We start from the raw sequence: 918980 nt of genomic DNA on the forward strand, positions 1-918980 counted from the left end.
AAATCTCGATATCAACCTGGCACATCAAGCATGCCTGCAGGCCACGGCCCCGCAGGGCGCGACCCGCTCCCTCAGCCTGTGGACAACGCCTTGTTGGGCGCTCAAGGACGCTGTTAGCCTGCCCGTTTGCCGGTCCTGGTTGTTCTCGTCGGATTTCCCGTCAGACCAGCCGGGGGCGTTCGGCCTGGTAGGTCCGTTGGCGGGCGCCCGCCCGACACGCCGTCGGAGTCAGGGCACGAAATGTCCGGTTCAGATCAAGGCCCGAGCACTATACACAGGGTGTGGAAACCGGTGTGGACAGTGCATCGGCCGCCCGAGAGCGACGCTATCTACCAGGGGGAATGGTGACCGACGAGAGCGTTGATCTCGAAGGCATCTGGACTGCGGCCACGGAAAGCCTGGCCGACCAGGACCTGAGTCCCCAGCAGCGGGCCTGGCTGCGGCTCACGCGGCCGTTGGCGCTGGTCGAAGACACCGCGTTGCTGGCCGCACCGAACCAGTTCGCGAAGGATGCCTTCGAGAGTCGGCTACGCGGTGTGATCACCGACGCCATCTCGCGGCAGCTCGGGCGAACGGTGAACGTGGCCGTGACAGTGCGGGTGCCGGTCGAGTCCCAGACGATGGAACTCCACGTTCTCGACCTCCCGCCGGTCGACAACTACCGCCCCGACAGCTACCCGCCCGGTCGGTACGAGCCCGACCGGGGTGTGGAGTACGGCGGCGCGCGCGGAGAGCTCGAGTTCCCGACGCAGTCCGGCGGTAGCTACCGCCCGGAGTCGTTCCGCCCGTACGGCGAGAGCGCCCCGCCCTCGGTGCCGGTCTCGCCGGCGCCCACCACGTACGGCAGCGCGACCGAGCGCTACCGGCCGCGCCCCGACGACCACGACCGGCCCGACGCCCGCCGGCCGGATCCGTACCTGCCCGATCAACACGGGCGCAACGACCCACACGTCCGCAACGAGGAACTCGGCCACGCCGAAGAGATCGCGCCGCCCGACGCGTCGATCCCGGGCGCGGCCGACTCCGCCGATCCGCTGGCGCCGTCGGAGCGGGGCCGCGGCCGGCACGCCGCCGGCTCGTCGGAGGTCGAGGTTCCCCACCCGTCGGCACCGCCGGTCGGCACCGGAACCACCGGGAGCGCGAGCGTCGTGGGCACCGCCGGTATCCCCGGCTACGCGCCGCCGTCGTTCCCGGAGCAGCCGTCGTACCGCGCGCCCGGTCCCTACGGCGGAGCACGCCCGGGCGGCTTCGAGCCCTATGACGGTGGCAACTATCCGCAGAACTTCGACAACCGCGGCCGGCACCACACTCCGCCGTTCGGCACGGACGCACCGAACGGCGGCGAGTCGTCGACCAACCGCGGCATCCGGCGCGGGGAGACCCCACGGCCCACCGAGCCCGCCCGGCTGAACCCGAAGTACACGTTCGACACGTTCGTCATCGGCTCGTCGAACCGCTTCGCGCACGCCGCGGCGGTCGCGGTCGCCGAGGCGCCGGCCAAGGCGTACAACCCGCTGTTCGTCTACGGCGGCTCAGGGCTGGGCAAGACCCACCTGCTGCACGCGATCGGGCACTACGCGCAGTCGCTCGGCAACGCCCGCGCGGTGCGGTACGTCTCCACCGAGGAATTCACCAACGACTTCATCAACTCGCTGCGCGACGACAAGACCCAGGCGTTCCAGCGCCGTTACCGCGACGTCGACATCCTGCTCGTCGACGACATCCAGTTCTTGGAGAGCCGGGAGCGGACGCAGGAGGAGTTCTTCCACACCTTCAACACGCTCCACAACGCCAACAAGCAGATCGTCATCAGCTCCGACCGCTCGCCCAAGGAGCTGTCGACGCTCGAGGAGCGGCTGCGGACCCGGTTCACCTGGGGTCTGCTCACCGACATCCAGCCGCCTGACCTCGAAACCCGGATCGCGATCCTCCGGAAGAAGGCGGCGATGGAGCGTCTCGCCGCTCCGCCCGAGGTGCTGGAGTTCATCGCCAGCAAGATCCAGTCGAACATCCGTGAGCTCGAGGGCGCTCTGATCCGCGTCACCGCGTTCGCCAGCCTCAACCGGCAGCCGGTCGACCTCGGGCTGGCCGAGATCGTCCTGAAGGATCTGATCCCGGAGGGCGGCGGCCCGGAGATCACGGCGGCGACGATCATGGCGGCCACCGCCGAGTACTTCAGCGTCTCGATGGACGACCTGTGCGGCTCGTCGCGGTCCCGGGTGCTGGTGAACGCCCGCCAGGTCGCGATGTACCTCTGTCGCGAGCTCACCGACCTCTCACTGCCCCGCATCGGTCAGGCTTTCGGCGGCCGCGACCACACGACGGTCATGCACGCCGACCGCAAGATCCGCCAGATGATGGCCGAGCGCCGCTCGCTCTACAACCAGATCGCGGAGCTCACCAACCGCATCAAGCAGCGCGCTCAGCAGCAGTAGTTCCCGACCAGAAAAGCCCGCTCCGGCCGACGCCGGGGCGGGCTTCGTCGTTTCGTTGTCCACACGTTCTATGCACCCCTTGGTCCACATGGTGTGGACACAGTCATCAACAGGTGGGTACGAGTGATCTCGCTGGCTGGCACGCTCATCCCATCACCCATCCACCGCACTGCCCCCAGGACTGTCCACCGTTTCACCAGCACTCATGCACAGCCTGGGGATAACTCTGTGGAAAGGGCTTTGGATTGTGGGAAACCTGTGCGGATAGGTGTGGGTCCGCTGTGGGTAACGGGGGACAACTTTTTCTCCTCCACAACTGTCCTCGCTTCATCCCCAAAGTTCCCACCGGTCTTCCACACGTTCCTTTGCGGCGCACGCTGCGCAAACGTGAGTTTTCCACGGTTCCCACAACCCCTACTACTACGACTAGACAGTTATCTAGAGAGATCTCAAGTGCTCTTCGGTGCTGGGGACTGTGGGGAAAACGCTTCTGAGCCGAGTTGGCGGAGCTTCGAACGAACGCATCGAAGAAGAGGCGGTTCACAACGCCCGGCGCACCGTTTCGTCGCCCCCACGGGGTACGGTCGGCTCCCCAGCACGGCGACGGACGGCATCACATCGACGGTGCTGCCACCATCGACGTCGGAGGCACAAAGGCCCGCAGTGATGGAGGCAAGGAATGAAGTTCCGGGTCGAGCGCGAGGCGCTTGCCGACGCTGTCGCGTGGACGGCGAAGAGCCTGCCGGCACGGCCGCCGGTGCCGGTGCTGGCAGGAGTCCTGCTGGACACCGACAACGACCGTCTCACTGTTTCGGGCTTCGACTACGAGGTCTCCAGCCAGATGGGTGTCGACGTGCAGACCGACACCCCGGGCCGCGTCCTGGTCTCCGGGCGCCTGCTGGCCGAGATCACCCGGGCCTTGCCGAACCACCCGGTCGAGCTCGACGCGGACGAGGCTCGCGCTGAGATCGTCTGCGGCACCGCTCGCTTCACGCTCCCGACGATGCCGGTCGAGGATTACCCGACGCTCCCCGAGATGCCGACCGTCGCCGGCGCCGTCGACGCGAACGAGTTCGCCGGCGCGGTGGCCCAGGTCGTCGTCGCCGCGGGCAAGGACGACACGCTCCCGGTGCTGACCGGTGTGCGCCTCGAGCTCGAAGGCGACCGCCTGACGCTGTTGGCCACCGACCGCTACCGCCTGGCCGTGCGTGAGCTCACCTGGCGGCCCGGCGCGCCCGACGTGAGCCAGCACGCGCTCGTCCCGGCCCGCACGCTGTCCGACACGGCTCGCGCGATGTCGTCGGGCACCGAAGTGACGCTGGCGCTGAGCCAGGGCGCCACCGGTGAGGGTCTGATCGGGTTCTCCGGCGCCGGGCGGCGCACCACCACCCGTCTGCTCGACGGGCAGTTCCCACCGGTCCGCTCGCTCTTCCCCGACAGCCACGCCATCCAGGCCAAGGTGCCCACCGCGACGATGGTCGAGGTCGTCAAGCGCGTCTCGCTCGTCGCCGAGCGCAACACCCCGGTGCGCCTGGCTTTCACGAGCGGCATGCTGACGGTCGAGGCCGGCGGCACCGACGACGCCCGCGCGTCCGAGTCCACCGACGCGGTCTTCGACGGGGACGACATCGAGATCGCGTTCAACCCGCAGTTCCTGCTCGACGGCCTGAACGCGCTCGGCACCGAGGTCGCCGTGCTGTCCTGCACGACGCCGCTCAAGCCGGCCGTGCTCACCGGTGAGGAGGCCGACGCCGAGTCCAAGCCCGTCAACGAGAGTGCTTACCGGTACCTGCTGATGCCGGTCCGCGTATCGCAGTAGCCGAGCTTTCGCGGGCGGTTCCCCGGCCCGTCGCCAGATAGCCGGGGACCGGTTGACATCCGCGCGCCGGGCACGGGGAAGAATCGATCATGAAGCGTCTGGTGTGTGGAGATGGTCGTGCCGGGGCACGACCGTCAGGCTGGACGCCATGCGGCACTCAATTCGGCCGCGCCGGGTCGTTTCGTGGGGAAGACCGGGCCGGTACCGCTACGCGAGGAGCAGGGGAGCAGCAGGATGGAGATCGGCCTCATCGGGCTCGGCAAGATGGGCGGCAACATGCGCGAGCGCCTGCGCCGCGCCGGCCACACCGTCATCGGGTACGACCGCAACCACGAGATCGCCGACGTCGGCAGCCTCACCGAGCTCGTGGACGCGTTCACGAGCTCGCCGCGCGTCGTCTGGGTGATGGTCCCCGCGGGTGACCCGACCCGCGACACCGTCAAGGAGCTCGGCGAGCTGCTCTCCGACGGCGACGTCGTCGTCGACGGCGGCAACTCCCGCTTCACCGACGACAAGATCAACGCCGACCACCTCGCCGAGAAGGGCATCGGCTACGTCGACGCCGGCGTCTCCGGCGGTATCTGGGGTCTCAAGAACGGCTACGCGCTCATGGTCGGCGGCTCCCCGGAGAACGTCGCGAAGGTCCAGCCGTTCTTCGAAGCGCTCAAGCCGGAGGGTGACTACGGCTACGTGCACGCCGGCCCGGTCGGAGCCGGCCACTTCGCCAAGATGGTTCACAACGGCATCGAGTACGGCATGATGCAGGCCTACGCCGAGGGGTACGAGCTGCTGACCGCGGCCGCCGTCGTCGAAGACGTGCCGGGTGTGCTGAAGAGCTGGCAGGAGGGCACCGTCGTCCGGTCCTGGCTGCTCGACCTACTGGTCAACGCGCTCCAGGAAGACCCCAACCTCGACGACATCAAGGGCTACGTCAACGACTCCGGCGAGGGCCGGTGGACCATCGAGGAGGCGATCAACCACGCCGTCCCGGTGCCGGTGCTCGCCGCCTCGCTGTTCGCCCGGTTCAGCTCCCGGCAGGACGACTCGCCGGCGATGAAGGCCGTGGCCGCGCTGCGCAACCAGTTCGGTGGCCACGCCACCACGAAGGCCGGTCAGGCCGCGACCGCCGCGGACCTCGGCGGGCCGGGCGACACCATCGACTCCTGAGGTGAGATGAGCACGGATCGGGCCGGGACCCCCAACCGGCAGGGTGGCACGTACGTCCGCCACCTGTCACTCGTCGACTACCGCAGCTACACCGCGGTCGCCGTCGACCTGGATCCCGGCCCGAACGTGTTCGTCGGCCCCAACGGCCAAGGCAAGACCAACCTCGTCGAGGCGATCGGCTACGTCTCCACCCTGGGCAGTCACCGGGTGGCGACCGATGCGCCGCTGGTGCGCGCCGGGGCCACGCGCGCGGTGATCCGGGCCGCGGTCGTCCGCGACGCCCGTGAGCTGGTCGTCGAGCTGGAGATCGTGCCGGGCAAGGCCAACCGGGCCCGGCTCAACCGGTCGCCGGTGAGTCGGCCGCGTGACGTTCTCGGTGCCCTGCGCACGGTGCTGTTCGCTCCGGAAGACCTGGCGCTGGTCCGTGGGGACCCGTCCGAACGGCGTCGGTTCGTCGACGACCTCCTCGTCGCCCGGTCGCCGCGCTTCGCCGCGGTGCGCGCCGACTACGACCGGGTGCTCAAGCAACGCAATGCGCTCCTGCGGACGGCGGCGTCGGCGCGTCGTGCTTCACGTGGAACATCCGGGGGAGACCTCCGCACCCTGGAGGTGTGGGACGGCCACCTGGCCACGCACGGCGCCGAGTTGCTGGCCGGCCGGTTGGAGGTGCTCGGCGCGCTCGAGCCGTACGTCGCGAAGGCCTACGACGCGGTGAGCGCGGGCAAGGGACGCACGCGGCTGGCGTATCGCTCCTCCACCCATGGCGACGCGGTCTCCGACACCCCGGAGCCCGTGGCCGAGCGTCCGGAGTTCAACGTCGACGTGCCGACGCTCACGCAACACATCCTGTCGGCGCTCGCCGAGGCGCGGAGCCAGGAGATCGAACGGGGCATCACGCTCGTCGGCCCGCACCGCGACGACGTCGTGCTCTGGTTGGGGGAGTTGCCGGCGAAGGGCTACGCCAGCCACGGCGAAGGCTGGTCTTACGCGCTCGCCCTGCGGCTCGGCAGCTACGAACTGCTCAGCGCCGACGGCGGCGAGCCCGTGCTGATCCTCGACGACGTGTTCGCCGAACTGGATTCCCAGCGTCGTGAGCGCCTGGCCGCTCTCGTGGGGGATGCTTCACAGGTGCTGGTGACCGCGGCCGTCGCCGAGGACGTTCCGCCGGCGCTGCAGGGCGCACGCTTCGAGGTCGCGGCCGGGGAGGTCACTCGTGTCTGAGGAACCAGCGAAGAGCCCCGCCGAGCCGCCCCCCGGTACGGAGCCGGCTCCCGGTACGCAGCCGCCTCCGTACGCCGGTACGGGGCCGAGCGGTCCACAGCTAGCCCGGGCCGCCCTGGACGCCGCACGGGCCGCCGGTCGCACCTACACCACTCGTCCCGAGGCGCCCAAGCGGCAACCCGGTGACGGACAGAGCCCGAAACGTCGGCGCTGGAGCAGTGCCGGGCCCGATCCGCGTGATCCCCAGCCGCTGGGCCGGCTGGTCCGCCGGATGGTGGCCGAGCGCGGCTGGGACCGCCCCACCGCCGAGGCCAGGGTCATCGGCGACTGGGAGAGCCTCGTCGGCCCCGAGATCGCCGCGAAATCGAAACCGGTCGGTCTGCGCGACGGTGAGTTGACCCTGCAGGCGGAGTCGACGGCCTGGGCCACCCAGCTCCGGCTGCTCTCCGGCAAGCTGCTCGGTCTGCTCTCGGCCGAAGTCGGGCCGAACGTCGTCCGCAAGATCCGGGTGCACGGTCCGGCGGCGCCGAGCTGGAAACGCGGGCCGCTCTCGATCCGCGGCCGGGGACCACGCGACACCTACGGCTGATCCACGTTCGCGGGTCACGGAGCCCCTACGGCTGACGCCCCCGGCGGGGCGGAGCGTCGACGTGGAACCGGTCGACCTCTTCGCCGTACTCCTCGAGCGTGTGCGCCACCCAGCCGGCGCACCGCGCCACCGCCAGGATCGCCAGCCCGGCGTCGGCCGGCATGCCCGCGGTGAACGTCAGCGCGGCCACGCCGAAATCGATCGTGGGGGCCAGCGGACGCCCGCGCCCACCGGTGGCCAGGAACTGCTCGACGGCCTCCCAGCGCCCGCGGTGGGGTGGCTCGGCGGCCAGTACGTCGATCAGCGTGCGGCCCCGGGGATCACCGTCGGGGTAGAGCGGGTGACCGAAGCCGGGCAGCTGGTTGTTCTGGTCGAGCAGCCGCGCGACGACCGCCACGCTGCCGTCCCGCTCCGCCTCGGCCAGCGTGCGGTGCACCAGCGCGGCCGAGCCGCTCTCCACCGGCCCGTCCAGCGTGTAGAGCGCGGCGCCGACGGCGGCGTACGGGTGGGCCCTGGCCGAGGCCGCTACCCGGGCCGCCAGCGTCGACGCGGTGATCGCGTGGTCGGCGAGCAGGCCGAGCGCGGTGTTCAACGGCGCCACCGCGCCCGGCTCCGGAGGGAGTGAGCTCAGCGCGCCCCAGAGGCGCTGCGCGACCGAGCCGTTCCCGTCCGACCCGCCCTGCCGGGGTAGCCCGTCGACGAGCGCGCCGATCAAGGTGGCCGCGGTGATCGTCACGGCCTCCGGGCGGAGGTCGGCCCGCAGCGGATCGACCGCACCGATCGCCGCCACGATGGCCCGGATCCGATCGAGCAGCCGCACGGTGGGTGGCAGGCCGCGCGACGCGGAGCGGGCGGCGTCGACGAACTCCACCGGGCTCGTGAACGACAAGGGCCGGCTCCGGTCCTCCGACCAGAGCCACCCGGCGACCGCCTCGAACGGCTCGGTGCGGGCCATCTCGCAGGCATCCCGCCCGCGGTACCAGAGCCGCTGTTCCCGGACCTCGCTCACCGACGACCGGACGAGCGGACCGCCGCCGTTGCCGGCCGCCGGAGTGCGGGGCTGGTGGGCCATCTGGTCGAGCTCGGCCGGATCGAAGTAACTGGTCCGGCCGTCGGCCCCTCGCACCCGGGACAGCAGCCCGCGGCTCACATACGCGTATAGCGTGGCCGGCTTGACGCCGAGCCGACGGGCGGCTTCGACGGTGGACAGCAGGGTGACCTCTTCGGTCATCCTCCACCTCCCCGCTCAACCGGCCAGTGCACATTGATCAATGTATCGATGTGCTGTCCCAGCGGGCTGGCGGTATCCACAGGTGTCTTGTGGATATGTGGATCAATATCGATCACCCCAGCGTGCGGGCGATCTCCAAACCGAGCCGATGGCCCGACATCCACGCCGTTTCGACCCGCGGCGAGCCCCAGGCGTCGCCGCAGAGGCCGATGCGTGCCTCACCGAAGTGGTACGGCGTCGCCCGCGGCCGGAGCGGACGCGCGTCCGACCAGGGCTGCACGAACGTCCAGCGCGGCTCGTCGGTGATGTCGAGGATCGAGCGCACCGTGTCCACGACCGGGCCGATGGCCTGATCCGGGTCGTCGAGATGCTCGGACGCGAAATCGGCTGTGGTGTGGGCGACCAGGACCGGAGCCGAATCGGCACGCCGCCGGCCGTCGTCCGCGATCCATTCGACCGTTGGGTCGTCGTGCACGAAGACCCCGTCGACGTCCCAGCGCCGCTCGGCCCAGCCCGCCGCCACTGCGAGCCCTGGTGACCAGGGGGAGTCCGTGGCGGCGAGTTCCTCCACGCACTCGGGGTCGAGCAGCCGCCGGGCCTGTTGGTCCGGCAGCGCGAGCACGACGGCGTCGACCGGCCAGCCGTTGACGCGGGGGCCCGGTCCGACGCTCGTGACCCGGTCGTCGAGCGAGACGAGCAGGCCGGTCGCCAGGTCCTCGACGAGCGATCGCAGACCGCCGGAGCTGCCGTAACGGACCGGCCCGTCCTCGGTGCGCTCGGAGCCGAGCGTGTTGTGCACGGTGAACGCGCGGGCCCACGGGTGAGCCAGGCCGCGGCGCACCCAGTCGTCGACGACCGTGCGGAACGCGTCGTCGCGGCACGTCAGGTACGACGCTCCGAGGTCGACCGGCCGACCGTCGAGTACGCGGGTGGCCATCCGCCCGCCGACGGTGTCCGCGGCCTCGCGGACGACTACCCGATGTCCGGCTCCCGCGATCGCTCGCGCGCAGGCCAGCCCTGCGATGCCGGCTCCGATGATCTGCACGTCAGACGCCATGCCCCCATCGTCACAGTTCGGCGGTCGGCCGCATCTCGGCACCTACCGCATCAACAAACATCAATGTCATTCAATGTTGATCAACCTAAAAGTTATCCACAGCCCGCCTGTGGATATGTGGATCGACTGCAATCGATGTTGATCGACACGGATCGTTACTGCATCACGCACCTCAATCGGCACACCATTACCGACTGCTTCACCGACCAACTGAGCTCGCCGCCGGGCCGCTACAGTGATCCGCCATGGCGACTGCGGCAGCCGAAAAGCGGCGGCTTCTCGCTCGGCTGGGTGAGGTCGACCGCCAAGCAGCGAGCCTCGACAACCTGAGACAGCAGATCCGCGACGCCGTTGCCGAGGTCAGCGCGGAAATCGCCGGCTCGGCGACCGGGAGCGACCGGCGCATCCTCGATCTGCTCCAGATGAACCTCGAGGAGCTGGACCGTTCGATCCTGTTGATGCGCAATGCGGTCGAGGCCGGTCGCGAATTCGTCGCGCAGGTACCTGAGTGAGTGCGACGCTCGCGAAGATTCACGTGCGTCCGGTGCGAGAATGACCACGGAGAGCGCTCGAACCGGCACCGATGGTTCCTGGAGGCGGCCCGATGGCATCTGAGTTGGAACGGATAGCCGGTCGGCTCCGTTTCCTCTCCGACCAGGCCCAGCAGCACCGGCAACCGGTTCTGGACGCATCGCGGAAGTTGCGCGAGGCGGCCAGTACGGTGCACACCGCCCGGTTCGATCCGCCGGAGGACGGCCCGGCGATCACCGCGCCGCCGCACCTCGCCGCCCGGCTCAGCCAGGCCGCCGACCGCGCGGGCCGAACCGTGGCCCCGCTGAGCCAGACCGCGGACCTCCTCCGGGTGTTCGCGGCCCGACTCGCGTCCGGTGGAATGTCGTCGGCCGGCGGCGTTCCGCCCGATCGGCCGCCAGGGAATCCGGCCGGTGGACCGCCTCCCACCTCGGCGGACGTGCCTTCGTCGCCCGAGCGCGGCGACCGCGAAGGGACAGCGGCGATGCCGAACGGCGCGGATTCCGTCGCACCCTCGCGGTACGGTCGCTACCCGACGACCACGACGGCTCGACGCTCGCCGGGAAATCGGTCGTACGAAGCCCGTAGGCAGCCCCAGTAGGTACCCACGTGGATGGGGGCTCGGAAGCGTCAGCTCGCCCACAGGACGCGCCGCTGCGACTTCCTGTCGGAGGGGGCGGCTAGACTGGAGCGGTACCCGCGCGTGTCAGGCTCCGCCGCGCCGCGCTCGCCCGACGCCGCCGGACCGCCGGTGGAGAGAGCAGCCGAGGCCAGTCCGTGTCAGAAAAGAAGAAGTCCGGCTACGACGCCAGCTCCATCACTGTTCTCGAAGGCCTCGAAGCGGTCCGCAAGCGCCCCGGTATGTACATCGGTTCCACCGGTGAGCGCGGCCTCCACCACATGGTGTGGGAGGTCGTGGACAACGCGGTCGACGAGGCGCTTGCCGGTTACTGCGACACGGTCGAGGTCACGCTGCTCGACGACGGGGGCGTGCGGGTCGTCGACAACGGCCGTGGCATCCCGGTGGGCATGCACCCGGTCGAGAAGCGCCCGGCCGTCGAGGTCGTCCTCACCGTCCTGCACGCGGGCGGCAAGTTCGACGGCAAGTCCTACGCGGTCTCCGGCGGTCTGCATGGCGTCGGTGTCTCGGTCGTCAACGCGCTGTCGCACAAGCTCGAGGTCGAGATCAAGACCGAGGGCTTCGTCTGGTACCAGCCGTACGAGAACACACAGCCGGCTGCCAAGCTCGAGAAGCGCGGCTCCACCAGCGAGCACGGAACCGCGATCACGTTCTGGGCCGATCCGGCGATCTTCGAGACCACGGTCTACAACCTCGAGACGATCCGCCGCCGCATGCAGGAGATGGCGTTCCTCAACCGAGGGCTGACGCTGATCCTGCGCGACGAGCGTGACCCCGACGGCGACCGCGGCGACAAGCCCCGCGAGTACACGTACCAGTACAAGGGCGGTATCGCGGACTACGTCCGGTTCCTGAACGAGAAGAACACTCCGATCCACAAGAGCGTCATCGAGTTCGCCGGGGAGAGCCAGGGCCTCGCCGTCGAGGTCGCGATGCAGTGGAACGAGAGCTACCGGGAGTCGATCCACTCGTTCGCGAACACGATCAACACGCACGAGGGCGGCACCCACGACGAGGGGTTCCGCACGTCGCTGACGAGCATCGTCAACCGGTACGCCAAGGAGAAGAAGCTCCTGCGCGGGAGCGACGACAACCTCACCGGTGACGACATCCGCGAGGGCCTGGCCGCGATCATCAGCGTCAAGATCGCCGACCCCCAGTTCGAGGGCCAGACGAAGACGAAGCTCGGCAACACCGAGGTGAAGTCGTTCGTCCAGAAGATCTGCAACGAGTGGCTGAACGACTGGTTCGAGCGCAACCCCAGCGAGGCGCGCTCGATCATCCAGAAGGCCTCCGCGGCGTCCCGGGCCCGCATCGCCGCGCAGCAGGCCCGCAAGCTCGCCCGCCGCAAGAGCGCGCTCGACTCGAACGCGATGCCGGGCAAGCTGTCGGACTGCCAGTCGTCCGACCCGCGTGAGTGCGAGCTCTACATCGTCGAGGGCGACTCGGCCGGCGGCTCGGCCAAGCAGGGGCGCGACCCCAAGTTCCAGGCGATCCTGCCCATCCGCGGCAAGATCCTGAACGTGGAGAAGGCCCGGATCGACCGGGTGCTGAAGAACAACGAGGTCCAGTCGCTGATCACCGCGCTGGGCACCGGCATCCACGACGAGTTCGACATCGAGAAGCTCCGCTACCACAAGATCGTGCTGATGGCCGACGCCGACGTCGACGGCCAGCACATCCGGACGCTGCTGCTCACGCTGCTGTTCCGCTTCATGAAGCCGCTGGTGGAGCTCGGTCACGTCTACCTGGCCCAGCCGCCGCTCTACAAGGTGAAGTGGAACAAGAAGGGCGACGACGCTCAGTACGCGTTCTCCGACCGCGAGCGTGACGGGCTGATCAAGCTCCGCCAGGAGAAGAACCCGAAGGCCAAGCCGGACGACATCCAGCGGTTCAAGGGTCTGGGCGAGATGAACTACCCGGAGCTGTGGGAAACGACGATGAACCCGGCCACGCGGACGCTGCTCCAGGTGACCCTCGACGACGCCGCAACGGCCGACAACCTGTTCAGCGTCCTGATGGGTGAGGACGTCGAGGCCCGCCGGTCGTTCATCCAGCAGAACGCCAAGGACGTCCGTTTCCTGGACATCTAGTCCACACAGTTCACAGCCTTATCCACATCTTAAAAAGGCATATCGTACAAATCCCCGCTCTGTGGGAACGATATCCACACCGGAAGGCAGTTCGTGACCGAGACGACGACCCCGCCACCGCCCGGCGACCGCGTCGAGCCAGTCGGGCTCGAAGTGGAGATGCAGCGCAGCTACCTCGACTACGCGATGAGCGTCATCGTCGGGCGTGCGCTGCCGGATGTGCGGGACGGCCTCAAGCCCGTGCACCGCAAGGTCCTCTACGGCATGTACGACGGTGGTTACCGTCCGGAACGCGGCTACGTGAAGTGCTCCCGTGTCGTCGGCGACGTCATGGGGCAGTTCCACCCGCACGGTGACACCTCGATCTACGACACCCTCGTCCGGATGGCGCAGCCCTGGTCGCTGCGCCATCCGCTGATCGACGGCAACGGCAACTTCGGCTCGCCGGGCAACGACCCCGCGGCCGCCATGCGTTACACCGAGTGCCGCCTGGATCCGCTGGCCATGGAAATGGTCCGGGACATCGACGAAGACACCGTCGACATGGTCCCGAACTACGACGGCCGGGCCACCGAGCCGGCGATCCTGCCCGCCCGTTTCCCGAACCTGCTGGTCAACGGGTCGGCCGGTATCGCGGTCGGCATGGCGACGAACATCCCGCCGCACAACCTGCGCGAGGTCGCGGCCGGCGTCCAGTGGTGCCTGGACAACCCGGAAGCGCCCGAGGAAGAGACCATCGTCGCGATGGCGGCCCGGATCAAGGGCCCCGACTTCCCGACCGGCGCCCTGATCGTCGGGGCCGAGGGCATCGCCGACGCGTACCGCACCGGCCGCGGGCTGGTCCGGATGCGGTCGGTCGTCGAGGTCGAGGAAGACCGACGCGGCCGCCAGATGCTCGTCGTCACCGAGCTGCCGTACCAGGTCAACCCCGACAACCTGGCCGAGCGCATCGCCGAGCTGGTGAAGGAGGGCAAGCTCGCCGGCATCGCCGACATCCGCGACGAGTCCTCCGGCCGCACCGGTCAGCGCCTGGTGCTGGTGCTCAAGCGCGACGCCGTCGCCAAGGTCGTGCTGAACAACCTGTACAAGCACACCCAGCTGCAGGATTCGTTCGGCGTCAACATGCTGGCGATCGTCGACGGCGTGCCACGCACGCTCAACATCGCCCAGATGGTGCGGTACTACGTCGCCCACCAGGTCGAGGTCATCGTCCGGCGCACCCGCTACCGCCTCCGCAAGAAGGAGGAGCGGGCCCACATCCTGCGTGGCTACCTCAAGGCGCTCGACGCGCTCGACGAGGTCATCGCGCTGATCCGGGCCTCGGAGACGGTCGACCTCGCCCGTACCGGGTTGATGCAGCTGCTCGAGATCGACGAGCTGCAGGCCACCGCGATCCTCGACATGCAGCTGCGTCGGCTCGCCGCCCTGGAGCGGCAGAAGATCACCGACGAGTACAACCAGATCATGACCGACATCGCCGAGCTCGAGGCGATTCTGGCCAGCGACGAGCGTCAGCGCCAGATCATCGGCGAGGAGCTGGCCGCGATCGTCGAGAAGTACGGCGACGACCGGCGGACCACGATCCTGCCGTACGACGGCGACGTTTCGATGGAAGACCTGATCGCCGAGGAGCCGGTGGTCGTCACGATCACCCGCACCGGGTACGCCAAGCGCACCAAGGTCGACCTCTACCGCTCCCAGCGGCGGGGCGGCAAGGGCGTGCAGGGCGCCGCGCTCAAGCAGGACGACATCGTCGCGCACTTCTTCGTCTGCTCGACGCACGACTGGATCCTGTTCTTCACGAACAAGGGTCGCGTCTACCGGGTGAAGGCCTACGAACTGCCGGAGGCGAGCCGCACCGCCCGCGGCCAGCACGTGGCGAACCTGCTCGCGTTCCAGCCCGACGAGCAGATCGCCGAGGTCATCGAGATCCGGACGTACGAAGACGCGCCCCACCTCGTGCTCGCCACCCGCAACGGCCTGGTCAAGAAGACGAAGCTCACCGAGTTCGACTCGAACCGGCAGGGCGGCGTCATCGCGATCAACCTGCGCGAGGAAGACGAGCTGGTCGGCGCCGAGTTGATCAACGAGAACGACAACCTGCTGCTCATCAGCAAGCAGGCCCAGGCGATCTGCTTCAAGGCCGACGACGAGACCCTCCGGCCGATGGGCCGGGCGACGTCCGGCGTGATCGGCATGCGGTTCTCCGGTGAGGACGAGCTGCTGTCGATGCACGTCGCCCGTGAGGGCATGGACGTCCTCGTCGCGACCGAAGGCGGATTCGCCAAGCGGACGCCGATCGAGGAGTATCCGGTCCAAGGTCGTGGTGGTAAGGGGGTCGTCACTGCCAGGATCGTGACCAAGCGGGGACGACTCATCGCGGCGCTTGCGGTAACCACCGATGATGAGCTCTTCGCCATCACGTCCAACGGTGGCGTGATCCGGACGCCGGTGCGCCAAGTGCGGCGCACTCGTGACCGGAACACGATGGGAGTGAAGCTCATGGAGCTCCCGGCCGGGGTAACACTGGTGGCGATCGCGCGCAACGAGGACGAACCTGAAGGACAGGACGGCTGATGACTGACTCCGAGAACACGGACGGTCCGGGCGCTCAGAACTCGAGCAGCTCGGCCCGGGCGTCGGCCGCGGTGGGTAAAGCCACCGTGGGCAGAGCCACCGTGGGGGGCTCCGGCACGCCGTCCCGTGAAACCACCACACGGAGTGCGGGCACCGGGGCGTCGTCCGCCAAACCCGCGGCGGCTGCTCCCAAGCAGCCGCCGAAGCCGGGGGCCACGGATTCGTCGACGACCAAACCGGCCACCGCGGCGGGCGCCAAGCCCGCCGTGGGCGCCGGGGCGGCCGCGACGGCGAAGTCGGCCGCGCCCACCAAGCCTGCGGCCGCGAAGGCCACGCCGGCCGCCGCGACGCCGGCGGCCGGCTCGGCGTCAGCCGCCCCGAGCGCGGCGCCGACCTCCGGCGGGGCGTCGAACGGCGCCGGCCGCCCGGCGACCAAGAGCCAAGGCACCACGTACGGCAAACCGGTCACCCCGGCGCCGTCGGCCGGTGCGGGCACGCCTCCGACGTCCGGCGCCGGCAACGGTGCCGCCACACGTATCACGCCGGCGGCCAAGCCGCCGGCGAGCACCCCGCCGGCGGCCGCGGCCACGGCGGCCATGCCTTCGTTCGACAGCGGCCCGGCCCAGGCGAGCCGTCCGGGAGCGGCTTCGGTGAGCCCGCCGGCGGCACACGCGGTACCCGGCTCGGTCGGCGCGGCCGCGCCGGTGTCGGGCGGTGCCGCGGTCCAGCAGCCGGGCTCCGCGGCTCCGCCGCGGGTCCAGGTGGGCGACGCGGTCCGGTCCGCTCGTCAGACCGTCTCGGCGGCTGCCAGCCGGGGTCCGCGCCGGGCTCGGCTGCAGCTGAAGAAGGTCGACCCGTGGTCGGTCATGAAGTTCTCGTTCGCGGTGTCGCTCGTGCTGTTCATCGCGTCGATCGTCGCCACGTCGATTCTCTACATGGTCCTCGGCGCGCTCGGCGTGTGGGACAGCCTCAACGAGACGATCAGCACGGTCACCGCCGGCCAAGACGGTAGCCAGGGTGTCGACCTGGCGATCACCGCGAAGATGGTGATCGGTGGATCCGCGCTGCTCGGAGCGGTCAACATGGTGCTTTTCACCGCGCTGGCGACGCTCGGTGCGTTCATCTACAACGTATGTGCCGACCTGGTCGGCGGCGTCGAGCTGACGCTGGCCGAGCGCAACCAGTAACTCGGTTTGGGGCGGGGCGGACGGGTAGGGTAACGTTTCGTCTCGCGTCGGGGGCTATAGCTCAGTCGGTTAGAGCGCATCGCTGATAACGATGAGGTCGCTGGTTCGATTCCAGCTAGCCCCACCAGCGCCCGCACAGGTGGGGGCGGAGAAGGGAGCATTCTCCATGTGGAAGAAGGCGCTCGTACTCGCGACTGTCGCGGGTATCGCCGTTCTGGCAGCCAAGAAGTTCAAGGAAGCCAGTGACGAGCGAGAGCTCTGGCACGAAGCCACCACAGCGCCCGATCACCGCTGAACTACTCCGCCGCTGCGGCGTCCTGGTAGCGCCCACGGCGTAACGGGGACGTAGCTCAATTGGCAGAGCACCGCCTTTGCAAGGCGGGGGTTAGGGGTTCGATTCCCCTCGTCTCCACTCCGAACCGGACACCCACCGGGGTTGCGCGAACTAGCGCGGCTCCGGTTTTTGTCTTTTCCGGTCCGTATCGTGGTTCACTCGTTCCTTATCCCCGTAATAACGGAAAATGCCCATTTCCTGCATTGGGCAATGCGTTGTGGGTCGACCGGTTCATTACCGACCTGCACCAATGTCCGAACCTAATTACCTTGAGTAAGACTCCGCTCCGGAGAGTAGTCGGATACTCATCCCTTCGGTCGGAACAATCCACAGTCTCCTGATCGCTGGCTAGTTTCATCAGTTGCTTGGCTATGCTCCCTGTCGACTGGTTGCGATATACCTGCCGGCTGACGAAAACCACCGGTAGAGAGACGCTAATCAGGCGTTGGACCGGAAGTCGCCGGAAATCACCGGAGCCGCCCACTGAGGTGCGGCGGGATGCCGGGTGCTCGGCGCGCCGACCGTTCTGCGGTCAGCGTGGCGGGGTGCGCGGTAGCCCTACACTTCTGGCTGTTTCTCGCGCTATCCCCGGGCGGTGGCGCGACTGACGCTAGGGAGCGTGATGGCAGTAGGCCTAGAGGAGGCCCGGTCGGCAAAGCCGTCCGAACCACCCGGTCCGGCCTCCGCCCGCTTCACCTCGCTCCCGCCGAGGAAGCCGAAGGCGCCCGCCTGGGCCAAGGCCTGCATCGCGCTGGGTGCGGTGCTGATGGTGCTGGCCGCCGGCACGCTCACCGCGGCCTACGGCGTCACCTACCGCTACGAGAGCAAGCTCAAGCGCACCGACATCCTCGGTGATCTCTCGGAGAAGCAGTCCACGTACACCGAGGGCCCACTGAACTTCCTCATTCTCGGCTCCGACGACCGGGCGACCGACCCGAGCTTCGCCGCCACCGAGGGCCTGCGGTCGGACACGATCATGCTCGCCCACGTCGACAAGACGCTGAAGAAGACGTACATCGTGTCGATCCCGCGGGACAGCTACGTCGACATCCCGGCCTCCGACGACGGCAAGTGGCAGGGCGGCAAGGACAAGATCAACGCGGCCTACAACTTCGGCGGCCCGGCGCTCACCGCCAAGACGGTGCAGAACCTCACCGGCGTCACGCTCAACGGCGCGTTCATCCTCGACTTCAGCAGCGTCCGGAAGCTGGTTTCCATCGTCGGTGGCGTGACGGTCTGCATTCCGTTCTCGATGAGCTCGATCCACACGGAGCGGAAGTGGAAGAAGGGGTGCAACTTCCTCACCCCCGACGCCTCGCAGGACTTCATGCGGCAGCGCAAGACCGTTCCCGGCGGAGACTTCGGCCGCATGCAGAACCAGCAGCGCGTCATCCTGGCGGTCGCGAAGAAGATGACCTCCAAGGGCGTCGTCACCGACCCGAAGAAGCTCGACAAGCTGCTCTCCACGGTGGCCGAGTCGGTCACCGTCGACCAGAACCTGAACCTGCCCGACCTCGCGCTGGGTCTGAAGAACGTGCGGCCCGAGAACCTGCGGTGCACCACGCTGCCGTTCCTCACCGACGACTTGCAGACGCCCGCCGGTAGCTCGGTCGAGCTCGATCCGGTCAAGGGCGAGCAGCTGTACGCCGCGATGCGCGACGACACGATGGACGCCTACCTGGCGGCCAACCCGCCCGCCAACGCCGGTCAGGCCGGAGCCTGTTCCTAAGTTGAAGTTGTACGGTTCACACGTTTAACCCGGGGGTACAAGCCCTCCGCTGGGCCGCGCCGCCGCCCTAAATCAGGCCCCCTCGGCCCGACCCCAGCGGAAAGGGGTTGGGTCGTATGACGACCGATCTCGCAGCGACGCTAGACGTCAATGCGATCGATTACACGATCCTCGGCATCTATTTCGCGATCGTCATCGCAATCGGACTACTCGCCCGGCGAGCCGTGGCCACCAGTGAGGACTTCTTCCTCTCCGGGCGCGCGCTGCCCGCCTGGGTGACGGGGTTGGCGTTCGTCGCTGCGAACCTCGGGGCGCTCGAGATCCTCGGCATGGCGGCCAATGGTGCCGAGTACGGCATCGCCACCGTGCACTTCTACTGGATCGGCGCCGTACCGGCGATGATCTTCCTCGGCCTGGTACTCATGCCGTTCTACTACAGCACGCGCGTGCACAGCGTGCCGGAGTACCTGCGCCGCCGGTTCAACGCGCCGACGCACGCGTTCAACGCACTGTCGTTCGCGGTCGCCTCCGTGCTCACCGCCGGCGTCAACCTGTACGCGCTCGGCCTGATCATTCAGAGCCTGCTCGGCTGGCCACTCTGGCTGGCGATCTTCGTGTCCGCGGGCTTCGTGTTGATCTACATCACGCTCGGCGGTCTCTCCGGTGCGATCTACACCGAGGTGCTCCAGTTCTTCGTGATCCTCGCCGGGCTGATCCCGCTCGTCATCGTCGGCCTGTCGGCCGTCGGCGGATGGGACGGGTTGAAGGACAAGGTGAGCGAGAACACCGACCTGGGCGCGTCCGCGTTCAGTCAGTGGGGCGGCACGGGGGTCGGGGACGCCACGAACCCGCTCGGCGACTGGATCGGTATCGTCTTCGGCCTCGGTTTCGTGCTGAGCTTCGGTTACTGGACGACGAACTTCGCCGAGGTGCAGCGGGCGCTGAGCGCCAAGGACCTCTCGGCGGCGCAGCGCACGCCGCTCATCGGTGCGTTCCCGAAGATCTTCATCCCCGCGCTGACGATCATCCCGGGCCTGGTCGCCCTGGTGCTGATCCCACAGCTCGGTAAAGAGGGCGGCCCCACCTACAACGACGCCATCCCCGAACTGATGGCGAAGTTCCTGCCCAACGGTGTGCTGGGCATCGCGCTGACCGGTCTGCTGGCCGCGTTCATGGCCGGTATGGCAGCGAACGTCAGCTCGTTCAACACGGTCTTCACCTACGACCTGTGGCGGCCCTACGTCGTCAAGGACCGGCCCGACCGGTACTACCTGCAGGTGGGCCGCATCATCACGGTGATCGGCATCGTTATCGGCATCGGCACCGCGTTCATCGCCGCCGGCTACGAGAACATCATGAACTACGTCCAGGCGTTGTTCTCGTTCTTCAACGCGCCGCTGTTCGCGACGTTCATCGTCGGCGTGTTCTGGAAGCGGATGACGGCCTGGGCCGGTTTCTGGGGCCTCGTCTCCGGTACCGCCGCGGCGATCCTGGCTTACCTGAGCTTGAACAACAAGCTCGGCATCCCGGAGATCGTGTTCATCGAGTCGACCCAGAGCCGGAACTTCTGGGGCGCGATCGCCGCGTTCGTCGTCGACGTGGTGGTGACGGTGATCGTCACGATGCTCACCAAGCCCAAGCCGATCGACGAGGTCAAGGGCCTGGTGTGGGGCGTGCCCGACCCGGACAACCCGGACGCCGCCGACGCGCAGAACGTCCGCCGCTGGTGGGAGTCGCCGAAGGTGCTCGGGTTCACCGCGCTGGGCATCACCGCCGTACTGTCGATCGTCTTCCTCTGAGTCAGGAGAGGCCATGTCCGACACCGAGGAAAAGTCCGCGTCCCGGAACCTCTTCGACCTGCGCTGGCTGATCGCGGGCCTGTTCCTGCTCTACGGCGTCGTGCTGATCCTGTTGGGGATCTTCGACTCCGACGCCGAGGTCCAGAAGGCCGACGGGATCCGGATCAACCTGTGGACCGGCATCGGGATGTTCGTGCTCGGCGCCCTGTTCACGCTCTGGTCCTGGCTCCGACCGCTCCGCGCCGACCCGGCGCCGGAGTCGCTGGCGTCCAAGACCGACGAATGACACAGCGCCGGGGTGGCCGTTTCGGCCGCCCCGGCGCTGCACGTACTACGTCTTACCGCAACGTCGTACCGGCGTTGAACGCTTCGAGTGTCCACTCGTCGAACCGGCGCGCGGCTGCCGCGAAGCCGTTGCGGATCATGCCGATCGTGAGTCGGCTCGGGGCCAACAGGACGGGCATCTAGCTCTCCCCTACGGGGTCGTCAGTGTCTTGCCTTACGTCTTCCAGGCTACTGGATCGATACAGAAGCGCCATCGGTACCTGCCGTGCACCGAGTCACATCGGCCTATCCTTGGGCGTCGGCAACGGGCGGTGAATCCGCGAGCGGGAGGTGACGGAATGGTCAACAGTGAAATCCGGCCCACCGAGGTGCACTCCTCTGATCGGCAGCGATCGCGGCCGATGGCACGGGCGCTGGCCGCGCCGGTCCGGACCCTCGGCAAGGTGCTGCCTCGCCCCCTCCACGGGCCGACGACCGCCGCCGATCCGCACCCGTCACGCACACCCGGCTCCGCGATCGTCGATTGCGGCCTCTACATCGACGGGGTACGCAAGGCCGGCCGCATGGACTACGTGGCGGCCCTGGAGATGGCGAAGCGCAACGACAACGCGTTCGTCTGGCTCGGCCTGCACGACGTCACCGCGGACGAGTTCGCCGACATCGCCAAGACGTTCGGGCTCCACGAGCTGGCCGTCGAGGACACGATCGTCGCGTTCGCCCGGCCCAAGGTCGAGCGCTACGCCGACGTCACGTTCGTCGTCATCAAGACCGCACGGTACATCCGCAGCGGCGAGCTCACCGCCACCAGCGAGGTCGTCGAGACCGGCGACGTCATGCTCTTCCTCGGCGAGCGGTTCGCGATCACCGTGCGGCACGGTGACGCCTGCCGCCTGCGGGGGGTGCGCACGAACCTCGAGCAGCGGCCCGACCTCATCCGGCAGGGCCCTTGGGCGGTGTTCCACGCGGTGGTCGACCAGATCGTCGACCGCTACGTCGAGGTCGTCGACGCGATCGAGGACGACATCGACGAGATGGAAGCCAGCGTCTTCGACAGCTCGAACGTCGACATCCCCCGGATCTACCGGCTCAAGCGCGAGGTCGTGGAACTCAAGCGGGCCGTGCTGCCGCTGGCGCGGCCGTTGGAGAGCCTGGTGAGCGGCGCGGTGCTGAGCGTCCCGCAGGAGATCCGCCGCTACATCCGCGACGTCGCCGACCACCACAGCCGCGTGGTGGACCAGATCGCGAGCTTCGACGACCTGCTGAACTCCATCCTGCAGGCCAGCCTGGCGCAGGCGGGTATCCAGCAGAACAACGACATGCGCAAGATCTCGGCGTACGCGGCGATCGGCATCGTGCCGACGGCCGTCGCCGGGATCTACGGCATGAACTTCGATTACATGCCCGAACTGACCTGGCGCTTCGGCTATCCGCTGGTGCTGTTCATCATTTTTGTGATCTGTTTCGGGCTCTACCGGTTGTTCAAGAAATCCGAGTGGCTCTGACGGCGAGGGGCCCGCGACCGGTCGGGTCGCGGGCCCCTCGCCACTCGGCGAGCACTCAACTACGGGTGCTGTCGGCCGCGGACTTGGAGTCCGTCGCCGTGCCCGTCGCGGTGTCGGTAGCACCGGCCACCCGCTCGGCCACCTGGTCGGCCTTGGCCTTCACGGTGGTGCGTGTGTCGGGCTCGACGAGGTCGTACTCTTCCCACTCCGGCCGGCGGTTGCGCCGCGCGGCCAGGGCCACACCGGCGCCGACCGCGGTACCGGCCGCGAGCGCGCCCAGCATCCACGGCCACCGGCGCCGACGCTCACCACGAAGTGCCAGCGCGGTCTCACGAGCCCGCTTGGCGGCTTCCTTGCGCTGACCGCGAGTCTGCTTCTCGAACTTCTTCGCGGACTTCTTGACCTGCTTCTTGGACGTGGTCTGGGCCTCGACCGCCGCCGCGACCAGCGGCGCGAGCGCAACCAGGACCTGGTCGACCTTCGGCTTCACCGCGGTGACGGCCGTGTCACGAGCCGACTCCACCCGCGGACCAACGGTCTCCCGAGCGGTTCCGAGGGCGGACTCCAGCTTCGGCGCCACGGCTACCCGTGCGGCTTCCACCTTCGGGGCGACGGCCACTCGCGCGGCGTCGACCTTCGGCCCCAGCGCGTCACGCGCGCTGCCGACCGCCGGCTTGACCGCGTCCCGTGCCGCTCCGGCGGTCGCCACAGCGGCGTTTCGGAGGTGCTCTACCCCCGCCCCGACCTCTGCACCGATCTCCTTGGCCTTGGCCGACGCTTGGTCTAGCGTCGAGGCCTTCTTGCGACGGAACACCATCTTGCCCCCTCTGTGTGGGTCTCGATGTCCCTATCCTGCACGTCGGTCCAAGCTCGTACCAGCGTGGCAGGATGGGGCCTACACGATAGAGAGGAACTACCCCGTGGCCGACGATCTTTACGCCACTCTGAACACGAATTTCGGGCCGATCACCATTAAGTTGTTCCCGAACCACGCGCCGGAGACCGTGCGCAACTTCGTGGGCCTTGCTGAAGGCAGCAAGAACTGGACGCATCCGCGTACCGGTGAGAGTGGTCAGCGGAAGCTCTACGACGGCACGATCTTCCACCGTGTCATCGATGGATTCATGATCCAGGGCGGTGACCCGCTCGGCACCGGTACCGGCGGGCCGGGTTACCAGTTCAAGGACGAGTTCCACCCCGACCTCGTGTTCAACAAGCCCTACCTGCTCGCGATGGCGAACGCCGGGCCGGGCACGAACGGGTCGCAGTTCTTCATCACGGTCGCGCAGACCCCGCACCTCAACCGGAAGCACACGATCTTCGGTGAGGTCGTCGACGCCGAGAGCCAGAAGGTCGTCGACGCGATCGCACAGGCGCCGACCGGCCGGGGCGACCGCCCGGTGCAGGACGCCGTGATCGAGAGCGTCACGATCGAGCAGCGCTGATCTGACTCCAGGGGCGCGCCCGGGAACTTGTTTCCCGGGCGCGCCGTTCGGTCTGTCAAGGCAAGCAGAGGATGGGCAGTGACCGAGGAAAGCGCTCAGACCACCGCCACCCCGGTGTGTTACCGCCACCCGGACCGCAGCACGTACGTGACGTGCGTCCGGTGTGATCGCCCGATCTGCCCCGACTGCATGCAACCGGCCTCGGTCGGCTTCCAGTGCCCGGAGTGCATCCGGGAGGGACGCAAGACGACGATCCCCGCGCGGACCGTCTTCGGTGGGAGCCTCTCCGGTGAGCAGGGCACCGTCACCCGCTCGCTCATCGTCATCAACGTCGTCGCCTGGGTGCTCACGGTCGCGGCGGCGGTGCTCACCAGCGAGATCTCGATCCGCGAGCTTGGGCGTTTCGTCATCTTCGGCGGCGTCACCGGCGTCACCGAGTGGGGCGCGGCGATTCCCGCGTACGGCGGCGGCTTCATCCAGGTACAGGGCGGTATCGCCGCGGGCGAGTTCTGGCGCCTGCTGACCGCGGACTTCCTGCACTACGGGCTGATCCACCTGGCGTTCAATATGTACGCCCTGTGGATACTCGGGCGCGAGTGCGAACGCCTGCTCGGCCGGGCGCGCTTCCTGGCGCTCTACCTCTTCGCCGGCGTGGGCGGCTCGGTGGCCGTCTACCTGTTCTCGCCGCTCAACCAGGCCTCCGCCGGCGCGTCCGCGTCGATCTTCGGCCTGCTCGGCGCGATGTTCTTCTTCCTGCGCCGGCTCCGCGCGGATCCCCGCGGCCTGGTGTTCCTGATCATCCTGAACTTCAGCCTCGGGTTCGTGGTCGCCAACATCAGCATCTGGGGCCACATCGGCGGCTTCGTCGTCGGCGCCGCGGTGGGTGCGTTGATGGCCTACCTGCCTGCGGGGCCCAACCGGGCCCGGCTCCAGTGGATCGCCCTGGGCGGTGTGGCGGTGGCGCTCGTCGTTCTCATCGCCCTGCGCACGGCGTCGCTCGGAGTGTTGTTCTAGCGACCGGTGCGCAGAGTTGCGAGCTCCTCGGCCACCTCAGCAGGGTGCACGCCCAGCTCGTAGCGGCTCATGAAGTACAGGTCGTCGTCGACGTCGATCTCGAGCATCGTCGAGCGGCCCAGCAGCCGACGCCGCTCGTCCACCCGGATCCGCTCGACGACGGCCCACGGGTAGCGGCGACGGCCGGTGAGGCCGGCGGACACGGTCACGCCCTCGCCGTCGGCCTCCAGGCGCACGGGCACGAGGAGGTCGCGCAGCCCGGACACGCCGAGCCCACCCGCGACCAACAGACCGAGGATCGCCCCGACGAGATCACGGGTGATCGTGACCGTCGCGACGACGAGCACGGCGGCGGCCACGAACTTGACGGACGGTACGGCGACGGGGACGCGCCACTGTCGAAGAGTTTCGGAGTTATCCACAGGCCAGCGCGCCCGTCGCCCACAATCCGCCGAAGTTATCCACAATATCCACAGGCTTAAGGCCCATTCGGGGGCCGATCTGTGGATGACCGAGGATTCAGCGCCACTGGGTGAAGACACCCAAGCTGGCGACGAGCATGCCGAAACCGATGGCCAGGTTCCAGGCGGACAGCTCGGCGACCGGGTATTCGCCCTGGGTCATGTAGTAGGTCACCAGCCACGCGATCCCGGCGACGATGAGCGCGATCGCCACGCCCGGCACCCACCGCGGGCTGGGTTTCGCCCGCTTCGCGGTAGTGGCAGCGCTCGGCCGGACATCGCTCGGCGCTGTGTAGACCTTCTTCTTACGTACGCGTGACTTCGGCACGGGTTTCTCCTGATACGGGGTTCCCGGGTTAGCGTAGTCGTCCAAGGCTCTCGACGAGGAGGCGATGTGGCGGCGATCCGGCCTCGCCGGTCCGGCACGCGTTCTCCGCGTCACCGGGCGGGTCGGCCGAACGCGAGCCGATCCGGCAACGCGCTCGGCTGGCGAATCGCCCTTCCGTGCGTATTACTGCTGGCCGGAGTACTTTTCGCGGCGAGCGCCGAGACTTCGCAGGGCTCCGATCTCCGGGGCGGACGCCGCGATCAGCTCGCAGAGTTGATCCGACGCGGTAACACTGAGGTCGCAACATCTGAACGCCGAGCCGCTGAGTTGCGTCGTTCAGTTGATGAGGCAACTCGATCACGCACGCGCACCGACGCCCGCTTGAAAGGCCCGCAGCGGGAAGTCGACTCACTCACCGGGCCCGCAGGACTGGGAAAGGTTCGCGGACCGTCGCTCACGGTCAAGCTCGACGACGCACCGCGTCGGCCCGGCGGAGTATTGCCGGCCGGCGCCAACGCGGATGACGTGGTCGTGCACCAACAGGATGTGCAGGCGGTGGTGAACGCACTATGGGCGGGTGGCGCGGAAGCTATGACGATCATGGGGATCCGCGTGATCTCCACCAGCGCCGTGCGGTGCGTGGGCAACACCCTTCTCCTCCACGGGAGAACGTTCTCTCCGGCGTTCGTGATAACCGCGATTGGCAACGTCTCGTCGATGCGGGACGCCCTAGACACGTCGCCAGGGGTGTCGCTGTTCCGCCAAGCGGCGTCCGCGTGGAACCTGGGATACACAGTTGGAGACCCTCAGGTCGTGACGCTGCCGGCGTACGAAGGGCCAACGGGGTTGACGCACGCCACGAGCCAGAGTCGCTGATCCGCCGCTCGATCCGCACCTTCGGCGAGGTCCTCATCACCTTGGGCCTCGTCGTCCTGATGTTCGCCGCGTACGAGGTCTACGGCAAGGCGTACCAGGTCAACGCCGACCAGGACCGGCTCAACGCCCAGCTCGACCAGCAGTGGGCCGCCGGCCCGACGCCGGGCAACTCGGCCACGCCGGCCGAAGCCCTGCCGGGCCAGGCCGTCGCCCGTCTGTACATCCCCAAGCTCGACAAGAAGTGGGTGGTCGTCGAGGGCGTCGACCCCGACGACATCAAGCTGGCGCCGGGCCACTACCCCGACAGCCAGATGCCCAACGAGGTCGGCAACTTCGCCATCGCCGGCCACCGGATGCCGTCGATCTTCTGGGACCTGGACAAGCTGCAGAACGGCGACACGATCGTCCTCGAGACCCAGACCGACTGGTACGTGTACTCGGTCAAGAAGAACTTCATCACGCTGCCGACCCAGGTCTCGGTCGTCAGCTCCAACCCGGAGAACCCCGGGCAGAAAGCCACCGCCAAGATGCTGACGCTGACCACGTGCAACCCGAAGTGGGACAACTACGAGCGGCTGATCATCTGGGCCGAACAGACGAAGGCCCAGCCCCACAGCGCCGGCAAGCCCCCCGAGGTCCAGTAGACGTGTACGGATGGATTTGGGACCACCTGCCCGGCAACGCCGCGCTCAAGTCGCTCTGCGCGCTGATCCTGGTCGGCGTCGTGGGGTGGGCGCTCTGGTTCAAGGTGTTCCCCTGGGCCGAGCCACTGCTGCCGTTCGGGGACGTCACCGTGGACGGCACGGGTCAGACCGTCGACGAGAACAACCCGACGGCTCCGGCCGAAACAGGAGCGCCCACCACCGCGGGTGGATGACACAATCGTCGGGTGAGCCCACGCATCCTGGTCGTCGACAACTACGACTCGTTCGTCTACAACCTGGTGCAGTACCTGGGCCAGCTCGGGGCCGAATGCGTCGTTCGCCGTAACGACGCGGTGCGGCCGGCCGAGGTGCTCGACGGCGACGTCGACGGAGCGCCGGTCGACGGAGTGCTGCTCTCACCCGGGCCGGGTGCACCGGAGGAAGCAGGCGTCTGCATCGGCATGGTCGAGCAGCTCGCCGGCCGGGTTCCGCTGTTCGGCGTCTGCCTGGGCCATCAGGCGATCGGCGTCGCGTACGGGGCCACCGTGAACCGCGCACCCGAACTGCTGCACGGAAAGACCAGCGAGGTGCACCACGCCGACGCCGGGGTGCTGGCCGGGTTGCCCGACCCGTTCACCGCGACGCGCTACCACTCGCTGGCGGTCGTCGAGGACACGCTGCCGGCCGAGATCGAGATCACCGGCCGCACTCCGTCCGGCGTCGTGATGGCGATGCGCCACCGCGAGCTGGCGATCGAAGGCGTGCAGTTCCACCCGGAGTCGGTGCTCACCCAGGGCGGGCACCGGATGCTCGCCAACTGGCTCGGCACCTGCGGCGACGAGGGGGCGGTGGATCGGTCCACCGCGCTCGTCGAGCAGGTCGAACAGCGTCGACTGGCGGCGTACGCCTGAGAAGCCCGTAGAGACCGGAAAGGGCCCGACTGCGGTGGCAGTCGGGCCCTTTCCGGTCGGTCAGCGCGTGAGCGTGTTCGGCCCCACGCGGGGAGTCGAGCCGGCCGACGCGCTGGCGCCGGCGCTCTCGGTCGGCTCCGCCGAGTCACTCGGCTCGGGATCCTCGCTCGGCGACTCGTCCGGGTCGGGCGAGTCGGACGCCGTCGGGCCGGTCGACACGGTGAGCGTGACCGTCGTGCCGCGGTTCTGCTTGGTGTTCTGGTCCGGCGTCTGCGAGATCACGGTGCCGGCCGCCTTGTCGGACGCCGCCTCCGCCTTGCGCGCCTTGAGGCCCGCGTTCTCGAGGCGGCTCTTCGCGTCGTCGAAGGTCAGCCCCTTGACGTCCGGCACCAGCACGCGGTTGGCCTTCGAGATGCGGACCGTGACCGTGCCGTTCTCCGGCAGCTTCTGGCCGGGCGCGGGGTCCTGCCCGGTGACCCGGCCCTCGGGCAGGTCGCTGTCCTCGTCGTCCTCCGGTTTGAACTGGAGCTTCGCCTGCTCCAGACGCTGCTTGGCGCCGTCCTCGTCGAGGCCCTTCAGGTCCGGCACCGCGACCTCGCCGGGCCCGCCGCCGATCGAGATCTCGACCTTGTCGCCTTCCTTGGCCTTCTCGCCGGCGGCCGGGTTCTGCTCGGTCACCTTGCCCTTTTGCTCCGTGGTGCTCGGCACCGTGCGCACGGTGACGTTCAGGCCCTGAGCCTGGAGCTCCCTCGTCGCGGAGACCTGGTTCGCGCCGACGACGTCGGCGACCGTGACCTCCTTGCCGCCTCCGCCACCGAGCTTGCTGGCCGCGAACGCGACCACGGCGACCAACGCGACGACGGCGAGGATGCCCACCGCGATCGTGGCGCCCCGCCGCTTCTCGGCGCCGTTGCCGACCGCGGTGCCGACCGACGTCGAGTACCCGCCGCCGGGAGTCGGAACGACACGGGTGGCCGCGCCGCCGCCGAGCACCGCGGTGCGCTCGCCACCGGTGGGAACCGGCCCGGCCGCCACCGGGCGCCCGGCCGCGGCACGCAGCAGGTCGGCGCGCATCTCACCGGCGCTCTGGTAGCGCTGGGCCGGGTTCTTCGCCATCGACTTGAGCACGATCGAGTCGATCGTCGCGCTGATCTCCGGGTTCCGCTGGCTCGGCGGAATGGGGTCCTCACGGACGTGCTGGTAAGCCACCGAAACCGGGTTGTCACCGGTGAACGGGGGCTCCCCGACCATGAGCTCGTACAGCAGGCAACCGGTCGAGTAGACGTCCGACCGCGCGTCCACGGTCTCGCCGCGGGCCTGCTCCGGGGAGAGGTACTGGGCGGTGCCGATCACGGCCGACGTCGCGGTCATTTGCGACGACGCGCTGGTGATCGCCCTGGCGATGCCGAAGTCCATCACCTTGACCGCGCCCTGCGGCGTCAGCATCACGTTTCCGGGCTTGATGTCCCGGTGGATGATGCCGTGCCGGTGGCTGAAGTCCAGCGCGGCGCACACGTCCGCGACGATCTCCAGCGCACGCTGGGGCACCAGCCGCCCCTCGGCGGTCAGCACCTCCTTGAGCGTGAGGCCCTCGACGTACTCCATGACGATGTACGGCACCGCGACGCCGTCCCGGCTGGAGTGGTCTTCGCCGGTGTCGTAGACCGACACGATCGCCGGGTGGTTCAGCGCGGCCGCGTTCTGCGCCTCGCGACGGAACCGCGCCTGGAAACCAGGGTCACGAGCAAGATCGGACCGCAGGACTTTGATCGCCACGTCCCGGCCGAGCCGGTGGTCGCGCCCCATGTGAACTTCGGCCATTCCGCCGTAGCCCAGCACGTGGCCGATCTCGTACCTGCCGCCAAACAGGCGGGCCTCGGTCATCGCCTCGTCCTCGGTATCGCGGACCCACGCGGGTCCTCGGTGCGGATCATCGGTTCGCTCGCTGCTCGATGATCGACTTCATGATCGTCCCGGCAATCGCCGCCGAGGAGCTGCTGGACGTGCCGGCGTTCTCCAGTACCACCGCGACCGCGGCGACCGGTTGCCCGTCGACGATCGCATAGCCGATGAACCACGCGTGGTCCTGACGCTCGTCGCCGTCCTCGGCGGTACCGGTCTTGCCACCGACGTCGGCCCCGTCCACCTGGGCACGCTTACCGGTGCCGTTCTGGACGACCGCACGCATCATCTTCTGGACTTCGGCGGCGTTCGAATCGCTCAGCGGTGACGAGTACTCGCGCTCCCGGGTCGTCGAGAGCGTCGTGTAGTCGGCCGCCTCCACCTTCTTGACCAGGAACGGCGTCATCAGCTTGCCATTGTTGGCGACGGCCGCGGCGATCATCGCGCCCTGCAGGGGCGTCATCCGGACGTCACGCTGGCCGATGCTGGACTGGGCGACCGCGGGTGGGTCGGCGATCTCGCCGGTCTGGCTGGCCGCGACGTCGAGGGGAACCTCCAGGTTCGTGTCCCCGAAGCCGAACTCCTTGGCCTTCTCCTTGATGCCCTCGGCCTTGACCACCTCGACGCCGAGCTTGGAGAACACCGTGTTGCACGATTCCTGGAGCGCGAACTCGAGGCTGACCTGGACACCGTTCCCACACGTCTCGCCGTGGAAGTTCTCGATGAACTTCTCGGTCTGCGGAGCGGTGTACTGATTCGGTGCGTCGACCTGCGAGTCGGCTTTGTAGCCCCGGTCGACCAGGGCCGCCGACATGATCACCTTGAAGGTCGAGCCCGGCGGGTAGGTCTGGCGCAGCGCCCGGTCGAGCAGCGGCTTGTTGACGCTGTCGCCGTTGAGCTTCTTCCAGGCGTCCTTCTGCGGCTGGTCGGTGTGCGACGCGAAGGGGTTCGGGTCGTAGGCCGGGTTCGACACCAGCGACAGGATCTCGCCGGTCTTCGGGTCCAGCGCGATCGCCGCGCCCTTCTCGCCCTCCAGCGCGTCCGCGGTGGCCGCCTGGACCTCCTTGTCGAGCGTCAGGATGACGTTCGCGCCCTTGCTCTTCTTGCCGGTGATCATGTCGGTGATCCGGCGCACGAACAGCTTGTCGGACTCCCCGGAGAGGTCCTCGTTCTCCTTGGCCTCGAGTTCGCTGTTGCCGTAGATCATCGACTGGTAGCCGGTGACGTGCGCGTACAGCTCGCCCTGCGGGTACTTGCGCTGGTACTTGTACCGTCCGTCGGTCTCGACGGACTCGGCGATCGCCTGGTCCTCGACCATGATCAGCCCGCGCGGGCGCTCGTAGCTGGAGATCCGGACCCGCTCGTTCAGGTCGCTCGTGCGGTAGTCGTCGCCCTTGACCACCTGGACGTAGTTCAGGTTGACGAAGAGCAGTGCGAACAGCACGAAGACCGCGACCGCTACACGTCGGAGCGGAGCGTTCACAGCTTGACCACCTCAGTCGGGGCGTCCCGCAACTGGAGTGGCGGAGCTTTCACCTTGGCCGGCCGTCGACCGGCGTCCGAAATGCGGATGAGCAGGGCGATGATGAGCCAGTTGGCGACCAGCGACGATCCTCCGTACGCGAGGAACGGGGTCGTCAGACCGGTCAGCGGGATCAACTTCGTCACCCCGCCCACGATGACGAACGTCTGCAACGTGATCGAGAAGGCGAGCCCCCCGGCGAGCAACTTGCCGTACGAGTCACGCACGTCCAGACCGGCCCGGATGCCCCGCGACGCGATGAGCGCGTAGAGCATCAGCAGCGCGGTCAGGCCGAACAGCCCGATCTCCTCACCGATCGCCGCGAACACGAAGTCGGTGCTCGCGTAGAGGCTGAGCAGGTTGGGCGACCCGGCACCCGGCCCCGACCCGAACAGGCCACCGCTGCCGAGTGCGAGCAGCGACTGGACGATCTGGTAGCCGGTGTCGAACGGATCGTCGAACGGGTGGAGCCAGACGTTCACCCGCAGCTGCACCCGGCTGACGACCAGGAACGCCGAGTAGGCGCCGACCATGAACAGCAGCAGGCCGATGACCAGCCAGCGCCAGCTGTTCGTCGCGATGTAGAGCATCACCAGGAACAGGCCGAAGTACAGCAGCGACGACCCGAGGTCCTTCTCGAAGACCAGGATGCTGAGGCTGACCAGCCAGGCACCGATGATCGGCGCGTAGGCCCGGAACAGGAAGCCCGGGGTCGCCTTGAGCGTCTGGTACTTGCCGACGATCTGCAGGAAGTCGCGGTTGTCGACCAGGCTGCGCGCGAAGTACAGCAGCAGCGCGATCTTCGCGAACTCACCCGGCTGGATCTGGCCGAGGCCCGGGATGATGATCCAGAGCTTCGCGCCGTTGATCTCGCTCAGCGACGAGGGCAGCACCGCGGGAAGCATCACCAGTACGAGACCGGTGAACAGCGCGATGTAGCCGAACCGGGCCAGCGACCGGTGATCCCGGACGAGCCAGAGCAGCGCGACGAAACCCAGGATCGCCACCGTCGCCCAGATGTACTGCTTGAGGGCTTCGCTGCCCTCACCGCTCAGGACGCCGGCGGCCAGCCGCTCGTCGGGGGTGAGCCGGCCCAGGTCCAGGCGACGGATGAAGACGACACTGATCCCGTTGATCGTGGCCACGGCGGGCAGGATCAACGGATCGGCGTACGGGGCCAGGAACCGGATGGCCACGTGCGCGCCGAAGAACAGCAGAGCGAGCAGACCGGGCAGCGCGAGCGCGTTGCCGCTGATCTCACCCAGCACCGAGGCTTGGACCGCGACCGACATGCCGGTCACCACGACCAGCGAAACGATCAGCAGGAAGAGCTCGGTGTTGCGCTGGTTGTTGGCGAGCGGTCGGTCCGGCCGCCCGATCACACTGGTGAGGGCGGGGTCGGATCCGCCGGCGGGGCGGGGGGCGGCCGAAGCCGTCACCGGGCCACCCGACAATTCTCGCCGGGCTTGTCGCTCTCACCGGCCGGAAGGATCTCCCCGGCCGGCCGGGACGCGGTGGCAGCCGGAGCACTCGGGGACGCGGAGGCGGTGCTCGACGGCGTCGCGCTCGAGTTGGGGCTGGTGCTCTCGCTCGGAGTGGGCGAGGCCGAAGAAGTAGTCGACGGGGTCACCGACGGGGTCGGCGTCGGCGTGGCGTCGCCGTGGCACCAGGGGAGGACCTGACCCTGCCGGAGGTTGTCCACGATCGTGTAAGCGTCCTCACGGTTCTCGGCCGGAATCGTCTGCTCCACCGACTCGCGGGCGACCTGCTGGAGGTCGTCGACGCGCAGATCGGTGTCGGATTGCAGAGTGGAGAATTCCAGGCCGGCGAGCGAGCCGGACACGCCGCGGTAGATCGCAACGTGTCCGGCCTCGGTCGTTCCCACGTAGTACTGCTGCTGGGTGTAGTGCCAGGCCGCGTACCCGCCGGCGGCGAGTGCCGCCAGGGCGAGCACGGTCAGCAGCGCGGTGGTGCGGCGGCGGTGACGGCCGCCGCTCTCGACCGGCTCGTCTTCTTCCTCGACGCCGTAGTTGTTGTCGTCGAGGGTGGGACGGGGCGGAGTGGCCAGCGCCGCCCGGCCGGCCGCGGTGTCGGCGGTGGCCGACGTCGTGCGGTCGCGCGCCGCGGCGCCACCGACGACCGGCGCGTTGTCGGCCAGCCGGTCGTCGAGGATGTCGGCGACGATCACGGTGATGTTGTCCGGACCGCCGCCGCGCAGCGCCAGCTGGATCAGCCGGTTGGCGACCTGAGCCGGATCGTCGATCCGCATGGCGTCCTCGATCGTCTCCATCGAGACGACGCTGGACAGCCCGTCACTGCAGAGCAGGTACCGGTCGCCGGGCCGAGCTTCCCGGACCGAGAACTCCGGCTCGACCTCGCGCCCGTCGAGGGCCCGGGTGAGCAGGGAGCGCTGCGGATGGGTGTTGGCCTCGTCCGCGGTGATCCGGCCCTCGTCGACGAGCATCTGCACGTACGTGTCGTCGCGGGTGATCTGGTGCAGCTCGCTGTTGCGCAGCACGTAGGCCCGGGAGTCACCGACGTGCGCCAGTGCCAGCCGTGTCCCGCTGAACAGCAGCGCCGTCAGCGTGGTGCCCATGCCCTCCAGGGCCGGGTTGGCGTCCACCGCGTCGCGGAGCTGCTGGTTGGCGTGGCCGATCGCCCCTCGCAGCGCGTCGACCAGATCGTGCGCCGACACGTCCTCGTCGAGGGGTTCCAACGCTCGGACGACGATGTTCGAGGCCACCTCACCGGCGGCCATGCCGCCCATGCCGTCGGCCACCGCGAGCAGTCGCGGGCCGGCGTAGACCGAGTCTTCATTCCCTTCCCGGATGAGACCACGGTCGGACTTTGCCGCGTAGCGCAGCGTGAGGCTCATTCGCGATCCTCGCCGAGGAGGTGCCAAAGGTGCATGCTTCGCTCGCTTCGCTGGCTCATGAGCGCAACTCGATCGACGTGCGGCCGATTCGGATCGGCGCGCCCAGGGGGACGGGGGTCGGGGCCGAAATCTTGGTTGGGCCAAGATACGTGCCGTTGGTAGACCCCAGGTCTTCGATCAGCCACTCGCCCGCACGCGGCACCAGACGTGCATGCTGCGCTGACGCATAGTCGTCATTGAGCACCAACGTCGAGTCATCCGCGCGCCCGAGGGTGATCGGTGAATCACCGAGAGTGATTCGAGTCCCGGTCAACGCTCCTTCGGTGACGACGAGCGTGCGGGGCACGCCCGCACCGCCTCCGCCGCCACTACCGCCGCCTCCGCCGAAGAGACCGCGTTTCGCCCGCCCCGGCTTGCTCTGCTCCGCCGCCGGACGCCCGGCGGGTGCCAACGGCACACCGCGGGGCGTCGCGACCAGCCGGGGCTGGCGAGCCCCGGTCAGGTCACGCCGGATCACTCCGACGACGGCGAACACGAACACCCAGAGCAGCGCGAGAAAGCCGAACCGGGCGACCGCGAGTACGACTTCCGGCATCAGCCATCCAGCCGGAACGTGAGCGACGTGGTACCCAGCTGCACGACGTCGCCGTGCTGGAGGGCCGCCGCGTTGATCCGGTTCCCGTTGACCGTGGTGCCGTTGGTGGAGCTCAGGTCGGTGAGCACCACCCGGGAGCCGTCGAAATCGACCCGGGCGTGCTGCCGGGAGATGCCGACGTCGGCCAGGCGCACCTGCGCGCCCTCGCCGCGACCGATCACGGTCGAGCCGATCACGATCGTGAACTGCCGCCCGTCCGACGTGATCAGCCGAGCTTGCCTGGCTCCATAGCCACCCTGCGGTCCGGGCGGACCGCTCACCGGGTTGCCGTACCCCGGACCACTGACGGGGTTTCCGTACCCGGGCGGGCCGCTGACCGGCGGCAGCCCTCCACCCTGCGGGGGCATGTTGTACCCCTGCGGCGGCGGGTTCTGGTACGGGTTCGGGTTGTGCGCCGGCTCGACGCCACCGGTGTACACCTCGGCGGCGATCCGGAACATACCCGTGTCGAGGCCATCTCCACGCTCGATCTCGACGATGACGTCTCCGTACACCGTCCAGCCCTGCTCGCCGATGTACTCGGCTTGGGCCTGCGCGAGCTCCTGCGCCAGCGGGGCCGCGTACTGGGCCAGCCGGTCGTGGTCGCTCGGACTCAGATCGATGATGTAGCGGTTGGGAACCAGTGTGCGCCCACCGCCCAAGATGGACTTGTGCGCATCCGCCTCGCGCTGCATCGCGCTAGCGATCTCCACGGGATGCACAACTCCCTTGAAGACCTTGGCGAACGCCCCCTCGACGAGGTTCTCCAACCTCTTCTCGAAGCGCTGCAGAACGCCCACCGGTTCCTCCTGTCCTCGGTTCGGCATGATCGTATCGGCCGCCGCGAACCCCCGAGAGGGGAGCATCCGGCACGTGTTAGAGTTCCCAGGTCTTCGCCGGGCAAGTGGCGGAATGGCAGACGCGCACGGTTCAGGTCCGTGTGTCCGAAAGGACGTGGGGGTTCAACTCCCCCCTTGCCCACCAGAACTACCTCCGGCCTCGCCGGCCCGTACGGGCCGAGCGGGGCCGAATGCGTTTCGGTGGAGACCTGTTCCACGAGCGTCCGCGATCCGACACCAGTGATGCTTGTCCTGGTCACCGACCGGCCGCGGCCATGAGTAGCCGCAGCTACCCCGGTCGTGCCGACGGTTCTCATAGCATCCCCTCATCGGTTGACCTCGGAGCGCGGAACGCTACTACCAGCGCCGTTCGGTGTCGAAATCGTTGCGTTCGAATCGCCCCGGCGCATCCCCTTCCGGCCCGGAAAGCCGGTTGGGGATCTTCATGATCTGCGCCACATTCACGCCCGGAAGCTCTCCCGCAGTGCCGGCAGGAGCTCTTTCTCCGACCAATCCAGGAAGCCTTCCTGGTGCTCACCGCCGATCTGCACGAACGCCAGGTGGGTGAAGCCGGCCTCGACGTACGGGCGGGCCGCCTCCACCACCGCGGCCGGGTCCGAACCGCACGGAATCGATTCAGCGACGTCTTCCTCGCGGACGAACTGGGTCGCGCCCTCGAAACCGGCCGGGCCGGGCAGCTCGGCGTTGACCTTCCAGCCGTTGCCGAACCAGCGGAACTGCTCGTGCGCCCGGGTGACCGCAGCGCTCCGATCGGCGTCGAAGCAGATCGGGAGCTGCCCCACCTTGGGCGCGCCCTGCTTGCCGCTCTCCCGCTCGAACTGGTCGATCAGGTCGCCGACCGGCTCCACCGCGATGAGGAAGTCCGCGTTCTCGGCGGCCAGCCCGGCCGACTGCTTGCCCGAGACCGCGATCCCGATCGGCGGGGGCGAGTCCGGCACGTCCCAGAGCTTGGCCGAGTCGACCCGGAAGTGTTCGCCGACGTAGTTGACGTACTCGCCGGTGAAGAGGGCCGCGATGATGTCCACGGCCTCGCTGAGCATCTCGTGCCGGATGTTCGCCGGCGGCCAGCCCCGCCCGACGACGTGCTCGTTGAGGTTCTCCCCGGCGCCGAGGCCGAGCCAGAAGCGTCCGTCCGAGAGCAGGCCGGTCGTCGCGGCGTTTTGCGCGATCACCGCCGGGTGGTACCGGAGGGTGGGGCACGTGACGTATGTCATCAGCGGCACCCGTTCGGTGACCTGGCTGACCGCTCCCAGTACCGACCAGGCGTTCGGCGCGTGACCCTGCGCGTCCAGCCAGGGGTTGTAGTGGTCGCTGATGACCTCGAAGTCGAAGCCGGTCTCCTCGGCGCGCCGCGCGTGACTCACCAACGCGGTCGGACCGGCCTGTTCGCACATGAGCGTGTAACCGAAATTCACCATGGCGCGGCGTTACCCGCGCTCTGCCCCACTACGCCGACATGCGTCGGTATGGTCAGCGCCGATGTTGTTCACCGATGCCGAGCCGGTCTCGGACGACGCCCTGCTGGGCCTCGTCTACGAGGTGTGTCCCCGGTTCGTGCCCGGCACCGTCCTGCACCGCAGCGCGACGTCGTTCGTCGTCGCCGGCTCGGTCGACCTCAGCCCGGTGGTGGCGAAGGTGCTGGCCGGCGGCGCTCCGTTCTGGCGTGAGCACTTCCTGCGGGAGGTCGAGGCCTACCGGCTGTTCGAGAGCGTCCCGCCGCCGGTGCGCACACCGCAGCTGCTCGCCGCCGACGCCGAGCGCGGCGTGCTGCTCCTCGAGCGGGTGTTCGGGCGGCCCCTGGCGCGTGAGCGGCACCCCACGGTCCCGATCCCGCCGACCGAGCTCGCCGGTGCGCTCACCGAGTTACGCCAGCTGGCCAAGTGGCAGCCGCCGGTCGGGCAGTCCTGGATCGTGAACTACACGCCGCGGATCGACCGCGCGCGGCGTCAAGGCGTGTTCGACGACGTCGACCGCGCCGCCGTGGCCGAGCTGGCACGCCGCTCGGCCGGCCGGTGGGAGCTGGCCCACGGCGACCCGGTGCTCGACAACGTCCTGAGTACCCGGGACGGGTTCGTCTTCCTCGACTGGGCGACGGCCGGCCTCTACCTGGCCGGGTTCGACCTGGCTCAGCTCTGGGTGCTACTCGGGGAGCTGCACGGGCCGCGGCGGGCGATCGAGGACCTGGTCGACGACGGGGGACCGGCGGCCGTGGAGCCGTTTCTGGTGAACGTCGCGCTCCTGCTGGGCCGGGAGCGCCGTTCCTACCAGCACCGCACGGACGACGTGGGCGTCGCCCGCCGGGCCCGGCTGGCCGAGACCTGGAACGAGGTGCGGGCCCGCGTCCACCGAGCCGTGAAGTGACCGGTTGGTGACTCCCCGCTTGACCCCGGGCGCCCGGCCCGGATAGTTCTGCGTCACCCCCTCGAACGGAAGCCCTCATGATTCGACGTGCTGTGTTGCGCTGTGCCGTCGTCGCGACGCTGGCCGGCGCGAGCCTCGGCGTGCTGCTGCCGTCGACCGCGCAGGCGGCCGGGTGCTCGCCGCGGACCGGGCCCGCGCAGCGTCAGGTGGAGAACTACCTGGGCCTGCCCGTCGACGGGACGGCCAGTTACGCCGACTGCCTCGCCGTCCAGAAGTTCCAGCGACGGATGGACATCCGGCCGACCGCCGGATACGCCGGTCCGCTCACCTCGAGCGTCGTCAGCCGCCTGAGCAACGCCTCGCTCGGGTCCTGCGGGTACTCGTCCGGCCTCCGCGTCTGTGTCGACCTCACCCACCAGGTGATGTGGGTCACCCGGTCGGGCAAGCGGATCCACGGACCGGTGCCGATCCGCACCGGGCGCACCGGCCTCATCACGCCGACCGGCACGTACAAGATCCAGGACAAGAAGATCAGCACGATCTCCTCGTACTTCAAGGTGAAGCTCCCGTACTGGCAGCGGTTCTACCGGGACATGGGCTTCCACCAGACGACGACCTGGCTCTACGACCCGGGATCGCCGGGCTCGCACGGGTGCATCAACCTGCTCCCGGCCGACGCCACCGCGCTGTACTCGTACACCCGGCGCGGCACCCCGGTGAAGATCTTCGGCCGCAAGCCCGGGACCTAGGGCCCACCGGGGCGGATCAGGCCGCTCTCGTAGGCGAAGACGGTCGCCTGCACCCGGTCGCGCAGGCCGAGCTTGCCGAGGATCGCGTTCATGTGCGTCTTCACGGTGCTCGTCGTCACCACCAGGGCAGCGGCGATCTCGCCGTTCGACAGGCCTTTGGCGACCAGCCGGAGAACGTCGCGCTCGCGCCGGGTGAGCTGGCTGAGCCGCGCCCCCGACCCGGGCTGCCGCGGCGGTGCGGCGAACGCCGTCGCGAGCGTCGTCGTCGCGGCGGGGCTGCTCGGTACCGCGCCCTCGGCGGCCCGGAGGATCACCTCGAGGACGGTGGTGCGCCGGGCGTCGGCCCGGAGGAAGCCGATGGCCCCGGCGCGGAGCACGGCACGCAGCTCGGCGTCGGGAGGCCCGGCCGCCAGTGCGATCAACCGGCTCGGCCGCCCGGCGGCGTCGACCACCTCGCGGGCCATCAGCGCGGTCAGTTCGGGCCGGCCCGGGAACCGCCCGACCAGGACGACGTCGGGCTGGGTCCGGTCGAGCAGCGCCAGCCGATCCCGACCGGCGCCGTGACCGGCCACGTGATCGGTGCGGACGTCGAAGCTGGGTTCGGACTCGAGGAGACCCGCCGTCCGGTGCAGTCCCGGATCCCGATCGCCACCGACCACCGCGATCCGGGCTCGGTAGCGCTCCGCGGGCCGGGAACGTGGCATCACCGGCGCAGCGATTGGGTCACCCCCGTCTGGTCGTTTTCGCCGTCCGATGCGTACCACATTGGGAGGTGATCTGCGCGTACTTCCCGCCACTATCTGTTACTTATCCGTCGTGTCGCGTTACCAACCGAAGGTTCGGGCGTTGAGCTGTTCGTGTGGCGGGGAAACGGAACCGGACGTCGGGTGGCTGTGCTGAGTGCACTGGCCGTGCCCGCGTTCCTGCTCGGCGCCGCGATCGCCGAACCTCCGTCCGGTGCGCGCGATGCCGCTCGGGCCGAACGCGCGCCCGGCCACGCGGCGTTCGACGCCGGCACCTCCGCCTCGGCGGCGGTGTCCCCGGCCGGGGAGAGCAGGGCCCGGGACGCCACGGTGCCGGCCGCCACGCCGCCGCTACGGAGCGGCGGCGGCGCGGCGGCCGGGCTCACCGTGCGGATCGTCGTTCCGGCCGGGCCGTTCACGTCCGACGAGCTGGTGCGTTTCCGAGTGCGGTGGTCGGACGGGAGCGGTCGGTACGCCGGGTTGACCGAGAGCTGGGGCGACGGCACGGCCGCCAGCTCGGCGGAGGTCGTGAGCTGCACGGGCGGCCCGGGAGCGCACGCCGACGAACTCACCACCGCCCACCGGTTCCCGGCCGGCCGGTTCCGGGTCCGGGTCACGGTCACCACGGCCGACTGCCGCGGCCGCACCGAGGAGCGGACCGCCGAGGTGACGATCCAGGTCGACGCACCGTCGGACGAGCCGGAGAGCGGCCAGGAAACCAGCGCTCCGGCGCCCCCGACGCCCTCCTCCGAAGCCCCGTCGCCCAGCGCGGAAGCGTCCTCCGGCGTGCCGCTGCCCCTCCCCACGGTGGAGCCGCTCGTCAGCCCCTGAGCGTCGTGAACCCCTCGTCCGTACCGCCGAGGCCGACCGCACCGATTCGGACACGCCGTAGGGGTCCGCGCGCGATGAGTGGATGCGCGGAGGCAGACTGAACGTGTGCCCGAGCTTCCGGAGGTCGAGGCGCTCGCGGCCTACCTGCGCGAGCGCGCGGTCGGCCACGCCATCACACGGATCGACGTCGCCGCGATCGGGGTGCTCAAGACCTACGACCCGACGCCGCTCTCGCTGCACGGTGCGTTGATCACCGGAGCCACCCGGCACGGCAAGTTCCTCGACCTCGACGTCGGGGGAATCCACCTGGTGGCGCACCTCGCGCGGGCCGGGTGGCTGCACTACCGCGACAAGCTGCCGGCCGCTCCGCCGAAGCCCGGCCGCGGGCCGATCGCGCTGCGGGTGCACCTCGACGACGAATCCGGCTTCGACCTCACCGAGGCCGGCACCAAGAAGAGCCTGGCCGTGTACCTGGTCCGGGATCCGAACGAGGTCCCGGGCGTCGCGCGTCTCGGCCCCGACGCGCTGGCGGTCTCCGAGGCGGAGTTCACCGAGCGGGTCCGGAGCCACCGCGGCCAGATCAAGGGCGTGCTGACCGACCAGACCGTGATCGCCGGCGTCGGAAATGCATATTCCGACGAGATTCTGCACGTCGCGAAGCTTTCGCCGTTCGCGATCGCGAGTCGCTTGAATGACGAGGAGATCGCTCGGCTGTACGGTGCTCTCCGATCGGTCGAGAGCGACGCCGTCGAGCGCAGCATCGGCCAGGGTTCGGCAACGCTGAAGGCGGAGAAGCGCTCCGGGCTGCGCGTCCACGCGCGGACCGGTTTGCCGTGCCCGGTGTGTGGAGACCTCGTACGCGAGGTTTCGTTCGCGGACCGGTCGCTGCAGTACTGCCCGACCTGCCAGACAGGCGGCAAGCCGCTCGCCGACCGCAGAATGTCCAAGTTGATCCGGTGAAGTCCATGCAGTCAGTAATCAGTCCCACCAGTCACCGGTGTCCCTGGTTTCGCACTGGGGAAAGGAGCGCTACCGTGCTTCATCCGACGGGTGACCGAAGTGGGGAGTGGACCTTCGTGCGGTCGAGGCGACAGTCGTGACCCAGCGCGCTGAGCGGACTCCGTCACCTACTTCACAGCCAACTTCTACGAAGAACGGCCGCATGCCCGACCTCGCCGCTCCACCCGCACCTTCGGCCGTCGCCCCGCCGGCGACCATCGCACCAACTCCGGTCGAGACGCCGGAGGCGGTCGCGAACGCGCTGGCGCCGACTCTGGAGAGCAGCCTGGTACGCGAACCCGGCGGTGTGCAGCGCTCGCCCCGTACGCGGAGCGGCACCCGGCACCCGCGCTGGGCCCACCGGTACCGCCTGCTGCTGCTCCTGCTCGACTTCCTGAGCTGCTCGGCGGCGGGCTGGTTCGTCATCAACTCCTACGAACAGGCCGGCTCCGGCTTCTTCGACCGGGACGTGCTGAACTGGACCGCGCTGGTCATCCTGCCGGCGTCGTGGGTGCTGTCGCTGTGGGTGCACGGAGCGTACGAGAGCCGGTACCTCGGCCTCGGCCCCGATGAGTTCAAGCGCGTGTTCAAGGCGATCATCACGCTCACCGCGATCGTCTGTTTCCTCGCGTTCACGCAGAAGGCCGACCTTTCGCGTCTGTCGGTGGGCACCGTTCTGCCGCTCACCGCGGTGGTGACGCTGCTCGTGCGGTTCGGGACGCGCAAAGTGCTGCACGTCGTCCGCAAGCGCGGCCGGGCGTCGCAGCGCATCCTGCTGGTCGGCACGCTGGGCGAGGCGCTGTCGGTGTACCGGATCACCACCCGTAACCCGAACGCCGGTCTGGTGCCGGTCGGGATCTGCCTGACCGAGCCCACCGCCGAGGTGGCCTCGCTGCCGATCCCGGTGTTCAACGGCACGGTCGAGCCGATGGACCGGGTGAAGCAGGTCGGTGCCGACACGATCGCCGTCTGCGGTGCCCGCGGCGTCACCCCCGACGCTCTGCGCCGACTCGCGTGGCAGCTCGAAGGAAGTGGCATCGAGTTGGTCGTCGCGCCCGCGCTGACGAACATCGCCGGCCCCCGGGTACACATCCGCCCGGTCGAGGGCCTGCCGCTGCTGCACGTCGAAGAGCCCACGATCTCCGGTGTCGGCTGGCTGCTCAAGGGCCTGCTCGACCGGCTGGCCGCGTTCGTCGGCCTGCTGCTGATCTCGCCGATCCTGGGCGTGGCGGCGCTGGCGATCAAGATCTCCGACCCCGGCCCGGTCTTCTTCCGGCAGGCTCGGGCCGGTCGTGGCGGCGAGACGATCCGGGTCTGGAAGTTCCGGACGATGTACGTCGACGCCGAACAACGCCTGGCCGAGCTGCTCGGCAGCAACGAGACCGACGGACTGCTGTTCAAGATGGCGAACGACCCACGGATCACCCGGGTCGGCCACTTCCTGCGCAAGACGTCGATCGACGAGCTGCCGCAGCTGATCAACGTGCTCCTCGGCGAGATGTCGCTCGTCGGTCCGCGTCCCTTGCCGGTGAAGAACGAGGAGTTCAACGGAGACGTCCGGCGCCGGATGCTGGTGCGGCCGGGCATCACCGGGCTCTGGCAGGTGTCGGGGCGGTCGAACCTCTCCTGGGAGGACGCGGTCCGGCTCGACCTGTACTACGTCGACAACTGGTCGCTCGCGTTCGACTTCATGATTCTGTACAAGACGCTCTTCGCCGTCATGAAGCGGGATGGGGCGTACTGACCGGTTCGCTCGCGCGGCCGACGTCACACACTCCATCATGAGCGGATGAGCAGCGCCGCTCCCGTGTCCCCGACCGCGGGTGCCGTCGCCGCGGTCGTTCTGGTTGCGGTCCTGCTGGGCGTCGCACTGGTCCTGCGGTCGCGGAAGCGACGGGTCATCGCGACGCCCACCCAGCGGGCGACCTACCAGGTCCTGCACGTCGCGAGCCTGGCCGCGCCGCCGCTGCGGTCGGGCCTGACCGAGGCGACCGCCGGGAAAGCGATCCGCCCGCTGCACCAGCTGCTGGGCGGCGCCGCGGTCGGCCTGGTCGCACCCGACCGTGTGCTGGCCTGGGACGGTCCCGGCGAGCACCACGCTCCGGCCGTGCTGAAGGCGCTCGAGGGAACCGGGCGGGTCGTCGCGCTGCACGCCGACGACCTGCTCTGCGATCTGCTCGAATGCCCGGTCCGGGGCGCGGTCGTCGTGCCGCTGTCGACCGGGGAGGACATGGCCGGCGCGCTCGTCGCGATCGTCGACACCGACCCGGTTCCCGGCCTGGTCCGGGCCGCGGTCGAGACCGCCGACTGGGTGTCGGCCCAGCTAGCCTTCGCCGAGCTGGACGTGTCCCGCGAGCGGCTGGCCGAGGCGCAACTGCGTGCACTGCGAGCCCAGATCAGCCCGCACTTCATCTACAACGCGCTGTCGGCGATCTCCGCGCTGGTGCGCACCGACCCGGATCGGGCCCGCGAGCTGATCGAGGAGTTCGCCGAGTTCGTCCGCTACAGCGTCCGAGCGCACGGCGAGTACACGACGCTCGCGGAGGAGCTGCGCTCGATCGACCGCTACCTGCTGATCGAGCGGGCCCGCTTCGGCGAGCGGCTCCAGGTGCGTCTGCAGGTCGCGCCCGAGGTGCTGCCGGTCGTCGTCCCGTACCTGTGCCTGCAGCCGCTGGTGGAGAACGCCGTTCAGCACGGGTTGGCGGGCAAGGCCGGCACCGGGACGGTAAGCATCATCGCGTCGGACGCGGGGTCGGAATGCCTGATCAGCGTCGAGGACGACGGCGTCGGCATGGACCCCGACCAACTGAAACGCACCGACGACAACCGGAGCGCCCACGTCGGCCTGACTAATGTGGACGACCGGTTGCGCTCGGTGTTCGGGCCGGGCTGTGGTCTGGTCGTCGAGACCGCGCCGGGCGCAGGCACGAAGGTGAGCATGCGGGTACCGAAATTCCAGCCGGGAGTCCGAGTGGTGAGTGGGTGGGCATCGTGAAGGGACTCCGTGTCCTCGCGGTCGACGACGAGCCGCTCCAGCTCGACGAGCTCGCGTACCTGCTCCGCGGCGACCAGGGCGTCGCGGAGGTCGTGACGGCCGGCGACACCACCGAGGCGCTCCGCCACCTCCGCGACCGAGGCGTGGACGTCGTGTTCCTCGACATCCGGATGCCGGGCCTGGACGGCATGGAGCTGGCGCGGTTGCTCGGGCGCTTCGCGTCGCCGCCGGCCGTGGTATTCGTCACCGCTCACGACGATCGCGCGGTCGACGCCTTCGACCTCGGCGCCGCCGACTACCTGCTGAAGCCCGTGCGCGCCGATCGGCTGGCCGAAGCCATCCGACGCGCGGCGCGGGCACGCGTGGCCAGCGCCGGTCAGCAGCCCCAGCCCGAGCCGGTCGCCGACGACGTGATCCCGGTGGAGCTGGCCGGCACCACCCGGATGCTTCCCCGCTCCTCGGTGCGGTGGGTCGAGGCGCACGGCGACTACGCCCGACTGCACACCTCCGACGGGAACCACCTGGTGCGGGTGCCGCTCTCGCTGCTGGCCGAACGCTGGGCCGACGCCGGATTCGTCCGCATCCACCGCTCCTACCTGGTGGCGCTCCGGGTGATCGCCGAGTTGCGGCTGGGCTCGAGCGGGTACGTCGTGGTCGTGGACGGCCGGGAGTTACCGGTCAGCCGCCGCCACACGCGTGAACTGAAGGATCGGCTGGTGCGTGCCGCGAAGACGGGATGGCGCTGAGGTGGCGGAGGAGCCGAAGATTCCCCAGCGGGTCCGCGTCGTGCTCGGCGACATGCCCCAGGCGCGCCGCACACCGCCGGTGCGTGCGGAGCTCGACCAGCAGACCGACGTCGGTGAGGTGCTGGTACGCGGGCTGGTGCGGGCCCAGCTCGGCCTCGCGGTGCGGATGGCCGCGCTGGTCGCGCTCACGGTCGGGTCGCTGCCGCTGGTGTTCGCGCTCTTCCCGGGGCTCGCCGAGACGACCCTCTTCGGGGTCCGGCTGCCCTGGCTGCTGCTCGGCGTCGCCGCCTATCCGCTGTTCGTCGGGGCCGGGTGGATCTACACCCGGGGTGCCGAGCGCAACGAGCGCGACTTCGTCGAGCTGGTCGAGAGATCATGACCGGGTGCCCCGGCGGCGTCCGCCGCTCCGCAGCGGCGATCGCCTCATGAACCTCTCGGGCCTCGTGGCGGTCGTCGCCGTCACCCTGGCGACGATCGCGCTGGGGCTCTACGGCGTCCGCCTGGCCCGCACCACGAGCGACTTCCTGGTCGCCAGCCGCGCGGTGAGCCCGACCTGGAACGCCGCGGCGATCAGCGGCGAGTACCTGTCGGCGGCCAGCTTCCTCGGCATCGCCGGGCTGGTGATGAAGAACGGCGTCGACATGCTCTGGTACCCGGTGGGGTTCGCCGCCGGATACCTCGCGCTGCTGCTGTTCGTCGCCGCCCCGCTGCGCCGCTCCGGCGCCTACACGCTGCCCGACTTCGCCGAGACCCGGCTCTCCTCGCCCCGGCTGCGATCGCTGACGACCGCGTTCGTCGTCTTCATCGGCTGGTTCTACCTGGTGCCGCAACTGCAGGGCGCCGGGCTGACGCTCGGCACCGTGACCGGCGCGCCCTACTGGGTCGGCGCGGTCGGCGTGGCGATCGTGGTCACCGCGAACGTGGCCGGCGGCGGCATGCGCTCGATCACGTTCGTCCAGGCGTTCCAGTACTGGCTCAAGCTCACCGCGATCGTGTTCCCGGTCGCCGTTCTGCTCCTGGCCTGGCAGGCCGATGAACGCGCCGAACTCGCCCCGCCGACCGCACCGGTCTTCCGGGCCGAGACGAACGTGGACGTCCGTACGCCGGTGCGCGTCGAAGTGACCGATCCGGTGACGATCCGCGTCGACGGGCGGATCGACGGCAGCGACCGGACAGGCTCCGCAACGCTCGCGCCGGGCACGCACGAGATCGGCCCGGCCTCGGTCACGTTCCCGGCCGACTCCGCGGTGCCCCACCTCGTCGGCCTGGCCGCGCGGGACGGCACCGGCTGGCTCACCCCGTCGACCACCGGGGGAGCGGCGCTGTTCGGCGTCTACTCGCTGATCCTCGCGACGTTCCTGGGGACGATGGGGCTGCCCCACGTCCTCGTGCGCTTCTACACCAACCCCGACGGTGCGGCCGCCCGGCGCACGACGCTCGTCGTGCTGGGCCTGCTCGGCACGTTCTACCTGTTCCCCGCGCTGTACGGCGCGCTCGGCCGGATCTACACGCCGGAGCTGTTCATGACCGGCAACACCGACGCGGTCGTGCTCGTGCTCCCCGCGGCGATGCTCGACGGGTTCGCGTCGTCGCTCGTCGGCGGCCTGGTGGCGGCGGGCGCGTTCGCCGCGTTCCTGTCGACGGCGTCGGGGCTGCTCGTCTCGGTGGCCGGTGTGCTCGCCACCGACGTGCTCGGTGCACCCGAGGTCGGCCGGTCGGCCGGCTCGGTGGCCGGGTTCCGCTGGGCGGCGGTGGTGGCCGGAGCGGTGCCGACCGTGCTCGCGCTGCAGTTGCACGGCCTCGACGTGTCCCAGGTGGTGGGGTTGGCGTTCGCGGTGGCGGCGTCGAGCTTCTGCCCGCTGCTGGTCCTCGGCATCTGGTGGCGCGGGCTGACCGACGTCGGTGCGGCCGCCGGCCTGCTGGTCGGAGGCGGCGCCGCGGCCGTCGCGGTACTGCTGGCGGTGGCCGGTCCGACGCTCACCGGGTGGCCGGCCGCGCTGGTGGCCCAACCGGCGGCCTGGACGGTCCCCCTGGCGTTCGCGGTGATGGTTACGGTGTCCGTGGTGACGCGACGCAGAATTCCCGCGAACGTCGGCGCAATGATGCTTCGCCTACACGCACCAGAGTCTCTTCGTCACTGATAGTTGCGATTCGCCGATCGTTTCGAGGAATAGCCTCCTGTGCCCCAGAATGGTGATTCCGTTAGGGGCGCGACCCGAGAGGACGGGAACCATGCACCGTTTCCGCGATACCACCCAGGGTGGATCCGTGCGGCGCACCGGCCGTTCCCAGCTATCCGAAGGGATGCGCGCGCAACACGATCCGCTGACCGCGGGGCTGCCCTGGTACGGCTGGCTGTTCGATCGCATCCTCGTCCACACGCCTGACGTCGCGGCGGTGCTCGAGGTCGGCGCCGGGGCCGGGCTCCTCTGGACGTACAACTACGACCGCTTACCGATGGCCTGGTGGGTCTGGCTCACCGACACCAACCCGGACGTGGTCACCGAACTGCGCAACGCGGTCGACGGTGCGCCCCAGGTCACCGTCACCCACGGCGACCTCGCGGACCTGCCGCTCGGTGACTCGGCGTTCGACACGGTCGTCGCCAATCACCTGCTCGAACTTCTGGACGACCCGATGCCCGCGCTCGGCGAGTTCGGCCGGGTGCTCCGGCCGGGTGGGTCGATCGTGCTCGCCGCCGACGGGCCGACGCACCTGATCGAGCTCGACCGGCTGCTGGCCGGGCGGGTCGAGGGCTGGCGTCCGCTCGACGTGCCGCGGTTCCACCTCGGCAACGGCGCGCTCGTGCTGGCCGAGCGGTTCGCCGGGGTGCGTCAGGAGCGCTTCTCCGACGGTTTCCGCCTGCTCGACGCCGACACCGTGATGATGCTGCTGGCCGCCGTGTGCGGACGGCGGCTCTCGATCGAGCACGCCGCGGAGATCCGCGCCGAGGTCGCGGCCGTGATCGACCGCGACGGCCATTTCCACCTCACCACCGACACCGGGCTTTTCGTCGCCACCGCGCATTAGCGGGCGGCCCGCTTAGAACGACGCTGCCGAGCGGGCGGCAGGACTTGAGTATCAGCTATACGCGGCGTCCTGCCGCCCGATCGGCAGCGTCGCCCTCAGCGGGCTCCAGGTTCGAGCAAACGCGCCCTGGGGGGCGCTTTAGATGCCCGCTTCGCGGGCATCTTTTGGAGATGACACCGGTACGCTTCGCTGCCCGCACGCTGCTGGGCTACACGTTCGTCCGTGGGGGCTACGCCGCTCTGCGTGACCCCGGAGAATCCGCGGAAGCCGTTCGGCCGCTGGTCGAGCGGGTCGCCAACCAATTCCCCTCGGTGCCCAAGGACCCGACGACGGTGGTCCGCGCGACGGCCGCCGTCCAGATCCTGGCCGGTACCGCGCTCGCGTTCGGCCGCGCACCGCGCCTGTCGGCGCTCCTGCTCGCCGGTTCGCTGGTGCCGGCCGGCGGCATCCTGCCGCACAAGTCGGCCGACGCCTCGCCGGAGACCAAGGCCCGCCAGCGCGCCGAGTTCGAGAAGAACCTCGCCGTCCTCGGGGGCCTGGTGCTGGCCGCCGTCGACACGCAGGGCCGCCCGAGCATCTCCTGGCGGGCCCGGCGAGCGGCGAAGTCGGCGCGGAAGTCGACCGAATACGCCGCGAAGTCGGCCCGGAAGTCGACCGAGCACGCCGCGAAGTCGGCTCGGAAGTCGACCGAGCACGCCGCGAAGCTGGCTCGCGAGAAGCTCCCCGTTTGACCCGACCGCCGGGCGCTGTGATCCAGGCCACTGAGCGCAGCCGCGTGACCGCTCGTCGCAACTAGCGGCACACACAGCGTCCGGACCGGTCAAGCACCTCTAGCGTGCGGGCACCCCACTCTGATCACCGGGGAGGTGCCCGCATGTCTACCGATGTCCAGCCCACGGACGCCGACGCTCCTGACGAACGAGCTGCCCGCGCGCTCGCGATGCAGGCAAGTCCGGAGTTCGTCGAACTTCGTCGCACGATCCGCCGCTTCATCTTCCCGATGACCGTGGCCTTCTTGGTCTGGTATCTGCTCTACGTCCTGCTGTCCGCGTACGCGCGCGACTTCATGGCCAGCAAGGTCGTCGGCAACATCAACGTCGCGCTCGTCTTCGGCGTTCTGCAGTTCGTTTCGACGTTCCTCATCGCCTGGCTGTACTCGCGCTACGCGTCGCAGCGGTTCGACCCGCTCGCCGAGCAGATCAAGGCCGAGCTCGACGCCGAGTCGGCCGCGGACGTCCCGGCGGCTACCACCGCCCCGACGGCCGCGACCACCACGACGACCGCGACGACCACCACGACGGCGACGACCGCCGAGGCGGCTCCGGCCGCTACGACGGCTCCGACCACCAAGCCCGCCCCGACCGCCTCGGAAACCAAGGCGGACAAGGACGCTGAGCCCACCAAGCCCGCCGCGTCCGGGGAGGCAGCTGAATGACCGTCGACACGATCCTCGCCGCGGAGGCGAGCGGCACGAGCTCCGGCGCCCGGACGCTCACGATCGTCCTGTTCCTCTTGTTCGTCGCCGCGACGCTCGGCATCACGATCTGGGCCAGCCGGCAGACCCGCACCGCCACGGACTACTACGCCGGCGGACGCAGTTTCTCCGGTTTCCAGAACGGCCTGGCCATCGGCGGCGACTACATGTCCGCGGCGTCGTTCCTCGGCATCGCCGGCATCATCGCGCTGAACGGGTACGACGGCTTCCTGTACTCGATCGGCTTCCTCGTGGCCTGGCTGGTCGCGCTGCTGCTCGTCGCCGAGCCGCTGCGTAACTCCGGCCGCTTCACGATGGCCGACGTGCTCTCGTTCCGGATGCGGCAGCGGCCGGTCCGGACCGCGGCGTCGCTCTCCACGATCGTCGTCTCGATCTTCTACCTGCTCGCGCAGATGGTCGGCGCGGGCGCGCTGGTCGCGCTGCTGCTCGGCATCAAGGCCGGCGAGACGTTCCTCGGCATGACCGCCGACACGGCGAAGATCGTCACGATCGTGATGGTCGGCGCGCTGATGATCGTCTACGTCACGGTCGGTGGCATGAAGGGCACCACCTGGGTGCAGATCGTCAAGGCCGCGCTGCTCATGACCGGCGCCGCGCTGATGACCGTGCTGGTGCTGTGGAAGTTCAACTTCAACATCTCGACGATGTTGGGCGAAGCGGCCGAAGCCTCCGGCAAGGGATCCGCGTTCCTCGAGCCGGGTCTGCGCTACGGCGTCGAAACCGCCGGCGACGCGACCAAGACACTGATCAGCAAGCTCGACCTGATCAGCCTCGGTCTCGCGCTGGTGCTCGGCACCGCCGGCCTTCCGCACATCCTGATCCGCTTCTACACGGTGCCGACCGCACGCGCCGCCCGGACGTCGGTCAACTGGGCGATCACGCTGATCGGCATCTTCTACCTGATGACGCTCGCGCTCGGCTTCGGTGCCGCAGCGCTCGTCGGAGGTAAAGCGATCGCGGCCCAGGACGCGGCCGGCAATACCGCGGCACCACAGCTGGCCGAGGAACTGGGCCGGGAGTACGCCGGCGACGGTGGTGGCGCGATTCTCCTCGCGGTCATCGCCGCGGTGGCGTTCGCGACGATCCTCGCCGTGGTCGCCGGTCTGACCCTCGCGTCCAGCTCCTCGCTCGCGCACGACTTCTACGCGAACGTGATCAAGCGCGGGCAGGTCGACGAGCGTCAGGAAGTCAACGTCGCGAAGATCTCCGCGTTCGTGATCGGCGCGATCTCGATCGTCCTGGCGATCTTCGCGCAGCAACTCAACGTGGCGTTCCTCGTCGCGTTGGCGTTCGCGGTGGCGGCGTCGGCGAACCTGCCGGCGATCCTGCTCTCGCTGTTCTGGAAGCGGTTCAACACCACCGGTGCGACCGCGGGTATCTACGGCGGTCTGATCGCCGCTGTCGGCCTGGTGTTCTTCTCGCCGGTCGTGTCGGGCAAGGGCGTGAACCCGACCACCGGCAAGAGCCTGTCGCTGTTCCCCGCGGACGTCGACTTCCACTGGTTCCCGCTGGACAACCCCGGTCTGGTCTCTATTCCGATCGGGTTCGCCTGCGCGATCATCGGTACGTACCTGTCGAAGGAAAGCGACAAGGACAAGTGGGCTGAGCTCGAGGTCCGGTCGCTGACCGGCTCCGGCGCGGTCTAGCTCGATCGTCCCTGCCAGTGGCGGCGTCTCACCCCTCGTCCGGGAGGGTGGGACGCCGCCACGCTGGTTTTGTCGACGTCGTGCGGTCCGGGCGTCACGCCTCCGGGCACCCGGGCTGCGTTGGTTTGATCGAGGGCTGGGTACTCTGACCCAACCACAGCCGACACACCCGGGGCGGTCGCACGCAGATGGCACAGCGGTACGGAACCGGCGACCGAATCTTGTTGACGGGCGGCGCCGGGTTCGTCGGTTCCCATCTCAGCGACGCGCTGCTGGCGCGCGGAGCCGAAGTCGTCGTCGTCGACAACTTCCTGACCGGTAGCCGCGAGAACATCGCGCATCTGGTCGACGAGCCCCGATTCACGCTCGTCGAGGCCGACGTGATCGAGGGACTCCCGGTCACCGGCCGCTTCGACGCGGTGCTGCACTTCGCCTCACCGGCGTCCCCGACCGACTTCGAGAAGCTCGCGTTCGAGGTCATGAAGGTCAACTCGGCCGGCACGTTCCACTGTCTGGAGCTCGCCCGGGAACAGGGCGCCCGGCTCGTGCTCGCCTCGACGTCCGAGGCCTACGGCGACCCCGAGGTGCACCCGCAGCCGGAGACCTACCGGGGCAACGTCAACCCGATCGGCCCGCGTTCGGTCTACGACGAGGCCAAGCGGTTCGCCGAGGCCGCGGCGGCCGGCTACCGCCGCATCCACGACGTGGACACCGGAATCGTCCGGATCTTCAACACGTACGGGCCGCGGATGCGGCCGGACGACGGGCGGGCCATCCCGACGTTCGTCTCCCAGGCGCTGGCCGGAGCACCGATCACCGTGCACGGCACCGGTGGTCAGACGCGGTCGATCTGCTACGTCTCCGACCTGGTTGACGGCATCCTCGCGATGCTCGACTCGGCCGAGCCGGGGCCGGTCAACCTCGGCAGCGAACACGAGCTCACGATGCGCGAGCTGGCCGAGACGATCGTCGAGCTGACCGGATCGCGGTCCACGATCAGCTACCTCCCGCGGCCCACCGACGACCCGGAGCTGCGTCGCCCGGATCTCACCCGGGCCCGCCAGCTGCTCGACTTCGCTCCCGCGGTGAGCCCGGCCGACGGCTTGGCTCGCACGATCGAGTGGTTCGCGACTGTCGGCTCCCCGACGTCAGCACTCTGAACAGGGAAAATGCCCGGTAGGGGCGCAGTGGTACGTCAGCACGACAACAGTTCTCCTCGACGGCCGTCTATACGCTTGATTTCGCCCGGAACCGGCGACACAGCGAAAGACGACCCCCAAAGCGAGGAGCAACCCCCGTGGCGCGCACCGAACCCCCCGCGTCGAAACCACGCGTCACCCGAGGAACCGTTTACGGCGCTCCCGGAGCGAACCCCGCCCCCCGCAAGGCGAAACCGCGCTGGGGCCGCATAGCCCTCCTGATCGGTGGTCTGGCCGCCGTGATCGTCCTCGTCGTGGCCGGATGCGGCTACGCCTACGTCACCAACCTGGACGAGAAGCTGCACCGCACCGACGCGTTCTCCGGCCTCGACGACCGGCCGGGCAAGTCGGTCGCGGGAGCGCAGAACATCCTGTTCCTCGGCTCGGACTCCCGCGACGGCGCCGACTACGACCCGAAGGGCTCACCGAAGACCGGCGCCGCGGGCAAGAACGAGCGCAGCGACGCGATCATGGTTCTGCACATCCCGGCAGACCACAAGAAGGCGTACGTCATCTCGATCCCCCGGGACACCTACGTGTCGGTTCCCGAGCTGGACGGGCACGGCGGCGCTCGCGCCAAGATCAACGCGGCGTTCTCCTGGGGTGGAATCCCGCTCACCGTGAAGACCGTCGAGAACTTCACCGGCGTCAAGATCGACCACGTCGTGAAGATCGACTTCAACGGCTTCAAGGACATGACGAACGCGCTCGGCGGCGTCGACGTCACGGTCAACAAGACCGTCACCGACCCGCGAAGCAAGCGGACGTTCAAAGCCGGCGTGAACCACCTCGACGGCGACGCGGCCCTCGACTACGTCCGCCAGCGCTACGGCCTGCCCAACGGCGACTTCGACCGCGTCCAGCGTCAGCAGATCTTCCTGCGGGCGCTGATGCAGAAGGCCACCGACTCGGGCACGCTGAGCAACCCGGTGAAGCTGAAGAGCTTCCTGGACGCCTCGACCAAGTCGCTGACCGTCGACAACGACTTCTCGCTCAAGGACATGGCGTTGGAGTTCCGCGGCCTGCGCCCGGGTGACATCTCGTTCATCACCTCGCCGCACAAGGGCTCGCAGACCATCGACGGCCAGAGCGTCGTGGTCTCGGACAAGGAGAAGGCGATCGGGCTCTGGGGCGCGGTGGAGAAGGACACGGTGGCCGACTGGCTCGCCGCGAACCCGGCCAACAACGCGACAAAGGGTCGCTGAGCGTTCACCACGACGGCCCGTCGACAAGTCGTCGACGGGCCGTTGCTCGCTGTTACGGGCCTAGACGTACGGCAGCGAGAGTTGGTTCAACTAATCATCCGAACGCATCGACAATTCGGTCGTTCGCATCGCGCTGCCCCGCTAATCGCCGACTGTCTGGGCGAAAACTACCCGAGGGTAGTGCTGAGTCGTTACAGTACTGGCGTCCTGGCAGTCTCCTGACCGTCGCTTGAGAGGACGCACAGAGGCCACCGTGGGTAGGCACGCGAACGGCGATACGCCGACCGGAGTTCTCTTCGTCAAACCCGAAGACCCGAAGTTCCGTCGGGCCGCGGGTGGGCGCAAGACCGGCAAGATCCCAAGGATCAAGCCGCCATCCGCCGATACCGGTTTTCTGCCGGCCCAGTCGGCGCCGTCCGCACCCGGTGCGGCCACGGCCGTGATTCCGGCGCAACGGCGATCACCCGACCAGGCTCCGCCACCGCGGGTCGCGGTCGCGGTCTCGGTTCCGAGCCCGCGTATCCCTCCGCAGCGCGGCCCGGTCAGCGGCCCACCGGTGCAGCAGCCGCGTGGCCCCGTCAGTGGCCCGCCCGTGCAGCAGCGCCGCCCGGTTCCCCAGGTGCAGATGAACATGCGTCTGGCGCCACCGCCGATGCGGGCCCCGCTGCAGGAGCCGGAGGACGCGTCGCCGCGGTCGCTCCCCACGTGGACGAAGATCTGCGTGGTGCTCGGCGCGGTGCTGATCCTCGTCGGCTTCGGTGGGCTGGGCGCCGCCTACGCGGTCAACCAGAAGGCCGACCCCACGACTGCGGGCACCAGCGAGCTCATCCAGCGCTGAAGCTGACAGAATTCAGCCCATGGTGCAGCCGTCGATTCCCGCAGACGTTCCCGATGTCACGCCCGACTCGCTCGGAGATGACATCTACCTGCTCGATGTCCGTGAGCAGGACGAGTGGGACGCCGGCCACGCGCCGCACGCCCATCACATCCCGATGTACGAGATTCCGCAGCGGCTGGCCGAAGTGCCGACCGTCGGCGAGGTGGTCGTGGTCTGCCGGGTGGGTGGGCGTTCGGCTCAGGTAGCCGCGTACCTGGCCGCGCAGGGCTGGGAGAACGTCGCGAACCTCGACGGCGGGATGCTGTCGTGGGAGCGGTCCGGACGGGCCGTCGTCGCCGACACGGGATTGCCGCCGCGCGTACTTTAAGTTCACCAAAGTGTGACTCAGTGTTCCCGGGCGCACCCGACACCGGTCCCGGGGCTCCGCTATCTTTTCGGCCGTGCGATCCGACGGCCCACTCGTCGTGGCCCATCGAGGCTCTTCAGCCCAACTCGCCGAGCACACTTTGGCGGCCTACGAAAAGGCGCTCGTCGAAGGTGCGGACGGCCTGGAGTGTGATGTCCGGCTGACGCGGGACGGTCACCTGGTCTGCGTCCACGACCGCCGGCTCGAGCGGACGTCCAACGGACGCGGTGCGGTCAGCGACCGGTCGTTGCGGGACCTGGATTCGCTCGACTTCGGCGGGTGGAAAGTCGACCTGCCGGAGTCGGCCGACGCGCTGGTCACCACCGACCGGCCGTATCTAGACGACAAGGTCCGCGACGCCGAACGCCGGGTGCTGACGTTCGACCGGCTGCTCGAGTTGTTCGTCGACTCCGGCCGGCCGGTGCAGCTCTACGTCGAGACCAAGCACCCCACCCGCTGGGGCGGCCTGGTCGAGCAGCGCGTCGTGGCCAGCCTGCGCCGGTTCGGGCTGGTGCCGCAGCACCGCTCCCCGGACGCCGCCGACTCGACCGTCGTCGTCATGTCGTTCTCACCGATGGCGGTGCGCCGGCTGCGCGAGCTCGCGCCCACGCTCCCTGCGGTGATGCTGTTCGACGGTCTTCCCCGGCTCTACCGCGAAGGCACACTGCCCTTCGGTGCGACGATCGCCGGGCCGGGCCTGCATGTGCTGCGCTCCAAGCCCCGCTTCGCCGAGCGCATCCACGAAGCGGGCAACCAGCTGTACGTGTGGACCGTCGACGAGCCCGACGACATCAAGTTCGTCGCGGAGCTCGGCGCCGACATGATCGCCACGAACCGTCCGTCGGACCTGCTGAGCTACCTGGAGCGCTAGAGGCACGATGGAGCCGTGCAGCCATCGTTGGACGCCGCGGAAGCGTTCCGGTCCATCACCCGGATCCTCGACGACGTCTCCGGGCGGCCGGTCGAGCTGCCGGCGCTTCGACGCGTGCTGGACGCGCTCGTGGAGCTGGTCGGCGGAGTCGGCGCCGCGTTCCTGCTGAACGAGCCCGGCGCGCTGCGTGTCGTCGCGGCCGGCGAGAGCGTCAGCTGGATGTCGGGGCTGCGGTTACCGCTGTCCGGCTCGTCGTTCTCCCGCTTGTTCGGCGGCCCGCACCGGACGATCGAGTTCGGCCCCGGCGACGCGACCCCGCTCATCCGGGAAGACCTGCGCGAACATCACTGCGACTGGATCCTGATGACCCGGGTGGTCCGCCGGTTCGGACCGCTGGGCGCTCTCGCGGTCGGGCTCGAATCGCCGCGCGGCGGACAGTTGGAGACCGAACGAGCCGTCCTCGAGTGCCTCGCCGCCGGCATCGGCGCACTCGCGGCCATGCGTCCCGATCGGCTGCCCGAGCCGATCGGGACGGTCGCGGCCGCCGTGCCGGAAGGCCTCGCGGTGGTGGACGTCAGCGGGCTCGTTCAAGCGTGGAACCCGGCCGCCGAGGAGGTCACCGGCCGTTCCTCCCGGGAGATGCTCAACGAGTGCCTGCCGTTCCCGATCCCGGCGCCCGGCGAGGTCCGTCAGCACCGGCTGCCCAACGACCGGTGGATCGAGGCCCGCTGCGCCGCGCTCGACGCCGCCCGGCGCGTCGTCACGTTCTACGACGTCAGCGAGGCCCGGAGACAGGAAGAAGCGCAGAACCTCTTCCTCGCGACCGCGAGCCACGAGCTGCGGACACCGCTCACGATCGTCCGCGGGTACGCCGACACGTTGGTGAACCGATGGGACCAACTCGACGACGCCGGACGCCGCGGTGCCGCCGAAGTCATCGGAGCGCGGAGCAGGCAACTCGCGGAACTCGTCGACCGGCTGCTCAGCGGCGACCGGGCCGGCGGCACCCCGCAACCGTTCGACCTCCGCGCCGCGCTGGCGGTGGTACTCGAGTCCGCGCCGGAGAGCGAGGACGGCCATCGGCTCCACGTGCGGATCCCGGCGACGCTACCGACCGCCGTCGGTGAAGCGGACACGATCCCGACGATCGTCACCGAGCTGCTGACGAACGCGTACAAGTACTCGCCCGGCGGAGGTGACGTCGAGATCACCGCCGGCGCCGACGGGGCCTCGGTCTGGTTCCGGGTCGCCGACCGGGGGATCGGCGTCCCGGCCGAGCAGACCGAGTCGGTGTTCACACGGTTCTGGCAGGTGGACCGCGGTGACCAGCGGCGCTTCGGCGGCGTCGGGCTGGGGCTTTACATCATCCGCCGGCTGCTCGACCGGCAGGGCGGCTGGGTCTCGCTGCGCCCGCGCGACGACGGCGGCTCCGTGGTCGAAGTGCGGTTCCGCCGTGCGGGGCATCAGACTGTCGGACCCGCGTCGTAGGCTCCTGCGGACCGAAGTCAGCAGTGAGGAGCGGTTGTGGGTAAGCGGGGACGCGAAAGGCGCGAGAAGAGGGTCAGGGAAGTCTTCGTCGGACGTCCGTTCGAGGGCTTGGCCACCGAGGCGGAGTGGGTCGCGCTCCGAGAGCTGGTTCCGGCGGCCACCGCGCCACTGAAACTCGCCGACCACCCGGATCGACCGGTCGTGCTGACCACGGTGCTGCCGATGGCACTCCCGGCCCTGGTCAAGCCCGACGGCCGGATCTTCCTGTCGGTGCAGATGCCGGCTCGCTCGGGTGACCTGAGCCGCGACCTCGCGGCCGTGCTCGAAGACGCGCTGCGCGCGGAACCCGGCAACTACGTCGGTGTGGCCGGTCTTCCCGAGCCCGGTCCCCGTCTCCAGGACCTCCTGGCCGACGACGGGCAGCTCGACGTCACCGTGCACGAGACGTTCGACTACTGGCTCGACGAGCCCCGGCCGGACGACCCGGAAGTCGCCTCGAGCCTCGAGCAGGCGAACTCCTCGATCCTCCCGACGGTTCCGGTCACCACCGCGCCGGCCGCGTACTGGTGCCAGGTGACGGAGAAGGCCCACCTGCGTTGGGTGCTGCCCGAGGCCGAAGACACCGCACTCGACGCGCTCGCCCGGCTCCAGGCCGCCGGTGACCTGGCGCTCGGCTCCACCGGGCGTTACGTCGGGGCGTTCCGGGCGCACGGTCTGCTGGCCCCCGTCTGGGACCTGCCGCACGACCCGGAGCCCGCCGAGTACGAGCAGCCGCTGGCCGATCTGGCCAAGCGCTACGCCGACGCGGTGTCGGTCACCGATCCGCTGAGCGCGGCCGAGCGCCGCGCACGGGATGGCCTGCGCGGGCGGCAGCTCACCCTTCGCTAGTTCGGAGCGGGTCGCGGACGATCGGACAGGACATGCACCTGGGCCCACCGCGACCCGATCCGAGCTCGCTGCCCGGGATGCGGATCACCTCGATGCCCGCGTCCTCCAGTTGCGCGTTGGTCTCGACGTTCCGCTCGTAGGCCACCGCCAACCGGGGAGCGATGCACAGCGTGTTGTTGCCGTCGTCCCACTGTTCGCGCTCGGCGGTGACCGGGTCGAGGCCGGTCGGGATCACCCGCAGCCGTTCCAGCCCCATCGCTTCCGCCGCCGCGGCCAGGAACGGCACCGGGCCGCTCACCGCGGGTTCGCCGTCGGTGCCCGCCGTCAGCCTGTACGCCATGAGCGTGTCGGCGACGGCCGGGTACGCGACGACGGCGTCCAGGTCCACCATCGTGCAGACGGTGTCGAGGTGCATGGTCGCGCGCTGCTGAGCGATCGGAACCGCGAGCACGGTGTGGGTCGTGCTGGCCCGGCCGTCGGCGAACAGCCGGTTCGCGAGACGCTCGGCTCCGGCGGGCGTGGTGCGCTCGCCGACCCCGACGGCCACCACCCCCGGCGCCAACAGCAGGACGTCGCCACCTTCGAGCGGTTCGAGGTCGCGGCCGTACAGGGACGGCGAGCCGGCGAAGCGCGGATGCCAGCGGTAGATCGTGCCGGTGATCGTGCTCTCGCGGAGCCGAGCCGGCATGGCCATGCTCGTCACCGCGGAGGCGCCGCCGATCCAGACGCTCGAGTCACGGGTGAAGAGCGTGTTGGGCAGCGGTTCGACGACGAAGTCGTACTCGTTCATGAGCTGGTAGGTGAGCCCGGTGCCGTTGCGGAGTTCCTCGTGGGCGAGGCCGGAGATCACGGTCGCGGCGAGGCTCTCGGCGTCGAGTTCCTGGAGGTGCTCGGCTACCCGGCGCCGGAGCGTGTCGCCCCAGCGGCGGTCACCGAGCAGTGACTCGGAGATCTCCTTGCGCGCTCCGGGGTCGGTGAGCGCTTCGGCGAGCAGCTGATCGACGTAGAGCACCTCGACGTCGTGCGCGCGAAGTGCCTCGGCGAACGCGTCGTGCTCCTCCTGGGCCCTGGCCACCCAGGGGATGCCGTCGAACAGCAACGATCCGTTGTTGCGCGGGGTGAGTCGTCGGAGCTCCGGGCCTGGTCGGTGGAGCATGACCGTTCGGAGCCGGCCCACCTCACTGTCGACGTAGGGCCGTGGCCGGTCGGTGCGAAGTAGCTCGTGGTCTGACACGCCGGAAGGTTACCCAGCAGCTACCCGTTCCATCACGTGGGACGGCGAGGCGCTCTGACGAGGTGGATGTGGCCGATGTGGCGGGGGTGCTCCGCGGCCGACCGGCCCGTTTCGACGGTCGGCGCGCCTCTGACCAGTCGATTTGCAGATGCGGATGGGCTCTGCCTAAAGTTCTGCCTGTCGCCGCGAGCGGGTCGAAAGATTCACCGCAGCGACGCGGAACGGAAACCAGCGTATGCAGGTAGCCGGGCCGCCGGGCGGTTGCCGAACCGACACGGAAACTTCTTCGAGGGTCCGGGTTGACGAAGCGAGACCGACCGAGGTAAGTTAGAAGGGTTGCTGCGGGCGGAGCGGCGCGGACGAAAGTCCAGCGGACCGCGAATCCGACTAGATGCAGCCAACCACAAGTAGTAGCCCCGAGTGAAGCCCTAGCGGGCGGATCCGGTGCGCGTGTGTTGTTTGAGAACTCAACAGTGTGTTTGAAAGTTAGTGCCAAGTGTTTGACCTCGGCTCACCATTTTTGGTGGGTTCAAGGTTCCTTTGGTTGGACTGACTAGCCCCTGCCAACGTTGGGGTGATGTTGGTTCTGCTAGGTAAATGGATTCTCTAAGGGTATTGGCACCGTTGCCTTCGCCGGCTGGTGCTGATGAAAAACCTTGATGGAGAGTTTGATCCTGGCTCAGGACGAACGCTGGCGGCGTGCTTAACACATGCAAGTCGAGCGGAAAGGCCCTTCGGGGTACTCGAGCGGCGAACGGGTGAGTAACACGTGGGCAATCTGCCCCTCGCTCTGGGATAACTCCGGGAAACCGGGGCTAATACCGGATACGACCACTTTAGGCATCTTCGGTGGTGGAAAGTTTTTCGGCGAGGGATGAGCCCGCGGCCTATCAGCTTGTTGGTGGGGTAATGGCCTACCAAGGCAGTGACGGGTAGCCGGCCTGAGAGGGCGACCGGCCACACTGGGACTGAGACACGGCCCAGACTCCTACGGGAGGCAGCAGTGGGGAATATTGCGCAATGGGCGAAAGCCTGACGCAGCGACGCCGCGTGAGGGATGACGGCCTTCGGGTTGTAAACCTCTTTCAGCAGGGACGAAGCGCAAGTGACGGTACCTGCAGAAGAAGCACCGGCCAACTACGTGCCAGCAGCCGCGGTAATACGTAGGGTGCAAGCGTTGTCCGGAATTATTGGGCGTAAAGAGCTCGTAGGCGGCTTGTCACGTCGACTGTGAAAACCCGGGGCTCAACTCCGGGCCTGCAGTCGATACGGGCTGGCTTGAGTGCGGTAGGGGAGACTGGAATTCCTGGTGTAGCGGTGAAATGCGCAGATATCAGGAGGAACACCGGTGGCGAAGGCGGGTCTCTGGGCCGTAACTGACGCTGAGGAGCGAAAGCGTGGGGAGCGAACAGGATTAGATACCCTGGTAGTCCACGCCGTAAACGTTGGGCGCTAGGTGTGGGACCCTATCCACGGGTTCCGTGCCGCAGCTAACGCATTAAGCGCCCCGCCTGGGGAGTACGGCCGCAAGGCTAAAACTCAAAGGAATTGACGGGGGCCCGCACAAGCGGCGGAGCATGCGGCTTAATTCGATGCAACGCGAAGAACCTTACCAAGGCTTGACATACACCGAAAACTCGTAGAGATACGGGGTCCTTCGGGGCGGTGTACAGGTGGTGCATGGTTGTCGTCAGCTCGTGTCGTGAGATGTTGGGTTAAGTCCCGCAACGAGCGCAACCCTCGTTCCATGTTGCCAGCACTTCGGGTGGGGACTCATGGGAGACTGCCGGGGTCAACTCGGAGGAAGGTGGGGATGACGTCAAATCATCATGCCCCTTATGTCTTGGGCTGCACGCATGCTACAATGGCCGGTACAGAGGGCTGCGAAACCGTAAGGTCGAGCGAATCCCAAAAAGCCGGTCTCAGTTCGGATCGGGGTCTGCAACTCGACCCCGTGAAGTCGGAGTCGCTAGTAATCGCAGATCAGCAACGCTGCGGTGAATACGTTCCCGGGCCTTGTACACACCGCCCGTCACGTCACGAAAGTCGGTAACACCCGAAGCCCGTGGCCCAACTCTTCGGAGAGGGAGCGGTCGAAGGTGGGACTGGCGATTGGGACGAAGTCGTAACAAGGTAGCCGTACCGGAAGGTGCGGCTGGATCACCTCCTTTCTAAGGAGCACTTACACTCATCCGGGATTGCCCGGTGGGTGTCAGATGCCGTTGACCAGACAGGATGAGCGCTGATTGGCGTGAACGAGTTCTGGTGCGGTTGCTCGGGTGGATCACTAACTAGTTCGAGTGCATGGATGTAGAGGGTCGTTTAGTACAGCATCTTTGGGTGCAGGAACGGGGCCGGCTAGATCGATGGCTTGTAGAACACACTGTTGGGTCCTGAAATAACACACGCAGGGTGCTCTTTGCTGAGCGGCGTTGTGGGATTTCAGCCGGACCATTCCACACCACATCGACGGACACTGGGTTTTGGGTGTTTGGGCTGGTGGTGAGCGCGGGGTGGGTGCTGGTCGTTGTTTGAGAACTGCACAGTGGATGCGAGCATCTTATCTTTGTGGTCAAGTTGTTAAGGGCGCACGGTGGATGCCTTGGCACCAGGAGCCGATGAAGGACGTGGGAGACCGCGATAGTCCTCGAGGAGCTGTCAACCGAGCTGTGATTCGAGGGTGTCCGAATGGGGAAACCCGGCAGCAGTTATGTGCTGTCACCCGCACCTGAACACATAGGGTGTGTGGAGGGAACGTGGGGAAGTGAAACATCTCAGTACCCACAGGAAGAGAAAACAAGAGTGATTCCGTGAGTAGTGGCGAGCGAAAGCGGATGAGGCTAAACCAGTGACGTGTGATACCCGGCAGGGGTTGCGTCGTTGGGGTCGTGGGACGGCTATTCGTCAGTCTGCCGGCTGATGGGGAAGTAAGAAAATCATGTGGTTAGTCGAAGGTTCTGGGAAGGACCGGCGTAGAGGGTGAGACTCCCGTAGACGAAAACCTGTGATCTTCCTTTAGTTGTTCCCAAGTAGCACGGGGCCCGTGAAATCTCGTGTGAATCTGGCGGGACCACCCGCTAAGCCTAAATACTCCCTGGTGACCGATAGTGCACTAGTACCGTGAGGGAAAGGTGAAAAGTACCCCGGGAGGGGAGTGAAATAGTACCTGAAACCGTGTGCCTACAAGCCGTCGGAGCAGATCTTCGGAGATGTGACGGCGTGCCTTTTGAAGAATGAGCCTGCGAGTTAGTGGTACGTGGCGAGGTTAACCCGTGTGGGGTAGCCGTAGCGAAAGCGAGTCCGAATAGGGCGTGTGAGTCGCGTGCTCTAGACCCGAAGCGGAGTGATCTATCCATGGGCAGGGTGAAGCGCCGGTAAGACGGCGTGGAGGCCCGAACCCACCAGGGTTGAAAACCTGGGGGATGACCTGTGGATAGGGGTGAAAGGCCAATCAAACTCCGTGATAGCTGGTTCTCCCCGAAATGCATTTAGGTGCAGCGTTGCGTGTTTCTTGCCGGAGGTAGAGCACTGGATGGCCTAGGGGGCCCACAAGCTTACTGAAGTCAGCCAAACTCCGAATGCCGGTAAGTGAGAGCGTGGCAGTGAGACTGCGGGGGATAAGCTTCGTAGTCGAGAGGGAAACAGCCCAGATCTCCAGCTAAGGCCCCTAAGCGTGTGCTAAGTGGGAAAGGATGTGGAGTCGCAGAGACAACCAGGAGGTTGGCTTAGAAGCAGCCACCCTTTAAAGAGTGCGTAATAGCTCACTGGTCAAGTGATTCCGCGCCGACAATGTAGCGGGGCTCAAGTACACCGCCGAAGCTGAGGCATTGACACGTATAGTCTGGTTTGAATTCCTGCGGGACTCTTATTGGATGTGTTGATGGGTAGGGGAGCGTCGTACGACGGAGGAAGCTGCCGAGTGATCGAGTGGTGGACGTCGTGCGAGTGAGAATGCAGGCATGAGTAGCGAATGACGGGTGAGAAACCCGTCCGCCGAATGACCAAGGGTTCCTGGGCCAGGCTAATCCGCCCAGGGTGAGTCGGGACCTAAGGCGAGGCCGACAGGCGTAGTCGATGGACAACGGGTTGATATTCCCGTACCCGCGAAGGATCGCCCATGATGAACCTACTTTGTGCTAACCACCCAAGCCGGCCGATTCCTTCGGGAAGGAGCTGGGGAGGCTGGGATCCCGGGTGGTAGTAGTCAAGCGATGGGGTGACGCAGGAAGGTAGCTCATCCCGGTGAATGGTGGTGCCGGGCTAAGGGTGTAGGACGAGGCATTGGTAAATCCGTGCTTCATATAGTCTGAGACCTGATGGGGAGCCGTTGTGGCGAAGTGAGTGATCCTATGCTGCCGAGAAAAGCCTCTAGCGAGATCCGAGCGGCCCGTACCCTAAACCGACACAGGTGGTCAGGTAGAGAATACCAAGGCGATCGAGCGAACTGTGGTTAAGGAACTCGGCAAAATACCCCCGTAACTTCGGGAGAAGGGGGGCCGGAGACGTGATCCCACTTGCTGGGGGAGCGTTGTATGGCCGCAGAGACCAGGGGAAAGCGACTGTTTACTAAAAACACAGGTCCGTGCGAAGTCGTAAGACGATGTATACGGACTGACGCCTGCCCGGTGCTGGAACGTTAAGGGGACCGGTTAGTCCGTAAGGGCGAAGCTGAGAACTTAAGCGCCAGTAAACGGCGGTGGTAACTATAACCATCCTAAGGTAGCGAAATTCCTTGTCGGGTAAGTTCCGACCTGCACGAATGGCGTAACGACTTTCCTACTGTCTCAACCACAGGCTCGGCGAAATTGCACTACGAGTAAAGATGCTCGTTACGCGCGGCAGGACGGAAAGACCCCGGGACCTTTACTATAGCTTGGTATTGGTGTTCGATTCGGCTTGTGTAGGATAGGTGGGAGACTGTGAAGCGGGCACGCCAGTGTTCGTGGAGTCATCGTTGAAATACCACTCTGGTCGTATTGGATGTCTAACCCGGGCCCCTGATCGGGGTCGGGGACAGTGCCTGGTGGGTAGTTTAACTGGGGCGGTTGCCTCCTAAAATGTAACGGAGGCGCCCAAAGGTTCCCTCAGCCTGGTTGGCAATCAGGTGTTGAGTGCAAGTGCACAAGGGAGCTTGACTGTGAGACTGACAGGTCGAGCAGGAGCGAAAGCTGGGACTAGTGATCCGGCACTGGCTGGTGGAAGCGGTGTCGCTCAACGGATAAAAGGTACCCCGGGGATAACAGGCTGATCTTCCCCAAGAGTCCATATCGACGGGATGGTTTGGCACCTCGATGTCGGCTCGTCGCATCCTGGGGCTGGAGTAGGTCCCAAGGGTTGGGCTGTTCGCCCATTAAAGCGGTACGCGAGCTGGGTTTAGAACGTCGTGAGACAGTTCGGTCCCTATCCGCCGTGCGCGTTGGAGATTTGAGAAGGGCTGTCCCTAGTACGAGAGGACCGGGACGGACGAACCTCTGGTGTGCCAGTTGTTCCGCCAGGAGCATGGCTGGTTGGCTACGTTCGGAAGGGATAACCGCTGAAAGCATCTAAGCGGGAAGCCTGCTTCGAGATGAGGTCTCCCACCACCTTGAGTGGTTAAGGCCCCCGAGTAGACGATCGGGTTGATAGGCCGGATGTGGAAGCCTGGTAACAGGTGGAGCTGACCGGTACTAATAGGCCGAGGGCTTGCCCACAAAGTATGACGTTGAAAGTAAGTAGTCGCATCCACTGTGTGGTTCCCAGACCACGAACAGCATTGGTTTCTGTTCAGTAGGTCTGATCAGGTTCCGGTGGTTATAGCGAGGAGGAAACGCCCGGTCCCATTCCGAACCCGGAAGCTAAGCTCCTCAGCGCCGATGGTACTGCACTGGTGATGGTGTGGGAGAGTAGGACGCCGCCGGACTTTTCTTGACAGAAGGGCCGCTGCCTTAGGGCAGCGGCCCTTCTGCATGTCCGGGTACGGAAACCGCAGCGGTCATCCGTTCGAAGGAGTTAGTGATCGGCTCCAGTGCCGATCAGCACCCCACCCTTGAACTCGGTTCAAAGAATCACTGGCGCCGGCGGGCGAATCCTGCGGATTCCGCAATCGATCAAGAAGGTCGCTCGTGGGACAAAATCCTTTACCGCTGACTTCCTCTGTGACCACTGTGCCCCGTGTGGCGTCCGGATCCCAGCCCACGGGACATCCGTCCGGAGTGACGCGACTCTTTGTCACTATCCCTTACGCATCGTGTAATGGCGTCTACTCTGGTAGTAGGTGTTCGGAGCGCTGCGACTACGAATCCGTAGTTCGGGGTACTTCTGCCTCTAGATGGCGATCGTTGGGAGGGAGGGCACACGCCCACATGGCCCACATCGACATGTCCGTTGCCACCGCCGAGGTCGCCTCGGACGTCGTTCCGACGTTACGGCTCGTGGATGGCATCAGGCCTTTGGAGAATTGGCTGCACTCCGTCAGTGAGGCGGAGGAGCCCTGCCTGCTTCTCGACGGGGACGGCGTGGTCCTGGCCGCGTCGTCGAGCTGCCACGGTGCGCTCGGGCTGCCTTCGCACGAGGGCGCGCTGGTCGGCCGCGGGCTGCTCGAGGACATCGTCGAGCTGATCGACTTCAGCGCCTCTCGCATCCGGCTGCGCCCCGATGAGGTGGAGCGCATCCCGCCGCTCCTCGCGCTGTCCACCGGTGCCCTTGCCCGTGGACTCATGAGGCTGCGCTCCGGGTCGACCACCTGGACGCTCGACGCGATCTCCACGCCGATTCGCGTCGGTGGGGCGGTCCTGGGCTCCCTGACGTTCTTTCATCGCGTCTGACCCAGCCGGTTAGGCTCCGGGCATGTCAGTGGAGCTCACCCGATATGCCTACCTGGGGCCGGCCGGCACGTTCACCGAGCAGGCACTGCGGACGGTGCCCGAGACAGCCGGGGCCGAGCTGCTCCCGATGGTGACGGTCCCGGAGGCCCTGCAGGCCGTCCGGGACGCCCGTGCGGACGCCGCGCTCGTTCCGCTGGAGAACTCAGTGGAGGGCGCGGTGCCTCCCACGCTCGACGGGCTGGCCGGCGGTGAGCGGCTGATGATCAAGCGGGAGGTGCTCCTGCCGGTCACCTTCAACCTCTACGCGTCGGCTGGTGCTGACCTCACGACGGTGAAGACGGTCGCGTCGCACCCCCACGGGCTGGCTCAGTGCCAGGGGTGGCTGCGGCGGCACGTACCGCAGGCGGAGCTGATCACCGCACCGTCAACGTCTGACGCCGCCGAAGGTGTCGTCCGGGGTGACTGGGACGCGGCGGTGTGCGCTCCGGTCGCCGGCCAGCGCAACCAGCTCGAAGAGCTCGCGGTCGACGTCGGGGACAACGCGGCTGCGGTCACCCGCTTCATCCTCGTGACGCGCCCCATGCGGCCGCCCGCGCCCACCGGTGCCGACGTTACGTCGCTCGTCGCGTTCATCGCGCACGACCGCACCGGGGCGCTGTTGGAGGTGCTCACCGAGTTCGCGGTCCGCGGCATCAACCTCACCCGGATCGAGTCGCGTCCGACCAAGGAGCGGATCGGACGGTACTGCTTCTTCCTCGACTGCGACGGGCACATCGAGGACGCCAGGGTCGGTGAGGCGCTGATGGGGCTACGGCGGGTATGCGCGGACGTCCGCTTCCTCGGTTCGTATCCGCGGGCCGGCGCCGATCACGAGGGCGACGGGCGGGCCGAGCCCTCCGACGCCGACTCCGACGCGGCGGGCTGGCTCGCGCGGGTACGCGCCGGCGAGGCCTGACCCGCGGGTTTCCGCGCCGCTAACTGCGGAAACAAAGAGAACACGCCCGGCCGGGCGGGGCTGAGTCGCCCGGCCGGGCGTACCAAAGGTGACAGACTAGGCACGGCTCCCCTCGTACCCCAGCAGTTCCCTCTCTGGTGTGGTTAGGCTAACCTAACCGCATGACAACGTCCAGAGGGTGTGTCGACGCGGGGGTTCTGTCCGACCCGCGCGCGCTCCGTGACTGGATCACTCGCTACGGCGAGTACCACGGCAGTGTCCGATTCCCGGTGGCCTCGGCTCTCGCGTTCAAGGCGTACACCTGGGCGCTGATCGAAGCGGCGGTGGGCCGCTGGGTCACCGAGCGGCGCGTCGTCGACGTCTCGATGTCACGCGTCCGGATCCGTACGGAGGCGGCGGACGAACCGCAGCTGGAGTTCGTCGCGTTGCACCACACGGTGCTGCCGGACGACCCGATGGCCGGTCAGCCCGGCGTCGCGGTGGTGGCCACCGAAGACGAGTTGCTCGAGGTTCTGCGTCGCACGCTCGTCGACAACCACCTGGAACCGGCGGTCGAAGCGTTCCGGGCCTTGCGCGGCGGTGGACCGAGGCCGCTCTGGGGCACCGTGGCCCAGTCGATCGGGTACCCGGCGGCGACCGCCGATCCCACGTTCCTGCCGGACCGCGCCGCGACCGTTCAGCGGCTGCTGTCGATCCTTCCCGACGGGGTCGCCCAGCTCGTCGAGATCGCCGAGCTGGACGAGGGCCAGGGGTGGCGTCCGCTGCTGCTGCGACGGACCTGCTGTTACGCGTACACGTTGCCGGCCTACGGCCAGCCCTGTCTGACCTGCTGCCTGCTCGACGACGCCGGGCGCGACGCGGTCGCGGCCGAGGACCAGGTCTCCTGGCGCCGCTGCACCAGCTGCGGCTGACCGACGAGCTCGCCGGCCCCGTGCTGGGGGCCGGCGAGCAACTACTCAGCTGAAGAGGCTGCCGAGGCCGCCCTGCTGCTGCTGCTGACCGCCACCGCCGGCACCGAGGCCCGCGGGCTGCTCGGACGGCTGGACGACGACGAAGCCCTGGCCGGCGAAGCTCATCGTGAACGCCTCACCGGTGGTGCGGCCGATCAGCGTGCCGAGGCCGAGCTGGTCGGCGCGGTGGTAGCCGGTCTGCAGCGACGCCGACCAGCACACGGCGGCCTGCGGGTCGGCGTAGGTCGGCTGGTCGACCTTGAGGACCACCGGCGTGCCCTTGCACGTCACCGCGATCCGGCCCTGACCGGAGAAGACGGTGTTGAAGGCCCCCTGCGCCGAGAACATGCCGGCGCCCTGGACCATCTTGATGTCCCACTGCAGGGTCGGCTCGAACGCGAGCACGTTCGCACCGTTGATCGTCAGACCGTCGTGCGGGCCTTCGAGGTCGATCAGGTAGATGTCCGAGGCGTTGTCGGCGAGGAAGACGTCGCCCTGGCCGACGGCCTTCATCAGCGGCACACCCTCACCGGTGAGCTTCTGCTTCAGGAACTTGCCGAGGCCACCGGAGCCCTGGGCCTGGAACTGCACGTTCCCCTGGTACGCGACCATCGAGCCGACTCGGGCGAAGATCTCGCCGCGGAGCTCCACCTTGAGGAGCTTGGAATTCTGGAGGCGCAGGCCCGGCTGCGCCGACTCCTGCTCCATGTTCGAGGCGGCGAACAGTTCAGAGCGCATGAGATTTCCCTCCGCATGACAGTGACATCAGGGTAGGACCCGCAGGCCAACGACGTGCGTCACCCGGTCGGCAATTGGTCAGCCCCAGCCCAATTCGTGGAGCCGCTCATCCGGAATGCCGAAATGGTGGGCAATTTCGTGGACGACGGTGATTGCCACTTCCTCGACGACGTCCTGCTCGGTGGAACAGATAGCGAGCGTGGGGTTACGGAAAATCGTGATCCGGTCGGGGAGCACGCCGGCGTAATCCCAACCACGATCCGTCAGCGCGTGACCCTCGTAGAGCCCGAGCAGACCTCGCTCCGGGGCGTCGTCCTCGACCAGCACGACCACGTTGCTCATCCGCTTGAGCAGTTCCTCGGGGATCGCGTCCAGCGCGTCACCGACGAGCTCTTCGAAACGTTCGCGGCTCATCTCGACCACGTGACCAGCCTAGAGATTTTTCCGCGCTTCTCGGCGCGAGAGGGGCGAGAGCTCGCTCTCGTGGGCGCTCACGTACGCACGCACCCACTCGGGGTCGCACCAGGCGTACTGCCGCAGCGCCCAGCCGATCGCCTTGCGCAGGAAGAAGTCCTGGTCGGCGGCGTTCGCCGCGATGGCGTCGGTGAGCAGCTCGAGGTCGGTGTCCTGCTTGAAGCTCAGCTGGCAGATGATCGAAGTGCGCCGAAGCCACGGGTCCGGGTCGGTGCTCCACGTGCGGATCACCGGTGTCACACCCGCGCGGTCGGTGCGCAGGATCGGGCCGACGCGGCGGCTGGCGATCTCGTCGACGTAGTCCCACCAGGCGCCGCCGACGACGAGCTCGCGGTAGAGGTCCAGGGTCGTGGCGTCCTGGAACTGGCGATAGGCGCGGTGGCCGGTCAGGTCGATCGCGGCGTAGCGCTCCTCGCGATACGTGGCCTCGTGCCAGAGCGTGCGGACCGCCTTCTCCCAGCTCGCGCGGTCGGCCAGCGGGTGCTCGACGAACACGGGCTTGAGCGCCTCGGCCCGCACCGGCTTCGCGACGCCCAGGTAGGGCATCGTCGACTTCATGTAGGCCTGCATGCCCGGCGCCCGGTCCGGGTCGGCGGCCGCGGCCAGCGCGGCCCTGACCGCGGCTACCAGGTCGTTCACCAGCTCGTACGCAGCGGTCGGCCCTCGTCGTACCCGGCGCTGGACTGGATGCCGACGACAGCCTTCTCGTGCAGCTCCTCCAGCGAGCCGGCGCCTGCGTAGGTGCACGCCGACCGCAACCCGGCGACGATCTGGTCGATCACGTCCTCCACGCCCGGACGCTCGCGGTCGATGTACATCTTCCCGGAGCTGATGCCCTCCTCGAACAACGCCTTGCGGGCCCGGTCGAACGCGGACTCCGAGCGGGTGCGGTGGCGGACGGCCCGCGAGGACGCCATTCCGAACGACACCTTGTAGAGCCGACCGTCGCCGTCCTGCTGGAGGTCGGCGGCGCTCTCGTAGGTTCCGGCGAGCCAGGAGCCCACCATGACGTTCGCGGCGCCTGCGGCCAGCGCGAGCGCGATGTCGCGCGGGTGGCGCACGCCGCCGTCGGCCCAGACGTGCCTGCCGAGCGCCCTGGCCTCGGACGAGCACTCCAGCACCGCGCTGAATTGCGGCCGCCCGACCCCGGTCATCATCCGGGTCGTGCACATCGCGCCCGGGCCGACGCCGACCTTGACGATGTCGGCCCCGGCGTCGACGAGGTCGCGGACGCCTTCCCGGGTGACGACGTTGCCGGCCACGACCGGCACGTGCGGGTCGACCGAGCGGACGGCGCGGATCGCGGCGATCATCCGCTCCTGGTGGCCATGGGCGGTGTCGACGACCAGGACGTCGGTGCCGGCGTCGAGGAGGGCTTCGGCCTTGCCGGCGACGTCGCCGTTGATGCCGATCGCGGTGCCGATACGCAGCTTGCCGTTGGCGTCGAGCGCCGGGGTGTAGAGGGTGCTGCGCAGCGAACCGGTGCGGGTCAGGACGCCGAGCAGGGCACCGTCGGCGTCGACGACCGGTGCGAGCCGGCGCCGGGAGTCGTGCAGCGTCCCGTAGGCCTTGTCCATCGGGGTGCCCTCGGTGATCGTCAGCAGCTCGCTGCTCATCACCTCCTCGACCTGGGTGAACCGGTCGACGCCCGCGCAGTCGGCGGGGGTCACGACCCCGACCGGCCGGTTCCCGTCGAGCACGACCGCGGCCTCGTGGGCACGTTTGTGGATGAGCGCCAGCGCGTCCCCGACCGTGTCGTGCCGGGTGAGCGTCACCGGGGTCTCGTACACGACGTGACGCTGCTTGACCCACTCGATCACGCTCGTGACGACGTCGAGCGGGATGTCCTGCGGAATGATCGTCAGCCCGCCGCGCCGTGCCGTGGTCTCGGCCATCCGGCGCCCGGCGATCGCGGTCATGTTGGCCACGACCAGCGGAATCGTCGTTCCGACCCCGTCGACGGTGGCGAGGTCGACGTCGAGGCGGGATTTGACGTCGGAGCGCGCAGGCACCATGAAGACGTCGTTGTAGGTCAGGTCAGCTGTCGGCGTGGTCGGCCCGCCGGAGGCCTGAAGAAACTGCACGTTATTCCATGGTACGCGGGTCGCTCCCGGAGGACCTGTGATCCAACGCACGGGGTCGGGTCACCCTTCTGGAACGATCCCGAAATGCTCGGCACGCACGATTGGCGCATGACGCTCTGGCAGATCCGCACCGTTGTCGATGACGAGCCCGGCCGGCTCGCCGCTCTCGCCGGCAGCCTCGGCGAGCTGTCGGTGAACATCCTGTCGGTCCAGGTGCACCCGGTGGTCGCGGGCGCGGTCGACGACTTCGTGGCGGACGCCCCGGCCTCGCTCACCGCGGAAGATCTGGCCGCCGCGGTGGCGGCCGGCGGCGGGCGCCGAGCCGTGGTGCGCCCGGCCGACGTGCACGGTCTGGCCGACCCACCGACCCGGGCGCTGCAACTGGCGGCCCGGCTCGTGCGTGATCCGGAGAGCCTGCCGCTGGCGCTGTCCGAGCTGCTGGACGGCGGCGCGGTCGAGTGGTCCCCGGCCGGAGTGCCGGTCCCCGACGAAGGTGAGCTGCAGCTGCGCGATCCGCGCGGTGGTTCGCTCCGCGTCGTCCGGATGGATTCCCGACTGACTCCGTCGGAGGCCGCACGGGCGCACGCGCTCGCCGACCTGGCGACGGTGTTGGCGGCCGCCCCGGAAGGGGCCGTCACCTGGCGGCGGGCGTCCGCGGCCGACGTCGACGAGATCGCGGCGATGCACGACCGCTGCTCGGACGAGACGCGGTTCCGCCGCTACCACTCCGGCCTGACGCGTATCCCGCGCCGGCAGCTGGCCCGGCTGGTGAACCCGCGGCTCGGGGTCGCGCTGGTCGGCGAAGTGGACGGCGCGATCGTCGCGATGGGCAACCTGATGTGGTGCGGCGCCGCCGACGCCACGCCCGCCGAACTGGGCCTGCTCGTCGAGGACGCCTGGCAGTCGCGCGGCCTCGGCACCGCCGTCACCCGGCGACTGCTCGCCGCCGCCGTGGACGCGGAGTGCGACCGGATCCACGCGATGGTCCGTCCGGACAACGTCCCGATGCTGCGCTTGCTGGCCGGACTGGGCCTCCCGACCCACCGGCACTGGGAGGACGGCACCCTCACCGTCACCGTGGATCTGGCGGCAAAAATCGACGAGGGCGTCGCTAGTAGTCTGGGCCAGTGATCGATCTTCGCTTCCTGAGGGACAATCCGGACGCCGTTCGCGCCAGCCAGCGTGCTCGCGGGGAGTCCGAGTCCCTGGTGGACGAGCTGCTCGCCGCCGACGAGCGGCGCCGGGCCGCGGTGGCCAAAGCCGACGCGCTGCGTGGTGAGCAGAAGGCGGTCTCGAACAAGGTCAAGGCCGCGTCGAAGGACGAGCGCCCGGCGCTGGTCACGGCGGCCCGCGAACTCGCGGCCACGGTCAAGGCGGCCGAAGCAGAGCAGGCCGAGGCCGACGCCGTGCTGCGCGAGGCCCACCTCGCGGTACCGAACGTCGTCGAGGACGGTGCGCCGGCCGGCGGCGAGGACGACTACGTCGTCATCCGCGAGGTCGGTGCGATCCCGCAGCTGGAGAACCCGCTCGACCACCTCGCGATCGGCGAGAAGCTCGGCGCCATCGACATGGAGCGGGGCAGCAAGGTCGGCGGCTCGCGCTTCTTCTTCCTCACCGGGGTCGGCGCGCTGCTCGAGCTCGCGCTGCTCAACATGGCGGTCGCGCAGGCCGTCGAGTACGGCTTCACGCCGATGATCACGCCGACGCTCGTCAAACCCGAGATCATGGGCGGCACCGGCTTCCTCGGTGCGCACGCCGACGAGATCTACCGTCTGGAGGCCGACGACCTGTACCTGGTCGGCACCAGCGAGGTGGCCCTGGCCGGCTACCACTCGGACGAGATCATCGACCTGTCGAACGGGGCGAAGCGCTACGCGGGCTGGTCGACCTGTTACCGCCGGGAAGCCGGTTCGTACGGGAAGGACACCCGCGGGATCATCCGCGTCCACCAGTTCGACAAGGTCGAGATGTTCTCGTACACCACGCTCGACCAGGCGCACGACGAACATCTGCGCCTGCTCGCGTGGGAGGAGGAGATGTTGGCCAAGGTGGAGATCCCCTACCGCGTGATCGACGTCGCCGCCGGTGACCTCGGTTCGTCGGCCGCGCGGAAGTTCGACTGCGAGGCGTGGCTGCCCAGCCAGAACCGGTACCTCGAGCTCACGTCGACGTCGAACTGCACCGACTTCCAGTCGCGTCGGCTCAACATCCGTCACCGGGGCGCTTCGGGGCGTCCCGAGCCGGTCGCGACGCTGAACGGCACGCTGGCCACCACGCGGTGGATCGTCTCGATCCTGGAGAACCACCAGCAGGCCGACGGCTCGGTGAAGGTGCCGGCGGCGCTGCGTCCGTTCCTGGGTGGGCGGGACGTGCTCGCACCGTGAAACAACTCGATCCTGGTTGGCGTCCCAAGCTCGTCGCGCTCGATCTGGACGGCACGGTCGTGAACTACGGCCCGGCCCGCACCCAGCCGAGCCTCGCGGTGGCCGCGGCGGTCGGTCGGGTGATCGACGCCGGGGTTCCGGTCGTCGTCGCGACCGGCCGTGCCGTGCTCGACGCCCTCGACACGGCGGTGGCGCTCGGCATCCACGGCGTCGAGCTCGTCTGCACCAACGGCGCGGTGGTCTACGACGCCGAAACCGGCGAGACCACTCACCGGGTGACCGTCGACGCGTCCGCGGCCGCCGCCGCGCTGGCCGAACGCATCCCGGACGCCGTTTTCGCGGCCGAGCGGGACGCGAAGGGCTTCCTCACCACCGACGGTTTCCACCGGGAGTTCACGGTCGGCACCCAGGAGGTCGTCGACCTGGCCACGCTGGTGTCCGAGCCGGTGGTCCGCCTCGTCTGCGTGCGGCCCGGCTGGGACGTCGCTCAGATGGCTGCCGTCGCGCGGGAGGTGCTCGACCCGGCGCAGTACAGCTGGGACCTGGGCTTCAGCGCATGGCTCGACGTCCAGGCGGCGGGGGTCTCGAAGGCCACCGGCACCGCGATGGTCTGTGCCGACCTCGGCGTCGACCCGTCGGACGTGCTGGCGATCGGCGACGGCACCAACGACATCGAGCTGTTCAAATGGGCCGGCTGGGCGGTGGCCATGGGTCAGGCGATGGACGTCGTCAAGGACGTGGCCGACGAGATCACCGACCCGGTCGACCTGGACGGGTGCGCCACCGCACTCGGCCGGTGGTTTCCCTAAGCGTCGGTGTTCGTGTGGCCGATGGGGCATCAGTGCTCCCCGTTCTGGTAGCGACCGACCTGGACGGCACGCTGATCCGATCCGACGGAACGGTGTCCGAATACACCCACGGGGTGCTCCGCCGGGTGCGTGACGCCGGCGTCGAGGTCGTCGGCGTGACCGGCCGTGGCCCACGGCTGCGGACGCTGTCCGCGGCCGCCGTCGACGTGTCCCGCTACCTGGTGTGCGCGCAGGGCGGGTTCGTGCTCGACCTGGAGACCGGCGGTGTGCTGAAGGCGACGCGGATCGCCGGTGCGGTCGCGGCGCAGGCGGTCGCGATGATCGAGGAGCGTGTCGGCCCGGTGCTGGTCACCGTGGAGGCCGGTGAGGCCGACCACGCCCCGCTGCACGGCGACCCGACGTTCGAGTGGCCGTTCCCCGACCCGTGGGAGCCCGCCGACCGCGAGACGATGTTCGCCAGTGAGTTGCTCAAGGTATTCGTCGCCAAGCCGGGGCTGGACGTCGAGGAGTTCTTCGCGGTGGCGAGGGACGTGGTGCCGGCGACCGTCGGCGAGGTCACCTACGCCGGGCTGGGGTTCCTGGAGATCTGCCCGACCGGCGTGACCAAGGCGGCCGGGCTCGCGGTCGTCTGCGACACGCTCGGGGTGGCCGCGTCGGACGTGCTCGCGTTCGGTGACATGCCCAACGACGTCCCGATGCTGGGCTGGGCCGGGAAAGGCGTCGCGGTGGCGAACGCGCACCCGGAGCTCAAGGCCGTCGCCGAGGAGGTCACCGGCTCGAACGACGAGGACGGCGTGGCCCACTACCTCGAGGAACTACTTCCCCGCGAGAGCTAGCCAGAGCGGCGTCGTGACGACCGAGAGCGTGGTCGAGACGACGATCGCCGACGCCACCGGCCCCTGCAGCGTGCCGAACTTCTCCGCCATCAGGTACACGTTCGCGCCGGTCGCGATCGAGGCCATCAGCACCACCGCGAGCGTCTCGACCGCGGACAGCCCCAGCGCGACGGCGAGAAGCCAGACGGCCAGCGGATGCAGGACCAGCTTGACCACGGTGATCCCGAGGCTGATCTTCCAGCCGGTGCGCAGCCCGTAGCGCTGCAGCCCGATCCCGAGGACGACGAGCGCCAGCGGGGTCGCCGCCCGCCCGAGCGACTCGATCGGTTCGGCCACCAGGCTCGGCACCCGCAGACCGACCAGCCGCACGACGGTGCCGACGACGATCGCCAGCACGAGCGGCGTCACGGTGACGGTCACGGCGGTGCGGAGCAGGTTCCGCGCGGTGAGCTCGCCGCCGCGGGCCTGCTCGATCGAGGCCGTGGCCAGCGTCCACAGCACGGCCGCGTTGAAGATCAACACCATGGCGACGACGGGGAGCGCGGCCGGGCCCAGGAACGCCTGGGCGAGCGGGATACCGAGCAACACGTTGTTCGAGAAGACACCGCCGACCGCGAACAGCGAACCATCGATCCCGTCGAGGGTCGTGGCGAACCGGGCGACCAGGCGCGCCACCGCGAAGATCACGAAGCACCCGCCGAAGTACGCTCCGACGACCTTCCAGCTGGGCGTCGAACGGGACGGCGTGCTCGTGATCGAGAACAGCAGAGCCGGCAGCGAGACGTTGAACACGAACGTGCTCAGCGCACCGCCGGCCTCGCGGGCCCACGGAGCGAACGCGGCGAGGGCGTAGCCCAGAACGATGAGCAGGAAGATCGGCAACGACTGCGCGATCTGGGTTCCGAGCGACGACACCTCTAGAAGTTAGACATCACGTCGCCCAGAACCGACTCGATGCGACGAGGGTCATTCGACTCGTAGTAGCGGCCGCCGGTGGTCTTGGCGACCTGGTTGAGCACGTTCTTGCCGTCGCGGGTGAGCTCGTCGCCGAACGCCACCGGGTACACCCGCACGGTGGGCTCGGCCTTCAGGCCGGCCAGCAGCGCCTGCGGGCTGATGCTGCCGGGGTCCTGGTTGTCGCCGTCGGTGAGCAGCACGACGGCGTTGATGCCGTCGGCGTCGCTCTGCGCGCGCACCAGTTGCACGGCGTCCCGCGCGGTGTCGTAGAGGCCGGTGTCGTTCTTCGGCGTCAGGCTCTGCAGTGCGCGCTTGAGCGCGCCCTCGTTTTTCGAGCTGATCGGGACGAGCTGCCGATGGTCGACCGGGCCGTCGAGCTTGGTGGAGAACTCCCAGAGGCCGACGCGGTCGTTGGTGCCGAAGTAGTCGAGCGACGCCTCGGCGGCCTGTGTGGCCAGCTGCAGGCGCGTCGATTTCGTGCCGGCCACCTTCTCCTTCATCGAACCGGACGTGTCGAGCACGATCAGCACGTTCGCCGGCCGGTTCAGGTCGCGCCACGCGTTCAGCAGGGCCGCGACTGCCGCCGGCTGCGGCGAGGGGAACGTCGTCGCGGGTCGCTCGGCGATGAAACCGCCGGACTTCGCGACGACGTCCGGGTCGAGCTTGTCGTTGCTGTCCCGGAATCCGGCCGCGCGGAACGCGGCCTGCTGCTCGTCCTCCAGCAGGAACTTCTGGAAGTCGTCGGCGGCGGCCCGCTTGGCCGGCGTCACCCACGGCGCGTCGATCACCGAGTCGACGGTGACGTAAGGGTGGTCGGAGACCAGCGTGCCGTCGCTGGGCTGCATCGCGACCAACTTCTCGGCGGGGGCAGGCAGGTGGCTGCTGCCCGCGCTCATCGGTTCGCCCTGGTTGTAGGCCCAGACGGTCTGCTCCTCCACGGCGAGCGCCGACACCGACGACGTGCCGGACTGCTCGGCCTGCTGCCGGAGCGTCTCCAGGAACGTCAGCGTCGTGTCGCCGTAGCGGTCGGTCGAGCGTTCCAGCGTCCGCAGGAACAGCCGGACGCTGCTGCGCTGCAGGTCCTCCTCGACGTCACCGGTGCGGCCGGGAGCGGCGAGGTAGGCGGCGAGCGTCGCGTGCAGCCCGGAGGTGGAGACGAGCGGGTTCGTGCGGGCGAACAGGAACGGGGTTTCGGACTTGCTGACCCGCTTCCATTCGGCGTCGTTACCGGCGTAGCGGGCGATCTCCTGCCAGCTGGGGGACTTGGCCGGCCAGCCCATCGCCTTCGCGGTGGCTTCCGGTGCGGCGATCACCAGCGGGGACCGGGCCAGGCTCGGTGCTTTCGCCATCGCGCCGATCGCGCCGGCCTTCTGGCCCAGCAGGCCGACCCACACGCTGGAGGCCGGCGTCCAGACGTCGGGCCGGACGCCGTAGTCGGCGGTGGGCCAGCCCTTCGCGAGAGCCTCGACTGCCTCCCCCGACTTGGCGATCACGATCTGCACGCGGACGCAGGTGCCGTCGACGTCGTCGGGGTCGGCGTTGTAGCGCTCGGCGAGAGCGGTGACGACGCCGGCCTTCTCCGGGGAGGAGGCGACGACGAGCGGCAACTCGCCGCTGCACCCGGCGACGGCGTGGAACAGGCTACGGCCGGCGAAGGCACCGCCCGTGAGCAGGACGAGGACCACTCCGGCGGCGACCGGGAGTACCCAGCGGCGTCGCTTGCGGGGTTCCTCGTGGGGAGCGACCGGGACCGGTGGGTTCACGGGCGGGACGCCGCCGCCGGTGGCTCGGCGGGTGCCGCTGTAGGGGCCCGGGATCGGGACGGGGCTACCGGGCGCCGACGGCACGCGCGCGGTCGGCCCGGTCCGCTGGCCCGAGGTGGGCGGAGCCGGCGGCGGCCCGGCCACTCGCCAACCCGACGGCGGCCCGGAGACGGGAGGCCCGGAGACGGGAGGCCCGGAGACGGGAGGGCCGGAGACCGGAGGGCCGGAGCTCGGTGGGCCGGAGACCGGTGGGCTGCTGATGGGCATCCAGGCGGCCGGGGCATCGGTGGTGGGGTCGAAAGACGGGGGGCCGGAGACGGGGGTGATGGTGGTGGGCGGAGCCGAGCCAGTGGTCGTCGTGGTGGCGACCGCGTCGGAGAGGACACGGGCCAGCTCGGCCGCGGTGGGGCGGTGCGGCGGATCCGGGTCGAGGCACCGGTCGACCGTGGCCGACAGCGCGTGCGGCAGCGACGGCAGGTCGTAGGCGAGCGAGCGGTACCGCCCGGACTGGATCGCGGTGATCAGCGCGCCGAGCGTCTCCTGCTCGAACGGACGGTGCCCGGCCAGGCTCTCGTAGAGCATGACGCCGAACGACCACACGTCCGCGGCGGGACCGGCCGCCTGCCCCTCCAGGCACTCCGGCGCGGTGTACGCGAGCGTGCCGACGATGTCCCCGGGCCGCGTCAGGCCGGTGGACTCCGTCGACTTGGCGATGCCGAAGTCGGCGAGCTTCGCCTCCCCGTCGGCGTTGAGCAGCACGTTCGCCGGCTTGATGTCGCGGTGTGTGACGCCGACGGCGTGCGCGGCCGCGAGTGCCCTGGCGACTCCGGCCAGCGCACCGGCCACCTTCTCCGGCCGGGGGAGCGGCCCGCTGAGCGCGTCTTTCCAGCTCCCACCGGTGAGCAGCTCCATCACCAGGAACGGGGTGCCGGGCGCGGCGTCGATCGAGTCGTGCTCACTGATCCGGCCGACGTCGTAGACCGCGACGATGTTCGCGTGGTTGAGCCGGGCGGTGGTGCGGGCTTCGCGCTGGAAACGCTCCGGGGTCGTGAGCGTGTCGCCGGCGTCGATCAGAACTTTGACCGCGACCGGCCGATCGAGGTGGATGTCGTGGGCCGCCCATACCGCACCTGTCGCACCGCGCCCTAACACCTCACGGAGGACATATCGGTCCCCGAGGCGAGGTCCGGCGTCCCGCGATGTCACCCGACCCCCTCCTCCCGCTCTTGGCGACAGGATAGGACCCCGAGGGGAGCCCCCAGCGGACGTGTGATCGGGGGCTCTGTCGGACTTCGGTCAAATGCCGCTAACTGGATCCACCGAACTGCTCGGCGAGACGGGGTGGGAACCCACCGGTGGCGATCGGACCCCAGCGCTCGATCGTGATGCGCAGCAGGCTCTTGCCCTGCCGCTGCATCGCCGCGCGGTAGCCGTCCCAGTCGGGGTGCTCCCCGGAGATGCATCGGTAGTAGTCGACGAGCGGTTCGAGTGCTTCCGGCAGATCGAGCACTTCGATCGAGCCGTCCACCTGGACGTACGGCCCGTCCCAGTCGGACGACATCACGCAGATGCTCGCCCGGGTGTCCCGGCGTGCGTTGAAGGCCTTGGCCCGGTCGGGGTAGGTGGAGACGACGATCCGGTCTTCGGCGTCCACACCGCAGGTCACGGGGGAGAGCTGCGGCCGTCCGTCCTTGCGGGTGGTGGCGAGCATCCCGTGGTGACGTGGCCTCAGGAACTCCAGCAATGCGTCCCGGTCAACCGCGTCGGCGGTCGCGTAGTTAGGCACGCGGTCAGCCTAACCACCAATTCGTCGGACAAACGCGATCGTGACCGCAGATCTCGTGTAACGCTTGGTGCGTGTTCGTGCCCAAGCTGGTCGCTACCGATCTCGACGGAACCCTGCTGCGATCGGACCTGACCGTCTCGGAACGCACGCTCGCGACGTTCAGCCGGCTGGAGCGGTCCGGCATCACGCTCGTGTTCGTCACCGGCCGTCCGTGGCGCTGGATGGACCCCGTGCTCGCCCAGACCGGTCGCCGTGGCCGGGTCGTCTGCGCCAACGGGGCGGTGGTGCTCGACGGGGCGTCCGGCGAGGTCCTGCGCAACTGGACCATCCCGACCGGGACGCTGCGCGCGGTGACGACGTCGGTGCGGGAGACGTTCCCGGACGCGATCTACGCGGTCGAACGGGGGCCCCGGATGCTGCACGAGGCGGGCTACCCGGTGCGGCACGACCTCGGACGCACCGACGAGGACCAGGTCAGCTACGCGGAGTTGATCGCGGAGCCGGTCGAGAAGCTGCTGATCCGCGCGCCGAGCGTGGAGGCGGCCGAGCTCTGGACGCGGTGCACGCGGGTGTTCGACGACACGGTCACCGCAACGCACTCCGGTTTCCGCGGCCTGATCGAGGTGTCCGCGCCGGGCGTGACGAAGGCCACCGGCCTGGCCTGGGTGGCCCAGCACTACGGCGTCGACCCGGGCGGGGTGCTGGCGTTCGGAGACATGCCCAACGACATCCCGATGCTGAGCTGGGCCGGCCGGGGCGTCGTCGTCGCCGGCGCGCACCCGGAGGCGGCCGCGGTGGCCCACACGGTGACCACCGGCAACGACGCGGACGGGGTAGCCACCTACATCGACGCTCTCCTGGACGAGGCCGAGGCGACTACCCCGCGGTAGCTCAGAGGTACTGGCCGGTGCCGTGCGCGCCGGGGGTGCCGTCGTTCGCCACGATGCCGCCGAGGCCCGGGGGCAGCGCCGGGCGTCCGCGCATCTGCTCCAGCTGCATGCGCGCGGCCATCTGCTGGGCGACGAGCGCGGCCTGGATGCCGTGGAACAAGCCCTCCAGCCACCCCACCAGCTGGGCCTGCGCGATCCGCAGCTCCGGCTCGGAGGGCACCGCCTCGTCGGTGAACGGCAGCGACAGCCGCTCCAACTCTTCGCGGAGCTCCGGGGCGATCCCGTCCTCGAGTTCGGTGATGGATCGGGCGTGGATCTCCTTGAGCCTCGCCCGGCTCGCCTCGTCGAGCGGCGCCGCCCGCACCTCCTCGAGCAGCTGCTTGATCATGCTGCCGATGCGCATGACCTTGCCGGGCTGCTCGATCAGGCGCGAAGGGTCGTTGTCGCCGTCTTCCTTGCCGACCTCGATCGGCATCGCGCCGACCGGCGAGCCGTCCGGCCCCATCACCATGACGGTTTGACCGGGTGTGTCGGGAAGCTCGTTAGGGGACTGGTTGTCGGTCATACGACCATCCTCCCGCAATCTGGTTGTGCGCGCCGATGCCGGTGGCAGAGGGTGCAGGGTATGCCCGTTCAACGAACATCCGAACTAACAGTTCGGGCCGCGACCCTCGCCGATGCTCCCGCCGTCCGATCCCTGATCAACGAGGTCGACCTCGTTGACACCGGGGATGCCGGCTACTCCGTCGAGGAGGTCGAAGGCGACCTGCGGCGCGCGGCCGACCTCGCCCGCGACTCGTGGCTGGCGTTCGACGGTGACCGGCTGGTGGCCTACGCGGTGCTGTGGCCGGCGTCCACCGGCACGCGGCTGGACGTCGAGCACTACGTCCTGCGCGACGCCGTCCCGGCGGGCATCCAGTTGCTCGACCTGCTCACGGTGCGAGCGGCGCAGATCACCGCCGGGGCCGACCTGCACCTGGCGCTGACCCCCGACTCGGTGCTCGCCGTGCACGCGCTGCCCGCGCGGGGCTGGCGCAACGTCCGGCGCCACCACGTGCTGACCCGGCGGCTGACGCCGGGAGCCGGCGTGCCGCCCCAGCTGCCGGACGGTGTCCGGATCCGCACCGCGGAGTCGCCGGCCGACCAGGAGGTCGCCTACCGGCTCGTGCAGGAGACGTTCGCCGGGCACTTCGGCTTCGAGTCGACCGGGTACGCCGACTGGCGCAAGCGCATGGACGCCGATCACCGCGACTGGTCGCTGAGCTGGATCGCGTCCCGCGACGGGGTCGACGTCGGGGTGCTGGTCGGGCACAACGACCGGGAGGCGACCGGCTGGGTGCAGAACCTCGGCACGGTGGCCGCCGCGCGTGGCTCCGGGATCGCCACGCTGCTGCTGCGTACCGCGTTCAGCGAGTTCGCCCAGCGCGGCCGCCGTGCGATCGGTCTCGGCGTCGACACCGAGAACGTGAACAACGCGTTGCGCTTCTACACCGGCCTCGGATTCGAGCTGCAGTTCGCGGCCGACACCTGGCGCCTGGTGGTGAACTAGCGGACCAGGATCACCTTGCCGGTCGCGGAGCCCTCCTCGAGCGCGCGGTGCGCCTCGGCGGCGTCGGGGAGCGCGATCGCCCGGTCGACGATCGGCCGGATCTTGCCGTATCCGAGCAGCGGCCAGACGTGGGTCTTCACGTCCTCGACGATCTCGGCCTTCTCGCTGACCGGACGGGCACGCAGCGACGTCGCCGTGACCGAGGCGCGCTTGGCCAGCAGCGCACCGAGGTTGAGCTCGCCCTTGGCCCCGCCCTGCATGCCGATGACGACGAGCCGACCGCCGGTGGCCAGCGCGTCGATGTTGCGCGGGAGGTACTTCGCGCCCATGTTGTCGAGGATCACATCGACGCCGCGACCGTCGGTGGCCTCCTTGACCACCGCGACGAAGTCTTCGCTGCGGTAGTCGATCGCCCGTTCGGCGCCGAGGGCCAGGCAGACGTTGTGCTTCGCGGCGCTGGCGGTGGTGAAGACCCGGGCGCCGTAGGCGGACGCGAGTTGGATCGCCGCCGTGCCGATACCGCCTGCGCCTCCGTGCACCAGGAACGAGTCGCCGGGGGCGAGGCGCCCGACCGCGAAGACGTTCGACCAGACCGTGCAGTACACCTCGGGCAGGCTCGCGGCCTCGGCCAGCGTGACGCCCTCGGGCACCGGGAGCACCTGGCCGGCCGGCACCACGACCTGCTCGGCGTAGCCGCCGCCGGCCAGCAGCGCACAGACCTCGTCGCCGACGTTCCAGCCCTGCACGCCGGAGCCGACCGCGGCGATACGACCGGAGCACTCCAGGCCCGGGTACGCGGAAGCGCCCTTCGGCGGCGGGTACATTCCCTGGCGTTGTATCAGGTCAGCGCGGTTCACGGCGGACGCGACCACGTCGATGAGGACCTCGCCGTCGCCGGGTTCGAGGTCGGGAACCTCGGTCCAGCGCAGTACCTCGGGTCCACCCGGCTCCGTGATCGTGATCGCGTGCATGGCGTCACTCTAGAGACACGGGCCGGGGCCCCGCGCGGTCGCGCGAGGCCCCGGTTGTCGTAGGGGAAAAACTGGCACTAGCGATTAATGCTGACGGATCACCCTCCGAAAAAGGTTCCAGCCCGCCATCCGGACAGTTGCTACCGGACGGCCGCGGTGGAGCATCTGGTTGTGCGTGTCGGTCAGCGCCTGCACCTCGCGACGGTTGGTTCGCGTGACGCCGGGCCGTGCGCACTCTGGGCAGTGCAGCCGGTACATCGCGGTTCCTCTCATGCGACGGCCCGCCGTGGCGAGCTGGCTGTTCCCCGGTGCTGTGCCGGGACCACCTGTTCCCATGACTCAAGACGGTAAGCACCTCGCACCACTCAGACCAGCCGACCCGCTGTGAGAAACATGTGGCCTATCGGTGGTTGTGGTGAGCCCCGAACGGTCGGTTGGGATGCGGTGCCCGAGTCGGGAACAGCGGGACCAGGTATTCTGGTTACGTCCAAGCCACCTCGGAGCCCCACGAGCAGCTGATGGGTCCCGAGAACTTGGTTGATGTCCTATCGAGGTTTCGTCGTAAACCCGTGTCCCGGCGGTTCCAGCGTCCGGTGGTCAGTGGGTTCGACGTACCGATGAGTCCATCGGAGAGACCCCCGTTACCCCGACCGGGGTGGATGACCCCTGGCTGCTGTGTCGTCCATCCGGAAAGCCGTTCTGTGCCTTCGCTTGCTGTATCTGAAATGCCCGACTTCGCGTCTGAAGACGCGATCCTTGAAAAGCTCGAAGCTGACGTCGCCGAGGCTCCGGCCGACCAGACGCCGGCCGCCGTTCGGTTCGCCGAGCTCGGACTGCCCTCCGCGGTCGTGACCGCGCTCGAGCGGCAGGGCATGACCGACGCGTTCCCGATCCAGTCCGCCACGATCCCGGAGGTGCTGGCCGGACGTGACGTCCTCGGCCGCGGCTCCACCGGCTCCGGCAAGACGCTGGCGTTCGGCCTGCCGCTGATCGCCAAGCTCGCCGGTGCCCGGGTTCGTCCCGGTCGTCCGCTCGGGCTGGTGCTCGTCCCCACCCGGGAGCTCGCGCTCCAGGTGACCGACGCGCTGGCTCCGCTCGGGCGCACGGTCGGCGTCCGGGTTCGCCCGATCGTCGGCGGCGCGGCGATGTCGCGTCAGCTCGAAGACCTGCGCCGTGGCGTGCACGTCGTCGTGGCCACTCCCGGCCGCCTCGAGGACCACATCCGCCGTGGTAGCGCGGTGCTCGACGACGTCGAGATCACCGCGATCGACGAGGCCGACCAGATGGCCGACATGGGCTTCCTGCCCGTCGTCCGGGGCCTGCTGGACCAGGTCCGCCCGGACGGGCAGCGCCTGCTGTTCTCGGCGACGCTGGACAACGACGTCGACACGATCGTCCGGGAGTACCTGAAGGACCCCGTGACGCACTCGCTGGCGCCGTCCACGGCGTCGGTCGACACGATGGAGCACCACATGCTCCACGTCATCCACGCCGACAAGGTGCGGGTGGCCGCCGAACTGGTGAAGTCCACCGGCCGCACGATCATGTTCGTGAAGACCCAGGCCGGTGCCGACCGGCTCGCCGAGCAGCTCACCGAGCGCGGCATCTTCGCCGAGCCGCTCCACGGCGGCCGGACGCAGGGGCAGCGCAACCGGGTGCTGACGAACTTCAAGAACGGGCGCTCGCCGGTTCTGGTCGCCACCGACGTCGCGGCGCGCGGTGTGCACGTCGACGGCGTGGGCCTGGTCGTGCACTACGACCCGCCGACCGACCCCAAGTCGTACCTGCACCGGGCCGGACGCACGGCCCGCGCCGGTGCTTCCGGTGTGGTGGCGACGCTCGTCGCGCCGTACAGCCGCCGGTCGGCGCACCGGCTGGCCAAGCTGGCCGGCATCAACCCGACCCGGTCGACGATCGCGCCGGAGGCGCCGCTGCCGAGCGTCCTGACCGACGCCCTGCCGCCGGCTCCGCCGCCGCCGACCGCGGAGGAGCTCGCGGCCGCCGAGACCCGTCGTCGGCGGGACCGGGAGTTCGACGCCGACCGTGGTCGTGGCGGCTTCCGGCGTGGCCCGCGCAGCGGTTCGGGTGAGCGTGGCTACCGGGGCGGCCCGCGCCGCTCGGACGGTCCCCGCTGGTCCGACCGCAGTGAGCGCACCGACCGTGGTGAGCGCACCGACCGTGGTGACCGCCCGCAGCGTTCCGAGCGGGGCGGCTCGGACAACTACCGGGCCGGGCGTCCGCGCTGGACGCCCGAGCAGCGCTCGGCTCGCCACCGCGAGGACCGCAACCCGCGCTGACGCGCACTGAACGACGACACCGGCCGGATGCCCTCGGGTATCCGGCCGGTGCGTTTGAGCGGCGCTGCGTCACGCAACAATGCGGCATGGCTTCTCAGCGCCGACTGCTGCGCACAGACCGAATGCTCGACCGGGTCGTCGCCGGTCTGCTCGCGCTCGGAACGGCCGGTGGGCTCTTCGCCGCCTACCACTTCGTCGCCGAGGCCGTGCAGCACCACGAGGCGCTCCGTACCGGGCGCAGCTCGGTCGAGAACCTCGATCCCGGCACCGCGCTGCCGACCGTCTACGTGCTCGGCGGGTTCGTGCTCGGATTCGCGGTGCTGTTCGGCGTCGTCGCGGTCCTGATCGTGCGCGCCTCACCGCTCGGGTTCCCCGCCCTGCGCGGCGGTGTCACCGTGCTGCTCCCCGCCATGCTGCTGGCGTACCTGGCGACGTACACCCGCTACCAGCAGTGGCGTGAGGCCATGCCGCCCGGCACCCAGGACGGGCGCTACCGGGTCGTGATCGTCGGTGAGGTCATCGGGGGAGCGATCGGCGTCTTCGGCGTCGTCCTGGCCGTTCTGGTGCCGCTGGGTGCGGTCCTGGTGCGGTGGTTCCGGCCGGGGGAGGTGAGCGGCCCGGTCCCGGCGCCCGGATCGTCGGCCGGCGCGCTCAACGTGGCGCGCATCCTGGCGCTTGCGGGCACGGCTGTGGCGCTCCTCGTCCCGGTGGCCTGGGCTCGGCCGCTCGGCCGCGAGAACGAGCTGCCGACCGAGTGGTCGGTGATCGCGACGCTCAGCGGTTTCCTGGCGGTGCTCGCGCTCGTCGCCGCCGGGCTCCTGCTGCTGGCGCGGCCGGGGCGGCTGATGTTCCGCTGGCTCGCGCTCGGCGCCACGGCGGTGGTGGCCGCGATCGAATGGGTGGGGATCGTCTGGCAGGCGTTCTACGCCGACGTCGCGTTCGGCACCGAGCGGGTCGAGGGGGTCGCGGTCGCCTGGACGGCGGCGATCGTGTCCGGCGTGGTCAGCAGCGGCCTGCTGACGGCCGCCGTCGTCACGCTCGTGATCCCGCGACCCCCGGAGGCGGTCGAGCCCGCGGACGGTGTGACCGTCACGCGGCGCGGCGACGGTCCGGCCCCGGAGCGCATCGGTGAGGCGACCCCGGAGCCGGCCTGGCAGGCGTTCCCGGAGGCTCCCGAGCGCAAGGCCGCGGCCACCCCCAAGCGAAAGAAGAAGAAGCGGCGCTAGCTCACTCGTACGGCTGGGCCGGCGTCGGGATGCCGTTGACGGTCGTCGCCTTGAGCAGCGCGACCGCGTCGAACGGATCCTTGGCCGTGCTCGGTACCCACGTTCCGGTCACCTTGACCCATTCGTCCCGCACGGCCGGCACCGGCGAGTCGACGATCTCCACCTGGTAGGGCCGAGCGTCCGCCGCACAGCAGTTGACCTTCATCCGGGTCAGGTACCAGCTGCCGCCGCTGTGCGGGGTCATGAACCCGCTCAGCTCGATGGTGCGGCCGGTCAGCGTCCGGCCGTTGTCCCAGACGGCTCGCTGGGCGTAGTCGTGCACCTCGAGCGGGACCGGGTTCGAGCCCTTGAGCGCGGCGAACTCCACGGACTTCGGTGGCTTCGGCACGGTCGCCGCGCCCCGCTCGGCCGCGAACGACCCGAGCGCCGGTGGCGGCACCAGCACGAGGACGAAGACCGGCAGGATCCACAGCCAGCCCACCCCGTGGCCGTCCCCGACGTGGTCGTGAGCGTGCTCGTCGACGTCTGGCTCGTGCTCGTCGTCGGGCTGGGCTCCGGGGCCGTGGGTCCGGACGCGCGCGTCGGCCGCGCGTTCGCGGGAGCGCTCCAGCGCCCCGCGGCCGCGCCAGTCGCGCGCGAACCCCAGCACGCCGAACGCGATCAGCACCACGCCGGTGGCGACCAGCGGGAACTTCAGCAGGCTCTGGACGTAGTTCAGGTACTCGCCGGAGATGACGAGCTTGAGCAGCACCGCCCCGAGCAGGATGAAGACGACCGCCTGGACCTCGCGCCTCATCAGGCCACTCCGATCAACAAGCCGGTGACCACCGCGGCGCCCACCGCGACGACGAACGTGAGCGGGGCGAAGCGGGTCGCGAACGCCCGGCCGAACGTCCCGGTCTGCAGCGCGATCAGCTTGAGGTCGACGACCGGCCCGACGACCATGAACGCCAGCTGCGCCGACACCGGGAAACCGGTGAGGCTGGCCGCGACGAACGCGTCGGCCTCCGAGCAGATCGAGAGCACCACGGCGAGCGCCGCGAGGACCAGGATCGACAGCACCGGGATACCGGCGACCGTGCTGATCCAGTCGGGCGGGATGACGACGTTCATCGTCGCCGCCGCGGCCGCTCCGATCACCAGGAATCCGCCGGCCTCGAAGAAGTCGTGTGCGACCGCGAGGCGGAACCGCTCGAACGCGGGCGTGGTGTCGTCGGCCGACGGCAGCCGGCGGGCGGCGAAGCGGGTCAGCCATTCCGGTCGCCCGAAGCGCGCCCAGATCCAGCCGACGAGCACTGCGGTCGCCAGCGACGCGACGAAACGGCCGACCACCATGCCCGGTTGACCGGGGAAGGCGACCGCGGTCGACACCAGCACGATCGGGTTGATCGCCGGCGCCGAGAGCAGGAACGCGAGAGCCGCCGCCGGCACCACACCGCGCTCCATCAGGCGACCGGCCACCGGCACGGAAGCGCACTCGCATCCGGGCAGCAGCGCTCCAGCCGCGCCGGCCACCGGCACCGCGAAGGCTGCCCGTTTCGGCAGGATCGTGGAGAAGAAGCGGGCCGGAACGAACGCGGTGATCGCGCCGGAGAGCACGACGCCGAGCATCAGGAACGGCAGGGCCTGCACCACGATCGCGCAGAACACCGTCGTCCAGGTGGCGACGCCGCCCCGGCCGCCGATCAGCAACGCCAGGACCTGGCGGCCGATCAGCACCGCGACGATCGCCGCGATCAGCAGGCCGATCGTGCCGCTGTGCGAATCCGTGGCGTCGGCCCTGGTTCGGGTCGGGGTGGACGACGACATGAACCGAAATTATCCGAGTGGGGCCAGGATCGACAGTTTGTTGAACGCTAAACAAAACGAGCGTATCGTCGGTGTATGCCGATTCAGCGTCTGAACCACGCGGTGCTCTACGTGCGTGACGTCGCCCGCAGTGTGGCGTTCTACCGCGAGGCCCTCGGCTTCGACGTCATCGAAGGCGGCGACGCGTTCCCCGGGGCGGCGTTCCTGCGCGCCGGCGGCTCGACGAACGACCACGACCTCGGCCTCTTCCAGATCGGCGCCGAAGCGGGCCCGTCCCAGGCCGGTCGCACCACGGTGGGGCTCTACCACCTGGCGTGGGAGGTCGACACGCTCGCCGAGCTCCAGCGCGTCGAGGCGAAGCTGGTCGAGCTGGGCGCGCTGGTGGGAGCCAGCGACCACTCGACGACGAAGGCGCTGTACGCCAAGGACCCCGACGGCATCGAGTTCGAGGTGTCCTGGCTGGTGCCCGCGGCGCTGCTCACCGACGAGATCCGCGCCCGGCGCAACGAGATCCGCCGCCTGGACCTGGCGGCCGAGGCCGAGCGCTTCGGCGCCGACACCCACGGCGGCGTCGGCGTCTCGGTTCCGGCTCGGAGCTAACCCCGAGGTCGACCTCGCCCGCGGTCATCGGACGCGCTGGGGGCCACCGCCGCGCCGACCCTAGCCGGAGCCGTACCGCAGGGCGAGGGTGCGATGGTGGTCGGCGGCACGGCGGAGGTCGGTGGGGTCGAGCGCGAGGCCTTGGAGTGCTGCGGTCTCCAGGAGCTGCTCGGCCGTCTTGAGGTGCTTGGCGGCGGCGTACTCCCGGCACGGGAGGCAGGTGACGTGCTCGGGTTGCTGCGCGGTCATCGCGAACGCCACCCGCCGGCCGCACCCGGTCCTGACGTCACGCGGCCGGTCGGCGACCAGCCCGAACGTCGAGGACAGCAGGTTGCGGGTCTCGGTCTCGGTGCCGAGCTCGGCCGTGACGTGGATGTGTGGATCGCTCGCGTCCATGCCGGCATTCTTCCGGCCATCGGGGCAGTGATAAATGCCCAGTGCCGAGTCGTCCGAGTGACGAGGAGGGCGAAAGTGAGAGGATCAAGGTAAGGCCGGTCGTCGTCGTCCCCGGCGAGCTCCCGACCGGCTGGTACTTCAACGTCAGTGGAGGCGGGGATGGACGTGCTGGAAAAGGCGCGGGCTCGCCGTACGGCCGCCAGGGCTGCGGCCGAGCGAGCTGCCTTGGACTGGCAGGATGCCGTCGTCGAGAGCATTGATCAACTGGTCGACCAACTACGGCTCGCCGGTTCCGACCGGCTCGTGTGCTTCGAGGCCGCGGTGCGCCCCGCGCTCGACGGTGAAGCGTGGGAAGAGCGCGAAGATCTGGTGAAGGCGGCTTTCGCGTCCGACGCGGGAGTGCAGCGGTACACCCCGTCGGACGACGAGCGATGGGCCATCGCCGTGGATCTCTGGGACGACCTCCGGTCGGCCCTGTCCCGGATCCACGGCACCGACGTGCCGGCGAGCCTGGTCGTCGACCTGGATTCGCGGGTCGCGGTCGGGTACGAGCCGCTGCACTGCCCCGACGTGGGCATCGAGCCGGAACTGATCCTGCACCTGGTGCGGGCCGACTCGGACGAGCCGTTCGCCTCGCTGCTGCTCGAACTGCCCGATCCGGACTCGGCGATCGATCGGGTGAGCGAGCTGCTCGACCGTTACGGCTTGGAGCCGCCGACCCGGCCGGAACACGAGCCCGGTGAGTGCGACCTCGGCATGGGCGAGGAAGACGAGTAGTTAGCCAGGTCCGGCCGCTTCGCCGTAATCGTGTCACCGGAGGAGCGGCCGGTCAGGCGGCGCCCGATCCACGGCGCCAGGTGAGCCCGGGCCCACTGCAGGTCGGCTCGGCGGGCGGTGAGCCAGCGATCCGGCGTCGCCATCGGCAGGGACGCCATCCACTCGGCGTCACACTCCACGCCCAGTGAGCTGAGCACGTGGTGCGCGACCCGGCGGTGACCGGCCGGGTTGAGGTGCAGCCGGTCGATGCTCCACACCCGCCGGTCGCGGAACCCGTCGTCGGCGTTGAGGTCGGCCAGGTACGTGTCGTACTCCTTGGCCACGCGCCGGACCAGTTCGGTGCTGAAGTGGAGCCGCGGGCCCAGGTACCGGGTGGCGGCCGGGTAGTTGACCGTCACGTCCGGCGGTGTGAAGAGCACCACATCGGCGCCGCTGGAGGTGAGGCGGTCGACCGCACCCTCGAACACCTCGGTCATCCGCTGCGGGTCGAACCGTCGACGGATCGTGTCGTTGCCACCGGCGGAGAACGTGACCAGGCACGGCTTCATCGCGGCGGCCAGCGGAACCTGCGCGTCGACGACCGCGGGCAGCAACCGGCCCCGTACCGCCAGGTTGGCGTACCGAAAGTCGTCGGTCTCGGTCACCGCGGCCAGACAGCCGGCGACGAGATCGGCCCAACCGCGGTACGTGCCGTCGGTGTACGGGTCGTCCATGCCCTCGGTGAAGCTGTCACCGATCGCCACGTAGCTCGACCAAGGCCCGGGCACGACACAACCTCCGCGATAGCCGACAATCGCGCTCGACTATGCCACCGCCCGCAACGAGGTGTCAGCCGGGTATCCGTCAGCGTGATCAGCGCCGCAGGCCCCAATTGGTCGGCTGCGTTGGGCTACGTCCGGTATCACCGCTACGGTGACGGGTGGTGCCTGAGGTGACCGAGCCGACGCGAGCACCGGGTGACGATCGCGACGACCGCCCGGTGCGGATGATCGGCGGCCGTTACCGGGTCGAAGCGGTCGTCGGCACCGGCGCGATGGGCACGGTCTGGCGCGGTTACGACACCCGCTTACACCGGCCGGTGGCGGTGAAGGAGGTCAACCTCCCGAACACCGCGACCGACGACCAGCGGACGTTGATGACCCGGCGGGCGATGGCCGAAGCCCGGCACGCGGCCAAGGTGTCGCACCCCAACATCGTCGCGGTGCACGACGTCGTCGCCGAGCGGGGAATGCCGTGCCTGGTGATGCGGCTCGTCGAGGGCCGATCGCTGGGGGAGACCGTGCGCTCGACCGGACCGGTGAGCCCGGTGCAGACCGCGCAGATCGGTATCGCGCTCGTCGACGCGTTGGCCGCCGCGCACCGCGGTGGGGTCGTCCACCGGGACGTGAAACCGTCGAACGTGCTTCTCACCGACGACGGCGAAGTGCTTCTCACCGACTTCTCGATCGCCACCGACTCGATGCGCGGAACGATGTCGGCCGGCAGCGGAGCGCTCGGCTCGCCCGGCTACATCGCGCCCGAGCGGTTGAACGGTCAGACTACCGGCCGTGAAGCCGACCTCTTCGGTCTCGGCGCGACGCTGTTCTGCGCGGTGGAGGGCTTCGGGCCGTTCGACCGGCACGATCCGTTGGCCGCGCTGCTGGCCACGGCCACCACGCCGCATCCGGCGCCGAAGCGAGCCGGGGCGCTCGCGCCACTGCTCGACGCGTTGCTGGCGAAGGAACCGTCGGAGCGCCCCGGGCTGGCGCAGGTGCGTGAGGCGCTGAGCGCGGTCGCGCGGGGCGAGGAAGCGCCGACCACGGAGTTCGCCGCGGTGGCGCCGCCGTCGCGGGACGAGACCCCGACGGTGGTCGTCGCGAACACGTCGGGCGACGCTTCGGAGGCGCCGCGCCCGACGTCGGCCGACGGTGTGGACGGTGAGGGGCCACGCCCCGGGAAACCCATGCACGCGGCGCCACGCAGCGGGCGCCGGCGCAAGATGCTCATCGGCGCGCTCGCGGCGGCGGTCGGCGCGGCCGTCGTGGCGACAGCCGTGGTGCTGAGCGGCGGCGGTGACAACACCGAGGACGGGTCGATCCGGGCGGCCGAGTCGCTGGCCGCCCCGCCGCCGGGCGAGCTGGCCTCGGCTTTGCCGTCGGCTTCCGACTCGGCGTCGGCCTCCGCGTCGGCGTCCGTCTCGGCGTCCGCGTCCGCGACCCCCAGCGCTTCAAAAGCCGCATCGCCGACGCAGAGCGAGTCGCCCGATCCGGTCGGCCAGGTGACCGGGGCGGAGATGTCGGTTTCGCCGAAGAACTATTTCGGGTCGTGCGCGAACCCGGTCACCTTCACCGTCAATCTCACGGTCTCGGTCAGCGACGGGCCGACGGATATTCGCTACACGATTTCGCAGGCACCGGGCGACAGTGAGATCGCCGGAGGCGCCGGCTCGGTCCCCGACGCGGACGTCCCGGCCGAGTTCAGCGATCAGGTGGCGCTCGATTTCTCCCAGGGCAGCCGCACCTACGCGGTGCAGGTGGCAGTGGAGTTGCCCACTCGGTTCTCGCCGGTCCCCGCTCAAATCAGCGTTCTGTGCGTGGGATGAACGGCCGGTAGTCAGCGGTTCTTCAGGTCCGTGAACTAGGGTCTGCGTGCGGCGTGTCCGGTATCCGATCCGAGCGTCGGTTCGATGTGCACAGTGCGGCTACCGTCGTGCCGGGCGACAGATGGCGGAGGAATGTCTGAGCAGAGGACGGTCGACGGCCGATACCGCCTGGACAAGGCTGTCGGGTCCGGGGGCATGGGCGTGGTTTGGCGTGCCTTCGATCTGCGCCTCGGCCGCGTCGTCGCGGTCAAGGAAGTCCGCTTCCCCTCGGCGATGTCGGACGACGAACGCGATTCGCTGACCAAGCGCGCCATGCTCGAAGCCCAGAGCGCCGGGCGTCTCGATCACCCGAACATCGTTCCGGTGCACGACGTCATCCTCGAGGGCGAGCAGCCGTTCATCATCATGCGGTTCGTCGAGGGTCGTTCGCTCGACCAGACCGTGTCGGCCGACGGGCCGTTACCGGACCGGGTGGTCGCCCGGATCGGCGTCCAATTGCTCGACGCGCTGGGGGCCGCGCACGCCGCTGACGTCATTCACCGCGACGTGAAGCCCCACAACGTGCTGATCCAGACCGACGGCACCGCCCAGCTGACCGACTTCTCGATCGCGTCGGTGTTCGGCACCGAGACGCTGACGAAGACGGGCGCGTTGCTCGGCTCTCCCGGGTACATCGCGCCGGAGCGGCTGATGACCGGCTCGACGACGCCCGGCGGAGATCTGTTCGCGCTCGGCGCGACGCTGTTCTTCGCCGTCGAAGGGATCGGGCCGTTCGTCGCGAAAGAGACGATCGTCGGGTTGTTCGCGAGTGCGACGCAGCCGCATCCGCGGCCGAAGTTCGCCGGTCCGCGTCTGACCCGGGTCATCGACGGGCTGCTGGAGAAGAAGCCGGAGGAGCGGCTCGACCGGCCGGAGGCTCGGGCGTTGCTGCTTTCGATCGCGGAAACTCCGGAGGAGTCGGAGACGCGGTCCGGAGAGTTCGTTCCGCCGCCGCCCGGGCGGGTGGACACCGACGACCGGGTTGGGCGTGGAGCGGCGGCGGTACCGGGGTTGCCGCAGGGCGATCTGCCGTCCGACAACAGCACCGCGGTGTTCGCGGTGCGCGAGCGATCGCGGCCGTTAGCCTCGTCGGCGCCGAGTTCCGGGGCGCCGGTTTCCGGAGGCGTGGTTTACGGGCGTCCCATCTCGGGTGCGCCGATCTCCGGGGCGTCGTCGTCCGCGGGTGTGGTGTACGGCCGGCCGGTGTCGGGTGCGCCGGTCTCGGGTGCGCCGGTCTCGGGTGGGCCGGTTTCGGGTGGGCCGGTTTCCGGGGCGCCGTGGGCCGGGGTGCCGACCTCGGGGGTACCGGTCACCGGGGCACGTGAGCTGGGTTGGGGTCCAGGCTCGAATTCCGGGGGTTCCGGGCACGGGAACTCTGGGCACGGGAACTCCGGGCACGGGAACTCTGGGCACGGGAACTCTGGGCACGGGAACTCTGGGCACGGCGGGCCGCCGCCTACGTTCCGGCCGCCGGCCGTTCCGACCTCACCCCCGGCCGGGCAGCGCTGGAAGCGTCTCCTCGCCGTGGTCACGATCGTCGTACTGGGTCTGGGCGCCGGGATCATCGCGAACCTCATCGCCACCCAGGACCGCGGCTCGAAAGCCAACCGCGCCGGCATCAACATCGTGGACGCGCCGACGACCGGCAACGACACGACACCGACCACGCCGCCGTCGCCAGGCGCCGAGACGTCCGACGAGCCGGGCGCGCAGCCGGTACCGACCGGAACGCGCCCCCAGCCCACTCCGATCACGTCTAGCCCCGACCCGACCGACACGTCGGAGCCGCCGACGGACCCGAAGGTGCTCAGCGCCTCCCTGTCCGTGCAGCAGCCCACGAACCCGGTCGACTGCGCGAAACAGCTGACGATCGTCATCACGGTGAACGTCAAGACCGTCGGTGCGGCCGCCGTCGAGTGGGCGGTCAGCCGGGGAGGCACGACGGTCGCCTCCCAGACCCGGACCGTCACCGAGAAGGACACCGGCTTCTCGGTGTCACCGGAGGACGTGATGGGCAAGCCCGCGGCCGGAGCGCACTCCTACTCGCTGACGATCAAAGCGCCGACCGCGGTGAACGCCGGCCCGGAGATCATCGAGATCAAGTGCGCCCAGGCCGACCCCGGCGGCACCAACACGGCGACGCCGAATCCGTTCACCCGCTAGGCGGTCGCGGTCAGGTGGGCGTCGACGAGCGCCCGGATCTCGCGTTCGATGATCTCCGGAGCCTCGACCGGCGTCATGTGGCCGACGCCGTCGATCTCCACCAGCCGCGCCTGCGGCAGGTCCTCGGCGAGGCGACGGCCCAGCTTCGGCGGGGTCAGGAGGTCGAACTCGCCGGTCACGACCGTCGCCGGAACGTCCAGGTGCGGCACGGCGGTGCGCAGGTCGAGGTTGCCGAGCGTCGCGCCGAAGCCGCCCCGGACGGTCCGGGGTGTCTCCAGGATGATGTGCGCGCAGAACGCGACCTGGTCCTTCGGTGCCTGCGGCGCGAGCGCGATGTAGCGGATCAGCGGCATCGTCGCGGCGGTCGGACGGGTGCCGAGCGGCAGCGACGCCGCGAGCAGCGTCCGGCTGATCGGCGCGGTGAGCCGACGCAGACCGTCCGGCCCCGGCAGCAGCAGTGAACTGGTGACCAGATCGGTGACGCCGGTGTTGGCCAGCATCGCCGCCGCCACCTTCCGGTGCAGCAGCGCGCGGTGCTTCCCGGCTAACGCGACCAGGCTCATCGCGCCCATGCTGTGTCCGACGACGACGGCCCGCTGACCGTCCGGCACCGTGGCGTGCAGCACCGCGGCGAGGTCGTCGGCGAGCGCGTCGGTGGTGAACTGCCCCTTGCCGGGCACCGCGCTGCCGCCGTGACCGCGCAGGTTGTAGGCGACGACGTGCAGGTCGCGGGAGAGCGCCCGGATCTGGTTGGTGTAGAAGCCGATCGCGCAGGTCCAGCCGTGAGCGAGCACGACGGTGGGCGCGTCGGCCGGCCCGTATTCGGTGACGTGGATGGCCGTGCCGTCGGCCGAGCGCACGGTGCGATCGACGCGTGGCGGCACCGGGGCCATGGCGTCGAGCCGCGGGTCGGCGAGCGCGCTCGACTGACGTCGGACGTAGAAGGCAGCGACCGCGGCCGCCGCGGCACCGATGAGAATCGCCGTTCGCTTCGCTCGCATGGCGCGGATCCTACTTGTCAGTAGGGTCGCGGGTGGCCGGAATAGCAACGGTCCCCACCGGCGCGCGCCGGTGGGGACCGTTCTCCAGGGATTGGCTCAGGCGGCCTGGGTGCGTGCGACCCAGCTGTAGACCGAGAAGAGCTCGATCGGCGGAGGAGCATCGCCGCTGGACGGCTCGACGTAGAGGTAGTCGTCGGCGACGCGATAGGTCACGTCATCGAAGGAAGCATCCGACCCATCGGAGTAGTAAACGGTGAGATTCGAAGGGGCCATCGTCGAACACCTCGCTCCCAGTGCGGTAACGATCTCCGCCGGTAACTGCGCCGGTGCTAGATCAATCACCCTTTACGGACGAACTTCAAACACGAATCTTCATCTCATCTCACGTTCGGCCGACCGTATCGGTTCAGAGTCCAGTGTGGAGACGAGGGCAAGTTGGCGGAGGTGCCGTCAACCCCGCGGCGGCGCATGACAGACTTGCCGGTGGCTACCGCGCGCGGTGGCCCAGGAGGGCTCGCCTAGTGGCCGATGGCGGCAGTCTTGAAAACTGCTATGGGGCGGAAGCCTCATCGTGGGTTCGAATCCCACGCCCTCCGCTCTGAACGCTCATGCGGCGCCGAGGGCCTGCAGGATGAGCGTGGTCGCGATGCCCGGTGACGCCTTCATCAGAGCGTCCTTCGATCCGCCGGCCACGGCGGCGGCGACGCGTCGGAGGCGCCCGGGATGTGACCGGACGGTGGCGCGCAGCCGGTTCTCGTCGGTGACGAGGCCACCCGGGAGGACGAGCCCCTGCTCTTCGGCCCAGGCCAGGAAGTCGTTCAGCTCTCTGATCGCCACCGACTGGTGGCTTTCGATCTTCCCGATGTTCGTCGTGCCATTCTGGTTGTACTGGTCGCCGCCGACGCGGTTTTCCCCGAACGAGAACACGGAGTCGCCCATCACACAGCCCCGCCGATCCGGCCGATGTTCTGGGTCCCTGACTGGTTGTACTGATCTCCCAACGTGACATTGTTGACCTGCAGGATGCGTTCGACCTCCGGTGGATTCTCGATCGCTTCCACGATCTCTCCAGAGAGGTGCTCCATTTCATTGGAGTCGGGGGATACCAGCGCTGTAACGGGGTTTCCGGTTGTTTCGAGCACTAGGGCGTAGAGCGGCACCCAGGTCTTTTTGGTCCTCAGGTAGACGAAGATGGCCAGGCCGATGGCCAGCGGGACGCCGAGCCCGCAGATGGCCTCCGTCTGGGCTGCCCCGGAGATGATTCCCGCGACGACCAGCACACCGACCGCGGTCAGCACGGCCAGTGCGGAGTTGCCCTTCTCCGCGTCGAGCGGCTTCGGAAGGCGCACGGTCTGTACGCGGGCGAGATTCTGTAATTGGTATGTCTGATGGCCGATCCGCAAAGTGCGCTTGTTCAGAATTACCTGGACGGTGCCGAGTGGTGGCGTCACGTGAAGTCCCGTCTCATCTGCGGAAAAGTAATTCACCGGGCTGATAAGTCCACGATGGATTCCTATGATCCGCGCTGTCGCCAGGCCGTCCATCAACCGATCGGGTGAGTATTTCCGCATTAGTATCGACGAGATTCAAAGCCCACTAATCGGGGGTCGCAAACAAAAACATCTCGTTCTAGTGTGAGGTTTGCGAAAACCGCGGGACGTGGATGTTGATCACGCGGGTGTCGTCGCGGCGGATCTCATGGGGTACCACTAGACCTATGCGCTTCCAGAAATTTGGTCATGCCTGTGTGCTGGTCGAGGACGCGGACGCTCGGGTGCTCATCGATCCCGGGGCGTTCGCGCAGGGGTGGGAGGAGCTTCGGGACCTGACCGCGGTCCTGGTCACCCACCAGCACTTCGATCACCTCGACGTGGAGCGGCTGCCGGGCCTGCTGGCCGCCAATCCGGACGCCGTCGTCTACACCGATCAGGCCAGCGCCGGCATCCTCGCCGAGGACGGGATCCGGGCCGAGGGGGTCGCGGCCGGGGCGTCACTGCAGCTGAACGGGCTGAGCGTCGAGGCGATCGGCGTCGAGCACGCGGTCATCCACCCTGACATCCCGATCATTCCGAACGTCGGCTTCCTGCTCGGTGGTCGGTTCTTCCACCCGGGTGACGCGCTCACGGTGCCGGATCGGCCGATCGAGATCCTCGGTGCTCCGACGGCCGCGCCCTGGCTGAAGCTCTGGGAAGCGATCGACTACGTGCGGGCGGTCGCTCCGCGGATCGCGATCCCGATCCACGAGAAGGCGGCGGCGTTCCCGCAGATGTACTACCAGAACATGTCGAAGCTCTCGGCGGAGAGCACGGCCGTCGAGATCATCGACGACGGTGAGGTGCGGGAGTACTGATGGCCGAGCCGCTGCGGGTTGCTCTGCTCGGCTACGGCACCGCCGGCGCCTCCTTCCACGCGCCGCTGATCGCGGCGGTCGACGGTCTGACGTTGAGCGCCGTGGTCACGTCCCGACGCGATCAGGTGCTGCGTGATCATCCCGGTGCGCGGGTGCTGGCCGACGCGGAGGAGGTCTGGGCCGCCCGGACGTCGTACGACCTGGTGGTCGTCGCGACCCCGAACCACACCCACCTGCCGCTCGCGCGGGCCGCGATCGACGCGCGGCTGCCGGTCGTCGTCGACAAGCCGTTGGCGGGACGCGCCGCCGACGCGCGGGAACTGGTCAAGCGGGCCGAGAAGGCCCAGGTGCCGTTGACGGTCTTCCAGAACCGCCGGTGGGACGGTGACTTCCGCACGATGCGCCGGCTGCTGACGTCGGGGGCGGTCGGGCATCCGCTGCGCCTGGAGAGCCGGTTCGACCGGTGGCGGCCGGCCGTGGCCACCGACGCCTGGAAGGAGAGCGCCGCCAACGCCGGTGGCATCCTCCTCGACCTCGGCACGCACCTGGTCGACCAGGCGATCACACTGTTCGGGCCGGTCCGGTCGGTCTACGCCGAGATCGACGCCCGTCGGCCCGGGGCCGCGGTGGAGGACGACGTGTTCCTGGCGCTGACGCACGCGTCGGGGGTGCACAGCCATCTCTGGGCTTCGGCGTTGGCCGGGCAGCTCGGGCCGCGGTTCCGGCTGCTCGGGGACGCCGGCGCGTACGTCACCTGGGGCATGGATCCGCAGGAGTCGGCCCTGCGCGCGGGCCGGAAACCGGGCTCGCCGAACTTCGGCGAGCGGCCGGCCGACGAGTGGGGCAAGGTCGGGGCGGGGGACGCCGTCCGCCCGTACCGGACGCTGACCGGGGAGTGGACCCGCTTCTACGAGGGCGTCGTCACGGCGGTGACCACCGGGGCGCCGATGCCCGTCGACCCGCACGACGCGGTGCGTGTCCTGACGGTGCTCGACGCCGCCCGGCGCAGCGCGTCCGCGCGCACGGTTGTGGACATCTGAGTTATCCACACAATCCACAGCCTGTGGATAACGTTGTCCCCAGCTGTGGACAGAGCCTGTGCACAGCTGTGGATGGACGCCCTGGCGGGCCGACCTCAGCGGCAGGCCGCGGGCTGGATGGACTCCTGACACCGACCCGCGATGCTGTGGACACCACTCGTTAACCGACTTCCCGTCGGCGCGGTAATCCCCACACTGAGCACAAGTACGTGCACAGCTGCGGTAGGGATGAGGGATGACGTTCGACCCGGCTGACCCGATCGGTATCGACGACCTGCTGACCGACGACGAGAAGGCGATCCGGGACGCCGTGCGCACCCGCTGCGACGCCGTGATCGCACCGAACATCGCCGAATGGTTCGAATCCGGTCGCCTGCCGGTGCGCGAGATCGCCAAGGAGTTCGGCGAGCTGGGCGTGCTCGGCATGCACCTGACCGGATACGGATGCGCCGGCCTGTCCGCCGTCGACTACGGGCTGGCCTGCTTGGAGCTCGAGGCCGCGGACTCCGGTCTGCGGTCGCTGGTGTCGGTGCAGGGCTCGCTGGCGATGTACGCGATCTGGAAGTTCGGCCGCGAGGAGCACAAGGAACGCTGGCTGCCGGCGATGGCCTCCGGCGACGCGATCGGCTGCTTCGGTCTCACCGAGCCCGACCACGGGTCCGACCCGGCCGGAATGCGTACCCGGGCCCGCCGTGACGGCTCCGACTGGGTGCTCGACGGGCGCAAGATGTGGATCACCAACGGTTCGGTGGCCGATGTCGCGGTCGTCTGGGCCGGCACCGAGGAGGGCATCCGCGGGTTCGTCGTCCCCACCGATACGCCGGGGTTCGAGGCACCGGAGATCACCCGGAAACTCTCCCTGCGCGCGTCGGTGACCAGCGAACTGGTGCTGAACGGCGTTCGCCTGCCGTCCGCCGCGATGCTCGACGTCCAGGGCTTGAAGGGCCCGCTCAGCTGCCTGAACGAGGCCCGCTACGGCATCGTGTGGGGCTCGATGGGCGCCGGTCGATCGGCGTTCGAGGCCGCGCTCGAGTACGCCAAGACGCGGGAGCAGTTCGGCAAGCCGATCGGCGCGTTCCAGCTGACCCAGCAGAAGCTCGCCGACATGGCCGTGGAGCTCGCGAAGGGCCAGTTGCTCGCGCTGCACCTCGGTCGTCGCAAGGACGCCGGTTCGCTGCGACCCGAGCAGGTGAGCGTCGGCAAGCTCAACAACGTCCGGGAGGCGCTCGAGATCTGCCGGACGGCGCGGACGATCCTCGGCGCCAACGGCATCTCATTGGAATATCCGGTCATCCGGCACGCCGTGAACCTCGAGTCGGTGCTCACGTACGAGGGCACGGTGGAGATGCACACGCTGGTGCTCGGGCAGGCTCTCACCGGCCACGCCGCTTTCCGCGGGTAGAGCAGAAGGTCTAACGACTCACACTCCTGATCCGGCCGCCGATGTCAGGGATGTGTTGACGTGGTTCGACCGAGGCTTCCTGCAGAAGCTCCCACGAGGTCGCCCACCGGGTGATCCGAGTTGGTCTTCGCGGCACCGGGTGATCGTCCTGGTGCTGCTCGCCCATGTCGTCGTGCTGCCGTTCTACGGCCTCTACCGGGGCATCGACTTCGCCCGATGCCTGGTGATGGTGGCACCGCTGGCCCTGCTCGTGGCCGTGGCCGGTGCGGACCAGCTCGGGCAGCGGGTGCGGGCGTCCGCCGCGACGCTGGGCATCGTCGCCTCCTCGGCCGTCACCGTGTCGTTCTCCGGTGGTGAGATCGAGGCGCATTTCCACTTCTTCGTGATGCTGTTCTTCATCACGCTCTACCAGGACTGGCTGACGTTCCTCCTGGCCATCGGCTTCGTCGCGTTCGAACACGCGATCGTCGGCGTGCTCGCGCCCGGTGACGTGTACGGCCACTCCCCGGCGGTGCACGAGCCGGTGAAGTACGCGCTCATCCACGCCGGTTACGTCACGGCCGCGGCGGTCGGCGCCATCCTCAACTGGCGGCTGACCGACCGCGCTGACGCGGCCACCCGCGAGGTGACCGAGCAACTGGAGTACGACAACTGCCACGACCCGCTGACCGGTGCGCTGAACCGCCGGGAGTTCGAGACCCGGATCAGCGAGGTGCTCAACCGGATCGAGGAGCCGGACGCGACCGTCGTCTGCATCCTCGACCTGGACCGCTTCAAGATCGTCAACGACACCTGCGGGCACCCGGCCGGCGACCGCCTGCTGACCGAGGTCTGCTGGGTGCTGAGCGAGGTGCTCGCGCCGGAGGACACGCTGGCGCGCCTCGGCGGGGACGAGTTCGGCATCCTGATCCGGCGCCGCAGCGTCGAGGAAGCGGTCGGGATGGCCAAGGCCGCCTGTGCCGCGCTGGGTCGTCACCGGTTCAAGGCCGACGACCGGACGTTCGCGGCGAGCGCCAGCATCGGCGTCCTCCCGCTGTTCGGGCAGGTGCGTTACGTCGAAGAAGCGATGCAGATGGCCGACGCCGCGCTCTACACCGCGAAGGAGGCCGGCCGCGGCCGGGTGCACGTCCACCACCAGGGCGACGCCGAACTCAACCGACGGCAGAGCGACTCGATCTGGGCCGGCGCTCTGCTCGACGCGCTGCACGAGGATCGCCTCGAACTCGTCTACCAGCCGATCGTCCCCACGGTTCCGAACGACGAGGAGACCGGCCGGATCGGCGAGATCCTGGTCCGGCTCTGCGAGGCCCACGGGTCTCTCATCTCGCCCGGGCTGTTCTTCCCGGCCGCGGAGCGCTACGACCTGCTGCCAGCCCTCGACCGGTCGGTCGTCGCGAAGGCGATCAAGACGCTCGTCGCGCACTACCCGCCCGGGTCACCGACGAACGGGGATCTCTACACGATCAACCTCGCCGGACCATCGATCGGCGACGAGACGTTCCGGACGTTCGTCCAGGCGCAGCTGGCCGAGCACAAGCTCTCGCCGAGCCTGATCTGCTTCGAGATCACCGAGACGGTGGCGATCACGAACCTCGAGGCCGCGCGCCGGTTCATCACCGAGATGCGCGCGTCCGGGATCCGGTTCGCGCTCGACGACTTCGGCAGCGGCCTCTCGTCGTTCGCATACCTGAAGAACCTCCCGGTGGACTTCCTGAAGATCGACGGGAACTTCGTCAAGACGATCACGCACGACATGATCGACCGCACGATGGTCGCCGCGGTCAACCAGATCGGTCACGAGATGGGGCTGCGTACCGTCGCCGAGTTCGTCGAGGACGACGCCACGCTCGCGGTGTTGCGTGAGATCGGCGTCGACTACGGCCAGGGTTACGGGCTCGGGCGTCCGGGGCCGCTGGCGAGTTGGCTCGCCGACCGCCGCCCGGCCGGAAGCGCGACCGGGACGCCCGCCGTGGTGGCGTGAGCACCTCGGAATCGTTACAACAACTGAGGGTGGAATACTCCTCTGCACGCAAGAACGCACACGGGCGCAGGACGAAAGGGGTGTTCCGGGCATGGCCAGCCGAACGGAGAACGACCAGGCCGGCGAGTACCGGATCAACGACCTCGCGCGCGAGTCCGCCATCCCGGTGCGCAATATCCGCTTGTACCAAGAACGCCGGATTCTTCCGCCGCCGGTACGGCGCGGCCGGGTCGGTTGGTACAGCGAGGCGCACCTGGCCCGGCTCCGGCTGATCGCCCGGCTGCTCGACCGCGGGTACTCACTGGCCCACATCGGTGAGCTGATCTCCGCCTGGGAGCGCGGACGCGACCTGGCCGACGTGCTCGGCCTGGAGGCCGCGCTCACCAGCCCGTGGAGCGAGGAACCCCAGACCGTCATCTCGGCCGGCGACCTGCAGCGCATGTTCGGCAAGCAGGAGGAGCGCGGGACGCTCGACCGGGCGATCTCGTCGGGCATGCTGCGGCCGGAGGGCACCCGGTTCCGGGTGGCCAGCCCGCAGTTGCTCGACATCGCCGTGCAGCTGGTGCAGGCCGGTTATCCGCTTTCGGTGGTGCTGAAGCTCGCCGAGGACAGCATGCACGACATCGAGCGGGTGGCCGAGCGGTACGTGTCGCTGGTGAAGGCCACGATCACGCCGAGCCTGTCCCCGGGTGACTCGCACGGCACGGACGAGCCGGCCGAGATCGACGACCCGGCGGCCGCGGCGGCGCTGGTGCAGAGCCTGCGCCCGCTGGCCCGCAAGAGCGTCGACGCGATGCTCGCGATGGCGATGGAGAACGCGGTCAACCAGGTGCTCGGTGACGCGGTGAGTGCGCTCGCCAAGGAAACCCGCGAGAGCTGACTCTTCCACGCCGACTCCGCCGCTCGGGTTCGAGCGACGGAGTCGGCCACCTTGGGAAGAGGGCGCGATTCTGCCTACCGGGTAGCGACAGAATCGCGCCACCACGAGCGTGGCTCACCGCCGGGCCGGGATCGATACTTCGAGGGCTAAGGCCGAATCGATGGGAATCGAAGGTCAGCGCGGCGTGCGCAAGCCGCTGATCCACTCGTCGACCTCGCGGCGCGCGTAACCGCGGAGCGTCTGGTTGAACTGGGGCGGCTCGGCCGTGCGGGCCTGGTCGGGGTGCTGCTCGGCCCACTCGACCCAGCGGTCGACTTCGGCGATGCGGTAACCGCGGAGCGCGATCATGAAAGTCGGCATCCGGCGACCGTAGCGGCCGGCCGCTAGCGACCCGCGCTAGCGGACGCGGGCCGAGCGGGGCGGCGTGGCGGACGCGAACGAGGGGCCGTCGGTGGGGTCGGGGAGGGTGAACCAGGCGACCGTGCCTCCGGACGGGCTGGCGTCGAGGCCGATCTGCCCGCCGTGCGCGGTGATGATCCGCCGTGCGGTGGCCAGGCCGATGCCGGCTCCTTCGGCGCTGGAGTCGTGCGGATCGTGCACCCGGCTCAGCGGGCTGAACGCCTCCTCGCGGCGGTCGCGCGGTACGCCGATGCCGTTGTCGACGACCTCGATCCGCCAGGCGTGGTCCTGCCGGGCGCTGTGCACGGCGATCAGCGGAGTTCGCTCCGGGTGCCGGTACTTGGCCGCATTCGAGATCAGGTTCTGCAGCACGGCCCGGATCTGGGTGGCGTCGACCCGGACGGTCGGCAGCGGTCCGACGTCGAGCCGGGCACCGACCGCGGACAGCGCAGGCGCCAGGTCGTGCCGGACCTCCTCCACCAGGTGCCGCACCGCCACCGGCTCCCGGCGCAGCTCCCCGCCGAGCTTCGCGAAGCCGAGCAGGTCGGTGATCAGATCGCTCATCCGGTGGGTCGAGGAGAGCGCCCTGGCCACGTACTCCGACGACGGGGTGTCGTGCGGGACGTTGTACTGCAGCTCCTCCAGGAACCCGTTGATCGCGGTGAGCGGGTTGCGCAGGTCGTGGCTGACCTGGCCGGCGAACGCGTGCAGCGCCTCGTTCGAGCGGGTCAGCTCGGCGCGGACCTCGGCCAGCTCGGCGACGGCGTCCACCAGTTTTGTCGTCCGGCGCCGCAGCTCGAGTGCGTCGTCCACCTGGCGGGCGAGCAGGCCGAGACCACGGATCCGCCGGTCGTCGAGGCTGCGTGCTTCGTCGTCGAAGACGCAGAGCGTCCCGAGCACGAGCCCCTGCGGGTTGCGGAGGTGGGTGGCCGCGTAGAAGCGGAAGTTGGCCCGCTCGCCGGTGACGAACGGGCTGTCGGCGAAGCGCGGGTCGGCGCGGGTGTCGTTGACGACGACCTGGCCGGGCTCGTCGAGGACCAGGTTGCACATCGAGTCGGCGCGGTCGCAGACGCCGGGCGCGCGGCCGTACCCGGCCACCGAGTGCTGGATGGTCTCGCCCATGAGGTTGACGAGTGCGGTCGGCGTGCCGGAGATGTCGGCGGCCAGCTCGGCGAGGGCGGTCAGGTCGGGCGCCGGTGGATGGCCGACGACGTCGTACGGCGCGATGAGCGCATCGCGGTCGATCCGGCCCGCCAACCTACCGCCCCCCGATACTGAAATACCCCTAACCACCATTATAGGTGGTTAGGGGTATTTAGGGACTATTGCGGCGTCGCCCCGTTGGCCTGGTGGAGCTTCGCCAGCCGGTTCTCGAGGTTGAGGATCACGGCCGGGCGGGCGGCGTGCGCCCGCTCGTACGCCAGCAGCGTCAGGACGTCCTGGTCGGAGAGCGACCGGGTGCGCTGGCGGATCGCGGCGATCGTGAGCCCGTTCCAGTTCGGTACCGGCAGGCTGTCCGAAGCGGTGGCGGCCTTCGCCGCGTCCGGGGTCACCTCGGACAGCAGCGCGGCTGCCTCGGCGTGGGCGGCGGCCGGAGTCGGTGCCCCGGCCGGGGACGGCACGGTGGCGACGTGGGCCGGCCTCGGCGGGGTGGCCGGGGTCGGGGTGACCGGTTGCGCCGCGGGACGGCGTCCGGGCAGGAACGACCACAGCGTCTCGGCTGCGGACGGACTGATTTTGGCCAAGGTCTCGACGGCCGGGCGGCCGGCGTGGCCTACCAAGCGGAAAACCGGCCCAGCGGTGCGGCCGACCACCCATCCGGCGAGCCGGAACGACTGGGTGAGCAACTTCTCCGCCGGGTCCGCCACGCGACGGGCGACATCGGTCAGCACGAGATCTCCTCACGAAATGTCGGCGGAATGCGTTTCTGCAGTACCCCCGCGGGGTTGGGACAAACTCCATGGTGCTGCACCCGACGACCTCGGGCGTGGCAGGGTTTCGCCAGATCACAGAACGAGGAGGAGATCATGGCGCTCGAGCGTCCCCAGGCACCTGATCCGTACGCGTTGCTGCCCGAAGTTCCGTCGTTCACCGTGACGAGTACCGACGTCACCGCCGACACCCAGCTCGACCTGGCCCAGGTGGCCGGGGACGCCGGCGGTCGGGACGTCTCGCCCCAGCTGTCCTGGTCGGATTTCCCGGCCGGGACGAAGAGTTTCGTCGTGACGGCGTTCGACCCGGACGCCCCGACTCCCTCGGGGTTCTGGCACTGGCTCGCGGTGAACCTGCCGGGTACGACCACCGAACTGCCGACCGGCGCGGGCGCCGGTGACGACAGCCTCCCCGGTGGCGCGTTCCACGTCCGCAACGACTACGGGAACCGCAACTACGGCGGTGCCGCACCGCCGCCCGGTGACCAGGTGCACCGCTACTACTTCGTCGTGCACGCGGTCGACGTCGACGCGCTCGACGTCACGCCGGACGCCACCCCCGCCGTGGTGTCGTTCAACCTGGCCTTCCACACCGTGGCGCGGGCGCTGATCGTTCCCACCTACCAGCACTGAAATCTCGACGGGGGTCGGGCGCATCGCGCCCGGCCCCCTCGTGTGTTTGCTTACGGATGGGCTTAGGATCGTCCAGAGAGGACTGTTGTGACTCGACAGGCCTCCGCGCCGATCGCGGTGCGACTCCTGGGTGCAGCCGGAGCCCCGGGCCATACCATGATCGGCTCCTGGGTGTGACGCGTGTGCAATATTGAGGTGCCGTGCGTCCACTCTGGTTGTTTCCCGACGTCTTCCCCGACGAGGAGCGATGGTCCCTGAACAGCGCCGCCAGCAAATAGTGACCGCACTGGGAACGCGGGGCATGGTGCGGGCGGACGACCTGGCCAGTCAACTCGGCGTTTCGTTAGAAACCATCCGGCGCGATCTGAACGAGTTGGAACGCCGGGGCGAACTCACCCGGGTCTACGGTGGCGCCACCCGGGCGCCCAAGCAGTCGGAGAGCTGGGACCGGCGGTCCACCTCTCACGTCGCGGCGAAGCGAGCGATCGCTCGTTATGCCGTACGGCTGCTCCAGCCCAACCGCAACGTCTTCTTCGACGTGGGCACGACGGTCTACGAGGCCGCCAAGGCGCTTCCCGGCGACTGGGTGGGCACGATCCTGACCACGAACGGCCACGTGGCGCAGTCCCTCTCCGACCACCCGGGCGTGCGTGTGCAGCTGGCTCCCGGGAACGTCCGGGACGAGGAGCTGTCGGTCTCCGGGCCCGAGGCCGAGCGGATGTTCGAAAAAGGGTACGTGGACGTCGCGTTCGTCGGCGCCGACGGGATCCACCCCCAGGCCGGCCTGACCGGCTGCCACGAGGGCGAGGCGGTGGTCCGGCGGCTCGTGATCGCCCGGAGCTTCGAGAAGTACGTGTTGGCCGACTCCTCGAAGCTCGGCCGCGTCTCCGAGTTCCGGGTGAGCGAGCTGGCGTCGATCACCGCGGTCATCACGGACTCCGACGTGACCAAGGACGTGCTCGACGCCCTGGTCGCACGGGGGCTGCGGGTCCACGTGGCGCCGCCGGTGGCGGTGGATCAACCAGTCTGAAGCTTATTGCCCCATTTGGGTATGCTCGTCATATCTGAGTGGGGGTGACGTTGACGGGCCGGCATCGATCCGCGAGAACCGCGACTCGGGCCGGCGTGCGGCGCCCGGTCGGGTTCACCTCGGCCGGTCTGGCGCTCGGACTGGCGATCCCCTCCGGCGCGCTCGCGGCTCCGTCGGCCACGCCCGACGAGCCCGCGGTCATGCACCTCGTCCAACTCGTCGATGCACCGATCGCCGCCTATCCGGGCGGCCGGTCGGTGCCTGACGGGGTGCTGGACGGCACGCGTCCCCGACGTGGGCAGCGCCTCGGCGTCGACTCCGTTGCCGTTCGTCGTTACCGCGCCTACCTGGACCAACAGCTCCGTGCGGTGCTGAAGCAACTGCCCGGGGTGCGCACGGCCTACGCGTACCGGTGGACGTTCAACGGCTTCGCGGCCGCTCTCACACCCGACCAGGTGGCGGCCGCGCGGCGGCTCCCGGGGGTTCGGTCGGTCACCCGGGACAGCGTCCGCACGCTGGACGGGCTGGAACCGGCCGGAACCACCGAGTTCCTCGGGCTACCCGGACCGACCGGGGCGTGGGAGCGGCTCGACGGGCCCGCGCGGGCGGGCGCGGGCACGGTGATCGGCTTCGTGGACTCCGGTATCTGGTCCGCGCACCCGAGTTTCACGAACCCGCGGCCGGCCGCACCCCGCTATCGGGGCACCTGCGACGCCGGTCGGGTCGTCAAGGACTTCCGGTGCCGGGGCGCGCTCGTCGGAGCCCGGTGGTACCTCAACGGGCTGACGCCGGACGCCGGCGAGCCCCGGTCACCGGCCGACCACGACGGGCACGGCACCCACGCCGCCGCAGTGGCCGCCGGCGCCGCGGACGTCACTGCGAAGTTCGGGCCGCATGAGCTCGGAGCGGTGTCCGGCGTCGCACCGGCCGCCCGGATCGCGGCCTACAAGGCGTGCTGGCAGGTCGACGGAGAGCCGACGTGCGCGGAGTCCGACACCGTGGCGGCGATCGACCAGGCGGTCGCGGACGGCGTCGACGTGCTCAACGTGGCGGTCGACGGTGCGTCCGGAGGTTCGCCGGCCGACGACCCGCTCGCGTCGTCGCTCTACCGGGCCGCCCAGGCCGGCGTGTTCGTCGCCGCCTCGGCCGGGAACGACGGACCCAGCACCCGCACCGCGCACGGCAAGCCCTGGCTGACGAGCGTCGCGGCCGGCACGCACGACCGGGCTCCGGTCGCGGTGGTGCGGCTCGGGGACGGCACACGGCTGAACGGAGCGGGCCTCGGCGCCGGGGTCCCGGCCCGGCCGGTGGTGCCCGGCGGCCAGTGCCGGGAGGGTTCGCTCGACCCTGGGAAGATCCGCGGCCGGATCGTGGTGTGCCTCCGCGGCGGCAACGGGCGCGCCGACAAGAGCGCGGAGGTCGAGCGGGCCGGTGGCGCCGGAATGGTGCTCGCGAACGACGACGCCGACGAGCTCACCGCCGATCGGCACGCGGTGCCGACCGTGAACGTCGACGTGCGGGCCACCGCGAAGCTGCGCGACTACCTGCGTGACCCGCGGGCCAGCGCCGCATTCGAACCGGCCCGGATGCGCCCGAGCGGAGCCCCCCGCCCGGAGGTGGCGGAGTTCTCCTCGCGTGGCCCGGACGGCGACGCGCTCGCGCCCGACCTGATGGCGCCCGGCGTCGACGTCGTCGCGGCGGTGTCCCCGGCCCGCGACGGAGCGATGTTCGGGCTGCGGTCCGGTACGTCGGTGGCCACCGCGCAGGTCTCGGGCGCGGCCGCGCTGCTGCGTGGAGCGCACCCGCGCTGGTCGCCGGCGGCGGTGAAGTCCGCGTTGCTGACCAGCGCGACCGGCGGCGACAACCGGATCAGTACGTCCGGCGGCGAGACCGCAGGTCCGGCCGAGTACGGCGCCGGCGCGCTCGCGGTCGACCGGGCCCTCGACCCGGGCCTGCTCTTCGACTCCTCGGCCGCGGCGACCGCTCCGTACAGCGCGCAGAACACCGCGTCGGTCGTGCTCGGTTCGCTGGCCGGCGTGCGTACCGTCCGCCGGACCGTGACGAACGTCGGCTCCGGCACCGCCCGGTACGTCGCCCGGGTGGACGAGCCGCCCGGGGTGGACGTCGCCGTCTCCCCGGCCGAGCTGACGCTGGAGCCCGGCGCGACCGCCTCGTTCACGGTGACCGTGCACCGCGTCTCCGCCCCCTACGACCAGCTCGCGGCGGGCTCGATCACCTGGTCCGACGGCGTGCACCCGGTGCGGGTCCCGGTCGCCGTGACACCGGTCGTCGTGGCTGCTCCGTCGAGCGTCGAACTCGGCAACTCGCTGACCGTCGTGCCCGGCTTCACCGGGCGGTTGAGCGCACGCATCGCCGGCCCCGTGCCCGCCGTCGGGCACACCACCCGGTTGCGCGTGACGGGCGAGCGGGCCCGGTTCTCCTCGGCCGCGCCGAAGGCCTCCGACCGCGTCGCGCGCTTCACCGTCACGGTGCCGTCGGACACCGCGCTGGCGCGGTTCGCGACCGACGCCCTCGACTACCCGGTCGGCACGGACGTGGACGTCTTCGTCTACCGCGACGGCAAGCGGGTGGGCCGCAGCGGTGGCCCGGCCGCGGACGAACGGATCGACCTGCCGGCACCGGAAGCCGGGCGGTACGACGTCTACGTCCAGCTGGTGGACGCGCCCGGCACCGGAGCGCTACCGGTCCGCCTGGACTCCTACGTCATCGACGACGGCGAGCCGGCCGCCGAGCGGTCGGTGAACGCGGGGACGCCGCTGCGCCTGTCCGGCGTGCCGGCCGAGGGCCCCGGCCGCTGGCTCGGTCAGATCCGCTGGTCCGACGGCGGCACCGGAGAGGCGACGACGCTCGTCAGCGCCGTCGACCGGGTCTTCACCGACGCCCCCGCAGCTGACTGATCGCCGCGCAGAGTTCGGAGCGCGCGCTCAGCTCCGCGCTCACCGGCTCGAGCACCGCGTCCGTGGCCACCTGCTCCACCCGGGCGCGGATCCGCTTACGCGCTTTGGCCGCCTGACGCCGTGCGCCGAGCGCGCCCAGCCGGGCGCTCAGGAAACCGAGGACCAGACCGACGAGCACCCCGCCGAGCAGCATTCCGGTCGGCACGGGGATCCGCCACTCCCACACGTCGACGTCCGGCAACGGCGGTTCGGGCAGTCGGAACCAATCGAGCAGGAAGAGCCCGAGAAGCCACCCCACCCCCGCGACCGCGACCAGCGCCAGCACGTTCTGCAGCAGGCGCACCACACCCCACCAGCGCGGGCGGCGTCCGAGGCCGAGGTCGGCGCCGGCCACGGCCCGGTCGAGCAGGTCGGGGAGCTGGTCCCGGCGGCCGGTCGCGGCGCGGGTGAGCACGCTCGGCCACGGCTGGGGCAGGCCGGCCGTGGTCCGGTCGACGAGGTTGCGCAGCGCGGTGTCCACCCGGGCCTGCTGCACCGCGGAAGGACCCGGGAGCGCGGTGCGGACCAGTTCGTCCTCGGCTTCGCCGGGGGAGAGCCGCGCGCCGGGCAGCCCCAGTCGCGTCGCCGCGCTCGGGCGCACACGCGCCAGCCAGCGGGTCATCGGCCAGCCGGTCGCGGCTCTGGTGCGGCTGCGATGTGTCCGCGCGACCGCCAGCGCGACCGCGTCGGCGCCCGAGGCCTCGGTCAGCGCACCGACCACGGCCGCCCGGTCGGCCCGCTCCACCGCGGGTGTCGCCGACGGTCCGCACGTCGGGCCCAACTCGTCCGCGAGGGCACGCAGGTCGGCGTTCAACCGCCGTACCGACGCCTCGTGCGCGGCCACCGCGTCGGCCAGGCGGGTCCGCAGCGCCGGCAGCCCGTCGGACGTCCGTGCCGAGACCGGCAGCACCGGGACGCCTCCCAGGCCTTCCCGTTCGAGCAGGCCGCGCAGATCGGCCAGCACCTCGTCGCGCCGCGCCGGCGGTACCCGGTCGATCTGGTTGAACGCGACGACCGTGATGTCGGCGTGCGTCCGCAGCGGCTGGAGGTACCGGTCGTGCAGGGCGGAGTCCGCGTATTTCTGCGGGTCGACGACCCAGACGAGCAGGTCGACGAGCTTCACCAGGCGGTCCACCTCGAGCCGGTGGTCCACCTGCACCGAGTCGACGTCGGGCAGGTCGAGCAGCACGAGGCCGGAGAGCGCGTCGGCGCCCTCGTCACCCAGGTGGTGCCGACGCTTCACGCCCAGCCAGTCCAGCAGCGGCGCGGCGCCGTCGGGGTTCCACACCGCGGCCTGCGCCGTCGACGTGACCGGGCGGCGCAGCCCGGTGGCCGCGACGTCGACTCCGACGAGCGCGTTGAACAGCGACGACTTGCCGCTCCCGGTGGTGCCGGCGAGCGCGACGACGGTGTGCTCCGCGCCCAGCCGCAGCCGCTCGGCGGCCTTGCCCGACAACGCGCCCGCGGTCGCCAGCACCGCCGGATCGAGCCGGTCGGCGCCGAGCTCCACCACCCGGTCGAGTGCGCTCAGCCGACGGCTCAGCCCCGATTCGTCGGTAGCCCGTGCCAGCAGCGTCATCGCACCAGCCCCGGCTGCCGCAGGTACGAACGCAGCGCGGACTCGAACTCGGCCAGCGCGGAGCGCAGTGCCGTCACCTGGTCGGTGGCGGGTGCGACGGCGTCCACGAGCGCGTCGAACCGCTGCCGTTCGTCGGTGAGCAACTTCTCGACGGTGTCCAGCAGGTCGTCGCGGGCTCGGGCCGCGAGCGTGCGCACGGCGGCGTCGCCGAAGATCGCCTCCAGCACCTTCTGGCTGACCGCCGACGTCCCGCCCGCGACCACCACCTCGAGCCCTGACAGACCGGCGGTCTGGGCGAAGACCGCGAGCATCAGCACCAGCCCGGCGCCGTTGACACCGAACGACGTCAGCCGCGCGACGCTCCGCCGGTGGCCGCCCTCCTCGCGGACCAGGTCGAGCACGCGTTCCTGCCAGGCCCGGATCTCGTGCTCCAGCCGGGGGCCGAACTCGGCCGACGAGCGGTGCAAGCCGTCGGTGAGCAGCGCGCGCCCGGCCGGGCGGGACCGCCACAGTTCCGTGGTCTGCTCGGCGGCCTGGTCCGACGCGGCCCGCACCAGCGCGTGCAGGTTGCTCTCGACCGCGTGCCCGACCGCTTCGGCCGCGGGCGGCCGGCCGGTGAAGAACGACGTGACGCGGTCACGCAGCTGGCCGATCCGTGCCTCGAGGTTCCGCGTGAACTGGCCGGTGCCGACGAACTCCTGCCAGCGGGCCAGCACCTCGCCGCGGAGCACGGTGCCGCTGCGGACGCCGTCGTCGACGCCGGTGAGCGCGGTCCGGTACCGCTCGAGCGCGGTACCGCGCAGCTCGGCGGCGGCGCGGACCTGGTCGTCGAGGTGGTCGGCCAGGCCGGTGACACGATCGTGCAGGCTGGAGAGCGCCCCGGTGAGCGTCGTGCGGATCACCTGGTCCCGGGCTCCGGCGTCGGCGGCCAGCCCGTCGAGCCAGGTGCGCATCGGTGCGATCGCCTGGTCGGGGATGCGTTTCCCGGTCAGCTCGACCTCCGGGATCGCGAACAGCGCCGCCTCGCCGAGACGTTCCTCGGCCAGCATCGAGCGGAGGTGGTCGCTGATCTCGCCGATGCCCTCCGGCGGGACGCGGTTGAGCACGACCGCGAGTGCGATCGTGCGCTGGGCCGCGGTGTGCAGCAGGTCCCAGGGGACGGCGTCGGCGTAGCGCGCCGCAGTGGTGACGAAGATCCACAGGTCGGCGGCGGCGAGGAGCTGCCCGGCCAGGTCGCGGTTCTCGGCCACGACCGAGTCGATGTCGGGGGGATCCAGCAGCGCGAGCCCCGGTGGCACCGACGGGTGGGGCACCAGCCGGAGGGAGTTCACGGCCTCGGGGCCGGTCGTCCGGGACAGCCCCGGAAGGATCCGGTCGGTTTCGAACCAGCTGACGTCGTCCGGATTGCACACCAGGACCGGGGCGCGCGTGGTGGGCCGTAGCCAGCCCGCCTTCGTCACCTCCGCCCCGACCAGCGTGTTGACGAGCGTCGACTTGCCGGCGCCGGTGGACCCCCCGACCGCCACCAGCATCGGGGCGTCCAGCTGGCGCAACCTCGGTAGCAGGTAGTCGTCGACCTGACCGACGAACTCCGACCGCGACCGGCGCGCGGCCTCGGCGTCGGTCACCGCCAGATCGAGTCGGACCGCGGTCACCGACGTGCGCAGCGCTTCGAGCGCTTCAGCCAACCGCGGACCATCCATGTCCGAGGTAGTGACCGCTCCGCGACCGGCTCAACCACAGCGGGCTACGCTTGTCGACGCGGACGCCAGTCGTCCGTCGGGGAGCTCGGGCAGCCGGGCTGAGAGGGTGGCCACCGCGTCACCGACCCGTCGAACCTGCTCTGGGTAATGCCAGCGGAGGGAGAACCGGCGGCTCGCCGGACCACGCCCGAAGGCTCATTCCCGGTGCTCGAGTCCGGAGGTAACCGGATGCGTGCCCCTCGTTTACTGGCTGCTGTCCTGTTGACCGCCGCCGTCGCAGCCTGTTCGTCGTCGTCCGACAAGGCGGCCACCGACTCGAAGACGGTCACTCTCGTCACCCACGAGTCGTTCGCGGTCAGCGACGAAGTCCTGGCCGCGTTCCAGAAGCAGAGCGGCCTCACGGTCAAGATCCTGCGCAGCGGCGACGCCGGCGCGGTCGTCAACAAAGCCGTGCTCAGCAAGGGCAACCCGCAGGGCGACGTGCTGTTCGGCGTCGACAACACGTTCCTGTCGCGGGCCGTGGGCGCTGGCGTGTTCGCGCCCTACGAGCCGGCCGGTGTCGGCAACGTTCCCACCGCGCTGCAGCAGGGCACCGACGGGAAGGCGAGCGCCGTCGACTACGGCGACGTGTGCGTCAACTACGACAAGGCGTGGTTCACGAAGAAGGGCGTGCAGCCGCCGGCGAGCTACGCCGACCTGATCAAACCCGAGTACAAGAACCTGCTGGTCGTGGAGAACCCGGCGACGTCGTCGCCCGGGCTGGCGTTCGTGCTCGGCAGCATCGCGGTGCAGGGTGAGAGCGGCTGGAAGTCGTACTGGGAGAAGCTCAAGGCCAACGGGGCCCTGGTCGTCGACGGCTGGGAGGAGGCCTACCAGCAGCGCTTCACGGTCGGCTCGCAGGGCAAGGGCGACCGGCCGCTCGTCGTCTCGTACGCGTCCAGCCCGCCGGCCGAGGTCGTCTACGCGGAGAAGAAGCCGAAGGACGCGCCGTCCGGTGTGGTCACCGACACCTGCTTCCGTCAGGTCGAGTACGCGGGCCTGCTCGACGGTGCGGCCAACCCGACCGGTGGCAAGAAGCTGCTCGACTTCCTGCTGTCCCCGGCGTTCCAGAAGGACGTGCCGCTGCAGATGTTCGTGTGGCCTTCGGTGACCGGTACACCGCTGCCGGCCGAGTTCACCAAGTACGCGGCGCTCCCGACCAAGCCGCTGACGCTCCCCGCCGACCAGATCACGAAGAACCGTGAGCCGTGGATCGACGAGTGGACGCAGACGGTGCTCCGCTGAGAACCCGCCTCCTCGCCCTCGTCCCGCTGGCGTTCCTCGGGATCTTCTTCGTCTACCCGGTCGGAACGCTGGTGGCGATCGGCCTGGGGTTCGGGGACCCGATCCCCGGGGTGCCGCGCGGCAGCCTCGGCGACGTCCGCGGGGTGCTGTGGTTCACGGTCTGGCAGGCCGTGGCCTCGACCGTGCTGACGCTCGTCGTGGCCATGCCGGGCGCGGCCGTGCTGGCCCGGTTCCGGCTCCCGGGCAGCGCTCTGATCCGCGCGCTGGTGACGGTCCCGTTCGTGCTGCCGACGGTGGTGGTGGGGGCGGCCTTCCTCGCGTTGATCGGGCCGGACGGGTTGCTCGGCGTCGAACTGGACCGCACGGTCTGGGCGATCCTGGCCGCGCACGTGTTCTTCAACTACGCGGTCGTGGTGCGGATCGTCGGCAGCGTCTGGGCCCAGCTCGACCGGCGCTCGGTGGAGGCGGCCCGGGTGCTCGGCGCGTCCCGCCTCCGGGCGTTCGTGCGGGTGACGCTGCCGGCGCTACGACCCGCGATCGCCGCGGCGTCGACGGTGGTGTTCCTGTTCACGTTCACGTCGTTCGGGATCGTGCAGATCCTCGGCGGGCCGTCGTACGCGACGCTCGAAGTGGAGATCTACCGGCGCACGGTCTACCAGCTGGACCTGTCCGGCGCCGCGGTGCTGTCGATGGTGCAGTTCGTCGCCGTGGCCGTGCTGCTGGCCGTGGATGCCGTGCTGACCGGTCGGCAGCGGGCGGCGCGACTGGTGCCGGCGTCGCCCCGGTCACCGCGGGGCTTCGGCGAGTGGGCGTTCGTCGGCGTCAACCTCATCGTGCTGGTGGGGTTGCTGTTGACGCCGTTGGCGGTGCTGGTAGAGCGGTCGTTCGCGACGTCGGACGGGTACTCCCTGACGTACTGGCGGGCGTTGACCTCGTCGGACGCGTCGAGCGTTCTGCCCGCGCCGGCGCTGGAGACGGTCGGCACGTCGCTGCGGTACGCGGTGACCGCGACGCTGCTGGCCCTCGTGGTCGGTCTCTGTGCCGCGGTCGTGCTGACCCGCCCGGGCCGGCTGCGTGGTGCGTTCGGTCTGCTGCTGATGTTGCCGCTGGGCACGTCGGCCGTGACCGTCGGTTTCGGGTTCCTGGTCGCGCTCGACGAGCCGCCGCTCGACCTGCGTGACTCGGCTCTACTCGTGCCGTTCGCACAGGCGCTGGTGGCGGTGCCGTTCGTCGTCCGCGCCGTGCTGCCGGTGCTCCGGGCGATCGACGACCGGCTCCGGGAGGCCGCCGCGGTGCTCGGCACACCACCGGGGCGGGTGTGGTGGCGGGTGGATCTGCCGCTGGTGTGGCGGTCGCTGGCGGCGGCGGCCGGGTTCGCGTTCGCGATCTCGCTCGGGGAGTTCGGTGCGACCGTGTTCATCGCCCGCGCCGACAACCCGACGATTCCGGTCGCGATCGCCCAGCTGCTGGGGCGCCCGGGTGAGGTCAACGGTGGTCAGGCCATGGCGCTGGCCACGATTCTGATGGTGCTGTGCGCGGCCAGTCTGATCGCGCTCGACCGGCTGCGGCCGGCCGGAGCGGGGGGAGAGTTGTGAGTCTGTCGGTGTCCGGGGTGTCCGTCCGGTTCGGGGCTTTTCCGGCCTTGGTCGACGTCGAGCTGGAGGTCGCGGAGCACGAGGTGGTCGCCGTGCTCGGACCGAGCGGGAGCGGGAAGTCGACGCTGCTGCGGGTGATCGCGGGGCTGCAGGAACCGTCGGCCGGGCGGGTGGTGCTCGACGGCGTCGACGTGACCAGGGTGCCGCCGCACCGGCGGGGCGTCGGGCTGATGTTCCAGGACCACGCGTTGTTCACGCACAAGGACGTGGCCGGGAACATCCGCTTCGGCAACACGCGTGCGGACGTGGCGTCGCTGCTCTCCCTGGTGGGGCTGCCGGACGTGGGGCCCCGTGCGGTGGTCACGCTCTCGGGCGGCGAGCAGCAGCGGGTGGCGCTGGCCCGTGCGCTCGCCCCGTCGCCGAAACTGCTGATGCTCGACGAGCCGCTGGGACAGCTCGACCGGGAACTGCGCGAGCGCCTGGTCGTGGAGCTGCGGCGGCTGTTCGTGCGTCTCGGCACCACGGTTCTGGCGGTCACGCACGATCAGCGTGAGGCGTTCGCGCTGGCGGACCGCGTCGTCGTGATGGCCGGCGGCCGGATCGCCCAGGTGGGCACGCCCCGCGAGGTCTGGGAGCAGCCGGCCTCCGAGTTCGTCGCGCGGTTCCTCGGGTTCACGAACGTGGCTCCGGCGGTGGTTCGTGACGGGGTGGCGGACACGCCGTGGGGAACGGTCGCGGTAGCCGCCGCCGACGGCTCGCACCCCGTTCTCGTCCGGCCCGCCGGTGTGCTGCTCTCGACCGAGGCGGACGACGTCACCGGGGTGGTCGAGGTCGCTACTTTCGCAGGTGAGCGCGTCGACGTGCTGGTGAAGATCGGCGACGCGCCCTCGCTGGAGGCCCACTGTCCGGCGGCGACCGCGCCCGCGGTCGGCGAGACCGTGTCAGTCCGCCTCGACCCGGCTCAGACCGTCGTTCTTCCGCGCAATTCGTCCGAGTGACGGGTGCGCGTCAGTTCCGGCGACATAACCCGGCATCGTTTGTACCGTCCGTGGTCATGGGACCATTCGCTGAACAGCACGTGAACGACACCGAGGATGAGTTGCCATCCGATCACGCAAGCGGGCCGAGCACCGCTGAGCTGCTGGAGACCGGTGAGCCCGCGGAGGCGACGATCGTGGCGAGCGGCTCGCTCGGCATGCGGAGCCCGTACGGGGCCAGCTTGTACGAGTTCGTACTCAACGTGACCCGTTCCGACGCCGAGGCGTACGAGGTTCGGATCGGAAACCCGGTGCCGCCGGCCGCGGTGCCGCTGACGTTCCCCGGCGCGCAGGTGGCCGTCCGGGTGCTGCCGGCGAACCCCGGCGCGGTCGCGATCGACTGGGAAGCCACGCTGGCTGCGGTCCAGCGGCCCGCATGAACGTCGTCGTCTAGGTCCCATACGGCGGCCGCATCCAGCCCGGCGCGGTGCGCGCCGGGCCATCCGCGTGTTCAGCTCCGGACGAAGCCCGGGGCCCGGTGCAGGGCCAGGCGGGTCGGGGTGCGCTCGGGCGCCCTCTTCTGGACGAACGCTCGGCGGGCGGCGTCGAAGCCCTGCCGGTCGTCGAACATGTCCTGGGCCATCTCGCCGAGCTCACGCGCCTCGTAGGCGTCCAGCGGCTTCGCGCTGAGGTCCCGCTCGAGGACGTCGACCTTGTGCCGCAGCGTGCGCTCGCGCAGCGTCCGATCACGATAACGACGCGCGACGTCGTGCAGCCATCCGCCGAACGCGGCGAGGTCCCGCGGCCCGATCTCGTCGACGAGCCCGAGCTTCTTCGCCTGGGCCGTACCGACCGGCAGCTTCTCGCTGAGCAGCCGCTTCGCCGCGTCGGGGCCGACCCGCCTCGGCAGCGTGTAGGTGTGCAGCTCCGACCCGGTCAGCCCCATCTCGTAGAACGGGTTCAGCACGACCCCCTCGCGCGCCACGACCAGATCCGCACCGAGCGGCAACATCACCCCGCCGGCGCCCGCGTTGCCGCTGAACGCGGCGATCGTCACCTGCCCGCGACAGTTCACCAGCTCACGACAGACGTCGTTGATCGCGGTGATGTTCGCCCAGGCCTCGGCGGCCGGGTTCGCGGCGGCCTCGATGCGATTGAGATGGATGCCGTTGCAGAACGGACCGCTTCCCCCACGCAACACGATCGCGGTGGTGTCCTGCCGGGCCGCGTGACGCAGCGCGTGCAGGGCCTGGTTGCACGCCTCGGTGGAGAGCGCGCCGTTGTAGCAGTCCAGCACCACGTAGCCGACGTCGTCCCGGCGCACGTAATGGACCCGTCCGGGGCCGGGGTCGTTCGGCGACTTCGACGTGCTCGGAAGGTGCCCGTCGAGAACGACGGTGGCGGGCAACTTCACGCTGCGCTCGGCGTCGCCCAGGGCTTTCAGATGCCCCAGCCAGACGCTACCGGTGCCGGCCGCGACGAGGACCGCACCGTCGCGGGACGCGACGACCGAGCCGGGTGGGTCCGACCGGGACGGACCCACGTACGCGTCGAACGCCCAGACCGCGACGCCGGCGATCTCGGTGCGCACGCCCGGCGCACCGTCGGCGGCGCGGATCTTCCGGACGATGGCCTCGGCGGGGTCGCTCCACGAGAACGCGCGGTCGGTCTGGCGCATCGTCGGGCGCACGACGGTCTTGGCCAGTTGCTCCGGGGGCGTGGGGCGGAAGTCGGTGGTCGCGAGCTTGGTGAGGAGTTCGTCGACGCAGCTCATCGCCGCGTCGGCTACCGGGCCGTTGTACAGCGCGGACTTCGTGGGCGGGTCTTTGGGGAGGGGGAACGTCCGGCTGGCCCAGACCGGGCCGGCGTCCATCTCCTCGACGGCCTGGAGCGCGGTCACGCCCCACGCGCGCTTTCCCTCGGTGACTGCCCAGTCGAGGCTGGACGGGCCTCGATCACCCACCGGACCTGGGTGGATGATCACCGTGGTCCATTTTTGCCAGACTTCGGTGGGGACGCGTTCCTTGAGGAACGGGCAGAGGATCAGGTGCGGGTCGGCGCGCCGAGCCGCGTCGGCGATCGACTCCGCGTCGCGGGCGAATTCGACGGCCACGGTGTGACCGCGGTCCCGCAGTTCGCACCAGACGCGCTGCGTCAGCCCGTTGAACGAGGAGACGAGCAGCAGGATCCGTAACGACTGCGGGGATTGTTCTTCTCGGCGTGGCGGGCGACTGTTGCTTCTTCTACGGAAAGTAAGCAGAAGACTACGCATGCGGGCTAGTGTGCACTGTTGTCCGATGCCGTGGGGGGCGCTGCCCTGACCTGCGGCAACGCCCCCTTCGCACTAATTAACGCCGGTAGTTCAGGGCGCCAGCACCTCGTCGACGAAGCACCATTTCCAACTCTCGCCCGGCTCGGCCGACTGAACCACGGGGTGCTTCTCGTCGTGGAAGTGGCCGCTCGCGTGCTTGCCCGGCGACGAGTCGCAACAGCCGACATGTCCGCATTCTTGGCAAGTGCGCAGGTGGACCCAGCGCCCGCCAACCTTGAGACACTCTTCGCAGCCGTTCGCCCGGGGGGCGGTCTCTTTCGATTCGGCGATATGTGTGCAGATTGCCAATGTGCCTCCTTGATCGCGTCTCCATTGTTCCCGGTCGGCGTGCACGATGGTGGGCGTGCATTTCGAGACCACAGACCTGATGGCAGTGTTCGGGTTGATCATCGGTGCTGCGACCGTCGCCGGGGCGGCGCGCAAGCTCCGGATCTCACCCCCGATCCTGCTCGTGCTGGTGGGCCTGGCAGTGTCCTACCTGCCGGGCATCCCCGACTACACGCTGAACCCCGAGATCATCCTCGCGTTGTTCCTGCCGCCGCTGCTCTACTCGGCGGCGTGGCGGAGCTCGTCGCGCGGATTCCGGCTCAACAAGCGACCGATCCTGTTGATGTCGGTCGGGTACACGCTGTTCAGCACCGTGCTGGTGGCGCTCGTCGCGTACTGGCTCATCCCGTCGATGCCGCTCGCCGCGGCCTTCGCGCTGGGAGCGATCATCGCGCCGCCGGACGCCGTCGCGGCCACCGCGGTGGGACGCGAGCTCGGCATGCAGCGGCGGTACCTGCAGGTGCTGCAGGGCGAGAGCCTGGTGAACGACGCCACCGCGCTGACCGCGTACCGGGCGGCGGTAGCGGCCGCGGCCGGTGGCATCACGCTGCTCGAAGGCGGCGGCATCTTCGTGGCCGCGGCCGGCGGCGGCGTCGTACTCGGCGGGCTGTTCGGGTTCCTGCTGCGCGAGGTGCGGCGGCGGGTCACCTCGGCGGTGCTGGAGAACACGCTGAACCTGGTCGTGCCGTTCGCGGTCTACCTGGCGGCGGAGAGCGTCCACGCGTCCGGTGTGCTGGCCGTCGTCATCACCGGCCTGTACCTCGGCAACACCGCGACCGACACGTCCCCCCAGGCCCGGCTGCAGGCCGAGTCGAGCTGGGAGGTCATCGACTTCGTCCTGGAATCGATCGTGTTCGCGCTGATCGGTCTGCAGCTGCCCGCGGTCATCGCCGAGCTCGAAGGGCAGAACGTCGCGTCGGTGGCGTGGTGGTCGTTGGCCGTGCTCCTGGTGACGATCGCCGGACGGTTCATCTGGGTGTTCTCGTCGTCGTACCTGATTCGGTTCTTCTCTCCCGCCGTGCGGGCCCGGACACCCTCGCCGTACTGGCCGACGCCGACGGTTTCGTCGTGGGCGGGGATGCGTGGCGTCGTCTCGTTGGCGGCGGCGTTCGCGCTCGCTCACGACTTCCCGGCGCGAGGGCTGATCCTGTGGCTGACGTTCGTGGTCGTGTTCGGGACGCTGGTGATCCAAGGGCTGACGCTGCCCGGGTTGATCCGGCGGCTCGGGGTCGGTGGCACCGACGACATGAGCGACCGGCTCGCCGAGGCCAACGCGCAGCACCAGGCCGCGCGGGCGGCGACCGAGCGGTTGGACTCGCTTGTCTCTTCCGCGCCACATCCGCCGTCCGATCAGGTCGTCGGCTTGCTCCGCCACTACTCCGAATACCGGGCGAACAGTGCGTGGGAGCGGCTCGGTGGAGGGCTGTCGCACGGGGGCAAGGAGACGCCGGGGGCGGCATTCCGGCGGCTCCGGCAGGAGATGCTGCAGGCGCAGCGGGAGACGTTCATGCGCTTGCGGCAAGTGGGGGAGCTGGACGACGAAGTGATGCGCGAGATGGTGCGGGAGTTGGATCTCGAGGAGACGATGCTGGATCGGCACGGTGAGGATCCGGAGCCGAAGGGGCACAAGCCGCCGGTGACTTCCGGTGATTCTTCGGGGTCTTCCGGTGGTTCTTCGGGGTCTTCCGGTGATTCGGAGGCGCCGGCTGAGGGCGCTGGTGGTGGGGCGGCCGGGGATCGGCGTGGGGTGGCTGACCCGACGGCGTCGCCGGCTGCGGCGGCGGACGGGACCAACCCGGAGTGACCGCACCGAATCGGGGTCATTTCCGCGGAGATGACCCCGATTCGGGGGTGGTCACTCGGGAGCGGGCGGGAGCGCGAGCGGCTGGCGGTGCGCCGAGTAGTAGTTGACGGCGTCCTGAGCGAGCTTCTTCGTCGCCGACGAGTTCGCGATCGCCCCCAGCGGCACACCGGCGAACGGCACGAACTTCATCGCCATCTTCTTCGCCGCAGCGAGCCCGGCCATGCGCGCGAGCTGCCACGCCAACTCGGTGTAGGCCCGACCGGCCCCGGACCCGAAATTACGCACCCGCTCCGGCAGGTGCTGCGCCAACGCCGAAGGCTCCTGCTGCCGACGAGCCACCTCGACGGCGGTGCGAGCGGCGTCGAGCTTCGTCTGCAACCCGCGGATGACGAGCAGCTCCGCGGCCCGGTCCGGATGCGTCGGGTCGTACCCGAGCGCAGCGGCGATGTGCAGCACCATCCGAGCCTGGTTCCACGCCAGCACCCCGACGTCGAACACCGCGCCGACCGCCCCGGCCGCGCCGGCCGCGGCCCCGGAGTAGCGGCTCAGCCGCACGAACCGCGTGCGGATCACCGGTACCCACACGTGGTCGGGCACGTACGGGTGAGCGGCCCGGGTCCGAGCCATCCACAGCGCAGCCTCCGGCCCGAACTTGTCGACGGCCGCGAGCACGAGGTGTTCCGGGGCGTGGGAGGGGTCGTTCTTCATGCGGGCCAGGAGGTTGGGAGGGAGTGCGCTGGGGGTTTCGCCGGCCCCGGCGGAGGCTTCAGCAGCGTCGAGCGTCATGCCGGCCGGGACGGCCGCGATGTCGTCCGCCGAGGTGGGTCGGCCGGCCGGGTTGGTGGGGGCCGCGGATCCCGCAGCGGGTGGCGCTTCCGGAGGGAGTGGCGCCGCGGAGTCGGAGGGCGCTGCCGGCGCAGATGCCGCTGCCGGGGCGGGCGGTGTGGGGTTCACCATCAGAGCGGTCTCGGCCTCGGCGCCGGCACCCCAGGACGGAGCACTGGGGACGGCGCCCTCGTTCACCTTGCGCTCACCCCGCTCCGGCGCCTGAGCGGTACCCGGGGCAGGCTCTGTCGGGCTCGACTCGAACACCGGAGCCGTCGGCGCATGAGCCACCCGGACCCGCGTCGGTGTGGCGCCCGGAGACGCAACCTCGCTCGGCGACTCCGCTTCGGCGCCTTGCTCAGTCGTCGCCGCCACCGAGTCCATGGGCTCGGTGGCATCCGTCGCCGGAGCCTGCGGAGGGGTCGGAGCCTGCGGGGGAAGCGGCGGTGTCCGGTCGTCGACAGGCAGCACCCGCGTAGGTGCGGACGACCGAGGAACCGTAGGCACCTCGTCCACAGGCAGCATCTTCGTCGCATCGAGCGGCTGCGGCCCCTCGGACTCGGGCAGCACACGGGTGGCGTCGGGGGCAGCGGGCTCAGGGCGGCGCGGGGTGTCGTCCATAGCACTTACGAGCGTACGTACCCAGGTCGAGCCACCGCTCGCACTTCCCGCCGCGCGCACCCACGTACTGCTTTGCCCCGCGTGATCCGGTCCCTGTATTCTCTGACCTCGGTGGCCTGCCAGGCCCCCGGGGAGGCTTCGCCTAGTCCGGTCTATGGCGCCGCACTGCTAATGCGGTTTGGGGTTTACCCCCCATCGAGGGTTCAAATCCCTCAGCCTCCGCTCCCAACCAGCCCGTATGCGCTCCGGCGTATGCGGGCTGTTTCGCGTTCGGGGCGCATCCGCCCAGCTGCGATCGATGGACACCGTCACCGTGCCAGTTCGCGGAGCCCTTTGACAGCGGCTCCGTGCCGAGCTGATGAACGGCCCCTAGAGGAGCGCCTCGCTGAGGACAACGCTGGTTCGGCCAGGAGCAACGCCAGCGCGCAGAGTGTCAGCAAGGCGCCGAGCAAGGCCGTGCTGTGCACCCCGACAATCGGCAGAAGAACACCACCTAGCAGCGCTCCAGCGGTGATGCCGAGGTTGAACGCGGTCGACGTTCCCGCCGACGCCAACACCGACGCGCCCGGTGCCACCTGCAAGACCCGCACTCCGAGCGCGGCCGCCCAGCCCGTCAGCGCCAACCCGCCCAGCGCGACGGCGACGACGGCCACGCTCGTGGCGTCGCCCGAGAAGTAGTGCAGGGTGAGGGCTACCGCCTGCAGAACCACCATCGCCACCATCGTGGGCCAGACTCCGCGGTCGACGACCAGCCCCACGATCGCGACGCCGATCACGCCGGCGATGCCGCGGACGAAGAGCAACGGGCCGATCGTTTCCGGGGCGAAGCCGTTGACGTCGGTCAGGTACTCGGTGATGTACGTGAACGCGACGAACGAGCCGGTCACCACCAGGGCGGTGGAGCCCATGATCACCCAGAACCGGCCGGCGTCGGGTTCGGTGCCGCGGGCCGCGGAGGAAGCCGACGCCGGGGAGAGCGGGAGGAGGAGCGCCACCGAAACGAGCAACACCAGGCTGAGGACGCTCACCGCGAGGAACGCGATCGGCCAGCCGGCCTGCTGACCCAGCCACGCGCCGATCGGTACGCCCAGCACCGCGGCGAGCGAGCTACCGCCGGACAGGGCCGACACCGCGCGGCCGCGGAGACGTTCGGAGAACAGGGCGGCGGCGGTCGGCGTGACGATCGACCAGAACAGCGCCTGGCTCAGCGCCGTGAGCAGGCGGGCCCCGAGCAGCACCCAGTACGCCGTGGCCAGCGCGGACACCAGCGTCGTGACGACGAGCAGAGCGAGCAGCACGACGAGCACCCGTTTCGGGGGCCATCGCCGGGTCACCGCCGCGAGTGGAACGGACGTCGCGACCACCACGAACCCGTACGCGGTCACCAGCATCCCCACCGCTGACGGGGACACGTCGAGGTCGCGGGACATCAGTGGCATCAGCCCGATGGGCATGGACTCCACCGTCACGTACACGAAAGTCGAGAAGGACAGTGCGATCAGGGCGCTGATTGCCTTCGTCATGTATCCGGTGTAACACGTTTCAGTGGTAGCGTAAACACATGATTCGAATCGTGGGAGGGCACGTCGCGCTCGACCTCGTCAACACCGTCGAGCCGCGGGTGCCCGGTGCGACCGATTTCCGCGAGCACCTGAACACCCCGGCGGAGCTGCTCGCGTGGGGTGTGCGCGTCGGGTTGCTCGAGGAGCCGGAGGCGGAGCAGGTCCGCGTGGCCTGGGGCGCGTCGACGGCGGCCGGCTCGCAGGCACTACATGCTTCGGTCGAGGTACGGGAAGCGACGTACGACGTCTTACTCGCCGTGCTCGGTGTCCGGGCGGACGCCTCACCGCAGCTCGACGCGCTCGGAGTGCGGTGGTCGGCGGCGACCGCGCGGTCGGGGTTGGTGCTGCGACCGGGCGAGCCCGTGTACCTCGACGTCGGCACGAACCCGGCCACGCTGGTGCAGGACCGGCTCGTCACCGCGGCGGTGGAGCTCCTGCGCACGGTGGAACCCCGGCAGCTCCGCGCGTGCCCGCTCGATCAGGGCGGGTGCGGGTGGCTCTTCCTGGACCGCAGCAAGAACGGGTCGCGTCGCTGGTGCGCGATGGAGGACTGCGGCGTACGGGCGAAATCCCGGCGCTTGACGGCGCGTCGCCGAGCTACCACCTAAAGCGGTTTCACTCTTTGGCTCCGGTGAACGCGAGCGTGGCGCCGAGACCGATCATCATGACGCCGCCCGCCGCACCCAGGCGGCTGATGCGCTCCTTCGAGCGGGCGAACCACTGGCGGGCGGTCGCGGCGGCCACCGCCCACAGGGTGTCGTTGACGGTGCCGATCGCCACCACCATCAGCCCCAGCACGGCGATCTGCAGCGGCACGCTGCCGACGGCGTGGTCGGTGAACTGCGGCAGTACCGCGGCGAAGAGCACGATCGACTTCGGGTTGGTCACCCCGACCAGGAAGCCCTGCCGGATCAGCCGCCCGGTCGGCTGCGGTGCGGTCGGCTCCGCGGTGGTGACGTCGTTCCGGTGCCGGATGGCCTGGACGCCCAGGTAGACGAGATAGCCCGCACCGGCGAGCTTGAGCAGCTGGAACAGCAGCACGGACTCCGCGACGACCGCTCCGACGCCGAGCGACACGGCGGCGATCTGCGGCAGCATGCCCAACGTGTTTCCGAGCACACTCATCAGCCCTCCTCGCCGGCCCAGCGACAGCGAACGACCGACGACGAACAGGACGCTCGGACCGGGGATGACGATGATGATCAACGCGGTGACGGCGAAGGCGGCCAAGTGCGACATCGGGACCATCCGGCCACGGTAGGACAGGAGGGCGGTTCCTCTCTAGGGAGTTACGGCAGGGGGCTGTCAGCAGCACTCTCGAGCCTGCGCTATGCTTTCGACCCGTACGGCCAGCGCTCGTAGCTCAACGGATAGAGCACTTGACTACGGATCAAGAGGTTGGGGGTTCGAGTCCCTCCGAGCGCGCGTCTGGTTGAGACAAAAATGCAGGTCAGGGCCCGATTCCCCTCCACCGGGGAGTCGGGCTTTCTGTTGCGTGACCGTCGTTTGACCGTGGATCGGAACGCCCAGGCCGGCAGTGGGTGACACGGTCGGGGCGCCGCTTCGGTGCGTTTCTCGAGCTTGAGCGCGGCATCGGCTATCGCACCCTCGGCGAACGCCACCAGCGCTGCGGCGACCGCAGCTGCCTCGATGTCGGTTCCCGTCATTCCTCCTTGTCGGAGGTCGGTGCGTCGTCAGGACCGTCAGCTGTTCGAGCGCGCACCAGCCGCGTGCCGGTCGCAAGCAGCCACACGAGCCAGGCGGCGTAGCCGGGCATCCCCACGAAGAGGAGCGCTGAGCCGTCCGCGATCGCGAGGCTGGCCGCCCCGGCGATGAGCAGCAGACCTCCCCCGGCCACCGCGAGCAGACGCTGCCACGGCGGCGTCAGCCGGCTCGCATGCGCCGCCAGCGCAGCGCCGATGAAGGTGGTGCCGAGCGCCGGCAGCGCCAGCGCGAAGGCTGCTGCATGCAATTGCCAGGTGAGCTCGAACTCCGGGCTCGGCGCGGCGAGCTCGCCGGCGGACAGCACGACACCGTTCCACAGGACGGCGTAGACCGCAAAGACTGCCGAGAGGGTCGCGCCTGCGGCCACCGCGAGGCGCGACCAGTCTGTGCCCGCACGCCCGCGGCGCTCGACGAGCCCGTGGAGACCGGTCAGGAACCCGAGCAGCAGCGGCAAGTTCAGCGCCTCCAGGCCGACTGCGATCGCGACCGCGACCCGGTGCTCCGCGTGGAAGGCGAGCACCTCGTTGATCGGGTCCGCGTAGCTCGGCGCTCCGGCCCAGAGCACCACCGCGTTCTGGATCGCCACCGATGCTGCCAACGCGATCGCCGTCGCGCCCACGACCCGCTCTCGGAGCGCTCGGGTCGGGGTGGGCCCCGTCGTTGCCGCTGCCGCGCTCACGGGCACGGGCCGGGAGTCCAACGCGGCAGCGGGGTTGGGCGGTGACTCCATCTCTCACCCCTTCGTTGCGGTCGGATGATCGGTACAACACCACGCCATTCGTTGGCGCAGGAATGGTCGGAATTGGTTTCGGAGTCCTCTTTGGTGGTCCACTCCGATGATGTGGAGCAGATTGCTGGAGCGGCGGGATACGCCGCTACGAGCCGAGGTCGAGGGTGGTGGGCCGAAGGGTCGACACCTCCGGGTTCAACCTCGGTCGGATGCCGTGGGGCTCCGAGCTGGTAGGACGCAACTGGGTTCGCCACTGACCTAGAGCCGAGCACTCGTCTACTGTGGGCTGTACGGCGGATCGTGCCATCGGGGAATTCCCTGACCGAGGCCCTGAACCGGAGGCGCTTCGTCACTCGATCGAGTTTTCGCCGGCCGGCTCAGTGCTTCAACTGGAAGGTGCGCTCAGCATCAGCCCGGTCCAGCCCTCTCGGCTGGCGTTCTGGTCATCGGTGGTGGCGACGACTCGAAGAACTCCGTCACGCGCTCGGGCCACACCTGGCCGAGCGCTAGGTCGAGCCCGGACGCGACCGCCGGCCGTTTCTCCACGACATCGCCGACCGTCCCGCCGTAAGGCAGGCCGACGGTGGCGCGCCAGCCGGGGCCGCCGCGCGTGAGACGCGCCGTTCGAGGTCGACGTTGGCCCAGCGCGGTCCGAGCAAGTCGCCGCGCTGTGAGCCGGTGCCTGTGGCCGAGGCATCAGGCTGGCGCGCTCGCCCGGGGCGAATGCCGCGATGCGCCGGATCGGTCGCCCTGCCCCGGCGAGACGAACGCGGTCGCTGTCGGTCTGCGGCGGCGCGGTTGGGGAGGCGGCATGAGCGGGTCCGGAGCACCTGTGCCGGTCCGAGCTGATCACGCAGGGACCGCGTGAGGCTCGTCACGCGCGAGCGGTTCCAACCGGCGCGGTGCGATCACCGGTCCGGCGTGGTCCTGCTCATGGCGCGGTTACGCCTGTTCCGGCCATCCGCCCTACGGGTCCAGACGCCGGTGTGGTGGCCCTGGGCCGCCCGGAGGAGACCGTGGGCACGATCGCGGGGCATTCATCGTGGCCGGAGGATCAGGAACCAGCCGCGTTCGTGGGCGCGGTCCAGCTGGTGGCCCGGATCCACTCGGCCAGGTCCAGGGTGGCCGGCTCGATCGAGCGCACCACCGCGAGGTCCGAGGGGTGTTCCGCCGCCTCCGCGAACTGGCGGAACATCGCCTGGTCGAACTCGTTGGGGAGCACGCTCAACGGGAGGGCCTCGTACCGGGCCGGGAGCCCGGCGCGCGCGCCGAACGCCGCGGCGATCCGGGGGCCCGTCAGCTCGTCGCCGACGAGTTCGACGGCTCCACCGGGCGCCTCTGCGGTGCCGAGCAGGAGCGCGGCGGCGACCCGGCCGATGTCCCTGATCGAGATCATCTTCAGGGCGACGTCCTCCGGCAGCGGCAGCCTCAGCACGATCTCCCCGTGCTCCAGGCTCGGTGCCATCACGCTCGTGAAGTTCTCCATGAAGGCCGTCGGGCGAACCATCGTGGCCCTCAGGCCGGACTTCCTCAGGTACTCCTCGACCCAGTGCTTCGAGTCGTGGTGCGGCACACCCGTCTCCCGGTCCGCTCCGAAGACCGAGTTGAACACGACGTGCGGGACGCTCGCGTCGGCCGCCGCGTCGACGAGCGCGGTACCGATGCGGATCTCCACCTCGATCTCCTCGAGGCTGTTCGCCTCCGGGGTCATGAAGTAGAACCCTTCGACCGCCGTCAGTGCGGCGGCCAGTGACGCCGGGTCGTCCGCGCGGACGACCGCCAGCTCGACGCCGCGGGCGGCCAGCGCCTGAGCCCGATCGGACTGCGGGTCGCGGACCAAAGCCCGCACCCGCGCCTCGTGGTCCAGCAGCGCGTCGACCACCGCCCCGCCCTGATTCCCCGTCGCGCCGAAGACCGCGATCGTGACAGTGCTCATCGTTGCCACCCTTCACTAGTTCATGGCATGAACTAAATTAGTTCACGCCATGAACATCGTCAAGGTACGGGTGTATTACTGTGTGATGGGCTGATCCGAGGTGGTCGGAGAGAGATCCGAGGTGTCGACGACGGCGGTGGCCACGCGCTCGAAGTCGCGCTGGTCGTCGGGGTCGAGGTTCCTCGCGATTTCGGGCAGGCGCTTGGAGACCTCGGCGTAAATGGCCTCGCCGAGCACCTTCCCCGTGGGCGTCGCACTGAGCATGACGACCCGTCGGTCCTGCGCCGAACTTTCCCGGCCGACCAGTTCCCGCCGCGCGGTGCGATCGACCAGCTGGCTCAACGCGTTCTTGGTCATGCCCAGCGACGCGGCGAGGTAGGCCATCTGCCGCGGCTCGTTCCGGACCGCGCAGAGCAGCGTGGCCTGCGAGGGGGTCAGGTCGAACTCGGCGCAGATCTGCGCGTACTTGCGTTGGATCAGAACCGAGAGCCAGAAGAGCTTGTCGCCATACTCCACGCCAGCCTCCGCCGTCCGATGACGAACGATCAGCCTACTCGTCGCGGGTCGCCGACCACGCCGCTCACCTGACGGCATCGGCGATCCGCCGGGCAGCGTCGGCCGGCGTGAGGTGCGTGGTGTCGACGAACTCGGCCGCGCCGGGTAGCCACGTGCGGGCCGCGTGGGCGTAGGGCTCCAGGTGTTTGAGGCGGAACGGGGAGTTGGGGCCGAGAACCATGTCCCCGGCGATGCGCCGCCGGAGAGTCTCCTGGTCGGCGTGGAGGACAAAATGACGAACCGGGATCGAACCGCGCGCGAGGCCGTCGCTGATCTCGCGCCAGTGATGTCCATGAGGGTCGCGCCGACCTTCTCGGCGTCGAACACGCGGGAGCCGGGGATCAGCTGCTGCACGAGCGCGCCGGTAGTCGTCTTGCCGGCGCCGTGGGTGCCGTTGATCCATACGATCACGAGCGCCGATGCTAACGCCGAGCGCCTAGGTGAACCGGGCCACCAGGGTCGGGTCGCCGAAGACCGAGATCCTGGCGATGCCGTCCCGGCGGCAGTCCAGCACGACGACGCCGGCCGGCTCGCCGAATCGGTGGACGCGCGCGGCCGGCTGGCCGTTGGCGATCGTCGGTTCCATGCGCCATTCGCCCGGTCGGCCCACCCCTTCGACGAGCACCGGAAGGCACTCCCGGAGGCCGTTGAACCAGGCGCGGCCAGGCATGACCTCCAGGACGAGATCTTCGCGGAGCACCTCGGTGAGGCCGGCGACGTCGGCTGACCGGAACGCGTTGAGGTAGGCGTCCAGTTGGCGGCGGGCCTGCGGGCTGCGTGGCTCGACCACGTCGTCGCGCAGGGGCGCCGTCCGCGCCAGACGCGCTCGGGCCCGCTGCAGCGCGCTCTTCACCGCGCCGGGTGTCAGCCCGAGCATCTCCGCGACGTCGGGTGTAGGGAACGCGAGCACGTCGCGGAGGAGCAGCACGGCCCGTTGGCTCGGCGTCAGCGTCTGCAGGCCGGCGATGAGCGCCAGGCGCATGTCGTCGGAGGACGGCTGGATCCAGCCGGCCTCTGGTTCGTCCGCGTCGAGGCCGGACGGGAGCGCCCGGCGGCGGCGACCGTCCAGCGCGGACAGCGCGACGTTCGTGGCGATCCGGTGCAGCCAGGTGCGTGCCGACGCCCGGTGCTCGAACGCGGCCCAGCCGCGCCAGGCACGCAGGTAGGTCTCCTGGACGGCGTCCTCGGCCTCGTCCCAGGAACCCAGCATGCGGTAACAGTGCGCGGTGAGTTCCCGTCGGAACGCGCCGGTGGCTGCCTCAAAGTCGCTCACGGAGCCACTTTCCCGCCCGGGCGATCGCCTCGTCGGCGACCGGCGAACTGCCCACCGCCATCTGGAACGTGTGCAGCTGTCCGGGGAACTCGTCGAGCTCGACGTCAGGCGACGAACGCGCCAGGAGCCGAGCGTCGTCGAGCAGTGCTTCGTCGCCGCCGACCTGCACGTACGTGGGTGGGAGCCGGCTGACGTCGAGCGGCTCCGGGGAGGCGCCGGCCAGGTAGGCGGACGCCAGGCCGCGGCACAGTTCGCGGGTGAAGAACGGGTCGGTCGGGGTGTCGTAGCTGGCTCCCGTGATCGCCAGGTCGACCCACGGCGAGAACAGCACCATCGCGGTCGGAGCAGGGCCGCGCTGAGCCACCCCGAGCGCCAGCGTGGCCCCGCAGGAGTCGCCCACCAGGGCGACGCGGCGACCGGCCAACCGACGGTAGGCCTCGCTCACCTGGTCGAGCTGCGCCGGGTACACGTGATCCGGCACCAGCCCGTACTCCACCACCAGCGTCGAGATGCCGGCCGCGAGCGCGAGGTGGCCGAACATCCGGCGGTGGGTGGCGATCGAGCCGCTGACGAAGCCGCCCCCGTGGATGGCGAGCAGCACCCGGTCGTCGTCGGCGCCCGCGGGGCGTAGCCACAGTTCCTCGCGGAGCCCGGAAGGCTCGGTGGACAACGACTCCCACGGTCGGCTCACGTCGCCGGTCGCGCGTTCCTGCCAAAGCTGCCGGTTCACATCAGTCATGCCGGGATAGACCCGCGCGCGACCGCGAAAGGAATCGGGTCAGGCCATCAGACGATCGATGAGCCGGGCCGGCTCGTAGACGCGGCGGCCCTGCTTGTCGCGCGCACCGGTGCGTCGGTACGGCGTCTCGCCGGACGTCGTCTGAATGGGCAACAACTCCGGGGCCTCGTCCACCGGCAGGTCCACGACCCGCTCCCGGACGGGGCCTCCCCGGAGCACGACAGAAATCGGCATCTCCGAAACCCTCCACGAACCAAGGGGACGAGGAGAACGTACAGGTCCGTGAACGGTCTTAACGGAAGCGGGGTCCAAACCCGGAACTAACGTTCGGCGGCTATTTTGAGCTGCTCGAATTCGGCTGCCAGCCCGGCCAGGTCGTAGTGCGCGTTGAGGCCGCTCGGATTCGGCAGGACCCACACCCGGGTGGGGGCGAACAGCGGGTCGTCGGCCTGCGGACCGATGCGTGCGTCCTTGCGGCCGAACGCGGCCCGGTACGCGGTCACACCCACGACCGCCAGCCACCGCGGGCGCCACTTGTCGACGGTCGCGACGAGGCGTTCGCCGCCTGCCAGCAGCTCCTCGGGCGACAGCTCGTCGGCTCGGGCCGTCGCTCGGTTGACGAGGTTCGTCACGCCGAGGTCCAGTGCCAGCAGCGCGTCGGACTCGGAGGGATCCAGCTGCCGCGGGGTGAAGCCGGAGCGGTGCAGCGCCGGCCAGAACCGGTTGCCCGGACGGGCGAAGTGGTGCCCGCTCCAGCCCGACCAGAGGCTCGGGTTGATGCCGCAGAAGAGCACCCGCAGCCCGGGGCCGACGGTGTCCGCGATCGGCTGCCCGTAGGCGGCCTGCAGGTCGGCCTTGGTCGGTCGGCGGGGGCGGCCGCTGGCGGTTCCCGGCCCTTCCGGCCGGGAACCGCCTTCCGGCCGCGTGCCCGCGACCGATCGGGGCGTCGGCCGCCGATCGTCGTTCCGGCCGCCGGGGCGGGCGACGCTCACTTGTCGCGATAGTTCAAGTAGGCCGCGGCCATGTCCAGGTCGGCGTGGCCGGCTTCGACCGAGGCCTCGAACTGACCGGCGACGGCCCGCGCGACCGGCAGCTCGAGCCCGTTCTCCGCGGCGGCCTCGACGATCAGCCGGGTGTCCTTGGCCGCGCCCTCCACCGTGAACGACGGGGCGAAATCGCCGCCGAGCATCGCGCCCCCCTTGAGGTGGATGTACGGCATGTCGGTGCCGCCGCCCTCCACCGCGCGGAAGAACAGCGACGGGTCGAGCCCCAGCGCGCCCGCCAGCGACAACACCTCGGCGGTGGCTGCGGTCGCGGTCGTCACCCAGAGGTTCGCGACCAGCTTGAGCCGCGAACCCTGCCCGGCCGTGCCCACCCACAGCGTGCGGGAGCCGATCGCGTCGAACACCGGAGCGCACCGCTCGTGCGCGTCGTCGGGGCCGGACGCCAGGACGACCAACGTGCCGTCCTCGGCGGGCTTCCGGGTGCCGAGCACCGGTGCGTCCACGTAGACCAGGCCACGCTCGGCGGCCAGTTCAGCCAGCTGGGCGGCACCGTCGATGCCGACGGTCGCCGACTGGATCCAGACCGTCCCCGGCGCCGGCGCGGCCGCGGAGATCACCTCGACGACCGAGTCCAGGTCGAACTGCATCGTCACGACGACGTCGGCGCCGTCAGCAGCAGCGGCGGCGGTGTCGGCCACCACCGCGCCGACTTCGGCTAGTGGCTCCGCTCTCGCCCTGGTGCGATTCCAGACCCGTAGGGGCAGCCCCGCGGCAGCGATGTTCTTGGCCATTCCGGCGCCCATCGCTCCGGTGCCGAGCAACGCGACAGTCGTTTGTCCCATGCCTCGAATCTAGGCCCTGCTTCAGGGCGCAGTCCCTTGTCGAACGATGGTTCCGCGATCCGAGCACCGACGACAGGCCGTCACGGGCACCTTCAGGTGACTGAGTTTCGAAAAAGTGCGTTCTTCCGGATGCCGTGACGGGTCCTTACGGTCGCTGGGTATCCGACGAAGCCGAGCAAGGAGAGTCGAAGTGGCCGTCGCATTCGTCAACCCGCCCGGGATACCCGAGGTCCCGATCTATCACCAGGTGTCGGTGGCGAGCGGGTCGAAGCTCGTCCACGTCGCCGGCCAGGTGGCCTGGGACGCCGACGGGAAGAACGTCGGAGAGGGCGACCTCGCCGCGCAGGTCGAGCAGTGCTACCTCAACGTCGGCGCGGCCCTGGCCGGCGTGGGCGCGACCTTCGACGACGTCGTGAAGCTGACGATGCACGTCGTCGACTGGCAGCCGGACCAGATGCCGCGGGTACTCGACGGCATCGCCCGTGCGGCGGCGAAGCTGGGTATCACCCCGGCCGCTCCGGCGTCGCTGTTCGGCATCGTCGCGCTCGACGTGCCCGAGCACCTGGTCGAGGTGGAGGCCACCGCCGTACTCGACTAGACCGACGAGCGCTTCCGGGACCGCTCGATGTGGCTCAGGTACTGCTGGGTCCAGCCGCACATGCCGTCCACCACGGCGCGCAGTGCGTGTCCCGCCTCGGTCAGGTCGTAGTCGACCCGGGGCGGGACGGTGGGGTGCACGGTTCGCTCGAGCAGGCCGTTGCGCTCGAGCATCCGCAGGTTCTGGGTGAGCACCTTGTGGCTGATGCCGCCGATCGCGTCGCGGAGTTCGTTGAAGCGCATCGTCCGATGGCCGAGGAACTCGATGATCAGCAGCGCCCACTTGTTGGCGATGTCGGAGAAGATCTCGCGGGCGAGGGAGTCGGCGCGGGCCAGATCTGCCTCGGGTGGCAGAGCGCGGATCTCGTCACGGGTGCCCACCGCGTCACTCGGCCGACATCAGCGTGAACGCTCCGGTGGCGCACGCTCGGAGGACGGCTCGGGTGGCGTCGACGTCGAGCGGGCGGTCGGGGTCGGACACCATCAGCGAGACGGCGAACGTGCGCCCGTCCTGCGTCCGGGCCAGGAAGTTCTCGGTGACGACGCCCGGTTCGACGCCGCCCTTGCTCCAGCCCACCGGCCACCGACCGGCGTCCAGCGCGAGCGACGCCGTGCCCTGCTGGCCCAGGACCGCGCCGAGCACCGGCTGCTCGTCGGCCTGCGCGAGCAGCCCCGCGAATGCCCTGGTCACGTCGGCCGGCGAGGCGAACCATTCGACCGAGTCGGTGAAGCGCGGCTCGTCCGGCCACTCCGTCGGGCGCGGCAGGTGCGCGACGACGTCACGCAGGTACTCCAGGCGCGCCCGGGGGCCGTCGGTCGCCAGGTACTCCTCGCTGACCTGCGGATGCGTCTTGAGCTGCGTCGCCTCGCGGGTGGTGAGGAACGGCAGGTTCGCGCCGATCTGGGCGTGCTGGAAGCGCACGTGCTGCGCCTCCACCGCGCCGCGGCCGAGCCGGCCGACGAGGTGGTCGATCGCCGACGCGTCACCGGAGAAGATCGCGTCGTCGGCGTACCGGCGCAGCGAGTGCATCGTGCCGTCGGGCAGCCGGCCGGTCGGGGAGCGCAGATCGGTCTTCCAGGCGTCGCGCACCGCGAGCGGCTCGTCCCAGCGCATCCGGCCCTGCCCCACGGCGTGCGCGAGCGCACCGATGACGTAGAGCACGGCCGCGGCCCCGATCGGGCGCGCGACCGACGGCTCGACGCCGTGCACCGGCCGCACCCGGCCGTTGCGGTCGATCTCGGCCGCGAGCAGCGACGTGCGCGGAGCCAGCGCCGCGACCTGCTCGGAGAGCTCGGCCCAGGACCCGGGGACGGGCGTGCAGCGAAGTGAGTGGATGCGTCCGGCGGCGTCGGTGCGCAGGATCACGTGGTACCGGTCACCGAGGGCGTCGCGGACGACGGCGAACGCCCGCCTCTCGGCCTCGCGCGGCTGGGCCCGGAACGATTCGACGTGCAGGCCGGGCGGGAGCGGGAGCGACGACAGCGACGTGTGGGAGCGGAGCTCGGTGTCGGTGATCGGCACGCGGGCCGAGGCCTCGGCGAGCCATTCCAGCTGGCGACCGACCGGCGTGGAGGGCAGCAACGGCGAGGGACGGTACGCCGCAGCCTGGCTGTGGCTGTTCACGATCGGCAACGGACGTCCTCCTCTCTCCGATCGGCAAACCTCGCGGCGCTCCGATTTACTCCACGATCTCCCGTCTCACTCGTCCCGGCATCGGGGGTCACCCTGAGATCCGCCTCTTGGTAAAGAAACGCATCCAAACGGGTAAGCGGTTCCAGAGTCCCCTATGCGACTTAGAGAGGCCTGTGAAAAACGCAGTCGGCGGTATGCCCAACCCCCGCCTACGCTGGACAGTGCAATGAACAACGCCACGGCCGAACCGATCAACCTCGCTGACCTCCGGTCCCGCCTGCCCGAGCTGATGCTGCGCGACGAGCATCGGCTCCGTCGTCAACTCGATCGGACGCGGCCCGACAAACTCCCCGCCCTCGCCGCCCAGATCGCGACCGCTGAGGCGAAGATCACGACCCGCCGGGAGAGCGTCCCGGAGATCTCGTATCCGCCCGACCTCCCGGTCAGCCAGAAGCGGGACGACATCGCCGCCGCGATCCGCGACCACCAGGTCGTCATCGTGGCCGGCGAGACCGGCTCCGGGAAGACCACCCAGCTGCCGAAGATCTGTCTCGAGCTGGGCCGGGGCATCAAGGGCCTGATCGGGCACACCCAGCCCCGCCGGCTCGCCGCCCGCACCGTGGCCGAGCGCATCGCCGAGGAGCTGCACACCGAACTCGGCGACGCCGTCGGTTACACGGTCCGCTTCACCGACCAGGTCAGCGACGGCACCCTGGTCAAGCTGATGACCGACGGCATCCTGCTGGCCGAGATCCAGCGCGACCGCGACCTGCGCCGGTACGACACGATCATCATCGACGAGGCCCACGAGCGAAGCCTCAACATCGACTTCCTGCTCGGCTACCTCAAGCAGCTCCTGCCGCGGCGTCCGGATCTGAAGCTGATCATCACGTCGGCGACGATCGACCCGGAGCGCTTCTCGGCGCACTTCGGGGACGCGCCGATCGTCGAAGTGTCCGGCCGCACCTACCCGGTCGAGGTGCGGTACCGCCCGGTGATCGACCCGGACGACGAGAACGCCGACAAGGAACGGGACGTCACGACCGCGATCATCGACGCGGTCCACGAGCTGTCCGGCGAAGGCCCCGGCGACATCCTGGTGTTCCTCTCCGGCGAGCGGGAGATCCGCGACACCGCGGACGCGCTCACCAAGGAGAACCTGCGCAACACCGAGATCGCCCCGCTCTACGCCCGGCTCGCCGCCGCCGAGCAGCACCGCGTGTTCCAGCCGCACACCGGCCGCCGGATCGTGCTCGCCACGAACGTCGCCGAGACGTCGCTGACCGTCCCGGGCATCAAGTACGTGATCGACCCGGGCACCGCCCGGATCTCCCGCTACAGCCTGCGCACCAAGGTGCAGCGCCTGCCGATCGAACCGGTGTCCCAGGCCAGCGCCAACCAGCGCAAAGGTCGGTGCGGCCGGCTGAGCGACGGCATCTGCATCCGGCTCTACACCGAGGCCGACTTCGAGTCGCGCCCCGAGTTCACCGACCCGGAGATCCTGCGCACCAACCTCGCGTCGGTCATCCTGCAGATGGCGAACCTCGGGCTCGGCGACATCGCCGGGTTCCCGTTCGTCGAGCCCCCCGACAAGCGCAACATCACCGACGGCATCCAGCTCCTGTCGGAGCTCGGAGCGCTCCAGACCGCCAAAGCCCAGGTCGACGGTGTGCAGCTGACCGCCGTCGGCAAGCAGCTGGCGCAGATCCCGATCGACCCGCGGCTGGCTCGGATGGTGCTCGAAGCCGACAAGAACGGCGTCGTGCCCGAGGTTCTGGTCATCACCGCCGCGCTGTCGATCCAGGACCCCCGCGAACGCCCGACCGAGCACCAGCAGGCCGCCGACGAGAAGCACAAGCGGTTCGCCGATCAGCACTCGGACTTCTCGTCGTACCTGATGCTCTGGAACTACCTGCGCGAGCAGCAGCGGGAGCTGTCCGGCTCGGCGTTCCGGCGGATGTGCAAGGCGGAGTTCCTGCACTACCTGCGGGTGCGCGAGTGGCAGGACCTGCACGGGCAGCTGCGCCAGATCATCCGCGGGCTCGGCATCACCGTCGACCGCCAGGCCGACCCGGGCGGCGACGGCCAGAAGGTCGTGAGCTCGCTGCTGGCCGGCCTGCTCTCGCACATCGGCATGCGCGACGACCGCACGACGACGAAGGACCAGCCCAAGGGCCGGCGCCCACTCACCGAGTACTACGGCGCGCGCGGCGCGAAGTTCGCGATCTTCCCCGGGTCGACGCTGGCCAAGCGGCCACCGCGCTGGGTCGTCGCCGCCGAGCTGGTCGAGACCTCGCGGCTGTGGGGACGCATCACCGGCCGGATCGAGCCGGAGTGGGTGGAGCCGCTCGCCGGCCACCTCGCGATCCGTACCTACAGCGAACCCCACTGGGACGCCGAGCGCGGCGCCGTGCTGGCCACCGAGAAGGTCACGCTCTACGGGATCCCGCTGATCTCCGGGCGGACCGTCACCTACTCCAAGGTCGATCCGGCGCTGTGCCGTGACCTGTTCATCCAGCACGCGCTCGTGGAAGGGGAGTGGCGCACCCACCACAAGTTCTTCGGACGCAACCGCACCCTGCTGAAGTCCGCGGCCGAGCTGGAGAACCGGGCGCGGCGCCGTGACCTGGTCGTCGACGACCAGACGCTGTTCGACTTCTACGACGAGCGGATCCCGGCCGAGGTCGTCTCCGCGCGGCACTTCGACAGCTGGTGGAAGAAGGAGTCGCGGGAGAAGCCCGACCTCCTCGACTTCTCCGCGTCGATGCTCGTCAACCGGGCCGCGGGTGAGCTCGACATCGCGACCGCCTACCCCGACTTCTGGGACGCGGACGGCGCGCGGCTGAAGCTGACCTACCAGTTCCAGCCCGGCACCGCGGCCGACGGCGTCACCGTCCACATCCCGCTCGCCGTGCTCAACCAGATCACGCCGGACCAGTTCGGCTGGCAGGTGCCCGGGCTGCGTCAGGACCTGGTCACCGCGATGATCCGGTCGCTGCCCAAGGAGATCAGGCGCAACTTCGTGCCCGCGCCGGACGTGGCGAAGGCGGCGCTGGCGGGCATCTCGCCGGCCGACGGGCCGTTGCCGGTGGCACTCGCCGCCGAGTTGCGTCGGCTCACCGGTATCTCGCTCCCGGTCGACGCCTGGCAGGACGACCGGATCCCGGACCACCTCTCGATGACGTTCCGGGTCGAGGACGAGCGGGGGCGCCGGGCCGCCGAGGGCAAGGACCTGGTCACGCTCCAGCGTCAGCTCGCTCCGCAGGTCCGCGACGCGATCGCGACCGCGCTCACGGCCCCCGAGGAGCCGAGGCGGTCCCGCCGGGGTCGCGGCCGACGCGGTTCCGAAGGCGCGGCGCCGAACGCGGCCGGCCCCGACGGGCCGGGCGCTGGTGGTCACCGTGGCTCGACGTCGACATCCGACCAGGGAAGCGAGACGGCGGAAGCGCCGAACATCGAGCAGACCGGGCTGAAAGCCTGGACTTTCGACTCGTTGCCGGAGGTGGTCGAGCGGCGGCGGGGCGGGTTCCTGGTCAAGGCCTACCCGGCGTTGGTCGACGAGGGCGACAGCGTGGCCGTGCGGCTCCTGGGGAGCCCGGCCGAGCAGCAGCGCGCGATGGTGACCGGGACGCGGCGGCTGGTGCTGCTCACCGTGGCGTCGCCGAACAAGGTCGTCGTCTCGTCGCTGTCGAACAGCGCGAAGCTCGCGCTCGGGCGGAACCCGCACGGGAGCGTCGCCGCGCTGCTGGCGGACTGCGTCGCGGCCGCGGCGGACGAGTTGATCGCGGCGGCCGGCGGTCCGGTGCGTACCGCGGCCGGGTTCGCGGCGCTGCGTGACGCGGTCCGCGGTTCGCTCGTGGACACGACGCTCGACGTGCTGAAGACCGTGGAGAAGGTGCTGGCGGCCGCGCACGCGGTGTCGGCGCTGCTGCCGTCGGCGCCGGCGACCGCTCGCGCCGACGTTCAGGCCCAGCTGGACGCGCTTGTCTACCCGGGGTTCGTCGCGGCCACCGGTCGGCGGCGCCTGGTCAACGTGCTGCGTTACGTGCAGGCGATCCAGCGGCGTCTGGAGAACGTGCGCCGGGATCCGGCGCGGGACCGGGGTTGGCAGGATCGGATCGAGGCCGTCGGCGAGGTGTATGCGGACTGGCTTCGGCGTCTCCCGCCGGAGCGGCGCTCCGAGGACTCCGTGCGGGAGATCCGGTGGATGATCGAGGAACTGCGGGTGAGCCTGTTCGCGCAGTCGCTCGGTACCGCGTACGCGATCTCCGAGCAGCGGATCTACAAGGCGATGGACGCGGCAGGCGGCGGAGTGGTGGCGTGAGGCTTGCCTTGACGTCCGCGTGAAGCTTTAGCGTCGGTAACCGAGGAGGTCGGGCCATGCGGATCGGTGAGTTGGCCGAGCGGGTCGGAACGAGCACCCGTGCGCTTCGGCACTACGAGTCGCTCGGGCTGCTGTCCGCGCGGCGGACGTCGAACGGCTACCGAGAGTACGACGACTCCGACGTGCGCGTGGTGCGGGAGATCCGGACGCTCGTCGGGATCGGGTTCGCGCTCGAGGAGACCAGGCCGTTCGTCGAGTGCCTGCGCGCGGGGTACGAGTCCGGTGACTCGTGCCCGGCGTCGGTCGCCGTGTACCGGCGGAAGATCGCGGAGATCGACGACTGCGTGGCGAGCCTGGCCGCGGTGCGTGCGCGGTTGTCGTCGGCGATGTCGGGCGGCGGTTCGCTCGCCGACGCGCCGGAGCCGCTCTGCGCGTTCTCGCCGCTGGCGCGCTGACCTCCTCGTCAACCGAGGGAGGTTTTCTGGTGGATGCTGTGACCGATGAGACGTGGACTTCGGAGGTTCTGACCTCCGACGTGCCGGTACTCGTCGATTTCTGGGCCGACTGGTGCGGCCCGTGCCATCGTCTCCGTCCGACGCTGGAGGCGCTGGCGGAGGAGTGGGCCGGACGGGTGCGGGTGGTGTCGCTGGACATCGACGCGAACCCGAACGTGGCCCGTGACTACGGGATCCTCAGCGCACCGACGCTGACGTTGTTCCGGGGCGGGGAGCCGGTCCGGACCGTCGTCGGTGCTCAGCCGAAGTCGCGGCTGGTGGCGCAGCTGGAGCCGGCGCTCTGAGGGGCGGAGCCGCCGATGCCGGCGGCTCCGTTTCTTCGTGCCGGGCTACGGGCGGTCGAATTCGCCGAGCTTGACGCCGTGCAGGAACGCGGCCCAGCGGGCGACCGGGTAGGCCAGGACGGCACCTTCCGGGTTCTTCGAGTCCCGGACGCCGATGAGGTCGGGGGTCTCGGCGATCTCGACGCAGTTGATCGTGGCGCTGCGTCGGCTCTTGCGCCACGACGCCGTAACGAATGCGGTGCTGTCCATATGGTTGTCCCTTGAGACGGTGGTCGATGGTGGCTTGCGCGCCCTCGGGTCACACGGGCCTCTGGCCGCGCCCGGCGCGTCGTCGGCCGGGCACGGCGGTGCTTCACCTAGCGGGACCCGCGTTGTGGGCGGCCGGTCAGGAGTGCTCAGGTGGGCGGATCCGGTCGCGCACCGCAGCGATGAAATCCACTGAGTTCTTCGGCGAGAGAGCGATGGACCTGAGCTGGTCGAATATCCGCCGGAAGCGTTTGAGGTCCACGGACCCCTCCAAGTAGAAGTCCCCGTGGTGCCCCTCGACGAACACGATGCTCGATGCCGGGCTCTCCTCGATCTCCACGATGCCGAAGCTGCCCGGTAAGCCCGGGTGCGCGCCGGCCTCGAAGTCGAGTACCTGCAAGCTGATGTGCGGCCGTTCACAGGCCGCGAGCAGGGCGTCCAGTTGTTCCGCCATGACCTCGTGGCCGCCGACGAGGCGGCGGGTCGCTGCTTCGTCGAGGATGAACGACACGTACGGCGGATCAGGGCGATCGAGGATCCGCTGGCGGTTGATCCGCAGCTTCACTTGTTCGTCGATCTCCTGGGTCCGTCGCTCGCCTGCTCCCTCGATGAGCGCCCGGGCGTAGTCGGGCGTCTGGAGCAGGCCCGGTATCGCGGTCGGCTGGTAGTCGGAGATGGCGGTCGCCGCCGACTCCAGACCGATCAGGGTTCGATAGGTCGCCCCGATGTCGTAGCCCTGCCACCACGCACGCTCTTTGCTGGCCCGCGCGAGCGACATGAGTTGCTCTTGCTCGGCGGGCGAGACGTCGTAGAGGCGGCAGAGATCACGGACATCGCGGAGGACCGCGCCGCGTCGACCGGTTTCGATTCGACTGATCTTCGTCGGGGAGCACAGTAACTCCCTGGCGACCTCCTCGATCGTCTTGCCCGACTCGTGCCGGAGAGCCCGCAGCCGCGCGGCGAGTTCGCGCCGACGCAGCGTCGGAGCGTGTTCGCCTACCACGGCTGGACCATGACAACGAGTTGCCATTTCGGAGACCTCCGAAATGGCACTTGCCACGGCCAGGCGGGGACGTTACCAGCCGACTGAACACATTGGTCACAGGCGTTGCAATGAACGCTTCCGTGTCGGGAGAGAGATTGCCCCAAGTGGGATGGGATTCCCGTTCCGGCAGGTAGGAGGGGTCTTTCTGGAGATTTCTCGCTGGTGAGGCTATCGGGGCGGAAGTGGTTCGAGTGGGCTGTGGCGAGTGCGGTCTCTGTCGGCTCGACGACTGCCAATGGCACTTGCCCTCACGCTCCCGAGCGTGCCAGGATTTCACTAAACGTCATCAAGGGTAGCCAACGAGCGACCGGTACCGCTGGCCCGGGCATCGGGAGGGGACGGGCCCTTTCGTATCGCGAGCTTATTGGCTGCGTAAGTTTCGCTCGAAGTGAGCGGCCATTGCCGCACGTCGTTGTCCAGTGGGAACCCACCAGGTCACATTCCGAACCCCCGCGCTCACCGGCGCGCTCTTCGTCGCCGGACGGGTCCCGGCTTGGTGCTCTGCACAACCGGATACCACGGCATGGAGGGATGCCAGGATGAACACGGGGCCGAAAGGCTGGCATCAGGGTGGGGCGGACGAGGACTCGTTCGTACCGGCTGACTTATCCGAACTCGAGTGGCCGACGCGCACCGCGGTCGCGCGTCCGCTCCCCACTACCGTCCTCTGGCGGTGGCGGTACGAGACCGCGGTGCTCGGCGGTGCGCCGCTGCTCTGGTGGGGCAGTGTCCGATCCATCGGCGGGCTGGCCGGGCTGAGCGTCGTCACCGGCGTGGTGGCGGTGCTCGCGTCGATCCCGGCGCTGCGGCGCTGGCTCTCGGGGCTGCTCTGGACCGTCGTCACACCGCACCGGCTGCGCGTCGGCTGCGCCGAGGCCGGCGTGGTGTCGCCGCAGGGCAAGTTACCCGCAGTGCTGTTCACATTGCGCAAGCCCTACGGGGAGCGGGTGTACCTGTGGTGTCCGGCCGGGTTGGGTCCGGCGGACGTCGCCGCGGCCCGTCCGGCCATCGCCGCCGCGTGCTGGGCCGACGACGTCGTCTTCTACCAGACCAGCGGGCAGTACCCGCCGCTCGTCGCGGTCGACGTCGTCCGGTTACCCGGCACGGTGCTGGACACCGAGCCGAAGACCATTCCCGCGGTGTGGAAGCGGTTCGTCCGGCACGACGGGCGGTTCGAGGGCTTCCCGCCGCGCTGACCAGCCCGACAGCGAGGGCCCATCCCGGCAACGGCGCCGGGGTGGGCCCTTCGCGTTTCCGGGGCCGGTGATAACGTTCCGTGCAATTCTCTATTTGTAATTTGTGGCGTCGGGACAATTGTCCCGGGGGCTCGGGAATTGCTCCCGGGTGGGCGGGCATTTCTCCGAGCCGATTGCCGCAATTTCCCGAGCTCGGCATTGGGTACTAATCACCTTTGCTCGGTTACGGAAAGACAACGATCCCGGGCGGGGCTCGGAAAGCGACTTTGGTCACTCTCCGGGTGTTCCGGCCGCATGGGAGTTGTTGCTGAGCGAGCGCGCTGACCAGCGGAAGCATCGGTTCCGGAGGCTTAGGAGTTGACGGTGTGGCGACTGTCGTCGATCGCCTCAGCTTCTGTTAAGAATCGACCCGTCGGGCGTGCCTTCGAGTGACTTCTCGTCACACCAGTAACAGCAGTCACTAAGCATCTATTAACGGCGAAATGAGTCGCTACTACGAGGCGAATTGGTGCGGCGGTGCCATGATCGGTTCATTCACCGAAGCCGATTGATGCCGGGTGAGTCGTCGACTCCCGGAGCGGCCGGAAGGTGAATGACTGAGCAAGTTCGTAGGCGAAGGACAGGGGTGCTGGCATGGCACGGAAGATTCTCACCGACGAGGGCAGCCGCAGAGCGCTAGGGATCGTGCGGGTCGGATCCACCGTGCCACCGGCGTCAGTGCGGGCGGTCGCGGTGACCGGGGTGTCGGCGGCGGTCGGGGTGTCGGCGGCGGCCGGTGTCTCGACGGCGGCCGGTGCCTCGGGGGCGGCCGGTGCCTCGGGGGCGGCCGGTGTCTCGGGGGCGGCCGGTGGAGCCGGCTTTGTTCGGGTCGAGGCGCCGGACTGGGTGGTCTCGTGGACGCGGGTCGGGGTGTCCCGATGAGCGCGCGGCTCGAGCGCGCGGTCCTGGCCGCCGCGGCCCACGAGTACCTGCGTGTCGGGTGGCCGGTCGCGCCCGGCGCGTGGTGGTCCCCGCAGCTGCAGCGCTACCGCTGCGGACGCCCGCGTTGCCGGACGTCGAGCCCGCACGCGGTCGACCCCGGCGTCGGTCCGTCCGGTGACCGGTGCCGGGCCACGGTCGCCGAGTGCGTCGTCACCAGCCCGACCGAGGTCGACCGCTGGTGGACCGGCCACCCGTACGCGCTGCTGATGCCGACGAGCACGGGCCCCGGGGTCGTGGACGGCACCCAGGACGTCATCGACGTGATCGACGAGCGGTTGCGTGCCGACGGGTATCTGGCGCCGATCTCCAGCTCGAAGGTCGGGCAGGCGCAGCTCTTCTGCCAGCAGTTACGTCCCGGCCAGGAGCTGTGGCTGGCGGCCGCAGGCGCCGGCGTGCTGCTGCACGGGGAAGACTCGTGGGTCACGCTGCCGCCGTCGACGGTGCGGACGGGACAGGTGCGATGGCTCCGGTCCCCGCAGGAATGTGGGTGGAGGCTGCCGCCGGCGGCCGTGGTCTGCGCCGCACTCCGCGTCGCGTTGACCTTTCGATCCCGGCCTGTGATCACCGGACGGTCGGGATGACCGGGAACCACCGGCCGGACTCCGCGACGATGTCCCTCATCCGGGAGTCCCGGACGGCGCTCGCGGCACGGCCAGTGGATCTCGCGGCGGCGGTGTACCGGCACTTGCCGTCGTTCGCTCCGCGCACGAAGGAGTTGCTCGCGGCGGACGTCCGGCTGCACGGCGACCGCCTCGTGCGTGACCTGCTGCGAGCGGCGGAGGTGCTCGATTCGCTGGCGGCGCTCGAGGACGACCTGCGCCGGCTGGGTGCGGAGCACACGTCGCAGCTCGGGGTGCGGTCGGAGTTGGCGGAGCACCTCCCGTACCTGGGCCAAGCTCTGGTGCGGGCGGTGCGGGAACTCTTTCCGAACTCGGAGGGCGGGCCGTTCGGGTCGGCGTGGCTCGAGGTTTTCGAGTGGCTCGCGGACGAGATGATGCAGGGAGCTCGACCGGGGGTCGAGGAGCCTTCGCCGGCGTACTGGCGGTCTTACGTCGGTGAGGCGCGGGGTTCTGGGCTGGGTGAGGTGCGGGGTTCGGGGCCTGGTGAGGCCCGGGGTACCGGGCCTGGTGAGGCGGCGCGGGGTTCCGGGCCGGTTGAGGCGGAGGCTGGGTTTTGGCCGGGGGCGCTGGGTGAGCCCGGAGTAGTTCGTGGGTCGCACGGGGCCGAGGTTGATCCTCGGGCGGGGTCGGAGGACGAGCAGGCTTCCTCGCTTCGGCCGGGCGGGGTGGGGGAGACGGCGGGAGGTGTTGATCCCGCGCGAGATCTGACGATTTCGTTCGACCGCGCTGAGTTGTTGGAGCGGTTGGCTCGCCTCGAGGAGATCGACGCCTCCCGCCCTGTTTCTCCCGCTGCTTCTCCTGGTGTGTCTCCTGCTGTTTCTCCTGCGGCGGGCCCGGTTGCGGCGCCTGGACCCCACCCGGTGGGGCCGATGCCTCCGGTGATGCGGCCGGTTTCCCCGGCGGGACCTGGTCCGATCGGGTCGGTGCCGTCCGAGGTGCGGCCGGTTTCACCGGCTGGTCCGCGCGCGGCGGGGCCTCTGCCTTCGGCGGCAGGGCCTCTGCCTCCTGCGGTGGGGCCGGTGTCTTCTGCGGTGGGGCCGGTGTCTTCTGCGGTCCGGCCGGCTGGGTCGGGTGTAGCTGGGGCGGTGTCTCCGGCGGTGCGCCCGGCCGGGCCGGGCGTGGCTGGGCCGGTGTCTTCAGCGGTGCGGCGGGCTGGCCCGGGCGGGGCTGGATCTGCACCTTCTACGGCGCGGCCGGGTGAGCCTTCTGCGGCGCGGCCGGAAGAGACGCGGGCAGCTGGGGCTGTGCCCTCTGTGGCGCGGCCGGTTTCGCCGGCCGGGCCGGGCGTGGCTGGGCCGGGCGTGGTGGGGCCGGGCGTGGTGGGGCCGGGCGTGGTGGGGCCTGTGTTACCTGCGGCGCCGCCTGGTCGGTCCGAGGGAGCGGCTGTGCGGTCGGAGGGAGCGGCTGTGCGGTCGGAGGTGTCGGGTGCTCGGTCGTCTGCTGCGCGGCCGGAGTTGTCGGCGCGGCGGCCGGAGCCGTCTGGGAAGTCACCGGTGCGATCGGAGCCGGCTTCGGTTCGGCCGATTTCACCGGCGCCTCGGGGTGGAGGGCCGTTGCCGCGGCCGGTTTCTCCTGCCGCGGCTGGGCGGACCGAGCCTCCGGTGGGACGGCCGATCTCGCCGGCGGGGCCCAGCGGGCGGGCCGCGGTGGTGCGGCCGGTGTCTCCGGCGGGACCTGCTGGGCAGGCTCCGGTGCGGCCGGTGTCTCCGGCGGGGGCGCATGCGGCGGAAGTTAAAGCGACTGGAGCTCATACGACTGGAGCTCATACGACTGGAGTTCATTCAGCTGGGGCGCATGCGGAGGGAGCTCACGCCGCGGAGGAATCGCCGCGGCGGGGTGGGAGGCCTTGGCGGGCGCGGAACCCCTGGAGTTGGGGGTCGCGGGCGCGGAAAGCGGAGACCGAGCCGCAATCGGAACCCTGGCCACCGCCGCCGCGGATCGATCCGTCGATGTACGACTCACCGCCGGAGGTTGCTCCGCCATCGGGCCGGCAGCACCCCGAGTCGCCGAGTCCTGACCATCAGGCTCCCGGCCCGCAGGAGGCAGAGCTCCAGCGCCTGGAGCCCCAGCACTTGGACCCGCCGCATCCAGGGCCCCGGCACCCGGAGTCCCGGCACCCGGAGCCTCGGCAGTTGCAGCCCCAGCCTCCGGAGTTCCGGCGCCCTGAGCCGCAGCACTTGGAACCGCAGCACCTGGAACCGCAGCACGCGGAATCACAAGTGAGGGCTGTGGAGGTGGGAGGCACGGCCGTCGGGGAGTCGGCCGTGAGCCCGCCTCCACAGGACGAGAGCGTGGAGTCCGGTGCCGTTTCCCACCCGGGCGGAGCGTTGCGAGGAGTCGGCACCGGCTGGCCTCGTGCGTCCGCTCACCGACCGGTTCGACCTGTGCGGAGCGCGGAGTCGAACCCACCAGACCTGGGCGACGCCCCCGCCCAGGAATAGAGGCGGGGGCGTCCCGGAGTGACGCACCGGGATGCCCCCGCCTCCCGAGAAGACGTCGAGTTGGTCGCCGCCCCATCGCGGTGACCAACTCGACGCATCCGGTGGAGGCCCCGCCCCGGTCCCACGACACGGGGTCCTCCGAAGACTCGACCGAGAGCCCGGGTCGAACCCATGCCGAGCGCTCCGGCCCGGGCCGAACCCACGCCGAGCGCTCCGGCCCGGGTCGAACCCACGCCGAGCGCTCCGGCCCGGGTCGAACCCATGCCGAGCGCTCCGGCCCGGGTCGAACCCACGCCGAGTGCCTCCAGCCTCAGCAACCACACAAGTGGTTCCGAGTCCCGGGCGAACCTACGCCGAACCCGTCTAATTCGGGCTTAAGCACGCCGAACAAACCCAACGATCACGCGAAGATCGGTAGCGGCTTGAAGGAACGCTTGCGGAAGACCGAAGCCACCTCCGCCGCCGACAACCCGAACTGCTTCTGCGCGATCGTGCCGAACACGTCGAACATGTTGTTGAACTCGGGCACGTCGCCGTTGTCCAGCGAGCCCAGCCCTCCCCACTCGCCGATCACCGAACCGCTCAGCTTTTTCCCCGACAGGATCGTCACGACGTTCCCGTGGCCGTGGTCGGTCCCGGACCCGTTCTGGGCCACCCGGCGGCCGAACTCCGACGACAGCACCACGGTGACGTCCTTCCTGGCCTCACCGAGGTCGTCGAAGAACGCCCGCAGGGTCTGCGCGATCTGCGTGAACTGGTTGAACAGGTGACCACCGTTGGTGCCGGCGTTGCTGTGGGTGTCGAAGCCGCCCATGGACACCGCGGCGGTGCGCACGTTCGCACCGCCCTTGATGAGCTGCGCGAGCGTCTTGAAACCGTCGCCGAGGCCGCCGGGGTACTTGGCTCCGTTCGCGGGGGCGTAGGGCACCGAACTGAGCTTGGACGCCGTGGCCAGCGCCCCGACGGCCGCTTTCACCGAGTCGGCGGCCGGGTGGTCGAGGCCGGTGAACATGGTCTTGATCGCGTCCGCGGTCGGTTGCCGGAACTTCTCGTCCCCGTTGATCGCCAGCGCGCCGACGTTGCGCAGTGCCAGCGCCCCCTGCGTTCCGACGAGTGATCGGCGCAGCGTGCTCCCGACGCCGATCGACCGGAACGCGGTTCCTGTTCCGAGCTTCTCGGTGAGCACGTCCAGCCAGCCGCGACCCGCGGTCTCGCTCGGCAACCCACCGAGCTCGCACGCGTCCTGACATTGGAAATGGCTGCGCGACAGCCGGGGATCGGAGACGCCGTGGACGAAGCCGAGCTGCCCGGCGTCCAGATAGGTTTTGAGCGGTTCGAACGCGCGGTTGAGCGCGAAGCCGCGCGCCAGCGCGATCGAGGAGCCGGTCGGCAGCGCCAGCGATGGCCGGACCTTCGTGAGCACCGGGTCGTTGCCGGGAGCCACGAGGCTGAGCCCGTCGAGCCCGCCGAAGAGAAAGACGTGGATCAGCGTGCCGGTTCCGGTGGCGCCGAACGAGGCTCGCACGTTGAGGAACTGGCTGGTGAGCAGCGTCGTCGCGCCGAGGCCGGCGCCCAGGAGCACGGTGCGGCGGGTGACGCCGCGGCCGTCCTCGGCGGCCTCCTCGGCCTCGTTCAACCGGGTCCACTCGTCGCGAACGGCAGCGTTCTCGGCCTGCACGGCAGCTGCCTCCGCGCGCAGAAGAGCGTCGCCTGGCGTGGGGCCGAACTCGGATAAGCGCATGTCGGGCCTCACTTGAACGAGTGGTAGGGAGAAGCGAGGATCGCGCGGGCCAACTCGATCACGGGGACGTCCCCGTCGGCGCCACCGATCGACAGCACCGCGGCCCGGTCCTTCGCCGGGAGCTTCTGCCCGACCAGTCGGACGCTCAGCGCGTCCACGAACTCCCCGGCGGTTGCCGGCGCGTCGTCGAGCAGCTCGGCCGGCTTGACGAACGTGAAGCCCTTACGGCCACCGGCGACCAGCGCACGTGCCTCATTCCACTCCTCGATCATGGTTCCGGCCGAGGCCCACGCGCTGAACACGCGCGGGTAGCCGTTCGGCGACGGCTGGCCCATCGGGTACTGGCCGAGCTCGCGCATGCGGTTGTGGACGCTCGCCAGGCCGTCGCGCAGGTCGTCGCCCGGCCGCACGCCGAGCGCCCGGTGCGTCGCGACGACGTACTCCATCGGCCGACGCACCTTCGCCCCGACCGACCCCCAGAACTCCGACGACGAGAACAGCGTCATCAGCACCGGAACGATCGCCGACCGGTTGTCCAGGTAGGACTTCTTCAGCCGGGCGACGAGCGAGTCGGGCGGCGTGTCGGAGACGAAGTGCAGGCAGAGCTGGCGCGCGATGTGCTCGGCCGTCGACGGGTGCAGGGCCAGGTAGCTCAGGTACTCGTCGCCGGCTTCGAGCCCGCCCTCGGCGTCGTCGTTGGGATGGCTGAAGCCCATCACCGTGATGGCGCCGACGTGGTGCGCGTTCGGGTCGTAGAAGAACTCGTCGTCCTTGATCAGCCGGCCGGTCTGGAGCAGCGCGGCCTGCCGGACGTCGACCTCGGTGTAGCCGCCGTCGACGCCGACCGTGTACAGCTCCATGTTCTCGCGGCCGAGGTTCTCGTTGACCCGGTCTTTGCGTGACTGGTCCTGGTTGAGGTAGCGCAGCAGCGCGGGGTGCCGGTTGCCGGCCAGGAACATGTCCTTGTACGTGCCGAGCGCGTGCTTGCGGATGACGTCGGTGTCGAACGAGGCCCGCACCAGCTCCGAGCCGTCGAACGGGTTCGCGACGTGGAACAGGTCGTTCCAGAAGTCGACGATCACTTCGAACAGCTGACGCCGCGACCAGATCTGGCGGGCGATCGTGAGCCGCACGTTCTCCTGGTCGGCGAACGGGCGCTTGTCGCCGAGGCGCTCCTTGTCGGCGCGAAGTTGTTTGATCGTCCGGTCGTAGGTCGTGAAGACCCCTTCGGCGGTGCGCACGTCGTTCGACTCCGGGACCGAATCCGGCTGGAGTTGTCGGCTCAGCCACGCGTCGATGCCGGTCTCGCGCACCTCGGCGACCAGTTCCGGCGTCGCTCCGAACGTCGTGCGGCGGACGAGGTGCAGCACCGGGTCGGCGGTGAAGACGAGCGGCGAGCCGACCTTCGTGGCGGTCGCCGCCGCCGCCGGCCCCGAGTACAGCTTGGCCGGGACGCTCGGGCGGCGGCGAGGCTTCCCGGCGGCGGCGTAGGACTGGTCGCGGTCGCTGTACGTGCGGACGGTTCGCGCCTGGCGTCCGGCGGCGCGTCGGGAGTTCCCGCCGGTGGAGCGGTCCAGCGACTTCGTGGCCGTGTCACCACCGGTCGGGGCCGTGCCGCCGGCGGTCGAGCTCTGCGCGGGACCGGCGGAATCAGCGGCGTCGACAGGGCTGCCGCCGCCGGTCTTCGTCGACGGTTTCGGCGGTGTCTCGTCGTCTTTGCTGCAGGCCGCGACGGCGAGGCCGGCGGCGGCCAGCGCGCCGGTGACGAGTCCGCGGCGACCCCAGCGCCGCGACTCGGGTTCGAAGGTCGATCTACCAGGCCGCTCAGACATGCGGCAGGGCTCCTTTGATGCGTGGCGGTGAGCATCGATCCGCTGGATCGAGAAAATTCGTGGCGATTCACGCCGGAAGTTAGTAACGCTCGGAGCTGGTGCCAACGTTCTTGCGACGCTCTTAAGCCAGCAACGGAAGCTTTTAAAGTGACTGGTGAGTACTAATGGTCACTTTGTCGCGAAAGTAGACATCATCGTCATGTCTTCGTGTTCGAGGTTGTGGCAGTGCAGCAGGAACCGTCCGCGGTAGTCGGTGAAACGCACTGCTATCTCGACGGTCTCCGCCGGCCGTAGGTCGACTGTGTCCTTCCACCCGGCGTCGAAGTCGCCGGGGGAGCGGCCGTTTCGGGAGAGCACCTGGAACGGCGAGAGGTGGACGTGCACCGGGTGGTGCAGATCGGTGGAGAGCGTCCAGATCTCTACGTCGTCCAGGCGGGGAGCGGCGTCGACGCGGCTCGGATCGAAGGGTTTGCCGTTGATCACCCAGCCTTTGCGCTCCCCGCCGAGGCCGTCGGGGACGATGCCGCGGCTGAACGCGAAACGCCGCCTCGGGGCGTCCGCCGGTGGGGTGAGCCGCGGGATCTCCGCGAGCGCGGCCGGGATCGTCGAGTCGTCCCGGGCGCGTCGGGCGACCCGGAAACGCATGACCCGGCCGGCACCGGCGCGGCCGAGCGGGTTGCGCATCGTGATCAGTGCGCCCGGGCGGAAGCCGCTGAAGTCGACGATCACGTCGAAGCGTTCGGCCGGTGCGACCGTGAGGCTGCGGTGCTCGATCGGCGCCGCGAGCAGACCGGCGTCGGATCCGATCTGGACGAACGTGGCGCCCTGGTCGAGGGTGAGTTGGTAGCGGCGGGCGTTCGATGCGTTGAGCACGCGGAAGCGGTAGCGGACGGCGTCGACCTCGAGTTCGGGCCAGGGTGCGCCGTTGACCAGCACGACGTCGCCGAGGACTCCCTCGAGGAAGTCGTCGTGCGTGCCCGCCGCATGGTCGGCGGCGGGGTATTTCAGGGCGCCGTCGGCGTCGAAGGCCCGGTCGGTGATCATCAGCGGGACGTCCCGGTCGCCGTCGGGGAGCGGGAGCGCGGCTTCGACGTCGTCGCGGATCAGGTGGAAGCCGGCCAGGCCGCGGTAGACCTGCGGACCGGTGAAGTCCATCCGGTGGTCGTGGTACCAGAGCGTCGCGGCCGGTTGGGCGAGCGGATAGACGTAGTCGCGTCGGCCCCGGGTGACGTGGCCGGCCCGGTGATGGGTGTGGTGGTCGCCCCCGGCGCGGGGGAGCACGAGGTCGGTGGGCCAGCCGTCGTGGTCGGCCGGGGTGTGCCCACCGTGGAGGTGGACGACCGTCGGCACGTCCGTGTGGTTCAGGTGACGCACCACCGTGCGCCGGCCGCTGCGTGACTCGATCGTGGGGCCGGGGAAGACCCCGTCGTAGCCGAGGATCCGCGTGCGGACGCCGGGCAGGATCTCGACGTCGGCCGGGCGCTGGACGATCTCGTACCAGTCCGTGCTGGTGTCCCGGCGGGCCGGGCGTTTCACCGGAGGGATCGGGAGCGGGACCCGGAACGGGGCCGGGAGTGGCCGGTCGCTGCCGAGCGCCTCGCCGGTCGACCCCTCCGCGGCGCACCCGCCGAGTGCGATCGCGCCGGCCGCGGCTCCCGTCAGCCCCAGGAACCGCCGCCGCTTCACGGCTGCTCCAGACGGTCGAGCGCGTTCCGCGCGGACGTGCGGCGCCGTCGGCGGCGGGCGGCCCGGGGGAGCCAGACCCAGACCGTGAGCCAGACCGTGAGCACCACGATCGTGACGCCGAGCGGGAGGTGGATCGCGAGCACGCGGGCGTAACCCACGCCGATCTGGAAGCCCTCCGCGAGCCACAGCGTGGCGTACGCGAGCAGCGGCCAGCCGGCGCCACCGGCGATCCAGAACGCGAGCGCGGCGGCCCCGACGACCATTCCGGTCGCCGGCAGGATCGACCCGTTCAGGCTGTGTGCGCCGAGCGCGTCGTAGGACCCGTCCAGGTAGAGGCCGGCGAGGATCGGCTGAGCGAGCACGCACACCGCGTGCACGGTGAGGCTCAGCCGGAACAGCCAGAGCGTCGTTTTCATGATGACGACGCTATGAGTAGACAGCCTACCTATGGATCCGGTGCGAGCCCGGATGCCGACCCTGAGTCGCTCCCGGGGTTGCCCCGGATAAGTAGGGTGCCTACTTGTGAAAGACAGTGTGCGCGGCCATCTGGACGCCATGCTGCTGGCCGTCCTCGAGCCCGGACCGCTGCACGGCTACGCGGTGATCGAGGCGCTCCGGCAGCGTTCCGGCGGTCGCTTCGACCTGCCCACCGGCACCGTGTACCCGGCGCTCCGCGCACTCGAGCGGGCCGGCTACCTGTCCGGCAGCTGGAGCACGGTCGGTGGCCGCAAACGGCGCACCTACGCGCTCACCGGTTCCGGCCGCCACGCGCTGTCGGCCGAGCGCACGGACTGGCGTGACTTCAGCCGGGCCCTCAACGCGACGCTGGCGGGTGAAGCATGAGTGCGGTCGTCGACGATCTGCGAGCTCGCCTCCGCGGCCCGCACGGCGTCCGCAAGGAGCTGTTGCGGGAGGTGGAGGACGGCCTGCGTGACGCCGCCGAGGCCTACGAGCAAGCCGGCCTGCCACCGGCCGAAGCAGCCAGGAAGGCCGCGGACGAATTCGGCGACCCCGCCGAGCTGGCACCGCTCTACCAGGCCGAACTCGACGCCAGCCGGGGACGCCGCGCGGCGCTGCTGATCGCGCTGGCCTATCCGACGCTGACGTTGGCCTGGGACGCACTCTGGCGGTACACGAGCGTCGGCGACGGCGCGTCCCCGGACGGTGTGGCCACCGTGGCGGGAGCGCTCGACACCGGTAGTTACGGCGCGGCGATCGCCGCGGCGGTGGCGATTCCGCTGTACGGCCGCGCCTCGGCCACCACCGCGCGGCGGCTCACGGTCGGTATCGGGTTCCTGGGCTGGCTCTCGCTCCTGCTCATCCTGGCGACGTCGATCTGGATGGCCCAGGCGAGCGGCGACCACGCGGTGCGCGAGTTCGAGTCGAACGTGCCGAGCATGCTCGTCGTGGGGCTGACCGTGGCCGCGTCGCTGGCCATCGCGAGTACGGCGACGCTCGCGGTCAGCCGCTGGTGGGTACCGCGCGCTGCCCGTTGAGCACCGCGCTCGTCGACCGCTCCGGCACCAGCGGCACCTCGACCGCGGCCGCGTCGAGCAACCGGGCCGACCGGTGCTTCTCCACCGCGAACGGATCACCCTGGGTGAACGCCAGTACGGCCGGGTCCAGCGGGCGCAGCAACTCGACGTAGGCCTCCGGGTCCTTCACGTCGGGCCCGCCCTGGACGAGGAACACACCGTCGACCGGACGGAGCGCGGCGAGCATCTCGGCCCGCTCGACGTCGGTGTTGATCGGGCGACCCGGCCCCTTCCAGGCCGAAACCCGGTTGTCGGCCTCGACGCCGACCAGCAGCAGGCTGCCCATGGTGCGAGCAGCCTGGAGAAACCGCAGGTGGCCGACGTGGAGCACGTCGAAAGCGCCGGTGACGACGACCGGGCGGCCGGAGCCGGACGGGTGCGCGAACCAACGGAGATGGAGCCCCGCCCGTGGCAAGTCGGGCATCCGTTCCCATCCTTTCCCACGGCGCTGCTGTCGGTTCGATTCTGGTGCGTCGCCGCCTCCGCCGGGGCCGCTCCGGTATCGCTGTGATCGGAAACATTACCGGTTACGGCCTGTAACGATTCCGACGTCAGTGACCCATAACGTCGCGTTCATGGTCGAGTACGGAGAAGAACGTCTCGCACAAGTTGCCGCCGAGCGTCACCCGGAGGCCCACGCCGCGGAGCTACCGGAGTTCTGGGGTGCTCAGACCTGGCCCTGGGGCGCGGCCAGCGAGTCGACCCGCTCGATCAGCCCGTCGATACCGGTGGTCGCCAGCACCGACTGAGCGGCCCGGGACGGCGCCGAGATCGCGAAGGCTCCCGGGGACTCGCCGATCGTCCGCCAGAGCGTGACCAGGGCGCCGATACCGGACGAGTCCACGAACGTGATCTGCGACAGATCCACCACGACCCGCCGTGCACCGCCGGCGAATTCGCGCTGAGCGGCTCGGATCAGGGACGGGGAGGTCTCCATGTCGAGGTCGCCCTGCGGACGCAGCCAGGCCGTACCGTCTACGACCGAGACGTCCAGCCGCCAGATCTCGTCCTCGACCACTCCGCCCTCCCCACTGCTCGCCGCCGTAAGAATTGTTCCACCGCAGCGGCAGCCCAACCGTCGACAGGTCGGTCAACCGACAAGCGGGTGCGTTTCGTGCATCGGTCGTGCGTCGTCTCCACCACTATTCATGACGCAGCGTCCTGCCTCTTCGTCGTACCGGTCGGTACAGTCGAGGGTGCCCGCCTGCGCAGGGACTCCCACGGAAATGCGGTTGTGCTGATGTTCGAGCAGCCAGTGCGGTACGTGGCCCAGACCCCGCTGGGTCCGCTTGACGACTCCACACTCCTGGCCACGGCGCGTGAGCGCGCCGCCTATCTGGCCGACGCGAGCAAGCAACTCGCCGGGTCGCTCAACCCCGACCGGACGCTCCGCCGTGCACTGCACGTGACGGTCCCGGCCGTGGCCGACTGGGCCCAGATCCTGATGCCGACGCGCACCGGCGTGCGTTACACCGCCGTGCGTGCGGACGAGCCCGACCGATTCGTGAGCGAGGAAGGCGCTCGCCCCCCGCTGGGCGAGCTCTCCGGCCACGGACGCATTCTCACGACCGGCCGCTACGAGCTGATGCACGTGCTCGCGGACGGGCACGTTCCCGACATCGTCGCCGCGACCGTGCCCGTGGGCGAGCTGCGCAACGGCCTGCTCGGGCTGCGCCCGGCCGACCTGCTGGTGCTGCCGCTCACCGCCCGGGGCACGACGTTCGGCACGCTCACGCTGGCCCGCCGGGCCGGTCGCGGCTTCGAGAACGAGGACGTGGCGGTCGCGGTCGAGATCACCGGCCGGATCGCGATCGCGCTGGACACCGCCCGGGTCTACGCCGAGCAGGCCCACGTGGCTGAGGTGCTGGCGGCCAGCCTCCGGGCACCGGAGCTACCCGAGACGCCCGGACTGGCGATCGGTGCGCGGATGCGTGCCGCGATGCACGCCGCCGAGATCGGCGGGGACTTCTTCGACGTGTTCGGCGATCCGGGCGACTGGTCGGTGCTGCTGGGCGACGTCGCGGGCAAGGGTGCCGAGGCGGCGATCCTCACCGGTCAGGCGCGTCACACCGTGCGGGGTGCCGCGTTCTTCGACCGACGGCCCGCCGAACTGCTGCGTGTCCTCAACTCCGCGCTCTTCGCCGGGGCCGACCGTGCGCAACCGGCCACCCGATTCCTCACCGCGCTCAGCGCCCGGGTCACGACCAGGCCCGACGGAAGCGCGTCGGTGCGGATCGCGTCGGCCGGGCACCCGAGGCCGCTGGTCGTGCGCACCTCGGGCGTCGTCGAAGAAGTGCCGGTGAAGGGCCTGCTCTGCGGAGCGCTCCGGACGGCCGAGTACACCGAGGTCGAGCAGGAACTGGCCCCCGGCGACATGATGCTGCTGTTCACCGACGGTGTGCCGGATGCCGTCGGCTCCGACGGCCGGTTCGGGCTCGGCCGCCTCTCCCAGCTCGCCGCCGGCTACGCCGGGAGCGGGCCGCACGCGCTGGCCGAGGCCGTGGACATCGCGGTCGCGGAGTACAGCGGTGCCGGGCTCGCGCCCACCGACGACGTCGCCGTGTTGGCGTTCGGAGGAGTCCGGCAGTGACGTACGTCAGCGACGAGGCCAGGGAGAACTTCGCCAAGGCCCTCGACGCTGCCGACCGACGCCTGGCCGTCGAGCTGGTCAGTGAGCTGCTCAACGACGGGGTCGACCCGCTCGATCTGCTGCTCGACCTGATCACGCCGGCCCAGCAGATCGTCGGCGAACGCTGGCAGAGCGGCGAGTACACGGTTGCCCAGGAGCACGCGGCCACCGCGGTCAGCGAGGCCGCCGTGGGCACCGTCGGCGCCTGGATCCCGGAGGCGGAGCAGCCGGTCGGGTACGCGGTCGTCGCCTGCGCCGAGCGGGAGTGGCACGCGCTCGCCGCCCGGATCGTGACCGAGTCGCTGCGCCACCTCGGCTGGCGGACCACCTACCTCGGCGCCTCCACTCCGGCGCACCACCTCGCCGGGTACCTGCACCGCCTCGACCCGGACGTCGTCGCGGTGAGCTGCTCGATGCCGGCCGCGCTGCCGGCGGCTCGGCGCATCATCGAAGCCGCGTCCGAAGCCGGTATACCGACGCTGGCTGGTGGCCGGGCGTTCGGCCGCGGACCGTCCCGGGCGCTCGCGCTGGGCGCCAGCGGTTGGGCGGCGTCGCCGCGGGAAGCAGCGGGCGTGCTGACCGAGCTCCGCCCGATCGTGGAGCCGGTACCGGCGCTCGCCCACGCCGGCGCCGACGAGCAGGCCGAACTGCTGCTGCGTAACCGGGAACTCGCGGCCCGCGTGCTGAAGGAGTGGCTGGTCGCGCTCGAGGGAATCGGAGCGGACTGCCTGGCCGGCCTGGACGCCGAAGCGGACTACGCCGTCGACCACGCGTTGCACGCCCTCGCCGCCGCCCTCCTCACCGACGACGTGACCGTCCTGGTCGAGGGGCGCGAGTGGCTGACGACGCTCCTGGCCGCGCGTGGCTGTCACGCGGACGCTGTTCCGCAGCTCTGGACGGTGCTGTCCCGGGTCGCGGGGAGCCAGCTGCCGGTCGCCTCGAAGCTACTGGGCCAAGCGGGAGCCTAGCTCGGCCCGGTCAGCGGGCTCGGGCGGAACCGCGGCCGGAGGCCTGGTCGGCCGGGCGCGGGCGAGCGCAGTAGAGGGCGTGCGCCCGATGCCGCTCTCGTCGACCAGAGCGTTGCACCGCGAGCACGTGCTCCGCGGGCGCAGGCCGCGACTCCGGACGCTCAGGTCGGGGCCCTGGGATCCGGGAACAGTGGGAGCGCGGGGTCAGCACGCTCTGATCAACGAGAGCCAACTCGGGTAGTAACGGTCAATTGGGAATTGCGCGCCTCTTTATGGGATTTTCACCCGGCAGCGACGTGGCGTAGCGGAAGGTCGACGATCAGGGCGTCGTACACCGGTGCGTCCGGGAACGGCTGCAGGTGTCCGAGCAGCTGCCACCCCCAAGACAGGTACGCGGTTCGGGCCGGAGTGTTCCCCGGATCGACGAGAAGCGTGGCGCGGCGCTCCGGACGCTCGGCGAGCAGCGCGTCGTGAAGCGTCCTGGCGATCCCCCGACGTCGCCAGTCCTGCGTCACCATGATCTCGTTCAGCGCGAACGTTCGCGCGCCGTCCTCGTCGAGCTGCTCGGCGGGCACCGGCTCACGCAAGCCGTTCCACCACTGCGTGCGCGGCGGGAGCGGGCCGCCGTAGGCGTAGCCGATCAGCTCGCCGGCGACCCGGCCGGTCACCAGCTCGAAACCCGGGCGACCGGAGTGACCGGCGAACCGCTCGGCGAATCTCTCCTCGGAGTAGAACGGGTCGCTGAGCTGGTCGGCGTAGATCCGCGCGTACAACCCGAACAGCTCGTCTTGAATCGCTCGAGCCTCATCGGTATCGAGGGCGTGCAGATCCAGTGCGGATGGGATCATCGTCGGCCTTCCTGCTGGCCGGACGGTGAACCCCCGTCCGGACAAGCGGACGTGGAGTTACGACCTACTGTGTGAAAACCATCGCTTTCCGTGGTGGCCACGGAGAAGCTTCGACTTCGGCCGCCGTCATCGGCGGCCGACGTCACGCAACGACCGTCGAGTCGAACCTCGCCATGAAGGTGCGAGCGGCGGTGGAGGTGCTGACCTGAGCCAGCTGACGCCGGAACGCCCGGAGCTCGTTGAGGGTGCGGGTGCTCGTCACTTCGTTCACGACCATGCCCAACGCCTCCTCACCGATCTCGATGGCGCGCGTCACGTCCCTGCGAGCGAGCGTAGCGAAGGCCAGCCGAACGGTATACAGAGACTTGTTCCGAACCATGCCCTCGCGCTGCTTACCGCGGGCGAGTTCCAGGAACGACGCGGCCTTGTTGGCCCGACCGGTGTCGAGCTCGCACATACCCTCGTTGCCGGCCAACTCGACCTCGTCGAAGAACGCGATCCAGACCGGCTTCTCCTCGTCGTCGCTGCGCTGCTCGAAAGCGTCACGGGCGCGGACCATCGCACGCCGGGCGGCGGGACCGTCGTTGAGCTTCGCCCAGGCGCGGGCCTCACGCATGGCGAGCAGGGAGTCCATCGTCGGCGTCGAGATCTGCTCGGCGACCCGTTGCGCGGCCTGGGCCATGTGCAGACCCTCGCGCGGCCGGTCGAGCGCCACCGCCTGCATGCTCATGTTGGCCAGCGCGTGGACTTCGAGGTTCGCGTCGTTCGCCATCCGGGCCGCGGCCAGCGCTTCGGTGTAGCAGTAGCGGGCCTGGTCCTGACGTCCCGCGTCGAACGCGAGCCAGCCGGCGCAGATACCGAGTTCGCCGGTGGCGACCTGCAGACGCTGGCCGACCTTCTCGCTGTACTGCCCGCGGTTGAGGAGCTTGTTCGCGCGGCGCAGCTGGGCGGCGGCTTGATCACAGAGCGTGTCGCCGCCGTAGCGATAGTCGAGGTTGTACAGATGCTTCGGAGCATCTTCCAACTGCGCGGCGTGCGCTTCGCCGACGCGGCCGAAATCGTCGTTCGCGAGTGCTTCTTCGTCTTCGTCACCCGCGAGCGAGAACCCCACCAGCGCGGCCGCGCCGGTCAGTCCTTTCAGCACACTTCTACGTCGCATGTTGTCTCCTACTTCATGCCCTGCATGAGTAGGGACGGTAGTTGGCAATTCGGGCGCCGTTGATCCGTCGAGGTATGGAGCACCGATGGGGTCTACCAGGTGCGGCGGAATACGTAGGCCCTGCACGAAACGCAATACGGTATCGAGGCGGATCTCGCAGAGTCCGCGTTCGATTCGCGAGATGTGGGCCTGCGAAAAACCGACGAGCTCGGCGACCATGTGTTGGCGCCGGATCGGTGTACGTGCGCGATAGAGCTGCGAGACCTTGCCGAGGTCGTGATCGGCGAGCGCCGCGCGCATCTCCGGTTCGGCCCAGAAATCGAGCGGGAGCACGGGCGCGAGAAGCTCGACAGTGTGCGCGCTCCGCTGGCACGGGTCACACAGCGTGTTGGTGTTGTCGCGGCGAAGTCGCCCCCCGCAGTGGGCGCACACCCGGGGAGCGGGGTTGTGCTCGGACGACTCACGGGCCATCGACGTGCTCCTGCCCTGCGCAGTGGACACTTCTCAAACACCCGGATGAGGCTGATGATAGCTGCGCCGAAAATGTGCGCAAGGCCACAATGGTAGGGCTAGCCCCCTGATACTTCGGTGTGTGATTGCAGGTCGGAGCCTTTTCGGCCGGCTCCCAGGGAGCGTGGATCCGCCTGTCGGGCCATCTTCTCGGACCCTTGGGCTGATCAGCAGTAGCCCTCTGGTACCGCTGGGGCGGCTGGGGGCTCTTCGCACCGGGTGGTTGGCTCTCACCACATCAGAGTTGACGTATACCGGCCCGGTTTGCTCATACGCCCGGGTATCAGCGTCAGTCCGTGACGGTTTGTGTACTCGTCGTTGAACGTTCACTCTCGAATTGCAACTTGCAAACGCACCAGAGGGGTGGACCTGATGTCGAAGCTGGGCGCTACCGATGTCTAGGCCGGCTACGGGAGGACGCGGCTCGGGCCCCAGATCACTCCGGAACCGGGGGATCCTCTCGTGTGGACGGGATACCGATCTGACGCCCGAACGTGCATCCGGTGGATTGCCACCGGTGGGCGCGCTGCCGCGAGTGTCGGCTGGGCGCTCGCGACTTCGGTGCGCTCCGCAGTTCCGGTGCGCCCGGTGAGTCGGGGTCACCACACGAACGTCTGGGTGACGCTGCGGGACATCCGCGAACGGATCCGTACCGCTGACGACGTCGCGCTGCTCGCCCACGCTCCTCTCGACCTGTACGACCTGCTGCGAGCAGTGGAGTCGGTACTGGCTCTGCACGACGGCGGTCAGCTGCCCAGCGACCCGGACGGTCGCTTCTACTGCACCGGCTGTCCGGAGACCCCGGCCGGGCGAGTGCCGTGGCCCTGCACCACCCGGACCGTGCTCGAGCGAGCACTCACCGGCAGCGAAGAACGGGTCTGAACGACCCCCTCGAACGTCGCTCGGATCGTCCACACGCGCCCCCGGACGGTCCTGGCGACCGGCGGAGCCGGTCGGACGGCGTGGACATGGCAGGCTCGGTGTGTGAGCAGCACCGAATCGCTTCGATCCACGCCGCCGACCGGCGACGTTCCCGCTACCTTCTCTCCCGACCAGCGCACCGTCGACTGGGCCGACGGCGCCGTCGAGCTCATCGACCAGACCGCGTTGCCTGCCGTCGAGCGACTGCTCCGGCTGGAGACGGTCGAGGACGTCGTCGACGCGATCCAGCGCCTCGCGGTGCGTGGGGCGCCGGCGATCGGCGTCGCCGGTGGGCTCGGCGTCGCGCTGGCGGTACGTACGCTGCCCGAGCCGAGTGCCGCGATCCGGGCGCTGCGTGACGCCCGGCCGACCGCGGTGAACCTCGCGCGCGCCGTCGACCGGGTCGCCGCGGTGGTGCCGGACGGGGCCGACGCCGTGCTCGCCGAGGCGCTCGCGATCCGCGACGAGGAGATCGCCAGCAGCGACTCGATGGCTGCGTACGGCGTCGAGCTGATCTCCGAGCTCTGCGCCGCGCAACCGCGCCTGTTGACGCACTGCAACACCGGCGGGCTGGCGACGGTGACCGGCGGCACCGCGCTCGGGGTGGTGTTCGCCCTGCACCGGGCCGGTCTGCTGGGCGGGGTGGTGGCCAGCGAGACGCGCCCGCTGCTGCAGGGCGCACGGCTCACCACGTGGGAGCTCGGTCGGGCCGGGGTCCCGTTCCGGCTCGCGGTGGACGGCGCGGGCGCCTACCTGATGGCGCGGGGTGAGGTCGACGCGGTGATCATCGGCGCCGACCGGATCTGCGCCAACGGCGACGTCGTCAACAAGATCGGTTCGTACGCGCACGCGCTGGGCGCGGCCCGGGCCGGTATCCCGTTCGTCGTGGTCGCGCCGGAATCCACGGTGGACCCGGCCACCCGCACCGGTGCCGAGGTCGAGATCGAGGACCGCGGGGGCGCCGAGGTGTCGGGGTTCGGGGTGGCCGCGGCCAACCCGGCCTTCGACGTCACGCCCTTCGACCTGGTCACCGCAGTGGTCACCGACCGCAGGGTGGTACGGTTCGCCGCCGGCCAGACCTGGGACGACGTACCGCTAGGACCGCTGCGGAGTTTCTCGTGATCCAGCTTTTGACCCCGGACGGTGTGCGCCGGGACGACGACAATTTCCCCCTCGACGTCACCCACGACGAGTTGCGCGGCATGTACCGCGACATGGTGGTCACCCGCCGGGTGGACGCCGAGGCCACCGCGCTGCAGCGCCAGGGCGAGCTGGGGCTCTGGGCGCCGAGCCAGGGGCAGGAAGCCGCGCAGGTCGCGTCGGTCCGGGCGTTCGCCGCGTCCGACATGCTGTTCCCCTCGTACCGCGAGCACGGCGTCGCGCTGGCTCGCGGTGTGCGTCCGGCCGAACTGCTCTCGCTGTTTCGCGGTGCGTCGCACGGTGGCTGGAACATCACCGAGCGCCGCCTGAACACGTACACGATCGTGCTGGCGGCCCAGCTGCTGCACGCGGTCGGGTACGCGATGGGCGTCCAGCGTGACGACGCGCGCGAGGTGGTCGGCGTCTACTTCGGGGACGGCTCCACCAGCCAGGGCGACGCCAGCGAGGCGATGAACTGGGCTAGCGCGACCGATGCCCCGGTCGTGTTCTGCCTGCAGAACAACCAGTACGCGATCTCGGTTCCGGTCGGGAAGCAGTCGCCGGTACCGCTCTACCGCCGAGCCGAGGGGTTCGGGTTCCCCGGCGTCCGGGTCGACGGCAACGACGTCCTGGCCGTGCTGGCCGTGACCCGCTGGGCGGTCGATCGCGCACGGGCCGGGGAGGGGCCGAGCCTGATCGAGTCGTTCACGTACCGGATGGGGCCGCACACGACGTCCGACGACCCGCGCCGGTACCGCGAGCCGGGCGAGTTGGAGCACTGGCGTGCGCTCGACCCGATCGATCGGCTACGCCGTCACCTGGACGCCGAGCAGTTGGCCGACGAGTCGTTCTACACCTCGGTCGAGGAGGACGCGACGACGGTGGCCGCGGCGGTGCGAGAGGCGTGTCTGGGACTGGAGCCGACGGGGCCGTTCCCGGTTTTCACGGCCGGGTAGCGCGTGCGGTGTCGGTGCCGATGCCGGTGAGGCGTCCGCCGGCGCGGCCGAGCGCCAGCAGGGCGTCCCGGGTGAGCGGGAGCTCGGTCCGCACCCGGTGCGGTGGCCACTCCGCGCGGATCGCCCGCGGACCCTCCAGCCACTCGGTCAGTGCACCGATCGGGTCTTCTCCGGTGAGCAGGGCCCGCGCCTCCGCCAGCCGGGCCTGCATCGCGTCCACCTCGGTGGTCAGCGCGGCCGCGTTCCCGCCGCACATCGCCGCGGTGAGCGCGGCCCTGGTCGCCGCGACCCGGGTGGCGTCCCGGAACGACCCGGCGCCCAGCCCCAGTGCGGCCGCGCCGATCGGCTCCGCGGCCGCTCCCGCGGTCAGCGATGCGGCGACCAGGTGCGGCAGGTGACTGATCCGGGCCACCGCCGCGTCGTGCTCGGCCGACGTCAGCGGCGCGACCTGTCCGCCCACCGCGAGGACCCAGCGGGCGACGTCCAGCCAGTCGGGGAGCGCGGTCTCGTCGTCCAGGCACAGCGCCCAGGCGCAGCCGACGAGTAGCTCGGCGTCGGCGGCGTCGAACCCCGAAGCCTCCTTGCCGGCCATCGGGTGCCCGCCCACGAAGCGGGTGCCCTCGCCCACCAGGGCCCGAACCGGCTCCTTCACCGACGTGACGTCGGTGAGCAAACCCCGGTGACCGACGTCGCGCAACGCGCCGAGCACCGCGGGGACAGCCGGCAGCGGCACCGCCAGCACGACCAGATCCGCGCCGTCCACCGCGGTCGCCAGATCGGCGGCGACCGCGGCCGGGCCGAGCCGTTCCACCGCCGCAGCACGCGTCCCCGGGTCCGCGTCGTACCCCACCACGCGTGCCGCGACCTGCGCGCTCACCGAGCGCAGCAGCACCGAGCCACCGATCAACCCGAGGCCGAGCACGGCCACCTTGTCCATCGCCACGCCAGTAGCAAACCACGACACTTCCTCGGTTCCCCGCCCCGCCAACTTGCGGTGATCTGTCGTAATCAGCGAGGGTCAAGGCCGGAAAAGCCGGGAGGAATGGGATGAAGCGAACAAAGGGTCGGCGTAATGGACGGCCTCCCCGCTCCGATGAAGCTCCACCGCCTGAACCCACCGAGCCCGAGCCCCGGCTGCTGTGGGGTGTCGACGCCGACGCCGTCGGAACCCTCTGCAGCATGCGGCTGGAGATCTCCTCGGCCCTGCTGCGACGCTCGGCGGACCGGTTCACCGGTCACGACGCGGTCGCCGACACCGCGCTGGTGCACCGCCTGACGTCGATCACGCCGGAGGTCGGCCTCGAGCTACCGGCCGACCGGATCGGGAACGCCGCGGAGCTGGTCGCCCACGCCACCGACGCCGACGTCCGGATCGGCGCCGTGCTCCCCGACGTCTCCGCCCGGCCGGGACGCCCGTTCCCCCTGTGCCACCCGGACGCCGACCTCTCCGCGCGCGCCCTTGCGGCCCTGCACCGCGCGGCGGGCGTCGCACTGGACGTGCGGGCCCGGCGCCTGGTGATCCGGCTCCACGACACCGCGCCCTACCCCGGCCGGGCCGAAGCGCAGCGTCGCCTCGACCAGCTCGCCGACGTCGTCACCGGGCTGCGTCGGCAGCTTCCGCCCGACCTCGCGGTGGTCGTCGACTACGCGATCACCGACCCGCAGCCGGTGCGCCGGGGGCGGCCGGACTGGCAGACCGCGCTCACGCTCGCGACCGCCGCCGGGCCGGGCACCAAGGTGCTGCTCGACCCGGCTCCGCTCGTCGACGAGGACCCCGAGCTGAGCATCACCACGCTCCGGGCCGGTGACCGGCTGGCCGGTGTCCTGTTGGGACGGCTGGTGACGATCGACCGGCCGTTCGCGCTGTTCCTCGCGATGATCGACGCCGCCGAGGGCGGTGTGCTGGTGCGGGGACGACGCTGCCCGGTGCCGTTCGTCGTCGCGCTGCCGCCGGGCCGGGCGCCCGGGATCGAAGCCGCGCTGCGTGCCGTCGGTGCGGTGCAGGAGGCCGCCGCCAAGGCCATGCTGCTGGACCGTTCCGCCTGGCGGGCCGCCCGCGCGGCCGGCGACGCCCGAGCCGCCACCGACCTACTGCTCACCGCCTACGAAACCGACGCCACGCCGCTGCTGACCGCGGTACGGGCCGCGCTCGGCGTACCGGCGGACGCGATCGCCTCCTACCGCGAACTGTGCCGGGACACCCACCGGGCGGTGGAGCGGCAGCGATCGCTGCTGCGGGCCGCGCTGCGCCAGGCCGAGACGTCAGTCGGCCTTGTCGGGGCCGGGCGGATCGTTCCGGCCGGTGGCGGCGGCCGGGCCGGGCGCTGGGCCCTGCGGGGGGTCAGCTGAATCTTCTGGAGCATCCGGGACGGCGGTGAGCGCCGAGAGGACGTCGCCGGTGGTGGCGGCCTGATCGAGCAGGTCGACGTCGGCCGGCTCGGGCGGCACCAGGACCTTCGTGGCGTTCGTCGTGTCGTTCGGGACAACCGGAACGACCTCGGTTGGCACGACCTCGGTCGGCACGACGTCGGTCACGGCGTTGTGCAGCTCCACCACGACGTTGCCGCTGACCTGTACCTGCAGTACCGACGCGGCGGCCGGCTCGCCGGCGACGGCAGGCAGGTCGGTGCCCGGAGCCGACGGCGGGGCCGCGTTCAGCAGCGCCCGGATGAACTCGTCGACCTCGCTGCCGGCCAGCCGGAACGTCGCCCGGCACTCGCCTTGACGCCAGATGCTCAACACGACGGTGGCGGCGCCGCGGTGACCGCTGACGCGCAGGGACCTTCCCTCGCCACGGGGATCGAGAAAGACATCACCCCGGTGCGGTAGCGGTAACACCTCGCCCATGCCTACAGAATGCCTAACGTGTCCACTCTTGACCAGAGTGTGAGCGTCGTAGGCTCGTTCCATGACGAGCGCGCAGCAATCCTGGGATTCCTCGGGCGCGTGGGACCCGGCTCCGCAGCGGCAGCCACCCGGTTACGTACCGCAACCGGCGCCGCCGCCGGTGCCGCGTCGGCCGCGATTCCGCGAGAGCGGGCCGGTGCGCTGGTGGGGCGTGCTGATCGGCGTGTGCGTCTCGCTCGTCTACTACGTGCTGGTCGGGCTGGTCTCGTGGAGCACGACGTCGCTGATCGGCCTGTTCCTGGCCGCCGTACTGCTGGGCGGTTCGGCGGGCACGGTACTGATCACCCGCGGTGACCGGGGCATGGGGGTGGGCGTGGCTGCCGTCTCCGGCGCCGCGCTCAGCGTCGCGATCACGGTGCTGGCCTGGAACACGTTCAACCTGGACCAGGCCTTCATCTAGAAGGAGCCCGGGCCGGCCGCCCGGGCTCCTTCCGACGTCCTACGACTCGTGCTCGGTCTTGTCGGAGCCCCACAGGGTGTGGAACGAACCCTCGGCGTCGACACGGCGGTACGTGTGCGCACCGAAGTTGTCCCGGAGGCCCTGGATGAGCGCGGCCGGGAGGCGCCGGCGACGCAACCCGTCGAAGTAGGCCAGCGACGACGAGAACGCCGGCGTCGGGACCCCCGCCTTGGCCGAGTCCGACACCACCCGGCGCCAGCTGTCGACCCCGTCGGACACGGCCTTCACGAAGTACGGCGAGGCCAGGAGCGTCGGCAGCTCCTTGTTCTCGTCGAACGCCTCCCGGATGCGGTCCAGGAAGCGCGCCCGGATGATGCAGCCGCCCCGCCAGATCGACGCGATCGCGCCGCGGTCGACGTCCCAGCCGTACTCGTCGCTACCGGCCTTGATCTGGTCGAAGCCCTGGGCGTACGCGACGACCTTCGACGCGTAGAGCGCCTTCCGGACGTCCTCGATGAAGCCCTCGCGGTCGTCCGCGGCCCACGCGAGCTCGTTGGTGCTCGGGAACACGTCGCGGGCGGCTTCCCGCTGCTCGGCGTGGCCCGACAGCGACCGCGCGAACGTCGCTTCGGCGATGCCCGTGATCGGGACACCCAGATCGAGCGCGCTCTGCACGGTCCAGCGCCCGGTGCCCTTCTGCTCGGCCTGGTCGAGGACGACGTCGACGAACGGCCGGCCGGTGCGCCCGTCGACGTGGGCGAGCACGTCGGCGGTGATCTCGATCAGGAACGACTCGAGGCTGCCCTTGTTCCACTCGCGGAAGATCTCAGCGATCTGGCCGGGCGTGGCGTCCAGACCGGAACGCAGCAGGTCGTAGGCCTCCGCGATCAGCTGCATGTCGGCGTACTCGATGCCGTTGTGCACCATTTTGACGAAGTGCCCGGCGCCGTCCGGCCCGACGTGGATGCAGCACGGCACCCCCTCGACGTTCGCCGCGATCGACTCGAAGATCGGGCCGAGCTTCTCGTACGAGTGCTTCGAACCACCGGGCATGATGCTCGGGCCCTTGAGCGCGCCTTCCTCGCCACCGGAGACGCCGGTGCCGGAGAAGTGCAGGCCGTGCTTCTTCAGCGCGTCTTCGCGCCGACGGGTGTCGGCGTAGTGCGCGTTGCCGCAGTCGACGACGATGTCGCCTTCCTCCAGCAGCGGGATGAGCTCGTCGATCACGTCGTCGGTCGGCTGGCCGGCCTTGACCATGACGATGACCGCACGCGGTCGCTTCAGCGAGGAGACGAAGTCGGCCATCGACTCGCTGGCCACAAACGTGCCCTCGTAGCCGTGGTCGGAGACGAGGGCCCGGGTCTTCTCCGGGGATCGGTTGTGGATGGCGACGGTGTGACCGTGCCGGGCGAGGTTTCGGGCGAGGTTTCGACCCATTACCGCCAAGCCGGTTACGCCGATGTCTGCCGTTGCTGTCATGTGGTCACCTCGTGCTCGTCATTCACCGGTCTGTGGGCTCGGTGTGGACTACGTACACGGTCTACCTCGCGTTCAGGGACTTCGGCAGGGGCGAACCGCTAAATACGTCGGACGTAACCGGACGTTGTGCCCACGGTTCTTGCATGAACGCCAGAATTCTGGGCATGGTCGACCTCATGAGCGGCGGCCAGGACATCGAGCGACTCGACCCCGAGCGGCGACGTCGACGCATCCAGCTACTCGCCGAGCTCGCGGAGGCGCGGGCGTTGCGCAACCGGGTGGCCCCCCGGCGCGCTCGCCACGAGCGCCAGCGGGACTTCATCACCAATCGCCGCCGAATGGCGTGAGAATAGCCACCTGACCGGTTTTTGGGTCCGGGGATGGGCTGGCGTCCGGAGACGCCGGGACCGATGCTGTGGACGTGTCGTATTTTGCTGCTGCCTTGGCCCGTCCACGCCAGGGATGGGTCGCCACCGAGCTCGACCTGGACGAGATCGAAGTCGCGGACGACGCCGCGGATCTGCTGCGCGAGGTCGATCCGGACGCCCCGCTGGCGCTGATGTTCGTCGAGGCCGACGACGAGTTCCTGGTCGTCTTCCGGTTGGACAACGGCGACGAGATGCGCATCTTCGCGTCGGACGCGTCGTTCGCCGAGGAGTCACGGGTCGGAGCGGTGCTGCTCGAGGAACTCGACGAGATCGACGTGGCCTCCTCTGACGACTCCGACGAACCCGAACTGGTCGGCGTGCCGGTCGGGGAGGCGGACTTGCTGGCTGATCTCGGGGTGTCGGCTCGTGATCTGTTGGCGCTGTGCGCGCACGAGGGGATGCTGCCGTCGGACGTGATGCTGGCGATCTCGCGCAAGATCGGCGGCGCCGAGGCGCTGACGAATCTCCGCGGCGAGTGAGCATGTCTCCGGGCGCCTTCTCCCGACCGACGGGCGTAGCTGCGGGGTCGGTGGGTGTCGTTCCGGGACGTGACGTGGATGCCATGCGCGCGGCGCTTGTGGTCGCCGAGGGCGCGTCGGCGTCCGGGGACGTGCCGGTGGGTGCGGTGGTGCTCGACGAGTCGGGAGCGGAGCTCTCACGGGCCTGCAACGAGCGGGAGGCGTCGGGTGACCCCACTGCCCACGCCGAGGTGCTGGCTCTGCGGCGCGCGGCCGGAGCGCGCGGCACGTGGCGGCTCGCCGGCTGCACCCTCGTCGTGACGCTGGAGCCCTGCACGATGTGCGCCGGGGCGCTGGTGCTGTCGCGGGTCGACCGCGTCGTCTTCGGCGCCTGGGACCCCAAGGCCGGCGCGGCCGGCTCCCTGTGGGACGTCGTCCGCGACCGACGTCTGAACCATCGTCCCGAGGTGCTGGGCGGCGTGCTCGAGGACGAGTGCGCCGCGCTGCTCGACTCCTTCTTCGCCGCCCACCGCCAGCCCTGATCCAGCGGCCCGGGAGGCGATTCGGACCGCCGGGCCGGATCCGGTATCGTCTTCGGCGGTGGCGTGTCCGAGCGGCCGAAGGAGCACGCCTCGAAAGCGTGTGAGGGGGCAACTCCTCCGTGGGTTCAAATCCCACCGCCACCGCCAGCAAGTCCCGCCCGGCAGGTCCACAGAGACCTGACCGGGCGTTCGTCCGTTTGCGGTCGGGCGTGCCTGGGATGGCTGATCGGTCAGTGGCGTGTGGTCAAATCATAGAAGTGCCCCCAGAGGACGAGTACCGCCGTAACGGCGAGCACTACTGTCAAAATGACAAGTTTCACCGCGTCTGAGTAAGAATTGAAGATCGAGTACCGCGTTTCAAGAAGTAGAAGGCCATAGATCGGCGCTCCAGGAAGAACTCGGAGGGCGATAAATCGAGCGGTGGTCCTGAATGCGCCTTTACATCCGGCAGAGAATTCGGACCTGTTCCCGACGGGAACAGCTATGGCGAAAGTGATCGCGGAGGTAACGATCAGAGCAATACCCACTGCGATCAGTATGGTCCGAGCGCCGGCTGATGCCAGCTGAAGGAAGTCCGCAGCCAGGCTGACCGTGGACAGCGCGAATCCCGCGACCCCGATGCCGGTCGCAGCACGTCTCCTGCCGTCTCGAGGGCCGCTCGTCGAGCGATCACTCGTCATCGTGTCTTCCACGGTTCCCCCTAAGAATGCTTCCCTGTTCCTGATTCCGAGCTTATTTGAATTGCCGCCCCACCTAGCGGTGCGAGGAAGGAGTTCGGAGCGATCGGCGGGCGAACGAGAGCCCTCGTGCTGCCGGGGACGGCGACTCGTCTTCGAGCAGCAGGCCAGCCAGATACCCGGCCGCAAATGCATCGCCGGCGCCGGTCGGGGTGACTATCTCGGCCGGTGACAAGGGCTCGTGGTCGGTGAACTGAACCCGGCCGTCGCGGAACTCATGGATGCCCTCGGGGCTTTTCACGATGGTCACGCCTGCGTTCGGGCCCAGCGCCTCGAATTCGGTCATGTTCAAGAACAGGTAATCGGCCTGGTCGATCAGGTCGCGGACTCCACGCTCCGGTCGACCCTTCGGCCCGGAACACGAACCCGTGGTCGACGCCGAGCTCGTCGAGACGCGGCCAGCGCAACCACCGTGTTGAACGCCGATCCGCCGAGGACCGGATCCCCACCCAGCATCGGCGCGATGACCTCGGCCGACGTTCGTCCCTCCGCACCACGCGCCACCGGCAGTCCGGCCGACGGAGCGCGGACGACGTGGTCGAGGTTCAGCGCCCCGATTCCGATCACGTCCACGAACCCACCGTAGGTGGCACGTTTCGGGGAGAAACCCAGGCGACAGCGCCGAAAGGATCGGACTTGTCCGCGGCGCTGCCAGTCCTCGATGTCAACGGGGGAGGGCTGACGGCGCCGCGGACGTCTGACGTCTAGCCGGTAGGGGTATATGTCCCTTAGATGCCGGTTAAGGGGTGCCGATGGTGGAGCAGGTTTTCGCGCCGAAGTCTCAGTACCGGCAGATCGCCGACCTGCTCCGGGAGCGTATTGAAACCGGCTTCTACCTGCCCGACGATCCGCTCCCCAGCGAGCCGGAGCTGGCCTCCGAGCTGGGCGTCTCGCGCGTGACCGTCAACAAGGCGATCAGCCTGCTCCGTACGGCCGGCCTGGTTCGCGTCCGGCGCGGGTCCGGCACGTACGTCCGCAGCACCCCGCGGATCACCCGCGACGCCCGCTACCGCTACGCCAACCCGCGCGCCGCCGAGCTCGAGGGCCGGGCGCTCGGCCTCTCGCCCCGCGCCGAGTGCACCGAGGTGAGCAAGGTCGAAGCGTCCACCGAGGTCGCCGTCGCGCTCGGCATCGACGCGGGTGACCCGGTCGTGGTGCGCCACCGCCGGCTGTTCGCCGACGACGAGCCGACCCGGCTCGCCGACGCCTACCTGCCCTGGGACATCGCCGAGGACTCCGGGCTCCTCGAGCCCGACGGCGCCGAACTGCTCGAGTCCGACGTCGGGAGCGGCGCCGTCTACGCGTATCTGGCCGAGCGGGGGCACGGCCCGGCCCGGTTCGACGAGGACGTGACCGTGCGGGTGGCGTCCGACGCCGAGGCCCGCGCCCTGGACCTGGAGGACGGCCAGCCGGTCATTCACATCACGCACGTCGCCCGGGACGCCGACGATCGCCCGGTCGAGGTCGCGCTGCACGTCATGCCGGCGCATCTGTGGCGGCTGCACTACGACTGGTCCGCACTGCGGGACGACGAATACGGGGCCGAAAACGACGACTAATCCTGGTTATACGAACCGCGCAGAATAAACCCGGTAAACGGTCATCCGGGCGTTTATTGAATTACTGCCTGTGAAGAGGCTGTGGCTCCGCCAGGATCGGGGCGGTCAGCAGTCGACCCTCGCTGAGCACGGAGGCTTTTATGGGACGACGCTCAGCACTGGCTGTCGTCGGGATCGCCTTAGCCGGGCTGATCTCGCCGGCGCTGGTGTCACCGGCCGTCGCAGCGCCACTCACCGCGCCACAAGCGCAGGCACCCGCCCCGATCACCTGGACGGCGTGCGCCACCGAGACCTACCCGACGCTCCAGTGCGGCAAGGTCTCCGTCCCGCTCGATTACGACAACCCGAGCGGCCGCAAGATCACTCTCGCGGTTTCTCGCATACCGCACACTGCGGCCAAGTCGCAGGGTGCCTTGCTCGTCAACCCTGGTGGTCCTGGTGGTTCCGGGCTCTCGCTCGCCGGTTTCGTCGCCAAGAACCTGCCGAAGGACGTCGCGGCCCAGTACGACGTCATCGGGTTCGACCCGCGTGGGGTCGGTAAGAGCGAACCTGCTCTGAACTGCGCGGAAGGCTTCTTCAAGCCGGTCCGGCCCGACTCGGTGCCGAAGACCAAGGCCGACATGGAAGCCAACCTCAAGCGGGTGAAGAGCCTCGCCGCCAAGTGCGGGGCGAAGTACGGCAGCCTGCTGAAGTACATCGACACGCTCAGCGCCGTGAAGGACATGGACCAGATCCGTCTGGGCCTCGGCGCGAAGACGATCAACTACTTCGGGTACTCGTACGGCACGTACCTCGGTGCGGTCTACGCGAAGCTGTTCCCGAAGAACGTCCGCCGCATGGTGCTGGACAGCGTCGTCGACCCGACCGGCGTCTGGTACGAGGACAACCTGCAGCAGGACTACGCGTTCGACGCCCGGCACGAGGCGTTCGCCGCGTGGGTGGCCAAGCACGACGCGAACTACCACCTCGGTACGTCCGAGGACGTCGTGCTGGAGAAGTGGTACGCCACGCGGGCCGCGCTGAAGGCCAAGCCGGCCGGTGGGGTCGTCGGGCCGTCGGAGTTCGAGGACACCTACATCCCCGGTGGCTACTACAACGGCTACTGGCCCTTCCTGGCCGACGCGCTCGCGGCTTACGTCAACAACAAGGACGAGGCGGCGCTCGTCGACGTCTTCGAGGCGTTCGGCGCGGTCGACGCGAGCGGGGAGAACGGCTTCAGCATCTACGCCGCGGTGCAGTGCCGCGACGCGAAGTGGCCGAAGAACTGGTCGACGTGGGTCAACGACAACTGGGAGGTGTACAAGAAGGCACCGTTCATGGCGTGGAACAACGCCTGGTACAACGCTCCCTGCGCGTTCTGGCCGGTCAAGAGCCTGCACCCGATCGACGTCTCGAACTCGAAGGTCGAGTCGGTGCTGATCTTCCAGGCGACGGACGACGCGGCGACGCCGTACCCGGGTGCCGAGGTCGTGCGGCGCAAGATCAAGAACTCGCGGCTGGTCGTCGAGCAGGACGGCGGCAACCACGGCATCACGTTGAGCGGCAACGCCTGCCTCGACAAGTACCTGGCCGACTATCTGGCGACCGGGGCACGACCGGAGGGCTCGGGCATCGTCGACGCGACGTGCGCCGCGCTGCCCGACCCGGAGCCTCCGGCGGCGACGGCGCAGGCCGGTTCCACGGCCAAGGCGGCGTCCCGGGCGGGCCGCGGCACGCTGCATGAATATGTTGCTACTCGCCCGGTAGAGTAGAAGCTTCACTTTTCGGGCATTCTGAGCACGGGCGACAATGTAGTCGCCCGTGCTCAGGGGGTCCGCATGATCTCTCACATCAACTGTGTCGTCCTCTATGTCCGTGACCAGCAGCGGTCGCTCGAGTTCTACGTCGACACGCTGGGTTGGGAACTACGCACGGACGCATGGATGGCTGACGGCACTCGCTGGATCGACGTCGCGCCGCCGCACGCGCGCACCCGGGTCGCGCTCATCGCTCCGCCCGGCGGATACGTCTTCCCCGACACCGCGGCCGCGCCGTGCACCCTGACCACCGAAGACGCCCAAGCGACGTTCCACGACCTCAAGGGGCGGGGCGTCGAGGTCACCGAGCCGGTGGTGGAGGCGTGGGCGACCTACCTGACGGTCACCGACCCGGACGGCTACGTCTACGTGGTGGGCGAGAACCACGACTGAGGCGCAGCCGCCTCGATCGCGGTGCCGCCGGGCAGTTAACGGATCGCCCGCTTGTCCGGCAGCCGCAGGACGTGGTCGCGGATGTCGCCGCCGACGCCTGTCGACAATGTCTTGCCGGCGGCGTGCAGCTCCCGCACGGCGGCCCTGATCTGGGCCGTGTCGGCGGTGCCGAACAGCCCGTCGAGCACCTCGCGCGGCCGGTCGGAGATGCGGAACTCGCCGACCCGGCGCCGAGTGGCCAGCAGGTTCTTCTTGAGGCTCTCGACGACGGCGCGCTCCTCGTGCTGCTCCGCCCCGACCGCCAGCCGCTCGGCGCTCTGCAACCCTTCGACCACCAGCTGGGCTTTCGGGGACTTCGCCGCGCCGGCCTGACGTAACGTGCGGCGCCAGCCGCGACGAGCGCGCGCCACGGCGTCGGCGAACGCCCACGCGCCGTGCGGCTGCTTGGTGATCAGGATCAGCCAGAACACCGGTTCGTCGTTCGGGTTCACCCGGACGGCGGCCGGCCAGGCGCGCCCGGGCAGGGCCGCCTCGAGTCGACGCAGATAGCCGCGCACCGCCGCTCCGGGACCACCGGAGTGGAACTCGGTGCGCCACTCCGGCCCGAAAGCGCGATCGAGCTTGTCGAGCGCGGTCTGCGACCGCCCGTTCCCGACGAGGTTCGCGGCGGCGCGCTTGATCGCGTCCGCGCGGATGAACGCGATGACGTCGCTGCTCGGCCACCGCCCGGCGCGCGGGCCGGAGAGCAGCGCGGTGAGGTCGGCCAGCGGGAGCGTTCCGGAGGTCACGTCGAGGATCAGGAGCAGTGCGGCCTGCTCGGCCTCGGTGAGCAACTCGGGGAGTGCGCCGACGACGGTGCCGCGCCGGGCGTCGAGATCGGCCGCCAGCAACGGTTTCAGCGCGGCCGGACTTTCGTCGAAATGAATGAGCTTGGCTTCGGGGAGATCGCCGACGGCGAAGGCGCCCGCAGGAGCGGTGATCACGACCGGCGGCGCGGTGACGCGACCTTTTGTGGCGGTACGTAACCAAGAATTGAGATAAGTGCCGAAGAACTGCTGCAGCAACAACGCCGAGGACTGCCGCGAGGCCACGAGCACGTCACTACTTTCCCATGGTTCACGGGAGCTGTGCTGCTCGACTCAGCGGTATTGACGCTGGGACATCAAGGCTGCAATCTCTACCGAGCAACTAGGTCTTATCTATTCTGGGGAGATGCCGTGATTTCGCGCCGCCAACTGTTGGCAGGCTCCGCTTCGCTCGGGCTGCTGGGTGCGCTCGCGGCTTGCGGCGACGACGACTCGGAGGCCAGTGGCACCGACGGCGTCGCCAGCACGCTCCGGCTGGGCCACTTCCCGAACCTCACCCACGCGACCGCGCTCGTCGGGATCCAGAACGGCCTGTTCGCCAAGGCACTCGGCAGCCAGACCAAGCTCGAGACCAAGCAGTTCAACGCCGGTCCGGCCGCGATCGAGCAGATCTTCGCCGAGGGCCTCGACGCGACCTACATCGGTCCCAACCCGACGGTCAACGCGTTCGCGAAGAGCAAGGGCGAGGTGATCCGGGTCATCGCCGGCTCGGCGTCCGGCGGTGTCGCGTTCGTCGTCAAGAAGGGCATCACCGAGGCCAACCTCAAGGGCACGAAGATCGGCACGCCGCAGCTGGGCAACACCCAGGACGTCGCGTTGCGGTACTGGCTCAAGGAGAAGGGCCTCACCGCGACGAAGGACGGCGGCGGCGACGTCAAGATCCAGCCGCAGGAGAACGCCCAGATCCTGGAGAAGTTCACCGCCGGTCAGCTCGACGGAGCCTGGGTGCCGGAGCCGTGGGTGAGCCGCCTGGTCTCCGCGGGCGGCGAGGTCCTGATCGACGAACGCGACCTGTGGCCGGGCAAGCGGTTCGTCATCACGAACCTGATCGTGCGCACCGAGTACCTGAAGAAGTACCCGAAGACGGTCAAGGCACTGCTCCAGGCGCACGTCGACGCGAACGACTCGATCAAGAGCGACGCGGCCGGCGCGCAGAAGGCCGTGTCCGAGCAGATCGGCAAGCTGACCGGCAAGCCACTCAAGCTCGACCTCATCACCAAGGCGTGGCCGACGCTGGAGTTCCTCAACGACCCGATCGCCTCGTCGCTGATCACCGGCGCGAAGCACGCCGAGGAGATCGGCCTGCTCGACAAGGTCGACCTCGACGGCCTCTACGACCTGAAGCTGCTCAACGAGGTGCTCGCCTCCAAGGGGGAGACCGCGGTGAAACAGTCGTGACGGTCGCCGTCGATCTCCGTGGCGTCTCCAAGCGCTACCCGGGCGGAACGGTCGCGCTCGACGGCGTCGACCTGGCCGTGGAGCCGGGCGAGTTCGTCTGCCTGGTCGGTGCGTCGGGCTGCGGCAAGTCCACGCTGCTCAACCTGGTCGCCGGGCTCGACTCGGCGACCGCCGGTTCGATCGAGGTCGACGGTGGACGGGCCGCGTTCATGTTCCAGGAGCCGGCGCTGTTCCCCTGGCTCAAGGTCGGACAGAACGTGGAGGTGCCGCTCAAGCTGCGCGGCGTCGGGCGGGCCGAGCGCCGGGCCCGCGCGGCCGAGCTGCTGCAGACCGTGCGGCTCGGCGACGTCGTCGACAAACGTCCGCACGAGCTTTCCGGCGGGATGCGCCAGCGCGTGGCGCTGGCCCGCACCCTGGCGCACGACGCCAGGGTGCTGCTGATGGACGAGCCGTTCGCGGCGCTGGACGCGATGACGCGCGACGCACTGCACGACGAGCTCGAGCGGGTGTGGCTGGAACGCAACCTCACGGTGCTGTTCGTCACCCACAACGTGAGCGAGGCCGTGCGGCTCGGCGACCGGGTCATCCTGCTGGCCAGCCGGCCCGGGAGGGTGATCGAGGAGTTCGAGGTCGAAGCGCCCCGGCCGCGGCGACTGGATTCGCCCGACGTCGCCGCGCTGGCCGGACGGGTGACCGAGCGGTTGAAGGAAGAGGTGCGGCGTCATGTCCACTGACGTCTCGGTTTCCGACGAACTCGCCGGGCTCGACGCGCTGGAGGCGGTGCCGGAGCGCGGCGACCGTGGCCGGCGCCTCTGGCGGAGCACGTGGCCGAAGTTGCTGGCGATCGTCATCGGCATCGCGTCCTGGCAGATCGTCGTCGAGACCGGCTGGCGGCCACGCAGCATCCTGGCGCCGCCGACCGAGGTGTTCCCTTCGCTGTGGGACATGCTCACGACGGGCACGTTCTGGGGCCAGGTGGCCACCACGATGCAGCGTGCGATCCTCGGGTTCGCCGTCGCGGTCGCGATCGGCCTGGTCATCGGGTTCGCGGTGGCCCGGTTCGCGGTGCTGCGGGCGGCGTTCGGGTCGCTGATCACCGGTCTGCAGACGATGCCGTCGATCGCCTGGTTCCCGCTGGCGATCGTGCTGTTCCAGGGCGGGGACGCGGCGATCTTCTTCGTGATCGTGCTGGGCGCCGCGCCCTCGGTCGCGAACGGCGTGCTGGCCGGCGTCGACTACGTGCCGCCGTTGCTCGTGCGCGCCGGTCGCAACATGGGCGCGAGCGGGTTCGGTCTGTACCGGACCGTGATCGGCCCGGCGTCGTTCCCGGCGATCCTGGCCGGGCTCAAACAGGGCTGGGCGTTCTCCTGGCGGAGCCTGATGGCCGGTGAGCTGATCGTCCCGATCGGTGAGGCCGGCGGGCTCGGCACGTTGCTCACCGTCACCCGGGAGTTGTCCGAGTACGCCCAGATGTTGGGCGTCATGATCGTCATCCTGGTCATCGGCATCATCGCCGACGGCGTGTTCAGCTGGGCGAACAACGCGCTCCGGCGCCGCTGGGGACTGTCCTGACCAGCGGTTGTCGCTGGCCGTAGCGGGGATCATTCCGGAGTGTTCCGGCAAATCCCATGCATTCGGTCGGGGGTGAGTGGGACGCGCGGCCCGCGAACCGGCATGATGGTCACGTGCAGATATCGGCTCGGGCGGAGTACGCGGTACGCGCGATGTTGGCGCTGGCCGCGAACGATCCCACGACGTCAACTGCCCAGGCTCTCGCGGACGAACAGGGGCTACCGCGGAAGTTCCTCGAGGCAATCCTCTCCGACCTCCGTCGGGGCGGACTGGTGCGCAGCCAGCGCGGCGCAGAAGGTGGGTACCGGCTGGCGCGTCCGGCCGACTCCATCGCCATCGGCGAAGTGCTCCGAGTAGTCGACGGGCCGCTGGCCGGTGTTCGCGGTGAGCGCCCGGAAGCCGCGGTTTACGCGGGGGCGGCGCAGAACTTGCAGACCGTGTGGGTGGCGGTGCGGGCCGCGGTGAGGAACGTGCTGGACGAGGTGACGTTGGCTGACGTGTTGTCGGGCAATTTCCCGTCGCACGTGAGCGAGATGGTGGCGGCTCCGGGGGCGTGGGCGCCGCGCTGAGCCAGTGGTCCGGGTCGTTCGCGCTGGGTGGGTGCCGTCAGGCGCCGGCGTGGTCGGCGCCGGCGAGCGCGTAAGCGGACGCGGTCTCGATGGGGCGCGGGCGCTCGACCGAGCCCTGCTCTTCCCACTCGATCCGAGCGGCCAACTCCAGGTACCGGTCGACGTCGTAAGCGCTGTCGATCGAGTTGCCGTACATGGTGACCTCCGCCGTTGGGGGATGTTCGTCGTCTGCGTCACACTTAACGGCCGCGAAAGTGCTCAAACGGGTTCGCTGGGGTTGCGAACCGGTAGCAGCCGCTTCTGTCGCGACGCGAACACTCGCTGCGTGCCCCGCACGAACGACGCGCAAGCACGAACACCGCACTCTGGTGGCAGCCGACGGGCCGGGACCCCCACCCCGACCCGACGGTGCGTCAGGGGTGGCGCAGGGTCCGGCCTTGATGCCCGGGGCCGGACCCGGCGACCCCGGATCTCCAACGCTGCTCGACGGTGTTCGCGGGCGTCCGTAATCGTCCGGACCCGCAGCTCGATCGATCCTCCGGACGTTCCCGAACTGCCATACCCGCGCGTCCAGCGGCGGCGTCTCGTCACTACCTCTCAGTCGCGCACGAACGGCCGCTTCGCCAGGCGCTGCAGGTCGGAGAACAGCGGAATCGGCCTCGGCGCTTCGCCGAACCGCCAGAGGGCCAGCGACCGCCCGCCATCGACCGACGCCACCGCCGTGTCGTCGTCCCAGATCGGCGTCTGGTTCGGGATCTCGGTGTCCGTGCGCCGGACGTCGTCGAGGTCGGCGGCGATCGTGAACAGCGCCCCGCCGTCGCTCTCCGCGTCGAGGTCGAAGAAGTACCGGCCGCTCGGCGAGAGCGTTCCGTAGCCGCTGCCCCAGGCCAGTCCCAGGTCGCAGCGCCGCGACTCCACTGACAGGTCCTCCGGGCGCAACAGCGCGAGGCAGCCGGTCCGATCGTCCACCGAACCCTGGCGCACGATCCCGAGCAACCGGGTGCCGCCGAGCACCGGCCCGTGGACCTCGACGACGGTTGTGGTCCAGCGCGGCGTGAACGCGTCGTTCACGTAGTCCCACACCGCGAAGCGGGGTGCGACGTACTCCTGGTCGTCGCCGCCGCAACACGAGCCGTCCACCTTCATCACCAGATGGTTCCCGGCGAACGTCACCGGCCTCGCGCCGTACCTGGAGCGCGCTGTGTCGCGACTGACCAGCCGTCCGTCCCGGATCGTGCCCACCGTGACGCCGTCCCCGCCGGTCAGCGCGATCCGCGTGCCAGTGGTGTCGACGACGTAGGCGTCGACGTCGGTGGCGAGCGTCTTGACGGTGCCGGACGGGTCGATGAAGCTCAGCGTCCCGGTGCGGGACGCGCGGGCGCGCGGGAGGCTCACCCATCCGCCCTTGACCTCGGTGACCTCGGCGGACGTCGCCGTCAGGTTCAGCGGCACGGTGATGTCGCGGGTCATGGTGCGCAGGTGGCGGCCTTTGACCGCGGTGAGGTCGACGGGAGCGCCGTGGCCCGCCGCGGTCGACTGCGACGCCGCCGCGGTCGATTGCGCCGCGGTCGATTGCGCCGCGGTCGACGGCGACGCCGCTGCCGTCGACTGCGACGCGGCCGGCGGCAAGGGCCGCGCGTGGTCCGACGCCGACCGGCCCAGCAGCGCACCGGCCAGGATCACGGCGACGGCGGCGACGGCGGTCGCTCCGACGGCGCCCAGCTGGCGGCGACGACGCGCCGACTCTCCTCGCTGGACCAGGTCGTCGACCTCGAACGACGAGTGTCCGGCGTCCTCCGCTCGCGCCTGGAGCGTCCTGCGCATCAGGTCCTCCATCCGGTCGCTCACCGGTGTCCTCCTCGCGTCGGCTCCGGCAGGTCGAGGTGCATCCGCATCGCGGCGAGCGCGCGGGAGGCGTGGCTCTTGACCGAGCCCGCCGACATGCCCAGCGTCCGGGCGATCTGGGCCTCGCTCAGGTCCTCGTAGAACCGCAACACCAGCACCGCCCGCTGCTTGGCCGTCAACCGGCCGAGCAGCCGCCACATCGCGTCCCGTTCGGCGTGGTCGGCCGCCGGGTCGGCGTCGTGGCGCGCGTCCGGCACCTCGTCGCTGGGGCGCTCGCCCCGCCATCGCCTGCGCCACCACGACACCGCCGTGGTGGCCATCACCTGCCGGACGTAGGCGTCCACGGCGTTCTTGTCGCGGATGCGGTCCCAGGAGACGTACGTCTTGACCAGTGCGGTCTGCAGGAGGTCTTCGGCCTGCCCGCGGTCCCCGGTCAAGAGATAGGCGGTGCGCAGCAGCGCGGCTCTCCTACCCGAGACGTAGTCCCGGAACGCCACCTGAGCGTGCGCGTCCATCGAACTCCCTCCGCGAGTGCGTCCGTGTGGTGGACGCGTCGGGAAGCACTCCCGGTTGACGTGTTCGACGACGAGTTCAGCGTTCCAGCGGAACCGCGACCACACCCGGGATCACGGGGGTCTCCGCCTCGTCGAGCATCGCCGCGCGGCTGGGCGACGCCGAGGACGACCGCGCTCCCGTCGAGAGCCGCGGCGATGGATTCCGGGTCGCGGACGTCGGCGTCCTCACGCACGAGCAGCACGGGCGCGATCGCCGCACGCATCGCACCCGCTACGCGCGTGCGGCGTCCCGGCCCGGTCGAGCCTGGCCGGTGCCGACCAGCGCGGCCGCCGGGTCGGTCTTCGCGGAGACGCGCAGCGGTTCGCCGTTGAGGAACGCGCCGCCGGCGACCGCGGTGAACGTCTCGCCGACCATCGGCGCGGGCGGGAGGGCGAGCACGGGCCGACCGTCGCGGACGAGGCTGATCCTGATGTTCCACTCGGGTATGCCGCGCACCGCGTTGACGTCGCCGCCCACCGGATCGACGACCCACCAGTTCCCGTCGGCAAAGGTCCGGTGCCGTGTTCGTCGGTGTTCCAGCCGGAGCCGGGTAACGCGGCGGCCAAGGCCGGTCGGAGCACGTCGACGGCAGCGTGGTCGTCGGCGCGGACAGCGGCGGTCAGTGCGCTCAGGTCGGCCGCCGTGCCTGCCGCGAGAAGTGAAGTGGTCATGCCACCGAGTTCTCGTCTCCGATCCTAGGCTGAGCAAGTTGCCAAGCAGGTTGGATCAGCGCTCTGGGGCGCCTCCGAGGTGGCCGACGCAGGCTCCCACAACTAAATGAGACGGAGACCGGCTCCGAGTGAACGACGAAGGCCCGGTCCATCCGTGGACCGGGCCTACGTTTTGCCTGGTCAGCCAGGCTGGCGGAGGATACGAGATTCGAACTCGTGAGGGGTTGCCCCCAACACGCTTTCCAACTCCGCGCCTGGCCGTCCGCCGGGGTTCGTCGACGTTCGCGATCAGGCAGAACGTGGCGGACGAGTCGTCGACGGACGCCGCTGAACGACGGTGAATGAGACCAGAATTGAGACCACGGAGCGTACGGCTCAGCGCCGGCTGACACGAGGAGCCGCCACGCCTAGAGTGTGCGTAGAGGCGCCCGCCGCGCGGTTGGTGAGGGGAGGGGCAGTGAGCGCAGTACCCGGTCGTCCGCTGTCTTCCGATCGACCCGAGCCTGCACACCCGTTGAGAACGATCAGGGAGATCAGGACGTCCCTGCCGGAGAAGCAGCGCGAGCACTTCGACGCCGAGCTCGCCGACACCGATCTTGATGCTCTGCCGGACGTGCTGCGACGCTGGGCTGTCATGGGTAACGACGGATTCGTGGATTTCCTGCAATCCACGCCGTTCGAGGGCCTGGAGTTCGGCGAGCGTTCGTACGACGACGCCAACAGCCAGTGAACTACTTACTCGACACCAACGTCATTGCTGAGCTCACCACACGGCCCCGTCCATCTCCGGCGGTGGTGGCCTGGGCTCGTTCTGTTCCGGCTCCGAGCCTCTACGTGAGTGTCGTCACCCTTGCCGAGATCGAACTGGGTATTGCCGCCGTCCTCGACCTAGACCGTCGTGCCATTTTCGAGCGGGCGCTCGTCGGTATCAGGCACGAATACAAAGATCGGATTGCCGAGATCGGAGAGGCGGAGGCGCTTGCCTACCTCACGATCCACAAGCGGTTGAAGAGTGCCGGGACGCCTATCGACCCGCCGGACGCGCTCATCGCCGCGACGGCACTCGCCAGGGGCTGGACGCTGGTTTCTCGCAACGTCAAGCATCTCGCCCGGACGGGCGCACTCGTGATGAATCCCTGGGATCACGACATCACCGGCCGTGAGTGACGGCATCGGCGGGACCATTCCGACGACTCGAGTTCGCCGCATCGATCGCGGAATCGCCGAAGCGCGAGAGAAGTCGCCCGCCGTCTGAGACGGAAACCGAGACGGACCTTAGCTGCCGAGAACGACGAAGGCCCGGTCCATCCGTGGACCGGGCCTACGTTTTGCCTGGTCAGCCAGGCTGGCGGAGGATACGAGATTCGAACTCGTGAGGGGTTGCCCCCAACACGCTTTCCAACTCGGCGCGTGACCGTCCGCGCACGTTCGCGGGCGTCCGTGGTGCCGGTCAAGCAGGGCGCGCGGACGTCCCCGGACGGCGTTGAACGCTGACGAACGAGACCACAACTGAGACCACAGACGGCACGTGGATCCTGCACGCGGTGCGGTTGGTACACGTGTTCGGCGGGTCGGCTTGACCATGTAGTGATCGGCGTGCAAAATTGCGCCCGTGACCCAACACCGCTCACCGGCGCTCGTGTACTACTACCAGACCCACGCTGCTGACCTGGCCGTTGTCCACGGTCTCCTGTGGGAAGCCGTCCCTCAGGCTTACCGCACGTGCAGCGACTTCGGTTCTCCACAGGAGTTGGCAGGCGGCACTCTGGGAACCATGGTGAGGGAGTACGTTCACCTGGGTGCGAAGCGACTTCAGGAGCCGGGCTTGAAGACGCTGACTCTCAGTAGCGGGCGCAATAGGAGCGTTGTCTTGGGTGACAACCGCGGGGTCGCCGTTCGCGTTCGCAAGCAGCCGATCGACTGGAAGCGTCGGACGCTGGTCGCGCTGCCCATGCTGGGACAGGAGCTGTTGCTGCCGGACGAGGAGCAGCTCAGCCTCTTCGCCAACGAGACCCCCGCCGGCGGTCAGGGCATCACAGTGCTGTGGAAGCCCAACCCCCGAAAGGTCGAACTCAGCCGTGCCGTGCTGGCGCTCGTGCACGACATCGAGAATTCGAGCAAGACCCGGGTACTCGACTTTGTCGATTTGCCCGACCCGAAGGTCGACATGCTCGGCGGCGTACAAGTTCCATCTCAACCGGAGCCCGGAGACTATGAGGAATTCTTCGGGGACGCGTCTGGAATCATTGGGCCAGACTCCGCGTAATTCGGTCTGCACATCGCTGGCGGTGAAAAACCATAATGGAAAATAGAGTCTACGGCTTCCGGGTTCGCCAGGCCCGGACACTGCGAGGTCGCCCTAGTGGTGACCTCGCTAAAGCTGTTGGGTGGTCGCCTTCAAAGCTTTCTCGTGTAGAGGGCGGCGGCATCACTGACGTTAATGATGCGGACTTCGAGGTTCTTGTAAAAGAACTTCGCTACCCACCGCAGTTCTTTATCACAGACGGATTGAACCTCCGTGGTGAAGACCTTCTGTTCCGAGCGCCAAAGTCGACTCCTAAGCGAGAACGGCAGTTCCTTGCAGATTTCGCTGCGGTCACTGGTGACATGCTGACTTGGCTAGATCAGCATCACCGTCTACCTAACGTCACAATTCCTGCGGCGGATTTGTTCTCCGGACGTTCTGGCTCGATGAGAGATTATCGAGACATCGCTGAACTCGCCCGTAGGGCGCGAGAGGCATTGCGTATTGACCCTGGCGTGCCCGCTCCGTATCTGACATACGAACTTGAGCGCGCCGGGATAGCTGTCGTGGTGAGAGGGCGTCGTCCTTCCGACGACCCAGACGCTTGGGACACCGACGCCGCTTTCTCGGAGAAGCACCTCGGCTATTCGATCTGGGTCGGAGACCATCGGGATCGCCCCGCCATTGTTGCGAGGGCATTGGATTCGTGGGAGCGAACTCGATGGACGCTAGCCCATGAACTCGGCCACCTCGTTCTACACACAGATGCATCAGCGGAATTTGTAGAAGACGAGGCGTCGCTGTTCGCATCAGAGTTTCTCGCTCCTCTGGACGTTATTAGATTTGAGCTCCCGAAGGTTCTGACGCTGAGCGGACTCATCCCTATTAAACTCAAGTGGGGCATATCGCTGTACGCCCTACTCCGGCATTTGCTCCGTGCTGATCTTGTAAGCGAAGACCGATACAAGAGCATGACGGATCAACTGCACGTGCGAAAGAACCCTGACACGGGTCGGACCTGGAGACGGGATGAACCGGGTTGGGACGCTCGTGACCCGGAGAGGCCTGCACTCATCAGAACGTGGCTTGAGCGCTGCATAGGAACTTCCGATCCGAACGCCCTCCAACTGATGTCAGAGCGGTGGCCGGCTGACTTCTTTGAGGAGGTGCTCGCTACCCAGAGGGCGACTGCTCGGCGGGTGAGCCCGGTGCCGCTCAAGCAGCCAGCGCCTACTTCGGCTCCGGTGGTCAACCTAATGGACCGGCGTCGGCGTGCTTCGGGATAGGTGCTGTGAGCCTTGCCTGCCGGTATGGGCAAGGCTCACAGCGCCCATGCGCTCACAAGCAATCGGCTATCTCCTGCATGGACCATGTGACGGCGTCTGCGCCGGATTCGATTAGAGCCTCGAACTTTCCTGCACGGTTGGCGAACCCTACAGTGCGAACTCCGGCGGCTCGCCCGGCCTCGATGTCGCTGAGTGAGTCTCCGACAAATACGCAGTCTGCGGGGTTCGCACTAAATTCGTCGGCGGCGTCCAGGACAGCGTAAGGGTGTGGCTTCATCAGCTCTGGATGGCCTTTTCGGCGTCCAATGACTGCCCAGACGTATCCGTCAAGCGACGCTTGTTTCAGGAAGACGTTAATCGCATCCGAGGAATTATTGCTTACCACTGCTAGTGGTCGCGCTAGACGATCTGCTTTTCGTAGGATTTCCACAACCCCTGGCGTAGCTTGCGCCGTTCTAACGGCCTTAGTCTCTTCAATTATCAGTGTCGACTCGACAACTGATGCGATCGAAGGATCCGCAACTGTTGCGGACCACGAAAGCACGGCCAGCGGATCTCTCTCGGACTGTATGGCCTCCGGAATTGTGGCCCCGGATGCCTCAGCCATATCTCGCAGTTGAGCCGCTACCCGCCAAGCTGAGTAATTCTCGAATACCCCACAGATCGGCCCGTCAAAGTCGAGCAGTATCGGGCCGCTAGATCCGATCGCTTCTCGCAAGGTGTCAGTCACTGTTCGTACTCGTATGCGATCGTGCTCCACACGGAGTCGAACCACTGCCGGGATGCCGCCACGAATTGCGCACCGTCGGAAGTATCATCTTCGGTAATGACATAGTGAAACAGTGGTACATCTTTACCCATGAGGTCGAATATCTCTGTCGACTCGCCCTTTAGGCTAACTGCCCGCCGAATAACCGGGTAGAAGCCGTAGAAGACTTCATGCTGGTTAAGTACGTAGAGCTTGAATAGCGGCGCTGCCCGGTGCAGGCGAACGTCGGCGCTCGCCGATTTCACCAAACCCAATTCCTGTAGCTCGCTGACCTGATCGAGAATTCCGTCGGCGGCGCGGCGAGTGATGCGGGCCGCCCGTTCACGGACCCGGGGGTCGTCGGCGCCCTCTGCGCTAGCTGGCAGTGGTCCCGGTGCGGCCATGTCCGAGAGCAACACACGGACTGCGATGGACTCGGGGGCGTGTCGGCCGGCTCGGACCTTGTCGAGCGCTTCCGCCATCGCATCGCGCAGCGTCTCGCCCGAGAACCCCGCGAAGTCGATCGACACGTGCGGCTGTTCGAACGCTGCCTCGATGTGGGGGCGCAGCTCGACTGCGCGCTGTGTTTGGGCTCGCACGAACGCGCCGCTGCCTTGCCGGGTGACGATCAGATGATCCGCTCGCAGGAGGTCAAGCGCGCGCTTGACCGTCTCCCGCGCTACCTCGTAGCGGCTGGCTAGGTCTGGCTGCGAGGGCAGGCGCTCGCCGGGCTGGAGCTTGCCCGTAAGGATGGCCGCCCGCAGCTTGTTGGCGATCTGCTGCGATGCCTGTTTGGGGTCATCTGGGTCCAGATGGCCGAGAAAGTCATAGTCGCTGGGCACGCCGCCAGCCTACAGATGACTAGCCATGTAAGGAAGGTTGAGCAAACTGCTTGACTTGGCTAGCCATGCCGCCCTACCTTTCTCTTATCGGCAACCTGACTAGCCAAGCTGGTCTACCGCCGAAAAGGAGCGAGACCCGACGCTGGCACGCCGGGTCTCGCCAAGCGGGTCACAACTGCTTGGAAGGAGCGGACCCAATGGGCATCGTCCCACTTCGCAAGCTGTCCAACGAGGGCAGCGAACAGGAACCAGCGAGACCCAACTCGCCGCGATCGAGGCCGAATGGCCGTTGATCGAGGCGGAGATGGATGTGGTCGACGCGATGGCGCGGCACGCTCGCGCCGACGGTGAGCCGACCGAGCTGGACTGGCAGGCGCTGCGCAGCGCTGAGCGTCGGGTACTGACCGAGGCTCGGAAGCTGGCCAACGCCGCCCGCCAGCCGTTCACGCCGGAGGTGGCGTGATGGCGGACCAGAAGTGCACGACCTGCAACGGCCACGGATCCACGGCGCACAGCGCGGGCGGTTCGGGCTACACCTACAAGTGCTGCACCTCGTGCAACGGCACCGGGCGGAAGTCGTGAGCGCCGCGACACCGGGCGGGCTGGCCGTCGTGTTCGTCGCCCTCTACGCCGCGCACCAGGTCGCCGACCACTGGGTACAGACCCAGCACCAGGCCGACCACAAGGGCCGCCCCGGATGGGTCGGCCGAATCGCCTGCTTCCTGCACGTGGCGACCTACACCGCTACCGCGTTGGTGGCACTGCTCGCAGCTGCGTGGCGGACCGGACTGGAGCTCTCGCCGGCCGCAACGGTCGCCGGGCTACTGGTCTCTGCGGTCACGCACTACATCGCCGACCGGCGGACACCGCTGCGGATCATCGCCGACCGAATCGGCTCCGGCCCGTTCTACCGGCTCAACACGGCCGGGATGAACGGCGCCTACCTGCTCGATCAGTCCTGGCACATCGGCTGGCTGTTCGTCGCCGCCCTGGTCATCGGGGGCGCCGCGTGACCGCCACGATGGACAGCCAGCGGTTCCGGCTGGTCCATGACGATGAAGAGGGCGGCTGGACGGCCTACGACGGCGACGCGGTGATGTTCACCGTCCGGGAGCACTACGGCGCTGACGAGACGATCCGCCTGTTCGTGGACCGCGTCGAGGAGTGGTTCGAGCACGGCGACGACGTCGTGGTCCTGCTCGACGTCACCGAGTACGGCTACGACGCCCTGATCGTCCCGTGGTCGGTGGTGAACCCATGAGCCGCATCCGCGCTGAGTACATGGACCCGGCCGGCGTCCGCCACGGCGGTCTGCCGACGGCGCACTGGGGCGGGGCGGACCCGACGGTCTACGCGACCCGGCGGCAGCTGGCCAAGGACAGGTTACAGCCCAACCGGCAGCCGATCGCCGCTCAGATTCTGTGGTGGGGCATCACCGGTTACGGCGGCTACGGCACCCGGGTGGCCTACCTCTACCGCCGCGATCTGGCCGCGCCGAAGCGTCCGGCGACCCCGGCGCAGCTGGCCGCGCTGGAGAAGGCCAACCGTGCCCGGCGCACCTGCTCGACGTGCGAGCAGGTCAAGCCCTACGTGATCCCGCGCTCGCTCGGCGAGTGCATCGACTGCCACGACGCACCGTGGATCGAGCAGGAGGCCGCGTGATGTCCAAGTTTCCGACGATGGGTGCGGGCCGCGGTTGGGCATACGTCGCGCTGGTGCTCGGTGGTGGGGTGTCGATCGCTGCGAACGTGGCGCACTCGTTCATCCCGCCGGCCGCGCCGGAGGGCACGGCCGACCCGGTGGCGTGGGCGGCGCAGTGGTCGCCGGAGCCCGGTGCGGTGCTGCTCTCGGTGGTCTGGCCGGTGTTCCTGTTCATCGCTGTTGAGGTGCTGGCCAAGCCGTCTTGGCCGTCGGGCCGGTGGTGGCGGGTGCTGCGGTTTGGCGGGATGCTGCCGGTCGCCGCGGTGGCCGCGATCGTCTCGTACCGGCACCTGTCCGGGCTCCTGGAGCACTACGGCGAGGACACCGTCACCGTGGCGCTCGGCCCCCTCGCTGTTGACGGCTTGATGGCGATGGCGACCGGTGCCCTGATCGCTACCGCGCACCGTGCCGCGGTGGTCGTCGCCGAGGCCACGGCTGCGCCGGCCGACCCGGTGACCGTCCCTGAGATGCCCGCTCCGGCGCCGGCGATCGAGACCGGGCGGGCCGTGTCCGCCGCGCCGGCTGCAGTGGAGGCGACCCCGCCGCCGCGGCCGCGCACACCGCGCAAGCCCGACACGGCCACCGCGGTGGCTCGGCTGCGGGCGAAGAACCCCGAGATTACGCAGGCCGAGGCCGCGAAGCGGCTCGGTGTCACCGACCGGACGATCCGCCGGTACTGGAACCCCGCCCCCGTCGAGCCCGCTAGCGACCCGGCCGCCGCGCCGGTCGCCGCCTGAAAGGAGACCTGGACATGACGAGCACGACGGAGCAGTACGGCCCGGACCGCCCGGAGGACCGCTACCGGGTCGACGGGGGAGCGGCGGACGTGGTCGACCTGTCCGCGGCCCGGGTCCGCCTGGCCCCGGACACCCAGCCGGACACGGCCCCGGACATTCGCCCGGACACCGTCCCGGACATCGCCGACCCGGTGCTGGAGGGCGAGGTTCTGCCCCCGCTGCCGACTCCGGCCGACGAGGGTTGGCTGCCGATCATCCCGGTGTGGATGCAGTCGAAGACCGGTATCCGGAACATGGTGCGGCTGACGCTGCGTCGCTGGTGGTACCGGATTCGGTTCACCGCTGTCCGGCTGCCGTGGGCCACGGTCAAGTGGACGGGGCGGGCGGTGCGCGGTTCGTGGCGTATCTCCGGGCGGCTGCTGGCGTGGGCGCTGGACACCCGCGCGGACGCGATGGAGCAGGAACTGGCCACGGGTGCCCGGCAGGACGCGAAGGAGTTCATCCGGGTCCGGGAGGACCGCGCCCGGCGCATCCGCGCCCGGCTGGTCGTGCTCGGTCTGGCGACGCTGGTCGGTGCCGGTGGTGGTGCGTACCTGTGGTTCTTCACGCCGCGGCTGGTGCAGGTGCTGGTGGCCATGGTGCTGGTCACGATCCTGGCCCGGGTCGGCGCGAACCCGGACACGCCGCTGATCGGCCCGGCCATGGCCACGTCGTCGGGGTACCTGCAGCTGTCCGACGCGATCCTGATGCGGGCGCTGAACGCCGCCGGTCTGGGTGGCACGGTGGCCAAGGTCGATCGCAACGGTGAGACCACCGAGGAGGGCAACCGTCCGACGCTGGCTCAGCCGCTGCAGCGGGAGAACGCCGGGTACCTGGCGATGGTCGATCTGCCGTTCGGCAAGACCGTGGCCGATGCGACCAAGGGTCAGGCCGCGCTGGCGTCCGGTCTGGACGTCGATGAGGTGCAGGTGTTCGTGGAGAACGTCCGCGGCTCGGCCCGCCGGGTGTCGATCTACGTCGCCGATGAGGACCCGTTCATGCTGCCGCCGCGCCGGTCGCCGCTGGCCCGGCTGCCTCGGGTCTCGGTGTGGAACCCCAACCCGCTCGGTGCCGACGTCCGGGGCCGGGAGGTCTGCCCGTCGCTGATCTTCAACTCGTTCCTGATCGGCGCGATCCCGCGGTCGGGTAAGACCTACGCCGGCCGGGCGCTGGTGGCCCCGGGGTTCCTCGATCCGCACTGCGACGTGACGGTGCTGGACTTCAAGGGCGGCAAGGACTGGCAGGCCGCCGAACAGCTCGCTGTGACGTTCCGGCTCGGTGACGACGACGAGGACCTCGGGTACGCCATCGGCGCGCTGCAGAACCTCAAGGGTGAGGCGCAGAACCGGTTCAAGGCGTTCCGGGCGATGTCCGATGAGCAGAACCCGGAGGGCAAGCTCACGCCGGAGCTGGCCAAGGCCGGATACCGGCCGCACCTGATCGTGCTCGATGAGGTGCAGAACCTGCTCCGGGCGCCGGAGAAGGAGATCCGCGACGAGGCCCTGGCGCTGCTGGTTTGGCTGGCCAAGACCGCCCCGGCCGCGGGGTTCACGCTGGTCATGGCCACGCAGCGGCCGGCGACCGACGTCATCCCGTCCGACCTGCGGGACAACACCAGCGTTCGGCTCGCGCTGCGGACGAAGACGTGGCAGTCCTCCGACGCGATCCTCGGGTCCGGGATCAACGCCATCGGGTTCGGCACGCAGCGGTTCCTGGAGGAGCACAAGGGCGCCGCGATCCTCGGTGGCGTCTCCAACGGGCGGGGCGGTGACCTGCAGGTCATCCGCACCGACCTGCTCAAGAACAGCGACTTCACCCAGATCTGCCAGATCGGGGCGCAGCGCCGCGCCGACGCCGGCACGCTCCGCGGCCACGCTGTGGGGCAGGCCGAGGAGATCGTCGTCACCGTGACGATCCTGTCCGATGTGGTCGCGGTCTGGCCCGGCGTTGAACCCAAGGTGCAGGCCAAGACTCTGGTGGAGCGGCTGCAGGAGGCCTACCCGAGCAAGCACGCGCACCTCGATCAGACGTCGCTGACCAAGGCGCTCAAGGACCACGGGGTGCCGGTGGTGCAGGTCTACCGGGACGGCTCCAACCGCAACGGCTACGCCCTCGCCGCGGTCCGCAAGGCCCTCGCGAAGGCCGAAGGCCCGGACATCACCAACTCCTGACACCACCCAGATTCTCTACGGAGAGTTACCGGCCGGGGGCCTAGACCCTTAGAAGGCCCCCGGCCGAAACCTAGAACCCCTCCTAGGACTAGCCGCCCACAGTGACCTGCGGCCTAGGCCCTAGACCCTGCATGCCCTGAACAGCCAAAACACGCCTCTGGAGGCCCCGTGTCCACCGCGCTGGTTCTAGCCCTAGCCCTCATCATCCTCACTCTCGGTTACCTCGGACTGTGCCGGTTCTGGCCCTACACCCACTGCCGCCGCTGCGACGGAACCGGCAAACGGCACGCACTGATCGGCCGCGGCTACCGCCACTGCCCCCGCTGCGGCGGAACCGGCGAGCGGCTGCGCATCGGCCGGCACGTCCTTAACCACCTCACCGCGCTGCACCGCGCCAGCCGCTGACCAGAAGGGAGATGCCCGCCATGCGAACCACCACCGTCACCTACGGTCCGGCCAAGCACACCACCGAGATGAGCTACCAGGCACTGCCCGCCGCCGGTCTGGCCCTGACTCCGGGGCTGAGCCCCACGGGCACGTTCAACGGCTGCTGGACCGTCCGGCACATCGGCTCCGGTCTGGTCATCAACGACCCGACTGGGTTCGACGGTCACTTCTCGACCCTGGCCGGCGCCTACGCGTTCGCTCAGGCTCTGGTCGACTACTTCCCCGACGTCGACTTCACCGCCGACGCCGAGGACGTCCGCGACCACCTCCGGCACGATTCGTTCGCATTGACCAAGGCCCTGGACGCCTCGCTCACCAGCGACCACGACGACCTGCGCTTGTCGCTCTCGCACTTCGAGGACGACGAGTGATGGCCGCCGACCTGCCGGCCGCCCCGGTGTTCGCGCTGCACTGCCCGGTCTGCCAGTGGACCCGCACCGACCCGGCCGTGGAACAGGCCGCGCTGGACATCGCGGGAGCGCACGACGACGCCCACCACCACGGTCACCCGACCACGGTGCTGGTGCTGCTGCTCACCGACCCGGCCGTGCTCGACGCCGCGGCCGGTGGCCACCAGCGGGCCGCGGCACTGATCGGCCGGACGATCACCGCCGCGGCCACCGCGCCGCTCTCCCCGGTCGCTCGCCCGGGACGGCGCGCGGCATGAACCCCGCCGAGCTGCCCGCGTGGACACCGGGACCGGGGCGCTGTAGCGCCGGGTCCGGACCGTGCGGCGCGTCGGGCGCTCGGCTCTACCCGTCCGGCTGGCGCTGCCGCGAGTGCGCGCCGGTCTCCCACCGACTGCCCGCCGGGAGCACACCACTGCTCCCGGCGGTGAAGGAGCCCACCATGACCCGCACACCCACGCTGGCCGCGGCGCTGGAGTACGCCGCCCGCGGCTGGCCGGTGTTCTTCCTCGGACGCACCACCAAACGCCCCGTCGCCAACTGCCAGCCCTGCAAGGCCGCCGGCCACGATCACAACCCGGAGGCCTGCACCTGCCTGACCTGCCACGGCTTTTACGCCGCCAGCGCCGACCCGACCCGCGTCGAGCGCATGCACGACCGCGTGCCATGCGGACTGCTCGCCATCCGCGCCGGGCGCCCACCGGGCGCCGTCGCCGGGCTGGTCATCATCGACATCGACCCGGCACACGGTGGCGCTGTCGACACGGCCCTGATGCCGCCCACCTACTGCGTGCGCACCGGTTCGGGTGGCTGGCACCTCTACTACGCCCACCCCGGCCGCCCGGTCGGCTCCCGGCCGATGCCCGGACGGCCCGGCATCGACGTCAAGGCAGACGGCGGGTACGTCGTTGCGCCGCCCTCGCAGCACCCGACCACGGGCCAGCCGTACCGGCGAGTCGGCGACCGGGAGGTCCGCCCACTTCCTGCGCGGCTGCTCGCCACCTGCCAGCCACCCGAACCTGCGCACACGCCGAGCACCGACCGGCGCCCGGACCGCGGGGGCATCACGAACCCAGACGCCCTGCTTGCCTCCCACCTCGACGCCGTGGCACGCGCCCCGGAGGGCAAGCGCCGCACGACGCTCTACGGCGCCGCCCGCGGCGTGGCGCGCATGGTCCTGGCAGGTGCGCTCTCCGAGGCCGACGCGTGGTCGGAACTGAGCCGTGTCGGGCGGCTGGCTGGTCAAACTGAGCGGGACACCCGCGCTGCTATCGAGGGTGGATTCACCGCCGAGGGCGTAACTACGGGGCGGGTGGCGGCATGACCGCGTCCGGACCGAGGCTGACCGGTGCGCAGTTGCTCGACGCCATCCGCGAAGCTCTGACCCGCTACGTCGTGCTCCCGAGCACCGAGGCCACCGACGCCGTCGTCCTCTGGATCGCCGCCACCCACGCACAGCCGGCGTGGGCGCACGCGCCGCGGCTGGTCATCCGCGCGCCCGAGAAGCGCTGCGGAAAGTCGAGGCTGCTCGACGTCGTGGAAGCCACTGCCCACGATCCGCTGATCACGGTCAACGCGACCCCGGCCGCGGTCTACCGGTCGATCACGTCCGATCCGCCGACGCTGCTGGTGGATGAGGCCGACACGATCTTCGGACCGAAGGCCGACGGCAACGAGGATCTACGCGGGCTGCTCAACGCCGGGCACCAGCGCAACCGCCCGGCCGTCCGCTACGACGCCACCGCCGGGCGCGTCGAGCACATCCCCACGTTCGCCATGGCCGCTCTCGCTGGCATCGGGGCCATGCCCGACACGATCGAGGACCGGGCCGTCGTCGTCCGCATGCGCCGCCGCGGACCCGGTGAGGCCGTGGCGCCCTACCGGCACCGCCGCGACCGGCCGGCCTTCCGGCTGCTGGCCGCTCAATTGGACGAGTGGCTTCGGTCGCAGATGACCGAGCTGCAAGAGGCCGAGCCGCCGATGCCCGTCGAGGACCGGGCCGCGGACACGTGGGAACCGCTGGTCATCGTCGCCGACATGGCAGGCGGAGACTGGCCCGGCCGCGCCCGGCAAGCCGTCGTCGCGCTCACAGCCGAGGCCGACGAGAAGGCCGGAGTGTCCACCCGGATCCGGCTTCTCACCGACGTCCGCGCCGCGTTCACGCTGCTCGGCGACCCGCCGGCCGCCATGACCTCCGACCTGCTCCAAGCACTCAACAGCGATCCCGAGGCCCCGTGGGCGACGTTCGGCCCGACCGGGCTGACCGGCAAGCGGCTCGGTGACCTGCTCCGGGAGTTCGACATCAGCTCCGACACGATTCGGTTCCCGGTCGGGCAGGCCAAGGGCTACCGCCGCGCCCGGTTCATCGACGCGTGGAACCGCTACTGCCCACTGCCTGAGATGCCCCCCGCGGACGGTGCGGAGGACGCCGGGCCAGGGGTACCCGTACCAGCCGTACCACCCTCGTTTCCGCAGGTCATCCCTGGTACGGGTACCACCCCCGTTACGGATCGATCCGTAACGGGTGACCTACCCGTACCGCCCCTGAGCAGCGGAAACGACCTTGGTACGGCTGGTACGGGTACCCCCCGCGCCGCGGGCACTGGAGGTGCCGAATGACCGACCGGCGTCACGGCGCGACCGAGAACCGACCCGCTGAGCCGACCTCTGCGGTTCGCGCCCTACCCAGCACACCGGCCACCCCAGGAGAGGCCGCCTATGACGTTCTCAACGGGCTGTCAGACGGTCATCACGGCACTGGGTCAGCGGGCGCTCTGCCGACCCGACCCGGTGCAGGACAGGAGGTGACGACGATCGAGAGCGCTGCAGGAGCCGTACCCGCGGCACCGACCGACCCGGTGCTGACGGTGGAGGAGGCCGCCCGCTATTTGCGAATCGGCAGGACGTCGATGTACGCGCTGGTCTCGTCTGGCGAAGTCGAGTCGGTGACCATCGGCCGGCTCCGCCGGATCCCCCGCTCGGCACTGGACGACTACGTCACGCGGCTCCGCTCGGCGAGGAGGGCGGCATGACGACACCGAAGAAGGCCACCCGCCGGCCGAACGGCGCGTCGAGCATCTACGAAGGGTCAGACGGCTGGTGGCACGGACGCGTCACGGTCGGCATCCGTGACAACGGAAAGCCCGACCGGCGCCACGTCCGCGGGAAGACTCAGGCCGCGGTCATCCGCAAGGTCCGAGAGCTGGAAAAGGAGCGCGATAGCGGCAGGGTCCGGAAGATCGGCACGCCGTGGACCGTCGAGGCGTGGCTGACTCACTGGCTGGAGAACGTTGCTCGGCCGACCGTCCGGCAGTCGAGCTACAGCGCTTACGAAGTCGCGGTGCGGGTGCATCTCATCCCAGGAATCGGCGCGCACCGACTCGACCGCCTGACGTCCGAACACCTCGACTCGCTTTATACGCGGATGGTGGCTAAGGGCAGTAGCGCGGGAACGGCGCACCAGGCGCACCGGACCGTCCGCACTGCCCTTGGAGTCGCCGATCGGCGCGGCTACCTGCCGCGGGGGAATCCGGCGGCTAAGGGAATGGTCAAGCCGCCCCGGATCGAAGAAGAGGAGATCGAGCCGTACACCGTCGAAGAGGTGCGCCGGCTGCTAGCCGAGGCCGGGAAGCGACCCCGGAATAGCGCCCGCTGGGCAATGGCTCTGGCGCTCGGAATGCGACAAGGGGAAGTGCTCGGCTTGAAGTGGGCAGACGTCGATCTCGACGCAGGCACGCTCCGAGTGCGCCGCGGACGCCAGCGGCCGAAGTATGAGCATGGGTGCGGCGGCACCTGCGGTCGTAAGGCGGGCTACTGCAAGCAGCGCAAGAACGTCCGATCCGAGACGGCCGACACGAAGTCGCGTGCTGGTAAGCGGCCGATCGGACTACCCACCGAATTGGTGGCGCTGCTGCGCAAGCACAAAGAGGCTCAGGAGGCCGAACGGGCCAAGGCCGCTCAACTCTGGCAGGACGAAGGTTGGCTATTTGCCACCCCGACCGGGGGAGTACTCAGCACGAATACCGACTACCACGACTGGAAAGACCTGCTGAAAGGCGCTGGTATCCGGGACGGCCGGCTGCACGACGCCCGGCACACCGCGGCCACGGTGCTGCTCCTGCTCGGGGTTCCCGACCGGGCCGTCATGGGCCTGATGGGGTGGTCGAATTCGGCGATGGCCGCCCGCTACCAGCACCTCACGGCCAAGGTCCGGCATGACATCGCGAAGCAGGTCGGTGGCCTGATCTGGCAGGCCGAGGAGGAGACCGAGAAGGCCAACTGAGACCACAACTGAGACCACAGGCCCTGTAGGGACGACGAAGGCCCGGTACCCATCCGTGGGTCCGGGCCATCGTTTTGCCTGGTCAGCCAGGCTGGCGGAGGATACGAGATTCGAACTCGTGAGGGGTTGCCCCCAACACGCTTTCCAAGCGTGCGCCCTAGGCCTCTAGGCGAATCCTCCGCCGGACAGGTTACCGGACGCAGCGCCGGGTCTCGTACGCCGGTGTACCCGGCGCACAGCGCGCTCTTGCTTGGGCACGTCAGGATCGCTGTTGACAAGGCCCCCTGGCGCGATGACCCCCAGGTCTCCGTCCGTGCTCGCACGATGACACGATGACGCCGGTGGGCTGGGCAGCCCGGGTAGCGCCCGGCAGAGTCAGGAGGACTCGTGGCGAGGGGCCAGCGTAGGCGCAACGAAAAGGGCCGGTGGGTGCTGATCGGGGTGGCGGTCGTCGCCGTCATCGCGGCCGCAGCCACCGCGGTCGTCTTCTTGCGTGACGGCGACGACGGCAAGGACGGCACCGTCACCGCGAAGACCGAGCTGGGCACCGTCTACGCGCCTTACGTCTACGTCACGCTGGCCGATCGTCCCTCGCTCACCGAGATCGCGCAGAAGACCGGCGCGAACGGTCTGCACCTCGGGTTCGCGATCACCAAGGGCGACGAGTGCGACCTCACCTGGGACGGCACGACCGCGCTCGACACGTACAAGGACGAGATCAGCGCGGCGGCGGCGAAGGGCATCGAGGTGATCGTGTCCACCGGCGGGGCGAGCGGCGGTGACGTCACCCAGGCCTGTGGAGACGCGGAGACCACGCAGGAACAGCTGCAGAAGCTCGTCGACCTCGGGGTTCGTTACCTCGACTTCGACGTCGAAGGGGAGGAGCGGGTGGCCGATACCGAGGCCAACGAAGCCCGCGCCAAGGCGATCCTGGCCCTGCAGCAGAAGAACCCCGATCTGAAGGTGTCGTTCACGCTCGCCGCGGCGTCGCCGACCGACGCGACCACCGCCGCGGGTGCGGCCAACACCGCTCCGTGGGTCGCCGCCGTCGACGCCGGCGTGGCGATCGACCGCATCAACCTGATGACGATGAACTTCGGCGGCACCGTCGCACCGCAGGACATGGCTGCGGCGACCACCGCGGCCGCCACCGGCCTGCATTCGCAGATCGAGACCATCCAGGGCATCGACTCCGCGAACGCCTGGGGCATGGTCGGTATCACGCCGATGATCGGGGTGAACGACCTCAACACCGAGACGTTCTCGCTGGACAACGCCAAGACCGTCACCGACTTCGCGGTGAAGAACAGCGTCGGGATGCTCAGCTTCTGGTCGGCCGGGCGCGACACGCAATGCGGTGCCGACGTCACGAAGCAGCCGGTCGCGAACTGCAGCGGCGTCGAGCAGGACGAGTACGCGTTCGCGTCGATCTTCAAGGGCGTGCTCCAGTGAGGGGCCGTCCCGAGTAGCCGCCCGGCTACCGGTAGACTCCACCCCAGCCCCTCGTGCGGCGCGTAACCTGTGAACCTCCCCAGGGCCGGAAGGCAGCAAGGATAAGCGGGCTCTGGCGGGTGCACGAGGGGTCCTTCATTTGTCGGACCCGCGTGGGAGGCTTGCGGCGTGGCCAACCGCGCTCTCTACCGCAAGTACCGGCCTCGCACGTTTGCCGAGGTCATCGGTCAGGAACACGTCACCGCACCGCTCATCCAGGCGCTGAAGAACGGCAAGCTCAACCACGCCTACCTCTTCTCCGGCCCCCGCGGTTGCGGCAAGACGTCAAGTGCCCGGATTCTCGCCCGGTCGCTGAACTGCGTGAACGGTCCGACGCCGGATCCCTGCGGTGTCTGCGATTCCTGCCTCGCGCTGGCTCCCGACGGGCCGGGCTCGCTCGACGTCGTCGAGATCGACGCGGCCAGCCACGGCGGTGTGGACGACGCGCGTGATCTGCGCGAGCGCGCCTTCTTCGCGCCGGTCAACAGCCGGTTCAAGGTCTACGTGATCGACGAGGCGCACATGGTCTCGTCGCAGGGCTTCAACGCGCTGCTCAAGCTCGTCGAAGAGCCGCCCGATTTCGTTAAGTTCGTGTTCGCGACCACCGAACCCGACAAGGTGCTGCAGACCATCCGGTCGCGCACCCACCACTACCCGTTCCGGCTGATCCCGCCGAGCACGATGGTCGGTCTGCTCGACCGCATCTGCACCGACGAGAACGTGCAGATCGAGAAGAGCGTGCTGCCGCTCGTCGTCCGGGCCGGTGGCGGGTCCGCGCGTGACTCGCTGTCGATCCTCGACCAGCTGCTCGCCGGCGCCGGTACCGATGGCGTCACCTACCAGCACGCGGTCGCGCTGCTCGGGGTAACCGACTCGGGGCTGCTCGACGAGGCCACCGGCGCACTCGCCGCCGACGACGGTGCCGCGCTGTACGGCGTCGTCGACCGGGTGGTGGAGGCCGGGCACGACCCCCGGCGGTTCGCGTCCGATCTGCTCGAGCGGCTCCGTGATCTGGTGATCCTCGCGACCGTGCCCGACGCCGCCGCGAAGGGCCTCGTCGACGCACCTGCCGACGAGCTGGAGCGGATGTCGCTGGTGGCCAACCAGCTCGGGGTGGCCACCGCGTCCCGGATGGCCGACGTCGTGCACAACGGGCTGGTCGAGATGCGTGGCACCACGTCGCCGCGGCTGCTGCTCGAACTGGTCTGCGCGCGGATGATCCTGCCGGCCGCCGACGAGAGCCACGCCGCGCTGTTGCAGCGGCTCGAGCGCCTGGAGCGGCGGCTCGCGATCGGCGCCGAGGGTGGGTTCCCGCCGGCGTCGGTGGCCACGGTTCGAACGCCGGTGCCGACGTCGAGCGAGCCGGCGCCGGTCGCCGAGCCGCCGCGTCCCACGCCACCCCCGGTGACGCCGCCACGGCCCGCGGCCGAGGGCGGCTCGGCGCCGGTGGCGGTCGTGCCTACGCAGACACCGGCTCCGATCTCCCGGCCGGCCCCGGCAGCTTCGGCAGCCCCGGCGGCCCCGGCAGCTTCGGCAGCTTCGGCGACCCCAGCGGCTTCGTCGGGTCCGAGGGCTTCGTCGGGTCCGGGGGAGGCGGCTTCGGCTGGGTCGGGCTCTGTGGTGTCCACCAGTCCGGTGTCCCCGGCTCCGGCCGGTTCGGTGTCCGCTGGTTCTGATTCGGCGGGCCCGGTTCCTGACGCGGCTCCGGTGTCCGGTGGCTCAGCGACGGTTGGTGCGTCCTCTGGTGGCTCGGCGACTGCCGGTGCCGCCTCGGCCGGTGTTCCCGCCCTCGCGGGTAGCCCAGCGGGTGGTTCGGCGGCGGATGGTTCGGCGGCGAGCGCCCCGGCGGGGGGTGGCCCGGCATCGGGTGGCCCGGCGGCGGGTGGCTCGGCGGCGGGTGGCCCGGCGGCGGGTGGCGCGGCATCGGGTGGTTCGGCGGCGAGCGCCCCGGCGGTGAGTGGCCCGGCGGCCGGTGGTTCTGCGGGGTCGGCGGGGCAGCCGGTTGCGGCGTACGGGGCGGCTCCGCGCCCCGGGGTGGCCGGGCCTGCGGTCGCGGCTGCGGCGGCGGCCACCAGCGGGATGGACGCGGCTCAAGTGCGTCAGGTCTGGCCCCAGATCGTCGACCAGACCAAGCAGCACAGCCGCATGGTCTGGGCTCTCGTGCAGAACGCCACCCCGCGTGAGGTGCGGGGGGACGAACTCGTCGTCGCGGTGAAGCACCAGGGTGAGGTGCGGCGGCTGTCGGACGACAAGTGCACGTCGGTGCTGCAGAAGGTGTTGCTCGACGTGCTCGGCGTGCGGTGGCGGATCAAGGCCGAGGTCGACGGCGGCTCCGGTGGGGGTGGCGCTGGTCGGCGTGGGCCCGCTCCGCCGCCCGGGCCGGTTCCGATGCCCGCGATGCCGCCGATGCCGACCGCTGCTTCCGCGTCCGCGTCTGGCGGTAGCGACTGGCCGACGATCGCACCGGTCGGTGGACTGCCACCGGCCCCTGCCGCTGGTGCGCCGGCGAGCACCACCTCCGGCTACGGCGCCGGCGACCCCGCGTCCGGCGGTCACGGCGCGCCCGGCTCCGCCTCCGGCGGCTATGGCACGCCCGGCTCTGCCCCCGGCGGTTACGGCGCGCCCGGCTCTACCTCCGGCGGTTACGGCTCGCCCAGCTCCGCCCCTGGCGGCTACGGCGCGCCCGGCTCTCCCCCTGGTGGTTATGGCGCGCCTGGCTCCGCCCCTGGTGGTTACGGCTCGGGCGGCCACGACAACGTCACCCCCGGTGGTCACGGCACGGGCGCCCCTGTGCCCGGCGCCCCCGGGGTGGGCGGCACTGCGCCCGGCGGCTACGGCAGCCCAGCGGGCGGCCACACTGGACCGGCGGGCGGCAACCCCGGCCAGGCAGGTCACAGCGGCAACTCCGGCTACGCCGGCGGCCCCGGCAACTCCGGCGGCCCCGGCAACTCCGGCGGCCCCGGCAACTCCGGCGGCTCCGGTCACAGCGGCAACTCCGGCCCCGCCGGCTACAGCGGCCAAGCTGCCAACACCGGCTACGGCGGCAACGCAGGCCCGGGCAGCGGTCACAGCGGATCGGCGTCGAGTGGCTACGGGAACTCGGCCTCCGCCAGCAACCGGGCCAACCGCCGGGGCTCGGTCGGCGTCATGGACGACGACGTGCCGCTCCCACCCGAACCCAGCGACCCCATGTACGACGGGTTCGACCCCGGTGACGAGCCGCTCGACGACGAGGACGAGGCCGGCACCGCGAAGGCGGTCGACTCCGAGAAGGACGCGATCGCGCTGCTCGAACAGCACCTGGGTGCGCGTCAGATCGACTGAAGTACGGGGCCGCTGGCCCCAGCAAGTAGTCTGGAAAACGTCGTCGTCGCCGAAGAGGGAGTTCGTCGTGCAACCCGGTGGTCAGCTCGACATGCAGGCGATTCTCGCCCAGGCGCAGCAGATGCAGCAGCACATCATGGAAGCCCAGGCCCAGCTGGCTGAGGCCGAGTTCACCGGCGTCGCCGGGGGCGGCCTGGTCACCGCGACCGTGACGGGCACCGGTGAGCTCACCGGGCTGGCCATCCAGCCCGCCGCGGTCGACCCGGAGGACACCGAGACCCTCGCCGACCTGGTGGTCGCTGCGGTCCGGGCCGCCAACGCCGAGGCGCAGAAAGCCGCCGCCGATTCGATGGGGCCGTTGGCGGGCGGATTGCCCGGCCTGCCCGGCCTGGGGATGTAGAGGTACCCGTTGTACGAAGGGGCCGTTCAGGACCTCATCGACGAGCTGGGTCGGCTGCCCGGCGTCGGCCCGAAGAGCGCCCAGCGGATCGCGTTCCACATCCTCAACGCCGACCCGGTCGACGTGAAGCGGCTCGCCGAGGTGCTCAACCGCGTCAAAGTGGAAGTCCGGTTCTGCCGGATCTGCTTCAACATCGCCGAGTCCGACGAGTGTCGAGTGTGCCGTGACGCGAGGCGGGGCGACGACGTGATCTGTGTCGTCGAGGAGCCGAAGGACGTCGTCGCGGTCGAGCGCACCCGCGAGTTCCGCGGGAAGTACCACGTGCTCGGCGGCGCGATCAATCCGCTCGAAGGGGTCGGGCCCGATCAGCTGCGTATCCGGGAGTTGATGACGCGGCTGCAGTCGGGGCTGGTCAAGGAACTGATCCTGGCGACCGACCCGAACACCGAGGGTGAGGCGACGGCGACGTACCTCGCGCTGCTCGTCAAGCCGATGGGTTTGCGTGTGACCCGGCTCGCCAGCGGGCTGCCGGTCGGCGGCGACCTCGAATACGCTGATGAAGTCACGCTGGGACGAGCATTTTCCGGGCGCCGCTCGCTGGATATCTGACCAACGAGCCAACGAGTATCACGGGTATACCTCAGCGGCTCAGATTCCCACTCTCGACTCGGTATCTCTAGTGCGCCGATACCGGAGAGAGGTGGGAGGAATGAGTGTTGCCGTGGAGTTGCATCCGGAGCCGATCAGCGAAGAGGAGTATCTCGCGCGTCCGTACACGGGCCAGCGCGAGGAACTCATCGACGGGGTGCTCGTCGTGAGCCCCGGACCGAGCCGGCCGCACCAGCGAATCTCGTTCCGGCTGGCGACGATTCTTGACCAACGGGTCACCGCAGACTTGGAGGTACAGGAGGCAGTCAATGTTCGGCTCGCCTCTGGTCGCCTCATCGTCCCCGATCTTGCCGTCCTCACGAGTGTTGGCGCTGATGATGTCGTCGCGCCGGCCGCGGAGGTGGTGATGATGGCTGAGATCTTCTCGCCGTCGACCAAGCAGATCGATCGGCTCCTGAAGCCGGGGCTGGCGGCGGAGGCGCGGATCCCGTATTTCTGGCTCGTGGACCCGGACGGGCCTACCGTCACCGTCCATAATCTTGATAACGGGTCGTATCGAGAAGTGGCCTCAGCGAGCGGAGAAAAGCTACTCACGGTCACGGAACCGTTTCAGGTGGAGTTCCGACCTGCGGAGTTGCTCGCGTCACGCCGCGGATAAGTTCCGCTGTTGCCAATACGTGACATTACGAGGCAGGCACAACCATCCTCGATGCTCCTTTTCGGCGGTAGCGTCCCCGCACGTCAAAGGATGTTGAGGGAGGGTTACGTGTACCGAGTCCGACGGGCACTCGCCGCCGCAGTGAGCGTGGGCTTAGCGGTCTCGCTGGCGGCTTGTGCGGACAGCGAGCGAGGTGAAGGCGGGGAGGGCGACAACAACGCCACCCTGACCATCGCCGGCACCGGGAAGCCGAAAAACTTCGACCCGATCTTCAACGACGACGGAGAGAGCTTCCGGCCGGCTCGTCAGATCTACGACACGCTGATCCAGAACAAGGCGGGTTCCGCCGAGCTGGAGCCGGCGCTGGCGACGAAGTGGGACGTCAGCCCGGACGGCAAGCAGATCACGTTCACGCTCCGCGAGGGCGTGAAGTTCCAGGACGGCACGGACTTCAACGCCGAGGCCGCCTGCTTCAACCTGGACCGCTGGTTCAACATGAAGGGCGCTGCCGCCCAGAGCCAGATGATCTACTACCAGGACGTCTTCGGCGGTTTCGCCAAGAACGAGACCGACGCCGGTGGCGACCCGTACTACAAGGGCTGCCAGGCGACGAACCCGACGACCGCGGTCATGAGCCTGAACAAGTTCCGGGGCGCGCTCCCGGCGGCTCTCACGCTCACCGCGTTCTCGATCTCCAGCCCCACCGCGCTGAAGAAGTACGACGCGGACAAGGTCACGCAGTCCGGCGACAGCTTCACGTACGCGGCCTACGCGACCGAGCACCCCGTCGGCACCGGCCCGTACAAGTTCGAGTCCTACGACGCCTCGAACGGCACCACGACGCTGGTCCGCAACGAGGACTACTGGGGCGAGAAGGCCAAGACGGCCAAGCTCGTCATCCGCACGATCGAGCAGGAGTCCGCGCGTAAGCAGGAGCTCGAGTCGGGTGCGGTCGACATCATCGACTTCCCGGCCGCGCAGGACTGGAAGGCGCTCGAGGGCAAGGGCATGAAGGTCGAGGTCCGCCCGGCGTTCAACGTCCTCTACCTCGGTATGAACGAGAAGAACCCGAAGCTGAAGGACCTCCGGGTCCGGCAGGCCATCGCCTACGCGATCAACCGCGAGCAGCTGGTGAAGACCAAGCTGCCCGAGGGCGCCGAGGTGGCCAAGGAGTTCATGCCGAAGACGCTCACCGGGTACGCCGACGACGTCACCGAGTACAAGTACGACCCGGCCAAGGCCAAGCAGCTGCTCGCCGCCGCCGGCGCGACCAACCTGTCGCTGAAGTTCTACTACCCGACCGAGGTCACCCGGCCGTACATGCCGGACCCCAAGGCGATCTACACCTCGATCGCCGCGGACCTGACCGCTGCGGGCATCAAGGTCGAGCCGGTGGCCCGTCCGTGGAACGGCGGCTACAAGGACGACATCCAGCAGGCCGGTAAGCACGACCTGCACCTGCTCGGCTGGACCGGCGACTTCAACGACGCCTACAACTTCGTCGGCACGTTCTTCGGGCGGGAGAAGCCCGAGTTCGGCTTCACCGACAAGGCTGCTTTCGCCGCCATCGCGGCTGCGGACGGCGAGCCGGACGCCACGAAGCGCGAGGAGGCCTACAAGCAGGTCAACCGTGACCTGCTCGGCAAGTACCTGCCGGCGCTGCCCATCTCGCACTCGCCGCCGGCGATCGCGACGGCGGGCAACATCGACGGTCTCGTCGCCAGCCCGCTGACCGACGAGCGGTTCTACACGGTCTCGAAGAGCTGAGTTCCATCGTCCCCCGGGTCGGGTGTGGGCTGATCCAGCCCGACTCGGGGGACGCTCCCGTTTAAGGACCTAAATGCTTCGGTACGTCGTGCGCCGGTTGGTCGGCGTCATCCCGACGCTGTTCGTGCTGTCGTTCCTGCTCTATGTCTGGCTGCGTTCGCTGCCGGGCGGGCCGGCGACAGCACTTCTCGGCGATAAGGCCACCCCAGAGAAGATTGCTTCTCTGAATCACACACTGGGGTTGGATCAGCCCATCTGGGTTCAGTACGCCAAGTTCGTCGGGCGGGTGTTCACCGGTGACTTCGGGTCGTCGCTGGCTAGTTCGCGCCCGGTGGGCGCCGAACTTGCCGACGCGCTGCCGGCCACGATCGAGCTGAGCGTCGCCGCGCTGCTCTTCGCCGTCCTGCTGGGTATCCCGCTGGGGTACCTGTCGGCCAAGCTCCGTGGGGGCTTCTTCGACAACGCCACGGTGATCGCGACGCTGATCGGCGTCGCCGTGCCGGTGTTCTTCCTCGGTTACATGCTCAAGTCGTGGTTCGCGGTGGACCTGGGATGGTTGCCGCCGTCCGGGCGCGTCACCGCCGGCCTGGACCAGACAAAAATCACCGGCTTCCTCATCCTCGACGGGATCCTGACCCGCGAGTGGGACGTCGTCTGGGACTCGATCAAGCACCTGATCCTGCCGGCGATCACGCTGGGCACGATCCCGCTCGCGGTCATCGTCCGGATCACCCGCGCCTCCGTGCTGGACGTGCTGAACGAGGACTACGTCCGCACCGCCGAGGCGAAGGGCCTGCGCTCGCGCACGATCCGCAACCGGCACGTCCTGCGCAACGGCCTGCTGCCGGTGTCGACGACGATCGGTCTGCAGGCCGGTCTGCTGCTCGCGGGCGCGGTGCTCACCGAGAAGGTGTTCGTCTGGGGCGGCATCGGATCGTTGCTCGCCGAAGGCATCGAGAAACGCGACTATCCGAGATTGCAGGCGCTGATCCTCGTCGCCGCGTTGACGTACGTGCTGGTCAACTTGCTGGTGGACCTCTCCTACGCACTCATTGACCCACGGGTGCGTGTGCGATGACGAGCTTGCTCACCCGTAAGAAAGACCGCATCGACGATCTCGCCGAGCGCGGCGAGAGCCTCTCCCGGGACGCGTTCCGCCGGCTCTCCCGCAACCCGGTGGCGATTCTGGGCGCGGTCATCGTGCTCCTGTTCGTGCTGGTCGCGATCTTCGCGCCGCTGCTGGCGCCGAAGGACCCCTACGTCCGCTACCTGATCGACGAGGTGCGCCAGAACTCGCCGCTGCCCGCGCGCGACGGGTTCCCGCTCGGAGCCGACCAGAACGGCCGCGACGTGCTCAGCCGCCTGATCGTCGGCGCCCGCCAGTCACTGATCGTCGGTGTCGTGGCGACGCTCGTCGGCCTGATCGTCGGCATGCTGCTCGGTGGTGTCGCCGGTGCGGTCGGCGGCTGGGTCGACACGGTGCTGATGCGCTTCGTCGACATCCTGCTTTCGGTTCCGAGCCTGCTGCTGGCGATCTCGATCGCGGCGGTGTTCAAGAGCGCGAACCAGTGGACGGTCATCGCGGCCGTCTCGATCGTGTCGGTGCCGATCTTCGCGCGTCTGTTGCGTGGCGCCATGCTCGCGCAACGACATGCCGACCACGTGCTCGCCGCGAGAGCGCTCGGCGTCCAGGAGCGGTCGATCGTGTTGCGGCACATGCTGCCCAACTCGCTGTCGGCGGTGATCGTCCAGGCCACGTTGACGCTCGCCACCTCGATCATCGACGCCGCCGCGCTCTCGTTCCTCGGCCTCGGTGACGCCGACCCGAACCGCGCCGAGTGGGGCGCGATGCTGGGTGACGCCCAGACCTACTTCGACATCCAGCCGTCGTTGGCGATCTGGCCTGCGCTCTGCATCATCGTGGTAGCGCTCGGCTTCACCTTGTTCGGTGAGTCGCTCCGCGAGGCTCTCGATCCCAAGAACCGGCGGTAACTCCATGGCTCTCCTCGAGGTCAAGGACCTGACCGTCACGTTCGGACGCCGGGGCGAGAAGCCCGTGCGTGCCGTCGACGGTGTCAGTTTCAGCGTCGAACCGGGCCAGACCGTCGGTCTGGTCGGCGAGTCCGGCTGCGGCAAGTCGGTCACGTCGCTGGCGATCATGGGCCTGCTGCCCAAGCGCGGTGTCGAGGTCGGCGGTACGGCGCAGTTCGAAGACGTCGACCTGTTGAAGTTGTCGACGAACCAGATGCGCGACCGGCGTGGCCGGGACATCGGCATGGTGTTCCAGGACCCGTTGAGCTCGCTCAACCCGGTGCTGCCGATCGGCAAGCAGGTCACCGAGGTGCTCGAGCGGCACCGCAACATGCACAAGGGCGAGGCGAAGGCCGAGGCCACCGACCTGCTCACCGCGGTCGGCATCCCCGACCCGCAGCGGCGCCTCAAGGACTACCCGCACCACCTCTCCGGCGGCATGCGCCAGCGCGCGTTGATCGCGATCGCGCTCGCCTGTCGTCCGCGTCTGCTGATCGCGGACGAGCCGACCACGGCGTTGGACGTCACCGTGCAGGCCCAGATCCTGGCCCTGCTCGAGCGTCTGGTCGACGAGGTCGGCAGCGCGTTGATCCTGATCACCCACGACCTCGGGGTGGTCGCCGGTCTCTGTGACACGGTGAACGTGCTGTACGCAGGGAAGGTCGTCGAGAACACCGACCGGTACCGGCTGTTCGCGCAGCCCCGGCACCCCTACACCTCGGGCCTGCTCGGGTCGGTGCCGCGGCTGGACGCGCCACGCGGGCAGGCGCTCACCCCGATCCGCGGTTCGGTGGCCGACGCGCTGCCGTGGTCCGAGGGGTGCGCGTTCGCTCCGCGCTGCGACAACAAGATCGACACGTGCGTGTCGTCGACCCCCCAGCTGGAGCCGGACGCCGAGAGCCGCCGGCTGCTGCGCTGCTTCAACCCGGTCGAGAAGCCGGCCGTCGTCGAGGAGGTAACTCAGTGAGCGTCCTTCTAGACGTCAAAGACCTGCAGGTGTACTTCCCGATCAAGCGCGGGGCGCTCTTCGACCGCACGGTGGGGCACGTGCACGCGGTGGACGGTGTCTCGCTGTCGATCGAGCGCGGTGAGACCTACGGCCTGGTCGGCGAGTCCGGCTGCGGCAAGACGACGTTCGGCCGGGGTCTGCTCCGGCTGGTCGAGCCCACCGGCGGTTCCGCGCTGTTCGAGGGCGAAGACCTCCGCGAGCTGAAGGGCGAGGCGCTGCGGAAGGCGCGGCGTCGGATGCAGATGGTCTTCCAGGACCCGCTGTCGAGCCTGGACCCGCGGCAGAACGTCGAGTCGACGCTGTCCGAGGGGCTCAAGGCGCACGGCCTGTGGGGCAAGGACGGCCACAAGACCCTCAAGGAGATCCTGGACGCCGTCGGTCTTCCGGCCACCGCGCTCCGGCGCTACCCGCACGAGTTCTCCGGCGGTCAGCGTCAGCGCATCGGCATCGCGCGGGCCCTGGTGCTCAAGCCCGACCTGATCGTCGCCGACGAGCCGGTGTCGGCGCTCGACGTGTCGGTGCAGGCGCAGGTGCTCAACCTCCTGGAGGACCTCCAGGAGCGGTACGGGCTCACCTACCTGCTGATCGCGCACGACCTCGCGGTCGTGCGGCACACGTCCGACCGGGTCGGCGTGATGTACCTCGGCGGCCTGGTCGAGGAGGCCACGAGCACAGAGCTGTACGAGCAGCCGCTGCACCCCTACACCCGGACGCTGCTGTCCGCGGTGCCGGTGCCGGACCCGCTGGTGGAGGACAGCCGGCAGCAGATCCTGCTCTCCGGTGACCTGCCGTCGCCGGCGAATCCGCCGAGCGGCTGCCGGTTCCACACCCGCTGCCCGTGGCGTCAGGAGACGCGCTGCGACACCGAGCGCCCGGAGATGCGTGAGCTCGCGCCGGGGCACCGGGTGGCGTGCCACTGGGCGGAGGACATCCGCGACGAGAAGATCCAGCCGCACGAGGTGCGTCCGGAGCTCGTCGAGGCGTCCGAGGCGCTGGGTTCGGCGAGCGTCCAGACGGTGACGGCGGAGATCGCCGGCACCCTTCCGCCCGGCCACTGAATCGGCGGGGCGCCCGGCACCGGGCGCCCCGACCGTCAACGGGTGGTCACGGCCAGGTAGCCGTCTTCCAGGCCCGGGTCGACCGGCTGGGCCCCGGGGTCCGGGGCGCCGGCCGCCACGACCCGGTAGCGCATGCCGTTCTCGTGCGGCAACGCGGAGACGACAGTGCCCGCGGTCGGGGGCGGGCCGTCGGTGACGACCGACCAGACCCGTCCGTCGGCCCGGCGGACGAGTTCGTCGGTCGTGCCCCGGAAGATGAGCCGCCCCTTCGCGAGCACCGCCACCTCCCGGCAGGTCTGCGCGATGTCGTCCACGATGTGCGTGCTCAGCAGCACGGTGCGACGGCCGGCGAACTGGGACAGCAGCGTCCGGAAGCGGATCCGTTCCTCCGGGTCGAGTCCGGCGGTCGGCTCGTCCACGATCAGCAGCCGCGGGTCGGCGAGCAGCGCCTGCGCGATCCCGACGCGTTGGCGCATCCCCCCGGAGAAGCCACGCAGCCGACGGTCGGCGTGCGGGGTCAGCGCGACGACCTCGAGCAGCTCCCCGACGCGTCGCCGCCGCACCGCGCGGTCGTCCATGCCCTTGAGCAGCGCCACGTAGTCCAGGAACTGCCGTGCGGTCAGGTCGGGGTAGACGCCGAGATCCTGCGGCAGGTAGCCGAGCCCACGCTGCACTGCGGTGCGCCCGGCGCCGGTCGCGAGGTCGTGGCCGCCCACCGTCACCCGGCCGGACGACGGTCGCACGACCCCGGCCAGTATGCGCATCAACGTGGTTTTGCCGGCACCGTTGGCACCGAGCAGACCGAACATGCCCGTGGGCACGGTCAGGTCGAGGCCGTCGAGGGCGGCCACGCCGCCGCGGTACGTCTTGGTCAGGCCGGAGATTTCGATCCGCACGTCAGTTCCCTTCAACGGGCTCGGCGGACGCGTAGCGCGTGGCCGCCGGCGAGGACGGCGACTGCGAGCGCCAGCAGCACGCCGATGGACAGCACCGCGACCGCAGGCGTCGGGTCGGGCCGGAGAAAGTTCAACGTCGCGCCCGACACCGGGCCGGCCAGCGTGTCCTGCCCGTCGATGCCGCGGAAGTCCAGCAGGGCGGTGAGCGCGTAACCGCCGAGCGGGTGGACGAGCGTGCCCGAGAGCGTCGGCATCGTGTCCGGGGGCACGACGTTGCCCCAGAGCCAGTAGCCGACGAACAGCACCCGGAACAGCGGAGCAGGCACGACGAGCGGCCCGGCCAGCGCGAGAGCGGCCACGAACAGCAGCCCCGGCACGAACACCACCGCGAACGCGACGAGCGCCCACCCGATCGCGCCCGCGCCCCCGCTGTCGGCCGCGTAGGCGATCGCGAAGCCGAGGTACGCGACCAGGATCGGGACGGCGGTCGCGGCGCCGGCCCTCAGGTACTTCCCGAGCAGCCGGGCGCGTGGCTCGGCCGGTGTGGCGTCCAGTATCGACGCCACGCGCAGCCGGTCGTCGCGCACCAGACGGTCGGCGAGCAGGCAGCCGAACCCGATCGATAGCAGCCCGTGGAGCTGCACCGCCAGGCCGACCACGGCGGTCCGGGCCTCGGGTGGCCGCTCGGCCGGGTCGAACAGATCACGCAGGAGGCTGCCGCCGATCAACACGAACAACACCAGGGTCAGCGCGGGCACGATCCACACCGAGCGTTTCCGGACCTGCATGCGGAACTCGTAGCGCAGGCTCGCCGCGAACGCGCTTGTCATTCATCCTCCTCGCCGATGAGGCGTTCCGAGCGGCCCAGCACGACGAGCGCGAGCGTGATCAGTGCGGCCGAGGCGCCGAGCAGGGTCAGGCGGTTGGCGGCCCAGTCGTCCGGTGCCGAACCCCGGGTCGTCGCGAACAGGTAGAGGAGCCGGCCCGCCCGATGGTCCTGCGCCGCTCCGGCGAAGAACTGCTGGATCGCCCAGAGCGTGGTCACCAGCGCGCCGGCCGCTCCCGGGCTGCGGAACACCGCGCCGGCGGCGAAGCCCAGCGCGCTCAACCCGAGCGTGGGCGCCACCCAGGTGAGCTGCCCGACCAGTGCCCCGTGGTTGGCCGGCCACCGCGCCCACCAACCGGTCACGATCAGCGCGACCGCGGTCGGGACGGCGAACGCCGCCGACCAGCCCAGCGTCACGCCGAGGCGACGCAGCAGCGTGACCCGGTACGACGTGGGTGAGGTGAGCTGCAACTCCACCGCCGGATCCCGGCCGACGAGCGAGGCGCAGGCGACGCCGGCCGCGAGCGGGACCGCCATCTCCAGCGTGCCGAGCAGGATTCGTGCCGTCGTGGTGTCGCTCGGCATCGGGTTCGCCAGTGCGGCGACGATTCCGACGGCGACGGCGATCGGTGGCCCGAGAAGCGCGGACCAGCCGGCCCGGCGCACCTCGTACTGCCAGAGGGTCAGTGGTTTCACAGTGGGTGGGTAGCGCGGCGACCGCGGTGGGGTTCACCACGTCCGGCAAGGAGTACGGCGGCCGCCGCGAGTGCGGCGCTGAGCGTCAGCACGGGTGCGTTCGTCGACCAGGCGTGCACGATCGCCCTGGCCGGCCAGCCGTCCGCGGTGAGCAGGCTGGCGGCCAGCACCCGCACGGCCCAGAGCCCGACGGCCAGGCCGAGCGCGACGTCCGGTCCGAAGCGGACCGCGCCGAGCAGGCTCAACGCGGAGAGCAGCGCCATCGGGCCGAGCCAGGCGCCCACGAGCGCGTTCAGGTCGGCGGTTCCGGCCGCGCCGGAAACGCTCAGGACGGCCGAGGCCGCCAGCGCGAGAGCCAGGTCGTAGCCGAAGACGAGCGTGAGGCGGACGAGGAGCAGGAGCCGCTCGGACGTCGGGGTCGCGGCGACCAGCTCGGTGGCCGGGTCGTGGTCCGAGCGGTACGTGCCGCTGACGCCGGCGGCGGCGACGATCGGGGCGATCAACGCGAGCATCAGGTCGGCGATCCGGTCCGGGCCGGCCTGGAACAGCACGACGACGACGCCGAGCGCCATCACCAGGGCGGAGGCGACCGGAACGGCGAGCCGGATCAGCCGGGCCTCGGCCACCAGCAGCCCGGCGAGGTGTCGCAGTCGTCGGGTCGGCGGCAACCCCACCGGCTCCTCGAACGCACTTCGCGTCAACACCTCACGCACCAGCTGCCCCGCCTCCGGTGCGTCACCGAGCCCGCCCGGGGGTTCGGCCGCGGAGGTCGCGATCGCCTGCCAGCCGGCGAGATCGGCGCGGCAGCGGGCGCAGCCGCGCAGGTGCGCGTCGACACGGGCGTGGTCGGTCGCGGACAGCGAACCGGCGGCGTAGGCGGGGAGCAACTCGTTCATTCGGGCACCTCCTGGGCGGCGAGCGCCGCGGCGACGGCGGCCCGGGCGTGGAACAGCCGGCTCTTCACGGTGCCGACGGGGATCCCGAGCACGTCGGCGACGTCCGCGAGCGGCAGCCCGGCCACGAAGACGAGCGCGATGACGTCGCGGTGGTGTCCGGGCAGCCGGTCGATCGCCGCGGCCACCGGTGTGCCACCGGCCGCCGCGATCGCCAGCTCCTCGGGTCCGGTGCTCGCGTCCGGCCGATCGGTGGTCTCCGTCGGCGCGGGCCCGGCCCGCAGGCGGAGCCGGTTGTGCGCCTGACGTCGGGCGATGCCGAAGAGCCAGGTCGTCACCCTGGCGCGGCCCTCGAACGAGCCGGCCGACTGCCAGACCGCGAGCATCGTGTCCTGCAGGATCTCCTCGGCGACCATCCGGTCACCGGCGAGCCGGTGGAGGTACCCGAACAGCCCGCCGGAGTGCCGTTCGTAGAGCAGCCGCAGCGCGGTCGCGTCCCCGGCGGCGATCGACCGCAGTAACTCGGCGTCGCTACCCACCCCGCTCACCTCCTCCGCAAGGTTGGTAGCAGTCACCGGGCCGGTTGGTTCACCGGACGACGGGTGGGTACTCGCGAGTAATGAGCGATCTGGCCGACCTGCGTCGGGTGTTCGACGGGCGGTGGGCCGAGGTGCGCGACGAGGCCCGCAAGGCCTTGCGGCGGCCCGAGTTCGGGCTCGCCGGCGACCTCGGCCGCGACGCCCACCGTCAGCACGTCTGGGAGCTGCTCCAGCAGCTGGCCACCGTCGGCCACTCCCGGCTGGGCTTCCCGACCCGCTACGGCGGTCTGGGGGACACCGGCGGGTCGGTCGCGTCGTTCGAGATGCTCGGTTACGGCGACCTGAGCCTGATGGTGAAGTCCGGCGTGCAGTGGGGCCTGTTCGGCGGTGCGATCCAGGCGCTGGGCACCGAGCGGCACCACGAGCGGTACCTCCCGCCGATCATGAGCCTGGAGCTGCCCGGCTGCTTCGCGATGACCGAGACCGGCCACGGCTCGGACGTCCAGCACCTGCGCACGACCGCGACGTACGACCCGGCGGCAGGGGAATTCGTGGTCGAGACGCCGCACGAGGCCGCGCGCAAGGACTACATCGGCGGCGCGGCCCGCGACGCCCGGCTCGCTGTCGTGTTCGCCCAGCTCGTCACCACGGAGAACCACGGCGTCCACGCGTTCCTGGTGCCGATCCGCGACCAGGACGGCAACCCCTGCCCGGGCGTCCGGATCGGCGACTGCGGCGGCAAGGCCGGCCTCGACGGCGTCGACAACGGGCGGCTCTGGTTCGACCGGGTCCGGATTCCACGGGAGAACCTGCTCAACCGCTACGGCGACGTCGCTGAGGACGGCACGTACTCCAGCCCGATCGAGAACGCCGGTCGTCGGTTCTTCACGATGCTCGGCACGCTGGTGCGCGGCCGGGTGAGCGTCGCCGGAGGGGCCGGGAGCGCCACCCAGACCGCGCTGACGATCGCCGTCCGGTACGGCGAGGTACGACGGCAGTTCGACGCGCCCGGGCGGGACCGCGAGGTGGCGCTGCTCGACTACCTCGCGCACCAGCGTGCGTTGCTGCCCGCGCTCGCGAAGACGTACGCGCTGCGGTTCGCGCAGGAAAACCTCGTGCGCACCCTGCACGAACTCCAGCCCGCCGACGGCCTCGCGGACGGTGCCGCGCCGGACGGCGTCGCGCAACGGCAGTTGGAGGCCCGCGCGGCGGGCTTGAAAGCAGTGGCGACCTGGCACGCGTCCGCGACCATCCAGGCGTGCCGGGAGGCCTGCGGCGGAGCCGGGTACCTCACCGAGAACCGGCTGCCGCAGCTGCGTGCCGACACCGACGTGTTCACGACGTTCGAGGGCGACAACCGGGTGCTGTTGCAGCTGGTCGCCAAGGGCCTGCTGACCGGGTACCGCGACCAGCTCGGTGATCTGGACGCGCTGGGCATGGTGCGCTTCATCGCCGATCAGGTGTGGGACGCGGTGACCGAGCGGACGTCCGTGCTGCGCCGGTTCGGCGAGGGCGACCTGCGCGACCGGGAGTGGCACCTGGCCTTGTTCGAGGACCGCGAGAAGCACGTCCTGGAAGGGCTCGCGAAGCGGCTCCGGAAGGCCGGCGAACCGGACGCGGACGCGTTCGCGGTGTTCAACGACGCGCAGGACCACGTGCTGCGGCTCGCGCGCGTGCACGTGGAGCGGGTGCTCCTGGAGGCGTTCACCGAGGCGGTCGCCGAAGCGCCGGACGGGCTGCGCGACGTGCTGGGCCGGGTCTGCGCGCTGTTCGCGCTGTCTACGATCGAGGCCGACCTGGCCTGGTTCCTCGGGCACGGCCGGATGACGCCGAGCCGGGCCAAGCGCGTGACGAGCACGGTGAACGAACTCTGCCGCGAACTTCGTCCGCACGCGTTGTTCCTGGTCGACGGCTTCGGAATCCCGGAAGAGTGGCTGGACGCGCCGATCGCGCAGGGCGCGGAGGAACAGCGGCAGGACGCCATGCACTCCCACGACGAAACGCTCCGGGCGGGGTGAGAAGATCCCGATCGTGACCGAGCGGGGCGCGATCGCCGAAGTTTGCCAGCGGATGGTCGCCGACCGTCTGGTCGTCGGAACAGCCGGGAACGTCTCCTCCCGGGACGGAGAGATCGTGGCGGTGACGCCCACCGGCGTGCCGTACGCCTCGCTGTGCCCGGAAGACGTCGGACTGCACGCGCTGGACGGCACCCCGGTCGACGCGCGGCTGAAGCCGACGAGCGAGCTTCCCCTGCACCTCGCGATCTACGCGGCGCGCCCGGACGTCGGCGCGGTCGTGCACACGCACTCGACGGCGGCCACGGCCCTGTCGTGCCTGGTGACGCAGATCCCGGCCGTGCACTACTACGTCGGGCTGTTCGGCGGATCGCCCCGGGTGGCGCCCTACGTCGAGTACGGCACCGACGCGCTGGCCGCCGGTGCCGTCAACGCGTTGGAGGACCGCACCGCGTGCCTGCTGGGCAACCACGGCGCGGTGGCGGTCGGGAAGTCGCTCTCCGAGGCGTACGAGCGGGCGCTGTACCTGGAATGGGTTTGCGAGGTGGCGCTGCGGGTGTTGTCATCCGGGATGATTCCGCGCCTGCTGGACGGCGTGGAGATGGACGACGCCACCGCGCGGCTCGCAACCTATGGACAGCGATGACTCACATTCGGACGTACGTCGAAATGACGTCGGCGGCGGAGCTGCGGCCCGGACGGTTCGCGGAGGCCGTCGCGCTGCTGCCGATCACCGGGCAGACCGGCCTGATCCGCGACCTGGAGACTCGGGTCGGGGAGCCGCACGGCTGGGGAGCCGGAACCCGCTCCGAGGAGGCGTGGGCCGAGGAGTTCGCCAAGACCTACCTGCAGTGGTGGGCGATCACCCACCACGACGAGCCGGTCGGGCTCGTCGAGCTCGCCGATCGGGCGCCCGAGGTCGAGATCACGACGTTCGGGCTGCTGCCCGAGGCCGTGGGGCGCGGCATCGGCGGGCACGCGCTGACGCTCGCGGTGCGGCAGGCCTGGTTGCTGCGGCCCGGCGTCACCCGTGTGTGGCTGCACACGTCGACGCAGGACCACCCGAACGCGCTGCCCAACTACCAGGCACGCGGGTTCAAGGCCTACCGCACCGAGGAGCGTCCCTAAGCCCGGTAAGCGCGGTTGACGGCGCTCACCACGGCCTTCAGCGACGACGTCACGATGTTGGTGTCGACGCCGACGCCCCAGCGCACCTGGTCCTCACCGATCGCGCACTCGATGTACGCGGCGGCCTGGGCGCCACTGTCGGCGGACATCGTGTGCTCGGTGTAGTCCAGCAGCCGCACCGGGATGCCGGCCGCGTCCAGCGCGGTCACGAACGCGTTGATCGGGCCGTTGCCCGACGCCTCGACCGTCTTCTCCACGCCGTCCAGCACGATGTCGAACGAGACCTGGTCACCGACGTTGTGGTAGCCGCGCAGCGCCAGCCGGCCCCACGCGTTGTCGGGGTTCGGCAGGTACTCGTCGCGGAACACCGACCACATCGCCTCGGGGCTGACCTCGCCGCCCTCGTTGTCGGTGATCTTCTGCACGACCTGCGAGAACTCGATCTGCAGCCGGCGCGGCAGGTCGAACTGGTGCTCGGTCTTCATGACGTAGGCGACGCCGCCCTTGCCGGACTGCGAGTTGACCCGGATGACCGCCTCGTAGGTGCGGCCGATGTCCTTGGGGTCGATCGGCAGGTAGGGCACCGCCCAGCGGAAATCGTCGACGGGCGTGTTCGCCGCCGCCGCGTCCCGCTCCATCCACTCGAAGCCCTTCTTGATCGCGTCCTGGTGCGATCCGGAGAAGGCCGTGTAGACCAGGTCGCCACCCCACGGGTGCCGCTCGTGCACCGGCAGCTGGTTGCAGTACTCGACCGTGCGGCGTACCTCGTCGATGTCGCTGAAGTCGATCATCGGGTCGATGCCCTGGCTGAACAGGTTCATGCCCAGCGTCACCAGGTCGACGTTGCCGGTGCGCTCGCCGTTGCCGAACAGGCAGCCCTCGACGCGGTCGGCACCGGCCAGCACACCGAGCTCGGCGGCGCCGACGGCCGTGCCGCGGTCGTTGTGCGGGTGCAGCGACAGGATGATGTTCTCGCGGTGCGCCAGGTGCCGGTTCATCCACTCGATCGAGTCGGCGTAGACGTTCGGCGTCGCCATCTCGACGGTGGCGGGCAGGTTCAGGATCACCGGCCGGTCGTCGGACGGCTCCCAGATGTCGCTCACCGCGTTGCAGACCTCGGCGGCGTACTCCAGCTCGGTGCCGGTGTAGGACTCGGGGGAGTACTCGAAGCGGATGAACGTGTCGCCCATCGACTCGGCCAGCTTCTGGCACAGCCGGGCGCCGTTGGTGGCGATCGCGGTGATGCCCTCGCGGTCCAGGCCGAACACGACCCGCCGCTGCAGCGTCGACGTCGAGTTGTACAGGTGGACGATGGCTTGCTTGGCGCCGCGGACGGAGTCGAACGTCCGGTGGATCAGCTCTTCGCGTGACTGCGTCAACACCTGGATCGTGACGTCGTCCGGGATCAGGTCGTCCTCGATGATCTGCCGGATGAAGTCGAAGTCGGTCTGGCTGGCCGCCGGGAAACCGACCTCGATCTCCTTGTAGCCCATGGCGACGAGCAGCTCGAACATCTTGCGCTTGCGCGCGGGGCTCATCGGGTCGATCAGAGCCTGGTTGCCGTCACGCAGGTCGACCGCGCACCACAGCGGCGCCTCGGTGGCTTGCTTCGACGGCCAGGTGCGGTCGGCCAGATCGATCGGCGTGAACGGGGTGTAGCGGTGGATCGGCATCCCGCTGGGACGCTGAGGGTTGCGGATGAAGCTCATTGCCAGGTGCTCCTGAAGTCTTGGCGAGTGCAAGCCGGCAAGCACGCCAAGCGCCGCGACGAGGAAGCCGGCTCGTTAACTGGCCTCGCCGCGGCAGAGAAGGAGGAGTCCCACCATCCGCACGCCTTTCACCATAGCAGCACGAAAGGCCGCGGCTTTTCGCCGCGGCCTCTCGTGAAGGTGGATCAGCTGCCGACGCCGGCCGGAGCCGCGCCACGCAGACGTAAAACGTACTCGACGAGCGAGATGAGCAGCGCCTTCGTCGACTCGCGGCCACGGGCGTCGCAGTTGATGATCGGTACTTCCTGGCCGATCGTCAGCGCGTCACGCACGTCCTGCGTCGTGTATGGCTGAATGCCGTCGAAGCAGTTCAGACCGACGACGTACGGCAGCCCGCGCTGCTCGAAGAAGTCGACGGCGGCGAAGCAGTCGGCCAGGCGACGAGTGTCGACCAGCACGACCGCACCGATCGCGCCACGCACGAGCTCGTCCCACATGAACCAGAACCGTGTCTGCCCGGGGGTACCGAACAGATACAGGATCAGATCCTCGTCGAGCGTGATACGGCCGAAGTCCATCGCCACCGTGGTGGTGGACTTCCCCGGGATCTTCGAGGCGTCATCGACGTCGATCGCGGCGGCAGTCATCACCGCCTCGGTCGTGAGCGGACGGATCTCCGAAACCGACCCGACGAGCGTGGTCTTGCCCACGCCGAACCCGCCCGCGATGACGATCTTGGCCGAGGTGGCGCGGCTCGCCGTCACCCGCGGCGGGCGGCCGGGGCTAGAGCTTCCGAAGTCCACTGAGCACCCTTTCCAGCAGATACGTTCCGAGCTGGTCGTCGAGCCTGCCGGGCTCGTGCACATCCAGCATTCCGGCCTCGGCCATGTCGCCGACGATCACTCGGGCAACCCCGAGAGGTGTGCCAAGATACGCCGCGATTTCCGCCAGCGACTGCACTTGCTGGCAGAGCTCCACGATCCTCTGCCACTCGTGCCGGGCAGATCCGGCCTCGCGGTCACCACGTGCGGTGGCCGTGACCAGTGCCTCCATCGCGATGTCGACCCGGGATCTGGTTCGCCCCCCGGTCATCGCGTACGGGCGCACCAGCGGCCCGCTTTGATCGACGTACTCGGTACTCATCGCGCGACGTCTCCTGTCGTCCCTCAGCGCGGAAGGCTGGCGTGGAGTTCAGAGCGTAGGGCAGGCGTGAGCACCTGTCCCACTCGCTCCACGAGCAGTGCCATCTCGTACCCGACCTGACCGATGTCACACGCACGCGATGCGAGAACGGCCAGGGAAGATCCGTCGCTGATGGACATGACCAACAGGAAGCCGGTGTCCATCTCGACGACGGTCTGGCTGACGCTGCCGCCCTCGAAGCAGAGCGCCGCGCCATGGGTAAGGCTCACCAGGCCGGAGGCGATGGCTGCCAGCTGGTCGGCCCGGTCCCGAGGCAGGCCGTCGGAGACCGCCAACAGCAGTCCGTCGGCGGACACGGCCACGGCGTGGGCGATGCCGGGGACGCGGTTGGCGAAGTTCGCCACCAGCCAGTTGAGGTTCTGGGCATCGTGGCTCAGCGAGCTCACATCTCCTCCTGCGTTTCAGGTGAGCCGGCAAGGGTCGTACCGGTCGGGGACGGGCGCCCGGCCTGACGCCCTTGCTCAAGACCGCTGCGGTAGCTGGACAGAACGCCCCGCACCGCCTCGGGAGACCGGTGGGAAGTCGGGCGAGAAGCTTTCTTCGCCGCCGTTTCCACACGGCCCGGCACGAAGTGTGCCATCGGAACACGCTTCGGTAGACCCGTCTTGGTGGTACTGCTGGGAGCCGCTTCGGCGACTGCCTGCGCAGCGCGCCATCCGGCGTCCGCCGGAGACTCCCATGCGGCCGTGGCGGGCTGGCGTGCAGCACCGACGCTGACCGGCTCTTCCTGCCGTTCCATGCCACTGGGGGTGGCCGGCTCGTCCGCGTTGCTGCCGTTGGTCCCGTTGCTGCCGTTGCTCCCGTTCGGGCGCGGGCGGCTCCAGGCGGCGGTTGCGTTCTGGGCGAAGGGCACCTCGCCGCCGACCACCGGAGAGACCGGCGCTTCGGGGAGGCGAGTGGTTTCGGGTGCCTGCTTCTCTTCCGGCTCCTCCGGCGCGGTGCTCCGGGCGGCGCCGGGAGCCTCCGGCACCCGCGGCGGCGACCACGAGGAGCCGTTGTTGCTGCTGCCGTTGCGCGGCGCCGCGGTGGTGCGTGACCGGAACCACTCCGACTCGATCGCGTCGAAGATCGGGAGCGGCATCTCGATCGTCGGGTCCGAGTTCGGCGGGTCCGACGGGCCGGCGCGGAAGATCTTCTGCGCGCCGGTCGCGTTCGACCGGTCCGACGAGGCCTCGCGTCGCAGCGCGGCCATCGCGTCGGCGGCGGAACCGCCACCGGCCCGGCTCGGCGAGGTCGGTGCGGCCTCGGGAGCCTTCTGCGCCGGAGCCTGAGCGGCCTGGGCGGCCGGGGCCGGCGGCGCGGCCGGGCTGGTCGGCGCCAGCGGACCGGTCGGCGCGATCGGCCGGGTCTGCTGCTGCGGCACCTGCGCCTCGCGGCTCGCGAACGGGTCGCGGACCGGCAGCGGCGTCGGGCCGCCCGGCGTCGGGCCGGCGGGCTTCGGAGAAGGCGCCGGGAAGCCCGGCTGGGTGGTCGCGGCGTTCGGCGAGGACTGCTCGTCGGCGACCGGACGCGGGATCCCGCCCGTGCTCCAGGTGAGGTCGGGCTCGCGGGCCTCGTTCGGCGCGGTCTCCGGTCGGAGGTCGCCGAGGATGCTGTGCGTCCCGGTGGCCGCGGCGGCGGCCGGGTCACGGATGATCGGCACCGGCCGCGTGGGCTCCGACCAGCTGGGGTCGGGCTGCTCCTCGACCGCACCCGGAGCCGTGAACGGCGGCTGGGCCGGCGTCGGCGTGGTGGGTGCGAACGGGAAGCCCTGCGCTCCGCTGTCGTCACGCTCGTCGCGCCGGGGCAGCGGCTCCGGGGTCACCGGGCCGAACAGGTCCCGGGCGCTCGGCTGGCCGTGCGACGGCGGGCCGTACTGCTCGCGCTGGTTGTCCTGCTCCTCGGCGTCCTGCCGGACCCCGCCGAACGGCGGCGCGCTGCGCTGCGCCCACGGGTCGGACGCGTTCTGCTCCGCGGCCGGAGCGAACGGCTGCTCGGGCTGCTGGTGCTGAGGCTGCTGGTGCTGGCCCGGCTGGCCGAACGAGGGCTGGTTGCCGCCGAACGGCGTCGGGGGCAGCTGCGGGGCACCGCCGAACGGCGGCTGGCCGGGCGTCGGGGCGCCGAAGTTGCCGGTGGGCGCGTAGTGGGCGTTCGCGGCCGGCAGCGCGGGCTGCTCGCCGGTGCGGTCGACCCGCTCCGACGTGACTCGCTCGACCGGACGGTCGCCGTGCTCGTCGCTCTCCGCGGCCGGCAGCGGCGCCGGGACGACGGGCTGGTCGCCGTGGAGAACACCGGACGGAAGCGTGACGATCGCGAGGACACCGCCACCGGACGCGTCCCGCAGCATGACCTTGACGCCGTGGCGGGAGGCCAGGCGGCCGACCACGAACAGGCCCATCATGCGGGAGACCGCGATGTCGAAGACCGGCGGCTTGGCCAGGCGCTCGTTGAACTCCGCGAGCTGCTCGCGGCTCATTCCGATGCCCTGGTCCTCGATCTCGATGATCACGTGGTCACCGACCCGGCGGGAGTCGACGACGACGTCGGTACGCGGGGAGGAGAACGACGTCGCGTTCTCCAGGATCTCGGCGACCAGGTGGACGAGGTCGTTCACGGCCGCGGCCGAGATCTCCACCGAGTCGTCGATCGATCCGAGCTTGACCCGGGTGTACTGCTCCACCTCGGCGGTGGCGGCCCGGAGGACGTCGACGAGCGGTGCGGGGCGGGTCCACCGGCGACCGGCGTCGGCACCGGCGAGGACCAGGAGGTTCTCGTCGTTCCGCCGCATTCGGGTGGCGAGGTGGTCGAGCTTGAACAGCTCGGAGAGGCGGTCGGGGTCGCGCTCGCCCTGCTCCAGGCCGTCGATCAGGCGGATCAGGCGGTCGACCAGGAGCTGCGAGCGGCGGGAGAGGTTGACGAACATCGTCGAAACGCTCTGCCGCAGCTGCGCCTGCTCGGACGCGACCCGGACGGCCTCGAGGTGGACCGCGTTGAACGCCTGGGCCACCTGGCCGATCTCGTCGCCGGAACGGATGTCCAGCGTGCGGGCCCTGGTCTCGGCGCTCGCCTGGGCGGCGGTCTGCTGGTCGGCGTCCTGCAGCCTGCGGACGACCTCGGGCAGCGACTGGTAGGCCACCTCGAGGGCCGAGGACCGCAGCCGGACCAGCGGGCGGACCATCGAACGGGCGACGGCCAGCGAGACCAGCAGAGCGATGACCAGGGCGGCGAGCGCCACCGTGATGACGATGATCGTCTTGCGGATCGCGTCGTCGCGGAAGTTGGCGGCGGCCTGGACGGCGTCGGCGCTCAGCTTCTCTTCGACGTTACGGAGCACCGAGTCGATCTGGGTGCTGTCGGCGACCCACTGCGTCTGCGTCGTATTGATCTCGGCGCCGATCGACGTCTTACGGATTCGGGAGGCCGCCGATCGGTACGGGCCTTCCTGGCTGACCGTGTCGTTACGGGCACCGCGCTGGGTCGGCGTCGCGGTCTCGCCGAACTCCGTGTTGAACGTCTCCTGCTCGGTGGCCGCCTGCGTGACTTCCTTGAACGACTCGTTCGTGAACTTCTTGTCCTGGTCGACGAGGACGTCGAGGACGAGCACCTGTTCCCGGCCGATCGACTCCTTGTACCGGGAGAAGACCGACACGGCGGCGAGCTGGTCGGAGAGGTCACGGTCGTCGGCGGCACCGGCGAGCCGGTCACCGATCTTCAGGAGGTCGCCGATCAGCGTCTCGTACTTCTGCGCGGCGAGGTTGACCGTCACGCCGCCGTTGCGGGCCTGGTTGAGCAGGTTGTTGCGCCCGTTGACCAGCGTGGTCGAGCCGCGGGTGACGCTCTGCAGTTCGCTCTGGATCGGCGCTTTCGTGTCGGCGTCGAGACGACCGGCCTCGGCCAGGAACTGGCGGAGGGTGGCGTCGGTCGTCGTGCCGGCCTCGATGAAGCGGCGAAGCGGCGGGTGCGTCTTCCCCTCGCCGGGGTTCGCGACGTAATAGGCGGCCGCGGACCGCTCCAGCTGGAGATCGTTGACGAGCGTCGAAGCCTGGCTGCCGAGGCGCGCGAGCTGCTGCACCTGCTGTGCCGATTGGGCCTCGTCCGTAACGATGTACGTCAGGATGCCGGCGAATAAGAACATCGCCATCAACGGGACCAAGGTGATGAGAACGACCTTGACCCGGATGGGAGCGTTACCGAGGAAGCGCTGACTGCGGGTCAGAGGCCGGTTGACCGGCTGCTCGGGGCCCGAGTTACTCCGGTCCTCGGAGGGCGTTCCGGCGTTCGGGACCCGCCTGACCGGCCCCTCTGAGGTGGCGGCCGGACGTAAGCCCTTGAGGGACGTGGGCACGACTCCTCCGTCTACTGTCGCTACTGGCGAAACGCGCCCCCGCGGCCGGTGAGTAATTCTCACCCACCGGCGGTGTTCGCTGTGGCATTGCACCACGATCCAGACGAGGTGGAAAGCGCGACGGTTCGCAGTGGGGCCAGATGTCCCGCAATGACCTGATACCGGGTGAGAATCTCGTCTACCCGGCGTTGCGGAATCCTCCGAACGTGGGAGGTGGCGCGCATGTGGTCACACCAGTCACAGGCATTCGTGACATTCCGTGATGTCTTGACGGAAGGCGACCTGACGATGGCGCGACGTGACGAGTCTCCCACGAGTGGTCAATCGGATACCACCCGGGGTGCCTGGCCGCAAAAACGGGCTGCGACCGCCGGTACCCTGGGCACGGAACTCTGCCTGGTGGGTGCGTCCTGCCGGGCCGTACGGAAGGAGCGACGTGGGACTCGTCGTACAGAAGTACGGCGGCTCCTCGGTCGCCGACGCTGAGCGGATCAAGCGGGTAGCGGAGCGCATCGTCGCTACCCGGAAAGCCGGCAGCGACGTCGTGGTCGTGGTCTCCGCGATGGGTGACACCACTGACGAGTTGCTCGACCTGGCCGGCCAGGTCGCCCCGGTTCCCCCGGGGCGCGAGCTCGACATGCTGCTGACGGCGGGTGAGCGCATCTCGATGGCGCTGCTCGCGATGGCGATCCACTCGCTCGGGTACGAGGCCCGTTCGTTCACCGGCTCACAAGCCGGTGTGCTCACCACCGCGCGGCACGGCGCCGCGCGCATCATCGACGTGACGCCCGGACGGATCCAGGGCGCGGTCGACGAGGGCGCGATCGCCATCGTCGCCGGGTTCCAGGGCGTCGCCCAGGACACCAAGGACATCACGACGTTGGGCCGCGGTGGTTCCGACACCACGGCGGTCGCGCTCGCCGCGGCGCTGAAAGCCGACGTCTGCGAGATCTACACGGACGTGGACGGCGTCTACACCGCGGATCCGCGGATCGTGAAGAACGCCAAGAAGCTCGAGACCGTCGTGTACGAGGAGATGCTGGAGCTCGCCGCCTGCGGCGCGAAGATCCTGCACCTCCGGTCGGTGGAGTACGCCAGGCGTTACGACATCCCGATTCACGTCCGCTCGTCGTATTCGAACAAGCCCGGCACGATCGTGGCCGGGTCGATGGAGGACCCTTCCGTGGAGCAGGCGATCATCTCCGGCGTCGCGCACGACCGGAGCGAAGCGAAGATCACCGTCGTGGGCGTACCCGACCAGCCCGGTATCGCCGCGTCGATCCTGCGCACGGTGGCCGACGCCGAGATCAACATCGACATGGTGGTGCAGAACATCTCGGCCGCCGCGACCGCGCGCACCGACATCTCGTTCACGCTGCCGAAGGCCGACGGCCCGGCGGCGATGGCCGCGCTGCAGAAGGTGCAGCCCACGATCGGCTTCGACCGGCTCATCTTCGACGAGCACATCGGCAAGGTCTCGGTCGTCGGCGCCGGCATGCGGTCGCACCCCGGCGTCATCGCCTCCTTCTGTGAGGCGCTGGCCAAGGTCGGCGTCAACATCGAGATCATCTCGACGTCGGAGATCCGCATCTCCGCGGTCTGCCGTGACACGGACCTGGACGCCGCGGTGCGCGCCGTGCACGAGGCGTTCGAGCTCGGCACCGACGAGGAAGCCACTGTCTATGCGGGGAGCGGACGATGAGCCGGAAGCCCACCCTCGCCGTCGTCGGAGCCACCGGTGCGGTCGGCACCGTGATGCTGTCGATCCTGTCCGAGCGCGCCGACGTCTGGGGAGAGATCCGGCTCGTCGCCTCGAAGCGGTCGGCCGGCAAGCGCCTCGTCGTCCGGGGTGAAGAGGTAGAAGTACGCCTGCTCGAGCCGTCGGTGTTCGACGGCGTCGACGTGGCGATGTTCGACGTTCCGGACGAGGTGTCCGCGCAGTGGGCGCCGATCGCGGTTTCGCGCGGCGCGGTGGCGGTCGACAACTCCGGCGCGTTCCGGATGGACCCCGACGTGCCGCTCGTCGTGCCCGAGGTCAACGGGGCCGCGGCGGCCAACCGGCCGAAGGGCATCATCGCCAACCCCAACTGCACCACGCTGACGATGATGGACGCGCTCGGCGCGCTGCACGCGAAGTGGCAGCTCACCGAGCTGGTCGTGGCGTCGTACCAGGCGGCGTCCGGGGCCGGGCAGCCCGGCGTCGACCGGCTTCACGACGAGCTCGGCGTGGTCGGCGGCCGGCGTGACCTCGGCGTTCGCGCCGGTGACGTGCGTGCGGCGCTGGCCGAGAAGCTCGGTGACCAGGCGTCCCCGTTCCCGGCCCCGCTGGCGCTCAACGTCGTTCCGTGGGCCGGGTCGCTCAAGGACGGCGGCTGGAGCAGCGAGGAGCTCAAGGTCCGCAACGAGTCGCGGAAGATCCTCGACATCCCTGACCTGCGCGTCTCGGCGACCTGCGTGCGGGTTCCGGTCGTGACGACCCACTCGCTCGCGGTGCACGCCACGTTCGCGTCGCCGGTCACCGTGGACGAGGCGCACGAGGCGCTGGCCGAGGCGCCGAACGTCGTCGTCGTCGACGACCCGGCGAAGGGCGAGTTCCCGACGCCGGCCGACACCGTGGGTGCGGACCCGACGTTCATCGGCCGGATCCGGCAGGCGCTGGACTTCCCGAACACGCTTGATCTGTTCATCACCGGCGACAACCTGCGTAAGGGTGCCGCCCTGAACACCGCGCAGATCGCCGAGCTGATCGCGGCCGAGCTCAGCTGATGCCCGTGGTGAGCGTCGACGTCACGGGGTCGGCGCTCACCAAAGCCGGATGAATGCGCATAGTCCGATCGCGGGTGGTTAGTCCACCTCTGTGCCCAAAACCGCGTTGATAGTGATCGACATGATCACCCCGTACGACTACCCGGACGCCGACCGGCTGCTGGCGTCGGCCGAGCAGGTCGTACCCGCGATCTCGACGCTCATCGAGCGCGCGGACGTGCCGGTGATCTACGTCAACGACAACTTCGGGTCGTGGACGTCGAACCGTGACTTGATCTATCAGTCGGCGCTCGACGGCAAGGCGCCGCACCTCGTCGAGCCGCTCCGGCCGGGAGACGAGACGATGTTCGTGGTGAAGGCGCGGCACTCGATCTTCTTCCAGACGCCCCTGGAGTACCTGCTGGGGTCGCTCGACGTGACCCGGCTGGTGATGACCGGGCAGGTCACCGAGCAGTGCGTGCTCTACTCCGCGCTCGACGCCCACATCCGGCACCACGAGGTCGTCATCCCGAAGGACGCGGTGGCCTGCATCCACCCGCACCTCGCCGAGGCGGCGCTGGAGATGATGGAGCTGAACATGGGTGCGCAGGTGTGCAGCGCCGAGGACGTGCGACTTCGCACGTAATAAATAGGTGGCGCGGGCCGGTAACGTCATTCCCGTGATCAGCTGACGAGCACCCACGCCGCGTGACTACTCCGCGGTCCGTCGTCCACCGTGCTCAGCTGACCGTCTCCTTTTTCGTCGCTGGGCACCCCTCTGTTCGGAGGTCGCCACATGCGTGCACTGTCTACCAACGAGCCCTCGGAGCCCGGGCTGAGCCGGGCCGAACGCCGGGCCGCAGCCAAGGGTCGGAAGGGCTCCGTCGAGTCGCCGCGGGCCGTGGAGCTGCCCGGCCGCGGCAAGAACGTCGTTCACGACCGCAGCCGCTACGCGATCCGTCGCCGCGGCTGACTTCACGCGCGCCGGCCGTCCTGCCCCCTCCCGCAGGACGGCCGGCGCAGTCTCAGACGGACTCGATGAGCGCCGAGACCAGGACGGCCAGCACGAGCGCCGTCCACATGAGCACCCGAACCACACCGGCCAATGCGCCGAGCGCCGTCGCCGCCACCCGGGCCGCGGTCACGACGACGACCGCGGCGACGGCAGCGGCTCCCGCCACGGCCCCCGCGGCCCCGGTGACGAGCCAGGGAGCCACGTCGGCGCCGGACGAGTCGGCAGGTGCGCAGCCGGACAGCACCACCAGCACGATGACCGTCGCGAAGAGAACCGCGAACACGCGAGATCCGCGCTTCGGCCCGGCGACCGCGACGATGAGGATCGCGAACACGATGAGCAGCCAGCCGGCGACCTCGTGGGCGATCGCCACCGCGCTCGCGGCGACGAGTTCGGCGGCCTTCGGAATCCGTAGCCGGGCATCCGTAAAAATGCTTACCTTGAGCATGGTGGGTCACCCCCATGAAGGCACTGCGGTGCCGGCGGAGATGACCCCGCCAGCAGGGAACACGGACACCCCTGGCCTTCGCGCCAACGGACAGCCGGGGGTGTTCGTTCACAAGTACGCCGTATGCCGCGCCGTTGCGGCGACCGACCGATTCGAGATGTGTTCGAAGAGTCGTGTCGTCTCGGCCTCCCAGGGGCCGCGGAAACAGGGACTACGTCGTCGAGCGCCGACGAGAGTCGGGCCAGCGTAGGCGCGGGCCGTCAGCTGAAACCAGAAGCTGACGTCGCCTGGCAATTGCCAATTAAGCCGGGACGATCCGCTGGTGTCAGCCGGAGCGTCGGGCCGGGTTCGAGCCCGGACGAGAATCATTTGCGGCGACGCTGCCGCAGAGAGCGGGACTAATCGTCTTATGCGGACGAATTCGGCCGGCACGTGCGCCTCAACGGTGTCGGGAGTCCCACGGCTAGCCCCCTTCGCTCACCTGACGCTCCCGCACCGGGCGGGACGTCGCCGAATACCGTTACTAACGAGTAGAGCATTCAGCTGAACGGCTGACAATAGCTGAAGCTATTGTACCCACAATATTTAGGTTGATCGGTGACGGGTGTGAACAATGAGGCTTATGGGGCGGTAAGGAGGGCTCGTGGATCGGCCTTGCGGGCTGCTCTATCGTCAGGGGGTAACTAAACTTCTCTACTTCAGTGAAGAAGGCTGAACATGTCAGCCCAGGGTCAGGACTCGGTGTCGCCACCGGTGCGTCTCGCGCGCAAGCTGCGTGACCTCCGGCGATCCGGGCTGGGGCGGCGCTTGACGCAGGAGCAGCTCGGCCAGTTGCTCGGCGGCGCCGAGCCACTCAGCGCACCGCTGATCTCGTCCTGGGAGCGGGACACCCAGCCGACGGTGCCGCCGGAAGGCCGGGTGCGCGCCTACGCCAGGGTGTTCGCGACCCAGCGCTCGCTGAGCGAGGGAATCGTCGAGGAGGACGATCTCTCCGAAGTGGAGAAAGAGCACCTCTACGAACTGGAGAGCGAGCTCGTCGGGCTGCGCGCGGCGGCGATCGGCGCGGCGGAGGCCGACTCCCCGTCCGCGGGAGCGGCGGTCGCGGAGCCACCCATCGGTCGAGCGGTCGGCTACGGCACCTGGCACTTCGGGGATCAGCGCCCGGTCGTCATCGTCGCTAGTGAGCTGCCGGTCGATGAGCGGCCGGGGTACGCCAGTTCGTCCAGTCCCGACTACGTCGAACTGTTCCGCTACGCGGACCTGGATTCGATGGTCGAGGCGTATGGGCACATCCGGGCCGCCAATCCGCAGAACAACCGGGTCCGCTTCCGTCCGGCGAGCGCGCTGACGCGAGACGACTTCGCCAGCCACCTCGTCCTCCTGGGCGGCGTCGACTGGAATCCGGTCACTCGCGACCTGCTCCGCCGGATGCACCTGCCGGTCCGCCAGGTGTCGGCCGACAACCGGGTCCAGGACGCGTACTTCGAGGTCGTCGAGGGTGACCGTCGACGTCAGTTCCGTCCGCAGGTCATCGCCGACCAGGGCGCGGCCGAGCTCATCGAAGACGTCGCGCTGTTCTACCGCGGGCCGAGCCCGCTCAACCGCCGTCGCACCGTGACGATCTGCAACGCCATGTTCGGGCGGGGCACGCTCGGCGCCGTGCGAGCGCTCACCGACGCCTGGTTCCGCGATCGGAACGAGAGTTACCTGGCTGAGCGCTTCGGGGACGCCGAGGAGTTCCTGCTGCTCATCCGGGTGCCGGTCTTCGCCGGGAACACCCTGACCCCGGACTGGACGCTGGAAGAGAATCGGCTCTTCGAGTGGTCACGCACGGCGGGCCAAACGCGGTGACGGCGCGGAACAGTTGGGTTTCCCCCCATCACCACGGGTCGCACCGCGACCTGTTGCGGCCGGTCCGAGTCTCCGCGCCGAGCAACGCGCACGTCGACATGATCGCGGTTCCGACCAGCAGGCCGGTCTCCTATCTCGCGCACGCGGTCCGGCTGGCGGAACGACTGGACTGCACGTTGTTGGTGCTTGCCAGTGGCAAGTGCTCGGCGTCCGAAGTCGTGCGACGCTACGGCGCTCGTCTCGACGACCGGCTGATCGTGATCGACGTCCCGATCGGTTACGCGCAGAGCGAGCCGATGTTCCGCTTCCGCGCCGACGCCGTGGCGCCCGAGGTCACGACGCGCCCCAGCGACACCAGCGTGAAGCGCAACCTCGCGCTGGTGCTGGCCAAGTCGCTCGGCGTCCGCGCGCTGTTCTTCCTGGACGACGACATCATCGTGCCGGACTGGGTCGACGTCTGCCGGGCCGCGGCGGTGATGGGGCGCGGCCACCGGGCAGCCGGGTTGTTCGTCGACGGATATCCCGACAACTCGGTGGTGTGTCACGCCAACCGGCTGACGGGCGGCCAGCAGGACACGTTCGTCGGCGGCGGGGCGTTGATGGTCGACGCGCAGCAGGCGACCGGGTTCTTTCCGAACGTCTACAACGAGGACTGGTTCTTCCTGCTCGACAGCGCCGCGGACCGGGCCGTCGCCACGACCGGCACTGCGGTGCAGCGGCCGTACGACCCGTTCCACAGCCCGCACCGCGCCCGCGGGGAGGAGTTCGGCGACGTCCTCGCCGAAGGTCTGTTCTGGCGCCTCGACCTGGGTGACTCCGTCCGCGGTGCCGATGCCGCCTTCTGGAAGCGGGCGTTGGACCGACGGCTCCACTTCATCGACGAGGTGCAGGAGCGGGTCGGCCGCATGCGTGACGCACCCTCGCTGCGATGGCGAATCGAGGCGTCTCTCGAGGCCGCGACGCTGGCCCATCACACGTTCACACCCTCGATCTGTGCGCACTACCTCGAGAGCTGGCTGCACGACCGGAAGGGCTGGAACAGGCGGCTGGCGCGCATGCCGTTCGGCCGCCCGCTCGGAGAGTTGCTCGCTTCGCTGCACCTGACGCTCGCCGGCACGGCCGACCCAGGTATGCGCACGATTCCGGCCCCGACCGTCGTCATGAGCCCGGATCCCCAGCCGCTCGCCGACTCGCACGGTGAACCGCTGTGGGGGCTGCGCAGTCCGCTGACGGTGGCAGCGGCCGGGCGGCGAGCGAGCGTTCCGAGCGTCGACAGCTCACTCACCGCCTGACCGGAGCTCAGCCGGGCACCTTGTCCAGGAAGCCGTAGACGCGGCGGACGCGGCCGTCCGCGAACACCGCCACGTCGAACCCGACCACGAGCGCTTCGCCTCCGGCCGGGCCCAGCTCCCACTGGAAGCGCGCCTGCTCGTGATGGGCGTCCACCGGGCCGGCGAGCCGGAAGACCAGGCCCGGGAACTGGCTCTGCACCGCACCGATCGTGGCGTCGATGGCGTCGCGCCCCTCGGCCACTGCGAGCGGGTCCGTGTACAGAGCGTCGTCCGACCACACCGCGTCGATCTCGGCGCGGCGGCGCTCGGCGTCGGTTTCGTTCCAGGTTTTGAGGTATCGAGTGACGAGTTGTTCGATGTCGCTCACGGGGCGTGCTCCCTGTTGGCGGGGGATCCGACACCAAAATCCTGGCTCGACCTGGCCTTCGCGTCGATTACCTACGAGGTAAGCGGACGGCCCACGGTTCAAACCCCCGGAATCCGCCCTGAACCATTCACGACGGTGAACCGTGTTGGTCGCATTAGTACCGAGCCCGCACGGAACCCGATACCGAGGAGGCCGGATGACTACTCCCCGTCACCGTCGTTCCCCCACTGCCCGCCGACGGAACATCACGATCTCGTCCGTCGTGGCGGGTGCCGTCGCCGCCGCGTTAGCCGCGTTCATGGCCACGGCGCCAACCGCTGGGGCGTCCGACAAGACTGGGACTGACGCGGCCCGACCGGCGGTCGAAGCCGCGGACACCGGCCCCGGCGCGTACACCGCGGAGATCCGGAAGCTGGCGGTCAGCGCTCTCGCGGCCCAACTCGGCATCTCCGAACAGGACGCGGCCGCACGACTGGACCAACTGGACAAGCGCACCAGAACCGCGGCGTCGCTGCAGAACTCGCTGGGTGACAGCGGTGCCGGCACCTGGATCAGCAAGACGACCGGTGAGCTGATGGTCGGTGTCACCGACCAGAAGGCCGCCGACGCGGTCGAGGCCGCCGGCGCGACGCCGAAGCTGGTCAGCCGCGACCTGAACGACCTGCAGCAGGTCAAGACCCAGCTCGACGCGATCGGGCGCATCCCCGGAACGTCGTGGGCGATCGACCCGTCGAACAACGCGGTGACCGTGCAGGTCTCCCGCAAGGCCGCCGCCGACCCGCGGGCCGACGCGTGGCTGGACAAGCTCGCAGGCTACGGCGACGCGGTGAACGTGCAGCGCACCACGGCTGCTTTCGCCACGCACGCCTTCTTCGGCGGGCAGGCGATCGAGGCCGAGGGCGGTGCCGGCCGGTGCTCCTCGGCGTTCAACGCGACGAGCGGCCAGAACGCGTTCATCATCACCGCGGGGCACTGCACGGCCGCGATCGACACCTGGACCGACGGCCAGGAGGTCATCGGTCAGTCCGCGCTGACCCAGTTCCCCGGCAACGACTACGGCGTCATCCGCGTCGACGACGCCCAGGCGCTCGACCCGCAGCCGGCGGTGATCAACCAGGACCAGGCCCAGCCGATCACCGGAACCGACCAGGTCCCGGTCGGTTCCCCGGTCTGCAAGACCGGTTCGACGACGGGCACCACCTGCGGCGTCGTGCTGGCGTTCGACACCACGGTCGTCTACCCCGAGGGCGCGGTACAGGGCCTCATCCAGACCGACGTCTGCAGCCAGCCCGGTGATAGCGGCGGCTCGCTGTTCGCCGGTGACCAGGGTCAGGGCATCGTCTCCGGCGGTTCGATCGGTGACTGCGAGACCCCCGGCTTCGTCTCGTTCTTCCAGCCGATCAACGAGGTACTGGAAGACACGGGCTTGCAGCTCATCCAGTAGTTTCACCAGCATGACCCGTCGGCCCGCAGTAGGAGAACTGCTGCGTGGCTGGCGGGAGCGGCGGCGGCTCACCCAGCTGAGCCTGTCGCTGCAGGCCGACGTCTCGGCCCGGCACCTGAGCTTCATCGAGACCGGTCGGTCGCGGCCGACCAGCGAGATGATCCTGCGGCTCTGCGACGAGCTGGACGTCCCGTTGCGCGAGCGCAACGCACTCCTGCTGGCCGGTGGGTACGCACCCGCGTTCCCCGACCACGGTCTCGACGATCCGTCGCTCGACGCCGTACGCAGCGCGCTGCGGCAGGTGCTCGAAGGACACGAGCCGCACCCGGCGGTGGTGATCGACAAGAACTGGAACCTCGTCGAGGCCAACAGCGGGCTCGCTCTCTTCGCCGATTCGGTCGAACCCTCGCTGCTGGAACCCCCGATCAACGTGCTCCGGCTGAGCTTGCACCCCGGCGGCATGGCGCCGCGGGTCGTCAACCTCGGCGAATGGCGAGCGCACCTGCTCACCCGGCTGGAGCGGCAGGTCGCCGGGACCGGTGACCGGGCCGCGGCCGAGCTGCTCGCGGAGCTGACCGCCTACCCCGGCGGCCTCGACCGCGAGGCGGAGCCCCAGCCGCACGACGTCGTCGTGCCGCTGCGGTACCGGCACCAGGAGCACGAACTGTCGTTCCTGAGCATGACCGCGGTGTTCGGCACCCCGCTCGACGTCACGGTCGCGGAACTCGCGATCGAGTCGTTCTACCCGGCCGACGCGGCTACCGCGAAGTTTCTGCGGTCTCTCTGACCTCGGCGCCGACGAAACGCCGCGCCCCGGCCAGCAGGCCGAACACGACCTGCGGAATCAACAGCACGATCAGCAGCCCCACCGGAACCGACCACGAGTCGGTGACGTCGTGCAGCGCGCCGACCAGCAGCGGCCCCGTCGCGGCCAGCAGGTAGCCCACGGTCTGCGCCTGGGCCGAGAGCCGGGCGGTGGCCGCCGTCGTGCGGGTACGCAGCGAGAACAACAGCAGGCCGAGGCCGAACGAGCCGCCCTGACCGATGCCGAGCAGGACCACCCAGAGATACGGCGCACCGGACGGCGCGATCATCACGCCGGTGAGCCCCGCGAGCGTCGCGACGGTGCAGGCGAGCGTGTGCAGACGTTGGTCGCGGGCGCGGGCGGCGAACGGTGGCAGGACGAGCGAGATCGGGATCTGCACGAACGCGGAGATCGAGAGCAGGAGCCCGGCGGTGGCCGGGTCGTAGCCTTCGTCGCGGTAGATCGACGGGAGCCAGGACAGCACGCTGTAGAACGACAGCGACTGCAGGCCGAAGTAGAGCGTGATGTACCAGGCGAGGCCGTCGCGCAGGAGCGAGCCGCCGCCCCGGTGCGGCGGTGCGGCGGTGGGGTTGCGGCGCGCCGGGAGCCACACCAGAAGCGTCCAGACCCCGAACGCGACGGCAGCGGGGATCGCCCAGAACCCGAGCCCACCCCGCCAGCCCTGATCGGTGGCGTCGCTGAGCGGGACCGTCACGCCGGCGGCGACCGCCGCCGCGCCGGAGAGCGACATCGTGTAGATGCCGGTCATCGTGCCGGTGTGGCCGGCGAAGTCACGCTTGATGACCGCGGGGATCAGTACGTTCGCGATCGCGATCGCACCCGCGGCGACGATCGAGCCGACGAACAGCACCACTCGTCCGTCGGTCACGCGGAGCGCGAGCGAGACCGCGATCACGGCCACGACCAGCGCGATCACTCGCTCGCTGCCCCAGCGGCGGCCGAGTGCCGGCGCGAACGCCGCGATCGCGCCGAGGCAGATCACCGGCAGCGACGTCAGCAGCGACGCGCCGACGCCGGACAGGCCGAGATCGCCACGGATGTCGGAGAGCACCGGCCCCACGCCGGCGAGCGCCGGCCGGAGGTTGGCCGCCACGAGCGCGATGGCCACACCGAGGACGAGCGTTCGCCGACTGTTCGCACTCACCTGGTGATCCTCGCACCGCGCTCAGGGCACGCCCAGCAGCCGGAGCCCGGCCGCGGTACCCGCGGCGGCGATCACCACGACTACGAACGGGGCTCTGCGCCAGGCCAGCACCCCGCCGACGAGGACGCCGGCCGGCCGGGCGACCCCGGCGAACTCGCCGCCCTCCAGCGTCGCCGTCGTCGCGACCAACGCGACGAGCAGCACCACCGTGAGCCGCCCCATCAGCGACTCGATCCGGGGCGAGAGCGTCAGCCGCTCCCGCAACAGCGGTCCGGCGAGCCGGAACCCGAGCGTGCCGACGCCGAGGACGGCGATCGCGACGAGCAGCCCGGTCATGCCGGTGTCCGATCGCGCCGGCGGATCAACCCGACGACGGCGACGCCGATCAGCGCCAGCAGCACGGGCGCGCCGGCCGGCAGTACCGGCGTGGTGGCCAGCGCGATCACGACTCCGATCAGCGCGGCCCATCGCGTTCGTGGATCGCTCAGCGACGGCAGTACCAGCGCCAGCAGCACGGCCGGGAACGCGGCGTCCAGCCCGAGGGCGTCGGTGTCGCTGATCACGGTGCCGGCCAGCCCGCCGAGTACCACTGACAGGTTCCAGCAGACGAACAGCGCGCTCCCGGTCGCCCAGTACACCGCCCGTCGTCGCCGGGGATCGTCCTCGGCCAGCGTGAACGCCACGGTTTCGTCCGTCATCAGGTGTGAGCCGATCAGCCGTCGGAGAAAGCCGACGCGCGCTATCGCGTCGCCGACCGCGAAGCCGAACGGGAGGTGGCGGGCGTTGACCAGCAGGGCGGCCGCGACCGCGGCCAGCGGACTGCCGCCGGCGGCGATCAGCCCGATGAACAGGAACTGCGCCGCGCCGGCGAAGACCACGACCGAGAGCAGAATCGGAATCCACAGTGGGAATCCGGCGCTGACCGCGATCGCCCCGAAGGACACCCCGACCAACGCGTCGGCTAGGCATACGAGGGCGATGCTCCGGATCACCTCCGGGCCCAGTGTTCGGTAAATCGAACGCATAGGAAGCTACGATGAACGCTACAGGTGCGTTCGTCAAGACGAACGATCAGACCGATGGAGCGAACCCAGTGACCGACAACACGCGGCGGGGAGCACCGCTGGACGTCATCGCGGCCTCGCTGCGGCGTGAGCGTGCCCGAGCCCGGATGTCGTTGAGCGAGGTCGCGAAACAGGCGGGCATCGCGAAGTCGACGCTGTCCCAGCTCGAATCCGGCTCCGGCAATCCGAGCGTGGAGACGCTGTGGGCGCTCAGCGTCGCCCTCGACGTTCCGTTCTCCCGGCTGGTCGAACCGGCCATCCCGAAAGTGCAGGTCATCCGGGCCGGCGAGGGGCCGACGATCTACTCGGAACACGCCGAGTACGTCGCCACGCTGCTGGCGTCCTGCCCGCCGAACGCCCGCCGGGACATCTACCTGGTTTCGGCAGAACCCGGGCGGCCGCGTGCATCGGAACCCCATTTGCCGGGAACGGTGGAACACGTGGTGATCTGTACCGGACGGGCTCTCGTGGGGCTGAGTGACGACCCCGTCGAACTGGGCCCCGGCGACTACGTGAAGTACCCGGGCGACGTCGCCCACGTGTTCGAGGCGTTGGAGGCGGGGACGCGCGCGGTGCTGCTGTCCGAGAACGTATGACGTTCGTGCTGCTCGTCGTCGCCGGTCTCGGCGCCGGATTGACCGGCACGATCGCCGGGTTGGCCTCGCTGGCCAGTTACCCGGCGCTGCTGGCCGTCGGTATACCGCCGGTCGCCGCGAACGTGACGAACTCCGTGGCGCTGCTCGCCAACACCGTCGGGGCGGTGTCCGGCTCCCGCCCGGAGCTGACCGGGCACTGGAAGCGGGCGCTGGAACTCGCGGCCGTGAGCGTGTTCGGCGGCGCGATCGGCGGTGCTCTGCTGCTGTGGACCCCGTCCGACGCCTTCGAGAAGATCGTGCCGTTCCTCATCGCGGGGGCGTCGATCGCGATCCTGGTGCGCCGTCCGGGGGAGGCGGCCGCGCTCGAACGCCGGCCCGGCTGGCCGACCCTGTTCTCGATCTTCCTGATCGGCATCTACGGCGGCTATTTCGGCGCGGCCGCGGGCGTGCTCATGCTCGCGGTGCTGCTGGCGATCGGCACCGGAACGCTGGCCAGGGCCGGTGCCTACCGCAACGTGGTGCTCGGCGCCGCGAACGGCGTCGCCGCGATCGGGTTTGCGCTCTTCGGACCGGTGGTGTGGTCGGCGGCGCTGCCGCTCGCGATCGGCTGCCTCGTCGGCGCCCGCATCGGTCCGATCGTGGTGCGGCATTCACCGTCCGACGCGCTGCGCGTCGTGATCGCGGTGGCCGGCCTCGGACTGGCCGGGTGGCTCGGCTACGACGCGTTCCGCTGAGCGGCTACTTGTAGAACGCCTCGTCGGCTTCCTGGGCGGTGGGCTTCTCGACGCTTACCGGCTGGCCCTGCGCGCTGAGCGTGGCCTCCATGCGCAGGGTCGGGCTGTCGGTCGGCGTCAACTCCATCGACACCTCGATCACCCACCCCTTCGCGTCCACCGTGACCGTGAACGGCGACACCCGCATCCCGATCGACCACAGGCTCGGCGCGCCGATCGGCAGGAACGGCTCCTTGAAGTCCTCGGTGTCCGGCTGGAACCGGCCGCTGTACGTGTTCGGCCCGGTCTTGTGCGCTTCGGTGATCGCGTCGGCGAACTGCAGGAGGCCGGTGGCGTCGGCCATCCCGAAGTGCAGTTTGCTGTCTTCTTTGAGGCGCTCCAGGTCGACGTGCACCCACCTGGCTCCGGGGTCGCGCTGGTAGTAGTCGCTGCCGATGACGACCCGGTCGAGCGTTCCGGTCGAGGAGGCATAGAGCTGTTCCGTCACGTCGAATTCGCCGCTGCCGGTGAGGTGCTCGTCCTTGGGCAGGTCGGCGTCGACGGCGAAGTGGTGCGGGACGCGCTGGGTCCGGCGTAACGCGGCGACGAGATCGACCTCGTCCTGGGTGGGCGAGGGGGCCGGTTTGGTGCTCGGGACCGGATCGGGATCGGTCGGCGAAAAGTTACAGGCGGTGACGAGCACGAGCGCGGCGGCCACGAGCGTGTGCGCGAATCCCGTCTTCATGCCCTACCCGCCTTAACTGACCAATGTGGCCGGTGAGACGGAGGATAACCGGACCGGACACCGGGTACCGAATCCGTACAGTAGACGAGTGTTCCGTATGGGCGCCGTGGTGCTGACGATGGTGCTACTCGTGGTGTCCGCGTGCACGTTCTCGCAGCGTGAGATCGAGGATCCCGGCTGGACGACGATCGCGCTCCCGGACGCGCTCCCGCGGACGCTCGCGGTCGACGGGAACCGGGTTCTGGTGGCCGGGGAGCGGGGTCGGTACGCGCCGGCGGCCTGGATCGTCGGCCGCTCGGTGACCACGGTCGTGTTGCGTCCTCACTCGCCGTACGGGCCCACCGCCGACCTGGTGGCCGCGACGCTCTCCGGTGACACGGTGGCGTTCGCCGGGCAGCGCCCCGGGGGCGCCCACGGTATACCGCGCTGGACGATCTGGGCCGGGACCGTGTCGGGCGGCGCCGACGACCTCCCGCAGACGTTCGAGACGTTCGGCGGACCCGACAGCCTGGGTCTGGTCGGGCTGCAGACGGTGGCCGGGAAGCCCTTGCTGCTGGGCAACTGGGCCGACGGTCAGCCGGGCCCGGCGTTCTGGCGTGCGTCCGGGACGCGGTGGGCGCGGGTGCCGAGCACCCTCGCCGGGTTCCTGGCCAGCGGGATGGGGGTGTCGCGCGGCCGGCCGGTGGTGGTCGGGCACTCGACGACGGGGGGTTCGCTGCGTCCGACCGTGTGGCTGGGAGCGCCGGATCTCCGGTCGTGGCGAGCGCTGCCGCTCGGGAACGCACCGGTGGCCCGTGCACTCGACCTGTCGTGCGCCGGGCCGACCTGCCTGGTCGTCGTCCGCACGCCGGGAACGGGGGTGGCGGTGTGGGAGGTCGGTGGGACCGCCCGCGAACTGCCGACCCCGAAGATGGCCCGCGACGCGGAATGGGCGCAGGTGTCGGCCGGTCCCGACGGGGGAAGGGCGGTCGCGTTCGGGTCGTCGGAGCGGTCGGTGTTCTGCTACTGGAAAGCCGACGGCTGGCGCTACGCGGTGCCTCCGGTCGGCGTCGTGCGTGACCTGGCGACCGTCGGAAACCGTTTCGTGGCGATAGTCGGCGACGGCGAGCAGGAGAGCTCTCCCCGCGCGCTCGTCACGACCTGACCGCGCGCGTCAGCGGGCCGGGCGGAACCAGCGCCGGTGCCGGCGCCGGCGCGAGACGCGCACCAGACCGAAGGCCAGCCACCCCACCGACCCCACGATCAGCAGCAGCCAGCAGATGCTCGTGATCAGCTCTCCTGTGCTCACGCAACAGGGCTACCCGTCGGCGATGCCCGCCAACCGCAGATAACACCTGACCAGCTGTTCGCCGAGGGTCGGCAGCTCGGACGGAGACTCGAACGCCCGCTCGGCGCTCCGCGCGGTCAACCCGGTCACCGCGCGGGCGAGGTCCGCCCCCGGGATCGCCGGATCGGCCAGCCCCGCCGCGACCAGCCGCTCCAGGAACCGCGCGTTGCGCCGCTCGACCCGCGCGAACATCTCGTCACGTAACGACCGCATCGCCGGATCGGCCAGCGCCTGGTGCGCGATCACCGTCAACACGCCGTAGTGCCGGGTGTAGGCGGCCAGGAACGCGGTCAAGGCCTCCCGCACGGTCCGCTCCGGCGACGACGTGTCGGCCTTCTCCTGCAGGGCCAGGAACTCCAGGCGCACCCGGTCGGCCAGCGCGCGGAACACGTCGTCCTTCGACGGGAAGTAGGCGTAGATCGTCGGCCGGGTGACGCCGGCCGCGCTCGCCAGCTCGCCGATCGTCGTTCTGGCGTATCCCAAGCGGCAGAAAACGTCCTCGGCGGAGTCCAGCAAATCGTCCCGGCGACTTGACACGAATGTAAAGTAGCGCAGGTGGGCTTACCTGAGGTACCCGAGCGGACGCTGCGAGCCGCCTACGATCGCGCGCTCGCCGAGATCCCCGACGACCTCGCCCAGATCGGGCGCGCGGCCCGGTACACGGTCGCCGAGAGCCACGACCGGTCGCTGCGCATCGCCGCCGGGCTGCGAAGCCTGGGCCTCGAGCGCCAGCAACCGGTCGCGCTGCTCACCGACAACTCACTCGACGCCGTCCACGCCTGGACCGGCGTCTCCCTCGGCAACCTGATCGAGGTGCCGATCAACTCGGCCTACAAGGGCAGCTTCCTCACCCACGTGCTCAACGACTCCGGCGCCGAGGTGCTCGTCGTCGACGACGGTTACGTCGAGCGCGTCGAACGCATCGCCGACGACCTCACCGCGCTGCGCACGCTCGTCGTCCGCGGTGACCAGGTCCCCAGCGCCCGGTTCGACGTGCGTCCGTTCGACGAACTGCTCAGCCACGAACCGGCGGCACCCACGAAACAGACCGCCGACGACCTGATGGCCTACATGTACACGTCCGGAACCACCGGGCCGTCCAAGGGCGTCCTCATCTCGCACGCCCACGCGTACACGTACGCGTCACGCGAGGATCAGGCGCGCCCGGTACGTGACGACCGCATCCTGGTCACGCTCCCGCTGTTCCACCTGGCCGGCCAGTGGTACGGCGTCTACCAGGCGTTGATCCACCGCGCGGCCTGCGTCCTCGAACCGTCGTTCTCGGTGAGCGCTTTCTGGCCGACCGTCCGGGAGCACGGCATCACGGTCACGGTGATGCTCGGCGCGATGGCCGAACTGCTGCAGCAGGCCGAGCACCGTCCCGACGACGCCGACAACCCGCTGGAGCTCGCGATCATGGCCCCACTGGCCAGCGACATCGACGGTTTCCGCACGCGGTTCGGCGTCGAACTCGCTGCGGTTTACGGGATGAGCGAGATCGGTGCGGTGCTCAACGGACCGCCGGACACCCTCGTCGGGGGCGAGTGCGGTTTTCCGCGCGACGAGTTCGAGCTGAAGCTGGTCGACGGCGAACTGCACGTGCGCCCCAGCGACCCGCTGCTGGTCATGCGCGGCTACCACAACCTGCCGGACAAGACCGCCGAGACGCTCGTCGACGGATGGGTGCACACCGGCGACGCGTTCCGCACCGACGCCGACGGGCGTTACTACTTCTCCGACCGGATGAAGGACGCCCTGCGCCGCCGCGGCGAGAACATCTCCAGCTTCGAGGTGGAGCGGGTGATCAACGAGCACCCCGACGTCTCCGAGAGCGCCGTCGTCGCGGTGCCGTCCGACCTCACCGAGGACGAGATCAAGGCCGTCGTCGTGCCCCGCGAAGGACGCACGATCGATCCGGCGGAGCTGACTCGCTTCCTCGTCGATCGAATGCCGTACTTCATGGTTCCGCGCTATCTCGCGTTCGCTTCCGAGCTTCCCAAGACGCCGACCCAGAAAGTCCACAAGCACCGGCTCCGGGACGCGGGCGTCGGCGATCGCGTCTGGGACCGGGAAGCGGCCGGGATCGTGCTCCGCCGGGGCGACCGGTGAGGCTGCTCGTCGCCAACCGCGCCGAGATCGCGGTTCGCATCTGCGCGACGGCGGCCGCGCTCGGCGTCGAAACCGTTGCCGTTCATCCCGACGACGACGCGAACTGCGCGCACGCCGCCCGCGCCGACCGGGCCGTTCGCCTGCCGAAGGCCGGCGCTGCGGCGTATCTCGACGTGGACGCGATCGTCGAAGCGGCCGTGCGTACCGGCTGCGACGCGCTGCACCCCGGCTACGGTTTCCTCTCCGAGAGCCCGGCGCTGGCCCGGGCGTGCGCCGCGGCCGGGATCACGTTCGTCGGGCCGTCGCCGGAGTCGCTGGAGTTGTTCGGCAACAAGGTCGCGGCCCGGGAACGGGCCGAGGCGTTGGGCGTCCCGGTACTCGCGAGCACCTCCGACCTGGCGTCGGCGCACGACTTCCTCGCCCGGCACGGCGCCGTGATGGTGAAGGCCCTCGCCGGTGGCGGCGGCCGGGGGATGCGGCCGGTGACGCGTCCGGAGGATCTGGACGAAGCGTTGCGCCGGTGCGCGTCCGAAGCGCGCGCGTCGTTCGGCGACGACGAGGTCTACGTCGAACAGCTCATGGTCGGTGCGCGGCACATCGAGGTGCAGGTCGTCGGCGACGGAGAGACCACGGTCGTGCTCGGCGACCGGGACTGTTCGGCGCAGCGGCGGCGGCAGAAGCTGGTCGAGATCGCGCCGGCGCCGGCACTGCCGGATCCGCTGCGCGAAGCCCTGCACGCGGCGGCGGAACGACTCGTGAGCGACTACCGGGGGCTCGCGACCGTGGAGTTCCTCGTCGCCGGGTCCGAGTTCGCGTTCCTCGAGGTCAACCCGCGGATCCAGGTGGAGCACACGGTCACCGAGGAGGTGACCGGGCTCGATCTGGTCGAGCTGTCGCTCCGGGTCGCGCAGGGTGGGCCGGTTCCCGGCCCGGTCCCCAGCCGCGGCTTCGCGGTCCAGGCCCGCGTGAACACCGAAGGAGGCGGAACGCTCACCCGGTTCCAGCCGCCGACCGGTCGCGGCGTCCGGGTCGACACGCACGGCTACGTCGGGTGGGAGATCGGCCCGCGGTACGACTCGCTGCTGGCGAAGGTGATCGGCACCGGGTCCACGCTGGAGGCGGCCGTCGCCCGCGTGTCCAGGGCCCTCGCGGAGTTCGACGTCGACGGGGTGCCGGTCAACACGGCGCAGCTGGCGAACGTGCTCGCCCACACCGACGGCACGCTCACCACGACGTTCGTCGACGAGCACGTGCCCGACCCCGCGCCCGTCGCGGTGGCCGGTGCGGTCGTCAGCCCGCTGCTCGGCGTCGTCGTCGCGGTGTCGGTTGGCGAGGGCGACCTGGTCGCCGCGGACGCCGAACTCGTCGTCCTCGAGGCGATGAAGATGGAGCACGTCGTACGCGGCGGGCGCCCGGGTCGCGTCGAGAACGTGGCCGTGAAAGTCGGCGACACGGTCGCGCTCGGTGCGCCGCTGGTGTTCCTCTCCGAGTCGGCCGAGGCCGCCGCGGCCCCGTCCGCGACCGCAGCCGCCGATCCCGACCGCATCCGCCCCGACCTGGCCGAGGTCCTCGAACGACAACAGCTCGGTTCCGACGAAGTGCGCGTGGCCGCGACGGAGCGGCGACACTCCCGCGGCCGCCGAACCGCACGGGAGAACCTCGCCGACCTGCTGGATCCAGGCAGTTTCGTGGAGTACGGCGCGCTGACGATCGCCGCGCAGCGCCGGCGCCGCGATCTGGCCGACCTGATCGCGCGCACGCCCGCCGACGGGCTGATCACCGGCACCGGAACCGTCGACGGCCGGCCGACCGCCGTGATGACCTACGACTACACAGTGCTCGCAGGCACCCAGGGCATCCACAACCATCGCAAGACCGACCGGCTGTTCCAGCTCGTCGCCCGGGAACGGCTACCGCTGGTGATCTTCGCCGAGGGCGGTGGCGGGCGCCCCGGCGACACCGACACGTCGGCCGTCGCGCAACTGGACGTGGAGACGTTCCGGCTGCTCGCGGCGCTGCGTGGGGTGGTGCCCACGCTCGCGGTGGTGGCGGGCTACTGCTTCGCGGGCAACGCCGCCCTGGCCGGGAGTTGCGACACGATCATCGCCACCGAGGGAAGCAGCCTCGGTATGGGTGGGCCGGCGATGATCGAGGGCGGCGGCCTGGGTGTGGTCGCGCCGGGTGACGTCGGCCCGATGGACGTCCACTGGGCGAACGGCGTCGTCGACTGCCTGGTACCCGACGAGGCGGCCGCGGTCGCGCACGCGCGTCGGTACCTTTCGTATTTCTCGGCTCTTACCGACTTCGCTGCCGGTGACCAGCGGATCCTGCGTAATTCGATCCCGGAGAACCGGCTGCGCGCGTATCGGATCCGACCCGTGCTCGAGGCGCTGTTCGACACCGGGAGCGTGCTGGAGCTGCGGGGCGGGTTCGGTGTCGGCGTCGTCACGGCGCTGGCGCGCATCGAGGGCCGTGCGGTCGGCGTGCTGGCGAACAACCCCGAGCACCTGGGCGGCGCCATCGACGGCGACGCGTCCGACAAGGCCGCCGCGTTCCTGGAGCTCTGCGAGGCGCACCGGCTGCCGGTGGTGTCGCTCTGCGACACCCCCGGTTTCATGGTCGGCCCCGACGCCGAGCGCACGGCCACCGTCCGCCGGTTCAGCGCCATGTTCGTCGCCGGCGCGCGGCTGACCGTGCCGCTGGTGACCGTGGTCCTGCGCAAGTGTTACGGCCTGGGCGCGATGGCCATGGCCGGTGGATCGTTGCACGCGCCCGCGCTCACCGTCTCCTGGCCGACCGGCGAGTTCGGCGGCATGGGCCTGGAGGGCGCGGTGCGCCTGGGCTTCCGCGCCGAGCTGGACGCGATCGCTGATCCCGGGGAGCGACGGGCGCGCTTCGACGCGCTGGTGGCCGACTACTACGAGCGCGGAAAGGCGCTGAACGTCGCCACCGTGTTCGAGGTGGACGACGTCATCGATCCGGCCGACACCCGCCGAGTGGTGAGCAGCGCGCTGTCCCGTTCGCTCTAGGCGGCTCGAGCTCCGGGGCGGCCCGCCCCTCGTCCGTCGCCGGCTACGTGATCACCGGCTTCGGAGTCACGGTGGGGTTCCGCCGCTATCTCACGCACGGTTCGTTCCGAGCCCGTCGGTGGTTGCGGGTGGCCCTGGCCGTCGCCGACCGTGATCTCCGGATGTTCGGCCCGTTGATCGCCGTGTCGCTGCTGCACCACGTGACCTGGCCGGTGAACTCGATCTGCCACGTCGTCGGATCCCGGCCGTTCGACCGGTGCCCGGCACGGCGTGCTGCGCGGACAACTCGATCCGTCGGCCCGCTTGATCTGGGTCTTCGAACGGCTTGGCTGGGCGTGGAACGTGCGGTGGCCCGATCAGGTCCGGCTGGCGGGCAAGCGCAACGTCCACCACTAGATGGCGACGAGCGTTTGTGCGGGCCGAATGAGGCTACCTTGTAGTAACCGAGACCCTTCGAGCGTTGGCAGTAGCGTCGGCGTCGTCTTGGACGAATGGCAACCACCGGTCGCTGACCGGGGACAGGTCGATGTCATGGACGTCACCGCCACCGCCACGCAGGTGCGACTTCGAATTGATCCGACGCTTTCCGGGAAAGGCATGCTCGACGGTGGCTGGTGGCCGCACTCCACCGATCCACTGTCCGAGCTGCCCCCGTTGATCGAAGCGTTGAACAAGCAGTTCGGTCTCGTCCACCGGATCACGTTCAACAAGGCGCTCTGGCAGAGCACACCGCGGCGGATCACCGTGGCCGGGCGCGCCATCCGGCTGGGATGGTACGGACCCAGCGACATCCATGAGATCAGCGTCTCCACCGAGGGCCGTTTCCGTCTCGACCTGCTCGTCGTCCCGCCGGACACCAGCGAAGGATCTGCGGCAGCCGCGATGGCGGCCGCCGCGTCCGGCACCAACGGCAACCACGGGGCTTCTCTCCTCGAATCGGAAGACGCCGGAAACACCGAGGGGAGCACATCGTGATCAGCCCGGTGACGATGCTGCGGCCACGCCCGGATCGCGTGACCGAGTACATCGAACCCCACACGGTGCGCGCCCCCGTGTCGCGGGCGGGCGGGACACTGCGGGCTCTCACCGCCGCGCTGGCCCCGCACCTGTCGACCACCGATCCGGAGCTGCACGGACTCGCCGCCTGCTTGCTGACCGCGCAGGAGGCTTACGCCTCGGACGCGTCCACCGACCGGGAGGAACTGCGCCGGCAGTACCACGGCGCCGCGCAGGACTACTGCGTAGCGATGGATCGGCGTGGGTTCGCCACTCCGCCCGGCCTGCGGCAAGCCGTGCGTTGGCTTGCCGATCCCGCGACGGGAGCGGACGAACCGGTGCGGGTTCCGCCCGCTGACCCGACCGAATGACGTCGGGCCTGCCGTGAGCGCCGACCCGGGCGGCGCTTTCCGGCTGGAGGAGGTCTACGAGCCGGTGGCGGCAGCTTCAGCCCGGATTCGTCACCGGCTGGGCGCTCTGCTGACCGAGTCGAATGTCGCGGCGCACGTGAGCCAGGACGCGCTGCTGGTCGTCGAGGAACTCGTCGCGAATGTCATCGATCACGCTCGCACCCCTTTTCGGCTGGTCGTACAACGCGCTGGCACGACGCTGCGCATCCAGGTCCGGGACCGCGATCGCACTCCCGCCCGGATCTCCGCGTTGGACCCGCTGGCTGTCCGTGGGCGAGGCCTTCGCCTGGTCGCGGGTATCGCCGACGACTGGGGATGTGACCACGGCGAGGACGGCAAGACCGTGTGGGCCGTTATGGCGACATGACCGCCTGAACGCTCGTCGGCGGGACGGAGGGCGGACCGGCCGGGGGGACTCGGACGACGAGGATCGCGACGTCGTCGCTGGTGATCGTTCCCCCGAAGTCCAGGACGGCGTCCATGAGGCGGGTAGCGAGGTCGGCGGCGGTGTCGCTGACCTCCGCACCGGCCAGAGTCTTCTGAAGGCGTTCGGGCCCGAACTGTTCCGTACTGCGTGGGGCGCGGGCCTCGGTGACGCCGTCGGTGTACAGGATCAGCGACTCGCCGGGGCGCAGTTGGACGCGTCGTTCGGTGAGGGTCAGGGCGGGGATCACGCCGAGCACGGGGCCGCGGGTATGGATGAGTTCGACGGTTCCGTCGCGGCGGCGGAGGGCGACCGGCTCGTGGCCGGCGGTGGCGATCCGGGCGGTGCATCCGCGTGGTGTGGCGCGGATGGTGGTGTAGGCGAGGGTGACGAACCGCCCGTAGTTGGTGCCGAACCAGTCGCGCAGCGCAGGGTTGAGCAGGCCGAGGACCTGGGCGGGCGAGGCGTGCTGCAGGGCCGCGGCGCGCAGCGTGTACCGGGCCAGCGCGGTGGTCTTCGCGGCCTCGGGGCCTTTGCCGCAGACGTCGCCGACGAAGACCGACCAGCTTCCGCGGCGGGAGGGCACGACGTCGTAGAAGTCGCCGAGGACTTCGCTGCCCCGGCCCCCGGGATGGTAGGCCGCGGCCAGGTCCAGGCCGGGAGCCACGGGGAGCGCCGGCGGGAGCAGGCTCAGCTGCAACGTCTCGGCCAGCAGCGCCGAGTCCGCCGCGGCGGTGCGGGCTTCGGCCAGGGCTGCCCGCAGCGCGATCTCTCCGGACACCGACCGGGACAGGGTTTCCAGCACTTGGACGTCGTCGTCGGTCCAGACCCGCGGCACGGTGTCGACCACGCAGAACGTGCCGAGGATCTGTCCGTCGGGGGAGTGCACGGGAAAGCCGGCCCAGGCCCGTACTCCCATTTTCTCGATCGACGGGTTGCCCGCCGTGACCGGATCGCGGGTCACGTCGCCCACGATCAGTGGTTCGCCGCTGTTCACCACGTACTGGCAGAACGATTCTCCGACCGGATTCTGCCGTTCGCCCGGGTCGGTGGCGTTGACGCCGATGCAGCTTTTCCAGAACGACCGTTGGTCGTCGACGATGGTCACGAACGCGAACGGGGTGCGGAGGAGCCGGGCGGCCAAGCCCGCGAGCCGGTCGAATGACGCCTCGGTGCCGGTGCCGATCAGCTCGGATCGGCGGACGGCCGCGAGCCGGACCGCGGAGAACACCTCATCGGCCAGCTCAACCACCAGAGGAGCGTAACCACTGTGCCCGTGACGTGCAGTGTGGGTGACCATGATGGCGTTCGTTCCGGAGTAACCGCTTCACACATCGGGTGTATCGTGATGAAGCTGGAGGAGTTTCGCGGATAGCAGGCTCGCTGTGCGCCTCCGCCGGCGAACCACAGACCGGCGTTCGCCGGATCGGACGTTTCATGGTTGCTGACGCCGCGCTTGACGATGGCCGAGTACGCCTGGTCCTGAGCGACCAGCGCGCCGGGGAGAGCGTCCTCGACGGCGCGTGGTGGCCGCGTACACGCAAACCGCTGGTCGAGTTCCCGCTGTTGATGGCTGAAGTGATCGCGGTCATCGGTGACGTGGAGCGGATGTCGCTGAGCGGATCCGGATGGCTCACCACCCCACGGGAAATTCCGTTCGACCGGCACCGAGTCGACATCTGCTGGTTCAACCCCAACGACCAGCATGAGGTCGTCGTGCTGGCGAAGAACGACCTGGTCCTGGATCTCCTTCTGATACCACCCGCCGCCGCGCCGATCGCAGCGATGGCGGCGATGGCGGCCGCGAGCCGGGGCACCAGCGCGGCCCGCGGCTCGCAGGTGCTCGTCAACCACGGGGTGCTGCTCGGCCGTTCCGCGGATCCACCGTGTCCGGACCCACGGTTCGGGTCGGCCTGATCAGACGCGCCGCGCACGCCCGGCCGGCCGCGCATGCGGACTAGCACCGGCCGAGATCGAGCGTCGGCTGCTCGGCGACGCGCATCCCGATCCGCAGGACCGCGTGTGCGTAGCCCCGGTTGCCGAGCAGGCTGTGCACGAGGGTTCGCGAGATCGGTGTCTCGACGACGTCGCCCATCGGGCTGACCTCGAGCTCGGCAACGGAACCGTCCAGCAGGATCGTGCTGGTCACCTCGCCGGCCGCCAGCCAGGACGCCGAGTCGTCGCGAGGGCTCCAGAGCACCAGGTAGCGGGCGCTGCCGTCGTGGCCAGGGCCGGGCAGCAGGAAATCCCGGTTCTCCGGGCACAGCGCCCGGAGCGGTATCAGCCGGTGCGCCGAGGCAGCTGCTTCCGCTGGATAGTCGCGCCGGCTCTGGCCCGGCTCGTCCACTCGCGCAGCGAGGACGTGGAACTCGACGAGGGACTCGGCGTGCACCTCGGTCAGGTAGACACCCCAGCCCTCGGCTAAGCGACGGAGGCGGTCGATCGTCCCGTTCGGTACCGGGGTGTGCGAAACGCGTCGCTGATGGGCGCGGCGCTCGGTGATGGCCCGCAGCAGACGAGCGTCCGATGCGGTCGGCTCGTACGTCCCGGTCGGGAGAATTCGCGCCATCAGCCCCGATACGTCGTCGGCCGGGAGACGCTCCACCGAAGCCCAGTAGCCGGATGCGGCGAGCGCGACCAACGCGTGGTCCAGTGCGATTCCGCACTCGAGCGTGAGCACGCGCCCGTGCGGGTCACCTGCGGTCAGCGCGCGGTCCCGGTCGACGCGCAGTTCCAGCTGGTGCGACACGAGTCGCCAGTGCAACGGCCGGGTGCTGAACATCGACGGTGCCCGTCCGGCGGCCTCGACCGCCAGGCGCAGACCGGTGTCCACGGCGGCGTCGGTCACGGGCTCGGAGGCCGGTGCGACGCTGAAGCGCGTCCTGCGCTGGTTCATGCTGGTCCTGTCTGGGCCGGTACCGGAGGTGCGGGTTGGTCGGCGATGAGGTCAGCGGCGATGAGTATCGTCAAACCGACGGATCGCGGATGAGTGTTGCCGAGGTCGACGCAGGGCTCCGGACGGAGATCCTCGAAGTGACCGGCTCTGAGCGGTGGTGCTCGCGGAACGCGGCAAGGTGTGCGGCGTCTCCGTCCCGGATCGGCTGACGGCTCAGCTCCTCCACGCTACATGTTGCCGTCTCAGTTCGTGAGTTCCTGACCACTGTGGGCGACCATGACATCGCATTTCGAGCGCAGAGAGGGGCGCCCGTGAAGGTCGCCATGCTGGCCCCCGTGGCCTGGCGTACTCCGCCAGAGCACTACGGGCCCTGGGAGTCGGTGACCAGCCTTCTCACCGAGGGGTTGGTCGCCCGCGGCGTGGACGTGACGCTGTTCGCGACGCTCGACTCCCGGACGTCCGCGCGGCTCGAGGGTGTGTGCCCCCATGGGTACGCCGAGGATCCGTCGATGGACGGCAGGATCTGGGAGGCCCTGCACGTCTCGCACGCGCTGGCCGCCTCGGAGCGCTTCGACCTGCTGCACAGTCATCTGGACTGGTTGCCCCTGGCGTTCGCCGCGCACGTCCGCGCTCCGCTGGTGACCACGGTCCACGGCTTCTCCGACCGGCGGATTCTCCCGGCCTACCAGCGGGCCGGTGCCGCCTACGTCGCGATCTCCGAGGCCGACCGTGCACCGGGGCTCGACTACGTCGCCACCGTCCATCACGGCGTCGATCTGGACGATCTCCCGTTCCGGCCGGACGCCGGCGAGCATCTGGTGGCGTTCGGACGCATCCATCCGGACAAAGGCACGGCCGAAGCCATCGCGATCGCCGCCGCGACCGGCCGGCGCTTGCTGATCTGCGGAATCGTCCAGGACGAGCAGTACTTCGCCGAACAGGTCGAGCCCCACGTCGACGGTGATCGAGTGACCTATCTCGGGTCCGTGGGACCAACTCGGCGCGCGGAGGTGCTCGGGTCCGCGGCGGTGCTGCTGCATCCGATCGCCTTCGCCGAGCCGTTCGGGCTGTCCGTGGTGGAGGCGATGTCGTGCGGGACGCCGGTGGTCGCCTACCCACGGGGATCGATGCCCGAGGTGGTGGACGTCGGAGTGACCGGATATCTGCCGCGTGATCGAGACGAGGCGATCACGGCGGTGACGGCGGCCGCCCGCCTCGACCGAGCCGCCGTCCGCACCAGGGCGGCCGAGCGATTCGGATCCGACCGGATGGTGGACGACTATCTCCGGGTCTACCAGCGGATCCTCAGTTGAGGGCTTCGAGAAGGTCGCCCAGCGGCGTCCATCCGACGCTGATCAGCGCGTCGCCGACTCCGTAGGGCAGCCAGAGGATCCCGTCGTGGACCAGGCCGCCGCAGGAGTAGACGACGTTCGGGACGTAACCCTCGCGCTGGTCCGCGGCCGGCTGGAGCAGAGGGCGTTCCAGCCGTCCGACGAGGCGGGTGGGATCGTCGAGGTCCAGCAGTATCGCGCCGATCGAGTAGGTGCGCATGGCCCCGACGCCATGGGTGAGCACCAACCAGCCACGTTCGGTCTCGATCGGTGGTCCGCAGTTGCCCACCTGGAGAATCTCCCAGGACGCCTGCGGGGGATGGATCAGTTGCGGGGTCTCCCAGCGATAGCCGTCGGCGGAACTGCTGACGCTGGTGCTCTCCCCGTCCGATCGGCACAGCGAGAAGTACCGTCCGCCGATCGTGCGAGGGAAGAGCGCCATCCCTTTGTTGCGTGCCGCCGGTCCGGAGAGCCGGTGGGCGCCGAACGAGCGGAGGTCCGGGCTGCGCAGGAGCCGTGGGGCGATCCGTTGGCCGTCGTAGGCGGTGTAGGTCGCCCGGTACTCGACGGTTCCGTCGGGCTCTTCGAAGCGGACGAACCGCGCGTCCTCCATCCCGTTGCTCTCATCGGCGGCAGCGGGCAGGAGGACCTGTTGCGCCAGCTCCACGCCGGCCTCGAAGCGCGTGTCGTAGGTGGAGGTGATCACCCGCCGCAACGCGTCGACGGTGGATCGTGCGCCGAGACGCGTGAGCAACTCTGGATGCACGTGTGCGAGCACCCGGTCCAGGTCGGAGACGGTGAACTCGGCCGGCAGCGCGGCGAGGACCGCGCTCGCCAACTCCTCCACGCTGTGCTCGTCGGCCAGTACCGACCGGAGGTGCTCGATCCGCCAACGACTCGGAGTCGTCGTGGCCCCTACCAAGGGACGGGCCCGGTCCTCGAAGGACCAGATCGGACCGGGCCCGGCGAGCGCGGAACAGAACCCGATGGACGAGAAATGTCCCTCGCCGATGGAACGGAGGCTGAGCGCGACCCGGACCTGTCCCGGCGCCGTGCCGCTCTGATCCGGAGCGAGGACCGCGCTCGGGTTGCACAGCGCCGCGCCCTCCACGGCGAACTCGGCGGTGAAGGCCGCGCCGAGCAGCAGAGTCCGATCGTCGCTCAGCTCGACGTCCCGACCGATGTGCGAGCGAACGACAGCGGCGTGTTCGACCAGCATCGCCCGGTATCCACGGTGCCGAGTGGAGTAATCGCTCAGCAGGTCAGCGGTGATCTGCTCGACCTCGTCGTCCGGAAGGGCCAGTACTCGGGTGACGACGGCACCGACCCGGGAACGCACCCGGGGCAACTCCTCGCCGGGGAGGAAGAGCCGGGCGACCACTCGGCTCGGATCCGGTCGGAGCCCGGCGTCGGTGCGGTGCAGAACGGGCGCGGTCACGTTCATCCCAGTACTCCGAGACGTTGAGCCTGCTGGGCCGTGGCGAGCACGGCAAGCGTCGACTCGGCGCCCTGGTTGAGATTACGTCCCCCCGGTTCCAACCCGTCGTATCCGCCGCCGGTGTGCGAGTCGAACATAGGCACGCCCGCGTCGTTGTCGCCGCGGAACCACGCCCAGGCCGCGCGGACGCCCTCGCGCCACTGCGGATCACCGGTGATCCCGTACGCCCGCGCACACGCGTCGGCCAGCGCCGCGACCTCGATCGGCTGCTGGTCGTAGCCCGGCCCGGCTTCCCCGGGGCCACGCCCGGTCGTGGGGGTGACCGACAGCCGGGCGTCATGGCTTTCGGCGTCCATCAGGAAGGTCAACAGCCGCAGGCCGGTGAGAACCGCCCGGGGCGCCGGAAGGGCGACCCCGCTGACCAGGAAGGCCTCGACCACGGCGCCGTTGGCGTAGCGCAGCCGGGGCTCCGGCCACGGCCACCCCGGCGACGGGTCGGCCGGCCCCAGGGTGTCGAGAGCGTCGTGCAGCAGGGCCCGAGCGGCCTCCTCCCGTGGATCCGCGATCAGGATCTCTCCGGCTCCGAGCGCGGCGAACGCCATGGCCCGCGCATGCGGTGAGCGTTGCTGCGCGGCGACCCGGAACCCGTCCAGCGCGCGCTTTCGAGCCTCGTTCGAGGGCGCGTGGGTGGCTGCCGCGCCCAGTCCCCACAACGCGCGCCCCCACCAGTCGCCCAGGCCTGGCTCGTCACGCCATTCGCGGTCGGTCGCCATCCGGTTGTGACACCGGCCGTCCGGCGCCAGCGCGGCGAGGGTGAAGCCGAGATAGATCGTCAGGAGCCGGTCGCTCAGGAACGACGTCTCCGGGAATCGACAGAGCACGGCCAGTCCCCGCGCGACGTCGTCGAGGCAGTATCCGTGCTCTCGCCGAGGGGCCGTGAGCAACGCGTGCTCGAACAGGCCCGCGTCGTCGGTCATGTCGGCGAGGTGGGACAGCGGGAGCCGCGACCCGCGGTTCATCCGATCAGGCTGCTCGGCAGCAGGGTCTCGGCCACCAGCCGTCGGTAACGTGTGGCCACGGTCGGCCAGTGCAGAGTCGGTGCGGTGCGGGCAGCGGCCTCGCGCATCCGGCTCGCTGCGGCGCCCTGCGTGAGGACGACGCGTAGCGCGGCGGCGATGGCGACGGAATCGCGGTGCGGGACGACTTGGCCGGCGCCTGTGGACAGGAGTTCCACCGCATGGGGGAACGGCGTCGCGACCACTGGCAGGAACGCGGCGACGGCCTCGGTCAGTACCCCGGACGTGATCTGGTCGGGGGAGTCGTAGGGCAAGAGGACGACCTCCGCGGAGGTGATCAGCCGGCTCAGCGACGCCGTGTCGTGGTAGCGACTGTCGAAGTGGACGTACTCCTTCAGCCCATTCCGGCGGACTCGGGCTTCCAGCCGGTCCCGGTATGCCTCTCCCTCGTGCGCGAGCACCTTCGGGTGGGTCTGACCGGCGACGAGGTACAACGGCGGTTGATCGAGGTCGCGTAGTTCCCGCATGGCGTCGATGCCCCACTCGATGCCTTTGCCCGGGCCGAGCAGGCCCCAGGTCAGAATGATCGGCCGACCAGGACGCGGGCCCGTCGGCACCGGGCCGACCTGGTGGGCGCCATGGGGGATGACGTGCAGCTTGCTCGGTGGTATCTGGTACTGGGACGCCAGCCGGTCCCGGGCCGCGTCGGTCAACAGCACGACGGTCTCCGACCGATCCAGAACGGACTGCAGAACCCACTGTTGCCGCCAGGTCGGGGTGATGGGCACCGTGTGCAGCACGAGTATGCGTGGCACCCGGATCGCGTCCAGCAAGGCGAGCACCTCTTCGCCGTCCGGACCTCCGTAGATGCCGTACTCGTGCTGGACGATCGTCACGTCGGTGAGGTTGATCTCGCCGGCCGCGCGCCGCAGGCTGGCCGGATCACCGGCGACCAGGTCGGCGACCACTTCGGACGGCGAGTCGTCCCGAGGTTCGTCCGTCAACCGGATGACGCGGTGCTCGGCGTCGTCGGCGGGAATCGCAGCACGCAGCGAGGCGGTGAACGTCGCCAAACCGCACTGGGTCGGGGGATAGGTGCTGACAAAGCTGTATCGGACGGTCACGCATGGCCCCTTGATGGAGACTGACCCGGCCGTCCGTCATCCGGCGCGGAGAGGCCTGCAGCAGCCGACCGGGCGGCGTGTGCGGCATGCGCGCCACGCAAAGGCGGCGGGTTGATCGGTCGCGGAGGCTCGAAGCAGGGCGGGCGGAGTCTGGGCCCGCAAAACTTTGACGACGGAAGCAGAGCATCACGTCGAGCTGAGGGGACGATAACACCAAGTCACGGTGCCGTCCGCCCCGTCAGGCGGCGCCTCGCGCCGCCGGTCCGGTCAGGTGCAGATGCAGCCGCGGGTCAGGGCGGTCGCCAGCGTGGCCGCACAGTAACGACGAGAGATGGGATCGTGCGATCCGGTCTCGTGCGGGCAGACGTCGCAGGTGCGAGGGGCGTTCTCCGCCTCGCTGGACGGAGCTCCGCGGTCTTCGACAGCAGTCATCGGACTCGACATCAAATACTCCAAAGCTGCATTGCAGCAGTCCGAACAATTCGTTCGTACCAAGTGGAAATCGGGCGTAAAATTGTCGGTTGAATTGAACGGCCGGGTGCCGCGGGCCCGCGCTCCAGCGCCGCCGAAACTCTCCGTGAACGGCGTATTGCCCATTATCTCTCGATCCTACACCGCGCGAAGTGGAAGTGCCGTTCGCGAGCACAGGACAAAGATCGCCGGCAGCGAGGGATTACCCCGGCAGGTTCGGGGTATTTGTCGAGCGTCCACCGTGCGGATATATCAACGGTGGCGGAAACCCAATTTCTCCGCCCGGGCGGCACCCGCTCTGCAGCAGCAGAGCCGATCCCGCACGCCCGGCTCCAGGCCGGCACGCACGGCTGTCTAAGAAAGGGTTCTGATGGAATCCCGCAACACAGTGATCCGATCAATGCATGACGTCGGTTTGGCCAGTTGGTTCGGTGGCTCCTTGATGGGAGCGATCGGCGTCAACGGCGCCGCGAACGAAGTCGGGGACGAGAAGGACCGGGTCAGGGTCGCCGCAGCCGGTTGGGCCCGCTGGTCCCCGATAGCGGCGGCCTCGATCGGCACGCACCTGGTCGGTGGTCTCGGACTGGTCGTCGCGAATCGCGGACGAGTCGCGGGCCAGGCCGGCGTCACCGCCAACACGGTTGCCAAGACCGCGATCACCGTCGCAGCCGTAGCCGCGACCGTTTACAGCGGCGTACTCGGAGCCCGAGTGGCGACCGCGGGGAAGGTACCGGCGGAAGGAAGCGTCGTCCCGGGTGAGCAGACCCCCGAGGACGTCGCCGCGACGCAGCGCCAACTGCGTGTCGTCCAGTGGGTGATTCCCGCGTTGACCGGTGTGCTCGTCGTCCTCGGAGCGCAGCAGGGTGAGCAGCAGAAGCCGAACCAGCGGCTGATCGGGGCGGCGAAGCGGTCCGCGCGGACCGCGCGTCGGCTGGCCAACCGGTAGTTCTTACCGCGACCGGCGTGGACGGGCCTCCCGGTGAGGCGCCGTTCAAGCCAGGCCGGGAACGCTGCTCCGGTCGGAGATCACGGCGTGGGCGACATCGGTGAGTCGCCTATTGTTGTTGCGGGCGTAGGCACGAATCCGGACGAAGGCGTCGTCAACGCTGATCTGATGAATTTGCGCGATCGCGCCCTTCGCTTGCTCGATGACGACGCGAGTATTGAGCGCACTCTGGAGTTGCTCGGTGAGGACCTCGCCGCGGTGGATCGCACGTTCCTGTAGCAGTGAGATCGCGGCGACGTCGGCGAGCGCCTGCACGATCGGAACGTCCTTCCGGTCGAAGTTGCCCTCGCTGGTGTCGCTGAACACGTTCAGCGCCCCGATGGTCTGGCTGCGCAGCCGCAGCGGGAACGCGTGGACGGACCGGAATCCGAGGGCCGAGGCCTGGGGAGCGAACCGCGGCCACCGCGACGCGGCTTCGCCCAGATCGACGTTGACCACCGGCCTGCCCGTGCGATAGGCCTCCTGGCAGGGGCCTTCCCTGTTTTGTAGCTGGAAGAGCTCGAGAAGTTTGGCTTTCTCGTCCGAACCGGCTATGAATTCCAGGTTGCCGTTCTTGTTGGCGAGGACCAGCCCCACCGCGGCCGCGCCGACGAGGTCAGCAGTCCGGCCGGTGAGCATGTGCAGGAACTCGAGCAGGTCGAATTGCTCGGTCAGGGTGTCGGCGAACTCGACGAATACCGACGCGAGCCGCTCGGCGGAAACGGTCGTCATATCTGCCTCCCGGCTTCTGAGCGTGGATTTTCTGGTGTTACGAACGGTCCTGACCGAAACTCAGGCGACCGGCGACGATATCGCGGGCGATGTCGCTCAAACTGCGGCTCTCGGCGTAGGCGCACGCGCGCATTCGGACCATGGCCTCACTGATTGTGCCGCCGATCTGCACCATCACCATCCCCTGAGCCTGGAAGAGTTCCGCCCGGTTCGACCGCGTCGGCGACGTCAAGGCGTCGGTGAGCTGCTCATCGGACAATTCCCCCTTCTGATCGCGGAAGACATCAAAAACACCGAGCCGGGCTCCGCCGATCTGCAGGGGAAACGCGAACACCGCCCGGACACCGTGGTCGTCCACGGCGGGCGTGTACATCGGCCAGCGGGCGGTGGCGTGCGTGGCGAGGTCGGCCATGAGAACCGGGCGGCGGCTCTCGAAGGCATCGATGCACGGGCCTTCCCCCAGGACGAACTGCGACTCCTCGATCAGCTCGCTCCGCGGGTCGGAGGCGGCGCACACCCCCGGACGTCATCCGGAGTGAATACGCTCATACCGGTGCCCGACGCCGCGAGCGCCTCCGCGGCTGCACGGCAGATGCGCAGCAAGCGCCCACCCGTACCTGGCCAGGACGGTCGCGCATCGATGAGACCGCTGACGACGCTTTCCCGGTCAGTCACATACCGACGCGCGGGACGGTGAATCCGGTGTCAGCCGGCGTCCGGTCTCCTGGCCCGGCGCACGGCCTCCGCGACCAGCGTCCGGGCCACCTCCGCCAGCTTGACGTGTTGGGCCTGGCTCATCGTGCGCAGCTGATCGAAAGCTTCCTCCGGCGTCGCGCCGGTGCGGCTCATGAGAATCCCCCGCGCCTGATCGATGACCGCGCGGCTGGTCAACGCCTCACCGAGCTGGGTAGCCAACTGCTGTGACCGGGCCAGCACCTGGGCGTTGTGGCCCGACACCGCTGCCGGCCGGGCGAACAACTCGCCGATCCGCTCGGCGTCGGGCCCGAAGGCGTCCTTCTCGTGCGCGTAGACGTTCAGCGCGCCGATCACCCGGTCGGGCAGCAGCAACGGCAACGACAGGACGCTGTGCACCCCCATCCGCCCCGCTCGTGGGCCGAACCGCGGCCACCGACGCTCCCCGCCCAGCGATCCCGACAGCTGTGTCTGCCGGGTCGCCACGGCGAGCAGGCAGGGGCCTTCGGCCAGCCCGTACTGCACGTCGTCGACCACGCGGACGAATTCCGCGCTGGCCACCACGGTCTGCGGTCGGTCGTCGTCGAGCATCGTCAGACCGGCGCCTTCCGCTCCGGGAATCGCCTGCACCGCGAACTGCGCGATGTGGGTCAGCGTCTCCGGTAGGGCCCGGTGTCCGGTCAGCAGACCGGCGAGACCCGTCAGGCCGGTCGCCAGGCTCTTGTCGTCCACAGTCGCTGCCTCCGACACCGGAACCGCCGACGGAGATCGACGTACCGCGAACGGTAGACCAGACCGCGGGCCACGGGGCTCCCCGCACAACGGCTGAACACGCCACCTCGGTGTAGTTTGACGATGCTGAGCCATCAGCCGACCCGGACCGGGATCGCCGCGAATCATCGCCGCGCCCCGGGAGCGCTATCACTCACGCGGGGACACCGGTGACTTCCGTTCGGAGACACCCCGCTGCCGATGCCGGCCTGCGCGCGCACGATCTGGTCAGAACCCTCGCATGGTTCAGAGCGCCGTGCATTGCCTATCCCTGTACGAAGGAACCGGCCGCCCACGAAAGAGGGAGATCAATGCAGATTCTGCTCAACACGGACAAGCACGTCCACGTGGACAACGCGATGCGGGAGCAGATCGAAGCCGAGGTCGCGTCCGTGCTCGCGCGGTTCAGCGAGCGGCTCACCCGTGTGGAGATCCATGTGAGCGACGAGAACGCCGCGAAATCCGGTGGCACCGACAAACGCTGCCTGCTGGAGGCGCGCCCCGCCGGGCAGCCGTCGGTCACGGTCACTCATGACGCGGCGTCGGTCGACGAAGCCTGTACAGGTGCTCTGCACAAACTCGCGACTCTGCTCGAGTCGAAGTACGGGCGGTGGGACAACCGCAAAGGCGGACAGTCCATCCGGCATCTGCCGGTCGCAGAAGGACTGAACTGACGATCGGCTTCGCCCGCGAGATCGAGGGACAGCGCTGACCCCTGGCCAGGGCTACTGTGAAGGTAGTTCCCCAGGGATCCGGACCGTAGCGTCCGGGACCTGCGTCCGCAGGTCAGCCGTCGCGCCTCTCGATCTCTCGGGGCAGTACCACTGTGATCGTTCCCGCGCGGTGACACCAGCCGGGCGGAGCGTCACAGGAAGCCGTTCACATGCAAGACAGACCCGCCGACGCAGTGGAGAACCTCACTGTGTCGGCCGATATCAGGACCCCGGCGCAAGCGTTCGCTGAACTAGGCCGCATCCCGATCACCGAGCCCCCGCTTCACGACCTTCTGCTGAAGATCGCCGTGCTCGCCCGCCGGACCATCGCGGCCGCGACGGAAGTGTCCGTCACCGTGGTCGCGCGCAACCAAGCGACCACTGTTGCCCATGCCGGCGACCGGGCGTTGGCCCTCGATCAGGGCCAATACCGGGCGGGCTACGGGCCGTGCCTGGATGCCGCCCGCAGCGGGCAGGTCGTGGTCGTCACCGACATGGCCAACGAGAAGCGCTGGCCCGCCTATACCCCCAGCGCCCACGAGCAGGGAGCACGCAGCTCACTGTCGATACCGCTGCCCGTGCAGCACCACACCGTCGGTGGCCTGAACCTCTACGCCACCAGCCTCGACGCTTTCGACGAACGCGCCGTCGAACTAGCCCTCGCGTTCGCCGGCTACGCCGCCGTGGCTCTCGCGAACGCCTACCGCCACACGGCCACCGCGCAGCTCATCGAAGACATGCGCGCGGCCATGCACTCCCGCGCGGTCATCGAACAAGCCAAAGGCATCCTCATCGCCCGACACGGCGGGACGCTGGAAGCAGCCCTCGGGCAGCTGACCCTCACCTCCCAATACGCCGACCGCACCTTGTGCGACACCGCCGAGGACCTGGTCCTGCACGCCCAGCTACCGCCTGCACCCTGACGTCCGGTGCCGCGCGCCCGTTGACCGGAGGCTCCGGGCCGGGCGCCGTCGACGGTCAGTCGGGAGATCCGCCGTAACCGTCACGTGTACAGCCCAGGGCATCAGGACGTCGATTCCATGACCGCGCGGCCCGATCGCCCAGTGAGTTCTGCCGGCGGCGGTCCGAGGCGGATGGGCTCTGCCGACTACACCACGGACAGTGAGGGCAGGATCCCGGTCGTGGCACCCCGGCGGAGACGCCGTGGGAGCTGCCGCCGACAGCGTTCGGGAGGCCGGCGACTCCCCACCAGGACAGCCGCCTCGACATGGCCTCCGGGTCCGGGTGCGCAGACGTCCACGTGCCGTGTGCTCCCAGCCCGAAGACCACGTCGAAGAGGGCGCCACGGCGACGAGTAGGTCTTCCTGCGTGCCCGCGGCGGACATCACCCGCGTTCGCACTTCAGCGAGCGAACACGCGACCCGCGGCCAACGGCCGCAGCAATCGGCCTCGGATGCCGGTACTGGTCGTCCGCAACCCGCCGTACCCCATGGCCCCCATGTCCGGCGGACGATCCGACGGCACAGCCGCACGTGCCGCAGAGGAGACTCGACCACCGGCGGACGCTGCGCTCGCCTCCTGGCTGCCGGTCAGGCCCGGGCTGCGCTCGAACAGAGGTCGCGGTCAGCTAGAGCAGCGCCGTCCCGATGCTCGACACGCTCCTGTAAACAGCGTCGATCCCAAAAACGGAAAAGCCGGACCTCTAGGAGGAGATCCGGCTTGCCGTTGTGGCTGGTCGGGGTGGCGGGATTCGAACCCACGGCCTCTTCGTCCCGAACGGGGCCGGCGGTCGCCTCATTCGCTGGCTGGACGTGTTATGGCTGGTGGACGGATGTGGACAGCTGTGAATGAACGAGTCTGGCCGACGCTGACCGCTGCTGCTCGCTCCCAGTTCACTCCTAACCTCGGTCGGCGTGAGTGCCTCCGTCGATCCGCCCTTAAGGCGATCGTTCGCTGGGCTGGCGATCCGAATAGCCGGTCAAACGTTCGGACTATTGAGGTGTCACCGGTAGCGGTCAGTAGCGGTGTACGACCAGACTGGTGTGCATGGGTGGGGTGAATGCTGTGGGCGGGGCAAGTCATCAGTCGAGTGTGTTCGTTTCCTACACGGCAGCGGATCGGAAGTGGGCGGAGTGGATCGCCTGGGCGATCGAGGCTGATGAGGCCTTGGAGACCCGAGCCTATTTGCAGGACTGGGACTCCGTGCCAGGCACCGCCTGGGTGGAGTGGGTCGATCAGGTGGTGCGTGAGTGCGACCAGTTGGTGGCCGTGTGCTCGCCTTCATACCCGGGCTCCTCAGCCGTAGGAACGGCGGAGTGGCAGGCGGTGTGGGCGCGGGACCCGTCTGGGAGCGATAGGCGGGTGGTGCCCGTCGTGGTGCAGCCATGCGACCTCAAGGGCTTGCTGGCGGGTCGAAGCTGGATCAACCTGGCTGGCCTGGATGTCGAAGAAGCGCGGACACAGCTTGTTGATGGCCTGCGGGCAGCACGGGACGGAAGGGCGAAACCACACAGTGAGCCGGCCTACCCGGGTACGGGCGCGGCCACCGGGCGGAGTATCGGCGTCGAACAACCGGACTTCCCGGGCGCGCTTCCAGGGGTGTTCAACGTCAGGCGAGCGAATCCCCGGTTTACCGGACGAGAAGGCCTACTTGATCGCTTGCATAAGGAGTTGTCCACCGTAGGACGGGTGACGGTGGCTGCGGTTCGTGGCTTGGGTGGGGTGGGCAAGACCGAGACAGCGGTCGAGTACTGCCATCGTCAATCATCTGCGTTTGATGTGGTGTGGTGGATCGATGCGGAGGATCCGACCGCGATCCCTGGCCAACTCGCGGAATTGGGTGCTGCCCTGGGTTTGCCCGAAGCAACAGCTGGCGATCCGCTTAACACAGCTGCTGCGGTAAAAGCGACATTGGGACGTCGGGATCGCTGGCTGTTGGTCTTCGACAATGCCGAGGATCCGTATCTGATAGAGAACTGGGTTCCCTCATCTGGCACCGGACAAGTGCTGGTGACGACGCGGCGGAGCGGATTCCGATCGCTTGGGACGGTACTGGAAATCGCAGTTTGGGACCGCGCCGAATCAATTACGTTCCTTGTGGATCGGTGCCCGCACACAGACATGGGCAGCGCAGATCGGCTTGCTCATGAACTTGGCGATCTACCTCTGGGTCTAGAACAGGCAGCGGCCTACATGGACACGGAGGACATTGGCGCTGACCGCTACCTAACTCTTTGGGAAAGCGCATCTACCCGGCTACTTGGCAAAGGTCGAGTGCGAGGACATGCGCACACAGTGGCCACAGTCTGGCAACTCTCGGTAGAGCGTATCGCCAGTGTCAATCCAGCGGCCCTACAGCTATTCCGGACTTGCTCACTGCTTGCCGCGCAGCCAATACCGCTGGAGCTTTTTACCGCGGCGGACGCCGAATGGGCCGGTGCGCTTTCTGAAATTGTCCAAAATCCGGTGGAGTTTAACGATGCCGTCGGTGCCCTAGCTTCGTATTCTTTGGTAGCACGCGAAATAGACACCGTGCGGTTGCATCGACTTGTGGCGGCCACTACCCGCGAGAAACTGGATTCAGCGGACCTGCGTCGGGTTCACGATGACCTACTACAGGTGTTGCGGCGTATCGCTCCGCAGCAAGTGCGATCCAATCCTAATGTGTGGCACTGGTGGCGCCTGTTCCTGCCCCACGTACTGGCTGCAGTAATGCCCGTGCTAGCCGAGGAGAATCCCGACAGGGATTCAGGCCCGGTAATGAACTCCCGAGTGGGTGCTGGGTTTCATTTGGGAAATCTGGCTGGCGCGTATCTGTTCGCCGTAGGGCAGAGTGCCGAATCAATATGGGTTAGCCAGCAAATTCTTACAAGCTCTGAGAAGAAGCTGGGAAATTCGGACAGGATCACCTTGGGTGCGCGTAACAATCTAGCTAGTGCATACCAGGCCGCAGGAAGAGTTGCTGATGCTATCCAACTACTTGAACAGGTTTCAACCGAGACGGTGCAGCTTCTGGGCGCGGACGATCCAGGTACCCTTACAGCCAGGAACAATCTAGCCGCAGCGTATCAATCGGCTGGTTGGATAGCTGATTCGGTAAGGCTGCTTGAGCAGGTCCTAGAGAGTCGCAGGCGAGTTCTAGGGGATCTGCACCCCGAAACGCTTCGTACGTCAAACAATCTTGCCCATGCTTATATGGAGGCGAATCAGCCCCGTAAAACGATCGCGATTCTAGAACCGATACTCTCGATGGCCCGGAATGCTCTCCCCCGCGACCACCCGGATATATTGATTTACCGAGACAATCTCGCAGCTGCATATCTGGCGATCAAACGCCCAGCCGAGTCTATTGAAATGTTCCAGGAGGTGCTCGAAGATAAAATCCGAGTTCTCGGCCGCGAGCATCCGGACACTTTTAATACGCGCAACAACCTCGCCCATGCATATAAGGCAGCCGGATTGTTTCCGGAGGCCGCCGAGATGTTCAGACTTCTACTTGCCGACCAACTGCGCGTGCTTGGTGACGAACATCCGCAGACGCTAATGGCGCGGAATAATCTCGCTGGTGTTTACCAGGACGAAGGTAAGTGGAACGATGCTGTAGTTCTGCTTGAACAGGTGGTAGATGAGCAGAGCCGGCTACTGGGTGAGCACCACCCGCATACCTTGGTCTTCCAAAGCAACTTGGGTGGCGCGTATCAAAGAGCCAGGCGATTTGATGACGCAATTCGAACATTCGAGTATGTTCTCTCGGCGCGCCAAGGGCTGCTCGGTGAGCGACACCCAAAGGTATTTCAAGCGCGGCGTAATTTGGCCGTTGCGTATCAGGCCGCTGGGAGGGTTGATGTCGCTACGACCTTATTCCAGCAGATTCTTTTTGACTGCGAGCGAAACTTCGGCATTCTTCATCCGCTAACGCGCAGGGTTCGCGAGGATTTGGCTGGCGTCCCGGACGTCTAACGAGCCAAAATTTCGGCGCCGTTCCTTCGTACGGCGTTGGCGTCGCGTCCGCGGACCGGGCCGAAGGCCCGCATGCCGCGGTCGCACGGGCGTCAGCCAAGGCAGTATCTTGTCGGACGCGATCCCGCGGCACCTCCAGGTCAATCCGGCGGCCCGGAAGCGGGGTAACGGGCGGAAGGGTGTTCGAAGGATTCAGCGGATCGAGCACGCGGAGAAAGCCTGGTCGACTCCGCTTCAGGCACTTCTGGTCGCCGAGCGGGCAGCCGTGCTCACTGGCAATCAGACCGAGTTCGTCATGCTGCTGACGATCGCTTACACGGGGATGCGGTGGAGCGAGGCGCTAGCGATTGCCCCCGGTGCGGTCCGTAAGGAAGAACTCGACATCCATTGGAAGCTGTACGAGCTCGGCGGCCGGTTCTACCGGGGCTATCCCAAGGACGGCTCGAAGCGAACCGTCGACATCCCGCCGTTTCTCCGGCAGCTGCTCGCTAACTACCTGGGCCAGGGGCGGAAACTCCGATGCCCGTGCGTCGAGCGGGAGGGCGACGACAGAGACGACATCCCCTGGTGCCACGGCGACGAGTACGTCTTTCTGGGCGCTCGGGGCGGGCATCACCAGCGCTCGCACTTCAGCGAGCGGATCATGCGACCCGCGGCCGATGGTTGGTATACCGGCCGCAGCAATCGGCCCCGGATGCCGGTGCTGGTTGATCTCAATCAGCCGTACCCGGGCGCGATCCTGCCCCCGTGGCCGGCGAACGATCCGGCGGCACCGCCGCACGTGCCGCAGAGGAGACGAGGACTTCGTCAACCGCCGGCGGACGCTGCGCTCGCCTCCTGGCTGCCGGTGCTGAACGGGCTCACTCCGCACGGCCTCAGGCACGGCCACAAGACGTGGATGGACGAAGCCAAGATCCACCGCTCGCTCTCCACGGACCGGATGGGCCACGAGGTCCCGGGCATGGATGGCATCTACGGCCACATCACCCCAGGCATGCGGCGGGAGTTACTGAGCGTGCTGGAGGACCTGTGGACCACCGCGCTCCAACAGAGGGCCGCGATCAGCCGGAGCAGCGCCGTCCCGATGCTCGACGCGCTCCTGAAAAACAGCGCCGCTCCCAACTCGCTCCCAGAAACGGAAAAGCCGGACCTCTGAAAAGAGATCCGGCTTGCCGTTGTGGCTGGTCGGGGTGGCGGGATTCGAACCCACGGCCTCTTCGTCCCGAACGAAGCGCGCTACCAAGCTGCGCCACACCCCGGCGGCACGGGCAAATACTAGCTGACTCCTGCGGCCTCCTGCGCACGGGTATCGCGTGCGCCGTGCTCGGGGCGGGGAACCAGGGTGAGCAGGCTCACCTCGGGCGGGCAGGCGAACCGGATCGGTGCGTACGGGGAAGTGCCCATACCAGCGGAAACGTGGATCCAGGTGTCGCCGTTCCAGCGGTGGGCTCCGCGAGCCAGATCACGTTCGATGCCGCAGTTGGTGACGAGCGCTCCGTAGCCGGGGACGCGGAGCTGGCCGCCGTGGGTGTGGCCGGCCAGGACCAGGTCGTAGCCGTCGGCGGCGAACTGGTCGAGTACCCGGGGCTCGGGGGCGTGCACGAGACCCAGGTGGAGGTCGGCGCCCGGGTCCAACGAGCCGGCGATCGCGGGGTAGTCGTCGAGCTTCAGGTGCGGGTCGTCGACGCCGCCTAGTTCGAGCAGCTGGCCGCCGGCCACGACCGTGGCTTTCGCGTTGGTGAGGTCGGCCCAGCCGGCCTCGGCCAGGGCGTCGCGGAGGTCCGTCCACGGCAGCGACGGGCCGTGCACACGCTTGTGGTTGCGCAGGAAGTACTTGAACGGGTTCTTCGGGACCGGCCCGTAGTAGTCGTTCGAGCCGAACACGAACGCGCCCGGGCGGCGCAGCAGCGGGCCGAGCGCGTCGAGCACGGCCGGCACGGCGTCGGGGGACGACAAATTGTCACCGGTGAGCGCGACGAAGTCGGGGTCGAGCGCTTCCAGGCTGCGGACCCAGGTCTGCTTGCTGTGCTGGCCGGCCAGCATGTGCAGATCCGAGATGTGCAGGACACGGAGCGGCTCGGCGTCCTGAGCGAGCACCGGCACGTCGAACCGGCGGAGCGTCCAGTGCCGGCGTTCGTAGGCCGACGCGTACAGCAGCGTCGCCGCACCCGCGCCGACGACACCCAGAGACAGACGGGTACCCCACTTCATGTCCGGGAGCGTACCCGCAGACGCCCGAAATCCTTCCCGCCCCGGGAGTAGCGTCGTACTCATGAGCACTACTGCGGGCGGCCTGAAGAACCGCCTCACGACCGATCTCACGACCGCGATGAAGGCGAAGGACGAAATCGTCACTTCGACCATCCGGATGGCTCTCACCGCCATCCGCAACGAGGAAGTGGCCGGGAAGGCCGCTCGTGAGCTCTCTGAGGACGAAGTGCTTCGGGTGCTTACCCGGGAAGCCAAGAAGCGCGTGGAGGCCGCTGAGGCCTTTGCGTCGGGCGGACGGGGCGATCGTGCGGAGCGCGAGCGGGCCGAGGGCGAGGTCCTCAACCGGTACCTGCCGGCTCAGCTGAGCGACGAGGAACTCGCCACCGTCGTCGCGGGCGCGCTCGCCGAGGCCGGCGTCAGCGACGTCAAGCAGATGGGCAAGGCCATGAAGGCGGTCCAGACCGCCGTGGCCGGCCGGGCCCAGGGCGGCCGGGTGGCGGCCGAGGTGAAGCGCCAACTTTCCGACTGAACACCCGAACGGGGGCCCCGAGAGGGCCCCCGTTCACGTCAGTTGTTCTGGCACATCGGCAGGTCGGGGTTGGCGGCACAGATCTGGTCGCGGATCCCGTCGCCGGGGTCCTGCCCGTCTTCCGGCTTGTCCGGCTCGGGCGCCTGCCCGTTGCTCACCGTGATCGTGACGACGCCGCCCTTGGTGCTGCTGCTGCCACCGGCCGGGTCGGTGCGGGCGACCCGACCCTCACCCTGGTCGGAGTTCTCCCGGGTGGGGGAGACCCGCACCTCGAAGCCGGCCGACCGGAGCTTGCTGGTCGCGGCGTCGACCGAGTCGCCAGTGGTGAACGGCACGGTCACCCGGACGCCGAACGCCAACTTGTTCGTCGGCGCCACGAAGTTCTTCACCGGCAGTTTCTGGAGCGCGGTGTTCAGCGCTTCGCGCGTGGCGTCGATCGGGATCTGCGTGTTCGGGACCTGGTCGCTGTACTTGTCGGGGTTCGCGAGGAAGCCCGCCGCGGAGAGGTTCGGCGTGAAGCCGACGAACCAGGCCGCGTTGTTGTCGTCGGTGGTACCGGTCTTGCCGGCCACCGGCCGGTCGATCTCCCGGCTGATGCTGGCCGCGGTGCGCACGCCGCCCGCGTGCGTGCAGTTGAGGCCGACCATCGAGTTGTCGCCGACCGGGCACCGCGCCATGTCGGCGGCCGCGTCGGCCACCTCCTGCGGAATCGTCTGCTTGCAGGTGGGGTTGGCCAGTTCGGTCAGCTGCTTACCGTCCTGGTCGGCGATCGACTTGAGCGGCAGCGGGGCGCAGTACTTGCCGCGCGCGGCGATCGTCGCGTAGGCCGTCGCCATGTCCAGCGGCGACACCTGGGCGGTGCCCAGCGTGAACGAACCCCAGGCGGTCGGGTCGGTCTGCGCCGCCTTCTTGTTGTCGACGTCGACGCTGGCCCGGAATTCGACTCCGGCCTTCTCGGCCGCGTCGACCGCCGACTTGACCGACACCTGCTCCTCCAACGGGATGAAGTAGGTGTTGGCCGACTCGCCGAAGGCGCTCGACATCGTCTGCAGGCCCTGCATCTGTTTGGACGCGTTCTTCGGGCAGTACTTGTTGCCGCCGGTCTTGCAGGAGCCGGTGTACTGCGACGTGTACCGGTCCGGTGCGTAGATCGAGTGGCTCAGCGGGATGTTCTTCTCCAGCGCCGCCACCGCGGTGAACATCTTGAACGTCGAACCGGCCTGGTAGCCCGGCGACACCTGCGAACCGGACAGCAGCGGGTTCGTCGTGTACGGGTAGGTCTTGCCACCCGGGTTCTTCTTGATGCCGAACTTGCGGTTGATCGCCATGGCCTTCACCCGGCCGGTGCCCGGCTCGACCATGACGATGCCGGTCGCGAACCGGTTGTCGGCGCCCATCCGCTGATCGATCTGCTTCTGCGCGCCGTTCTGCATCCGGACGTCGAGCGAGGAGACGATCTTGTAGCCGCCCTTGTTGAGGTTCTCCTCGCGCTCGGTGCGGGTCTTGCCGAACGCCGGGTTCGACTTCCACCAGTCGAGGAACCAGCCGCAGAAGAAGCCGAAGTTGGTGTTGCCGTTCTCGCACCGGCCCGACGACGCCTTCGGCTTGAGGCCCAACGGGGCCTTCTTCGCCGCGTCGGCCTCCGCCTGGGTGACGTACTTCAGCTTCACCATCTGGTTGAGGACGTACTCGCGGCGGTCGAGCGCCGCCTTGGTGCCGTTCTGCTTGTTGACCGGGTTGTACTGGGTCGGGTTCTGCGCCATCCCGGCGATCATCGCGGCCTCGGGCAGCGTCAGCTGCGACGGCGGCTTGCTGAAGTACGCCTGGGACGCGGCGTAGATGCCGTAGCCCTGGTTACCGAAGAAGTTGATGTTCAGGTAGTTCTCCAGGATCTGGTCCTTGGAGAGCTCCTTCTCGAGCGCGATCGCGTAGCGGATCTCACGCAGCTTCCGGCCCGCCGTGTCCTCGGTGGCCAGCTTCTTCTCCGCGTCGTTCTGCGCGCCGTACTTCAGGATCCACCGCACGTACTGCTGGGTCAGCGTCGAAGCGCCCTGGGTGGTCTCGCCGTTGCTCTGGTTCTTCACGAACGCGCGGACGATGCCTCGGGCGTCCACGCCCTGGTGCTCGTAGAAGCGGTTGTCCTCGGCCGCCACGACGGCCTGCCGCATGACCGGCGCGATGTCGGCCAGCTTGACGTTGCGGCGGTTCTCTTCGAAGAACCGGGCGATCTCCGTCTTGCCGTCGCTCGCGAGCAGCGTCGAGATCTGCGGCACCGGCGGAATCTTGAGCTCGGCCGGAAGATCGCTGAACGAGTCCGAGGCGGACTTAGCGGTTAAACCGGACACGCCGACTGCTGGGAAGGCGGCAGCGGCGATCACGACGCCGGCGAGGATTCCGCAGAGCACCAGTGAGACGACGTTGGCGACCGTGCGGTCCTGAGGCAACTTCACGGCGCCCAGAGTACGCAGCGATACCCAGAATCCTCGGCCGCGTGGTTACTCGTGAGTTGGTGTGACGGGAGGCACCGCGCCTGAGCTGCACAGCTTCCACTGTTCGGAGGAGGGCTACTGTCCATTAGTGCTGTTAAAAGATCACCCGTATGGCCGCTGCCAACCAACGCTGTCGCTTTCTTACCGTCCTGGGGCAGGCATGCCGGACCGACACGGCGTCGCCCACACGGAGATGCGTGCCTGACGAGCCTTGCCGGGACGGCGTGACGCTGAAGGGGGCCGGAGATGACGATGATCGCTGACTGGGCTGGACGTGCGGCCTGTCGTGCCAGCGATCCGGACTCGCTCTTCGTCCAAGGTGCGGCTCAAAACCGCGCCAAGACGGTCTGCATGGGTTGTCCGGTTCGGACTGAATGTTTGGCTGACGCGCTCGACAACCGCGTCGAGTTCGGTGTTTGGGGTGGTATGACCGAGCGTGAGCGCCGGGCGTTGTTACGTCGTCGCCCTGACGTGACTTCGTGGTGGAAACTGCTCGAAGCTGCACGCAAAGCGCACGAACTACAGCCCACCGGTTAGGGCCGCACCGACTCGACGCAGGCCGTCGAGGTCGTGCACGTCCTCGGCCTCGGCGGGAACCTCGACGACCGGGACGTCGGGGTGCGCGGTGGTGAACCCCGCCGCGATCCTCCGTTCCCGCTCCACCAGCCGGGAGAGCCCGGCGTGCATCCGTAGCACCTCGGCCGTGACCGAGTCCCCGAGCTTCTCCGCGGCGGCCAGCGAGGCGGCCGCCGAGAGATTCGGCACCTCGGTGGCGTGAACGCGGTTGAGCACCAGGCCGGCCAGCGGCATCCCTTCGCCGGTGAGCCGGTCGGCGAAGTACGACGCCTCCCGGACCGCGTCGGGCTCGGGGGCCGCTACCACGACGAACGCCGTGCCGGGCGTCTTCAGCAGGTCGTAGGTGCGCTGGGCGCGCTCCCGGAAGCCGCCGAACATCGAGTCGAGCGCGGACACGAACGTCGAGACGTCGTCCAGCAGCTGGGTGCCGAGAACCTTCGTGATGACGCGGCTGAACAGCGAGAACGTCCCCGACATCACCTTCAGCACGCCGCGCCCGCCGGTCTTGGCCGGCGCCAGCAGCAGCTTGAGCAGCCGTCCGTCCAGGAACCGGGCCAGGTTCTGGGGCGCGTCCAGGAAATCCAGGGCCGAACGGCTCGGCGGCGTGTCGACGATGATCAGGTCCCACTCGTCGGCGGCGCGGAGCTGGCTCAGCTTCTCCATCGCCATGTACTCCTGCGTGCCGGAGAACGACGACGACATCGCCTGGTAGAACGGGTTCGCGAAAATCTCCTCGGCCCGGTCGGGGTCGGTGTGCGCGAGCACGACTTCGTCGAACGTGCGTTTCATGTCGAGCATCATCGCGTGCAGCTCGCCGCCGTTGTCCCCGGCGTTCTTCACGCGTCGCGGCACGTTGTCGAGCTCGGAGAGCCCCATCGACTGCGCCAGCCGGCGCGCCGGGTCGATCGTCAGCACGACCGTGCGCCGGCCGGCCTCGGCGGCGCTGAGCCCCAGCGCGGCCGCGGTCGTGGTCTTGCCGACTCCACCGGAGCCGCAGCAGACGATGATGCGTGTCGCCGGGTCGGTCAGCAGCGTCTCGACGTCAAAAACGGTCACGATGCGCGCACCCCCGCTTTCCGCAGCACATCCGCCAGCTCGTACAGGCCGTCGGTGTCCATTCCCTCGGGCACGAACGGCAGGTCCACCACCGGACGACCGAGCTCGGTCAGTTCGCCCCGCAGACGCTGTTCCAGGCTCGCGCGGCGCACGTGGTCGGCGACCTCGTCGGCCAGACCCTTCACGGTCGCCCGGTCGGCGGGCAGCCCGGCCGCCGCCAGGCCCCGCTTCAGCTCGGCCTGGGTCACCTTCGCGTCGGCCAGCGACGTGCCCCGCACCGCGTTGACGAGCACGGCGCCGATCGGCAGCCCGATGCCGGCGAGTTCGGTGACCGCGTCGGCGGTCTCCTGCACCGGCATCTCCTCCAGCAGCGTGACGACGTGCACAGCGGTCATCGGCGAGCGGAGCACCGCCATCACGCCGTCGGACTGCGTCTTGATCGGCCCGACCTTCGCCAGCCCGGCGACCTCGGCGTTGACGTTCAGGAACCGCCCGACCCGGCCGGTCGGCGGAGCGTCCATCACCACCGCGTCGTAGACGCGTCGACCGCGGTCGGCCCTGGTCACGGCCTCCTTGACCTTCCCGGTCAGCAGGACGTCGCGCATGCCCGGTGCGATCGTCGTCGCGAAGTCGATGGCGCCGAGCTTCTTCAACACCCGCCCGGCGCGGCCGAGTTTGTAGAACATCTCCAGGTAGTCCAGGAGCGCTTCCTCGGCGTCGACGGCCAGCGCGCGCACCTCGCCACCTTCGGGTGCCACCGCGACCGGTCGCTCGGCGTAGGGCAGCGGGTCCAGGCCGAACATCGGTGCGATGCCCTGCCTGCCCTCCACCTCGACGAGCAGCGTGCGGCGGCCACCGGCGGCCAGGGCCAGGGCGAGCGCCGCGGCGACCGTCGTCTTCCCGGTTCCGCCCTTTCCGGTGACTATGTGCAGCCGCGCCTGGGGGAACGCGATCAAGTCCTCGGGCACATTACGAGCGTAACCACGCAACCGACCAAGTCGCCTGTCGACGCCGGTCGCGAAAGCGCCCCCAGTAGGGTGCGGCCATGACGAAGTGGGAGTACGTAACGGTTCCGCTGCTCGTGCACGCCACGAAGCAAATCCTGGACAACTGGGGTGAAGACGGCTGGGAACTGGTCGCCGTGGTGCCCGGCCCGAACGCCGAACAGCTCGTCGCGTACCTGAAGCGCCCGAAGTGAGCAAGATCGCGGAAAGGCTCGCCGAGCTGGGTCTGACGCTGCCCACCGTGCCGGCTCCGGTGGCCGCCTACGTCCCGGCGGTGCGCACGGGTTCGTACGTCTACACGTCCGGGCAGCTGCCGATCGTCGAGGGCAAGCTCGGCGTCACCGGGCTGGTGGGCGGCGAGGTCTCCGCGGAGACGGGGTACGACCTGGCCCGCATCGCCGGGCTCAACGCGCTCGCCGCGGTCGCGTCGGTCGCCGATCTGGACGACGTCGTGCGCGTCGTGAAGGCCGTGGGCTTCGTCGCGTCGGCGCCGGGCTTCACCGGTCAGCCGGGCGTCGTCAACGGTGCCAGCGAGCTGTTCGGTGCCGTCTTCGGCGACGCCGGGAAGCACGCTCGCAGTGCGGTCGGCGTGGCGGTGCTGCCGCTGAACGCGCCCGTCGAGGTGGAGCTGATCGTCGAGGTCCGCTGAGCCCGGGCTAGGGGGCGTCGGAGGGTATCCCGACGACGCCCCGCACCACCCGGCTGAGCTGCACCTCGAACGTGGCCGTGACCAGCGCCGTCGCCACTGCCGACATGCCGGCGTAGTGCTCGATCCGGCCGTTTCCGGCCGGGCGCTGGGCGAAGATGCGGTTGAACGAGTCCAGGATCTCCCGGGAGAGGTCGAACGCGGCCCGGGCCACCTGCAGCTGCAGGCGGGTGATCTCGGTCGACGGCATCCCCATCTCGCGGGCCCGCCTGCCGACCGCGACCAGCACCGGGTGCGTGCCGTGCCAGTTGCCGTCGGGACCGCGGGTGACCAGCCCGTAGGACTGCAGCGCCTCCCACGCCCCGGGCTGCGCGTGGAGGTCGGCGACGCCCTCCGGCTCCACCTGCAGTTCGGGGTCGGAGTCGTCGGTGAGCGTCGGGAAACGCATCGCGAGGCCCTCCGCGTGCCAGGCGAGCGCGAGCTCCGGGGCGTTGTGACCGGTCTGCAGCAGGGCCCGGATCGCGGCGAGCGAAAAACCGGCCTTCTGTAATCGCTGGATCAGCGCGACCCGGTCGATGTGCGAGTGGTCGTAGACGCTGCGGCGCCCGACCCGGCGCGGCGGATGGAGCAACCGGCGCGACTGGTGGGCTCGAACCAACCGGACCGTCACCCCACAGTGCTCCGCGAGCTGTTCGACGCTCAGTTCGTCGGGCAGTGTCCGGTTTTGAGCGGGCAGCTCGGAGATTGGGGTGGTGCCAGACTCTCCGTGTTCTCCGCGGTGGCGCCCCGTCACAGCTGGCACCGTACTCCAAGATGGCACCCCGGATCGCCGACAGCAGGTCGACGACCGCCCTCGACAACTTACGATGCCTTCATGGTTTCCGGAGTGCGCGACGCTGCCACCACCGTCCTTCTCCGGGACGCTCCCGGTGGCCTGGAGGCGTATCTCATGGTCCGGTCGACGCGGCTGTCCGCGTTCGCCGGGCTGACCGTTTTCCCGGGGGGCTCGGTCGACCCCGGAGACCACGTCGCGGACGAGCTCTGGCGTGGCCCCGACCCCGCCCGGTGGCCGCTCTCCGCCGACCCCGGCCTGTCCAGGGCACTCGTCACCGCCGCCGTGCGTGAGACGTTCGAGGAGATCGGCGTGCTGCTGGCCGAGGGCGCGTCGTTCCCGTCCGCGGACGAACTCCAGCGCGACCGTGCCGCGCTGGAGGACCACCGGGTCACGCTGCCCGAGCTGCTCACGGCACGCGGTCTGGTGATCCGCACGGACCTGATCCGGCCGTGGACGCACTGGATCACCCCGGAGGCCGAGAAACGCCGCTTCGACACCCGCTTCTTCGTCGCGGGCCTGCCGGCCGGGCAGGACGCGCAGCAGCCGTCCGGGGAGGCCACCCGGGGATTCTGGCAGTCGCCGGCCGGGGCGCTCGCCGCCGTCGAGCGGGGCGAGTTCGGCATGCTGCCTCCGACCGCGTCGACGCTGCTGGGGCTGGTCGAGTTCGGCACGCTCGCGGACGTCTTCGCCGCCGCCGAGAACCGGACGATCCGGCCCATCCGGCCGGTCTACCGCGGCGACGCGGAAGGCCCACGGCTGACGCTGCCGCCCGAGTCGCTCGAGTTGCTGCCGCCGGGCGTCACACCGGAGTTCATCGCGGGACTGATGTCCGGGATCGCTCGCCACGGGCGCCCGCCCGCGACCGAAAAGGGGTCGGCGTGACCCTGCCCGACTGGGTTCCGAGCTGGGCGACGCTGGTCCGCGCCGACAACCCCTCACCGATGACGCTCGAGGGCACCAACACCTGGGTGCTGCGTGCGGCGGGCTCGACCGGTTGTGTGGTCATCGACCCGGGGCCGCTGCTCGAGCCACACCTGGAGAAGGTGGCCGGCTACGGCCCGGTAGTGGCCACGCTTCTCACGCACGGCCACCCCGACCACGCCGAGGGGGCCGCCCGCTTCGCCGAGATGACCGGTTCGGACGTGCTCGCGCTGGATCCGCGGCACGGTCAGCCGCTCGTCCCGGACGGTGAGCCGCTGGAAGTCGCCGGCCTGAGTCTCCGGACGTTCGGCACGCCGGGGCACACGGCGGACTCGGTGTCGTTCGTGATCGACGACGAGGCGGTGCTCACCGGCGACACCATCCTGGGCCGGGGTACGACGGTCGTCGCCTGGCCGGACGGCATCCTCGGCGACTACCTCACCAGCCTCGAGCGGCTACGCGGGCTCGGGAACATTCCGGTGCTGCCCGGCCACGGGCCCGTGCTGCCCGACGCCCAGGCGGTCGCCGCGTACTACCTCGAGCACCGCGCCCAGCGGCTCGCCCAGGTCGAGGCCGCGGTGACCGCCGGCGCGTCGACACCGATGCAGGTCGTCGAGGCCGTCTACGCCGACGTCGACCGCTCCGTCTGGCCGGCGGCCGAGCTGTCGGTGCGGGCCCAGCTCGACTACCTGCGGGCGACTGGCCGACCATGACCTGTCCGGCCCTACCGACGGCACCGCCGCCTCCGACTGGTCACCGACCATGACCTGTCCGGTCTGCGGCACGGTCGCGGTGCCCGGTGCGCGGTACTGCCACCACTGCGGTACCCGCTTGCCGGACGTCGAGCCGACCGGGTTCGCGACCGAACGTCGCGTCGTCACCGTGCTGTTCGGTGACCTGACCGACTTCACGGCCTGGTCGGAGGACCTCGACCCGGAGCGGGTCGGGCGGCTGACCGACCGGGTGCTGGCGGCCTGCGCGCAGGCCGTCACCGCCTTCGGCGGCCACGTCGACAAACTGACCGGCGACGGCATCATGGCTGTTTTCGGCGCCCCGGTCGCTCACGAGGACGACCCGGAGCGCGCGGTCCGCTCGGCCCTGGCCATGCAGCGGGCAGTCAAGCGGGTCATTGAGGACGAGCTGGGCGGTGGGCGCCGGCTGGGCCTGCGGGTGGGGGTCAACACCGGCGAGGTCGTCGCCGGGGTGCAGGCCGCCCTCTCGTACACGGTCATCGGCGACACCGTGAACACCGCGGCCCGGCTCTCCGACGCGGCCGGCATGGGCGCGGTCTACGCCGGTGCGCGTACCCAGCGTGCGACCAGGGACCGGGCCGCGTGGCGTCGGTTGCCGCCGTTGCGGTTGAAGGGCAAGCGAGCGCCGGTCGAGGCGTACGAGCTCCTCGGGCTGCGTGACGCCGCGGGCATCCGACCCGGGCTCGGCGACGAGGCGCCGTTCGTCGGGCGCGAGGTCGAGAGCGGCCGGCTGCTCGGACGGTTCGCGGAGGTCGCCGAGGAGAACGAGCCGCGCGTCGTCGTGGTCACCGCCGAGGCCGGAGCGGGCAAGACCCGGCTCTCGGCCGAGCTCGCGCGGATGGTCGGCGACTCGTTCGGGGCGCGTGCGCTCTCCACCCGCTGCCCGGCATTCGGCGAGACCGGCCGGCTGGCGCCGCTGGCCGACCTGGTGCGTCAGGCGTGCGGCGTCGAACCGGACGAGCCCGACGAGCGGATCGCCGAACGCATCCGCCGGGTCGCCACCGACCTGCCCGACCCCGGGCTCGGCCCCGGCGGCGTCGAGGTGCTGTTCGACCTGGTCGACGTCGAATCCGACGTCGACGCGCTGACCGGCGTACCCGGGATCTCGACCGCGGCCGGGCGTCGGGCACGGGTGCCGGAGGTGATGGCCGCGCTGCTGGGCGGCCTGGCCGTCACCGAGCCGGTCCTGGTCGTGGTTGACGACGTCCACAACGCGTCGCCGGAGACGCTCGACGCGCTCGGAGGCCTCGTCGAGCGGCTGGACGGTGCGGTGCTCGTGCTGCTGCTCGGGCGTCCCGAGCTGGTGCGTACGCACGGCCTGCTCACCCGTCTGCCGGGGGCCGAGCCGATGCCGTTGCCGCCGTTGACCGGCGCCGCGGTGTCGCGGCTGCTCCGGTCGTACCTGGGCGGCCCGCTGGACCGGGCCGACGAGACACGCCTGCTCGCCACCGCCCAGGGCAACCCCTTCTACCTGGCCGAGCTGGTCTCGCTGCTGGTCGAGCAGGGCCGGCTGACCGGGGGCACGAGCGGGTGGCGGCTCGCGCCAGGCGGCTTCCGCGGCCGGCTGCTCTCGTCCGACCTGGCCGCCGTGCTGACCGCTCGCATCGACGCCCTGCCGAGCTACCCGCGGGCCGTGCTGCGTGACGCGGCCGTCGTCGGGGACCGGGTTCCGGCCGGGGCGCTGGAGGAACTGCAGGGCAGCCGCCGAGCGCCGGTGACCGTGACGGCCGACCTCGACCGCGCGCTCGGCGACCTGATCAGCCGCCGGATGCTCCGGCGCACCGCGAGCGGCGGCTACGGCTTCGTCACCGCGCTGATGCGCGAGGCGGCCTACAGCGGCATCGGCCACGCCGACCTGGCCGCCCGGCACGCCCGGATCGCGCGCTGGGCCGAGTCCGGCCCGATCCGCGGCCTGTCCGACGTGGAGCGCGACGAGTTCGTCGCGCGGCACGCCGAGCGGGCCCTGCGGCTGGCCGACCAGATGTCGCTGCCGCCTTCGCACGAGTCCAGGCGGGTGGCGACGATCGGCGTGGCGGCCCTGCACGGCCTGGCCGAACGCACGATCGCGGTCGGGGAACCGGCGCGGGCCCTCCGGCTGCTGGACCGGGCGATCGCGCTGCTGCCCGCGGGCGACCGGGGTCCGGTCTCCGACGACGATCTGCGCCTGCTCCGCTCGCGGGCACTGCTGGCCAGCGGGCGTACCGAAGAGGCGCGTGAGCTGGCGTCGTCGGTGGCCCTGGGAGAGGGCTCGGTCGCGGTGGCCGCGCTGCTGGTCAAGGGCGAGGCCTTGCGTGCGGCCGGGGAGACGCGCGCGGCGGTCGCGGCGTGGAGCCTCGCGCTGCGCAAGTCGCGCGCGGCGGAGCTGCCGAACTGCGAGAGCGAAGCGCTGCGCCGGCTCGGGATGCTCGACTACCTGGGCGGGCGGCTGCCGCTGGCCGAGCGCCGGTTCACCGCCGCCTACCGGGTCGCGTCGGCGTGCGGCGACGGACCGGGGACCGCGTGGGCGCTGCAGCACCTGGCGTGGTCGGCGACGACCCGCGGCGACTTCGGCCGGGCCGACCGGGTGCTGGAGGAGGCCAGGGCGGTGTTCGCCCGGCTGGACGACCCGGCCGGGCGCTCCTGGGTCCGCGGGACGACCGCGTTCGTCCGCCTGCTGGAGGGACGCCTGCACGAAGCACGTCGGCTGGCCGAGAAGTTCGTCCCCTACGCCGAACGGGTCGCCGACGGCTGGGCGGTGGCCGCGCTGCGGATCGTCGACGCGTTCGCGGCGGCCGAACTGGGCGACCTGACCCACGCCACCCAGCAGGCCGACCTCGCACACGCGGCGTTCCTCACCGGGCACGACCCGTGGGGCGCCAGCCTCGCGCTGACCGTCCGCGGCGTGATCGCCCGGGGCATGGACCGCCTCGACGACGCCGTCGACCTGCTCAGCGAGGCGCTGGAGACGGGGGCGCAGGTCGGGCACCCGCTCACCGCGGGCATCGCGCTGACCGTGCGGGGCTACTGCTACCTGGCGGCCGGTGAGCTGGCCGCGGCCGAGGCCGACGCGGTGCGCACGCTCGAACTCATCGAGCCGCTCGACGTCGACCCGTCGACCCGGGTGGGGCCGCTCGTCCTGCAGGCGCAGGCCCGGCGGTTGTCCGGTGACCGCGACGGGGCGCTGCAACTGCTGGGCGAGGTCGTGAACGATCCCAGCGGTCCGTCGCTGCTGTTCCCCCGCCGGCAGGCGCTGGCGCACTACGCCGGCGTGCTGCTCGAGGCGGGCAAGTCGGAGGAGTCGCTCGAGTGGGCGCGCCGGGCGTCGCGGGTGCCCGCGGAGGACGTCCGCAGCCGGGTCGTCTCGCGCCGGGCGCTGGCGGTGTCGCTGGCGGCCACCGGAGCGTTGTCCGAGGCGCTCACGGCCGCGGACGAGGCGGTCGCGCTCGCGTACGGCACCGAACAGGCTTCGGAGCGCGCCGCCAGCGACACCGTCCGTGACCGCGTTGCGCTGGCTCACGCACTGGAGCGACCGTCCGGTTAGTGACACCAGTGCTTAAGAGCACCTATGGCGAGACAGCTCACGACCCATCACTCGCGGGAACTCGGTACGGTCGTCCACGTGCGAAGTGAGGCGTCCGGAACCCAGCCGGCATCACCGGTGGCCGGTCTGTCCGATCTGACCGTTTTGGCCCGTGGTGGTTACTCGACCGTGTACCGCGCGCGCCAAGACTCGATCGGACGCGAAGTCGCGCTCAAAATCGACACCAGGGCCCTGCAATCCGAGCGTGACCGCAGGCGTTTCGTCCGCGAGGCGGAGTCGGCGGGCCGGATGTCCGGGCACCCGAACGTCGTCAACATCTACGACGCCGGTGTCACCGAGGACAACCACCCGTACCTGGTCATGGAGCTCTGCACCGGCGGCTCGTACGCCACGCGCCTGCGCCAGCACGGGCCGCTCTCCCCGGTGGAGGTCCGCGACGTCGGGGTGAAGATCGCCGACGCGCTGCAGGCCGCGCACGACAACGGCATCCTGCACCGCGACGTGAAACCCGGGAACATCCTGATCAACCGGTACGGCGTGCCCGGCCTGGCCGACTTCGGTCTGGCCGCGCTGCCCGATCCGAGCCGCGAGCTGTCGGTGACGATCGAGGCGCTGACACCGGCCTACGCGCCGCCGGAAGTGTTCCGGATGGAACCGCCGTCGCCGCTCGGTGACCAGTACGCGCTCGGCGCGTCGCTGTACGCGCTGTTGTCGGGGCGTCCGCCGCGGTGGCCGGAGACCGGAACGCCGAGCCTCGCCACGATGGTGATGATGCTCGACGAGCCGATTCCCGACATCCCGGGGATCCCGGCGAACCTCTCGGCGGTGCTGCGGCAGGCGATGGCCCCGTACGCGGAGGACCGCTACCCGACGGTGGGGGAGTTGCGTGACGCGCTGGCGGCGCTCGACCTCGACTCCGACACCGGGTCGCGGCACGGCGCGTTCGGGGGCACGCCGCCGGTGACACCGTCGTCGGGCGGTCCTTCCGGGGGTCGCCCTTCGTCCGGGGGGCCTTCGTTCGGTGCGCCCTCCTACGGGCCGCCGTCGTCGGGTGGTGGCAGTTACAGCGCGCCCGGTGCCGGCTGGCAGCAGGCGCCGCCGACGGGGCCGCCGATGGGTGGGCAGCCCCCGACGTCGGCGTTCTCCAGCAGCCCGTTCAGCCCGGTGCAGCAGGTCTCGGGAGGGTCCGGCGGCAAGCCGGCAGGCGGCCCGCCCTACGGCCCGCCGCCGCACGGCTTCCACGCCCCCCAACCGACCAAAGAGGGCCTCTCGCCCCAGACCAAGCGGCTGATGGTCATGATCATCGCGGTCGCGGTCGCACTGCTGATCTGTGGCGTCGTCGGGTCGGCCCTGCTGGCCGTCGTCGGGGATTCGGACACGACCACGGACTACGAGCCGGTGCCGGAGGAAACGACCGGGCCCGCGCCGACGGACGCGACGCCGGTCCCCAGCCCGACGCGCTCCGGCGAGCTGCCGGGCTTCCCGCTGGACGGGTTGCCGTCCGCTACCGGAACCGTCGGTGCGTTCGGGAGCGTGTGCGAGGTGGCAGTGGTCGCGGCGAGCGGCACCTCCGCGCAGGCGTCGTGCCCGGCGAAGCCCGAGTGCTGGCGCGACCGGTCGGACGGCGGTATCCGATCCCGCGGCTGCACCAACAACCACACGTGGGAGACCTACGTGATCGGGACGCTCGCGTCGAGCGCCACCGACGCCAAGGCGATCAGGAACGACCCGAACGTCCAGCTCCTGTGCTCGCCGACCGTGCTGGAGGCAGCGTTGTCGACGACCGGTCAGGACACCGCCGGGTGGCGGACGACCGTGTCGGCGTACGGCGCCACCAAATTCCGTTGCCTGGCCGGCAAGGGCACCGACGAGCTGAAGCAGGCCTACTTCGTGAAGTAGGCCTGCTTCAGGTCAGATTTTCAGCGGGCGCGGCGGGAGAGGCGCTCGGGGTCGAGGAGCACGACGCTCTTGCCCTCGAGGCGGAGCCAGCCGCGCGACGTGAAGTCGGCCAGGGCCTTGTTCACGGTCTCGCGGGACGCCCCGACCAGCTGCGCGATCTCTTCCTGCGTCAGGTCGTGGGTGAGGCGCAGCGCGCTGCCCTCCCGCGTCCCGAACCGCTTCGCGAGCTGCAGCAGGTTCTTCGCGACGCGACCAGGCACGTCGGTGAAGATCAGGTCGGCGAGTGCGTCGTTCGTGCGACGCAGACGCCGGGCCAGCACCCGGAGCAACTGCTCGGCGATCTCGGGCCGGTTGGTGATCCACGGCCGGAGCGACTGCTGCCGCATCCGCGCGACCTTGGCGTCGGTGACCGCGACCGCGCTCGCCGTCCGCGGGCCGGGGTCGAACAGAGAGAGCTCGCCGAACAGGTCCGACGGACCCATCACGGCGATCATGTTTTCGCGGCCGTCGGCAGCGCGACGACCGACCTTGATTTTCCCGGACATCACGATATACAGCGAGTCACCGAGTTCTCCTTCGGAGAAGATCGTGTGACCCTTCGGGATGTCGAGGTACTCCAGGTGGGCCGCGAGAGCCTCAGCTGACTCCGGCTCGACCCCCTGAAACAGCCCTGACCGGGCAAGTACCTCGTCCATGACCCCACCTCCAGCAGCGGCCGATTGGCCTTGAGTCTATGGGGCGCGTGGGACGGGACCGGCAATGACCCGCTCCCGACTCCCTTGATCGTTTCGGTTTCCGCACTTTAGGGCATCGGAAAAAGACGGACGGATAGCCTGAAATGGTGGTGCTGTCCGGTGTCCGACTCGTAGCGGCACCGGTGCATCGTAGGCTTTCAATCCGGTAGTCGGATGACGGGAGGCCGGGTGGAGATCGCTTTCCCGGTCCCGGGGTACACGATGCTGTCGGTGCTGGGTAGCGGCGGTTTTTCCACCGTTTACCGAGCACTGCAGGAGTCGATCGGCCGCGAGGTCGCGGTGAAAATCGACCACCGGATTCTGCTCGACGAAGCCGACCGCGCCCGGTTCCGGGCCGAGGTGCGCGCCGCCGGCCAAGTTTCCGGCCATCCGAACGTGATCGACATCCACGACGCCGGAATCACCGTCGACGGGCGTGCCTATCTGGTCATGGAACTCTGCCCGGCCGGGTCACTCGCCGACTACCTCCGTCAGCACGGCCCGCTGCCGCCCGACCGCGTGCTCGACATCGGCGTCGCGATCGCGGACGCACTCGCGGCCGCGCACCGCTACGGGGTGGTGCACCGTGACGTGAAACCCGCGAACGTTCTCTACGACCGCTACGGCCACCCCGAGCTCGCGGACTTCGGCCTGGCCGCGCGGTACGACCCGACGACCGAGTCGATGTCGACGCTGGAAGTGCTCACCCCCGCCTACGCCGCGCCCGAGATGTTCTGGTCGCGGCGGCCGACACCGGCGGTCGACGTCTACGGGCTCTCCGCGACGCTCTACGCGCTGCTGTCCGGACGTCCGCCGCGGTGGCCGCTCGCGGAAGCGAATCCCACCGACGCCGAGATCGCGGCCCTGCACTCCGCGCCGATCCCGGGAATCGAAGGCGTGCCGGACGCGGTGATCACCGTGCTGCGGGCCGGCATGGCCCGTGAGCCGGAGAAGCGCCTGCCCACGGCCGGTGCGCTCCGGGACGCGCTGCGAGCCGCGCGGGACACGGTGGGGAACTCGACCGACCGGATCTCCGACCCCGGTGCCCCTGGCGCCGATCACGATCTGGCCGATCAGCCCACCGCCCGCCTTCCCCGGCTGCGCCCTATTGTCAGAGGGGAGTCGTAGTCTCTCTGGCGTGACAGTCGCCGTCGAGAGTCCGCTGGCGTTGAAGCGCCGGGCGCGCCGAATGCATCGAATCCTCACCGAGACCCATCCCGACGCGCACTGCGAACTCGACTTCACGACGCCGCTGGAGTTGGCGGTGGCGACGATCCTGTCCGCACAGACCACCGACGTGCGGGTCAACCTGACCACGCCGACGCTGTTCGCGAAGTACCGCACGGCGGAGGACTACGCCGGTGCCGACCGCACCGAGATGGAGACGATCCTCAAGCCGACCGGTTTCTTCCGGGCCAAGACCAACTCGCTGATCGGGCTGGGTCAGGCGCTCGTCGAACGGTTCGACGGCGAGTTGCCGCACACGCTCGGCGAGTTGGTGACGCTGCCCGGCATCGGGCGCAAGACCGCGAACGTCGTGCTGGGGAACGCGTTCGACGTCCCGGGCATCACGGTCGACACGCACTTCGGGCGCCTGGTGCGCCGGTTCGGCTGGACCGCGGAGGAAGACCCGGTCAAGGTCGAGCACATCGTCGGCGACCTGTTCCCGCGCAAAGACTGGACGATGCTCAGCCACCGGCTGATCTTCCACGGCCGCCGGGTCTGCCATGCGCGCAAGCCCGCCTGCGGCGCCTGCACGCTGAAGGCGCTGTGCCCGTCGTACGGCACCGGCCCCACCGACCTACCGGCGGCGGTGAAGCTGCTCAAGGGCCCGCGTGTCGACGAACTCGCCGCGATGGTGGGTGCGTGAAGCGTTTACTGGCCGTCGCGCTCGTGGTGCTCCTCGCGGGGTGCTCTAGCAGCGGTCCGGCCGACGTCGAGCCGAAACCGACGAAGGCGGCGTTCGCGAGCAGCAAGTTCGCCGCGTGCCCGGCGGCGGCGGGCTCGGCGCCGGCCGACAGCCCGCTGCGGAGCGTCGAGCCGCTGTTGTGCATGGATCCGTCCGGGAAAAAGGTGACGATCGGCGCGCCGACCGGGCATCCGGTGGTGCTCAACCTGTGGGGCTCCTGGTGCCCGCCGTGCGGCAAGGAGATGCCGGCGTTCGTCCGGCTCGCGGCGTCGGCGGGTGATCGGGTGAGCGTCGTCGGGGTCAACACGGCCGACGACGCCTCGCGCGCGGTCGCCGCGGCCGACGAACTCGACGTCCGGTTCGCGAACGTCTTCGACCGTGGCGAGGAGGTGCGGAAGGCGCTCGGCGTCAACGCGCTCCCGGCCACCGCGTTCGTCTCCGCGGCCGGTGAAGTCGTCCACGTCCATCGCGGTACGCCGCTGACCGACGCGACGTTGAACGCTCTGGTCCGGCAACATCTCGGGGTGACGGTGGAATGACCGGGGCCGTCCGCACCGTTGCTCTGCTCGTGCGAAACCGTCGGCGACTGTGCGATCACGCGCCGCGGGGGCACTCTGGTGTGGTGACGACGCGAGAAGCGGTGCCGCAGTGAGCTTCCCGGACGTAGGCCCGGACACGCCTGGGCATCCCGAACCCGGCGCCGAGACGCTCCCGTCGTGGCTGCGCCGGCTGGTGGACGCGTTGCCGCGGGTCCGCAGCGAAGAGATCTCCCGGTTCGTGCCACCCCCCGACGGCAGCGGTCGTCCGTCCGCCGTGCTGATCCTGTTCGGCGAGGGCCCGGACGGGCCTGACGTCCTCCTGCTCCAGCGCGCCGCGACGCTACGCAAACACGCGGGCCAGCCGGCGTTCCCCGGTGGTGCCACCGACCCGGGCGACGACGGGCCGGTCGGCACCGCGTTGCGTGAGGCGAACGAGGAGGTCGGGCTCGATCCGGCCTCCGTCCACGTCATCGGCGAGCTCCCGCCCGTGCTGATCCCGGTGTCCGGCTTCGTCGTCACCGGTGTGCTCGGCTGGTGGGAACGGCCGCACGCGGTCGGCCCGGCCGACCCCGCCGAGGTCGCCACCGTCGCCCGGGTGCCGATCGCCGATCTGGTCGACCCGGCCAACCGCTTCCGGGTACGTCATCCCAGCGGCATCGCCGGTCCGGGCTTCGACGTCTGCGACATGTTCGTGTGGGGGTTCACAGCCGGTCTGATCTCGTTCGTCCTCGAGCTCGGAGGGTGGGCCGAGCCGTGGAACCGCAACTCCATGCGTGACCTGCCGGCCGAGGATCTCGCGCTGGCGATGCGGACGCGTCCGCCGGATGCCGTCCGGTGACCTGGTAGCAGTTAGCTACGGTGGCCCTGTGCATTTGTCGCGTCGTCCCGGGGCTCTGACCCCGTTGGCGGCCGTCGTCGTGCCGGTGCTCGCCGCCATGCTCTCCGTGCTCGTCGTCGGAGCATGTTCGAAGGGCGGGCCGGGCGGTGAGGCGAGTGAATCGCCGACGACGATGGCGAGCGCGACGGCCGGCACCGACGGTGTCCAGTCGATCACGATCACCGGTGACGACCAGCTCCGTTACGAGCCGTCAGTAATCAGGGCCAAGCCTGGCAAATTGCGAATAACACTCCGGACAATTGGCGGAACGCCCCACGATCTGGAGGTCCGTCCCGCCAAGATCAATACCGGCTTGGTGTCCACGGACCAGGAACGGTCGATCGAGGTCACGCTCAGTCGCGGACGCTATGACTTCGTATGCACGTTCCACCTCACGTCGAACATGGTGGGCGTCATCGACGTGAGTTGAGATATGAGTTTGACCGCGACGTAACTGCACCGGAAGGACCTCGAGTGGACGGAAGCCTCCTCGACCTCGCTTTGCTCGTCGGAATCGTGGGCTTCGCCGTGAGCGGATACCGCCAGGGGTTCGTCGTCGGGGCACTGTCGTTCGTCGGGTTCTTCGGGGGAGCGCTGTTCGGTGTCCAGTTAGCCCCGGTGATCGCGAACCAATTCGCGAGCCAGACCAGCAAAGTGGCGACCGCGCTCGCGGTCGCCTTCGGTTGTGCGCTGATCGGGCAGGTCCTCGCGGTGGCGATCGGCAGCCGGGTGCGTGCCGGCATGCGCTCGTCCAGCCTGCGGGTGGTCGATGGCTTCGGCGGGTCGATCGTTTCGGTCATCGCGTTGCTCCTCGTCGCCTGGATGGTGGCGACGCCGCTCGCGTCGTCGTCCTCGCCGTGGCTGGCCGGGCAGGTGCGCCGGTCGGTCATCATTCCCGCGGTCAACGACGCCGTGCCCGACACCGTGCGCTCGCTCTACGACCGCTTCGGCGACGTCGTCGAGCAAGGTGACTTCCCGCAGGTGCTGGGCCCGCTGACACCGACCGAGGTGCGCCCGGTCGCTCCGCCGGACAATGCGCTGGCACGCTCGGAAGTGGTCCGCGCGTCCGAGCAGTCGGTCGTCAAGGTCATCGGTCAGGCGCCGTCCTGCGATCGGCGGCTCGAGGGCACCGGCTTCGTCTACAGCGACGGCCGGGTCATGACGAACGCGCACGTGGTCGCCGGCACCGAGGACGTCCAGGTGGAGTCGCTCGGCGAGAAGTTCCAGGCGAAGGTCGTCTTCTACGACCCGAACGTCGACGTCGCGGTGCTCGACGTCGACGGTCTCGACGCCCCGGTGCTGAATTTCAACCAGCGGGCGGCCAGCGGGGACGACGCGATCGTCGTCGGTTACCCGGAGGACGGCCCGTACACCGCAACGGCCGCGCGCATCCGGGACGAGCGGACGATCAAGGGCCCGAACATCTACCAGTCCGGGCAGGTCACGCGCGAGGTCCTGATGCTGCGCTCGCAGGTCCGGAGCGGTAACTCCGGCGGTCCGCTGCTCTCCAAGGACGGCACGGTCTACGGCGTCGTGTTCGCCGCCGCCGTCGACGACAAGGAAACCGGCTTCGCGCTCAGCGTCGACCAGGTCTCCGACGCCGCCGTGCAGGGCAAGCGCGCCACCGAGGAGGTCAGCACCCAGGGCTGTGACTGACGAGCTGAGTGCCGCGCTCGCCGCGCTGCGGGACGCTGATCTCGTGGTGCCGGTACCGCCTGTCGAGCCGCTGACGTGGGCGACGGTTTCGGTATCGGGGCAGACGTGGCTACCGGCGTTCTCGTCGGCGGCGTTGGTCTCCGAGCCGTCGCGGCCGATCGCGTTCCGCCAGCTCGCCGCGTTCTGGCCCGATCCCGGGTGGGGGCTGGCCGTCGACCCGGGGCTGCCGTCGCAGTTGCTGTTGGAGGCGGGCACGGTGGCGCGGCTGGCCCGCGAGCCGATCGGCGGTGGTTTGCTGCAGATGGTGGTCACGTTCGACCAGGTGACCGCGTATCTCGGCGGCGAAGCGCTCGATATCAGTGGTTTTGCGCATGCTGTTGATGACGCTTCGTTGCCGGGGTCTCCTGGGCCGTTGCTGGAAGCTCTCGGACTTCCCGCTTCCGACGACGTCTATCTGCTGCGATGGTTCTCGGTGGGCCCGGCGCTGTACCGGATTCCGTACGGCTGGACCGACGAGGCCGGCGCAGCGGCGATGTCGGGCTGGGTCGTCGAACCGCCGCCGTTCCGGGGCACCGGCTTCGTGGCCGGCCCGGCGCTGGTGATCCGGGAGTACAAGGTGGATGGCCTGATGCCGCCGCACGGCAGCGAGATCTTCCACCTGCCGGTCGACGGGCCGGAGCGGCGTATCGCGGTGTTCGACGCCGACCACCGGCGCTGGCTGATGGTGCGCCGGTCATGAACTACCGGGCGACCTGGCGCGGCCAGACGTACGAGGCGTTCCCGGCCCCGCCGTCGCCGGAGATCCGGCTGTATTCGGACGTCGCCGTGGACGGGTTCGAGCTCGTGGGGGAGGGGCGATGGCGGCGGGTGGTGCCGCTGGACTCGGTGTCGCAACTGACGTACGTGCGGGTGGTGGGGGTGTGGCGTGGGGAGCCGGTGCTCGTGCGCTCGTTCTCCGAGGACGGTTTCGCGTGGGTCGAGTACACGGGCGGCAACGCGGTAGTGGCCGGGAGGCTGGGGTGCGAGCGGGTAGCGCGGGGGGTTTATCGGGCTCGGGTACGGGCTCTCGAGCTGGGTGACGTTCGGGAGGACGAGGTTGTCATCGACCTCGAAGAGCTGAACCGAAGTAGTGGTGCTCGACCGGCGTGACGCCGAGCCGGCCGTGCCGGACGCCGTGGTTGCTCATGACCGTGAGGGTGTCGGCGGGTGGGTGGGGTTCGGTTTTTTGGGGGAGTAGGCCGGTTTCTTCGGGGGTCAGTGGTTGCAGGAGTAGGAGATCGGCGTGGTCGACGAGGGCGGCTTCGCGGTGGGTCAGTGCTTCGCGGATGGTCAGGGTCGTCGTCCAGGGGGTGGTGGGTAGGTCGGGTGGACGTCCGTACGGCGGTGCGTCGTCGATGTAGAGCAGGGGTTGAGTTCGGCGGCCGCTTTTTGGGTGGGTGGCGATCGGCTGGCTGGTTTCCGGGGTGGTAGTGGCCTCCGGGGTGGTGGCGGCCTCCGGAGTGGTGGCGACCGGCTGGACGGGGGTGCCGTGGGCGGCAATCGGAGCCCACTTGGCCGGACGGGCCGTGCTGACGATTACGTGCGCGCCGGTGGTGAGCACGCGGAAAGCGATGAGCTGGGCACACGCGAGGGAACCGACAAAGACCGCCCGGGTCGGGGCGGGGCGGAAGAGACGGACCCCGAGCGGGACACGATGCGACTGGTGGCCGAGGACGACACCGTCACCACCGACCCGGAGCGAGAGCGCGGAGCCGGAAGTCGAGACAACCTGCGTGGGCACGGCACCAGGGGAGACTTCGGAAGGCGGCCGGTGCGCGGCCAGCGGAGGTCGACGGCGCGTCATCGGAGAAACGCACCCAACGGAAGCGTCGAAGCCACACCCCGAACATGCTCACCGTCCATCCGACGAAGCCGAAGCCCCAGCGCCGTGGCCGCCGCGATCACGGCTTGGGTCGCCCGGTCGACCTCCGACCGATCAGCGGCCACGAGCCGTATCGATGCCTCGACCTCGACCCCTCCACCGGCACGCCGGATACCGAGCGCCAGCACCGTGGGTACACCCGCCACCTCGGGCAGCCGGTCGATCATGGACAGGTCGTTGCCCCCAGCCACCGACAGGGTGACCGATGCACAGGCCGGTGTGAGCCAATGCGCCCACTCCTCACCGATCGCGTCCGGGTCGTACCCGAGCTCGTCGATGGTGCCGGCGAGCTCATCCGGCTCGAGAACATGAGTGGCGAAGCCCGACTTGCCGAGCCGCCGCTGAGTACGCCGGATCGCGCCCGTGAGCGCAGCGCGCAGCTCGTCGACATCGGGCCCGGCGCGCTCATTGGTGCGCACCGCTTGCAGAGCGACCCAGCCGTGCCGACGGGCCGGAATCGACGCGTCCGGCAGCGGCACGGTCTCCACCACGGTCTGCGCGGTGATGGGCGGCTCCCCCACCTCGGCCATCGGCAACAGGGCGAGCAGGGACGGGAGCGGAACCGGAGCGTCAACTTCCGGCCGGATTTCGAGCACGGCGGTGAGGCCACCTTCATGGGTGACGACGCCTGCGGTGCGACTCGGGTGGTCGGGCAGATCGATCTGACCGATGCGCGCACCGGGGGCGACCGCGGTGAGGATGAGGGGTTCGGGCGCATTGGTCCGCTGCCAGCGACGGCGGCGAAGTGAGTAACGGGTGACCAGACCGAGCCATTCGTAGGCCCATCGCCCGCGGAATCGGACCGCGGTGAGGGCGATGACGAGCGCCGCGAGAGCAGCCACCGAGAGGGTAAGAGGGAGGGGGCGGCTGATGGTGGCGACGACCGCGGCGGCTGTGGCCTGCCAGCAGGCGATCTGTCCTGGGCGGATGGGGTTGGTTTGGGCGGCTGGTTTGGTGGGGGTGGTTGTGACTGGGGTTGGTCTGGTCGAGATGGCTGCTGCTGCGGCGGTTGGTTTGGCTAGGGCGGTGGCGGGTGCCGCGGCGGCGGGGGTTGCTGCTGTTCTGGCGGCGGGGGTTGCTGCAGTTCTGGCAGCGGGGGTTGCGGTGTGGGGCACAGCGGCCAGGCGCGCCGCGGCGGCGTGAGATGCGGGGTGAGATGCGGCGGCGTGCGCCGCGATTGTGTGGGGGGTAGTTGCGCGTGGGGTGCCTGCGTGGGGGTTGGCAGTGTGGGACACGACCGCTTGGCGGGCAGCCGCACGCGCCGTCATTGCATTCGAGGCAGCGTGCGGTGCCACTCCAGGTGGTGCTGTGCGCGGCGCGACGGTATGTGGAGCGGTGCGCGGCGCGACGGTGTGTGGAGCGGCGTGCGGCGCGACGGTGTGTGGAGCGGCGTGCGGCGCGATGGCGTGTGGTGCGGCCTGCGGCGCGACGGCGGAGGAGGCAGCGTGCGGTGCGACTGAGCGTGGCGAGGCGTGAGGCGCCATTCCATGTGGGGCAGCGTGCGGCGCGACGGCGTGCGAAACGGCGTGCGGCGCGACGGTGTGTGAAGCGGCGTGCGGCGCGACGGTATGTGGGGCGGCGTGCTGTGGGGCGGCGTGGGGCGCCACTTCGTGTGGGGCGGAATGCGGCGTGATTGCGTCCGGCGCGGCCGCGTGGAGGGCAGTGTGCGGTGCGACCGCATGCACGGCAGCGGCACTGCGCGGAGATGTATTGGGTGGAGCTGTAGGAGCGTTGGGTGCGCCGACAGCATGCGGCGCGATCGCATGCGGGGTACTGGCGGCGCGCGCAGTCGTGGCAGCGTGTGATGTCGGGTCGGCTATGGATACCGCGGGTGTCGGAGTGACCGCCCTACCCGTTGCGACGGGTCGAGAAGTGGCACCGTCTGCACGACCCGCCGTGCCGAGCCGTGGTTGGGCTCCGACCCCAGCCACCGCCCCGGGCTGGACCACAGCACGACCCGTTGCCTCCGGGCGCGCGGTAGCACTGGGGTGAGCCGCCGGCCCTGACCCTGCTTCACCGCGGGGGTATGCCGCCAGCCCTGGATGCGCTTCGCCGTTGGGGTAGGTCGCCCGTCCTGAGCGCGTTTCGCCGTTGGGGTAGGTCGCCCGTCCTGAGCGCGTTTCGCCGTTGGGGTAGGCCGGCCGCCCTGAATGCATTTCATCGCTGGGGTAGGCCGCCTGCCCCGAACGCCCATCATCGCTGGGATAAGCCGCCGGTTCCGGACTCATTTCCACGCCAGGGTGGGGCGCCGCCGACGGACGCGCCCCGGCGACGGCGCGAGGAGCGGTATCGGGGGCGGGACCGGGCGCGTGGTCCGTGCCGGGAGTGGCCTGGCGATGGGCGGCGGGACGGGGTTGTGTCGCTGCGGGCCAGCGGGCCGCTTCGGCTGGGCGCGCGGTGGGGAGAGATCGCGGAGCGGGAGGAGCAGCGGGCACAGCGTTGGCCGGCGGGAGGTCTGCGGCGACTGGAAGGCGGCTCGGTGACCTCGACGGATTTTCGGATGAGCTCGACGAACTCTCTGGGGAGCTCGGCGGACTCTCCGAGGAGTTCGACGGACTGTCTGGGTAGTTCGATCGATGACCCGGGACGTTCGACCGACGATCCGGGGAGTTCGATCGATGACCTGAAGTGGTCGGCGATTGGCCTGGTCGGGTCGGCGGTTGGCTCGGGGCAGCGGGCGGCACGGCCCAGTTCGGCGTTCCAGCCGAAGGCGGGCAGTCGTTGGGAGACGGAGCGGGCCACACCGGCGCGGGCGGCGGGGTCTCCCAGTCCGGAGTCACCGAGCCGAGGCGGGTGGTACCGGGCGTTTCCGTCGGCGATGGAGCGGCATGGCGACCACCGCTGGAGCGAGCCGGCGAACTCGGATCGACGGTCATTGTCACTCCTTACGAGGCGGGGGCCCGGCCGAGCGCGGGCCCGGCCGGCTGGGCGGCGGGGGAAGTCGGGCGTTCGATCACCGGCGGCGCCGACTCCGCCGGAGCGAACGACTCCTCCGGCACGGAGGCCAGATCGGGACCGGTGCGGCGGACTTCCACCGCTGGACGAGTGTCAGGTGGCTGAATACCGCGCGGGGCGGCCCGCCCGGTGAGTTCCGGGGCAGACGTCGTCGCAGGGGCGGATGCCAAGGGCGGCATCGATCCGCGGCGGCCGCCGAGTGAGGGCGGAGCGGGGGAGCGCGGTGCTATCGAAGAGGCATCCGCCACCCGCTCGTGAGCCGTCGGCGGGGTGCGGTGGAACTCGGACGGCACGCTGCCGGGCGTCGACATTGGCTTGGGTGGGGCACCGACTCGGCCGGGAAGGCGTGGCGGCGCCGCCTTCGGGGGTGCCTTCTCGGTGCGGCTCACCGCGAGCGGGGCGGATCGGCCGCCGAGGCGTGGCCCAGCCATGGGCGGCACGGCTGGGCGTCCACTCGCGCGCTGAGCCGATCCGTTCCGGGGGGCACTCGGCGTCGTACGTGTACGACCGGGAAGAGCAGGCACGGCGGGCTTCGCCGGGGCTCGCCGGCCGGAGACCGGCGGCACAGCGGAACGAGTGCGGGGTCCGGTGCGTCCAGGCAGTGCCGGTAGGGCGGGTGCTGATGCCGGACGCGCGATGGGCGGACGCAGCGGTGCGGTGGGCGGTCGAGTCGCCAGGACCGGCGCGACCGGAGGCCGGGCCACCAGTGCCGGGACCGCAGGTGGCCGAGCTCCGGGAAGCGCGGGCGGTGTCGGCGGAATCGGCAGCGCGCCCGATGGCGCCTCGACCGAGGGAACCGGAACGGCCGGCGGTGCAACAACCGGAATCGTAGGCGTGGCCGGCCGCACCGGCGGCAGACCCGGGGCGCCAGGGAACGTCGGCCGAACGGACTTGAACGTGGTTGGGCCTTTGAACTTGCCCGGCAGGGTGACCCCCGTCGTCGCCGCCGACGAGAAGTGCTCAGCGAGCTTCTTGACCAGCGGAAGCGCCAGCGCGGTGTACTTCCGGTCGATCTCGTCCTGCGGCACCGAATCGCGCGCCCACCGGTACAGGAAACCGCCGTCGGCGATCGACTTGCTCTGGCTCAGCATGCCGACGAGGTCGTTCAGGTCCTGTCCGGTGAGGGCATCGGCATCCTTGTCACGCTTGGCGCGCTGGTTCGCCGACTCGGTGAGCCAGTCGCGGTAGATGCGCCGCACTTTCGGTTGCGTGGTTCGGACGTCGTCGGCGAGCCGGCCGATCGTCGCGGCGTTGGTGGACGCGGCTTCGATCCACTGGTCGAGCGAGAACAGCGAGCCGCCGACCCGCTCGAGAAAAGCCCGTGACGCCTCTCCGGTCCATTGCGGAGCAAGCCGCCCACCCGCACCGCTCAACCCGGTCTTGGCACTGGTGAGCTGCGTTGACAGAGTTCGCCAGTTCCCGGCGAGATCCGCGATCTTGGTGGCGTCGAGACCTTCGATCATCGGCCAGAGCACGCGGATGTGCGCGACCTTCACCTCGTCGGTGAAATCGGTGACACGTTGCAGGTGCGCGGTTCCCTCCGGCACGTAGGTGTCGTGCTCCGCGACGCGGACGCTGCCCGGCTCCCACGTGTAGCCGTAGTAGTCCTCCATGTCCCCTCCGGGTCAGAGTTGGAAGGGCCGGTTCTGGTAATCGGCGGACTCCGCGTCGGGAACGTCCGGACCGCCGCCCGGGAGCGGGGGACGTTCGCCCCGCTCCGGTGTTCCGGCGTGGTATCCCGTCGGATCCTGTGCCGTCTTCTTCGAATCAGCCGGCTTTTCCTCGGTCGCCTCGGCAACCGGCTGCGAATCTCCGAGCTGAGGCACGAACGCGTCGCTGACCTGTTCGATCGTGGCGCTACTCAGTGCGTCACCATCGCTGTACTGAGTAGCGATGCCCTCGGCAGCGAACCCGAGCGCGACCAGACCGAGGACGACGTCCCCCGCGAACCGCCCCGCCGCCTGGGCGTAGTCGGCCATCAAGTGACCGAAGTAGACGGCCTCACCCATCGGAGCCACCGGGTGGGTGCCGCTGCCCGTACCGGTGCCCATGAACCCCAGAACGTGCTGGGACATCGTGACCGCAAAATTGTTTCCGAGGCCGGTGACCAGGTCGTCCTGTCCGGCCGATTTCACGTCCGCGCCGAAGGTTCGCAGTGCCGGCAAGCTGGCACGGACGGTCTCATCGCGGTCAGCCATGACGCTCCCCATTCCTGCTGTCGCTGAGCGTGCGGATTTACCACGGGTGACTCACGCCGCAGGTTCACGGCGGCCATCAGCTGGACGGCGGCAGCCATCCGAGCTGGATCAGACGGGAGCCTTCTTTGCGGGTGACGAACCAGGCCCGTCCGGGAGGCAGTGCCTGCGGGCGAACGTTGCCGAGCAGGACGCCTTCGTCCCGGTCACCGGACATCACCAGACCGGGCGAGCCGAGCTCGCGCAGGCGCAAGAGGAGCGAGTCGTACAGTGCCCGGCCGGCCCCGCCACTGCGCCGGGCGACGATCAGATGCAGCCCGACGTCGCGCGCCTGTGCGAGCAGTTCGAACAGCGGGCCGAGGGGGTTGGTCGACCCGGACGACACGAGGTCGTAGTCGTCCACGAGGAAATACAGGTCAGGACCACGCCACCAGGTGCGCTCGCGAAGTTGCTCGGGGGTGACGTCCGGCCCGGGGAGCCGGTTACGCATCACGGTGGCCACCTCGTCGACGATCTGCTCGGTGACCGGCGCGGACGAGCCGTATCCGATCAGGTGGCCGGGTGAGACCTCGTTGAGCAGCGTCCGGCGGTAGTCGACGACGATCAACCGGGCCTCGTCAGGCGCATGGGCGTCGGTGATTCTCCGTGCGAGCTGACGCAGGAACGCGGTCTTGCCGGATTCGGAATCACCGAACAACAGGAAGTGCGGGTCGGCCGTGAAGTCGACGGAGACCGGACCGAGGTCGGACTCCGCGATCCCGATGAGTGTTTCCGGACCGACCAGCGACGCGTACGGCACCTCGGCCGGCAGCAGGCGGACAGGGGGAGCGGTCGGACCGGACCAGGCGTTCGCCATGTCCTGCACGAGCTTCGCCACGCCGTCACTCAGGTCGGCGGTCTCCGACCGGCTGTCCACGCGCGGAAGGACTCCGAGGAAGTGGAACTTATCGGCGGTGATGCCGCGCCCAGGCGTGCTGTCGGGAACGTTCAGAGCGGTTCGACGATCCAGATAGGAGTCGGAGGGCTCGCCGAGACGAAGCTCGAGCCGCGTACCGAGGACGTCCCGCAGCGCCGGTCGCACGTCCATCCACCGGGAGGCGCTGATAAGCACGTGGATGCCATAGGAGAGGCCGCGGTTCGCCAGGTCGGTGACCTGGGATTCGAGCTCCTCGAAGTCGTTGCGAAGCGTCAGCCAGTTGTCGACGACGAGAAAGACGTCGCCGAACGGATCGTCGCCGTACTCGCCTTGCTCCCGACGTCGTCGGTAGGTGGACATGCCGTCGATGCCTTCGCGCGCGAATCGGCGCTCCCGGTCGAGCAGCAGTGTGCGCAGTTCGGCGATGGTCCGGCGTACCTTGCCTTGCTCCAGACGGCTCGCCACCCCACCGACGTGCGGAAGGTCGCGCAGCGCGGCGAGGGCTCCGCCACCGAAGTCGAGGCAGTAGAACTGGGCTTCCCGCGGCGTCTGACCGAGCGCGAGCGCGGCGACGATCGAGCGCAACAGCGTGCTCTTGCCGCTCTGTGGGCCCCCGACCACCACCGCATGCCCCTGGCTACCGGAGAAGTCCAGCGTGAGCAGGTCGCGGCGCTGCTCGAGCGGACGGTCGACGAGGCCGACGACGGCTCGGAGCGCCCCGCGGCGGCTGGGGTCGGTGACCGTCAACCCCCGCCCGGGCTCGACCGCCAGCGGTGGGAGCAACTGGTCGAGTGTCGCGGGTTGGTCGAGCGGAGGTAGCCATACCCGGTGTGCCGGTACGCCGCGGCCCTGCAGCCGCTCGACCAGGATGTCGAGGAGGCTCTCGCCGACGCCTTCGTCCGGATCCGGAACCGGCGGTTCGCTCTCGTCCTTCAGCTCGCCGCGAAGCGGTTGGTAAGCCGTGGAGAACGGCCGCACCGGCGTGCTCTCAGCACTCGAGGTCTTGGCCCGGCGGCCGCCTTCGCGGTAGACGCCGGAGACGTACGCGCCGCGGAAACGCGTCATCTCCTCGGTGCCGAACTTCAGGTATCCGTGGCCTGGGGCGCGGGGTAGCTCGTAGGCGTCGGGGACGCCGAGAACGACCCGGCTCTCCATCGAGGAGAACGTCCGCAGGCCGATGCGGTAGGAGAGGTGCCCGTCGAGTCCGCGTAGGCGCCCTTCCTCGAGACGCTGGGACGCGAGCAACAGATGGACGCCGAGCGAGCGACCCAGGCGGCCGATCTGCACGAACATGTCGATGAAGTCGGGTTTGGCGCTGAGCAGCTCGCTGAACTCGTCGCAGATGATCAGCAGGCTCGGGAGCGGATCGAGCGGTGCCCCAGCTGCTCTGGCCTTCTCGTAGTCGCGCACCGACTCGAACTTGCCGGCGGCGCGGAGCACCTCTTGGCGACGGCGGATCTCGCCGTTGATCGCGTCGGTCATGCGGTCGACCAGGGGTAGTTCGTCCTCCAGGTTCGTGATCACCGCGCTGGTGTGCGGCAGCCGGTCGAGCTTGGTGAACGTCGCGCCGCCCTTGAAGTCGACCAAGACGAAGTTCAGCAACTCCGACGAGTGCGTGGTGGCCAGGGCGAGCACGAGTGTGCGCAGCAGCTCGCTCTTCCCCGAGCCGGTGGCGCCGATCAGCAGACCGTGCGGGCCCATGCCGTCCTGCGCCGATTCCTTCAGGTCGAGCTCGACCACGGCGCCGTTCTGCCCGACGCCGATCGGAACCCGGAGTCGCTCGCGGCTCGGCCGGGGACGCCACGCATTGGCCGGATCGAACTGCCGGGGCTCGCCGAGGCCGAGGAGCTCCGCCAGTTCCATCTCCGCGGTGAGCGGGCGTTCGCCGCGGGCGGCCGCGGAGAGCCGCAGGGGTGCGAGCTGCCGCGCCAGCGATTCGGCTTGAGCGGTGCCCAGCTCGTCAGCGGAGCCGATGTCGGCGTCGCCCTCCATGGTGGTGCTGCGGAGCCGGCCGGTGCGATCGACGTCGAGTACCAGCACCGTCGCGTCGAGCAGGCGGAGTGGAGGGGCCGCCAGATCGATCAGCGTCACGCCTTCGATGCCGTTGTCGGTCGCCAGGTGATCGGACCCGGCCGGATCAGCGCCGTCGAGGAGAACGACGAGATGCGGTGCCACCTCTTGGCCGGCACCGGTCGGGTTGAATCGAGGCCTCCCGGAGAGCAGGTCGTCGAGCATCGCCTCCGCGGCCATGACGGTAGGCGCGACCAGCCGTACGGGGCCGAGCGCATCGGTGCGCTCAGGGTGCTGCGCGTGCGGAAGCCACTTGACCCACTCCCAGCGGACCAGCCGGTCGGGTGCCGCACAGATGACCACGCGCACGTCGTCCGGAGCGTGGAAGGTAGTGACCTGGGCCAGCAACGCACGGGCCAGTCCGTGCACGTGGGCGCTGTCGCCACGTAAGTAGATCCGGGCGAAGCCGTTCAGGGCCAGAGCCACCGGCATGTCGGGGACGACGGCGTACGTGGTGACGAACCGGCGGAGAGCTTGGGCGCAGAGTGGCTCCAGATCATCGGACGCGGTGATCGCGGGAGGCACCATCGGGGTGGCCAGATCCTGCGGGCCGAGGCCGATGCGGACCACCGCGAAGTCGTCGTCAGCAGGGCGGCGTTCCCATAGGCGGTAGCTCGCCGCGGTGGTCCACAGCGTGGCGGGCTCCGGATGGCGGTAGAACATCGCTTCGCGCTGCGTCTGCACAGCCGTGCGCGTGCGGCGGCGCAGCTGAGCCAGGTGACGCATGTACTCGCGGCGCTGCGACGCCATCTGCTGCTTGTTCGGCTGCCCGGAGTACGACCCGAGTTGCGTGCTCAGCATGCCGATCGCCGAGAGGCCGAACAGGCCGCCGGTCACCCAGCGCAGCGTGCTGCCCGCGCCGCCGGTGCCGGCGAACATCAGGGCCATTGCCGCAGAACCGGCGAGCATCGGCAGCATCATCATGGCCTGACCCCACGCGCGACCGCTGGGCGGCGGGATCGCAGGAGGCGCGTCCAGGATCAGCTCGCCTTCCGGGAACCCGGGCGCGGGGCGACGCGGTGGCCGCTTGACGATGACTGTGCCCACCGATCCTCCCTCCGGGTGATTCTGGTGTCACCTATCGTAAAGAAGTGCGGTGACAGGCGTCTCGATCGTGAACAGGGTTGTGGATAAAGGAGCGTCCGGTGTCGACGACCAGCGCAGACGGGCTCGCTCGGATCACGCTCGCCGCGCCTCGCCGCCGCGTAGACCTCGCGTTGCCGGAGGCTCCGCCTCTCGCGGAGCTGCTTCCGACCGTCTTACGTCTCGCCGGCGAAGGGCTAGCCGACGACGGGCAGACGCACGGCGGCTGGTCATTGCGGCGGTCGGACGGTGAGCCGTTGGACCCGGAGAAACCACTGGGCACGCAGGGAATTCGCGACGGCGAGGTGCTGCATCTCGTGCCGCAGCGCACCGAGTGGCCCGAGCTGGACTACGACGATCTCGCTGACGCCGTGGCCACCGGCGCGCGCCGGCAGGGGCGGGCGTGGTCTCCGGCGGCGACGCGGCTCACCGGCCTGGTCTTCGCGGCGTCGCTGTTCATGTTCGGGCTGGTCGCTGTGCTCTCCGCGGGTCCGGCGTCCGCGGTAGGTGTCGTGCTGCTGGCGATGGCCGTGGCGTTCGTCGGGATCGGCGGCCTGCTGTCGCGGGTGCTCTCGGATTCGGTCGCCGGTGCGGTCGTGTCGGTCGTTGGCCTGCCCTATGGATTCGTCGGCGGTGCGGTACTCGCGGCGGGATCGACGCGGATGGGCTGGCTCACCGCTGAGCAGGTGCTCTTCGGGTCGGTGTGTCTCCTCGTGGTGGCGTCGCTCGGCTACCTGGCGGTTGGTGACGTGGGGTTCGTCTTCGTTGGCGGTTTCGTGACCGGATTGTTCGGCGTGCTGGGAGGTGGGCTGCCCGGGACGCCGGCCCGAGGAGCGGCAGCGGTGGTGGTCGGGGTGGCGCTGCTCGTCGTTCCGATGTTGCCGCTGGTGGCGATGCGGATGGGCCGGGTGCCGCTGCCGACGTTGCCGCGGTCGGCGGACGAGTTGATGGCGGACGTGTCGCCGGGCCCGAGCCGCCGGGCGGTGTACGCGGCGGTCGCTCGAGCCGACGACGTGCTGACCGGGTCGCTGCTCGGAGTGGCAGTGGTGGTCGGTGTCGGATTCTTGGTGCTGACGCGGACCCGTGACATCACGGCGGCGGTGCTCGTCGGGGTGGTCGCTTCGGCGATGGTGCTGCGGGCGCGGCTGCTGGCGACGATTCGTCAACGGGTGCCGCTGCTGGTGGCGGGGGTTGTCGGGGCGGGGTGCGTCACGCTGTTCGTGCTTGACGAGTCGGTGGCGCCGTTGGTGTTCGTGGGCGTAGGGGGAGTGGTGTTGGCGGCTGGGGTGGTTTACAGCCGACGGCCGCCGTCGCCGTATTTCGGCCGGTTGGCCGAGTTGTTGGATGTGGCCTTGGTACTAGCTGTCGTTCCGCTGATCTGCGGAGTCCTCGGCCTCTTCGGCTACGTCCAGTCCCTCACCGTTTGAGGGGGCCCGAGTAGTAGTCGGATCGATCGGGTTGCCGAGACGGTCTACGTAGTGAATCTGCCCGTCTTCGCCTACTAGCGGCAGCAGGCTACTTCGGCCCCGAATCAGTCGGACCATTGCCCAGTCGACCGACTCGGCCAACAGGTACGCTCCGCTGAAGTTAGTCAAGAAGACGCGACCATCCGATGAGAGCACAATCTCCTCGGGGTAATCGTCATCGTCGATCACGCCGATCGGTGTGATCGCCTGCGCAAGATCTTCGCCCACGAAGAGGAACGAGTCGATGTCCGGCTCGGACGGCCGGGGTTGAAAGCTTGCGGGCTTGACATGTGCGGCACCGACCGTCAGCCCGCCGAACTCGGACAGAAATCGCCTGGCGGAGCCGGTGATCGTCAGCTTGATCTCTTCATCAGCTGTAAGGGCGGACAAGCGCTCGGCGTAGCGGTCCAGGTCGGCGTCGGGAAGAGACCGGCCGGGATACCAACCGGCCTTTCGCAACAGCGCTTCCACGTCCCCTGGAAAACGCCCCGAAGGCGCCGATCGGCTCCGCGCGATGATCTCCTCCACCGGCAACGGCGGCCAGCTGGTGACCTTCCCCGTCGCCCGATCCACCACCACCCGCGCGTCCCCCACCCGATCCGGCAACACCCCCGCCGCCGTATCAGCCACCGCCCGAAAAGCCACCCACCCCTCGTCGAACTCTCGTAGTTCGACGTCGTCCCCAGGCACCCCGAGCCATCGAGACGCCAACTCCGCAGCTTCCTCGCGGCTGACGATGGCTCCTCCCTCCCTCGCGAGACCAACCACCTCAGTCTCCACCCCAGCCGATCCCTGCGATTGCCTGTTGTCCGAGAACCCCACTCTTTATGGTGATTCCACTGCACCGAGAGGAGAGCGTGCGATGGCCTCCAAGAAAGACCAGTTGCAGTCGTACCAGTTCCTCGTTCAGCGGTTCGTGTCCGCGCTGGTCATGCGCGAAACCGACCCCGCGCAGATGCCGTTTCGCCGGCTCGCAGGCGCAGCGTTCGCCAGTGTCATGGTGGCCGTCCTCGCTCTCGCCGGCGTCGGCATCTACAGTCTGCTCCGGCCCTAGCCGTTGACAGAAAGTTAGCGCTCCTGTCGATCGTGTGAACCGTTTTCCACAGCCCCGCGTGTAGCTGCGGAGGTCGCGGTGGATAGCCGCCTCCTGCGGCGGTCGATCACTACCGTCGCCGCCAGCGATCCAACGGGGTGAGGAGCAACATGCGCGCGAACACCGCCACGATGGTGAAGTCCGAGAAGGATGTCGACGACGTCGCCGACCGGCTCACTTTCACGCTGACCACTCTGATGAGTGAGCTGACGCCGCTGCAGTCAGCGTGGCTCGGTCAGGGTGGCGCGTCATTTCAGCAGGTCCGCGACCGTTTCGACCAGGACATGGGGCGCCTGAACAAGTCACTCCGCTCGATGGCCGAGGCGGTCGGCACGTCCGGTCGCAATTACAGCGTGAGCGACCAGGAGATGAAGTCCGAAATGGATGCCGCCGGCGCCACGGCCGGCTCGATCACTGCTGCGCTGCAGCTCTGAGCCGGGGAGACGCCATGCCGTACCAATCCGACGAGATCGCGGTCAATTTCGCTTCCCTCATGAAGGCCTCGGAAGACATCCAGGGTGCGATCAACAAGCTGAGCGCCGAACTGGACGCGTTGGAGCGGGGCGTCCAGCCACTGGTCGCCACGTGGGATGGGCCGGCGAAAGCCGCGTATCTCGTCCGGAAGCGGGAGTGGGACGGAGCATCCGCCGACCTGACCCAGCTGCTGACGAGCATCAAGGGCGCCGTCGTTCGTTCGGCGGAAATCATGTCAGCACAGGAAGCGAAGAACACCAGTCTCTTCAATCCGCACTGAGACTAAGCAGCCACACATGTACCACTCAGGTCATCCAACTAGGCCCGGAAAGATCATTCGGCTGCTTTCCTGATAGGGCGGGGCCGCGCACAGAAGGGCATCACGTCGTGGACACACGTGGTTTACAGGCGCGGGCCGACGAATTGATGGAAGAGTTTCATCGTCTACGCTCCGGTGTCACCGAGTTGCAGCAGCAGCTGCGGGCGATTCGAGTGGTCGTCCAGTCCGATGATCGTCTGGTTACGGCGACGGTCGGTCCGCGTGGCCAGCTCGTCAAGCTTGAGCTCGACCCGCGGATCTACCGAGATCCGAACTCGCGGAAGCTCGCCTCGACGATCACCGAGACCATCCAGCAGGGCGCTCGCCAGGTTGCCGATCGGACGCTCGAGTTGTGTCGTCCGTTCCTTCCGCAGCAGGATCTGCGGGCGCAGCTCGATGGTGACTTGGACTCGTTCTTCACCCGCCTCGACAACGAGGTGATGAGTGGAGACGCCTTCCGATGACCGACGGCAGCACTTTCCTGCGGCCGAAGCAAGCGGCGCGGGCCGCCATCCAGCTCGCCTCCATCGCCGACGATCTGAAGGCAAAGCTCGACGCGTCGGTGGCGCGCATCAAGGCGATCCAAGCCAAAGGGACGCAGGTCTGGGGTGACGACGAGCCCGGCACCCAGTTCGTGAAGAACTACAACAAGGGCGGCGACGGAGCCGCGAGTGCAACGCTCGACGCAGCAACCCGCTATGCCGACGTATTCACCGACGTCGGGCCGATCGTCACGCGAGCCATCGACGGCACCGTCGACGTCGACATGGCAGTGGGTGAGGCGATTTCCAAGCTGACGGGTCAGCTTGGAAATCCGCCGAGCGACACCTGACGAAACCGGGCGCATTGGGGGGCGCAATGACCGGAATCGAGCCGTAGCCGATGGCTGTCTGGAAGCCGGACTTCGGCGAATACGACTACGTGTGGGACTTCATCTGTGGAGTCACCGCAGGAAACCCATGGCCCGAGGGCAATGAGGACGACCTGTGGGTCCTGGCCGAGGAATGGGGTGCGGTCGCCCAAGCACTTTCCGACGCCATGCAAGACGCCGGCCCCGTCGTCAACGAACTCATGGCGGCCTGGGGAGGCGACTCCGGCTACGCGTTCCTCGGGCTGTGGGAGGTGCTGGGTCAGTCGTATGAGTCCGGTCTGGGCGCGGTCGCCGAGATGGCGAGCTCGCTCGCGGACATGAGTGACCATGCCGCGCTGGAGCTGCAGTACAACAAGCTGACGACGCTGATCACCGTCATCATCACGATCATCAGTGTCTTCACCGCTCTGATCGGTGCGTTCTTCACCGGAGGCGGCTCGGCCGTCGCCATTCAGCCGATCATGACCGGCGGCCGGATCGCGGTTCAGCAGTCGTTCCGGCAGTTGGTCCGCAACATCGCGCGGAAGGTCGTCGCGAAGGAGCTGCGCAAGGAACTGCTGAAGATGGTCGTGACCCGCGAGGGCCTTCGCAAGCTCGGCAAGGAAGCAGTCGAGGAACTCGTCGAGGAAGTGCTCGAGGAAGTCGTCCTCGTCGACGGTCTGAGCCAGGCCATTCAGATGGCCAATGGACGTCGGACCAGCTGGGACGGCTCCAAGACAGCAGCCGCGGCGATCGGAGCAACCGCCGGTGTCCCGATCGGGATGGGTGTAGCCCCCGCAGTGCGATGGGCGAAGAATCGAGCCGGGCGTCTGGTGACCGACCGGCTCTCCGACGCCACGATCGACCGGATCAACCGCGGCATCGATCGCGCGAACTCACCCTCGACGCACCTCGGCGGCCTCGGAAAACAATTCGCCGGGACGCCCGGCCAGGCGGTGTCCGTCGGACTCGTCAACGCGGTGACATCGCCGACGTCGAGCTGGATCGCGAACGGGGTCGTTTACGGCAACTGGGACTACCCGACCGACTCGATCATGAGCTCAGCGCTAGCCGGCGCGAGCCGCGCGAACACGATCTCCCCAGCGCAGTTGGCTGCCGCATATCTGACCGGCGGCCCAACCGCCTTCCGCGAAACCCTCCTCGGCTCCCATCCCGCCGCACTTGATCCAAGCGTCCCCACCGCCCATCAGCCCTTTCCCAACGCTCTCGACACCAGCACTTCAACAGTCCTGGAGGTCGGTCAAGCCGAGGAGCCGGTCCAGTCGCCGTCGGCCGTCCTTGCAGAGCAGACGCCTGCCACCACCGCGAGCGTCAACCCAAACGCGGCCAGCACCCCCATCACAGCTGCATTGTCGCCCGATGCGGAGCCAGCCTTCGCTGCAAAAGCGGTCTGGACGCCGGAGCCCGATTCCATTGCGGGCGACTCGCTTGCTGTGCCGGCGGCTCACTCGTCGCCTTCTGTTGTTCTGCTCGCTGATGGTGGCACCGATCCGGCGATATCAATAAGAGGCGGATCATCACCAGCGCCCATGGTCCCGGCAGGTTCCATCACAAGCGCTGCGACTCCAATGGCGATTCCTGGCAGAGAATCAGGTGGCTTAACGGTGAATCAGCCCACCGTGGCGCCATTGCAAACTCGATATGACTACACGACGTCACCAAATCCTTCTCATATAAGTGACCTGGCCGAACCGACTGGCTCGCTGACCTCTCCTACTCCGCCCAATGGCAATCGACTGGACGGTGAGGAGAAAAGCAGCCGTCAACCGGCACACCAGCCGCGAACGAGTCCGTTGGCCGAGTCCGCACCTGAAAATGCTGTTGGAATTCCAGCCGCCCAGGCGGCTGGTGGGCACCTCGTTCATCCAACCAGCTCGCCGGGAGCGAAAGGTCCACTGCCCGGCAGTGGGAACAACCCGGCGCGAATGCTTAGGCAGTCCACCGGTCCTACAGCGAGTGGATCGCAGTCGTACGAGCTCGCCAAACAGCAAGGCGACCCAAACGGGGATCTGGCGCAGCAGGCGATTAACGCCGCGCGGAGGCTCGCTGATGCCGTTGAATTGACACTTGCCAGCCGGATACGAAACAAGACCAAGCGCCGGCGAGCGATGCCGAAGACTGCCGGGGCGCTGATAACCCGCGATGGCGTTATCAGGACACACACGAGCATCCGCAGCGGCCTAGCAAATTCTCATCCGCAGTTGACGCCACTCCTCGACGGCATCAAGGCGGACCTGGCTGCGCGCAACCTATTGCCAGAATGGCACGGTAGTTGTGCGGAAGTGGCACTTCTCTCCGACTTTCTCTACGAGTTTGGGCAAAGCTATGCCGGACCGCCAAACGAATTTCTTGGTGCTGCCCGATTGGCGTTAGCTGGGGCGCAGATTGCTTCGGTCGGTATCGAGATGAGACACAGCCACGGCGCTCATAAAAATCCGTGCGCTTCATGCGCTAAGCTGTTAATACAACTCGATGTTAGCGCGGCTAATGCGGGGCCGGCGCCTCGTCGAGGGTTACCTCCTTCGATCCAACCGACTTTGGTGGACTCTGCGAAGGGGAGGCTAATAGGTCGGGATGGTGGTCTAGCAAGGCCCGATACAGCAGATCAGGCGGCACTGGAAGACGCTATACCGAGAGACGGCGATGGGAATCCGGTGCGCTTCCCGGACCCGTACAACCGGTGGCTCGGGTTGGTCAACGACGGGGGACCGGCTGCCACGCCGTTCCGTGCCAACAACTGTCTTGATACGGCGCTGAGTCTGCTCGGTACTTGGCAAGGAAAGCCTCAGGTATCGGCACCGCGTAACGCCGAATACCACGCAGACAAGACGCCCTCGACGGCTGGGGAGACTGATGGGCGGCAGCGGGCGGAGGAGACGCTCGGGGCCGAGTTCGAGTACCAGGGCGCTTCGGCCGATACGGCGTTTCCGGCGCTGAGTGCGCAGTTGCTCTCGGCCGGGCATGGGGCCTCTGCGGTGCTTATCACCAGCGTTGCGCCCAGTCATGGTGGTGGCTCGCACGCGTGGAATGCGGTCAACCACAACGGGACTATTCATTGGATCGATGCCCAGATCGGCGCGGTGTCGACTCGTCCACTTTTCGAGTACGCGGTCGACGGGGTCTGGTCGATCGTGCTGGATCCGAGCGGGCAGGCGGTTCGAGCTGGTGACATTCCTACGGTGGCACGCGGAATGGCGTCGATCGAGGAAAACGGAAGGTCGGAAGGCGGGTCACCGGCGGCACCATCGGTGCCACTGACGACGTTCGCGCCTGATGGACGGGCCGCCCACCTACCTGACCTCGAGCCGGGAGAATTGTTGGCCGCGGCGTCGCAGGTGCGGCCGGCGGACTTCAAGGGGCGGCTGGTCGATGCGATCGATGTCGGCGAGGTCGTGACGGTTCGTTTGCGGGACGGGCGGTCGATTCGGTTCGAAGGCGCGGTAGCGGTCGGGATGCAGGAAGTGGCGGCGACGGCGGTCGGGAGGAATCGTAATGTCGTCACAGTGAATGCGCGGGTGGCGCCGGAACATCTCGCACGCGTGTGGGTGCATGAAATTGCAGCGGCGCTGCAAGAGAAGGCTCCGCGTGGATTCTTCCGAAGGGCGCTGGACCGGATAGTGGGTCGCCGCGCGGGGGCGGACTCGCTACTCGAGGCGCGGCTCAGCGAGCGGCGGTATCTGATCCGGGCGTTGAGCCGGGGAGGCAGCGTCGAGTTGTCTCGCGAACTTGATGAGCTGGATCGGTATCTCGCGGACGCCGGAGTGCGGCGGTTGCCGCCGCGGCCGGCTTCGGCATTGGTTCCCCGAGCCGGAAATGATCGGGACCTGATCGCTGCTGCAGTTTCTTCGCGGTTGGCGCAGGTGACCTACGCCGGATTCGAGTTGCGGGTCGGGGCGGTTGATGCTGATTCGGCTCGGGTGGTCGTACGGCTCGACGTGGTCAATGGGGACGGGCGGCGGGTTGGCGTCGTGCATTTCTCGGTCAATAGAGATGCGTCCGGCGAGCTTTACGCGCGTCTGGAACAGCTCCGGATGAACGAGAGTGGCGCTGGATTTGTGACGACGTTCAATGCGGCGTTGGAAGAATGGTTGGTTGAGTCTGGGGTTTCCCGCGTCGAGGTGCGCGCCGTGGACGCGGGGGCCTATGCGTGGGCGCGCAGCGGATTCTATTGGAGTTCGCCGATGACTGCCGAATCGGTGTTCTCGCGATTGGGTGTCGAGCGTGGCCGGGCTGCTGTGCAGGCTTCGGTAGTGCGGCGATGGCTTGCCGGGGAATTGGTTCCGCAGGACGGGCTCGAGGCGGTGGCGGGCGAATATCCCGGGGTCGCGCCGGAGGCGGTGCTCGCGGATTTGGAGCGGCAAGTATCGGCCGCCGATCTGATTTTGCGTCGGAAGGGGCGGGCGGAGTTTGGTTCGCCGGGATATCCGAGTCCGGACGAAGTGGCGCTGGCCGGGTGGTCAGGGGTTGGGCGCGGTTGGGTCGGGCGGCGCGCATTGGTGGGGGCGGAGTGGGAGGGGGTGCGGTGGCTCGGCGCCTCGTATCGGCCGGATGCGCCGGCTGGGACTGAGCCGTCGGATGTCGTGGCGGTGTCACCTCGGCAGATGATGAAGCCGACCGCATCGGCGTCGGTGGGCGTACGGCCGGGCGCGCTGGCTGATCTTGGATTTGCCGACTTGGACGCAGAGACTGATGAGCTTCGTCGCGCTATTCGACAGGCGGAGCCGCTCATTCGGATGGTTGATCCCTCGGAGATCAAATTCACCCAGCGATCGATTGGTAGGAGAGCCAGGGGCAATCTGACGATCGATGAGCTTGCGGCGGCGATTTCACAAAAGTGGCAGGGGCCGCCGCTGCACGGAGTCCAGTGGGGCGATGGCTCACTCGTTAGTATCGATAACAGGCGGCTGGCTGCTGCGCGCCGAGCGGATGGTTTAGGTCTAGCTCGGGTGGCACTCGTGCCGATAGTCCCCCACTCTCCTGATGAGGCTTTGAGCGATTGGCCCAACGACTGGTCGCCAGAGCGCCGCGAGGGTGCAGCACTGGCCGCTGACATACGCGAGCTTGCGGATGGGAGCTGGGTAGTCGGCGGACATGAGGGAGTGCTAGTTCATCGCGCCGGGAAGATCCCCGAGACATTCGGCCAGTTGGCGTTGTTCCGTGCCGCTCTGGGGCGCGACCTGCTCCCTGGAGCCCTGTTCGGCACCCATACTCCGCCAGTGTCTGTCGGTCGGCCTCCCAAGCCGGCCAAATCCGCGGTCTCGGCTGACGCCCGGGCTGACCTAGAGCAAGAGGTCGAGGCCGCCGCCGCTGCGGCGCCGGATATTGAACGAGACCTGATACGTGCGGTTGCCAATGCGACGGGTGCTCCTGGCACGCAGAAGGCATTGTGGTCGCCGCCGGTGTGGAAGGTGCGGAGCGCGACTTCGCTGGTCTTCGACTACGAGGACGAGAAACACTTCTTCAACGGGCCGGCCGACTTCACAGCTGGCCGGAGCGATCTAGTGGAGTTTCGAGTAGGTCTGCCCGACGGCGCGGAGTATATGGATGCGCTGAGCGACTTCGTCGATGATCTAATCCAGATCGGATACGTTCCGACTAGGGCCATCGACTCGTGGCCATCAGGAAACGTTCATCGGCGACTTGTCGTAACTATGCGGTCGCCTGGTGGTCGGCTATTCGATCTTCATCTGCCAACGCATCAATTTGCGCGAGTAGCTTCTGCGGTCGCTGCGCTCGACAGGGTGATGGAGGCGCCGAACGAGCCGCCTGTCCGGAAAGTTCATGCGCTGCTGCGGCTGTTGGCGGCTCATAAGGACTTGGGCAATCCGGAGATGGTGGGCCGGCCACCAGTTCTGGCGTCGATCTGGTCGCTCGATGATGAGACAGTTGAATCGTGGATCGCTGAGCACCCGGTGCTGTTCGATGGTTACCTTGACTGGCTGAGGGAACAGAACCTCGCGCTTCGAGATGTGATGGTCGAGTTCGACCTCGACGACCATGACCTGTGGCTTCGATCTTCTGCCGCCGACGAGGAGTTGACATCTCGTGACACTCGCCTATTACGCGCTCTACAGGAGCAGCGCCGCCGACCCGGAGGCTTCGGGCGTCGTAGTGCTGGAGACGGAGACGCCCGACGCGCTGTTGTGGGACCACACCCAGAAGGCATGGGTTTACAACCCGGGAGCGGCTCATCGGATCCTGTTCAAGCGCAAGAACTCCGAACGGATTCGCTCGGTGAGCCGGGCGGAAGCGGAGGGGGTTACGCCGGGGATCACGGGTGGGGAGCTGTTGCCGGACGAGGAGACGATTCGGTGGCTCTTCCGGTGGAAGGGGGAGCCGCCGGGTCTGGATCCGTTGTAGAGCCGCCTGCGGAACCCGCAGGCGGGGCGCCGTACTTCGGGCCTGCCGGGCCGTTCGCTCGTGAGGATCCCGCGTTCCCCCTCGAGTTGACCCGAGGATTCGGTAAACAGCGACTACGTCGGCTCGAGAACCGGGCCTACCAGTCGGCGGTCGACAAGGTTCTGAGCTCGGTCGATGGTGCTCTGGTCGGAGCAGATCCTCGCTTCCATCCTTACGGCACCTTGATCAACGACGGTGGTCCGACCCAACCGGGACGGGACATCAACTGTCTGGACTGCTCGCTCGCCGCGATTTCGTCGTTCTACGGGCGTCCCGAGGTTTCGCTGGCGCGCTGGCCGGATGGAACGACGATGGGCGAGTTGCGTGGCATCGAGCGGGCCATGCGATGGCTCGATGCGGATACGTGGTTGCACCACGATCATCTGCCGACGATGACCGAACAGTTCTGGGCCTTGCACGACCACGTCGCTGAACTGGGTCCAGGATCTGCGGCGCTGGTGGTGAACGTCTGGCAGAACGCCGACGAGAACGGTCTGCTGTTCGACGTCGACAACCGGCCACTTCACGGGGAATCGCACGCGACGGTTGTGGTCTTCCCTCTGGGCGCGGATGGCCCGGTCTGGTGGGACCCGCAGGAAGGCACGACGTCCGATACGCCGCCGGATGATCTGGTGTTGGACGCGGTCAAGTTGTCCTACATCACGGTCGAGCTGGATGGGAGGGTCAACGGTGACGGAACCGTTGGATACGAGGGAAGCGGCGCAGGCCTACCTGGATCGCGTCTTCCGTCCAGGCTTGCGGTGGAGCATGCACCGGTTCCCGCACGGCTGGGCGCTTCGGTCGATTCCCGGGACGTTGGAGGAAGCCGAGCAGGCGCGACAGCCGGGCAAAGCGACATTGGTGCTCGAGGAGAGCACCGGCCGAATCACATCGCACGGGTCCTATCCACCGCGAGTGATCATCAACCGATATCTGGCGGCGGTGGCGGAGGGCCGGGACCCCGGAGGAGCGCAGATCTATCCGGAGCTGCCCCCGCCGGACCCACGGGCGAACGCGGAGCACTTGGCTCCCACCCCGTTGAGCGGGACGGCAGTGCATTACTACCTGGATCACTTCCAGGGCTTCGATCGTCCGGCCTCGGGAGTGACGGTTCTGGTCAGCGGTCCGAAAGGCCATCGATCGGTGACACCATTGCTCCCGCAATGGGAGTGGGAAGTCGATTCGGTCGAGTACCTGGCTCAGGACCGTTACCGGTCAATTCTCCGGCCGGTGTCCCGGGAGGAAGCGGCGGCGTTCCTCCGGGATCGCATGGCAGTGGAGTTGCCGGCCGAGGCGACTTTTCTGGGCCTGTACGACCGGAGCGCCTGAGTTCTGACTCGGGGCGGGAGGGGGCTGTTCGGGGAGCGGCGGAGGCTCATGGGTTGGGGGAGCCCGGTGAGCTCGCAGCGATTGCTTCGGCTCATGACGTCGCGACGCGGTGGACTGCTCCTTATTTGGTCGCGGCGGTGGATCGGGTTTTGCGGCGACTCAACCCCCTCGCCACGGATGATGTCCGCTTCTTGTTCGTCACTGCTGACGACGTCGTGCCGTGGATCGTCGGGCGGCTCGCGCCGGACTTCGCGCGTCGGCGTGCGTTGTGGGTGCAGTGGCCGCCTACGCCCGGTGGATGGCGGCATCTGCGGGCACAGCAGCCGGCGACGCTGGTCACCGACAATCCGGCGGCGCTTCCCGAGGCGCACCAGTTGTTGTCGCCGTCCGCGCCGGGGAGTCGGTTGGTTTCGCGGTTGCACGGCCCGGCGGCGGATGTCAGCGCGATGGCCAGAGCGCAGCGGATGGCTGCTCGGGCTGCGGTTGCGGCGGTCGTGCGCATGGCGATGCGCGCTGGGCCGGAAACGGGACGGACCGCGGTCTACGCCGCGGCCAACGAGCTCGACCGCCGGGTCGCCGAGTTCGACGCTCGGCGCGCGGTGCCAGCCGGAGTCGGGGGCCACGGTTCGCGCGATCGCGACCCGTGGGGTGACGGTGCGCGCGCCGAAGAGCAACTGCTGGCGGAGTGGCTGCAGCACTGAGAGGGGTCAGCGTGGAACGGCCGCATCCCGACGTCGTCGAGCGCATGTCCGCGCTCGCGCGTCTGCATCACGCGTGGACGCTGGAGTATGCCGCCGACGCCGAGCCGCAACCGAACGATGCCCCGGACTACCTCGTCCACCACCTCGACATCGACCCACCGCCCGGCGCCGAGAACAAGTTCGTGCGACGCGCCCGCGAGATCGAAGGGAGGGACGAACACATGGGGTAGCCTCGCCGCTACGAAAATTAGGCCCACAGAACTGGATATTGCGGTTCCGCGCGTCACGATGACCGGACGCAGCGGATGTCACACGCGTACCGTGTGCACGTGGAATCCTCCGCCGTCGACGGTCGCGTGACCGAACAGGGCAGTGACCCCGACGTCGAGCGTCTTGGTCCGCCGGAGGAGGACCCGGGTGCGACCCGGTGGTCGGCGGGACCTGCGCTACCGGCCAGCAGTTCGGAGCCGTCCTTACCGGAGGGTCCGGCGTCGCCGACGGGAATGCCCCGGGCGTTGCTGCTCGTTCACGGGGACCGCGATGGGCGGGGGCAGCGGTCGCGGTGGACCCGGTCGGATTTCCGCTTGGCGGCGGATCCGGACGTGGAGGCCGGGCCGCCCACGTTGCAGAACACGCCTGCATTGCAGGATACGACTGCGCGGATGGTCGCTGATCGGCGCCGGCGGTTTGTTGACGACCCTACGCAGCCGTACCGTATGCCCGATCCAGCCGATTTTGAGCCTGGACCTACTCCGCCGGAGTTGCTTACCCCGCCGGAGTTCGTGAGCGCTCCGGCGCCGCAGGGTTCGGCGCTGGAGGGTCGGGCGCCGCAGGGTCCGTTGTTGGACGGTCCCGCGCAGGACAGCTCGGCGCCGGAGGCTGCGCCTCCGGTGGAGCCGTCGAAGGATGCGTTGCGCGTCCCGCTCGCTCAGGCGTTTTCCGTTGATGCGAACGAAATGCAGGGTGCCGACGTGACGCAGGGTGCTCACGTGGCGCAGGGCAGGGATGAGGCGTACGGGGCGGACGAAGCGCAAGGCGCGCATGGTGCGTACGTTGCGCGTAGTGCGGACGGTGCTCATCGTGCGGACGTTGTGCGAGGTGCGGACGGTGCTCATCGTGCGGACGTTGCGCGAGGTGCGGACGGTGCTCATCGTGCAGACGTTGCGCGAGGTGCGGACGTTGCGCGAGATGCGGACGGTGCTCATCGTGCAGACGCTGCGCGAGGTGCGGATGTTGCGCACGGTGTGGACGTCACTCACGGTCCGCACGGTGCGGATTTTGCGAACGGTGCTCACCATGCGGACGGTGCGCATGGTGCGGACATCGCGCGGGATGCCGACGTGGCGCAGGGCACGGCCGAGGCGCGCAGTGCGAACGAAGCGCCGGGTGTCGATGAGGCGCGGGTGGTTGTTCCCGCTCCGCGGTCCGGTGAGCGGGCGCCGTCTTCCGCGGCGATTCCGGCGGCCGCGCCGACCACGTTGCTTCCGATTCTGTCGGATGCGTTCTTGTCCTCGCCGCAGATTCCGCGGCCTGCGCAGCCGTCCGAGCCCAAGTCTTCGCGGAGCGGCCCGGCTCCGAGCAGTCCTGCGTCGAGCGCCGACGGTGATTCGTCGGCAGCGGGATTGGATCGTCCGAAGCGGTCGGGCTCGTCGCGACGTGATTCGATCACGGCTCCACTTGGCGGCGTCCCGACCAGCCCTCTCGCGCGCGCCTTCGCTCCCGACTCGTCCGAAGACGCCACGGGCCTGGGCGCATCGACCTCGGCTAACTCCGCGTCGAGCGGCTCCGCGTCGAGCGGCTCCGCGTCGAGCGGCTCCGCGTCGAGCGGCTCCGCGTCGAGCGGCTCCGCGTTGAGTGGCCCCGCGTTGAGTGGCCCCGCGTTGAGTGGCTCCGCGCCGGCTGGCTCCGCGTCGGGTGGCTCCGCGCCGGAGGGCTTCACGGCGGGCGGTTCGCCATCGGGCAAACCGGCCCCAGGCTCCTCGACCCGGGGCAACTCGACCCCGGGCAATTCGACCCCGGGCAATTCGATTTCAGGCGGCTCGACCCTGAGCGACGCTGCGCCAGGTCGCACCGTGTCGACGGGGCCGGCCGGAGGGGCCCCTGGGTCCGCCCGCTCCGCGCCCACCAGCGCCCCCATCTCAAGCACCCCCCGCGCCTCCGCCACGGGCATTCCGGCGTCAAATCGCGCCGCCCCCACCAGCACCGCAGCGGCCGCCCCCAACTCAGCGCCGGCCGCCCGAGCTGCCACCCCCGCCCCGAGCCTCCCGTCAACGACCATTCCCGCCCCGCGCGGCCCGTCGACCACCCCCGCCCCAAGCGTCCCGCCGACCGGCTCCGCGCCGATCGCCCGTCCGTCCGGCCCGGCGTCGGCCGGCCCGGCGTCGGCCGGCCCCGCACCGGCCGGCCCCGCACAGAAAGGCCCCGCACCGACCGGCCCCGCACAGAAAGGCCCAACGACCGGCTCCGCACAGAAAGGCCCAACGACCGGCTCCGCCGAGAGCACCTCACCGCCCACCCCCGCCCCAAACACCCCCGCCGCGACACCAGACCCGCTCTTCTCCCTCCTTCATCAACCCACCCCCGACCCCCCACTCAAAAACGATCCCTTCGGGGGACAGCGGGACTACCACCAAGCCGTCGCCGATCGGCTTCCGCGCGCTATCCGCCTCCTCATGCCGCCACCCGTCCCGCCCCCGGACACCCTCCAGCGCACCCAAGCGCTCGAGTCCGGGCGTCGCCGGTCCGACGTGGAGCTTCAAGTCCAGGCCCACCGCTCCGGCCGGGACGCCATCGCGGCCGAGAATCGTGCTGACGAGCTCGGTCGACAGGCCGCACTCGCGCGCGACCACGCCTACGAGGCGCGTGCGACCTGGCAGTGGACCGCGCACCGGCGTACCGCTCTCGCCGAGGAGCTGCAGCAGATCACGGCCGAGGCCAATGCCGTTGCCGGTGAGCAGCAGAAACTGTCGCAGCAGGCGCAGGGCGCCATGCGTGACATCGCGGCCTGGGACGCGTGGATCGCGCAGCAGCCGGAAGACGGCGCCGACGAGGGGCAGGGCCAGGTCGGGCAGCTGCGCGACTGGCTGGACCGGGCCGAACAGCGGTTCCGGCAGCTGGGGGCCCACTTGCGGACCCTGGCCGACGAGCGGGACAAGCGGGTCAGCGAGTCGGTCGAACTGGCCGCCCGGCAGCAGTCGCTCGTCGATCAGTACCAGCGGCTCGGCAGCGACGCGCAGCGCATGGACCGGGAAGCCGCCGCGTGTGCCGCCGAAGCCATCGGGTCGCGGCTGGACTGCCGGGAGCAGCTGATCGACCTCGTCGGGCTGCGACCGGAGCTCTGCCGCTGGGTCAACGGCGCGGCGGTGGCGCTGGTGCACGACTACGAGATCCCGCCCGGCCACCGGCGCCCGCTGCAGGCCGAGCACAACGCGCTCGAGCAAGCGCTACCGAGCGGCACGCACCCCGAGCCGACCACCGCCTGGCTCTCCCGGCTCAACGGCGTCGGCCGGCGGGCCGACCAGAGCCGCGCCCAGAACTGCGTCGACGCCACGCTCGCGTTCTACGACACCTACGTCCGCGGACGCCCGCGCGTCGCCGTGCCGCGGATCGTCGACGCCCACCGCAGCGGAACCACGCGCCTACCGCTGCGCGGCGAACCGTCCGGACGCGAGCGCCTGGAGAAGACGCTCAACGGCCGCCTCGAGAAGCGCGAAACCTTCGAACAGATCGCCGCGGAGCTCGAAGCCAAAGGCCACGGCGCCTTCGCCGCGCTCGTCATCGGCTGGGCCGACGGCACCGCGCGCACCTCGGCCGCGGTCAACCACCAGAACACGATCCTCTGGGTGGACCCCCAACTCGGCCTCGTCTCCGACAAGCCCGTGCCGGCGGAGTGGGTCCGGTCGCTGGAAGTCCTGCTGTGATCACCCACCACGAAGCGCGCCGGATCGCCGCACGCTGGATCGCCGAGAGCAGCCCCGACCTCTCCCCGCAGCTCTACGAGTTCGACGCGGGCTTCGTGGTCTGGGGCACCTCGGACGAGCCGCAGCTCGGCGCCGGGCGCGGGGTCATCGACCGGGAGACCGGTGAGCTGTCGGTGTGGCCGGCGATGCCGGTCGAGGTCGTCGCTCAGCAGTACCGCGCCACCCAGAGGAGCTCGCAGCTCGCGCAGGTCCGCCGTGACCTGAGCCGCGTCGGCACCCCGGCCACGATCACCTATCTCCTGCTCGACGGTCCGCCGGTCACCGCGCGCAGCGTCAAGGGCGACACCCCGCCGGAGCATCACCCGCTGGTGCGTGACGCGCTCCAGCGGCTCCCGCTGGAGTTCCGGGAACGCGGTTACGAGCGCTGTTCGGAGATCAGCGCGCTCTCGGCCGCGCTCTTCGCCGAGGACGCCCGTCGCCCCCAGCCGGCCACGCTGGACGAAGCGCGCAAACGGGTCTTCCGAGGTGCGGAACTGGTGACCTACCGGGTCCGCGAGCCCGCGGACCCGCAGGACGCGGTGACGGGTGCGCCGTGCCTGTCGTGTCTGGCGATGCTTGCCTACTTCGGCTTCGACGTCGCCCCGCCGGAAGACTTCTGGAGCGAGGAGTGAGCCGGTTCACCGCCGACGTCGAGGCCGTGCTGCGAGCCAGCGGCTGGGCCGAGGGCCGTCAGGTACCGGAGTCGAGCGCGGAGGCGATCCGTATCGTCTGCGCTCAGCCGGGCGCCGACGGGTCGCGTCATGTCCCGTTCCCGGCGGCGGAGGCGGCCCTCGCCGAGTTCGGCGGCATCTTCGTCCGTCAGGACGAGCCCGGTGTCCAGCTCCGTCGCCGACCGTTCGCGCTCGACCCGACGATGGCGGCCGCGACGGCGGCGACGCTCGGGGACCTCGGCCGGTTGCTCGGTGTCCAGCTGTTCCCGCTCGGGGTGGAGGGGGACGGTGACGCGGTGCTCGCGATCGACGAGCGCGGGCGCGTCTTCGCGGTCGATCACGCCGGCGAATGGTTCCTCGGCCCCTCGCTGGATGCGGCGCTGACGACGCTGATCACCGGCCTCGAACCGCCCCGGGTCACCGACGACGGCACGTGGTGAGGACGTCCGCCATCGTCCTTCGACGACAACTCCGCCCGGCCGGGCGGAAGGGCCGAACGGTAGGGTCCACCGCATGCCCGCGTCCGCTGCACCACGTCCGCTTCCGATGACCGCGGGTGCACTGATCGTCGGTGGCACCGTGCACTCGCACACCTCGATGCGTGGTGACGTCGCCCCGAACCTGCACCCGCTCGTGTCGCGCATGCTGGACGAACTGCCGGCCGAGAAGCGGGAGCGGTACGCCGGATGGTGCGCGGAGGTCGCGCTGATCTCCGACCGGCTGCACGATGCCGAAGAGAAGGCCGGGCGGCCGATCACCGTGGCCGACGCCCGCGAGGCGCTCCAGGGTGGACAGATCCACATCTCACGCATCCGCGAGGACGGCGACCCCACCCACGGCCGATTCCAGCCACCCTGCCGGTCGTGCACGGTGCTGCTGGAGGAGTTCGGCATCACGACGGTGAGCGCATGACACGCTTCACCGACCAGGTCGAGACGGTGCTGCGCGCCTCCGGCTGGGCTCCGGGCCACAGAGACGTGCAGCGTGCCCGCCACTGGGGGCTCACGCTCAGCGCCTGGGCGTCCCCGGCCGGGCACCAGCACACGTTCTCCCCGAAAGCGTCGGTGGCGCTCGCGGAGTTCGGCGGACTCACCGTCCACCAGGACGGTCCCGGCGTCGACGTCGCCCGCACCACGTTCACGCTCGACCCCGAGCTGGCGCTGCCCACCTGGCTCACGCTGCGTGGCCTCGGCGCGGCGCTGAACGTCGGACTGTTCCCGCTCGGCGTCGAGGACGACGGCGTCTCCACCCTCGCGATCGACACCACCGGGCGCGTGTTCGCGCTCGACCACACCGCGGAGTGGCTGCTCGGCCGCACGATCGAGGAGGCACTCACCACGTTGGTCCTCGGCCGCGCACCCCGGCGTGTCCACGCGGACGGAACCGTATGAGCATCCCGGGCTTTCCCGCGCCCGCGGTCGACGTCGCCGAGCTGACCGTCGTCCGGCACGGCCAGAGCCTGTCGAACGAGCTGCTGATCGCCGCGAACCAGGCCGGCGTCGTCGACGTCACCGGGCTGCCCGCGCGCGACGCCGACGTTCCGCTGTCGGTCCGCGGCCGGCGCGAAGCGGCTGCGGTCGGGCGCTGGGCCGCGTCGCTCGACAACCCGCCCGACCTGGTCATCGCGTCGCCGTACCAGCGAGCCCAGCACACCGCGCAGGCCGCCGTCGACGCGCTCACCGCCGCCGGTCGGGCCCCCGAGTTCCGGCTCGACGACCGCGTCCGCGACCGCGAGATCGGCATCCTCACGCTGCTGACCGAGGCCCGCCTCCGTGCGGACCACCCCGAAGAAGCCGCTCGCCGCGAAGCCACCGGCTTCCTCTACTACCGCCCGCCCGGTGGCGAGGCGCACACCGACATGGCGATCCGCCTCCGCAGCTTCCTCACCGACCTGGGGGAAGCCGCCGCGGGCCGGCGTGTACTCGTCGTCGCCCACGACTCGGTCGTCGTGATGCTCCGCTACGTGATCGAAGGTCTGGTCGAAGCGGACGTGGCCGCGATCGCCGCCTCCGGCGGCATCAAGAACGGATCGGTCACCCGGTGGGAACGGCGCGGGTGGAGCCTCCGGCTGACCGTCTTCAATTCGGTGGCCCATCTCGATTGATACGCCGCCCGGCGAACCACCGTGGGAATGCCCGCTCCTGCATCAGTGGTGACCGACGTGCGCCTCGCGTCCACCTGTCACTTCAGCTAACTGTTTTCGCAGGTGAGCGGGGTCGCGCGAACCTCGCATTTAGGTACTCTGCCGGTATGGCATTACCGGTGGCTCGAACCCGGGACGAAGCCCATCTCTACATGGATATGCGGCCTTGTCCCTCCTGTGGCAAAAGCGACGTCCAATGGGACAGCGCCCTGACTTCCGACGAAGGATCTCCGGCTCGGCGTTACACCGGCTCCTGTTCGGGGTGCCGGGCTCCCCGCGAGTTCGTCTTCCGCCTCCCCGAGCGGCCGCTGCTCCCCGGCCCCGGTGACGTCGTCCTGTTCGGCGGTGACGACCCGTCGGAGCTGCTCGACGCCGGCGAATGGCTCTACGTGGCCGACGTCTGCGCGCAAGCCGCCGCGGGCGGTCCGGACCGTGAGCCGGGCCCGGTGCTCAGCGCCGAGGCCCGCGAGTCGCTGATCGTCGCGGTCGCGGCCATGGACGAGGTCCTCAAGTTCATCCCGCCCGACAAGGACGAGGTGCCGCGCGCCGGCTTCTGGTCCGACCGCGGCCGCACGCTACGGCAGTCCGAACCGGGTCGCTTCCGGCGGCCTCGGCTGCAGACGATCCGGAGCACCTACCGGGACGCGCTCGCGCGGGCCGCGAGCTGAGCGCTCGCCGCCTACCAGGGCGGCGGACGGTGATCGTCGGGGGGAATGTCCCATCCCTTCCGACGGGTCCTCGGTGGCTGGCGCACGAGGACGATTCCGACCGTCCCCAGGGCCAGCAGCAGCATGGCCGCGATCGCACCACCGAAGAGGAGCGCTCGGCTCCGGAGACTGTCGATCCGGCTCGCCAGCACTGGTTCGGCTGTCGGGGACGTCGTGGTCGCGGCCGGGCCGGGTGCCATCACCGCTGACTCGTCGGACGACGGAACGCTCGGCGCTGGTGTGGCTGACGGAGCGCTGCCGCCCTGGTTGGCCGCATGACTGGTCAGCAGGGGATTCCTGCTGACCGACGACACCTCCTCGGTGAGGGCGCCGACCGGATCGACGATGCCGTACCCGTACTGGGCGTCCCGCCCGGCCGGGCCTTTGTCGTCGGCGGTGCGGATCAGCCGGTTGACGACGTTGGCCGCGGAGAGGTCGGGGTAGCGCGAGCGGACCAGGGCGGCGGCGGCACTCACCATCGGCGCGCCGAAGCTCGTGCCCTGCACCTTCCAGTACCCGTGGTCGAGGCCGGCCGCGGTGAGCTCGGTGGCCGGGGCCGACAGCACGGTCTCCGGGCCCTGGAGCGAACCGGACCAGAACCCGCCGGTGCGCGCCAGGCCGGAGACGGCGACGACGCCGCGCTCCCGCGCGGGGTGCCAGACCTTCGCGCCCCGGTCGTTGGAGAGGTTGCCGTCGCACGCGATCACGACGACGTCCTTCGAGAACGCGTAGGCGAGCGCGTCGGTCAGCACCTTGGCGGTGTCGGCGCTGCCCAGCGACAGGTTGATCACGTCGGCGCCGTGGTCGACGCCCCAGCGCACGGCTTTCGCGATCGTCGCGGCCGAGTCGTACTCGTTGCGCGGGTCGAGCACGCGGATCGGCAGGATCTTCGCCCGGGGGGCGAGCCCGACGACGCCGTTCGTGTCGTTGAGCCCGGCGATGAACGCGGCCACCGCGGTGCCGTGCCCGACGACGTCGGTGCGCCCGTCGGTGGAGCCGTCGACGAAGTCGGTGCCGGGCAGGACCTGGCCGATCAGGTCGGGGTGGGTGGCGTCGACACCCGAGTCGACGACCGCGACCGTGACGCCCTTACCGGAGGCGTACCGCCAGGCCGCCTGAGCGTCCAGGAACGAGAGCTGCCACTGCTGGTCGCGGACCGTGTCGGCGGCGGCAGGCGAGACGGGCGCCGCGACGGCGAACAGCACGACGACGGTGAGAAACGACGCCATCGTCGTGCGGGCACGCCGGAGGAAGGGCCGTGGCCCGGTGTCCCGGTGGTGCACCAATGCGCGTCTCCGCAGTTCACTGTCGTGGCGTCGATTGACACGGTACGGCGAAACAACACCCCGTGCCCCGTCGGTCCCGGGAGGCGCACTCATCTCTTGCCGGGCAGACTGGAAGACGGAATGCGTCCAGCGCGGTGGATGGAAGAGGCTTTCGTGGGGTTCGCCGACACAGACAGGGCCGAATCGGACGGGTCGCAGGTCCTGGGGTGTGAGGAACGGCACAGTACCAACGGGCGCGCCGTCGATCGGATTCAAGCCGATCCGGTGGTCGACGACGAGCTGATCGTCCTGCTCAGCGACGACGGACGGACGATCGGAACAGCTCCCAAGCTGGCCAGTCACCATCGGGAGACGCCGCTGCACTCGGCGTTCTCGAGCTACGTCTTCGACGGCGAGGGTCGCTTCCTGCTGACCCGGCGGGCGCTCTCGAAGAAGACCTGGCCCGGCGTGTGGACCAACTCGTGCTGCGGGCATCCGGCGCCCGGGGAGGACGCGGTGTCGGCGGTACGGCGCCGGCTGAACCACGAGCTCGGCCTGTCGGTCACGGCGGAGGAGATCGTGCCGCTGCTACCCGACTTCCGGTACCGCGCCGAGCTGGACGGAATCGTCGAGAACGAGATCTGTCCGGTCTTCGGCGTACGCGTCGACGCCGAGCCGGTGCCCAACCCGGACGAGGTCGAGGAGTACCGCTGGGTCGACTGGCCGACGTTCGTCACCGAAGGGCTGGCCGGGCGGTCCGAGGTCGGCCTCTCGCCGTGGGCGCTGCTCCAACTCGCCCAGCTCGAGGATCACCCCGTCGTGGCCGCGCTCAGGAAGCCTTCGCCCAGCGGAGAAGCTCCTCGGTGACGAGGTCGGGTTGCTCGGCCTGCGGGAAGTGGCCGACGCCGTCCAGAACCTGCCACTCGTAGCCACCGGTGACGTAGCGGCTGGAGCCCTCGGCGGTGCGGGGGAGCAGGTAGGTGTCGTCGGCACCGTGCAGCTGCAGGGTCGGTGCGGTGATGTCGGCCTGCATGAGCTTCGCGTAGCGCCACCCGGTCGGCCGGGTGAGCGACCGGAGCGACCAGCGGTAGTACTCCATCGCGCAGAACGCGGCCTGCGGGATCTGGATCGCGACGCGGCACGCCCGGGTGTACTGCGCGTAGTCGTCGGTCTCCCGCCAGCGCGGACCGGCCCACTTCTCGAACAGGGACTCGACGTAGGCGGCGTCGTTCGCGGTGACCCGGTGCTCGTAGCGGGGCGTCTGGAACGTGAACAGCGTCCGGCTCGCGGCGAGCTGCCCACGGGGATCACCCGCGATCGCCGCGCGCAGCCGGAGCGGGTGCGGCGAGCCGATGACCACCATGCGCCGCACCTGGCGGGGGTGGAACGCGGCGGTGGCCCAGGCGAGCGCTCCGCCCCAGTCGTGCCCCACCAGCATCGCGTCGCGTTCGCCGAGCGCGCGGATCAGCCCGCTGACGTCGCTGGCCAGCGTGAACCCGTCGTAACCGCGCGGTGGCTTGTCGCTGGCGCCGTAACCGCGCAGGTCGACGGCGACCACGTGGTAACCGGCCTCGGCCAGCGGTTCGAGCTGGTGTCTCCAGGTCCACCAGTACTCGGGGAAGCCGTGCAGGAACAGGACGAGCGGGCCCGTTCCGACCTCGACGACATGGAATCTGCTGCCGTTGGCACTGACGAAGCGGTGACTCCACGGTCCGTCATGGAGAACGACCACGTCGTCCGGCGGGTTGGCCATAGCGGCCAGCGTAGAGCGCCCGCCGCCCAGCGCGGATCTTCCCATCGTCCGCGTGCATGTTTATTGCGCTAACGCGGCTGACAGACGCTACCTTCGACGCCGGGGAGAGGAAGGTATCCGTGATCGACGTGTACGCGCCAGCAGAGGTCCCCCGGTGCCCCGACTGGACGATGTCGTGGGACGCCGACCCGCCGGGAAGGGCCGCGTTCGCCGTGGACGACGGCGAACAAACCTTGCTGTTGGCCGCCGACGGGCGACGCATTCGAATGGTGGGGGCAGAACGCCTGGAAGACCCGGGCCAGCTGTCTCCGGACGGCACGAGGCTGGCGCTGGTCGTCGACCGGCCGGTGCCCACGGTCTCCGTGCTGGATCTGCGTGACGGTAGTCGTCGGGGGTTCCCGGCTACCGTGCGTGGCGCCGAGGTGCTGTCCTGGCTGCCGAGCGGCCGGCGCCTGCTCTACGGCAACGACGAAGGCATGTACCTGCTCGACCTGGAGACCGGTCGCAGTGACGCCTACGACCTCTCCGGCGAGGAGCCGCGCGAGGTCGCGGTCGCGCCGGAGGGCGCCCGGATCGCGGTCGACGTCGGCGCGTACGTGCGTATCGCGCCGCTGGCCGGCGGGCCGCCGGTTCGCGTCCCGCTGCCCGAGGACGCCGCGCTGGGCGCGCACGGGTGGTCACCGGACGGACGGCTGCTGGCGGTCGGGCGGGAGATCACCCCGTCGCGCGACCAGCGCGGAGGGTTCGACCTGGTCGTCACCGCGCTCGACACCGAGCGGGGCTTCCGGCCGGCCGCTCAGGTCAGCGTCGTCGGGGTCGTCGCGGGTGCGTTCGTCGGGTGGCGCTCGATGTCCTCGATCCTGCTGCTCGAGCGGCGGTTCGAGGAGCCGTTCCGGCTGGTCGTGCGGGGGCTCGACGGCTCGGAGATCGAGACGCTGGCGCACCTGCACGGCTCGGTGTGGGAGGTGCGTGCCGCGGCTGGTCTGCTCGAGGTCGTGCGTACCAACGCGGACGGCGAACCGGTCGACCTCGGTGTTCCGCCGCGCTGGCAGCGGATGACCGGTGCGATGAAGAAGGGTTTCCGCAAAGACCGCACGTCGCCGTAGCCACGGTGGTTCGCCGCATGGCGTAGTCAGGCTTTTGATTCGGAACGGCCCCGGCTACGAAGCGTAGCCGGGGCCGCTGACGTGCGGGAGCGGTCAGTCTTCCTTGCCGCCGGTGAGGCCGGCGCTGATCAGGTTCATCACGGTCGGGTCGGCGAGCGTCGTGACGTCACCCAGCGAACGGTTCTCGGCGACGTCACGCAGCAGGCGGCGCATGATCTTGCCGGAGCGGGTCTTGGGCAGCTCCGGGACGACCAGGATCTGTCGCGGCTTCGCGATCGGGCCGATCTCCCGGGCGACGTGCTGACGCAGCTCGGCGGCCGTGTCGGTGCCCTCCTTGGCTTCGCCGCGCAGGATGACGAACGCGACGATGCCCTGGCCGGTGGTCGGGTCGGTGGCGCCCACCACTGCGGCCTCGGCCACGGACGGGTGGCTGACCAGCGCCGACTCCACCTCGGTGGTGGAGATCCGGTGACCGGACACGTTCATGACGTCGTCGACGCGACCGAGCAGCCAGAGGTCGCCGTCGTCGTCCTTCTTCGCCCCGTCGCCGGCGAAGTAGTAGCCCTGTTCGGAGTAGCGCGACCAGTACGTGTCCTTGAAGCGCTCGTCGTCCCCCCAGATGCCCCGCAGCATCGACGGCCACGGCTCGGTGAGCACCAGGTAACCGCCGCCACCGTCGGGCACCGATTTGCCGCTCTCGTCGACGACGTCGGCGGAGATGCCGGGGAGGGCTTTCTGCGCGCTTCCCGGCTTCGTGGACGTGACGCCGGGGAGCGGGGAGACCATGATCGCGCCGGTCTCGGTCTGCCACCAGGTGTCGACGATCGGGGCGTTGTCGCCGCCGATGTGGTGGCGGTACCAGATCCAGGCCTCGGGGTTGATCGGCTCGCCGACGCTTCCGAGCAGGCGCAGGGAGCTCAGGTCGAACTTCGCCGGGATGTCCGCGCCCCACTTCATGAACGTGCGGATCGTGGTGGGCGCGGTGTACAGGATCGTCACCTTGTACTTCTGGATGATCTCCCAGAAGCGGCCCTGGTGCGGAGTGTCCGGGGTGCCCTCGTACATCACCTGCGTGACGCCGTTGCTCAGCGGCCCGTAGACGATGTAGCTGTGGCCGGTGACCCAGCCGATGTCGGCCGCGCACCAGTAGATGTCGGTCTCGGGCTTGAGGTCGAAGACCGCGTGGTGGGTGTAGCTCGCCTGGGTGAGGTAGCCACCGCTGGTGTGCAGGATGCCCTTGGGCTTCGCCGTCGTACCCGAGGTGTAAAGAATGAACAGGGGGTTCTCGGCGTCGAAGGTCGTGTGCTCGTGCGTGTCGGCCTGGCGGTCGACGACGTCGTGCCACCAGACGTCGCGGCCCTCGGTCCACGGCACGTCCTCGCCGGTGCGCCGCACGACGAGAACCTTCTCGACGCCGGTGCCGGCGATCGCCTCGTCGGCGGCGGGCTTGAGCGCTGACGGCTTGCCGCGCCGGTAGCCGCCGTCGGCGGTGATGACGACCTTGGCCTGCGCGTCGTCGATCCGGTTGCGGAGGCTGTCGGCGGAGAACCCGCCGAACACGACGCTGTGCGCCGCGCCCAGCCGGGCGCACGCGAGCATCGCGACCGCGGCCTCGGGGATCATCGGCAGGTAGATCATCACGCGGTCGCCGGTGCGGACGCCGAGCTCGTGCAGGGCGTTGGCAGCTTTGGAGACCTCTTTTTGCAGGTCGCTGTAGGTGATCGTGCGGGTGTCGCCCGGTTCGCCCTCCCAGTGGATCGCGACCCGGTCACCGTTGCCGGCCTCGACGTGCCGGTCGACGCAGTTGTAGGCGACGTTCAGCTTCCCGCCGACGAACCACTTCGCGAACGGCGCGTTCCATTCGAGGGCGGTGTGCCAGGGCTCGGACCAGTCGAGCCGGTTGGCGGCTTCCTCCCAGAACGAGATGCGGTCGTTCTGGGCCTTCTCGTACGCGTCGGCGTGGACGTTGGCCTGCTCGGCGAACTCGGCCGACGGCGGGAAGGTGCGCTCCTCCTTGAGCAGATTCGAGAGCGTGGCCTCTGCGGGTTCTTCGGTCATGTGCGGGGACCTCCTCGGTGAGCCGGCCTTTCTTAACGTAGTGCCGCGAACGTTGCAGCACAGTACGTGGGCAGGGGTTCCGGCGTTGAGCGGTGTTCTGTCGGCGGTCGATGGCACGCTGTCCTACGGTCGGTGGCTCTCTCCTGAAGGAAACAGCGGATGCGTAAGAGACCGGTGTTCGTGGTCTTGGCGGCGGTGCTCGTCGCCGTGCTGCTGTCGGTGGGAGCCGGGCTCGTGGCGGCGCTGCTCGTCGGAACCGGCGACGACGCGGAGGAATTCGCCACGCCCTCCTATCCCAGGAACGCGGAGTCGCTGCCGACGCTGATCTCCGACGTGTCCGAGTCCGCGCCGGGCCGCTCGATCGTGCTGGCCGAGACCACCGGTGCCTTCACCGACGGTCACGTGCTGTTCGCGGCCGACTCCGATCGCGTCCGGGACGTCTCGGCGATCGAGGACCGGGTCAACTCCGACTACGGGGCGGCGACGACACGGTTGTCGCCGGACGGCCGCCGGCTGGCCGTCGGCGATCTGAGCGGGAAGTTCGACGACATCCTGGTGCTCGATCTGGTCACCGGGGCGTCGCAGCGGTTCTCGGTCGGGGGTGGCTCCACCGAGGTCCTGGCGTGGTCGCCCGACGGTCGGCGGCTCGCGATCTCGTCGGAGGCGCTCGACGTGCTCGACCTGGACACCGGTTCGGTGAAACGGGTCGCCACCCCGAGCACGAACGCGACGCCCAAGACCGACCTGCTGCCGGGTGAGGCGCCGATGCCCACGGGCGGCGGCGTGGCGCCGAAGACCGTCGACGGGATGACCAAGATCCAGGCCGCGTTCTCGCCCGACGGGCGCTCGATCGCCTACGACGACGGGGTCGACATCGAGATCTATCCGCTGGACGGGGCCGGCCCGGTGGTGCGGCTCACCGACAAGGCGGTGTGGCTGGCCGGGGCCTCCGCCTGGTCGCCGGACGGTCGGCGCGTGCTGGTGACGCGCGAGGAGACGAACGACGTCAACGGCGCGACGTCGCTGCTCGCGATCGACGTCGCGACGCAGAACGCCACCCGGCTGGTGACGTTCGACTACATCGATTTCAGCGTGCCGATCCCGGTCGGGTGGCGCAGCGCCTCCGAGGTGCTGCTCTCCGGTACCGATGCCGACGGGGCGTTCGTCGTGCAGGCCTACGACGTCGACGCGAAGCGCCGGGGCGACCGGCTCATGACGTTCGGGTACTCGACGTACTCGGCGGAGTTCGCCAGCGGGCTGATCGGGTCCGCGGTGGGGCGCGACGGTGACTTCTCGGGCGGTCCGACGCCGACCTGGTGGCGGGCCGTGGTCGGGGTGGTCGTCGGGGCTGTCGTCGCGGTGGTGGGTGCGATCGTGGCCACGGCGGTGGGGGTGCCGATGGTGCTGCGGCGCCGGTCCGCCGCGCGGCGGGTGGCTCCGCCGCTTCCGGTTCCGGCCGGTGGGGGTTTCGTCCCGCCTGCGTACGTGCACCTGGTGCCCGGGCCCGTGCCGGTGGTGCCGCGGGTTTCCGGGCCCGGGCCTGCTTCGGCGTCGGACTGGGTGCGGCCCCGGTGACCGGATACGGTCTTAGCGTGTCGGATCCCCTCGCGCCGCTGCTCGACCTGCCCGATGTCGCCGACGCGGCGGCGGAAGCCCGCAAGCAGATCGACCAGCTCTTCGGGCACCAGCTCCTGCGTCGTGGTTCCGGGCCGGTGAGCGTCGAGGCCGCGCTGCGCGGAGCACACGCGTCGGCCGCTCTCGAGGGCGCGCGCTACGACCTGGAGTCGATCCGGGCCGGCGCGGTCACCGACCCGGTCGTGCAGGGTTCGCTGCGGGTCGCGGGTGCGCTCGGCTCGCTCGTCGACACCTGGTCCAAGGCGCCGCTCCAGGTTCTCGCGCGCCTGCACGTGCTCGCGGCGCGCGACGTGCTGCCGTCCGAGGCGCTCGGTCGTCCCCGCACCGATCCGGAGGTCGCGGCCCGCCTGTCCGCGCTCAGCGACCTGGTCACCGGGGGCACCGAGGCCCCGGCCGTGGTTCTCGCCGCGATCGTGCACGGCGAGCTCCTGGTGCTGGCGCCGTTCGACGGGCCCGGTGGGCTGGTGGCCAGGGCGGCGGCCCGCCTCACGCTGATCGCCAAGGGCCTCGACCCGAAGGCGGTCTCGGTTCCCGAAGCCGGGCACCTGGCGCGCGAGCCGGAGTACATCGGCGCCACGAACGCGTACGCCACCGGCACCGCCGACGGCGTCCGTTCCTGGTTGAAGCACTACTGCGCGGCGGTCGCGCTCGGCGCGGACGAGGGTTTCGCGATCTGCGAGGCGATGAGTTAGCGCGTCCTCTTCGCGAACATCGTGCGGACGGAGTCCGGTAGCGGCCACACCGCCGGGCCGCCGGCACCGCGGGCGATCCACACGGCTCCGGCCAACTGCACCGCCGCGGCGAGCAGCATCAGGTAACCGCCGCTGTCCAGCGAGAGCGTGGAGTCGACGATGACGCCGGCGGCGGTGAGCTGCGGACGATCGTCGCCGAACAGGACGGTCTTCGACGAGACGGCGAACGAGAACAGGATCAGGAAGCCCAGCCCGGCGAGCAGCACGCGGGCCTGTTCGACCGTGACGCCGACCATGGTGCGGTGCCCCCGCTCCAGGACCCGCAGGACGCCGAGTACGGTCACCAGCACCGCGGCCACGATCGCCACCCAGCTCAGTGGGGCCAGGAACGTGCTCGGCGACCAGGCCGTCCAGGACGTGGCGAGGTCCGCCCGGTTCTCGACCGCCACGAACCGCTCGTCGGTGTAGGAGACGAACGGCAGCATTGAGAACGCCAGGACGAGCACACCGCCGAGGATCGTGAGGACGTCGCCGAGCGTCATCGGGGAGCCGTTGTGCCGGCTGGGACGGGCGGTGCCGCGTGCGGTCGGCCGGTAGGTGGGGATCGGCTCGGTGACGTGATGTTCGGGGGGCTCCGCCGTCGGGTGGTTGGGCAGGAACGCCGGTGCGCCGCCGTAGATGGGCGGCGGGGCCGCGCTCGTGTCGTACGTCGGCGGATGCGGGGCGGGGACGTCGTCCACGTCCGGGGGCGGCCAGGAGGGGCCGCCGGACTGGAAAGCCGGGCCGTGCCAGGTCGCGTGCCCTAAGTGCTGGGTGGTGGGGCGCTGGTGGTCGGTCACGGCCGACCACGGGGGAGCCATCGTCCGGCGGGGCTCGTCCTGCGAATTCACCGTGGTGCTCCCCTCGACGCTGGCCGCAGCATAGTCGCCGGGCATCACGAGAGAACTCCGGTCAATCGGACCTCGCGGGCGACGACGACATCAGCAGTGTCGAGTATGTACGGAAGTGACAAATTCGCTGCCGACATGACGACGGCGCCCCTTGAAGAGGCGCCGTCAGGCACAGAACTTCCGGGCTACCAAGCGTGCACCTGTATCGACGAACGCGGATCCCGTCGAATCCGCCTCGACGCGCCTCGCGCGGCTGGTCGCGCGTGGGTACCCGGAGCTGTGCCCGAGCTTCGTCCGCCGGATGTGCCGACCGGGCGGAGCCCGTGACCTCTTTCTACGCTCGTTCCGCCGCCCACGGAAGGGGGCCTGAGCAGTACGTTCATACTCCGGCGGACACCCGAGGGGCCAGCTTCGCGCGGTGCCGCCCGTACCAGACCATGCCCGCGAGCGCGGCCGCGCCGACGCCGAAGCCCACCGCGGCGGTGGCCAGGATCGGCGTCGACGGCCGGACGAAACGGGTGGGCAGCGTCACCGGCCGGCGGAACACCAGCACCGGCCAGTCGTGCTCGAGGGCGGCCTTGCGCAGACCGCGGTCGGGGTTGACGGCAAAAGGGTGGCCGACCGTCTGGAGCATCGGCACGTCGCTGATCGAGTCGGAGTAGGCGTAACAGTCGGCGAGGTCGTATCCCTCGCTGACCGCGAGCTCGCGGATCGCGGCGGCCTTGGCCGGACCGGCGGCGTAATACTCGATCTCGCCGGTGTAATGGCCGTCGACGACGGCCATCCGGGTGGCGACCACCCGGTCGACGCCGAGAAGCGCGCCGATCGGAGCGACTACTTCTTCGCCCGACGTACTGACTATGACCACATCCCGGCCGGCGGCGCGGTGTTCACCGATCAGTGCCGCGGCTTCTGCGTAAATCGTCGGTTCGATCAGTTCATGCAGTGTCTCGGCGACGATTTGACGCACTTGACTGACGTTCCACCCAGTGATCATCGCGGTCACCGAGTCACGGATACGCGCCATCTGCGCTTCGTCGGCACCGGCCCGCTGAAACATCAACTGTGCGTAAGCGCTTCGTAGCATCGCGCGACGAGTGATGAGTCCGCCCTGGTAGAACGGTTTACCGAAGGCCAAAGCACTCGACTTCGCGATAACCGTTTTGTCCAAATCGAAGAAGGCGGCGCTTCGAGCGGTGGCCGGCGTGACGGTGCTGGGGGCGCCGGGGGCCACCGGATCCGCCGCGCGCGGGAGGTCACTGTCCACATGCGGCCGGCGCTCGGCGGGTCGCTCGTCGCCTACGTTGGCGCTCACGCTCATGGCTCGAAGTCTAGGACCCTCCCGACGCCGGAGCGTGTTTCCGGCACCCATGGCCGGGTACGCATGCGTTAGGGGCTGCGCGTGAGCTTAAGAAAACACTTACGGATCTTCTTTCCGCGCCCACTCGGTTGCAGATCTGCGGTCCGTTGCTAGACAATGTATTGGGTTCTGGGGCCGAGTGTGCGGAGGGGGATTACACTTACCAGTCTCGGCTGCCCTAAATTTGACGGCCCGGTTGACCGCACCCCCCCCGCGGTCATCTGGGCGGGTTCGGCTCGGCCCCCCCGGAGCCGGACCCCGGACGGTCACCGCCCACCCCCCCGGCGGTGACCGTCCCCTTTTGTGTGGGTGCCATTTCTCGTTAGTTCTCACCCTCGTACCAGAGCGCCGAATATCCACCCTCGGCGAAATAGCGCGAGACACACCTGGTGAACAGTTCGTCCACAGGTCGAAGGTCGTCCCTGGCCGCCCTGTGGAGAACGTTCTCGCGGGCGTCGGAGTCGGCGACGGTGATCGGGTCGATATCGCGATCACCCGCCGGAGGAAGTCATGTCGCCGCCCGAGGCGTGCCCGCTCGTCTGCGTCCGAGACCCGGAACTGACCGACAACCTGCTGCGCCTGGCCGCGGCGGCGGGCGCGGACGTCGAGGTCCCGGTCGATCCGATCGGCGCTCGCCCACTGTGGACCGACGCGCCGCTGGTCATCGTCGGCACCGACGTCGTCGCCGAGTACGTGTCGGCGCGGTTGCCGTACCGGCCCGGGGTTGTGCTCGCCGCCGACGAGCGCCACGTCCGGCCCGGGGATTCGGCCGTCTGGCGGGTGGCGTCCGACCTGGGAGCCGAGCACGTCGCCTTCCTGCCCACCGCGGAGGCGTGGCTGGTCGACCGCCTCACCGAGGCGGTCAGCGGGCCGCGGCGCGCCGGTCGGGTGGTCGCGGTGATCGGAGGGCGCGGCGGGGCGGGCGCGAGCGTCCTCTCGGCCGCGTTGGCCGTCACCGCGGCGCGGAACGGGTCACGCACGATGCTTGTCGATGCCGATCCGTTGGGCGGTGGCCTCGACCTGTTGCTCGGCCGCGAGAACACCGGCGGGCTCCGGTGGCCCGACCTCGTCGACACCGCCGGTCGGGTGAGCCCACCCGCGCTACACGACGCCCTGCCTCGCGTCGGCGAGCTCAGCGTCCTCTCCTGGGACCGCGGTGACGTTCTCGCCGTGCCCCCCGAGGCGGCCGAAGCCGCACTGGACGCCGGGCGTCGCTTCTCGGATCTGCTCGTGGTCGATCTGCCGCGCCGTCCCGACGACGCGGCAGTGCGGGTACTGCAGGCCGCCGACGTGACGCTCCTGGTCGTGCCGGCCGAGGTCCGGGCCTGCGCGGCGGCCTCGCGGGTGGTCCGGGCGGTGCGTCCGCACTGCGCTCAGCTCTCGTGCGTCGTCCGCGGCCCGGCTCCGGCGGGGCTGCGGTCGGCCGACCTCGCGACCGCGCTGGAGCTGCCGCTGGCCGGCGTGCTCCGGGCCGAGCCCCGCCTCGCCGGTGCGCTCGAGCGCGGCGACGTACCCGCTGCTACCGGGCGGGGCCCGCTGGCCGGTTTCTGCCGGAGCTTCCTGGCGGAGTTGGAGGCGGCGGAATGACCGCGTCCGCGACGGATCCGGAGGCTCTGGCCGAGCGCGTCCGCAGCCGGCTGATCACGCTCGGGCATCCGCCGACGCCGGCCGCCGTGGCCACCGCGGTCCGGGCGGAGTACGGCTCGCCGATCGGAGACCGGACGCTGTTCACGCTCACCGCGCGGCTGCACGCCGAACTGGTGGGAGCCGGTCCGCTGACCGCCCTGCTGGCCGAGCCGACCGTCACCGACGTCCTGGTGAACGGGCCGCAGGAGGTCTGGGTCGACCGGGGCGCCGGCCTCCAGCGGGTGCACTGCGATCTCGGTGACGACACCGCGGTGCGCCGGCTGGCCCAGCGGCTCGCGGCGGCGTGCGGGCGCCGGTTGGACGACGCGTCGCCGTTCGTGGACGCCAAGCTCCCCGACGGCACGCGGCTCCACGCGGCCTTACCGCCGGTGGCGGCCACCGCGGTCCACCTCTCGCTGCGCACCTTCCGGCCGCAGGGCTTCACGGTGGACGACCTGGTGGCGGCGGGAACGTTCACGCCGGAGTCGGCGGCGATCGCGCGTGCGGTGCTGGCGGCTCGGCTGGCCTTCCTGGTCAGCGGGGGAACCGGTAGCGGCAAGACGACGCTGTTGTCCGCGCTGCTGGGCGAGGTGCCCGCGGACGAGCGGCTGGTGATCGTCGAGGACGCGACCGAGCTCCGCCCGGTCCACCCGCACGTCGTCTCGCTGGAGGCCCGGCCGGCCAACGCCGAAGGCGCGGGGGAGATCGTGGTGCGCACGCTCGTGCGCGAAGCGCTCCGGATGCGTCCGGACCGGATCGTCGTCGGCGAGTGCCGCGGGCCGGAGATCGCGGAACTGCTCGCCGCGCTCAACACCGGGCACGACGGCGGCGCCGGGACGCTCCACGCGAACACCCCCGACGCGGTGCCGGCGAGGATCGAGGCGCTCGGCCTGCTCGCGGGTCTCAGCCGTGACGCGGTGCACGCCCAACTGGCCGGCGCGCTGCACGTGGTGTTCCACGTGGTCCGGCGGATGCCGGGGGGTGGGCGGCCGGGCTTGCGGATGGTCACCGCTATCGGCGTTTTCGGCGTCGGCCCGGACGGCCGCGTGGTCGTCCGGCCGGCGTGGCGCCGTGATGGCGGGCCGACGCCCGGGCTCGCCTCGCTGCACGCGCTGCTGGACGCCCGGGGTGGTCGGCGATGACCGCGGTGGTTGCGGCGCTGGCGTTGCTCGGGGCGGCGGCGTTGCTGGCCGTGCCCGGTTCGGTGCGTGGACGGCTGCGGGTGGTGGCCCGACCGGCCGGGCCGTCACCGCGGACCCGGTTGTTGGGAGCCGGTCGTCGCCCTGTGGTGCCTACGCGGTGGCGTGCGCATCTCACGGTGCCACTTCTCGTCCTCACCGCGGTGCCGACGGCCGCGGCGGTCGGGCCGGTCATCGCCGGGGCGGCGCTGGCCTACGGTCTCGCTGGGCGGCGCGCGTTGCGTCAGCGGGCCGCAGCCAAGGCCGACGATGCGCTCCGTGCGCTCGGCGCGGTGGCGCTGGCCGGTCTGGCCGACGATCTCCGCGCCGGCCGGACGCCGTCTGCGGCACTGCACGCGGCGATCGTCACGGTCGAGGACGGGCCGGTGACGGCGCCGGCCGCGACCGCGCTGGCCACCGCCCGGATCGCGGTGGTGCGACACCCGTTCGGCGACGTTCCGGCGTTGTTGCGAGCGGTGCCGGGCCCGCTCGAGCCCGCGTTCCGCCGATTGGCCGCCGCGTGGACACTTGCCGACTGCGGCATCCCGCTCGCCGATGTGGTCGGGCAGCTCGACGTCGAGTTGCGGCGGCTCCGTCGGCTGAGCGAGCGGGCCGCCGTGCACACCGCCTCGGCGCGGACGACTGCGCGGTTGGTCGCGGGGCTGCCGGTTCTGGGGCTCGGGATCGGTCAGCTGCTCGGCGCTTCGCCGGTCGCCGTGCTCACCCGGACGCCAGGCGGCGCGGCGTGCGCTGGTGCCGCAGTGGCGCTGCATTTGATCGGGTTCGCGCTCGCGCGCCGGTTGAGCCGGGTGGTGCTGACGTGAACGGGTTGTCGGTCGCTGCGGGGTCGATGCTGCTCATCGTCGCCTTTCTCGTGGCCCGTCCCACCGCTCGCCGACGACTGAAGCGCTCGACGAGGGTGGGTGCGGCGGATGGCTCGGCGGGCGAGGGAGTGGTCGGGTCCGGCGTTCATCCGGGGGCTTCGGGCGGGCCGGCCGGTTCTGGCGGGTCGGTGGCGTTGCGGTGGGTGGTGCCCTGTTCGGTCGGGCTCGCGGTGGCCGGGCTGGTCGGGACCTGGTGGGGGCTGATCGTCGGTGCGGCCGTCGGAGTGGGCGTCCATCGGCTCGTGCGACGAATGCCGTCACCGGCGATCAACCGGGAGCGCGAAGCAGCGGCGGCCGAGCTGCCGTACGCGGTCGACCTCCTCGCCGCCGTGCTGAAGTCCGGCGCCCCGCTGGATCGTGCGGTGGCCGTGGTGGGGGCGGCGATCGGCGGCCCGCTGGGGGAGCGGCTCGCGCTCGTCGGCCGGGCACTACGCCTCGGCGTGGTGGGTGAACCGGGCTGGCGCGCTCTGGACGACGTCCCCGGCGCGGAGGGTTTTGTCCCCGCGGCGGTCCGCGCGGCCGACAGCGGGGCGGCGCTGGCAGCGGCGTGCACCCGGTGCGCAGCCGACCTCCGAGAAGGCCGCGAAGCGAGAGCGGAGGCCGCGGCGCACCGCGCTGCCGTCTGGGTGGTGCTGCCGCTCGGATTCTGCTTCTTGCCGGCGTTCGTCCTGGTCGGCGTGGTGCCGATCGTGCTGGGGGTGCTCGATGAGCTGCTCACCTGAGCGCGGTCGCCGGAGCGCGGCGGGCGTCGGCGGAGAGTTGCCGGGGACGTCCCGGCCGATGAGAGGAGATGCCGATGAACTCGGGCCTTCGGGGCGCGATGCGACGGATCCGGCTGGCGGGAGAGGCCGGAATGAGCACCGCCGAGTACGCCGTCGGAACGATCGCCGCGGTGGCGTTCGCCGGAGTGCTGTTGAAGGTCGTGACCTCGCCGACGGTGCAGTCGGCGCTGACCGCGATTCTCGCGAAGGCGCTGAAGGGGTAGAACGCGGGTCGGTGACCGCGGAGCTGGCGGCCGCGCTGCCGATCGTGGTGCTGCTGTTGACCGCCGGCCTGACGGTGCTGGCCGCGACCACCACGCACCTCCGTTGCGTCGACGCTGCGCGGGAGGCCGCCCGCGCAGCGTCACGCGGCGACCCGACGGCGGCGGACATCGGCCGGCGTGTGGCACCGCCGGGCGCGACGGTCCGGGTCATGCGGGAAGGGGATCTGGTGCGGGTCACTGTCACGGCGCCGCTGCCGGCGATCGGTCGGTCGTGGCCGGGGGAGCTGACAGCCACCGCAGTAGCCGAGCCCGAGCCCGGCTCGGAGTCCCAGCCGGGGTTCAAGTCCCAGCCGGGGTTCGAGTCCCAGCCGGGGTTCGGGTCCCAGCCGGGGTTCGGGTCCCAGCCTGGGGCCGGGTCCCAGCCTGGGGCCGGGTCCCAGCCTGGGGCCGGGTCCCAGCCTGGGGCCGGGTCCGGGGCTGAGCCCGAGTCCTCTTCGCGGTCCCGGCCACAATTCGGATCCGGCTCTGGGTCGGTGTCCGGGGCCGGGTCGGTGTCTGGGCGCGCGCCGGTGTCTGGGGCAGAGGCTGGGGTTGGGGCTGTCCCTGGGCTTGAGTCCGGGTCTGGGGGTGAGGTCTCATCCGGGGGCGAGCCTCGATCTGTATCCGAACGCGGCCTGCTGTCTGAGTCCGGGGCCGAGTCCGGACTCCGGCGCGGGCCTCAGCGCAAGGCGGTGCCGTGACCGACTCGCGGGGGAGTGCCTCGGTGCTGGCCCTCGGCGTTGGACTGGCGCTGCTGCTGGTCGGGCTGGGATTCCAAAGCGTCGGAGCCGCTGCGGTCGCCCGTCATCGTGCCGGACTAGCGGCCGATCTAGCCGCACTCTCCGGCGCCTTGCACGTCGCGGAAGGCGCCTCGGCAGCCTGCGTCCGGGCTGCCGCACTCGCCGCCGAGAACGGCGCGACGCTCACCGAATGCACGACAACCGGCACGCACGTGATCGTCACCACGGCCGTCCCGCCAACCGGCCCGGCCGCCCTGATCGGTCGAGCCACCGCCACTGCCCACGCCGGCCCAGTGATTCCGCCCGTCCGGCCGCCGTGAAGCCGATCGGGTCAGCCTTACCACCCGCTCCCGGCAACTCGCTCGTTCGACCCGCGAAGGCGCGAAGTGGCAGTGGTACCGAACATGTCAGCTCGCGTGCAAGCCAGCACGTGGCGCATGCGGCGGCCGAGACCGGGATCGACAGGTGTTGATCACGGTGTCGAAGCGGGCCGGCCGGACCCGGCGTGTCAGGACCGAGCACGTCATCTTCGGTGGCCCCTCACTCAGCTGCGTAAAGCCCGGCGCGCAGGAGTCCGCTGAGTTGGTGGGGCGCTGAGTTGGAGGGGCGCTGAGTTGGAGGGGCGCTGAGTTGGAGGGGCGCCGAGGCGGAAGACCGGCGAGTTGGACGGCTGACGAGTCGGTAGGCCGGTCAGCCGGTGGAAGGCAGTGAGTCGGGAGGCGATGAGTCAGGGGGTCCATGGGGTCAGAGAGCTCAATAAGTCGAAGGCTCGGCGAAATATGAGGTCCGGCGGCTCAGGAGTCTGTGCTGTCCGGATGCCCGACACCGATGCTCCTGCTCGCTGAGCACGAATGCACCAGTCGCATCCGGCCCGACCCTTTGAAGCCTGGGCAGTGCGGCGCGCCGGAGGGCGGCAGGTCAAGAGATGCAGCGCTTGAGAGGGTGTCGCAACCCAGGCGGTATGGCGGAGCAGAAGGTGTGGAGGTGCGGCGGAGCGGGAGGTGTGGCGACCTGGGAGGTGCGGCGCGCTAGGAAGTGCGGAGGCCGGAAAGTACGACGGCCCGCGAAGCGCGGCGGCTGGTAAGTGCGGAGACCCGGAAGCTCGAGGGCCTAGCAAGCGGAGCCCAGCGAACGGAGCCCGGGAGGTGCGGCGCGCTGGGAACTGCGGCGGTCCGGAAAGTGCGGCGGCCCGGAAAGTGCGGAGCCTGGAGGTGTGGCGCGCTGGGGATTGCGGCGGCCCGGATGCCCCGCGGCCCGGATGCCCCACGACCCAGGACGCCCCAACAACCAGATGAGACATCAAGACCCGAGGCGGCCGCCGAAGTACACCTGCGTCTCCACCAGCTGCCCATCCCTCACCCGGGAAACCTCGGCATTCCGGTACCGCCCACTCTCCACCACGTACTCGTACAACAGAAAAACCTCACCACCCCCGAGATCGACCACGTGTACGACCTCCTGTTCAGCGAACCGATCCGCTGTCGGAAAGCACCTCTCGAGGAAGGTCGCCTTGTCGATCCCGGCATCCTGCGGACTGAAGAACACATAATCCGACGCCAACAGCGCCGACGCTGCGTCCAGGTCCTGCGCCCGATACGCCGCCATCGAGGCTCGCACTACCTCGACCGGGGTCATGACGCCGGCGAGACACTGCTCATGTTGAAGTCCGGCACCCGGAGGGCCGGCATCGCGGTGCGGTGGAAGTAGTCGCCCCACTCCCGGGAGAACGCGGGACTCGTCACCGAGGCACCCGCGAACCGGGACAGCAGATCAACCGGCGACTCGTTGAAGCGGAAGTTGTTCACCGCTCCGACCACCTCCCCGCCCTCGACCAGGTACACCCCGTCCCGGGTGAGGCCGGTCAGCAGCAGCGTCTGGGGGTCCACCTCGCGGATGTACCAGAGGCACGTGAGCAGCAGCCCGCGGTCGACTCCGGCGACCAGATCGTCGAGACCGCCGGACGCGCCGCCGACCTCCATCACCAGGTTGCCGATGACCGGTGTCACGGGCAGGCCGGTGATCTCCGCCGAGCGGCGGGTCTGCAGCAGCGCGGCGAGCGAACCGTCACGTATCCAGTCGGTCGGCTCCAGCGGCAATCCGTTGTCGAACACGCTGCTCGTCCCGGAGGACGCCTGGGCCAGGACGAACGGCGCGGAGGACAGCCCGGCCGCGCCGGGGTCGGAGCGCAGGGTCACGGGGTGAGGCGTCAGGCGTTCGCCGACGCGGGTGCCGCCGCCGGGGCGGGAGAACACCGTGCGTCCCTCGTGGGCCGAGCGGGCGCTCATGTTCCAGTACGCGTAGATCATCAGGTCGGCTACGGCGGTCGGCGGCAGCACCGTGTCGTAGCGCCCTGGCTCCAGGTCGATCCGGCGCGCGGACCACGCCAGCCGCTGCGCGAGTTCGGCGTCCAGCGACGCGATCGACACGTCGGAGAAGTCGCGGGTCGCCTGACCCACCCAGGCGGAGCGGCTCAGGTCGGACCCGACCTTGCCGGTGATGCCGATGTGCCCCTGCGGCTGGGCGTGGCGCAGCCGCAGGCCGGTCGAGGTGCCCAGGTAGTACGTGTCGACCTCGTGCTCCACGAACCCGTACAGCAGCCGGTCGGCCCCGCGGGCGGCGCCGAACGCGTCGCCGAGAGCCGGAGCCACGGACGAGAACACGTCGATCGACGTCTCGGTGGGCGGCAGGTCCCAGTCGGCGGCGGCGCCACCCGGCACCAGCGGCTGGGCGTCGTCGGCCGCGCCGTTGCCCCGCGCGGTCTCCTCCGCGGCCCGCACGAGCGACTCCAGCTCGTCCGTGGCCACCGTGGTGCGCGACACGGCGCCGCTCGCGACCCCGGTGCCGGTTCCGACCGTCGCGATGACGGTGATCGACCGTGAACGCATGACGCCGTTCGTCGTCAGCGTGTTCGTCGCCCAGCGGAGGTTCGCGCTCGTCGACTCGCCGGCGATGACGATGCACCCGTCGCTCTTCGAGAGGGCCAGCGCCCGCTCGACCAGATCCTGCGCGCTGGTGGTCATCGCCCGCCCTCCTGCACCGTGTTGAGGATCGCGACGTCGCGGAACAGCGCGCTCGGGCAGCCGTGCGACACCGGCGCCACCTGGCCCGGCTGGGCCTTGCCGCAGTTGAACGCGCCGCCGAGAACCCAGGTCGACGGGCCGCCGACGGCCTCCATCGATCCCCAGAAATCCAGCGTGTTGCTCTGGTAGGCCACGTCACGCAGCTGCCCGGCCAGGCGGCCGTTGCGGATCTCGAAGAAGCGCTGGCCGGTGAACTGGAAGTTGTAGCGCTGCATGTCGATCGACCAGGACTTGTCGCCGACCACGTAGATCCCGCGCTCGACCCCGCTGATCAGGTCCGCGGTCGACACGTCCGACGACGCAGGGGCCAGCGACACGTTCGCCATCCGCTGGATCGGCACGTGCCCGGGCGAGTCCGCGAACGCGCACCCGTTGGACCGGGACACCCCGAGCTGCGCCCCCAGCAGCGCGGCCATCCGCCGGTCCAACTGGTAACCCACCAGGGTGCCGGAGCGCACGATGTCCCACGACTGCCCGGCCACGCCCTCGTCGTCCCAGCCGACCGTGGCCAGGCCGTGCTCGACGGTGCGGTCGCCGGTGACGTCCATGACGCCGGAGCCGTACCGCAGCGTGCCGATCTGGTCGGGGGTCGCGAACGAGGTGCCGGCGTAGTTGGCCTCGTAGCCGAGCGCGCGGTCGAGTTCGGTGGCGTGGCCGACCGACTCGTGGATCGTCAGCCACAGGTTCGACGGGTCGACCACCAGGTCGTAACGGCCCGGCTCGACGCTGGGCGCCGCCATCTTCTCGGCCAGCAGGGAGGGCAGCGAAGCCAGCTCGGTGTCCCAGTCCCAGCCGGTGCCGGTGAGGTACTCCCAGCCGCGGCCGACGGGCGGCGCGATGCTGTCCATCGTCTCGAACCGGCCGCTCTCGGCGTCCACCGACAGCGCCTGGATGCTCGGATTCACGCGCACTCGCTGCTGGGTGACGACCGTCCCCGCGGTGTCGGCGTAGAACTTGCCCTCGAGCACCTGGGAGAGCCCGGCGGTCACGTGGCTGATGCCGGCTGCCCCCAGCAGGCGCTGGGAGTACTCCGCCAGCAGCGCGACCTTCTCGGTCTCCGGCACGTCGAACGGGTTCACGAGATACGACGAGATCCACTGCGCGTCCTGGTACACCGGCTCGGCGGCCAGCTCGATCCGCTCGGTGCTCATCCGGGCGCTGACTTTCGCCACCTGTACTGCCGTCGAAGCCGCCGCGACGACCGCGTCCACGGTCAGGTCGACGCCGGCCGCGAAGCCCCAGGCGCCGTCGTGCACGACACGCACGGCGAAGCCGACGTCTTCGCCGTCGTGGCTGCCTTCGAGGCGTCCGTCGCGCAGCGACAGCCCCTGCGAACGCAGTCGTTCGAGGCGGAAGTCCGCATGGCTCGCACCGAGGTCACGAGCCCTCTGCAGGGCTGCGTCGGCTAGTGCCGTGCGGGGTAGGGCGAGGAAACGCTGATCGATCTCGTGCGCCACCCGACCGACATTAGCCTCTTCCGAGCTATTAGTACGGACGGTGCTGCGGAGGCTGCTGGGGGCCGTTGCCGTACGGGTCGTTGTCGGGGAACGAGTGGCCACCCGACTGGTAGACCGTTCCGGTGCTGCGCGGCGGCTCGTCCCGATAGGGGTCGACCGTCGGGTACTCCTCGGTCTTGTGCTCGCCCATCGTCGGGTACGCGTCGGTGGGGGAGTTGTCGCCGCGGTAGGGCTCCGGCGGCCGGTGGCCCGGGTAGGAGTCGGGCGACGCCGGTGGGTACGGATCGGGCTGGCCCGGCGGGTACGGGTCGGGCTGGTGGTTCTCGGAGCGCGCCCGCAGCGCGGCCTCCTCCTGCCGTGCGGCTTCCTCCCGGCGAGCCGCTTCGGCCCGCTCCCAGGCGGCCACTTCCTCCCGGCGGGCGGCCTCGTGGTCGGGCTCGGGCTCGGGCTCGCGCGCGTCGGCCGGGGCCTCGATCGGGGTGCCGATCGAGGCCCGCTTCGCTGCCTTCCGCTCCCGACGCCGGCGACGCGCGATCGCGAAGCCCCACCGGATGAACGAGACGCCGATCATGAACAGGATGCCGATCGCGATCCCGACCAGGATCAACGTGCGGCCGTTGAGGTTCGGGATGTTCAGACCGAAGAAGTGGACGTTGGCTGTGTCTCCCGGCTGCAATGCCAGCCCCACCCCGAGGGCGATCGCCACTGCGGCGAGCAGCAGGCCCAGCAGAACCATGGTCCGCGTCCTCTCCGAATCAGCCCGGTCCCCACCGGCAACCGACCCGTCGGTCACCGAGGGTGTGACCCCCCGACCTGGACGCCAAACGTACTCTGTCGGGGCGCGGCGCGCCGCACGCGGTCGACTACTGCTGTCAGCAACCTGACAGCACCGGCTTTGTCCAGCGGATCGTTGCCGTTGCCGCATTTCGGCGAGTAAACGCACGACGGGCACCCGGTCGAGCACTCGCATCCGACGATGGCATCGCGGGTGGCCGTGAGCCACTCGACGGCCGCGTCGAACCCGCGCTCGGCGAACCCGGCGCCGCCCGGATGGCCGTCGTAGACGAACACGGTCGCCAGGCCGGTGTCCTGATGGGACGCGGTCGAGAGGCCGCCGATGTCCCACCGGTCGCAGCTGGCGACGAGCGGCAGCAGGCCGATCGCGGCGTGTTCGGCGGCGTGGGCGGCGCCCCCGACGTCGGGCAGGTCGAGCTCGGCGAGGGCCAGCACCGACTCCTCGACCGTGTACCAGACCGCCCGCGTGCGCAGCTGCTGCGCAGGTAGGTCGAGCGGCTGCTCGTCCAGCACCTCGCCGGAGAGGATGCGCTTGCGCTGGAACGACACGACCTGGTTGGTGACGTCGACGGTGCCGAAGCACAGCTGCACGCCGTCGGCCTCGACCTGGTGCTCCACCGAGACGATGTCGAGCTCGGTGACGTCCTGGGACTGGGTGTACCAGTCCGGTTCCGCCCGCCGGACCAGCGCCACCAGGTCGTCCAGGTCCAGTTCCTCGACGACGAACGTCTCGCCGCGGTGGAGGTGGACGGCGCCCGTGTGCACGCTCGACGGCGCCGAGCCGGCGTCCACGGTGCCGAGCAGCCGCCCGGTCGAGGCCTCGACGATCGAGACCGGCTCCCCTCCGGTGCCACGCAGATCGGCGTCCGGCCGGCCGCGGGACGTCCAGTACCAACCGGCCGGGCGGCGCCGGAGGACACCGGCGGCGACCAGGCCGTCCAGCGCGTACCGGGCCGCGTCGCCGCCGAACAGCGGCAGGTCGGCCTCGGTCAGCGGCAGTTCCGCCGCCGCGCACGCCAGCTGCGGCCCCAGCACGTACGGGTTCGACGGGTCCAGCACGGTCGCCTCGACCGGCCGCCCGAACACCGCCGACGGGTGGTGCACGAGGTAGCTGTCGAGCGGGTCGTCGCGGGCCACCAGCACCGCGAGCGCGTCCCGGCTACCGCGTCCGGCGCGGCCGGCCTGCTGCCAGAGCGACGCGATCCGACCCGGGTACCCGGTGAGCACGACCGCGTCCAGCCCGGTCACGTCGACGCCGAGCTCCAGCGCGTTCGTGGACGCCAGGCCGAGCAACGCTCCCGAGCGCAGCGCGTTCTCCAGCTCGCGCCGGTCGTCGGCCAGGTAGCCGGCGCGATACGCGGCCACCTGCTCGACCAGCTCCGGCACCGCCTCGGCCAGCGCGCGCTTCGCTCCGAGCGCCACCGCCTCCGCGCCCCGGCGGGACCGGACGAACGCCAGCGTCCGCGCGCCCTCCGCGACCAGGTCGGCCAGCAGATCGGCGGCCTCGGCTGTCGCGGACCGCCTGGTCGGTACACCCCGTTCACCCACCAGCGGAGACACCGGAGGCTCCCAGAGCGCGAACGTCGTCGCACCGCGTGGCGACCCGTCGTCGGTCACCGTCCGCACCGGCAGGCCCACGAGAGAGAACGCCGAAGCCCCCGGGTCGGACACGGTCGCCGACGCGCACACGAACACCGGCGAGGACCGGTACCGCGCGCAGACCCGACGCAACCGGCGCAGGACGTGCGCCACGTGCGAGCCGAACACCCCGCGGTAGGAGTGGCACTCGTCGATGACGACGTACCGCAGCCGCCGGAAGAACGACGCCCACGCCTCGTGCCGGGGCAGGATCCCGCGGTGCAGCATGTCGGGGTTGGTGAGCACGAGGCGGCTGTGCGCCCGGACCCATTCACGCTCGGTGTCGGCGGTGTCGCCGTCGTAGAGCGCCGGCCGGACTCCTCCGTTCACCGCTTCGGCGACGTCGAGCAGGCCGCGCAGCTGGTCGGCGGCGAGCGCCTTGGTGGGCGAGAGGTACAGCGCGGTCGCCCGCGGGTCCGACAGCAGCGCGCTCAGCGTCGGCAGCTGGTACGCCAGCGACTTGCCGGACGCCGTACCGGTCGCGACCACCACCGACTCGCCGGAGAACGCGGCCTCCGCGGCCTCGACCTGGTGCGACCACGGCCGCGACACGCCCCGGGCGGCGTAGGCGTCGCGAAGAGACGGCGGAACCCAGGCCGGCCAGTCGACATGAACCGCGGCTCGAGCGGGAAGATGTTCCACATGTGTCACGGGATCGCTCGTGCGGCCCCGGCGTACCCGCTGCAACCAGAGGTCTGGAGAGGTCTCGGCGGACAGCTGCGTGGACACGGAAGAACTGTGCCACGTATGTACGAACGCGCCCAACGCCCAATTAGCACTCTTCGTAATTGGATAATGACACTGTGAGGCGTGGTTGAATCAGGGCCGAGCTGGCCTTGGGCATCCTGGAGGGTCTTCGTGGAGCTGTCGTTGACGACCCGGGCCGTGGGACGTCACACGGTCCTCGCGGTCGGCGGTGAAATCGACGTCTACACCGCGCCGCAGCTGCGTTCGGAGCTGATCCGCCTCGCCGACGCCGGGTTCGCCCACATCGTCGTCGACATGGAACGAGTGGACTTCCTCGACTCGACCGGGCTCGGTGTTCTGGTCGGTGCGTTGAAGCGGGCCCGTGCGGCCGGCGGCTCGGTCGAGCTGGTCTCGTCCCAGCCGAAGATCCTGAAGATCTTCAACGTGACCGGTCTGGAGAAGGTCTTCAACATCCATGCCTCGGTCGATGAGGCGGTTGCGGCCGGTTGATGCGCACCGTGAGGTTGGCGTTCTCCCCGACCCCCGCGCATGTCCGTACTGCGCGCCTGGTGGCCGTCGCGACCGCGCGTAACGCCGGTGTGGCCGAGGGGATCCTGGACGAGATCCGGCTCGCCGTGGGTGAGGCCTGCTCCCGGGCGGTGAGCCTGCACGTCCAGCACAAACGATCCGAGCTGGTCGAGGTCGAGTTCACCGACGGGCCGCGGTTCGAAGTGGTCGTGCGCGACTCCGCCCCCGCCGACCAGGCGCTGCACGCCGATCTCGCGGTGACCAGCCCGTTCGTCGCCGGTCCGGCGTTCGCGGAGACCGAGTCGGAGGAGGAGGTCGCGGCCGGGGTCGGCCTCGCGCTCCTCACCGGTCTGGTCGACGACGTGACGGTCACTCCCGCGACCGACCGGGACGGAACGGTCGTCCGCATGACGTGGGAATCCTCCACCCGCTAACCGGACAGTAGGTCCTTTAGCACGCACGCGTCACTTGATGCGCATGCGCCCCATGGGTAACAAGAGCCCCATGTGGGCGGCCTCATGCTCACCCTGCGTGGACGGATCTGCGCGAACCGGATCGATTCCGACGCTTCGACCTTCCGGACGTTAATGCCGGTCACGGTCGATGTGACTCATCTCGCACCGCAGGTCGCGATGCCAGCTGTGGTTAACGTCACCTAGACTCCCCGAATCCCGGCGGAGAGATCCCCTGTTCCTGTTCGTTACCGCCGGGCCCTCAGCGCAGGCTTCTGGGGAGCGTTTCACCGCGCTCGCCCGTTCAGGAGGACGCATGGAAGGGCTCAACTCCGCCATCGACGGCGGAGGCGTAAACATCAGCGGCGACAACATCACGTACGTAGTGATCGCCGCGGCCATTGCCCTACTCGCGCTCGGCGTAGCCGCGGCCTTGGTGCGCGCGGTACTCGCCGCGGGCCAGGGCACCGCGAAGATGCAGGAGATCGCCGCGGCGGTTCAGGAAGGAGCCTCCGCCTACCTGGCCCGTCAGTTCAAGACGCTCGGGATCTTCGTCGTCGTCGCGGTCGTGCTTCTGTTCGTCCTCCCCGTTCCGGGTGACGACATCGGAGTGAGGATCGGACGTTCGGTCTTCTTCGTCGTCGGCGCGTTGTTCTCGGCGTTCATCGGCTACATCGGCATGTGGCTGGCCACCCGAGCGAACGTCCGCGTGGCCGCGGCGGCCCGGGAGAAGGACGGCGCGCCCACCGCGGTGCGGATCGCCTTCCGTACCGGTGGCGTCGTCGGCTTCTTCACGGTCGGCCTCGGCCTGCTCGGCGCCTCGGTCGTCGTCCTGATCTACAAGGGCGACGCGCCGACCGTGCTCGAGGGCTTCGGCTTCGGCGCGGCGCTGCTCGCGATGTTCATGCGGGTCGGCGGCGGCATCTTCACCAAGGCCGCCGACGTCGGCGCCGACCTCGTCGGCAAGGTCGAGCAGGGCATCCCCGAGGACGACCCGCGCAACGCCGCGACGATCGCCGACAACGTGGGCGACAACGTGGGTGACTGCGCCGGTATGGCCGCGGACCTGTTCGAGTCCTACGCCGTCACGCTCGTCGCGTCGCTGATCCTGGGTCGCGTCGCGTTCGGCGAGGAGGGCCTGGTCTTCCCGCTCATCGTGCCCGCGATCGGCGTCGTCACCGCGATCATCGGTGTCTTCATCACCCGCCTGCGAGCGAGCGACAAGAACGGCATGACCGCGATCAACCGGGCGTTCTTCATCTCCGCGCTCATCTCCGCGGTGCTGTGCTCGATCGCCGCGTTCCTCTACCTGCCGTCGTCCTTCGACGGCTTCACCGGCGTCAGCGAGTCGATCGCCGCCCACGACGGCGACCCGCGCCTGATCGCGGTCGTGGCGGTGCTCATCGGCATCGTGCTGGCCGCGGCCATCCAGCTGCTCACCGGCTACTTCACCGCGGTCGGCAGCCGGCCGGTGCGCGACATCGGCAAGACCGCGCTCACCGGCCCGGCCACGGTCGTGCTGTCGGGCATCACCGTCGGTCTCGAGTCGGCCGTCTACACCGCTCTGGTCATCAGCGCCGGCGTCTTCGGCGCGTACCTGCTCGGTGGTGGCGTCACGGTGATCTCGCTGTTCGCGGTGGCGCTCGCCGGTACCGGTCTGCTCACCACGGTCGGTGTCATCGTCGCCATGGACACGTTCGGCCCGATCTCCGACAACGCTCAGGGCATCGCCGAGATGTCCGGCGACATCGACGAGGCCGGCGCCCGGATCCTCACCGACCTGGACGCCGTCGGCAACACCACGAAGGCCATCACCAAGGGCATCGCGATCGCCACCGCGGTGCTCGCGGCGACCGCGCTGTTCGGCTCGTACACCGATGCGGTGCGCACCGCGGCCACGGAGGCCGGGCAGCGGATCACCGGCGAGTACGCGGGCGTGCTCGACGTCGCCAACCCGAAGAACCTCGTCGGGCTGATCATCGGCGCGTCGGTCGTGTTCCTGTTCTCCGGTCTGGCGATCAACGCCGTGACCCGGGCGGCCGGCGCGATCGTGTTCGAGGTCCGGCGCCAGTTCCGGGAGATCCCCGGGATCATGGAGGGCACCGGCAAGCCGGAGTACGGCAAGGTCGTCGACATCTGCACGAAGGACTCGCTGCGCGAGCTGGCGACGCCGGGTCTGCTGGCGGTGCTCGCGCCGGTGGCGGTCGGGTTCGGGCTCGGGGTCGGGCCGCTCGGCGCCTACCTGGCCGGTGCGATCGCTACCGGCACGCTGATGGCGGTGTTCCTGGCCAACTCCGGTGGGGCCTGGGACAACGCGAAGAAGATGGTCGAGGACGGGGCGTTCGGCGGCAAGGGTTCCGCCGCCCACGACGCCACGGTGATCGGTGACACGGTCGGTGACCCGTTCAAGGACACCGCAGGCCCGGCGATCAACCCGCTGATCAAGGTGATGAACCTGGTCTCGCTGATCGTCGCGCCCGCCGTCGTCACGCTGTCGGTCGGTGCGGACGAGAACGTCGGCGTCCGGGTGGCCATCGCGCTCGTGGCCACCGCGGTCATCGTCGGCGCGGTCATCGTCTCCCGCCGCCGCCCGATCTCGATCGCCGAGGACGAGGAAGAGCCCGCGAAGGTGCCCACGCAGCCAGTGGGGGTGTAACCACGGTCGGAGGGCCCGCCGCGCTGCGGCGGGCCCTTCGTCATGCCGGGGGCAGGCGAACCACCGTCAGGAAGAACTCGTCGACCTGGCGGACGACGTTCACGAACTGCTCGAAGTCCACGGGCTTCGTCACGTAGGCGTTCGCATGCAGGTTGTAGCTGCGCAGGACGTCCTCTTCGGCCTCCGAGGTGGTCAGCACCACCACCGGGATCCTCCGGAGCGTCTCGTCGGCCTTGATCTCCGCGAGTACCTCGCGGCCGTCCATCCGCGGCAGGTTGAGGTCCAGCAGCACCAGGTCGGGCGTCGGAACGCCGGCGAACTCGCCCTGCTTGCGGAGGAAGAGCAGCGCGTCGGCGCCGTTGTTCACCACGTGCAGCGAATTGCGCAGCTTGTGGTCCTCGAACGCTTCCCGGGTCATCAGGACGTCGCCCGGATCGTCCTCGACCAGCAGGACCTCGATGGGTAGCGGCTCAGTCACGCGTTGCTCTCCGTTCGCACCGCGCCCACCCCGGTCGTCGCGGCCTCGAGTTCCGACGGTACCGGCAGCGTCCAGCGGAACGTCGTTCCCCCTCCGGCCGCGGACTCGGTGTCGAGCCAGATCCGGCCGCCGTGGTGCTCGATGATCTTGCGCACCATCGCCAGCCCGATCCCGGTGCCGTCGTACTGCTCCTTGCCGTGCAACCGCTGGAAGATCACGAACACCCGCTCGGCGTACTGCGGCTCGATGCCGATGCCGTTGTCGCTGCAGACGAACTCGAACGTGTCGTCCTTCTGCTCGACGGTGATCCGCACCCGCGGCGCGGCCATGCCATGGAACTTGATCGCGTTGCCGATCAGGTTCTGGAACACCTGGGTCAGCAGGATCGGGTTGCCGTTCACGTGCGGCAGCACGTCGGCCTGGACGTCGGCGTCGCTCTCCTCGATCGTGCTGCCCAGGCTGGTGAGCGCCCGGTCGAGCACGCTGTCGAGCGCGACGTCCTCGAACTCACCGGTGGTGCGGCCGACCCGGGAGAACGCCAGCAGGTCGTTGATCAGCCGCTGCATTCGTTTCGCGCCGTCCACGGCGAAGTCGATGTACTGCTGGCCGCGCTCGTCGAGCTGCCCGGAGTAGCGCCGCGACAGCATCTGGCAGAAGCTGGCGACCTTGCGCAGCGGCTCCTGCAGGTCGTGCGAGGCGACGTACGCGAACTGCTCCAGCTCGGTGTTGGAGCGCTGCAGGTCGGCGGTCTGGGCTGCCAGCTGGTCGGTCTGCTCCTTGAGCCGGTCCTGCGCGGCGACCGCGGTGGACAGGGCCGCCACCAGCGAGTGCCGCATCGCGTCGACATCGGCGGCCACCGCGGTGATCTCCTGCGGGCCGTCCACCGTGACCTTGTGGGTGAGCGAGCCGCCGACGACCTGCTTGGTCTCCGCGCCGATCCGTTCCAGCGGCTGCAAGACCCAGCGGCCGAGCGCCCGCCACAGGACGAACCCGGCGATCAGGATGCCGAGCAACGCCACGACCGCCACCGCGATGAGCGTCCTGATCGCGGACTGGAGGTCGTCGTAGATGCCGTTGCGGATGTCGGTGAGGTCGTTCTGGAACGTGGCGATCGCTTTCCGGACCGCGTCGAACAGCGCCTTGCCCTCGTCGTCGACGGTCGTCGTCGCGGTCCGACCGGTGCGGGCGGCGGCGATCGCCGGATCGGCGTACCGGCTGCGCCACGCGTTTATCGCGCCGTCGACCCGGTCCAGGTCGTCGTGCAGCCCGTCGTCCTCGGGAATCGAGTCCCGGATCGTCCGCAGGTGGGCCCGCTGGTCGTTCAGGCCCTCGTCGTAGGGCTCCAGGAACGTCGCCTGCTTGGTCAGTACGTAGCCGCGGACGCCGGTCTCCTGGTCGAGGAGCGCGGACTCCAGCTGGTAGCCCGACAGCCGGGCCGGCCCGATGCGGCCGAGCAGGTCGTTGTTGCGGTCGATGACCCGCCCCAGCGCGGTGGCCGCGAGCCCGGCGATGACCGCGGTCATCGCTCCGACCACGATGAACGTGGTGAGCAGACGCCGTCGTAGCGTCCATTCACCGGTGCCGGAGTTCATCGGACCTCTTCCTCGGCGGCGTGCGAGAGCACGACCAGCGCGGCGTCGTCGGCCAACGCGCCGCCGTTCTGCTCCTCGACGGCGTCGAGAAGCGTTTCCGGCCAGCTGATGCCGACCGGGAAGCCGGGGTGGTGCCGGGCGATCAGATCCACGAGGCCCTCCTCACCGAGCCGATCCGGCCCGTTCCCGGTGCGGGCTTCGAACAAACCGTCGGTGAACAGCAGTAGCGCCCAGGACGGCGGCAGCGGCACCGGAACCGCGGGCCAGTGCCCCTCGGGCAGGAACCCGAGCGCCGGGCCGCGCGGCCCCATCGGTAGTTGACCCACTCCGCCGGCGACGAGACCGGGCTCGCTGACCAGAATGGGCGAGGGGTGCCCGGCCAGATACATGTCGGCCGAACCGCGGTCGGGGCTGATCACGACCATGCAGACGGTCGCGAACGCGAACGGGCTGTGCCGCTCGCGGACCACGAGCATGTCGAGCACCGGCAGCATCCCGTCGGCCGGAACGCCGGAGAGCACGAGCGTCCGCCAGGCGATGCGCAGGCAGACGCCGAGCGCGGCCTCGTCCGGGCCGTGGCCGCTGACGTCGCCGATCAACGCGAACACCGAGCCGTCACGCTCGATCACGTCGAAGAAGTCGCCGCCGAGCAGCGCCATCCGGCGGCCGGGCCGGTACGCGTGGGCGAAGTGGACCCGGTCGTCGTGCAGCAGCGGCGTGGGCAGCAGTGCCCGCTCCATGCGCGCGTTCTCGCTCGCCAGCATCTCGGCCTCGCGCAAACGCAACGCGGCCGAGTCGGCCCGCTTGCGCTCGACCGCGAAGCGGATCGCCCGGGCGAGCAGCTCGCCGTCGACCTGCCCCTTCACCAGGTAGTCCTCGGCGCCCGCGGCGACCGCCTCCACGCCGCGGTGCTCGTCAGCCAGGCCTGTGAGCACGATCACAGCGGCCTGCGGCGCGAGCTCGAGCACCTTGGTCAGGCCCTCCATGCCGGTGGCGTCCGGCAGGTTGAGGTCGAGCAGCACGCACCGCACACCGGAATCGAGGGCCGACGTGGCGTCGGCGAGGTTCTGCACCCAGGTGAGCTCGAACGCCACCCGCGCACCGGCGAGTAGTTCCTCCACCAGGAACGCGTCACCGTGGTCGTCCTCGACCAGGATGACCCGGACCGGACCGGCGTCAGCCGGGTCGACCGGGCGCCCGCTCAGCCCGTGCGTGGGCGGGTAGGTGGCAGCGCTCACCCCAACTCCTTCATTCGGCGTCACCGAGGATAGGTCGGCGCCGGGTATACCGGGTCGGCCGGGCGCTCGGCGGGTACTCGCCGGGTTTCACGGCCTCATATCCATAAGCGTTCGCCGCGGCTGAAACGTAACTGCTCGGCGCGAGCTGGTTTGCGCCCTCCGTTTTCTGGATAGAGGAGCCCAGACGGTAGTCGTCATGGCGGAGGTTCGCGTGTCGTTGCAGGTGAGTGTGGAGCACGTCGACGGTGTCGCGCGCTGCGAGATCGTCGGTGAGGTGGACATGGCCACCACACCGCAGCTGCGGGACGAGCTGCTCGGTCTGGTGGACGCGGGACACAAGTACCTCGTGCTCGATGTGTCCGGAGTGCCGTTCCTGGACTCCACGGGTCTCGGTGTGCTGATGGAGGTGCACCGCCGGCTGCGTGACAACTCCGGAGCGGCGGCGCTCGTCGGTGCGCGGCCGGCGCTCGTGCGTCTGCTGACGATCACCAATCTGTCCCGCGCGCTGCCGGTGTACCGGTCGGTGGAGGACGCCTCGGCGGCGGTGACGGGTTCCCCGGCGGCCGAGGTCACGGGGTGACTGGACGCTCACCCATCGCACAAGACGAATCCACCGGATGGGACAGCGCCGGACAGCTCCGGTGCGAACCGTCCCGGTTCGGATACCGGATCGTTCTGGTCGGCGAAGTCGACCTCACGATGTCCCAGGAGTGGGAGCCGATCTTCGGTGTGCTGTCCGACGGTGAGCCGTCGGACGTCACCGTTGATCTCTCGGCGGCCACGTTCATTGACTCCAGCGTGCTCGGCGCATTCGTCCGGCTGCATCGGACGGTTTCCGCGCGCGGAGCCGAGCTGACGATGACCGGCGCGGAGGGAAGTGTCCTGCGCACGATCTCGCTGGCGGGAATCGATCGGTTGATTCCGATAGTTCCGGTATTAGAAACGTGAGTCGTTAAGGGCGAATGTCCCTTTAGGGATGTTAAGTTCCGGCCGTGCAGGCGGATGCCGCGTATGCGCGGTTGCGGGAGGCCATCGTCGACGGTCAGTACCCCGCGGGTGCTCGTCTGACCGAGGTGGAGATCGCCGAGACGCTCGGCATGTCACGCACCCCGGTCCGGGAAGCGCTGCGGCGGTTGGCCGGGGACGGGTTGGTCCGTGCCTCCGATCGGGGGGTCATCGTGGATCTGATGGACGAGGAAGAGGCGTGGCACGCCCGGACGGTGCGCGCCGCGCTCGACGTCCTGGTGGCCGAGCTCGCGGCGCGGCGGCAGAAGGCCGGTGAGGTCTCGCCGGCCGCACTGCGCGCCGCCGAGGAGGCGGCGGCCTCCGCCCGGACCTACTTGGAGCGTGGCGACACCGACGAGGCCTACCGCCACGACCAGCGCCTGCACCGCCAGATCGCGGAGATCGCCGGCAACCCCGTCGCGCTGCAGATGCTCGATCGGCTCGCCGACCGGCTGGAAGTCGCTCGGCTCGCCGCCGCGTCCCGCGCCGAGCGCGCGAAGAACATCGAGAAGAAGGTGGACGGCATCCACCTGGTGACGAAGGTCCCGGCCGCGGTCGGCGCCGGTTTCGACGGCGACGTCAGGAGCGGTCTCGACCTGAACGGGCACGCCGTCAACGGTGCGAACGGGAGTCACGGCGCCGGTGCCGACAAACCGGGCGCCGAGGGTGCGACCGGCTCGGCGTCGATGAAAAAGAACGGAACGCGGTCCGGCGGGACGGTCGGCGACGACGGGATGGGACGGCTGGCGGTGCCCGTGCTCTCGCCCGACCTGGCCGAAGAGCACCGGCGGCTGCTGGACGCGATCGCCGCCGGTCAGCCCGCGGCGGCCTGGCTCGCAGCGCGTGAACACGCTCACGGGTAGACGGGAACCCCCATCGGTTGTGAGCCGTTCATCCGGCGACAACCGGAGAGGTCGACGCCTTTCCTACGGTTCGGTAACCTACGTGTCCGTAGTAACCGAGGAGCAGAGGGCGCTGTATGGCCGAAATCGTGTACCCGCCGGTGATCACCCTCGCCAAGGCAGCCTTTGCCGGAATTCGGGTGAAGGTGGACGAGGTGGGTGGCGAGCACATACCGCGCACTGGTGGCGCGGTCCTGGCCAGCAACCACGTCAGCTACCTGGACTTCTTGTTCTGTGGCCTGGCCGCGCAGCCCTCGAAGCGGCTGGTGCGGTTCATGGCGAAAGAGTCGGTGTTCCGACACAAGATCTCCGGGCCGCTGATGCGCGGGATGAAGCACATCTCGGTCGACCGGGCGGCCGGTGCCGGAGCGTTCGCCGCGGCCGTGAAGGCGCTGCGCGACGGCGAGGTCGTCGGGGTGTTCCCGGAGGCCACGGTCAGCCGGTCGTTCCTACTCAAGGACTTCAAGTTCGGCGCGGCGCGGATGGCCGCCGAGGCCGAGGTGCCGCTGGTGCCGATGATCGTGTGGGGTACCCAGCGGTACTGGTCGAAGGAGAATCCCCGCGACCTCACCCGCCGCAACAACCCGGTGCTCCTCCGGGTGGGCGAGCCGTTGAACCCGACGAAGTCGGACGACCCGGCCGAGGTCACCGCCGAGATGAAGAGCCGGATGGCGGTGCTGCTCGAGGAAGCGATCGAGTCCGACCCGTACCGGCCGAAGGGCCAGGACGACAAGTGGTGGCTGCCGGCGTCCAAGGGCGGCACCGCGCCGACCCCGGAAGATGCCGCCATCCTCGAGAAAGCCGAGGTCGAGGAGCGGATCAAGCAGGCTCGCGCGCAGGCCCGAGTGGTCGCGGAAGCCCGGGTGAAGGCCCGGGCGAAGGCCAAGGCGAAAGCGGCGGCCAAGAAGAAAGCCTGACGGCGCGACATGGCATAAGTCGGACGACTGTCGGGTACGCAGCAGGATTGACCCTGTGGATATGAGGGATTTCGGCGCGGCGTAGTGCCACTCTGGGAAACCTGTGCGCTGCGTCGCTCGTGCCCGATCGGACGCAGCGGAGTACCCGACCGACGGATGGGCGGACATCGAACGGCCACGTCCGCGCGTTACGTTTGACAGCGGACGCCTGCTGGGTTGCACACTGCCCAGCGGCTGTGTCCGACCGAGCCATGTTGACCTTGGAGATTCGTGAGCGCTCCCACCACCACCGCTGCCGCCGCCAAGCGGGGCCGGCGTACCGGCACCGCCGCCGGCGACGACGGCCTGCGTCTGGTGATCGTCGAGTCGCCGGCCAAGGCGAAGAAGATCGCCGATTACCTCGGCCCCGGCTACGTCGTCGAGGCGAGCATCGGCCACATCCGTGACCTGCCCCGCAACGCCGAAGACGTGCCCGCCAAGTACAAGGGCGAGTCCTGGGCCCGGCTCGGCGTCGACGTCGACCGGGAGTTCGCACCGCTCTACGTGGTGAGCCCGGACCGCAGGGCGCAGGTCACGAAGCTCAAACAGCTGGTCAAGGACGCCACTGAGCTCTACCTCGCCACCGATGAGGACCGCGAGGGCGAGGCCATCGCCTGGCACCTGGTCGAGGAGCTCCGCCCCCGGGTTCCGGTGCGGCGGATGGTGTTCCACGAGATCACCCGGCCGGCCATCCTCGCGGCGGTCGCCAACACCCGCGAGCTGAACCTCTCGCTCGTCGACGCGCAGGAGACCCGCCGCATCCTCGACCGTCTCTACGGGTACGAGGTCTCGCCGGTCCTCTGGAAGAAGGTCATGCCCCGGCTGTCGGCCGGGCGGGTCCAGTCGGTCGCCACACGGATCGTGGTGGAGCGCGAGCGCGCTCGGATGAAGTTCCGGTCGGCGGAGTACTGGGACATCCGCGGCCACTTCGCGGTCTCCGAGTCGGTTCCCGGCGAGCCGGGCGACTTCCTCGCGACGCTGGTGGGCCTCGACGGCGACCGGGTCGCGACGGGCCGTGACTTCGAGCCGACGACCGGCCAGCTCAAGACCGAGGTGCGCGGCGACGTCATCCAGCTCGACGAGGCGGGGGCCCGTGGCCTGGCCGCCCGGCTCGAGGGCGCTGCGTTCAAGGTCGTCCGCGTCGAGGAGAAGCCGTACCGGCGCAAGCCGTACGCGCCGTTCATGACCTCCACGCTGCAGCAGGAGGCCAGCCGCAAGCTGCGTTTCGCCGCCGAGCAGACGATGCGTGTCGCGCAGCGGCTGTACGAGAACGGCTACATCACCTACATGCGTACCGACTCGACGAACCTGTCGGAGACCGCGCTCACCGCGGCCCGCCAGCAGGTCCGGGAGCTGTACGGAGACCGGTACGTGCCCACCGAGCCGCGCCGGTACGCCCGCAAGGTGAAGAACGCCCAGGAGGCGCACGAGGCGATCCGGCCGTCCGGTGAGCACTTCCGGACGCCGGGCGAGCTGGCCCGCGAGCTGTCCAGCGACGAGTTCCGCCTCTACGAGCTGATCTGGAAGCGGACGATCGCGTCCCAGATGATCGACGCCGTGGGGCAGTCGGTCTCGGTCCGGCTGTCGGGAACGTCGAGCACCAACGAGGTGGCCGACTTCGCCGCCTCCGGTCGCACGATCACCGAGCCGGGCTTCCTGCGCGCCTACGTCGAGGACATCGACGAATCGCACGAGGGCGACGACCAGACCGACGACTCCGAGCGCCGGCTGCCGCGGCTGACCAAGGACGACCCGCTGACCGCGCACGACCTGCTCGCGGAAGGTCACAACACCCAGCCCCCGCCGCGCTACACCGAGGCGAGCCTGGTGAAGGCGCTGGAGGAGCTCGGCATCGGGCGCCCGTCGACGTACGCGTCGATCATGCGCACGATCCAGGACCGCGGGTACGTGTGGAAGAAGGGCGCCGCGCTGGTGCCGTCCTTCATCGCGTTCGCCGTGGTGCAGCTGCTCGAGCAGTACTTCCCGCGGCTGGTCGACTACAAGTTCACCGCGAACGTCGAGGAGGACCTGGACGACATCGCGGCCGGTGAGCGCCGGCGGGTCGACTGGCTCACCCGGTTCTACTTCGGGGCGTCGGACGATGCGAACGTCCGCGAGGAGAGCGTCTCCCGGGCCGGTGGGTTGAAGCACCTGGTCGCGCTGAACCTGGGCGACATCGACGCGCGCGGGGTGAACTCGATCCCGCTGTTCACCGACGAGACCGGCCGCACCGTCGTGGTGCGGGTCGGCCGCTACGGGCCGTACCTGCAGCGGACCTCCGGGCCCGACGACGAGGGCGACCGGGCGTCGCTGCCCGACGACCTCGAGCCCGACACGCTGACCCCGGAGCGGGCCGAGGAGCTGCTGTCGGCGCCGCAGGGCGGCCGGGAGCTGGGGACCTCGCCGGTGACCGGGGAACCGGTGGTGGCCAAGGCGGGGCGGTTCGGGCCGTACGTGCAGAGCGGCGAGACGACGTCGTCGCTGTTCAGCTCGATGTCGTTGGAGACGTTGACGCTCGACGACGCGTTGAAGCTGCTGTCGCTCCCGCGCACGCTGGGGGCGCACCCCGGGGACGGGGAGCCGGTCACCGCGCAGAACGGGCGGTACGGGCCGTACGTGAAGCACGGCACCGAGTCGCGGTCCCTCGGCTCCGAGGACGAGTTGTTCACGGTGTCGCTGGAAGCCGCGTTGGCGTTGCTGGCCCAGCCGAAGCAGCGCGGGCGGCGGGCGGCACCGGCCGCTCCGCTCCGCGAGATGAACGCCAACGACCCGGTGAGCGGTCAGCCGATGGTGATCAAGGACGGGCGGTTCGGCCCGTACGTCACCGACGGCGAGACCAATGCGAGCCTGCGCAAGGGCGACGAGGTGGCCGAGCTGACGCCGGAGCGGGCGGCCGAGCTGCTGGCCGACCGGCGGGCGCGCGGACCGGCGAAGAAGACCACCCGCAAGAAGGCGGCGGCGAAGAAGGCCCCCGCGAAGGCGGAGACCGCGGCCAAGAAAACCGCGGCCAAGAAGACGACGAAGAAGGCCCCGGCCAAGAAGAAGGCCCCGGCCAAGGCCACCAAGGAGTAGGGACCGGGCTCCGCTTACCGGCGGGGCTCGTGCACGGCCAGCGTGGCCGGGAGCACCACGTCGTTCGGTGGTGCCTCCGGTGTGCGGATGCGGTCGAGCAGCGCGGTCGCGGCCCGCTTCCCGAGCTCGTAGGTCGGCTGGGTGACGAGCGTCAGCGGGGGCAGCAGCCCGGTCTGCCAGGTCTGGTCGTCGAACCCCACGAGCGCGATGTCGTGCGGGTGGCGCAGGCCGGCGTCGTCGAGGGCGGTGATCGCGCCGATCGTCATCAGGTTGTTGGAGACGAAGAGGGCGTCCGGGCTCAGCTGGAGCAGGTGCTTGGACGCGGTGCGCCCGCCGTCGATCCGGTAGTCGCCGTGGGCGACCAGGTCGGGGTCGAACGGCAGGCCGGCCTCGGCGAGTCCTTCGCGGTACCCGGCCAGGCGGTCCGCGGCCGTGGTGGTGGCCAGTGGGCCACCGACGAACCCGATCCGCCGACAGCCGGTACCGACCAGATACAGGGTGGCCTCGCGTGCCGCCGCCAGGTTGTCGACCGTGACGCTGTCCACCGGGTGCCCGAGCAGCCGCCGGTCGACGGTCACCACCGGGATGCCCCGGCTCCGGAGCACGCCGATGTCGGTCTCCGCGCTGGACGCCGGCGCCAGGACCACGCCGGCCATCCGCTCTGCCGCCGCCACCTCCAGGTAGCGCTGCTCTTTCGCGAGGTCCTCGTCGGTGTTCGCGAGCACGACCGAGAACCCGGCCGCGTGGGCGGCGTCCTCGACCCCGCGCGCGATCTCCGGGAAGAACGGGTTCGTGATGTCGGAGATGATCAGCCCCAGCACGCTCGTGGCGCGGGTCCGCAGGCTGCGTGCCTGGCTGTTGGGCTGGTACCCCAGCTGATCGACGGCGGCCACCACCCGCTGACGCAACTCGTCGGCGACGCCCTGGTTGGCGTTGAGGACCCGCGAGACGGTCGCGGGGGAGACCCCGGCCGCCTTGGCCACATCGCCGATCGTCACGTTCTGCACGCGTTTCCCCCTGCACCGGTTCAGCCCCGGACGAGGCGTCGTCTGAGCCTAGTGAGCCTTGACACAGCACCGGGTCAGCCTTAATTTCTGAGAAATCGATTTCAAGAAATCGATTTCAAGCACCATATCTTCCTTTCGTCCGATCTGGCAATGGACCTGACCGGTTGGTCGAGAAAACGATTTCAGGAGGTGGCGCCGTGGCGAGGATCGGGCTGTTGACGATGTCCGACGGCCGCGACTACGTCGCGAACGACATCCGCGAGTTCGTCCAGAACGCGGAAAAGGCGCTGGTCGCGGCGCTGGAGGCCGACGGGCACGAAGTCGTCGTCGGCGTCGAGGAGATCTGGACCAACCAGCTGGCGACGTCCGAGGCCCGGCGGGTGGCCGCGGCTCGACCCGACTTGACGATCTTCCACTACCCGGTCTGGGCGTTCCCGCACTTCACGATGCTGGCCGCGGCGTCGACCAACGGCCCCCTGCTGCTGCTGGCCAGCCTCGACCCGGTGCAGCCGGGCATGGTCGGCATGCTCGCCGGCGGTGGCGCGCTCGACCAGATCGGCCGGGTGCACAGCCGGGCGTGGGGCGGGCTCACCGAGGAGGTGGCGGCGCAGATCCGGGCGGCCACGGCGGTCAGCCGGCTGTGCGGCTCGACGTTCGGCAAGATCGGCGGCCGCCCGATGGGGATGAACACCGCGACCGCGAACACCGACCAGTGGATGGCGACGTTCGGCATCGACGTCGAGGAGATCGACCAGTGGGAGATCGTCCGGCGTTCCGAGCACGTCGAGCAGTCGCGGGTGACCGCCGGGCGGGAGTGGCTCGAGCGGCACGCGGCCGGCGTGCACTACGACGGCAAGCAGCTGACGCCCGAGCTGCTCGAGCGCCAGATCCGCTCGTACTACGCGATGCGCGAGCTGATCGACGAGTGGAACCTCGACTTCTCCGGCATCAAGGGCCAGCCCGAGCTGACCAGCCACTTCACCACGATGGACATCACCGAGGCGTTCCTCAACGACCCCTACGACTGGGAGGGGCCGAAGGAAACCCACGTCACCGCGACCGAAGCCGACATGGACGGCGCGTTGACGATGCAGATCCTCAAGCTCCTCTCGGGCGACCCGGTGCTCTTCGCCGACGTCCGCCACTACCACTCCGACCTGGACATCTGGGACCTGGCCAACTCCGGCCAGCACGCCACCTGGTACGCGGCCCGCAGCGCGGATCCGCTGGAGAACCTCGCGAAGACGCACTTCTACCCGGAGGTGTTCTTCTTCCCGGCCGGCGGGGCGTCGGTGCACCACATCGCCGCGCCCGGCGACGCCACGTTCGCGCGGCTGACCCGGCTCAACGGTCGCTACCGCCTGCACGTGGCCCGCGGTGCGTTCGAGAGCTACTCCGACGCGGAGAACGAGCGGCTGGCCCGGCTCTCGACGTTCGAGTGGCCGCACGCGTTCACCCGCCTGCAGGTCGACGCGTCGGAGTTCCTCTCGACGTTCGGCGCGAACCACATCCACGCCGTTCCGGGTGACCGCGTGGCTGAACTGCGGGCGGTCGCCCGGCTGCTCGACATCGACTGGGCCGGCCTCGGCCCTCTGGCCTGACAACCCTTCAACGTTGAGGAGAACCATGGTCACCAGACGGGACCTGCTGCGCGCCTCCGGCTTCGGCGCGCTCGCAGTCGCCGCCGCCCCGTTGCTCGCGGCCTGCGGCGACGGCGGCTCCGGCGCCAGCAGTTCCGATCTCACCCTCAGCTACCTCGGAACCGCCGACCAGCAGCAGGTCTGGAACAAACTGTTCGCCGAGTTCCAGCGCAAGAACCCCGACATCAAGCTCAAGGCCACCGGTTCGCCGGTCGACAACTGGGCCGCCTACTTCGACAAGGTCTCGACGCAGCTGGCCGGTGGGGTCAGGTACGACCTGATCCAGGTGGCCACCGAGGGTATGCAGCTGTTCGCGGCGAAAGGGTTGCTGCAGCCGCTCGACGACCTGGTGAAGGCCAACAAGACCGACCTCGACGACTTCCTGGCCGACGCCCACCCGAACCTGCCGAAGTGGAACCAGCAGTACGGGTCACCGGACGGCAAGACCTACTTCCTGCCGGGCGACTTCAACACGATGTGCCTCTGGTTCAACAAGGAGGTCTTCCAGAAGGCGGGGGTGGAGGCGCCCACGAACGAGTGGACCTGGGACGACTTCCTCAAGGCCGGGCGGACGATCAAGCAGAAGACCGGTGCGTTCCTGTACCCGGCCACCGCGGAGTACTTCATCGGCGTGATGCCGTGGCTGCTGACGAACGGCGCCAGCACGCTCTCCGACGACTGGAAGAAAGCCACGTGCGACACCCCGGCCGCGATCGAAGCGGCGGAGTTCGCGCGGCAGCTCGTGGCGGAGAAGCTCAGCCCGCCGCCCGGTGGGTCGTTCGACCGCTTCACGCTCGCGACGCAGGGCAAGCTCGCGACCTTCGGCGGTGGGCGTTGGCCGATCGTCAACATCCGCCAGGCGAACGCGGTGGAGAAGTTCGGCATCGTGGCCTGGCCGAAGAAGGTCAAGCAGGGATCGCCGGTCGGGTGGAACGGCATCCCGATCATGAAGAACTCGAACAAGCCCGACCAGGCCTTCGAGTTCCTCAAGTTCCTGATCTCGAAAGAGGGCGACGCGTTCTTCGCGCAGCTCGGCGGCACGATCGTGCCGGCGCGTAAGTCGGTCGCGGAGAGCACGGCGTACCTCGACAACTCGCCGACCGGCACCGAGAACCTGTACGCGGCCCTGGACTACGCGACGGTGATCCCGGCGCCGGCCAAGGGCAACCTGATCCAGCGCGACATCGAGGACACCTGGGGCCAGATCCTGGCCGGCAACACGTCGCCGGCGGACGGCATGAAGAAGATGCAGGAAAAGGTCGCGGCGAATGTCTGAAGTCGCATCTCCCCCGTCGGCCGCGAAACGGCCGGCGGGGGAGCGGGTAGCGCCGTACCTGTTTCTCAGCCCGGCGCTCGTGCTGTTCCTGATCTTCGTGCTCGGGCCGATGGTCGGGACGCTCGTGCTGAGCCTGTTCAACTGGGACCTGCTCGGCGAGCCCACGTTCGCCGGCGGCGACAACTACACGAAGCTCGTCGGCGACGAGACGCTCCGCAAGGCACTCGGCAACACGTTCGAGTTCACGTTCTGGTCGATCGTGTTGCACGTCGGCCTCGGGCTGCTGCTCGCGCTCGGCGTCACCCGCAAGATGTGGCGGGTCACCCGCTACTTCCTGCGCACCGCGTACTTCTTCCCGTTCCTGATCTCGTGGGCGGCCACCGCGTTGATCTGGAAGTACGCCTACGACCCGGCGTTCGGCGTGTTCACCTACTACGGCGACAAGATCGGGCTCCCCGGCGGCGTCCTGGTCGACGCGCACTGGGCGATGCCCGCGCTGATCCTCGTCGACCTGTGGCACACGATCGGGTTCTCGTTCGTCGTGATCCTCGCCGGGCTCCAGGCGATCCCGGCCCATCTCTACGAGGCCGCGCTGCTCGACGGCGCCAGCGCGTGGCGACGGTTCTGGCACGTCACCCTGCCGATGCTCTCGCCCACGCTGTTCTTCGTGACCGTGATCAGCTTCATCGGCGCGTTCCAGATCTTCGAACCGATGTTCCTGATGACGCGCGGCGGGCCGGACGGCGCCACGATCAGCGTCGTCCAGTACCTGTACGAGACCGCGTTCCGGAACTTCCAGGTCGGTTACGCGTCGGCGATCGCGCTGCTGGTGTTCGCGATCGTGCTGCTGGCCACGCTCGTCCAGTTCCGGCTCCGACGCAGGTGGGTGCACGAATGATCATCCGTCGTCTGTTGACCACGACGTTGCTGTGCGCGTTCGCCGTGCTGATGGTGGCGCCGGTGTTCTGGCTCTTCGTCACCGCGATCCTTCCGGCGGACGACCGCTTCTCGCTGCCACCGCACTGGATCCCGACGTCGTTCGACTTCAGCCCGTTCAGCCGGGTGTCGGAGCTGGTGCCGCTCGGGCGGATGGCGTGGAACAGCGTCAAGGTGACGTCGTTGATCACGGTCGGGGCGACGCTCACGTCGGTGCTGGCGGCGTACGCGTTCGCCCGGCTGGAGTTCCGCGGCCGGGAGTTCTTCTTCCTGCTGTTCCTCTCCGGGCTGATGATCCCGCCGCAGATCACCGTGATCCCGGTGTTCCTGCTCATGCGTGAGCTGCAGCTCGTCGACACGCACGCGTCGGTGTACCTGCCCGGGATGGTGAACGCGTTGGGGATCTTCCTGCTGCGGCAGTACTTCCTGTCAATCCCGCGTGATCTGGACGAGGCGGCACGCATCGACGGGGCCGGGCATCTGACGATCCTGCGGCGGGTGATCCTGCCGCTCGGGGCGCCGGCGATCTCGGCGCTCGCGATCTATCTGTTCCAGATGTACTGGAACGACTTCTTCTGGCCCAACGTGTTCCTCTCCTCGCCGGAGAAGCTGACGCTGCCGCTCGGGCTGGCGTCGCTGCAGGGGGCGCAGGGTGAGGGACAGGCCGCGGTGGTGTTCGCGGCGATCACGCTCGTCGTCGCGCCGCTGTTGCTGATCTTCCTGGTGTTCCAGCGGACGCTCGTGGACAGCATCGCCAGCTCGGGCCTGAAGGACTGATCGCCGTGTCGACGTTCACTTCGCCGCGCGTGCCGGTGGTGCCGCTCGCGCTGCTGGCCCGGGAGGCCGGTCCGCGGCTGTGGCGCGGGCTGCCGGTGCTGGTGGTGGCCTCGCTGCCGATGGCGGTCGCGGTCGCGGTCACGGCGGTGTTCACCCTCGGTGGTGGCGTGCTGCTCGCCCCCGCGGTGGCCGCTCTCACGATCGGACCCGCTTTCCAGCTCCTCACCGCCCTGGCCGGAGGGACCGTGGCGGTCCGGGCCGTGCCCGGGATCGCGGTGCGTGCCTTCGGCCCCGGGGTCGTGCGGGCGCTGCCGGTGGCGGGCGTGGCCACGCTGGCGTGCGCCGGCCTGGTCGCCCGCGCCGCCGGTCCGATCTTCGCCGCCTCGCTCGCGGTGAACCTCGTCGTGCTGGGCGCCGCGCTGCTCATCGCACCGTTCGCGTACGCGTGCGGCGGCTGGCGCCGGGGCGCCGGGCTCACCGCGGCCAGCCCGGCCCTCGTCCTCGCGCTGCTGACGCTCGTCGCGCTCGCGTCCGGGGTCGCCAAGCTCGTCGGCCCGCCGTTCCTGCTGCTCCTCCCGGCCGTGATCGCCGTCGCCACGGCCACTCAGGTGCACCTGCTGACCAAGGAGTTCCCGAAGTGAGGACCTACACCGGTGACGAGCGGCGCGCCGTCGCGTTCCCCCTCGGCGGGCTCGGCGCCGGGCACGTCGCCCTCGGCGCGGACGGCGCGCTGCGTCAGTGGCAGCTGCGTTCCACACCGAACCACCGGGGCTTCCTGCCCGACAGCTTCTTCGCGCTGCGCGTCAGCTCGATCGAACCGCCCGACGACGTGTGCCGTCTGCTGCGCTCCGCGCCGATCGCCCCGCATCCCGATCCGGCGCCCAACGTCGACGACGACCACGTGCCCGACGCGGGGAACCTTCCGCCGTGGCCACCGGTGACCGGGACGACGTTCACCGCCGCCTATCCGTTCGCAAACGTCACGTATCACGACGAAACGCTTCCGGTTGACGTCCGCCTGAGCGCTCATACGCCGTTCGTTCCGCTCGACGCGGACGCGTCGGGGCTGCCGCTGGTCAGCTACGCGTTCACGATTCACAACCGTTCGCGCGAGCTCCGCCACGGCTGGTTGATCGCGAGCCTGCAGAACGGCGTCGGCTGGGACGGGGTCGCGCCGATCGATGGCGTGCGCTCGTCGGGGTACGGCGGCAACGTGAACCGCCGGTACCGGCGTCAGGGCGTCGTCATGGACAACCCGACGCTCCCGGACGACGACCCCCGTGCGGGCGAGATGCTGCTCTGGGCCGACCGGCCGGCCGCGGTGCTGCCCCGCTCCGGCGGCGCCGCCGAGACCCTCCGGTTCGCCGAGGCCGTCAAGCTCGTCACGCCCGTGCAGCTCTGGGACTTCTCCCGGGCCAGGATCGACGAAGCCCTGAAGTCGATCCCGCCGACCCTGACCGGCGGCGAGGGCCCCAGCCCCGCGGGTCAGACCTGGGACGCCGTCCTCGCGATCCCGTTCGCGCTGGCCCCGGGCGAGGACACCACGATCGAGGTCGTCCACGCCTGGTACTTCCCGAACCGCTACGTCGACTGGGACCAGTTCGGACCGGAGCGCCCGTACGGAAAGTCGAAGCTCTGGCTCGGCACCCACTACGCGACCCGGTTCGGCGGGGTCCTCGACGTGCTCGACCACTACCGCGCGAACCCGGTCGCGTCGCGGGCCTGGTCCGACGCGGTCGAGACGCTTCCCGAGCCGCTCGCCGACGTGATCTCGGCGCAGGGCACCCTGGTCCGGTCGCCCACGATCTTCCGCACCGAGGACGGCGTCGTGCACGGCTTCGAGGGTGGCCTCGGAGCGTCCACCCGCAACTTCAACGGTGACGTCGGCGGCTCCTGCCCGGTCGACTGCAACCACGTCTACAACTACGAGCAGGCCCTGTCGCGCCTGTTTCCGCAGCTGGGCGCCACCATGCGGGACACCGAATGGTCGATCGCCGCCGCGGAGGGCTACCTGCCGCACCGGGCGGTGCTGCCGACCTGGCTGCCGCAGCTGCACGGCGTCGAGATCGGTGGACCGGCGAAGCCTGCGCTCGACGGCATGCTCGGCGCGGTACTCAAGACGTACCGCTCGGTGCGCGACGGCGCCGGCCTGGACTGGCTCCGCGGCCACTGGCCGGCACTGCGCACGCTGCTCGCCTACGTCCGCGACACCTGGGACGCCGACGGGGACGGCGTCCTGCAGGGCGAACAGCCGGTCACCTACGACATCGCGCTGCACGGACCGAACATGTTCGTCGGCTGTCTCTGGCTGGCCGCACTGCGCGCGGCCGAGGACATGGGTCGGTTGCTGGGTGAAAACGCGGTGGCCGACGCCGACCGCGCGCTCTTCGAACTGGCGAGCACGGGCTACGACGAGCTGCTCTGGAACGGCGAGTACTACGCCCAGCCCCCGAGCGGCGAGGCCTACGACTTCGGCGCGGGATGCCTCTCCGACCAGCTGTTCGGCCAGTGGTGGGCGAACCAGCTCGACCTCGGTCACCTGCTCCCGGCCGAGCGGGTCCGCACGGCGCTGGCCGCGATCGTCCGTCACAACCTCCGCACCGGCTTCGAGGACCACGGCTATCGCGTGTTCGCCGACGGCGACGAGACCGGTCTGGTCGTCTGCTCCTGGCCGCGCGGCGGGCGCCCCGAGGTACCACTGCGCTACTGCGACGAGGTGTGGACCGGCGTCGAGTACACGGTGGCCGCGCTGTGCCTGGCCGAGGGTCTGCACACCGAAGGGGGAAACGTGCTCGCCGCACTCCGGCGGCGCCACGACGGATCCCGTCGCAACCCGTTCAACGAGGTCGAATGCGGGGACCACTACGCCAGGGCCATGGCCGGCTGGTCGGTGCTCGACGCGGTCACCGGGTTCCGCTACAACGCCGCGACGCGTGCCCTGCGCGTCGGCGCGCACGACGGCACGTATCCGTTCGTCGCCGGCACCGGCTGGGGCACGTTCACCGTCGACGGTGAACACGTCACCCTCGACGTCCGGGGCGGCACGCTGCCGACGAGTTCGGTCGAGGTGGTGCGCTGATGCTGCTCGGCATCGACATCGGAACGTCGAGCTCCAAGGGCGTGCTGGTGCGGCCGGACGGCACGCTCGTCGCGTCCGCGACCCGGGAGCACGGTGTCTCGACCCCGCAGCCGGGCTGGGTGGAACACGACGCGGCCGACGTGTGGTGGGCGGATCTGGCGAGCCTGGTGGCGGAACTGCTGCCCGCCGCCGACGAGGTGACCGGCGTCGGCATCTCCGGAATCGGGCCGTGCGTCCTGGTCGCCGACGCCGACGGGCGGCCGCTGCGCCCGGCGATCCTGTACGGCGTCGACACCAGGGCGACGGCCGAGATCACCGAGCTCACCGAACGCTACGGCGCGGAGAAGATCCTGGCCCGGGGCGGCTCGCCGCTCACCACCCAGGCGGTCGGGCCGAAGCTGGCCTGGCTGCGACGCCACGAGCCGGCCACGTGGGCCGCCACGCGCCGGCTCTTCATGGCCAGCTCGTGGCTCGTGCACGAGCTCACCGGCGAGTACGTCCTCGACCACCACTCGGCCAGCCAGTCGAGCCCGCTCTACGACGCCGGAACCCTCTCCTGGGCCGAGGACTGGGCGGACGACATCGCGCCGGGCCTCGAGCGGCCGCGGCTGGCCTGGCCCGGCGAGGTGGTCGGCCGGGTCACCGCGCGGGCGGCGGCCCGGACCGGTCTCCCCGAGGGTGTCCCGGTCGTCGCCGGCACCGTCGACGCCTGGGCCGAGGCGGTGAGCGTCGGCGTCCGCGACCCCGGTGACGTCATGCTGATGTACGGCACGACGATGTTCCTGGTCGAGGTGCTGCCCGAACGGCGCAGTTCGGAGCGGCTCTGGGGCACGGTCGGCGCGTTCCCCGGCACGTACACGCTGGCCGGCGGCATGGCGACGTCGGGCGCGATCACCGGCTGGCTCCGCGGGCTGACCGGCCGTTCGTACGGAGACCTCACCGAGGCCGCCCGCGACGCCGGGCCGGGCGCCTGCGGGCTGCTGATGCTGCCGTACTTCGCCGGGGAGCGGACGCCGCTCTTCGACCCCGACGCGCGCGGCGTGCTGGTGGGGCTGACGCTGCGCCACGGCCCCGGCCACCTGTACCGCGCGGCGCTGGAAGGCACCGCGTTCGGCGTCCGCCACAACCTCGAAGCGATGGGGGAGAACGCCGGTCGGCGCCTGGTCGCGGTGGGCGGTGGGCTCCGCGGCGGTCTGTGGACGCAGATCGTCTCGGACGTGCTGCAGGAGCCGCAGGACCTACCGACCTACGCGATCGGCGCCAGCTACGGCGACGCGTTGCTGGCCGGCCTCGGCACCGGGCTGGTCACCGACGCGAGCGGGTGGAACCCGATCGCGTCGGTGGTGCGGCCCGATCCGGAGGCTGCGGCCGGCTACGACGAGCTCTACCGGCTCTACCGCGACCTGTACCCGGCCACCCGGGACACCGCCCACGCGCTGGCCGCTCTCAACGCCAGGGGATAGCCGGCGCACACGGGGGCTTCAGCCCGTACCCGTAGACGACCGTGCCGTTCGGATCGACGTAGCACCTCGGATCGCTGTCGCGTCCGGGCTCTCCGACGACCTTGCCGTTCGCGTCGATGGCCCGGATGCGGACGTGCGGTGCGGCCTCGTTGTAGGTCTCGTAGTCCAGGGTCACCGCGTAGGTGCGGTTGACCACGTCGACCGTGACCGAGGCTTCCTTGTCGGTGTCCGGGTTGGCGACGACCTGGATCTTCGTCGCTTCGCTGTTCACCCGGCCCATCAACTGGAGGTACTGCTCCTTGCCGCTGTCCAGGCTGCTCGCGTGGTCCCTGGCCACGACTCCGGGCATCCACTGCGCGTGTTCGGTGAAGTTGGCGTAGTCGAAGCCCCCCGTCGGCGGCATCGAGGGCCGGTAGTTCTTCGAGCCCCAACTGCAGGCGACGAGTTCGCTGCCGTTGCCGAGCAGCGCGACCGTGCTGTGCCTACGGCTGGTCGCGTTGAGCAGGCGCATGTCGTCGAGGCGGACGTGGTCTCTGGCCAACGGCAGGTCGCCGCGGCCCGGCAAGTCGCGCTTCTCCGTCTTCGTGGCCGCGACGCACGAGTCACGCAGAGCGCTCCGCTGGGCGTCGGTGAAGCCGGGGACCGGGGTCACGACGCGCGGAGGCGCGGACGTCGGCGGGAGCGAGGCGGCCGGCTCGGGCTTCTCGTCCGGCCGTGTGACGGCGATGACGCCCACCGACACGCATATCACCGCGAGCACTCCGGCCGCGGCGAGGATCGGGAGGAAGTGGCGGCGGACGTCGAACGCGCGCGGACCTCGGGACGGACGGTGCCGTTCGGAGGCGATGCCGCGGAGGATCTCGGTGCGCATGGTGTCGTGCCGGCCGGGCGGGAGGTCACGCTCGGGCGGCGGCTGAAGAGTGATCATCGGTCCCTCCCGGAGAGGCTGAAGGTCCTGGCGAGCCGGGATTTCGCCCTGCTGACCCGCGAACGGACGCTCACCTCGGCGATCCCGAGCACCTCGGCTGCGTCGGCGTAGGAAACGCCGGACCAGACGCAGAGGGCCAGGGCCTCGCGCTCGGCCGGCGGGAGGTCGCGTGCGGCCGCGAGCACCTCGGCCATGCGTTGCTCGTCGTCGAGGCGTTCGGCGACGGCGTCGGCATGATCGGGGGCGGGAGCGGGCGTCGGGATGCGCTCGAGCAGCGACAGCCGGCGGCGCAACGACCGGCGCTCGTCGCGCACGGTGTTCGTGGCCACGGTGAGCAGCCAGGGCAGCGCGGAGTCGTGGACGAGCGTCACCGCGGAGCGGCGGCGCCAGGCCGCCAGGAATGTCGCGGAGGTCGCGTCGTCGGCGGACGACCAGTTACCGGTCAGGCGGAAGCAGTGGTTGTACACCGCTTTCGCGTGCCGGTCGAAGATCGCCCCGAAGGCGTTGTCGTCGCCGGCAGCTGCGGCGTTCCACAGCTGCCGGTCGGTGAGCGGGGTACTCGTCACATTGTCTGAGTGGCCGGCACCCCACGGTGTGTTGCGTTACTTGACGGTGGCCGCGGCCATCGCCGCGCCGACGATGCCGGCGTTGTTCTGCAGAGTGGCCGGCACGATCTCGGCGTTGACCTTGACCTCCGGCAGCCACTTCTCGGCCTTCTTGCTGACGCCGCCGCCAACGATGATCAGGTCGGGCGAGAACAGCATCTCGAGGTGGCTGAGGTACTCGTTGACGCGGCCGGCCCACTTGCTCCAGCTCATGTCGTACTCTTCGCGGATCCGGTCGGAGGCACGCAGCTCGGCGTCCTTGCCGTGCAGCTCGACGTGACCGAGCTCGGTGTTGGGCACCAGGTCGCCGTCGCGGAAGAGCGCGCTGCCGATTCCGGTGCCGAACGTGAACAGCAGTACCGTGCCCTTCCGGTCGCGGCCGGCGCCGAACGCCATCTCGGCCACGCCGGCGGCGTCCGCGTCGTTCAGAACGGTCACCGGCCGGTGCGTCAGCTCGGTGAAGACCGTGCCCGCGTCGACGCCGATCCAGTCTTTGTTCAGGTTGGCGGCGGTCTTGACGACGCCGCGAACGACAACGCCCGGGAACGTGACGCCGATCGGGCCGTCGCCGGGGAACTGCTTCGCGACCTCGGCGATGACCGGCATCATGTCGTCCGGCGCGCCGCCCTTCGGCGTCTCCAGCCGGTACCTCTCGGCGGTCAGAGCGCCGGTGTCGAGGTCGACCGGTGCGCCTTTGATGCCCGACCCGCCGATGTCGATGCCCAGGATGGTCATTGCCCGCCTCCAGCGTTCCGCTTCCCTACGGGATCTACCAAGATCGCCCGCTGCGGAAACGTACCGGGTCAGTCCGACGAGCGTCCTAGCGCGTCCGCGAGGAGCGCGTCGACGGCGGTGAGCGTCGGGCAGGCTCCCTGACGACCGCAGGCGGCGCACCGTCCGTTGGCGTCGGGTTGATGGGCTTGCCAGAGTTGGACGCAGCCACGCCAGTAGGTGCGGACCCGCGCCTGCGGCGGGGGGTCAATCGGTGGCGGTTGCTTTCGGCTGTAACCGCTGTACGTCACGACTATCTCCCGGTGTTCTCGATAGTCACTCTTAGTCGTGCAGGGACTACCTCTGGCGACCGTCTCAGACTGATCACCAGTAACGCAAGTCGCGAACGGGGCTTACAGGTCTTATCGGTTGCTGAATTCTAAAAGGGATGGTCCGGTTACTGTTGGACAGTGGACGATCGGATCATCGGTACCTTGCTGGCCGCCGCCTGTGCGGACGCGCTCGGCGTCGCGTACGAGCCGGAGCAGCGCGGCCCGGCCGACGGCAAGCCGGAGATGCTCGGGGGCGGGTACGGCGGATACGCGCCGGGGGAGTACAGCGACGACACCCAGATGGCCGTGGTCGTCGCCAGGGTCGCCGCCGACGGGTTCGACCTGCGCACGGAGGAAGCGCTCGACCGGATCGCGACCGGGTTCGTCGAGGACTGGTTCGGCGGAGGAGCGACCGACGTCGGCGCGCAGACGCGCGCGCTGCTCTCGCAGGCGGCCGGGCGTGGCGGCGGCGCGGCGCGGCTCCGGGAGATCGGGGCGCAACTGCACGCGCGCTCCGGGCGGACGGCCGGGAACGGTTCGCTGATGCGGACGGCGCCGGTCGCGCTGGCCCACCTCGGTGACGCCGAGGCCATTGTCGACGCCGCCCGCGCGGTGAGCGCGCTGACCCACCACGACCCGGTGGCCGCGGATGCGTGCGCGCTCTGGTGCCTGGCGATCGACAACGCGATCGGCACCGGGGAGCTCGACGTCCGGGTCGGGCTGCCGCGGGTCGACCCGGACGGGTACTGGGCGGAGCGGATCGCCGAGGCCGAGGCGCGGCCGCCGTCGGCGTTCGCGTCGTCGTCGGGCTGGGTGGTCGGAGCGTTGCAGGGGGCCTGGTCGGCGATCGTGCGTGGCGAGGGTCTCCGGGGCGGGATCGAGGCCGCCGTGAACGGCGGGGGAGACACCGACACGGTGGCCGCGATCGCCGGGGCGCTGCTGGGTGCGGCGCACGGCGCGTCCGCGGTGCCGGCCGAGTGGCGCACGGTCGTCCACGGCTGGCCCGGGTTGGACGCCGACGGGCTGGCGCAGCTGGCCCTGCGGTGCGCCCGACGGGACTGATTTGGAGGATATGCCGCATTAGTCTGCTCAGGTGGTGAGCAGACGGGCGGTACTGGGCACGGGAGTCGCCGGACTCGGGCTGCTCGCCGCCGGAGGTGTCGGCCTGGTCGGTACCGGTGTCGTGCCCGGTGAGTCCCAGCTCCGCCGTGCGCTGGGAGCCTGCGACGTGTACGCGCCGGACCCGGAGGCGCAGCCCGGTGACGTCATCGGCGGGGAGTTCCGGTCGGCGCATCGCCGCGCCGCGGTGCGGTACCGGATCGCGTACCCGCCGGGGTTCGCGGTCGGCAGCTCGCTCCCGGTCTGCCTGGTGCTGCACGGCCACGGCGGCGACGAGCGCGTCCTCGGCCCGGAGATCGCCCTGCCCGGCTACCTCGCCGACGTCGTCGCCGACGGCGTTCCGGCGTTCGCGCTGGCCGCGGTCGACGGCGGTCCCCGCTACTGGCACCCCCGCGCCGACGGCGACGACCCGCTCGGCATGCTCACCGACGAGTTCCTCCCGCTGCTGGCCGGTCGAGGGCTGCAGACCGGGGCCGGCCGCCGGATCGGACTGCTCGGCTACTCGATGGGTGGGTACGGCGCGCTGCTGTTCGCCGAGCTCAACGCGGCCCGGGTGGCGGCCTGCGCGGTCGGCGGCCCGGCGATCTGGCGCAGTTATGCCGACGCGCGGCGCGAGAGCGCGTCGGCGTTCGACTCGGCCGCGGACTGGAGCCGGTACGACGTGCTGGCGCACGGGGCGGCGCTGGCGGGGGTGCCGGTGCGGGTCGACTACGGCACCCACGACCCGAACGCGGCGGTCATGCCCGCGGTGAAGGCCGCGATGCCCGAGGCCCGGGTGCGGGAGTCGCCGGGCTGCCACGACGCGACGTTCTGGCGGGCGAAGGCGCCGGGTGCGCTGACGTTCATCGGGCGGGCCTTCGCCCAGGTGCCGCTCAGCGGATGAGGTGCGGTGGCGGCGCCGGCGGTACCAGCGGCGACTCGTCGGTCGTCACCACCGCGCCGGCCGTGAACTTCTCCAGGTCCGGGCCTTCCAGCACGCGGGTCGGCGCGACCGAACGGGCCAGCAGCCGAGCCAGGTCGCCGGTGGGCAGCGGCGACGGCGAGGCCATCAGCACCAGGTTGCCGTACCGACGTCCCTTCAGGACCGGCGTCTCCGAAACCAGCGCGACGTGCTCGAACGTCCTCCTCGCCGTCGCCACCTCGGCCCTGGCCAGCGCCAGCGGCGGCCCGTCGGTGACGTTGGCCAGGTAGAGGCCGGTCGGGCGCAGCACCCGGGCGACGTCGGTCATGAACTCCGTCGTGGTGAGGTGCGGCGGCACGACCGGCCCGACGAACGCGTCACGCACGACGACGTCCGCTGAGGCGCTGTGCTGGCCGGCCAGCACGTCCCGGCCGTCGCCGGCCCGGATGCGCAGACCGGGTCCGGTACGGATGCCGAACACCTCGCGGATCAGCGCGATCAGCTCGGGGTTGTACTCGGCCACCAGCTGGCGAGCGCCGGGCCGGGTCGCAGCCACGTACCGCGGGAACGCGCACGCGCCGCCGCCGATGTGCACGAAGCTCAGGACGTCGGCCTCGGGCGCGTGCACGTCGACCGCGCGGCCCATCCACTGCTGGTACTCGAACTCCAGGTGGGTGGGGTCGTCCAGATCCAGGTACGAGTTCGGGACGCCGTCGAGCAGGAGCATCCACCCCGCCTCCGTGTCCAGGTCGCGGACGATCTCGGCGGTGACGTCGGTCAGCTGGTGGGTGCCGGGCTGCGGGCCGGTCGCCTTGTTCTTACGACCCCGGTTTGCCATGCCCTAGTTCTAGCTGGTGGCGTTCCAGGCCGACGCGCGGACCGTGCTCTGGCCGTTGGCGCTGGGCGCGGTGATGACGAGCACGACCATCTTCTGCGTGATGTCCTCACCGATCGCCTTGTCCGACGACGTGAGCACGCAGACCACCTTGGTGCCGTCGATGGCGATCGGGTTGTCGGCCGGCGCGTTCTTGATGCTCGTGGCGCACTGCGCCGGCCGGATCGTCGGACGGGTCACCACCGCGGCGGTCACCCCGCTGACGAAGTGCAGCTGCGGGGTGCCGTAGCAACCCATCCGTGGCTTGTAGAACAGGTCGGCGCGGGAGGCGTCGGCGTCGACCCTCGGCTCGTCCAGGTCGACGTAGCGGGTCATCGTGGAGCCGCAGGGCGGCAGCGTGAGCTGCAGCGCCTGGCCGCGGTAGGCCTGGGAGTAGCCGGTGACGCCGAGCGTCGGGCCCGCGAACTGATCGTCCGGAAGCGGCTGTCCCGGCAGCGGGGCGACGGCCTGTCCGGAGGGCGCCGGCTGCTGGCCGGTGTCCGACTGGTCCGCCTCCGACATCGCGACGATCGTCTGCAGGTCGGACATGCTCAGCCAGGTCAGCACCGCGACGCCGAGCGCCACGGTGGCGAACAGGGCCGCGACCCCGGCCAGCGCCAACGCGATCGGGTCGCGCCCGGAGGGCTCCGGTGGGGCCTGGCGCTCTTCGGTGGGTTCGGCGAGCAGGTCGAGCAGCGGCGTGCCGGGCAGGGGAGGGTGCGGCCGGACCAGCCCGGGGTTGTGGTGCCCGTGGATCGGGTCGGTGGGCATCGCTCCCCCGTGCAAATAGGCGCAAACTACGCTTAAGTAACGTTACCAAATCGGCTGGCTTCGGCGCTGTGCTGACCGGCGTAGTGGACGCTCAGCCGGCTCAGGGCTCCGGAGGTGAGCAGTGCGAGGCCGGCTCCGGCGGTGGCCCAGCGTCCGATCGCCGGGCGGCGGCCGGTGGCGAAGCCACCGAGCACGGCCAGGGCGGCGCCGACCGTGGTGAGCGTGGCCGCGGCGGTCAGCAGACGTCCGGCGGTGCCGCCGCGGAACGAGACGCCGGCGGAACCCGGTGCGGCCCGCAGCCGTGCCGTGGCGGCCAACTCCATCGCCGCTCCCGCCACCGCCAGCCGCCGGGCCGGGGCGGGATCCCCACTCAGCGTCGCGATCAGCGCGATGCCGGCCGCGCCGCTGATGCCGCTGCCGGCGAACAGGAACGGAAGCTCCCGATAGGCCTCGTGCCAGGCCGGCACCTCGGTGTCGACGAGCGCCACCGCGGTATACGTGCACACCGCGGGCCCCAGCACGCCGGCCGCGGCGCCGGTCACACCGGCCGCCAGCCGCCAGCCGGCCCGCTCCGCCCCGGCCGTGACGATCGCGAGCCCCGCGAACGGCAGCACCAGCCACGTCCCGAGGCTGAGCGGGAAGCTCGGGTCGGGCGCGCGCAGCCCGGCCAGGAACCGCTGCGGTCGGCGGAGGTCACGGGCCGTGGCGGCCACCGCGGCCAGAGCGCAGCCCGCGGTCGCGTACCGGGACGCCGCCGCCAGCCGCCGCTCACCGGTCAGCTCGGCCAGCGCGGCGAGCCCGGCCGACGCCCCGGCGATGCCGCCGAAGTACAGGTAGGCCGGGATGTCGGGAGCCTGGCGGGCGGGCGTCACCCGGATCGATCGGTGGACGTAGTGACTGGGGACCGTCGACGGTTCGCCGGCCATTGCCCGCCTCCAGAGCGTCGGTATCAACTCCAGATAGCCAATCGGAAGCATTGGCCGGAATTGCAGTGGAAATGCCGCGATAAGCGGCATACCTGCACGTCACTGGTCTGATCGGCCGATCGGGCGGAGCGCGATAACCATCTGGCGCCAATGACTGACCAGTCACCGCAGACCCTTCCGTCCCAGCCGTCACGGAGGGTCGCGACCACGGCAGAATGGCGGAGACGAGCGCCGGGGCGGGCGCGACCGTCGTTCCGTTGCGTAGAGGAGTCCGAATGTCGTACAGCCCGCGTCAGGTTTTCCACAGCCTCGGGAGCGCTTGGACGTAAAACCGCTCGGGCTACCTGGGCTTGGTTACGCTTTGACCGCCGGCCAACCCCACGTAGCCAGGAGTAGCAGCCATCAGTGCGGACCCGGGCCCACCCGGCCCTCCCGAACCCAGGCCGCTCGCGACCGATTCGTCGCAGATCAAAGCGGTCCTGCGTAACCGGCCCTTCCGCCGGTTGTGGCTCACGTTCGGCCTGTCCAGCTTCGGTGACTGGCTCGGACTGCTCGCCACCAGCCTGTTCGCGGCCGGCCAGGTGAGCGGCCCGACCGCGAAGGGGCTCGCGTTCGGCGGCGTCGTCATCGCGCGGCTGTTACCCACGATCGTGCTCGGCCCGCTGGCCGGTGCGTTCGCCGACCGGTTCGACCGGCGGCTGACGATGGTCGTCTGCGACCTGGTGCGGTTCGTGCTGTTCGCCTCGATCCCGCTGGTGGCCGTCGTGGGGTCGGCGCCGGTCGCGGTCGGGTGGGCGCTCGTCGCGACGTTCGTGATCGAGGTCGTCGGGATGTTCTGGAACCCGGCGAAAGAGGCGTCGGTTCCGAATCTCGTCCCGCGTGATCAGCTGGAGGCGGCCAACCAGCTCAGCCTCATCGTCACTTACGGTGTCACACCGCTGCTCGCGGTGTTCATCGGCGCCGGGCTCAACCGGCTGCTGCTGTCGCTCGTCCGCGACGATCCGTCCCGGCTGCGCCTGGATCCCAACGACGCCGCGCTGTACCTGAACGCGTTCACGTTCCTGGTCGCCGCGGTGGTCGTCTTCACCATCCGCGAGATCAGCACCGGCGAGGGCCGGCTGCGCCGGTCCGGCCCGGCCGGGGTGCCCGAGCCGAGCCTGCCCACCGCTCTCCTCGACGGGTGGAAGTACGCCGGGCGGACGCCGCTCGTGCGCGGGCTGGTGCTCGGCATCCTCGGCGCGTTCGCCGCCGGTGGCGTGGTCGTCGGGGTCGGGCAGTTCTTCGCCCGTGGCCTCGGCGGTGGCGACGCGACGTTCTACCTGCTGTTCGGGTCGCTGTTCGTGGGCCTGGCCGGTGGGATGGGGCTCGGGCCGTCGCTGGTGCGGGGCCTGTCCCGGCGGCGCTGGTTCTGCGCGAGCATCGGGCTGTCCGGGCTGGCGGTCGCGGTGCTGCCGTTCTCGCTGCACCTCTCGATGGCGATTCCGCTGACCGTGTTGGCCGGTGCCGGCGCCGGCATGGCGTACCTGGCCGGAACCACGTTGCTCGGCGCCGAGGTGCCCGACGCGATGCGCGGGCGGGTGTTCGCGTTCGTCCAGTCCACCGTGCGGGTGGTGCTGCTGCTCGCGATCGCGGTCTCGTCACTGCTCGTCGGGGTCGGCGGCGGGCGGAAGATTCCGATCGGCGCCTTCGACCTGGATTTTTCGGCCGCGCGCGTGCTGCTGTTCGTGAGCGGCCTGTTGGCGATCATCGCGAGTGTGCTCTCATTCCGGGCAATGGATGACAAACCAGGTGTTCCGCTGCTACGGGACCTGTACTCGACGCTCCGAGGGCACTCGCTGCCCGTCGCGGGGGACCGCTCCGGTGACGGGCTGTTCATCGTGTTCGAGGGCGGCGAAGGGGCCGGGAAATCGACCCAGTCACGCGCTCTCACCGACTGGCTGACCGGGCGCGGCTTCGAGGTCGTGTCCACGCGTGAACCCGGCGCGACACCGCTCGGGCGGGAGATCCGCTCGTTGATCCTCGATCACCGGGACGACGCGCCGTCGTCCCGCTCGGAAGCGCTGCTGTACGCGGCGGACCGGGCACATCACGTCGCCACCGTGATCCGGCCGGCGCTGGCGCGCGGTGCGGTGGTGGTGTGCGACCGCTACGTGGACTCGTCGCTGGCCTACCAGGGCGCCGGGCGCGACCTGGCCACCGAGGACGTCGAGTGGCTCTCCCGGTGGGCGACGGCCGGGCTCGTCCCCGACCTGGTGATCCTGCTCGACGTCGATCCGTCGATCGGGCTGACGCGGGTCGGCAACCGGGGCGTGGCCGACCGGCTGGAGGCGGAGTCGATGGACTTCCACCAGCGGGTGCGGCGGGCCTTCCTCGACCGGGCGGCCGCTGATCAGCGGCGGTACCTGGTGCTCGACGCCGGGAGCTCGGCCGGGATGCTCGCCGACCGCATCAAGGTGCGCGTCGCGCCGCTGCTGAAGGTCCACCCCGACATCAACGAGCCGCTGCCGCAAGCTCCCGCGGTGCCGGCTTCGGTGGGCGCCTCGAGCAGCGTCGCGGCTGACGCACCAGGCGCGGCCCCCGCGTCGGCCAGCGGGTCGACGGCCGAGGCCGGCCCGGCCGCCGGGCCGACGGCCGGGCTGGCCGATGGGTTGGCTGCGGGGCCGGAGGCTGGGCCGGTTGCGGGGCCGGCCACCGGGCCGGCTGCGGAGGCTCGGCCGGACGAAGGTGGGGGCGACATAGGATCGAAGACCGATCCTGGTTCTTCGGCGGAGGCGCGATGACCGTCGCTCTGGTGCCCGGCGTCTTCACGGACGTCATCGGGCAGGACGAAGCCGTCACGGTGCTGGCCCGGGCTGCGGCCGCCGCCGGGCGCATCGTCGCGGGCGAGCCCGTTGCGGCCGGCGAGATGACCCACGCCTGGCTGTTCACCGGCCCGCCCGGCTCCGGGCGATCCGTCGCCGCCCGCGCGTTCGCCGCCGCGCTGCAGTGCCCCCGCGGCGGCTGCGGCGAGTGCAACGAGTGCCACACCACGCTCGCCGGCACGCACGCCGATGTGCGCGTCGTCGCCCCCGAAGGCGTCTGGATCAGCGTCAACGAGATGCGGTCGCTGGTGCTGCGCGCGGCCAGCGCACCGTCGGGAGGCCGCTGGCAGATCGTCCTCATCGAAGACGCGGACCGGTTGCACGAGCGGGCTTCCAACGCGCTGCTGAAGGCGATCGAGGAACCGACCGACCGCACGGTCTTCCTCCTGTGCGCGCCCTCGGCGCATCCCGACGACGTGTCGGTCACGATCCGCTCCCGCAGCCGGGTCGTCCCGCTGCGGGTGCCGTCGGCGGAAGCGGTCGCCGGCCTGCTGACGCGCCGCAACGACGTCGACGAGACGACCGCGCGGTGGGCCGCGTCCGTCGCCCAGGGCCACGTGGGCCGCGCGCTACGGCTGGCGCGTGACCCCGACGCGCAAGCCAGGCGCCGAGCCGTGCTGGCGATCCCGCGCTCCCTCACCGGCATCGCGGCCTGCTACAACGCGGCCGCCGCGCTGATCGCGGCGTCCAACGAGGAAGCCGCGGCGGCCACCGAGACGCAGAACGCCGACGAGAAAGCCGCACTCGAGCGCGCGCTCGGCGCCGGCGGCACCGGCAAAGGCGCCGCAGCGGCCACGCGCGGCACCGTCGGGCAGATCAAAGACCTGGAGAAAAAGCAGAAGTCCCGGACGACGCGGGTGCAGCGGGACGCGCTCGACCGCGCGCTCGTCGACCTGGCGGCGTTCTACCGCGACGTCCTCATGGTGCGGCTCGGCGCGTCGGTCCCGCTCGTGCACATCGACGTCGAGGAGATGGTGCGAGCCGCGGCGGCCCGCTGGGAGCCGGAGTCGATCCTGCGGCGTATCGAGGCCGTGCTGAAGTGCCGCACGGCGCTCGACGAGAACGTGAAGCCGCTGATCGCGATCGAAGCGCTGATGGTGACGCTGTTCGAAGGCTGAGCGGTGCACGTTCTCGTCGAGCGCCGGTTCCGGTGGTCAGGCTCGGCGACGAACGGCCCGGACGACGATCCAGCCGACGATCAGCAGCGCGAGACCGATTGCGGCGATGAGCGGGAGGCTGGCGCCGGTGCGGGGCAGGGCCTCCTGCGGGGTGGCCGCCTCGGACGGGCTGGGCGCGATCGGCTGCGGTGACGCGGCCTCCGAAGCGATGTCCTCGCGGGGAGTCAGTGCACCGGGGATGACTATCTCCTCCTGCGGCTCGACGACGGGCTCGTCGGTTTCGACGGGCTCGTCGGTGTCGCACGGCCGGCACGGGGTGCGCGTCTCGCCCTGGCCTCCGATCGGTACGTGGGCCGACTGGCCCAGGCCGCCGTTCGGTACGTGGGCCGACACGTCCAGGTCGCCGATCGTGGCGTCGAGGAGGCGGTCCTCCGCGCCGATGATCTGCAGGCGCACGGCCGCGGCGGTGGCGTCGACGCTGGTGTGGCCGACCCGCTCGCGGACGGTGCCGAGTCGGACGCGTACGACGCGGTTGCAGCACCCGGGGCCGTCCAGCGGCACCTCGATGCTCTCGCCGGCCTCGTCCAACCGGTAGCTACGACCTTGAGACGCGGTCACCGCGACGACCGGCGGCACGTACCGGACGTCGGTGCGCTCGGTCCCGGCCGCGACGGCCATCAGCGACGGTGCGCGGAGGAACCGGATCGTCATCTCGGTGGCGGTGCCGCGGAAGAGCGTGACCGCAGACAGCTCGGCCTTGGCCGTGGTGCGCAGGCCCAGCGTCGACTGTCCGGCGACCGCCACCAGCTGCGTCTGCGTGCGGGTCTGGCTGCCCCGCCAGACCTGCATCAAGGCTTCGTCGTCCTCCGGGCGCAACACCAGCTCGCCGGGGCGGGCGAGTGCGGAGCTCAGCGCGATCGGACTGTCCGGTCGGCCCCAGTTCGCGGTCGCGGTCAGGCGGCTGGCGCCCAGCGTCAGAAAGGGCAGTTCAACGCCCGAGTTCGACCGGGTGACCGTTCCCGACTCCTCGTCGTTGTCACCGGCTCGGCGCGTGGCCGCGGTCAGCGGCGCCCCGGGTGGTCCGATGAGTTGGGTGGCCGAAGCGGTCGACTGATCCGTGTCGACGCTGGCGGTCGACGTGCCCAGCCGCAGTCCGTTGAGTGCGGTGGCGTGCGGCCCGGCGTCAGAATTCGCAAGACGCAGGACGTTCGCGGACGCGTGGGCAGAAAACGACGTCTTTTCGACGTGGGCGACATTGGTGCTCATGGTGCTTTGTCCGCCGGTATTAATCGTGACTACCCAGACGGCCGTGAGAGCCAATCCTGCCGCTCTGCGGGACCACTGGCGCATAAGAGACCCTGTTCTCCGGAGGGGACAGTACGGGCAAATTAACGACGGCTTCTGGCGCGTCGTCACGGTCGGTGGGCGATAAGTGGCGTACTGTCTACTCTTTGCTGTCCGAATAGCCCCACCTGAGGGGTAGCGCCCGGTACTGTGCGCGCATGGGGATGCTGTGCGCGGTGACCTTCGCCCGGTACGGCCGTCTCTACTACGCGGACCCGGGAGCGTTCGCTCCCGCGGTGGGCGACCACGTTCTGGTGTCGACGGACGACGGGCCCGAGGTCGCCCAATGCGTGTGGGCACCCACCTGGGTTTCGGAAGAGACCTCCGGGTTCCCGGTGCTCGTCGGGATGGCCTCCGATTCGGACCTTTCCCGCGACAAAATCCTGCGCCGGAAGAAGGCGCAGGGGAAGGTGGCCGCGAAGCGGCTGATCCGGGAGCACGAGCTGCCGATGAAAGTGGTCGCGGTCGACCACGCCTTGGACGCCAACCGCACCACCATCTACTTCACCGCGCCGCAGCGGGTGGACTTCCGATCACTGGTTCGCGACCTGGGGGCGACGCTGTCGGCGCGGGTCGAGTTACGCCAGCTGAGCCCGCGTGACGCCGCGAAGGCGCAGGGTGGAATCGGGTCGTGTGGGCGTGACCTGTGCTGCTCGACGTTCCTGACCGACTTCGAGCCGGTGACGATCAAGATGGCGAAGGATCAGGACCTGCCGCTGAATCCCATGCGGATCTCCGGGGCGTGCGGGCGTCTGATGTGCTGCCTGAAGTACGAGCACCCGCTCTACCAGGCGTTTTCTGCGTCAGCACCGGCGGTCGGGGCCCGGGTTTCCACGCCTTCCGGTGACGGGCGGGTCGTCGGCCGGTCGGTGCCCAGCGACTCGTTGGCCGTGCGGTTGGACGAGGACGGATCGCGCTGTTCGTGCAGCCGGGCCGAGGTGTGTGAGTCGCGACAGGCCTACGAGGGATAATTGCTCGTATGGAGCAGGTCGATACCCGCGTCGCCTATCAGAACCCTTGGCTGAGCGTCCGGGAAGACACGGTGCGCTGGCCGGACGGCTCGACCGGCATCTATGGGGTCATCGACAAGCGCGATTTCGCGCTCGTGGTGCCGTGGGACGGTGCGGGGTTCCACCTGGTCGAGCAGTTCCGTTATCCCGTGCAGGAGCGCTGCTGGGAGTTCCCGCAAGGCGGCTGGCCGCCGGGGTCTTCGGGAGGCTCGGGTTTGGCGCTCGCTCAGGCGGAGCTGGCCGAGGAAACGGGGTTCACTGCTCGTACCTGGACGCGGTTGGGGTTCTTGCAGGCGGCACCGGGCGTGATGAGCCAGTACTTCGACGTGTATCTGGCGTCCGATCTGGTGGCGGGCGCCCCGTCGCGAGAAGTGTCTGAACAGGACATGCGTCAGAAGTGGGTGTCGGCGTCGTCACTCGAGCAGATGATCCGCTCCGGGGAGCTGCGCGACGCCCACTCGATTGCGGCCTACGGCCTGTTCTCACTCGCGATGGCGGGACCGCGAGACGAGCACGATCGCGACGATCAGCACAGCGATGATTCCTAACGCGGCGATGATGCCCTCGACCGGCATGATCTGCTCCTCCTAGAAGATCCGGTGCGTGCCACCGCACCGGGTCGCGAACGGCGTGCCGTCGGCGTCGAGCGCGTACACCTCGTACCGGTCGCCGATACGGAAGTCGACGCCACACGCGTCCCCGCTGTTGTTGGTACTCACGCTCAGCGTCGGCCCGGCCTCGCCTTTGAGGACGCGCTCGACCGAGAAGCGGTAGGTGACCGGGTCGGGTGAGCCTTCGTCGGGCTGACCCAGCCGCTGGGTCGGCGTGCCGACGAAGACGACGCTCGCCTCCGCAGCGGCCTCGCGCGGCGTGAGCGGCACGCAGTCGCAGGCGTGAGCCGGCAGAGCGCTCGCCGCGAGGAGCGCGAGTGCCGTCACTGCGGTGGTGGTGACTCCGCGCAGCCCTGATCGTGCCCACGACCCCCGTCGCAACCCCGTGTGTCCTTTCGTGCTGTTCGGTTCCTGCGCTGGCGCTGGCTTTCCCGAGCGCCGGTGGCCCGGCGTCGGGTGATCCGGCGTCGGGTGTTCCGGCGTCGGCTTTCTGGCGCTGGCTTCTGGCGCCTGGTGCTACGGGCGGCGGTAGCGGCCGGCCGCGTAGGCCGGTAGGACTACCGCTTGGGCCACCAGCATGTGTTCACCGTCGAACGTGATCGCCGGCGATCCGTACAACTCGTAGCCTTCGTCGAGAGCCTCGCTCACTCGTGCCGCCAGCTCGTCCCCGTTAGGGGCGGTCAACAGAATGTAGCGGAGGCGTTCCGTAGTGTGGTCCATCCGGCAGCTCCTGGCGGCTCCTGGCCATGACGGGGATACGTCCACCGTACGGGGTGCGAGCCGGAGGGCCTACCGATTCGGTGGCTGCAGCAGGACCCGCTACACTGGTGTCGCACGTTGCCGCCTTAGCTCAGTCGGCCAGAGCGACGCACTCGTAATGCGTAGGTCCCGGGTTCGATTCCCGGAGGCGGCTCCCTTGTGAGCAGCGCGAATGCCCCGTAGCCGATGGCCGCGGGGCTTTCTCAGTTGCAAGGCTGGTGCCGGTCGATCCGTTGGAGCCAGGCTCGAGACTCGTGTTCGGATGACTCCCGCAGTCGGTGGCCGCGGGCTACCCCGCGCAGGCGCCGAGTCGACTCGCGCCCCATCTTCCCGAAGGCATTTCGTGCTGGAACGAGGGGACGGGCCTGGGTGCGGTCTAAATTCTGAGCTGATTTTGAATCGCGCATATGGATCCAGTGATCAACAAGATCCTCGGAGCGAAAGCTGGTCGACATAAAGAACTGGCAATTGATCGCTGCGAAATGAGGATGAACAAATCAAGCGTAGCGACTATTGCTACAGGATGTTCGATTGAGCGGACGAGAGTGCGGCCCATGTGGCCGACCTTGATCAGCGGGAGAAGCTTCGGCGCGCCGTCAGTTCAGCGTATCGGGTGAGTAGGGCTGCTTGTCGCGCTCGGTCGTTCGGCTCGGTCACGCCGAAGAGGTGGTCTACCAGGGCATCCAGTTTTTGATGGGCGCAGAGCAGACGCGCCGAAATTGTGTCTGGGGCGTACTGGGACGCGAGTGATGCGTTCGGCTTCCGCGCAGAGAGCACGCCTTTACCCGCAGCGGTGACTCGGTGTCGTGCCTCCGGAGGGACCGGAGGGAGCGGAAGGGTGTTCCAAACCACCGTGTTCGTGAAGCTCGGGTCGGATTTCATGCGACCACCGACAGTCTTCTGCCACGCTAGAAACGCGGCCGAGGAGATGAGCGCGAACAAGAAGCCGTCCGGATCCGGAGCCGTGAACAGTTTGATCGAGGCGATTACCTCTGGTGGGAGATAGGCGGCGGTCGCATAAGCGCGGTTGTCGGTGAAGGTCTGGGGGATGCCCAGGTACGGCACCGAGGGCTGGCGGCGCTCGTGGAACAAATGTGGGGTCACGGCGGCGGCTCGGGTGGCGGCTTTGGGGCTGGACAGGCGGAGGTCACGCACTGCGTTGAGCCGTGTTGCCAGCAGCGGCGAACGATACAGCAGATCTAGCGGTGCGCCGTCGAACCAGAGGCACCAGCGGTCCAGCGCATTTATCAATTCCTCGCCGCCACAATAGCGACGCAGAAACGACGACGCGATCGGGTCGGCGGCCACCTCGGCGTAGTCGGTGGGGGAGACGGTCAGGTAACCCCAGTCGACCGCTTTGGAGCCGGCTCGCACCGGCGGCAGGTCGGGGGCGAGGGGTGTGCGGCGCGGCGTCACCAGGACGTCGGGGCCGTCGACCAGATACGCGTTGAGGGGCGTCGAGACCGGCCTTCGGGTGAAGCCGACGATCACGCAATGAACTGCGGCTGCGGGCCAGGTGAACGGGCGATGGGCGAAGTCGATTCGCCAGCCGGCGTCGAACATCGCTCCGAACAGCGTCGGGACGCCTTGGCCCTGGACGATCGAGTTCGTCGCTACGAAAGCCCAGTCACTTTCGCAATATGCCGCGGCCTTCGCGAACCATCCGCTCACGTAGTCGAGCAGCCCGGAGTAGCGGGGACCCCAGACCGCACGGAGATCGGCGGTCTGGTTGGCGCTTCGTTCCTTCGTCCCGATGAAAGGTGGATTCCCGGCCACGAACAGCGAAGACGACGGTGCGCAGACCGACGCCCAGTCGAGGGTCAGCGCGTTCCCGACGACGATCGTCGCGGGGGACCCGGGCGGCACCTCGACGCCGAAGCGGTCGGAGAATTCACGATTGCAGTCGCGCTCGACGAGACGCAGCGCCTCGGACGCGATACGCGCCGCGCCGGCGTCGACTTCGATGCCGTAAAGGTTTTCGAGCCGCACCCGCGGCAGAACGGGAGCGGTGCCGGACCGGGAAAGGATCTCGAGTTCGAGCCGACGCAGCTCGCGGTAGGCGACGACGAGGAAGTTGCCGCAGCCGCAGGCGGGATCCAGGAACCGCACCGCCGCGATCCGATCCAGGTCGCTCGCAGCTCGCAGCGAGTCGAGAAACAGCGGACCCAGCGTGCGGAGCACCACTGATTCCGGCGTGTAATGCTCGCCGAACGCGCGGCGCACCACAGGATCACGCGAAGCCTGGTACGCCTCGCCCAGCGTCAGCGGATCCACGCTGACCAGGTTAAGCAGCTAGCGGCAACTGCACGGTGACGACGAGCCCACCCGATTGCCCCGGCGACGCCGTGACGCGGCCTCCATGAGCGCGCACCACCGCGTGCACGATCGACAGTCCGAGGCCGGCGCCGGAGCCGGTGCGGTCCGCCAGCCGTCGGAACGGCTGGAACAGGCCGGGCACCTCGTACCGCGGCACGGCCGGCCCGGTGTTGCGCACCTCCAGGAACGCCGCCCCCGACGCCACACCGGTGCACACCTCTACCGTTCCGCCGTCCGGGAGGTTGTAGCGCAGCCCGTTTTCGACCAGGTTCTGCACCAGGCGCTCCAGCAGCACCGGGTTGCCGTTGGTGGGGGCTTCGGCCAGCTTCGGCACGACCGTTACCGGTCCGGGCGGCAACGAGTCGACGAGGTGGTCGGCCAGATCCGCCAGGTCGACGTGGAACCGCTCACCGATGTCGCGCTCGGACCGCGCCAGCAGCAGCAGTCCGTCGACGAGGCGCTCGTGCCGTTCGTTCACGGCCAGCAGAGTTTCGGCGAGGGTCCGCACCTCGGGCGTCGGTTCGCGGCGGTACAAGGCCACCTCCAGCAACGCCCGGTTGACGGTCAGCGGCGTCCGCAATTCGTGGGACGCGTTCGCGATGAACTTTCGCTCGCCGTCGAAAGCGTGATCGAGGCGCTCCAACATGGCATCGAACGTGTCGGCGAGCTCCTTGACCTCGTCCTGCGGGCCGTCCATTTCGATCCGTTCGTGCAGGCTGTTCGGTGCGTCCGCTATTCGCCGCGCGGTTTCGGTGACGCGATGCAGCGGCTGCAGCATGCGTCCGGCGATCAGCCAGCCCAGAACGGTGGCGGCCAGACCGACGATGCCGAGCGCGATCCCGCCCTGAGTGAGCAGTACGGAGAGTGCGTCGTCCGCGGTTTCTTTGACCAGTTCGATTGCCGGGCCCTCACCAGTGGGGCTGGCGGCGCGTACCGCCTCACCGCCCGCCGGAAGACGTTGCGCGACCAGCACGTACGTCACGCACAGCAGCAGGGTGCCCGACAGCATGAACAGCCCGCCATAGACCAGCGAGAGCCGCAGCCGGATCGTCAGCCGGTTCATGGGATGCGGTACCCGACACCAGCCTCGGTGAGCACCACCGGCGGCTCGCCGAGCTTGCGACGGAGCTTCAGAATCGTGAGCCGCACCGCGTTCGTGAACGGGTCCGCGTTCTCGTCCCAGGCCTTCTCCAGCAGCTGTTCGGCCGAGACCGGCGTGCCGTCGGCTCGTAGCAACTCGGTCAGCACCGCGAACTCCTTCCGGGACAGCGGCACGTACCGGCCGTCCCGGAACACCTCGCGGCGGTGCGGATCGAGCCGGATGCCTGCTCGCTGCAGCACCGCCGGCGCGGCCGGACGCGCGCGTCGCCCGAGGGCGATGACTCGCGCGGCGAGCTCGCGGAAAGCGAACGGTTTCGGTAGGTAGTCGTCCGCGCCGAGGGCGAGGCCGGTGACCCGGTCGTCGATCTCCGCGGCCGCGGTCAACATCAATATTCGGACGTCGGGGTGCTGCGCCGCGACCACGCGGCAGACGTCGTCACCGTGGACTTTCGGCAGGTCACGATCGAGGACGACGACGTCGTAGTCGTTGACGCCGACGCGCTCCAGTGCGGTGGCGCCATCGAGCGCGATGTCGACCGCGTGCGCCTCACCGCGTAACCACACCGCGACGGCGTCGGCCAGCAGCGATTCATCCTCGGCCACCAGGATCCGCATCTCCCCATAGTGACCTCCCGGCGCATTTCCTCGCCGTTTCCAATTGTGGAAACGACCAGGAAGCACGCTGATCGCTCCAATTCGACCTGCGGACGCCGCACGACGTCCGCAGGCCGATTCCAGAAGGAGAGAAGATGCGGCTCAAACTCGGGGTGTTTGTCGGTGCGATGACGGTGCTGGTGCTGGCCGGCGGTGGGAGCGCGGCGATGGCGTCCGACGGCGGGGGCCAGACGCACCCGACCTCGCCGTCGATCGAAATCGCGAGCGAAAGGCCGACCTCGTCGGTGGACGTGGAGAAGTTCACGAAGTGCATGCGAGCTAACGGCATTCCGGACTTCGAGGCGCCGACGGTGACTCCGCCGAGCGGCGACGAGCCGGGGAGGATCGAGTCGGTGCTCCCGAAGGACGTCGATCCGGAGGTGGCTCGGAAGGCCACTGAGAAGTGCGCTCCGGGTAGCCTGCCGACCAAGGGCCGGATTTCGGCGGCCGAGGTGACGAAGCTCAAGCGGTACGCGAAGTGCCTGCGTGAGAACGGGGTCGAGCATTTTCCGACGCCCAGCGCTGACGGATCGTTGCGGCTGAGTAAGGACGAGGTCGACCCGGAGAGCGACGAGTTCGAGGCCGCCGAGGAGGCCTGCAAGAAGTACGCGCCGGCTCGTGGGGCGAAGGAGCGTCACCGTTCGAGCGACCGTGGGCCGATTCTCTACTCGCGCGCCGGGGCCGCCTAGGGCCTGTTTGAAAAGCTGGTCACCGTAGCCATTCGTTGATCGCGGCGATGTGCAGCGTCGTGAGAAAGCGGACGGCGAGTTTGTCGTAGCGAGTCGCGACCGCCCGGTAGCGCTTGAGGCGGTTGATCCCGCACTCGACCGCGTGGCGCTGCTTGTAGGTCTCGGCGTTGAACGTCGGTGGGCGGCCGCCGGCGCTGCCGCGACGTCGGCGGTGGGCCAACCGGTCGGCTGGTTCGGGGATGGTGGCGCGGATTCCGCGTCGGCGCAGGTAGACGCGGTTGGCGCGGGATCCGTAGGCCTTATCGGCTAGGACCCGCGCCGGCCGTGTCCTGGGCCTGCCGACTCGACCGGGGACACCGATCGCGTCGATCACCGGCTGGAACTGCGGCGCGTCTCCGGCCTGCCCGGCGGTGACCAGCAGCGACAGCGGACGCTGTCCGCCCTCGGCCGCGAGATGGATCTTGGTGCTCAACCCGCCGCGTGACCGTCCCAGACCATGGTCGTTGGGCTCTGCGGTGCACCCTCCCGGCGGTTGTTTCTGATCGACCCCCTTTTACGGGCGCCCGCGGCGTGCTGGTGAGCCCGGACCACGGTGGAGTCGACGGACACGTCCCAGGTGATCAGCCCCCGGGCCTGGGCGCGGGACTGCAGATCGGACACGATGCGCGCCCAGGTCCCGTCCCGCTGCCAGTCCCGGAACAGCGCATACGCGGTCTCCCACGGCCCATACCGTTCGGGCAGGTCCCGCCACGGCGCCCCGGTCCTCACCCGCCACCGGATCCCATCAATGACCTGCCGCCGCGAACGCGGCGGCCGACCACCCGGCTTAGCCGACGGCAACACCGCCGACAAGACTTCCCACTCCGCATTCGTCAGATCACCACGAGCCACGCATCACCCAACGAACGAAGCGCTTTTCAAACACGCCCTAGGAGGCCTCGAGTTGGTCTCCACACGCGTCGTGGAGACCAACTCGGCGTCAGAAGTTCCAGGCCGGTGGCAGCACCGGTTCGGTGCGGAGCTCGGCCTTCGCGATCGACCGCAGGTGCACCTCGTCGGGCCCGTCGAACAGGCGCATCGCCCGGTGCCACGCGTACATCCAGGCCAGCGGCGTGGTTTCGCTGACGCCGGCGCCCCCGTGCACCTGGATCGCGCGGTCGATCACGTTTGTCGCGGCACGGGGCACAGCTACCTTGGCCAGCGATACCAGGTTTCGCGCGGCCTTGTTGCCTTCGGCGTCGATCGTCGCGCAGGCCAGATGACAGATCACCCGGGCCTGCTCGATCTCCAGCCGGGACTCGGCGATCTGCTGCTGTACGACGCCCTGCTCGGCCAGCGGGCGGCCGAACGCCACCCGCGACTGGGCCCGCGCGACCATCAGGGCCAGCGCCCGCTCGGCCGCGCCCAGCGCACGCATGCAGTGGTGGATACGGCCCGGGCCGAGGCGCGCCTGAGCCGCGGCGAACCCGCCGCCTTCCTCACCGATCACGTTCGTCACCGGCACCCGCACGTCGACGAACTCGACCTCGGGGTGACCGTGCTGATCCCAGTGGCCGAGTACGGAGTGGTCACGCACGATCCGGACGCCGGGCATTTCTCGCGGTACGAGCACCATCGTTTGCTGCCGATGACTCGGCGCGTCCGGGTCGGTCTTGCCCATCAGGATGAAGAACGCACAGCGCGAATCGGCCGCCCCGCTGGTCCACCACTTGCGCCCGTTGATGACGTACTCGTCGCCGTCGCGGACGATGCGCGTGCTGATGTTCGTGGCGTCGCTGCTGGCGACATCGGGCTCGGTCATCGCGAACGCGGACCGGATCTGCCCGGCGAGCAGCGGCTCGAGCCACTGCTTCTTCTGCTCGTCGGTGCCCAGCAGGTGCAGCAACTCCATGTTGCCCGTATCGGGTGCTTGGCAGTTGATCGCTTCCGGCGCGAGGTCGTTGACCCAGCCGGACAGCTCGGCGATCGGCGCGTACTCCAGCTGAGTGAGGCCGGACTCGGCCGGCAGGAAGAGGTTCCAGAGGCCGAGCCTCTTCGCGGTCTCCTTCAGTTCCTCGACGACCGGTGGCACCTCGTGGTCGTCGGGGCCGGCGCCGCGACGCGCCTCGACGTATCGGGCCTCGGCGGGCAGCACGTGGTCACGAAGGAAGTCGACCATGCGTTCGCGCAGTTCCACCGCGCGCTCGGAGGGGGCCGGCAGGGCCGTGGCGGTCATCGTTGGCCTCCTGAACAGACCGATCGCTTGTTAAGCTGAACATAGGCGGGCAGCGCTACGCGCGTCAACGGCTGGCGCGAACGAGATCGAGGGCGAACTCGACGTACTGCGCCGCGACCGTCGCGGGCGGCGTGGGCCCGTTCGGCGACCACCAACTGGGCAGGGCGGTGCACATGGTGACGACGGCCCGGGAGGCCTCGTGTGGCAGCGGCGTCGTGAACAGGCCTCGGCGTACGGCCTCACGAACCTCGGCGTCGACCATCCGCTGCAGGCCGACACGGACTGCGGCGATCCGGCTGCGGTCGGGCTCGTCGATGCTGCGCATCTCGCTGGCGCCGATGAAGCCCAGTTCCCGTCGGTGCGTGTGGAACAGCGCCAGGAATTCGATGAGCAACTTGAACCGTTCGACCGGCCCGTCGCCCTCGGCTCGGGCCGCTTCGGCGCGGGTGATCAGCTCGTCCATCGTGCGGTCCATCAGCGCGACCAGCAGGTGCTGCTTGGTGGGCCAATGGTGGTAGAGGCCCGGCACCGACAGATCGGCCCGCTGTGCGATGTCGCGGATCGTGGCGCCGTGATAGCCCAGCTCGACGAACGCGCTGAGCGCGCCGCGGAGCGGTGCGGGCAGATCGAGCGGCGGGAAATCGCGCCAGGTGTGATGCGGCGATGCGGGTGGCCGGTGGGCCGTCACGAGGATCTCGACGTCGGTGCCGAACAGGCTCGCGGCGGCGCTCACGCGGTCGGTGGTGATGCGTGTGCGGCCGTTCTCCACCGCGCTCCACGTGCCCACGCTGACGCCGAGAGCCTCCGCCGCCGCGCGCAGCGTGATGCCGGCGCTCTGCCGGGCCTCGCGCAGGCGGGCGCCGACGACTTCGCGGTCCGCGGTTTCCACACGGCCTCCTTCGGTCTTGACAGCGTCACGCTACACCCGGCATGTTCATCTGAACAGATCGAACGATCGCTCGTGATCAGGAGATTCTATGGCTGCCGTGCCGGGTGTCGAGGTCTCTTCGCTGGAGGCCTACCTGCGAAAGAGGCTGCCCGGCTTGCTCGCCGGGCCGCTGAGCGTCGAGTTGGTCGCTGGTGGCCGGTCGAACCTCACGTATCTGCTCAGCGACGGGGTCGGGCGCTGGGTGCTGCGTCGGCCGCCGCTCGGGCACGTGCTCGAGACCGCGCACGACATGGGCCGCGAATACCGGCTGCTCAGCGCCTTGCACCCCACCGATGTTCCAGTGCCGGAACCGCTGCTCCTCGGTGATGCCGAGGTGATCGGTGCGCCCTTCTACGTGATGACGTTCGCCGAGGGCGCCGTGCTGCGCACCCGTGACCAGCTCGAAGCGTTCGATCCGGTCCGAGCCGCCGCAGTCGCCGACGGGCTGATCGACGTGCTGGCGCGTCTCCACCGGCTCGATCCGGCGGCGGTCGGGCTCGGTGAGCTCGGTCGTCCGGTCGGCTACCTGGAGCGGCAGCTACGCCGGTGGTCCCGGCAGTTGGAGGCGTCCCGTACCCGGGAGCTGCCGGAGCTCGATCGCTTGCACGAGCGGCTCGCTGCCGAGCTGCCCGAGCACCAGGGCGCCGCCATCGTCCACGGCGACTACCGGCTCGACAACGTGGTGGTCGATGCCGGCACCGGAGCGGTCAACGCGGTGCTCGACTGGGAGATGGCCACGCTTGGCGATCCGCTCACCGATCTGGCGTCGACCGTCATGTGGTGGGACGGCATGCAAGGGCTCGACATCCCGGTCGCGGCGTTGCCCGGTGACGTCCCGGCGTTTCCCAGCGGGGCGCACCTCGTCGAGAGCTATCAGAAGTTGACCGGCGCGGATCTCGGCGACCTGCCCTGGTATCTCGGGTTCGCGCACTACAAGATGGCGGCGATCTTCGAGGGCATCCACTATCGGTCTCTGCAGGGCATGACCGTCGGTGAAGGGTTCGACCTGTTGGGCCCGCTCGTGGCCCCGCTCGCTGAACGGGGCCACGATGCGCTCACTGGTTGACGAGCTCCCGCACGCGTGCGCTCACGGCGTCGAGGGGGACGCTTTCGGTCTCGCGGGTCGCGCGGTGGGTCAGCTCCAGGGCGCCGGCCTTGACGCCCCGCGAACCCACCGTGACCCGGAACGGGATACCGATCAGCTCGACGTCGGCGAACTTCACGCCTGGTCGCTCGGCCCGGTCGTCGAGGATCACGTCCACGCCGGCGGCCTGCAGTTCGGCGTAGAGCCGCTCGGCCGCGGCCACGGTCTCCTCGTCCTTACCGACGACGACCACCGCCACCGCGAACGGAGCGATGCTCACCGGCCAGACGATGCCCGCATCGTCGTGGTGCGTCTCGACCGCGGCGGCCAGCGCGCGCTCCACCCCGATGCCGTAGGAGCCCATGATCGGCGTCACCCGCGTGCCGTCCGCGCCCAGCACGGTCAGGTCCAGCGCCTCGCTGTACTTGTAGCCGAGCTTGAAGATGTGCCCGACCTCGATCGTGCGCAGCACCTCCAGCCCGGTGCCACAGTTCGCGCAGGGTTCGCCGGCCACGACCTCGCGCAGGTCGGCCCAGGACCCGACCGCGATGTCCCGGCTGACGTCGACGCCCCGCAGGTGCACCTCGTCGACGTTGGCGCCGGTGAACATGTTGCGGCGTCCACGCAGCGCCTCGTCGGCGACGATGCGCGGCCCCGAAACCCCAACCGCACCGAGGCTGCCGGGGAGCGCGCCCAGGGCCTCACGAATCTCCTCCGGGTGCGCCGGCCGCACGGATCGCGCGCCCGTGGCGTCCAACAGCTTCTGCTCGACCAGGCCGTGGTCGCCCCGCATCAGCACCAGCGTGAGCTCGTCGTCGAGCAGGTAGACGAGCGTCTTGATCTGCCGGTCGGCCGGCGCGCCGAAACCGTCGGCGAGGTCGGCGATCGTGCGGACGCCGGGCGTCGGGAACTGCTCGGGTGCGTCGGGGCCGGCCTCGTCCGCGGCGGCCTCCACCCGGGATGTCGCCTTCTCCACGTTGGCCGCGTAGCCGCACGACGGGCAGCGGACGATCAGGTCCTCACCGGCCGTCGACGGGCACATGAACTCCACCGACGCGCTCCCGCCCATGCTGCCGCTGGACGCCTGCACGGCCACGGCCGGGATGCCCAGCCGCTCGAAGATCCGCACGTAAGCGGCCTGCTGCGCGTCGAATGCGGTGTCCAACCCGGTGGCGTCCACATCGAAGCTGTACGCGTCTTTCATCGTGAACTCGCGCACCCGGATCAGCCCACTCTTCGGGCGGGGCTCGTCCCGGAACTTGGTCTGGAACTGGTACCACATCTGCGGCAGGTCGCGGTACGAGCGCAGCTCGAGCGCCAGCGTCGTGAAGATCTCTTCGTGGGTCATGCCGAGGGCGATGTCAGCGCCCTTGCGGTCACGCAGCCGGAACATCTCGTCGCCCATGACGTCCCACCGGCCGGTCTTCTGCCAGATCTCGGCCGGGTGCATCGCCGGCAGGGAGAACTCCTGCGCGCCGATCCGGCTCATCTCCTCACGGATGATGTCGACAATCTTCGTGCGGACGCGCACCGCCAACGGCAGCAATGTGTAATGGCCCGCCATCAGCTGGCGGACGTATCCCGCGCGCAGCAGCAGCCGGTGGCTGACCGCATCCGCGTCCGCCGGGTCCTGACGCAACGTCGGCACGTACAACCGTGACCAGCGCACCGGGGTTCTCACCTTCACTCGGGCCTATCCGTGACCACAGGCTATTCAGTTCCGGCCCGCCAGGTCGATTCGGACGCCGTCACCGAGGGCGACGAGGTAGACGGCATCGCCACGGCGCCAGCGTTCGGGCAGCAGCAGGTAGCCGTCCGGTGTTCGCGCCAGCAGACGAAGCCCCTGATAGCGGTACTGATAGGCGGAGTCGGCCGGGGTCTTCGTCGCCTCGGTCCAGGTGGCGCCGGGCAGGACCAGGAGCTTGTCGCTGTAGACGGTCACCGCGGGTCGGCTCGGTAACTCGTCGTAGAACGTGCGCGCGGCTTGGCGTCCAGCCTGGGCGCCGTAGAGCGTGAAGGCCCAGAGCAGTCCGATGGCCGCTAGCACCATGAGGGCGGCGCCCGCCAACGCATCGGTCAGTCGCCCCGGCGTCGGGGTGTGTCGGGCGCCCGCGGCGGCGCCGGCCGCGAGGGTCAGCAGGAGAGGGAGGCCCACGCCGAGTCGGCTGCCCCAGTCCTCATAGCGCACATACAGAACAACTACGGCGGCCGACGTCACGCCGGTGACCGACCAGAGGGCGATGCGCAGTCGACGTCGGTTGATCGTCGCCAGGCGGTCGCCGAGGCCTGTGCGGTACAGCTCGATCGCGGCGACCGCGAGGAGGTTGAGCACGACGATTATCGGGATGGCGGTTGGAGGGCTGCGCAGCACGTAGTCGGCGGAGGAGAGGCCAAGGATGCCGACGTCGACGCCGAAGTAGCGGAAGGTTTCGGCGGCGCGGATCCAGCCGAGGTAGTAGAGCACCGCGGTGATCGCGGCTAGTTCGGCCAGAACGGCCTGTATCACCGACCAGGGTTTGTGCACGGTCGCTGGCGTGGGTTCGGCGGGGTGGCTGGTGGGTGCGGACGCGGTGCGGATGGTGGCATTGGCGGTTGCGGCCGGAGAGGCTGCGCGCTTGTTGCTCGGGGTGGGGCCGGCGGGAGATCGATGTCGGCGACGGCTCATTGGGTCGGGCTCGGTTCGACGGGTGCTGGTTCGGAGGTAGTGGCCGGCGAGGTAGCGGCCGGCGTGGTGGGACTCGGGGATGGTGGGTCAGATGCTGGGACGCCCGGTGGTGGGGACGACGGTGCCGGCTGGCTCGGTGCTGGAGGGCTGGAGAAGGGTGAGTTCGGCTCGGTCGGAGTCGGTGTGGAGGCGCCCGGGTCGGATGGGGTCGGTTCGCCGGGGTCTGATGCGGAGGAGCGCGACTGGATCGGGGACGGCGTTGGTTGGGGTGGGGCAGACGTTGGCCCCTCGAGCGTGGGCGAAGCGCGTTGTGCGTCGGCCGATGGCTCGTCCGGCGGTAGGGGCGGGATCACCGGGTCGGTGCCGAACAGCCAGTCGCCGGGCACGATCGGCTGTGGGAAAGGCGCTGGTGCAGCCTCCGAAAAGGACGGGCGGTCTGCAGGTGACGGAAATACCTGCGGTTCGCTGTCCGGCGTCGGTGACGACAGGGCCGGTGGTGGCGTCGACCGCACGGCGTCGGGTGGCCGCGACTTCCCGCACCCCATTAACGCCGCGCTGACCGCGACGACTATCGCCCACTTGCGAATTCCACCCATTACTCACCCCAGAGGGGAGTATGCCGTCTTTACTATCTTTCGATCATGAATGAGTATTGACGTGAATATCATTCGCGAATTCACGGGCGGACGGTTGTTCGCTGCTCTGCGGCTCGACGGTGAAAAGCCGACGGGACCGACGGGGGCGTGGGTGCTGGAGACGAACCTCTAGGGCTGAGTCCGGACGCGGGTTCGGTCCGGGGAGCTAACGTGTGGCACTTGAGGTCTCAGGGATCACGGGGGTCCCGGCGGACAGTGGAAGAAGGATCAGTCACGTGCGAGCCGTACTTTCGGCGTTATCGCTGCTCGTCATCGGGTTGGGATTCCTGGGATTCGGTGGGTGGAATTACTACGCCGGTACCACCGGGGAGAAAACCACCGCGGTTGTCGACCAGTGCACGAAGAGCTACGGCCGCAAAGGCCGGACACGGACGACCTGCTACGGCACGTGGCAGGAGAACGGCGTGAGCAAGCGTGGCCAGATCGACGGGGTTGGGGACGACGACCAGGGCAAGTCGGTCGAGGTTCGCATCCACGACGGTGAGGCCTACGCCTTCAGTTGGGTGGGCGTGCTGATTCCGGCCGGAGTCGGTGGCTTCATGCTTGTCGCGGCCGTGTTCTGGGCGGCTTCGGCGTTCAAGGGCGGCAAGAACCAGCCGGCGGCTCCGGCCTGGCAGGGGCCGCCGCATCCGCAGGCGGCGCGGCCTCCGCAGCCCGCGTATCCGTATGCAGGGCAGCCGGGGTATCCGCCGCCGGGGTATCCGCCTGCCGGGTACCCGCCGGCTGCCTACCCGGCGCCCGGGTATCCGCAGCAGGCGTACGCACCACCCCCCGGCTACGCGTCGCAGCCCGGTGCTTACCGCCCCGCGCCGCCTCCGGCCGCCGGGTACCCGCCCCCGGGCTATCCGCCCGCCCAGTACCCACCGGCCCAGTACCCGCCCGCCGGCTACCCACCACGCTGACGCCCCGGCGCGCCTAGCCGTCTCCTGCCTGCGCGGTCAGCCGCCTCGCACCTGCGCGGCTTAGCCGTCTCGTGACCGCTCCACGCCGACGCCTGTCTCGCACCTGCGCGCGACTATGCGCGCGACGCCTGCGCGACTATCCGCGCGACGCCTGCGTAGCTTCTCGTGTTGTGAACGCGCGACGCGCGCGGGCCTGCCGTCACGCACGGGGACCTGTGTCACGCCGGGGCGATACAGCTGCCTCGTACCTGTGTGGCCAGCCGCGCCGCTCCTCGCGTCGCGTCCGCGCGGCTACTCGCGTCGCACGCGCGGCGACACCCCGAAGGCTGCCCGCGTTGCGCCTGTGTGGGTACCGGCCTCGCGCCTGTGTGGGTACCGGCCTCGCGCCTGTGTGGGTACCGGCCTCGCGCCTGTGTGGGTACCGGCCTCGCGCCTGTGTGGGTACCGGCCTCGCGCCTGCGTGGGCACCCGGGACCACGACCCGCAACGGGCACTCGTACCAAGCTCGCATGGCTACCTCTGTCGCGCCTGCATGGCCACTGTCGCGCCCGCGCAGCCGACGGTGTCGCGCCCGTCCGCCCTGCTAGCTGCGCAGCTCCATGCATCGCGTCAGCGCGGCCACCTGCGCTACTACGCGCCAAGTTCGCGCGGTTTCCCGCGTTGCGCCCGCGCGGTTTCCGCGTTGCGCCCGCGCGGTTGCCCGTCTCGCGTCGGCACCCCGATCCGTGTCGGGCGGCCTCCTCCGCTACTCACCGTCTCGCCCTCGCTACCCCCAACCCGCCCCCCACGAGCCCGACGGACATCGCTCTGTCCGTGCGACCCCGGCGGTGAGACGATCACCTCCCCACCAGGTGAAGCAAGGGGCAGTCGATGTCCGATGCAGCGTTGAGCGTCGAGGCCAATGGCATCAATCAGATCGCTGAGAATGAGCGGAAAGGGACACCGCGGGACCTGTTCTGGCCGTGGTTCGCGGCGAACGTCTCCGTGCTCGGGGTCGCTTACGGGTCCTACGTGCTCGGGTTCGCGATCTCGTTCTGGCAGGCGGCGCTCGTCGGCGTCCTCGGCATCGTTTTGTCGTTCCTGCTCGTCGGCATCATCTCGATCGCCGGTAAGCGGGGCTCCGCGCCGACGATGACGCTCACGCGGGCGGCGTTCGGGGTTCGCGGAGGGCGGTTGCCGTCCTTCATCTCCTGGCTGCTCACCGTCGGGTGGGAGACGTCGCTCGTCGTCGTCGCGGTGCTGGCCACGGCGACGATCCTCGACCGGCTCGGGGCCGGTGGTGGTACGGCGACGAAGGTCGTCGCGCTCATCGTGATCGTCGCGCTGGTCGCGCTCGGCGGTGCGCTCGGCTTCAACCTGATCATGCGGGCGCAGCGGTGGATCACCTGGATCGCCGGTGCGCTCACCGTCGTCTACCTGGTGTTCGCCGCCGACCACGTCGACTTCGCGACCGTGAGTGGCCTTCCCGGCGGGTCCACCGCCGCGGTGATCGGCGCGCTCGTGTTCACGATGACGGGATTCGGTCTGGGCTGGGTGAACGCGGCCGCCGACTACTCGCGTTACCTGCCGCGGTCGGCGTCGACCCGCGGGGTCGTGCTGTGGACGACGCTCGGATCGTCGCTCCCGCCGGTTATTCTGCTGGTGTTCGGCATTCTGCTGGCCGGCTCGTCGAAGGACCTCAACTCGGCCATCGGCCTCGACCCCGTCGGCGCGCTCACCACGATTCTGCCGACGTGGTTCCTGGTGCCGTTCGCGGTGGTGACGATCCTCGGGCTCGTCTCCGGCGCGATCATGGACGTGTACTCGTCGGGGTTGGCGCTGCTCAACGTGGGGTTGAAGGCACCACGCTGGGTGGCCGTGTGCATCGACTCGACGCTGATGCTCATCGGTGCGATCTACGTGGTGTTCGTCGCCAACGACTTCCTCGGGCCGTTCCAGGGCTTCCTGATCACGCTCGGGGTCCCGATCGCCGCCTGGTGCGGCATCTTCGTGGCCGACATCCTGCTGCGGAAGGCCGACTACGCCGAGGCGGAGCTCTTCACCCCCGGCGGGCGGTACGGCGACGTGCGGTGGACGTCGGTCGGGCTGGTCGTGGTGGGCTCGGCGGTCGGCTGGGGACTGGTCACGAACACGATGGCGTCCTGGCTCGACTGGCAGGGCTACCTGCTCGGGCCGATCGGCGGCAAGGACGGCGACTGGGCGTTCGCGAACCTCGGCGTCATCGTGTCGCTGGCGATCGGGTTCATCGGATACCTGCTGCTGGGACGGGGTGCGGTGCGCGCGCAGGAGCGCATTCCCGCTGTGACAGGCTCGGTAGTGACAAATGCGCAGACCGAAGGTGTGAGTTGATGGTTTACGAGGCTGACGCTGCTCGCTACGAGCAGCAGCCGTATCGCCGGGTGGGCCGGAGCGGGCTGAAGCTGCCGGAGGTCTCGCTCGGACTCTGGCAGAACTTCGGTGACGTCAACCCGCTGTCGACGCAGCGCGCGATCCTTCGCCGGGCGTTCGATCTCGGCGTCACCCATTTCGACCTGGCCAACAACTACGGCCCGCCGTACGGCTCCGCGGAGATCAACTTCGGGCGGATCTTCGCCGAGGACTTCCGTCCGTACCGCGACGAGCTGGTGATCTCGACCAAGGCCGGGTACGACATGTGGCCCGGGCCGTACGGGGAGTGGGGGTCGCGCAAGTACGTGCTCGCGAGCCTCGACCAGTCGCTGGCGCGGATGGGGCTCGACTACGTCGACATCTTCTACTCGCACCGGTTCGACCCGGAGACGCCCCTCGAGGAGACGATGGGCGCGTTGCACACCGCGGTCGTGTCCGGTCGGGCGCTGTACGCGGGTATCTCCAGCTACTCGCCGGAGCGCACCGCGGAGGCCGCGCAGATCCTGCGTGACCTCGGGACGCCGCTGCTGATCCACCAGCCGTCGTACTCGATGTTCAACCGCTGGATCGAGGCCGGGCTGCTCGACACGCTCGGTCAGCTGGGCGTCGGCTGCATCCCGTTCTCGCCGCTGGCGCAGGGGCTGCTCACGGCCCGCTACCTCGACGGCATCCCGGAGGACTCCCGGGTGGCGCGCGAAGGGTCGGCGACGTCGTCGATGCTCACCGACGACGTGCTCTCGCGGATCCGTTCGCTCAACGAGATCGCCGCCGGGCGCGGACAGACGCTGGCCCAGCTGGCGTTGGCCTGGGGCCTCCGTGACCAGCGCATCTCGTCGGTGCTGATCGGCGCGTCGAGCGTCGCGCAGCTCGAAGACAGCCTCGCGGCGACGAAGAACACCACGTTCAGCGACGCCGAGCTGGCCGAGATCGACAAGCACGCCGTGGAGTCCGGCATCGACCTCTGGAAGCGGTCGTCCGAGGGATGAGCTGAGGTCGCCCCCTCCCGGCGCCGGAGGGGGCGACCGCTCATCTCAGCTCCGGGAGAGGGAGCTGGGCCACCAGAACTTCTTGTCCAGCAGCACGACCAGCGCGGGCACCAGCACGGTGCGCACGAGGAGCGTGTCGAGCAGCACGCCCAGACCGACGATCACGCCGATCTCGGTGAGCGTGATCAGCGGCAGCACCCCCAGCACCGCGAACACCGCCGCCAGCAGGATCCCGGCGCTGGTGATCACTCCGCCGGTCACGGCCACCGCGGTGACGATGCCTTCGCGGGTGCCGTGGTGCAGCGCCTCTTCCCGCGCCCGCGTGACGAGGAAGATGTTGTAGTCGACGCCCAGCGCGACCAGGAACAGGAACGCGAGCAACGGCACTCCGGTGTCCAACGCCGGATAGCCGAGCACGTGCGTGAACAGGAACGTGCTCGCTCCCAGCGCGGCGAAGAACGTCGCCACCACGGTGAGCATCAGCAGCAGAGGCGCCACGATCGCCCCGCGCAGGAGCACGATCAACACGATCAGCACCACGCCGAGCACCAGCGGGACGATCACTTCCAGGTCGCGGATCGCGGCCTCGCGGGTGTCGAGTTCGGTGGCGACCGACCCGCCGACGAGAGCTCCGGTGGGATCCAGCCGGTCGCGTAGCGCGCGGATCGCGTCGTAGCTCTCCGCCGTGGCCGGCGCGGCGTCCAGGACGACGTCGACCTCGGCGAGATCCCCGGTCTTCTCGCCCGGCCGCACCGACGCGACACCCGGAGAGTCCTGCGCGAGACGCGTCACCTCGGCCACGCGGTCCGGGGTGGTCATCACCGCGACGGGGTCGGTCGCTCCGGCGGGGTAGTAGCGCGCCAGCGCCTTCAGCCCGTCGACGGACTCGGCCTTCACCCGGAACTGTTCGGACTGGCTGAGGCCGAGCCGGGCGTCGACCAGCCCCGCGGACAGGACGCCGAGCAACACCACCGAGAACGCGATCACCGCCACCGGTCGTCGCGCGACACCGCTCGCGACCCGCGCCCAGGCGCCGGTGCGGGCCTTGTCCTGGTCGCCGACCTTCGGCACGAACGGCCAGAACAGCCCGCGCCCGCACACCACGAGCGCGGCCGGGAGCACGACCAGCCCGAACACGGCGGCGACGAGGATGCCGATCGCGCCGGCGAGACCGATCGCCCGATCGTTCTCCAGGATCGCCAGCGCGAGCGTGAGCAGGCTCAACGTCACCGTGACCGCGCTGGCGACGATCGCCCCGCCGCCGGAGCGCAGGGCCTTCCGCATCGCTTCGCGACGATCCTCGGTGAGGCGCAGCTCCTCGCGGTAGCGGGCGATCAGCAGCAGCGCGTAGTCGGTGCCGGCGCCGAACACCAGCACGTCGACGATGCCGGTGGTGGACGGGTCGATGTTCAGACCGGTCGCGCGCGACATCAGCGCGATCACCGACCCGGCGACGACGTCGGCCGTACCGACCACCGCGAGCGGGACGAGCCAGAGGATCGGGCTGCGATAGGTGATGAGAAGCAGCAACGCGACGACACCGGCGGTGACGGCGAGCAGCTTGAAGTTCGCGCCGCTGAACGACGACGCGATGTCGGCTCGGAAGCCGGCACCGCCGGTGACCTGCGCGGTGAGCCCGTCGGGCAGGTCCGCTTTCGCCTTCTCACGCAGATCGGTGACGCGGTCGATGACCACGTCGTTCTCGAGGTCGGCCGCGAACGGCACCGCGAGCAGCGCGGCGGTGCGGTCGGGCGAGTAGATCGGGGGAGATCCCCGGAAGGCCTTGGCGTCCGCCTCGATCGTGGTGGTGTCCGCCTGGGTCAGGGGCGCGCCGTCCCGGGCGTACAGGATCAGCGCCGGGTTGGTCTCCCCGCTCGGCAGCTGTTTCTGCAGCTCGGCGACCTTCGAAGAGTCGGCGGACGACGGGAGGGCAGCGGTCGGCTCGTTGCTGTTCTCCGCAGTGCCGCCGAACGCGATCACCAGACCCGACAGCAGCACTGCCAACAGGAGCACCAGCCAGGCGGATCGGCGGCCGGTCACTATCTCGGGCATCGCTCTTCTCTCGATCGTGAAGTCTCTCGACCATCGAGAGTTTTCTGGATGCCGCGCTAGTCTGCAACTCGTGGACAGGCGGGAGCGCACCCGAGAGTTGGGGCGGGAACTACGGCGGTACTTCGTGGAAGCCCGGCTCGTCACCCATGCGTTCGCCGAGCTGCACGGTCTGCACGCCACCGACCTGCACGCGCTGATCGAGATCATGGACGCGGAAGGGCGGGGCGAACCGACCACGCCCGGCCGGTTGGGCGAGGCGCTGGGGCTCTCGTCCGGCGCGACGACGGCAGTGGTCGATCGTCTGGAGCGGCTCGGTCACATTCGGCGGGAACGGCCCGCCGGCGACCGGCGGCGCGTGCACCTGCACTACGACGAAGGCGGCAGGGAGCTCGCGCTCGAGTTCTTCGGGCCGCTGCACGAGCGGATCTACCGGGTCGTCGGCGAGTTCACCGAGGAGGAGGTGGCGGTCGCGCACCGGTTCCTCACCGCGGTGACCGACGCTGCCGCGGACCATCGACGCGCGGTACGCGACAACTCGGACCGGTCAGGTCAGGCTGACGGCGACGCTGCCGGCCGCGGCGGCCGACCGCAGGCGGACGGAGTCCAGGCGTGAGCCCTTGGGCATGTCGAACGCGATTTTTCCGCTGACGCGAGCGCCTGGGCCGATCGGTGTCAAGAACGTGCGTTCGGCGCCGTTCGCGTAGCGGGTCGCTTTCGCGCTGCCCAGGTAGCGCCCGCCCGCGGTGGTGTAGGCGATCTGGTCCGACGCGGTGAACACCATCGCGCTGCGACCCAGGTTGCGGACGTCGAGCGTGACCACGCAGAAGTGCCCCCGGGTGGGCTGGCCGGCCTCACCGGCGTCTTCGCCCACCTCGGGGACGCCGCACCGCTGCTCGGTGACGCGGTACTCGAGTGCACCGTGCCGGATCCGGGTGCCGAGTTGGGGGACCCCGCTGCCGAGGGTCTCGACGACGTGGTCGTTCGGGGGCGACTGGCTGGGGGGTGCGGCCACGAGGGTGGGTTCGGCGGAGGTGGCGGTCGGCTTCGGGTCGTTGGCCGGGCCACCGTCGGCGATCCAGAGCCCGACGCCACACACCCCGAACAGGACCACGCCGCAGACACCTAGGGCGAGCGCAACGAGGTTGTTGCGGCGCTCCTGGGGCGGGGTCCAGTCGAAGGTGGGTGGATCAGGCTTTTCCATGAAATTAACGGTATGCGATCGAGGTTAGAGGGGCTTATGTGACTCCAGTGAAATCGATCGCGTCAACCCGGCTGGGTCACAGTTGCGGACGCTCAGTCGGTTTCGGAAGTGGGTCGGGCCTGGTTCGGCTCGGTCGTCGCGGCCCTGGAAGCGGGTCGAGGGGCGTTGCTCTTCTTCGCGCGTGGCGCCGCGGGGCCGGGCTTTCTGGCCCCGTTCGGCTTCTTGGTGCCGCTCGGCTTGTCCGCGGTGCGAGGCGCGGTCGAGCGCGGCGCCTTCGCGGTTCGTGGCGCGTCCGAGAGCGGTTTGTCCGCAGTGCGTGGCGCGGTCGGGTGTGGTTTCTCCGCGGTGCGTGGCGCGTCCGAGAGTGGTTTGCTCGCGGTGCGTGGCGCGGTCGGGAGCGGTTCGTCCGGGGTTCGGGGTGTTGTGCGGGGCGCGGTGGAGCGTGGCTTCTTCGGGGTTGGTGGCGCCGTCGAGCGTGGCTCTTGGGCGTTCACCGCCGGGTGCTCTGCGGCCGGGATGTCGGTGGAACCGGCTGGGAGAGTCTGCTCCCACTCTCCCTCCGCCAACCCGGTGAGCGGCGCCTGAAGCGGTTCGGTGTTCACCTCTGTTACCGGAGTGACGGCTGGGAGGGCCGCATCTGTCGACTCGACAGCGCCGAGCGTCTCGTTGGCAACGGTGTGGGTGGGTTCGGGAGCCACTTCGGCGTCCACCAGCGTCTCGACGGCGGAGTGGGCGTCCGTGAGCGTCAACTCGGCGACAACCGCACCGCCGGCAGTCCTCAGCGGCGCCTCGACAACAGCGTGCTCGGACGCCACGGCGGCGGCCATCCCCGACGTCGCCCCGCCTGCCACGGTGCCGGCCGCGACGGTGCCGCCTGCGACGGTGCCGCCTGCGACGGTGCCGCCTGCGACGGTGCCGCCTGCGACGGTGCCGCCTGCGACGGTGCCGCCTGCGACGGTGCCGCCTGCGACGGTGCCGCCTGCGACGGTGCCGGCCGGCGCGCCAACGGCTTCCCGGCCCTCCACCGGCGCCGCAGCACCCCCAGCCCTGGGCGCCACCCCGGCGCCACCCGGCTCTGCCCCGCCCGCGCCATCAGCCTTCACCTCGGCCCGATGCGCCACTCCAGCACCGCCGGACCGCACCCCAGCACCACCCGGCATCCCACGGCCAGACTTCGCCCCAGCACCACCCGACCCCACTCCAGCGCCATCCGGCCGAGCCCCGGAACCGTCCGGCCGCGTCCCGGCACCGCCTGGATGTGCTCCGGCACCGCCTGGATGTGACCCGGCACTGCCTGGTTTCGCCGGGGCGCTACCAGGCTTTCCCCCGGCCCCAACCCGTGCCGAAGAAACCCCAGACCGAGAAAGAACCCTCGTCGACACCCCTCGGCGCGCCACCGTGCGCACGACCACCCATCCCAGCAACACACCACTCAGAACCGTGAGCAACAGACGCCCCGGTACGCCGTGCACACCTTCCCAAAGCGCGTGCAGCGCCACGACCCCCGTGATCGCCAGCACCAGACGGCGCAGCGACCGCCCGTTCCAGTGCTCCTGCGCCGCGAGCCACAGCGCCAACGCCGTGATCGCACCCCACGCCAACTGTGCGGCCGGTGCCAACAGCCCCCGCACCAGCACGTCGTGCGCAGCCGGCCCCACCACGCTCGGCAGGGTCACCAGATACCCGACGGTCTGCGCGACCGCGAACCCCCCGCCGGCCGCGGCGCCCACCAGCAGACCGTCGGAAGCCCGCCGTGTCGGCAGCGCGAACAGTGCGGCCAGCGGCACGAGCAGCGTCACCGACTCCTCGACCAGCGACACCGCCACCGTCGCGACCGGACCCAGGTCGGCCAGCGCGTAGTACCCGAGCAGCCCGCTCATCACCGACCCGAGCGCGGCGGCGATCGCCATCGAGGCGACCACCACCCACGTCGGCACGGTGAAATGCAGGCCGCGGCACGCCGCGTAGAACGCCATCGGTGCGGTCATGGCCCCGATCACCAGCACGGGGGTGACCAGGCCCGGTTCGTCCGACGTCGACAGGATGCGTTCTCCCACGACAAAAGCGACCGTGCCGATCGTGAGGATCGCCAACCATAGGTCTCGACGCCATTGCATGGCTCAAATACTGACAAAAATGCTGGAACTTCGCCTTCCCTGACGTGCGAGTGTCACCGACTCTGAATGCGTTCCGGCAAATGAGCGCCGAGGTCGGTGCCTGCCAACAGCTCGAGGGTCAGATTGGCCTGCGAGCCGGAATACCAACCCAGGATCCAGTCCGCGTAGAGCCGGCCGGCCGAGTAGTACGGCTTCAATCCGAAGTCGGTCGGCACCAGGCGGACGTCCGGTGCCTGCCCGGTCGTGATCCGTACCGAGTCCTCGTCGCAGACCGGAACGCGGCGCGGCATGCTCTCGCCCGGCGTCCAGGTGACTTCCGCGGTGGCCGGTCCGTGCATCGGGTTGAACAGGCAGGGCGGTCGGCCGGTCGGCGCGATCAACCGGCCTGCTTCGGCCATCGCCTCGGTGGCCCGGAACAGGTGCCGACCTCCGGCGAAGCCGGCCGAACCGAACGCCTCGACGTTCTGCGCGGCCCGTAACAACACGGTGTTCATCGGTCCCGTGCCTGCGTGTACCCGTAACCGTTCGAGGTCGGCGCGTAGCACGCTGTTGACCCGCAGCAGTTCGTTGCGGCCGGCCTCGACGTCGGTCTTCAGGGCGGCGTCGGCCACGCCGACGATGGTGTTGTCAACAAAGGATCTGCCACCGAAAATGCTCTTCCACCAAGCCACCACGCGCCCCTCTCGCCGCACTTCCGACGCTAGGCGGCGCGTGGTGGCACTTCTGTCGGATTACTTACCGGCGCGGGTAGCGTTCGCGTGAATCGCGTCGCGGACATAGGTGGCGAGTCCCGGCTTTTCCGTGTCGTAGTGGCGCGTGAAACGCTCGTCCTCGACGTACATCGTGCCGAGACCGCGGTGGATGTCGTAACCGCAGTCGTAGAACCACCGGGTGATGTGCTGGCGGTGCGCTTCGGCCACGTCCATCGCGTCCGGTGAATCGGCGGGAACGCCGGCGAGGAACAACCGCTGGAAATCGGCGAGGTTTCCGGCCGCCTCCTCCTTGATCGCCAGCCAGTCGTCTTTCGTGTACGTCGCGGTCCGGCGCTGCGACTGCCGGTACGCGTCGGTGTCGCCCCAGCGGTCGCGTACCTCGTCCTCGTACTGGGTGGGGTCGTTCTCGCCGAACACCTCGAACATCTCCTGCGGATTGAGCGAAACGCCCATTTTCCTGGCCTCCATCGTTTTCTCGACGGCGGCGACCATCTGTTGCAGCTCCTCGATCTTTCCGGTCAGCAGCGCGTGCTGCCGCCGGAGGTGATCGATCGGATCCACGGAGCTGTCGTCCAGGATCGCCGCGATTTCCTCCAGTCCGAACCCGAGCTGGCGGTAGGCGAGAATGCGTTGCAGTCGCTCCAGGTCCACGTACGAGTACCGGCGGTAACCGGTGTTCGTGCGCTCGCTGGGGGTGAGAAGTCCGATCTCGTCGTAGTGGTGCAGGGTCCGCACCGTGACGCCGGCTTCCTTGGCGACCTGTCCTACCGACCAACTCATGACAAGGACGCTAAGGACTCACGCCGCGTGAGGGTCAAGGGCTGATCTGGCCGATCTCGGAAGATCCTGCCTACTATCCAGGTAGGAGAAGGGGGCGTGATGACCAAACGACTCGTCGTGGTCGGCGCCGGTCCCGGCGCGACCGGCCTGCTCGAACGCCTCATCGCCAGCGCGCCCGGCGTCCTCGAGGAACCGCTCCTGATCACGTTCGTCGATCCGCACCCGCCGGGCGCGGGCCGCGTCTGGCGCGCCGATCAGTCCCCGCTGCTGCTGATGAACTCGATGGCCGAGGACGTCACGATGTTCCCCGACGAGTCCGTGCAGGTGGAAGGCCCGCTCGCCCCCGGCCCCGCGCTGCACGAGTGGGCCGGCGAGGCCGGCGCGCCCGACGTCGAGGGCCGCTCGTTCGTCAGCCGCACCGTGCAGAGCGGTTATCTCACCTGGGTGTTCGACCGGGTCCGCGCGTCGGCGCCCGCGAACGTCCGCATCGAGGTCCGACGGGACCGCGCCATCCGCGTCGAGGACGGCCCGAGCGGTCAGATCGTCCACCTCGCGAGCCGGCAGCGACTCGAAGCCGACGTGGTCGTGCTCGCGCTCGGCCACCTCGACGCCCGGCCGACCGGCGAGTCGGCCCGGCTCGCCGCCTACGCGGACGCGCACGGGCTCACCTACGTCCCCCCGGCCTACACCGCCGACCTGGACCTCAGCGCGTTGAAGCCCGGCCAGGACGTGCTGGTGCGCGGCCTCGGCCTGGCCTTCGTCGACCTCGTCGTGCTCCTCACCGAGGGGCGCGGCGGCCGATTCGAGAACGGCGGTTACGTCCCGTCGGGCCACGAGCCGAGAATCCACGTCGGCTCCGGGCGAGGCGTCCCGTACCACGCCAAAACCGGCTATCGCCTGGTCGGACCGCCGCCACCGCTCCCGAGACACTTCGGCCAGGAGCAGATCGACGCGCTCCCCGACGGCCCGCTCGAGTTCCGTCGTGACGTCTGGCCGTTGATCGCCAAGGAGATCGGCTGGGGCTACTACCACGAGCTCTTCGCCGGGCACCCCGAACGCACCGCGCTCCCCTGGGACGATTTCGCCGCCGCGTACACGGACGCAGCCTGGTACAGCGCCGCGCGCGTCGACCTGGTGGCTTCGGCCGTTCCGGCCGAGGAGGACCGGCTCGACCTCGACCGGCTCGACCGCCCGTTCACGAACACCACCTTCGCCGACGACGACGCCGTGCAGGTCGCGTTACGGACCTACATCGAGGCCGACGTCGCGCGGCGGAACGACGCTGCCCACAGCGCGGATCTGGGCGCGTTCCTCGCGCTGCTGTCGATCTACGGCCAGCTGCCCCGCGTGCTGGCCCAGAAGCAGCTGACCGGCCGCAGCCAGGTCGAGGAGCTGGACGGGTGGTGGCACGGGTTCTTCAGTTTCCTCGCCAGCGGCCCGCCCGGTTTCCGGCTCGACCAGTTGCTCGCGCTCTCCCGTGCAGGCGTCGTGCGCTTCCTCGGACCCGACGTGCGGTTCGACGGCGTCGACGGGCAGTTCCGGGCCTGCTCCCCGGCCGTACCCGGCGAGACAGAGGCCGACGCGCTCGTCGAGGCCCGGCTGCCGAGGCCGACGATCGCCGCCACCGCCGACGAGTTGCTGCGTGATCTGCTGGCGACCGGCCAGGGCGTCGAGGAAGTCGTCGACACCGTCTCCACCGGGCGCCTGCGCACGAACCGGAGCTACCAGGTCGTCGACGACCACGGTCGCGAGCATCCACGTCGGTTCGCGCTCGGCTGGTACACCAGCTCGCGCGGTGCGGCCGCGTTCGCCCGGCCCCGCACCAACGCCGCACCGTTCCGGATGGCCGACCACGCCGCCCGCGCCGTGTTGTCCGCGCTGCGGGAGAGTGTGGGCAGCGCCACCGACGAGTGCTAGCGGAAGTGCTTGCTACTAGCTAGCACTCGACCTAGGCTGGGTGACGTCGGAGAAGATCGAGCCGGTGAGGGGGCGAGGTCATGACTTCGCTCAAGTCGCCGCAGGACGCGGTCCGCTCGCTCGGCGAGTTCATTCGTGAGCAGCGGAACGGGTCGCAGATCTCGCTCCGGCAGCTGGCGAAACAGGCCGGCATCAGTAACCCGTACCTCAGCCAGATCGAACGCGGGCTCCGCAAGCCGTCGGCCGAGATCCTGCAGCAGATCGCGAAAGCGCTGCGGATCTCCGCGGAAACCCTGTACGTCCACGCGGGGCTGCTCGAGAGCCCCGACGGGGTGCGCACCGACGCGGCTCCGGGGGTAACGGCGTCCGCGATCGATGCGGACGAGCACCTCACCGACCGGCAGAAGCAAATCCTGCTCGAGATCTACCACTCGTTCCGGCGCGAGAACGAAGCCAGCGCGCCGACTGCCTGAGCGCAGCTCTCTTGCCCGGAACATTCCTTCCAGGGAGAAGTCGTCATGGCTACTGCCAAGACCCAGACCACCAAGACCGGCAACACCGTCGAGGCCACCGGCGACGTGAAGTTCGCGCTCCCGGACGCCAAGCGCGGCCTCTACAGCGCGGTCGGTGCCGCCGACTACGCCGTGGCGCAGCTCCGGGCGATCCCGCGCTACCAGGGCGCGGTCGTCGAGGCGCTCCGCAGCCAGGTCGCCGACCTGCAGAAGCTGCCGCAGAACCTGCGCGCGCAGCTGAACGACCTGCAGGGCAAGGTCAACGAGACCTACGGCGAGTTCGCCGACCGGGGCGAGAAGCTCGTCTCCGGCATCCGCAAGGACCCGGCGACCCAGGCTGCGGTCGAGCAGACCAAGACCGCCAAGTCGCAGGTCAAGGCCGCTCGCACGTCGGTGAAGAAGGCGGCGGCCGGCACCGGTGCCGCCACCGAGGCTGCCGGCGACAAGATCGGCTGAGCCGGGATCAGGGCAGGCGCTCGCCTGCCCTGATCCGTTCGAGCCCGAGCCAGAGGAACTCCACGGCCATCGTCTCGGCCCGCTCGCGAGCCACCTCGGGATGGTCGAGCCACCACGAGATCAGCGACATCAACCCGCCGGTCACGATCGGCGCGAACAGCGTCACCACCGGCTCCGCCGCGGCCAGCCGCGTCGGGTTGTTCCGCCGGTTCAACAGCATCAGGTCGACGATGATCGCGCCCAGATCGTCGCGGACGCCCTGCAGTTCGTCGCCGACCTCGGGTTTGTCGAAGTGCCGGATCATCACCGCCCACGCGCTCGGCTGGTCGGTCGCGAAGTCGAACAGCGTCCTCACCAGCACACGCATGCGCTCCAACCCCGGGTCACCGGGCTTGGTGGCCTCGTGCAGCTGGACCGAAAGACCCTCCACGATCGACGACGTGACCGCCGAGAACAGCTCTTCCTTCGACTCGAAGTGCTGGTACAGCAGTCCCTTCGAGACGCCGGCCGCGGCGGCGACGTGCTCCATCTGGGTCAGGTGGAAGCCGCGCCGCCCGAACTCGTCGAGTGCGACCGACAGGAGCTGTTCCCGGCGCGAAGCCGAGGTGAGCCGCCGCCTCACTTGCCCAGGTAGGGGGCCAGTTCGGTACGCGCGACCGACATGATGTGCACCTCGTCCGGGCCGTCGGCAAGGCGGAGCGTCCGCAGGCCCGCGTACGACCGGGCCAGCGGGAAGTCGCCGCTGACGCCGCCACCGCCGTGGACCTGGATCGCCTTGTCGAGCACCGAGACCGCCATCTGCGGCACCACGACCTTGATCGCGGCCACCTCCGTGCGCGCGGCCTGGAAGCCCTTCTTGTCGATCAGCCAGGCGGTCTTGAGCGTGAGCAGGCGGGCCTGTTCGATCGCCATCCGCGACTCGGCGATCCACTGCTGAACGACACCCTGCCGGGCCAGTTCCTTGCCGAACGCGACCCGCGAGACGGCGCGGCGGCACATGGCGTCCAGAGCGCGCTCGGCCATACCGATCGCCCGCATGCAGTGGTGGATCCGGCCGGGCCCCAGCCGCTTCTGGGCCAGCGCGAACGCGCCGTTCTCCTCGCCGAGCAGGTTCGTGACCGGAACCCGCACGTCGGTCAGCCTGATCTCGCAATGCCCGTGCTGGTCGTGGTAGCCGAAGACCGACAGGTCGCGGACGACCTCCAGACCGGGGGAGTCCATCGGGACCAGGATCATCGACTGCTGGGCGTAGGTCGGGCCGTCCGGGTCGGTCTTGCCCATCAGGATCATGACCTTGCAGCGCGGGTCGGCGGCGCCGCTGGTCCACCACTTGCGACCGTTGATCACGTAGTCGTCGCCGTCGCGGACGACGCTCGTGCTGATGTTGCGGGCATCCGAGCTGGCGACGTCGGGCTCGGTCATCCCGAAGCAGCTGCGGATCTCGCCGTCGAGCAGAGGTTCGAGCCACTGCTTCTTCTGCTCGTCGGTGCCGAACAGGTGCAGCAGCTCCATGTTGCCGGTGTCGGGCGCGGCGCAGTTGATCGCCTCGGGGGCGAGCTGCGGCGAGCGCCCGGTGATCTCGGCCAGCGGCGCGTACTCCAGCTGGGTGAGGCCGGAGACGTCGGGCAGGAACAGGTTCCAGAGGCCACGGGCCCGCGCCTCGCGTTTGAGGTCCTCGACGATCGGCGGGAGCGCGTGCGGCTGCCCGGCGGCGATCAGCTCTTCACGCTGGGACTCGTAGACGGGTTCGGCCGGGTGGACGTGCGAGTCCATGAACGCGGTCAGGCGGTCGATGTACTCCTGCGCTTTCGGGCTGGGCTCGAAATCCATCAGAACTCCCGATCCTCGAAGTGGCTCTAAAGTAACCGACGAGTCAGTAAGTTAATAGGGGACGCCGACCAAGGGAGGCTCGTATGGCCAAGGCGGCCTGGGTGACCGGTGGAGCGAGCGGCATCGGTGCCGCGGTCTCGCGGCGGTTGGCTTCGCAGGGGTACCGGGTGTTGGTCACCGACGTCGACGAATCCGGCGGTTCGGCCGTGGCGTCCGAGATCGGCGGGCTGTTCAAGCGCTGCGACGTGACGTCGCCGTCGGACAGCCTGGACGCCGTCGCCGCGGCCACCGAGGCGTTCGGCGGCCTCGACCTGGCGTTCCTCAACGCCGGTGTCGCGACCGGATTCGCGCTCGAAGAGGGGTTCTCGCCCGAGGCCTACCGGCGGGTGATGTCGATAAACCTGGACGGTGTCGTCTACGGCGCGCACGCCGCGCTCCCCGCGCTGAAGGCCCGCGGTGGTGGCGACATCGTCGCGACCGCGAGCCTGGCCGGCCTCACCGCGGTGCCGTTCGACCCCATCTACGGCGCCAACAAGGCCGCGGTCGTCGGGCTGGTGCGGGCGCTCGGCCCGCTCTACACCGCCGACAACATCCGGGTGAACGCGCTCTGCCCGTCGTTCGCCGAGACAGCGATCATCACGAACGTGCGTGACGCGCTGATCGGCGCGGGCGTGCCGCTGCTCGACGTCGCCGACGTCGTGGCCGCGTTCGACTCGATCCTGGCCGGCGACGGCACCGGCGAGGCCTGGTACGTGCAGGTGGGACGCCCGGCTGAGCCGTTCGCGTTCCGGAACGTGCCGGGGCCGCGTACGCCGGCCGGCGACAAAGCGCCGTCCGCGGACGCGTCGGTGCAGACGAGCTTGGGAGAGGCCTGACATGCGCGCAATCCGGATCACGTCGTTCGGCGGCCCCGAGGTGCTGGTTCCGGCCGAGCTGCCCGACCCCGTCGCGTCGGGTAACGCCCAGCTCCTGGACGTCTCCAGGGCCGGCGTGAACTACGCCGACACGCACCAGGCCGAGAACTCGTACCTGGCCGCGTCGTCGCTGCCGATGGTGCCAGGAGCCGAGGTCGTGGGGCGGCTGGCCGACGGACGCCGAATCGTGTCGCTGCTCGCCGGCGGCGGCGGATACGCCGAGAAGGCGCTCGTCGAGCCCGGGCTCTCGTTCGACGTGCCGGAAGGCATCGACGACACGACCGCGCTGGCGATGGTGGTGCAGGGCGCGTCGGCGTGGTTGCTGCTGCGTCGCAGTGCCGTGCTGAACCCCGGCGAGTCGGTCGTGGTGCACGCGGCGGCCGGTGGCGTCGGGTCGCTGGCCGTGCAGCTGGCCAAGGCCTGGGGAGCCGGGCGCGTGATCGCCACCGCGTCCAGCGACGAGAAGCGTGAGCTCGCCCGGGAACTCGGCGCCGACGTGGCGATCGATTCCCGGTCCGAGGACATGACCGCTGCGCTGCGCGAGGCGAACGGCGGACAGCGGGTCGACGTCGTGCTCGACATGACCGGGGGACGGGTCACCGACCAGAGCCTCCGCGCGCTCGCGCCGTTCGGCCGGCTGGCGTTCTACGGCATGGCTAGCCGGGAGCAGCCGAGCCCGATCGAGTTGCGCAACCTGCTCGGGCACTCCACGACCGTCGCCGGTATGTGGCTCGCGCACGCGTTCCTGCTGCCCGGCGACGTGCTGCGCCCGGCGATCGCCGAGCTGTTCGAGATGGTCGCGAAGGGCACGCTGCGCGCCGTTCCCGGCGGGGAGTTCGCTCTCTCGGAGGCTCGGAAAGCACACGAAGCTCTGCGTTCGCGCAGCACCGTCGGCAAGCTCGTTCTCGACCCGTCCCGCTAATGAGGAGCCCCGTGGACATCAACCTGGAAGGGCGCGTGGCCGTCGTCACCGGCGCCTCCCGCGGCATCGGTGCCGCGATCGCCAAGACCTACGTCGACGCCGGCGCGAAGGTCGTCATCACCGCGCGCAGGCCCGAGGGGCTGGAGAAGGCGGCCGCGGAGATCGGCGCGCCCGAGTCGGTGCACGCGATCGCCGCCCACGCCGGCAAGGCGGAGGACGCCGAGCGTGTCGTCGCCGAGACGATCGAGCGGTTCGGCCGGCTCGACGTCCTGGTGAACAACGCGGCGACCAACCCGTACATGGGGCCGGTCATCGACGCCGAGATCCGGGCCTGGGACAAGACGTTCGAGGTGAACCTGCGCGGCCCGCTGGTGTGGACGCAGGCCGCGTACCGGGGCTGGATGAAGGAGCACGGCGGCTCGGTCATCAACATCTCGAGCATCGACGGGCTGCGTCCGGGCGGGCCGCTCGCGATCTACGGCGTCACGAAGTCGGCGCTGGTGTTCCTGTCGCAGCAGCTGGCGACCGAGGTGGGGCCGAACGTCCGGGTCAACGTGCTGGCGCCCGGCCTGGTGAAGACCGACTTCGCGCGAGCGCTCTGGGAGGGCGCCGGGGACGACGCCAAGTACCCGTGGCCGCTGCAGCGACTCGGCCAGCCCACGGACATCGCGAACGCCGCCCTGTTCCTGGCCAGCGACGCCAGCTCCTGGACCACCGGCGCCGTGCTCGTCGTCGACGGCGGCGGCACCCTAGGCGGCCCCTTCAGCTCTTAGTGGGCGGCCCGCCCAGAACAACGCTGCCAGGCGAGCGCGAACCCTTGAGTACGCATGTGTACGCGGCGGATTCGCGCTCGACTGGCAGCGTTGCCCTGGGCGGGCTCCAGGTCAGAACCCAAAGCGCTAGCCCGCTCGTAACGGGCGGCGCATGGCGCAGCGGGGGGACAGCTCGTCGAGGCCCATGGCGATCTCGTGGTCGCGGGCCTCGCGCAGGCCCGGCGTGAGGTCGGCCTCGTCGAGTTCGACGAACCCGTACCGCCGGTAGAACGGGCCGTTCCACGGAACGTCGCGGAACGTCGTCAACGTGACCGCCGGGAACCCGCCGCGGCGGGCCCAGCCGATCACCGCGGCGAGCAACCCGCGCCCGTGGCCCTGGCGACCGTAGGCCGCGTCCACGGATAACTGCGACAGGTGCGCCGCGCCGTCCACGGCGTCGACCGCCGCGAATCCGACCGGCGCACCCGACGGGCCCGGAGCCACCAGGACGATCGCGCATTTGCGCAGCTCGTCCTGGGACATGTATTCGGGAGGCAGGGCGATGCCCGCCTCGATGAAAGGCGCCTCGGAGGCCTTCTCGACCTCCGCGAGGCCCGCCAGTTCGTCATCACCGGCCGGTCGTACAGCGTCGAAAGTCACCGGGGCATCATCCCCTAAGCGGAGTTACTCCGACGGCGGGTGCTCGTCACCGGTGCCGGTGAAGGCGTCGTGGCCGGCGTCGGCGGCGCGCTTGCGGGACAGCTCGATCTCGCGCTCGGCCTCGGCCCGCCCGACCCACTGCGCACCCTCGACGGACTTACCGGGCTCGAGGTCCTTGTACACCGTGAAGAAGTGCTGGATCTCGAGCCGGTCGAACTCCGGCAGGTGGTGGATGTCGCGCAGGTGCTCCTGGCGCGGGTCGTTCGCGTGGACGCAGAGGACCTTGTCGTCCGGGCCCTTCTCGTCCTTCATCCGGAACATGCCGATCGCGCGGGCGCGGATCAGGCAACCGGGGAACGTCGGCTCCTGCAGGAGGACCAGCGCGTCCAGCGGGTCGCCGTCCTGGCCGAGCGTCTCCTCGATGAACCCGTAGTCAGCGGGGTACTGGGTCGCCGTGAAGAGAATCCGGTCCAGGCGGATGCGCCCGGTCTCGTGGTCGACCTCGTACTTGTTTCGCTGACCCTTCGGGATCTCGATCGTGACGTCGAACTCCACGGGATGGACTCCTCACCGGGTCGGGCACTGATTACGACTAGTGTCTCGCAGGTCGGGAACCAGTCCTTGGGGAGGATATGCGGATCGGCCGCCACTCTGTGCTGTGGCTCACCCTCTGCTGGGTCCTCGCCACCGTGCTGGTGACAGACCTGCTGTGGTTCGCGCGCGGTGGCGCGAGCGAGGTGAACAGTGGGCGCGACGGGGTACTCGTCCCCGCCGTCGCCGCCGGACCGGTATTTACCGATCCACCAGCAGTTTTGACCCCGGACGACGACTCCGCGGAGCCACCTACCGAGGCCGGACTCACCACTGCGCTGTCCGCCCTGCTCACGGACTCCCGGCTGGGCTCCAGCGTAGCCGTGTCCGTGCGTGACGCGGAAAACGGGACCACTCTGTTCAGCAGAAATGCTGACACACCGGTCACTCCGGCCTCAACGACAAAGACCGTCACTGCGGCCGGGGTGCTGTTGGCGTACGGCCCGGCGCACCGGTTGACCACGAAGGTGGTCAAGGGCGCTACGGAGGGTGAGATCGTGATCGTCGGCGGCGGCGATCCGACGCTCGCGTTCGGCGAGAAGATGAGTTACCCCGGTTCGGCGCGGCTCGACGTGCTCGCGAAAGACGTCAAGACCGCGCTCAACGGAGCGCCGGTCACCAGGATCGTCGTCGACGGCACGCTGTTCAGCGGTCCGACCGTCGGCCCCGGCTGGGACGACGACATCATCTCGGGCAACTACTCGGCCCACGTGAACGCGCTCACTGCGAACGGCGCGCGGGTCGAGCCGACCCCCGACCACGAGGGCGACCGCACGCTCACCCCCGACCTGTTCGTCGGTCAGCGGTTCGCCGGCCTGCTGGGCGCCGGCGACGCCGAGGTCGTCCAGGGCACGGCCCCGGAGGGTGCCGAGTCGGTCGCCGAACTGCAGTCGCCGCCGCTCTCGCACATCGTCGACGCGATGCTCACCGAGTCCGACAACGTGATCGCCGAGGCGATGCTGCGTCTGACCGCCGTCAAGAAGGGCCTCCCGGCGACGTTCGACGGCGGCACCCAGGCGCGGAAGGCCGTGCTCGACGAGGCCGGCATCGACACGGCCGGGTACGGACTGCGTGACGGCAGCGGGCTCTCCCGACTCAACCGCCTCACCCCCAACCTGCTGACGTCGCTGCTGGCCAAGGCCGTCGGCACCGAGCACCCCCAGTTGCGGACGCTGCTGGCGGGGCTGCCGGTGGCGTCCTACAGCGGCACGCTCGCCGACCGCTTCGGTGGCAACTCGGCCACGGCCGGCGTCGGCATCGTCCGGGCCAAGACCGGGACGCTCTCCGGCGTGAGTTCGCTGGCCGGGATGACCATCACGGTCGAAGGCCGGATCCTGACGTTCGCCGCGGTGGCCAACGGCGTGCCGAACGGCGGTACCGACAGCGCGGAGGCCGCGCTCGACCAGATCGCGGCGACCCTCGCCAAGTGCGGCTGCAAGTAGGGGTGGGCGCAGATGACCGTTGGGCGGTACGTGCGATTCACCCGTACCGTGAAGAGATGACGCAGATGGTGGACTGGGATCTGGCGGTCTCCACCGCCGCGACGCTTACCGGTGGTGGCCCGCGGGTGAGCGTCACCGAAGCCGCGGACGTGGTGCTCGAACTACGGCGCCTCACCGACGTCGCGGAGCAGCACGTCGCGAACTACACCGGGCTGTCGGCCCGGGTGGACCACCCGCCGGTGCAGGTCGTCGACCGCACCGACTGGGTGCGGACGAACGTCGAGGGCCTGCAGGTCGTGATGGACCCGGTCATCGAGAAGCTCCAGGCCGCGTCCCCGCCGAAGCCGACGGCGTTCGGGCCGGTCGGCACCGCGGTGAAGGTCGTCGGGCAGAAGGCCACCGGCGTCCAGGTCGGCACCATCCTCGGGTTCTTCTCCAGCAAGGTGCTCGGTCAGTACGAGGTCTTCTCCGGCGCTCCGGGGCGGCTGCTGCTCGTCGCACCGAACGTGGTCGAGATCGAGCGCAAGCTCGGCGTCGACCCGACCGACTTCCGCCTCTGGGTCTGCCTGCACGAGGTGACCCACCGGACCCAGTTCACCGCCGTCCCGTGGCTGCGCGACCACTTCCTCTCCGAGGTCAGCGCGTTCGTCGACGCCACCGACCTCGACCCCGAAGCGCTCGCGGACCGCGTCCGCAACGGCATTTCGGCGCTCGCGGACTCGGTACGCAACCCCGACTCGAAGGCGTCGGTGCTCGACCTCGTGCAGACGCCGGCGCAGCGTGCCGTCGTCGACCGGCTCACCGCGCTGATGACGCTCGTCGAGGGCCACGCCGAGTTCGTGATGGACGGCGTCGGGCCCGACGTCGTGCCGACCGTGGAGAGCATCCGGGCCCGGTTCAACCAGCGCCGCGCGGCCCGCAACCCGCTCGACAAGCTGGTCCGGCGCCTGCTCGGCATCGAGGTCAAGATGCGCCAGTACGCCGAGGGCCGGAAGTTCGTGGCCGAGGTGGTCGAGCGGGTCGGCATGGGCGGCTTCAACCTGATCTGGACGTCGCCGGAGACGCTGCCGCGCCCGGGGGAGATCGCCGACCCGGACGCCTGGGTGGCTCGGGTGGTCGGCCCCACCGTGTCCCCGAACTAGGTCGCCGTGGTCGGGCCACCGCCGGCGGTCGCAGCCGTCCGGGTGGCGGTCCGGGGCGCGCTGCGTGCTCTGCCGGTCGGGTCGTTGGCGCTGGTCGCGTGCTCGGGTGGCCCCGACTCGGCCGCGCTGGCCGCGGCCGCGGCGTTCGAGGCGCCGCGGGCGGGCCTGCGGGCCGGGCTGGTGACGGTCGACCACGCGCTGCAGGCCGGGTCGGCCGAGCGGGCCGCCGAGGTCGCGACCTGGGGGACGGAGCTGGGGCTCGAGCCCTCGGTGGCGGTGCGGGTGGCGGTCGGCACCGCGGGCGGCCCGGAGGCCGCGGCCCGGCACGCCCGGTACGAGGCCCTCGGCGCCGTGGCCGCCGAGCACGGAGCGGCCGCGGTGCTGCTCGGCCACACCGCCGACGACCAGGCCGAGACCGTGCTGCTCGGGCTCGCCCGGGGGTCCGGGGCCCGCTCGGCGGCCGGAATGGCGCCGGTACGCGGCGTCTACCGGCGTCCGCTGCTGGACCTGCCCCGGGCCCTCGTCCACGGGGCCGCCGAGGACCTCCCGGTCTGGCACGACCCCCACAACGTCGACCCGGCCTACGCCCGGTCCCGCGTGCGGGCGCTGCTCCCCACGCTCGAGGAGGCCGCCGGCGGCGGCCTGGTGGCGGGTCTTGCCCGTACCGCCGCCCTTCTCCGCGCCGACGCTGAGCTGCTCGATTCGCTCGCGGCCGAGCTCCACGAGGACGCGTCCGCCGACGGCGGGCTCACCGTCCGAGCCCTCGCCGACGCCCATCGGGCCCTGCGTGGCCGGGTGCTCCGCCGCTGGGCGATCGAACTGGGCGCGCCGCCCGGAACGCTGTCCGCCGCCCACGTCGACGCGCTGGACGCGCTCGTCACCCGCTGGCGCGGACAGGGGTCGGTGCACCTCCCCGGCGGTATCCGGATCGCCCGGGTGCGGGGTGCCCTGCGCCGGGATGACCGGCTTCCGTAGGCTGCGAACGTGACGAGCCCAGAGTCAGACGGCCCGTACGCGGCCGACATCGAGCGGGTGGTCGTCTCGGCCGCCGACATCCAGGAAAAGATCGCCGAGCTGGCCCGGAAGGTCGAGGCCGACTACCAGGCCGACACCGACAGCCCGCTGCTGCTGGTCGGCGTGCTCAAGGGTGCGTTCGTCTTCATGGCCGACTTCGCCCGCGAGCTACGGCACCCGGCCGAGGTCGAGTTCATGGCGGTCTCCTCGTACGGATCCTCGACCACGTCCTCCGGCGTGGTGCGCATCCTCAAGGACCTCGACCGCGACATCGCCGGACGCCACGTCCTGGTCGTCGAGGACATCATCGACTCCGGCCTGACGCTGTCGTGGCTGCTGCGCAACCTGGCCAGCCGCAATCCGGCCTCGGTCCGCGTGGTCGCGCTGCTGCGCAAACCCGACGCGGTGAAGGTCCCGGTGGAGGTGGCTCACGTCGGATTCGACATCCCGAACGAATTCGTCGTCGGCTATGGCCTCGACTACGACGAGCGGTACCGCGGATTGCCATTTGTCGGGGTGTTGAAGCCCGAGGTTTACGGCGCTGCCTGACCGGACACGGGAACGGTCACACGGGTTCACCCGTTGTCTCGGAGGCGGCTACCAGCCACCTGCACCGTCGGTGGGTGCGGAGTACGCTTCTCCAACCGGGTGAGCAACAAGTATTACGCCCGTCGAACCACCTGAACTGCACACCGACACGCGCCAAATAGCCTGAGAATCGGGAGGGGCCGGGACTCTGCTTTTCGGAGCACCCCGCACGCAGCATGGAACGTACCCGCTTCATCCGCAGGCCCCTGGTCTGGATCATCCTGATGATCCTGGTCGCGCTCCTGTTGGGCTCACTGTTCACCGGCGACGGCGACTACAAGAAGGTCGACACCTCCGTTGCCCTGGCACAGGTGCGAGAGGGCAACTACAACAAAGCCCAGCTCCAGGACAAGGAACAGATCCTTCGCCTGGAACTGAAGAACGACTACCGCGGCGATAAGAAGATCGAAGCGTCGTTCCCGTCGCAGTCCGCTGACGACGTGTTCTCGCTTCTCTCGGAGAAGTCCGAGGCCAACGGTGGACCGGCGTTCGACACGAAGGTCACCCAGGAGTCGATCTTCGTCACGCTGCTGATCACCGTGCTTCCGATCCTGGTGGTCGTCGTCCTGCTCTTCCTCTTCATGAGCCAGATGCAGGGTGGCGGCAGCCGCGTCATGAACTTCGGCAAGTCGAAGGCGAAGCTGGTCAGCAAGGACACCCCGAAAACGACGTTCGCCGACGTCGCCGGGGCGGACGAGGCGATCGAGGAACTCCACGAGATCAAGGAGTTCCTGCAGAACCCGGCCAAGTTCCAGGCGATCGGCGCGAAGATCCCGAAGGGCGTCCTGCTCTACGGCCCGCCCGGTACCGGTAAGACGCTGCTGGCCCGTGCGGTCGCCGGCGAGGCCGGGGTGCCGTTCTACTCGATCTCCGGTTCCGACTTCGTCGAGATGTTCGTCGGTGTCGGTGCCAGCCGCGTCCGCGACCTGTTCGAGCAGGCCAAGCAGAACGCTCCGGCGATCATCTTCGTCGACGAGATCGACGCGGTCGGCCGCCACCGCGGCGCCGGCCTCGGCGGTGGGCACGACGAGCGCGAGCAGACGCTGAACCAGATGCTCGTCGAGATGGACGGCTTCGACGTCAAGGGCGGCATCATCATGATCGCCGCGACGAACCGGCCCGACATCCTCGACCCGGCGCTGCTGCGTCCCGGCCGGTTCGACCGGCAGATCGCGGTCGACCGCCCCGACCTGGAGGGCCGCAAGGCCGTCCTGCGGGTGCACGCCAAGGGCAAGCCGTTCTCACCCGACGTCGACCTCGACACGACCGCTCGGCGCACGCCCGGCTTCACCGGTGCCGACCTGGCGAACGTCATCAACGAGGCGGCCCTGCTCACCGCCCGGCTGGACCGCAAGGCGATCACCAACGAATCGCTCGAAGAGGCGATCGACCGGGTCATCGCCGGTCCGGAGCGCAAGACCCGGGCGATGAGCCCGAAGGAACTGAAGGTCACCGCGTACCACGAGGGTGGGCACGCGCTCGTGGCCTGGGCACTGCCGCACTCCGCGCCGGTGCACAAGCTGACGATCGTGCCGCGTGGCCGCTCGCTGGGCCACACGCTGATCCTGCCGACCGAGGACAAGTACACCCAGACGCGATCGGAAATGATCGACACGCTGGCGTACGCGCTCGGTGGCCGGGCCGCGGAGGAACTCGTCTACCACGAGCCCACCACCGGCGCCGGAAACGACATCGAGAAGGCCACCGGCATGGCCAGGGCGATGGTCACCGAGTACGGCATGAGCGCCAAACTCGGGGCGATCAAGTACGGCACCAGCGACTCGGAGCCGTTCCTCGGTCGCGACATGGGCCACCAGCGCGACTACTCCGACTCCATCGCGGCGGAGATCGACGCCGAGGTGCGGGCTCTGATCGAGCTCGCGCACGACGAGGCCTACGAGATCCTCTCGGAGTACCGCGACGTGCTCGACACGATGGTGCTCGAGCTCCTGGAGAAGGAGACGCTGAGCAAGGACGACATGGCCCGGATCTGCGCGCGGGTGCAGAAGCGGCCGCCGATGTCGCCCTTCAATGGGTTCGGCAAGCGGGCGCCGAGCGACAAGCCGCCGGTCATGACGGCCGCCGAGGTGGCCGAGCTGCAGAAGAAGGCCGCCGACGAGGCGACCGCGCGGCTGGCCAACGGCTCGAACGGTCTCCGGGCCAACGGCGGTGGCGCGCACGCCGCGCCGGACGACGAGCCCGGGGTGTCGATCAACCCGGGTAGCGACGCGTCGGTGCCGGCACCGGGAGACCCGCTCAACGACCCGCTGCCGCCGCAGAGCGACACGCTCGGCGGTCCGCAGCACCCGGGTCAGCCGGGCTGGCCGGGCACGGGCCACTCGGGCTCGTCGGGGCCGGGAGACCTGCGCTGAGCACGGAAGCGGTCGCGTCCGACGCGTTGACGCCCGCTGGTGAAGGTGGCACGTCGGCGGCGGAGGCCGTCGACCTGCCGCGGATCCAGCGGGCCGTCCGGGAGATCCTCACCGCGGTCGGGGAAGACCCCGACCGCGAGGGGCTCCGGGAGACGCCGGCCCGCGTCGCACGTGCCTACGCGGAGATCTTCTCCGGTCTGCACGTCGACCCGTCGACGGTGCTCACGACCGTCTTCGAGGAAGACCACGAGGAGCTCGTCCTGGTCAAGGACATCGAGCTCTACTCGACCTGCGAACACCACCTGGTGCCCTTCCACGGGGTCGCGCACGTGGGGTACATCCCGGGTGAGGACGGCCGCATCACCGGGCTGTCGAAGCTCGCGCGGTTGGTCGAGGCGTACGCCCGGCGGCCGCAGGTGCAGGAGCGGCTGACGTCGCAGATCGCCGACACGCTGATGGCCAAGCTCGAGCCGCGCGGGGTCATCGTCGTGGTCGAGTGCGAGCATCTGTGCATGTCGATGCGTGGCGTCCGCAAGCCCGGCGCCCGCACGGTCACCTCCGCGGTCCGCGGTTGGTTCCAGCGGTCCCAGGCCGCCCGGGCGGAGGCGATGAGCCTGATCCTCGGATCAGGTCGGTGACCGGGTCCAAGTCAGTGACGGGGCCGGGTCGATGCCGGGTGATGGGCGTCCTCAACGTGACGCCCGACTCGTTCTCCGACGGCGGGCGCTACGAGAACCTCGACGCCGCCGTCTCGCACGCGATGGAACTCGCCGGGCAGGGTGCCGAGTACATCGACGTCGGCGGTGAGTCCACCCGGCCGGGTGCCGAGCGGGTCGACGCTGACGTCGAGATCGAACGGGTCGTGCCGGTAATCCGCGAGCTCGCTTCGGCGGGCGTCGCGGTCAGCATCGACACGACCCGCGCCGCGGTCGCGGAAGCCTCGCTGAGGGCCGGCGCGAGCATCGTCAACGACGTCTCCGGCGGTCTGGCCGACGCCCGGATGGGCGCCGTGGTCGCCGACGCCGGCTGCCCGTGGATCCTGATGCACTGGCGCGGGCACAGTCGGCGGATGCAGTCGCTGGCCCGGTACGGCGACGTGGTCACCGAGGTCAGGGACGAGCTGTCGGCACGCGTCGACGCGGCGCTGGCGGCCGGAGTCTCGTCCGACGCCCTGATCCTCGATCCGGGGCTCGGGTTCGCGAAGACCGGCGTCCACAACTGGGAGCTGCTGGCCCGCCTGGACGTGCTGCAGGCGCTCGGGTTCCCGGTGCTGATCGGGGCGAGCCGCAAATCGTTCCTGGGCCGCCTGCTCGCCGACGACGAGGACAAGCCCCGGCCGGTGGACGAGCGGGAGGACGCCACGCTGGCGATCACCGTGCTCTCCGCGCAGGCCGGTGCCTGGGGTGTGCGCGTGCACGAAGTCCGGGCGAGCGTCGACGCGATCGCGGTGCTGGAGGCGTACCGGAGGGCTCGCGGGTGACCAACGACCGGATCGTGCTGACCGGGCTCACGGTGACCGGCTACCACGGCGTCTTCGACTTCGAGCGCCGCGAAGGACAGCCGTTCGTCGTCGACGTCGCGCTCGAGCTCGACACGCGGAAGGCCGCCGAGACCGACGAGGTCACCGACACCGTGCACTACGGCGAACTGGCTCAGAAGCTGGCCGCGGTGGTGCAGGGCGAGCCGGTGAACCTGCTGGAGAAACTGGTGGCCCGGCTCGCCGACGTCTGCCTGGACGATTCCCGGGTGAGCGCCGCCGAGGTCACCGTGCACAAGCCGAAGGCACCGATCCCGCTGGAGTTCGGCGACGTGGCCGTGACGATCCGGCGGTCCCGATGACCCGCGCGGTGCTTTCGATCGGGTCCAACCTGGGCGATCGGCTGGCGAACCTGGCCGGTGTGATCACCGCGTTGCCCGGCGCCCGCGTGTCACCGGTTTACGAAACCGATCCGTGGGGACCGGTGCCCCAGGATGATTACTTGAACGCCATCGTGGTGGCCGAAGACGCCGGCCGCGACGCGGCCGGCTGGCTGTCCTTCGTCCGGGAGGCCGAGCGGGCCGCCGGTCGGGTGCGTGACGTGCGATGGGGCCCTCGAACGCTCGATGTGGACGTCGTGCAGGTGCACGACGTCCGCGGCGAAGCCGTGCTCTCCGAGGACCCGTCGTTGACGTTGCCGCATCCGCTGGCGTCGCAGCGGGCCTTCGTCCTGGTGCCCTGGCTCGCGGTCGAACCCGACGCGGTGCTCGCCGGGCACGGAGCGGTGCGTGAGCTCGTCGACGCACTGCCGGATGATGACCGGGGTACCGTCCGCCGCCGCGATGACCTGAGCCTGGAGAGGTGACCAGGAGTGACTCCGCCCCCCAGCCCGCCGACGCCGACCCCGCGGTTGACCCCGACCCGACCCGGCAGCCTGGCGCTGGTCGTGCTGGTCGCGTGCGTGGCGGCGTGGGCGCTGGCCAATCGGTTCTACGGCGACCTGCCGATGTTCACCTGGTTCCCGGCGCTGACGCTGGCCCTGCTGGCGATCTTCGAACTGATCGCGGCGCGGGCCACCCGGGCCCGGATCGACCGGCAGGAAGGCGCGGGCCCGGTCGAGCCGCTGGCCGTCGCGCGGTTCGCCGCGCTGGCCAAGGCGTCCTCGCTCGGCGGTGCGCTGTTCGTGGGCCTCTACGCCGGGCTGCTGCTGTTCCTGCTCAGCGAGCGGGAGCGCCTCGCCGCCGCCGCTGACGACGTACCGGAGTGCACCGGTGGGCTGATCGCCGCCGTGCTGTTGGTCGGCGCCGCTCTCTGGCTCGAGCGGTCCTGCCGCATCCCGGATCCACCCGACGACGAAGAGTCCTGATCGAAGGATGTATCGATGAGCGATCTGGCCACCCTGGACGCGCTGTCGACCGAGGAGTTGCGCGAGCGCGCGTTCTCCCGGGCGCGCAGGCGCGGGGACGTCGGCTTCTTCTGGGACTTGATCCAGCGCCTGCCCAGCGCGCGGGAGACCGAGTCGAACGACGAGAGCCTCGGGACGATCGGCAGCACGATCGAAGAGGCCGTCGGTCTCTGGCGCGAGCTGACCGGTCACGAGTACGGCGACTCCGAGCCGCTGATCCGCGCCGCGTTCATCGACTATCTGCTGGAACACCCGGAATAGGAGACTCCGTCTACCCTCGGGGACGACGGGGGTCGGGGCGCAGTACTGCGACCGAGGAGGTAGACGGTGCGAAAGCAGCACGAGGACGATCCGGGTGTCGACGACCGCGACGGCGGAACGCTGACGCTGCCCGGCCAGTACGAGGACGCGCCGGACTACGACTTCCGCGTGGCCAACCAGGACACCCCGACCGAGATGCTGGGTGGCAACACGCCGCCGTACGGGGTTCCGGTCGTCGCGGACGTCCCGGAGCCGCCCGCGCCGCCGCCGCCCTACGAGCCGCCGACGTTCACCGCGCCGGCGGCCGTGCCGGAGCCGCCCGTCCGTGACCGGCTCTGGCCGCACCTGATCTGGGAGATCGTGCTGGCGGCCGCGGTCGTCACCGAGGTGTTGCTCGTCCTCGCCCAGGACGACCAGGTCTTCCGCGGTGACGCCGGCCCCGCCCTGATGCTCTGGGTCGCCACCGCGATCCTGCTCGGCAGCGCGGCGGCGCTCTCGCTGCGCGGCGGCATGCCGAACGTCGCGATCGGGGCGATCGCGATCGCGGCCGGCGCCGACTACGCCTGGCTGGTCGGTGCCGAGGGGCACCCGTTCGGTGAGGCGCTGGCGATGGCGCTGGCCGGTGGTGCGCTCGCCGGCCTGGTCATCGCGCTGATCAGCACCACGTTCGGCGTCCCGAGCTGGGCGGCGAGCCTCGGGGTGGCCGGCGTGCTCTCCGGGGTCGTTCCGGCGCTCGTCGGTTACGCCGCCCGCCCGGTCGGCGGCGAGACGCCGAACGTCCACGTGTCGGCGGAGTGGTGGCTGATCGGCGCCGCCGTGATCTCGGTGCTGGGTGGCCTGCTGCTCGCGCAGCCCGCGTTCCGGCGGTTCGTCGGCCGCTCCCGTCCGACCGGCGACCCGGCGAAGCGGGCCGGGTTCGTGGCGTCGATCGCGGCTGCCGGTGCGCTCGCCGGGTCGGGTGCGCTGGCCGCGGCCGCCGGCCTGCTCGACGCGGCGAACCGGGGCACCAGCGCCGGTGGTTACACCGGCATGGCCGAGCTCGCGATGGTGGGCTTCAGCGTCGCGCTTCTCGGCGGGGTCAGCGCGCACGGCCGCCGCGGCGGGATCTTCGGCGTCGTGCTGGCCGCGACGCTGCTCGGGCTGGTGCGCCTGCACCTCGATCTGGTCGGGGCCGACAAGTGGCTCGGCGCCGTGATCTCGGGCGCCGCGATCATTCTCGGGCTGGTCGTGACCCGGGTGATGGAGCGTCTGGGGCGGCGTCCGGTTTGACCCCGACTGGTGACTGGACCATGTCTTGCAAGTGATGTGACGGTTACCACATACTCGGCAGCTGACGGTTCGTCGCCTCCGAGGGGGACCGGATGCCTGTGACGTCATCTTCCCTAGTACTTCAGTTATCCGGCGTCCGGACGCGGGCCGGTCGAGCGGGCGCGCTCGACGACGTGTCGCTGAGCGTCGAGCCCGGACAGGTCGTCGCGGTGGTGGGGGGAGCGGGCTCCACGCTCTTCGACACCGTCTGCGGCTTCGTCCGGCCGGAGGCCGGCGAGATCACCTGGCGGGGCTCGGCGCTGCGCCCGCGTCCGCACCGCCTGACGACGCTCGGCGGCCTGGCCCGGACGCTGCAGGGCGTCGGCCTCTACGGCGGGCTGACCGTGCTGGAGAACGTGCTCGTCGGCGCGGCCGGGGTGCCGCCGGTCGCCGCGGTTCCCGCCGGGCGGCACGGTGGTGTGGGCGTCGCGTTGCTCGGCGGGGCCCAGCTCCGACCGCGCGGCGAGGAACTGCGCCAACTCGCCCGCGACGCGCTGACCCGGCTCGGAGCGGGGGAGTACCTCGACGCGGAGCTGGCGGCCGTGCCCACGTCGCTGCACATCCGGGTCGTGCTGGCGCGGGCGCTGCTCGTCGGCCCCGAGTTGCTCGTCCTGGACGACCCGACCGCCGGGCTGGAGGCCGCTGAGGCGGCGGCGCTGGCCGGGATGCTGCGACCGCAGGCCGGATCCGACCACGCGGTTCTGATCACGACCACGGACGCGGAATTCGCCGCGCTGTCCGCCGATCGGGTCGTGACGCTCGACCCGTGAGCCCAGCGTGGCGACGGTCACTAAATCCGTCGGCGACCTTCGGATGTCCGGCTGAATTACCCGGAAGTTAACCGCAAAGGGGAAATTATTAATCACGCATAGTGAGGTTTACGGTCGTTGACGGCCCACTGTAGTGGGTTGGGCGGGTTACCGTGGCGTTGTGAATCCGCAGAGTGCACGGTCTTCGGAGCCGGTCAGACCGGTTACGGACGGTGCTCCCTCGTCGACCGACGAGGCAAAGTCGGGCGAACCGTCTGGTGTGGACGCGAACGCATCCGACAAGAAGGACGAAACGGCCCCACAGCGGCCGTCCGAATCACCCAGAACTCGGACGCCGGGCGAGCGACTCGCTAACCTCGATCACATGCCGCCGCCTCATCTACCGCCCCCGGAGCGTGGGGAGAGCGAAAGCGCACCCTCCACCCCGGGATTCCGCCGACACGTCGGCAAGCTGTTCTGGGTCGGCGTGGCCATCGCTCCGCTCGCGGCATTGCTCCTCGTTCTCGGCAGCGGCGTCGGCCCGCTGCGTGCGGCCGCGGTGCTCGCGGTGTTCTCCGTCGTCATCATCGGTCTGAGCGTCGTGCTCCGCGACGACGCCGCGATGGTCAAGGACGACGTCGAAGAGCAGCTGCGCACCGAGGTCACCCAGCTGCGCAACGACATCGACTCGCTGCGCCGAGGCGTCGAGGTCTCGGTCCACCGCGAGCTCGAGCGGGTCCACCGCGAGCTGGAGGCAACCCGGCGCGAGGGCGTGCTCCGCGCGGAGTCCACGCGGCTCAATCGCTTAACCGGGGCCTTACCGGCCGGTGAGGACGACTACCCGGTCGATTCCCGTGGCCGCGGCGACCGTCCGATGCGGGCGATCGCCGCCGGCGGGGAGATTCCGGACGCCGAGCCGGGCTACGACTGGTTCGGCAGCGACGAGACCGGCGCCGGCCAGCGGCAGGAACCGATTCGCTACGGGGCGGGTACGTACGGCAGCGCCCGCCCGGCCGGTTCGTCCGACACCGGTGACAACCCCGGCAACTGGCCCCGCCGTCCCGCCGAGCCCGAGCCGGCCGCGTCGGGGCGCCGCGCGGGCGGCAACGAGTACGGCGGTACCGAGTACGGGCGGCGCCGTCCCGACGCGGACGACAGCGCCGGGCGCTACCAGTCGTACCAGGCGAGCACGTACGGATCGGGCACCGGCGGCGACGCGCCGAAGGAGCAGCGCAGCGGTCGGCGTCGGGCTCCGGAGGAAGACTCGGCCGGGTACCCGGTGATCGATTACGACGACGCTCCGCCGGCTTACACCCCGCAGCGCATCGATGCCGGCGTCTACGGATCTCGTTCGACCGACGACCGGTCGAAGGACAACTCCGGCGAGAACGGCACGATCGACTACGCCGAGTTCTGGGACCGTTCGGGCAACTCGTCCGAGGGCGCCCGCAACGAGTCGAACCGGAACGAGTCGAACCGGCGCGAGGCCCCGCGGCGGGACGCCGAGCCCCGGAACGCCGACGCGCGCAACGCGGATCCCCGCAGCGCGGACTCGCGGAACGGCGACCCGCGGAACGGCGCTCCCCGCAATGCCGCCCCCCGCAACGCCGACCCCCGCGGCGCCGACCCCCGTAACGCCGGCCCGCGGTCGGAGAGCTCGCGCGACCCCGACCGGAGCTCGGCCAGCGAGTGGTCGTCGTGGCGCGAGAACACGAACGGCTGGGATTCCGGGAGCTACGGCTGGGACACCGGGTCGCAGCGCTTCAACCAGGAAGACCCGCAGGTCATCACGGGCGCCATCACCGGTGACGTCTTCGACGTGCCGTACAGCGTCGGTGGCCAGGCGCTCTCCGAGCCGGCGTTCGGTTCGGGCAACGGCTTCGGCGCCGGGGCGGGCTTCGGTTCGGGCAACGGCTTCGGCGCCCAGCAGCGCTGGGACGAGCTGCCCGATGTCGCGCCCGCGCCCGAGTGGCAGTCGGCGTCGCACCGCTCGGGGCCCAACTCCACGGTCGCCGAGCCGTCGGCGGAGTTCGAACTGCCGAGCCTCGAGCACCTTCCGCAGGCTCCGTCCGGTGGCTCCGACGACAACTCCGCCGAACGTCGCGCCCGGCACGCTTCGATCGACGAGGACAGCGGCCGCTACAAGAGCTGGTAGCTCACTTGTCGACGTCGCCGACGACGAAGAACATCGATCCGAGGATCGCCACCAGGTCGGGCAGCAGCGTGCCCGGCAGCAGCGTCGCCAGCGCCTGGACGTTCGCGTAGGACGCGGTGCGCAGCTTCAGCCGCCACGGCGTCTTCTCGCCGCGCGAGACCAGGTAGTAGCCGTTGATGCCGAGCGGGTTCTCGGTCCACGCGTAGGTGTGCCCCTCGGGCGCCCGTACGACCTTCGGCAGCCGGACGTTGACCGGGCCGCCGACCGTGCTCAACCGGTCGAGGCAGGCGTCGGCCAGGTTCAGCGACACGTACACCTGGTCCAGCAGGATCTCGAAGCGCGCGTGGCAGTCCCCGGCGGTGCGGGTGACGACCTCGAGCACGTCGGCGAGCTCGTCGTAGGCCAAGTACGGCTCGTCGCGACGCAGGTCGAAGTCGAGCCCGGACGCACGGGCGACCGGCCCACTCGCCCCGTACGCGGCGGCCACGTCGGGCTCCAGGACACCGATGCCCACCGTGCGCGCGAGGAAGATGTCGTTCGTCCGGATGATCTTCTCGATGTCGACCATGCGGCGACGGACGTCCGCCACGGCCTGGCGGGCCCGGGTGGTCCAGCCGGCCGGGACCTCCTCCTTGACGCCGCCGACCCGGTTGAACATGTAGTGCATCCGGCCGCCGGAGGCCTCCTCCATCACCGCCTGCAGCGTCTCGCGCTCCCGGAACGCGTAGAACATCGGCGTGATCGCGCCGATCTCCAGCGGGTACGAGCCGAGGAACATCAGGTGGTTGAGCACGCGGTTGAGCTCGGCGAGCAGCGTCCGCAGCCAGGTGGCCCGCTCCGGTACCTCGATGCCCATCATCCGTTCGACGGCCAGCGCCACCCCGAGTTCGTTCGAGAAGGCCGACAGCCAGTCGTGCCGGTTGGCCAGCATCAGGATCTGCCGGTAGTCGCGGACCTCGAACAGCTTCTCGGCCCCGCGGTGCATGTAGCCGATGATCGGTTCGGCCGAGATCACGCGCTCGCCGTCGACCACCAGGCGCAGCCGCAGGACACCGTGCGTGGAGGGGTGCTGGGGACCGATGTTGAGCACCATGTCGGCGGTCGCCAGTTGATCCGCGCCACTACCGACGCCTACGGTGAGCTCCACTCGTTCATCGTTCCAGAACGCGGGTTAGCGTGGGCGGATGACCGGTTCCCTGGCTTCTGCTCCCGCGTTCGACCCGTGGTCGCCGGAGTTCGTCGCTTGGCCCTACGACGTGTTCGCCGATCTGCGTGAGAACGCGCCGGTCTGGCGGTTCGAACGCACCGGGCAGTGGGTGATCTCCCGCCACGCCGATGTCGACGCGCTGCTGCGCGATCGCCGCCTCGGCCGGTCCTACCTCCACGTAGCCACGCACGAGGAGATGGGCCACGAGCCACCGGCCGACCACCTCGAGCCGTTCTGGACGCTGAACAACAACGGGATGCTCGACCGGGAGCCGCCGGACCACACCCGGCTGCGGCGGCTGGTCTCGAAGGCGTTCACGCCGCGAACCGTGGAGCGGCTCGCCCCGTGGGTGCGTTCGTACACCGAAGGGCTGGTGTCCCAGCTGCTCGACGCGGGCTCGGACGGGTCACCGGTCGACCTGATCCAGACGGTCGCCGAGCCGCTGCCGGTGGCGGTGATCGCCGAGATGCTCGGGATCCCCGAGGCCGACCGGCATCTCCTGCGGCCCTGGTCGGCGGACATCTGCGGCATGTACGAGCTGCGTCCTTCGGCGCAAGCGCAGGACAAGGCGGTGCGTGCGAGCATCGAGTTCACCGACTACCTGGTCGCGCTGGCCGCCGAGCGTCGCCAGAACCCCGGCGACGACCTGATCAGCGCGCTGGCGACCGTGGTGGACGCCGGTGACCAGCTGACCGACCCCGAGCTGGTCGGAACGTGCGTCCTGCTGCTCAACGCCGGGCACGAGGCGACGGTGAACGTCACCGGCAACGGGTGGTGGGCGCTGTTCCGCAACCCGTCCGAGCTGGCCCGGCTGCGTGACGGCGAGGTGGGGGTGGGCAGCGCGATCGAGGAGCTGATGCGGTGGGACACGCCGCTTCAGCTGTTCGAGCGCTGGGTGCTCGAGGACATCGAGGTGCACGGGGTCCGGATCCCGCGCGGCGACGAGGTGGCGCTGCTGTTCGGGTCGGCCAACCGGGATTCGGCGGTGTTCCCCGACGCTTCCCGGCTCGATCTCGGGCGGACCCCGAACCCGCACATCTCGTTCAGCGCCGGCATTCACTACTGCCTGGGTGCGCCGCTGGCCCGGCTGGAGCTCGGCACGTCGTTCGAGACGATGTTGCGCCGTGTGCCGGGGCTGTCACTGGCCGAGGAGCCCCGCTGGAAAGGCGGGTTCGTCATCCGCGGACTGGACGCTCTGCAGGTCACGGTGTGACCGGTGTGTCCGGTGTGTAGTCAGGCGATGGCTGCGCATCGTCCGGTTCCGCCACGAACGAGCGCGCGCACATCGTAGGGTGTCTGCCAACTCGGTTTGCCCCGGTGCTGCTTCGGAGCAGAAGATGTCCGCACCGGACGGAGCGTGGCCACGCCGAGGTGGCCCGAGGGGCGCGCAGACGGGTCAGGGAACGAGTCTCGAGAATCGCTGGGACGGTTGGGCGTGAGCTTCGGAGTGACCGACGATGTGGGTGCGAACGGCCGGCACCGAGCGCGCGAGGCTGCGGATCATCCCGAAACTTCTCGGCGTCGTTCGCGGCGGGAATCGTGGGACAGCCCGCCGTCGGTGAGCGAGCCTCGGCGGCGTCCGGACCCGCTGACCGATCCGCTCGGGGCGTTGGAATCGCCGGATCCGCTCGGCGGTGAGCGGCCTTCCCGGCGCGAGCGGCGGGCGTCGTTCGGTGATCCCGACGAGATCACGCCGGGCCGGGCGGTGGCGCGGCGCGAGGACCCGTCGCGGGGCGCGGCCCGAGAAGGACGCCGGAGCCACTCCGACGAGCTCGAGCGGCCCCGGCGTGTGCCGCAGCAGCGCCGCCCCGAGCCCGCCGACGACGAGTACGACGGCCGGGTCCTGCCCCGCCGCCCCGACCGCCCCCGCGGTGCCGACGACTCCCTGCGTCGCAGCGGCGAGATCACCGACCGGCCGCGGAGCGCCCCCGACCCGGGCGAGCGCCCGCGCCGGAGCATCGACGCGCCCGACCGCCCCCGCGGCGTCGCCGACACCGGGGACCGCATGCGTCGCAGCGGCGAGATCACCGACCGGCCGCGCGGCTCGGCCGACACGGGTGACCACCTGCGTCGCAGCGGCGAGATCACGGATCGCCCGCGTGGGGTCAGCGACACCGGTGAGCGCGCCCGGACGGCGGCTCGCGCGTCGGTGCCGGTGGCCGGTCGGGCGGTCGTCGGGGAGCCGATGCGCCCCGACGCCGCCCAGCGCACGTCGGGTCGGATCGTGTCGGTGCCGGAGCGCGCCCGTTCGGCGCGCAGCGCTCCCGCCGTGAGCCGGACCCCGACCGGTGAACCCGAGGCCATCCGCCGCATCAACCCGTTCGACCTGCCCGCGCCGCGCGGCTACTCGCACGCGACGATCGCGACCGGCCAACTCGTCTTCCTGGCCGCGCAGTGCGGCGTCGACCTCGACGGCCGGATCGTCGACGGCGGGCTGGTCAGCCAGTTCGACCGCGCGGTCCAGAACCTGCTCTCCGCGCTCGCCGCCGCCGGGGGTTCGGCCGAGCACCTGGTCAGCATCACCGTCCAGGTCACCTCGATCGACGACTACAAGGCCAGCTCGCGTCCGATCGGGCACGTCTGGCGCGCCCGCCTAGGCGGGCTCATGCCGGCCCTCTCGGTCAGCGAGGTTCGCCGCTTCTGGGACGCCGAGGCCGAGATCCAGATCGCGGCCCAGGCCGTGCTCCCCTAGCAGCCAGTAGAACGATCCCAGGCCGTCGGGCGCCAGCAGCTCGGCGGCCCGGGACGCCGAGCCGAGCGCACGCAGGTACCGCGCCGGGTCGGCGCTCGCCAGCTCGCGTGGCGGCAACCCACCGGAGACGCCGAGCGCGCGCAGCACGTCACGCTGGCGCCGCAGCACCGCACCGGGTGCGAGCGAATCCATCGCCACGTGCGCGGTGAGGTCGCAGCTCCCGTCGGGCACCGGCGGCACCTGCCGCCCGTCGCGGTACCCGGTGAGCGTCCCGCCGGCCGGCCGCGCACCGGCCACGTGCCCGTAGTCGACGGCGACGGCCAGCCCGCGCCGTACCCGCCCCGCAGCCGCGGCCCAGGCGGCGTCGCGCGCCGACCCGATCTCGGCCCGGTCTCCGGGTGACCGCAGCGGCCACCACCGGGCGAGCCAGGCCGCGTCGTCCCCCGAGACGACGTCCCCGAGCGATTCGTCGCCCGACGGCGACACCAGCACCAGCCGGTCGGCCCCGGACTCGTCCCGGCACGCCACGTCCACCGGCACGTTGTCGAGCCACTCGTTCGCCACGAGCAGCCCGGTCACCGGGGGAATCTCCGGGCCCCACCGGTATCCGACGCCCGGCGGGCGCGGTCCGCGCTCCACCGCGGTCAGCCGCAGCCGCCGCGCCATCCCCGAGGGCACCGAGAGCGCGGAGAGCAACTCTCCACCGCCGGCCCCGACGTCCACCAGGTCGAGCGGATCCGGCCGCTCCAGCGCGTGGTCGACCCGCGCGAGCAGCTCCCCGATCGCGTCCGCGAACAGGTCCGCCGCCGCGTGCACCGACGTGCGGAAATGGGCCGCCGGTCGGTTCACGACGTAGAACCCGGCCGACCCGTACAACGCGTCCTGCGCCGCCGACCGCCACGAAACCGCCACCGCGAAAGACTAGGCGACGTCCTTCGAGCCGAACCGCGCCCAGGCCGCCGAGGCGAACACCGCTGTCCAGGCCAGTGCGCTGATCAGCCCCGGGGCCAGCGCGCCGTAGGAGATCGGGTCGCGCAGCAGCTCACCGAAGGCCGTCCAGTAGTTCGTCAGCAGGATCGGGTGGATCACCTCGAGCTGCGGCACCGCGCCGAGGATCTGCGACGTGATCGCGGTGGCCACCACGGCGATCGTCGCCCCGATCGGCTGCTCGGTGAGCGTCGAGACGAACAGGCCGACCGCCGCCAGCGCGACCAGGCACAACGTCAAGTAGACGCAGACCATCCCGAGCCGGAGCATGGCCTCGCCCAGCCCGACCTGGGCGCCGGAGAGCAACGCGGCCGGCCCGGCGCCGAAGAGCAGCAGCCCGATCCCGGCGCCGGCCGCCGCGATCACCAGGATCGCGACGAACGTGTACGTGACGACCGCGGCGAACTTCGTCAGCAGCAGGCGGGTGCGGCTCACCGGCACGGTCAGCAGGTACCGCAGCGTGCCGAGCGAGGCCTCACCGGCGATCGCGTCTGCCGCGGTCGAGGAGACCGCCAGCGGCAGGAACAGCGGCAGCGCGACGGTCAGCGCGGTCAGCGCCACGAACAGCCCGTTGCCGTTCACCAGCGAGAGGAACGCCGGCCCTTCCCCGCCGGTGCGGGGGCCCGACCACCGGACCGCCACCGCGATGACGACCGGCACGGCCGCGAGCATGGCCAGGGCGGCCAGGTTGCGGCGCCGCCCGAACATCAGCCGCAGCTCCGACCGGAACAATCGCCCCGTCGGGAACCCGGTGGTGAGTGCCGGAACGTCGGCGGCCGCGGTGCGCGGACGCAGCGTCGGTACCGGCACGAACGCTCCGGGCACCAACGCGTACTGCTTAGCCGCTGACATCGAAGCCCTCCCCGGTGAGCCCGACGAACACCGATTCGAGGTCCGGAACCACCACGCGGAAGCCCTGGACCGGAACACCGTCATACACCAGGGCGGCGACCACCCGGTCGGACGGCAGCTCACCGAGCGCCGCGCCGACCCGGTGCCCCTGCACCACGATGTCGGGCAGTTCGAGCCGCTGCATCGTCGCGATGGCGTCCACCGGGCGGTCGGTCTCGACCTCGACCCGGGTGGCGGTACCCGCGCGCAACTCGGCCAGCGGCGCCTGGGCGACCAGCCGCCCGGAGTTCATGACCCCGACGTGCGTGCAGACCTGCTCGACTTCGGCCAGCAGGTGGGTGGAGAGCATCACGGTGGTGCCGGCCGCGGAGAGTTCCGCGATCAACGTCCGGACCTCGCGGGTGCCCTGGGGATCCAGTCCGTTCGTCGGCTCGTCGAGCACGAACAGGTCGCGTGGACGCAGCAAGGCGGCCGCGAGCCCGAGCCGCTGACGCATGCCCAGCGAGTAGGCCCGGTACTTCTTCCGCCCGGCCGGGGTGAGCCCGACCCGGTCCAGCGCGGCCCCGATCCGGGCGCGCGCGGTCGTCGGGTCGGCCGTGCGGTCGACCGCGTCCAGGCGGCGGAGGTTGTCGAGCCCGGACAGGTGCGGGTGGAAGGCCGGCCCCTCGACCAGCGCCCCCACCCGCGGCAGGAGCGTGGCGGCGTCCTCGGGCATCCGACCGTTCAGCAGCCGGTGGGTGCCCGCGGTGGGCCGGGTGAGGCCGAGCAGCATCCGGATCGTCGTCGTCTTGCCCGAGCCGTTCGGCCCGAGGAAGCCGTAGACCGCGCCGGTGGGCACGGCGAGGTCGATGTGGTCGACCGCCACCTGCCCACCACGGAATTGCTTCGTCAGACCCGTGGTGGTGACCGCGTGAGCGTCCGCGGCGTCGGTGAAACGCTTGTGCGGACGCTCGACCGCGGACGCGATCACCGCTTCGCCGCCTCGTAGAGGCGCTCGGGGTCGACGGCGCCGAACACCAGCCGGCCGTCGTCGGTCAGCACGGCGCAGAGCAGGTCGGATTCCAGCAGACGGCCGCTGCCCCAGGAGCCGCTCACCTTCGGCAGCAGATCGAGCATCGACTTCGCCCGGTCGTCGCCCGATCCGGAGGAGCCCAGCCCGCTCAGGATGCCGACCCGCGTCCAGCCGGAGCCCACGACCGTCAGCCGGTCCTTGATCGCGGGGTGCTCGGCCGCGGCCACCGGTTGCTCGTTGACGGTCGCACCGGGCGGCGGTGTGAACGTGAACTGCGCCGGGTCGGGCGCCGAGAACGAGACCTGGGTGAAGCCGACCTCGAACGCCGGCTTCGACGCGTCCCGCGCGTAGAGCTGGACCCGCAGCGGCATCTTCTTGTCGGCGTCGATCGCCAGGCGTACCTGGCCGACGCGGCTGGCGCGGTCCTTGGGCTTCAGCACGAGTTCGTACGCGGCCCGGCCCGCGACCTTCGCGGTGCCGTCGGTGGTGACCTCGGTGGTCGGCGAGATCGCGGCCAGCGCCTGGTCGGCCGCCTCCTGCGGGGTGCTCGGCAGCGGGGTACCCGACGGCTGGACCTTCTTCAGGTCCTCGTCGGTGAGCCGGGTGTGCGTCGCCTCGTTCTTCTGGCTCGACCAGGTCCACACGTCGTTGCCGTTGCGGACGACGTCGGACTCACCGAGCGAGCCGACCAGCGCGACCCGCTGCTTGTCCTCCCCGCCGTACCAGACGCGCAGCGTGTGGGTGCCGGTCAGCATCGACGTGAAGTCCGAGCTGCCCTGCGAGCCGGAGCCGGAGAAGTTCGGCAGACCGAGGTCGGACTTCTGGACGACCGTGCCGGACAGCGGGTGCGGGACCGCCGTCTGCAGATCCACCAGGAGCTGGGCCGCGGTGCGCGGAGGCAGGGCCGGAGAGGCGTCGGCGGCGGTCAGGAACCGGCTGACGCCACCGATGGTCAGCGCCACTACCAGCACGGCGGCCGGGAACGCCCAGCGCAGCGCTGGACGCCGTACGAACAGCGGCCGCCGGGGCGGCACGGTCGCGCCGGAGTTCCAGCTCGACCCGCTGAGTACTTCCGGTTCCGGGTGGTGGTCCTGCGGGGACCGCTCGGGCGGCGGTGCCCCGGAATCCCGCGGAGACATGGCAACACCTCTCGGTGGGCAGCGGTACAAGGTGATGCTGCTCGGTGCATGCTGAGATCGGGCTGAGACGGTGGGCAGTCCTCAGTCTTCTCTCAGTGCTAATGACAAACGCTCTGACGGTATGGGCGAAGGGACTCAAGTGCGGGTATTGGTCGTCGAGGACGAGGTTCGGCTGGCCGGAGCACTCAAACGTGGTCTGCAGGCCGAGGGGTTCGTCGTCGACGTCGCCCACGACGGCCAGGACGGCCTCGAGCGCACCCGGCAGAACGAGTACGACGCGGTGGTGCTCGACGTCATGCTCCCGCGGCTGTCCGGTTACCGGGTGGTGCAGGCGCTGCGCGCGGACCGCAACTGGGTTCCGGTGCTGATGCTCTCGGCCAAGGACGGCGAGTACGACCAGGCCGACGGGCTCGACGCCGGCGCCGACGACTACCTGACCAAGCCGTTCTCCTACGTGGTCCTGGTGGCCCGGCTCCGGGCGCTGCTGCGCCGGGGCGCGCCCGAGCGGCCGGTGGCGCTGAGCGCCGGTGACCTGGTGCTCGATCCGGCGTCCAAGCGCGTCACCCGGGGCGAGGTCGAGATCACGCTCACCGCGCGGGAGTTCGCGCTGCTGGAGTACCTCATGCGGCACGCCGGTGAGGTGGTCAGCAAGGTCGAGCTGCTCGAACACGTCTGGGACCTGTACGACACCGGCGAGGCCAACGTCGTCGAGGTGTACATCGGTTACCTGCGGCGCAAGATCGACCAGCCGTTCGACCGCCGGGCGGTGACGACCGTGCGCGGGGCGGGCTACCGGCTCGAGCCGGACGGCGGATGAGCCTGCTCCGGCTGCCGGTCCGGTGGTGGCGGCGGGCCCGGCTCGGCACCCGGCTGGTCGCGCTGGCCACCGCGGCGGTGGTCGTCGCGCTGGCGCTGAGCACGGTGGTGCTCGTCGTGGTGCTGAAGTCGACGCTGGAACGCGCGCTGGACGCGGCGGCCCGGCAGACCGGCGAGGACGTCGCCGCGCTGGTCGAGGCCGACAACCTGCCCAACCCGATCCCCGCAGGCGGCACGACGGTCGTCCAGGTGATCGACCCGACCGGCCGGGTGCTGGCGGCCTCCGCGGGCGCCGACCGGCTCGTGCCGATGTTGCCGAAGGACGAGTTGGCGCTGGTCAAGCGGGACGAGGAGAGGTACGAACCCGGCTACCGGTTCGGGGTGAAGGACGTCGTCCGGGTGGTCGCGGTCGCCGCCGGTGACAAGACCGTGCTCGTCGCGATCCCGGCCGGGGAGGTGCACGAGTCGGTCCGGGTCGTGCGGGTCGGCCTGCTGTCGGGGTACGCGGTGCTGTTGGTGCTGCTCGTCGTGCTCGCCTGGCGGATGGTGGGCGCGGCGTTGCGTCCGGTGGAGGCGCTGCGGCGGGGCGCGGAGGCGATCGCGTCCGGCGGGGAGTCGCCGCGCCGGGACACCGGCCGGTTGCCGCTGCCGCGGGCCCAGGACGAGATCTTCCGGCTCGCGGTCACGCTGAACACGATGCTCGGCCGGTTGGACGCCGCCCGGGCCCGGCAGCGCGCGTTCGTCGCGGACGCGGCGCACGAGCTGCGCAGCCCGCTCGCCAGCCTGCGCACACAGATCGAGGTCGCCGAGGTGACGTCGGTGCCGGCCGAGCCCGCCGATCTGCTGGCCGACGTCGAGCGGCTGACCCGGCTGGTCGACGATCTGCTGTTGCTCGCCCGGATGGACGACGCCCCGGCCGGTGGACACCCGGCGGCCCGGCGTCCGGCCGAGCCGGTGGAGATGTCGGTCGTCGCGGACGTGGCCGTGGCGCGGTCGGCCGGTGCGCGTGTCCCGGTGGAGCGGGTCGACCGGCCCGGCGCGGCTTCGGCGGTCGTCGAGGGCGACGAGGACGCGCTGACCCGGGTCGTCACGAACCTGGTCGAGAACGCGGCCCGCTACGCCGAGACGCGCGTCGAGGTGCGGGTGGGCGCGGCCGACGACCGCGCGTGGCTGGAGGTCGTGGACGACGGGCCGGGGATCCCGGCGGTCGACCGGGAGCGGGTGTTTGCCCGCTTCACCCGCCGCGACGACGCCCGGGACCGGGGCAGCGGTGGAGCGGGGCTCGGGCTGGCGATCGCCCGCGAGATCGTGCGGCACCACGGGGGGACGATCGAGCTCTCCGACGCGTCACCGCACGGTCTGCTGGCAACGGTGCGGATTCCGCTGTCACATCCGGAGTAGATGGCGTCCCGACGTCGCGGCTCGGGCCTGAGACGCGACGTCGGGACGCCATCCGGGAAGGTCGCTCCCGGTCAGAGCAGGTGAGCGCCGAGGCTGGTGAGCATTGCGAGCAGGGCGACGCCGGCGGCCACGCACTGCACGGCGGCCCCGTTGAAGAACGGGATCCGGGAGTCGACGGAGTAGCGGCCGGGGCCGGCCAGCAGCAGGCCGAGCGCGGCTCCGCTCAGGACCAGCGGCAGTTCGATTCCGTCGTGGCTGGCGAAGAACCCGTTGCCGAGGTTCACCGCCACCATCGCGTTCACGGTCACGCCGATGATGCCGCCGGCCGCGAGCGGGGTGAGCAGGCCGGCGGCCAGGAACAGGCCGCCGAACAGTTCGCCGATGATCGCGGCCAGCGCGAACATCGCCCCGGGGGTGTAGCCCAGCGCCGAGAAGCCGTCGGCGGTGGCGTCGAATCCGGCGCCGCCGAACATGCCGAACGCTTTCTGGGCCCCGTGCGCGGCCATCGTGAGGCCGACGACGAGCCGCATGAGCAGCAGGCCGGCGTCGGAGACCGCGGCCGGGGTCTCGATCGTGAGCATGGCGCCGGCCGAACCCCAGTCGAGCGGGGCGGCGTGGCGTGGACCGGCCCAGATCGTGCGGTTGGTGGTCGGTGCGGCGGCGTAGCTCAGGTCGAACGGCCCGGTGGTGCGGGGCGGTGGTTCGCTCGGGTGCCGGGGAGTGTGTTCGGTGGTCGGCTCGTCCGCCGATCCCGGTTCGGTCGGCTTGGGGGCCGGGGGAATGATCGGGCGGCCGAGGATCGGCACGAACGGTTCGGGCGCGGGTTTGCCGGGTGCCGGCGGAGCGGACTCCTCCACCACCGGTTCGTCGACCATCTCCGGTTCCGGGGCCTCGTGTGCTCCGGCTTCGTGGGGTGTGGTCTCCGGTGCCCCGGGGGCTGCGTGCGGCGCGGCGGCTTCCGGAGTCTCCGCGGTTTCCCGGGCCTCCGGTGCTTCCGGGCCTTCCGGGACCTCCGCGGTCTCCGGAGCCTCCGGGCCCTCGATCGTTTCGGTGGTGTCGACGGCGTCCGGGGAGGCCGGGGGCATCACGCTCGTCGGCGCGGCCACGACCGCGCTCCACAGCGCGTCGAGCACCGACCGCTCCTCGAACACGGAGTGCTGGTGCTCGGGTTCGGCCGCCCGCCGGCCGTGCCTGCTCGTCGTGGCACTGCGAGCCATGCAGCCTCCTCGGACCCAGCGGGCAAAGTCACCTTCACCCCATTAATAGATGAATACCCCAATTCCGGCAAGTGGTGTAATTCGTCCGTTGTAGTGCCGACAAACGTTGACACCGTTCGCGGTCCAGTAACGGTGCTGTGACACACCCGACACGGACTTCTCGCTCCATCCCACCTCCGCGCATACTTGCCGCGACCGGTACCGAAGTCCGAGGACTGGATCATGGATCACGCGCACGGTTCCCCTCTCGACCCGCCGAACCCGGCCGACCGGCCCGGACGGCTCGCCGTCGGCCTCGTCGGCGTCGGCCGCGCGGGATCGGTGCTGGCCGCCGCGCTGGCCCGGGCCGGGCACCGCACCGTCGCGCTGTCCGCGGTGAGCAGCGCCTCCCGCCGGCGCGCCGCCGAGCGTCTGCCCGGAGCGCCGATCGTCCCGCCGGACGCCGTCGTGGCTGCGGCCGACCTCGCGCTGCTCGCGGTGCCGGACGACGCGCTGGAGCCGCTGGTGACCGGCCTGGCCGAGGTCGGCGCGTTCCGGCCCGGCCAGCTGGTCGTCCACATCTCCGGCGCGCACGGGCTCGACGTCCTGCAGCCGGCGACCCGCGCCGGTGCCTTGCCGCTGGCGCTGCACCCGATCATGACGTTCACCGGCCGGGACGAGGACGAGAGCCGGCTGGCCGGCGTGCACTGGGGCGTGACGACCGTGCCGGAACTGCGCCCGGTGGGTGAGGCGCTCGTCGTCGAGATGGGCGGCGAGCCGCTCTGGGTCGAGAACTCGCAGCGTCCGCTCTACCACGCCGCGCTCGTGGTGGCCGCGAACCACCTGGTCACGCTCATCAACGACGCGGTGGACCTGCTCCGGGCGGCCGGAGTGGAGCGGCCCGGTGCCGCGCTCGCGCCGCTGGCCGGAGCCGCGCTCGACAACGCGCTGCGCTCCGGGGACGCCGCGCTGACCGGCCCGGTGTCGCGCGGGGACGCCGGCACCGTGGCCAACCACCTCGACGCGCTGCGCGGCCGCCAGCCCAGCGCGGTCGCCGGTTACCTGGCGATGGCCCGCCGTACCGCCGACCGCGCGATCGCGGCCGGCCGCCTCGACCCCGCCTCCGCCGAGAACCTCCTGGACGTTCTGGGCGACCACTCCGCCGCGACCTAGGCCCCGCGCCGCGCTCGGCGTCGACATGAGCTTGGAGGAACACATGAGCGCCGTACGGGTGCCCATCGTGGTGCACGACCGCGAAGCGCTCGCGCGTGAGCGCGAGCGGGCGGACGGGCCGGTGGCGGTCGTGATGACGATGGGCGCGCTGCACGAGGGCCACGCGGCGCTGCTGCGTCAGGCCCGGGCCCGCGCCGCGACCGTGATCACGACGATCTTCGTCAACCCGCTGCAGTTCGGGCCGAACGAGGACTTCGATCGGTACCCGCGCACGCTCGCGACCGATCTGGAACTGTGCGCCCGGGAAGACGTCGACGTGGTGTTCGCGCCGAGCGCCGCCGTGATGTACCCGGACGGGCAGCCTCGGACGCGGGTCAACCCCGGGCCGCTGGGCGAGATCCTGGAGGGCGCCAGCCGCCCCGGGTTCTTCCACGGCGTGCTGACGGTCGTGCTGAAGCTCATCAACCTGACCCGGCCCGACGTGGTGTTCTTCGGCGAGAAGGACTACCAGCAGGTCGCGCTGGTGCGTCAGATGGTGCGTGACCTCGACCTGGACATCGAGGTCGTCGGAGTGCCGACCGTGCGTGAGCCGGACGGGTTGGCGCTCTCCAGCCGCAACCGGTACCTGTCCGGACCGGAGCGGACCACCGCGCTCGCGCTCGCGGCGGCGCTGCGGGCCGGTGCGGCGGCCGGTGAGGGCGGCGCCGCAGCCGTCGAGGCGGCCGCGAACGCAGTGCTCGGCGACGCGTCGGGCCTGCAGCTGGACTACGCGGTCGTGACCGCACCCGATCTGGGCCCGGCGCCGGAGAGCGGCGAGGCCCGACTGATCCTCGCGGCCAAGGTCGGCACCACCCGGCTGATCGACAACGGTCCGGTGAGGCTCGCGTCACGGACCGGGCTACCGCCGTTCACCGGCGCCTAGGCTGCTCGACGTGGATGTCCAACGGAGGACTGCGGGTGCTGGAAACACGATCCCGCGTCGACTGCTGACCGCATCGCCGGGCTGGACCGTCACCGCGGACGTCTGCGTGATCGGCTCCGGTGTCGCCGGGCTCTGCGCCGCGCTGCACGCCCGGGAAGCCGGCCTCTCGGTCGTCGTCGTGACGAAGGTCAACATCGACGACGGGTCGACGCGCTGGGCGCAGGGTGGCATCGCGGCGGTGCTCGACCCGCTCGACACCCCGGCGGCGCACGCCCGGGACACGCTCGTCGCCGGAGTCGGTCTGTGCGACCCGGCCGCGGTCGACGTCCTGACCCGCGAGGGGCCCGCGCGCCTGCACGAGCTGATCGCGGCCGGTGCCGAGTTCGACCGCAACGGCGACGGATCGCTGATGCTCACCCGCGAGGGCGGGCACCACGCGAACCGGATCGTGCACGCCGGCGGCGACGCCACCGGCGCCGAGGTGCAACGGGCGCTCCACGCCGCCATCCGCCGCGACGAGGGCATCCGGCTGATCGAGCACGCGTTGGTGCTCGACCTGCTCACCGGGGCCGACGGCCGCGCGGCCGGGGTCAGCCTGCACGTGCTCGGCGAGGGTTCGGAGGACGGCGTCGGCGCGGTGCTCGCGCGCGCGGTCGTGCTGGCCACCGGCGGCCTCGGGCAGGTGTTCGCGTCGACGACGAACCCGGCGGTCTCCACCGGCGACGGGGTCGCGCTGGCGCTCCGGGCCGGCGCGGTCGTCACCGACCTGGAGTTCGTGCAGTTCCACCCGACCGCGCTGTACCTGGGCGCGAACGCCCCGGCCGGTCAGCAGCCGCTGGTGAGCGAAGCGATGCGCGGCGAGGGCGCCTACCTGCGCAACGCCGACGGCGAACGGTTCATGGTCGGGCGCCACGAGCTGGCCGAACTCGCCCCCCGGGACATCGTCGCGAAGAACATCACGCGCGAGATGCTCACGGCGGGCAGCGAGCACGTATGGCTCGACGCCCGGCACCTGGGCGCTTCGTTTCTCGAGCAGCGGTTCCCGTCGATCCTCGCGCGGGCGCGTCAGGCCGGGATCGACCCGGTGACCGATCTGGTGCCGGTGGCGCCGGCCGCCCACTACGCGTCCGGCGGCGTGCGCACCGATCTGCACGGGCGCACCAGCGTGCCCGGCCTCTACGCCTGCGGCGAGGTCGCCTGCACCGGTGTGCACGGCGCGAACCGGCTGGCGTCGAACTCGCTGTTGGAAGGGTTGGTCTTCGCCGGCCGGATCGGTTCGGACCTGGCCCGCGACCTGCCACCGCAGACCGAGCCGGCCGACGTCGAGGGCAGCGGCCTGGAGCACTACGTCGTCTCGTCCACGGTCCGGGAGGATCTGCAGCACGCGATGGTGCGTGGCGCGGGCGTGCTGCGCTCGGCGTCGTCGCTGCAGTCGACATCGGAGACGCTCGTGCAGTTGGGCGGCAAGCGCTCGATGGATCCCCGCCCGGTGAACTGGGAGGTCACGAACCTCCACACGGTCGCGAGCGCGCTCGTCGCCGCCGCCTCGACCCGCGAGGAGACCCGCGGCTGCCACTGGCGAGAGGACTTCCCCGACGCCTCCGACGACTGGCGGGGGCACCTGTTGGCCGCGATCGCGCCGGACGGGGCGCTCACCGAGACGTATGAGGCGATGTGAATCTCGATCCGGCCTGGGTGGCCGACCTGGTGGCGCGCGCACTGGCCGAGGACCTCGGCGGCCCTGACGGCGTCGACGTGACGAGCGTCGCGACGATCCCGGCGGGCCAGATCGACGTCGTGGACATGGTGGCGCGTGCCCCGGGCGTCGTGGCCGGGCTGCCGGTGGCGCTCGCGGTGTTCGACGCGGTCGGCGACGTGACCGCCGAGGCGCTCGTCGCCGACGGTACGGCCGTGCGGCGCGGTGACGTGCTCGCCACGATCACCGGGCCGACGCGTGCGCTGCTCACCGCCGAACGCACGGCGTTGAACCTGATCTCGCGGGCCTCCGGGGTGGCGACGCACACCCGCCGCTGGGTTTCCGCGATCGAGGGAACCGGCGCGAAAGTGCTCGACACCCGGAAGACGACGCCCGGGCTGCGTCCGCTGGAGAAGTACGCGGTGCGTGCCGGTGGCGGCACGAACAAGCGGATGGGCCTCTACGACGTCGCGATGATCAAGGACAACCACAAGCTCGCGGCCGGTTCGATCACGGCCGCGTACGACGCCGTCCGGGGTACGTTCCCGGAGGTCCCGGTGCAGGTGGAGGTCACGACCGTCGCCGAGGCCGTCGAGGCGGTGGCCGTCGGGGCCACGTTCCTGCTCCTCGACAACATGGGGCCGGCGCTGCTGCGCGAGGTGGTGGCCGCGGTCGGCGGCAAGGCGGAACTGGAAGCCACCGGCAACCTGACGCTCGACCGCGCGCGCGAGTTCGCCGAGACCGGCGTGGACTATTTGTCGGTCGGCGGTCTCACGCACTCCTCGCCGATCCTCGACATCGCGTTGGACCTTCGACCCCGAGAGGCGTGAAAGACGGTGCTGCTGACCATCGACGTCGGTAACACGAACATCGTGCTCGCCACCTTCTCGGGCGAGAAGCTCGTGCACTCGTGGCGGGTCCGGACCGACAGCCGGATGACCGCCGACGAACTCGCGCTGCTGTTCCGGGGCCTGCTGGAGTCCGAGGCCGTCCAGATCACGGGTGTCTCGGCGTGCTCGACCGTCCCGGCGACGCTGCGTGAACTGCGGGCGATGCTCGACCGCTACTACGGCGACATCCCGACGATGATCATCGAGCCGGGGGTGCGGACCGGGGTGTCGATCGTGATGGACAACCCGAAGGAAGTCGGCTCCGACCGGATCATGAACACGCTGGCCACCTACCACCTGTTCGGTGGGCCGGCGGTGGTCGTCGACTTCGGTACGTCGACGAACTTCGACGTCGTGGGGCCGGACGGCGCGTTCATGGGGGGCGCGCTGGCGCCGGGCATCGACATCTCGGTCGACGCGTTGGCCGCCCGCGCGGCGCAGCTGCGCAAGGTCGAGCTGGTGCGGCCGCGGTCGGTGATCGGGAAGAACACGGTCGAGGCGCTGCAGTCGGGGATCATCTACGGCTTCGCCGGGCAGGTCGACGGCATCGCGCGCCGGATGGTCGAGGAACTCGGTGGTGCGTCCGCGGTGGTGGCGACCGGCGGCCTCGCCCCGCTGGTGATCGGCGAGTCCCGCGAGATCACCCACCACGAACCGAACCTCACGCTGATCGGCCTGCGGCTGGCGTTCGACCGGGCGGCCCGCTGAGCCATGGCGGAGGACACCCGGCGGCGGCTGATCGACGGCGCGATCGAGACGGTCCGCCGCAACGGCATCGCCGGGACGTCGGCCCGGACGGTCGCGGCGACCGCCGGGGTCAACCAGGCGCTCGTCTTCTACCACTTCGGTAGCGTCGCCGACCTGCTCAGCGAGGCCTGCCGGGTGGCCACCGCGGAGAACGTCGAGCGTTACCACGAGCAGTTCGCGGCCGTCCGCACGCTGCGCGAACTGCTCGTGCTCGGCCGCGAACTGCACACCGACCAGCGTGACCGCGGCAACGTCACGCTGCTCGCCCAGATGCTGGCCGGCGCGCAGGCCGACGAGCGGCTCGCGGCGGCCACCCGCGACGCGATCGGGCTCTGGGTGCGCGAGATCGAGGCGGTTCTGCGTCGCGTCGTGACCGGTTCGCCGATCGAACCGGTCGTCGACGTCACCGGGCTCGCGCACGCGGTCTCCGCCGCCTTCGTCGGCATGGAGTTGTTCGAGGCCGTCGACCCGGCCGGGTCCTCGGCGGCGCTGGACGCCCTGGATCGCCTCGGGATTCTGCTCGAGGTGGCCGACGAGCTCGGGCCGGTCGCGAGTTCCGCGCTCCGCCGCCGGATCCGCAGCGCGACCGCCGGTCAAAACTGATCGTCACGGGTCGATAGGCTCTGGCCCGTGACCGAGAACTCCACTGCTCCCGACGCTGACGGCGACGCTTTCGACAACGACCTGCCGGAGCAGGTACGGGTGCGGTTGGAGAAGCGGGCCCGGATGCTCGCCGAGGGCACCGAGCCGTACCCGGTGGGATTCCCACGCACCTCCACGCTCGCCGCTATCCGCGGCCGCTACGTCGATCTGGGGCCCGACGAGCACACCGGTGAGCGGGTATCGGTCACCGGCCGGGTCATATTCATTCGCAACACCGGAAAGCTCTGCTTCGCGACTCTGCGTGAGGGCGACGGCACCGAGTTGCAGGCGATGCTCAGCCTCGCCCAGGTCGGCGCGGAATCGCTGGAACAGTGGAAGGCCCTGGTCGATCTCGGTGACCACGTCGGTATCGAGGGTGAAGTCATCACCTCGCGGCGGGGTGAGCTGAGCGTGTTCGCCGATCGGTGGATTCTCACCACTAAGGCGCTGCGCCCGTTGCCGGTCGCGCACAAGCCGATGGGCGAGGAAACTCGCATCCGCCAGCGTTATGCCGATCTGATCGTGCGGCCCGAAGCGCGCCGGATGGTGGAAGTGCGTACCGAGACGGTACGTGCATTGCGGGATTCCCTGAACCGTCGGCAGTTCCTCGAGGTCGAGACGCCGATGTTGCAGTCCGTACAGGGCGGCGCCGCGGCGCGACCGTTCATCACCCATTTCAACGCGTTCGATCTCGACGTGTACCTGCGCATCGCTCCTGAGCTGTTCCTGAAGCGTTGTGTGGTCGGTGGTATCGAGAAGGTTTACGAGATCAATAGAAACTTCCGCAACGAAGGGGCGGATTCAACGCACTCGCCGGAATTCACCATGCTCGAGGTGTACGAAGCGTACGGCGACTACGACACGATGGCCCGGCTGACCCGCGAGCTGTATCAGGAAGCCGCGACCACGGTGTTCGGCTCGACGGTGGTGGAGCGCTTCGACGGCACCGAGATCGACCTCGGCGGCGAATGGCAGACCGCGTCGCTGTTCGAGCTCGTCTCCGGGGCGGTCGGCGAGGACGTCACGCCGGAGACGCCGATCGAGACGCTGCGCGGGTACGCCGAGAAGCACGGGATCGCTGTGAATCCACTGTGGGTTCACGGCAAGCTGGTGGAGGAGTTGTTCGAGGCGCTCTGTGAGGAGCAGCTCGCCGGCCCGATCTTCGTGCGTGACTATCCGCTCGACACCAGCCCGCTCACCCGCCCGCACCGGTCGCGGCCCGGCGTCGCCGAGAAGTGGGACCTTTACATCGACGGCGTGGAGCGCGGCACCGCGTACTCCGAACTGGTCGATCCGGTGATCCAGCGGGAAAAGCTGGTGGCCCAAGCGGCGCTCGGCGCCAAGGGTGACGTCGAAGCGATGCAGTTGGACGAGGACTTCCTGCGCGCGCTCGAATACGGCATGCCACCATCCGGTGGAATGGGTATGGGTGTGGACCGTATGCTCCAGGTGTTCACCGGTCGGGGCATCCGGGACACGATTCTCTTCCCGTTCGTGCGGCCGGTATAAGGCGCGGTACGGTTACCGAGCGTTTCCGCGATACTGGGTATTGGCATTGCGGTCTCCGCCGTGATTGTATTTAGTCGTACCCAGTTTTTCTGGTGATCCGGGAGGAATTCGTGGCGCAGAAGGTGCAGGTGCTTCTCGTCGATGACATCGACGGAGGCGACGCAGAAGAGACGGTCTCGTTCTCGCTCGACGGCGTGTCTTACGAAATCGACTTGTCTGCGAAGAACGCCGCGACGCTGCGCGACGCGGTTGCGCCTTACGTCGGCGTCGCCCGCAAGGCCGGCCGTGCGCAGGCCACGAAGGCCGCCGCCGCCACCCGAGTCCGTTCGTCCGGTTCCACCGCGACCGCTGATCGCGAGCAGAACCAGGCCATCCGGGAATGGGCGAAGAAGCGCGGATTCAAGGTTTCCGATCGCGGCCGCATCCCGAGCGACATCGTGAAGCAGTTCCACGCGGGCTGACTTTCGCCCGCGCGCTCCCCACGGGCCACCGTCCCTCGGCCCGGCACCCCGCGCACGTCCGCCGACCTCGACGTCCGTAATCTGCAGGTAGCGGCAGATACGGCTGTTCGCTCTCAGCGGACAGCTGGTCGGAAGTGAGACTTCGGCTTCACCGTTGTAGGAACTGTGGTCGTACTGATCCGGTCCCCATGGCGGGTGGCCGGAGGTCACCACCCGACTACAGTGGTGGGACGAGCGCCATCAGGTGTTCGCGACCACACGGTGCTCACCGGCACGTGAGGAGCAACGAGGGATGTTCGAGAGGTTTACCGACCGCGCGAGGCGTGTTGTCGTCCTGGCTCAAGAAGAAGCCCGGATGCTCAACCACAACTACATCGGCACCGAGCACATTCTGCTCGGCCTCATCCACGAGGGTGAGGGCGTCGCGGCCAAGGCGCTCGAGTCCCTGGGGATCTCGCTGGAGGGTGTCCGCCAGCAGGTCGAGGAGATCATCGGGCAGGGGCAGCAGGCGCCGAGCGGGCACATCCCGTTCACGCCGCGGGCCAAGAAGGTCCTCGAGCTGTCGCTGCGCGAAGCGCTGCAACTGGGCCACAACTACATCGGCACCGAGCACATCCTGCTCGGCCTCATCCGTGAGGGTGAGGGCGTGGCCGCACAGGTCCTGGTGAAGCTGGGGGCCGACCTGAACCGGGTCCGCCAGCAGGTCATCCAGCTGCTCTCCGGCTACCAGGGCAAGGAGCCGGCCGGCTCCGGTGCCCCGGCCGAGGGCACGCCGTCGACGTCGCTCGTCCTCGACCAGTTCGGTCGCAACCTGACGCAGGCCGCGCGCGAGCAGAAGCTCGACCCGGTCATCGGTCGGGAGAAGGAAATCGAGCGGGTCATGCAGGTGCTGTCCCGCCGCACCAAGAACAACCCGGTGCTGATCGGCGAGCCCGGCGTCGGCAAGACCGCCGTCGTCGAAGGCCTCGCCCAGGCGATCGTCAAGGGCGAGGTGCCCGAGACGCTCAAGGACAAGCAGCTCTACACGCTCGACCTCGGCGCGCTCGTCGCCGGGTCGCGTTACCGGGGTGACTTCGAAGAGCGCCTGAAGAAGGTGCTGAAGGAGATCCGCACCCGCGGCGACATCATCCTGTTCATCGACGAGATCCACACCCTGGTGGGTGCGGGTGCCGCCGAGGGCGCGATCGACGCCGCGTCGATCCTGAAGCCGATGCTGGCCCGGGGCGAGCTGCAGACGATCGGCGCCACCACGCTCGACGAGTACCGCAAGTACGTCGAGAAGGACGCCGCTCTCGAGCGCCGGTTCCAGCCGATCCAGGTCGGCGAGCCGTCGCTGGCGCACACGATCGAGATCCTGAAGGGTCTGCGCGACCGGTACGAGGCGCACCACCGGATCTCGATCACCGACGGTGCCCTGGTCGCGGCCGCGACGCTGGCCGACCGGTACATCTCCGACCGCTTCCTGCCCGACAAGGCGATCGACCTGATCGACGAGGCCGGCGCGCGGATGCGCATCCGTCGGATGACCGCTCCGCCGGACCTTCGCGAGTTCGACGAGCGCATCGCCGGCGTCCGCCGTGAGAAGGAAAGCGCGATCGACGCGCAGGACTTCGAGAAGGCCGCGTCGCTGCGCGACAAGGAGAAGCAGCTGCTGGGCCAGAAGGCGCAGCGGGAGAAGGAATGGAAGGCCGGTGACCTCGACGTCGTGAGCGAGGTCGACGACGAGCAGATCGCCGAGGTCCTGGCGAACTGGACCGGCATCCCGGTCTTCAAGCTCACCGAGGAGGAGACCAGCCGTCTCCTGCGCATGGAAGACGAGCTGCACAAGCGGGTCGTCGGCCAGGAGCAGGCGATCAAGGCGGTCTCGCAGGCCATCCGGCGTACCCGGGCCGGCCTGAAGGACCCGAAGCGTCCCGGTGGTTCGTTCATCTTCGCCGGCCCGTCCGGTGTGGGTAAGACCGAGCTCTCGAAGGCGCTCGCCGAGTTCCTCTTCGGCGACGAGGACGCGCTCATCCAGCTCGACATGTCCGAGTTCCACGACCGGTACACGGTGTCGCGTCTGGTCGGTGCCCCTCCCGGCTACGTCGGGTACGACGAGGGTGGCCAGCTCACCGAGAAGGTGCGCCGCAAGCCGTTCTCCGTGGTGCTCTTCGACGAGGTCGAGAAGGCTCACCCCGACGTCTTCAACACCCTGCTGCAGATCCTGGAAGACGGTCGTCTCACCGACGGCCAGGGCCGCATCGTGGACTTCAAGAACACGGTGCTGATCCTGACCTCGAACCTGGGTACCCGCGACATCGCCAAGGCCGTGTCGCTCGGTTTCCAGTCGGGCAACGACACGTCGAGCAACTACGAGCGGATGAAGCTCAAGGTGCAGGACGAGCTGAAGCAGCACTTCCGTCCGGAGTTCCTCAACCGTATCGACGACACGATCGTGTTCCACCAGCTCACCGAGGAAGAGATCGTCGAGATCGTCGACCTCATGCTGGCGCGTGTCGACACGGCCCTGAAGAACAAGGACATGGGGCTGGAGCTCACCGACGGAGCCAAGAAGCTGCTCGCGGCGAAGGGTTACGACCCGGTGCTGGGCGCTCGGCCGCTGCGTCGCACGATCCAGCGCGAGATCGAGGACACGCTGTCGGAGAAGATCCTCTTCGGAGAGCTGGCCGCTGGTCAGATCGTCGTCGTGGACGTCACCGGCACCGACGAGGCCGACCGCACCAAGGGCGAGTTCACGTTCCGGGGCGCGGAGAAGCCGGCCGAGGTTCCGGACACCGTGACCGCGGAGATCGCGTCCTCGGGTGAGGCTCCGGCCGCCGAGTAACGCGTGCAGTTCCGAAAGGGCGGGCCCCAGTGGGGTCCGCCCTTTCGCGTGCGCGGCCGGGTTTTCGGGGCTACGACGGGTTGCCGGGCGTCTCAGCGGGCGCCGGGGAGGGCGTAGCGGCCGTCCGGTAGCGGGTCCACCAGGCCGTCGGTCACCAGCCCGTCCAGGGCGCGTGCTCGCTGCACCGGCTCGTGCCACACCACGTCCAACGCGGCCTGCGGCACGGGGCCCTCAGCGTCGCGCAGGACGGCCAGGAGACGCCCTCGTACCTGGCGGTCGGTCCCGGCGTACCCCTGCGGGCGCTTCACCGGGCCGTCGTAGGCGGGCTTCCCGGCCCGGAACCAGGCGCAGTCGTCCACGACCGGGCAGTCGGCACAGCGCGGCGCCCGGGCCGTGCACACGAGCGCGCCCAGCTCCATCACGGCCACCGCGTACCGCGCCGCGACCGCGGCGTCCGTGGGCACCAGCGGCTCGGCCAGTGCCAGATCGCGCGCCGCGGAGCCGGGCGGGGAGTCGGCGACGCCGGTGACGACCCGGCTCAGCACGCGCCGCACGTTCGTGTCGACGACCGCGTGCCGCTGGCGGTACGCGAACGACGCCACGGCCCGCGCGGTGTACGCCCCGACGCCGGGCAGCGCCAGCAGCGCGTCGAGGTCGGTGGGCAACTCGCCGCCGTGCCGCGTCGTGATCGCCACCGCGCACTCGTGCAGGCGCAGGGCCCGGCGCGGATAACCGAGCCGCCCCCACATGCGGACGGCCTCACCCGGCTCGTCCGCGGCCATCGCGGCGGGGGTGGGCCAGCGCTTCATCCACTCCACCCAGGCCGGAAGGACCCGGGAGACCGGCGTCTGCTGGAGCATGATCTCGCTGACCAGGACGCCCCAGGGAGTGGCGTCGTCGGTGCGCCAGGGAAGGTCGCGGGCGTTCTCGTCGTACCAGTCGAGGACGAGGGCGGCGAAGCGTGTCTCGGACATCGGAAGTGATCGTATTGGACGCCCTGAGCTTGTGATTGTCTCCACGTCAGGTTGAGACCTGCGGCGTGCCGTCACACGCGACGAGCCGCGGGGCGATACGGTTCGGACACCATGAACTGGACGGTCGGACCCCACCCATCCAGCGTCTACTGGCGTCGGCGCCTGCTTCTCCTCGTGCCGTTGCTGCTGGTCCTGCTCGTTGCCGCGTCGTGCCTGATCACGAGCGGATCGAGTGGCGACAAGGCGCAGATCGCCGGCGTGCCCAAAAGCAGTGCCGCCTCTCCGGCCGGCGGTGCCAGCCCCACCGACCCCGGTGAATCGGGCGTCGGCTCGGCTGGCGCGTCCCCGAGCCAGGAGTCGCCGGACTCGGCCACCGCGGCCCCGGAGGCCCCCGAGCAGCCGGCCGGCGGTTCGACGTCGGCGGCGGCCGCGTGCCCGGACTCGGCGCTGACGGTCACCGCGGTCCCGTCCGACGGAGCCGTGCGCATCGGTGAGTTCGCGTCGATGAAGCTGACCGTCAAGAACACTTCGAACGCGGCCTGCCGCCGCGACGTGGGCTCCAACGAGCAGGAGCTGAAGATCCTGTCCGGCCCGACGAAGGTGTGGTCCTCGGACGACTGCAGCTCCCGCGCGGACGCCTCCGCGGCCAAGGTCGACCGCAAGATCGTGCCCGGTGAGACGCTCAACTACTTCATCAAGTGGGGCGGCACGTCGTCGTCGAAGAACTGCGTGACCGGGGCGCCGGTGAAGCCCGGCAAGTACCAGCTGGTGGCCCGGCTGGGAACGCTGGAGAGCAAGCCGGCAGCGTTCACCGTCAGCCCCTAGACGTAGCGCTCCAGGATCGAGGATTCGGCCAGGCGGGAGAGGCCTTCGCGCACCGAGCGGGCCCTGGCGTCGCCGACGCCCTCCACCGCGCGCAGGTCGTCGACGGTGGCGCCGAGCAGCTTCTGCAGGCCGCCGAAGTGCTCGACGAGCCGGTCGATGACCGCGCCGGGCAGCCGGGGCACCTTGGCCAGCAGCCGGTAACCACGCGGGCTGACGGCGCCCTCGAGCGCGTCGGCGGTGGCCGGGTACCCGACGCCCCGCGCGACGAGCGTGAGGTCGAGCAGCTCGGTGGCCGACAGCCGGTCGAGATCGTCGAGGACCTCCTCGACCGACCGGTTGCGGCGCCCCGAGGGCAGGTAGTCGCGGATGACCAGCTCGCGGTCGGCGTCGACGCCGGCCATGAGTTCGTCGAGCTGGAGCTTGAGCAGGCGGCCGTCGGTGCCGAGCTCGATGACGTACCCCGCGATCTCGTCAGAGATGCGCCGGACCATCTCCAGCCGCTGGGTGACCGACATCGCGTCGCGCACCGTGACCAGGTCTTCGATCTCCAGCGCCGAGAGCGTGCCGGCGACCTCGTCCAGGCGGAGCTTGTAGCGTTCCAGCGTGGCCAGTGCCTGGTTGGCCTTGGAGAGGATCGACGACGTCTCGTCGAGGACGTAGCGCAGGCCGCCGACGTAGAGGCCGATGATGCGCATCGACTGGCTGACCGAGATGACCGGGAACCCGGTCTGCCGGGACACCCGCTCGGCGGTGCGGTGGCGGGTGCCGGACTCGATCGCCGGGATCGACGCGTCGGGCATCAGGTGGACCGCCGCCCGGACGATGCGCGAACCGTCGTTGGACAGCACCAGCGCACCGTCCATTTTCGCCAGCTCGCGCAGGCCGGTCGGCGTGAACTCCACGTCCAGCGGGAAACCGCCGGTGGAGATGGCGTCGACGGTCTTGTCGTGTCCGAAGACGATGAGCGCGCCGGTGCTGCCGCGCAGGATCCGGTCGAGCCCGTCCCGCAGGGAGGTACCCGGTGCGATCCGGGCGAGCGTCTGCCGGAGCTGCTCCTCGCGCTCCGTCCCCACCACGGCTGTACCTCCAGGCATTTTGGTTCTCCGGCAGTCTACGGCGACCACACCCCCGCACGCGGTGTGGGCTCGTGCGGGCCGCCATGTCGGGTTTCCGACTATCCAGGGTGCCTCCACGAGGCAAGGCTCACTCCGGCGGTGCCGAAGCCGCTGCGGACAGGCTACGCACCTTGTCCGCGAACGCATGCCCCAACGCGGCCCGCAGGTCGTCGACCTCGGTGACCGCGATGCCCTTCGGCTTCCGCTCGATCGAGCCGGTGGGCACCAGCGCGCGGCGGAAACCCAGCCGCGCCGCTTCGGCCAGGCGCCGCTCGACCGCGCCGACCCGCCGCACGTCGCCGGAGAGGCCGAGCTCGCCGATCGCCACCAGATCGGGCGGCAGCGCGTAATCGCGCGCCGCGGACGCCACGGCCAGGGCGACCGCGAGATCGCCGGCCGGCTCGGTGACCCTCGCTCCGCCCACGGTGGCGGTGTAGACGTCGCGTTCCGACAGCCGCACCCGCCCCCGCCGCTCGGTGACCGCGAGCACCATCGCGACCCGGGCGGAATCCAGGCCGCTGACCGCGCGGCGGGGATTGTTCAGGTTGCTCGGCGCGACCAGCGCCTGCACCTCCGCGAGCAGTGGCCGGACGCCCTCGAGCAGCACCGCGACGCACGTGCCGGGGACGGCCTCGGTGTGCCGGGTGAGGAACAGGCCGGACGGGTCGGCCAGGCCCCGGATGCCGCCGTCGAACATCTCGAAGCAGCCGACCTCGTCGGACGGGCCGTAGCGGTTCTTGACCGCGCGTACCAGCCGCAGCGTGGAGTGCCGCTCGCCTTCGAAGTGCAACACCACGTCGACCAGGTGCTCGAGGACGCGCGGCCCGGCCACGTTGCCGTCCTTGGTGACGTGGCCGACGAGGATCGTGGCCATGTTGCGTGCCTTGGCCGACGCGATGAGCGCCGCGGTGACGGCGCGGACCTGGGTGACGCTGCCCGGCGCGCTGTCGAGCGCCGGGGACGAAATCGTCTGCACCGAATCGACGACCAACAGACCGGGGGAGACCGCTTCGACGTGGCTCAGGAGCGCGGACAGGTCGGTTTCGGCGGCCAGGTAGAGCGCGGGGTGCACCCGGTCGGTGCGGTCGGCACGCAGCCGCACCTGGGCCGCGGACTCCTCACCGGTGACGACGAGCGCGGGCGCCCCGCCACCGGCGGCGTAGCGGTGGGCGACCTCCAGCAGCAACGTGGACTTGCCGACGCCGGGCTCGCCGGCCAGCAGCAGCACCGCGCCGGGCACCAGGCCACCGCCGAGCACCCGGTCGAGCTCGTCGACCCCGGTGGGGCGGGCCTTGGCCGCGCGGATGTCGATCTCGCCGATCGGGCGTGCGGGAGTGGTGACCGGGCCGGGGCCGACCTGCTGCAGCGCGACCGGGCCTGCGCCGACCTCGTCGATCGTTCCCCAGGCCTGGCACTCGGGGCAGCGGCCGACCCACTTGGGGACGGTGAGGCCGCACTCGGTGCATCGGTAGGCGGGCCGATCACGGTTGCGGGGTGGCATGCGCGCAACCCTACGAGGGGCGTGTGACAAAAACGGCGGGTGCCGGAGGCACCCGCCGTTCTCGATCAGGCCGGACTACTCGTGGCCGCCCTCGGCGTCCTCACCGGCGTGGCTCACCGACTCGCGCGGCAGCGGCGTGCCCGGGGGCGCGAACGGCACCCGCAGCGTGACGTCGCCGGCGCGCTCGAACGTCAGCGTCACCGCGACCACGGTGGCCGGGTCGATCTTCTCGGAGATCGCGGTGAGCACCAGCTGCGGGCCACCGACCTCGAGGTCGACGAGCTTGCGGGCGGGCAGGTCGAGCGGGAGCGCGGCGCCGGGCGAGGCGGTGGGGATCGGCGAATCCACGACCGGGGACGGCGTGCCGCGGGACGGAGCCGGGCTGGGCTGCCCGTTGCTCAGCGTCGGCTCCGGCGTACCGGTGACGACGGGGCCGGACGGCGTCGCCTCACCGCCGGTGGTGGCGCCGGCCGACGGCGACACGGTCTCGGAGACCGCGGCGCTCGGCGACTCGGACGGCGCGGTGGTGGCCTGACCGCCCTCGGGGACGACCTGCAGCACGACCGAGCTCGACAGGTCACTGGAGGCGGAGATCAGCCGGTCGGCGGTGTTGCCGTTGTTGATCAGGCGCACGGACAGCGGAACGCTGCTGCCGGAAGCCCAGTCGTAGCCCTCGGACGGGAACGCGATGAGCGCGTTGCGGATCGCGATGTCACCGACCTTGGCGTCGACGCCCGGGATCGCCGGGACCTTGATCGCCGTCTCGGCGACCTGTCCGGCGCTGCAGCCGGTAAGCGCGAACGCCCCGGCGAGACCTAGCGTGATCAGGGTGCCGGCGCGACGGCCGGTGCCCCCGGCTGACCGAGTGGTCCAGCGGCTCACGGCTGCGTCCTTCCTCAGGTGAGACCTAGGTATCTACGTTGCGTAGACCGGTATAGCGTAGTGTCTGGCCGGTTCAGGCCCGCGCATCGGGTCGGCGTGCCACGCCGACAACACCGGATCAGCAGCTCAGAGCGCCGAGCCGCTCAGCAGGAGCAGCACCACGTCGCCGAGCGCGGTGATCAGCACCGCGCGGAAGAGCGTCCGCGAGCCGCGGCGCCTCCCCAGTGCCGCGCCCGCTCCGAGCACCACGGCGGTCGTGCCCAGGATGCTCCAGGCGAGCGGCGTCGGCGGGCCGGGTGGCCCGACCGTGAGCAGCACCGCCACCAGCGCCATCAGCCCGGCCGCGATGGCCTCGGCGGCGGGGCGGCCCAGCCGGTGCGGCACCCCCCGGATCCCGGTCGCCGCGTCGTCGTCGAGGTCGCTCAGGACGTTGGCGAAATGCGCGCCGGCGCCCAGGGCGGCGCCCGCCACCAGCAGCCAGGCCGGCGGCCACGGGTGTCCGGGCCGGGCCAGCGTCACGAAGGCCGGTGCCGCCGCGAACGCGAGCGCGTACGGCAGCGCGGAGAACGGGGTGGCCTTCAACCTGGCGTTGTAGGCCAGCGCGCACGCCACCGCGACCAGGTGCACCAGGCCGGCGCGCCAGCCGGAGAGCAGCGAGAGCGGAACGCACGCCAGGCCGGCGACGACCGCGGCCGTGCCCACCAGGGACCGGGACACCTCGCCGGTGGCCACCGGCTTGTCGGTGCGGCCCACCGCCGCGTCGCGCTCGGCGTCGAGCCAATCGTTGCTCCACCCGGTGGCCAGTTGGCCGGAGAGCACGGCGAGCGCCACCGCGACCAGCCCGGCGGCCGGTCGGCCCGCGGCCGCGGCGAGCGCGGTCACGCCGGCCGTCACGGCCGCGGCCGGTTCCGGATGGCAGGCTCGGAGCAGAGCCCAGGCGCGGCGAAGGTTCAGCGGAGTCAGCGGTTCGCCAGTGCGGCCAGTTCGGGCCGGAGCTGGAACGGGTCGCCGAGGTTCGCCTCGATGCGTCTGATGCGCCCGTCGGTGCGGATGAGTACCGCGCTGGGCCCGGTGGCCGAGACGCCGGCGATCGACGCTCTGGCGGTGCCGGCGGGGTCGGCGAGCGAGATCAACCGACCGGTCGGGAGCCCGGGAATGAGTGTGATCGCCTGCTTACTCTCGGTCACCCACACCACGGTGAGCTGGGTTTCGTCGGTGGCCGTCACCAGCTGATTCCGTACCGCGGCGCAGGTGGTGCACCCGGCCGGCGAGATCAGCAGCACCGCGGGGCGGAACTCGCGCAGCGACGCGTTGCGCCCACCGTCGCCGCTGAGCGACAGCGCGGGCACCAGCCCGCCGGCCACCCCCACCGCGACGCTCGGGCTCGCGAGCGGTTCCCGCCGCGGCGGGCGGCTGGGCTTGGGCAGGACGATCACCATCAGGCTGCCGATCGCGGCGACCAGGAAGAGGATCAGCGCGCAGAGCGGGCCGGACAGCCCGGGGCGCCCCAACCAGCGGCTACGTCGTCTGCGGGGTCGGTGGGTGGCGAGTTCGGCCTGGATGGTGGCGACCTCGTTGGAAAGGTCGCGCAGGTCGTCGGGAACAACGATGGTGCCCCACTCGGGAGGCAGGCCGCGGATCTCCCCGTCGGCCGGATCGTCACTGCCAGGTCGGCGGCTCATCGGCGCCTCCACCACGCTCGACCTCTACTGTGACCGACGGGTCGACAGTGCGCCACCTCACTCCCAAAACGGGGTGGAAAAGTTGCGTCGGGCTCCCACCTCGGCCGTTCGCGTCGGTACTCGTGGGCCGTTCGGCTGGACCTGTGAACCGGCACCTACGGATTCCGTAGTCAGGGGTGAACGGTGTTGCCGATCAGGGTCTTCAACCAGGGGTTTCGTGGCTGCTCTCAGGGTTGCGGCCCATCTCACACGGCCGGCTCGCCGGAACCCGGTTCCGTCCTTTGTGCGGGGCCCGGCAACCGACGATGACCAGCACGTGAATCAGGGACGGGCCGTGCGTGTCAAGCTTCCAAGAGTTTTGTCACGTCCCCTGACCTGCGGTTTCAGTGGGCTAGACCATGCCCGATCGCGGTGACGCCGTGTTATCCTTGACACAGCGAAAGGGGTTTCCGACTCATGACTTTCACCGTCGGCGAGACCGTTGTGTACCCCCACCACGGGGCCGCTCTCATCGAGGCCATCGAAACCCGAACGATCAAGGGTGTCGAAAAGCAGTATCTCGTGTTGAAGGTCGCGCAGGGCGACCTCACTGTTCGCGTCCCTGCTGAGAACGCTGAAATCGTCGGTGTGCGTGAGGTGGTGGGCGAGGAGGGTCTGGACCGGGTCTTCCAGGTTCTCCGCGCTCCCCACACCGAGGAGCCGACCAACTGGTCGCGTCGCTACAAGGCCAACCTCGAGAAGCTCGCCTCCGGCGACGTGAACAAGGTTGCCGAGGTTGTCCGCGACCTGTGGCGTCGGGACCGGGAGCGCGGCCTCTCCGCCGGAGAGAAGCGCATGCTCGCCAAGGCTCGGGACATCCTCGTCGGCGAACTCGCCCTCGCCGAGGGAACCGGTAAGGACGACGCCGAGCTGCTGCTCGACAAGGTCCTTGCGTCTTAAGTCCTAATTTGGACATACAGCAGGACACCGTTGCGCTCGTCCCGGCTGCCGGCCGGGGCGAGCGTCTTGGTCCCGGGGCCCCCAAATCTCTTCGGCACCTCGGCGGGGAACCGCTCGTGGTGCACGCCGTGCGGCGGCTGGCCGCGGCGAACAGCGTGGCGGCCGTGGTCGTCGCCGCTCCGCCCGGCGCCGCCGAGACCGTGCGCGAACTGCTCGCTCCGGTGGTGCTCACCGCGGAGCTGGTGGTCGTCGAAGGCGGTGGCACCCGGCAGGCCTCGGTGGCGGCCGCGCTGGCGGCCGCGCCGGCCCACTGCGACGTCGTCCTGGTGCACGACGCGGCGCGGGCACTGGCACCGCCGGAGCTCGCCGACGCCGTCGCCGCGGCGGTTCGCGCCGGGCACCCGGCCGTCGTCCCGGTGCTACCGGTCGTCGACACCGTCCGCCAGCTCGGCGAGGACGGCGGCGCATCGTCCACGATCGACCGTGAACGACTCCGGTTGGTACAGACGCCGCAGGGCTTCGCGCGGTCGGTGCTGGCCGAGGCGCACGCCTCCTGCGAGGACTCCTTGACCGACGACGCCGGGCTGGTCGAGCGGCTCGGTCTGCCGGTGCACACCGTCCCCGGGCACGCGTCGGCGTTGAAGGTGACGCGCCCGTTCGATCTCGTCATCGCTGATGCGGTACTGGCGGCCGAGCGGAGCGTGGCAGGCTCGCAGGCGTGACGATCACACCTGAGCCGCCGCCCGCCGTTCCCACCGTGCCCGATCTCGGGGGAGTCCAGCTGGGGTCCGAGCTCCCGGCCCCGGTCAGCCCGGCGCCGATCAGCCCCGCTCCGGCCGGCGCCCCGCTTCTCGTCGACGAGCCCGCGCCGCGGCTGCCCCGCGTCGGGATCGGGAACGACGTCCACGCGTACGACGAGGGGCGCGAGTGCTGGGTGGCCGGTGTGCAGTGGCCGGGCCAACCCGGCCTGGCCGGCCACTCGGACGGCGACGTCGCCGCGCACGCCGCGTGCGACGCGTTGCTCTCCGCGGCCGGGCTCGGTGACCTCGGGAGCAACTACGGCACCGACCGGCCCGAGTGGGCGAACGCGGCGGGCGTCGCGCTGCTCACCGAGACCGCCAAGCGGGTGCGTGCCGCCGGATTTCTGATCGGGAACGTCGCGATCCAGCTGATCGGGGGGGCACCGCGGATCGGTACGCGCCGGGCCGAGGCCGAGCAGGCGCTCGCGATGGCGATCGGCGCTCCGGTCTCGATCTCCGCGACGACCACCGACGGTCTGGGCTTCACCGGCCGCGGGGAGGGCCTGGCCGCAACGGCGGTCGCGCTCGTTCTCATGTGAGCATCAACTGTTCGGGTGGAACTGATGTGAGCTATGCGGCGTCACGGGGCGGCGCTCAGGCCGGGCCGATACTCTTCGCGCATGCGACCGGCAGAGGAGGATCCGCTCCTGGCCAGCCTGCTGGCTGCAGTCGCCGCGGCCGCGGGCGACATCCCGTTACGGCTGCACGTCGCCGGTCTCCTGCTGGATCGCGGGCGGGCCGCCGAGGCCCTCGAGCACTGCTCGACGGTGCTGCGGTCCGACCCGGCCAACGAGGAGGCGATCGCGCTGCTGCGCCGGGCGTCGGCCGAGCTCGGAGCCGCCCGCCCGGGCAGCCGGGTGGCCGCTGACCGCCCGAGCGCGGATCCGGCGATGGTCGGTCGTTCCGGGTTCGACTGGGACGCGGCCGAGGCGCAGGTGCAGGATCTGCCCGAGGTGGGCCGGGTCGACGACGGGCTGCCCGACCCGGTCGGCGAGGGTGACGTCGACGGCCTCGTGTTCACCGACCTGTCGCTGGCCGACGTCGCCGGGAACCCGGACGCGAAGGAGCGGATCGAGCGGGCCATCGCCCCGATCCGCAACCCCGCGCTCGCCCGCGCTTTCGGTAAGCGCACCACCGGTGGCCTGCTGCTCTACGGCCCGCCCGGGTGCGGCAAGGCGTTCGTCGCGCGAGCCATCGCCGGCGAGCTCCAGGCCAACTTCTACCGGGTCGGGCGCGCCGACCTGCTCGACCGACCGGCGCCGACGGCCGAGCTGCTGGCGTCGAACCCGGCCGCCGAACGCCGGATGCACGCGGTCTTCGCCACCGCTCGTCGCAGCGCGCCGTGCGTGCTGTTTCTCGACGACGTCGACGGTATCGGCCCGAAACGGTCGCGGCTGCAGAACCCGAGCACGCTGCGCGCGGTCGTCAACCAGCTGCTGTTCGAGCTCGATTCGCTCAACCGCGCCGACTCCGGCGTCTTCGTGCTGGCCTCCACGACCCGTCCGTGGGACCTCGACCCGGCGCTGCGCCGGGCGGGGCGGCTCGACCGGATGGTGCTCGTCGCACCGCCCGACGCCGTGGCGCGCACCGCGATCCTGCGGTTCCAGCTGCGTGACCGGATGATCGCCGACTTCGACCTCACCGAGGTCGCCGAGGCGGCAGCGGGGTACTCCGCCGCCGACCTACGCCGGGTGGTGGAGAGCGCCGCGGATTCCGCGCTGTCGGACTCGCTGCGGCGCGGGCAGGCCCGCCCGATCGAGGCGGCCGACCTGGTCGCGGCGATCAAGCGCGTGCGGCCGAGCGTCGGCACCTGGCTGGACCTGGCCCGTGCGGCCGCCGGCCCGTCCGACGGCAGCTACGAGGACCTGCACCTGTACCTAAGGACCCACCGCCGCCGCTAGGGCGATCACCGACCGGTACCAGTCGTAGGACGCTTTGGGTGTCCGCTCCAGCGTCTCGTAGTCGACGCGAACGAGCCCGAACCGCTTCTGGTACCCCTCGGCCCATTCGAAATTGTCGAGGAACGACCAGCAGAAATACCCGCGGACGTCGGCTCCGGCCGCCATCGCCGCGTGCACCGCGCGCAAATGGCGGTCCAGATACGCGATCCGGTCGTCGTCCCGGACCCGGCCGTCGGGACCGGGCTCGTCGTCGTAGGCGGCGCCGTTCTCGGTGATGTAGATCGGCGGAAGCTTCTCTCCGTAACGCTCGTGCAAGCCGGTGAGCAGCTCGGTGAATGCCTCCGGGACGACCGGCCAGCCCATTGCGGTAGTCGGTACGCCCGGGTATTCGACGGTTTCGAAGTTCAATGGCCCAGTGCCGAACTGCTCCGGCGCCGCGGCCCGCACCCGGTGCGGGTTGTAGAAATTGACGCCGAAGAAGTCGATCGGGGTCGAGATCGTCGAAAGGTCGCCGTCCTTCACGACCGAGAGATCGGCCCCCGCATAGACGGCCGGCGTCTCCTCGGGATAGCGGCCCAGCAGCAGCGGATCGGTATAGGTGCGGTTCATCAACGTGTCGAGGATGCCCGCGGCGACGTGATCGGCCGGATCGTCGGAATCGGGGTGCACCGGCGCCAATGCGTTGACCACACCGATCGTGCCGGTGACGTTCGCGGCGCGCAGGGCCTCGACCGCCAGACCGTGCCCGAGCAATTGGTGGTGGGCGACCGCGAACGCGTCCGTGAACAACTGCCGGCCGGGCGCGTGGACGCCCAGCACGTAGCCGAAGGCGGTCACGATGAACGGTTCGTTGAGCGTGCACCAAAGACCGACCCGGTCGCCGAGTTTGTCGGCGACCGCTGCGGTGTACTCGGCGAAGTAGTGGGGGATGTCGCGCTGCGTCCAACCGCCCTTGTCTTCCAGCGCCTGCGGAAGGTCCCAGTGGTAGAGCGTGGCGGCCGGGGTGATGCCCTTGGCGAGCATCGCGTCGACCAGCCGGTCGTAGAACGCCAGCCCGGCGGGGTTCACCGGACCTTCGCCGGTGGGCTGGATACGCGGCCAGGCGATCGAGAAGCGGTAGGCGTTCACGCCCAGACCGGCCATCAGATCGAGATCTTCCGGATACCGGTGGTAATGGTCGTCCGCGACGTCACCGGTGTCGCCGTCGTGCGTTCTACCGGGTGTGTGGCTGAACGTGTCCCACACCGAGGGGCCGCGGCCGTCTTCGGTGACCGCTCCCTCGATCTGGTACGAGGCGGTGGCCACTCCCCAGACGAAGCCAGGTGGGAATTGGGGGAACTGATCGGGACCGGTCACGCGCCACCTCCGGTCGAGCAGCTTAAAGGAATGCGAGTCTCACGCGAGTTAGAGGCGTTGTTTGGGTAGGAATGAGGTAGGAATGGATGTTCGAGTCGAGAGAAAGGAGTGATCTACATGTCGCTTGCAGTGGCGGCTGAGGCATTGTTCGTCAGTCCGCTGCAGCCCTCCGAGCGCCCGACGCCCGCCGAGGTGGAAGCAGCGATCGACGACAGTCTGCGGAGCTTCGGCGGCCCGACCGGCTGCGCCTGCTGGCTCGCGGCCGAATACGGCGAGCACCCCGAGGTGGCGGCGGAGCGAATGCGCTGGGCGTTGGAGCTCACCACCCACTGACCACGGCACAGTAATAAAACGGCGGGACGACCCATCTGGGCCGCCCCGCCTTGTTGTTCGCGTCAGTTGGACTTGTAGGCCTCGTCCATCCGGGTCAGGACCTCGTCCGGGGTCGCTTTGCCGGAGAACATGTCCTGGATCGCCGCGAAGTGCACGTTCTGCACCTTCGGGTTCGGCCAGAGCTGGTCCATGAACGGCACCGTCTTACCGGCCTTCTGCGCGTCGACGAGCGGCTGCAGCGCCGGGTCGGCCTGGAACTGGTCGTTCGGGATGCCCGGCAGGTTGCCGGTCTCCTTCGCGTAGATGTTGATCGCCGCGGGCGTACCCAGGAAGTCGATGAACTTGAGCGCGAGGTCCTTGTTCTTGGCCTTCGCGTTCACCGAGTAGGAACCGCCCGCCGCGCCCGGCATCTGGGTGTCGGCCGCGTTGTCGGTCGCCGGCACCGCGAACATGCCGAACTCGGTGCCGCTCGGGGCCTCGGACTGCAGCTGGTTGAGCCCCGAGGTCACATGGATCATGCCGACCGACTTGCCCGACGCGACCTGCGAGATCGCGTTCTCGATCGAGGTGCCGAGCGGGTTGGCCGAGAAGCAGCCCTTCTTGTTCATCTCCAGATACTGATCGAGCGCGGTCTTCCAGGCCGAGCCCGCGAACGTGGCCTTGCCGTCGGTCATCTGCTGGGCGAAGTCCGGCGTCTTGCCGTAGACGAGCGTCGCGGCCAGCGCGTAGTCGGCCAGCTGAGTGACCCAGTTCGTCTGGTTGCCCAGCGCGAACAGGGCCTTGCCCTTGGACTTGGCGGTGGCGCAGAGCGTCAGCATCTCCGTCCAGGTCTTCGGCTCGGTGCCGCCGACGTCGGCAAGCGCCTTCTTGTTGTAGAGGGCGCCGATGCCGGCGAAGGTCAGCGGGACGACGTAGGTCTTGTCCTTGACCACGGTGACCGGCTTGATGCCGTCCGGGATGTCCTTGACCCACGGGCGGTCGGACAGGTCCTCGATGTAGCCGGTCGGGGCCAGCACCTCGATCGAGCCCGGGTTGCCGTTGCCCGGCCAGGCGAAGAACACGTCCGGTGCGGTGCCGCTGGCCAGCTGGGTACGCAGCGTGCCCTGGTACTGGTCGGTGTCGGCGAACGACGTGGTGATCTCGACGTCCGGATTGCTCTTCTTGAACTCGGCGATCAAGGCTTCGACGCCGACGCGGTCGGTCGCGACGGACGCGATCCGCAACGCGTCGCCGCCGCCGCTGCTCTCGTTGGCGGCGTTCGTTCCGCCGGAGCACGCTGCGGTAAGCGCGAGGCTCGCCGCGACCACAGCGGTGGCGAGGGTCCGCTTTCTGGACATCGATGTCCTCCCGTATGGGGGTTTGGGGGTTATCGGGTGGCGGTGAATCGGTACCGGCCGGAGCTGAGCCGGAGCTGGTCGGCCACGGGCGAACCGGACCGGTCGCGGACGGACGAGGGGTCAGAGGTGGGCACGTGCAGGTTCGCGGTCGAGCCCGGCGGAATTTCCACGTCGACGACGACCTGGTCGCCGTCGAGCCGCCAGCTCGACGCCACCCGGCCGCGGATCGTCTCCTGGCTCGCTCCGGCCCGGGTCAGCCGTCCACCGACGGCCGGGCGTAGCTCGAGTTCCCGGTAGCCGACCGAGCCCGGGGCCTGCTCGATCCCGGCGACGCCGCCGAAGAGCCAGTCGCCGATCGAGCCCAGGCTGTAGTGGTTGAACGAGTTCATCTCGGCCGCCTGGAAACCACGCTCGGTGGTCCAGCCGTCCCAGCGCTCCCAGATCGTGGTGGCGCCGTGCGCGATCGAGTACCCCCAGGACGGGTAGGTGTCCTGGTGCAGCAGCGCGTAGGCCAGGTCGGCCCGGCCGTGCTTCGTGAGCACCGGGCAGAGCAGCGCGACCCCGACGAAACCGGTGGTCAGATGGTTGTCGCGCTTCTCGACGTCGGCGGCGAGCCGGTGGAACGCCCTGTCGACGAGCGCCGGCGGCAGCAGGTCGAACGCGAGCGCGAGCAGGTAGCCGGTCTGGGTGTCGCCTTCGACCCGGCCGTCGTCCTCGACGAACTCGTTCTGGAAGGCGGCCCGGATGCGGCCGTGCAGGTCCTCGTACGGCTGCGCGTCCACGCCGAGGGCGCGGGCCGCGGCGCCGACGAGCGCGACGCTCTGCGCGAAGTACGCCGTGGCCAGCAGATCACGCGGGGTCTCCGCGTCGACCTGGAGCCAGTCGCCGTAGTTGTTGCCCGTGCGGTGACGCCAGATCAGGTCCGGGTTGTGCCGGTGGACGTGTTCGATCCAGGCCACCATCGAGCCGAACGAGCGCTCGAGCGTCCGCACGTCGCCGTAGATCCGGTAGAGCAGCCAGGGGATGATGACGCCGCCGTCGCCCCAGGCCGGCGCGCCCTCGGTGAGCATGGCGACCTTCGGCGCGATGTCCGGGAACGCGCCCTCCGGCGTGGCGGCCGCGCGCACGTCGGCCAGCCAGCGGGCGAAGAACGCCTGCACGTCGGCGTTGCGAGTCGCGGTCGGCGCGAAGATCTGGGCGTCGGCGAGCCAGCCCAGCCGCTCGTCGCGCTGCGGGCAGTCGGTCGGCACCGACACCCAGTTGCCGCGCTGGCCCCAGCGGATGTTGCGGTAGAGCTGGTTGACCGTCTCGTCGTCGCACTCGAAGTGCCCGGTGAACGGGGTGTCGCTGTGCAGCACCCGGCCGACGACGTCCTTGCCGGCCAGCACGCCGGGATAGCCGGTGACCTCGACGTACCGGAAGCCGTGGAAGGTGAACCGGGGTTCGAACACCTCGGTGGCACCGCCCGCGGTCAGGTAGACGTCGGTCGCCTCGGCCGTACGAAGGTTCTCCCGGTAGAGCTCGCCGTCGGCGAGCACCTCGGCGTGGCGCAGCACGATCCGCCGGCCGGGTTCGGCGCCCCGGACCGTCAGCCGCACCCGGCCGACCATGTTCTGACCGAAGTCCACCAGGTGGCGGTCGGCGCCGATCGCGGTCACCGAGACGGCGGTGAGCTCCTCGGTGACGCGTACCGGCTCGTCCGGCTCGGCGACCAGGGTGCCGGGGGCGGTGTCGGCGATCACCACCGGCGTCCAGTCGCTCGCGTCGTAGCCCGGGGCGTCCCAGCCGGTCAGCTCCCGGGACCCGTCCTCGTACTGACCCATCAGCTGGTCGGCGTAGCGGATCGCGCCCGGCCGCTCGACCCAGTCGGCGTCGGTGGCGATCGTGCGCGTGGAGCCGTCGGCGAACTCCACGTGCAGCTGCGCGAGGAACTGCGGAGCGTCGCCGTAGTGCTGGGCCTGGTGCCTGCTGTCGAACCCGATGAAGCCGGCGTACCAGCCGTCGACGAGGACCGCGCCCAGCACGTTCTCGCCCGCGGTGAGCGCGTCGGTGACGTCGTAGGTCTGGTACAGCACCCGGGTGCGGTACTCGGTCCAGCCGGGGGCGAGCTCCCGGTCGCCGACCTTCGCGCCGTTCAGGCGGGGCTCGTAGACGCCGCGCGCGGTGGCGTGGAGCCGGGCGCGCACCGGCTTCGCGGGGAGCGTGAACGACCGGCGCAGGTGCGGCGGTGCCGGCAGGTGACGCACCCGGTCGGTCAGATCGTCGACGACCGGGGGGTCGAACGGCGGGTGGACGTTCGGGTCGCGGGCGATCCAGGTGCCGACCCACTCGTCGGCGTGCAGGATCGCGGTCTCGAACCACGACTCCGCGGCGCCGGCCTCCTCCCCGGAACCGTCCCAGACCGTGACCCGCCAGTCGTAGCGGGTGCGTGACCGCAGCGTCGGGCCGTCGTAGGCGATCGCGCTGTTCTCCGCGCTCTCGACCCGGCCGGTGTCCCACGCGGTGACACCGCCGGTGGTGACCTCGATGCGGTAGGCGGTCTGCGCGTCGGCGTCGCGGTCGGACCGCAGGCGCCAGGACAGCAACGGGGTTCGCTCGTCGACGCCCAGCGGCGTGGTGCGGCCGTCAGTACTCAGTGCGTACGGGGTCAGCATGATCAACCCTTCAGCCCTCCGGCGAAGCCCTTGATGATGTGGCGTTGCATGGCGAAATAGACGATGAGGATCGGGATCGAGCCGACGACCAGGCCCGCGAAGACCAGCTCCCACTGCGAGCTGTACTGGCCGAGGAAGCCGAAGATCGCGACCGGGATCGTCTGCTGGGTGCTGCCGCTCAGGTAGAGCAGCGGGGTGAGGAAGTCGTTCCAGACCAGCACCGCGTTGAGGATCACGACGGTGCCGGTGATCGGGCGCAGCAGCGGGAACACGACGCTGCGGAACGCCTGGAACGGCGAGCAGCCGTCGAGCAGCGCGGCCTCCTCGTAGTCGCGGGGGAGCGCCCGCAGGAACCCGACGTACAGGAACGTCGCGAACGGCACCTGGAGGCCGCTGTAGAACAGCACCAGCGCCCAGGGCGTCCCGAGCAGGTGCAGGTCGCGGATCGTCTGGTACAGCGGCAGCAGCGCGAGCTGGAACGGCAGCAGCAGACCGAGCATGACCAGCAGGAACGTGGCGCGGGACCAGGCGGCGGTCGAGCGCGCGAGCGGGTAGGCGGCCAGCGCGGAGACAAGCACGATGATCACCACGCTGGCGATCGTCACCAGTGCGCTGTTCGCGATCGCCCCGCCGAGGCCGGCCTGCGACCAGGCGTCGGCGTAGTTCCGGCCGGTGGGTGACGTGGTGAGGCTGGCCGCGGACGCGGTGTCCCGCGGGTCGCGCAGCGACAGGTTGACCAGCACGTAGAGCGGGAACGCGAACGCGACCGTGACGGCGAGCATCACGAACTCCAGCGCGAACGTCCGCCAGCCGTAGGACCTCATCGGGTCGACTCCTCTTGGCGGCGGAGCAGCCAGTACTGGCCGCTGGAGATGATCGCGACGAAGATCGTGAGGATGACCGCGAGCGCGATGCTGTAGGCGAACTCGCCGAACTGGAACGCGTCCTTGTAGATGAGCGTCGAGAGCGTCTCGCTGGAGTGGCCGGGGCCGCCGCCGGTCATCACCCAGACCTGGTCGAACAGCTTGAGGCCGCCGATGATCGACAGCATCAGGTTGATCGTCGTGGCCGGTGCGAGCAGCGGGAAGATCACGTGGCGGAAGCGGCGGACCGGGCCGGCGCCGTCGACCTCGGCGGCCTCGTGGATGTCCTGCGGGATGCCCTGCAGTCCGGCCAGGAAGATCACCATCGAGTAGCCGGCGAACTGCCAGACGACCACGCCGACGACCGACCAGATCGCGACGTTCGGGTCGCCGAGCCAGTCCTGCTTCAGGCCGCTCAGACCGACCGTGTCGAGGGCCCAGTTCACCGCGCCGTCCGGGGCCAGCAGGTTCTTCCAGAGCGCGCCGACCACGACCGGCGTCATGACGGCCGGCGCGAACAGGAAGACGCGCAGGACGTTGCGGCTCTTGATCCGCGAGTTGACGCCGAGCGCCAGGAGCAGGCCGACCGCGTTCTGGATGATCGTGATCGCGACCGCCACCAGCAGCGTCTGGCCGACGGCGGCGCGGGCGTCGGCGTCGTCGAGGATCGCGGTGAAGTTGTCGAAGCCGATCCAGGCGCGCTCGGGGCTCAGCCCGTCCCAGTCGGTGAACGCGAGCAGCGCGCCGCGTCCGCTCGGGATCAGGACGACGAACGCGTAGAGCGCGATCGCCGGGACGAGGAAGAACCAGAGTTGGTTCCGGCGGGGCTTCTTCGGGGCTCGGGGCGGCGGATCGGCGGCGGGCGCCTGCACTGGGGGCCGGGTACGCGTGTGCGCGGGCATGGCCTCACCTCCGGAACGACGTTGGCGGAGTGACGAATTGAAACGGTTCATTGACCGGTCTTGGCCAGGAAGCATGCGCTACGGCGCAGGGCCGTCGATAGCCTTCGATGCGCCCGGGGTAGCACGAAATTAACTTTCGCGCCGCCTCGCGGTAGCGTTCCGCCATGCGTGTCGACCCGGTGGGCGAGAGCAAAGGCGGGCTCCTCTACCTGCGCGAGGGCGCCCAGGCGCGGGCCCTGCGATACCTCCACACCACGGTGCAGAAGACGCACACGCATAGTTTTTTCGAGCTCGCGTTCGTCCTGAACGGCGAGGGTGTGCACGTGACCCCGGCCGGCCGCGATCCGCTGCGCCGCGGTGACGTCGTGGTGTTACGGCCGGGCGTGTGGCACAGCTACGAGGAGTGCCGCGACTTGCGGCTCTACAACCTGTGCTTCGGGCCGGAGATCCTCAACCGCGAGCTGGCCTGGTGCCGGGAGGACCCGGGGTTGGGCTACCTGCTCTGGACCGGGCCGATGGCGATGCAGCGCCGCGGGGTGCTCAACGCGCTGCTGACCGACCCCCGGCTCACCGAGTGCGTCGATCATCTGGACGCGTTGGCCGAGCTCGGTTCGGAGTCGTCGCTGACCCACCGCGGCGACATGCTCGCGCGCCTCACGCTGGCGCTCAGCGTCGTGGCGCGGGCGGCACGCGAGGGCGAGCCGGCCGGCCCCACGCACAGCGCGGTGCTCAACGCCATGCGGCTGCTCGAGGAACGCCCCGCGCATCCGTGGACGCTGGCCGAGCTGGCCGACGAACTGCACCTGACCTCCGGTTACCTGGTTCGGCTGTTCAAATCGGCCACCGGCCTGCCGCCGATGGCCTACCTGGCCCGGCACCGGGTGGAGAAGGCCGCCGAGTTGCTGCTCGACACCGACGAGCCGGTGACGCAGATCGGCCGCTCGGTGGGGTGGCCCGACCAGAACTACTTCGCGCGGCGGTTCAAGGCGCATTTCGGCGTGACCGCGACCGACTACCGGGGACAGTTCGCCACCAACCGTGCGCAGCTGCGGACCAAGTCGGCGTCCGACGACCAGGGCTAGCCCGACGTTCGGCCCGACAGAATGTCGGAGGCGCGAAGTAACCTCCGAATGTGTCGACCGCTCCCTCTCCCGGCTGGATCCGCCGTCTCTTCGCCATCTCCTGGAGCCGTCACCCGGTTCTCGTCGTCTCGGTCATCGCCGCGTCGCTGGGTGCCACCCTCGTCGAGGGGGTCGTACCCCTCCTGACCAGGGAAGCCATCGACGACGCGATCGCCGGCCGAGTCGACAGGGTCACGCTGATCACGGTGATCCTGGCCGGGCTCGGCGTGGTGCGCTTCGCGGCGATCTTCCTGCGCCGCTACACCGCCGGAAGGTTGTCGCTCGACGTCCAGCACGATCTGCGAAACGCGGTGTTCACGACCCTGCAACGGTTCGACGGGCCGCGGCAGGACGCGTTGCGCACCGGCCAGGTCGTCTCGCGCGCGATCTCCGACCTCCAGCTCGTCCAGGGCATCCTGGCGTTCGTCCCGTTCTCGCTCGGCATGGTGCTGCTGTTCGTGATCGCGGTCGTCGCGATGTTCTCGCTCTCGGTGCCGCTGACGCTGGTCTCGCTCGCCGTGACGCCGGCCGTCGCCTGGGCCGCCGGGCGTAGCCGCCGGACGCTGTTCCCGGCCACCTGGTCGGCGCAGCAGCGCGCCGGAGAGGTCGCCGAGCGGGTCGAGGAAGCGGTCACCGGCGTCCGCGTCGTCAAGGGCTTCGCCCAGGAGGCCCGCGAGGTCGCCGAGCTCGAGACGTCGGCGCGGCGGCTGTTCGCCGACCGGATGCGCGCCGCGCGCATCAACGCGGTGCTCACCCCCACGCTGGCCGCCCTGCCGCAGCTCGGGCAGGTCGCGGTGCTCGCGCTCGGTGGCTGGCTCGCGCTCACCGACCGCATCACGATCGGCACGTTCGTCGCGTTCGCGGCCTACCTGGCCACCCTGGCCGGCGCCACCAGGGTGCTGTCCGGCCTGCTCACCCAGGGGCAACTGGCCCGGGCGGGCGTCGAGCGCGTCTACGACGTCATCGAGAGCGAGCCGGGCGTCGTCGACCCCGCCGAGCCCGAGTCGCTCCCCGAGGGGCCGCTGTCGATCGGGCTCGACCGGGTGGTCTTCGGCTACTCCGCCGACGACACCGCGATCGACGACCTGACGCTGGAGGTGCGGCCGGGCGAGACGCTCGCGCTCGTCGGCCCGCCCGGCTCGGGCAAGAGCACGGTCGCCCAGTTGATCGGGCGCTACTACGACACCCGCTCCGGCGCGGTGACGCTCGGCGGCGTCGACGTCCGGCGGTTGCGGCTGGCCGAGCTGCGCGGTGCGCTCGGCGTCGTCTTCGAGGAAGCTTTCCTGTTCTCCGACACGGTCCGGGCGAACATCGCCTACGGCCGGCCCGACGCCACCGACGCGGAGGTGGAGGCGGTCGCCCGCGCGGTCGAGGCGCACGGGTTCATCAGCGCGCTGCCCGGCGGGTACGGCACTCTCGTCGGCGAACGCGGCCTCACGCTCTCCGGTGGCCAGCGCCAGCGCATCGCACTCGCCCGCGCACTGCTCACTGACCCGCGCGTGCTGCTGCTCGACGACGCGACGTCCGCGGTCGACAACGTCACCGAGGCCGCGATCCACGCGACGCTGCGCGAGGTCACCGCCGACCGCACGACGATCCTCATCGCCCACCGCCGCTCGACGCTCGCGCTGGCCGACCGGGTCGCGGTGCTCGACGGGGGCCGGCTCGTCGACGTCGGCACCCAGGCGGAGCTCACCGAGCGCAGCCCGCTGTTCCGGGCGCTGCTCGCCGGCCCGGAGGACGGCGTCGCGGCCGATCCCGTCGGTGAACAGGGCACCACCCCGGATCGGGGCGCCGAGGGCATCACCCCGGAGCTCTGGCCGGCGGTCGAGGACGTCACCGACCCGCTCGTCACGGCCCGCGAACCCGCGAGCGGCGGCCGGGCCGCGATCGGGCTGCACGGCGACCAGGGCGGAATGCCTGCCACGCCGGAGCTGCTCGCGCAGGTGCGGGCGCTGCCCCCGGCCGACGAGGTGCCGGAGCTGCCGGGCGTCGATCCGCGCGCGGCCGACCCGCGGTTCCGCCTCGGCCGGCTGCTGCGGCCGGTGCGCTGGCTGCTCTGGGCCACGGTCGGCCTGATCGCCGTGGACGCGCTGGCCACGGTCGCGTTCCCGCTGCTGGCCCAGCACGCGATCGACGCCGGTGTGGTCGGGAACTCGCGCGTGCAGCTCGCGGTCGCCGGTGCGCTCGGCGTCGTCGTGGTCGTGGTCGACTGGCTGGCCGTGCGCACCCAGACCGTCACCGCGTCGAAGGCCGGCGAGCAGGTGCTCTACCTGCTGCGTATCCGCAGCTTCGCGCACCTGCAGCGGCTCGGGCTCGACTACTACGAGCGGGAGCTGGCCGGGCGCATCATGACCCGGATGACCACGGACGTCGACGCGCTCTCGACGTTCCTGCAGACCGGCCTGGCCACCGCCGTGGTCAGCGTGCTCACGATCCTCGGCGTCACGGCGGCACTGCTGATCACCGACGCCGGGCTGGCGCTCGTCGCGCTCGCGGTGCTGCCGATCGTGATGATCTCTACGCTGTTCTTCCGCCGGCTCTCGGCGAAGGCCTACGAACAGGCTCGGGAACGCGTCAGCATCGTGAACGCCGACTTCCAGGAGAACGTCGCCGGGCTGCGCGTCTCGCAGGCCTACGTGCGCGAGACGCGGTCGGCCGCCGACTTCGCCCGTCGCAGCGACGCCTACCGGCAGTCCCGGATGCGGGCCCAGACGCTCATCGCCACGTTCTTCCCGTTCATCGGCCTGCTGTCCGACCTGGCGCAGGCGGCCGTGCTCGCGGTCGGCGCGCACCGCATCGCCGACGGTGCTGTCACGCCCGGCATCCTCACCGCGTTCCTGCTCTACCTCGGGCTGTTCTTCCAGCCGATCCAGCAGCTCTCCCAGGTCTTCGACGGCTACCAGCAGGCGCGCATCGGTCTGGGGCGCATCGGCGACCTGCTGCGCACCCCGACGTCGGTGAGCGACACCGACGCACCGGCGCCGGTGCCGGCCCACCTGTCCGGGCGCATCGAGCTGCGCGACGCCCGGTTCCGGTACACCGGGGCCGACGGCGAGGCGCTGCGCGGCGTCTCGATGACGATCGAGCCGGGAGAGACCGTCGCACTGGTCGGGGAGACCGGCGCCGGCAAATCGACGGTGCTGAAGCTTCTCGCGCGCTTCTACGACGTCACCGACGGGGCAGTACTCGTGGACGACGTCGACGTGCGCCGGTTCCGGCTGGCCGACTACCGCAGCCGGCTGGGCGTCGTCCCGCAGGAAGCGCACCTGTTCACGGGCGATGTGGCGTCGAACATCGGGTACGGGCGCCCCAGCCGCTCGCCGGCGTCGATCGAGCAGGCCGCCAGGGCGGTCGGCGCGATCGGGATGGTCGGTGCGATCCGCGACGGGTTCCGGCACTCGGTCTCCGAGCGGGGCGGTGGGCTCTCCGCCGGGCAGCGGCAGCTGGTCTCACTGGCCCGCGCGGAGCTCGTCGACCCCGACATCCTGCTGCTCGACGAAGCCACGGCGGCGCTCGACCCGGCGAGCGAGGCCGTGGTGCTGGCCGCCGGCGACGCACTGTCGCGACGCCGAACGACGGTCGTGATCGCCCACCGGCTGGCGACCGCCGCTCGGGCCGACCGTATCGTCGTGCTCGTCGACGGCCAGATCGCCGAGCAGGGCACGCACGCCGAGTTGATCGCCGTCGACGGGGTGTACGCGAAGCTCTGGGCCCGGGACGGCGCCGCGGCGACCGCCGAGGAGCTCGATGCGGTGAGCTAGGGGAGGATTGGGTTTTGTTTGAGCGGGACGAGCTCGGGGCCGATCCAGGTGCGGTGAAGCCATTGCTGGCGATCCTGGAACGTCTGGTGGAGCTGCCCACCGTGTCCGGGAACCTGGCCGCGTGCGAGGAGGGCCTCGACTTCATCGGGGAGTTCCTCGCCGAACGGGGTCTGGTGGTCCGCCGGTTCGACCAGGACGGCTTCGGGGCGCTGGTGGCCACCGTGCGCCCGACGTTGTCGCCCGCGGTCATGCTCACCGCACACCTGGACGTCGTCCCGGGCCCCGAGCACCTGTTCACGTTGAAGCGCGACGGCGCCCGGGCCATCGGGCGCGGGGTGTTCGACATGAAGGGCGCGATCGCCGCGTACCTGACGCTCGTCGACGAGCTCGGACCCGACCTGGGGCAGTACGACTTCGGCGTGATGATCACGACCGACGAGGAGACCCGCGACCTCGGCGTGAAGCTGCTGCTCCAGGAAGAGCTGTACCGGCCACGGGTGGCGGTGCTGCCGGACGGGGGTGACAACTGGCAGCTGGAGGAGGTGGCCAAGGGCGCCTGGCGCGTGCGCGTGAGCACGTACGGCGTCCCGGTGCACGGATCCCGGCCGTGGACCGGGGAGAGCGCGTCGTTCAAGCTCCTCGACCTGCTCGGCGACATCCGCCGCCGGTTCCCGATCGAGGACCCCCACGTCGACACGCTCAACATCAGCTTCCTGCGGGCGGGCACGGCCCCGAACCAGCTGCCCGACCAGGCCGAAGCGGTGCTCGACATCCGGGTGATGGGGCCGGCCGAGCTGGCCGCGGTGGAGCGTGACGTCGCCGAGATCTGCCGGCGGCACGGCGCGGATCTCGAGCTGCTTGTGCTGTTCCCCCCGGTCAAGCACGACCTCGCCGATCCGCTGCTGGCGGAGTTCGCGCGCAGCGTCGAGCGGGTGACGGGGGTGACCTGCGGGAGCTGCCTGTCGTTCGGGTCGAGCGACGCGGCGCAGTTCGCCACGGTCGGCGTACCGTGCGCGGTCACCCGCCCGATCGGCGGTGGCCACCACGGGGACGAGGAATGGGTCGACGTGGCGTCGCTGTCCCAGCTCGTCCCCGTGCTCCGGGACTACCTCACGCGAGTAGCTCACTCGCCGCGCTGAGGAACATGTCGTTCTCGGCCGGGGTGCCGATCGTCACGCGCACCCCGTCACCGGCGAACGGCCGCACGATGACGCCCCGCTTCTCGCAGCTGCGGGCGAAGTCGGCCGCGTCGTCACCGAGCGGCAGCCAGACGAAGTTCGCCTGGGTGTCGGGAACGTCGGGCCGCAGTTGCTTGATCGCCGCGTGCACGCGGGTCCGCTCGGCCACCACGATGTCCACCCGGCGCCGCATCTCGTCCTCGGCGTCCAGCGCGGCCAGCGCCGCCGCCTGGGCGACGTGGTTCACCGAGAACGGCGTGACGACCTTGCGCACGGCCTCGGCCACCTGCGGATCGGCGGCCAGCCAGCCGACCCGGATGCCGGCCAGGCCCCACGCCTTCGACATCGTCCGCAGCACCACGACGTTCGGGCGGTTGCGGGCCACGTCGAGCCCGTCGGGAACCGCCGGGTCGCGGACGAACTCCCGGTACGCCTCGTCGATGACCACCAGGACGTCCGGCCCGACCTGGTCGAGGAACCGCTCCAGGTCCTCCCGGGGCACGGCCGGACCGGTGGGGTTGTTCGGCGTGCACACGATCGCCACCCGGGTGCGATCGGTGACCGCTGCGGCCATCGCGTCCAGGTCGTGGGCGTGGTCGTGGGTGTTGGCCACCCGCACGCTGGTGCCGCCGCACGACGTCGTGATGATCGGGTAGGCCTCGAACGAGCGCCACGAGTAGAGCACCTCGTCGCCGGGCAGCACCGCGGCGCGCACGATGTGCTCGGCCAGCGCCACCGAGCCGCAGCCGGACACCAGGCGGTCGGGGGCGACGCCGTAGCGCTCCCCGAGCCGGTTGCGTAGCGCGACGACGCCCGGGTCGGGATAGCGGTGGGTCTGGGCCATCGCCTCCGCGACCGCCTCGACGACACCCGGCAGCGGCCCGAACGGCACCTCGTTGCTGGCCAGCTTCACCGCTTCGGGGATGCCGACCTCACGCGCGACGTCGCTCGGGTTCCGGCCGGCCACGTAACGCGGAATCGTGTCCAGGTCGGCGCGGGTCAGCGGCATTGCGGGCTCCTCATTTCTCGACCTTGACCTTCTCGGGTGCCGGCACCGCTGCTGACCGGACCACGATCGAGGTCACGGCCTTGTCGTGCAGGCACTGGCGGCCCGGGCGGTCCCAGAGACACCACAGCAGGTCGGCGATCTGCAGCGGAAGGCCGCACAGGAAGCTCACCGCCGGGCTCGGCAGCATCAGGATCAGCCAGCGGCGGATCGACTGGCCGAACGTCAGCGACTTGTCGTCCACGACCCGGACGACGCGGATGCCGACGATGCGCTTGCCGAGCGTCTGGCCGCTGTTCGCGGTGGCGGGCACCTCGTAGGCGAACCAGAGGCCGATCGTCAGCACGAAGATGATCCAGTTCAGGCGGCTGGCCTCGGCCGAGAGCGTCTCCTGCCCGAGCAGGATGTCGTTGATGTTCGGCCCGACCTGGTCGGCGAACTGCAGGTAGAAGTAGCCGTTGACGACGAGGCAGAGCAGGAACACCGCGACGATGTCGATGAGCCTGGCCACCACGCGCAGGCCGAGCGGCGCCAGTTTGGCGGTGTCGATCGGCATCGTCGTGGTGGTGCCGGGCAGGCGGATGTGGCCCGGGGGGACGGGTGGGAGCGGAGGTTGGCCCCACCGCGGTTTGCCCGGCGCGCCCGGCTGACCGGGTGCGTTCGGAGGGCCGCCCCAGCGTGGTGCTCCCGGGGCGTTCGGTGCTCCCGGGGCGTTCGGTGCGCCGGGGTTGTTCGGTGCGCCCGGGGTTCCAGAGCCGCCTGGTGCGCTGCCGGGTGCGGCCCAGCTCGGGGCGCTGGGGGCACCGGAATCGGAAGCGCCGGACGCGCCGGTGTCCGAGGTGCCGGACAAGCCGGGAGTACCCGATCCGCCCGAGGCCGGCGGGGTCCAGCTGGGCGTCCAGCCGGCCTGCGACGTCGGCGCGGACGGAGCCTCGGCGGGAGCGGGCGGCTCGACGGGTGGCGGGCCGGGCGGCGGCGTGGCACCCACGGGCAACGGGGCACCGAGCCACTGCTCGCCGTCCCAGTACCGCTGCGTGTCCGGATCCGCCGGGTCGGGATACCAACCGGGGATCGGGGTCACCGAATCACCTCACCCATCTGCTGCTTTCACCACGATCGTCTTCGCGAACTTGTCGTGCACACACTGCCGGTGGGGCTTGTCCCAGAGCAGCCACAGGTTGTCCAAGAGTACGTAGACGCCGAGCAGCGCTCCCAGGAAGGGGATGCTCCCCAACGCCGACACCCCGTCCGACGCCAACCAGCGCTTGCGTGCCTGCGAGGCGGTCACCGCCGCCCCGTCGACGCTCACCACCCGGATCCGGCGCCAGCGCTTGCCGAGCGTCTGCCCGGCGTTCCTGAACTGGTATTTCACCGCGTACCAGTAGGTCAGGAGCCCGGTCGCGGCGGTGGCCACCGCGTACCCGAGGACGGCCACGAGCATCCAGAGCAGGACGCCCTCCTCGGAGGCGCCGTTGCCTTCGCTGCTGGCCAGCGACAGGAACAGCGGGATACCGAAGAGCACGACGAACAACAGGACGATCGGGACGAAAAGGATTGTTCCGTCGATGACCCGAGCCAGCCAGCGATCGACGGGTCTGGACGGGGCCGGCAGGGCGGCCGGCCCGGACGGCGCATGGCTCGGGTAGCCGACCTGCGGGTTCATGCCCGTCATCCTGCCGTACCCCGTCGGCGGGCCGAGCGGCGGAAGGGGCGTGATCGACCTGCACGAACGGTTAACGCAGAGCCGCCGCTCTGCGTGCCGGGGGCGGTGGCACTCAGAGCGGCGGCGTGCGCGGTTCGTGGGGCGGCGGGGGGTTGCCGTGGCGAACCGGACCGGCCGGACCGCGGGGGGTGGTCCGAGCCGGTGTACAGGTGCGAGGGTCGCCGTGGGGTCCGAACTCCGGCGGCTGCGGGGGGTGCTGCAGGAGGGGCAGCGACCCTCGCAACCGAGTCATCGACGCCGGTCACGGGCACCGCAGGGAATCCGCCCCGTGCAACCCACCCGCTCCGCGACGACAACGAATCCGTTCACGCCACCGGCGGTGCGGCTTCGCCCAACGCGTCGAGCGCCGCGGTGAAGCACTCCATCGGAGGCGTCACGAGCCCCGCGCCCACCTGGCCCACCCCCGCGACCCGCCCGGCCATGCCGGTGTTGATCTGGGGAAGCACGCCGGACCGGACCACCTTCGTCACGTCGATGCCGGTGGCCGCGCCGCGGAAGTCGAGGATCGGCAGCGCGTACGCGGGGTTCTCCCCGGTCGTGATCCCGTACATCTCCCGGCTGGTCCGCAGCGCGTCCGGCACCGTGCCGCCGACGAAGCGCACGATCGCCGGTGCGCTCGCCATCGCGAACCCGCCGATGCCCGCGGTCTCGGTGATCGCCGAGTCGCCGATGTCGGGGTTGGCGTCGTCCGGCCCGTACGAACCCAGGAACAGGCCCTGCGGGGTGTTCGCCGGGCCGGTGAACCACGTGTCACCGGTGCCCGACACCTGGATCCCGAAGTCCGTGCCGTTGCGCGCCATCGTCGTGACGACCGTCGACCCGGGGATCCCGGACGCCGCCGCGGTCTGCAGCTTGCACGCCGGCATCACCAGGTTCAGGAAGAAGTGGTCGTTGCCGCCCACGAACCGGGCCACGTCCGCCACGTCCGACGAGGCGACCCCGGCGTCGATCATCGCGGGCATCAGGTCCCGGAGCAGCATGAGCGTGCCGGCCCGGTTCCGGTTGTGGCCCTCGTCGCCCATCTGGACCATCTGCGCGATGATCCCCTTGACGTCGACCGGTCCGTGTTCACGCACCGCGGCCCGCAGCGCGGGCCCGAGCACCGACGACATCCAGCGCAGCCGGTCGATCACCTCCGGGCCGTAGGCGCCGTACCGCAGCACCTTGCCCAGCCCCTCGTTCAGCGAGCACCACGACGTCCGGTCGTGCGCCTCGTCACGCAGCACGAACACCCACATCGACGGGGACACGACACCGGCCATCGGGCCCACTCCGCCGTCGGAGTGGCACGGTGCCCACTCCACCGAGCCACCCGACAGGAGATTGGTGGCGTCCTCGGCGGTGGTGGCCAGCCCTTCGAACAGCGTGGCGCCGATCAGCGCTCCACGCATCGGCCCGGACGCGCGCTCCCACGTGATCGGCGGTCCGGCGTGCCGGAACTGCCCCGCGGTCAGCCCGACGACCTCCGACGCCGGCCGGACGTCGACGAGCGAAGCCCCCGCCGCGAGCATGCGTTCCAGCGCGGTCCGGTTCGCCGACAAGCGCCGCCGGTCCGCCATCACCCGCGCCAACGCGTCCTCGGCTCCGACCGGCGGCTGCCACGCCACCGGGGTCACGGCGGCGGCCTGCGCGGTCAGCGCATCGGCGAACAGGTCGACGCCCGCGGTGACAACCGTCGGTTCGCCGGACAGGAGCGTCAATGAACTCTTTTCAACCTCATTTGCCCCCAGAACGGTGCTTGATTTCGGCGGGGTCGGTCGAAAAGAACTCATTCGGTCACCTCGGAGGGCTTCAGGATCGCGACGGCCTCGCGAGCGGCTTCGGCGTTGGACAGGTAGACCCGGGCTCCGACGCCACGCAGCGCGTCGGCCTGGCGCTGGAGGCCCTGCGGATCGCCCGAGGTACCGACGAGCGCGATCACGACGTCGAACGGCCGATCGGCGACGCCGAGCGCGGACGCGATCGCCGGGGCGAGCTCGCTCGCCGGGTCGGGGTGGGCCCCGTGCCCGAGTACGACGTCGAGCAGCACCACCCGGCACGACGGATCCGCCGCCTCGACGGCCAGCCGGTCGAGCCGCAGCGTCCCGTCGATCATCGGGTGCGGACGCCCGGCGGTCAGCGCGTCGTCGCCGAAGTCGATCGTCGCGTGACCGTCGGTCTTCAGATCACTGCCCAGCGCCCAGGCGGGGTCGAGCGGGATGTTCGACGCGATCGGGCCGAGCGCGGCGGACGCGATCACCATCGCCTCGTCGGCGAGCGTCCCGCCGCTGAACAGGCCGCGGAGCGCCCCCGAGCCGGTGCTGAACGGCGCGACCAGGTCACGCGGCTCGTCCGTGGGCAGCCACTTCGGCCAGGACGCCGGCGCGTCGGCCCCGAGTACCTCGGTGACGACCGCGGTCAGATCGGGGCGGTCGCGGCCCAGCAGTCCGAACACGACGGGCTTCGAGAGCGTCGCCGCGTGCGCACGCACCGCGTCGGCCACCGCGGGAGCGGGGGGTTTGGAGATCACCAGGATCGTCTCGGTCGCCGGGTCGGCGTCGAGCGCGTCCAGTGCGGCCAGCGTCGAGCGTCCGGCGACCTCGGCGGAGAGGTCACGCCCGCCGACCCCCAGGCAGTGCGAGACCCCGACGCCGGCGGCGTCCAGCAGCGCCAGCGCCTGCTGCGCACCGGTTCCCGACGCCGCGACCAGACCGATCGGTCCGGGGCGCACCACGTTGGCGAAGCCGAGCCCCACACCGCCGACGACCGCGGTGCCGCAGTCCGGCCCCATCACGAGCAGCCCACGCTCCGCGGCCAGGTCCTTGAGCGCGATCTCCTGCTCGACCGGGACGTTGTCGCTGAACACCAGCACCGAGGCGCCGGCGTCGAGCGCGTCCACCGCGTCGGCGAACGCGTAGCGGCCGGGGGTGGAGATCAGCACCAGGTCGGCTCCGGCGGTGACCACCGCCGCGCCGACGGTACGGGGAGGAGGCACGGTCGCGTCCGTGCTCACCGCTGGGGTCTTGGCCGCCAGCGCCGACTCGAGGGCGGCGAGCGCCGAGTCCCGCGTCGTCTCGTCGGTGGCGGCGATGGCCACGATCATGTCGCCGGCCGAGGCGTCGTCCGGCAGCGCGAAGCCCATCCCGGCGATCAGCTCGAGGTTGAGTTCGGTTCCCATCGCGACCATCGCGCCGGTCACGCCGTCGAGACCGGAGACGGCCTGACTGACCTGGAGCAGCTGGACCGAGTCGCGATACGTGCCGCGCCGCAGCTCGATGTGGTGCAAAGCAGTCACTTCACCATCCTTACTGTCGGAGCGGGTCCGGTAAGAACTTCCAGGCCCGTGCGGACGCCCTGCAACAGGCCGCCGCCCGAGGAGTGACCCACCCGCAGCAGGGCCTCGACGGCCGAGTCGAGCCGTTCGAGCGGGTCGGTGAGCACGGCGGCGAGCTCCGGGATGCACTCGCCGCGCATGGCGTGCGTGAGTAAGGCGGCCGAGACCGCGGTCGTGGCTCCAGGTCTGGTCGCCAGTTCGTGCGCCACCATCGAGGCGATGACCTGTCCGGCGTGATGTCCCCCGGCGATCAGGGTGACGAGGGCCCCCGACAAAATGTCGTCGCCGTACGGGGTTAGGCCCTCGCCGCGGCCCAGGAGTTCGCGTACCGAGGTGCCCGACAGTGCGCTGACATCGGCATCCGTGCGGAGGGCTCGCTGCCTGGCGTGAAGATCGGAAAGCTGCACCCGTGGGCGGGACGGACGCCACCAGCGGGTGACGGCGACGGCGCGGTCGCCGACCGCGAGCCGGCCGTCGCCGACGTACGCGGTCGAACCGACCACGGCGGTCGGAACCGGGACGCCAGGACCGAGTCGGATCGCGCACGGAACGCGTACCGCGTCGGCGGCGATGACGCACAACGCGGGCACGTGCGGATCGCCGGTGGCGAGGTAGAGCGCGCGCGGCAGGGCGGCGGTGACCGTGACGCTCCGGGTCGGTCCGCTCAGAACGGGCGCCAGCGCCATGGATGCGGCCCCGGGAAGAGTCATGTCACCCCCTCTCACCTGGCTGACGGTAAGACCGCGTCTACGGTGGTCGGCATGGGAAGAATTGCCAAGGATGGCCGGGGTCCTTCGGCCAATTTGACGGCATCTCCGGTTGGGTTGCCACTGCGTGACGTGCTCGAGGCGAGCACGTTGACCGGCGCCCGGGTGCTGGCCGGCGAGGGTGGGCTGGACCGCGTCGTCCAGCGGCTCAACGTGATGGAAGTACCCGACATCCTGCCCTGGGTGAAGCCGCACGAGTTGCTGCTCACCACCGGCTACCCACTGCAGCACAGCACGATCGCGCTTCTCGACCTGGTCCGTGAACTCGACGAGCGCGGGCTGGCCGCGCTCGCCGTCAAGCTGCACCGCTACCTGGACGAACTCCCGGCCGAGGTGCTGGCCGAGGCCGACCGGCGGAACTTCCCGATCATCGAGGTCGCCGAGTCGGTGGGCTTCGACGACATCCTCAACGAGGTGCTCAGCGCGCTGCTTCACCGGCAGGCGTCGGTGCTGGCCCGGTCGGACGAGGTGCACCGCGCGCTGGTGAGCGTCGTGCTCGAAGGGGGTGGCCTCGACGACCTCGCGGCCGAACTGACCCGCATCCTCGGCGGCCCGGTGATCGTCACGACGCCCGACGGGCGGGTGAACGCCCGCGCCGGTGACGTCGAGGACCTGCAGAAGACCGGCTGCTTCGACCCGACCGGCCGCTTCCGCGTCGACGACGAACCGACCGGCGTCCGCCCGCACGACGGCGGTTTCCACACCACCGTGCCGATAGTGGCCGGACGCATCGACCACGGCCGGATCGTCGCGTTCTCCGACACCCCGCTGGACGCCGCCGACGTCTACTCGCTGGAACGAGCGGCCACGGTGGCCGCGCTCGCGGTGACCAAGCAGCTGGCCATCGACGCGGTCGAGGGCAAATACCGGGCGGACTTCCTCCGTGACCTGCTCACCGGCCGGGTCGAGGACGTACCGGCCGCGGTCGCCCACGCGCGCACGCTGGGCTGGGACGTCGAGCGGCCGCTGGTAGCGGTCGTCGCCGAGCTGGACCCGGTGACGACGCCGGTCGGCGCCGCCCCGGAGCTCCGGCCCGTGCAGGAGCGCTTCGCCACCGCCTGGCAGTCGGTGGTGCGCTGGCGTGATCCCCGCGCGCCGGTCGTGAACTTCAACCAGGAGGTCGTGGTCCTGCTCGGGCTGCCCTCCGGCGGAGGCGGCGCGGACGCGGTCGAGCGGGCCGTGGGGGAGCTGGTACGCCAGGTCGTCGGCGACGGCGGTGGAGGCCGACGCTCGTTCTCACTGGGCATCTCCCGGCCGGCGTCCGCGCCCCACGAGTTGCCGCGCGCGTACGAGCAGGCCCGGAAGGCCGTGCGGATCGGTCGCCGGCTGCACGGTGACGGCGCGCGGGCGAGCTTCGACCGGCTGGGTGTGCACCGGCTGCTGTCGTTGATCCCCGACACGTCGGAGCTGCGCGGGTTCGTCGAGGAGGTGCTGGGGGAGCTGGCGGCGGACACACCGGAGAACGCGGACCTGCGCCGGACGCTGGCCGTGCTGCTGGAGACCAACTGCACGGTGGCCGAGGCCGCCCGGCGGTTGCACTTCCACTACAACACCCTGCGGTACCGGATCACGAAGCTGGAGAAGCTGGTCGGCCCGTTCACCGACGACGCCGCTCTGCGCCTCGACCTGGCGCTGGCCCTGCGTGTCCTCGAGATCCGCGGGCTGTGACCCGGCCGTCCCATCCCACGCACGTCCCACCTGGTCAGAGCGGGGAGAGTCCGGGACGCGTCCCGTCCCGGGCTGAATGCATTGCGGCCGTCCCCGCGGAACGGTGAACCTGAGCCCGGCTCGCCGCCGTACGCGCCGAGCAGCTCCAGCGAGAGGAATCGGGATGGCCTTGAAGGGCTTCACGCAGCGGGTTCTCGTGTCGGCCGCCGTGATCGGCGCGACGATCGCCGGATCGTTCGCGATGGCCGCGCCGGCCCAGGCGGATTCCGCCAACGGCTGCGCGTACCCCCGGGTGTGCTTCTACAAGACCGGAAACGACTGGTCGACCGACCACCCGACCGCGGCGTACCAGGACTTCACGTCGGGCTACCAGACGCTCGGGTCGCAGAGCCGGGGGTCGTACGGCGTCTACAACACCCGGAACAACGACGGAGCGCTGCTGCACTTCACCAACGGGCAGACGCGATGCCTCGCGCCGAACCGGTTCCTCTGGGCCCAGGACGTCGGCACCGTCGACAAGATCCGGATCATGGACTCGGCCTCCTGCTGAAGGGTTGATCCACAGATCCCGCTGTCCTAGGGGCCAGCGTGCCCACATAGGAAAGAATCTCCTTGCCCGAGGCAGGGAGTGCGCATGGGGTCAGTCGCCGAAACCGCCGACGTCGCGGTCTACCTCCGTGGCTTGAAGGCGCGGTCGAACCAGAGCTATAAGGCGCTCGCCCGCCAAGTGAAGGTCGGTAGCTCGACGCTGCACCGGTACTGCAGCGGGGAGCAGTTCCCGGCGGACTTCCGGGTGGTCCGGTCGTTCGCCGCAGCCTGCGGCGCGAGCACGAGCGAGCTCCAGCTGCTCGAACAGCTGTGGTCCGCCGATCCACGAAACCCGGCGATCGCGGCCGGACTTCCCCCCTCTCCGGCCGCGACCGCCGCCTCCGACCCCGGATCCGCCCAGTGGGCCGGGCCGACCAAGGCCGAGGAAGAAGAGAGGGCCGGGGAAGAAGAGACGGCCAGGGAAGAAGAGACGGCCGGGGAAGAGAAGACGGCCGAAGCGGCAGCATCGACGGTCACGGGGGCCGCCGATGCTGTCGCGGAGGTTTCCGCGCGGGCCACCCCGGTTCCGCGCCGGTGGTCGGCCCGCCGCGCCTGGTTGGTCGCGGCGGGTTTCGCTGTGGTGGCGGCCGTCATGGTGGCCGCCACGGTGTTCGTGACGCGCTCCGGCGGGGGAGCGGAGCCGCGCGAGTCCGAGCTGCTGTTCTCGTCGGCCTGCCAGGGTCCGGTGAGCATGGGGCAGCACGACACCTGCGTCGAGGAGGTGCAGCGCCTCCTCGCGTCGACCGGCGTGAAGATCGGGGTCGACGGGGACTTCGGGCCGGAGACGTTGCGCCGGGTCACCGCGTTCCAGGTGCTGGCCGGGTTACCGGTGCGCGGTGTCGTCGACGACGCCACCAAGCGGGCGCTCTACGCCGGCCAGGTCTCGATGCGCAGCTGGCCACCGGCCCGAGTGGAGCAACGAATCCGGGAGGTGTTTCCCGAGGAGCCGGATCGCGCCGTCGCGATCGCGAAGTGCCAGTCGCTGCTCGACCCGTTCTGGGTGCTGCCGAACGTCGACACGAGCCGGAACTGGGGTGTCTTCCAGATCTCCGACCGGCGCCTGCGTGAGCTCGACGGCACGCCCCGCCGAGCGTTCGACCCCGAGTGGAACATCTGGGCCGCGCGGGAGCTCTGGCGGACCCGCGGTGGGTTCGCCGGGAACTGGCCGTACTGCGACGAGGCCTACCCGCGCAGCCGGGCGCCTAGCTCTCCACCACCACCGTCGGCTCGTGGTGGACCGGGAAATTGACCGAGCTGGCGATGAAACAGCGGGCGCTCGCGTCGCGGTGCAGGCGGGTGGCCAGCTCGAGCTTGCTCGCGCTGGCGCTGGCCAGCGTCACCTGGGGGCGGAGCGTCACCTCGGTGAAGCGTCCGCCGCCACCGGGTGTCTGGGTCATCGAACCGGTCGGTGCGTCGGTGTAGTCGACGACGACCACGCCGGACTCGACGCACACGTGCAGGTACGACATGAGATGGCAGGCGGAGAGTGCCGCCACGAGCAGTAGTTCGGGGTTCCAGCGGTCGGTTTCACCGCGGAAGGCCGGGTCGGACGATCCGTACAGCGGCGGGCGTCCGTCCGCCACGATCTCGTGTGATCGGTTGTACGCCCGGTAGGTGCTGGTGCCGGTGCCCTGGTTACCCGTCCAGGTCAGTGCCAGCTCGTAGTCGTGAACCGCTACCACCTGCTGCTCTCTCCTCTGCATTCGATTGCGGCGTCCTGGTGAGTGCCACTCCGGCCAACACGATCGCAGTACCGACGACCGTCAGCGGAGTGATTTTTTCGCCGAGCACCAGCCAGCCGAGCACCGCGGCGACAACTGGCAGCAGGTACAGCACCACCGACGCGGCCGGTCCGACGTCCGCTACCTGGCGAATGTTGAGCACGGTCGCGAGGCCAGTGCAGAACGCGCCGAGCGCGATCGTCGCGACGATGACGTCCGGCCCGAGGTGGACGGCGTCGAGCGAGTGGGGGCCGGTCACCGGCAGCGCGATCAGCGCGAGCCCGGTACCGGCCACGAGCTGGCCGGCGGCGAGTGCGATCGGCGGCCGGTCGAGGCGCGACATGTAACGGTCGATGTAGACGTAACTGGCGCCGTAGCTGGCCGCGGCCATCAGGCCGAGCATCGTCGGCACCACGGGCAGCCCTTCGCCCGGCGGCCAGGTGCCGATCACCAGCAGCGTCCCGACCAGCCCGGCGAGCAGGCCGCCGAGATAACGCCCGCGGACGGGCCCGAGCCCACCGAGGCAGACGCCGATCGCGAGCGTCCAGAGCGGCGTCGTCGCGTTCAGCATCCCGCCGACGTGGGAGTCGATGGACCGGACCGCGTACGCGAAGAGCAGGAGCGGGACCACGTTGCCGATCGCCGCGACCACGGCCAGGTGCAACCACACCCGCGGCTCGGTCGGGAGGCGGATGCCACGCAGCCGGCAGACGGCCAGCAGGAGGGCCGAGCCGAGTGCGAGCCGGACCACGGTGAGTACGCCCGGCGGGAGGCCGCGCAACGCGATGGCGGCCCAGAGAAAGCTCGACCCCCACAGCACTGCCAGCACTGCCAGCCGGACGAGCGCAGCGCGTCCGGTAATCCCCATAGTGGTACTGACGCTAGGTGTCGCTGGAAGTTCAGTTGATACGGCTGTGACTAGGCACGAACCCCCCGAGCGTCGCTCAGACCGGTGTCGTTCACGTTGCCGTCACATCACGCGGGCGACATTTACTGACGAATCGAGCGACCCCTCGGCAGGTTCCGCCAACGGGCCCCTACGTAGTCAGTGGTGTCTTGACCATGAGACCCAGGTCACCCGACCCGGATATTCGTCGCTATTACCGGGGCGGTTGAAAAGGGGTTCGGACATGGCATTCAGGTGGAGTGTCGTTCACGGAGGCAAAGCACCGCCGCCGGGCGAGGTGGTCCGGCCGGACGAACGTCTGTCCTGGCCGCGGACGATCGGGCTGGGCGCTCAGCACGTCGTCGCGATGTTCGGGGCGACGTTCGTCTTCCCGCTGATCATGGGGCTGAACCCGCAGCTCGCGATCATGATGAGCGGTATCGCCACGATCATCTTCCTGCTGATCGTGAGCGGGAAGGTACCGAGCTACCTGGGAACCTCGGCGTCGTTCGTCGGTGGCGTCGCGGCGATCCGCGCCCAGGGCGGCGACTCGGCCGAGGTGACCGGCGCGATCCTCGTCGCCGGTGTGGTGCTCGCGCTGGTCGGCGTCCTGATCCACTTCGTCGGTTCCCGGGCGATCTACAGCGTGCTGCCGCCGGTCGTCACCGGCGCGGTCGTGATGCTCATCGGGTTCAACCTGGCGCCGGTCGTGGCCGGGACGTACTGGCCGCAGGACCAGTGGATCGCGCTGATCACGATGCTGTTCGTGATCGTCGTCGCGGTCGGCGTGCGGGGCTTCCTCGGCCGCATCGCGATCTTCCTCGCGCTGCTGTTCGGCTACGCGCTGTCCTGGGTCTTCGACCGGATCTTCGGCCAGATCACGTCCTACGACGCGGCCGCGGCCAAGGAGACGACGCACTGGCGCGTGAACTGGGACGGCGTGCAGTCCGCGGACTGGATCGGCTTCCCGCCGCACACCTCGGGTGACGTCGTCGGCTGGCACACCCCGACGTTCTCGATCACCGCGATCCTGCTCGTCCTGCCGGCCGTCATCGCGCTGATCGCGGAGAACGCGGGGCACGTCAAGGCCGTCGCCGAGATGACCGGTGACGACCTCGACCCGGTGATGGGCCGCGCGATCGCCGGTGACGGTGTCGGAACGGTTCTCGCGTCCGCGGTCGGTGGCTCGCCCACCACCACCTACGCGGAGAACATCGGCGTCATGGCCGCCACCCGCGTGTACTCGACCGCCGCCTACTACGTGGCCGCGATCGTCGCGATCCTGTTCGGGTTCTCGCCCAAGTTCGGTGCGGTCGTCTCGGCGACGCCGGGTGGTGTGCTCGGCGGCATCACGGTCGTGCTCTACGGCATGATCGGCCTGCTCGGCGCGAAGATCTGGAAGGAGAACCGGGTCGACTTCGCCAATCCGATCAACCTGGTGCCGGCCGCGGCGGGCATCATCATCGGTATCGGCGGCGTCAGCCTGGTGTTCACCGACGACTTCTCGCTCTCGGGCATCGCGCTCGGCACGATCGTGACCGTGGCGGGCTTCCACCTCGCGAAGGCCATCGCTCCGCCGCACCTGAAGGAGCTCTGGCTCGCCGAGCAGCGGCCGTCGCGCACCCCGGACGACGAGGGCGCCACCGAGACCGCGGCCGGGAAGGACGCCGGCGGCGCGGTGCTGGTCGTCGACGAGCCCGGCGCGTACAAGGAGCCGTAGAAACACCGATCTCCCGGCGGTCGCGCACCGGCCGCCGGGAGACTTATCGAGGGACTATCGCGGTATGAAACCATCGGCGTTCGAGTACCACCGTCCCGAGACGCTCGACGAAGCCCTCGGCGTCCTGGCCGAGCTGGGGGCGGACGGAAAGGTGCTGGCCGGCGGCCAGAGTCTGGTTCCGATGCTCAACATGCGGCTGGCGGCGCCGCACCACCTGGTGGACATCAACCGCCTCACCGACCTCGCCCGGATCGACGTGACGACCGACGCGGTCACGGTCGGAGCGATCGCCCGGCACGCCGACGTCGAGCGGGACCCCGAGGCCGAACGCGCCTTGCCGCTGCTCCGTCAGGCGCTGACCCACGTGGCGCACCCGACCATCCGCAACCGCGGCACGACGGTCGGCAGCATCGTCCACGCCGACCCGGCCGGCGAGATGCCGTCGGTGCTCGCGCTGCTCGGCGGTTCGGTGCAGCTCGCTTCGGCGTCCGGGAACCGGGTGGTTCCGGTCGACGATTTCTTCCTCGCGCCGCTCGAGTCGGCCACGCAGCCGGGTGAGCTCGCGACGAGCGTGACGTTCCCGATCCCGGCCCGCCACACCGGCAGCGCCTGGCTGGAGGTCTCGCGCCGGCACGGTGATTACGCGGTGTGCGGCCTGGGCGCGCTGGTGACCCTCGACGAGGACCTGCGGATCGCGTCGGCCCGCGGCACCTACGTGTCGATGGGGCCGACGCCGGTGACGGTCGACTTCACCGAACTTGTCGTAGGCCGTTCCTACGATGCCGCTGACTGGTCCGCCGCCGGGAAGTACGTGAGCTCGGTCGTCGAACCCGAGGAAGACATCCACGCCACGGCCGAGTACCGGCGTCACCTCGCCGGCGTGCTCACCGGCCGGGCGTTGAAAGCCGCCGCCGCGCACGCGGTGGCCAGAACGGAGGTAGCCGCATGACGGAGCACGACGTCACGTTCACGGTGAACGGGGTGCCGCGCACCGCCTCCGTGCCCGCTCGTCGGTTGCTCGCCGACACCCTCCGCCACGACCTCGGCCTCACCGGCACCCACCTCGGGTGCGAGCACGGCGTCTGCGGCTCCTGCACGGTGCTCGTCGACGGGCGTCCGATGCGCTCCTGTCTGCTGTTCGCGGTGAGCGTCGACGGCGCCGAGATCACCACGGTCGAGGGCTGCCGCACCCCCGAGGGCGGCCTCGGCCCGGTGCAGCAGGCGTTCGTCGACTGCCACGGCCTGCAGTGCGGGTTCTGCACCCCGGGCTTCGTCACGACGATCACGGCCTACCTCGAAGAGAACCCCGACCCCACCGAGGACGAGGCGCGGGAAGCGATCGGCGGCAACCTCTGCCGGTGCACGGGCTACCAGAACATCGTGAAATCGGTGCTCCGGGCGGCCGAGCTGAAGAAGGAGACCGCCTGATGGTCACCCGTGCCTTCGGCGTCCCGATGACCCGCCGGGAAGACCCCCGGCTGGTGTCCGGCAACGGCCGCTACCTCGACGACCTGGGTGAGAACGCGCTCGCGGTGGCGTTCGTCCGCTCACCGCACGCCCACGCCCGCATCCTCGACGTCGACGTCACCGAGGCGCTCGAAGTCGAGGGCCTGATCGCGATCTACACCTACGAAGACCTCGCCGAAGACCCCAACCCGCGGGTGTCCGAGCCGCTCCCGCTGCTGATCCCGCACCCCGCCCTGCACGCGCCCCGGGTGAACACGCCGCTGGCCGAGGGTGTCGCCAGGCACGTCGGCGAGGCCGTCGTCATGGTCGTGGCCACCGACCGGTACGTCGCCGAGGACGCGTGCGAGCGCATCGTCGTGGAGTACGACGTGCTGCCCCCGGTCGTCGGGATCCCGGCCGCGATCGAGGCGTCCCACCGCGTGCACGCGGACGTCGCCGACAACGTCTCGGCCCACCTCGTGCAGGAGGTCGGGGACGCCCCGGCGGCGATCGCGTCGGCTCCGCACACCCTGAGCCTCGACCTCGACATCGAGCGCTCGGCGTCGATGCCGATGGAGGGCAAGGGCGTCTACGCGCGCTGGGACGCCCACGACCGGTCCCTGCTGGTGTACACGTCGACGCAGGCCTCGACGTCGGTGCGGTTCGCGCTGGCCGCGAAGCTCGACCTGCCGGTCGACCGCGTCGAGGTGATCGCGCCCGACGTCGGCGGCGGCTTCGGCGTGAAGATCGTGCACCCCTGGCCGGAAGAGGTCCTGATCCCCTGGGCGGCGATCAAGCTCGGCCGCGAGGTGAAGTGGGTCGAGGATCGGCGTGAGCACTTCATCAGCTCCACGCACGAACGGGGCCAACTGCAGAAAGTCACCGTCGGTTTCGACGACGAAGGCCACGTCCTCGGCCTGGACGTCGAGTTCTGGCACGACAACGGTGCCTACACGCCGTACGGAATCATCGTTCCGATCGTCACGTCGACGCAGCTGCTCGGCCCGTACAAGCCGGGCGCGTACCGGGTCGAGTTCCGGTCGATGTACACGAACACGGTCACCGTGACGCCGTACCGCGGCGCCGGGCGTCCGCAGGGTGTGTTCGCGATGGAACGCACGATGGACGCGATCGCCGACGCGCTGGGGCTCGACCGGGCGATCGTCCGGGAACGCAACTTCATCCAGCCCGAAGACATGCCGTACGACCACCACCTGACGTTCCAGGACGGCCGGCCGCTGATCTACGACTCGGGCGACTACCCGACGTCGATGGAGAAGATCAAGGCGCTCGTCGGCTGGGACGAGTTCGAGGCGATCCGGGAAGCGGCCCGCGCCGAGGGGCGGCGGGTCGGCATCGGGCTGGCCTGTTACGTCGAGGGCACCGGGCCCGGTCCGTACGAGGGTGCGTTCGTGCGGGTCGAGACCACCGGCAAGGTCGTCGTCGCGACCGGCCTCACCACCCAGGGGCAGGGGCACGAGACCGTCTTCGCGCAGATCGCCGCCGAGGAGCTCGGCGTGCCGATCGACGACGTCTCGGTCACCACCGGCGACACCAGGCGCTTCAAGTACGCGGTCGGCACATTCGCGTCCCGCGCCGCGGTGATGAGCGGCAACGCGGTGGCGCTGACGGCCCGGAAAGTGCGGGCCAAGGCGCTCCGCATCGCCGGGGAGGCGCTCGAGGCCGACCCGAAGGACCTGGAGATCGTCGACGGGGTCGTGCGGGTGCGGGGAGTCCCGGGTGACGGCATTCCGCTGCGTACCGTCGCCGTCCTCTCGAACCCGCTGCGGTACGCGTTCGACGAGGAGGCCAAGCGGGCCACCCAGTTCGCCGGTACCTCCGACATGAGCAAACCGCCGATCGACGAGGACGACGAGCCGGGGCTGGAGGCCACCGACTACTACTCGCCGATCCGGTCGACGTTCGCCAGCGGTATGCACGCGGCGGTCGTGGAGACCGATCCGGAGACCGCCGAGATCAAGATCCTGCGGTACTGCGTCGTGCACGATTGCGGCACGCTCATCAACCCCCGGATCGTCGAGGGCCAGATCCACGGCGGGGTGGCGCAGGGCGTCGGGGGCGCGCTCTACGAGCGGATCGTCTACGACGAGAACGGTCAGCCGCTCAACGCGTCGTACATGGACTTCTTGATTCCGTACGCGTCCGAGGTGCCGAAGGTCGAGACCGACCACCTCGAGACACCCTCACCGCTCAACCCGCTCGGGGTGAAGGGCGCCGGCGAGGCCGGTGTCATCCCCTCCGCGGCGCTGTTCGCATCGGCGATCTCGGACGCGGAGGGCTTCTTCGTGAACCGGATGCCGATCTCGCCCTCGGAACTCTGGGCGCTCCGCGAGCAGCACGCACTTGCGTCGGAAGGAACCAAATAGATGAAGGTCAACGGCAAGGCCACGCTGAACGCCCCCGTCGAGCGGGTGTACGCGGCGCTGAACGACCCGGCGGTGCTGGTCCGGACGATTCCCGGCTGCCAGCAACTCGAGCAGGTCGGCGACGACGCGTACCGGATGACCGTGACCGCGGGGGTGGCGTCGATCAAGGGCTCGTACGTCGGTGACGTGCGGCTGACCGACCAGCAGGAGCCGTCGTCGTTCGTGCTGCGGGCGAAGGGGGCCGGGGCGCCGGGCACGGTCTCGGCCGACGTCCTCGTGACGCTGGAGCACGGCGCCGAGGGCACCACGCTGCTCTCGTACGCCGCGGACGCGGTGGTCGGCGGGGCGGTCGGGGGAGTGGGGCAGCGGGTGCTGTCCGGGGTCGCGAAGAAGACCGCGGGCGAGTTCTTCGCCGCGGTCGATTCGCTGCTGAACGCTCCGGCCGAGGTCCTCGCGGCCGCGCCGGCGTCGAGCGCGGCCACCGAGGCACCGGCGAAGGGCGCGCTGGTGGGTGGCGCGGCGGTGGCTCCGGCCGCTGGTGAACCGCGGGTGTTCACCGCCCCGGCGAAGGCGCCCGGCGGGGGCGGCGCCGATCTGCTCGCGGGTGGGTTCCTGCCGGGCGCGATCTTCGGCGCGGGTATCGCGCTGCTCGGCGTCGTCGTCGGCGGGCTGATCGGCCGCCGCCGCTCCTGACCGGCCGCGGCCGTCCCTGATCGGCTGCCGCCGCTCCTGGTCGGCTTCGGCCGCTCCTGATCGGGCGCGGCCGCTCCTGACCGACGGTCCGGGTGTGGTGATCGAGCGGTCGCCACGCCCGGCGGCCCGGAGGAGGCATCGTGGAGCTGCTCGTCACCTACGCGCGTCTGCGCGACGGGCGCGTCGTGGACCTGGCGGTCGAGGGCGCCCGCCTGCGCGTCCTGCCCCGCGGCACGACCCCGACCGTCCCGCCGCGGGTGGTCCGGGCGGACGGGCGGCTGGTCACCGAGTCGGCGGTGGACAACCACTTGCACCTGGACAAGGTGCACACGCTCGACCGGGTCGGCGACTCGGCGCTCTCCGCCTACACCGACGACGCGATGGCCGGCGCGATGACGTCGATCGAGCTGGCCAGCGCCGTGAAGGCCGGCTACCGCAGTGCCGACGCGCTGCCGCACGTCCGGCGCGCGCTCACCGACGCCGTCCGGCACGGCACCCTGCACGTCCAGGCGTTCGTGGACGTCGACACCGCGGCCGGCCTGGAAGGGTTCCGCGCCGTCGTCGAGGCCCGGCGTGAGTTCGCCGGTGTGCTCGACGTCAGAATCGTGGCTTTTCCGCAGGACGGGATCGTGCGTGACCCGGGCGCGGCCGAGCTCTGCGAGGAGGCGATCCGGCTGGGCGCCGACGTGGTCGGCGGCATCCCCTGGATCGAGCACACCGACGTCGACGCCCGCGCGCACGTCGAGTGGGCGTGCGCCCTCGCTGCTCGCACCGGCAAGCGCGTCGCGATGCTCACCGACGACGCCGGCGACCCCACCCTGCGCACCACCGAGATGCTGGCGGCCGCGATGCTCGAGCACGGCCTGGTCGGCCGGGGGGTGGCCTGTCACGCGCGTGCGCTCGCGCTCTACCCGCAGCCGTCCCTGCTCCGGTTGGCCGGGCTGGCGAAGAAGGCCGGGCTCGGGTTCGTCAGCGACCCGCAGACCGGCCCGCTGCACCTGCCGGTGGCACTCTTCCGCGACCTGGAAGTCCCGGTGGCGCTCGGCCAGGACGACATCGAGGACGCCTATTACCCGTTCGGCCGCGCCAACCTCTGGGAGGTCGCGTTCCTGGCCGCTCACCTGCTCGATTTCCGCACCGCCGCCGCCCAGCAGGCCCTGCTCGACCTGGTCACCACCGACGCCGCCCGGGTGTTCGGGCTCGCGCACCATCACCTCGCCGACGGGGCCCCGGCGAACTTCGTCGTGCACGACGCGGAGCGGGTGGTCGACGTGCTGCGTCGTCACGCGGCACCGCGCTGGGTGGTTTCGCGCGGCCGAGTGGTCGCCGAGACGACGATCGTGACTGATATCGTTACCCGGTAACAAAATTTACCGAGGAACGAGAGTCGCGATGACAGTGTTGGTTACCGGGGCCACCGGCCGGGTCGGAAGCCTCGTGGTCGAAAACCTGACCCGGGCCGGGGTACCGGTCCGCGCTCTGACCCATCGGTCCGAAGCGGTGGCGACGATGCCGTCCGACATCGAGGTCGTCACCGGCGATCTCACCGTGCCCGATTCGCTCGAGGCCGCGCTGCGTGACGTCAGCGCCGTCTTTCTGGTCTGGACCGCACCGCCGGAGACCGTCCCGGCCGTGATCGAGCGTCTCGCCGCGCAGTCCTGTCGCATCGTGTTCCTCTCCTCGCCGCACCGGACCCCGCACCCGTTCTTCCAGCAGCCCAACCCGATGGCGGCGCTGCACGACCGGATCGAGCGGCTGATCGCGGAGTCGGGGGCGGAGTCGACGACCATCCGGCCGGGCATGTTCGCGTCGAACGCGTTCGCCTGGTGGGCGCCCGCGATCCGGGCCGGACGGTCGGTCCGGTGGCCCTACGGCAGCGCCGAAACCGCACCCGTCGACGATCGGGACGTGGCCGCCGTCGCGGCCCGGACGCTGTACCGGGACGGGCACGCCGGCGGCGACTACGTCGTGACGGGGCCGGAGTCGCTGAGCCAGGCCGAGCAGGTGGCGGTCATCGGCGACGTCCTGGGGCGGCCGATCGAATTCGAGGAACTCTCGCCCGAGGAGTTCCGCCGGGAGACGGCGGGCACCTGGCCGCCGTCGGTCGTCGAGATGCTGCTCGCCGCCTGGGGCGCGACGATCGGCCGCCCGGCGTTCGTCACCTCGACGGTGCTCGACGTCGGAGGTTCGGCGCCGCGGACCTTCCGGCAGTCCGTGGCCGATCACGCCGCTGAGTTCACGAGTTCCCCGGCAAACGGCTAGGGGGTCGCCCGTGAGGGTTAGAGTGCTGAAAGTGAGCACTGGTTGCTCTTGGTTACCGCTGCGCGCTCCGGCAGCACGGTGATATCGGGTCGCGGCGTGGGTGGTTCGGGTGAATCGGATCGTGGAGGCGTCGGCGACCCTTCCGGCTGATCGTTTCGCCGCACGCGTCGAGGCCCACGCGCTGATCGAGCAGGTGCAGATCTCGCCCTGCCCCGAGGTGGTGGACCGGTTCGCCGACCAGGCCGTCGCCGCGGGCTGGAGTGAGGTCGAGGTTCTCCTCCGGCACGCCCAGGTGCTCCACTCGAGCCTGCAGGGCCACCCGGCCGACGAGGTCCGCGCGAACTGCGACGCGATGCGGCGAGCCGCCGAGGAGTTCGGCGACGAGATCCTGATCGCGCTGGCGCTGGCGTCGCGTGCGCTGTTCCTCGACGACGGGGGTGGCGCCACCGGCGAGGACCTCGGTGGAGGACTCGCGCGAGCCGTCGCGATCCTGGAGCAGATCGCCGACAGCGAGCCGGACGAGCTCGGGCTCCGCGCGCTGGAGCTGCCGAACGCGTTCGTCGAGTGCGGCAACGTGTACCACCAGTACGGGCTCTGGGAGCTCGAGGACGAGATGTACCAGCGGGCGTGCGACGCGCTCACCCGGCCGCTGCCGGCGTCGGCGCGGCACGTCGGTGACCACTCCCGGCGGGTGCTCGTCGTCAACCGGCTGGAGGGCGTGACCGCGCTGGTCAGCGCGTTGATCGAGGTGGGGCGGCGGGAACGGGCCCGCGCGGTGGCCCGGGACGCGACGCGGCCCAGCCCGGCCGAGCGCGCCGAGCTGCCGCCGGCCTGGGCGATCGAGGTGCGCGCGCTGGAGTACTTCCTCGACGCGGTCGTCGACTCGACGTCCGGCGCCGACGAGGGCACCGAGCTGTGGGACGCGCTCGCCGAGAGCACCTGGCACGGGTATCGCGCCTGCGTCCTGCTCGCCGACGCGCTGCGTGCCGCCGACGCGGGCGAGGCGATCCGCTCGGGCGAGCTGGCGACGCGCGCCGCCGACCTGCTCGACGAGCACCGGTCACCGATCACGACGCTGGCCTGGTACCTCGCCGCGCGGACGGCCTCCGACGACGGCGCCGCGGCCGGGTACGCGCGCCGGCTGGCCTCCCTGCGCTGGCAGGACCGGCTCGGACGGCTGGGAGCGGCCCGGGCCCGGTTGATGGCCGAGCGGGTACTGCGCGAGAGCGAGCAGCTGAGCCGGCAGGCACTGGCGGACGGCCTGACCGGGCTCGCGAATCGGCACGCCGAGACCCGCTTCGTGGCGCGGCTGCGTGGGCGTGGTGGGCAGAACCGGCTCGCGGTCGTGCTCGTCGACGTCGACCACTTCAAGGCGGTGAACGACACGTTCGGTCACGCGGTCGGGGACAAGGTCCTCCAGGTGATCGGCACGGTGCTGCAGGCGGCGGTCCGTACCTCGTCCGACCTCGCGGTCCGGCGCGGCGGCGACGAGTTCATGCTGCTCGTCGACCTGTCGGGCCGCCCGGAGTTCAGCTTCCGGGTCGACGACATCGTGCGTGCCGTCGCGGACCACGAGTGGGACGCGGTCGCACCCGGCCTGCGGGTGAGCGTCAGCGCCGGGCACGCGTCCGGCGCGGCGAACCGGGTCGACGAGCTGACCGAGACCGCGGACGAGCAGCTCTACCGGGCCAAGGCGGCCGGCCGCGGTCGCGCACTGGGCTGAGCCCCGGGTACGTTCCCGAGATGGCCGGGCTCCGGGAGCGCAAGCGTCAGCGCACGCACGACACGATCTCCGCGACCGCGATCGGCCTCTTCCTGGAGCGCGGGTTCGACGCGGTGTCGGTGGCCGACGTCGCGGACGCGGCCGACGTGTCGAAGCCGACGCTGTTCCGCTACTTCCCGACCAAGGAAGACCTGGTGCTGCACCGGATCGGTGACCACATGGGGGAGGCGGCGCGGGTGGTGCGGGGGAGCGCCGACCCGATCGGCGCACTGCACCGGCACTTCGTCGACGGGTTGACGCGGCGCGATCCGGTGACCGGGCTCAACGACGTACCGGAGGTGCTGGCGTACCACCGGCTGGTGTTCGAGACACCGGCGCTGGCGGCGCGGCGGGCCGCGTTCACCGACGAGGACGAACGCGCGCTGGCCGCGGCGCTCGTCGCGGCGCCCGGGAACGCGGGCGAGCTGGCCGCGGAACTCCGGGCCGCGCAGGTGCTCGCGGTGCAGCGGGTGCTCGCGCGCGACAACTGGCGGCAGCTCATCGACGGCCGCTCGGCCGACGACCTCTACCCGGACGCGGTCGCCGCGGCCGACTACGCGTTCGGCACCCTGCGCTGAGCACGGCTGCGGCCCGGCGCGTCACGCACCGGGCCGCAGCCAAGGATCAGGCCCCGATCGGGGTCAGCACGAACAGCGGGATCTTCCGGTCGGTCTTCTTCTGGTACTCCGCGTAGTCGGGCCACACCGCGACCGAGCGCTCCCACCAGGTGTCGTACTCGGCGCCGTGCACCTCACGCGCCTCGTAGTCCTTGACCACGGCGCCGTCACGCAGCTCGACGTGGGGGTTCTTGACCACGTTGTAGTACCAGACGGGGTTCTTCGGCGCTCCGCCGAGCGACGCCACGACCGCGTACTCGCCCCCGTGCTCGACCCGCATCAGCGGCGCCTTGCGCAGCTTGCCGCTCTTCGCGCCGACCGACGTCAGCAAAATGATCGGCACCCCGCGCATCGTGTTCGCTTCGGCGCCGTCGCTGGCTTCGAACTTCTCGGCCTGCTCACGCGACCATTCGGACGGGCTCGGCTCGTATTCACCGGTAAGTGGCATGCTTCTCCCAACTCGTCACCGGACAACAGCTATTCCGACCGTCGGAGTTCCCGCCTTCCGAACGATGAACACGTGTGAGCACTGAACCGGAGTACGCCGATCGCAGCGCCGCGCTGCTGGCGCTGTACGACCGCGTGCTCCCGGAGGTGTACGGATACCTGCGGGCCCGGTGCGTTAGTACCGCCGTGGCCGAGGACCTCACCGGAGAGACGTTTCTCGCGGCGGTCACCGCGGTGCGCCAGGGCACCAGCCCCACCGCGGCCTGGCTGATCACGGTGGCCCGGAACAAGCTCGTCGACCACTGGCGCAGAGAAGCGCGGGAACAGCGCACGCTGCACGTGGTCGAACGGCCCGACGATCCCTGGGACGCGCGGCTCGACGTGCTGCGTGCCCGCGAGGTCCTGCGACGACTCGGGCCGGCCAACCGGGCCGCGCTCACCTTGCGCTACGTCGACGACCTGCCGGTTCCCGAGGTCGCGCGCCTGCTGGGACGGACCAGGCACGCCACCGAGGCGTTGATCGTCCGCGCGAGAGCCGCGTTCCGCGTCGCCTACGAGGAGGGGGAGCAGCCATGACCGATCCGCTGGACGCCCTTCGCGACCCGGGCGCGCCGCAGTCTCCGGACCCGGAGTTCGCCGACGCGCTGCGACGCCGGTTGCGTGAGGCGCTGGACCGCCCGATCGCCCGCCGTCAAGGCCGGCCGGTTCCGATCGAGGACGACCGACTCGACGAGCTCCTGGAATTCGCCGTCGAACAGTTCGAGGAGGATCTGATGACGCTACCGATCACGATCAAGCAGTTCAGCCCGTACTTGGCGGTCGTCGACGGGCGGCGGGCGATCGACTTCTACGTCGCGGCGTTCGGCGCCGAGGTCGTGGACGAGCCGACGATCATGCCCGACGGGAAGATCGGCCACGTGACGCTGCAGATCGGCCCGCTCCGGCTGTTCCTCGCCGAGGAGTTCCCCGAGATGGGCCTGCAGGCGCCGCCGAGCCTGGGGGGCGTCAGCGTGACGTTGCACCTCTCGCTCGGGTCCGCCGGCGACGTCGACACGGTCGCGCAGCGCGCCGTCGCCGCCGGTGCCACGCTGGACCGCCCGGTCGCCGACGGCCCGTACGGCCGCGCCGGTGTGATCGTGGACCCGTCCGGCCACCGCTGGTTCCTTCTCCACGAGCCGGAGGGCCGACCCTGAGGCACCATGGGAACCGTGACGCTCACGGTCCCCGACACCGACCTGATCACGCTCGTCCGTGATGGCGACGTCGTCGTTCTCAGCGGCGCCGGTCTCTCCACCGAGTCCGGCATCCCCGACTACCGGGGCCCGTCCGGCGCCTTCAAGCGCAACCACACCCCGATGACCTACCAGGCGTTCACCCGCGACGTCGTCGCGCGGCGTCGCTACTGGGCGCGCAGCTTCCTCGGGTGGCGCATGATCTCGCGCGCCGAACCCAACGACGGCCACCGCGCGGTCGCGGCCCTGCAGCGCAACGGCCTGGTCGGGTCGATCATCACCCAGAACGTCGACGGGCTCCACCAGGCCGGTGGGGCCGATCGCGTCATCGAGCTGCACGGTTCGCTCGACCACGTGATCTGCCTCGACTGCGGGGAACACACGCCCCGGCTCGAGCTCGACGACCGTCTCCGCGCCGCGAACGACGGGTTCGGGCACGACTTCGACCCCGACACCGTCAACCCCGACGGCGACGTCGACCTGCCCGAGGAGCACCTCGACCGGTTCACGGTCGTCGACTGCACCGGCTGCGGCGGCGTCCTCAAGCCCGACGTGGTGTTCTTCGGCGAGAGCGTGCCCAAGGAACGGGTCGCGCGCTGCCAGCAGGCGGTCGCCGAGGCGGGCCTGCTGCTCGTGCTCGGCTCCTCGTTGACGGTGTACTCCGGCCGCCGGTTCGTCGTGCAGGCGAAACAAGCCGGTGTCCCGGTGGCGATCATCAACTCGGGCCCGACCCGGGGCGACGAGCACGCGCTGGTCCGCATCGACGCGCCACTCGGTTCGACGCTCACCGCGCTGGCAGCCGCCACCACGTAACGACCTGCCGCCTTAGCAGAACTTGACGACGAACCTGGCGGATCTTGCCCGTTGAATTCGGGTGAAGAGCTCCAGTCAGGGGAGGCGGCGCATGGCGCGACGGCTGCGCATCGGCATCGACACGGGCGGCACGTTCACCGACGTGGTCGCGATCGACGAGGAGAGCGGTCGTCTCGTCACGACGAAGACGCCGTCGACCCCGAGCGACCCCGCCGAAGGCTTCTTGGACGGCGTCCGGAAAGTGCTCTCCCTCATCGGGGACGAGAGCGAGGTGACCGCGTTCGTGCACGGCACCACCGTCGCCACGAACCAGTTGCTCGAGGGCAAGGTCGGCCGCCTCGGCTTCATCACCACCGAGGGTTTCGGGTTCATGCTCGAGATCGCCCGGCAGAGCGTCCCCGACGGCTACGGCAACTCGTACTTCTGGGTGAAGCCGCCCCGCATCGTTCCCGCCGACCTGGTCAAGACCGTCGGCGGCCGGCTCGACCACACCGGCGCCGAGCTCCGCCCGTTCGACGAGGCCCAGGCCCGCGAGGTCGCGCGGTGGTTCCGCGCGCAGGGCGTCGACACGCTCGGGGTCTGTTTTCTCCACGCCTACGCCGACGCCCGGCACGAACTGAAGATGCGTGAGGTGCTGGCCGAGGAGCACCCGGACGCGGTGGTCTCGCTCTCGAGCGACGTCCTGCGTGAGTACCGCGAGTACGAGCGCGCGATGACCACGCTCGTCGACGCGGCGGTGAAGCCCAGGGTCGGCGCGTACGTGCGCGGTATCTCGGCGCGGCTGCCGGAGGGCGTCCCCTTCTACGTCATGAAGTCCAACGGTGGCGTGCTGTCGGCCGAGGAGGTCGTGCACCAGCCGATCACCACCGTGCTGTCCGGCCCGGCCGCCGGTGCGCTCGGCGCGGCGCTCGTGGCCGGGGCGGCCGGCTTCGAGCGCGTGCTCACCTGTGACGGCGGCGGCACGTCCACCGACGTCAGCGTGGTTCTGGGCGGCGAACCGACGCTGACCACCGAGGGAACCGTCGGCGCGTACCCGTCGAAGATCCCGATGATCGACGTCGTGACCGTCGGCGCCGGCGGCGGCTCGGTCGCCTGGCTGTCCCGCGAGGGCACGCTGAAGGTCGGCCCGCGTTCGGCCGGCGCGGACCCCGGCCCGCTCTGCTACGGGCGCGGCGGCACCGAACCGACGGTGACCGACGCGCACGTCGTCCTCGGCCGGATCCCCCCGCACCTGCTCGGCGGCGAGGTTCCGCTCGACGTCCCGGCCGCTCGCGACGGTCTGGAGAAGCTCGGCGACTCGCTCGGGCTCGACCTGCCCTCGGTCGCCGCAGGCGTGCTGGAGATCTCGGCCTGGAACCAGGCCAACGCGCTGCGCCAGGTCACGGTCAAGCGTGGGCTGGACGTCCGCGACTTCACGCTCGTGACGTTCGGCGGCTCCGGGTCGCTGCTGCTGTGCCGGCTCGTCGACATCCTCGGGTGCGCGTCGGTGCTGGTGCCCCGCGATCCGGGCAACCTGTCGGCGTTCGGCCTGCTCACCGTCGACGTGAAGAACGACTACGTGCAGACGCTGGTGGCGCGGCACTCGGCTCTGGAGCCGTCCCGGGTCGCGTCGGCGTTCGAGGCACTCGAAACGCAGGCCGCGGCCGCGCTCGACGGCGAAGGGTTCCCGCGCTCGGAGCAGCAGTACGTGCGCACGGCTGACCTGCGCTACTACGGCCAGGCGTTCGAGGTGCGGGTGCCGGTCGAAGGGCTCGACCTGGACGCCGCCCGGGAGGCGTTCCACGACGCGCACGAGCAGACCTACGGCTACAGCTTCCGGGACAAGCCGGAGCAGCAGGTCGAGTGGGTGAACCTGCGGGTCACCGGCGTCGGCCCGATCCGTAGGCCGGAGCTGGTCACGCTGTCACCCGGGGAGCTTCCCGCCCCGACCGGCACCCGCCCGGTGTGCTTCGACGCCGCCGAGGGCTACCAGGAGACGCCGATCTACTGGCGCCCCGACCTCAGCCCCGGCAACACGATAAGCGGCCCGGCGATCATCGAGGAGTACGGCTCGACCGTGCCGCTGCACCCGGGCTTCACCGTTGTTGTCGACTCTTACGGGAACCTGGTGATCAGCAAATGAGCGTCGACCCGATCGTCCTGGAAATCGTCGAAGGCACGCTCGCGGCGATCGAGCTCGAGGTCGAGACCGCGATCGGACGCACCGCCCGGTCGCCGATGATCCGCGACGCGCACGACTTCCGCGCCGGCATCCACGACCGCAAGCTGCGCAAACTCACCGGCCGCTCGTACTCGGCGCTGGTGCAGCCGGTGGCGCGCGACTACCCGCTCGACTCGATGAAGCCAGGTGACGTCTTCTTCCACAACGACGTCTACCTGTCCGAGGGCGGGATCGGACACCTGCCGGACCTCTGCGTCACGGTGCCGGTGTTCCACGACGGTTCCGTGGTGGCGTTCGTGCAGGCGTTCGGCCACCACGACGACATCGGCGGCGCCGTGCCGGGGTCGATGCCGTCGGCGGCCACGAGCGTGTTCGAAGAGGGCCTGATGGTTCCACCGATCCGGCTCTGGGACGCCGGTGTGCCGAACGAGGCCGCGCTCAAGATCATGACCCGCAACTCGCGGATGCCCGACTCGCTCGCCGCTGACCTCGACGCCGAGTGCTCGGCCTGCCTGATGGGCGCGCAGCGGCTCGGGGAGCTGTTCGCGCGGTACGGCCGCTCGACGGTCGAGGCCTGCTTCGACGCGATCCTGGCCAACACGACCCGGGTGTTCCAGCAGGAGCTGCTCTCGAAGATCCCGGACGGCTCGTACGTCTGGGAGGACTACGCCGAGCACGACGGTGTCGACGAGCCCAAGCTGCACGCCCAGCGCATCACGCTCACCAAGGTCTCGGCCGGCGACGGCGTGACCGACGGCAAGCTGATCCTCGACTTCACCGGGACGTCACCGCAGGCCAAAGGCCCGATCAACCACTGCGCGAACTACTCCGACGGCAACTTCCTGGCCAAGTGGCTGGCGCCGATCCTGCGCAACCTCGCCGACTCCCCGGAGCGGATGGCCGAGCTCGACGTCAACGAGGGCGTCATCCCGCTGATCGAGATGAAGTTCCCGCCGCCCGGCACGCTGCTCACGCCGATCTTCCCGGCGCCGACGAACGCGCGGACGTTCGTCATCCTGCGCCTGTTGGGGGTGCTGGCGGGGGTGGTGGCGAAAGCGGTCGACGGCCGCATGCCGGCCGACCAGGAGACGATCCGCTACACCGGTGTGTACGGAACTGATTTCGAGGGCCAGCCTTACCTGATGCGTGAGGTGCTCGGCGGCGGCTCCGGCGGCCGCTACTACGCCGACGGCGAGGACACGATCCACGTCGTCCCCGACTCGCGGAACATCCCGGTCGAGTTCGCCGAGGCGCGCTGGCCGTTCGTCGTCGAATCGCTGGGCCTCGCCGTCGATTCCGGCGGCGCCGGGCGCTACCGCGGCGGGCTCGGGTACGAGAAGCACATCCGGATGCTGCGCGATGCGTCGTTCATGTCGATCGCCGACCGGGCGCTGCTGGCCTGCTGGGGTGTGCGCGGCGGACGCGCGGGCCGGCCGTTCGAGGTCGTGATCGATCCGGGCGGCCCCGGCGAGCGGGTCGTCGACGCGCTTGCCGACTCCGAACCGGTGCGTGCCGGTGAGGTGATCCGGATCCGGACCACCGGCGGCGGAGGCTGGGGCGACCCGTTCGAGCGGCCGTACGACGAGGTCGCGCGGGACCTGGAGTGGGGCAAGGTGTCGGTCGCCGGCGCGCGGAACGACTACGGGGTGGTGCTGGGCTCCGACGGCTCGATCGACGTCGAAGCGTCCGACGCGCTCCGCGCCTCGCGCACGTCGTCGTCCGAAGCGTTCTTCGACCGGGGCCCGGGCTTCCCGGCCCTGGCCGGCGGCCGTACCCACGCGGACGTGGACGTGCTGTGATCGCGGTGACCGGCGCCGCAGGCAAGACCGGAAGAGCGGTGCTGGCGGCGTTGGCCGCGCGAGGAGTGGAGACCCGGGCGCTGGTGCGCCCGGGCTCGGTGGCCGAGGCCACCGAGACGGTGCCCGTGGATTTGGCCGACGCCCGGCAGGTCGCTTCCGCGCTGACTGGAGCGTCAGCGGTGTACGTGATCGCGCCGAACGTCCATCCGGCCGAGCCCGAGCTGGTAGCCAACGTCCTCGCCGCCGGGGTGCCCCGGGTGGTGTACCACTCGGTGCTGCACCCGGCGATCGAAGCGATGCCGCACCACTGGGCCAAGGCGCGGAGCGAGGAGTTGCTGTACGCGTCCGGTGCGGACTGGACCGTGCTCCAGCCGTGCGCCTACGCCCAGAATTTCGTCCGGGGCGATGCGCTGCGGGTGCCGTATTCGCTCGACGCGAAGTTCGCGTTCGTCGACCTGCTCGACGTGGGGTTCGTGGCGGCTCGGGTGCTGGTGGAGCCGGGGCATTCGTACGCGACTTATCAGCTCGCCGGGCCGGAGCTGGTGTCGGTGGCCGCGGTGGCGGAGTTGCTCGGGGTGCGGGCCGAGCAGGTGGACGTGAACGACTGGTACCTGGATACGGGTCTGCGGGGGTACGCGCGGGACGCGTTGGGAGCGATGTTCACGTATTACGACGCGTACGGGTTGGTGGGTAACTCGCGGGTGCTGAGGATGTTGCTGGGCCGGGAGCCGACTCGGGTGGCTGAGGTATTGCGGCGCTAGCGTCTATGGGCCTGTGGGCCTGTGGGCCTGTCGCGCCTGGGGGCTTGTCGCGGCTGGGGGCTTGTCGCGGCTGCGGGCCTCGTCCGCCTGCGCTGGCGCCCGCGGGCCTGTTCTGCCGGCGCCAGGGGCTCCGCTGGTGCTAGCGGAGGCGGGACAGGCCCGTCCAGCCCTTCTGGGCGGCGTCCAGGAGCTGTTTGGGTCGGCGTTCGCCCTCGTGCTCGACCAGGTCGGCGAAGCACGGACACCGCGTGAGGTCCTTGTCGTGGGCGTGGCAGAGCCGCATACCCGCGAGCTGAACCGCGCGCGCCACCGGCCGCACCTGGGACTCCCCGAGAATCGGCAACCGCTTCACCACCTCGCGCACCATCATCTGCTCGACCCACGGCCGACCCAGCCAGCTCCAGACCTGAGCGGCGAGCTTGCCGGCGGCGTCGTGCAGCCGCACGGGAGACTGCAGCGCCTGGCGCGCGACCTTCGCCACCAGCACACAGTTCTCCGTGCGCCAGGCGTCGCGGAGCTGGTTCCAACCGGCTTCGCCGAGGTAAGGCACCGCGAGCGCATCGACGGCGTCCATCGCCCCGTTGTTGATCGCCGACGCACACCGAGCAGCGGCCCGCTCCAGGCGAGGATCCCGCGGCTGTTCGGTTCGCGGTGGTTCTGTCTGCGGCTGGTCGGCCCGTGGTTCCTCGGTCTGTGGCTGCTCCGGCCCTGAGCCCTGCTCGCTCGCCGTTTCGTGCGCTGTGGTGGTGCCCGCGCGGCCTTTGTCTGCAGGGGTGTCGGCGGTTGCTTTCGCTCCGGCCGGGTCGCCGGTGGTCGCTTCGGGTCGGCTAACGGCGTCCGTTGCCTCCGACTCGGGCGCGGCTTCGGTTGGTTGTGGTGCCGCCGCGTCTTCGGTTGGCCGTGGTGCCCCTGCGGCTGCGGTTGGCTCTGGTACTTCTGCGGACCCTGGTACGTCTGCGGCCTTGGGTGGTTCGGGTGCGCCTGCGGTCGGAGAGGCGTCGGTGGGAGATGGTGATGATGTCGCCGGTGGGGTGTCGGCGGGAGATGCCGAGTTGGTGTCGGCGGATGGTGGTGTTTCGGACGCGGGGTCAGGAGTGGGTGGTTCCACCGCCGTCCGGGGCCGAGCGGGTTTGCGTGGCCGTGGTGGAGGCATGAGGTCCTGCGGCGGGGCCTCAGCGGGCGGCGACACCCGGCGCGGACGAGTGTTCTTCCTGGGTGTGGTGGCAGGCCGCCTCGGCGCCGAACTCCCCGGCCGCCGCACCCCACGCCCCGGCCCACGCCGACCCCGCGCCTCCGCGCCCGCTCCGTCACCGCTGGAAGCCTCGTCACCAGAAGCCCCCGCCCCCGGCGCGTCCCCGCCAGACGGCTCCGCGCTCGGCGCGTCCCCGCCAGACGGCTCCGCGCTCGGCGCGTCCTCGCCAGAAGCCTCGCCGCTTGAAGCTTCGCGGCCAGGAGTTTCGCCGTTTGAAGTCTCGCGGCCAGGAGTTTCGCCGTTTGAAGCTTCGCGGCCAGGAGCTTCGCCCCTTGAAGCTTTGCTGATTGATGCTTCGCGGCCAGTAGCTTCGCCGCTCGAAGTCTCGCGGGCGGGGGCTTCGCTGCTTGGAGCTTCGCGGCCGAGGGCTTCGCCGCTCGAGGTTTCGCGGGCGGGGGCATCGCCGCCAGAAGCTTCCTCGCCCGGCCCTTCGCCGCCAGAAGCCTCGCCACCGGGAGCTTCGCTGTGGGGAGCTTGGCCGCCAGGTGCCCCCCTGGTCGGCCCTTCACCGCTAGGCGCCGCGCCGCCAGAAACCCTGCGGCTGAGGACCTCGCCGCCGGAGGCATCTGCGCTAGGGGCATCTGCGCTAGGGGCATCTGCGCCCGGAACATTCGTGCTCGGGGCGTTGGAGCCCGGGGTGTCGGCGCCGGGTGCATCGCCGCTGGGGGCTTTACGGCGCGAAGGCTTGCGGCGGGGGACCTTGCTCGAAGCCGTACTGCTGGGAGTCTCCCCGCGCGGAGCCGTGCCGCTGGCAGCGCCCCCGGCCGAGGGCTCGCCACCGGTAGCTCCGCGGGGCGCCTCACCGCCAGGAGCTTCCGCGTGCGGCGCCTCCCCAGAAGCTTCCGCGCGCGAGGCCTTGCCGCTTGGAGCGTCCGCGCGCGAAGTCTTGCCGCTGGGAGCTTTTGCGCGCGAAGTCTTGATGCTGGGAGCTTTCCGGCCTGGAGCCTCGGGAGCGTCCGCGCTCGAAACCTTCCCGCCCGAGGCCGTCCCGCTCGAGTCCTTCCCCCTGGAACCCTTGCCGCGGGAAGCCTTGGCCGGAGGTTTGTCGCCGGCGGCCTCCCCACCCGCAACAGCCGCAGGCGGCGGAACCTCGGACGCACCTGCCGGGCCCAACACCGCGGGCCGGCCCTGGTGGAGGCTGCACCGTTCGCCGAGGCGGGTCACCGGATTTTGGCACGGCTGACCAGAACGAGTGGCGGCACCGCAGCGTGGCTTCGTGTTGTCCGGGCTCACTTCACCATCCTGACTCACCGATGCTCGCCCTCCGGGCCACCTCGGGCCTTGGCCCTCGGGCCACCTCGGGCCTTGCCCTTCGGGCCACCTCGAACGTGGGGCGTCCGAACTGTCGTCCTTCGCGTAGCCTGCCGTCGGATCCAGTGGAACGAAAGGACAACGGTGGAACTGCCCCGTTCGTTCGAGGGTGCGGACGCTCTGCCGGTCGACGCGGTACCCGCTGCGGTGCGGGCCGCGGCGCTCGCCTCGCGTAATTCCGGTGAGCCGGTCGGCGGCTACCTCTATGACCTCGCCGCTGCCAACGAGCGGGCCGAGCGCCTGGTTCGCGCGCTTCCGCCGCGGGCCGAGGTCTTCTACGCGGTCAAGGCCAACGCGTTCCCTCCGCTGCTCAACACGCTGGCCGAGGCCCTGCACGGGTTCGAGGTCGCCTCGGTTTCGGAGGCTCGCCTCGCGATCGCCGCCGCGCGGAGGGCGGGGAAGACCCCCCGCCTCGTCGTGAGTGGCCCGGCGAAGAACCCCACGCTGCTCGCGGGCCTCCTCGAAGCCCCGGACACGCAGGACGACACCGAAATCACCATCAACGTCGAAAGCATCCTCGAGCTGCACCGGCTCTCCCGCGCTGCCGTCCGTCACGCCCCGACGACCGAAATCCCCGTGGCCCTCCGCGTCAACCCGGCCCACTCACCGCTCAAGATCGAGCACACCCACGGCCTCACGATGGGCGGAGTTCCCAGCCCGTTCGGCATCCCGGAGCCGGAAATCCCAGCCGCGCTGCGCGCCCTCGAGTCCCTCCCCGGCGTCCGCTTCCAGGGTTTCCACCTGCACGCGGTCAGCGGCAACATGGACGCGGAGCGGCACGCGGAGTACGTCCGCGGCGCGGTCGACTGGGCCGTCCGCACCGCGGACGCGCACGGGCTCGAGCTGCGGACGATCGACGTCGGCGGCGGCCTGGGCATCCCGTTCGAGCCCGGTCCCGAGTTCGACGTCGCGGCGTTCGGGGCGGCGCTGGACGTGCCTGACGAGACCGAGCTCATCCTCGAGCCCGGCCGCTGGATGGCCGGCCCGATCGGCTGGTACGCCACCGAGGTCGTCGACGTGAAACACGCCTACGGCGAGGTGTTCGTCGTCGTCCGCGGCGGGATCAACCACTTCCAGTTGCCGACGTCCTGGGAGATCCGGCACAACTTCGCGGTCGTTCCGATCGACGACTGGCCGCTCGGCCTACCTCGTCCGAGCGCCGAACGGGCCCGGGTCACGGTGTCCGGCGAGCTCTGCACCCCGGAGGACGTGCTCGCGCGTGACGTCACCGTCGGCCGGGTCCGAGCCGGTGATCTGCTGATCTTCCCGAACGCCGGGGCGTACGGGTTCGAGTTCGCGATGCCGGCGTTCCTGGGCCAGCCCCCGGCGTGGCGGGCGGCGCTGACGCGTCCGGCGATCCCGCGTCCGGCGAGTCGAGTTGACGATCTCTCGAACTTTCGATGAGGTAAGCCTCACCTAAGTCCAACGTGGTCACTCACCTCAGGGAAGTCCCCTCACCATGACCGTGCTCAGCAGGGTCGACGACACCGGCATCCGCAACCGTCAGACCGCTCGGGAATCCTCCGCCCGTACCTACGCCCGGCACTTTCCGATCGTCCCGGTCCGCGCCGAGGGCATGACGGTGTACGGCGCCGACGGGCGGACCTATCTGGACTGCCTGTCCGGTGCGGGCACGCTGGCGCTCGGCCACAACCACCCGGTCGTCGTCGACGCGCTGCGCCGCACGATCGACGCCGGCCGCCCGCTGCACACGCTCGACCTCGCGACGCCCGAGAAGGACGCGTTCACCACCGAGCTGTTCGCCACCCTCCCGGCGAGGTTCGCCGAGCGGGCCAAGGTCCAGTTCTGCGGTCCGGCCGGCACCGACGCGGTCGAGGCGGCGCTCAAGCTCACCCAGATCGCCACCGACCGGGGCGGCGTCGCGGCGTTCACCGGCGCGTACCACGGAATGACGCTGGCGGCGCTCACCGCGTCGGGCGGCACGACCGGCCGACGCGCCCCTGCGCTCGACGTCACCCGGCTGCCCTACCCGTACGCGTACCGCTGCCCGCTCGGGCTCGGCGGCGACCTGGGAGCCCACGCGGCCGCCTCCTACGTGGAGCGTCTGCTCGACGACCCGAACAGCGGGGTGCTGACGCCGGCGGCGATGCTGTTGGAGGTCGTGCAGGGCGAGGGCGGCGTGATTCCCGCACCGGACGACTGGCTCCGGCGCATGCGCGCGGTGACCCAGGCTCATCGCGTCCCGCTGATCGTGGACGAGGTGCAGACCGGTGTGGGCCGCACCGGCACGATGTGGGCGCACGAGCGGTCGGGGATCGTCCCGGACGTCGTGGTCGCCTCGAAGGCGATCGGCGGCGGACAGCCGCTCGCGGTCGTCGTCTACCGCGACGATCTCGACGTCTGGGCGCCAGGCGCGCACGCCGGCACGTTCCGTGGCAACACGCTGGCGATGGCGGCCGGAACGGCGACTCTCCGGTTCGTCCGGGAGAACGACCTGCCGCGGCACGCCGAGAAGATCGGCGCTCAGCTGCGCACGGGTCTCGAGGCGCTCGCCCACCCCGCGATCGGCGACGTCCGCGGCCGCGGGCTGATGCTCGGCGTCGAACTCGTGGAACCCGACGCGGAGCCCGACCACCTCGGGACCCGGCCGGCCGCGTCCGCGCTGGCCGGACGGGTGCGAACGGAGTGTCTGCGGCGCGGTCTGCTCGTTGAACTCGGTGGCAGGCACGACGCGGTGCTGCGGCTCCTGCCGCCGCTCGTCATCACCGAGGAGCAGGCCGACTCCGTACTCGAGCGCCTCGCTGACGCCTTGAGCGCCTGCGCGTGACCGTTCTCACCCCTTGCCAGAACCCGATGCGTGCGAGGGAGTGTAAAGAGTGGTGCCGCGACGCTCGCAACATGCGTTGACCTGCGACGCGGCCGATCCGACCAGCACAGGAGTCCCCGCCGATGAATTCGTCCGCCTGGCGCGAGGCCGGGCTCGTCCTGCTCACCCGCGCGATCGCCGAACTGTCCTACGAGGACATGCTCCGACCCGAGCCGCTCGGCGACCGCCGTTACCGGCTCGACTGCGGCGGCGTGAAGTACACGTTCACCGCCGACCGCTCCGCGTTCGACTCCTGGCGCATCGACGCCGACTCGATCCGCCGCGACGGCGAGCCGGCCGCCGACCCGATGGAGTTCCTCGTCGACGCCCGGCGCGTGCTGGGGCTGGACGGCCCGACCACGGCCGAGGCGCTGCGTGAGCTGGTCGCGACCTGGTCGGCCGACGCACTGCTCCGACGAAACCTGCCGACCGCGCGCGAACTCGCCGACGCGTCCTACGTGGACCTCGAGGCGGCCCAGGCGGGGCACCCCGCGATGGTGCTGAACAAGGGGCGGCTCGGGTTCACGGCGTCGGACGCCGAAGCGTACGCGCCGGAGGCCGGGCAGACGTTCCGGCTCACCTGGATCGCGGTGCACCCGTCGCTGGCGACCGCGCACGGCGTACCCGTCGACGACGAGCTCGACCCCGGGACCAGGAGCGCGTTCGACGCCCCGGACGGCTACGTCTGGCTCCCGGTGCACCCTTTTCATCTCGACGCCTGCGTCCGCACGTTGTTCGCCCCCTACCTGGCCGACGGACGGATCGTGATCCTGGGCGAGGCCCCCGACCGGTACCGGGCGCTCGCGTCGGTGCGCACGCTCGTCAACGTCGACAATCCGGAGAAGCGCAACGTCAAAGTGCCGCTGTTGATCCGGAACACGCTGGTGTGGCGGGGGCTCCCGGCCGGGCCGACCGCCGGGGCGCCGGCGGTGTCGGCGTGGCTGCACACCCTGCGGGCGTCGGATCCGTACCTGGACGAGCACGTGGATCTGCTGGGGGAGGTCGCGTCGGTGGCGGTACGGCACCCGCTCTTCGATCGCGTGCCGGACGCGCCCTACCGCTACCACGAGCTGCTCGCGGCGGTGTGGCGCGAGCCGGTGCAGACGTACCTCAAGCCCGGCGAACGCGCCCGCTCGTTGGCGTCGCTGCTGGTGACGGGCTCGGACGGGGTGCCGCTCACCACCGAGTTGACGAACCGTTCCGGGCTCTCGGCGCGGGAGTGGCTGCGCCGACTCGTCGACGCCGTGCTCGCTGCGCCGCTGCACGCACTGCACGCGCACGACCTGGCGTTCTGCCCGCACGGTGAGAACACGGTGGTGGTCTTCGACTCCGACGACGTGCCGGTGCGGACGATGCTCAAGGACTTCGCCGAGGACGTGAACCTGCTGCCGGGGCGGGTGTATCCCGGCCTGCCCGAGGAGGCCGACCGGCTGTTGCCCCGCTGGTCGGAGGGGGAGCTGGCACACTCGATCGTCACCGCGGTGTTCGCGGGGGTGTTCCGGCCGCTCGCCGCTCTCGTCGACGTGCCGGACTTCTGGGCGGTGGTGCGCGCGTCGGTGGACGCGTACTTCGCCGACCGCCCCGAGCTCGCGGAGCGACGCGAGGCCTACGGCCTGACCGCGGCCGAGGTCGAGCGGATCTGCCTCAACCGCGAGCAGCTCACCGGGGGCGGGTTCCACGACCGGGCCGAGAAGGAGGAGTTCGAGATCGTGCACGGCACGGTGGCGAACCCGCTGGTGCGCGAGGCGGGTCGGTGACGAGCCTCGCGGACGCGGCGGAGGTGGTGCTCGCGCTGCCCGACCTGTACGGGCGGTTGCAGGGCACCCGGCTGGCCGGCGACTTCTTCCGCGACCAGGTCCTCGACGGCGGCTACGGCGCGTGCGACTACCTGCTCTCGGCCGACGTCGAGATGCGTGCCGCCGCGGGGTATCGCGGCGATTACGGCGACTTCGTGCTGCGCCCGGATCCGAGCACCGTCCGGCCGTTGCCGTGGCGCGAGGACACCGTGCTGGTGCTCGCCGACGCCGTCAACGTCTCCGGAGCGTTGGTGCCGGTGGCGCCGCGGCAGGTTCTCCGGACGCAACTCGAGCGGCTCGCCGAGCGTGGTCTCACCGCGAAAGTGGGGACGGAGCTGGAGTTCCTGGTCTTCTCCGAGTCCTATCGCGAGGCCTTCACGACCGGCTACCGCGACCTGCGTACGGCCTCGCGGTACAACTCCGACTACGCGCTCACCGGGCTCGGCGAGCTCGACGACCTGGTCGGTGCGCTGCTGCGGGGCATGGCCGGTGCGGGTCTGCGCATCGAGTCCGCGCGCGGCGAGGTGCATCCCGGGCAGTACGAGATCGTGTTCCGCTACGGCGAGGCGATGGCGGCTTGCGACGGGCACGTGTTCTACAAGTCCGGTGCGAAGCAGATCGCGGAGCGGGCCGGGCGTTCGATCACGTTCATGCCGAAGTTCGATTCGGGTGAGGGCAACTCGTGTCACGTGCACTTCTCGCTGTGGTCGGGTGACCGGCCGGTCTTCGACGAGCATTTCCTGGCCGGGGTGCTGGCGTGCGCGCCCGCGTTCACGGTGCTCGGCGCACCCACGATCAACGCGTTCAAACGGCTTTCCCCGGACGCTTTCGCGCCGACCGCGGCGGCCTGGGGCACCGACGACCGCACGCGCGCGGTGCGGGTGATCGGGGCCGGGCCGTCGCGCCGGTTCGAGCACCGGATCGCCGGGGGCGACGCCAACCCGTACCTCGTGGTGGCCGGGATCGTCGCGGCCGGGCTGTACGGGCTGGAGCGGGAGTTGCCGCTGCCACCGCCCGGAGGCGACGGGGAGCCGCTGCCCCGGACGCTGGAGGCCGCGGCCGCGGCGTGGCGGGGGAGTGCGGTCGCCCGGGAGGCGTTCGGCGACGAGGTCGTCGAGCATCTCGCGTCGGCGGCCGACGCCGAACTGACGGCGTTCGCCGCCGTCACGACCGACTGGGAGCGTCAGCGTGGCTTCGAACGCCTCTGACCACGGCGGGTCGCGGGACACCGCGCTCGCGGGGAACGTCGAAGCGCTGGCCGCGCTGCTGGCGCCGGTGCTCGAAGCCCTCGCGGAGGGCGCCCGCGACCGGGGCGGCCCCGCGCCGGCCGGACACCCGGCCGACCTCGACGCTTCCTGGCGGGGCGCGTTCACCGACTTCGGTGCGCCGGGGATCGGAGCGGGCGCGGCGCTCGGCGAGCTCGTGCGGATGTTCGCGGCCGGCTCCGTCGACCCGGCCGACCCGCGGTGCGCCGCGCACCTGCACTGCCCGCCGCTCGCGGTCGCGGTGGCCGCAGACGCCGCCGCCTCCGCGCTCAACCCCTCGCTGGACTCCTGGGACCAGGCTCCGGTCGGCACCTCGCTCGAACCCGCCGTCGTCGCCGAGCTGGCCGACCTCGTCGGCTACCCGTCCACCGCCGACGGCGTCGTCACCACCGGCGGCTCCGAGTCCAACCTGCTCGGTCTCCTGCTCGCCCGCGAACACGCGATCCCCGGCGCGGTACGCAGCGGTGTCCCGGCCGGCCGCTACCGCATCTTCGGGTCCGAGGCCACGCACTTCTCGGTGCACCGCGCCGCGGGCCTCCTCGGCTTCGGCGAGGACGCCGTCGCCCCGGTGAAGACCGGCCGTGACCACCGGTTGGACCCCGACGCTCTGGACGAGGCCCTGAGCCGCGCCGACCACACCCCGATCGCCGTCGTCGCCACCGCCGGAACCACCGACCTCGGCGCGATCGACCCTCTCCCCGAGATCGCCGAGGTCGCGCGGAAGCACCGCGTCTGGCTCCACATCGACGCGGCCTACGGCGGTGGTGCGCTGTTCAGCCCGACGCTCGCGACCAAGCTCGCCGGCCTCCGCGCCGCTGACTCCGTCGGTTTGGACCTGCACAAACTCGGCTGGCAACCGGTCGCGGCCGGCGTCTTCCTCACCAGCAGGGCCACGAACCTCGCCGCCCTGGCGAGACGGGCCGAGTACCTCAACCCGGCCGACGACGAAGACGCCGGCTACACCAGCCTGCTCGGCCGCTCACTGCGAACGACCCGCCGCCCCGATGCGCTCAAGATCGCGGTCACGCTCCGGGCGCTGGGCCGCGACGGGCTCGGCGCCCTCGTCGATCGTTGCGCCGCGCTGGCCGCGCACGCCGCGGCGTCGATCGGGAGACAACCGGCGCTCGAGCTGTACCAGCCACCGAACCTCACCACCGTGGTGTTTCGCTTCACGGCGTCGAACGAGGTCAACGCCCGGCTCCGCCGTGCGCTGCTCGCCGCCGGGACGGCCGTGATCGGCCGCACCGAGATCGACGGTCGCGTGTGGCTCAAGCTGACGCTCCTCAATCCCGACGCCACCCACGCCGACGTCGACGCTCTGCTCGCCGCGGTGGTGAGCGCGGGTACCCAAGAGCTGGAGGCCGCCCGATGACCGAACCCGACATCCTCAACCGGTTGCTCGGTGCGGCGTCCGACCGCAGCCGTACCACCGGCACCCCTCGCACCGGAGCCCCCACCGTGGACGGGGTCGCGAACGCGCTCGCCGTGCAGGCGCTGCTGCGCTGCTGGGTGCGCGAACAGCACGTGGCCGTGCCCGCGTCCGGCGGGCGGCTCGACATCCCGCTCGCGGTCAGCGGCGTCCGTCTCGTCGCGGACGTGCGGTACCGCTCGGTCACCGGCTGGCACCGCTTCGCGCGGGTCCGCTTCGCCACCGGCAGCCCGGTGGACGCGACGCTGCTGGCCGCGCTGCTGGCCACCGAGGCGAGAGGCTCGTCGGCCGACCTCGTCGAGCAGGTCATCGACTCGACGCGTCGCCTCGACCGGTATCTGCGGGCCCGGGCGGCCACGCCCGACGACGACCCGATCGCGCCGTTCCTCGTCGCCGAGCAGGCTCTGGTCGCCGGCCACCCGCTGCACCCGACGCCGAAGAGCAGACCCGGCCTCTCCGACGTCGACGAGCTCGGCGCGGCCCCGGAACTGCGGGGAGCGGCGCCGCTGCACTGGTTCGCCGTCGACCGGGAACTGGTCCGCCACGGTTCGGCCACCGCGGTGTCCGCGCTCGACCAGCTGGCCGCGCTGGCCCCGCGCGGTGTCCACGCACCGCCGGGAACCGCGCTGGTTCCCGCCCACTTCCGCCAGGCGGCGGCGCTGCTCGCGCGAGCCGACGTCCAGGACCTGATCGCCGATCGCCGGCTGCACGATCTCGGCCCGGCCGGCGCGAGGTGGGCGGCCACGTCCTCGCTACGGACCCTGTTCCGGGCCGACGCCGAACGCATGCTCAAGTTCTCGCTCGGCGTCCGCATCACGAATTCACGGCGGGAACACCTGGTACCGGAGCTGATTCGCGGCGCGGAGATGTATCGCCTGGTCGACGCGGGACTCGGGGCGCTGCTCGCGGCGGCCTACCCACGGTTTCGCATCCTCGGTGACCCGGCCTGGGCCGCCGTCCCGCTGCCGACCGAGGACCCGAACGGGCAGGTCGCGCTCGCGGTGAGCCTGCGCGACAACCCGTTCGGCCCGGACACCAGGGTGGCGTGCGTCGCTGGGCTGGTCGCCGAGCGGCCCGACCTCGCGGACTCCCGCTCCGGGCTGGCCGTGCTGATCGAGGACCTCGCGATCTCGACCGGGCGGCCGGTCGCCGCGGTGGCCGTGGAGTGGCTGCGCCGCTTCGTCGACGAGGTGATCGCGCCGGTGGCGTGGCTGCACGGCGTCCACGGCCTCGGGCTGGAGGCGCACCAGCAGAACACGCTCGTCACCCTCGACCCGGCCGGCTGGCCGGTCGGCGGCTGGTACCGCGACAACCAGGGCTACTACCTGTCGCCGAGCCGGGCCGGGACGCTGCACGCGATGCTGCCGGGCCTCGGCCGCCACAGCGAGGCCACCAACCCCGACGACGTCATCGACGAACGGGTCAGTTACTACGTCGGCGTCAACAACCTGCTGGGGCTGGTCGGCGCGATCGGGTCCTCCGGTCTGGCCGACGAGGCCGCGGTGCTGCGTGCCGCCGCCGCCGCGCTGGGGCCGCACCGCTTCGGCTTCGTGAACACGCTCCTCGACGAACCGGAGCTGCCGTGCAAGGCCAACCTGCTCACTCGCGTCGCCGGGCTGGACGAACTCGTCGGACCGGTGGAGACCCAGTCGGTTTACGTCCGCATTCCCAACCCGCTTCGGGAGGTGCCCGCATGAGCGAGCCGTACGACGTCCTCGGTATCGGGATCGGGCCGTTCAACCTGTCGCTGGCCGCTCTGGCCGAGCCGCTCTCCGACGTGTCCGCGGTGTTCTTCGACGGCCGCCCCGGGTTCTCCTGGCACCCCGGCATGCTGATCGAGGGCGCGACCCTGCAGGTGCCGTTCCTGGCCGACCTGGTGACCCTCGTCGACCCGAGGAGCCGCTGGTCGTTCCTGTCCTACCTGCAGCAGCACGACCGGCTGTTCCCGTTCTACTTCGCCGAGCGGCTCCACGTGCCCCGGGTGGAGTACGACGACTACCTGCGCTGGGTCGCCGAATCGCTGCCGTCCTGCCGGTTCGGCCGGCCGGTCGAGTCGATCTCCTGGGACGCCGCCGAGCAGCTCTTCGTCGCCGAGGTCTACGACGTGCTCACCGCACGCACCACCCGGGTACGGGCCCGCAACACGGTGGTCGGCGTCGGCACCGAACCGGTCGTGCCGGCGCCGCTGCGTCCGCTGCTCGGCAAGGAGGTCTTCCACTCCGCGGAGTACCTCGACCGGCAGGAGTCGCTGCGTGGAGCGCAGGACATCACGGTCCTGGGGTCCGGTCAGTCCGGGGCGGAGGTGTTCCTCGACCTGCTGCGTCACCAGCGCGACGGTGGTTACCGGCTGCGCTGGCTGACCAAGGCGCCCGCGTTCGCGCCGATGGAGTACTCCAAGCTCGGGCTGGAGCACTTCACCCCGGAGTACACCCGCTACTTCTGCTCGTTGCCGGAGCCGGTGCGCGACGCGCTCGTGCCCGCGCAGTGGCAGCTCTACAAGGCCATCGACGCCGAGACGATCGACGCGATCCACTCCGAGCTCTACGAGCGCACGGTCGCCGGTGGGTCGGTGCCGGTGACGATGTCGCCGAACGTCGAGGTCGTGGGGGCTTCGCGCAGCGAGAACGGGATCACGCTGGAATGCCGCGAGGTCCTGCAGGACCGGGAGACCACGGTGCGCACCGATCGGGTGGTCGCGGCCACCGGGTACACGGCCCGGCCGCCGGTGTTCCTCGAGCCGCTCGAGTCGGTGATCCGCCGGGATGCGGCCGGGCGCTTCCGGATCGATTCGGACTACCGCGTGGAGCTCGACCCGGGTGTCACCGGCGGGATCTACGTCCAGAACGCGGAACTGCACACGCACGGCGTCGGCACGCCGGACCTGGGCCTGGGGGCGCACCGGGCGGCCACCATCCTGAACGCCCTCACCGGGGCCGAGGCCTACCGGCTGCCTTCACAAACGGCGTTCACGACGTTCGGCGTGTAGTGACGTCGAGCGGGGCCCTCCGCGCGCATAGCCTGACCCGATGGGAACGAACGGACCGCTGGACGGTGTGCTGGTAGTCGACCTGTCCCGAGCCCTGGCCGGGCCGCACGCAGCGATGATGCTGGGTGATCTCGGGGCGCGGGTGATCAAGATCGAGAACCCGTCCGGTGGTGACGACACCCGTTCCTGGGGTCCACCGTTCGTCGGGCCCGACGACTCGATCTCGACGTACTTCCTGTCCTGCAACCGGAACAAGGAGTCGGTGACGCTCGACCTGAAGTCCGATTTCGGCGCGGACACGCTCCGGCGGCTGGTCGAGCGGGCCGACGTCCTGGTCGAGAACTTCCGGCCGGGCGTGCTCGACCGCCTCGGTTTCAGCATGGAACAGCTGCACGAGCTGAACCCCCGGCTGGTGGTCCTGAGCATCACCGGCTTCGGACACGACGGGCCCGAGGGCGGCCGCGCCGGGTACGACCAGATCGCCCAGGGCGAGGCCGGCCTGATGTCGCTGACCGGGCCGTCCGCGGACGAGCCGACGCGCGTCGGCGTGCCGATCGGTGACCTGCTGGCCGGCATGTACGGCGCGTACGGCGTCGTGGCGGCGCTGCACGAGCGCAACGAAACCGGCCGGGGCCGGGTCGTGCGCACGAGCCTGCTGGCCGCGATCGTCGGCGTGCACGCGTTCCAGGGCACGCGGCACACGGTGGCCGGCGAGGTGCCCACGGCGTCCGGCAACCACCACCCGTCGATCGCGCCGTACGGGCTGTTCCATTGCGCGGACGGCTCGCTGCAGATCTCGGTGGGCAGCGAAGCGCTGTGGCGACGCTTCGTCGCGGCGTTCCCGTCGCTGGACCGGCCCGAGTTCGGCTCCAATCCGGAACGGGTGCGGGCCCGGGACGCGGTGATCGCGGCGGTGGACGAGGTGTTCTCGGCCCTTCCGTTGGCCGAGCTGCTGCCCAAGCTCGCCGAGATCGGCGTCCCGGCCGGTGAGGTGCGCACGCTCGACCGCGTCTACGACTGGGAGCAGACCCGCTCGCAGGGCCTGCTGGTGGACGTGGACCACTCGGTGCTCGGGTCGATCACGCTGCCCGGCCCGCCGCTGCGCTTCGACTCCAACCAGTTCGCCGGCGGGCGCGTGGAGAACATCGCGCCGCCCACCCTCGGGCAGCACACCGACGCGGTTCTCGCGTGGTTGGACGGGAAAGAATAAGAGCATGCGACGTGCCGGGCTCGGGCTGCTGATCCTGTTACTCGTGGCGGCCTGCACCCGGCCCGCCGACGGACGGTTCGTCGAGCCGCGCTCGGCCGCACTGCCGCTCGGCGACCGCGCGGCGGCGTCCCTCCACGTCGACACCGGGGTGCAGCGGATCGCGGTCAAGGTCGCCGACCTCGGTGACGACCTGCTCCGCGTCGACGGCGCCCGGCCGCAGGTGACCGAGGACGGCGACGACGTCGACGTGCGGTTACGCGGCGGCTCGCTCCAGGTGACGCTGACCAACCGGGTCACCTGGTCGGTGACGCTCTCCGGGGGCGCGTCCGGCGCCGACGTGGACCTGCGCGGGGCGCGTCTGACCCGATTGGACGTCACCGCGGGGCTCGACACGGCCGAGGTCTGGCTGCCGTCTCCGTCCGGCGCGGTCACCGCGTCGCTCGCCAGTGCATCCCGGGCGACGGTGTACGTGCCGCCGAGCGTCGTGACGCGGGTGTCGACGCGCAGCGGCGCCGGAACGGTGGACATCGACGGTGTCGTCACCACCGGAGCGGCGGCCGGTCGGGTCTGGACACCCGACGACTGGGCCGGTCAACCGGACCGGTACGACGTCGTCGTGCAGGGCGGAGTGGGCCAACTGACCGTGGCGCGGGCGCGCCGTTAGTAGCTGGGCGCGCGTCCCCGTAGATTCTCCCGCATGTCGAACGCCTTCTCGAACGAGGATGTCGCCGCCGCGGCCGAGGTGCTGGCCGAGTCCATCCGGCGGCACGCCGCAGTCATGGTCGACGCCGATGCGCCGGTCCGGGACGCTCTGGCGGCGATCGAGGGCCTGCGCACCTCGGCTCGCCGCTACGAAGAGGTCATCTTCGGGACGTCGGGCTGGGGCCCGGTCTTCGCCGACCTCGACGAAGACGACTTCGACGAGGACGACGACGACGAGCACGACCACCCGCAGGAGGAACTCGTCACCACCGGCGCGCCGCCGATGACCGTGACCGTGCGGGCCCGGTACGACTACCAGATCGCCGACCCCGACGCCTTGATCCAAGCCGGACAGTTGGCGCGGATCCGGTCCTGGGACGGCGACCCGCACGGCGCGGAGCCGGTAGCCGGCGTCGGCGAAGCGATCTACGAGCTCTTCCACCTGGCCGGTTCGACCTTCCCGGCGCTCGAGGTGCCGGAGCTCGAGCCCGGCAGCGGGTTCATGACCGTGCACCACACCGCGGCACCGCTCCAGCCCGACGACGTCGTCGGAGCCGGCGTCGACCTGGAAGAGCTGTTGATCAGTGAGGAAGAGGACGAGCTTCTCTACGACCTCGCCGAGCCCCGCTATGCGACCAGGGAAGAGGCCGAGGAGGCCAGCCGCCGCCTGGAGCAGGACGAAGGCCTGTGAGATCCGTCTTCTTGAAACGATTCCGGTAAGGATTACGGTGCAAGATGGGACCCATGACTCCACGCCGCCTCTCCGCCCGTGAACTCATCGCGAGTGCGCTCGACGAGGACAGCTGGGAGTCGTGGGACCAACCGGTCACCGATCCGGTCGACGCCGACGAGAGCTACCGCGCGTTGCTGGCCGCGGCACGCGAGAAGACCGGTGTGGACGAAGCCGTGCTCACCGGCGCGGGCCTCATGCGTGGACGCCGGGTCGCGGTGGTCGTCGGCGAATTCCGGTTCCTCGCCGGTTCGATCGGTGTGGCCACCGCCCGGCGGGTCGTCGCGGCCGTCGAACGCGCGACGAGCGAAGGGCTGCCGCTGATCGCGGCCCCCACGTCCGGCGGTACCCGGATGCAGGAGGGCACGGTCGCGTTCCTCCAGATGGCGGACATGACCAGGGCCGTGACCGCGCACAAGGCCGCCGGCCTGCCGTACCTGGTCTACCTGCGGCACCCCACGACCGGTGGGGTCTTCGCGTCCTGGGGTTCGCTCGGGCACGTGACCGTGGCCGAGCCGGAGGCGCTCATCGGGTTCCTCGGGCCGCGGGTCTACGAGCTGCTCAACGGACGGGAGTTCCCGGCCGGCGTGCAGACCGGCGAGAACCTGTTCGCCCACGGCCTGGTCGACGCCGTGCTACCGCCGGAACAGGTCACCGACCTGGCCGTGCGGACGCTCGACATCCTCTGCTCACCCCGCAGCGGGTTGCCGCGGGTGGCCGACGTCCCGCGCGAGGAGCTCGCGGACGTACCGGCCTGGGAATCGGTGACGCGTTCGCGCCGCGCCGACCGCCCCGGCGTGCGGCGGCTGCTCAAGTACGCGGCCCAGCCGGTGATCCCGCTGAACGGCACGCAGCAGGGCGAGACCGGCGCCGGCATGCGCCTGGCTCTGGCCCGGTTCGGCGCCGCGCCGGCCGTCGTGCTCGGCCAGGACCGCCGCGGTCAGACCGCGGAGAGCCCGCTCGACCCGGCCGCGCTACGCACCGCCCGCCGCGGCATGCGTCTCGCCCAGGAACTCCGGCTACCGCTCGTCACGATCATCGACACCCCCGGGGCCGCGCTGTCGCGCGAAGCCGAGGAGGGGGGCCTGGCCGGCGAGATCGCACGCTGCCTGGCGGATCTGATCGACCTGCCCACCCCGACGCTCGGCGTGCTGCTGGGCGAGGGCACCGGCGGTGGCGCGCTGGCCTTGCTGCCCGCCGACCGGGTGATCGCGGCCGAGCACGCCTGGCTCTCGCCGCTGCCGCCGGAGGGAGCCTCGGCGATCGTGCACCGCACCACCGATCTCGCTCCGGAGATGGCGGCCGCGCAGGGCGTCCGCTCCCGCGATCTGCTGCGCCACGGCATCGTCGACCGGATCGTGGCCGAACGCCCCGACGCCGCCGACGAGCCGGAGGCGTTCCTCGCCCGCCTGGGCCGCGTGATCGAACACGAGCTCGTGGGCCTGCTCGACCAGGAGCCCCGATCCCGGGTGACCGCCCGAACCGATCGTTACCGCCGCATCGGCAGCTGATCCGGCGCGCTACTCCCAGCGCAGGTCTGGGGTGAGCCCCGATGCCGTACCGCTACGACGTCGCGTCGATGGCGAGCGTCGTGTCGGGGACGATCGGACCCCCGACGCCTTCTCGGCCTCGCGCGCCGCTTCGGGACCGAGTACGACGTCGTCTGGTGGATCGCGGCGGAAGAAGAAGCTGGTCCCGGACCGGATCGCTGCGCTCGGGAGCTGAGCGAAACCCTGCTCGGGCCCGAACATCCAGCGATGCTCCAGTCCGAGGCCGCCCTGGGGACGGCGCTCCTCGCGATCGGGCCGACCACCTACCGGCCGGCTGCCGCGAGTGGCCAACCGTCCGCCAACGTCGTCGAGGGTCGCTGTGGCGTCGGCGCGCGGGTCCGCCCTTCGACAAGTAGACGGCGAATCTTCGTGGAAACCCAGCGGTCTTTGGGCGAGTGTTGACCATGTTCGGCGACCGAATCGTTCCTACGCTCGCCTGATGCGAGTCGTGATCGCTCTCGGCGGGAACGCGATGACCTCGGCGGACGGCAGGGCCCGCCCCGAGGACCAGATCGCGGCGATCCAGCGTGCGGCCGGACCGATCGCGGATGTCGTCGCGAGCGGTGCCGAGGTCGTGCTCACCCACGGCAACGGGCCCCAGGTGGGCAACCTGCTGGTGAAGAACGAGATGGCCGCGCACGTGGTGCCGCCGGTTCCGCTCGACTGGTGCGGAGCCCAGACCCAGGGCACGGTCGGATTCGTCCTCCTCAACGCCTTGGAAGCAGCCGGAGCGCCGGTCGCGGCCCTGGTCACCCGCGCGCTCGTCGACATCCACGACCCGGGTTTCATGAACCCGTCGAAGCCGATCGGGCGGTACCTGCCGTCGGCCGAGGCCGCGTTGATGATCCAGCACGGGCAGCGCTGGGAGGACCGGGGCGAGCGCGGCTGGCGTCGAATCGTCGCCTCACCGGAGCCCCGGGCGATCCTCGAAGCCCCCGCCGTGTCGAGCCTGCTCGAAGCGGGGTACGTCGTGGTCTGCAACGGCGGTGGCGGCATCCCGGTGGTCCGCGAGCCCGACGGCCGGCTGCGCGGCGTCGAAGCCGTGATCGACAAGGACCTCGGTGCGGCGCTGCTCGCCCATACGCTGAACGCCGACACGCTCGTGATCGCCACCGACGTTTCCGCGGCGGTGGTCGGGTGGGGCACGGCGTCCGCCCGCCCGGTCGGCGAGATCGACGTCACCGCGCTCCGCACGCTGGCCACCGAGGGCCACTTCGCGTCCGGGTCGATGGGCCCGAAGGTGGAGGCCGCCTGCCGTTTCGCCGAGAATGGCGGCCGATCGGTGATCACCTCGCTCGACCACATCGCGGACGCCGTCCACAAATCCGTGGGAACCGTAGTTACGAAGGAGAGCTAAGTGCCCGAGGCCATCGAAGTACGCAAGGTCCCGATCCTCAACGTCAGCGACGCGTCGGGCCTCGCGCAGCTCATCGACGACAAGATCCTGGACGCCGACCGCGTCGTCGCCGTGATCGGCAAGACCGAGGGCAACGGCGGCGTCAACGACTACACCCGCATCATCGCCGACCGGGCGTTCCGCGAGGTCCTGGTGGCCAAGGGCACCCGCAGCGCCGACGAGGTCAAGCAGATCCCGATCGTCTGGTCGGGCGGCACCGACGGTGTGCTCTCCCCGCACGCGACGATCTTCGCCACGATCCCTCGGGGTGAGGAGGAGGCGACCGACGATCCGCGCCTCACGGTCGGCTTCGCGATGAGCGACGTCCTGCTCCCCGAGGACATCGGCCGCGTCGCGATGGTCGAGAAGGTCGCGGCGGCGGTGAAGATCGCGATGGAGCGCGCCGGCATCACCGACCCGGCCGACGTGCACTACGTGCAGACCAAGACCCCGCTGCTGACGATCCACACGATCCGGGACGCCAAGAGCCGCGGCAAGACCGTGTGGACCGAGCACACCCACGAGTCGATGGACCTCTCCAACGGCACCACCGCGCTGGGCATCGCGGTCGCGCTGGGCGAGATCGACATGCCGACCGACGCCGACGTCATGCACGACCGTTCGCTCTACTCGTCGGTGGCGTCGTGCTCGTCCGGGGTCGAGCTCGACCAGGCCCAGGTCGTCGTGGTGGGCAACGCACGCGGTGTCGGCGGCCGGTACCGGATCGGGCACGGCGTGATGAACGACGCGCTCGACGCGGACGGGATCTGGGACGCGATCAAGTCCGCCGGCCTTTCGCTCCCGGACCGGCCGAAAGCTTCGGACCTGGACGGCCGTCTCGTCAACGTCTTCCTCAAGTGCGAGGTCTCGCAGGACGGCGTCGTCCGCGGCCGCCGCAACGCGATGCTCGACGACTCCGACGTGCACTGGCACCGTCAGATCAAGGCCACGGTCGGCGGCGTCACCGCGGCCGTGACCGGCGACCCGGCGGTGTTCGTCTCGGTCTCCGCGGCGCACCAGGGCCCCGACGGTGGCGGCCCGGTGGCCGCGATCGTCGACCTCGGCGCCGGCGACCCCACCGGCTACCGCGGCTGAGTCCGCTTTTCCGGAGCCCGGGCCGCGTGCGGCCCGGGCTCCGTTACGTTTTGGTCGTGGACGTTGTCGGGATCGTGTTGGCAGCCGGCGCCGGCCGCCGCTTCGGGCGGCCGAAGGCGCTGGTGGAGTACCAGGGCACCCGCCTGGTCGACCGGGCCGTGAGCCTGCTCTCCACCGGCGGCTGTTCGCCCGTCCTCGTCGTGGCCGGTGCGGCGCCGCTGACCGTCGAGGGCGCGACCGTCGTCGACAACCCCGACTGGGAGTCCGGCATGGGCTCCTCGGTGCGTGCCGCGCTGTCGGTGGCTGATGCCGCTGCGGCCGTCCTCGTCCCGGTCGACACGCCCTTTCTCGGTGCCGACGCCGTGCGCAGGCTGATCGCGGCGTACCGTGCCGGCGCTTCGGTGGCCGCCGCGACCTACCGGGGCGAGCGCGGTCACCCGGTGCTGATCGCGGCCGAGCACTGGCCGGCGGTGATCGCCTCCGCGCGGGGAGACGTCGGCGCCCGCGCGTTCCTGCGGGCGAACCCGTCGCTGATCACGCCCGTGCCCTGCGACGGCACCGGCCGCCCCGATGACGTCGACACGCCCGAAGCCCTGGTGTGACCTAGACCGCTATACCACAATATAACCGGACGAAAACCTTCACAGGTGCGTGTGCGGAGCCGAAAGGTAGCGCGAAGGGTGCGGGCACAACGGGGGAGCTAGACCATGCGGCGGACGATCATCACGGGTGTTGTCGGTGCGGCGCTGGCGTTGACGGTGACCAGCCCGGCGCTGGCGGCCGCTCAGCCGGCCACCGGTTCCACCTGGACCGCGAAGACCGACTGGAGCCTGCTCGTCGACAACGGCCGGGACATGGACCGGGTCGTCGACGGCACCACCAAGACCCTGCTCGCCGGCGAGGCCTTCCAGCGCAAGTACGGCGCGTACTCCGCCGACGGCCGGCGGATCGTCTACTCCGACCAGGGCAAGACCGGCTTCGGAGCCCAGATCTGGACGATGAACGCCGACGGCTCGCACCGCCGCCAGCTGACGTCGCTGACCACCGAGGCGTTCGGCCCGGAACTGTCGCCGAACGGCACCGCGATCGCCTTCCAGACCCAGGGCGCGATCTGGGTCATGAAGGCGGACGGCACCGCGGCCCGCAAAGTCAGCCGGGACGGCTACTACTACGGCACCGGCATCAGCTGGGCGCCCGACAGCGCGCAGTTCGCCGTCACCCGCGGCCTGATCGACGAGCGCAGCGGCGAGCCGTACGACATCGAGGTGGTCACCCTGCGGGCCGACGGTTCCCGCGAGACGGCCCTGACCCGCACCGGCGGCGACAAGAACAGCCCCGCCTGGAGCCCCGACGGCACCACGATCGTCTTCAGCCAGTCCCTCGCCGGCGAGAACTACGACCTGTGGTCGATGAAGGCCGACGGAACGCGGGTCAAGCAGCTCACCCGCACCAAGGACGTCGGCGAGCAGGACACCGTGTGGGCCCCGACCGGCACCGCGATCGCCTACGCCGCCTGGGCCCAGCAGACCGAAACCGCCCCGCGCGTGATGAAGGCCAAGGCCGACGGCACCGCAGCGAAGTCGCTCGGAGTCGTGGGCTACCCGACCAGCTGGAGATGACATGCGGATCCGCCGCCGCCCCCTGCCGCGCCGCCCGGCCTCCCGCCGCAAGGCGTCGACCCGGCCGTCCGTACGTCGTCATCTCCCACCGCCCACCCGCCCCCTGACCTGAGGAGGTGATCGTTCGAAGACAACACACAAAGCCACAGAGTCACTGCGTCATAGAGGTCGGGCCGGTCCACGAGGACCGGCCCGACTGCGCGTGCTCCGCATTTCGCGAGACCGACGTAGCGAGCGCTGTCTCGGCCAACCCCACGTAGTGAGACCACCCAACGTTTATTCGGACAGTGATGTACCCCTCGCGCCGTTCCCCGTATGCCGTGGCGAAATCGAACCCATAGGCCTCGCGGGGCCAGGCGGCCCGTCGCTTCGAGCACGGTGTCGACCTTCCGGCGCCGAATTTCGGCACTTCGCTCGCGGCTGAGGTGTTGTCGCAGCAACAGCCGCCCTTCAGGCGCCTCGATGTCCTCGTCGGCAAGGTCTTCGGCCGGCCCGGCGTCGTCGATGTTCCCCGACTCGACGGCGTAGCGGATCGCTGCTGCTACCGCCCGCATACGTGCTGGACCTCGCAGAAAAGTAGCCAAGACCTCTTTGTCGGTTTGGCCTCCGTCAGGCGGCCGCCCTTTGTAGTCCGGATGAGCGGTCGCGATGTCCCGGGTCTTCCGGGCCACACCATCGGGATCACGGAAGGTTTCGCCACGATCCATCGGAGCGTGCAGGGGCATTCGCTGGAGCAGTGCCGACAGCTCGATCACCCGCGGGTCAGTTTCGCTGAATTGGGCCCCTTCCAACCGTTCTGCGCGACCAGTGCGCACGCGAGGACGAGTTCGTCTCTGGTCCAATCAGGGGTCCGGCTGCGTTTGACCTCGAAGCCAGGCCGCAGCAGAAGGCGACCGACGGTCTGCTCACCGCCGCTGAACACCTGCGGCCTCAACGGCTGACCGGAGACGTACCGCTGGGCGACCCCGACGATGGCCTTCGAGTCGTAGGTCTGGCCGTCGTGTCGAAGTTGGTAGACCCGCGCGGGGCCGTAACCGTACTGCTCTCGGAAGCTCTCCGCCCCGAGCTCATCCCACTCTCGGATCGCGGCAAGGACAGCTTCCCGGGTGGTGTCCCGCAGCGGCGTACGAGGCATGGTAGCCGTGCGTTGACTACTCAACTGATTGTCCCGGCTACCGAGAGCAATGTCCGCGAGCTGCAAACCGTCAGGTCAGATGAGAGCTGGTGAGGGGACTTGAACCCCTAACCCCCGATTACAAGTGCGGTGCGACGCGTACTTCTCCGTCCGGTGCCGACCGTCTTCATTCGTTCCTATGCTGGTCAGAGGCGCTTGACCGTCCAGATCCGTCCGTCGGCGTCCGGAGCCGTTGCACCAACGGCGTGACATCCGTGTGACACCTACTTGCCCAGTCCGTGGGCCGCGCGTCGGCTACGGCGGGTAGCGCGTGCAGCGGCCGGCCGACGCGTAGTCCACGGCGCTGGGGGTCCAGGGGGCGGGAGCCCCCTGGTACCACACAACCTAGAACGGCTGGTGAAGCAACATGTAGACGAAGCCGCCGACCGGTACCGCCACCAGAACCGCCGGTCCCCAGGCAGGCTCGCGACGACACAACCAGAGCACCCCCGCTACGGCGGCGAAGAGTAAGAGCCATCGAACGTCAATAGCGATAGACACGCTTAGACCTCTCCGTGAGTTGCACAGACCCGTCCTTAAGTGACGGAGCTATGCCCTCCGGAAGAGGTCGCTTCTTATGTTGATGGCGGCCTGAAGCGGCCCCGCGCGTTTGGCGATGAGATGCGCATCACAGTCGACGTCGACCCGCCACGAAGGCCCTCAGCGAAGCATCGCCTGACATCTCAGTGGCACCTAGCCCCGATCCACTCTGCTCGCGACCACAAACACCTGGTCAGAAGAGAGCTGTGACGGGCCTTGAACCCATAACCGCCCGATTACAAGTTTCGCTCGCCGCGTCCGCAAGCGTTCACCCGTGCGCGTCTCCGCAGCTAGCGACGTCGCGAGGTGCGCGGGCATTGCATTCGCGTCCGTCGTCGTGCGCCGCCTCGGCTATTCGGTTGGCTACCTGGGAAGTCGAGCTGGTCGTCGAGACCGGGCTCAACCCGAAGACCGGCAAGCGACGGCAGGCGAGGCGACGATTCGCGACGATCGACGACGCAGTCGACGCCTACGCCAAGATCCACACCGAGGCGACCGCAGGAACGTTCGTCGCGCGGTCCAGCCTCACCGTCGACCAGGTCTGCCAGGAATGGCTGGACGGACGTCATGGCCTCCGGCCGAAGACCCTGGCCGGCATCGCGACGTCCTCAAGCCGGTTCGAAGCGTCTACGGCGCTCTGCCGATCAGGCAGCTCTCGAAGCAGCACCTCGTGAAACTCGTCGCTGAGCTACAAGCCGGCTCGATCCCGCGGGCGGACGGCAAGCCGCGACGCCCGTGGACGGCCCGCACCGTCAACTTGATGCTCTTCACGCTCGGCCAGATCCTCGACGACGCGATGAAGCAGGGCACCGTGGCGCGAAACGTCGCCGAGCTGGTCGACCGCCTACCGCAGACCAAGGTCGAGATTAAGACGTTCACCGCGGCTCAGGTGACGCGTGTCCTCACGACGGCGGAGAACGATCCGCTCGAGCACGCCTGGCACCTGGCGCTCTACGGTCTCCGCCGCGGTGAGGTCTGCGGGCTCACGTGGGCAGCGGTCGACTTCCGCAAGCGCACGCTCACCGTCAAGTCAGCACGCGTCTCCGTCGACGGCGAGGCCACGGAATCGGACCCGAAGTCGGAGAGCGGTGGCCGAACCCTCCCGCTCACCGACGAGCTCATCGACGTCCTGAAGCGCGCCAAGCGGCGGCAGACAGCAGCCAAGAAGGTCGCCGGCCAAGCCTGGAAAGACACCGACTACCTCGTCGTGAACGCCATCGGCGAACCGCTCCACCCCGAGACCATCTCCGACAAGTGGGAAGCGCTGATCCGCACCGCGAACGTCCCGCGCATCCGGCTGCACGACGCCCGCCACACCTGCGGCACCCTGCTCCACCTCCAGGGCGTGCCGGTCGCGGTCATCGCCGCCTGGCTCGGCCACGCCGACGCCGCCTTCACGATGCGCACCTACGTGCACTCGCAGGAAGACGCTCTCAAGGACGCCGCGAAGGCCCTAACGAAGCGCCGCGTGACATCTCGGTGACACGAGGCTCCGAGCAACACTGCTCGAAACCGCGAAACGCCTGGTCAGTCCAGAGCTGGTGAGGGGACTTGAACCCCTAACCGCCCGATTACAAGTCGGGTGCGCTGCCAATTGCGCCACACCAGCAGGTCGTTCTGATGGTAACCGCTCCGCGCTCACTGGTGCGTCTGTGCACCCAGCGCGAACCTCGTCAGGTCCTCCCAGTCGAACGAGCCGATCGGCAGCGGCTCCGGCGGCTCCTCGTCCACCAACGCGTCTTCGAACTCGGGGCGCCAGCCGCCGACCGTGGCGATGACGCCGGATTCGAGGTAGCTGGCGACGTCGAGGTTGAACCACACCGGTGGGGTCGGGCGGCGGCCGGTGCCGGGCGGACGGGGCGCGCTCAGCCCCAGGTAGCTGGCCTGTGAGCGCAGGACCCCGAGCGACGCCATCTCCGTCAGATCACAGACCTGGGCCCTGATCACCCGGGACCAGCCCGAGAAACCGTCGAGCTCGGACAGGTCGAGATCCTCGCGGGCCCAGTACTTCTCGAACGGCGGAGCCGGCGCCGTCAGGGCGTCCGAGATCCACGACAACAGCTCGTCCGGCTCGAGGGCCTTCGAGTCACTCAGGTCGTATCCGGTCGACCACCAGGACCGGAGGAACTCTTCCAACGGTCTGCGGGTGGACGAGCCGAGTCGGGACATCGCGAGGTACAGGTCACTGTTGGTCCGGACCGAAGGCACTCGACCATCCAACTAGAACCGAGCGCCACCCAACAGGCCTCAGGCCAAACGACTCGTCGTCTGACGAACACGCAACTCGGTCGGGATCGTGGCCCGCATGGTCGGCGTCTCGTCGCGGTCGTCGCGGCTGAGCAGGCGCCAGGCGGCCCGGCCCTTCTCCGCGTGCGACTGGTGCACGGTCGTCAGCCCGCTCGCGCCGGCTTCGGGGATGTCGTCGAAGCCGGTCACGGACACGTCGTCGGGGACCGAGCGCCCGGATTCGCGCACCGCCTGCATCGTGCCGAGCGCCAGGACGTCGGTGGTGCAGGCGACCGCGGTCAGCTCGGGGTACGCGTCGAGCATCTCCTTGGCCGCGGCGGCCGCGGAGTCGATCGTGTTCTCCCAGCACTCCCAGACCGGAACGTCCTCGCGGTCGAGCTGCAGGCCGTCGAACAGGCCGTCGAGACGCAGCCGGACGACGTCGTACGGGGACGAACGCTGCCGTTCCGGCGTGGCCTGACCACCCGGGCCGCGCTGCGAGCTGATGCGGCTGCAGATGATGCCGATCTTGTGGTGGCCGAGCTCGGCCAGGTGGGCTCCGGCCTTCGCGGCCGCGGCCCGGTCGTCGATTCCGACGTAGTCGGCTCCGGACGCGTTCAGCGGTTCGTCGACGATCACGGTCGGCACCGGGCGCGCGAGCGCGGCGTCCAGATGCGGGTCGTCGTTCGGCAGCGAGTAGACGATGAAGCCGTCGACCGCGGCCGCGGCGGCCAACGCGGGATCCGTGCCGGCGCCGGGTACCGCCGGCACCAGCAGGAGGCCGGTCTTGGCGTCTTCGCATTCGCGCGCGAGGCCCTCGAGGAACTCGACCGCGGCGGGGTCGCGGAACGCGTACGACAGCGCCTCGGTGAGCAGCAGACCGATCGCACCGGCTCGGCGGGTCCGCAGCGACCGCGCGAGCGGGTCCGGCCCGGGGTAACCCAGGCGCTTGGCTGCTTCGAGCACACGCTGACGCAACTGCGGTGAGAGCTGGTCGGGGCGGTTGTAGGCGTTGGAAACGGTCGTGCGTGACACGCCGAGTTCCGCCGCCAACGACGCGAGTGTGGCGGTTCGACGGGGCTGGCGCTGGGCCATCATGGGCGGACCCTAACCGATCAAGCGCTCGGCGTATACCCGCCGGTAACCAAGGGCCTTTGTGATGTACATCATCGACGCACCTCTCGTAGGCATTTGAAACGATTCATGGGCATAGAGATTACCAATCGAAATCGGACAACCACTAATTGTAAGTAACCGAAAGTGCAGTTCCTTTCGCTGAACAGCAACGTCAGCGACATGTTGGGGTTATCTTTGCTCCACGGTCGCGGCGAACAGCCTCGATCGCGGGAGGCAACGCCCTAAACAGGCGCAGCCCTCACCACTCGGATCGTCCGGCACGTTCCTGCCGGTGGAAAGGACTGCATCACCATGGCAACTGTCACGTACCAGGGCGCGAGCCGGATCTACCCCGGTTCCACGAAGCCCGCCGTCGACAAGCTGAACCTCGAGATCCAGGACGGCGAATTCCTGGTCCTGGTCGGCCCCTCCGGTTGCGGGAAGTCGACTTCTCTCCGGATGCTCGCCGGTCTCGAAGACGTCAATGAGGGCGCGATCCTCATCAACGACAAGGACGTCTCGCACCTCCCGCCGAAGGCCCGCGACATCGCGATGGTCTTCCAGAACTACGCGCTCTACCCGCACATGACCGTCGCGGAGAACATGGGCTTCGCGCTGAAGCTCAAGAAGACGCCGAAGGCCGAGATCGCCGAGAAGGTGCGCGACGCCGCGAAGCTGCTCGACCTCGAGGAGTACCTCGACCGGAAGCCGAAGGCGCTCTCCGGTGGTCAGCGCCAGCGTGTCGCGATGGGCCGGGCGATCGTCCGCCAGCCCCAGGTCTTCCTCATGGACGAGCCGCTGTCGAACCTCGACGCCAAGCTCCGTGTGCAGACCCGTTCGCAGATCGCCGCGCTGCAGAAGCGCCTCGAGATCACCACGGTCTACGTCACCCACGACCAGGTCGAGGCCATGACCATGGGCCACCGCGTCGCGGTGCTCAAGGACGGCCTGCTCCAGCAGTGCGACACCCCCCGCGCGCTCTACGACCGCCCGGGCAACGCGTTCGTCGCGGGCTTCATCGGCTCCCCGGCCATGAACCTCAAGACGGTCCCGCTGACCGACGGTGGCGCGCAGCTCGGCCCGATCGTCGTCCCGCTCACCCGTGAGCAGGTCGCGGCGGCCGGCGAGGGTGGCAGCAAGAACGTCACGATCGGCTTCCGGCCCGAGGCGATCGAGGTCGTCTCCGACGGCACCGGCCTCCCGCTGGTCGTGGACCTGGTCGAGGAGCTCGGCTCCGACGCCTACGTCTACGGCCACTCCGAGATCGGTGGCGACGACACGCGGATCGTCACGCGTACCGACGGTCGCAAGGTTCCGACCCTGGCCGACACCGTGCACCTGCAGATCAACAAGGACGACGTGCACGTCTTCCACGCCGGGACCGGCGCGCGCATCGACTGACGTCGATAAAAGCTGAGAAAGCCTGCACCGACGTGGTCGGTGCAGGCTTTTTCGTGGACGACGTGCTGCGCATCGCGCCGCTCGTGGTGATCGCGCTCGGCGCCGTGACCGTCAGCATCGTGACGAAGCGCGGACTCGCCGAGGTCGGCCTGGTGGCCACGCTGGCGACGATCCTGGTCATCACGCTCGCCCCGGCCCCCGCGGTCTTCGCGAACGACACGAACCACTGCATCAACGGGGGTTGGCAGCCGACCTGGATCCCGTGGCCGATCAACGGGCGCAGCCTCAACGTCTGGATGTTCGTGCCGCTCGGGGCGTTCGCCGCGCTCACCAGGCACCGCTGGCTGGTGCTGCTCCCGGTCGCGATCGAAGCGGCTCAGCGATTGTTACCGCTGAGCCGCTTCTGCGACTCCCGTGACGTCGCGGACAACGTCTACGGCTTCCTGCTCGGCCTAGCCCTGGCGACGCTGGCGCGCTACCTCGGCGAGCAGCACGGCCGCCGCCACCGACGCGTTGAGTGACTCGGTGTCGTTCGTCATCGGGATGGAGACGAGCTGGTCACAGGCCTCACCGACGAGACGGGAGAGGCCGCGCCCCTCGGAACCGACAACGATGACCACCGGATCGGCGCCCACTTCGAGCGAGTCGGTGGAGACGTCGCCGTCGGCGTCCAGACCCAGCACGCTGAAGCCCTGATCCTGCAGCGACCGCAGCGTCCGGGTGAGGTTGGTGACGCGAGCGACCGGCAGACGAGCCGCCGCGCCGGCGGACGTACGCCAGGCCGTTGCGGTCATCCCGGCCGCGCGCCGCTCCGGAAGAACAACGGCGTGGGCGCCGAACGCAGCCGCCGAGCGCACGACCGCACCCAGGTTGCGCGGGTCGGTGACGCCGTCCAGAGCGACGACGAGCGGCGCGCCCTCCACGGCGGCCAGCACGTCGGGCAGGTCCGCGTACGCGTACGGCGGCACCTTCAGCCCGATGCCCTGGTGCAGCACCCCACCGGTCATCCGGTCGAGCTCGGCCCGGCTGACCTCGAGGATCGACAACCCACGGTCACCCGCGGTCTGCACCGCCTCGTTGATGCGCTCGTCGATGTCGACGCCGAGCGCCAGGAACAGCGCGCTCGCCGGGATCTCCGCGCGCAGCGCCTCGACCACCGGGTTGCGGCCGACCAGCAGCTCAGCGCCCTCCCGGGTGCCCTGGCCGCGCCGCCCGGGGGTGGCCCTGGGCTTGTCGGGGCCGGAGGTGCGCCGGGCCGCCGCGGCGGCCGACCGGTTCGCTTTGTGTTTGTACCGGTCGGCGGCTTTCGGCGTCGGACCCTTGCCTTCGAGTGCTTTGCGCCGCTGGCCACCCGAGCCGACGACCGCGCCTTTCTTGGTTCCCGTCTTACGACGGTTCGGGCGCTGGCTGTTGCCGGGCATGCGGGGCTCTTTCGATCAAAGGGTCCAGCGTGGACCCGCTGGAGTGTCTTCCACCACGATACCGGCCTCTTTGAGCTGGTCCCGGATGCCGTCGGAGGCCCCGTAGTCCTTCCGGGCCCGAGCCGCCTGCCGCTGCTCCAACGCGACCTTCACCAGCGAATCCACGACGTTGCGCAGATCGTCGGCCGAGCCCGCCTCGGAGGCCGCCCACTCGGTGGACAGCGGATCGAGCCCGAACACCTCGAGGCCACCGCGCACCTCCGCGAGCGCCGAGCGGATGCCCGCCTCGTCGCCGGCGGCCAGAGCCGCGTTCCCCACCCGCACCGCCTCGTGCACGGACGCGATGCCGGCGGGCGTGCCGAGGTCGTCGTCCAGAGCGGCCGTGAAAGCAGCACCGGGAACGCCGTCGACCGGGCCGACCCGCTCGACTGCTCGTTCCACGAAGTTCTCGATCCGCCGGAACCCGACGGCCGCCTCGAGCAGCGCTTCCTCGCTGTAGTCGATCGTCGAACGGTAGTGCGGCGTCGCGATGTAGTAGCGGAACTCGATCGCGCGGACCAGGCCGAGCACCTTCGGCAGGTCGATGACGTTGCCGAGCGACTTGCTCATCTTCTCGGGGCCGAGGTTCAGCAGGGCGTGGTGCACCCAGTAGTTCGCGAACCCGAACCCGGCCGCCTTCGACTGTGCGATCTCGTTCTCGTGGTGCGGGAACACCAGGTCGAGCCCGCCGCCGTGGATGTCGAACGCCCGGCCGAGATACCGGCCGGCCATCGCCGAGCACTCCAGGTGCCAGCCGGGACGACCGGGGCCCCAGGGCGTCGGCCAGGAAGCAGTGGTGGGCTCTTCGGGCTTTCGGCCCTTCCACAGCGCGAAGTCGCGGGGATCGCGCTTGCAGTGGTCGTCGGCGCCGTCGCCCTGCATGTGGTCGAGCCGCTGCCCGGAGAGCGCGCCGTACTCCGCGTACGACTGCACGTCGAAGTAGACGTCGCCCTCGGCGTCGTAGGCGTGGCCGCGCTCGATGAGCCGTTTCATCAGCTCGACCATCTCGGGCACGTGCCCGGTGGCCCGCGGGGCGATCGTCGGCGGGAGGCAGCCCAGCGCGGCGTACGCGTCGGCGAACGCACGTTCGTTCTGGTACGCCAGCGCCCACCACTCGACGTCCTCGGCTTTGGCCAGGATCTTGTCGTCGATGTCGGTGACGTTCTGTACGAACGTCACCTCGTAGCCCGAGCGCGTCAGCCAGCGCCGCAGCACGTCGTAGTTGACGGCAGAGCGCAGGTGCCCGATGTGGGGCGCGGACTGCACCGTCGGCCCGCACAGGTAGATCCCGCAGCGCCCCGGAGTGATCGGAACGAACTCGCGGATCGACCGGCTGGCGGTGTCATGGAGACGGAGAGTCACGCCGCGCGATTCTACGCGGCCCCGGACCGGTACCTGACAACTTATTCACGCATTGCCGCAACGTGAGCATCGTCGGGGTGCCTCATAGGGGTATGGAGGACGAGGAGTACCACGAATACGTGCGGTCCGCGCTGCCGGTGCTGCGCCGACTGGCGTACGTCCTCTGCCAGGACGGGCACCGCGCGGACGACCTCGTGCAGAACGCGTTGGTCAAGCTCTACCTGGCCTGGGACAAGGCACGCCGGGCCGAGAACCGGAACGCTTACGCGCGGACGGTCCTGGTGCGGGTGTTCCTGAGCGAGCGTCGCGCGAACTGGGCCCGCCGGGTGGTGCTCGTCGACCGGTTACCGGAACAGGCCTCGGTTCCCGGCCCCGACCCGGCCGCCACGCTGGCCCTGCGGGCCGCGCTGGCGACCCTGCCCCCGAAACAACGCGCCGCGTTGGTCCTCCGCTACTACGCAGATCTTTCGGTGGACGAGACCGCTGAAGCACTCGGGTGCCCGGCGAACACGGTCAAGAGCCACACCGCACGGGGCATCGCGGCGTTACGTCGCGTCCTGCCAGAAGAGGTCGCTGCGACCCAGGATTGGAGCGGACGATGAACGAGGCGACGCTCCGGGAATTGCTGCACGACGTGGCTACGGAGGTGCCGATGCACACCGCTGCGGATTCCTACGTCGCGGCGTCGATCGCGCAGCGACAGCGTCTGATGCGGCACCGGCTGATCCTGGTCGGCGCGGCGGCGCTGGTCGCCATCGTGACGCTGGGCAGCGTCGCGATGGCGTTCGTGACCGATAGCAGCAGCGTCCCCCCGGCCACTCCGGTACCGGTCTCACCCACCCCCACCGTGGTCGCTCCGAGCGCGTTCGACCCGGCGCAGCTGCAGGTCACGCCGGTCTGGCTCCCGGCCGGGCTGGACCACTGGCGGGTGGAGCAGGAGCCCAAGGGCGCGCGGTACACGGCGACGACGGGCGGAGGTTTCCAGGACAGCGCACAGCGGGTCATCGTCTACGTGGCCCCCCGCAACACCGGCGTGCCCGACCTCGAGCCCGAGAACAAACCGATGCGGCGGACGACGGGCCCCGGCCCGACGATCAACGGCTCCGAGACGACGTGGATCCCGCGCGAGACCAGCAAGGGCGTCCGCACCTGGGCCGGCGAACTGCGGTTCCGCTGGGCGTCCGGGGCACAGGCGTCGGTCGACGTCCGGGACATGGCGAACGCGAAGGAACTGGCCGTCCGGATCGCCGAGTCGTTGCGGGTGACGGTCGACCGACCCACGCCGCTCCCGTTCACGTCGATCAAGCCCAAAGTGCCGCTGACCAGGCTGGACATCAGGTCCGGCGGGGGTACCTCATCGATCCGGGCGATGTATCTGGCCCGGGCCGGCGTGGGGCCGGGAGTGGAGTTCCAGTTGAACATGGGTGGCTCGGCCCAGCCGACGACGCAGATCGGGCCGTACGCGGTCTCAAAAACCGCAGTTTCCAGCGGCGAGTACCACTATTACTTCACGGCGGACACGAACACGAAGGTCATGGCGGTGAGCCGGCCGGAGCCGGGGCGTACTCAGGCGGGCCTGGAGTTCGCCGAGCGGGCGATCGCGAGCTTCGAGATGACCGGGGACATCCGGGAGCCCTCGAGTTGGAAGTAGCGGTGCGACGAGCCTGGACGACGTCGCCCGGCCACCAGCGCCGGGCCGACGTCGTCCGGTGGGGCCACGACCTCAGCCGTCGCGGCGCTGCGGATGGGCCGGCCCCGCGTGGGTAGCGCCAGCCAACGGTCAGATCGTGGTTGAAGCGGCAGGGCCACGCGCCTCCTGCTTGCGCCGAGGCCTGTTGCGATGCGACCGGACAGCAAAAGCCACGCCATCAGGTCCGACGCCCACCGCCTCCGGCTGCCGCTTCGTGATGCCGTTCATCTCGACGATCCTCGGCTACGACGTGTTCGACCCGCTCGAAGTGGTACCCGAGTTCACGGCCGACGTCGGCACGAAGCGCGGCGAGAAGGTCGACTACGCGATCATGCGTGACGGTGAGGTGCAGATTCTCGTCGAGTGCAAGAAGTCGACCGGTCCGCTGCGCGTCGAGAACGTCTCTCAGTTGTTCCGGTACTTCTCGGTTACGAACGCGCGCATCGCCGTACTGACCAACGGACAGGTGAACGACCGGCTGAAGACGGCACTCAGCGCGTCCTACGCGGCTCCGGCCGGGACGGCAGCGCCGGCCGACGCCATCACGAGCCAGCCGGTGGCTGAGCGTGACATCGATCGGGACACCGAGATCACGACCACGCTCGAAGAACTCGAGGGCTACCAGATCGTCAAGGCGATCGCGTGCAGCGAAGTCAAGCCCGACCGGGCAGTTATCTGGGATAGCCGCGGCTGCTGAAGAACGGACTGCAACGACCTGTGCCGGACGACGAAAGGATGCGTCGCACCGCACGTGTAGTCGGATGGTTAGGGATTCGATTCCCCTCACCAGCCCTTGTCTGACTAGGCAGTTCGTGTTGCCGGGAGCTGGCCGGTTGGCGGAGTGGCCGACGTGCAGTCAGAGCCGCCCGAGGTCGAGGTCGATCGTGAGAGGCGCGGTCGTCTTGATGACCCCGGTGTGGAGGTCGCTCTCGCGGTATCGGTTGCTGGCCGGGTCTTGGACGCGCCGGGACTCACAACAACCATCCCGTCGAGTATCTCGATGCCCGCACACTGCTCCTCGGTCCAGGTCGCGTACTGCTCAGCGGTGACCTGGTCGTGCATCCAGGCCGGCGCCACCATCCCAGTCATGCGGCACCTCCTATCGGCATGGATCGGCGGAGCTGTCGCCAGTCAGCGTAACGTCCGCGGTGGCCGTGGTGCGGTCACGAACCATGTCACCCGGATGTCACGACGACCGCACGATCGGCGCGGACGCTTACGGACGTCAAACTGCCGCTGACCGGCGCCGGAGCAGATGATGGCGGGCAACCCGGACGGCGGAAGGCGCGTCGCACCGCACCTGTACTCGGCGGTCAGGGGTTCAAGCCCTCTCACCAGCACTCATCTGACCGGGTAGCTCGTTTACCCGCGAGCGCACATCACGCCGTCGATCTGTCTGGCTGGCATCGCCCACCGTCTCGGACGGGGTGCTCGGGCGTTCCTGACTTCGGCCGGGCGCAGTCGGTACGGTCTGCTCATGAGTGCTCCGACCGTCCGGATTCGGGCGACGGGTCATGTGAGCTGCTCACGACGGACCCGTTGACTCTCGACGACGTCAGCGTGCGGTGGGGGAGCGGCGCCGATCTGGCCGGCGCCTCGGAGGATGCCCGGCTGCGGGACGCGATCGAGCGGGCGGCTCGCCAGGAACCCGCCGTCCGGGCTGCGATGCGCATGGTCCGGATGGGATCCGGAGTTGCCTCGAACGTGAAGCAGCGTTTCGCGAAATACGGAGCGCGGGATCAGTCCGGCAACTCGTAGTGCGCTGCTCCGTTCCTGCTCGCTCTGAAGGTGGTACATCTTGGCCCTCATGGATCAGGCCGACCGCGTCTAGCGTCGACTGTATGAGTAACGCCGTAGTGGAGCGCCTGATCGGCGCCCTGAACAGCCAGGATCTCGACGCCATCGCGTCCTGTTTCGGGCCGGATTTCCGTGGGGAGTGGCCGGCTCATCCGGGGCGGGACGTGCACGGGCCGGAGCAGGTGCGCCGGAACTGGGAGATGATTTTCACGACCTCGCCGGACATCACGATCGCGATGACCAACGCGGTCGAGGTCGGCGACGAGGTGTGGGGCGAGTGGCACTACACGCGGGCGGCGGGACAGGATCTGCGCGGCGTCATCATCATCACGGTGGGTGACGATCTGGTTCAGCGGTCGCGGTTCTACATGGAGCCCGTCGACGCCCCGAGCGCGTCCACCCCGGGCGGGCCGCGTCTCGCCCGCGACTGAGGCCGCGTCTAGCCCGCGACCGACGTCGCGTCTAGCCCGCGACTGACGTCGCGACTTGCCCGCGACTGACGTCGCGTCTCGCCCGCACCTGAGGAGCGGCTGACAACCGCTGACAGAATGGACCCGTGCGGCGGGACGACGATTTCGGGACCGCGCTGCGGACCCTGCGGCAGCGGATCACACCAGCGGAAGCCGGGGTGCCGGCGTCGTTACCCGCCGTCCGGCGCGTGCCCGGTCTGCGCCGGGACGAACTCGCCGGCATCGCGGGCGTCTCCGAGGAGCACGTGAAGCGCCTCGAGCAGGGGCGCCGCAAGCCGTCACCGGGCGTGATCGACGCGCTCGCCCGGGCGCTCCGGCTCAGCTCGGGTGAGCACGCCCGGCTGCGTGCGCTGGCCGGGTTCGCGGCGTCGCCCGAGCCGGACGGGCTGGTTCCGCGTGAGGTGACCGGGACGGCGCGGCGGATGCTGGAGCGGCTGAGCGACGTCGCGGTCTGCGTCTGCGACGCGAGCTGGACGGTGCTGGCCGCGAACGACCTCTGGCACTCGGAGGTCTGCACGATCCCGGAGACGCCCGGGCGCGGTCGCAACGTGGTGTGGCGCGCGTTCACCGAGGTCGGGCCGTCGGTGTTCCGGGTGCCCGATGAACTGGACGGCTTCCGCGCCACGGTCGTGGCCGAGCTGCGCGAGACGGTTCGTCGCTACCCGGCCGACGTCGAACTGGCGTCGATGGTCGCCGATCTGCACGCGCGCAGCCCGGAGTTCGTCCAGCTCTGGAACGCGCCGCCGGTACCGGGCGGCCACGCCGATCAGCTGCGCGTGCCGAGCCCGACGCACGGCCACGTCGACCTCGACCTGGACGTCCTGACCCTCGACCCGGGGGACCTCCGCGTCGTCGTCTACACCCACGCTGTCCCCCGAGAGAGCTACAGCGAGGTGTCCACTCTGCGGTGACGTGCTGAAACTCGCGAATCCATAGCGTTCCTGACAAGCCGCGACACCCCCGGTCGCGGACCCCTTCAAGGAGCGGTCATGCGATTCGTCCTTCAGTTCGTAGTGGTCGTCGCGGTCGCGGCCGTCGGCGGTCAGGTGGCCACCGGAGTGCAGGGAAACCCCTGGGTCAGCCTCGTCGTAGGCCTGATCGCCGCAGCGGTCGCCGCCCTCGCTTACGGCTGGATCGTCCGCCGTACCGAGAAGCGTGAAGTCACCGAACTGGCGCGGAGCAAAGCGGCGGGCGGCCTGGCCCGTGGCACCGCGATCGGCCTCGCGATGTTCGCGGCCGTCATCGTCAACATCTGGTTCCTGGGTGACTTCCACGTCGACGGATACGGCTCGGTCAGTGGTGCGCTCGGCATCCTCGGCTTCATGGCCGCGGCCGCGACCACCGAGGAACTGATCTACCGCGGCCTGCTGTTCCGGTGGGTCGAGAAGGTGACGGGCACCTGGCTCGCGTTGCTGCTCAGCGGTGTGATCTTCGGTGCGTCGCACCTGTTCAACCCGGACGCCACCCTGTGGGGCGCCACCGCGATCGCGCTCGAGGCCGGCTTCATGCTCGGCGCGTGCTACGCCGCCACCCGCAGCCTGTGGGTCACGATCGGCCTGCACTTCGGCTGGAACTTCGGTCTCGGTGGCATCGCCAGCGCGACGGTCTCCGGCAACGGTGACTCGAAGGGGCTCCTCGACACCACCCTGTCCGGCTCGGACCTGGTCACCGGCGGTGCGTTCGGCCCCGAGGGCAGCCTCTACACGCTGACCGCCGGAGTGGTGCTCACGGTCGTCTTCCTGTGGCTCGCCGCCCGCCGCGGCACCATCGTCCCGATGCGCCGCAAGAGCTCACCGCGGGTCGCGGTCCAGTAGGCGGAACACGTCGAACTGGTCGATCAGCGGAGCCAGTTCCCGGCGGACCTCGACGTAGACCCGGTCGGCCAGCTCCGAGCCGGCCGGGGTCATGAAGACGTCCACCACCCGGCCGTCCTCGGGATTCTTCTCCCGGGCCAGCAGCCCTCGCTCGGCCCGGTCGACCAGCCCGGACAGCGTCGACTTGTCGAGCCCCAGGTACGCGGCCAGTTCGGTCATGCGGGCCCGGCGATCACGCAGGATGCCCAGCACCCGCAGCTGGGTGAGCGACCGCAGTCCTCACCGCTCCCGACGCCACGCCGGTCTACGGCGAACACCCCGAGCCGGCTGCCGTCGGTGGCGACGAGCTCGTCGTCGAAGTGCTCGCCGCCGGCCTGCACCACCTGACCCGGTCGCGTGCCACCGGGGCGCACTACAGCAGCAACAGCGCGTTCCCGCTGGTGCCCGGCATGGACGGCGTCGTCAGGGACCACGACCAAAAGCTTCGCTACGCGGTTCTGGACGAGACGAAGCTCGGCATGTTCGCCGACCGCACCGTGATCGACGCCCGCCGGAGCGCGGTGCTTCCGGACGGGGCGGACCCGGCACTGATCGCGTCGGCGATGAACCCGGCGATGTCGTCGTGGGTCGCCTTGCGTCGCCGGATCGATGCTCACCGCCCGAGCCGATCGGAGCGCGCCGCTGACCTGGATCCAGATCGGATCGATAGGCGGTGCGGACGCTCCGATTCCGTCCACGGCCCTACGTGCGGCCCGGCTGCAGATCGTCGGCAGCGGCATCGGGTCGGTGTCCGCCCGTGAGTTTCTCGCCGAGCTGCCGGAACTCGCCGCCGCCGTGGCGGACGGCGCGATCGACGTGCGGTACCGGGTGGAGCCGCTCGCGCGGATCGCCGAGTTCTGGAACGCGCCGGTCGCCGACCGCATCGTCTTTACGCCCTGATCGGTCCGTCATAAGGGGGTGGGATGGGAATTGCTAAATCCCGTCGTCCCACATCGCGTGTGGCGGCGACTGCGATGGGTAGTGGAATCGGAACAGTTCTGTCCGGGCGGAGCGCGTTCCCAGGGAGGGGAAAAACCATGGGCATGGTGTGGCACAGACCGTTGACGCCCGAAGACGTCGCCACCGCCTACCGGCTGCTCGACCAGCACGAGCCGCTCGAGCGTTACCGCGACGACCCGATGTGCGGGAACGCCGGACATTGGCAGGCCGCCCCCAACTGGCCCTGCAGCCGCGTCCGCTGGGCGGCCGAAGTGGTCGCCTCGTCGGAGCGGGGGGAAATACCCGACGACCTCCGAGCCCCGGCGTGAACGATCCGCCACCCGACCGCACACCGCCGGCGACGTGGTGGCGCTCGTCGCTCGGCAAATCGTCGCGCTGACCGTGGGGCGTCCGGGGTCGTCGACGAACTAGCGTCCCGGTGCGCGGACGTCAACGCTGACGTCGTCCGCAGCGGGCTGGAGCGGTTGCGGCGCGAGGGCACCGGGGCCGCGATGCTGCGCGAACTCGCGCTCTCCCGGTGACCGATCCCGCAGCCGACCACCCGGCCGCTCGTCAGTCGCCGGGTGCGGCCAGGAACGCCTTCGTGAACGCGAACGGGTCCGGGGCGTTGCCCGCGCACGCGTCGGACTCCGCGTCGGCCTCGACGCCGGTCGGACAGGGCCGGTCGCGGGTGATCGCCCACATCGAGAAGAACGCCGCGCCCTTCTCACGCGCGAACGCACCGACCTTGGCCGCGTCCTCGAGCGAGAACACCTCGGTGGCCGGTGAGTTCACCCCGATCAGGGGAGTCACCGCGATGCGCTTCCAGGCCTCGGCCTCGCTGAGCCCGAACACCTCCTGGAGCGTTCCGACGGCGTTCGTCATCGCCTGGGTGGCGTAGGTGCCCATCATGCCCTCGGGCTCCGGGGCCGCCCAGCGCCCGTAGTCCATCGCCATCACGTTCACCGCGTCGATCCGGGCGTTCGCCTTCGCGGCCGCGGTCAGGATGCGGATCGGGCTGGCGGTGAAGCCGCTCGGGTTGACCGGCAGCGTCAGCGAGACGTCGAGATTCTTGCCCGCGGCCGCGGCGTTCTTCTGCAGCACGGCGATCGCCTGCCCGCGCCGATCGTGCCCCGGGGTGTCCCCGAGTTCGTTCCCCTCGACGTCGAAATCGACCGCCGTGGCCGAGTACAGGTCGATGACGCGCTGGTACGCGTCGGCCAGAGCCGGAACGGAAGCGCAGACGGCGGCGAGCTCGTCCCCGGCCGCGCCACCGAACGAGATCCGGATGTCGCCGCCGGCGGCCCGGAAGTCCTCGACCCGCTGGATCATCTCCGCGTCGTCGATCGCGACGTCACCGTCCCAGCTGGGCGTGCAGCCGTCCTTGGCGACGACGAACCCGAGGATGTACCGGGAGATCCCGGCCTTCTCCACCGATCCGGCCAGGTCGTAGGGCGGGTAGTAACCCATGTCGACGTACGGCTCGAACGGTGTCTCCGGCACCGGCAGCGGTGCGCGGGGCTCGCTCGTTGCGGCCAGCGGCCTCGACGCGGTCACCGTGGTGTCGGCGGGGCGATGGGTCGCTCCGTACGCGGTGATCCCGCCGGCGGCCAGAACCAGTGCCGCTCCGAGCGCGGCGGTGATGCGGTACGGCAGGTCGCTCACCCGGCGGTGACGCCCGCCCCGGCCCGGCGGTAAATCGGCGTCGGAGCCCGGTGACCAGCCGAGATCCGATGGGTGCATGAGACAACATGTTACGCCGTGTAGCACAGCTGATTCCCATACGTTCAGGAACCTCTAATGTTTCGGCGCTGCAACGATGGGGCCGTGAACCATCGCGTGCGCCGGCTTCGTCCCGACGATTGGCGGGAATTCCGCCGACTCCGATTAGAGGCGCTGAAAGACTCGCCGCTGGCCTTCGTCGAGCAGTACGACGACGCGCTCGCGCTCCCGGACGACGCCTGGCAGGAGCGGGCCGCCGCCACCGACCGCGCGACGTTCGTCGCCGTCGACGCGGACGACCGGCTGGTCGGAATGGCCGGGATCTTCGGCGAGGAAGCGGCCTCGGCGATGCTCGTCGGCGTGTACGTCACCCCGGCGCAGCGGGGAGGGGGCGCCGCCGCGGCGGTGATCGGCGCCGCGGTCGAGTGGGCTCGCGCCGAACTGGCCGTCGACCAGGTACGACTCTTCGTGCTCGACGTCAACGAGCGGGCCAAGTCGTTCTACCGCCGCCTCGGTTTCGCGGAGACCGGCGGCACCATGCGGTACCCGCCCGACCCGAGTTATCTGGAGCTGGAGATGGCTGTCAGCGCTCTATCAGCGTCCTAACAGGTCGCATCCGCACACTGATCCTCGAGCCTCGGTACTCGCGGCCGGTCGGGCGAAGGGGAGCGCCAGTGATGAGCAGGGAATCCAGTAGCACCGTCCGGTCGGCCGACGGCACGGCGATCGGGGTGCTCAGCACCGGAGAGGGGCCCGGGCTCGTCGTCGTTCCGGGCAACAACCGTCGCGCCACCCACTACCGGGCGCTCGCCGACGAGCTCGCCGAGGACTACCGGGTGCACGTGATCGATCGGCGCGGGCGGGGTGACAGCGGTCCGCAGGGGCCGTTCTACAGCATCGAAGCCGAGGCGGCCGACGTCCACGCGGTGTTACGCGCGACCGGATCGGACCTGCTGTTCGGGCACGGCCACGGCGGCTTGGTGGCCCTGCACCTCGCGCTCTGGCGTCCGGTCGACGCGCTGATCGTGTACGAGCCGACGGTGAGCATCTCCGGTTCGTTCGACGCCGGCTGGGTGCCGGAGTTCCGTCGCCAGCTCGCCACCGGGCGGCACGGAGCGGCGATGGCGACGTTCCTCAAGGGCACGCGGATGGTGCCGCTGGGCAACGCACCGATGATCGTGTACCGGGCGCTGGCCGAACTGCTGCTCCACGGTGACGAGGGGGTCGAGACCAGGGCGATCATGGCGACGACACCGGCCGAGGTCGACGAGATCGCCCGGCTGGACTCCGACGGGCGGCGGTACGCGGCGATCCACTCGCCGACCCTGCTGCTCGGCGGCGGGCGTTCGGCCGACTATCTGACCACCGCACTCCACCGGCTGCACGAGCTGATGGCCGACTCGGAGTGCCGCGTCCGCCCGGAACTCGACCACTACGCCCCCGACTACTTCGCCCCGCGTGTCGTCGCCCAGGAGATCGCCGCGTTCATCACCAACCGCAACGCGGCCCGCGTCCAGCTGGGCATCAAAGGCGCGCTCGGGTCGCTGGTGGGCGAACACTAAGCTGCCGGGTATGCGGCAGCTCACGGTGGTGCTCGTCGTCGGGCTGCTACTGACGACCGGCTGTTCGGCTCTGCGGTCGGTGCCGTCCACCGAGACGCACATCGTCTCGTTCGAGCTCGAGACCGTGCGCCCGTCCACCTACGTCGACATGAAGGCCAGTTACTCGCTGGAGCCGCTGGCCGACAAGAAGAACACCGCGTTCGGTGCGTCGTGGAACAACGAGCTCACGTTCCACTACCCCGACGTGAACCGGCTGACGCTGCTCGGCGAGGTACGGGTCAAGGACAAGCCGTTGATCCCGCCGCCGAAGGCCGCGGTCGAACTGCGGTGCCGCATCAAGGTCGACGGCGTCCTGGTCGCGGAGAACACCGGGTTCACCGTGTCGTGCACCCACACGATGACCGCGGGCCGGCAGCAGCGCTCGACGAAGTCCTCGTGATGTGACCTGCGTCGCGATTCGGTATCACGGCACCCGGTGAGCTCTCTTGTTCGTTGTGCGACCGGTTAGCCCGAGGAGGAACCACCTTGTCATCGAATGAAGCGCCTCGCGGTGGGTCCGGTCCGTTATTCGCCGCGTTAGCCGTCACCGGCGTCGTGGCGTCGCTGGCCTGGGCCGCTCGGGACATTCCGTCCGCGCTCGGTGCGCGCCCGACCGGCGCCCGGCTGGAGCGGATACGGCAGTCGCCGCGGTTCCGGGACGGCGCGTTCCAGAACGAGCAACCGTCGCCCCTGGCGGCCGTCCCCGGCGGCCGCGGCATGATCGGCGAGATGCTGTTCGGACGTCAGCAGCGGCGCCCGCGCAAGCCGGTGCCGATCGTCACGCCGAGCGTCACCGAACCGGCGTCCACCGGGCTCCGCACCACCTGGCTCGGCCACGCCACCGTGCTGCTCGAGATCGAAGGCCGACGCGTCCTGTTCGACCCGGTCTGGAGCGAGCGGTGTTCGCCGTCGTCGCTGGCCGGGCCGCGCCGGCTGCACCCGGTGCCGCTGGACCTCGCTGCGCTGCCCGCCGTCGACGCCGTGGTGATCTCGCACGACCACTACGACCACCTCGACGAGACGAGCATCCGGACGCTGACCCGGCTGCAGGAGGCGCCGTTCCTGGTGCCGCTCGGCGTCGGTGCCCACCTCGAACGGTGGGGCGTGCCGGGCGACCGGATCGTCGAACTCGACTGGGACGAGACCGCCACGATCGCCGGGCTCGGCTTCACCGCCACCGCGGCGCGCCACTTCTCCGGCCGCCTCCGCTCCGACAACGCCACGCTCTGGGCCTCGTGGGTGGTGGCCGGCGTCGACCGCAAGGTCTTCTACACCGGCGACTCCGGGTACTTCGAGGGTTACGAGACGATCGGCGCCGCCCACGGCCCGTTCGACCTGACGCTGGTTCAGATCGGTGCCTACGCACCGTATTGGCCGGATATCCACATGACGCCCGAGGAGGGTGTCGCCGCCCACGTCGCGGTGAACGGTGGTCTGCTCGTCCCGGTGCACTGGGGGACCTTCAACCTGGCGCTGCACGACTGGTCCGAGCCGGTCGAGCGACTGCTCACCGAGGCCGAGGAGTGCGGCGTCCTGGTAGCGGTTCCGCGCCCCGGTGAAGCGGTCGACGTCGACGCGCCGCCGAAGCCCGACGGCTGGTGGCGTTCCGTCGCCTGACCACTGCTTTTCACGCTCTCCGAGCTCGCACCGCCCCCGCGCCTCCCCTCTCCGCGCGGGGGCGGTGTCGTGTCCGGGTGCGGACGCCGCCCCGGCCGCGACCCCCGGCCGGAGCGCGCAGGCGCCGCGCGCCGCCCACCGTTCGGTGGGCGTCCGACGAAGCGGCCAGGGTGACAGCTGACCGGATGGGGGAACCGGCGGGGCTGCGCCGCGTAACGCCACTACTTAGCGTAACTAGTTGAATCCGGACGGACCCGGATCGGGGGTAGGGGGAGGAATCATGTCGAAGGGGTTACATCGTGCGGGGCGGAGACGGAAGCGACCGGGATCGCGGCGCCTCGGGGGGCGCGCCGCGATCGTGGCCGGTGCGGTCGTGCTGGCCATGATCGTCATCGGTCTGCCGCTGGCCGCGGCTCCACGGACGGCGACCGGCAGCACCACCGACGGCGCCGCCGCGGACTGCGTCGTCGCCTCGGTGGGGGAGAACCTGGTGCGGATCATCTGCGGTATCACCGACCTGAGCCGCGACGGCGACTCGGTGTACATCGGGTGGCGGACGACGAGCGGTGGGGTCCGCTCGATCTACCACCGGGAGGGCGCCGGCCACACGATCTCGGTGACCGGCTACGCGCCGACGGCGGCCGGTGAGCCGCCGCACCGGGTGCTCTGGCGGGTCTGCCGGGACCGCCAGGCACCCTGGCGGGACACGTGCTCGGAGTGGCGCACGGTCTGGGCCACGCCCACCGCGGAATGACGTCAGGCCCGTTCGGTGCGCTGGACGGGCCGGCCGGGCCGCCAGAGCTCGACCACCAGTACGTTCCGCTCGTGATCGACGGACGTGAGGGTCGCGTCCAGGAGATCGACGCGGAACAGGTGGTACGGCTCCGGCGGCTTCCGCTCGGCGAGGTACGCCTTCTGATCGGCGACCTCGGACGCGACCCCGCTGACCTTGGCGTCGCCGCCGTCCATCGTCCCGTCGCCCGGGTTCGCGTGCAGCGCCAGCCGGCCGTCCCGCCGCAGGTCGAGCGCCTTGCGCGCCTCCCACATCGAGCCGAACGTCAGGTCGGGCCCGTAGAAGTCGACCTCGGTGCCGCTGACCCGCGGTGATCCGTCGGCGCGCAGCGTCGCGAGCACGTGGTGCTTGGTCGCCGTGAACCGCGCCTTGATCCTCTCCGCCAGGTCCGGTGCCTCGGCGGAGAACTGCTCCCAATTCGCCATGACGGCAGTCTGCTAGCGAACCTTGACAGTTTCCGGCAGGGTTTCGATCGCCGTCACGATGTCGGCCCGCACGGTCGCCACCAGCTCGTCGACGGCCGCGTCGTCGAAGCCGATCGTCCGGTCCTCGGCCCGGGAAGCCACCGGCACGCCCCGGCTGCGGTTCTCGGCCCAGTTCAGGCAGGCCGAGATGATCCGCGAGCTCGCCGGGTGGCAGCCGGGGGCGTCCAGCGCCTCGATCAGCGCGAGCATCTCGGGGTCGGTCGTGTCCGACGTCGGGTGCAGCGCGGTGCGGTCGGTGCGGGAGAGCACCGGGGAGCGCAGTGCCGCCACCCGGCCGGCCGCCACCACCAGGCGCAGCTGGAACTCGTCCAGGCCGACCCGGTCCGCGACCTGGGCGCACAGTTCCGCGACCACGCCGGCGCCGTCGAGACCGTCCGTCGGTCCGGCCGACCGGGAACCTTCGCTCGGGGCGGGCTCGGCCGGCGCCTCGGCGATCGTCGAGGCGCGGACCACGCGGTTCCGGCCGGTCGCCTTGGCGTGGTACATCGCGCGGTCGGCGTCACGCATCAGCGCCTCGTCGTCGACCAGGCCGCTGGCCGAAGCGACGCCGAGCGAACCGGTGACCGACACCAGGCCGGTCTCGGAGACCTCCACCGGCTGGGCGCAGAGCGCCGACCGCAGTCGCTCGGCCAGGATCGCCGCGCCGGTCTCGTCGGTGTCGGGCAGCAGCCAGACGAATTCCTCGCCGCCGAAGCGCGCCACGACGTCCCCTCCGCGGGTGACGGCCTGCAGCCGGGCCGCCGCCTGCATCAGCGTCAGGTCGCCGGCCTGGTGGCCTCGCTCGTCGTTGATCTTCTTGAAGTGGTCCAGATCGAGCACCACGAGAGCGAGCGGACGCCCGGTCCGGCGGGCCCGAGCCACCTCGGTGCGCATCGTGTCGTCGAAGAACCGGCGGTTGTGCAGGCCGGTGAGCGGGTCGGTGACCGCGAGCCGCTCCTGCTCACGCAGCGCGCCGGCGAGCTGGCGGGCCAGGTCGGTGCGGTCGCGGGTGACCAGGTACTGCCGCACCATCAGCCCGGCGACCACGACCAGTCCGACGACCAGCGCGGCGTAGTTCCCGCCGTGCCGGGCGAACTCCAGCGTCAGGCCGACCGAGGCGGCGGTGCCTGCGGCCAGCAGCGGGACGACGGTCAGGTCCCGGCCGACGGCGAGGCGGACGGCGTCGGGCTCCCGGTGCCGGGCGGCGACCAGGCCACCGATCGCCAGCAGCACCGCGGCGAGCTGGTAGCCGTTGTCGAGCCAGCTGCCGTCGTCGTAGGTCTGGTGGATGCGCCCGTACATGTACAGGCAGTCGGTGAGCGCGTAGACCAGGTAGGCCCAGCCGGCCAGGCGCACCGAGACCGGCAGCCGGCGGTGGCCGGAAAGGCCCAGCGTCAGCAGGCAGACCAGCACCAGGATGTCGGCGAGCGGGTACGCGGCGGTGACCACGAGCGAGACGCCGACGGTGTCGGTGAGCTGCGGCGCGGCCAGCAGACGCCAGCCGAGCGCGCCGAGGCCGACGAGCACCAGCGCGACGTCGAACAGCGCCCGGCCCCGGCGGGAGCGGTGACCCTGCCCGAACGCGACGAAGAATCCGGGGAGCACCGCGAGGAACTGGGCCAGGAAGATGGCGTCGGAGATCGACGGGTACGAGATGTCGGGGTAACCCAGCCAGATCGACTCACCGGCGAGCCAGAGCGCGAACGAGACCGCGAACGCGATCCACGCCCGCCCCGTGCGGCTCTCCTTGGCCCGGCGCCGGGCGGCGACGGCCGCGGTGACGACGGCCGCCGCGATCGGGACCAGGAACAGCGCGTTGGCGATCGTGCGCAGCGGCGAGTGCTCGTCGCGCGCCACCCAGTTGAACACCGCGTACGCGACGAGCCAGTACAGGCCACCGATGACCGCGAGACGGACGACGCGGTCCGCGCGGATCAGCCGCATCACGGCGGCGCCGGAGCTGGTGTCTACGGGGTCGTAGTTCAGCCCCTCGCGCTCCGCGGCGAACTTGTCCATCGCGACTCACCCATCCCCCGAACTCGGCGGGCTCCTGCCCGTTCGAGTTCTTCATCGGCGTGTCGCCGCGCCGGGCGAGTGTTGCCGGGGCGTCTCCTGGTTGCGCGTCAGTGGCGCGTGAGCACGATCTCCACCGCGCCGGGGTCGGCGGTCAGGTAGCAGGAGCCGCCGACCGGGAACGTGTAGAGGGGGTTGGTGTGGCCCACGTCGACGTTCGCGAGCACCGGCACGCCGGCCAGCTGCGGAGCGGTGGTGACGAGGTGCCGGAGCACGTCCCGCGTCATCCCGGTACGCCGCTGGAACCGCCCGACGACCAGGCCGCGCACCGCGATCCCGGTCTGCAGGAGCGACGTGAGGTGACGCGCGAAGTCGTGCACCGTCGATTCGAAGTCGTCCTCCACGACGACGATCGCCCCGTCGAGGTCGGGCCAGTACGGGGTGCCCTGCAGCAGGTTGATCGTGCCCAGGTTGCCACCGACGAGTGGGCCGTTCGCGGTGCCGGGCTGGAGCACCCACCAGCCCTCGTTGCGTTCGGGCGCCTCCCGTTCGGTCAGCCGGTACCACTCGTCGTCGGTCCAGACCTCGGCCGGAACCCACCCCACCGGAGCCTCGCCGAACACCGCGCTCCGGAACGCCTCGATCGTCGCCTCGTTGTGCTCGCGCATCCCGAACGTCGAGAAGTGCGGCCCCGAGTACGTGACGAGGTTCGCGCGCGCCAGGAGCGCGCACTGCAGGGCGGTGATGTCGGAGAACCCGCAGAGCACCTTCGGGTTCGCGCGGATCAGGTCGTAGTCCAGGTGCGGTAACAGCTGGTTGACGTGGTAGCCGCCGATCACCGTCAGGATCCCGGAGACGTCCGGGTCTGCGAACGCCTCGTGCAGGTCGGCGACGCGACCGGCGACGGGCCCGGTGCCGAGCGGCCCGGTCTCGTTCACGTGCTCGGAGAACGTGACCCGCACTCCGAACTCCGCCGTCAGCCGGTCGATCGCGGCGTCGCGGTTGGCGTCGGAGATGAGCTGGAGCGACGACGACGGCGCGATCACCCGGAGCTGGTCGCCGGCGGTCAGCTTGCGCGGGAGCGTGGTCATCGGCCGAGGTCCTCGAGGACGTCCGCGGTGGCGAGCGCGGCCAGCGTCGCGCCGGGCACCCGCAGCTTGGAGCCGCGCACGCCGCTGCCGATCACCAGGCTGCGGCCGGCGGCCACCGCCGCGTCGACGAGCACCGGCCAGTCGGACGGCAGGCCGAGCGGGGTCACCCCGCCGTAGGCCATCCCCGTGATGTCGACCACTTCGTCGAGCGGGGCGAAGGACACCTTGCGGACGTCGAGGTGCCTGCGGACGAGCCCGTTGATGTCGGCCCTGGTCGTGGCCAGGACAAGGCACGCGGCGTACTTCACGACACCGCCGCGCTTCCCGGCGACGACGACGCAGTTGGCCGACTCCTCCAGCGGCTCGCCGTACCGGGCGCAGAACGCCTCGGTGTCGGCGTCGGTGGGGTCGATCGCCGCCACCTGGACCTCGCTGAGGTGTTTCACGACGGCCGCCACCGGTGGGGCCAGGAGTTCGGGATGGTCGGCGGCGGGCAACCAGGTCAACGTTTCCGGCATGCTGCAACCCAACCACGAATGCGTTCGGCGAGAGGAACCCTTGATGGCCGGAGTAGTGCTGGTGACCGGTGCCGCCGGACTGATCGGGACGGCGCTGCGCACCCGGATGGCCCGGCCGGGGCGGACCCTGCGCCTGCTCGACGTGGCACCGCTCGGTGACGCGGCGCCCGGTGAGGAGATCGTGCGCACCTCGATCACCGACACCGATTCGGTCGTCGCCGCCTGCGCGGGCGTCGACGCGATCGTGCACCTGGCCGGGCTCGCCGGCGAAGCGCCGTTCGAGGACATCCTGGCCGTCAACGTCGAGGGCACCCGGAACGTGTTCGAGGGCGCTCGGACGCACGGGGTGTCACGGGTGGTGCTGGCCAGCTCCAACCACGCGGTCGGGTTCGCGCGGAAGGCCGCCGAGCCGCTCCCCGCCGACACCCCGTTCGCGCCGGACACCTGGTACGGCTGGTCGAAGACCGCGAAGGAGTCGATGGGTGCGCTCTACCACCACCGCTTCGGCATCGACGTCGTCTCGCTGCGCATCGGCACCTGCCGCGTGAAGCCCTCGAACACCAGGGCGCTGGACACCTGGCTCTCGCTCGACGACGCCGCCCGCCTCTTCGAGGCGTCGCTGAGCACCCCGTCGCCGGTCTTCACCCAGGTGTGGGGCGTCTCGGCGAACACCAGGCGCTGGTGGTCACTCGCCGAGGGCGAGGCGATCGGCTACCACCCGGAGGACGACGCCGAGGTCTTCGCGGCCGAGGTCACCGGCGAACCCACCGACCTCGTGGGGGGTCCGTTCACGACGACCCCGCTCGGCGTCAAGCCGTGAACGACGCGCGGACGCGGTCGAGCGTCCGCGCGATCGACAGCGTCTCGTCGAGCGTCATCAGGTCGGACTCGGTGTGGCCGGCGCGGATGCGTCGCGCCACCTCCTCGGCCTGGAACGTGTAGCCGTTGCCGGGGAGCGTGAACGTCTCGTGCCGGGGCTCGGCGTCCCGGTGGTGCAGGGTCAGCTCGGTCGCCCGGAAGAACAGCGGGGCCAGTTCGATACGGCCGCGGGTGCCGATGATCTCGGCCCGGGCCGGGGTGTCGCCGCGCAGCGAGCAGTGCAGCACCGCGAGCGCGCCCGACTCGTAGCCGAGCAGGATGCCGGTGTTCGCGTCGACGCCGGTCGCGGCCTTGCCCGCGGTGGCCAGCACGGTCGTGGGCTCGCCGAGCAGCATCGAGGCCAGCGAGACCGGGTAGACGCCCAGGTCGAGCAGGGCACCGCCGCCGAGCTCCGGGGCCCACAGCCGGCCTTTCGGGTCGTAGGCCGCGGCGAAGCCGAAGTCGGCCTGCACGGCGACGATCTCACCGATCGCGCCGTCGTCGACCAGCTCGCGCAGCAGCGCGATCGCCGGGTTGAACCGGGTCCACATCGCTTCCATGCAGAACACGCCGGCGTCGCGGGCCGCCGTGACGACGGTCGTCGCCTCCGCGGCGTCGAGGGTGAACGGCTTCTCCACCAGGACGTGACGCCCGGCCGCGATGCAGGTGAGGGCGGCCGCCGCATGGCCGGCGTGCGGCGTGGCGACGTAGACGACGTCGACCCCGGCGTCGTCCGCGAGCGCCTGGTAGGAGCCGTGCGCGCGGGCGATGCCGAACTCGGCGGCGAACGATTCCGCGGTCTCGGCGGCCCGCGACCCGACCGCGACGACCTCGTGGTCGGGCAGCGTCAGCAGGTCCGAGGTGAACGTGCGAGCGATGTTCCCGGTACCCAGAATTCCCCAGCGCAGCGTGCTCATAACGCCAGGTTAACGGGGTGCGCGGTCCCAGGTGCCCGCGACCATCACGCCGTCGATCTCCAGGCCGGGGCCGAGGACGAGCAGGTCGGCGGTGAAGCCGGGCACCAGCGCCCCGATCCGGTGGCCGAGCCCGAGCGCGCGGGCCGGCGTCGCCGTCAGCGCGGTGACCACCTCGGTGACCGGCACCCCGGCGTCGACCGTGCGGCGCAGCGCGGCGTCCTGGGTGAGCGTGCTGCCGGCGATCGCGCCGTTGCCCTCGATCAGCGCCACCCCGCCGCGCACGTCGACCTCGCGGCCGCCGAGCCGGTAGCGGCCGTCCCCGGCGCCGGCGGCCGCCATCGCGTCGGTGACGAGCGCGACCCGCTCCGCGCCGCAGAGCCGGAACACCATCGAGAGCAGCGCGTCGTGCAGGTGGACGCCGTCGGCGATCAGCTGCACGATCACGTCGGGGTGTTCGAGCAGCGCGCCCACCGCGCCGGGCTCGCGCTGGGTGGGGCCGGGCTGGGCGTGGAACAGGTGGGTGGCGAGCGAAGCCCCGGCCTCGATCGCGGCGAGCGTCCGCTCGTAGCTCGCTCCGGTGTGGCCGATCGCGACCTGGATGCCCTGCTCGACCGAGCGCTTGACCAGCTCCAGCGCGCCGGGCAGTTCGGGCGCGAGGGTCAGGACACGCAGGTGCCCGCGGCAGGCGCGTACCAGCCGGTCCAGTGCGTCCGGATCGGGCCCGAGCATCGCGGCCGGGTCCTGCTCGCCGGCGTGCGCGGGGGAGAGGAACGGCCCCTCGGCGTGGATGCCGGTGAGCGTTCCGGCGTCGACCAGGTCGGCGAGTGCCGCCGCGGAGCGCACCATGTCGTCGAGCGGGGCGGTGGTGAGGCTGGCCAGCGAAGTCGTGGTGCCGTGGGAGCGGTGCAGCGCGGTGATCGCACCGGCGGTGTCGGGCCGGGCGGCGCCGTAGTCCAGCCCGCCGCCACCGTGGACGTGCAGATCGACGAAGCCGGGGACGATCCACCGTCCACCGAGGTCGACGACGTCGGGATCGCGGGGGCGGGATCGTTCCGGGCCGCCGACCGCAGTGATCTCGCCCGCGGACACCGCCACCCAGCCGCCCTGGACGACACCGACCGGAAGGACCAGTGTGGCGTCGGACAGCACTGTCATGCCGCTCCTCCGCCAGACCGCAATCGTGACCGTTGGTCATCGTACCTTCGGCCAATTGTGGCCGACCGGGTGATCGGAGCTCACGCCAGACTGTTCACACCGCCCCGTCCGAGGACGCATCGATGGCTAGAGTGGGGTCGCTGCCGCTGTTGGCGACGCGACGCGCCGAGGAGGACGAAGAGTCCATGGACCACGTGCCGGAGGACTCGGTGCTGACCGAGCGTCAGGAGTCCGGATTGAACGAACGAGAACTCGCGATCCTGGCGTTCGAACGGCAGTGGTGGCAGCACGCCGGTGCCAAGGAACAGGCCATTCGCGACGAGTTCTCGCTTTCGGCCACGCGCTACTACCAGCTGCTTAACGCGCTCATCGATCGGCACGAGGCGCTCGTGCACGATCCGATGCTGGTCAAGCGCCTGCGTCGGGTGCGTGCCGCGCGTCAGCGGCAGCGCTCGGCCCGCCGCCTCGGCGTGCGGCTCTAACTAGCCGCAGGGCAGGCTCACCCGCAGTCGAGTGCCGGTTCCGGCTTCGCTCTCGACGAGAGTCCGGCCGTGCAGCGCGCGGATGCGGTCGTCGATACCGGCCAGTCCGCCCCCGGCGACCACTCTGGCCCCACCCGGCCCGTCATCGGCGACGACGCCGTGCAGCCACCCGTCGGCCTCGGTCACCTCGATCCGCACCCGGGCCTCGGGCGCGTACTTGGCCACGTTCGTCAGCCCTTCGCAGAGCGCGAAGTACGCGGTGGCCTCCACGGCCGGTGGCTTGCGCCCGGCGTAGACCGCCAGCTGGACGGCCAGCCCGAGCCGGACCGCCACCTCGTCCAACGCGGCACCGAGGCCGTCGGTGCGCAGCACCGTGGGGTGCAGACCACGGGCCAGCGCCTCCAGGTCCTCGATGGTGCCGAGCACCTCGTCGTGACAGGTCGCCACCACCGTCCGGGCCGGCTCGCCGAGGGCGTCCAGCCCGCACAGCTGCTCGGCGAGCGCGGCCAACTGCCGCTGGGCGCCGTCACGCAGGTCCTTCTCCAGCCGCTGCCGCTCCGCGGTCTCCCGCTCCTCCACCCGCGCCTGCGCGGCCAGCACCTGTTCGAGCTGGGTGGTGGCCATGGCCTGCAGCTGAGCGGTGAGCAGCGCCTGCGACCCGGCGCGCAGCACGGCGTCGACCATGCCCCGGCGCAGGCGGAGCGCGTCGTCCAGTTCGACCAGGGCCAGCGGCTGGCGATCGTCCATTCGCGCCTCGGTCAGCCACCGCCCGGTCGTCGCGGACGGGTGGAGCACCAGGTGACCGCGCCGGTCGACGTAGCTGTGTTCGGCCGGCACCCAGAACAGCAGGCGCAGCCGCGGATCACGCAGGGCCGCCGCGAGCGCGTCGCGCACCGTGGCCACCGACGACGTCGACGAGGTCATCCGGATCACGCGGTGCGGTGCGTCCACCTCGCGCCAGCGCTCCCGCAGCGCCCCGGAGAGCACCGCCAGCGCCAGCACCGCGGAGATCGTGTTCTGCACGACGTAGAGCGAGAGCAGTGACTCCAGGTCGGTGAACGTCCGGGTGCGCGCGGTGGACGCGATCGCGGCCGCGGCGATGCCGGTGCCGATCAGCACCGGGATCGCGGCCGGGCGCTCGGTGGTGGACAGGCGGCGGCCGCGGCGCACGAGCAGGACCAGGTACCAGCCCGCGAGGACGACCTGCAGACCGGTCACCGTGCTGATCGCGGCGTCGAAGAGCGAGCGGTTCGGCGCCAGCGACGGCCAGAACACGTCGGGCGACAGGTCGTTCCACTCGGGAAGGGACACGAGTTCGACGAAGAGTTCGCCGACGATCAACACGCCGATCGCGGCGTACACCCAGTAGCGGTCGGCCCGGTCGACGAGGCGACCGGCCGGGTAGGCCAGGACGGCCGCGCCGGAGACGGTCAGGCCGATGCCCTCGGAGTAGAACGCGAACGTCGGCCAGATCCCGCTGTCCCAGATCGCGGTCCAGGCGAAGGCGACGAACACCGCGCCGACCAGCAGCATCTGGCCGCTGCGCTGGCGGCTGTCACCGGTGCCGAGCAGCAGCCCGCCGGCCGCTCCGAACACCCCGGCGGCCGGTACCGCGACGGCCGCCGAGGTCAGGTGTTCGCACCAGTAGGGCACCCCGCACAGCAACGTGAGCAGGCCGACGCCGACCCCCACCAGGGCGGCCCGACCGGTGTGTCCGGGAACCGGTAGGACAGCGCGCATCGACACGGTGCCTCCGATCTTCCGTGCCGCATGATACGGAGGTTCCCGCTAACGGGCTTCCCTCTGTTCGGCGTACGAGGCGAGGTGGGCCACCTGCACCGGGTCCAGCGACGGGCGGACGCGGCGCCGGGCCGTCGCCAGGTGAGCGGCGGTGACCTCGGCGGTGTCCATCGACTCGCGCATCGCGGCCAGGGCGGCCTCGCGCACCAGCGCCGCGCAGTCCGCGGACGAGAACCCGTCGAGCTCCCGGGCGACGTCGGCCAGCTCGATGTCGGTGGAGAGCGGAACCTTGCGCGAGGCGGCCCGGAGGATGTCGGCGCGGGCCTCGGCGTCCGGCGGCGGCACGAACACCAGCCGCTCCAGCCGGCCGGGACGAAGCAGCGCGGGGTCGACCATGTCGGGCCGGTTCGTGGCACCGACCACGACGACGTTGCGCAGCCCTTCGACGCCGTCGAGCTCGGTGAGCAGCGCGGCCACCACCCGGTCGGTCGTGCCGCCGTCGGTGGACTGGCCGCGCACCGGAGCCAGCGCGTCGACCTCGTCGAGGAAGATCAGGGTCGGCGCGGCCTCGCGAGCACGCCGGAACAGCTCACGCACCGACCGTTCGCTCTCACCGACCCACTTGGTGAGCAACTCGGCGCCCTTCACCGCGAGCACGTTGGCCTGCCCGGTACCGGCGAGCGCCCGGACCAGGAACGTCTTGCCGCACCCCGGAGGGCCGTAGAGCAGCACTCCGCGCGGCGGGTCGACGCCCAGCCGGGTGAACGTGTCGGGATACCGCAGCGGCCAGAGCACCGACTCGGTGAGCGCCTCCTTGACCTCTTTCATGTCGCCGACGTCGTCGAGGCTCAGCGAGGCGACCTCGAGCGTGGATTCGGCCATCGACGTGGGCCGCACCGACTGGGCGGCGGCGTCCAGGTCGACCTTGGCGATCTCCGGGGTCTCGGCGTCCCGCTGGCGCATCGCCGCGCGGACACCGGCTTCACGCACGAGCGTCCCCAGGTCGGCGGCGACGAACCCGGGCGTGCGCGCGGCGACGTCGTCGAGCGAGACGTCGTCGGCGACCGGCAGGTTGCGGGTGAACAGCGCGAGCAGGTCACGGCGTTCGTTCGCGTCCGGCATCGGCACCCGGAGCTCGTGGTCGAGCACGCCGGGGCGGCGCAGGCCGGCGTCGACGTCCTCCGGGCGGCTGGTCGTGCACACCACGGCCGTCCTGCTTTCGCTGACCAGACGGGCGATCAGCTGGACGAGCACGGTGGCGATCGGCGGCGGGTCCGACCGCGGCGCGAGCGCCTCGACGTCGTTGAGCAGCAGCACGGCCGGGGTGTCCGACTCCGCTTTCGCGGCGGCCTGACGCAGGACTTCCGCGGCGGCGTCCGGCGCCACCGCGGCGAGGCCGGGGCACCAGATCCGGAGCACGGTCGCGCCGGTGGCCTGCGCGACCGACCGCACGAGCGTCGACTTCCCCGCCCCGGGCGGCCCGGTGACCAGCACGCCGAGCTGCACGGTCGTGCCCAGGCGCTCCAGCACCTCGCCGTGGTGGAACGCGAGGTCGAACAGCTCGGTCAGGTGCGCGGCCTGCGTCTTCAGACCGATCAGGTCCTCCGCCGGCCGCGGTTCCTCGTCGAGCGTGGCTCCGGGCTCGGCGAACACCTGCTCCATGCTTCTGTCGACGTTCCGCGAGCGCGCCTTGGCGGCGACGGGAGCGGCGGCGCCCGCCGCGCCCGACACGCCGGGGGAGAACGTCCCGGCGAAGCGGGGGGTGGCGGTGGCGCGCGCGGATGCGGTGGGGCGGACACCGGTGGCGCCACCGGAGCCCCATACCCCGCCGCCGGCCGACCCGGACCAGGTGACGATCGTGTCCGGGGTGATCAGCGCGGCCGTCTCCGGCTCGGCGGCGACGACCGTGAGCAGCGCCGCGGTCCAGCCGCTGCCGACCGCGTTGGACAGGCTGCGCCGGGCGCTCTCGACCAGCGGCCGGTGCGGGTGCGCCGGGTCGAGGTCCTGCGGCAGCAAAGACACGTCGTCCCCGCTGGTGACCACCTTGCTCAGCAGCGCCAGCCGGAGCATCTCCGGCGAGACGGCGGCCACCACCGTGGCGTCGCCGGACACCGTGATCGTGCGGGCCGCCTGGATCGGCGCGGCGCTGACGTCGACCGGCGCCCCGTCCCGGATCCGCAGGTTGCCCATCGTCAGGTCGTCGGCGAGCAGGAGCCCGCGCGCCGCCGTGGCGTCACCGGCCGCGGCGATCCCGGCCGACGTGCGCTCCGCGCTGCGCAGCAGCACCGGATCACCCGGGTTGAGGTCGAGGGCGGCCAGCACCTCCGGATGGAGCCGCACCACCCCGCGCCGCGCGTCGAGCACAGCCGACCGCAGGCTCGCGGTCAGGGTCAGGGACGGAGCTTCAGAAGTCACCTTCTAAGTCTGCTTCGTCTGGCAAACGAACCGCTGTGCCGGGGCTGAGAGGTCAGCGGACTCTCAGGAAAGCGGACCTAGTGTGTGGCTGTGGAAACTGCTTCGGGGGACACCACCCCACGAGGGATGCCCGGGCCGGCGCGGTCCGGGTGGCGTGCGGTGGTCACCACCCGGCGCGTCGTGACGACGCTCGTGGTGATCGGCGTCCTCGCTGCGCTTGTCGTGTGGATCCGCTGGCCGTCGGGGGAGCCGGTGCGGTCGACCGACGCGATGGTCACCGTGCGGTCGGGGCCGGAGCGCAACGAGCCGATCGAGCTGGACACCACGATCTACGTCCCGGAGAGCGCCACCGCGTCGCATCCGGCGCCGGCGATCCTGCTCGCGCACGGCTTCGGCGGCAGCAAGTCGAGCGTCGCTGCGGACGCGCGCCGGTTGGCCGGCCAGGGGTACGTGGTGCAGACCTGGAGCGCCCGCGGGTTCGGGCGCTCCGGCGGCACGATCTCGCTGGACAGTCCCGACTACGAGGTCAACGACGCCCGCGCGCTCGTCGACCGGCTCGCCGAGCGGGACGACGTGCGCCAGGACGCGTCCGGAGATCCCCGGGTGGCGGCGATCGGCGGCTCCTACGGCGGCGCGCTGAGCCTCCTGCTGGCCGGGTACGACAAGCGGGTGGACACGATCGTCCCGCGGATCACCTGGAACGACCTGGCGAACTCGTTCTTCCCGGAGGCCACCGGCGGCGGCCCGGCAGACGGCGTCTTCAAGCGCTCGTGGGCCGGGCTGTTCTTCGGCAGCGCGAGCGGCGGGGGCGTCAGCAGCGTCCGCGACCTGGCCGCGCTGCTCGGGGCGCGGCCGGATTCGAACGGCGGGATCGACCCGAGCTCCGTCGACGCGTCGAAGGTCGGTGAGCTGGCGCAGTGCGGCCGCTTCGAGGTTTCGCTCTGCCGCGAGTACCTCGAGGTCGCGACCACAGGCCGGTCCACGCCGGCGATCGTCGAGCGGCTGCGCCGCTCCAGCCCGTCGACGGTGCTCGACCGGATCGACGCGCCGACGCTGCTCGTCCAGGGCCAGCAGGACACGCTCTTCCCGCTCTCCGAGGCCGACGCCAACGCGCGCGGCATCGCGGCGAACGGCACCCCGGTCCGGGTCGCCTGGTACGCCGGTGGGCACGACTCGACCGCGTCGACGCGTGAATCCGAGCGGGTCAACGAGCTCGAACTGGCCTGGTTGCGGCACTACCTCGACGGACGCGGCCCGGCGCCGTCGGACGAGTTCAGCTACACCACCGCCGGGGCGATCAGCGCCAGGGACACCCGCCCGACCAGCCGGGTCTACACGCTCGGCGAGTACCCGCCCGCCGAGGACCCCTACCGGATCCGGGTCTCCGGCATCAGCCCGCAGCCGGTCGCGAACCCGCCGGACGGCACGCCGGCCGGCGTCTCGACTCTCCCCGGCTTCGGGGCGTTGACCAGTAGCTTCGCCAACGCGGGCATCGACGTCCCGGGCCAGTTCGCCTCGTACAGCGGCGTGGAGCTGTCGCGCTCGGTCGACGTCGCCGGCGCGCCGACGGTGCGGGTGGCGGCGGCGTCGCCGACCGGTGAGGCCGTGCTCTTCCTCAAGCTCTACGACGTCGACGCGGACGGGCGCGCCACGCTGCCCGGCGGGGCGGTGTCCGCGGTCCGCCTGACCGGGCTACCGCGGACGATCGACACCGCGTCGCTGGTCACGGTCACGCTGCCGATGATCGGGCACCGCTTCGAGTCCGGGCACAGCGTCCGCCTGGTGATCGCGACCGCCGACCAGGCCTACGCCGGGCCGGTCGCGCCGGCCGTCTACCAGGTGGCCGTGCAGGCCAACAGCCTGCACCTGCCCGCGGTGACGCCGGTGCCGGTCGCGAGCTCGACCGGCACGTGGACGTGGGTGCTGATCGGGCTGCTGGGCGCGGTCGGCCTCGGCGTCGTCGCCGCGGTCGTGATCGTCCGCGCGCGGCGCCGTCGGCTCGACGTCTCCGTCGATTCCGAGGCGGCCGGGTCTCCGCTCGTCGTGCGCGGCCTCCGGAAGGCCTACGGCGACGGGTACCTGGCCGTTCGGGACCTGTCGTTCTCGGTCGAACCCGGCCAGGTCGTCGGTCTGCTCGGCCCCAACGGCGCGGGCAAGACGACGACGCTGCGCATGTTGATGGGGCTGATCCGGCCGACCGGCGGCGAGATCCTGGTGTTCGGTCACCGGATCGTGCCCGGCGCACCGGTGCTGTCGCGGATCGGAGCGTTCGTGGAGGGCCCCGGTCTGCTGCCGCACCTCTCGGGCCTGGAGAACCTGCACCGCTACTGGCAGGCCACCGGGCGCCCCGCCGAGTCGGCCCGCCTCGAGGAAGCGCTCGAGATCGCCGGCCTCGGCGCGGCCGTGCACCGGAAGGTGAAGACGTACAGCCAGGGCATGCGTCAGCGGCTGGCGATCGCGCAGGCCATGCTCGGCCTGCCCGACCTGCTGGTACTCGACGAACCGACGAACGGACTCGACCCGCCGCAGATCGCCGAGATGCGGGCGGTGCTGTCCCGCTACGCCACCGACGGGCGCGCCGTGCTGGTCTCCTCGCACCTGCTCGCCGAGGTGGAACAGGTGTGCTCGCACGTCGTCGTGGTCAGCAAGGGCACCGGTGTGGCCGCCGGTCCGGTCGGGGAGATCGTCGGCGAAGGGCGGTCGGTACTGGTGGAGGTCGCCTCCGGGGACCAGGACGCGGCGGTGGCCGCGCTGCGTGCGATGCCCGGCGTCGAGGTCGTGCACCCGAACGGCGCCGGCCTGGTCGTCGAACTGGCCGGTGTCGAGCGCAGCGACGTCGTCCGTGAGCTGGTCGGAGCCGGGGTCGGCGTCGAGCGACTGGTGGCCAGGCGTCGGCTGGAGGACGTGTTCCTGGAACTCGTGGGGGAGCAACGATGACCGCGTCGATTCATCGGCCCGGACGGACGCTGCGGTTCGGCGCCGAGTTCGCGCGCCAGCTCACCCGCCGGCGTACCCAGATCGCGCTGGGGTTCCTGATCGTGCTGCCGCTGATCCTGGTGGCGGCGTTCAAGATCGGCGTCCCCGACGACCCCGACTCGGCGCAGGAAGGCAACAGCCTCGCCGACCTGGCCACCTCGAGCGGCGCGAACTTCACGCTGTTCTCGATCTTCGTGGCGTCGAGCTTCCTGCTGCTGGTGGTGGTCGCGCTGTTCTGCGGCGACACGGTGGCCAGCGAAGCGAGCTGGGGGACGCTGCGCTACCTGCTGGCGTCGCCGGTCCCGCGGGGCCGGCTGCTGCGTCAGAAGCTGACCGTCGGCCTGGCCTACAGCGGGTTCGCCCTCGCGTTGCTGCCGACCGTGGCGATGATCGCCGGGACGCTCGCGTTCGGCTGGGGACCGCTGCGTACTCAGCTCGGCGTCGACATCCCGGCGGTCGAAGCGCTCGGGCGCATCGTTCTCGCGGTCGTCTATATCGCTATCACGTTGCTACCCGTGGCCGGGCTCGCGTTCTACCTCTCGGTACGAACCGATGCCCCATTGGGCGCGGTCGGCGGCGCGGTGATGCTGTGGATCATCTCGAATATTCTGGAAGCGGTCACCGCGCTCGGAGATCTTCGCGCGCTGCTTCCGACCCGTTACGGAACGGCGTGGTTGTCGCTGCTTTCCTCCCCGATCGAGGCCGAAGACATGGTGAAGGGCGCGGTTTCGGCCGTTGCCTACACAACCGTCTTTCTCGCCCTGGCATGGTGGCGCTTTCTCCGGAAAGACATCGTCAGTTGAGGGGTATCCGGTAGTCGCATCCCTGACGAGTCCGCCCCTTTGAAGGGCCCGGACTGCGACCATGCAGCAGACCACCCTCGCACCCAAAGGATCGTGTGATGTTCAAAAAGCTCTCGGCGATGTTCGGCGGCGGCGCGTCCGTCGATACCGTGCTCGCCTCTCCGCACACCCGGCCGGGCGACGTGCTCCGCGGCGAGGTGCGGATCAGTGGCGGCAACGTCGAGATGGTCGTCGACCGGGTGGAACTCGAGCTGGTCGCCAAGGTCGAGGTGGAGGGTGAATCCGCCGGCGGGGACGACTACGAGTACAACACGATGCTGCCGTTCCAGCGCCTGCACCTCGGACACCGGTTCAGCCTGCAGCCCGGTGCGCGCCACGCGGTCCCGTTCGAGCTCGCGGTGCCCTGGGAGACCCCGGTGACGACCGTCAACGGGCAACCGTTGCACGGCATGCGGCTCGGCGTCCGCACCGAGCTGGAGCTGGCCGGTTCGCTGGACAAGGGCGACATGGACCCGATCCAGGTCAACCCGCTGCCGGCTCAGGCCCGCCTGCTCGACGCGTTCAGCCGGCTCGGTTTCCAGTTCAAGGGCGCCGACCTGGAGCGGGGCACGCTCTACGGGTCGCGGCTGCCGTTCTACCAGGAGATCGAGTACTACCCGGCGCACCAGTACGCCGGCACGATCAACGAGCTCGAGGTCACCTTCATCTCCGGCCCGCAGTCGATGGACGTCCTGCTGGAGCTGGACAAGCGCGGCGGCTTCCTGACATCGGGCAGCGACGCCTACAACCGGTTCACCGTGCAGTACGCGGGCGCCGAGCAGCTCAACTGGGAGCAGTGGCTCCACGAGCACCTGCAGATCCTGACCCAGCGGAGGGGCATGTTCCACTGACGCTTCCTCAGTGTGAAGGCGCCCGCACAGTGAGCCAGGTAACTCCCAGCAGGTGTGCGGAATCGATTTGGCTCGCCGGGCGGGCGCCGTAAACTGGGCGACACAACTTCATAGGAACTCATCCAGAGGGGCAGAGGGATACGGCCCGGTGAAGCCCCGGCAACCATCGCATCCAGCGAATCTCGCACAGCGAGGCAGGTGCGACAGGTGCCAACTCCGTCCCGGTTGAACCGGGAGAGATGAGGATGGCCTCGCCATGACGTCGCTGCTTGCTGCCCAGGACACCGCCAGCCCCGCTCGCGTGCTGCGCTGCCGTAACTGCGGTGCGGAGTTCCCGCTCATCGCGATCCACGCCTGTGCCGAGTGTTTCGGCCCGCTGGAGGTCGGTTACGACGCCGACGCGCTCGCGTCGGTGACCCGGGAACAGATCGAGGCCGGTCCGCAGAACATCTGGCGTTACGCGCCGCTCCTGCCCGTCGGTCAGGACCCCGACGACCGGGTTTCGCTCAATCCCGGTCTGACGCCGCTCGTCCGGGCCGACCGGCTGGCCGCCGCGATCGGCCTGAACGCTCCGCTCTGGGTCAAGGACGACTCCGCGAACCCGACCCACTCGTTCAAGGACCGGGTCGTCTCGCTGGCTCTCACCGCCGCCAAGGGGCTCGGCTACCGCTCGGTGGCCTGCGCGTCCACCGGCAACCTGGCCAACTCGGTGGCCGCGCACGCCGCCCGGGTCGGCTGGCAGGCCACCGTGTTCATCCCGGCCGACCTGGAGCCCAGCAAGATCCTCGCCTCCGCGGTCTACAACCCCCGCCTGGTCGCCGTCGACGGCAGCTACGACGACGTCAACCGGCTGACCAGCGAACTGCAGGAGGACGACGCGTTCGAGTCGACCGCGTTCGTCAACCAGAACGTGCGGCCGTACTACGCCGAGGGTTCCAAGACGCTCGGCTACGAGGTGGCCGAGCAGCTCGGATGGCGGCTCCCGGCGCAGGTCGTCGTGCCGATCGCCTCGGGCTCGCTGCTCACCAAGATCGACAAGGCGTTCGGCGAGCTGGTGAAGGCCGGGATCGTGTCCGACGCCGACTGGAAGGTCTTCGGCGCCCAGTCGGCCGGCTGCTCGCCGGTCTACACCGCGTTCGCCGAGGGACACGACGTCGTCCGCCCGGTGAAGCCGACCGGCATCGCGAAGTCGCTGAACATCGGCAACCCGGCTGACGGGCCCTACGTGCTCGACGCGGTGCGCCGCACCGGGGGGTCGATCGCCGCGGTCGACGACGACGACATCCGGGACGGCATCCGGCTGCTCGCCGAGACGACCGGCATCTTCGGTGAGACCGCGGGTGGGGTCACGGTCGCGGTGCTGAAGAAGCTGGTCGAGTCGGGCGAGCTCGACCCGAACGCCGAGACCGTCATCTTCAACACCGGCGAGGGCCTGAAGACCGCCGACGCGATCGAAGGTCGCGTCGGTCCCACCCACCGGATCGCGCCGTCGCTTCGCGGAGCACGGGAAGCCGGCCTGCTCGGCTGATTCCGGACCCTCGAACGGCCCCGCACATCAGTGCGGGGTCGTTCGTCCGTCGGGAACTTGAGAGAGTGGTCTTCGTTCCTCGAAATAAGACCTGCGATTCGACCAACGCGGAATAAAATTGTATAAAGCGGTACGAATAACGCGGTAGGTAGTAGAGATGATTAGCAGGGCCTGAAACGCTGAGCGGCATAACCGGGGATACCTCTTACTCAGACTAGTGAGGCTGGTGGTTCTCCTGGTTTTCACGCCGATTAGTGCGAGAGCGCAAAAAGTTGCTTCGTGCGACTGCCCTTTTCGGAGCGTCGCTTTCGCGCTGCCTAGAGGTCCGGTACCGTCCTGACCGGTCGTAGTTCTTGCCAGTGTTCGTGCGATCTGCAGTGCGGGGCTCTTGGACGAAGACCCGGAGCGCATGGTCAAGGAGTGCGTTTCGTGGGCACCAGTAAGTGAGGGAAGTGCACAGTGGCGCAGGGCACTGTCAAGTGGTTCAACTCCGAGAAGGGGTATGGCTTCATCGCTGTCGACGGCGGCGCTGATGTCTTCGTCCATTACTCGGCGATCATGATGGACGGCTACAAGTCTCTCGAAGACGGCCAGCGAGTCGACTTCGAAGTGACTCAGGGTCCGAAGGGTCCGCAGGCAGAACGAGTCACGGTCGTCGCGTCCTAGTTCCAAGACTTCAGCGAGGCCCGTTCCGGTGGGTGCGACCGGAACGGGCCTCGTCTGTTTTGTTGGGCCGGTCGGTAAACCGGAGCGCTATTTCCCGGCGGCTATTCGTCGATTCGAACGAACTCCCGGATTGCCGCGCGATCGCCGTCCGCCTCGCCGGGAGGGCCGCCGGAGCGAGGTCCGGACGCCTGTGGGACCCTCCCCGTTTGCTTGCACTCGCCTGGGTCGAGTGCTAAACAGGAGATTGGCACTCGGTAGTCTTGAGTGCCAAGGTCGGGGAGGTGAGGCTCCCGGCTCGTCGGTCCGTGCCGACGCAGTGGGGGGTCGTCCGTCGCGGGCACCATTCCGACCGTGCAGTCTCCGGCTGTCTTACGCGGCATCCGGGGGTCCGACACCATCGGAGGACATCACCGAATGGCCAAGTTGATCGCGTTCGACGAGGAAGCTCGTCGCGGCCTCGAGCGGGGCATGAACCAGCTCGCCGACGCTGTGCGGGTGACGCTCGGTCCCAAGGGCCGAAACGTCGTGCTCGAGAAGAAGTGGGGCGCGCCGACCATCACGAACGATGGTGTGTCGATCGCCAAGGAGATCGAGCTCGAGGACCCGTGGGAGAAGATCGGCGCCGAGCTGGTCAAGGAAGTAGCCAAGAAGACCGACGACGTCGCGGGTGACGGTACGACCACGGCGACCGTGCTGGCTCAGGCGCTGGTCCGTGAGGGCCTGCGCAACGTGGCCGCCGGTGCGAACCCGATCGCGCTGAAGAAGGGCATCGAGGCGGCCGTCGCGGCGGTCTCCGAGGCCCTGGGCAACGCCTCGAAGGAGATCGAGACCAAGGAGCAGATCGCTTCGACGGCCTCCATCTCCGCGGCTGACACCTCGGTCGGCGAGATCATCGCCGAGTCGATGGACAAGGCCGGCAAGGAAGGCGTCATCACCGTCGAGGAGAGCAACACCTTCGGGCTCGAGCTGGAGCTCACCGAGGGCATGCGCTTCGACAAGGGTTACATCTCGCCGTACTTCGCCACCGACACCGAGCGGATGGAGGCCGTCCTCGACGACCCGTACATCCTCTTCGTCGAGGGCAAGATCTCCACGGTGAAGGACCTGCTCCCGCTGCTCGAGAAGGTCATGCAGGGCGGCAAGCCGCTCGCGATCATCTCCGAGGACGTGGAGGGCGAGGCCCTCGCCACCCTGATCGTCAACAAGATCCGGGGCACCTTCAAGTCGGTCGCCATCAAGGCGCCGGGCTTCGGTGACCGCCGCAAGGCGATGCTGAACGACATGGCCATCCTCACCGGTGGCACCGTCATCAGCGAGACGATCGGCCTCAAGCTCGAGAACACCACGGTCGACCTGCTGGGCACCGCCCGCAAGATCGTCGTGACCAAGGACGAGACCACGATCGTCGACGGTTCCGGCGACGCGGAGCAGATCGAGGGCCGGAAGAACACCATCCGGGCCGAGATCGAGAACTCCGACTCGGACTACGACCGCGAGAAGCTCCAGGAGCGCCTCGCCAAGCTGGCCGGTGGCGTCGCCGTCATCAAGGTCGGCGCGGCCACCGAGGTGGAGCTCAAGGAGCGCAAGCACCGCATCGAGGACGCGGTGCGCAACGCGAAGGCCGCCGTCGAGGAGGGCATCGTCGCCGGTGGTGGCGTCGCTCTGCTCCAGGCGTCCAGCGTCGCGTTCGAGAAGCTCGACCTGTCGGGCGACGAGGCGACCGGGGCGAACATCGTCAAGGTTGCTCTCGAGGCTCCCCTCAAGCAGATCGCGGTGAACGCCGGTCTCGAGGGTGGCGTCGTGGCGGAGAAGGTGCGCAACCTTCCGTCGGGCCACGGCCTGAACGCCGCGACCGGCGAGTACGTCGACCTGGTGGCGGCCGGCATCATCGACCCCACCAAGGTGACCCGCTCGGCGCTGCAGAACGCCGCGTCGATCGCCGCGCTGTTCCTGACCACCAACGCGGTCATCGCCGACAAGCCGGAGAAGGCTGCGGCCCCGGCCGGCGACCCGAGCGGCGGCATGGGCGGCATGGACTTCTGAGTCCCGCCTAGCTAGCTCGCACCACGTAAAGGGCGGGCCCGGATTCCCGGGCCCGCCCTTTCGTGCGCCCGGCTTTTTTTCCCCGCCGCGAGGTACCGGGGGCTGTGAGGAGCCTGCGGGGCTATGACGGGCTCGTGGGGTTACGACGGGCTCGCGGGGCTACGACGGGCTCGCGGGGCAACGAGGAACCTGCGGGGCTATGACGGGCTCGCGGGGCTATGACGGGCTCGTGGGGCTACGACGAGGCTCGCGGCCTTCGGCGAGTTCCCGGCGCTGCGGCGAGTTCCCGGGCCTAAAGCCGCGTGTTCGGCCCCGGGATCTCGTCGAGCGCCCGATTTCTCGTCGGCGCGCGGTCTGCGTGGTGCGCGTGGTGCGTATGGTGCACGTGATCTTTGGGCCGCAGACGCTGCGCCGGTAAGGCGAGAGTTACGGGTTATCGAAAGCTTCCGGCGGTAGGACGAATTCTCGGGCCTAACGCCCTGTGTTTGCCCTCCGACAACTTGTCGAGTACCCGCTTTCTTGCCGGCATGCGTGGGCCGTGGGCCGTGGGCCGAAGGGCGTGGGCTGCTGGGGGCCGTGCGGCGGGAGTGCGCGCGCCACGAGACCTTCCGGGCTACGACGGGTTTCCGGCTCTACAGTCGTGCACTTGCCCCGACAACTCGCAGAGCACTCGATTTCTCGTCAGCGTGCACGAGCCGCGTGGGCATGGGGCCGCAGGGGTGAGGAACCGCGGACCGCTGGCGCCACGAGCTATAGGTGTCAGGAGTCTGCTGGGGGGCCAGGACTCTGCTGGGGGCCATGAGTCAGGAGTCTGTTGGGGATCAGGAGCCTGTTGGTTCGCGAGGGCTGCAGGGGAGCCGCGGGGCTGCAGTGCTTCAGGGGTCGGGGGCGGCAGCGGACCACCAGGCTGCAGGGTTGCAGGGGGCGGGGTGGGAGTTCGCCGGGTGCGAGAAGTTCTGGAGCTCCAACGAATTCCGGGACTCGAGCCCCGTGTTTGGCCTCGGACAACCTGCCGGCATGGCCGGTCGCGTACGGCGGGCTCGACTTGGCTCCAGAGATTGCTGACGACCGTGGGCTGCGCAGTACTTTCTGCCCCGCCTCAATCGCTTGGCCTGGACCTCGCCGGACCGCGCTGTTCGCCTCCCGCACGGGGGAATAGCGGCTGCGCTTCTTCCTGCCGATCGTGCGCAAGGAGGAGGTCTGGGTGCCTGCTCGTTCAGTGAACCGGGCGCCGGCAGAGAACCGGCCTCGCGCAAGCGTCCGACTTTCGCGCCGTACTCCCAGGACTACGACGGGTTCCTGGGGCTACGACGAGCTTCCGGGCCCAGATCCGTGCGTTTGGCCCCGAGAGCTTGTCCATTTTCCCGTCGGCATGCGTGGGCGCGGTGGCGGGGCGGCAGGAACCGCGTAGCTACGGCGGCGAGAGCTAAGGGGTGGGGCTGGCGGGCGGAAATTAACGGGTGACGCTAGCCCGCGGGAGTTAACGGGGCAGCGCTAGCGGGCGGGAGCAAACGGGCGGGGCGCCCGCGGGGGTTAGCGGGCGGGGTCAGCGGGCGGGAGTTGACGGGTGGGGTCAGCGGGTGGGAGATGACGGTGCGGGAGATGGTGGGGTGGGTTAGCGGGGGCGGGTGGCTTCGCCTTGGCGGGCCAGGGTGACGGCCGCCGCGGCGTCTACGGTGCCGGCGCCGAGCACGTTGCGGGCGTTGCCGCCGCAGGACGGGGCGCTGCCCAGGGTCGCGTTCTGGGTGCTGGCGCGGAGCAGGGCGGCGGTGCGCACGATGTCGCCGCGCAGTGACGGCGCGGCCTGCCAGATCAGCGCCACGACCCCGGCGACCTGGGGGGTGGCCATCGACGTGCCGGACAGCCGCGAGTAACCGCCGCCCGGCCAGGCCGACAGGACGTCCACGCCGGGTGCCGTCAGATCGGGCTTGGACTCCGCGTCACCGGGCACCGGACCGCGGCTGGAGAAGCCCGCGACCACCTTCTTGTCGTCCACGGCCCCGACCGTGAACACCGAGTCGTACCGGCCGATCGGGTCGGTGATCGAGCGGCACCGCGGGCCCTCGTTACCGGCCGCGGCCACCACGAAGACGCCCGCGTCGCGCAGGGCCTCGACCGCCGGTTCGAGCGTGCCGGCACCGCACCCTTCGACGTCGGGGCAGCCCCACGAGTTGCTGAGCACGTCGGCCGCGCGGGCCGGGTCACCGTCGGCGAACGGGTCGCCGCCGGCCCGGAACGGGGCCAGCATGAACTGCAGACAGTCCAGGTAGAGGCCGGGGTTGCCGAGCGGGCGGGCCAGGTTCGCGCACCCGATCCAGGTGGCGCCGGGCGCCACCCCGACCTTCTTACCGACCGCGCTGCCTGCGGTGTGGGTGCCGTGGCCGTTCGGGTCGGTGGGGACGGTGGTGCGGTTCCACGGGTCGTGCCAGCTGTCGGCGCCGCCGCGGTAGGTGTCACGCAGGGCCTCGTGACGGGCATCGACGCCGCTGTCGGAGAAGCCGACGACGATGCCGCGGCCGTCGGTGCCCTCGCGCCAGGCCTGCGGGGCCTTGATCGTCTCGAGGTTGGCCGGCGTGCCGGTGAGGGTGCGGGTGTCGGCCGAGCCGGCGGTGGCGGCCTCCGGGATCGGACGGAGCTCGGGGTTCGGCTGCACCGCGGCGACGTCGTCCCGGGCGGCGAGCACGGCCCGCACGAGCGGGGTGTCGTCGACCTCGACCGCGTTGACCAGGTAATACGACGTCGGATCGGCGCCGACCTTACGGAGCGCCGAGAGCAGCGACGCCTGGGTGCGGCGGGCGTGCTCCACCAGGAGGCGGTAGACGGCGGTGCGGCGGGCGGTGAGGTCGGTGGTGGAGTCACCCACCGCGGTGGTTTCGGCCTGGTTCTTCAGGACGACGAACAGCCGGTCGCCGTGGAAGCCGTCCTGACCCGGGCCCAGCCACAGCAGCCCGGACGAGACCACCAACACCCCGATCAACGCCCCCGACAACACTCGCCCGCGACCACCGACCGCCCTCCCCACAGGCCGGTCAGCTTCGGCCCCCGCCTCGGACATGCCCGCCTCGGACATGCCCGCCTCGGACACGCCCGCAGTGAGCTCGGCCTGCGCCTCGCGTCCGGCGGCCTCGGGCGGTGCGATGGGCGGCGTGACCGGGGCGGCGCGTTTGGTGCGGCGGGCCGCGATGACCAGACCGAGCGCGACCACCGCACCCGCCACCAGCGCCAGCCAGGCCGAGATGCCGGTGCCGATCGCCGCCCACTGCGGCACGTCACCCGGCACCAGCAGGAGCGTGACCTCCTCGGCGTCGACGAACGCCAGCGGACCGAACGCCGCCAGCGCGACGAGCAGCGCACCCGACCACCGGCGGACCGGATCGACGCACGCCAGCGCCACACAACCGGCCGGAAGGACGCCGAGCAGCAGGAGTTGGGTGCCGGGGGACCCGAACGCACCGGCCAGCAGCGCGAGCGGCACGGCGAGCACCAGCGCGTCGAGCACCAGCCCGGCGACCGGACCACCCACCGGCACTCGGAGCGGCCCGGTGCGCCGCAGGCGGGACATCAGCACGCCGAGCCCGGACGCGGCCAGCGCGGCGGCCACCACGTCGAGCGGGCCGCCGAGCGCCCCGACCCACCACCACGGCAGCAGGACGAGCAACCCGCACGCGACCGCGACCGCGGTACCCACCCGGGGGCTTCGTGTCCCCGGTGCCTCCGCGTCGGACACCCAGCGCCGGAGCGCGAACGCGAGGACGAGCGCGACGACGCCCTCCAGCGCGTCGGCCACCGCGTCGCCGGCCGACCACGGCACCGCCCGCACGAGCCCGAGCAGCGCCGCGCAGACCGCGGCGAGCGTCCAGAGCCGGGCGATCGCGCGGATCACCGGCCGCTTCACCAGGAGCCAGGCCAGCGCCGCGGGTGCGCCGGCGCCCAGCGCGGTGAGCACGGTCAGCCCCGGCCAGAACACGCCGGGCACCGGGTAACCACTGATGACCAAGATCTCGTGCGCGACCCAGACGAACGGCTGAACCACGGCCGTGACCCCGACGGCAGTCAACCCGGCCAGCGTGACCAGCGTGGGGGCCACCCAGCGGGGGACACCACCGGCCGGACGGGGAGCGGGCACGTTGGGCTGCATGCGCGCACCGTATCGGTAGGGGCCGACATGCCTGGTCCGAGCGGCGGCGAGCGACGATCGCGACGTACCGTGGACCGGTGAGTCGTGATCCGCAGGTGTCCCGTTTCGCCGCCAGTCAGCTCGGCCCGCAGCAGCGTGCCGACGCGCTCGCGCGGCTGCGCACCGAGACGTTCGACGTCGTCGTCATTGGCGGGGGAGTCACCGGTGCCGGTGCCGCGCTCGACGCGGCCAGCCGTGGCCTCTCGGTCGCGCTGGTCGAGGCGCGCGACTTCGCCTCCGGCACGTCCAGCCGGTCGAGCAAGCTCATTCACGGCGGCCTGCGCTACCTGGAGCAGCTGAACTTCAGCCTGGTGCGGGAGGCGCTCGAGGAGCGCGGCCGCCTGTTGACCACGCTCGCGCCGCACCTGGTTCGCCCGACGCCGTTCCTGCTGCCGCTCAACCACCACGGGTGGCAGCGGCTCTACTACGGCGCCGGGGTGGCCCTCTACGACACGCTGGGATCGATCCTCGGCACGGCCCGGGGGGTGCCGCGCCACCGGCACCTGAGCCGCGCCGGAGCCCGTCGGCTGTTCCCGAGCCTGCGTCGCGACGCGCTCGTCGGCGCCATCCGCTACTACGACGGCCACGTCGACGACGCCCGGTTCGTGCTGGCGCTCGCGCGCACGGCGGCGTCCTACGGTGCCGTCACCGCGACCAGCACGCGCGTGGTGGACCTGCTGCGCAACGCCCGCGAGGTGGTCGGCGTCCGGGTGCGTGATCTGGAGTCCGACGACGAGTTCGAGATCCGCGCCCGGACGGTCGTCGCGGCCACCGGCGTCTGGAGCGACGACCTGTCGGAGATGCTCCACGAGCGTCCCGGCCTGCGCGTGCGCGCGAGCAAGGGCGTCCACCTCGTCGTGCCGCGCTCGGTGATCTCCGGCGACGTCGGGCTCATCCTGCGCACCGAGAAGTCGGTGCTGTTCGTCATCCCCTGGGGTGGGCACTGGATCATCGGCACCACCGACACCGACTGGGACCTCGACCGCGCCCATCCGGCCGCGTCCAGCGTCGACATCGACTACATCCTCGAACACGTCAACGCGGTCCTCGAACGCCCGATCACCCACGACGACATCGAGGGCGTCTACGCGGGGCTGCGGCCGCTGCTGGCCGGTGAGGACGAGTCGTCGTCGAAGCTGTCCCGGGAGCACGCGGTCGTGGAGCCGATGCTCGGGCTGATGCTCGTCGCCGGCGGCAAGTACACGACGTACCGCGTGATGGCCGCCGACGTCATCGACAAAGCGGCGCACCGCCTGCGTGACGTGCCGCGGAGCCGCACCCAGGACATCCCGCTGATCGGCGCGGACGGTTTCACCGCGATGTGGGCCAACCGGGCCGACCTGGCCCGGCGGCACGGCGTGACCGTCGGGGCGGTGGAGCACCTGCTGGAGCGCTACGGCTCGCTCACCACCGAGCTGCTCGCGAGCATCGACGCGGATCCGCGGCTCGGGCAGCCGGTCGCCGGTGCGCCGGAATACCTGGCCGCCGAGATCGCGTACGCCGCGTCACACGAGGGCGCGCTGCACCTGGAGGACGTGCTGACCCGGCGGACCCGGATCTCGATCGAGACCGCGCACCGCGGCCTCGACTCCGTCGAGGACGTGGCCGACGTACTGGCACCCGCGCTGGGGTGGGACGCCGCCACCCGGCGGCGCGAGGTGGAGCACTACCGCGCCCGGGTGCTCGCCGAGCGGGAGTCGCAGCGTATGCCGGACGATCTCACGGCCGACGCCGCCCGGCTGGGCGCGCCCGACGTCCGCAAACCGTCGGCGCGACCCTGACGCGGTTCTAGGCCGAGTGCACCTCGTCGAAGAGCGAGTGCTCGGGCGTGCCCTCGTTGGCCGGCTCGAGGTCTTCCTCGTTCGAGTGCTTCCGCCCCCACATCGCCGCACCCATGATGCCCGCGATAACCGCAACCGTCAGCGCGGTGAAGAGCGTCAAAACCAGAGGTGTGCTCATAGTGCTCAGCGTCGGGTGTGAAAGCGCCATCGTCAAGCGCCCTGGTCCGTTCGGGTGATGTCTTCGGCCGGTCGTGGGAGCAGGCAACTCTCCGTCGCCGAAGCAATTAATCTGCGTCGGAATTCCGGTCAGTGAGCAGTTTTCGTCGTCAGTTTGAGGTCGGATCCACCGGGAATTCGGCTCGGGACGGCACGGGGTGACAAAGACGACGAAAGGCTGACGATGGCTACGCAATTGAACGGCGCCCGGATCGCGTTCCTCGCAACGGACGGCGTCGAGCAGGCGGAACTCGACCAGCCGTGGGCCGCGATCAGCGACTCCGGGGGACAACCGGAACTGATCTCGCTGTCCGGAGGGAAGATTCAGGCGTTCAATCATCTGGACCACGGCGACACTCGTTCGGTTGATCGTGATCTGGATGCTGCGAATCCGGACGACTATGCCGCTTTGGTGCTTCCGGGTGGAGTAGCTAACGGCGATTTTGTTCGCGCGGACGAGCGGGCTGTGAGTTTTGTTAAGAGTTTCTTCACGTCGGGCAAGCCGGTCGGGGTCATCTGCCACGGCGGCTGGGTGCTGATCGAGGCCGGGGTGGTGGAAGGTCGGACGCTCACGTCCTGGCCCAGCCTGCAGACCGACTTCCGGAACGCCGGGGCGGAGTGGGTGGATCGGGAGGTCGTGGTCGACGGGAAGCTCGTGACCAGCCGGAAGCCGGACGATCTGCCGGCGTTCTCGGCGGCGGTGCTGGAGCAGCTCGCCTGAGTTTCACCAGCCGTCGGGGTATCGATTCCGGGGCTCCCGCGGTTCCGGCGGGGCGACCGTGTGGTCGCTCTCGGGGCCGATGAGCGTGAGCCAGTCGGTGTCCGGGTCGAGCGGGTCCGGCGCGCGGTGGCTGCCGGTGGTGTCCGGTCGCCGGTGCGCGCCGGTGTCGCCGTCCAGGTAGGGCCGGATGTAGCGGCTGAGCGGTCGGTCGGCCACCGGCGCCGGCGCCACCGGCTGGCCCGGCCCGACCTCCCGCCAGAAACCGGCGCCTGACCCCGGCCCGGCATTCCGCCGAGGTCCGACGTCCAGCCGCCGGGACGAAGCGTCCGGCCGGGAGGAAACGTCCGGCCGGGGGACAGCGGTGACCCGCTCCGGGTCGGCTACCGGAGGTAGACCCGGGCTCACCGGGACCGATCGGCGTCGGCGCCCGAGCAGGAGCACGATCCCGAACGTCGCCAGGAGCCCTCCGCCGCCCAACCCCCACACCGGCACCCGCCGCACCGTCTCGATCCGACGCTTGCTCTCCGCGACCAGCGCCAGCGTCTCCGGGTTCGGCTTCGCCCGGTCGCTGCGCAGCGTCGCCGCGAACACCGTCGCCTCGTCCTGCCCGCGGGAGTTGCGGAGCGTCGTCCGCGTCTGCACCTGCACGGCGAGCGGCGTACCGGTGACCGGCTCCACCCACATCGTCCGGACGCTCGAGTTCCATACCGGAGCGTCGTACGCCCGCGCCTCACCGACGAGCGCGCCGGTGTCCTCCCGGGTGCGGATCTGCCGCCCCGGAACCTCGGACACGTACCGGTAGACCAGGTGTCCCGCGATCGTCTCAGTCCCGACGAACTCGCCCGGGTTCGCCGACGCCGACGTTCCGTCCCAGAGCATCACGTCGCCGCGCGGAGCGTCGAACGGAAGCTTGAACAGGTACCCCTCGTGGCGGGTGGGCTTCTCGTCGACCGACTCCGCGCAGCAGTTGACCGCGGAGCCGGTGCGCCGGTCGATCGCGGCGCGTTCGACCGAGGCGCGGATGAACTGACCGTCGGCGGTGGAGATCACCTGCGAGAGGTCGACGACGAGCACCCGGTCGGAGCTGGCGTCGACGTCGGCCCGAACCGTCTGGCGCGCGACGACACTGCCCGTCTTCTCCTCGAGCGTCGTCATGTCGAGATAGGTGGCTTTCCCGGTCAGGTCGACCGTGCCGTACAGGTCGACCGGGACCACGACGAGGCGGTCGTGAGCCCAATACCGGATGGCCCCACCCAGAACGGCCAGGAACAGGCCGACGCAGATGAGCGTGAAACCGATGCCGCGGCGCATGGCTCCCCTCCCGACGGTGAAGCGAAGCGGAAGTTACCACGGAGTAACACCGCTCCGCGGAAGGCCGCTCACACTGCGTCATCGGGTGAAGATGTTAACCGCGATTAACGTTCGGCGATGACAAGCCACCGAGGTCGAACGAGGGCTAGGCGGTCGAGGGAAGGTGAAGCTTCGGGCGCGGGTCGTTGCCGAACGTCGGGGTCAAGCCGTTCACTTCCTCGACCGTCAGCTTGGGAAGATCGGGAGAATTAGGCAGGGAATGAATTATCTGGGAAAGAATACGAACAAAATCCCGGTACGAGTGATCTCCTCCGAAGTCCGCTAGCGAGAGACCTCCGTACACCGAATCGAGAGCCTCCGTGGTGTGCATGACGTCTCTTACGCCGTCCGGCCAGTCGGCCTTCCCCATGTCGCCCCAGCGCAACGGCAGAATTCCGACCGTGTCCTCACCGGCCCGTCGAGCCCGCTCGTTGAAGACGGCCCACTCCAGGCCGCACCACGACCGCTCGAAGTAGTCGCGGGAGCAGAGCGCGATCAGGACGCGCGACGTCGTCGCCGCGTGGTAGAGCTTGCTCGGCCAGTGCGAGCCCAACTGCATGTTCTGGTCGATGTAGCCGTCGTACTCCTTGGGCGCTCGCCTGGCATGGGTCTGAGTTTGCTGTTTGAGCGCCCGCCAGAACTCCAGAACCCGATGCTGGTCGACGTCGCGTCGGGAGTAGCTCAGGAAGAAGCGGTACGACTGGCCGGGCGGGGTGCGAGCGGCCTCGTCGGCCAACTGCCGGAGAGCCGCCTCGATGCTCATCGTGGCCGGATCGTCGGGGGCGAACTCGTGGGTGGCCGCCGCGAGCCCGCGCAGTCCGTCGGAGCCGTGCGAATCGCTGATGCGCTCCACCAGTTCCTGCCAGTACCTCGCGACCGACAGAGCCGGGTCGATGTCGAAGTACAGACCGTGATTGGTTCGCATGAGCGACGAGAAAGCCTGACGTCGCTCCGGCGTGTTGATCGCCGCCGCTCCCGACAGGAGATACACGACGTTCTCGAGCAGCCGTTGCGAGGGCTTCCTGGCCGGGGCGACGACCGCCGGCGTTGTGACCGGCTGCTCGCTCAGCGCCGAGAGAGCCGTGAGGCGGAGCAGGCGCAGGGCGACCTCCGCGTCCACCGCGCCGGCCAGAATCATCGCGTTGAGCTGAGCGATCCGGAACGGCTCGTCGCCCAGCAGGCTTCCCAGCGCGTCGGCGTCCTCCGGGTCCAGCAGGGGGTCGCTCTGCCCGAGCAGCACAGCCGACTCCGACCGCGCCAGCCGGCCGAGGCGAACGGCCGGGCCGCTCCAGGCCGCAGGCAACTCGGTGGCGACGCGCAGCGCGAGCGGGGCGTCGCCATTCAGAAGAGCGAGGAGCCCGTCGACCCTGGTGTCACCCTCGGGACAGTCGAACACGAAGAGTGAGCGCGGGCCGCCGATGCGCGTCGCCGCTTCCTCGCACTTCAGCTCACACTCCTTGAACGTGTTCCGCACGTCCGTGGAATCGAACCACCAGATGACGTCGTAATTCTGGGAGTAGCGGTAGCAGTATTCGATCGCCGCCTCCGTCTTCCCAGGTTTCGCCATCCCGGGGGTTCCGTGGAGGACGGCCTTTCGATGAACCTGTAAGCCCTCGTGCAGCTGGGCGAGTTCGTCGTCGCGACCGACGAAGGACAATCGCCGCGGTGGAACGTTGAAGACTCTCGGAGATCCCGAAGGTAGATCGAAGAGCGTGGTCAACGATTGCCGACCGGTGCCGACTCGACCGCGCGGACCAGCTCGTCGACCACTTCCGCCGTGGGTTGTTCCAGAGTGATCATCGAAGTGGTCCGCAGCTCGGCGGGGAGCGGGGTCGAGTCGAGCCGAACCCGGACGATCTTTTCGGGGTGGGCGGAGTCGACGAGAGCTGATTCCCAGTCCTGCGGCTGGCGAGAACGGTTGATCAAGTAATGGCGGGAAAGCAACACGACGACACGATCGGTTCGGCTCGCCGCGACGTCGAGTGAATCCTTCAGGCTGGTCTCGTGGTGAGCGTTCCACCGGAACAGATCCACTTGATGGCCTTTTTCCCGGAAAACTCCGCGGAGCCAGTCGGCCCAGGGCTGATCGGCTCCGACATAGCTGATGGCGATCGATCTGACCGCGTTGTCGCGCACCACCGGAACCTCTGACTCGCGCGGCTCGCTGCGCGGCTCGGGGCCCGTGGAGGACGGATCAGCCGCGAGATCGATGTGCTTCGCTTCCAGGATCTGGCGCACCACGTCGGTCACGATCGCGTAATACTCTTTGGATTGACCCCGGTGCCGCATGAAATCCGCCAGGCCGGAGCCGTCGTCCGGGCCGTGGACCGGCGGCCACCACGCGCGGTTCAAGTACCGAGGCTCCACGCCCTCGGGACGCTGCGGGAGCGACCCTCGCCAGCGCACGGTGATCAGACACTTTTCCGCCGGCGCGCGTTCAGCCGTATGTTTTCGCACACGCCCGGCGAAGCGCACCCATTCTTCTCGGCAGTCCGGATCGGCGAAGTAGTCGCCCGAGCAGAGTGCGACCATGCTCGGAACCCAGTCCGCCCGGTCGGTGGTGGACCGTTCCCAGCCCGGCGCGAGCCCGTAGCGGTCAAGTATGCCGCCGACACCGAGACCCGCCTGCACCCAGAGCTGCCGCTCGAGGTCGTCGTGGAATCTCTTGACGGCCCCGCGCTCGTCCTCAGAGGACGAATGGCTGGTGAAGAAGTAATAGTCCATCGCGCGCCGTCATCGCCGATCGAGCGGGTTCGCGCAGGCTCGACATATGCCGGACGAGGCCATATCCGTCGACCCCCTCATCGGCTGGCGACAACTTCTCGGGCGCTTCGCTCTCCGTATTCGAGGCGATGCGCACAGTGAGTTGCTCCGAGCAGTATAAATATCCCAAAGTGCCCGGTCAAGTGCCCATATTCATTCATTCTGTCCTGCCGAGTCTTCACTGGAGCTTTCCGGAAGGCGGAGAGCGATCTGTTCCGAAAGTTCCTGAACACGTGCGTCCGCGTCCGCTACCCGGGATTTATCGACGGTAACGCCGATTACGTACGACCCCGGGTAATGGGTCGAAATCTTGTTGTAGAACAGCGCGCCCTCTTCGACGTCGAGCACGAGTCTATTCAATGCCCCGGCCGTCACCGGGTACATCGACTGCTCCAGGGAACGCACCATCGCGTCGAGTCTGCTGCCGATTTCGCGATAACGGATGCGACGATCTTTTCGGCTTATCTGATCGAAGAAGAGCTTGAGTTGCGGCGCGCTGAACACGTCGACCGCACCTTGGAACGCGCCGCCGTCATAATAGGCTGCGTAGTGAAGCCGCTGTGGGTCGACGGCTTCGCGGCTGAATTCCCGAACCAGCGACTGGGTCGTGCTCTCGTCGATGAAGCCCTCGACGTGCGGACTGTTGCCGAACTCGCTGAGAATCCAGTCGCCCTCGCCCTGGGTCAGGTACCCGCCCGGATTCTGCGAGCCCAGCCGGTAGCGTGCCCTGACCTCGTTCGTGAGGTCGGCCATCAGCCTGTCGGCGGTCTGTAAGCCTGGGCTGTCGAACGCGTAGCCGACGAAGTACTGGCCGGTACGGATCTGATAATGATGGACCGACTGATTGTCGGCCTCCAGGACCGTGCGGATGAGACGACCACTTCGAATGGTCTGGAGTTGGCGGTCCAGCCGGTCGGCGAGGAAGTTCATCTGCCGCCCGTGCCAGCGGCACCACTCCCGCTGGCGCTCGACGTCGCGCTCGGAGGGAAGAGCGCCCGCGACGTCAGCGAGTACGTCGATCGAGAAGTCGAAGAAGCCCCGGGTGAAGTGACCGACGTAATGCAGCTTCCGTGCGCTGACGACCTCGCCGGTCAGTTGGATGAGCTCTTCGTTCTCCTCGGGCAGGTGACTCGCTCGGACGATGTTCGGCTCGACGGGTGAGGGCACGCTGTGTGCGTCTACGGACATGCGGTATCCCCTAGCGAACGTTCCGCGTACCTGGGTCGTCGGGCCATTCAGAACGCCGGCACTTCGAGATCGATCTCGCCGCGGTCGGAGGTGGGCCGGTCGATCGCGCCGCCTTCCTCGCGTTCCTGCGAGTCGAGGTGGTTGCGCAAAGCGATCTCGGAGTACGAGTGGCCGTTCCCGTACAAGCGCGTGAATGCGGAGCGGGCGTGGCTGTCGAGTTCTTTCGCGCGGGTGAAGTCGCCCAGGTCGACAAGGACGTTGGCGTAGTTGATCGACGCACCGGCCAAGATCGGGTGGCGGTCTCCCAGGCTCGCGTAGAGACCGTTCCACGATGCCTCGGCGTCGATGCCGCTACGAGCGAAGTCGCCGGTTGCCCGCCGGAACGTCGCGAGGGAACACTGGCAGATGAAAGTGAACGGATGATTGTCCCCGAACACCTCGCGGTACCCCTCAAGCACGTCTGCGCCCATAGCAACAGCGGCCTCATAGTCACCAAGAACGTGAAGATCTGTTGCGAGGTTCAAGCGGCACGACAGGGTGTCCGGATTGTTCAATCCGTAGCGCGCCGTGTACCGACGAACCGTTGCTTGGCTGAGCGACCGAGCGAGTTCGGGGTCGCCGAGACGCCGCCAGCTGACCGCCAGGCTGCGACGGGCACGTAGCGTTTCCGGTGCGTCGTCGCCGAATCGCTTGCGGCACTCCTCCGCGGTGTCCCGGAGAGTCCGCATGGACTCGGCGACCCGGTCGAGCTCGCGATAGACCGTGCCGATGTTCCCGTACGAGAACCAGGTGTGGCGGTGCCCGTCTCCCAACACGCGTCGGCGTCGGTCGTAGGTATCGCGATCCTGCTGGAGGGACTCCTCGGCCGAACCGATGAGCAACAACGCTTCGGCCAGGTTGTTCGCGGCGCTCAGCGTGTCGGGATGGTCCACGCCGAAGAGCTCGCGGAAGTAGGCGTACGTCGCTTGGTCGTCTTCCCAGCCCTCTCGGAAACGTCCGAGACCCCGGAGGTCCGCTCCGAAGCTCCGCAGTGTCATCAGCATCTGGGGATGCTGGGGACCGCCGAGCAGTCCCGATTGCACGGCCAGAATCTTCCGATCCAGCTCGTACGAGTCCCGGTACCGGCCTTCGGAGCGGTAAGCGTTCGCGACCTGGACGCCCATTCGCAGACGCAGCTTGGCGAGCTCCTGCTGGTTACCGTCGACACGCTCGTCGTCGGAGAGCGAGATCCATCGCTCGAAGCGGTTCTCGTGCCCGGCCGGTGCCGGCGGCGACCAGGTGTCGAGAAGACGCTCGCCGAGCCCGCACGCCTCTTCCCAGCGGCCCGTACGCCACAGATAGCGGACCTGGTTGACCAACCAGCGGCGGATCTCCCATCGATCGCTCCGGAGTGCTCCCGACGGCGTGATGTGATCCTGCAGCTCGTCGTAGGTCGCGTCGTGGTGGACCTCTTCGGCTTCGGTGTCAGGGGGCGCGAAGCGTGCGAGCGCGTCCAGAATCGCGGCGCGTCGGTTTTCGCGTTCCTCGGCCGTTAGCCGGGATCGGGCGGCGGCCTGCATCAACGGGTGGATGAAGATCGTGCGGCGGGTGAAGTCCTGCCGGGCCAGCCCGTGCCCACGCAGAACGCGGAGTATCTTGCCGGTCCCGAAGTCACGCAGGCCCGGGTCGGCCGCCTCGAGCTCGGCGAGCACCTGGCCCCGTTCGAGTAGCGCGAGGGCGATCGCGTTCGGCGAGAGGAAGCTGCAGTACTCCAAGAACAGCGCTGCCGCGGGGTACTCGCTCGCCAGGTTCTCGATCGACAGCCGCCAGCTGACCGCGGCCGGCAGGAACTCGTCCGGCTGATCGGCGTCCGCGCGCATGCGATTACGCCACTCGGCGAGGAGCCGCAGGTAGTCGTTGACCGCCGACGGGGTGTCTCGGCGCGGGTTGAGCCAACGCGCGGCGTGTTCGATCGCGACCGGGAAATCGCCGAGCGCGTCCGCGACGCGATCAGCCTCCCGGTCGGTCGTCCACGGAGCGCGGAACTTCAACAACTGGACGCTCTCGGGGCGGGTGAAACGCTCGAGAGCGATCGTCGAAGCGTTGACGCTCGCCCAGGCGCCGGTGTCCTTCGACGTGACGATGCTGTGGACGGAGACGCGCTTGGGTAGCAGGTCGATTATCGCGTCCGGGGTGTCCGCGCTGTCGAAGATCAACAGGACGCGTCGCGGCGGGTGTTCGCCCGACTCGGCGGGGGTCGTCCCGTTGCTCGACGCGCTCTCCGGGACCGACTGCTCGGACTCGTTGGCGGCGGCCACCGCGGCGTCGAGATCACGCAGTGACGTCTCCACGCTGATCCGGCTGATCGCCGGGACCCACCAGATCACGTCGTAGTCGGCTTGGAACCGCAGCGCGAACTCCAGCGCGGTCTGGCTCTTCCCGGTGCCGGACAGGCCGACCAGCGCTACCGGGCCGTCGGGAGTCGTACCGGGCGCCAGTTTGTTACGCAGTTCCTCCAGCACGTCGTCGCGCCCGACGAAGCGATCCAGGTTGGGGGGCAGCTCGATCACGCTCGGGCGGGTGCGCGGATACCGGGCCGCACTGTCGTGCGGCAACCGATCGGCCGGCGAATGCCGATCGAGGTGCGCCAGCAGCGCTTTCCGCGCGTCGTCGGGCCCGAAGCCGATCAGGTTCAGCCCGGGGATCTCCGACCACGGCGGAAGAGTGGAGCCCTCGTCGATGCGGATCGCCAGGATCTTGCTCTCGGCGTGCTTCTCGGAGGCCCGGATGCTCAAGGCCCGGGCGTCCAGCGACGACTCCCAATGCGACGAGATCAGCGCGACGACCCGGTCGACGTCCGGGATGGGATCGCCCGGCTTCTGGCCGGCTCGGCGCTCGACGACGCGGATGCCGTTGAGGTAGAGCACGGTACGGATCCAGTCCGCCCACGCGCGATCGCGCGGCGCATAAGCGACGAAGGCCGTCTGCGGCGCGCCGATCGGCACCCTGGCGTATCGGCCCTGCAGGGCCTGCCGGGTCGACTCCTTCATCGGGTGCGCCTCGGTGACCTCGCCTTCGGTGATTATCGCCGCCAAACGCTGATACGGGACGAGCAGACCCTCGAGCTCACTGGCCGGCTCCTCGATCGGAGCGAGCAGTTCCTCGAAGGCATAGTTGGACTTGTAGGGGATCTGGGTCTCGGCCCAGTACCGCTCGGGGTCGTCGAGGTCGAGTCGATCGACGACCGATTGAAAGGCAGCGCGGGCAAAGGCCCGGCTCTGCTTCAGCCGAGCCTGTTCGACCGGGTCGACCCGCATTGCCACGGGTAGGACCTTGATTCGACGTCCGACCTCCCGTTCGGCCGACTCGACGATGTGCTGAGCCGCCCACGCCCCACCCTGGATCGCCTGGTCGTTCATCGCGTAGCCGACCACGACGATGTCGGGCAGCAGTAGCGTGCAGATGTCGGCGTTGTCGGAGAAACCCGTCCGGCTGTCGATGAGTACGTAGTCGTACTCGTCGGACTTGAAATTGCGCCGCAGTTCCTCGAAGAAACTCAGTCCTTCGGCGGAGTTGTAGAAAGCGTCCCAGTTGAAGGTGCCGACGGCCTGCGCGTACGCGCTGTTCTGCTTGCCGGCAGGCAGGAAGCGGAACAGATTCGGCGGATCGAACGGCGTGTCCCAGAGGGTCACCGAGTCTTCGGAGATGTCGGCGTATTTCGAGCGAAGCGGCTCGATGTCCGGCGCATTGCTGTCGATGGCTTCCAATGCGTAATTCCGGAAGATGTCGATGACTCCGTCGGAGTTACGCAGCTCCTTGTCGAGGAGGAACGGTTCCAGGTATTTGTGCAGACCGGGAGATTCCAGATCCCAGTCGACCGCCAGAACCCGCTTTCCTCGGCTGGCCAGGATCCACGCGATGTTGGCCATGCACATTGTGCGGCCGACGCCGCCTTTGTATGAATAAAAGGTAACGACAGTACCCATTTGCTATCGGCGCTCCATATCGTCGTCGACGGGGCGCCGGAGCCGCGGGCGCCAGGGATGGTCCGGGGTCGTGATCCAACTGGCGCGCTCGCGGGCCGCGACCGGACCGCTGTCGACGTCGGCCGGCAACCGACGGCGTCGTAGTAGTGCGTTCTGTGCGCCGACCACGGCCTCCGCGAGTCCCGCGTCCAGCTGTTGCGGAGTCGGCACGGCGAAACGATCGACGCGCCCGGCGGCGGCCCGGCGACGGAGCGACAGGTGCTCGGTGATACCGGCCAGCAGTTCGGCTTCGTGGCGCGAGGTCTCGACGTCCGTGGGGTTCACGACCAGTAGGCACGCCGCGACCGTCGAGTTCCGGAGGTCCTGCTGCCCGAGCCAGGTCAGCAGCTGCCGGTAGACGTCGATCCGCGAAACCCAGGGATCGACGACGACGAGCACGATCCGGTTGGTCTCCGCCGCGGCCCGGACCTGTTCGACGATTCCTTCGTCGAACGGGAACGCGACGACGTCGCCGATGTCGAGGTCGTAGATGCTGCGGTACGCCAACGCCAACGCGGTCGTCTCGACCCCGGGTAGGAACGGCTGCCAGCCGGCGGAGTCGGCTCCGTAGTACTGCCGGTCACGGCGCTGCGGCGGCTGTTCCTCCGCGGCCCCCGCCGCGACGACCAGGCCGACCCGGGTGGCGCCGGAGGCCCGGCCCGGCTTTTTCGGAGCCGAGGGCAGCAACTCCGGTGACGCGGCGGCGACCCACCGCGGAGTGAATTGGGCGGCGCTGTCCGGCGACATCGCCGGCACCAGCCGGTCGGGCGCGGCGGCCGTGACGATCTGGTCCACCAGCCCTCGGACGAGGCCGGGGTAAGGCTCCTGACCGCCGCTGTGCCGGATGGTGTCGCCGAGCGCAGAACCGAGATCCATCCGGACGACGGTCTGCTCGACTTCGGCCGGGACGGGGTCTATCGGGGCCCAGCGCAAGCCAAGCAGGGCGCTCCGCTTGTTGCCGGTGATCTGCTCATTCGTGAGTTGACGCTGCCAGAAGATCGACCATTCGCCGCACGCGTGCGGGCTGCGGAGGAACTCCGGCGTGTAGATGGCGATCAGCACGGGAGTGGCGAATACTTCCGGTGTGATCGTGGTGTCGGCTTCGGCAGGCACGCGTCGAGGGCCGCTCAGGACACCGACCGGCCCGTTGCGGGCGGCCAGACGGAGCCCGACCGCGTCCACCAAGTCTGCGAACAAGCGCCGGATGTAGTGGCCGTCGGTGCCCGTCGCCGCATGTGTCACGACGAAATATGGGCCCACCGGTACCACTTCCCCCCTGAGGCTGATTACCGGGAATTCGAAAGCGCCCGACGACGCGTGGCCTGACCATAACGCTGCGCACGCTACTGAGGACATCAGGGAGGCGAGGCGAATCGCCGATGTAGCCGGACGGCATAGCAACATTGCCGACCGAACGGGGGGCATGCGTACGGCGCCGAGTCAGTCACGGGACCCCCGGTGGGAGCCGGGCGCATCGCGGCCGAGGGGGAGCGAGGCCAGGGCGCGCTCGGCCCGGCCCTGCACGTGCTCGGCAAGTTTTGCGAGGCCATCGCAGTACACGGAGGGATTGGCGAAGCCGCTTCCCGAGCGATAGCGGTGTGCGGCCATGCCACCGCCGCAGAGGCGATAGACGGGGCACGCCAGGCACGTGTCGCAAGGAGGAACGCCACCGTCGGACGAAGCAAAGAATCGGTGTTCAGCCGCCTGTTCGAACGAATTGGAAAAAATGTCGAGTCCGGTGCTGCAAGCGCCCTCGTAGGCGATTTTGAATGAATCGGTGCGTTCGATCGTTCCGTCGGTTTCGACCACGATGGCGGGTGGCCGGGCCGGACCGAACAATTCGCTGTAGCCAACACCACCGAGCGCCAGTTCGAGCAGAGATGCGAACAGGCGGATCTCGACCTTCAGCCGAGGCTCGTCGAACCAGCGGTCGAATATCGGGATCAGGAACTCGGCGTACGCCGTCGAGCCTTCCTTCGGAGGTGCGTCCCAGGTCGCATGGGGGAGGAGAAAGTCGATCGTGGGAGGTTCGAGTTCGAGGAGCGACTCATAAACTTCGACCGGGTCGTTGCGCACGTCGATGACGGCCAGGATGCCGCCGTAGAGCGATCGGAACGGGGTGCTCCGCAATAACTCGGCGGCTCGCGTGGAGCCATCGAATGAGCTGGTTCCGGCCCGGGTCCGGCGGTGGCGACCGTGTGCCTCGGATCCACCGTCCATGCTCAGTCCGACGCTGATCTCGTGTCGAAGTAGTAACGACAGGACCGTCGAATCGAGAAGTAAGCCATTGGTCTGCACGGTCATCCGGGCGCGGCGACCCAGCGGTGCGAGCGCCTCGGTCAGGCTGGTTGCGAGGAAGTCGAGCCGGTCCGTGCCGATGAGCAAGGGCTCGCCACCATGGAGTACCACGTGTGGCCGGACATCAGGTCGATCGACCAGGTACTCACGCAGACGCCGGCCGAAGATCTCCATCGTCTGCCGCGGCATAACCGCTGGACGGTATTGCCAACTTTGATCCGGCCCGTTGTATACGTAGCAGTAATCGCAAGCGAGGTTGCATCGACTGTGGACCTTCAGGATGAACTGGCTGAGCGTACCGGCCGCCTCCGCCATTCAACTGCGCTCCGGCTGCGCGGCGACGACCGAGTTGAACGCCGAGTAACCCTCGTCCGGAGACTGTTCCATTGTCCGGAGCAACGCCGCGGTGAATGCAGTCCGTGGAAGTCGTGCCGCCAGGTCACCCAGAAGCGCCTTGCGCTCTGCGGGCGTCAGCTCCCGGATTGCTGCAGGAGTCAGCTCCGGAAAAGGTGCGTCTCCCATGCAAGTAGCACCGCCCGTTTCCCCACCCCACTGGCCCTACGCCCACCCCGAGCGCCGTATAGCGCAGCCTACCGGCCATTCTCCAACGTGGAACCGTTTTGCCGTTCAGCTCCGATGGAGTTGTGTTCCCGATCAATTACTCGTGGGGTTGCCGAGGCCAATGAGGCGAAAGTGACATCAGACCACTGGGCGGAGGTTCGGTTCCCAGGGTCCGTGGCGCTCGAGTTCGGCCCAGGCGGCGGCGAAGCGGCGGACGACCTCGGTCAGGAACTCCGACGGGAAGCAGTACGGCAGCCGCAGGAACGAGTCGTGGCCGCCGGAGATGTCCATCGAGCGCCCCGGGATCGCCTCGACGCCGTGGCGCAGCGCCACCTGGCTGAACACCGCCGCGTCCACGCCTGGTAGCTCCACCCAGAGCGACGGCCCGCCGAGCGGTGTGCGCCAGCGCCACTGGGGCAGGTGCTCGGCGAGCAGCGCCTCGATCGTCGCCAGCTGTTCCTGCCGTTCCGGCACGCGTCGCTCCACCAGCGACGAGAGCCCGGGCACGATCCGCGCGGCCACCAACTGGTCGATGATCGGAGACCCGAGGTCGGCCAGTGCCTTCCGGCGGGCGAGTCGGCTGATCACGTCGGCGGAGGCGCGGGCCCAGCCGACGCGCAGGCCGCCCCAGACCGACTTCGACAGCGATCCCATCTGGATCAGCGTGACCGGCCGGTCCCCGGCCGCGGCGGCGAACGACGGGAGCGGCGGGGGCACGTCGTGCCCGAGGCTGACGCCGGAGAGCGTGTCGTCCGCGACCACGACGACGTCGTGCTGGGCCGCGAGCTCGACGATCCGGCGGCGCCGGGCGGCGGAGAGCAGCGCGCCGGTCGGGTTGTGGAACGTCGGCATCAGGTAGACGAGGTCGATCGGCGACTCGGCCAGCACCTTCGCCAACGCCTCCGGCCGGACGCCGTCCTGGTCGATCGGCACCGGCACCAGCGTGGCTCCGGCCGCGCGGAACACGTCGTAGCAGGCCGGCCAGCCCGGAGCCTCGACCGCCACCCGCGAGCCGGGCCGCAGGTACAGCTGGGCGACCAGGTCGATCGCCTGGTGCGCACCGGTGGTCACCAGGATCTCGTTCGGCTTCGACGGAAGGCCGAGGTCGGTGAGGTACCCGGTGATCGCCTCCCGGAGGCGCGCGAGGCCGTGCGGCTGGTACCCGGGGTCGAGCATGGCCTCGGCCAGGTCGAGGTGGAGCACCTCCTCCAGCGCGGTGGGCACCACGACGTCGGCCATTCCGGCGGCGGACGCGAGCGAGAGCACGCTGCCCGGGCCGTCGATCAGGCGCTGGAACAGCTGCGCGGAGTGGCCACCGGGAACCCGACCGTCGCCGATCCGGCCGGACCGGGCCGTGCGGGCGATCCGGGTGCCGCTGCCGCGCCGGCTCTCCACCGCGCCTTCGCCGCGCAACTGGTCGTAGGCGGCCACGACGGTGGCCCGGCTGACCGCCAGCACGGCGGCGAGCCGACGTTCCGCGGGCAGGACGCTTCCGGCGGGGAGCGCGCCCTCCTCGATCCCGCGCCGGATCGCGGCCGCCAGCTGCTGGTAGAGCGGACCGCTTCCGACGGACCAATCGCTCAGGACGTGCAGCAAGCGGTCGTCGCCGGGAGAACTCCGGTCCACCTCAGCGGTCATTGGCCATGTCCATTCCCTCGAAGTGGCCCCATCATTTCATGTATTGGACCGGTCCAACAACGGAGGTAGTCATGATGCTGGCAATTTTGGTCTTCGCCGTGGTGATCGCCCTGCTCGCGCAGCGCTTCGGCGTCGACAGCCGCGACGGAATGGACTGGCGCCCCTACGAAGAGGCGTCGCAGCGAAGGTGAAGGTCGGGGTGCCGGCCCGTGGCCGGCACCCCGTCAGCCCACGTCGGGCAGGGGCGGACCGATCACGTCGTCGGCGTCGACGATCGTGTACGCGTACCCCTGCTCGGCGAGGAAGCGCTGCCGGTGGGCGGCGTAGTCCGCGTCCAGGCTGTCGCGGCTGACCACCGTGTAGAAGTGGGCCTGCCGTCCGTCGGCCTTCGGGCGCAGCACCCGGCCCAGCCGCTGGGCCTCCTCCTGGCGCGACCCGAACGTGCCGGAGATCTGGATCGCGACCGTGGCCTCCGGGAGGTCGATCGAGAAGTTCGCGACCTTCGACACCACGAGCGTGTTGATCTCACCCTGCCGGAACGCGTCGAACAGGCGCTCGCGCTCCTTGTTCGTGGTCTTGCCCTCGATCACCGGCGCTTCGAGTTCGGCCGAGATCTCGTCCAGCTGGTCGAGGTACGCGCCGATCACCAGCACCTGGTCGCCCTGGTGCTTCTCCACCAGCTTGCGGATGACCGGCATCTTTGTCCGCGCGGTGGCGCAGACCCGGTAGCGCTCCTCCGGCTCGGCGACCGCGTACGTCATGCGCTCGGCGTCGGTCATCGTGACCCGGACCTCGACGCACTCGGCCGGCGCGATCCAACCCTGCGCCTCGATGTCCTTCCAGGGCGCGTCGTAGCGCTTCGGCCCGATCAGCGAGAAGACGTCACCCTCCCGGCCGTCCTCGCGCACCAGCGTGGCCGTCAGCCCCAGCCGGCGGCGCGACTGCAGGTCCGCGGTGAGGCGGAAGATCGGCGCGGGCAGCAGGTGCACCTCGTCGTAGACGATCAGGCCCCAGTCGCGGGCGCCGAACAGCTCCAGGTGGCGGTACTCGCCGTTCTTGCGCGAGGTCATCACCTGGTACGTGGCGATCGTGACCGGGCGGATCTCCTTGCGCTCCCCGGAGTACTCGCCGATCTCGTCCTCGGTGAGCGAGGTGCGCGCGACCAGCTCGCGCTTCCACTGCCGCCCAGCGACGGTGTTCGTCACCAGGATCAGCGTGGTGGCCTTCGCCTCGGCCATCGCGGCCGCGCCGACGAGCGTCTTGCCGGCCCCGCAGGGCAGCACGACGACGCCGGAGCCACCGGCCCAGAAGTTGTCGACCGCTTCCTGCTGGTAGGACCGCAGCGTCCAGCCGTCCTCGGCGAGGTCGATCGGGTGGGCCTCACCGTCGACGTAGCCGGCCAGGTCCTCAGCGGGCCAGCCGACCTTCAGCAGCACCTGCTTGAGGCGCCCGCGCTCGGACGGGTGCACGGCGACGGTGTCGTCGTCGAACTTCTCCCCGAGCATCGGGGAGACCTTCTTGTTCCGGGTGATCTCCACCAGCACGGCGCGGTCCAGCGCGTGCAGCACCAGGCCGTGCACCGGCGAGTTCAGCAGCTGCAGGCGGCCGTAGCGGTCCATCGTGTCGGCGACGTCGACGAGTAGCGCGTGCGGCACCGGGTAGCGCGAGAAGCGCACGAGCGCGTCGACGACCGACTCGGCGTCGTGGCCGGCCGCGCGGGCGTTCCACAGCCCCAGCGGGGTCAGCCGATAGGTGTGGACGTGCTCGGGCGCCCGCTCGAGTTCGGCGAACGGCGCGATCGCCATCCGACACGCTGACGCATCCGGATGGTCGGTCTCGAGCAGTAGTGTTTTGTCCGACTGGACGATGAGCGGTCCGTTAGGCACGCATCAAGTGTCCCTCCTGTTCGCCGCACCCGCAGGTAGCCGGTCGGGCCGACCGGACTGGCCTCTCTGGAGGGATGAATCACGGGTTCAACCGCTCTGTGTTACCAGGCTCCTACGCAGAGCGTCGTGCGAACTCTCACAAACGTGATCTGACCAGCGAAGATACGTGTGCGACAGAACCGAATGCGTTGGGGACTCGGCATTTGGTGTGACGCACGCGTAACCTTCTGCTCGTGCCTGGACGACATTCATCCTCAGCGGAGACCACGGAACTCATCTACGTCGCTGAGGAAGCGCCACGCGGCAAGCACACGCGCAACCGGGGGCGTCGCCGCCGGGAGAACGCGGCCGGACGGGCCGCGAAGGTCGCGTTCGCCGGGGTCGCCGCGGCCGCGGTCGCGGGCAGCATCTCCTACGGCGCGGTCTCCATGGTCACCCGCACGTCCGACGCCGGTAGCCCGTCGGCGCTGGCCGCACCGGCCCGCGCCGGGGACGACCGGGCGTCCCGTTCCGGCGGCAACTGCGCCCGCACCGGCCCCGGCCAGGCCCGGGTCGAGCAGTACCTGTCCGGCCAGACGGCCCGCTTCGGCCCGATCACGATGGACGCGTCGCAGGACGCGAGCGACTGCGCCGCGATCAAGAAATTCCAGGCCGCGGTCGGCCTGACCACCGTCACCGGCTTCGCCGACGAGGCCACCGCGCAGATCGCGGACCGGCTCTACCAGTCCACGGCGGCCGCGTGCGGCGCCGACGTCGACGCGACGACCGTGTGCGTCGACCTCTCGCACCAGACGCTGTGGGTCATGAAGAGCGGGTCGGTGGTCTTCGCCCCGGTCGTCGTCCGCGCCCAGGACGCCGCCGCCGGTGAATCGACGATCACCGCGGACTTCCAGCAGCAGTTCCACGTCAACCTGCTCGACGACGATGCGCGGAAGGTCGCCGACCTGGCCCCCGCCGGCGCCACCGTCCACGTCTTCTAGTCCGGCGTACGGATCGCGCTCACCACGCGGTGCAACGCGAACGTGTGTTCCGTCTCCGTGCGGTCGTCTTCGGCGCGTAGATAACCCGCCCCGACCGAGACCGGTCGGACGATGCGTGCGGTGACGCCGCCGTGGGCGTCGACGTAACTGAGCCAGACCCGCGCCCGGTCGCGCGCCGCCTGCTGCAGGATGCTCAGCGCCGCCCCGGGGTCGGCCTCTCCGGGCTGGGTGAGCACCGGAGCCCGCCGCGCCGCCCGCGCGGCCTCGTCGCCGCGCCGGACCGCCGCCGCCGCGCCGGCCAGGTAGTCCTGGTCGAGCGAGATCTCGTTCGCACCGCGCGGAGCACCGCGGGGCGGGCGGGCCGGAGCCCGGCGCGCCTCGGGCCAGCCCAGGACGAGCCCACCGCTGGCGTCCTCGGCCGCCGGTACGTAGCCGCAGGCGCGCAGCGTCTCGATCACCCGGTTGACCGCGGTCGAGCTCACCAGCACGGTGTCGGCGATCCGGCGCAGACCCAGGTCGGCGCAGCGCCGGTCGGCCAGCACGGTGGCGAGCAGCGTGGGGTCGTCGCTGCGGAGATACGCGGACGCCGCGCCGACCCGCAGCCCGCCGTGGCGCCGGGCCATGTCGTCGATCAGATACGTGAGGGACTGGGGAACCGGCGTCCGCGACCGGGCGCTGAAGAACGACTGGAGGTCGCTGCCGGAGCGCCCGGCGTCCAGTGCCCTCCGGACGCTCTCCGGCGTCACCCGGTAGACCGTCGCGCCGCCGGCGGACTCGACGTCGGCGACGAGCGCCATTTCGGCCGAGAGCGCGGGCTCCAGCGGCCCGGGCGCCACCACCGTGAGGTCGGCCTGCACCAGCACGTGGTCGACCGGATCGGGCAGCAGACCGGCCAGCGCCGGAATCGGGTCCCCGCCGGTGACCAGGGCTTTCCCGAACGTGGTGAGCGTCGTCTGGGCCAGCACGCCGAGCGTCGTCGCCTCGCCGAGTTGTTCGCTGACGACCTCGTCGCGGCGCCGTCCGCCGCGCCGCGGTGCCCGCCAGTCGAGGACGCCGACGATGTCGGCCTCGCTGAGCGGGCCCGGGTACTCGACCAGCACGTGCAGCGTCTGCGAGCGCAGTGTCGGGGCCGCCGATCGGGTGACCTCGGCCGACAGCGCGGCGACCGCCCGGTCCCGCTCGTCGCGGGTGCCGACGAGCGCAGGCATCCGCGCCATCGACGACCAGGCGCCGGCCAGCTGGGCCCAGCGGCGTTCGGCCGGGGTGGCCTGCCAGACGTCGAACGAGGACGTCGGCAGCCAGGTCGGGTCGGCGTCGGAGGTGCGCGCGAGCAGCCCGGCCTCATGGGCGATCTCGAGCAGCAGCGCGGCGGTCGGCTCGTCGACCCCGGCGGCCCGGGCCAGCCGGCGCAGCTCACGGACGCCGAGCCCACCCGCTTTGAGGACGGGCGGCGGGTCGTCGGCGCACGCGTCGAGCAGCGACGCGGTCTGCCGGAGCACCTCGAGTGCCTGCCCGGCGCCGGCCCCGTCGATCCGGTCCTTCGCCACCGGAGTGGCCGCGGCCGGAGCGGGCTCGACCGGGTGCACCGGGCCGAGCGGCGCGTCCCCGCGGAGGGCCAGCCCGACCTCGCGGGGCAGCTCGACGGTCGAGGCGTCCAGCGGCACCAGCAGCCCGTGGACGAGCAGCCAGCGGCCGGGGGTGTCGGCGTCGTTCGGATCGGTCGGCCGCCGGACGTCGCGGAGCGCGCCCACCGGGTTGCCCCCGCCGGCCAGGCGCTCCAGCAGCGCGATCGCTTCGGGCGGGCAGGCGTCGAGCAGTGCGGTCAGCCGCACCGGATCGCCGAACGCGTCGCTGATCAGCGCGGTGGCCTCCGGTTGCGGCACCGACGGCAGGTGCAGCGCCGCGAGCACCGGGGTGAGGTCGTCGGTGCGCTCGTCCTGGATCAGCGCCGCGATCGGACGCCCGAGCCCCGCGGTGTAGCGGGACGCGACCTCGTCGAGCATCGACGGCAGCCGCAGCGTGGTCTCGCCGTCCGGCCAGGCCAGCCCGAGCGTGACCAGGTGGTCGAGCACCCGCCGGACCGAGAAGTCGGGGGCGCTGCGCAGGAGGTCCATGGCCTCTTTGCGGTCGGCGCGGTGGTTGGGGCCGGCCACCAGGCGCAGGGCGTCGAGCACCTCGAGGTGGAACCGGTCGAGGTGATCGAGCGCGCGGGCCACCGACATCCGGGAGTGCGCACGTTGCGCCAATACGGAGAAGTCGGACGGTACCGGCACGGCCAGATCCGGGCGCGCGGCGAACAGCCGTTCCAGCTGTTCGTCGGTAAGCGCGCGGTAGTGATCTGCCAGGCTCGCCGTACTCACCGAATAGACGCTAACCGGTTTCCGGCGCCAACGGTCCGCATGCCGACACGGACGGGCCTCACCTGCCGGTTTATGTCACTCTGCGGCCGTGGCGAAGAGTGAAGCCGGTTGGGTGTTGTTGGCGGGGTGGCGGCGCTGGCGCGAGAGACGTCGGCGCCACAAGCGGCATCACCACGGACGACGGGCGAACGCGCTCGACGGATGCAACTGCGACGGCTGCGACAGCTGTGATGGCTGCGACGGTTGCGACTGCAACTTCAACCTGTTCAGCCTGGGGACGCTTCTCCTGCTGGTGCCGTTCCTGCGCGCGACCCCTGACCTGCGGCCCCGGACGACCGCGGCCGGTCGGGGCGGAGTGGTGCTCATCCGCGGCTACCAGCGCCTGCTCAGCAAGCACCTGCCGACGCAGTGCCGGTACACCCCGTCGTGCAGCGAGTACGGCGCCCAGGCCGTGCGACGGTACGGCCTGCTCAACGGATCGCGATTGATCGCCACCCGGATCAAGCGGTGCACGAGGGGAGTCCCGCTGGGTACCCCCGACCCGCTCCGGTGAGAAACTTGTAAGTGGTCAGCTGATGGGTCATCGTGTGCTCGTCAGCGTAAGCGAGGAGGAACGATGGCGTCCGAGGCCAAGCACACCAGCAAGAACACGTCTGTGAAGGACGGGCACTTGGCGGTCAGCGAGTTCCTCGGCGAGCACCAGGGGCCGTCCAGCCCGTTCGGGGACATCCCGCTGCCCCTGCCCGCCGACCGCATCGACTACGTGCACCCGGACAGCGGCGACGGCGCCACCCACCACTGAATTCGGCTACCGCCCCAGCGACCTCTCGACGTTCTGCCAGATCGGGCACGGCCACTGGACGCGTGCCCACGTGCCCGAGCACTCCGGGCACCACGGGGAGCCGTCGCGCGGCTCGTGGAGCCGCAGGAACTCGGTGAGCGCGAGCGAGAGGTCGGCGAGGTCGTCACGCGCGTACGCGAGCAGCGTGAGGTCGTCGGCCTCGCGTGCGCGCGTCCGCGCCTCCCGTAGACGCTGCCAGACCGAGTAGTGGCGGCTGAGTCGCTCGGCGTCCTGCCCGATCACGGGTGCCTCCTGGGCGTTTCGCTGGTCGCGGGTCGGGCTCCTCCGCAGCGGCGGTTCTTCGTCGCGCTGCTGCGGCGGCCGGGGTACGGACGGTGGGCGGCGGTGCTGGTGCGCTCGGATTCCGCGCTGAAGGAGCCGCTCTCGTCCCAGAAATAGACGGTGGCGTACTCCAGATAGTCGTTGCTCATCGGTCCTCCTGCACGGGTCCCAAGCCGGGAGTTGCAAGAGAACTGTGACCCACGATCCGGCCGGATGTGATTACCGGTCGGATTTTCGCGATACCTGTGGGTATCCGGTGCCGATCTCACCTGAGCGCAGTGGTCAGGTCGTGACCACACATGAGACCTATGCTACATTTCGTAGCAAATGCCCGTTTCTTGGGTAGGGTCCCGGTCTTCGCCCAGCTCAGGACGGTCGTTCCGGCTCCTCGGGTAGCGGCAGACAAGTGGGTCGTGGCTACTCGGGACGGCGGCGTCGCCTGGTCCGCAACGTGGCGGACCTCGGAGGGGCGTGCGGCGTCGCAGAGGAGGCGCGGCAGGCGGGCGCAGCTGACCGCCTCCCTGCCGCGCCTCCGACGATACGTTGGGAAACGTGGCACTCCCTGCGCCGGTGATCGGCTTCGACCTCGACATGACCCTGATCGACAGTCGCCCGGGTATCGGCGCGGTGTACGAGGCGCTGTCCGCCGAGACGGGGGTGCACGTCGACACCGCGCTCGTCACGTCGCGGCTGGGGCCACCGCTGCCGGTCGAGCTCGCGAACTGGTTCCCCGCGGACCAGGTGCCGGCGATGGTCGACCGCTACCGGGCGCTCTACCCCGCGCTGGCCGTCACGCCGACGATCGCGCTCCCCGGCGCCCTGGACGCGCTGCGCGCGGTGCACGCGCTCGGCGGCAGCACGGTCGTCGTCACGAGCAAGTTCGCGCCGAACGCGCAGCTGCACGTCGAGCACCTCGGGCTTCCGGTCGACGACATCGTCGGGAACGTGTACGCGGCCGGCAAGGGCCCCGCGCTGGCCGAGCGGGGAGCCGTCGTCTACGTCGGGGACCACACCGCGGACATCGCCGCGGCCAGGGCCGGGGGAGCGGTGGCCGTGGCGGTCGCGTCCGGCCCGTTCGATGCCGACGCCCTGCGCGCGGGCGGCGCGGACGTGGTGCTCGAGAGCCTCACCGAGTTCCCGGACTGGCTGAAAGCTAGTCGCGGGTAGCGCGCAGGGCCTCGCGGGCGGCGCGGTTGTTGGCCCGGGCCTGGCGGGTGATGCCCACGAGCACGAGCACGAAGCCGAGCGGGCCGAGCATCGTGCCGACCGCGGCGAGCGCCGGCTGCGCCGAGGAACCGGCGAAAAAGGGCAGAAAAACGATGCCGACGAACACCAGACCGGCGACGAAGCAGGCGGCCCCCACGCGCAGGAACCAGCGCCCGGGCCGCCGCGAGAGCGCGGAAATATCGGTACTCGCCACGCGTACAGCGTACGAGCCGAAACCGCTCCCGAACGGCACCGGGTGACCGGTCCAACTCCGTTGGTTGTGCAGGGCTCGGGTCGCTAGCCTTATCCCGGGGGCAGGCGGCGCACCGCGGCCCCCGTTTATCGCCACGAGACGAAAACGGGGTCAGGACGTGCCGACCGGCAAGGTGAAGTGGTTCGACCCGGAGCGTGGCTTCGGATTCCTGGCCCGGGACGAGGGCGGCGACGTGTTCGTCCACAAGGGTGCGTTACCCCAGGGCGTCACCGAGCTGAAGCCCGGTACCCGGGTGGAGTTCGGCGTCGCGGCCGGTCGCAAGGGCGATCAGGCGCTGTCCGTGCGCGTCGTCGACCCGCTGCCCTCGCTGGTGTCGCAGACCCGGCGCCCGGCCGACGAACTGCACGGCATGGTCGAAGACATGATCAAGGTGCTCGAAGCCCGAGTGCAGCCCGATCTGCGCCGCGGCCGCTACCCCGACCGCAAGGCGTCCCGCAAGATCGCCGAACTCGTCCACGCGGTAGCCCGCGAACTAGAAGTCTGAGGGCGGCCCGCGCGAAGCGCTCAGCGCTTTTTGCCGCCCGGCGGGGGCGGTAGTGCCGGCGGCGTCGGGATCTGGGCAGCGGGGAGCACGACCACCTCGATCTTCAGGTCCGGGCGCCGTTTCGCGAGCGCGCGCAGGCCGGTGACCAGGTCGTCCCGGGAGACGACGAACCGCACCGGCCGCGGGCTCACCTCGGCGACGTGCTCGAGCGTCGCCATCTCCTTCGAGCCGTTGATGCCGCTGACCGGCCGCGCCGCCTCGCCGCCCTGGCGTCGGAAGCCGGCCAGGTACAGCGACGGCGTGTAGAGCCGGTAGGCGCTGATCACGAGCGTCACCCGGCCGTCGTCGCCGTTCGGGAACCGCCGGTACGCGTTCACCGCCGACTTGCCGTCGTTCGGCCGCCAGAGCTTGTCGCCGTGGAACGCGCGCCCCCGGCTGGTGCCGGCGTCCGGCTCGGTGACCCCACCCCGTTCGGACGTGCGGGTCATCAGCATCCGATCGGGCATCAGCAGCCCGTAGGCGAACGCCGCGACCACCACCGACGCGCCGGCCGGGAGCGCGAAGGCGGCCAGCCGGCGCAGCGCCGCCGCGGCACCGCCCTGCCCGGCCCCCCAGCTGAACGGGTCGCGGGGCAGCAGCAGCGCGATCGCGCCGAACCCGACGAAGCACGCGATGAGCACCCCGTGGATGGCCTTCTCGAAGTAGTACGAGACGCCACCGGTGTTGGCGAGCTGGTAGCCGCCGATCGCGAACACCATCAGCCCGCTCAGCACCACCTGCGCGCTCACCGACCGCCAGATCGGGATCCGCCGCCCGGTGCGGGTGAGCGACCCGAGCAGCACGAGCGCGACGAGCGCGACGACGAGCCGCTGATCGACCTCCGGGATACCGACGTCGGGAATCAGCGCCTGGGTGGGCGAGACGCCCGAGCGCAGCGACAACACCGGCCAGACGAGCACGAGCGGCACGGCCGGTACCGCGATCGCCAGCGGGCCGAGCCGCCACGGCCCCCGCGTCCGGGAGCGGGCGTAGACGAGCGCCCAGACCAGCACCGCGGCCCCGGCGACGGGCAGGAAGAAGTAGTACGTGAAGCTGACGCCGACCAGGCCGGCCGCCAGTAGCAGCATCTGCTCCCGCGCGCCCCGCACCGGCCGTGCCGAGAGCGCGAACACCACCGCCAGCAGCGCCAGCCCGAGCGCCTCGCTCGGGTAACCCCGGTCGAACAGCGAGACCAGGTACCCGCCGCCGGTGCACCCCACCACCACGGCGACCGCGGCGACCAGCCGCCAGCCGCGCAGCGCCGGGCCTGCGACCCAGCGCAACGCCCAGACCAGCGTGAACGCGAGAATGCCGTAGCCGACGAGGTTCCAGGCCAGGTAGTGGTCGAACGCGACGAGCCCGTTCCCGAGATCGGTGGACGACCGCGCGAAGTTGTCCATCAGCGCGCTGACCAGGTGCGAGGACTGCGGGTAGTCGACGACCCCGGGAATCACCTGGCGGGCGACCTCGTCGCGGTGGAACGGCAGGTACCCGCCGACCGACCGGATCGTGTCGAAGATCGTGAAGTGACGGGCCAGGTCCTCGGCCCCGATCATCATCGCCAGCCGCTCGGCGGCCGGCTTGCCCCAGAACGAGGACCAGAGGAACACCGCAGGCGCGACGCCGCCCAGCACCAGCAGCGCGTCGCTCCAGGTGATCTTCAGCGGGAGCCGTGGCACCCGCCGGCTGATCAGCGCGGCGGCGATCAGGCCCAGGAACCCGGCCCGGGCCACCGCGACCGGGTCGAGACCCCACGGCCAGACCGAGAACACCAGCCCGGCCGCGCTGACCAGCCCCAGGAACAGGAACAACGCCAGCGCGACGCGGTCGAGCAGCGTCGTCCCGACGCGCAGCAGCGACGCGATGCCCAGCACGAGCAGGACCGGCAGGACGGCGTCGACCCGCAGTGCGTGGGTGGCCCAGGGCAGAAGCCAGGCGACCGGGATCGCGAGAACCGGTGCTGCTCTCTTCACTGCTACTCCGCGATCGTCGGTCAGGATGCGTAGGCAGGTAACACCGTGTAGCTAAACAGCGGTCAACCGAGGGATGGCCACCGGGGGAACCAATCCGGCCCCGGCGGCTCGACCGAGCAGCGCGTCCACCGCCGCGTAGCCATCGGTACCCAGATCGCGGGTGAACTCGTTCACGTACAGCCCGATGTGCTGGTCGACGACGTCGTCCTCCATCTCCTGCGCGTGTTCGAGCACGTAGCCGCGGCTCGCGCCCGGATCGGCCCACGCGGCCTCCACCGAGGCGCGGACGAGCTTGGCCGCGGCCGCGGGTGTGATGCCGGTGCGGGCCTCGAGGTCCTTGCGGGCCAGGATCGCGCCCAGCGGGATCGGCAGGCCGGTGGTGGACTCCCACCAGTCGCCGAGGTCGGCCGCGGCGTGCAGCCCGTACCGCTGGTAGGTGAACCGGGCCTCGTGGATCACCAGCCCGGCGTCGACCTCGCCGGCCGCGACGGCCGGCATGATCTCGTGGAACGGCCGGACGACGACCCGGGCCGGCGGGCGCTCCGCCGACCAGAACCGGAACAGCAGGTAGGCCGTCGTGCGGTCGCCGGGGACGGCGACGGTCTTGCCCTCGACGGAGTCCGAGCCGGTGGTGAGCACCAGCGGGCCGCAGCCGCGACCGAGCGCCCCGCCGCAGGGCAGCAGCGTGTACTTGTCCAGCAGCCACGGCAGCGCCGCGTAGGACACCTTCACCAGGTCGTACTCGCCGCGCTCGGCGGCGCCGTTCGTCACGTCGACGTCGGCGAAGTCGACGGTGACCGGCGGCGCTCCCGGCACCAGGCCGTGCACCAGCGCGTGGAAGACGAACGTGTCGTTGGGGCAGGGGGAGAACGCCATCCGCATGGCGCCAACGGTAGCCGTCGGCGCTAGGTGAGCGCCGTCACCGCTGTCCGCAGGGCTTCGAACGCAGCCGGGATGTCCCAGGCGCTGCGGTCGCGGCGGCCGATCACGTTGCTCACCGCGCGCACCTCCGCCCAGCGGACACCGGCGGCCCGGGCCGCCCAGGCCACGCCGTACCCCTCCATCGCCTCCGCGACCGCGGACGGGTGCACGGCGGCCAGCTCGTCGCCGCGCCGATCGGTGCCGGTCATCGTCGACAACGTCAGGATCTCGCCGGTGAGCGCGGGGACGCCGGCGGCTCCGAGGGTGTCGGTGACCCAGCGACCGCCGGTCGAGGCCAGCGCGTCGCCGCCGGCCAGGCCCAGCCCGGACAGGTCGAGGAACCCCTCGTCGGTCGCGGCGCCCAGGTCGGCCCAGCGCACCGTGCTGGCGACGACGACCGAGCCGATCGGTGCCCGGCCGCTGAACCCACCGGCGAGTCCGGCCGACACGACCAGGTCGTACTCATTGGCGGCGAGGGCCATGGCGGTGCTCACCGCGGCGGCGACCGGGCCCACCCCGCCGACCAGGCCGGTGACGCCGGCCGCGTCCAGTTCGGCCCGGACCGCGGTGACGACCAGGACGCGCATCAGTCGACGTCGAGCACGAACCGCCAGAGCCCGCGCGCCTTCTCCGCGTTCTCACCCGGGTGCAGCGCGAGCAGTTCGAGCACGTAGGTGCTGCCGCCGGAGGCGTCGGTGGGCACCGTGAAGCGGATCCAGCTGGTGCCCTTGCGGACGAACGACACCGGCGCGAGGTTGCCGTCGGAGCTGGCCAACGCGGCCGTCCAGCCGTCCTCGCCGACCGTGGGGGGCACGTCCACCTGCACGGTGGCGCCCGGCCGGACGTCGATGCGGCCCGCGTTCGACGGACCGGCCTTGCAGTCGTCGCCGGGGGCGGACCCGTTGAACGTGCCGTTCTCGAAGCACCAGGCCGTGGCCTCGCCGCCGGCGGAGTCGCCGCCGCTGGCCACGGTGGCGTAGGGCGCCGGCTTGTCGCAGGCCGCGACGAGTCCGATCGAGGCCGCGGCCAGGGCAAGGGCGAAGGCACGCTTCATGGAAAGCACAGTAACCGGAGGTCAGCGTGCGCCCGACGTCGCCGTCCACTCATTGGCCGGCGCAGTGGCGGGCGCCACCGAGGCCCGGTGCGCGGCCCACGCCCAGGCGCTCACCCGCAACGTCACCGCCGCGACCACGAGCGCCACCAGGAACAGCCCCCACTGCCCGCTCACCGGGATCAGCCCGGCCGCGCCTCCACTCACCCAGGCCAGCTGCTGCATGGTCTCCGAGTGTGCGAACGCGCTGGCCCGGGACTCGTCGGGGAGCCGCTCCTGGATCACCGCGTCCACCGCGAGCTTCGCCAACCCGCTGGCCAACGCGGTGGCGAACGCCAGCAGCACCAGCGCGGGCAGCGAGTAGAACACCGCGGCGACCATCGCGCCGAACGCGACCCCGCCCACCGCGATCGCGTCGAGAAGCAGGGGCCTCCGCAGTTTGAGGCGGGTGCCGATGAGCGTCGCGACGAACGCGCCGCAGGCCAGCGCGGCCACCACCGTGCCCAGCGCGGCCAGCGGCGCGAGCAGCAGGTCGTCGGTGCGGACCCGGAACGCCATGAACAGCGCGAGGAAGCCATACACCGCCCGGAGCGTGCCGCCCGCGGTGATCGCGGCCCATACCGGCAGGTTCCAGAGCCGGAGTGCCTCTTTGTGCGCGAGCAGCGCGAACACCCGGGGGAGCACCTCGGGCTTGTCCGAGTCGACGCCGGCCGGCAAGCGCAGCGAGAGCACCATTCCGACGAGGAACACGACCGTGGCCAGGCGCAGCGACCAGCCGGCCCCGAACTGCGCGAGCGCGGCCCCGATTCCGCCGGCCAGCGCGCCGAAGACCGTTCCGGCCAGCGATCCGCGTGCGTTCGCCTCCACCAGCGTGATGCGTGGTGGCAGCAGCCGGGGTACCGCGGCCGAGCGGGCCACACCGTACGACTTCGACATCACCAGCACGCCGAACGCCGCCGGATAGAGCACCCAGCTGTCGAGTTGGTCGGCGATCGCGTACGCCAGGAATCCGCGGGCCAGCATCGTCGTGGCCAGCGCGTACCGCCGCCCGTGCCGGAACCGGTCGAGTACCGGCCCGACCAGCGGAGCCAGCAGCGCGAACGGCGCCATCGTGACGAGCAGGTAGAGCGCGACCCGCACCCGGGCCTCACCCACCGGGACGCTGAAGAAGATCGTGCCGGCCAGCCCGACCGCGACCAGGGCGTCGCCGGCACACGACAACGCGTGCAGGTCGAACATCCGGTGCAGACCGGTCTCGTCGGCGCCGTCGGCGTTGCGGGCCCTCTTCACACGGGACCACGCGGTCACAAAGGGGCGCCGTGAGCCCTTCCGCGCCTCGCTGTCCGCTACCACGCATCCATCGTTACCCACCCGAGGCCCCTGCAGTCACCTCACTGCAGAGGGTTCATCCGTCCGGACGATCTTTCGGAGATTGAGTTCAAGCGCGAAACTGCACTACACGCCGATACGGCACCGTGGTTCTCGCCTTCCGGGGCGCGTGAGGAAGAATGAGTAATGTGACGACCCGCACGGTGAACCGTCCAGGTGCCGTACCCCCACTGGAGTCTGTGGTGACCGGGAACCCAGAGGCCACTGACCAACCTCGGCCTGCGCGCCGGGCATCTCGTGCTGTCAAACTCGACGCTGTCTGTGCCCAGGCGACCGACTTGGCCCTCGACGCGGCCCGGGAGGTCGGCCACGAGATGGTCGGCGAGCCGGTCGGCGTCAGCGCCGACGGCGAGCGGCTGGTCACCCATCGGTTCGCGGCCCTGCAGCCGGGTTACTCCGGCTGGTACTGGACGGTCACGCTCGCGCGCGCCCCGCGTTCGAAGCACGTGACGATCAGCGAGGTCGCGCTGCTGCCGGGTTCCGACGCTCTGCTCGCGCCGGAGTGGGTGCCGTGGAGCGAGCGGCTGCGCCCGGGTGACCTCGGCGTCGGTGACCTGCTGCCGACCGCGCCCGACGACGACCGGCTGGTGCCGGGGTACGTGCTCTCCGACGACCCCGAGCTCATGGAGGTCGAGTACGAGATCGGCTTCGGCCGCCCGCGGGTGATGGGCCGGCTCGGTCGCGAAGAGACCGCCGAGCGCTGGCACACCAGCCGCTCCGGCCCGGAGAGCGACATCGCGAAAGCCGCTCCGGCCCGCTGCGGCACGTGCGGCTTCTACCTGCAGCTGGCCGGTTCGCTCGGTGCGGTGTTCGGGGCGTGCGGCAACCTGTTTGCGCCCGACGACGGCCGGGTCGTCTCGGCCGACCACGGCTGCGGCGCCCACTCCGAGGCCCTGGTCGAGCCGGCTCCGCCGGTGCCGCCGGCGCCGATGGCGCTCGACGACGATCTCGAGGTCATCCGCACCGTGCACACGCCGGGCTCGGTGGAGGACTCCGCCGACGCGGAGCCGCTCGGGCACGGGTGATGCCGGACCCGTTCGGCCTTTCCGAGCGCCGGGCGGCTGTTCTCGCCTCGTGGGCCGGTGTCGCGACCCGGTTCCGCGAGGACGCGAACGCCGAGGAGGAACTCGTCCGCGGCGGGCTCGGTGGGTACGCCGACCGGCTCGTGGTGGAGCTCGCCCAGAACGCGTCGGACGCCGCGGCGCGGGCCGGGGTGCCGGGTGCGGTGCGCTTCACGTACGCCGACGGCGTCCTGTCGGTCGCCAACACCGGAGCGCCGCTGGACTCGTCCGGCGTGGACGGGCTCACGTCGCTGCGCGCCTCCGCCAAGACCGCCTCGGGCGGAGCCCGACGAACCAGCACGGTGGCCGACGCCGAGCGCCCGGCCGCCGGTCCGCGCACGGTGGGCCGGTTCGGGGTGGGGTTCGCGGCCGTACTGGCGGTGAGCGACGAGCCGTCGGTGCATTCGCGCGACGGGGGCGTCCGGTTCTCGGCCGAGCAGACCCGGGCCGAGGTGGCCGCGCTCGGCGGGGCCGCCGCCGAGGAGCTGGCGCGGCGGGGCGGCGCGGTGCCGGTGCTGCGGCTCGCGTGGCCGGTCGATTCGCCGCCGCCGGCCGGGTTCGAGACCGAGGTCCGGCTGCCGGTGCGGCCGGACGCGGTCGAGCACGTCCGCGCGCTGCTCGCCGACGTCGAGCCGACGCTGCTGTTCGCGTTCCCGGGGCTGACCCGGGTGGAGATCGTGCTCGACGGCGTCGAGCGGGTGATCGAGCGGGTCGGGGCGGCCGAGCACACGGTGTCGCTGGCGTCGGACGGTGCGGTCACGACGTGGCTGGTCGCCACGGCCGACGGCGAGGTTCCGCCGGAGTTGCTGGCCGAGCGTCCGCTCGAGGAGCGGGCCGCGCTGGCCCACTACTCCACGCTCGCGGCCGTTCCGCTCGACCGGGGCGCGTGGGTCGGGGAGACCGTGCTGCACGCGCCGTCGCCTACCGACGAGCCGCTCTCGTTGCCGGTGCACCTGGCCGCGACGTTCCCGCTCGAGGTGTCCCGGCGCCGGGTGGCCCCGGGTGCGCTCACCGACTGGCTGGCCGCTCGGGCCGCCGATACCGTGGTCGCGCTGCTCGTCGCGGCGCCGCCGAGCGTGGAGGCCCTGGCGTTGGTGCCGCGGCCGGGTCTCGGCCGGGCCCCGGTGGACGCCGCGATCTGTTCGCTGGTGTTGTCCGGCCTCCGCGAGACCCCGTTCCTCCCGCTCGAGAACGTCCCGGACGAATCCTCGGTCTCCGGCCTGCCGTGGACCGACGACGACCTCGGTTTACTGGCCGACACCTTCGCCGCGGCCTTCGGCACGGCGCAGCCGCCCGCGGCCGCCGCGAGTACCTCCGACGCGAGTACCTCCGACGCGGGGAGCGCAGGCGGTGCGTCCTGGGAGCGGGTGACGCCCGCGCGTGCCGTCACGCTCGTCCCCGAGCTGGCCGGGTCCGCGAGCGAGTTGGTGGCGGCGCTGGCCGGCGTCGTGCCGGGGTTGCTGCCCGCCGACTGGGCCGGCCGCGCGGCCGCACCGGCGCTCGACGCGCTCGGCGTGCGCCGGCTCGGCGTGGCCGACGTCGTCGAGGCCGTGGCCGGTCTCGACCGCCCGGCGGCCTGGTGGGGCGACCTGTACCACGCCTTGGAGCCGTCGAGCCGCGACCTGGACGCGCTCTCCGCGCTGCCGGTGCCGCTCACCGACGGACGAACCGTCACCGGTGTGCGCGGCACCCTGCTGCCCGGCCCCGACCTGGCCGCGCTGGCCCCCGCCACGCTCGAGCCCCTCGGCCTGCGCGTCGTCCACCCCGACGCGGTCGGCAGCGACCTGCTGATCCGTCTGGGCGCGCGCCCGGCCACCGTCGCCACGATCCTCGCCGACGAGCGCGTCCGGGCCGCCGTCGCCGACTCGATCGAGGCCGACGATCCGGAGCCCCTCGCGAACGCGATCCTCACGCTCGTCACCGCGGCCGGCGTCCGCCCCGGCGAGGAGCCGTGGCTGGCCGAGCTCGCGCTCCCGGCCGACGACGACTGGTACCCGGCCGGCGAACTCGTGGTGCCCGGCTCCGCGCTGGTTCGCGTTCTGGCCGGCATGGACACCGACGACGCCCCGTTCGGCGTCGTCGACGAGGACTTCGCGAACGACGTGCTCGCCGCCCACGGCCCCGACGCCCTGCCCGCGATCGGCTGTCTGACCACGTTCACCGTCCTCGAGGCCGACGACCTCGACCTCGTCGACCTCATGGACCTGGACGCCGACGACGCCGACCTCGACCTCGACGGCCTGGCCGAGTGGGTCGACGCCGCGGTGGACACGATCGACCCGACCGGCACGGTCGGCGCACCGCCCGGCACCCGCGTCGAGCGGTTCCGGGCGATCCGCGACCTCGACCTGGTCGACGCCGACCAGTGGCCGGCCGCGCTCGAACTGCTGGCCTCCGGGCCGCCGCGCGAGGTGCTCGACGCCCCGGCGTACGCGGTCACCCCCGACGGCACCCGGATCGAGATCCAGAGTTACAGCCGCTGGTGGCTCGCGCGCGAACCCGTGCTGGACGGGCGTGCACCGGGTGAGCTCCGCACGCCGGACGCGGTCGATCTGGACGGGCTCTACGACGTCGCCCCGGACGACGTCGACACCGCGTTGCTCCCGCTGCTGGGGTGCCGCACCGGCCTGCTCGACGCGATCGCGGCCGACCCGGGTGACCTGCTGCACCGGTTGGCCGACGCCGATCGCACGGCGGCGCCGTGGATCGTGCCGCTGGTCTACGCGCGGATCGCCGAGGCGCTGGCCGGGGCGCGTGTTCCGGCTCCGGCCCGCGTGCGGGTGGCCCCGGACGCCGTGGCCGACACCGACCAGGTCGCGATCCTCGACCAGCCCTGGCGCGTCGACGCGCTCGACGGCCGGGCACCGATCCTCGGTGGCGACGACCCGGTCTCGGTCGCCGAGCTGCTCGACGTTCCACTGGTGTCGGAGTTGTGAGGTTCTTACGCACGCTGGTGGCGTTGGCCGTCACCGTGTGCGTGGCGCTGCTGGCGGTCGCGATCGCCGGCTACGGCAGCAGCCAGAACATGGACGGCGACGCGAAGGCCCCGGCCGAGGTGTTCGAGCCCTTCGGCTGGCAGGCGAGCGTCCCCAAGTCCGCCCCGGGACCGGCGACGGTTCTGGTCAGCGGCGACGGGTGGGGCCTGCAGGGGCCGGTGTACGACAAGGTCGCGGTCGTCGCCGAGTCGGGCGTCTACCGGGTGCTGCGGTACAAGGTCGACGTCGAAGCGGGCGAGAACGTCCTGCTCTCCCCGGACGGCAGCATGGTCGCCGACGCCGAACCCCACCAGATCGTCGGTCCCTCCGGTTCCCCCACGACCCCGCCGAAGAGCAGCGAACCGGAGGTCTGGGTCACCGACCTCACGACCGGGAGGTCGACCCGGTCGACCGTGCCCGGCAACGGCACCGCGCGCCCGATCGCCTGGTCGCCGGACGGGCGGAAACTGCTCGTCCAGGTGGGGTCGGCGCCGGAGCACGGACCGTGGGTGGGCGGTGACCTGAACCTGCTCGACCTGGAGAGCGGCGACGTCCGCCGCCTGGCCGGCCTCGGCTCCCGGCTCGTGCACCGGGCGCACCTGGCGGCGTTCTCGCCGGACGGGCGGAAGGTCGCGGCCCAGGTCGGGGACGACTTGCAGGTGATCGACCTGGTCAACCGCACCACCCGGACGCTGACGCGGCTCGGTACGGACCGCCGGTTGGCCGGTATCGGCGCGTGGAACCCTGGCGGTGACCGGATCGCGGTGCTGACGCTCTCCGGCTGCACGAGGCTCTGCACACGAGCCGCGCTCGGCGACCGGACCTGGCAGATCGACGAGATCGACGCGAACTCGGGCTCCTCGTCCGGCGGCGGGTTCGACCGGCTCACCGGGTCCGCGGTGCGTGTGCTCGGCCGGACCGACGACGGTGAACTCGCGGTCGTGCGCTACCGCCCCTCCGACGACCTGAGCAGCGACACCAACGGCGTGCTCAGCGTCGACGGCGACGAGGTGGACGAGACCGACTACGCGGCCGTCGAGGACGTCGAACTGCTCGGCCTCGACGCGTCCGGCGACCGTCGGACGCTCATCGACCTCCCGCCCGGTTCGCGCCACGTCGACGTCGCCGCGGACCTGGTGGCCGCGGACCGCTTCGACGGCCGGTCCTCGCGCCCGATGCCGTTCCCGGCGCCGTTCTGGGTCACCGCGCTCGTGATCCTGCTGCTGGTACTGGTGCTCTGGTTCGCGCTGAAGGTCCGGCGCCGGGCCCGGGCCTAAGCCGAGACCGGTGTGTCGGAAGCGGGTTCGTACAGCAGCACGCGGACGTGCATCGTCGTGCGCTGCTGCAGTGCGGCGCGCAGTGCCCGGTGCAGGCCGTCCTCCAGGTAGAGGGCGCCGTCGAACTCGACCACGTGCGGGAACAGATCGCCGTAGAACGTCGAGTCCTCGGCGAGCAACTTGTCCAGCGCCAGTTCGCGCTTGGTCGTCACCAGTTGGTCGAGGCGTACCTGCCGGGGCGGGATCCGCGCCCACTCGCGTAGTGACAGACCGTGCTCGGGGTACGGTTTCCCGTCCCGGACCGCCTTGAAGATCACGGTCCTTACGCTCCTTTCGTCCCCGGCCACTGTCGGTTCAGCCTAGCGAGCAGCGCACGCCCCGGGGTGCCTACCGGGCGCAGGCGACCTCAACCGTCCGGACAGTTCTCGTCGAATATGGCTTCTCGTGACGAGAATGTAACCTTCAGTAGTCGTCTCGGGTCGCGCAATCAGGTCACTCGGGTGAGGATCGGGCGCATGCCGAACACCGTCTTCTGGTTCCGCCGTGACCTGCGCCTCATCGACAATCCGGCGCTGCTCGAAGCCGTCAGCGCGGCCGGCGACGACGGGGTGCGCGCCCTGTTCGTGCTGGATCCGGTGCCGTTCCGGGCGTCGGGTGGCCCTCGGACGAGCCACTTGGCACGCTCGCTGCGCGCGTTGGACGATGCGCTCGGCGGAGCGCTGCTGATCCGGCACGGCGACCCGGTGACCGAGGTTCCCCGAGCGGCGGCCGAGATCGACGCCGACGAGGTCTACATCGCTGCCGACTACGGTCCGTACGGTTCCCGGCGGGACCAGCGGGTGGAGAAAGCGTTGCTCGACGCCGGTGCGACGCTGCACCGCACGGGCTCGCCGTACGCGGTCGCGCCGGGGCGGGTCCGCAAGCCCGACGGCACCCCGTACCGGGTCTTCACGCCGTTCTCCAAGGCGTGGCGGACGCACGGCTGGCGTGGCCCGGTGGACGCGCCGAAGAAGGTCTCCTGGCTCCCGGCGAAGGACGGCGACGGGTTCCCCGACGTACCCGACCTGCCGGACGTCGAGTTGCCCGAGGCCGGTGAGGACGCCGCCCGCGAGCGTCTCGCCGCGTTTCTCGACGAGAAGGTGCGCCACTACAAGTCCGATCGCAACCGCCCGGACCACGACGGCACATCCCGGCTGTCGGTGCACCTGAAGTACGGGGAGCTGCATCCGCGGACGATCCTCGCCGAGCTGGCGAAGCACCGGGGAGAGGGCGCGGACACGTTCCGCAACGAGATCTGCTGGCGCGACTTCTACGCCGACGTGATGTTCCACCGCCCGGAGAGCGTCTGGGAATCGCTCGACCAGCGGGTCGGCAGCATCGAGACCGACTCCGGCAAACAGGCCGACGAGCGCTTCGAGGCGTGGGCGGCCGGACGCACCGGCTTCCCGATCGTCGACGCCGGGATGCGTCAGCTGCTCAGCGTCGGCTGGATGCACAACCGGGTGCGGATGATCACCGCGTCGTTCCTGGTGAAGGACCTGCACCTGCCCTGGCAACGGGGCGCGGCGCACTTCCTCGACCTGCTCGTCGACGGCGACTACGCCAGCAACAACCACGGCTGGCAGTGGGTCGCGGGCACCGGCACCGACGCCGCTCCCTACATCCGGGTGTTCAACCCGGTGACGCAGGGCAAGAAGTTCGATCCCGACGGCGGGTACGTCCGCCGGTGGGTACCGGAGCTGGCCGAGGTGTCCGGTGCGGCCGTCCACGAACCGTGGACGCTGGAGACGCAGCCCGAGGGCTACCCCGAGCCGATCGTCGACCACGCGGCCGAGCGCAAGGAGACGCTCGACCGCTTCGAGCGCGTCCGGCGTTGAACGGTGCGCGCCCGGAAGGGCGCACACCGTTCGACGCGTCGATCAGACCGGCCGGACGCCCCAGGCGCCGGTCCAGCGCTCACCCGGCTGGAGGGTGATCAGGCCCTCGCCGGAGTTGAACGCGTCCGGGGGACAGGTCATCGGTTCGACGGCGACGGCGCGGTTGGCCTCGCCGCCGGGCCCGATGCCGTTGTAGGCCTGCACCCAGCCGAACGACGAGTCCTGCCAGAGCTGCCCGCCGCGCCCGTCGGCGTCGACGAGTTCGCTGACCGCGATGCCGTCCGAGCCCCGCTCGGTGACGACGAACGGCGTGTCCAGCGACGCCGAGCCGATCTTGCGGCCCTCCCGGTAGTCCCATTCGGTGCCGTCCACGTCGGCCAGCTCCCCGGTGGGCAGCAGCCGGTCGTCGACCAGGATCCGCTTCCCGGCCGGCAACGTCAGCGTCGCCGTGTCGAGCGCGTCGCCGCCGAGCGTCAGGAACGGGTGGACGCCGAGGCCGAACGGCGCCGCCGTCGGTCCGACGTTTATCGCCTGGTGCTCGACCTTCAGCCCGTCCTTGCCCAGCGAGTACGTCACACGCAGCACGAGCGCGAACGGGTAGCCCGGTCGCGGCTGGACGGTCCGAGCCAGCGTCACCGCGGTCGGCGTGTGGTCCAGCCGGTCCCACAGCTCCCAGCGGACCAGGCCGTGGATCGCGGTCCGCTTGTCGGTCTCGTCCCAGCCGAGCTTGTGCTCCTGGCCGTCGAACGTGTACTTGCCGTCTCTGATCCGGTTCGGCCACGGCGCCAGGATCTGCCCGACGCCCTTCGACGCCATCGCGTCAGCCGGGTAACTCGCCAGGACGTCTCGTCCGTTCACCGTGTACTCGCGGAGCCCGCCACCGACTTCGACGAGCGTCACGCGCTGGGTGCCCGCTTCGATCGTCCACTGATGGCCGGACGGGGTGTTCCACCGCGCCGTCATCGCGCCTCCACATCGTCGGGGGATCCGGACCTTCATTCCTCCAGGAGTGCGTAACGCACTCCATCCGGGGCACGATATCGGTCGATGGACGCCAGCACTCTCATCCCCGCCCAAGCCGACCTTCCGGCGCTCAAGTCGGCCGCGGCCCGATGCACGGCCTGCGAGCTGTTCGAGCCGGCCACCCAGACCGTGTTCGGCAGCGGCAATCCGCAGGCGAAAGTGCTGCTCGTCGGGGAACAACCAGGTGATGTGGAGGACCAGCGCGGGGTGCCGTTCGTCGGCCCGGCGGGCAAGCTACTCCAGCGCGCGGTGGCGGAGGCCGGATTCGGTCCGGGTGCGGTGTACGTCACGAACGCGGTGAAGCATTTCCGGTTCGAGCTCCGCGGCAAGCGGCGGATCCACCAGACGCCCCAGCCCGAGCACATCCGCGCCTGCAACCCGTGGGTGGCGGCGGAGATCGCGGCCGTGCGCCCGCGGATCGTCGTCTGCCTCGGCGCGACCGCGGTGAAGGCGCTCCTCGGGTCGACGTACCGCGTCACGAAGGACCGGGGAGCGCTGATGCCCTACACCGGTCCGGGCGCGGAGCCGGAGACGAGAGCGCTGATCACGATTCACCCGTCGGCGATCCTGCGGATGCCCGACGACGCCAGGGAGCAGGGGTACGCGGACCTCGTCGCCGACCTGGCCGTGGTGGCCGCGGCTGTGGCGTAAATCTAATTACCCTGCTGTTGATAGGAAACGAATTTACGCTGGTCAGGTGTCCGATTACGCGATTCGATTAGGCGCCACCGGCGGCCCGGAGGTCTTGCGGGCCGAAGCGGTCGAGCTGCCGCCGCCCGGCCCCGACGAGGTCCGGATCCGGCAGACCGCGATCGACCTGAGCCACGACGACGTCCTGGTCCGCACCGGCTCGGTACCGGCCGAGCTGCCCACCGGCCTCGGCAGCTCCGCGGTCGGCGTCGTCGAGGCCGCCGGGAGCCGGGCCGACGTCGCCGTCGGGGAGCGGGTCGCGTACGCGACCGTGCCGTTCGGGGCCTACGCGACGGTCCGCAACGTGCCGGCCGAAGCGCTGGTGCCGCTCCCGGACACGATCGGCGACGAGGACGCCGCTGCGGTGCTCGCACGAGGCCTGCTGGTCTGGGCGCTGATCCGCCGGGTGCACCGCGTCGAGGCCGGGGAGACCGTGGTGTTCCACGCCGCGGCCGACGGCGTGGGGCTGATCGCGGGGCAGTGGCTGAGCCATCTGGGCGCGCGGCCGATCGGCACCGTCGGCGCCGCCGACGAGGTGCGGCTCGCGATCGAGAACGGGTACGACGAGATCGTTCTCGACCGCTTCGACGACCTGGCCGCGCGGGCCCGTGAGCTCACGGATGGGGTCGGGGTGCCGGTCGTCTACGACCCGCTCGGCGTCTCGACGGTCGCGAGCTCGACCGCGGCGCTGGGTCCGCACGGCCTGCTGGTGTCGTCCGGTCCGCGGCTCACCACCCATCTTCCGGACGCCACGGCGCTGCGCGCGGCGTCGGCGGAGGTGCTCGACCTGGTCGTCCGCGGGGTGGTCCGGCCGAATCTGCGGCAGCGGTTCGACCTCGCCGACGCCGGGAAGGCCCAGGAAGCACTGGAGTCGCGCGCCCTGGTCGGCGCTACGGTTCTTCTACCCTGACGAGGAGGCGCCGCATGGCTGACTACGGGATCCGATTCGCCGAGACCGGTGGGCCCGAGGTTCTCCGGTACGAGGAGATCGAGCTGCCGCCGCCCGGGCCGGGCGAGGTGCGGGTCCGGATCACCGCGATCGGCCTGAACTTCCGCGACACCTACGAGCGCACCGGGCTCTACCCGGTGAAGCTGCCCTCCGGGCTCGGCAGCGAGGCCGCGGGTGTCGTCACCGAGATCGGCGAGGGCGTCACCGGGTTGGCGCCGGGCGACCGGGTGGCCCGCGCGACCGGTCCGCTGGGCGCGTACGCCACCGCCGAGAACGTCCCGGCCGGGCACCTGGTGCCGATCCCCGACGGCGTGACCGACGAGGCCGCGGCCGCGGTGCTGCTCAAGGGCCTGACGGTCTGGTACCTGCTGCGGCGCACGTACCCGGTGCGGTCGGGGGAGACCGTGGTGTTCCACGCCGCGGCCGGCGCCGTCGGCCTGATCGCCGGGCAGTGGCTGCGCCACCTCGGCGTCCGGGCGATCGGCACGGCGGGTAGCGCCGAGAAGGCGAAGGTGGCGTTGGAGAACGGCTACCGCGAGGTCGTGCTGTACCGGTCGGAGGACGTGGCGGCACGGGTGCGTGAGCTGACCGACGGCGCCGGGGTTCCGGTCGTCTACGACTCGGTCGGTGCGGACACGTTCGAGAACTCGCTCGACTGTCTGCGGCCGCGCGGGCTGATGGTGTCGTTCGGCAACTCGTCCGGCCCGGTCACCGGTGTGAACCTGGGTGTGCTGGCCTCGAAGGGGTCGCTGTTCGTGACCCGCCCGACGCTCGTGCACTACATGGGGGAGCTCACGACCGCCGCCGACGAGCTGTTCGAGCTGGTGGCGTCCGGGGCGATCGACCCGAACATCGCCCAGCGCGTCCCGCTCGCCGACGCCGCCGAAGCGCACCGTGCGCTCGAGTCGCGGTCCACGACCGGGGCGACGGTGCTGCTCCCCTAGGACCTCGGGTTGCCGTCGTAGCGGAGGAATTTCGGCACGGCCAGGGCCACCAGTGCGACGAGCACGACGCACACCAGGCCGCCGCCGACCCAGGACACGGTCGGCCCGAACCACGACTCGGTGACACCGGCGCGCAGGTCACCGAGGCGTGGCCCACCGGCCACGACGACGGTGAACACCCCCTGCATCCGGCCGCGCATCTCGTCGGGTGCGTAGACCTGCAGGATCGTCTGCCGGTAGACCGCCGACACCAGGTCGGCGGCGCCGGCGACGGCCAGCAGCGCGACCGCGAGCCAGAGGCTCCGGGCCAGGCCGGCGGCGGCCACCGCGAGGCCCCAGCCCATCACCGCGACGGTGAGCGCCAGCCCTTGACGCTTGACCCGGCCGATCCAGCCCGACGACAGCCCGGCCAGCACGGACCCGATCGCGATCGCCGCGAACAGCCACCCGACGGCCTCCCCACCGCCGTACCAGTCGTTCGCGACCTGCGGAAACAGTGCGCGTGGCATGGCGAAGACCATCGCGATGATGTCGACCGCGAACGACATCAGCAGCACGGGCTTGAGCGCGATGAACGCCAGGCCCTGCCCGACCGCGCGCAGCCCCGGGCTGACCCGCTCGCCGATCGGTTCGAGGTGCGGCAACCGGGCCGCCGCGTAGAGCGCGAACGTGAACAGCACCGCGTCGACGCCGTACGCGACCGCGTACGACCACTGGGCGAGGATCAGGCCGGCCAGCAGCGGGCCGACGACCGTGCCGAAGTTGCTCGCGGTGAAGTTCAGCGTGTTCGCCGACGGCACCTGCTCGATCGGCACCAACCGGGGGATGATCGCGCTCCGGGTGGGGCCGCTGATCGCGAACGCGGCCGACTGCAGCGCGGTCAGCGCGAGCAGGAGCCACGGGCTGTCGACGCCGAACAGCGACTGCACGACGAGCGCACCGGTCGCCACCCACAGCACCACCGACGAGATGAGCAACAGCGTCCGCCGGTCGACCGCGTCGGCGACCGCGCCGCCCCAGAGGCCGAACAGGATCAGCGGTACGAGCCCGGCGACGCCGAGCATGCCGACCCAGAACGACGAGTCGGTGATCGCGTACATCTGCACGGGAACCGCGACCGCGGTCAGCTGGTACCCGATGAACGCGACGCTCTGACCGAGGAAGAGCCGGCGGTAGGCGACGTTGCGCAGCGGCGTGGTGTCGACCAGCACCCGCCGCCAGCGCGGGAGTTCTTTCGGTGGGGCGGTGGCCGGTGGGGCCGCGCCCGCCGACTCGCGGGCGTTCTCAGCGGTCTGAGCGGTCTCGTCGGGTGCGCCGCTCACGGACCGAGCCGCTCGACGACCCAGAGCTCGCCGTCCCGGCGGTACCGCAGGCGGTCGTGCAGGCGGTCGGGGCGCCCCTGCCAGAACTCGACCGTGTGCGGCACGACCCGGAAGCCACCCCAGGTCTCCGGGCGGGGAACCGCGTCGGGGTACCGCTCGGCGAGCGTCTTCTCGGCGTCTTCCAGGGCGGCGCGGTCCGGTACGACGCGGGACTGCGGGCTCGCCGCCGACCCCAGCTGGGAACCGTGCGGCCGGCTGTTCCAGTAGGCGTCGGACTCGGCCGGATCGACCCGGTGGACGGTGCCCGCGACGTTCACCTGGCGTTGCAGCGGATGCCAGGGGAAGAGCAGCGTCGCGCGGGGGTTCTCGGTGAGTTCCCGGCCCTTGCGTGACGTGTAGTGCGTGTAGAAGGTCAGGCCCCGCTCGTCGGCGTCCTTGAGCAGGACGGTGCGGGCGCTCGGCGTCCCGTTCGCCGCGGCGGTGGCCACGATCATCGCGTTCGGCTCGGCGATCTCGTCCGCCGCGGCGGCCTCGTCGAACCACCGGGTGAACTGGTCGAACCAGTTGTCGGCGAGGGTGCTTTCGGTGAGCGTCCCCCGTTCGTACCCGACCCGCATGCCTCCGACCTGCGAGACGACTCCGTACTCCCGCTCCACCGGTCCTCCTCGATTGCGTGCTCGATGCAACCTTATGCCGGTCTCCGGACCGCCTTCGAAGGGTGTGACCCCTGCGTGACGCCGATATGTCCCCGACGTGTCGTGCGTGGATGTGGGCTGCGACACGATCACAATGGGCTTGGTCCGGACTGACCTCGCGGACCTAGCGGGAACGGTAGGAAGATGTCAGAAAACGTTCCCGACTGGTGGAGGGCTACCGCCTGCCGCCGGTCGAGCCGGCCGGGGCGTACCGCCACCGAAGACCACTGGGAGCTGAGCCAGCATGTCGGACTTCAAACCGGGGCTCGAAGGCGTCGTCGCCTTCCACACTGAGATCGCGGAACCCGACCGGGACGGCGGCGCGCTGCGTTACCGCGGCGTCAACATCGAGGACCTGGTCGGGCAGGTTTCGTTCGGGAACGTCTGGGCGCTGCTGGTCGACGGCAAGTTCGGCCCGGGCCTGCCGCCCGCGGAGCCGTTCCCGGTTCCGGTGCACTCCGGTGACATCCGCGTCGACGTCCAGGCCGCGATCGCCATGCTCGCGCCCTACTGGGGTCTCAAGCAGCTGATCGACATCGGCCCCGAGCAGGCCCGCGAGGACCTGGCCCGGATCTCGGTCACCGCGCTCTCGTTCGTCGCCCAGTCCGCCCGCGGAATCGGCCTGCCCGCCGTCCCGCAGCGCGAGATCGACAAGGCGAACACGATCGTCGAGCGGTTCATGATCCGCTGGCGCGGCGAGCCCGACCCCAAGCACGTCCAGGCCGTCGACGCCTACTTCATCTCCGCCGCCGAGCACGGCCTGAACGCCTCGACGTTCACCGCGCGCGTGGCCGCCGGTACCGGTGCCGACTGCGCCGCCTGCATCTCGTCCGCGATCGGTTCGATGTCCGGGCCGCTGCACGGCGGTGCCCCGTCCCGTGTCCTGAAGATGCTCGACGAGGTCGAGAAGTCGGGCGACGCCGAGGCCTGGGTCAAGGCGGCGCTCGACAAGGGCGAGCGGCTGATGGGCTTCGGGCACCGCGTCTACCGGGCCGAGGACCCGCGGGCGGCGGTGCTGCGTCGGACCGCCCGCGAGCTCGGCAGCACCCGCTTCGAGGTGGCCGAGGCGTTGGAGAAGGCCGCGCTGGCCGAGCTCCACGCGCGCCGCCCCGACCGGGTGCTCGCCACGAACGTCGAGTTCTGGTCGGCCGTGGTCCTGGACTTCGCCGAGGTTCCGGCGCACATGTTCACGTCGATGTTCAGCTGCGCGCGCACGGCCGGCTGGTCCGCGCACGTCGTCGAGCAGAAGAACCTCAACAAGCTGGTGCGTCCGTCCGCGCTCTACACCGGCCCGGGCCCGCGCAAGCCCGACGAGGTCGAAGGCTGGGACACGATCAAGCGCAGCTGATCCGTTCCGGAGGCGGGCCACCTGAACTGGGTGGCCCGCCTTCGTCGTGTCTCAACTCGTTAGCCACAGGTGGGAGGATCTTCGCGTGACCATCACCATCCCCGCAGAGTTGTTGCCCGCTGACGGTCGGTTCGGTTCCGGCCCGTCGAAGGTCCGCCCCGACTCGATCGACGCCCTCGTCGCGACGGGCCGCAGCTTCCTCGGGACGTCGCACCGGCAGGCGACCGTGCGGAACGAGGTGGCGCGCCTTCGAGCCGGTCTCGCCACGCTCTTCGCGCTTCCCGACGGTTACGAGGTGATCCTCGGTGTCGGCGGCACCACCGCGTTCTGGGAGGCCGCGGTGTTCGGGCTGATCCGCGATCGCGCCCAGTTCCTCTCGTTCGGCGAGTTCGGCGCCAAGTTCGCCAAGGCCGCCAAGGTCGCGCCGTTCCTGGGGGACCCGACGATCGTCGAGTCGGCTCCCGGCGACGCCCCGGTGTTCGAGTTCGAGGACGGTGTGGACGTTTACGCCACCCCGCACAACGAGACCTCCACCGGAGTCGCGATCCCGGTGCGCCGGGTGCCCGGCGACCACCTGATGCTGCACGACGGCACGTCGGCCGCCGCAGGGCTCGCGGTGGACGTCTCGGAGACCGATGTGTACTACTTCGCGCCGCAGAAGGGGCTCGGCAGCGAGGGCGGGTTGTGGCTGGCGATCATGTCGCCGGCCGCGCTGGAGCGGGTCGAGCGGATCAGCGCGTCCGGGCGGTACATCCCGGCGTTCCTGGACCTGGTCACCGCGATCGACAACTCGCGCAAAGACCAGACCTACAACACCCCGGCGCTGACGACGATCTTCCTCGCCGCCGAGCAGGTGGACTGGTTCAACGCCCAGGGCGGTCTGGCGTGGACGACGCAGCGCACCACCGAGTCGGCCCGGACGCTCTACGAGTGGGCCGAGAGCTCGTCGTTCGCCACGCCGTACGTCAAGGACCCGGAGAAGCGTTCGCACGTCGTCGGCACGATCGACTTCGCGGAGTCGGTCGACGCGGCCGCGGTGGCGAAGGTGTTGCGGGCGAACGGAATCGTCGACACCGAGCCGTACCGGAAGCTCGGTCGCAACCAGCTGCGCATCGCGATGTTCCCGGGCATCGACCCGACCGACGTGGCGAAGCTGACCGCCTCGATCGACTACACAGTGGCCGCTCTGGGGTGATCCGCGCGTCGGGACAGACAAATAAGACGTTTGGTGCGTAACGTAGGTCTGGCCGGAGAACGGCGCGCCCATTCGGCGTGGTATGCGGGGCACACGAGCCCTGCCGTCGTATGGTGAGCACGCTCGCCGGTGTCTGGAGAGGGAGGTCGCAATGCGACCGTTGCGGTTCGTCGCGCTCTCCGCTGACGGGCAGGCCATGATTCTGACCGACGAGGTCGGGCGGATGCTTTCGCTCGCCATCGACGACCAGGTGATCGCCGCCGTCCAGCGGGAGCGGACCGGTACCCCCGGTCAGCTATCGATGGATGTGGAGGCGACGTTGACGCCGCGTGACATTCAGTCCCGGATCCGTTCCGGTGAGTCGGCGGAACACGTCGCTCGACTCGCGAACGTTCCGATGGAGAAGGTCCTACGCTTCGCCGGTCCCGTGCTGCAGGAGCGCGCCGCGATGGCCCAGCTGGCGCGGCGCACGCGTCTGCGCGGCGCCGAGAGCGGACAGACGCTCGCGGACGTCGTCGACGCGCGTCTTCGTGCGCACGGCATCGACGTGGAGACCGTCGCGTGGGACAGCTACCGCCGGGAAGACGGCGGTTGGCGTACCACGGCGACGTGGCCGTCGGGCAAGGCGACCGCGCACGCGATCTGGGACCTCGACCGCGCCCGTTCGATGGTGTCGCCGGTCGACGAGATGGCGAACTTCCTCTCCAGCGAGAAGCAGGAAGACCTGCTGGTCGGGCCGGACGAGCAGATGCTCGCCTTCGGCGTGCAGCCCGGGAAGTTGCCGGAGGACGCCGACCCCAAGGAGGGCCCGGTCGTACCGGCGCTCTCGATGCTGCGGCGGCGCGACGAGCGTCGGCGGGAAGAGCCAGTGGCAGTCGCTTCGGCGGAGGCCGTGGCCGCTCCGGCGCGCGAGGTTCCGCGGGAGCTGCCCCGGGAGGGGCGTGGCGACCTTCGGCAGGCCGCTCGGGACAGCGGTCGCGGTCGGGCGCTCGACCCGCGTTTCGACGACTTCCGCCGGTCCGAGCCCTCGCGTGAACACGCCCCCACGCCGAACCCGGAGCCGCCGGCCGCGGACGCCGGATCCGGTCCTGCGGCGGCGGCCACGGCCCCGACCATCGGCGGCACCGCTCCCGGCCTCGGCGGCGGCGCTGTTCAGCCGGGCGCGCCCGGGCACGGCGCACCTGGGCACGGCGGTGCACCCGGCCCCGGCGGTACGCCCGGACAGGGCGGCACGCCTGGTCACGGCGCACCGGGGCATGCTCCCGGGCTCGGCGGGCGTGACGGCCTCGGCGGACGTGACGGGCTCGGCGGACGCACCGGCCTGGGTGGTCGTGGAGGCCTCGGAGGGCGTGACGGTCTCGGTGGAGACGGGCGCGGCGCTGTCGCTTCCCCGGGCTCGGCCGACGGGCCGATCAGCGGCGGACGGTCCGCCGGGTGGCTCGACGAGCCCCGCCCGGCCGGAGGCGCGCGCCCGGACGAGGTGCGCCGCCCCGACCCGTGGGGCGACGACCCGCGACGCCCGGCCGGTCGCCGCGGCGACGTGAGCACCGGTGACGCCACGCCGACCTCCGGCGGTGGATTCGCCGGGCGGAACGACTGGCGCGAGCGCCTCGACCCCACCGGCGTCGGAACGCCCCCCACCGCGAGCCCGGCCCGCCCCGAGCCCCAGCCGCCCAAGGCCGGCAGCGGCCGCGGACGCAAAGCCGAACTCCCCAGCTGGGACGACATCCTCTTCGGCTCCGGCGCCCGTAGGCCGTAGGCGGCCCGCTCAGGACGACGCCGGCAGGCGAGCGCGAACCCTTGAGTATCAGCTATACGCGGCGGATTCGCGCTCGACTGCCGGCGCCGCCCTGAGCGGGCTCCAGGTTCAGACCAAAAGCCAGCTCAGTTCTCGGTGGGGCTGGGGGTGGGGACTCGGGGGATGCGGGCTATCTGGCGGGACTGGGCCACCAGGCGGCCGGCGGAGTCGCGGATCGTGCAGTCCTCGTCGAACCAGCCGTTCGCGAGCACGCGCCCGCGGAGCTCGCACCGCAGCCACCCCGGCGCCGGCAGCACCCGCAGGTACGTCGTCAGCTGCACGGTGGGCGCCCAGCCGTAGCGCCCGATGGTGAACGTCACCGGCGGGAACGCGTCGGCCGCGAGCAGGCACACCAGCGGGTCGGGATCGCGCCCGTCCACCATCCGCACCCATCCACGCAGGGCCATGCTGCCGTCCGGCCGGCCCCGCACCACGTTCGCGAACTCCGGGGCGAGCCGGACGTCGACGTGGTCCATCAACGCGAGGTTCGTGCCCGGCATGACGTCCGACCGGATCCGCGTGCACTGGTCGGGCGACGGCAACTCGATCGGCGGCGCCAGGTCGACGTCGGGGGCGTTCGAATCCAGCGTGCTAGTGACCACCGAAGACACCAGGCAGGGCTGGCCGTCCTGGATCAGCGTGGCCCGGCTGGTACCGATCGTCTTGCCGGTGCGCAGCCGCTCCACCACGATCTCGGCTTCACCGGCGTGCGGAGCCTGGAGGTAGTCGGTGGTGACGGCCACCGGGTGCGGATGGCCCTCGGCTGCGAGCACCGCTCTCACGACCGGCAGCTGAAGATAGCCTCCGTTGAGCGACGAACCGATCGCCCAACCGCCGTCGATGAGCGTCGCGTACCGATCTGGACCGGTCTCCCGAATCTCGGTATGGATCTCCAGCACGTCCCCCACCCTGCCAGATCGCCGCACGGCTGGATCGCCGTTGTCGGCCTAGGCTTCGGGAGAGCACAGGAGGTGCAGCATGGAGTACGTCCGGCTGGGGCGGTCAGGGCTCCGGGTCAGCAGGCTCTGCCTGGGGACGATGAACTTCGGCCCGGAAACCTCGGAGCCGGACAGCCACCGGATCATGGACACCGCCCATGACCAGGGAATCAACTTCTTCGACACGGCGAACGTCTACGGCCGGAAAACCGGAGAGGGCGTCACCGAGCAGATCATCGGTAACTGGTTCGCCTCCGGTGGCGGACGCCGTGAGCGCACTGTTCTCGCCACGAAGGTCTACGGCGGAATGGGTGATTGGCCCAACCAGTCGAAGCTTTCCGCGCTGCACATCCGGCGCGCCTGTGACGAATCCCTCAAACGTCTTAAAACTGACTACATCGACCTCTACCAGATGCATCACGTCGACCGGGACACCCCGTGGGACGAGATCTGGGAAGCGATGGAGGTCCTGCGCCAGCAGGGCAAGATCCTGTACGTCGGGTCGAGCAACTTCGCCGGGTGGCATCTCGCCCAGGCCCAGGAGGCGGCCAAGGCTCGGCACTTCCTTGGGCTGGTGAGCGAGCAGTCGTACTACAACCTGCTCAACCGGTGGATCGAGCTGGAGGTGCTGCCGGCCGCCCGGCAGTACGGCATCGGAGTCATCCCGTGGTCGCCGCTGGACGGCGGCCTGCTCTCGGGGGCGATCCGCAAGCAGCGTGAGGGCAACGGTTCGCGGAGCAGCTCCGAGCGCGCCGCGGCCGGCCTGGAGAAGCACCGGACGACGCTCGAGGCGTACGAGAAGCTCTGCGCCGACCTCGGGCACGACCCCGCCGAGGTCGGGCTCGCCTGGCTGCTGGCGCAGGACGGCGTCACCGCGCCGATCGTCGGGCCGCGTACCGGTGAGCAGCTCGACAGCGGCCTGCGCGCGGCGGAGCTGGCGCTCGACGCTGACACTCTGGGCAAGCTCGACGAGCTGTTCCCGGCTCCCTTCCCGAACCCCGGCAAACCCGCCCCCGAGGCCTACGCCTGGTAGGTGGGCGGCCCGCCCAGAACGACGCTGCCGAGCGGGCGGGAGGACTTGAGTATCAGCTATACGCGGCGTCCTCCCGCCCGATCGGCAGCGTCGCCCTGGGCGGGCTCCAGGTTCAAGCAGGGGCCTTGTGGTGGTACGGGCCAGTCCGCCAGTGAGTCGTAGGCGTTCGCGGTGCTGCGCATCAGGTGGATTTTGTCGGCGGCGCACTCCGCGACCCGATCGCGAACCATCTCCGGATCGGTGACCTCGCCGAGGAACGCGAGCGTGAGGTGCCACATGTCCGAGCGCACGACGCCGGCGTCCGCCCGGGTCACGTGCAGCGTCTCGACGGTGCTCCGGAGATGGTCCACGGCGAACGGGGGGCGGTAGCACCGCGACGAACAGACGCATGTCACCTGAATATCACTGGCGGAATGCGGAGTTCCGAGAGATCGTTACCTGAGGTAATGAGTTGTGCGAAACAACGAGAAGGTGACAGTCACGGATCCGCACGAGAACGACGAGTTGGCGGTCCGGCTGCGGTCGGCCACCGGGCGGTTCTTCCGCCGGCTCCGGGCCGAGCGCCCGGCGCACGGTCTGACGATGACCCAGATCTCGGCGCTGTTCAGCATCTCCAAGGGCGGTGGTGAGCTCACGCCGCGCGGGCTGGCCGAGATCGAGCGGGTGCAGCCACCGGCCGCCACCCGCACGGTGGCGGTGCTGGAGGAGCGTGGCCTGGTCCGCCGGGCTCCGCACCCGACCGACGGGCGGCAGATCGTGCTCTCGATGACGCCGGACGGCGACACGCTGATCGCGGCCGACCGGCAGGCGCGGGAGGCCTGGCTCGCGGCCCGGATCGCCGAGCTCGACCCCTCCGACCGGGAGACGCTCCGCGCGGCGGCCACCATCCTGGAACGGCTGGCCCGCGCATGAGCCCCGCACTACGAACCATGTTCTCCTCGTTGAGCGTCCGGAACTACCGGCTGTTCGCGGGCGGCCAGATCGTCTCGCTCACCGGCACCTGGGCCCAGATGACCGCGCAGGACTGGCTGGTGCTGGACCTGTCGCACAACTCCGGCACCGCGCTCGGCGTCGTGACCGCTCTGCAGTTCACCCCGGTGCTGCTGCTGACGCTCTGGGCCGGCGCGCTGGCCGACCGGCTGGACAAGCGCAAGGTGCTGATCGCCACCCAGGCGGCATCGATGCTGCTCGCGTTGGGGATGGGCGCACTCGTGGTCACCGGCTCGGCGCAGCTGTGGAACGTGTACGTGTTCGCGCTCCTGCTCGGCACCGTGAACGCGTTCGACACCCCGACCCGGCAGTCGTTCATCTCCGAGATGGTCGGCCCCGACCGCCTGCCCAACGCGGTGTCGCTCAACTCCGCGACGTTCAACTCCGCGCGTCTGCTCGGCCCGGCCGTCGGCGGTCTGGTCATCGCGACGTTCGGCACCGGCCCCGCGTTCCTGCTCAACGGGGCCAGCTACGTGGCGGTGCTGATCGGCCTGTTCGCGATGCGCCCCGGCGACCTGCTCACCGGTAAGCGGGTGGAGCGGGGCAGGGGCCAGGTCGCCGAGGGCCTGCGTTTCGTCTGGGGCCGGAAGGACCTGCTGCTGGTCATCGCGATGATGTCGGTGCTCGGCACGCTCGGCATGAACTTCAACCTGACGCTGCCGCTGCTGGCCAAGGTGGAGTTCGACGTCGGTCCGGCGTCGTTCGGTCTGCTCTCGGCCGCGTTCGCCGGTGGGGCGTTGATCGGTGCGTTGATCGGAGCCCGGCGCACCACGCGGCCCTCGGCCCGCTGGGTGTTGAGCTGCGCGGTGGTGTTCGGCGTACTGGAGTGCGCGGTGGCGTTCACTCCGAACTTCGGGATCGCGGCGCTCGTGTTGTTGTTCGTGGGTCTGGCCTTCATCGCGCACAACAACGCGGCGAACGCGCGCGTGCAGCTCGGTACGCCCGCACACCTGCGTGGCCGCGTGATGTCGCTGTACATGTTGGTCTTCCTCGGTGGTACTCCGCTGGGCTCACTGATCGTCGGTCCGATCTCGGAGCGCTACGGCCCCCGGGCCGGCCTGCTGCTGGGGGGCGCCGCGGTGCTGATCGCCGCGCTCACGCTCGCCGCCGCCCGCATGAGGGCACGAAATCGGGAGACGGCGTCAGAGCGACAGAAGCTAACTTCTGTGGCGGCAGTGAGCAATTAGCGAAGACGGGGAAGGAAGCACGATGGCTCGACTCGTTCCGAGGTTTGTCGGCGCCGCACTGGCGACCGCGGCGTTAGCCGGCACGATGGGCTGCTCGCTCATCGGCGCCGACAACACCGAGGCGTGCGAAAACATCCAGACGGTGGTGAAGGAGTTCACCTCGTCGTCGGTGAAGAACGTCGACGACCCGGCGGCGCTGGGGGAGTCGTACCACAAGCTCGCGGACGACATCCGCACCGAAGGTGCGAAGGGTGACGGCGACCTCGAGGACGCCACCAAGGACCTCGGTGCGGCGTACGACAAGCTCGGTGACAAGGTCAGCAACCTGGCCAACGACCCCAACCCGTCGATCCCGGATTCGGGCGAAGTCACCGCGGCCGGAGTGAAGTTCAAGCAAGCCTGCGAGTAACGGCGAGGTTCGGTGCGGCCCCTCTCCGCCGCGCCGGACCACTCCCGCGTTACGCTGCCGATATGGCTCGCCGTCCGACACGTCCGACGCCGGAGCCCCTGGATGTCGACGCGGTGAGCGTCGTCACGGCAGGCACCGTGCTCTGGGGAGTCGGCGCCCTCGTGCTGGCGACCTTCGGCCGCGGCTGGCTCTCCGACCACGACGACGAGTGGTGGATCTGGACCTGCGTCGCCGGGTTCGTGCTCGGCCTGGTCGGTATCGCGTTCGTGCGCCGCCGCCGTAGCAAGCTCGGACGGGTGGCGGCGGCCCGCGCCGAGCAGCCCGTCGCGCCCGCGGTGCCGGCCGAGACCGAGCCCGCGCAGCGCACGGAAAAGGCCTGACAGCGAGATGTGCGAGGCCTGACAGCGCGAGCGCGCACCGTGGAGTCATCCCGCTGACAGGAGACTCCGCGATGTCCTACGCGATCGAGGCCGAGGGCCTCGTGAAGCGGTTCGGGTCGACGACCGCGCTCAACGGCGTCGACCTCGCCGTCCCGACCGGCACGATCCTCGGCGTGCTCGGCCCCAACGGGGCCGGGAAGACCACCGCGGTCCGCGTGCTGGCCACCCTGATCAAGCCCGACGCCGGCCGGGCCCGCGTCGGCGGCTTCGACGTTCTCACCCAGGCGCAGTCGGTGCGGGCCCGGATCGCGGTGACCGGGCAGTACGCGTCGATCGACGAGGACCTGACCGGCACCGAGAACCTGACGATGATCGGCCGGCTGCTCGAGCTGTCCCGCCGGGACGCCAAGGCCCGCGCCCGTGAACTGCTCGAACGCTTCGAGCTCACCGAGGCGGCCGGCCGCTCGGCGAAGACGTACTCCGGCGGCATGCGGCGCCGGCTCGACCTGGCCGCGAGCCTCGTCGGCCACCCCGACGTCATCTATCTCGACGAGCCGACGACCGGCCTCGACCCGCGCAGCCGCGGCGAGGTCTGGTCCACGATCCGCGCGCTCGTCGCCGACGGCGTGACCGTGTTGCTGACCACCCAGTACCTCGACGAGGCCGACCAGCTGGCCGATTCGATCGCGGTGATCGACCGCGGCGAGCTGATCGCCACCGGCACCCCCGACCAGCTCAAAGCGCAGGTCGGCGACCAGACGATCGAGGTGCACCCGCTCGATGAGGCCGACCTCGCCGACGTCGAGGCGATCGTGGCCGCGGTCACCCGGGTGCGACCCACCCGGAACCAGGCCCGAGGGCTGGTGACCGCTCCGGTCGCGGAACCCACGCTGCTCGCCGACGTCGTCCGCCGGTTGGACGACGCCGGGATCGCGGTCGGCGAGCTGGGCCTGCGCCGGGCCAGCCTCGACGAGGTGTTCCTCACGCTCACCGGCCACCCGGCCGAGGACGCCGCATGACCGCGACCCTGGTGGCCACGACGCCCTCGTCGCCGGTGGACGAAGCTCCGGTCCGGTTCGGGCCGGTACGGACGCTCCGGCATTCGCTGACGCTCACCTGGCGCAGCCTGATCAAGATCAAGCACTCGCCGGAGCAGCTGCTCGACCTCACGCTGCAGCCGATCATCTTCGTGCTGCTGTTCGTCTACCTGTTCGGCGGCGCGGTGACCGGCGACCGGCACGTCTACCTCCAGTTCGTGCTGCCCGGCATCCTCGTGCAGAGCGTCGCGTTCGCCAGCCTCGGCGTCGGCCAGAGCCTCGCCGGGGACCTGCAGACGGGGGTGTTCGACCGCTTCCGCACGATGCCGATCGCCCGGTCGGCCCCGCTGATCGGCGCGGTGCTCGGCGACGTGGTGCGCTACCTGGTGACGATCGCGGTCGTGCTGGGCTTCGGTGCGGTGATCGGATTCCGGATCGAGACCGATCCCTTCTCCACGCTCGCCGCCTGCGCGCTCGTGCTGCTGTTCGCGTTCGGACTCTGCTGGGTCACCGCGCTCGTCGGCCTGCTGCTGCGCAACCCCCGGACGGTGCAGGGCATCGGTGGGATGCTGATGTTCCCGCTGACGTTCGGCAGCAACTTGTTCGTGCCGACCGACACGCTCCCGGGCTGGCTGCAGGCCTGGGTGAAGGTCAACCCGGTCACGTTCGTCGTCGAAGCGACCCGGGGCCTGCTCACCGGCCAGGGAGCGATCGCCGGGCCCGCGGTCAAGGTGGTGATCTCGGTCGCGGTGCTCTGCGCGGTGTTCGTTCCGCTCTCGCTGGCGGTCTACCGCCGGCGCACCTGAGTCAGGAGTTCGCGGGCCAGGTCCAGCACGTCGTCCTTGGGCATGGTCTCGCCGTCGCGGTACCGGGCCTCGAACGTCGATGGGCCCAGCGCCTCGGCGGCGAGTTCCCGGGTACGCACCACGTCCGGATTTCCCAGGTCGGGCAGCCCGCGGACCAGGGCCGCGGCACCGAGGAGCTGCGCCGCTCCGGCCGGGTCGCCGAGTGCGAGCGCGACGGCCGCCGCGGTGTCGAGCGACCCCCCGAGGACGGGGGAGTCGTGCGCCTCCGCGGCCTGGCTCAGCGCTTCCAGCACGTAGTCGACGGCCTGCTCCGCCTCGCCGACGGCGACGAGCGCGTACGTGTAGTCGGCGAGCAGCAGCGCGTAGATCTGCGGAGGGCCGTACGGGTGCGCCCTGTACCGCTCGATCTCGGTCGTGAGCAGGGCGGCGGCGCCGGTGAGGTCGCCGGTGAGCCGGAGGACGGTCGAACGCGCGGCGCCCAGGAAGCCCACCGCGTTGTCGTCGTCGCCGAGGCGGGCGACGTGGGTGGTGCTCTCGTCCAGGTACGCCCGGGCCCGCTCGAAGTCGCCGATCCGGGCCCACTCCAGCGCCAGCCAGAGCAGGACGCGGGGGAGGTCGTCGAACCCGTTCAAGTCGTAGATCAGCGCTCGGGCCTGTTCCAGCGCCTCGATCGCGCCGCGGTGGTCCCCGCGCAGCGCCTTGATCGACGCGAGTGAGCTGAGCACCGCACCGCGGCCCCAGCGGTCACCGATCGACTCGAACGCCGAGCGCGCGGACTCGAACAGCTGCTCCGCGACGAGCAGGTCGCCGTCGTTCTCGTGGAGGTTCGCGTCGAGGAAGAGCGCGAGCGCGCTGACCCACGGGTCGGGGTGCCGGTAGACCCGCTCGAGCTTCTCCTGGACCTGGTCGTTCCGGTCGCCGAGGAAATGGATGATGCTGTCGGCCAGCACGAGCACGGGATGGGCGTCGGGTGCGGTCGCGAACGGCTTGATCAGCTCGGTCACCCGTTCCGCCTCGCGCTTCGCCTCCTCGTAGGTGCTGCGCAGGCTCGCCGCGGTCAGCCCGGCGAACGCGGTGACGATCGCGGCGCTGACCGGGGGCGCCTGGTCGGCGAGGGGCAGCACCGCGGTCGCCCACCGGTCGGCCTCGGCGTGCGCGCCGCGCAGCGCCCAGTACCAGGCCAGCCCGGCGACGAGCCGGACCGCAGGGTCACCGCGCCCCTGGTCGACGGCCCAGCGCAGCGCGGCGGTGATGTTCTCGTACTCGGCGGTGAGCGTGTTCGCCCAGGTGCGCTGTTCCGGGCTCCGGAGCTTCGGTTCGGCCGTCTCGACCAGCTCGACGAAGTAGGCCAGCAACGCGTCCCGGGTGGCGGCCGTCTCACCGGCCGTCTCCAGCTGCTCGGCGCCGAACGCGCGGACGGTCTCCAGCATCCGGTAGCGCGGCGGTTCGGCCTCCGCGACGAGTTCCACGAGTGACTTGTCCACCAGCGACGCGAGCGTCTCCAGCACGTCACCGGGGCGGAGCAGGTCGTCGTCGGCGCACACCCGCTCGGCGGCGTCGACGGTCGCTCCGCCGGGGAACTGCGACAGCCGCCGCCACAGGACCTGCTCCTGGGCGGTCAGCAGCTCCCAGCTCCAGGCCACCACCGCGTGCAGCGTCTGGTGGCGGGGGAGCGCGGTGCGGCTGCCCGCGGTCAGCAGCCGGAACCGGTCGCCGAGCCGGGCCGCGAGCTGCTCCGGGGAGAGCGAGCGCAGCCGGGGAGCGGCCAGCTCGAGCGCCAGCGGCATCCCGTCCAGGCTGCGGCAGATCTCGACGATCGCGTCGACGTTCTCCGGGGTGAGCGCGAAGCCGGGACGCACCGAGGCGGCCCGGTCGACGAGCAGCTGGACGGCCGGGTAGCGGGCGGCCTGCGCCGGCGTCAACCGCCCCGGTGGCGGCAGGGCGAGGCTGGGTACCGGGTGGAGCCGTTCGCCGGGAACGCCGAGCGGCTCCCGGCTGGTGGCGAGGATGCGCAGCTCCGGGCAGTCCAGCAGCAGCGAGTGGGCCAGTGCGGCGATCGGTTCCAGCAGGTGCTCGCAGTTGTCCAGCACGAGCAGCGTCGGACCGGCGCTCAACGCCTTCACCAGGATCGCGTCCACGTCCTGCGGGGCGCTGGCCTCGTTGGAGAGCTTCGTGTCGAGCAGACCGACCTGACGGCGTCCGAGGCCGGTGAGCACGGCCTGCGGCACCTCGTCGCCCTCGCCGATCGGCGCGAGCGGCACCATCCAGACGCCCCCGGTGTTGCGATCGGTGAGGCGGGCTCCGGACTCCTCGGCCAGGCGCGTCTTCCCGGCGCCTCCGGGGCCGATGAGCGTCACCAGCCGCTCGGCGGCGAGCAGGTCGGCGACCGCGGCGAGCTCGGTGCGCCGTCCGACGAACGTGGTCAGCTGCGGGCGCAGATTGCCCCGGGTGCGCGCGCCGTTCGTGGTGACCGGCCGGGGCGCGGCCGGCATGCGCACGGACTGCTTGGCCGGTACGCCGGGGCTGCCCAGCACGGTGGTGTACGCGCCTTTGAGCACCGCGCCGGGGTCGACGCCCAGCTCGTCGGCCAGGCGCCGCCGGATGCGGTCGAACGCGGTGAGTGCGTCGGCCTGCCGCGACGCGCCGTTGAGCGCGAGCACGAGTTGCGCGTGCAGACGTTCGCGGAGCGGGTGTTCGGCGGTCAGCTCCTCGAGCTCGGCGACGACCTCCGGGTGCCGATCGAGCGCCAGATCGGCGTCGATGCGATCCTCGATCGCGGCCAGCCGGGCGTTCTCCAGGCGGGTGACCACCGCGGCCCGGAACGGGGCGTCCCCGATGTCGGCCAGCGCCGGGCCGCGCCAGAGGCTCAGGGCTTCACGCAACGTCTCGGCGGCGCCGGCCGGATCACCGCTCTCTAGCGTGCGCCGCCCGGCGGCGGCCAGGCGTTCGAACCGGTGGACGTCGACGGACTCCGGTGCGACCGCGAGCCGGTAACCGGCCGGGGCGGACTCGACGACACCGGCGGGCAGCGTTCGACGCAACCGGCTGACCAGGGACTGCAGTGCGTTGCCCGAGCCGGCGGGCGGATCGTCGCCCCAGACGGCGTCGACGAGCGTGCTGACCGTGACCATGCGCCCGGCGTCGAGCGCGAGCCGGGCGAACGCCGCACGCAGCCGGTGGCCACCGACGGAGACGCTCGCGCCGTCGACCGTGACCTCGACCGCACCCAGCAGCCCGATCTCCACCGTTCGCACCCCTCCGCCGTCCCCGCTCACCGACATTCTCTGCCTTCCTGGCTTCCTCGGCGACGGAGATCCCCGGGTAGCGGTTCGGCGGAGGGCGAAATGCCGGTCAGGGGCGACGACGATCGGTCCGCCGCCGGGGCCGTACGACGCCGAGCGCGGTGCCGGCGTAGCCGCCGGCCAGGACGCGACGCAGCGTCGAGACCACCGGCACGACCGGCGGGGCGGGTACGTCCACCGGTCTCTCGGTGTCGGGGTCCTCGGCCTTCCGGGCCTGCCGCCTCCGCCGCCGCCGAACCGCCCACCAGCCGACGAACAAGAGCGCCAGCACGACCAGCCCGGTGTTGCCGATCACTTCCTCGACCCGGTGGTACGAGTCGGCCGCGACGTACCCCAGCAGCGGGGAACCGATGCCCCACAGCAGGCCGCCGGCCAGCGCGGCCGGCAGGAACGTCAGGGCCGGTACGCCGGACGCACCGGCCGCACCGGGGGTGACCGTCCGCAGGAACGGCAGGAACCGGCTGGCGACGATCACGAGCGCGCCGTGCCGTCGCAGGGTGGCGGTGGCGCGGTCGATCTGCGCGCGACGTCGGCGCAGCAGCCGGCCGTTCAGCAGGGCCGGGCCGAATCGGCGACCGAGCAGGAAGCCGGTGGTGTCGCCGGCGATCGCCGCGACCGCGACCAGCGGGAGCACGACCTCGAGCGAGATCTGGCGCTGGGCCGCGAGCACCCCGGCCACGATCGCCGCGGTCTCGCCGGGAAGGAACATGCCCAACAGCACCGCGGTCTCGGCGAAGACGACCGCGACGACGAGAGCGTAGAGGACGGGTGCGCGGAGGTCGGTCACGAGTTCGACGACCCAGTCCATCACGCCTCCTTCCGCGCCGTCGCCGGACGCTCGTACTCCAGCGTCCGGCGACAGTCGATTGTGGGCAAGGGATTTAGCCCACGGCTACCGGCTCGCGCTTCTCCTCCGGGCGCGGCGGGGCGACCGGCTCGTCGGCCGGCTCCACCGTCAGGTGCGGCAACCAGCGGTCGAGCCACTTCGGGATCCACCAGTTGGCCCGTCCGAACCAGTGCATCAGCGCCGGCACCAGCAGCGTCCGCAGGATGAACGCGTCGATGAAGACCGCGCTCGACAACCCGATTCCGAACTCGGCGATGACCCGCTGGCCCTCGAAGATGAACGCGCCGAAGACGAAGATCATGATCGTCGCGGCCGCCGTGATCACCCGCCCGGTGCTGGCCTGCCCGACCGTGACCGCCCGCCGGTTGTCGCCGGTGTGCACCCACTCCTCGTGCATCCGGCTGACCAGGAACACCTGGTAGTCCATCGACAGGCCGAAGAGAATCGCCAGCATCATGACCGGCAGGAACGCCTCGACCGGCCCGGCCGCGCCGATGCCGAGCGCCTCGGCGCCCCAGCCCCACTGGAACACCGCGACGATCACGCCGAACGAGGCTGCGGCCGCGAGCACGTTCATCACCGCCGCGGTGAGCGGCACGAGCAGGCTGCGGAACGCCACCGTCAGCAGCAGGAAGCCCAGCGCGATGATGACGCCGAGGAACAGCGGCAGCTTGCTGGTGAGCACGTCGGCGAAGTCGTCGAAGATCGCCGTCATGCCACCCACGTGCACCTGCATCGTCGTGCCGTCCTCGACGCCGGGCACGACGTCGTCACGCAGGCGCTTGATCAGGTCGCTGGTCTCCTCCGACTGCGGGGAGGACGTCGGGATCACCTGGACGATGCCGACCTCGGCACCGGGCTGGGTGGGCACCGCCACGACCGCGGCGACCCCGGGATCCTTCCGGACCTGCCCGACCAGCTCGTTGAGCGCGGCGGTGTCACTGGGCGACTTCAGCTCGGCGACGAGCTGCAGGGGCCCGTTGAAGCCGGGCCCGAATCCGTCGGCGAGCAGGTCGTACGCCTTGCGCGTCGTCGAGTCGGCCGGGTCGTTGCCCTGGTCGGACGCGCCCAGCCGGAGCGAGAGCGTCGGGATCGAGAGCACCGCGATCAGCGCGATCGCGATCGCGGCCAGCATCCGGGGACGCCGTTCCACGATGCCGGCCCAGCGCGCCCAGAAACCGCGGGCGTGCGCCTCGTGCGGCCCCTCGGCGGCCAGCCGGCGGCGTTCGCGGCGGGAGAGCACGCGCATCCCGAAGAAGCCGAGCAGCGACGGCAGCAGCGTGATCGCCGTCAGCACGGAGAAGAACACCACGATCGAGGCGGCGACGCCGACGCCGGTGAGGAAGTTCAGGTTCAGCACGAGCATGCCGAGCAGCGCGATGCAGACCGTGATGCCGGCGAAGACCACCGCGCGGCCGGACGTGTTCAGCGCGCGGACCGTCGACTCCTCGACCGACATCCCGGCCATCAGGCCGTTGCGGTGCCGGGTGACCACGAACAGGGCGTAGTCGATGCCGACGCCGAGCCCGATCAGCGCGGCCACGGTCGGCGCGATCGTGCCGATCGTCATCACGTGGCTGAGCAGGATGATCGACGTGGTTCCGGCGGCGAGCGCGAGCACCGCGGTGATCAGCGGGATCGCCATCGCCAGCAGCGAGCCGAACGCGATGAGCAGGATCACCGCGGCGGCGATCAGGCCGTAGACCTCGGAGCTACCCGGCGGAGCCTGGGTGGCCTGCTGGATCGCGTTGCCGCCGAGCTCGACGTCGAGGCCGTCGGTCCGGGCCTTCTCGGCGGTCGAAATCAGGCTGTCGACGGCGTCGAGGTCGACCTCGTCCTCGACCGAGCCCTTGAACGTGACCGTCGCGTAGGCGGTCTTGCCGTCCTGGCTGATCTGCCCCGCACCCTGTTCGGTGTACGGGCTGGCCACGGACGCGATGTCCGAGCGGTCGGCCACCTGGCCGAGCATGCCCTCGATGCGCTGTTGAACGGCGGCGTCCTTCACCGTGCCGCTGTCGGTGTGCCAGACGATCGTGTCCGACTCACCGGCCGCGTCCGGGAACGCGCCCTGCAGCAGGTCCAAGGCCTTCGTCGACTCGGTACCTGGTAACGCGAAGCTATCGTTGTAGGCAGTGCCGACGGACTGGCTGGCGGCACCGAGGCCCAGCAAGCCGACGACCCAGAGGACCACGACGACGATTCGATGCTGATAGCACCACCTGGCCAGACCGGCCATGGCTACACCCCCGCGGGCTGGAATTAATCGATCGGTCGGTTAATACTTTGGGTAGCCTAGGGCTGCGTGTCAACTGTGTGGTGGCCGCTGTCACGTGGAATTCACAAGACCTGTCCGTTGGCGCGCGAAGTTCGTACGCTGGAGGACCGGTGATTTCGTGGTGAGAGGGGTGTGACGTGGCGCGGACAGCTGGAAGCACGGCCGAGGGCACGCGGCAACGGATCCTCGACGCCGCGACGAAGTTGTTCGAGCAGCGTGGCTTCGCGGGAACGTCCATCCGCGACCTTGCGGTGCTCTGCGGCATGACGAAGGCGGCGCTGTACTACCACTTCCCGTCGAAGGAAGAGGTGCTCCAGGCGCTGATCACGCCGTTCCTGGACGACGTCGACCGCATCGTCGCCGCCACCGCGGCCGGGCAGTGGTCACGGGCCGAGCTGGTGAAACGGCTGATCACGCAGATGAACGAGCGGGGGGAGTTCCTCACCGCGGTGCTGAGCGACCCATCGGTGAAGCACACGATGTTCGAGCGGCTCGGCATGAACGCCCGGATGGAGCGGCTGCTCCAGGTGCTGGCCGGCTCCGACGACCCCGCGGCGCTGCTGCGCGGCCGGTGCGCGATGGGCGCGCTGATGTCGGGTCTGCTGCACCACCAGAGCCCGGGCCAGGCGGGCCCGCTGCTCTCGTCCGCCGAGCAGAGCGTCGTCTGCGCCGCGGTGCTGGCGGTGCTCGACTCCGAAGACCCGGTGCGCGAGGCCGCCGCCGTCTGAGCGGCCGTCGGAGTGGAGGCGGGCGCCCCCACCCCGATCGACGCTCAGTCCGTGTCGGGCCTCGGGTGCGGCGCCGCCTCGGCCGCCGGAAGGGACTTCGCCACCTCGTCGAACGCGTCGGCGATGAGCTCGAGCGCCTCGGTGAGGAGATCCTCGCCGATGACCAGCGGCGGCAGGAAGCGGAGCACGTTGCCGTAGGTGCCGCAGCTCAGCGTCACCAGGCCGCGCTGGTGGCAGGCCTTGTTCACGGCCCCGGCCAGCTGGGCGGCCGGCGTGGTGGTGCCCGGTTCGACGAGCTCGACGGCGAGCATCGCGCCGCGGCCGCGGACGTTCCCGACGAACGAGTGCCGCTCGGCCAGCTCACCCAGGGCGGGCAGCATGATCTCGCCGATCCGGCGGGCCCGGCCGGCCAGGTCGCGGCTTTCGATCTCCTCAATCGCGGCCAGTGCCGCCGCGCACGCGACCGGGTTGCCGCCGTACGTGCCGCCGAGCCCACCGGCGTGGGCGGCGTCCATGATCTCGGCCCGGCCGGTCACCGCGGCCAGCGGCATCCCGCCGGCGATGCCCTTCGCGGTGGTCACCAGGTCGGGCACGATGCCCTCGTGCTCGGAGGCGAACAGGTCGCCGGTGCGGCCGAAACCGGTCTGGATCTCGTCGGCGACGAACACGATGCCGTTCGCCGTGCAGTACTCGGCGACGGCGGCCAGGAACCCGGGCGCCGGCTCGATGAAACCGCCCTCACCCTGGATCGGCTCGATGATCAGCGCGGCGACGTTCTCGGCCCCGACCTGCTTGTCGAGGACGCTCAGCGCGCGCGCCGCGGCGGCCGGACCGGAGGCGTCGAGCCCGGCGTCGGAGTCCCGGTACGGATAGGACATCGGTAGCCGGTACACCTCGGGCGCGAACGGCCCGAACGAGTGCTTGTACGGCATGTTCTTCGCGGTCAGTGCCATCGTGAGGTTGGTGCGGCCGTGGTAGCCGTGGTCGAACACGACGACCGCCTGGCGCTTGGTGTAGGCGCGGGCGATCTTCACCGCGTTCTCCACCGCCTCGGCACCGGAGTTGAACAGCGCCGAGCGCTTCTCGAAGTCGCCGGGGGTGAGCCGGTTGAGCGCTTCGCAGACCGCGACGTACCCCTCGTACGGCGTCACCATGAAGCAGGTGTGGGTGAACGCGGCCGCCTGGGCCGCGACCGCGGCGGCCACGGCCGGGTTCGCGTTGCCGACGTTGACCACCGCGATGCCGGAGCCGAGGTCGATGAGCTGGTTGCCGTCGACGTCGACGACGATGCCGCCGCCCGCGGCCGTGACGAAAACCGGGAGCCCGACGCTGACCCCCGACGCCACGGCCGCGTTCCGACGAGCGAGCAGTTCCTCGGAGCGGGGCCCCGGGATCGCCGTGACCAGCTTGCGCTCCTGTGGAACACCGGTCTGAGTCATTTGGCCCTCCCGAGGCGCTCTAGATCGCGGAAACCGCAGTATCGCACGGCCTCGGCGACGGATCGAGTGGTTGTTAACGCAGTCCAGGGATGGATATCTCGATCAGTTCGATGTCGTCGGCCTTACCCGTGATGCGGCCGTCGTTACTCGGGAAATTGTTGTCGTTGGTGACGAACACCGTGTCGCCGTGGAGGGGCAGGATCGTCTCCACCGACTGGAACGGGAACGCGAACGTCGGCCCCACGCCGAACTCGCCCTCGCGCGCGGGCGACGAGATTCCCCTGGGGTCGGCGATCGTCAGCAGGTCGGCGATCGTCGTCGACTTCACCGCGCCCGACTTGTCGGCCTTGTCGAGGTCGGCGATGTGGATCCGCTTCACCTTCGCCTCGGCGCCTTCGAAGTTGTCGCGCTCCAGCCAGGCGATCCGGTGCCCGTCGAGCACCTGCGCGTCGGCCACGAGCTGCCCGACCGCGCCGACGTCGATGGACCACGTCCTGCCCGTGTACTTGTTCTCGCGGATCGAGAACTCGTACACGACCCGACGGGTCTTGTCGGTGTCGGCGACCTTCGGTCCTTCGAGGATCGGGTAGAGCGTCTTCCCGTCCGTCGAGACCGCCATGGCCTCGAAGCCGTTGCTGGCGGCCAGCGAGGGGGTCTCGCCCGCCTTCAGGTCCGGCGACTGCGGCGACCTGGTGCCGTCGGCCAGCGGGATCGGGGCCTGGAGCACCTTGCCGGTCCGGTCGACCTCGATCAGGTACGGGCCGAACTCGTCGCCGATCCAGAGGTTGCCGTGCGCGTCGCGCTGCAGCGATTCGATGTCGAAGTCCGCACCGGTCAGCAGCCGGTCCTTGGTGTTCTTGTTGACGATGTCGAACGGGACCTTGTGGTCGGGGTCGCGGAAACTGACGAACCCGTCGATCTTCACGTCGCCGTGCCGGTAGTCCGGCTCGACGTAGTAGGCGCGCAGCAGGAAGTCCGCGGAGTTGTTCTTGGCGCCGAAGCCGTTGTCGGGCATCGCGAGCAGACGCCGGCCGGACTCGTCACCCGCCGACGCGGTGATCGCGGCCGAGAAGCCGGGGATCGGCTGACCCGTGAACGGCGGCGTGATGCCGTTCACGGTGGTCTTGTCCAGCGCGGTGCCGGAGTCCGGCCCGGGCTGGTAGTCGGTGGCCGAGATCGCGGCGCGCCCGAGGAGCGTCACCGCGTCGGAGTGAGCGGTGGCCGGGACCGCGGTCAGCGCCAGCGCGGCGGTGACCGGAACGGCGAGACTCAAGAACCTGCACCAGGGTTGCATGGCGAGTATCGAAGCGGTTTCCGGCGAACATTGCATGAATCGGGGCAAGCTACCGAACCAACACCACGCCTCCCAGCGCGGCCGCCAGCACCGCCCCCGCGGTGATCGCGACGATCGTCCCGGGGCGCGGGGGTGCCGGGCGTGGGTGCCGCAACGCGATCCGGCGGCGCTCCCCGAGGTAACAGGCGCCCAGCACCAGCCCGGCGACCACCGTGATCGCGGCCGCCGCCGGCAGCAACGGCCAGTGCACGAGCATGCCGCGCGAGACCAGCAACCCGACCCCGAGCAGACCGATCAGCGAGCGCACCCAGGCCAGCGCGGTGCGTTCCGACGCCAGCCCGGGCGGCCGCGGCCTCATCGGTCGATACCCAGCAGCACCACGACGACGAGGAGGACCGCACCGGCGGCGACCACCACCGCGAGGATCCGCGGATAGGAGGAGGGCGGCAGGTCGTTCCCGGACCGCATCTGCCGCTCCACGTGCATCCAGCGGACCGAGGCGTGGACAGCGGTGGCTGCCCCGAGGACGAGCAGCACGGTGGCGATCGAGATCCGGAGCGCGGTCGGCCGGCCCAGCTCGGGCAGCAGCTGGTCGACGGCCAGCCCGCCCCCGACGAGAGCCAGCGCCGTCCGGATCCAGGCCAGGAACGTGCGCTCGTTCGCCAGGGAGAACCGGTAGTCGAGTTCGTCTCCCGGATCGGTAGGCCTTGTCTCGTTTGGTGGGCGCACGTCTCATCCTACGAATGCCCGGTGTTTGAGCCCGGTGGTACTGCGGGAACATGGAGGGCGGGGAGGGTCACCCGTTCTGCCGGTACTTCGGTGCCGGCGTTCACGCCCGCAAGGGCACGCGGTGGCCTTCCCTTTCGTGTGTGGCGCTGACCACCAGCAACACGCTGGTAACGCGGCCGTGGCAGGCTGAGCTCATGTTGCTTCGGGTGCGGGTTTCACTGCCGGACCGGCCTGGTGCGCTCGGTGCCGTGACCCGCACGCTGGGCGCGGCCGGCGCGGACATCCTGCAGGTGACCGTGCTCGAGAGCGTGGTCGGCCGGGCGCTCGACGAGTTCACGGTCTCGGTGGCCAACCCGGCGGTCCGCGAGCGGGTCGCCGCGGGGCTCGAGGCCGCACCCGGCGTCCGCGTCGAGGGCATCTGGGAGACGGTCGAGCCGCCGGGCGCACTCTCCGACCTCGGTGTGCTGTCCCAGATCGCGGCCAACCCCGGCCGCGGACTGGCCACTCTGGTCGATGCGGCCCCGGCGCTGTTCAGTGCGGGCTGGGCCGCACTCGTCGAGACCGAACCGTCGCTCACGGTGATCAGGACGAGCTGGCAGGCGCCCGAGACGTTCACCTACCCCGAGCTGACCCCGTTGCGTCCGCGGACGCTCTCCGTGCCGGACGGCCCGCACCTGGCCGTGACCCCCTTCGACGGCACCACCACCGTGCTGGTGATCGCCCGCCACCACGCGCCGGCGTTCCACGACGTCGAGCTCACCCGTCTGACGGTCCTCGCCGACATCGTCGGCGCGATCGTCGGCAAAGAGGCTCTCCCCGCCTGATCGCAGGCGACACGGTCCACCGTGACCGGCGGAACCAGGGTTTCGCTGTGTTTCTCGCCATGTAATTGCTGTCGTTCGACCGACATCGATTTCGCTTGCGCGCGGTTGGATGGTTATGGAGGGGTGAACAGCCATCCGGGGTGTCCCCGGGGTTCGGCTGGGTACTCGGCCAGGGCAAGAACCAGTGGGATCCCTGACGCACTCGGACACCGTTCGCGAGCACGATGGGCGCACACCGGACGACAACGGGGGTCCGGGGGAAGTCGAGGAGGGTTCGGATGAGCGTCATGACGCCGGTGCTCGACGGTGGTGTACGGCCGGTACGGCTGCGCCCGTCGCGTCGCCCGGCCGCCGCTACCGCTCCCACTACCGTGCGTGAGCAGAAGGTCGCCGCGCCGGTGCGCGTGCGGACCACGCTCGCGCCGACCGCGACCGAGCGGGCCTGGGTGGTGCTGGCCCACCTCTCCGGGGCGGTGTCGAGCGCGGCCGGTCCGATGGTGATCTCCCGGCTGGTCGGCGAGCGGTCGACGTACGTGAAGGAGCAGGCGCTGGCCGCGGCGAACTTCCAGCTCGCGTTCCTGGCCGCGCTGGCGCCGATGCTGCTGCTCGGCGTGCTGACGTTCGGGTTCGCGGCGCTGTTCCTGGTGCCGCTGGTGCTGGCCTGGCTGCTCACCACCGTGCTCGCGGCGCTCTCGGCCGCGGGGGGCGAGCGGTACCGCTACCCGGTGGGCTTAGCCGTTCTGCGTTGAGACCAGAAGCAACTCGAGGGCGGCCCGTGCGGGCCGCCCTCGTTCGTTTCCGCACCGGTCAGCGGGAGTAGAACTCGACGACCAGCTGCTCGTTGCAGATGACCGGAACTTCCGCACGCACCGGGTCGCGCAGCACCCGCACGGTCAGGTTGCTTATCGAAACGTCGAGATAGGGCGCGGTGGGCCCGGAGCCGACGTGGGCGCCGGCGGCCGCGGTGACGAACGGCGTCATCGGGCGGCTGCGTTCGTGCACCTGCACGACGTCGCCTTCTTCGACCCGGTACGACGGCTTGTCGACCCGCTGCCCGTTGACCGTGATGTGCCGGTGCGTCACGAACTGGCGGGCCTGGTAGATCGTCCGCGCGAAGCCGGCGCGCAGCACCGTGGCGTCGAGCCGGCGCTCGAGCAGCGAGACGAGCACGTCGCCGGTCTTGCCGGCGCGGTTCTTGGCGGCCTCGTCGAAGACGCGACGCAACTGCTTCTCGCCGATGTCGTACTGGAAGCGCAGCCGCTGCTTCTCACGCAGTCGCAGCGAGTAGTCGCTCTGCTGCCGGCGACGTCGGCCGTGGACGCCGGGCGGGTACGGACGCCGCTCGAAGTACTCCACGCTCTTCGGCGTGAGCGGAATCCCCAGCGCCCGCGACAACCGGACCTTGGGCCGGGACTTGTTCATCGAACACCCTTCTAGGTTAGGCTTCACTAACTAAGGTGAGCCTAACCGTATTTTGGAGGCGTGATGGAGCCGACCCCGGCAGAAGTCGCTCGTACGTTGGCGGCCGGGCATCTGCCGGCCCGCATCCGCACGTCCGGCGAACCGGCCGGCGGGTCGCCGGTGCCCGAGTTCGCGGTCACCCACGTCACCGACCGCATGGGTCGGGTGCTGCTGCTTCTCGCCGAGGACAGCCCGGTCGACCGGGCGTTGCGTCCGGTGGCCGCCGACGGTGACGCGGTGGCGCAGCTGACCGTGGCCGACCGGCAGCCGGTGGCCGGCAGCCCGTGGCGCGGCCGGATCACGATGTCCGGCTGGGCCACCCGGCTCGCCGGAATCGCCGCGCACCGCGCCGCGATGGACTTCGCCGAGGTGAACCCGATCGGCGAGCTTCTCGACATCGGCCGCGGCAGCGTGCTGTACCGGCTCGACCTGGCCGAGATCGAGTGGGTGACGCCCGGCTACGACGCCGAGGACACCGGCCCCGACGGTCTGCGCCGCACCGACGTCGACGTCGACGCGTTCCTCGACGCCGAACCCGACCCGTTCGCGCCCGAGGAGCAGAAGCTGCTCCACGACCTCGCCGACCACCACGAGGACCTGCTGGCCGAGTTGTGCGCCCAGGCCAGGGAGACCGCGGTGCCCGGCGCGAGCAACGCCCGTGCGCTCCGCCTCGACCGCTACGGCCTGACGCTGGGCGTCGAGGTGGCGGGGGAGGAGCGGTGGATCCGGGCCGGGTTCCGCCACCCGATCGGCGATCTCAAGGAACTCGCCGAGGTGTTCCACCTGCTTGCCTGCTGCCGTTGCCGTCCGGAGTCCCATCAGCACTCCCCGGAAACCCACGCGCACTGAAGGGTTCACCGGCCGTTCCTTACGCCCGAGGCCCGTGCGGCGTTACACCTCGCATATGCCTTCAAGCGTTCTCGTTTCGGCGGGGTACTCGGTGGTTCTCGCGACCGAAGTCGCTGAGATCCGCGCAGCTCAGGAACTCCGTTACCAGGTTTTCGCGACCGAACTCGGCGCGGCGATCGACGGACCGGGCGTGGACGTCGACCGGTTCGACGCGCTCTGCGACCACCTACTGATCCGGGACGACGCGACCGGGGCCTGCGTCGGCACCTACCGGATGCTGCCGCCCGGGCGCAGCACCGAGCTCTACTCGGACGGTGAGTTCCGGCTCGACCGGCTCGCGGCGCTGCGTCCGGACCTCGTCGAGACCGGACGCTCCTGCGTCCACCCCGATCACCGCAACGGCGCGGTGATCGGCCTGATGTGGGCGGGCATCGCTCGCTACCTGCACCTGTCCGGTCACCGCTGGTTGGCCGGGTGCGCCTCGGTGCCGCTCGCCGACGGAGGCGAGGCGGCCGCCGCGACCGCGGCCGTGGTGAACGCCAGGTACCTGTCGCCGGACACGCAGCGGGTCGAGCCGCGCAACCCCTGGCACGGCCCGGCCGGCGCCCCCGCGCGGCTCGCGCTCGTGCCGCCGCTGATCCGCGGCTACCTACGCCTCGGCGCCAAGGTCTGCGGCCGGCCCGCGCACGACCCCGGGTTCGGCACGGCCGACTTCTTCGTGCTGCTCTCGCTCGCCGACACCGACCCCCGGTACCTCCGCCGATTCTTGGGGCAGCAGAGTCCGGGTGCATCGTGATCTGGGCGCCATACTCACCCTGCGCGGTCGGCTGCCTGGTGGGGGACGAGGACAGGGTCCCGATCTCGACGGCGGTGCTCCGGATCGTCGCGCTGCTCGCCGCCGTGCTGGCGGTGATCCCGCTGGCGGTGGTGTACCCGCTGCTCAGTGCGGCCGAACGAACCGCGGTGGCCGGTGGCTGGTGCCGGTCGCTGCTCCGGGCCCTCGACGTCCGGATGGTCGTCGACGCCCCGGCCGAGGCGCCCGCCGGGGCGCTCGTCGTCGCCAACCACATCTCGTGGCTGGACATCCTCGCGGTGGGCTCGGTCCGTCCGGGCCGGATGGTCGCGAAGAACGACGTGCGCGGGTGGCCGCTGATCGGTGCGCTCGCGACGCGCGGCGGCACGATCTTCGTCGATCGCCACCGGCTCTCGACGCTGCCCGGCACCGTGGCCGACGTGCGCACCGCGCTGCTGTCCGGTTCGCGCGTCGTCGCGTTCCCCGAGGGCACGACCTGGTGCGGTGCCGAACGCGGCCGGTTCTACCCGGCGGTGTTCCAGGCCGCGATCGACGCCGGAGCGCCGGTCGAGCCGGTCACCGTCCGGTACACCGCGGCCGGTCGGCCCACCACCGTCCCGGCGTTCCTCGGCGACGACCCGCTCACCGCCTCGGCGTGGCGGATCGCCCGTGCCCGCGACGTGGTCGTGGAGGTGCGGTGCCACCCGGTGCTCGCACCGGGCGGCGACCGCCGGACGCTCGCCGCCGCCGCGGCCGCGAGCGTCTCAGTCGTCCGACCACGTGTGGACCGGCTCGTTGGAGTGCATCCGGGCGAGGTAGTCGACAGTCATCCGGCGTAGTGCCTCGTCCCGGCCGAGGCCGGAGCGCTCGTACTTCTCGACCGCGGCCACCTGCCACTCCGCGCCGGTGCGGTGGGCCAGGCAGCGCCCTTCGACGATGCCGAGCAGCCGGTCGCGTTCGTCGGCGGACACCCCCCAGGCGTCCAGGCCCTGCGCGGCCATCGGCAGCAGGTGGCGCAGGATGAGTTCGGAGACCGGCACCTCGCCCGCGCCGGGCCAGTACTGCCGGCTGTGGATGCCGTCGCGGGCGCCGGCGTGGAAGTTCTCCTGCGCCGCCGCGAACGACATCTGGCTCCACACCGGTCGCTCCGAGTCGACGAGCGCACGCACCAGCCCGTAGTAGAAGGCCATGTTCGCCGCGATGTCGACGACGGTCGGCCCGCCGGGGAGCACCCGGTTCTCCACCCGCAGGTGCGGACGACCGTCGACGACCGCGTAGACCGGCCGGTTCCAACGCCAGATCGTGCCGTTGTGCAGCGTCAACTCCGGGAGCGACGGGGTGCCGCCCGCAGCCAGCACGGCTTCGGGATCCTCGTCCTCGCAGAGCGGAAGCAGCGCGGGGAAGTACCGGCTGTTCTCCTCGAAGAGGTCGAACACCGACGTGATCCACCGCTCGCCGAACCACACCCGCGGCCGCACGCCCTGCGCCTTCAACTCGTCCGACCGGGTATCGGTGGCCTGTTCGAACAACGGGATCCGGGTCTCGGCCCAGAGCCGGTGCCCGAACAGGTACGGCGAGTTCGCGCCGAGCGCCACCTGCGCACCCGCGATCGCCTGGGCCGCGTTCCAGTACGCCCCGAACGTCGTCGGGCTCACCTGCAGGTGGAACTGGACGCTGGTGCAGGCGCTCTCCGGAGCGACGCTGTCGGCGTAGGTGTCGAGCTGCTCGACCCCGTCGATCCGGATCGGCAGGTCTTCGCCCCTGGCCGCGAAGATCTGCTCGTTGAGCAGCCGGTACCGGTCGTTGGCCGAGAGCGTCCCCAGGTTGACGTGCGACTCGCGCAGCGTCGGGAGGATGCCGATCAGCGCCAGCTGGGTGCCGAGCGGACGCGCTTTCTCGTCCGCGGCGTTGAGCGCGTCCCGGACCTCCTTCTCCAGTTCACCGGCTCCGGCCGCGGCGATCCGGCGCGGCGGCATGTTGATCTCCAGGTTGAACTGGCCGATCTCGGTGGCCCACTGGTCGTCGGCGATCGCGCGCAGCACCTCGGCGTTGCGCATCGCCGGTAGCCCGTCGTTGTCCACCAGGTTGAGCTCGATCTCCAGACCGGTGAGCGGCCGATCAAAATCGAAGCGTGACTCGGCCAGCATCTGCGCGAGCGTGTCCAGACACTGCCGGACCTTCTCCCGATAGCGACGGCGGTCATCCCGAGTGAATTCCACCGCAGGTACGTCCCGACCCATGCTTCTCCCCTCGGTCAGGGCATCGGTCTTTCGTTCCCGATACCCCTCGCCGGTGGTGTGCGAACCCGTGACGCATCTCGCTTAGGGAACCATCGCACCCGGGTAACCCGTTGCGGAGTGGGAATGACGCATCGGGTGAAGGGTGTGCAGCACGTGGCAGAATTGATTCCCGCACTGGCGGGTGCGCGAGCGAACGGTCCCCAGGAGCTCACCGGGATCTCCGGCTGGGTGGTGGACGTCGTCGAACTCCTCGGCCCGTTCGGTGTAGGGCTGCTGGTGCTGCTGGAGAATCTGTTCCCCCCGATCCCCAGCGAGATCATCCTGCCGCTGGCCGGTTACCTGTCCGGTACCGGGCGGCTCAACGTGGTCACGGTCATCGTCGCCGCGACGCTGGGTTCGGTGATCGGCGCGCTCGCGCTGTACTGGCTCGGCGCCGCGGTGGGCGAGGACCGGATCCGGGTCTGGCTGCGCAAGTTGCCGTTGATGCAGGAGAGCGACCTCGACCGGGCGCAGGGCTGGTTCGACCGGCACGGTGGAACCGCGGTACTGATCGGGCGGATCATCCCGGTCGTCCGGAGCCTGGTGTCGGTGCCGGCCGGCATCCAGCGGATGCCGCTCTGGCGCTTCACGCTGTACACCACGCTCGGAAGCGGCGTCTGGAACACGATCTTCGTCGTGTTGGGGTACGTACTCGGCAACCAGTGGAAAACGGTCGGTCAGTACAGCGACGTTCTCAACTACGCCGTGATCGCTGCGATCGTGCTCGCGGTGGTCTATTTCGGTTGGAAGCGAGTGCTGCGCGTACGTCAATCCGGGTAGTGCCCCGAACCTTTTTGAACACGCGTCACGAGTCGGCGCGGAGCAGTCCGGTGAGCCTGGACGACCATGTTTGGATAGAGCGTATGGCCCAAGGCGAAGAGCAGAACCTGTTCACCCTCAGCGACCCCGCGACCGCCGAGGTCACCTTCGACCTCGCCCTTCGCGGTTACGACCGCCGCCAGGTCGACCGGTACATCGCCCAGCTCGAGAGCGAACTTTCGCAGTTCGCCGCACGTCGCGACGACGCGCTGGCGCAGAACCACGCGCTCGCGGCCCAGGTGGGCGAGCTGCAGAACCAGGTGGTGGAGGTCCAGCGGCGGCCCACCGCCGAGAAGCCGTCGTACAAACACCTCGGTGCGCGCGTCGAGCAGATCTTCGCCATGGTCGAAGACGAAGCGGCCGAGATCCGTTCGAAGGCCGAGGCGGACGCGGCCGCGCTGCGCTCCAAGGCCGAGCAGGACATCGAAGCGGTGAAGGCCGGCGTCGAGAAGTCCTTCGCGGAGCGCCGGGAGGCGATCGAGGCCGAGTACGCGCAGAAGACCGCGCACGCCGACAAGCTGGTCGCCGAGGCCGAGAAGCGGGCCACGGCGGTGGGCCGGGAGGCCGAGGAGGCGCGCGCGAAGGGTGAGCGCGAGGTCGGCGAGCTGCGTGAGCGGACGAAGGCCGACGCCCGCCGCGTCCAGGACGACGCCAGCCAGTTCTCCGCGCGGGTCCGCGGTGAAGCCGAGAAGCACGCCGCCGACGTGCTCGCCAAGGCCGACGCGCACTCCGCCGACGTGCGTCGCAAGGCCGACGAGGCCGCGAGGGGCGCCACCGACGCGGCCCGCCGTCAGGCCGAACAGACGATCACCGGCGCCCGCACCGAAGCGGAGAGCATCCGTGCGAGCGCCAAGACCGACGCCGAGCAGATGGTCGCCGAGGCCCGCCGGGTCGTCGCCGAACTCGACACGCGGCGTAAGCAGATCAAGCAGGAGATCGGCCGGCTGCGCGAGGCGGTCGCGCGTCTGACCGGCGGTGGTGCCGGTCTCTTCGGCGAGGACGACGTCGAGGAGGCCGCATCCGCGGCGACGTTAAAGCCAGAAGCTCCGGCCGGTCCGGCCGCTGCGCCCGCCCAGCAGCCGAAGCCTTCGCAGCAGGCGACACCGGCGGCTGCGGCGACCACGCAGCGGATGGCGGTTCCCGGCCCCGGTCAGCCGCCGGCCGCGCCGAACAACGGGATCGGCCCGCACCGCGGCGCTCCGACGAACGAGATGCCGCGGGTCAGCGCCGAGAGCTGACCGGCGACGACGAGGGCGAGCTCAGTTGGCGAGCTCGCCCTCGTCGTCGAGATCGAATTCCCCGTCGTTGACGCCGGCCAGGAACGCGTCCCACTCCGCCTGGGTGAACAGGAGGACGGCGGCCGGGTCGGTGGAGTCGCGCACCGCGATCTGGTCACCGACGAACGCGACCTCGACGGTGGGGCCTTGGTCCTCCGCGCTCCGCGAGCTGCGCAGCCACACGGCCTCGGAGAGGTCGACGTCGGACATTGTGCCTCCGGTTCTGCACTCCCCGTAACGAAGTACGGGCGCTGACGCCGGAAGGGTACACCGTGCGTCACCTACGTCGCCGACCCTTCGGGGACGCCGCGGCGCCCCACCGAGGTGGTACGCGAGCAGCGTCGGGCCGGATCCCGGGAAGCCCATCTACCAGGAGCGGTGCGAGTAGTCGTGGTCCCACCGACCGCGGTGGTGACGGGGGCCGCAGTGGTGAGCGCGGTACTCGGCGAAGTCGCCGGGACCGTACCCGGCCGCGGCGAGGTGCGCGCGCCACCGTTCGCGACGCGTGCGGTGCTTGACGTGGAACACGGTCGACAGCGCGAGGAAGCCGAGCGGGAACAGCGGCCAGAAGAAGCCCGCTCCGGTGAGCGCCCAGATCGTCGTGAGGATCGCGCCGAGGAAGATCACGAATCCGACGTGTCCGCCGATCGCCTCGCGGCCGGCCCGGCGTTCGCGCGCCTGCTCCTCGGGGTCCGGCGGGACCAGCCCTCGACCCTGGTCGGGTAGGTCCGCGACCAGCGGCGCGAGCTCGTCGCGGTACTGCGACTGGTAACAGGTGGCCATGCGCTCGTCGGCCTCGTCGAGCGTCAGGAGACCGGCCTCGGCCGCGGCGCGGAGGATCGAGACGATCCGTTCACGCTCGACCGTGGACGATCGGGTGCGGGGCGGAGGGGTGGGCTCGGCGGGCATGTCGTTCTCCGTTCGAGTAGGTCGGCGTCGTGCCGACACCCTCAATGCTCGGCCGGGATCGCACTGATTTCGTCGGCTGCCGGGCTGCTGTCGGTCTGCGCCGACGGGCGCAGACGACGGACGGCCGTACTCCCGGAGTAGTACGGCCGCCGAGCCCTTGAGCCGATGACCGGCGCGTTCACCTGGCCTACGGTCGAGGCCATGAACCGCAGGCATCAGCGTTGGGAGGACCAGGCGCGACGCCGGGGCGAACGCGAGCGCCGTCGCGTTCAGTGGCAGGAGCGGCGCTGGGAGCAGCACGCTCGGCGCTGGGAACAGCAGGCTCAGCACTGGGAGCAGCACGCTCAGCGCTGGGAGAAGCACGCTCACCACGGGGAGAACCTGGCCCGGCGCTGGGAGGCCACGGGGCGGCGCTGGGAAGCGCGCTGGGAGCACCGTCAGTCACCGGTAGGTGCGGCGGTGGGAGGCGTCGGAATCCTCACGATCGGCGGGACGCTGCTCGCCGAGCAGACCTTCGAGGGTTTCCACCCGCTCGACACCCGCGGGTGGTTGCTTCTCGTCGCCGCCCCGTTGTTGCTCGGCGTGCGGCGGCGGGCGCCGATCCCGATCGCACTGCTCGTCACCGCGGTCCTGTCGGCCTACTACCTGCTGGGGTATCCGCCGGGGCCCGGGTTCCTGGCGCTGCTGGTCGCGCTGAACGCGGTGCAGACCGAATCACGTCGCTGGGCGGCGTGGACGATCGCGGTGGCCGGATTCGCCGGGTTCACCGCGGTCGATCTCACGTTGGTGGCCGGCCCGACGGTTCCAATCGGAGGTCTGATCGCCGCCGGGCTGTGGACGGCGCTGGTCATGATGGGCGCCGAGGCCGGCCGGGCCGGACGCGAGCGCGCGCAGGAGTACCAGGCGCGCCGGGCCGAGGCCGAACGCAGCCGGCTCGAAGGTGAGCGCCGCCGGGTCTCCGACGAACGCCTGCGGATCGCCCGCGAGGTACACGACCTGCTTGGCCACCACCTCTCGCTGATCAACGTGCAGTCCGGGGTCGCGCTGCACCTGATGGACGCCAGGGCGACGAGCGAAGAGGAGCTGCGCGCATCACTCTCCGCGATCAAACAGTCGAGCAAGGACGCGTTGGTGGAGCTACGGGCGACCGTGAACGCGCTCCGCGGCGTCGACGAGGACGCGCCCCGGCAGCCGACCCCGACGCTCGATCGGCTCGACGACCTGCTGGCCGGAGCCACCGCCACCGGGCTGGAGGTCACGTTGACGCGTCGGGGCGAGCCGTCGGAGGCGCTGCCGGCCCGCGTCGACCTGGCGGCGTTCCGCATCGTGCAGGAGGCGCTCACGAACGTGCGACGGCACGCCGGACCGGTGTCGGCGGTTGTCACCCTCGAGTACGGCGAGGACGTGCTCGTCGTCCAGATCGACGACCCCGGCCCGGACGGGGCGAGGCCGGACGTCCATTTGGATCGGATCGACGAGCCACCCCCGGGTGGCGGAAACGGGATACCAGGCATGCGTGAGCGAGCCCAGTCGGTCGGCGGGACGTTGCAGGCCGGGCCGAAGCCCGACGGCGGGTTCCGGGTGCGGGCGGAGCTCCCGCTGTGAGCGACGACGACGGCGAGATCCGGGTGCTGCTCGCCGACGACCAGGCGCTGGTGCGGGCCGGGTTCCGCGCGCTGCTCGACGCGCAGCCGGGCATCACGATCGTCGGTGAGGCCAAGGACGGCGCCGAGGCGGCCCGGCTCGCCGACGCACTGACCCCCGACGTCGTCCTGATGGACATCCGGATGCCCGGCGTGGACGGGCTGGAGGCGACCAGACGGATCACCGCGAGCGTGCGCCTGACCGCCACCCGGGTCGTCATCCTGACCACGTTCGACCTGGACGAATACGTCTTCGAGGCGATCCGGGTCGGCGCCAGCGGCTTCCTCGTGAAAGACACCGAACCGGCCGACCTCGTGCAGGCGGTGCGGGTGGTCGCGCGGGGCGACGCGCTGCTCTCTCCCGGCGTCACCCGCAGGCTCATCGCGGAGTTCGCCGGACACCTGCGCAAACCGGCGCCGACCGGCCAGCTCGACGTGCTCACCGACCGGGAGCGCGAGGTCGTCGCGCTGGTGGCGGCCGGGCTGTCGAACGCCGAGATCGCCGATCGGCTCGTCGTCTCCCCGGCGACGGCCAAGACCCACGTCAGCCGAGCGATGGCGAAGGTGAACGCACGCGACCGGGCGCAACTGGTGGTGCTGGCGTACGAGACCGGCCTGGTACGCCCACGAGCGACGTGAAGCAGCGCAAACCCTACTTCGTGCCGCAGTGCGTTACTTGTCCGTCGCGGATTGCGTGTGCCGTCGGCATTGGGTGACGATGCCCCGGTTCGTTACCGGGGGCGCGCCCGTGGCGAAGGAGCAGGGCTATGGCCCACGTCCATCACTTCACGTACGGCTTGATCACGTTGTTGCTCGCCTACGCAGTTTCGGTTCTCGGCTGTCTGCTCGGCCTGATCTGTACCGCCCGAGCCCGGGACACGTTCCGGGTGGCCGCGCGCGTGCGGTGGCTCGCGCTGGGTTCGGTGTCGATCGGTGGCACCGGGATCTGGCTGATGCACTTCCTCGCGATGCTCGGGTTCACCGTCTCCAACACGTTCGTCTTCTACGACCCGGCGCTGACCGCGCTCTCCGCGCTGATGGCGGTCGGGATCGTGGCCGTCGGCATCTTCGTCGTCGGGCTGGGACAGCCGTCGATGCTGAAAGTGCTGGTCGGCGGAATCGTCACCGGGCTCGGGGTGGCCGGGATGCACTTCACCGGCATGGCGGCGATGCGGGTGCTCGACGGTGAGGTGATGTACGACCCGGTACTCGTCGCGGCCTCGGTGGTGATCGCCGTCGTCGCCGCGACGGTCGCGCTCTGGTTCACGATCGTCATCAAGAGTCGTCCCGCGCTGGCTGCCGCCTCGCCGATCATGGCGATCGCGGTGACCGGGATGCACTACATCGGGATGTTCGCGGCGACGGTGCGTGAGGTCGGCGGCCGCGGCCGGGTCGAGGGTGTGGACGTGACGACGCTGCTCATCCCGAGCGCGGTGATCGTCGGCACGGTGCTCATCGCGCTGCTGTACGCGACGCTGTCCGCGCCGGCGGCCGAGGAGCGGGCCGCGGAGGCTCTGATGACCCGCCTCCTCTACGCGAGCGAGGACATGCAGCCGCCGCCGGCCGCGCGTCCGACCCGCGCGACGATGCGAACCCAGCTCCGCCATCGAGTCGCGGTGCGTAATGCCCGGACGACCGATTCCGACACACCCGCCACATCCGTACCGCGCTGAGGCCGGTACGGGGTTTGGGGTTCTTTGAACCCCAGCGTTGAGTAATCGGTTCAGCACCCTCCGAATTGGTCCGATTTGGGCCTTGAGAATGCGCCTGAGGTGAGCGAGCGTTCGGGCTCAGAGCTCTTCCCGGGAGGGTGCTCGATGGCGGAAGTCCATCACTTTGCCTACGGCTGGCTCGTGCCTGCCCTCGCTTACAGTGTTTCGGTTCTGGGCTCGCTGCTCGGGCTGGTCTGCATGGCGCGTAGCCGCCAATCGCGCCTTCCCGCGAAGCGGTACGGCTGGCTGGCGCTGAGCGCCGTGTCCATCGGCGGTACCGGCATCTGGATGATGCACTTCCTCGCGATGCTCGGGTTCGCGGTGGACGGTAGCGAAGTCCGGTTCGCGGTGTTCCCGACGCTGTTCAGCGCGTTCCTCGCCGTGGTCGTCGTGGGGATCGGCCTGCTGATCCTCGGCACCGGCGAGCTGAGGCTGTGGCGCGTCCTGGTCGGTGGGGTGTTCGCCGGCCTCGGCGTGGCCGGTATGCACTACACGGGCATGGCGGCGATCCGGCTGGACGGCACCGTCGGGTACGACCTGAAGTACGTCGCGCTGTCGCTGGTGATCGCCGTGGTCGCGGCCAGCGCCGCACTCTGGTTCACGGTGGTCGCGCGGAACCTCTGGCTGGTGACCGGCGCGGCGCTGATCATGGGCGTCGCGGTCAACGGCATGCACTACGTCGGAATGGCCGCCGCGAAGGTGACTCTCGACGACACCCACAGCTCGGCCGACGGCGCCGACGTGACGACCGCGCTCCCGATCATCGCCGGTCTGGCCGGGGTCATCGTCGTCGTGCTGCTCTACTCGGCGCTCTCCACGCCGATCGACGAGGAGATGCGGTCGGCGGAGAGTCGGCTCGGCCTGGCCGGTGGGCCCGGCGCGGACTCCGAGTCGTTCTGGACGCCCAAGTCGACGGGTCAGCCGCAGCCGTCCGGGCCGGGGAGCACGACCGGGTCGTGGGCCGACGCACCGCCCGCGGGGCGGCCCCAGCCGTGGACGCCGGGAACCCAGCCCTCCAGCGGCCCGAATTACGCCGGCCCGAATTTCGGGGGGCCGGCTCCGGCCGGGTCCGTTCCCGGCGGGGCCGACCTGCCTTGGCGGCCGGGTGCGGCGGCGCCGGACGGGTCGGCGCAGTGGCCCGGTGGCGCTCCCGCCGCCGGTCCGGCGGCGGCGGAGGACTCCCGGTGGGCCGTGCTGCGTCAGAAACCGGCTGATCAGCAGACCGGAAACGGCCCCTGGGCCGACACCGGCCTCGCCGACGCGGCCCGTCGCCGCAACGCCTCCGATTCGTGGTGAGGTTCGCGCGAGCCCATTGACGGGTAGCTCCACACTGTCACCGGCCGGTGACATCGCCGGCCGACGACCGGGTGAGGTGAGCGACCCATGCCGAAAGAGCACGAGTCCGGTACCGCGCGTACCGAGCCATTGCCTGAGTTGCCGCAGGACACGCCGAAAGACGCACCGCTCGACGTCGAGCGCCGGGGCGACCGCCGCTCCCGCATCTTCGGCCTGATCCTGCTGGCCGTGATCGTGCTGGTGGGCGTGGGCACGTTCCGCGCCTGCTCCTGGTGGAACAGCGACGACCGTCCGCTGGCCGAGAGCACCGTCGACCGGAGCGGACCGGTGGTGCTCAAGTCGATCCAGGATCTGGCGCGGTTCCAGGCCGCGACCGGTACCTTCCAGGTCGTCGTCGACCTGGAGAAGGACACCAAGTACGTCCCCTCGTCGATCCTCGGCCAGCGGACGCTGTTCGTCGGGGTCGGCACGGTCGACGCCTACGTCGACTTCGCCGGGATCACCAGCGACGCGCTGGTGATCTCCGAGGACCGGCGCTCGGTGTCGCTGCGCCTGCCGCCGCCGGCGCTGGAGAAGGTCAACCTCGACCAGGACAAGAGTTACGTCTTCGCCCAGGAACGCGGCGTCATCGATCGGTTCAAGTCGCTGTTCGACGACGACCCGAACAAGCTCGGCGACGTCTACAAGGCCGCGGAGAAGAAGATCGGCGACGCCGCGAAGGAGACCGACCTCTCGAAGCGGGCGCAGACGAACACGCAGGCGATGCTCGAGGGCCTCTTCAAGTCGCTCGGCTTCACCTCTGTCACGGTGACGTTCTCGGGTACCTGAACAATGGGGCGATGACGCCTCCTGACGGAAGATGGCAGCCGGGGCCGGTGCTGGCGGGCATCCTGGTGGTGCTCGCCTCCGGTGCCGTACTGGTCCTGGAGATCCTGAGCCTGCGGCTGATCGCGCCGTACGTCGGGGTCACGCTGGAGACGAACACGGCGGTGATCGGGGTCGCGCTCGCCGCGATCGCGGTCGGGGCGTGGGCGGGCGGGGCGGTGGCCGATCGGCTGCCGCCCGCCGTTCTGCTCGGGCCGCTGCTGCTCGGCGCCGGCGCGCTCGTCTTCGCCGTGACGCCGGTCGTCCGTTTCGTCGGGGAGCTGGTTCAGGGTGCTGACGCCTCGGGGGTGTTGCTGGTCGCCGCCGCGGCGGTGTTCGCACCGGCCGCGCTGCTCTCCGCGGTGCCGCCGATCGTGGTGAAAGCGCGGCTGGCGAACCTGAGCGAGACCGGAACGGTCGTCGGCCGACTGTCCGGCCTCGGCACGGTCGGGTCGATCGTGGCGACGTTCGGGACCGGGTTCATCGCGGTGGCGATGGTGCCGACGACGACGATCCTGACCGGTCTCGCGGTCCTGCTCGTCGTCACCGGGCTGGCGGTGGCGTGGATCAGCCGGGGCGCGTCCCGGCTGAGCCCGGGGAGTAAAAGGGGCCTGGCCGGGCCGCTCGCGCTGGCGCTGATCGGCGCCGGCGCCACCGCGGCCGCGCCCAACCCGTGCGAGCTCGAGACGGTGTACCACTGCGCGAGCGTCAGCGCGGATCCCGACCGGCCCGACGGCGACGGGCGGGTGCTCCGCCTCGACACCCTGCGTCACTCCTACGTCGATCTGAAAGACCCCACTTACCTGCAGTTCGAGTACCTGAAGGTGATCGGCGCGGCCACCGACGTGTTCCGGCCGCCGGGCGCCCCGGTGAAGGCACTGCACCTGGGTGGCGGTGGCCTGACCCTGCCCCGGTACCTGAAGGCGGTCCGGCCGGGCAGCGACAGCCTCGTCTACGAGATCGACGCCGGGGTGCTGCGCATCGACCGGGAGCAGCTCGGCCTGCGTGAGGGCGACGGGATCCGCACCCGCGTCGAGGACGCCCGTGTCGGCCTGGACGAGCAGCGGACCGACAGCTACGACCTGGTCGTCGGCGACGCGTTCGGTGGCGTCGCCGTGCCGTGGCACCTCACCACCCGCCAGGTCGTCGCCCAGGTCGACCGGGCGCTGACGCCGACCGGCATGTACGCGGTCAACCTGATCGACCACGGGTCGCTGGCGTTCGTGAAGGCCGAGGTCGCCACGATCTCCGCGGTGTTCCCGCACGTGGCGTTGATCGCCGAGACGGCCGCGTTCAGCGGTGCCGGCGGTAACCTCGTCGTGCTGGCGTCGGCCTCGCCGCTGCCGCTGGCCGCGCTGAAGTCCGCGCTGGCCACCAAGGCGCCGGCGATGAACGTCGTCACCGGCGGGGACCTGAGCGGGTTCATCCGGGAGGCGAAGGTACTCACCGACGACTTCGCCCCGGTGGACCAGCTCGTCACGCCCTACCGTTCGTGAGCGTCTTACTGGGGTAAGCCCCGAATGAGCTAAGGAGCGTCAGTGGCTGACCGTAAGCGCATAGTTGTTGTCGGGGCAGGCTTCGCCGGGTTGCACGCCGCCAGGACCGCGGTGCGTTCCACCAAAGGCCAGGCCGACGTCGTGGTCGTCAACCCGACCGACTACTTCCTGTACCTGCCGTTGCTGCCGGAGGTGTCGGCGGGCATCCTCGAACCCCGCCGGATCACGGTTCCGCTCATCCGGACGCTCGGCGGTGCCCGGCTCGTGCTCGGTGACGTGGACGGCGTCGACACCGACGAGCGCCGCGTCTACTTCGAGAACCCGGAGGGCGACCGCGGCTCGATCCGCTACGACCGGCTGATCTTCGCGCCCGGCAGCGTCAACAAGCTGCTGCCGGTGCCGGGCGTCGCGGATCACGCGCACGGGTTCCGGAGCATCGCCGAGGCGCTGTACCTGCGTGACCACATCGTGCGGCAGCTCGAGCTGGCGAGCACCACGAGCGACCCGGTGGAGCGAGAGGCGCGCTGCACGTTCGTCGTCGTCGGGGCCGGCTACACCGGCACCGAGGTGGCGGCGGCCTGCCAGCTGTTCAGCGAGTCGGCGGCCAAGCACCTACCGAACCTGCACCGGCAGAAGATCCGCTGGCTGCTGCTCGACCTGGCGCCGAACGTGCTGCCGGGCCTCGACCCGCGGCTCGGCACCGCCGCCGACGAGATATTGCGCAAGCGTGGCGTCGAGGTGCGGATGGGGACGTCGGTGGCCGAGGCCACCGCGGACGGCGTGAAGCTGACCGACGGCGAGTTCGTGCCGACCCGCACGCTGGCCTGGTGCGTCGGCGTGCGGCCCGATCCGCTGATCGAGAGCACCGGCCTGCCGACCCAGGAGGGTCGCCTCACCGTCGACGCCTGGCTCAACGTCCCCGACCACCCGGACGTCTACGCGGCGGGGGACAGCGCCGCGGTTCCCGACCTCACCCGGCCGGGCGAGATCACGCCGATGACCGCGCAGCACGCGCAGCGCCAGGGTGTGCAGGCCGGTAAGAACGTCGCGGCGTCGCTGGGCTTCGGCACCGGGGCCCAGTACAAGCACCACGACCTCGGCTTCGTCGTCGACCTCAGTGGAGCGAAAGCGGCGGCGAACCCGCTCGGCATCCCGCTCTCCGGTTTCCCGGCCAAGGTCGTCACCCGCGGGTACCACCTGCTGGCGATGCCGGGCAACCACCCGCGCGTGGTGGCCGACTGGATCCTGGACGCGGCGTTCCGCCGTCAGGTCAGCCAGATCGGCACCGTACGGGGCTGGGCCGTGCCGCTCGACACCGACACCGGCGCCGAGCACTGAACGCACTGATGCCCGGCAGCTTCGTCGCTGCCGGGCATCAGATCACGACGTCGTCAGCGACGCCGGCCGCGCCAGCGAGCCGGGTAGGCGGTGCCGAAGCCACACAGGTGCAGAGCGATGAACAACAGGCCCAACGCGACGAGCGTGTTCCAGTTGAGCAGATCGCCTATCGGAAGCTGGTCGATCAGGTCCAGGAACAGCAATAACCCGAACGTGATCGCGGCCAGGATGGCAAACATGCAGGGCTCCTTGGGGGTTAGGAGTACTATGCCGCCCCAGTTCCCGCTCCGATCACGACCGAAACTTGCCCCGCTAACGGGGCTACCAATTCTCCATTGATGAGCGGAAAATGCCCCCGAGATCGTCGGCGGTCGGTGTCCGCGGTGACACGTTCAGCAGCCGCTGCTGCTTGAGCGTTCCCTCGACCAGCGCCTCCACGTCGTTGTCGGCGAAGCCGACGGCCGCCACCCCGGACGGGATGCCGATGTCGCGCATCAGCGCCACGAGCGCTCCCGGGAGACGTTCGGCCGGTGGCCCGTCCGGTTCGGGGTCGCCGGACAGCAGCGACGCCGCACGGACGTGACGCTCGGGGTCGGTGGGGAACGTGAAGCGGAACGCCGCCGGCGCGGTCAACGACACCGACTGTCCGTGCGGAACCATGGCTTCGTCGGCGTCGTACCCGGCGGGACGGTAGTCGCGGACCATGCCGGCGATCGGGTACGCGCACGCGTGCGGAATGTGGACACCGGCGTTGCCGAAGCCCATCCCGGCGAACGTGGCCGCCGCCATCATGTCCGACCGGGCGGTCAGGTCCGTGCCGACGAGCACCGCGCGCCGGAAACTGCGGGCGATGAGCGTGAGCGCCTTCTCCGCCCACACGTCCGAGACCGGGTTCGACCCGTTGTACGCGACCCGGGTCTCGGCGGTGTGCCGCAGGAAGCTCGTGTAGGGGCGGGCGGTGTAGGACTCGAGCGCGTGGCAGACGATGTCCATTCCGGCCGCCGCGGTCACCGCCGCCGGCAGGGAGAGCGTGACGAGCGGGTCGACGACCGCGAGTACCGGGCGCAGCGACGGGTGGCTGATGCCGCTCTTCACCTTCAGGCCGAGGATGTCCAGCACGCAGACCGGTGTGCTCTCCGAGCCGGTACCCGCCGTGGTGGGCACCGCGACGAGCGGTCTGGTCGGCTTGCTCGGGGCTCGACCGGCGCCCACCGGCTTGTTGACGTAGTCCATCACGTCGCCGCCGGACGTGCTGAGCAGGTTGACGGCCTTCGCGGTGTCGATCACCGAGCCGCCGCCCACGGCGACGTAACCGTCGAACCCGTCCTCGCCGGCGAGGTCGTTCGCGGTGGCCGCGGCGGCGCGCAGGCTCTCGTCGGTCGGTTCGCAGTGCACCTGGTCGTAGAGCGCGTGGTCGACGCCTGCTGCTTTCAGCGATTCCGCGACGCGTGCGGGGAGGCCGGTCGCGGCGATCCGCGGGTCGGTAAGTACAAGAACGCGGCGGACGCCGAGGCGCGCGACGTCGTAGCCGATCTCGTCGACCGCGCCCGGACCGAACTTCAGCGGCGGCGCGCCCCAGGTGAATACGGATTCCGTCAGTAGGTCGGTCATCGGTGACCCTCCTCGGCGTCGAGCAGACCGGCGGCTTGGAACAACGGTGCGCTCTTCTCGGCCACCGGCGCCAGCACATCCCGGAGAACCGGTGGAATCGCCGATGTCCGTCGTGTCGCTCGATCGACATAGACGTGCACGAACCGGCCGAGCGCAACGGCGTCGTCGTCGCCCTTGCGAAAAATCGCCAACCGGTAGACGACGCTCGACGTGCCGAGCTTGGCCACGCCGATGCCGACTTCGAGCCGATCGGGGAAGCTGATCGACCGGTGGAAGCGGCACGAGGTCTCGACGACCAGGCCGAGCGCCGGTAGGTCCCGGATGTCGGCGTCGGTGGCGTCCATCAGCCAGCCGTTCACCGCGGTGTCGAAGTAGGCGTAGTACACGACGTTGTTCACATGGCCGTAGTGATCGTTGTCGTGCCATCGGGTCGGCACGTCCCGGAGCACCGGAAACGTGGACCGGCTCGGAAGATTCGGCATGGGGGTCATCGTGCCCCGGACCGACGGTCGTTGGCTATGTCTACCAAGCCGATAGGAATTGTTTTCTCGACCAGCATCTGAAAGACTGTGGTCATGCGCGACGCCTGGAACCTCACCGGTCGTCTCTCCATCGACCTCGGTCGCGCGTCCAGCGCCTGGTGTCAGGCCTGACCCGCGCGGCCCCAGTCGGTCCTCGGCGTCGTCGACCGCTGCTCCCGCACCTCATCCCTGTGATCTTCGTGTCCTATTAGGAGCAGCCATGACCGTTCAGCCCGTCGCCCGGCCCCGGATAGCCCCGCAACGAGCGCGCTCCCGCCCTCCCGCCTCGACCCCGGCCGCGTCGGGAGCGACGATCTCGGTCGAGGTGGCGGTGGCCGGGCCGGAAGCCCTCGAGACCGCGACGAAGCTCGCCGGCCAGATCCGCGATCTGGTCGACGCGGCGAACGCCGGCGCCGGCAGCGTCGCGATCTCCGCGTCCGTCGGGCTGGAGGTCGGCGCCGGTAACCGCGCGGGCCGCCCGGCGCTGACCCAGGTCGGTCGCACCGGATGGGCGCCGGCCGTGCCGCTGCCCGCGTTCGTCGCCCCGGCCCCGGTTCCGGTCGAGCCGGCCGTGAAGGTGGCGCCGGTCGTCGAGAAGTCCCCGGTCGTCGCGGCGGCGCCGCTGCAGATCTTCCCGGCGCGGCGAGTGGCGCTGCTCGACGGCGTCCAGCTCCAGCTCACCCGGCGCGAGTTCGATCTGCTGGTGTTCCTGAGCGAGCACGCCGGGCGGGTCTTCGACCGGCCCCAGTTGCTCCGGCTGGTCTGGGGCCACCAGGTGATCTGCGGCGAGCGCACGGTCGACGTCCACATCCGCCGCCTGCGCGCGAAGCTCGAGCGCACCGGCCCGGCCATCTCCACCGTGCGTGGCGTCGGCTACCGCCTGGACGCCGCGGAGCGCGTGGCCGTCGTCCACGAGCGGTCCTGACGAACGAAGGGCCCTGGCAACGGCCAGGGCCCTTCGGTTTCTCAGCGGTAGTGGTTCAGCGACCGGCGGTGGCACGCGGGCGACGACGGCCGAACCGACCGGTGGTACCGACCGTGATCGGCGTGAACGCGATCGTCTCCATGTCGCTCGGCGCGGGCATCGACTGCGGGGCCGAGTCCGGGCGGGGCGTCGTCCGCATGTGCACCGCCAGGCCCGCGACGCCCGTGCCCGCGACGGTGAGCGTGGCGAGCACCGCGAACCCGGCCAGAGCGGCCAGGTCGGAGAACACCCCGCCGCCGGCGATCAGGTGCTGGTAGGCCCAGTACCCCTCGAGCGCGGTCGCGGCGATGCCGGTCGCGGCCACCACCGACCAGTGCAGCGGCTCCCGGCGGGACCGCTCGGCGTCCAGCACGCGGATCGTGTTCAGCGTCAGCGTGATGTCGGTGGGCGTGGTCTCGATCGGAGCCGGGATCCGGGTGGCGCGGCGCCGGGAGAACAGCAGCAGCGCGTTCGGGAGGCCGTCGTCGCGGGTAGCCAGCGCGCGCCGGGTGAGGTGGTGCACGGCGTAGGCGAGCGAGGCCCCGACCAGAGCGAGGAGCAGCGGCGGGACGCCGCTCATCAGCGCAAGACCGGCGGCGGCGGCGGTCCAGAGCGCGCCACCGGTAACGGCGAGGGCGGTCAGGGTGCGTTTCTGGCCGACGGTCACGGTAGTGGCGACAGCGACGGCCAGGACAACCATGGTGACGAAGAGAACCATCGAGGCTCCTCCTTCCTGGGCGGGGGTGACATCCGAATGGGAGGGTTGGACTCATCTTAGGGGGTCCTTCACAGGGGAGTGTCAGACCCATCGCTGAAACACAGACTAAGTCGCGCCCGCAACCGACCGTCGGTGGCGCGCGGGGCGTCCGCTGGCGAGCAGGGCTTAGTCTGCTGGGACCACGGGGCGGAGAGAGGACCGGGAATGGCCAAGCGCGAGCGTCGGCTCGCCGTTCCCGCCTACGCCCGAGCGGCCTGGCGACGGGTCGCGGCCGGGCGGGCAGGCGGTCGGCACCGCGGTACCGCCGATCCGGCGGCCGTGCCGCCCACAGCGACGTCCGCGCCCGATCCCGAGACCGAGCACGAGCGGCACCACCCGCGCCGGGCGGCGTCCGTCGACGATCTCGGTGACACGGCGTTCGGTCTGGAGGAGGCGGAACGGCATCGCCGCACCGCCGCGGACCGCCGTCGCAACGACCTGATGCCGCGCTGGCTGCCCCGGGCGTTCGTGCTGGCCGCCCTCACGGTCTCCGGGTTCTTCCTCACCTGGTGGCTGCTCGGCCGCCTGCGTAACCTGATCGGCCTGCTGCTGCTGGCGCAGTTCCTGGCGTTCGCCCTCGAGCCGGCCGTGAACTGGCTGGCTCGTCGCGGGTGGCGCCGGGGTGCCGCCACCGGCGTGACGATGCTGATCGTGCTCGCCTCGCTGATCGGGTTCATGGTCGCGGTCGGCTCGCTGCTGGTGTCGCAGGTGACGACGCTGTCCGCGCGCTTCCCGCAGTACCTGGACCTCGCCGTCGCCTGGGCGAACGACAAGTTCGACACGAAGATCTCGATCCAGCAGATCCAGAACCAGGTCGTGGCCGACGACGGACCGGTGCGGCGGTGGCTGGAGGGCGTCGCCAGCAACGCGGTCGACCTCAGCACCAGCGTGTTCGGCATCATCTTCCAGGCGTTGACCGTGATCCTGTTCGGCTATTACCTCTGCGCGGATGCTCCGCGGGTGCGCCGGTCGCTGTGCTCGGTGTTGCCGCCGGCCCGCCAGCGGGACGTGATGCGGGCCTGGGAGATCGCGGTCGACAAGACCGGCGGGTATCTCTACTCCCGCATCGTGCTGGCGCTGGTGTCGTCGCTGGCGCACTACATCGTGCTCTCGATCCTCGGCATCCAGTACTCGGTGGCGCTGGCGCTCTGGGTCGGGCTGGTGTCCCAGCTGATCCCGACCGTCGGTACGTACCTGGCCGCGTCACTCCCGTTGATCGTCGCGCTCGTCGCCGACCCGTTCGACGCGCTGATCCTGCTCGTGTTCGTCGTCATCTACCAGCAGGTGGAGAACTACCTGCTGCAGCCGAAGATCACCGCGCGCACGCTCGACCTGCATCCGGCGGTGGCGTTCGGCGCGGTGCTGGCCGGTGCCGCCGTGCTCGGGCCGATCGGCGCGATCCTGGCCATCCCGTTCACCGCGATCAGCCAGACGTTCGTCGGGTCGTACATCCGGCGCTACGAGGTCGAGGAACACCCGATCCACGACCCGAAAGCGATGGCGAAGATCCCGATCGAACCGGCGCCCCCCGTGCCGCCGCGGCACGGCGACGACGCCCCGCACCACGAGGACGGCTCGCTGGCGTCGCCGGCACCGCCCGAACCGTCGATCGGTGAACCCGCGGTGGCCCCGGATCAGCCGCTCGTCGTGCCCGACGTCGACCCGGGGCCGCGAGATGTGCCGTAAGTAGCCTAAAATGCCACAAGATGTGGCATTCCTAGGTCTTCGGGAGGGTCCCCGATGCCGGCTACTGCTCCCTACGTCTATCGGCGTACCGAGGACGAGGGCCCACGCGCACGCCGACGACGTCTCGAGCGTCGGCGCCGCCGCACCGCCGCCCTGGCCAGTGGTGTCGCGGCCCTGCTGATCGGGAGCGTTCCGGTGGTCAGCTCGCTGCTGCGAAGTGAGCCGGAAGGGCACGGGCGTGGGGGCGGTACGGTTACCGGTGAACGGCGTTCCGCGCCCGCGACACCGCGGCCGGCGCCGCATTCGTCGGGATCGGCCCAGGGGGAAGCGCTGTATCCGCAGGGAAGCCAGGGATCCGTCGGAGTACCGTTCGGCAGCTTGCGGAGGGCGCACTACCGCGGCGCCGTCATCCGCCCGTCCGGGCCGCAGACCGACCTGAACGAGGCGGTCGTCGCGTACTACCGCCAGTGGCAGGCCGCGTTCGTGCGCCAACGCCCCTGCGGGCAGGACTGGGCCGCGGTCGCCTCACCCGACGCCGAGCTGCCGTACGTTGGCGAAGGCCAGGGCTGGGGTCTTGTCGTCACCGCGCTGATGGCGGGGGCCGACCCGAACGCCCGCCAGCAGTTCGACGCGATCCTGCGGTACGTGATGGCGCACCCGTCGTCGATCGACCCCGACCTGCACGCCGCCGAGCAGAACGAGCGCTGCGAGAGCGTCAACGGCGGTGACTCGGCCACCGACGCCGACCTCGACATCGCCTACGGTCTGCTGCTCGCGCACGAGCAGTGGGGCGGCACCACCTATCTCGAACTGGCCCGCCGCCGGATCGAGGCGATCAAGCGCAGCATCGTCGACCCGAAGTCGCACCTGGTGCGAGCCGGTGACTGGGCCCGCGACGGCGACGACGCGGTCAGCCGGATCTCCCGGTCGTCGGACTGGATGCTCGGCCATTTCCGGGCGTTCCGCACGGTCACCGGCGACCCGTTCTGGGACGTTGTGCTCGACGCGCACCTGGGGCTGATCACCCGGCTGCAGGCGGAGTACTCGCCCGGCACCGGGCTGCTGCCGGACTTCGTCGAACGCATCAACCGCACGCCGCGGCCGGCTCACGGTGAGGTGCTGGAGAGCGAACACGACGGCAGTTTCTGGTGGAACGCCTGCCGGGTGCCGTGGCGGATCGGCACCGACGCCGTGCTTTCCGGCGATCCCCGCTCGGTGGCCGCGGCCGCGCACCTGAACACGTTCGCGCGGACGACGACCCGCGACGACCCGACCCGGATCAAGGCCGGGTACACGCTCGACGGGCGGGTGCTCGCCGACTACACCGAACCGGCGTTCGTGGTGCCGTTCGCCGTGCCCGCGATGCTCGACCGCAACGGCCAGCACTGGATCGACGCCGAGTGGCGCTACCTGACGTCCACGCCGGTGCGCGCGGACGCGTACTACCCGGCGACGATCGGCCTGCAGGTGATGCTCGTGCTCACCGGCAACTGGTGGACGCCGGGGGTCTAGCTTCCCGGGGCGGGCTGGAACGTGTTGGCGAACACCTGGAAGTAGGTGTTGTAGCCCTCGTCCCATTCGTCGGCCGGTGCCTCGAAGTACATCCCGTAAGCCTGCGACGGTGAGGTGACGAAACCCCGGTTCACCACGTGGATCCGCTGACCGCCCCGGTTGAAGTAGAACTGCCAGTCAGCCGCGGTCGTGTAGTTCCGGTACTGGATCTCCTCGATGCTGATGCGCTGGTAGTTGCTCAAGCGGGCGCGGCGCGCCGACTCTTGGGTCTCCCAGTCCTGCTTGGCGTTCGGCTTCGGCTGCTTGCTCTGCTGGATGAGGAGGAAGAAGCCGTTGTTGCCGTTGATGCGGTAGCCGTCGCCGCTGTCGGAGGCGCTCCAGCCGTTCGGGACACCGATCGTGAAGCCACCCGGCCCGGTGACCTTGCGCCAGCCGGCCGGGATCGGGGAGCTGCCGGTGCCTGCCGACGCGCTGGGGCTGGCCGGGGGCGCCGACGCCGACGGGCTGCCGCCGCTCGGGCCGGCGCTCTGGGTGGCGCTCGGTGCACCGGCCGAGGAGGACGACGCGGCTGCCGACGGTGACGGGTCGGCGGTGTTGTCGTCGGAGGAGCGGTCGGCCAGGGCGTACACGAGACCGGCGACGACGACCGCGACGACGAGCACTGCCGCGATCACCCCGATCAGGCGCCCACGCCCGGAGGGGGAGGAACCGTAGGTGGTGGGGGCGGGCGTGTCGTCGTCGGGCGGGAACGCCGCCCGGCGGGGCGTCTTCGTGCCCGGCTCGGACGCGAAACCGACGGGAGCGGGGGAGACCGACTCGGCTTCGGCCGCCGGTGCGTCCTCGATGGGGGTGCGCTGGGCCGGGGTGGCCGCCGCGGGGCTGGCCGGAGCGACGGCCTCCACGGCGGAAGCGTCCTCGGTGCCCGCACCGGACGGGGCCGGGCTCGTCGGTTCGGCCGGGCTCGCCGGCTCGACCGGCGCCGGGGTCGGCGCCGTCGCGTCCGCCGCGGCCGTACCCGCCGCGGCGGCACCGGCCGCAGCCGGGCTGACCGGCCGCGGGGCCGGGCTCACGGGCTGCGCCGGGCTCACGGGCTTCGCCGGACTGACCGGCTTGGCGGCGCCGGCCCCCTTGGCCGGCTTTTCCTGGACCGGATCGGTCGCCGGCAGGACAGCGGTGGCGGACAGGTTGCGCCGACGCGGACGCTCAGGGGCCGGTGGCAGTGCCGCCAGCGAGATCTGGCGCAGCGCCAGCCGCGCCTCCTCCACCGAGGGACGCTTCGACGGCTCGCGCTGCAGCAGCGCGGTGAGCACCGGCGCGATCGGACCGGCCTTCACGAACGGGTCGGGGTCTTCCATCGCGGCCGCGGTGAGGATCGGCACGATGCCGTCGCGGTCGTACGGGGGGCGCCCCTCGACCGCGGTGTAGAGCGTGGCGCCGACGGCCCACAGGTCACTGGCCGGCCCGGCGGGCAGACCGCGGGCCCGTTCCGGCGCGATGTAGGACGGCGAACCGAGGATCAGGCCCGACCGGGTCATCGCCGGGTCGCCCTGGACGCTGGCGATGCCGAAGTCGGCGAGCACGACCCGGCCGTTGTCGGAGACCAGCACGTTGCTGGGCTTCACGTCACGGTGGAAGATGCCGGACGCGTGCGCGACGCCGAGCGCGTTGAGCAGCTGGACGCCGATCTCGGCCACCCGCTCGGGCACCAGCGAACCCTCGTCACGGACGATCTGGTTCAAGCCACGTGCCTTGACCAGTTCCATGACGATCCACGGACGGCCCTCGACCTCGACGACGTCGAACACCGTCACGACGTTCGGGTGGCTCAGCCGGGCCGCGGCGCGGGCCTCGCGCTTCGTGCGCTCCATGAGGTCGTCGCGCGTCTCGTCGTCGACGCCCGGGGGGAGCAGGACCTCCTTGACCGCGACATCACGATCCAGCAGCTCGTCGTGGGCGCGCCACACCGTGCCCATACCACCGCGACCAAGCTGGTCGACGAGGCGGTAGCGGCCCGCCAAGACCGTCTGCTGCGTGTCGGCCATCGCTCTGAGGTACCCCCGAGTCAGTCACCGAAACGATACCGATTCTCCACTGTGTCCGTTGAACGGGGGATGCCTCGGCGTGCGGTCACGACAACCGCCCTGGTCAGGATGCGTTGTCAGGTCAAGTCGCGGCGTGATCGAGCACACACCACGGGTCCCAGTTTGCCGGTTTTGGGCCAACGCCGAGTTTCCGGCCGCTGAATGTCTGGCAAGTGCAGGTCCCAAAACGGAAACACTCCTGGAGTACGTGCGCCTTCAGCGGTACGAATCACCTGGTCCCGCAGTGCGCGGGCCACGCGAAGGAGGACCTGTGCGTATCCAACTCGCCGCGCTCACCACTGCGGCCGCGCTCACGTTGGCGGTCTCTGCCTGCTCGCCGCCGACCGAGGACAACTCGAGCGACGGTAGCGACACCGCGAAGGCGGCGACGGCCACCAGCGCCAAGGACCTCGGCAGCCTCGACGAGCTGGTCAAGGCCGCGAAGAAGGAGGGCGAGCTCAACGTCATCGCCCTTCCGCCGGACTGGGCCAACTACGGCAACATCATCAAGGCCTTCGAGGGCAAGTACGACATCAAGGTCAACTCCGCCCAGCCGGACGCCTCCAGTGCGGACGAGATCACCGCGGCGAAGTCGCTCAAGGGCCAGGACCGCGCGCCGGACGTCTTCGACCTCGGAAGCGCCGTCGCGGTGGCGAACACCGACCTCTTCGCTCCGTACCAGACCGAGAAGTTCGCCGACGTCCCCGCTGACCTCAAGGATCCCAAGGGCACCTGGGTCAACGACTACGGCGGTTACATGAGCATCGGGTTCGACTCGAGCAAGGTGCCGGCGCCGACCAGCCTCATCGACCTGCTCAAGCCGGCGTACAAGGGCAAGGTCGCGCTGAACGGTGACCCGACGCAGGCCGGCGCGGCGTTCAGCGGCGTCATGATGGCCTCGGTCGGCGAAGGCGGCTCCGCCGACGACATCGCGCCCGGCGTCCAGTTCTTCAAGAAGCTCAAGGACGTCGGCAACTTCCTGCCGGTGGACCCGACCCCGGCCACGATCGAGTCCGGCCAGACGCCGGTCGTCATCGACTGGGACTACCTGAACGTCAGCCAGGGCGAGAAGCTCAAGGGCAAGACCGAGTGGAAGACCGTCGTCCCGGCGAACGCCGTCGTCGGCGGCTACTACGTCCAGGCGATCAACAAGGACGCCCCGCACCCGGCCGCCGCGCGGCTCTGGCAGGAGTTCCTCTACTCCGACGAGGGGCAGAACCTCTGGCTCGCCGGCGGTGCCCGCCCGGTCCGCGCCGAGTCCATGGAGAAGGCCGGAACGATCGACAAGGCCGCGTTCGCGAAGCTGCCCGCCGTCACCGGCACCCCGGTCTTCCCGACCGAGGCGCAGAACACGAAGGCAAAGGAATACCTCGCCGCGAACTGGGCGAAGGCCGTTGCCTGAGTCAGCTCCTCCCGTCGAGGCGCTGGCCACCCCCGCTCCGCTCTCCACATCGGAGGGCGGAGCGGGTGGGCTTCGGCGCCTGAACGTCCTGAGCCTGCTGGGCGTCGTCCCGTTCGGTGCCTACGTCGTCGTCTTCCTGATCATCCCGACGCTGGTCGTCGTGATCGGGGCCTTCGGCGCCAACCCCGACGACGGCGGCGGCGCGACGCTGGAGAACATCAAGGCGCTCGGCAGCAGGCAGGTCGTCGACGCGTTCGTCTTCAGCATCGCGCTGTCGGCCGCGTCCGCGCTGATCGGAGCCGTTCTCGGTGCGTTGCTCGCGTACGCGGTGGCGACGGCGAAGCCGGACGGCCTGCTGCGCCGGATCGTCACGTCGGCCTGCGCGGTGCTCGCGCAGTTCGGCGGCGTCACGCTGGCGTTCGCGTTCTACGCGACGATCGGCCTCACCGGCTTCGTCACGGTCTACCTGGCCGACCACTTCGACGTGAACATCTTCGCCGGTGGCGTCTGGCTGTTCGAGTTGCCGGGCCTCACGCTCGTCTACACCTACTTCCAGATCCCGCTGATGGTGATCGTGTTCCTGCCCGCGCTCGACGGCATCCGCCCGCAGTGGCGGGAGGCGGCCGAGAGCCTCGGTGGCTCGACCTGGCAGTACTGGCGCCTGGTCGGGGGCCCGTTGCTGGCCCCGGCGTTCCTCGGCTCGACGCTGCTGTTGTTCGCCAACGCGTTCTCGGCCTACGCGACCGCGGCCGCGCTGGTCAGCCAGGGCAGCCCGATCGTGCCGCTGCAGATCCGGGGCGCGCTCACCAGCGAGGTGCTGCTGGGGCAGGAAAACGTCGGCAAGGCGCTGGCGCTCGGCATGGTCGTGGTCGTCGCGATCGTCATGTGGCTCTACGCGATCCTGCAGAAGCGCACGTCGAGGTGGTTGGGATGAACCGCCGTCGTAAACAGAGCCTCTTCCGCTGGATCGTGCTCGTCGTGCTCGGAGTGTTCTTCCTGCTCCCGCTCTACGCGATGCTCGAGTTCACCACCCGCGGGGCCGACGGCCGCACCGCCGAGGTGTGGAAGACGCTGGTGAACTGGGGCCAGATCCAGGAGGACTACCCCGACCTCTCGATCGGCATCATCTACTCGCTCGAGCAGGCGGCGCTCACCGCGGTGCTGATGCTGGTGCTGTTGGTGCCGACGATGGTCTGGGTCCGGCTGCGGCTGCCCTGGCTGCGTCGCCCGATGGAATTCCTCTGCCTGCTGCCGTTGACGATCCCGGCGATCGTGCTGGTGGTGGGCCTGGCGCCGGTGTACGCCTGGGTGACCTACCTGATCAGCGGCTCGTCGCTCTGGCTGACGTTCGCGTACGTGATCCTGGTGCTGCCGTTCGCCTACCGGGCACTCGACGCGGGCCTGGCCGCGATCGACGTCAAGACGCTGTCGGAGGCCGCCCGTAGCCTCGGCGCGGGCTGGGGCACGGTGCTCTGGCGGGTCGTGCTGCCCAACATCCGCTCGGCCGTGCTGTCGGCCGCGTTCCTCTCGGTCGCGCTCGTGCTCGGCGAGTTCACCATCGCCTCCCTGCTCAACCGCGAGAACCTGCAGGTCGCCATCAACCTGCTGGGCAAGAGCAGCGCCACGATCTCGGTCGCGGTGTCGCTGGTCTCGCTGGTCCTCGCGTTCATCCTGCTGTTCGCGCTCTCGTTCGTCGGTGGTCGGCGGCGTTCCAAGGAGGTTTCATGACTGGCGTCGAGGTCGCGCTGGCCGGGCTGCGGCGGACGTTCGGCACGGTGCACGCGCTGGACGGCCTCGACCTGACGCTCACCCCCGGTGAACTGGTCGCGCTGCTCGGCCCCTCCGGCTGCGGCAAGACGACCGCGCTGCGGGTGCTGGCCGGGCTCGAGGACGCGGACGCGGGCACGGTGACCGTCGGCGGCAAGGACCTCACCCGGGTGTCGGCGAACAAGCGCAACATGGGCATGGTCTTCCAGGCCTACAGCTTGTTCCCGCACCTCACCGCGGCGGAGAACGTCGCGTTCGGGCTGCGTCTGCGCAAGCTCGGCGGGGCCGAGCGCACCAAGCGCGCGAACGATGCGCTCGAGCTCGTCGGCCTGACCGCGCAGGCCGGCCGCTACCCGCACGAGATGTCCGGCGGTCAGCAGCAGCGGGTGGCGCTGGCCCGTGCGCTGGCGATCCGGCCGGCCGTGCTGCTGCTCGACGAGCCGCTCTCCGCGCTGGACGCGAAGGTGCGCGTCCAGCTCCGCGACGAGATCCGGCGCATCCAGCTGGAGGTGGGCACCACGACGCTGTTCGTGACCCACGACCAGGAGGAAGCCCTCGCGGTCGCCGACCGGGTCGGCGTGATGCGCGCGGGCAACCTGGAGCAGATCGGCCCGCCCGAGGAGGTGTACTCCCGGCCCGCGACCGCGTTCGTCGCGGAGTTCGTCGGGCTGAGCAACCGCCTGCCCGGTGTGGTGGCGGCCGGCGGCACCGTCGAGGTCCTCGGCCAGAAACTGCCACTGGCGCAGTCCGACGCCACGACGCCGGGCGCCGAGGTCACCGCTTACGTGCGCCCGGAGGCGGTGGAGGTGGCGGTCGACCCCGCGAGTGAGGCCCGGGTGGCCTCGTCCGCGTTCCTGGGCTCCAGCAGCCGCGTGACGGTCACGATGCCCGGCGGTGAGCTGATCACCGCGCAGGTGCCCAGTTCCCAGGTCTCGGAGCTGGCACCGGGCACCGCCGTGCGGGTCACGTTCGCCCGCACGCCGGTGGCCGTCAGCTGAGCGTCACTCCGGTCGGGGGGTGCTGAGAACCCCGTCCTCGACGGCCCGGTCACGAAGCTCCAGCTTCGTCCGGGCCGCTCGGCCGGCCTGCTCGTACTTGTCACGCACCCGGTCCAGGTAGCTCTTCGCCGTGCCCTGCTTGACGTTGAGCCGCCGGGCGACGCTCGACATCGTCAGACCCGACGCGTACAGGCGCAGTGCCTCCCGCTCCTGACCGGACAGTTCCGGCACCCCGTACGACCGCGCGCGCTGGATCAGCGCGGCGTGGCTCTGCGAGACGTACCGTTCGCCGCGTGCGGCCGCGGCCAGCGCCTGACGCATGTCACCGGCCTCGCGCGACTTGCGGACGTAGCTCAGCGCACCCGCCCGTCCGGCCTCGTGCACGAACCCGGCGTCGTCGATGGTGCTGCAGGTGACCACGGCGTAGCCCGCCTTGATCAACGCCTGGACGTTCTCGGCGACGCGCCGGCCGTCGCGCAGGCGCAGGTCCATCAGCGCCACCGGGGCGGCGGTACGCGGCGCCGGCTCTTCCGCGTACGGGCTGGGGCGCATCGTCGGGACGCTCGCCCGGCCGACGCTCAGCGGCCGGCTGATGCCGTTGTTGCGATGCAACGAGTAGTTCGGCGGGGGCACCGACGGCGGCCCCTGGCTGGGTCTGGACGCGCCGGACAGCAGGTCGAGCACCGACTTCGCCGTGGCCACGACCTGCACCTCGAGGCCGTCCGGGGCGCTTCCGGAGTTCGGGTTTCCCTGGCAGAGCCAGGCTTCGATGCCGTGCAGCAGGATCTCGTCGTCGTCGACCACTGCGACGCGGATCACGCAACGCTCCTCGTGTCCCATGTCACCTCCAGCCATGCGGTGTTGGTCATGTCCGGTTCGATGTCCACCCGAATCTGACGGTCGGGCACCAACTGATTACCGACGCCGACCGCCACGGACTGCAGCAGCGGCGCCGGGGTACGGGTCGGGAAGCAGAACGTGATCGCGATCTCCTCCGGCGTCCCGCGCACCGTGAGGGTCGCTTCGCCGGGCAGCGCTTCGGCGAGCATCCGATCGGTGAGCTGAGCGAACGTGCGCTGCCAGCCCGGCGAGACGACGTCGAGGCCTTCGCCGAGATGCACGACCGGCACGATGTCGCGCTGACGGGCACTGCGGGTGACCGCGGCGACGGCGTCGAGCGTCGCGATCGGGGTGGTGAGGTCGTCGTGGTCGACGAGCGCCCGGACCTCGGCGGCGGCGAGTTCGCAGCGACGCCGCACGACCGGCGAGTCGGGGTTCGCCGACCCGTTGGAGAGCGCGCGCAACAGCGGGAACAGATCCCGGCTGAGTGCGGCGTCACGCTGGATCCGATCGGCGGTCACCGCGTCGCGAGCCGCGCGTGCGGCGTCCAACTGGTGCTGCTCGGCGAGAGCCGTCGCCGCCACGGTCGCGTGCCGACGCAGTTCGAAGACGATCACCAGGGCGCCGACCTGCGGAATGCCGGCCCCGAACACGACGCCGAGCGCGATCGCCACGGCGGTGCTCGACCCGCTCCACTCGATCGCCACCGCGACCAGCGTCGTGAGCGCGATCGTCAGCCAGGCGAGGTCGAACCACAGTGGGCGACGCAGCGCGAACACCGAGAGGATCCAGCCGAGGACGCCGATCGGCCAGTTCGCCGGGGTGAGCAGGCCCGCCGACGTGCAGTCGAGCAGCACCGCGAGCGCCGCGGCCACCGACAGGACGGTCATCCAGCCGGCGTGCCGGTCGATCCAGTCCGAGGGGTGGCCGCGCTTGCCCTGGAGCGTGACCAGGTAGACCTGCACGAGCGTGATGACGAACAGGACGGACCAGCCGCCAAGCGCCACCCACCCCGAGCGGTAGTTCGCCCAGTTGGTGATCAGCAGGCCGAGGCTCAGCGCCTGCCAGAAGTGGCCGATCCAGGCCAGCGCGAGCAACCCGTACCGGGTGTAGCGATCGGCGAGGATGCGCTCCTCGTCGACTTGATTCGGCACGGCGGGCTCGGCCCTGGGGGTCTCCTCGATCGCCGGCGGCGGCACGACGCCGACGTGGGCGGCCTCCTCGGCCGACCAGCGCAGGGTCACGACCGTGCCGCGGCCGATCGCCGACTGCACGCTCGCGGCTCCGCCGACCGCCGTCATCCGCCCGGTGAGCGACTTCTTCAGCCCGAGGCCGCCGGTGCGCGCGGTGGCCGGGTCGAAGCCGCGGCCGCGGTCGTGGATCGTCAGCTCCAGCCAGTTCTCGCCGCCGCGGGCCGCGATACCGACCTCGGTCGTGCCCGCGTGCTTCTCGACGTTCGACAGGGCCTCCCGGCTGGCGGCGGCGAAGGCGGTCGTCACTTCGGCCGGCAGCGGATCGGCGGGGGCGCCCTCGGCGACGTACACCCGCAGGCCCCGGTGCGCGGCCTGGCGGTGGACGACGTCGAGGAGCCGGCGGCCGGTGCGGACCGGCTCGTCGGCGCGTGGATCGTGGGCGAGCGACTCCATGTCGTCGGTGCACCGGGCGCGGACGACGTCGGCCCGGCCCTCCAGCCCGCCGCGGGCGATCGCGGTGAGCGTCGTCAGCACGGTGTCGTGCAGCAGGAGGCGGCGCACGCTGCGGTCGTGCAGCCGCGCGCTCTCCACCTGATCGGTGCGGCGGGCGGTGTTCCGGCCCCGGATCGTCCCGCTCGCGTTCAGCGCGCCCAGCCGGACCAGCCGGACCAGCACCAGGCCGATCGCGGCCAGGGCCAGCAGCACGCCGGCCGCCTGGACGGTGTCGGCGATCGGCCGGGCCAGGCCGAGCGGCTCCCGACTCTCGAGTTCGGCGCCGGCCAACTGGGAACCGAGCAGGTAGGCGCTGATCTCGGCCAGCGCCACCAGCCAGACCAGCGAGGCGCGCAGCCGCCACGACGCCAACAGCACCGAGACGCCGGCCCACCCGATGACCCAGCTCCCGGCGGCGCCGGCGAACTCGGCCGGGAGCAGCCGGACGGTCGCGATCAGCAGCCCCGCCGACACCACGGCGTCGCCGAGCACCAGCCAGGTCGGGAGCCGGCCCGTCCAGCAGATCGCGGCCACGCTCGCGCCCCAGGCGAGCGCACCGAGGAGAAGCACGTGCTGCCAGACCGAGGGAGCCGCGACCGCGCCGCCACCGTAGGCGACCGCCGGGAGGACGACGCACCAGGCGGCGCGCAGGACGGCGCCCGAGCGTGCGGCGATCGGGCCCAGGCCGACCCGGCCGGACAGCAGCCGGGAAGCGTCCGTCCTCGTCGTTGGTCCGTCGGTACCGGACGCGGGTGCGTCCGGGAAGTCGGGCGGCACGTGCTCCGGTCTACCGCGTAAGGCGGAGACCAATGTCAGCGGCATCGCGAGGGTCCTTCGCTGTCGTCGGTCACCGAATTCGCCGTGTATCTAGGCATAACACGCGACCGTGAACAGCGAAAACCTCCCATGTATCAGCTAGTCCCCGCTGAGCGCGGGGCTACGCGGATTCACGGGGGAGGTTTGGGTGGACGCGGTGTCGGTCACTCCGGGGCGGGTTCGGTCGGTTCCACTGGGGGCGGGTCGGACACTGTGGATTCCCCGGAACCGGACTCCGCAATGACGTGGGGCGAGTATGCCCCCAAATCGACTGCAGCGGGGGGCACCCTGCGTGTGCAGGTGATTCGTCGCGGGATCGAGGCGCCGCGGCTTAAGACATCCCCAAGCCGCGCCTAAACCGACGGTCCGGATCTGCCGTACTCCGCGTGCGCGCGGCACGATGACATCCGTTTAGATGTGCGTCGGCCGGTGTGGGATCGGCGCGGAGCGGTGGAGGCAGAAGCTTGGTCAGCACGGCGTCGACCGACGAAGGCGTGCGGGCGTGACCGGCCCACGCTGGGAAGACGAGCCGATCGACGCCTGGGACCCGGCCGACACCGACTTCTTCGGGGCGCCTCGGTCGAAGGGCGGCAACACCGGCGAGTTCCGCGTCGTCGACGGCGCCTCGGCGGATTCCGGCCGGGGTAAGCACCGGGGATCCCGTCGGCGTGGGCTCGGGTCCAGCGCGGTGGCGGGTGTCGCGGGTGCGGTGGCCGCTCGTTCGGCCGTGGACCGGCAGGCGGACCAGCCGGAGTTGGATCGCCCGGTCTCGGCCGGGCCGGGTTTCGAGCGGGCTGGTTCGGATCGGCCACGGGGCTTTGGTTCGGTGGCGGGGGAGCCGCGGAGTTTCCGGTCGGAGCCGGTGGCCTCGTCGTTCGAGACGGCGGATTTCCGGGCCGGTGCCACCGCGATGACCGAGGTGGTACCGGCGGCCAAGGACGGTGGCCGGTTCGCGGGATTACGTCGCGCGCTGCGGCGGCGCTGGTTCGCCCCGAGCGTGACCGGCGGTGTGGTGCTCTGCTCGGTCGCGTTCGTCACCGGCGTCACCCAGTTCGCCGGAGCCGCCTGCGCCGCCGTCCCGCCCGCCGGCGTGGAGCGGAGCGGCGAGGCCACGTTCTTCGATGGCGGCGTCGGCAACTGCTCGTTCCCGTCGCTCCCGGCCGACGACCTGTACGTCGCGCTCGGCCCGTCCGAGTACTCCGGCGCCGGGGCGTGCGGCAGCTACCTCGACGTGAAGGGCCCGTCGGGCAGCGTCCGCGTGAAGGTCGTCGACCAGTGCCCGGAGTGCGAGGAAGGCCACATCGACCTGAGCCGGGAGGCGTTCGAGCAGATCGCCGACCCCGAGGCCGGTGTGGTTCCGATCACGTACTCGGCGGTCGCGAACCCGGCGGTCGGCAAGCTCAGCGCCCGGGTCAAAGAGGGTTCGTCGGAGTTCTTCCTGTCGATCCTGATCGACAACCACGGCAACCCGCTGACGAACGTCGAGGTCGACGGCACGGACCTGAGCCGGACGACCGACAACCACTGGGTCGCCGACGGCGGCCTCGGCACCGGCCCGTTCTCGGTGAAGGTGACCGACAACGCGGGCCGCACGGCGACGATCCCGAACGTCACGCTCAGCCCGGGTAGCGTGCAACAGTCGACGGTCGCGCTCGGCGGTGGCAACGCCGTGAGCGCTCCGACGACGAAGGCGGCCGCTCCGGCTTCGTCGTCGCCGGCTTCTTCGCCGGCCGCTGACGCTCCACTGGCGGCGGCTCCACGCGACGCCACGGGCGAGTCCTCGGCCGAGGACTCGTCAAGCAGTAACGAACAGAACGACACCGAAACAGCAGTGACCCCGGACGCCGACGCGTCCGAGGAGATCGCAGCGAACCCAGCGCCGTCGTCGTCGGTCGCCGTACCACGTGCGACCGAGTCGGCAGCCGGATCAACGGGGCGGAACTCATGTGGCTAGGCCCAGGGGGGCGACGGCGGTTGGTGCCACGGCGAGGGCGTCGACGCCCACCGTTGGCTCGACGAGGTCCGATCGGCCCGAAACTCAGTCGTCCGCCGGCGGGACAGCCGCGCTCGTCGCGCTGAACCGCTGAAACCGGCCGCGACGCGGCCGACAATGAGCCCATGGCTGACGCCAGGGTCACCGTCGACCTGACCGTCCGCGATCTCCTCCACGAGGATCTCGCGGCGTGCGCGTGGACCGGGTCGCCGACCCATCTGCGCTTCATCTCCGCCGCGCTCGGCCGGCGGTCCGCCGGTGTGGTCGACTACCTGGCGGTCTGCGGCCCCAGCGACTTACCGCTCGGCGTCGGCGGGGTCGACTACGGTCGTAGCCGCGGTGCCGGCTGGCTGTGGCAGTTCGTCGTGCACCCGGCGTTCCGGTCCTGCGGTATCGGGACGTTGCTGGTGCGCTCGGCGGAGGAGCGCATCCGTCGCCGAGGGCTTTCGCACGCCGAACTCGGCGTGGACGCCGCCAACGCCGGAGCGCGGCGGTTGTACGCGCGGCTGGGCTACGACGTGGTGCGGGAGCAGGGTGAGGAGTGGGACGGCCGCCGCAGCCATTGCGTGGTGATGCGGCGGCGCGTCGGGCCGGGCTAGTCGATCTCGGCGACCTTCAGCAGGACGATCGAGACGTTGTCTTTGCCGCCGCCCTCGAACGCGGCGTGCAGTAGCGCGTTGACGCTGTCGACCGGGTCGGCGTGGGGGTTGGCGAGCGCGGCGGGGAGCGCCTCGGGCTCGCTGTAGTCGGTGAGACCGTCGCTGCAGAGCAGGAAGCGGTCTCCGGGGACGACCCGGTGCACGGAGACGTGCGGGTGGATGACGCTCTCCTGGCGGGTGCCGCCGAGCGTCTGGGTGACGATCGTCGTGAACCGGCGGCCGGAAGCCGGGTCCAGCGGGGGCGAGTCGTCGATCGAGAGCTGGTCGAGCGAACCGTCGTCGCCCACCCGGTAGCAGCGGCTGTCGCCGACGTTCAGGCAGAACGCCCGGTCGCCGTCGAGCACCAGGCCCACGATCGTGGTGCCCATCCCGTACCAGTCGGGGTTGTGCGCCATCTCGGCGAACACCGCGTCGCTGGCGCCCCGGACCGCGGCGACGATCGTCTCCTCGTCGTGCAGCTCCGGCGTGGCGTCGCTGAGCAGCGCGGCCGCCAGCCGACTGGCCCGGAAGCCCTCGACGTGGCCACCCAACCCGTCGGCCACCAGGAACGACACCGGGCGAGCGGTGTTCACTTCCAGACGCACCGGCTCGTTCTCGAACGCCCCGGAGAGGAACCCGGCCACCGCCAGGGTGTCCTCGTTGCGGCCGCGGACCAGGCCGCGATGCGTCACCGCGACTACGTCGACCCTGGTCACCGTGACCTCCTCGTACCGGCTCTGTGGCGACAGGCTATGCCCCGCCAGCATCCTGTGCCGCTTTCCGCGCCGCACGAGCGGAGAAAGCAGCGACGTCTGGACTCCGGGGCGATGCCCGTGCCCGGACCCGCGCTCACTGTGGACGCCGTTGACCGACGTCACCGCGCGGATGGTACCCACTCCACGCCACCGCGTCCGGCGGTGGCCCCGACGTGGCGCCCGTCAACCTCCACCAGCGAACCGGTGGACGACGATTTCCGGCTGTGGATGAGCGCATTCCCGATGGGCTCCGGGCGCATTCTCGAGGCGTCCGTTTCGCCCGGGAGGTATCTCGTGAACATCGTTCTTGCCGTCGCATTTCTGTTCATTGCTGCGTCCGGCGTGCGTGCCGCCGATGATCCGGTCGTGTTCGGCGTCGAGTACTTCGCCGAGGGCGGCAGCCATCAGACCTATCTCGTGGCCCGCCGGGGCGGCGTAGTGGCCGGTGAGGCCTGGTTGAACGCCGACGAGTACGACGGCAGGCGGGTGCGCGCGCTGTCGGTGTGCGATCGTCGGTCCGACGGCGTGCGGGTGGGTGCGCGGATACTCGTTCCCGACGGGAGGGCGCTCGATTATTTCGCTCCGGTCGGAAAGCGGTGTTTCGGGCGCGACTTCGGTTATCGCATTTCGCGGTGGCAACTGCTGTTCGGCTCGGCGTCGTCCGGCGAGGTCGTTCCGCCGCCGCTGGTGTGAGCCCAGCGGAACTCGATCCGGGCCACCCGGTCGGCGAGCGCGTCCGGGGTCCAGTGCCCGCGGACGCCGGGCCGTTCGGCCAGGTACGCGGTGAGCGTCTCGGCGTCCCAGCCGTGCGCTTCGTGCAGGCCGCTGGCGATCATCCCCAGATAGCGCGGCGCCGGCGGGTTGAGCTGGGCGTCGGCGCAGGCCCACGGCGCGGTGAACGTCAGCATCGGGTGCCCGTCCAGCGCCCCCGGGCAGACCAGCGTCTCGTAGCGTCCCGGGCCCAGCGTCGCGCGTCCGGTCGTGATCGCCTCGGTCAGGTCCAGGTCGACGTCGGGCCGCCGGGCCATCTCCTGCGCGGCGATGTCGGCGAACTGGCCGGCGCCGAGCAGGTAGCCGCGTCCGGCGGCGCGGCCCGGTAAGCCAGGGTCGTAGAACGCCATTCCACCGGTCCAGGTGCGCGACTCGAGCGCGAAGTAGATTCCGCCGTCCAGGAACACCGGCTCGGTGCGCCGGGGCGGGCGGGGGTCGCGACAGCCCGGGTACGTGCGTGCCGCACCGGGCGGGCGGCCACCGGCGAGGTAGTAACCCAGCCGGTCGGCGTGCATGTTCGAGCCGTACGCGACGTACCACACCAGGTCGTTCACACCACTCAGCCTGCCTGAGTACGCTCGGAGACGTGACTGAGCGCGGACCCGCCGAGCCGACCCTGGACGCCCGGATCGACTCGTTCCTACGCAGCTTCGCGCGCGTCCGCGGCCAGCGAAAGACGCGCAAGCCGCGGCGGACCAAGAGCCTGCGCGTGCTCGTCTACTGGCCCGCCGACCAGTGGGACGAGATGGCCGCCCGCTGGCCCCAATTCGTCCCCGAGTACGGCGACGACCACGCCACCCACCGCCGCAACGTCGAGGACATGCTCCGAGCGCAGTCCGAGGATTCAGAAGCCTCCTTCGGCGTGGCCGCTCTGACCGTGGAGGGGTTGGCGGGCTTCGCCCAGGAGCAGGATCTCGACGCCGCCACGAGCGAGACCAGGGCGGCGTACGCGGCCGAACTGGGCCGAGCGGGGAAGGCGACCTCCTGGCCGCCGTCCCCGACTCAGAAGTGCTGGTGCGGCTCCACCCGCCTCTACCGGGATTGCTGCGCGGCAACGCCCTGATTGTCCGGCCCGGCGCGGGCCGACGAGCCGAACCAGTGCCGGCCCGGCGCGCCGAGGTGGCCTCGGCGGAGGACGGGGCCGAACGTGCACGGGAGGGCGAGCCGAGCGGTGCAGGGGGCCGCGATCCATCGAGACCGCCGGCGCGCTGGCCCGGCCTGTTCAGCCGGGGTCCTCCTAGCTGAGCGGTTCGGGGACAAGAGGTTCCGGGCTGGGTGGTTCGGGGCTGGGTGGTTCCGGGCCGGGCGGGGTGGTTCGGGGCGGGGTGGTTCGGGGGCCGTGGTTCCGGGGCTGGGTGGTCCCGGGAGGGTCGGTTCGGGGCTGGGTGGTTCTGGGTTGTCGGCGGGGTGGCTGGCTCGGGCTGGGAGGTGGGTGCGGCTCCGATCGCACTCGGCGCGGCTGTTGTGCTCCCGACCTGATCAGCCGTGGCCGGGGGTGCGAGCTGGCTCGCCCGGACCGGCCGCGCGCTGACTGACCGGGCTGGCGCGTGAGCACCTTCGTCCACCACAGTCGCGAGCCGAGCCGAGCCGAGCCGGACTGAGGCCCGAGCCCGAGGCCCGAGCCCGAGCCGAGCCGAGCCCGAGCCCGAGCCCGAGCCCGAGCCGAGCCCGAGCCGAGCCGAGCCCGAGCTGAGCCCGAGGCCCGAGCCCGAGGCCCGAGCCGAGCCGGACCGAGCCAGGCTGGGCCAGGCGAGGGTCGAGCGTGGCTGGGCCCGGCGGGGCTGGGCTGGGCGGAGCCGGGCTGGCGGAGCCGAGCTGGCGGAGCCGAGCTGGGCGCGCTGGGCGAAGCCGGGCCGGGCCGCTTGGAGGGTGGTGCGGGCTGAATCGCCGGGAGTGGGTCACGGGCTGACCAACTGGGCTCGGCCCTCGCGGACCGGGTAGTCGAAGGTGGAGGTCACCACGAGCGGGGCGAGCGTGCCGCTGCTGCCGTCGGAGCCCGACCAGGTGACGGCCCAGGTGACTCCGATCGTCACGCGGTAGTGGGCGTGGGGCTGCGCCGCTGAGGTGCGGCGGTAGGTGTGGCCGCAGTCGGGCGAGCCCGCCGCGCCTCGGTGTGGATCGGTGAGCGGGGTGCCGGGCGTGCGGCACAGCACCGTCGTGCCGTCTCCGGGGTGCCAGACGAGGCGCACGGGAGCCGCGCTGACGGTCGCCGACACCTGGCCGGCGCTGGCCGAGCGGAGGAGTGGAGTGCCGTTCGGGGCCCAGTGCGCCGGGTCGGTCCAGAGCCAGGTGGGGGTGCCGGTGAGACCTCCGATGGTGCCGTCGTCGAAACGGACCCGTGGGCTCAGGGTGGGCGTGGGGAGGGGAAGGGTCAGTCGGCTCCGGGCTTCGAGGGCCAGGGTGGGTGGGCTGTCGCCGGCTGGGGAGGGGACTCCGCCGGCTGCGGCCAGGCAGGCGGTGCCGTATGCGCTGTTTCGTTCGTGGCAGGCGTCCCAGGCTTCCGGGGCGTCCGTGGCGGTCGGCCGGCGGGGTTCGGTCCGGCCCGCCGCACCCGGTCCTTCGTCGCGGACCCTGATGTCCACCGAGCGCCGGTTGTCCCCGGTGACGGTCACCGGTCCGTCGTCACCGCGGGCCGGGACGGCCGGCACCCACGACCCGACCCCCACGAGCACGGCCACGACCCCCGCCACGAGCCGAGCCACGGCTGCATCCGCACGGCGCCGGGGAACGGCCGCACGACGACCGGCCGCGACCACGGACGGGCGCGCGGACCTCTGCGCACGGCACCCGGCGGTGGCTTCGGGGTGCCTGGGCGTGGCCGCTCCGCGTGCGGCGGTCAGCACGTCGCACCCGGGGGATACGTGATCGCGGTGACTCGCCAGACCCGGTCGGCCTCGCGCACCAGGTCGGCGCGCACCGGGTTACGCGGGACGCCTCGCGTGAGGGCCTTCCCGGAGACGGCGTCGGCCACGCCGGAACGGCTGGAATCCAGGCATCCCTCGACCACTGCGCCCGGGCCGTCCACCCGGACCGTCTGCTCCAGCACCACGTCGGTGCCGTAGTTGCGCTGGCGCTTCTCGTCCAGCAGAGCCAAGCTCCGAACCAGATGCGTCAACTCCGGCTCCGCCGTGACCGGAGCGAGCACCGCCCGCCGCCGGGCCGGAGCCGCGGCCGCCGCGGCCGGTAACACCTCACCCCAGAACCGGCGGTATTGGGCGACCACCGCCTCCCCGCACGCACCCGCCCCTTCGTCGGCGCCGCACGAGGCCGGCGGGGCCGACGAAGGGCCAGGCGGAGGCAGCGACCCATAGCTCTCGCCACCGGCGCATGCGCTCAGCGCGACGACGACTCCCGCCGCCGCCACCCGCACCGTCCACATACCTCAACGGTAGCGACGCGACTACTCCCCGCGACTACCTTTCCACAGGCCAATTCCGCAGCGTGGAGTCGAACTGTGCCCGTACCAGGTCCACCAGCTTGTCCACCTCGTCGACCGGCCAGTCCGCGGTTTCGACCGGAGCCAGTACCGCGACGTCGACCGTGCCCGGGTGCACGAGAAGCGAGTCCCGCCACATCAGGTCCCCGGCGTTGCGGATCACGATCGGCACGATCGGCACCCCCGCCTCGACCGCGAGATGGAACCCGCCCTTCTTGAACCGCCCGAGCCGCGGGGTCGGCGACCGGGTGCCCTCGGGCGCGATCGCTATCGACGTCCCGGACCGCAGCTTCGCCACCGCGGGCTCCAACGCGTCCCGGCCCCGCCCGGCCGACCGATCGACGTACGCCACGTCCAGCAGCGCGCCGATGGCGGCGAACCGCGGGTCCGAGCGGGCCTCCCGTTTCACCACCGCGGTGACGTCCCGGCGGATCAGGCTGCCCAGTACGCCTAAATCGAGGCTGCTCTGGTGGTTGAACATGAACACGGCGGGGCGCCGCGCCCACAGGTTTTCTTCGCCGTGGACGTTCACCCGCACCCCGGCCAGCGTCAACGCCAGGTCCGGGCCGATCGAACCGGCCAGGTTGGCGGCCGTGGCCCGGGAACGGCTGAGCAAGCCCACGCCGGCGCTGACCCCCACCGACCCCAGGAGCGCGCCCAACGCGACGCCGGTGCGCACCAGCGCGCCCCCGCTGAACCGGCTCCCCGGCGGGTCGAGGCGCAGGATCGGCCACTCGTGCAGGCGCGCCGCGGCGGGGAGGTCCCCGTCGGGGTTGAGCGCGCACGGATGGCCGGCGAGCGCGAGGAACGGCACGTCCTCGGCGCCGTTGGAGTAGGCATAACTGTCCAGGAGAGAGACGTCGGCCCGCTCCGCGTAGCCCTCCACCGCGCGGGCCTTCGCCGGGCCCCAGAGCGAGCCACCGTCGAGCTCACCGGTGAGCATCCCGTCGCGCACGCCGTGCCGGGTGCAGAGCACCTCGTCGAACTCCAGGTCGTTCGCCACCGGGCAGGCCTGGAACCAGGTCGCCGACGTGGCCATGACGAGCCGGTGCCCGGCCCGCCGGTGCGCCTCCACCAGCAGCCGCGCGCCCGGGTAGACGAGACCGGCGATCTCCTGGCGGAACAGCCGCTCGCCCCACTCCTCGAGGTCCTCCTCCTGGCGTCCGGCCAGGGCGCCGACCGCGAAGGCGGCGAGCGCGTCGAGGTCGGCGCCGCGCAGCCGCATGTCGAGCGCGAGCCCGAGCGTCTGACCGAGCTCGCGCAGCCCGACGTCACGCTTGCGGATCCGGTCGCGGTAGACCGACACCGCGGTGTAGCCGTCGATGAGCGTGCCGTCGAGGTCGAAGAACGCGCCGACGCTCGGGCCCTGGGGCCCGGCGGCGATCGCGGCCAGCCGGTCGGACAGCTTCACGGCCGGGACACCCCGGGGCGCCGAGCGCTCAGCGTGACGGTGGGCGCCACCTGGTCCGGCTCGGCGAGGGCCAGGGCCCGGACCGCGCGGACGCGCCGCACCCACGCCTCGATCTCGGCGGCGAACGCCTCGCGGGCCGTGCGTAGCTCCTCGCGGCCCGGATCGACCAGATCGCGGTTCGCGGCCAGCTTCAGCGCGGTCGCGTACAGCTCACCGGAGATCGACTCGGTGCTCGCCAACTGCTGCTGCATCCGCAGCTGACGGGCGACGTCCAGGCATTCGCGCGTGAACGCCTTGGTCTCCACCGGGGTCCGCGGGTCCCGGGCGGCCAACCGCTGCGCCACCACCCAGTACGCCTCCAGGAACGGCTGCAGCACCCGGTGGGCCAGGTGCACACGCAGCGACCCCAGCAACGTGGCGGCGCCGTCCGGGTCGGAGATCCGCGAGCGCCAGGACGGATCGATCAGCGCCAACTCCCGGTGCAGCTCGGTCCGGAACGCCTCCTTGTCGCTGAAGAAGAACTCGAACTTCAGCAGGTCACGCAGTGCCAGCGCCGCCTGCCAGCCGTACTCCAGCACGTCGTCGGGGGAGGGGGAGGCTTCGGAGACGGCCTGCAGCATCAGCTCGGCCACGGCCCGGGTGATCAGGAAGTGGATCGTGTTGTTCCGGTAGAACGCCGCGACCAGGTGCTGATCCGGCCCCACCCGGTACACCGGCTCGGTGCCCCGGTCGTACCGCTCGACGACACCGGCACTCGCCAGGTCGTCGAGCGTCTGCCGGACGCCGCGTTCGTCGGCCAGCCCCAGCGCGGCGCGGTCCGCCAGTTCGCGCGACGAGAAGTACGCCACCAGCGGGTCGAGCACCGACGCGACCTCGACCACGGTCAGCGCGCGGTCCTCGATGCCGAGCAGCGCCAGCGTCACCAGTGACCGCGGCATCACCGGGCTGGCCTCGTTGATCCGGTGCGAGACCTCGAACGCGGTCTTCTGCACCGCCAGCCGGGTGTCGGGCTCGTCGGCGAGCGCGTCACGCAGCGACAGCGGCTCCCCGAACCGCACCTGGACGACGCCACGCTGGTTGTCCTGCGCCCGGTTGAACCGCAGCAGCCAGGCGAAGCTCTCGGTCGGCTTGGTGCCGCCGTGTGCCTCCTCGGCCATCAGCCCGACCTCGTACAGCTGGTCGTAGCTGAGCGACACCGGCACCAGGTACACGTCCTCGACGCCACTGGAGCGGAACGCCTCGGCCAGATAGGTCAGGAGCCCGTAGCGCGGCGGCCGGAGCTTACCGGTGCGCGAACGCCCACCCTCGATGTACCACTCGAGGTTGAAGCGCTTGGACAGCAGGTAGCCCATGTACTCGCGGAGCACCCAGCGGTACACGGCGTCGTCGGCGATGCTGCGCCGGATGAAGACGTAACCGCTGCGCCGGGTGAGCGGACCGACCGGCCAGAAGTCGATGTTGACGCCGCCCATCACGTGGTTCAGCGGCAGCCCGTGGGCCAGCAGGGCCGGACGCAACACCAGCGGATCGAGGTACGAGCGGTGGCTGGGCAGGAACACCAGCGGGTACTTCTGTCCCAGCGAGCGCAGCGAATCGGCCTTCTGGTCGTCCACCACGAGCTTGTACGCCCGGGCGAAGTAGCGGCCGAGACGGTTCCAGGCGTCGATCGCCCGGCGGCTCTGCGCCGCGACCATCTGGTTCAGCGCGGCCAGTGCCCGCTGCTGCACCTCGTCGACCGGGAGGTCCAACTCGTCGGCCAGCCGTTCGACCCCGGTGCGGAACCGCGGCGACGCGGTGATCTCCTCGACCACGTACCGGGCGACCTTGTACTGGCTGCCGATCAGCGCCCGCTCGGCCCGGTCGAGGGCGAGCACGGCCTGGCGCTCGACGAACCGGCCGAAGCGCTCCCGGCTCCCGGACGACTCCCAGCGCGACCGCAGATCGCCGACCGTCGCGGGTTTCGCGACGAGTACCCGGTAACGATCCGTGCCGCTGCGCATGATCAGCCGCTGGGCGCCGGAGCGGGCCCGGCGGTTGCCCCGGCGGGCGAGGGCCGCCCCCAGCCGGGAGAGCGGCTTCTCGTCGTCGTCCTCCGGGAGCCACACCACCCGTAGCGGCTCGACCAGCAGGTCGTCGGCGTCGGCGAGGAGGTCGTGGAGCCGCTCGTCGGCGAGGTCGACGACCGAGCGACCCCCGTCGTCGTCGCGGCCCTCGAACTGCGTCGTGAGCCAGTTGGCGATGATCTGCCGTTCCTGCGGGGTCTCCGACTGCACCAGGTACAACGTCCCGCTCATCGTCGAGCCCCCCTCTTACGTGGTTTGCGGCGTCCGAGGGCGAGGACTTCGTCCAGCCCCTCGGAGAGGCAGCTCAGGAACAGGTCGGGGTCGGTCACCGCCGCGGTGTCGATCGTGACGCCGATGCAGCACACCCCCGTGTGCGAGACCAGGGTCGCCATCACACCGCACCCCGGGGCCGGTGCGAACGGGAACATCCGGTCGATCCGCGCCCCGGCCATGTATACCGGCACCGGGATCCCGGCCACGTTGCTGGCCTGGAGGTCGATGAGCGACGTCTGCGCGAGGTACCAGCGCGCGACCGCGGCCACCGGCAACCGCGACAGCGCGGGCGCGGCGAGCGACAGGACGTCGGCGGCGGGCTCGGCCCTGGCGTCCAGCACCAGCTCACGGATGCGCCGGATCCGTTCCGCCGGGTCCGTCACCCCGACCGGTGCCGCGAACCGCGCGACCCCGAACCGGTTGCCGCCCATCGAATCCGCCGAGCTCCGCAGGCTGATCGGCATCCCGATCGGGAGCTCGGAGACCGGCGCGTCCAACGCCTCGTGGTAGCGCCGGTAGCCGCCGAGCAGCGCGGCCAGGTACGCGTCGTTGAGCGATCCGTCGGCCGACTTCGCCGCCGCACGCAACTCGTCCACCGTCGCCTCGAGCGTGCCGAACCGCCGGCCCAGCCCACGCGAACGCATCAACGGCGACGGCGGGCAGGCCGGCGGAGCGGCCATCCGCAGCAGCGACTGGGTGAAGTCGATCGCGGCCGCGGGGCTGCGCACGAACTGCAGCCCGGTCCGGACCGAAGCGGTCACCGCCGACGGCAGCGTCCGCACCCGGTCGGTCAGCTGTTCCTGCAGCGCGCCCAGGCCGCTCAGGTGCTCGGGCGGCGGTTCGACGCCGGTCGGTTTGTGCGGCGTCGGCTCCCGGCGACGGCTGTGCAGCAACGTCACCAGCTGCATGCCGCCCATGCCGTCGGTGATGCTGTGGTGGGTCTTGAGCAGGTACACCGCCCGCCCGTCGGCCAGCCCTTCGATCAGCAGCGCCTCCCACGGTGGCCGGGCCCGGTCGAACGGCCGGTCGACGATCGTGCGGCACAGCTCCAACGCGGCCTCGAACGTCCCCGGCTCGGCGAGGCGCACCCGGCGCAGGTGGTAGCCCAGGTCGAACTCCGGATCGACCGACCAGACCGGCTTGCCCAGCTGGAACGGCGGGTCGACGACACGCATCCGGAAGCGGGGGACGATCCCCAGCGCCCACTCGTGGGCGGCGACGAGCCGCTCCCAGTCGGGCGTCGTGTCGAGCACGTCGACCGCGGCGATCGTGGACCGTAACCGCGGCTCGGCGGTTTCCAGCCGCCACATTCCGGCCTCGAAGTCCGACATCGTCCGGCTGGAACCCCAGCCGAGCGTGCCGTAGTCGACATCGACCGCACTCGGCGGGAGTTGGAGCCCGGACACCACACCTCCCGAATTGGTTATTTCGGTCGCGCGCGTCCCACTTTTCCCGCCCCGGATGTGGCGCGCAACACAGTTGACGAGATCGGTGTTCGTTGTGGCCAGCTGTGGAGCTGAGCTGGGCGACTCGTCCGGAGATCGACCGTGTCGGGACAGGTGTTGCGGTGGGCCACCGCGGCGGGCTCGCGGTAGGCCTCCGGGAACTCGTCCAGGATCTCCTCCAACGCGGTCTCCAGCCACGTGATCGCGGCGGCGGAGAGCTCCTGCCGGTGCCCGGCCCAACGGATCCAGGCCGTGAGCACCGCGGGCATCGCGTTCTTCGCCGCCGCGTCGAGCAGCGCGTGGTCGGGGACGTCGACGAGCAGCAGTTCGTCGAGCACGCCCGGACCGACCCTGGCCGGGACGTCGGCGTGCACCAGGGCCCGGTCGATCAGCAGGCGCGCCCACTGCTCGGCCTGGTCGCGGTCGGGCAGCTCGGCGGCCTCCGGCGCGTCGAGGAACTCCGCGATCAGCGCGTCCGGCGACACGGCCCCGCCGAGCGTGCCGGTCTCGATGCTCGGCGGGAGCTGCCGGACCCGGGCCAGCGCCAGCGCCCGGTGGGGGGCGAAATCGTCGTTGACGCGCGGCTCGACCCGTGCGTCGGTGAGCGCGAACGCCCGCTGCAGGCGCCTGCGGGCCACGGCCGGTTCGATCGGCTCGAGGAACGCGACAGGCGTCGCGGCCAGTTCGTACTGCAGGTCGGCGAGGCTGTCGGCGACGGCCTGGGTGAAGAACACGTCCTTCGCGATGCCGCCGAGCGTGTGGTCGACGAGGACCAGCATCGCGTGTTCGGTGCCGCCCCGGCGGAACGCGCAGAGGATCGTCTCCTGATCGCCGAACACGTCGCCGTAGTGCCAGCACTCCCCGGCGGAGACGTCTTCGGACGCCCACGGCGGCGGAGCCACCCCGAGACGTTCGGCGGCCGCGGACGCCGCCCTCCGCATCGGCGAACTCCCGGCCAGCATGCTCAGCACGGTCAGCGCGGCCGTCCCGGCGCGGGGCCCGGCCGCCGGGCTCTCGGCGGCCGCGATCCAGGCGTCCACAAACGTCTCTTCGGCCGCCGGGTCACCGTCGGTGGCCGCCCAGACCGCCCCGAGCACGTCGGAGCACCACAGCTCGGCCTGGATCGGATCGTTCTGCTCGACCAGGTCCGCGGCCTGCTGGAACAACAGCCGGACCAGGTTCTCCGGCAGCGCGTCGGCCGGATGGGTGGCCGGCGGTTCGGCCGGCAGAGTGGCCAGGGAGAGGTGTGACGACTTCCGCCGGCTACTCCGTTGGCTCATGAGCCAAGATCCTTCCACCGATTCGCGCGGTGCGACGACGACGCCCCGGTATCAATTGATAATCCCGGTTTTATCCGAGATTTCGGTACGTCAGTGATACCCAGGCGTATCAGGGAAGGATCGAGCTGGCGGCGCCCCACCAGGACACTCGGAGTACATCACTCGCCCTGGTCGCGGCCACGAACAGCACCGACCGTTCCTGCTGCAGGTCGAGCGCGTAGGCGACCGGGTCGTCGTCCTCCGGGGTGAGCGCGGCCGGATCCGGCAGGGTGCCGCCGTTGACCCCGATCAACGCGACCCGGCGGAACTCCAGGCCCTTCATCCCGTGCATGGTTCCGACGGTCACGCCGGGCACGTCCGCGGCGGCCAGCGCGGACGCGGCGCTGCGCGCGATCGCCGGCGTCCGCGCGGCGACCCCGATCTCCGACCACTCGACGCCGTCCGCGTGCCACTCCCGCACCGTCGTGACCAGACCGTCGAGCTCGGCCGTCGCCGTCGGGTACGCCACCAGTTCGGGCTCCTGGCCGTGCCGCACCGACCGGTAGCCGCGCATCGAGTCGATCCCGCCGTCGAGGTCGTCCGAGTCGGGTTCGGAGAGCACCCGCATCGCCCAGTCGAGGATCTCCGCGGTCGTGCGGTAGTTCACCATCAGCCGCGTCGACCGCCCGCCGACGTCCACCCCGAGCCGGTCGAGCCGCACCCGGTAACCGTGGATGCGCTGGTGCGGGTCCCCGGTGAGGAACAGATCGTCCGGCCCCGGCGCGACCGCGGCACGCAACAGCCGCCACTGCGCCGGGTGCATGTCCTGGACCTCGTCCGCCACCACGTGCGCGAACGGCTTCTCCGCGCGTTCCTGGAGCAACGCGGCGGCCCGGTCGGCGATCGTGAGCGGAGTCCAGACGCCGGTGGCGAGCAGCACCCGGCTGGCTTCGGCCAGCGCGGGCCAGAGCTGCTGCTTCTGGCCGGTGCTCAAGCGCCGGCCCCGGCCCCGCCGGTCGGCCGCGAGGTAACCGTCGAGGTCGGCGACGTCGTGGGCGAACACGACGCTCTCCCACTCGCGGCGGACGAACGCCGGCCCGTACGTGCCGCCGGTGCGCCGTGAGACGTCCGCCCAGAGCCGGGCGTACTCCTCGTCGGTGAGCAGGCGCAGCGCTCCGTAGCGCTCGCTGACCAGTTCGGACGCGAACTGGTTGACGCTCGCGACCCGGACGGCCACCCGGTGCCGCTCGTCGAGGATCTGGGCCAGGTCACGCTCGGCCGCGACGCTCAACTCGTCGGAGAAAGTCACGAACAGCACCGGCGACGCTGGGTCGCGCAGCACGAGGTGGCGGACGCGGTGGAGCGCGGTGACGGTCTTGCCGGTGCCGGGACCACCGAACATCGTGGCCGGTCCGGCGAAACCGGACCGGTAGGCCACGGCTTCCTGCTCCGGGTGCAGGAACGCGCGCTGCCGCGAGGGTGCGATCGAGAGCAGCGTGTCGACGTCGTCGACGAGCGCGATCCGGCCCTGCGAGCGGTGGATCGCCGCGGCCAGATCGTCGGGGTCGAACTCCTGCGCGGCTGCGGCCGGCGGGAGCCCGTCCCCGAGCAGGTGCAGGGTCGCGTACTGCGCCTCGGGCAGGACGCCGGCCAGGTCACGCAGCTGATCGAGCGTGCGGATCGTGCGGGCGACGGCGAGCGTGTCGGGGCTGATGCCCGCACGGCCGAGCTGGGCGTCGCTCAGCCGGGCGAACAGGAGCGCCGGCGCCTCCTCGGCGGCCTTGCGCAGGTCGGGGAGGAGCCGCTCCACCGCGTCGGCGTCGGTGATCTCCAACACGCCCGAGGCGGTGTTGACCGAGAGCACGTGCGACTTCGCCCAGTCCTCGGCGTCCGCGCGGACGCCGAGGAGCAACTGGACGTCGTCCGGAGCCGTGACGACCGCGGAGAGCCGATCGGTGAGCCGAGCGACCTCGATCCGGGGATCCCGAGCGCCCGGGACGGTCCGCGGGGTGAGCTGCGAGAGGGCAGCGCGGACCTGGGCACGTTCGTCCGGTTCGAGTCGGCCGAACTCGCCCAGGAACTCGACGTGTAAGGCCAGCTGTGCCACGAGATGCCTCCATCCGCTCCTTCTGTGCCCAGTCTGATAGACCAGGGGAGCCAGGCGAACACCCGGGGGAGACCGATGGCGAGATTGAGCACGATCCTCGATCAGATCGATGCCGGGTCGATGCTCCTGCCGGAGTTCCAGCGTGGGTACGTGTGGAACCGCGACCAGGTCCGCGGGTTCATGCGGTCGCTGTACCTGGGGTATCCGGTGGGGTCGCTGCTGGTCTGGGAGACCGACACCACCGACAAGGCCGTCCGCGGCGGCCCCGGGGGCGGCGTGCGGCAGCTGCTGCTCGACGGGCAGCAGCGCGTCACGTCGCTGTACGGCGTCACGCGTGGGCGTCCACCGGCGTTCTTCGAGGGCGACCCGGCCGCGTTCACCGGCTTACGCTTCCACGTCGCCGAGGAGTCGTTCGAGTTCTACGCCCCGGTGAAGATGAAGGACGACCCGCTCTGGATCGACGTCACCGAGCTGTTCGTCCACGGCGCGGAACGGCAGATCGAACGGCTCGCGTCCGACGCGAAGAACTGGCAGTACGTCGGCAAGTTGATGAAGCTGCAGAACCTGCTCGAGAAGGACTTCCACGCCGAGCAGATCACCGGGCCCGACAAGACGACCGACGTCGTCGTCGAGATCTTCAACCGGGTCAACTCCGGCGGCACCAAGCTCTCCAAGGGTGACCTGGCGCTGGCGAAGATCTGCGCCGAGTGGTCGGGCGCCCGTCCGACGATGCGCTCGTACCTGCGGCGCTGGGCCGACGAGGGCTACGACTTCAGCCTCGACTGGCTGCTGCGCAACGTCAACGCGGTCGCGACCGGGCGGGCGCCGTTCTCCGCGCTCGACGCCGTCTCGGCCGACGAGTTCGAGCAGGCCCTCACCGACGCCGCCGACCACATCAACCTGACGCTCGACGAGATCGCCTCGCGCCTCGGGCTCGACCACGCCCGGGTGCTGCCGGGCCGTCCGGCGATCGCGGTGCTGTCGCGGCTGCTGTCGGAGAACGGCGGCGAGTTCACCGATCCGTTCGAGCGCGACAAAGCGCTGTACTGGTACGTGCACGCTGCGCTGTCCGGGCGGTTCGCCGGCTCCACCGAGACGTACCTCAACCAGGACCTCGCGACCGTGTCCGGACCGCGCGGCGTCGACGACCTGATCGGCCGGCTGCGGCGGTGGCGCCGGTCGCTCGTCGTGAAGGCCGACGACCTGCAGGGTGCCGGCAAGGGCGCCCGCTACTACCCGCTGGTCTACCTGGTCAGCCGGGTGCTCGGCGCGCGTGACTTCGCGACCGGCGAGACGGTCGGCGATTTCCAGGTGCAGCCGTTGTTCGGCAAGGGCCTGCTGTCCCGCGCCGGGTACCGGCCCGCGGAGATCAACGCGATCGCGAACTACGTGCTGGTGACGCCGGAGTCGGCGGCCGAGGTGGCGCGGCGGCGGCCCGAGGACTACCTGGGCGGGGCCGAGGAGATGTTCCCCGGGCTGCTGGCGTCCCAGTGCCTGCCCGACGACCCTGCGCTGTGGTCGGTGGACCGCTACCGCGACTTCCTGGCGGCGCGGCGGAAGCTGCTCGCCGCGGCCGCCAACGAGTTCCTCGACGGGCTGCACGCCGGGGCCAGGGTCGACGCGCCCCGCCTGCCGCGCGTCGCCGTCCGCTCCGGCGGCGACGACGAGATCGACATCCGCGCCGAGGAGGTGAGCGCCCTGGTGGAGGAGCTGATCCGGCTCGGGCTGGCCGCTCCGGAGCGCGACGCCGAGATCCCCGACCCGGAGACCGGCCGGGCTCTGTCGGTCGCCGAGGCGGTCTGGCCCGACGGCCTGCAGCCGGGCCAGGGTGCCCCGGTCGTGCTCGAACTCGACCCCGACGAGGCCGACCTGCCGCGGATGGCCGAACTCGGCTACGAGGTGTTCACGTCGGTCGAGGCCCTGCGGGGCTACGCGCTGCGCCGCCGCCGGGAGGCCGGCGGCGAGCCTCCGCCGGAGGCACCCGTCTCACCGGCCGTCGGCCGGGTGCCGGTCGCGGCGGCGGCCACCGCGACCGACCCCGAGCAGGAGCTCCACCAGGCGATGGCCGCGATCTACCAGAAGGCCCGCGACGAGACCGGGTACAACGCCACCTACCTGCTGTCGATGCTCGCCGAGGACGGCGCCGTCGAGACCGCGCGGCGCCTGCTGGCCTCGGCCACGGTGAGCACCGGTTTCACCGCGCTGTGGAACAAGGGGCGCCTCGACCTGACCGTCGAGGCACTGGTCCTCGATCCCCGCTTCGCGGGCCTCTTCACCACCGACGAACTCGACATCGCCCGCACCCGGCTGGCCCAGTTCGACTACGCGTGACGGCTGGGCCACCAGAAGCGGCGGCCGGTGTGGAGGGCCAGGGCCGGTACCAGGAGGGAGCGGACGACGAAGGTGTCGATCAGGACACCGACGGCCACGATCACGCCGAGTTGCAGGCTCGGGGTCAGCGGTAGCACGCACAGGGCCGAGAACGTCGCCGCCAGCACCACGCCGGCGCTGGTGATCACGGTCCCGGTGCTCACCAGCGCGCGCGGCACCGAACGCTCCTCGCGGGCCCGGGTCATCAGGAAGATCGTGTAGTCGACGCCCAGCGCCACCAGGAACAGGAACGTCGTCAGCACGATGCTGTACTCCAGCCGCGGATACCCGAGCAGGTGCAGCACCCCGGCCGCCGCGCCCAGCGCCGCCGCGTAGGAGAGCACGACGCTGAGGATCAGCAACAGCGGCGCCACCAGGGCGCGCAGCAGCACGACGAGGATCACGAACACCACGCCGAGGATCAACGGCATGAGCAGGCGGTGGTCCCGGTCGGTCGCCCGTTCGGTGTCGAGCTGGCCGGCGGTCTGGCCGCCCACCAGCGCGCCGGTGCCGTCGACGGCGTCCCGGAGCCGCTCGATCGTGTCCTGGGCGGCTCGGCTGTCGGGCGGGTCGGTGAGCGTGGCCGAGATCAGCGCGGTGTCCCCGGAGACCTGCGGCGCACCGACCGCGGTGACGCCCTCGACACCCCGGGCGGCGGCCGCGGCGTCCGGAGCGCGACCGGCGTCCACGACGATGTCGGCCGGTGCCGAGGTGCCGGCGGGGTAGTGCTCCGCGACCAGGCGTTGACCGGTCACCGAGCCGACCTCGTCGGTGAAGGTCTCGTCCGCGGGGATGCCGAGGCTGAGCGTGCTCGCGCCGACCGCGATCCCGGCCAGGACCACCGCCGTCGAGACCCACACCCGGGCCGGGCGTCGCCCGACGAACCGCGCCACCGCGCTCCACACCCGCGAGTCACCGGTGGTGTCCCCGACCCGGGGCACGAACGGCCAGAACAGCCACCGCCCGCACACCACGAGCAGCGCGGGGAGCAGCGTCACCATCGCGACGAACGCGGCGCCGATGCCCAGCGCCGCGACCGGTCCCAGCGAGCGGGTGCCGTTGAGGTCGGCGAACACCAGGCAGAGCAGGGCGAGCGACACCGTGCCCGCCGACGCCAGGATCGCCGGGAACGACCGGCGCAGTGCGACCGCCATCGCCCGGTGCCGGTCCTCGTGACGACGCAACTCCTCGCGGTAGCGGGAGATCAGCAGCAGCGCGTAGTCGGTACCGGCCCCGAACACCAGGATCGTCAGGACGTTCTGCGCCTGCAGGTCGACGCTCAGCCCGGCGTTCTCGGCCAGCAGGTAGACGACCGCGCTCGCGACCTGGCTCGCGACGGCCACGGTCAGCAGCGGGATCAACCAGAGCACCGGGCTGCGGTAGGTCACCAGCAGCAGGATCGCCACGACCCCGGCGGTGACGAGCACCAGCATGACGTCCATGCCGTCGAACGCGTCGAAGATGTCGCTGTCGGCACCGGCCGAACCGGTGAGCGCGGTGTCCAGGCCCGCGGGTTTGCCGGCGTCCAGCGCGTCGCGGATGTCCGACGTCGCGTCGGACTGTTCGTCGGAGTCGCCACGCAGCGGGAACGACAGCAGCAGCGCCTGGCCGTCCTCGCTCGGCGCGGCGGGCGGAACCGTGCGGTCGATCGCGTACCGCACGAACGACGCCCGGTCCGCCTCCACGGCCGCGCGATCGGCGTCGGTGAGGCCGCCGTCGCGGGCGTAGACGGCCACCGCGACGAGCGCGTCCGCGTTCGGGAACGCCTGCTCGACGCGCTGCTGCGCCCGATAGGCCTCGGACGAGTGCGGTGCCGACGTCAGCGAGTCGTTGTCCTGGACGGTGGTCAGGCTGATCGCCAGCGGTGCCGCGACCCCGGCGAGCACGAGCCAGAACACCAGCACCAGGAACTTCGAGCGCGGCCCGACGAGCCGGCGCCAACCGGGTGGGTCGGGCTCCGCGGTGTGCGTTGCTCCGGATGATTCCAGTCGAGTGGTCATGCGCGGCAGCCTCGCCGCGGCCACGCACGAACGACGCACGCGCCGCTGACGGCGCCCCGCGGGGCGCCGTCAGCGGACGGAAAAATCAGCGACGGCGGCCCTGCCGGCACGTCCCTCCACGACGGACACCTTCGGGTAGCTCACTCGGTGGACGACGCAGGAGTTCGGTCGCCTCGTCCCGGGAGAGCGCCGCACCGAGGCCGTACGCCTGGTCGTACGCGGACGGGCCGAGCGCCTCGCGCGCGGCGTCGGCGGTCGGCGGCAGCCCGGGGAAGCTCGCGACCAGGCCGCCGCGCAACGCCGGAACCAGCCCGAGCAGCGTCGCGGCGGTGGTGGGATCACCCTCGGCCAGCGCGGCCGCGGCCAGCCCTTCCGCGACGTCACCGGCGACCGGCGAGTACGACTGGACGCCGCTGACCAGCGCCGACCGGTGCCGCTCCCGGGCCAGGGCCGGGTCGCCGGTCGCGTACGCCACCCAGCCCAGCCCGATCGTCAGCAGCGCCCGGATCTCGTTCGTGAGGTACCCGGCGCCGGTGAGCTCGGTCAGCCCCTGCTCGTACCGCCGCCGGGCGCCCTCGACGTCGCCTCGCAGCCACCGCACGTGCGCGTGGCCGGCCAGCGCCCGGGCCTGGACGTCGGACGCGCCGGCCCGGCCACCGAGCTCGGCCGCGTGCCGGTACAGCGCGTCGGCGGTGTCCAGGTCACCGAACCGGGCGGCGTTCGTGGCCCGGCGGCAGAACAGGCCGCCGCGGTCCTCGTCGGACTCCAGCTCGACGGCGAGCCGCATCGCCTGCTCGTTCAGCGCGAGGAAACGGTCCTGCTCACCGCGGGCTTCGGCGAGGTCCGCGAGTTCGGTGAGGGCCATCGTCTCGCCCCACCGTTCGCCGATCGCCCGGAACCCGGCCATCGAGGCTTCCAGGCTCACCACGGCCCCGGCGAGGTCCCCGCTGTTCATCGCGCGCATGTAGGCCAGGCCGAACTGCTGCAGCGCCGCGGTCCACGGATCGAGCTCCGAGGCGCGGTACCAGTTCTCCAGCTTGGTGTACTCGCTGTCGGCAGGCGGCCCGGCGCTCAGCGCGGTCAGCGCGTTCAGGAACGGCAGGCGCGGCGGCCGGTACAACTCGTTCGGGTTCGCCGACCAGGCCGCACCGCCGGACGACCAGTTCCCGTCGTGCCCTCCGAGCCGGGCGGAGAGGACACAGATCGCGTGTTCCTCCTCCAGGCCGTGCGGGGGCCGGGGCCCGACCGACTCCAGGAGGTCACGGGCCAGCGCGGCGAATTCGCTGCGCCGGCCTCGGATCCAGGAGTACATCGCGAGCGCGGCGGTCAGGCGCAGCCCGGACGCGGGATCGGCGGTGCCGGACCACCGGGCCGCGGAGTGCAGGTTCTCCCGCTCCCGGTCGAGGACGGCGGCCCACCGCAACTGGTCGGCGGTACGCAGAGCGGCGTCCCCGGTCAGCGCCAGCTCGAGGAAGTACTCGGCGTGGGCCCGGCGCAGCCGCTTGAGTTCCCCGGACTCGGCGAGCCGCTCCTCGCCGAACACCCGGATCGTGTCGAGCATCCGGTACCGGCCGTCGGCGAACTCGACGAGCGACTTGTCGACCAGGCCGGACAGGGAGTCGGCGTCGGTCGGTCCGCACACCTGGTCGATCGCCTCCAGCGTGGCGCCGCCGACGAACACGGTGAGCCGCCGGGCCAGCGTCCGCTCGTCGTCGGCGAGCAGTTCCCAGCTCCACTCGATCGCGGCGCGCAGCGTGCGGTGCCGGGCCGGGGCGGTGCGCTCGCCCCGGTTCAGCAGCCGGAACCGGTCGTCGAGCCGGGACGCCACCTCGCCGAGCGCGAGGCTACGGAGCCGGGCGGCGGCCAGTTCCAGGGCGAGCGGCTGTCCGTCGAGCGTGCGACAGATGCGGAGGACGTCCGGGGCGTTCGTGGCGTCGACCGAGAAACCGGGGAGAGCCGCGGACGCGCGCTCGGCGAACAACCGCACGGCGGGTGCGCCGCGGATCCGCTCCGGCGGATCGCCGTCGGCCGGCAGGCCGAGCGCGCGGACCGGCAGCAGGTGTTCGCCGGTGATGCCGAGCGGTTCGCGGCTGGTGGCCAGCGCACGCAGCGACGGGCAGCGGCGGAGCAGGTGGTCGACGAGCGTGGCGGCGGCGTCGATCAGGTGCTCGCAGTTGTCGACGATCAGCAGGGCCGGTCGGTCGGCGAGCGCGGCGACCAGGCGATCCAGCGGGTTCGCGGCCGGAGACGCCGGCCGCAGACCGCTGTCGCGCAGGCCGAGGGCGTCGAGCACGACCTGTTCGATCTCGGCGCCGGTGGTGACCGTCGCGAGTTCGACCAGATGGCTCTCGGCCGGGTGCCGCTCGGCGGCCTCGATCGCCAGGCGGGTCTTCCCGGCGCCGCCGGGGCCGGTGAGCGTGACCAGGCGCTGAGTACCAAGCAGGTCGGCGAGGCGGGCCAGCTCGTGCTCCCGGCCGACGAAGCTGGTGAGCTGAGCGGGCAGCCGCCGGGGTGCCTGCGCGCGCGGTTCCGGCCGGCGCAGCAGGGCCAGGTGCGCTTCGCGGAGCTCGGCCGAGGGGTCGACGCCCAGCTCGTCGGCGAGCGTCCGGCGGGCGTCCTCGAAGGCGAGCAGGGCGGCGGCGCTGTGGCCGGTCGTGTGCAGCGCCCGCATCAGGTGGACCCGGAACGACTCGCGCAGCGGGTGTTCGGCCACCAGCGCCCGCACCTCGGCGACCAGGTCGTCGGAGGCGTGGCCGAGCTCGAGGCGGGCGGCGATGCGGGCGTCGAGCGCGGACAGCCGGGCGTCGTCCAGTTCGGCGGCGGCGGCCCGGATCAGCGTGGTGTCGCCGGCGTCGGCGAGCGCAGGACCGCGCCAGAGGCCGAGCGCTTCGTCGAGCAGCGCCACCGGGTCGGCGACGCGCGCGGCCTCGGCGACCAGACGACGGAACCGATGGGCGTCGACGTGGTCGGGGTCGACGGCCAGCCGGTAACCGGCGGGGTGGAACTCGACGACCGCGGCGCCGCCGAGCAGCTGGCGGAGCCGGGAGACCTGCGACTGCAGCGCGTTCGTCGCGCCCGCCGGAGGAGCGTCACCGTAGACACCGTCGATCAGGCGCTGGGCCGGGACGATCCGGCCGGCCTCGGTGAGTAACACGGCGAGCGCGGCACGCAGCCGGGAACCGCCGACGGGAACCGTTCGCCCGTCGGCCGTCTCGACCTGGATCGGCCCCAGGATCCTGAACCGCACGCCCGCGATTGTTCCGTAAGGCGGTCAAATTCGGCGGGCGGTGGGAAACGGGTGAAACGAAAGTGCAGGATGGGATACGTGGAGCAGACGAACAGCGTGCTGGTTCCCGCGCCCGAGCGAGATCCGGCCCAGAACCGCATCGGCCCGCGCCCGGGTAGTGGCCGGCGGACGATCGTGGCGCTCGCCGGCGTCGCGGTCGCGATGCTCGTCGTCGCGATGTCCACGATCCTGCTGGCCGGGCTCGCGTTCTGGCGCTCGTCGGAGCCCGCTTCGGCGCAACCGGTGGCGAAGAGCTACTCCGGCAACCTGGCCGCGGACCTGCGGATCGCGCCGGTGGTCGAGGCGACCGGAACCGGTTGCTCCGACGGCGGCACACCCGGCCGCTTCGCGGGGTGCTTCACGCTCGGCGAGGGCGGCATGGTGGTGACCGTCGTCGAGTCGGCGGACACCGCGGTCCAGGACGGCAAGTGGGTCCTGCGGCTGCGTTTCTCCAGCGCCGACACGGTGGCCCTGCGCGCGCTCACGACGCAGAGCCAGCGGATCGCGCTGGTGCTCGACGGCACCGTGCTCACCGCTCCGACGGTGAAGAAGCCGATCACCGGCGGCGAGGTTCAGATCGCCGGTGACTTCACCAAGAAGGACGTCGACGCGATGTTCGCGGAGCTCACGACGCGGTGAGCACGCGGTCCAGCTCGCCGGAGAGCACGCGGTCGAACGTCGAACGGGTGCTGCGTACCGGGCGGTGGGCCCGGGCCGGTGCCACGACGTCGCCGGCGACCACGATGCCGACGTCGGCGTAACCGCACTCCAGCCGGCACAGCTCGCTCGGCGCTTCCGGGAGCACCAGTGCGACCGGCGCGAACGCCAGGCAGGCCCGCGCGATCGAGAGCGCCTGACGCCACGACCCGCGCACCGGGACCAGCACGCCCGCGAGCGTCGGAGCTCCGCCGTCGCCGCCGGAGACCACCACGGTCAGGTCGGTGTCGCGCACACGGACACCGTCCACAGGTGTTCCGTGCCACCCGAGCGCCGTGACGACGCTCTCCTCACACGTAGGACTCGCGGTCACGACGCTCCTTTGTTCGTACGGGTTCGCGGGCAATGTGCCGAATTGGCCGGTCGGTGGCGCAGCGGCTACCGGACGACCACGCCACCGACCGGTAATCGGCACTACGTGGCGGAGGGCACGGACGTTCACGTTAAACCGTTAGCGGGTTGGAGAGTTCCCAACCGGGGGGAAGTGCATGCGGCGGCATCGAATTGTTCTGCTCGCGACCGCGGTGGTCGTGATGCTCGGAGCGGGCGTCACCACGCTGTTACTGCGGGGCGGTTCGGAGCCCGAACGTCGCTCGATCTCGGTGCCGAAACTGCAGGGCTCGCTCTACGACGACGGGGGCCAGGCGGCGGCCTGGGTGAGCGCGAACCAGAGCGACCCCGACGCCACCGTCATCAGCGAGAAGATCGCGAGCGTGCCGCAGGCGGTCTGGATCACCGGTGGCGACGACGCGGCGAAGGCCGGCACGCAGGTGACGCGCACGGTCGCCGCCGCGAAAGCCGCCGGTGAGGTGCCCGCGCTCGTGGCGTACGCGATCCCCGACCGTGACTGCGGTGGGGCCGCTGCCGGTGGCGCACCCGACGGCACCGCCTACCGCGCCTGGATCGACGCCGTGGCCACCGGCCTGGGACCCGACCCCTCGATCGTCGTGCTCGAACCGGACGCGCTGGCGCAGGTCGACTGCCTCGACGCGGCCAAGCGCAGCGAACGCAACGAGCTCATCACGTACGCGGCCCGCACGATCACCGAGAAGGCACCGCGGGCGCAGGTCTACTACGACGCAGGCAACTCGAAGTGGAAGCCGGCGGCGGAGATGGCCGAACGGCTCCGGGCGGCCGGTGCGGACGACTACGGGTCCGGCATCTCGCTCAACGTCTCGAACTTCCGTCCGACGAAGGACGAGGTCGGGTACGGCAAACGGATCCTCGACGGGCTCGGCGTCGACGGCAAGAAGATCGTCGTCGACACCTCGCGCAACGGTGCCGGTGCGGCCACCGACAACGAGTGGTGCGACCCGGCCGGCCGCAAGCTCGGGCAGACGCCGACGCTCGACACCGGGGACGAGGACGTGGCCGCGTTCCTCTGGGTGAAGCGCCCGGGCGAGGCCGACGGCTGCGCCGCCAACGCCGGCACGTTCGTCCCCGACCTGGCGACCGCGCTGGCCGAGGGCGTCTGACCTCAGTTTTGGTCCGATCAATTCCTCACGCTGGGCCGCCTGCGGTCGATGGGACGGCATGCGTGACGCTCCGGTCGGGCTGCGCCCGGTGCTCAACCTGCTCGATCGCCTGCGCACGACGGCCCGGCTGACGCTCGTCATCGTTCTGCTCGTCGTGCCGGGCGCGATCGCGACCGTCGAGTACGCCCTCCGGGAGGGCAGTCAGATCGCGTTCACGACCGCGGAGCGCGACGGTGTCCGCGTCCTGCGGCCGACGTTGCACGCGATGGCGGCGGTGGTCGGCGGACGCGACGTCGACCTGACCGCGATCGGATCGGAGGTCCGGTCCGAGTCCTCGCTCGGCCTGCGCGACGAGTTGACCGCGGTGAGCGACGCGGTGTCGGCCGGCGTCACCACCCCGGCCGGGCGGCTGGCCGCAGCCCAGGCGTTCAGCGCGCTGATCACCGAGACCGGCAACGCGTCGAACCTGATCCTCGACCCGGATCTCGACTCGTTCTACGTGATGGACACCCAGGTCGTGCAGGTACCGCGGATCCTCGAGGCCGCTGCGGCCGCGGCCGCGGCCACCGGCGCGACCGGCAGTTCGGAGCTGGTCGCGGCCAGGGCGGTACTGGCGGGTCAGCTCTCGACCGCCGCCGAGGCGCTCCGGACCGACGTGGAGACCGCCGTCGCGCAGACGAGTGCGACCGGCCTCGAGCCCCGGCTGGCCGACCTGCGGCGACTCGCCGACGAGGCCGCCGCGCTGGCCGGACGTCTGACGGCCGCGCTGGGCACACCGGGCGCCGACGTCACAGGGGTGGCCGCGGCCGCCGAGGACGCGATCGACGCTTCGGAGCAGGCGCTCGACGGTCTGCTCCGGACCCGGGCCGATGGCCTGAAGGACGACCGGACCCTCGTTCTCGCGATCACGATCGTCGGGTTCGCGCTCGCGTTCTGGCTCGCGGCCGCGGTCTGGTGGCGTAGCCGGCACGACGTGGCGCTGGCCCTGCGGGGCGTGCGCGCGATCGCCGATCGCGACTACGGCGACCACGAACTCCCCGGTGGCCGGGACGAGTTCGGGGACATCGGCCGAGCGCTGCTGCAGGCCCGGGAGCGCCTGATCGAGCAGGACGAGGCGCTGAAAGCGGCGCAACTGCAGCAGGAACAGCAGGTCCGGGAGAACTTCGCCCAGCAGCGGCGGGCGGAGAAGCAGGCCAGGCAGTTGGCCCAGCAGCTCATCGAGGAGAGCGCCGAGGCCCTGACCACCGAGCTCAACGACGTCGCCGCGGCGGTGGAGGCGGTACGGACGTCGGCCGGGACGATCCACGAGCGCGTCGACGCCGCCGACGGGGTGCTGCGGTCGCTGCTGGCCGACGCGAGCAACGCCGACGCGGTGACGACGGCGCTCGGGGAGCGGCTGCAGCGGGTCGCCGGGATGGCCAAGATCATCGCGTCGGTGGCCGACCAGACCAAGCTGCTGGCGCTCAACGCGACGATCGAGGCCGCGCGGGCGGGCGAGGCGGGCCGGGGGTTCAGCGTCGTGGCCGACGAGGTCAAGGACCTGGCCGCCACCACGGCCCACTCCACCGACGAGATCACCGGCACGATCCAGGCGCTGGAACGCGAGGCGACCGCGGTGTCGAGCACGATCACCGCGATGACGGCCGGTATCGGCGGCGTCGACGAGGCCACCGGTGCGCTCCTCGGCGTCGCCGACGAGCAGCGGGCCACCGTGGTGGGCATGGAGCAGCGGCTCACCAACGCACTGGACCGGGTCCGGGCGATCGCCGACCTGCGCAACATGATGGAGCGGCGCGGGGACGAGCGGGTGCCGCTCACCGGCACGCTCGTGTTCTCCGGCGGCGGGCGCCGGCTCGAACTGCGGATCAAAGACCTGAGCCAGGGCGGCGTGCGTGCCCTGCCGGTTCCCGGCGAAGCCCTTCCCGCGGGGGCCAGCGGCCAGGTGGAGCTGCCCGTCCCGGGCGTGCCGCCGCTCGACGTGGACCTGCTCCGGCAGACCGACGACGAAATCGTCTTCCGGTTCCGGGCGCTGCCCCCCGCCGCCGCGACCGCGCTCCATGACTTCCTGCAAGCGCAGCTGGTCTGAGGTGTCACGAAGTCGTCCGCTGCTTCGTCCAACAGGAGAAATCCCGAACGAGGAGGACTCACGATGGACGTTCTGGTGGTGGGCGGCACCGGCGCGGCCGGGCGCGCGGCGGTGGTCGCGCTCGTCGAACGAGGGCACACGGTCCGGGCGCTGAGCCGGTCGGGCGCGACCGACGTACCCGGCGCGGTCGGCTACCGCGCCGACCTGAGCACCGGAGCCGGTCTGGCCGAAGCCGTGGCCGGTGTGGACGCGGTCGTCGACGCGTTCAACGTCACCAGCCAGTCCTACGAGGTAGCGCGGAAGGCGTTCGTCGGCACCACCGAGCGGTTGCTGGCGGCCGAGGTCGAGGCCGCCGTCGGGCACCACGTGCTGCTCTCGATCGTCGCGATCGACGGATCCACGTACGCGTACTACCGCGCGAAGGAAGCGCAGGAGCAGGCCGTCATCGCCGGCTCGGTGCCGTGGACGATCGTCCGCGCGACCCAGTTCCACGAGTTCGCCGGCCAGTTGGCCGCGCAGACGAAATTCGGTCCGTTCGTGGCGATCCCGACTTTCCTGACCCGCCCGGTCGCGGTCGCCGAGGTCGGCGGAGCCCTGGCCGACGCGGTGGAGGCCGGCCCGAGCGGGCGGGCGCCCGACCTGTTCGGACCGAAGGTGGAGAGCGTGCCCGACATGGCCCGCCGGACGCTGAAGGCACGCGGGGTGCGTGCGGTCGTCGTGCCGGTTCCGCTGCCGGGGAAAGCCGGGGCGATGATGCGCTCGGGGGTGCTCGGCGGCAACGGCGTCGGTCAGCAGAGCCATGAGACGTTCGACGAGTGGGTCCGGGGGGAACCGAGGAGGGCATGACCGTCTACGGCGTGCACGCGTCCCACGAACAGCTCCACCCGTCCGACCTGCTCGCTGCAGTGGCCAAAGCCGAACGACTCGGCTTCACCGCGGCGATGTCCTCCGACCATTTCTCGCCGTGGAGCGCCCGGCAGGGCCACTCCGCGTTCGCGTGGTCGTGGCTAGGCGCCGCGCTCCAGGCCACCGACCTTCCGTTCGGCGTCGTCAACGCGCCCGGCCAGCGGTACCACCCGGCGATCATCGCGCAGGCGATCAGCACACTCGGCGCGATGTTCCCGGGCCGTTTCTGGGCCGCGCTCGGATCGGGTGAGGCGAGCAACGAGCACATCACCGGTGACCCGTGGCCCCGCAAGGACCTGCGCAACGCTCGGCTGCGCGAGTGCGTCGACATCATCCGGGCGCTGCTCGCCGGCGAGGAGGTCAGCCACCAGGGGCTGGTCACCGTGGACCGGGCGCGGCTCTGGACCCGCCCGGAGGTGGAGCCGGCGCTCGTCGGTGCGGCGGTGAGCGAGGAGACCGCACGGTGGTGCGCTTCCTGGGCGGACGGCCTGATCACCGTCGGGGCTCCGGTCGAGAAACTGCGCCGCATGATCGACGCGTACCGCGACGCCGGTGGACGCGGTCCGATCAACCTGCAGATCCACCTCAGCTGGGCGGAGACGTCGGAGGAAGCCGAGGCGATCGCGCTCGACCAGTGGCGGAGCAACGTGTTCGACCCGCCGGTCTGCTGGGACCTGGACATGACCGACCACTTCGACGTGGTGTCGGAGGAGGTCGGCATCGACCAGGTGCGCCGGGTCGTGAACGTCAGCTCCGACCTCGGTCAGCACACCGCGTGGCTCGCCGAGTACGCCGCGCTGGGTGTCGACGGGATCTACCTGCACCACGTGGGGCAGGACCTCGACCCGTTCCTGGACGCGTTCGGGGCCAAGGTCCTGCCGCAGCTCGACGTCACGAAGGCGCCGGAGGCACGGTCCCTGCACGAGAAGCCGGAAGAGGCCGGCGCCCCCGGCGGCCTGCCCTCCGGTGAGGGCCCCCAGCCCACCGGCCAGCCCGTCGACTAGCGACGTCGCGCCGGCGTCTTGCTGCGTTTCCCGGTGGGGAGCGCGGGAAGACGCCGGTGGGCGGGCCAGGTGACGGTGAGTTCGGCGCCGGCCGGGAGGGCGCGCCAGCGCTCCTCGGCTCGGTGCAGGGCGGCCACGGCCAGCTCGATCGCCGGGAGGTCCGGGGCGTCGGGCTGGGTGGCGAACCACTGGCGGCGCAGAGCCGGGAGATCGCCGTCGGCCTTCGCGGCGGCCTCGATGAAGCCACCGATCAGCTCGGCGCGCTGCAGCCGGTCGCGGTTGGCCCGGATCAACTGCGCCGACCGGTCCGCGGCGTGCGGCGGACGGCGCCCGGAGACGTGCTTCATGCTCTGGAACACCACTCCGGCGGCGATCGCGCCCCAGATCCCGTCCTCGATCCGCAGCGCGTCCTCGACCGTGAAGTGCACCAGGTCATGCGGAAGCGCCGCCGTGACCGGGCCGCCGTGCATCCGGTACACGACGTGGTCGTCACGCTCGATCAGAACGTCACCCCACTCGTGGTCGGGCAGCCGTACAAAAGTGACCTTCACTCCCCAATGGTCACCCGGCGAGCAAGTCCTTTACGGCGGTCAGCAGCCGGTCGGCGGCACCGGGCCCGTGCTCCAGGAACAGGTGGGGCTCGATCAATTCCGCCTCCATGACGATCGGCGAGCCGGTGTCGTCGAGCACCAGGTCGATCCGCCCGTAGAGCGGCGCCTCCGGTGCGACCGCCAGCGCGGCCAGCGCGACCTCGCGCTCGGCGGCCGTCGGCTCGTACGGCCGCACGTCGGGGTGCGCGTGCTCACCACGCACACCGGTCACCGACGAGAGCACGGCACCCTTGACGATCGCGTGGCTGAACTCGCCGCCGACGTGGACGAGCGCCCGCTCCCCGTCGGTCTCGACCCGGTACTGGAATGGCTGCACCATCGCGGTGTGCCCCTCGGCGTGCAACCACTTGACGTGCGCGGTCGCCGCCGACAGCGTTCCGCCGCGGAACCGCCGGGCCTTCCGCGCGCCGGAGCCGACGGTCGGCTTCACCACGATGTCGGCGTAGCCGGGGAGCTCCACCGGCTCGCCGGGCGCCAGGTAGGTGGTCGGGACCGTGGGCACACCGGCCGCGTGCAGGTCGCCGAGGTACGTCTTCACCGAGTTCCAGTGCACGATCGCCGGGCCGTTCACCAGGCGCGTCACGGCCGCGGTCGCGTCCACCCAGGCCTGGAAGCGCTCGAGGTGGCTCGGGTAGTTCCAGGTCGACCGGAGCAGCGCCAGGTCGTAGCCGGCCCACTCGATCGCCGGGTCGTCCCAGCAGGCCACGTCCGCGGTCAGGCCCGCGCGGCTCGCGGCGGCCTGCAGCACCGGCAGTTCGACGTCCTCCGGGACCGGCAGTTCGGTGGCGGTGACCAAGACGATGCGCATGGAGTCGACGTTACGGTGCGAACTGTGGGTGACTTCCCTGACCTTCCGATCCGTCCGGCGCTGCCGCACATCGTCGACGCGCTTGCCGACGGTGGTGCGGCCGTGCTCGTCGCGCCGCCGGGCAGTGGCAAGACGACGCTCGTTCCGCTCGCGCTGGCCGAGCGGGTCGAGGGCCGGATCGTGGTGGCCGAGCCGCGCCGGGTGGCCGCGCGGGCCGCCGCGTCGCGGATGGCGTCGCTGCTGGGTGAACCGGTCGGCGAGACCGTCGGGTACACGGTCCGGGGCGATCGCAACGTCGGCCGGCGCACGCGCGTCGAGGTCGTCACGACCGGGGTGCTGGTGCGGCGGCTCCAGCGCGACGCCGAGCTGCCGGGAACGAACGTCGTGATCCTCGACGAGTGCCACGAGCGGCACCTGGACTCCGACCTCGGGTTGGCGTTCACGCTCGACAGCCGGGCCGCGCTCCGCCCCGACCTGGCGTTGCTCGCCACCTCGGCCACGGCGGCGTCCGAGCAGCTGGCGGCGGTGCTCGGCGGTGCGCCCGTGCTGGAGGTGCCCGGCTCGCCCTACCCGGTGCGCACCGAGTGGTGCCCGCCGCCGGCGCCGCTCGTCGGCCGATCGGATCCGCGTCTGCTCGATCACGTGGCCGCGGTCGTGCGTCGGGCTCTCGGCGAGGCCACCGGCGACGTGCTGGTGTTCCTGCCGGGGATCTACGAGATCACCGCGGTGGCGCGCCGGTTGGCCGGCACCGACGTTCCGGTGGTGACGCTGCACGGCCGGCTGCCCGCTCGTGAGCAGGACGCGGTTCTGCGGCCCGGGTCGGTGCGGCGGGTCGTGCTGGCCACCGCGGTCGCGGAGAGCAGCCTGACGGTGCCCGGGGTGCGGGTGGTCGTGGACGCCGGGTTGGCCCGGGTGCCCCGGCTCGACCAGGGACGCGGGCTCGGGACGCTCGTCACCGTGGCGGTGTCGCGTGCCGTCGCCACCCAGCGGGCCGGCCGGGCGGGCCGCGAAGCGCCGGGGACGGTGTACCGCTGCTGGTCGGAGTCCGATCACGCCCGGTTGCCGGCGTGGCCGGAGCCGGAGATCGCGTCGGCCGACCTGACCGCGTTCGCACTCGACCTCGCGTGCTGGGGCACGCCGACCGGGGAAGGGCTGGCGTTGCCCGATCAGCCGCCGGCCGCCGCGATGGAGGTGGCGACGAGCACGCTGCGGGCGCTCGGCGCGGTGGGGACGGACGGCCGCGTGACGCGGCGGGGCCGGGTGCTCGCCGGGATGGGTGTCCATCCGCGACTCGCGCGAGCCCTGCTCGACGGCGCGCCCGCGGTGGGGGAGCGCCGGGCCGCCGAGGTCGTGGCCCTGCTCGCCGACGACACCCTCACCGGCAACCGGGGTGACCTGATCGCCGCCCGCAGAGCCCTCCGCGACGGCTCGCTCCCGGCGCCGGCCCGCCGCTGGCGCGACGAGGTGAAGCGCCTGACCCAGGCCCTCCCCGCCGACGCGCGGAGTGCGGAGGGACGGCGGAACGACCGCGCGCTCACCGACGACCTCGCGGCCGGGCTGATCGTCGGGATGGCCTATCCGGAGCGGCTGGCCACGGCCCGGCAGCCGGGCGGACGCACCTATCTGATGGCCGGCGGCACAGCGGCCGACCTGGGCGAGGGAGCCGGGCTGAGCGGGGCGGCGTGGTTGGCGATCGCGGTCGCCGACCGGTCGCTCGGGCACGCCAACGCGCGGATCCGGCTCGCGGTCGCGATCGACGAGGCCACCGCGGTCGAGGCCGGGGCCGCGCTGCTGGCCTCCGAGAACGAGGTCCGCTGGCACGACGGCGAGCTCGTCGCCCGCACGGTGGACCGGCTGGGCGCGATCGAGCTCGCCGATCGGCCGCTGGATCCGGCGGCCGACGTCCGGGCCGAGGCCGTCCTGGTCGGCGTCCGGAAAGAGGGGCTGAACCGGCTGCGGTGGGACACCGATGCGCGCGCGCTGCGGGAGCGCCTGGCGTTCTGCGCCGCGGCCATCGGGCCGCCGTGGCCGGCGATGGACGACGATTCGCTGCTCGCGCGGGCGGACGAATGGCTCGGCCCGGACCTGATCTCCGTGCGCCGCCGCGCCGACCTGCAGAAGATCGACGCCGGCACCGCGCTGCGCCGTCTCCTGCCCTGGCCGGAGGCCGCCCGCCTCGACGACCTCGCGCCGGAGCGGATCCAGGTGCCGAGCGGGTCCAGGATCCGCGTGGACTACCGCGATCCGTCCGCGCCGGTGCTCGCGGTGAAGGTGCAGGAGGCGTTCGGCTGGGCGGCGACCCCCACGGTCTCCGGCGTGCCGGTGCGTCTGCACCTGCTCTCGCCGGCCGGCCGCCCGGTCGCGGTCACGTCCGATCTGGAGTCGTTCTGGCGCACCGGCTACCCGAGCGTCCGCGCGGAGCTACGCGGACGCTACCCGAAACACCCCTGGCCGGAGGACCCCACCACGGCGGTGGCCACGCGCCGGACCAACGTCAGGCGGTAGGCGGCTGGTAGTCCGCTCCGACCCCGAGCATGTCGCCGAGCGCGCGGAGCTCCGCCTCGAACATCGGGCCGGCGTCGGACAGCGCGAACTTGAGCTGCCCGAACACCTCCATCGAGACGGTTCCGTACAGGCGGATCCAGCTGGTCAGGAACACCTGGGTGACGCCGAGCGGCAGCGGCTGGGGGAAGCAGTCGTTCCACTCCTGGAGCTGGTCCTTCAGCGGGCCGTCGATCTCGTCGTCGGCCGGGATCGGGAACGGCTGGGTGAGGTAGAGCTCGGTGATCAGCTCACCGAAGACGTTGCCGAACCGTTCGCCGGTCGGGTCGACGCTGCCGTCCTCGCGCGGCCGGTCGAGCCCGATCGCCGACGCGGTGAACACCAGCGTGAACTCGGCCGGGTTGGTCATCGCCCAGCGGCGGAACTCCCGGCTGCACTCCAACAGCTTCGAGACCAGGTCGGGCTGGGCGTCGCGCACTTTCTCGAGCGCTTCGCTGAGCTCGACCTTCAGCTCGTCGACGAGGGCTGCGATCAGATCCTCGCGGCTCGCGTAGTAGCGGTACAGCGCCGGTGCCGACATGCCCATCGCCCGTGCGATGGCGCGTAGCGACAGCCCGTCGTACCCGTCCGAGACCAGCATCCGGCGAGCCGTGCTCTGGATCTCCTCGACCGTTTCGGCCCGGAGCCGTTCCCGCCGGGTGAGCGGTGCGGTGGTCATCCGGTCCTCCCTTCGTGGCGCTGAACCCCGTGGTGCAGACCCGCAGCTTAACGCGAGTGCGAACACCTGTCATGCAGCGAACGATAATCGCCTTGCGAACGGGATTGCTTCTGTTAACGATGTATGCAAGATTAGCAGCAGCACAGCGGCTTACATTGTTCGCACTGCGATCAGGGATCGCATTTAGTGCCCGAGGGGGCAGTGATGTTCGAGCGTTTGGGACGGACGATGGTCCGCCGGCGGTGGTGGGTCCTGGGTCTGGCCGTGGCCTTCATCGCGTTCGCCGGCATTTGGGGCACGCAGGTCTTCGGCAAGCTGGTCGGCGGCGGGTTCGACGACCCCGCGAGCGAGAGCTCCCGGGCACTGACCCGCGCCGAGGCCGAACTGGGGCGCGACGGAAACGACGTGGTCGTGCTGTACCGGAGTTCGACGCTCACCGCCGACGACCCGGCCTACCAGCAGGCGGTCACGTCGACGCTGGCCGACCTGCCGTCCGACGTGGTGACCGGCGCGGCGACCTTCTGGTCGACGAAGAGCCCGACGTTCGTCAGCAAGGACAAGCACGAGACGTTCGCCGTGCTGACGCTCGCCGGCGACGACGAGGAGACCCGCACCGACCAGCTCGAACAGATCGAAGGGAAGCTCGCGGCCCCCGGTCTGGAGTCGGAGGTCGGCGGTAACACCGCGATCAACCGGGACATCAACGAGCGGGTGTCGGCCGACATCGCGAAGGCCGAGACGCTCTCGATGCCGGTGCTGCTGATCCTGCTGGTGATCATCTTCGGCAGCCTGGCCGCGGCGAGCCTGCCGCTGGCCGTCGGCGGCCTCGCGATCCTCGGTGCGTTCACCGCGCTGCGCGGGCTGAGCTACCTGACCGACGTGTCGATCTTCTCGGTGAACGTGGTGACGATTCTCGGGCTCGGCCTGGCGATCGACTACGGCTTGTTCATGGTGGGCCGGTTCCGGGAGGAACTCGCCCGGGGGCTCTCGGTCGAGGACGCGGTGGCCCGGACGATGGGCACGGCCGGTCGTACGGTCGCGGTCTCGGGCGTCACGGTCGCGGTCTCGCTGGCCGGACTGCTGATCTTCCCGATCACGTTCCTGCGCTCGATGGGCCTCGGTGGTCTCTCCGCGGTGCTGATCGCGATGATCGCGGCACTGACCGTGCTACCGGCGCTGTTCGGGGTGCTGGGGCACCGGGTGGACGCGCTCTCGGTGCGCCGGCTCTTCAGTAAAAGGCGGCAGAGTCGGCGGAAGCCGCAGGCGAACTCGGAGGTCGAGCACGGCTTCTGGTACCGGCTGGCGCGCAGCATCATGCGCCGCCCGGTCATCTACACGGTGGGTGTGCTCGCGGTGCTGCTGATCGCGGCCACGCCGTTCCTGCGGGTCGAGTTCGGCGGTATCGACGCCAGGGCGCTGCCGGCCGGCACCGAGTCCCGGGTCGTCTCCGAGACGCTCGACCGCGACTTCGTGCCGAACAGCCAGTCCCCGATCGACGCGATCGTGACGTCGTCGTCCTCGGGCCTGGACCAGTACGTGGCCGACGTCCGGACGGTCGACGGCGTCACCGGTGCGTCGGTGACCGCTCAGTCGGGAGACACCGCGCGGGTCTCGATCACCTACGACGGCGACCCGATCTCGGCCGAATCCCGCGAGCTGGTGTCCCGGATCCGCGAGGTTCCCGCACCCTCCGGCGGCGAGGTGCTCGTCGGCGGACAGACCGCGGCGCTGGCCGACCAGCTGAAGACCGTTGGTGACCGGCTCCCGTGGATGGCGCTGATCGTCGTCTCCGCGACGTTCGTGCTGCTGTTCCTCGCGTTCGGTTCGCTGGTGCTGCCGGTGAAGGCGATCATCATGAATGTGCTCTCGCTGGGAGCCTCGTTCGGTGCGCTGGTGCTGATCTTCCAGGAGGGGCACCTGTCGGGGCTGCTGAACTTCACCTCGACCGGGACGCTCGAGGCGACCCAGCCGATCCTGGTGCTCGGGATCGTGTTCGGCCTCTCGATGGACTACGAGGTGTTCCTGATGTCGCGGATGCGTGAGGAGTACGACCGCACCGGCGACAACACCCAGGCCGTCGCGGTCGGCCTGCAGCGCAGCGGCAGGATCATCACCAGTGCGGCGCTGCTCATCCTGGTCGTGATCGGGCTGTTCTCGATCTCCGGCATCACGTTCATCAAGCTGATCGGCGTCGCGATGCTGATCGCGGTGCTGGTGGACGCCACGATCGTGCGGGCACTGCTGGTGCCGGCCACGATGCGGCTGCTGGGGAACCTGAACTGGTGGGCACCGGGCCCGCTGCGCCGCTTCTACGCCCGCTACGGCATCCACGAGGAGGGCACCCCGACCCCGCCCGCTCCGGTTCCGGCCGGCGTCGGCACCTGACCCTCGTCCCCACCGACGGCCCCGCGCTCGCCGAGCGCGGGGCCGCTTCGTGCGCGAAGTACTCAGATCGCGAGGCGGGCGGACGAACGGGGGAGATGAGGGGCGTACCGCCCCTACGCAGGCGGGAGGGTGGATGAGCTCGCGACCCTCGGCCGAGGCCGAGGCCGCCCCCGCCGCAGTGTGGCCGGTTCCGGCCCCGGCGGCGACCGGGTGGACCGCGCAGCGACCCGTGCCGGTCACGGTCGCCTGGTGCCTCGGCGCCCTGGTGATGGGTGTCCACGCGATCTGGGTCTACGCCGGTCACGTCGAAGCGTCGCCGGCGCGGCTCTGGTCGAGCGGCGCCCCGTTCGCGGTGACGCTCCTGCTGGCGGCCGCGGTGCTCGCCGCCCGCGCGATCACGGTCGGCTACCAGCGCCTGGCCTGGACGTTCTTCGCCATCGGCGTCGGCCTCAACGGCGCCGGTTACTTCGTCTACGACGTCGTGAGCTGGGTCGGCCGGGTACCGTCCGCCTCGCTCGCCGACGTCGTCTGGTTCCCGGTGCTGCCCTGCTTCACCGCCGGCATCTGGACGCTGGCCCGGGCGAGGGTCGGAGCACTGCGCCCCGACGTGTACGTCGGTGCGGCCGCGGTGGCGCTGCTCTCCGCGTCGCTGGTCGCCGCCGGGGTGGGGCACGACGTGCTCGCCTGGGACTCCGACGGGCTGCGCGCCACGATCGTCAACCTGTACTACCCGACCGTCGACATGGTCATCGTCGGCTCGGTCGCCGCGGTGACGACGCTGGCCGGTGGCCGGCTCGGCCGCGCCTGGGGCCTGATCCTCGTCGCCGTGTTCCTCACGGTCCTCGGCGACGCGCTGCTGGCCCGGATGGTCGCCGAGGGCGGAACCGGGGTGGAGGTCCTCGACCCGATCTGGTCCTTCGCCGGCCTGCTCATCGCCGCGTCCGCCTGGCAGCGTCCGCGCCGGCTCACCCATCGGCCGCTGGGCCTGCCCGAGCTGCTGACCCCACTGGTCAGCATGGTGCTCGCGGTGCTGGTGCTGGTGGTCGCCGAGTTCGCGCACCTGCCGTCGGCGGTGCTGCTGCTGGCGGCCGGCTCGATCCTGCTCTCCACGCTCCGGATCGCGCTGAGCCTGCGCTCGATGCTCGTCGCGGCCGAGTTCCACCGGCTCGCGCTCTCCGACGACCTGACCGGCCTCTACAACCGCCGGGGTTTCCTGCGTGGCGTCGAGGAGGCGCTGGCCGGGCGGGCCCCGACGGCCGGTTTCCGGGCCGTGCTCATGCTCGACCTGGACCGCTTCAAGGACGTCAACGACGGGCTCGGTCACCAGACCGGCGACCGGGTGCTCTCCGCGGTCGGGGCCCGGCTGTCCGGCGCGCTCGGCCCCGAGGATCTGATCGCCCGGCTGGGTGGGGACGAGTTCGCGATCCTGACCACGGTGCCGGCCGGGCAGTCGTTCGAGGCGGTCGTCGCCGGGCTGTTCCAGGCCGTGCGTCAGCCGCTGCAGGCCGGGCGGATCTCGCTGCCGATCGACGCCAGCATCGGGGTGGCGGTCGAGTCGGACGCACCGGACGGGACGCCGTCGGAGCGCGCGCTGGAGCTGCTGCGCTGCGCGGACATGGCCATGTACCGGGCCAAGGCCGATCGGGGAGGCTGGGCCCGCTACGACCCGCTCGGCTCCGATCAGCAGCGGGACTCACTCGAGCTGGCCGGCGAACTGCGCGCGGTGCTGACCGGCACCCCGACGACGCCGGCGGTGGCCGCCGACCCGGAGCGGTCGCTGGCGCCGCACAGCGCCGACTGCGGCTGGCTCGAGCTGCACTACCAGCCGCTGGTCGCGGTGTCGGGGGCCGAGGGGATCCGGGCCGAGGCGCTGATCCGCTGGGTGCACCCACGCTACGGAATGGTGCCGCCGGACCGGTTCGTCGGTCTCGCCGAGCGCATCGGGCTGGTGCCGTACCTGACCCGGCACGTGCTCCAGCTGGCGCTCGACCAGGTCGCCCGCTGGCGGGCGGAGGGTGCGCCGGTGACGGTGTCGGTGAACCTGTCGGCGTCCGACATGGCATCGCCGACGCTGATGGACGAGGTGCTCGACGGGCTGACCGCGCGGGGATTGCCGCCGGAGGCGCTCACGGTCGAGATCACCGAGCAGACCGCGATCGGTGACCTCGACACCGGCCGGGACGCGCTCGCGGTGCTGCGCGCGGCCGGTCTCGGCGTCGCGATCGACGACTTCGGCACCGGGTACTCGGCGCTGTCGTACCTGCAGCGGTTGCCGGCCACCGAGCTGAAGCTGGACCGGTCGCTGACCACCAAGATCATCGAGGACCCGGCCGCGGCGGCGATCGTCCAGGCCTGCATCGACCTGGCGCACACGCTCGGACTCGAGGTCGTGGCCGAGGGCATCGAGACCCAGGAGCTGGCCGACGCGCTCGTCGATCGCGGCTGCGACTGGCTCCAGGGCTGGCTCTTCGGCCGTCCGACGCCCGCCGGCCCCACGCCCGCGACGCCGGTCTACACCCGCGCGGTCCCCGGCCCCGTCCCGTCCCGGGCTTAGGTCGTGTTCGAAAGCGGTTCGTGGTGATCTGACGAAGCCCGGGTGGTCGGCTGCCGCTTCCGCGGCGGCAGGTCGGCCCCGCCGGCGTGGGCCGACGGGTGGTCCGGCCGCGCGCTACCGTGGGTGACCGGACGACGGACGCCGAGGAGACCGCGTGGACCACCTGGTCGCCCACGTGCGCGGCCTCGACCGGGCGGCACTGGCCGAACTGATCGCCGCGCGCCCCGACGCCGTGTCCTGGCCGGAGCCGCGGTCGCTCACCGACTTCGCCGAGCGCCTCGGCGCGGTCCATTCGGTGCAGCGGGCGCTCGCCCGGGTCGACCGCGCCGGGCTGCAGGTGGCGGAGGCGATGGCGGCGCTCGGCGGCGCGGCCCCCGAACCCCGCCTGGCCGAACTGCTCGATGTGGACGACGCCGAGCTGTTCCGGCGGACGCTGGCGTCGCTCGCCGCGCTGGCCCTCGTCGTGCGGGCCGACGACGGGTCGCTGGTACTCGTCGCGCCGTTGCGTCTGCTCGCCGAGCCGCTCGGGCTCGGGGTGCGGCTCAGCGGGGTGCTGCCGCTGCTCACCGTCGACCGGCTCCGGGCGATCGCCGAACTGTGGGTGCCGTCGCCGGCCCGGCGCCGGACCGAGCTCGTCGATCAGGTGCTCGACGCGGTGGCCGACCCGGCCCGGGTGCGCGACGTCGTCGACGGGCTTCCCCCGGATGCGCGTGAACTGCTGCGTGACCTGGCGTGGAACGGCCCGCGGGCGGCGGCGTCGTCCGACCGGTCCTACCACTGGTGCGTCGAGCGCGGTCTGCTCACCCAGATCAGCTGGGACTACGTCGAGCTGCCCGGGGAGATCGGGCTGGCGCTGCGTGGCCCCGACTACCGCGCTCCGTTCAGCGTGCCGCCGCCGTCGCCGGTGTCCGGATCGATCGGCGAGGACGACCTGGTGGCCGCCGGGACCGCGGCGACCACCCAGGTGCTCGCGGACACCGAACGCCTGCTCGAGCTGTGCGAACGGACGCCGCTCGCGACGACGAAGAGCGGACGGGTGACGGTCCGGGAGGCGAAGCGGGCCGAGAAGGCGATCGGGGCCGGGGTCGGGACGCTGCTGTCGGTGGCGTCCGCGGCCGGGCTGCTCGGCTCGGCCGACGGCGCCGTGACGGTCACCGAACGGGCCGACGCCTGGCGGGACGCCGAGCCGGCCGTGCGGCTCGCGACGCTGCTCTCCGGATGGTGGAGCGAACCCGACGGCGCGGTGCTCCGGCAGCGGTTCGTCGGCTACCTCGCGGAGCTGCCCGACGGCGCCAGGACGGACGACGTCGACGCGGTCGCGGCGGCGCTGTCCTGGCGTCATCCGATCGCGGTCGCGCCGACTCCGGTCGACCAGGAGACGGTCGCGGCCCGGACCGCGGCCGTCCGGGCCGAGGCGGAACGCTTCGGTGTGGTCGCGCTCGGCGCCGCGACGCCGGTCGCCCGGGCACTCGTCGCCCGGCCCGCGTCGGTGGCGGCGGCGCCGGGTGCGCCGATGGTGGCGCCGGACGCGTTGGTGACCGCGGCGGAGCGGGTCGTGCCGGCCCCGGTGACGACGGTGACGTTCCAGTCGGACCTCTCGGCGGTGGTGGCCGGTGTGCCGACGGCCGAGCTGGCCGGCCTGCTCGACGGTGCGGCCGACCGCGAGGCCGCCGGGGCGGCGTCGATCTGGCGGTTCTCGGCCGCCAGCGTCCGCGCCGCGTTCGACGGCGGCGCCACCGCGGACGCGTTGCTGGCCGAGCTCTCCGCGGTGGCGACCGGGGAGCTGCCGCAGGCTCTGGGGTACCTGGTCGGGGACGTCGCCCGCCGCCACGGGCACGTGCGTGTCGCACCGGCCGGGAGCGTGGTCTGCGCCGACGACGAGGCGCTGCTCGCCGAGCTGGTAGCCACGAAGTCGCTGCGAGCACTGCGGCTGCGTGCGGTCGCGCCCACCGTGCTGCTGTCGGTCGCCGACCCGGACGAGACGCTGGCCGCGCTGCGGGCCGCCGGGTACGCCCCGGCCGGCCTCACCGAGGACGGTGTCGCCCGCGTCGAACGGCGGGTCCACCGGCGGGCGAACGCGCCGCGGCCCTGGAGCCCGCAGCCCGAGGCCTCGGACGTCGATCCCGGCGCGATCGCCGACCGCCTTCTCTCGGCTCCGGAAGCGCCCGTGCGTCCGAGGTCCGATCCCTGGGTCGGTCTGCCCCGAACCGTCGCCGAGGCCCGGGCCGACCTGGCCGCCCGGCACCCGGGCGTGGTCGTGGACCGCCAGGCCGACGCGCTCTCCGCGCCGGAGCGCGCCCTCCTGCTCGACGCGATCGAGACCGGAGCTCCGGTGCGCATCGACTACGTCGGCGCGACCGGTAGCGCCACCTCCCGCGTGATCGAGAACGCCGAGCTCGCCGGCGACGCCGTGATCGCCTGGTGCCACCTGCGCGCCGCCGAGCGGATGTTCATTCTGTCCCGGATCCAGACAGTTTCCCCGGCCTGACCCACTCGTCTGCGACTATTCACTGAGTTAGTAGTTGCGCTTTCTATTCACTCAGTGAATAGTAGGGCCGTGTCCACGCCACAGGTACTGCTCGCACTGCTGGCCACGGGGCCCCGTCACGGCTACGACCTGAAGCGGGCCTACGACGTCCGGTTCCCGAAAGCACGTCCGCTCGCGTTCGGGCAGGTCTACTCGACGCTCGAACGTCTCACCCGCGACGGCCTCGCCACCGAGGCCGGCGTCGAGCGCGTCGACGGTCCCGACCGCACGGTGTTCGCGATCACCGACGCGGGCCGGGAGTCGCTGCGCGAGTGGCTCGACGTCGTCGAACCGCCGACCCCGCACGTCACGAACGCACTGTTCACGAAGGTCGTGGCGGCGTTGCTGGTGGACGAGTCGCCGGACGGTCTGGCGGTCACCTACCTGCGCGCACAGCGCCGGGCGCACCTCGCCCGGATGCGTGACTTCACCCAGGTGAAGACCGCCGACGGAGTCTCGGTCGGCGAAGTGCTCGCGGCCGACTACGCGCTGGCCCACCTCGACGCGGACCTGCGCTGGATCGACCTCACCCTGTCCCGGATTTCCGCACTGCGCCAGGAGGTACTCGCATGACTGCCACTGTCCTCACCGGCACCGATCTGGAGCGCGCCTACGGCAAGACGCCCGCGCTCCGTGGAGTTTCCTGCGCGGTGCGGGCGGGTGAGATCGTCGCGATCACCGGCCCGTCCGGGTCCGGCAAGTCGACCCTGCTGCTCTGCCTGGCCGGCGTCCTGGTCCCGGACGCCGGAACCGTCACCTACGACGGCCGGCGCATCGACACGTTGCCGGAGGGCGAACGATCCCGGCTGCGCCGCACCGAGCTGGGCGTGCTGTTCCAGTTCGGGCAGCTGGTTCCCGAACTTCCGGTGGCGGAGAACGTCGCGCTCCCGCTGTTGCTCTCCGGCGCGCGCCGGAAGGCGGCGCTGGCGACCGCGACGGAGTGGCTCGACCGCTTCGGCGTGGCCGACCTGGCCGCCCGTTACCCCGGCGAACTCTCCGGGGGCCAGCGGCAGCGGGCCGCGGTTGCCCGCGCTCTGGTCACCGACCCGCGCGTGCTCTTCGCCGACGAACCGACCGGCGCGCTGGACTCGCTCGCCGGTGAACAGCTGCTCACCCAGCTCACCCGGGTGGCCAGGGAGAACGGCACCGCGGTGCTGATCGTCACGCACGAGGCCCAGGTGGCGGCCTACGCCCAGCGCGAGATCGCGCTCTGGGACGGCTCCGTCGTCGACGACGGACTGACCGACGCGCCCACCGCCGGTGCGCGCCCCGGCTCCCGGCTGGTCGCCGGGGACGAACCGCAGCCGGTGGCCACCTTCGACGAATCCGACGCTCCGCTCACCGACCAGGGGAAGGGCTGAACCATGCGACTGCCCGTGTTGCTCCGACTGGCCGTCACCGGCGGCCGGCTCGACGGCCTCCGTATCGCGCTCACCGCGTTCGGCGCGGTGCTGGCGACACTTCTACTCCTGTCCGCGGCCACCGTCCTCGCGATCGAGGGCGACGCCGACTACACCAACGGCCTGCTCGCCGAGCCCGGTCTGCGCCCCGGCGTCGTGACCGCGTTGATGCTGCTCGGCATCCCGGTGCTGTTCTTCGTCGGTCAGTGCGTCCGGGTCGGCGCTCCGGCGCGTGACCGGCGGCTCGCCGAATACCGGATGGCCGGCGCGACGCCCGGCCAGGCCATCAAGCTCGCCGCAACCGAGACCGGCGTGTCCGCCGCGGTGGGCATGGTCATCGGGTTCGCGGTGTTCCTGCTCGGCCGGGTCGTGCTCGACCGGTCCGACCCGCCGCGTCCACTGCCGACCGACGTGCTGCCTTCCTGGTGGGCGCTGCTGCTGATCGCCCTCGTGGTGCCGCTGGGGGGTGCGGCGCTGGCCGCGCTCGCGCTGCGCCGGAGCACGCTCAGCGCGTTCGGCGTGGTGCGCAACCGGCCGGTCAAGGCACCCAGGATCGCGCCCGCGGTGATGTTCTTCGGCGGGGGCACGGCGCTGGTGAGCCTGGTCTACCTCGACCGGTTCGTGAACGAGGGAATCAGCGGGTTGGTGGGGCTGCTCGTCTTCCTGCTGCTGATCGTGACCCTGCTCGGGCTGGTCCTGGGGGGTGCGGCGCTCTCGGCCTGGATCGGCGGGCGGGTCGCGTCCCGGGCGAAGAGCCCCGCGCTGCTGCTCGCCGGGCGGCGGCTGGTGGCCGACCCGTGGGCGGCGAGCCGGACGCTGCCCACCGTGTTCGCCGCGGTGGTGATCGGCGCGGGTGCGCTGACGATGCGCGCCGGGTGGGCCGCGGACCGGGCCGCTCAGGCGCGGCTCTACCCGTCGGACAGCGGCGCGGAGAATCCGTTCTACGACCGCGCTTTCGCGCTCACGCAGCTCGCCGTGTGGGTGGCGGTGGTGGTCGCGGCCGGCGGGTTGCTCGTCGCCACCGCGGAACAGATCCTGGAGCGACGTCGGACGCTGGCCGCGCTCACGGCACAGGGCACACCGACCGGCGTGCTGGCCAGGGCCCTGCTCTGGCAGACCGCGCTGCCGCTGATCCCCGGCGTGGTCCTGGCGACGGCGGTCGGGGCGATCACGGCCCGCGTCGTGGCGTCCCCGGTGAGCTCGTACTCGCAGGAGGACGCCACCGGCCGCATGGTCGAGGTGCACCTGGAGAACCTGACGCCCTGGCTCGGTCTGGTCGTGCTCGTCGTCGGCACCGTGCTGGTCACGATGCTGGTCTGCGCGCTCGGGTTGCTCCTGCTGCGGCGGGCCACCGCCGTGGACGAGCTGCGCACCACCTAGAACGAGCGCAGAGCCCGGCTCACGGCGACCAACTCGGGGGTGGTCGGCGCGGTGCGGCGGAAGAACGTCGTGAGCGCACCGACCGGGTCGTCGGTGGAGGCCGTGGCGGCGAGCACCCGCTCGCCGCCCGGCTTCAGCCACGGGGAGAAGATCGGCGGGCCGCCGTCCGGGCCCGGCAGGTTGCTGCCGGTGAGCACGAGCGCGGCCTCGTCCGGCGGGATCACCCACTCGGCGCCGGTGGCTTCGGCCAGGTCCCGGCCGTGGATCAGGATCTCGCCCAGGATCACCGAGCTGACCGGCGTCACCGTCGTGCGGGTGCCGCCGTGGAACCGGAAGCTCAGGTCGGACGGGAAGCCGCGGAGCACCGCGAACCCGGCCGTCCCGTCCCGGTCGAGCAGGTCGGCCAGCCTCGTCAGGTCGCGCTCGGGCGTCTCGGCCAACACCGTCGCGTTGAGGGCCGCGGTCTCCTCCGGCGACGAGCTGCGGCGCCGGTCGCCGAGCGCGCGGCGGTAGACGGTCAGGACGTGGGCGGCCAGCTCGGCGACCGACCACTCCGGAGTCGCCGGCACGGTGCGGTCGGCGTGGTCCGGATCGATCCGGCGCACCAGATCCACGAGACGCGAATTCGCGCGGGGGAGTGCTTCCTCGAGCTCGGCACGCACGTCGGACACGGTTCCTCCGATACTCCAGAGTTGAGTAGTGTCAGCCTCTACTCAACTCTGGAGTAGTGTCAAGCGGCGATGCCTACCGAACCCACCACCAGCTCGTACGCGCTGCTCGGCCTGCTCGCGCTCCGTTCGTGGACCGCGTACGACCTCACCCGCCAGGCGAAACGCAGCATGCGGCTGTTCTGGCCGCGCAGCGAGGCCCACATCTACGGCGAGGTCAAGCGTCTCGTGCGCTGGGGATACGCCACCGCGGCCACCGAGCGGACCGGCAACCGCGAGCGCACGACGTACGCGATCACCCCGGCCGGCCGCGACGCGCTGCGGGACTGGCTCGCGACGCCGCCGGCCGGGCCGCAGCTGGAGATCGAGGGCCTGCTCCGCCTGCTCCTGGCCGACCAGGGCGACCGCGGCGACGCCCTGCAGGCGGTGCGAGCCACCCGGGACGCGGTCGCCACCAGCTACGGGATCGGCATCGACCAGATGCGGGCCTACGTGGAGGGCGAGGGCCCGTTTCCGGACCGGGTGCATCTCGTCGCACTGCTCGCCCGCTTCTACGCCGACTTCGCCGAGGCGATGCTCGATTGGTGCGACGCCGCCGAGGCCGAGATCGAGGCGTGGCCGGACGTCCGCGGGGTCGGGCTCACCGACGTGACCCGCCGAGGGTTGGAGGACGCGATCGCGCGGTACGACCGCCGTGTGCTGAGCGCTCGTCGGATGACGTAAATTCTCGCTCGTCGCAAGGCGGCGAACTCTGGTAGTGCATACCATCCAGCGTTGGTCAGTCAGGCGGCCCACGCCGACCTCATCCGGGCGGACGAGGAAGCGCTGGACCCCTGCCGTCCGGGCGGGGTTCACCGGTACGGTCGGCCGGAGGCCGGTGGGGGATCGAGAGGCGCTAGTGACGGCGGTGTTTCCAGTGGCGGCGGCGACCGACCGGATCGAGTCATTGCGTACTCGCGTATCCCGTTTTTCCGACTACCTATCCGCTGTCCGTGCGCTCTCCGCCCGTCCGGCCCGAACCCTCGAGGCCGCCGAGACGGTCGTCTGGCAGGCCGCGCTGCCGGTGGGCAAGCCCGGCTGCTGGATAGCCGGCGCCGAATCGTCGGCGCCGGTCGCGTCGGCGTCGGTCGACGACGTCGAGGACCCCGACGAGACGGGCACCGGCGCGCGGGCCGACGAGTGCTGGCTCGAGCTGCGCCGGCCGCCCCGGCCGCGGCCGCCGGACCTCCCGGCCGTCGTGCGTTCGCTGCTGGACGGGCCGGTCGACGACCCCCGTCGCGAACCCGCCCTGCGCGACGGCTGGCGCGAGATCGCCGCCGAACGGGACGCCGACCTCGACCTGGACGCCGTGGAGCCGGCCGTCGACGAGTGGCTGCAGCGGCTCTGGCGCCCGTGGGCGGTGACCGCGGCCGAGGCCGACGCCGTGCGCGGTGCCTACTCGCGGCTGGTGGAGCTGCGGCAGGCCGCGGTGCGGCTGGAGGCCTCGCACGAGCTCGTCTGGGGCTTCGGCCTGTTCACCGGCGTCATCGGTGACGTGCCGGTGGAAGACCCGCTGCTCGCCGCGCCGGTCGGCATCGACGTCGACCCGGAGAGCGGCGCGCTGACCGTCGTGCCGACCGGTGAACTCCGGCTGCAGACCGACGCGTTCGAAGCCTTACCCGACGGGCCCGACGCCCGGCTGCACGATCTGGCCGGTCCCGGCGGAGCCGTGACGCTCGACCCGTGGGAGCAGTCCGGCCGCACCGAGTTCTACCGCTCCGCGCTGCGGCGGCTGGGGTTGCCGCCCCGGGTCATCCGCGAGGACGCCCAGATCGAGGAACCGCACGTCCGCGACACCGGTGTGATCCTGCTGCGCCCGCGTCGCACGGCGCTCTCCGGATTCCTCGCCGACCTGCGCGCCTCGCTCGCCGCCGGTCACGTCCCGTCCGGGGCCCTGGCCGCGCTGCTGGCCGACGACCCGTCGACCCTCGACCTGCCCGACGACCCGCCCGAGCAGTGGCAGCCCATCGGTGAGCGCCTGCTGTTCCCACTGCCGGCCAACCTCGAGCAGGAGACGATCGCGCGCCGGCTGGCCCGCCAGCGCATGGTCGCGGTGCAGGGGCCGCCCGGCACCGGCAAGACACACACGATCGCGAACCTGATCTGCCACCTGGTGGCCCACGGCCGGCGGGTGCTCGTCGTGTCGCATCGCGACGAGCCGCTCGCCGAGGTACGCGACAAGCTGCCCCCGGCGCTGCGTCCGCTGGCGATAAGCGTGATGGGCTCCAGCGCGAAGCAACTCGGTCAGCTGGAGACCGCGGTGCGCCAGCTCCAGGCCGAAGCCGGAGCGCTCGACCAGGACGTGGCGGCCGAGGCCGTGGACGAGCTGTGGGCCGCGCTCGACACCGCGGAGCAGGACCTCTCGGCCAAGTACCACGCGCTGCGGGCCGTCGCCGACCGCGAGAGCGGCACGTTCCTGCTCGACGGCGTCGAAGCGACGGCGGTCGAGGTCGCCGAGTGGCTGTGGGCGAACGAGTCCCGGCTGGCGTTCGTGCCCGACACGATCGACCCGAACACGCCGTTCCCGCTCAGCGACGCCGAGCTCGCCGAACTCACCGAGCTGACGAACACCTACCGGCCGGAAGACCTGGTCGACGCCCAGCGTCGGCTGCCGGAGCGGGAGTCGCTCCCGGACGGCAACCGGCTGGCCCGCGCCGACGAGCACGCGGAGGCGCTGCGTCAGCGGCTCGGTGCGCTGGCCTCGCTCGGCGTCGACGTCGCGACCGTCCGCGGCGCCGGGCGGCCGGTGGTCGCCGCGCTCGCCGACGAGATCTGGCGGATCGCGCACCGCGCCCGGTCGTACCAGCCCTGGCAGCTGCGCCTGGCCGGTCGGCTCGCGGTGTCGCCGGCCTGGCGCGAGACGTGTCAGGCCGAGGTCGCCGGGTGCGCGGAGATGCTCACCGAGACCGCCCGCTGGCGCAGCGTGCTCGCGGGGCGCGCGGTGCAGATCCCCGACGAGCTCTGGGCCGATCCCCGCCAGCTGCGTGCCGACCTCGACATGCTGCGGATCCGCCTGGTGGAGGCGCGCGGCGTCAGCCGGCTGATCCACCGGCGGCTGGCCCAGGTCCGCGACGACATCCGGGTCGACGGCGCGCCGCTGCGCACCGTGGACGACGTGGACGCCGCGCTGGCGACGGTCCGGCTGGACTGGGCGCGGCGGCGGCTCACCGAGCGCTGGAACCACTTCGTCGCCGAGCTGGACGGCCCGCAGGCGCCGGACGACCCCAGCACGGTCGAGGTGATCAGCGGCTACCTGCGTGAGGTCGGCGACGTCGTCGACATCGGACTGCGCTACTGGCCGACGCTCCGCGAGCGGCTGGCGGTGTTCCTGCGGGCCGGCTCCCCGGGTGAGGCCGACTGGGCCGACCCCAACGCGCTGGCGGGCGCGGCCGGCCGGGCCGGCGAACTCGTCGCCGTGTTCGAGAGCGACGAGGCCGAGCGCGAGGGCATCCAGGTCCGCGCGCTGCTCGACGAGGCGCTCCTGGACGCGAACGCGTCGCCGTTGTGGCGCGAGCTCGACCGGTCCTGGGCCGTCGGCGACTACGCGGCCTGGGAAGCGGCGCTGGCCGGCGCCGACCGGCTGCGTGCGGCCGGCCCGGCGATGCAGCGCTGGCAGGAACTGCACGCGGGGCTCTCCACGATCGCGCCGCTCTGGGCCAGCCGCATCGCGCTCGAGGGTGACCTCCCGGACCCGGCGATCAGCCAGCAGGCCTGGAACTGGCGGCGCGCCGACACGTGGCTGCGCATCGTCATCGGCGTCGAGGACACCGGCGCGCTCGGGCGGCAGGCCGACGCGCTGCGCGACCGCGCCCGCGAGCTCGTGGGTGAGCTCGCGACCCGGTCGGCCTGGCTGGCCGCGGCCCTCCGGATGGACGACCGCGCCCGCGACGCGCTGGCCGGATGGGCGTCGGCGCTGCGCAAGGTCGGAAAGGGCTCCGGACGCCGGGCCGCGGGCTGGACCGCGCTGGCGCAGCAGCACATGCGCGAGGCCGTCTCGGCGGTGCCGGTGTGGGTGATGTCGGTCGAGCGCGCGCTGCAGCAGTTCACCGGCGGTACGACGCCGTTCGACGTGGTGATCGTCGACGAGGCGAGCCAGTGCGGGCTGCTCTCGATGCCGGTGCTCTCGCTCGGCACCCGGGCCGTCGTCGTCGGTGACGACCGGCAGATCGGCCCGTACGCGATCGGCCTGGCCCACGACGACGTCGCCCGGCTCGGTCAGGAACACCTCGGTGACCTGCCGTCCTGGCCGCTGTTCGACGTGACGACGAGCCTCTACGACCACGCGGTGCGGCGGTCGCCGGAGCCGCTGATGCTCACCGAGCACTTCCGGTGCGTGCCGGAGATCATCTCGTTCTCCAGCGACCAGTGGTACGACGGCACCGTGCAGCCGCTGCGCGCGGACCGCGGCCGGTTGGACCCGGTGCGCGTGGTGCGCATCCCCGGCACGCGCGAACGGCGCGACCGGTACGGCGAGGTCAACCTGGCCGAGGCCGACGCTCTCGTCGCGACGATCTCCCGGCTGGCCCTCGACCCGGACTACGCCGGCCTGACGTTCGGCGTCGTGAGCCTGCTGGCCAGCAGTGGGCAGGCGCAGTACATCAACGAGCAGCTGGTGCGGCACCTGGGCGAGCAGGAGATGGCCCGGCGTTCGCTGAAGGTCGGCGACTCGTACACGTTCCAGGGCGCCGAGCGGGACGTCATGTTCATCAGCCTGGTCGTGTCCGATCGCGACGATCACCGGGCGGCGTTCACCGGCGCGGACCACCACCGCCGGGTGAACGTGGCCGCGTCGCGGGCCAAGGACCAGATGTGGGTCTTCCATTCGGTCGGCCCCGAGAACCTGCATCCGGACGACGCCCGGGGCGCGCTGCTGCGGTACTGCGCGGCGCCCCGCCTGGGGTTGGCCGCGCTGGCCGCCGAGCCGGTTCCGGACGAGACGCTCTACGCGGCGTGCGAGTCGGAGCTCGAGCGGTCGGTGCTGCGTGAGCTGCTCAACATCGGGATCCGGCCCGCGGTGCAGTACCCGATCGGGCGGCACCGCGTCGACTTCGTGATCCCGACCGCGGACGGGCGGCGGCTCGCGATCGAGTGCGACCACGGGCGGTACCGCGGTGCGGCCCGGTGGGCCGAGGAGATGCGTCGCCAGGCCGTGTTGGAGCGGGTCGGCGGGTGCGTGTTCTGGCGGGTGCGGGGGACGCTGTTCGCGCGTGATCCCGACGCGGCGTTGGCCGGGCTGTGGCCGTTGATGGACGAGCTCGGGTTGCTGCCCGAGGAGTACCGGGAGTATCTGCTCGGCGCGGAGTCCTTTGCGGAGCCCTTCGCCGGGGAGCCGGAGGAGCCGCAGCCGGTCCATGAGGTGGCGGAAAGCCTCGAGGAGTGGGTCGAGGACGACGGGTGGGACGAGAACGGGGAGTGGGTGGAGGAGGTTCCGGCCGAGCCGGTCCGAGCCGGGGCGACCGATCTCACCGTGGTGCTGCCGTTCGTGCGCCTGCCGGAGGACGAGGCCGTATCCGAGGAGCCCGCTGGGCCTTCCGAGCCTGCGGAGGACCAGTGGGCCGGGGATGCTCCGACGATCGTCCGGTTGGAGGATCTGACCGGGGAGGTGCCGTCGCCCCTGAACCCCTGGGTCGGTGACGCGCCGACGATCCCGACGATCGAGGATCTGCCGCTGGACCACCCGGCTCGGCGTTTGCTGCCCGGCCTGATGCCCCGCACCTCCACCGAAGCGCCCCGGCCCGTCTCGCCGGCGGCGCACCCGGTGTCGGGGGCGCCCGTCGAGGCGTACCCCGTGTCCCCGGCGGCCCAGGAGCCGTACCCGGTGTCCGCCACCGAGGAGGTGTACCCGGTGTCACCGGCCGCTCAGGAGGCGTACCCGGCGGCACCGGAGGCGTACCCGGAGGCCTATCCGGTGTCGCCGGCCCCGGTGGAGCCGGATCAGCCCGTTTCGCCGGCCTACTCGGCGGCGCAGCCGGTCTACCCGGTGTCTCCGGCCGGGGCCGGGCCGGACGAGCCCGTGTCGCCGATCTACCCGGTGGCGTCGGTCTATCCGGTGTCGCCGGCGGGGGAGCAGCCGGAACAGCCCGTCTCGCCGGCGGAGGAGCCGGTTGCGCCGCCCGCGCCGGCGGCCGCACGGCTCGTGCCGCACCCGGCCCAGCGCGCCCGCCAGCTGGCGCAGCAGGCCGCAGCCGCGCCCCAGGCCCAGCCGGCCGCAGCCGCGTCCCAGGCCCACCAGGCCGCCGCGTCCCAGGCCCAGCCCGAGCAACCCACGCCGCTCGAGCCCCAACCGCAGCCGGAGCCGCACGGGCGGTTCGAGCCGCACGAGCAGGCGGAGCCGGACGGGCGGTTCGAGCCGCCGGGGCAGCCGGAACCGTACGCGCCGCCGCAGAGCGAGCCGCAAGCCCAGCGAGGGGTGTACGGGGTTCGGGTCGAAGAAGCGCCGGAGGCGCGCGCGCAGTCCGGTGTCCCCGGGTTGCCCACGCGCCGGCCCGTGGCGGTGCCGCCGCCGGAGGACCTCGAGCGCTTCGACCCAACCGCACCCGCACCCCACCCGGCCGCGGTGACACCGGCCGCGCCACAACTGCCACCCCAGCAGATACAGCCGCAGCCGCAGGCGCCCCAGCAGCAACCGCCGCTGATGCCGCCCCCGAGCGCGCAGACGCAGGGGGTCGCGCAGGTGGCGCCCACCTCGCCGGGCGGATCACCGGTCAGCTGGTGGAACGACGGGCCGACCACACCCGCCCCCACCCAGTTCACCGAAGCCACCCGCCCCCTTCCGCTCGTCACCCCGCCCGAACCGGCCAACTACCAGGAGGTCGGCGCGATCCGTGCGGACGAGGCCCGAGCGGCCCTGCAGGCCTACCGCTCGGGTGTCGACACGCCGGTGCAGTCCGGCGGCAAGATCGTCGGCTGGGCGTGCTTCTACCCGGACGATTCCATCGAGGCGCAGCGCAACCGGGCCAACGTCGAAGTGATGCGTCAGGAGGAGGCCCTCACCGAAACGGCCGGCTGGCTCACCAACTCGGAGGCCGCCGCGATCGTCGCCGCGTCCGAACAGCGCCGGGACGTCCCGGTCGTCGATCCGGCCTACGGCGAGGTGGGCCTGGTCCGCTTCGCCGCGGACGCGCTGACTCTCCTGCGTCGGTGAGGGCTACCCCCCGAGCAGCACGAGCAGGCGGTTCAGCGCCGGTAACGCGGCGGCCAGCGCCTCGACGTCGGCCTGGTCGAGTTGGTCGGCGGCGGAGATCGCGATCCGGCGTCGCCGATCCGTGTAGCCGTCGATCAGCTCCCCGGCACTCGGCGTCAGCGTGAGGCGTACCGCCCGCCGGTTCTGCGGGTCGGGCGTCCGGTCGAGGTAGCCACCCGAGGTGAGGTCACCGACGAGCGTGCTCACCGTGTTGGGTGCCGTGCCCAGCACGGCCGCGACTGCTTTGACGCCGATCCCGGGCTGCGCCAGCACCACCCGCAGCACCTCCATCTGAGCGGAGGGCAGCGGTTCGTCCGGCTGGTCGCTCCGGGCGGCTCGGCGCAACGTCCGATGTAGCCGACCGAGTAAGGCGCTCAACTCGTCGGCGACCGCTCCCGGGGTGGCCGCCATGGCACTCCTTTGTGGTCACGTGGCTGGCACGATCGCCGAGGAGCCCCCCGCCGACCTGCGAGAAGGAATGATGGCGGCAGTACGCGTCCACCCGCAGTCGTCCGTTCAGTCCAGATCGTCCGCCGGAACGCCAGCCGGCCCCGGTCCACAGGGGACCAGGGCCGGCCGGGGACGGCTCACCCGATGAGGATTCGCATCCCGGGGTGGATCACGTCCGGGTTCGCCCCGATCGCGTCCTGGTTCTTCTCGTAGATCGCCTGCCAGTCGGCCTGGTGGGCCGCGGCGATGCTCGCCAGGCTGTCGCCCGACTGCACGAGGTAGCTCAGAACGCGTGGTGCGGCGACCACCGGACGCTGGTCGCGGGTGAACTGGCGCTGGGGAACGAAGTCGAGCACCTCCGCCGGACGCACGGCCACGGTGTGGGCCGCGCCCTTCTTCGGCACCGCGAGTGCGGTGTACCGGTGCTTCTTCGTCCAGGTCCGGTGCGACCGGTTCTCGGTCGGCCGGTTCTTCCAGGACTTCTTGGTGGACCAGCGGGTGCTCTTGGAGCGTTCCGACTTGTAGCCGGTGTGCTCGCCCGAGGCTTTCTGCCGCTTGTAACTCCGGCTGGCCTGGTCCGACCAGCCCCGGCTCTTGTGGTAGCCCTTCCGGCCACATGTCGGCCAGGCGCCGATCCCTTGGCCGCGGAGCACTTTCCTGGCCACGGTGATCTGTTCCGACCGGCTGGCCTGGTGGGCGCTACCGGCGTACTGCCTTCCTCCGTAGGCTCTCCAGGTCGACGGGCTGAACTGCAGTCCGCCGTGGTACCCGTTCCCGGTGTTGATGTTCCATCGACCACCGGACTCGCACTGCGCTATCGCATCCCAGTTCACGTCCGCGTTGGCCGGTGTAGCACCGATTACCAGCGGTGTGATTCCCGCGAGGCCGGTGACCACGGCGATTGCCAGGCCACGACCGAGCGGGCTCAGGCGCCTTGGCGCCCGATGCCGTCCACCCGCACGAGGCGAGCTTTCGGCGCTGAGCTGGGTGGGATGGGAAGACTCCTTAGACATGTCCGACCCTCTCCACGCCTACGAGGTGAGCTGTCGGGTTCGGGCTGAGTCGGCCCGGCCACGCGATGCGTGGCTTCACCCCGAGGCGTCTAACTGCGACGCCGGAAACGTGGGTCCCCCGCTCCTGCCCGAGGTTCAGAGTCCTCGTCGCCCGGGGCAGGATTCGGCGTAGCCGGGCGCGAGGTCCGCGGTGAACGGACGAAAACGACAGAACCATAAAATCGGGCGAATGCCAAGTTACCGCACCGTGATACACGAAAAGTTTTGTATCCGGCCATAAAGGTTGCAGCTGCTGTAGACACTCCAACTTTCTCGAGCGTCAACGTGCGACACAGCGAATTGGATCGGTCTATAGGTTTCGTCCGAATCGGTCGAGTAACTCTCTGAGGTTGGTTCACTTCACCGAGTGAAGCTGCCTTAATACCTCACTAAGTGACGCCTGCGCCTCTGGGCGAGAGTTGTTTGCGCCGGTCAAGATGGCACCCATGACCGACGCTCCACGTGCCGGCCTGCTTTCCAAGGCCGGTCTCGACGCCGGCCCGTACCTCGCTCGGCACCGCCGTGAACGCGCGAACGGCCGAGCTCGCACCGCAGCAGTGGGCGCCGCAGCGCTCGGCTCCGTCGTGGTGATCGGTGGTACCAGCCTGGTTGCAGCCAACGCCACCGCCGACCCCGACCATTCCTGTGCGGCCGCCTACACGGTGCACCGCTCGTGGTCGACGGGCTTCTCCGCCGAGGTGGCCGTGCAGAACACCGGCGAGGAGGCGGTGAAGAACTGGAGCGTCAACTGGTCGTTCAAGAGCGGTCAGGCCGTCGTGAAGGGCTGGGAGAACGGCGACTGGAAACAGGACGACGGTCTGGTGACCGTGCGTGCCAACGAGGACAGCGTCCGCCTGGAGGCCGGTAAGACGCTGACGCTGCGCTTCAGCGGCTGGCACCCGCAGGGCGACGCGCCCACCGCGACGGACTTCGCGCTCAACGGCGTCGAGTGCGGCGTCGAGAGCGACGACAAGAAGGAACGGCCGACGGAGAGCGCTTCCCCGGAGGAGTCCTCGATCGCGTTGCCGCCGGGCTTACCCGGCCGTCCGGTGCCGAACCCGACGAAGAAGCCGCCGACGTCCGGTCCGCTCGGATCGCTGTTCGTGGACACCGAGGGCCAGGCCGTCGAGTGGGTCGAGGGAAACACCGGCGACCCGCGAGCCGCGGTCATCCGCGACCGCATCGCCGAGCAGCCGCAGGCGCACTGGCTGGCCGCGAACAACCCCGGCGAAGTCGGCGGCGACGTCCGCTCGTACGCGTCCAAGGCCCACTCCCGGGGCCGGGTGCCGGTGCTCGTCGCGTACAACATGACCAACCGTGACTGCGGCGGCGCGAGCGCCGGTGGCGCCGACAGTGCCGACGACTACCGCACCTGGATCAGCAACTTCGCCGGCGGGCTCGGATCCGGCTCGTCGATCGTCGTGCTGGAGCCGGACGCGCTGGGGCACCTGACCACCTGCCTCTCGTCCGACCAGCAGCAGGAGCGGCTCGACCTGCTCCGGTACGCGGGCAAGGTCATCAAGCAGGCCAGCCCGAAAGCACGGGTGTACTACGACGTCGGGCACTCGGCGTGGATCGCCGCGAGCGAGGCCGCGGACCGGGCGCGCCGTGCCGGTGCCGCCGAGTACGGCGACGGCATCGCGCTGAACACGTCGAACTACAACGTCAGCAGCCAGGAAGTGTCATACGGCAAGCGGATCCTGGCCTCCCTCGGCCGCGGTCAGATGGTCGTCGACACCTCACGCAACGGGGCCGGCCCGGCCGGCGGCGAGTGGTGCGACCCGGCCGGCCGCAAACTGGGCCGCAACCCCACCACGGCCACCGGCGACGCCAAGGTCGCCGCGTACCTCTGGGTCAAGCGGCCCGGCGAATCCGACGGGTGCAGCGGCGCGGCGGGCCAGTTCATCCCGGACACCGCCTACGACCTCAGTTCCTGACGCACGCGCGGAGTACCGTGGTCGGTAGCGCGTCGACCAGGGAAAGAGGGGGCAGTGAGCAGCGACGCCCCTCTTCCGGCGATGTACTTCCTCGGCCACTCCACCGTCCTGGTGGAGACCGAGGGGGTCCGCGTGCTCACCGATCCGGTTCTGCTGCCCCGCGTGGCGAACGTCCTGCGCCGGGTGGCGGCACCCCTCGATCCGGCCCTCCACTCCGACGTCGACGTGGTCTGCATCTCGCACCTGCACGCGGACCACCTCGATCTGGCCTCGCTGCGGCGCCTCGGCCAGGACACGCTGCTCGTCGTGCCCGAGGGGGCCGGTGAGCTGCTGCACCGCAAGGGCTTCCAGGAGGTCGTCGAGCTCTCGCCGGGCAAGTTCCACGACGTCGGCGCGGTTCGCATCACCGCGACTCCTGCCGTTCATGACGGCCTGCGAACGCCGTTCGGCCCGCGGGCCCTCGCGGTCGGCTACCTGATCGAGAGTCCGACGACCCGCGTCTACTTCGCCGGTGACACCGACCAGTTCGACGAGATGGACGATCTGGGGGCCCTCGGTCTCGACGTCGCGTTGATCCCCGTCTGGGGATGGGGGCCCAACCTGGGCCCTGGTCATCTCGATCCGCGGGGGGCCGCCGAGGCCACCGGGCGGCTCCGGCCCCGGTTCGCGGTACCGATCCACTGGGGCACGTTGCACCCGTACGGCATCGGTCGCTGGATGCGTGCCCACTTGATCGACCCGCCCCGCCGCTACGCGCAGGCGGTCACCGAACTCGGCCTGTCCACCCGTGTCCTGCACACCGAGCCGGGGCGCCGGGTGGAGGCACGATGACGGCCACCCTCGCGTCAGCCGAGGTGCTCGCCACCGCCTGGCCCGACCGCATCGCCGACGCCGCGTCCGCGAGCTACCCGGTGCTGGTGGTCGCGGTGCTGCTGGGCGCGATCGTGCCGGTGATCCCCACCGGCGCCGCGGTGAGCGCGGCCGCGGTGCTGGCCGTGCACAACGGCGGCGTGTCGCTGATCCAGGTGATCGTGCTGGCCGCCGTCTCGGCCTGGCTCGGCGACTGCGTGGTCTACGCGCTGTTCCGCTGGGGGCGCCGCGGCGTGACACGGTTCATCGCCCGGCACCCGATCGACAGCCCGGAGGCGAACGACCGGCTGGAGGAGACCCGCCGCCGGCTGACCGAGAACGGCACCCAGGTGCTGGTGGTCTCCCGTCTCATCCCCGGCGGCCGCCTGCCGACGATGTTCGCCGCGAGCGCGATCCGCTACCCGTGGCCGCGGTACGTGAGCGGGGCGGGCGTGGCGGCGATCGTCTGGGCCATCGCCTACGCCGTGATGGGGCTGCTCGGCGGAAGCCTGTTCTCGAACCCGCTGGTGGGAATCGCGGTGACGGTGGTCGCCACGCTGCTGGTGTCGCTGATCGCCAGATACGTCCAGAGATGGCTGGCCAACCGGCAGTCCCGCGAGAGCTCAGCGGCCGGGCCGGTCGGCTGACCCGACGTGACGTCCTTCCGGCTGCTGGGGAGCGGCGGACGCCGCCTGGTGCGCAGCGGCGGACGCCGTCTGGTGCGGGGCGGGCGCACCGCCACCCGGCTCGTGCTGGTGTGGTCGGTGGGTGCGGGTTCGGTCGGCGCGCTGTCGGTGACGCTGCCCGGCTTCGACATCGGGCAGCCGATAAACGCGCTCGTCGTCTCGGCCACGCTGAGCGCGCTGAACGCGATCGTCTGGCCGTTCCTGATGCGGTTCGCGCTGGCGATCTCGGTGCTGACGCTCGGCCTCGGCTCGTTCGTCCTCAACGGACTGCTGGTGTACATGGCGCTCGGCGAGATCCCCGACGTGCGGCTGCCCGGGCCGCCCACCGGCGTGCTCGTCGCGTTCACGGTCTCGGCGGTCACCGGGCTCACGAGCAGCCTGGTCGCCGTCGACGAGGACGAGTTCTTCCACCGCCGGGCCCGCCGCCGCGCCAAGCGCAGGCTCGGTACCCCGACGAACGTCCCCGGTCTGGTGATGGTGCAGATCGACGGGCTCGGGCACGACGTACTGCAGCGGGCCATCCGGGACGGGGACGCGCCGACGCTCGCGCGCTGGCTCTCCGAGGGCAGCCACCGGCTGATCCCGTGGACGACCGACTGGTCCTCGCAGACCGGCGCCTCGCAGTGCGGCATCCTGCACGGCTCGAATCGCGACATGCCGGCGTTCCGCTGGTACGAGAAGGACCACGGCCGCCTGCTGGTCAGCAACCGCCCGGCGGACGCGGCCGAGATCGAGCGGCGGCACTCCGACGGCCGCGGGCTGCTGCACGACGACGGAGCCAGCCGCGGCAACCTCTTCACCGGCGACGCCGCCCACAAGAGCGTCACGCTCAGCAGCGCCGGCCGACGCAAGGGCAAACTCGGCGCCGGGTACCAGGGCTACTTCACGAACCCGTTCAACGCGGTCCGGACGCTCACCGGCGCGCTCGTCGACGTCGTCCGTGAGGTCGTCGCCGCGACCGTCCAGCGGCAGCGCGACGTGCGGCCGCGGGTGCCGCGCGGCGGGGTCTACCCGCTGGTGCGGGCGCTGGCCACGGTGGTCACCCGTGACCTGGTCGTCGAAGGCATCCTGGACGACATGATGGCCGGACGGTCGGTCGTCTACGCCGACCTCACCGGCTACGACGAGGTCGCGCACCACTCCGGGATCGAGCGGTACGACGCGCTCGCGGTGCTGCGCTCGATCGATCAGCAGATCGGGCGGCTGGCCCGGGCGGCCGAGTTCGCGCCGCGGCCGTACCAGCTCGTCGTCCTGTCCGACCACGGGCAGAGCCAGGGCGCCACGTTCGCACAGCGGTACGGCATCACGCTCGAACAGATCGTGCAGACCTCCTGCGGTCAGCCGTCGCGCAGCATCGAAGACAGCGTGACCGGGCCGGAGGGCAGCGCGCTGGGGTTCGCCGCTCGTGCGCTGCGTCGCCTGGGGCCGGCCGCCGAGCACAAGCCCGCGATGGCCGGGGAACGGGTCCGCAGCGCCGAGGAGGAGGCCGCCGCCAAGGAGGGCGTCCTCGTGCTCGGTTCCGGCAACCTCGGCCTCGTCTACTTCACCGAGCACACCGAGCGGCTGACCGTCGAGCAGATCCAGGCGACCTACCCCGACCTGCTACCGACGCTCGTCGAGCACCCCGGCGTCGGATTCCTGCTGGTGAGCACCGAGTCGCGGGGCTCGGTGGTGCTCGGCCGCCACGGCGCCCACTACCTCGACACCGGCGAGGTGCTCGGCGTCGACCCGCTGGAGCCGTTCGGGCCGCACGCACCGGCCCAGGTGCGGCGGGCCGACGCCTACCCGCACGTCGCCGACATCATGGTGAACAGCCTGCACGACCCGCAGACCGACGAGGTGGCGGCGTTCGAGCCGCTCGTCGGCTCCCACGGTGGCCTGGGCGGCCCGCAGACGACCGCGTTCCTGCTCTACCCGGCCGACCTGCCGACGCCGGTGGAGCCGCTGGTCGGCCCGGAGGAAGTACACAAGGTGCTACGCGCGTGGCTCGCCTGGCTCGGTCACGACGCGTACGCCGACGCGGTGGCCGCGACCGCCGCGGTCGAGGAGCCCGGGCCACCGGTCGAGGCCCTCGAGCTGGGGTACCTGCCGATCGGTGACGCAAAGCTGCTGTAAAAAAAGCGGGCCCTTTCGGGCCCGCCTCGGTCAGCTGGCGCGACGCTTACGGCCGCCGCTGCGCCACGTGAACGGACCCGGCAGGTCGTAACGCTGCTCCTTGGTCCGGGAGTTCCACGACCAACGGCCCAGCTTGAACGACCACGACGACATGCCGTTCTGAGTCATGTTGATCTTGAACGGCCCGAACGAATGCTGCTTCCGGTACTGAACGGGCATCGGTCTCTCCTCTTCACGCCGCTGACTGACTTGAAGCGTCAGTACCCCGCGTCGCATGTGGCCGAACATGAGTTCAGGTCGTTGTCACCGTTGCCGTCACGGCGGCTGTGGTGGCGGCCATCAGCGCCACCTGAATGGCCTGGATCGCGTCCTTGATGGCCTTGGCCGCCCAGTCGCCCTCGGAGATCTGGGTGAGCCGCGCCTTGACCTCCTTGGCCGGCAAGTCGGGGAAGAGCTTCGGCCCGAGGTCGATCGCGTGCACCAGCGACGCGAGCGCGGCGGTGTGACGTCCGGAGAGGTCGTTGTGCCGGATGGCGGCGTCAAGGCGGCCGTGCGCCGCGGTCTCGGGCGCCGGGTTCAGCGCCGGGTAGCGGACCGTCCGGAACAGGCCGAGCACCCGGCTCTCCTCGCGTTCGACGACGCCGGTTTCCACCAGCCGGTCGAGGATGCGGTTACGGAGCCCCTTGGTCAGCGGGGTCAGCCAGGTCCTGGGGTCGCGCTCCTTACCGGAGGCGCGGATCCGGTCGAGAGCGGCTTCGGCGACCGGGTCGTCGACCGGCGAAGGGTCGACGACCCGGACCTTCTTGCCCTCGACCGCGATCCGGCCGGCCAGGGCGAGCTCGACCAGGACGGCGCCGGCCAGCCCCAGGTCGAGCGTCGTGGTGGAGACCAGGGGTTTGCCGGCCGCGTCGTCGAAGGCGAGCAGCAGCAACTCGTCGGGCAGCGGAAGAACAGTCATGGCTCACACGGTAAGTGGGGGAGGCCATCGGAGCCGCTCCCGGGCGGCTTCGGCCCAGTGCGGCGCCCCGAGCAGCTCCGCGACCCGCAGGGCGTCGCGGTGGTGCTCGCGGGCGGTGTCCGGCTCGCCGAGGAACGCGGCCAGGTCGCCGAGGATCCCCGCGGTCGGGCCGAGCGTGATCGAGCCGCTCGCCAACCCGGGAAGCGTCCCGGCGTACGGCAGCAGCGCCCGGTAGCAGTCCGCGGCGACCTCGGTGTGGCCGAGGCCGAGCGCGTTCTCGGCCCGGAACGCCATCCAGAGCAGCCAGTAGTAGTCCGGCGGGATCGCCGACGTCGGCTGCCACACGGCGCGTGCGTCGTCGACGCGTCCGGCGTGCAGCAGCAGGCGGGTGTACGGCTCGGAGGTCAGGTGGGGTTCCTGGGCGTGCAGCGCACCGATCGGCTCGACCAGGCCGAGCAGCTGCGCCTCGTCGTTGCGGGCGCGACCGACCGCGTAGAACGTCAGCTGTTCGACGCCGGTCGCGTTCGGCGCCCCGATCTGACGCATCTGCGCGATCACCGCCGCGTACGCGTCCGCCGCCTCGTCGAACCGGCCCGCGACGAGCGCGCGCAGCCCCCGGAACATCCGCACGACGCCGAGCGCCAGCCCGAGCTGACCGGTGTCGGAGTACTCGACGGCCCGATCGGCCTCGTACTGGGCCGGCTCCAGGTCGTCGAGGTAGGGGCGGCTCAACGCGTGCTGGAACAGGATGTGGTGCGACTGGGCGCGGTAGCCGGTCAGGCCCGCTCGCACCGCGGTCTCACGCAGCTCCGCCCCGAGCTCGCCCAGGCGGTGCCGGCTGTCCGGCGCGACGTCGACGTAGTACCGCGCGCTCAACACCCGGCAGAGCAGTTCCGGATCGTCGAGCCCGCGCGCGATCGCGAGCGACTCGTCGCTGCTCCGCGCGGCCAGCCCGGCGTCCACCCCCTCGATCTCGACGGTGAGCGTGGCCAGGAGCTGAGCGCGCCGCTCGACCTCGGCCGGTGGGAGGTCACGGAGCACCGCCTCCAGACCGTCGACGAACGGCCGGTCGACGCTGCGGTTCTCGCGCACGCTCCAGATCACCGGGGCGTCGAACGACGCGTAGGCCTGCGCGAGTGCGGCGATCGTTCCGACCTCCCCGGCGACCGCGATCGCCCGCACCCGGGTGACCCTGGCCTCGATGACGTTGCCGGCGTACCCCTGCGCGGAGACGAGCGAGCACAGCAGGTCGAGCCGGAACCCCGGCTCGACCCGGGCGTCGGCCTGGTCGAGCACGTCGAGCGCACGTCGGAGCAGGGTCGCTGCTTCCTGATGGGCGAACAACGCCGACGCCGAACGCGCGGCGTCGGCGGCCAGCGACGCGGCCCGCACCGCGGTGGCCGGCGTGGCCGCCGCGAGCGCGTGGTGGGCCAGCCCGGCGCGGTCACCCGGGCGTACCCGGGCCAGCGCCTCGACCGCGCGGCCGTGCGTGCGGGTGCGCCGCAGCCGCGGTACGTCCTCGTACAGCGTGTCCCGGACCAGGGCGTGGGCGAACCGGACGGCGCCGGTCGAGGGCTCGACGAGCAGCCCGGTGAGCACGCCGGCCTCGAGCGCGTCGAGCACCGTGTCCTCGTCGGTGTTCTCCAGCGCGAGCAGCACGTCGACGTCCACCTCGACACCGAGGACGCTCGCCGTGCGCAGCACCGCCCGCGCGGGGCCGGGCAGGCGGGCCAGTCGCCGCCGGAGCACGTCGCGCACGCCGGTGGGGACGCTGGTGGCCGCGGCGTCCGGCCCTTCGGCGGCGATCAGCCGCGCCGTCTCGCAGACGAACAGCGGGTTGCCGCCGGTGCGTGCGGTGACCAGCTGGACCAGCGCCGTGTCGGTGGGCGCGCCCTGGCGTCGAAGGAGTTCGGCGACGTCGTCGGCCGACAGTCCGGCCAGGTCGACGCGGTCGGCGGCGGAACCGGCGAGCGCGGCCCAGCAGGCGCTCAGGTCGTCGGTGACCTCGGCCGGCCGGTAGGTCGCGACCACCAGGACCGGCCGTCCGACCAGTTCGGACGCGACGTGCCGGAGCAGCTGCAGCGTCTCGCCGTCGGCGCGGTGGACGTCGTCCAGGACGACGAGCAGCGGGCCGGCGGTGGTGAGCGTGGTGAGCAGTTCGGCGACGGCCCGGCCGAGCCAGAACGGGGGGACGTCCCGGGCCGGTGCGGCCGCCGCTTCCTGGTGCAGGAGCGGGCCGAGACGGGCGGTCAGGGCGTCGTCGACGCGGTCGATCGTGGCGTGCACGACCTCGCTCCAGGCCCAGGCCGGGGGCGCTCCGTCCACTTCGGGGCAGCGTCCGCGCAGCACCTGCCAGCCGCGTTCGGCGAGCCGGTCGGCCACCGCGCCCGCGAGCGTCGACTTCCCGGCTCCCGGATCGCCGCCCACCCAGGTGACCCGGAACTCCCCACCGGCCGCCCGTTCGGCCGCTGCGGAGAGCCGCGCCAACTCCGCTCGCCGCCCCACGATCACCCCGGAGCTCGGTGCCGGGGCGGCAACGGCGCTCTCGGAGGGTGCGGCGGCCGGGCGCTCCACGATCAGTTCGAGGGTGGGGGACTGGGCCAGCACGTTGGACTCGAGGGCGCGGAGGGCGGGGCCGGGGTCGACGCCGAGGTCGTCGGCCAGCCGGGTCCTGGCGTCCCGGAGGACGCTCAGTGCGTCCGCCTGACGTCCGGTGCGGTAGAGCGCGAGCGCCAGCAACGCGACCGCGTCCTCGCGCAGCGGATGTGCCCGCACGTGCCGATCGAGGTCGGCGGCGACCTCGGCGTCGCGCCCGGTGGCCAGCATCGCCCCGGCCCGCCGCTCGACCGCGACCCGCCGCAGCTCCTCGAGCCGCTCGGCCTCCGGGACGGCCCACGCCTCGTCCGCGAACTCGGCGTACGCCGGCCCGCTCCACTGCGCCAGCGCCTGATCGAGCAGGTCCGCGGCCTCCGCCGCCGGTGCGCCCGCCGCCCGCTCCAGCAGCCGCTCGAACCGCCACGCGTCGATGGCGTCGTCGTCGAGCCGCAGCGCGTACCCGGGTGCGGCGCTCACCAGCACCCGCGCGGGAGTCCGCGGCGCGCGCCCTGGCTCCAGGGCCCGCCGGAGGTGCGAGACGTACACCTGGAGAGCGGCGAGCGCCTTCGGTGGTGGCTCGCCCTGCCACAGGTCATCGACGAACCGTTCCGTCGACACCACGTGCCCGCGGGCACCGACCAGCCGCGCCAGCACGGCTCGCTGCCTCGGCCCGCCGAGTTCCACCGGCTGATCGGCGACCTCGGCCCGTAGCGTCCCGAGGACGCTCACCCGCACCATGGCCTGGAAGCCTACGGGCGGTTTCCGCACGTCGTCGCCCTCTGTCCGGTGCCGGACTGGGTGCGGCGGGCACATCACCCCGAACGGGGTCTAGTACCCGCGCCGGGACTGTTGAAACACTGACCGGGACTCGTTCCAGTCCGGTGACCGCGTGAGGAGCTGTCGTGCCCTACGTTTCGTCCACGGTCCGCCGGCGGCAGATCGTACTGGCCGCCCGGGTGGTGGTGGACCGCGAGGGTCTCGCACACGCGTCCCTGCGTGCCGTCGCCGACGAGGCCGGTATCGCGCTCGGCACGCTCCAACACGTCTTCAAGACCCGGGAGGCGTTGTTCGGCGCCGTCGTCGAGGATCTGCTGTTCGGGCAGAGCGTCGCCCCGGTTCCGCTCGGCGGCCTGAACCAGCGCTTCGGTGATTGGCTGGGCGAGACGCTGCAGGCGGTCTGGCAACACGTGGTACGCCAGAGCGCGGAGTCGCACCTCGGCCGGCTCGAGGTGACGCTGTACGCGGTACGCACCGGGCTGACCCACGAGCTGGCGCGCTGGCAGGACGAGCGGATCCGGCTCTGGGCCGGGAAGACCGCGGCGCTCGCCGGCTGGAGCTTCCTGATCCCGGTCGATCAGGTGGCGCGCCTGGTGATGGCGATGATCGACGGCCTGCTGATCCAGTTCCTGGCCGATCCCAACCCCGAGCGGGTGAGCACCGACCTGCGCAGCGCCGCCCGCGCGATCGCCTACGTCGCCGAAGCCCCGGCCTGAACCTAGCTGGGGCGGATCACCGCGGGGGCCGGGGTGGCGCGGCCGAAGAGCGTCGCGGAGAGGTCGCTCAACGTGCGGGCGCCCCGCTCCAGCGAGTCCTGGCCCGGCGGCATCGAGTACATCTCGGCGATGACGTAGCGCTCGTCGTCGCCGGCGAACCCGACCGAGCTGGTCAGCCAGTGCTCCCGGCCGTCGTCCTTCTCGACCGACCAGCCGTTCTTGTTGCCCGGGTCGACGTCGGGGCCGGCCGACCAGATGCCCCAGTGCTGGATGTCGTCGGTTTGGCGCATCCCGGTGACGACCAGGTCGCGGTCCGCCGGACCGAGCTTGTCCAGCATGTAGTCCATCAGCGTGACGAGGTCGCCGGGGGTGCACTTCACGAAGCCCCAGTACTTGTCGAAGCCGTTCACGTACGTCGCGTGGCTCATGCCGTAACGCGACTTGAAGCGCGTCAGCAGCGCCGAGCGGCCGTACTCGCGCCAGAGCGCGTCGGCGGCGTCGTCGGAGGAGAACGCCAGGATGTCGCCGATGCGCTGGGTGTCGGTGTCGGAGAGTTCCCGCACGCCGGTGCGCGACTGTTCGAGCGCGGTCGCGACCAGCCCGAGCTTGATCGTCGAACCGGTCCAGAAGAGAGTGTCGACGTCGCCGGCCTGCCAGCGGTCGCCGGTGCGGCGGTCGAGCACGACGACGCCGAGCTCGCCGGGTGCGTCCGCGGCGATCGCGCCGGCCGCGGCCAGACGGGGCGCCCACTCGCAGCCCCACCCCGCGCTGTCGTCGCAGCCCGAGGGGCTCGTGGCACCGGCGGCCGGCGCGACCGGGGCGCTCGACGCGCTCGGCGACGCCGGCTTCGGCGAGTCGGCGGTGCCCGCCGAACAGGCCGCCGGCGTCAGGAGCGCGAGCGCGGCGACGGCCACCGCGACCAGACGAGTCCGCATGATCCGCACGCTAGCCCTGCGGTGAAGACCGCGATGCCCCGGTAGCGGTGTTCGGGCGAACCTCCGTACCGCTCGGTTGAATCGTCCCGAGGCGCCGGGCGGAACGCCCGGGTCGACTGGTCGCGCAGCTGATCGGGTTTCACCGTGGTCACGGCCAGAATGGAGCCACAGGGAGCACGACCAGATAACCGCACGACGACGTCGGCCCGGTGCGAGGGGTACCGGGCCGACGTCCGTGTCAGACCGTGGCCGGCTCGGGTTCCGGGGCCACCGGCGGTTCGACCGGTTCCGCGTGCGGCGCCACCGGTGGCAACACCCGGTCCAGCCAGCTCGGCAGCCACCAGTTCGCGCGCCCGAGCAGGGCCATCGTCGCGGGCACCAGGATCATCCGCACGATCGTCGCGTCCACCGCGATCGCCACCGCCATGCCGACGCCGACCATCTTCACGGTGACGTCGGTGTCCAGCCCGAACCCGATGAACACCGCCACCATGATCAGCGCCGCGCCGGTGATCACCCGGCCGGTCGAGGCCAGCCCGCGCACCACGCTGCCGTGCGCGTCGCCGGTACGCAGCCAGTCCTCGCGGATGCGCGAGAGCAGGAACACCTCGTAGTCCATCGAGAGCCCGAACAGCACCGCGAACATCAGCAGCGGCACCCAGGTGGACACCGGCACGGCGTGCGGCAGCCCGAGCAGCTCGGCGCCCCACCCCCACTGGAACACCACGGTCATCACGCCGTACGCCGCGGCGATCGAGAGCAGGTTCATCGCGGCCGCTTTCAGCGGAACGACCACCGACCGGAACATCACCAGCAAGAACACCAACGACAAGGCCACGACGACGCCGACGACGTACCAGAGCCGCTCGGAGAGCAGCGCGGAGATGTCGCGGAAGACCGCGGTGATGCCGGTGATCTCGACGCCGGCCGGGAGCACGTCCGCGCGGAGGTGATCGACCAGCTCGGAGGCGCGTTCGTCCTGCGGGCCGTACTTCGGCTCGACCGTGATCACGGCGGCGCGGCCGGACGGGGCGGTGACGGGCGGGGAGACGAGCGCGACGCCGGGGTCGGTCGCGAGCCGCGCGGTCAGCGCACCGAGGCTCGACGCGGGCACCTTCGTCAGGTCGACCGCGACCAGCAGCGGGCCGTTCGCGCCCGCGCCGTACTCGGCGGCGATCAGGTCGTAGGCCTGCCGGGTGGTGTTGCTCGTCGGTTGGCTACCGGCGTCCTGGGGCCAGGTACGCATCCCCAGCATCGGCGCGGCGAGCGCCACGAGCACCGCGAGCGCGACCAGCGCCCAGGGGAGCGGACGCCGACCGACCCGGGCCGCCCATCGGGCGGTCACAGCGGTGGGTGTGACCGGTTCACCGGCACTGGCCGTTCGCGCGGTCGTGCTGGGGGCGGCGTGGTTCTGATCGTGGCGGTGAGAGCGGGGGAGGGCACGACGGCCGGAGAGGGCACAGAGCGCGGGCACCAGCGTGATCGCGGCGATGACGACGACCGCGACCACGAGCGCGGTGGCCGATCCGAACGAGCGGTAGATCGGGAGGCCGGCGAACGTGAGGCCGAACAGCGAGAGCAGCACGGTCGCGCCGGCGACGACGACCGAGACGCCCGCGGTCGCGGTGGCGGTGGCGGCGGCCACCCGGGGTTCGAGCCCGGCGCGGACGCCCTCGTTGTAGCGGGTCACGAGCAGCAGGGCGTAGTCGATGCCGACGCCGAGGCCCACCATCGAGGCGACGGTCGGGGCCGTCGTACTGACGTCGGTGACCGCGGCGAGCAGCGTGATCGTCGCCGACCCGATGCCGAGCCCGACGAGCGCGACCGCGATCGGCAGCCCGGCCGCGACCACGGAGCGGAACGCCAGCAGCAGGATGACGAGCGCCGCGACCACCCCGATCGCCTCGGCGACACCGCTGATCGCCCCGATGTTCTCGGCGACCTGGCCGCCGAACTCCACCTGCAGACCGCGGTCGAGCGCGGGCTTCGCGGCGTCCTCGAGCGCGTCGACGCCCTCGGTGCCCTGGAAGTCGGTGACCGGAACCGTGTACGTGAGCGAGAAGAGCGCGGTGTCGCCGTCCGCGGACAGGCGGGGCGGGGACACGGTGCCGACGTGGTCGAGGGCGGTCAGGCGCTGGGAGAGCGTGCTCAGCAGCGCGGGGTCGAGGTCGTCGCCGTGGACGACGACCCGGGCGTCGGTGCCGGAGACCGACGGGAACGCGCGCTCGAGCAGGTCGATTCCGCGTTGGGACGGCGTTCCGGCGACGTGGTAGTTGTCGTGCGTCGTGCCACCGGCGATCCCGGCGACGGCGAGTGCGGCGACGAGTGCGGTGAGCCAGACGGCGACGGTCCGCCACGGGTGAGCGGCTGCCGCACCGCCGACGCGGTACAGGAAGCGGGACATCGGTGAGTACCCCTTGGTGCGAGATGGTGTCGCGGAGACGTTCTCGCGGGGTCCTTCACAGCGACTTGTCGCTCACTTGGTGGCTAGCTGGTCTTGAACGTGAAGTAGGCCGTGCAGCCGTGCATCTGTTTGGTGTCCCAGTCCATGATGCAGACCTTCGCGCGGCCGGTGGAGCCCTCGGCGTAGTTCTTGTTGCAGGCGCCGATCTTGCCGTTGCCCATGGAGTTGGCGCACTGGCCGGAGCGGTTGCCGAGCTCCCAGAAGACGACGGCGGAGTGGCTGTCGCCTTTGGTGTCGTAGACCCACCAGAGGTCGCCGTAGGTCTGGTAGCAGCCGTAGCCGCCGACGAGTTTGGCCGAGCACGGGCCGGCGCCGCGTTTTCCGGACTTGGCGACGGCCTTGTCGATCTCCGGCGCTTTTTTGGCCGGGGCTTTGGTGGCGGGCGGCTTGGTGGCCGGGGCCTTCGTGGCCGGGGCCTTCGTGGCCGGGGCCTTCGTGGCCGGGGCCTTGGTGGTGGGGGCTTGGGTTTTCGGGGCCTCGGTGGCTTGCGGGGCCTCGGTGGGTTGCTGGGGTTCGGTGGGGTCCGTGCCTTCGGTGCGAGGTGCCGGCTCGACCGGGGCCTCCGACGTGGTGGCGCCTTCCCCGGGGTCCGTGGTGGGGCTGCCGGTCGTGGCCTTGTCGGAGTCGCGCTGGGGGCCGCTCGGGGCGGACCCCGCTTCGGGGCCGGCGTTCGACTCGGCGCCGAGCTGGGGCGGGTCGGAGGCCACCGGGCTGGATTCCGCGCGGAGAAGTTCCGGGTCGGTGTTCGGACGTAACGCGAGCGTCGTCGTGACTCCGGCCACCACGACGAGCACCGCCGCGATCACCCCGACCAGCACGGCGATCCGGGTCCGCCCCCGCGCCGGCGCCGGGGCCGACCCCGTCTGCGCCAAGAAGTGCGGCACCGGCGGCAGGCCCCCGGCCTGGGGCGGCAGCGCGGGCAGGGGCGGCGCGGGCCGGGGCGGTTCCGGCGGCCGCGCTCCGCCCTGAGGCGGCGGTGCCGTCAGGGCTGGCTCCGGCAGTGCCGTCAGGGGCGGCTCCGGCGGTGCGGCGGGGCGCAGGTCGAGCAGCGGGGCCGGCGGGGTGTCGTCGGCTTGGGGCTGCGGCGGACGCCAGGCGACGGACTGGTTCGGAAGCGGGGGCGTCGACCAGCCGGGCACCGGGTCTTCAGGCTGCACCCGCGTCACGCTACCGCCCAGCCGTCACTTGTCGCCCCTCCGTTAGCAGACCTTTAAGGCGTCAGCGGCCCTCGTCGACCACATGGATCGCCGCTTCCTCGGCGCTGGCACCGGCCCCGTCGACCCCGGCGTCGACCGCGTAGGCCTCGGCCTCCTCGTCCTCGTGCGCGCCCTCGTCGGGCTCGACGAGCCGCCCGGCCCGCTCCTGCGTCGTCGAGCCGAGGTCCGCCGGAACGTCCTCGTCCTCGTCGTCGTACTCCGCGCTGACGTCGGGCTCCTCCTCGGCCAGCAGCTGGTCGAGGCTCTCGCCGCGGGCCTGCTCCTCGGCCGTGGTGCCGAACCGGTCCGACGCGCGGTACCGGTCACCGGCGTCGACGCCCCGGTCGAGCACGTCGCTGCGCAGGTCGTCGTCGTCCAGGCTGTCAGCCGGGTCGAGCACGCCGTCGTCCTCGGCGTCGTCGATGTCGGGCCGGGTTTCGCTCATGACGATCCTTTCGCGGATTACGGTCGAGCGGATCGTACGACCTGCTCGTGCAGCCGGCTCAGCCCGTCCAGGAAGGCCGTGAGCGCCAGCTCGAAGCTGTCCCGGTCGATCTCTTCGTGGCCGGCCAGCAGGTGCGCCTGGCTCAGGTTCGGATACCGCCCCACGTACACCTCGACGTCGTCGGCGAACCCGCCGGAGAACGACGTCATCGCGGCGCCCACCACGAGGTACTTCGTCGAAGCGCCGATCATCGTCGCGTAGCGCGGCGGCCAGCCGGCGTTGGTGAGGCCGCCGTGCACGGCGTCGGCGTGCATCAGGGCTTGGGGGCGGCGGCCGGGGGAGTGGGCCAGGAACGGCACCAGGTTCGGGTGCGCGGCCAGCGCCTCCCGGTAGGAGCGGGCCCACACCGTGAGACCGGTGCGCCAGCCCGCACTGAACCCGCTGGTGTCGACGCCGGCCAGCACGTCGTCGGCCAGGTCGGTGAGCAGTTCGTCCTTGGTGGCCAGATACCCGTAGAGCGAGGCCGCGCGGACGCCGAGCTCGGCGGCGAGGCGACGCATCGACAGGCCGTCGAGACCGTCGCGGTCGATCATCGCGAGCGCGGCGGTGCGAATGCGATCGCGTGTCAGCAATGGGCTGCTGGGGCGGGCCACAGGGGTTAGCCTAGCGGCTAACTAACACTGTTAGGAGAACGCCGTGGTCGACTTCGCTCTCTCCGACGAGCAGCGCGCCGTCCGGGACTGGGTCCGGACCTTCGTCCAACGCGAGCTCGTGCCGCTGGAGCCCGAGGTGCTCCGCCGGGAGCGCTCCGGCGAACCCGGCATCAGCCGGGAAGAAGCCCGCGCGCTGCAGTTCAAGGCCCGCGAATCGGGTTTCTGGGGCATTCTGACGCCCGAGGAGTACGGCGGGATGGGGCTGGGCGCGATCACCGCTTCGCTCGTCGAAGGCGAGCTGGGCCGCACGTTCGTGCCGTTCCGGTTCGGCGGCTCGGCCGACAACATCCTGTTCCACGGCAACTCCCGGCAGAAGGAGCAGTACCTGCTCCCCACGATCGAGGGGGAGCGGATTTCCTGCTTCGCGATCACCGAGCCGGGCGCGGGAAGCGACGCGCGCGCGATCCGGACGTCGGCCCGCCGCGACGGCGACGACTGGGTGATCAACGGCGAGAAGACGTTCATCACGCAGGGCAACGAGGCCGACTTCGTGATGGTGTTCGCGGTGGCCGACGAGGGCGTCACCTGTTTCCTGGTCGACCGGGACATGGGCTGGAAGTCCGAGCCGATCCAGACCATGGGCCAGTGGGGCCCGGCCGCGCTGGTGTTCGACGACGTGCGGGTGCCGGCCGAGAACGTGCTGGGCGAGGTCGGCGGCGGGTTCGCGCTCGCGCTGCAATGGATCGGGCAGGGCCGCTACCTGCTCCCGTCGCGCGCGATCGGGTCCTGCGAGCGGCTGATCGAGATGGCCGTCGCCCAGGCCAACTCCCGGACGACGTTCGGCGAGCCGCTGGCCGAGCGCCAGGCGATCCAGTGGATGATCGCCGACTCGGCCGTCGAGCTCCAGGCGTTACGGCTGCTGGTGCTGCACGCCGCCTGGCAGGTGGAGGCCGGCCAGGACTCCCGCCAGGCCCAGTCGATGGCCAAGCTGTACGGCGGCGTGAAAGCCAACGAGATCGTCGACCGGGTACTGCAGATCCACGGCGGCATGGGTTACACCCGCGAGCTGCCGATCGAGCGTTGGTACCGGGAGCTGCGTCTGCTGCGCATCTACGAGGGCACCGACGAGATCCAACGCCGCACGATCGCCCGCAACATCCTGAAGGGCCACGTGCCGGTCGCCGCCGACTTCTGAGCGCTGGGGCGCCAGTTGTCAGGGGAGTAGCGTGCCCTCGCGCTTCAGGGTCCGGACGATCGGGTTGGTCTCGATGTGGTTGATCGCCGGGATCGCCGCGACCTTGCTGGTCAAGTAGCCGTACAACGCGGCCACGTCTCTGCACACCACGCTGGCCACCAGGTTCGTCGAGCCCGTGGTCGCGGCGACGAACGGCACCTCGGGGTGGCCGGCCAGGGTTTCGGCCGCCTCGACCATGCCGTGGGGCGCCACCGACAGCCACATCATCGCCGCCATCTCCAGGCCGAGTGCCGAGCCGGGTACGTCGACCTCGAAGAAGAGCGCGCCGCTGCGTCGCAACTCGGTGAGCCGGCGGCGGACCCGCGTCTCCGACCAGCCGGTGGCGGACGCGAGTTCCGGTAGCCCGGTGCGTCCGTCGCGGGCCAGTGCGGTGACCAGCGCCCGGTCGCCCGGCCCGATGTCCGGCACCTCCTCGTAGGGATCTCCGGCCCACGGCGGTAGCAGCGCGGTCACCTGGTCCTCCTCGAGGACCTGCACTTTCCGGAGGAACGACTCGGTGCCGCCGAAGTACATGTGGATCAACGCGTGGGCGCTGATGCCGACGATCCGCGGCGTCCGGTGGAGTTTGCCGAGCAGCAGCGCGTCGGTGTCGGCGCGGGAGCGGGAGCGGGTGACGCAGCTGATCTCCGTGCCGCCGGACGTCAGCCGCACCCAGGCGGTGTCGGACCGGCGGGCCAGCGCCTCGGCGATCGACAGCGCCGCGTCGGGCGTGCACTGCACCCGCAGGTACCAGGACACCGCCCCGATCCGCCACGTGTTGAGATTCCCGATGATGCGGACGTTCTCCTCGGCGCGCAGCCGCCGGTAGCGCCGCGCCACGGTCTGGTCGGAGACGCCGAGCACCTGGCCGATGCGGCTGAACGCCGCCCGGCCGTCGACCTCGAGCGCGTGCACGATCTGCCGGTCCAGTTCATCCAGCACGGGGTGAGGGTATCCGGCGGAGAAAGCCGGAGAATGTCGAGATCCGGCGCTCAGAGGCGTCCTGGATGGCGAACCGGGTGGTGGGCGGCGAAGGTTGATCCCTGCAAGGGCATCGAACCAGAGGACACCGAGACATGCGTAAGTGGCTGCCACTGATCGCCATCAGCCTGGGCACCTTCATGCTGCTGGTCGACGTCACGATCGTGAACGTCGCCCTACCCGACATCGCCGCTGACCTGCGCACCGGCCTCGGCGACCTGCAGTGGGTGATCGACATCTACGCGCTCGCGCTGGCGGCGCTGATGCTCGGTGTCGGATCCGCCGCGGACCGGTTCGGACGCAAGCGGATCTACCTGATCGGCATGGTGCTGTTCGCGCTCGCGTCGCTCGGTTGCGCGCTGGCCGACAGTTCCGGGGCGCTGATCACCGCGCGTGCCATCCAGGGCATCGGCGGCGCCGCGATGTTCGCGACGACGATCGCGCTGATCAACACGGCGTACACCGGTAAGGACCGGGGCATCGCGTTCGGGGTGTGGGGCGCGATCAACGGCTTCGCGGCCGCGGCCGGCCCGATCATCGGTGGCCTGCTCACCGAGCAGTACGGCTGGCCGTCGATCTTCGTGGTGAACATCCCGATCAGCGTCCTGGCGTTCGTGGTGGCGCTCCGGGTGATCCGCGAGTCGAACGACCCCGCGGCGAAGCTCGACCCGGTCGGCGTCGTCACGTTCACGGTGGCGGCCTTCGCGCTCACGTACGGCCTGATCCGCGCCGGTGAGGACGGTTGGACGGCCGCCCCGGCCCTGACCGCGTTCGCGGTCGCGGCCGTCAGCCTGACCGTGTTCGTCGCGGCCGAGCGGACGCGTGCCTACCCGATGCTGGACCTGTCGCTGTTCAAGCGGCCCGCGTTCACCGGGCTCATGGTCGCGGCGCTCGCGGTCAACATGGCGGCGTTCAGCGCGATGGCGTTCGCGTCGCTCTGGTTCCAGTCGGTGCTCGGGCTCGGGCCGATCGCGGCCGGTGCCGTCTTCGTGCCGCTCAGCCTCGCTTCGCTGGTCTGCTCGATCCTGGCCGGCCGGGTGCTGCACGACCGGGTCGCGCCGGGGCTGGTCATCGGCGGCGGTCTCCTGCTGATCGGCGTCGGCAGCGCGCTGCAGGCCCTGGTCGACGGTGATTCGTCGTGGACCGTGCTCGTCCCCGGCTTGATCGTGACCGGCGTCGGCGTCGGCGTCGTGATGCCGACGCTCTCGGCGGCGGCCACCGCGGCGGCGCCCCGCGAGCGCGGCGGTATGGCCGGCGGCACCGTGAACACGTTCCGGCAGCTCGGGCTGGTCCTGGGCATCGCGATCCTGGGCGGTGTGTTCGCCGGCCGGGTCGAGAACGTGGTCGGCAACCGACTGCCCGACGCGCACCGGGTGGCCGACCTGCTCACCGGGGGCCAGGCGCGTGCCGTGACCGGTGCCGCGCCGGCCGAGCAGCGGGCCGCGGTCGACGAGATCGTGCACGCGGCGTTCGCGTCGGGCCTGCGCTGGTCGTACCTGCTGTGCGCGGCGGCCGCGTTCATCGGCGGCGTCCTGACGATCGTGTTGACGCGTTCACGCAAGCCCGCGACCACCCCGGAGCCGGCCCCCGCCCCGGTGTGAAGTTGTAAATCGGGAGCACTTAGGTCAGGGGCCCGGCCGCCGATCGGTGTCGCATGCCGTCCTTCGTCCGAGCGTTCTCCGGTCTGCAGATGAAGCACCGACTACTCGCCCTCGGAGTGGGCGGCGTCGTCACCACGGCGATCGTGCTGGTCATCGTCGGTGCCTGGCAGACCAACGCGTTCAGCGAGCACGCTCGGGAGAACGTCTCGGCGTTGACGACGGCCGACCTTGACCACGTCGCCCAGGGCGTCGACCGGCTGACGACCACCGCGGGGAGCGGGATCCAGGCCCAGGTCAACCGGGGGATGACGGTCGCGCTGGCCGAACTCGGCCAGCGCGGCGGCGTCCGGCTCGCACCGGCCACCGCGAGCTGGACCGCGACGAACCAGACCACCCAGGCCAAGCGCAGCGTGACGCTGCCCAGGCTGCTGGTCGGCGGCACCTGGCTCGGCCAGAACCGCAACCTGAGCGTCCGGACACCGCTCGTCGACGACATCTACGGCATGGTCGGCGGCACCGTGACCGTGTTCCAGCGCATGAACAGCGCCGGTGACCTGCTCCGCGTCGCGACGAACGTCAAAGCCAAGACCGGCAACCGCGCGATCGGCACGTTCATCCCGGCCACCGCGGCCGACGGCACACCGAACGCCGTCGCGTCCGCGATCAAGAGCGGCAAGCCGTACCGAGGGGTCGCGAAGGTCGTCGACACCTGGCAGGTCAGCGCCTACAACCCGCTGAAGAACTCCGCCGGCCAGGTCATCGGCGCGATCTACGTCGGGACGCCGCAGTCGGAGGCGACCGCTTCCCTGCGCGAGGCGATCGCCGCCACGAAGGTCGGGGAGAACGGCGGCGTGACGGTGTACAGCACGCTCACCGCCGACAAGGGTCGCGTGATCGCCGCGACCGACCCCGACCGGGTCGGCGCCGACGCGCTGGAGGACAAGGACGCGGACGGCAACGCGTACGTGCAGGACATCATCGAGCGGGCGACCGCGCTCGAACCGAACCAGACCACGAACGTGTTCTACCGCCTCCCCGGTATCAGCACCGACACGCCCGCCCGGACGCAGGTCGCGGTCTCCTACTACGCCGCCTACGGCTGGGCGATCGAGGTCGCGTCCTACCTGCCCGACCATGCCGCCGCGATCGACGAGATCAACTCCGGCCGGTCCACGATGCTCTGGGCGTTCGTGATCGCCGGCCTCCTGCTGGCGCTGGTCGGCGGCGTCGTCGCGTGGGTCTGGGCCCGCAGCATCTCCGCACGGATGGAACGGCTGACCGCCTCGATCGTCGGACTGTCCCGCCGCGACCTGACCGTCGACGTGTCGGTCGACGGCGGCGACGAGATCGGCCGGATGGGCACCGCGCTGCGGACCGCGATCACCGAGCTGCGGGGCCTGCTCAGCGGCATCAGCGGAGCGTCGCTCGAGGTCGCGGGCGCGGCCGAGCGGGTGACGGTCGCGGGAAGCGCGCTCGCCGGCTCGTCGACCCGGGCCTCCGAGCAGACCGGCGACGCCACCCAGGCCGCGGCCGCGGTCAGCGAGAACGTCCAGCTGGTCTCCGAGAGCTCGGAGCAGATGGGGGCGGCGATCGCCGAGATCACCACCAACGCCCAGGAAGCCGCCGGTGTGGCCCGGGAGAGCGTCACGCTCTCGCAGCAGGCCGGCGAGGTCATCGCGAAGCTGGGCGAGTCGGGGAACCGGATCGCCGAGGTGGTCAAGGCGATCAACGGGATCGCCGAGCAGACGAACCTGCTGGCGCTGAACGCGACCATCGAGGCGGCCAGGGCCGGCGAGTCCGGCAAGGGGTTCGCGGTCGTCGCCAGCGAGGTCAAGGACCTCGCTCAGGAGACCGCGCGCGCCACCGAGGACGTGACCGCCAGGGTCGAGGAGATCGCCGCCGACACCCGGCTGGCCGTCACCGCGATCGAGGGCATCTCGGAGTCGATCGCCCGGGTGAACGACTTCCAGACCGCGATCGCGGCGGCGGTGGAGGAGCAGACGGCCGCGACCGGCGAGATGAGCCGCAACGTCAACGTGGCCGCCGACCGCAGCAACGAGATCGCCCGCAACCTCGGCGAGGTGCTGAACACCGTCGACACGACCCGCAACGCGGTACAGGACTCGCGGCAGGCGGCCGAGGAGCTGAACGCCACCGCTCGTCACCTCACCGAACTGGTCGCCCGGTTCACGCTGTGAACGGCGACGCGCGGCGTCAGCCGCCCGGCTCGAGCGTGGCCGCGCGTTCCTCGAACAGGGCCCGCTCGACGTCGTTGCGGGTCAGTTCGGCGGCCCGGCGGAACGCGGCGGCCGCTTCGGCGGCGCGGCCGAGCTGAGCCAGCAGCTCCCCGCGTACGGCCGGCAGGTGGGGGTAGCGGCGCAACTCCGCCGCGAGCGCGTCGGTGATCGCCAGGCCGCGGGACGGGTCGCCGGCCTTCCCCACCGCCACCGCGTGGTTCAGCCGGACGACCGGCGAGGGGCGCACGTAGGCCAGCACCTCGTACAACGCCCCGATCCGGGGCCAGTCGGTGTCGGTGGCACGCAGGGCCCGCGCGTGGCACGCCGCGATCGCCGCCTGCAGCGTGTACGCCCCACCGCCGAGCGACTCGGCCCGCTCCAGGGCGGCCAGCCCCCGGCGGATCAGCAGCCGGTCCCAGCGACGCCGGTCCTGGTCGTCGAGGAGCACCGGACGCCCGGCCGCGTCGATCCGCGCCGGGAGCCGGGAGGCCTGCAGCTCCATCAGCGCGACCAGCCCGTGCACCTCCGGCTCGTCGGGCAGCAGTCCGGCGAGTACCCGGCCCAGGCGCATCGCCTCCCGGCACAGCGCCGGACGGGTCCAGTCGGAGCCGCTCCTCGCCGCGTAGCCCTCATTGAACACCAGGTAGAGGACGCCGAGGACGGCGCCGAGCCGTTCGGCGGTCTCGGCCGGCGTCGGCATCGAGAACTCGACGCCGGCCGCGCTCAACGTCCGCTTCGCCCGCACGATCCGCTGGGCCGCGGTGGCCTCCGGGATCAGGAACGCCCGCGCGATCTCGTCCGTGCTCAACCCACCGAGCAGGCGCAGCGTCAACGCGACCTTGCCCTCGGTGGAGAGCACCGGGTGCGCGGCGGTGAACATCAGCCGCAGGAGGTCGTCGCCGATGTGGTCGTCGAGGTCGTCGACCAGGTCGTCGGTCCGGTCCCGCTCCGCCACGACGTCGGCGCCGAGCACCGCGAGTTTCTCCGCGTACCGCTGCCGCCGGCGCAGCACGTCGATCGCGCGGTGTTTCGCGGTGGCCCGCAGCCACGGGCCGGGCGCATCCGGAACACCGTCGCGCGGCCACTGTTCGAGCGCGATGACGAGCGTGTCCTGCGCGAGCTCCTCGGCCAGCCCGACGTCGCGGACCAGCCGGGCGATCCCGGCCACGACGCGGGCACCCTCGATGCGCCAGACGGCATCGAGGGTGCGGCGCACGTGGTCGTCGGTCACGGGGCGGGGAAGTCCTCCGGGCCGAACAGCTTCAGGACGTCGACGTCACCCTCCCAGCCGGGCCAGAGGTCGCGGTGGACCTTGAGGAAGCGCGACGCCCACTCCACCGCTTCCTCCTTCGCGTTGACCTCGTAGATCGCGTAGCTGATGACCTCCTTGGACTCCGCGAACGGACCGTCGGTGGTGGTCAGTTCCCCGGCGCTGAGCGACACCCGGGCGCCGGCGGAGCTCGGGGCGAGCCCGGAGTTCTCCAGCAGGGAGCCGGACTTCGTGGCCTCCTCGCCGAGAGCCATGATCGCGGCCATCAGCTCCGGCGGGGGAGGGGTCGTGGAGTGGGTACCGCGGAGCAGGGTCAGATAGCGCATCGGATTTCCTTCCAGAAGAGGATCGAGAGCCAGGCGGACGCGAGGATCACGGCGGCGGTGAACGCGAGCAGCGCCCAGCCCGCGCCGCCGGTGGCGGCCATCGCGACGAACGTGACGCCGAACAGGGCGCCGGTGAAGCGGGAAATGGCCCCGCGGACCAGGAAACAGGCGGCTACCAGCCCGATGAAGCCGATGCCGCCGCAGACGAAGTGCAGGATGCCGTGCGTGGTGACCTCGACGGTCTCGGGGGTGCCCACCGGGAAGCCCCGCCCGGGGTCGGCGGTGAAGATCCCGGCTCCGATCAGGCCCGCGCCGTACAGCGCGATCCCGGTCCGCACCCACCGGACCCGTAGCCCGAGCGCGCCCAGCACGGTCAGCGCTCCGGAGAGCACCAGGTTCGCGCGGTGGATCCAGCCGAGGTCACCGTTGGCGAGCTGGCTCCAGGCGTGCCGCGTCGGGTCGAATCCGTCCCGGGTCGCGGCCTCGATCAGCGAGACCCCGACGTAGAGCGGGCCGGCCGCGAGTCCGGCGTACCCCAGCTTCATGCGTGTCCCTTCGAGAGGGGGCCGGTTGGCGGCCCTTCACTCTGTCTCTCGAACGGGGCGGCACCGGATCGACACGGCCGGGCGAATTTCTTTCAGAGCCGGACGACGCGGTCGGCGTGCGCTCGCGTCGACGCGATCAGATCGGCGTTGCGCTGGTCGGTGCCGTGGCTCCAGGCCCGCGCGGCCGCGGGCTCCTTACCGAACGCGATGTGCCGTGCGACCAGGCGTTCCAGCCGCACGTCCTCGTCCACCTCGAGATACCAGACCTCGTCGAGCAGCCCGCGCACGGCGGCCCACGGCCCCTCGTCGACCAGGAGGTAGTTGCCTTCGGTCACCACCAGCGGAACGTCCGCGGGCACCGGGAGCGAACACGCGATCGGCTCCTCGATCTCACGCGCGAAGTACGGCGCGTACACGAGTTCGTCGGCCGGGTCGCGGAGCCGGCGCAGCAGTGCCGCGAACCCGGCGGCGTCGAACGTGTCGACGGCGCCCTTGCGATCGCGCCGCCCCAGCCGGATCAGCTCGGCGTTGGCCAGGTGGAACCCGTCCATCGGCACCAGCACCGCCCGGGGCCCCAACGCGGCGACGAGCTCCGCGGCGAGCGTCGACTTGCCCGCTCCCGGCGCCCCGGTGAGGCCGAGGACGCGCCGCGGGCCGGCGGCCAGCTCCCGCGCCCGGTCGATCAGATCGGAAGGGATCACAGTTGCTCCAACCACGCGCGCGGCCCGGCGACCGAACACCGCAACGCGGCGATCCGGGCTCCGTGCTCCAGCGCTTCTTCGAACGACGCGCCGCGGGTCAGCGCGTACGCGAACGCGCCGTGGAACGCGTCACCGGCGCCCAGGGTGTCACGCACGTCGACCGACGGTACCGGTATCCGCCCGGAACGTCCCTCCGACCACCAGGACACCGGATCCGGTCCCCTGGTCACGGCCACGTGCGTCACGTCCAGCGACTCGGCGTCCGGAAAAACCGCCGAACACACCGCGTAGTCGACGTGGGGCAGCAGCTCGGTCAGCACCGGCTTCCAGCTCCCCCCGTCGAGCACGACGGTCGAACCCGCGCGGGCGGCCGCGAGCGCGAGGCGGGGATGGTGCCCGTCGACGAGCACGACGTCGGCGGCCGCGACGAGTGCGGGCAGGCCGGCCGGCGGCTCCGCCGGGTTCGCCGCCCAGTGCGCCCCCGCGTTCACCGACGACACCTGCCGGTCACCGGTCGCGTCGATCACCTGGATCGCCGAGACCGGAGGTGGAGCCGTCACGTCGGGGGCCGCGTCGACCACGGTCACGCCGTGCTGGGCGAGTTCGTCCGCGGCGTACCGGGCCAGGGGATGGCCGCCGAGCGCTGTGACGAGCGTCGCGTGGCCGCCAAGGCGGGCAAATGTGACGGCTGCGTTTGCGGCGGGGCCGCCCGCGGAGATCTCTTGACCGAGGGCGGTCACCTTCTCGTTCGGCCCGACCAGCCGTTCCAACCGGTGGACCACATCGACCGTGGCGATCCCGACGAACACCCCACGTGACACAAAAGGAAGACTATGGTCTCGGATTCGTCGGTGCGTCGTCGTTGGCTGGAACCGCTCGACTGGGTGGGGCTCGGCCTCTTCGCGCTCGGGCTGATCGGGCTGGTCACCGGTCTGGTGCCGCTGCGCGACGCGGAGGGCACGATGCACCGCGTCGTGCCGCTGCTGTTGTTTCTCGGCACGGTGATCGTGCTCGCCGAGCTCACCGCGCGGGCCGAGGTGTTCGACGTCGTCGCGAGCTGGTTGGCGCGTCTGGGCCGAGGGCGCTACCCGGTGCTGTTCGCGCTCTGCGTGGGGTTCGCGACGCTCGTGACCGCGATCCTCAACCTCGACACGACCGCGGTGCTGCTGACCCCGGTGATGCTCGCGCTGGCGACGCGTCTGGAGGTGGCGCCACTGCCGTTCGCGATGACGACGGTCTGGCTCGCCAACACCGCGAGCCTCCTGCTCCCGGTCTCGAACCTGACGAACCTGCTCGCCGCCGACCGGGTCGGGCTGTCCCCGGTCGGGTTCGCGCTGCGGATGGCGCTGCCGGAACTGGCGTCGGTGCTCGCCACGGCCGCCTGCCTCTGGCTGCTGTATTGGCGACGCCGGTCGAGCGAGCGTTACGTCGTTCCGGAGAGGCACCGGCCGCCGGACCGCAGGCTGACCGCGATCGCGGCGGCGGCGTGCGTGCTGTTCGTCGTGCTCGTGCTGGTGGGAGTGCCGCTGGAGGCGGCGGCGCCGGTGTGCGCGGTGGTCGTCGTGGTGGCGTTCGCGGTCCGTGACCGGGACGCCCTGCGGTGGTCGCTGGTGCCGTGGCGGTTGCTGGTGCTGGTCACCGGGCTGTTCCTGGTGATGGACGCGATCGGCCGGCTGGGGCTCTCCGACCTGCTGCGCACGGTGCTCGGCGACGACCCGGGGCTGGGCCGGGTGGCCGCGGTCGGCGCGGTGCTGGCGAACGTCGTGAACAACCTGCCGGCGTACGTGGCGGTGGAGGCCGCGGTGCACCCCGATGCGCTGCTCGGCCTGCTCGTCGGGGTGAACGTCGGGCCGATCGTCGCGCCCTGGGCCTCGGTGGCGACGCTGCTCTGGTACGAGCGGTGCCGCTCGGCCGGGGTGCCGATCTCGTGGTGGCGCTTCGCGGCCACCGGCCTGGTGACCGCGGTGGTGGCGCTGACGGCCGCGGTCGGCGCGCTAGCGCTCGTCCACTAGCTTCTCCGGGCGCAGCCCGACGCCGATCAGGCGGGCCGGGATCACCTGCAGGGCCGGGAACCGGCGCAGCAGCCGCAGCGGGAGCGGAGCGGTCACCGGGCGACCCCCGGAGAGCACCGGGCGGATCACCGCGTTCTGCGCCAGCCGCTGGAACAGCTGCGTGCCGACGGTCGGGAGCGTACGACGCCGCTGCACCCGCGCGAGCACGGTGCTGGAGAGCCGTCGCTCGTTCAGCGGCGCGGCCAGGATGCGAGCCGCGGCGACCGCGTCCTGCACGGCCAGGTTGATGCCGACGCCGCCGATCGGCGACATCGCGTGCGCCGCGTCGCCGATCAGCAGCGCACCGGGGACGTGCCAGCGTTCGAGCCGGTCGACGGTGACGGTCAGGATCCGGATCGGATCCCAGTCGGTGATCTCGTCCATGCGGTCGCCCAGGAACGGCGCGAGGTCGGTGATCGACGCTTTGAACGCCGCCAGCCCGTCGCGTTTGACCTGCTCGAACCCGTTCTTCGGGAACACGTACGCGGTCTGCCAGTAGTTGCCGCGGTCGATCGTGATCAGGATGCGGCCCTTGCGCACGTGGCCGATCAGCCCGTCGCCGTCGGAGTCGTGGCGCGACAGGCGGAACCAGGCGACGTCCATCGGCGCACCGAAGTCGCGCGAGCGCAGGCCGAGCGCCCGACGGACCGTCGAGTGCCTGCCGTCGGTGCCCACGGTGAGCCGGGCGCGGATCTCGCCCTGGGTGGTGCGGACGCCGGTGACGACGCCGTTCTCCCGGATGACGTCGGTGACCTCGCACGCACGCAACAGCGTGAACGTCGGGTAGTGGGACGCCGCGCGGGCGAGCATCTCGAGCAGGTCCCACTGCGGGACGAGCGCGATGTACGGGTGCGGGTTGGACAGCCGTGTGAGGTCCCCGACCGGCCAGACCCCGTCGGGCAGATCGAGCGCCAGGCGTTCGAGCGTGCGGTGCGGGAGCTCGTCGAACTCCTTGCTCAGGCCCAGCTCGGCGAGCAGGTCGAGGGTGGAGGGGTGCACGGTGTCGCCACGGAAGTCGCGCAGGAAGTCCTCGTGTTTCTCGCAGACCACCACGTCGACGCCCTGGCGGGCCAGGAGCAGGCCGAGCACGAGCCCCGCCGGTCCGCCGCCGACCACACAGACATCGGTGTCCATGTCGCGACCTCCTTCGAATTCATCGAATGATGAAATCGTACGCCTCAGAGCGGCGGTTGGCGGAGTGCGGTGAGCACCTCCGCGTAAATACCCGCCTTGATCGTGCCGACCGCGCCGGCCGGCTTGCCCGTCAGCGGCCGGGCGATCGTGAGCGCGGTGGCGAGCACCTCGCCCTCGTCGGCCACCGCGTCGACGATCCGGGCGGCGGCCGCGTCGACGCCGCCGTAGCGACGCCCGGTCGTCATCGCCTCGTGCGCGGTCTGCTTCTCCAGCCGGGACCGCACCAGCGCGGTCATCCCGGCCGTGAACGGCATGCCGAGGTCCACCTCGGGCAGGCAGAAGTAGCCGCGGTCGGCGCGCATGACCCGGAAGTCGTGCGCGAGGGCGAGCATCGCTCCGCCGCCGAAGTTGTGGCCCTGGACCGCGGCCACTGTCGGGGCCGGGAACGCCAGGTAGCGGGCCAGCAGCGCCTGCACGGCCGAGATGTACTCGCTGAGCTCGTCCGCGTGCGTACCGAGCCAGTCCAGGTCGAGGCCGTTCGAGAAGAACTTCCCGGTGGCCGTCGTGACAAGTGCTTTCGGCCCGGCCGCCGCCTCCACCTCGTCGAGGGCGGTGTGCACCTCGGCGAGCCAGTCGGGGTGGAAGCGGTTCTCGGTGTCGCCGAGGTCCAGGACGAAGACTTCGCCGTCCTTCTGCAGCGTCGGCATCAGCGGCCCTCGAACTTCGGCTCGCGGCGCTGCAGGAACGCCGTCATCGCCTCGGTCAGGTCGTGCGACGGCAGGAACGCGGCGTTCCAGGTGGTCACGTAGCGCTGGGCGGCCGCGACCCGCTCGGCCCGGTTGACGTCCAGCACCTCCTTCACGCCCTGCACGACCAGCGGCGGGTTCGCGGCGACCTCGTCGGCGAACGCGTGCGCGGCCCCGACGGGGTCGGCGGCGACCTCGTTGACCAGGCCGATCCGCTCGGCCTTGGCCGCATCGATGTCCCGGCCGGTGAACGCGAGTTCGCGCAGGTGGCCCTCGGAGAGGATGCCGGGGAGGCGGGCGAGGCTGCCCATGTCGGCCACGATCGCCATCCGCACCTCGCGGATGCTGAACTTGGCGTCGGTCCCGGCGTAGCGGACGTCGCACGCGGCCAGCAGGTCGATCCCCCCGCCGATGCACCACCCGCTCACCGCGGCGGCGACCGGCTTGCGGCAGTCGGCGACGGCGTCGAGTGCGGTCTGCATCTCCCGGATCTCGTGGAGGAAGCGGGTTCGGGCCCGCGCGAGGCCGCCGTCCTCCTGCAGCGTGCTGCCGGCGCCGGTAGCGAACGACGTCAGGTCGAGCCCGTAGCTGAAGTGGTGGCCGGAGCCGGTGACCACGATCGCGCGGACGCTCTCGTCGGCGCCGAGCGCGCGGAACAACGTCGGGGTCTCGGACCAGAACGCCGGGCCCATCGCGTTGCCCTTGCCCGGGCCCAGCAATGTCACCCGGACGACGGCGCCGTGTTCGCCGTGCCGGGTGGCGGACAGTGCGGTCAGCTTCTCGTCGAACTCGTACGGTGTCGCCACGTCGGTGGGGCTGCTCATCCATGCCTCCCGTGCTGATTTCTCACCATCATCGGGCCGGAAGGGGTGCTGGTTCCGGCCAGTACCAAGAGTGTGCCGGGCGCCACGTACGACGAAGGCCCCGCGACGTCGCGGGGCCTCGGTGTGTCGGGGTAGGCGGAGCGCGTCAGTGCGCGGCGTGGTGCGGGGTGCGCGCCCGGGGCGTGTCGTCGGTGCTGCTGCGCTGCAGGGCGTCGGCGGTGCGGCGCAGGTCGCGGGTGGCGGCCCGGTGGCGGGCCCACTCGGTCAGCGGCGGGCGGGCGGCCCACACCGCGAGCGAGAGCACGATGGCGACACCGGCGGCGACGAGAACAGCCGTGTACACGGTGGCGGCGATGAGAAGGCCGTGGTCGATCATGTGAATCCCTCCGTGGAACTTTCTACATCTGTAGAAAACGTACGTCGGGTTCCCGGCATCGTCTACACCTGTAGAAGTCGCGCCGGTCACAGTACGGTGGACCAGTGGTACGAGCGTCGTCAGGCAACCGCAGAGCGGACATTCTGGACGCAGCGATCGACCTCGTCGCCGAGGCCGGGCTCCGCGGCCTGACCCACCGCGCGGTCGACGCCGCCGCCGGCCTGCCGGAAGGCTCCACGTCCGCGTACTTCCGCACGCGGGCGGCCCTCCTCACCGCCGTCGTGGTGCGGCTGGGGGAACGGATCGGTGCCGACGTCGACGAGCTGGCCGACGAGGCCGCGCGCCATCCCGGCGACACCACCCACGCGATCGAGGAGACGCTGAAGCAGCTCGACTGCTGGCTCTCCGACCCGGCGCCGCTGCTCGCCCGGCTCGAGCTCTCGCTGGAGTCGACCCGACGCCCCGAGCTCGGCGAGGCGATGAACAACTGGCGGACGGCGTTCGAGGCGCTCGTCGCCCGGATGCTCGACGACGTCGGCCTGAGCAAGGCGAGCGAACGCGCGACGCTCATCGTCGCCTGCATGGACGGCATTTTGCTCCGCGCGCTGACCTCGGCTCCGGCCGACGAGGCCCGGCGCACCGCCGTCGACGAGGCCCGGACGCTGCTGACCTCGCTGTTGATCAGCGCGCAGGTGCTGGACTCCGGCCAGGACCCCCTGACAGATGTCATGCCAGGGCGATGACGCTCGATCCGTGGGTCGAGTGTCCCGCGGGCCGAGAGTTATCGGCATGGAAAACACCACGCTGACGCGGACGGGAACCACCGCCGCGGTCCGGCTCACCGGGCTCACGAAGCGGTTCGGGTCGGTCACCGCCGTCGACGACCTCTCGCTGACCATCGAACCCGGCGAGGTGGTCGCGTTCCTCGGCCCGAACGGGGCCGGCAAGACCACGACCGTCGACATGATGCTCGGCCTCGCCCGGCCCACCGCCGGTTCGGTCGAGATCTACGGCCGGGCGCCGTCGGTCGCGGTCGCGGAGGGCCGGATCGCGGCGGTCATGCAGACCGGCGGCCTGCTCAAGGACCTCACGGTGGCCGAGACCGTGCGGATGACCGGCTCGCTGTTCGGCCGCACCCGCCCGGTGAACGAGGTGCTCACCCGGGCCGGGATCCTCGACATCGCCGACCGCCGCGTCGGCAAGTGCTCCGGCGGCCAGCAGCAGCGGCTCCGGTTCGCGATGGCGCTGCTGCCCGACCCCGACCTGATGGTGCTCGACGAGCCCACGACCGGCATGGACGTCGAGGGCAGGCGCGAGTTCTGGGCCGCGATCCGGCAGGACGCCGCCCAGGGACGCACGGTCCTCTTCGCCACCCACTACCTCGACGAGGCCGACGCCTATGCCGACCGGATCGTGCTCGTGCGGCACGGACGGGTGGTCGCCGACGGCACGGCCGCGTCGATCAAGGGCCTGGCGACGGGGCGTCTCGTGCGGGCCACGCTGCCCGGGGCCGACCCGGTCGCGCTCGCCGCGCTGCCCGGCGTCGACCAGGTGGAGGTTCGCGGCGATTCGGTGCTGGTGCACGCGTCCGACTCGGACGCGGTGGCCCGCCACCTGCTGACCGCCACCGGTGCCCGCGACCTGGAGATCACCTCGCGGAACCTCGAAGACGCATTCATCGCGCTCACCACGGACGCAACGGAGGAGAACAAGTGACTACCTACATCGGTGAGCGCCGGACGCCTCGGCTCGGGGGCCTGAACCCCACCTACCTCGGCCTGGAGATCCGCCGGACCCTCCGCAACCGCCGGACGCTGTTCTTCATCCTGATCATGCCGGCCGTGTTCTTCCTGCTCTTCGGACTGCCGCAGAAGGGCCAGTCGCTGGACAACGGGCAGCCGGTGACCGCGTACATCATGATCAGCCTCGCGGTGTACGGCGCGATGGTCGCGACCACGAGCGGTGGAGCGATGGTCGCGGTGGAGCGGGCCCAGGGGTGGAGCCGCCAGCTGCGGCTGACCCCGCTGCGACCGGCCGCGTACATCGCGACGAAGGTGCTCTCGGCCCTGGTGCTCGGCCTGGCGGCCGTGCTCGTGGAGTTCATCGTCGGCGCCGCAGCCGGCGTACGGATGCCGGTGCACATGTGGCTGCTGGCCGGCCTGGTCGCGTGGGTCGGTTCGCTGGTCTTCGCCGCCTTCGGCCTGTTCATCGGCTACCTGGTGCCGGCCGAGAACGTCATGCAGTTCCTCGGCCCGATCCTGGCGATCCTGGCCATGTTCGGCGGCCTGTTCGTGCCGCTGGAGGTGCTGCCGCACGCGTTCCAGGAGATCGCGAAGTGGACGCCGGTGTACGGGATCGGCACGATCGCCCGGAGCCCTCTGACCGGAGACACCGTGACGCTGACCGAGGTCGCGAACGTGGTGGCCTGGACCCTGCTCTTCGGTCTCGGCGCCGCCCGCCTCTTCCGCCGGGACACCGCCCGCGTCTGAGCTCGCCTAGGAATCCTCGCCCTCGATGCCCCGGCCACCACGGCCGGGGCATCGGCATTTCTAGGCGGTGGCACAGGAAGCGCTCAGGGCCGCGACTGACAGTGGGGACATCCGCACCCCCGAGAGGACACGCCGATGACCGCCGCCACGCTTCCCCCGTCGCTCCGAGTTCTCGGCCGCCGCCGGGAGCGGACGACCCGCCTGGCGGTGGCCGCGGCCCTGCTCGCCGCGCTGGCCACGTTCTCGCTCACCGCGAGCGGGGGATCGACGACGGCGCCGAGCGCGGCCCCGGTGCTCGCGGCGGTGAGCCGGACCGTGACGACCGACCTGCTTCCCCGAGGCGACGAACAGTGACGGCCGCGTCGTCGCGAGCGGCCGTTCGGCCCGCCCGGAGCACTCACCCGCTGCGCCCCGCAGACGGGAGTGCCTCTGTCAACCGGGCCCGAACGTGGTCTTTCGACAGACCGTCCAGGCCCAGCCGTTGCGCAACCATTTCCGGGTGAGCAGGGCTCCGCTCCCAGCAATGCGCCGATTATCTCGTCGAAAAGCCTGACCTCCGGCTCGTTCGTAGTGCTTCCGAGCCATCTGTCGAACACGATTCGGAGCCAATCGGCGTACGGGGTAGCGCCTTCGGCGGGAAGCCCAGCAGGTGGTGTCGTCCAGTTTCCGTGCGGGAACAGAAAATCCACTCGCGGGGGATCGAAATGAGTGAGTGCTCCATACGTGCGAATCGGATCGTGCGAGAGGTTTATCGTGCAGATGAGTCCGCGATAGAGCGAACGATAATTCGGGCTGCGAAGAAGATCGATTCCGGCGGCGACCGCGTGGTAGCTCCCGTCGCCGTTGCGGTACCGCCGATGCCGGTCGTGGTCGGCCTGGTCGCCGTCGAGGCTGACGCCGACGCCGATGGCGTGGTCGGCCAGGACGTCCAGCATGGGGGTGGTCAGCAGCACTCCGTTGGTCTGCACCGAGAGGTGTACCGCGGTAGGTGGCCGGACGTGGTCGGACATCTGCTCGGCGATGTAGGCGAGCATCTCTCGTCCAACCAGGAGTGGCTCGCCGCCGTGCAGAATCACGCGGACGTCGGGAATCTCGTGTGCCGCCGCGTGTTCACCGATCCGTTGCGCCGTCGTCTGCACCGTTTGTTCGGAGATCGTCAGGGGCTGCGACCTCCAGGATTGGTCCGCCATCTCGTACACGTAACAGTAGTTGCACGCCAAGTTGCAGCGAGACGCGATCTTCAGGACGAAGTCGGTGAACGCGAATTCGGTCGGAGTCGGCATCGTGGTCGGTGGCATCGTCTTCTACCGGACCGGGGAGGCCGGGGCCGCCGTCAGATGCTCGAGTTGAATCGGGGATCGGCGCTATGCGCCTGCTGGGGGCCTTGGAACTTCCGCTCGGCGACGCGCCGTACGGCGGAGGAGAGATTTACCGCCAGCGTGTCGGGGTCGATCGCGCCGAGGTCGATCAGGTATTCGCTCCGGCTGGACTTCGCAGTCGTCATCTGACCCTGCCTTCTGATCATGGGCGCGCCGATCGACTTGGCCGCGGAGTTCCGACTCGAGTGGCCTACAAAAGTCGCCCCTATCAACATGGGGTCTTTCTTGCCCGCGCGAGAGGCTAGCAGAGGGTAGGGAGGTGGGCGGGAAGAAACATACAGGCTTGACTGTATGCTTAGGATCGGCCCACACTGGCCACGCCGAGCTGTTCGACATGAGGAAGGTGGCGAGTGGCGAGTCCCACCGACACGCAGCCCGCGCGGCGGACGCAGGCCGATCGCAGTGCGGCGACCAAGACGCGGTTGCTCGACGCCACCATCACCAGTCTCGTGGAAGACGGGTACAACGGCACGACGACGACGGCTGTCGCGCAGCGGGCCGGGGTCAGCCGCGGGGCGCAGCTGCATCACTACGGCACCAAGGAGAAGCTCGTCGCCGCGGCGGTCGCGCACCTGGCCGAGCAGCGCGCGGCGGTGGTCCGCGACCAGATCGCCCAGCTCGGGGCAGCCAAGGACACGCTGCGTCGCACGCTCGACCTGCTCGCCGACTTCCTCTCCGGCCCGCTCTACGCGGCCACCATCGAGCTCTGGGTCGCGGCCCGGAGCGACGCCGCCCTGCGGGAGATGCTCATCCCGGTCGAAGCGCAGCTCGCGAAGGAACTGCGCGAGATCTGCCGCGAATACGTCACCTCCGACCCGCTGCTCCAGCAGATGACGCTCGATCTGCTCCTCGGCCGGGGCGTCACGATGCTGCTCACCGACTGGAACGCCGGCCATCGGGCCCAGGCGCTCGACGCCTGGGCCGAAATGCTCGCCACCAGGAACGCCCCGCCGACACCCTAAGGACGCAAGGATGCGCCGCACGCTCTACGAGGAAGACCACGAGGCCTTCCGCTCGACCGCACGCACCTTCCTGGCCAAGGAGGTCGTCCCCTTCCACGACGAGTGGGAGAAGGAAGGCCTCGTCGACCGCCGCATCTGGACCGCGGCCGGCGCGCAGGGCCTGCTCGGCACCGACGTGCCCGAGGAGTACGGCGGCGGTGGCATCAAGGACTTCCGCTACAACGCCGTGCTCACCGATGAGACGATCGCGGTCGGTGCGAGCGGCGTCGGGTTCTCACTGCACAACGACGTCACCGCGCCGTACCTCACCGACCTCGCCACCGACGAGCAGAAGCAGCGCTGGTTACCGGGCTTCTGCAGCGGTGAGCTCATCACCGCGATCGCGATGACCGAACCCGGTGCGGGCTCGGACCTGCAGGGGATCGCCACCCACGCACGCAAGGACGGGACGGACTTCGTCCTCAACGGCTCGAAGACGTTCATCACCAACGGCATCCACGCCGACCTCGTGCTGGTGGTCGCGCGTACCGACCCCGACGCGAAGGCCGCCCACGGGCTGAGCCTCCTCGCCGTCGAGCGGGGCATGCCCGGCTTCGAGCGCGGCCGCAACCTGGACAAGATCGGCATGAAGGCCCAGGACACCGCGGAACTGTTCTTCGACGACGTGCGGGTCCCGAAGGAGAACGTCGTCGGCGAGCTCAACCAGGGCTTCATCCACCTGATGACGATGCTGCCGCAGGAGCGCCTCTCGATCGCGGTCGCCGCGGTGGCCGGAGCGCGCACGGTCTTCGACCGCACGCTCGAGTACGTCAAGGACCGCAAGGCGTTCGGACGTCCGGTCGGCAGCTTCCAGCACAACCGCTTCGTCCTCGCCGAGATGGCGACCGAGCTCGAGCTCGCCGAGACCTACCTCGACAAGGCCGTCACCGAGCACAACAAGGGCCAGTACACCGCGGTCGACGCGTCGATGGCCAAGTGGTGGACCACGGAGATGCAGAAGCGGGTCGTCGACCGCTGCGTTCAGTTGCACGGTGGTTACGGCTTCATGCGTGAATATCCGGTCGCCCGCGCCTACACGGACACTCGGATCACCACGATCTACGGCGGAACGACCGAAATCATGAAGGAGATCGTCGGGCGTTCGCTCGGCGTCTGAAAGCCCGGAGGCGCGAAATGAGCACAGAGGCTTATGTGTACGACGCGATCCGCACACCGCGCGGTCGCGGCAAGAAGTCCGGGTCGCTGCACTCGGTCAAACCCGTCTCCCTGGTCACGGGGCTGATCGAGACGATCAGGACACGCAACCCGGAGCTCGACCCCCGCGAGATCGACGACCTCGTGCTCGGCGTCGTCAGCCCGGTCGGCGAGCAGGGTGCCGACATCGCGAAGACCGCCGCGATCGCGTCCGGTCTGCCGGAGACCGTGTCCGGCGTCCAGCTCAACCGGTTCTGCGCTTCCGGCCTGGAAGCGGTGAACATCGCCGCGCAGAAGGTCCGCTCGGGCTGGGAGGACCTGGTGTTCGCCGGCGGCGTCGAAGCGATGTCCCGGGTGCCGATGGGCTCGGACGGCGGCGCCTGGGCCCAGGACCCGGAGACCGCGTACGCCACCGGCTTCGTGCCCCAGGGCATCGGCGCGGACCTGATCGCGACCCTGCACGGCTGGTCGCGCACCGATGTCGACGCCTACGCGGCCCGCTCGCAGCAGCGCGCGGCCAAGGCCTGGGCGAACGGGTACTTCGCGCGCAGCGTCGTGCCGGTCACCGACCTCAACGGCAGCACGGTTCTCGACCAGGACGAGCATGTCCGTCCCGACACCACGGTCGAGTCGCTGAGCGGGTTGCCCGCCAGCTTCGCCGGGATCGGTGACCAGGGCGGCTTCGACGCGGTGGCACTCGACAAGTACCACTGGGTCGAGCGGATCGAGCACGTCCACACGGCCGGCAACTCGTCCGGCATCGTCGACGGCGCCGCGCTCGTCGTCGTCGGCAGCGAAGAGGCCGGCCGCCGCAACGGGCTCACCCCCCGCGCCCGGATCGTCGCGACCGCGGTCTCCGGCGCCGACCCGACGATCATGCTCACCGGCCCGGCCCCGGCGAGCCGCAAGGCGCTGGCCAAGGCCGGCCTCACCGTCGACGACATCGATCTGGTCGAGATGAACGAGGCGTTCGCGGCCGTGGTGCTCCGGTTTATGGCCGACACCGGGTTCGACGAGGAGATCGTGAACGTCAACGGCGGCGCGATCGCGATGGGGCACCCGCTCGGCGCGACCGGCGCGATGCTCATCGGCACGATGATCGACGAGCTGGAACGCCGCGAGCAGCGGTACGGACTGGTGACGCTCTGCGTCGGTGGCGGAATGGGAATCGCGACGGTGGTGGAGAAGCTGTGAGCATCCGTTGGGACCGTGCCGAAGACGGCATCGTCACGCTGACGCTGGACGCACCGAACGCGTCGGCGAACACGATGGACGCCGCGTTCGAGGCGGCGCTCGGCGAGACCGTGGACCGGCTGGTCCGCGAGAAGGACTCGATCACGGGCGTCATCCTCACCAGCGCGAAGAAGACGTTCTTCGCCGGCGGCAACCTCGACGCGCTGATCCAGGCGAGCCCGGAGAGCCGCGACCAGCTGCTGACCACCGTCGACGACATCAAGCGCCGCCTGCGGACGATCGAGACGCTCGGCGTCCCGGTGGTGGCCGCGATCAACGGCGCGGCGCTCGGTGGCGGCCTGGAGATCGCGCTGGCCGCGCACCACCGCATCGCGCTGGACACGCCCGGCACCAAGCTCGGCTTCCCCGAGGTCACGCTGGGCCTGCTTCCCGGTGCCGGGGGCGTCGTGCGCAGCGTGCGGCTGCTCGGTCTGGTGACCGCGCTGACCCAGCTCCTGCTGCAAGGTCAGCAGCTGCGCGCGTCGGCCGCCAAGGACCTCGGGCTGGTGCACGAGGTGGTCACGGACCCGGCGGACCTGCTGGTGAAGGCCCGTGCATGGATAGCCGCCAACCCGCAGGCCACCCAGCCCTACGACGCCAAGGGCTACAAGGTGCCGGGCGGCTCACCGAACTCGCCCTCGCTGGCCGGGTTCCTGCCCGCGCTGCCCGCGAACCTGCGCAAGCAGCTCAAGGGAGCGCACCTGCCGGCGCCGCACCACATCCTGTGCGCCGCGGTCGAGGGACTGCTCGTCGACATCGACACCGCGTTCGTGATCGAGGGCCGGTACTTCGCCGACCTGGCCGCCGGTCAGACCTCGACGAACATGATCCAGGCGTTCTGGTTCGACCTGAACCGCATCAACGGCGGCGGCAGCCGTCCGGCGGACGTGCCCGCGTCCAAGCCCACGAAGGTGGGTGTTCTCGGTGCGGGCATGATGGGCGCCGGAATCGCCTACGTCACGGCCAAAGCCGGTATCGACGTGGTGCTCCGCGACGTCTCGGCCGAGGCCGCGGAACGGGGCAAGGCGTACTCGCGGAAGATCCTCGACAAGCAGATCGCGCGCGGGCGCAGCACGGAGGCCAAGCGCGACGCGCTGCTCGGGCGGATCCACGCCACGGCCGACGTCGCGGACCTCGCCGGGTGCGACTTCGTGATCGAGGCGGTGTTCGAGGACACCGCTTTGAAGCACACGGTGCTCGCCGAGGCCGCCGCCGCGGCACCGGACGCGCTGATCACGTCGAACACCTCGACGCTGCCGATCACCGAGCTGCAGCAGGGCGCGGGCCTGCCCGACCTGGTCGGCGTGCACTTCTTCTCGCCGGTCGACAAGATGCCGCTGATCGAGCTGATCGTCGGGGCCGACACGTCACCGGAGGCCGTGGCCAAGGCGTACGACTACACGCGCGCGATCGGCAAGACGCCGATCGTCGTCAAGGACAGTCGTGGGTTCTTCACCAGCCGGGTGTTCGGCACGATGGTGATGGAAGGCGCCGCGATGCTCGGTGAGGGCCTGCCCCCGATGAGCGTCGAGCGGGCCGCGCTGCAGTCGGGCTTCCCGGCCGGGCCGTTGACGCTGCTCGACGAGGTGACGCTCACGCTGCCGCTGAAGATCGAGGAGCAGGGCGGTGGCGCCGCGGCCCACCCGGGTCTGAAGGTGCTCAGCACGCTCGTGCGCGAGCACGACCGCACCGGTAAGGCGTCCGGGAAGGGCTTCTTCGACTGGGAGCCGACGAAGACGGTGTGGCCCGGGCTCGCCGAGGCGTTCCCGCCGAACGTCGACGGGCTCGCGCCGGGGGCCGGGAACGACCCGATCCGGTTCCGGGACGCCCAGGACCGGCTGCTGTTCATCATGGCCGTGGAGACGGCCCGGTGCTTCGAAGAGGGCGTGCTGACCTCGGTCGAGGACGCGAACATCGGCTCGATCATGGGAATCGGGTTCCCGCCGGGGCTGGGCGGCGTCGCCCAGTTCGTCGATCAGTACGACGGTGGGGTGGCGGGCTTCGTGGCCCGCGCCGACGAGCTCGCCGACAAGTTCGGCGAGCGGTTCCGCCCGCCCGCGCTGCTCCGCGATCGCGCGGTGGCGGCGGGCTCGCTCCGCGAGGCGCTCGCGTAGCACCACGGACACGGAGGGCCGGCACGCTATTGAGCTGCCGGCCCTCCGTTCGTGTCAGCGGGGTGCGCTGATGTTCATCGTCGAGTCGCTGATGATCAGCGCGGGGTGGCGGCCCGGGAGAAGCCAGGACGACAGCGTCGGCCCGCTCGCGGCCACCGTGACCCGGCCCAGGCGGGCGCGGCCGTACAGGCCCACCCAGGCCGATCGCGGCCCCTCGTCGAAGAGCTGGGTCATCTTCAACCCGCCGGCCACCGGGAACTTCGGTGTCGACGCCTGCGCGGTGGCGGCGACGTCCCAGCCGTCACCCGAGGCTGCGATCGACGACGAGCCCCAGGTGAACGACGCGACCGCTTTCGGCAGCGCCCAGTTCACCCGCCCGCCGTGCACGGACGCCAGCGAGTCGACCGCGATGAACGGCACGTGCAGCGGCGGCACCGGCCACTGACGCAGCAGCACCGGGCTCGCGAAGACCTCCGAGTACGGTCCGACCGGCGACTCGCGGTACCGCACGAACGCCACCAGCGTCACCGGGATGGTGCCCAGCGCACGCAGCTCGACCGGCAGCTGGGCCGCCGCGTCCGGCGACGCCCGGTGCCACCAGAAGGCGGCGTCGATCTTCGTCCTCCACGGGGCCGGCGCCGAGCTCTCCGGCAACACGACGTCGGTGGCCAGCAGCGACTCGGGAACTGACGGGATCATGAGGACTCTCGAACCTTGATCGTCGGGAACAGGAGCGCAGCGGGTGCGTGCGCTGGTACGACCGGACTGCCCGGTGCCACCGGGGCCACGCGCCGATAAGCCTGGCCGAGGTCCGGGCGGGGGTCGTCCTCGCCGCGGTTCGGCCAGAACGAGCAGGCCCGCTCGGTGAGAGCGGTGATCGTCAGGGCCGGGTTCACGCCGAGGTTCGCCGAGACCGTCGACCCGTCCATGATCGAGAGCCCCGGGTAGCCGTGCACCCGGTGGTACGGATCGATGACGCCGTCGTCGGCCGAGAGCCCCATCGAGCAGCCGCCGATGAAGTGCGCGGTCATCGGGATGTTCGCGATGTCGGCGAACGATCCGCCGGGATCGCCGTCGACCTCGCGGGCGAGGCGGCGCACGACGTCGTGACCGACCGGGATCCACCGTGGCGGCGGCTCGCCGGGGCCGGGTTTCGTCCGCAGCCGCTGGCCGCCGAACAGCCCGCGCTTGCCCGACACCACCAGTGAGTCGTCGTGTTCCTGCATGACGAGCGCGATCACCGTGCGCTCCGACCAGCGGCGCACGGACAGGCTGCGCCAGACCGCGCCGGGGTTGCGGACGGCCACCCCGAGGGCGCGCAGCCAGCGCGGGCCGCGCCCACCGTCGACGAGCAGCGTCTGCAGCAGGCCGATCACGTTGCTGCCCGGCCCGTAGCGGACCGGCTCGATGTGAGTCTTCGGGTCCGGGTGGAACGACGCCGTGATCGCCACGCCCCGGCTGTAGTTCGTGTGGAGACGCCGAGACGTCGCCGCGAGCACCGCCTCGGAGTTCGTCCGCGTCTGGTGGCCCAGCCGGGGCGAGAGGTCCGGCATCGTCTTGCGCATCGCGTGCAGCAACCGCTGCGTGCCGTACGTGCCCGCGGCCAGCACGACGTGGTCCGCGGTGAACGTCCGCCGGCCCGACCGGCGGCCGCTGCGCACGGTCTCGACGGTCCAGCCGGGGCGGTCGGTGCGGATCGACCTCACGGTGGTGAGCGGGTGCACCTCGGCCCCGGCCTTCTCGGCCAGGTACAGGTAGTTCTGGGTGAGCGTGTTCTTCGCGCCGACGCGACAGCCGGTCATGCACGAGCCGCACTCGGTGCACGCCACCCGGTCGGGCCCGGCGCCGCCGAAGAAGGGGTCCTTCCCCGACGGCCCGAAGAACACGCCGACCGGGGTCGAGCGCCAGGTGTCCCCGGCCCCGATCTCGTCCGCGACCTTGCGCATCGCGACGTCCGCCGGCGTCACCGACGGGTTCGTCGTGACGCCGAGCATGCGCCGGGCCTGCTCGTAGTGCGGCTCGAGTTCGTCGGCCCAGTCGGTGATGCCGGCCCACTGCGGGTCGTCGAAGAACGCCCGCGGTGGCTGGTAGAGCGTGTTGGCGTAGTTCAGCGACCCACCGCCGACGCCGGCGCCGGCCATCACCAGCACGTCGGGCAGCAGGTGGATGCGTTGCGGGCCGTAACACCCGAGCTGCGGCGCCCACAGGTACCGGCGCAGATCCCACGACGTTTTCGGCAGGGTCTCCTGGTCGAACCGGCGGCCGGCCTCCAGCACCCCGACCCGGTACCCCTTCTCGGTGAGGCGGAGCGCGGTGACGCTGCCGCCGAAGCCACTACCCACCACGAGGACGTCATAGTGCATTCAGCGGCACCGCTTTCAAGTGGTAGTTGTCCAGGTCGATGCGGCGCGTCGCCTGCCGGTACCGCCACGTGAACGTATGCCACATGACGCTGTTCCGGCCGTTGCGGTCGAGATACCAGCTGGCGCACCCGCCCTGGTTCCAGACCGACCGCTCCAACTTGCGGTGGACGTCGGCGACGTAGTCGTGTTCGGTCTCCGCACGCACCTCGAGCGAGGCGAGGTCGGCGCGGTCGAGCGTGCGGACGGCGTCGACGATGTAGCGGGCCTGCGACTCGAGCATGTAGATGATCGAGCTGTGCCCCAGGTTCGTGTTCGGGCCGTACATCAGGAACAGGTTCGGGAACCCGTGGATGGTCATCCCGAGGTGGGCGCGCGGGCTCCCGTCCCAGGTCTCGGCGAGGGTCAGCCCGGCGCGGCCGGTGATCAGGCGGGCCACCGGCGGTTCGGTCGGGGTGAAGCCGGTGCCGAAGATCAGGACGTCGAGATCGTGCTCGCGCCCGGCGGCGTCGACGACACCGGTCGGGGTCACCTCGGCGGCGGCCGCGGTCACCAGCTCGACGTTGGGCCGCTGCAGCGCCGGGAACCAGTCGTCGGAGAGCAGCGCGCGTTTGCAGCCGATCTGGAACGGCGGGCGCAGCTTCGCCCGCAGCTCCGGGTCCTTCACCTGGCGGCGCAAGTGGGTCTCGGCGACGAACTGCATGCCCGGCAGCAGCTTGGGGAAGTGGGCCATGCTGAGCACGTAGCTCTCGCGGTAGAGGTACGTCGAGCCGCGGGCGATCCGCTGGGTGATCGGCCAGCGTCGGTAGAGCGCACGCTCGGCTTTGAGGTACGGCCGGTCGCCCCGGGGCACGACCCAGCCCGGCGTCCGCTGGAAGACGGTCAGCCGACCGGCCTCCGGCGCGATCGCCGGAACGAACTGCACGGCGGACGCGCCGGTACCGACGACGCCGACCCGCTTGCCCTTCAGCGGGACCGAGTGGTCCCAGCGGGCGGAGTGGAACGCGTCGCCGCGGAACGAGACCAGGCCGGGCAGGTCGGGCAGGCGTGGGGCGGACAGCGCGCCGGTGGCGGCCACCAGCACCTGGGCGCGGATGGTGCCGCTGGAGGTCTCGGCGATCCAGTGGGTGCCGTCCCAGTGGGCACCGAACAGTTCGCAGCCGAACCGGACGTGGTCGATCAGGCCGGTGTCGCGCACCGTCCGCACCAGGTAGTCCAGGATCTCGGGCTGGCGGCTGTAGGACCGCGGCCAATCCGGGTTCGGCGCGAACGAGAACGAGTACAGCACCGACTGCACGTCGCAGGCGCACTCGGGATAGGTGTTGTCCCGCCAGGTGCCGCCGACCTGGTCGGCCTTCTCGATGATCAGCAGGTCGTCGGGGGAGCGGTAGCCGGCGGCGCGTAAATGCGCCGCCGCTGACAGTCCTCCGAAACCGGCGCCGACCACCAGGACGCGTACGGATTCTTCCGGCACGTGCTCACCCCCGACGTTGGGCAGTGGCTCACAAAAAGATGCAGTCTTGACGGTATGTATCTTGGAGCGCCTCGGTGCCCGTGTCTAGTGGTTGGGTTCCGCGTTAGCGTGACCGCCATGACCAGCACCGAGCCGATCTCGCGAGCGAACGCCGCGTTCACCGGCCGCCCCAGGATGGCGCGGTTCGGCTGGCTGTTCGGTGGAATCTGGCTCTTCTACCTGGTCGACCCGGCTCAGGTGGCGTGGGAACAGGACAACGTCGTGCTGCGGGTGCTCGGCCTGGCCGCGCTGCTCGCGTTCGCGCTCTGGTACCTGGGGATCTTCACGTTCGTCCGCTCGACCCGGTTCCGGCTGTGGGAGGACGAGGTTCGCCGCAGCTGGACCGCGATCGGTGTCCTGGTTCTGCTGGCAGCGCTGACGGTGCCGGCGTCCGGGTCCAACGCGCTGGCCACGTTCGTGTACATCAGTGCCGCGTCGATGATGGTGCTGCCGCTGCGCTACGGGATCGGGGTCGCGGTCGGGTTGCTCGTGCTGGCCCTGGCCCTCGACGCGTTCGTGCCCGGGTACAGCACGGGCGCCGGGCTGATCTTCGGCATCGTGGTGTCCGCGCTGGCGATCTGGGGCGTGCGTCAGATGATCGAGCGCAACGTGCAGCTGATCGCCGCGCAGGAAACCGTCACGCAGCTCGCGATCGCGGAGGAGCGGGCCCGTACCGCCCGGGATCTGCACGACATCCTCGGGCACTCGCTCACCGTCATCACGGTGAAGGCGGAGCTGGCCGGGCGGCTCATCCGCGCCGACCCGGATCGCGCGGAGCGTGAGGTCGCGGATCTGGAGCGCCTCTCCCGGGAGGCGCTCGCCGACGTCCGGCGCACGGTCAGCGGCTACCGGGCGGTGACGCTGGCCGGGGAGATCGTCAGCGCCCGGGTCGCGCTCGACGCCGCCGGTATCGACGCGCAGCTGCCGATCGCGCTCGACGAGGTGCCGGGGGAGCGGCGGGAGCTGTTCGGCTGGGTCGTGCGCGAGGGGGTGACGAACGTGATCCGGCACGCCGCTGCCCGGCGCTGCGTGGTCACGGTCGCCCGCGGCTGCGTCGAGGTGGCCGACGACGGGCGAGGTGCCGTCGCCGCGTCGGCCGTGTCCGGGTCGGAGCTGGGGAACGGGTTGACCGGGTTGCGTGAGCGGGTCGAAACGGCGGGTGGGACGCTCGTCGTCGGACGTTCGGACCTCGGCGGATTCTTGCTGCGCGTCACCCTGGGAGGAACCCGATGAGCGAGGAGATCCGTCTCCTGCTGGCCGACGACCAGGCGCTGGTCCGCGGTGCGCTGGCGGCCCTGCTCGACCTCGAGCCCGACCTAACCGTCGTCGCCGAGGTCGGCCGCGGCGACGAGGTGGCCGCGGCCGCGGCGGCCAACCGGCCCGACGTCGCGCTGCTCGACGTCGAGATGCCGGGCCTGGACGGCATCGCCGCCGCCAAGGCCGTCCGCGACGCGCTCCCCACCTGCAAGGTCCTGATCGTCACGACGTTCGGCCGCCCCGGCTACCTGCGTCGCGCGATGGAGGCCGGCGCCAGCGGTTTCGTCGTCAAGGACACCCCGGCCAAACAGCTGGCGGACGCGGTGCGCCGAGTGCACGCCGGGCTGCGTGTCGTGGATCCCACGCTCGCCGCGGAGACCCTCGCCACCGGCGCCACCCCGCTCACCGACCGCGAGACCGACGTCCTCCGCGCGGCCAGGGCCGGCGGCACGGTCGCCGATCTCGCGAAGGAACTGCACCTGTCCGAGGGCACGGTCCGCAACCACCTGTCCGCCGCGATCGGCAAGACCGGTGCCCGCACCCGGGCCGAAGCCGTCCGCCTGGCCGAAGCCAACGGCTGGCTGCTGGGCTAGTTCGGCGTCCGGCACGTTCAGGCGCTCGTGCGCACGGGGTCGAGCGTGATGCCGTCGACGGCGGCGTCGGCGATGCGGTTCAGTGTTTTCGTGTCGACCCCCGCCTTGAGCAGCGCCTCGAGTCCGCGATGCGTGGCGAGGACCAGCCCACCGAGCGCAACCGCGCCGGTCGGGGCAGCCTTCGGGCGCGGCGAGCCACGCGCGGAGACGGTCGAGCGCCTGGTCCTCCGGACCGTTCACCCTGGCTGCGGCGCTCCGATCGGAGCTGTCGCAGTACTCCTCGAAGATGCGGCGGAACAGCGCGTCCTTGTCGCCGAATGCGCTGTAGAGGCTGCCTTTGCTGATCCCGGTCACGCGGGAGAGATCCTCGACCGAGGTGCCGTGGTAGCCGGTCTCGTTGAACTGCCGGCGCGCAGCGACCAGCACGTCGTGCTCATCGTGCAGCGGCTGCTCGACGGCGGCGCGAGCGTCGTCACGACGGCACGCACGGCGACCGACGAGACGCCGAAGGGCGCCACCTTCATCCAGGGCGACATCAGCACGCTCGCCGGCGTCCAGGCGTTCGCCGCGGCAGCGCTACGCGAGCTCGGCGGTGTCGACATCGTCGTGAACAACGCCGCCGCCGCCCGCACCCACCTCGGCGGTATCGCGACCATCCCCGACGAGGAGTGGCTCGACGCCCTCGACCTCAACTTCCTGTCGTCCGTTCGAGTCACCAACGCGCTGCTGCCGGCGCTGCGCGAAGCCGGGGCGGGCGGCGCGATCCCCGGTGACCCGCGTGACATCGCCGAGGCCGTCGCCTTCCTCGTCTCGGACCGAGGCCAGTGGATCACCGGCGCCAGCCTGAACGTCGACGGCGGCGAGCTCCCCGCCATCTAGCCCGCGCCGGTCAGCCGCGCGGGCCCGGCTCGCCTCTCCGAGCCTGCGCGGCTGACCGGGTTCGGGCCCGACCCCCTGCGATCTGGCGACGGGACGCGGGCTGGTGATTCGACGGCCCTATGCGCCCGCTCCGCTCTGGTAGGTGAACACCACCAGCTGCGCCCGGTCGCGGGCGCCCAGCTTCACCATCGCGCGGCCCACGTGCGTCCGCACCGTGGCCGGGCTGATCACCAGCCGGTCCGCGATCTCGTCGTTCGACAACCCCTCGGCCACCAGGGCGGCGATCTCCTGCTCCCGCTCGGTCAGGCTCGACCAGCGCGGATGCGGCTCGGACCGGCGGCTCGGCCGGTCGACGAACGTCTTCACGACCCGGCGGGTGACCGACGGGGAGAGCAACGCTCCACCCGCGACGACCCCGCGGACGGCGTCCAGCAGGTCGGTCGGGCGGGTGTCCTTGAGCAGGAAGCCCGAGGCACCCACGCGCAGCGCGTCGAAGATGTACTCGTCGATCTCGAACGTGGTGAGCACGACGATCCGCGTGTCCGGGACGGCCGCCACGATCCGGCGCGTCGCCTCGATACCGTCGATACCCGGCATCCGGATGTCCATCAGCACGACGTCCGGACGGGTCTCGACCGCGACCGCGACCGCGGCGAGCCCGTCCGCCACGTCACCGACCACCTCGAGGTCGGGTTCGTTGTCCAGCAGCGCGCGCAGCCCCAGACGCACCAGCGCCTGGTCGTCGGCGATCAGGACCCGGATCACGCCGGGAGCTCCGCGACCACCCGGAACCCGTCGGAACCGGAGACGGCGAGCGTTCCACCCACCGACGTCACCCGCTCCCGCATGCCGGCGATCCCGTGGCCCTCGGTGAACGGGCCACCGGGGCCGGTGTCGGCCACCTCGATCCGCACCGAGTCCGGACCGTAGCCGACCCGCACGGTCGCGGTGGCCGGCCCGGCGTGGCGCAGCACGTTCGTCAGCGACTCCTGGACGATCCGGTACGCGACCAGGTCGACCGCGCGCGGGAGCGGCCGGACCTCGCCGGTCACGATCGTCCGGACCAGCGTGCCGCTGGCGGTGATCCGGTCGGTCAGCGCGTCGAGCCGGGCCAGGCCGGCCAGCGGCGCGCGGTCACGCAGGATCTCCAGCGTGGCGCGGAGCTCGTCCAGCGCCTCCCGGCTGGTGGCGCTGATCGCGGTGAGCGCGGCCTCGGCCTGCGACGGCTTGGTGGGCAGCAGGTGCAGCGCGATGTCGGCCTGCATCGTGATCGCGGCCAACCCGTGGCCGACGACGTCGTGCACCTCCTGGGCCACGCGCAGCCGCTCGTCGTCCGCCGCCCGCTGGGCTTCGGCCGCGGCGGCCTGCCGATTGAGCTTCACCGCGGAACCCACCGCGAACGGCACGACGATCCACGCCGAGCCCGGCAACAGCCCCGGCAGCAGCGACTCCGAGAACACCAGGTGGCCGAGCAGCACCAGCATCGCCGCGCCGCTGATCAGCACCGCCCGGCGCACCGGGTACCGCAGCACGACCGTGTAGGTCGCGATCGCCACCGCGATCAGCACCGGACCGTACGGGTAGCCCGCGATCAGGTACGTCGACACGGTCGCCGTCGTCACCGCGAGGGTGACCGCCGGGAACCACCGCCGCGCGACGAGCGCCAGGCACGCGATCGCGGTGAGCGCGTACCCGATCGCGTCGACGGGCTGGGCCTCCGGTTGGACGTGACCGAGCTGACCGGCCACGGCCAGGCTCAGCGCGGTGAGCACCACCGCGAGCAGGGCGTCGAACGCGCGGCTCATCGGCGCTTCCACGGCTTCGCGACGCTCAGCACCGTGGTGAACAGCAGCAGCGCACACGCCACCGACGGCGCGACGACGAGGTTGATCGCGTCCCTCGACGGGAGCTCCGCGCCCAGGCGCGCGGCTTCCCGCAGACCCGGGGCCAGCAGGAACAGCACCAGCACGTTCATCACGACGGTCACCGCGAGCTTCACCGCCACCCACCAGTAGCGCACCAGGCCCCACTTGGTACCGAGGCCGCTCACTACTCCGGTCACCAGCGCCGCGAGCGCCAGCGGAGTGATCAGCACGGTACCGATCAGCCCGGCGACCGGATAGACGACGTCCGGGCCGCCGGCGGCCCCGGTGAGCCCGGCGACGCCCAGCACGACCAGGACGGCGTCCGCTCCCAGCCAGCCGACCGACGTCGCCACGTGGCTGATCAGCACCGTCTTCCGCCAGCGGGGGGTGAGTTTCATGGCTCGATCGTCCGGTCTCCACCGTCGGCGCGCGTCCGTCCAGACGCTGGTTCCCGGGCGGCCCGGCTACGTCAGCTGACGTAGCCGCGATGCCGAACGCACGTGGACGACCGCCGGGGGGTGGTCCGGCCAGCCTGTTCGACATGACGACTGATGCCGCCGCCCGCACCGTCCGGGCGCGCAAGACGTACGGACACGGGGACACCGCGGTGACCGCGCTCGACGACGTGACGGTCGAGTTCGGGCGCGGCCGCTTCACCGCGATCATGGGGCCGTCCGGGTCCGGTAAGTCGACGCTGATGCACTGCCTGGCCGGGCTCGACCCGCTGAGCTCCGGCGAGGTGTACCTGGGCGACACCGCGCTGTCCGGGCTCTCCGACACCGCGCTCACCCGGCTGCGGCGGGAACGCATCGGCTTCGTCTTCCAAGCGTTCAACCTGCTTCCGACGCTGACCGCGGCGGAGAACATCGCGTTGCCCTCGGCGCTGGCCGGCACCACGCCCGACCGGGAGTGGATCGCACTCGTCACCGCGACGGTCGGGCTCGGCGACCGGCTCGACCACCGGCCGTCGGAGCTCTCCGGCGGCCAGCAGCAGCGGGTCGCGGTCGCGCGGGCGTTGGCCACCCGGCCGGACGTGGTGTTCGCCGACGAGCCCACCGGCAACCTCGACTCGGCGGCCGGAGCGGAGCTGCTCACGTTCCTGCGGCACGCCGTCGACGAGTTCGGACAGACCGTGGTGATGGTGACCCACGACCCGGTGGCCGCCGGTTACGCGGACTCGGTGGTGCGCCTCGCCGACGGGCAGGTGACCCGGTCATGAGGAACGTCCTGCTCTCCGGGCTGCGGACCCGGCGCCGACGGCTGTTCGGCACGTTCCTCGCGGTGCTGCTCGGAGTGGCGTTCCTGGCCGCGACGCTGACGATGACGGCCACCATGACCAGCGCGATCGACGGGTTCTTCGGCGAGGCGAACGCCGGCACCGACGTCGTCGTGCGCAGCTCCACCGCGTTGGCGGACGGGCCGAACGCGGCCAGGCCCCCGCTCGCCGGCTCGGTACTCGACACCGTGCTGGGCGTGCCCGGCGTCGAGGCCGCCGCGCCGGTCGTCGAGGGATTCGGGCAGCTGCTCGGGCGCGACGGGAACGCGATCGCGGTCAACGGGCCGCGGCGGGCGTCGTCGTGGGTGGCCGACCCGGCGCTCAACCCGTGGAAGGTCTCGCAGGGAGCCGCGCCGATCGCCGCCGGCGACGTCGTCGTCGACCGGGCCGCCGCGAAGATCGGCGACCTGCACGTCGGTGACCGCACGACGCTGCTGACCCCGGCCCCGGAGCCGGTGCGCGTCGTGGGCATCGTGACGTTCGGCGACGCCGACGCGTTCGGGGGAACGTCCTACGTGGGGCTGACCCCGGCCGACGCCAGGACCTTCCTCGCCGGTGGACGAGACCAGCTGACGTCGATCCAGGTACGCGGCACCGGGGCGGACCTCGCCGGGAAGATCGGCGCCGTGCTGCCGCCGGGCGTGCAGGCGATCACCGGGGCCGCGGCCACCGACGAGACGACCGCCGCGGTCAACGACGGGTTCCTGAGCGCGCTCCGTGCCCTGCTCGGTGCGTTCGCGGGGATCGCGCTGCTGGTGGCCGTGCTCAGCATCCACAACACGTTCGCGATCCTGGTGGCGCAGCGGACGCGGGAGACCGCGCTGCTGCGAGCGGTCGGCGCCGGGCGGGGGCAGGTGCTGGCCGGTGTGGTCGCGGAGGCGCTGGTGATCGGCGTCGTCGCCACCGCCGCCGGAATCGCGGCCGGGTACGGGTTGGCCGCCCTGCTGAAGGTCGTGTTCGGCGCGCTCGGGTTCGCCGCGCCGGTCGACGGGTTGGTGTTCCCGCTGTCGACGATCGCGATCTGCGTCCCGGTCGGCGTGCTGGCGACCGTGCTCGCGGCGATCGGTCCGGCGCTGCGGGCGTCCCGGGTGGCGCCGCTGGAGGCGTTGCGCGGAGCGGCGGCCGAGCGCGTCGGGATCTCGCGGGTGCGGGTCGGCGTCGGTGTCGTGCTCGGTGCGGCCGGTGCGCCGGCCGTCGTTCTCGGGTCCGCGGTGGTGGCCGTCGGCGCCGGTGCGGTGCTTGTCGTCGCCGGGGTCCTCGCGCTGGCGCCGCTGCTGGTCCGGCCGCTGTCCCGGCTGCCGCTGCGCGGCGTCACCGCCGGGCTGGCCCTGCGCAACGCGCGCCGCAATCCGCGGCGTACCGCCGGGTCCGCGGCCGCGCTCCTGCTCGGTGTGGGCATCGTGACGCTGTTCACGGTGGCGGCGGGGTCGCTGAAGGCCGCATCGGCCACGGACGTGGAGACCACGTTCCGCGGCGACTTCGCGGTGACCAGCGGCGCCCGCTTCGGCAACGGTTCGCTCCCGGCCGATCTCGCACCGGCGCTCGCGCGCCTGCCGCAGGTCGAGACGGTGGCGGCGGTCGGCGGTGGGCAGGCCGTCGTCGACGGCTCCGGCACGAGCGTCAGCGCCGCCGACCCCGCGTCGCTGGCCCGCGTCCTGGCTCTTCCGGACGCCTCCGGCGCGGCGCTCTCGTCGCTGCGGCCGGGACGCATCGCCGTCGCCGACGACTCCGGTCACGCGCTCGGCGACCGGGTCCGCGTGCGGTACCCGGACGGCTCGGTCGCGACCGACGAGGTCGTCGCCGTGTACGGGCGCAGCCAGCTGGTCGAGCCCGTGCTGATGAGCGCGCAGGAGTGGGCGCCGCACGCGACGCAGGCGCTGGCCTCAGCCGTGTACGTGGAGCTGGCCGACGGTGTCCCGGCCGCGGACGGACGGGACGCGATCGTCGCGGCGGCGCGTGCGTACGGGAATCCGACGGTGTCGGACGCCGGGGAGCTCGCCGGGCTCGGCGCCGAAGCGATCGGCCAGCTGCTCAACCTGGTCTACGTGCTGCTCGCGATCGCCGTGGTCACCGCGCTGCTGGGGATCGCGAACACGCTCTCGCTCGGTGTGCACGAACGCACCAGGGAGCTGGGGCTGGTGCGCGCGGTGGGCGCGACCCGGCGTCAGGTCCGCGCGATGGTGTGGTGGGAGTCGGTGCTGATCGCACTGTTCAGCACCGTGGTGGGGGCGGCCCTCGGCACCGCGCTGGGGTGGGCCCTGATCCGGATCACCGACACCGGATTCTCGATGCCGATCGTGCCGATCGTGCCGCTCGTGGTCATCGTTCTCGGCGGCGCGCTCGCCGGCCTGCTGGCCGGAGCCCGCCCGACCCGCACGGCGGCCGGCCTGGACGTCCTCCGAGCAATCGCGGCGGACTGAACGCCGAGATCGGCCGCCGCGTAACTTCCGGCCGCTCTAGGTGCCGAGGCGGGTGATCTCCGGGTTGCCGAGCACTCGGGTCGGCGGATTCTCGCGCGTCACCCGCAGCATCGCCCGGCCGACCGCTTCGGTGGTCGTCGCGTACTTCGGGAACACCCGGGTCCCGAGTTTCGTGACCGGCGCGAGCAGGCGGTAGCCCCAGCGGAACGCTGCCGTCTTCGGACCCTCGCCGTTCATCGGCCGGATGAAGCCGGGCCGGAACACGTAGGTCTGGAGCGGCAGCGTCAGCAGGTCGTTCTCGGTCTTGCCCTTGACCCGGGCCCACATCGTGCTGCCCTGCTCGGAGCTGTCGGTGCCCTGGCCGGACACGTAGGTGAACGTCGAGTTCGGGCTCCGCTCGGCCAGTAGCCGGGCGACGCCGAGCGTGAGGTCGTAGGTGATCCGGCGGTACTCCGCCTCGTCCATCCCCACCGACGAGACGCCCAGACAGAAGAAGCACGCGTCGTACCCGGCGAGCTGATCGGCCACGGTCGTCAGGTCGTCGAGCGACGGGAGCAGCAGCTCGCGCAGTTTCGGATCGGTGCGGCCCAGCGGCGTGCGGCCGACCGACAGCACCTCGGTGACGTCGTCGGCAAGTAGGCACTCACGCAGGACGCCCTGTCCGACCATGCCGGTCGCGCCGAAGAGGATCGTCTTCACGTGAGGATCGTCACACACGCGAAAACGGCGAGGGCGACCCGGTTGGGGTCGCCCTCGCCGTGGAAACGGTTGGGGGTCAGAGACGGTCGGTGGGGCGTCGGCGCTGAGCGCGCACGCGCACCGGCCGGGCCGCACGACGAGTCTTCTCCGCAGCCCAGGAGAGTACGAAAGCGCCGCCGGCCAGCGTCATCACAGCGATCGCGAAGGGTGCCACTGGGTCCATTCGATGATCCTCGGGCGAGTCGGGACGGGGCCAGGCGACGGTGAATCGCCTGCTCGGGTCAACGCGGCGGCCACGCCGCGCGTTCCCGGGAGGGTCACGCGCTGTTCACGAGGCTACCGCCAACAGCCGTGCAACGCCTACGCCTCAGCGGCATCCGCCCCCGCCTCGGCCACAGGTCGGCACGCATAGGGGACACGGATTCAACCGTCCGGAGGTTCGGTCGATGCACGGGTTCAGCATGCATGTCGGCGGCAACCCGTCCGCCTTGAGCGGTTATGTCGTGGACGCGAGCTGGCTCACAGAGTTCTCCGGTCGGCGCGCACTATCGTCACCGGAATGGAGACGGGGCGGGTTCACGGCCGGATTCTCGACGGCGTCGCGACCGTGGTACTCGACAACCCGGCCAAGCGGAACGCGATGACGAACGAGATGTGGAACACGCTCCCGTCGCTGCTCGATCAGCTCGCCGCCGACCAGGACGTCGCGGTGCTCGTGATCACCGGCGCCGGCGACACGTTCTGCGCCGGCGCCGACATCTCCACGCTCACCGGGTTCGCTCCCGGCGAGCCGATGCCGGCGACGGTGGCCGAGGACGCCCTGGTGGCCTTCCCGAAGCCGGTGGTGGCCGCGATCCGGGGTTGGTGCGTCGGCGGGGGCTGCCAGATCGCGGTGGCGTGCGACCTGCGCATCGCCGAGCAGGGCTCCCGGTTCGGGATCACCCCGGCCAAGATCGGCGTCGTCTACCCGGCGGCGACCACCGCGCGCCTGGTCGAGCTGGTCGGCCCGGCCGCGGCGAAGTTCCTGCTCTTCACCGGCGACTTCATCGACGACGAGCGCGCGCTGCGGACCGGGCTGGTCGACGAGCTGGTGCCGCCGGGAGGTCTGGAGGCGCGGGTGGGGGAGCTGGCCCGCACGCTCGCGAGCCGTTCCCGGCTCACCCAGCACGCGGCGAAAGACCTGATCCGGGCGACGCTGGACGGGCGCCCGACGGCCGAGGGCTACCGGCGCTGGGCGGCCGAGGGCGCGGCCGAACTGGCCGAGGGCGTCGCCGCGTTCGCCGAGCGCCGGGTGCCCTCCTTCCCGTGGCGACCGTGACCGGCGCCCGGCCGTACGTCGTCGTGTCGGCCGCGATGTCGGTCGACGGCTACCTCGACGACGCGACGCCCGATCGGCTCCTGCTCTCCAACGACGAGGACTTCGACCGCGTCGACGACGTGCGCGCGACCTGCGACGCGATCCTGGTGGGCGCGGAGACCGTGCGCCGGGACAACCCCCGGTTGCTGGTCCGGTCGCCCGCCCGGCGGGCGGCACGGGAGCAGCCGCCCCTGCGGGTGGTGCTCAGCCGCAGCGGCCGGCTCGATCCGGCGGCCGCGGTGTTCGGCCCCGGCGCTCCGACGGTCGTCTACCGGGGCGAACCGTTGCCCGTGGTCCTCGACGACCTGGTGTCGCGGGGCGTGCGCCGGCTACTCGTCGAGGGCGGTGGCACCGTGCAGGCCCAGTTCCTCACCGCCGGCTTCGTCGACGAACTGCACCTGGTCGTCGCGCCGTTCTTCGTCGGCGACCCGGCCGCGCCGCGGTTCGCGGGCCCCGGCCGTTACCCCCACGGTGCCGCCGACCGCATGCGCCTGGCCGAGGTCCGCCCGATCGGCGACGTCGTGCTGATCCGGTACCTGCTGGGGCCACCCGATGGGGATTGACCCCACCGAGCCCGATCTGCACTGGTTGCGTCAGGCCATCGAACTGTCCCGCCGGTGCACTCCGTCGACGAGCGCGTTCTCGGTGGGCGCGATGATCGTCGACGTCGACGGCACGCTCGTCGCGGACGGCTGGTCCCGGCGGGACGACCCCCACGAACACGCCGAGGAATCGGCGCTCACCCGCGCCGGCACCGACCCCCGGCTGGCCACCGCGACGATCTACAGCTCGCTCGAGCCCTGCTCGGCCCGGGCGTCGCGGTCCCGGACCTGCACCGAGTTGATCCTCGACTCCGGTCTGCGCCGCGTCGTGTTCGCCTGGCGGGAACCGGAGATCTTCGTCGACTGCGAGGGCGCCGAGCGTCTGCGTGCCGCGGGGCTGACCGTCGTCGAGGTGCCGTCGCTGGCTCCGCTGGTCCGGAAAGTCAACGCTCATCTACTGGGAGCGTGAACCAGACGGTCGTGCCCCCACCGGGGGTGTCCGTCAGACCGATCTCCCCGCCGTGCGCGGTCACGATCCGCTTGCAGGTCGCCAACCCGATGCCGTTGCCGGCGATCTCCCGCGCCGACTCGTCGTGCACCCGGCTGAGCAGCGCGAACGCCTGCTCGCGCCGGTCGGAGGGGATGCCGATCCCGTTGTCGGCCACCCGCACCAGCCAGGTGCCGTCGCGGCCCGCCGCGCTCACCACGACGCGCGGCGGCCGGGAGAGGCGGCGGAACTTCAGCGCGTTGCTGATCAGGTTCTGCAGTACGGCACGCAACTGCACCGAGTCGCCGGCCACCGTGGGGAGCTGACCCTCCACCGCCAGCGCGCCGCCGACGGACGCGATCGCGTCGCTCAGGTCGTCGGTCAGATCCGCGACGACCTGGCCGAGGTCGACCGGCACGAGCGTGAGCGAACCGCCGACGCTCGCGTAGTCGAGCAGGTGGCCGATCATGTCGCTCATCCGCTGGCTCGCGGCCAGCGCCCGCTGGGTGCACCACGCCGCCTCGGGCTCGCTGACGACCGCCCCGACCTCGGACAGGTTGTGCAGGTACCCCACGACGCTGGCGAGCGGGTTCTTCAGGTCGTGGCTGACCTGCCCGGCGAACGCGGCCAGGTGCTCGTTCGAGCGCTCCAGCTCCTCGCGGGCGTGCTCCAGCTGGGCGATCGCCGCGTGCAGTTCGAAGCTCTGCCGACGCAGCTCGAGCACGTCGACGACCTGGTGCGCCAGCAACTCCAGCTGGGTGCGCTGGTCCGCGGTGATCTCCCGGACCTCCTCGTCGAAGACGCAGAGCGTTCCCAGCACCTCGCCGCGCGCGTTGATCAGCTGCGTCGACGAGTAGAACCGGACGTCCCCGATCACCCCGGTGACGAACGGGTTGTCCGCCCACCGCGGGTCGAGCCGCGCGTCGGGAAGGTACACCGGCTCGGGCAGGGCGATCGACACCGCGCACATCGAGTCCTCGCGGTCGCACACCGACCGGGCGAAACCGTGGGCGGCGACCTGGTGCTGGTGGGTGTCGTCGATGAGGTTCACGACCGCGGTGGGCGCGCCGCAGATGTGCGCGGCGATGCTGGCGATGGCCTCGAGGTCGGGTTCGGGCGGCTCGCCGATGATCGCGTACGGCTCGAGCATCTGGGCACGGCTACGGAGCGTGCTCATCGTCACTTCGTACCTTTCGGCCGTGCACCGACGTGACTGAGAAGAATCGGATGTGACGACTCCACGCGTATGCGTCGTGGCGCTTCGCTACTCTCGCTGGCATGGAGTTACGGCTGATGCGTGCGACCGGGCCTTCCCGCACGTGACCGCCGTCGATCTCACTCTCGACCCGGAGCCGGGCTCCGGGGGCGATCGGCGACGCGCTTTCGCCGCGAGCTGGGCCCGCGCGTTGCGTCCGGCCGACACCACGACGACCACCGCGGACGAGCTGGTCGGCGCGGTCGAACGCCTGGTCGAGGCCGTGTCGGGCGGCTCGTTCGACCCGGGCCCCGCGGCGTCGGCCGGTACCGCGCTCGTCGACCGCGGCTTCGGCGACCCGGCTGCGCTCGGCGCCAGCCTCCGCCTGCTCACCACCGAGTTCCCCGCGCTGGTGCCGGGGGCGGCGGCCCGGGTGGGTGAACTCACCGCGGCCTTCGCCACCGGGTTCACCGTCGCACGCGAGCGTGAGCTGGTCCGGAAGGCGGCGCTGGGCGCGCAGGCCGAGGCCCAGCACGCGATGCGTACCGGCGAGTCGCGGTTCCGCGCCGTTTTCGGCGGAGTTCCGGTCGGCCTCGCGCTCGGCACGCCCGACGGGCGGCTGACCGAGGTCAACGACGGCCTGGCCGGCCTGCTCGGCCTGCCGGCCGGCGCGCTAGTCGGTCGCCGGCTCAGCGAGTTCCTGGTCGCGGCGCACCGATCCGTACTGGAGGACGCGTACACCCGGCTGGTGGCCGACGAGGTGCCCTGCCACCTCGAGTGCCGGCTGGCCCGGCCCGGGGGCGCGGAGACCTGGCTCTCGATCCGGCTGTCGCTCGTCGTCGACGAGACCGGCCCGCGGACGCACACGCTGCTGGTGGAGGACGTCACCGAGCAGCGCACGCTCCGCCTGACCGCCGACCACCTCGCCACCCACGACCGGCTGACCGGGCTCGCGAACCGCGAAGTGTTCGTCGAGCGGCTCACCGGCGTGCTGCGTGAGCGCACCGGAGCCGAGCGGATCGGGCTGTGCCTGCTCGACCTGGACGGGTTCAAGGTCGTCAACGACAGCCTCGGGCACCCGGTGGGCGACCAGTTGCTGGCCGCGGTCGGCGAACGGCTCGACACGCTCTCCGGCGACGCGCTGGTGGCCCGCCTCGGCGGTGACGAGTTCGGCATCCTGCTGACCGGTACCTCCGGCGTGGCCGACGTCGAACGGCTGGCCGCCGAGATCGTCCGCTCGCTGGCGGTGCCGTTCCCGCCCGCCGACGGCCGACTCACGTTGCCGGCCAGCATCGGTGTCGTCGAACACGCGGCCAGCGACGCGAGCGCGGCCGATCTGATCCGCGCGGCCGAGCTGACCATGTACCGGGCCAAGGCCGAGCACCGGGGCCGCTGGGCCGTCTACGACCCGCACCGCAACGACCAGCGGGTCGCCCGCTACACGCTCGCCACCGAGATGGCGGCGGCGCTGGAGCGCGACGAGTTCGTGGTCGAGTTCCAGCCGCTGGTCGGGCTGGCCGACGGTGCGGTCGGCGGCGCCGAGGCGCTGGTGCGCTGGCGCCACCGCGAGCTCGGGTTGCTCTCGCCGAAGCGGTTCGTGGGGCTGGCCGAGGAGACCGGCGCCATCGTGCCGATCGGCCGGCGGGTGCTCGAGCTCGCGTGCCGGCAGGCTTCCCGCTGGCCGTCGGTCGGCCAGGAGCCGCCGTACGTCAGCGTCAATCTGGCCGCGGCCCAGCTCGCCGACCCGAACCTGGTCGACGACGTCGTCCGGGTACTGGAGGAGACCGGGCTGGAGGCGGGGCGGCTCCAGCTCGAGCTGGCCGCCGGAACCGTGACCACGGTGAACACCACACCGCTGCGGCGGCTCGCCGCGCTCGGCGTCCGGCTGGCAGTGGGTGACGTCAGCGCGGGGTGGGCCAACCTGCCGTTGCTGCGCGACTTCTCGATCGACGTGCTGAAGCTGTCCGGCGGGGTGGTGCAGCGCCTCACCGCCAGCGACCGCACCGCGCTCGACGACCAGATCCTGGAGTCGCTGCTCGTGCTGGCGCACGCGCTCGGTCTCCAGGTGGTGGCCGAGGGGATCGAGAGCGGCGAGCAGCGCGACCGGCTGCGGTCGCTGGGGTGCGACACCGGTCAGGGCTGGTACTACGCACCTGCGCTCGGACCCGAGGAGTTCATCCGGTATCTTCCGGGTTCTCCGGCCTTTGCTGGTCGGTGACGAGACCGCTACACGGTCGCCACGATGCGGTAATCACCTGGCATTTCCCTGTCGGTCAACCTCCGTTAACGTGGCAGTCAGCCTCGAGCTACCCGGGGAGGGGGCCACGTTGGGTGGACTGACCGTCGTGTCTCCCGTCGGATACGAACTCGGCCGCAACGCCAGGAGCAGGGTGTCCCGCTCCGCCCAGGCCGAGCTCGCGGACGACGGACGTAATCCGCTGACTCTTCTCGCCGCGGCCGACGAGCAGAGACTTCCGGAACTGCTGCCGCTCCGGTACGAGCGGATGGTCGCGTCGCCATTCAGCTTTTTCCGGGGCGCGGCCACGGTGATGGCTCACGATTTAGCCCTGCACCCGCACAGCGGTCTATTCGTGCAAGCGGGCGGAAACGCTCATCTGCAGAACTTCGGGATGTCGGGAACGCCGGATCGTCGGCTGGTTTTCGATCTGAACGATTTCGACGAGACGCTCGAAGCGCCGTTCGAATGGGATCTGAAGCGCCTGGTCAGCAGTGTCATTCTGGCGGCGCGCGCGAATCGCTTCAAGAACGGTGAGGCCACCACCGCCGCGGCCAGTGCGGCGGCGGGCTATCGCGACGCGATGAATGATTACGCAACGCAACGAGCGCTCGAGGTTTGGTACGACCGGATCGAAGTCGACGATCTGGCTCAACTACTCAAGCGCGGCCGGTCTTCGGTACCGACGTTGCAGGCGGTGGAGAAGGCTCGCAGCCGCGACCACATCAGCGCGGCGGCCAAGCTGACCGAGCGGGTCAACGGTGGCTGGCGGCTGCGTGAGGACCCGCCGCTGCTCACCCACGTCACGGACAGTTCCGACGAGGGCATGGACGAGGAACTGGTCCGCCGCTGCATCCGTGAGTACCGGCAGACGCTGCCGGCCGATCGGCGAGTTTTGCTCGACCGTTACACCTTCGTCGACTTCGCCCGGAAAGTCGTGGGTGTGGGAAGTGTCGGCAGCCGTTGTTGGGTCGTATTGCTGGCGGCCTCGCCGAACGATCCGCTTTTGCTCCAAGTGAAAGAAGCGGGTCAGTCGGTGCTCGAGTGGCATTTGACGCCGAGTCCGTACCGCAACGCCGGGCAGCGGGTCGTCGAAGGGCAGCGTTTGATCCAGGCCGCGCCCGACGTTCTGCTCGGGTGGTTCCGTGACCCGGCGGCGGGACACGACTACTACGTGCGTCAGCTGTGGGACGCGAAGGGCTCGTTCGACACGTCGACGTTCGACGCGCCAGGGCTGGCGAAGTACGCCCGGCTGTGCGGTCGTGTCCTCGCGCGGGCCCATGCCCGCAGCGGCGACCCGGCGGCGATCGCCGGTTACATCGGACAGAACGATCGGTTTGACCGGTCGGTGGTGAAGTTCGGCCAGCAGTACGCCGACCGCACCGAAACGGACTATGCGGTGCTGGTGGAGGCGGTGAAGAGCGGCGCGATGCCGGCGCCGCGCGTCCCGGCGCCCCCGCGAGCGGAACCGCGTCCGTTCAACGGCTCGCTCCGCGCCTGAGCGAACGTCCCCGCAGCCCCGAAGAGCTGCGGGGACGTACTGTTCTCAGGAGTAAACGCGCAGCACCCAGCGGCTGCCGGACCGCTCGCAGCGGAACGACTCCCAGGACGATCCCCGGTACCGCTGACCGATCAGGTGAGCCTCGTGGTAGCTGTCGTACCGGCCGTGGTCGCGCCACTGGTGCCGGTGGTGCCGGCGCCCCTCCCAGTGGGAGCGCTTCTTCCAGTGCTTCTTCCAGTGCCGCCGGTGCTCGCCGTGGCCGCGGCCCCAGCGGCGATCGTCGTGGTCACGGCCCCAGCGGCGATCGTCGCGGTCGCGGCCCCAGCGGTGGTCGTCGCGGTCGTGAGCGGCGGTGACCGTGGTCCGGCCGGTCGCGGTGGCCGCGTCGGCCGCCGGTGCCGACGCCAGCACGGTCCCCGCGGCGATCGCCAGACCGGCGACGGCGACGGCAAAGCGCTTGGTGCGGTCTCGCATGCCCTACCTCCCTCAAATGACGCTTTTCGGGCAGGGCGTACTCAACCATACCCTCACATTTCGGGCAAACTTCTTGAGGGTGTCGTTACAGATGTCTTCTGTGGAGGGTGGGGTGGAACGGGGTACGCACTGTCCTCTGTGGGGGCGGTGCGCCCGCAGTCGCATATTCCGGTATGGTCAACTGGCTGCTGAGTGCCGACGAGTCCGCGTCGCACTCCGGCCATTTAAGTTAAGTCGAGATTTCGGCAGGTGGCAGGCGAGGTGATCGCCCAGGGTGCGGGGTATTTCGTCGCGCTGAGTGAGGTCTGAAATACGCTCCGAAGGCATCGACGGAAGTTATTAATTGTTCTTACTTATCGGTAAGTTATGTCTGCGGATTCGGGCATAACGCAGAAAACGTACTGCTATTTATATTCCGACAGCATCGATCTCGCTGTGATTCTTGTGGTTAGCGGTGTGCATCTTGCGGTCGGGTTTATCGAAGAACTAGCTTCGTATGGCGCTGGTTTCTTGCTCGAGCGGGGCGGCCGGTGCAGAAGCTGGCCGCAGGGTCCACACGCAGGCGATGTTGGTGAAGGATGAGCGATGACTTCTCCCGGGTCCGGATCCCGGTTACGGTCCGCCCCATTGCGGGCGTTTGCGCCCCTAGCGCTGCAGCTTATTACGGTAATTTCCGTAATAGCGCTGTTCGCGTTGGTGTGGGGAACCCGCTCAGACGACAGTGACCTGCACTCCCGCGAACGCGACGGCGTCGAGTACGCCAAGGCGCTCGACAAGCTCCTTCCCGCCCTCGTCAACGCGCAGTCCAATGCGGTCAGTGGCAAGCCGGTCAAGAAGGAAGACTTCGCCGAGTCCCTGAACGCGGTGGCCGAGGTCGACGAGAAGTTCGGCTCCGACTTCGGGACGAGCAACCGCTGGTCCGGTCTCCGCGCCCGGATCGAGACGCTCCCCGAGCAGGGCGGCGACCAGAACGGCGCGTTCAAGAACTACGGCGAGGCCACCGACCTGCTGCTCGCGCTCTACCAGCGGGTCGCACAGGCTTCCGGTCTGCGCAGCGACGCCGACGGCGTCATCAGCTACCTGCAGGACGCCGCGCTCGAGGAGATCCCGCTGGCCGTCGTGTGGGCCGGCCGCTACCAGGACCAGGCGGTCATCGCGGGCGGGCTGCCCGACCTCGCGCGGGACGCCGCGCTGGAGACGTTCAACGACCAGCTCAGTCAGATCAACAACGCGCTGACCAGCCTCGCCGTCAGCCGCCAGCTGGTCTCGGAGTCCGGCGCCGACGTCGCGGCGGACATGGCCTCGGCCGTGGACAACTCCGACAGCGGCACGTTCAGCACCACGCTCCTGCAGAACCTGGACAACTTCCAGCGTGGCGTCGAGACTCTCGCTCCCCCGGGGCAGACCACGCTGAACTCGCTCCCGACCGCGAACACGGTCACCTCGCAGCGCATCGCCGCGCAGGAGGCGGCGGTCGCTCTGAGCCCGACGCTGCTCGACGAACTCGGCAAGCAGATCGACGACCGGAAGAGCACCGCCGACACCGGCCGGATCCTGGCGATCGCGCTGCTGGTGATCGCCGTACTCGCCGCGATCGCGAGCTTCGTGCTGATCCTGCTCGGCGGGCGCCGCTCGCGCGCCGAGTCGATCGACGGCCCGGGTCCGCAGGGCCCGCAGGCGCAACCCGGCCCGCGGGGCCAGCAGCAGCCGTACGGTCAGGGCAACCCGGACTACGCCGGTTACCCGGCCGGGCCGGACCAGATGGGCGGCGATCCGTACCTGAACAACCTGGACGCTGGACGCGACGCGAGGCGGGAGCGGGTCGGTGTTCCTCGATAGGCTCAAGATCAGTGGGAAGCTCGTCCTTCTGGCGATCATCCCGCTGTTGGCCGTGTCGGTCCTCGCGCTCTCGGTCATCGTGGGCCGGATCTCCGACGCCGACAACGCCAACGACAACTCCCGAGACATCCAGGCCGCTGGTGAAGTCGCCACCCTGGTCCGGGAACTGCAGGCAGAACGTCTGCTGACGATCGGCTTCCTCGCCGGTGGCTTCGCGACCAAGTCCGAGGTCCTCCAGCAGGAAGCGATCGTCGACGACCAGATCGCGACCGTGAAGGAGTCGATAAGCGACGAGTCGCCCCCGACCCTGGTGAAGGCCGTCGGCGACCTGAAGCAGCTGGTCGACCTGCGGAAAGAGTCGCTCGCGACGAACGTTCCGCAGACCGTCGTGTCGCAGCAGCTGACCGGTTTGATCAATTCGTTGATCGACGGTCTGCAGCTGTACCGGATCTCGGACGCGTCGACGTCGATCGGCCGGCAGATCCTCGCGATGGACTCCGCGCTGCACCTGGGAGAGCAGAACTCGCTCAACCTCGCGACGCTGACCCTGCTGCTCGCGACCCCCAACGCCACGCTGCTGAGCCAGTACGTGTCGGGCCTCGGTACGTCGTCCGAGTACACGAACGCCTACTTCCAGTACGCCAACCCGACCCAGGCGACGCTGTACCGCCTGGTCCAGACGGCGAACAACGCCCGTACGTCGACGGAGCTGGCCGACCTCGGTACCAAGGCCGACCTCGGCCGTGTCCGTGAGCTGCCCCTGGCCACGTACTTCCCGCGGTTCCAGTCCTTCCTCGGCCAGACGCGATACATCGAGACCAAGCTGGTGTCGGACATCGTGGCGGCCACCGAGAACCAGCGTCGGGACGCCATCGCGGCCGCCGCCGGTATCGGTGCCGCCCTGGTGCTGATCCTCGGCCTGGTGGGTGTGCTGACCCTGCTGGTCGGACGTCGGGTCTCGCAGCCACTCGTCGCACTGGCCTCGTCCGCCAACCGCATCGCCACCGCAGTCGAGACCGAGCTCACCCGGGTCGCTGACGACGAGTCCGAGGTCTTCGAACCCGTCCGACTCGACACGGTGAACACCACCGGTCGAGACGAGATCGGTGAGCTGGCCCGAGCGTTCGAGCAGGTGCAGGACACCGCGGCCCGGCTGGTCGAACGTCAGATCACCAGCCGCCGCAACGTCGCGACGATGTTCGGTCACATCGGACGCCGTACGCAGAACCTGATCGGTCGTCAGCTGTCGATGATCGACCGGCTGGAGCGGCAGGAGACCAACACCGAGCGGTTGAGCAGCCTCTACCAGCTCGACCACCTGTCCAGCCGCCTCAACCGGAACGCGGGTTCGCTCGTCGTTCTCTCCGGGTCGATGGCCACCGAGCAGGGTGGCGGCACGCCGCTCGCTCTCGGCGACATCGCCCGGCTCGCCCTGGGTGAGATCGAGGACTACACCCGAGTCGACATCGACGTCCCCGAGGACATCGTCGTGCAGCCGTCGGTCATCTCCGACCTCACGCTGATCTTCGCGGAGCTGATGGAGAACGCGACCGCGTACTCGCCGCCGCACACCCGGGTCACGCTCAGCGCCGAGGCCACCAGGGCCGGCGCTCAGATCCTGATCGTCGACCACGGCATCGGCATGGCGTCCGAGCGGTTGGCGGAAGAGAACGCCCGACTCGCCCGACGCGAACGCCTCGACCTGGCTCCCACCGAGGTGCTCGGTCTGTTCGTGACCGGCCGGCTGGCCCGGCGTCACGGCATCAGCGTCGCGCTGGTGCCGACGTCCGGCGGTGGTGTCACGGCGGTGCTGGCGCTGATCGAGCAGCACCTGGTGCCCTCGATCTACCAGGGCATCGCCACGGTCGAGGAGCCGCCGCGCGCGCTTCCGGCCGGCCCGCCGATGGGTCAGCCCGAGGTGCTGCGGGTGCCGAACACCGCGATGCCGGCCGACCCGGCGGCGACCCCGTCCTACGCCCAGCCCACCGGTGGGTTCCAGCAGCCGGCGGCCGTGGGGTACGACCAGCCCCAGTACGGGCAGCCCCAGTACGACCAGCCCCAGTACGGGCAGCCCCAGTACGAGCAGCCCCGTTACGACCAACCTCGCTACGACCAGCCGAACCCGGCCTACGAGCCGGCGCCGGTCTACGAGCAGCCGAACCCGGGCTACGAGCCGGCCGCGAACCTGCCGGTCGTGGCGTCGAACGCGATGTTCGACAACGTGGCGCTGGAGCGGGCGTCCCGGGCCATCTCGGCCGGGCCGTGGAACGCGTTCTCGGGCAACGAGGCACCGGTTCCCGGCCAGCGCGAGCCGGTCGACGTCGAGCCGGTAGGGGCCAGCGCGGCCCTGTACCGCAGCGACGCGCCACCCGCGCAGGCACCCGCGACCGACGTCTCGTGGTGGGACAACGCGCCGGGCGCCCGCCCGACCGAGCCGGTCCAGCCGGCTCAGCCGGCCGCGTTCCGGTCGCTGCCCGCGGCTCCGGCGCAACCGGCGGCTCGCCCCGCGCCGATCGCGCCGGCTCCGCCGATGCCGATCCCGCAGCCGATGGCGGCGCCCATCCCGCAGCCGCTGTCGACGTCGACGACGCAGCCGCTTCCGGTGCGTTCGGCTCCGGTCCCGGCGCAGCCGGCCGCGGCCGGTCCGCCGGCCGGATCGACGCTCCCGCGTCTGCAGCGACGGGTTCCGGGCGCCCAGCTCCCGGTCGGTGTCAACACGGCGGGCAAGCAGGCCGAGCCCCAGATCCTGGGCGACGCCGGTGACCCGGCCGCCGCTCGTGCGTTGATCGAGGAGTTCGAGGCCGGCGTCCGCAACGCGCAGCGGGCCGGTGACACCGGCCCGGTGCCGCAGATGGCCCCGCCGCCCTCGAACGGGTCGAACGGTTCCAACGGCTCACACGGATACGCACCCGGTCCGCGGCCGGGTTCGATGAGCGCACAGCAGGCGACGTTCGGCACCCCGCCCCCCGGGCCGGTGCACACGCCTCCTCCGGTCGCTCAACCGACGTGGAATTCGCAGCAGGCTGCCGGGCACGCTGCGCCTTCCAGGCACGTCCCCGCAGCAGCACCGGTCTCCCCTCCGGTGTTGCCGCAACGGCCCGCTCCGGCGGGCCCCCCACCGCAGCAGCAGGCCCAGCGCACCTCTGGTGGCCTGCAGCGGCGGGTGCCTGGAGCAACGCTCAAGAGTTTCACCAGCGGCCGGGGCGGCGCCTCGGTCACTGCAACACCGGTGGCGGACCCCGACGCCGCCCGGGCGTTGATCGAGCAGATCGAAGCAGGCGTGTCCCGCGCTCTCAACAGGGTCGTCGTCGACGACCATCAGCACGAAGGATCACCACGATGAACAGCTCCTACCGACCCAACGGCGGCGACCTGGCGACCGCCGGCCTCAGTGCCGAGGCGCAGACTTTCAACTGGTTGCTGGACTCCTTCTGCACAGGCACTGCCGGGGTCGTCGAGGCGGTGGCGGTATCGGCTGATGGTCTTCTGATGGCGAAGTCGGCCACCTCCGACCACGCGAACGCCGACCGCCTCGCGGCTGTCATCTCGGGTATGACGAGCCTCGCGGCCGGCGTCGCCGACACGTACAGCCTGGGCGGCCTGAACAAGGTCATCGTGGACCTCACCGGCGGTTACCTGCTGGCGACCGCGATCAGCCGCGGATCGGTGCTCGGTGTCATCGCCGACCGCACGGCCAACCTGGGCACGGTGGCCTACGAGATGACGCTGTTTGCGAGCCGTGCCGGAGCTGTGCTGACGCCGGCGCTGATCGTCGAACTGAAGAACTCCGTACAGTCATGAGGATCCTGGGCGGATCCGACGCAGAGGAACCGGCCTCCATCCGGCCGTATCTGAAGGCCTCGTCACTCTCCCCCTCCGGAGAGACGCCCAACAAGGCCAGCAACGTCGGTTCCGAGGCGTCCGGTGCGCAGCTGCGTCCCTTCGTCCTCACCTCCGGCCGGGTCACCGCCGACCCGGAGATCGGACTCGAGACCCAGGTGACGGCGGGTACTCGCGGTGGTCGGGTTCCGACCTCGCGGCTCTCGCCCGAACTCCGAGCCATCGTGACCCTCTGCGCCCAGCCCATCTCCGTGGCCGAGATCTCGGCCCGGCTCAAGCTCCACCTCGGCGTCGTCAAGATCCTGGTCGGTGACCTGCGGGCCACCGGCTATCTCGACGTGCACAACCATGATGTGAGCTCCCCTAACTCTCCCGAACTCATCCTGCGAGTGATCCGTGGACTCAGTGCCATTGTCTGACCGCACCGCATCAGCACCCGGCTCGAAGCCACCGCTCCCGGTAAAGATCGTCATCGCCGGTGGTTTCGGAGTCGGGAAGACCACGACGGTCGGTGCCATCTCCGACATCGCCCCGCTGACCACCGAGGCCGAGATGACCGAGGTGGCCGTCGGGATCGACATCCCTGGCCAACATTCGACAAAGACCACGACGACCGTGGCGATGGACTTCGGTTCGGTCGCCATCGACGCCGGCGTGAAGCTGTACCTCTTCGGTACACCGGGGCAGTCACGCTTCGGCTTCATGTGGGACGACCTCGCCCGGGGAGCGCTCGGCGCGCTCGTCGTCGTCGACAGTTCCCGGCTCGACGACTGCTACCCGGCGGTCGACTACTTCGAGCACACGGGCATCCCGTTCATCGTCGGCGTGAACGCGTTCGACGGTCTGCTCGCGCAGGACCTCGCCGCGGTCCGCTGGGCGCTCGCGATCGACGACCAGGTGCCGGTCGTCGCGTTCGACGCGCGTGACCGGCGGTCGGTGCGGGACACCCTGCTCGTGCTGCTCAACCGGGCCTTGCACAAGGCGATCGGCGAGCAGGTCGCCGCGACCTGAGTCGATCAGGACCGAACGGGGACCGGCGGGCGCCTGACCAAAGGCGCCCGCCGGTCTTTTGTCATTACGGAGAGTAAACGTTCCCTGGCGTAAATAGACCAAGTGGTGTGGCCTGGGTCACCCGAGGCGGGCGTTTTCGGCCTCGGTGGACACGGAAGTAAGAATTTTAGGTAGAGCGCGTCTGACGCTGCGTGACTACCCCGTGAACGCGAAAGTCCGCGCGTCGCCATGCCGGGGAGACGACGCGCGGACGATTCGGGATGGCGGCACGAGCTGGAGGGTCCGGGCGCCTCCAGCCCGCACCGGCCCGGGCCGACGGCGGTCCGGTGTGGACGCCCGTCGGAGTTGGTGCGGGGTGTTCGGTCAGGCCGTGGCGGGCGACGTGCCGTCGTCGCCGAAGAGCTGGTCGAAGTGGTCGGCCTGGCGCTGGTGCCAGGCGGCCAGCCCGCGCAGGCGCGCCGCGTGCGCCCGATCGGTGCAGAGCCGGGCCGAGAGCTCGACCTTCCACGCCGCTTCTCTGTGCGCGCAGCCGCGAGCGGACTCAGTCCGTGCTGCGCGTGGAGCAGGGGACACGTCAACCTCCCGTCGCCGACCTTCGACGGCTCGACCGAAAGAACCGTCGCGCACGTGCGTTATCCTCCTGCATCAGGCAGTGCATGTGCAAGAGCGTCTGCACGTGCAGATGGCCTAATTTGATGGGCGCACGCGACGGCACGGGGCGTCGTTCCGCCGATCGTGCACCGGCGGCCACTGACGTCCCGCCGGCGATCCGAGAGAGGCGCAATATGCACCACCTGTACAACGGCATACCTGCCGGGCAACTGGGTCCGGTGGCGTGGCTGAAGAGCAGCCACAGCAACCCCAACGGCAATTGCGTGGAGATTGCCGGGCTGCCGGACGGGCAGTTCGCGGTTCGGAACTCTCGTCACCCCGAGGGCCCCGCACTCATCTACACCCGCGACGAGATCGCGGCCCTCATCGCCGGTGCGCGCAGCGGCGACTTCGACCACTTCGTCAGTTGAAAGCCGTCGTGGTGGTGTTCTAGCGCGGAGCGCGGTCGGGCGCGCTCCGCATCGTAAAGTCGCACGAGCTCCGCAGACGTCAGCGGAGCGGCAGGTCGAAGTCCTTACGGATCTCCGCGAAACGCTCGCGGCTGCGGTCCGGTGAGTCGGCCTCGACGGCGAGGCGCTCCATCGACTCCAGATAGGTGTCGACGTCCTCGCGCTTCTCGAGGTAGAGAGCGCTCGTCAACTGCTCGATGTAGACGATGTCGGGCAGTGTCTGATCAGGGAAGCGGAGCAGGGAGAACGCGCCCCCCGCCGCGGCGTGGCCGCCGAACCCGAACGGGATGATCTGGAGCGTGACGTTGGGCCGCTCCGAGAGCTCGGCCAGCAGCTCGAGCTGGGCACGCATCACGTCGCGCCCGCCGATCGGGCGGCGCAGGACGGCTTCGTCGATGATCGCCCAGAACCGGGGCGCGTTGGGGCGGTCGAGCAGCTGCTGACGCTCCATCCGCAGCTGCACCCGGCGGTCGATCTCTTCCTTCGGCGCGCTGCCGTTGCCGAGCAGCACCACCGCGCGTGCGTAGTCCTCGGTCTGCAGTAGACCGGGGATGAACTGCACCTCGTACGTACGGATCAGCGACGCCGCGGCCTCCAGGCCGACGTATGCCTGGAACCATTGGGGCAGGATGTCGCCGAACTTGTGCCACCAGCCGGGTTGGTTGGCTTCCCGCGCGAGCGAGAGCAGGGCGTCGCGCTCCGCCGGGTCGGTGACCCCGTACAGCGTGAGCAGGTCGGAGACGTCGCGCTCCTTGAAGCCGACGCGGCCGAGTTCGATGCGGCTGATCTTGGATTCGGAGGCGCGGATCGCGTAGCCGGCGTCCTCGCGGGTGACGTTGCGGTCCTCGCGTAGCCTGCGCAACTGGGAGCCCAGGAGAATGCGCAGGACGGTGGGGCCTGCGCCAGGCTCAGGCGTCATCACCGAATCCAGCCCCTAGTTCGCCTAGCGTGGGTACACCGGACGGTGTCGGACCGGTGATCCTGCGTCTTTCCCGCCTCGACCACTAGGGCCTGTTTGAAAAGCTGGTCACCGTAGCCATTCGTTGATCGCGGCGATGTGCAGCGTCGTGAGAAAGCGGACGGCGAGTTTGTCGTAGCGAGTCGCGACCGCCCGGTAGCGCTTGAGGCGGTTGATCCCGCACTCGACCGCGTGGCGCTGCTTGTAGGTCTCGGCGTTGAACGTCGGTGGGCGGCCGCCGGCGCTGCCGCGACGTCGGCGGTGGGCCAACCGGTCGGCTGGTTCGGGGATGGTGGCGCGGATTCCGCGTCGGCGCAGGTAGACGCGGTTGGCGCGGGATCCGTAGGCCTTATCGGCTAGGACCCGCGCCGGCCGTGTCCTGGGCCTGCCGACTCGACCGGGGACACCGATCGCGTCGATCACCGGCTGGAACTGCGGCGCGTCTCCGGCCTGCCCGGCGGTGACCAGCAGCGACAGCGGACGCTGTCCGCCCTCGGCCGCGAGATGGATCTTGGTGCTCAACCCGCCGCGTGACCGTCCCAGACCATGGTCGTTGGGCTCTGCGGTGCACCCTCCCGGCGGTTGTTTCTGATCGACCCCCTTTTACGGGCGCCCGCGGCGTGCTGGTGAGCCCGGACCACGGTGGAGTCGACGGACACGTCCCAGGTGATCAGCCCCCGGGCCTGGGCGCGGGACTGCAGATCGGACACGATGCGCGCCCAGGTCCCGTCCCGCTGCCAGTCCCGGAACAGCGCATACGCGGTCTCCCACGGCCCATACCGTTCGGGCAGGTCCCGCCACGGCGCCCCGGTCCTCACCCGCCACCGGATCCCATCAATGACCTGCCGCCGCGAACGCGGCGGCCGACCACCCGGCTTAGCCGACGGCAACACCGCCGACAAGACTTCCCACTCCGCATTCGTCAGATCACCACGAGCCACGCATCACCCAACGAACGAAGCGCTTTTCAAACACGCCCTAGTGACGGCTCGATCACTAGTGACGGACGCGCGAGCGACCACGCGGCATGAGTGACCGCGAAGTGACTCACCGAAGGATGGCACGTCCTAGAGGACTTCGCGTGCAATGGACGCACCTTGCCGCGCACGTTGGCGAAGTCGCGAGGGTGCAAGTCGGCGGGTTTTCGGACGACCCACCACGAACCGTCGAGGTCGATGTCGACGCTGACCGTGAAGCGAGGCCGGCCCGTTCTCGGGCGGGACGTCGCGTTCACCTGTTGCCTCCCACTCGCTCATTTGCGGTACGTAGCGCACGGATCGTAGTGGAGTAGGAACGAGTTGCTCCAGTGGGCAGGCCCCCACAACGGGGTGGAAAAAACGAACGGCTCTCCGATTGACGAAATGACCAGCGGAAAGCCTTCCGTGGGACATCCGGTGCGACATTCGCCATACCCCGCCGCAGTAAGGCCGGAGACGTCGCATCTGGACAAAAATGTCGCCGCTGAGCAGCCCGGACATACCGGCTGCGGATCGTATACCGCCATTTTGAAGAAGTGAGACGCCGTATCGCATGGCGCAAATTCAGAGCGCCGAACGACGGCTATTGATGTGCTAATAAATATTTATAGGCCGTTTTGTGACGGGCGCCTGTTACCCGAGCTTCCTAGCTCGGACTTCTGACTGAAACACGGTTCACGCAGTGTCGTATACGACTTGCTCGCCCCTCACCGCACGAAGGAGCTCGGCGTGACGCTGCAGCCGCGCGAAGGTCGTATCCCCGGCGACCACTACCTCGAGACGACGCCGGAAACGGCCCAGTGGGGCTTCCTGCCCAACCGCGCCAGCGCGCCGGTGCTGAACGTGGAGAGCGGTGCGACGGTCACCATCGACACCCTCAGCCACGAGGGCATCCTGGAGGACCAGGGTCGAGACCCGGTCGCGTACCTGGCCGGCTTCGGCGTGAAGGCGACCGAGGTGCTCGAGGACTCGCGGGTGTTCGCGGCGTCCGATCTCACCCACGACTTCGACGACGGCCCGCACGTGGTGACCGGCCCGATCGCGGTGTCCGGCGCCGAGCCGGGCGACTTACTCCGGGTCGACGTCCTCGACCTGGGGATCCGCGCCCCCTACGGCTTCATCAGCAACCGGCACGGCTACGGCGCTCTGCCCGGCGAGTTCCCCGAGGGCACGCTGCGCCGCGAGGATGCCCACGTGCTCGATCCGACGAGCTTCGGCAGCAACATCCACTTCACCGACGTCACCGAGAACGGCGGCGTGCTCTACGGCAACCTGCGCTTCGGCGAGGGCCGGGGCGTCCGGTTCCCGCTGCGCCCGTTCCTGGGCCTGATGGGCGTCGCGCGCGACACCGACGAGGCGGTGCCCTCGGTGCCGCCGGGTGACCACGGCGGCAACATGGACGTGAACGAGCTCCAGGCCGGCTCGACGCTGTATCTCCCGGTGCAGACCGCCGGTGCGCTGTTCTACGCCGGCGACCCCCACTACGCCCAGGGCGACGGCGAGGTGGCGCTGACCGCACTGGAGGCGCCGCTGCGCGCGACCCTGCGCCTGACCGTGCTCAAGGACGCGGCCGCGCGCGCGGCCGTCGGTGCCATCCGCAACCCGTTCGTCGAGACCGACACGCACTGGATCCCGACCGGAATGGACCCCGACCTCAACGAGGCCATGAGGAAGGCCGTGCGGGCCGCGGTGTCGTTCCTCGAGACCCACCAGGGCGTGCCGAGGGCCACCGCGCTGGCCTACCTGAGCGCGGCCGGCGACTTCGAGGTCAGTCAGGTCGTCGACGCGGTGAAGGGTGTTCACTGCCTGATCCGCAAGGCGGACTTCGGCGCCTGACCCTCGTGTTCAGGAGAACACGTTGAGCGACGATACCTCCCGGTGACGACGGTGCTGAAGACACTGCGTGACCGGGAGGTATGGTTCCGCCCATGGAGGGCGGTCGGGTTCCCATGACGTCCCGCCCGATCGCACCGCGCGGAGGGCCGGTCTCTCCGGCGGCGACCCCGGAGGAGTTCGAGCGGGAGCTCAACCAGCTCACGCTCGGTGGCGAGGGCTGGTCGGCGATCCTGCGCCGGTTGGCCGCCCACACCGGCCACGCCGCCTGGCTGTTCGACGTCCACGGCGCGTTGCTGGCCACCTCGGTGCCGCCCGGCACGGAGGCGCCGAACGTCCGGGCCTCGGACGTGGCGCAGGTGTTCGGGGCCGAGCGGCCGGTGCCGCTGACCATGTCCGACGGACGGCCCGTCCGGGCCGCCGCGGTCCGCGCCGACCGGCGCCGGTTCGGCATCGTGCTGCTCGCCGAGCCGGTCTCCCCGCCGGTCGTGCCGTACCTGCTGGCGGCCACGACCGCGCTCGCGATCGAGGCGGTCCGCCGGGACGCCGCCGCCGAGGCGGGGTCGGCCGCCGGCGCCGACCTCGTCGACGAGTTGCGCTGCGGCACGTTGCGCGCACCCGACGACCTCACCCGGGCCGCCGCCCGCTTCGGTATGCGCCTGGACGCCCCGCACGCCGGTGCGGTCTTCGACTACGACGGGCCGCACGTGCGCGCCTGGGCCACCGCGCTGCCCCGGGCCGGCGTGACCGCGCTCCACCAGGGACGCCGGGCCTGGACCGTGCTGCCGGGCGGTGAGGACGGCGAACTCGAGCGGCTGCGTGAGCGCGCGCAGGCCGTCGTCGGCGACGGTGTGGTGCGTGCCGCGTCCGGTCCGGTGGTCAACGGCGCCGACCGGACCGCGAACTCGTTCCGTGAAGCCGAGGTGCTGCTGGCGCTGCTGCTGCGGCGCAGCTCGACCCGCGGCGACGCGCTCGTGCTGCCGTACGGATCGCTGGGCCTGGCGCAGCTACTGGTCACCGTGCCGCCGGAGCGCCTGCGCGAGTTCGTCGAGCGGCACCTCGGACCGCTGCTGCCCCGCGAGGACCTGATCCGTACGCTGCGCGCGTGGCTGGCGTCCAGCGGCAGCCGCACCGCCGTCGCCGACGCGCTGCATCTGCACCGCAACTCGGTCGGCTACCGGGTAGGCCAGATCAAGACGCTGCTCGGCGTCGACCCGTTGGACCCGGAAGCCATCGTGCTGCTGCAGGCGGCGCTCACCGCCCAGGAGTTGCTGTTGGCTCTGGACGAGCACGATCCTGTCGTCGGCGGCTGGTTCTCGGACCGTCCCGGCGTGACCAAAAGACCCTGACCAGTGGCTTCGACCTGATTGCCCGGTTTCTGCGTGTGACTAGTGTGCTCTGAAGGTGTAAGGACCCCCGGAAGGACCCCCATGAGACTGTCCACCCGAATGACGCGCATCGCGGTGGCCGCGGTCTGCTTGATGCTCGCTGTCACGTCGTGCAGCGAGGAGAATCGCTACGCGGACGTAGCGGTCGCCGCCACCGCCGACAACAGCGGGCAGGCCGACATCAACAAGGACGGCAAAGTCGTCATCCTGGTGTTGAGCCCCGGTGACCTGAACGACAACGGGTACTACGAGAGCTTCCTGAACAAGGCGTCCGCGTTCGCCGCCCGTCAGGGCTGGACGATCGAGCGGCAGGGCAACATCAAGCCCGGCACCTCGCTCGCGGCGGCGAAGAAGTACTGCGCCCAGTACAAGCCCGACCTGGTCGCGCTGGGCGCCTCCGAGATCGAGGACGCCATCCCCGCGGCCACCAACGGCGACTGCGGCAAGGCCTACTGGTACGTCCCGTCCAGCACGATCACCGACGAGCGGCCGGGCATCGTCGTCTCGCAGGACTTCACCTTCGAGAGCGTCATCGCGGCCGGGTACGCGAGCGGTCTCCTGATGAAGTTCAAGGGGTACGACAAGGCCGGCTTCATCTCCGGCCCGGCGGTGGGGTTCGCGACCGACGCGGCGAAGGCGTACTACGCCGGCCTCAAGCTCGCACTCGGCAGCTCGCCGCTCGAGTTCAAGGCGGTCTTCACCGGTGACCTGAACGACGGCAAGCTCGCCTCCGCGGCCATGAAGGAACTGGCCGACGAGGGCGCCAAGGCCGTCTACCCCTACCTGGGTGGTGGCACCGATCCCGCGGCCAAGGTGGGCAACTCGCGCGGGGTCCTGCTGGCGACCCCGGGTACCAACCGGTGCGACTCGACCGACCCGAAGTTCGACGTCTCGGTCATCTTCGACCCGGGAGAGTACTTCGCGGCGGCGCTGCAGGACTTCGCCGAGGGCGAGCTCAAGATGGGCACGCGCCGGGTCTGGCACATCGGCGTGGACCAGGTGCCGACCGTGCGTCTCTGCAACGGCACCGACGACCAGAACGCGGAACTGGCGCAGTTCATCACGAACATCGGTAGCGGCAAGGTGAACGTCACCGGCGAAGTGAACAAGTACGGCCCGCAGGTCGAGCTTCCCCCCGCCAGCTGACCCAGCGCGACACCTTTACTACGGCGAGTAGCAGTGGATCCGGCGACGTCGCCGGATCCACTGCTTTTCGGTGTGCGCGGCACAACTGATTTCCGGGGGTGGCGGATGGTCACTCGGCGGTTTCGTCCGCGCAAGACGCTCTGAGCACATGGTTGAAGCCTGCTTTTCGTGCTCAGGGCCCTCCGCTGGAAAAGTCTGCGTTACCAGGCTCTGAGATGCCGTTCACTCGTTGACAGGGCTTGGCCGGGAGGGCATGGTTCCGACATTGCTGTTGTGCAATGTGAATCGCCACCTCGCGATGTGAGATGGCAATGCTGACGAAACACGACGAGGAGGGACGCCAGTGCGGGCGATGGTGCAGACCGGTTTCGGCGGCCCCGAGGTCGTGACCGCGCAGGACGTCCCGGTACCCACGATCGGCGCGGACGAGGTGCTGATCCGGGTCGCGGCGTGCGCGGTCAACCGGATGGACCTGCTGCAGCGTCAGGGCCCGGCGCTGCTCCCCGGCTTCGCGCTTCCGCACGTACCCGGGATGGACATCGCCGGCACGGTCGCCGAGGTCGGCTCGGCCGTCTCCGATCTGACCGTCGGCAGCCGGGTCGTCGTCGACCCGGTGCTGGGCTGCGACGAGTGCACGTACTGCGTGGCCGGCGACTTCGGATACTGCGGAGACGTCCGGGTGACCGGAGGCAACCGGCCCGGTGGGTACGCCGAGTACGTCGCGGTCAAGGCGGTGCAGACGCACCCGGTGCCCGACGAGGTCGAGCTGACCACCGCGGCCGCACTCCCGTCCTCCTGGTCCACCGCGTACCACGCGCTGTTCCCGGTCGGCCGGCTCGCCGCCGGCGAGACGATCCTGATCCAGGCCGCGGCCAGCGCGGTGAGCATCGCCGCCGTGCAGCTGGCGATGGAGGCCGGCGCGCAGGTCGTCGCGGTCGCCGGCAGCCAGGCCAAGCTCGACGCGGTGCGCGCGCTCGGCGTCGAACACTGCGTTCCGCTCGACGCGGATCCGGTCGCCTACGTGCGTGAGCTCACCGGCGGCCGGGGCGCGCAGATCGTGCTCGACCACGTCGGCCCCGCAACCTGGCCGCTCTCGTTGAGCGCCCTCGGCGTCCGCGGACGCCTCGTATTCATGGGTCAGACGAGCGGGAACGAGGTGACTTTCGGACTCACGGGTGCGTATCACCGCGAGCTCTCGTTGCTCGGTTCAGGTGCGTACACCCCGGAGGACTTCCACCGGGCGCTGACCGCGTTCTGGTACGGCAAGCTGTCCGCCCCGATCGCCGCCGTCCTGCCCCTCGAGGGGCTGTCGGAGGCGTTCGACGTGCTCACCGACCGCACCACGGTCGGAAAGGTGCTGGTGACCCCGTGACCTCCCTCCTGATCGTCGGCGGCGACGTCGTCACGATGGCCCCGGGCCGCGAGGTGCTGACCGGTGCCACGATCGCGGTCGTCGACGGCCGGATCGCGGCGTTGGGCACGGCCGAGGAGCTGCGGCTGCGCTACCCCGACGCGGACGAGCTCGACGCCACCGGCTGCGTCGTCGCGCCCGGCATGATCAACGCCCACCAGCACACGACCGCCGACCCGCTGACCCGCAGCGGCATCCCGGACGACATCGGCGCCCAGGACGCGATCTTCAACTGGGCCGTGCCGCTGCACAACGCGCACACCGGTGGCGACGACGAGATCTCGGCGATGCTGACCGCGGCGGAGTCGCTGCGCCGGGGCGTCACGACGATCATCGAGCCCGGCACGGTCGCGCACCCGCTGCGGGTGGCGGCCGGCCTCCGTAAGACCGGTATCCGCGCCCGCCTGAACGGCTGGGGCTGGGACACCGAAGGGCTCCCGTTCGCTGCCCCCGCGGCCGACGTTCTCGCCCGACAGGAGGAGATCGTCCGCGAGCTCGGCACCACCGACCGGGTCAGCGCGTGGATCACGCTGCTCGGCCACGACCTGTGCTCGGACGCGCTGTTCCAGGGCGCGGCCGAACTCGCCGAGCGGCTCGACACCCGGATGACCTGGCACATCTCGCCGGGGGAGAACGACATCCCGGGGTACGCGCAGCGGTCGGGCAACCGGCCCGTCGTTCACCTGCACAAGCTGGGCGTACTCGGCCCGCGCCTGCTGCTCGGCCACGCGGTCTGGCTCGACGACGACGAGGTCGACGCGATCGTCGGGACCGACACCGCGGTGGCGTCCAGCCCGGGCGCGTACCTGCGCCTCGGCCAGGGCTTCACCCGGGCCGCCCGGCACGTCGAGATCATCCGGCGCGGTGGCCGGGTGGCGCTGGGCTGCGACTCGCACAACGCGAACGACGTACCCGACATCTTGCGCGCCGCGATGCTTTTCGCTGGGCTTTCGCTCGATCGGGGCGATACTGACCCCGTGCACGCCCACGAGGCGCTCGCGCTGGCCACGATCGACGGCGCCCGCGCGATCGGGCTCGACCACGAGATCGGCTCGATCGAGGTCGGCAAAGCAGCCGACGTCGTCGTCTACGACACGACCGACCCGGTCTGGACGCCGCGTGGCGACGAGGCGCTCCAGCTGGTGTGGGGCATGCCGAGCCACACCGTGCGCGACGTGGTCGTCGACGGCACCGTGGTCGTCCGCGACCAGCGGCTGCAACTGATCGACTACGACGACCTCCGGGCCTGCGCGAAGGAGAACTCGCACCACCTGCTCCGGCGGACCGGCATCGAACCGTTCCGCCGCTGGCCGCGAATCGCCGCGGCCGAACTTGAAGCAGCTTCGGGAGGGCCGGCCGCGCCCGAAGCCGAGCACGGTGCCGCCGGGCAGACAGGAGAGGTCCAATGCCCGTAATCAACCTGGACGGCCTGACCGGGGCGCAGAAGCAGGGAATGATCTCCCAGCTGGTCGTGCCGCGGCCGATCGCGATGATCACGACCACCGACCCGGACGGCAAACTCAACGTGGCGCCGTTCAGCTATTTCATGCCGGTGTGCGGGGAGCCGCCGACGATTGCCGTCACGATCGGCACGGTGCGCGAGGCGACCGCCGAACCCAAGGACACCTGGGTCAATCTCCAGCATTCCGGGGAGTTCGTCGTCAACCTCACGAGCACCGCGCTGGCGGACCATATTGAAACTGCCGCCAAAGAGTTTCCAAACGGTGTCAATGAAGCCGAGTTGATCGGCTGGGACACTATTCCGTCGCAGGTGGTAGCTCCGCCATCGCTTGCGGTGAGCCCTGCACACATGGAATGCCGCGTCGTCGAAGTAATCGATCGTGGAGACCCCACGTCGTGCTTCTCGGGTGTCCATATCGTCCTCGCCGAAGTGGTTTGTATCGTCGCGGACGAGGCCATCCTGGCCGGTCCTAATCGGATCGACCCCACTAAGGTCTCCCCGGTCGGCCGCATGGGCTTTCCATGGTTCGTCGCAGCCGCCGGTGAGGCTCTCTTCGAACAGGAACGCATCGCGTATTCGGCATGACCCCGTCAACGCTGCCGGTCAACCCCCCTTCGGTACCGAACAGCAAGGCTCCACGTCCTCGGAAGGACTCCAATGAGACTGAACACTCGTGCGGTGCGTGTCGCGGCTGCCGCGGCATGCATCGCTGTCTCGCTCGCGGCTTGCACGAGCCCGGGCGACGACACGGCTGAGACCTCCAGCTCTTCGTCTGCGGAAAGCAGCGCTGCCGGTCCGGACGTCAACGGCGACGGCAAGGTCATCGTCGGCGTGCTCAGCCCGGGTGACCTGAACGACAACGGTTACTACGAGAGCTTCGTGGCCAAGGCCGAGGAGTTCACCAAGTCCAAGGGCTGGCAGCTGATCAAGGTCGGCTCGGTCAACCCGGCCGACGCCCTGAACCAGGCCCGCAACCTGTGCCGCCAGAAGGTCGACCTGGTCGCCCTCGGTGCCGCCGAGCTCAAGGACGCCATCCCGGCCTCCGAGGAGTCGGTCTGCGCCAAGAGCTCGTGGTACGTCCCGTCGTCCGCGGACATCAAGCAGACGCCGAAGATCACGATCTCGCGCGACTTCATCAACGAGGTCGTCTACGCGACCGGCTACGCCAACGGTCTCCTGATGAAGGAGAAGAACATCAAGAAGGCCGGTTACGTGACCGGTCCCGAGGCTGACTTCTCCGTGCAGGCCGCCAAGGCGTTCAAGGCCGGCATCAAGGAGGTCGTCCCGGACGCCACCCTGGTGACCACCTACACCGGTGACTTCAACGACTCCGGTAAGGCCAAGGAAGCCGCCCAGGCGCAGGTCAGCCAGGGTGTCGGCGCGCTCTACCCGTACCTGGGTGGTGCCACCGACGAGGTCGCGAAGTTCGGCAACACCAAGAACCTCATCCTGTCGACGCCCGGCACCGACCGGTGCGCCTCGACGTCGCCGAAGTTCCAGGTCTCCTCGATCTTCGACCCGGGTGAGTACTTCGCCGCGGCGCTCCAGAAGTTCTCCGACGGCCAGCTGAAGATGGGCGTCGCCCGCGAGTGGCACATCGGCAAGGACCCGGTCCCGACCGTGAAGATCTGTGGCGGCACCGCGGCCCAGAACACCGCCCTCGAGACGTTCATCAAGAACATCGGCGACGGCAAGGTCGACGTCGACGCTCAGGTCGCGAAGCTCGGAGCCTGACGTGAACGACGGCCAGACTAACGACGCTCCGCGCACTCTCGAGGCGCCGGCGCTCGAGCTCCGTGGCGTGACGAAGTGTTTCGGTCCGGTCGTCGCCTGTGACGCCGTGGATCTCGCTGTGCACAGCGGCGAGATCCACGGCCTCCTGGGAGAGAACGGCGCCGGCAAATCCACGCTCATGAAGGTGCTCCTCGGTCTCGTCCAGCGGGACGAGGGCACGGTCCTGCGCCACGGGGAGCAGGTCGAGATTCCCACCCCGCAGGCGGCGGTCACGCTCGGGATGGGCATGGTGCACCAGCACTTCAGCCTGATCGAGCCGCTCACCGTCTGGGAGAACGTCAGCCTCGGCGAGCCCGGGCGCATCAAGCGCGACGAGGTCTGCGACCAGATCAAGGACGTCGGTACCCGCTACGGGCTGCCGATCTCACCGATCGCCCGGGTCGAGGACCTGTCCGCCGGCGAGCGTCAGCGGGTCGAGATCATCAAGTGCCTCCGGCGCGATCCCGAGGTGCTGATCCTCGACGAGCCCACCTCGGTGCTCACGATGGCCGAGTCGCAGGAGCTCTTCGAGGTCCTCCGGGACGTCGTCAACCGGGAGAACCGCGCGGTCATCCTGATCAGCCACAAGCTGGCCGAGATCATGGCCGCGACGGACCAGGTGACGGTGCTGCGCAAGGGTTCGGTGGCGTTCCGCTGCCGCACCTCGACCACGAACCCCCGCGAGCTGGCCAAGCAGATGGTCGGCCGGGAGGTTTCGCTGGGCACCGAGGGCGCGGCCCTCGGTCTGATCAGCGAGGACACCACCCCGGAGGAGATCCAGGCCGCGGCCGACGTCACCCCCGAGGTCGCCCCGGTCGAAGCCAAGACCCCGGCGTTAGCGCTGAGCGACGTCGTGGTGAAGGGCCTGGACGGGCGGACGCTGCTCGACAACTTCGCCCTCACCGTGTCGCCCGGCGAGATCCTCGCGCTCTACGGCGTCGAGGGCAACGGCCAGGCCACGCTCGGCGACGTGATGTCGGGCCTGCTCGAACCGACGTCCGGCACGGTCGCGGTCAACGGCGCGACGGTACCGATGAACAAGGTCGGCGCGCTGCACAAGGCCGGCGTGGGCGTCGTGCCCGAGGACCGGCACCGCTCCGGCGTCGTCCTGGACATGTCGGTGCTCGACAACCTGGTGATGACCGACCTCGGTCGGGTCAGCGGCCGGTTCCTGCTCAAGCGCCGGGAAGCGCGGAAGATCGCCGCCCGGCTGATCGAGCAGTTCAACATCTCGACGCCGTCGATGGACACGCCACTGCGCAACCTGTCCGGCGGTAACCAACAGAGGGTCGTCCTGGCCCGCGAACTGTCGACCGACCCGAGCGTGCTGGTCGCCGCGCAGCCCACTCACGGGCTCGACGTCGGCGCGATCGAGGACATGTACGAGCGGCTGCGTGCCGCGGCCGGCCGTGGAGTCGCCGTGCTGCTGATCACCACCGAGCTGGAAGAGGTGATGGCACTCGCGTCCCGGGTGGCCGTGATCTCGTCCGGCCGGACGGTCGGCGTGCTCGACATCCACGAGGCGACCGCCGAGCGGCTCGGCATGCTGGTCGGAGGCGAGGCAGCATGAGCGAATCCCGCAAGTTCCCCAACGTCGCCGAGCTGATGCGCCCGAGCGGCTACGGCATGCAGGTCACGCTGATCACGCTGGTCGCGGTCGCGGTCGCCGTGCTGGCGTCGATGGGCCTGGTCTCGGCCACCGGCGGCTCGCCCGGCGACGCGCTCAACGCGCTCTACACCGGCAGCATCGCCGACACCGCGGCGTGGAGCGAGACGCTCAAGGCCGCGACGCCGCTGCTGCTGGTGGCGCTCGGCGCGTGCATCAGCAACCGGGCAGGCGTCTTCAACATCGGGCAGGAAGGCCAGGTGCTGCTCGGCGCGGCCGTGGCCGCCTACGTGGCGCTGCACCTCGCGCTGCCGGGCGTCCTGGTGATGGTCCTGAGCCTGCTGGCCGGCGCGATCGCCGGTGGTCTCTGGTCCGGCGCGAGCGCGGTCATGCACTACACCCGCGGCGTCAACGTCGTCGTCAGCACGCTGCTGATGTCGTTCCTCGCGATCCAGCTCGTCAGCTTCGCGCTCACCGTGCAGTGGCTGCTGCAGGCGCCCCGCGCCAGCGCGGACAGCATCGCGTCCACCGAGTCGGCGCAGCTGCCGCCGGCGGTGCGGATCCCCGGCTTCGGTGAGTACCCGGCGCTGGAGATCGGCGGCGGCCTGGTCCTGTCGATCATCCTGACGATCGTCCTGGCCGTGCTGCTCGCCCGCAGCCGGTGGGGTTTCCGGCTGAACATGCTCGGCCTCAACCCGATGGCCGCCCGCCACGCGGGTGTCCGGGCGCCGTGGGCCGGCGGCATGGCGCTGGCGCTCTCCGGTGCGTTCGCCGGTCTGGCCGGCGCGGTCATCCTGTCCGGCCAGGTGTTCCGCCTGCAGCCGGCGCTGTCGAACAACTTCGGGTGGGACGGCCTGCTGGTCGCCCTGATCGCCCGCAGCCGTCCGCTCGCGGCCGTGCCGGTCGCGCTGCTGTTCGGCGCGTTCCGCTCGGGCTCGAGCTTCCTCGCGTCGACCGGCGTGCCGAACTACCTGGTGGACATCGTCCAGGCGCTGCTGGTGCTCGCCTTCGTGGTGCCGCCGGTGCTGGCGAAGGTGAAGTCGCGTGGCCGGGCTGAGGCCACGCCGCCTCCCACCGAGCCCGTCCCCTCCACGCCCACCGAGCCCGAGAAGGTGACCGCGTGATCGGCACCGACGAAATCACGACGATCGTCGCCAGCTCGCTGCGGTTGACGGCACCGCTGGCGTTCGCCGCCTGCGGTGAGTACCTGGCCGAGCGGGCCGGGACGCAGAACATCTCGGTCGAGGGCATGATGCTCGGCGGCGCGTTCGGGTCGGTCGCGGTGGCCAGCGCCACCGGCAGTGCGACCACCGGGCTGCTCGCCGGCGCGATCGTCGGCCTGGTCGTGGGCTTCGTCCACGGCAACCTGTCGCACCGGATCCAGATCAACACGTTCGTCGTCGGCCTGGTGCTCAACGCGTTCGTCCTCGGCCTCACGAGCTTCCTGATCGCGGTCGCGGAGTTCGACAGCAACCAGGTCGGTCAGCTGAGCATCCCGGGGCTGCGCGACATCCCGATCATCGGGCCGCTGTTCGAGCAACGCTGGCCGATGTATCTGCTGTTGTTGATCATTCCGCTGACGTGGTGGCTGGTCGAGCGGAGCCGGTGGGGTCTCAACCTCCGGGCGATCGCCGACAACCCGCAGGCCGCGGACGTCACGGGCCTGAAGGTGAACAAGCTGCGCCGCCAGGCGCTGCTCTACGCCGGTCTGCTGTCGGGTCTGGGTGGCGCGTACCTGGCCACCGCCGAGGTCGGTTCGTTCAACATGAACATGACCGCGGGTCGCGGCTTCATCGTCATCGCCGCGGTCATCTTCGGCGCTTGGCGTCTGAAGGGCACGATGATCGGCTGCCTCGTGTTCGGTTTCGCCGACGCGCTGCGGCTGGCGCTGCCGGCGCTCGGGTTCGAGCTGAACTCGCAGCTGCTCGTCGCCGCGCCGTACCTGATGGCGCTGCTGGCGATGATGCTGTTCGCCAGCAAGACCCGCGAGCCGCGCGCTCTCGGCAAGCCGTTCGTCCGCGGGATCACCTGATGGCAACCTCCGCGCCGACCACGTCGGCCGGACGCCCGGCCGTGGTCGGCGCGGAGGCCCGCCCGTGTTCGATCCGTACGCTGGGACGCCGCCGCGGAGCGGCGCTGGGACGCCGCCGCGGAGCGGCACCCCGGCTCGGTCTGGCGCTGTTCTGATGGCGATCGACGGCGGTGCCGTTGCGGCGGCGCGGGAGTTCGCGGAGCGGCTGCACGCCGCACCCGTCCCGCGCACGACCGAACCGGCGGCGGTCTTCTCCGCCGCGCCGGCGTCCCCGAAGCACCCCACCGCGGTCCGCGACCTGGCCACCCGCCTGGACCCGGCCGGCACCACCGGCCCCAGCGACGCCCCACCCACCCCCGCACCACCCGGCCCCGTCCCGGGTGGTGACGCCGCGCCGGACGACGACCTGCGGACGCTCAGCGGCGCCGCGGCCGCGCTGCGGCGGGGGACCGTCCGCAGCATCGAGCTCGTCGACGCCGCCCTGGCCGCCGGCGACAAGTCCGACGCCGAACTCGGGCTGTTCCTCTCGCGGTTCGCCGATCGCGCCCGCGAAGCCGCGCAGCGCGTCGACGACGCGCTGGCCGCGGGCGACGACCCCGGCCCGCTCTCCGGCTTGCCGCTCGGCATCAAGGACCTGCTCACCACCGAGGACGGCCCGACGTCGGCCGGCAGCCTGGTGCCCCCGCCGGACGCCCGGCGCGACGCCACCGCGGTCGCGCGGCTCCGTGCGGCCGGCGGCATCGTGGTCGGCAAGACGCTCACGTCGGAGTACGGCGTCGGCTCACCCGACCCGGCCAAACCGCTCCCGGTGCCGCGAAACCCGTGGGACACCGCCCGCTGGACCGGCGGTTCGAGCGCGGGCAGCGCGGCCGGCCTGGTCGCCGGAGCGTTCCTCGGCGCGCTCGGCACCGACTCGGGCGGCAGCATCCGCATGCCGTCGGCCTTCTGCGGCACCACCGGCCTCAAACCCACCTACGGACGGGTCTCCCGCGCCGGCGGGCTGCCGATGGGATGGTCCACCGACCACGTCGGGCCGATGGCCACCACCGCCCGCGACTGTGCGCTCCTGCTCTCGGTGATCGCCGGGCCCGACCCGGCCGATCCCACCACGTCGGAAGTGCCGGTTCCGCGCTACCTCGAGGGCCTCACCGGCGACCTGACCGGCGTCCGCGTCGGCGTCGACCGGCTCGACCGGGTCGGCGGTGCGGTGGCCGACCCCGCGCTGGCGAGCGTGTTCGCCGCCGCGCTCGACGAGCTGACCGCGCTCGGCGCCGAGCTCGTCGAGGTCGCGCTTCCGCTCTACCCGGAGCTGGCCGCCGCGTCGATCGTGCTGACGCTGAGCGAGGCGTTGACCTGGCACCGGGCGGACTTCGCCGCCCGCGGCGGCGACTTCTTCGCCAACACGCTGGCGACGGTCGGGCTCGCCGAGGCGTTCACCGCGGTGGACTACGTCCAGGCGCAGCGCGTCCGCCGGGCCGGGCAGGACGCGGTGTCCGCCCTGTTCGACGCCGTCGATCTCGTGGTCACCCCGACCGCGTCGATCGCGGCGACACCGTACGACCGCCTCGACCGGATGTTCGAGTCCGGCGAGTTCTTCGCGGTCTACGCGCCGTACTGGAACGTCGTGGGGAACCCGGCGCTGTCGGTGCCGATGGGCTTCACCGCGGACCGGATGCCGCTCGGCCTGCAGGTGATCGGCGCCCCCTTCGACGAGGCGCTGGTACTACGCGCCGGCGACGCCTACCAGCGCCGCACGGGCTGGCACAACGAGTGGAGAGCCCGGTGACCGTTGTAGTGGGGCTGCACCTCGGCAGCGACTCGGCGCGCGCGCTCGCGCTCGGACCCGACGGCGAGGTCGTCGCGCGCGCGTACGCGCCGTACCCGGGAGCGGTCGGCTGGCCCGCGGGGCACGCCGACCCGGCGGGCTGGCTCGCGGGCGTCACGGCCGCGCTGGAGTCGGTCCTCGCGGAGTTGCCGTCCGATCGCCCCTGCGCGGCGATCAGCCTCGGCGGTCAGAGCCCCACCACGGTGCCGGCGAACGGCGGCCTGGCCGTGACGTACCGCCACCCGGCCGGAGCCACCGGTACGCCGGCCGAGCAGCACGCGGCCCAGCTCTCGGTGCTGAGCGACGAGTCCGGGGGAGGCATCGAGCCGCTGCAGGTCTACGACTGGCTCAGCGCGCGGCTCGGCGCCGAGCGCGTCCAGTCGCGCTGGCCCGGCGACCCGGAGCTGCCCGGTTACGGGCCGGTCGTCACCACCGGCGTCGCGATCGGACGCACCGACGGCAGCCACGGGCTACCGGCCGGGATCCCGCTCGTGGCCGGTGCGCAGGACGCGTACCTGGCGTTCTGGGCCGGAGCGCTGGACCGCCCCGGGCGCGGCATGGACCCCGGTGGCCGGACCGGCGGCATGGCGGTCGTGGTTCCCGAGGACGTGCGGCTGCCCGGCATGTACGCGCTCACCAGCGCGCTCTCCGGCCTCGATATCCTCGGCGGCCCGGTGAGCGGCCACGGGCTGATGCTGGAGTGGCTCCGGACGATCACCGGGTGCGGTATCCCGGAGCTGATCGACCTGGCCGCGACCGTGCCGGCCGGCGCGGACGGCGTCCTCGTGCTGCCGTACCTGGAGGGGGCGCGGGCGCCGCGCTGGAACCGGCAGCTGCGGGCCGAGATCGTCGGTCTCGGCTCGGACGCCGGTCGGCCGCAGCTGGCCCGCGCGGTGCTCGAAGCGACCGCCTACGGGCTGGCGCACGTCGCCGAAGGGCTGGCGGCCGGTGGGTTCACGCTGACGACGCTCGTCACGGCGGGCAACCCGGCGCGCAGCCCGCTCTGGAACCTGATCAAGGCTTCGGTGCTCGAGGTGCCGGTGGAGGTACCGGAGGAGACCGACCTGGCCGCGTACGGTTCGGCGCTGTCGGCCGGCGCCGGGGTGGGCTGGTGGCCGGGTCCCGGCCAGTGCGCGACCCACGCGTGGCCGCGCCCGACGGTGACCGTCGTCGACCCCGAGCCTCAGCAGGCCTACCACGAGGGCTACCAGCGCTTCCTGGAGTTGGGTTCCGCCTCCGAGTCGCGCAAGTAGCCCTCGCGGCTGCGGTCAGCGGCGGCGGAGGCCGGCGTCGGTCAAGGCACGGGGTCGGTCGCCGGCGCCGGCCTGGTGCAGGTTGACGCCGGGCTCGACGACCGCGTCGATCCGGTCCAGGATGTCGTCGGACAGGACGACGTCGGCCGCCCCCAGCTGCGACTCGAGCTGGTCCATCGTGCGCGGCCCGATGATCGCCGCCGACACCGCCCGGTGCGCCAGCACGAACCCGAGGGCCAGCTCGACGAGCGTCACGCCCGCTTCCTTGGCGATGTCCTCCAGCGGCTGGATCCGCGACAACTTCGCGTCGCGCACCTCGGCGGCCTTGAAGTCGAAGTGGTCGCCGTTGGTGTACGCCCGCGAGCCCTCCGGGGCCTCCGCGCCCGGCCGGTACTTGCCGGTGAGCCACCCGCCGTTGAGCGGGCTGAACACCAGCACGCCGAGCCCGTGACGTTCGGCCGTCGGCAGCGCGTCGTACTCGGCGTGCCGGTCGAAGATCGAGTACGCCAGCTGCTCGGTGCGGAAGCGCTCGAAGCCTCGCCGCTCGGCGGCCCACTGCGCCTCGACCAGGTCACCGCCGGGGAAGTTCGACGTGCCGATCGCCCGCACCTTGCCCTGCCGGACGAGGTCGCTGAGCGCGCTCAGCGTCTCCTCGATGTCGGTGTCGGGGTCGGGCCGGTGGAACTGGTACAGGTCGATGTAGTCCGTACCGAGGCGGCGCAGCGAGTCCTCCACCGCGCGCACGATCCAGCGCCGGCTCCCTCCGGAGCGGTTCACCGGGCCCGGTCCGACCGGCTCGCAGAACTTGGTGGCCAGCACGATGTCGTCCCGGCGGCCCTTGATCGCCTTGCCGACGATCTCCTCGGTCTCGCCGAACGCGTAGACGTCGGCCGCGTCCAGGAAGTTGATGCCGGCGTCGAGCGCCGCGTGGACGATCCGGATGCACTCGTCGTGGTCCTTGTTGCCCCAGGCGCCGAACATCATCGTGCCCAGGGCGAGCGGGGTCACGCGGATGCCGGTCCGGCCGAGTAGTTGCGTACGCAAGGAACATCCTCTCTGGGAGCGCCCCCGCGTACCGGAGCCGGCACACGAGAGGCCGGCCCCATTAGGCGCTGGGAACCACGCGCAAACCGATACGCCGCAACCTTCGCACAGAGCGCGACGAAGTCTCATGTTTCGCGGGGGCAGAGTGTCCGGGACTTCTTTGTCCCCCCGGCACATTCTGTGACGGCGAACGCCTCAGTACGGTAGTCACCAACGCCAGAGCGCTGTGCCAGGGCTGAACCGAAGAGGAGTACCCCCGTGGCGGACACGAAGCTGACGCAGGCACGGTGGACGCATGTCGCGCTGCCGTCCGGCGACCTCGACAAGTCCATCGAGTTCTACACCTCGCTGACGCCCCTGGTCGTGCTGGAGCGCTTCTCCGACGACGCGGGTCAGAGCGCCTGGCTGTCCAACGACAAGCAGGTCGACAGCCCGTTCGTCCTGGTCCTGGTCGACTTCAACAAGGACCACGGCGGTCAGCACGGGCAGCTCACGCCGTTCGCGCACATCGGCATCGAGGTGCCCAACCGCGAGGACGTCGACGCGATCGCCGACAAGGCCCGCGAGATGGGCAACCTGCACTGGGAGCCCGCGGACATCGGCGGCGTCGTCGGCTACGTCTGCGCGTTGAAGGACCCGGACGGCAACGTCATCGAGATCTCGCACAACCAGCGGGTCTTCTCGACGATCCGGGAGAAGTGGGGCAACTGAGCCAGACCCGGGCGGTCGTCGAGCGGTACCTGGCCGCGCTCAACGCCGGCGACGCCGACGAGGTCGCGGCGTGTGTGACCGAGGACTTCCACAACGAGCACACGTCCGCGACCGCCCGTAGCCTGACCGGCCGCACCGCCTACCGGGAGCGCCTCGGCGGCTTCCTGGCCGAGTTCGAGAACCTGCACTACGACGTCGAAGAACTTCTCGTCGACGACGACCGCGCCGCGGTCGGGTACGTGATGACGTTCCGCATCGGCGGCAAACCGGTGCGAGTTCGCGGAATGTTCTGGTTCCGCGTCGAAGAGGGCTTGATCGCGCATCGGCGCGACTACTGGGACGGCACCACCGTCAAGCAGCAGCTAGAGCAGTGACGCCCGAGTCGCCGGCGACGTCCGGCTGGGCCGCAGTTCCATTCCTTAGGGAGACACCACGATGACCGTCACCACGGACCTGTCCCCGGTCACCGGACCGGCGGCCTGGCGGGGCGACCAGCTCCAGGACAACAAGACCTGGATCTACCACCTGAGCGACGCCGAGATCGCCGAGCTCGAGGCCGTCGGCCGCAAGTTCGTCGAGGACGACCCGGACCTGCGCGTCGTCACCAAGGCGGACTACCCGCTTCCGGTCTGCGAAGAAGCCATCAAGACCTGGGCCAGCGACATGGACCGCGGCCGCGGCTTCGTGCTCATCCGCGGGCTGAAGACCGAGCTCTACTCCGACGCGCTGTCCGGCGCGATCTTCTACCTCACCGGCCTGCACCTCGGCGTGCCGATGAAGCAGAACGAGATGGCCGACCTGATCGACCACGTCATCGCGACCTCGACGAAGACGATGGACGACCCGTCCGCGCTGTCCTCGCGGGTCGCCGACAAGCTCGTGTTCCACTCCGACAGCTCGGACGCGGTGGCGCTGTTCTGCCTGCGCCCGGCCAAGGAGGGTGGCGCGTCCAGCCTGGTCTCCGGCGCGCAGATCTACAACGAGATCCTGTCCCGGCGCCCCGACCTGGCCCCGCTGCTGCACGAGCCGTTCTACTTCGACTGGTACAAGCAGGACCACGACGCGCCGGAGAAGACGTACACGTCGCCGATCGTCAGCATCAAGGACGGCGTGTTCAGCATGTACGCCGGCTCGACGTACATCTTCACCGCGCAGGACTACCCCGAGGTGCCGCGCCTGACCGAGCAGCAGATCGAGGTCATCCGGCTGTTCGACGAGATCACCTACGAGCCGGGCATGGCGCTGGACATGGACTTCCAGCCCGGCGACATCCAGTGGGTCTCGAACTACGCCGCGCTGCACTCGCGGACCGCGTTCACCGACTGGCCGCAGTACGGCCGCAAGCGTCACCTGCTGCGCCTGTGGCTCAAGCGCGACAGCGACCGGCCGCTCGTCGACAAGTTCGGCAAGCACGTCGTGAAGGCGCGCGAGGAGGACCGCGAGGACACCTCCGGCGTCGAGGACGTCGGCCAGTTCTCGGTCAAGACCGCTGTCGTTCCCCGCATGGACTGGGGTCTCTGACCCCTCCGATTCACCCCCCGACCAGGTACACCCCCTGGTCGGGGGTGTTTGTTTTCAGGCCGGGTACGCGGTGATCGACGACGCCTTGGCGGTGAGCCAGACGGTGTGACCGGCGGCGAGGTCGAGGTCGGCCACCGCGTCCGGGGTCAGGTCGACGAGCGTCGGCGGTTCGCCGTCGACCGCCACCCGCACCCGGTCACCCCACGCCTCGACGCCGACGATCCGGCCGCGCCAGGTGTTCCTCGGGCTACCGGCGGTGGGCTCCGAGCGGTACAGCGCGATCTCCGAGGGGCGCACGGCCACGTGCACGGGCCCGGTCAGGGTGCGGTCGGCGATCGTGAACGCCCCACCGGCGTCGAGCGTCGCGTGTCCGTCCGCGGCGGTCCCGCGGTACAGGTTGAGCCCGACGAGACGCGCGACGTAGTCGGTGGCCGGCCGCCTGGTCACCTCGGTGGCCGAGCCCTCCTGCACGATCCGGCCGCCTTCGAGCACGACGAGCCGGTCGGCCAGGATCATCGCCTCGATCGGGTCGTGGGTGATCACCAGCGAGGGCCCGCGGTAGGACGTCAGGTGGGTGCGCAGGTCGGTGCGCAGCCGCAGCCGGGTGCCCGCGTCGAGCGCGGAGAGCGGCTCGTCGAGCAGCAGCAGGTCCGGATCGACGGCGAGGGCGCGGGCCAGCGCCACCCGCTGGGCCTGCCCGCCGGAGAGCCCGCCCGGACGCTTCCCCGCGTGCCCGGCCAGGCCGAACCGGTCGAGCCACTCGTGCGCGGCCGCCCGGGCCTCCGCTTTCCGCACGCCGCGCACCCGCAGCCCGTAGGCGACGTTCTCCAGCGCGGACAGGTGCGGGAACAACAGGTAGTCCTGGAAGACGACACCGACCTTGCGGTCCTCGACCGGCACGTCGTCCAGCCGCCGCCCGGCGAGCTCGATCCGCCCGCCGGTCAGCGGCGTCAGCCCGGCGAGCGCGCGGAGCAGCGTCGTCTTCCCGGCGCCGTTGGGGCCGATCACGCCGAGGACCTGTCCCGGCTCGGCGGTGAACGCCACGTCGAGCGCGAACGTGCCGCGGTCGACCAGGAGGTGCGCGTCGAGGCTCATGCCGAGCGCACCACCCGGTCGCGCAGGGCCACCAGGATCAGGATCGAGACGACGAGCAGCACGAGCGAGAGCGCGATCGCCGCGTCCGGGTCGCTCTCCAGCGCCAGGTAGACCGCGAGCGGCATCGTCTGGGTGGTGCCCGGGTAGTTGCCGGCGAAGGTGATCGTCGCGCCGAACTCGCCCAGCGCGCGGGCCCAGCAGAGCACCGCGCCGGCCAGCACCGACGGCGCGACGAGCGGCAGCGTGATGCGGCGGAACGTGGTCAGGCGGCCGGCGCCGAGGCTCGCGCTGGCCTCCTCGAAGCGGCGGTCGGCGGCCCGCAGCGCGCCTTCGACGGTGAGGATCAGGAACGGCATCGCGACGAACGTCTCGGCGAGCACCACGGCCGTCGTGGTGAACGGGATCGTGTAGTCGAACCACTGGTCGAGGTAGCGCCCGACGATCCCGCGTCGGCCGAACGCGAGCAGCAACGCCACGCCCCCGACGACCGGCGGCAGCACCAGCGGCACGGTCACGAGCGCACGCAGCAGCGCCTTGCCGGGGAACTCGGCGCGGGCGAGCACCCAGGCCAGCGGCACGCCGAACACCAGCGAGAGCGCGGTGGCGAGCAGCGCGCTGATCACCGAGAGCCTGAGCGCCTCGGCCACCAGAGGATCGCTCAGGAGGTGCGGCAGCGTCGCCCACGGCGCCCGCACCAGCAGCCCGAGCAGCGGCAGCGCCAGGAACACCACCGCGATCAGCGCCGGTACCGCGAGCGGCGCCGGCGCTCCCGTGCGTCGACTCACGGAGCGGTGAAGCCCGCCGCCTCGAGGACCTTCGTCCCGTCGGCGGACAGGACGTAGTCGACGAACGCCTTCGCGCCGTCGGCGTTCGGGGCGTCCTTCAGCGTCGCGATCGGGTACGCGGTGGAGGCGTTCTGGTCGGCCGGGATCTCGATGCCCTTGACCTTGTCACCGGCGGCCCGGACGTCGGTCTTGTAGACGATGCCGGCGTCGACCTCGCCGAGCGACACGGTGGTCAGCACCGACTTCACGTCGGCGCCGAGCGTCTTCGGCGTGACCGTGACCTCGGCCTGGTCGAGGACCTTCTTGGCGGTGGCGCCGCAGGGCACCTGCTCCTGGCAGAGCGCGACCTTCAGACCGGGCTTGGCCAGGTCGGCCAGCGCGGTGACCTCACCGGGGTTGTCCGGCGGCACCGCGATCTCCATCGTGTTCCGCGCGAAATCCTTCGGGTCGACCGCGTCGCCGTCCTTGCTCACGCCGTCCATGGTCTTCGTGCTCGCGGACGCGAACACGTCGGCGGGCGCGCCCTGGCCGATGCTCTCGGCCAGCGCCGAGCTCGCCCCGAAGTTGAACTTCACGGTGACGCTCGGGTTGGCCTGTTCGAACTGCTTGCCGAGCGTCGTGAACGACTCGGTCAGCGAGGCGGCCGCGAACACCGTCACGGTGCCTTTCAGCCCGTCGGCGCTGGCCGACGCCGAGCTCGAGCTGCCTGCGGTGTCGCTGCTGCTGTCGCCGCAGCCGGCGAGCAACAGCGACGCGGCCGCAGCCGCGACCGCGACGAGGAGGGCAGGACGACGCACGGTGGCCTCCGGGGAAGGTGTCACCGGCTCCGCCGGCGAAATGGGCGGTCAGTCGGGGTGGCGGGGGACTTCGACGACGACGTTCGTGGACTTGACCGCGGCCACCGCGAGGACGCCGGGCTCGAGACCGAGCTCGTCGGCGGACTCGCGGCTCATCAGGGAGACCACCCGGTGCGGGCCGGCCTGGATCTCGACCTGGGCCATCACGCCGTCCCGGACCACCCGGGTGACGATTCCGGCGAAGCGGTTGCGCGCCGACTCGGCGACGATGGGGGAGTCGAACCCGGCGGGACGGTCGGCCGCGATGTCGGCCGCGAACGCGGCGAGCTCGCGCCCGTCGATCGCGATCCGCGAGCCGGGCTCGCGCACGGTGGGCAGCTTCCCGGCCTCGGCCCACCGGCGCACGGTGTCGTCGCTCACGCCGAGGAGCGCGGCGGCTTCACTGATCCGGAAAGTGGGCACCGCGTCACGCTAGCACCGCATCTGCGGATCAGACAGCGGAGAACAGCCGCATCTACTTGCCCGCGCGGAGCGGAGCGCCGACCCGGTGCATGTGGCGCAGTGCCTGTGCGTACGAGTCGATCAGCCCGGTCTCGCCGTACGGCACCCCGATCTCGGCGCAGTAGGCCCGGACGATCGGCTGGGCCTTGGGCAGGTTCGCGGTGGGCATGCTCGGGAAGAGGTGGTGCTCGATCTGGTAGTTGAGGCCGCCCAGCGCGACGTCGAGGATCGGCCCGCCGCGGACGTTGCGTGAGGTGAGGACCTGCCGGCGCAGGAAGTCGCGCCGGTGCTCCTCGGCGGGTTCCGGCATCCCCTTGTGGTTCGGAGCGAACGTGCAGCCGAGGTAGACGCCGAGCACGGCGTGGTGCACCGCGGCGAAGGCCAGCGCACGGCCGGGGGAGAGCACGAGCAGCAGCGCGGCGACGTAGCCGACGAAGTGCGCCAGGAGCAGCGCGGCCTCCAGCACCCGGTGGCGCATCGTCGGCCTCCGCAGCGCGAGGATGCTCGCCACGTGCAGGTTGACGCCTTCGAACGTCAGCAGCGGGAAGAACAGGAACGCCTGCCACCGGCCCACCACCCGGGCCGCGCCGCGGGCGTCACGGGCCTGCTCCTCCGACCACACGAGCAGGTCGGGGGCGACGTCCGGGTCGAGTTCGGAGTGGTTGGGGTTCGCGTGGTGGCGGGTGTGCTTCTCGCTCCACCAGCCGTAGCCCATGCCGATTCCCAGGTTGCCGACGATCCGGCCGGCGATGCCGCTGGCCCGCGCGGTGCGGAACACCTGTCGGTGGGCGATGTCGTGCGCGAGCAGACCCAGTTGGGCGGAGAGGACCGCGACCCCCGCGGCCACCCACAGCTGCGCCCAGGAGTCGCCGAGCGAGAGGTAGGCCGCCGCGGCGGCCAGCCCCAGTGCGAGGAGCAGGCCGGTCCGCACCGCGTAGTACCCGGGACGTCGGTCGAGGAGTCCGGCTGCGGTGATCCGCCGGGCCAGCAGTCCGTAGTCGGTCCCGGTGGATGGCACGTCCGTCGTGGTCATGGTTCGATCCTCGAACCCGCTCCCCGGCGTGACACTGGTTCCAGCACCCCACGGGGGGTAGGCCTAACCCCATGGGCGCAGCGGCCGGAGTGGACCACAATCGAGGCTCCACGACCGTCGGAGGCACCGTGAGCGAACTCAGCAACGACCTCCGCTCCGGCGTCCGGCGTGGCGGTGTCGCGGTGGTCCAGGGACTGACGTTCCCGGTGCTGGGGTTGGGACTCGGGTTACCGCTGTTCGTCCTCTTCGTGCTGTCGTCCGCGTTCCTCGTGCTGGGGATCGGGTTCGTCCTCCTGCCGCTGGTGGTCGTCGCGATCAGGAACCTGGCCACGCTGCACCGGCGGTTCGCGGCGGAGTGGGCCGGTCTCCCGATCGCGTCGCCGTACCGGCCGGCGCCGGCCTACTCCGGGTTCGCTCCCCGTCGGGCCGGCCAGCGGGTCCGGTGGATGCTGCGTGACCCGGCCACCTGGCGTGATCTGCTCTGGCTGCTCGGCGAGGTTCCGGTCGGCCTGTTGCTGGGGTTGCTGCCCGCCGTCGCCGTCGTCAGCGGGGTCGAGGGCATCGTGGTTCCCCAGGTGCTCTGGATGCTGGACGTGCTGCCGAACGGGTACGGCTTCGGCACGGTGTGGCCGATCGAGACGGCCCGGGACGTCGGCCTGGCCGTGAGCCAGGGCGTCCTGCTCGTGTTGATCGGGCTGTTGATCGCTCCGTGGGCGCTGTGGGCGCACTCGATGTACGGCCGGTTGCTGCTGGCCCCCACCCGCAAGAGCCAACTCGCGCTCCGGGTCACCCAGCTGACCCGGACGCGGACCGAGACCGTCGACGCCCAAGCGGCCGAGCTGCGCCGGATCGAGCGTGACCTGCACGACGGCGCGCAGGCGCGGCTGGTGTCCCTGGCCATGAGCATCGGGATGGCCGAGGACCTGATCGGCCGGGATCCGGACGGTGCCAAGGCGCTGCTGGTCGAGGCCCGGGAGTCCAGCGTGCTGGCGCTCTCCGAGTTACGCGATCTCGTCGCCGGAATCCATCCGCCGATCCTCGCCGAGCGCGGGCTGGACGGAGCGATCCGTGCGTTGGCCATGGCCTTGCCGATCGCGGTGGAGTGCACCGTGCTGCTGCCCGGCCGGCCCCCGGCGCCGGTGGAGTCGGCGCTCTACTTCGCGGCGTCGGAGGCGCTGACGAACGTGGCGAGGCACAGCGGAGCGGCGAGTGCCTGGATCGAGCTGGAGAGCACCGGCACGCACCTGCGTCTGACCGTGGGCGACCGTGGTCGCGGCGGCGCGTCGATCGAGGCGGGAACCGGGCTCCGCGGTGTCGAGCGCCGGTTGTCGGCGTTGGACGGCACGCTAGCGTTGAGTAGCCCATCGGGTGGACCGACCGTCGTGCTGCTGGAGATACCGTGCGTGTTGTCCTCGCCGAAGACCTCGCGCTCCTTCGGGACGGCCTGATCCGGCTGCTCACCGCGTACGACTTCGACGTCGTGGAGGCGGTCGACAACGCGCCGTCGCTGCTGCGGGCGCTGATCACGCATCGGCCGGACGTCGCGGTGATCGACGTCCGCTTACCGCCCACGTTCACCGACGAGGGCTTACGGGCCGCGATCCAGGCCCGGACGGAGATCCCGGGGCTGCCGGTGCTGGTGCTCTCCCAGCACGTCGAGCAGCTGTACGCGCGGGAGCTGCTCTCCGACCGCGCCGGTGGCGTCGGCTATCTGCTCAAGGACCGGGTCTCGCACGTGGGTCAGTTCGTCGACTCGGTGCGCCGGGTCGCAGCCGGTGGCACCGCGATGGACCCGGAGGTGGTGTCACGCCTGCTGGCCCGGCACAGTGCCGACGAGCCGCTGGGCCGGCTCACCCCGCGTGAGCGTGAGGTGCTGAGCTTGATGGCCGAGGGGCGTTCCAACGCGGCGATCGCCAGCCGGTTGTTCGTCACCGAGAAAGCCGTCGGGAAACACATCAACAGCATCTTCGGCAAGCTCGACCTGCCGCCCTCCGAGGACGACAACCGGCGCGTCCTCGCCGCCCTGGCCTACCTCAACGGCTGAGCGCCCCGGGACCGGGAACGGGAACGGCGCCGGGTCGCAGCGTTGCGACCCGGCGCCCAGGCCGGTGTCAAGGTCCGGCCGTCGAAGGCGTCCGGCTCAGTCGAGCGGACGCATCTTGATGGTCACGCCCTTCTCGGACGTGTACTCCTTCATGGCCTCGTATCCGCCGCCCTGGCTGAACCCGCTCTCCTTGGCCAGGTTGAACGGGAAGCCGATGATCGCGGAGTTGGCGAACTCGTTCACCGACACCTGGCCCGAGCGCACCTCCTGGGTGACCCGCAGCGCCCGGGACAGGTCGTTGGTCCAGACGCTGACCAGCAGCCCGTACGGGGTGGCGTTGACGCGGTCGATCGCGTCCCGCGCGCCGCGGAACGACTCTGCCGCGAGCACCGGGCCGAAGATCTCCTCGCGGACGATCGGCATGTCCGGCGTGACCTTGTCGAACAGCGTCGGCTTGACGTACCAGCCGTCGGCGCCGCCGGGCCCACCGGTGACGACCCGGGCCCCGTCGGCGACCCCGCCGCTCAGGAAGCCCGACACGCGCTCGTGCTGGATGCCGTTGACGAGCGGCCCCATGTCGAGGTCCTCGTGCCACGGGCCGGCCTTCACGGCCTCCATCGCGGCCGCGAGGCGGGCGACCACCTCGTCGTAGATCGGCTCCTCGATCAGCAGGCGCGAGCCCGCATAGCAGTTCTGCCCCGAGTTCTCGACTATCGACTCGAGGATCGCCGGCACCGCGGCGTCCAGGTCGGCGTCGGCGAAGACTACGTTCGGTGACTTACCGCCGAGCTCGAGCTTCACCGGAACGAGGTTCTCGGCGGCCGATCGCATGATGGCCCGGCCGGTGGCGGAGCTTCCGACGAAGCTGATGTGGTTGATGCCCCGGTGCGAGGTCAGCGGCTGGCCCGCCTCCGGGCCCAGGCCGGTGACGACGTTCAGAACGCCAGGCGGGAGGCCTGCTTCCTCGGCCAGCGCGGCGATCGCGAGCGGGCTCATCGGCGCGTACTCCGACGGCTTGAGCACGATCGTGTTGCCGGCGGCGAGCGCGGGAGCGGCGTCGGCCATGAAGAGGATCGCCGGGACGTTCCACGCGATCACCATCGCGCAGACGCCGAGGGGCTCACGCAGGGTGAAGCCGGCGTTGTCGGCCGAGCGGGACGGTAGTGTCGCACCGTGCAGCTTGTCGGCCGCACCGGCGAAGTAGCCGAGGATGCTGCCGGCGATGAAGATGTTCGTGCGTGCGTCGGACAGCGGCTTGCCGACGTCCTGCGCCTCGTACCGCGCGAGTTCCTCGACGTGCTGGAAGATGAGCTGCGACCAGCGGGCGAGAATGGCACCACGGTCGGACGGGTTCATCCGGGACCAGCCGGAGTAGGCGGCACGGGCCGCGGCGACGGCGGCGTCCACGTCGGGGGCGGTCGCTCGGCCCGCCTGGTGGAACGCTTGCTGGGTGGCCGGGTCGAGCACCGGCAGGGCCTCTCCGGAGGCGGGAGACTGCCAGCTCCCGGCGATCAGGAGGCGGTTCTCTGGGACGGCGAGCTCGCTCATACCGGAAGTCTTGACGGCTACCATCTCAGAAGTCAAGATGCCGTCTCGCCATAGTGAGATAACGGAGAGTTCTCGTGGACATTACCGTCGCCGCCGTCACCGCGGAAAAGACGTTCGAACTTCGTCCGGCCCAGCTCGAGGAGCCCCGCGCCGACGAGGTGCTGGTGCGCCTGAGCGCGGTCGGCATCTGCGCCACCGACCTGCACTTCGCTACGTTCCTACCCACCAACGCCGTGCTCGGACACGAGGGCGCCGGTGTGGTCGAGGCCGTCGGTGCCGGGGTCAGCGGCGTCGAGGTCGGCGACCAGGTGGCGTTGGCGTTCACGTCCTGCGGCGTCTGCAAGCAGTGTCGCACCGCGTCCCCGTCGTACTGCGCGCAGTTCGACGCGCTGAACTTCGCGGGGGCCCGGTCGGACGGGAGCTCGGCGCTGAGCATCGACGGCCAGCCGGTCTACGGCCACTTCCTCGGCCAGTCGGCGTTCGCCACCCACGCGGTCGTCAGCGCCCGCAGCGTCGTCACGCTGCCCGACACCGCCGACCTGCGTACCGCCGCTCCGTTCGGCTGCGGGTTCATGACCGGCGCCGGGGCGATCCTGCACACGGTCAAGCCGGGGCCGGAGAGCGCGGTGGCCGTCTTCGGCGCCGGCGCGGTCGGCCTCGCGTCGGTGATGACCGCGGCCGCCGCCGGCGCGCAGACGATCATCGCGGTCGACGTGAGCCCGAGCCGCCTGCAGACCGCGCAGGAGGTCGGCGCCACGCACGTGCTCGACTCGCGCGAGGGTGACGTCGTCGAGCGGATCCGGGCGATCGTGCCGGACGGCCTCGACGGCTCGGTCGACACCACCGGGCGCGCCGACGTCGTGAAGTCCGCCGTGACCGCGCTGCACACCCGGGGTACCTGCGCCGTCGTCGGTGTCGGTCCGAGCGAGAACGTCGAGGTCGAGTGGCGGACGCTGCTCAACGGCCGCACGGTCACCGGCGTGATCTCCGGCAGTGCGGTGCCGCAGGTGCTGGTGCCGCAGCTGCTCGAGTGGCAGCGGGCCGGTCGCTTCCCGGTCGAGAAGCTGATGGCCCACTACGCGTTCGCCGACATCAACGAGGCCGCCGCGGCCACCAAGCGCGGCGACGTCGTCAAGGCCGTCCTGACTTTCTAGTAAGCGGCTCGCCGGAACAAAACAAACGCTTCACGTTTGTGCTCGTGCGTGAAGGTTTTATTTCGCGCACCCCTTGCAAGCGAGTGTCAAAACTCCGATTCGGGTCCTCTGAGCTGCACGGATGCAAATTGGAGTCCTTTTCGGACCGAATTTCCGGCTGATTGACGCCTTTCTGGGCGCCGTTTACGGTTGGGAGAACTCCGGTGGCGCGGCCGGGGCAAACACCGCGCAAGTTAGCTTCGGATGCCGTGGAGATGGCAGTGGAAGCAGCACGACCGACGGTCGAATTCGACCATCACGCCCCGGAGTTGATCGACGATCCGGTGCGTCCCTACGCCGAGGTCCGGGGTAAATGCCCGGTCGCTTGGACCGAGTCCCACGGTGGTCACTGGGTGACCACCCGCTACGAGGACATCGCCAGAATCGCCCGTGACGACGCGACGTTCTCGTCGGCTCGCCGCAGCGAGGACAGCGGGCTCGGGTTCGTGATCCCGGAAGGCAAAGCGAGCCCGCAGTACCCGATCGAGCTCGACCCACCCGAGTCGACGATCTACCGGGACCTGATCAACCCGCTCCTGAGCCGCTCGGCGATCGAGAAGCTCGTCCCGATGATCGCGCAGCACGTCACCGACGTGGTCGACGCGTTCGTCGAGGACGGCCACGCCGACCTGGTGCAGCAGCTCACGAACCCGGTGCCCACCGCGGTGACGCTCGACTGGCTCGGCTTCCCCCGCGAGGACTGGAAGCGGCTGGCCGGGCCGATCCACGACCTGTTCGCCGCCCAACCGGGCAGCGAGCGGGAGATGCGCGGCGGCATGGGCCTAGCGTTCATGGGTGACCGGATCGTCGAGATCATGGACGAGCGGCGCGCCGAGCCGGAGAACGACGCGGTGTCCTGGCTGGTGCAGCAGGTCAAGCCGACCGGTGAGCCGTTCAGCAACGACGAGATGACCTCGGTGATCTTCCTGCTGATCGCCGGCGGGGTGGACACCACGACGGCGCTCACCAGTTCGACGCTCGTGCACCTGAGCCGGCACCCCGAGGACCGGAAGCGGCTGATCGAGGACCCCGCGTTGCTCGACGTCGCCACCGAGGAGTTCCTGCGGGCCTACCCGCCGGCCCAGGCGATGGCCCGGACGGTCATGCGCGACACCGAGATCGGCGGCTGTCCGGTGATGAAGGGCGACCGGGTCCTGATTCCCTGGGTCGCGGCGAACTACGACCCGGAGGCGTTCCCGGAGCCGGAGAAGTTCGTCCTCGACCGCGACCCGCGCGGTCACCTGACCTTCGGCATCGGCAGTCACCGCTGCCCGGGCGCCCACCTGGCCCGGGCCATGTACCGCGAGATGATCACCCAGGTCCTGGAGCGGCTGCCCGACTACCGGATCGACCCGGTCGGGCCGACGCCCACCGAGTCGTGGGGTAGCCAGTCGGGCTGGGACCACATCCCGGTGACGTTCACGCCGGGCCCGAAGCGCGAGACGGCCACGACCAAGAGCGCCACCGGCCTCGACGTCCAGCTGCTCTCGCTGGCCGCGGTGGAGCCGATCGCCGACGGCGTGGTGTCGCTGCGCCTGACCGGCGACGGCGAGCTCCCGAGCTGGGAGCCCGGCGCCCACCTCGACCTGATCCTCCCCTCGGGGAAGGTCCGTCAGTACTCCCTCTGCGGCGACCCCGCGGACACCACGTCCTACACGGTCGCGGTCCTGCGTGAGCAGGACGGACGCGGCGGTTCGGTCGAGGTGCACGACGTGCTGGCGGTCGGGTCGCCGATCCGGGTGCGCGGCCCGAAGAACCACTTCCGGATGGTCGACGCCGAGCGCTTCCTGTTCGTCGCCGGCGGCATCGGCATCACGCCGATCAGCGCGATGGTGCGTGAGGCCGAGACCCGCGGCGCCGACTGGACGCTGCTCTACGGCGGCCGCACCAGGGCGTCGATGGCGTTCGCGACGAAGCTCCAGGAGCAGTACGGAGACCGCGTCCAGCTCGTTCCCCAGGACGAGCTCGGGCACCCCGACCTGATGGCCGCGTTCGCGGCGGCCAAGCCGGGTACCCAGGTCTACTGCTGCGGCCCGGAGGGGCTGCTCAAGGCCGTCGAGAACACCGTCGGCGACCTCGACCTGCACGTGGAGCGGTTCACCAGCAGCGGCACGGACCGGGTGGCCCCCATCCCGGCGGACTCGAGCGAGTTCATCGTGAAGCTGGCCCGGGCGGGCCACGAGTTCCGGGTGCCGGCCGATCGCACGCTGCTCGAAGCGGTGCGTGACGTCGTCCCCGGCGTGCCGTACGACTGCGAAGAGGGCTTCTGCGGTTCGTGCGAGACCCGGGTGCTAGCCGGCCGGGCCCTGCACCGGGACACGATCCTGACCGAGGCCGAACGGGCCGAGAGCAGCTCGATGATGATCTGCGTCAGCCGGTGCGCATCCGACCGGCTGACGCTGGATCTGTGAGTGCCGGCGCGCTAGAAGCCCCGGGTGATGGGGCCACTGGCGCCCAGCTCCTGGGTGAGCGATCGGGAGATGTGCAGCAGGGACTGCGCGGCCGGCGAACCGGTCTCGTCGGCCACTGCTGCCGTCGTCCCGACGATCGCCATCGTCGCGACGATCGTCGCGTCCTGGAACACGGGCGCGGCGATCGTGCGGACACCGTTGTCGGCCGGGGTGTTCACGCTGATGCCGTTCTCCCGGATCGCTTCGAGCTCGGAGCGCAGATCGGGGTTGCGGCGCAGCAGGCTGCCCAGGCCGGGCACCTCGTCCTCGTCCAGGAACGCGCAGAACACGCGGCCCTGGGCCGACCGGGACATCGAGAGCCGGGCGCCGGTGCGGACGCTGATCCGCACCGTGCGGTCGGTGTTGTCGTCGACCCGGACGACCACGGCGGTGTCGCCGTCCCAGACCGAGAGGACGACGGTTTCGCCGGCCTCGCGGACGAGCTCCTCCATGTACGGGCCGGCGATCGTGATGATCGGCAGCCCGGCGCGCGCGGCGGCCGAGAGCGTCAGCACCTGGGGGCCGAGGGAGTACAGGGCTTCCCGCTCGTCGTAACGCAGGAGGTTCACCGATCGCAGCGCTTTGGTGTAGCGGTGCGCGGTGGCCTTGCTGGTACCGAGCCGGGCGGTCAGTTCGTTCAGGCTCAGCCGCGGTCGGCCGACGCTAAAGGCGCCGAGAATCGTGGCTGCACGTTCGACGGCCTGAATGGCGGGGGTACCCCGCTCGGCACGGGGAAGTTCCTCGTCGCCGGGGGCGGGGGAAACCGGGGCAATTTCCGGCACGGGCTCAAGCATGAATTGTCCTTTTTTGTGGTCGGGGACGACCACGGGGGCTGAATCCAGCAGGCGTGATGCTACCAACCGGGCTCGAACTCGCCGGGTCCGTTGACAGTACGCACTCTGCAATACACCATGTCGTAATGCGAGATGGCATCTCTCACAACGAGGACCGAAGATGACACAGACAATGGCTGAGGGTCTGGTCGATACCGGCCACGGTGGCCTGATCGCGCAGGACTGGAACCAGTTGACCTTCCGGGTCAACCGTGAGGCGTACCGCTCGGCGGAGGTCTTCCAGGCCGAGCGCGACCGGATCTGGAACCACAACTGGCTGTACCTGGGCCACGAGACCGAGATCCCGAACAAGAACGACTACAAGGTCCGGACGCTCGGCGGGAAGCCGCTGATCTTCGTCCGCGGCGGCGACGGCGTCGTGCGGGCATTCCTCAACTCGTGCCCGCACCGCGGCACCGTGGTCTGCCGGGAGGAGCAGGGCAACGCCCGCAACTTCCAGTGCTTCTACCACGCCTGGACGTTCAACTCGTCCGGCAAGCTCTCCGCGCTCCCCGGCGACGACGCGTACGCCGAGCTCGAGCGGTTCAAGGGCACGATGGACCTGCGTCCGGTCGCGAAGCTCGACATCCACGAGGGCTTCGTCTTCGTGTCGTTCGACCCGGACGTGCCGCCACTGCTGGAGCACCTGGGCGAGGCGGCCGACGTCCTGTCGATGGCGGCCGAGCAGTCGGCCTCCGGCATGACGACGCTCCCCGGCATCCAGCGCTACGGCGTCAAGGGCAACTGGAAGCTCGCCGTCGAGAACGCGATGGACGGCTACCACTTCGCGCCGACCCACAACACGTTCGTCGGCTACCTGCGTGAGACCGGCTTCCCGGTCACCGACGACGACCAGTACGCCCACGACCTGGGCAGCGGACACTCGATGCTGGTGCTCACCGGGCACAACGGCCGGCTGGGCATGATCTGGGAGCCCCGTTTCGGCGAGGCCGAGAAGGAGCGCACCCGGCTCAACCGCGAGGCGATGGCCGAGCGTCTGGGCCAGGAGCGCGCCGACGAGATCGGTGACGCCAGCCGGATCCTGTTCGTCTTCCCGAACCTGCTGTTCTTCGACCTCGAGGCGCTGACGATCCGTCAGCTCGAGCCGGTCGCTCCGGGCCGCACCGACGTCCGGGCCTGGCAGTACGTGCCGGTCGACGAGGAGCCCGACGTCCGCGCGATGCGGCTGAAGACGATGACGAGCTTCGTCGGCCCCGGTGGCCTGGCGACGCCGGACGACATCGAGGCCTACGAGGCCGTCCAGCGCGGCATCGAGGCCAGCAAGGGTGACACCCGGGGCTTCAACGACTGGAGCGACATGTCCCGCGGCATGGAGCGGGAGTCGAAGGGCGAGAAGGGCCGCTCGATCGACGAGGGCGCGATGCGCAGCTTCTGGCGGCACTGGGACAAGTCGCTCGGCAAGGTCTCCGACGCGACCGCGACTGAGTACGGGAGTGGTTGCGAATGAGCGCCCCCACGATCACTGTGACCCGGGCCGACGCGGAGGACTTCCTCTACCAGGAGGCCATGCTCCTCGACGAGTGGCACCTGGACGCGTGGCTCGCGCTGTTCGAGGAGGGCGGCACGTTCGAGGTGCCGACCACCGACTACAAGGGGTGGGACCGGACCGGCGGCGGCTTCTTCGTCCTCGACGACTGGGACCTGCTCAACGCGCGCGTCAAGCGGCTGAAGAGCCGTAAGGCGCACGCCGAGAACCCGCACTCGCGCACCCACCGGATGATCAGCAACGTCCGCCTGATCCAGGGCGCCGGCGGCATCGAGATCAAGGCGAACTTCGTCATCAACCGGTTCCGCGACCTCACCCACCACACCTACGTGGGGCGGTACCACCACGACGTGGTGCAGAACGAGGAGGGCGAGCTCAAGTTCGTCCATCGCCGCGCGTACCTCGAGCACGAGCTGCTCGAGCACGGCGCCCGTCTGAGCTTCATCCTCTGAGCGGGGGAAACGACACATGATCAGGCACGTCGTCGCGTTCAAGTTCAAGCCGGAGACATCGGCCGAGACGGTGGCCGCGGTGCTCGCCGAGGTGGAGTCGTTCCCCAGCCGGTACCCGCAGATGCGGAGTTTCGTGCTGGGGCCGAACATCTCGCTGCGCGACACCCGGATGTCGCACGTGTTCACGATCGAGTTCGACGACGAAGACGATCTGAAGTCCTACCTCAACAGTGAATCGCACGAGACGTTCGTGCGGGAGACGTGGCGGCCCGTCATCGACAGCCAGACCATCGTCACACTCGCCGCTTCGTCGCCGTTCCGATCGGAGAGTGTCTTGCCCGAGAACAACCGCCCGCGCGGTCCGTACGGCATCCAGTTCGCCCGGCTCGCCACGCCGGCCCTCGACGAGGCCGTGGAGTTCTACACCTACCTCGTCGGCCTCCAGGTGGAGGCGCGCACCGCGGAGTACGCCCAGCTGCGTGCCGGCACCGAGCACCACTCGATCGAGCTGGTCAGCGACCCGAGCCTGACCCAGTTCCAGCCGCTGGCGATCGGCCTGAGCGTCGAGTCCGAAGCGGTCCTGGACGACCTGGAGAAGCGGCTGCGTGCCGAGGGCGCGGAGATCCTTCCGCTGCACGAGCGCACCGCCTCGATCGTCACCAGGGGCTTCGCCACGAAGGACCCGAACGGCCTCACGCTGGAGTTCGGCTACGAGTTCCTGGAGTACGCCGAGCCGCCGATGCTCGAGTACAGGCCGCTCGACCTGGTGCACCCGTTCCTCTCCACCGACAAGTACGAGGAGAGCCTGCACTTCTACCTGAACGTGCTGGGCTTCCAGGCCTCGGACTACGTGATGACGCCGGGCCGCGGCACGTCGGCGTTCATCCGGTCGGAGGACCGCTACCACCACTCGGTCGCGCTGCGCCGTGACAACACGTTCTTCCTGGCGCACCTGTGCTTCCGGATGAAGAGCCTCGACCACGTCATGCGTGGCCGGGCGAAGGCGCTCTACAAGAACGTCGAGATCGCGTCGGACATCGTGAACCACTCGGCCTCGACGTCGATCGCGTTCTACCTGTACGACGAGCGGTTCGGTCCCCGGATCGAGCTGTGCGACGGCCACCGCGTGTTCACCCCGGAGGAGCACGAGACGCACAAGGCCCGTCGGATGGGCGGCGACCCGCGCAACATCGACGTGTGGCGTGCGGCCGCCGACGACTGGGAGCGGTTCTGAGCAATCCCGAGGACGCGGTGCTGGCTGTGCTCTCAGAGCTGGCCGGCACCGCGAGCCCCCACGGCGGCGAGCGGGCGCTGGCCGAATCGTTCGTGCGATTCGCGTCGGACCGCTGGCCGCTCATCGACTGGCAGGTGCGCCGTCTCGACGGTGATGCCGCCAGTGTCCTTGCGACCGTGCTTGGGGAAGCGGATCGGCGCGTGGACGACCATGTCGGCGGGGCCGTCTCTCCCCGGCCCGCCGACGTGGTGCTCTACTCCCACCTCGACACGTCGCTGACCGGCGATCCGGCCGTCGACGCGGCGATCACCGGGCGAGCCGACACCCCGGCGCCGTTCGCGGTGTCCGGCGACACGGTGTGCGGCTTCGGTCTCGGCGTCGCGAAGGCGCCGGCCGCGGCGGCCGTGGTCGGGTTCGTCCGGGCGGCGGAGCGGGCGCACGCGTCCGGCTCCGCGCTGAACGCCCACCTCCTGCTCGCCGCGCGCGGCACGCACCGCACGTCCTGGGACGGGCACGCGAGCACCGGGGTCAGCGAGTACCTCGGCACGTTCCCGCCGCCGCGGGCGGCCGTGGTGGCCAAGGGCGGCCCGCCGGGCGTGCTGCGCCAGGAGCCGGCCGCGCTGTACCTGCGCGTGCGGCTGTCCGGGGCGTGGGGCCCGTTGATGCTGTATCCGAACGGTGGCCTGTTGGCGCGGGCCGGTGACCTGCTCACCGCCGTCTCGGCCTGGGGCGCCTCGTACACCGCGCACCGCGACGACCCGACCCGGCAGGACGGAGCCTCGTTCGGGCTCGGAGCACTGCGGGCCGGATCACCGGAGAAGTCGGACCTCGCGCCGGCCGGGCTCGAGCTGTACTGCTATCTCGTGCTGCCCGGCCCGGTCGTGCCGGGGGAAGCCGCGGCATCGCTGCGAGCCGCGCTCGGCGACGAGGTGTCGGTGGACGAGATGATCCTCGGGAACGGGCCGGGAACCCCCGGCGACGCACCGATCATCCGGGTGGCGACCGACGCCTACACGTCCGAGTTCCCCGCGGCACCCCCGCTGACCGGCTGGACCGGCTCCACCGACGGCGTGGTGTTCCGCGCCGCGGGCATCCCCACCGCACGCCTGGGTCCGCGCCCGCTCGGCGGCGGTGCGGACCCGCGTGTCGACACGTTCTCCGGGGCGGAACTCGCCCGGTGGGCGCGGGTCTATGAACGTCTCATTTCGGATAGCTGCATCTCATAATGAGTATCGCCGTCTCACTTGACATGATGGCGGCTCGCATCTCAAGATCTTTGGCATGGAAACGCTCGTCACCCGCTACGGCATCGCCCGGGTCGAGGGCGACGAGCTGGCCGTCGTCGACCTGCCCTACCCGGACCTTTCGGCCTTACTGGCGGCCGGCGCGACCCTCGCCGAGGTCGACGGGGCCGCGGTGACCCGCCGCCTGCCGAAGGCCGACCTGGACGAGGTCGCGCTCGCGCCGCTGTCGCTGCGCACGACGTCGGTCTGGGGCGTCGGGCTCAACTACCACGGCAAGGCCGCCCTCACCGGCCGGCCGGTGCCGACCAGCCCGATCCTGTTCCTCAAGCCGACCACCGCGCTCTCCGGCCACCGCGACGCCCTCGCGATCCCGGCCGGCCTCACCGAGCAGTTCGACTACGAGGCCGAGGTCGGGATCGTCATCGGCCGCGCGCTGGCCGACGTCTCGCCGGCCGAGGTGCTGGGTTCGGTCGCCGGCATCATCGCCGCGAACGATACGACCGCCCGCGACGTCATGAAGGCCACCGGCGCGCCGGTGCTGGCCAAGGGGTTCCCGGGGTGCGCTCCGCTCGGCGCGACCGTGCTGCCGTGGGGGGAAATCCCCGACCCGAACGCTATTCCGGTCGCCTCCTGGGTCGATGGGGAACAGCGGCAGAGCAGTACCACCGCCGACCTGATCTTCGACGTGGCCGACCTGGTGTCCCGGCTCTCGCGCTACGCCCGGCTGGAGCCGGGTGACGTCGTCCTCACCGGCACCCCGCCCGGTACCGGGCAGGACCGAAACGAGTTCCTGCGCGCCGGTCAGCAGGTCACGATCGCGGTCGGTGGTCTGACCCCGCTCGTGAACACCATCTCCTAACCATCCCCAGCGTCCCTCTACGGGACCCCGCCCGTGGAGGTCTCCATGTCCGAAAACCTGTACGACACCGTGGTGCGCGGTGGCACCGTGCTCGACCACGCGTCGGGTCTGAACCAGGTCGCCGACCTCGCGATCAAGGACGGGAAGGTCGCCGCGATCGGCGACGACCTGGCCCGGTCGGCCGCGAACGTCGTCGACGCCACCGGCGCGACCGTGCTGCCTGGGCTGGTCGAGGGCCACACGCACATCTTCGAGAAGGTGTCGAAGGTCGGTGCCCCGCAGGACGAGGCCCACCTGCGCCGCGGGGTCGTCGCGGCCGCCGACGCCGGCACCGCCGGTGCGTCGACCTTCCCGGCGTTCCGCACGCTCGTCGTCGAGCCGACCGTGATGCGTATCGTGAACTTCCTGAACGTCTCGGTGCTCGGCCTGATCGACTTCCGCTACGGCGAGCTGCTCAACCCCGACACGTTCAACGTCGACGACGCACTGGCGACCGCCGCCGAGAACCCGGACGTCGTCCGCGGCTTCAAGATCCGCCTCTCCGAGGACGTGCTCGGCGACAAGATCGTCCCGCTGCTCGAGAAGGCCATCAACCTGGGCGAGCAGGCCGGACTGCCGGTCATGGTGCACATCGGCGAGACCGCGCTGACGCTGCCGGAGATCCTGGACCGGCTGCGCCCGGGCGACATCATCGCCCACTGCTACACCGGCAAGGAGAACGGCATCCTCGACGAGAACGGCGCCGTTCTGCGCGAGGTCTACAAGGCCCGCGAGCGTGGCGTCATGTACGACTCGGCGCACGGCAAGTCGAACATGTCGTTCAAGGTCGCGAAGCCCGCGATCGCCGAGGGCTTCCTGCCCGACATCCTGAGCTCCGACACCTCCGGCCGCAACTGGCGCGGCCCGGTCTTCGACCTGGTGACGTCGATGTCGAAGTTCCTCGCGCTGGGCGTGCCGATGTCGGAGATCCTGCCCCGCGTCACGACCGTGCCCGCCAAGTACCTCGGCCTGGACGTCGAGGGCTACGGCTCGCTGACGGTCGGCGGCCCGGCGCACGTCACCGTGCTGAAGGAGGTCGGCGCGACGGTTCTTCCGGACGCGGCCGGCAACACGATCGAGGCGCCCCGGCTCGAGCCCACTGCGGTGTTCGTCAACGGCGTGTCCCACGAGCTGACCGAGTGGCGCGGCAACGCGCCCTCGGCCTGAGCATTAAGGCAATACGGCAATGGCCTACGTCGTCACTGACGCCTGCATCGACGTGCAGGACAAGTCCTGCATCGAAGAGTGCCCGGTCGACTGCATCTACACCGGTCCGCGGATGATGTACATCAACCCGGAGGAGTGCGTCGACTGCGGTCGCTGCGAGCCGGCCTGTCCGACCGTGTCGATCTACCACGAGGAAGACCTGCCCGCCGACCGCGAGCAGTTCGCCGCGATCAACGAGACGGTGTTCATCACGCTCGGGATCGGTTCGCCGGGCGGCGCGCGCAAGATCCCGCCGCTCGCGGCCGACCACGAGGAGGTCGCGTCGTGGACGAAGTAACCGTCGACGTTCTCATCATCGGGGCGGGGCCGGTCGGGCTGTACGGCGCGTACTACGCCGGGTTCCGGGGCATGTCGGTCGCGGTGATCGACTCGCTGCCGGAGGTCGGCGGCCAGCTGGCCGCGCTCTACCCGGAGAAGAACATCTACGACGTCGCCGGGTTCCCCGCCGTCCGTGGCCAGGACCTGGTCGACGCCCTGCTGGAGCAGGCGCAGCAGTCCAAGCCGACGTTCCTCCTGGAGCAGCGCGCGACGACCGTCGACATCCACGACGACGGCGTGACGGTCACGACCGAGCCCTCGACGCCGGGCGAGCCCGGGGTGACCGTGCACGCCCGCGCGGTGCTGATCGCCGGGGGCATGGGCACGTTCGAGCCGAAGGAGCTGCCCGCCGGCGGCGACTTCGCGGGGCGCGGGCTGCGGTACTTCGTGCCGCGGCTCGCGGACCTGACCGGCCACGACGTGGTCGTGGTCGGGGGTGGCGACTCGGCGGTCGACTGGGCGCTCGCGCTCGAACCGCTGGCCAACTCGGTCGCGCTCGTGCACCGCCGGGACGCGTTCCGGGCGCACGAGAAGAGCGTCGCCCAGCTGCAGGAGTCGTCGGTCGAGCTGGTCACGCCGTACGAGGTCACCGAGGTGCACGGCGGTGACGCGGTCGAGCGGGTCACGCTCGAGCACGTCGAGACCAAGGAGACGGTGTCCAGGGACGTGAAGACGGTCGTCGCGGCGATCGGCTTCCTCACCGACCTGGGGCCGATGGCGGAGTGGGGCATGGACCTCAAGCGCCGCCGGATCCTGGTCGACCGCACCCAGCGGACGAACCTGCCGCGGGTGTTCGCGGCCGGCGACATCGCGATGTACGAGGGCAAGGTCGCGTTGATCTCGGTGGGCTTCGGCGAGGCCGCCACCGCGATCAACCACATCGCGCCCCTCGTCAACACGAAGTGGAAGACCACCCCGGGCCACAGCTCGGACGCCCTCTGATGTTCGCCGCGAGCGGGTCCGGTCCGGCGCGCGACGGCGCGCTCGAACGGGGCCGCTTCGGCGGGGCGCGGTGAGCGCGCGGGCGCGCCTGCGTGCGGCGTTGAGCGCCGGGCGCGCGGTGCGGGGCACGTTCGTGAAGCTCGCGGGCGAGGAGACAGTCGATGTCGCCCGTGCGGCGGGGGTGGATTTTGTCGTCGTGGACCTGGAGCACTCGCAGCTGAGCGAGGAACAGGCGCGGCGGGCGGTGAGTCGGGCGGCTGCGATCGGGCTGCCCGCGCTGGTGCGGATTCCTACCGTGGATTCCGGGCTGATCAACCGCCTCCTGGAAGCGGGTGCCGTCGGCCTCCAGCTCTCCACGCTCCGATCGGCGGCCGAGACCCGGGCGCTGATCGGAGCGACCCGGTACGCCCCGGCCGGCACCCGCAGCATCTCGCTGGCCCATCCCGGCGCGAACTACAGCGGCGTCCCGCTCGCCGACTACCTGGCCACCGAGCACGAGACCCCGCCGCTCCTCGTCGGCCAGATCGAGACGGCCACCACCGACGACCCGCTGCCGGACGTCGTCGAAGGCCTTGATGTTGCTTTTCTGGGCGTGACCGACCTGGCCGTGAGCGTGGGCCTGGACGACGAAGACGCGATCGCCGCGCGGGTGGCTGAGATCCGCGCGACCGCCGCGGCGGCCGGCGTGATCGCCGGTTCGTGGGCCGTGTCGCCGGACGCCGCCGGCGACGCGGCCGCGGCCGGTGACCGCTACCTCGTGGTCGGCTCCGACCTGCAGTTCCTCGCCGCCTCGATGCGGAAACACTTTGCGAAGGGTGCCGAATGAAGCTCAGTGAAGCGCTGTACCGGACGGTCGTGAACTGGGACGACGTCCCCGAGGACGTGATCCGTCCCGGTGTCCGCCGCCGGGTCTACAGCACCGACGAGGTCATGCTCTGCTGGCACTCGCTCTCGGTGGGCATGGACCTGCGCCCGCACTCGCACGCCGACTTCGACCAGCTCGCGCTGATCCTGGCGGGCGAGGCCGACTACTACATCGACGACGTGCCGCACCGGATGACCGCCGGCTCGATGCTGCTGGTGCCGGCCGGGGCCGAGCACTACATCAAGCCGCTCACCGAGCCGTGCATCAACCTCGACGTGTTCGCGCCGCCGCGTGCCGACTACGCCGACATCGCGCGCAAGCTGACTGATGTACTAGAGCAGTGAACAACTTCGACATCGTCGTCGTCGGCAGCCTGAACATCGACGTCACGGTCGACGTGCCGCAGGCGCCGTCCGCCGGTCAGACGCTCCTCGGCGGCGACTCGCGACGCAGCGGCGGAGGCAAGGGCGGCAACCAGGCCGTCGCCGCGGCGAGGCTGGGCCGCCGCACGGCAATGGTCGGTGCGGTCGGCGCCGAGGACGGCGAGTTCCTGCTGAACCTCCTGCGCGAGGAGAAGATCGACCTCTCCGGCGTCCGGCCGGTGTCGGCGCCGACCGGGCAGGCGTTCGTGTTCGTCGACACCGAGGGCGACAGCACGATCGTGGTGAGCCCCGGCGCCAACGACCACGTCGAGGTGGATCGTGAGCTCGTGGCGTCGGCCCGGGCCGTCCTGCTCCAGCAGGAGGTGCCGGCCGCGGTGATCGAGGAGGCCGCCGCGGTGGCCGACGGGTTCGTGGTGCTGAACCCGGCGCCGGCCCGCCCGGTCCCGGCGTCGCTGCTGGCCAACGTCGACCTCCTGGTACCGAACCGGGGCGAGCTGCTCGGCCTGGCCGGCGTCGACCGGGGTGACCTGGTGCAACTCGCCCAGGGCCTCGGCACCCGCGGGCCGGTGGTGGTCACGCTGGGCGCGCAGGGCTCGCTGGTGGTGGAGGCCGAGCGGTCGACCAGGGTGCCGGCCGAGCAGGTCAAGGCCGTCGACGCGACCGCGGCCGGCGACAGCTTCTGCGCGGCGCTGGCCGACGCGATCCTCGACGGCGCGGATGTCGTCGAGGCCGCCCGCTGGGCCACCCGCGTCGCCGCCGTGACCGTGACCCGCCCGGGGGCGATGGCGTCCCTGCCTACCCGGGCCGAACTGGGGAGCTAATCGCCTCAGGAGTGCAGGGCCCCCGTCGAATTGGCTAGGGAGGCGAGCCAACAGGCGGGGGTGGGCGGTGTCGGTAGCCGGTGCCGTGCGCGCGGAGGAGGCCCGGCTGGCCGTCCTGCGTGGGCACGAGATCCTGGACACGGCCGCCGAACCCGAGTTCGACGACATCGCGATGCTCGCCGCGGAGATCTGCGGTACGCCGATCGCGATGGTCAGCCTGGTGGACTCCGACCGGCAGTGGTTCAAGGCCCGCGTCGGCGTCGACGCGCCCGAGACCTGCCGCGACGCCGCGTTCTGCGCCCACGCGCTGGAGCAGCCCGACGTGCTCGAGGTGCCGGACGCGGCGAGCGATCCCCGGTTCGCCGGCAACCCGCTGGTGCTCGGCGAACCGTTCATCCGTTTCTACGCGGGCGCGCCGCTGCGGGTGGAGAACGGCGTCAGCCTCGGCACCGTGTGCGTCATCGACCAGCAGCCCCGCTCGCTCACCGCGCCGCAGCGCCGGGCGTTGCGTGCGCTGGCCCGGCACGCCGCGGCCGAGATCGAGCTGCGGTCCTACGCCCGGCGCACCGCGGACGTCACCCGCCGCGTCGTCGAGCTCGAAGAGCTGAAGAACCGCATCCTGACGACGGTCAGCCACGAGCTGCGGACGCCGCTCGCGTCGATCCGCGGCTACCTGGAGCTGCTGCTCGACGACTCCGACCCGCTCGACCCGCAGACCGGTCGCGACTTCCTGGCCGTCATGCAGCGCAACGCCCACCGGCTGACGCAGCTCGTCGACGACATGCTGCTCGCGACGAAGGTCGGTGCCGGAGGGCTCGAGCTGAACCGCTCGCCGATCGACCTCACCGAGCTGGTCGCCGCCGTGGTCGCCGGCAGCCGTCCGCTGGCCGAGCACAAGGGGCTCGCGGTGATCGTCGACCGGCCCGAGCAGGTGATCGTCTGCGGCTCCCACCGGGAACTGACCCAGGCGCTCCAGCACGTGCTGCTCAACGCCATCAAGTTCACCTCGGACGGTGCGATCACCGTGCAGATCGCCGACGCGTCGGCGCCGACCGTGATCGTCACCGACACCGGGAGCGGCATCGACGACGTCGACCTGCCCCGGCTGTTCGACCCGTTCTACCGCGGCGAGACCGCCGAGGCCGCCGCCATCCAGGGACCGGGACTCGGCCTGACGCTCGTGCGCGCGATCGTCGAGGCGCACGGCGGCCAGGTCGATCTGCGTAGCCGGCTCGGTGCGGGCACCAGCGTCGCGCTGCGCTTTCCGCCCTGTGATCCGGGATGAGCGTCGACACGACCGCGCGGGTGCTCGATCCCGAGCGGCTGCGCGTGCTCACCGAGACCGGCCTGCTCGACAGCCCGTCGGTCGCAGTGCTGGACCGGCTGACCAGCCTGGTCACGCGGGTGACCGGGGCGCCGGTCGCGCTGGTCTCGCTCGTCGACGCCGGCCGCCAGTTCTTCGTCAGCGCGGTCGGGCTGCCCGAACCGTGGCGGGAACGGCGTCAGACACCGCTCTCGCACTCGTTCTGCCAGTACGTCGTCTCCGCCGACGCGCCGCTGATCATCAGCGACGCCCGGGCCGACGAGCTGCTCTGTACGAACCTGGCGATCCCCGACATCGGGGTGATCGCCTACGCGGGCTTCCCGCTCCGGTCCCCGGAGGGCCGGCCGCTCGGGTCGTTCTGCGTGATCGACACCCGGCCCCGGGAGTGGAGCCAGGCCGACCTGGGTGTCGTCGCGGATCTGGCCGCCGCGGTCGAGTCGGAGATCGCTCTGCGGCTGAGCCACACCAGGCTGCTGCGCGCACGGAAGGCCGAGGCGCGCACCGAGCAATTGCGTGAGGTGCAGCACGCGGTCGCGACCAGCCTGGCCGAGGCCCGGTCGAGCACGGACGCCGCGGCCCGGACCGTCACGGCCGTGGCCGGCGAACTCGGCTGGGCCCACGGCGAGTACTGGCAGCTGGGCGACGACGAGCAGACGCTCACCCGGATCGCGGCCCGGACGGCCCCGGGCTGGGACGCCGCCGACTTCTCCGGCGGGTCGGGCGGGTTCGCCGCGCACGTCCGCGCCACCGCGGTGCCCACCCGGGTGCCCGAGGCCGCCGCTCCGGCCGAGGCCACCGGGCTCGGCTTGCCGGTACGCAGCGGCGACCGTGTCCTCGGCGTGCTGGTCTTCCACCACGACGAGCCGCTGGGCTGCGACGCCGAGCTGCTGAGCCGGCTCGACAGCGTCGGCGCCCACCTCGGGCGCTTCATCGAGCGGCGCCGGGCCGACGCCGCCCGCCGGGCGTTCGAACGTGTGGTCTCCGGCATCGACGACTACGTGTGGACCGTCGAGATCACTCCGGACGGTGCTCTCCAGCCGGTGTTCGGCAGCGCGAACGAGGCGGCCGTCTTCGGCGCCGACCTCCGGGCGACCCCGCTGGCCGACCTGGTCGACCCGCGGGACGCGGCGCGGTTCGCCGAGTTCCGCGGCACGGTGCTCGAGGGCAGGCCGGGAAACCTGGAGGCCCGCTTCATCGGCGCCGACGGTGTCACCCGCTGGGTCTGGAGCCGGGCGGTGCCCCGGTTCGAGGAGGGGCGGGTGTACGTCGACGGCATCTCCACCGACGTCACCGAGCGCCACCGCATCTCCGAGCAGCGCGACGAGCTGGTCGCTCTGGTCACGCACGAGCTGCGGTCGCCGATCACGTCGATCCGCGGCTACCTGGAGCTGGTCTTCGACGACGAGGGCTCGTACTCCCCGTCCGCGGAAGGGTTCCTGCGCATCGTCGACCGGAAAGCCGCCGACCTGCAGCGGCTCACCGACGACCTGCTCGACCTGGCGCGGCTGGACGCCGGCGAGATCTCGGTCGACACCCGTCCGGTGTCACTGGCCCGGTTGCTCGGCGACGTGATCACCGACCTACGCCCGGCCGCGGAAGCCAAGCACCTCACGATCGACGTCGTCACCGACGGGCCGATCGTCGTCTGCGTCGACCCGGCCCGGTTCCGGCAGGTGCTCACGAACGTCGTCTCGAACGCGGTGAAGTACACGCCCGACGGTGGCCGGGTGATCGCCAGGGCCGGCGCGGCCGACGGAGTCGCGACCGTTAGCGTCGCCGACACCGGCATCGGCATCCCCGCCGACCAGTACCCGCGCCTGTTCGAACGCTTCTTCCGGACGAGCAACGCGGTGCAGGAGGGCATCAAGGGCACCGGCCTGGGCCTGGCGATCACGAAGGCGATAGTCGAGCGGCACGGCGGCACGATCGCCGCCCACCCCGGCGAGCCCTGCGGCACGGTCTTCGAGATCACGCTTCCGGAAGCGTCACCCTGAGTCCGGTTCCGGGTCCAGGGCGGCGGACGCGTTGCGGATGTGGGCGGCCACCAGGGCAGCGGCGAGTTCTTCGTCCCGGTCGCGGATCGCGCGCACGATCGCCAGGTGTTCGTCCCACGAATGACCGGCGCGGTGGTCGACCCGGGAGGCGTAGACCCACTCGGTCTTGGCCCGGAGCTGCTGCACGGTCTCGGCCAGTAGCCGGTTGCCGCTGGCCTCGGCGAGCAGCAGGTGGAACTGGCCGTTCAGCGCCGGGAGCTCGTCCAGGCGACCGTCGGCGATCAGCGCGGTGCCGGCGGCAAGCGTGGCCTCCATGGCGTGGAGCTGTTCCGGGGTGCGGCGTTTCGCGGCTTTGCGCGCGGCCAGCGGCTCGACCGCGCCGCGGAGCTCGAGCAGGTCGGTGGCCGCGCTGGAGGGCAACTCCGCGACCCGCGTCCCCCAGTAGGGACGAACCTCGACGAAGCCTTCGGACGCCAGCACCCGCAGGGCTTCCCGGATCGGAACCCGGGAGACGCCGAAGCGCTGCGCGAGCGCGGGTTCGGTCAATCGTTCGCCGGGCGGTAGTTCACCGGTGACGATGGCCTGGCGCAGTTCGTCGGTGATCAGCGGGGCGCGCACGCGCGATTCCCCGGCCACCATGCGGGTGAGTTTAAGCGGCGGGGTTGGGGTGGTCCCCGGCGGTGCGGATCGCGGCGGCGAGCGCCTCGGCCGACTCCGGGACGACCCGGTCGGTGTGCAGCAACACGAAGTCGACGTCACCGAGCGCCGGTAGGCGGTACTGCGGTGGCATCTCGGTCAGTCCGGCTGGGGCCAGCCGCTGGACGAACGGAACCACGCCGAGCCCGCCCAGCGCGGCGGCCGCCAGCCCGTTGAGGCTCGCGCTCGTGCACACCGTGCGCCAGGGACGACGCTGCTCGGCCAGTACCTCCAGCGCCCGTTCCCGGGTGAGGCTGGGCGGCGGGTAGATGATCAGCGGCACCGGCCCGGCCGGGTCGAGCCGAAGGTCGGGCACGCCCAGCCAGACCAGCCGCTCGCGGTAGACCAGCTGGCCGTCGGCCTGGCCGGCGATCCGCTTGGCGAAGACGAGGTCCAGTTCGCCGGACTTCAGCCGCGCGTGCAGCGTCCCGCTCAGTTCGACGGTGAGTTCCAGGTCGACGAGCGGATGCGTCCGACGGAAGTCGCGCAGGATGCGTGGCAGCTGGGTCAGCGCGAGGTCCTGCGAGACGCCGAACCGGAGCCGTCCGCGCAGCTCCGAGCCGGCGAAGTAACCCGCGGCCTGGTCGTGGATCTCGGCCAGCGCCCGGGCGAAACCGAGCATCGCCTCGCCGTCGGCGGTGAGCAGCACGGTGTGGGTGTCGCGCAGGAACAGCGGACGCCCGGTGGCCTGTTCCAGCTTCCGGATGTGCTGGCTGACCGTCGACTGCTGCACGCCCAGGTCGGCGGCGGCGCGGGTGAAGCTGCGGGCCCGGGCGACGGCGAGGAACGAGCGGAGCTGGACCGGGTCGAACATCATCACATTTTATGATCACAGTCAGAGGGGTGATCGCACTTCACGATCAGCGGCGCGTGTCGCACGCTTGGATGGTTGGTCCTTGCGTCTGTTCGGAAGAGGTTCATGTCCGCGCTCCGTCGGTTCCGCCCCGACCCCTACATCGTCGCGTTGCTCTCGACGGTGGCGTTCGCGTCCGTCCTGCCGGCCTCCGGGGTGGTCGAAGACGTACTCGACCAGCTCATCATCGTCGCGATCGGGTTCCTGTTCTTCCTCTACGGGGCGCGGCTCTCGACCGAGACGATGGTCGCAGGCATGCGGCACTGGCGGCTGCACCTGCTCGTGCTGGCGCTCACGTTCGTGCTCTTCCCGGTGTTCGGGCTCGCGTTGCGGCTGCTCCCGGAGGTGGTGCTCGACCCCGAGCTGGCGGCCGGAATATTGTTCCTGTGCCTGCTGCCCTCGACGGTGCAATCATCGATCGCGTTCACATCGGTGGCCAAGGGTAACGTCGCGGCTGCGATCTGTACTGCTTCGCTGTCGAACGTGCTCGGCGTGGTGCTGACGCCGCTGCTGGTCGCGATGCTGCTCTCGTCCGGAGTACACGTTTCCGGGGGCACGGTCGTGAGGATCGTCGTCCAGCTGCTGGTGCCGTTCGCTCTCGGTCAGCTGCTGCGGCCCTGGATCGGCGGGTTCGTCACCAAGCACAAGCAAGTGCTGGGGCTGCTCGACAAGGGCTCGATCCTGCTCGTCGTCTACACCGCGTTCAGCGGCGCGGTCGTGGCCGGCGTGTGGAGCATGCTGAGCGGGTGGGACCTGGCCGCGCTGGCGATCTCGTGCGTGGTGCTGCTGGCGCTGGTGCTGGTCGTGACCTGGTTCGTCGCGTCCCGGCTGCGGTTCTCCCGGGAGGACCGGATCACGATCATGTTCACCGGGTCGACGAAGAGCCTCGCCACCGGCGTGCCGATGGCGACGGTCATCTTCGCCGGCACGGGGGCCGGGCTGGTGATCCTGCCGCTGATGCTGTTCCACCAGCTGCAGCTGATCACGTGTGCGGTGCTCGCCCGCCGCTGGGCCGCCCAGGCCCCGGCGGAGTCGGAGTCGGAGTCGGCGGAGGCCGTGCCGGAACCCGCCGCGCCGCAGCCCGCCGCGCCGTAGCCCGCGCTCGTCAGAGTTTGAAGACGAAGGCGTAGGAGATCGCGCCGGCGGCGACCGCCCCGATGAGCGCGGCCCAGACCGACCAGCCGAACGGGAACGCCAGCAGGCCGAACACCAGCACGGCGGCGACGGCGGGGACGACCCACTTCGGGATCGGCGGGATCGCCGGGCGCGGTTTCTCCGCGGGCCTGGCGTCGATCTCGGGGAGGTAGCCGGTGACGTCGGGGGCCTCCGGGTTCGGGACCGCGTCGCGGGCTGCGGCGTCGCGGGCTTCGAGGTCGGAGGGGGTGGCGTCCGAGGGGTTCGCAGTCATGCCACTGTCGCTACCCGGAGCGGACCCCGCGCACACGAAAGGGCCCGTTACCGGGCCCTTTCGCAGGTGTCAGCGCTCCTCGCGGAACTCGACGTGACGCCCGGCGCGCGGGTCGTACTTCGTCAGCGTGAGCCGGTTGGGGTCGTTCCGCCGGTTCTTCCGCGTGACGTAGGTGTAGCCGGTGCCCGCCGTCGACCGCAGCTTCACCACGGGACGGAGCTCGTTGCCCTTGGCCATGTGGGGCCTCCCTCTTCTCGCGGTTACCATAACGAAAACCATGTTCAAGAATTCCCGGGAATGCCGGCGTGGTCAGTTGGGTTATCCAACCGAGAACGAAGAGAGAGGAACGAAGGCATGAAGCCTGGCATCCACCCCCAGTACCGTCCCGTGGTGTTCCGTGACCGGTCGGCGGACGAGGCGTTCCTGACCCGCTCGACGGTGAGCACCGACCGCACGATCGAGTGGACGGACGGGAACACCTACCCGCTCGTCGAGGTCGACATCTCGTCGGCGAGCCACCCGTTCTACACCGGCAAGCAGCGCATCCTCGACAGCGCCGGCCGCGTGGAGAAGTTCCGGGCGCGGTACGCGAAGAAGAAGTAACCACGAACCACCGATGGCCCCGCGAAAGCGGGGCCATCGTCGTGTCGCGAACCTTTGGCTGATCACCCCCGTGGTCCATCCATGCTCATCCCGCCCGAGATCAGCGCGCGGCTCGACGACGTGCACGCGGTCGTGGTCCAGGGGCCGCCGGGCATCGGCCGGACGTCGCTGCTCCGGCAGGTCGCGGCGACCGCCGACGGGTCGGAGGTGCTGACCGCGGAGGGCGTGGAGACCGAGACCGGCCTCCGGTTCGCCGCGCTGCACCGGCTGCTGATGCCGTTGGCCGACCGGATCCCGTCGCTGCCGAAGCGGCCGGCGGCGACGCTCGCCCGGATGATGGCCGGTGACGCTCCGGCCGGACTACCGCTCGGCGTCGCGGTGCTCGAACTGCTCACCCGGGCGGCGCGAAGACAGCCGGTGCGCTGCTGCGTGGACGACGTCCACCTGGTCGACGACGCCTCCCGGGACGTGCTGGCGTTCGTGGCCCGCCGGATCGCGTCCGAGCCGATCACGATGCTGTTCACGATGCCCGACGACCGGCCGCCGCTGCCCGGTCTGCCGTCGGCCACGCTGCCCGGGGTCGACGCCGTGCAGTTCCTCGCCGGAACGGTCCCCGCCGACGTGGCGGCCGCGATCGGACGCGGGTGCGGTGGCAACCCCCGCGCGATCGAGGAGCTGACGCGCACGCTCTCGGCCGATCAGCGCGACGGCCGCGCCCCGCTCCCGGAGACGCTGCCGCTCTACGGCCGGGTGCGCCGCGAGTACGACGCGCGCCTGGCCCGGTTGCCGGTCGCGGCCCGCCGGCTCCTGCTGCTCGTCGCGGCCGACGAGCAGGTGGACGTCCGCACGCTCGGTCGCGCGGCCGCGGCGGCCGGGGGAGATCTGTCGGCGCTCGCGCCGGCGGAGGCCGCCGGGCTCGTCCACGAGGCCGACGGCTCGATGCGCTTCCGCTTCCCGCTGCTGCGTGGAGCGGTCTACCACGCGGCGTCCGACGACGACCGCCGCGCCGCCCACCGCCTCCTCGCCGACGTGCTCGCCGGTGAACCCGCCGGAGCCGACCTCCGAGCCGAGGCCCGTCGCCACCTCCGCCGGGCCTGGCACCTGGCCGCACTCACCCCACCTCCGCCCGACGGACCGACCGCTGCCGGCCGCACGAAGGCCGACGTCGGAAACGGCGGCGGGAGCGCGGACGGCGAGCGGGGTGCGGTCGCGGAGGAGCTGACGCGGGCGGCGGAGGTCGTTCGCGGGAACGGCGATCACGCGGCGGCCTCCGAGGCGGTCGAACGGGCCGCGGAGCTCACCGCGAACCCGGACGACAAGGCCGAGCACCTGCTCGCGGCGGCCAGGGACGCCTGGCTGGCGGGCCGGCCGCACCGCGCCGGTGTGCTGCTCGCCCGCCTGCGCCCCCCGCACCCGGAGGCCGCGCTACTCGGTTTCCGCGACCTGCTCCGCGGCGAGATCGCGCTGCGGACCGGCACCCCCACCGCCGCCCAGGAGTTGCTGCTCGCCGCGGCCGACCGCCTCGGCGAGCCCCACCGCACCGCCGCGATGATCGCGCTCATCCACGCCAGCGAGGTCGACTTCGTCTCCGGCGACGAACGCCGCTACCTGCGCACCCTGCACCGGGTGATCGCGCTGCGCCGCGGCGACGAGTCCGGCGCCGCCGAGCTGATGTTCGAGTTCTGCACCGGCATGGCCGCGACCTTCGAACGCCGGCACGCCGACGCGGTCGCCCCGCTGCGCCGCGTGCTCGAACTCAGCACCCAGCACCACGACCCGACGTTGCTGAGCTGGGCCGCCCTCACCGCGTGCATCCTCGGCCAGGAGGACACCGCCCTCGGGCTCTCGGTGCGGGCCCGCGCCTCGGCGCAGGTGCGCGGCGAGATCGCGGCCCTGCCCCGCACCTTCGAGCTCAGCACCTACGCCCAGCTCTGGTTGGGACGCCACGCCGGTGCCACGTCCACCGCGGACGAAGGCCTCGCGCTGGCCCGCTCCCTCGGCCAACCGGGCTCGGCGAGTTTCCAGCTGGCGAGCCTCGCGCTGCTCGCGGTGCCCCGGGGCGACGAGCCGACCTGCGTGGTGCGCGCCCGCGCGGCGATCGCCGAGGCCGACGACCGCGGCCCGGGGATGTCGGTGGCGATGGCCCACTGGGCGCTGGGCGCGCTCGATCTCACCGTGGGCCGCACGACCGAAGCGATGGCGAGGCTCCGCGTGCTCGTCACCGCGAGCGGACGGAGCCATCCGTTGGTGAGGATGATGGCCGCGCCGCACTTCGTCGAGGCGGCTCTGCGCTACGGCGACCGTGGGGCCGCGGCCACGGTCGGCGGCCACTTCGACGCCTGGGCGAACGCGACCGGCAGCCCGGCCCCGATGGCGCTCGCGGCCCGGTGCCGGGCGCTCGTCGCGTCCGACCCCGCGGTGGCCGAGGAGAACTACCGGGAGGCGATGCGGCTGCACCGCCTCGGCCGGCACGAGTTCGAACGGGCCCGCACCGAGCTGCTGTACGCCCACGAGCTGCGTCGACGCCGGGGTGCGCCGGCGGCGCGCGAGGTGCTGCACGACGCACTGGACACGTTCCGGCAGCTGGAGGCCGAACCGTGGGTGCGCGCGTGCCAGGGCGAGCTCCGCGCGACCGGCGAGGACGTCCGGCCCGAGCGCGCACACCGCCCCGACCTCACCCCGCAACAGCTGCGGATCGCCCGGTTCGCCGCCCAGGGAGCGACGAACCGGGAGATCGCCGCCCAGCTCTACCTGAGCGTGCGAACCGTGGACCACCACATGCGCAACATCTTCGTCCGCCTCGGCGTCCGGTCCCGGGTCGAGTTGGTCCGCCGCCTCTCCTAGTAAGGCGCGGTGCCCCGGGCGGGGAGTACCCAGTCGGCCACCTCGGGCATGTCCTCCAGGTGTTCGACCACGTACTGCTCGTGCTTGGCCAGCTGCGCCTCGCACCAGGCCTTGAGCTCCGACGCGCCCGGCGGCGTGCGTCGCGCGTTGTTCAGCGCGTCGATCACCAGGTGGTAGCGCGACGCCTTGTTCTTCACGGTCATGTCGAACGGCGTCGTCGTGGTGCCTTCCTCGATGAACCCGCGGACGTGGAACCGGTCGGCGTCCGGGCGTCCGTGCACGACCTGGTGGATCGCTCCCGGGAACCCGTGGAACGCGAAGACGACGTCCACGTGGTCGGTGAACAACTCGCGGAAGAGCATCGGCTCCATGCCGTGCGGGTGGTCCTTGGGCCGCTGGAGCGCCATCAGGTCGACGACGTTCACGACCCGGGTGCGGAAGTGAGGCAGCCGCTCGGTGAGGATCTGGGCCGCCGCGACGGTCTCCATCGTCACGACGTCACCGGCGCAGGCCAGCACGATGTCGGGGTCGCTGGTGCCGTCGTCGTTGCCGGCCCACTCCCAGATCCCGGCACCGCGCGCGCAGTGCTCGATCGCCTCGTCGATCGTCAGATACTGCAGTTGCGGTTGCTTGTCGATGACGATCAAGTTGGTGTAGGACCGCGAGCGGAAGCAGTGGTCGGCCACCGAGAGCAGGCAGTTCGCGTCCGGCGGCAGGTAGATCCGCGACACCGTTCCGCGCTGGGTGAGCACGGTCTGGATCAGGCCGGGGCCCTGGTGGGAGAACCCGTTGTGGTCGTTGCGCCAGGCCGTCGAGGTGAGCAGGATGTTCAGGCTCGGCACCTTCGCCCGCCACGACAGGTGGCTGGCTTCCTCCAGCCACTTGCTGTGCTGGACGGTCTGCGAGGCGCTGACCATCGCGAACGCCTCGTAGGTGCCGAACAGGCCGTGGCGGCCGGTGAGCGTGTAGCCCTCCAGCCAGCCGTGGCAGTTGTGCTCGCTCAATACCTCCATCACCCGGCCCTGATGGCTCAGCGAGATGTCGCTGTCGTAGACCTTTTCGGCCCAGGCCCGGTCGGACACCTCGAACACCGCACCCAGGCGGTTGCTGTTCGTCTCGTCGGGGGAGAACAGCCGGAAGCGGTCGGGGTTGCGGGCGTAGATGTCACGCATCAGCTCGCCGAGCTTGCGTGTCGACTCCGCCCGCGTACCGGCCGGCGCCTCGACGTCGATCGCGTAGTCGCGGAAGTCGGGCAGGTCGAGGTCCCGGGTGAGCAGCCCGCCGTTGGCATGGGGCGTGGCCGACATCCGCAGGTCACCGGCCGGGTTCGCGGCCAGCACGTCAGCGTTCGGCGTCCCGTTCTCGTCGAACAGCTCGTCCGGACGGTACGAGCGCATCCACCGCTCGAGCTGAGCCAGGTGCTCGGGGTTGTCCTTGACGCCGGAGAGCGGAACCTGGTGCGCGCGGAACGTGCCGGCCACCTGTGTGCCGTCGACCACCTCCGGGCCGGTCCAGCCCTTCGGCGTCCGCAACACGATCATCGGCCACCGCGGGCGGGAGCCGTCCCAGCCGCCGTCGCGGGCCGACTCCTGGATCCGCCGGATCGCCGCCCACGCCGTGGCCAGCGCCGCGGCGAAGCCGTGGTGCATCCCCGGCAGGTCGGAGCCTTCGACCTCGATCACGTCGTAGCCGTGGCCGGAGAACAGCTCACGCACCTCGGCCGGGTCCTTGCGGGCGAGCACCGTCGGACCGGAGATCTTCGCGCCGTTGAGGTGCAGCACCGGCAGGACCGCGCCGTCGCGTGCGGGGTTGAGGAACGAGATGCCCTTCCAGGCGCCCTCCAGCGGGCCGGTCTCGGCCTCGCCGTCACCGACGACCGCGAGCGCGAGCAGGTCCGGGTTGTCCATGACCGCGCCGAACGCGTGCACCAGGACGTAACCGAGCTCGCCGCCCTCGTGGATCGACCCCGGCGTGGTGACCGAGACGTGGCTCGGGATACCACCCGGTGCCGAGAACTGGCGGAACAGCCGGTGCAGACCGCTCCCGTCGCGGCCGACGCGCGGATAGACCTCGCTGTAGGTGCCCTCCAGCCAGCCGGCCGCCACCAGCGCGGGGCCACCGTGACCGGGACCGGCCAGGTAGAGCGCCTGCTGACCGGTGATCCGGATCAGGCGCGACAGATGGGCGTAGAGGAACGACAGACCGGGGCTGGTACCCCAGTGCCCGAGCAGCCGGGGCTTGATGTGCTCCGGCCGCAGCGGCTCCCGCAGCAGGGCGTTGTCCTGCAGGTAGATCTGTCCGACGGTCAGATAGTTGTTCGCCCTCCACCACGCGTCGACGCGAGCCAGGTCCGTGTCGTCGAGTTGCCGGACGCGTTCGGCGAGATCGATGGCGGTGGTATCGGTGCCGAGACTCATGACTTGAGGGTTTCGCAGGTGCGGGTCGATAAACAGAGGACTTTGGTCCCTGACCTCTTCCCGCCACCCGGTGTTCAGCTGTGAACCATGGATCAGCTCGACATCGCGCGGTGGCAGTTCGGCATCACCACCGTGTACCACTTCATCTTCGTGCCGATCACGATCGGCCTGTCGGTGCTGGTCGCGATCCTGGAGACCGCGTACGTCCGCACCGGTAAGGAGCACTACAAGCGGGCGACGAAGTTCTGGGGAAAGCTCTTCCTGATCAACTTCGCGCTCGGGGTGGCCACCGGCATCGTCCAGGAGTTCCAGTTCGGGATGGCCTGGAGCGACTACTCCCGCTACGTCGGTGACATCTTCGGCGCGCCGCTGGCCATCGAGGGTCTGCTCGCGTTCTTCCTCGAGTCGACGTTCCTCGGGCTCTGGATCTTCGGCTGGGACAAGCTGCCGAAGGCGATCCACGCGGCCTGCATGTGGGCGGCCTCGATCGGCACCGTGCTCTCCGCGTACTTCATCCTGGCCGCGAACTCGTGGATGCAGCACCCGGTGGGGTACCGGATCAACGCCGAGACCGGGCGGGCGGAACTCGTCGACTTCCCGGCCGTGCTCACGAACTCCACGACGCTCGTCACGTTCCCGCACGTGGTGCTGGCCGCGTTCATGACCGGGGCGGCGTTGATGATCGGCGTCGCGGCCTGGCACCTGGCCCGCGGGCGTCACGCCGACGTCATGCGTCCGTCGCTGAAGCTGGGGGCGTGGTTCCTGCTGGTGGCGTCGATAGGCGTCGTGATCAGCGGGGACGCGCAGGCCAAGATCATGACCGAGCAGCAGCCGATGAAGATGGCCGCGGCCGAGGCGCTGTACGACACGGTGGCGCCGGCGTCGTTCTCGGTGTTCACGATCGGCTCGCTGGACGGCAGGGACGAGGTGTTCAGCATCCGCGTGCCGCGGTTGCTGTCCTATCTGGCCACCGGCCGCTGGGACGGTGAGGTCGAGGGGATCAACGACGTCCAGCGTGACTCCGAGGCCGCCTACGGCCCGGGCGACTACCGGCCCGTCGTTCCGGTCACCTACTGGTCGTTCCGCCTGATGATCGGGTTCGGCCTCCTGGCCCTGGCCGTGTCCGCGGCCCTGTTGGTCTTCCTCCGCAGGCCCCGGCCCTGGCTCTGGAAGGTCGCGGTGTGGGCGATCCCGCTGCCGATCCTCGCGAACTCGTTCGGGTGGATCTTCACCGAGATGGGCCGTCAGCCGTGGGTCGTGCACGGGCTGCTGCGCACCGCCGACGGTGTCTCGCCGAACGTCCCCGCGGCCACGATCGCGACGTCGCTCACCGTCTTCACGCTGCTCTACGGCGCGCTCGCCGTGGTGGAGTTCGGGCTGATGGCGAAGTACGCGAAGGCCGGGCCCGACGAAGCCGCCGCCCCTGACGACGCCGAGCGCCCCGTCGCGTTCGCCTACTGAGGACGTTTCCCGTGGAACTCACCACCGTCTGGTTCCTGCTGATCGCCGTGCTCTGGACCGGCTACTTCTTCCTCGAGGGGTTCGACTTCGGCGTCGGCATGCTGTTACCGATCCTCGGGCGGGACGACACCGAGCGCCGCGTGCTCATCAACACGATCGGCCCGGTCTGGGACGGCAACGAGGTCTGGCTGCTGGTCGCCGGCGGCGCCACGTTCGCCGCGTTCCCCGAGTGGTACGCGACGCTCTTCAGCGGCTTCTACCTGCCGCTGCTGATCATCCTCGTGGCGCTGATCGTCCGCGGTGTCGCGTTCGAGTACCGGGGCAAGCGGGCCTCCGCCCGGTGGAAGCGCGCCTGGGACGTCGGCATCGTCGCCGGCTCGTTCGTGCCCGCGCTGCTGTGGGGCGTCGCGTTCGCGAACATCGTCCGCGGTGTGCCGATCGACGCTCGAGCCGAGTACACCGGCACGTTCTTCACGCTGCTCAACCCGTACGCCCTGCTCGGCGGCCTGGCCACGCTGACGCTGTTCGGTTTGCACGGCACCGTGTTCGTCGCGTTGAAGACCCACGGCGAGATCCGTGAGCGCGCCCGGTCGCTCGCCGTCCGGGTCGCGGCGGCCACGATCGTCATCGGGGCGGCATTCCTGCTCTGGACGCAGGTCACGGTCGGCAAGCCGGTCACCTGGGCCACCGTCGTCGGCGCGGCGGTCGCGTTGGTCGCCACCGTGGTGGCGATCCGGGCCGGCCGGGAGGGCTGGGCGTTCCTGGCCAGCGGCGCCGCGATCGTGCTCGCGGTCGTCACGCTGTTCACCGCGCTGTTCCCGAACGTGATGCCCTCGACCACCGCCGACACCTACAGCCTGACGACGACGAACGCGTCCTCGACGCCGTACACGCTGGAGATCATGACCTGGGTCGCGGCGATCTTCACACCGCTCGTCGTGCTGTACCAGAGCTGGTCGTACTGGGTCTTCCGGAAGCGGATCGGCACCGCCGACATCCCTGTGGCCTGAATTACATCCATGGAATTCGAACCCTCCGAGCCGGGGCCCCGTTCTCTTTCCGTGGACTTGTCGGAGAGAACGCTACGGCTGGAGAACGTCAGGGACGGTGTCTCGTTCGAGGTCCGGCCACGGCGGGTCACCGCGCTGTTCGGCTCCGACGACGCGTCGAACCTGCTGACCGTCGCACTCGGTCTGGTGCGGCCCGAGCAGGGGCGGGTCACGGTCGACGGCGTCGATCTGGACGATCTCGACCCTTCGGCCTGGTGGTCCGAGGTCGCCTGGGTGCCGCGGCGGCCGGCGCTGGTCGCCGGTTCGATCGCGGAGAACATTCGGATGGGGTGGTCGGCGACCGACGCCGAGGTCGCGGACGCGGCGCGTGCGGCCGGTCTCGACGGGACGCTCGACGCGGTGGTCGGCGAGGACACCCGGGCCGACGACCGGCGTCAAAGGATCGGGCTCGCGCGGGTGTTCCTGCGTAACTCCGCCGTCGTGCTGCTCGACGAGCCGACGGCGATGCTCGACGCCGACGGCGAGGAAGCGCTCGCGGTGCTGCGCCGGCTGGTGGCCGGGCGGACCGTGCTGCTGGCCGTGCACCGGCCCGCCCTGCTGGCCATCGCCGACGTCGTCATCGCGGTGCCCGCGCTCGTGCCGGCCTAGGGTCTGTTCCGAACGGGGCCTAGTGCAGCCGGTCGCGCCACTGACGTTCGAACAGCAGCCACTCGCGGGTCCAATCGGCGTCGCGCCGCTCGTCCAGGCGGCCACGGCCCCACTGGTAGAGGCCCCAGATCATCAAACCGAACATGCTGACGCAGCCGAGCACCGTCGCTCCGGCCCGGAACCGCAGGTCGGCGGGTTCGACCGGGGGCCGCACCGGCGCGTAGTCCGCGTCCATCCACACCTCGACCGACGCGCCGCCGAGCGCACCGGCCGGTGCCCCGAACACGTTGCCGGTCCGCATCGTGCCGTCGGGGAGCGTCCAGGTGGCCGGCACGCCGGGCCCCCGCGCGGGCGGCACCGAGCCGACCGGGGTGCGTCCGCCCGGGGTCTCGGAGAGCAGCACGACCGGCACCTGACGCAGGTGCGACCGCACGGCGGTGGCCTCGTCCAGGCCCCGGTGGTAGGTGCCGAGGACGACCAGGAACGAGATCACCGACACCGCGAGGACGGCCAGCGACGAGAGGATTCTGAGCGTGCGCTCCAGCCGATCGACCCGGCGCCGCAGCGGGCTCCTGGTCAGCCCGAGCGACCGCACCGCACGGCGGCCGAGCGTGTACTTCGGCTGGCGCATCGATGGTTCTCCTTGCCGGTGTCCGGACCCTCCGTCAGCTAGACGACGCGAGCGTGGGGTCCCGTTCATTCAGGCGTCGAACGGCACCGTCCAGTGCAGACGCGCGACGTTCGTCAGCGCCTCGCCGCGCAGTCCGCTGGGCCGGTCGACCGGTCGGCCGGACCCCACCGCCAGCGCGGCCTGCCCGGCGAACGCCTGCACCATCCGGACGCCGGCGTCCCCGAACGGCTTCCCGCCGGGCCCGCGAACCACCGCGATCAGGCCGAGCAGGTGCCCACCGGCCACCGGCGGCACGAGTACCGCCGGACCGTCGAACGGGTTCGGAGTCTCCTCGGGGGAGAGGGGGCGGCTCCCGGCGGCCAGCGGGTACCGCGCGCGCTGGGTGTGTCGAGCGCGGCGGCGATCGTCTCGTCGAGCCGGTAACGGTGGCCGGTGACCGGCTCCATCAGCCCGGAGCCTTGGCCGCTCTCGCGGGAGCAGGAGCAGCGCGGAGTCCGCGTGCGCGATCTCGGTGGCCTCGGCCGTGATCAGCGCGGCCGTCCCGGTCGTGTCCGCACCCCGCAGCAGCGCGGCCGTGACGTCGGTGGACGCGGTGAGCCACTGCTCGGGCCGGTGGGTGGTGGGGCGGGCTCAGGTCGCTGGCGATCGACACCACGGCGTCGAGCAGCCGGTGCAGCCGTCCGAGTGGAACGTCGGCCACGATTCGGGACTTTAGCCCGTGTCGGGAACGCGCCGAACGTCCTAGCGTGAAGGGGTGATCAGGGTCTATCTCCTCGACGACCACGAGGTCGTCCGTCGTGGTCTGGCCGCGCTCCTGGAATCCAGCGGTGACATCGAGGTGATCGGGGAGTCCGGCTCCGCACCCGAGGCCACCCGGCGGATCCCCGCGCTGCGCCCGGACGTCGCCGTGCTCGACGCCCGCCTCCCCGACGGCAACGGCATCGACGTCTGCCGTGACGTCCGGTCGGCCGACCCGTCGATCAAAGCCCTGATCCTCACCTCGTACCAGGACGACGAGGCCCTGTTCAGCGCGATCATGGCCGGAGCCGCCGGCTACGTGCTCAAGCAGATCCGCGGCACCGACCTGGTCGACGCGATCCGGCGGGTCGCGGCCGGGCAGAGCCTGCTCGACCCCGCGGTGACCCAGCAGGTGCTCACCCGGATCCGCGACGGCCACGACGACCAGCCGCCGGAGCTGGCCCGGCTCACCGGGCAGGAGCGGCGGATCCTCGAGCTGATCGCGCAGGGGCTGACCAACCGGCAGATCGGCGACGAGATGTTCCTGGCCGAGAAGACGGTCAAGAACTACGTCTCCAGCCTGCTGTCGAAGCTCGGGCTCGAACGCCGCACCCAGGCCGCGATCCTCGCGACCAAGCTGCTCGCGAACTAGCCACCGCGGCAGGCCGGGAGGGGGGAGTTTCGGCCGGCCGCGGTGGAACCCGGTTCGGGTAACTCGGATACGTGCGCACTTGGTTGCGGGTTCACGACTTACCTAGTTACTACACAGGTATGTAGTAATAATGGGAAGTAGTTGAACGCTAAAGGAGATGCGCCGTGCCCACCGAGATCAACGGGCTGCCTGCCCACGTATTACTCGTCCACTTCGTCGTCGTGATGATCCCGATCACCGCGCTGATGCTCGTCGCGAGCGCCTTCTGGCCGAACGCGCGCCACCGCATCGGCGTCGTGCTGCCGATCGCCGCGCTGCTCTCGCTGATCAGCGTCCCGGTCACCGCGAACGCGGGGGACTGGCTCCGGCAGCGGATGGGCGGCGGTAGCCCGCAGGTCGCGCAGCACGCCCACTTCGCCGACCAGCTGCTGCCCTGGACCATCGGCCTGTTCGTGGTGTCGGTCGCGGTCTGGGCCGTGCACCGGTTCGTGCCCGCGGCCCGCTCGGGCTCGAGCAAGACCGCGCTCACCGTCGGGCTGGCCGTGCTGGCGGTGGTCGTCGCGGTCGGATCCGTCTACGCGACGTACCGGGTCGGTGACTCCGGGGCGAAGGCCGCCTGGGACGGCGTGATCGCGGCAGAATAGGTGCTCACGGTGGCAGGAGGTAGCAGTGGACGAGCAGCGGGGCCAGGCGCGGCGGTCGAGCGGATCGCTGGAGCGTGCCGTGCTCGAGGTCCTGGCCAACTCGTCCGGGCCGCTCACGGTCCCGGAGGTCCGGGACGCCCTCTCGGTCGAACTCGCGTACACCACCGTGCAGACCGCACTGGTCCGGCTGCACACCAAGGGCGTGTTAGCGCGGGAGCGCTCCGGCCGGTCGTTCGCGTACCGGCCGGTGGAGACCCCGGAAGCCATGCAGGTGGGCGCCGCCGCCCGGCGGATGCGCAAGATTCTGGACTCCGGCGGCGACCGGCGCGGTGTCCTCGCCCGGTTCGTCGCTGATCTCAGCCACGAGGACGAGGCGATCCTGGCGGACCTGCTGGCCGAGACGGAGCCGGAATGAACTGGGAGACGCTGAACTGGTTCGGGGTGAGCTGCTGGCTGCTCGCGGCGGTACTGCCGTGGGCGGTGGCGGCGATCGTCGGCCTGGCGGCACCGGACCTGGTCCGCCGCGTCCACCCGGCGACGGCCACCTGGAGCCTGACGCTCGTCGCGCTCGGGGTGGCCACCGCGACCGCGATCGGGGCGGGCGCCGCGGCCGTGGCGTTGCTGCGCCCTCTGCTCTGGGAGGCGCCGCTGCCCGACGGCTACGGGCTGCACACGCCCGGCCGGGTCGCGGTCGTGCTGCTCGTCGGGTTGCCGCTGCTCGCCGCCGCCGCGGCGGTGGTCCCGGTCGCCTGGTCGGCGGTCCGTGACCTGCTGGCCGCGAAGGACACCTGGGGCCGCGCGCGCCCGGTCGACGGCGTCCTCATCGTCGACGACCCCGACCCGGAGGCGTACGCGGTGCCCGGCCGGCCGGGGCTGGTCGTGATGCACACCGGCCTGCTCGAGGTGCTGGCGCCGGGCGAGCAGGAGGTCGTGCTCGCCCACGAGCGGTCGCACCTGCGCCGCCGCCACTACGCCCACGTGCTGCTCGTCCGGGTGACCACGTGGTTGAACCCGCTGCTCCGGCCGCTCGTCGCGTCGGTCACCGAGCAGGTCGAACGCTGGGCCGACGAGGACGCCGCCCGCGAGGTGGGGGACCGCACGGTCGCCGCCCGTGCGATCGCGAAGGCCGCGCTGGCCCGGTCGGCCGTCCGGTCGGGGCGGTCGCCGGTGGTGCGCCGCACGCCGCAACCGGTGCTCCGAGCCACCACGGGCGACGCGACCGCCCGCGCCACCGCGCTGATGACACCGCCGCTGCCGGCCGGTCGCCCGCTGCTGGCGCTGGTCATCGTGCTCGCGCTGGCGCTGCCGATCCACTCCGGGTGGGGCGCGCGTGCGGTCGAGAGCCTCTACCGGTCCGCGTGCGCGCAGATCTCGGAGCAGGTCAGGCCAGACGACGGCCGGTGACTCGCTCGGCGCTGATCCGCAGCACGTGATCGCGTTCGTCGCTCGTCCACGACTGCAGCGGCAGTGCCCGGATCCGGGCGCGCTCGGCCTCGTCGGTGACCTCGCTGACCCGTCCGACCACGGTCACGCTCCAGCCGGTTCGGGACGTCTCGTCGACCCGGTCGGCGTGGAACGCCAGCACCGTGCCGTCGCTGACCCGCGCCAGCACCGAGCCGCTCGCGACCGACAACACCACGCTGTCGCCGTCCACCCGGAAGTTCACCGGCAGGATCTCGGGCAGCGCCCGCGCGTTGAACACCACCTGGCCCACCGGCACGCTCGCGAGCAGGGCGAGGCACTCGTGGTGGTCGAGTGCGGCGAGCGCACGGTGGAGAGTGTCCATGGTGACGAGTGTGCGTCGCGCCGGCGGCCCGCCCCAGGGCCGGAAGTCCCGTCCCGGCGAAAGCGAACAGTGGGTGAACAGGACGTGAGCACCCTTACTGCCCCCGGGCAACTCTCGACACGGCGCGTAACACTCGATTCATGGTGGTCATGGCGTGCGAGTTCGGAATCGAGCTTTCGCGGGACTTGGCGCGGGTGCTGCTCCCGCCGCCGGCCGAGCGGTGGTTCCACACCGCCGGAGTGGCCGCCCGCGCGAGACAGCTCGCCTCCGCCGTCGACCAGGAAGACCGCGACCTGCTCGTGGCTGCGGCCTGGTTGCACGACATCGGCTACGCCGACCAGGTCCGCGACACCGGCTTCCACCCGCTCGACGGAGCACGCTACCTCGACCGGTTAGGTCTCCCCAAGCGTCTGACCAGCCTGGTCGCCCATCATTCCGGCGCACGGTTCGTCGCCGAAGCGCGGGGGCTCGGCGCCGCGATGGCCGACTTCCCGGTAGAGGTCTCGCTGGTCTCGGACGCGCTCACCTACGCCGACCAGACCGTCGGCCCGCACGGGCGGCCGTACAGCGTCGACAAGCGCATGGCCGAGATGCTCGGACGGCACGGCCCGGACTCCCCGCAGGCGCGGGCGCACCGGGCTCGCGCCCCGTACCTACGCGGGGTCGCGAGCCGGATGGAGAACGTGTTACGGCTCGTGACTGTCGGTGATCAGTAGAGCCAGCGGTGGCCGTCGATCACGTCCTCGATCGACCGGTCCTGTGCCCAGAGGTGGTCCGAGCGCCGCACGGCCGCGAACGCGCCGGCCAGCTCCGGGCCGAGCACCGCGGCGATGCGCGGGTTCTCCTGCAGCGCGCCGAGTTGTTCGTCGGTGCTGATCGGCAGCCGCCGGATGTTCTGGCTCGAGCGCCGCTCCTCCGGCCAGGTGCCGACGTCCTCCTGGATCGGCTCCGGCAGTTCCAGCTTCTCCTCGATGCCGGCCAGGCCCGCGCCGATCACCACGGCCAGTGCCAGGTACGGGTTGGCCGACGCGTCGGACGGCGTGAGCTCGATGTTGGCGTGCGACGGGCCGAGCATCGAGGTCGACGGCAGGAAGCGCAGCGGAGCCTCCCGGTTCCCGATCCCCCAGAACGCGTAGGCGCCCGCGAACGCGCTCGGCCGCAGCCGGGTCAGCGACGGGACGCTCGGAGCGCTCACGGCGGCGATGGCCGGCAGGTCGCGGAGCAGCCCGGCCAGGTAGCCCGCGCCCTCCTCGGAGAGGCCGTGCGGACCGTCGCCGTTCATCAGCAGGTTCTTGTTCCGCCGCCACGGCGAGCTGTGCAGCCGCCAGACGTTGCCGATCCCCGCGACGTCGACCACCGGCGCGAAGCTGGCCCGCAGCCCCTGGGCACGGGCGGCCGCGTGGATGGTCTGCCGGGCGAGCATCTGGCGGTCGGCCGCACTGACCGGGTCGGTCGCGGTGATCGTGACCTTCAACCGGGACTGGCCGTGCTCGGCGTGCAGCTGCCCCACCGGGACGCCGTCGGCGTTGAGATCGGAGAGCAGTTGGGCGACGAACTCGTCGACCCGGAGCAGCGCGGTGGGGCTGTACGCGGGTCCGCGGTGCGCGGGGGTGAGCTCGGCGTCCTTGCAGAGGTAGAACTCGAGTTCGTAGCCGGCGCGGACGGCGATCCCGGCGTCCTGGGCGCGTTCCACCTGTCGTTCCAGCACCGAGCGCTGGTCGTAGGGCGTGGGGAGGCCGTCGGCGCCGAGCTGGCGGCCCGGGGCCCAGGCGAACGCCGGCTGGCCCTTGAGCCGCACCAGGCGGTCGATGACCGGCACCAGCCGCACCTCACCGGAGGGTGTGGACAGGTCCTGGTGGGAGAACGTGGTGCCGTCGTGGGAGTCGAGGACCGCGAACAGCGACGTGAGGCCGACGCCGTAGCGGGAGCAGCTGGCCAGCTGGTCGATCGGCACGATCTGGGACCGCGGGATGCCGTTGTTGTCCGCCCACACGATCGTCACGCCGATCACACCGGCGTTCGCGAGCTCCTCGGCGGCACGCGCCCAGAGCTCCTCCGGGGTCGGGATGGCCGGGGGGCTCATGGTGCTGAGAGCCATGCTCACTCCTCGCTTGCCGCCGATAACCGCCTAAAAAACCCAAAACTTAAGAAAACAGTAGTACGGGACAAGCTCGGACAGTCAAGCGAGGTTCCCGGTTTTCCGGGTTAGGCTGCCCTTAGTAGCGAGCAGAGAGAGGTTCCGGATGACCCAGCCCCGCCGGAAGCGGTCGATTCGATCGGCGACCGTGTTGCGAACCGAGCAGCTCACCCCGCACATGGTCCGGGTGGTGCTCGGCGGCGAGGGACTCGCCGAGTTCCCGGCCGGCGAGTTCAGCGACCATTACGTCAAGCTGATGTTCCCGCAGGACGGCGTCGACTACCCCGAGCCGTTCGACATGGACGTGGTGCGCGAGACGCTCCCGCGCGAGACCTGGCCGCGGGTACGCACCTACACCGTCCGCAGCTGGGACGCCGAGACCGGCGAGCTGGCGATCGACTTCGTCGTGCACGGTGACGAAGGCGTGGCCGGTCCGTGGGCCGCCGCGGCGAAACCCGGCGACCGGCTGCTGTTCATGGGCCCCGGCGGAGCGTACGTGCCGACCGAGGACGCCGACTGGCACCTCCTGGTCGGCGACGAGGCCGCGCTACCGGCGATCGCCGCGTCGCTCGAGCGGGTGCCGGCCGGGAAACCCGCGTACGCGTTCATCGAGGTCGCCGGGCCGGAGGAAGAGCAGAAACTCGGTACCGACGCCGACGCGCACGTCGTCTGGCTGCACCGCGGTGACCGGCCGGTCGGCGACGCGCTGGTCGAGGCGGTACGCGCCCTCGAGTTCCCCGCCGGTGCGCCGCTGGCGTTCGTGCACGGTGAGGCCAACTTCGTCAAGGAGCTGCGCCGGTACCTCCGCGTCGAGCGGGGCGTCGAGCGGGAGCAGCTGTCGATCTCCGGCTACTGGCGCCGCGGGCGCGACGAGGACGGCTGGCAGTCCTCGAAGGCCGAGTTCAACGCGCGGATCGAGGAGGAGGAAGCCCAGGCGCTTGCTACTTCCCCAGGAAAATGACGGTGATCGGCACGTTGCGTGAGTCGAGCGCCATGTCGGCGCCGACCGCGCGGTAGCCGCACCTCAGCGCCCCGCTGGACTGCGCGCGGACGGTCTTGTCGGTGGACTTGGTGAAGCCGACCCGGGCCGCCTCGTTCGGTGACTCGGCGCCGAGCACGATCGCTTCCAGAACGTTGCGCCGGTACCCGGCGGCCCGGGCCCGCTTGCCCGGGTCGCTGTCGTCGGGGCCGATCAGCTTGAGGTAGCCGGTCCGGATCATCGAGGCCAGGTGCGCCCTCGACGCCTTCTGCAGCGTCGCGGAGTAGGTGACCTCGTCGCAGCCCATCGAGGTCAGCGACTTGTTGATCGAGGCCAGCACGGCCCGGTTCGTGGCGTCGCCCGCCGCTGGTGGGCCGACCGGTTTCGACGGCGTCGGCGACCCGGACGGCCGGGCCCCGTCGGGTGTGCCGCCGGGGGCCGCCGGGGCGATCGGCGCCGCCGGGTCCGCGCTCGGCGGTGCGTCGTCGGGCGCGCCGGGACTCGGGGTGGGTGCGTCGAGGGCGGTGCCCTGGGTGTCCGACGGGGAGTCCGACGTGCCGTAGCGGCCGAGTTCACTGGTGAGCAGGGCCCCCAGCACGAGCACGAGCGCGACGAACCCCGCGGCGATCGTGCCCACTCCGGTGAATCTGCGCCGGGACCCGGAATAGATGTCGGGCCGGCTGGCGTGGTTTCCGTACGTCGACCCGAACATTGCTCACCCCTCGACCGGCCGTCGTGTCGAAATCACGGATCTTTGTGCGCAGGGGTTCACATCCGGCCCGGGATTCCCGTTCATTTTTGAGCAGTTGCACGATCACGTGGTCCGAGCGGCGGCTCGCACGAACAGTGAATGAACACACGTTCGCCGAGGTGAATCCGGGTGTCCGGAGCGAGTCCACCGGGTCGGCGGCTACTACGCTTCAAGGGTGTTGACGTCGAAAGACGCCTAGGAGGCGACCGTGTCGTTCCCCACCCACGCCGGGGAGTTCGCGCTCGGCACGTTCGCCCACGTCGGTGGCCGTCCGTTCCCCGGCCTCGTCGTCGACGGGCGGGTGCGTGACGTCTCCGCGCTCGGTCGCACGGTCCGTGACCTGCTCGTCGACTGGGACTCGACGCTCACGTCGCTGCGCCGGCTGGCCGCGGACCCGCGTGGTGACTGGCGGGGCGGCGACACGCTGCTGGTGCTGCCGCCGCTCGAACCGGGGCAGATCCTGCAGAGCGGCGCCAACTACCGGCAGCACGTGATCGACCTGGTCGCCGCGGAACGGGAGGCCGCGAACGGCGCGACGCCGGAGGAGGCCAGAGCCGACGCCGCCGCGATGATGGACGCCAGAGCCGAGAGCGGCACCCCGTACCTGTTCCTCGGCTCGCCGCGGGCGATGTGCGGCGCCTTCGACGACGTCGTGCTGCCCCGGGAAGGCGAGCAGCACGACTGGGAGCTCGAGCTCGCGCTGGTGATCGGCAGGCCCGGCCGGCGCATCCCGCGGTCGGAGGCGATGTCGCACGTCGCGGCGTACACGATGAGCAACGACATCACGACGCGCGACCGGCTCTACCGCCCCGACCTGAAGGCGATCGGCACCGACTGGTTCGTCGCCAAGAATGCGATGACGTTCCTGCCGACCGGCCCGTTCCTGGTGCCGGCGGAGTTCGTCGGTGACCCGATGCGGCTGCGGATCCGCCTCGAGCACAACGGCGTGGTGCGGCAGGACGAGTCGACCAAGGACATGATCTTCGACGTCGCCCGGCTGATCGAGTACGCGTCGACGATCACCGAGCTCCGGCCGGGTGACCTGCTGCTGACCGGCTCACCGGCCGGCAACGGCGCCCACTGGGACGTCTTCCTGAAGCCGGGCGACGTGCTGGAGTGCTCGATCACTGGGCTCGGAGCGCAGCGCAATACCTGCGTCGCTGAGGATTAACACCCATCTCCGGGCTAATCCTTCGGGTCTGTCACCAGGTGTACCACTTCTCCATGGGGATCAACGCGTACATCGGCTGTCCGGATCTGCAGTGCGACTACCGGGTGCGGTTCCACGCCCCGGACGTCACCTCCCCGCCGGATTCGCTCATCGAGGCGTGGACGCAGCTGCTCTGGGTCGAACACCCGCTGCATCCCCGTTCGCTCCCGCGCCACCGGAGCCAGACCGTTCCGGCCCGCCCCACGCATTGAGAGAGCCGGGTCGAGAGGCGTCGCGGTCGGCTTCCAAAATGGCCGGTGGTCGCATACTGTAGACAAAAGCCCACGTCGAGTGGGGAGCGTCCGTGACCCTGGTGGAACCCCACACGAGTACCACGAACTGGTACGAAGCCCGTGCCCGCGCACGGGGGTGCGCAAACCCCCGGCCGGCTGAGACCGTTCCGCTCGGATCGGCGATCGGCCGGGTGCTCGCCGACGCCGTCCACTCGCGAACGATGGTGCCCGGGTTCGACACCGCGGCGATGGACGGGTACGCGGTCGCCGGGAGCGGGCCGTGGCGGATCGCCGGGCGGGTGCTCGCCGGCACGGCCGACCCCGGCCGGGTCGAGGCGGGCGCCGCGGTGGAGATCGCGACCGGTGCCCCGGTCCCCGACGGCACGTCGGCCGTGATCCCGTACGAGGAGACCGCCGTGGCCGGGGGCGTGCTCGAGGCACCGGCGCCCCAGCGGCGGCACATCCGGCGCGCCGGGGAGGACCTGCGCCGCGGCGACGTGCTCGCGGACGCCGGCCGGGAGCTCACCCCCACGTTGTCGGGCCTGCTCGCGCAGGGCGGCGCCGACACGGTCGCGGTGCGGCGCCGGCCGGTGGTGCGGATCGTGGTCACCGGCGACGAGGTCGTCCAGGCCGGGTTGCCGCAGGCCGGGCAGGTGCGCGACGCGCTCGGCCCGATGGTGGTGGCGCTGATCGAGGCGGCCGGAGCGGCCCCACCGTCGCTGGTGCCGGTGCCGGACGAATTCTCGCGGCTGCGCGAGGCGTTGGTCCGGGAGGGACCGGACGTGCTCGTGGTGACCGGTTCCTCATCGGTCGGCCGGGCCGATCACCTGCACGCCGTGCTCGCCGAGCTGGGCGCGGCGTTGCTCGTCGACGGGGTCGCGTGCCGGCCAGGGCATCCTCAGCTGCTGGCGTCGCTGCCTGGTGGGCGGTGGGTGGTCGGGCTCCCTGGTAACCCGTTCGCGGGCCTGGTCGGAGCGCTCACGCTGCTGGTCCCCCTGCTCGACGGCCTGCTCGGCCGGGCGGCCCGGCCGGTGTTCCGGCTTCCGGTGGTGGGAGCGGTGCGTGCGCCGGGTGCGATCACGAGGCTGCAGCCGGTGCGGCTGGGGGACGGGGTGGCGGTGCCGGTCGCCGACGCGGGGCCCGCACGTCTCCGCGCGGCCGCCGACGCCGACGGGGTGGCGGTGCTGGAACCCGGCTGGGAGCCCGGCGCTCTCGCCGAGATCCTGCGGTTCTGACGGCTCAGCGGCGGACCGCGAGGGCGAAGAAGCGCTCCTCCGCGTCGTCGTACCGGGTGAGTTCCCAGCCGGAGCGCGTGGTGGATTCGCGGAGCGGGCCCGCGGACAGTGCCTCGTCGGGACGTAGCTCGCGACCGTGCCTCGCGGCCAACGCGGCCCGGCCGGTCGGGTGGAAGAACGCCAGCCGCCCTCCGCTCCGCGTGACCCGGGCGAACTCGCGCAGCCCGGCGTCCGGATCGGGCAGGTGCATGAGGAGCCCGGCGGCGAAGACGCCGTCGACGGACGCGGAGCCGAACGGGAGGCGGCACGCGTCCGCCAGCACGAGCGGAGCGTGCTCGGCGACGCCGTGGCCCCGGGCCTCGGCCAGCATCTCGGGGGTCAGGTCGAGCCCGAGGACCACGCCGGCGGGCCCGACCGCGGAGCGCAGCGCCGGCAGCGCGCGCCCGGTACCGCACCCGACGTCGACGACGACCCCGCCGGGCCGGAAGCCCGCGTCGCCGACGGCGGCGGAGTAGGCCGGCCGGTCGTCGCCGAACCGGCGGTCCCAGCCGGCGGCCTTCGCGGCGAAGAACGCGCGTGACTCGGTCAGGTGCCAGCGGTCGGCGTTCGCCAGCCGCGTGTCCACGTGCCGGATCACCGGCCAGCCCGGATCACGCAGATCCACGACGACGTCGGCGGCGTCACGCCGCCCGTTCGTGCTGATGCGCACGTCGCCGCGGGTGCCGACGGGCACGCCGGCCGCGGTCAGGCGGGCGGCCAGTTCGTCGGAGCCCTCGACGACCACGGCGGCCCCCGGCGGGACCAACTCCGCCAGCGTGCGCAGCACCGCGCTCCAGCGCTGCTCCTGGGTCTGCGACCAGCTCACGCGTGCACCCTCGCTCGGTATCGGAACACGTGCCGGTACGTCTGCGGCGACACCTCGACCAGCCGCTGGAAATGGTGGCGCAGGTTCGCCGGCGTTCCGAACCCGGCCAGCCTGGCGATCCGCTCGACCGGCTCGTCGGTCGTCTCGAGCAGCTCCTGCGCGCGCCGCACCCGCTGCTCCACCAGCCACTGCAGCGGCGTGGCGCCGAGCGTCGTCCGGAACCGGCGGGCGAACGTCGTCGGGCTCAGGTGCGCCTGCCGGGCCAGGTCGGCCACGGCGAGCGGCTGGTCGAGCCGCTCCTGCGCCCAGGCCAGCACCGCGCTCAGGTCGTCCGGCCGCCGTGGGTCACCCAGCCGCGCGGACAACGGCGTGGGGTGCTGTGCCTGGCTGCCCTGCCGCGGCGGCGCCACCACCATCCGGCGGGCCACCTCGGCCGCCACCGCCGATCCGTGGTCCTGCCGCACGATGTGCAGGCTCAGATCGATTGCCGCCGCGGTGCCCGCGCTGGTCAGGAGTTGCCCGTCGTCGACGTAGAGGACGGTCGGGTCCACCTGCACGCGCGGGAACCGGTGCGCGAAGTCGAGCGCGTTCATCCAGTGCTGGGTCGCCCGCCGCCCGTCGAGCAGCCCGGCCGCCGCCAGGACGTAGCCGCCACCGCAGAACGAGACGATCCGCTTGCCGGCGCCGTAGGCACGGCGCAACGCGTCGAGCAGCGGTTCGGGTGGGTCCAGCTGGGTGCTGCGGTGGATGCCGGGCACCAGCACGGTGTCGGCCGCGACCAGGTCGTCGAGGTCGTACGGAGTGTCCACGCCCAGCCCGGCCGCGGTACGCAGTGGCCCGGCCTCGGCCGCGCAGAGCCGCAGCTCGTACCAGGGGTCGACGATGTCGCTGCGGTCGAGCCCGAAGACCTCGCACGCCACCGCCAGTTCGAAGACGGGCAGCGAGCCGGTCACCGCGACTGCGACGACGTGCGCCTGGCCCATGGCAGGAATTTAGCGCAGTCCGCTGGGATCCGGCCTGTTCGCGCCCGACGTCCCGCCGGAGGGTGAGGTGCATGAACTCCATCAACGGCACGGCGATGTACGTCGGCGCCGTGCTCGGCACCGGCGTCATCGCGCTGCCCGCGCTCGCGGCCGAGGTGTCCGGTCCCGCGTCGCTGCTGGCCTGGGTGCTGCTCGTCGTCGCGTCGGCGCCGCTGGCGGCCACGTTCGCCGCGCTCGGCGCCCGCTACCCCGACGCCGGCGGGGTCTCGACGTACGCCCGGCTGGCGTTCGGCCCGTCGGCCGCGTCGGTGGTCGGGTGGTGCTTCTTCTTCGCGGTTCCGCCGGGCGCCGCGGCGGCCGCGCTCTTCGCCGGGGCGTACGTCGAGTCCGCTACCGGCGGCGGCCGGGCCCTCACCGCGATCGCGCTGATCGTCGGGGCCGGCGTCACGAACGCGTACGGCGTCCGCCTGTCCGGGCGGGTCCAGTTCGGACTCTCCCTGCTCCTGGTGGCGTTCCTGCTCGTGGCCGTGGTGCTGTCGGGGCCGCATTTCCGCACTGGGAACCTGACCCCGTTCGCGCCGCACGGCTGGGGTGCGATCGCCCCGACCGTGGCGCTGCTGGTGTGGAGCTTCGTCGGCTGGGAGGCGATCACGCACCTCACCGCCGAGTTCCGCCGACCCGAACGCGACCTGCCCCGCGCCACCGCGGCCGCGGTCGTCGTCGTCGGGGTGCTGTATCTGGCGGTGGCTTTCGCGGTGATCGGGGTGCTCGGGTCCGCGGCGGGGGAGTCCGCAGCGCCGCTCGGTGAGCTGCTCGCCGCGGCCCTCGGGGGCGACGCCCGGCTGCTCGCCGCGCTGGCGGCGCTGCTGCTGACGTTCGGCACGATAAACACGTACTTCGCCGGCGCGGCCAAGCTCGGCGCGGCGCTCGGCCGGGACGGCGCGCTACCGGCCTGGCTCGGACGGGGGAGCAGCGCGGGTGAGGTACCTCGACGCAGCCTCGGGGTGCTCGTCGTCGCGGTGCTGGCGGCGCTGATCGGCGTGCTCGCCGCCGGGATCGGGCCGGGTCCGCTGGTGCTGGCGACCACCGGGCTGTTCGTGACCGTCTACGCGGTCGGGGTCGCGGCGGCGGTGAAGCTGCTGCGGGGACGCCCGGTCGCGGTCGCGGCGCTCGGCATCGTGCTGGTGCTCACGGTGCTGACCGGCAAGTACCTGCTGTGGGCCGCGGTCGTGGCGGCCGGCGCGCTGCTCTACCTCCGGGTCAGGCGAATGCCAGCGACGCGCTGATCTCCGCCGCCGGCACCGGCTTGCTGTAGTAGTAGCCCTGGCCGAGGCCGCAGCCGAGCAGCCGCAGGATCCGGGCCTGCTGGGGTGTCTCGACGCCTTCGACGACGGTGCCGAGCCGCAGCCCGCGCGCCAGCTGGACGATCGCGCGGACCAGCGCGAACTGCTGGGAGTCGTAGACCTCGCCGCACGGGACGAACGCGCGGTCGATCTTGATCGTGTCGATCGGCAGGGTCTGGAGGTAGGCCAGCGACGAGAAGCCGGTGCCGAAGTCGTCGATCGCCACCGCGACGCCCGCCTCGCGGAGCTCGGTGAGGTGCGCGATCGCCTGCGCGCGCTGGGTGCCCGCGCCGACCAGGACGCTCTCGGTGATCTCCAGCGAGAGCGCCTGGGCCGGCAGCCCGCTGTCGGTGAGCGCGCTGCGGATGGTGTTCGCGAACTCGGCGTCGCGCAGCTGGTGCACGGAGACGTTCACGGCGAGCCGGGTGCCGTGCTCGCGGTGCCAGACGGCGGCGTCCCGGCAGGCCTGACGCAGCACGAAGGTGCCGAGCGCGACGATCAGCCCGCTGTCCTCGGCGGCGGGGATGAACTGGTCGGGGCTGACCGACCACTCCTCGGTCTCCCAGCGTGCCAACGCCTCGACCGTCACCCAGCGGTCGCTCGCCAGGTCGACGACCGGCTGGTAGAAGACCGAGAGCTGGTCGTGCTCGAGCGCGTCCCGGAGACGGTCGACCATCCGGGCCTGCGCCAGGTGCCTGGTCCGCAACTGCGGGTCGTAGCTGACGAGTTGATCGCGCCCGGCGGCCTTCGCCGCGTAGAGGGCCAGGTCGGCGTCGCTGAGCAGGCGCGCGGTGCCGGTCTCCGGGTCGAGCGGGCGCAACCCCAGGCTGGCCGCGGTGTACAGCTGGTACGCCCCGACCTGGAACGGACCCCGCAGCGCCGCGAGGATCTCCTGGGCGTGGCGCAGGCTCGCGGCCTCGTCGGTGCGGCTCAGCAGCACCGCGAACTCGTCGCCACCGAGCCGGGCGAGCGTGTGCGGCGGCGGCACGGTCGTGAGCAGCCGCTCGGTGATCGCGAGCAGGAGGTCGTCGCCCACCTCGTGCCCGTACCGGTCGTTGACGTCGGCGAAGCCGTCCAGATCGAAGAGCAGCAGCGAGCCGGGCTGTCCCTCGGTGAGCGCCTCGTCGACGGACTCGTTGAACAGCATGCGGTTCGGCAGACCGGTGAGCGGGTCGTGGGTGGCCTGGTGGCTGAGCACCTTGCGCAGCGTGACCTGTTCGGCCAGCGCGGTCTCGAGCGCGTCGGTGCGCGTGTCGAGCGCGGTGGCGCGCTGCTCGGCGACCCTGGCGAACGCGGTCAGCCGGAAGACCAGCAGGATCGCGGTGACCGTGGTGGCGACAAGCGGCACCACGACGTCGAGCACGTCGACCTCGAAGCCGTGGTTCATCTCGCGGACCAGCGCCAGCGCGGTGGCCGCGGGGCCGACCAGGATCAGCAGCACGTAACCGCGCGCGATCACGCCCCGGCGGTTCCGTTGAGCGGGGAGCGGTTCGACGGCCGCGGAGGGGTGGAGCGCGGCCGCGGCGATCAGCACGGTCGCGACGAGCCACCCCAGCATCGACGGCTGCGGTCCGGCGACGACGCCTTCGTCCAGGCGGGTGGCCATCGACGCGGTGTCGCCGGTCAGCAGGACGAGCAGGGCGACGACCGTGAGGATCCCGGCCGGTGACCGCCGGCCGAGCGTGAGGAGTCGCCGCGCGATCGTGGTGACCATCAGCAGGCCGAGCATCGGCAGCAGCGACGCGGTCACCGCGACGACCGGGTCGATCCGGGACGAGTCCAGCGCCGGATCGATGACGCCGGACCAGGCCAGGACCACGACCGTGCAGGCCAGGATGCCGCCCTCGGTCACGCTCGTGAGCTTGGTCTGGCGGCGGCCGTGCAGCGGGAGGATGCCGAGAGCGAGCGCCAGGGCCAGGTAGGAGATCAGGTACAGCCAGTCGGTGACCGGGGTGGGGAGGCTGAACCCGGGGTCGAAGACCGTGTCGGCGCGGCGGGCCAGTTTGGTCACGGTGACGAGCGTGACCGCACCGAACACGAGCACGACGATCACGCGCTGCGGTGGCCGGTTGAGCCGGAGCCCGATGGCGAAGACGGCCAGGGTCGCGATCTCCACGACGCTGCACGCGATCGGCCGCGTGTCGTCGGGGAACAGGTTGACCACGCCGACGGCGACCGCGCCGCCGATCAGCGCGACGATCCAGCCGTTCTTCGTGTCGCTGCTCGCCGACGCGCTCCGGGCCACGGGTCTACCCACGAGTGACGCCAAGACCAATCACACCCCCGGCATCGCCAGTGTCCGGTCGCCCCACCAGATGACAACCATGGCACCACGGACGGTCGTCCGCGTGCAAAACTCCGGCAGCAGTTCCAATCTTCTGGCCGATTAGGACAGACACGCATTTCGGTGACGCAATTTGCCGCCCAATTGGGGGTCAGGCTCGATGGATCGCGAATGCGGTGAGAAATCCCAGCGAGGTCACCAATCCGGTCAGGATCTGCGTGCGGGCGAACGCCTCCGGAATCATCGTGTCGGCGATCATCGTCAGCATGGCGCCGGCCGCGACCGCGGTGATCACGGCGAGCACCGTCGCCGAGGCGCCACCGAGGACCGCGTACCCGACGAGCGCGGCGACGCCACTGGCGATCGCGATGCCACCCCAGACGCCGAACACGTACCGGGCCGAGCGGCCCGCGGCCTTCATCCCGGCCGCGCTCGACAGGCCCTCGGGGATGTTCGAGATGAACACCGCGGCGATGACGGCCGTGCTGACCTGGGCTCCGCCGAGCAGGCTGACGCCGAGCACGACCGACTCGGGGATGCCGTCCAGCAGGGCTCCGACCGCGATCGCCATCCCACTGCCGCCCTGCTGCCGCTCGGAGGGCTGCTCGTCCCCGGCGCGTTTCCGGTGCCGTGCGCCCCGGCGGTCGAGCGCGACGTTGGCCAGGACGTAGACGACCGCGCCACCGAGGAACCCGATCGTGGTCGGGCCGACGCCGGCGTTGTCGGCCGCCTCGGCGACCAGGTCGAACGCGAGCGCGGAGATCAGGACGCCGGCACCGAACGCCATGATCGCGGCGACGATCGAACGCCGCACCGGGATCCACCAGGCGACCGCGGCCCCGATCACGAGTGCGGCTCCGCCGAGCAGGCCCCAGAGTCCGGCCTCGAGCCAGGTGGGAATCATGCCTGCGGCCACGAGCGGAATGCCGTATCCAAGGTCGAGATCAGGCGCCGGAATGAACGGTCGACGTCGTGAGGCATTCCGAAACCACCTCCGCTTTCCAATGACACGAATCCGTGCAATGAACTGCGGAGCGTCCGAGTGGCGTCCACCGCGTCATCGCCGGTGAGGCCGTACCCGGAAAGGACGGCGTAAATCGTGGTGAGCGCGCGTTCCGCGGCCCGCGCGTGCGCGGCGTCGTCGGGTTGGGGTGCCCGGGTGGTGGCCGGGTAACGGCCGGGATGGGTGAGCGCGTACTCGCGGTAGGCGTCGGCCATGGCGAGCAGCGCGTCCGGGCCCGAACGGCCGACCGCCGCTTCGGAGAGCGCGTCCGCCAACTCGCCCGCGGCCAGGGCCGCGATGTGCCCGCGCAGCGCGTCCAGACCTTTGACGTGTTTGTACAGGCTCGGCAGAGCGACGCCGAGGCGCTGGGCGACGACCGCGAGCGTCAGCTTGTCGAGCCCGACCTCGTCGGCCAGGCGGGCCGCCTCGGCGACGACGACGGCCGGTGTCAATCCTGCTCTGGGCATCCGTCAAAGCTAACTAGATTAGCCAGAAGTGTCCAGCTCATCGGCCTTACCTCGGACGTAATCGACGCCCGGTCGCGCGGCCGGGACAGTGGTGGCATGGCCGCATACGCGCTAGCGCACCTGTACGAGACCTCGAACCACCCCGACGTGTTCGAGTACATCGAGCGGATCCAGCCCACGATGGATCCGTTCGGCGGACGCTTCGTCGTCCACGGCACGATGCCCGAGGTGATCGAGGGCGAGTGGCCGGGGACGCTCGTGATCATCGAGTTCCCGGACCTCGACCGCGCCCGGGCCTGGTACGCCTCACCGGCGTACCAGGAGATCCTGCACCTGCGTACCGACCACATCCCGGGCAGCGCGATCGTGGTCGACGGCGTCGGCCCCGACTACGACGCGGTCACCACCGCCCAGAAACTCCGCGCCGCGGTGAGCTAGGCCCAGTTGTATTCGGTGCGGAGTTGCTTCGCGACCGCGTCGAAACGGTCGCGGGGGAGGATCGCGCCCTCGCGGCGGATGCCGTCCTCGTCGACCTCGATGACGCGGTCCAACCGGATCCAGCTGGGCCGGTTCTCCCGGTCCCACTCGCCGGCGCCGAGCGCGAACCAGTCCCGCTGCCCGTCCCGGTCGCTCTTCGACGAGAGCATCAGGCCGAGCAGCTTCTTGCCCTGGCGCCCGACGACGAGCACCGGGCGGTCCTTGCCCTGGATCGGGTCGTCCTCGTAGGGCACCCAGGTCCAGACGATCTCGCCCGGGTCGGCGTCGCCGTCGAGGTTCGGGGCGTAGGTGAGGTGCCGTCCGCTCGGCGCGGGCGTGCCGCCGTTGACCCGTGCGGCCATCTCGGCCGGCGAGGGACCCCGGCGCGCGGCGCGCTTCGGACGGAGTTTGCTGAGCACCTTGCGGAGGGTTTGAGCCACGGGGGAACACTAGCGAACACCAATCGCTGTCGATTTTTTGCGCTAATTTGCAAGCGTGACGAGGCGGCTTGCGGAAGTAGCCCAGAAGGTCGGCGTCAGCGAAGCCACGGTGAGCCGTGTCCTCAACGGACGGCCGGGGGTCTCGGACGCCACCCGGGAAGCCGTGCTCACCGCGCTCGACGTGCTGGGGTACGAGCGCCCCACCCAGTTGCGCGGGGAACGCGGGCGGCTGGTCGGCCTGGTGCTGCCGGAGTTGCAGAACCCGATCTTCCCGGCGTTCGCCGAGGTCGTCGGCGACGCGCTGGCGCAGAAGGGCTTCACGCCGGTGCTGTGCACGCGCACCGCGGGCGGCGTCAGCGAGGCGGAGTACGTCGACCTGCTGCTGGAGCAGCACGTGTCCGGCGTGATGTTCGCGAGCGGCCTGTTCGCCCAGGCCGACGCCGAGCACGCGCACTACGAGCGCCTGGCCGCCCGCCGGCTCCCGGTCGTGCTGGTCAACGCGGGGATCGAGCGGCTGCGCTTCCCGCGCGTCTCGTGCGACGACGGGGTTGCGGTCGAGCAGGCGCTCGGGCACCTCCGTTCGCTCGGGCACGAGCGGATCGGGCTCCTGCTCGGCCCGGCCGACCATGTGCCGTCGCAGCGCAAACTTGCGGAGTTCCGCACGATCGCCGCCGAGCTCGGCGTCCCCACCCCGCCGGATTTCGTCGAGAATGCGATGTTCTCGCTGGAGGGTGGACAGGCCGCGGCGACGAAGCTGATCGAGCGTGGTGTGACCGGGGTGATCTGCGCGAGCGACGTGCTGGCGCTCGGCGCGGTACGGGCCGCGCGGCGCCGTCGGCTCTCGGTGCCGGCCGACCTCTCGGTGGTGGGGTTCGACGACTCGGCGTTCATGAACTGCACCGATCCTCCTCTCACGACGGTGCGCCAGCCGATCGAAGCGATGGGGCGTGCCGCGGTGGAGCTGCTCGCCAACCAGATCCGGGGTGTCTCGGTGGCCCCGGACGAGCTCCTGTTCGAGCCGGAGCTGGTGGTGCGCGCAAGCACGGCCCGCGTGGCGACGTAAGCCGCGCAAATCGTTTCGCAGCTACCGTCGAAATAGGGCTTTTGAGCAGCGATAACCGCTGACTGCATTCAGAAATCCGTGATCATGTTGAGATTTTGCAAATCTCGGTTCGGATCTTGCGGCGCGCCATAGTGCCCACCTATGGTCTGCGGCACGCGCTCTCCGTAACCACCCCGCAACGGTGAGCCCGCGACGAAGGGCACTCGACGATGAGAGCAACCCGTGCTGTCGGTGCGGCGCTGGCCGCTGGATTACTCCTGGCCGGCGCCGCGTGCACCAGTTCGGACGACGGCAAGTCCGCCGACGGGAAGGTTCGGATCACGGTCAACTGCGAACCCCCGAAGTCCGCGGCGATCGACCGGCGCAGCTTCGAGGAGGACATTGCGATCTTCGAGAAGCAGAACCCGGACATCGACGTCGTCGCGCACGACGCGTTCCCGTGCATGGACCCGAAGACGTTCGACGCGAAACTGGCCGGCGGTCAGATGGAGACCGTCTTCTACGTCTACTTCACCGACGTGGCGAACGTGATCAAGCGCAAGCAGGCGGCGGACGTCTCCGAGTACGTCGACGCGGTGAAGGGCTACGGCGACATCCAGGCCTCCGTGACCGACATCTTCACCAGCGACGGCAAGACCTACGGACTGCCCCGCACGAACTACTCGATGGGCCTGATCTACAACAAGGCTCTGTTCACCAAGGCCGGTCTCGACGCGTCGAAGCCTCCGACGACGTGGGAAGAGGTCCGGGCGGCCGCGAAGAAGATCGCCGGGCTCGGCAACGGCACCGTCGGGTACGCCGACTACAGCGCGAGCAACCAGGGCGGCTGGCACTTCACCGCCGAGATGTACTCGCAGGGCGGCACGATGGTGTCCGAGGACGGTAAGAGCGCGACGGTGAACACGCCCCAGGGCAAGGTCGTGCTCCAGACCCTCAAGGACATGCGCTGGACCGACGACAGCATGGGCTCGAAGCAGCTCCTGCAGATCACCGACGTCCAGCAGATGATGGGCTCCGGCAAGCTGGGCATGTACCTCTCGGCGCCCGACAACATCCCCGAGGTCGTCAAGAAGTACCAGGGCTCCTACGACGACCTGGCGATCGCTCCGATGCCCGGCGCCAAGGGAACGCTCCTCGGCGGCGACGGCTACATGTTCAACCGCAAAGCGACGCCGGAGCAGATCCGGGCCGGCGTGAAGTGGGTCGAGTTCCAGAACCTCACCCCGGGCACCGGGGCGAACAACTGGGAGCGCGCGGCGAAGAACAAGGCACCGGTCGGGTTGCCGCAGCCCAACCTCTGGACCGGCGCCACCGCGGACGCGGACAACAAGCTCAAGGCCCAGTTCGCGAACGTACCGGTGGAGAACTACCAGCTGTTCCAGACGACCGAGGTGCCCGGGAAACTCGAGCCGCCGCAGGCGCAGCAGATCTACTCGGTCATGGACGGGGTGATGTCGTCGGTGCTCACGAACCGCAACGCGAACATCGACCGGTTGCTCTCCGACGCGTCGGACAAGATCGATCGCCTGCTGGCGAACCAGCGCTGATGGCCGTCCCCACCCTGATCGCCCCGGCCCCGCGGCTCGCTCCGAGCCGCGGGGCCCGGCCCCGGCGGCGCCGCCGGGTCACCGAGAACCTCACCGCCTACGCGTTCCTCGCCGGAGGGTTGCTCTGCTTCGGGCTGTTCTCCTGGTATCCGGCGGTCCGCGCGCTGATGCTGGCGTTCCAGCAGTCGAACTCGGTCGATTCGGCCACCTGGGTCGGGCTGGACAACTTCCGGCTCCTGTTCGCGGACCCGGAGTTCGGCGCGGCCTGGCGCAACACGTTCACGTTCACCGGGTTGGCGCTGGTGATCGGGTTCGCGGTGCCGTTCGCGCTCGCGGTGCTGCTCAACGAGTTGCGTCACGCGAAGACGTTCTTCCGGATCGCCGTGTACCTGCCGGTGATGATCCCGCCGGTCGTCACCGCGCTGCTGTGGAAGTGGTTCTACGACCCGGGGCCGGGCCTGTTCAACGAGGCGCTCCGGTTCCTCCACCTGCCGACCTCGAACTGGACGAACTCGACGTCGACCGCGCTCGTCTCGCTCGTTCTCGTTGCCACCTGGGCCAACCTCGGCGGCACCGTATTGATATATCTAGCCGCGCTCCAGGGAATACCAGGAGAGCTGTACGAAGCCGCGGAACTCGACGGCGCCTCGCTCTGGCAGCGCATCCGGCACGTGACGATCCCACAGACCCGGTTCGTGATGCTGATGCTGCTCCTGCTGCAGATCGTCGCGACGATGCAGGTCTTCACCGAGCCGTACATCATGACCGGCGGCGGTCCGGAGGACGCGACGATCACGGTGCTCTACCTCATCTACAAGTACGCGTTCGTCTACCTGGACTACGGAAGCGCGTGCGCGCTCAGCGCGATGCTGCTGGTGTTCCTCGGGGCGTTCTCCGCGGTCTACCTGCGCCTGACCCGGGAGGCCTCGTGAGGACGCTGGTCTCCGCCTCGACGCTGGTCCGCCACCGCGTTCTCTACTGGACGGTGTTCGGCGGGGTGGTCGCGGCTTTTGTGCTCGCGTTCCTGTTCCCCGTGTACTGGATGGTCGTCGGCGCGATGAAGTCGCCGGAGGAACTGGTGCGCACCCCGCCCACCCTCGTGCCCTCGCAGTGGCATCCGGAGACCTACCGGGACGCGTGGGACACCCTCGACCTGGCCACCCACCTCGGCAACACCGCGCTGCAGGCCGCCGGGGCCTGGGCCCTGCAACTCGTGTTCTGCACGCTCGCCGCGTACGCGCTGTCGCGGCTGCGGCCGGTGGGCGGCCGGGTGATCCTCGGCGGCATCCTGGCCACGCTCATGGTGCCGGCGTCCGCGCTGCTCGTGCCGAAGTACCTGACGATCGTCGACGTGCCGCTGGTGCACGTGAACTTGCTGAACAGCCCGCTCGCGATCTGGCTGCCCGCGGTCGCGAACGCGTTCAACCTGTACTTGTTGAAGCGGTTCTTCGACCAGATCCCGTCCGAGTTGCTCGAGGCGGCCGAGATCGACGGCGCGGGCGCGGTCCGGCGGCTCTGGCACGTCGTGCTGCCGCTGTCGCGGCCGGTGCTCGGAGTGGTCTCGATCTTCGCGGTCGTGGCGGTCTGGCAGGACTTCCTCTGGCCGCTGCTCGTCTTCTTCGACACGAACAAGTCGCCGATAAGCGTCGCGCTCGTGCAGTTCTCCTACGACGCGCCGGTGAGCCACGTGATCGCCGGAATGGTGATCGCGAGCGTGCCGATGGTCGCGTTGTTCTTGGTGTTCCAACGGCACATCATCGCCGGGATCGGTGCGGGGAGTCTCAAAGGATGACGTGGTGGCGCAGTGCCGCGATATATCAGATCTACCCACGCAGTTTCGCCGACGGGAACGACGACGGCGTCGGTGACCTCGCCGGGGTGCGGGCCCGGCTGCCGTACCTGGCGTCCCTCGGCGTCGACGCGCTCTGGTTCAACCCGTGGTACCCCTCGTCCGGGGCGGACGGCGGTTACGACGTCATCGACTACCGCGACATCGACCCGGCGTACGGCACGCTCGCCGAGGCCGAGAAGCTGATCGCGGAGGCCCGGGTCCTCGGCCTGCGGACGATCGTCGACGTCGTGCCGAACCACGTCTCGCACCGGCACCCGTGGTTCGCGAACGGCCAGCGGGAGCTGTTCTGGTTCCGCGACCGCCCGAACAACTGGACCTCGGAGTTCGGCGGCTCGCCCTGGTCCCAACTGCCGGACGGCTCCTGGTACCTGCACCTCTTCACCGCCGAGCAACCCGACCTGAACTGGACGCACCCGGTGGTGCGCGAGGAACACGAGGACGTGCTGCGGTTCTGGTTCGACCGGGGCGCCGCCGGAGTGCGGATCGATTCCGCCGTGCTGCCGGTGAAGGACCCGGCGCTTCCCGACGTCGGTCCGGCGGGGCCGCACCCCTACGTCGACCGGGACGAACTGCACGACATCTACCGATCCTGGCGGGCGATCGCGGACTCGTACGACGCGATCCTGATCGGGGAGCTGTGGCTGCCCGACGCCGAGCGGTTCGCGAAGTACCTGCGTGCCGACGAACTGCACACCGCGTTCAACTTCGACTTCCTCGCCTGCCCGTGGGACGCGGCGCGCCTGCGGGCGTCGATCGACACGACGTTGGCCGCGCACGCCCCGGTGGACGCGCCCGCCACCTGGGTGCTGTCCAACCACGACGTGACCAGGGTCGTGACGCGGTACGGGCGCGCGGACACGTCGTTCTCGTTCGAGGCCAAGCGGGCCGGGGTGCCCTCCGACGTCGCGATGGGCACCCGCCGGGCCCGGGCGGCCGCGCTGCTCGCGATGGCGTTGCCCGGTGCGGTCTACGTCTACCAGGGCGAAGAGCTCGGCCTACCGGAGTACGAGGTGCCCGCGGACGCGATCCGCGACCCGATGCACGCCCGGTCCGGCGGGATCGACCCGGGCCGGGACGGGTGCCGGATCCCGCTTCCGTGGAGCGGAACGGCCCCGCCGTACGGGTTCGGCTCGATGCCGACGTGGCTGCCCCAACCGGCCGGGTGGGGGTCACTGAGCGTGGAGGCGCAGGACGGCGCACCCGATTCCGTGCTGACGCTCTACCGCGACGCGCTCCGGCTCCGGCGCCGGTTCGAGGGCGGGCTGCGCTGGCTCGATTCGTCCCCGGGGGTGCTGACGTTCGCCCGCGGGTCGGGCGAGACCTGCACGGTGAACCTGTCGTCCGCACCGGTTCCGCTCCCACCCGGAGACGTGATCCTCACCAGCGCGCCCCTCACCGACGGTCAGCTCCCGAGCGACGCGGCCGCCTGGGTAGGTTTACGCGTCACTTAAGTTAGCGAGGCGACGGTCACTCGGCGTTGATGTGGGACGATCGGCCCATGACGAGCCAGGGTTTCGCGCGGGAGTCGCGCGCCGGGGTGTTCACCCTGGTCTGCCTGAGCTTGTCGGTCGTCCTGCACACGGTGGCGGCCGGCTCGACGCCGTCGGCCCCCGCGATTCTCGCCGGGGCCGGTCTGGTGCTCGTCGTGGCGTTCGCGCTCGCGGGGCGCGAACGCCGGTTCCCGCTCATCGCCACGGTGCTGATCGGTGCGCAGTTCGGGCTGCACTACCTGTTCGAGGCGCTGCCGCACGCCGGTCACCACGGCGAGGCCGCGATCGCGAGCGTGCCGCTCCCACCCGGAATGGTGCTGGCGCACCTGGTCGGCGGGCTCCTGGCCGCGCTCTGGCTGCGCGGTGGTGAGGCCGCCGCCTGGCGGCTCCTGCGCTGGATGGCGCGTGGTGTCTCGCCGTTGCGCGGGCTCTGGTTCGTCCTCTGGACGCTCGTCGTGCCGGCGTCGCGCCCGGCGCTGCCGGTTTCGACGACCCGCGCGATCGCGCGCCCGGCGCCCGGGTGGCGCCACAGCGTGATCCGCCGAGGCCCACCGGCTCTTTCGGCGGCCTGACCGCGTCCCGATCCGGCCGTGGTGCGTCGCTCGGCGGTGCCGTCACCGAACTGATCGATCGTGCTCGTCGTGCTCCGGCACGGCCGAGCGCGCGCCGCCGCGTCCTCTCCGTGCGGGCGGCCCCTCCGACTTACCCGTGAAACCCCTGGAAAGGATCTTGAAATGACGGAAACGACGGACCGGCGGCCCACCGGCCGGTTCCTGGCCCGCGCGGCAGCGGTCGTGCTCGCCACCGGCGTCGCGGCGCTGGGTCTCGCCGGGCCGGCGTCCGCGCACGTCCGGGTCGACCCCGGCGAGGCCACCCAGGGTGGCTACAGCGCGCTGACCTTCCGCGTGCCGAACGAGAGCTCCACCGCCGCCACGACGAAGCTCGAGATCGCCCTCCCGGCCGACTCGCCGTTCGCGTCGGTGTCGGTCAAGCCGGTGCCAGGCTGGAAGGCCACCACCACCTCGGGGAAGCTCGCGAAGCCGATCGAGGCGCACGGCACCCAGGTCACCGAGGCGGTCAACCGGGTCACGTTCACCGCGACCAGCAAGGCCACCGGCATCCAGCCCGGCGAGTTCCAGGAGTTCGAGATCTCGGTCGGCCCGCTGCCGGAGGACAAGGACAAGCTCTTCTTCAAGGCGCTGCAGACGTACTCGGACGGCGAGGTCTCGCGCTGGATCGAGGAGCAGACCGGCAGCGAGGAGCCGGAGAACCCCGCTCCGGAGCTGAAGCTGGTCAAGGGCGTCGCCGAGGGTGACGGCCACGGTGATGCCGACGCCGAGCCGAGCGCGGCCGCCGCGACGTCGTCGACGAGTGACTCCGGTGGCAACGGGCTCGCGATCGGCCTCGGCGTGGCCGGGCTTGTCGCCGGTGTCGCGGGGCTGATCGCCGGTCTGATGGCGCTGCGTCGCTCCACGGCGACGTCGGCCTCCGAGTCCTGACGATCGCCGGGCCCGGCCGCTCGCCGCTCGATCTGGCCGGGTTCGCGCCGCACCGGACGATCGAGGACATCGACGTGTGCGGAGACGGGCGTGCGGTTCCCGGGATGGTCGCGCGGTTCTACCGCCGGCCCGACGGGAACCGCATCGCCTCGCTCGGGCATTACACGTACGACGGGCGCGACACGCTGCTGGCCTGGGGCTGGGTCGGCGATCCGCACTGCGCTTTCCACGCCGTGGGGCGTCCCGGGCACGGTTGGGACGCCCCACGGCCCGGCTGTCCCCGGGCCGAGCTGGTGCTCGACGAGGCCGACCGGGTCGTCGGCGTGCTACTGGTCTGAGCCCACCCCGACTGGGGCCGGCTGGATCCGGGTGGCGTGGCGGACGGCCGCGATCGAGGCCGCGGTGAGCGCCAAGCCGCTGGTCAGCGCGATCGTGTGCAGGACGGGGTCGGCGATCGGGACGAACGCCACCACCGCGACCGGGAGCTGCAGGCCGGCGATCAGCGCGAACAGCGCGCCCCGGTTCCGGCGACCCCAGAGGTACGCGGTCCAGAGCGGTGCGGTGACCACGGCGAGCGTGAGCACGTCCAGCGCGGAGTGCAGGTACGGGTTGGTGACGCGGTCATGGGCGAACGCCGAGGCGGGCGCCGCTACGGCCAACAGGGTGAATGTTCCGGTGAGCACGATGAACAGACGACGCACGACGTCCTCCTAGGCTGCACGGGCCCTCACTGATCGAGGTTAGGCGATGACCGTGCGTTGAGGAAGGCTGTCCTAAGTGCTCATCGTCCCCAGCTATTGCGCGGCCACCTCCAGCACGCCACGCATGCCGCTCTCGGCGTGGTAGAGGCAGGGGAACGGGTACTCGCCCGGCTTCTCGACCGTCACCCGGAGCGTCGCGGTCTGCCCGCCGTTGACGTTGCCCGCGGTGTTTTCCACGACCGTCATGTCGTGCGGGGTCACCCCGACGTTCTGGAGGCGGAACTCGATGACGCCCGGCCGGGCCCGCACCCGGTCCGGTTCGAAGCGCAGGTCGTCGGTCATCGTCACGGTGATCCGCTGGACGCCGTCCGGCCCGCGGATCGCGGCCACCGCGGGAGCCGCCGAGGTGCTCGCGGTCACCGGCGCGTCCGAGCGCCCGAGCCCGCCCGGCCCGCCCTCCGGCCCCCACGAGGCGCACCCCGTCAGCACGAGTAGCCCGGCCGCCGCCGCGCCGACCACGACCCGCGGCGTCACTGCCCCAGCTCCTCGAAGAGGTGTTGCCCGAAGTACTCGCCGTTGGCGACGCCGCCGGGCATCGCGAAGAGCGCGCTGGTCTCGTGCCGGATGAAGCGGCTCAGCCGGTCGTTGCCGGCGACCAGGTTCTGCTGCACCGGGACGAATCCGGTACGCGGGTCGGCCTGCCAGGCCAGGAAGATCAAGCCCGCCTCCACCCCGCCGCCCGGCAGCGGATCCGCGTACGAGTACCCGCGCCGCAACATCGCCGCGCCCGAGTTGAACGCGGCCGTGGCGAGGCGCATGTGCGAGTCGGCGGGGATCAACGGCTGACCGTCGGCGCCTCGTTTGCCGAAGTTCGCCGCCGTGGTCTCGACCCCGCCGGAGAGCGGGGCGCCACTGTCCTTCTTCCGCCCGATGACGTGCTCCTGCACGGCGACCGGGAGTTTCTCCCAGTCGTCCAGCAGCATCCGGATCCGGCGGACGACGAGGTACGAGCCGTTGGTCATCCAGCCGTCGGCGGCGAACACCTGCCGGCCGAACGTCGCCTCGTCGGGTTTCGGGTTCCTGGTGCCGTCCAGCTGGCCCATCAGGTTGCGGACCGTCGCGCCCTCGTTCGTGGTGACGCCACGGCCGCGGGTGAAGCCGGCGAACTGCCAGCGGGGGGTCGCCACCCCGGCGGCGAGCTGCTCCAGGGTGCGCAGCGCGGAGTAGACGACGACCGCGTCGTCGGCGGCGACGAGAACCCCCAGGTCGCCGTCGCTGCGTGACGGGTCGAGCGTTTCGCCCCGGAACGCGGGGAGCGGGGTCAGCGCCGCCGGGCGGGCGGTCGCCGGGAAGCCGGGTCGGCCGAACAGGCTGGGGCCGAACCCGACCGTGATCGTGAGGGAGGCCGGCCCGCTGTCGGCGGTCATCGTGTCGGTGCGGTCGCTCGCCGGGCGTCCGGCGGCCAACGCCTCGGCGGCGGTCGTCCAGCGCTGGAGCAGCGAGCGGAGCGCGGCGGCGTCGGCGCCCGGGACCAGGTCGAAGGCGGCGATCCGCGCGTGGGCCTGGCGCTGCGTCGGGGTGGCGATGCCGGCCTGGCGGGCGCCGTGGAACGGCACGGTCTGGCGGCCGACCGAGCCGAGCGGCACGGTGCCGACCTCCGGCGTGGCCGCCGGCGGTTCGGGGCTCGCGGCCGCCTGCAGCCCTGCCCCGGCGACGGCTCCGGCCCCGCCCGCCACGGCCAGCCCCACCGCCTGCCGCCGACTGATCCGCCCGCCCCGGGCTCGCATCCCCGGCGCACCCGCCGCACTCACCGCCCCGACCGGCTCCCCGGGTGCCCCGACGGGCTCGCGCGGCCCCGTGGCCGGCTCACGCGGCACGGCACCCTGCTCGCGCGGCTCCTCGCCCGGTTCGTTCCGCGCCGTAGCGGGCTCGCGCGCCCCGGCAATCGCCGCATCCGGCGCAGCGTCCGGGGCCGCGTCCGGCGTCGCGTCCGGCGTCGCGTCCGGTGCCGCATCCGGCGTCGCGGCCGGTGTCGCGTCCGGGGCGAGGGCTGCGGCCGGTGTCGGGACGGCCGGTCGGAGGTGGCGTCCGCGGACGAGGTGGAGGGCCAACGCACCCACCAGCCCGAGCCCGGCTCCGAGCCCCACCGCCACCGAGAGCCGGTCCACCACCAGCGGCAGAACCGTCGGCGCCGACGAGCGCCAGAAAACCGGCAGGTCCGGAAAACCGGACGCGACCGCGACGCAGACCCCCACCACCGCCGCCGCCCACGGACCGGCGTCGTGCCGCCGAACCAGCAGCCAGATCGCCAGCCCGCCGATCGCCCACACCGCGAACTGCGGCAGCAGCGACACCACCTGGTTCGACTGCTCCAACCGCGCCACCCCGACGCTGTGCGCGACATCCGACACCACGACCGCGCCGACCACGAAGGCCAACCCCCGGCGAAGCAGGAGAGCAGGCACCGCCAGAAGCGCCAGAACCCCGGCGAACCATCCCCACGGCGCCGGCCCGGGCACCCAGGCGAGCACCCCGGTGCCCGCCAGCGCCTCACCGCGGTAGTCGAGCGTGACCGTCCACCGGCTGATCTCGTGGAACTCGTCCGGCGCTTGGCTCACCAGCGGCGGGAGCGTCGTCTGCATCCAGTGGGTGCGGTGGTCGTGCCAGCGGAACGACTGGTCGTCCGAGAGCTTCCGCCAGCGGGGCGGCTTACGCGGGTCCGCGCCCGCCGGCACGGTGGTCACGCCGAACCGGTCCGCGTTCAGGTAGTAGGCCGGGGAGTTCTCGTTGACGAACACCCCACCCGGGCCGATCTTCGCGTAGGGCTCGTCCTGGTACCCACGCACGACGACGTCGGTGTCGGTCGAGTTCCGGGCTTCGAGCTTGCTGCCGTTCTCCACCACGCTCAGCTCGACGCCGGGCACCCCGTCGTAGTGCTCGAGCGTCGTGCGGAAGTTCGTCGCGCCGACACCGCCGACGGTGTGCGCGGCTGCCGGCCCGGCACCGATCGCGAGCAACGCCGTGACCAGCGCTCCGATCACAGCCACCCGACGCAACCACATGCACGAACCCGCAATCTCCTAGAGCCGACGTCCTGGGGTTGGTCGCTCGGGCGTCGCCCGCAGTTCCCCGAAGATCGAGATCGTCGTCACTGCGCCGACGGCTGCTGGTTGCCTTGCTCCCGTGAGGGATTACGGTTTGTCGCCGTGACGTCCGTCTTCCCCTCTGAAATGGTCACAGTCGTCGGTATCGGTGCTGACGGCTGGGCCGGGCTCGGGGACCCCGCACGTGACGCACTCCGCTCGGCCGAGGTCGTGTTCGGTAGTCGGCGTCAGCTCGGCCTGCTCCCCACCGATGTTCCGGCGGAGCGGATCTCCTGGCCACGGCCCATGATGCCGTCGATACCGTCGTTGCTCGCGGCCAACGCGGAGCGCCGGATCGCGGTGCTGGCCAGCGGCGACCCCATGTTCTTCGGCGTCGGTTCGACGCTCGTGCGCCAGCTCGGGGCCGACCGTGTGCGGGTGTTCTCGCACCCGTCGTCGATCTCGCTGGCGTGCGCCCGGCTGGGCTGGCCGGAGGAGAAGATCGAGATCGTGAGCCTGGTGGGCCGCCCGACCGAGCGGCTGCACACGGCGATCCACCCGGGGCGTCGGGTACTGGCGCTGAGCGCGGACGGGACGACGCCGGGCGCGGTGGCGTCGTTGCTGGTCTCGCGGGGATACGGCGCGAGCACGCTGACCGTGCTGGAGCAGCTGGGCTCCGCCGACGAAGCGCGCCGGACCGTCCGGGCCGACGAATGGGACGGCGAGACCACGGCCGCGCTGAACGTGATCGCGATCGACTGCGTCGCGTCGCCGGACGCCGCGCTGCTGCCGCTCGTCCCCGGCCTGCCGGACGAGGCGTACGACCACGACGGCCAGCTGACCAAGCGCGAGATCCGGGCGATCACGCTGGCCCGGCTCGCGCCGATGCCCGGGCAGCTGCTCTGGGACGTCGGCGCGGGCGCGGGCAGCATCGCGATCGAGTGGCTGCGCACGGACCGTTCCTGCCGGGCGGTCGCGATCGAGCACCGGCCCGACCGGGCCGCGCGGCTCTCGGGCAACGCCGCGTCGCTCGGGGTACCGGGCCTGACCGTGGAGGTGGGGTCGGTGCCGGGCGCGCTGGCCGGCCTCGACGCGCCGGACGCCGTGTTCATCGGGGGCGCGGTGACCGCCGACGGGGTCGTCGACGCGTGCTGGGAAGCGCTGAAACCCGGCGGCCGGCTGGTGGCGAACGCGGTGACGATCGAGTCGGAGGCCGTGTTGGCTCGCTGGCAGGCGTCGCTGGGCGGCGACCTGACCCGGGTCTCGATCAGCCGGGCCGCGCCGGTCGGCGGGTTCCTCGGGTGGAAGCCGATGATGCCGGTGACGCAGTGGGTGGTGACGAAGCGGTGACAGTGCATTTCATCGGGGCCGGACCGGGCGCGGCGGATCTGATGACGCTGCGCGGGAAAGCGCTCATCGAGTCGTCGCCGGTGTGCTTGTACGCGGGTTCGCTCGTCCCGGCGGAGTTACTCGCGTGGTGCCCGGCCGGGGCGCGGCTCGTCGACACCGCCGCGCTGAACCTGGACGAGATCGTCGCCGAGCTGGTCGCGGCGGACGCGGCCGGCCTGGACGTGGCCCGGCTGCACTCCGGCGACCCGTCGGTGTTCAGCGCGATGGCCGAGCAGATGCGCCGGCTCGACGCGCTCGGCCTGGACTACGACGTGACGCCGGGTGTCCCGGCGTTCGCGGCGGCGGCCGCGTCGCTGAAGCACGAGCTCACCGTGCCGGGGGTCGGGCAGACCGTGATCCTCACGCGGACGTCGGCGCGCGCGACGCCGATGCCGCCGGGCGAGGACCTGGCGACGCTGGGCGCGAGCCGGGCGACGCTGGTGCTGCACCTGGCCGTGCAGCGGATCTCCGAGGTGGTCGCGGAGCTCGTGCCGAACTACGGCGCTTCGTGCCCGGTCGCGGTGGTCGCGCGGGCGAGCCGGGCCGACGAGGTGGTGCTGCGTGGAACGCTCGGCGACATCGCGGACGCGGTGGCCGGGGCCGGCATCGTCCGGACCGCGGTGATCGTCGTCGGGTCGGTGCTGACCGCCTCGGAGTTCTCGGACTCGCACCTGTACTCGGCCATCCGGTGTCGAGAGTCCTGATCCTCGGCGGCACCGGCGACGCCCGCCGGTTGGCGTCGTTGCTGATCGGCGGCCACGACGTGGTCAGTTCACTGGCGGGGAGGGTGCGTTCGCCGCTGCTCCCGCCGGGCGAGGTGCGGATCGGTGGGTTCGGCGGGGTCGACGGGCTGGCCGCGTACCTGCCGGGTTTCGACGCGGTGATCGACGCGACCCATCCGTTCGCGGCCCGGATGACCGCACACGCGGTCGAGGCGTGCGCGCGGGTGGGGGTGCCGCTGGCGGTGCTGCGGCGCCCGGGGTGGGACGAGGAGCCCGGTGACCGCTGGGTGCGCGTCCCGTCCGTTGCCGACGCCGCCGAGGCGCTGTCGCCCGGGCAGCGCGTGTTCCTGACCACGGGCGTCCGTGGCCTGGACGCGTTCGCGGGGGGTGACCAGTGGTTCCTGATCCGGTGCGTCGACCCGCCGTCGGTTCCGTTGCCGCCGCGCTCGTCCGTGCTCCTCGCCCGCGGGCCGTTCGCCTACGCCGACGAACTCGCCCTCCTGCGCGAGCACTCGATCGACGTCGTGGTGACGAAGGACAGCGGGGGACGCGCCACGTACCCGAAACTCGAGGCGGCCCGCACCCTGGGCCTCCCGGTGGTCATGATCACGCGCCCCGTCCTCCCACCCTCCGCCAGCACGGTCGGCACCCCGGAGGCCGCCGCCCGCTGGTTGGAGAGTCAGGCCGGATAGCGCCGCGGGGTGTAGACGGTGTGCCCGTCGGTGCGGGTCTGGGACGAACCGACGATGAGCAGCGTGCGCATGTCGATGTCGGCGGGGTCCAGTTCGCCGAGCCGGACGATCCGGACGCTCTCCTCCGGGCCGCCGACGTCCCGGCCGACGACGACCGGGGTGTCGGCGTCGCGGTGTTCGAGCAGCAGCGCCTTCGCGGCGACGATCTGCTCGCGCCGGCTCTTCGACGCGGGGTTGTAGATCGCGATCACGAAGTCCGCGGCCGCGGCGGCGGCCAGCCGGGACGAGATGACGTCCCAGGGCTTGAGGCGGTCGGAGAGCGACAGGATGCAGAAGTCGTGGCCGAGCGGCGCACCGACGCGGCTCGCCACCGCCTGGGCCGCGGTCAGGCCCGGCACGACCCGGACCGGCACGTGTTTCCAGCGCGGCTCCTCCGCGACCTCGAGCACGGCCGCGGCCATCGCGAAGACACCGGGGTCGCCGGAGGACACCACGGCCACCCGGGCGCCCCGCGCGGCCAGGTCCAGCGCGAACGCGGCCCGCTCGGCCTCGACCCGGTTGTCCGACGGGTGGCGGCGCTGGCGCGGGTTGGCCGGGACCCGGTCGAGGTACGGGCCGTAGCCGACCAGGTCGTCGGCGGCCGCGAGCGCCGCCTGCGACTCCGGCGTCTGCCACTCCCGCCCGGCCGGGCCCAGCCCCACCACGACGACTTCGCCCGTCGACGCCGTGCTCGGAGCGGCCGGCGCCGGGGCGAGATCGGACAGGCCGGGGGAGAGGCGGCTCGGAAGCACCGCGATCGAGAAGTACGGCACGGTCTCCGGATCGACGTCGGCCAGCGGCGCCGTGCGCTCGGACGGCGTCGTCGCCCGCTCCACGTACCAGGCCTCGTCGAGCCGGCCGGCCGTCTCGAGCGCCTCACGCACCGCGCCGAACGTGCGGCCGAGCTTCATGATCACGGCGGGGTCGTCCCCGGCCAGCCGGGCGGCAAGCGTCGCCGACGGCAGCGTTCCCGGCAGCACGGTGAGCACTTCGTCCCGCTCCACCAGGGGCCGCCCGAGCGTCGCGGAGGCCCCGCTCACCGACGTCACGCCGGGCACCACCGTGGCCTCGTAGCGGGGTGCCAGCCGCTTGTGCAGGTGCATGTACGAGCCGTAGAAGAAGGGGTCGCCTTCGGCCAGCACCACGACGTCCCGGCCGGCGTCGAGGTGGGCGGCCAGCCGCGCCGCACACGATTCGTAGAACTCGTCGAGTGCGCCCTGGTACCCGCCGGGGTGCGAGGTGGCCTCGGTGGTGACCGGATAGATCAGCTGCTCTTCGATCTGGCCTTCGCGCAGGTACGGGGCCGCCACCGAACGCGCGATGCTCCGCCCGTGCCGCGCGGAGTGGTAGACGACCACTTCGGCCGCGGAGATGAGGCGGGCCGCCTTCACGGTGACCAGCTCCGGGTCCCCCGGTCCCAGACCGACGCCGTACAACCGTCCGCTCATCACTCTTCCTCGCTGGCCAGCGCGTTGAGCGCCCCGGCCGTCATCGCGCTGCCGCCCCGGCGTCCGCGCACGATCAGGTACTCGAGCCCGAGGTCGTTGGCCGCCAGCGCCTCCTTTGACTCCGCGGCGCCGACGAAGCCCACCGGGATGCCGAGCACGGCCGCGGGGCGCGGCGCCCCGGCCGCGATCATCTCGAGCAGGTGGAACAGGGCCGTGGGGGCGTTGCCGATCGCGACGACGGAACCTTCCAGGTGCTCACGCCAGAGTTCGAGGGCGGCCGCACTGCGGGTGGTGCCGAGCGACGAAGCCAGCGACGGCACGCGGGCGTCGTTGAGCGTGCAGATCACCTCGTTCGACGCCGGGAGGCGGCGGCGGGTCACCCCCGAGGCCACCATCTGCGCGTCGCAGAGGATCGGTGCGCCGGACCGCAGTGCCCCGATCGCTCCCGACACCGCGCCGGGGGAGAACGCCAGATCGTCGACCAGGTCGACCATGCCGCAGGAGTGGATCATGCGGACCGCCACCCGGGCGACGTCCTCCGGGAGGCCGCTCAGGTCGGCCTCCGACCGGATGATCGCGAACGAATGCCGGTAGATCTCCGCACCGTCGCGGATGTACTGCCCACTCAACGCGTGTTCCTCCTGGCGGCGGCCACGGCCGCGGGTAGCTCGTCGACACCGACGGGTTCGCCGTCGACCTGGTATCCGTCCGCGGTGGCCAGAACGTCCACATGGACGCCGGCCGGGTGCCCGCACCGCCGCTCGCACCCCGCGAAGTGCACGGGAAGCAGTTCACCGGGGTGGAGGAGCGCCGTCCCCGCGTCGGCCCGGACGTCGGCGCGTGACTTGGCGCACCCGGGGAGACCCGTGCAGGCCGACGCGCTCGCCCAGGCCGACGCGGGATCGGTGACCAGCCCCGCCTCGGCCAGCGGAGTCAGCGCCTCCGCCCCCACGCCCGGCAGCACCACCCCCCGCCACGGCGTGACGATGATCTCGCCCCGCGCCACCCCGGCGATCGCGTCCATCTGGGTTGCGGTGAGCCGCCCCAGGGGCACCACCACCCCCAGCGCCCCCGCGAGTACACCGATCGGGTCGGCGCCGCGGTGCGACGGAAGAGCGGAGGGTTCGACCAGGTCGCAGGCCAGCGCCGACCGCATCCGGCCGGCGACCCGCGCCACGGCGTCGTCGAGCTCGGACAGACGCCAGGCCTTGGAGGCCTGAGCGACGCGCTCCAGCAGGAAGCACCGCGCGGCGGCGATCAGGGCCGGAACGGCCTGGTCGGCCCGGACCCGCAGCCCGCTGTCGACGCCGGCCAGCAGCACCGGCACCGGCTCGGAGCCGAGCAGGACGGTCACGTCGGCGCGCAACGAGACCACGTCCCGATCGGTGTCGATCGCGAACAGGAACCGGCCGGGCAGGTCGGCCAGTTCCGGGGATGCGCAGAGCGCCCGGTCGAGCGCGGATACCACCGCACCGAGCCCTCCCAGCGGCGACGCGACGACGTTGCGTACCCGCTCGTGCGTGGCCGAGGGCAGCAGGCCGGCGTCGGCCAGCCGCGAGGCCAGCGCGTCCGGATCCGTGACGCCCCTGATCTGCAGATTCGCCCGAGATGTGAGCTCCAGTGGGGCGAAGTCGCGCAACGCACGCCACTGGGTGAGGCTCACCACACCGCCGGGGATCCGCACCCGTGCCAGGCCGCCGTCGGCCGCCTCGTGCACCTGCAACGCGCCTGGGCAGCTGTCGGCAGCCTGGCGGAAGGGCACGGCGGTGGGCATAGCCCGGATGCTACGTGTCGCTCCGGTGATCCCCCTTGGGCCCACTTGACGATTGCGACCCTGATCACCAGTGTTGAAAGGCCATGAGCGGTGTCAGGTGGAGGAAGCCGGTGTGAATCCGGCGCGGTCCCGCCACTGTCACCGGGGAGCGAGCCTGCATCTTCAGCCACTGCATCAGCGCGGGAAGGCAGCAGGGGAGTGTCGATCCGGGAGCCAGGAGACTCCAGGTACCGCTGACCACGACCCGGGGCGCGGACCCCGAGTGAGGACGCCCCGCGTGATCTTGCTGCTCTCGACGTCGGACACCGACCTGCTCTCGGCCCGGGCGAGCGGAGCCTCGTACCGGCTCGCGAACCCGGCCCGGACCGGCGTCGACGACCTGCCCGGCCTCACCGACGGTGTGGACCTGGTCGTCGTCCGGATCCTCGGCGGGCGCAGGGCCTGGGAGGAAGGGCTCGACGCGCTGCTGGCCGGGCCGTTGCCGGTGATCGTGCTGGGCGGGGAGATCGCGCCGGACGCGGACCTCATGCAGCTCTCGACGGTGCCGATGGGAGCCGCGGCGGAGGCGCACGCGTACCTCGCGCAAGGCGGGGCGGCGAATCTCCAGCAGCTTCACAACTTCCTCAGCGACACCGTCCTGCTCACCGGCCTCGGCTTCGAACCCCCTGCGGAAATGCCCACCTGGGGCGTTCTGGAACGCGAATCCCGGGGCGACGGGCCGACCATCGCGGTGCTCTACTACCGGGCCCACCACATCGCCGGGAACACCGCGTTCGTCGAAGCGCTGTCCGGCGCGATCGAGGACGCCGGTGGCCGGGCCCTGCCGATCTTCTGCGCCTCGCTGCGCACCGCGCCCGCCGAGCTGCTGACGACGCTGCGCACCGCGGACGCCCTCGTCGTCACCGTGCTCGCGGCCGGCGGCACCAAACCCGCCACGGTCAGCGCGGGCGGCGACGACGACGCCTGGGACGTGGGCGCGCTCGCCGCGCTCGACGTCCCGATCCTGCAGGGACTCTGCCTCACCAGCAGCCGCGCCACCTGGGACGCCAACGACGACGGGCTCTCTCCGCTCGACAACGCCACCCAGGTCGCGATCCCGGAGTTCGACGGCCGGATCATCACGGTGCCGTTCTCGTTCAAGGAGATCGACGCCGACGGCCTCACCGTCTACGTCGCCGACCCCGAGCGCGCCGCCCGGGTGGCCGGCATCGCGGTCAAGCACGGCATCCTGCGCCACATCGCGCCGGAGAAGAAGCGCATCGCGCTCATGCTCAGCGCCTATCCCACCAAGCACGCCCGGGTCGGCAACGCGGTCGGCCTGGACACCCCGAAGTCCGCGGTGAAGCTCCTGCAGGCGTTGGCGGACGCCGGCTACGAGGTCGGGGACCTCCCCGGCGTCGAGGCCCAGGACGGCGACGCCCTCATCCACGCGCTGATCAAAGCCGGCGGCCACGACACCGCCTGGCTCACCGAGGAGCAGCTCGCCGCGAACCCGGTACGGATCCCCGCGGAGACCTACAAAAAGTACTTCGACTCGCTCGACGAGAAACTCCGCGAGGCGATGGAGCGCCACTGGGGCCCGCCCCCCGGGGAGCTCTACGTCCACGAGGGAGACATCGTGCTGGCCGCGCTGCGCGGCGAGAACGTCGTCGTGATGATCCAGCCGCCGCGCGGATTCGGCGAGAACCCGGTCGCGATCTACCACGACCCCGACCTCCCGCCGAGCCACCACTACCTGGCCGCCTACCGCTGGCTGGCCGCCGAGTTCCACGCCGACGCCGTCGTCCACCTGGGCAAGCACGGCAACTTGGAGTGGCTGCCCGGCAAGACCGTCGGGATGTCGGCCGCCGACGGCTCCGACGCCGCGCTCGGTGACCTGCCGCTGATCTACCCGTTCCTGGTCAACGACCCGGGCGAGGGCACGCAGGCCAAGCGGCGCACGCACGCAACGCTCGTGGATCACCTGGTGCCCCCGATGGCGCGGGCCGACAGTTACGGCGACATCGCCCGGCTCGAGCAGCTGCTCGACGAACACGCGAACATCGCCGCCCTGGACCCGGCCAAGCTGCCCGCGATCCGCGCGCAGATCTGGACGCTGATCCAGGCCGCGCGCCTCGATCACGACCTGGGCCTTGACGACCGCCCGCACGACACCGAGTTCGACGACTTCCTGCTCCACGTCGACGGGTGGCTGTGCGAGGTCAAGGACGTGCAGATCCGCGACGGCCTGCACGTCCTTGGCGACGCGCCGGCCGGTGAGGCGCGGGTGAACCTCGTCCTCGCGATGCTCCGGGCCCGCCAGATGTGGGCCGGTCAGGTCGCCGCGCTTCCGGGCCTGCGCGAGGCGCTCGGCCTCTCCGAAGCCGGCGACGAGGCCCGGTCCGATGTCGACACGATCGACGCGATCGCCCGTGACCTGGTCGCCGCCATGGAGGAACGCGACTGGGACCCCACCGTCGGGGCCGAGGTCACCGCCCAGGTCCTGGACGCCACGAGCGGCGCGGCCGACGCCGACCGGGCCCTGGTGGCACGCGTGCTCGAGTTCGCGGCCACCGAGGTCGTGCCGCGGCTGAACAAGACCACCGACGAGATGGCGCACGTGCTGCACGCCCTGAACGGCGGGTACGTGCCGGCCGGCCCGTCGGGGTCGCCGCTGCGCGGTCTGATCAACACGCTCCCGACCGGCCGGAACTTCTACTCGGTCGACCCCAAGGCCGTACCGAGCCGGCTGGCCTGGGAGACCGGATCGGCGATGGCCGACTCGCTGCTCACCCGCTACCGCGAGGACACCGGCGACTGGCCCCGCTCGGTCGGCCTGTCGATCTGGGGCACGTCGGCGATGCGCACGGCCGGCGACGACATCGCCGAGGTGCTGGCGCTGCTCGGTGTCCGCCCGGTCTGGGACGAGCAGTCCCGCCGGGTCAGCGGGCTCGAGCTCATCGCCTCCGACGAGCTCAACCGGCCCCGGATCGACGTCACGATGCGCATCAGCGGGTTCTTCCGGGATGCGTTCCCGCACGTCATCGCGATGCTCGACGACGCCGTGCAGCTGGTCGCCGCGCTCGAGGAACCCGACAACTACGTCCGCGAGCACGTCCTGGCCGACCTGGCCGGCCAGAAGAGCGAACGCCAGGCCACGATGCGGCTGTTCGGGTCCAAGCCGGGCGCGTACGGGGCCGGTCTGCTCCAGGCGATCGATTCACGGACCTGGCGCGACGACAAGGACCTGGCCGAGGTCTACGCGGTGTGGGGCGGTTACGCGTACGGGCGTGACCTCGACGGCGTGCCGGCCCGCCCCGACATGGAGAACGCGTACCGCCGGATCAACATCGCGGCGAAGAACGTCGACACCGCCGAGCACGACATCGCCGACTCCGACGACTACTTCCAGTACCACGGCGGGATGATCGCGACCGTCCGGGCGCTGACCGGCCAGTCCCCGAAGGCCTACATCGGCGACAGCACGCGCCCGGACGCGGTGCGCACCCGCAGCCTGCACGAGGAGACCGCCCGGGTCTTCCGCGCCCGGGTGGTCAACCCGCGCTGGATCGAGGCGATGCGCCGCCACGGGTACAAGGGCGCGTTCGAGCTCGCCGCCACCGTCGACTACCTCTTCGGGTACGACGCCACCGCGGGCGTCGTCGCCGACTGGATGTACGAGAAGCTGGCCGCGACCTACGCGCTCGACGCGGAGAACCAGAAGTTCTTCGGTGAGTCGAACCCGTGGGCGTTGCACGCGATCACCGAGCGCCTGATCGAGGCGGCCGACCGCGGCCTCTGGGAGCACCCGGACGCCGAGACGCTGGCGGCGCTCCAGGACCTCTACCTCGCGACGGAGGGCGACCTCGAGGACGACTAGTTGGCGAAGCGCTGGACCGGTTCGATGATGTTCAGCAGCGTCGAACTGCACTCGGCGAACGCGACCTGCACCGCACGCAGCTCGTCGGCCGACGGCCCGTTCACGTCGTCCACCGCCTGCGCCATCTCGGCCGCCGACGTCGAGAGGTGCAACGCGGTCACCGCGAGCGCGTGCAGGATCGCGGGCGCGTCGACGAGCACGTCGGACTGCAGGGCCCGAGCCAGCGCGCCCGCGTCGGTGCCGAGGGTGTCGGCCAGATCCGTGACGGTATCGGCGGCGAACTTCATGCCCGCGATAATGCCTCCTCCCCGCCAGTCGGCGCGGCCCCGTAACGGAGGGCATAAGTGGCGAAACGGACCGGCGTGCCCGAGGGGTGGGAGGCACTCCGGGCGGTTTCGCCCCTGGCGAGGGAGACTGCATACGGTTGGAACGCTGACCAGCGAGAACGAAGGAGAACCGGTGGTCCTGGAACCCGCCGAGATCTGGGCCTATCTGATCGGGCGCGGATCGGTCCCGGCGACCGCCACCGGCACCGTGCGTGAGGTCGGCGACGGCAACATGAACCGCGTCTTCGTGGCGGTTCCCGACGACCCCGCGATCCCGAGCGTGGCCGTGAAGCAGGCCCCGCCGTGGATCCAGAAGCTCGGCCCGTCCGCGCCGATGAGCCCCGAGCGGGCGCTCATCGAAGCGAGGGCGCTACGCACGTTCGCCGAGTACGCGCCCAGGCAGACCCCCGCCGTCCGGGACGTCGACGAGACCCGGTTCGCGTTCACGATGGAGGACCTCTCCGACCTCACCGTGCTGCGTACCGCGCTCAACGACGGTGCCGAGATCGGCCGGACGTCAGCGGAGGTGGGCGAGCTCGTCGGGCGGGTCACGTTCGCGACCAGCGTCGCCGGCGCCGACCCCCGGGTGCGTGCCGCGCTGATCCAGGAGTCGGTGAACCCGCTGCTCGCCGAGGTCACGCTGCAGTACCTGCTGGGTGACCCGTTCGTCGAGGCCGAGCACAACCACCACCACCCGGCGCTCGAGGACGGGGTGAAGCGGCTGCGTGCCGACCCCGCCGTCCGCACCGAACTCGCCGCGATCCGCGCCGCGTTCGGCGCCAAGGCCCAGGCGCTCGTCCACGGCGACCTGCACAGCGGCAGCGTCATGGTCGGCGTCCGCGACGGTGAACCGGTCGTGCGCGTTATCGACCCCGAGTTCGCGATGGTCGGTCCGATCGGCCTCGACCTCGGTCTCTACGTCGCCAACCTCGTCATCGCGTCCGTACGCAGCCGGAACGCCGCCCACCTGGCGAGCATCGCCGAGTGCTGGGACGCGTTCTGCGCCGCCTGGCGCGAGGGCTGGCCCACCCGCGTCGACAGGCTGCTCGACGACGGCTGGCTCCTGCGTGAGCTCCGCGACGTCTGGCACGACACGCTCGGGTTCGCCGCCGTCGAGCTGGTGCGCCGGGTCGCCGGCTACTCGCACGCGTCCGACCTCGAGACGCTGCCCGACCCCGGCCCGGCCTCCGCGCTCGTGCTCGACCTCGGCCACAAGCTGCTCGTCGACCGCGAGATCTGCGGCCGCCGCCCGGATCCCCGCGCGCTCGCGCACCTCGTCAGCACCTCCTGGGAGGCCCGGCAGTGAGGCCCGTCCTCGACGACAGCGTCCGCCTGACCGACGAGGGCGTACTGATCCTCGACCGTCGCGTCTTCCCCGCGCGCGAGGAGTGGGTGCTGACCCGCACCGCGGGCGAGGTCGCGGTCGCGATCCGCGCGATGGTGACGCAGAGTTCGGGCCCGTTCTACGCCGGGCTGGCCGGGCTGCGCCTGAGCGCCCGCCTCCACCGGGGCGACGGTCTCGACACCGCTCTCCAGGCGCTGGCCGACGACGGCGAGCTGCTCACCGCCGCGCGGCCCACGAACAACCACGTCCGCGACGCCGTCCGCGAGGTGCTCGACGCCGTGGGCGCCGCCGGATCGGCCGACGAACTGGCCGAACTGGTCGAGGCCGAGACCGCCCGGTTGGAGGCCGCCTACCGGGGCGGCAGCGCCGAGCTGGGCCGGCTCACCACCGAGCTGATCCCCGACGGCGCCCGGGTGATGACCCATTGCTGGATGGACGCGTACCTGATCGGGCTGGTGCAGCAGGCCGAGCTGGCCGGGCGCAAGTACGAGTGGGTCGTCACCGAGACGCGCCCCTACCTGCAGGGCGCCCGGCTCACCGCGCACACGCTGGCCGAGATGGGGCAGCCGCTGACGCTCATCACCGACTCGACGGCGGCGTCGGTGCTCGCCGGTCAGGGCGCGCTCGGGTCGGTCGACGCGCTCGTCACCGCGGCCGACCGGGTGACGATGGACGGCCACGTCATCAACAAGGTCGGCACGCTGTCGCACGCGGTGGCGGCGTCGGCGTTCGAGGTGCCGTTCTACGCGCTGGTGCTGGCCCCCGACCGCACCGCCGCGACCGCGTCCGACGTCGTGATCGAGGAGCGCGACGGCGCGGAGGTGCTGTCGACGCTCGGCTCGCGCACCGCGTCCGCCCTGGTCGAACGCGGCTACTACCCGGCATTCGACGTCACGCCGCCGGAGTTCGTGCGGCGGATCGTCACCGACCGAGGCGTTTTCGAGCCGGCCAGGGTCGGCGAGTACCACGAAAGGCAGAACCGATGACTCACACCGCACGCGTGGTCGTCCTCGACATCGAGGGCACGACCAGCGCGGCCGGGTTCGTGCAGGGCGACCTGTACGACTACGCCCGGCCGCGCCTCCGCTCGTGGATCGCCGACCACGCCGACGACCCGGCGATCGTCTCCGCCGTGGCCGACACCAGGGCCGAGGGCGGGCTGGCCGACGACGCCGACCTGGACGCGGTCGTCGCGGTGTTGCACGGCTGGATGGACACCGACGTCAAAGCGACGCCGCTCAAGACGATCCAGGGGCAGCTCTGGGCGGCCGGGTTCGCCGCCGGTGAGCTGCGCTCGCACTTCTTCGCCGACGTCGTCCCGCGCCTGCGTGAATGGCACGAGCGCGGTCTGCGGCTGGTGTCGTTCTCCTCGGGGTCGATCGCCAGCCAGGTGCCCTGGTACCGGCACGCCGACGCCGGCGACCTCACGCCGCTGATCGAGGACTACTTCGACACGGTCAAGGCCGGCAGCAAGCGCGAGGTGAGCTCGTACGAGAAGATCGCGTCCGCACTCGGCGTCGCCGGTGACGACACGTTGTTCCTGACCGATCTGCCCGCCGAGCTGGACGCGGCCGCCGCCGCCGGGTGGCAGGTGATCGGCGTCCGCCGTGAGGGCGAGCCGAACTACGCCGCCGACTTCGGCGACCACCCGGTCGTCTCCTCGTTCGACGAGGTCGACGTGCGGGCCCGGGCATGACCGGGCCGGATTACCGCACCGACTTCCGGGGCGTGCTCGAGGGCGCGGGGACGGCGCTGGCGGCGGAGTCGGCCCGGTTCGCCGGCATCGGCTGGATGCGTGGGACGTCGGGCAACCTCTCGATCGTCCTCAACCGCGACCCGCTGCGCCTGGCCGTGACCGTCAGCGGCCTCGACAAAGGCGAACTGACGAGCGCCGACGTCGTCGTGGTCGACGAGCTGGGCCGCGCGGTGGCCGAACAGCCCCGCCCCGACCTGATCCCGTCCGCCGAGGCCGAACTGCACGCCCGGGTGGCGCAGCTCTCGGGCGCCGGCGCGGTGGTGCACGTCCACGCGCTGCAGGCCGTGCTCGCCGGGCACTGGTGGCCCGGCGGCATCGAGCTGCGTGACCTGGAGATGCTCAAGGGCATCGGCCGGCTCGCCCACGACGAGACCGTCACGATCCCGGTCGTGCCGAACTCCCAGGACATGAAGGTGCTCGGCGACGACGTCGCGAAGGTGTTCGACCCCGCGGTTCCGGCCGTTGTCGTCGCCCGCCACGGCATGTACGCGTGGGGTCGCGACCTGCTCCAGGCCCGTCACCACACCGAGATCGTCGAGTTCCTGCTGCAGTTCACGGTCGAGACACGCGGCTGAGCCGCGCGAAGATCCCGGCGGTGGGGGAGCCGGGCTCGGGGCAGTAGACGATGATCCGCTGGCCGGTCTCCGGGACGTGCAGCACCTGGCACTCGAACTCCAGTCTCCCGAGCTGCGGCGACACCACCGACTTCACGATCCGGCGCCGCTCCTCGACGTCGTGGGCGGCCCACAGCTCGGCGAACCGTTTCGAGGTGCCGAGCAGCTCGGTCACCAGCCGTTCGATTCCCGGGTCGCCCGGGTAGCGGGCGTACGCGGCCCGCAGGTCGGCGACGGTCGAGCGGTTGAACGCCCGGGTGGATTCGTCGTCCCGGTGCGGGTCGCCGTCGGAGCGGCGGAACATCCAGCGGATCATGTTCCGGTCGTCCTCGGGCACGAGCGAGAGGTCGCTCAGGAAGTGCGTCGCGAGTTCGTTCCAGGCGAGCACCGTGTAACTCGCGTCCACGACGTAGGCGGGGACGTCGGTGAGCGAGTCCAGCAGCACCCGGATCGCGGGGGTCAGGTCGCGGGCCGGGCCGGCGACCACCGGCGGGGTCTCGCCGGCCACCCGGAACAGGTAATCGCGCTCGTCCCGGGTGAGCAGCAGGGCGCGGGCCAGCGCGGACAGCACCTGGCGCGACGGGTTGGGGCCGCGTCCCTGCTCGAGCCGGATGTAGTAGTCGATCGACATGCCCGCGAGCTGCGCGACCTCCTGGCGCCGCAGGCCGGGCGTGCGGCGGCGGATCCCGTCCGGTAACCCGACGTCGGCGGGCCGCAACCGGGCCCGGCGCGTGCGGAGGAACGCGGCGATCTCGGTGCGCGGGTTCATGGCTCCAGCGTGCCGCAGCCCGCGCCCGCGCGGGTGGTAGCGCCGATACCAGCCTCGGCACGTCTCTCCCGGGGTGGCCCCGACTCTCCGAGGCTTCGGGGCATGACACAGATCGCCCTGGTCACGGGCTCCAACAAAGGCATCGGTCACGAGACGGCCCGGCTGCTCGGCGAGCGCGGCTACACGGTGCTGGCCGCCGCCCGCGATTCGTCGCGCGGCACGGCGGCGGCCGACGCGCTCGGCGCCACGTTCGTCCAGCTCGACGTCACCGACGACGAGTCGATCCGGGGAGCGGCCGCCCGGGTCGCGGCCGAACACGACCACCTCGATGTGCTGATCAACAACGCCGGTCTGATCGGCGACCACGAGGAGGCGCGCGGCCGGCCCAGCGGCACCAGCCGGGAAGCGCTCCGGCAGGTCTTCGAGACCAACGTGTTCGGCGCGGTCGCGGTGACGAACGCGTTCCTGCCCCTGCTGCGCAAGGCTCCCTCGCCCCGGATCGTGAACGTCTCCAGCGAGGTCGGCTCGATCACCACGATCAGCGACCCGGAAAACCCGCTCTACCAGCTGGTCGGAATTCCGTACCCGGCGTCGAAGACCGCACTGAACATGGTGACGGCGATGTACGCGAAGGAGCTGACGGAGGTGGATGTGTTCGCGGCCAACCCCGGCTACTGCGCCACCGACCTCAACGGCCACAGCGGTTTCCGCACCCCGGCCCAGGGCGCGGCGGTGATCGTGGCCTTGGCCACCGGCGAGGCTTCGGCTCCCTCCGGCCGGCTCTGGGGCGATCTCTCCCTCCTCGGCACCCCCGGCGACGGCGTCATCCCGTGGTGAGCCGACTCAGGGCACGTCCTACGCCGTCAACGAGAGCGTCAGCGTGTCGTTCTTCGCGATCGAATCGACATGGGAGCGGACGAGTTGCTGGGTGAGGCCGCTGCTGCCATCGACGCTATGCCTGCCACGGACCGGGCCCGGCGGACCACCGCGATCCGTTCGGTGTTACCGAGTTCAACACGTCTCGTCGAGTGGGTCGATACGGGCCGGGCTCGGGGCGTTCCAGGCGCCGCCGCGGTGCGGCGATCTTCGGCGGCTCGGCGAACAGCAGGTCGCTGGACCGCGCGGCGATGTCCTCAGGTCTCGGGATGTGCAGCCTCGAGCACCGTTCCCCGACGTGGGTCTGCCGGCCCCGGAACCAGCGGGGCTCGGTGCCGACGGCGTCGGCGCGGAACGCGGTGGGGCGGGTGAAGAACGGATGGGCAGCCGTCTGACTAAATGGACTTCGTGCCATTAATGGGACGGTGCGTACTAAAAGGACAGGAGGTAGCGTACGTGTTCGGGTGTTCTATGATCGGGGAGTGACTGGCCGATTGCTCAACCGCCGAATGCTCTGGCGTCTCGGGAGCTTCGGGTTATTAGCTCGCTGACCGCTCGCATGTAGCCGGTCAGCGGGTCGCCACGTCACCACGTCACCACGACGAGCGGTCCGCGCGTTCGCAGGCAACCCTCTCGCCTGCGTCCTTCCCTGCACCCGAGTTCGAGCGTCGCGCTCGAAGGTGCATCGCGCGTCCCCGCCGCCGTCCGGCGGGTTCCTCACAGGAGACCCCCGTGAACCCCGACTTCGTTGCGTCCACCAACATGCTTCCCTACGACCCCGCCCTGCTCTGGAAGGCTGCGATCGTCCTCGTCGTGTTCTTCGGCGTTGCCCGGCTGATCTACAAGAAGGAGCCCCGCAAGGGGCTGGGGTACTCGATCACGGTCGGCGCTGCGGCCGCGGGCCTCGTCGCGTTCCTGCTCCTGCCCCAGTGATCGCCGGAGCTCCCGGTTATCCAGCGCCCCGTCGGCGTGACACCCGACGGGATCGTGCCGCAGTGCTCGCCGGGCGCGAAGGTCGCGCCCGGCAGCGGCCCGGGTGCCACCGACAGCGGGTCCAACGGGGGAGGGGTCGAATCGCCCGACGGGAGTGCGCGGTTGGAGAGCCCGCCGCTGCGCTAGCCGGCCCGGTCGCGGGCGACGAGCGCGGTCAGTTCGGTGGAGGTTCGGCGGATGTGGGCGGCGATGTCGACGGCCGCCGGGTCGTTCATCCAGCGCTGGAAGCCCACCTGGAAGATCGTGCCGCCGAATTCCGCGGTCAGGACGGCGTCGGGATCGGGGAGGCCGCGGGCGCGTAGGGCGTCGGCGGTGGCGGATTTGAGCGAGTGCAGTTTGAGCAGTTCGCGTTCGAGCAGGCTGGCGTTCGCGGAGATCACCGCGAGGCGGCGGCGCGCGAACTCCTGACGTTCGGCGAAGAACGGGCCGAGCGCCTCGAACGCGCTGGTGACCAACTCGACCGGGGGCAGGCCCGCCGGTGCCGCGGCGACGGCCCCGGTGACGACCTCCTCGAGGAGGTCCGAGCCTTCGAACAGCACCTCGCGCTTGTCGGCGAAGTGCCGGAAGAACGTGCGCTCGGTGACGCCGGCCCTGGCGGCGATGCCCGCCACCGTCGCCTGCTCGAAGCCCTCGTCGGTGAACGCGTCGAGCGCCGCCATCAACATTCGTTCCCGGGCTCCGGGTTCCCATCGCGCCACGACGCTCAGTGTAGTGATGGCAGTGACTGACATCGGGGTGTACCGTCATTGATGTCAGCAACTGACATCACTAGGGAGCGCGATCATGCGTGTTTTTTGTCACCGGTGCCTCCGGAGGGATCGCGGGCGGCGTCGTGCCTGCGCTCGTGGAGGCGGGCCACGAGGTCGTCGGTCTGGTCCGGTCGGACGAGGGCGAGGCGAAGGTCAAGGCCTACGGCGCCGAGACGCGGCGGGGCGCTCTGGACGACCTCGACAGCCTGCGTGCCGGGGCCGAGGACGCCGACGGGGTCGTCCACCTCGCCTACAACCACAGCGACTTCGCCGCCGCGGGCGCGCTGGAGCGGGCCGCGATCCAGACGTTCATGGACGTCCTCGAAGGCACCGGCAAGCCGTTCCTGTTCGCGTCCGGCGTCGCGCTGCACGAGCCGGGGGAGGTGCTCACCGAGGACGACCCGAGCCCGTTCTCCGGCCCGGAGGGCCACCGCGGGGGTGGCGAACAACTCGCGCTGAGCTACGCCGAACGCGGTGTCCGAGCCGTCTCGCTGCGCTTCCCGCCCACCGTGCACTACACCGGTGACCACGGGTTCGTCGCCCACCTCGCCCGGGTGGCCCGCGAGCGGGGCGCCTCGGCCTACGTGGGCGACGGCGCCAACCACTGGTCGGCGGTCCACCGCGACGACGCGGCGACGGCCGTCGTGCTCGCGCTGGAGAAGTCCGCGCCCGGTGCCGCGGTCCACGCGGTGGCCGAGCCGGGCATCCCCACCCGGGAGCTGGCCGAGGAGATCGGTCGTCAGCTGGGTGTACCGACCGAGTCGGTCTCACCCGAGGAGGCGCTGGCCCGTTTCGGCTTCGTCGGGATGGCGCTGGCCACCGACTTCCAGGCGTCGAGCACGCTCACCCGCAGGCGTCTCGGCTGGGAACCCACCGGCCCCACGCTGTTCGACGACCTCCGCGCCGGTCACTACACGCCCTGACTCAGCCCGAGTGGCTCGGAGGTGAGGTCGGCCAGGACGTCGGGGTCGGGGCGGCCGTGGAGGGTGTGGGTGATGAGCACGCGGGACGCGCGCAGGGCTCGGCGGGCGGCCTGCACCCGCTGGTCCTCGGGCAGCGTCTCGATGTCGGCGACCTTCGCGAACCCGATCACGCGGCGCGCGACCTCGGCCCCGGCGTAGGTGACCGCGTCGGTCCACACCTGCGTCAGCAACGACTCCAGAACCGCGTCCCCGTAGACGCGCGGATCCTGCCGGGACGGCCACCGGTCGCGGTAGGTCCGCTCGAACGAACCCCAGGTGACCCGCCCGAGCCCGAGCAGACGCCGGGCCCGGGAGTCCTGGCCCTGGGCCACCGCGCGGGCCGCGGCCAGCACGTAGTTGGCCCACAGCATGCCGAGGTCGAAGCCGAGCGGCCCGTAGAAACCGAACTCCGAGTCGAACGCCCGCACCGACGGGTCGTCCCCGAACCGCACGAACACCGACCCGGTGTGCAGGTCACCGTGGAGCAGCGACTCCGCCCTGGTCATGAACGCGAACTTGGCCCGGCCGGCCGCGTGCTTCACGTCCGGGTCCCCGGCGAGCTCGGCCACGTCCGCCTCGTTCGACGGGTGCACGACGTTGTGGTCGTGGTCGACGAACGGCTCGGTGAGGACCAGGTCCTCGGTGATCTCGCACAGCTCGGGGTTGATCGCCCTGGCCACGGCCTGTTTGTGGGCCGCCGAGCCCACGCCGAACACCGAGGTGCCGAAGCCGACGTTCGCGATGTACTCGCCCAGCGCGGCTGCGGCCAGCTCGTCGTCGTCGGTGGCTTCGGTGCGCTCGTTGAGCACGGTGCGCCAGACCCGGTGATCGGAGAGGTCCTCGATCGCGAGCACGTACCGCGTCTCGTCGTAGAAGAGCAGGCCGGGGACGTGAGCCGGGTCGATGGCCTGGTGGGAGGCGAGCACGTACGCCTCGCGCGAGGAGCGCTCACGTGTCATCGGCCAGCTGGGGTCGGTGCGCACGTACGGCAGCGACTGCTTCAACACCAGCGAGCCGGCGCTGCCCTCCACGATGAACACCAGGTTGAGGTTGCCGTCGCCGACCTCCCGGACCTGCGAGACCGTGCCCACCCGGGACGCCAGGTCCGGCAGCGAGGCGACGTAGTCCGGCACCGACTCGACGTCGAGAAGATCCATGAACCCACCTAGGTCGGCTGGCCGGGAAGCGTCGCCCGGCGGGTGGACAACGTGTAGCTGAACAGCAGCGCGACCAACAGCACCGCGCCCTTCGCGACGTCCTGCACGTAGTACGGCAGGCCCTTCATGCTGAAGCCGACGACCATCACGGTCACCAGCAGGGCGCCGAGCACGGTACCCCAGGCGTTCGGCACGTTCCGCCCGAGCACCGACGTGCCCACCAGCGCGACCGCGACCGCGTCGAGCAGCAGCGAGTTGCCCGCCGAGACGTCGCCCTGGCCGATCCGCGCCGCGAGCAGCAGACCGGCCACCGAGGCGAGCACGCCGGCGGCGACGTAGGCGGCGCTGCGGTAGAGACCGACCCGGACACCGGCCAGCCGCGAGGCCTCCGGGTTGGCGCCGACCGCGTACAGCAGGCGGCCCCAGCGCGTCCGCTCGAGCAGGAACCAGACCAGCACCGAGATGACGATCAGCAGGATCGCCGGGAACGGCACCGGGCCGATCTTGCCCTGGGCGAGGTAGAGGAAGCCGTCGGTGAAGCGCCCCGGCGCGGTCGAACCGTCGTCGAGCGTCATCCGCGACGAGATCGACTTGCCGTCGACGAGGACGAGTTTCAGGCCCATGATCGCGAACATCGTGGTCAGCGTCGCGAGCAGGTCGGGGATGCGGGCCCAGACGATCAGGGCTGCGTTGATCAGGCCGATCACTCCACCGGCGATCAGCACGACGACGATCGCGACGCCGCCGACCTGGTTGCCGATGACCATCGTCCAGGCGGCGAGCGAGACCGCGAAGCCGGCGGTGCTGCCGACGCTCAGGTCGAGGCCGCCGACGGTCATCGCGATCGTGACGCCGAGCCCGGCGATGCCGACCGGGGCGGCGTAGACGAGCAGGCCCCAGAGGTTGGAGCTGGTGCGGAAGTTCGGTTCGCTGATCAGGAAGTAGGCCACCAGCAGGACGGTGACCGCGACGAAGCCGTAGCGGACGACGGCTTCGCGGAAAGAGACGATGGTGGAGCTCTTCTCGACCGGAGCCGGAGACGGTTGCTCGGCTCGAGACTGCGTACTGCTCACTGCGCGACCTCTCCGGAAAAGGCGCGCACGACGTCGTCGCGGCTGACCTGTGAAAGGGGGGAGTCGAGGGTCAGCGCGCCCTCGACCAGAACGAGAACGCGGTCGGCGACCTCCAGCACCTCGTCGACGTCGGCGGAGAGCACCACGACCGCTCCGCCGGCGTTCGCGACCGCGCGGACCTGCTCGCCGATGTCGCGCCGGGCGCCGAGGTCGACGCCGCGGAAGGGCTCGTCGAGGAGCAGCAGCCGGGCGTTCTCGACCAGCCAGCGGCCGACGACGACCTTCTGCTGGTTGCCGCCGGAGAGCTCGTTGAGCTCGGTGCGGGGGCCGCGGGCGACGATGCCGAGCTTCTCGATGACGGTGGTCGCGCGGTCGCGTTCGGTGCCCTGGTTGAGGACGCCGACGCGGCTGGCGACCTTGGTGATGAACGGGAGGCTCAACGTGCGCTGGATCGACCAGCCGGGGAGCAGTGCCTGGTCGGCTCGGTCCTCCGGGACCAGGTAGACGCCGCTGCGGATCGCCTCCGCGGGCGAACGCGGAGCGCGGGCCAGGTCGGCGAAGTCGGCGGTTCCGGCCGGCCAGCGCGCGGAGCCGAACAGCCCGTGCGCGAGTTCGGACTTCCCGGCCCCGATCAGCCCGACGATCCCGGTGACTTCGCCCCCGTTGAGGCTCAGGTCGAGCTCGGGGCTCTCCGCGAACAACCGCACGCCGCTCAGGCGCACCACCGAGGTGGTGGACGAGGAAGCCGCGTCGTCGGTGGTGGGGCGGTCGTGGTCGAGGACCGTGGCGCGCAGGCCCTCGGCGCTGTCGCCGAGCATGGCGGGCAGGATCACCGGCCAGCTGAGCGGCTTGGCGACGTCGGCGGTGACGCGCCCGTCACGCAGCACGACCGCGCGGTCGGCGATCGCGTCCACCTCGCCGAGCCGGTGGCTGACCAGTAACACCGCGAGCCCGTCGGCACGCAGCTGACGCACGACCCCGAACAGCCGGTCGGACTCCGCGGACGACAGCGCCGACGTCGGCTCGTCGAGGATCAGCAGTTTCGGGCGCTGCAGCAGCGTGCGCGCGACCACCAGCAGCTGGGCGTCGGAGATGCCGAGCGTCGCCACGTCGCGGCGCAGCACGGCGTCGGACCAGCCGAGGTCGAGCACCTCGACCGCGCGGCGCGCGACCTCCAGCACCTCCCGGCGCCGCAGCGCCCACGACGCGCCGCCGCCGGCGAGCTCGTCGAACGCGAGGTTCTCCGCGACCGTCAGACCGGGCACGACCCCCTCGCGTACCCGCTGGTGCACGGTCGCGATTCCCCGGGCCCGCGCCTCGGTCGGCGACGCCAGCCGCACCGGCTCGCCGTCGACGAGGATCTCGCCGGTGTGATCGGGGTGCGCGCCGGCCAGGATCTTGATCAGCGTCGACTTGCCGGCGCCGTTCGCCCCGAGCAGCGCGACGACTTCACCGCCGACGATCTCCAGGTCGACGCCGCGCAGGACGACGTTCGGACCGAACGACTTGCCGACGCCCCGCACCGAAACCGTGGTGGTCCCGGTGTGCGGCGTCGATACAGGCGAGCTCATTGTTTCTCTTGGTTACTAGGCGGCGTTCGGCAGCCAGTCTGCCACCGACACGGTGTCCAGCTTCAGCTTCGGTTCGGCCTTCACGACGTCACCCACCGTGGTGATGCTCTTCTCCTTGAGCACCTGCTGAGTGATCAGCACGCCGGGGAACTGCACCGACGACTCGTTGAACTGACCGGCGAGCTTCAGCGAGATCGTCCGCACCACCGCGGCGCCGATCTGGCCCGGGTCGGTCGCGGCGGTGGCCACCCACGGGCTGCCCGCGGCGGTCATGACCTCGAGGTCGGCGTTCGAGATGTCGATGCCGTAGACCTTCACCTTGTCCTGCAGGTTGTTCTGCTTCACGGCCTGGACGACACCCTTGGTGATCTCGTCGTAGGGCGCGAAGATCGCCTTGACGTCGGGGTGCTGCTTGAGCGCCGCGTCGACGAGCGGGATGTTGTCGGTCGCGGTCGACTCGGTGACCTTGCCGGTGAAGAACACCTGCTGGAGCTTGTTGTCGGCGACGACCTTCTTCCAGACCTGGCCGCGCCGGTCGAGCGGGGCGAAGCCGGTGGCCGAGACCAGGCCGACCTTCTGGTTCTGGCCGATGTCCTTGACCATCTGGTCGAGCACGGCCTGCGCCAGGCTCTCGTCGGACTGGCTGGTGTTGATGTATCCGGTGACGTCGGCGGGCAGCGCGACGTCGTAGACGATCGTCGGGATGCCGGCGGCGACGGCCTTCTTCACCAGCGGGGCGATCGTGTCGGTCTGGCCGTGGTCGACGATGATCGCCGCCGGCTTCGAGTCGATCGCCTGCTGCAGGTCGGAGGCCTGCTTGGCGTTGTCGTTGCGCGCGTCGGTGACGGTCAGCTTGATGTTGGCCGCGGCCGCCTGCTTCTGGGCGCCCTGACCCCAGGCTTCGAAGTAGTCGCCCGCGCCACTCTGCCGGACGAGAGCTACCGTTACCGGGTCGGCGTTGAAAGGGCTGGGGAGCGGCGCACTGGCCGTCGGGCCGGTGGACGGCGAGGACGAAGCGTCACTCTCCGTCGAGTCGCTCTGCGAGCAGGAGGCGACGGCGAGCAGCGTGGCGAGCGCGCTGGTCGCGAAGAGCACGGTCCGGCGCGGACGCCGGGCAAGGGTCGTGATGGGCACGTGTTAGAGCATGCACCTGACCAGGAATAACTCCTAGCGGCGGGGTAGGAATCCCAGCATGCGGAACGCAGCAAGGTGGAGGTTGTCATGACATTACTGACTGTTTGGGCCGACGATTCGCCGTCCGAGCCGGAGCTGCGTACCGAGGAGCCGTCGGAGATCGCGGCCGTCCTGAAGGAACACGGCGTCCGGTACGAGCAGTGGCCGCTTGTGGATCTTTCGGACGATTCGACCAACGAGGAGGTTCTGGCTGCGTACCAGGACCGAATCGACGCGGTGAAAAAAACCGAGGGTTACATCCTGGTCGACGTCGTGCAGATGCGTCCGAGCGACGACCCGTCGTGGCCCGAGCTGGTGCGCACGTCGCGGGAGAAGTTCCTCAACGAGCACACCCACGACGACGACGAGGACCGGTTCTTCGCGTCCGGCTCCGGCATCTTCTACCTGCACGTCGGGGGCAAGGTGCACGCGGTGTTCTGCGAGGCCGGCGACCTGCTGTCGGTGCCGGGTGGCACCACGCACTGGTTCGACATGGGCACGAACCCGGAGTACAAGTCGGTCCGGTTCTTCCACGACGAGGACGGCTGGGTCGGCAACTTCACCGGCAGCGCGATCTCGTCGAACTTCCCGACGTACGACGAGATCGCCGCCACCCGCTAGCTGTAGCCGGACGGTTCGGGGTAGGCGCCACGAAGCAGGTGGTCGCCTACCTCGATCGCTTTGTGGGACACCGGGTCGTGCAGCGTGAGCGTCCGGACGTCCCGCCAGTAACGATCGAGGCCGGTGCCGGTCTTGGTGGCGCGGGCGCCGGTGAGCTCGAACACACCCTGGGTGGCGTCGAGCGCGGCCCGGGTGGTGACGACCTTCACCGCGGAGAGCTCCACCGACACCTCGCCGCGCTCGGCGTGGGTCAGCTCCCAGCCCCGGGAGGCCGCCGCCATCCACGCCGCTCCGGCCCGGTCGGTGAGCGCCCTCGCGGCCCGCACCTGCGACTCCAGTTCGCCGTACCGCACCCGCACCAGCGGGTCGTCGGCCGCCTCGGCGACCCCCGAGGTCGCCCACGCGCGTGACTTCGTCCGGGTGTACTCCGCCGCGAAGCGCAGCGCGCCCTCGGCGGTGGCCACCGCCAGCAGCCCGAGCAGGATCTGGAAGCCGAGCGCCGACAGGCTGGGATAGGCCGGGGCGTCCGGGTCGGTCTGCTCGCCCGGCCCCAGGATGTCCTCCTCGGCGAGGAACGCGCCGTCGAATGCGATCGATCCCGACGCCGACGCACGCTGGCCGAGCGAATCCCAGTCCTCGCCGTGCACGACGCCCGCGGTGCGCGTCGGCAGCGCGAAGCCGTACTTCTGGCCGGTCACGGTGTCGGTACCGGACGCGATCACTCGGTCGGACACCTCGGCGCCGGTCGCGAAGAACTTCTTCCCCCGCACCAGGTAGCCCCCGGACGTCGGCTCGAGCTCCAGACCGGCGTCGCGCGGGTTGCCCGCGCCGCCCCACAGCCAGTTGTTCGCGGCGGTCTCGGTGGCCAGCCGCTCGACGACGTCGAGGCGCCGCGCCAGCCGGGTGCGCCAGTTGTGCAGGTAGTGGTAGCCGAGCACGTGCCCGATCGACGTGTCGGCCCGGCCGACGCGCGTGACCACCTCGAACGCGGTCAGCCAGCTCCCACCGTGGCCGCCGTTGCGGGCGGGGATCAGCAGCGGCAGCAGGCCGGCGTCGCGCAGCAGCTCCACCTCTTTGTGCGGCGCGGCACCGGAGCGGTCACGGGCGACGACGTCGGAGCTGAGCTGTGCGGCGACCCGGTCGGCGACGGCGACCCAGCGGGCGTGCTCGGCCGGGTCCGGCCGGTCGGTGGCGGTGTCCGGGTGTTGCGGGTCTGTCATGGGCCGAAGTATCACTCAGCGCAGGTGGGCGTAGCTTTCCGGGTTCGCGTCGAGGTAGTGGGCGAACGTGAGCGGAGGGTGCCCGGTGAGGCGCTCCACGCCGTCGCCGACCCGGCTCAGCGAACCGTCGGCGATCGCCACGTACGAGGTGACCCAGCCGGCCACCTCGAAGTCCGGCGCCCCGTAACCGGCCCGCGACGCGTACGCCTCCTCCACGGTCTCGGCCTGGTACCGGATCGGCCGGCCCACCCGGCGCCCGAGTTCCTCCGCCGCCTCGTCCAGGCTGATCGCCACCGGCCCGGTGAGCTCGTAGGTCTGCTGGTCGGGAGCGGCGGCAACGAGCGCGGCGGCCGCGGCGTCGGCGACGTCGGTGGGGGCCACCGCGCTGACCCGGCCGGTGCCGCCGGGGCCGCGGAGGACGCCGTCCGGGCCGACCAGGGCGGGAAGCATCGAGGTGTAGAACGAGTCGCGCAGGAACGTGAAGCCGAGCCCGGTGCCGCGGAGGTACTGCTCGGTGTGCCAATGGTCACGTCCGAACGTGAACGTGCAGTCCGGCGCGGCCCCGAGGAACGACAGGTACACGACCCGCTCGACCCCGGCCCTCACCGCGGCGTCGATGATCGTCCGGTGTTCGGCGACCCGGTCCGCGGACTCACGTCCGGAAACCAGGAACAGGGTGCCGACGCCGTCGAGCGCGCTGCGCACGGCCGGTGCGTCGGCGTAGCCGGCGCCGATCGACACCGTCGCCGCCGGTCCGTCGAGTGCGGTGGCGGAACCGCGGACCAGCAGGCGGTGGGGCACGTCCGCGGCGGCGAGTCGCGCCGCGACCCGCCGGCCGACCTGCCCGGTAGCACCGGTCACCGCAATGTCTCGTGTCACTCGACCACCTTATGGTGCGGTACGCGATTGCTCAGAGTGCCGAGTCGACCACACGGAATCGATCGAGCGGCCAGAATGAGGACTCCCGAGGTGAGGAGTTCCGATGGAGGACACCCGCACGCTTCTGGAGGACTACGTCAGTTCGGGGAAGGTGATCCAGCTGGCGACGCTCGACGCCGCCGGGGCGCCGGTGGTGTGCAACCTCTGGTTCGCGAGCGCGTTCGGCCCCGATCGGATCTGGTTCATGTCGCGCCCCAACCGTGAGCACTGCGCGAACCTCCGGGCCGATCCCCGCGTCGCCGGCGCGATCCTCGCCATCGAGCTCGAGGGCATCGAGCAGGACGTCCGGGGAGTGACGTTCGTCGGCGCGGCCAGGGAACTGCCGACCGTCGGCATCGACGAGCAGATCGCCGCCTACTCCGGCCGCTGGCCGCAAGCCGCGGACGCGATCGCCCCGGAGGCGTTAGCCGCCGAGGCGACACCGCACCGGCTGTACGAGATCACGGTCGAGAAGTGGGTGCTCTTCGACGAGCTCTACTTCCCCGACCAACCCAAGCAGCCGGTGCGGGTCAGCCGCTAGGCGTCGGCGAGGGCTTTGCGGACCTTGTCGGCGGGGCCGGTGACGGCTTCCTGGAGGGACGAGCCGGCGTAGATGCCGCCGTAGGCCGGGGTGCCCGGCTGGTAGCGGCGGCCCTCGGCGAGCGGGCCGGCGTCCACGGCGTCGTAGCCGATCGTGTCCAGGAACGCGGTCACCGCGGCCTTCGCGTCGGCGTCGTCACCGGCGATCGCGAGCGCCGACCGGTCCGGAGCGCCGTTCGGCCGGGCCAGCGAACGCAGCGACTCCCAGTAGATGTTGTTGAACACCTTCACGACGTGCGCGCCGGCCAGGTGCTCCTGCAGGAGTTCGCTCGCCGTCGTCGAATCGTCGTCGAGAGTGGGGAACTCACCGTCGCGGGCCGGGTAGTAGTTGTTGGTGTCGAGCACGGGCTTCCCGGCCAGCGGCTCGGCCGGAACCTGCTGGTAACGCCCGAACGGCACCGAGACCACGACCAGGTCGCCCGCCGCGGCCGCCTCGCTCGCGGTCGCCGCCCGCGCCTTCGGGCCGAGTTCGGCCACCAGGTCGGCCAGTGTGTCCGGTCCGCGCGAATTGCTCACGACGACGTCGTAGCCGGCCGCCACCGCGAGCCGGGCAACGGTGCCACCGATGTGTCCACTGCCGATGAATCCCACAGTCGTCATGTCGACGCCAACCCGGTCACCGCGCGGTGCATTCCGTCACCGCACCCGGCGCAGCCAGCACTCGTCGCCGTTCTCGTCCTCGAGGAGGAGACGAACGGACGTCAGCTCCCGGATCGTCCACGCCTCGATGCCGAGCCCGGCCCGGACACGCAGCGTCGAGCCCTCCCGCGAGTAGGCGAGCGCGTAGGCGTCCCCGGTGTCCGGGTCGTCGGGCACCTCCACCTGACGCACCTGGATCGACCCGTGCGTCGTGAACGTGAACTCGCGCCGGCTGATCCCGGACTCCTCCACCATCACGGCCAGCCCCCACGGAACCGAGCACCCGGTGAGGTCGACGGGCTGCCAGACGTTGCCCTCGAGTGTCGCCACCTGCGCGTCACCGGCCACGAGCGCCTGCGCGGCGCCCGGGGCCTCGGGCGCCGACCCGCAGCCCGCCAGCACGGCCGCGCCGACGAGCGCGAGCGCGGTGATCCGGAACATCCCCAGCCCTCCAATTATCGACATTCGCCCCGGTTTCGCATTATTGGTTGGCTCGGTTTCAGAACCGGACGGACGCGCCCGGAAATAGACTCGAGCATGTTCACCAAGCGCTTCACGGTCGTGCCGGCCGCCTACGTGCTGCTCCGCCGCGACGACGACCAGGTGTTGCTGCAGCTCCGCCAGAACACCGGCTACCTGGACGGTCACTGGGCGCTCGGCGCGGCCGGGCACGTCGAGCGGGGCGAGTCGGTGTTCGAGGCCGCCTGCCGGGAGGCCGCCGAGGAACTCGACGTCGGGATCGACCCCGCTGCACTGACGCCGCTCTGCGTGATGCACCGGACGAAGCGGTCCGGCCAGGCGATCGACGAACGCGTCGACTTCTTCTTCGAATGCCGGACGTGGCGCGGCGAACCGCGTCGGCGCGAACCGAAGTACGCCGCCGACCTGCGGTGGGTGACGCTGGACGCGCTACCGGAGCCGGTCGTCCCGCACGAGCGGCACGTGCTCGAAAAGCTGAGTGACGGGACACTCGAGGCGGTTGTACCGTTCGGCTTCTGATGACCGGCAGCCTGGAATTCCACAGTCCGCTCTCCCCGGAACGTGCCCGGCGGATCGTCGACCGGCTCGCCGGTGGCCACCCGGCGACCGTGCTCGACCTCGGCAGCGGCTGGGGTGCGCTGTTACTGCGCCTGCTGGACGCGATCCCGGGCGCGACCGGCGTGGGGATCGAGATCAACACCGACGACGTCGCGCGGGGCCGGGACCTCGCGCGCCGCCGCGGCCTTGCCGACCGGGTCGAGTTCGTCGAGGAGTCCGCGGTCGGCACCGAGCGCGGCCCCGCCGACCTCGTGCTCTGCGTCGGGTCCGGCCACGCGCTCACCGAAACCCCCGGCGACTTCGCCGGGACGCTGCGTGAACTGCGCCGTCTCGTGGCGCCGGGCGGGCGGGTCCTCTACGCGGAGGGCTTCTGGCAGCGCACCCCCACCGACGCCGAGCTGGCGCGGATGTGGCCAGGAGCCACCGGGGCCGACCACACCGACCTCGCCGGCCTCGTCGAGATCGCGGTCGGGGCCGGATTCCGGCCGGTGTGGACGGAGACCGCCACCGAGGACGAGTGGGAGCAGTTCGAATCCGGCTACCAGGCCGACCTGGAGGAGTGGCTGGCCGCCCACCCCACCCACCCGGACGCCGCGGCCCGGCGTCAGAAGGCCGACAGCCACCGGGCGAGCTGGCTCGGTGGCTACCGCAACGTTCTGGGTATGGCGTATTTGACCCTGGCGCCGGTCGGCCGGTAGCCGATCGAACTCGGGCGGCGCGAAAGGGGGCGGAGGGGGATGGCGGGCCGGTTGCCGTGCTGCCCCGAGCCGGCACGGATCCCGGCGCTCGCCTGCCCGAACGGACACTGCACCTCCGACCTTGCGTAAATCTTGTGCGGTAGCCGAGTCCCTGTTTACTGGGGAGTCAACAACTACGGGGGAGGGGACGAATGCCCCAGTTCCGGCTGCTCGGACCGCTGGAGATGACGGTCGGGGATCGGGTCGTGAACCTGGGGCCGGTCAAGCGCCGAACCGTTCTCGCGGCGCTGCTCGTCGACGTCGGCCGGCCGGTTCGGGTCGAAACGCTCGTCGACCGCGTCTGGGACGACGAGCCGCCGGCGAAGGCGCGTGACGTCCTCTACGCCCACATCGCGCGGATCCGCAGCGCGCTCGTCGGGTCGAACGTCGTCGTCGAGCGGCGCTCGGGTGGGTACGCGCTGCACGTCGACCCCGACCAGGTCGACGCGCACCTGTTCCGGCGTCTGGTCGCCGAGGCGCGGGCGGAGGACTGTCCCGACGAGCGTCGGGCCACGCTGCTGCGTGCGGCACTCGACCTGTGGCAAGCGGCCCCGCTGGCCGACGTGCCCGGCAGTTGGGCGGCCGGCGTCCGGGAGAACCTGGAGCAGCAGCGCCGCAGCGCGGTCGCGCTCTGGGCCCGCACGCTGAGCGATCTCGGGCGACCCGCCGCCGTCGTCGACACGCTGCGGGAGTTGGTGACGGCCGAGCCGCTGGCCGAGCCTCTGCTCGTCGAACTGGTGCGGGCGCTGCACCGGGCCGGTCGCGCCGCCGAAGCGCTCGACACCTACGCCAGGGCCCGTGCCCGCATCGTCGACGCGCTCGGCGTGGAGCCCGGTCCCGAGCTGCGCGCGATGTACGAGGCCGCCCTGCACGCCGACGAGCGAACCGAGCAGCCGGCCTCCACGCCGACGGTGACCGCGGGGGAGAGCGGGCCCGTGCCGGCGCAGTTGCCGGCCGACGTCCCCGCGTTCACCGGGCGCGAACCCGCGCTGACCGAGCTGACCGAGCGCCTCACCGGTCCCCGCCCGGCCGGCGCGGTCGTCGTGTCCGCGGTGGACGGTACCGCCGGGGTCGGCAAGACCGCGCTGGCCGTCCGCTGGTCGCACCAGGTCCGTGACCGTTTCCCGGACGGGCAGCTCTACGTCGACCTGCGCGGTTACGGCACCGAGCCCCCGGTTCCGCCCGCGGCCGCGCTCGCCGGTTTCCTCACCGCGCTCGGCGTCGCCGCGCGTGACGTCCCGCTCGACATCGACGAACGGGCCGCGCGCTACCGCACCGAGCTGTCCGGGCGGCGGCTGCTGCTGGTGCTCGACAACGCGTCCTCGGTCGAGCAGGTCCGTCCGCTCTTACCCGGGTCACCGACCTGCGCGACGCTCGTGACCAGCCGCGACGTTCTCAGTGGCCTGGTCGCGGTCGACGGCGCGCACCGGATGTTCCTCGACCTGCTGGAACCGGCCGAGGCGATCGCGTTGCTGCGGTCGTTGGTCGGGCGCCGGGTCGACGACGATCCGGACGCCGCCGGCGAGCTGGGCGAGCAGTGCGGCCGGTTGCCGCTCGCGCTCCGGATCGCGGCCGAGCTGGCCAACGCCCGCCCGCAGAGCCCGCTGGCCGACCTCGTCACGGAGCTGGCCGATCACCGCGCCCGGCTGGAGCTGCTCGACGTCGGCGGCGATCCGCGGGCCGACGTGCGTGCCGTGTTCTCGTGGTCCTACCGGCGCCTCCCCGACCGCGTCGCGCGCATGTTCCGGCTGCTGGGCGCGCACCCGGGCGCGGAGTTCGACGCCTACGCGGCCGCCGCGCTCGCGGACGTCGACGTGAGCGACGCGGTCGGGGCGCTCGACGCGCTGGCCCGCGCGCACCTGGTCCGGCCGGTGGCGGCCGGGGCGTACGACCTCCACGACCTGCTGCGGGCCTACGCCCGGTCGGAGTCCGATCCGGGTGACGACACCGAAGCCGGGACGAGGCTGTTCGACTACTACCTCGCGGCCTCGGCCGCCGCGATGGACGTCCTCTACCCGGCCGAACGGCACCGGCGCCCCGTCCCACCGGCGATCCGCACGCCGCTGCCGGTGCTGCCGTCGGCGGAGGACGCCCGGGTGTGGCTCGACCGGCACCGGGCGGTGTTGATCGAGGTCGCGCAGCACACCGCGGCCCACGGCCGGTCCGACGTCACCGGCGCACTGGCCTCGACGCTCTACGTCTACCTCGACAACGGCGGGTACTCCGCGGACGCGCTCACCGTGCACAGCTGCGCGCTCGACGCGGCGTCGCGGGCCGGCGACCGGGCCGGGGTCGCCGCGGCGCTCTCGCACCTCGGCGTCGTCTACTGGCAGATGGGCCGGTACCCGGACGGGACGGATCACCTGGAGCGGGCGCTCGTCGTGTTCCGCGAGCTCGGCGACGCGGTGGGGGAGGCGCGGACGGTGGGCAACCTCGGGGTGATCTGCCAGCAGACCAGCCGTTACGTCGAGGCCGAGGAGCACCACACGGCCGCGCTCGCGCTGTTCCGGAAGATCGGCGACCGGGTGGGGCAGGCGAACACCGAGACCAACCTCGGCGACATCCTGATGCGGTTCGGCCGGAACGAGGAGGCGATCGACCTGCTGGCCGACGCGCTCGAGCAGTTCCGTGGGCTCGGGCACGACGGGGGAGAGGCGACCGCGCTCACGAACCTCGGCGAGGTGCACCTGAGCCTCGGACGGCCGGAGGAGGCCGCCGGCTACCTGCGTCAGGCGGTGCGGTTGTTCGCGTCGATCGGCGAGCGGTACGGCGAGACGTGTGCGCTCAACGGCCTCGCGGAGGCCGAGCTCGGCCGCGGCTCGGCGTCGGCGGCCGACCGGTTCGCCGAGGCGCTCGCGCTGGCCACGACGATCGGCGAACGGGCCGAACAGGCCCGGGCCCACCTGGGCCTGGCCCAGGCCACCGACCGGGCCCGGGAGCACCTCGAACAAGCGCTGGCGCTCTACACGGACCTGGGTTCCCCAGCCGCCGACGACGTCCGCAAACGGCTGGAGAACCTCGGGACCTAACTCAGCACTTGGACTTGTAGACGGCGTTGGCGCCCTCGCCGTCGATGTTGTCCTTGGTCAGGATCGTGAACCCGGTCTGCACCTTCGGCGTCACGCTGCCGCCGTCCAGCGAGGCCACCGCCGCGTCGACGCCGAACTTGCCGATCTCGGCGGGCTGCTGCGCGATCAACGCCTGCACCGTGCCGGCCCGCAGCGCCGCGACCTGGTTCGGTCCGGCGTCGAACCCGATCACCTGGATCTTGCCCGCTTTACCGGACTGCTTGATGCCGGTGGCGGTGCCCTCGGCCGAGAACAGGTTCAGCGCGAACACCCCGACGATGTCCGGGTCCTTCTGCAGCGCGGCGCTGATCAGGTTCGACGCGGTGGCCGGGTCGTTGTTCGAGTACTGGATACCGACGTACGTGAACTTCGAGTCGGCCTTGACCGCGTCCTCGAAGCCCTTGGCCCGCTGGTCGGTCGTCGAGATGCCGGGCGTGACGCCCATCGCCAGCACCTTGCCGCCCTGCGGCGCGAGCTTCTGGATCGCCTCGAACGCGGCCTTGCCACCACCGATGTTGTCCGACGCGATCGCCGACACCGCCACCGACGGGTCGTCGACGGTGGTGTCGACGAGCACCACCTTGACCCCGGCGGCCTTGGCCTGGTTCAGCGGCCCCTGCATCGCGGTGACGTCGGTCGGCGCGACCAGCAGCGCGTCCGGCTTCGAGGTGACCACCGAGTCGACGATCGGCTTCTGCAGCGTCGGGTCGAACTTCGTCGGGCCCTGCGTCTTGACCGTGACGCCGAGCTTCTTCGCCTCGGCCTCGATCCCGCACTGCATCGTGATGTAGAACTCGTCGCCCTGAACGCCCTGGACGAACTGGATGTTGTAGTTCTTGCTGGCCTTGTCGACGGAAGCCTGTGACGAGGCGGCGGGCCCGTTGTCGGCCGCCGACCCCTTCTCCTCGTCGGGTTTCGACGACGAGCACGCGGCCAGCGCGAGCGTGGCGGCACACAGTACGGCGAGGGGCATTCGTTTCATGAGGACGCCTTTCCAATCAGCTTTGACCGGAGAGAGAAGCGCTGGGCGCCGGCGCCGCGAGCGGCGGCCTTCCGGCGACTCTGGTCGAAGTAGACGGCGGCGACCAGGACCGTGCCGACGGCGACGCCCTGCCAGAACGGCTGGACCCCGACGATGACGAACCCGGCCTGCAGCACCGCCGGGATGAACAAGCCGACCACGGTGCCGAAGATCGAGCCTTCGCCGCCGAAGATCGAGGTACCGCCGATGACCACGGCGGCGATCACGTTGAGGTTGGTGAGCGACTGGCCGGCGATCGTCGTCGTCCCGAACTGGGCCAGCGCGAGCACGGCCGCGAAACCGGACAGCAGCCCGGCCAGGCCGTAGACCTTGATCAGGTGCCGGTCGACCCGGACGCCGACGCGCCGGGCGGCGAGTTCGTTCGAGCCGACCGCGTAGGTGTACCGGCCGAACCTGGTCCGGTGCAGGATCACGCCACCGATGACGACGACCACGAACGCGGTGAACGGCAACGCGGGGATGCCGAGGATCTTGATGTAGGTGTTGTAGTCGGTCATCACCTCCGGGACGGCCCTGATGTCGATGCCGTCGGTGATGACCTGGGCCAGCCCGAGCGCCACCGACAACGATCCGAGCGTGACGATCAGCGGCGGGATCTTGGCTTTCGCGACCAGGAAGCCGTTGAGCATTCCCCAGGCCAGGCCGGAGACGAGCGCGGCGAGGACACCGAGCCCGGCGACGCCCCAGCCCTCGCCGCCGACGGCCTCCATCGTCTTGGCGCTGATCACCGACGAGAAGACGAGCACCGAGCCGACCGAGAGGTCGATACCGGACGTGACGATCACGAACGTCATGCCGACGGCGATGACCGCCCAGACCGCGACGTTCTGCGAGATCAGCGAGAAGTTGCTGGTGGAGAGGAAGCGGTCGCCGGCGACGATCGAGAAGAACAGCACGATCAGCACCAGCACGCCGAGGATCCACACCGACTGGAGCGCGCCCAGCCGCTGCATCAGCGACGGGTGCGCTTCCTCGACGACGTCTTCCGGCAGGGTCTCGGTGGTGGTCATCGGCCCACCTCCAGTGACCCGGTCATGGCGCCGACGAGTTGGTCGACGGTCGTTCCGGCGGCGTCGAACGTGGTGACGCGGGTGCCCAGGCGCAACACCTGGACGCGGTCGGCCACCTCGAGCACCTCGGGCATCGAGTGCGAGATCAACACGACCGCCACGCCCTTGTCGCGCACCCGCTTGATCGTGTCGAGCACGTTGCGGGTCTGCACGACGCCTAACGCGGCGGTCGGCTCGTCGAGGAACACCAGCCGAGCCGCCCAGGTGATCGCCCGGACGATCGCGATCTGCTGCCGCTGCCCACCCGACATCGAGCCGACCGGCGCACCCAGCGCCCGGACCGTGCCCCCGAGCTCGGCGAACCCGGCCGCAGCCTTGGTGCGCATCGCCTTCTCGTCGAGGAACCCCAGCTTCCCGAGCAGGCCGCGCCGCGGGATCTCGCGCCCCAGGAACATGTTCTGCACCGGGCTCAGGTGCGGCGCGAGCGCCAGGTCCTGGTAGACGACCTCCATGCCCAGCGCGGACGCCTGCTGCGGTGTCGTGATCCGCACCGGCGCCCCCTCGAACAGCAACTCGCCCGAGTCGAGCTCGAGGTTGCCGGAGAGTGCCTTCACCAACGTCGATTTACCGGCCCCGTTGTCGCCGATCAACGCGGTGACCTCGCCCGGGTACACCTCGAAGTCGACGTCGCGGAGTGCTCGTACGTGCCCGAAACTGCGATTGAGTCCCCGTGCTTCGAGGAGCGGCGTCGTCAAAACGGATCACCCCGTTCATCCGGTGGTAACGCACATTAGGCGTGTCCCGCGTCACTGTCACCGGTGACAGGTAACGAATACGCAACGGATGTCACCGGTGTCAGAACCGGGTGCCGACTGGGTAACATGCCGGTCCGGAGGTGACGCCTTGGCCACCATGCGGCAGGTCGCGGAGCGCGCGGGGGTGAGCGCGAAAACGGTTTCGCGGGTGGTCAACAACGACAGATACGTCTCCGAGGACGTCCGGCGGCGGGTCGAGCAGGCGATCGAGGACCTGCGGTACACCCCGAACCTGCTGGCGCGCACGTTCCGCTTCGGGCGCGACCCGGCGATCGGCGTCGCCGTGCCCGACATCTCCGACCCGTTCTTCGCCGCGGTCACCCACACCGTCGAGCAGGTCGCGCGCGGCCGGGGCGTCGCGACGTTCGTCACCAGCCTCGGCACCGACGGCTCGCTGGAGCGCGCCGCGGTGGAGGCACTGCTCGGCCGCCAGATCGCCGGGCTCATCTCGACGCCGGTGAGCGCCGACCAGTCCTATCTGGAGCCCTGGAAGAGCAGGACGTCGCTGGTCTTCATCGACCGGCCGCCCCGCAAGCTGACCGCCGACACCGTGGTGGAGGACGACGTCGGCGGCGCGCGGACGGCCACCGCGCACCTGATCGGGCACGGCCACCGCCGGATCGCCTACATCGGCGACGAAGTGCAGATCGCGACGACCCGTCGCCGCCTCGAGGGGTACCGGGCCGCACTGGCCGACGCCGGTCTGGACACCGACGAATCGCTCATCCGGTTCGCCGGTGCGGGCGGGAACGCGGCCGGTGACGAGGCCGCCGGGCTGCTCGACGCCGACGACCCGCCGACCGCGATCTTCTCGTCGAACCCGAATTGCTCCATCGCGATCGTGCCCGCGCTGCAACGGCTCGACCGCACCGACGTCGCGCTGGTCAGCTTCGGCGACTTCCCGCTGGCGAGTTCGCTGCGCCCGGCGCTGACCGTCGTCGACCAGGATCCCGAGGCGCTCGGGCGGTTCGCGGCCACCCGGCTCTTCGACCGCATCGATCAGCCCGACCGCCGGTTGCGGCGGCTCACGGTACTCCCGGTGCGTCTCGTGGAACGAGAATCCTGCGGGAACACCTGAACTTCTGACCGGCCTCCCGCGTGCCTTCTCTACAGACGGCACAGGAGGCCAACATGACCGCCACGCTGAACAATCAGTACGTGCCGGCGCACGGGGTCAGGGCGCCGGCCGGTCGGGCCCCGGCCGTGCGGGTCGGCCCGATCCCGGTCCTGGTGGGTATCGGCGTCGGTGCCGTCGGCGCGCTGTGGCTGTGGTGGACGAACACCACCACGATCTCCGGGCTGGGTGACTGGCTCACGAACGCGGGCCGTATCACCGGCCTGCTCGCCGGCTACGGCGCGATCATCCTGCTCGGGCTGATGGCCCGGGTGCCGGCGCTGGAGCGCGGCATCGGCACCGACCGCCTGACCCGGTGGCACGCGATGGGCGGGCGCTACACGGTCAGCATGCTCGTCGCCCACGGTCTCCTGATCACCTGGGGCTACGCGGTGACGGCCCGCACCTCGGTGGTCGGCCAGGGCCTGTCGCTGATCAAGGACTACCCCGACGTCCTCTACGCGACGATCGGCGCGGTGATGTTCGTCGTCATCGGTGCGCTCTCGGCCCGGGCCGCCCGCAAGCGGATGAGCTACGAGGCCTGGCACCTGATCCACCTCGGCACCTACCTGGCGATCGCGCTGTCGTTCCTGCACCAGTTCTCCACCGGCGCCGACTTCGCCGGCAACAAGCCCGCCCAGTACGCCTGGTCGGCGCTGTACGGCGTGGTCAGCCTGCTGCTGCTCTGGTACCGGGTGCTGACGCCGCTCCGCTCGGCGATGCGTCACCGGCTGCGGGTCGAGGGCGTCCGGATGGAAGGCCCCGACGTCGTCTCGGTGTACCTGAGCGGCCGGTACCTCGACGAACTCAAGGCCGAGCCCGGGCAGTTCTTCCGGTGGCGGTTCCTCACCCCGTCGAGCTGGTGGGCGTCGAACCCGTACTCGCTGTCGGCGCCGGTCTCCGGCGGACGGCTGCGGATCACGGTCAAGGAGGCCGGCAACCACAGCGCGTCGCTCGCGCAGCTCCAGCCGGGCACGAAGGTGATGGCCAGCGGCCCCTACGGCGCGTTCACCGGTGGTGTGCGGCGGCGCCGGAAGGTGCTGATGATCGGCGCGGGCGTCGGCATCACGCCGCTGCGTGCGCTGCTGGAGACGCTGCCCGGCCGGCCCGGCGACATCACGCTGATCTACCGGGCCCGGCACATGTCCGACCTGGTGCTGCGGGCCGAGATCGAGGAGATCGCGTTCGACCGCGGCGCCCGCGTGCACTACCTGGTCGGCACCCGCGAGCAGCTCGGCGGCGATCCGCTCTCGGCCGAGCAGCTGGAGTACCTGGTGCCGAATCTGCGCCACCACGACGTCTACCTCTGCGGGCCGGAGTCGCTGACCGCCGCGACCCGTGAGTCGCTGCGCGACGCCGGTGTCGCGCGCCGGCGCATCCACCACGAGTCGTTCGAGTTCTAGGAGCTTGTTCCGTGCGTAAGTTTCTGTACGCCCTCCTCGGAACCGTGGCCGGTCTGGGCGGCCTGATCGGCCTCAAGGCGAACCTGGCGCCGGCCGAGACGCCGGCGCAGGCCGCCGAGCAGCCGCCCGCGGCGGAGGTCGAGCAGCCCGCCGCCGACGCCGGGGCACCGGCGGGCGAGGCGAAGACCGCCACCGGCAACAAGGCGACGAACCAGTACGAGTCGTTCCAGGTCAAGGTCACGGTCTCGGGGCAGCGGATCACCAAGGTCGAGATCGCCGGGCTCACCACCAAGGACGCCCGGTCCAAGCAGGTCACCGGGGACGCCTTGCCGAAACTGCAGAAGGCGACGCTCGAAGCGCAGGGCGCCGACGTCGACACGGTCACCGGCGCGACCTACACGACGAAGAGCTACAAGGAGTCCCTGCAGAGCGCACTCGACCAGGCGGGGCTGTGAGCCTGACCGCGACGGCGTACGCGAGCCCGTCGCTCACCGCCGCGCTGCGGGCCACGCCGGTCCGGCGGGTCGAGGAGTGCATGGGAACGGTCTTCTCGCTCGACGCCCGAGGTGTCGGGGTCGACCCGGACGCGGTGGACGCGGCGATCCGCTGGCTGCACTGGGTGGACCGCACGTTCTCGACCTACCAGCCGGACAGCGTCGTCTCCCGGTTGAGCCGCGGGGAGCTGACCGTCGACGAGTGCCCGGCTGAGGTGCGCGAGGTGCTCGGGTTGGTGCGGGTGGCGTCGATCGCCAGCGACGGGTACTTCAGCGAGGCGCCGCACGGGTTCCTCGACCCGACCGGCATCGTCAAGGGCTGGGCGGTGGAGCGGGCCAGCGACATGCTCGTCGCCGCCGGCTCCACCAGCCACGTCGTCAACGGCGGGGGTGACGTCCAGCTGGTCGGCGAGGCCGGCGCCGGGCGCCCCTGGCGGGTGGGGGTGGCCCACCCGCTGCGCCCGCGCCGGCTGGTCGCGGTGGTGAGCGCGAGCGACGTCGCGGTGGCCACGTCCGGCACCGCCGAGCGGGGTCGGCACATCGTCGATCCGCACCGCGGTGCCCCCGCCGACGAGCTGGCCTCCTTCACCGTCGTCGGACCGCGGCTGGCCTGGGTGGACGCCTGCGCCACGGCCGCGTTCGCGATGGGCCCCGAGCGCGGGCTGGCCTGGATCGAGGGCCTGCCCGGGCTGGAGGCGCTGGCCGTCCTGCCGAACGGCCGTACCCGTCACACCACCGGTTTCACCGCCTGGGGCGCCCTGACGGACTGAGCCGACTTGCCGAACGCGACCATCAGCACGACGTAGACGATCGTGTGCAGGCCGAGCAGGGTGCCGACGTTCGCGGCACCGTCGGCGGCTCCCGCGGACGGGATCAGCGAGAAGCCGTAGACGAGCGTGGCCACGGTGGCCCAGATCGCGTAGGCGTGGCGGGTGAACCGCTCCAGGACCGCCAGCAGCGCCCAGCCGGCCAGCCCGGCGACGACGCTCGTGGCCAGCACGGCCCCGGCTCCGACGGTCCGGCCGTCGGCCACCGGGTGCCCCCCGGTTCCCGCCCAGAGCACCAGGGCACACACCGCGGCGGCTCCGACCGCGGCACCGCGCTGGATGGTCTTCTTCGACATTTCTGCCTCCTACCGGCTCGGACGATGCCACGAGCCTGGGGTTCGACCCCGCTCCACCGCTTCGTCACAAAGGCGAGAGCGGTTGCGACAAAGGTCGGTATCGGCCGCGAGGAGCCGGACCTAGCCTGACGACATGACGACCACCGAGTGCGCCGATCCCCGCTCCCCGTGGGGCCGCGGACACAGCCCCGGCCTCCGCGTCGAGCTCCCGATCGCGGTGGGGCTGACCGTGATCATCGGTGCGACGCTCCTCGGCCTCCCGGAGGCCGCGCACCGGCTGCTCGTGCTCGACCTCGTCGTCGCCGCGGTCAGCGTCGCGATGGTGCCGGTCATGCTCCGCTGGCCGGTGCCGGCGGCGATCGCCCTGGCCGTGCTGACGCTCGTCTCCCCGGCCGCGACGCCGAGCGCGTCGGCCGCGTCGATGCTCGTCGCCCAGTCGCGGCCGTTCCGGTTGGCCGCCCTGGTCGGGGTCGGCAGCGTCGCCGCTCAGGCCGTGCAGGCCGCGTGGCGTCCGACCGCGAGCCTGGGCTACGGCTGGTGGCTGGTGCTGATCACGGTCGCGTGGGCCGCGTTGATCGGCTGGGGAACCGTCATGCGGGTCCGGCGTGAGCTGCTGATCTCCCTCCAGGAGCGGGCCCGCCGGGCCGAGGCCGACCGGGACCGGCGGGTCGCCGAGGCCCGGCTGGCCGAGCGCACCCGCATCGCCCGCGAGATGCACGACGTGCTGGCGCACCGGCTGACGCTGCTGGCGACCTACGCGGGCGCGCTGGAGTACCGGCCGGATTCGGCGCCGGAGAAGCTCTCGGCCGCGGCCGGGGTGATCCGCTCCGGTGTCCGCGAGGCCCTGGAGGAGCTGCGCGGGGTGATCACGGTGCTGCGTGAGGACGAATCGGACGACGAGCTCCGTCCGCAGCCGAGCCTGGCCGACCTCGACCGGCTGGTCGGCGAGTCCCGGGACGCCGGGACGACGGTGGCGTTCGAGAACGACCTGGCCGAGGTCGACGCCGACGTGCCGGCCGCGACCGGGCGCACCGTCTACCGGATCGTCCAGGAAGGACTGACGAACGCCCGCAAACACGCCCCCGGTGCGCCGGTGACGATCGTGCTGACCGGCGCTCCCGGTGACGGCCTGCGGATCGAGCTGCGCAACCCGGTGCCGGTGGCGACGACTGCGGAGCCGCTGCCCGGCGCCGGCCTGGGGCTGCTCGGCCTGACCGAGCGGGTCCAGCTGGCCCGGGGCGAGCTGGACCACGGGATCGGTCCGGACGGCGAGTTCCACCTGCGGGTGCGGATACCCTGGCCCGCGTGACGCCTCCGGTGCGGGTCCTCATCGTCGACGACGACGCGATGGTGCGGGCCGGGCTGACGATGATGCTCGACGGCGCCGGGCGTGAACCCACGATCGCGGTGGTGGGAGCGGTCGCCGACGGGGTGGACGTGCCGCAGGCGGTGAGCGCGCACGCGCCCGACGTGGTGCTGATGGACATCCGGATGCCGAAGCTCGACGGGGTCACCGCCACCCGGCGGCTGCGCCGTCGCCCCGAGCCGCCGGAGGTGATCGTGCTGACGACGTTCGACACCGACGAGCACGTGCTGCAGGCGCTGCGTGCCGGGGCCAGCGGGTTCCTGCTCAAGGACACACCGCCCGACCAGCTCGTGGACGCGGTGCTCCGGGTCGCGTCCGGTGACCCCATCCTGTCGCCGCAGGTCACGCGGCGGCTCATCGACCGGGTCGCGGTCGAGGCCGGTGCGTTCGAGCGGGCCCGCGCCGCGCTGGACGCGCTGAGCCCACGTGAGCGCGACATCGTGCAGGCGGTGGCCTCGGGCC

825 protein-coding genes, 11 tRNA genes, 3 rRNA genes, 1 other RNA gene, 11 pseudogenes and 4 riboswitches (1 of these 855 running past the window's edge) are annotated in these 918980 nt (G+C 70.6%); of the genes and pseudogenes, 510 read left to right on the plus strand and 341 right to left on the minus strand.

The genetic code is table 11. The features are described from left to right. The first annotated feature begins 341 nt into the window (after positions 1–341). The 5 genes from dnaA (at position 342) to CRYAR_RS00025 (ending at position 7231) form a co-directional block, all read left to right on the plus strand. Positions 342–2435: a chromosomal replication initiator protein DnaA gene (gene dnaA / locus CRYAR_RS00005; RefSeq protein ID WP_084699801.1), complete on the plus strand. Its 2094-nt coding sequence runs from the start codon at positions 342–344 to the stop codon at positions 2433–2435. Positions 2436–3114: 679 nt separating this feature from the next. Next, positions 3115–4254 (plus strand): DNA polymerase III subunit beta, encoded by a 1140-nt coding sequence (gene dnaN, locus CRYAR_RS00010; protein WP_035847323.1) that lies wholly within the window; start codon positions 3115–3117, stop codon positions 4252–4254. Positions 4255–4488: 234 nt separating this feature from the next. Continuing rightward, positions 4489–5421 carry a phosphogluconate dehydrogenase (NAD(+)-dependent, decarboxylating) gene (gnd, locus tag CRYAR_RS00015; protein ID WP_035847326.1) on the plus strand — a complete coding sequence of 311 codons (933 nt, stop codon included), beginning with the start codon at positions 4489–4491 and terminating at the stop codon, positions 5419–5421. 6 nt (positions 5422–5427) lie between these two features. Then, on the plus strand, positions 5428–6642 hold the full coding sequence (recF, locus tag CRYAR_RS00020; protein ID WP_051569510.1) for a DNA replication/repair protein RecF: 1215 nt from the start codon (positions 5428–5430) through the stop codon (positions 6640–6642). Continuing rightward, positions 6635–7231: a DciA family protein gene (locus CRYAR_RS00025; protein WP_035847328.1), complete on the plus strand. Its 597-nt coding sequence runs from the start codon at positions 6635–6637 to the stop codon at positions 7229–7231. Before recF ends, CRYAR_RS00025 begins: the two co-directional genes overlap by 8 nt. A 25-nt stretch (positions 7232–7256) precedes the next feature. Here the strand turns inward: CRYAR_RS00025 and CRYAR_RS00030 are convergent, their stop codons facing one another. Together CRYAR_RS00030 and CRYAR_RS00035 are read right to left on the minus strand one after the other, a co-directional pair. Further along, on the minus strand, positions 7257–8462 hold the full coding sequence (locus CRYAR_RS00030; RefSeq protein WP_051569511.1) for a citrate synthase: 1206 nt from the start codon (positions 8460–8462) through the stop codon (positions 7257–7259). 112 nt (positions 8463–8574) lie between these two features. Further along, the gene (locus CRYAR_RS00035; RefSeq protein WP_035847331.1) at positions 8575–9519 is read right to left on the minus strand and encodes an NAD(P)/FAD-dependent oxidoreductase; all 945 of its coding nucleotides are present in this window, start codon (positions 9517–9519) and stop codon (positions 8575–8577) included. A gap of 245 nt (positions 9520–9764) precedes the next feature. Between CRYAR_RS00035 and CRYAR_RS00040 the strand changes: the two genes are divergently transcribed. The 3 genes from CRYAR_RS00040 to gyrA all read left to right on the plus strand — a co-directional run bounded on the left by CRYAR_RS00040 (position 9765) and on the right by gyrA (position 15360). Next, the gene (locus tag CRYAR_RS00040; protein ID WP_035847335.1) at positions 9765–10031 is read left to right on the plus strand and encodes a hypothetical protein; all 267 of its coding nucleotides are present in this window, start codon (positions 9765–9767) and stop codon (positions 10029–10031) included. Between the two features lie 796 nt (positions 10032–10827). After that, on the plus strand, positions 10828–12783 hold the full coding sequence (gene gyrB / locus CRYAR_RS00050; protein ID WP_035847342.1) for a DNA topoisomerase (ATP-hydrolyzing) subunit B: 1956 nt from the start codon (positions 10828–10830) through the stop codon (positions 12781–12783). A 93-nt stretch (positions 12784–12876) separates the two neighbouring features. Next, complete coding sequence (gene gyrA / locus CRYAR_RS00055; protein WP_035847343.1) at positions 12877–15360, plus strand: DNA gyrase subunit A; 2484 nt, start codon at positions 12877–12879, stop codon at positions 15358–15360. A 34-nt stretch (positions 15361–15394) separates the two neighbouring features. Here the strand turns inward: gyrA and CRYAR_RS48345 are convergent, their stop codons facing one another. After that, positions 15395–15958 (minus strand): hypothetical protein, encoded by a 564-nt coding sequence (locus CRYAR_RS48345; RefSeq protein ID WP_035847344.1) that lies wholly within the window; start codon positions 15956–15958, stop codon positions 15395–15397. A gap of 52 nt (positions 15959–16010) precedes the next feature. Between CRYAR_RS48345 and CRYAR_RS48350 the strand changes: the two genes are divergently transcribed. From CRYAR_RS48350 to CRYAR_RS00090, 7 genes are all read left to right on the plus strand, one after another. After that, positions 16011–16547 (plus strand): DUF3566 domain-containing protein, encoded by a 537-nt coding sequence (locus CRYAR_RS48350; protein WP_211247193.1) that lies wholly within the window; start codon positions 16011–16013, stop codon positions 16545–16547. Positions 16548–16597: 50 nt separating this feature from the next. Further along, positions 16598–16674: transfer RNA gene (locus tag CRYAR_RS00070), tRNA-Ile, on the plus strand. Positions 16675–16713: 39 nt separating this feature from the next. After that, entirely contained in the window at positions 16714–16842 is a 129-nt protein-coding gene (locus CRYAR_RS48355; RefSeq protein WP_211247194.1) for a DLW-39 family protein, read from the plus strand. Positions 16843–16886: 44 nt separating this feature from the next. Beyond that, a tRNA-Ala gene (locus CRYAR_RS00075) sits at positions 16887–16959 on the plus strand. Between the two features lie 544 nt (positions 16960–17503). Further along, a complete protein-coding gene (locus CRYAR_RS00080; protein ID WP_084699805.1) occupies positions 17504–18610 on the plus strand; it encodes an LCP family protein in 1107 nt (368 codons plus the stop codon). A gap of 116 nt (positions 18611–18726) precedes the next feature. After that, positions 18727–20409: a sodium:solute symporter family protein gene (locus CRYAR_RS00085; RefSeq protein WP_035847347.1), complete on the plus strand. Its 1683-nt coding sequence runs from the start codon at positions 18727–18729 to the stop codon at positions 20407–20409. Positions 20410–20422: 13 nt separating this feature from the next. Next, positions 20423–20695, plus strand: a complete 273-nt coding sequence (locus CRYAR_RS00090) for a hypothetical protein (protein ID WP_035847348.1) — start codon at positions 20423–20425, stop codon at positions 20693–20695. 52 nt (positions 20696–20747) lie between these two features. Here the strand turns inward: CRYAR_RS00090 and CRYAR_RS50045 are convergent, their stop codons facing one another. Further along, a complete protein-coding gene (locus CRYAR_RS50045; RefSeq protein ID WP_281174516.1) occupies positions 20748–20873 on the minus strand; it encodes a hypothetical protein in 126 nt (41 codons plus the stop codon). A gap of 159 nt (positions 20874–21032) precedes the next feature. Here CRYAR_RS50045 and CRYAR_RS00095 point away from each other — a divergent pair, with 159 nt between their 5' ends. Then, entirely contained in the window at positions 21033–22196 is a 1164-nt protein-coding gene (locus CRYAR_RS00095) for a magnesium and cobalt transport protein CorA (protein WP_051569514.1), read from the plus strand. Positions 22197–22251: 55 nt separating this feature from the next. On the opposite strand, the gene CRYAR_RS00100 is transcribed toward CRYAR_RS00095, so the two are convergent. After that, positions 22252–23013 (minus strand): hypothetical protein, encoded by a 762-nt coding sequence (locus CRYAR_RS00100; RefSeq protein WP_035847350.1) that lies wholly within the window; start codon positions 23011–23013, stop codon positions 22252–22254. A gap of 103 nt (positions 23014–23116) precedes the next feature. On the opposite strand from CRYAR_RS00100, the gene CRYAR_RS00105 reads away from it, so the two are divergent. Both CRYAR_RS00105 and CRYAR_RS00110 read left to right on the plus strand, forming a co-directional pair. After that, positions 23117–23641: a peptidylprolyl isomerase gene (locus CRYAR_RS00105; protein ID WP_035847351.1), complete on the plus strand. Its 525-nt coding sequence runs from the start codon at positions 23117–23119 to the stop codon at positions 23639–23641. Positions 23642–23719: 78 nt separating this feature from the next. Further along, complete coding sequence (locus tag CRYAR_RS00110; protein WP_035847354.1) at positions 23720–24655, plus strand: rhomboid family intramembrane serine protease; 936 nt, start codon at positions 23720–23722, stop codon at positions 24653–24655. Here the strand turns inward: CRYAR_RS00110 and CRYAR_RS00115 are convergent. Both CRYAR_RS00115 and CRYAR_RS00120 read right to left on the minus strand, forming a co-directional pair. After that, the gene (locus CRYAR_RS00115) at positions 24652–25014 is read right to left on the minus strand and encodes a PH domain-containing protein (protein ID WP_157017164.1); all 363 of its coding nucleotides are present in this window, start codon (positions 25012–25014) and stop codon (positions 24652–24654) included. The two genes, CRYAR_RS00110 and CRYAR_RS00115, sit on opposite strands and share 4 nt — an antisense overlap. A gap of 160 nt (positions 25015–25174) precedes the next feature. Then, positions 25175–25444 (minus strand): cell division protein CrgA, encoded by a 270-nt coding sequence (locus tag CRYAR_RS00120; RefSeq protein WP_035859748.1) that lies wholly within the window; start codon positions 25442–25444, stop codon positions 25175–25177. 66 nt (positions 25445–25510) lie between these two features. Between CRYAR_RS00120 and CRYAR_RS51160 the strand changes: the two genes are divergently transcribed. Genes CRYAR_RS51160 through CRYAR_RS00140 form a run of 4 tightly spaced genes read left to right on the plus strand, consistent with a single transcriptional unit; the run spans position 25511 to position 27875 of the window. Further along, positions 25511–26320, plus strand: a complete 810-nt coding sequence (locus CRYAR_RS51160; protein ID WP_063725633.1) for a DUF881 domain-containing protein — start codon at positions 25511–25513, stop codon at positions 26318–26320. Continuing rightward, positions 26221–26964, plus strand: coding sequence for a class E sortase (locus tag CRYAR_RS50050; protein WP_425389360.1), 744 nt, complete (start codon positions 26221–26223; stop codon positions 26962–26964). Before CRYAR_RS51160 ends, CRYAR_RS50050 begins: the two co-directional genes overlap by 100 nt. Before the next feature lie 2 nt (positions 26965–26966). Beyond that, positions 26967–27197, plus strand: coding sequence for a hypothetical protein (locus CRYAR_RS00135; protein ID WP_051569517.1), 231 nt, complete (start codon positions 26967–26969; stop codon positions 27195–27197). 12 nt (positions 27198–27209) lie between these two features. Beyond that, positions 27210–27875, plus strand: a complete 666-nt coding sequence (locus CRYAR_RS00140) for an aminodeoxychorismate/anthranilate synthase component II (protein WP_035847357.1) — start codon at positions 27210–27212, stop codon at positions 27873–27875. A 60-nt stretch (positions 27876–27935) separates the two neighbouring features. On the opposite strand, the gene pknB is transcribed toward CRYAR_RS00140, so the two are convergent. The 6 genes from pknB to CRYAR_RS00170 are packed head-to-tail and all read right to left on the minus strand — an operon-like array spanning position 27936 to position 35635. Beyond that, positions 27936–29759, minus strand: a complete 1824-nt coding sequence (pknB, locus tag CRYAR_RS00145; protein WP_051569518.1) for a Stk1 family PASTA domain-containing Ser/Thr kinase — start codon at positions 29757–29759, stop codon at positions 27936–27938. A gap of 46 nt (positions 29760–29805) precedes the next feature. Beyond that, positions 29806–31260 (minus strand): peptidoglycan D,D-transpeptidase FtsI family protein, encoded by a 1455-nt coding sequence (locus CRYAR_RS00150; RefSeq protein WP_035847362.1) that lies wholly within the window; start codon positions 31258–31260, stop codon positions 29806–29808. After that, positions 31257–32738 (minus strand): FtsW/RodA/SpoVE family cell cycle protein, encoded by a 1482-nt coding sequence (locus CRYAR_RS00155; protein WP_084699809.1) that lies wholly within the window; start codon positions 32736–32738, stop codon positions 31257–31259. Before CRYAR_RS00155 ends, CRYAR_RS00150 begins: the two co-directional genes overlap by 4 nt. Then, positions 32735–34174 (minus strand): PP2C family protein-serine/threonine phosphatase, encoded by a 1440-nt coding sequence (locus CRYAR_RS00160; RefSeq protein WP_051569520.1) that lies wholly within the window; start codon positions 34172–34174, stop codon positions 32735–32737. Before CRYAR_RS00160 ends, CRYAR_RS00155 begins: the two co-directional genes overlap by 4 nt. Before the next feature lie 55 nt (positions 34175–34229). Beyond that, entirely contained in the window at positions 34230–34769 is a 540-nt protein-coding gene (locus CRYAR_RS00165; protein WP_035847365.1) for an FHA domain-containing protein FhaB/FipA, read from the minus strand. Beyond that, positions 34769–35635, minus strand: a complete 867-nt coding sequence (locus tag CRYAR_RS00170) for an FhaA domain-containing protein (protein WP_035847369.1) — start codon at positions 35633–35635, stop codon at positions 34769–34771. The genes CRYAR_RS00165 and CRYAR_RS00170 overlap by 1 nt, the downstream gene beginning before the upstream one ends. A 71-nt stretch (positions 35636–35706) precedes the next feature. Between CRYAR_RS00170 and CRYAR_RS00175 the strand changes: the two genes are divergently transcribed. Beyond that, positions 35707–35792 (plus strand) — tRNA-Leu (locus CRYAR_RS00175). 316 nt (positions 35793–36108) lie between these two features. Here the strand turns inward: CRYAR_RS00175 and CRYAR_RS00180 are convergent. Next, positions 36109–37086, minus strand: coding sequence for an LLM class F420-dependent oxidoreductase (locus tag CRYAR_RS00180; RefSeq protein WP_035847373.1), 978 nt, complete (start codon positions 37084–37086; stop codon positions 36109–36111). Between the two features lie 61 nt (positions 37087–37147). Between CRYAR_RS00180 and CRYAR_RS00185 the strand changes: the two genes are divergently transcribed. Beyond that, positions 37148–38029: a phosphotransferase gene (locus tag CRYAR_RS00185; RefSeq protein WP_035847380.1), complete on the plus strand. Its 882-nt coding sequence runs from the start codon at positions 37148–37150 to the stop codon at positions 38027–38029. 77 nt (positions 38030–38106) lie between these two features. Continuing rightward, positions 38107–38778: a L,D-transpeptidase gene (locus CRYAR_RS00190; protein ID WP_035847386.1), complete on the plus strand. Its 672-nt coding sequence runs from the start codon at positions 38107–38109 to the stop codon at positions 38776–38778. Here the strand turns inward: CRYAR_RS00190 and CRYAR_RS00195 are convergent. Further along, positions 38775–39482: a LuxR C-terminal-related transcriptional regulator gene (locus tag CRYAR_RS00195; RefSeq protein WP_051569522.1), complete on the minus strand. Its 708-nt coding sequence runs from the start codon at positions 39480–39482 to the stop codon at positions 38775–38777. The two genes, CRYAR_RS00190 and CRYAR_RS00195, sit on opposite strands and share 4 nt — an antisense overlap. Before the next feature lie 183 nt (positions 39483–39665). Here CRYAR_RS00195 and CRYAR_RS00200 point away from each other — a divergent pair, with 183 nt between their 5' ends. From CRYAR_RS00200 to CRYAR_RS00285, 18 genes and pseudogenes are all read left to right on the plus strand, one after another. Next, the gene (locus CRYAR_RS00200) at positions 39666–40352 is read left to right on the plus strand and encodes a hypothetical protein (RefSeq protein ID WP_157017166.1); all 687 of its coding nucleotides are present in this window, start codon (positions 39666–39668) and stop codon (positions 40350–40352) included. 105 nt (positions 40353–40457) lie between these two features. Continuing rightward, on the plus strand, positions 40458–41312 hold the full coding sequence (locus CRYAR_RS00205) for an Fpg/Nei family DNA glycosylase (protein ID WP_035847396.1): 855 nt from the start codon (positions 40458–40460) through the stop codon (positions 41310–41312). Between the two features lie 202 nt (positions 41313–41514). Beyond that, positions 41515–43095, plus strand: coding sequence for a sugar transferase (locus CRYAR_RS00210; protein ID WP_084699811.1), 1581 nt, complete (start codon positions 41515–41517; stop codon positions 43093–43095). Positions 43096–43140: 45 nt separating this feature from the next. Next, a complete protein-coding gene (locus tag CRYAR_RS00215; protein ID WP_051569523.1) occupies positions 43141–44346 on the plus strand; it encodes a sensor histidine kinase in 1206 nt (401 codons plus the stop codon). Then, complete coding sequence (locus CRYAR_RS00220) at positions 44340–45092, plus strand: response regulator (protein WP_035859779.1); 753 nt, start codon at positions 44340–44342, stop codon at positions 45090–45092. The genes CRYAR_RS00215 and CRYAR_RS00220 overlap by 7 nt, the downstream gene beginning before the upstream one ends. A 1-nt stretch (position 45093) precedes the next feature. Further along, a complete protein-coding gene (locus tag CRYAR_RS00225) occupies positions 45094–45471 on the plus strand; it encodes a cofactor assembly of complex C subunit B (RefSeq protein ID WP_035847402.1) in 378 nt (125 codons plus the stop codon). Positions 45472–45517: 46 nt separating this feature from the next. Continuing rightward, positions 45518–47233 carry a sodium/solute symporter gene (locus tag CRYAR_RS00230; protein WP_035847409.1) on the plus strand — a complete coding sequence of 572 codons (1716 nt, stop codon included), beginning with the start codon at positions 45518–45520 and terminating at the stop codon, positions 47231–47233. A gap of 163 nt (positions 47234–47396) precedes the next feature. Then, positions 47397–48122: a class I SAM-dependent methyltransferase gene (locus CRYAR_RS42425; RefSeq protein WP_051569524.1), complete on the plus strand. Its 726-nt coding sequence runs from the start codon at positions 47397–47399 to the stop codon at positions 48120–48122. Positions 48123–48292: 170 nt separating this feature from the next. Next, positions 48293–48853 carry a DoxX family protein gene (locus CRYAR_RS00240; RefSeq protein ID WP_035847412.1) on the plus strand — a complete coding sequence of 187 codons (561 nt, stop codon included), beginning with the start codon at positions 48293–48295 and terminating at the stop codon, positions 48851–48853. Positions 48854–48996: 143 nt separating this feature from the next. Continuing rightward, positions 48997–49335: pseudogene (locus CRYAR_RS50540) on the plus strand (DUF485 domain-containing protein); the annotation flags it as partial. A gap of 218 nt (positions 49336–49553) precedes the next feature. Beyond that, positions 49554–51263, plus strand: coding sequence for a solute symporter family protein (locus CRYAR_RS00250; RefSeq protein ID WP_035847418.1), 1710 nt, complete (start codon positions 49554–49556; stop codon positions 51261–51263). A gap of 188 nt (positions 51264–51451) precedes the next feature. Then, on the plus strand, positions 51452–52423 hold the full coding sequence (locus tag CRYAR_RS00255) for an NAD-dependent epimerase/dehydratase family protein (RefSeq protein ID WP_035847420.1): 972 nt from the start codon (positions 51452–51454) through the stop codon (positions 52421–52423). Positions 52424–52560: 137 nt separating this feature from the next. Next, positions 52561–53667 (plus strand): LCP family protein, encoded by a 1107-nt coding sequence (locus CRYAR_RS00260; RefSeq protein ID WP_169744972.1) that lies wholly within the window; start codon positions 52561–52563, stop codon positions 53665–53667. A 592-nt stretch (positions 53668–54259) separates the two neighbouring features. Next, positions 54260–54505 carry a hypothetical protein gene (locus CRYAR_RS00265; RefSeq protein ID WP_035847422.1) on the plus strand — a complete coding sequence of 82 codons (246 nt, stop codon included), beginning with the start codon at positions 54260–54262 and terminating at the stop codon, positions 54503–54505. A 19-nt stretch (positions 54506–54524) separates the two neighbouring features. Further along, a complete protein-coding gene (locus CRYAR_RS00270; protein ID WP_035847424.1) occupies positions 54525–54872 on the plus strand; it encodes a rhodanese-like domain-containing protein in 348 nt (115 codons plus the stop codon). A 73-nt stretch (positions 54873–54945) separates the two neighbouring features. Further along, the gene (locus CRYAR_RS00275; protein WP_051569525.1) at positions 54946–55782 is read left to right on the plus strand and encodes a glycerophosphodiester phosphodiesterase family protein; all 837 of its coding nucleotides are present in this window, start codon (positions 54946–54948) and stop codon (positions 55780–55782) included. 15 nt (positions 55783–55797) lie between these two features. Then, complete coding sequence (locus CRYAR_RS00280; RefSeq protein ID WP_063725635.1) at positions 55798–57270, plus strand: sensor histidine kinase; 1473 nt, start codon at positions 55798–55800, stop codon at positions 57268–57270. A gap of 36 nt (positions 57271–57306) precedes the next feature. Further along, positions 57307–58158 (plus strand): DUF5926 family protein, encoded by an 852-nt coding sequence (locus tag CRYAR_RS00285; RefSeq protein WP_035847431.1) that lies wholly within the window; start codon positions 57307–57309, stop codon positions 58156–58158. On the opposite strand, the gene CRYAR_RS00290 is transcribed toward CRYAR_RS00285, so the two are convergent. After that, positions 58145–59392 carry an arginine deiminase gene (locus CRYAR_RS00290; RefSeq protein WP_211247198.1) on the minus strand — a complete coding sequence of 416 codons (1248 nt, stop codon included), beginning with the start codon at positions 59390–59392 and terminating at the stop codon, positions 58145–58147. The two genes, CRYAR_RS00285 and CRYAR_RS00290, sit on opposite strands and share 14 nt — an antisense overlap. A gap of 656 nt (positions 59393–60048) precedes the next feature. Here CRYAR_RS00290 and CRYAR_RS00295 point away from each other — a divergent pair. The 6 genes from CRYAR_RS00295 (at position 60049) to CRYAR_RS00320 (ending at position 68061) form a co-directional block, all read left to right on the plus strand. Next, positions 60049–61563, plus strand: a 16S ribosomal RNA gene (locus CRYAR_RS00295). Between the two features lie 399 nt (positions 61564–61962). Continuing rightward, positions 61963–65082: ribosomal RNA gene (locus CRYAR_RS00300) — 23S ribosomal RNA — on the plus strand. A gap of 92 nt (positions 65083–65174) precedes the next feature. Continuing rightward, positions 65175–65291 (plus strand): 5S ribosomal RNA (rrf, locus tag CRYAR_RS00305). Together the 16S, 23S and 5S rRNA genes form the textbook arrangement of a ribosomal RNA operon. A gap of 442 nt (positions 65292–65733) precedes the next feature. Next, the gene (locus tag CRYAR_RS00310; protein ID WP_035847435.1) at positions 65734–66195 is read left to right on the plus strand and encodes a hypothetical protein; all 462 of its coding nucleotides are present in this window, start codon (positions 65734–65736) and stop codon (positions 66193–66195) included. Positions 66196–66217: 22 nt separating this feature from the next. Beyond that, positions 66218–67150: a prephenate dehydratase gene (pheA, locus tag CRYAR_RS00315; protein ID WP_035847441.1), complete on the plus strand. Its 933-nt coding sequence runs from the start codon at positions 66218–66220 to the stop codon at positions 67148–67150. A gap of 161 nt (positions 67151–67311) precedes the next feature. Continuing rightward, the gene (locus CRYAR_RS00320; protein WP_084699819.1) at positions 67312–68061 is read left to right on the plus strand and encodes an IucA/IucC family C-terminal-domain containing protein; all 750 of its coding nucleotides are present in this window, start codon (positions 67312–67314) and stop codon (positions 68059–68061) included. Between the two features lie 45 nt (positions 68062–68106). On the opposite strand, the gene CRYAR_RS00325 is transcribed toward CRYAR_RS00320, so the two are convergent. The 4 genes from CRYAR_RS00325 to CRYAR_RS00340 form a co-directional block, all read right to left on the minus strand. Continuing rightward, entirely contained in the window at positions 68107–68838 is a 732-nt protein-coding gene (locus CRYAR_RS00325; protein WP_035847445.1) for an AIM24 family protein, read from the minus strand. 78 nt (positions 68839–68916) lie between these two features. Further along, positions 68917–69252, minus strand: coding sequence for a metallopeptidase family protein (locus CRYAR_RS00330; protein ID WP_035859795.1), 336 nt, complete (start codon positions 69250–69252; stop codon positions 68917–68919). Between the two features lie 18 nt (positions 69253–69270). Beyond that, positions 69271–69951, minus strand: coding sequence for a DNA alkylation repair protein (locus CRYAR_RS00335; RefSeq protein ID WP_245620358.1), 681 nt, complete (start codon positions 69949–69951; stop codon positions 69271–69273). Further along, on the minus strand, positions 69948–71327 hold the full coding sequence (locus tag CRYAR_RS00340) for a GuaB1 family IMP dehydrogenase-related protein (protein WP_051569527.1): 1380 nt from the start codon (positions 71325–71327) through the stop codon (positions 69948–69950). The genes CRYAR_RS00335 and CRYAR_RS00340 overlap by 4 nt, the downstream gene beginning before the upstream one ends. Before the next feature lie 177 nt (positions 71328–71504). Between CRYAR_RS00340 and CRYAR_RS00345 the strand changes: the two genes are divergently transcribed. Genes CRYAR_RS00345 through CRYAR_RS00360 form a run of 4 tightly spaced genes read left to right on the plus strand, consistent with a single transcriptional unit; the run spans position 71505 to position 75425 of the window. After that, on the plus strand, positions 71505–72527 hold the full coding sequence (locus tag CRYAR_RS00345; RefSeq protein ID WP_157017170.1) for a GNAT family N-acetyltransferase: 1023 nt from the start codon (positions 71505–71507) through the stop codon (positions 72525–72527). After that, positions 72524–73780, plus strand: a complete 1257-nt coding sequence (gene serS, locus CRYAR_RS00350) for a serine--tRNA ligase (RefSeq protein ID WP_035847450.1) — start codon at positions 72524–72526, stop codon at positions 73778–73780. The genes CRYAR_RS00345 and serS overlap by 4 nt, the downstream gene beginning before the upstream one ends. Continuing rightward, entirely contained in the window at positions 73777–74589 is an 813-nt protein-coding gene (locus CRYAR_RS48370) for an HAD-IIB family hydrolase (protein ID WP_035847455.1), read from the plus strand. Before serS ends, CRYAR_RS48370 begins: the two co-directional genes overlap by 4 nt. Before the next feature lie 32 nt (positions 74590–74621). Beyond that, positions 74622–75425 (plus strand): HAD family hydrolase, encoded by an 804-nt coding sequence (locus CRYAR_RS00360; RefSeq protein WP_035847457.1) that lies wholly within the window; start codon positions 74622–74624, stop codon positions 75423–75425. Here CRYAR_RS00360 and CRYAR_RS00365 read toward each other — a convergent pair. The 3 genes from CRYAR_RS00365 to CRYAR_RS00375 all read right to left on the minus strand — a co-directional run bounded on the left by CRYAR_RS00365 (position 75405) and on the right by CRYAR_RS00375 (position 79931). After that, on the minus strand, positions 75405–76340 hold the full coding sequence (locus CRYAR_RS00365; protein ID WP_035847459.1) for an AEC family transporter: 936 nt from the start codon (positions 76338–76340) through the stop codon (positions 75405–75407). The genes CRYAR_RS00360 and CRYAR_RS00365 overlap by 21 nt on opposite strands. A gap of 2 nt (positions 76341–76342) precedes the next feature. After that, positions 76343–79351 carry a protein kinase domain-containing protein gene (locus CRYAR_RS44785; protein WP_084699825.1) on the minus strand — a complete coding sequence of 1003 codons (3009 nt, stop codon included), beginning with the start codon at positions 79349–79351 and terminating at the stop codon, positions 76343–76345. 100 nt (positions 79352–79451) lie between these two features. Then, positions 79452–79931, minus strand: a complete 480-nt coding sequence (locus CRYAR_RS00375) for a PPOX class F420-dependent oxidoreductase (protein ID WP_035847462.1) — start codon at positions 79929–79931, stop codon at positions 79452–79454. A gap of 71 nt (positions 79932–80002) precedes the next feature. Between CRYAR_RS00375 and CRYAR_RS00380 the strand changes: the two genes are divergently transcribed. Then, the gene (locus tag CRYAR_RS00380) at positions 80003–80821 is read left to right on the plus strand and encodes an HAD family hydrolase (protein ID WP_035847472.1); all 819 of its coding nucleotides are present in this window, start codon (positions 80003–80005) and stop codon (positions 80819–80821) included. A 1-nt stretch (position 80822) separates the two neighbouring features. Here the strand turns inward: CRYAR_RS00380 and CRYAR_RS00385 are convergent, their stop codons facing one another. Next, positions 80823–81386 (minus strand): bacterial proteasome activator family protein, encoded by a 564-nt coding sequence (locus CRYAR_RS00385; RefSeq protein ID WP_035847473.1) that lies wholly within the window; start codon positions 81384–81386, stop codon positions 80823–80825. Between the two features lie 60 nt (positions 81387–81446). On the opposite strand from CRYAR_RS00385, the gene CRYAR_RS00390 reads away from it, so the two are divergent. Then, positions 81447–82370, plus strand: a complete 924-nt coding sequence (locus CRYAR_RS00390) for a GNAT family N-acetyltransferase (protein WP_035847474.1) — start codon at positions 81447–81449, stop codon at positions 82368–82370. Here the strand turns inward: CRYAR_RS00390 and CRYAR_RS00395 are convergent. Beyond that, positions 82367–83341 (minus strand): NAD(P)H-quinone oxidoreductase, encoded by a 975-nt coding sequence (locus CRYAR_RS00395; protein WP_035847480.1) that lies wholly within the window; start codon positions 83339–83341, stop codon positions 82367–82369. The genes CRYAR_RS00390 and CRYAR_RS00395 overlap by 4 nt on opposite strands. 725 nt (positions 83342–84066) lie before the next feature. On the opposite strand from CRYAR_RS00395, the gene CRYAR_RS00400 reads away from it, so the two are divergent. Both CRYAR_RS00400 and CRYAR_RS00405 read left to right on the plus strand, forming a co-directional pair. Beyond that, positions 84067–85638 carry a DEAD/DEAH box helicase gene (locus CRYAR_RS00400; protein ID WP_063725636.1) on the plus strand — a complete coding sequence of 524 codons (1572 nt, stop codon included), beginning with the start codon at positions 84067–84069 and terminating at the stop codon, positions 85636–85638. A gap of 86 nt (positions 85639–85724) precedes the next feature. Beyond that, positions 85725–86864: a hypothetical protein gene (locus tag CRYAR_RS00405; RefSeq protein ID WP_169744973.1), complete on the plus strand. Its 1140-nt coding sequence runs from the start codon at positions 85725–85727 to the stop codon at positions 86862–86864. Between the two features lies 1 nt (position 86865). Here the strand turns inward: CRYAR_RS00405 and CRYAR_RS00410 are convergent, their stop codons facing one another. Both CRYAR_RS00410 and CRYAR_RS00415 read right to left on the minus strand, forming a co-directional pair. After that, positions 86866–87660 carry a TIGR03943 family putative permease subunit gene (locus CRYAR_RS00410; protein WP_035847485.1) on the minus strand — a complete coding sequence of 265 codons (795 nt, stop codon included), beginning with the start codon at positions 87658–87660 and terminating at the stop codon, positions 86866–86868. Beyond that, positions 87660–88673: a permease gene (locus tag CRYAR_RS00415; RefSeq protein ID WP_084699831.1), complete on the minus strand. Its 1014-nt coding sequence runs from the start codon at positions 88671–88673 to the stop codon at positions 87660–87662. Before CRYAR_RS00415 ends, CRYAR_RS00410 begins: the two co-directional genes overlap by 1 nt. 75 nt (positions 88674–88748) lie before the next feature. On the opposite strand from CRYAR_RS00415, the gene CRYAR_RS00420 reads away from it, so the two are divergent. Then, positions 88749–89273, plus strand: coding sequence for a VOC family protein (locus tag CRYAR_RS00420; RefSeq protein ID WP_035847491.1), 525 nt, complete (start codon positions 88749–88751; stop codon positions 89271–89273). 60 nt (positions 89274–89333) lie between these two features. Here the strand turns inward: CRYAR_RS00420 and CRYAR_RS00425 are convergent, their stop codons facing one another. Beyond that, on the minus strand, positions 89334–89669 hold the full coding sequence (locus CRYAR_RS00425; protein WP_035847495.1) for a hypothetical protein: 336 nt from the start codon (positions 89667–89669) through the stop codon (positions 89334–89336). Positions 89670–89828: 159 nt separating this feature from the next. Here CRYAR_RS00425 and CRYAR_RS00430 point away from each other — a divergent pair, with 159 nt between their 5' ends. After that, positions 89829–90446: a hypothetical protein gene (locus tag CRYAR_RS00430; protein WP_157017172.1), complete on the plus strand. Its 618-nt coding sequence runs from the start codon at positions 89829–89831 to the stop codon at positions 90444–90446. Here CRYAR_RS00430 and CRYAR_RS00435 read toward each other — a convergent pair. Next, the gene (locus CRYAR_RS00435; RefSeq protein WP_245620359.1) at positions 90368–91213 is read right to left on the minus strand and encodes an SGNH/GDSL hydrolase family protein; all 846 of its coding nucleotides are present in this window, start codon (positions 91211–91213) and stop codon (positions 90368–90370) included. The two genes, CRYAR_RS00430 and CRYAR_RS00435, sit on opposite strands and share 79 nt — an antisense overlap. 155 nt (positions 91214–91368) lie before the next feature. On the opposite strand from CRYAR_RS00435, the gene CRYAR_RS00440 reads away from it, so the two are divergent. Together CRYAR_RS00440 and CRYAR_RS42435 are read left to right on the plus strand one after the other, a co-directional pair. Further along, on the plus strand, positions 91369–93027 hold the full coding sequence (locus tag CRYAR_RS00440) for a serine/threonine-protein kinase (RefSeq protein ID WP_157017174.1): 1659 nt from the start codon (positions 91369–91371) through the stop codon (positions 93025–93027). Positions 93028–93159: 132 nt separating this feature from the next. Further along, a complete protein-coding gene (locus tag CRYAR_RS42435) occupies positions 93160–95229 on the plus strand; it encodes a serine/threonine-protein kinase (RefSeq protein WP_169744974.1) in 2070 nt (689 codons plus the stop codon). On the opposite strand, the gene CRYAR_RS00450 is transcribed toward CRYAR_RS42435, so the two are convergent. Continuing rightward, positions 95226–96230: an alpha/beta fold hydrolase gene (locus CRYAR_RS00450; protein WP_051569532.1), complete on the minus strand. Its 1005-nt coding sequence runs from the start codon at positions 96228–96230 to the stop codon at positions 95226–95228. The two genes, CRYAR_RS42435 and CRYAR_RS00450, sit on opposite strands and share 4 nt — an antisense overlap. A 507-nt stretch (positions 96231–96737) precedes the next feature. On the opposite strand from CRYAR_RS00450, the gene CRYAR_RS00455 reads away from it, so the two are divergent. Then, positions 96738–96826 (plus strand) — tRNA-Ser (locus tag CRYAR_RS00455). 10 nt (positions 96827–96836) lie between these two features. On the opposite strand, the gene CRYAR_RS00460 is transcribed toward CRYAR_RS00455, so the two are convergent. After that, positions 96837–97169 (minus strand): hypothetical protein, encoded by a 333-nt coding sequence (locus CRYAR_RS00460; RefSeq protein WP_035847499.1) that lies wholly within the window; start codon positions 97167–97169, stop codon positions 96837–96839. Continuing rightward, positions 97169–97774, minus strand: a complete 606-nt coding sequence (locus CRYAR_RS00465) for a DUF6232 family protein (protein WP_157017176.1) — start codon at positions 97772–97774, stop codon at positions 97169–97171. Before CRYAR_RS00465 ends, CRYAR_RS00460 begins: the two co-directional genes overlap by 1 nt. Positions 97775–97947: 173 nt before the next feature. Between CRYAR_RS00465 and CRYAR_RS00470 the strand changes: the two genes are divergently transcribed. The 5 genes from CRYAR_RS00470 (at position 97948) to CRYAR_RS00490 (ending at position 103883) form a co-directional block, all read left to right on the plus strand. Then, on the plus strand, positions 97948–98580 hold the full coding sequence (locus CRYAR_RS00470) for an MBL fold metallo-hydrolase (RefSeq protein ID WP_035847506.1): 633 nt from the start codon (positions 97948–97950) through the stop codon (positions 98578–98580). Then, positions 98580–99620 (plus strand): Gfo/Idh/MocA family oxidoreductase, encoded by a 1041-nt coding sequence (locus CRYAR_RS00475; RefSeq protein WP_035847510.1) that lies wholly within the window; start codon positions 98580–98582, stop codon positions 99618–99620. Before CRYAR_RS00470 ends, CRYAR_RS00475 begins: the two co-directional genes overlap by 1 nt. Positions 99621–99855: 235 nt before the next feature. Next, positions 99856–101022 carry an acyl-CoA dehydrogenase family protein gene (locus CRYAR_RS00480; protein ID WP_035847516.1) on the plus strand — a complete coding sequence of 389 codons (1167 nt, stop codon included), beginning with the start codon at positions 99856–99858 and terminating at the stop codon, positions 101020–101022. A gap of 139 nt (positions 101023–101161) precedes the next feature. Then, entirely contained in the window at positions 101162–103003 is a 1842-nt protein-coding gene (locus CRYAR_RS00485) for a putative bifunctional diguanylate cyclase/phosphodiesterase (protein ID WP_051569533.1), read from the plus strand. 91 nt (positions 103004–103094) lie between these two features. Then, complete coding sequence (locus tag CRYAR_RS00490) at positions 103095–103883, plus strand: MerR family transcriptional regulator (protein WP_035847518.1); 789 nt, start codon at positions 103095–103097, stop codon at positions 103881–103883. Positions 103884–104057: 174 nt separating this feature from the next. On the opposite strand, the gene CRYAR_RS46660 is transcribed toward CRYAR_RS00490, so the two are convergent. From CRYAR_RS46660 to CRYAR_RS42440, 3 genes are all read right to left on the minus strand, one after another. Then, complete coding sequence (locus CRYAR_RS46660; protein ID WP_157017180.1) at positions 104058–104243, minus strand: hypothetical protein; 186 nt, start codon at positions 104241–104243, stop codon at positions 104058–104060. Between the two features lie 36 nt (positions 104244–104279). Beyond that, entirely contained in the window at positions 104280–105539 is a 1260-nt protein-coding gene (locus tag CRYAR_RS00495) for a sensor histidine kinase (RefSeq protein WP_051569534.1), read from the minus strand. 65 nt (positions 105540–105604) lie between these two features. After that, positions 105605–106174, minus strand: a complete 570-nt coding sequence (locus tag CRYAR_RS42440; protein ID WP_157017182.1) for a hypothetical protein — start codon at positions 106172–106174, stop codon at positions 105605–105607. A gap of 135 nt (positions 106175–106309) precedes the next feature. Between CRYAR_RS42440 and CRYAR_RS00505 the strand changes: the two genes are divergently transcribed. From CRYAR_RS00505 to CRYAR_RS00515, 3 genes are all read left to right on the plus strand, one after another. Further along, the gene (locus tag CRYAR_RS00505) at positions 106310–106846 is read left to right on the plus strand and encodes a YbhB/YbcL family Raf kinase inhibitor-like protein (protein ID WP_035847522.1); all 537 of its coding nucleotides are present in this window, start codon (positions 106310–106312) and stop codon (positions 106844–106846) included. A 247-nt stretch (positions 106847–107093) separates the two neighbouring features. Beyond that, the gene (locus CRYAR_RS00510) at positions 107094–107876 is read left to right on the plus strand and encodes a DeoR/GlpR family DNA-binding transcription regulator (RefSeq protein ID WP_084699837.1); all 783 of its coding nucleotides are present in this window, start codon (positions 107094–107096) and stop codon (positions 107874–107876) included. A gap of 95 nt (positions 107877–107971) precedes the next feature. After that, positions 107972–110794, plus strand: coding sequence for a S8 family serine peptidase (locus CRYAR_RS00515; RefSeq protein ID WP_051569537.1), 2823 nt, complete (start codon positions 107972–107974; stop codon positions 110792–110794). On the opposite strand, the gene CRYAR_RS00520 is transcribed toward CRYAR_RS00515, so the two are convergent. Continuing rightward, the gene (locus CRYAR_RS00520) at positions 110769–112412 is read right to left on the minus strand and encodes a GTPase (protein ID WP_051569538.1); all 1644 of its coding nucleotides are present in this window, start codon (positions 112410–112412) and stop codon (positions 110769–110771) included. The two genes, CRYAR_RS00515 and CRYAR_RS00520, sit on opposite strands and share 26 nt — an antisense overlap. Beyond that, on the minus strand, positions 112409–114100 hold the full coding sequence (locus CRYAR_RS00525; protein WP_211247200.1) for a GTPase family protein: 1692 nt from the start codon (positions 114098–114100) through the stop codon (positions 112409–112411). Before CRYAR_RS00525 ends, CRYAR_RS00520 begins: the two co-directional genes overlap by 4 nt. 82 nt (positions 114101–114182) lie before the next feature. Further along, a riboswitch (TPP riboswitch) is annotated at positions 114183–114296 on the plus strand. 47 nt (positions 114297–114343) lie between these two features. On the opposite strand from CRYAR_RS00525, the gene CRYAR_RS00530 reads away from it, so the two are divergent. The 4 genes from CRYAR_RS00530 to CRYAR_RS00545 are packed head-to-tail and all read left to right on the plus strand — an operon-like array spanning position 114344 to position 118411. After that, positions 114344–115399: a thiamine ABC transporter substrate-binding protein gene (locus CRYAR_RS00530; RefSeq protein WP_051571859.1), complete on the plus strand. Its 1056-nt coding sequence runs from the start codon at positions 114344–114346 to the stop codon at positions 115397–115399. Then, on the plus strand, positions 115375–116994 hold the full coding sequence (locus CRYAR_RS00535; protein ID WP_211247201.1) for an ABC transporter permease: 1620 nt from the start codon (positions 115375–115377) through the stop codon (positions 116992–116994). The genes CRYAR_RS00530 and CRYAR_RS00535 overlap by 25 nt, the downstream gene beginning before the upstream one ends. After that, positions 116991–117992, plus strand: coding sequence for an ABC transporter ATP-binding protein (locus tag CRYAR_RS00540; RefSeq protein WP_035847528.1), 1002 nt, complete (start codon positions 116991–116993; stop codon positions 117990–117992). The genes CRYAR_RS00535 and CRYAR_RS00540 overlap by 4 nt, the downstream gene beginning before the upstream one ends. 56 nt (positions 117993–118048) lie before the next feature. After that, complete coding sequence (locus CRYAR_RS00545) at positions 118049–118411, plus strand: DUF3592 domain-containing protein (RefSeq protein WP_157017184.1); 363 nt, start codon at positions 118049–118051, stop codon at positions 118409–118411. A gap of 71 nt (positions 118412–118482) precedes the next feature. Here the strand turns inward: CRYAR_RS00545 and CRYAR_RS00550 are convergent, their stop codons facing one another. Both CRYAR_RS00550 and CRYAR_RS44790 read right to left on the minus strand, forming a co-directional pair. After that, on the minus strand, positions 118483–120084 hold the full coding sequence (locus tag CRYAR_RS00550; protein ID WP_211247202.1) for an enoyl-CoA hydratase-related protein: 1602 nt from the start codon (positions 120082–120084) through the stop codon (positions 118483–118485). 249 nt (positions 120085–120333) lie between these two features. Further along, positions 120334–120591 (minus strand): UBP-type zinc finger domain-containing protein, encoded by a 258-nt coding sequence (locus CRYAR_RS44790; protein ID WP_245620360.1) that lies wholly within the window; start codon positions 120589–120591, stop codon positions 120334–120336. A 55-nt stretch (positions 120592–120646) separates the two neighbouring features. Here CRYAR_RS44790 and CRYAR_RS00560 point away from each other — a divergent pair, with 55 nt between their 5' ends. Continuing rightward, entirely contained in the window at positions 120647–122434 is a 1788-nt protein-coding gene (locus tag CRYAR_RS00560; RefSeq protein ID WP_245620361.1) for a Na+/H+ antiporter, read from the plus strand. A gap of 51 nt (positions 122435–122485) precedes the next feature. On the opposite strand, the gene CRYAR_RS00565 is transcribed toward CRYAR_RS00560, so the two are convergent. Continuing rightward, positions 122486–123142 (minus strand): EcsC family protein, encoded by a 657-nt coding sequence (locus tag CRYAR_RS00565; RefSeq protein WP_211247203.1) that lies wholly within the window; start codon positions 123140–123142, stop codon positions 122486–122488. Between the two features lie 869 nt (positions 123143–124011). On the opposite strand from CRYAR_RS00565, the gene CRYAR_RS00570 reads away from it, so the two are divergent. Further along, a tRNA-Ser gene (locus CRYAR_RS00570) sits at positions 124012–124102 on the plus strand. An 86-nt stretch (positions 124103–124188) separates the two neighbouring features. Here the strand turns inward: CRYAR_RS00570 and CRYAR_RS00575 are convergent. Continuing rightward, complete coding sequence (locus tag CRYAR_RS00575) at positions 124189–125403, minus strand: MFS transporter (RefSeq protein WP_035847535.1); 1215 nt, start codon at positions 125401–125403, stop codon at positions 124189–124191. A 38-nt stretch (positions 125404–125441) separates the two neighbouring features. Between CRYAR_RS00575 and CRYAR_RS00580 the strand changes: the two genes are divergently transcribed. Continuing rightward, the gene (locus tag CRYAR_RS00580; protein WP_084699845.1) at positions 125442–126050 is read left to right on the plus strand and encodes a CGNR zinc finger domain-containing protein; all 609 of its coding nucleotides are present in this window, start codon (positions 125442–125444) and stop codon (positions 126048–126050) included. Positions 126051–126057: 7 nt separating this feature from the next. Here CRYAR_RS00580 and CRYAR_RS00585 read toward each other — a convergent pair whose 3' ends face one another. Further along, positions 126058–126690, minus strand: a complete 633-nt coding sequence (locus tag CRYAR_RS00585) for a LysE family translocator (RefSeq protein WP_035847542.1) — start codon at positions 126688–126690, stop codon at positions 126058–126060. Positions 126691–126794: 104 nt separating this feature from the next. Between CRYAR_RS00585 and CRYAR_RS00590 the strand changes: the two genes are divergently transcribed. Beyond that, positions 126795–126867, plus strand: a tRNA-Arg gene (locus CRYAR_RS00590). Positions 126868–127105: 238 nt separating this feature from the next. On the opposite strand, the gene CRYAR_RS00595 is transcribed toward CRYAR_RS00590, so the two are convergent. The 9 genes and pseudogenes from CRYAR_RS00595 to CRYAR_RS00635 form a co-directional block, all read right to left on the minus strand. Continuing rightward, on the minus strand, positions 127106–127786 hold the full coding sequence (locus CRYAR_RS00595) for a hypothetical protein (RefSeq protein ID WP_211247204.1): 681 nt from the start codon (positions 127784–127786) through the stop codon (positions 127106–127108). A gap of 1165 nt (positions 127787–128951) precedes the next feature. Continuing rightward, complete coding sequence (locus CRYAR_RS00600; RefSeq protein ID WP_211247205.1) at positions 128952–129833, minus strand: NmrA/HSCARG family protein; 882 nt, start codon at positions 129831–129833, stop codon at positions 128952–128954. A gap of 75 nt (positions 129834–129908) precedes the next feature. After that, a complete protein-coding gene (locus CRYAR_RS50545; RefSeq protein WP_035847545.1) occupies positions 129909–130349 on the minus strand; it encodes a MarR family winged helix-turn-helix transcriptional regulator in 441 nt (146 codons plus the stop codon). A 64-nt stretch (positions 130350–130413) separates the two neighbouring features. Next, a pseudogene (locus tag CRYAR_RS50550) lies at positions 130414–130799 on the minus strand (ATP-binding protein). Positions 130800–130824: 25 nt separating this feature from the next. Then, positions 130825–131661, minus strand: coding sequence for an RNA polymerase subunit sigma-70 (locus CRYAR_RS00615; RefSeq protein ID WP_035847546.1), 837 nt, complete (start codon positions 131659–131661; stop codon positions 130825–130827). Beyond that, the gene (locus tag CRYAR_RS00620; protein ID WP_084699849.1) at positions 131648–132400 is read right to left on the minus strand and encodes an alpha/beta hydrolase; all 753 of its coding nucleotides are present in this window, start codon (positions 132398–132400) and stop codon (positions 131648–131650) included. The genes CRYAR_RS00615 and CRYAR_RS00620 overlap by 14 nt, the downstream gene beginning before the upstream one ends. Positions 132401–132439: 39 nt before the next feature. Next, positions 132440–132634 carry a hypothetical protein gene (locus tag CRYAR_RS00625; RefSeq protein ID WP_157017186.1) on the minus strand — a complete coding sequence of 65 codons (195 nt, stop codon included), beginning with the start codon at positions 132632–132634 and terminating at the stop codon, positions 132440–132442. Positions 132635–132720: 86 nt separating this feature from the next. Next, positions 132721–133392: a G/U mismatch-specific DNA glycosylase gene (gene mug / locus CRYAR_RS00630; RefSeq protein WP_035847550.1), complete on the minus strand. Its 672-nt coding sequence runs from the start codon at positions 133390–133392 to the stop codon at positions 132721–132723. After that, positions 133389–134246, minus strand: a complete 858-nt coding sequence (locus CRYAR_RS00635) for an NAD(P)-dependent oxidoreductase (RefSeq protein ID WP_035847552.1) — start codon at positions 134244–134246, stop codon at positions 133389–133391. Before CRYAR_RS00635 ends, mug begins: the two co-directional genes overlap by 4 nt. A 190-nt stretch (positions 134247–134436) precedes the next feature. On the opposite strand from CRYAR_RS00635, the gene CRYAR_RS00640 reads away from it, so the two are divergent. Next, on the plus strand, positions 134437–134844 hold the full coding sequence (locus tag CRYAR_RS00640) for a RidA family protein (RefSeq protein ID WP_035847555.1): 408 nt from the start codon (positions 134437–134439) through the stop codon (positions 134842–134844). On the opposite strand, the gene CRYAR_RS00645 is transcribed toward CRYAR_RS00640, so the two are convergent. Both CRYAR_RS00645 and CRYAR_RS00650 read right to left on the minus strand, forming a co-directional pair. Continuing rightward, entirely contained in the window at positions 134841–135224 is a 384-nt protein-coding gene (locus CRYAR_RS00645) for a winged helix-turn-helix transcriptional regulator (RefSeq protein ID WP_035847556.1), read from the minus strand. The two genes, CRYAR_RS00640 and CRYAR_RS00645, sit on opposite strands and share 4 nt — an antisense overlap. Before the next feature lie 4 nt (positions 135225–135228). Then, positions 135229–136476, minus strand: a complete 1248-nt coding sequence (locus CRYAR_RS00650) for a serine hydrolase (RefSeq protein ID WP_035847558.1) — start codon at positions 136474–136476, stop codon at positions 135229–135231. Positions 136477–136702: 226 nt separating this feature from the next. Here CRYAR_RS00650 and hrpA point away from each other — a divergent pair, with 226 nt between their 5' ends. From hrpA to trxA, 3 genes are read left to right on the plus strand one after another with little or no spacing between them, the layout of a single operon-like run. Continuing rightward, the gene (hrpA, locus tag CRYAR_RS00655; protein ID WP_035847563.1) at positions 136703–140800 is read left to right on the plus strand and encodes an ATP-dependent RNA helicase HrpA; all 4098 of its coding nucleotides are present in this window, start codon (positions 136703–136705) and stop codon (positions 140798–140800) included. A gap of 56 nt (positions 140801–140856) precedes the next feature. Further along, entirely contained in the window at positions 140857–141255 is a 399-nt protein-coding gene (locus CRYAR_RS00660) for a MerR family transcriptional regulator (RefSeq protein ID WP_084699851.1), read from the plus strand. A 29-nt stretch (positions 141256–141284) separates the two neighbouring features. Beyond that, entirely contained in the window at positions 141285–141599 is a 315-nt protein-coding gene (gene trxA, locus CRYAR_RS00665; RefSeq protein WP_084699853.1) for a thioredoxin, read from the plus strand. Between the two features lie 45 nt (positions 141600–141644). On the opposite strand, the gene CRYAR_RS00670 is transcribed toward trxA, so the two are convergent. Both CRYAR_RS00670 and CRYAR_RS00675 read right to left on the minus strand, forming a co-directional pair. Continuing rightward, a complete protein-coding gene (locus CRYAR_RS00670; protein ID WP_035847565.1) occupies positions 141645–141848 on the minus strand; it encodes a DUF397 domain-containing protein in 204 nt (67 codons plus the stop codon). Positions 141849–141984: 136 nt separating this feature from the next. Beyond that, a complete protein-coding gene (locus CRYAR_RS00675; RefSeq protein WP_035847567.1) occupies positions 141985–142848 on the minus strand; it encodes a helix-turn-helix domain-containing protein in 864 nt (287 codons plus the stop codon). 581 nt (positions 142849–143429) lie between these two features. On the opposite strand from CRYAR_RS00675, the gene CRYAR_RS42445 reads away from it, so the two are divergent. The 3 genes from CRYAR_RS42445 to CRYAR_RS42450 all read left to right on the plus strand — a co-directional run bounded on the left by CRYAR_RS42445 (position 143430) and on the right by CRYAR_RS42450 (position 145648). Beyond that, on the plus strand, positions 143430–144086 hold the full coding sequence (locus tag CRYAR_RS42445) for a hypothetical protein (protein ID WP_051569541.1): 657 nt from the start codon (positions 143430–143432) through the stop codon (positions 144084–144086). A gap of 633 nt (positions 144087–144719) precedes the next feature. Continuing rightward, positions 144720–145007: a hypothetical protein gene (locus CRYAR_RS46665; protein ID WP_157017198.1), complete on the plus strand. Its 288-nt coding sequence runs from the start codon at positions 144720–144722 to the stop codon at positions 145005–145007. Next, positions 145004–145648: a bifunctional DNA primase/polymerase gene (locus CRYAR_RS42450; RefSeq protein ID WP_051569542.1), complete on the plus strand. Its 645-nt coding sequence runs from the start codon at positions 145004–145006 to the stop codon at positions 145646–145648. Before CRYAR_RS46665 ends, CRYAR_RS42450 begins: the two co-directional genes overlap by 4 nt. Before the next feature lie 2880 nt (positions 145649–148528). On the opposite strand, the gene CRYAR_RS00700 is transcribed toward CRYAR_RS42450, so the two are convergent. From CRYAR_RS00700 to CRYAR_RS00715, 4 genes are all read right to left on the minus strand, one after another. Continuing rightward, positions 148529–149869: a DUF1501 domain-containing protein gene (locus CRYAR_RS00700; RefSeq protein ID WP_084699857.1), complete on the minus strand. Its 1341-nt coding sequence runs from the start codon at positions 149867–149869 to the stop codon at positions 148529–148531. A gap of 8 nt (positions 149870–149877) precedes the next feature. Further along, entirely contained in the window at positions 149878–151701 is a 1824-nt protein-coding gene (locus tag CRYAR_RS00705) for a DUF1800 domain-containing protein (protein ID WP_051569545.1), read from the minus strand. A 168-nt stretch (positions 151702–151869) separates the two neighbouring features. Next, a complete protein-coding gene (locus CRYAR_RS00710; RefSeq protein ID WP_035847578.1) occupies positions 151870–153387 on the minus strand; it encodes a multicopper oxidase family protein in 1518 nt (505 codons plus the stop codon). Further along, positions 153384–153803, minus strand: coding sequence for a hypothetical protein (locus tag CRYAR_RS00715; protein WP_051569546.1), 420 nt, complete (start codon positions 153801–153803; stop codon positions 153384–153386). The genes CRYAR_RS00710 and CRYAR_RS00715 overlap by 4 nt, the downstream gene beginning before the upstream one ends. Positions 153804–153942: 139 nt before the next feature. On the opposite strand from CRYAR_RS00715, the gene CRYAR_RS00720 reads away from it, so the two are divergent. After that, positions 153943–154230: a helix-turn-helix transcriptional regulator gene (locus tag CRYAR_RS00720; RefSeq protein ID WP_051571861.1), complete on the plus strand. Its 288-nt coding sequence runs from the start codon at positions 153943–153945 to the stop codon at positions 154228–154230. After that, positions 154227–154883 (plus strand): permease prefix domain 1-containing protein, encoded by a 657-nt coding sequence (locus tag CRYAR_RS42460; protein WP_051569547.1) that lies wholly within the window; start codon positions 154227–154229, stop codon positions 154881–154883. The genes CRYAR_RS00720 and CRYAR_RS42460 overlap by 4 nt, the downstream gene beginning before the upstream one ends. On the opposite strand, the gene CRYAR_RS00730 is transcribed toward CRYAR_RS42460, so the two are convergent. Both CRYAR_RS00730 and CRYAR_RS00735 read right to left on the minus strand, forming a co-directional pair. Further along, positions 154849–155346: an adenylyltransferase/cytidyltransferase family protein gene (locus CRYAR_RS00730; RefSeq protein ID WP_035847583.1), complete on the minus strand. Its 498-nt coding sequence runs from the start codon at positions 155344–155346 to the stop codon at positions 154849–154851. The two genes, CRYAR_RS42460 and CRYAR_RS00730, sit on opposite strands and share 35 nt — an antisense overlap. A 243-nt stretch (positions 155347–155589) precedes the next feature. Continuing rightward, positions 155590–155940 (minus strand): STAS domain-containing protein, encoded by a 351-nt coding sequence (locus tag CRYAR_RS00735; protein ID WP_051569548.1) that lies wholly within the window; start codon positions 155938–155940, stop codon positions 155590–155592. A gap of 222 nt (positions 155941–156162) precedes the next feature. Here CRYAR_RS00735 and CRYAR_RS00740 point away from each other — a divergent pair, with 222 nt between their 5' ends. Together CRYAR_RS00740 and CRYAR_RS00745 are read left to right on the plus strand one after the other, a co-directional pair. Then, the gene (locus CRYAR_RS00740; protein WP_035859899.1) at positions 156163–157512 is read left to right on the plus strand and encodes a PP2C family protein-serine/threonine phosphatase; all 1350 of its coding nucleotides are present in this window, start codon (positions 156163–156165) and stop codon (positions 157510–157512) included. Beyond that, complete coding sequence (locus CRYAR_RS00745; protein ID WP_035847584.1) at positions 157509–158519, plus strand: cobalamin B12-binding domain-containing protein; 1011 nt, start codon at positions 157509–157511, stop codon at positions 158517–158519. Before CRYAR_RS00740 ends, CRYAR_RS00745 begins: the two co-directional genes overlap by 4 nt. 281 nt (positions 158520–158800) lie before the next feature. On the opposite strand, the gene CRYAR_RS00750 is transcribed toward CRYAR_RS00745, so the two are convergent. Beyond that, the gene (locus tag CRYAR_RS00750) at positions 158801–159367 is read right to left on the minus strand and encodes a GNAT family N-acetyltransferase (RefSeq protein ID WP_051569550.1); all 567 of its coding nucleotides are present in this window, start codon (positions 159365–159367) and stop codon (positions 158801–158803) included. A gap of 142 nt (positions 159368–159509) precedes the next feature. After that, positions 159510–160997, minus strand: a complete 1488-nt coding sequence (locus CRYAR_RS00755; RefSeq protein ID WP_084699861.1) for a helix-turn-helix domain-containing protein — start codon at positions 160995–160997, stop codon at positions 159510–159512. A gap of 627 nt (positions 160998–161624) precedes the next feature. Between CRYAR_RS00755 and CRYAR_RS00760 the strand changes: the two genes are divergently transcribed. The 3 genes from CRYAR_RS00760 (at position 161625) to CRYAR_RS00770 (ending at position 164053) form a co-directional block, all read left to right on the plus strand. Then, positions 161625–161918 (plus strand): hypothetical protein, encoded by a 294-nt coding sequence (locus CRYAR_RS00760; protein ID WP_157017200.1) that lies wholly within the window; start codon positions 161625–161627, stop codon positions 161916–161918. Positions 161919–162020: 102 nt separating this feature from the next. Beyond that, on the plus strand, positions 162021–163079 hold the full coding sequence (gene mtnA, locus CRYAR_RS00765; RefSeq protein WP_084699863.1) for an S-methyl-5-thioribose-1-phosphate isomerase: 1059 nt from the start codon (positions 162021–162023) through the stop codon (positions 163077–163079). Then, positions 163076–164053, plus strand: coding sequence for a thiamine pyrophosphate-dependent dehydrogenase E1 component subunit alpha (locus tag CRYAR_RS00770; RefSeq protein WP_051569552.1), 978 nt, complete (start codon positions 163076–163078; stop codon positions 164051–164053). The genes mtnA and CRYAR_RS00770 overlap by 4 nt, the downstream gene beginning before the upstream one ends. Here the strand turns inward: CRYAR_RS00770 and CRYAR_RS00775 are convergent. Then, entirely contained in the window at positions 164040–164990 is a 951-nt protein-coding gene (locus CRYAR_RS00775; protein ID WP_051569553.1) for a prephenate dehydrogenase, read from the minus strand. The genes CRYAR_RS00770 and CRYAR_RS00775 overlap by 14 nt on opposite strands. Before the next feature lie 242 nt (positions 164991–165232). Between CRYAR_RS00775 and CRYAR_RS00780 the strand changes: the two genes are divergently transcribed. Further along, a complete protein-coding gene (locus tag CRYAR_RS00780; RefSeq protein WP_035847589.1) occupies positions 165233–166402 on the plus strand; it encodes a hypothetical protein in 1170 nt (389 codons plus the stop codon). On the opposite strand, the gene CRYAR_RS42465 is transcribed toward CRYAR_RS00780, so the two are convergent. Then, a complete protein-coding gene (locus tag CRYAR_RS42465) occupies positions 166316–166900 on the minus strand; it encodes a hypothetical protein (RefSeq protein ID WP_051569554.1) in 585 nt (194 codons plus the stop codon). The genes CRYAR_RS00780 and CRYAR_RS42465 overlap by 87 nt on opposite strands. A gap of 61 nt (positions 166901–166961) precedes the next feature. Here CRYAR_RS42465 and CRYAR_RS00790 point away from each other — a divergent pair, with 61 nt between their 5' ends. Next, positions 166962–167360, plus strand: coding sequence for a hypothetical protein (locus CRYAR_RS00790; protein ID WP_157017202.1), 399 nt, complete (start codon positions 166962–166964; stop codon positions 167358–167360). 39 nt (positions 167361–167399) lie between these two features. Here CRYAR_RS00790 and gndA read toward each other — a convergent pair whose 3' ends face one another. Beyond that, complete coding sequence (gene gndA / locus CRYAR_RS00795) at positions 167400–168839, minus strand: NADP-dependent phosphogluconate dehydrogenase (RefSeq protein ID WP_035847591.1); 1440 nt, start codon at positions 168837–168839, stop codon at positions 167400–167402. 143 nt (positions 168840–168982) lie between these two features. Here gndA and CRYAR_RS44480 point away from each other — a divergent pair, with 143 nt between their 5' ends. From CRYAR_RS44480 to CRYAR_RS00815, 4 genes are all read left to right on the plus strand, one after another. Beyond that, a complete protein-coding gene (locus tag CRYAR_RS44480) occupies positions 168983–169186 on the plus strand; it encodes a hypothetical protein (RefSeq protein ID WP_157017204.1) in 204 nt (67 codons plus the stop codon). Between the two features lie 74 nt (positions 169187–169260). Continuing rightward, positions 169261–169746 carry a tRNA adenosine deaminase-associated protein gene (locus CRYAR_RS00805; RefSeq protein ID WP_035859922.1) on the plus strand — a complete coding sequence of 162 codons (486 nt, stop codon included), beginning with the start codon at positions 169261–169263 and terminating at the stop codon, positions 169744–169746. Between the two features lie 83 nt (positions 169747–169829). Next, positions 169830–170267 (plus strand): tRNA adenosine(34) deaminase TadA, encoded by a 438-nt coding sequence (gene tadA / locus CRYAR_RS00810; RefSeq protein ID WP_035847599.1) that lies wholly within the window; start codon positions 169830–169832, stop codon positions 170265–170267. Between the two features lie 57 nt (positions 170268–170324). Beyond that, positions 170325–170414: transfer RNA gene (locus CRYAR_RS00815), tRNA-Ser, on the plus strand. 606 nt (positions 170415–171020) lie between these two features. Here CRYAR_RS00815 and CRYAR_RS00820 read toward each other — a convergent pair. Both CRYAR_RS00820 and CRYAR_RS00825 read right to left on the minus strand, forming a co-directional pair. Then, positions 171021–171290, minus strand: a complete 270-nt coding sequence (locus CRYAR_RS00820) for a PfkB family carbohydrate kinase (RefSeq protein ID WP_035847601.1) — start codon at positions 171288–171290, stop codon at positions 171021–171023. A gap of 29 nt (positions 171291–171319) precedes the next feature. Next, positions 171320–171577, minus strand: a complete 258-nt coding sequence (locus CRYAR_RS00825) for a hypothetical protein (protein ID WP_035847602.1) — start codon at positions 171575–171577, stop codon at positions 171320–171322. A 179-nt stretch (positions 171578–171756) separates the two neighbouring features. Here CRYAR_RS00825 and CRYAR_RS00830 point away from each other — a divergent pair, with 179 nt between their 5' ends. The 3 genes from CRYAR_RS00830 (at position 171757) to CRYAR_RS00840 (ending at position 174752) form a co-directional block, all read left to right on the plus strand. After that, positions 171757–172563 (plus strand): GntR family transcriptional regulator, encoded by an 807-nt coding sequence (locus tag CRYAR_RS00830; protein ID WP_063725849.1) that lies wholly within the window; start codon positions 171757–171759, stop codon positions 172561–172563. Between the two features lie 140 nt (positions 172564–172703). Then, positions 172704–174314 (plus strand): alpha/beta hydrolase, encoded by a 1611-nt coding sequence (locus CRYAR_RS00835; protein WP_035847605.1) that lies wholly within the window; start codon positions 172704–172706, stop codon positions 174312–174314. Between the two features lie 66 nt (positions 174315–174380). After that, positions 174381–174752 (plus strand): VOC family protein, encoded by a 372-nt coding sequence (locus CRYAR_RS00840; RefSeq protein WP_035847608.1) that lies wholly within the window; start codon positions 174381–174383, stop codon positions 174750–174752. A 35-nt stretch (positions 174753–174787) separates the two neighbouring features. Here the strand turns inward: CRYAR_RS00840 and CRYAR_RS00845 are convergent, their stop codons facing one another. Continuing rightward, entirely contained in the window at positions 174788–175849 is a 1062-nt protein-coding gene (locus tag CRYAR_RS00845; protein WP_157017206.1) for a class I SAM-dependent methyltransferase, read from the minus strand. Positions 175850–175969: 120 nt separating this feature from the next. Here CRYAR_RS00845 and CRYAR_RS00850 point away from each other — a divergent pair, with 120 nt between their 5' ends. The 4 genes from CRYAR_RS00850 (at position 175970) to CRYAR_RS00865 (ending at position 179157) form a co-directional block, all read left to right on the plus strand. Then, positions 175970–177016 carry an ABC transporter substrate-binding protein gene (locus CRYAR_RS00850; protein WP_035847615.1) on the plus strand — a complete coding sequence of 349 codons (1047 nt, stop codon included), beginning with the start codon at positions 175970–175972 and terminating at the stop codon, positions 177014–177016. Continuing rightward, complete coding sequence (locus tag CRYAR_RS00855) at positions 177013–177750, plus strand: ABC transporter ATP-binding protein (protein ID WP_035847620.1); 738 nt, start codon at positions 177013–177015, stop codon at positions 177748–177750. Before CRYAR_RS00850 ends, CRYAR_RS00855 begins: the two co-directional genes overlap by 4 nt. Further along, a complete protein-coding gene (locus tag CRYAR_RS00860; protein ID WP_035847626.1) occupies positions 177740–178588 on the plus strand; it encodes an ABC transporter permease in 849 nt (282 codons plus the stop codon). Before CRYAR_RS00855 ends, CRYAR_RS00860 begins: the two co-directional genes overlap by 11 nt. Positions 178589–178701: 113 nt before the next feature. After that, positions 178702–179157, plus strand: a complete 456-nt coding sequence (locus CRYAR_RS00865) for an RrF2 family transcriptional regulator (protein WP_035847628.1) — start codon at positions 178702–178704, stop codon at positions 179155–179157. A 37-nt stretch (positions 179158–179194) separates the two neighbouring features. On the opposite strand, the gene CRYAR_RS46670 is transcribed toward CRYAR_RS00865, so the two are convergent. From CRYAR_RS46670 to CRYAR_RS50555, 4 genes are all read right to left on the minus strand, one after another. Further along, on the minus strand, positions 179195–179353 hold the full coding sequence (locus CRYAR_RS46670) for a hypothetical protein (protein ID WP_157017208.1): 159 nt from the start codon (positions 179351–179353) through the stop codon (positions 179195–179197). Between the two features lie 401 nt (positions 179354–179754). After that, entirely contained in the window at positions 179755–181005 is a 1251-nt protein-coding gene (locus CRYAR_RS00870; RefSeq protein WP_035847630.1) for a hypothetical protein, read from the minus strand. Then, a complete protein-coding gene (locus CRYAR_RS00875; RefSeq protein WP_035847631.1) occupies positions 181002–181517 on the minus strand; it encodes a SigE family RNA polymerase sigma factor in 516 nt (171 codons plus the stop codon). The genes CRYAR_RS00870 and CRYAR_RS00875 overlap by 4 nt, the downstream gene beginning before the upstream one ends. Positions 181518–181788: 271 nt before the next feature. Next, positions 181789–182034 carry an inositol monophosphatase family protein gene (locus tag CRYAR_RS50555; protein ID WP_051569556.1) on the minus strand — a complete coding sequence of 82 codons (246 nt, stop codon included), beginning with the start codon at positions 182032–182034 and terminating at the stop codon, positions 181789–181791. Positions 182035–182685: 651 nt separating this feature from the next. Here CRYAR_RS50555 and CRYAR_RS00885 point away from each other — a divergent pair. The 4 genes from CRYAR_RS00885 to CRYAR_RS51165 all read left to right on the plus strand — a co-directional run bounded on the left by CRYAR_RS00885 (position 182686) and on the right by CRYAR_RS51165 (position 185759). Beyond that, positions 182686–182958 carry a hypothetical protein gene (locus CRYAR_RS00885; RefSeq protein WP_051569557.1) on the plus strand — a complete coding sequence of 91 codons (273 nt, stop codon included), beginning with the start codon at positions 182686–182688 and terminating at the stop codon, positions 182956–182958. After that, positions 182955–183395: a type II toxin-antitoxin system VapC family toxin gene (locus tag CRYAR_RS00890; RefSeq protein ID WP_035847633.1), complete on the plus strand. Its 441-nt coding sequence runs from the start codon at positions 182955–182957 to the stop codon at positions 183393–183395. The genes CRYAR_RS00885 and CRYAR_RS00890 overlap by 4 nt, the downstream gene beginning before the upstream one ends. A 445-nt stretch (positions 183396–183840) precedes the next feature. Next, positions 183841–184494, plus strand: a complete 654-nt coding sequence (locus tag CRYAR_RS00895) for a hypothetical protein (protein WP_035847635.1) — start codon at positions 183841–183843, stop codon at positions 184492–184494. A 425-nt stretch (positions 184495–184919) separates the two neighbouring features. Beyond that, the gene (locus CRYAR_RS51165; RefSeq protein ID WP_425389384.1) at positions 184920–185759 is read left to right on the plus strand and encodes an ImmA/IrrE family metallo-endopeptidase; all 840 of its coding nucleotides are present in this window, start codon (positions 184920–184922) and stop codon (positions 185757–185759) included. Positions 185760–185811: 52 nt separating this feature from the next. Here the strand turns inward: CRYAR_RS51165 and CRYAR_RS51170 are convergent, their stop codons facing one another. Both CRYAR_RS51170 and CRYAR_RS00900 read right to left on the minus strand, forming a co-directional pair. After that, complete coding sequence (locus tag CRYAR_RS51170; protein WP_425389361.1) at positions 185812–186534, minus strand: HAD family hydrolase; 723 nt, start codon at positions 186532–186534, stop codon at positions 185812–185814. Then, positions 186486–187349: a GntR family transcriptional regulator gene (locus CRYAR_RS00900; RefSeq protein WP_035847636.1), complete on the minus strand. Its 864-nt coding sequence runs from the start codon at positions 187347–187349 to the stop codon at positions 186486–186488. The genes CRYAR_RS51170 and CRYAR_RS00900 overlap by 49 nt, the downstream gene beginning before the upstream one ends. 175 nt (positions 187350–187524) lie before the next feature. Here CRYAR_RS00900 and CRYAR_RS50060 point away from each other — a divergent pair, with 175 nt between their 5' ends. The 13 genes from CRYAR_RS50060 (at position 187525) to CRYAR_RS00965 (ending at position 197133) form a co-directional block, all read left to right on the plus strand. Next, positions 187525–187812 carry a DUF6284 family protein gene (locus CRYAR_RS50060; protein ID WP_281174673.1) on the plus strand — a complete coding sequence of 96 codons (288 nt, stop codon included), beginning with the start codon at positions 187525–187527 and terminating at the stop codon, positions 187810–187812. Positions 187813–187927: 115 nt separating this feature from the next. Then, positions 187928–188362 carry a DUF3307 domain-containing protein gene (locus CRYAR_RS00910; protein ID WP_035859934.1) on the plus strand — a complete coding sequence of 145 codons (435 nt, stop codon included), beginning with the start codon at positions 187928–187930 and terminating at the stop codon, positions 188360–188362. Further along, positions 188359–188610 (plus strand): hypothetical protein, encoded by a 252-nt coding sequence (locus CRYAR_RS00915; RefSeq protein WP_035847639.1) that lies wholly within the window; start codon positions 188359–188361, stop codon positions 188608–188610. Before CRYAR_RS00910 ends, CRYAR_RS00915 begins: the two co-directional genes overlap by 4 nt. Further along, entirely contained in the window at positions 188607–189011 is a 405-nt protein-coding gene (locus tag CRYAR_RS00920) for an RRQRL motif-containing zinc-binding protein (protein ID WP_035847641.1), read from the plus strand. The genes CRYAR_RS00915 and CRYAR_RS00920 overlap by 4 nt, the downstream gene beginning before the upstream one ends. Next, positions 189011–189787, plus strand: a complete 777-nt coding sequence (locus tag CRYAR_RS42475) for a helix-turn-helix domain-containing protein (protein ID WP_051569559.1) — start codon at positions 189011–189013, stop codon at positions 189785–189787. The genes CRYAR_RS00920 and CRYAR_RS42475 overlap by 1 nt, the downstream gene beginning before the upstream one ends. Positions 189788–189801: 14 nt before the next feature. Further along, entirely contained in the window at positions 189802–191997 is a 2196-nt protein-coding gene (locus CRYAR_RS00930) for a P-loop NTPase family protein (protein WP_035847643.1), read from the plus strand. A 168-nt stretch (positions 191998–192165) separates the two neighbouring features. Further along, positions 192166–192402 carry a hypothetical protein gene (locus tag CRYAR_RS00935; protein ID WP_035847645.1) on the plus strand — a complete coding sequence of 79 codons (237 nt, stop codon included), beginning with the start codon at positions 192166–192168 and terminating at the stop codon, positions 192400–192402. Between the two features lie 20 nt (positions 192403–192422). Next, positions 192423–192815: a hypothetical protein gene (locus tag CRYAR_RS00940; protein WP_035847647.1), complete on the plus strand. Its 393-nt coding sequence runs from the start codon at positions 192423–192425 to the stop codon at positions 192813–192815. Next, positions 192815–193111, plus strand: coding sequence for a hypothetical protein (locus CRYAR_RS00945; RefSeq protein ID WP_035847649.1), 297 nt, complete (start codon positions 192815–192817; stop codon positions 193109–193111). Before CRYAR_RS00940 ends, CRYAR_RS00945 begins: the two co-directional genes overlap by 1 nt. A 182-nt stretch (positions 193112–193293) precedes the next feature. Next, positions 193294–194175 (plus strand): bifunctional DNA primase/polymerase, encoded by an 882-nt coding sequence (locus CRYAR_RS00950; protein WP_035859937.1) that lies wholly within the window; start codon positions 193294–193296, stop codon positions 194173–194175. Then, a complete protein-coding gene (locus CRYAR_RS00955) occupies positions 194172–195470 on the plus strand; it encodes a DUF3631 domain-containing protein (protein ID WP_035847651.1) in 1299 nt (432 codons plus the stop codon). Before CRYAR_RS00950 ends, CRYAR_RS00955 begins: the two co-directional genes overlap by 4 nt. 185 nt (positions 195471–195655) lie before the next feature. Next, complete coding sequence (locus tag CRYAR_RS48385; RefSeq protein ID WP_211247209.1) at positions 195656–195883, plus strand: helix-turn-helix domain-containing protein; 228 nt, start codon at positions 195656–195658, stop codon at positions 195881–195883. Next, positions 195880–197133 carry a tyrosine-type recombinase/integrase gene (locus CRYAR_RS00965; protein WP_035847654.1) on the plus strand — a complete coding sequence of 418 codons (1254 nt, stop codon included), beginning with the start codon at positions 195880–195882 and terminating at the stop codon, positions 197131–197133. Before CRYAR_RS48385 ends, CRYAR_RS00965 begins: the two co-directional genes overlap by 4 nt. Positions 197134–197225: 92 nt before the next feature. On the opposite strand, the gene CRYAR_RS00970 is transcribed toward CRYAR_RS00965, so the two are convergent. Continuing rightward, positions 197226–197313 (minus strand) — tRNA-Ser (locus tag CRYAR_RS00970). A 207-nt stretch (positions 197314–197520) separates the two neighbouring features. Here CRYAR_RS00970 and CRYAR_RS00975 point away from each other — a divergent pair. From CRYAR_RS00975 to CRYAR_RS01020, 11 genes are all read left to right on the plus strand, one after another. Continuing rightward, positions 197521–198585, plus strand: coding sequence for a chitinase (locus tag CRYAR_RS00975; RefSeq protein WP_157017210.1), 1065 nt, complete (start codon positions 197521–197523; stop codon positions 198583–198585). A gap of 42 nt (positions 198586–198627) precedes the next feature. After that, positions 198628–198724, plus strand: an RNA gene (ffs, locus tag CRYAR_RS44485) — signal recognition particle sRNA small type. A gap of 29 nt (positions 198725–198753) precedes the next feature. Beyond that, positions 198754–201948 (plus strand): DNA polymerase III subunit gamma and tau, encoded by a 3195-nt coding sequence (locus CRYAR_RS49370; RefSeq protein ID WP_035847658.1) that lies wholly within the window; start codon positions 198754–198756, stop codon positions 201946–201948. 67 nt (positions 201949–202015) lie between these two features. Then, the gene (locus tag CRYAR_RS00985) at positions 202016–202348 is read left to right on the plus strand and encodes a YbaB/EbfC family nucleoid-associated protein (protein ID WP_035847661.1); all 333 of its coding nucleotides are present in this window, start codon (positions 202016–202018) and stop codon (positions 202346–202348) included. Between the two features lie 9 nt (positions 202349–202357). Next, complete coding sequence (gene recR, locus CRYAR_RS00990; protein WP_035847663.1) at positions 202358–202957, plus strand: recombination mediator RecR; 600 nt, start codon at positions 202358–202360, stop codon at positions 202955–202957. 100 nt (positions 202958–203057) lie between these two features. Beyond that, positions 203058–203615, plus strand: a complete 558-nt coding sequence (locus CRYAR_RS00995; RefSeq protein ID WP_035847665.1) for a Uma2 family endonuclease — start codon at positions 203058–203060, stop codon at positions 203613–203615. 90 nt (positions 203616–203705) lie between these two features. Further along, a complete protein-coding gene (locus CRYAR_RS01000; RefSeq protein WP_051569561.1) occupies positions 203706–205382 on the plus strand; it encodes an ABC transporter substrate-binding protein in 1677 nt (558 codons plus the stop codon). A gap of 73 nt (positions 205383–205455) precedes the next feature. Continuing rightward, entirely contained in the window at positions 205456–206460 is a 1005-nt protein-coding gene (locus CRYAR_RS01005; protein ID WP_035847669.1) for an ABC transporter permease, read from the plus strand. Continuing rightward, on the plus strand, positions 206457–207374 hold the full coding sequence (locus CRYAR_RS01010; protein WP_035847671.1) for an ABC transporter permease: 918 nt from the start codon (positions 206457–206459) through the stop codon (positions 207372–207374). The genes CRYAR_RS01005 and CRYAR_RS01010 overlap by 4 nt, the downstream gene beginning before the upstream one ends. A 4-nt stretch (positions 207375–207378) precedes the next feature. Continuing rightward, positions 207379–208380: an ABC transporter ATP-binding protein gene (locus CRYAR_RS01015; RefSeq protein ID WP_035847673.1), complete on the plus strand. Its 1002-nt coding sequence runs from the start codon at positions 207379–207381 to the stop codon at positions 208378–208380. Beyond that, the gene (locus CRYAR_RS01020; protein WP_035847675.1) at positions 208377–209480 is read left to right on the plus strand and encodes an ABC transporter ATP-binding protein; all 1104 of its coding nucleotides are present in this window, start codon (positions 208377–208379) and stop codon (positions 209478–209480) included. Before CRYAR_RS01015 ends, CRYAR_RS01020 begins: the two co-directional genes overlap by 4 nt. Positions 209481–209515: 35 nt before the next feature. Here CRYAR_RS01020 and CRYAR_RS01025 read toward each other — a convergent pair whose 3' ends face one another. The 5 genes from CRYAR_RS01025 to CRYAR_RS01045 are packed head-to-tail and all read right to left on the minus strand — an operon-like array spanning position 209516 to position 213330. Further along, positions 209516–210376: an ABC transporter ATP-binding protein gene (locus tag CRYAR_RS01025; protein ID WP_035847677.1), complete on the minus strand. Its 861-nt coding sequence runs from the start codon at positions 210374–210376 to the stop codon at positions 209516–209518. Positions 210377–210387: 11 nt separating this feature from the next. Then, a complete protein-coding gene (locus tag CRYAR_RS01030; protein ID WP_035847680.1) occupies positions 210388–211206 on the minus strand; it encodes a hypothetical protein in 819 nt (272 codons plus the stop codon). Beyond that, positions 211203–211898 (minus strand): hypothetical protein, encoded by a 696-nt coding sequence (locus tag CRYAR_RS01035; protein ID WP_035847683.1) that lies wholly within the window; start codon positions 211896–211898, stop codon positions 211203–211205. Before CRYAR_RS01035 ends, CRYAR_RS01030 begins: the two co-directional genes overlap by 4 nt. Further along, positions 211895–212794: a zf-HC2 domain-containing protein gene (locus CRYAR_RS01040; protein ID WP_035847686.1), complete on the minus strand. Its 900-nt coding sequence runs from the start codon at positions 212792–212794 to the stop codon at positions 211895–211897. The genes CRYAR_RS01035 and CRYAR_RS01040 overlap by 4 nt, the downstream gene beginning before the upstream one ends. Next, positions 212791–213330 (minus strand): RNA polymerase sigma factor, encoded by a 540-nt coding sequence (locus CRYAR_RS01045; RefSeq protein ID WP_035859946.1) that lies wholly within the window; start codon positions 213328–213330, stop codon positions 212791–212793. Before CRYAR_RS01045 ends, CRYAR_RS01040 begins: the two co-directional genes overlap by 4 nt. An 80-nt stretch (positions 213331–213410) precedes the next feature. Between CRYAR_RS01045 and CRYAR_RS01050 the strand changes: the two genes are divergently transcribed. From CRYAR_RS01050 to CRYAR_RS01060, 3 genes are read left to right on the plus strand one after another with little or no spacing between them, the layout of a single operon-like run. Next, positions 213411–215348: an acyl-CoA dehydrogenase family protein gene (locus CRYAR_RS01050; protein WP_035847687.1), complete on the plus strand. Its 1938-nt coding sequence runs from the start codon at positions 213411–213413 to the stop codon at positions 215346–215348. A gap of 4 nt (positions 215349–215352) precedes the next feature. Continuing rightward, the gene (locus CRYAR_RS01055) at positions 215353–215991 is read left to right on the plus strand and encodes a class II aldolase/adducin family protein (RefSeq protein WP_035847689.1); all 639 of its coding nucleotides are present in this window, start codon (positions 215353–215355) and stop codon (positions 215989–215991) included. Further along, complete coding sequence (locus tag CRYAR_RS01060) at positions 215988–216473, plus strand: GNAT family N-acetyltransferase (RefSeq protein ID WP_035847691.1); 486 nt, start codon at positions 215988–215990, stop codon at positions 216471–216473. The genes CRYAR_RS01055 and CRYAR_RS01060 overlap by 4 nt, the downstream gene beginning before the upstream one ends. Here CRYAR_RS01060 and leuA read toward each other — a convergent pair. From leuA to CRYAR_RS01085, 5 genes are all read right to left on the minus strand, one after another. Then, positions 216470–218182 (minus strand): 2-isopropylmalate synthase, encoded by a 1713-nt coding sequence (leuA, locus tag CRYAR_RS01065; protein ID WP_035847693.1) that lies wholly within the window; start codon positions 218180–218182, stop codon positions 216470–216472. The genes CRYAR_RS01060 and leuA overlap by 4 nt on opposite strands. A 185-nt stretch (positions 218183–218367) precedes the next feature. Then, positions 218368–218985, minus strand: a complete 618-nt coding sequence (locus CRYAR_RS01070) for a GTP-binding protein (protein WP_035847694.1) — start codon at positions 218983–218985, stop codon at positions 218368–218370. Further along, positions 218966–219325, minus strand: coding sequence for a DUF742 domain-containing protein (locus CRYAR_RS01075; protein WP_035847696.1), 360 nt, complete (start codon positions 219323–219325; stop codon positions 218966–218968). The genes CRYAR_RS01070 and CRYAR_RS01075 overlap by 20 nt, the downstream gene beginning before the upstream one ends. A gap of 23 nt (positions 219326–219348) precedes the next feature. Then, entirely contained in the window at positions 219349–219771 is a 423-nt protein-coding gene (locus CRYAR_RS01080; RefSeq protein WP_035847699.1) for a roadblock/LC7 domain-containing protein, read from the minus strand. Continuing rightward, entirely contained in the window at positions 219768–223505 is a 3738-nt protein-coding gene (locus CRYAR_RS01085) for a sensor histidine kinase (protein ID WP_035847702.1), read from the minus strand. Before CRYAR_RS01085 ends, CRYAR_RS01080 begins: the two co-directional genes overlap by 4 nt. A gap of 640 nt (positions 223506–224145) precedes the next feature. On the opposite strand from CRYAR_RS01085, the gene CRYAR_RS01090 reads away from it, so the two are divergent. The 4 genes from CRYAR_RS01090 (at position 224146) to CRYAR_RS46675 (ending at position 227427) form a co-directional block, all read left to right on the plus strand. Then, the gene (locus tag CRYAR_RS01090) at positions 224146–225411 is read left to right on the plus strand and encodes an aspartate kinase (RefSeq protein WP_035847705.1); all 1266 of its coding nucleotides are present in this window, start codon (positions 224146–224148) and stop codon (positions 225409–225411) included. Then, entirely contained in the window at positions 225408–226475 is a 1068-nt protein-coding gene (locus CRYAR_RS01095; RefSeq protein ID WP_035847707.1) for an aspartate-semialdehyde dehydrogenase, read from the plus strand. The genes CRYAR_RS01090 and CRYAR_RS01095 overlap by 4 nt, the downstream gene beginning before the upstream one ends. Positions 226476–226566: 91 nt before the next feature. Then, positions 226567–227100, plus strand: coding sequence for a cysteine hydrolase family protein (locus CRYAR_RS01100; RefSeq protein WP_035847710.1), 534 nt, complete (start codon positions 226567–226569; stop codon positions 227098–227100). Between the two features lie 150 nt (positions 227101–227250). Continuing rightward, positions 227251–227427, plus strand: coding sequence for a hypothetical protein (locus tag CRYAR_RS46675; protein ID WP_157017212.1), 177 nt, complete (start codon positions 227251–227253; stop codon positions 227425–227427). A gap of 52 nt (positions 227428–227479) precedes the next feature. Here the strand turns inward: CRYAR_RS46675 and CRYAR_RS01105 are convergent, their stop codons facing one another. After that, positions 227480–227917 (minus strand): hypothetical protein, encoded by a 438-nt coding sequence (locus CRYAR_RS01105; RefSeq protein ID WP_157017214.1) that lies wholly within the window; start codon positions 227915–227917, stop codon positions 227480–227482. Positions 227918–228634: 717 nt separating this feature from the next. Between CRYAR_RS01105 and CRYAR_RS01110 the strand changes: the two genes are divergently transcribed. Continuing rightward, the gene (locus tag CRYAR_RS01110; RefSeq protein WP_035847714.1) at positions 228635–229768 is read left to right on the plus strand and encodes a helix-turn-helix domain-containing protein; all 1134 of its coding nucleotides are present in this window, start codon (positions 228635–228637) and stop codon (positions 229766–229768) included. A gap of 53 nt (positions 229769–229821) precedes the next feature. Further along, positions 229822–231060 (plus strand): hypothetical protein, encoded by a 1239-nt coding sequence (locus CRYAR_RS42480; protein WP_157017216.1) that lies wholly within the window; start codon positions 229822–229824, stop codon positions 231058–231060. Between the two features lie 7 nt (positions 231061–231067). Here the strand turns inward: CRYAR_RS42480 and CRYAR_RS01120 are convergent, their stop codons facing one another. Continuing rightward, positions 231068–231427, minus strand: coding sequence for a nuclear transport factor 2 family protein (locus CRYAR_RS01120; protein ID WP_035847716.1), 360 nt, complete (start codon positions 231425–231427; stop codon positions 231068–231070). Positions 231428–231623: 196 nt separating this feature from the next. Between CRYAR_RS01120 and CRYAR_RS01125 the strand changes: the two genes are divergently transcribed. Next, entirely contained in the window at positions 231624–232871 is a 1248-nt protein-coding gene (locus tag CRYAR_RS01125) for a S1 family peptidase (protein WP_084699881.1), read from the plus strand. A gap of 10 nt (positions 232872–232881) precedes the next feature. Then, positions 232882–233658: a helix-turn-helix domain-containing protein gene (locus tag CRYAR_RS01130; protein ID WP_035847718.1), complete on the plus strand. Its 777-nt coding sequence runs from the start codon at positions 232882–232884 to the stop codon at positions 233656–233658. On the opposite strand, the gene CRYAR_RS01135 is transcribed toward CRYAR_RS01130, so the two are convergent. The 3 genes from CRYAR_RS01135 to CRYAR_RS01145 are packed head-to-tail and all read right to left on the minus strand — an operon-like array spanning position 233630 to position 235866. Beyond that, positions 233630–234841, minus strand: coding sequence for a CynX/NimT family MFS transporter (locus CRYAR_RS01135; protein WP_084699883.1), 1212 nt, complete (start codon positions 234839–234841; stop codon positions 233630–233632). The two genes, CRYAR_RS01130 and CRYAR_RS01135, sit on opposite strands and share 29 nt — an antisense overlap. 21 nt (positions 234842–234862) lie before the next feature. Next, a complete protein-coding gene (locus CRYAR_RS01140; protein WP_035847720.1) occupies positions 234863–235177 on the minus strand; it encodes an AzlD domain-containing protein in 315 nt (104 codons plus the stop codon). After that, the gene (locus CRYAR_RS01145) at positions 235174–235866 is read right to left on the minus strand and encodes an AzlC family ABC transporter permease (RefSeq protein WP_035847723.1); all 693 of its coding nucleotides are present in this window, start codon (positions 235864–235866) and stop codon (positions 235174–235176) included. Before CRYAR_RS01145 ends, CRYAR_RS01140 begins: the two co-directional genes overlap by 4 nt. An 11-nt stretch (positions 235867–235877) precedes the next feature. On the opposite strand from CRYAR_RS01145, the gene CRYAR_RS01150 reads away from it, so the two are divergent. Continuing rightward, positions 235878–236501: a helix-turn-helix domain-containing protein gene (locus CRYAR_RS01150; protein WP_084699885.1), complete on the plus strand. Its 624-nt coding sequence runs from the start codon at positions 235878–235880 to the stop codon at positions 236499–236501. Further along, positions 236498–237235: a sulfite exporter TauE/SafE family protein gene (locus CRYAR_RS01155; RefSeq protein ID WP_035847727.1), complete on the plus strand. Its 738-nt coding sequence runs from the start codon at positions 236498–236500 to the stop codon at positions 237233–237235. The genes CRYAR_RS01150 and CRYAR_RS01155 overlap by 4 nt, the downstream gene beginning before the upstream one ends. 4 nt (positions 237236–237239) lie before the next feature. On the opposite strand, the gene CRYAR_RS01160 is transcribed toward CRYAR_RS01155, so the two are convergent. After that, positions 237240–237959 carry a hypothetical protein gene (locus tag CRYAR_RS01160; RefSeq protein ID WP_035847729.1) on the minus strand — a complete coding sequence of 240 codons (720 nt, stop codon included), beginning with the start codon at positions 237957–237959 and terminating at the stop codon, positions 237240–237242. An 88-nt stretch (positions 237960–238047) separates the two neighbouring features. Between CRYAR_RS01160 and CRYAR_RS01165 the strand changes: the two genes are divergently transcribed. Next, positions 238048–239103 (plus strand): hypothetical protein, encoded by a 1056-nt coding sequence (locus CRYAR_RS01165; RefSeq protein ID WP_157017218.1) that lies wholly within the window; start codon positions 238048–238050, stop codon positions 239101–239103. Positions 239104–239112: 9 nt separating this feature from the next. On the opposite strand, the gene CRYAR_RS50065 is transcribed toward CRYAR_RS01165, so the two are convergent. Both CRYAR_RS50065 and CRYAR_RS01170 read right to left on the minus strand, forming a co-directional pair. Beyond that, a complete protein-coding gene (locus CRYAR_RS50065) occupies positions 239113–239247 on the minus strand; it encodes a hypothetical protein (protein WP_281174530.1) in 135 nt (44 codons plus the stop codon). Positions 239248–239256: 9 nt separating this feature from the next. Continuing rightward, on the minus strand, positions 239257–239823 hold the full coding sequence (locus tag CRYAR_RS01170; RefSeq protein WP_169744976.1) for a TetR/AcrR family transcriptional regulator: 567 nt from the start codon (positions 239821–239823) through the stop codon (positions 239257–239259). Positions 239824–239841: 18 nt separating this feature from the next. Between CRYAR_RS01170 and CRYAR_RS48395 the strand changes: the two genes are divergently transcribed. The 6 genes and pseudogenes from CRYAR_RS48395 to CRYAR_RS01195 all read left to right on the plus strand — a co-directional run bounded on the left by CRYAR_RS48395 (position 239842) and on the right by CRYAR_RS01195 (position 246197). Then, positions 239842–241395: an AMP-binding protein gene (locus CRYAR_RS48395; RefSeq protein WP_035847733.1), complete on the plus strand. Its 1554-nt coding sequence runs from the start codon at positions 239842–239844 to the stop codon at positions 241393–241395. After that, positions 241392–244424 carry a carboxyl transferase domain-containing protein gene (locus tag CRYAR_RS01180; RefSeq protein WP_035847735.1) on the plus strand — a complete coding sequence of 1011 codons (3033 nt, stop codon included), beginning with the start codon at positions 241392–241394 and terminating at the stop codon, positions 244422–244424. Before CRYAR_RS48395 ends, CRYAR_RS01180 begins: the two co-directional genes overlap by 4 nt. A 173-nt stretch (positions 244425–244597) precedes the next feature. Next, positions 244598–244820: pseudogene (locus CRYAR_RS51175) on the plus strand (acyl-CoA desaturase); the annotation flags it as partial. Positions 244821–244955: 135 nt separating this feature from the next. Next, positions 244956–245399, plus strand: coding sequence for a DUF5994 family protein (locus tag CRYAR_RS01185; RefSeq protein ID WP_157017222.1), 444 nt, complete (start codon positions 244956–244958; stop codon positions 245397–245399). Continuing rightward, complete coding sequence (locus CRYAR_RS46680) at positions 245396–245791, plus strand: hypothetical protein (RefSeq protein WP_035847737.1); 396 nt, start codon at positions 245396–245398, stop codon at positions 245789–245791. Before CRYAR_RS01185 ends, CRYAR_RS46680 begins: the two co-directional genes overlap by 4 nt. Positions 245792–245804: 13 nt before the next feature. After that, positions 245805–246197 (plus strand): ATP-binding protein, encoded by a 393-nt coding sequence (locus CRYAR_RS01195; protein ID WP_051569569.1) that lies wholly within the window; start codon positions 245805–245807, stop codon positions 246195–246197. Here CRYAR_RS01195 and CRYAR_RS01200 read toward each other — a convergent pair. Continuing rightward, complete coding sequence (locus CRYAR_RS01200) at positions 246184–247506, minus strand: GAF domain-containing SpoIIE family protein phosphatase (protein WP_051569570.1); 1323 nt, start codon at positions 247504–247506, stop codon at positions 246184–246186. The two genes, CRYAR_RS01195 and CRYAR_RS01200, sit on opposite strands and share 14 nt — an antisense overlap. Before the next feature lie 185 nt (positions 247507–247691). Between CRYAR_RS01200 and CRYAR_RS42485 the strand changes: the two genes are divergently transcribed. After that, positions 247692–248171 carry a DUF5994 family protein gene (locus CRYAR_RS42485; protein WP_051569571.1) on the plus strand — a complete coding sequence of 160 codons (480 nt, stop codon included), beginning with the start codon at positions 247692–247694 and terminating at the stop codon, positions 248169–248171. 40 nt (positions 248172–248211) lie between these two features. On the opposite strand, the gene CRYAR_RS01210 is transcribed toward CRYAR_RS42485, so the two are convergent. After that, positions 248212–249150: a nitroreductase family protein gene (locus CRYAR_RS01210; RefSeq protein WP_035847739.1), complete on the minus strand. Its 939-nt coding sequence runs from the start codon at positions 249148–249150 to the stop codon at positions 248212–248214. A gap of 311 nt (positions 249151–249461) precedes the next feature. On the opposite strand from CRYAR_RS01210, the gene CRYAR_RS01215 reads away from it, so the two are divergent. Then, positions 249462–250463, plus strand: coding sequence for a glycosyltransferase family 4 protein (locus tag CRYAR_RS01215; RefSeq protein WP_211247211.1), 1002 nt, complete (start codon positions 249462–249464; stop codon positions 250461–250463). Here CRYAR_RS01215 and CRYAR_RS01220 read toward each other — a convergent pair. From CRYAR_RS01220 to CRYAR_RS50565, 4 genes are all read right to left on the minus strand, one after another. Then, positions 250456–251925, minus strand: a complete 1470-nt coding sequence (locus CRYAR_RS01220; protein ID WP_035847741.1) for a glycoside hydrolase family 130 protein — start codon at positions 251923–251925, stop codon at positions 250456–250458. The genes CRYAR_RS01215 and CRYAR_RS01220 overlap by 8 nt on opposite strands. Then, positions 251922–252938 carry a hypothetical protein gene (locus CRYAR_RS01225; protein ID WP_035847743.1) on the minus strand — a complete coding sequence of 339 codons (1017 nt, stop codon included), beginning with the start codon at positions 252936–252938 and terminating at the stop codon, positions 251922–251924. The genes CRYAR_RS01220 and CRYAR_RS01225 overlap by 4 nt, the downstream gene beginning before the upstream one ends. Then, the gene (locus CRYAR_RS01230) at positions 252935–254059 is read right to left on the minus strand and encodes a glycosyltransferase (protein ID WP_035847745.1); all 1125 of its coding nucleotides are present in this window, start codon (positions 254057–254059) and stop codon (positions 252935–252937) included. The genes CRYAR_RS01225 and CRYAR_RS01230 overlap by 4 nt, the downstream gene beginning before the upstream one ends. A 267-nt stretch (positions 254060–254326) precedes the next feature. Continuing rightward, entirely contained in the window at positions 254327–254656 is a 330-nt protein-coding gene (locus CRYAR_RS50565; protein ID WP_211247213.1) for an RGCVC family protein, read from the minus strand. 316 nt (positions 254657–254972) lie between these two features. On the opposite strand from CRYAR_RS50565, the gene CRYAR_RS01235 reads away from it, so the two are divergent. Beyond that, positions 254973–255476, plus strand: a complete 504-nt coding sequence (locus CRYAR_RS01235) for a hypothetical protein (RefSeq protein ID WP_211247214.1) — start codon at positions 254973–254975, stop codon at positions 255474–255476. Positions 255477–255521: 45 nt separating this feature from the next. On the opposite strand, the gene CRYAR_RS01240 is transcribed toward CRYAR_RS01235, so the two are convergent. The 3 genes from CRYAR_RS01240 to CRYAR_RS01250 all read right to left on the minus strand — a co-directional run bounded on the left by CRYAR_RS01240 (position 255522) and on the right by CRYAR_RS01250 (position 257672). Beyond that, positions 255522–256247, minus strand: a complete 726-nt coding sequence (locus tag CRYAR_RS01240; RefSeq protein WP_035847749.1) for a GAF and ANTAR domain-containing protein — start codon at positions 256245–256247, stop codon at positions 255522–255524. 37 nt (positions 256248–256284) lie between these two features. Then, positions 256285–256764, minus strand: a complete 480-nt coding sequence (locus tag CRYAR_RS01245; RefSeq protein WP_211247215.1) for a GAF and ANTAR domain-containing protein — start codon at positions 256762–256764, stop codon at positions 256285–256287. 188 nt (positions 256765–256952) lie between these two features. After that, positions 256953–257672 carry a GAF and ANTAR domain-containing protein gene (locus CRYAR_RS01250; RefSeq protein WP_035847752.1) on the minus strand — a complete coding sequence of 240 codons (720 nt, stop codon included), beginning with the start codon at positions 257670–257672 and terminating at the stop codon, positions 256953–256955. Positions 257673–258022: 350 nt separating this feature from the next. Between CRYAR_RS01250 and CRYAR_RS01255 the strand changes: the two genes are divergently transcribed. The 4 genes from CRYAR_RS01255 (at position 258023) to CRYAR_RS01265 (ending at position 264500) form a co-directional block, all read left to right on the plus strand. After that, on the plus strand, positions 258023–258385 hold the full coding sequence (locus CRYAR_RS01255) for an HPF/RaiA family ribosome-associated protein (protein WP_035847754.1): 363 nt from the start codon (positions 258023–258025) through the stop codon (positions 258383–258385). A gap of 209 nt (positions 258386–258594) precedes the next feature. Then, positions 258595–259347 carry a GAF and ANTAR domain-containing protein gene (locus tag CRYAR_RS01260; RefSeq protein WP_084699894.1) on the plus strand — a complete coding sequence of 251 codons (753 nt, stop codon included), beginning with the start codon at positions 258595–258597 and terminating at the stop codon, positions 259345–259347. A 1084-nt stretch (positions 259348–260431) separates the two neighbouring features. After that, complete coding sequence (gene fxsT, locus CRYAR_RS44830; RefSeq protein WP_157017224.1) at positions 260432–263344, plus strand: FxSxx-COOH system tetratricopeptide repeat protein; 2913 nt, start codon at positions 260432–260434, stop codon at positions 263342–263344. 109 nt (positions 263345–263453) lie between these two features. Then, entirely contained in the window at positions 263454–264500 is a 1047-nt protein-coding gene (locus tag CRYAR_RS01265) for a site-specific integrase (RefSeq protein WP_157017226.1), read from the plus strand. Positions 264501–264526: 26 nt separating this feature from the next. Here the strand turns inward: CRYAR_RS01265 and CRYAR_RS01270 are convergent. Together CRYAR_RS01270 and CRYAR_RS01275 are read right to left on the minus strand one after the other, a co-directional pair. Beyond that, positions 264527–264603: transfer RNA gene (locus CRYAR_RS01270), tRNA-Pro, on the minus strand. Positions 264604–264619: 16 nt separating this feature from the next. Continuing rightward, the gene (locus tag CRYAR_RS01275) at positions 264620–265555 is read right to left on the minus strand and encodes a metallophosphoesterase (RefSeq protein ID WP_035847758.1); all 936 of its coding nucleotides are present in this window, start codon (positions 265553–265555) and stop codon (positions 264620–264622) included. Between the two features lie 61 nt (positions 265556–265616). On the opposite strand from CRYAR_RS01275, the gene CRYAR_RS01280 reads away from it, so the two are divergent. Beyond that, a complete protein-coding gene (locus tag CRYAR_RS01280) occupies positions 265617–266084 on the plus strand; it encodes a GatB/YqeY domain-containing protein (RefSeq protein ID WP_035847760.1) in 468 nt (155 codons plus the stop codon). Positions 266085–266122: 38 nt separating this feature from the next. Here the strand turns inward: CRYAR_RS01280 and CRYAR_RS01285 are convergent, their stop codons facing one another. After that, positions 266123–268534 carry a penicillin-binding protein gene (locus CRYAR_RS01285; protein WP_051569575.1) on the minus strand — a complete coding sequence of 804 codons (2412 nt, stop codon included), beginning with the start codon at positions 268532–268534 and terminating at the stop codon, positions 266123–266125. A 285-nt stretch (positions 268535–268819) separates the two neighbouring features. On the opposite strand from CRYAR_RS01285, the gene CRYAR_RS44835 reads away from it, so the two are divergent. Beyond that, complete coding sequence (locus CRYAR_RS44835) at positions 268820–269110, plus strand: WhiB family transcriptional regulator (RefSeq protein WP_084699898.1); 291 nt, start codon at positions 268820–268822, stop codon at positions 269108–269110. On the opposite strand, the gene bagB is transcribed toward CRYAR_RS44835, so the two are convergent. Beyond that, positions 269093–270208: an ArsA-related P-loop ATPase gene (bagB, locus tag CRYAR_RS01290; protein ID WP_035847762.1), complete on the minus strand. Its 1116-nt coding sequence runs from the start codon at positions 270206–270208 to the stop codon at positions 269093–269095. The genes CRYAR_RS44835 and bagB overlap by 18 nt on opposite strands. After that, a complete protein-coding gene (bagA, locus tag CRYAR_RS01295) occupies positions 270202–271173 on the minus strand; it encodes an ATPase BagA (protein ID WP_035847764.1) in 972 nt (323 codons plus the stop codon). The genes bagB and bagA overlap by 7 nt, the downstream gene beginning before the upstream one ends. A 77-nt stretch (positions 271174–271250) precedes the next feature. Between bagA and sp36 the strand changes: the two genes are divergently transcribed. Both sp36 and CRYAR_RS01300 read left to right on the plus strand, forming a co-directional pair. Continuing rightward, on the plus strand, positions 271251–271403 hold the full coding sequence (gene sp36, locus CRYAR_RS47890) for a Sp36 family protein (RefSeq protein ID WP_169744978.1): 153 nt from the start codon (positions 271251–271253) through the stop codon (positions 271401–271403). Then, the gene (locus CRYAR_RS01300) at positions 271400–271858 is read left to right on the plus strand and encodes a RidA family protein (RefSeq protein WP_035847767.1); all 459 of its coding nucleotides are present in this window, start codon (positions 271400–271402) and stop codon (positions 271856–271858) included. Before sp36 ends, CRYAR_RS01300 begins: the two co-directional genes overlap by 4 nt. Before the next feature lie 7 nt (positions 271859–271865). Here the strand turns inward: CRYAR_RS01300 and CRYAR_RS47895 are convergent, their stop codons facing one another. Continuing rightward, entirely contained in the window at positions 271866–272675 is an 810-nt protein-coding gene (locus tag CRYAR_RS47895; RefSeq protein WP_342673824.1) for a MerR family transcriptional regulator, read from the minus strand. Between the two features lie 54 nt (positions 272676–272729). Here CRYAR_RS47895 and CRYAR_RS01310 point away from each other — a divergent pair, with 54 nt between their 5' ends. The 4 genes from CRYAR_RS01310 to CRYAR_RS01325 all read left to right on the plus strand — a co-directional run bounded on the left by CRYAR_RS01310 (position 272730) and on the right by CRYAR_RS01325 (position 279782). After that, entirely contained in the window at positions 272730–273572 is an 843-nt protein-coding gene (locus CRYAR_RS01310) for an NUDIX hydrolase (protein ID WP_211247217.1), read from the plus strand. Then, positions 273569–274324, plus strand: coding sequence for an MBL fold metallo-hydrolase (locus CRYAR_RS01315; RefSeq protein WP_035847769.1), 756 nt, complete (start codon positions 273569–273571; stop codon positions 274322–274324). The genes CRYAR_RS01310 and CRYAR_RS01315 overlap by 4 nt, the downstream gene beginning before the upstream one ends. A gap of 49 nt (positions 274325–274373) precedes the next feature. After that, the gene (locus tag CRYAR_RS01320) at positions 274374–277883 is read left to right on the plus strand and encodes an adenylate/guanylate cyclase domain-containing protein (RefSeq protein WP_035847772.1); all 3510 of its coding nucleotides are present in this window, start codon (positions 274374–274376) and stop codon (positions 277881–277883) included. A gap of 78 nt (positions 277884–277961) precedes the next feature. Continuing rightward, positions 277962–279782, plus strand: a complete 1821-nt coding sequence (locus tag CRYAR_RS01325) for a serine/threonine-protein kinase (RefSeq protein WP_169744979.1) — start codon at positions 277962–277964, stop codon at positions 279780–279782. 20 nt (positions 279783–279802) lie between these two features. Here CRYAR_RS01325 and CRYAR_RS01330 read toward each other — a convergent pair whose 3' ends face one another. Then, a complete protein-coding gene (locus CRYAR_RS01330; protein WP_035847775.1) occupies positions 279803–280477 on the minus strand; it encodes a Crp/Fnr family transcriptional regulator in 675 nt (224 codons plus the stop codon). Positions 280478–280705: 228 nt separating this feature from the next. Between CRYAR_RS01330 and CRYAR_RS01335 the strand changes: the two genes are divergently transcribed. The 8 genes from CRYAR_RS01335 (at position 280706) to CRYAR_RS01370 (ending at position 286646) form a co-directional block, all read left to right on the plus strand. After that, the gene (locus CRYAR_RS01335; RefSeq protein ID WP_169744980.1) at positions 280706–281644 is read left to right on the plus strand and encodes a serine/threonine-protein kinase; all 939 of its coding nucleotides are present in this window, start codon (positions 280706–280708) and stop codon (positions 281642–281644) included. Positions 281645–281654: 10 nt separating this feature from the next. After that, positions 281655–282386 (plus strand): endonuclease III, encoded by a 732-nt coding sequence (gene nth / locus CRYAR_RS01340; protein ID WP_245620367.1) that lies wholly within the window; start codon positions 281655–281657, stop codon positions 282384–282386. Next, the gene (locus tag CRYAR_RS01345; RefSeq protein WP_035847779.1) at positions 282383–282964 is read left to right on the plus strand and encodes a TlpA family protein disulfide reductase; all 582 of its coding nucleotides are present in this window, start codon (positions 282383–282385) and stop codon (positions 282962–282964) included. The genes nth and CRYAR_RS01345 overlap by 4 nt, the downstream gene beginning before the upstream one ends. Before the next feature lie 181 nt (positions 282965–283145). Next, entirely contained in the window at positions 283146–283802 is a 657-nt protein-coding gene (locus CRYAR_RS01350) for an NUDIX hydrolase (RefSeq protein WP_035859981.1), read from the plus strand. A 64-nt stretch (positions 283803–283866) separates the two neighbouring features. Continuing rightward, positions 283867–284271, plus strand: a complete 405-nt coding sequence (locus CRYAR_RS01355; protein ID WP_035847781.1) for a cupredoxin domain-containing protein — start codon at positions 283867–283869, stop codon at positions 284269–284271. Positions 284272–284315: 44 nt separating this feature from the next. Continuing rightward, complete coding sequence (locus CRYAR_RS01360) at positions 284316–285497, plus strand: MarP family serine protease (RefSeq protein ID WP_035847783.1); 1182 nt, start codon at positions 284316–284318, stop codon at positions 285495–285497. 43 nt (positions 285498–285540) lie between these two features. After that, the gene (locus CRYAR_RS01365; RefSeq protein ID WP_245620368.1) at positions 285541–286236 is read left to right on the plus strand and encodes a hypothetical protein; all 696 of its coding nucleotides are present in this window, start codon (positions 285541–285543) and stop codon (positions 286234–286236) included. After that, positions 286233–286646, plus strand: coding sequence for a hypothetical protein (locus CRYAR_RS01370; protein WP_051569581.1), 414 nt, complete (start codon positions 286233–286235; stop codon positions 286644–286646). Before CRYAR_RS01365 ends, CRYAR_RS01370 begins: the two co-directional genes overlap by 4 nt. On the opposite strand, the gene CRYAR_RS46690 is transcribed toward CRYAR_RS01370, so the two are convergent. The 5 genes from CRYAR_RS46690 to CRYAR_RS01390 all read right to left on the minus strand — a co-directional run bounded on the left by CRYAR_RS46690 (position 286597) and on the right by CRYAR_RS01390 (position 296601). Further along, positions 286597–287097, minus strand: a complete 501-nt coding sequence (locus CRYAR_RS46690; RefSeq protein WP_157017230.1) for a hypothetical protein — start codon at positions 287095–287097, stop codon at positions 286597–286599. The genes CRYAR_RS01370 and CRYAR_RS46690 overlap by 50 nt on opposite strands. A 239-nt stretch (positions 287098–287336) precedes the next feature. Further along, entirely contained in the window at positions 287337–288260 is a 924-nt protein-coding gene (locus CRYAR_RS01375; protein ID WP_035847786.1) for a type VII secretion protein EccE, read from the minus strand. Between the two features lie 2043 nt (positions 288261–290303). Beyond that, positions 290304–291986: a WXG100 family type VII secretion target gene (locus CRYAR_RS01380; RefSeq protein ID WP_035847788.1), complete on the minus strand. Its 1683-nt coding sequence runs from the start codon at positions 291984–291986 to the stop codon at positions 290304–290306. Positions 291987–291998: 12 nt separating this feature from the next. After that, entirely contained in the window at positions 291999–292571 is a 573-nt protein-coding gene (locus tag CRYAR_RS01385) for a hypothetical protein (RefSeq protein ID WP_157017236.1), read from the minus strand. A 76-nt stretch (positions 292572–292647) separates the two neighbouring features. Then, positions 292648–296601 (minus strand): type VII secretion protein EccC, encoded by a 3954-nt coding sequence (locus CRYAR_RS01390; RefSeq protein WP_035847793.1) that lies wholly within the window; start codon positions 296599–296601, stop codon positions 292648–292650. Between the two features lie 98 nt (positions 296602–296699). Between CRYAR_RS01390 and eccD the strand changes: the two genes are divergently transcribed. Continuing rightward, positions 296700–298064, plus strand: a complete 1365-nt coding sequence (gene eccD, locus CRYAR_RS01395; RefSeq protein WP_035847795.1) for a type VII secretion integral membrane protein EccD — start codon at positions 296700–296702, stop codon at positions 298062–298064. Here eccD and CRYAR_RS42495 read toward each other — a convergent pair. Beyond that, a complete protein-coding gene (locus CRYAR_RS42495; RefSeq protein ID WP_051569582.1) occupies positions 297996–298883 on the minus strand; it encodes an SUKH-3 domain-containing protein in 888 nt (295 codons plus the stop codon). The two genes, eccD and CRYAR_RS42495, sit on opposite strands and share 69 nt — an antisense overlap. An 82-nt stretch (positions 298884–298965) precedes the next feature. On the opposite strand from CRYAR_RS42495, the pseudogene CRYAR_RS01410 reads away from it, so the two are divergent. From CRYAR_RS01410 to CRYAR_RS01455, 7 genes and pseudogenes are all read left to right on the plus strand, one after another. Next, positions 298966–299154: pseudogene (locus tag CRYAR_RS01410) on the plus strand (type VII secretion protein EccB); the annotation flags it as partial. A gap of 152 nt (positions 299155–299306) precedes the next feature. Further along, on the plus strand, positions 299307–299630 hold the full coding sequence (locus CRYAR_RS01415; RefSeq protein ID WP_035859993.1) for a WXG100 family type VII secretion target: 324 nt from the start codon (positions 299307–299309) through the stop codon (positions 299628–299630). 14 nt (positions 299631–299644) lie between these two features. Then, a complete protein-coding gene (locus CRYAR_RS01420; protein WP_035847801.1) occupies positions 299645–299950 on the plus strand; it encodes a WXG100 family type VII secretion target in 306 nt (101 codons plus the stop codon). A gap of 107 nt (positions 299951–300057) precedes the next feature. After that, positions 300058–300453 carry a YbaB/EbfC family nucleoid-associated protein gene (locus tag CRYAR_RS01425; RefSeq protein WP_035847804.1) on the plus strand — a complete coding sequence of 132 codons (396 nt, stop codon included), beginning with the start codon at positions 300058–300060 and terminating at the stop codon, positions 300451–300453. Next, positions 300450–300821: a hypothetical protein gene (locus tag CRYAR_RS42500; RefSeq protein ID WP_051569583.1), complete on the plus strand. Its 372-nt coding sequence runs from the start codon at positions 300450–300452 to the stop codon at positions 300819–300821. Before CRYAR_RS01425 ends, CRYAR_RS42500 begins: the two co-directional genes overlap by 4 nt. Before the next feature lie 50 nt (positions 300822–300871). Beyond that, positions 300872–309289 carry a toxin glutamine deamidase domain-containing protein gene (locus CRYAR_RS46695; protein WP_157017238.1) on the plus strand — a complete coding sequence of 2806 codons (8418 nt, stop codon included), beginning with the start codon at positions 300872–300874 and terminating at the stop codon, positions 309287–309289. Between the two features lie 11 nt (positions 309290–309300). Beyond that, positions 309301–309519, plus strand: coding sequence for a hypothetical protein (locus tag CRYAR_RS01455; protein ID WP_035847812.1), 219 nt, complete (start codon positions 309301–309303; stop codon positions 309517–309519). 1061 nt (positions 309520–310580) lie between these two features. Here CRYAR_RS01455 and CRYAR_RS48405 read toward each other — a convergent pair. Continuing rightward, entirely contained in the window at positions 310581–311426 is an 846-nt protein-coding gene (locus CRYAR_RS48405) for a hypothetical protein (RefSeq protein ID WP_245620369.1), read from the minus strand. 535 nt (positions 311427–311961) lie between these two features. On the opposite strand from CRYAR_RS48405, the gene CRYAR_RS01460 reads away from it, so the two are divergent. From CRYAR_RS01460 to CRYAR_RS01490, 7 genes are all read left to right on the plus strand, one after another. After that, a complete protein-coding gene (locus CRYAR_RS01460) occupies positions 311962–313209 on the plus strand; it encodes a toxin glutamine deamidase domain-containing protein (protein ID WP_035847814.1) in 1248 nt (415 codons plus the stop codon). Next, entirely contained in the window at positions 313206–313880 is a 675-nt protein-coding gene (locus tag CRYAR_RS42510; protein WP_051569585.1) for a YwqJ-related putative deaminase, read from the plus strand. Before CRYAR_RS01460 ends, CRYAR_RS42510 begins: the two co-directional genes overlap by 4 nt. After that, positions 313877–314359, plus strand: coding sequence for an SUKH-3 domain-containing protein (locus CRYAR_RS01470; protein WP_051569586.1), 483 nt, complete (start codon positions 313877–313879; stop codon positions 314357–314359). The genes CRYAR_RS42510 and CRYAR_RS01470 overlap by 4 nt, the downstream gene beginning before the upstream one ends. A gap of 73 nt (positions 314360–314432) precedes the next feature. After that, entirely contained in the window at positions 314433–314831 is a 399-nt protein-coding gene (locus CRYAR_RS01475) for a YwqJ-related putative deaminase (RefSeq protein WP_035847816.1), read from the plus strand. Next, positions 314828–315310, plus strand: a complete 483-nt coding sequence (locus CRYAR_RS01480; protein ID WP_035847819.1) for an SUKH-3 domain-containing protein — start codon at positions 314828–314830, stop codon at positions 315308–315310. The genes CRYAR_RS01475 and CRYAR_RS01480 overlap by 4 nt, the downstream gene beginning before the upstream one ends. Beyond that, the gene (locus CRYAR_RS01485) at positions 315307–316023 is read left to right on the plus strand and encodes a histidine phosphatase family protein (protein ID WP_051569587.1); all 717 of its coding nucleotides are present in this window, start codon (positions 315307–315309) and stop codon (positions 316021–316023) included. Before CRYAR_RS01480 ends, CRYAR_RS01485 begins: the two co-directional genes overlap by 4 nt. Before the next feature lie 146 nt (positions 316024–316169). Beyond that, positions 316170–316730 carry a hypothetical protein gene (locus CRYAR_RS01490; RefSeq protein WP_035847822.1) on the plus strand — a complete coding sequence of 187 codons (561 nt, stop codon included), beginning with the start codon at positions 316170–316172 and terminating at the stop codon, positions 316728–316730. Between the two features lie 11 nt (positions 316731–316741). Here CRYAR_RS01490 and mycP read toward each other — a convergent pair whose 3' ends face one another. Continuing rightward, positions 316742–317998 (minus strand): type VII secretion-associated serine protease mycosin, encoded by a 1257-nt coding sequence (gene mycP, locus CRYAR_RS01495; RefSeq protein ID WP_084701696.1) that lies wholly within the window; start codon positions 317996–317998, stop codon positions 316742–316744. Between the two features lie 321 nt (positions 317999–318319). Between mycP and idi the strand changes: the two genes are divergently transcribed. Continuing rightward, positions 318320–318901: an isopentenyl-diphosphate Delta-isomerase gene (gene idi / locus CRYAR_RS01500; RefSeq protein ID WP_035847825.1), complete on the plus strand. Its 582-nt coding sequence runs from the start codon at positions 318320–318322 to the stop codon at positions 318899–318901. Here idi and CRYAR_RS01505 read toward each other — a convergent pair. Beyond that, positions 318864–319787, minus strand: a complete 924-nt coding sequence (locus CRYAR_RS01505) for an alpha/beta fold hydrolase (protein WP_035847828.1) — start codon at positions 319785–319787, stop codon at positions 318864–318866. The two genes, idi and CRYAR_RS01505, sit on opposite strands and share 38 nt — an antisense overlap. 119 nt (positions 319788–319906) lie before the next feature. On the opposite strand from CRYAR_RS01505, the gene CRYAR_RS01510 reads away from it, so the two are divergent. Next, a complete protein-coding gene (locus CRYAR_RS01510; RefSeq protein ID WP_035847830.1) occupies positions 319907–320893 on the plus strand; it encodes a WD40 repeat domain-containing protein in 987 nt (328 codons plus the stop codon). A 93-nt stretch (positions 320894–320986) separates the two neighbouring features. Here the strand turns inward: CRYAR_RS01510 and acs are convergent, their stop codons facing one another. Beyond that, positions 320987–322951: an acetate--CoA ligase gene (acs, locus tag CRYAR_RS01515; protein ID WP_035847833.1), complete on the minus strand. Its 1965-nt coding sequence runs from the start codon at positions 322949–322951 to the stop codon at positions 320987–320989. Between the two features lie 159 nt (positions 322952–323110). Between acs and CRYAR_RS01520 the strand changes: the two genes are divergently transcribed. Then, entirely contained in the window at positions 323111–324526 is a 1416-nt protein-coding gene (locus tag CRYAR_RS01520) for a PD40 domain-containing protein (protein WP_157017240.1), read from the plus strand. 17 nt (positions 324527–324543) lie between these two features. Then, positions 324544–325278: a Fic family protein gene (locus tag CRYAR_RS01525; RefSeq protein ID WP_035847837.1), complete on the plus strand. Its 735-nt coding sequence runs from the start codon at positions 324544–324546 to the stop codon at positions 325276–325278. Here the strand turns inward: CRYAR_RS01525 and CRYAR_RS01530 are convergent. Continuing rightward, positions 325275–326168: a hypothetical protein gene (locus tag CRYAR_RS01530; RefSeq protein WP_157017242.1), complete on the minus strand. Its 894-nt coding sequence runs from the start codon at positions 326166–326168 to the stop codon at positions 325275–325277. The genes CRYAR_RS01525 and CRYAR_RS01530 overlap by 4 nt on opposite strands. 379 nt (positions 326169–326547) lie before the next feature. After that, positions 326548–327489 (minus strand): HAD family hydrolase, encoded by a 942-nt coding sequence (locus CRYAR_RS01535; RefSeq protein ID WP_084699916.1) that lies wholly within the window; start codon positions 327487–327489, stop codon positions 326548–326550. A gap of 549 nt (positions 327490–328038) precedes the next feature. Here CRYAR_RS01535 and ssd point away from each other — a divergent pair. The 7 genes from ssd to CRYAR_RS44865 all read left to right on the plus strand — a co-directional run bounded on the left by ssd (position 328039) and on the right by CRYAR_RS44865 (position 333300). Further along, the gene (gene ssd, locus CRYAR_RS01540; protein ID WP_035847842.1) at positions 328039–329115 is read left to right on the plus strand and encodes a septum site-determining protein Ssd; all 1077 of its coding nucleotides are present in this window, start codon (positions 328039–328041) and stop codon (positions 329113–329115) included. Further along, positions 329112–330296, plus strand: coding sequence for a TadA family conjugal transfer-associated ATPase (locus CRYAR_RS01545; protein WP_035847844.1), 1185 nt, complete (start codon positions 329112–329114; stop codon positions 330294–330296). The genes ssd and CRYAR_RS01545 overlap by 4 nt, the downstream gene beginning before the upstream one ends. Continuing rightward, a complete protein-coding gene (locus CRYAR_RS46705; protein ID WP_051569589.1) occupies positions 330293–331156 on the plus strand; it encodes a hypothetical protein in 864 nt (287 codons plus the stop codon). The genes CRYAR_RS01545 and CRYAR_RS46705 overlap by 4 nt, the downstream gene beginning before the upstream one ends. Beyond that, positions 331153–331938: a type II secretion system F family protein gene (locus tag CRYAR_RS48410; RefSeq protein ID WP_211247218.1), complete on the plus strand. Its 786-nt coding sequence runs from the start codon at positions 331153–331155 to the stop codon at positions 331936–331938. Before CRYAR_RS46705 ends, CRYAR_RS48410 begins: the two co-directional genes overlap by 4 nt. Positions 331939–332036: 98 nt before the next feature. After that, complete coding sequence (locus CRYAR_RS01560) at positions 332037–332201, plus strand: DUF4244 domain-containing protein (protein ID WP_084701700.1); 165 nt, start codon at positions 332037–332039, stop codon at positions 332199–332201. An 11-nt stretch (positions 332202–332212) separates the two neighbouring features. Continuing rightward, positions 332213–332941, plus strand: a complete 729-nt coding sequence (locus CRYAR_RS50570) for a TadE family type IV pilus minor pilin (protein WP_063725640.1) — start codon at positions 332213–332215, stop codon at positions 332939–332941. Next, positions 332938–333300, plus strand: a complete 363-nt coding sequence (locus tag CRYAR_RS44865) for an Rv3654c family TadE-like protein (RefSeq protein ID WP_084699921.1) — start codon at positions 332938–332940, stop codon at positions 333298–333300. The genes CRYAR_RS50570 and CRYAR_RS44865 overlap by 4 nt, the downstream gene beginning before the upstream one ends. A gap of 979 nt (positions 333301–334279) precedes the next feature. Here the strand turns inward: CRYAR_RS44865 and CRYAR_RS01570 are convergent. Genes CRYAR_RS01570 through CRYAR_RS01590 form a run of 5 tightly spaced genes read right to left on the minus strand, consistent with a single transcriptional unit; the run spans position 334280 to position 340637 of the window. Next, positions 334280–334615, minus strand: coding sequence for a nuclear transport factor 2 family protein (locus CRYAR_RS01570; protein WP_035847852.1), 336 nt, complete (start codon positions 334613–334615; stop codon positions 334280–334282). Further along, positions 334612–336000: a metallopeptidase TldD-related protein gene (locus CRYAR_RS01575; protein WP_035847855.1), complete on the minus strand. Its 1389-nt coding sequence runs from the start codon at positions 335998–336000 to the stop codon at positions 334612–334614. The genes CRYAR_RS01570 and CRYAR_RS01575 overlap by 4 nt, the downstream gene beginning before the upstream one ends. Beyond that, complete coding sequence (locus CRYAR_RS01580) at positions 335997–337517, minus strand: TldD/PmbA family protein (RefSeq protein WP_035847858.1); 1521 nt, start codon at positions 337515–337517, stop codon at positions 335997–335999. Before CRYAR_RS01580 ends, CRYAR_RS01575 begins: the two co-directional genes overlap by 4 nt. Before the next feature lie 28 nt (positions 337518–337545). Then, positions 337546–338253 (minus strand): hypothetical protein, encoded by a 708-nt coding sequence (locus CRYAR_RS01585; protein WP_035847860.1) that lies wholly within the window; start codon positions 338251–338253, stop codon positions 337546–337548. 53 nt (positions 338254–338306) lie between these two features. Further along, complete coding sequence (locus CRYAR_RS01590; protein WP_211247916.1) at positions 338307–340637, minus strand: DEAD/DEAH box helicase; 2331 nt, start codon at positions 340635–340637, stop codon at positions 338307–338309. A gap of 171 nt (positions 340638–340808) precedes the next feature. Here CRYAR_RS01590 and CRYAR_RS01595 point away from each other — a divergent pair, with 171 nt between their 5' ends. The 3 genes from CRYAR_RS01595 (at position 340809) to CRYAR_RS01605 (ending at position 344273) form a co-directional block, all read left to right on the plus strand. Continuing rightward, positions 340809–341147: an STAS domain-containing protein gene (locus tag CRYAR_RS01595; protein ID WP_035847862.1), complete on the plus strand. Its 339-nt coding sequence runs from the start codon at positions 340809–340811 to the stop codon at positions 341145–341147. Beyond that, on the plus strand, positions 341147–341599 hold the full coding sequence (locus CRYAR_RS01600; protein WP_035847864.1) for an ATP-binding protein: 453 nt from the start codon (positions 341147–341149) through the stop codon (positions 341597–341599). Before CRYAR_RS01595 ends, CRYAR_RS01600 begins: the two co-directional genes overlap by 1 nt. 334 nt (positions 341600–341933) lie before the next feature. Beyond that, positions 341934–344273: a sodium-translocating pyrophosphatase gene (locus tag CRYAR_RS01605; RefSeq protein WP_035847867.1), complete on the plus strand. Its 2340-nt coding sequence runs from the start codon at positions 341934–341936 to the stop codon at positions 344271–344273. Between the two features lie 40 nt (positions 344274–344313). Here the strand turns inward: CRYAR_RS01605 and CRYAR_RS01610 are convergent, their stop codons facing one another. Genes CRYAR_RS01610 through CRYAR_RS01620 form a run of 3 tightly spaced genes read right to left on the minus strand, consistent with a single transcriptional unit; the run spans position 344314 to position 347581 of the window. Then, positions 344314–344751: a response regulator gene (locus CRYAR_RS01610; protein WP_035847868.1), complete on the minus strand. Its 438-nt coding sequence runs from the start codon at positions 344749–344751 to the stop codon at positions 344314–344316. Further along, complete coding sequence (locus CRYAR_RS01615; protein WP_051569591.1) at positions 344748–346343, minus strand: sensor histidine kinase; 1596 nt, start codon at positions 346341–346343, stop codon at positions 344748–344750. Before CRYAR_RS01615 ends, CRYAR_RS01610 begins: the two co-directional genes overlap by 4 nt. Beyond that, positions 346340–347581, minus strand: a complete 1242-nt coding sequence (locus tag CRYAR_RS01620) for a PP2C family protein-serine/threonine phosphatase (RefSeq protein WP_211247221.1) — start codon at positions 347579–347581, stop codon at positions 346340–346342. The genes CRYAR_RS01615 and CRYAR_RS01620 overlap by 4 nt, the downstream gene beginning before the upstream one ends. Before the next feature lie 196 nt (positions 347582–347777). Here CRYAR_RS01620 and CRYAR_RS01625 point away from each other — a divergent pair, with 196 nt between their 5' ends. The 5 genes from CRYAR_RS01625 (at position 347778) to topA (ending at position 353516) form a co-directional block, all read left to right on the plus strand. Further along, a complete protein-coding gene (locus CRYAR_RS01625; protein ID WP_051569592.1) occupies positions 347778–348161 on the plus strand; it encodes an STAS domain-containing protein in 384 nt (127 codons plus the stop codon). Continuing rightward, positions 348158–348529: an STAS domain-containing protein gene (locus CRYAR_RS50070; protein ID WP_157017244.1), complete on the plus strand. Its 372-nt coding sequence runs from the start codon at positions 348158–348160 to the stop codon at positions 348527–348529. The genes CRYAR_RS01625 and CRYAR_RS50070 overlap by 4 nt, the downstream gene beginning before the upstream one ends. Before the next feature lie 44 nt (positions 348530–348573). Next, positions 348574–349449, plus strand: coding sequence for a GntR family transcriptional regulator (locus tag CRYAR_RS42515; protein WP_084699923.1), 876 nt, complete (start codon positions 348574–348576; stop codon positions 349447–349449). A gap of 116 nt (positions 349450–349565) precedes the next feature. Continuing rightward, the gene (locus tag CRYAR_RS01640) at positions 349566–350405 is read left to right on the plus strand and encodes a lysophospholipid acyltransferase family protein (RefSeq protein ID WP_063725642.1); all 840 of its coding nucleotides are present in this window, start codon (positions 349566–349568) and stop codon (positions 350403–350405) included. Between the two features lie 270 nt (positions 350406–350675). After that, positions 350676–353516: a type I DNA topoisomerase gene (gene topA / locus CRYAR_RS01645; RefSeq protein ID WP_084699926.1), complete on the plus strand. Its 2841-nt coding sequence runs from the start codon at positions 350676–350678 to the stop codon at positions 353514–353516. Positions 353517–353530: 14 nt separating this feature from the next. Here topA and CRYAR_RS01650 read toward each other — a convergent pair whose 3' ends face one another. Then, complete coding sequence (locus CRYAR_RS01650; protein WP_035847869.1) at positions 353531–354523, minus strand: LacI family DNA-binding transcriptional regulator; 993 nt, start codon at positions 354521–354523, stop codon at positions 353531–353533. A gap of 197 nt (positions 354524–354720) precedes the next feature. Between CRYAR_RS01650 and CRYAR_RS01655 the strand changes: the two genes are divergently transcribed. The 7 genes from CRYAR_RS01655 to CRYAR_RS01685 are packed head-to-tail and all read left to right on the plus strand — an operon-like array spanning position 354721 to position 363694. Further along, complete coding sequence (locus CRYAR_RS01655) at positions 354721–356124, plus strand: L-fucose/L-arabinose isomerase family protein (RefSeq protein ID WP_035847870.1); 1404 nt, start codon at positions 354721–354723, stop codon at positions 356122–356124. Positions 356125–356149: 25 nt separating this feature from the next. Further along, entirely contained in the window at positions 356150–357439 is a 1290-nt protein-coding gene (locus tag CRYAR_RS01660) for an ABC transporter substrate-binding protein (RefSeq protein ID WP_051569596.1), read from the plus strand. Further along, positions 357432–358337, plus strand: coding sequence for a carbohydrate ABC transporter permease (locus tag CRYAR_RS01665; protein ID WP_035847872.1), 906 nt, complete (start codon positions 357432–357434; stop codon positions 358335–358337). Before CRYAR_RS01660 ends, CRYAR_RS01665 begins: the two co-directional genes overlap by 8 nt. Further along, positions 358334–359152 carry a carbohydrate ABC transporter permease gene (locus tag CRYAR_RS01670; RefSeq protein ID WP_035847874.1) on the plus strand — a complete coding sequence of 273 codons (819 nt, stop codon included), beginning with the start codon at positions 358334–358336 and terminating at the stop codon, positions 359150–359152. The genes CRYAR_RS01665 and CRYAR_RS01670 overlap by 4 nt, the downstream gene beginning before the upstream one ends. 5 nt (positions 359153–359157) lie before the next feature. Further along, entirely contained in the window at positions 359158–359793 is a 636-nt protein-coding gene (locus tag CRYAR_RS01675) for a hypothetical protein (RefSeq protein WP_035847876.1), read from the plus strand. Further along, positions 359790–362231: a GH116 family glycosyl hydrolase gene (locus tag CRYAR_RS01680; RefSeq protein WP_063725643.1), complete on the plus strand. Its 2442-nt coding sequence runs from the start codon at positions 359790–359792 to the stop codon at positions 362229–362231. Before CRYAR_RS01675 ends, CRYAR_RS01680 begins: the two co-directional genes overlap by 4 nt. Then, entirely contained in the window at positions 362231–363694 is a 1464-nt protein-coding gene (locus CRYAR_RS01685) for an FGGY-family carbohydrate kinase (RefSeq protein ID WP_035847879.1), read from the plus strand. Before CRYAR_RS01680 ends, CRYAR_RS01685 begins: the two co-directional genes overlap by 1 nt. Here the strand turns inward: CRYAR_RS01685 and CRYAR_RS01690 are convergent. The 3 genes from CRYAR_RS01690 to ppgK are packed head-to-tail and all read right to left on the minus strand — an operon-like array spanning position 363678 to position 365962. Continuing rightward, positions 363678–364622: a hypothetical protein gene (locus tag CRYAR_RS01690; protein ID WP_035847881.1), complete on the minus strand. Its 945-nt coding sequence runs from the start codon at positions 364620–364622 to the stop codon at positions 363678–363680. The genes CRYAR_RS01685 and CRYAR_RS01690 overlap by 17 nt on opposite strands. After that, on the minus strand, positions 364619–365188 hold the full coding sequence (locus CRYAR_RS01695; protein ID WP_035847883.1) for an RNA polymerase sigma factor: 570 nt from the start codon (positions 365186–365188) through the stop codon (positions 364619–364621). The genes CRYAR_RS01690 and CRYAR_RS01695 overlap by 4 nt, the downstream gene beginning before the upstream one ends. A 36-nt stretch (positions 365189–365224) precedes the next feature. After that, a complete protein-coding gene (gene ppgK / locus CRYAR_RS01700; protein ID WP_035847886.1) occupies positions 365225–365962 on the minus strand; it encodes a polyphosphate--glucose phosphotransferase in 738 nt (245 codons plus the stop codon). A gap of 446 nt (positions 365963–366408) precedes the next feature. Between ppgK and CRYAR_RS01705 the strand changes: the two genes are divergently transcribed. Together CRYAR_RS01705 and CRYAR_RS01710 are read left to right on the plus strand one after the other, a co-directional pair. Further along, on the plus strand, positions 366409–367332 hold the full coding sequence (locus CRYAR_RS01705) for an ADP-ribosylglycohydrolase family protein (protein ID WP_035847888.1): 924 nt from the start codon (positions 366409–366411) through the stop codon (positions 367330–367332). A gap of 31 nt (positions 367333–367363) precedes the next feature. Beyond that, complete coding sequence (locus CRYAR_RS01710) at positions 367364–368272, plus strand: alpha/beta hydrolase-fold protein (protein WP_051569597.1); 909 nt, start codon at positions 367364–367366, stop codon at positions 368270–368272. Here CRYAR_RS01710 and CRYAR_RS01715 read toward each other — a convergent pair. The 3 genes from CRYAR_RS01715 to CRYAR_RS01725 are packed head-to-tail and all read right to left on the minus strand — an operon-like array spanning position 368262 to position 370861. Then, positions 368262–369128: a spermidine synthase gene (locus CRYAR_RS01715; RefSeq protein WP_035847891.1), complete on the minus strand. Its 867-nt coding sequence runs from the start codon at positions 369126–369128 to the stop codon at positions 368262–368264. The two genes, CRYAR_RS01710 and CRYAR_RS01715, sit on opposite strands and share 11 nt — an antisense overlap. Before the next feature lie 9 nt (positions 369129–369137). Further along, entirely contained in the window at positions 369138–369935 is a 798-nt protein-coding gene (locus tag CRYAR_RS01720; RefSeq protein WP_051569598.1) for a hypothetical protein, read from the minus strand. Positions 369936–369967: 32 nt separating this feature from the next. Continuing rightward, positions 369968–370861, minus strand: a complete 894-nt coding sequence (locus CRYAR_RS01725; RefSeq protein WP_051569599.1) for a polysulfide reductase NrfD — start codon at positions 370859–370861, stop codon at positions 369968–369970. Positions 370862–371340: 479 nt separating this feature from the next. Between CRYAR_RS01725 and tmk the strand changes: the two genes are divergently transcribed. Together tmk and CRYAR_RS01735 are read left to right on the plus strand one after the other, a co-directional pair. Further along, positions 371341–373641: a dTMP kinase gene (tmk, locus tag CRYAR_RS01730; protein ID WP_281174675.1), complete on the plus strand. Its 2301-nt coding sequence runs from the start codon at positions 371341–371343 to the stop codon at positions 373639–373641. A gap of 11 nt (positions 373642–373652) precedes the next feature. Then, positions 373653–374840, plus strand: coding sequence for a DNA polymerase III subunit delta' (locus CRYAR_RS01735; protein ID WP_035860059.1), 1188 nt, complete (start codon positions 373653–373655; stop codon positions 374838–374840). Positions 374841–374876: 36 nt separating this feature from the next. Here the strand turns inward: CRYAR_RS01735 and CRYAR_RS01740 are convergent, their stop codons facing one another. After that, positions 374877–376106, minus strand: coding sequence for an LPXTG cell wall anchor domain-containing protein (locus tag CRYAR_RS01740; RefSeq protein ID WP_035847896.1), 1230 nt, complete (start codon positions 376104–376106; stop codon positions 374877–374879). Between the two features lie 236 nt (positions 376107–376342). Between CRYAR_RS01740 and CRYAR_RS01745 the strand changes: the two genes are divergently transcribed. Together CRYAR_RS01745 and CRYAR_RS01750 are read left to right on the plus strand one after the other, a co-directional pair. After that, on the plus strand, positions 376343–377155 hold the full coding sequence (locus CRYAR_RS01745; RefSeq protein WP_035847898.1) for a PSP1 domain-containing protein: 813 nt from the start codon (positions 376343–376345) through the stop codon (positions 377153–377155). Between the two features lie 8 nt (positions 377156–377163). Then, entirely contained in the window at positions 377164–377742 is a 579-nt protein-coding gene (locus CRYAR_RS01750; RefSeq protein WP_051569601.1) for an NUDIX hydrolase, read from the plus strand. A 39-nt stretch (positions 377743–377781) separates the two neighbouring features. Here the strand turns inward: CRYAR_RS01750 and CRYAR_RS01755 are convergent, their stop codons facing one another. Together CRYAR_RS01755 and CRYAR_RS51180 are read right to left on the minus strand one after the other, a co-directional pair. Then, positions 377782–378132 (minus strand): hypothetical protein, encoded by a 351-nt coding sequence (locus CRYAR_RS01755; RefSeq protein ID WP_035847899.1) that lies wholly within the window; start codon positions 378130–378132, stop codon positions 377782–377784. A gap of 189 nt (positions 378133–378321) precedes the next feature. Beyond that, a complete protein-coding gene (locus tag CRYAR_RS51180; protein WP_245620372.1) occupies positions 378322–378453 on the minus strand; it encodes a DUF1737 domain-containing protein in 132 nt (43 codons plus the stop codon). A gap of 191 nt (positions 378454–378644) precedes the next feature. Between CRYAR_RS51180 and CRYAR_RS01765 the strand changes: the two genes are divergently transcribed. Continuing rightward, positions 378645–378718, plus strand: a tRNA-Thr gene (locus CRYAR_RS01765). Positions 378719–379134: 416 nt separating this feature from the next. Here the strand turns inward: CRYAR_RS01765 and CRYAR_RS01770 are convergent. Genes CRYAR_RS01770 through CRYAR_RS01780 form a run of 3 tightly spaced genes read right to left on the minus strand, consistent with a single transcriptional unit; the run spans position 379135 to position 382596 of the window. Beyond that, positions 379135–380838: a DNA methyltransferase gene (locus tag CRYAR_RS01770; protein ID WP_051569602.1), complete on the minus strand. Its 1704-nt coding sequence runs from the start codon at positions 380836–380838 to the stop codon at positions 379135–379137. Positions 380839–380848: 10 nt separating this feature from the next. After that, the gene (locus CRYAR_RS01775; RefSeq protein WP_035847902.1) at positions 380849–381943 is read right to left on the minus strand and encodes a sensor histidine kinase; all 1095 of its coding nucleotides are present in this window, start codon (positions 381941–381943) and stop codon (positions 380849–380851) included. Beyond that, positions 381940–382596 (minus strand): response regulator transcription factor, encoded by a 657-nt coding sequence (locus CRYAR_RS01780; RefSeq protein WP_035847903.1) that lies wholly within the window; start codon positions 382594–382596, stop codon positions 381940–381942. The genes CRYAR_RS01775 and CRYAR_RS01780 overlap by 4 nt, the downstream gene beginning before the upstream one ends. Positions 382597–382730: 134 nt before the next feature. On the opposite strand from CRYAR_RS01780, the gene CRYAR_RS42520 reads away from it, so the two are divergent. After that, on the plus strand, positions 382731–383324 hold the full coding sequence (locus tag CRYAR_RS42520; protein ID WP_051569603.1) for a hypothetical protein: 594 nt from the start codon (positions 382731–382733) through the stop codon (positions 383322–383324). Positions 383325–383343: 19 nt separating this feature from the next. Here the strand turns inward: CRYAR_RS42520 and CRYAR_RS44870 are convergent. From CRYAR_RS44870 to CRYAR_RS01805, 3 genes are all read right to left on the minus strand, one after another. Continuing rightward, positions 383344–384215 (minus strand): IS5 family transposase gene (locus tag CRYAR_RS44870; RefSeq protein WP_169744990.1). Its coding sequence is split into 2 segments (ribosomal slippage): positions 383344–383826 and positions 383829–384215, totalling 870 coding nucleotides; the frame shifts between segments, so codons are not numbered across the junction. An 88-nt stretch (positions 384216–384303) separates the two neighbouring features. Next, positions 384304–385539: an acyl-CoA dehydrogenase family protein gene (locus CRYAR_RS01800; RefSeq protein WP_035847905.1), complete on the minus strand. Its 1236-nt coding sequence runs from the start codon at positions 385537–385539 to the stop codon at positions 384304–384306. Between the two features lie 64 nt (positions 385540–385603). After that, positions 385604–386428, minus strand: coding sequence for a TetR-type transcription factor C-terminal domain-containing protein (locus tag CRYAR_RS01805; protein ID WP_035847909.1), 825 nt, complete (start codon positions 386426–386428; stop codon positions 385604–385606). 88 nt (positions 386429–386516) lie between these two features. Between CRYAR_RS01805 and CRYAR_RS01810 the strand changes: the two genes are divergently transcribed. Next, positions 386517–387533, plus strand: a complete 1017-nt coding sequence (locus CRYAR_RS01810) for a phosphotransferase family protein (RefSeq protein WP_035847911.1) — start codon at positions 386517–386519, stop codon at positions 387531–387533. Here the strand turns inward: CRYAR_RS01810 and CRYAR_RS01815 are convergent. Next, the gene (locus CRYAR_RS01815) at positions 387523–389220 is read right to left on the minus strand and encodes a proline--tRNA ligase (RefSeq protein WP_035860077.1); all 1698 of its coding nucleotides are present in this window, start codon (positions 389218–389220) and stop codon (positions 387523–387525) included. The genes CRYAR_RS01810 and CRYAR_RS01815 overlap by 11 nt on opposite strands. A gap of 45 nt (positions 389221–389265) precedes the next feature. After that, complete coding sequence (locus tag CRYAR_RS01820) at positions 389266–390216, minus strand: hypothetical protein (RefSeq protein ID WP_157017250.1); 951 nt, start codon at positions 390214–390216, stop codon at positions 389266–389268. Between the two features lie 871 nt (positions 390217–391087). Here CRYAR_RS01820 and CRYAR_RS01825 point away from each other — a divergent pair. From CRYAR_RS01825 to mgrA, 3 genes are all read left to right on the plus strand, one after another. After that, the gene (locus tag CRYAR_RS01825; protein ID WP_157017252.1) at positions 391088–391774 is read left to right on the plus strand and encodes a hypothetical protein; all 687 of its coding nucleotides are present in this window, start codon (positions 391088–391090) and stop codon (positions 391772–391774) included. An 870-nt stretch (positions 391775–392644) separates the two neighbouring features. Beyond that, positions 392645–394123: a purine-cytosine permease family protein gene (locus CRYAR_RS01830; protein WP_051569605.1), complete on the plus strand. Its 1479-nt coding sequence runs from the start codon at positions 392645–392647 to the stop codon at positions 394121–394123. Beyond that, on the plus strand, positions 394123–395148 hold the full coding sequence (gene mgrA, locus CRYAR_RS01835; protein ID WP_035847918.1) for an L-glyceraldehyde 3-phosphate reductase: 1026 nt from the start codon (positions 394123–394125) through the stop codon (positions 395146–395148). The genes CRYAR_RS01830 and mgrA overlap by 1 nt, the downstream gene beginning before the upstream one ends. A gap of 45 nt (positions 395149–395193) precedes the next feature. On the opposite strand, the gene CRYAR_RS01840 is transcribed toward mgrA, so the two are convergent. Beyond that, positions 395194–397200, minus strand: a complete 2007-nt coding sequence (locus tag CRYAR_RS01840; protein WP_035847921.1) for an MMPL family transporter — start codon at positions 397198–397200, stop codon at positions 395194–395196. A gap of 70 nt (positions 397201–397270) precedes the next feature. Between CRYAR_RS01840 and CRYAR_RS01845 the strand changes: the two genes are divergently transcribed. Further along, the gene (locus CRYAR_RS01845) at positions 397271–397813 is read left to right on the plus strand and encodes a MarR family winged helix-turn-helix transcriptional regulator (RefSeq protein WP_245620373.1); all 543 of its coding nucleotides are present in this window, start codon (positions 397271–397273) and stop codon (positions 397811–397813) included. Here the strand turns inward: CRYAR_RS01845 and CRYAR_RS42525 are convergent. Next, positions 397745–398401 carry a DUF4352 domain-containing protein gene (locus CRYAR_RS42525; RefSeq protein WP_084699930.1) on the minus strand — a complete coding sequence of 219 codons (657 nt, stop codon included), beginning with the start codon at positions 398399–398401 and terminating at the stop codon, positions 397745–397747. The genes CRYAR_RS01845 and CRYAR_RS42525 overlap by 69 nt on opposite strands. A gap of 919 nt (positions 398402–399320) precedes the next feature. Between CRYAR_RS42525 and CRYAR_RS51185 the strand changes: the two genes are divergently transcribed. Beyond that, positions 399321–399845 (plus strand): hypothetical protein, encoded by a 525-nt coding sequence (locus CRYAR_RS51185; RefSeq protein ID WP_425389385.1) that lies wholly within the window; start codon positions 399321–399323, stop codon positions 399843–399845. On the opposite strand, the pseudogene CRYAR_RS51190 reads toward CRYAR_RS51185, so the two are convergent. The 3 genes and pseudogenes from CRYAR_RS51190 to CRYAR_RS01865 form a co-directional block, all read right to left on the minus strand. Then, positions 399823–400518 (minus strand): annotated as a pseudogene (locus CRYAR_RS51190) (PrsW family glutamic-type intramembrane protease); the annotation flags it as partial. The gene CRYAR_RS51185 and the pseudogene CRYAR_RS51190 sit on opposite strands and share 23 nt — an antisense overlap. Before the next feature lie 53 nt (positions 400519–400571). After that, positions 400572–401129: a hypothetical protein gene (locus CRYAR_RS01860; protein ID WP_035847926.1), complete on the minus strand. Its 558-nt coding sequence runs from the start codon at positions 401127–401129 to the stop codon at positions 400572–400574. Positions 401130–401249: 120 nt separating this feature from the next. Further along, positions 401250–402011, minus strand: coding sequence for a MerR family transcriptional regulator (locus tag CRYAR_RS01865; RefSeq protein ID WP_035847929.1), 762 nt, complete (start codon positions 402009–402011; stop codon positions 401250–401252). A 99-nt stretch (positions 402012–402110) separates the two neighbouring features. On the opposite strand from CRYAR_RS01865, the gene CRYAR_RS01870 reads away from it, so the two are divergent. From CRYAR_RS01870 to CRYAR_RS01880, 3 genes are all read left to right on the plus strand, one after another. Next, positions 402111–403928, plus strand: coding sequence for an FAD/NAD(P)-binding protein (locus CRYAR_RS01870; protein ID WP_035847932.1), 1818 nt, complete (start codon positions 402111–402113; stop codon positions 403926–403928). A gap of 80 nt (positions 403929–404008) precedes the next feature. Then, the gene (locus CRYAR_RS01875; protein ID WP_035847936.1) at positions 404009–404401 is read left to right on the plus strand and encodes a helix-turn-helix domain-containing protein; all 393 of its coding nucleotides are present in this window, start codon (positions 404009–404011) and stop codon (positions 404399–404401) included. A 45-nt stretch (positions 404402–404446) separates the two neighbouring features. Continuing rightward, positions 404447–404896: a hypothetical protein gene (locus tag CRYAR_RS01880; RefSeq protein WP_035847939.1), complete on the plus strand. Its 450-nt coding sequence runs from the start codon at positions 404447–404449 to the stop codon at positions 404894–404896. 7 nt (positions 404897–404903) lie between these two features. Here CRYAR_RS01880 and CRYAR_RS01885 read toward each other — a convergent pair whose 3' ends face one another. Continuing rightward, positions 404904–405518 carry a TetR/AcrR family transcriptional regulator gene (locus tag CRYAR_RS01885; RefSeq protein WP_035847942.1) on the minus strand — a complete coding sequence of 205 codons (615 nt, stop codon included), beginning with the start codon at positions 405516–405518 and terminating at the stop codon, positions 404904–404906. Beyond that, positions 405515–406726, minus strand: coding sequence for an acyl-CoA dehydrogenase family protein (locus CRYAR_RS01890; protein WP_035847945.1), 1212 nt, complete (start codon positions 406724–406726; stop codon positions 405515–405517). The genes CRYAR_RS01885 and CRYAR_RS01890 overlap by 4 nt, the downstream gene beginning before the upstream one ends. Before the next feature lie 83 nt (positions 406727–406809). Here CRYAR_RS01890 and CRYAR_RS01895 point away from each other — a divergent pair, with 83 nt between their 5' ends. The 3 genes from CRYAR_RS01895 to CRYAR_RS01905 are packed head-to-tail and all read left to right on the plus strand — an operon-like array spanning position 406810 to position 409335. Next, positions 406810–407601: an SDR family oxidoreductase gene (locus tag CRYAR_RS01895; RefSeq protein ID WP_035847946.1), complete on the plus strand. Its 792-nt coding sequence runs from the start codon at positions 406810–406812 to the stop codon at positions 407599–407601. Between the two features lies 1 nt (position 407602). Continuing rightward, positions 407603–408562: a quinone oxidoreductase family protein gene (locus CRYAR_RS01900; RefSeq protein ID WP_035847948.1), complete on the plus strand. Its 960-nt coding sequence runs from the start codon at positions 407603–407605 to the stop codon at positions 408560–408562. Between the two features lie 11 nt (positions 408563–408573). Next, the gene (locus tag CRYAR_RS01905) at positions 408574–409335 is read left to right on the plus strand and encodes an SDR family oxidoreductase (RefSeq protein ID WP_211247224.1); all 762 of its coding nucleotides are present in this window, start codon (positions 408574–408576) and stop codon (positions 409333–409335) included. Between the two features lie 126 nt (positions 409336–409461). Here the strand turns inward: CRYAR_RS01905 and CRYAR_RS01910 are convergent, their stop codons facing one another. Together CRYAR_RS01910 and CRYAR_RS01915 are read right to left on the minus strand one after the other, a co-directional pair. Then, entirely contained in the window at positions 409462–409974 is a 513-nt protein-coding gene (locus tag CRYAR_RS01910) for a GNAT family N-acetyltransferase (protein WP_035847952.1), read from the minus strand. A gap of 24 nt (positions 409975–409998) precedes the next feature. Beyond that, positions 409999–410529: an inorganic diphosphatase gene (locus tag CRYAR_RS01915; protein ID WP_051569607.1), complete on the minus strand. Its 531-nt coding sequence runs from the start codon at positions 410527–410529 to the stop codon at positions 409999–410001. Between the two features lie 77 nt (positions 410530–410606). Here CRYAR_RS01915 and dacB point away from each other — a divergent pair, with 77 nt between their 5' ends. The 14 genes from dacB (at position 410607) to CRYAR_RS01985 (ending at position 424478) form a co-directional block, all read left to right on the plus strand. Next, positions 410607–412007: a D-alanyl-D-alanine carboxypeptidase/D-alanyl-D-alanine endopeptidase gene (gene dacB, locus CRYAR_RS01920; protein ID WP_035847955.1), complete on the plus strand. Its 1401-nt coding sequence runs from the start codon at positions 410607–410609 to the stop codon at positions 412005–412007. 56 nt (positions 412008–412063) lie between these two features. After that, entirely contained in the window at positions 412064–413149 is a 1086-nt protein-coding gene (locus tag CRYAR_RS01925; protein WP_035847957.1) for a zinc-dependent metalloprotease, read from the plus strand. Between the two features lie 6 nt (positions 413150–413155). Then, the gene (gene tilS, locus CRYAR_RS01930) at positions 413156–414124 is read left to right on the plus strand and encodes a tRNA lysidine(34) synthetase TilS (protein ID WP_035847959.1); all 969 of its coding nucleotides are present in this window, start codon (positions 413156–413158) and stop codon (positions 414122–414124) included. A gap of 9 nt (positions 414125–414133) precedes the next feature. Then, positions 414134–414712: a hypoxanthine phosphoribosyltransferase gene (gene hpt / locus CRYAR_RS01935; protein WP_051569609.1), complete on the plus strand. Its 579-nt coding sequence runs from the start codon at positions 414134–414136 to the stop codon at positions 414710–414712. A 215-nt stretch (positions 414713–414927) separates the two neighbouring features. Continuing rightward, complete coding sequence (gene ftsH / locus CRYAR_RS01940) at positions 414928–417123, plus strand: ATP-dependent zinc metalloprotease FtsH (protein ID WP_084699934.1); 2196 nt, start codon at positions 414928–414930, stop codon at positions 417121–417123. Between the two features lie 26 nt (positions 417124–417149). Beyond that, entirely contained in the window at positions 417150–417761 is a 612-nt protein-coding gene (gene folE, locus CRYAR_RS01945) for a GTP cyclohydrolase I FolE (RefSeq protein ID WP_051569610.1), read from the plus strand. Between the two features lie 41 nt (positions 417762–417802). Then, on the plus strand, positions 417803–418603 hold the full coding sequence (gene folP, locus CRYAR_RS01950) for a dihydropteroate synthase (RefSeq protein ID WP_035847964.1): 801 nt from the start codon (positions 417803–417805) through the stop codon (positions 418601–418603). Next, on the plus strand, positions 418600–418962 hold the full coding sequence (gene folB, locus CRYAR_RS01955; protein ID WP_035847966.1) for a dihydroneopterin aldolase: 363 nt from the start codon (positions 418600–418602) through the stop codon (positions 418960–418962). Before folP ends, folB begins: the two co-directional genes overlap by 4 nt. Beyond that, on the plus strand, positions 418959–419465 hold the full coding sequence (gene folK, locus CRYAR_RS01960) for a 2-amino-4-hydroxy-6-hydroxymethyldihydropteridine diphosphokinase (RefSeq protein WP_035847969.1): 507 nt from the start codon (positions 418959–418961) through the stop codon (positions 419463–419465). Before folB ends, folK begins: the two co-directional genes overlap by 4 nt. A 6-nt stretch (positions 419466–419471) precedes the next feature. Continuing rightward, positions 419472–419966: a DUF3180 domain-containing protein gene (locus CRYAR_RS01965; protein ID WP_035847972.1), complete on the plus strand. Its 495-nt coding sequence runs from the start codon at positions 419472–419474 to the stop codon at positions 419964–419966. Between the two features lie 15 nt (positions 419967–419981). Further along, the gene (locus CRYAR_RS01970) at positions 419982–420266 is read left to right on the plus strand and encodes a hypothetical protein (RefSeq protein ID WP_035847974.1); all 285 of its coding nucleotides are present in this window, start codon (positions 419982–419984) and stop codon (positions 420264–420266) included. A 66-nt stretch (positions 420267–420332) separates the two neighbouring features. Next, entirely contained in the window at positions 420333–421535 is a 1203-nt protein-coding gene (locus tag CRYAR_RS01975; protein WP_051569611.1) for a hypothetical protein, read from the plus strand. Between the two features lie 173 nt (positions 421536–421708). After that, positions 421709–422344, plus strand: a complete 636-nt coding sequence (locus tag CRYAR_RS01980) for an ATP-binding cassette domain-containing protein (RefSeq protein WP_051569612.1) — start codon at positions 421709–421711, stop codon at positions 422342–422344. 364 nt (positions 422345–422708) lie between these two features. Continuing rightward, positions 422709–424478: a hypothetical protein gene (locus CRYAR_RS01985; RefSeq protein WP_157017254.1), complete on the plus strand. Its 1770-nt coding sequence runs from the start codon at positions 422709–422711 to the stop codon at positions 424476–424478. A 1-nt stretch (position 424479) separates the two neighbouring features. On the opposite strand, the gene CRYAR_RS01990 is transcribed toward CRYAR_RS01985, so the two are convergent. Further along, complete coding sequence (locus CRYAR_RS01990; RefSeq protein WP_157018548.1) at positions 424480–425571, minus strand: NADH-quinone oxidoreductase subunit D-related protein; 1092 nt, start codon at positions 425569–425571, stop codon at positions 424480–424482. Between the two features lie 91 nt (positions 425572–425662). Here CRYAR_RS01990 and CRYAR_RS01995 point away from each other — a divergent pair, with 91 nt between their 5' ends. Both CRYAR_RS01995 and CRYAR_RS48415 read left to right on the plus strand, forming a co-directional pair. Continuing rightward, positions 425663–426898 (plus strand): cytochrome P450, encoded by a 1236-nt coding sequence (locus CRYAR_RS01995; protein WP_035847981.1) that lies wholly within the window; start codon positions 425663–425665, stop codon positions 426896–426898. Positions 426899–427243: 345 nt separating this feature from the next. Next, complete coding sequence (locus CRYAR_RS48415) at positions 427244–428377, plus strand: RidA family protein (protein WP_211247225.1); 1134 nt, start codon at positions 427244–427246, stop codon at positions 428375–428377. On the opposite strand, the gene CRYAR_RS02005 is transcribed toward CRYAR_RS48415, so the two are convergent. From CRYAR_RS02005 to CRYAR_RS02020, 4 genes are read right to left on the minus strand one after another with little or no spacing between them, the layout of a single operon-like run. Beyond that, complete coding sequence (locus CRYAR_RS02005) at positions 428279–429289, minus strand: SAM-dependent methyltransferase (RefSeq protein WP_063725645.1); 1011 nt, start codon at positions 429287–429289, stop codon at positions 428279–428281. The genes CRYAR_RS48415 and CRYAR_RS02005 overlap by 99 nt on opposite strands. Before the next feature lie 9 nt (positions 429290–429298). Beyond that, positions 429299–430216: an ABC transporter permease gene (locus CRYAR_RS02010; protein WP_084699940.1), complete on the minus strand. Its 918-nt coding sequence runs from the start codon at positions 430214–430216 to the stop codon at positions 429299–429301. Next, the gene (locus CRYAR_RS02015; RefSeq protein ID WP_051571880.1) at positions 430203–431183 is read right to left on the minus strand and encodes an ABC transporter ATP-binding protein; all 981 of its coding nucleotides are present in this window, start codon (positions 431181–431183) and stop codon (positions 430203–430205) included. Before CRYAR_RS02015 ends, CRYAR_RS02010 begins: the two co-directional genes overlap by 14 nt. Further along, positions 431183–432367: a LolA family protein gene (locus CRYAR_RS02020; RefSeq protein ID WP_084699942.1), complete on the minus strand. Its 1185-nt coding sequence runs from the start codon at positions 432365–432367 to the stop codon at positions 431183–431185. Before CRYAR_RS02020 ends, CRYAR_RS02015 begins: the two co-directional genes overlap by 1 nt. 139 nt (positions 432368–432506) lie before the next feature. On the opposite strand from CRYAR_RS02020, the gene CRYAR_RS02025 reads away from it, so the two are divergent. Together CRYAR_RS02025 and CRYAR_RS02030 are read left to right on the plus strand one after the other, a co-directional pair. Next, on the plus strand, positions 432507–433184 hold the full coding sequence (locus tag CRYAR_RS02025; protein WP_035847984.1) for a response regulator transcription factor: 678 nt from the start codon (positions 432507–432509) through the stop codon (positions 433182–433184). Continuing rightward, the gene (locus tag CRYAR_RS02030; protein ID WP_051569613.1) at positions 433181–434584 is read left to right on the plus strand and encodes a sensor histidine kinase; all 1404 of its coding nucleotides are present in this window, start codon (positions 433181–433183) and stop codon (positions 434582–434584) included. The genes CRYAR_RS02025 and CRYAR_RS02030 overlap by 4 nt, the downstream gene beginning before the upstream one ends. A 71-nt stretch (positions 434585–434655) precedes the next feature. Here CRYAR_RS02030 and CRYAR_RS46715 read toward each other — a convergent pair whose 3' ends face one another. Next, positions 434656–435801, minus strand: coding sequence for a DoxX family protein (locus CRYAR_RS46715; protein WP_157017258.1), 1146 nt, complete (start codon positions 435799–435801; stop codon positions 434656–434658). Between the two features lie 222 nt (positions 435802–436023). Between CRYAR_RS46715 and CRYAR_RS02040 the strand changes: the two genes are divergently transcribed. The 9 genes from CRYAR_RS02040 (at position 436024) to CRYAR_RS02080 (ending at position 446644) form a co-directional block, all read left to right on the plus strand. After that, positions 436024–436953, plus strand: a complete 930-nt coding sequence (locus tag CRYAR_RS02040) for a Rossmann-like and DUF2520 domain-containing protein (protein WP_035847987.1) — start codon at positions 436024–436026, stop codon at positions 436951–436953. A 43-nt stretch (positions 436954–436996) separates the two neighbouring features. Then, positions 436997–437875, plus strand: a complete 879-nt coding sequence (gene panC / locus CRYAR_RS02045) for a pantoate--beta-alanine ligase (protein ID WP_035847989.1) — start codon at positions 436997–436999, stop codon at positions 437873–437875. 10 nt (positions 437876–437885) lie between these two features. After that, positions 437886–439553: an L-aspartate oxidase gene (locus tag CRYAR_RS02050; RefSeq protein ID WP_211247226.1), complete on the plus strand. Its 1668-nt coding sequence runs from the start codon at positions 437886–437888 to the stop codon at positions 439551–439553. Beyond that, positions 439550–440401 carry a carboxylating nicotinate-nucleotide diphosphorylase gene (gene nadC, locus CRYAR_RS02055; protein WP_035847992.1) on the plus strand — a complete coding sequence of 284 codons (852 nt, stop codon included), beginning with the start codon at positions 439550–439552 and terminating at the stop codon, positions 440399–440401. The genes CRYAR_RS02050 and nadC overlap by 4 nt, the downstream gene beginning before the upstream one ends. Positions 440402–440407: 6 nt before the next feature. After that, positions 440408–441169, plus strand: coding sequence for a type III pantothenate kinase (locus tag CRYAR_RS02060; protein WP_035847995.1), 762 nt, complete (start codon positions 440408–440410; stop codon positions 441167–441169). 3 nt (positions 441170–441172) lie between these two features. Then, positions 441173–441811, plus strand: coding sequence for a TetR/AcrR family transcriptional regulator (locus CRYAR_RS02065; RefSeq protein WP_035847997.1), 639 nt, complete (start codon positions 441173–441175; stop codon positions 441809–441811). 27 nt (positions 441812–441838) lie between these two features. Further along, positions 441839–443359, plus strand: a complete 1521-nt coding sequence (lysS, locus tag CRYAR_RS02070; protein ID WP_035848000.1) for a lysine--tRNA ligase — start codon at positions 441839–441841, stop codon at positions 443357–443359. A 110-nt stretch (positions 443360–443469) separates the two neighbouring features. Continuing rightward, positions 443470–443820 carry a histone-like nucleoid-structuring protein Lsr2 gene (locus CRYAR_RS02075; protein ID WP_035860138.1) on the plus strand — a complete coding sequence of 117 codons (351 nt, stop codon included), beginning with the start codon at positions 443470–443472 and terminating at the stop codon, positions 443818–443820. Positions 443821–444112: 292 nt separating this feature from the next. Then, the gene (locus tag CRYAR_RS02080; RefSeq protein ID WP_035848003.1) at positions 444113–446644 is read left to right on the plus strand and encodes an ATP-dependent Clp protease ATP-binding subunit; all 2532 of its coding nucleotides are present in this window, start codon (positions 444113–444115) and stop codon (positions 446642–446644) included. Positions 446645–446736: 92 nt separating this feature from the next. Here the strand turns inward: CRYAR_RS02080 and CRYAR_RS02085 are convergent, their stop codons facing one another. Next, the gene (locus CRYAR_RS02085) at positions 446737–447618 is read right to left on the minus strand and encodes an HhH-GPD family protein (RefSeq protein ID WP_035848005.1); all 882 of its coding nucleotides are present in this window, start codon (positions 447616–447618) and stop codon (positions 446737–446739) included. Positions 447619–447729: 111 nt separating this feature from the next. Between CRYAR_RS02085 and CRYAR_RS02090 the strand changes: the two genes are divergently transcribed. Continuing rightward, complete coding sequence (locus tag CRYAR_RS02090; RefSeq protein ID WP_157017260.1) at positions 447730–448443, plus strand: hypothetical protein; 714 nt, start codon at positions 447730–447732, stop codon at positions 448441–448443. On the opposite strand, the gene disA is transcribed toward CRYAR_RS02090, so the two are convergent. The 5 genes from disA to CRYAR_RS02115 all read right to left on the minus strand — a co-directional run bounded on the left by disA (position 448440) and on the right by CRYAR_RS02115 (position 453623). Beyond that, positions 448440–449537 carry a DNA integrity scanning diadenylate cyclase DisA gene (gene disA / locus CRYAR_RS02095; RefSeq protein WP_051569614.1) on the minus strand — a complete coding sequence of 366 codons (1098 nt, stop codon included), beginning with the start codon at positions 449535–449537 and terminating at the stop codon, positions 448440–448442. The two genes, CRYAR_RS02090 and disA, sit on opposite strands and share 4 nt — an antisense overlap. A gap of 109 nt (positions 449538–449646) precedes the next feature. Then, on the minus strand, positions 449647–451059 hold the full coding sequence (gene radA, locus CRYAR_RS02100) for a DNA repair protein RadA (RefSeq protein ID WP_035848014.1): 1413 nt from the start codon (positions 451057–451059) through the stop codon (positions 449647–449649). A gap of 75 nt (positions 451060–451134) precedes the next feature. After that, a complete protein-coding gene (locus tag CRYAR_RS02105; protein WP_035848016.1) occupies positions 451135–451941 on the minus strand; it encodes a copper chaperone PCu(A)C in 807 nt (268 codons plus the stop codon). A 126-nt stretch (positions 451942–452067) separates the two neighbouring features. Then, a complete protein-coding gene (locus tag CRYAR_RS02110; RefSeq protein WP_035848018.1) occupies positions 452068–452895 on the minus strand; it encodes a UbiA family prenyltransferase in 828 nt (275 codons plus the stop codon). Between the two features lie 5 nt (positions 452896–452900). Further along, positions 452901–453623, minus strand: coding sequence for a hypothetical protein (locus CRYAR_RS02115; RefSeq protein ID WP_157017262.1), 723 nt, complete (start codon positions 453621–453623; stop codon positions 452901–452903). Positions 453624–454079: 456 nt separating this feature from the next. On the opposite strand from CRYAR_RS02115, the gene CRYAR_RS02120 reads away from it, so the two are divergent. From CRYAR_RS02120 to CRYAR_RS02135, 4 genes are all read left to right on the plus strand, one after another. Beyond that, entirely contained in the window at positions 454080–454562 is a 483-nt protein-coding gene (locus CRYAR_RS02120) for a CarD family transcriptional regulator (protein ID WP_035848020.1), read from the plus strand. Between the two features lie 8 nt (positions 454563–454570). Continuing rightward, the gene (ispD, locus tag CRYAR_RS02125; RefSeq protein ID WP_035848021.1) at positions 454571–455284 is read left to right on the plus strand and encodes a 2-C-methyl-D-erythritol 4-phosphate cytidylyltransferase; all 714 of its coding nucleotides are present in this window, start codon (positions 454571–454573) and stop codon (positions 455282–455284) included. 98 nt (positions 455285–455382) lie between these two features. Further along, entirely contained in the window at positions 455383–455901 is a 519-nt protein-coding gene (ispF, locus tag CRYAR_RS02130; protein WP_157018551.1) for a 2-C-methyl-D-erythritol 2,4-cyclodiphosphate synthase, read from the plus strand. Between the two features lie 81 nt (positions 455902–455982). Then, on the plus strand, positions 455983–457263 hold the full coding sequence (locus CRYAR_RS02135; protein WP_035848023.1) for an ATP-binding protein: 1281 nt from the start codon (positions 455983–455985) through the stop codon (positions 457261–457263). Here CRYAR_RS02135 and CRYAR_RS02140 read toward each other — a convergent pair. Beyond that, positions 457240–458619: a GH1 family beta-glucosidase gene (locus CRYAR_RS02140; RefSeq protein ID WP_051569615.1), complete on the minus strand. Its 1380-nt coding sequence runs from the start codon at positions 458617–458619 to the stop codon at positions 457240–457242. The two genes, CRYAR_RS02135 and CRYAR_RS02140, sit on opposite strands and share 24 nt — an antisense overlap. A 117-nt stretch (positions 458620–458736) precedes the next feature. Between CRYAR_RS02140 and CRYAR_RS02145 the strand changes: the two genes are divergently transcribed. Continuing rightward, a complete protein-coding gene (locus CRYAR_RS02145; protein WP_035860144.1) occupies positions 458737–458952 on the plus strand; it encodes a hypothetical protein in 216 nt (71 codons plus the stop codon). Between the two features lie 62 nt (positions 458953–459014). On the opposite strand, the gene CRYAR_RS02150 is transcribed toward CRYAR_RS02145, so the two are convergent. From CRYAR_RS02150 to CRYAR_RS02165, 4 genes are read right to left on the minus strand one after another with little or no spacing between them, the layout of a single operon-like run. After that, positions 459015–460289, minus strand: coding sequence for an ABC transporter substrate-binding protein (locus CRYAR_RS02150; RefSeq protein WP_063725646.1), 1275 nt, complete (start codon positions 460287–460289; stop codon positions 459015–459017). 29 nt (positions 460290–460318) lie between these two features. Next, positions 460319–462943, minus strand: coding sequence for an alpha-L-rhamnosidase (locus tag CRYAR_RS02155; RefSeq protein ID WP_035848030.1), 2625 nt, complete (start codon positions 462941–462943; stop codon positions 460319–460321). Between the two features lie 2 nt (positions 462944–462945). Further along, on the minus strand, positions 462946–463767 hold the full coding sequence (locus CRYAR_RS02160; RefSeq protein WP_035848033.1) for a carbohydrate ABC transporter permease: 822 nt from the start codon (positions 463765–463767) through the stop codon (positions 462946–462948). Beyond that, positions 463764–464708, minus strand: a complete 945-nt coding sequence (locus CRYAR_RS02165; protein ID WP_035848035.1) for a carbohydrate ABC transporter permease — start codon at positions 464706–464708, stop codon at positions 463764–463766. The genes CRYAR_RS02160 and CRYAR_RS02165 overlap by 4 nt, the downstream gene beginning before the upstream one ends. A 164-nt stretch (positions 464709–464872) precedes the next feature. On the opposite strand from CRYAR_RS02165, the gene CRYAR_RS02170 reads away from it, so the two are divergent. The 3 genes from CRYAR_RS02170 to CRYAR_RS02180 are packed head-to-tail and all read left to right on the plus strand — an operon-like array spanning position 464873 to position 470732. Then, a complete protein-coding gene (locus tag CRYAR_RS02170; RefSeq protein WP_035848038.1) occupies positions 464873–465790 on the plus strand; it encodes an AraC family transcriptional regulator in 918 nt (305 codons plus the stop codon). A gap of 50 nt (positions 465791–465840) precedes the next feature. Then, complete coding sequence (locus CRYAR_RS02175) at positions 465841–469593, plus strand: ABC transporter ATP-binding protein (RefSeq protein ID WP_051569618.1); 3753 nt, start codon at positions 465841–465843, stop codon at positions 469591–469593. 53 nt (positions 469594–469646) lie between these two features. After that, positions 469647–470732 carry a M20 family metallopeptidase gene (locus CRYAR_RS02180; protein ID WP_157017264.1) on the plus strand — a complete coding sequence of 362 codons (1086 nt, stop codon included), beginning with the start codon at positions 469647–469649 and terminating at the stop codon, positions 470730–470732. Here CRYAR_RS02180 and hisC read toward each other — a convergent pair. From hisC to CRYAR_RS42535, 6 genes are all read right to left on the minus strand, one after another. Then, complete coding sequence (gene hisC / locus CRYAR_RS02185; RefSeq protein ID WP_035848042.1) at positions 470704–471780, minus strand: histidinol-phosphate transaminase; 1077 nt, start codon at positions 471778–471780, stop codon at positions 470704–470706. The two genes, CRYAR_RS02180 and hisC, sit on opposite strands and share 29 nt — an antisense overlap. A 10-nt stretch (positions 471781–471790) precedes the next feature. Continuing rightward, on the minus strand, positions 471791–472858 hold the full coding sequence (locus CRYAR_RS44495; RefSeq protein WP_035848044.1) for an RDD family protein: 1068 nt from the start codon (positions 472856–472858) through the stop codon (positions 471791–471793). Positions 472859–472867: 9 nt separating this feature from the next. Next, positions 472868–473440: an RDD family protein gene (locus CRYAR_RS02195; protein WP_169744982.1), complete on the minus strand. Its 573-nt coding sequence runs from the start codon at positions 473438–473440 to the stop codon at positions 472868–472870. A 365-nt stretch (positions 473441–473805) separates the two neighbouring features. Further along, positions 473806–475191 (minus strand): YlbE family protein, encoded by a 1386-nt coding sequence (locus tag CRYAR_RS02200; RefSeq protein WP_425389386.1) that lies wholly within the window; start codon positions 475189–475191, stop codon positions 473806–473808. A 77-nt stretch (positions 475192–475268) separates the two neighbouring features. Beyond that, positions 475269–476774 (minus strand): AllF/FdrA family protein, encoded by a 1506-nt coding sequence (locus CRYAR_RS02205; RefSeq protein WP_035848051.1) that lies wholly within the window; start codon positions 476772–476774, stop codon positions 475269–475271. Continuing rightward, positions 476771–477523: an oxamate carbamoyltransferase subunit AllH family protein gene (locus CRYAR_RS42535; RefSeq protein WP_084699948.1), complete on the minus strand. Its 753-nt coding sequence runs from the start codon at positions 477521–477523 to the stop codon at positions 476771–476773. Before CRYAR_RS42535 ends, CRYAR_RS02205 begins: the two co-directional genes overlap by 4 nt. A 129-nt stretch (positions 477524–477652) precedes the next feature. On the opposite strand from CRYAR_RS42535, the gene CRYAR_RS02215 reads away from it, so the two are divergent. The 3 genes from CRYAR_RS02215 to CRYAR_RS02225 all read left to right on the plus strand — a co-directional run bounded on the left by CRYAR_RS02215 (position 477653) and on the right by CRYAR_RS02225 (position 481085). Further along, complete coding sequence (locus CRYAR_RS02215; protein WP_211247228.1) at positions 477653–479248, plus strand: PucR family transcriptional regulator; 1596 nt, start codon at positions 477653–477655, stop codon at positions 479246–479248. A 163-nt stretch (positions 479249–479411) separates the two neighbouring features. Then, on the plus strand, positions 479412–479798 hold the full coding sequence (locus CRYAR_RS02220) for a hypothetical protein (RefSeq protein ID WP_035848055.1): 387 nt from the start codon (positions 479412–479414) through the stop codon (positions 479796–479798). An 84-nt stretch (positions 479799–479882) separates the two neighbouring features. Next, complete coding sequence (locus tag CRYAR_RS02225) at positions 479883–481085, plus strand: helix-turn-helix domain-containing protein (RefSeq protein ID WP_035848057.1); 1203 nt, start codon at positions 479883–479885, stop codon at positions 481083–481085. On the opposite strand, the gene CRYAR_RS02230 is transcribed toward CRYAR_RS02225, so the two are convergent. Both CRYAR_RS02230 and CRYAR_RS02235 read right to left on the minus strand, forming a co-directional pair. Next, on the minus strand, positions 481039–481518 hold the full coding sequence (locus CRYAR_RS02230) for an OsmC family protein (protein WP_157017266.1): 480 nt from the start codon (positions 481516–481518) through the stop codon (positions 481039–481041). The two genes, CRYAR_RS02225 and CRYAR_RS02230, sit on opposite strands and share 47 nt — an antisense overlap. Next, complete coding sequence (locus CRYAR_RS02235; RefSeq protein ID WP_084699950.1) at positions 481472–482425, minus strand: DMT family transporter; 954 nt, start codon at positions 482423–482425, stop codon at positions 481472–481474. Before CRYAR_RS02235 ends, CRYAR_RS02230 begins: the two co-directional genes overlap by 47 nt. A gap of 262 nt (positions 482426–482687) precedes the next feature. On the opposite strand from CRYAR_RS02235, the gene CRYAR_RS02240 reads away from it, so the two are divergent. The 9 genes from CRYAR_RS02240 (at position 482688) to CRYAR_RS02280 (ending at position 493291) form a co-directional block, all read left to right on the plus strand. Then, positions 482688–484163 (plus strand): uracil-xanthine permease family protein, encoded by a 1476-nt coding sequence (locus CRYAR_RS02240; RefSeq protein WP_084699952.1) that lies wholly within the window; start codon positions 482688–482690, stop codon positions 484161–484163. A gap of 64 nt (positions 484164–484227) precedes the next feature. Beyond that, on the plus strand, positions 484228–485112 hold the full coding sequence (locus CRYAR_RS02245) for an FAD binding domain-containing protein (RefSeq protein ID WP_035848062.1): 885 nt from the start codon (positions 484228–484230) through the stop codon (positions 485110–485112). Next, entirely contained in the window at positions 485109–485591 is a 483-nt protein-coding gene (locus CRYAR_RS02250; protein ID WP_035848065.1) for a (2Fe-2S)-binding protein, read from the plus strand. The genes CRYAR_RS02245 and CRYAR_RS02250 overlap by 4 nt, the downstream gene beginning before the upstream one ends. Then, a complete protein-coding gene (cutA, locus tag CRYAR_RS02255; RefSeq protein WP_035848068.1) occupies positions 485591–487996 on the plus strand; it encodes an aerobic carbon-monoxide dehydrogenase large subunit in 2406 nt (801 codons plus the stop codon). Before CRYAR_RS02250 ends, cutA begins: the two co-directional genes overlap by 1 nt. Further along, entirely contained in the window at positions 487997–488689 is a 693-nt protein-coding gene (locus CRYAR_RS02260; protein ID WP_035848071.1) for an SRPBCC family protein, read from the plus strand. Positions 488690–488829: 140 nt separating this feature from the next. Then, on the plus strand, positions 488830–490053 hold the full coding sequence (locus CRYAR_RS02265) for an amidohydrolase family protein (RefSeq protein ID WP_211247229.1): 1224 nt from the start codon (positions 488830–488832) through the stop codon (positions 490051–490053). Between the two features lie 34 nt (positions 490054–490087). Next, positions 490088–490951 carry an NAD(P)H-binding protein gene (locus CRYAR_RS02270; RefSeq protein WP_084699954.1) on the plus strand — a complete coding sequence of 288 codons (864 nt, stop codon included), beginning with the start codon at positions 490088–490090 and terminating at the stop codon, positions 490949–490951. 109 nt (positions 490952–491060) lie between these two features. Further along, complete coding sequence (locus tag CRYAR_RS02275) at positions 491061–492674, plus strand: GGDEF domain-containing protein (RefSeq protein ID WP_035848079.1); 1614 nt, start codon at positions 491061–491063, stop codon at positions 492672–492674. 20 nt (positions 492675–492694) lie between these two features. Continuing rightward, a complete protein-coding gene (locus tag CRYAR_RS02280) occupies positions 492695–493291 on the plus strand; it encodes a TetR family transcriptional regulator (protein ID WP_035848080.1) in 597 nt (198 codons plus the stop codon). A 46-nt stretch (positions 493292–493337) separates the two neighbouring features. Here the strand turns inward: CRYAR_RS02280 and CRYAR_RS02285 are convergent, their stop codons facing one another. Beyond that, positions 493338–493778: a nitroreductase family deazaflavin-dependent oxidoreductase gene (locus CRYAR_RS02285; RefSeq protein ID WP_035848082.1), complete on the minus strand. Its 441-nt coding sequence runs from the start codon at positions 493776–493778 to the stop codon at positions 493338–493340. Positions 493779–493852: 74 nt separating this feature from the next. Here CRYAR_RS02285 and CRYAR_RS02290 point away from each other — a divergent pair, with 74 nt between their 5' ends. From CRYAR_RS02290 to CRYAR_RS02315, 6 genes are all read left to right on the plus strand, one after another. After that, the gene (locus CRYAR_RS02290; RefSeq protein WP_035848084.1) at positions 493853–494353 is read left to right on the plus strand and encodes an RNA polymerase sigma factor; all 501 of its coding nucleotides are present in this window, start codon (positions 493853–493855) and stop codon (positions 494351–494353) included. Beyond that, positions 494350–494970: a VOC family protein gene (locus CRYAR_RS02295; RefSeq protein WP_051569623.1), complete on the plus strand. Its 621-nt coding sequence runs from the start codon at positions 494350–494352 to the stop codon at positions 494968–494970. The genes CRYAR_RS02290 and CRYAR_RS02295 overlap by 4 nt, the downstream gene beginning before the upstream one ends. A gap of 15 nt (positions 494971–494985) precedes the next feature. Further along, positions 494986–495822 (plus strand): NAD-dependent protein deacetylase, encoded by an 837-nt coding sequence (locus CRYAR_RS02300; RefSeq protein WP_245620375.1) that lies wholly within the window; start codon positions 494986–494988, stop codon positions 495820–495822. 91 nt (positions 495823–495913) lie between these two features. Then, positions 495914–497944 carry a hydantoinase/oxoprolinase family protein gene (locus CRYAR_RS02305; protein WP_035848088.1) on the plus strand — a complete coding sequence of 677 codons (2031 nt, stop codon included), beginning with the start codon at positions 495914–495916 and terminating at the stop codon, positions 497942–497944. Continuing rightward, positions 497941–499782: a hydantoinase B/oxoprolinase family protein gene (locus tag CRYAR_RS02310; protein ID WP_035848090.1), complete on the plus strand. Its 1842-nt coding sequence runs from the start codon at positions 497941–497943 to the stop codon at positions 499780–499782. Before CRYAR_RS02305 ends, CRYAR_RS02310 begins: the two co-directional genes overlap by 4 nt. Beyond that, complete coding sequence (locus CRYAR_RS02315; protein WP_051569624.1) at positions 499779–500543, plus strand: SDR family oxidoreductase; 765 nt, start codon at positions 499779–499781, stop codon at positions 500541–500543. The genes CRYAR_RS02310 and CRYAR_RS02315 overlap by 4 nt, the downstream gene beginning before the upstream one ends. Positions 500544–500682: 139 nt before the next feature. Here CRYAR_RS02315 and CRYAR_RS02320 read toward each other — a convergent pair whose 3' ends face one another. Beyond that, positions 500683–501117: a hypothetical protein gene (locus tag CRYAR_RS02320; RefSeq protein ID WP_035848092.1), complete on the minus strand. Its 435-nt coding sequence runs from the start codon at positions 501115–501117 to the stop codon at positions 500683–500685. A 2073-nt stretch (positions 501118–503190) separates the two neighbouring features. Between CRYAR_RS02320 and CRYAR_RS02325 the strand changes: the two genes are divergently transcribed. The 15 genes from CRYAR_RS02325 (at position 503191) to CRYAR_RS02395 (ending at position 521711) form a co-directional block, all read left to right on the plus strand. Next, on the plus strand, positions 503191–504510 hold the full coding sequence (locus CRYAR_RS02325; RefSeq protein ID WP_051569625.1) for an alanine racemase: 1320 nt from the start codon (positions 503191–503193) through the stop codon (positions 504508–504510). Positions 504511–504565: 55 nt separating this feature from the next. Then, positions 504566–505894 (plus strand): diaminobutyrate--2-oxoglutarate transaminase family protein, encoded by a 1329-nt coding sequence (locus CRYAR_RS02330; RefSeq protein ID WP_035848095.1) that lies wholly within the window; start codon positions 504566–504568, stop codon positions 505892–505894. Between the two features lie 122 nt (positions 505895–506016). Beyond that, complete coding sequence (locus CRYAR_RS02335) at positions 506017–507690, plus strand: IucA/IucC family protein (RefSeq protein ID WP_035848098.1); 1674 nt, start codon at positions 506017–506019, stop codon at positions 507688–507690. After that, positions 507687–508937 carry a glutamine synthetase family protein gene (locus CRYAR_RS02340; RefSeq protein ID WP_035848101.1) on the plus strand — a complete coding sequence of 417 codons (1251 nt, stop codon included), beginning with the start codon at positions 507687–507689 and terminating at the stop codon, positions 508935–508937. The genes CRYAR_RS02335 and CRYAR_RS02340 overlap by 4 nt, the downstream gene beginning before the upstream one ends. After that, positions 508918–510366 (plus strand): pyridoxal phosphate-dependent decarboxylase family protein, encoded by a 1449-nt coding sequence (locus CRYAR_RS02345; RefSeq protein ID WP_051569626.1) that lies wholly within the window; start codon positions 508918–508920, stop codon positions 510364–510366. The genes CRYAR_RS02340 and CRYAR_RS02345 overlap by 20 nt, the downstream gene beginning before the upstream one ends. After that, on the plus strand, positions 510363–512120 hold the full coding sequence (locus CRYAR_RS02350) for an IucA/IucC family protein (RefSeq protein ID WP_084699956.1): 1758 nt from the start codon (positions 510363–510365) through the stop codon (positions 512118–512120). Before CRYAR_RS02345 ends, CRYAR_RS02350 begins: the two co-directional genes overlap by 4 nt. Continuing rightward, the gene (locus tag CRYAR_RS02355; RefSeq protein WP_035848103.1) at positions 512117–513409 is read left to right on the plus strand and encodes a lysine N(6)-hydroxylase/L-ornithine N(5)-oxygenase family protein; all 1293 of its coding nucleotides are present in this window, start codon (positions 512117–512119) and stop codon (positions 513407–513409) included. The genes CRYAR_RS02350 and CRYAR_RS02355 overlap by 4 nt, the downstream gene beginning before the upstream one ends. Before the next feature lie 40 nt (positions 513410–513449). Beyond that, positions 513450–514619, plus strand: coding sequence for a CaiB/BaiF CoA transferase family protein (locus CRYAR_RS02360; RefSeq protein ID WP_035848106.1), 1170 nt, complete (start codon positions 513450–513452; stop codon positions 514617–514619). Positions 514620–514623: 4 nt separating this feature from the next. Continuing rightward, a complete protein-coding gene (locus CRYAR_RS02365) occupies positions 514624–515283 on the plus strand; it encodes a hypothetical protein (protein ID WP_035848108.1) in 660 nt (219 codons plus the stop codon). Positions 515284–515316: 33 nt separating this feature from the next. Then, positions 515317–516012 carry a hypothetical protein gene (locus CRYAR_RS42540; RefSeq protein WP_051569627.1) on the plus strand — a complete coding sequence of 232 codons (696 nt, stop codon included), beginning with the start codon at positions 515317–515319 and terminating at the stop codon, positions 516010–516012. 53 nt (positions 516013–516065) lie between these two features. Next, positions 516066–517562, plus strand: a complete 1497-nt coding sequence (locus CRYAR_RS02375) for a carboxyl transferase domain-containing protein (RefSeq protein ID WP_035848111.1) — start codon at positions 516066–516068, stop codon at positions 517560–517562. Between the two features lie 478 nt (positions 517563–518040). After that, complete coding sequence (locus CRYAR_RS02380; RefSeq protein ID WP_035848113.1) at positions 518041–518958, plus strand: carbamate kinase; 918 nt, start codon at positions 518041–518043, stop codon at positions 518956–518958. Beyond that, positions 518959–520092: a barbiturase gene (bar, locus tag CRYAR_RS02385; protein WP_035848115.1), complete on the plus strand. Its 1134-nt coding sequence runs from the start codon at positions 518959–518961 to the stop codon at positions 520090–520092. Between the two features lie 56 nt (positions 520093–520148). Beyond that, positions 520149–520694, plus strand: coding sequence for a nucleotidyltransferase family protein (locus CRYAR_RS02390; RefSeq protein ID WP_035848117.1), 546 nt, complete (start codon positions 520149–520151; stop codon positions 520692–520694). A gap of 105 nt (positions 520695–520799) precedes the next feature. Then, entirely contained in the window at positions 520800–521711 is a 912-nt protein-coding gene (locus CRYAR_RS02395; protein ID WP_035848119.1) for a TolB-like translocation protein, read from the plus strand. Positions 521712–522462: 751 nt separating this feature from the next. Here CRYAR_RS02395 and CRYAR_RS42545 read toward each other — a convergent pair. Next, entirely contained in the window at positions 522463–522846 is a 384-nt protein-coding gene (locus tag CRYAR_RS42545) for a ScoMcrA-related endonuclease (protein ID WP_051569628.1), read from the minus strand. A 938-nt stretch (positions 522847–523784) separates the two neighbouring features. Between CRYAR_RS42545 and CRYAR_RS48420 the strand changes: the two genes are divergently transcribed. Then, positions 523785–524099 (plus strand): hypothetical protein, encoded by a 315-nt coding sequence (locus CRYAR_RS48420; protein ID WP_051569629.1) that lies wholly within the window; start codon positions 523785–523787, stop codon positions 524097–524099. Next, positions 524096–524908 carry a tyrosine-type recombinase/integrase gene (locus CRYAR_RS02405; RefSeq protein WP_051569630.1) on the plus strand — a complete coding sequence of 271 codons (813 nt, stop codon included), beginning with the start codon at positions 524096–524098 and terminating at the stop codon, positions 524906–524908. The genes CRYAR_RS48420 and CRYAR_RS02405 overlap by 4 nt, the downstream gene beginning before the upstream one ends. Positions 524909–524961: 53 nt before the next feature. On the opposite strand, the gene CRYAR_RS02410 is transcribed toward CRYAR_RS02405, so the two are convergent. From CRYAR_RS02410 to CRYAR_RS02420, 3 genes are all read right to left on the minus strand, one after another. Further along, a tRNA-Thr gene (locus CRYAR_RS02410) sits at positions 524962–525034 on the minus strand. A 29-nt stretch (positions 525035–525063) separates the two neighbouring features. After that, on the minus strand, positions 525064–525633 hold the full coding sequence (locus tag CRYAR_RS02415; RefSeq protein WP_035848121.1) for a hypothetical protein: 570 nt from the start codon (positions 525631–525633) through the stop codon (positions 525064–525066). Between the two features lie 39 nt (positions 525634–525672). Continuing rightward, positions 525673–526749: a LacI family DNA-binding transcriptional regulator gene (locus CRYAR_RS02420; protein WP_035848123.1), complete on the minus strand. Its 1077-nt coding sequence runs from the start codon at positions 526747–526749 to the stop codon at positions 525673–525675. Between the two features lie 330 nt (positions 526750–527079). Here CRYAR_RS02420 and CRYAR_RS02425 point away from each other — a divergent pair, with 330 nt between their 5' ends. Together CRYAR_RS02425 and CRYAR_RS02430 are read left to right on the plus strand one after the other, a co-directional pair. Further along, positions 527080–528168, plus strand: a complete 1089-nt coding sequence (locus CRYAR_RS02425; protein ID WP_035848125.1) for an ABC transporter ATP-binding protein — start codon at positions 527080–527082, stop codon at positions 528166–528168. 53 nt (positions 528169–528221) lie between these two features. Continuing rightward, the gene (locus CRYAR_RS02430; protein ID WP_035848128.1) at positions 528222–528689 is read left to right on the plus strand and encodes a VanZ family protein; all 468 of its coding nucleotides are present in this window, start codon (positions 528222–528224) and stop codon (positions 528687–528689) included. Here CRYAR_RS02430 and rlmB read toward each other — a convergent pair. Next, positions 528621–529589: a 23S rRNA (guanosine(2251)-2'-O)-methyltransferase RlmB gene (gene rlmB / locus CRYAR_RS02435; protein ID WP_035848130.1), complete on the minus strand. Its 969-nt coding sequence runs from the start codon at positions 529587–529589 to the stop codon at positions 528621–528623. The genes CRYAR_RS02430 and rlmB overlap by 69 nt on opposite strands. 15 nt (positions 529590–529604) lie before the next feature. Continuing rightward, on the minus strand, positions 529605–530990 hold the full coding sequence (gene cysS / locus CRYAR_RS02440) for a cysteine--tRNA ligase (RefSeq protein ID WP_035848133.1): 1386 nt from the start codon (positions 530988–530990) through the stop codon (positions 529605–529607). A gap of 92 nt (positions 530991–531082) precedes the next feature. Here cysS and CRYAR_RS02445 point away from each other — a divergent pair, with 92 nt between their 5' ends. The 3 genes and pseudogenes from CRYAR_RS02445 to CRYAR_RS02455 all read left to right on the plus strand — a co-directional run. After that, positions 531083–531592 (plus strand): SigE family RNA polymerase sigma factor, encoded by a 510-nt coding sequence (locus CRYAR_RS02445; protein WP_035848136.1) that lies wholly within the window; start codon positions 531083–531085, stop codon positions 531590–531592. Further along, positions 531589–532641, plus strand: a complete 1053-nt coding sequence (locus tag CRYAR_RS48425; protein WP_035848140.1) for a hypothetical protein — start codon at positions 531589–531591, stop codon at positions 532639–532641. The genes CRYAR_RS02445 and CRYAR_RS48425 overlap by 4 nt, the downstream gene beginning before the upstream one ends. A gap of 226 nt (positions 532642–532867) precedes the next feature. Then, positions 532868–533368 (plus strand): annotated as a pseudogene (locus CRYAR_RS02455) (type I restriction enzyme HsdR N-terminal domain-containing protein); the annotation flags it as partial. A gap of 266 nt (positions 533369–533634) precedes the next feature. On the opposite strand, the pseudogene CRYAR_RS50575 reads toward CRYAR_RS02455, so the two are convergent. Then, positions 533635–533760 (minus strand): annotated as a pseudogene (locus CRYAR_RS50575) (Uma2 family endonuclease); the annotation flags it as partial. A gap of 459 nt (positions 533761–534219) precedes the next feature. On the opposite strand from CRYAR_RS50575, the gene CRYAR_RS02460 reads away from it, so the two are divergent. The 4 genes from CRYAR_RS02460 (at position 534220) to CRYAR_RS02475 (ending at position 536761) form a co-directional block, all read left to right on the plus strand. Next, positions 534220–534438, plus strand: a complete 219-nt coding sequence (locus CRYAR_RS02460; RefSeq protein ID WP_035848143.1) for a hypothetical protein — start codon at positions 534220–534222, stop codon at positions 534436–534438. Positions 534439–534521: 83 nt separating this feature from the next. Further along, positions 534522–534908 (plus strand): nuclear transport factor 2 family protein, encoded by a 387-nt coding sequence (locus CRYAR_RS02465; RefSeq protein WP_063725647.1) that lies wholly within the window; start codon positions 534522–534524, stop codon positions 534906–534908. Positions 534909–535033: 125 nt separating this feature from the next. Continuing rightward, positions 535034–535858: a helix-turn-helix domain-containing protein gene (locus CRYAR_RS02470; RefSeq protein WP_035848145.1), complete on the plus strand. Its 825-nt coding sequence runs from the start codon at positions 535034–535036 to the stop codon at positions 535856–535858. Positions 535859–535936: 78 nt separating this feature from the next. Next, entirely contained in the window at positions 535937–536761 is an 825-nt protein-coding gene (locus tag CRYAR_RS02475) for a CPBP family glutamic-type intramembrane protease (protein ID WP_035848148.1), read from the plus strand. On the opposite strand, the pseudogene CRYAR_RS02480 reads toward CRYAR_RS02475, so the two are convergent. After that, positions 536738–537031: pseudogene (locus CRYAR_RS02480) on the minus strand (MarR family transcriptional regulator); the annotation flags it as partial. The gene CRYAR_RS02475 and the pseudogene CRYAR_RS02480 overlap by 24 nt on opposite strands. A 2-nt stretch (positions 537032–537033) precedes the next feature. Between CRYAR_RS02480 and CRYAR_RS51195 the strand changes: the two are divergent. Both CRYAR_RS51195 and CRYAR_RS02490 read left to right on the plus strand, forming a co-directional pair. After that, positions 537034–537700, plus strand: a pseudogene (locus tag CRYAR_RS51195) (quinone oxidoreductase family protein); the annotation flags it as partial. 161 nt (positions 537701–537861) lie between these two features. Beyond that, positions 537862–538068 carry a hypothetical protein gene (locus tag CRYAR_RS02490; protein WP_157017270.1) on the plus strand — a complete coding sequence of 69 codons (207 nt, stop codon included), beginning with the start codon at positions 537862–537864 and terminating at the stop codon, positions 538066–538068. A gap of 244 nt (positions 538069–538312) precedes the next feature. Here the strand turns inward: CRYAR_RS02490 and CRYAR_RS02495 are convergent, their stop codons facing one another. Further along, a complete protein-coding gene (locus CRYAR_RS02495) occupies positions 538313–539482 on the minus strand; it encodes a chitinase (RefSeq protein WP_157017272.1) in 1170 nt (389 codons plus the stop codon). A gap of 84 nt (positions 539483–539566) precedes the next feature. Here CRYAR_RS02495 and CRYAR_RS02500 point away from each other — a divergent pair, with 84 nt between their 5' ends. From CRYAR_RS02500 to CRYAR_RS02520, 5 genes are all read left to right on the plus strand, one after another. Beyond that, positions 539567–540067, plus strand: coding sequence for a GNAT family N-acetyltransferase (locus CRYAR_RS02500; RefSeq protein WP_035848156.1), 501 nt, complete (start codon positions 539567–539569; stop codon positions 540065–540067). A gap of 71 nt (positions 540068–540138) precedes the next feature. Beyond that, positions 540139–541023 (plus strand): alpha/beta fold hydrolase, encoded by an 885-nt coding sequence (locus CRYAR_RS42555; protein ID WP_051569634.1) that lies wholly within the window; start codon positions 540139–540141, stop codon positions 541021–541023. Between the two features lie 10 nt (positions 541024–541033). Beyond that, on the plus strand, positions 541034–541462 hold the full coding sequence (locus CRYAR_RS02510; protein WP_035848159.1) for a hypothetical protein: 429 nt from the start codon (positions 541034–541036) through the stop codon (positions 541460–541462). A gap of 86 nt (positions 541463–541548) precedes the next feature. After that, positions 541549–542679, plus strand: a complete 1131-nt coding sequence (locus tag CRYAR_RS02515) for an MBL fold metallo-hydrolase (RefSeq protein WP_084699965.1) — start codon at positions 541549–541551, stop codon at positions 542677–542679. A 280-nt stretch (positions 542680–542959) separates the two neighbouring features. Then, positions 542960–543433, plus strand: coding sequence for a hypothetical protein (locus CRYAR_RS02520; protein WP_157017274.1), 474 nt, complete (start codon positions 542960–542962; stop codon positions 543431–543433). Between the two features lie 2 nt (positions 543434–543435). Here CRYAR_RS02520 and CRYAR_RS02525 read toward each other — a convergent pair whose 3' ends face one another. The 4 genes from CRYAR_RS02525 to CRYAR_RS02540 form a co-directional block, all read right to left on the minus strand. Continuing rightward, positions 543436–543897, minus strand: a complete 462-nt coding sequence (locus CRYAR_RS02525) for a pyridoxamine 5'-phosphate oxidase family protein (RefSeq protein ID WP_035848167.1) — start codon at positions 543895–543897, stop codon at positions 543436–543438. A 12-nt stretch (positions 543898–543909) separates the two neighbouring features. Next, positions 543910–545952 carry a GGDEF domain-containing protein gene (locus CRYAR_RS42560; RefSeq protein ID WP_051569635.1) on the minus strand — a complete coding sequence of 681 codons (2043 nt, stop codon included), beginning with the start codon at positions 545950–545952 and terminating at the stop codon, positions 543910–543912. A gap of 107 nt (positions 545953–546059) precedes the next feature. Further along, positions 546060–547040 (minus strand): S66 family peptidase, encoded by a 981-nt coding sequence (locus CRYAR_RS02535; protein ID WP_035848169.1) that lies wholly within the window; start codon positions 547038–547040, stop codon positions 546060–546062. Further along, the gene (locus CRYAR_RS02540; protein ID WP_035848172.1) at positions 547037–547558 is read right to left on the minus strand and encodes a YbaK/EbsC family protein; all 522 of its coding nucleotides are present in this window, start codon (positions 547556–547558) and stop codon (positions 547037–547039) included. Before CRYAR_RS02540 ends, CRYAR_RS02535 begins: the two co-directional genes overlap by 4 nt. A 43-nt stretch (positions 547559–547601) precedes the next feature. Here CRYAR_RS02540 and CRYAR_RS02545 point away from each other — a divergent pair, with 43 nt between their 5' ends. Continuing rightward, positions 547602–548378, plus strand: coding sequence for an NAD-dependent epimerase/dehydratase family protein (locus tag CRYAR_RS02545; protein ID WP_035848174.1), 777 nt, complete (start codon positions 547602–547604; stop codon positions 548376–548378). Here CRYAR_RS02545 and CRYAR_RS02550 read toward each other — a convergent pair. Beyond that, a complete protein-coding gene (locus tag CRYAR_RS02550; RefSeq protein WP_035848176.1) occupies positions 548368–549333 on the minus strand; it encodes a Gfo/Idh/MocA family protein in 966 nt (321 codons plus the stop codon). The two genes, CRYAR_RS02545 and CRYAR_RS02550, sit on opposite strands and share 11 nt — an antisense overlap. Positions 549334–549342: 9 nt before the next feature. Continuing rightward, entirely contained in the window at positions 549343–550488 is a 1146-nt protein-coding gene (gene nagA / locus CRYAR_RS02555) for an N-acetylglucosamine-6-phosphate deacetylase (RefSeq protein WP_035848179.1), read from the minus strand. A 185-nt stretch (positions 550489–550673) separates the two neighbouring features. Between nagA and CRYAR_RS02560 the strand changes: the two genes are divergently transcribed. After that, positions 550674–550970 carry a DUF3263 domain-containing protein gene (locus CRYAR_RS02560; RefSeq protein ID WP_051571887.1) on the plus strand — a complete coding sequence of 99 codons (297 nt, stop codon included), beginning with the start codon at positions 550674–550676 and terminating at the stop codon, positions 550968–550970. Here the strand turns inward: CRYAR_RS02560 and CRYAR_RS02565 are convergent, their stop codons facing one another. Continuing rightward, on the minus strand, positions 550971–552710 hold the full coding sequence (locus CRYAR_RS02565; RefSeq protein WP_157017276.1) for a sensor histidine kinase: 1740 nt from the start codon (positions 552708–552710) through the stop codon (positions 550971–550973). It lies immediately after the preceding gene. A 48-nt stretch (positions 552711–552758) separates the two neighbouring features. Beyond that, positions 552759–555125, minus strand: a complete 2367-nt coding sequence (locus tag CRYAR_RS02570; protein WP_035848184.1) for an AAA family ATPase — start codon at positions 555123–555125, stop codon at positions 552759–552761. Between the two features lie 126 nt (positions 555126–555251). On the opposite strand from CRYAR_RS02570, the gene CRYAR_RS02575 reads away from it, so the two are divergent. From CRYAR_RS02575 to groL, 6 genes are all read left to right on the plus strand, one after another. Further along, a complete protein-coding gene (locus tag CRYAR_RS02575; RefSeq protein ID WP_035848186.1) occupies positions 555252–558062 on the plus strand; it encodes a CocE/NonD family hydrolase in 2811 nt (936 codons plus the stop codon). Then, positions 558059–558904 carry an ABC transporter permease gene (locus CRYAR_RS02580; RefSeq protein ID WP_035848190.1) on the plus strand — a complete coding sequence of 282 codons (846 nt, stop codon included), beginning with the start codon at positions 558059–558061 and terminating at the stop codon, positions 558902–558904. The genes CRYAR_RS02575 and CRYAR_RS02580 overlap by 4 nt, the downstream gene beginning before the upstream one ends. A 98-nt stretch (positions 558905–559002) precedes the next feature. Continuing rightward, a complete protein-coding gene (locus CRYAR_RS02585; protein ID WP_211247234.1) occupies positions 559003–559794 on the plus strand; it encodes a sporulation protein in 792 nt (263 codons plus the stop codon). A 115-nt stretch (positions 559795–559909) separates the two neighbouring features. Continuing rightward, a riboswitch (SAM riboswitch) is annotated at positions 559910–560040 on the plus strand. Between the two features lie 10 nt (positions 560041–560050). Beyond that, positions 560051–561322 carry a threonine synthase gene (thrC, locus tag CRYAR_RS02590; protein ID WP_035848195.1) on the plus strand — a complete coding sequence of 424 codons (1272 nt, stop codon included), beginning with the start codon at positions 560051–560053 and terminating at the stop codon, positions 561320–561322. A gap of 459 nt (positions 561323–561781) precedes the next feature. Next, positions 561782–561988, plus strand: coding sequence for a cold-shock protein (locus CRYAR_RS02595; protein WP_035848198.1), 207 nt, complete (start codon positions 561782–561784; stop codon positions 561986–561988). A gap of 414 nt (positions 561989–562402) precedes the next feature. Then, positions 562403–564031: a chaperonin GroEL gene (gene groL / locus CRYAR_RS02600; protein ID WP_035848202.1), complete on the plus strand. Its 1629-nt coding sequence runs from the start codon at positions 562403–562405 to the stop codon at positions 564029–564031. 1615 nt (positions 564032–565646) lie between these two features. On the opposite strand, the gene CRYAR_RS02605 is transcribed toward groL, so the two are convergent. Then, positions 565647–568169, minus strand: coding sequence for a S8 family serine peptidase (locus CRYAR_RS02605; RefSeq protein ID WP_051569636.1), 2523 nt, complete (start codon positions 568167–568169; stop codon positions 565647–565649). Between the two features lie 95 nt (positions 568170–568264). Here CRYAR_RS02605 and CRYAR_RS02610 point away from each other — a divergent pair, with 95 nt between their 5' ends. Then, the gene (locus CRYAR_RS02610) at positions 568265–569989 is read left to right on the plus strand and encodes a glycerol-3-phosphate dehydrogenase/oxidase (RefSeq protein ID WP_035860214.1); all 1725 of its coding nucleotides are present in this window, start codon (positions 568265–568267) and stop codon (positions 569987–569989) included. Between the two features lie 7 nt (positions 569990–569996). On the opposite strand, the gene CRYAR_RS02615 is transcribed toward CRYAR_RS02610, so the two are convergent. Then, positions 569997–570167 carry a hypothetical protein gene (locus tag CRYAR_RS02615; RefSeq protein WP_157017278.1) on the minus strand — a complete coding sequence of 57 codons (171 nt, stop codon included), beginning with the start codon at positions 570165–570167 and terminating at the stop codon, positions 569997–569999. A 222-nt stretch (positions 570168–570389) separates the two neighbouring features. Between CRYAR_RS02615 and CRYAR_RS02620 the strand changes: the two genes are divergently transcribed. Continuing rightward, a complete protein-coding gene (locus CRYAR_RS02620; RefSeq protein ID WP_211247923.1) occupies positions 570390–570926 on the plus strand; it encodes a type 1 glutamine amidotransferase domain-containing protein in 537 nt (178 codons plus the stop codon). 3 nt (positions 570927–570929) lie between these two features. On the opposite strand, the gene pgfA is transcribed toward CRYAR_RS02620, so the two are convergent. From pgfA to CRYAR_RS02665, 9 genes are all read right to left on the minus strand, one after another. Further along, complete coding sequence (gene pgfA, locus CRYAR_RS02625; RefSeq protein ID WP_035848206.1) at positions 570930–572237, minus strand: cell envelope lipid trafficking protein PgfA; 1308 nt, start codon at positions 572235–572237, stop codon at positions 570930–570932. Between the two features lie 145 nt (positions 572238–572382). Beyond that, entirely contained in the window at positions 572383–573843 is a 1461-nt protein-coding gene (locus tag CRYAR_RS42565; RefSeq protein WP_157017280.1) for a toll/interleukin-1 receptor domain-containing protein, read from the minus strand. Positions 573844–573992: 149 nt separating this feature from the next. Continuing rightward, entirely contained in the window at positions 573993–575000 is a 1008-nt protein-coding gene (locus CRYAR_RS02635; protein WP_035848208.1) for a toll/interleukin-1 receptor domain-containing protein, read from the minus strand. A gap of 192 nt (positions 575001–575192) precedes the next feature. Continuing rightward, the gene (locus CRYAR_RS02640) at positions 575193–576227 is read right to left on the minus strand and encodes a hypothetical protein (protein ID WP_035848210.1); all 1035 of its coding nucleotides are present in this window, start codon (positions 576225–576227) and stop codon (positions 575193–575195) included. Positions 576228–576274: 47 nt separating this feature from the next. Next, a complete protein-coding gene (gene fxsT, locus CRYAR_RS02645) occupies positions 576275–580192 on the minus strand; it encodes an FxSxx-COOH system tetratricopeptide repeat protein (RefSeq protein ID WP_084699967.1) in 3918 nt (1305 codons plus the stop codon). Between the two features lie 3 nt (positions 580193–580195). Beyond that, positions 580196–581428, minus strand: a complete 1233-nt coding sequence (gene fsxC / locus CRYAR_RS02650; RefSeq protein WP_169744985.1) for an FxsC protein — start codon at positions 581426–581428, stop codon at positions 580196–580198. A 243-nt stretch (positions 581429–581671) separates the two neighbouring features. Further along, complete coding sequence (locus CRYAR_RS02655) at positions 581672–582844, minus strand: FxsB family cyclophane-forming radical SAM/SPASM peptide maturase (protein WP_035848216.1); 1173 nt, start codon at positions 582842–582844, stop codon at positions 581672–581674. Between the two features lie 384 nt (positions 582845–583228). Further along, positions 583229–584728 (minus strand): aminotransferase-like domain-containing protein, encoded by a 1500-nt coding sequence (locus CRYAR_RS02660; protein ID WP_035848217.1) that lies wholly within the window; start codon positions 584726–584728, stop codon positions 583229–583231. 224 nt (positions 584729–584952) lie between these two features. Next, entirely contained in the window at positions 584953–586614 is a 1662-nt protein-coding gene (locus CRYAR_RS02665) for a DNA repair helicase XPB (RefSeq protein ID WP_035848220.1), read from the minus strand. Positions 586615–586847: 233 nt separating this feature from the next. On the opposite strand from CRYAR_RS02665, the gene CRYAR_RS42570 reads away from it, so the two are divergent. Next, positions 586848–587594, plus strand: a complete 747-nt coding sequence (locus CRYAR_RS42570; protein ID WP_051569640.1) for a hypothetical protein — start codon at positions 586848–586850, stop codon at positions 587592–587594. On the opposite strand, the gene CRYAR_RS02675 is transcribed toward CRYAR_RS42570, so the two are convergent. Continuing rightward, positions 587591–589954 carry a helicase-associated domain-containing protein gene (locus CRYAR_RS02675; RefSeq protein ID WP_035848223.1) on the minus strand — a complete coding sequence of 788 codons (2364 nt, stop codon included), beginning with the start codon at positions 589952–589954 and terminating at the stop codon, positions 587591–587593. The two genes, CRYAR_RS42570 and CRYAR_RS02675, sit on opposite strands and share 4 nt — an antisense overlap. A gap of 88 nt (positions 589955–590042) precedes the next feature. On the opposite strand from CRYAR_RS02675, the gene yidD reads away from it, so the two are divergent. Together yidD and CRYAR_RS02685 are read left to right on the plus strand one after the other, a co-directional pair. Continuing rightward, positions 590043–590507 (plus strand): membrane protein insertion efficiency factor YidD, encoded by a 465-nt coding sequence (gene yidD / locus CRYAR_RS44880; protein ID WP_211247235.1) that lies wholly within the window; start codon positions 590043–590045, stop codon positions 590505–590507. A gap of 63 nt (positions 590508–590570) precedes the next feature. Next, entirely contained in the window at positions 590571–590756 is a 186-nt protein-coding gene (locus tag CRYAR_RS02685) for a hypothetical protein (protein WP_035848225.1), read from the plus strand. Positions 590757–590762: 6 nt separating this feature from the next. Here the strand turns inward: CRYAR_RS02685 and CRYAR_RS02690 are convergent, their stop codons facing one another. Both CRYAR_RS02690 and CRYAR_RS46725 read right to left on the minus strand, forming a co-directional pair. Beyond that, positions 590763–591038, minus strand: coding sequence for a hypothetical protein (locus CRYAR_RS02690; RefSeq protein ID WP_051569641.1), 276 nt, complete (start codon positions 591036–591038; stop codon positions 590763–590765). Further along, a complete protein-coding gene (locus tag CRYAR_RS46725; protein ID WP_157017282.1) occupies positions 591035–591226 on the minus strand; it encodes a hypothetical protein in 192 nt (63 codons plus the stop codon). Before CRYAR_RS46725 ends, CRYAR_RS02690 begins: the two co-directional genes overlap by 4 nt. Before the next feature lie 403 nt (positions 591227–591629). Here CRYAR_RS46725 and CRYAR_RS02700 point away from each other — a divergent pair, with 403 nt between their 5' ends. After that, a complete protein-coding gene (locus CRYAR_RS02700) occupies positions 591630–592244 on the plus strand; it encodes an HAD family hydrolase (RefSeq protein ID WP_211247236.1) in 615 nt (204 codons plus the stop codon). On the opposite strand, the gene CRYAR_RS02705 is transcribed toward CRYAR_RS02700, so the two are convergent. Beyond that, a complete protein-coding gene (locus CRYAR_RS02705; RefSeq protein WP_157017284.1) occupies positions 592231–592497 on the minus strand; it encodes a hypothetical protein in 267 nt (88 codons plus the stop codon). The two genes, CRYAR_RS02700 and CRYAR_RS02705, sit on opposite strands and share 14 nt — an antisense overlap. Positions 592498–592654: 157 nt before the next feature. Between CRYAR_RS02705 and CRYAR_RS02710 the strand changes: the two genes are divergently transcribed. Beyond that, the gene (locus CRYAR_RS02710) at positions 592655–593041 is read left to right on the plus strand and encodes a cold-shock protein (RefSeq protein ID WP_035848236.1); all 387 of its coding nucleotides are present in this window, start codon (positions 592655–592657) and stop codon (positions 593039–593041) included. 20 nt (positions 593042–593061) lie between these two features. On the opposite strand, the gene CRYAR_RS02715 is transcribed toward CRYAR_RS02710, so the two are convergent. From CRYAR_RS02715 to CRYAR_RS02735, 5 genes are read right to left on the minus strand one after another with little or no spacing between them, the layout of a single operon-like run. Next, positions 593062–595053 (minus strand): hypothetical protein, encoded by a 1992-nt coding sequence (locus CRYAR_RS02715; protein WP_035848238.1) that lies wholly within the window; start codon positions 595051–595053, stop codon positions 593062–593064. A 51-nt stretch (positions 595054–595104) separates the two neighbouring features. Next, on the minus strand, positions 595105–595935 hold the full coding sequence (locus tag CRYAR_RS02720; protein ID WP_035848240.1) for a 1,4-dihydroxy-6-naphtoate synthase: 831 nt from the start codon (positions 595933–595935) through the stop codon (positions 595105–595107). Between the two features lie 23 nt (positions 595936–595958). Further along, positions 595959–596561: a futalosine hydrolase gene (gene mqnB / locus CRYAR_RS02725; RefSeq protein ID WP_051569643.1), complete on the minus strand. Its 603-nt coding sequence runs from the start codon at positions 596559–596561 to the stop codon at positions 595959–595961. After that, positions 596561–597028 carry a hypothetical protein gene (locus CRYAR_RS42575; protein WP_051569644.1) on the minus strand — a complete coding sequence of 156 codons (468 nt, stop codon included), beginning with the start codon at positions 597026–597028 and terminating at the stop codon, positions 596561–596563. Before CRYAR_RS42575 ends, mqnB begins: the two co-directional genes overlap by 1 nt. A 21-nt stretch (positions 597029–597049) precedes the next feature. Next, positions 597050–598315 carry an MFS transporter gene (locus CRYAR_RS02735; protein ID WP_051569645.1) on the minus strand — a complete coding sequence of 422 codons (1266 nt, stop codon included), beginning with the start codon at positions 598313–598315 and terminating at the stop codon, positions 597050–597052. 278 nt (positions 598316–598593) lie between these two features. Between CRYAR_RS02735 and CRYAR_RS02740 the strand changes: the two genes are divergently transcribed. From CRYAR_RS02740 to CRYAR_RS02750, 3 genes are read left to right on the plus strand one after another with little or no spacing between them, the layout of a single operon-like run. After that, positions 598594–599439, plus strand: coding sequence for a DUF3027 domain-containing protein (locus tag CRYAR_RS02740; protein WP_342673825.1), 846 nt, complete (start codon positions 598594–598596; stop codon positions 599437–599439). After that, positions 599439–602411, plus strand: coding sequence for a sacsin N-terminal ATP-binding-like domain-containing protein (locus CRYAR_RS02745; protein ID WP_051569646.1), 2973 nt, complete (start codon positions 599439–599441; stop codon positions 602409–602411). Before CRYAR_RS02740 ends, CRYAR_RS02745 begins: the two co-directional genes overlap by 1 nt. Next, positions 602408–603727 (plus strand): TolB family protein, encoded by a 1320-nt coding sequence (locus CRYAR_RS02750; protein ID WP_035848247.1) that lies wholly within the window; start codon positions 602408–602410, stop codon positions 603725–603727. Before CRYAR_RS02745 ends, CRYAR_RS02750 begins: the two co-directional genes overlap by 4 nt. Here CRYAR_RS02750 and CRYAR_RS02755 read toward each other — a convergent pair. Next, positions 603724–604044 (minus strand): type II toxin-antitoxin system VapB family antitoxin, encoded by a 321-nt coding sequence (locus CRYAR_RS02755; protein WP_035848250.1) that lies wholly within the window; start codon positions 604042–604044, stop codon positions 603724–603726. The two genes, CRYAR_RS02750 and CRYAR_RS02755, sit on opposite strands and share 4 nt — an antisense overlap. 198 nt (positions 604045–604242) lie before the next feature. Between CRYAR_RS02755 and CRYAR_RS02760 the strand changes: the two genes are divergently transcribed. Continuing rightward, positions 604243–605604 (plus strand): cryptochrome/photolyase family protein, encoded by a 1362-nt coding sequence (locus tag CRYAR_RS02760; RefSeq protein WP_035848253.1) that lies wholly within the window; start codon positions 604243–604245, stop codon positions 605602–605604. 42 nt (positions 605605–605646) lie between these two features. Here CRYAR_RS02760 and CRYAR_RS02765 read toward each other — a convergent pair whose 3' ends face one another. Beyond that, positions 605647–606567: an aldose 1-epimerase family protein gene (locus CRYAR_RS02765; RefSeq protein WP_035848255.1), complete on the minus strand. Its 921-nt coding sequence runs from the start codon at positions 606565–606567 to the stop codon at positions 605647–605649. 84 nt (positions 606568–606651) lie between these two features. On the opposite strand from CRYAR_RS02765, the gene CRYAR_RS02770 reads away from it, so the two are divergent. Genes CRYAR_RS02770 through CRYAR_RS02780 form a run of 3 tightly spaced genes read left to right on the plus strand, consistent with a single transcriptional unit; the run spans position 606652 to position 609210 of the window. Next, a complete protein-coding gene (locus tag CRYAR_RS02770; RefSeq protein ID WP_035848258.1) occupies positions 606652–607278 on the plus strand; it encodes a UdgX family uracil-DNA binding protein in 627 nt (208 codons plus the stop codon). Positions 607279–607324: 46 nt separating this feature from the next. Continuing rightward, positions 607325–608227, plus strand: a complete 903-nt coding sequence (locus tag CRYAR_RS02775) for a zinc-binding dehydrogenase (RefSeq protein ID WP_035848260.1) — start codon at positions 607325–607327, stop codon at positions 608225–608227. Positions 608228–608241: 14 nt separating this feature from the next. Next, the gene (locus tag CRYAR_RS02780) at positions 608242–609210 is read left to right on the plus strand and encodes a quinone oxidoreductase family protein (RefSeq protein WP_035848263.1); all 969 of its coding nucleotides are present in this window, start codon (positions 608242–608244) and stop codon (positions 609208–609210) included. On the opposite strand, the gene CRYAR_RS02785 is transcribed toward CRYAR_RS02780, so the two are convergent. Continuing rightward, positions 609207–610421 (minus strand): MFS transporter, encoded by a 1215-nt coding sequence (locus CRYAR_RS02785; RefSeq protein ID WP_035860238.1) that lies wholly within the window; start codon positions 610419–610421, stop codon positions 609207–609209. The genes CRYAR_RS02780 and CRYAR_RS02785 overlap by 4 nt on opposite strands. Positions 610422–610528: 107 nt before the next feature. Continuing rightward, on the minus strand, positions 610529–611149 hold the full coding sequence (gene pdxH / locus CRYAR_RS02790) for a pyridoxamine 5'-phosphate oxidase (protein ID WP_035860240.1): 621 nt from the start codon (positions 611147–611149) through the stop codon (positions 610529–610531). A 322-nt stretch (positions 611150–611471) separates the two neighbouring features. On the opposite strand from pdxH, the gene CRYAR_RS02795 reads away from it, so the two are divergent. The 3 genes from CRYAR_RS02795 to sepH all read left to right on the plus strand — a co-directional run bounded on the left by CRYAR_RS02795 (position 611472) and on the right by sepH (position 615529). Beyond that, positions 611472–612575 (plus strand): citrate synthase 2, encoded by a 1104-nt coding sequence (locus CRYAR_RS02795; protein WP_035848265.1) that lies wholly within the window; start codon positions 611472–611474, stop codon positions 612573–612575. An 85-nt stretch (positions 612576–612660) separates the two neighbouring features. Continuing rightward, positions 612661–613770, plus strand: coding sequence for a phosphoserine transaminase (gene serC / locus CRYAR_RS02800; protein ID WP_035848267.1), 1110 nt, complete (start codon positions 612661–612663; stop codon positions 613768–613770). 151 nt (positions 613771–613921) lie between these two features. After that, positions 613922–615529, plus strand: coding sequence for a septation protein SepH (gene sepH, locus CRYAR_RS48435; protein ID WP_051569648.1), 1608 nt, complete (start codon positions 613922–613924; stop codon positions 615527–615529). 125 nt (positions 615530–615654) lie between these two features. On the opposite strand, the gene CRYAR_RS02810 is transcribed toward sepH, so the two are convergent. Continuing rightward, on the minus strand, positions 615655–616467 hold the full coding sequence (locus tag CRYAR_RS02810; RefSeq protein WP_063725855.1) for a thioesterase family protein: 813 nt from the start codon (positions 616465–616467) through the stop codon (positions 615655–615657). 79 nt (positions 616468–616546) lie between these two features. Between CRYAR_RS02810 and CRYAR_RS02815 the strand changes: the two genes are divergently transcribed. Beyond that, a complete protein-coding gene (locus tag CRYAR_RS02815; protein ID WP_035848269.1) occupies positions 616547–617539 on the plus strand; it encodes an aldo/keto reductase in 993 nt (330 codons plus the stop codon). A gap of 56 nt (positions 617540–617595) precedes the next feature. Here the strand turns inward: CRYAR_RS02815 and CRYAR_RS02820 are convergent, their stop codons facing one another. Continuing rightward, positions 617596–617889, minus strand: a complete 294-nt coding sequence (locus tag CRYAR_RS02820) for a 2'-5' RNA ligase family protein (RefSeq protein ID WP_035848271.1) — start codon at positions 617887–617889, stop codon at positions 617596–617598. A gap of 121 nt (positions 617890–618010) precedes the next feature. Here CRYAR_RS02820 and CRYAR_RS02825 point away from each other — a divergent pair, with 121 nt between their 5' ends. The 6 genes from CRYAR_RS02825 (at position 618011) to CRYAR_RS02850 (ending at position 622348) form a co-directional block, all read left to right on the plus strand. Further along, positions 618011–618451 (plus strand): MarR family winged helix-turn-helix transcriptional regulator, encoded by a 441-nt coding sequence (locus CRYAR_RS02825; protein ID WP_035860248.1) that lies wholly within the window; start codon positions 618011–618013, stop codon positions 618449–618451. Between the two features lie 17 nt (positions 618452–618468). Beyond that, on the plus strand, positions 618469–619716 hold the full coding sequence (locus CRYAR_RS02830) for an MFS transporter (RefSeq protein ID WP_051569650.1): 1248 nt from the start codon (positions 618469–618471) through the stop codon (positions 619714–619716). A gap of 22 nt (positions 619717–619738) precedes the next feature. After that, entirely contained in the window at positions 619739–620125 is a 387-nt protein-coding gene (locus CRYAR_RS02835; protein ID WP_157017288.1) for a hypothetical protein, read from the plus strand. Between the two features lie 62 nt (positions 620126–620187). Continuing rightward, the gene (locus CRYAR_RS02840) at positions 620188–620505 is read left to right on the plus strand and encodes a DUF2530 domain-containing protein (RefSeq protein WP_035848276.1); all 318 of its coding nucleotides are present in this window, start codon (positions 620188–620190) and stop codon (positions 620503–620505) included. A 71-nt stretch (positions 620506–620576) separates the two neighbouring features. After that, on the plus strand, positions 620577–621524 hold the full coding sequence (locus tag CRYAR_RS02845; RefSeq protein ID WP_035848278.1) for a daunorubicin resistance protein DrrA family ABC transporter ATP-binding protein: 948 nt from the start codon (positions 620577–620579) through the stop codon (positions 621522–621524). Further along, entirely contained in the window at positions 621521–622348 is an 828-nt protein-coding gene (locus tag CRYAR_RS02850; RefSeq protein ID WP_035848280.1) for an ABC transporter permease, read from the plus strand. The genes CRYAR_RS02845 and CRYAR_RS02850 overlap by 4 nt, the downstream gene beginning before the upstream one ends. Here CRYAR_RS02850 and CRYAR_RS02855 read toward each other — a convergent pair. From CRYAR_RS02855 to CRYAR_RS02865, 3 genes are all read right to left on the minus strand, one after another. Then, positions 622330–625593 carry an AfsR/SARP family transcriptional regulator gene (locus CRYAR_RS02855; protein WP_035860254.1) on the minus strand — a complete coding sequence of 1088 codons (3264 nt, stop codon included), beginning with the start codon at positions 625591–625593 and terminating at the stop codon, positions 622330–622332. The genes CRYAR_RS02850 and CRYAR_RS02855 overlap by 19 nt on opposite strands. A gap of 106 nt (positions 625594–625699) precedes the next feature. Beyond that, positions 625700–626458, minus strand: a complete 759-nt coding sequence (locus CRYAR_RS02860) for a DedA family protein (RefSeq protein WP_051569652.1) — start codon at positions 626456–626458, stop codon at positions 625700–625702. Positions 626459–626531: 73 nt separating this feature from the next. Then, a complete protein-coding gene (locus CRYAR_RS02865; RefSeq protein ID WP_211247239.1) occupies positions 626532–628688 on the minus strand; it encodes an MMPL family transporter in 2157 nt (718 codons plus the stop codon). A gap of 221 nt (positions 628689–628909) precedes the next feature. On the opposite strand from CRYAR_RS02865, the gene CRYAR_RS02870 reads away from it, so the two are divergent. Continuing rightward, complete coding sequence (locus CRYAR_RS02870) at positions 628910–629500, plus strand: TetR/AcrR family transcriptional regulator (protein ID WP_051569653.1); 591 nt, start codon at positions 628910–628912, stop codon at positions 629498–629500. A gap of 44 nt (positions 629501–629544) precedes the next feature. Here the strand turns inward: CRYAR_RS02870 and gabT are convergent, their stop codons facing one another. From gabT to CRYAR_RS02890, 4 genes are all read right to left on the minus strand, one after another. Further along, the gene (gene gabT / locus CRYAR_RS02875) at positions 629545–630939 is read right to left on the minus strand and encodes a 4-aminobutyrate--2-oxoglutarate transaminase (protein ID WP_051569654.1); all 1395 of its coding nucleotides are present in this window, start codon (positions 630937–630939) and stop codon (positions 629545–629547) included. 73 nt (positions 630940–631012) lie between these two features. After that, positions 631013–632212, minus strand: coding sequence for an esterase-like activity of phytase family protein (locus CRYAR_RS02880; RefSeq protein ID WP_051569655.1), 1200 nt, complete (start codon positions 632210–632212; stop codon positions 631013–631015). A gap of 70 nt (positions 632213–632282) precedes the next feature. Then, positions 632283–632591 carry a DUF202 domain-containing protein gene (locus CRYAR_RS02885; protein WP_035848289.1) on the minus strand — a complete coding sequence of 103 codons (309 nt, stop codon included), beginning with the start codon at positions 632589–632591 and terminating at the stop codon, positions 632283–632285. Beyond that, positions 632588–632962, minus strand: coding sequence for a YidH family protein (locus tag CRYAR_RS02890; protein ID WP_035848291.1), 375 nt, complete (start codon positions 632960–632962; stop codon positions 632588–632590). Before CRYAR_RS02890 ends, CRYAR_RS02885 begins: the two co-directional genes overlap by 4 nt. A gap of 194 nt (positions 632963–633156) precedes the next feature. Here CRYAR_RS02890 and CRYAR_RS02895 point away from each other — a divergent pair, with 194 nt between their 5' ends. Further along, positions 633157–633786: an ACT domain-containing protein gene (locus CRYAR_RS02895; protein WP_035860263.1), complete on the plus strand. Its 630-nt coding sequence runs from the start codon at positions 633157–633159 to the stop codon at positions 633784–633786. Between the two features lie 278 nt (positions 633787–634064). After that, a complete protein-coding gene (locus CRYAR_RS02900; protein WP_035848295.1) occupies positions 634065–634535 on the plus strand; it encodes a DUF4870 domain-containing protein in 471 nt (156 codons plus the stop codon). Between the two features lie 58 nt (positions 634536–634593). Here CRYAR_RS02900 and rpsD read toward each other — a convergent pair whose 3' ends face one another. Next, on the minus strand, positions 634594–635208 hold the full coding sequence (rpsD, locus tag CRYAR_RS02905; protein ID WP_035848297.1) for a 30S ribosomal protein S4: 615 nt from the start codon (positions 635206–635208) through the stop codon (positions 634594–634596). A 63-nt stretch (positions 635209–635271) separates the two neighbouring features. On the opposite strand from rpsD, the gene CRYAR_RS02910 reads away from it, so the two are divergent. From CRYAR_RS02910 to CRYAR_RS02920, 3 genes are read left to right on the plus strand one after another with little or no spacing between them, the layout of a single operon-like run. Next, positions 635272–636096, plus strand: a complete 825-nt coding sequence (locus CRYAR_RS02910; protein WP_157017290.1) for a DUF2470 domain-containing protein — start codon at positions 635272–635274, stop codon at positions 636094–636096. Positions 636097–636151: 55 nt separating this feature from the next. After that, positions 636152–636892 (plus strand): GNAT family N-acetyltransferase, encoded by a 741-nt coding sequence (locus tag CRYAR_RS02915; protein WP_035848298.1) that lies wholly within the window; start codon positions 636152–636154, stop codon positions 636890–636892. Beyond that, a complete protein-coding gene (locus tag CRYAR_RS02920) occupies positions 636889–637728 on the plus strand; it encodes a lysophospholipid acyltransferase family protein (RefSeq protein WP_051569657.1) in 840 nt (279 codons plus the stop codon). Before CRYAR_RS02915 ends, CRYAR_RS02920 begins: the two co-directional genes overlap by 4 nt. On the opposite strand, the gene CRYAR_RS02925 is transcribed toward CRYAR_RS02920, so the two are convergent. After that, a complete protein-coding gene (locus CRYAR_RS02925; RefSeq protein WP_035848300.1) occupies positions 637654–639129 on the minus strand; it encodes a glutamate-cysteine ligase family protein in 1476 nt (491 codons plus the stop codon). The genes CRYAR_RS02920 and CRYAR_RS02925 overlap by 75 nt on opposite strands. A 123-nt stretch (positions 639130–639252) precedes the next feature. Here CRYAR_RS02925 and CRYAR_RS02930 point away from each other — a divergent pair, with 123 nt between their 5' ends. Together CRYAR_RS02930 and CRYAR_RS02935 are read left to right on the plus strand one after the other, a co-directional pair. Continuing rightward, positions 639253–639948, plus strand: coding sequence for a DedA family protein (locus CRYAR_RS02930; RefSeq protein WP_211247240.1), 696 nt, complete (start codon positions 639253–639255; stop codon positions 639946–639948). An 83-nt stretch (positions 639949–640031) separates the two neighbouring features. Continuing rightward, positions 640032–641225, plus strand: coding sequence for a DivIVA domain-containing protein (locus tag CRYAR_RS02935; protein WP_035848302.1), 1194 nt, complete (start codon positions 640032–640034; stop codon positions 641223–641225). A gap of 21 nt (positions 641226–641246) precedes the next feature. On the opposite strand, the gene CRYAR_RS02940 is transcribed toward CRYAR_RS02935, so the two are convergent. Further along, the gene (locus tag CRYAR_RS02940) at positions 641247–641474 is read right to left on the minus strand and encodes a DUF397 domain-containing protein (protein ID WP_035848304.1); all 228 of its coding nucleotides are present in this window, start codon (positions 641472–641474) and stop codon (positions 641247–641249) included. A gap of 156 nt (positions 641475–641630) precedes the next feature. Beyond that, on the minus strand, positions 641631–642173 hold the full coding sequence (locus tag CRYAR_RS44890; RefSeq protein ID WP_051569658.1) for a DUF1707 domain-containing protein: 543 nt from the start codon (positions 642171–642173) through the stop codon (positions 641631–641633). Positions 642174–642374: 201 nt separating this feature from the next. Between CRYAR_RS44890 and CRYAR_RS02950 the strand changes: the two genes are divergently transcribed. From CRYAR_RS02950 to CRYAR_RS02980, 7 genes are all read left to right on the plus strand, one after another. Beyond that, on the plus strand, positions 642375–643778 hold the full coding sequence (locus tag CRYAR_RS02950; RefSeq protein WP_157017295.1) for a sensor histidine kinase: 1404 nt from the start codon (positions 642375–642377) through the stop codon (positions 643776–643778). Next, positions 643775–644455, plus strand: a complete 681-nt coding sequence (locus CRYAR_RS02955; RefSeq protein ID WP_084699987.1) for a response regulator — start codon at positions 643775–643777, stop codon at positions 644453–644455. The genes CRYAR_RS02950 and CRYAR_RS02955 overlap by 4 nt, the downstream gene beginning before the upstream one ends. A gap of 128 nt (positions 644456–644583) precedes the next feature. Next, positions 644584–645489, plus strand: a complete 906-nt coding sequence (locus tag CRYAR_RS02960) for an MHYT domain-containing protein (protein WP_051569660.1) — start codon at positions 644584–644586, stop codon at positions 645487–645489. 180 nt (positions 645490–645669) lie between these two features. Continuing rightward, the gene (locus CRYAR_RS42585) at positions 645670–646824 is read left to right on the plus strand and encodes an MHYT domain-containing protein (RefSeq protein WP_169744986.1); all 1155 of its coding nucleotides are present in this window, start codon (positions 645670–645672) and stop codon (positions 646822–646824) included. A gap of 87 nt (positions 646825–646911) precedes the next feature. Beyond that, entirely contained in the window at positions 646912–647652 is a 741-nt protein-coding gene (locus CRYAR_RS02970; RefSeq protein ID WP_084699991.1) for a DUF4230 domain-containing protein, read from the plus strand. Between the two features lie 11 nt (positions 647653–647663). After that, the gene (locus tag CRYAR_RS02975; RefSeq protein WP_035848306.1) at positions 647664–649184 is read left to right on the plus strand and encodes a fused MFS/spermidine synthase; all 1521 of its coding nucleotides are present in this window, start codon (positions 647664–647666) and stop codon (positions 649182–649184) included. Between the two features lie 42 nt (positions 649185–649226). Next, a complete protein-coding gene (locus CRYAR_RS02980) occupies positions 649227–650522 on the plus strand; it encodes an NAD(P)/FAD-dependent oxidoreductase (RefSeq protein WP_035848308.1) in 1296 nt (431 codons plus the stop codon). A 53-nt stretch (positions 650523–650575) separates the two neighbouring features. Here the strand turns inward: CRYAR_RS02980 and CRYAR_RS02985 are convergent, their stop codons facing one another. From CRYAR_RS02985 to CRYAR_RS02995, 3 genes are all read right to left on the minus strand, one after another. Next, positions 650576–650761 carry a hypothetical protein gene (locus CRYAR_RS02985; protein WP_035848311.1) on the minus strand — a complete coding sequence of 62 codons (186 nt, stop codon included), beginning with the start codon at positions 650759–650761 and terminating at the stop codon, positions 650576–650578. 82 nt (positions 650762–650843) lie between these two features. Continuing rightward, complete coding sequence (locus CRYAR_RS02990; RefSeq protein ID WP_035848313.1) at positions 650844–652133, minus strand: hydroxyacid-oxoacid transhydrogenase; 1290 nt, start codon at positions 652131–652133, stop codon at positions 650844–650846. Continuing rightward, positions 652130–652624: an acyl-CoA thioesterase gene (locus tag CRYAR_RS02995; RefSeq protein WP_051569662.1), complete on the minus strand. Its 495-nt coding sequence runs from the start codon at positions 652622–652624 to the stop codon at positions 652130–652132. Before CRYAR_RS02995 ends, CRYAR_RS02990 begins: the two co-directional genes overlap by 4 nt. Positions 652625–652874: 250 nt before the next feature. Here CRYAR_RS02995 and CRYAR_RS50080 point away from each other — a divergent pair, with 250 nt between their 5' ends. After that, positions 652875–653579: a winged helix-turn-helix domain-containing protein gene (locus tag CRYAR_RS50080; protein WP_084699995.1), complete on the plus strand. Its 705-nt coding sequence runs from the start codon at positions 652875–652877 to the stop codon at positions 653577–653579. 55 nt (positions 653580–653634) lie between these two features. Here the strand turns inward: CRYAR_RS50080 and CRYAR_RS03005 are convergent, their stop codons facing one another. Next, positions 653635–654336 (minus strand): hypothetical protein, encoded by a 702-nt coding sequence (locus tag CRYAR_RS03005; protein ID WP_035848316.1) that lies wholly within the window; start codon positions 654334–654336, stop codon positions 653635–653637. Between the two features lie 204 nt (positions 654337–654540). Between CRYAR_RS03005 and CRYAR_RS03010 the strand changes: the two genes are divergently transcribed. Both CRYAR_RS03010 and CRYAR_RS03015 read left to right on the plus strand, forming a co-directional pair. Further along, positions 654541–656061, plus strand: coding sequence for an AI-2E family transporter (locus tag CRYAR_RS03010; protein WP_051569664.1), 1521 nt, complete (start codon positions 654541–654543; stop codon positions 656059–656061). Positions 656062–656439: 378 nt separating this feature from the next. Then, entirely contained in the window at positions 656440–657573 is a 1134-nt protein-coding gene (locus CRYAR_RS03015; RefSeq protein ID WP_051569665.1) for a family 8 glycosyl hydrolase, read from the plus strand. On the opposite strand, the gene CRYAR_RS03020 is transcribed toward CRYAR_RS03015, so the two are convergent. Further along, positions 657570–659615 carry a serine/threonine-protein kinase gene (locus CRYAR_RS03020; protein ID WP_051569666.1) on the minus strand — a complete coding sequence of 682 codons (2046 nt, stop codon included), beginning with the start codon at positions 659613–659615 and terminating at the stop codon, positions 657570–657572. The two genes, CRYAR_RS03015 and CRYAR_RS03020, sit on opposite strands and share 4 nt — an antisense overlap. Positions 659616–659925: 310 nt before the next feature. Between CRYAR_RS03020 and CRYAR_RS03025 the strand changes: the two genes are divergently transcribed. The 4 genes from CRYAR_RS03025 to CRYAR_RS03040 are packed head-to-tail and all read left to right on the plus strand — an operon-like array spanning position 659926 to position 663821. Further along, positions 659926–661056, plus strand: coding sequence for an ABC transporter substrate-binding protein (locus CRYAR_RS03025; protein WP_035848317.1), 1131 nt, complete (start codon positions 659926–659928; stop codon positions 661054–661056). Beyond that, entirely contained in the window at positions 661049–661990 is a 942-nt protein-coding gene (locus CRYAR_RS03030; RefSeq protein WP_245620382.1) for an ABC transporter permease, read from the plus strand. The genes CRYAR_RS03025 and CRYAR_RS03030 overlap by 8 nt, the downstream gene beginning before the upstream one ends. Continuing rightward, entirely contained in the window at positions 661987–662784 is a 798-nt protein-coding gene (locus CRYAR_RS03035; protein WP_035848318.1) for an ABC transporter permease, read from the plus strand. Before CRYAR_RS03030 ends, CRYAR_RS03035 begins: the two co-directional genes overlap by 4 nt. After that, positions 662781–663821, plus strand: coding sequence for an ABC transporter ATP-binding protein (locus CRYAR_RS03040; protein WP_035848321.1), 1041 nt, complete (start codon positions 662781–662783; stop codon positions 663819–663821). The genes CRYAR_RS03035 and CRYAR_RS03040 overlap by 4 nt, the downstream gene beginning before the upstream one ends. A 3-nt stretch (positions 663822–663824) precedes the next feature. On the opposite strand, the gene CRYAR_RS42595 is transcribed toward CRYAR_RS03040, so the two are convergent. Both CRYAR_RS42595 and CRYAR_RS03050 read right to left on the minus strand, forming a co-directional pair. After that, on the minus strand, positions 663825–664640 hold the full coding sequence (locus tag CRYAR_RS42595) for a LuxR C-terminal-related transcriptional regulator (RefSeq protein WP_051569667.1): 816 nt from the start codon (positions 664638–664640) through the stop codon (positions 663825–663827). Next, complete coding sequence (locus CRYAR_RS03050) at positions 664637–667168, minus strand: sensor histidine kinase (protein WP_157017297.1); 2532 nt, start codon at positions 667166–667168, stop codon at positions 664637–664639. Before CRYAR_RS03050 ends, CRYAR_RS42595 begins: the two co-directional genes overlap by 4 nt. A gap of 496 nt (positions 667169–667664) precedes the next feature. Here CRYAR_RS03050 and CRYAR_RS42600 point away from each other — a divergent pair, with 496 nt between their 5' ends. Next, positions 667665–669116, plus strand: a complete 1452-nt coding sequence (locus CRYAR_RS42600; RefSeq protein ID WP_051569668.1) for an expansin EXLX1 family cellulose-binding protein — start codon at positions 667665–667667, stop codon at positions 669114–669116. A 164-nt stretch (positions 669117–669280) separates the two neighbouring features. After that, a complete protein-coding gene (locus CRYAR_RS03060) occupies positions 669281–669754 on the plus strand; it encodes a GNAT family N-acetyltransferase (RefSeq protein ID WP_035848327.1) in 474 nt (157 codons plus the stop codon). Here the strand turns inward: CRYAR_RS03060 and CRYAR_RS03065 are convergent. Continuing rightward, positions 669751–670509 (minus strand): PP2C family protein-serine/threonine phosphatase, encoded by a 759-nt coding sequence (locus tag CRYAR_RS03065; protein WP_035860315.1) that lies wholly within the window; start codon positions 670507–670509, stop codon positions 669751–669753. The two genes, CRYAR_RS03060 and CRYAR_RS03065, sit on opposite strands and share 4 nt — an antisense overlap. Before the next feature lie 243 nt (positions 670510–670752). Here CRYAR_RS03065 and CRYAR_RS44895 point away from each other — a divergent pair, with 243 nt between their 5' ends. Further along, positions 670753–671241 (plus strand): hypothetical protein, encoded by a 489-nt coding sequence (locus CRYAR_RS44895; protein ID WP_035848330.1) that lies wholly within the window; start codon positions 670753–670755, stop codon positions 671239–671241. Here CRYAR_RS44895 and CRYAR_RS03075 read toward each other — a convergent pair. Next, entirely contained in the window at positions 671166–671864 is a 699-nt protein-coding gene (locus CRYAR_RS03075) for a histone deacetylase (protein ID WP_342673846.1), read from the minus strand. The genes CRYAR_RS44895 and CRYAR_RS03075 overlap by 76 nt on opposite strands. A gap of 41 nt (positions 671865–671905) precedes the next feature. Between CRYAR_RS03075 and CRYAR_RS44500 the strand changes: the two genes are divergently transcribed. After that, complete coding sequence (locus CRYAR_RS44500; protein WP_035848333.1) at positions 671906–672382, plus strand: SEC-C metal-binding domain-containing protein; 477 nt, start codon at positions 671906–671908, stop codon at positions 672380–672382. An 835-nt stretch (positions 672383–673217) separates the two neighbouring features. Here the strand turns inward: CRYAR_RS44500 and CRYAR_RS42605 are convergent. From CRYAR_RS42605 to CRYAR_RS03115, 7 genes are all read right to left on the minus strand, one after another. Then, the gene (locus CRYAR_RS42605; protein WP_051569670.1) at positions 673218–674021 is read right to left on the minus strand and encodes a hypothetical protein; all 804 of its coding nucleotides are present in this window, start codon (positions 674019–674021) and stop codon (positions 673218–673220) included. 134 nt (positions 674022–674155) lie between these two features. Further along, positions 674156–674698: a hypothetical protein gene (locus CRYAR_RS03090; protein ID WP_157017299.1), complete on the minus strand. Its 543-nt coding sequence runs from the start codon at positions 674696–674698 to the stop codon at positions 674156–674158. Positions 674699–674732: 34 nt separating this feature from the next. Beyond that, complete coding sequence (locus CRYAR_RS03095) at positions 674733–676166, minus strand: HAD-IB family hydrolase (protein WP_157017301.1); 1434 nt, start codon at positions 676164–676166, stop codon at positions 674733–674735. Further along, complete coding sequence (locus CRYAR_RS03100) at positions 676163–678460, minus strand: glycerol-3-phosphate 1-O-acyltransferase (RefSeq protein ID WP_035848337.1); 2298 nt, start codon at positions 678458–678460, stop codon at positions 676163–676165. The genes CRYAR_RS03095 and CRYAR_RS03100 overlap by 4 nt, the downstream gene beginning before the upstream one ends. Continuing rightward, positions 678457–679908 carry a wax ester/triacylglycerol synthase domain-containing protein gene (locus CRYAR_RS03105; protein ID WP_211247241.1) on the minus strand — a complete coding sequence of 484 codons (1452 nt, stop codon included), beginning with the start codon at positions 679906–679908 and terminating at the stop codon, positions 678457–678459. Before CRYAR_RS03105 ends, CRYAR_RS03100 begins: the two co-directional genes overlap by 4 nt. Before the next feature lie 17 nt (positions 679909–679925). After that, positions 679926–681227, minus strand: a complete 1302-nt coding sequence (locus CRYAR_RS03110; RefSeq protein WP_035848341.1) for a hypothetical protein — start codon at positions 681225–681227, stop codon at positions 679926–679928. A 109-nt stretch (positions 681228–681336) separates the two neighbouring features. Next, on the minus strand, positions 681337–683313 hold the full coding sequence (locus CRYAR_RS03115) for a UvrD-helicase domain-containing protein (RefSeq protein ID WP_035848344.1): 1977 nt from the start codon (positions 683311–683313) through the stop codon (positions 681337–681339). A gap of 75 nt (positions 683314–683388) precedes the next feature. Here CRYAR_RS03115 and CRYAR_RS03120 point away from each other — a divergent pair, with 75 nt between their 5' ends. Then, on the plus strand, positions 683389–685644 hold the full coding sequence (locus tag CRYAR_RS03120) for a GmrSD restriction endonuclease domain-containing protein (protein WP_035848346.1): 2256 nt from the start codon (positions 683389–683391) through the stop codon (positions 685642–685644). On the opposite strand, the gene CRYAR_RS03125 is transcribed toward CRYAR_RS03120, so the two are convergent. Continuing rightward, the gene (locus CRYAR_RS03125) at positions 685635–687683 is read right to left on the minus strand and encodes an MMPL family transporter (protein WP_084700005.1); all 2049 of its coding nucleotides are present in this window, start codon (positions 687681–687683) and stop codon (positions 685635–685637) included. The genes CRYAR_RS03120 and CRYAR_RS03125 overlap by 10 nt on opposite strands. A gap of 85 nt (positions 687684–687768) precedes the next feature. Next, entirely contained in the window at positions 687769–690930 is a 3162-nt protein-coding gene (locus CRYAR_RS03130; protein ID WP_063725650.1) for an AfsR/SARP family transcriptional regulator, read from the minus strand. A 78-nt stretch (positions 690931–691008) separates the two neighbouring features. On the opposite strand from CRYAR_RS03130, the gene CRYAR_RS03135 reads away from it, so the two are divergent. Beyond that, entirely contained in the window at positions 691009–691608 is a 600-nt protein-coding gene (locus CRYAR_RS03135) for a SecDF P1 head subdomain-containing protein (RefSeq protein ID WP_157017303.1), read from the plus strand. Here the strand turns inward: CRYAR_RS03135 and CRYAR_RS03140 are convergent. Then, on the minus strand, positions 691595–691921 hold the full coding sequence (locus tag CRYAR_RS03140; protein ID WP_157017305.1) for a hypothetical protein: 327 nt from the start codon (positions 691919–691921) through the stop codon (positions 691595–691597). The two genes, CRYAR_RS03135 and CRYAR_RS03140, sit on opposite strands and share 14 nt — an antisense overlap. 253 nt (positions 691922–692174) lie before the next feature. Between CRYAR_RS03140 and CRYAR_RS03145 the strand changes: the two genes are divergently transcribed. From CRYAR_RS03145 to CRYAR_RS03160, 4 genes are all read left to right on the plus strand, one after another. Then, positions 692175–693161, plus strand: a complete 987-nt coding sequence (locus CRYAR_RS03145) for a glycoside hydrolase family 6 protein (RefSeq protein ID WP_063725651.1) — start codon at positions 692175–692177, stop codon at positions 693159–693161. Positions 693162–693219: 58 nt separating this feature from the next. Further along, a complete protein-coding gene (locus CRYAR_RS03150; RefSeq protein ID WP_035848353.1) occupies positions 693220–695247 on the plus strand; it encodes a methyl-accepting chemotaxis protein in 2028 nt (675 codons plus the stop codon). 63 nt (positions 695248–695310) lie between these two features. Next, positions 695311–696093, plus strand: coding sequence for an SDR family oxidoreductase (locus CRYAR_RS03155; protein WP_035848356.1), 783 nt, complete (start codon positions 695311–695313; stop codon positions 696091–696093). Beyond that, a complete protein-coding gene (locus CRYAR_RS03160) occupies positions 696090–697157 on the plus strand; it encodes a TIGR03885 family FMN-dependent LLM class oxidoreductase (protein WP_084700007.1) in 1068 nt (355 codons plus the stop codon). Before CRYAR_RS03155 ends, CRYAR_RS03160 begins: the two co-directional genes overlap by 4 nt. On the opposite strand, the gene CRYAR_RS49390 is transcribed toward CRYAR_RS03160, so the two are convergent. Continuing rightward, positions 697154–697708: a hypothetical protein gene (locus CRYAR_RS49390; protein ID WP_051569674.1), complete on the minus strand. Its 555-nt coding sequence runs from the start codon at positions 697706–697708 to the stop codon at positions 697154–697156. The genes CRYAR_RS03160 and CRYAR_RS49390 overlap by 4 nt on opposite strands. Positions 697709–697718: 10 nt before the next feature. Beyond that, positions 697719–698576, minus strand: coding sequence for an ATP-grasp domain-containing protein (locus CRYAR_RS49395; RefSeq protein WP_051569675.1), 858 nt, complete (start codon positions 698574–698576; stop codon positions 697719–697721). 24 nt (positions 698577–698600) lie between these two features. Between CRYAR_RS49395 and hrpB the strand changes: the two genes are divergently transcribed. After that, positions 698601–701081: an ATP-dependent helicase HrpB gene (hrpB, locus tag CRYAR_RS03175; RefSeq protein WP_035848359.1), complete on the plus strand. Its 2481-nt coding sequence runs from the start codon at positions 698601–698603 to the stop codon at positions 701079–701081. Here the strand turns inward: hrpB and CRYAR_RS03180 are convergent. After that, positions 701071–701796: a TetR/AcrR family transcriptional regulator gene (locus CRYAR_RS03180; RefSeq protein WP_035848362.1), complete on the minus strand. Its 726-nt coding sequence runs from the start codon at positions 701794–701796 to the stop codon at positions 701071–701073. The genes hrpB and CRYAR_RS03180 overlap by 11 nt on opposite strands. Positions 701797–702000: 204 nt before the next feature. Between CRYAR_RS03180 and CRYAR_RS03185 the strand changes: the two genes are divergently transcribed. The 6 genes from CRYAR_RS03185 (at position 702001) to CRYAR_RS03210 (ending at position 712042) form a co-directional block, all read left to right on the plus strand. Beyond that, positions 702001–704181, plus strand: coding sequence for an MMPL family transporter (locus CRYAR_RS03185; protein WP_035848365.1), 2181 nt, complete (start codon positions 702001–702003; stop codon positions 704179–704181). Positions 704182–704314: 133 nt separating this feature from the next. Continuing rightward, positions 704315–706735, plus strand: coding sequence for a putative bifunctional diguanylate cyclase/phosphodiesterase (locus CRYAR_RS03190; RefSeq protein ID WP_084700013.1), 2421 nt, complete (start codon positions 704315–704317; stop codon positions 706733–706735). Between the two features lie 154 nt (positions 706736–706889). Further along, positions 706890–709223, plus strand: coding sequence for a helicase-associated domain-containing protein (locus CRYAR_RS03195; RefSeq protein ID WP_035848369.1), 2334 nt, complete (start codon positions 706890–706892; stop codon positions 709221–709223). Between the two features lie 69 nt (positions 709224–709292). Next, entirely contained in the window at positions 709293–709835 is a 543-nt protein-coding gene (locus tag CRYAR_RS03200; protein ID WP_035848372.1) for a PadR family transcriptional regulator, read from the plus strand. Beyond that, a complete protein-coding gene (locus CRYAR_RS03205) occupies positions 709832–710623 on the plus strand; it encodes an ABC transporter ATP-binding protein (protein WP_063725652.1) in 792 nt (263 codons plus the stop codon). Before CRYAR_RS03200 ends, CRYAR_RS03205 begins: the two co-directional genes overlap by 4 nt. 3 nt (positions 710624–710626) lie before the next feature. Continuing rightward, entirely contained in the window at positions 710627–712042 is a 1416-nt protein-coding gene (locus CRYAR_RS03210) for an FtsX-like permease family protein (RefSeq protein WP_035848374.1), read from the plus strand. On the opposite strand, the gene CRYAR_RS03215 is transcribed toward CRYAR_RS03210, so the two are convergent. Continuing rightward, entirely contained in the window at positions 712039–712713 is a 675-nt protein-coding gene (locus tag CRYAR_RS03215; protein WP_035848376.1) for a maleylpyruvate isomerase N-terminal domain-containing protein, read from the minus strand. The genes CRYAR_RS03210 and CRYAR_RS03215 overlap by 4 nt on opposite strands. Positions 712714–712782: 69 nt before the next feature. Between CRYAR_RS03215 and CRYAR_RS03220 the strand changes: the two genes are divergently transcribed. Together CRYAR_RS03220 and CRYAR_RS03225 are read left to right on the plus strand one after the other, a co-directional pair. Further along, positions 712783–713433 carry a PadR family transcriptional regulator gene (locus CRYAR_RS03220; protein ID WP_035848378.1) on the plus strand — a complete coding sequence of 217 codons (651 nt, stop codon included), beginning with the start codon at positions 712783–712785 and terminating at the stop codon, positions 713431–713433. 193 nt (positions 713434–713626) lie between these two features. Beyond that, positions 713627–719893: an AAA domain-containing protein gene (locus tag CRYAR_RS03225; protein ID WP_051569677.1), complete on the plus strand. Its 6267-nt coding sequence runs from the start codon at positions 713627–713629 to the stop codon at positions 719891–719893. 3 nt (positions 719894–719896) lie between these two features. Here CRYAR_RS03225 and CRYAR_RS03230 read toward each other — a convergent pair whose 3' ends face one another. After that, complete coding sequence (locus CRYAR_RS03230; protein WP_035848380.1) at positions 719897–720343, minus strand: MarR family winged helix-turn-helix transcriptional regulator; 447 nt, start codon at positions 720341–720343, stop codon at positions 719897–719899. Positions 720344–720519: 176 nt separating this feature from the next. Then, entirely contained in the window at positions 720520–721395 is an 876-nt protein-coding gene (locus CRYAR_RS50085) for a LysM peptidoglycan-binding domain-containing protein (protein ID WP_063725653.1), read from the minus strand. Position 721396: 1 nt separating this feature from the next. Then, a riboswitch (cyclic di-AMP (ydaO/yuaA leader) is annotated at positions 721397–721546 on the minus strand. A 334-nt stretch (positions 721547–721880) separates the two neighbouring features. Between CRYAR_RS50085 and CRYAR_RS42615 the strand changes: the two genes are divergently transcribed. From CRYAR_RS42615 to CRYAR_RS03255, 4 genes are read left to right on the plus strand one after another with little or no spacing between them, the layout of a single operon-like run. Further along, the gene (locus tag CRYAR_RS42615; protein WP_051569679.1) at positions 721881–723371 is read left to right on the plus strand and encodes a glycoside hydrolase family 6 protein; all 1491 of its coding nucleotides are present in this window, start codon (positions 721881–721883) and stop codon (positions 723369–723371) included. 54 nt (positions 723372–723425) lie between these two features. After that, positions 723426–724202: an MBL fold metallo-hydrolase gene (locus CRYAR_RS03245; protein ID WP_211247243.1), complete on the plus strand. Its 777-nt coding sequence runs from the start codon at positions 723426–723428 to the stop codon at positions 724200–724202. Then, positions 724199–724867: a DedA family protein gene (locus tag CRYAR_RS03250; RefSeq protein WP_051569680.1), complete on the plus strand. Its 669-nt coding sequence runs from the start codon at positions 724199–724201 to the stop codon at positions 724865–724867. The genes CRYAR_RS03245 and CRYAR_RS03250 overlap by 4 nt, the downstream gene beginning before the upstream one ends. A gap of 6 nt (positions 724868–724873) precedes the next feature. Continuing rightward, positions 724874–727021, plus strand: a complete 2148-nt coding sequence (locus tag CRYAR_RS03255; protein WP_063725654.1) for a phage holin family protein — start codon at positions 724874–724876, stop codon at positions 727019–727021. A 30-nt stretch (positions 727022–727051) separates the two neighbouring features. On the opposite strand, the gene CRYAR_RS03260 is transcribed toward CRYAR_RS03255, so the two are convergent. From CRYAR_RS03260 to CRYAR_RS03270, 3 genes are all read right to left on the minus strand, one after another. Then, positions 727052–727240 (minus strand): hypothetical protein, encoded by a 189-nt coding sequence (locus CRYAR_RS03260; protein ID WP_035848384.1) that lies wholly within the window; start codon positions 727238–727240, stop codon positions 727052–727054. A 73-nt stretch (positions 727241–727313) separates the two neighbouring features. Further along, positions 727314–727979: a GOLPH3/VPS74 family protein gene (locus CRYAR_RS03265; protein ID WP_035848386.1), complete on the minus strand. Its 666-nt coding sequence runs from the start codon at positions 727977–727979 to the stop codon at positions 727314–727316. 3 nt (positions 727980–727982) lie between these two features. Continuing rightward, a complete protein-coding gene (locus CRYAR_RS03270; protein WP_035848389.1) occupies positions 727983–731312 on the minus strand; it encodes an ATP-binding protein in 3330 nt (1109 codons plus the stop codon). Between the two features lie 164 nt (positions 731313–731476). On the opposite strand from CRYAR_RS03270, the gene CRYAR_RS03275 reads away from it, so the two are divergent. After that, on the plus strand, positions 731477–732067 hold the full coding sequence (locus tag CRYAR_RS03275) for a TetR/AcrR family transcriptional regulator (RefSeq protein ID WP_035848391.1): 591 nt from the start codon (positions 731477–731479) through the stop codon (positions 732065–732067). Between the two features lie 2 nt (positions 732068–732069). Here CRYAR_RS03275 and CRYAR_RS03280 read toward each other — a convergent pair whose 3' ends face one another. From CRYAR_RS03280 to CRYAR_RS03300, 5 genes are all read right to left on the minus strand, one after another. Continuing rightward, the gene (locus CRYAR_RS03280) at positions 732070–733002 is read right to left on the minus strand and encodes a serine hydrolase (protein ID WP_157017307.1); all 933 of its coding nucleotides are present in this window, start codon (positions 733000–733002) and stop codon (positions 732070–732072) included. 238 nt (positions 733003–733240) lie between these two features. Next, positions 733241–735406 carry an MMPL family transporter gene (locus CRYAR_RS03285; RefSeq protein WP_051569682.1) on the minus strand — a complete coding sequence of 722 codons (2166 nt, stop codon included), beginning with the start codon at positions 735404–735406 and terminating at the stop codon, positions 733241–733243. A gap of 83 nt (positions 735407–735489) precedes the next feature. Next, complete coding sequence (locus CRYAR_RS48445; RefSeq protein ID WP_157017309.1) at positions 735490–736623, minus strand: hypothetical protein; 1134 nt, start codon at positions 736621–736623, stop codon at positions 735490–735492. A 61-nt stretch (positions 736624–736684) separates the two neighbouring features. Further along, positions 736685–737107, minus strand: coding sequence for a DUF5709 domain-containing protein (locus CRYAR_RS03295; protein WP_035848394.1), 423 nt, complete (start codon positions 737105–737107; stop codon positions 736685–736687). 17 nt (positions 737108–737124) lie between these two features. Beyond that, positions 737125–737760: a TetR/AcrR family transcriptional regulator gene (locus CRYAR_RS03300; protein ID WP_035848395.1), complete on the minus strand. Its 636-nt coding sequence runs from the start codon at positions 737758–737760 to the stop codon at positions 737125–737127. A 43-nt stretch (positions 737761–737803) separates the two neighbouring features. Here CRYAR_RS03300 and CRYAR_RS03305 point away from each other — a divergent pair, with 43 nt between their 5' ends. After that, complete coding sequence (locus CRYAR_RS03305) at positions 737804–738955, plus strand: acyl-CoA dehydrogenase family protein (protein ID WP_035848397.1); 1152 nt, start codon at positions 737804–737806, stop codon at positions 738953–738955. Positions 738956–738973: 18 nt separating this feature from the next. Here the strand turns inward: CRYAR_RS03305 and CRYAR_RS03310 are convergent, their stop codons facing one another. Further along, positions 738974–739936, minus strand: coding sequence for an Lrp/AsnC family transcriptional regulator (locus CRYAR_RS03310; protein WP_035848399.1), 963 nt, complete (start codon positions 739934–739936; stop codon positions 738974–738976). Between the two features lie 134 nt (positions 739937–740070). Here CRYAR_RS03310 and CRYAR_RS03315 point away from each other — a divergent pair, with 134 nt between their 5' ends. Together CRYAR_RS03315 and CRYAR_RS03320 are read left to right on the plus strand one after the other, a co-directional pair. Beyond that, positions 740071–741576, plus strand: a complete 1506-nt coding sequence (locus tag CRYAR_RS03315) for an MFS transporter (protein WP_035848401.1) — start codon at positions 740071–740073, stop codon at positions 741574–741576. An 89-nt stretch (positions 741577–741665) separates the two neighbouring features. Continuing rightward, positions 741666–743774, plus strand: a complete 2109-nt coding sequence (locus tag CRYAR_RS03320) for a methyl-accepting chemotaxis protein (RefSeq protein WP_035860367.1) — start codon at positions 741666–741668, stop codon at positions 743772–743774. Between the two features lie 16 nt (positions 743775–743790). On the opposite strand, the gene CRYAR_RS03325 is transcribed toward CRYAR_RS03320, so the two are convergent. From CRYAR_RS03325 to CRYAR_RS03345, 5 genes are all read right to left on the minus strand, one after another. Further along, the gene (locus tag CRYAR_RS03325; RefSeq protein WP_035848403.1) at positions 743791–745044 is read right to left on the minus strand and encodes an RNA polymerase sigma factor; all 1254 of its coding nucleotides are present in this window, start codon (positions 745042–745044) and stop codon (positions 743791–743793) included. Beyond that, positions 745041–745409, minus strand: coding sequence for a YciI family protein (locus CRYAR_RS03330; protein ID WP_035848405.1), 369 nt, complete (start codon positions 745407–745409; stop codon positions 745041–745043). Before CRYAR_RS03330 ends, CRYAR_RS03325 begins: the two co-directional genes overlap by 4 nt. Beyond that, positions 745397–745954: a DUF998 domain-containing protein gene (locus CRYAR_RS03335; RefSeq protein ID WP_051569685.1), complete on the minus strand. Its 558-nt coding sequence runs from the start codon at positions 745952–745954 to the stop codon at positions 745397–745399. Before CRYAR_RS03335 ends, CRYAR_RS03330 begins: the two co-directional genes overlap by 13 nt. Positions 745955–746046: 92 nt before the next feature. Further along, positions 746047–746655, minus strand: coding sequence for a nucleoside/nucleotide kinase family protein (locus CRYAR_RS03340; RefSeq protein WP_035848406.1), 609 nt, complete (start codon positions 746653–746655; stop codon positions 746047–746049). Beyond that, positions 746652–747476 carry a PfkB family carbohydrate kinase gene (locus tag CRYAR_RS03345; RefSeq protein WP_245620383.1) on the minus strand — a complete coding sequence of 275 codons (825 nt, stop codon included), beginning with the start codon at positions 747474–747476 and terminating at the stop codon, positions 746652–746654. Before CRYAR_RS03345 ends, CRYAR_RS03340 begins: the two co-directional genes overlap by 4 nt. A gap of 12 nt (positions 747477–747488) precedes the next feature. On the opposite strand from CRYAR_RS03345, the gene CRYAR_RS03350 reads away from it, so the two are divergent. Continuing rightward, the gene (locus CRYAR_RS03350; RefSeq protein ID WP_035848407.1) at positions 747489–748667 is read left to right on the plus strand and encodes an SLC13 family permease; all 1179 of its coding nucleotides are present in this window, start codon (positions 747489–747491) and stop codon (positions 748665–748667) included. Here the strand turns inward: CRYAR_RS03350 and CRYAR_RS03355 are convergent. The 4 genes from CRYAR_RS03355 to CRYAR_RS03370 form a co-directional block, all read right to left on the minus strand. After that, positions 748650–749840: an FAD-dependent oxidoreductase gene (locus CRYAR_RS03355; protein WP_035848408.1), complete on the minus strand. Its 1191-nt coding sequence runs from the start codon at positions 749838–749840 to the stop codon at positions 748650–748652. The genes CRYAR_RS03350 and CRYAR_RS03355 overlap by 18 nt on opposite strands. A 44-nt stretch (positions 749841–749884) precedes the next feature. Beyond that, positions 749885–750547 (minus strand): enoyl-CoA hydratase-related protein, encoded by a 663-nt coding sequence (locus tag CRYAR_RS03360; protein ID WP_035848409.1) that lies wholly within the window; start codon positions 750545–750547, stop codon positions 749885–749887. Next, entirely contained in the window at positions 750547–751410 is an 864-nt protein-coding gene (locus tag CRYAR_RS03365) for a crotonase/enoyl-CoA hydratase family protein (RefSeq protein WP_084700019.1), read from the minus strand. Before CRYAR_RS03365 ends, CRYAR_RS03360 begins: the two co-directional genes overlap by 1 nt. A gap of 145 nt (positions 751411–751555) precedes the next feature. Further along, positions 751556–751786 carry a hypothetical protein gene (locus tag CRYAR_RS03370; RefSeq protein WP_035848412.1) on the minus strand — a complete coding sequence of 77 codons (231 nt, stop codon included), beginning with the start codon at positions 751784–751786 and terminating at the stop codon, positions 751556–751558. A 104-nt stretch (positions 751787–751890) separates the two neighbouring features. Between CRYAR_RS03370 and CRYAR_RS03375 the strand changes: the two genes are divergently transcribed. The 4 genes from CRYAR_RS03375 to CRYAR_RS49410 all read left to right on the plus strand — a co-directional run bounded on the left by CRYAR_RS03375 (position 751891) and on the right by CRYAR_RS49410 (position 754629). Beyond that, the gene (locus CRYAR_RS03375) at positions 751891–752529 is read left to right on the plus strand and encodes a TetR/AcrR family transcriptional regulator (protein WP_051569686.1); all 639 of its coding nucleotides are present in this window, start codon (positions 751891–751893) and stop codon (positions 752527–752529) included. 46 nt (positions 752530–752575) lie between these two features. After that, the gene (locus CRYAR_RS03380; RefSeq protein ID WP_035848414.1) at positions 752576–753502 is read left to right on the plus strand and encodes an ABC transporter ATP-binding protein; all 927 of its coding nucleotides are present in this window, start codon (positions 752576–752578) and stop codon (positions 753500–753502) included. Continuing rightward, positions 753499–754275 (plus strand): ABC transporter permease, encoded by a 777-nt coding sequence (locus CRYAR_RS03385; RefSeq protein ID WP_035848416.1) that lies wholly within the window; start codon positions 753499–753501, stop codon positions 754273–754275. The genes CRYAR_RS03380 and CRYAR_RS03385 overlap by 4 nt, the downstream gene beginning before the upstream one ends. 135 nt (positions 754276–754410) lie before the next feature. After that, a complete protein-coding gene (locus tag CRYAR_RS49410; RefSeq protein ID WP_035848419.1) occupies positions 754411–754629 on the plus strand; it encodes a hypothetical protein in 219 nt (72 codons plus the stop codon). 443 nt (positions 754630–755072) lie between these two features. Here CRYAR_RS49410 and CRYAR_RS51200 read toward each other — a convergent pair. Both CRYAR_RS51200 and CRYAR_RS03395 read right to left on the minus strand, forming a co-directional pair. Beyond that, positions 755073–755573, minus strand: a pseudogene (locus CRYAR_RS51200) (radical SAM protein); the annotation flags it as partial. Positions 755574–755608: 35 nt separating this feature from the next. Beyond that, on the minus strand, positions 755609–755779 hold the full coding sequence (locus CRYAR_RS03395; RefSeq protein WP_157017311.1) for a hypothetical protein: 171 nt from the start codon (positions 755777–755779) through the stop codon (positions 755609–755611). A 225-nt stretch (positions 755780–756004) separates the two neighbouring features. On the opposite strand from CRYAR_RS03395, the gene CRYAR_RS03400 reads away from it, so the two are divergent. The 4 genes from CRYAR_RS03400 to CRYAR_RS03415 are packed head-to-tail and all read left to right on the plus strand — an operon-like array spanning position 756005 to position 761157. Beyond that, the gene (locus CRYAR_RS03400) at positions 756005–756616 is read left to right on the plus strand and encodes a TetR/AcrR family transcriptional regulator (protein WP_051569687.1); all 612 of its coding nucleotides are present in this window, start codon (positions 756005–756007) and stop codon (positions 756614–756616) included. A gap of 10 nt (positions 756617–756626) precedes the next feature. Further along, positions 756627–757772 (plus strand): acyl-CoA dehydrogenase family protein, encoded by a 1146-nt coding sequence (locus tag CRYAR_RS03405; protein ID WP_035848425.1) that lies wholly within the window; start codon positions 756627–756629, stop codon positions 757770–757772. Between the two features lie 17 nt (positions 757773–757789). Continuing rightward, positions 757790–759004 carry an acetyl-CoA C-acetyltransferase gene (locus CRYAR_RS03410; protein WP_035848428.1) on the plus strand — a complete coding sequence of 405 codons (1215 nt, stop codon included), beginning with the start codon at positions 757790–757792 and terminating at the stop codon, positions 759002–759004. Next, positions 759001–761157, plus strand: coding sequence for a 3-hydroxyacyl-CoA dehydrogenase NAD-binding domain-containing protein (locus CRYAR_RS03415; protein WP_035848431.1), 2157 nt, complete (start codon positions 759001–759003; stop codon positions 761155–761157). Before CRYAR_RS03410 ends, CRYAR_RS03415 begins: the two co-directional genes overlap by 4 nt. Positions 761158–761211: 54 nt before the next feature. Here the strand turns inward: CRYAR_RS03415 and CRYAR_RS03420 are convergent, their stop codons facing one another. From CRYAR_RS03420 to CRYAR_RS03430, 3 genes are read right to left on the minus strand one after another with little or no spacing between them, the layout of a single operon-like run. Beyond that, the gene (locus CRYAR_RS03420) at positions 761212–761856 is read right to left on the minus strand and encodes an acetoacetate decarboxylase family protein (RefSeq protein WP_051569689.1); all 645 of its coding nucleotides are present in this window, start codon (positions 761854–761856) and stop codon (positions 761212–761214) included. Continuing rightward, positions 761853–763520 (minus strand): FAD-dependent oxidoreductase, encoded by a 1668-nt coding sequence (locus CRYAR_RS03425; protein ID WP_035848434.1) that lies wholly within the window; start codon positions 763518–763520, stop codon positions 761853–761855. The genes CRYAR_RS03420 and CRYAR_RS03425 overlap by 4 nt, the downstream gene beginning before the upstream one ends. Next, positions 763510–764991 carry a flavin-containing monooxygenase gene (locus CRYAR_RS03430; RefSeq protein WP_035848436.1) on the minus strand — a complete coding sequence of 494 codons (1482 nt, stop codon included), beginning with the start codon at positions 764989–764991 and terminating at the stop codon, positions 763510–763512. The genes CRYAR_RS03425 and CRYAR_RS03430 overlap by 11 nt, the downstream gene beginning before the upstream one ends. 117 nt (positions 764992–765108) lie before the next feature. Between CRYAR_RS03430 and CRYAR_RS03435 the strand changes: the two genes are divergently transcribed. Further along, positions 765109–766263: a sensor histidine kinase gene (locus CRYAR_RS03435; RefSeq protein ID WP_169744988.1), complete on the plus strand. Its 1155-nt coding sequence runs from the start codon at positions 765109–765111 to the stop codon at positions 766261–766263. Then, entirely contained in the window at positions 766260–766880 is a 621-nt protein-coding gene (locus CRYAR_RS03440) for a response regulator transcription factor (protein ID WP_035848440.1), read from the plus strand. The genes CRYAR_RS03435 and CRYAR_RS03440 overlap by 4 nt, the downstream gene beginning before the upstream one ends. A gap of 345 nt (positions 766881–767225) precedes the next feature. Here the strand turns inward: CRYAR_RS03440 and CRYAR_RS50580 are convergent. Continuing rightward, positions 767226–767306: pseudogene (locus tag CRYAR_RS50580) on the minus strand (TetR family transcriptional regulator); the annotation flags it as partial. 12 nt (positions 767307–767318) lie between these two features. Here CRYAR_RS50580 and CRYAR_RS03445 point away from each other — a divergent pair. Next, positions 767319–767759, plus strand: coding sequence for an SDR family oxidoreductase (locus CRYAR_RS03445; RefSeq protein WP_425389387.1), 441 nt, complete (start codon positions 767319–767321; stop codon positions 767757–767759). Between the two features lie 117 nt (positions 767760–767876). Here CRYAR_RS03445 and CRYAR_RS03450 read toward each other — a convergent pair whose 3' ends face one another. The 3 genes from CRYAR_RS03450 to CRYAR_RS03460 are packed head-to-tail and all read right to left on the minus strand — an operon-like array spanning position 767877 to position 770022. Next, entirely contained in the window at positions 767877–768524 is a 648-nt protein-coding gene (locus CRYAR_RS03450; RefSeq protein WP_035848441.1) for a response regulator, read from the minus strand. Beyond that, a complete protein-coding gene (locus CRYAR_RS03455) occupies positions 768521–769564 on the minus strand; it encodes a sensor histidine kinase (RefSeq protein WP_035860389.1) in 1044 nt (347 codons plus the stop codon). The genes CRYAR_RS03450 and CRYAR_RS03455 overlap by 4 nt, the downstream gene beginning before the upstream one ends. Further along, entirely contained in the window at positions 769561–770022 is a 462-nt protein-coding gene (locus CRYAR_RS03460) for a hypothetical protein (protein WP_035848443.1), read from the minus strand. The genes CRYAR_RS03455 and CRYAR_RS03460 overlap by 4 nt, the downstream gene beginning before the upstream one ends. 143 nt (positions 770023–770165) lie before the next feature. Between CRYAR_RS03460 and CRYAR_RS03465 the strand changes: the two genes are divergently transcribed. Both CRYAR_RS03465 and CRYAR_RS03470 read left to right on the plus strand, forming a co-directional pair. Next, positions 770166–770843, plus strand: coding sequence for an ABC transporter ATP-binding protein (locus tag CRYAR_RS03465; protein ID WP_051569692.1), 678 nt, complete (start codon positions 770166–770168; stop codon positions 770841–770843). Then, a complete protein-coding gene (locus tag CRYAR_RS03470; protein ID WP_035848444.1) occupies positions 770840–773320 on the plus strand; it encodes an ABC transporter permease in 2481 nt (826 codons plus the stop codon). Before CRYAR_RS03465 ends, CRYAR_RS03470 begins: the two co-directional genes overlap by 4 nt. A 36-nt stretch (positions 773321–773356) precedes the next feature. Here the strand turns inward: CRYAR_RS03470 and CRYAR_RS03475 are convergent, their stop codons facing one another. Further along, positions 773357–774019 carry a Rossmann-fold NAD(P)-binding domain-containing protein gene (locus tag CRYAR_RS03475; protein WP_035848445.1) on the minus strand — a complete coding sequence of 221 codons (663 nt, stop codon included), beginning with the start codon at positions 774017–774019 and terminating at the stop codon, positions 773357–773359. Positions 774020–774578: 559 nt separating this feature from the next. Here CRYAR_RS03475 and CRYAR_RS03480 point away from each other — a divergent pair. From CRYAR_RS03480 to CRYAR_RS03490, 3 genes are read left to right on the plus strand one after another with little or no spacing between them, the layout of a single operon-like run. Further along, entirely contained in the window at positions 774579–775337 is a 759-nt protein-coding gene (locus CRYAR_RS03480; RefSeq protein WP_035848447.1) for an enoyl-CoA hydratase/isomerase family protein, read from the plus strand. A gap of 35 nt (positions 775338–775372) precedes the next feature. Beyond that, positions 775373–775939: a dihydrofolate reductase family protein gene (locus CRYAR_RS03485; protein WP_051571892.1), complete on the plus strand. Its 567-nt coding sequence runs from the start codon at positions 775373–775375 to the stop codon at positions 775937–775939. Continuing rightward, on the plus strand, positions 775929–776387 hold the full coding sequence (locus tag CRYAR_RS03490; RefSeq protein ID WP_035848450.1) for a deaminase: 459 nt from the start codon (positions 775929–775931) through the stop codon (positions 776385–776387). Before CRYAR_RS03485 ends, CRYAR_RS03490 begins: the two co-directional genes overlap by 11 nt. Here CRYAR_RS03490 and CRYAR_RS03495 read toward each other — a convergent pair. Then, positions 776362–777582: a sensor histidine kinase gene (locus CRYAR_RS03495; RefSeq protein ID WP_035860394.1), complete on the minus strand. Its 1221-nt coding sequence runs from the start codon at positions 777580–777582 to the stop codon at positions 776362–776364. The genes CRYAR_RS03490 and CRYAR_RS03495 overlap by 26 nt on opposite strands. Before the next feature lie 142 nt (positions 777583–777724). Between CRYAR_RS03495 and CRYAR_RS03500 the strand changes: the two genes are divergently transcribed. Further along, a complete protein-coding gene (locus CRYAR_RS03500) occupies positions 777725–779818 on the plus strand; it encodes a putative bifunctional diguanylate cyclase/phosphodiesterase (RefSeq protein WP_051569694.1) in 2094 nt (697 codons plus the stop codon). 172 nt (positions 779819–779990) lie between these two features. Next, positions 779991–781337 carry a DUF2252 domain-containing protein gene (locus CRYAR_RS03505; protein ID WP_211247245.1) on the plus strand — a complete coding sequence of 449 codons (1347 nt, stop codon included), beginning with the start codon at positions 779991–779993 and terminating at the stop codon, positions 781335–781337. Between the two features lie 45 nt (positions 781338–781382). Here CRYAR_RS03505 and CRYAR_RS42625 read toward each other — a convergent pair whose 3' ends face one another. Further along, positions 781383–781811 (minus strand): hypothetical protein, encoded by a 429-nt coding sequence (locus tag CRYAR_RS42625; protein WP_051569696.1) that lies wholly within the window; start codon positions 781809–781811, stop codon positions 781383–781385. Positions 781812–782504: 693 nt separating this feature from the next. Here CRYAR_RS42625 and CRYAR_RS03515 point away from each other — a divergent pair. Genes CRYAR_RS03515 through CRYAR_RS03535 form a run of 5 tightly spaced genes read left to right on the plus strand, consistent with a single transcriptional unit; the run spans position 782505 to position 788501 of the window. Beyond that, positions 782505–783650, plus strand: a complete 1146-nt coding sequence (locus CRYAR_RS03515; protein ID WP_035848451.1) for a hypothetical protein — start codon at positions 782505–782507, stop codon at positions 783648–783650. Further along, positions 783637–786993, plus strand: coding sequence for a sensor histidine kinase (locus CRYAR_RS03520; protein WP_051569697.1), 3357 nt, complete (start codon positions 783637–783639; stop codon positions 786991–786993). The genes CRYAR_RS03515 and CRYAR_RS03520 overlap by 14 nt, the downstream gene beginning before the upstream one ends. After that, on the plus strand, positions 786990–787451 hold the full coding sequence (locus CRYAR_RS03525; RefSeq protein ID WP_035848452.1) for a roadblock/LC7 domain-containing protein: 462 nt from the start codon (positions 786990–786992) through the stop codon (positions 787449–787451). The genes CRYAR_RS03520 and CRYAR_RS03525 overlap by 4 nt, the downstream gene beginning before the upstream one ends. Then, a complete protein-coding gene (locus tag CRYAR_RS03530; protein ID WP_035848453.1) occupies positions 787448–787909 on the plus strand; it encodes a DUF742 domain-containing protein in 462 nt (153 codons plus the stop codon). Before CRYAR_RS03525 ends, CRYAR_RS03530 begins: the two co-directional genes overlap by 4 nt. Further along, positions 787902–788501: a GTP-binding protein gene (locus CRYAR_RS03535; protein WP_211247246.1), complete on the plus strand. Its 600-nt coding sequence runs from the start codon at positions 787902–787904 to the stop codon at positions 788499–788501. The genes CRYAR_RS03530 and CRYAR_RS03535 overlap by 8 nt, the downstream gene beginning before the upstream one ends. Before the next feature lie 363 nt (positions 788502–788864). Here CRYAR_RS03535 and CRYAR_RS03540 read toward each other — a convergent pair whose 3' ends face one another. Continuing rightward, positions 788865–789074 (minus strand): hypothetical protein, encoded by a 210-nt coding sequence (locus CRYAR_RS03540; protein WP_035848456.1) that lies wholly within the window; start codon positions 789072–789074, stop codon positions 788865–788867. 212 nt (positions 789075–789286) lie between these two features. On the opposite strand from CRYAR_RS03540, the gene CRYAR_RS03545 reads away from it, so the two are divergent. Next, positions 789287–789523, plus strand: a complete 237-nt coding sequence (locus CRYAR_RS03545) for a DUF397 domain-containing protein (protein ID WP_035848457.1) — start codon at positions 789287–789289, stop codon at positions 789521–789523. A gap of 79 nt (positions 789524–789602) precedes the next feature. On the opposite strand, the gene CRYAR_RS03550 is transcribed toward CRYAR_RS03545, so the two are convergent. Both CRYAR_RS03550 and CRYAR_RS44915 read right to left on the minus strand, forming a co-directional pair. Then, positions 789603–790481, minus strand: coding sequence for a helix-turn-helix domain-containing protein (locus tag CRYAR_RS03550; protein WP_035848458.1), 879 nt, complete (start codon positions 790479–790481; stop codon positions 789603–789605). A 108-nt stretch (positions 790482–790589) separates the two neighbouring features. Further along, positions 790590–791461, minus strand: a protein-coding gene (locus CRYAR_RS44915) for an IS5 family transposase (protein WP_169744990.1) whose coding sequence is annotated in 2 segments (ribosomal slippage) — positions 790590–791072 and positions 791075–791461 — 870 coding nt in all. Because the reading frame shifts where the segments join, the coding sequence is not laid out codon by codon here. A gap of 765 nt (positions 791462–792226) precedes the next feature. Here CRYAR_RS44915 and CRYAR_RS03565 point away from each other — a divergent pair. The 13 genes from CRYAR_RS03565 to CRYAR_RS03620 all read left to right on the plus strand — a co-directional run bounded on the left by CRYAR_RS03565 (position 792227) and on the right by CRYAR_RS03620 (position 807226). After that, on the plus strand, positions 792227–793333 hold the full coding sequence (locus CRYAR_RS03565; RefSeq protein WP_035860407.1) for an acetamidase/formamidase family protein: 1107 nt from the start codon (positions 792227–792229) through the stop codon (positions 793331–793333). A gap of 92 nt (positions 793334–793425) precedes the next feature. After that, positions 793426–794679, plus strand: coding sequence for a PucR family transcriptional regulator (locus tag CRYAR_RS42630; protein WP_157017315.1), 1254 nt, complete (start codon positions 793426–793428; stop codon positions 794677–794679). An 81-nt stretch (positions 794680–794760) separates the two neighbouring features. Continuing rightward, positions 794761–795864 (plus strand): type 1 periplasmic-binding domain-containing protein, encoded by a 1104-nt coding sequence (locus tag CRYAR_RS03575; protein ID WP_035848459.1) that lies wholly within the window; start codon positions 794761–794763, stop codon positions 795862–795864. A gap of 352 nt (positions 795865–796216) precedes the next feature. After that, positions 796217–797236: an alcohol dehydrogenase catalytic domain-containing protein gene (locus CRYAR_RS03580; protein WP_245620663.1), complete on the plus strand. Its 1020-nt coding sequence runs from the start codon at positions 796217–796219 to the stop codon at positions 797234–797236. Beyond that, positions 797233–798690 carry an amidohydrolase family protein gene (locus CRYAR_RS03585; RefSeq protein ID WP_063725655.1) on the plus strand — a complete coding sequence of 486 codons (1458 nt, stop codon included), beginning with the start codon at positions 797233–797235 and terminating at the stop codon, positions 798688–798690. Before CRYAR_RS03580 ends, CRYAR_RS03585 begins: the two co-directional genes overlap by 4 nt. Next, entirely contained in the window at positions 798681–799322 is a 642-nt protein-coding gene (locus tag CRYAR_RS03590) for a flavin reductase family protein (protein ID WP_051569700.1), read from the plus strand. The genes CRYAR_RS03585 and CRYAR_RS03590 overlap by 10 nt, the downstream gene beginning before the upstream one ends. 72 nt (positions 799323–799394) lie before the next feature. Continuing rightward, on the plus strand, positions 799395–800471 hold the full coding sequence (locus tag CRYAR_RS03595; protein WP_035848462.1) for a BMP family ABC transporter substrate-binding protein: 1077 nt from the start codon (positions 799395–799397) through the stop codon (positions 800469–800471). A gap of 106 nt (positions 800472–800577) precedes the next feature. Continuing rightward, positions 800578–802080: an ABC transporter ATP-binding protein gene (locus CRYAR_RS03600; protein ID WP_211247247.1), complete on the plus strand. Its 1503-nt coding sequence runs from the start codon at positions 800578–800580 to the stop codon at positions 802078–802080. Continuing rightward, a complete protein-coding gene (locus CRYAR_RS03605; RefSeq protein WP_063725656.1) occupies positions 802077–803240 on the plus strand; it encodes an ABC transporter permease in 1164 nt (387 codons plus the stop codon). Before CRYAR_RS03600 ends, CRYAR_RS03605 begins: the two co-directional genes overlap by 4 nt. Beyond that, positions 803237–804148, plus strand: coding sequence for an ABC transporter permease (locus tag CRYAR_RS03610; RefSeq protein WP_211247248.1), 912 nt, complete (start codon positions 803237–803239; stop codon positions 804146–804148). The genes CRYAR_RS03605 and CRYAR_RS03610 overlap by 4 nt, the downstream gene beginning before the upstream one ends. After that, positions 804148–804303, plus strand: coding sequence for a hypothetical protein (locus CRYAR_RS46735; RefSeq protein ID WP_157017317.1), 156 nt, complete (start codon positions 804148–804150; stop codon positions 804301–804303). Before CRYAR_RS03610 ends, CRYAR_RS46735 begins: the two co-directional genes overlap by 1 nt. After that, positions 804303–805934 carry an amidase gene (locus CRYAR_RS03615; protein ID WP_084700026.1) on the plus strand — a complete coding sequence of 544 codons (1632 nt, stop codon included), beginning with the start codon at positions 804303–804305 and terminating at the stop codon, positions 805932–805934. Before CRYAR_RS46735 ends, CRYAR_RS03615 begins: the two co-directional genes overlap by 1 nt. Beyond that, positions 805931–807226 (plus strand): xylulokinase, encoded by a 1296-nt coding sequence (locus CRYAR_RS03620; protein WP_157017319.1) that lies wholly within the window; start codon positions 805931–805933, stop codon positions 807224–807226. Before CRYAR_RS03615 ends, CRYAR_RS03620 begins: the two co-directional genes overlap by 4 nt. 15 nt (positions 807227–807241) lie before the next feature. Here the strand turns inward: CRYAR_RS03620 and CRYAR_RS03625 are convergent, their stop codons facing one another. After that, positions 807242–808270 (minus strand): aldo/keto reductase, encoded by a 1029-nt coding sequence (locus CRYAR_RS03625; RefSeq protein WP_035848464.1) that lies wholly within the window; start codon positions 808268–808270, stop codon positions 807242–807244. A 258-nt stretch (positions 808271–808528) separates the two neighbouring features. Between CRYAR_RS03625 and CRYAR_RS03630 the strand changes: the two genes are divergently transcribed. The 3 genes from CRYAR_RS03630 (at position 808529) to CRYAR_RS03640 (ending at position 810502) form a co-directional block, all read left to right on the plus strand. Beyond that, entirely contained in the window at positions 808529–808981 is a 453-nt protein-coding gene (locus CRYAR_RS03630) for a VOC family protein (protein ID WP_035848465.1), read from the plus strand. Next, a complete protein-coding gene (locus CRYAR_RS03635; RefSeq protein WP_035848466.1) occupies positions 808969–809355 on the plus strand; it encodes a nuclear transport factor 2 family protein in 387 nt (128 codons plus the stop codon). Before CRYAR_RS03630 ends, CRYAR_RS03635 begins: the two co-directional genes overlap by 13 nt. A gap of 61 nt (positions 809356–809416) precedes the next feature. Next, positions 809417–810502 carry a TauD/TfdA family dioxygenase gene (locus tag CRYAR_RS03640; RefSeq protein WP_035848468.1) on the plus strand — a complete coding sequence of 362 codons (1086 nt, stop codon included), beginning with the start codon at positions 809417–809419 and terminating at the stop codon, positions 810500–810502. 54 nt (positions 810503–810556) lie between these two features. Here CRYAR_RS03640 and CRYAR_RS03645 read toward each other — a convergent pair whose 3' ends face one another. From CRYAR_RS03645 to CRYAR_RS03665, 5 genes are read right to left on the minus strand one after another with little or no spacing between them, the layout of a single operon-like run. Next, positions 810557–811597, minus strand: coding sequence for an ABC transporter ATP-binding protein (locus CRYAR_RS03645; RefSeq protein ID WP_051569702.1), 1041 nt, complete (start codon positions 811595–811597; stop codon positions 810557–810559). Continuing rightward, positions 811594–812382: an ABC transporter permease gene (locus tag CRYAR_RS03650; protein WP_035848470.1), complete on the minus strand. Its 789-nt coding sequence runs from the start codon at positions 812380–812382 to the stop codon at positions 811594–811596. Before CRYAR_RS03650 ends, CRYAR_RS03645 begins: the two co-directional genes overlap by 4 nt. Then, positions 812379–813179, minus strand: a complete 801-nt coding sequence (modA, locus tag CRYAR_RS03655; protein ID WP_035848473.1) for a molybdate ABC transporter substrate-binding protein — start codon at positions 813177–813179, stop codon at positions 812379–812381. Before modA ends, CRYAR_RS03650 begins: the two co-directional genes overlap by 4 nt. 48 nt (positions 813180–813227) lie before the next feature. Then, positions 813228–813641: a TOBE domain-containing protein gene (locus CRYAR_RS03660; protein ID WP_035848475.1), complete on the minus strand. Its 414-nt coding sequence runs from the start codon at positions 813639–813641 to the stop codon at positions 813228–813230. 52 nt (positions 813642–813693) lie between these two features. Beyond that, positions 813694–814713 (minus strand): fatty acid desaturase family protein, encoded by a 1020-nt coding sequence (locus CRYAR_RS03665; RefSeq protein ID WP_035848476.1) that lies wholly within the window; start codon positions 814711–814713, stop codon positions 813694–813696. Positions 814714–814841: 128 nt separating this feature from the next. Between CRYAR_RS03665 and CRYAR_RS03670 the strand changes: the two genes are divergently transcribed. Together CRYAR_RS03670 and CRYAR_RS03675 are read left to right on the plus strand one after the other, a co-directional pair. Then, entirely contained in the window at positions 814842–816161 is a 1320-nt protein-coding gene (locus CRYAR_RS03670) for a sensor histidine kinase (RefSeq protein WP_035848477.1), read from the plus strand. Continuing rightward, complete coding sequence (locus CRYAR_RS03675) at positions 816113–816757, plus strand: LuxR C-terminal-related transcriptional regulator (protein WP_035848479.1); 645 nt, start codon at positions 816113–816115, stop codon at positions 816755–816757. Before CRYAR_RS03670 ends, CRYAR_RS03675 begins: the two co-directional genes overlap by 49 nt. A 96-nt stretch (positions 816758–816853) precedes the next feature. Here the strand turns inward: CRYAR_RS03675 and CRYAR_RS03680 are convergent, their stop codons facing one another. Continuing rightward, on the minus strand, positions 816854–818305 hold the full coding sequence (locus CRYAR_RS03680) for an aldehyde dehydrogenase family protein (RefSeq protein WP_035848480.1): 1452 nt from the start codon (positions 818303–818305) through the stop codon (positions 816854–816856). Positions 818306–818379: 74 nt separating this feature from the next. On the opposite strand from CRYAR_RS03680, the gene CRYAR_RS03685 reads away from it, so the two are divergent. Then, a complete protein-coding gene (locus CRYAR_RS03685) occupies positions 818380–819459 on the plus strand; it encodes an NAD(P)-dependent alcohol dehydrogenase (protein ID WP_035848481.1) in 1080 nt (359 codons plus the stop codon). Positions 819460–819719: 260 nt separating this feature from the next. Further along, positions 819720–821909 carry a cytochrome P450/oxidoreductase gene (locus tag CRYAR_RS42635; protein WP_051569703.1) on the plus strand — a complete coding sequence of 730 codons (2190 nt, stop codon included), beginning with the start codon at positions 819720–819722 and terminating at the stop codon, positions 821907–821909. Positions 821910–821920: 11 nt separating this feature from the next. On the opposite strand, the gene CRYAR_RS03695 is transcribed toward CRYAR_RS42635, so the two are convergent. Next, the gene (locus CRYAR_RS03695) at positions 821921–822742 is read right to left on the minus strand and encodes an IclR family transcriptional regulator (RefSeq protein WP_084700035.1); all 822 of its coding nucleotides are present in this window, start codon (positions 822740–822742) and stop codon (positions 821921–821923) included. 160 nt (positions 822743–822902) lie between these two features. On the opposite strand from CRYAR_RS03695, the gene CRYAR_RS03700 reads away from it, so the two are divergent. The 13 genes from CRYAR_RS03700 (at position 822903) to CRYAR_RS42640 (ending at position 835990) form a co-directional block, all read left to right on the plus strand. Beyond that, complete coding sequence (locus tag CRYAR_RS03700) at positions 822903–824249, plus strand: aromatic ring-hydroxylating oxygenase subunit alpha (protein ID WP_063725657.1); 1347 nt, start codon at positions 822903–822905, stop codon at positions 824247–824249. Beyond that, a complete protein-coding gene (locus CRYAR_RS03705) occupies positions 824246–824740 on the plus strand; it encodes an aromatic-ring-hydroxylating dioxygenase subunit beta (protein ID WP_035848484.1) in 495 nt (164 codons plus the stop codon). Before CRYAR_RS03700 ends, CRYAR_RS03705 begins: the two co-directional genes overlap by 4 nt. Positions 824741–824756: 16 nt before the next feature. Further along, entirely contained in the window at positions 824757–825974 is a 1218-nt protein-coding gene (locus tag CRYAR_RS03710) for a Dabb family protein (protein WP_035848486.1), read from the plus strand. 26 nt (positions 825975–826000) lie between these two features. Continuing rightward, entirely contained in the window at positions 826001–827200 is a 1200-nt protein-coding gene (locus CRYAR_RS03715) for a zinc-binding metallopeptidase family protein (protein ID WP_157017321.1), read from the plus strand. 55 nt (positions 827201–827255) lie between these two features. After that, entirely contained in the window at positions 827256–828077 is an 822-nt protein-coding gene (locus CRYAR_RS03720; RefSeq protein WP_035848488.1) for a fumarylacetoacetate hydrolase family protein, read from the plus strand. A gap of 45 nt (positions 828078–828122) precedes the next feature. Beyond that, on the plus strand, positions 828123–829283 hold the full coding sequence (locus tag CRYAR_RS03725; RefSeq protein ID WP_157017323.1) for an amidohydrolase family protein: 1161 nt from the start codon (positions 828123–828125) through the stop codon (positions 829281–829283). A gap of 19 nt (positions 829284–829302) precedes the next feature. Beyond that, complete coding sequence (fdxA, locus tag CRYAR_RS03730) at positions 829303–829620, plus strand: ferredoxin (RefSeq protein ID WP_035848489.1); 318 nt, start codon at positions 829303–829305, stop codon at positions 829618–829620. After that, positions 829608–830603 carry an NAD(P)/FAD-dependent oxidoreductase gene (locus CRYAR_RS03735; protein WP_035848490.1) on the plus strand — a complete coding sequence of 332 codons (996 nt, stop codon included), beginning with the start codon at positions 829608–829610 and terminating at the stop codon, positions 830601–830603. The genes fdxA and CRYAR_RS03735 overlap by 13 nt, the downstream gene beginning before the upstream one ends. A 70-nt stretch (positions 830604–830673) precedes the next feature. Further along, positions 830674–831429 carry an aldolase/citrate lyase family protein gene (locus tag CRYAR_RS03740; RefSeq protein ID WP_035848492.1) on the plus strand — a complete coding sequence of 252 codons (756 nt, stop codon included), beginning with the start codon at positions 830674–830676 and terminating at the stop codon, positions 831427–831429. After that, complete coding sequence (locus tag CRYAR_RS03745; protein ID WP_051569706.1) at positions 831426–831812, plus strand: cupin domain-containing protein; 387 nt, start codon at positions 831426–831428, stop codon at positions 831810–831812. The genes CRYAR_RS03740 and CRYAR_RS03745 overlap by 4 nt, the downstream gene beginning before the upstream one ends. Next, positions 831809–832672: a ribokinase gene (locus CRYAR_RS03750; protein ID WP_035848493.1), complete on the plus strand. Its 864-nt coding sequence runs from the start codon at positions 831809–831811 to the stop codon at positions 832670–832672. Before CRYAR_RS03745 ends, CRYAR_RS03750 begins: the two co-directional genes overlap by 4 nt. Before the next feature lie 67 nt (positions 832673–832739). Further along, a complete protein-coding gene (locus CRYAR_RS03755; RefSeq protein ID WP_211247249.1) occupies positions 832740–833957 on the plus strand; it encodes a GAF domain-containing sensor histidine kinase in 1218 nt (405 codons plus the stop codon). After that, positions 833954–835990 (plus strand): ATP-binding protein, encoded by a 2037-nt coding sequence (locus CRYAR_RS42640; RefSeq protein WP_051569707.1) that lies wholly within the window; start codon positions 833954–833956, stop codon positions 835988–835990. Before CRYAR_RS03755 ends, CRYAR_RS42640 begins: the two co-directional genes overlap by 4 nt. Here CRYAR_RS42640 and CRYAR_RS03770 read toward each other — a convergent pair. Together CRYAR_RS03770 and CRYAR_RS03775 are read right to left on the minus strand one after the other, a co-directional pair. Continuing rightward, positions 835982–836629, minus strand: coding sequence for a GntR family transcriptional regulator (locus tag CRYAR_RS03770; RefSeq protein WP_035848494.1), 648 nt, complete (start codon positions 836627–836629; stop codon positions 835982–835984). The genes CRYAR_RS42640 and CRYAR_RS03770 overlap by 9 nt on opposite strands. Positions 836630–836639: 10 nt before the next feature. Beyond that, positions 836640–837500 carry a LysR family transcriptional regulator gene (locus CRYAR_RS03775; protein WP_035860475.1) on the minus strand — a complete coding sequence of 287 codons (861 nt, stop codon included), beginning with the start codon at positions 837498–837500 and terminating at the stop codon, positions 836640–836642. Between the two features lie 105 nt (positions 837501–837605). Between CRYAR_RS03775 and CRYAR_RS03780 the strand changes: the two genes are divergently transcribed. Further along, the gene (locus CRYAR_RS03780) at positions 837606–838634 is read left to right on the plus strand and encodes a bile acid:sodium symporter family protein (RefSeq protein ID WP_035848495.1); all 1029 of its coding nucleotides are present in this window, start codon (positions 837606–837608) and stop codon (positions 838632–838634) included. Positions 838635–838644: 10 nt separating this feature from the next. On the opposite strand, the gene CRYAR_RS03785 is transcribed toward CRYAR_RS03780, so the two are convergent. Continuing rightward, a complete protein-coding gene (locus tag CRYAR_RS03785) occupies positions 838645–838947 on the minus strand; it encodes a hypothetical protein (RefSeq protein ID WP_035848496.1) in 303 nt (100 codons plus the stop codon). A gap of 69 nt (positions 838948–839016) precedes the next feature. After that, positions 839017–839184 carry a 50S ribosomal protein L33 gene (rpmG, locus tag CRYAR_RS03790; RefSeq protein WP_035848498.1) on the minus strand — a complete coding sequence of 56 codons (168 nt, stop codon included), beginning with the start codon at positions 839182–839184 and terminating at the stop codon, positions 839017–839019. 117 nt (positions 839185–839301) lie between these two features. Here rpmG and CRYAR_RS03795 point away from each other — a divergent pair, with 117 nt between their 5' ends. Beyond that, positions 839302–839550: a type B 50S ribosomal protein L31 gene (locus CRYAR_RS03795; protein WP_035848501.1), complete on the plus strand. Its 249-nt coding sequence runs from the start codon at positions 839302–839304 to the stop codon at positions 839548–839550. 81 nt (positions 839551–839631) lie between these two features. Continuing rightward, positions 839632–842394 carry a LuxR C-terminal-related transcriptional regulator gene (locus CRYAR_RS03800; RefSeq protein WP_051569708.1) on the plus strand — a complete coding sequence of 921 codons (2763 nt, stop codon included), beginning with the start codon at positions 839632–839634 and terminating at the stop codon, positions 842392–842394. Here CRYAR_RS03800 and CRYAR_RS03805 read toward each other — a convergent pair. Beyond that, entirely contained in the window at positions 842391–844811 is a 2421-nt protein-coding gene (locus CRYAR_RS03805) for a phosphoketolase family protein (RefSeq protein WP_035848503.1), read from the minus strand. The two genes, CRYAR_RS03800 and CRYAR_RS03805, sit on opposite strands and share 4 nt — an antisense overlap. Before the next feature lie 87 nt (positions 844812–844898). Between CRYAR_RS03805 and CRYAR_RS03810 the strand changes: the two genes are divergently transcribed. The 3 genes from CRYAR_RS03810 to CRYAR_RS03820 are packed head-to-tail and all read left to right on the plus strand — an operon-like array spanning position 844899 to position 847930. Beyond that, positions 844899–846272 (plus strand): cytochrome ubiquinol oxidase subunit I, encoded by a 1374-nt coding sequence (locus tag CRYAR_RS03810; RefSeq protein WP_035848504.1) that lies wholly within the window; start codon positions 844899–844901, stop codon positions 846270–846272. Positions 846273–846283: 11 nt separating this feature from the next. Then, positions 846284–847282, plus strand: a complete 999-nt coding sequence (gene cydB, locus CRYAR_RS03815; protein WP_035848505.1) for a cytochrome d ubiquinol oxidase subunit II — start codon at positions 846284–846286, stop codon at positions 847280–847282. 51 nt (positions 847283–847333) lie between these two features. Beyond that, positions 847334–847930 (plus strand): ATP-binding cassette domain-containing protein, encoded by a 597-nt coding sequence (locus CRYAR_RS03820; RefSeq protein WP_051569709.1) that lies wholly within the window; start codon positions 847334–847336, stop codon positions 847928–847930. Between the two features lie 19 nt (positions 847931–847949). Here the strand turns inward: CRYAR_RS03820 and CRYAR_RS03825 are convergent, their stop codons facing one another. Next, on the minus strand, positions 847950–848561 hold the full coding sequence (locus tag CRYAR_RS03825) for an Rv1733c family protein (protein ID WP_035848506.1): 612 nt from the start codon (positions 848559–848561) through the stop codon (positions 847950–847952). 69 nt (positions 848562–848630) lie between these two features. Further along, complete coding sequence (locus CRYAR_RS44920) at positions 848631–849128, minus strand: GAF domain-containing protein (protein WP_084700039.1); 498 nt, start codon at positions 849126–849128, stop codon at positions 848631–848633. A 187-nt stretch (positions 849129–849315) separates the two neighbouring features. On the opposite strand from CRYAR_RS44920, the gene CRYAR_RS03840 reads away from it, so the two are divergent. The 4 genes from CRYAR_RS03840 to CRYAR_RS03855 all read left to right on the plus strand — a co-directional run bounded on the left by CRYAR_RS03840 (position 849316) and on the right by CRYAR_RS03855 (position 851999). Beyond that, positions 849316–849951 (plus strand): response regulator, encoded by a 636-nt coding sequence (locus CRYAR_RS03840; protein ID WP_035848509.1) that lies wholly within the window; start codon positions 849316–849318, stop codon positions 849949–849951. Positions 849952–850115: 164 nt separating this feature from the next. Then, a complete protein-coding gene (locus CRYAR_RS03845) occupies positions 850116–850595 on the plus strand; it encodes a DUF2231 domain-containing protein (protein WP_035848510.1) in 480 nt (159 codons plus the stop codon). A gap of 25 nt (positions 850596–850620) precedes the next feature. Further along, on the plus strand, positions 850621–851010 hold the full coding sequence (locus tag CRYAR_RS03850) for a BlaI/MecI/CopY family transcriptional regulator (RefSeq protein ID WP_035848512.1): 390 nt from the start codon (positions 850621–850623) through the stop codon (positions 851008–851010). Beyond that, positions 851007–851999, plus strand: a complete 993-nt coding sequence (locus CRYAR_RS03855) for a M56 family metallopeptidase (protein ID WP_051569710.1) — start codon at positions 851007–851009, stop codon at positions 851997–851999. The genes CRYAR_RS03850 and CRYAR_RS03855 overlap by 4 nt, the downstream gene beginning before the upstream one ends. Here the strand turns inward: CRYAR_RS03855 and CRYAR_RS03860 are convergent. Then, positions 851977–852381 carry a pyridoxamine 5'-phosphate oxidase family protein gene (locus CRYAR_RS03860; protein WP_035848513.1) on the minus strand — a complete coding sequence of 135 codons (405 nt, stop codon included), beginning with the start codon at positions 852379–852381 and terminating at the stop codon, positions 851977–851979. The genes CRYAR_RS03855 and CRYAR_RS03860 overlap by 23 nt on opposite strands. A gap of 140 nt (positions 852382–852521) precedes the next feature. Here CRYAR_RS03860 and CRYAR_RS03865 point away from each other — a divergent pair, with 140 nt between their 5' ends. After that, on the plus strand, positions 852522–853097 hold the full coding sequence (locus tag CRYAR_RS03865; protein ID WP_211247250.1) for an HD domain-containing protein: 576 nt from the start codon (positions 852522–852524) through the stop codon (positions 853095–853097). Here the strand turns inward: CRYAR_RS03865 and CRYAR_RS03870 are convergent. Then, positions 853091–854479, minus strand: coding sequence for a type I glutamate--ammonia ligase (locus CRYAR_RS03870; protein ID WP_084700041.1), 1389 nt, complete (start codon positions 854477–854479; stop codon positions 853091–853093). The two genes, CRYAR_RS03865 and CRYAR_RS03870, sit on opposite strands and share 7 nt — an antisense overlap. A 145-nt stretch (positions 854480–854624) precedes the next feature. Here CRYAR_RS03870 and CRYAR_RS03875 point away from each other — a divergent pair, with 145 nt between their 5' ends. Further along, positions 854625–855479 carry a siderophore-interacting protein gene (locus tag CRYAR_RS03875; protein ID WP_035848514.1) on the plus strand — a complete coding sequence of 285 codons (855 nt, stop codon included), beginning with the start codon at positions 854625–854627 and terminating at the stop codon, positions 855477–855479. Here CRYAR_RS03875 and CRYAR_RS03880 read toward each other — a convergent pair. Then, the gene (locus CRYAR_RS03880; RefSeq protein ID WP_157017325.1) at positions 855460–856134 is read right to left on the minus strand and encodes a CAP domain-containing protein; all 675 of its coding nucleotides are present in this window, start codon (positions 856132–856134) and stop codon (positions 855460–855462) included. The two genes, CRYAR_RS03875 and CRYAR_RS03880, sit on opposite strands and share 20 nt — an antisense overlap. A gap of 322 nt (positions 856135–856456) precedes the next feature. Between CRYAR_RS03880 and CRYAR_RS03885 the strand changes: the two genes are divergently transcribed. From CRYAR_RS03885 to CRYAR_RS03895, 3 genes are all read left to right on the plus strand, one after another. After that, the gene (locus CRYAR_RS03885; RefSeq protein WP_035848518.1) at positions 856457–857419 is read left to right on the plus strand and encodes a fumarylacetoacetate hydrolase family protein; all 963 of its coding nucleotides are present in this window, start codon (positions 856457–856459) and stop codon (positions 857417–857419) included. A gap of 53 nt (positions 857420–857472) precedes the next feature. Further along, positions 857473–857670 carry a hypothetical protein gene (locus CRYAR_RS03890; RefSeq protein ID WP_157017327.1) on the plus strand — a complete coding sequence of 66 codons (198 nt, stop codon included), beginning with the start codon at positions 857473–857475 and terminating at the stop codon, positions 857668–857670. A gap of 101 nt (positions 857671–857771) precedes the next feature. Further along, positions 857772–858926, plus strand: coding sequence for a molybdopterin molybdotransferase MoeA (locus tag CRYAR_RS03895; protein WP_051571898.1), 1155 nt, complete (start codon positions 857772–857774; stop codon positions 858924–858926). 4 nt (positions 858927–858930) lie between these two features. Here the strand turns inward: CRYAR_RS03895 and CRYAR_RS03900 are convergent, their stop codons facing one another. Further along, entirely contained in the window at positions 858931–859791 is an 861-nt protein-coding gene (locus CRYAR_RS03900; protein WP_211247252.1) for a class I SAM-dependent methyltransferase, read from the minus strand. Then, positions 859788–860774, minus strand: a complete 987-nt coding sequence (locus CRYAR_RS03905; protein ID WP_035848521.1) for a helix-turn-helix domain-containing protein — start codon at positions 860772–860774, stop codon at positions 859788–859790. Before CRYAR_RS03905 ends, CRYAR_RS03900 begins: the two co-directional genes overlap by 4 nt. Before the next feature lie 71 nt (positions 860775–860845). Here CRYAR_RS03905 and CRYAR_RS03910 point away from each other — a divergent pair, with 71 nt between their 5' ends. Further along, positions 860846–862060, plus strand: coding sequence for an APC family permease (locus CRYAR_RS03910; RefSeq protein ID WP_035848522.1), 1215 nt, complete (start codon positions 860846–860848; stop codon positions 862058–862060). On the opposite strand, the gene CRYAR_RS42645 is transcribed toward CRYAR_RS03910, so the two are convergent. The 3 genes from CRYAR_RS42645 to CRYAR_RS03925 all read right to left on the minus strand — a co-directional run bounded on the left by CRYAR_RS42645 (position 862035) and on the right by CRYAR_RS03925 (position 865871). Beyond that, positions 862035–864374, minus strand: coding sequence for a putative bifunctional diguanylate cyclase/phosphodiesterase (locus CRYAR_RS42645; protein WP_169744989.1), 2340 nt, complete (start codon positions 864372–864374; stop codon positions 862035–862037). The two genes, CRYAR_RS03910 and CRYAR_RS42645, sit on opposite strands and share 26 nt — an antisense overlap. Before the next feature lie 178 nt (positions 864375–864552). Continuing rightward, a complete protein-coding gene (locus CRYAR_RS03920) occupies positions 864553–865302 on the minus strand; it encodes a ZIP family metal transporter (RefSeq protein WP_157018561.1) in 750 nt (249 codons plus the stop codon). Further along, complete coding sequence (locus CRYAR_RS03925) at positions 865302–865871, minus strand: TetR/AcrR family transcriptional regulator (protein ID WP_035848526.1); 570 nt, start codon at positions 865869–865871, stop codon at positions 865302–865304. The genes CRYAR_RS03920 and CRYAR_RS03925 overlap by 1 nt, the downstream gene beginning before the upstream one ends. A 96-nt stretch (positions 865872–865967) precedes the next feature. On the opposite strand from CRYAR_RS03925, the gene CRYAR_RS03930 reads away from it, so the two are divergent. Next, positions 865968–866309, plus strand: coding sequence for a DUF1330 domain-containing protein (locus CRYAR_RS03930; RefSeq protein WP_035848527.1), 342 nt, complete (start codon positions 865968–865970; stop codon positions 866307–866309). On the opposite strand, the gene CRYAR_RS03935 is transcribed toward CRYAR_RS03930, so the two are convergent. Then, complete coding sequence (locus CRYAR_RS03935) at positions 866306–866788, minus strand: type II toxin-antitoxin system PemK/MazF family toxin (protein ID WP_245620385.1); 483 nt, start codon at positions 866786–866788, stop codon at positions 866306–866308. The genes CRYAR_RS03930 and CRYAR_RS03935 overlap by 4 nt on opposite strands. Positions 866789–866843: 55 nt before the next feature. On the opposite strand from CRYAR_RS03935, the gene CRYAR_RS03940 reads away from it, so the two are divergent. The 8 genes from CRYAR_RS03940 (at position 866844) to CRYAR_RS03975 (ending at position 874577) form a co-directional block, all read left to right on the plus strand. Next, a complete protein-coding gene (locus tag CRYAR_RS03940) occupies positions 866844–867851 on the plus strand; it encodes a LacI family DNA-binding transcriptional regulator (protein WP_035848529.1) in 1008 nt (335 codons plus the stop codon). Between the two features lie 209 nt (positions 867852–868060). Continuing rightward, positions 868061–869398: an ABC transporter substrate-binding protein gene (locus tag CRYAR_RS03945; RefSeq protein ID WP_035848531.1), complete on the plus strand. Its 1338-nt coding sequence runs from the start codon at positions 868061–868063 to the stop codon at positions 869396–869398. Beyond that, a complete protein-coding gene (locus tag CRYAR_RS03950) occupies positions 869398–870330 on the plus strand; it encodes a carbohydrate ABC transporter permease (RefSeq protein WP_051569713.1) in 933 nt (310 codons plus the stop codon). The genes CRYAR_RS03945 and CRYAR_RS03950 overlap by 1 nt, the downstream gene beginning before the upstream one ends. Further along, the gene (locus CRYAR_RS03955) at positions 870327–871190 is read left to right on the plus strand and encodes a carbohydrate ABC transporter permease (protein ID WP_035848532.1); all 864 of its coding nucleotides are present in this window, start codon (positions 870327–870329) and stop codon (positions 871188–871190) included. The genes CRYAR_RS03950 and CRYAR_RS03955 overlap by 4 nt, the downstream gene beginning before the upstream one ends. Then, a complete protein-coding gene (locus tag CRYAR_RS03960; RefSeq protein WP_035848534.1) occupies positions 871187–872701 on the plus strand; it encodes a glycoside hydrolase family 13 protein in 1515 nt (504 codons plus the stop codon). Before CRYAR_RS03955 ends, CRYAR_RS03960 begins: the two co-directional genes overlap by 4 nt. Positions 872702–872748: 47 nt before the next feature. Next, positions 872749–873312, plus strand: a complete 564-nt coding sequence (locus tag CRYAR_RS03965; protein WP_035848535.1) for a hypothetical protein — start codon at positions 872749–872751, stop codon at positions 873310–873312. A 162-nt stretch (positions 873313–873474) separates the two neighbouring features. Beyond that, positions 873475–874239: a YcnI family copper-binding membrane protein gene (locus CRYAR_RS03970; protein ID WP_051569714.1), complete on the plus strand. Its 765-nt coding sequence runs from the start codon at positions 873475–873477 to the stop codon at positions 874237–874239. 104 nt (positions 874240–874343) lie between these two features. Then, entirely contained in the window at positions 874344–874577 is a 234-nt protein-coding gene (locus tag CRYAR_RS03975; RefSeq protein WP_035848536.1) for a hypothetical protein, read from the plus strand. Here the strand turns inward: CRYAR_RS03975 and CRYAR_RS03980 are convergent. From CRYAR_RS03980 to CRYAR_RS48455, 3 genes are all read right to left on the minus strand, one after another. Next, positions 874566–874940: a hypothetical protein gene (locus CRYAR_RS03980; protein ID WP_051569715.1), complete on the minus strand. Its 375-nt coding sequence runs from the start codon at positions 874938–874940 to the stop codon at positions 874566–874568. The genes CRYAR_RS03975 and CRYAR_RS03980 overlap by 12 nt on opposite strands. A 93-nt stretch (positions 874941–875033) precedes the next feature. Next, positions 875034–875474, minus strand: a complete 441-nt coding sequence (locus tag CRYAR_RS03985; RefSeq protein ID WP_035848537.1) for a cupredoxin domain-containing protein — start codon at positions 875472–875474, stop codon at positions 875034–875036. After that, positions 875471–877987: a Dyp-type peroxidase gene (locus CRYAR_RS48455; RefSeq protein ID WP_211247253.1), complete on the minus strand. Its 2517-nt coding sequence runs from the start codon at positions 877985–877987 to the stop codon at positions 875471–875473. The genes CRYAR_RS03985 and CRYAR_RS48455 overlap by 4 nt, the downstream gene beginning before the upstream one ends. Before the next feature lie 183 nt (positions 877988–878170). Here CRYAR_RS48455 and cbiE point away from each other — a divergent pair, with 183 nt between their 5' ends. Genes cbiE through CRYAR_RS04005 form a run of 3 tightly spaced genes read left to right on the plus strand, consistent with a single transcriptional unit; the run spans position 878171 to position 880826 of the window. Next, entirely contained in the window at positions 878171–879373 is a 1203-nt protein-coding gene (gene cbiE / locus CRYAR_RS03995; RefSeq protein WP_084700043.1) for a precorrin-6y C5,15-methyltransferase (decarboxylating) subunit CbiE, read from the plus strand. Then, positions 879370–880116, plus strand: a complete 747-nt coding sequence (cobM, locus tag CRYAR_RS04000; RefSeq protein ID WP_035860511.1) for a precorrin-4 C(11)-methyltransferase — start codon at positions 879370–879372, stop codon at positions 880114–880116. Before cbiE ends, cobM begins: the two co-directional genes overlap by 4 nt. Beyond that, positions 880101–880826, plus strand: coding sequence for a cobalt-precorrin-6A reductase (locus CRYAR_RS04005; RefSeq protein ID WP_035848540.1), 726 nt, complete (start codon positions 880101–880103; stop codon positions 880824–880826). Before cobM ends, CRYAR_RS04005 begins: the two co-directional genes overlap by 16 nt. Here the strand turns inward: CRYAR_RS04005 and CRYAR_RS04010 are convergent. Genes CRYAR_RS04010 through CRYAR_RS04020 form a run of 3 tightly spaced genes read right to left on the minus strand, consistent with a single transcriptional unit; the run spans position 880814 to position 884087 of the window. After that, on the minus strand, positions 880814–882313 hold the full coding sequence (locus tag CRYAR_RS04010) for a precorrin-2 C(20)-methyltransferase (protein ID WP_035860513.1): 1500 nt from the start codon (positions 882311–882313) through the stop codon (positions 880814–880816). The two genes, CRYAR_RS04005 and CRYAR_RS04010, sit on opposite strands and share 13 nt — an antisense overlap. Continuing rightward, entirely contained in the window at positions 882313–882942 is a 630-nt protein-coding gene (locus CRYAR_RS04015; RefSeq protein ID WP_035848541.1) for a precorrin-8X methylmutase, read from the minus strand. The genes CRYAR_RS04010 and CRYAR_RS04015 overlap by 1 nt, the downstream gene beginning before the upstream one ends. Next, entirely contained in the window at positions 882939–884087 is a 1149-nt protein-coding gene (locus CRYAR_RS04020; RefSeq protein WP_035848542.1) for a hypothetical protein, read from the minus strand. The genes CRYAR_RS04015 and CRYAR_RS04020 overlap by 4 nt, the downstream gene beginning before the upstream one ends. Positions 884088–884187: 100 nt before the next feature. Beyond that, positions 884188–884311, plus strand: a riboswitch (cobalamin riboswitch). A 53-nt stretch (positions 884312–884364) separates the two neighbouring features. Between CRYAR_RS04020 and cobN the strand changes: the two genes are divergently transcribed. Next, positions 884365–887946 (plus strand): cobaltochelatase subunit CobN, encoded by a 3582-nt coding sequence (cobN, locus tag CRYAR_RS04025; protein WP_035848544.1) that lies wholly within the window; start codon positions 884365–884367, stop codon positions 887944–887946. Here the strand turns inward: cobN and CRYAR_RS04030 are convergent. Beyond that, entirely contained in the window at positions 887943–888233 is a 291-nt protein-coding gene (locus CRYAR_RS04030) for a hypothetical protein (RefSeq protein WP_035848545.1), read from the minus strand. The genes cobN and CRYAR_RS04030 overlap by 4 nt on opposite strands. A 172-nt stretch (positions 888234–888405) precedes the next feature. Here CRYAR_RS04030 and mtnK (CRYAR_RS04035) point away from each other — a divergent pair, with 172 nt between their 5' ends. The 4 genes from mtnK (CRYAR_RS04035) to mtnB are packed head-to-tail and all read left to right on the plus strand — an operon-like array spanning position 888406 to position 891948. Then, positions 888406–889578: an S-methyl-5-thioribose kinase gene (mtnK, locus tag CRYAR_RS04035; protein WP_035848546.1), complete on the plus strand. Its 1173-nt coding sequence runs from the start codon at positions 888406–888408 to the stop codon at positions 889576–889578. Continuing rightward, on the plus strand, positions 889575–890603 hold the full coding sequence (locus CRYAR_RS04040; protein WP_035848548.1) for a translation initiation factor eIF-2B alpha/beta/delta subunit family protein: 1029 nt from the start codon (positions 889575–889577) through the stop codon (positions 890601–890603). The genes mtnK (CRYAR_RS04035) and CRYAR_RS04040 overlap by 4 nt, the downstream gene beginning before the upstream one ends. After that, a complete protein-coding gene (gene mtnC / locus CRYAR_RS04045; protein ID WP_035848550.1) occupies positions 890600–891313 on the plus strand; it encodes an acireductone synthase in 714 nt (237 codons plus the stop codon). The genes CRYAR_RS04040 and mtnC overlap by 4 nt, the downstream gene beginning before the upstream one ends. Beyond that, entirely contained in the window at positions 891310–891948 is a 639-nt protein-coding gene (mtnB, locus tag CRYAR_RS04050; protein WP_035848552.1) for a methylthioribulose 1-phosphate dehydratase, read from the plus strand. Before mtnC ends, mtnB begins: the two co-directional genes overlap by 4 nt. On the opposite strand, the gene CRYAR_RS04055 is transcribed toward mtnB, so the two are convergent. Then, positions 891926–892756: a helix-turn-helix transcriptional regulator gene (locus tag CRYAR_RS04055; protein ID WP_035848554.1), complete on the minus strand. Its 831-nt coding sequence runs from the start codon at positions 892754–892756 to the stop codon at positions 891926–891928. The genes mtnB and CRYAR_RS04055 overlap by 23 nt on opposite strands. A 102-nt stretch (positions 892757–892858) precedes the next feature. Between CRYAR_RS04055 and CRYAR_RS04060 the strand changes: the two genes are divergently transcribed. Together CRYAR_RS04060 and CRYAR_RS04065 are read left to right on the plus strand one after the other, a co-directional pair. Further along, positions 892859–893593, plus strand: a complete 735-nt coding sequence (locus tag CRYAR_RS04060) for an SDR family NAD(P)-dependent oxidoreductase (protein ID WP_035848555.1) — start codon at positions 892859–892861, stop codon at positions 893591–893593. Between the two features lie 771 nt (positions 893594–894364). Then, positions 894365–894565: a hypothetical protein gene (locus CRYAR_RS04065; RefSeq protein WP_035848556.1), complete on the plus strand. Its 201-nt coding sequence runs from the start codon at positions 894365–894367 to the stop codon at positions 894563–894565. 182 nt (positions 894566–894747) lie between these two features. Here CRYAR_RS04065 and CRYAR_RS04070 read toward each other — a convergent pair whose 3' ends face one another. Further along, positions 894748–895323, minus strand: coding sequence for a TetR/AcrR family transcriptional regulator (locus CRYAR_RS04070; RefSeq protein WP_035848558.1), 576 nt, complete (start codon positions 895321–895323; stop codon positions 894748–894750). Between the two features lie 89 nt (positions 895324–895412). On the opposite strand from CRYAR_RS04070, the gene CRYAR_RS04075 reads away from it, so the two are divergent. After that, positions 895413–896297 (plus strand): SDR family oxidoreductase, encoded by an 885-nt coding sequence (locus CRYAR_RS04075; protein ID WP_035848560.1) that lies wholly within the window; start codon positions 895413–895415, stop codon positions 896295–896297. Here CRYAR_RS04075 and mtnK (CRYAR_RS04080) read toward each other — a convergent pair. The 4 genes from mtnK (CRYAR_RS04080) to CRYAR_RS04095 are packed head-to-tail and all read right to left on the minus strand — an operon-like array spanning position 896285 to position 901271. Then, positions 896285–897493, minus strand: a complete 1209-nt coding sequence (gene mtnK / locus CRYAR_RS04080; protein WP_051569716.1) for an S-methyl-5-thioribose kinase — start codon at positions 897491–897493, stop codon at positions 896285–896287. The two genes, CRYAR_RS04075 and mtnK (CRYAR_RS04080), sit on opposite strands and share 13 nt — an antisense overlap. An 8-nt stretch (positions 897494–897501) precedes the next feature. After that, positions 897502–898566: an ABC transporter permease gene (locus CRYAR_RS04085; protein ID WP_035848563.1), complete on the minus strand. Its 1065-nt coding sequence runs from the start codon at positions 898564–898566 to the stop codon at positions 897502–897504. Further along, positions 898563–900137 carry a sugar ABC transporter ATP-binding protein gene (locus CRYAR_RS04090; RefSeq protein WP_035848566.1) on the minus strand — a complete coding sequence of 525 codons (1575 nt, stop codon included), beginning with the start codon at positions 900135–900137 and terminating at the stop codon, positions 898563–898565. The genes CRYAR_RS04085 and CRYAR_RS04090 overlap by 4 nt, the downstream gene beginning before the upstream one ends. Positions 900138–900152: 15 nt before the next feature. Then, positions 900153–901271, minus strand: a complete 1119-nt coding sequence (locus CRYAR_RS04095) for a substrate-binding domain-containing protein (RefSeq protein WP_211247255.1) — start codon at positions 901269–901271, stop codon at positions 900153–900155. A gap of 87 nt (positions 901272–901358) precedes the next feature. Here CRYAR_RS04095 and CRYAR_RS04100 point away from each other — a divergent pair, with 87 nt between their 5' ends. Continuing rightward, the gene (locus CRYAR_RS04100) at positions 901359–901931 is read left to right on the plus strand and encodes a 1,2-dihydroxy-3-keto-5-methylthiopentene dioxygenase (RefSeq protein ID WP_035848568.1); all 573 of its coding nucleotides are present in this window, start codon (positions 901359–901361) and stop codon (positions 901929–901931) included. Here CRYAR_RS04100 and CRYAR_RS04105 read toward each other — a convergent pair. After that, positions 901928–903151, minus strand: a complete 1224-nt coding sequence (locus tag CRYAR_RS04105; RefSeq protein ID WP_035848570.1) for an acyl-CoA dehydrogenase family protein — start codon at positions 903149–903151, stop codon at positions 901928–901930. The genes CRYAR_RS04100 and CRYAR_RS04105 overlap by 4 nt on opposite strands. Before the next feature lie 15 nt (positions 903152–903166). Continuing rightward, positions 903167–904030, minus strand: a complete 864-nt coding sequence (locus tag CRYAR_RS04110) for an NmrA family NAD(P)-binding protein (protein WP_035848572.1) — start codon at positions 904028–904030, stop codon at positions 903167–903169. A gap of 103 nt (positions 904031–904133) precedes the next feature. Here CRYAR_RS04110 and CRYAR_RS04115 point away from each other — a divergent pair, with 103 nt between their 5' ends. Continuing rightward, positions 904134–904610: a pyridoxamine 5'-phosphate oxidase family protein gene (locus CRYAR_RS04115; RefSeq protein WP_035848573.1), complete on the plus strand. Its 477-nt coding sequence runs from the start codon at positions 904134–904136 to the stop codon at positions 904608–904610. Here CRYAR_RS04115 and CRYAR_RS04120 read toward each other — a convergent pair. Together CRYAR_RS04120 and CRYAR_RS04125 are read right to left on the minus strand one after the other, a co-directional pair. After that, a complete protein-coding gene (locus CRYAR_RS04120) occupies positions 904607–905269 on the minus strand; it encodes an NADPH-dependent F420 reductase (protein WP_035848575.1) in 663 nt (220 codons plus the stop codon). The two genes, CRYAR_RS04115 and CRYAR_RS04120, sit on opposite strands and share 4 nt — an antisense overlap. A 36-nt stretch (positions 905270–905305) precedes the next feature. After that, the gene (locus tag CRYAR_RS04125; RefSeq protein WP_035848576.1) at positions 905306–905749 is read right to left on the minus strand and encodes a hypothetical protein; all 444 of its coding nucleotides are present in this window, start codon (positions 905747–905749) and stop codon (positions 905306–905308) included. Positions 905750–905845: 96 nt separating this feature from the next. Here CRYAR_RS04125 and CRYAR_RS04130 point away from each other — a divergent pair, with 96 nt between their 5' ends. The 3 genes from CRYAR_RS04130 to CRYAR_RS04140 all read left to right on the plus strand — a co-directional run bounded on the left by CRYAR_RS04130 (position 905846) and on the right by CRYAR_RS04140 (position 910112). After that, a complete protein-coding gene (locus CRYAR_RS04130) occupies positions 905846–906307 on the plus strand; it encodes an NUDIX domain-containing protein (protein ID WP_035848578.1) in 462 nt (153 codons plus the stop codon). Next, on the plus strand, positions 906307–907044 hold the full coding sequence (locus tag CRYAR_RS04135) for an SAM-dependent methyltransferase (RefSeq protein WP_035848579.1): 738 nt from the start codon (positions 906307–906309) through the stop codon (positions 907042–907044). Before CRYAR_RS04130 ends, CRYAR_RS04135 begins: the two co-directional genes overlap by 1 nt. A gap of 191 nt (positions 907045–907235) precedes the next feature. Continuing rightward, entirely contained in the window at positions 907236–910112 is a 2877-nt protein-coding gene (locus CRYAR_RS04140; protein WP_035848580.1) for an AfsR/SARP family transcriptional regulator, read from the plus strand. A gap of 1 nt (position 910113) precedes the next feature. On the opposite strand, the gene CRYAR_RS04145 is transcribed toward CRYAR_RS04140, so the two are convergent. From CRYAR_RS04145 to CRYAR_RS04155, 3 genes are read right to left on the minus strand one after another with little or no spacing between them, the layout of a single operon-like run. Further along, a complete protein-coding gene (locus CRYAR_RS04145; protein ID WP_035848581.1) occupies positions 910114–911133 on the minus strand; it encodes an ABC transporter substrate-binding protein in 1020 nt (339 codons plus the stop codon). Beyond that, on the minus strand, positions 911130–912203 hold the full coding sequence (locus CRYAR_RS04150) for an ABC transporter permease (RefSeq protein WP_035848584.1): 1074 nt from the start codon (positions 912201–912203) through the stop codon (positions 911130–911132). The genes CRYAR_RS04145 and CRYAR_RS04150 overlap by 4 nt, the downstream gene beginning before the upstream one ends. Further along, entirely contained in the window at positions 912200–912958 is a 759-nt protein-coding gene (locus tag CRYAR_RS04155; RefSeq protein ID WP_035848586.1) for an ATP-binding cassette domain-containing protein, read from the minus strand. Before CRYAR_RS04155 ends, CRYAR_RS04150 begins: the two co-directional genes overlap by 4 nt. A 157-nt stretch (positions 912959–913115) precedes the next feature. Between CRYAR_RS04155 and CRYAR_RS04160 the strand changes: the two genes are divergently transcribed. From CRYAR_RS04160 to CRYAR_RS04175, 4 genes are all read left to right on the plus strand, one after another. Next, the gene (locus tag CRYAR_RS04160) at positions 913116–914096 is read left to right on the plus strand and encodes a LacI family DNA-binding transcriptional regulator (protein ID WP_245620665.1); all 981 of its coding nucleotides are present in this window, start codon (positions 913116–913118) and stop codon (positions 914094–914096) included. Positions 914097–914149: 53 nt separating this feature from the next. Then, on the plus strand, positions 914150–915535 hold the full coding sequence (locus tag CRYAR_RS04165; RefSeq protein ID WP_035848589.1) for a ferredoxin reductase family protein: 1386 nt from the start codon (positions 914150–914152) through the stop codon (positions 915533–915535). A gap of 11 nt (positions 915536–915546) precedes the next feature. Then, complete coding sequence (locus CRYAR_RS04170) at positions 915547–915990, plus strand: FMN-binding protein (RefSeq protein WP_035848590.1); 444 nt, start codon at positions 915547–915549, stop codon at positions 915988–915990. Positions 915991–916070: 80 nt separating this feature from the next. After that, positions 916071–916799: an FAD:protein FMN transferase gene (locus CRYAR_RS04175; RefSeq protein ID WP_035860521.1), complete on the plus strand. Its 729-nt coding sequence runs from the start codon at positions 916071–916073 to the stop codon at positions 916797–916799. On the opposite strand, the gene CRYAR_RS42650 is transcribed toward CRYAR_RS04175, so the two are convergent. Next, positions 916757–917152 carry a DUF6069 family protein gene (locus tag CRYAR_RS42650; RefSeq protein ID WP_051569717.1) on the minus strand — a complete coding sequence of 132 codons (396 nt, stop codon included), beginning with the start codon at positions 917150–917152 and terminating at the stop codon, positions 916757–916759. The two genes, CRYAR_RS04175 and CRYAR_RS42650, sit on opposite strands and share 43 nt — an antisense overlap. Before the next feature lie 133 nt (positions 917153–917285). Between CRYAR_RS42650 and CRYAR_RS04185 the strand changes: the two genes are divergently transcribed. Then, the gene (locus CRYAR_RS04185) at positions 917286–918461 is read left to right on the plus strand and encodes a sensor histidine kinase (protein ID WP_084700047.1); all 1176 of its coding nucleotides are present in this window, start codon (positions 917286–917288) and stop codon (positions 918459–918461) included. Then, positions 918449–918980 carry the 5' portion of a response regulator gene (locus CRYAR_RS04190; RefSeq protein ID WP_035848591.1) on the plus strand. The gene runs 140 nt beyond the window's last position, so 532 of the gene's 672 nt are visible here — the first part of the coding sequence; the start codon lies at positions 918449–918451; the stop codon falls past the right edge of the window. The genes CRYAR_RS04185 and CRYAR_RS04190 overlap by 13 nt, the downstream gene beginning before the upstream one ends.

It is taken from the genome of Cryptosporangium arvum DSM 44712 (assembly GCF_000585375.1).
Lineage (GTDB): Bacteria > Actinomycetota > Actinomycetes > Mycobacteriales > Cryptosporangiaceae > Cryptosporangium > Cryptosporangium arvum.

Bases quoted from the DNA above. Each gene is read 5' to 3' on its own strand.
- dnaA (WP_084699801.1), top strand. From the start codon at position 342: ATGGTGACCGACGAGAGCGTTGATCTCGAAGGCATCTGGACTGCGGCC.
- dnaN (WP_035847323.1), top strand. From the start codon at position 3,115: ATGAAGTTCCGGGTCGAGCGCGAGGCGCTTGCCGACGCTGTCGCGTGG.
- gnd (WP_035847326.1), top strand. From the start codon at position 4,489: ATGGAGATCGGCCTCATCGGGCTCGGCAAGATGGGCGGCAACATGCGC.
- recF (WP_051569510.1), top strand. From the start codon at position 5,428: ATGAGCACGGATCGGGCCGGGACCCCCAACCGGCAGGGTGGCACGTAC.
- CRYAR_RS00030 (WP_051569511.1), bottom strand. From the start codon at position 8,462: ATGACCGAAGAGGTCACCCTGCTGTCCACCGTCGAAGCCGCCCGTCGG.
- CRYAR_RS00035 (WP_035847331.1), bottom strand. From the start codon at position 9,519: ATGGCGTCTGACGTGCAGATCATCGGAGCCGGCATCGCAGGGCTGGCC.
- CRYAR_RS00040 (WP_035847335.1), top strand. From the start codon at position 9,765: ATGGCGACTGCGGCAGCCGAAAAGCGGCGGCTTCTCGCTCGGCTGGGT.
- CRYAR_RS48345 (WP_035847344.1), bottom strand. From the start codon at position 15,958: ATGGCCGCCGTGGCCGCGGCCGCCGGCGGGGTGCTCGCCGGCGGCTTG.
- CRYAR_RS48355 (WP_211247194.1), top strand. From the start codon at position 16,714: ATGTGGAAGAAGGCGCTCGTACTCGCGACTGTCGCGGGTATCGCCGTT.
- CRYAR_RS00080 (WP_084699805.1), top strand. From the start codon at position 17,504: ATGGCAGTAGGCCTAGAGGAGGCCCGGTCGGCAAAGCCGTCCGAACCA.
- CRYAR_RS00085 (WP_035847347.1), top strand. From the start codon at position 18,727: ATGACGACCGATCTCGCAGCGACGCTAGACGTCAATGCGATCGATTAC.
- CRYAR_RS00090 (WP_035847348.1), top strand. From the start codon at position 20,423: ATGTCCGACACCGAGGAAAAGTCCGCGTCCCGGAACCTCTTCGACCTG.
- CRYAR_RS50045 (WP_281174516.1), bottom strand. From the start codon at position 20,873: ATGCCCGTCCTGTTGGCCCCGAGCCGACTCACGATCGGCATGATCCGC.
- CRYAR_RS00095 (WP_051569514.1), top strand. From the start codon at position 21,033: ATGGTCAACAGTGAAATCCGGCCCACCGAGGTGCACTCCTCTGATCGG.
- CRYAR_RS00100 (WP_035847350.1), bottom strand. From the start codon at position 23,013: ATGGTGTTCCGTCGCAAGAAGGCCTCGACGCTAGACCAAGCGTCGGCC.
- pknB (WP_051569518.1), bottom strand. From the start codon at position 29,759: ATGACCGAGGCCCGCCTGTTTGGCGGCAGGTACGAGATCGGCCACGTG.
- CRYAR_RS00160 (WP_051569520.1), bottom strand. From the start codon at position 34,174: ATGAGCCTCACGCTGCGCTACGCGGCAAAGTCCGACCGTGGTCTCATC.
- CRYAR_RS00165 (WP_035847365.1), bottom strand. From the start codon at position 34,769: ATGCCGGAAGTCGTACTCGCGGTCGCCCGGTTCGGCTTTCTCGCGCTG.
- CRYAR_RS00170 (WP_035847369.1), bottom strand. From the start codon at position 35,635: ATGCCGAACCGAGGACAGGAGGAACCGGTGGGCGTTCTGCAGCGCTTC.
- CRYAR_RS00180 (WP_035847373.1), bottom strand. From the start codon at position 37,086: ATGGTGAATTTCGGTTACACGCTCATGTGCGAACAGGCCGGTCCGACC.
- CRYAR_RS00185 (WP_035847380.1), top strand. From the start codon at position 37,148: ATGTTGTTCACCGATGCCGAGCCGGTCTCGGACGACGCCCTGCTGGGC.
- CRYAR_RS00190 (WP_035847386.1), top strand. From the start codon at position 38,107: ATGATTCGACGTGCTGTGTTGCGCTGTGCCGTCGTCGCGACGCTGGCC.
- CRYAR_RS00195 (WP_051569522.1), bottom strand. From the start codon at position 39,482: ATGCCACGTTCCCGGCCCGCGGAGCGCTACCGAGCCCGGATCGCGGTG.
- CRYAR_RS00210 (WP_084699811.1), top strand. From the start codon at position 41,515: ATGCCCGACCTCGCCGCTCCACCCGCACCTTCGGCCGTCGCCCCGCCG.
- CRYAR_RS00215 (WP_051569523.1), top strand. From the start codon at position 43,141: ATGAGCAGCGCCGCTCCCGTGTCCCCGACCGCGGGTGCCGTCGCCGCG.
- CRYAR_RS00230 (WP_035847409.1), top strand. From the start codon at position 45,518: ATGAACCTCTCGGGCCTCGTGGCGGTCGTCGCCGTCACCCTGGCGACG.
- CRYAR_RS42425 (WP_051569524.1), top strand. From the start codon at position 47,397: ATGCGCGCGCAACACGATCCGCTGACCGCGGGGCTGCCCTGGTACGGC.
- CRYAR_RS00240 (WP_035847412.1), top strand. From the start codon at position 48,293: ATGACACCGGTACGCTTCGCTGCCCGCACGCTGCTGGGCTACACGTTC.
- CRYAR_RS00250 (WP_035847418.1), top strand. From the start codon at position 49,554: ATGACCGTCGACACGATCCTCGCCGCGGAGGCGAGCGGCACGAGCTCC.
- CRYAR_RS00255 (WP_035847420.1), top strand. From the start codon at position 51,452: ATGGCACAGCGGTACGGAACCGGCGACCGAATCTTGTTGACGGGCGGC.
- CRYAR_RS00270 (WP_035847424.1), top strand. From the start codon at position 54,525: ATGGTGCAGCCGTCGATTCCCGCAGACGTTCCCGATGTCACGCCCGAC.
- CRYAR_RS00310 (WP_035847435.1), top strand. From the start codon at position 65,734: ATGGCCCACATCGACATGTCCGTTGCCACCGCCGAGGTCGCCTCGGAC.
- pheA (WP_035847441.1), top strand. From the start codon at position 66,218: ATGTCAGTGGAGCTCACCCGATATGCCTACCTGGGGCCGGCCGGCACG.
- CRYAR_RS00320 (WP_084699819.1), top strand. From the start codon at position 67,312: ATGACAACGTCCAGAGGGTGTGTCGACGCGGGGGTTCTGTCCGACCCG.
- CRYAR_RS00325 (WP_035847445.1), bottom strand. From the start codon at position 68,838: ATGCGCTCTGAACTGTTCGCCGCCTCGAACATGGAGCAGGAGTCGGCG.
- CRYAR_RS00330 (WP_035859795.1), bottom strand. From the start codon at position 69,252: ATGAGCCGCGAACGTTTCGAAGAGCTCGTCGGTGACGCGCTGGACGCG.
- CRYAR_RS00340 (WP_051569527.1), bottom strand. From the start codon at position 71,327: ATGGTGCCTGCGCGCTCCGACGTCAAATCCCGCCTCGACGTCGACCTC.
- CRYAR_RS00345 (WP_157017170.1), top strand. From the start codon at position 71,505: ATGACGCTCTGGCAGATCCGCACCGTTGTCGATGACGAGCCCGGCCGG.
- CRYAR_RS00385 (WP_035847473.1), bottom strand. From the start codon at position 81,386: ATGACCGACAACCAGTCCCCTAACGAGCTTCCCGACACACCCGGTCAA.
- CRYAR_RS00390 (WP_035847474.1), top strand. From the start codon at position 81,447: ATGCCCGTTCAACGAACATCCGAACTAACAGTTCGGGCCGCGACCCTC.
- CRYAR_RS00395 (WP_035847480.1), bottom strand. From the start codon at position 83,341: ATGCACGCGATCACGATCACGGAGCCGGGTGGACCCGAGGTACTGCGC.
- CRYAR_RS00400 (WP_063725636.1), top strand. From the start codon at position 84,067: ATGCCCGACTTCGCGTCTGAAGACGCGATCCTTGAAAAGCTCGAAGCT.
- CRYAR_RS00405 (WP_169744973.1), top strand. From the start codon at position 85,725: ATGGCTTCTCAGCGCCGACTGCTGCGCACAGACCGAATGCTCGACCGG.
- CRYAR_RS00410 (WP_035847485.1), bottom strand. From the start codon at position 87,660: ATGAGGCGCGAGGTCCAGGCGGTCGTCTTCATCCTGCTCGGGGCGGTG.
- CRYAR_RS00415 (WP_084699831.1), bottom strand. From the start codon at position 88,673: ATGTCGTCGTCCACCCCGACCCGAACCAGGGCCGACGCCACGGATTCG.
- CRYAR_RS00420 (WP_035847491.1), top strand. From the start codon at position 88,749: ATGCCGATTCAGCGTCTGAACCACGCGGTGCTCTACGTGCGTGACGTC.
- CRYAR_RS00425 (WP_035847495.1), bottom strand. From the start codon at position 89,669: ATGGACGCGAGCGATCCACACATCCACGTCACGGCCGAGCTCGGCACC.
- CRYAR_RS00430 (WP_157017172.1), top strand. From the start codon at position 89,829: ATGGACGTGCTGGAAAAGGCGCGGGCTCGCCGTACGGCCGCCAGGGCT.
- CRYAR_RS42435 (WP_169744974.1), top strand. From the start codon at position 93,160: ATGTCTGAGCAGAGGACGGTCGACGGCCGATACCGCCTGGACAAGGCT.
- CRYAR_RS00450 (WP_051569532.1), bottom strand. From the start codon at position 96,230: ATGCGAGCGAAGCGAACGGCGATTCTCATCGGTGCCGCGGCGGCCGCG.
- CRYAR_RS00460 (WP_035847499.1), bottom strand. From the start codon at position 97,169: ATGGGCGACTCCGTGTTCTCGTTCGGGGAAAACCGCGTCGGCGGCGAC.
- CRYAR_RS00465 (WP_157017176.1), bottom strand. From the start codon at position 97,774: ATGGACGGCCTGGCGACAGCGCGGATCATAGGAATCCATCGTGGACTT.
- CRYAR_RS00470 (WP_035847506.1), top strand. From the start codon at position 97,948: ATGCGCTTCCAGAAATTTGGTCATGCCTGTGTGCTGGTCGAGGACGCG.
- CRYAR_RS00475 (WP_035847510.1), top strand. From the start codon at position 98,580: ATGGCCGAGCCGCTGCGGGTTGCTCTGCTCGGCTACGGCACCGCCGGC.
- CRYAR_RS00480 (WP_035847516.1), top strand. From the start codon at position 99,856: ATGACGTTCGACCCGGCTGACCCGATCGGTATCGACGACCTGCTGACC.
- CRYAR_RS00490 (WP_035847518.1), top strand. From the start codon at position 103,095: ATGGCCAGCCGAACGGAGAACGACCAGGCCGGCGAGTACCGGATCAAC.
- CRYAR_RS46660 (WP_157017180.1), bottom strand. From the start codon at position 104,243: ATGCCGACTTTCATGATCGCGCTCCGCGGTTACCGCATCGCCGAAGTC.
- CRYAR_RS00505 (WP_035847522.1), top strand. From the start codon at position 106,310: ATGGCGCTCGAGCGTCCCCAGGCACCTGATCCGTACGCGTTGCTGCCC.
- CRYAR_RS00510 (WP_084699837.1), top strand. From the start codon at position 107,094: ATGGTCCCTGAACAGCGCCGCCAGCAAATAGTGACCGCACTGGGAACG.
- CRYAR_RS00520 (WP_051569538.1), bottom strand. From the start codon at position 112,412: ATGACGCTGCTGGCACGGGCTACCGACGAATCGGGGCTGAGCCGTCGG.
- CRYAR_RS00530 (WP_051571859.1), top strand. From the start codon at position 114,344: ATGCGTGCCCCTCGTTTACTGGCTGCTGTCCTGTTGACCGCCGCCGTC.
- CRYAR_RS00545 (WP_157017184.1), top strand. From the start codon at position 118,049: ATGGGACCATTCGCTGAACAGCACGTGAACGACACCGAGGATGAGTTG.
- CRYAR_RS00565 (WP_211247203.1), bottom strand. From the start codon at position 123,142: ATGAAGAACGACCCCTCCCACGCCCCGGAACACCTCGTGCTCGCGGCC.
- CRYAR_RS00575 (WP_035847535.1), bottom strand. From the start codon at position 125,403: ATGACGAAGGCAATCAGCGCCCTGATCGCACTGTCCTTCTCGACTTTC.
- CRYAR_RS00580 (WP_084699845.1), top strand. From the start codon at position 125,442: ATGATTCGAATCGTGGGAGGGCACGTCGCGCTCGACCTCGTCAACACC.
- CRYAR_RS00585 (WP_035847542.1), bottom strand. From the start codon at position 126,690: ATGGTCCCGATGTCGCACTTGGCCGCCTTCGCCGTCACCGCGTTGATC.
- CRYAR_RS00600 (WP_211247205.1), bottom strand. From the start codon at position 129,833: ATGAGCACTGTCACGATCGCGGTCTTCGGCGCGACGGGGAATCAGGGC.
- CRYAR_RS00620 (WP_084699849.1), bottom strand. From the start codon at position 132,400: ATGACTGATGTGAACCGGCAGCTTTGGCAGGAACGCGCGACCGGCGAC.
- CRYAR_RS00625 (WP_157017186.1), bottom strand. From the start codon at position 132,634: ATGCCGATTTCTGTCGTGCTCCGGGGAGGCCCCGTCCGGGAGCGGGTC.
- CRYAR_RS00635 (WP_035847552.1), bottom strand. From the start codon at position 134,246: ATGGGACAAACGACTGTCGCGTTGCTCGGCACCGGAGCGATGGGCGCC.
- hrpA (WP_035847563.1), top strand. From the start codon at position 136,703: ATGAACAACGCCACGGCCGAACCGATCAACCTCGCTGACCTCCGGTCC.
- CRYAR_RS00660 (WP_084699851.1), top strand. From the start codon at position 140,857: ATGCGGATCGGTGAGTTGGCCGAGCGGGTCGGAACGAGCACCCGTGCG.
- CRYAR_RS00670 (WP_035847565.1), bottom strand. From the start codon at position 141,848: ATGGACAGCACCGCATTCGTTACGGCGTCGTGGCGCAAGAGCCGACGC.
- CRYAR_RS42445 (WP_051569541.1), top strand. From the start codon at position 143,430: ATGAACACGGGGCCGAAAGGCTGGCATCAGGGTGGGGCGGACGAGGAC.
- CRYAR_RS46665 (WP_157017198.1), top strand. From the start codon at position 144,720: ATGGCACGGAAGATTCTCACCGACGAGGGCAGCCGCAGAGCGCTAGGG.
- CRYAR_RS42450 (WP_051569542.1), top strand. From the start codon at position 145,004: ATGAGCGCGCGGCTCGAGCGCGCGGTCCTGGCCGCCGCGGCCCACGAG.
- CRYAR_RS00700 (WP_084699857.1), bottom strand. From the start codon at position 149,869: ATGCGCTTATCCGAGTTCGGCCCCACGCCAGGCGACGCTCTTCTGCGC.
- CRYAR_RS00705 (WP_051569545.1), bottom strand. From the start codon at position 151,701: ATGTCTGAGCGGCCTGGTAGATCGACCTTCGAACCCGAGTCGCGGCGC.
- CRYAR_RS00715 (WP_051569546.1), bottom strand. From the start codon at position 153,803: ATGAAAACGACGCTCTGGCTGTTCCGGCTGAGCCTCACCGTGCACGCG.
- CRYAR_RS00720 (WP_051571861.1), top strand. From the start codon at position 153,943: ATGCTGCTGGCCGTCCTCGAGCCCGGACCGCTGCACGGCTACGCGGTG.
- CRYAR_RS42460 (WP_051569547.1), top strand. From the start codon at position 154,227: ATGAGTGCGGTCGTCGACGATCTGCGAGCTCGCCTCCGCGGCCCGCAC.
- CRYAR_RS00730 (WP_035847583.1), bottom strand. From the start codon at position 155,346: ATGCCCGACTTGCCACGGGCGGGGCTCCATCTCCGTTGGTTCGCGCAC.
- CRYAR_RS00740 (WP_035859899.1), top strand. From the start codon at position 156,163: ATGTTCGAGCAGCCAGTGCGGTACGTGGCCCAGACCCCGCTGGGTCCG.
- CRYAR_RS00750 (WP_051569550.1), bottom strand. From the start codon at position 159,367: ATGATCCCATCCGCACTGGATCTGCACGCCCTCGATACCGATGAGGCT.
- CRYAR_RS00755 (WP_084699861.1), bottom strand. From the start codon at position 160,997: ATGGCCCGTGAGTCGTCCGAGCACAACCCCGCTCCCCGGGTGTGCGCC.
- CRYAR_RS00775 (WP_051569553.1), bottom strand. From the start codon at position 164,990: ATGGACAAGGTGGCCGTGCTCGGCCTCGGGTTGATCGGTGGCTCGGTG.
- CRYAR_RS00780 (WP_035847589.1), top strand. From the start codon at position 165,233: ATGCGGCTGGAGATCTCCTCGGCCCTGCTGCGACGCTCGGCGGACCGG.
- CRYAR_RS42465 (WP_051569554.1), bottom strand. From the start codon at position 166,900: ATGGGCGAGGTGTTACCGCTACCGCACCGGGGTGATGTCTTTCTCGAT.
- CRYAR_RS00790 (WP_157017202.1), top strand. From the start codon at position 166,962: ATGACGAGCGCGCAGCAATCCTGGGATTCCTCGGGCGCGTGGGACCCG.
- gndA (WP_035847591.1), bottom strand. From the start codon at position 168,839: ATGACAGCAACGGCAGACATCGGCGTAACCGGCTTGGCGGTAATGGGT.
- CRYAR_RS44480 (WP_157017204.1), top strand. From the start codon at position 168,983: ATGAACGCCAGAATTCTGGGCATGGTCGACCTCATGAGCGGCGGCCAG.
- tadA (WP_035847599.1), top strand. From the start codon at position 169,830: ATGCGCGCGGCGCTTGTGGTCGCCGAGGGCGCGTCGGCGTCCGGGGAC.
- CRYAR_RS00820 (WP_035847601.1), bottom strand. From the start codon at position 171,290: ATGACCGAATTCGAGGCGCTGGGCCCGAACGCAGGCGTGACCATCGTG.
- CRYAR_RS00830 (WP_063725849.1), top strand. From the start codon at position 171,757: ATGGTGGAGCAGGTTTTCGCGCCGAAGTCTCAGTACCGGCAGATCGCC.
- CRYAR_RS00835 (WP_035847605.1), top strand. From the start codon at position 172,704: ATGGGACGACGCTCAGCACTGGCTGTCGTCGGGATCGCCTTAGCCGGG.
- CRYAR_RS00840 (WP_035847608.1), top strand. From the start codon at position 174,381: ATGATCTCTCACATCAACTGTGTCGTCCTCTATGTCCGTGACCAGCAG.
- CRYAR_RS00860 (WP_035847626.1), top strand. From the start codon at position 177,740: ATGTCCACTGACGTCTCGGTTTCCGACGAACTCGCCGGGCTCGACGCG.
- CRYAR_RS46670 (WP_157017208.1), bottom strand. From the start codon at position 179,353: ATGTACGGCAACTCGATCGACAGCGCTTACGACGTCGACCGGTACCTG.
- CRYAR_RS00875 (WP_035847631.1), bottom strand. From the start codon at position 181,517: ATGGACGCGCACGCTCAGGTGGCGTTCCGGGACTACGTCTCGGGTAGG.
- CRYAR_RS51165 (WP_425389384.1), top strand. From the start codon at position 184,920: ATGAGAGATTATCGAGACATCGCTGAACTCGCCCGTAGGGCGCGAGAG.
- CRYAR_RS00920 (WP_035847641.1), top strand. From the start codon at position 188,607: ATGAGCCGCATCCGCGCTGAGTACATGGACCCGGCCGGCGTCCGCCAC.
- CRYAR_RS42475 (WP_051569559.1), top strand. From the start codon at position 189,011: ATGTCCAAGTTTCCGACGATGGGTGCGGGCCGCGGTTGGGCATACGTC.
- CRYAR_RS00930 (WP_035847643.1), top strand. From the start codon at position 189,802: ATGACGAGCACGACGGAGCAGTACGGCCCGGACCGCCCGGAGGACCGC.
- CRYAR_RS00940 (WP_035847647.1), top strand. From the start codon at position 192,423: ATGCGAACCACCACCGTCACCTACGGTCCGGCCAAGCACACCACCGAG.
- CRYAR_RS00945 (WP_035847649.1), top strand. From the start codon at position 192,815: ATGGCCGCCGACCTGCCGGCCGCCCCGGTGTTCGCGCTGCACTGCCCG.
- CRYAR_RS00950 (WP_035859937.1), top strand. From the start codon at position 193,294: ATGACCCGCACACCCACGCTGGCCGCGGCGCTGGAGTACGCCGCCCGC.
- CRYAR_RS00955 (WP_035847651.1), top strand. From the start codon at position 194,172: ATGACCGCGTCCGGACCGAGGCTGACCGGTGCGCAGTTGCTCGACGCC.
- CRYAR_RS00965 (WP_035847654.1), top strand. From the start codon at position 195,880: ATGACGACACCGAAGAAGGCCACCCGCCGGCCGAACGGCGCGTCGAGC.
- CRYAR_RS00995 (WP_035847665.1), top strand. From the start codon at position 203,058: ATGAGTGTTGCCGTGGAGTTGCATCCGGAGCCGATCAGCGAAGAGGAG.
- CRYAR_RS01000 (WP_051569561.1), top strand. From the start codon at position 203,706: ATGTTGAGGGAGGGTTACGTGTACCGAGTCCGACGGGCACTCGCCGCC.
- CRYAR_RS01005 (WP_035847669.1), top strand. From the start codon at position 205,456: ATGCTTCGGTACGTCGTGCGCCGGTTGGTCGGCGTCATCCCGACGCTG.
- CRYAR_RS01010 (WP_035847671.1), top strand. From the start codon at position 206,457: ATGACGAGCTTGCTCACCCGTAAGAAAGACCGCATCGACGATCTCGCC.
- CRYAR_RS01015 (WP_035847673.1), top strand. From the start codon at position 207,379: ATGGCTCTCCTCGAGGTCAAGGACCTGACCGTCACGTTCGGACGCCGG.
- CRYAR_RS01030 (WP_035847680.1), bottom strand. From the start codon at position 211,206: ATGACAAGCGCGTTCGCGGCGAGCCTGCGCTACGAGTTCCGCATGCAG.
- CRYAR_RS01040 (WP_035847686.1), bottom strand. From the start codon at position 212,794: ATGAACGAGTTGCTCCCCGCCTACGCCGCCGGTTCGCTGTCCGCGACC.
- CRYAR_RS01050 (WP_035847687.1), top strand. From the start codon at position 213,411: ATGAGCGATCTGGCCGACCTGCGTCGGGTGTTCGACGGGCGGTGGGCC.
- CRYAR_RS01060 (WP_035847691.1), top strand. From the start codon at position 215,988: ATGACTCACATTCGGACGTACGTCGAAATGACGTCGGCGGCGGAGCTG.
- leuA (WP_035847693.1), bottom strand. From the start codon at position 218,182: ATGAGCTTCATCCGCAACCCTCAGCGTCCCAGCGGGATGCCGATCCAC.
- CRYAR_RS01075 (WP_035847696.1), bottom strand. From the start codon at position 219,325: ATGAGTACCGAGTACGTCGATCAAAGCGGGCCGCTGGTGCGCCCGTAC.
- CRYAR_RS01085 (WP_035847702.1), bottom strand. From the start codon at position 223,505: ATGGCGATGTTCTTATTCGCCGGCATCCTGACGTACATCGTTACGGAC.
- CRYAR_RS01095 (WP_035847707.1), top strand. From the start codon at position 225,408: ATGAGCCGGAAGCCCACCCTCGCCGTCGTCGGAGCCACCGGTGCGGTC.
- CRYAR_RS46675 (WP_157017212.1), top strand. From the start codon at position 227,251: ATGCGTGCACTGTCTACCAACGAGCCCTCGGAGCCCGGGCTGAGCCGG.
- CRYAR_RS01105 (WP_157017214.1), bottom strand. From the start codon at position 227,917: ATGCTCAAGGTAAGCATTTTTACGGATGCCCGGCTACGGATTCCGAAG.
- CRYAR_RS01110 (WP_035847714.1), top strand. From the start codon at position 228,635: ATGTCAGCCCAGGGTCAGGACTCGGTGTCGCCACCGGTGCGTCTCGCG.
- CRYAR_RS01125 (WP_084699881.1), top strand. From the start codon at position 231,624: ATGACTACTCCCCGTCACCGTCGTTCCCCCACTGCCCGCCGACGGAAC.
- CRYAR_RS01130 (WP_035847718.1), top strand. From the start codon at position 232,882: ATGACCCGTCGGCCCGCAGTAGGAGAACTGCTGCGTGGCTGGCGGGAG.
- CRYAR_RS01140 (WP_035847720.1), bottom strand. From the start codon at position 235,177: ATGACCGGGCTGCTCGTCGCGATCGCCGTCCTCGGCGTCGGCACGCTC.
- CRYAR_RS01145 (WP_035847723.1), bottom strand. From the start codon at position 235,866: ATGCGTTCGATTTACCGAACACTGGGCCCGGAGGTGATCCGGAGCATC.
- CRYAR_RS01150 (WP_084699885.1), top strand. From the start codon at position 235,878: ATGAACGCTACAGGTGCGTTCGTCAAGACGAACGATCAGACCGATGGA.
- CRYAR_RS01155 (WP_035847727.1), top strand. From the start codon at position 236,498: ATGACGTTCGTGCTGCTCGTCGTCGCCGGTCTCGGCGCCGGATTGACC.
- CRYAR_RS01160 (WP_035847729.1), bottom strand. From the start codon at position 237,959: ATGAAGACGGGATTCGCGCACACGCTCGTGGCCGCCGCGCTCGTGCTC.
- CRYAR_RS01185 (WP_157017222.1), top strand. From the start codon at position 244,956: ATGGACGTCACCGCCACCGCCACGCAGGTGCGACTTCGAATTGATCCG.
- CRYAR_RS42485 (WP_051569571.1), top strand. From the start codon at position 247,692: ATGGTTGCTGACGCCGCGCTTGACGATGGCCGAGTACGCCTGGTCCTG.
- CRYAR_RS01210 (WP_035847739.1), bottom strand. From the start codon at position 249,150: ATGAACCAGCGCAGGACGCGCTTCAGCGTCGCACCGGCCTCCGAGCCC.
- CRYAR_RS01220 (WP_035847741.1), bottom strand. From the start codon at position 251,925: ATGAACGTGACCGCGCCCGTTCTGCACCGCACCGACGCCGGGCTCCGA.
- CRYAR_RS01225 (WP_035847743.1), bottom strand. From the start codon at position 252,938: ATGAACCGCGGGTCGCGGCTCCCGCTGTCCCACCTCGCCGACATGACC.
- CRYAR_RS50565 (WP_211247213.1), bottom strand. From the start codon at position 254,656: ATGGGCAATACGCCGTTCACGGAGAGTTTCGGCGGCGCTGGAGCGCGG.
- CRYAR_RS01235 (WP_211247214.1), top strand. From the start codon at position 254,973: ATGGGAGCGATCGGCGTCAACGGCGCCGCGAACGAAGTCGGGGACGAG.
- CRYAR_RS01240 (WP_035847749.1), bottom strand. From the start codon at position 256,247: ATGACGACCGTTTCCGCCGAGCGGCTCGCGTCGGTATTCGTCGAGTTC.
- CRYAR_RS01255 (WP_035847754.1), top strand. From the start codon at position 258,023: ATGCAGATTCTGCTCAACACGGACAAGCACGTCCACGTGGACAACGCG.
- CRYAR_RS01260 (WP_084699894.1), top strand. From the start codon at position 258,595: ATGCAAGACAGACCCGCCGACGCAGTGGAGAACCTCACTGTGTCGGCC.
- fxsT (WP_157017224.1), top strand. From the start codon at position 260,432: ATGGGTGGGGTGAATGCTGTGGGCGGGGCAAGTCATCAGTCGAGTGTG.
- CRYAR_RS01275 (WP_035847758.1), bottom strand. From the start codon at position 265,555: ATGAAGTGGGGTACCCGTCTGTCTCTGGGTGTCGTCGGCGCGGGTGCG.
- CRYAR_RS01280 (WP_035847760.1), top strand. From the start codon at position 265,617: ATGAGCACTACTGCGGGCGGCCTGAAGAACCGCCTCACGACCGATCTC.
- CRYAR_RS44835 (WP_084699898.1), top strand. From the start codon at position 268,820: ATGACGATGATCGCTGACTGGGCTGGACGTGCGGCCTGTCGTGCCAGC.
- sp36 (WP_169744978.1), top strand. From the start codon at position 271,251: ATGACGAAGTGGGAGTACGTAACGGTTCCGCTGCTCGTGCACGCCACG.
- CRYAR_RS01310 (WP_211247217.1), top strand. From the start codon at position 272,730: ATGGTTTCCGGAGTGCGCGACGCTGCCACCACCGTCCTTCTCCGGGAC.
- CRYAR_RS01320 (WP_035847772.1), top strand. From the start codon at position 274,374: ATGACCTGTCCGGTCTGCGGCACGGTCGCGGTGCCCGGTGCGCGGTAC.
- CRYAR_RS01330 (WP_035847775.1), bottom strand. From the start codon at position 280,477: ATGGACGAGGTACTTGCCCGGTCAGGGCTGTTTCAGGGGGTCGAGCCG.
- CRYAR_RS01370 (WP_051569581.1), top strand. From the start codon at position 286,233: ATGAACTACCGGGCGACCTGGCGCGGCCAGACGTACGAGGCGTTCCCG.
- CRYAR_RS01380 (WP_035847788.1), bottom strand. From the start codon at position 291,986: ATGGAGGACTACTACGGCTACACGTGGGAGCCGGGCAGCGTCCGCGTC.
- CRYAR_RS01385 (WP_157017236.1), bottom strand. From the start codon at position 292,571: ATGGCTGACCGCGATGAGACCGTCCGTGCCAGCTTGCCGGCACTGCGA.
- CRYAR_RS01415 (WP_035859993.1), top strand. From the start codon at position 299,307: ATGCGCGCGAACACCGCCACGATGGTGAAGTCCGAGAAGGATGTCGAC.
- CRYAR_RS01420 (WP_035847801.1), top strand. From the start codon at position 299,645: ATGCCGTACCAATCCGACGAGATCGCGGTCAATTTCGCTTCCCTCATG.
- CRYAR_RS42500 (WP_051569583.1), top strand. From the start codon at position 300,450: ATGACCGACGGCAGCACTTTCCTGCGGCCGAAGCAAGCGGCGCGGGCC.
- CRYAR_RS46695 (WP_157017238.1), top strand. From the start codon at position 300,872: ATGGCTGTCTGGAAGCCGGACTTCGGCGAATACGACTACGTGTGGGAC.
- CRYAR_RS48405 (WP_245620369.1), bottom strand. From the start codon at position 311,426: ATGGGGGCGCTGGTGGGCGCGGAGCGGGCGGACCCAGGGGCCCCTCCG.
- CRYAR_RS01460 (WP_035847814.1), top strand. From the start codon at position 311,962: ATGCCGCCACCCGTCCCGCCCCCGGACACCCTCCAGCGCACCCAAGCG.
- CRYAR_RS01475 (WP_035847816.1), top strand. From the start codon at position 314,433: ATGCCCGCGTCCGCTGCACCACGTCCGCTTCCGATGACCGCGGGTGCA.
- CRYAR_RS01480 (WP_035847819.1), top strand. From the start codon at position 314,828: ATGACACGCTTCACCGACCAGGTCGAGACGGTGCTGCGCGCCTCCGGC.
- CRYAR_RS01485 (WP_051569587.1), top strand. From the start codon at position 315,307: ATGAGCATCCCGGGCTTTCCCGCGCCCGCGGTCGACGTCGCCGAGCTG.
- CRYAR_RS01490 (WP_035847822.1), top strand. From the start codon at position 316,170: ATGGCATTACCGGTGGCTCGAACCCGGGACGAAGCCCATCTCTACATG.
- mycP (WP_084701696.1), bottom strand. From the start codon at position 317,998: ATGGCGTCGTTTCTCACCGTCGTCGTGCTGTTCGCCGTCGCGGCGCCC.
- CRYAR_RS01505 (WP_035847828.1), bottom strand. From the start codon at position 319,787: ATGGCCAACCCGCCGGACGACGTGGTCGTTCTCCATGACGGACCGTGG.
- acs (WP_035847833.1), bottom strand. From the start codon at position 322,951: ATGACCGAAGAACCCGCAGAGGCCACGCTCTCGAATCTGCTCAAGGAG.
- CRYAR_RS01520 (WP_157017240.1), top strand. From the start codon at position 323,111: ATGCGTAAGAGACCGGTGTTCGTGGTCTTGGCGGCGGTGCTCGTCGCC.
- CRYAR_RS01535 (WP_084699916.1), bottom strand. From the start codon at position 327,489: ATGAGCGTGAGCGCCAACGTAGGCGACGAGCGACCCGCCGAGCGCCGG.
- ssd (WP_035847842.1), top strand. From the start codon at position 328,039: ATGTCGCCGCCCGAGGCGTGCCCGCTCGTCTGCGTCCGAGACCCGGAA.
- CRYAR_RS01545 (WP_035847844.1), top strand. From the start codon at position 329,112: ATGACCGCGTCCGCGACGGATCCGGAGGCTCTGGCCGAGCGCGTCCGC.
- CRYAR_RS46705 (WP_051569589.1), top strand. From the start codon at position 330,293: ATGACCGCGGTGGTTGCGGCGCTGGCGTTGCTCGGGGCGGCGGCGTTG.
- CRYAR_RS01560 (WP_084701700.1), top strand. From the start codon at position 332,037: ATGCGACGGATCCGGCTGGCGGGAGAGGCCGGAATGAGCACCGCCGAG.
- CRYAR_RS01570 (WP_035847852.1), bottom strand. From the start codon at position 334,615: ATGACCCCGGTCGAGGTAGTGCGAGCCTCGATGGCGGCGTATCGGGCG.
- CRYAR_RS01575 (WP_035847855.1), bottom strand. From the start codon at position 336,000: ATGACCACCAGCGCGCAGGATCTGGTCGAGCGGGCGCTGGCCCTCTCG.
- CRYAR_RS01585 (WP_035847860.1), bottom strand. From the start codon at position 338,253: ATGGTTCTGCTGGGCCTGCTGCTCGCCGCAGTGGCGATCGCCCTCGGG.
- CRYAR_RS01600 (WP_035847864.1), top strand. From the start codon at position 341,147: ATGCGCACCGTGAGGTTGGCGTTCTCCCCGACCCCCGCGCATGTCCGT.
- CRYAR_RS01605 (WP_035847867.1), top strand. From the start codon at position 341,934: ATGGAAGGGCTCAACTCCGCCATCGACGGCGGAGGCGTAAACATCAGC.
- CRYAR_RS01615 (WP_051569591.1), bottom strand. From the start codon at position 346,343: ATGAACTCCGGCACCGGTGAATGGACGCTACGACGGCGTCTGCTCACC.
- CRYAR_RS01625 (WP_051569592.1), top strand. From the start codon at position 347,778: ATGGCGGAGGTTCGCGTGTCGTTGCAGGTGAGTGTGGAGCACGTCGAC.
- CRYAR_RS01640 (WP_063725642.1), top strand. From the start codon at position 349,566: ATGGCCGAAATCGTGTACCCGCCGGTGATCACCCTCGCCAAGGCAGCC.
- CRYAR_RS01660 (WP_051569596.1), top strand. From the start codon at position 356,150: ATGGTCACCAGACGGGACCTGCTGCGCGCCTCCGGCTTCGGCGCGCTC.
- CRYAR_RS01665 (WP_035847872.1), top strand. From the start codon at position 357,432: ATGTCTGAAGTCGCATCTCCCCCGTCGGCCGCGAAACGGCCGGCGGGG.
- CRYAR_RS01670 (WP_035847874.1), top strand. From the start codon at position 358,334: ATGATCATCCGTCGTCTGTTGACCACGACGTTGCTGTGCGCGTTCGCC.
- CRYAR_RS01685 (WP_035847879.1), top strand. From the start codon at position 362,231: ATGCTGCTCGGCATCGACATCGGAACGTCGAGCTCCAAGGGCGTGCTG.
- CRYAR_RS01690 (WP_035847881.1), bottom strand. From the start codon at position 364,622: ATGATCACTCTTCAGCCGCCGCCCGAGCGTGACCTCCCGCCCGGCCGG.
- ppgK (WP_035847886.1), bottom strand. From the start codon at position 365,962: ATGACCATCCTGGGCATCGACATCGGCGGGTCGGGCATCAAAGGCGCA.
- CRYAR_RS01715 (WP_035847891.1), bottom strand. From the start codon at position 369,128: ATGGCAAACCGGGGTCGTAAGAACAAGGCGACCGGCCCGCAGCCCGGC.
- CRYAR_RS01720 (WP_051569598.1), bottom strand. From the start codon at position 369,935: ATGCCCACCGACCCGATCCACGGGCACCACAACCCCGGGCTGGTCCGG.
- CRYAR_RS01725 (WP_051569599.1), bottom strand. From the start codon at position 370,861: ATGGCCGGCGAACCGTCGACGGTCCCCAGTCACTACGTCCACCGATCG.
- CRYAR_RS01740 (WP_035847896.1), bottom strand. From the start codon at position 376,106: ATGAGCACCAATGTCGCCCACGTCGAAAAGACGTCGTTTTCTGCCCAC.
- CRYAR_RS01745 (WP_035847898.1), top strand. From the start codon at position 376,343: ATGGGGATGCTGTGCGCGGTGACCTTCGCCCGGTACGGCCGTCTCTAC.
- CRYAR_RS01750 (WP_051569601.1), top strand. From the start codon at position 377,164: ATGGAGCAGGTCGATACCCGCGTCGCCTATCAGAACCCTTGGCTGAGC.
- CRYAR_RS01775 (WP_035847902.1), bottom strand. From the start codon at position 381,943: ATGAACCGGCTGACGATCCGGCTGCGGCTCTCGCTGGTCTATGGCGGG.
- CRYAR_RS01780 (WP_035847903.1), bottom strand. From the start codon at position 382,596: ATGCGGATCCTGGTGGCCGAGGATGAATCGCTGCTGGCCGACGCCGTC.
- CRYAR_RS42520 (WP_051569603.1), top strand. From the start codon at position 382,731: ATGCGGCTCAAACTCGGGGTGTTTGTCGGTGCGATGACGGTGCTGGTG.
- CRYAR_RS01800 (WP_035847905.1), bottom strand. From the start codon at position 385,539: ATGACCGCCACGGCCCTGCCGGCCCCCTCCGAGCGCGCGGTGGAACTG.
- CRYAR_RS01810 (WP_035847911.1), top strand. From the start codon at position 386,517: ATGGCTGCCGTGCCGGGTGTCGAGGTCTCTTCGCTGGAGGCCTACCTG.
- CRYAR_RS01820 (WP_157017250.1), bottom strand. From the start codon at position 390,216: ATGAGCCGTCGCCGACATCGATCTCCCGCCGGCCCCACCCCGAGCAAC.
- CRYAR_RS01830 (WP_051569605.1), top strand. From the start codon at position 392,645: ATGTCCGATGCAGCGTTGAGCGTCGAGGCCAATGGCATCAATCAGATC.
- mgrA (WP_035847918.1), top strand. From the start codon at position 394,123: ATGGTTTACGAGGCTGACGCTGCTCGCTACGAGCAGCAGCCGTATCGC.
- CRYAR_RS01840 (WP_035847921.1), bottom strand. From the start codon at position 397,200: ATGCCCGAGATAGTGACCGGCCGCCGATCCGCCTGGCTGGTGCTCCTG.
- CRYAR_RS42525 (WP_084699930.1), bottom strand. From the start codon at position 398,401: ATGGAAAAGCCTGATCCACCCACCTTCGACTGGACCCCGCCCCAGGAG.
- CRYAR_RS01865 (WP_035847929.1), bottom strand. From the start codon at position 402,011: ATGAGTTGGTCGGTAGGACAGGTCGCCAAGGAAGCCGGCGTCACGGTG.
- CRYAR_RS01870 (WP_035847932.1), top strand. From the start codon at position 402,111: ATGACCAAACGACTCGTCGTGGTCGGCGCCGGTCCCGGCGCGACCGGC.
- CRYAR_RS01875 (WP_035847936.1), top strand. From the start codon at position 404,009: ATGACTTCGCTCAAGTCGCCGCAGGACGCGGTCCGCTCGCTCGGCGAG.
- CRYAR_RS01880 (WP_035847939.1), top strand. From the start codon at position 404,447: ATGGCTACTGCCAAGACCCAGACCACCAAGACCGGCAACACCGTCGAG.
- CRYAR_RS01890 (WP_035847945.1), bottom strand. From the start codon at position 406,726: ATGGATTTCGAGCCCAGCCCGAAAGCGCAGGAGTACATCGACCGCCTG.
- CRYAR_RS01895 (WP_035847946.1), top strand. From the start codon at position 406,810: ATGGCCAAGGCGGCCTGGGTGACCGGTGGAGCGAGCGGCATCGGTGCC.
- CRYAR_RS01900 (WP_035847948.1), top strand. From the start codon at position 407,603: ATGCGCGCAATCCGGATCACGTCGTTCGGCGGCCCCGAGGTGCTGGTT.
- dacB (WP_035847955.1), top strand. From the start codon at position 410,607: ATGCGGATCGGCCGCCACTCTGTGCTGTGGCTCACCCTCTGCTGGGTC.
- CRYAR_RS01925 (WP_035847957.1), top strand. From the start codon at position 412,064: ATGACGCAGATGGTGGACTGGGATCTGGCGGTCTCCACCGCCGCGACG.
- ftsH (WP_084699934.1), top strand. From the start codon at position 414,928: ATGGAACGTACCCGCTTCATCCGCAGGCCCCTGGTCTGGATCATCCTG.
- folP (WP_035847964.1), top strand. From the start codon at position 417,803: ATGGGCGTCCTCAACGTGACGCCCGACTCGTTCTCCGACGGCGGGCGC.
- folK (WP_035847969.1), top strand. From the start codon at position 418,959: ATGACCCGCGCGGTGCTTTCGATCGGGTCCAACCTGGGCGATCGGCTG.
- CRYAR_RS01970 (WP_035847974.1), top strand. From the start codon at position 419,982: ATGAGCGATCTGGCCACCCTGGACGCGCTGTCGACCGAGGAGTTGCGC.
- CRYAR_RS01985 (WP_157017254.1), top strand. From the start codon at position 422,709: ATGCCGCCGCCTCATCTACCGCCCCCGGAGCGTGGGGAGAGCGAAAGC.
- CRYAR_RS01990 (WP_157018548.1), bottom strand. From the start codon at position 425,571: ATGGTGCTCAACATCGGTCCCCAGCACCCCTCCACGCACGGTGTCCTG.
- CRYAR_RS01995 (WP_035847981.1), top strand. From the start codon at position 425,663: ATGACCGGTTCCCTGGCTTCTGCTCCCGCGTTCGACCCGTGGTCGCCG.
- CRYAR_RS02010 (WP_084699940.1), bottom strand. From the start codon at position 430,216: ATGTCAGCGGCTAAGCAGTACGCGTTGGTGCCCGGAGCGTTCGTGCCG.
- CRYAR_RS02020 (WP_084699942.1), bottom strand. From the start codon at position 432,367: ATGTCTCCGCGGGATTCCGGGGCACCGCCGCCCGAGCGGTCCCCGCAG.
- CRYAR_RS02030 (WP_051569613.1), top strand. From the start codon at position 433,181: ATGAGCCTGCTCCGGCTGCCGGTCCGGTGGTGGCGGCGGGCCCGGCTC.
- CRYAR_RS46715 (WP_157017258.1), bottom strand. From the start codon at position 435,801: ATGGCTCGCAGTGCCACGACGAGCAGGCACGGCCGGCGGGCGGCCGAA.
- CRYAR_RS02040 (WP_035847987.1), top strand. From the start codon at position 436,024: ATGGATCACGCGCACGGTTCCCCTCTCGACCCGCCGAACCCGGCCGAC.
- panC (WP_035847989.1), top strand. From the start codon at position 436,997: ATGAGCGCCGTACGGGTGCCCATCGTGGTGCACGACCGCGAAGCGCTC.
- CRYAR_RS02065 (WP_035847997.1), top strand. From the start codon at position 441,173: ATGGCGGAGGACACCCGGCGGCGGCTGATCGACGGCGCGATCGAGACG.
- CRYAR_RS02080 (WP_035848003.1), top strand. From the start codon at position 444,113: ATGTTCGAGAGGTTTACCGACCGCGCGAGGCGTGTTGTCGTCCTGGCT.
- CRYAR_RS02085 (WP_035848005.1), bottom strand. From the start codon at position 447,618: ATGTCCGAGACACGCTTCGCCGCCCTCGTCCTCGACTGGTACGACGAG.
- CRYAR_RS02090 (WP_157017260.1), top strand. From the start codon at position 447,730: ATGAACTGGACGGTCGGACCCCACCCATCCAGCGTCTACTGGCGTCGG.
- disA (WP_051569614.1), bottom strand. From the start codon at position 449,537: ATGCCTGGAGGTACAGCCGTGGTGGGGACGGAGCGCGAGGAGCAGCTC.
- radA (WP_035848014.1), bottom strand. From the start codon at position 451,059: ATGCCACCCCGCAACCGTGATCGGCCCGCCTACCGATGCACCGAGTGC.
- CRYAR_RS02115 (WP_157017262.1), bottom strand. From the start codon at position 453,623: ATGAGCCGCCGACCTGGCAGTGACGATCCGGCCGACGGGGAGATCCGC.
- CRYAR_RS02120 (WP_035848020.1), top strand. From the start codon at position 454,080: ATGACTTTCACCGTCGGCGAGACCGTTGTGTACCCCCACCACGGGGCC.
- CRYAR_RS02135 (WP_035848023.1), top strand. From the start codon at position 455,983: ATGCGACCGGCAGAGGAGGATCCGCTCCTGGCCAGCCTGCTGGCTGCA.
- CRYAR_RS02145 (WP_035860144.1), top strand. From the start codon at position 458,737: ATGTCGCTTGCAGTGGCGGCTGAGGCATTGTTCGTCAGTCCGCTGCAG.
- CRYAR_RS02150 (WP_063725646.1), bottom strand. From the start codon at position 460,289: ATGTCCAGAAAGCGGACCCTCGCCACCGCTGTGGTCGCGGCGAGCCTC.
- CRYAR_RS02155 (WP_035848030.1), bottom strand. From the start codon at position 462,943: ATGCTGACCCCGTACGCACTGAGTACTGACGGCCGCACCACGCCGCTG.
- CRYAR_RS02160 (WP_035848033.1), bottom strand. From the start codon at position 463,767: ATGAGGTCCTACGGCTGGCGGACGTTCGCGCTGGAGTTCGTGATGCTC.
- CRYAR_RS02165 (WP_035848035.1), bottom strand. From the start codon at position 464,708: ATGCCCGCGCACACGCGTACCCGGCCCCCAGTGCAGGCGCCCGCCGCC.
- CRYAR_RS02170 (WP_035848038.1), top strand. From the start codon at position 464,873: ATGCGTGTCGACCCGGTGGGCGAGAGCAAAGGCGGGCTCCTCTACCTG.
- hisC (WP_035848042.1), bottom strand. From the start codon at position 471,780: ATGCCGCTGACCCGCGCCGACCTGGACACGATTCCGCGTTACGTGGCC.
- CRYAR_RS02195 (WP_169744982.1), bottom strand. From the start codon at position 473,440: ATGAACCCGCAGGTCGGCTACCCGAGCCATGCGCCGTCCGGGCCGGCC.
- CRYAR_RS42535 (WP_084699948.1), bottom strand. From the start codon at position 477,523: ATGACTCTTCCCGGGGCCGCATCCATGGCGCTGGCGCCCGTTCTGAGC.
- CRYAR_RS02220 (WP_035848055.1), top strand. From the start codon at position 479,412: ATGGCCTTGAAGGGCTTCACGCAGCGGGTTCTCGTGTCGGCCGCCGTG.
- CRYAR_RS02225 (WP_035848057.1), top strand. From the start codon at position 479,883: ATGGGGTCAGTCGCCGAAACCGCCGACGTCGCGGTCTACCTCCGTGGC.
- CRYAR_RS02235 (WP_084699950.1), bottom strand. From the start codon at position 482,425: ATGGGGATTACCGGACGCGCTGCGCTCGTCCGGCTGGCAGTGCTGGCA.
- CRYAR_RS02240 (WP_084699952.1), top strand. From the start codon at position 482,688: ATGGCATTCAGGTGGAGTGTCGTTCACGGAGGCAAAGCACCGCCGCCG.
- CRYAR_RS02245 (WP_035848062.1), top strand. From the start codon at position 484,228: ATGAAACCATCGGCGTTCGAGTACCACCGTCCCGAGACGCTCGACGAA.
- CRYAR_RS02250 (WP_035848065.1), top strand. From the start codon at position 485,109: ATGACGGAGCACGACGTCACGTTCACGGTGAACGGGGTGCCGCGCACC.
- cutA (WP_035848068.1), top strand. From the start codon at position 485,591: ATGGTCACCCGTGCCTTCGGCGTCCCGATGACCCGCCGGGAAGACCCC.
- CRYAR_RS02260 (WP_035848071.1), top strand. From the start codon at position 487,997: ATGAAGGTCAACGGCAAGGCCACGCTGAACGCCCCCGTCGAGCGGGTG.
- CRYAR_RS02280 (WP_035848080.1), top strand. From the start codon at position 492,695: ATGGCCGGGCTCCGGGAGCGCAAGCGTCAGCGCACGCACGACACGATC.
- CRYAR_RS02285 (WP_035848082.1), bottom strand. From the start codon at position 493,778: ATGCCACTTACCGGTGAATACGAGCCGAGCCCGTCCGAATGGTCGCGT.
- CRYAR_RS02295 (WP_051569623.1), top strand. From the start codon at position 494,350: ATGACCGATCCGCTGGACGCCCTTCGCGACCCGGGCGCGCCGCAGTCT.
- CRYAR_RS02305 (WP_035848088.1), top strand. From the start codon at position 495,914: ATGGCGCGACGGCTGCGCATCGGCATCGACACGGGCGGCACGTTCACC.
- CRYAR_RS02310 (WP_035848090.1), top strand. From the start codon at position 497,941: ATGAGCGTCGACCCGATCGTCCTGGAAATCGTCGAAGGCACGCTCGCG.
- CRYAR_RS02320 (WP_035848092.1), bottom strand. From the start codon at position 501,117: ATGGACGCCGTCGATGCGCTCGCGGTGCCTTACCTCGGCGAAGCCGGT.
- CRYAR_RS02330 (WP_035848095.1), top strand. From the start codon at position 504,566: ATGACCGTGCTCAGCAGGGTCGACGACACCGGCATCCGCAACCGTCAG.
- CRYAR_RS02335 (WP_035848098.1), top strand. From the start codon at position 506,017: ATGAATTCGTCCGCCTGGCGCGAGGCCGGGCTCGTCCTGCTCACCCGC.
- CRYAR_RS02350 (WP_084699956.1), top strand. From the start codon at position 510,363: ATGACCGAACCCGACATCCTCAACCGGTTGCTCGGTGCGGCGTCCGAC.
- CRYAR_RS02355 (WP_035848103.1), top strand. From the start codon at position 512,117: ATGAGCGAGCCGTACGACGTCCTCGGTATCGGGATCGGGCCGTTCAAC.
- CRYAR_RS02360 (WP_035848106.1), top strand. From the start codon at position 513,450: ATGGGAACGAACGGACCGCTGGACGGTGTGCTGGTAGTCGACCTGTCC.
- CRYAR_RS02365 (WP_035848108.1), top strand. From the start codon at position 514,624: ATGCGACGTGCCGGGCTCGGGCTGCTGATCCTGTTACTCGTGGCGGCC.
- CRYAR_RS42540 (WP_051569627.1), top strand. From the start codon at position 515,317: ATGTCGAACGCCTTCTCGAACGAGGATGTCGCCGCCGCGGCCGAGGTG.
- CRYAR_RS02375 (WP_035848111.1), top strand. From the start codon at position 516,066: ATGACTCCACGCCGCCTCTCCGCCCGTGAACTCATCGCGAGTGCGCTC.
- CRYAR_RS02380 (WP_035848113.1), top strand. From the start codon at position 518,041: ATGCGAGTCGTGATCGCTCTCGGCGGGAACGCGATGACCTCGGCGGAC.
- CRYAR_RS02395 (WP_035848119.1), top strand. From the start codon at position 520,800: ATGCGGCGGACGATCATCACGGGTGTTGTCGGTGCGGCGCTGGCGTTG.
- CRYAR_RS42545 (WP_051569628.1), bottom strand. From the start codon at position 522,846: ATGCCTCGTACGCCGCTGCGGGACACCACCCGGGAAGCTGTCCTTGCC.
- CRYAR_RS02420 (WP_035848123.1), bottom strand. From the start codon at position 526,749: ATGATGGCCCAGCGCCAGCCCCGTCGAACCGCCACACTCGCGTCGTTG.
- CRYAR_RS02425 (WP_035848125.1), top strand. From the start codon at position 527,080: ATGGCAACTGTCACGTACCAGGGCGCGAGCCGGATCTACCCCGGTTCC.
- rlmB (WP_035848130.1), bottom strand. From the start codon at position 529,589: ATGCCCGGCAACAGCCAGCGCCCGAACCGTCGTAAGACGGGAACCAAG.
- CRYAR_RS02445 (WP_035848136.1), top strand. From the start codon at position 531,083: ATGGAGGACGAGGAGTACCACGAATACGTGCGGTCCGCGCTGCCGGTG.
- CRYAR_RS48425 (WP_035848140.1), top strand. From the start codon at position 531,589: ATGAACGAGGCGACGCTCCGGGAATTGCTGCACGACGTGGCTACGGAG.
- CRYAR_RS02465 (WP_063725647.1), top strand. From the start codon at position 534,522: ATGAGTAACGCCGTAGTGGAGCGCCTGATCGGCGCCCTGAACAGCCAG.
- CRYAR_RS02475 (WP_035848148.1), top strand. From the start codon at position 535,937: ATGCGATTCGTCCTTCAGTTCGTAGTGGTCGTCGCGGTCGCGGCCGTC.
- CRYAR_RS02495 (WP_157017272.1), bottom strand. From the start codon at position 539,482: ATGCACCCATCGGATCTCGGCTGGTCACCGGGCTCCGACGCCGATTTA.
- CRYAR_RS42555 (WP_051569634.1), top strand. From the start codon at position 540,139: ATGAGCAGGGAATCCAGTAGCACCGTCCGGTCGGCCGACGGCACGGCG.
- CRYAR_RS02510 (WP_035848159.1), top strand. From the start codon at position 541,034: ATGCGGCAGCTCACGGTGGTGCTCGTCGTCGGGCTGCTACTGACGACC.
- CRYAR_RS02520 (WP_157017274.1), top strand. From the start codon at position 542,960: ATGTCGAAGGGGTTACATCGTGCGGGGCGGAGACGGAAGCGACCGGGA.
- CRYAR_RS02525 (WP_035848167.1), bottom strand. From the start codon at position 543,897: ATGGCGAATTGGGAGCAGTTCTCCGCCGAGGCACCGGACCTGGCGGAG.
- CRYAR_RS42560 (WP_051569635.1), bottom strand. From the start codon at position 545,952: ATGGACAAGTTCGCCGCGGAGCGCGAGGGGCTGAACTACGACCCCGTA.
- CRYAR_RS02535 (WP_035848169.1), bottom strand. From the start codon at position 547,040: ATGACCACGCTCCCGCGCAAGCTGACCGCCGGCGACCAGCTCCGGGTG.
- CRYAR_RS02540 (WP_035848172.1), bottom strand. From the start codon at position 547,558: ATGCCGGAAACGTTGACCTGGTTGCCCGCCGCCGACCATCCCGAACTC.
- CRYAR_RS02545 (WP_035848174.1), top strand. From the start codon at position 547,602: ATGGCCGGAGTAGTGCTGGTGACCGGTGCCGCCGGACTGATCGGGACG.
- CRYAR_RS02550 (WP_035848176.1), bottom strand. From the start codon at position 549,333: ATGAGCACGCTGCGCTGGGGAATTCTGGGTACCGGGAACATCGCTCGC.
- nagA (WP_035848179.1), bottom strand. From the start codon at position 550,488: ATGACAGTGCTGTCCGACGCCACACTGGTCCTTCCGGTCGGTGTCGTC.
- CRYAR_RS02560 (WP_051571887.1), top strand. From the start codon at position 550,674: ATGGACCACGTGCCGGAGGACTCGGTGCTGACCGAGCGTCAGGAGTCC.
- CRYAR_RS02565 (WP_157017276.1), bottom strand. From the start codon at position 552,710: ATGCGCGCTGTCCTACCGGTTCCCGGACACACCGGTCGGGCCGCCCTG.
- CRYAR_RS02575 (WP_035848186.1), top strand. From the start codon at position 555,252: ATGCCCGGGCCGGCGCGGTCCGGGTGGCGTGCGGTGGTCACCACCCGG.
- CRYAR_RS02580 (WP_035848190.1), top strand. From the start codon at position 558,059: ATGACCGCGTCGATTCATCGGCCCGGACGGACGCTGCGGTTCGGCGCC.
- CRYAR_RS02585 (WP_211247234.1), top strand. From the start codon at position 559,003: ATGTTCAAAAAGCTCTCGGCGATGTTCGGCGGCGGCGCGTCCGTCGAT.
- thrC (WP_035848195.1), top strand. From the start codon at position 560,051: ATGACGTCGCTGCTTGCTGCCCAGGACACCGCCAGCCCCGCTCGCGTG.
- groL (WP_035848202.1), top strand. From the start codon at position 562,403: ATGGCCAAGTTGATCGCGTTCGACGAGGAAGCTCGTCGCGGCCTCGAG.
- CRYAR_RS02605 (WP_051569636.1), bottom strand. From the start codon at position 568,169: ATGCAGCCCAACGTGCCCGCTCCCCGTCCGGCCGGTGGTGTCCCCCGC.
- CRYAR_RS02615 (WP_157017278.1), bottom strand. From the start codon at position 570,167: ATGAGCACACCTCTGGTTTTGACGCTCTTCACCGCGCTGACGGTTGCG.
- CRYAR_RS02620 (WP_211247923.1), top strand. From the start codon at position 570,390: ATGGCTACGCAATTGAACGGCGCCCGGATCGCGTTCCTCGCAACGGAC.
- pgfA (WP_035848206.1), bottom strand. From the start codon at position 572,237: ATGCGCCGCGGCATCGGTTTCACGCTCATCTGCGTCGGCCTGTTCCTG.
- CRYAR_RS42565 (WP_157017280.1), bottom strand. From the start codon at position 573,843: ATGGCGAAACCTGGGAAGACGGAGGCGGCGATCGAATACTGCTACCGC.
- CRYAR_RS02635 (WP_035848208.1), bottom strand. From the start codon at position 575,000: ATGGACTATTACTTCTTCACCAGCCATTCGTCCTCTGAGGACGAGCGC.
- CRYAR_RS02640 (WP_035848210.1), bottom strand. From the start codon at position 576,227: ATGTCCGTAGACGCACACAGCGTGCCCTCACCCGTCGAGCCGAACATC.
- fxsT (WP_084699967.1), bottom strand. From the start codon at position 580,192: ATGGGTACTGTCGTTACCTTTTATTCATACAAAGGCGGCGTCGGCCGC.
- CRYAR_RS02655 (WP_035848216.1), bottom strand. From the start codon at position 582,844: ATGGCGGAGGCGGCCGGTACGCTCAGCCAGTTCATCCTGAAGGTCCAC.
- CRYAR_RS02660 (WP_035848217.1), bottom strand. From the start codon at position 584,728: ATGACCGCTGAGGTGGACCGGAGTTCTCCCGGCGACGACCGCTTGCTG.
- CRYAR_RS02685 (WP_035848225.1), top strand. From the start codon at position 590,571: ATGGCGTCCGAGGCCAAGCACACCAGCAAGAACACGTCTGTGAAGGAC.
- CRYAR_RS46725 (WP_157017282.1), bottom strand. From the start codon at position 591,226: ATGAGCAACGACTATCTGGAGTACGCCACCGTCTATTTCTGGGACGAG.
- CRYAR_RS02720 (WP_035848240.1), bottom strand. From the start codon at position 595,935: ATGCGGATGGCGTTCTCCCCCTGCCCCAACGACACGTTCGTCTTCCAC.
- mqnB (WP_051569643.1), bottom strand. From the start codon at position 596,561: ATGCGCGTCCTGGTCGTCACCGCGGTCCGGGCCGAACTGGACGCGGCC.
- CRYAR_RS42575 (WP_051569644.1), bottom strand. From the start codon at position 597,028: ATGAAGCGTGCCTTCGCCCTTGCCCTGGCCGCGGCCTCGATCGGACTC.
- CRYAR_RS02745 (WP_051569646.1), top strand. From the start codon at position 599,439: ATGCCGGACCCGTTCGGCCTTTCCGAGCGCCGGGCGGCTGTTCTCGCC.
- CRYAR_RS02760 (WP_035848253.1), top strand. From the start codon at position 604,243: ATGCCGAACACCGTCTTCTGGTTCCGCCGTGACCTGCGCCTCATCGAC.
- CRYAR_RS02765 (WP_035848255.1), bottom strand. From the start codon at position 606,567: ATGACGGCGCGGTGGAACACCCCGTCCGGCCATCAGTGGACGATCGAA.
- CRYAR_RS02770 (WP_035848258.1), top strand. From the start codon at position 606,652: ATGGACGCCAGCACTCTCATCCCCGCCCAAGCCGACCTTCCGGCGCTC.
- CRYAR_RS02780 (WP_035848263.1), top strand. From the start codon at position 608,242: ATGGCTGACTACGGGATCCGATTCGCCGAGACCGGTGGGCCCGAGGTT.
- pdxH (WP_035860240.1), bottom strand. From the start codon at position 611,149: ATGCGGGTCGGGTACGAACGGGGGACGCTCACCGAAAGCACCCTCGCC.
- CRYAR_RS02795 (WP_035848265.1), top strand. From the start codon at position 611,472: ATGTCGGACTTCAAACCGGGGCTCGAAGGCGTCGTCGCCTTCCACACT.
- sepH (WP_051569648.1), top strand. From the start codon at position 613,922: ATGCGACCGTTGCGGTTCGTCGCGCTCTCCGCTGACGGGCAGGCCATG.
- CRYAR_RS02815 (WP_035848269.1), top strand. From the start codon at position 616,547: ATGGAGTACGTCCGGCTGGGGCGGTCAGGGCTCCGGGTCAGCAGGCTC.
- CRYAR_RS02830 (WP_051569650.1), top strand. From the start codon at position 618,469: ATGTTCTCCTCGTTGAGCGTCCGGAACTACCGGCTGTTCGCGGGCGGC.
- CRYAR_RS02835 (WP_157017288.1), top strand. From the start codon at position 619,739: ATGGCTCGACTCGTTCCGAGGTTTGTCGGCGCCGCACTGGCGACCGCG.
- CRYAR_RS02840 (WP_035848276.1), top strand. From the start codon at position 620,188: ATGGCTCGCCGTCCGACACGTCCGACGCCGGAGCCCCTGGATGTCGAC.
- CRYAR_RS02845 (WP_035848278.1), top strand. From the start codon at position 620,577: ATGTCCTACGCGATCGAGGCCGAGGGCCTCGTGAAGCGGTTCGGGTCG.
- CRYAR_RS02850 (WP_035848280.1), top strand. From the start codon at position 621,521: ATGACCGCGACCCTGGTGGCCACGACGCCCTCGTCGCCGGTGGACGAA.
- CRYAR_RS02860 (WP_051569652.1), bottom strand. From the start codon at position 626,458: ATGGACTGGGTCGTCGAACTCGTGACCGACCTCCGCGCACCCGTCCTC.
- gabT (WP_051569654.1), bottom strand. From the start codon at position 630,939: ATGACTCAGACCGGTGTTCCACAGGAGCGCAAGCTGGTCACGGCGATC.
- CRYAR_RS02885 (WP_035848289.1), bottom strand. From the start codon at position 632,591: ATGAGGCCGCGGCCGCCCGGGCTGGCGTCGGAACGCACCGCGCTGGCC.
- CRYAR_RS02895 (WP_035860263.1), top strand. From the start codon at position 633,157: ATGTTGCTTCGGGTGCGGGTTTCACTGCCGGACCGGCCTGGTGCGCTC.
- CRYAR_RS02900 (WP_035848295.1), top strand. From the start codon at position 634,065: ATGAGCGTCATGACGCCGGTGCTCGACGGTGGTGTACGGCCGGTACGG.
- rpsD (WP_035848297.1), bottom strand. From the start codon at position 635,208: ATGAACAAGTCCCGGCCCAAGGTCCGGTTGTCGCGGGCGCTGGGGATT.
- CRYAR_RS02910 (WP_157017290.1), top strand. From the start codon at position 635,272: ATGGAGCCGACCCCGGCAGAAGTCGCTCGTACGTTGGCGGCCGGGCAT.
- CRYAR_RS02915 (WP_035848298.1), top strand. From the start codon at position 636,152: ATGCCTTCAAGCGTTCTCGTTTCGGCGGGGTACTCGGTGGTTCTCGCG.
- CRYAR_RS02925 (WP_035848300.1), bottom strand. From the start codon at position 639,129: ATGGGTCGGGACGTACCTGCGGTGGAATTCACTCGGGATGACCGCCGT.
- CRYAR_RS02930 (WP_211247240.1), top strand. From the start codon at position 639,253: ATGACGCATCGGGTGAAGGGTGTGCAGCACGTGGCAGAATTGATTCCC.
- CRYAR_RS02935 (WP_035848302.1), top strand. From the start codon at position 640,032: ATGGCCCAAGGCGAAGAGCAGAACCTGTTCACCCTCAGCGACCCCGCG.
- CRYAR_RS02940 (WP_035848304.1), bottom strand. From the start codon at position 641,474: ATGTCCGACGTCGACCTCTCCGAGGCCGTGTGGCTGCGCAGCTCGCGG.
- CRYAR_RS44890 (WP_051569658.1), bottom strand. From the start codon at position 642,173: ATGCCCGCCGAGCCCACCCCTCCGCCCCGCACCCGATCGTCCACGGTC.
- CRYAR_RS02950 (WP_157017295.1), top strand. From the start codon at position 642,375: ATGAACCGCAGGCATCAGCGTTGGGAGGACCAGGCGCGACGCCGGGGC.
- CRYAR_RS02960 (WP_051569660.1), top strand. From the start codon at position 644,584: ATGGCCCACGTCCATCACTTCACGTACGGCTTGATCACGTTGTTGCTC.
- CRYAR_RS02970 (WP_084699991.1), top strand. From the start codon at position 646,912: ATGCCGAAAGAGCACGAGTCCGGTACCGCGCGTACCGAGCCATTGCCT.
- CRYAR_RS02975 (WP_035848306.1), top strand. From the start codon at position 647,664: ATGACGCCTCCTGACGGAAGATGGCAGCCGGGGCCGGTGCTGGCGGGC.
- CRYAR_RS02985 (WP_035848311.1), bottom strand. From the start codon at position 650,761: ATGTTTGCCATCCTGGCCGCGATCACGTTCGGGTTATTGCTGTTCCTG.
- CRYAR_RS02990 (WP_035848313.1), bottom strand. From the start codon at position 652,133: ATGACCGACCTACTGACGGAATCCGTATTCACCTGGGGCGCGCCGCCG.
- CRYAR_RS02995 (WP_051569662.1), bottom strand. From the start codon at position 652,624: ATGACCCCCATGCCGAATCTTCCGAGCCGGTCCACGTTTCCGGTGCTC.
- CRYAR_RS50080 (WP_084699995.1), top strand. From the start codon at position 652,875: ATGACCGTTCAGCCCGTCGCCCGGCCCCGGATAGCCCCGCAACGAGCG.
- CRYAR_RS03005 (WP_035848316.1), bottom strand. From the start codon at position 654,336: ATGGTTCTCTTCGTCACCATGGTTGTCCTGGCCGTCGCTGTCGCCACT.
- CRYAR_RS03010 (WP_051569664.1), top strand. From the start codon at position 654,541: ATGGCCAAGCGCGAGCGTCGGCTCGCCGTTCCCGCCTACGCCCGAGCG.
- CRYAR_RS03020 (WP_051569666.1), bottom strand. From the start codon at position 659,615: ATGGCCGACACGCAGCAGACGGTCTTGGCGGGCCGCTACCGCCTCGTC.
- CRYAR_RS03035 (WP_035848318.1), top strand. From the start codon at position 661,987: ATGAACCGCCGTCGTAAACAGAGCCTCTTCCGCTGGATCGTGCTCGTC.
- CRYAR_RS03040 (WP_035848321.1), top strand. From the start codon at position 662,781: ATGACTGGCGTCGAGGTCGCGCTGGCCGGGCTGCGGCGGACGTTCGGC.
- CRYAR_RS03050 (WP_157017297.1), bottom strand. From the start codon at position 667,168: ATGCCGCTGACATTGGTCTCCGCCTTACGCGGTAGACCGGAGCACGTG.
- CRYAR_RS03060 (WP_035848327.1), top strand. From the start codon at position 669,281: ATGGCTGACGCCAGGGTCACCGTCGACCTGACCGTCCGCGATCTCCTC.
- CRYAR_RS03090 (WP_157017299.1), bottom strand. From the start codon at position 674,698: ATGTGGACGGTGCGGGTGGCGGCGGCGGGAGTCGTCGTCGCGCTGAGC.
- CRYAR_RS03100 (WP_035848337.1), bottom strand. From the start codon at position 678,460: ATGAGCGGGACGTTGTACCTGGTGCAGTCGGAGACCCCGCAGGAACGG.
- CRYAR_RS03110 (WP_035848341.1), bottom strand. From the start codon at position 681,227: ATGAGCCAACGGAGTAGCCGGCGGAAGTCGTCACACCTCTCCCTGGCC.
- CRYAR_RS03120 (WP_035848346.1), top strand. From the start codon at position 683,389: ATGGCGAGATTGAGCACGATCCTCGATCAGATCGATGCCGGGTCGATG.
- CRYAR_RS03125 (WP_084700005.1), bottom strand. From the start codon at position 687,683: ATGACCACTCGACTGGAATCATCCGGAGCAACGCACACCGCGGAGCCC.
- CRYAR_RS03145 (WP_063725651.1), top strand. From the start codon at position 692,175: ATGCGGCGGCATCGAATTGTTCTGCTCGCGACCGCGGTGGTCGTGATG.
- CRYAR_RS03150 (WP_035848353.1), top strand. From the start codon at position 693,220: ATGCGTGACGCTCCGGTCGGGCTGCGCCCGGTGCTCAACCTGCTCGAT.
- CRYAR_RS03155 (WP_035848356.1), top strand. From the start codon at position 695,311: ATGGACGTTCTGGTGGTGGGCGGCACCGGCGCGGCCGGGCGCGCGGCG.
- CRYAR_RS03160 (WP_084700007.1), top strand. From the start codon at position 696,090: ATGACCGTCTACGGCGTGCACGCGTCCCACGAACAGCTCCACCCGTCC.
- CRYAR_RS49395 (WP_051569675.1), bottom strand. From the start codon at position 698,576: ATGCGCATCGTCTTGGTCACCGCCACCGAACTGCCGGTCCCGGAGGAC.
- CRYAR_RS03180 (WP_035848362.1), bottom strand. From the start codon at position 701,796: ATGACCACCGCACCGCTCACCCGGCGGGAACGGCTCCGGGCCGAAACG.
- CRYAR_RS03185 (WP_035848365.1), top strand. From the start codon at position 702,001: ATGTTCGAGCGTTTGGGACGGACGATGGTCCGCCGGCGGTGGTGGGTC.
- CRYAR_RS03190 (WP_084700013.1), top strand. From the start codon at position 704,315: ATGAGCTCGCGACCCTCGGCCGAGGCCGAGGCCGCCCCCGCCGCAGTG.
- CRYAR_RS03205 (WP_063725652.1), top strand. From the start codon at position 709,832: ATGACTGCCACTGTCCTCACCGGCACCGATCTGGAGCGCGCCTACGGC.
- CRYAR_RS03210 (WP_035848374.1), top strand. From the start codon at position 710,627: ATGCGACTGCCCGTGTTGCTCCGACTGGCCGTCACCGGCGGCCGGCTC.
- CRYAR_RS03220 (WP_035848378.1), top strand. From the start codon at position 712,783: ATGCCTACCGAACCCACCACCAGCTCGTACGCGCTGCTCGGCCTGCTC.
- CRYAR_RS03230 (WP_035848380.1), bottom strand. From the start codon at position 720,343: ATGGCGGCCACCCCGGGAGCGGTCGCCGACGAGTTGAGCGCCTTACTC.
- CRYAR_RS50085 (WP_063725653.1), bottom strand. From the start codon at position 721,395: ATGTCTAAGGAGTCTTCCCATCCCACCCAGCTCAGCGCCGAAAGCTCG.
- CRYAR_RS42615 (WP_051569679.1), top strand. From the start codon at position 721,881: ATGACCGACGCTCCACGTGCCGGCCTGCTTTCCAAGGCCGGTCTCGAC.
- CRYAR_RS03250 (WP_051569680.1), top strand. From the start codon at position 724,199: ATGACGGCCACCCTCGCGTCAGCCGAGGTGCTCGCCACCGCCTGGCCC.
- CRYAR_RS03260 (WP_035848384.1), bottom strand. From the start codon at position 727,240: ATGCCCGTTCAGTACCGGAAGCAGCATTCGTTCGGGCCGTTCAAGATC.
- CRYAR_RS03265 (WP_035848386.1), bottom strand. From the start codon at position 727,979: ATGACTGTTCTTCCGCTGCCCGACGAGTTGCTGCTGCTCGCCTTCGAC.
- CRYAR_RS03270 (WP_035848389.1), bottom strand. From the start codon at position 731,312: ATGGTGCGGGTGAGCGTCCTCGGGACGCTACGGGCCGAGGTCGCCGAT.
- CRYAR_RS03280 (WP_157017307.1), bottom strand. From the start codon at position 733,002: ATGCGGACTCGTCTGGTCGCGGTGGCCGTCGCCGCGCTCGCGCTCCTG.
- CRYAR_RS03285 (WP_051569682.1), bottom strand. From the start codon at position 735,406: ATGTCCCGCTTCCTGTACCGCGTCGGCGGTGCGGCAGCCGCTCACCCG.
- CRYAR_RS03295 (WP_035848394.1), bottom strand. From the start codon at position 737,107: ATGAGCGAAACCCGGCCCGACATCGACGACGCCGAGGACGACGGCGTG.
- CRYAR_RS03315 (WP_035848401.1), top strand. From the start codon at position 740,071: ATGCGTAAGTGGCTGCCACTGATCGCCATCAGCCTGGGCACCTTCATG.
- CRYAR_RS03320 (WP_035860367.1), top strand. From the start codon at position 741,666: ATGAAGCACCGACTACTCGCCCTCGGAGTGGGCGGCGTCGTCACCACG.
- CRYAR_RS03330 (WP_035848405.1), bottom strand. From the start codon at position 745,409: ATGCGCTATCTGACCCTGCTCCGCGGTACCCACTCCACGACCCCTCCC.
- CRYAR_RS03335 (WP_051569685.1), bottom strand. From the start codon at position 745,954: ATGAAGCTGGGGTACGCCGGACTCGCGGCCGGCCCGCTCTACGTCGGG.
- CRYAR_RS03350 (WP_035848407.1), top strand. From the start codon at position 747,489: ATGGTCTCGGATTCGTCGGTGCGTCGTCGTTGGCTGGAACCGCTCGAC.
- CRYAR_RS03355 (WP_035848408.1), bottom strand. From the start codon at position 749,840: ATGGACACCGATGTCTGTGTGGTCGGCGGCGGACCGGCGGGGCTCGTG.
- CRYAR_RS03360 (WP_035848409.1), bottom strand. From the start codon at position 750,547: ATGCCGACGCTGCAGAAGGACGGCGAAGTCTTCGTCCTGGACCTCGGC.
- CRYAR_RS03365 (WP_084700019.1), bottom strand. From the start codon at position 751,410: ATGAGCAGCCCCACCGACGTGGCGACACCGTACGAGTTCGACGAGAAG.
- CRYAR_RS03370 (WP_035848412.1), bottom strand. From the start codon at position 751,786: ATGATCGACCACGGCCTTCTCATCGCCGCCACCGTGTACACGGCTGTT.
- CRYAR_RS03380 (WP_035848414.1), top strand. From the start codon at position 752,576: ATGGAAAACACCACGCTGACGCGGACGGGAACCACCGCCGCGGTCCGG.
- CRYAR_RS49410 (WP_035848419.1), top strand. From the start codon at position 754,411: ATGACCGCCGCCACGCTTCCCCCGTCGCTCCGAGTTCTCGGCCGCCGC.
- CRYAR_RS03395 (WP_157017311.1), bottom strand. From the start codon at position 755,779: ATGACGACTGCGAAGTCCAGCCGGAGCGAATACCTGATCGACCTCGGC.
- CRYAR_RS03405 (WP_035848425.1), top strand. From the start codon at position 756,627: ATGCGCCGCACGCTCTACGAGGAAGACCACGAGGCCTTCCGCTCGACC.
- CRYAR_RS03410 (WP_035848428.1), top strand. From the start codon at position 757,790: ATGAGCACAGAGGCTTATGTGTACGACGCGATCCGCACACCGCGCGGT.
- CRYAR_RS03420 (WP_051569689.1), bottom strand. From the start codon at position 761,856: ATGATCCCGTCAGTTCCCGAGTCGCTGCTGGCCACCGACGTCGTGTTG.
- CRYAR_RS03425 (WP_035848434.1), bottom strand. From the start codon at position 763,520: ATGCACTATGACGTCCTCGTGGTGGGTAGTGGCTTCGGCGGCAGCGTC.
- CRYAR_RS03435 (WP_169744988.1), top strand. From the start codon at position 765,109: ATGACCAGCACCGAGCCGATCTCGCGAGCGAACGCCGCGTTCACCGGC.
- CRYAR_RS03440 (WP_035848440.1), top strand. From the start codon at position 766,260: ATGAGCGAGGAGATCCGTCTCCTGCTGGCCGACGACCAGGCGCTGGTC.
- CRYAR_RS03455 (WP_035860389.1), bottom strand. From the start codon at position 769,564: ATGAGCCGCGCGTTCGACGCCCTGCTCGCGGTGGTGCTCACCGCGCTG.
- CRYAR_RS03460 (WP_035848443.1), bottom strand. From the start codon at position 770,022: ATGAAACTCACCCCCCGCTGGCGGAAGACGGTGCTGATCAGCCACGTG.
- CRYAR_RS03465 (WP_051569692.1), top strand. From the start codon at position 770,166: ATGACGACTGATGCCGCCGCCCGCACCGTCCGGGCGCGCAAGACGTAC.
- CRYAR_RS03470 (WP_035848444.1), top strand. From the start codon at position 770,840: ATGAGGAACGTCCTGCTCTCCGGGCTGCGGACCCGGCGCCGACGGCTG.
- CRYAR_RS03480 (WP_035848447.1), top strand. From the start codon at position 774,579: ATGGAGACGGGGCGGGTTCACGGCCGGATTCTCGACGGCGTCGCGACC.
- CRYAR_RS03485 (WP_051571892.1), top strand. From the start codon at position 775,373: ATGTCGGTCGACGGCTACCTCGACGACGCGACGCCCGATCGGCTCCTG.
- CRYAR_RS03490 (WP_035848450.1), top strand. From the start codon at position 775,929: ATGGGGATTGACCCCACCGAGCCCGATCTGCACTGGTTGCGTCAGGCC.
- CRYAR_RS03495 (WP_035860394.1), bottom strand. From the start codon at position 777,582: ATGAGCACGCTCCGTAGCCGTGCCCAGATGCTCGAGCCGTACGCGATC.
- CRYAR_RS42625 (WP_051569696.1), bottom strand. From the start codon at position 781,811: ATGCGAGACCGCACCAAGCGCTTTGCCGTCGCCGTCGCCGGTCTGGCG.
- CRYAR_RS03525 (WP_035848452.1), top strand. From the start codon at position 786,990: ATGAACAGCTCCTACCGACCCAACGGCGGCGACCTGGCGACCGCCGGC.
- CRYAR_RS03530 (WP_035848453.1), top strand. From the start codon at position 787,448: ATGAGGATCCTGGGCGGATCCGACGCAGAGGAACCGGCCTCCATCCGG.
- CRYAR_RS03545 (WP_035848457.1), top strand. From the start codon at position 789,287: ATGCACCACCTGTACAACGGCATACCTGCCGGGCAACTGGGTCCGGTG.
- CRYAR_RS03550 (WP_035848458.1), bottom strand. From the start codon at position 790,481: ATGACGCCTGAGCCTGGCGCAGGCCCCACCGTCCTGCGCATTCTCCTG.
- CRYAR_RS42630 (WP_157017315.1), top strand. From the start codon at position 793,426: ATGGAGGGCGGTCGGGTTCCCATGACGTCCCGCCCGATCGCACCGCGC.
- CRYAR_RS03575 (WP_035848459.1), top strand. From the start codon at position 794,761: ATGAGACTGTCCACCCGAATGACGCGCATCGCGGTGGCCGCGGTCTGC.
- CRYAR_RS03580 (WP_245620663.1), top strand. From the start codon at position 796,217: ATGGTGCAGACCGGTTTCGGCGGCCCCGAGGTCGTGACCGCGCAGGAC.
- CRYAR_RS03590 (WP_051569700.1), top strand. From the start codon at position 798,681: ATGCCCGTAATCAACCTGGACGGCCTGACCGGGGCGCAGAAGCAGGGA.
- CRYAR_RS03595 (WP_035848462.1), top strand. From the start codon at position 799,395: ATGAGACTGAACACTCGTGCGGTGCGTGTCGCGGCTGCCGCGGCATGC.
- CRYAR_RS03605 (WP_063725656.1), top strand. From the start codon at position 802,077: ATGAGCGAATCCCGCAAGTTCCCCAACGTCGCCGAGCTGATGCGCCCG.
- CRYAR_RS46735 (WP_157017317.1), top strand. From the start codon at position 804,148: ATGGCAACCTCCGCGCCGACCACGTCGGCCGGACGCCCGGCCGTGGTC.
- CRYAR_RS03615 (WP_084700026.1), top strand. From the start codon at position 804,303: ATGGCGATCGACGGCGGTGCCGTTGCGGCGGCGCGGGAGTTCGCGGAG.
- CRYAR_RS03640 (WP_035848468.1), top strand. From the start codon at position 809,417: ATGACCGTCACCACGGACCTGTCCCCGGTCACCGGACCGGCGGCCTGG.
- CRYAR_RS03645 (WP_051569702.1), bottom strand. From the start codon at position 811,597: ATGAGCCTCGACGCGCACCTCCTGGTCGACCGCGGCACGTTCGCGCTC.
- CRYAR_RS03665 (WP_035848476.1), bottom strand. From the start codon at position 814,713: ATGACCACGACGGACGTGCCATCCACCGGGACCGACTACGGACTGCTG.
- CRYAR_RS03680 (WP_035848480.1), bottom strand. From the start codon at position 818,305: ATGAGCGAGCTCGCCGTCCCAGAGAACCGCCTCCTGATCGCCGGGAGC.
- CRYAR_RS03695 (WP_084700035.1), bottom strand. From the start codon at position 822,742: ATGCTTGAGCCCGTGCCGGAAATTGCCCCGGTTTCCCCCGCCCCCGGC.
- CRYAR_RS03700 (WP_063725657.1), top strand. From the start codon at position 822,903: ATGACACAGACAATGGCTGAGGGTCTGGTCGATACCGGCCACGGTGGC.
- CRYAR_RS03705 (WP_035848484.1), top strand. From the start codon at position 824,246: ATGAGCGCCCCCACGATCACTGTGACCCGGGCCGACGCGGAGGACTTC.
- CRYAR_RS03710 (WP_035848486.1), top strand. From the start codon at position 824,757: ATGATCAGGCACGTCGTCGCGTTCAAGTTCAAGCCGGAGACATCGGCC.
- CRYAR_RS03720 (WP_035848488.1), top strand. From the start codon at position 827,256: ATGGAAACGCTCGTCACCCGCTACGGCATCGCCCGGGTCGAGGGCGAC.
- CRYAR_RS03725 (WP_157017323.1), top strand. From the start codon at position 828,123: ATGTCCGAAAACCTGTACGACACCGTGGTGCGCGGTGGCACCGTGCTC.
- fdxA (WP_035848489.1), top strand. From the start codon at position 829,303: ATGGCCTACGTCGTCACTGACGCCTGCATCGACGTGCAGGACAAGTCC.
- CRYAR_RS03745 (WP_051569706.1), top strand. From the start codon at position 831,426: ATGAAGCTCAGTGAAGCGCTGTACCGGACGGTCGTGAACTGGGACGAC.
- CRYAR_RS42640 (WP_051569707.1), top strand. From the start codon at position 833,954: ATGAGCGTCGACACGACCGCGCGGGTGCTCGATCCCGAGCGGCTGCGC.
- CRYAR_RS03770 (WP_035848494.1), bottom strand. From the start codon at position 836,629: ATGGTGGCCGGGGAATCGCGCGTGCGCGCCCCGCTGATCACCGACGAA.
- CRYAR_RS03775 (WP_035860475.1), bottom strand. From the start codon at position 837,500: ATGTTCGACCCGGTCCAGCTCCGCTCGTTCCTCGCCGTCGCCCGGGCC.
- CRYAR_RS03780 (WP_035848495.1), top strand. From the start codon at position 837,606: ATGTCCGCGCTCCGTCGGTTCCGCCCCGACCCCTACATCGTCGCGTTG.
- CRYAR_RS03785 (WP_035848496.1), bottom strand. From the start codon at position 838,947: ATGACTGCGAACCCCTCGGACGCCACCCCCTCCGACCTCGAAGCCCGC.
- rpmG (WP_035848498.1), bottom strand. From the start codon at position 839,184: ATGGCCAAGGGCAACGAGCTCCGTCCCGTGGTGAAGCTGCGGTCGACG.
- CRYAR_RS03795 (WP_035848501.1), top strand. From the start codon at position 839,302: ATGAAGCCTGGCATCCACCCCCAGTACCGTCCCGTGGTGTTCCGTGAC.
- CRYAR_RS03800 (WP_051569708.1), top strand. From the start codon at position 839,632: ATGCTCATCCCGCCCGAGATCAGCGCGCGGCTCGACGACGTGCACGCG.
- CRYAR_RS03805 (WP_035848503.1), bottom strand. From the start codon at position 844,811: ATGAGTCTCGGCACCGATACCACCGCCATCGATCTCGCCGAACGCGTC.
- CRYAR_RS03810 (WP_035848504.1), top strand. From the start codon at position 844,899: ATGGATCAGCTCGACATCGCGCGGTGGCAGTTCGGCATCACCACCGTG.
- CRYAR_RS03825 (WP_035848506.1), bottom strand. From the start codon at position 848,561: ATGCGCCAGCCGAAGTACACGCTCGGCCGCCGTGCGGTGCGGTCGCTC.
- CRYAR_RS03855 (WP_051569710.1), top strand. From the start codon at position 851,007: ATGAACTGGGAGACGCTGAACTGGTTCGGGGTGAGCTGCTGGCTGCTC.
- CRYAR_RS03860 (WP_035848513.1), bottom strand. From the start codon at position 852,381: ATGGACACTCTCCACCGTGCGCTCGCCGCACTCGACCACCACGAGTGC.
- CRYAR_RS03865 (WP_211247250.1), top strand. From the start codon at position 852,522: ATGGTGGTCATGGCGTGCGAGTTCGGAATCGAGCTTTCGCGGGACTTG.
- CRYAR_RS03870 (WP_084700041.1), bottom strand. From the start codon at position 854,479: ATGGCTCTCAGCACCATGAGCCCCCCGGCCATCCCGACCCCGGAGGAG.
- CRYAR_RS03875 (WP_035848514.1), top strand. From the start codon at position 854,625: ATGACCCAGCCCCGCCGGAAGCGGTCGATTCGATCGGCGACCGTGTTG.
- CRYAR_RS03890 (WP_157017327.1), top strand. From the start codon at position 857,473: ATGGGGATCAACGCGTACATCGGCTGTCCGGATCTGCAGTGCGACTAC.
- CRYAR_RS03905 (WP_035848521.1), bottom strand. From the start codon at position 860,774: ATGGGCCAGGCGCACGTCGTCGCAGTCGCGGTGACCGGCTCGCTGCCC.
- CRYAR_RS03910 (WP_035848522.1), top strand. From the start codon at position 860,846: ATGAACTCCATCAACGGCACGGCGATGTACGTCGGCGCCGTGCTCGGC.
- CRYAR_RS03925 (WP_035848526.1), bottom strand. From the start codon at position 865,871: ATGCCCAGAGCAGGATTGACACCGGCCGTCGTCGTCGCCGAGGCGGCC.
- CRYAR_RS03930 (WP_035848527.1), top strand. From the start codon at position 865,968: ATGGCCGCATACGCGCTAGCGCACCTGTACGAGACCTCGAACCACCCC.
- CRYAR_RS03945 (WP_035848531.1), top strand. From the start codon at position 868,061: ATGAGAGCAACCCGTGCTGTCGGTGCGGCGCTGGCCGCTGGATTACTC.
- CRYAR_RS03950 (WP_051569713.1), top strand. From the start codon at position 869,398: ATGGCCGTCCCCACCCTGATCGCCCCGGCCCCGCGGCTCGCTCCGAGC.
- CRYAR_RS03960 (WP_035848534.1), top strand. From the start codon at position 871,187: ATGACGTGGTGGCGCAGTGCCGCGATATATCAGATCTACCCACGCAGT.
- CRYAR_RS03965 (WP_035848535.1), top strand. From the start codon at position 872,749: ATGACGAGCCAGGGTTTCGCGCGGGAGTCGCGCGCCGGGGTGTTCACC.
- CRYAR_RS03970 (WP_051569714.1), top strand. From the start codon at position 873,475: ATGACGGAAACGACGGACCGGCGGCCCACCGGCCGGTTCCTGGCCCGC.
- CRYAR_RS03975 (WP_035848536.1), top strand. From the start codon at position 874,344: ATGGTCGCGCGGTTCTACCGCCGGCCCGACGGGAACCGCATCGCCTCG.
- cbiE (WP_084700043.1), top strand. From the start codon at position 878,171: ATGGTCACAGTCGTCGGTATCGGTGCTGACGGCTGGGCCGGGCTCGGG.
- CRYAR_RS04010 (WP_035860513.1), bottom strand. From the start codon at position 882,313: ATGAGCGGACGGTTGTACGGCGTCGGTCTGGGACCGGGGGACCCGGAG.
- CRYAR_RS04020 (WP_035848542.1), bottom strand. From the start codon at position 884,087: ATGCCCACCGCCGTGCCCTTCCGCCAGGCTGCCGACAGCTGCCCAGGC.
- CRYAR_RS04030 (WP_035848545.1), bottom strand. From the start codon at position 888,233: ATGAAGTTCGCCGCCGATACCGTCACGGATCTGGCCGACACCCTCGGC.
- mtnC (WP_035848550.1), top strand. From the start codon at position 890,600: ATGACTCACACCGCACGCGTGGTCGTCCTCGACATCGAGGGCACGACC.
- mtnB (WP_035848552.1), top strand. From the start codon at position 891,310: ATGACCGGGCCGGATTACCGCACCGACTTCCGGGGCGTGCTCGAGGGC.
- CRYAR_RS04055 (WP_035848554.1), bottom strand. From the start codon at position 892,756: ATGAACCCGCGCACCGAGATCGCCGCGTTCCTCCGCACGCGCCGGGCC.
- CRYAR_RS04060 (WP_035848555.1), top strand. From the start codon at position 892,859: ATGACACAGATCGCCCTGGTCACGGGCTCCAACAAAGGCATCGGTCAC.
- mtnK (WP_051569716.1), bottom strand. From the start codon at position 897,493: ATGGATCTTCTCGACGTCGAGTCGGTGCCGGACTACGTCGCCTCGCTG.
- CRYAR_RS04090 (WP_035848566.1), bottom strand. From the start codon at position 900,137: ATGAGCTCGCCTGTATCGACGCCGCACACCGGGACCACCACGGTTTCG.
- CRYAR_RS04100 (WP_035848568.1), top strand. From the start codon at position 901,359: ATGACATTACTGACTGTTTGGGCCGACGATTCGCCGTCCGAGCCGGAG.
- CRYAR_RS04105 (WP_035848570.1), bottom strand. From the start codon at position 903,151: ATGACAGACCCGCAACACCCGGACACCGCCACCGACCGGCCGGACCCG.
- CRYAR_RS04115 (WP_035848573.1), top strand. From the start codon at position 904,134: ATGGAGGACACCCGCACGCTTCTGGAGGACTACGTCAGTTCGGGGAAG.
- CRYAR_RS04120 (WP_035848575.1), bottom strand. From the start codon at position 905,269: ATGACGACTGTGGGATTCATCGGCAGTGGACACATCGGTGGCACCGTT.
- CRYAR_RS04125 (WP_035848576.1), bottom strand. From the start codon at position 905,749: ATGTTCCGGATCACCGCGCTCGCGCTCGTCGGCGCGGCCGTGCTGGCG.
- CRYAR_RS04130 (WP_035848578.1), top strand. From the start codon at position 905,846: ATGTTCACCAAGCGCTTCACGGTCGTGCCGGCCGCCTACGTGCTGCTC.
- CRYAR_RS04135 (WP_035848579.1), top strand. From the start codon at position 906,307: ATGACCGGCAGCCTGGAATTCCACAGTCCGCTCTCCCCGGAACGTGCC.
- CRYAR_RS04140 (WP_035848580.1), top strand. From the start codon at position 907,236: ATGCCCCAGTTCCGGCTGCTCGGACCGCTGGAGATGACGGTCGGGGAT.
- CRYAR_RS04145 (WP_035848581.1), bottom strand. From the start codon at position 911,133: ATGAAACGAATGCCCCTCGCCGTACTGTGTGCCGCCACGCTCGCGCTG.
- CRYAR_RS04150 (WP_035848584.1), bottom strand. From the start codon at position 912,203: ATGACCACCACCGAGACCCTGCCGGAAGACGTCGTCGAGGAAGCGCAC.
- CRYAR_RS04160 (WP_245620665.1), top strand. From the start codon at position 913,116: ATGCGGCAGGTCGCGGAGCGCGCGGGGGTGAGCGCGAAAACGGTTTCG.
- CRYAR_RS04165 (WP_035848589.1), top strand. From the start codon at position 914,150: ATGACCGCCACGCTGAACAATCAGTACGTGCCGGCGCACGGGGTCAGG.
- CRYAR_RS04175 (WP_035860521.1), top strand. From the start codon at position 916,071: ATGGGAACGGTCTTCTCGCTCGACGCCCGAGGTGTCGGGGTCGACCCG.
- CRYAR_RS42650 (WP_051569717.1), bottom strand. From the start codon at position 917,152: ATGTCGAAGAAGACCATCCAGCGCGGTGCCGCGGTCGGAGCCGCCGCG.
- CRYAR_RS04185 (WP_084700047.1), top strand. From the start codon at position 917,286: ATGACGACCACCGAGTGCGCCGATCCCCGCTCCCCGTGGGGCCGCGGA.